General features: G+C 72.0%; 765 protein-coding genes, 16 tRNA genes, 3 rRNA genes, 1 other RNA gene, 18 pseudogenes and 2 riboswitches (2 of these 805 running past the window's edge). Of the genes and pseudogenes, 353 read left to right on the top strand and 450 right to left on the bottom strand.

Annotated elements, in window-relative coordinates; genetic code table 11:
• On the bottom strand, positions 1–244 hold the beginning of the coding sequence (locus C4J65_RS09025; protein ID WP_162833091.1) for an ATP-binding cassette domain-containing protein. It extends 767 nt beyond the left edge of the window; 244 of the gene's 1011 nt are visible here — the first part of the coding sequence; it begins with the start codon at positions 242–244; the stop codon falls past the left edge of the window.
• Between the two features lie 654 nt (positions 245–898).
• Between C4J65_RS09025 and C4J65_RS09030 the strand changes: the two genes are divergently transcribed.
• The 4 genes from C4J65_RS09030 (at position 899) to C4J65_RS09045 (ending at position 5632) form a co-directional block, all read left to right on the top strand.
• Entirely contained in the window at positions 899–1537 is a 639-nt protein-coding gene (locus C4J65_RS09030; RefSeq protein WP_115741940.1) for a hypothetical protein, read from the top strand.
• Positions 1538–1647: 110 nt separating this feature from the next.
• Positions 1648–3240, top strand: coding sequence for a DUF6801 domain-containing protein (locus tag C4J65_RS09035; protein ID WP_115741941.1), 1593 nt, complete (start codon positions 1648–1650; stop codon positions 3238–3240).
• Between the two features lie 40 nt (positions 3241–3280).
• Positions 3281–4222, top strand: a complete 942-nt coding sequence (locus C4J65_RS09040; protein WP_115741942.1) for a hypothetical protein — start codon at positions 3281–3283, stop codon at positions 4220–4222.
• 198 nt (positions 4223–4420) lie between these two features.
• Positions 4421–5632: a helix-turn-helix domain-containing protein gene (locus C4J65_RS09045; protein WP_115741943.1), complete on the top strand. Its 1212-nt coding sequence runs from the start codon at positions 4421–4423 to the stop codon at positions 5630–5632.
• A 39-nt stretch (positions 5633–5671) separates the two neighbouring features.
• Here C4J65_RS09045 and C4J65_RS09050 read toward each other — a convergent pair whose 3' ends face one another.
• Complete coding sequence (locus C4J65_RS09050; protein WP_115741944.1) at positions 5672–6640, bottom strand: arabinan endo-1,5-alpha-L-arabinosidase; 969 nt, start codon at positions 6638–6640, stop codon at positions 5672–5674.
• A 433-nt stretch (positions 6641–7073) separates the two neighbouring features.
• On the opposite strand from C4J65_RS09050, the gene C4J65_RS36535 reads away from it, so the two are divergent.
• Positions 7074–7391 carry a hypothetical protein gene (locus C4J65_RS36535; RefSeq protein ID WP_240330391.1) on the top strand — a complete coding sequence of 106 codons (318 nt, stop codon included), beginning with the start codon at positions 7074–7076 and terminating at the stop codon, positions 7389–7391.
• A gap of 268 nt (positions 7392–7659) precedes the next feature.
• Complete coding sequence (locus C4J65_RS09060) at positions 7660–8874, top strand: RNA-guided endonuclease TnpB family protein (protein ID WP_115741945.1); 1215 nt, start codon at positions 7660–7662, stop codon at positions 8872–8874.
• 112 nt (positions 8875–8986) lie between these two features.
• Here C4J65_RS09060 and C4J65_RS09065 read toward each other — a convergent pair whose 3' ends face one another.
• On the bottom strand, positions 8987–9445 hold the full coding sequence (locus tag C4J65_RS09065; RefSeq protein WP_115746362.1) for an Rrf2 family transcriptional regulator: 459 nt from the start codon (positions 9443–9445) through the stop codon (positions 8987–8989).
• Positions 9446–9542: 97 nt separating this feature from the next.
• On the opposite strand from C4J65_RS09065, the gene C4J65_RS09070 reads away from it, so the two are divergent.
• Positions 9543–12344 (top strand): beta-galactosidase, encoded by a 2802-nt coding sequence (locus C4J65_RS09070; protein ID WP_115741946.1) that lies wholly within the window; start codon positions 9543–9545, stop codon positions 12342–12344.
• A 12-nt stretch (positions 12345–12356) separates the two neighbouring features.
• Here the strand turns inward: C4J65_RS09070 and C4J65_RS09075 are convergent, their stop codons facing one another.
• From C4J65_RS09075 to C4J65_RS09090, 4 genes are read right to left on the bottom strand one after another with little or no spacing between them, the layout of a single operon-like run.
• Positions 12357–13862, bottom strand: coding sequence for an alpha-N-arabinofuranosidase (locus C4J65_RS09075; protein WP_115741947.1), 1506 nt, complete (start codon positions 13860–13862; stop codon positions 12357–12359).
• 27 nt (positions 13863–13889) lie between these two features.
• Positions 13890–14753 carry a carbohydrate ABC transporter permease gene (locus C4J65_RS09080; RefSeq protein WP_115741948.1) on the bottom strand — a complete coding sequence of 288 codons (864 nt, stop codon included), beginning with the start codon at positions 14751–14753 and terminating at the stop codon, positions 13890–13892.
• A complete protein-coding gene (locus C4J65_RS09085) occupies positions 14750–15691 on the bottom strand; it encodes a sugar ABC transporter permease (protein ID WP_115741949.1) in 942 nt (313 codons plus the stop codon). Before C4J65_RS09085 ends, C4J65_RS09080 begins: the two co-directional genes overlap by 4 nt.
• Positions 15688–17046, bottom strand: coding sequence for an extracellular solute-binding protein (locus C4J65_RS09090; RefSeq protein ID WP_115746363.1), 1359 nt, complete (start codon positions 17044–17046; stop codon positions 15688–15690). The genes C4J65_RS09085 and C4J65_RS09090 overlap by 4 nt, the downstream gene beginning before the upstream one ends.
• Before the next feature lie 267 nt (positions 17047–17313).
• Here C4J65_RS09090 and C4J65_RS09095 point away from each other — a divergent pair, with 267 nt between their 5' ends.
• The 4 genes from C4J65_RS09095 (at position 17314) to C4J65_RS09110 (ending at position 21745) form a co-directional block, all read left to right on the top strand.
• Complete coding sequence (locus C4J65_RS09095) at positions 17314–17847, top strand: toxin (protein WP_115741950.1); 534 nt, start codon at positions 17314–17316, stop codon at positions 17845–17847.
• The gene (locus C4J65_RS09100; RefSeq protein WP_115741951.1) at positions 17844–19028 is read left to right on the top strand and encodes an MAB_1171c family putative transporter; all 1185 of its coding nucleotides are present in this window, start codon (positions 17844–17846) and stop codon (positions 19026–19028) included. Before C4J65_RS09095 ends, C4J65_RS09100 begins: the two co-directional genes overlap by 4 nt.
• A 109-nt stretch (positions 19029–19137) precedes the next feature.
• Positions 19138–20349, top strand: a complete 1212-nt coding sequence (locus tag C4J65_RS09105) for an MAB_1171c family putative transporter (RefSeq protein WP_115741952.1) — start codon at positions 19138–19140, stop codon at positions 20347–20349.
• Positions 20339–21745, top strand: a complete 1407-nt coding sequence (locus C4J65_RS09110; RefSeq protein WP_115741953.1) for an NAD(P)-binding protein — start codon at positions 20339–20341, stop codon at positions 21743–21745. Before C4J65_RS09105 ends, C4J65_RS09110 begins: the two co-directional genes overlap by 11 nt.
• 18 nt (positions 21746–21763) lie before the next feature.
• On the opposite strand, the gene C4J65_RS09115 is transcribed toward C4J65_RS09110, so the two are convergent.
• A complete protein-coding gene (locus tag C4J65_RS09115) occupies positions 21764–22624 on the bottom strand; it encodes an SMP-30/gluconolactonase/LRE family protein (protein WP_115741954.1) in 861 nt (286 codons plus the stop codon).
• Positions 22621–23394 carry an IclR family transcriptional regulator gene (locus C4J65_RS09120; RefSeq protein WP_003976366.1) on the bottom strand — a complete coding sequence of 258 codons (774 nt, stop codon included), beginning with the start codon at positions 23392–23394 and terminating at the stop codon, positions 22621–22623. Before C4J65_RS09120 ends, C4J65_RS09115 begins: the two co-directional genes overlap by 4 nt.
• A gap of 99 nt (positions 23395–23493) precedes the next feature.
• Here C4J65_RS09120 and C4J65_RS09125 point away from each other — a divergent pair, with 99 nt between their 5' ends.
• Positions 23494–24096: a hypothetical protein gene (locus C4J65_RS09125; protein ID WP_115741955.1), complete on the top strand. Its 603-nt coding sequence runs from the start codon at positions 23494–23496 to the stop codon at positions 24094–24096.
• Positions 24097–24120: 24 nt separating this feature from the next.
• Here the strand turns inward: C4J65_RS09125 and C4J65_RS09130 are convergent, their stop codons facing one another.
• Positions 24121–24828: a FadR/GntR family transcriptional regulator gene (locus C4J65_RS09130; protein ID WP_115741956.1), complete on the bottom strand. Its 708-nt coding sequence runs from the start codon at positions 24826–24828 to the stop codon at positions 24121–24123.
• A gap of 209 nt (positions 24829–25037) precedes the next feature.
• Here C4J65_RS09130 and C4J65_RS09135 point away from each other — a divergent pair, with 209 nt between their 5' ends.
• From C4J65_RS09135 to C4J65_RS09145, 3 genes are all read left to right on the top strand, one after another.
• Positions 25038–26408: an SLC13 family permease gene (locus C4J65_RS09135; RefSeq protein ID WP_115741957.1), complete on the top strand. Its 1371-nt coding sequence runs from the start codon at positions 25038–25040 to the stop codon at positions 26406–26408.
• An 88-nt stretch (positions 26409–26496) separates the two neighbouring features.
• Positions 26497–27954, top strand: coding sequence for an acyl-CoA synthetase (locus C4J65_RS09140; RefSeq protein ID WP_115741958.1), 1458 nt, complete (start codon positions 26497–26499; stop codon positions 27952–27954).
• Positions 27947–29323: a carboxyl transferase domain-containing protein gene (locus C4J65_RS09145; protein WP_115741959.1), complete on the top strand. Its 1377-nt coding sequence runs from the start codon at positions 27947–27949 to the stop codon at positions 29321–29323. The genes C4J65_RS09140 and C4J65_RS09145 overlap by 8 nt, the downstream gene beginning before the upstream one ends.
• Positions 29324–29598: 275 nt before the next feature.
• Here C4J65_RS09145 and C4J65_RS09150 read toward each other — a convergent pair whose 3' ends face one another.
• Entirely contained in the window at positions 29599–33264 is a 3666-nt protein-coding gene (locus C4J65_RS09150) for a S8 family serine peptidase (protein WP_115741960.1), read from the bottom strand.
• Between the two features lie 178 nt (positions 33265–33442).
• Here C4J65_RS09150 and C4J65_RS09155 point away from each other — a divergent pair, with 178 nt between their 5' ends.
• The 7 genes from C4J65_RS09155 (at position 33443) to C4J65_RS36305 (ending at position 43749) form a co-directional block, all read left to right on the top strand.
• Positions 33443–33904 carry a CU044_2847 family protein gene (locus tag C4J65_RS09155; protein WP_115741961.1) on the top strand — a complete coding sequence of 154 codons (462 nt, stop codon included), beginning with the start codon at positions 33443–33445 and terminating at the stop codon, positions 33902–33904.
• Positions 33901–35565, top strand: a complete 1665-nt coding sequence (locus C4J65_RS09160) for a trypsin-like peptidase domain-containing protein (protein ID WP_115741962.1) — start codon at positions 33901–33903, stop codon at positions 35563–35565. Before C4J65_RS09155 ends, C4J65_RS09160 begins: the two co-directional genes overlap by 4 nt.
• Before the next feature lie 130 nt (positions 35566–35695).
• A complete protein-coding gene (locus tag C4J65_RS09165; RefSeq protein WP_115746364.1) occupies positions 35696–36721 on the top strand; it encodes a MoxR family ATPase in 1026 nt (341 codons plus the stop codon).
• Entirely contained in the window at positions 36721–40794 is a 4074-nt protein-coding gene (locus C4J65_RS09170) for an SAV_2336 N-terminal domain-related protein (protein WP_115741963.1), read from the top strand. Before C4J65_RS09165 ends, C4J65_RS09170 begins: the two co-directional genes overlap by 1 nt.
• 169 nt (positions 40795–40963) lie before the next feature.
• Positions 40964–42046, top strand: a complete 1083-nt coding sequence (locus tag C4J65_RS09175) for a rod shape-determining protein (RefSeq protein ID WP_115741964.1) — start codon at positions 40964–40966, stop codon at positions 42044–42046.
• Between the two features lie 60 nt (positions 42047–42106).
• On the top strand, positions 42107–43531 hold the full coding sequence (locus tag C4J65_RS09180; protein ID WP_115741965.1) for a GAF domain-containing protein: 1425 nt from the start codon (positions 42107–42109) through the stop codon (positions 43529–43531).
• Positions 43532–43602: 71 nt separating this feature from the next.
• Positions 43603–43749, top strand: coding sequence for a hypothetical protein (locus C4J65_RS36305; protein WP_205350977.1), 147 nt, complete (start codon positions 43603–43605; stop codon positions 43747–43749).
• A 47-nt stretch (positions 43750–43796) separates the two neighbouring features.
• Here the strand turns inward: C4J65_RS36305 and C4J65_RS09185 are convergent.
• The 3 genes from C4J65_RS09185 to C4J65_RS09195 form a co-directional block, all read right to left on the bottom strand.
• Positions 43797–43870 (bottom strand) — tRNA-Ile (locus C4J65_RS09185).
• Between the two features lie 198 nt (positions 43871–44068).
• A tRNA-Asn gene (locus tag C4J65_RS09190) sits at positions 44069–44141 on the bottom strand.
• A 5-nt stretch (positions 44142–44146) separates the two neighbouring features.
• Positions 44147–44219, bottom strand: a tRNA-Asn gene (locus C4J65_RS09195).
• A gap of 149 nt (positions 44220–44368) precedes the next feature.
• On the opposite strand from C4J65_RS09195, the gene C4J65_RS09200 reads away from it, so the two are divergent.
• From C4J65_RS09200 to C4J65_RS09215, 4 genes are all read left to right on the top strand, one after another.
• Positions 44369–44674: a YtxH domain-containing protein gene (locus tag C4J65_RS09200; protein WP_162833092.1), complete on the top strand. Its 306-nt coding sequence runs from the start codon at positions 44369–44371 to the stop codon at positions 44672–44674.
• A 43-nt stretch (positions 44675–44717) separates the two neighbouring features.
• Positions 44718–46166 carry an FGGY family carbohydrate kinase gene (locus tag C4J65_RS09205; RefSeq protein WP_115741967.1) on the top strand — a complete coding sequence of 483 codons (1449 nt, stop codon included), beginning with the start codon at positions 44718–44720 and terminating at the stop codon, positions 46164–46166.
• Between the two features lie 139 nt (positions 46167–46305).
• Positions 46306–48039 (top strand): ABC transporter ATP-binding protein, encoded by a 1734-nt coding sequence (locus C4J65_RS09210; protein ID WP_115741968.1) that lies wholly within the window; start codon positions 46306–46308, stop codon positions 48037–48039.
• The gene (locus C4J65_RS09215; RefSeq protein ID WP_115741969.1) at positions 48039–49967 is read left to right on the top strand and encodes an ABC transporter ATP-binding protein; all 1929 of its coding nucleotides are present in this window, start codon (positions 48039–48041) and stop codon (positions 49965–49967) included. Before C4J65_RS09210 ends, C4J65_RS09215 begins: the two co-directional genes overlap by 1 nt.
• 123 nt (positions 49968–50090) lie before the next feature.
• Here C4J65_RS09215 and C4J65_RS09220 read toward each other — a convergent pair.
• The 5 genes and pseudogenes from C4J65_RS09220 to C4J65_RS09245 all read right to left on the bottom strand — a co-directional run bounded on the left by C4J65_RS09220 (position 50091) and on the right by C4J65_RS09245 (position 56915).
• Positions 50091–51280: pseudogene (locus tag C4J65_RS09220) on the bottom strand (RNA polymerase sigma factor).
• Positions 51281–51404: 124 nt separating this feature from the next.
• Positions 51405–53330: a DNA primase gene (gene dnaG, locus C4J65_RS09230; RefSeq protein WP_115741972.1), complete on the bottom strand. Its 1926-nt coding sequence runs from the start codon at positions 53328–53330 to the stop codon at positions 51405–51407.
• 29 nt (positions 53331–53359) lie between these two features.
• On the bottom strand, positions 53360–54625 hold the full coding sequence (locus C4J65_RS09235) for an FAD-dependent oxidoreductase (RefSeq protein ID WP_115741973.1): 1266 nt from the start codon (positions 54623–54625) through the stop codon (positions 53360–53362).
• 140 nt (positions 54626–54765) lie between these two features.
• The gene (locus C4J65_RS09240; RefSeq protein WP_115741974.1) at positions 54766–56040 is read right to left on the bottom strand and encodes a deoxyguanosinetriphosphate triphosphohydrolase; all 1275 of its coding nucleotides are present in this window, start codon (positions 56038–56040) and stop codon (positions 54766–54768) included.
• Between the two features lie 59 nt (positions 56041–56099).
• Positions 56100–56915, bottom strand: a complete 816-nt coding sequence (locus C4J65_RS09245) for a CbiX/SirB N-terminal domain-containing protein (protein WP_205350978.1) — start codon at positions 56913–56915, stop codon at positions 56100–56102.
• 168 nt (positions 56916–57083) lie between these two features.
• Between C4J65_RS09245 and C4J65_RS09250 the strand changes: the two genes are divergently transcribed.
• Both C4J65_RS09250 and C4J65_RS09255 read left to right on the top strand, forming a co-directional pair.
• The gene (locus C4J65_RS09250) at positions 57084–57770 is read left to right on the top strand and encodes an ElyC/SanA/YdcF family protein (protein WP_115741976.1); all 687 of its coding nucleotides are present in this window, start codon (positions 57084–57086) and stop codon (positions 57768–57770) included.
• Positions 57771–57873: 103 nt separating this feature from the next.
• A complete protein-coding gene (locus tag C4J65_RS09255) occupies positions 57874–60123 on the top strand; it encodes a molybdopterin oxidoreductase family protein (protein ID WP_115741977.1) in 2250 nt (749 codons plus the stop codon).
• A gap of 3 nt (positions 60124–60126) precedes the next feature.
• Here the strand turns inward: C4J65_RS09255 and C4J65_RS09260 are convergent, their stop codons facing one another.
• The gene (locus C4J65_RS09260; protein ID WP_115741978.1) at positions 60127–60546 is read right to left on the bottom strand and encodes a gamma-glutamylcyclotransferase family protein; all 420 of its coding nucleotides are present in this window, start codon (positions 60544–60546) and stop codon (positions 60127–60129) included.
• Between the two features lie 166 nt (positions 60547–60712).
• Here C4J65_RS09260 and C4J65_RS09265 point away from each other — a divergent pair, with 166 nt between their 5' ends.
• Complete coding sequence (locus tag C4J65_RS09265) at positions 60713–62356, top strand: M4 family metallopeptidase (protein ID WP_115741979.1); 1644 nt, start codon at positions 60713–60715, stop codon at positions 62354–62356.
• 75 nt (positions 62357–62431) lie between these two features.
• Complete coding sequence (locus tag C4J65_RS09270; RefSeq protein WP_115741980.1) at positions 62432–63361, top strand: LysR family transcriptional regulator; 930 nt, start codon at positions 62432–62434, stop codon at positions 63359–63361.
• Here the strand turns inward: C4J65_RS09270 and C4J65_RS09275 are convergent.
• Together C4J65_RS09275 and C4J65_RS09280 are read right to left on the bottom strand one after the other, a co-directional pair.
• Positions 63310–64053, bottom strand: coding sequence for an SDR family oxidoreductase (locus C4J65_RS09275; protein WP_115741981.1), 744 nt, complete (start codon positions 64051–64053; stop codon positions 63310–63312). The genes C4J65_RS09270 and C4J65_RS09275 overlap by 52 nt on opposite strands.
• A gap of 59 nt (positions 64054–64112) precedes the next feature.
• A complete protein-coding gene (locus C4J65_RS09280; protein WP_115741982.1) occupies positions 64113–64880 on the bottom strand; it encodes an SDR family oxidoreductase in 768 nt (255 codons plus the stop codon).
• Positions 64881–65170: 290 nt separating this feature from the next.
• Here C4J65_RS09280 and C4J65_RS09285 point away from each other — a divergent pair, with 290 nt between their 5' ends.
• Together C4J65_RS09285 and C4J65_RS09290 are read left to right on the top strand one after the other, a co-directional pair.
• A complete protein-coding gene (locus tag C4J65_RS09285) occupies positions 65171–65704 on the top strand; it encodes a hypothetical protein (protein WP_115741983.1) in 534 nt (177 codons plus the stop codon).
• A gap of 118 nt (positions 65705–65822) precedes the next feature.
• Entirely contained in the window at positions 65823–66452 is a 630-nt protein-coding gene (locus tag C4J65_RS09290; protein WP_115741984.1) for a class F sortase, read from the top strand.
• Here the strand turns inward: C4J65_RS09290 and C4J65_RS09295 are convergent.
• Complete coding sequence (locus C4J65_RS09295) at positions 66390–66779, bottom strand: helix-turn-helix domain-containing protein (RefSeq protein WP_115741985.1); 390 nt, start codon at positions 66777–66779, stop codon at positions 66390–66392. The genes C4J65_RS09290 and C4J65_RS09295 overlap by 63 nt on opposite strands.
• A 107-nt stretch (positions 66780–66886) precedes the next feature.
• On the opposite strand from C4J65_RS09295, the gene C4J65_RS09300 reads away from it, so the two are divergent.
• Complete coding sequence (locus tag C4J65_RS09300; RefSeq protein ID WP_115741986.1) at positions 66887–67795, top strand: NAD(P)-binding domain-containing protein; 909 nt, start codon at positions 66887–66889, stop codon at positions 67793–67795.
• Here the strand turns inward: C4J65_RS09300 and C4J65_RS09305 are convergent.
• A complete protein-coding gene (locus C4J65_RS09305; RefSeq protein ID WP_115741987.1) occupies positions 67792–68574 on the bottom strand; it encodes a sulfite exporter TauE/SafE family protein in 783 nt (260 codons plus the stop codon). The two genes, C4J65_RS09300 and C4J65_RS09305, sit on opposite strands and share 4 nt — an antisense overlap.
• A 177-nt stretch (positions 68575–68751) precedes the next feature.
• Between C4J65_RS09305 and C4J65_RS09310 the strand changes: the two genes are divergently transcribed.
• From C4J65_RS09310 to C4J65_RS09330, 5 genes are all read left to right on the top strand, one after another.
• The gene (locus C4J65_RS09310; RefSeq protein WP_115741988.1) at positions 68752–69984 is read left to right on the top strand and encodes an FAD-dependent oxidoreductase; all 1233 of its coding nucleotides are present in this window, start codon (positions 68752–68754) and stop codon (positions 69982–69984) included.
• The gene (gene nirB / locus C4J65_RS09315) at positions 69984–72608 is read left to right on the top strand and encodes a nitrite reductase large subunit NirB (RefSeq protein WP_115741989.1); all 2625 of its coding nucleotides are present in this window, start codon (positions 69984–69986) and stop codon (positions 72606–72608) included. The genes C4J65_RS09310 and nirB overlap by 1 nt, the downstream gene beginning before the upstream one ends.
• Positions 72605–72988, top strand: a complete 384-nt coding sequence (nirD, locus tag C4J65_RS09320) for a nitrite reductase small subunit NirD (RefSeq protein ID WP_162833093.1) — start codon at positions 72605–72607, stop codon at positions 72986–72988. The genes nirB and nirD overlap by 4 nt, the downstream gene beginning before the upstream one ends.
• 48 nt (positions 72989–73036) lie before the next feature.
• Positions 73037–73621 (top strand): TetR/AcrR family transcriptional regulator, encoded by a 585-nt coding sequence (locus tag C4J65_RS09325; RefSeq protein WP_115741990.1) that lies wholly within the window; start codon positions 73037–73039, stop codon positions 73619–73621.
• 80 nt (positions 73622–73701) lie between these two features.
• A complete protein-coding gene (locus tag C4J65_RS09330) occupies positions 73702–74469 on the top strand; it encodes a glucose 1-dehydrogenase (RefSeq protein WP_115741991.1) in 768 nt (255 codons plus the stop codon).
• 40 nt (positions 74470–74509) lie between these two features.
• On the opposite strand, the gene C4J65_RS09335 is transcribed toward C4J65_RS09330, so the two are convergent.
• Positions 74510–75442 carry an oxidoreductase gene (locus tag C4J65_RS09335; protein WP_115741992.1) on the bottom strand — a complete coding sequence of 311 codons (933 nt, stop codon included), beginning with the start codon at positions 75440–75442 and terminating at the stop codon, positions 74510–74512.
• Positions 75443–75620: 178 nt separating this feature from the next.
• On the opposite strand from C4J65_RS09335, the gene C4J65_RS09340 reads away from it, so the two are divergent.
• A complete protein-coding gene (locus C4J65_RS09340; protein WP_115741993.1) occupies positions 75621–76091 on the top strand; it encodes an excalibur calcium-binding domain-containing protein in 471 nt (156 codons plus the stop codon).
• 54 nt (positions 76092–76145) lie between these two features.
• On the opposite strand, the gene C4J65_RS09345 is transcribed toward C4J65_RS09340, so the two are convergent.
• Together C4J65_RS09345 and ppdK are read right to left on the bottom strand one after the other, a co-directional pair.
• On the bottom strand, positions 76146–77354 hold the full coding sequence (locus C4J65_RS09345) for an acyltransferase (protein ID WP_115741994.1): 1209 nt from the start codon (positions 77352–77354) through the stop codon (positions 76146–76148).
• 262 nt (positions 77355–77616) lie between these two features.
• Positions 77617–80346: a pyruvate, phosphate dikinase gene (gene ppdK, locus C4J65_RS09350; RefSeq protein WP_115741995.1), complete on the bottom strand. Its 2730-nt coding sequence runs from the start codon at positions 80344–80346 to the stop codon at positions 77617–77619.
• A gap of 482 nt (positions 80347–80828) precedes the next feature.
• Here ppdK and C4J65_RS09355 point away from each other — a divergent pair, with 482 nt between their 5' ends.
• Positions 80829–82616, top strand: coding sequence for a CDP-alcohol phosphatidyltransferase (locus C4J65_RS09355; RefSeq protein ID WP_115741996.1), 1788 nt, complete (start codon positions 80829–80831; stop codon positions 82614–82616).
• Here the strand turns inward: C4J65_RS09355 and dusB are convergent, their stop codons facing one another.
• On the bottom strand, positions 82617–83810 hold the full coding sequence (dusB, locus tag C4J65_RS09360) for a tRNA dihydrouridine synthase DusB (RefSeq protein ID WP_115741997.1): 1194 nt from the start codon (positions 83808–83810) through the stop codon (positions 82617–82619). It lies immediately after the preceding gene.
• Positions 83811–83918: 108 nt separating this feature from the next.
• Here dusB and C4J65_RS09365 point away from each other — a divergent pair, with 108 nt between their 5' ends.
• The gene (locus C4J65_RS09365; RefSeq protein WP_115741998.1) at positions 83919–85364 is read left to right on the top strand and encodes an MFS transporter; all 1446 of its coding nucleotides are present in this window, start codon (positions 83919–83921) and stop codon (positions 85362–85364) included.
• Positions 85365–85371: 7 nt separating this feature from the next.
• Here the strand turns inward: C4J65_RS09365 and C4J65_RS09370 are convergent, their stop codons facing one another.
• From C4J65_RS09370 to C4J65_RS09390, 4 genes are all read right to left on the bottom strand, one after another.
• Positions 85372–85914: a hypothetical protein gene (locus tag C4J65_RS09370; protein ID WP_162833094.1), complete on the bottom strand. Its 543-nt coding sequence runs from the start codon at positions 85912–85914 to the stop codon at positions 85372–85374.
• A 37-nt stretch (positions 85915–85951) separates the two neighbouring features.
• A complete protein-coding gene (locus C4J65_RS09375) occupies positions 85952–90358 on the bottom strand; it encodes a cation-translocating P-type ATPase (protein WP_115742000.1) in 4407 nt (1468 codons plus the stop codon).
• Between the two features lie 9 nt (positions 90359–90367).
• The gene (locus tag C4J65_RS37175; protein WP_346265870.1) at positions 90368–91195 is read right to left on the bottom strand and encodes a hypothetical protein; all 828 of its coding nucleotides are present in this window, start codon (positions 91193–91195) and stop codon (positions 90368–90370) included.
• 112 nt (positions 91196–91307) lie between these two features.
• Positions 91308–92213 (bottom strand): helix-turn-helix domain-containing protein, encoded by a 906-nt coding sequence (locus tag C4J65_RS09390; protein ID WP_205350979.1) that lies wholly within the window; start codon positions 92211–92213, stop codon positions 91308–91310.
• Between the two features lie 101 nt (positions 92214–92314).
• Here C4J65_RS09390 and C4J65_RS09395 point away from each other — a divergent pair, with 101 nt between their 5' ends.
• Both C4J65_RS09395 and C4J65_RS09400 read left to right on the top strand, forming a co-directional pair.
• The gene (locus C4J65_RS09395) at positions 92315–93748 is read left to right on the top strand and encodes an MFS transporter (RefSeq protein WP_115742001.1); all 1434 of its coding nucleotides are present in this window, start codon (positions 92315–92317) and stop codon (positions 93746–93748) included.
• 122 nt (positions 93749–93870) lie between these two features.
• Positions 93871–95094, top strand: a complete 1224-nt coding sequence (locus C4J65_RS09400) for an RNA-guided endonuclease TnpB family protein (RefSeq protein WP_115742002.1) — start codon at positions 93871–93873, stop codon at positions 95092–95094.
• Positions 95095–95394: 300 nt separating this feature from the next.
• Here the strand turns inward: C4J65_RS09400 and C4J65_RS09405 are convergent, their stop codons facing one another.
• Complete coding sequence (locus C4J65_RS09405; RefSeq protein WP_115742003.1) at positions 95395–96777, bottom strand: glycine--tRNA ligase; 1383 nt, start codon at positions 96775–96777, stop codon at positions 95395–95397.
• A 161-nt stretch (positions 96778–96938) separates the two neighbouring features.
• Between C4J65_RS09405 and C4J65_RS09410 the strand changes: the two genes are divergently transcribed.
• From C4J65_RS09410 to C4J65_RS09425, 4 genes are all read left to right on the top strand, one after another.
• Positions 96939–97931 (top strand): zinc ABC transporter substrate-binding protein, encoded by a 993-nt coding sequence (locus tag C4J65_RS09410; protein WP_115742004.1) that lies wholly within the window; start codon positions 96939–96941, stop codon positions 97929–97931.
• A 61-nt stretch (positions 97932–97992) separates the two neighbouring features.
• On the top strand, positions 97993–98763 hold the full coding sequence (locus tag C4J65_RS09415; protein ID WP_115742005.1) for a metal ABC transporter ATP-binding protein: 771 nt from the start codon (positions 97993–97995) through the stop codon (positions 98761–98763).
• The gene (locus C4J65_RS09420; protein ID WP_115742006.1) at positions 98763–99665 is read left to right on the top strand and encodes a metal ABC transporter permease; all 903 of its coding nucleotides are present in this window, start codon (positions 98763–98765) and stop codon (positions 99663–99665) included. Before C4J65_RS09415 ends, C4J65_RS09420 begins: the two co-directional genes overlap by 1 nt.
• A 62-nt stretch (positions 99666–99727) precedes the next feature.
• On the top strand, positions 99728–100147 hold the full coding sequence (locus C4J65_RS09425) for a transcriptional repressor (RefSeq protein WP_115742007.1): 420 nt from the start codon (positions 99728–99730) through the stop codon (positions 100145–100147).
• Between the two features lie 112 nt (positions 100148–100259).
• Here the strand turns inward: C4J65_RS09425 and C4J65_RS09430 are convergent, their stop codons facing one another.
• From C4J65_RS09430 to C4J65_RS36540, 4 genes are read right to left on the bottom strand one after another with little or no spacing between them, the layout of a single operon-like run.
• Positions 100260–101093 carry an isoprenyl transferase gene (locus tag C4J65_RS09430; protein ID WP_115742008.1) on the bottom strand — a complete coding sequence of 278 codons (834 nt, stop codon included), beginning with the start codon at positions 101091–101093 and terminating at the stop codon, positions 100260–100262.
• A 12-nt stretch (positions 101094–101105) separates the two neighbouring features.
• Positions 101106–101852 (bottom strand): DNA repair protein RecO, encoded by a 747-nt coding sequence (recO, locus tag C4J65_RS09435; protein ID WP_162833095.1) that lies wholly within the window; start codon positions 101850–101852, stop codon positions 101106–101108.
• Positions 101853–101874: 22 nt separating this feature from the next.
• Positions 101875–102096, bottom strand: a complete 222-nt coding sequence (locus tag C4J65_RS09440; RefSeq protein WP_030181043.1) for a hypothetical protein — start codon at positions 102094–102096, stop codon at positions 101875–101877.
• On the bottom strand, positions 102093–102299 hold the full coding sequence (locus C4J65_RS36540; protein WP_115742010.1) for a hypothetical protein: 207 nt from the start codon (positions 102297–102299) through the stop codon (positions 102093–102095). The genes C4J65_RS09440 and C4J65_RS36540 overlap by 4 nt, the downstream gene beginning before the upstream one ends.
• Positions 102300–102413: 114 nt before the next feature.
• Between C4J65_RS36540 and C4J65_RS09450 the strand changes: the two are divergent.
• The 4 genes and pseudogenes from C4J65_RS09450 to C4J65_RS09465 all read left to right on the top strand — a co-directional run.
• Positions 102414–102746, top strand: a pseudogene (locus C4J65_RS09450) (helix-turn-helix transcriptional regulator); the annotation flags it as partial.
• A 118-nt stretch (positions 102747–102864) separates the two neighbouring features.
• The gene (locus C4J65_RS09455) at positions 102865–103350 is read left to right on the top strand and encodes a cupin domain-containing protein (RefSeq protein ID WP_115742011.1); all 486 of its coding nucleotides are present in this window, start codon (positions 102865–102867) and stop codon (positions 103348–103350) included.
• A gap of 102 nt (positions 103351–103452) precedes the next feature.
• Positions 103453–103995, top strand: coding sequence for a hypothetical protein (locus C4J65_RS09460; RefSeq protein ID WP_115742012.1), 543 nt, complete (start codon positions 103453–103455; stop codon positions 103993–103995).
• Positions 103996–104067: 72 nt separating this feature from the next.
• Positions 104068–105566 (top strand): annotated as a pseudogene (locus C4J65_RS09465) (alpha/beta hydrolase).
• Here the strand turns inward: C4J65_RS09465 and C4J65_RS09470 are convergent.
• The 9 genes from C4J65_RS09470 to C4J65_RS09510 form a co-directional block, all read right to left on the bottom strand.
• A complete protein-coding gene (locus tag C4J65_RS09470) occupies positions 105554–106231 on the bottom strand; it encodes a response regulator transcription factor (protein ID WP_115742013.1) in 678 nt (225 codons plus the stop codon). The pseudogene C4J65_RS09465 and the gene C4J65_RS09470 sit on opposite strands and share 13 nt — an antisense overlap.
• Complete coding sequence (locus tag C4J65_RS09475; protein ID WP_162833096.1) at positions 106228–107505, bottom strand: histidine kinase; 1278 nt, start codon at positions 107503–107505, stop codon at positions 106228–106230. The genes C4J65_RS09470 and C4J65_RS09475 overlap by 4 nt, the downstream gene beginning before the upstream one ends.
• A gap of 67 nt (positions 107506–107572) precedes the next feature.
• On the bottom strand, positions 107573–109651 hold the full coding sequence (locus tag C4J65_RS09480; protein ID WP_115742015.1) for an MMPL family transporter: 2079 nt from the start codon (positions 109649–109651) through the stop codon (positions 107573–107575).
• Positions 109652–109798: 147 nt separating this feature from the next.
• Positions 109799–110953 carry a hypothetical protein gene (locus C4J65_RS09485; protein WP_115742016.1) on the bottom strand — a complete coding sequence of 385 codons (1155 nt, stop codon included), beginning with the start codon at positions 110951–110953 and terminating at the stop codon, positions 109799–109801.
• A gap of 98 nt (positions 110954–111051) precedes the next feature.
• Positions 111052–112032 carry an SCO2521 family protein gene (locus C4J65_RS09490; protein WP_115742017.1) on the bottom strand — a complete coding sequence of 327 codons (981 nt, stop codon included), beginning with the start codon at positions 112030–112032 and terminating at the stop codon, positions 111052–111054.
• 1 nt (position 112033) lies between these two features.
• A complete protein-coding gene (locus tag C4J65_RS09495) occupies positions 112034–112999 on the bottom strand; it encodes an SCO2522 family protein (protein WP_162833097.1) in 966 nt (321 codons plus the stop codon).
• Entirely contained in the window at positions 112996–113913 is a 918-nt protein-coding gene (locus C4J65_RS09500) for an SCO2523 family variant P-loop protein (protein ID WP_115742018.1), read from the bottom strand. Before C4J65_RS09500 ends, C4J65_RS09495 begins: the two co-directional genes overlap by 4 nt.
• A gap of 2 nt (positions 113914–113915) precedes the next feature.
• A complete protein-coding gene (locus C4J65_RS09505) occupies positions 113916–115760 on the bottom strand; it encodes an SCO2524 family protein (protein ID WP_115742019.1) in 1845 nt (614 codons plus the stop codon).
• 83 nt (positions 115761–115843) lie between these two features.
• A complete protein-coding gene (locus C4J65_RS09510) occupies positions 115844–116617 on the bottom strand; it encodes an SCO2525 family SAM-dependent methyltransferase (RefSeq protein WP_115742020.1) in 774 nt (257 codons plus the stop codon).
• 248 nt (positions 116618–116865) lie between these two features.
• Here C4J65_RS09510 and C4J65_RS09515 point away from each other — a divergent pair, with 248 nt between their 5' ends.
• Complete coding sequence (locus tag C4J65_RS09515; RefSeq protein ID WP_115742021.1) at positions 116866–117411, top strand: GNAT family N-acetyltransferase; 546 nt, start codon at positions 116866–116868, stop codon at positions 117409–117411.
• Here the strand turns inward: C4J65_RS09515 and C4J65_RS09520 are convergent.
• Positions 117408–118103, bottom strand: coding sequence for a TerB family tellurite resistance protein (locus tag C4J65_RS09520; protein ID WP_115742022.1), 696 nt, complete (start codon positions 118101–118103; stop codon positions 117408–117410). The two genes, C4J65_RS09515 and C4J65_RS09520, sit on opposite strands and share 4 nt — an antisense overlap.
• A gap of 184 nt (positions 118104–118287) precedes the next feature.
• A complete protein-coding gene (gene leuA / locus C4J65_RS09525) occupies positions 118288–120009 on the bottom strand; it encodes a 2-isopropylmalate synthase (protein ID WP_115742023.1) in 1722 nt (573 codons plus the stop codon).
• Positions 120010–120383: 374 nt separating this feature from the next.
• On the opposite strand from leuA, the gene C4J65_RS09530 reads away from it, so the two are divergent.
• The 7 genes from C4J65_RS09530 (at position 120384) to C4J65_RS09560 (ending at position 126507) form a co-directional block, all read left to right on the top strand.
• The gene (locus tag C4J65_RS09530; RefSeq protein WP_115742024.1) at positions 120384–121454 is read left to right on the top strand and encodes a M4 family metallopeptidase; all 1071 of its coding nucleotides are present in this window, start codon (positions 120384–120386) and stop codon (positions 121452–121454) included.
• A 21-nt stretch (positions 121455–121475) separates the two neighbouring features.
• Entirely contained in the window at positions 121476–121742 is a 267-nt protein-coding gene (locus tag C4J65_RS09535) for a protealysin inhibitor emfourin (RefSeq protein ID WP_115742025.1), read from the top strand.
• A 57-nt stretch (positions 121743–121799) separates the two neighbouring features.
• Positions 121800–123143 (top strand): GH1 family beta-glucosidase, encoded by a 1344-nt coding sequence (locus C4J65_RS09540; protein ID WP_115742026.1) that lies wholly within the window; start codon positions 121800–121802, stop codon positions 123141–123143.
• A 105-nt stretch (positions 123144–123248) separates the two neighbouring features.
• Entirely contained in the window at positions 123249–124328 is a 1080-nt protein-coding gene (locus C4J65_RS09545) for a PhoH family protein (protein WP_115742027.1), read from the top strand.
• A 12-nt stretch (positions 124329–124340) separates the two neighbouring features.
• Positions 124341–124838 carry an rRNA maturation RNase YbeY gene (gene ybeY, locus C4J65_RS09550; RefSeq protein WP_115742028.1) on the top strand — a complete coding sequence of 166 codons (498 nt, stop codon included), beginning with the start codon at positions 124341–124343 and terminating at the stop codon, positions 124836–124838.
• Positions 124835–126139 (top strand): hemolysin family protein, encoded by a 1305-nt coding sequence (locus tag C4J65_RS09555; RefSeq protein WP_115742029.1) that lies wholly within the window; start codon positions 124835–124837, stop codon positions 126137–126139. Before ybeY ends, C4J65_RS09555 begins: the two co-directional genes overlap by 4 nt.
• The gene (locus C4J65_RS09560; protein ID WP_115742030.1) at positions 126136–126507 is read left to right on the top strand and encodes an MmcQ/YjbR family DNA-binding protein; all 372 of its coding nucleotides are present in this window, start codon (positions 126136–126138) and stop codon (positions 126505–126507) included. Before C4J65_RS09555 ends, C4J65_RS09560 begins: the two co-directional genes overlap by 4 nt.
• On the opposite strand, the gene C4J65_RS09565 is transcribed toward C4J65_RS09560, so the two are convergent.
• On the bottom strand, positions 126469–127914 hold the full coding sequence (locus tag C4J65_RS09565; RefSeq protein WP_162833098.1) for an MFS transporter: 1446 nt from the start codon (positions 127912–127914) through the stop codon (positions 126469–126471). The genes C4J65_RS09560 and C4J65_RS09565 overlap by 39 nt on opposite strands.
• 103 nt (positions 127915–128017) lie before the next feature.
• Between C4J65_RS09565 and C4J65_RS09570 the strand changes: the two genes are divergently transcribed.
• A complete protein-coding gene (locus C4J65_RS09570) occupies positions 128018–128911 on the top strand; it encodes a helix-turn-helix transcriptional regulator (RefSeq protein ID WP_162833099.1) in 894 nt (297 codons plus the stop codon).
• 82 nt (positions 128912–128993) lie between these two features.
• On the top strand, positions 128994–129350 hold the full coding sequence (locus C4J65_RS09575; protein ID WP_115742032.1) for a cytidine deaminase: 357 nt from the start codon (positions 128994–128996) through the stop codon (positions 129348–129350).
• Positions 129351–129404: 54 nt separating this feature from the next.
• On the opposite strand, the gene C4J65_RS09580 is transcribed toward C4J65_RS09575, so the two are convergent.
• Both C4J65_RS09580 and C4J65_RS09585 read right to left on the bottom strand, forming a co-directional pair.
• A complete protein-coding gene (locus C4J65_RS09580; protein ID WP_115742033.1) occupies positions 129405–129968 on the bottom strand; it encodes a hypothetical protein in 564 nt (187 codons plus the stop codon).
• A gap of 79 nt (positions 129969–130047) precedes the next feature.
• Positions 130048–137847 carry a ricin-type beta-trefoil lectin domain protein gene (locus C4J65_RS09585; protein WP_240330628.1) on the bottom strand — a complete coding sequence of 2600 codons (7800 nt, stop codon included), beginning with the start codon at positions 137845–137847 and terminating at the stop codon, positions 130048–130050.
• Between the two features lie 511 nt (positions 137848–138358).
• Here C4J65_RS09585 and C4J65_RS09590 point away from each other — a divergent pair.
• Entirely contained in the window at positions 138359–141535 is a 3177-nt protein-coding gene (locus C4J65_RS09590; protein WP_205350980.1) for a DNRLRE domain-containing protein, read from the top strand.
• 138 nt (positions 141536–141673) lie between these two features.
• Positions 141674–142627, top strand: coding sequence for a GTPase Era (gene era / locus C4J65_RS09595; protein ID WP_162833100.1), 954 nt, complete (start codon positions 141674–141676; stop codon positions 142625–142627).
• Positions 142628–142811: 184 nt separating this feature from the next.
• Here era and C4J65_RS09600 read toward each other — a convergent pair whose 3' ends face one another.
• Positions 142812–144005: a PfkB family carbohydrate kinase gene (locus C4J65_RS09600; protein WP_115742037.1), complete on the bottom strand. Its 1194-nt coding sequence runs from the start codon at positions 144003–144005 to the stop codon at positions 142812–142814.
• 81 nt (positions 144006–144086) lie between these two features.
• Complete coding sequence (locus C4J65_RS09605; protein ID WP_115742038.1) at positions 144087–145382, bottom strand: glucarate dehydratase family protein; 1296 nt, start codon at positions 145380–145382, stop codon at positions 144087–144089.
• A gap of 462 nt (positions 145383–145844) precedes the next feature.
• Here C4J65_RS09605 and C4J65_RS09610 point away from each other — a divergent pair.
• A pseudogene (locus C4J65_RS09610) lies at positions 145845–147193 on the top strand (MFS transporter).
• Positions 147194–147212: 19 nt separating this feature from the next.
• Here the strand turns inward: C4J65_RS09610 and C4J65_RS09615 are convergent.
• From C4J65_RS09615 to hrcA, 9 genes are all read right to left on the bottom strand, one after another.
• Positions 147213–148211, bottom strand: a complete 999-nt coding sequence (locus C4J65_RS09615; RefSeq protein WP_162833102.1) for an adenosine deaminase — start codon at positions 148209–148211, stop codon at positions 147213–147215.
• A gap of 20 nt (positions 148212–148231) precedes the next feature.
• Positions 148232–149137 (bottom strand): ribonuclease Z, encoded by a 906-nt coding sequence (locus C4J65_RS09620; RefSeq protein ID WP_115742040.1) that lies wholly within the window; start codon positions 149135–149137, stop codon positions 148232–148234.
• 15 nt (positions 149138–149152) lie between these two features.
• The gene (locus C4J65_RS09625) at positions 149153–149506 is read right to left on the bottom strand and encodes a histidine triad nucleotide-binding protein (RefSeq protein WP_115742041.1); all 354 of its coding nucleotides are present in this window, start codon (positions 149504–149506) and stop codon (positions 149153–149155) included.
• A 166-nt stretch (positions 149507–149672) separates the two neighbouring features.
• Positions 149673–152876, bottom strand: coding sequence for a S41 family peptidase (locus C4J65_RS09630; protein WP_115742042.1), 3204 nt, complete (start codon positions 152874–152876; stop codon positions 149673–149675).
• Positions 152877–152947: 71 nt separating this feature from the next.
• Positions 152948–153463 (bottom strand): hypothetical protein, encoded by a 516-nt coding sequence (locus tag C4J65_RS09635; protein WP_115742043.1) that lies wholly within the window; start codon positions 153461–153463, stop codon positions 152948–152950.
• A 484-nt stretch (positions 153464–153947) separates the two neighbouring features.
• Entirely contained in the window at positions 153948–154697 is a 750-nt protein-coding gene (locus C4J65_RS09645; RefSeq protein ID WP_115742044.1) for a 16S rRNA (uracil(1498)-N(3))-methyltransferase, read from the bottom strand.
• Positions 154694–155785, bottom strand: coding sequence for a nitronate monooxygenase (locus tag C4J65_RS09650; RefSeq protein ID WP_115742045.1), 1092 nt, complete (start codon positions 155783–155785; stop codon positions 154694–154696). The genes C4J65_RS09645 and C4J65_RS09650 overlap by 4 nt, the downstream gene beginning before the upstream one ends.
• Before the next feature lie 404 nt (positions 155786–156189).
• A complete protein-coding gene (gene dnaJ, locus C4J65_RS09655; RefSeq protein ID WP_003976250.1) occupies positions 156190–157326 on the bottom strand; it encodes a molecular chaperone DnaJ in 1137 nt (378 codons plus the stop codon).
• Entirely contained in the window at positions 157327–158343 is a 1017-nt protein-coding gene (gene hrcA / locus C4J65_RS09660; protein WP_115742046.1) for a heat-inducible transcriptional repressor HrcA, read from the bottom strand.
• A 165-nt stretch (positions 158344–158508) separates the two neighbouring features.
• On the opposite strand from hrcA, the gene C4J65_RS09665 reads away from it, so the two are divergent.
• Complete coding sequence (locus C4J65_RS09665; RefSeq protein ID WP_115742047.1) at positions 158509–159252, top strand: MBL fold metallo-hydrolase; 744 nt, start codon at positions 158509–158511, stop codon at positions 159250–159252.
• Between the two features lie 34 nt (positions 159253–159286).
• Complete coding sequence (locus C4J65_RS09670) at positions 159287–160108, top strand: DUF3097 domain-containing protein (RefSeq protein WP_115742048.1); 822 nt, start codon at positions 159287–159289, stop codon at positions 160106–160108.
• Here the strand turns inward: C4J65_RS09670 and C4J65_RS09675 are convergent.
• The 5 genes from C4J65_RS09675 to lepA all read right to left on the bottom strand — a co-directional run bounded on the left by C4J65_RS09675 (position 160086) and on the right by lepA (position 168685).
• Complete coding sequence (locus tag C4J65_RS09675) at positions 160086–160664, bottom strand: Uma2 family endonuclease (RefSeq protein ID WP_162833103.1); 579 nt, start codon at positions 160662–160664, stop codon at positions 160086–160088. The genes C4J65_RS09670 and C4J65_RS09675 overlap by 23 nt on opposite strands.
• Positions 160665–160764: 100 nt before the next feature.
• On the bottom strand, positions 160765–161997 hold the full coding sequence (gene hemW, locus C4J65_RS09680; protein ID WP_115746370.1) for a radical SAM family heme chaperone HemW: 1233 nt from the start codon (positions 161995–161997) through the stop codon (positions 160765–160767).
• Between the two features lie 113 nt (positions 161998–162110).
• Positions 162111–164429 carry a SpoIIE family protein phosphatase gene (locus C4J65_RS09685; RefSeq protein WP_115742050.1) on the bottom strand — a complete coding sequence of 773 codons (2319 nt, stop codon included), beginning with the start codon at positions 164427–164429 and terminating at the stop codon, positions 162111–162113.
• Positions 164430–164631: 202 nt separating this feature from the next.
• Entirely contained in the window at positions 164632–166509 is a 1878-nt protein-coding gene (locus tag C4J65_RS09690; protein ID WP_115742051.1) for an AMP-dependent synthetase/ligase, read from the bottom strand.
• A gap of 307 nt (positions 166510–166816) precedes the next feature.
• Entirely contained in the window at positions 166817–168685 is a 1869-nt protein-coding gene (lepA, locus tag C4J65_RS09695) for a translation elongation factor 4 (protein ID WP_115742052.1), read from the bottom strand.
• A gap of 237 nt (positions 168686–168922) precedes the next feature.
• Between lepA and rpsT the strand changes: the two genes are divergently transcribed.
• The gene (rpsT, locus tag C4J65_RS09705; RefSeq protein WP_104632987.1) at positions 168923–169189 is read left to right on the top strand and encodes a 30S ribosomal protein S20; all 267 of its coding nucleotides are present in this window, start codon (positions 168923–168925) and stop codon (positions 169187–169189) included.
• 413 nt (positions 169190–169602) lie between these two features.
• On the opposite strand, the gene holA is transcribed toward rpsT, so the two are convergent.
• The 12 genes from holA to leuS form a co-directional block, all read right to left on the bottom strand.
• Positions 169603–170592 carry a DNA polymerase III subunit delta gene (gene holA, locus C4J65_RS09710; RefSeq protein WP_205350981.1) on the bottom strand — a complete coding sequence of 330 codons (990 nt, stop codon included), beginning with the start codon at positions 170590–170592 and terminating at the stop codon, positions 169603–169605.
• 61 nt (positions 170593–170653) lie between these two features.
• Positions 170654–170899: a hypothetical protein gene (locus C4J65_RS09715; RefSeq protein ID WP_115742054.1), complete on the bottom strand. Its 246-nt coding sequence runs from the start codon at positions 170897–170899 to the stop codon at positions 170654–170656.
• Between the two features lie 34 nt (positions 170900–170933).
• The gene (locus tag C4J65_RS09720; protein WP_115742055.1) at positions 170934–171815 is read right to left on the bottom strand and encodes a YceI family protein; all 882 of its coding nucleotides are present in this window, start codon (positions 171813–171815) and stop codon (positions 170934–170936) included.
• Between the two features lie 170 nt (positions 171816–171985).
• The gene (locus tag C4J65_RS09725; protein ID WP_115742056.1) at positions 171986–172807 is read right to left on the bottom strand and encodes an arylamine N-acetyltransferase; all 822 of its coding nucleotides are present in this window, start codon (positions 172805–172807) and stop codon (positions 171986–171988) included.
• Between the two features lie 64 nt (positions 172808–172871).
• Positions 172872–173174: a DUF397 domain-containing protein gene (locus tag C4J65_RS09730; RefSeq protein WP_205350982.1), complete on the bottom strand. Its 303-nt coding sequence runs from the start codon at positions 173172–173174 to the stop codon at positions 172872–172874.
• Positions 173175–173435: 261 nt separating this feature from the next.
• The gene (locus C4J65_RS09735; RefSeq protein ID WP_115742057.1) at positions 173436–173642 is read right to left on the bottom strand and encodes a hypothetical protein; all 207 of its coding nucleotides are present in this window, start codon (positions 173640–173642) and stop codon (positions 173436–173438) included.
• Positions 173639–173803 (bottom strand): DUF6415 family natural product biosynthesis protein, encoded by a 165-nt coding sequence (locus C4J65_RS36545; RefSeq protein WP_240330392.1) that lies wholly within the window; start codon positions 173801–173803, stop codon positions 173639–173641. The genes C4J65_RS09735 and C4J65_RS36545 overlap by 4 nt, the downstream gene beginning before the upstream one ends.
• Before the next feature lie 49 nt (positions 173804–173852).
• Positions 173853–176477 (bottom strand): ComEC/Rec2 family competence protein, encoded by a 2625-nt coding sequence (locus C4J65_RS09745; protein WP_115742058.1) that lies wholly within the window; start codon positions 176475–176477, stop codon positions 173853–173855.
• The gene (locus C4J65_RS09750; RefSeq protein WP_115742059.1) at positions 176474–177592 is read right to left on the bottom strand and encodes a ComEA family DNA-binding protein; all 1119 of its coding nucleotides are present in this window, start codon (positions 177590–177592) and stop codon (positions 176474–176476) included. The genes C4J65_RS09745 and C4J65_RS09750 overlap by 4 nt, the downstream gene beginning before the upstream one ends.
• A gap of 154 nt (positions 177593–177746) precedes the next feature.
• Positions 177747–178592 (bottom strand): DegV family protein, encoded by an 846-nt coding sequence (locus C4J65_RS09755; protein WP_115742060.1) that lies wholly within the window; start codon positions 178590–178592, stop codon positions 177747–177749.
• Between the two features lie 90 nt (positions 178593–178682).
• The gene (locus C4J65_RS09760; RefSeq protein WP_115742061.1) at positions 178683–179459 is read right to left on the bottom strand and encodes a hypothetical protein; all 777 of its coding nucleotides are present in this window, start codon (positions 179457–179459) and stop codon (positions 178683–178685) included.
• Between the two features lie 168 nt (positions 179460–179627).
• On the bottom strand, positions 179628–182606 hold the full coding sequence (gene leuS / locus C4J65_RS09765) for a leucine--tRNA ligase (protein WP_115742062.1): 2979 nt from the start codon (positions 182604–182606) through the stop codon (positions 179628–179630).
• A 539-nt stretch (positions 182607–183145) separates the two neighbouring features.
• On the opposite strand from leuS, the gene C4J65_RS09770 reads away from it, so the two are divergent.
• Both C4J65_RS09770 and C4J65_RS09775 read left to right on the top strand, forming a co-directional pair.
• Positions 183146–184432, top strand: coding sequence for a ferric reductase-like transmembrane domain-containing protein (locus C4J65_RS09770; RefSeq protein ID WP_115742063.1), 1287 nt, complete (start codon positions 183146–183148; stop codon positions 184430–184432).
• Positions 184429–186039: an NADH-quinone oxidoreductase subunit NuoF family protein gene (locus tag C4J65_RS09775; RefSeq protein WP_162833105.1), complete on the top strand. Its 1611-nt coding sequence runs from the start codon at positions 184429–184431 to the stop codon at positions 186037–186039. The genes C4J65_RS09770 and C4J65_RS09775 overlap by 4 nt, the downstream gene beginning before the upstream one ends.
• Before the next feature lie 50 nt (positions 186040–186089).
• On the opposite strand, the gene C4J65_RS09780 is transcribed toward C4J65_RS09775, so the two are convergent.
• The 10 genes from C4J65_RS09780 to C4J65_RS36320 all read right to left on the bottom strand — a co-directional run bounded on the left by C4J65_RS09780 (position 186090) and on the right by C4J65_RS36320 (position 191213).
• A tRNA-Ala gene (locus C4J65_RS09780) sits at positions 186090–186162 on the bottom strand.
• A 96-nt stretch (positions 186163–186258) separates the two neighbouring features.
• Positions 186259–186492 carry a hypothetical protein gene (locus C4J65_RS09785; protein WP_003976229.1) on the bottom strand — a complete coding sequence of 78 codons (234 nt, stop codon included), beginning with the start codon at positions 186490–186492 and terminating at the stop codon, positions 186259–186261.
• 3 nt (positions 186493–186495) lie between these two features.
• Complete coding sequence (locus C4J65_RS36310; protein ID WP_016326196.1) at positions 186496–186669, bottom strand: hypothetical protein; 174 nt, start codon at positions 186667–186669, stop codon at positions 186496–186498.
• 201 nt (positions 186670–186870) lie between these two features.
• Positions 186871–186943, bottom strand: a tRNA-Ala gene (locus C4J65_RS09795).
• Between the two features lie 108 nt (positions 186944–187051).
• Positions 187052–187723, bottom strand: a complete 672-nt coding sequence (locus tag C4J65_RS09800; protein ID WP_115742064.1) for a histidine phosphatase family protein — start codon at positions 187721–187723, stop codon at positions 187052–187054.
• A complete protein-coding gene (rsfS, locus tag C4J65_RS09805; protein ID WP_030186907.1) occupies positions 187720–188166 on the bottom strand; it encodes a ribosome silencing factor in 447 nt (148 codons plus the stop codon). The genes C4J65_RS09800 and rsfS overlap by 4 nt, the downstream gene beginning before the upstream one ends.
• An 82-nt stretch (positions 188167–188248) precedes the next feature.
• A complete protein-coding gene (pdtA, locus tag C4J65_RS09810; protein ID WP_115742065.1) occupies positions 188249–190006 on the bottom strand; it encodes a polydiglycosylphosphate transferase PdtA in 1758 nt (585 codons plus the stop codon).
• 16 nt (positions 190007–190022) lie between these two features.
• Positions 190023–190727 (bottom strand): nicotinate-nucleotide adenylyltransferase, encoded by a 705-nt coding sequence (gene nadD, locus C4J65_RS09815; protein WP_115742066.1) that lies wholly within the window; start codon positions 190725–190727, stop codon positions 190023–190025.
• A gap of 59 nt (positions 190728–190786) precedes the next feature.
• Positions 190787–190954: a hypothetical protein gene (locus C4J65_RS36315; protein ID WP_003976223.1), complete on the bottom strand. Its 168-nt coding sequence runs from the start codon at positions 190952–190954 to the stop codon at positions 190787–190789.
• Between the two features lie 97 nt (positions 190955–191051).
• A complete protein-coding gene (locus C4J65_RS36320; RefSeq protein ID WP_205350983.1) occupies positions 191052–191213 on the bottom strand; it encodes a hypothetical protein in 162 nt (53 codons plus the stop codon).
• A 141-nt stretch (positions 191214–191354) separates the two neighbouring features.
• Here C4J65_RS36320 and C4J65_RS09830 point away from each other — a divergent pair, with 141 nt between their 5' ends.
• The gene (locus C4J65_RS09830; RefSeq protein WP_115742068.1) at positions 191355–192536 is read left to right on the top strand and encodes a M48 family metallopeptidase; all 1182 of its coding nucleotides are present in this window, start codon (positions 191355–191357) and stop codon (positions 192534–192536) included.
• 13 nt (positions 192537–192549) lie between these two features.
• Here C4J65_RS09830 and C4J65_RS09835 read toward each other — a convergent pair whose 3' ends face one another.
• The 6 genes from C4J65_RS09835 to C4J65_RS09860 all read right to left on the bottom strand — a co-directional run bounded on the left by C4J65_RS09835 (position 192550) and on the right by C4J65_RS09860 (position 197919).
• Positions 192550–193620 carry a hypothetical protein gene (locus tag C4J65_RS09835; RefSeq protein WP_115742069.1) on the bottom strand — a complete coding sequence of 357 codons (1071 nt, stop codon included), beginning with the start codon at positions 193618–193620 and terminating at the stop codon, positions 192550–192552.
• An 86-nt stretch (positions 193621–193706) separates the two neighbouring features.
• A complete protein-coding gene (locus C4J65_RS09840; protein ID WP_162833106.1) occupies positions 193707–194276 on the bottom strand; it encodes a hypothetical protein in 570 nt (189 codons plus the stop codon).
• A gap of 133 nt (positions 194277–194409) precedes the next feature.
• On the bottom strand, positions 194410–195696 hold the full coding sequence (locus C4J65_RS09845) for a glutamate-5-semialdehyde dehydrogenase (protein ID WP_115742071.1): 1287 nt from the start codon (positions 195694–195696) through the stop codon (positions 194410–194412).
• A 96-nt stretch (positions 195697–195792) separates the two neighbouring features.
• Complete coding sequence (locus C4J65_RS09850; RefSeq protein WP_115746372.1) at positions 195793–196323, bottom strand: hypothetical protein; 531 nt, start codon at positions 196321–196323, stop codon at positions 195793–195795.
• A 135-nt stretch (positions 196324–196458) separates the two neighbouring features.
• Positions 196459–197562: a glutamate 5-kinase gene (proB, locus tag C4J65_RS09855; RefSeq protein WP_115742072.1), complete on the bottom strand. Its 1104-nt coding sequence runs from the start codon at positions 197560–197562 to the stop codon at positions 196459–196461.
• 114 nt (positions 197563–197676) lie between these two features.
• Positions 197677–197919: a hypothetical protein gene (locus C4J65_RS09860; protein ID WP_115742073.1), complete on the bottom strand. Its 243-nt coding sequence runs from the start codon at positions 197917–197919 to the stop codon at positions 197677–197679.
• Between the two features lie 407 nt (positions 197920–198326).
• Here C4J65_RS09860 and C4J65_RS09865 point away from each other — a divergent pair, with 407 nt between their 5' ends.
• From C4J65_RS09865 to C4J65_RS09875, 3 genes are all read left to right on the top strand, one after another.
• Positions 198327–200477, top strand: coding sequence for a hypothetical protein (locus tag C4J65_RS09865; RefSeq protein ID WP_115742074.1), 2151 nt, complete (start codon positions 198327–198329; stop codon positions 200475–200477).
• A gap of 230 nt (positions 200478–200707) precedes the next feature.
• Positions 200708–202939: a bifunctional glycosyltransferase family 2 protein/CDP-glycerol:glycerophosphate glycerophosphotransferase gene (locus C4J65_RS09870; protein ID WP_115742075.1), complete on the top strand. Its 2232-nt coding sequence runs from the start codon at positions 200708–200710 to the stop codon at positions 202937–202939.
• A 23-nt stretch (positions 202940–202962) separates the two neighbouring features.
• Positions 202963–206556 (top strand): bifunctional glycosyltransferase/CDP-glycerol:glycerophosphate glycerophosphotransferase, encoded by a 3594-nt coding sequence (locus C4J65_RS09875; RefSeq protein ID WP_115742076.1) that lies wholly within the window; start codon positions 202963–202965, stop codon positions 206554–206556.
• Between the two features lie 233 nt (positions 206557–206789).
• On the opposite strand, the gene galE (C4J65_RS09880) is transcribed toward C4J65_RS09875, so the two are convergent.
• Together galE (C4J65_RS09880) and C4J65_RS09885 are read right to left on the bottom strand one after the other, a co-directional pair.
• Positions 206790–207758 (bottom strand): UDP-glucose 4-epimerase GalE, encoded by a 969-nt coding sequence (gene galE / locus C4J65_RS09880; RefSeq protein ID WP_115742077.1) that lies wholly within the window; start codon positions 207756–207758, stop codon positions 206790–206792.
• Positions 207759–207765: 7 nt separating this feature from the next.
• Entirely contained in the window at positions 207766–212163 is a 4398-nt protein-coding gene (locus C4J65_RS09885) for a glycosyltransferase (protein WP_162833109.1), read from the bottom strand.
• A gap of 413 nt (positions 212164–212576) precedes the next feature.
• Between C4J65_RS09885 and C4J65_RS09890 the strand changes: the two genes are divergently transcribed.
• Positions 212577–213554 (top strand): CDP-alcohol phosphatidyltransferase family protein, encoded by a 978-nt coding sequence (locus C4J65_RS09890; protein ID WP_240330393.1) that lies wholly within the window; start codon positions 212577–212579, stop codon positions 213552–213554.
• Positions 213555–213672: 118 nt separating this feature from the next.
• Positions 213673–215061, top strand: coding sequence for a glycosyltransferase (locus tag C4J65_RS09895; protein WP_162833110.1), 1389 nt, complete (start codon positions 213673–213675; stop codon positions 215059–215061).
• 25 nt (positions 215062–215086) lie between these two features.
• Here the strand turns inward: C4J65_RS09895 and obgE are convergent, their stop codons facing one another.
• From obgE to C4J65_RS09915, 4 genes are all read right to left on the bottom strand, one after another.
• Positions 215087–216529: a GTPase ObgE gene (obgE, locus tag C4J65_RS09900; protein WP_115742081.1), complete on the bottom strand. Its 1443-nt coding sequence runs from the start codon at positions 216527–216529 to the stop codon at positions 215087–215089.
• A 110-nt stretch (positions 216530–216639) separates the two neighbouring features.
• Entirely contained in the window at positions 216640–216894 is a 255-nt protein-coding gene (gene rpmA / locus C4J65_RS09905; protein ID WP_003976205.1) for a 50S ribosomal protein L27, read from the bottom strand.
• A 14-nt stretch (positions 216895–216908) separates the two neighbouring features.
• Positions 216909–217229: a 50S ribosomal protein L21 gene (rplU, locus tag C4J65_RS09910; RefSeq protein ID WP_007449531.1), complete on the bottom strand. Its 321-nt coding sequence runs from the start codon at positions 217227–217229 to the stop codon at positions 216909–216911.
• 190 nt (positions 217230–217419) lie between these two features.
• Positions 217420–217902 carry a hypothetical protein gene (locus C4J65_RS09915; protein ID WP_162833111.1) on the bottom strand — a complete coding sequence of 161 codons (483 nt, stop codon included), beginning with the start codon at positions 217900–217902 and terminating at the stop codon, positions 217420–217422.
• A gap of 171 nt (positions 217903–218073) precedes the next feature.
• Between C4J65_RS09915 and C4J65_RS09920 the strand changes: the two genes are divergently transcribed.
• A complete protein-coding gene (locus C4J65_RS09920; RefSeq protein ID WP_115742083.1) occupies positions 218074–218670 on the top strand; it encodes an acyltransferase in 597 nt (198 codons plus the stop codon).
• A 100-nt stretch (positions 218671–218770) separates the two neighbouring features.
• Here C4J65_RS09920 and C4J65_RS09925 read toward each other — a convergent pair whose 3' ends face one another.
• The 8 genes from C4J65_RS09925 to C4J65_RS09960 form a co-directional block, all read right to left on the bottom strand.
• Entirely contained in the window at positions 218771–220870 is a 2100-nt protein-coding gene (locus tag C4J65_RS09925) for a glycosyltransferase family 1 protein (protein ID WP_240330394.1), read from the bottom strand.
• On the bottom strand, positions 220870–222249 hold the full coding sequence (locus tag C4J65_RS09930) for a glycosyl transferase (RefSeq protein WP_115742085.1): 1380 nt from the start codon (positions 222247–222249) through the stop codon (positions 220870–220872). Before C4J65_RS09930 ends, C4J65_RS09925 begins: the two co-directional genes overlap by 1 nt.
• A gap of 57 nt (positions 222250–222306) precedes the next feature.
• Positions 222307–223590: a nucleotide sugar dehydrogenase gene (locus C4J65_RS09935; protein WP_115742086.1), complete on the bottom strand. Its 1284-nt coding sequence runs from the start codon at positions 223588–223590 to the stop codon at positions 222307–222309.
• A 76-nt stretch (positions 223591–223666) separates the two neighbouring features.
• Positions 223667–224692: a Gfo/Idh/MocA family oxidoreductase gene (locus C4J65_RS09940; RefSeq protein ID WP_115742087.1), complete on the bottom strand. Its 1026-nt coding sequence runs from the start codon at positions 224690–224692 to the stop codon at positions 223667–223669.
• On the bottom strand, positions 224689–225804 hold the full coding sequence (locus C4J65_RS09945; protein WP_115742088.1) for a DegT/DnrJ/EryC1/StrS family aminotransferase: 1116 nt from the start codon (positions 225802–225804) through the stop codon (positions 224689–224691). Before C4J65_RS09945 ends, C4J65_RS09940 begins: the two co-directional genes overlap by 4 nt.
• Positions 225805–226196: 392 nt before the next feature.
• Entirely contained in the window at positions 226197–230213 is a 4017-nt protein-coding gene (locus C4J65_RS09950) for an Rne/Rng family ribonuclease (protein WP_115742089.1), read from the bottom strand.
• Positions 230214–230488: 275 nt separating this feature from the next.
• A complete protein-coding gene (locus C4J65_RS09955) occupies positions 230489–231265 on the bottom strand; it encodes a TIGR03936 family radical SAM-associated protein (protein WP_115742090.1) in 777 nt (258 codons plus the stop codon).
• A 48-nt stretch (positions 231266–231313) separates the two neighbouring features.
• Positions 231314–232531: a hypothetical protein gene (locus tag C4J65_RS09960; RefSeq protein WP_115742091.1), complete on the bottom strand. Its 1218-nt coding sequence runs from the start codon at positions 232529–232531 to the stop codon at positions 231314–231316.
• Between the two features lie 238 nt (positions 232532–232769).
• Here C4J65_RS09960 and C4J65_RS09965 point away from each other — a divergent pair, with 238 nt between their 5' ends.
• Positions 232770–234332: a recombinase family protein gene (locus C4J65_RS09965; RefSeq protein ID WP_115742092.1), complete on the top strand. Its 1563-nt coding sequence runs from the start codon at positions 232770–232772 to the stop codon at positions 234330–234332.
• A gap of 162 nt (positions 234333–234494) precedes the next feature.
• On the opposite strand, the gene C4J65_RS09970 is transcribed toward C4J65_RS09965, so the two are convergent.
• From C4J65_RS09970 to C4J65_RS09985, 4 genes are all read right to left on the bottom strand, one after another.
• A complete protein-coding gene (locus C4J65_RS09970; RefSeq protein ID WP_115742093.1) occupies positions 234495–235865 on the bottom strand; it encodes a replication initiator in 1371 nt (456 codons plus the stop codon).
• Positions 235866–236170: 305 nt separating this feature from the next.
• Positions 236171–236368: a hypothetical protein gene (locus C4J65_RS09975; protein WP_011029322.1), complete on the bottom strand. Its 198-nt coding sequence runs from the start codon at positions 236366–236368 to the stop codon at positions 236171–236173.
• Positions 236365–237666, bottom strand: a complete 1302-nt coding sequence (locus C4J65_RS09980; RefSeq protein WP_115742094.1) for an FtsK/SpoIIIE domain-containing protein — start codon at positions 237664–237666, stop codon at positions 236365–236367. The genes C4J65_RS09975 and C4J65_RS09980 overlap by 4 nt, the downstream gene beginning before the upstream one ends.
• Positions 237666–238016 (bottom strand): hypothetical protein, encoded by a 351-nt coding sequence (locus tag C4J65_RS09985; protein ID WP_115742095.1) that lies wholly within the window; start codon positions 238014–238016, stop codon positions 237666–237668. The genes C4J65_RS09980 and C4J65_RS09985 overlap by 1 nt, the downstream gene beginning before the upstream one ends.
• Positions 238017–238181: 165 nt before the next feature.
• On the opposite strand from C4J65_RS09985, the gene C4J65_RS09990 reads away from it, so the two are divergent.
• Positions 238182–238961: a GntR family transcriptional regulator gene (locus tag C4J65_RS09990; protein WP_115742096.1), complete on the top strand. Its 780-nt coding sequence runs from the start codon at positions 238182–238184 to the stop codon at positions 238959–238961.
• 410 nt (positions 238962–239371) lie between these two features.
• On the opposite strand, the gene C4J65_RS09995 is transcribed toward C4J65_RS09990, so the two are convergent.
• Positions 239372–239671: a hypothetical protein gene (locus C4J65_RS09995; RefSeq protein WP_115742097.1), complete on the bottom strand. Its 300-nt coding sequence runs from the start codon at positions 239669–239671 to the stop codon at positions 239372–239374.
• Between the two features lie 323 nt (positions 239672–239994).
• Complete coding sequence (locus C4J65_RS10000) at positions 239995–240561, bottom strand: ATP-binding protein (protein ID WP_115742098.1); 567 nt, start codon at positions 240559–240561, stop codon at positions 239995–239997.
• Positions 240562–240770: 209 nt separating this feature from the next.
• Here C4J65_RS10000 and C4J65_RS10005 point away from each other — a divergent pair, with 209 nt between their 5' ends.
• Positions 240771–242147: a sporulation protein gene (locus tag C4J65_RS10005; protein ID WP_115742099.1), complete on the top strand. Its 1377-nt coding sequence runs from the start codon at positions 240771–240773 to the stop codon at positions 242145–242147.
• Between the two features lie 4 nt (positions 242148–242151).
• Here the strand turns inward: C4J65_RS10005 and C4J65_RS10010 are convergent, their stop codons facing one another.
• Positions 242152–243066 (bottom strand): aminoglycoside phosphotransferase family protein, encoded by a 915-nt coding sequence (locus C4J65_RS10010; protein WP_115742100.1) that lies wholly within the window; start codon positions 243064–243066, stop codon positions 242152–242154.
• Positions 243067–243532: 466 nt separating this feature from the next.
• Here C4J65_RS10010 and C4J65_RS10015 point away from each other — a divergent pair, with 466 nt between their 5' ends.
• Positions 243533–246163, top strand: coding sequence for an NACHT domain-containing protein (locus C4J65_RS10015; RefSeq protein WP_162833112.1), 2631 nt, complete (start codon positions 243533–243535; stop codon positions 246161–246163).
• A 359-nt stretch (positions 246164–246522) separates the two neighbouring features.
• Here the strand turns inward: C4J65_RS10015 and C4J65_RS10020 are convergent, their stop codons facing one another.
• From C4J65_RS10020 to C4J65_RS10070, 11 genes are all read right to left on the bottom strand, one after another.
• The gene (locus C4J65_RS10020; RefSeq protein WP_115742102.1) at positions 246523–246708 is read right to left on the bottom strand and encodes a hypothetical protein; all 186 of its coding nucleotides are present in this window, start codon (positions 246706–246708) and stop codon (positions 246523–246525) included.
• A gap of 23 nt (positions 246709–246731) precedes the next feature.
• Positions 246732–248681 (bottom strand): TIGR03960 family B12-binding radical SAM protein, encoded by a 1950-nt coding sequence (locus C4J65_RS10025; protein ID WP_162833113.1) that lies wholly within the window; start codon positions 248679–248681, stop codon positions 246732–246734.
• A 91-nt stretch (positions 248682–248772) separates the two neighbouring features.
• Positions 248773–249969, bottom strand: a complete 1197-nt coding sequence (rodA, locus tag C4J65_RS10030) for a rod shape-determining protein RodA (protein ID WP_115742104.1) — start codon at positions 249967–249969, stop codon at positions 248773–248775.
• Positions 249966–252275 (bottom strand): penicillin-binding protein 2, encoded by a 2310-nt coding sequence (gene mrdA / locus C4J65_RS10035; protein WP_115742105.1) that lies wholly within the window; start codon positions 252273–252275, stop codon positions 249966–249968. The genes rodA and mrdA overlap by 4 nt, the downstream gene beginning before the upstream one ends.
• A 104-nt stretch (positions 252276–252379) precedes the next feature.
• Complete coding sequence (gene mreD, locus C4J65_RS10040; protein WP_115742106.1) at positions 252380–253051, bottom strand: rod shape-determining protein MreD; 672 nt, start codon at positions 253049–253051, stop codon at positions 252380–252382.
• Between the two features lie 13 nt (positions 253052–253064).
• Positions 253065–254165, bottom strand: a complete 1101-nt coding sequence (gene mreC / locus C4J65_RS10045) for a rod shape-determining protein MreC (protein ID WP_115742107.1) — start codon at positions 254163–254165, stop codon at positions 253065–253067.
• 182 nt (positions 254166–254347) lie between these two features.
• Positions 254348–255367 (bottom strand): rod shape-determining protein, encoded by a 1020-nt coding sequence (locus C4J65_RS10050; protein ID WP_115742108.1) that lies wholly within the window; start codon positions 255365–255367, stop codon positions 254348–254350.
• 319 nt (positions 255368–255686) lie between these two features.
• Entirely contained in the window at positions 255687–256100 is a 414-nt protein-coding gene (gene ndk, locus C4J65_RS10055; RefSeq protein WP_003976187.1) for a nucleoside-diphosphate kinase, read from the bottom strand.
• Positions 256101–256221: 121 nt separating this feature from the next.
• Entirely contained in the window at positions 256222–256578 is a 357-nt protein-coding gene (locus C4J65_RS10060) for a DUF4233 domain-containing protein (protein ID WP_115742109.1), read from the bottom strand.
• Positions 256579–256584: 6 nt separating this feature from the next.
• Positions 256585–258108, bottom strand: coding sequence for a folylpolyglutamate synthase/dihydrofolate synthase family protein (locus C4J65_RS10065; protein WP_115742110.1), 1524 nt, complete (start codon positions 258106–258108; stop codon positions 256585–256587).
• Positions 258109–258304: 196 nt separating this feature from the next.
• Positions 258305–260929 (bottom strand): valine--tRNA ligase, encoded by a 2625-nt coding sequence (locus tag C4J65_RS10070; RefSeq protein WP_115742111.1) that lies wholly within the window; start codon positions 260927–260929, stop codon positions 258305–258307.
• Positions 260930–261066: 137 nt separating this feature from the next.
• On the opposite strand from C4J65_RS10070, the gene C4J65_RS10075 reads away from it, so the two are divergent.
• The gene (locus tag C4J65_RS10075; protein WP_115742112.1) at positions 261067–262074 is read left to right on the top strand and encodes a hypothetical protein; all 1008 of its coding nucleotides are present in this window, start codon (positions 261067–261069) and stop codon (positions 262072–262074) included.
• 86 nt (positions 262075–262160) lie between these two features.
• On the opposite strand, the gene clpX is transcribed toward C4J65_RS10075, so the two are convergent.
• The 5 genes from clpX to C4J65_RS10100 all read right to left on the bottom strand — a co-directional run bounded on the left by clpX (position 262161) and on the right by C4J65_RS10100 (position 267033).
• Positions 262161–263447 (bottom strand): ATP-dependent Clp protease ATP-binding subunit ClpX, encoded by a 1287-nt coding sequence (clpX, locus tag C4J65_RS10080; RefSeq protein ID WP_003976182.1) that lies wholly within the window; start codon positions 263445–263447, stop codon positions 262161–262163.
• A 191-nt stretch (positions 263448–263638) separates the two neighbouring features.
• Positions 263639–264352, bottom strand: a complete 714-nt coding sequence (locus tag C4J65_RS10085; RefSeq protein ID WP_115742113.1) for an ATP-dependent Clp protease proteolytic subunit — start codon at positions 264350–264352, stop codon at positions 263639–263641.
• Between the two features lie 50 nt (positions 264353–264402).
• Positions 264403–265008 carry an ATP-dependent Clp protease proteolytic subunit gene (locus tag C4J65_RS10090; protein WP_030186848.1) on the bottom strand — a complete coding sequence of 202 codons (606 nt, stop codon included), beginning with the start codon at positions 265006–265008 and terminating at the stop codon, positions 264403–264405.
• 357 nt (positions 265009–265365) lie between these two features.
• Entirely contained in the window at positions 265366–266787 is a 1422-nt protein-coding gene (gene tig, locus C4J65_RS10095) for a trigger factor (RefSeq protein WP_115742114.1), read from the bottom strand.
• A 169-nt stretch (positions 266788–266956) separates the two neighbouring features.
• A tRNA-Pro gene (locus tag C4J65_RS10100) sits at positions 266957–267033 on the bottom strand.
• A gap of 178 nt (positions 267034–267211) precedes the next feature.
• Here C4J65_RS10100 and C4J65_RS10105 point away from each other — a divergent pair.
• A tRNA-Gly gene (locus C4J65_RS10105) sits at positions 267212–267285 on the top strand.
• A 66-nt stretch (positions 267286–267351) separates the two neighbouring features.
• Here C4J65_RS10105 and C4J65_RS36550 read toward each other — a convergent pair.
• Both C4J65_RS36550 and C4J65_RS10120 read right to left on the bottom strand, forming a co-directional pair.
• Positions 267352–267528, bottom strand: a complete 177-nt coding sequence (locus C4J65_RS36550) for a hypothetical protein (protein WP_346265871.1) — start codon at positions 267526–267528, stop codon at positions 267352–267354.
• Positions 267529–268348: 820 nt separating this feature from the next.
• The gene (locus C4J65_RS10120; RefSeq protein ID WP_115742116.1) at positions 268349–268543 is read right to left on the bottom strand and encodes a hypothetical protein; all 195 of its coding nucleotides are present in this window, start codon (positions 268541–268543) and stop codon (positions 268349–268351) included.
• 665 nt (positions 268544–269208) lie between these two features.
• Here C4J65_RS10120 and C4J65_RS10125 point away from each other — a divergent pair.
• Complete coding sequence (locus C4J65_RS10125; RefSeq protein ID WP_115742117.1) at positions 269209–270372, top strand: acyltransferase family protein; 1164 nt, start codon at positions 269209–269211, stop codon at positions 270370–270372.
• Here the strand turns inward: C4J65_RS10125 and C4J65_RS10130 are convergent.
• Both C4J65_RS10130 and C4J65_RS10135 read right to left on the bottom strand, forming a co-directional pair.
• The gene (locus tag C4J65_RS10130) at positions 270369–270953 is read right to left on the bottom strand and encodes an HD domain-containing protein (RefSeq protein WP_346265872.1); all 585 of its coding nucleotides are present in this window, start codon (positions 270951–270953) and stop codon (positions 270369–270371) included. The genes C4J65_RS10125 and C4J65_RS10130 overlap by 4 nt on opposite strands.
• A gap of 35 nt (positions 270954–270988) precedes the next feature.
• On the bottom strand, positions 270989–272176 hold the full coding sequence (locus C4J65_RS10135; protein ID WP_115742118.1) for a PP2C family protein-serine/threonine phosphatase: 1188 nt from the start codon (positions 272174–272176) through the stop codon (positions 270989–270991).
• A 162-nt stretch (positions 272177–272338) separates the two neighbouring features.
• On the opposite strand from C4J65_RS10135, the gene C4J65_RS10140 reads away from it, so the two are divergent.
• Entirely contained in the window at positions 272339–273616 is a 1278-nt protein-coding gene (locus C4J65_RS10140) for a GNAT family N-acetyltransferase (RefSeq protein WP_240330395.1), read from the top strand.
• A 10-nt stretch (positions 273617–273626) separates the two neighbouring features.
• Here C4J65_RS10140 and C4J65_RS10145 read toward each other — a convergent pair whose 3' ends face one another.
• Entirely contained in the window at positions 273627–274469 is an 843-nt protein-coding gene (locus C4J65_RS10145) for a DNA-formamidopyrimidine glycosylase family protein (protein ID WP_115742119.1), read from the bottom strand.
• A 91-nt stretch (positions 274470–274560) separates the two neighbouring features.
• Entirely contained in the window at positions 274561–275046 is a 486-nt protein-coding gene (locus tag C4J65_RS10150) for a ribose-5-phosphate isomerase (RefSeq protein WP_115742120.1), read from the bottom strand.
• A 208-nt stretch (positions 275047–275254) separates the two neighbouring features.
• Here C4J65_RS10150 and C4J65_RS10155 point away from each other — a divergent pair, with 208 nt between their 5' ends.
• Complete coding sequence (locus C4J65_RS10155) at positions 275255–276700, top strand: amino acid permease (RefSeq protein WP_115742121.1); 1446 nt, start codon at positions 275255–275257, stop codon at positions 276698–276700.
• Between the two features lie 80 nt (positions 276701–276780).
• On the opposite strand, the gene C4J65_RS10160 is transcribed toward C4J65_RS10155, so the two are convergent.
• The gene (locus C4J65_RS10160; RefSeq protein WP_115742122.1) at positions 276781–277362 is read right to left on the bottom strand and encodes a biotin transporter BioY; all 582 of its coding nucleotides are present in this window, start codon (positions 277360–277362) and stop codon (positions 276781–276783) included.
• Between the two features lie 379 nt (positions 277363–277741).
• Between C4J65_RS10160 and C4J65_RS10165 the strand changes: the two genes are divergently transcribed.
• The 9 genes from C4J65_RS10165 (at position 277742) to C4J65_RS10205 (ending at position 287016) form a co-directional block, all read left to right on the top strand.
• Entirely contained in the window at positions 277742–279124 is a 1383-nt protein-coding gene (locus C4J65_RS10165) for an amino acid permease (RefSeq protein ID WP_115742123.1), read from the top strand.
• Positions 279125–279278: 154 nt separating this feature from the next.
• Positions 279279–279920, top strand: a complete 642-nt coding sequence (locus C4J65_RS10170; RefSeq protein WP_115742124.1) for a superoxide dismutase — start codon at positions 279279–279281, stop codon at positions 279918–279920.
• 448 nt (positions 279921–280368) lie between these two features.
• Positions 280369–281568 carry an ROK family protein gene (locus C4J65_RS10175; RefSeq protein ID WP_115742125.1) on the top strand — a complete coding sequence of 400 codons (1200 nt, stop codon included), beginning with the start codon at positions 280369–280371 and terminating at the stop codon, positions 281566–281568.
• Positions 281569–281805: 237 nt separating this feature from the next.
• Positions 281806–282870 carry an ABC transporter substrate-binding protein gene (locus C4J65_RS10180; protein ID WP_115742126.1) on the top strand — a complete coding sequence of 355 codons (1065 nt, stop codon included), beginning with the start codon at positions 281806–281808 and terminating at the stop codon, positions 282868–282870.
• A gap of 5 nt (positions 282871–282875) precedes the next feature.
• Positions 282876–283718 carry an ABC transporter permease gene (locus tag C4J65_RS10185; RefSeq protein WP_115746375.1) on the top strand — a complete coding sequence of 281 codons (843 nt, stop codon included), beginning with the start codon at positions 282876–282878 and terminating at the stop codon, positions 283716–283718.
• Entirely contained in the window at positions 283694–284425 is a 732-nt protein-coding gene (locus C4J65_RS10190) for an ABC transporter ATP-binding protein (RefSeq protein WP_115742127.1), read from the top strand. Before C4J65_RS10185 ends, C4J65_RS10190 begins: the two co-directional genes overlap by 25 nt.
• Positions 284425–285798, top strand: coding sequence for an LLM class flavin-dependent oxidoreductase (locus tag C4J65_RS10195; RefSeq protein WP_115742128.1), 1374 nt, complete (start codon positions 284425–284427; stop codon positions 285796–285798). The genes C4J65_RS10190 and C4J65_RS10195 overlap by 1 nt, the downstream gene beginning before the upstream one ends.
• 13 nt (positions 285799–285811) lie before the next feature.
• Positions 285812–286705, top strand: coding sequence for a TauD/TfdA family dioxygenase (locus C4J65_RS10200; RefSeq protein ID WP_115742129.1), 894 nt, complete (start codon positions 285812–285814; stop codon positions 286703–286705).
• Between the two features lie 89 nt (positions 286706–286794).
• Complete coding sequence (locus C4J65_RS10205; RefSeq protein WP_115742130.1) at positions 286795–287016, top strand: hypothetical protein; 222 nt, start codon at positions 286795–286797, stop codon at positions 287014–287016.
• Positions 287017–287073: 57 nt separating this feature from the next.
• On the opposite strand, the gene C4J65_RS10210 is transcribed toward C4J65_RS10205, so the two are convergent.
• Positions 287074–287712, bottom strand: a complete 639-nt coding sequence (locus tag C4J65_RS10210; RefSeq protein WP_162833114.1) for a DsbA family protein — start codon at positions 287710–287712, stop codon at positions 287074–287076.
• Positions 287713–287893: 181 nt separating this feature from the next.
• On the opposite strand from C4J65_RS10210, the gene pepN (C4J65_RS10215) reads away from it, so the two are divergent.
• From pepN (C4J65_RS10215) to C4J65_RS10230, 3 genes are all read left to right on the top strand, one after another.
• A complete protein-coding gene (pepN, locus tag C4J65_RS10215) occupies positions 287894–290476 on the top strand; it encodes an aminopeptidase N (RefSeq protein WP_162833115.1) in 2583 nt (860 codons plus the stop codon).
• Between the two features lie 222 nt (positions 290477–290698).
• On the top strand, positions 290699–291769 hold the full coding sequence (locus tag C4J65_RS10220) for a hypothetical protein (protein WP_162833116.1): 1071 nt from the start codon (positions 290699–290701) through the stop codon (positions 291767–291769).
• 469 nt (positions 291770–292238) lie between these two features.
• Complete coding sequence (locus C4J65_RS10230; protein WP_115742133.1) at positions 292239–295535, top strand: S8 family serine peptidase; 3297 nt, start codon at positions 292239–292241, stop codon at positions 295533–295535.
• Between the two features lie 119 nt (positions 295536–295654).
• Here the strand turns inward: C4J65_RS10230 and C4J65_RS10235 are convergent, their stop codons facing one another.
• Both C4J65_RS10235 and C4J65_RS10240 read right to left on the bottom strand, forming a co-directional pair.
• On the bottom strand, positions 295655–296401 hold the full coding sequence (locus tag C4J65_RS10235) for a hypothetical protein (protein ID WP_115742134.1): 747 nt from the start codon (positions 296399–296401) through the stop codon (positions 295655–295657).
• 1 nt (position 296402) lies between these two features.
• Positions 296403–296939, bottom strand: coding sequence for a sigma-70 family RNA polymerase sigma factor (locus C4J65_RS10240; protein ID WP_162833117.1), 537 nt, complete (start codon positions 296937–296939; stop codon positions 296403–296405).
• A 266-nt stretch (positions 296940–297205) separates the two neighbouring features.
• Here C4J65_RS10240 and C4J65_RS10245 point away from each other — a divergent pair, with 266 nt between their 5' ends.
• Both C4J65_RS10245 and C4J65_RS10250 read left to right on the top strand, forming a co-directional pair.
• Entirely contained in the window at positions 297206–298225 is a 1020-nt protein-coding gene (locus C4J65_RS10245; RefSeq protein ID WP_115742136.1) for an aspartate-semialdehyde dehydrogenase, read from the top strand.
• Positions 298226–298351: 126 nt separating this feature from the next.
• Complete coding sequence (locus C4J65_RS10250; protein ID WP_115742137.1) at positions 298352–299614, top strand: TerD family protein; 1263 nt, start codon at positions 298352–298354, stop codon at positions 299612–299614.
• A 12-nt stretch (positions 299615–299626) separates the two neighbouring features.
• Here C4J65_RS10250 and C4J65_RS10255 read toward each other — a convergent pair whose 3' ends face one another.
• Positions 299627–300103 carry a DUF1203 domain-containing protein gene (locus C4J65_RS10255; RefSeq protein ID WP_115742138.1) on the bottom strand — a complete coding sequence of 159 codons (477 nt, stop codon included), beginning with the start codon at positions 300101–300103 and terminating at the stop codon, positions 299627–299629.
• Positions 300104–300215: 112 nt separating this feature from the next.
• On the opposite strand from C4J65_RS10255, the gene pepN (C4J65_RS10260) reads away from it, so the two are divergent.
• Positions 300216–302852, top strand: a complete 2637-nt coding sequence (gene pepN / locus C4J65_RS10260; RefSeq protein WP_115742139.1) for an aminopeptidase N — start codon at positions 300216–300218, stop codon at positions 302850–302852.
• A 41-nt stretch (positions 302853–302893) separates the two neighbouring features.
• Here pepN (C4J65_RS10260) and C4J65_RS36555 read toward each other — a convergent pair.
• Together C4J65_RS36555 and C4J65_RS10270 are read right to left on the bottom strand one after the other, a co-directional pair.
• Positions 302894–303073: pseudogene (locus C4J65_RS36555) on the bottom strand (EamA family transporter); the annotation flags it as partial.
• Between the two features lie 52 nt (positions 303074–303125).
• Entirely contained in the window at positions 303126–304079 is a 954-nt protein-coding gene (locus tag C4J65_RS10270) for an EamA family transporter (RefSeq protein ID WP_115742140.1), read from the bottom strand.
• A 112-nt stretch (positions 304080–304191) separates the two neighbouring features.
• Between C4J65_RS10270 and C4J65_RS10275 the strand changes: the two genes are divergently transcribed.
• A complete protein-coding gene (locus C4J65_RS10275) occupies positions 304192–304710 on the top strand; it encodes a MarR family transcriptional regulator (RefSeq protein ID WP_115742141.1) in 519 nt (172 codons plus the stop codon).
• Positions 304711–304806: 96 nt separating this feature from the next.
• On the opposite strand, the gene C4J65_RS10280 is transcribed toward C4J65_RS10275, so the two are convergent.
• From C4J65_RS10280 to C4J65_RS10290, 3 genes are all read right to left on the bottom strand, one after another.
• Positions 304807–305094: a hypothetical protein gene (locus C4J65_RS10280; RefSeq protein ID WP_115742142.1), complete on the bottom strand. Its 288-nt coding sequence runs from the start codon at positions 305092–305094 to the stop codon at positions 304807–304809.
• Between the two features lie 85 nt (positions 305095–305179).
• A complete protein-coding gene (gene malQ, locus C4J65_RS10285) occupies positions 305180–307339 on the bottom strand; it encodes a 4-alpha-glucanotransferase (protein ID WP_115742143.1) in 2160 nt (719 codons plus the stop codon).
• A 9-nt stretch (positions 307340–307348) separates the two neighbouring features.
• Positions 307349–307660 carry a hypothetical protein gene (locus C4J65_RS10290; protein WP_061444727.1) on the bottom strand — a complete coding sequence of 104 codons (312 nt, stop codon included), beginning with the start codon at positions 307658–307660 and terminating at the stop codon, positions 307349–307351.
• 312 nt (positions 307661–307972) lie between these two features.
• Here C4J65_RS10290 and C4J65_RS10295 point away from each other — a divergent pair, with 312 nt between their 5' ends.
• The gene (locus C4J65_RS10295) at positions 307973–308629 is read left to right on the top strand and encodes a class I SAM-dependent methyltransferase (RefSeq protein WP_115742144.1); all 657 of its coding nucleotides are present in this window, start codon (positions 307973–307975) and stop codon (positions 308627–308629) included.
• 57 nt (positions 308630–308686) lie between these two features.
• Positions 308687–309271 carry a Uma2 family endonuclease gene (locus tag C4J65_RS10300; protein ID WP_115742145.1) on the top strand — a complete coding sequence of 195 codons (585 nt, stop codon included), beginning with the start codon at positions 308687–308689 and terminating at the stop codon, positions 309269–309271.
• A 25-nt stretch (positions 309272–309296) separates the two neighbouring features.
• Here C4J65_RS10300 and C4J65_RS10305 read toward each other — a convergent pair whose 3' ends face one another.
• Positions 309297–309833, bottom strand: coding sequence for an HNH endonuclease (locus C4J65_RS10305; RefSeq protein WP_011028487.1), 537 nt, complete (start codon positions 309831–309833; stop codon positions 309297–309299).
• A 343-nt stretch (positions 309834–310176) separates the two neighbouring features.
• Here C4J65_RS10305 and C4J65_RS10310 point away from each other — a divergent pair, with 343 nt between their 5' ends.
• The 14 genes from C4J65_RS10310 (at position 310177) to C4J65_RS10380 (ending at position 329646) form a co-directional block, all read left to right on the top strand.
• Entirely contained in the window at positions 310177–311283 is a 1107-nt protein-coding gene (locus C4J65_RS10310) for a mechanosensitive ion channel family protein (RefSeq protein ID WP_162833557.1), read from the top strand.
• Positions 311284–311507: 224 nt separating this feature from the next.
• Entirely contained in the window at positions 311508–312725 is a 1218-nt protein-coding gene (locus C4J65_RS10315; protein ID WP_115742147.1) for an ROK family transcriptional regulator, read from the top strand.
• A 75-nt stretch (positions 312726–312800) separates the two neighbouring features.
• Entirely contained in the window at positions 312801–314138 is a 1338-nt protein-coding gene (locus C4J65_RS10320; protein ID WP_115742148.1) for an ABC transporter substrate-binding protein, read from the top strand.
• Positions 314139–314144: 6 nt separating this feature from the next.
• The gene (locus C4J65_RS10325) at positions 314145–315089 is read left to right on the top strand and encodes a sugar ABC transporter permease (protein WP_115742149.1); all 945 of its coding nucleotides are present in this window, start codon (positions 314145–314147) and stop codon (positions 315087–315089) included.
• Positions 315086–315994, top strand: a complete 909-nt coding sequence (locus C4J65_RS10330) for a carbohydrate ABC transporter permease (protein WP_115742150.1) — start codon at positions 315086–315088, stop codon at positions 315992–315994. The genes C4J65_RS10325 and C4J65_RS10330 overlap by 4 nt, the downstream gene beginning before the upstream one ends.
• Before the next feature lie 7 nt (positions 315995–316001).
• Positions 316002–317267 carry a 6-phospho-beta-glucosidase gene (locus C4J65_RS10335; protein ID WP_115742151.1) on the top strand — a complete coding sequence of 422 codons (1266 nt, stop codon included), beginning with the start codon at positions 316002–316004 and terminating at the stop codon, positions 317265–317267.
• A complete protein-coding gene (locus C4J65_RS10340; RefSeq protein WP_162833118.1) occupies positions 317258–318229 on the top strand; it encodes a BadF/BadG/BcrA/BcrD ATPase family protein in 972 nt (323 codons plus the stop codon). Before C4J65_RS10335 ends, C4J65_RS10340 begins: the two co-directional genes overlap by 10 nt.
• 271 nt (positions 318230–318500) lie before the next feature.
• Complete coding sequence (locus tag C4J65_RS10350; protein ID WP_115742152.1) at positions 318501–319865, top strand: hypothetical protein; 1365 nt, start codon at positions 318501–318503, stop codon at positions 319863–319865.
• 83 nt (positions 319866–319948) lie between these two features.
• Entirely contained in the window at positions 319949–321007 is a 1059-nt protein-coding gene (locus C4J65_RS10355) for a glutamate ABC transporter substrate-binding protein (RefSeq protein WP_115742153.1), read from the top strand.
• 78 nt (positions 321008–321085) lie between these two features.
• On the top strand, positions 321086–322420 hold the full coding sequence (locus C4J65_RS10360) for a hypothetical protein (protein WP_115742154.1): 1335 nt from the start codon (positions 321086–321088) through the stop codon (positions 322418–322420).
• Between the two features lie 58 nt (positions 322421–322478).
• Complete coding sequence (locus C4J65_RS10365) at positions 322479–325217, top strand: serine/threonine-protein kinase (RefSeq protein ID WP_115742155.1); 2739 nt, start codon at positions 322479–322481, stop codon at positions 325215–325217.
• A 3-nt stretch (positions 325218–325220) separates the two neighbouring features.
• Complete coding sequence (locus C4J65_RS10370; protein ID WP_115746378.1) at positions 325221–326609, top strand: PP2C family serine/threonine-protein phosphatase; 1389 nt, start codon at positions 325221–325223, stop codon at positions 326607–326609.
• Between the two features lie 114 nt (positions 326610–326723).
• On the top strand, positions 326724–328070 hold the full coding sequence (locus C4J65_RS10375) for a VWA domain-containing protein (protein WP_115742156.1): 1347 nt from the start codon (positions 326724–326726) through the stop codon (positions 328068–328070).
• Between the two features lie 46 nt (positions 328071–328116).
• Positions 328117–329646, top strand: a complete 1530-nt coding sequence (locus tag C4J65_RS10380) for an FHA domain-containing protein (RefSeq protein ID WP_115742157.1) — start codon at positions 328117–328119, stop codon at positions 329644–329646.
• A gap of 27 nt (positions 329647–329673) precedes the next feature.
• Here C4J65_RS10380 and C4J65_RS10385 read toward each other — a convergent pair whose 3' ends face one another.
• Entirely contained in the window at positions 329674–330648 is a 975-nt protein-coding gene (locus C4J65_RS10385; protein WP_115742158.1) for a methyltransferase domain-containing protein, read from the bottom strand.
• An 87-nt stretch (positions 330649–330735) separates the two neighbouring features.
• Between C4J65_RS10385 and C4J65_RS10390 the strand changes: the two genes are divergently transcribed.
• The 5 genes from C4J65_RS10390 to C4J65_RS10405 all read left to right on the top strand — a co-directional run bounded on the left by C4J65_RS10390 (position 330736) and on the right by C4J65_RS10405 (position 338662).
• Positions 330736–331149 (top strand): globin, encoded by a 414-nt coding sequence (locus C4J65_RS10390; protein WP_011028501.1) that lies wholly within the window; start codon positions 330736–330738, stop codon positions 331147–331149.
• 155 nt (positions 331150–331304) lie between these two features.
• Complete coding sequence (locus tag C4J65_RS10395) at positions 331305–334616, top strand: ABC transporter permease (RefSeq protein ID WP_162833119.1); 3312 nt, start codon at positions 331305–331307, stop codon at positions 334614–334616.
• Between the two features lie 152 nt (positions 334617–334768).
• Positions 334769–334909: a hypothetical protein gene (locus C4J65_RS36000; protein ID WP_162833120.1), complete on the top strand. Its 141-nt coding sequence runs from the start codon at positions 334769–334771 to the stop codon at positions 334907–334909.
• Positions 334906–337638, top strand: coding sequence for an FtsX-like permease family protein (locus tag C4J65_RS10400; RefSeq protein ID WP_162833121.1), 2733 nt, complete (start codon positions 334906–334908; stop codon positions 337636–337638). Before C4J65_RS36000 ends, C4J65_RS10400 begins: the two co-directional genes overlap by 4 nt.
• Positions 337639–337702: 64 nt before the next feature.
• Positions 337703–338662: an ABC transporter ATP-binding protein gene (locus C4J65_RS10405; RefSeq protein ID WP_115742160.1), complete on the top strand. Its 960-nt coding sequence runs from the start codon at positions 337703–337705 to the stop codon at positions 338660–338662.
• Positions 338663–338686: 24 nt separating this feature from the next.
• Here C4J65_RS10405 and C4J65_RS10410 read toward each other — a convergent pair whose 3' ends face one another.
• From C4J65_RS10410 to ettA, 3 genes are read right to left on the bottom strand one after another with little or no spacing between them, the layout of a single operon-like run.
• Positions 338687–339412 carry a hypothetical protein gene (locus C4J65_RS10410; protein WP_162833122.1) on the bottom strand — a complete coding sequence of 242 codons (726 nt, stop codon included), beginning with the start codon at positions 339410–339412 and terminating at the stop codon, positions 338687–338689.
• Positions 339409–339816, bottom strand: a complete 408-nt coding sequence (locus tag C4J65_RS10415) for a thioesterase family protein (protein ID WP_115742161.1) — start codon at positions 339814–339816, stop codon at positions 339409–339411. Before C4J65_RS10415 ends, C4J65_RS10410 begins: the two co-directional genes overlap by 4 nt.
• Before the next feature lie 2 nt (positions 339817–339818).
• Complete coding sequence (gene ettA, locus C4J65_RS10420) at positions 339819–341483, bottom strand: energy-dependent translational throttle protein EttA (RefSeq protein WP_115742162.1); 1665 nt, start codon at positions 341481–341483, stop codon at positions 339819–339821.
• A gap of 215 nt (positions 341484–341698) precedes the next feature.
• Between ettA and C4J65_RS10425 the strand changes: the two genes are divergently transcribed.
• Positions 341699–342214 carry an HAD domain-containing protein gene (locus tag C4J65_RS10425; protein ID WP_115746381.1) on the top strand — a complete coding sequence of 172 codons (516 nt, stop codon included), beginning with the start codon at positions 341699–341701 and terminating at the stop codon, positions 342212–342214.
• Positions 342215–342396: 182 nt separating this feature from the next.
• On the opposite strand, the gene C4J65_RS10430 is transcribed toward C4J65_RS10425, so the two are convergent.
• The 4 genes from C4J65_RS10430 to C4J65_RS10445 form a co-directional block, all read right to left on the bottom strand.
• Positions 342397–343803 carry a Cys-Gln thioester bond-forming surface protein gene (locus tag C4J65_RS10430; protein WP_115742163.1) on the bottom strand — a complete coding sequence of 469 codons (1407 nt, stop codon included), beginning with the start codon at positions 343801–343803 and terminating at the stop codon, positions 342397–342399.
• Positions 343804–344020: 217 nt separating this feature from the next.
• Positions 344021–344491: a single-stranded DNA-binding protein gene (locus C4J65_RS10435; RefSeq protein WP_115746382.1), complete on the bottom strand. Its 471-nt coding sequence runs from the start codon at positions 344489–344491 to the stop codon at positions 344021–344023.
• A gap of 204 nt (positions 344492–344695) precedes the next feature.
• The gene (locus C4J65_RS10440) at positions 344696–346870 is read right to left on the bottom strand and encodes a YfjP family GTPase (RefSeq protein ID WP_115742164.1); all 2175 of its coding nucleotides are present in this window, start codon (positions 346868–346870) and stop codon (positions 344696–344698) included.
• Between the two features lie 3 nt (positions 346871–346873).
• Positions 346874–348481, bottom strand: a complete 1608-nt coding sequence (locus C4J65_RS10445; protein ID WP_115742165.1) for a dynamin family protein — start codon at positions 348479–348481, stop codon at positions 346874–346876.
• A gap of 330 nt (positions 348482–348811) precedes the next feature.
• Between C4J65_RS10445 and C4J65_RS10450 the strand changes: the two genes are divergently transcribed.
• Both C4J65_RS10450 and C4J65_RS10455 read left to right on the top strand, forming a co-directional pair.
• A tRNA-Arg gene (locus C4J65_RS10450) sits at positions 348812–348884 on the top strand.
• A gap of 285 nt (positions 348885–349169) precedes the next feature.
• Complete coding sequence (locus C4J65_RS10455; protein WP_240330396.1) at positions 349170–350144, top strand: site-specific integrase; 975 nt, start codon at positions 349170–349172, stop codon at positions 350142–350144.
• 86 nt (positions 350145–350230) lie between these two features.
• Here C4J65_RS10455 and C4J65_RS10460 read toward each other — a convergent pair whose 3' ends face one another.
• Entirely contained in the window at positions 350231–350464 is a 234-nt protein-coding gene (locus C4J65_RS10460; RefSeq protein WP_115742167.1) for a winged helix-turn-helix domain-containing protein, read from the bottom strand.
• A gap of 192 nt (positions 350465–350656) precedes the next feature.
• Here C4J65_RS10460 and C4J65_RS10465 point away from each other — a divergent pair, with 192 nt between their 5' ends.
• The 3 genes from C4J65_RS10465 to C4J65_RS36005 all read left to right on the top strand — a co-directional run bounded on the left by C4J65_RS10465 (position 350657) and on the right by C4J65_RS36005 (position 351857).
• On the top strand, positions 350657–351007 hold the full coding sequence (locus tag C4J65_RS10465) for a hypothetical protein (protein WP_240330397.1): 351 nt from the start codon (positions 350657–350659) through the stop codon (positions 351005–351007).
• Positions 351004–351384, top strand: a complete 381-nt coding sequence (locus C4J65_RS10470) for a hypothetical protein (RefSeq protein ID WP_205350984.1) — start codon at positions 351004–351006, stop codon at positions 351382–351384. The genes C4J65_RS10465 and C4J65_RS10470 overlap by 4 nt, the downstream gene beginning before the upstream one ends.
• Before the next feature lie 182 nt (positions 351385–351566).
• Complete coding sequence (locus tag C4J65_RS36005) at positions 351567–351857, top strand: hypothetical protein (protein WP_162833123.1); 291 nt, start codon at positions 351567–351569, stop codon at positions 351855–351857.
• 243 nt (positions 351858–352100) lie between these two features.
• Here C4J65_RS36005 and C4J65_RS36010 read toward each other — a convergent pair whose 3' ends face one another.
• The gene (locus tag C4J65_RS36010; protein ID WP_162833124.1) at positions 352101–352472 is read right to left on the bottom strand and encodes a hypothetical protein; all 372 of its coding nucleotides are present in this window, start codon (positions 352470–352472) and stop codon (positions 352101–352103) included.
• A gap of 287 nt (positions 352473–352759) precedes the next feature.
• On the opposite strand from C4J65_RS36010, the gene C4J65_RS10475 reads away from it, so the two are divergent.
• The 5 genes from C4J65_RS10475 to C4J65_RS10495 all read left to right on the top strand — a co-directional run bounded on the left by C4J65_RS10475 (position 352760) and on the right by C4J65_RS10495 (position 356120).
• Positions 352760–353221 (top strand): hypothetical protein, encoded by a 462-nt coding sequence (locus C4J65_RS10475; protein ID WP_115742168.1) that lies wholly within the window; start codon positions 352760–352762, stop codon positions 353219–353221.
• A 431-nt stretch (positions 353222–353652) separates the two neighbouring features.
• Positions 353653–354162 carry a hypothetical protein gene (locus tag C4J65_RS10485; RefSeq protein ID WP_115742170.1) on the top strand — a complete coding sequence of 170 codons (510 nt, stop codon included), beginning with the start codon at positions 353653–353655 and terminating at the stop codon, positions 354160–354162.
• A 509-nt stretch (positions 354163–354671) separates the two neighbouring features.
• Positions 354672–354902, top strand: coding sequence for a hypothetical protein (locus C4J65_RS10490; RefSeq protein WP_115742171.1), 231 nt, complete (start codon positions 354672–354674; stop codon positions 354900–354902).
• Positions 354903–355219: 317 nt separating this feature from the next.
• Positions 355220–355369: a hypothetical protein gene (locus C4J65_RS36015; RefSeq protein WP_162833125.1), complete on the top strand. Its 150-nt coding sequence runs from the start codon at positions 355220–355222 to the stop codon at positions 355367–355369.
• Complete coding sequence (locus C4J65_RS10495; RefSeq protein ID WP_115742172.1) at positions 355356–356120, top strand: hypothetical protein; 765 nt, start codon at positions 355356–355358, stop codon at positions 356118–356120. The genes C4J65_RS36015 and C4J65_RS10495 overlap by 14 nt, the downstream gene beginning before the upstream one ends.
• 276 nt (positions 356121–356396) lie before the next feature.
• On the opposite strand, the gene C4J65_RS10500 is transcribed toward C4J65_RS10495, so the two are convergent.
• The 3 genes from C4J65_RS10500 to C4J65_RS10510 are packed head-to-tail and all read right to left on the bottom strand — an operon-like array spanning position 356397 to position 358107.
• Positions 356397–356975 (bottom strand): hypothetical protein, encoded by a 579-nt coding sequence (locus C4J65_RS10500; protein WP_115742173.1) that lies wholly within the window; start codon positions 356973–356975, stop codon positions 356397–356399.
• Positions 356975–357877: a hypothetical protein gene (locus C4J65_RS10505; RefSeq protein ID WP_115742174.1), complete on the bottom strand. Its 903-nt coding sequence runs from the start codon at positions 357875–357877 to the stop codon at positions 356975–356977. Before C4J65_RS10505 ends, C4J65_RS10500 begins: the two co-directional genes overlap by 1 nt.
• Positions 357874–358107, bottom strand: a complete 234-nt coding sequence (locus C4J65_RS10510; RefSeq protein ID WP_115742175.1) for a hypothetical protein — start codon at positions 358105–358107, stop codon at positions 357874–357876. Before C4J65_RS10510 ends, C4J65_RS10505 begins: the two co-directional genes overlap by 4 nt.
• Before the next feature lie 520 nt (positions 358108–358627).
• On the opposite strand from C4J65_RS10510, the gene C4J65_RS10515 reads away from it, so the two are divergent.
• The 3 genes from C4J65_RS10515 (at position 358628) to C4J65_RS10530 (ending at position 362984) form a co-directional block, all read left to right on the top strand.
• Positions 358628–360118: an AAA family ATPase gene (locus C4J65_RS10515; protein WP_115742176.1), complete on the top strand. Its 1491-nt coding sequence runs from the start codon at positions 358628–358630 to the stop codon at positions 360116–360118.
• Between the two features lie 1111 nt (positions 360119–361229).
• A complete protein-coding gene (locus C4J65_RS10525; protein ID WP_115742177.1) occupies positions 361230–361418 on the top strand; it encodes a hypothetical protein in 189 nt (62 codons plus the stop codon).
• A 573-nt stretch (positions 361419–361991) separates the two neighbouring features.
• Positions 361992–362984 (top strand): D-2-hydroxyacid dehydrogenase family protein, encoded by a 993-nt coding sequence (locus C4J65_RS10530; RefSeq protein WP_115742178.1) that lies wholly within the window; start codon positions 361992–361994, stop codon positions 362982–362984.
• 6 nt (positions 362985–362990) lie between these two features.
• Here the strand turns inward: C4J65_RS10530 and C4J65_RS10535 are convergent, their stop codons facing one another.
• Positions 362991–363683, bottom strand: coding sequence for a DUF2087 domain-containing protein (locus C4J65_RS10535; protein ID WP_240330398.1), 693 nt, complete (start codon positions 363681–363683; stop codon positions 362991–362993).
• Between the two features lie 220 nt (positions 363684–363903).
• On the opposite strand from C4J65_RS10535, the gene chpF reads away from it, so the two are divergent.
• Entirely contained in the window at positions 363904–364176 is a 273-nt protein-coding gene (gene chpF / locus C4J65_RS10540) for a chaplin ChpF (protein ID WP_115742179.1), read from the top strand.
• A gap of 69 nt (positions 364177–364245) precedes the next feature.
• Here chpF and C4J65_RS10545 read toward each other — a convergent pair whose 3' ends face one another.
• The 6 genes from C4J65_RS10545 to chpG all read right to left on the bottom strand — a co-directional run bounded on the left by C4J65_RS10545 (position 364246) and on the right by chpG (position 368146).
• The gene (locus tag C4J65_RS10545; protein WP_115742180.1) at positions 364246–365112 is read right to left on the bottom strand and encodes a tyrosinase family protein; all 867 of its coding nucleotides are present in this window, start codon (positions 365110–365112) and stop codon (positions 364246–364248) included.
• Positions 365096–365626, bottom strand: coding sequence for a tyrosinase family oxidase copper chaperone (locus C4J65_RS10550; RefSeq protein WP_115742181.1), 531 nt, complete (start codon positions 365624–365626; stop codon positions 365096–365098). The genes C4J65_RS10545 and C4J65_RS10550 overlap by 17 nt, the downstream gene beginning before the upstream one ends.
• 120 nt (positions 365627–365746) lie before the next feature.
• Complete coding sequence (locus tag C4J65_RS10555) at positions 365747–366262, bottom strand: hypothetical protein (protein WP_115742182.1); 516 nt, start codon at positions 366260–366262, stop codon at positions 365747–365749.
• A 138-nt stretch (positions 366263–366400) separates the two neighbouring features.
• Positions 366401–366703: a hypothetical protein gene (locus C4J65_RS10560; protein WP_115742183.1), complete on the bottom strand. Its 303-nt coding sequence runs from the start codon at positions 366701–366703 to the stop codon at positions 366401–366403.
• A 178-nt stretch (positions 366704–366881) separates the two neighbouring features.
• Entirely contained in the window at positions 366882–367631 is a 750-nt protein-coding gene (locus C4J65_RS10565; protein WP_115742184.1) for a hypothetical protein, read from the bottom strand.
• 275 nt (positions 367632–367906) lie between these two features.
• A complete protein-coding gene (chpG, locus tag C4J65_RS10570; RefSeq protein WP_030179666.1) occupies positions 367907–368146 on the bottom strand; it encodes a chaplin ChpG in 240 nt (79 codons plus the stop codon).
• 253 nt (positions 368147–368399) lie between these two features.
• Here chpG and C4J65_RS10575 point away from each other — a divergent pair, with 253 nt between their 5' ends.
• Genes C4J65_RS10575 through C4J65_RS10610 form a run of 8 tightly spaced genes read left to right on the top strand, consistent with a single transcriptional unit; the run spans position 368400 to position 378245 of the window.
• Entirely contained in the window at positions 368400–369728 is a 1329-nt protein-coding gene (locus tag C4J65_RS10575) for a glycosyltransferase (protein WP_115742185.1), read from the top strand.
• A complete protein-coding gene (locus tag C4J65_RS10580) occupies positions 369725–371179 on the top strand; it encodes a sugar transferase (RefSeq protein WP_115742186.1) in 1455 nt (484 codons plus the stop codon). Before C4J65_RS10575 ends, C4J65_RS10580 begins: the two co-directional genes overlap by 4 nt.
• A 5-nt stretch (positions 371180–371184) precedes the next feature.
• Positions 371185–372501, top strand: coding sequence for an O-antigen ligase family protein (locus C4J65_RS10585; RefSeq protein WP_115742187.1), 1317 nt, complete (start codon positions 371185–371187; stop codon positions 372499–372501).
• A complete protein-coding gene (locus C4J65_RS10590) occupies positions 372498–374465 on the top strand; it encodes a lipid II flippase MurJ (RefSeq protein WP_240330399.1) in 1968 nt (655 codons plus the stop codon). The genes C4J65_RS10585 and C4J65_RS10590 overlap by 4 nt, the downstream gene beginning before the upstream one ends.
• Before the next feature lie 31 nt (positions 374466–374496).
• Positions 374497–375186, top strand: coding sequence for a polysaccharide deacetylase family protein (locus C4J65_RS10595; protein ID WP_115742189.1), 690 nt, complete (start codon positions 374497–374499; stop codon positions 375184–375186).
• A gap of 10 nt (positions 375187–375196) precedes the next feature.
• Positions 375197–376384 (top strand): glycosyltransferase, encoded by a 1188-nt coding sequence (locus tag C4J65_RS10600; protein WP_115746384.1) that lies wholly within the window; start codon positions 375197–375199, stop codon positions 376382–376384.
• Positions 376381–377100: a lipopolysaccharide biosynthesis protein gene (locus tag C4J65_RS10605; RefSeq protein WP_115742190.1), complete on the top strand. Its 720-nt coding sequence runs from the start codon at positions 376381–376383 to the stop codon at positions 377098–377100. Before C4J65_RS10600 ends, C4J65_RS10605 begins: the two co-directional genes overlap by 4 nt.
• The gene (locus C4J65_RS10610; protein WP_115742191.1) at positions 377097–378245 is read left to right on the top strand and encodes a GNAT family N-acetyltransferase; all 1149 of its coding nucleotides are present in this window, start codon (positions 377097–377099) and stop codon (positions 378243–378245) included. The genes C4J65_RS10605 and C4J65_RS10610 overlap by 4 nt, the downstream gene beginning before the upstream one ends.
• A 37-nt stretch (positions 378246–378282) precedes the next feature.
• On the opposite strand, the gene C4J65_RS10615 is transcribed toward C4J65_RS10610, so the two are convergent.
• Positions 378283–379506, bottom strand: coding sequence for a glycosyl hydrolase (locus C4J65_RS10615; RefSeq protein ID WP_115742192.1), 1224 nt, complete (start codon positions 379504–379506; stop codon positions 378283–378285).
• Positions 379507–379684: 178 nt separating this feature from the next.
• Between C4J65_RS10615 and C4J65_RS10620 the strand changes: the two genes are divergently transcribed.
• A complete protein-coding gene (locus C4J65_RS10620; RefSeq protein ID WP_115742193.1) occupies positions 379685–380983 on the top strand; it encodes an ATP-grasp domain-containing protein in 1299 nt (432 codons plus the stop codon).
• An 85-nt stretch (positions 380984–381068) separates the two neighbouring features.
• On the opposite strand, the gene chpA is transcribed toward C4J65_RS10620, so the two are convergent.
• The 3 genes from chpA to rdlA all read right to left on the bottom strand — a co-directional run bounded on the left by chpA (position 381069) and on the right by rdlA (position 382900).
• Positions 381069–381836 (bottom strand): LAXTG-anchored chaplin ChpA, encoded by a 768-nt coding sequence (chpA, locus tag C4J65_RS10625; protein ID WP_275898150.1) that lies wholly within the window; start codon positions 381834–381836, stop codon positions 381069–381071.
• Positions 381837–381989: 153 nt separating this feature from the next.
• A complete protein-coding gene (gene chpD, locus C4J65_RS10630; RefSeq protein WP_115742195.1) occupies positions 381990–382217 on the bottom strand; it encodes a chaplin ChpD in 228 nt (75 codons plus the stop codon).
• A gap of 287 nt (positions 382218–382504) precedes the next feature.
• Positions 382505–382900 (bottom strand): rodlin RdlA, encoded by a 396-nt coding sequence (gene rdlA, locus C4J65_RS10635; protein WP_115742196.1) that lies wholly within the window; start codon positions 382898–382900, stop codon positions 382505–382507.
• 262 nt (positions 382901–383162) lie between these two features.
• Here rdlA and rdlB point away from each other — a divergent pair, with 262 nt between their 5' ends.
• Positions 383163–383564, top strand: a complete 402-nt coding sequence (rdlB, locus tag C4J65_RS10640) for a rodlin RdlB (protein ID WP_003976081.1) — start codon at positions 383163–383165, stop codon at positions 383562–383564.
• A gap of 70 nt (positions 383565–383634) precedes the next feature.
• Here the strand turns inward: rdlB and C4J65_RS10645 are convergent, their stop codons facing one another.
• The 4 genes from C4J65_RS10645 to C4J65_RS10660 form a co-directional block, all read right to left on the bottom strand.
• Entirely contained in the window at positions 383635–385563 is a 1929-nt protein-coding gene (locus tag C4J65_RS10645) for an AMP-dependent synthetase/ligase (protein ID WP_115742198.1), read from the bottom strand.
• A gap of 131 nt (positions 385564–385694) precedes the next feature.
• Complete coding sequence (locus C4J65_RS10650; protein WP_115742199.1) at positions 385695–387302, bottom strand: VWA domain-containing protein; 1608 nt, start codon at positions 387300–387302, stop codon at positions 385695–385697.
• 148 nt (positions 387303–387450) lie between these two features.
• Positions 387451–388350 (bottom strand): ABC transporter permease, encoded by a 900-nt coding sequence (locus C4J65_RS10655; protein WP_115742200.1) that lies wholly within the window; start codon positions 388348–388350, stop codon positions 387451–387453.
• Positions 388347–390998: a CocE/NonD family hydrolase gene (locus C4J65_RS10660; protein WP_162833126.1), complete on the bottom strand. Its 2652-nt coding sequence runs from the start codon at positions 390996–390998 to the stop codon at positions 388347–388349. The genes C4J65_RS10655 and C4J65_RS10660 overlap by 4 nt, the downstream gene beginning before the upstream one ends.
• 315 nt (positions 390999–391313) lie before the next feature.
• Between C4J65_RS10660 and C4J65_RS10665 the strand changes: the two genes are divergently transcribed.
• Positions 391314–392171 carry a hypothetical protein gene (locus C4J65_RS10665; RefSeq protein ID WP_115742202.1) on the top strand — a complete coding sequence of 286 codons (858 nt, stop codon included), beginning with the start codon at positions 391314–391316 and terminating at the stop codon, positions 392169–392171.
• 77 nt (positions 392172–392248) lie between these two features.
• Here the strand turns inward: C4J65_RS10665 and mmsA are convergent, their stop codons facing one another.
• Together mmsA and C4J65_RS36560 are read right to left on the bottom strand one after the other, a co-directional pair.
• Positions 392249–393751 carry a CoA-acylating methylmalonate-semialdehyde dehydrogenase gene (gene mmsA / locus C4J65_RS10670; RefSeq protein ID WP_115742203.1) on the bottom strand — a complete coding sequence of 501 codons (1503 nt, stop codon included), beginning with the start codon at positions 393749–393751 and terminating at the stop codon, positions 392249–392251.
• A gap of 14 nt (positions 393752–393765) precedes the next feature.
• Positions 393766–393966, bottom strand: a pseudogene (locus tag C4J65_RS36560) (hypothetical protein); the annotation flags it as partial.
• 545 nt (positions 393967–394511) lie between these two features.
• Between C4J65_RS36560 and C4J65_RS10680 the strand changes: the two are divergent.
• From C4J65_RS10680 to C4J65_RS10695, 4 genes are all read left to right on the top strand, one after another.
• Positions 394512–394703: a MerR family transcriptional regulator gene (locus tag C4J65_RS10680; RefSeq protein ID WP_016326277.1), complete on the top strand. Its 192-nt coding sequence runs from the start codon at positions 394512–394514 to the stop codon at positions 394701–394703.
• Positions 394704–394782: 79 nt separating this feature from the next.
• Positions 394783–395355, top strand: a complete 573-nt coding sequence (locus C4J65_RS10685) for a GNAT family protein (RefSeq protein ID WP_162833127.1) — start codon at positions 394783–394785, stop codon at positions 395353–395355.
• Between the two features lie 116 nt (positions 395356–395471).
• Positions 395472–395714 (top strand): heavy-metal-associated domain-containing protein, encoded by a 243-nt coding sequence (locus C4J65_RS10690; RefSeq protein WP_115742205.1) that lies wholly within the window; start codon positions 395472–395474, stop codon positions 395712–395714.
• A 35-nt stretch (positions 395715–395749) separates the two neighbouring features.
• Positions 395750–398044 carry a heavy metal translocating P-type ATPase gene (locus C4J65_RS10695; RefSeq protein ID WP_115742206.1) on the top strand — a complete coding sequence of 765 codons (2295 nt, stop codon included), beginning with the start codon at positions 395750–395752 and terminating at the stop codon, positions 398042–398044.
• 666 nt (positions 398045–398710) lie between these two features.
• On the opposite strand, the gene C4J65_RS10700 is transcribed toward C4J65_RS10695, so the two are convergent.
• Positions 398711–400000 (bottom strand): citrate synthase, encoded by a 1290-nt coding sequence (locus tag C4J65_RS10700; RefSeq protein ID WP_115742207.1) that lies wholly within the window; start codon positions 399998–400000, stop codon positions 398711–398713.
• 238 nt (positions 400001–400238) lie between these two features.
• Entirely contained in the window at positions 400239–402500 is a 2262-nt protein-coding gene (locus tag C4J65_RS10705; protein WP_115742208.1) for an ATP-dependent RecD-like DNA helicase, read from the bottom strand.
• 66 nt (positions 402501–402566) lie between these two features.
• Here C4J65_RS10705 and C4J65_RS10710 point away from each other — a divergent pair, with 66 nt between their 5' ends.
• Together C4J65_RS10710 and C4J65_RS10715 are read left to right on the top strand one after the other, a co-directional pair.
• Complete coding sequence (locus tag C4J65_RS10710; protein ID WP_115742209.1) at positions 402567–403139, top strand: Uma2 family endonuclease; 573 nt, start codon at positions 402567–402569, stop codon at positions 403137–403139.
• A gap of 32 nt (positions 403140–403171) precedes the next feature.
• Positions 403172–403723 (top strand): hypothetical protein, encoded by a 552-nt coding sequence (locus tag C4J65_RS10715; protein WP_115742210.1) that lies wholly within the window; start codon positions 403172–403174, stop codon positions 403721–403723.
• Here C4J65_RS10715 and C4J65_RS10720 read toward each other — a convergent pair.
• The gene (locus tag C4J65_RS10720) at positions 403680–403877 is read right to left on the bottom strand and encodes a DUF397 domain-containing protein (protein WP_205350986.1); all 198 of its coding nucleotides are present in this window, start codon (positions 403875–403877) and stop codon (positions 403680–403682) included. The two genes, C4J65_RS10715 and C4J65_RS10720, sit on opposite strands and share 44 nt — an antisense overlap.
• 5 nt (positions 403878–403882) lie before the next feature.
• Positions 403883–404719, bottom strand: coding sequence for a helix-turn-helix transcriptional regulator (locus tag C4J65_RS10725; protein WP_115742212.1), 837 nt, complete (start codon positions 404717–404719; stop codon positions 403883–403885).
• 224 nt (positions 404720–404943) lie between these two features.
• Between C4J65_RS10725 and C4J65_RS10730 the strand changes: the two genes are divergently transcribed.
• The 3 genes from C4J65_RS10730 to C4J65_RS10740 all read left to right on the top strand — a co-directional run bounded on the left by C4J65_RS10730 (position 404944) and on the right by C4J65_RS10740 (position 407685).
• A complete protein-coding gene (locus C4J65_RS10730) occupies positions 404944–405354 on the top strand; it encodes an ATP-binding protein (RefSeq protein WP_115742213.1) in 411 nt (136 codons plus the stop codon).
• Between the two features lie 63 nt (positions 405355–405417).
• Entirely contained in the window at positions 405418–406788 is a 1371-nt protein-coding gene (locus tag C4J65_RS10735; protein WP_115742214.1) for a hypothetical protein, read from the top strand.
• A 78-nt stretch (positions 406789–406866) separates the two neighbouring features.
• Positions 406867–407685, top strand: a complete 819-nt coding sequence (locus C4J65_RS10740; protein WP_115742215.1) for a metalloregulator ArsR/SmtB family transcription factor — start codon at positions 406867–406869, stop codon at positions 407683–407685.
• A gap of 12 nt (positions 407686–407697) precedes the next feature.
• Here the strand turns inward: C4J65_RS10740 and C4J65_RS10745 are convergent.
• Positions 407698–408045, bottom strand: a pseudogene (locus C4J65_RS10745) (NAD(P)H-dependent oxidoreductase); the annotation flags it as partial.
• Here C4J65_RS10745 and C4J65_RS10750 point away from each other — a divergent pair.
• Positions 408025–408369: pseudogene (locus C4J65_RS10750) on the top strand (XRE family transcriptional regulator); the annotation flags it as partial. The pseudogenes C4J65_RS10745 and C4J65_RS10750 overlap by 21 nt on opposite strands.
• 1 nt (position 408370) lies before the next feature.
• On the opposite strand, the gene C4J65_RS10755 reads toward C4J65_RS10750, so the two are convergent.
• Positions 408371–409348, bottom strand: coding sequence for an RNA polymerase sigma-70 factor (locus C4J65_RS10755; RefSeq protein ID WP_115746385.1), 978 nt, complete (start codon positions 409346–409348; stop codon positions 408371–408373).
• Positions 409349–409478: 130 nt separating this feature from the next.
• Here C4J65_RS10755 and C4J65_RS10760 point away from each other — a divergent pair, with 130 nt between their 5' ends.
• The 6 genes from C4J65_RS10760 to rbsD all read left to right on the top strand — a co-directional run bounded on the left by C4J65_RS10760 (position 409479) and on the right by rbsD (position 416097).
• Positions 409479–409964, top strand: a complete 486-nt coding sequence (locus tag C4J65_RS10760) for a carboxymuconolactone decarboxylase family protein (protein ID WP_115742216.1) — start codon at positions 409479–409481, stop codon at positions 409962–409964.
• A 208-nt stretch (positions 409965–410172) separates the two neighbouring features.
• Positions 410173–411216 carry a LacI family DNA-binding transcriptional regulator gene (locus C4J65_RS10765; protein ID WP_115742217.1) on the top strand — a complete coding sequence of 348 codons (1044 nt, stop codon included), beginning with the start codon at positions 410173–410175 and terminating at the stop codon, positions 411214–411216.
• Positions 411213–412766, top strand: coding sequence for a sugar ABC transporter ATP-binding protein (locus C4J65_RS10770; protein WP_115742218.1), 1554 nt, complete (start codon positions 411213–411215; stop codon positions 412764–412766). The genes C4J65_RS10765 and C4J65_RS10770 overlap by 4 nt, the downstream gene beginning before the upstream one ends.
• The gene (locus tag C4J65_RS10775) at positions 412756–414711 is read left to right on the top strand and encodes a substrate-binding domain-containing protein (protein WP_115742219.1); all 1956 of its coding nucleotides are present in this window, start codon (positions 412756–412758) and stop codon (positions 414709–414711) included. The genes C4J65_RS10770 and C4J65_RS10775 overlap by 11 nt, the downstream gene beginning before the upstream one ends.
• 79 nt (positions 414712–414790) lie before the next feature.
• The gene (locus C4J65_RS10780) at positions 414791–415711 is read left to right on the top strand and encodes a ribokinase (protein ID WP_115742220.1); all 921 of its coding nucleotides are present in this window, start codon (positions 414791–414793) and stop codon (positions 415709–415711) included.
• Positions 415708–416097, top strand: a complete 390-nt coding sequence (gene rbsD / locus C4J65_RS10785) for a D-ribose pyranase (RefSeq protein WP_115742221.1) — start codon at positions 415708–415710, stop codon at positions 416095–416097. Before C4J65_RS10780 ends, rbsD begins: the two co-directional genes overlap by 4 nt.
• 232 nt (positions 416098–416329) lie before the next feature.
• On the opposite strand, the gene C4J65_RS10790 is transcribed toward rbsD, so the two are convergent.
• From C4J65_RS10790 to C4J65_RS10800, 3 genes are read right to left on the bottom strand one after another with little or no spacing between them, the layout of a single operon-like run.
• Positions 416330–417193: a sugar phosphate isomerase/epimerase family protein gene (locus tag C4J65_RS10790; protein WP_115742222.1), complete on the bottom strand. Its 864-nt coding sequence runs from the start codon at positions 417191–417193 to the stop codon at positions 416330–416332.
• On the bottom strand, positions 417190–418359 hold the full coding sequence (locus tag C4J65_RS10795; RefSeq protein ID WP_115742223.1) for a dihydrodipicolinate synthase family protein: 1170 nt from the start codon (positions 418357–418359) through the stop codon (positions 417190–417192). The genes C4J65_RS10790 and C4J65_RS10795 overlap by 4 nt, the downstream gene beginning before the upstream one ends.
• Positions 418356–419507, bottom strand: coding sequence for a Gfo/Idh/MocA family oxidoreductase (locus C4J65_RS10800; RefSeq protein ID WP_162833128.1), 1152 nt, complete (start codon positions 419505–419507; stop codon positions 418356–418358). The genes C4J65_RS10795 and C4J65_RS10800 overlap by 4 nt, the downstream gene beginning before the upstream one ends.
• Before the next feature lie 214 nt (positions 419508–419721).
• Here C4J65_RS10800 and C4J65_RS10805 point away from each other — a divergent pair, with 214 nt between their 5' ends.
• Together C4J65_RS10805 and C4J65_RS10810 are read left to right on the top strand one after the other, a co-directional pair.
• Entirely contained in the window at positions 419722–420768 is a 1047-nt protein-coding gene (locus tag C4J65_RS10805; RefSeq protein WP_115742224.1) for a LacI family DNA-binding transcriptional regulator, read from the top strand.
• A 170-nt stretch (positions 420769–420938) separates the two neighbouring features.
• The gene (locus C4J65_RS10810) at positions 420939–421169 is read left to right on the top strand and encodes a bacteriocin immunity protein (RefSeq protein WP_115742225.1); all 231 of its coding nucleotides are present in this window, start codon (positions 420939–420941) and stop codon (positions 421167–421169) included.
• A gap of 9 nt (positions 421170–421178) precedes the next feature.
• Here the strand turns inward: C4J65_RS10810 and C4J65_RS36565 are convergent.
• The 4 genes and pseudogenes from C4J65_RS36565 to C4J65_RS10825 form a co-directional block, all read right to left on the bottom strand.
• Positions 421179–421292 (bottom strand): annotated as a pseudogene (locus C4J65_RS36565) (IS5/IS1182 family transposase); the annotation flags it as partial.
• 87 nt (positions 421293–421379) lie between these two features.
• Positions 421380–421640: an HNH endonuclease gene (locus C4J65_RS10815; RefSeq protein ID WP_115742226.1), complete on the bottom strand. Its 261-nt coding sequence runs from the start codon at positions 421638–421640 to the stop codon at positions 421380–421382.
• Positions 421641–421936: 296 nt separating this feature from the next.
• The gene (locus C4J65_RS36570; RefSeq protein ID WP_240330401.1) at positions 421937–422197 is read right to left on the bottom strand and encodes a hypothetical protein; all 261 of its coding nucleotides are present in this window, start codon (positions 422195–422197) and stop codon (positions 421937–421939) included.
• A 36-nt stretch (positions 422198–422233) separates the two neighbouring features.
• Positions 422234–423028 (bottom strand): annotated as a pseudogene (locus C4J65_RS10825) (transposase); the annotation flags it as partial.
• A gap of 138 nt (positions 423029–423166) precedes the next feature.
• Between C4J65_RS10825 and C4J65_RS10830 the strand changes: the two are divergent.
• Complete coding sequence (locus C4J65_RS10830; protein WP_115742227.1) at positions 423167–423967, top strand: sugar phosphate isomerase/epimerase family protein; 801 nt, start codon at positions 423167–423169, stop codon at positions 423965–423967.
• Here the strand turns inward: C4J65_RS10830 and C4J65_RS10835 are convergent.
• Positions 423951–424592, bottom strand: a complete 642-nt coding sequence (locus tag C4J65_RS10835) for a GNAT family protein (RefSeq protein WP_115742228.1) — start codon at positions 424590–424592, stop codon at positions 423951–423953. The genes C4J65_RS10830 and C4J65_RS10835 overlap by 17 nt on opposite strands.
• A complete protein-coding gene (locus tag C4J65_RS10840) occupies positions 424589–425527 on the bottom strand; it encodes an EamA family transporter (protein WP_115742229.1) in 939 nt (312 codons plus the stop codon). The genes C4J65_RS10835 and C4J65_RS10840 overlap by 4 nt, the downstream gene beginning before the upstream one ends.
• Before the next feature lie 132 nt (positions 425528–425659).
• Between C4J65_RS10840 and C4J65_RS10845 the strand changes: the two genes are divergently transcribed.
• From C4J65_RS10845 to C4J65_RS10855, 3 genes are all read left to right on the top strand, one after another.
• Positions 425660–426586 (top strand): LysR family transcriptional regulator, encoded by a 927-nt coding sequence (locus C4J65_RS10845; protein ID WP_115742230.1) that lies wholly within the window; start codon positions 425660–425662, stop codon positions 426584–426586.
• Positions 426587–426757: 171 nt separating this feature from the next.
• Positions 426758–428605, top strand: coding sequence for a glycoside hydrolase family 3 protein (locus tag C4J65_RS10850; RefSeq protein WP_115742231.1), 1848 nt, complete (start codon positions 426758–426760; stop codon positions 428603–428605).
• Between the two features lie 140 nt (positions 428606–428745).
• Positions 428746–429369 carry a hypothetical protein gene (locus C4J65_RS10855; protein ID WP_115742232.1) on the top strand — a complete coding sequence of 208 codons (624 nt, stop codon included), beginning with the start codon at positions 428746–428748 and terminating at the stop codon, positions 429367–429369.
• 161 nt (positions 429370–429530) lie between these two features.
• On the opposite strand, the gene C4J65_RS10860 is transcribed toward C4J65_RS10855, so the two are convergent.
• From C4J65_RS10860 to C4J65_RS10875, 4 genes are all read right to left on the bottom strand, one after another.
• The gene (locus C4J65_RS10860) at positions 429531–430955 is read right to left on the bottom strand and encodes a S28 family serine protease (protein ID WP_115742233.1); all 1425 of its coding nucleotides are present in this window, start codon (positions 430953–430955) and stop codon (positions 429531–429533) included.
• A 63-nt stretch (positions 430956–431018) separates the two neighbouring features.
• Positions 431019–431411, bottom strand: a complete 393-nt coding sequence (locus C4J65_RS10865; RefSeq protein WP_115742234.1) for a hypothetical protein — start codon at positions 431409–431411, stop codon at positions 431019–431021.
• A 109-nt stretch (positions 431412–431520) separates the two neighbouring features.
• Positions 431521–435279 (bottom strand): ABC transporter ATP-binding protein, encoded by a 3759-nt coding sequence (locus C4J65_RS10870; RefSeq protein WP_115742235.1) that lies wholly within the window; start codon positions 435277–435279, stop codon positions 431521–431523.
• Positions 435280–435378: 99 nt separating this feature from the next.
• Positions 435379–436380: an esterase-like activity of phytase family protein gene (locus C4J65_RS10875; RefSeq protein ID WP_115746387.1), complete on the bottom strand. Its 1002-nt coding sequence runs from the start codon at positions 436378–436380 to the stop codon at positions 435379–435381.
• A gap of 259 nt (positions 436381–436639) precedes the next feature.
• Here C4J65_RS10875 and C4J65_RS10880 point away from each other — a divergent pair, with 259 nt between their 5' ends.
• Entirely contained in the window at positions 436640–437452 is an 813-nt protein-coding gene (locus C4J65_RS10880) for an endonuclease (RefSeq protein WP_115742236.1), read from the top strand.
• A gap of 4 nt (positions 437453–437456) precedes the next feature.
• Here C4J65_RS10880 and C4J65_RS10885 read toward each other — a convergent pair whose 3' ends face one another.
• Genes C4J65_RS10885 through speB form a run of 4 tightly spaced genes read right to left on the bottom strand, consistent with a single transcriptional unit; the run spans position 437457 to position 442826 of the window.
• Positions 437457–439688, bottom strand: coding sequence for a tetratricopeptide repeat protein (locus C4J65_RS10885; protein WP_115742237.1), 2232 nt, complete (start codon positions 439686–439688; stop codon positions 437457–437459).
• Positions 439685–440104: a hypothetical protein gene (locus C4J65_RS10890; protein WP_115742238.1), complete on the bottom strand. Its 420-nt coding sequence runs from the start codon at positions 440102–440104 to the stop codon at positions 439685–439687. The genes C4J65_RS10885 and C4J65_RS10890 overlap by 4 nt, the downstream gene beginning before the upstream one ends.
• Before the next feature lie 59 nt (positions 440105–440163).
• Positions 440164–441861 (bottom strand): thiamine pyrophosphate-binding protein, encoded by a 1698-nt coding sequence (locus C4J65_RS10895; protein ID WP_115742239.1) that lies wholly within the window; start codon positions 441859–441861, stop codon positions 440164–440166.
• Positions 441858–442826, bottom strand: a complete 969-nt coding sequence (gene speB, locus C4J65_RS10900) for an agmatinase (RefSeq protein ID WP_115742240.1) — start codon at positions 442824–442826, stop codon at positions 441858–441860. The genes C4J65_RS10895 and speB overlap by 4 nt, the downstream gene beginning before the upstream one ends.
• A 209-nt stretch (positions 442827–443035) precedes the next feature.
• Between speB and C4J65_RS10905 the strand changes: the two genes are divergently transcribed.
• Positions 443036–443824 (top strand): phosphatase, encoded by a 789-nt coding sequence (locus C4J65_RS10905; protein ID WP_115742241.1) that lies wholly within the window; start codon positions 443036–443038, stop codon positions 443822–443824.
• A 32-nt stretch (positions 443825–443856) separates the two neighbouring features.
• On the opposite strand, the gene C4J65_RS10910 is transcribed toward C4J65_RS10905, so the two are convergent.
• From C4J65_RS10910 to C4J65_RS10925, 4 genes are all read right to left on the bottom strand, one after another.
• Positions 443857–444837 carry a cation diffusion facilitator family transporter gene (locus C4J65_RS10910; RefSeq protein WP_115742242.1) on the bottom strand — a complete coding sequence of 327 codons (981 nt, stop codon included), beginning with the start codon at positions 444835–444837 and terminating at the stop codon, positions 443857–443859.
• 5 nt (positions 444838–444842) lie between these two features.
• Positions 444843–445715, bottom strand: a complete 873-nt coding sequence (locus C4J65_RS10915; protein ID WP_115742243.1) for an acyl-CoA thioesterase II — start codon at positions 445713–445715, stop codon at positions 444843–444845.
• Between the two features lie 10 nt (positions 445716–445725).
• Entirely contained in the window at positions 445726–446883 is a 1158-nt protein-coding gene (locus tag C4J65_RS10920) for an acyl-CoA dehydrogenase family protein (protein ID WP_115742244.1), read from the bottom strand.
• A 128-nt stretch (positions 446884–447011) separates the two neighbouring features.
• The gene (locus tag C4J65_RS10925; protein WP_115742245.1) at positions 447012–447638 is read right to left on the bottom strand and encodes a TetR/AcrR family transcriptional regulator; all 627 of its coding nucleotides are present in this window, start codon (positions 447636–447638) and stop codon (positions 447012–447014) included.
• Positions 447639–447735: 97 nt separating this feature from the next.
• Between C4J65_RS10925 and C4J65_RS10930 the strand changes: the two genes are divergently transcribed.
• The 10 genes from C4J65_RS10930 to C4J65_RS10975 all read left to right on the top strand — a co-directional run bounded on the left by C4J65_RS10930 (position 447736) and on the right by C4J65_RS10975 (position 460744).
• A complete protein-coding gene (locus C4J65_RS10930; RefSeq protein WP_115742246.1) occupies positions 447736–449352 on the top strand; it encodes a carboxyl transferase domain-containing protein in 1617 nt (538 codons plus the stop codon).
• Positions 449353–449405: 53 nt separating this feature from the next.
• Positions 449406–451358, top strand: a complete 1953-nt coding sequence (locus tag C4J65_RS10935) for an acetyl-CoA carboxylase biotin carboxylase subunit (RefSeq protein WP_115746388.1) — start codon at positions 449406–449408, stop codon at positions 451356–451358.
• A complete protein-coding gene (locus C4J65_RS10940; RefSeq protein ID WP_115742247.1) occupies positions 451355–452308 on the top strand; it encodes a hydroxymethylglutaryl-CoA lyase in 954 nt (317 codons plus the stop codon). Before C4J65_RS10935 ends, C4J65_RS10940 begins: the two co-directional genes overlap by 4 nt.
• 5 nt (positions 452309–452313) lie before the next feature.
• Positions 452314–453474, top strand: coding sequence for an acyl-CoA dehydrogenase family protein (locus tag C4J65_RS10945; RefSeq protein WP_003976021.1), 1161 nt, complete (start codon positions 452314–452316; stop codon positions 453472–453474).
• Between the two features lie 128 nt (positions 453475–453602).
• Positions 453603–454652 carry a siderophore-binding protein DesE gene (gene desE, locus C4J65_RS10950; protein ID WP_115742248.1) on the top strand — a complete coding sequence of 350 codons (1050 nt, stop codon included), beginning with the start codon at positions 453603–453605 and terminating at the stop codon, positions 454650–454652.
• A 29-nt stretch (positions 454653–454681) separates the two neighbouring features.
• Positions 454682–455560 (top strand): siderophore-interacting protein, encoded by an 879-nt coding sequence (locus C4J65_RS10955; RefSeq protein ID WP_115742249.1) that lies wholly within the window; start codon positions 454682–454684, stop codon positions 455558–455560.
• Between the two features lie 151 nt (positions 455561–455711).
• Positions 455712–457154 (top strand): lysine decarboxylase DesA, encoded by a 1443-nt coding sequence (gene desA / locus C4J65_RS10960; protein WP_115742250.1) that lies wholly within the window; start codon positions 455712–455714, stop codon positions 457152–457154.
• On the top strand, positions 457138–458418 hold the full coding sequence (locus C4J65_RS10965; protein ID WP_162833129.1) for a lysine N(6)-hydroxylase/L-ornithine N(5)-oxygenase family protein: 1281 nt from the start codon (positions 457138–457140) through the stop codon (positions 458416–458418). The genes desA and C4J65_RS10965 overlap by 17 nt, the downstream gene beginning before the upstream one ends.
• On the top strand, positions 458415–458969 hold the full coding sequence (locus C4J65_RS10970) for a GNAT family N-acetyltransferase (RefSeq protein WP_115742251.1): 555 nt from the start codon (positions 458415–458417) through the stop codon (positions 458967–458969). The genes C4J65_RS10965 and C4J65_RS10970 overlap by 4 nt, the downstream gene beginning before the upstream one ends.
• Positions 458966–460744 (top strand): IucA/IucC family siderophore biosynthesis protein, encoded by a 1779-nt coding sequence (locus tag C4J65_RS10975; protein WP_115742252.1) that lies wholly within the window; start codon positions 458966–458968, stop codon positions 460742–460744. The genes C4J65_RS10970 and C4J65_RS10975 overlap by 4 nt, the downstream gene beginning before the upstream one ends.
• A gap of 73 nt (positions 460745–460817) precedes the next feature.
• Here C4J65_RS10975 and C4J65_RS10980 read toward each other — a convergent pair whose 3' ends face one another.
• The gene (locus C4J65_RS10980; protein ID WP_115746390.1) at positions 460818–462425 is read right to left on the bottom strand and encodes a beta-N-acetylhexosaminidase; all 1608 of its coding nucleotides are present in this window, start codon (positions 462423–462425) and stop codon (positions 460818–460820) included.
• 76 nt (positions 462426–462501) lie between these two features.
• Between C4J65_RS10980 and C4J65_RS10985 the strand changes: the two genes are divergently transcribed.
• The 3 genes from C4J65_RS10985 to glmS all read left to right on the top strand — a co-directional run bounded on the left by C4J65_RS10985 (position 462502) and on the right by glmS (position 465629).
• The gene (locus tag C4J65_RS10985) at positions 462502–463401 is read left to right on the top strand and encodes a DUF4429 domain-containing protein (protein ID WP_115742253.1); all 900 of its coding nucleotides are present in this window, start codon (positions 462502–462504) and stop codon (positions 463399–463401) included.
• A gap of 87 nt (positions 463402–463488) precedes the next feature.
• On the top strand, positions 463489–463746 hold the full coding sequence (locus C4J65_RS10990) for a hypothetical protein (protein ID WP_003976012.1): 258 nt from the start codon (positions 463489–463491) through the stop codon (positions 463744–463746).
• Between the two features lie 65 nt (positions 463747–463811).
• Complete coding sequence (gene glmS, locus C4J65_RS10995) at positions 463812–465629, top strand: glutamine--fructose-6-phosphate transaminase (isomerizing) (RefSeq protein ID WP_115742254.1); 1818 nt, start codon at positions 463812–463814, stop codon at positions 465627–465629.
• 17 nt (positions 465630–465646) lie between these two features.
• On the opposite strand, the gene C4J65_RS11000 is transcribed toward glmS, so the two are convergent.
• Positions 465647–466174, bottom strand: coding sequence for a universal stress protein (locus C4J65_RS11000; RefSeq protein WP_007449983.1), 528 nt, complete (start codon positions 466172–466174; stop codon positions 465647–465649).
• Between the two features lie 303 nt (positions 466175–466477).
• On the opposite strand from C4J65_RS11000, the gene C4J65_RS36020 reads away from it, so the two are divergent.
• The 4 genes from C4J65_RS36020 to C4J65_RS11020 all read left to right on the top strand — a co-directional run bounded on the left by C4J65_RS36020 (position 466478) and on the right by C4J65_RS11020 (position 469304).
• Complete coding sequence (locus C4J65_RS36020) at positions 466478–466756, top strand: hypothetical protein (protein ID WP_162832941.1); 279 nt, start codon at positions 466478–466480, stop codon at positions 466754–466756.
• A gap of 386 nt (positions 466757–467142) precedes the next feature.
• Complete coding sequence (locus C4J65_RS11010; protein ID WP_115742256.1) at positions 467143–468339, top strand: helix-turn-helix domain-containing protein; 1197 nt, start codon at positions 467143–467145, stop codon at positions 468337–468339.
• A gap of 169 nt (positions 468340–468508) precedes the next feature.
• Positions 468509–469111, top strand: coding sequence for an oligoribonuclease (gene orn / locus C4J65_RS11015; RefSeq protein ID WP_115742257.1), 603 nt, complete (start codon positions 468509–468511; stop codon positions 469109–469111).
• 120 nt (positions 469112–469231) lie between these two features.
• A tRNA-His gene (locus C4J65_RS11020) sits at positions 469232–469304 on the top strand.
• 122 nt (positions 469305–469426) lie between these two features.
• On the opposite strand, the gene C4J65_RS11025 is transcribed toward C4J65_RS11020, so the two are convergent.
• A complete protein-coding gene (locus C4J65_RS11025; RefSeq protein ID WP_115742258.1) occupies positions 469427–470482 on the bottom strand; it encodes a LacI family DNA-binding transcriptional regulator in 1056 nt (351 codons plus the stop codon).
• A gap of 365 nt (positions 470483–470847) precedes the next feature.
• Between C4J65_RS11025 and C4J65_RS11030 the strand changes: the two genes are divergently transcribed.
• The 4 genes from C4J65_RS11030 (at position 470848) to C4J65_RS11045 (ending at position 475702) form a co-directional block, all read left to right on the top strand.
• Positions 470848–472173 (top strand): extracellular solute-binding protein, encoded by a 1326-nt coding sequence (locus C4J65_RS11030; protein ID WP_115742259.1) that lies wholly within the window; start codon positions 470848–470850, stop codon positions 472171–472173.
• Positions 472174–472178: 5 nt separating this feature from the next.
• On the top strand, positions 472179–473192 hold the full coding sequence (locus tag C4J65_RS11035) for a sugar ABC transporter permease (protein ID WP_115742260.1): 1014 nt from the start codon (positions 472179–472181) through the stop codon (positions 473190–473192).
• A 12-nt stretch (positions 473193–473204) separates the two neighbouring features.
• Positions 473205–474116 carry a carbohydrate ABC transporter permease gene (locus C4J65_RS11040; protein ID WP_115742261.1) on the top strand — a complete coding sequence of 304 codons (912 nt, stop codon included), beginning with the start codon at positions 473205–473207 and terminating at the stop codon, positions 474114–474116.
• A gap of 143 nt (positions 474117–474259) precedes the next feature.
• A complete protein-coding gene (locus tag C4J65_RS11045; RefSeq protein ID WP_115742262.1) occupies positions 474260–475702 on the top strand; it encodes a GH1 family beta-glucosidase in 1443 nt (480 codons plus the stop codon).
• A gap of 114 nt (positions 475703–475816) precedes the next feature.
• On the opposite strand, the gene C4J65_RS11050 is transcribed toward C4J65_RS11045, so the two are convergent.
• The 3 genes from C4J65_RS11050 to C4J65_RS11060 form a co-directional block, all read right to left on the bottom strand.
• Positions 475817–477280, bottom strand: coding sequence for a cellulose binding domain-containing protein (locus C4J65_RS11050; RefSeq protein WP_115742263.1), 1464 nt, complete (start codon positions 477278–477280; stop codon positions 475817–475819).
• Positions 477281–477440: 160 nt separating this feature from the next.
• Entirely contained in the window at positions 477441–478865 is a 1425-nt protein-coding gene (locus C4J65_RS11055; protein ID WP_115742264.1) for a HAMP domain-containing sensor histidine kinase, read from the bottom strand.
• Positions 478862–479566 carry a response regulator transcription factor gene (locus C4J65_RS11060; protein ID WP_162833130.1) on the bottom strand — a complete coding sequence of 235 codons (705 nt, stop codon included), beginning with the start codon at positions 479564–479566 and terminating at the stop codon, positions 478862–478864. The genes C4J65_RS11055 and C4J65_RS11060 overlap by 4 nt, the downstream gene beginning before the upstream one ends.
• A gap of 120 nt (positions 479567–479686) precedes the next feature.
• Between C4J65_RS11060 and C4J65_RS11065 the strand changes: the two genes are divergently transcribed.
• A complete protein-coding gene (locus C4J65_RS11065) occupies positions 479687–480262 on the top strand; it encodes a hypothetical protein (protein WP_162833131.1) in 576 nt (191 codons plus the stop codon).
• Positions 480263–480314: 52 nt separating this feature from the next.
• Here the strand turns inward: C4J65_RS11065 and C4J65_RS11070 are convergent, their stop codons facing one another.
• A complete protein-coding gene (locus tag C4J65_RS11070; RefSeq protein WP_115742267.1) occupies positions 480315–481184 on the bottom strand; it encodes a fused MFS/spermidine synthase in 870 nt (289 codons plus the stop codon).
• Between the two features lie 31 nt (positions 481185–481215).
• Positions 481216–481596 (bottom strand): hypothetical protein, encoded by a 381-nt coding sequence (locus tag C4J65_RS11075; RefSeq protein WP_162833132.1) that lies wholly within the window; start codon positions 481594–481596, stop codon positions 481216–481218.
• A 284-nt stretch (positions 481597–481880) separates the two neighbouring features.
• On the opposite strand from C4J65_RS11075, the gene C4J65_RS11080 reads away from it, so the two are divergent.
• Entirely contained in the window at positions 481881–483302 is a 1422-nt protein-coding gene (locus tag C4J65_RS11080; RefSeq protein ID WP_115742269.1) for a hypothetical protein, read from the top strand.
• Positions 483303–483569: 267 nt separating this feature from the next.
• Here C4J65_RS11080 and C4J65_RS11085 read toward each other — a convergent pair whose 3' ends face one another.
• The gene (locus C4J65_RS11085; RefSeq protein WP_115742270.1) at positions 483570–484166 is read right to left on the bottom strand and encodes a histidine phosphatase family protein; all 597 of its coding nucleotides are present in this window, start codon (positions 484164–484166) and stop codon (positions 483570–483572) included.
• A 214-nt stretch (positions 484167–484380) separates the two neighbouring features.
• Between C4J65_RS11085 and C4J65_RS11090 the strand changes: the two genes are divergently transcribed.
• Genes C4J65_RS11090 through C4J65_RS11105 form a run of 4 tightly spaced genes read left to right on the top strand, consistent with a single transcriptional unit; the run spans position 484381 to position 489581 of the window.
• On the top strand, positions 484381–485370 hold the full coding sequence (locus C4J65_RS11090; protein ID WP_115742271.1) for a phosphatase PAP2 family protein: 990 nt from the start codon (positions 484381–484383) through the stop codon (positions 485368–485370).
• Position 485371: 1 nt separating this feature from the next.
• On the top strand, positions 485372–486559 hold the full coding sequence (locus C4J65_RS11095) for a hypothetical protein (RefSeq protein ID WP_240330629.1): 1188 nt from the start codon (positions 485372–485374) through the stop codon (positions 486557–486559).
• Positions 486550–488223, top strand: a complete 1674-nt coding sequence (locus C4J65_RS11100) for a hypothetical protein (RefSeq protein ID WP_162833133.1) — start codon at positions 486550–486552, stop codon at positions 488221–488223. The genes C4J65_RS11095 and C4J65_RS11100 overlap by 10 nt, the downstream gene beginning before the upstream one ends.
• Positions 488220–489581 carry an AAA domain-containing protein gene (locus C4J65_RS11105; protein WP_115742273.1) on the top strand — a complete coding sequence of 454 codons (1362 nt, stop codon included), beginning with the start codon at positions 488220–488222 and terminating at the stop codon, positions 489579–489581. The genes C4J65_RS11100 and C4J65_RS11105 overlap by 4 nt, the downstream gene beginning before the upstream one ends.
• A 100-nt stretch (positions 489582–489681) precedes the next feature.
• Here C4J65_RS11105 and C4J65_RS36025 read toward each other — a convergent pair whose 3' ends face one another.
• The 11 genes from C4J65_RS36025 to C4J65_RS11155 form a co-directional block, all read right to left on the bottom strand.
• Positions 489682–489837: a hypothetical protein gene (locus C4J65_RS36025; protein WP_162833134.1), complete on the bottom strand. Its 156-nt coding sequence runs from the start codon at positions 489835–489837 to the stop codon at positions 489682–489684.
• Positions 489838–490006: 169 nt separating this feature from the next.
• A complete protein-coding gene (locus tag C4J65_RS11110) occupies positions 490007–490825 on the bottom strand; it encodes an alpha/beta fold hydrolase (RefSeq protein ID WP_240330402.1) in 819 nt (272 codons plus the stop codon).
• 113 nt (positions 490826–490938) lie between these two features.
• Positions 490939–491895: an aromatase/cyclase gene (locus C4J65_RS11115; protein ID WP_115742275.1), complete on the bottom strand. Its 957-nt coding sequence runs from the start codon at positions 491893–491895 to the stop codon at positions 490939–490941.
• A gap of 40 nt (positions 491896–491935) precedes the next feature.
• A complete protein-coding gene (gene fabG, locus C4J65_RS11120) occupies positions 491936–492724 on the bottom strand; it encodes a 3-oxoacyl-ACP reductase FabG (RefSeq protein WP_115742276.1) in 789 nt (262 codons plus the stop codon).
• A 33-nt stretch (positions 492725–492757) separates the two neighbouring features.
• Positions 492758–493024 carry an acyl carrier protein gene (locus C4J65_RS11125; protein ID WP_115742277.1) on the bottom strand — a complete coding sequence of 89 codons (267 nt, stop codon included), beginning with the start codon at positions 493022–493024 and terminating at the stop codon, positions 492758–492760.
• Positions 493025–493098: 74 nt separating this feature from the next.
• Positions 493099–494292 (bottom strand): ketosynthase chain-length factor, encoded by a 1194-nt coding sequence (locus C4J65_RS11130; protein ID WP_115742278.1) that lies wholly within the window; start codon positions 494290–494292, stop codon positions 493099–493101.
• On the bottom strand, positions 494289–495545 hold the full coding sequence (locus C4J65_RS11135; protein WP_115742279.1) for a beta-ketoacyl-[acyl-carrier-protein] synthase family protein: 1257 nt from the start codon (positions 495543–495545) through the stop codon (positions 494289–494291). The genes C4J65_RS11130 and C4J65_RS11135 overlap by 4 nt, the downstream gene beginning before the upstream one ends.
• A gap of 421 nt (positions 495546–495966) precedes the next feature.
• Entirely contained in the window at positions 495967–496431 is a 465-nt protein-coding gene (locus C4J65_RS11140) for a hypothetical protein (protein ID WP_115742280.1), read from the bottom strand.
• Positions 496428–497189 (bottom strand): TetR/AcrR family transcriptional regulator, encoded by a 762-nt coding sequence (locus tag C4J65_RS11145; protein WP_240330403.1) that lies wholly within the window; start codon positions 497187–497189, stop codon positions 496428–496430. The genes C4J65_RS11140 and C4J65_RS11145 overlap by 4 nt, the downstream gene beginning before the upstream one ends.
• Positions 497186–498112 (bottom strand): MBL fold metallo-hydrolase, encoded by a 927-nt coding sequence (locus C4J65_RS11150; protein WP_115742282.1) that lies wholly within the window; start codon positions 498110–498112, stop codon positions 497186–497188. Before C4J65_RS11150 ends, C4J65_RS11145 begins: the two co-directional genes overlap by 4 nt.
• A 1-nt stretch (position 498113) precedes the next feature.
• Positions 498114–498437: an antibiotic biosynthesis monooxygenase family protein gene (locus C4J65_RS11155; RefSeq protein ID WP_115742283.1), complete on the bottom strand. Its 324-nt coding sequence runs from the start codon at positions 498435–498437 to the stop codon at positions 498114–498116.
• A 190-nt stretch (positions 498438–498627) separates the two neighbouring features.
• Between C4J65_RS11155 and C4J65_RS11160 the strand changes: the two genes are divergently transcribed.
• Positions 498628–499449, top strand: coding sequence for an AfsR/SARP family transcriptional regulator (locus C4J65_RS11160; RefSeq protein ID WP_115742284.1), 822 nt, complete (start codon positions 498628–498630; stop codon positions 499447–499449).
• A gap of 110 nt (positions 499450–499559) precedes the next feature.
• On the opposite strand, the gene C4J65_RS11165 is transcribed toward C4J65_RS11160, so the two are convergent.
• Positions 499560–501008 carry an MFS transporter gene (locus C4J65_RS11165; protein ID WP_240330404.1) on the bottom strand — a complete coding sequence of 483 codons (1449 nt, stop codon included), beginning with the start codon at positions 501006–501008 and terminating at the stop codon, positions 499560–499562.
• Between the two features lie 184 nt (positions 501009–501192).
• On the opposite strand from C4J65_RS11165, the gene C4J65_RS11170 reads away from it, so the two are divergent.
• Positions 501193–501828 (top strand): MarR family winged helix-turn-helix transcriptional regulator, encoded by a 636-nt coding sequence (locus C4J65_RS11170; protein ID WP_162833136.1) that lies wholly within the window; start codon positions 501193–501195, stop codon positions 501826–501828.
• Here the strand turns inward: C4J65_RS11170 and C4J65_RS11175 are convergent.
• Both C4J65_RS11175 and C4J65_RS11180 read right to left on the bottom strand, forming a co-directional pair.
• Positions 501757–502653, bottom strand: coding sequence for an MBL fold metallo-hydrolase (locus C4J65_RS11175; protein WP_115742287.1), 897 nt, complete (start codon positions 502651–502653; stop codon positions 501757–501759). The two genes, C4J65_RS11170 and C4J65_RS11175, sit on opposite strands and share 72 nt — an antisense overlap.
• A gap of 52 nt (positions 502654–502705) precedes the next feature.
• Positions 502706–504370, bottom strand: a complete 1665-nt coding sequence (locus C4J65_RS11180; protein ID WP_115742288.1) for a class I adenylate-forming enzyme family protein — start codon at positions 504368–504370, stop codon at positions 502706–502708.
• Positions 504371–504601: 231 nt separating this feature from the next.
• Here C4J65_RS11180 and C4J65_RS11185 point away from each other — a divergent pair, with 231 nt between their 5' ends.
• Positions 504602–505099: a nuclear transport factor 2 family protein gene (locus C4J65_RS11185; protein WP_162833137.1), complete on the top strand. Its 498-nt coding sequence runs from the start codon at positions 504602–504604 to the stop codon at positions 505097–505099.
• A gap of 24 nt (positions 505100–505123) precedes the next feature.
• The gene (locus tag C4J65_RS11190; RefSeq protein WP_115742290.1) at positions 505124–505594 is read left to right on the top strand and encodes a nuclear transport factor 2 family protein; all 471 of its coding nucleotides are present in this window, start codon (positions 505124–505126) and stop codon (positions 505592–505594) included.
• A 69-nt stretch (positions 505595–505663) separates the two neighbouring features.
• On the opposite strand, the gene C4J65_RS11195 is transcribed toward C4J65_RS11190, so the two are convergent.
• Complete coding sequence (locus C4J65_RS11195; protein WP_115742291.1) at positions 505664–506251, bottom strand: TetR/AcrR family transcriptional regulator; 588 nt, start codon at positions 506249–506251, stop codon at positions 505664–505666.
• Between the two features lie 122 nt (positions 506252–506373).
• Here C4J65_RS11195 and C4J65_RS11200 point away from each other — a divergent pair, with 122 nt between their 5' ends.
• A complete protein-coding gene (locus C4J65_RS11200) occupies positions 506374–507228 on the top strand; it encodes an NAD(P)H-binding protein (RefSeq protein WP_115746392.1) in 855 nt (284 codons plus the stop codon).
• Positions 507229–507355: 127 nt separating this feature from the next.
• Complete coding sequence (locus C4J65_RS11205) at positions 507356–507922, top strand: dihydrofolate reductase family protein (RefSeq protein WP_115742292.1); 567 nt, start codon at positions 507356–507358, stop codon at positions 507920–507922.
• 9 nt (positions 507923–507931) lie between these two features.
• Here the strand turns inward: C4J65_RS11205 and C4J65_RS11210 are convergent, their stop codons facing one another.
• Complete coding sequence (locus tag C4J65_RS11210) at positions 507932–508342, bottom strand: ATP-binding protein (protein WP_115742293.1); 411 nt, start codon at positions 508340–508342, stop codon at positions 507932–507934.
• 223 nt (positions 508343–508565) lie between these two features.
• On the opposite strand from C4J65_RS11210, the gene C4J65_RS11215 reads away from it, so the two are divergent.
• Together C4J65_RS11215 and C4J65_RS11220 are read left to right on the top strand one after the other, a co-directional pair.
• On the top strand, positions 508566–509417 hold the full coding sequence (locus C4J65_RS11215) for a helix-turn-helix transcriptional regulator (protein WP_115742294.1): 852 nt from the start codon (positions 508566–508568) through the stop codon (positions 509415–509417).
• Positions 509418–509421: 4 nt separating this feature from the next.
• Positions 509422–509622 carry a DUF397 domain-containing protein gene (locus C4J65_RS11220; RefSeq protein WP_115742295.1) on the top strand — a complete coding sequence of 67 codons (201 nt, stop codon included), beginning with the start codon at positions 509422–509424 and terminating at the stop codon, positions 509620–509622.
• A 57-nt stretch (positions 509623–509679) separates the two neighbouring features.
• On the opposite strand, the gene C4J65_RS11225 is transcribed toward C4J65_RS11220, so the two are convergent.
• Positions 509680–510537: a class I SAM-dependent methyltransferase gene (locus C4J65_RS11225; RefSeq protein WP_115742296.1), complete on the bottom strand. Its 858-nt coding sequence runs from the start codon at positions 510535–510537 to the stop codon at positions 509680–509682.
• Positions 510538–510674: 137 nt separating this feature from the next.
• Between C4J65_RS11225 and C4J65_RS11230 the strand changes: the two genes are divergently transcribed.
• Both C4J65_RS11230 and C4J65_RS11235 read left to right on the top strand, forming a co-directional pair.
• Positions 510675–511268: a TetR/AcrR family transcriptional regulator gene (locus C4J65_RS11230; RefSeq protein ID WP_162833138.1), complete on the top strand. Its 594-nt coding sequence runs from the start codon at positions 510675–510677 to the stop codon at positions 511266–511268.
• Between the two features lie 158 nt (positions 511269–511426).
• Positions 511427–512527: an LLM class flavin-dependent oxidoreductase gene (locus C4J65_RS11235; protein WP_115746394.1), complete on the top strand. Its 1101-nt coding sequence runs from the start codon at positions 511427–511429 to the stop codon at positions 512525–512527.
• On the opposite strand, the gene C4J65_RS11240 is transcribed toward C4J65_RS11235, so the two are convergent.
• Positions 512503–514401 (bottom strand): EAL domain-containing protein, encoded by a 1899-nt coding sequence (locus tag C4J65_RS11240; protein WP_115742297.1) that lies wholly within the window; start codon positions 514399–514401, stop codon positions 512503–512505. The genes C4J65_RS11235 and C4J65_RS11240 overlap by 25 nt on opposite strands.
• 284 nt (positions 514402–514685) lie before the next feature.
• Here C4J65_RS11240 and C4J65_RS11245 point away from each other — a divergent pair, with 284 nt between their 5' ends.
• Positions 514686–515996, top strand: a complete 1311-nt coding sequence (locus tag C4J65_RS11245; protein ID WP_115742298.1) for a M6 family metalloprotease domain-containing protein — start codon at positions 514686–514688, stop codon at positions 515994–515996.
• A gap of 167 nt (positions 515997–516163) precedes the next feature.
• On the opposite strand, the gene C4J65_RS11250 is transcribed toward C4J65_RS11245, so the two are convergent.
• The 6 genes from C4J65_RS11250 to C4J65_RS11275 all read right to left on the bottom strand — a co-directional run bounded on the left by C4J65_RS11250 (position 516164) and on the right by C4J65_RS11275 (position 521059).
• A tRNA-Lys gene (locus C4J65_RS11250) sits at positions 516164–516237 on the bottom strand.
• Positions 516228–516842 carry a bifunctional DNA primase/polymerase gene (locus C4J65_RS11255; protein ID WP_115742299.1) on the bottom strand — a complete coding sequence of 205 codons (615 nt, stop codon included), beginning with the start codon at positions 516840–516842 and terminating at the stop codon, positions 516228–516230. Before C4J65_RS11255 ends, C4J65_RS11250 begins: the two co-directional genes overlap by 10 nt.
• 132 nt (positions 516843–516974) lie before the next feature.
• Entirely contained in the window at positions 516975–517322 is a 348-nt protein-coding gene (locus C4J65_RS11260; RefSeq protein ID WP_115742300.1) for a hypothetical protein, read from the bottom strand.
• A 149-nt stretch (positions 517323–517471) separates the two neighbouring features.
• The gene (locus C4J65_RS11265; RefSeq protein ID WP_115742301.1) at positions 517472–519037 is read right to left on the bottom strand and encodes a pectate lyase; all 1566 of its coding nucleotides are present in this window, start codon (positions 519035–519037) and stop codon (positions 517472–517474) included.
• Between the two features lie 391 nt (positions 519038–519428).
• The gene (locus C4J65_RS11270; RefSeq protein WP_115742302.1) at positions 519429–520160 is read right to left on the bottom strand and encodes an aspartate/glutamate racemase family protein; all 732 of its coding nucleotides are present in this window, start codon (positions 520158–520160) and stop codon (positions 519429–519431) included.
• Positions 520157–521059 (bottom strand): decarboxylase, encoded by a 903-nt coding sequence (locus C4J65_RS11275; protein ID WP_115742303.1) that lies wholly within the window; start codon positions 521057–521059, stop codon positions 520157–520159. The genes C4J65_RS11270 and C4J65_RS11275 overlap by 4 nt, the downstream gene beginning before the upstream one ends.
• A 187-nt stretch (positions 521060–521246) precedes the next feature.
• Here C4J65_RS11275 and C4J65_RS11280 point away from each other — a divergent pair, with 187 nt between their 5' ends.
• The 3 genes from C4J65_RS11280 to C4J65_RS11290 all read left to right on the top strand — a co-directional run bounded on the left by C4J65_RS11280 (position 521247) and on the right by C4J65_RS11290 (position 525090).
• Complete coding sequence (locus C4J65_RS11280) at positions 521247–522230, top strand: D-2-hydroxyacid dehydrogenase (RefSeq protein WP_115742304.1); 984 nt, start codon at positions 521247–521249, stop codon at positions 522228–522230.
• 35 nt (positions 522231–522265) lie between these two features.
• Positions 522266–523660: an amidase gene (locus C4J65_RS11285; protein ID WP_115742305.1), complete on the top strand. Its 1395-nt coding sequence runs from the start codon at positions 522266–522268 to the stop codon at positions 523658–523660.
• A gap of 446 nt (positions 523661–524106) precedes the next feature.
• A complete protein-coding gene (locus C4J65_RS11290; RefSeq protein WP_115742306.1) occupies positions 524107–525090 on the top strand; it encodes an IS481 family transposase in 984 nt (327 codons plus the stop codon).
• On the opposite strand, the gene C4J65_RS11295 is transcribed toward C4J65_RS11290, so the two are convergent.
• On the bottom strand, positions 525087–525584 hold the full coding sequence (locus C4J65_RS11295; protein WP_162833139.1) for a DUF3830 family protein: 498 nt from the start codon (positions 525582–525584) through the stop codon (positions 525087–525089). The genes C4J65_RS11290 and C4J65_RS11295 overlap by 4 nt on opposite strands.
• A gap of 107 nt (positions 525585–525691) precedes the next feature.
• Here C4J65_RS11295 and ehuB point away from each other — a divergent pair, with 107 nt between their 5' ends.
• From ehuB to C4J65_RS11325, 6 genes are all read left to right on the top strand, one after another.
• On the top strand, positions 525692–526621 hold the full coding sequence (gene ehuB / locus C4J65_RS11300; RefSeq protein ID WP_115742308.1) for an ectoine/hydroxyectoine ABC transporter substrate-binding protein EhuB: 930 nt from the start codon (positions 525692–525694) through the stop codon (positions 526619–526621).
• Positions 526618–527319 carry an ectoine/hydroxyectoine ABC transporter permease subunit EhuC gene (gene ehuC / locus C4J65_RS11305; RefSeq protein WP_115742309.1) on the top strand — a complete coding sequence of 234 codons (702 nt, stop codon included), beginning with the start codon at positions 526618–526620 and terminating at the stop codon, positions 527317–527319. Before ehuB ends, ehuC begins: the two co-directional genes overlap by 4 nt.
• Positions 527316–527966: an ectoine/hydroxyectoine ABC transporter permease subunit EhuD gene (gene ehuD, locus C4J65_RS11310; protein ID WP_115742310.1), complete on the top strand. Its 651-nt coding sequence runs from the start codon at positions 527316–527318 to the stop codon at positions 527964–527966. Before ehuC ends, ehuD begins: the two co-directional genes overlap by 4 nt.
• The gene (ehuA, locus tag C4J65_RS11315; protein ID WP_059300561.1) at positions 527956–528741 is read left to right on the top strand and encodes an ectoine/hydroxyectoine ABC transporter ATP-binding protein EhuA; all 786 of its coding nucleotides are present in this window, start codon (positions 527956–527958) and stop codon (positions 528739–528741) included. The genes ehuD and ehuA overlap by 11 nt, the downstream gene beginning before the upstream one ends.
• Before the next feature lie 181 nt (positions 528742–528922).
• Positions 528923–529681 carry an IclR family transcriptional regulator C-terminal domain-containing protein gene (locus tag C4J65_RS11320; RefSeq protein WP_162833560.1) on the top strand — a complete coding sequence of 253 codons (759 nt, stop codon included), beginning with the start codon at positions 528923–528925 and terminating at the stop codon, positions 529679–529681.
• 110 nt (positions 529682–529791) lie between these two features.
• Positions 529792–529865: transfer RNA gene (locus C4J65_RS11325), tRNA-Lys, on the top strand.
• Positions 529866–529910: 45 nt separating this feature from the next.
• Here C4J65_RS11325 and C4J65_RS11330 read toward each other — a convergent pair.
• From C4J65_RS11330 to C4J65_RS11340, 3 genes are all read right to left on the bottom strand, one after another.
• Positions 529911–530516 (bottom strand): lytic polysaccharide monooxygenase, encoded by a 606-nt coding sequence (locus C4J65_RS11330; RefSeq protein ID WP_115742311.1) that lies wholly within the window; start codon positions 530514–530516, stop codon positions 529911–529913.
• 133 nt (positions 530517–530649) lie between these two features.
• Positions 530650–531801: an SPFH domain-containing protein gene (locus C4J65_RS11335; RefSeq protein WP_115742312.1), complete on the bottom strand. Its 1152-nt coding sequence runs from the start codon at positions 531799–531801 to the stop codon at positions 530650–530652.
• A gap of 56 nt (positions 531802–531857) precedes the next feature.
• Complete coding sequence (locus C4J65_RS11340) at positions 531858–532919, bottom strand: peptidoglycan-binding protein (protein ID WP_115742313.1); 1062 nt, start codon at positions 532917–532919, stop codon at positions 531858–531860.
• A 198-nt stretch (positions 532920–533117) separates the two neighbouring features.
• Between C4J65_RS11340 and C4J65_RS11345 the strand changes: the two genes are divergently transcribed.
• The 3 genes from C4J65_RS11345 (at position 533118) to C4J65_RS11355 (ending at position 537383) form a co-directional block, all read left to right on the top strand.
• A tRNA-Lys gene (locus C4J65_RS11345) sits at positions 533118–533191 on the top strand.
• Positions 533192–533484: 293 nt separating this feature from the next.
• A complete protein-coding gene (locus tag C4J65_RS11350; protein ID WP_115742314.1) occupies positions 533485–535449 on the top strand; it encodes a cellulose synthase catalytic subunit in 1965 nt (654 codons plus the stop codon).
• Positions 535446–537383, top strand: a complete 1938-nt coding sequence (locus C4J65_RS11355) for a kelch motif-containing protein (protein WP_115742315.1) — start codon at positions 535446–535448, stop codon at positions 537381–537383. Before C4J65_RS11350 ends, C4J65_RS11355 begins: the two co-directional genes overlap by 4 nt.
• Before the next feature lie 88 nt (positions 537384–537471).
• Here the strand turns inward: C4J65_RS11355 and C4J65_RS11360 are convergent, their stop codons facing one another.
• From C4J65_RS11360 to C4J65_RS11385, 7 genes and pseudogenes are all read right to left on the bottom strand, one after another.
• The gene (locus tag C4J65_RS11360) at positions 537472–538503 is read right to left on the bottom strand and encodes a glycoside hydrolase family 6 protein (RefSeq protein WP_162833140.1); all 1032 of its coding nucleotides are present in this window, start codon (positions 538501–538503) and stop codon (positions 537472–537474) included.
• Between the two features lie 92 nt (positions 538504–538595).
• Positions 538596–539342, bottom strand: coding sequence for a class F sortase (locus C4J65_RS11365; protein WP_115742316.1), 747 nt, complete (start codon positions 539340–539342; stop codon positions 538596–538598).
• Positions 539343–539344: 2 nt separating this feature from the next.
• The gene (locus C4J65_RS11370) at positions 539345–539899 is read right to left on the bottom strand and encodes a hypothetical protein (protein WP_115742317.1); all 555 of its coding nucleotides are present in this window, start codon (positions 539897–539899) and stop codon (positions 539345–539347) included.
• Positions 539900–540001: 102 nt separating this feature from the next.
• Positions 540002–540781, bottom strand: a complete 780-nt coding sequence (locus tag C4J65_RS11375; protein WP_115742318.1) for an HAD-IIA family hydrolase — start codon at positions 540779–540781, stop codon at positions 540002–540004.
• Positions 540782–540856: 75 nt separating this feature from the next.
• Positions 540857–541165: a hypothetical protein gene (locus C4J65_RS37180; protein WP_346265875.1), complete on the bottom strand. Its 309-nt coding sequence runs from the start codon at positions 541163–541165 to the stop codon at positions 540857–540859.
• Positions 541119–541238: pseudogene (locus C4J65_RS36575) on the bottom strand (hypothetical protein); the annotation flags it as partial. The gene C4J65_RS37180 and the pseudogene C4J65_RS36575, both read right to left, overlap by 47 nt.
• Positions 541239–541487: 249 nt before the next feature.
• On the bottom strand, positions 541488–542708 hold the full coding sequence (locus C4J65_RS11385) for an ROK family transcriptional regulator (protein WP_115742319.1): 1221 nt from the start codon (positions 542706–542708) through the stop codon (positions 541488–541490).
• Positions 542709–542764: 56 nt separating this feature from the next.
• On the opposite strand from C4J65_RS11385, the gene C4J65_RS11390 reads away from it, so the two are divergent.
• From C4J65_RS11390 to C4J65_RS11400, 3 genes are all read left to right on the top strand, one after another.
• The gene (locus C4J65_RS11390; protein WP_115742320.1) at positions 542765–543847 is read left to right on the top strand and encodes a Gfo/Idh/MocA family oxidoreductase; all 1083 of its coding nucleotides are present in this window, start codon (positions 542765–542767) and stop codon (positions 543845–543847) included.
• A complete protein-coding gene (locus C4J65_RS11395) occupies positions 543844–544320 on the top strand; it encodes a heme-degrading domain-containing protein (RefSeq protein ID WP_115742321.1) in 477 nt (158 codons plus the stop codon). Before C4J65_RS11390 ends, C4J65_RS11395 begins: the two co-directional genes overlap by 4 nt.
• Before the next feature lie 107 nt (positions 544321–544427).
• A complete protein-coding gene (locus C4J65_RS11400; protein WP_115742322.1) occupies positions 544428–545300 on the top strand; it encodes an LLM class F420-dependent oxidoreductase in 873 nt (290 codons plus the stop codon).
• Positions 545301–545380: 80 nt separating this feature from the next.
• Here the strand turns inward: C4J65_RS11400 and C4J65_RS11405 are convergent, their stop codons facing one another.
• The gene (locus C4J65_RS11405) at positions 545381–546238 is read right to left on the bottom strand and encodes a fumarylacetoacetate hydrolase family protein (protein WP_115742323.1); all 858 of its coding nucleotides are present in this window, start codon (positions 546236–546238) and stop codon (positions 545381–545383) included.
• Between the two features lie 488 nt (positions 546239–546726).
• Here C4J65_RS11405 and C4J65_RS11410 point away from each other — a divergent pair, with 488 nt between their 5' ends.
• Entirely contained in the window at positions 546727–547743 is a 1017-nt protein-coding gene (locus tag C4J65_RS11410; protein ID WP_115742324.1) for an SEC-C domain-containing protein, read from the top strand.
• 104 nt (positions 547744–547847) lie between these two features.
• Positions 547848–548306, top strand: coding sequence for an SRPBCC domain-containing protein (locus tag C4J65_RS11415; protein ID WP_115742325.1), 459 nt, complete (start codon positions 547848–547850; stop codon positions 548304–548306).
• Between the two features lie 39 nt (positions 548307–548345).
• Here the strand turns inward: C4J65_RS11415 and C4J65_RS11420 are convergent, their stop codons facing one another.
• A complete protein-coding gene (locus C4J65_RS11420) occupies positions 548346–552614 on the bottom strand; it encodes a trypsin-like peptidase domain-containing protein (protein WP_115742326.1) in 4269 nt (1422 codons plus the stop codon).
• 200 nt (positions 552615–552814) lie between these two features.
• Here C4J65_RS11420 and C4J65_RS36030 point away from each other — a divergent pair, with 200 nt between their 5' ends.
• Entirely contained in the window at positions 552815–553162 is a 348-nt protein-coding gene (locus tag C4J65_RS36030) for a hypothetical protein (RefSeq protein ID WP_162833142.1), read from the top strand.
• Here C4J65_RS36030 and arr read toward each other — a convergent pair.
• Positions 553155–553565: an NAD(+)--rifampin ADP-ribosyltransferase gene (arr, locus tag C4J65_RS11430; RefSeq protein ID WP_115742327.1), complete on the bottom strand. Its 411-nt coding sequence runs from the start codon at positions 553563–553565 to the stop codon at positions 553155–553157. The two genes, C4J65_RS36030 and arr, sit on opposite strands and share 8 nt — an antisense overlap.
• Before the next feature lie 128 nt (positions 553566–553693).
• Between arr and C4J65_RS11435 the strand changes: the two genes are divergently transcribed.
• Both C4J65_RS11435 and C4J65_RS11445 read left to right on the top strand, forming a co-directional pair.
• Positions 553694–554101: a very short patch repair endonuclease gene (locus C4J65_RS11435; RefSeq protein ID WP_115746397.1), complete on the top strand. Its 408-nt coding sequence runs from the start codon at positions 553694–553696 to the stop codon at positions 554099–554101.
• Positions 554102–554172: 71 nt separating this feature from the next.
• The gene (locus C4J65_RS11445; protein WP_162833143.1) at positions 554173–557343 is read left to right on the top strand and encodes a DEAD/DEAH box helicase; all 3171 of its coding nucleotides are present in this window, start codon (positions 554173–554175) and stop codon (positions 557341–557343) included.
• Positions 557344–557373: 30 nt separating this feature from the next.
• Here C4J65_RS11445 and C4J65_RS11450 read toward each other — a convergent pair whose 3' ends face one another.
• Positions 557374–558036 carry an ATP-binding protein gene (locus tag C4J65_RS11450; RefSeq protein ID WP_115742328.1) on the bottom strand — a complete coding sequence of 221 codons (663 nt, stop codon included), beginning with the start codon at positions 558034–558036 and terminating at the stop codon, positions 557374–557376.
• Between the two features lie 198 nt (positions 558037–558234).
• On the opposite strand from C4J65_RS11450, the gene C4J65_RS11455 reads away from it, so the two are divergent.
• From C4J65_RS11455 to C4J65_RS11465, 3 genes are read left to right on the top strand one after another with little or no spacing between them, the layout of a single operon-like run.
• Complete coding sequence (locus tag C4J65_RS11455; protein ID WP_115742329.1) at positions 558235–559077, top strand: helix-turn-helix transcriptional regulator; 843 nt, start codon at positions 558235–558237, stop codon at positions 559075–559077.
• A 3-nt stretch (positions 559078–559080) separates the two neighbouring features.
• Entirely contained in the window at positions 559081–559287 is a 207-nt protein-coding gene (locus C4J65_RS11460; RefSeq protein ID WP_308434154.1) for a DUF397 domain-containing protein, read from the top strand.
• A gap of 48 nt (positions 559288–559335) precedes the next feature.
• A complete protein-coding gene (locus C4J65_RS11465) occupies positions 559336–559680 on the top strand; it encodes a hypothetical protein (protein ID WP_240330405.1) in 345 nt (114 codons plus the stop codon).
• Positions 559681–559740: 60 nt separating this feature from the next.
• Here the strand turns inward: C4J65_RS11465 and C4J65_RS11470 are convergent, their stop codons facing one another.
• Both C4J65_RS11470 and C4J65_RS11475 read right to left on the bottom strand, forming a co-directional pair.
• Complete coding sequence (locus C4J65_RS11470; protein ID WP_115742330.1) at positions 559741–560610, bottom strand: XRE family transcriptional regulator; 870 nt, start codon at positions 560608–560610, stop codon at positions 559741–559743.
• Complete coding sequence (locus C4J65_RS11475; protein ID WP_115742331.1) at positions 560607–561407, bottom strand: peptidoglycan-binding protein; 801 nt, start codon at positions 561405–561407, stop codon at positions 560607–560609. The genes C4J65_RS11470 and C4J65_RS11475 overlap by 4 nt, the downstream gene beginning before the upstream one ends.
• A gap of 312 nt (positions 561408–561719) precedes the next feature.
• Here C4J65_RS11475 and C4J65_RS11480 point away from each other — a divergent pair, with 312 nt between their 5' ends.
• Positions 561720–562172 (top strand): peptidoglycan-binding protein, encoded by a 453-nt coding sequence (locus tag C4J65_RS11480; RefSeq protein WP_115742332.1) that lies wholly within the window; start codon positions 561720–561722, stop codon positions 562170–562172.
• On the opposite strand, the gene C4J65_RS36035 is transcribed toward C4J65_RS11480, so the two are convergent.
• Together C4J65_RS36035 and C4J65_RS11490 are read right to left on the bottom strand one after the other, a co-directional pair.
• Entirely contained in the window at positions 562169–562330 is a 162-nt protein-coding gene (locus tag C4J65_RS36035) for a hypothetical protein (protein ID WP_162833144.1), read from the bottom strand. The two genes, C4J65_RS11480 and C4J65_RS36035, sit on opposite strands and share 4 nt — an antisense overlap.
• 292 nt (positions 562331–562622) lie before the next feature.
• On the bottom strand, positions 562623–563594 hold the full coding sequence (locus C4J65_RS11490) for an SDR family NAD(P)-dependent oxidoreductase (protein WP_115742333.1): 972 nt from the start codon (positions 563592–563594) through the stop codon (positions 562623–562625).
• Between the two features lie 55 nt (positions 563595–563649).
• Here C4J65_RS11490 and C4J65_RS11495 point away from each other — a divergent pair, with 55 nt between their 5' ends.
• From C4J65_RS11495 to C4J65_RS37035, 4 genes are all read left to right on the top strand, one after another.
• The gene (locus tag C4J65_RS11495; RefSeq protein ID WP_205350988.1) at positions 563650–564072 is read left to right on the top strand and encodes a MerR family transcriptional regulator; all 423 of its coding nucleotides are present in this window, start codon (positions 563650–563652) and stop codon (positions 564070–564072) included.
• A 168-nt stretch (positions 564073–564240) separates the two neighbouring features.
• The gene (locus tag C4J65_RS11500; RefSeq protein WP_162833561.1) at positions 564241–564813 is read left to right on the top strand and encodes a GNAT family protein; all 573 of its coding nucleotides are present in this window, start codon (positions 564241–564243) and stop codon (positions 564811–564813) included.
• Positions 564814–564904: 91 nt separating this feature from the next.
• Positions 564905–565291: a DUF3592 domain-containing protein gene (locus C4J65_RS11505; protein ID WP_115742336.1), complete on the top strand. Its 387-nt coding sequence runs from the start codon at positions 564905–564907 to the stop codon at positions 565289–565291.
• Between the two features lie 213 nt (positions 565292–565504).
• Complete coding sequence (locus C4J65_RS37035; RefSeq protein WP_115742337.1) at positions 565505–568231, top strand: hypothetical protein; 2727 nt, start codon at positions 565505–565507, stop codon at positions 568229–568231.
• Between the two features lie 90 nt (positions 568232–568321).
• Here the strand turns inward: C4J65_RS37035 and C4J65_RS11515 are convergent, their stop codons facing one another.
• On the bottom strand, positions 568322–569215 hold the full coding sequence (locus C4J65_RS11515; protein ID WP_115742338.1) for an SDR family oxidoreductase: 894 nt from the start codon (positions 569213–569215) through the stop codon (positions 568322–568324).
• 100 nt (positions 569216–569315) lie between these two features.
• Between C4J65_RS11515 and C4J65_RS11520 the strand changes: the two genes are divergently transcribed.
• From C4J65_RS11520 to C4J65_RS11550, 7 genes are all read left to right on the top strand, one after another.
• Complete coding sequence (locus tag C4J65_RS11520; protein WP_115742339.1) at positions 569316–570008, top strand: TetR/AcrR family transcriptional regulator; 693 nt, start codon at positions 569316–569318, stop codon at positions 570006–570008.
• Positions 570009–570505: 497 nt separating this feature from the next.
• Positions 570506–572212 (top strand): ATP-binding protein, encoded by a 1707-nt coding sequence (locus C4J65_RS37040; protein ID WP_115742340.1) that lies wholly within the window; start codon positions 570506–570508, stop codon positions 572210–572212.
• Between the two features lie 2 nt (positions 572213–572214).
• Positions 572215–572637 carry a roadblock/LC7 domain-containing protein gene (locus tag C4J65_RS11530; protein WP_087809118.1) on the top strand — a complete coding sequence of 141 codons (423 nt, stop codon included), beginning with the start codon at positions 572215–572217 and terminating at the stop codon, positions 572635–572637.
• Positions 572634–572987 carry a DUF742 domain-containing protein gene (locus tag C4J65_RS11535; RefSeq protein ID WP_115742341.1) on the top strand — a complete coding sequence of 118 codons (354 nt, stop codon included), beginning with the start codon at positions 572634–572636 and terminating at the stop codon, positions 572985–572987. Before C4J65_RS11530 ends, C4J65_RS11535 begins: the two co-directional genes overlap by 4 nt.
• Before the next feature lie 145 nt (positions 572988–573132).
• Positions 573133–573702 (top strand): ATP/GTP-binding protein, encoded by a 570-nt coding sequence (locus C4J65_RS11540; protein ID WP_162833562.1) that lies wholly within the window; start codon positions 573133–573135, stop codon positions 573700–573702.
• Positions 573699–574931 carry a cytochrome P450 gene (locus C4J65_RS11545; RefSeq protein WP_115742342.1) on the top strand — a complete coding sequence of 411 codons (1233 nt, stop codon included), beginning with the start codon at positions 573699–573701 and terminating at the stop codon, positions 574929–574931. The genes C4J65_RS11540 and C4J65_RS11545 overlap by 4 nt, the downstream gene beginning before the upstream one ends.
• Positions 574932–574942: 11 nt before the next feature.
• Positions 574943–576166, top strand: coding sequence for a cytochrome P450 (locus C4J65_RS11550; RefSeq protein WP_115742343.1), 1224 nt, complete (start codon positions 574943–574945; stop codon positions 576164–576166).
• Positions 576167–576218: 52 nt separating this feature from the next.
• On the opposite strand, the gene C4J65_RS11555 is transcribed toward C4J65_RS11550, so the two are convergent.
• Positions 576219–576692 (bottom strand): carboxymuconolactone decarboxylase family protein, encoded by a 474-nt coding sequence (locus tag C4J65_RS11555; RefSeq protein WP_115742344.1) that lies wholly within the window; start codon positions 576690–576692, stop codon positions 576219–576221.
• A gap of 103 nt (positions 576693–576795) precedes the next feature.
• Positions 576796–577680 (bottom strand): alpha/beta fold hydrolase, encoded by an 885-nt coding sequence (locus tag C4J65_RS11560; protein ID WP_115742345.1) that lies wholly within the window; start codon positions 577678–577680, stop codon positions 576796–576798.
• 318 nt (positions 577681–577998) lie between these two features.
• Here C4J65_RS11560 and C4J65_RS11565 point away from each other — a divergent pair, with 318 nt between their 5' ends.
• The gene (locus tag C4J65_RS11565; RefSeq protein WP_115742346.1) at positions 577999–578301 is read left to right on the top strand and encodes a hypothetical protein; all 303 of its coding nucleotides are present in this window, start codon (positions 577999–578001) and stop codon (positions 578299–578301) included.
• Positions 578302–578316: 15 nt separating this feature from the next.
• Here the strand turns inward: C4J65_RS11565 and C4J65_RS11570 are convergent, their stop codons facing one another.
• The 3 genes from C4J65_RS11570 to C4J65_RS11580 all read right to left on the bottom strand — a co-directional run bounded on the left by C4J65_RS11570 (position 578317) and on the right by C4J65_RS11580 (position 581722).
• The gene (locus C4J65_RS11570; protein WP_115742347.1) at positions 578317–578676 is read right to left on the bottom strand and encodes a VOC family protein; all 360 of its coding nucleotides are present in this window, start codon (positions 578674–578676) and stop codon (positions 578317–578319) included.
• Positions 578677–578733: 57 nt separating this feature from the next.
• Positions 578734–580248, bottom strand: coding sequence for an MFS transporter (locus C4J65_RS11575; protein ID WP_115742348.1), 1515 nt, complete (start codon positions 580246–580248; stop codon positions 578734–578736).
• A 73-nt stretch (positions 580249–580321) separates the two neighbouring features.
• Entirely contained in the window at positions 580322–581722 is a 1401-nt protein-coding gene (locus C4J65_RS11580) for a DUF445 domain-containing protein (protein WP_115746401.1), read from the bottom strand.
• A gap of 198 nt (positions 581723–581920) precedes the next feature.
• Between C4J65_RS11580 and C4J65_RS11585 the strand changes: the two genes are divergently transcribed.
• Positions 581921–583285 (top strand): SGNH/GDSL hydrolase family protein, encoded by a 1365-nt coding sequence (locus C4J65_RS11585; protein WP_115742349.1) that lies wholly within the window; start codon positions 581921–581923, stop codon positions 583283–583285.
• A 50-nt stretch (positions 583286–583335) separates the two neighbouring features.
• Here C4J65_RS11585 and C4J65_RS11590 read toward each other — a convergent pair whose 3' ends face one another.
• From C4J65_RS11590 to C4J65_RS11605, 4 genes are read right to left on the bottom strand one after another with little or no spacing between them, the layout of a single operon-like run.
• On the bottom strand, positions 583336–584145 hold the full coding sequence (locus C4J65_RS11590) for a DUF1707 domain-containing protein (RefSeq protein WP_115742350.1): 810 nt from the start codon (positions 584143–584145) through the stop codon (positions 583336–583338).
• A 33-nt stretch (positions 584146–584178) separates the two neighbouring features.
• On the bottom strand, positions 584179–585258 hold the full coding sequence (locus C4J65_RS11595; protein WP_240330406.1) for an ATP-binding cassette domain-containing protein: 1080 nt from the start codon (positions 585256–585258) through the stop codon (positions 584179–584181).
• A 5-nt stretch (positions 585259–585263) separates the two neighbouring features.
• The gene (locus tag C4J65_RS11600; protein ID WP_115742351.1) at positions 585264–586115 is read right to left on the bottom strand and encodes an ABC transporter permease; all 852 of its coding nucleotides are present in this window, start codon (positions 586113–586115) and stop codon (positions 585264–585266) included.
• A complete protein-coding gene (locus C4J65_RS11605; RefSeq protein ID WP_115742352.1) occupies positions 586108–586914 on the bottom strand; it encodes an ABC-2 family transporter protein in 807 nt (268 codons plus the stop codon). Before C4J65_RS11605 ends, C4J65_RS11600 begins: the two co-directional genes overlap by 8 nt.
• Positions 586915–587113: 199 nt before the next feature.
• Between C4J65_RS11605 and C4J65_RS11610 the strand changes: the two genes are divergently transcribed.
• On the top strand, positions 587114–589570 hold the full coding sequence (locus C4J65_RS11610; RefSeq protein ID WP_205350989.1) for a transglycosylase domain-containing protein: 2457 nt from the start codon (positions 587114–587116) through the stop codon (positions 589568–589570).
• Here the strand turns inward: C4J65_RS11610 and C4J65_RS11615 are convergent.
• The 3 genes from C4J65_RS11615 to C4J65_RS11625 all read right to left on the bottom strand — a co-directional run bounded on the left by C4J65_RS11615 (position 589564) and on the right by C4J65_RS11625 (position 590757).
• Positions 589564–589884, bottom strand: coding sequence for a multidrug efflux SMR transporter (locus C4J65_RS11615; protein ID WP_003975912.1), 321 nt, complete (start codon positions 589882–589884; stop codon positions 589564–589566). The genes C4J65_RS11610 and C4J65_RS11615 overlap by 7 nt on opposite strands.
• A 31-nt stretch (positions 589885–589915) precedes the next feature.
• Positions 589916–589988: riboswitch (guanidine-III (ykkC-III) riboswitch) on the bottom strand.
• Between the two features lie 56 nt (positions 589989–590044).
• Positions 590045–590401, bottom strand: a complete 357-nt coding sequence (locus C4J65_RS11620) for a co-chaperone GroES (protein WP_003975911.1) — start codon at positions 590399–590401, stop codon at positions 590045–590047.
• Between the two features lie 23 nt (positions 590402–590424).
• A complete protein-coding gene (locus tag C4J65_RS11625; RefSeq protein ID WP_115742353.1) occupies positions 590425–590757 on the bottom strand; it encodes a DUF3618 domain-containing protein in 333 nt (110 codons plus the stop codon).
• Between the two features lie 188 nt (positions 590758–590945).
• Between C4J65_RS11625 and bcp the strand changes: the two genes are divergently transcribed.
• Positions 590946–591413, top strand: coding sequence for a thioredoxin-dependent thiol peroxidase (gene bcp, locus C4J65_RS11630; RefSeq protein ID WP_115742354.1), 468 nt, complete (start codon positions 590946–590948; stop codon positions 591411–591413).
• A 42-nt stretch (positions 591414–591455) separates the two neighbouring features.
• Positions 591456–591542: transfer RNA gene (locus tag C4J65_RS11635), tRNA-Leu, on the top strand.
• Between the two features lie 16 nt (positions 591543–591558).
• Here C4J65_RS11635 and rdgB read toward each other — a convergent pair.
• From rdgB to C4J65_RS11655, 4 genes are all read right to left on the bottom strand, one after another.
• A complete protein-coding gene (rdgB, locus tag C4J65_RS11640; RefSeq protein WP_115742355.1) occupies positions 591559–592161 on the bottom strand; it encodes an RdgB/HAM1 family non-canonical purine NTP pyrophosphatase in 603 nt (200 codons plus the stop codon).
• A 47-nt stretch (positions 592162–592208) separates the two neighbouring features.
• Entirely contained in the window at positions 592209–592613 is a 405-nt protein-coding gene (locus C4J65_RS11645) for a hypothetical protein (RefSeq protein ID WP_115742356.1), read from the bottom strand.
• Positions 592614–592770: 157 nt separating this feature from the next.
• Positions 592771–593508: a ribonuclease PH gene (gene rph, locus C4J65_RS11650; RefSeq protein WP_115742357.1), complete on the bottom strand. Its 738-nt coding sequence runs from the start codon at positions 593506–593508 to the stop codon at positions 592771–592773.
• 76 nt (positions 593509–593584) lie between these two features.
• The gene (locus tag C4J65_RS11655) at positions 593585–593818 is read right to left on the bottom strand and encodes a PTS glucose/sucrose transporter subunit IIB (RefSeq protein WP_114532414.1); all 234 of its coding nucleotides are present in this window, start codon (positions 593816–593818) and stop codon (positions 593585–593587) included.
• Positions 593819–593976: 158 nt separating this feature from the next.
• Here C4J65_RS11655 and C4J65_RS11660 point away from each other — a divergent pair, with 158 nt between their 5' ends.
• Both C4J65_RS11660 and C4J65_RS11665 read left to right on the top strand, forming a co-directional pair.
• Complete coding sequence (locus C4J65_RS11660) at positions 593977–595272, top strand: PTS transporter subunit EIIC (protein WP_115742358.1); 1296 nt, start codon at positions 593977–593979, stop codon at positions 595270–595272.
• 227 nt (positions 595273–595499) lie between these two features.
• Positions 595500–596750, top strand: coding sequence for a PTS transporter subunit EIIC (locus C4J65_RS11665; RefSeq protein WP_115742359.1), 1251 nt, complete (start codon positions 595500–595502; stop codon positions 596748–596750).
• Positions 596751–596834: 84 nt separating this feature from the next.
• Here C4J65_RS11665 and C4J65_RS11670 read toward each other — a convergent pair whose 3' ends face one another.
• The gene (locus tag C4J65_RS11670; protein WP_115742360.1) at positions 596835–597587 is read right to left on the bottom strand and encodes an MBL fold metallo-hydrolase; all 753 of its coding nucleotides are present in this window, start codon (positions 597585–597587) and stop codon (positions 596835–596837) included.
• Positions 597588–597791: 204 nt separating this feature from the next.
• Here C4J65_RS11670 and C4J65_RS36325 point away from each other — a divergent pair, with 204 nt between their 5' ends.
• Complete coding sequence (locus C4J65_RS36325; protein WP_115746404.1) at positions 597792–597950, top strand: hypothetical protein; 159 nt, start codon at positions 597792–597794, stop codon at positions 597948–597950.
• Between the two features lie 89 nt (positions 597951–598039).
• On the opposite strand, the gene C4J65_RS11680 is transcribed toward C4J65_RS36325, so the two are convergent.
• The 7 genes from C4J65_RS11680 to clpS form a co-directional block, all read right to left on the bottom strand.
• Positions 598040–598990: a cysteine synthase gene (locus C4J65_RS11680; protein ID WP_115742361.1), complete on the bottom strand. Its 951-nt coding sequence runs from the start codon at positions 598988–598990 to the stop codon at positions 598040–598042.
• Positions 598991–598996: 6 nt separating this feature from the next.
• Complete coding sequence (locus C4J65_RS11685) at positions 598997–599275, bottom strand: MoaD/ThiS family protein (protein ID WP_115742362.1); 279 nt, start codon at positions 599273–599275, stop codon at positions 598997–598999.
• A gap of 99 nt (positions 599276–599374) precedes the next feature.
• Positions 599375–599470 carry a putative leader peptide gene (locus C4J65_RS37185; protein ID WP_309546867.1) on the bottom strand — a complete coding sequence of 32 codons (96 nt, stop codon included), beginning with the start codon at positions 599468–599470 and terminating at the stop codon, positions 599375–599377.
• A gap of 79 nt (positions 599471–599549) precedes the next feature.
• Complete coding sequence (locus tag C4J65_RS11695) at positions 599550–599972, bottom strand: M67 family metallopeptidase (protein ID WP_109032680.1); 423 nt, start codon at positions 599970–599972, stop codon at positions 599550–599552.
• Between the two features lie 166 nt (positions 599973–600138).
• Entirely contained in the window at positions 600139–601566 is a 1428-nt protein-coding gene (locus C4J65_RS11700) for an amino acid permease (RefSeq protein ID WP_115742364.1), read from the bottom strand.
• Between the two features lie 351 nt (positions 601567–601917).
• On the bottom strand, positions 601918–602526 hold the full coding sequence (locus C4J65_RS11710; protein ID WP_115742365.1) for a DUF2017 domain-containing protein: 609 nt from the start codon (positions 602524–602526) through the stop codon (positions 601918–601920).
• A gap of 53 nt (positions 602527–602579) precedes the next feature.
• Positions 602580–602897, bottom strand: coding sequence for an ATP-dependent Clp protease adapter ClpS (gene clpS, locus C4J65_RS11715; protein ID WP_030180153.1), 318 nt, complete (start codon positions 602895–602897; stop codon positions 602580–602582).
• Positions 602898–603006: 109 nt separating this feature from the next.
• Here clpS and C4J65_RS11720 point away from each other — a divergent pair, with 109 nt between their 5' ends.
• Complete coding sequence (locus C4J65_RS11720) at positions 603007–604353, top strand: nicotinate phosphoribosyltransferase (protein WP_115742366.1); 1347 nt, start codon at positions 603007–603009, stop codon at positions 604351–604353.
• A 79-nt stretch (positions 604354–604432) separates the two neighbouring features.
• Complete coding sequence (locus C4J65_RS11725; protein ID WP_115742367.1) at positions 604433–605020, top strand: nicotinamidase; 588 nt, start codon at positions 604433–604435, stop codon at positions 605018–605020.
• Between the two features lie 4 nt (positions 605021–605024).
• On the opposite strand, the gene C4J65_RS11730 is transcribed toward C4J65_RS11725, so the two are convergent.
• Both C4J65_RS11730 and C4J65_RS11735 read right to left on the bottom strand, forming a co-directional pair.
• On the bottom strand, positions 605025–605369 hold the full coding sequence (locus tag C4J65_RS11730; protein WP_003975892.1) for a hypothetical protein: 345 nt from the start codon (positions 605367–605369) through the stop codon (positions 605025–605027).
• Positions 605370–605515: 146 nt separating this feature from the next.
• Positions 605516–607861 (bottom strand): immune inhibitor A domain-containing protein, encoded by a 2346-nt coding sequence (locus tag C4J65_RS11735; RefSeq protein WP_115742368.1) that lies wholly within the window; start codon positions 607859–607861, stop codon positions 605516–605518.
• Positions 607862–608298: 437 nt separating this feature from the next.
• Between C4J65_RS11735 and C4J65_RS11740 the strand changes: the two genes are divergently transcribed.
• Positions 608299–608598: a hypothetical protein gene (locus C4J65_RS11740; protein WP_205350990.1), complete on the top strand. Its 300-nt coding sequence runs from the start codon at positions 608299–608301 to the stop codon at positions 608596–608598.
• Positions 608599–608610: 12 nt separating this feature from the next.
• On the opposite strand, the gene C4J65_RS11745 is transcribed toward C4J65_RS11740, so the two are convergent.
• Together C4J65_RS11745 and C4J65_RS11750 are read right to left on the bottom strand one after the other, a co-directional pair.
• Positions 608611–609261, bottom strand: coding sequence for an RDD family protein (locus C4J65_RS11745; RefSeq protein WP_162833145.1), 651 nt, complete (start codon positions 609259–609261; stop codon positions 608611–608613).
• A 225-nt stretch (positions 609262–609486) separates the two neighbouring features.
• Positions 609487–610992 (bottom strand): RDD family protein, encoded by a 1506-nt coding sequence (locus C4J65_RS11750; RefSeq protein WP_115742370.1) that lies wholly within the window; start codon positions 610990–610992, stop codon positions 609487–609489.
• Between the two features lie 244 nt (positions 610993–611236).
• Here C4J65_RS11750 and C4J65_RS11755 point away from each other — a divergent pair, with 244 nt between their 5' ends.
• Positions 611237–611665, top strand: coding sequence for an SsgA family sporulation/cell division regulator (locus C4J65_RS11755; RefSeq protein WP_115742371.1), 429 nt, complete (start codon positions 611237–611239; stop codon positions 611663–611665).
• Positions 611666–611690: 25 nt separating this feature from the next.
• On the opposite strand, the gene C4J65_RS11760 is transcribed toward C4J65_RS11755, so the two are convergent.
• Positions 611691–613127, bottom strand: coding sequence for an FAD-linked oxidase C-terminal domain-containing protein (locus C4J65_RS11760; RefSeq protein WP_162833146.1), 1437 nt, complete (start codon positions 613125–613127; stop codon positions 611691–611693).
• Positions 613128–613224: 97 nt separating this feature from the next.
• Here C4J65_RS11760 and C4J65_RS11765 point away from each other — a divergent pair, with 97 nt between their 5' ends.
• Positions 613225–614661 carry a tetratricopeptide repeat protein gene (locus C4J65_RS11765; RefSeq protein ID WP_162833147.1) on the top strand — a complete coding sequence of 479 codons (1437 nt, stop codon included), beginning with the start codon at positions 613225–613227 and terminating at the stop codon, positions 614659–614661.
• A gap of 23 nt (positions 614662–614684) precedes the next feature.
• Here C4J65_RS11765 and hppD read toward each other — a convergent pair whose 3' ends face one another.
• Positions 614685–615830 carry a 4-hydroxyphenylpyruvate dioxygenase gene (gene hppD, locus C4J65_RS11770; RefSeq protein ID WP_115742373.1) on the bottom strand — a complete coding sequence of 382 codons (1146 nt, stop codon included), beginning with the start codon at positions 615828–615830 and terminating at the stop codon, positions 614685–614687.
• A gap of 125 nt (positions 615831–615955) precedes the next feature.
• Here hppD and C4J65_RS11775 point away from each other — a divergent pair, with 125 nt between their 5' ends.
• The 5 genes from C4J65_RS11775 to C4J65_RS11795 are packed head-to-tail and all read left to right on the top strand — an operon-like array spanning position 615956 to position 620238.
• Positions 615956–616447, top strand: a complete 492-nt coding sequence (locus tag C4J65_RS11775; RefSeq protein WP_115746406.1) for an Lrp/AsnC family transcriptional regulator — start codon at positions 615956–615958, stop codon at positions 616445–616447.
• 33 nt (positions 616448–616480) lie between these two features.
• A complete protein-coding gene (locus C4J65_RS11780; protein ID WP_115742374.1) occupies positions 616481–617128 on the top strand; it encodes an ABC transporter permease in 648 nt (215 codons plus the stop codon).
• On the top strand, positions 617121–618392 hold the full coding sequence (locus C4J65_RS11785; protein WP_115742375.1) for a betaine/proline/choline family ABC transporter ATP-binding protein: 1272 nt from the start codon (positions 617121–617123) through the stop codon (positions 618390–618392). Before C4J65_RS11780 ends, C4J65_RS11785 begins: the two co-directional genes overlap by 8 nt.
• Entirely contained in the window at positions 618389–619273 is an 885-nt protein-coding gene (locus C4J65_RS11790) for an ABC transporter permease (protein ID WP_115742376.1), read from the top strand. The genes C4J65_RS11785 and C4J65_RS11790 overlap by 4 nt, the downstream gene beginning before the upstream one ends.
• Positions 619270–620238, top strand: coding sequence for a glycine betaine ABC transporter substrate-binding protein (locus tag C4J65_RS11795; RefSeq protein WP_115742377.1), 969 nt, complete (start codon positions 619270–619272; stop codon positions 620236–620238). Before C4J65_RS11790 ends, C4J65_RS11795 begins: the two co-directional genes overlap by 4 nt.
• 18 nt (positions 620239–620256) lie before the next feature.
• Here the strand turns inward: C4J65_RS11795 and C4J65_RS11800 are convergent, their stop codons facing one another.
• The 4 genes from C4J65_RS11800 to C4J65_RS11815 all read right to left on the bottom strand — a co-directional run bounded on the left by C4J65_RS11800 (position 620257) and on the right by C4J65_RS11815 (position 625488).
• On the bottom strand, positions 620257–621036 hold the full coding sequence (locus C4J65_RS11800; protein WP_115742378.1) for a S16 family serine protease: 780 nt from the start codon (positions 621034–621036) through the stop codon (positions 620257–620259).
• A gap of 57 nt (positions 621037–621093) precedes the next feature.
• Positions 621094–621756 (bottom strand): helix-turn-helix domain-containing protein, encoded by a 663-nt coding sequence (locus tag C4J65_RS11805; protein WP_115746407.1) that lies wholly within the window; start codon positions 621754–621756, stop codon positions 621094–621096.
• A gap of 301 nt (positions 621757–622057) precedes the next feature.
• The gene (locus tag C4J65_RS11810) at positions 622058–623854 is read right to left on the bottom strand and encodes a DEAD/DEAH box helicase (RefSeq protein ID WP_115742379.1); all 1797 of its coding nucleotides are present in this window, start codon (positions 623852–623854) and stop codon (positions 622058–622060) included.
• A 167-nt stretch (positions 623855–624021) separates the two neighbouring features.
• Positions 624022–625488 carry an MFS transporter gene (locus tag C4J65_RS11815; RefSeq protein ID WP_115742380.1) on the bottom strand — a complete coding sequence of 489 codons (1467 nt, stop codon included), beginning with the start codon at positions 625486–625488 and terminating at the stop codon, positions 624022–624024.
• Positions 625489–625683: 195 nt separating this feature from the next.
• On the opposite strand from C4J65_RS11815, the gene C4J65_RS11820 reads away from it, so the two are divergent.
• A tRNA-Cys gene (locus C4J65_RS11820) sits at positions 625684–625758 on the top strand.
• 13 nt (positions 625759–625771) lie between these two features.
• On the opposite strand, the pseudogene C4J65_RS36590 reads toward C4J65_RS11820, so the two are convergent.
• Positions 625772–625902 (bottom strand): annotated as a pseudogene (locus C4J65_RS36590) (site-specific integrase); the annotation flags it as partial.
• A 213-nt stretch (positions 625903–626115) separates the two neighbouring features.
• Here C4J65_RS36590 and C4J65_RS11830 point away from each other — a divergent pair.
• Together C4J65_RS11830 and C4J65_RS11835 are read left to right on the top strand one after the other, a co-directional pair.
• Positions 626116–627066 (top strand): alpha/beta hydrolase, encoded by a 951-nt coding sequence (locus C4J65_RS11830; protein WP_240330407.1) that lies wholly within the window; start codon positions 626116–626118, stop codon positions 627064–627066.
• Between the two features lie 68 nt (positions 627067–627134).
• Positions 627135–627794: a hypothetical protein gene (locus C4J65_RS11835; protein ID WP_115742381.1), complete on the top strand. Its 660-nt coding sequence runs from the start codon at positions 627135–627137 to the stop codon at positions 627792–627794.
• Here C4J65_RS11835 and C4J65_RS11840 read toward each other — a convergent pair.
• From C4J65_RS11840 to C4J65_RS11885, 10 genes are all read right to left on the bottom strand, one after another.
• Positions 627784–628509, bottom strand: coding sequence for an SUKH-4 family immunity protein (locus tag C4J65_RS11840; protein ID WP_240330408.1), 726 nt, complete (start codon positions 628507–628509; stop codon positions 627784–627786). The genes C4J65_RS11835 and C4J65_RS11840 overlap by 11 nt on opposite strands.
• Positions 628510–628681: 172 nt before the next feature.
• Positions 628682–631003: a molybdopterin cofactor-binding domain-containing protein gene (locus tag C4J65_RS11845; protein ID WP_115742382.1), complete on the bottom strand. Its 2322-nt coding sequence runs from the start codon at positions 631001–631003 to the stop codon at positions 628682–628684.
• On the bottom strand, positions 631000–633336 hold the full coding sequence (locus tag C4J65_RS11850) for a 2Fe-2S iron-sulfur cluster-binding protein (RefSeq protein ID WP_115742383.1): 2337 nt from the start codon (positions 633334–633336) through the stop codon (positions 631000–631002). Before C4J65_RS11850 ends, C4J65_RS11845 begins: the two co-directional genes overlap by 4 nt.
• Positions 633333–634226: an FAD binding domain-containing protein gene (locus C4J65_RS11855; protein WP_052841719.1), complete on the bottom strand. Its 894-nt coding sequence runs from the start codon at positions 634224–634226 to the stop codon at positions 633333–633335. Before C4J65_RS11855 ends, C4J65_RS11850 begins: the two co-directional genes overlap by 4 nt.
• A 242-nt stretch (positions 634227–634468) precedes the next feature.
• On the bottom strand, positions 634469–636106 hold the full coding sequence (locus C4J65_RS11860; protein WP_115742384.1) for a beta-N-acetylhexosaminidase: 1638 nt from the start codon (positions 636104–636106) through the stop codon (positions 634469–634471).
• 5 nt (positions 636107–636111) lie between these two features.
• Positions 636112–636957, bottom strand: a complete 846-nt coding sequence (locus tag C4J65_RS11865) for a carbohydrate ABC transporter permease (protein WP_115742385.1) — start codon at positions 636955–636957, stop codon at positions 636112–636114.
• Positions 636954–637919: a sugar ABC transporter permease gene (locus tag C4J65_RS11870; RefSeq protein ID WP_205350991.1), complete on the bottom strand. Its 966-nt coding sequence runs from the start codon at positions 637917–637919 to the stop codon at positions 636954–636956. Before C4J65_RS11870 ends, C4J65_RS11865 begins: the two co-directional genes overlap by 4 nt.
• On the bottom strand, positions 637916–639214 hold the full coding sequence (locus C4J65_RS11875) for an extracellular solute-binding protein (protein WP_115742387.1): 1299 nt from the start codon (positions 639212–639214) through the stop codon (positions 637916–637918). The genes C4J65_RS11870 and C4J65_RS11875 overlap by 4 nt, the downstream gene beginning before the upstream one ends.
• A 250-nt stretch (positions 639215–639464) precedes the next feature.
• A complete protein-coding gene (locus tag C4J65_RS11880) occupies positions 639465–639749 on the bottom strand; it encodes a DUF3039 domain-containing protein (protein ID WP_030402030.1) in 285 nt (94 codons plus the stop codon).
• Positions 639750–639779: 30 nt separating this feature from the next.
• Positions 639780–640352 carry a YqgE/AlgH family protein gene (locus C4J65_RS11885; RefSeq protein WP_042826249.1) on the bottom strand — a complete coding sequence of 191 codons (573 nt, stop codon included), beginning with the start codon at positions 640350–640352 and terminating at the stop codon, positions 639780–639782.
• Positions 640353–640585: 233 nt separating this feature from the next.
• On the opposite strand from C4J65_RS11885, the gene murA reads away from it, so the two are divergent.
• Positions 640586–641932 (top strand): UDP-N-acetylglucosamine 1-carboxyvinyltransferase, encoded by a 1347-nt coding sequence (murA, locus tag C4J65_RS11890; RefSeq protein WP_115742388.1) that lies wholly within the window; start codon positions 640586–640588, stop codon positions 641930–641932.
• A 189-nt stretch (positions 641933–642121) separates the two neighbouring features.
• Here murA and C4J65_RS11895 read toward each other — a convergent pair whose 3' ends face one another.
• The 6 genes from C4J65_RS11895 to C4J65_RS11920 all read right to left on the bottom strand — a co-directional run bounded on the left by C4J65_RS11895 (position 642122) and on the right by C4J65_RS11920 (position 649166).
• The gene (locus C4J65_RS11895) at positions 642122–642403 is read right to left on the bottom strand and encodes an HU family DNA-binding protein (RefSeq protein WP_003950507.1); all 282 of its coding nucleotides are present in this window, start codon (positions 642401–642403) and stop codon (positions 642122–642124) included.
• A 353-nt stretch (positions 642404–642756) separates the two neighbouring features.
• Positions 642757–644172, bottom strand: coding sequence for an NAD-dependent malic enzyme (locus C4J65_RS11900; RefSeq protein WP_115742389.1), 1416 nt, complete (start codon positions 644170–644172; stop codon positions 642757–642759).
• Between the two features lie 430 nt (positions 644173–644602).
• Positions 644603–646939, bottom strand: a complete 2337-nt coding sequence (locus tag C4J65_RS11905) for a UvrD-helicase domain-containing protein (protein WP_162833148.1) — start codon at positions 646937–646939, stop codon at positions 644603–644605.
• Between the two features lie 82 nt (positions 646940–647021).
• Positions 647022–647807, bottom strand: a complete 786-nt coding sequence (gene rsuA, locus C4J65_RS11910) for an anti-sigma U factor RsuA (protein WP_115742391.1) — start codon at positions 647805–647807, stop codon at positions 647022–647024.
• A gap of 59 nt (positions 647808–647866) precedes the next feature.
• Positions 647867–648391, bottom strand: a complete 525-nt coding sequence (locus tag C4J65_RS11915) for a sigma-70 family RNA polymerase sigma factor (protein WP_007450155.1) — start codon at positions 648389–648391, stop codon at positions 647867–647869.
• Between the two features lie 184 nt (positions 648392–648575).
• Positions 648576–649166 (bottom strand): CGNR zinc finger domain-containing protein, encoded by a 591-nt coding sequence (locus C4J65_RS11920; RefSeq protein ID WP_115742392.1) that lies wholly within the window; start codon positions 649164–649166, stop codon positions 648576–648578.
• 215 nt (positions 649167–649381) lie between these two features.
• Between C4J65_RS11920 and C4J65_RS11925 the strand changes: the two genes are divergently transcribed.
• Positions 649382–649945 carry an anthrone oxygenase family protein gene (locus tag C4J65_RS11925; protein WP_115746408.1) on the top strand — a complete coding sequence of 188 codons (564 nt, stop codon included), beginning with the start codon at positions 649382–649384 and terminating at the stop codon, positions 649943–649945.
• A 644-nt stretch (positions 649946–650589) separates the two neighbouring features.
• On the opposite strand, the gene C4J65_RS11930 is transcribed toward C4J65_RS11925, so the two are convergent.
• From C4J65_RS11930 to stgR, 7 genes are all read right to left on the bottom strand, one after another.
• Positions 650590–651786: a uroporphyrinogen-III synthase gene (locus C4J65_RS11930; RefSeq protein ID WP_115742393.1), complete on the bottom strand. Its 1197-nt coding sequence runs from the start codon at positions 651784–651786 to the stop codon at positions 650590–650592.
• Between the two features lie 109 nt (positions 651787–651895).
• Positions 651896–653275 (bottom strand): nitrate/nitrite transporter, encoded by a 1380-nt coding sequence (locus C4J65_RS11935; protein WP_115742394.1) that lies wholly within the window; start codon positions 653273–653275, stop codon positions 651896–651898.
• A 132-nt stretch (positions 653276–653407) separates the two neighbouring features.
• Entirely contained in the window at positions 653408–654355 is a 948-nt protein-coding gene (locus C4J65_RS11940) for a hypothetical protein (protein WP_115742395.1), read from the bottom strand.
• A 113-nt stretch (positions 654356–654468) separates the two neighbouring features.
• Complete coding sequence (locus tag C4J65_RS11945; protein ID WP_240330630.1) at positions 654469–655701, bottom strand: acyltransferase; 1233 nt, start codon at positions 655699–655701, stop codon at positions 654469–654471.
• Positions 655702–655850: 149 nt separating this feature from the next.
• The gene (locus C4J65_RS11950; protein ID WP_115742396.1) at positions 655851–658055 is read right to left on the bottom strand and encodes a glycosyltransferase; all 2205 of its coding nucleotides are present in this window, start codon (positions 658053–658055) and stop codon (positions 655851–655853) included.
• Positions 658055–659338: a hypothetical protein gene (locus C4J65_RS11955; RefSeq protein ID WP_162833149.1), complete on the bottom strand. Its 1284-nt coding sequence runs from the start codon at positions 659336–659338 to the stop codon at positions 658055–658057. The genes C4J65_RS11950 and C4J65_RS11955 overlap by 1 nt, the downstream gene beginning before the upstream one ends.
• Positions 659339–659639: 301 nt before the next feature.
• Entirely contained in the window at positions 659640–660611 is a 972-nt protein-coding gene (stgR, locus tag C4J65_RS11960; protein ID WP_115742398.1) for a LysR family transcriptional regulator StgR, read from the bottom strand.
• An 83-nt stretch (positions 660612–660694) separates the two neighbouring features.
• On the opposite strand from stgR, the gene C4J65_RS11965 reads away from it, so the two are divergent.
• Positions 660695–662011 (top strand): MFS transporter, encoded by a 1317-nt coding sequence (locus tag C4J65_RS11965; RefSeq protein ID WP_115742399.1) that lies wholly within the window; start codon positions 660695–660697, stop codon positions 662009–662011.
• Between the two features lie 58 nt (positions 662012–662069).
• Here the strand turns inward: C4J65_RS11965 and ssrA are convergent.
• From ssrA to ftsE, 5 genes are all read right to left on the bottom strand, one after another.
• Positions 662070–662468: a transfer-messenger RNA gene (gene ssrA / locus C4J65_RS11970) on the bottom strand.
• 125 nt (positions 662469–662593) lie between these two features.
• On the bottom strand, positions 662594–663073 hold the full coding sequence (gene smpB, locus C4J65_RS11975; protein ID WP_007450171.1) for an SsrA-binding protein SmpB: 480 nt from the start codon (positions 663071–663073) through the stop codon (positions 662594–662596).
• A gap of 46 nt (positions 663074–663119) precedes the next feature.
• A complete protein-coding gene (locus C4J65_RS11980) occupies positions 663120–664307 on the bottom strand; it encodes a S41 family peptidase (RefSeq protein ID WP_205350992.1) in 1188 nt (395 codons plus the stop codon).
• 68 nt (positions 664308–664375) lie between these two features.
• Complete coding sequence (gene ftsX / locus C4J65_RS11985) at positions 664376–665293, bottom strand: permease-like cell division protein FtsX (protein WP_115742401.1); 918 nt, start codon at positions 665291–665293, stop codon at positions 664376–664378.
• A 42-nt stretch (positions 665294–665335) separates the two neighbouring features.
• Positions 665336–666025: a cell division ATP-binding protein FtsE gene (gene ftsE, locus C4J65_RS11990; protein ID WP_003975843.1), complete on the bottom strand. Its 690-nt coding sequence runs from the start codon at positions 666023–666025 to the stop codon at positions 665336–665338.
• Positions 666026–666238: 213 nt separating this feature from the next.
• On the opposite strand from ftsE, the gene C4J65_RS11995 reads away from it, so the two are divergent.
• The gene (locus tag C4J65_RS11995) at positions 666239–666433 is read left to right on the top strand and encodes a hypothetical protein (protein WP_115742402.1); all 195 of its coding nucleotides are present in this window, start codon (positions 666239–666241) and stop codon (positions 666431–666433) included.
• A gap of 149 nt (positions 666434–666582) precedes the next feature.
• Here the strand turns inward: C4J65_RS11995 and C4J65_RS12000 are convergent, their stop codons facing one another.
• The 4 genes from C4J65_RS12000 to C4J65_RS12015 all read right to left on the bottom strand — a co-directional run bounded on the left by C4J65_RS12000 (position 666583) and on the right by C4J65_RS12015 (position 671957).
• Entirely contained in the window at positions 666583–667449 is an 867-nt protein-coding gene (locus C4J65_RS12000; protein ID WP_115742403.1) for a hypothetical protein, read from the bottom strand.
• 328 nt (positions 667450–667777) lie between these two features.
• On the bottom strand, positions 667778–668884 hold the full coding sequence (gene prfB / locus C4J65_RS12005; protein ID WP_115742404.1) for a peptide chain release factor 2: 1107 nt from the start codon (positions 668882–668884) through the stop codon (positions 667778–667780).
• A gap of 76 nt (positions 668885–668960) precedes the next feature.
• A complete protein-coding gene (locus tag C4J65_RS12010) occupies positions 668961–670214 on the bottom strand; it encodes a serine/threonine-protein kinase (protein ID WP_115742405.1) in 1254 nt (417 codons plus the stop codon).
• Positions 670215–670319: 105 nt separating this feature from the next.
• On the bottom strand, positions 670320–671957 hold the full coding sequence (locus C4J65_RS12015; RefSeq protein WP_115742406.1) for a serine/threonine-protein kinase: 1638 nt from the start codon (positions 671955–671957) through the stop codon (positions 670320–670322).
• Between the two features lie 397 nt (positions 671958–672354).
• Between C4J65_RS12015 and C4J65_RS12020 the strand changes: the two genes are divergently transcribed.
• The 9 genes from C4J65_RS12020 (at position 672355) to C4J65_RS12060 (ending at position 690246) form a co-directional block, all read left to right on the top strand.
• Entirely contained in the window at positions 672355–676338 is a 3984-nt protein-coding gene (locus tag C4J65_RS12020) for an FHA domain-containing protein (RefSeq protein WP_115742407.1), read from the top strand.
• Positions 676339–676577: 239 nt separating this feature from the next.
• Positions 676578–677975, top strand: coding sequence for an ABC transporter substrate-binding protein (locus C4J65_RS12025; RefSeq protein WP_115742408.1), 1398 nt, complete (start codon positions 676578–676580; stop codon positions 677973–677975).
• Between the two features lie 94 nt (positions 677976–678069).
• Positions 678070–679353 carry a sugar ABC transporter permease gene (locus C4J65_RS12030; RefSeq protein ID WP_115746410.1) on the top strand — a complete coding sequence of 428 codons (1284 nt, stop codon included), beginning with the start codon at positions 678070–678072 and terminating at the stop codon, positions 679351–679353.
• Positions 679350–680267, top strand: coding sequence for a carbohydrate ABC transporter permease (locus C4J65_RS12035; protein WP_115742409.1), 918 nt, complete (start codon positions 679350–679352; stop codon positions 680265–680267). The genes C4J65_RS12030 and C4J65_RS12035 overlap by 4 nt, the downstream gene beginning before the upstream one ends.
• A 164-nt stretch (positions 680268–680431) precedes the next feature.
• Positions 680432–682717: a bifunctional glycosyltransferase family 2 protein/CDP-glycerol:glycerophosphate glycerophosphotransferase gene (locus C4J65_RS12040; protein ID WP_240330409.1), complete on the top strand. Its 2286-nt coding sequence runs from the start codon at positions 680432–680434 to the stop codon at positions 682715–682717.
• Positions 682718–682811: 94 nt separating this feature from the next.
• Positions 682812–685022 (top strand): bifunctional glycosyltransferase family 2 protein/CDP-glycerol:glycerophosphate glycerophosphotransferase, encoded by a 2211-nt coding sequence (locus tag C4J65_RS12045; RefSeq protein WP_115742411.1) that lies wholly within the window; start codon positions 682812–682814, stop codon positions 685020–685022.
• 7 nt (positions 685023–685029) lie between these two features.
• Positions 685030–687267, top strand: a complete 2238-nt coding sequence (locus C4J65_RS12050) for a bifunctional glycosyltransferase/CDP-glycerol:glycerophosphate glycerophosphotransferase (RefSeq protein WP_115742412.1) — start codon at positions 685030–685032, stop codon at positions 687265–687267.
• Entirely contained in the window at positions 687264–688580 is a 1317-nt protein-coding gene (locus C4J65_RS12055; RefSeq protein ID WP_115742413.1) for a hypothetical protein, read from the top strand. The genes C4J65_RS12050 and C4J65_RS12055 overlap by 4 nt, the downstream gene beginning before the upstream one ends.
• Positions 688581–688692: 112 nt before the next feature.
• Complete coding sequence (locus C4J65_RS12060; RefSeq protein ID WP_115742414.1) at positions 688693–690246, top strand: hypothetical protein; 1554 nt, start codon at positions 688693–688695, stop codon at positions 690244–690246.
• Positions 690247–690267: 21 nt separating this feature from the next.
• Here C4J65_RS12060 and C4J65_RS12065 read toward each other — a convergent pair whose 3' ends face one another.
• Positions 690268–690681: an organic hydroperoxide resistance protein gene (locus C4J65_RS12065; protein WP_003975825.1), complete on the bottom strand. Its 414-nt coding sequence runs from the start codon at positions 690679–690681 to the stop codon at positions 690268–690270.
• Between the two features lie 139 nt (positions 690682–690820).
• Between C4J65_RS12065 and C4J65_RS12070 the strand changes: the two genes are divergently transcribed.
• Both C4J65_RS12070 and galE (C4J65_RS12075) read left to right on the top strand, forming a co-directional pair.
• Positions 690821–691315, top strand: coding sequence for a MarR family transcriptional regulator (locus tag C4J65_RS12070; protein ID WP_115742415.1), 495 nt, complete (start codon positions 690821–690823; stop codon positions 691313–691315).
• 77 nt (positions 691316–691392) lie between these two features.
• Positions 691393–692373: a UDP-glucose 4-epimerase GalE gene (galE, locus tag C4J65_RS12075; RefSeq protein WP_115742416.1), complete on the top strand. Its 981-nt coding sequence runs from the start codon at positions 691393–691395 to the stop codon at positions 692371–692373.
• 18 nt (positions 692374–692391) lie between these two features.
• Here galE (C4J65_RS12075) and C4J65_RS12080 read toward each other — a convergent pair whose 3' ends face one another.
• The 3 genes and pseudogenes from C4J65_RS12080 to C4J65_RS12090 all read right to left on the bottom strand — a co-directional run bounded on the left by C4J65_RS12080 (position 692392) and on the right by C4J65_RS12090 (position 693928).
• Positions 692392–692829 carry a glutaredoxin domain-containing protein gene (locus tag C4J65_RS12080; RefSeq protein WP_115742417.1) on the bottom strand — a complete coding sequence of 146 codons (438 nt, stop codon included), beginning with the start codon at positions 692827–692829 and terminating at the stop codon, positions 692392–692394.
• On the bottom strand, positions 692826–693437 hold the full coding sequence (locus C4J65_RS12085; RefSeq protein WP_115742418.1) for a DinB family protein: 612 nt from the start codon (positions 693435–693437) through the stop codon (positions 692826–692828). The genes C4J65_RS12080 and C4J65_RS12085 overlap by 4 nt, the downstream gene beginning before the upstream one ends.
• A 97-nt stretch (positions 693438–693534) precedes the next feature.
• A pseudogene (locus C4J65_RS12090) lies at positions 693535–693928 on the bottom strand (GNAT family N-acetyltransferase).
• Positions 693929–694038: 110 nt separating this feature from the next.
• Between C4J65_RS12090 and C4J65_RS12095 the strand changes: the two are divergent.
• Positions 694039–694575: a hypothetical protein gene (locus C4J65_RS12095; RefSeq protein ID WP_115742419.1), complete on the top strand. Its 537-nt coding sequence runs from the start codon at positions 694039–694041 to the stop codon at positions 694573–694575.
• 12 nt (positions 694576–694587) lie between these two features.
• On the opposite strand, the gene C4J65_RS12100 is transcribed toward C4J65_RS12095, so the two are convergent.
• On the bottom strand, positions 694588–694983 hold the full coding sequence (locus tag C4J65_RS12100) for a nuclear transport factor 2 family protein (RefSeq protein ID WP_115742420.1): 396 nt from the start codon (positions 694981–694983) through the stop codon (positions 694588–694590).
• Positions 694984–695050: 67 nt separating this feature from the next.
• Entirely contained in the window at positions 695051–695683 is a 633-nt protein-coding gene (locus C4J65_RS12105; protein ID WP_115746411.1) for a TetR/AcrR family transcriptional regulator, read from the bottom strand.
• Between the two features lie 172 nt (positions 695684–695855).
• Between C4J65_RS12105 and C4J65_RS12110 the strand changes: the two genes are divergently transcribed.
• From C4J65_RS12110 to C4J65_RS12125, 4 genes are all read left to right on the top strand, one after another.
• Complete coding sequence (locus tag C4J65_RS12110; protein WP_115742421.1) at positions 695856–696812, top strand: ABC transporter permease; 957 nt, start codon at positions 695856–695858, stop codon at positions 696810–696812.
• Positions 696805–697686, top strand: a complete 882-nt coding sequence (locus C4J65_RS12115; RefSeq protein ID WP_115742422.1) for an ABC transporter ATP-binding protein — start codon at positions 696805–696807, stop codon at positions 697684–697686. The genes C4J65_RS12110 and C4J65_RS12115 overlap by 8 nt, the downstream gene beginning before the upstream one ends.
• A 143-nt stretch (positions 697687–697829) precedes the next feature.
• Complete coding sequence (locus tag C4J65_RS12120) at positions 697830–700091, top strand: CDP-glycerol glycerophosphotransferase family protein (protein WP_115742423.1); 2262 nt, start codon at positions 697830–697832, stop codon at positions 700089–700091.
• Positions 700088–701806, top strand: coding sequence for a glycosyltransferase family 2 protein (locus C4J65_RS12125; protein WP_115746412.1), 1719 nt, complete (start codon positions 700088–700090; stop codon positions 701804–701806). The genes C4J65_RS12120 and C4J65_RS12125 overlap by 4 nt, the downstream gene beginning before the upstream one ends.
• Before the next feature lie 173 nt (positions 701807–701979).
• On the opposite strand, the gene C4J65_RS12130 is transcribed toward C4J65_RS12125, so the two are convergent.
• From C4J65_RS12130 to C4J65_RS12140, 3 genes are all read right to left on the bottom strand, one after another.
• Positions 701980–706968 (bottom strand): NAD-glutamate dehydrogenase, encoded by a 4989-nt coding sequence (locus C4J65_RS12130; protein WP_115742424.1) that lies wholly within the window; start codon positions 706966–706968, stop codon positions 701980–701982.
• Between the two features lie 470 nt (positions 706969–707438).
• Positions 707439–708110 (bottom strand): HAD family hydrolase, encoded by a 672-nt coding sequence (locus C4J65_RS12135; protein WP_115742425.1) that lies wholly within the window; start codon positions 708108–708110, stop codon positions 707439–707441.
• Between the two features lie 58 nt (positions 708111–708168).
• Positions 708169–708672 carry a hypothetical protein gene (locus tag C4J65_RS12140; protein WP_115742426.1) on the bottom strand — a complete coding sequence of 168 codons (504 nt, stop codon included), beginning with the start codon at positions 708670–708672 and terminating at the stop codon, positions 708169–708171.
• A gap of 1133 nt (positions 708673–709805) precedes the next feature.
• Between C4J65_RS12140 and C4J65_RS12155 the strand changes: the two genes are divergently transcribed.
• On the top strand, positions 709806–710075 hold the full coding sequence (locus tag C4J65_RS12155) for an Rv3235 family protein (protein WP_003975808.1): 270 nt from the start codon (positions 709806–709808) through the stop codon (positions 710073–710075).
• 140 nt (positions 710076–710215) lie between these two features.
• Here C4J65_RS12155 and secA read toward each other — a convergent pair whose 3' ends face one another.
• The gene (secA, locus tag C4J65_RS12160) at positions 710216–713059 is read right to left on the bottom strand and encodes a preprotein translocase subunit SecA (RefSeq protein ID WP_115742428.1); all 2844 of its coding nucleotides are present in this window, start codon (positions 713057–713059) and stop codon (positions 710216–710218) included.
• A gap of 281 nt (positions 713060–713340) precedes the next feature.
• Here secA and C4J65_RS12165 point away from each other — a divergent pair, with 281 nt between their 5' ends.
• Both C4J65_RS12165 and C4J65_RS12170 read left to right on the top strand, forming a co-directional pair.
• On the top strand, positions 713341–713910 hold the full coding sequence (locus tag C4J65_RS12165) for a GNAT family N-acetyltransferase (RefSeq protein WP_115742429.1): 570 nt from the start codon (positions 713341–713343) through the stop codon (positions 713908–713910).
• Between the two features lie 150 nt (positions 713911–714060).
• Positions 714061–715236, top strand: coding sequence for a crosslink repair DNA glycosylase YcaQ family protein (locus tag C4J65_RS12170; RefSeq protein ID WP_115742430.1), 1176 nt, complete (start codon positions 714061–714063; stop codon positions 715234–715236).
• Positions 715237–715266: 30 nt separating this feature from the next.
• Here the strand turns inward: C4J65_RS12170 and C4J65_RS12175 are convergent, their stop codons facing one another.
• The 7 genes from C4J65_RS12175 to mtnA form a co-directional block, all read right to left on the bottom strand.
• Positions 715267–716025, bottom strand: a complete 759-nt coding sequence (locus C4J65_RS12175; protein WP_115742431.1) for a response regulator transcription factor — start codon at positions 716023–716025, stop codon at positions 715267–715269.
• Between the two features lie 228 nt (positions 716026–716253).
• Positions 716254–716946 carry a ribosome-associated translation inhibitor RaiA gene (raiA, locus tag C4J65_RS12180; RefSeq protein WP_016326377.1) on the bottom strand — a complete coding sequence of 231 codons (693 nt, stop codon included), beginning with the start codon at positions 716944–716946 and terminating at the stop codon, positions 716254–716256.
• Between the two features lie 312 nt (positions 716947–717258).
• A complete protein-coding gene (locus C4J65_RS12190) occupies positions 717259–718206 on the bottom strand; it encodes a ComF family protein (protein ID WP_115742433.1) in 948 nt (315 codons plus the stop codon).
• A 146-nt stretch (positions 718207–718352) separates the two neighbouring features.
• Complete coding sequence (locus C4J65_RS12195) at positions 718353–720200, bottom strand: LpqB family beta-propeller domain-containing protein (RefSeq protein WP_115742434.1); 1848 nt, start codon at positions 720198–720200, stop codon at positions 718353–718355.
• Positions 720190–722268 carry a two-component system sensor histidine kinase MtrB gene (gene mtrB, locus C4J65_RS12200; protein WP_115742435.1) on the bottom strand — a complete coding sequence of 693 codons (2079 nt, stop codon included), beginning with the start codon at positions 722266–722268 and terminating at the stop codon, positions 720190–720192. The genes C4J65_RS12195 and mtrB overlap by 11 nt, the downstream gene beginning before the upstream one ends.
• Position 722269: 1 nt before the next feature.
• Positions 722270–722959 carry a two-component system response regulator MtrA gene (mtrA, locus tag C4J65_RS12205; RefSeq protein WP_003975799.1) on the bottom strand — a complete coding sequence of 230 codons (690 nt, stop codon included), beginning with the start codon at positions 722957–722959 and terminating at the stop codon, positions 722270–722272.
• Between the two features lie 4 nt (positions 722960–722963).
• Positions 722964–724106, bottom strand: coding sequence for an S-methyl-5-thioribose-1-phosphate isomerase (mtnA, locus tag C4J65_RS12210; RefSeq protein ID WP_115742436.1), 1143 nt, complete (start codon positions 724104–724106; stop codon positions 722964–722966).
• A gap of 140 nt (positions 724107–724246) precedes the next feature.
• Here mtnA and C4J65_RS12215 point away from each other — a divergent pair, with 140 nt between their 5' ends.
• Genes C4J65_RS12215 through C4J65_RS12235 form a run of 5 tightly spaced genes read left to right on the top strand, consistent with a single transcriptional unit; the run spans position 724247 to position 729923 of the window.
• Positions 724247–725653: a glycerophosphoryl diester phosphodiesterase membrane domain-containing protein gene (locus C4J65_RS12215; RefSeq protein ID WP_115742437.1), complete on the top strand. Its 1407-nt coding sequence runs from the start codon at positions 724247–724249 to the stop codon at positions 725651–725653.
• 34 nt (positions 725654–725687) lie between these two features.
• Positions 725688–726410 carry a DUF4129 domain-containing protein gene (locus C4J65_RS12220; RefSeq protein ID WP_240330410.1) on the top strand — a complete coding sequence of 241 codons (723 nt, stop codon included), beginning with the start codon at positions 725688–725690 and terminating at the stop codon, positions 726408–726410.
• A complete protein-coding gene (locus C4J65_RS12225; RefSeq protein ID WP_162833152.1) occupies positions 726407–727624 on the top strand; it encodes a DUF4350 domain-containing protein in 1218 nt (405 codons plus the stop codon). Before C4J65_RS12220 ends, C4J65_RS12225 begins: the two co-directional genes overlap by 4 nt.
• On the top strand, positions 727621–728613 hold the full coding sequence (locus C4J65_RS12230; protein ID WP_162833153.1) for a MoxR family ATPase: 993 nt from the start codon (positions 727621–727623) through the stop codon (positions 728611–728613). Before C4J65_RS12225 ends, C4J65_RS12230 begins: the two co-directional genes overlap by 4 nt.
• Entirely contained in the window at positions 728613–729923 is a 1311-nt protein-coding gene (locus C4J65_RS12235) for a DUF58 domain-containing protein (protein WP_115742439.1), read from the top strand. The genes C4J65_RS12230 and C4J65_RS12235 overlap by 1 nt, the downstream gene beginning before the upstream one ends.
• Before the next feature lie 106 nt (positions 729924–730029).
• Here the strand turns inward: C4J65_RS12235 and rrf are convergent.
• The 4 genes from rrf to C4J65_RS12260 all read right to left on the bottom strand — a co-directional run bounded on the left by rrf (position 730030) and on the right by C4J65_RS12260 (position 736727).
• Positions 730030–730146: ribosomal RNA gene (gene rrf, locus C4J65_RS12240) — 5S ribosomal RNA — on the bottom strand.
• A gap of 84 nt (positions 730147–730230) precedes the next feature.
• Positions 730231–733352, bottom strand: a 23S ribosomal RNA gene (locus tag C4J65_RS12245).
• A gap of 281 nt (positions 733353–733633) precedes the next feature.
• Positions 733634–735160 (bottom strand): 16S ribosomal RNA (locus tag C4J65_RS12250).
• Together the 16S, 23S and 5S rRNA genes form the textbook arrangement of a ribosomal RNA operon.
• Before the next feature lie 559 nt (positions 735161–735719).
• The gene (locus tag C4J65_RS12260) at positions 735720–736727 is read right to left on the bottom strand and encodes a stage II sporulation protein M (protein ID WP_115742440.1); all 1008 of its coding nucleotides are present in this window, start codon (positions 736725–736727) and stop codon (positions 735720–735722) included.
• A 126-nt stretch (positions 736728–736853) separates the two neighbouring features.
• Between C4J65_RS12260 and C4J65_RS12265 the strand changes: the two genes are divergently transcribed.
• Positions 736854–737786, top strand: a complete 933-nt coding sequence (locus tag C4J65_RS12265; protein WP_115742441.1) for an RDD family protein — start codon at positions 736854–736856, stop codon at positions 737784–737786.
• A gap of 20 nt (positions 737787–737806) precedes the next feature.
• On the opposite strand, the gene C4J65_RS12270 is transcribed toward C4J65_RS12265, so the two are convergent.
• The 9 genes from C4J65_RS12270 to C4J65_RS12310 form a co-directional block, all read right to left on the bottom strand.
• Complete coding sequence (locus tag C4J65_RS12270; protein WP_115742442.1) at positions 737807–738421, bottom strand: hypothetical protein; 615 nt, start codon at positions 738419–738421, stop codon at positions 737807–737809.
• 110 nt (positions 738422–738531) lie between these two features.
• Positions 738532–739989, bottom strand: a complete 1458-nt coding sequence (gene ahcY, locus C4J65_RS12275; protein ID WP_115742443.1) for an adenosylhomocysteinase — start codon at positions 739987–739989, stop codon at positions 738532–738534.
• A gap of 280 nt (positions 739990–740269) precedes the next feature.
• Positions 740270–741250, bottom strand: a complete 981-nt coding sequence (locus C4J65_RS12280) for a cation diffusion facilitator family transporter (protein ID WP_115742444.1) — start codon at positions 741248–741250, stop codon at positions 740270–740272.
• A gap of 114 nt (positions 741251–741364) precedes the next feature.
• Positions 741365–742516, bottom strand: coding sequence for a mannose-6-phosphate isomerase, class I (manA, locus tag C4J65_RS12285; protein WP_115742445.1), 1152 nt, complete (start codon positions 742514–742516; stop codon positions 741365–741367).
• A 50-nt stretch (positions 742517–742566) separates the two neighbouring features.
• Positions 742567–743694, bottom strand: a complete 1128-nt coding sequence (locus C4J65_RS12290; protein WP_115742446.1) for an SIS domain-containing protein — start codon at positions 743692–743694, stop codon at positions 742567–742569.
• Positions 743695–743781: 87 nt separating this feature from the next.
• Complete coding sequence (locus C4J65_RS12295) at positions 743782–743952, bottom strand: Trm112 family protein (protein ID WP_007450268.1); 171 nt, start codon at positions 743950–743952, stop codon at positions 743782–743784.
• Between the two features lie 296 nt (positions 743953–744248).
• Positions 744249–745613: a phosphomannomutase/phosphoglucomutase gene (locus C4J65_RS12300; protein WP_115742447.1), complete on the bottom strand. Its 1365-nt coding sequence runs from the start codon at positions 745611–745613 to the stop codon at positions 744249–744251.
• An 81-nt stretch (positions 745614–745694) separates the two neighbouring features.
• Complete coding sequence (locus tag C4J65_RS12305) at positions 745695–747311, bottom strand: L-lactate permease (protein WP_115746415.1); 1617 nt, start codon at positions 747309–747311, stop codon at positions 745695–745697.
• 149 nt (positions 747312–747460) lie between these two features.
• On the bottom strand, positions 747461–747883 hold the full coding sequence (locus tag C4J65_RS12310; protein WP_115742448.1) for a DUF3499 domain-containing protein: 423 nt from the start codon (positions 747881–747883) through the stop codon (positions 747461–747463).
• A gap of 293 nt (positions 747884–748176) precedes the next feature.
• Here C4J65_RS12310 and C4J65_RS12315 point away from each other — a divergent pair, with 293 nt between their 5' ends.
• Complete coding sequence (locus C4J65_RS12315; protein WP_162833565.1) at positions 748177–748629, top strand: metallopeptidase family protein; 453 nt, start codon at positions 748177–748179, stop codon at positions 748627–748629.
• A 29-nt stretch (positions 748630–748658) separates the two neighbouring features.
• On the opposite strand, the gene C4J65_RS12320 is transcribed toward C4J65_RS12315, so the two are convergent.
• The 3 genes from C4J65_RS12320 to C4J65_RS12330 form a co-directional block, all read right to left on the bottom strand.
• Positions 748659–750176 carry a DUF5719 family protein gene (locus C4J65_RS12320; protein WP_115742449.1) on the bottom strand — a complete coding sequence of 506 codons (1518 nt, stop codon included), beginning with the start codon at positions 750174–750176 and terminating at the stop codon, positions 748659–748661.
• A complete protein-coding gene (locus C4J65_RS12325; RefSeq protein WP_115742450.1) occupies positions 750173–753994 on the bottom strand; it encodes a glycosyltransferase in 3822 nt (1273 codons plus the stop codon). The genes C4J65_RS12320 and C4J65_RS12325 overlap by 4 nt, the downstream gene beginning before the upstream one ends.
• A 188-nt stretch (positions 753995–754182) precedes the next feature.
• Positions 754183–754446, bottom strand: coding sequence for a WhiB family transcriptional regulator (locus C4J65_RS12330; RefSeq protein ID WP_003975777.1), 264 nt, complete (start codon positions 754444–754446; stop codon positions 754183–754185).
• A gap of 687 nt (positions 754447–755133) precedes the next feature.
• Here C4J65_RS12330 and C4J65_RS12340 point away from each other — a divergent pair.
• From C4J65_RS12340 to C4J65_RS12355, 4 genes and pseudogenes are all read left to right on the top strand, one after another.
• A complete protein-coding gene (locus C4J65_RS12340; protein WP_115742451.1) occupies positions 755134–755628 on the top strand; it encodes a cysteine dioxygenase family protein in 495 nt (164 codons plus the stop codon).
• Between the two features lie 128 nt (positions 755629–755756).
• On the top strand, positions 755757–756716 hold the full coding sequence (gene cofD, locus C4J65_RS12345; RefSeq protein ID WP_115742452.1) for a 2-phospho-L-lactate transferase: 960 nt from the start codon (positions 755757–755759) through the stop codon (positions 756714–756716).
• Positions 756713–758053, top strand: coding sequence for a coenzyme F420-0:L-glutamate ligase (locus C4J65_RS12350; protein WP_115742453.1), 1341 nt, complete (start codon positions 756713–756715; stop codon positions 758051–758053). The genes cofD and C4J65_RS12350 overlap by 4 nt, the downstream gene beginning before the upstream one ends.
• A gap of 95 nt (positions 758054–758148) precedes the next feature.
• A pseudogene (locus tag C4J65_RS12355) lies at positions 758149–759128 on the top strand (DNA-3-methyladenine glycosylase 2 family protein).
• A 197-nt stretch (positions 759129–759325) separates the two neighbouring features.
• Here the strand turns inward: C4J65_RS12355 and C4J65_RS12360 are convergent.
• A complete protein-coding gene (locus C4J65_RS12360; RefSeq protein WP_115742454.1) occupies positions 759326–760408 on the bottom strand; it encodes an NDP-sugar synthase in 1083 nt (360 codons plus the stop codon).
• 75 nt (positions 760409–760483) lie between these two features.
• Entirely contained in the window at positions 760484–761734 is a 1251-nt protein-coding gene (locus C4J65_RS12365; protein WP_115742455.1) for an N-acetylmuramoyl-L-alanine amidase, read from the bottom strand.
• A gap of 139 nt (positions 761735–761873) precedes the next feature.
• Here C4J65_RS12365 and C4J65_RS12370 point away from each other — a divergent pair, with 139 nt between their 5' ends.
• The 7 genes from C4J65_RS12370 (at position 761874) to C4J65_RS12400 (ending at position 773809) form a co-directional block, all read left to right on the top strand.
• On the top strand, positions 761874–762638 hold the full coding sequence (locus C4J65_RS12370; protein WP_115742456.1) for a TIGR03089 family protein: 765 nt from the start codon (positions 761874–761876) through the stop codon (positions 762636–762638).
• Positions 762639–763334: 696 nt separating this feature from the next.
• Positions 763335–764525, top strand: coding sequence for an LCP family protein (locus tag C4J65_RS12375; protein ID WP_115742457.1), 1191 nt, complete (start codon positions 763335–763337; stop codon positions 764523–764525).
• Between the two features lie 266 nt (positions 764526–764791).
• Entirely contained in the window at positions 764792–766525 is a 1734-nt protein-coding gene (locus tag C4J65_RS12380; protein WP_115742458.1) for an LCP family protein, read from the top strand.
• A 167-nt stretch (positions 766526–766692) separates the two neighbouring features.
• On the top strand, positions 766693–768396 hold the full coding sequence (locus C4J65_RS12385; protein WP_205350993.1) for an LCP family protein: 1704 nt from the start codon (positions 766693–766695) through the stop codon (positions 768394–768396).
• Positions 768397–768601: 205 nt separating this feature from the next.
• Positions 768602–770308: an LCP family protein gene (locus tag C4J65_RS12390; protein WP_205350994.1), complete on the top strand. Its 1707-nt coding sequence runs from the start codon at positions 768602–768604 to the stop codon at positions 770306–770308.
• A 77-nt stretch (positions 770309–770385) separates the two neighbouring features.
• Entirely contained in the window at positions 770386–772041 is a 1656-nt protein-coding gene (locus C4J65_RS12395) for an LCP family protein (protein WP_115742460.1), read from the top strand.
• Between the two features lie 391 nt (positions 772042–772432).
• The gene (locus C4J65_RS12400; protein ID WP_115742461.1) at positions 772433–773809 is read left to right on the top strand and encodes an LCP family protein; all 1377 of its coding nucleotides are present in this window, start codon (positions 772433–772435) and stop codon (positions 773807–773809) included.
• Between the two features lie 59 nt (positions 773810–773868).
• On the opposite strand, the gene C4J65_RS12405 is transcribed toward C4J65_RS12400, so the two are convergent.
• Positions 773869–775146, bottom strand: a complete 1278-nt coding sequence (locus tag C4J65_RS12405) for an LCP family protein (RefSeq protein WP_205350995.1) — start codon at positions 775144–775146, stop codon at positions 773869–773871.
• Between the two features lie 120 nt (positions 775147–775266).
• On the opposite strand from C4J65_RS12405, the gene C4J65_RS12410 reads away from it, so the two are divergent.
• Positions 775267–775833 (top strand): acyl-CoA thioesterase, encoded by a 567-nt coding sequence (locus tag C4J65_RS12410; protein WP_115742463.1) that lies wholly within the window; start codon positions 775267–775269, stop codon positions 775831–775833.
• A gap of 41 nt (positions 775834–775874) precedes the next feature.
• Here the strand turns inward: C4J65_RS12410 and C4J65_RS12415 are convergent, their stop codons facing one another.
• Together C4J65_RS12415 and C4J65_RS12420 are read right to left on the bottom strand one after the other, a co-directional pair.
• Complete coding sequence (locus C4J65_RS12415) at positions 775875–776915, bottom strand: vWA domain-containing protein (protein WP_115742464.1); 1041 nt, start codon at positions 776913–776915, stop codon at positions 775875–775877.
• Positions 776916–777055: 140 nt separating this feature from the next.
• On the bottom strand, positions 777056–778213 hold the full coding sequence (locus C4J65_RS12420; RefSeq protein WP_115742465.1) for an acyl-CoA dehydrogenase: 1158 nt from the start codon (positions 778211–778213) through the stop codon (positions 777056–777058).
• 192 nt (positions 778214–778405) lie between these two features.
• Between C4J65_RS12420 and C4J65_RS12425 the strand changes: the two genes are divergently transcribed.
• Positions 778406–779749: a UDP-glucose/GDP-mannose dehydrogenase family protein gene (locus C4J65_RS12425; protein WP_115742466.1), complete on the top strand. Its 1344-nt coding sequence runs from the start codon at positions 778406–778408 to the stop codon at positions 779747–779749.
• A gap of 117 nt (positions 779750–779866) precedes the next feature.
• On the opposite strand, the gene C4J65_RS12430 is transcribed toward C4J65_RS12425, so the two are convergent.
• Complete coding sequence (locus C4J65_RS12430) at positions 779867–780373, bottom strand: CGNR zinc finger domain-containing protein (protein ID WP_115742467.1); 507 nt, start codon at positions 780371–780373, stop codon at positions 779867–779869.
• A gap of 99 nt (positions 780374–780472) precedes the next feature.
• Here C4J65_RS12430 and C4J65_RS12435 point away from each other — a divergent pair, with 99 nt between their 5' ends.
• Positions 780473–780832, top strand: coding sequence for a VOC family protein (locus tag C4J65_RS12435; protein WP_115742468.1), 360 nt, complete (start codon positions 780473–780475; stop codon positions 780830–780832).
• A gap of 66 nt (positions 780833–780898) precedes the next feature.
• Here C4J65_RS12435 and C4J65_RS12440 read toward each other — a convergent pair whose 3' ends face one another.
• From C4J65_RS12440 to C4J65_RS12455, 4 genes are all read right to left on the bottom strand, one after another.
• Positions 780899–782029, bottom strand: coding sequence for a dipeptidase (locus C4J65_RS12440; RefSeq protein ID WP_115746418.1), 1131 nt, complete (start codon positions 782027–782029; stop codon positions 780899–780901).
• 119 nt (positions 782030–782148) lie between these two features.
• A complete protein-coding gene (locus tag C4J65_RS12445; RefSeq protein WP_115742469.1) occupies positions 782149–783351 on the bottom strand; it encodes a dipeptidase in 1203 nt (400 codons plus the stop codon).
• Between the two features lie 14 nt (positions 783352–783365).
• Complete coding sequence (gene purE / locus C4J65_RS12450) at positions 783366–783908, bottom strand: 5-(carboxyamino)imidazole ribonucleotide mutase (protein ID WP_115742470.1); 543 nt, start codon at positions 783906–783908, stop codon at positions 783366–783368.
• On the bottom strand, positions 783905–785068 hold the full coding sequence (locus tag C4J65_RS12455) for a 5-(carboxyamino)imidazole ribonucleotide synthase (protein WP_115742471.1): 1164 nt from the start codon (positions 785066–785068) through the stop codon (positions 783905–783907). The genes purE and C4J65_RS12455 overlap by 4 nt, the downstream gene beginning before the upstream one ends.
• A 164-nt stretch (positions 785069–785232) precedes the next feature.
• Between C4J65_RS12455 and C4J65_RS12460 the strand changes: the two genes are divergently transcribed.
• On the top strand, positions 785233–785805 hold the full coding sequence (locus C4J65_RS12460; RefSeq protein ID WP_115742472.1) for a GtrA family protein: 573 nt from the start codon (positions 785233–785235) through the stop codon (positions 785803–785805).
• A gap of 56 nt (positions 785806–785861) precedes the next feature.
• On the opposite strand, the gene draK is transcribed toward C4J65_RS12460, so the two are convergent.
• On the bottom strand, positions 785862–787136 hold the full coding sequence (gene draK, locus C4J65_RS12465; protein WP_115742473.1) for a two-component system sensor histidine kinase DraK: 1275 nt from the start codon (positions 787134–787136) through the stop codon (positions 785862–785864).
• A gap of 34 nt (positions 787137–787170) precedes the next feature.
• Entirely contained in the window at positions 787171–787848 is a 678-nt protein-coding gene (locus C4J65_RS12470; protein WP_115742474.1) for a response regulator transcription factor, read from the bottom strand.
• 494 nt (positions 787849–788342) lie between these two features.
• On the opposite strand from C4J65_RS12470, the gene C4J65_RS12475 reads away from it, so the two are divergent.
• Positions 788343–789839, top strand: a complete 1497-nt coding sequence (locus C4J65_RS12475; protein ID WP_115742475.1) for an MFS transporter — start codon at positions 788343–788345, stop codon at positions 789837–789839.
• Between the two features lie 69 nt (positions 789840–789908).
• Here C4J65_RS12475 and C4J65_RS12480 read toward each other — a convergent pair whose 3' ends face one another.
• The 5 genes and pseudogenes from C4J65_RS12480 to C4J65_RS12505 all read right to left on the bottom strand — a co-directional run bounded on the left by C4J65_RS12480 (position 789909) and on the right by C4J65_RS12505 (position 792345).
• Positions 789909–790106, bottom strand: coding sequence for a DUF397 domain-containing protein (locus tag C4J65_RS12480; RefSeq protein WP_115742476.1), 198 nt, complete (start codon positions 790104–790106; stop codon positions 789909–789911).
• A 26-nt stretch (positions 790107–790132) separates the two neighbouring features.
• Positions 790133–790324, bottom strand: coding sequence for a DUF397 domain-containing protein (locus C4J65_RS12485; RefSeq protein ID WP_115742477.1), 192 nt, complete (start codon positions 790322–790324; stop codon positions 790133–790135).
• An 11-nt stretch (positions 790325–790335) separates the two neighbouring features.
• A pseudogene (locus C4J65_RS12490) lies at positions 790336–790942 on the bottom strand (DUF5753 domain-containing protein); the annotation flags it as partial.
• A gap of 313 nt (positions 790943–791255) precedes the next feature.
• The gene (locus C4J65_RS12500) at positions 791256–791771 is read right to left on the bottom strand and encodes an ATP-binding protein (protein WP_115742478.1); all 516 of its coding nucleotides are present in this window, start codon (positions 791769–791771) and stop codon (positions 791256–791258) included.
• 196 nt (positions 791772–791967) lie between these two features.
• Positions 791968–792345: an STAS domain-containing protein gene (locus C4J65_RS12505; RefSeq protein WP_115742479.1), complete on the bottom strand. Its 378-nt coding sequence runs from the start codon at positions 792343–792345 to the stop codon at positions 791968–791970.
• A 240-nt stretch (positions 792346–792585) separates the two neighbouring features.
• On the opposite strand from C4J65_RS12505, the gene C4J65_RS12510 reads away from it, so the two are divergent.
• Positions 792586–793512, top strand: coding sequence for an RNA polymerase sigma factor SigF (locus C4J65_RS12510; protein WP_162833154.1), 927 nt, complete (start codon positions 792586–792588; stop codon positions 793510–793512).
• 83 nt (positions 793513–793595) lie between these two features.
• Here the strand turns inward: C4J65_RS12510 and C4J65_RS12515 are convergent, their stop codons facing one another.
• From C4J65_RS12515 to C4J65_RS12545, 7 genes are all read right to left on the bottom strand, one after another.
• A complete protein-coding gene (locus C4J65_RS12515; protein WP_115742480.1) occupies positions 793596–793928 on the bottom strand; it encodes a hypothetical protein in 333 nt (110 codons plus the stop codon).
• A gap of 36 nt (positions 793929–793964) precedes the next feature.
• The gene (hutI, locus tag C4J65_RS12520) at positions 793965–795140 is read right to left on the bottom strand and encodes an imidazolonepropionase (protein WP_115742481.1); all 1176 of its coding nucleotides are present in this window, start codon (positions 795138–795140) and stop codon (positions 793965–793967) included.
• 68 nt (positions 795141–795208) lie between these two features.
• Positions 795209–796558, bottom strand: coding sequence for a formimidoylglutamate deiminase (locus C4J65_RS12525; protein WP_115742482.1), 1350 nt, complete (start codon positions 796556–796558; stop codon positions 795209–795211).
• The gene (locus C4J65_RS12530; RefSeq protein WP_115742483.1) at positions 796555–797772 is read right to left on the bottom strand and encodes an allantoate amidohydrolase; all 1218 of its coding nucleotides are present in this window, start codon (positions 797770–797772) and stop codon (positions 796555–796557) included. Before C4J65_RS12530 ends, C4J65_RS12525 begins: the two co-directional genes overlap by 4 nt.
• Complete coding sequence (gene hutU / locus C4J65_RS12535; RefSeq protein ID WP_115742484.1) at positions 797769–799541, bottom strand: urocanate hydratase; 1773 nt, start codon at positions 799539–799541, stop codon at positions 797769–797771. The genes C4J65_RS12530 and hutU overlap by 4 nt, the downstream gene beginning before the upstream one ends.
• Positions 799542–799700: 159 nt before the next feature.
• Positions 799701–800288: a hypothetical protein gene (locus tag C4J65_RS12540; RefSeq protein WP_115742485.1), complete on the bottom strand. Its 588-nt coding sequence runs from the start codon at positions 800286–800288 to the stop codon at positions 799701–799703.
• Between the two features lie 163 nt (positions 800289–800451).
• A complete protein-coding gene (locus C4J65_RS12545) occupies positions 800452–801321 on the bottom strand; it encodes a MurR/RpiR family transcriptional regulator (RefSeq protein ID WP_115742486.1) in 870 nt (289 codons plus the stop codon).
• A 164-nt stretch (positions 801322–801485) separates the two neighbouring features.
• Here C4J65_RS12545 and C4J65_RS12550 point away from each other — a divergent pair, with 164 nt between their 5' ends.
• Positions 801486–801911 (top strand): hypothetical protein, encoded by a 426-nt coding sequence (locus C4J65_RS12550; RefSeq protein WP_162833567.1) that lies wholly within the window; start codon positions 801486–801488, stop codon positions 801909–801911.
• Between the two features lie 368 nt (positions 801912–802279).
• Here C4J65_RS12550 and C4J65_RS12555 read toward each other — a convergent pair whose 3' ends face one another.
• Entirely contained in the window at positions 802280–803665 is a 1386-nt protein-coding gene (locus C4J65_RS12555) for a cystathionine beta-synthase (protein ID WP_115742488.1), read from the bottom strand.
• Between the two features lie 167 nt (positions 803666–803832).
• On the opposite strand from C4J65_RS12555, the gene C4J65_RS12560 reads away from it, so the two are divergent.
• The 3 genes from C4J65_RS12560 to C4J65_RS12570 all read left to right on the top strand — a co-directional run bounded on the left by C4J65_RS12560 (position 803833) and on the right by C4J65_RS12570 (position 807419).
• On the top strand, positions 803833–804855 hold the full coding sequence (locus C4J65_RS12560; protein ID WP_115742489.1) for an SGNH/GDSL hydrolase family protein: 1023 nt from the start codon (positions 803833–803835) through the stop codon (positions 804853–804855).
• A gap of 227 nt (positions 804856–805082) precedes the next feature.
• Positions 805083–806303 (top strand): acetyl-CoA C-acetyltransferase, encoded by a 1221-nt coding sequence (locus tag C4J65_RS12565; RefSeq protein WP_115742490.1) that lies wholly within the window; start codon positions 805083–805085, stop codon positions 806301–806303.
• A gap of 306 nt (positions 806304–806609) precedes the next feature.
• Positions 806610–807419 (top strand): hypothetical protein, encoded by an 810-nt coding sequence (locus tag C4J65_RS12570; protein ID WP_115742491.1) that lies wholly within the window; start codon positions 806610–806612, stop codon positions 807417–807419.
• A 50-nt stretch (positions 807420–807469) separates the two neighbouring features.
• Here the strand turns inward: C4J65_RS12570 and C4J65_RS12575 are convergent, their stop codons facing one another.
• Positions 807470–807781 (bottom strand): hypothetical protein, encoded by a 312-nt coding sequence (locus C4J65_RS12575; RefSeq protein ID WP_205350996.1) that lies wholly within the window; start codon positions 807779–807781, stop codon positions 807470–807472.
• Positions 807782–807883: 102 nt separating this feature from the next.
• Between C4J65_RS12575 and C4J65_RS12580 the strand changes: the two genes are divergently transcribed.
• On the top strand, positions 807884–808114 hold the full coding sequence (locus tag C4J65_RS12580) for a DUF4287 domain-containing protein (RefSeq protein WP_115742493.1): 231 nt from the start codon (positions 807884–807886) through the stop codon (positions 808112–808114).
• Positions 808115–808198: 84 nt separating this feature from the next.
• On the opposite strand, the gene C4J65_RS12585 is transcribed toward C4J65_RS12580, so the two are convergent.
• The 3 genes and pseudogenes from C4J65_RS12585 to C4J65_RS12595 all read right to left on the bottom strand — a co-directional run.
• Entirely contained in the window at positions 808199–809122 is a 924-nt protein-coding gene (locus C4J65_RS12585; protein ID WP_115742494.1) for a Bax inhibitor-1/YccA family protein, read from the bottom strand.
• A gap of 168 nt (positions 809123–809290) precedes the next feature.
• Positions 809291–810460, bottom strand: coding sequence for a 4-hydroxybenzoate 3-monooxygenase (locus C4J65_RS12590; protein WP_115742495.1), 1170 nt, complete (start codon positions 810458–810460; stop codon positions 809291–809293).
• A 209-nt stretch (positions 810461–810669) separates the two neighbouring features.
• A pseudogene (locus C4J65_RS12595) lies at positions 810670–811479 on the bottom strand (ammonia channel protein); the annotation flags it as partial.
• Positions 811480–812260: 781 nt separating this feature from the next.
• Here C4J65_RS12595 and C4J65_RS12605 point away from each other — a divergent pair.
• Both C4J65_RS12605 and C4J65_RS12610 read left to right on the top strand, forming a co-directional pair.
• Positions 812261–812518: a hypothetical protein gene (locus tag C4J65_RS12605; protein ID WP_115742497.1), complete on the top strand. Its 258-nt coding sequence runs from the start codon at positions 812261–812263 to the stop codon at positions 812516–812518.
• A gap of 168 nt (positions 812519–812686) precedes the next feature.
• Complete coding sequence (locus C4J65_RS12610) at positions 812687–813478, top strand: hypothetical protein (protein ID WP_115742498.1); 792 nt, start codon at positions 812687–812689, stop codon at positions 813476–813478.
• 156 nt (positions 813479–813634) lie between these two features.
• Here C4J65_RS12610 and C4J65_RS12620 read toward each other — a convergent pair.
• Together C4J65_RS12620 and C4J65_RS12625 are read right to left on the bottom strand one after the other, a co-directional pair.
• Positions 813635–813901: pseudogene (locus C4J65_RS12620) on the bottom strand (GNAT family N-acetyltransferase); the annotation flags it as partial.
• 22 nt (positions 813902–813923) lie between these two features.
• Positions 813924–814010: transfer RNA gene (locus tag C4J65_RS12625), tRNA-Leu, on the bottom strand.
• Between the two features lie 444 nt (positions 814011–814454).
• Here C4J65_RS12625 and C4J65_RS12635 point away from each other — a divergent pair.
• Positions 814455–815225: an ABC transporter ATP-binding protein gene (locus C4J65_RS12635; RefSeq protein WP_087790666.1), complete on the top strand. Its 771-nt coding sequence runs from the start codon at positions 814455–814457 to the stop codon at positions 815223–815225.
• Between the two features lie 88 nt (positions 815226–815313).
• The gene (locus tag C4J65_RS12640) at positions 815314–817845 is read left to right on the top strand and encodes an ABC transporter permease (protein ID WP_115742500.1); all 2532 of its coding nucleotides are present in this window, start codon (positions 815314–815316) and stop codon (positions 817843–817845) included.
• Between the two features lie 72 nt (positions 817846–817917).
• Here the strand turns inward: C4J65_RS12640 and C4J65_RS12645 are convergent, their stop codons facing one another.
• The 14 genes from C4J65_RS12645 to C4J65_RS12710 all read right to left on the bottom strand — a co-directional run bounded on the left by C4J65_RS12645 (position 817918) and on the right by C4J65_RS12710 (position 834764).
• Positions 817918–819234, bottom strand: a complete 1317-nt coding sequence (locus C4J65_RS12645) for a cyclopropane-fatty-acyl-phospholipid synthase family protein (RefSeq protein ID WP_115742501.1) — start codon at positions 819232–819234, stop codon at positions 817918–817920.
• Between the two features lie 296 nt (positions 819235–819530).
• A complete protein-coding gene (locus tag C4J65_RS12650; RefSeq protein ID WP_115742502.1) occupies positions 819531–820955 on the bottom strand; it encodes an NAD(P)/FAD-dependent oxidoreductase in 1425 nt (474 codons plus the stop codon).
• A gap of 430 nt (positions 820956–821385) precedes the next feature.
• Positions 821386–822327: a Ppx/GppA phosphatase family protein gene (locus C4J65_RS12655; protein WP_115742503.1), complete on the bottom strand. Its 942-nt coding sequence runs from the start codon at positions 822325–822327 to the stop codon at positions 821386–821388.
• Positions 822324–822863: a DUF501 domain-containing protein gene (locus C4J65_RS12660; RefSeq protein WP_115742504.1), complete on the bottom strand. Its 540-nt coding sequence runs from the start codon at positions 822861–822863 to the stop codon at positions 822324–822326. The genes C4J65_RS12655 and C4J65_RS12660 overlap by 4 nt, the downstream gene beginning before the upstream one ends.
• Positions 822864–822922: 59 nt before the next feature.
• A complete protein-coding gene (divIC, locus tag C4J65_RS12665; protein ID WP_162833155.1) occupies positions 822923–823405 on the bottom strand; it encodes a cell division protein DivIC in 483 nt (160 codons plus the stop codon).
• A 111-nt stretch (positions 823406–823516) separates the two neighbouring features.
• Positions 823517–824806: a phosphopyruvate hydratase gene (eno, locus tag C4J65_RS12670; RefSeq protein ID WP_115746420.1), complete on the bottom strand. Its 1290-nt coding sequence runs from the start codon at positions 824804–824806 to the stop codon at positions 823517–823519.
• A 249-nt stretch (positions 824807–825055) separates the two neighbouring features.
• Positions 825056–825784, bottom strand: coding sequence for a resuscitation-promoting factor protein RpfA (gene rpfA, locus C4J65_RS12675; protein WP_115742506.1), 729 nt, complete (start codon positions 825782–825784; stop codon positions 825056–825058).
• Between the two features lie 3 nt (positions 825785–825787).
• A riboswitch (cyclic di-AMP (ydaO/yuaA leader) is annotated at positions 825788–825954 on the bottom strand.
• A gap of 183 nt (positions 825955–826137) precedes the next feature.
• Entirely contained in the window at positions 826138–827151 is a 1014-nt protein-coding gene (locus tag C4J65_RS12680) for a transglycosylase family protein (RefSeq protein ID WP_115742507.1), read from the bottom strand.
• 143 nt (positions 827152–827294) lie between these two features.
• A complete protein-coding gene (locus C4J65_RS12685) occupies positions 827295–828596 on the bottom strand; it encodes a cytochrome P450 (protein WP_115742508.1) in 1302 nt (433 codons plus the stop codon).
• On the bottom strand, positions 828593–829570 hold the full coding sequence (locus C4J65_RS12690; protein ID WP_115742509.1) for a nucleoside triphosphate pyrophosphohydrolase: 978 nt from the start codon (positions 829568–829570) through the stop codon (positions 828593–828595). Before C4J65_RS12690 ends, C4J65_RS12685 begins: the two co-directional genes overlap by 4 nt.
• Before the next feature lie 76 nt (positions 829571–829646).
• Complete coding sequence (locus C4J65_RS12695; RefSeq protein ID WP_115742510.1) at positions 829647–830300, bottom strand: SurA N-terminal domain-containing protein; 654 nt, start codon at positions 830298–830300, stop codon at positions 829647–829649.
• Between the two features lie 163 nt (positions 830301–830463).
• A complete protein-coding gene (gene pkaE, locus C4J65_RS12700) occupies positions 830464–831954 on the bottom strand; it encodes a serine/threonine protein kinase PkaE (RefSeq protein ID WP_275898182.1) in 1491 nt (496 codons plus the stop codon).
• A gap of 38 nt (positions 831955–831992) precedes the next feature.
• Positions 831993–832586, bottom strand: coding sequence for a hypothetical protein (locus C4J65_RS12705; protein WP_115742512.1), 594 nt, complete (start codon positions 832584–832586; stop codon positions 831993–831995).
• Between the two features lie 138 nt (positions 832587–832724).
• Positions 832725–834764: an N-6 DNA methylase gene (locus C4J65_RS12710; RefSeq protein WP_115742513.1), complete on the bottom strand. Its 2040-nt coding sequence runs from the start codon at positions 834762–834764 to the stop codon at positions 832725–832727.
• A gap of 205 nt (positions 834765–834969) precedes the next feature.
• Here C4J65_RS12710 and C4J65_RS12715 point away from each other — a divergent pair, with 205 nt between their 5' ends.
• Both C4J65_RS12715 and C4J65_RS12720 read left to right on the top strand, forming a co-directional pair.
• Positions 834970–835467 (top strand): hypothetical protein, encoded by a 498-nt coding sequence (locus tag C4J65_RS12715; RefSeq protein WP_115742514.1) that lies wholly within the window; start codon positions 834970–834972, stop codon positions 835465–835467.
• Between the two features lie 49 nt (positions 835468–835516).
• A complete protein-coding gene (locus C4J65_RS12720; protein WP_115742515.1) occupies positions 835517–836410 on the top strand; it encodes a hypothetical protein in 894 nt (297 codons plus the stop codon).
• Between the two features lie 18 nt (positions 836411–836428).
• On the opposite strand, the gene C4J65_RS12725 is transcribed toward C4J65_RS12720, so the two are convergent.
• The gene (locus C4J65_RS12725; RefSeq protein ID WP_115746421.1) at positions 836429–836854 is read right to left on the bottom strand and encodes a nuclear transport factor 2 family protein; all 426 of its coding nucleotides are present in this window, start codon (positions 836852–836854) and stop codon (positions 836429–836431) included.
• A gap of 110 nt (positions 836855–836964) precedes the next feature.
• On the opposite strand from C4J65_RS12725, the gene C4J65_RS12730 reads away from it, so the two are divergent.
• The gene (locus C4J65_RS12730) at positions 836965–837609 is read left to right on the top strand and encodes a TetR/AcrR family transcriptional regulator (RefSeq protein WP_115742516.1); all 645 of its coding nucleotides are present in this window, start codon (positions 836965–836967) and stop codon (positions 837607–837609) included.
• Here the strand turns inward: C4J65_RS12730 and C4J65_RS12735 are convergent.
• Positions 837545–838318 (bottom strand): HNH endonuclease family protein, encoded by a 774-nt coding sequence (locus C4J65_RS12735; protein ID WP_115742517.1) that lies wholly within the window; start codon positions 838316–838318, stop codon positions 837545–837547. The two genes, C4J65_RS12730 and C4J65_RS12735, sit on opposite strands and share 65 nt — an antisense overlap.
• Positions 838319–838464: 146 nt before the next feature.
• Between C4J65_RS12735 and C4J65_RS12740 the strand changes: the two genes are divergently transcribed.
• Positions 838465–838662: an antitoxin gene (locus C4J65_RS12740; protein ID WP_003975703.1), complete on the top strand. Its 198-nt coding sequence runs from the start codon at positions 838465–838467 to the stop codon at positions 838660–838662.
• 90 nt (positions 838663–838752) lie between these two features.
• Here C4J65_RS12740 and mfd read toward each other — a convergent pair whose 3' ends face one another.
• From mfd to C4J65_RS12755, 3 genes are all read right to left on the bottom strand, one after another.
• Positions 838753–842307, bottom strand: a complete 3555-nt coding sequence (gene mfd, locus C4J65_RS12745) for a transcription-repair coupling factor (RefSeq protein ID WP_115742518.1) — start codon at positions 842305–842307, stop codon at positions 838753–838755.
• A 504-nt stretch (positions 842308–842811) separates the two neighbouring features.
• Entirely contained in the window at positions 842812–845376 is a 2565-nt protein-coding gene (locus C4J65_RS12750) for an FtsX-like permease family protein (protein ID WP_115742519.1), read from the bottom strand.
• The gene (locus tag C4J65_RS12755; RefSeq protein ID WP_115742520.1) at positions 845373–846161 is read right to left on the bottom strand and encodes an ABC transporter ATP-binding protein; all 789 of its coding nucleotides are present in this window, start codon (positions 846159–846161) and stop codon (positions 845373–845375) included. Before C4J65_RS12755 ends, C4J65_RS12750 begins: the two co-directional genes overlap by 4 nt.
• 526 nt (positions 846162–846687) lie before the next feature.
• Here C4J65_RS12755 and C4J65_RS12760 point away from each other — a divergent pair.
• Positions 846688–847164: a DUF485 domain-containing protein gene (locus C4J65_RS12760; protein WP_115742521.1), complete on the top strand. Its 477-nt coding sequence runs from the start codon at positions 846688–846690 to the stop codon at positions 847162–847164.
• Between the two features lie 26 nt (positions 847165–847190).
• Positions 847191–848771, top strand: coding sequence for a cation acetate symporter (locus C4J65_RS12765; RefSeq protein ID WP_115746422.1), 1581 nt, complete (start codon positions 847191–847193; stop codon positions 848769–848771).
• Between the two features lie 252 nt (positions 848772–849023).
• Here C4J65_RS12765 and C4J65_RS12770 read toward each other — a convergent pair whose 3' ends face one another.
• From C4J65_RS12770 to C4J65_RS12780, 3 genes are all read right to left on the bottom strand, one after another.
• Positions 849024–849920, bottom strand: a complete 897-nt coding sequence (locus C4J65_RS12770) for a cellulose-binding protein (protein WP_115742522.1) — start codon at positions 849918–849920, stop codon at positions 849024–849026.
• Between the two features lie 190 nt (positions 849921–850110).
• Positions 850111–852816, bottom strand: a complete 2706-nt coding sequence (locus C4J65_RS12775) for an SUKH-4 family immunity protein (RefSeq protein WP_115742523.1) — start codon at positions 852814–852816, stop codon at positions 850111–850113.
• Positions 852817–852823: 7 nt separating this feature from the next.
• Positions 852824–853822 (bottom strand): SMI1/KNR4 family protein, encoded by a 999-nt coding sequence (locus tag C4J65_RS12780; RefSeq protein WP_115742524.1) that lies wholly within the window; start codon positions 853820–853822, stop codon positions 852824–852826.
• Positions 853823–854115: 293 nt separating this feature from the next.
• On the opposite strand from C4J65_RS12780, the gene C4J65_RS12785 reads away from it, so the two are divergent.
• Both C4J65_RS12785 and C4J65_RS12790 read left to right on the top strand, forming a co-directional pair.
• On the top strand, positions 854116–854646 hold the full coding sequence (locus C4J65_RS12785) for a YwqJ-related putative deaminase (protein WP_115742525.1): 531 nt from the start codon (positions 854116–854118) through the stop codon (positions 854644–854646).
• Between the two features lie 47 nt (positions 854647–854693).
• On the top strand, positions 854694–855191 hold the full coding sequence (locus tag C4J65_RS12790) for an SUKH-3 domain-containing protein (protein WP_115742526.1): 498 nt from the start codon (positions 854694–854696) through the stop codon (positions 855189–855191).
• Positions 855192–855212: 21 nt separating this feature from the next.
• Here the strand turns inward: C4J65_RS12790 and C4J65_RS12795 are convergent, their stop codons facing one another.
• The gene (locus tag C4J65_RS12795; protein WP_115742527.1) at positions 855213–856532 is read right to left on the bottom strand and encodes a histidine kinase; all 1320 of its coding nucleotides are present in this window, start codon (positions 856530–856532) and stop codon (positions 855213–855215) included.
• Positions 856533–856933: 401 nt separating this feature from the next.
• Between C4J65_RS12795 and glmU the strand changes: the two genes are divergently transcribed.
• From glmU to C4J65_RS12820, 5 genes and pseudogenes are all read left to right on the top strand, one after another.
• Positions 856934–858382, top strand: coding sequence for a bifunctional UDP-N-acetylglucosamine diphosphorylase/glucosamine-1-phosphate N-acetyltransferase GlmU (glmU, locus tag C4J65_RS12800; RefSeq protein WP_115742528.1), 1449 nt, complete (start codon positions 856934–856936; stop codon positions 858380–858382).
• Between the two features lie 131 nt (positions 858383–858513).
• Entirely contained in the window at positions 858514–859488 is a 975-nt protein-coding gene (locus tag C4J65_RS12805) for a ribose-phosphate diphosphokinase (RefSeq protein ID WP_115742529.1), read from the top strand.
• 212 nt (positions 859489–859700) lie between these two features.
• On the top strand, positions 859701–860297 hold the full coding sequence (locus C4J65_RS12810) for a 50S ribosomal protein L25/general stress protein Ctc (RefSeq protein WP_115742530.1): 597 nt from the start codon (positions 859701–859703) through the stop codon (positions 860295–860297).
• A gap of 106 nt (positions 860298–860403) precedes the next feature.
• Entirely contained in the window at positions 860404–861006 is a 603-nt protein-coding gene (pth, locus tag C4J65_RS12815; RefSeq protein ID WP_115742531.1) for an aminoacyl-tRNA hydrolase, read from the top strand.
• 52 nt (positions 861007–861058) lie between these two features.
• A pseudogene (locus C4J65_RS12820) lies at positions 861059–861567 on the top strand (hypothetical protein).
• A 116-nt stretch (positions 861568–861683) separates the two neighbouring features.
• On the opposite strand, the gene ppc reads toward C4J65_RS12820, so the two are convergent.
• Positions 861684–864431 (bottom strand): phosphoenolpyruvate carboxylase, encoded by a 2748-nt coding sequence (gene ppc / locus C4J65_RS12825; RefSeq protein WP_115742532.1) that lies wholly within the window; start codon positions 864429–864431, stop codon positions 861684–861686.
• A 306-nt stretch (positions 864432–864737) separates the two neighbouring features.
• Between ppc and C4J65_RS12830 the strand changes: the two genes are divergently transcribed.
• The 3 genes from C4J65_RS12830 (at position 864738) to C4J65_RS12840 (ending at position 867663) form a co-directional block, all read left to right on the top strand.
• Complete coding sequence (locus tag C4J65_RS12830; protein ID WP_115742533.1) at positions 864738–865739, top strand: fatty acid desaturase; 1002 nt, start codon at positions 864738–864740, stop codon at positions 865737–865739.
• A complete protein-coding gene (locus C4J65_RS12835; protein WP_115742534.1) occupies positions 865736–866413 on the top strand; it encodes a TetR/AcrR family transcriptional regulator in 678 nt (225 codons plus the stop codon). The genes C4J65_RS12830 and C4J65_RS12835 overlap by 4 nt, the downstream gene beginning before the upstream one ends.
• Before the next feature lie 74 nt (positions 866414–866487).
• Complete coding sequence (locus C4J65_RS12840; RefSeq protein WP_115742535.1) at positions 866488–867663, top strand: CaiB/BaiF CoA-transferase family protein; 1176 nt, start codon at positions 866488–866490, stop codon at positions 867661–867663.
• Between the two features lie 13 nt (positions 867664–867676).
• Here C4J65_RS12840 and C4J65_RS12845 read toward each other — a convergent pair whose 3' ends face one another.
• Positions 867677–868054, bottom strand: a complete 378-nt coding sequence (locus tag C4J65_RS12845; protein ID WP_115742536.1) for a VOC family protein — start codon at positions 868052–868054, stop codon at positions 867677–867679.
• Positions 868051–868890, bottom strand: a complete 840-nt coding sequence (locus tag C4J65_RS12850) for a trans-aconitate 2-methyltransferase (protein ID WP_115742537.1) — start codon at positions 868888–868890, stop codon at positions 868051–868053. Before C4J65_RS12850 ends, C4J65_RS12845 begins: the two co-directional genes overlap by 4 nt.
• A gap of 119 nt (positions 868891–869009) precedes the next feature.
• On the opposite strand from C4J65_RS12850, the gene tamR reads away from it, so the two are divergent.
• Positions 869010–869507 (top strand): MarR family transcriptional regulator TamR, encoded by a 498-nt coding sequence (gene tamR / locus C4J65_RS12855; protein ID WP_115742538.1) that lies wholly within the window; start codon positions 869010–869012, stop codon positions 869505–869507.
• On the opposite strand, the gene C4J65_RS12860 is transcribed toward tamR, so the two are convergent.
• Positions 869466–870245 carry a response regulator transcription factor gene (locus C4J65_RS12860; RefSeq protein WP_115742539.1) on the bottom strand — a complete coding sequence of 260 codons (780 nt, stop codon included), beginning with the start codon at positions 870243–870245 and terminating at the stop codon, positions 869466–869468. The genes tamR and C4J65_RS12860 overlap by 42 nt on opposite strands.
• 10 nt (positions 870246–870255) lie before the next feature.
• Positions 870256–870966 carry an IS200/IS605 family accessory protein TnpB-related protein gene (locus C4J65_RS36330; protein WP_240330411.1) on the bottom strand — a complete coding sequence of 237 codons (711 nt, stop codon included), beginning with the start codon at positions 870964–870966 and terminating at the stop codon, positions 870256–870258.
• Between the two features lie 698 nt (positions 870967–871664).
• Here C4J65_RS36330 and C4J65_RS12875 point away from each other — a divergent pair.
• Positions 871665–872120, top strand: a complete 456-nt coding sequence (locus C4J65_RS12875; RefSeq protein ID WP_115742541.1) for a GNAT family N-acetyltransferase — start codon at positions 871665–871667, stop codon at positions 872118–872120.
• Positions 872121–872125: 5 nt separating this feature from the next.
• On the opposite strand, the gene galK is transcribed toward C4J65_RS12875, so the two are convergent.
• Genes galK through galT form a run of 3 tightly spaced genes read right to left on the bottom strand, consistent with a single transcriptional unit; the run spans position 872126 to position 875348 of the window.
• A complete protein-coding gene (gene galK / locus C4J65_RS12880; RefSeq protein WP_115742542.1) occupies positions 872126–873289 on the bottom strand; it encodes a galactokinase in 1164 nt (387 codons plus the stop codon).
• Between the two features lie 38 nt (positions 873290–873327).
• Complete coding sequence (gene galE / locus C4J65_RS12885) at positions 873328–874290, bottom strand: UDP-glucose 4-epimerase GalE (RefSeq protein WP_115742543.1); 963 nt, start codon at positions 874288–874290, stop codon at positions 873328–873330.
• Positions 874287–875348 (bottom strand): galactose-1-phosphate uridylyltransferase, encoded by a 1062-nt coding sequence (gene galT, locus C4J65_RS12890; protein WP_115742544.1) that lies wholly within the window; start codon positions 875346–875348, stop codon positions 874287–874289. Before galT ends, galE (C4J65_RS12885) begins: the two co-directional genes overlap by 4 nt.
• A 201-nt stretch (positions 875349–875549) precedes the next feature.
• Here galT and C4J65_RS12895 point away from each other — a divergent pair, with 201 nt between their 5' ends.
• Positions 875550–877238, top strand: coding sequence for a sodium:solute symporter family protein (locus tag C4J65_RS12895; RefSeq protein WP_115742545.1), 1689 nt, complete (start codon positions 875550–875552; stop codon positions 877236–877238).
• Positions 877239–877259: 21 nt separating this feature from the next.
• Positions 877260–877568, top strand: coding sequence for a hypothetical protein (locus C4J65_RS12900; RefSeq protein WP_115742546.1), 309 nt, complete (start codon positions 877260–877262; stop codon positions 877566–877568).
• Positions 877569–878032: 464 nt separating this feature from the next.
• Here C4J65_RS12900 and C4J65_RS12910 read toward each other — a convergent pair whose 3' ends face one another.
• From C4J65_RS12910 to rsmI, 10 genes are all read right to left on the bottom strand, one after another.
• Positions 878033–878707 carry a LuxR C-terminal-related transcriptional regulator gene (locus C4J65_RS12910; protein WP_115742547.1) on the bottom strand — a complete coding sequence of 225 codons (675 nt, stop codon included), beginning with the start codon at positions 878705–878707 and terminating at the stop codon, positions 878033–878035.
• A gap of 210 nt (positions 878708–878917) precedes the next feature.
• Complete coding sequence (locus C4J65_RS12915) at positions 878918–880741, bottom strand: PQQ-binding-like beta-propeller repeat protein (RefSeq protein ID WP_205350998.1); 1824 nt, start codon at positions 880739–880741, stop codon at positions 878918–878920.
• Between the two features lie 107 nt (positions 880742–880848).
• Positions 880849–882648 (bottom strand): PQQ-binding-like beta-propeller repeat protein, encoded by a 1800-nt coding sequence (locus tag C4J65_RS12920; protein ID WP_115742549.1) that lies wholly within the window; start codon positions 882646–882648, stop codon positions 880849–880851.
• Between the two features lie 260 nt (positions 882649–882908).
• Positions 882909–884723 carry an ABC-F family ATP-binding cassette domain-containing protein gene (locus tag C4J65_RS12925; RefSeq protein WP_115742550.1) on the bottom strand — a complete coding sequence of 605 codons (1815 nt, stop codon included), beginning with the start codon at positions 884721–884723 and terminating at the stop codon, positions 882909–882911.
• Positions 884724–884780: 57 nt separating this feature from the next.
• Positions 884781–885680, bottom strand: a complete 900-nt coding sequence (locus tag C4J65_RS12930) for a 4-(cytidine 5'-diphospho)-2-C-methyl-D-erythritol kinase (protein ID WP_115742551.1) — start codon at positions 885678–885680, stop codon at positions 884781–884783.
• 7 nt (positions 885681–885687) lie between these two features.
• The gene (rsmA, locus tag C4J65_RS12935) at positions 885688–886566 is read right to left on the bottom strand and encodes a 16S rRNA (adenine(1518)-N(6)/adenine(1519)-N(6))-dimethyltransferase RsmA (protein ID WP_115742552.1); all 879 of its coding nucleotides are present in this window, start codon (positions 886564–886566) and stop codon (positions 885688–885690) included.
• A 364-nt stretch (positions 886567–886930) separates the two neighbouring features.
• Positions 886931–888229, bottom strand: coding sequence for a resuscitation-promoting factor (locus C4J65_RS12940; RefSeq protein ID WP_240330412.1), 1299 nt, complete (start codon positions 888227–888229; stop codon positions 886931–886933).
• Positions 888230–888316: 87 nt separating this feature from the next.
• Positions 888317–889207, bottom strand: coding sequence for a TatD family hydrolase (locus C4J65_RS12945; RefSeq protein ID WP_115742554.1), 891 nt, complete (start codon positions 889205–889207; stop codon positions 888317–888319).
• A 40-nt stretch (positions 889208–889247) separates the two neighbouring features.
• A complete protein-coding gene (locus C4J65_RS12950; RefSeq protein ID WP_115742555.1) occupies positions 889248–889685 on the bottom strand; it encodes a hypothetical protein in 438 nt (145 codons plus the stop codon).
• Between the two features lie 156 nt (positions 889686–889841).
• Positions 889842–890714, bottom strand: a complete 873-nt coding sequence (rsmI, locus tag C4J65_RS12955; RefSeq protein WP_115746423.1) for a 16S rRNA (cytidine(1402)-2'-O)-methyltransferase — start codon at positions 890712–890714, stop codon at positions 889842–889844.
• A 120-nt stretch (positions 890715–890834) separates the two neighbouring features.
• Between rsmI and C4J65_RS12960 the strand changes: the two genes are divergently transcribed.
• Both C4J65_RS12960 and C4J65_RS12965 read left to right on the top strand, forming a co-directional pair.
• Positions 890835–892580, top strand: coding sequence for a phospholipid carrier-dependent glycosyltransferase (locus tag C4J65_RS12960; RefSeq protein WP_162833157.1), 1746 nt, complete (start codon positions 890835–890837; stop codon positions 892578–892580).
• A gap of 364 nt (positions 892581–892944) precedes the next feature.
• Positions 892945–893475, top strand: a complete 531-nt coding sequence (locus C4J65_RS12965; protein ID WP_115742557.1) for an SHOCT domain-containing protein — start codon at positions 892945–892947, stop codon at positions 893473–893475.
• 109 nt (positions 893476–893584) lie between these two features.
• On the opposite strand, the gene C4J65_RS36600 is transcribed toward C4J65_RS12965, so the two are convergent.
• Positions 893585–894031, bottom strand: a complete 447-nt coding sequence (locus tag C4J65_RS36600) for a hypothetical protein (protein WP_240330413.1) — start codon at positions 894029–894031, stop codon at positions 893585–893587.
• 426 nt (positions 894032–894457) lie between these two features.
• On the opposite strand from C4J65_RS36600, the gene C4J65_RS12975 reads away from it, so the two are divergent.
• Both C4J65_RS12975 and C4J65_RS12980 read left to right on the top strand, forming a co-directional pair.
• Positions 894458–896083 (top strand): penicillin-binding transpeptidase domain-containing protein, encoded by a 1626-nt coding sequence (locus tag C4J65_RS12975; protein WP_115742558.1) that lies wholly within the window; start codon positions 894458–894460, stop codon positions 896081–896083.
• 84 nt (positions 896084–896167) lie between these two features.
• The gene (locus tag C4J65_RS12980; RefSeq protein WP_205350999.1) at positions 896168–897868 is read left to right on the top strand and encodes a penicillin-binding transpeptidase domain-containing protein; all 1701 of its coding nucleotides are present in this window, start codon (positions 896168–896170) and stop codon (positions 897866–897868) included.
• 30 nt (positions 897869–897898) lie between these two features.
• On the opposite strand, the gene C4J65_RS12985 is transcribed toward C4J65_RS12980, so the two are convergent.
• Positions 897899–898279, bottom strand: a complete 381-nt coding sequence (locus C4J65_RS12985; RefSeq protein WP_115742560.1) for an SsgA family sporulation/cell division regulator — start codon at positions 898277–898279, stop codon at positions 897899–897901.
• A gap of 183 nt (positions 898280–898462) precedes the next feature.
• On the opposite strand from C4J65_RS12985, the gene C4J65_RS12990 reads away from it, so the two are divergent.
• The 4 genes from C4J65_RS12990 (at position 898463) to C4J65_RS13005 (ending at position 902385) form a co-directional block, all read left to right on the top strand.
• Entirely contained in the window at positions 898463–899533 is a 1071-nt protein-coding gene (locus C4J65_RS12990) for an energy-coupling factor ABC transporter permease (RefSeq protein WP_115742561.1), read from the top strand.
• A gap of 1 nt (position 899534) precedes the next feature.
• Positions 899535–900296 carry a cobalt ECF transporter T component CbiQ gene (cbiQ, locus tag C4J65_RS12995; protein WP_115742562.1) on the top strand — a complete coding sequence of 254 codons (762 nt, stop codon included), beginning with the start codon at positions 899535–899537 and terminating at the stop codon, positions 900294–900296.
• Positions 900284–901087 carry an ABC transporter ATP-binding protein gene (locus C4J65_RS13000; RefSeq protein ID WP_205351000.1) on the top strand — a complete coding sequence of 268 codons (804 nt, stop codon included), beginning with the start codon at positions 900284–900286 and terminating at the stop codon, positions 901085–901087. Before cbiQ ends, C4J65_RS13000 begins: the two co-directional genes overlap by 13 nt.
• Before the next feature lie 89 nt (positions 901088–901176).
• A complete protein-coding gene (locus C4J65_RS13005) occupies positions 901177–902385 on the top strand; it encodes a serine hydrolase domain-containing protein (protein WP_162833570.1) in 1209 nt (402 codons plus the stop codon).
• 32 nt (positions 902386–902417) lie between these two features.
• Here C4J65_RS13005 and C4J65_RS13010 read toward each other — a convergent pair whose 3' ends face one another.
• The 5 genes from C4J65_RS13010 to C4J65_RS13030 form a co-directional block, all read right to left on the bottom strand.
• Complete coding sequence (locus C4J65_RS13010) at positions 902418–902693, bottom strand: DUF1876 domain-containing protein (protein ID WP_115746424.1); 276 nt, start codon at positions 902691–902693, stop codon at positions 902418–902420.
• Between the two features lie 74 nt (positions 902694–902767).
• The gene (locus C4J65_RS13015; protein ID WP_115742565.1) at positions 902768–903613 is read right to left on the bottom strand and encodes a DMT family transporter; all 846 of its coding nucleotides are present in this window, start codon (positions 903611–903613) and stop codon (positions 902768–902770) included.
• Positions 903610–904134 (bottom strand): YbaK/EbsC family protein, encoded by a 525-nt coding sequence (locus C4J65_RS13020; RefSeq protein ID WP_115742566.1) that lies wholly within the window; start codon positions 904132–904134, stop codon positions 903610–903612. Before C4J65_RS13020 ends, C4J65_RS13015 begins: the two co-directional genes overlap by 4 nt.
• A 158-nt stretch (positions 904135–904292) precedes the next feature.
• Complete coding sequence (locus C4J65_RS13025) at positions 904293–906530, bottom strand: MMPL family transporter (RefSeq protein WP_115742567.1); 2238 nt, start codon at positions 906528–906530, stop codon at positions 904293–904295.
• A 111-nt stretch (positions 906531–906641) separates the two neighbouring features.
• Positions 906642–907241: a TetR/AcrR family transcriptional regulator gene (locus C4J65_RS13030; protein ID WP_115746425.1), complete on the bottom strand. Its 600-nt coding sequence runs from the start codon at positions 907239–907241 to the stop codon at positions 906642–906644.
• A 180-nt stretch (positions 907242–907421) separates the two neighbouring features.
• Here C4J65_RS13030 and C4J65_RS13035 point away from each other — a divergent pair, with 180 nt between their 5' ends.
• Positions 907422–911204 carry a S41 family peptidase gene (locus tag C4J65_RS13035; RefSeq protein ID WP_115746426.1) on the top strand — a complete coding sequence of 1261 codons (3783 nt, stop codon included), beginning with the start codon at positions 907422–907424 and terminating at the stop codon, positions 911202–911204.
• An 86-nt stretch (positions 911205–911290) separates the two neighbouring features.
• Here C4J65_RS13035 and C4J65_RS13040 read toward each other — a convergent pair whose 3' ends face one another.
• The 4 genes from C4J65_RS13040 to C4J65_RS13055 form a co-directional block, all read right to left on the bottom strand.
• Positions 911291–911518, bottom strand: coding sequence for a hypothetical protein (locus C4J65_RS13040; protein ID WP_115742568.1), 228 nt, complete (start codon positions 911516–911518; stop codon positions 911291–911293).
• An 88-nt stretch (positions 911519–911606) separates the two neighbouring features.
• Positions 911607–912500 carry an SDR family oxidoreductase gene (locus C4J65_RS13045; RefSeq protein ID WP_115742569.1) on the bottom strand — a complete coding sequence of 298 codons (894 nt, stop codon included), beginning with the start codon at positions 912498–912500 and terminating at the stop codon, positions 911607–911609.
• Positions 912497–913441 carry an alpha/beta hydrolase gene (locus C4J65_RS13050; RefSeq protein ID WP_115742570.1) on the bottom strand — a complete coding sequence of 315 codons (945 nt, stop codon included), beginning with the start codon at positions 913439–913441 and terminating at the stop codon, positions 912497–912499. The genes C4J65_RS13045 and C4J65_RS13050 overlap by 4 nt, the downstream gene beginning before the upstream one ends.
• Entirely contained in the window at positions 913438–914985 is a 1548-nt protein-coding gene (locus tag C4J65_RS13055) for an NAD(P)/FAD-dependent oxidoreductase (RefSeq protein WP_115742571.1), read from the bottom strand. Before C4J65_RS13055 ends, C4J65_RS13050 begins: the two co-directional genes overlap by 4 nt.
• 157 nt (positions 914986–915142) lie before the next feature.
• Here C4J65_RS13055 and C4J65_RS13060 point away from each other — a divergent pair, with 157 nt between their 5' ends.
• Positions 915143–915790, top strand: coding sequence for a MerR family transcriptional regulator (locus C4J65_RS13060; RefSeq protein WP_115746427.1), 648 nt, complete (start codon positions 915143–915145; stop codon positions 915788–915790).
• Positions 915791–915806: 16 nt separating this feature from the next.
• On the opposite strand, the gene C4J65_RS13065 is transcribed toward C4J65_RS13060, so the two are convergent.
• The gene (locus C4J65_RS13065) at positions 915807–916610 is read right to left on the bottom strand and encodes an exodeoxyribonuclease III (protein ID WP_115742572.1); all 804 of its coding nucleotides are present in this window, start codon (positions 916608–916610) and stop codon (positions 915807–915809) included.
• A gap of 68 nt (positions 916611–916678) precedes the next feature.
• On the opposite strand from C4J65_RS13065, the gene C4J65_RS13070 reads away from it, so the two are divergent.
• Positions 916679–917164, top strand: a complete 486-nt coding sequence (locus C4J65_RS13070; RefSeq protein WP_115742573.1) for a GNAT family N-acetyltransferase — start codon at positions 916679–916681, stop codon at positions 917162–917164.
• 34 nt (positions 917165–917198) lie between these two features.
• Here C4J65_RS13070 and C4J65_RS13075 read toward each other — a convergent pair whose 3' ends face one another.
• The 7 genes from C4J65_RS13075 to glp form a co-directional block, all read right to left on the bottom strand.
• Positions 917199–918950: a hypothetical protein gene (locus C4J65_RS13075; protein WP_115742574.1), complete on the bottom strand. Its 1752-nt coding sequence runs from the start codon at positions 918948–918950 to the stop codon at positions 917199–917201.
• A 202-nt stretch (positions 918951–919152) separates the two neighbouring features.
• Positions 919153–919226: transfer RNA gene (locus C4J65_RS13080), tRNA-Ala, on the bottom strand.
• Between the two features lie 55 nt (positions 919227–919281).
• Positions 919282–920562, bottom strand: a complete 1281-nt coding sequence (gene glpR, locus C4J65_RS13085; protein WP_115742575.1) for a gephyrin-like molybdotransferase receptor GlpR — start codon at positions 920560–920562, stop codon at positions 919282–919284.
• Between the two features lie 173 nt (positions 920563–920735).
• Entirely contained in the window at positions 920736–921398 is a 663-nt protein-coding gene (locus C4J65_RS13090; RefSeq protein ID WP_205351134.1) for a GNAT family protein, read from the bottom strand.
• Positions 921395–921934, bottom strand: a complete 540-nt coding sequence (locus C4J65_RS13095) for a MogA/MoaB family molybdenum cofactor biosynthesis protein (RefSeq protein ID WP_115742577.1) — start codon at positions 921932–921934, stop codon at positions 921395–921397. The genes C4J65_RS13090 and C4J65_RS13095 overlap by 4 nt, the downstream gene beginning before the upstream one ends.
• A complete protein-coding gene (gene moaC / locus C4J65_RS13100) occupies positions 921931–922443 on the bottom strand; it encodes a cyclic pyranopterin monophosphate synthase MoaC (RefSeq protein ID WP_108990646.1) in 513 nt (170 codons plus the stop codon). The genes C4J65_RS13095 and moaC overlap by 4 nt, the downstream gene beginning before the upstream one ends.
• A gap of 86 nt (positions 922444–922529) precedes the next feature.
• Positions 922530–922746 carry the end of a gephyrin-like molybdotransferase Glp gene (gene glp / locus C4J65_RS13105; protein WP_162833572.1) on the bottom strand. 1067 nt of this gene lie beyond the right edge of the window, so 217 of the gene's 1284 nt are visible here — the last part of the coding sequence; its start codon lies beyond the right edge, outside the window; it ends in the stop codon at positions 922530–922532.

Below are 922746 nucleotides of genomic sequence, written 5' to 3' on the forward strand. Positions count from 1 at the left end.
GTTTCCGGGTCTCGTAGATGTCTCTTTCCGGACTGTTCACCATGTCCACCCCGTTGATGAGGACACGGCCCTTCTCGGGTTTGAGCAGCCCTATGAGCGACTTGAGGAAAACGGTCTTACCGGTTCCGGACGGGCCCAGCATCACGCTGACCTCTCCGGCCGGAAGAGTGAGTGACACGTCCCGCCAGATGCTCTGCTTACCGAAGGACTTGGTCAGACCCTCGACCACTACTTCGATTCCCATATCACCTCCAGCGGACGCCAATCGGATACGCGCTGCGGGCCCGCACGTTAAGTCGGCCCGAAGCGCACTGACAACGGGTGCGGCACGGATCTCCGGCACCCCCGGGGAACTTGTCACCGCGCTGACAACCTCCCCGCCCCGCACTTGTCTCCGGGGAGACAGGGCAGGGTCTCGCGGTTCCGGGGGGTGTGGATCCCGCGGGACCCCGCCGGCGGACACCCGGGCCCGATGGAGGGTGGGCCAGAACGCGTCCGCCATGGCTCCGGCCGACGGGGGCCACCGACCTGGAACCGAGCACCGCACCGGCACGTTACGGCCGAGTAACCTCGGCGGGCAACACCGGATTCGGAGTTTTCCGGGATACCGACTTCGGCCATCCGGAACCTGTCAGGGAAGACACAAGAACCCATGGGTAACTTGTCATCGGGTGAGTACCGGAACCCCCTTGCGTGCGACGGTTGCGGGGCGGGAGCGCCGCGAGCCGGACCCCGTCGGACTTGGCATCGGATGACTAAGCCGAATCGCGTTCCACTCACCCCGGAAACAGCTTGTTCCACTTTTCAAAGAATCATGGACGGCCGCATTGTTCGCCTATGTTTCCGACGAGTAACGTCACGGCCCAATGCCGGTCAACCCTCAAGGAGAGTCCGAGTCATGAAGAAGAGCATGAGAAGGTCGGCCCTCGTGGTGTGTGCGGCCGCGTCGGCGCTGGGTCTCGCCGCCGTCCCGTCCTCGGCGGTGCCCTCCACCGTCTGGACCGTCACGCCCTCCCCGGCCGACTTCGAGGCCGTGAACGTCGGCAACATCGTGCTGACCGCCACGATCCCGATGACCTGCACGGTCTCGACCGCGGACGGCACCATGAACAGCGCCACCGGCAACCCGGCGGACGTCGCCGACATCGACACCATGCACTTCGGCGCGTCCGGCTCGCCGTGCACCAGCGTCCTGGGCAACGTCACCACCACGTCGGTCACCCCCTGGGACGTCGTCGCGGTGGACTACGACGCGGCCAGCGGTGTCACCACGGGCTACGTCGACAACGTGGTGGCCAACGTGACCGCCGGAGCCTGCAAGTTCACGGTGTCGGGCCAGGCCTCGGGCACCTACACCAACTCCACCGGCGTCCTGGCGATCAACAGCACCGCCGGTGAACTGACGGTCAGCAACCCCGTCAACTGCGGTGCGATCGTCACGCCCACCACCAAGCCCACCTTCAAGGGCAACTACGCCGTCACCGAGAAGGGCACCGGCGCCATCCCGACCATCGTCGGCTCGAACCCGCCCGCCTAGGCGTCCGACGGTCCGCGTCCGCCCGGCCGGCATCCCGGCCGGGCGGACGCGGGCCGTGAGCCGCGCCCGAGAAGACCGGCCTCCCGTCCGAGCCATCCGAGCGGAGTCGCATGAAAGCCACGCCAGCCGCCGCCCCGCGGCCGTCCCGGGCCCGGGCCCGGACCACGTCGATCGCCGCCTTCGTGGTGCTCGCCGCCCTGGTCCCGACCACGGCCTCCGCCTCGGGCACCCAGGAGGTCGAGGCCGAACTCCCCTACGTCTGCGCGCTGCCCTCCGGGCAACTGCCCGCGACGGTGCGGGTCTCGGCGGAGTTCCCGGAACGGGCCGAGGCGGACGAGGCGTTCACGCCCTCCGGCGTCACCACGACCGTGGAGCTCCCGGCGGAGGCGGTCGCGGACCTGACCGCGCGCGACGCGGCCGAGGTGCGGGCGGCCACCCGGCTTGCCGTCGGTGTCGCCCAGAACTCGGCCACGGCCACGGCGACCTGGCGGGGCGGCGCCGAGCCGGTCGCGCTGCCCGGGTCGGGGCCGCTGACCCTGGTGACGCGGGGAGACGTACCCTCGGTGGCCGGCCGGAGCGACGGCGACCTGACGTTCTCCGCGGGCGCCCTCGCCATCGACCTGGCGCTCGGGGCGGCGGACCCGGCCACCGCGGACCCCGGCTCGCTGACCGTCGAGTGCACCCTCGCCGAGGACGCGCCGGGCCAGGGGCTGCTGGCCACCGTTCCGGTCCGCGCGGGCGGCGCCGGGGCGAGCGGCTCGCCCTCCCCGTCCGGATCCGCTTCGGCGTCGGACCCGGCCGGGGACGGGCAGCGGGACACACCGGGGAGCGAGGCGGCGGAACGGCAGTCCGAGCGGTCGCCGGAGGTGCTGGAGAACACACCGGGCACGGCGGACCGGAACGCACCGCCGTGCCAGTACGACGAGCAGCACCCGCCCACGTCGAGATCGCTCAACGCCTACATCACCGGCTACACCAACGTGCGCAAGCAGAAGGCCGCCTCGTACCTGCCGCCGTCCTGCATGCTGATCGAGCAGGGAGACTATCTGCCCGGCCCTCCCGACCCGGAGTACCTGATCTTCGACATGGTGTCGTTCGGCGACTTCCACTATCAGGAGCGCAAGGAGACACCGCCGTTCCAAAGCAGCTTCCTGTCCTTCGACTTCACTCCGGTGAAGGCGACCATGGTGCTGGAGCAGAAGGGCCCCGTCAGGATCGACTCGCGCATGAAGATGCGCCTGTCCGACTTCACCACGATCACGGACACCTACGTCCGGGCCCCGTTGGTCCTGCACGTGCTGGACCTCGAGGTCAACGGGACGCCCCTGGACGTCGGTCCGGGGTGCCGGACCGAGACGTCCCTCACCTCGAAGGACCCGGATCCCGTGAACCATCCCGGTGACCACCTGGTGCTGTACGGACACGGCGAGCTGATCCCCGGCCAGACGGCCACCGGCTACCTGCTCCTCAGCGGCGGCGTGCTGTCCGGCGAGGCCACCATCCCCGCCTTCACCGGCTGCGGCACCGACGGCGAGGACCTCGACCGTCTGCTCACCGCCTCCGTGTCCGGACCCGGCAACCTCATCAAGCAGGTCCAGGGCCAGACGTGCTCGATCGCCAACCCCGTGTACGAGACCCCGAACACCAGCGGCGAGTGCACACAGGACCTCCAGCCCTACGTGATCCCCGTCGCCGAGCGCTGACTCGGCTCCTCCTCTCCCACCTCCACGGAAGGCCACCACCATGCGCCCGATCTCCACCCGCACCCGGCTCGCCACCGTGTCCGCGCTGACCGCGCTCGGCGCCTTCGCCTCGCTGGGCACGGCGACCGCCGCCGACCCCGCGCTGAACGGCGAGTGGGCCCCCTTCACCCGATGCCCCGTGGACGCCCCGGCGATGCTGAACGCCGACGGCTTCGAGAAGACCCCGCAGTGCGTGGTGTCCACCTCGGCGAGCGGGTCCATCAAGCTGGGCGACACCACCGTGACGACCGGCAGGACCAACCTGCAGATGGGCGTCGTCCAGAACGCGGACGGCACCAGCAGTGTGGTCGCCCCCGCCTCCGGCGCGCTGGTCGCCGAGCCCGCCACCGTGCCCGGCGGACTGCTCGGCCTGATGTGCCCGAGCGACATATTCATCATCACGGGCATCTGCGAGTCGCTGGAGAACTCCAGCCTCAACAAGATCACCGCGACCATGGAGTCGGCCGGCGCGCCCTACGCCTTCGACCAGACCGCGGGCGTCCTCACCGACCTGCCCATCGTCGCCCTGCCGGTCCGCATCCACCTGGAGAACCCGCTGCTCGGCGACAACTGCTACATCGGGACGGCCGCCAACCCGATCGTGCTGCGCCCGGAGAACCGCAACTACCCCGAGTTCGGCATGACCTTCTTCCAGGGTGACGGCACCGTGGACGCGGCCGGCGAGATGAGCCGGATCAACCTCACCGGCGCCACCCAGAACGACGGCACCTTCGCGGTGCCCGGCGCCACCGGCTGCGGCCTGAACATCGGCCTGATCAACGCCGCGGTGAACGCGAAGACCGGACTGCCCTCCGCCGCCGGGAACAACAGTGTCACCCTGAACGACACCCGGACCCACCTCACCGGGCTCAACGCACCCGGGACCGTCGTCCCCGACGCCGGCAAGGTCCTCTCCGAGAACTGGCACTCCGCCGCCAAGTAGCCCTCGGGGAACCACGGTTGACGACGTACACAACCGTGACACGATTCCTCCCCAAGAGATGTACAACACAACAAAGTTGATTTACCGTCTGCTTGCCAGACCGGTGAACGCCCAGTGGACCGGTCCAGGCTCCGCCCGCCGAGGGCGGGGCCCGGCCGGCCCACCCCCACCGGACATGTCGACGGCAAGGGATCACTCATGCCCTCAATCGCGCGTCCTTCGGTGCTCGGTGAACCGCTCGACCCCCTCCCCAAGAAGTTCGCGGCCTTCATGCGTCCGCTGCTCCCGGGGCTGCTGAACGAGATACGCACCGAGGTCACCCGCAGCTATCCGGTGTACGGCAGGCTGCTCAACGGCCCGGACGGGGACGCGATCCGCCAGGGCGTCGAACAGGCGCTGACCGCCTTCGTGGACCGGGTGGCCGACCCCTCCAGCAGTTCGGAGCTGCGGGACGAACTGCTGCGCAGATTCGGCCGGGTGGAGGCCTACGAGGGCCGCGACCTGGAGGTCCTGCAGGGGGCCTACCGGCTCGGCGCCCGCATCGCACTGCGCCGGGCCAAGACCCTGGGCCGGCAGTACAGCCTCTCGCCCTCTCTGATCCTCGCCTTCGCCGACGCCCTCTTCGCCTACGTCGAGGAGCTGGAGTCGATCACCCGCGAGGGGTACGCGGAGGTCCGGGAGCGGGCCGCCTCCGAGGAGTCCGCGTTACGAAGACAGTTACTGCACTTCCTGCTGGCCGCCTCCCCACTGCCCCGGACGGCCGTCTCCGAACTGTGCAAGGCCGCCGCCTGGGAGCTGCCCCGGTCCTGCTTCCTGGTCGCCCTGCAGTCTCCGGCGCCGGAGCACATCCAGGCGGGACTCGACCGGGACGTCCTCGCCGATCTGGACATACCGCAGCCGCACCTGCTGGTGCCCGGCGACCTCACGCCGGCCCGCCTCGACATGCTGCGCACCGCACTGGCCGGCACCCGCGCCGCGCTGGGCCTGACCGTACCGATCACCCAGGCCGCCGACTCCGTCCGCTGGGCCCGCCGGGTGCTGCAGCTCGTTGACGACGATGTCATACCCGACGCCCCGCTGATCCGCTGCGAGGATCACCTGACGACCCTGTGGCTGCTGTCCGACTCCGCCCTGGTCGACCGGGTCGCGGCCCGTGAACTGGCCCCGCTCGACGAGCTGCCGGCCAAGCGCCGCGACCGGCTGGTGGAGACCCTGCGCGTGCACGTCTCCACCCGGGCGCCCGCGGAGCAGGTCGGCGAGATGCTGGGCGTGCACGCGCAGACCGTCCGCTACCGCCTGCGGACGCTGGACGCCTACCTGGGCGACCGGCTCGCCGACCCCGACCACCGCTTCGCCATCGAGGTGGCCCTCCGCTCGCTGCACCTGCGGGGCCACGACGACCCGGAGTGACGGCCGGGGCCGGCGCGCGTGTCCGTACCGGCGGGCCGCTCAGTACGCCACGGGCCAGCCGCTGCTCCAGTCCAGGAGGTTGATGCCGAGCTTGGGCGTGCCGTTGTCGTTGCCGTCGTAGTAGTGGTAGACGATCAGGTCGCCGTCCACGTCGTTCATGATCGACTGACCGCCGGGGCCGATGACGCTGCCGTGCGACTCGAGCACCGGCGTCCCGCCGTTGTCCATCATCGAGACGCCGTTGCGGTCGCGGTAGGGCCCGGTGACGCTGGTCGCCCGGCCGACCTTGACCTTGTAGGTGGAGCTGGTGCCGTCGCAGCAGACGTCGTACGAGGCGAAGAGGTAGTAGTACCCGTTCCGCTTGACGACGTACGGGGCCTCGACGGCCTTGGTGCCCGTCGGGCGGGAGGCGAGGGAGCGGCGGGCGGTGTCGGAGGCGAGCTGCCTGCCGGTGGCCGGGTCGATGCGGACCATCTTGATGCCGGTCCACCAACTGCCGAAGGACAGCCACCACGTGCCGTCGTCGTCGACGAAGAGGTTCGGGTCGATGGCGTTGTAGTCGCTGGCGGAGTTCGAGGTGTAGACGACGCCCCGGTCGCTCCAGCTGCCCGGCGCCCCGGTGGTGGAGACCGCGAGCCCGATGGCCGAGGTGTTCACGCCGAAGGACGAGACGGAGTAGTACATCAGGTACCTGCCGCCGTGGTACGAGATGTCGGGCGCCCAGGCCTCGGGGACGTCGGAGTACTGCGACCACCAGCCGGGCCGGGAGCCGAAGGCGTCGGCCCCGGCGGAGAAGGCGGTGCGGTCCGAGGAGGCCTTGCTGCTGATGCCGCCGCCGGTGGCGTAGAGCCGGTACTGCCCGGACGAGGTGCGGATCATCGTCGGGTCGTGCGTGACGACGGAGCCGGTGACCGTGCCGGGACCGGGATAGGCCGACGCCGTGGAGGGGACGAGGGCGAGCAGGGCGGCGGTGGGGAGAGCGAGGAGTGCGGCTCGTCTGCGACGCATGGGGGGCTCCTCTTGCGTTCGGAATCTCGAACAACATTCGTGATGTCGGACGTGGCGCAGTGACGGAACCTAGGGTCGAACCGCTTGCGCGTCAACGTCCCTGGCGAAAGCGGCGGTTGATGTCCGGAAAACACCGGGTGCCGAAAGTGGCCGGCGCGTGAATTCGAACCGTGCAGTCACCCGAGCCGCGCCCCCGCACGCCCCTCCCCCGCCACCATGGCCTCCCATGTCACCGTCCTGAGGGGGAGCCGGACGTGAGTCTGTCCTGGGGGTCCTTGGCCGCCGTCCTGGGTCTGGCCGTGCCCGTCGCGGCCGCGCTGTGGGAGTTCGTGCTGGCGGGTCGCAAACGGCTCGGCTACCGCGTCCAGCTGGACACCACGATCCGGGACTCGGCCGCCTCGGGGCCCGACACCACGGTGCTGCAGCGCATGCAGTGGGACGGTACGAACCTGCGCGACCCTCGGTCGTCCTGCTGCGGATCGAGAACGCCGGCTGGAGCCCCGTCGTCGCCGCCGACTACGTCGCTCCGGCCAGCGACCCCGTGGGCATACGCATCGCCTTCCCCGGCCGCCGCGTCGTCGGCATGACCGTCACCGAGCGCAGCCCCCAGGTGCCGCCCACCTTCTTCGTGCCGGGGGCCGAGGGGTTCGAGACCACGGGCCGGGTCGTCAAGCTGCCGAAGGTGATCCTCAACCGCCGGGCGCACTACAAGGTCCTGGCGGTGCTGGACCGCGAGGAGGGCTTCACCTGATCCTTGCGAGGAGACTCCCGCGTTCACTCCGGGGAGGAATCGCATCCGAGTATGGCGACGCGGAGCGTCGCCGAAGCCCGGATACGGGCGCGGAGCGCCCGTTTTGCTACCAGCATGACCCAAGGCGAAGCGAACACGTGTGCCTGTGATCGCTGGTCGGAGTGGCGGTTGTGGGTTCGTCGGGTGTGTGTGCGGCTGTCGTACGTATGGTCCTTCGCAGGGTTCGGGACGGCACGGTGTCCTGGCCGCGGCCGTGAAGGGGGGCGAGATGGCGCAGGTGGGGGCGGAGGGCGGTCGTGCCCGGTACACGTACCGGTTGCGGGTGTCGTCCACGGCTCGTGCCCGTCTGGCGTCGGAGTGGGGCCGCTGCCGCTGGCTGTGGAACGAGTGCGTCGCCAAGTCCAGGGCCGTGCATCTGCACAACAGGGCGAGTGGCGAGAGGGTCACGTGCGGTCCGGCGCAGCTGGACCGGATGCTGACCGAGGCCCGTTCCCGTACGCCGTGGCTGCGGGAGGGCTCCTGCGTTCCCCAGCAGCAGATCATCCGTGACTTCGGTCGCTCCCGCGCCAAGGCCCAGCAAGACATGACAGCGAGCCTGCCCGCGGCGCGCCGAGCCGGGATGCCGACATGGAAGACCCGGCGTGAGTCACCGGCGACCCTGAACTACACCCGGCGCGGGTTCCGGCTGAAGGACGGCCGACTGCACCTGGCGGGCGGAATCGTCCTGCACGTGGTGTGGTCGCGGGAGCTGCCCGACGAGCCGTCCTCCGTACGCGTCTATCAGGACAGCCTCGGACACTGGTACGCCTCTTTCGTTGTCCCCGCCCAGGTCCAGCCTCTGCCGAAGACCGGCCGTGTCCTGGGTGTCGACTGGGGTGTGAAGGAGACGGCGACCACCACGTCCGACGCGCACGACCTGCCGCACCCCGTACACGGCGGGAAGTCAAAGGAGAAGCTCACCCGGTACGACCGGATGATGGCCCGTCGCAGGCCGAAGAAGGGGACGCCCGGATCGAGGGGCTACCGTGCGGCGAGGAGGCTGCGGGCGAAGGCGTACAAGAAAGTCGCCCGGCAGCGTGCGGACACCGGCCGCAAGTGGGCCAAGAAGGTCGTCCGCGACCACGATGCCGTAGCGGTGGAGGACTTCCGGCCGAAGTTCCTGGCTCGGTCGACGATGGCCCGCAAGGCCGCGGACGCCGCCATCGGCGCCACCAAGGACGCTCTGATCGAGATGGGACGCAAGCACGGGCGGGACATCCGCCTGGTCCACCCCGCGTACACCACGATGGACTGCGCGCAGTGCGGAGCGAGAGCCAAGCACACACTGCCGCTGGGTGAACGCACCCACACCTGCACCGCCTGCGGAACCACAGCCCCACGGGACAAGAACTCCGCACGCGTCATGCTCGTCCGGGCTGGTCTCAACCCGGCTGGCGCCGATGGCGGAGGACCTCCTGGAGCGCCGCTCCAGGAGGCAGCCTGAGCCAGGAATCCCCTCCCCCATCAGGGAGGGGAGGATTCAAACCGGCCGATTCCCACCACCCGGGCCAGCCGGGGCCGAGGTCCGGCGGGCTCTCCGCCGCCCGGGCCACGGCCTACGGGTTCTCCCACGCAGCCGGTTCCGCCGCCAGCTCCCGCACCGGGCCCGGCAGCGCGTCCGCCGCGAGGTCCGCGATCGTCACGCCCTCCAGGATCCTGCGCACGTTGGCGCGCAGCGCCACCCACAGCGGCAGCAGGGGCCCCGCCGTGCCCGTGTACACCAGCTCCGTCGGCCGCTCCCCGCGCACCGAGACGATCGGGCCGTCCACCGCCCGGATCACGTCCGCCACGGTGATCTCCGACGCCCCGCGCGCCAGCCGGTACCCGCCGCCTCCGCCGCGCCGGCTCTCCACGACGCCGCCGCGCCTGAGGTCCCCGAGGATCCCCTCCAGAAACTTGTGCGGAATGTCCTGGACGGCGGCCACGTCCTCCGCCTTGACCGGGCAACCGTCCTGCCGGACGGCCAGTTCCAGTACCGCCCGTACCGCGTAGTCCGCACGCGCCGAGATCCTCATGCCGACCATTGTGGCGTCCGCTGGGACAATGGCCCGGCACAGGCGGTCCCGCGCAGGCGGCGGGACCGGAGACACGCGCGCTACAGGAGAGGCTCCCTTGGAGCTCAGCAGGCCCAGCAGGCTCGGCAGAAGAGCGTTCAGCGCCCTCGCGGGCACCACCGTCCTCGGTCTCGCGCTCGGCGGCAGCACGGCGCTGTCCGCCTCCGGCGCCCCGGGCCCCGCACCCACCGGGCCGCCGCCCGGCCCGCCCGGCGCCGACGGCGCCCGTCACCGGGTCGCGCTGGACCGGCACTCGCTGCTGGTGGACGGCAGGCGGCTGGCCCTGTGGTCCGGCGAACTGCACCCCTTCCGGCTGCCGAGCCCGTCCCTGTGGCGGGACGTGCTCCAGAAGATGCGGGCCTACGGCCACAACGCGGTCGACATCCGCCTCGCCTGGAACCAGCACTCGCCCGCTCCGGGCGCGTACGACTTCACCGGCGTCCGCGACCTCGGGCTGTTCCTGCGCACGGCCGCCGAGTGCGGTCTGTACGTCGTCCTGCACCCCGGCCCGTACATCGGCGCCGGCGTGGACGCCGGAGGCCTGCCCGGCTGGCTGACGACCGTCGGGGGCCGGGCCGGGACCACCGGCCCGGCGTACCTGCGCCACGCCGAGGAGTGGCTGGGCCGGGTCAACGCCGTCGCCGCCCGGCACCTGTTCACCCGGGGCACCGGCACGGTGCTGCTCTACCGGGCCGACGCCCCCGGGCGGGCCGGCCTGGACCGGCTGCGCGCGAGGATGCGCGCCGACGGCATCGACGTGCCCCTGCTGCACGGTGACACGCCGCCCGCCCGGGAGGACCCGGTGCCGGTCCGGGACGTCGCCGAGGCGCGTCGGGTCCACTTCGACCGCCTGGCGCGGGGGAGCACCCCGCACCACGTCCCCATGGCGTTCGGCGGCAGCTCGTGGGGGTGGCTGCCCGCGCCCTCGGCGCCCTCGCCGACGTACGACCCCACCGCGCCCATCGACGAGGCGCGGCGGCCGACGGACAGGCTCGCGCCGCTCCACCAGCTCGGCCACCTGCTGCGCCACGTACCGGACTTCACCCGGATGAACGAGGCGGAGGCGGTCCGGGCCACGGATGCCAGGGTCCGGGTACGGCACCTGGTCAACCCGGACACCGGGGCGCACGCCTACGTCCTGCGCAACGACTCCGCCGCCGACGTCACCTCGACCCTCCCCATGGGCGGGGCCGACGTGGAGGTCACCGTGCCCGCCCGGGACGCCAAGCTCTTCGCCACCGGCCTGCGCCTGGGCTCGGGGCGCAAGCTGGCGTACGCCACCGTGCAGCCCATGCTGGCCATGAGCGTCGGGCGGCTGGACATCGCCGCGTTCGTGGGGCGGGCCGGCGAGACGGCGCACCTGGTCCTGGACTGTCCGGACGAGCCGTGGCCGACCCGGCTGGACGAGGAGGCCGCCTGGGCCTTCGACCGCGGGCAGCTGCACGTGACCGTGCCGCTCCAGGAGGACCGGCTGACCCGGGTGCGGGTGCGCAGCGGCGACACCGACCGCACCCTGCTGCTGATCGTCGCCGACGACGCGGCCTCGCTGCGGCTGTGGCCGTACGAGACGCCGTCGGGCCGGGTCCTGGTGCGCGGCCCGGAGCTGCTGCGCGAGGCCGCCCTGGACGGTGCCACGATCCGGCTGACCGGTGACACGGTCGCCGAGCGCGAGCTGGAGGTGTGGGCGCCGCCCGGCATCACCGACGTCACCTGGAACGGCGAGGCGGTGCAGTCGGGCCTGGGCCGCGCCCTGAGCCTGATGGCCGTGTGGCCGCTGCCGGGCGTGCCCGGCCTGGTGCTGCCCGCGCTGGACGGCTGGCGCCGGCACACGGAGAACTTCGAGTCCCGGCCCGACTACGGCGACGAGGGGTGGACGGTCGCCGACCGGCGCGCGACGCACGGCGCGACCCCGGTCCCCGACGGCCGGCCGGTGCTCTTCGCCGACGACTACGGCTTCCACTACGGGGACGTCTGGTACCGCGCCCGCCTCACCGGCGCCACGGGTCTTGAGCGGGTGTCCCTCTCGTACCGCACGGGCGCGGACGGCCTGCTGATGGCCTGGCTGGACGGGGTGCCGCTGGGCAGCCACCGGCCGGGCGGGGCGGGTGACGGGAAGGGCACGTGGACCGGCACGGCCGCCTTCGGGCTGCCGGAGGACCTGCGCGCCGGGCTGCGGCGGACCGCCGGGAGCGGGGCGGGCGAGGGGAGCAAGGGCGGCGAAGGGGACGACGGCGCCGTCCTGTCGGTCCTGGTCCGGCGCACCCAGCACGGCCAGGACGCGTACCGGGAGGCCCGCGGGCTGACGTCGGCCGCTTTCGAGGGCGCCTCGCCCGGGGTGCGCTGGCGGATCATGGGCGCGGCCGCCCCCGACCCGGTGCGCGGGCCGCTCAACAACGGCGGGCTGTACGGGGAGCGCCACGGCTGGCACCTGCCCGGGTACGACGACGGCGGGTGGGAGCGGGTGTCCCCGGCGGTGCTGCCCGGCGGGGACCGGCGCCAGGGCGTGACCTGGTACCGGACCACGTTCCGCCTGGACGTCCCGCCGGAGATCGACGCCTCGGTGGGGCTGCGCCTCGACGGCCCCCCGGACCGCGGCACCGGTGCCCACCGCGTCCAGGTCTTCCTGAACGGCTGGAACCTGGGCGCGTACGTGGGCGACCGCACGGGCGCGCCGCACACCTTCGTCCTGCCGAACGGCATCCTGCGCACCCGTGCCGCCGCCAACACCCTGGCCCTCGCGGTCCTGTCCGGCGGCGGCGCGCCGTCGGGCCCCGGCTCCGTGCGCCTGGAACTCCTGGGCGGCGCGGCCGGAGGAGTGCCGGTGAAGCCCGTCCCCTCCCCCGGCCGTCCCCGCGGCTGACCCGGGCCCGGGTCAGCGCAGCCGGATCACGTTCCAGGACAGCGGTTCCAGGGCGGCGGTGAGCCGGCCGTCCCGCAGGGAGGTGCCGTCCACCGGGTGCGGGACGACGCGCTCGGGCTCGGCGAGGGTGTTGCGGGCGTCGGGGTCGGCGTCCGCGAGGGCGCTGTGCTCGACGACCTCCGTCAGCTCCAGGCCGCTCAGGGCGACCTCCAGCGGGAGGGCCCCGGTGCGGGAGCGGTTGACGGCGAAGACGGTCACCGAGCCGTCCTCGGCGCGCACGGCGGTGGCGTGCAGCAGGTCGGCCTCGCCGTACTTGCCCGTCTCGTACGTGGGTGAGTCCACCCGCACGTCGAGCACCTCGCCGCGGCCGTGCTTCGAGGCCTGGGAGAAGGGGAAGAACGTCGTCTGGCGCCAGGCCGGGCCGCCCGGCTCGGTCATGATCGGGGCGATGACGTTGACGAGCTGCGCGAGGCAGGCCACGGTGACGCGGTCGGCGTGCCGCAGCAGGGCGATCAGGAGCGAGCCGAAGACGACCGCGTCCATGACGCTGTAGTTGTCCTCGAGCAGGCGGGGCGCCTCGGGCCAGTCCAGGGCGCTCACCTGGGCCTCGGTCCGGCTCATGTACCAGACGTTCCACTCGTCGAAGGAGAGGTCGATCTTCTTCTTCGACTTGAGGCGGGCGCCGACGTGGTCGCAGGTGGCGACGACGTTCTCGATGAACGACTCCATGTCCACGGCGGAGGCGAGGAAGGAGTCGACGTCCCCGTCGTGCGGCTCGTAGTAGGCGTGCAGCGAGATGTGGTCGACCAGGTCGTAGGTCTCCTGCAGGACCGTCGCCTCCCACTCGGCGAAGGTCTCCATGGACTGCCCGGACGACCCGCACGCGACCAGTTCGACGTCCGGGTCGATCTGGCGCATGGCGCGGGCGGTCTCGGCGGCGAGGCGGCCGTACTCCTCGGCGGTCTTGTGGCCGGTCTGCCAGGGGCCGTCCATCTCGTTGCCCAGGCACCAGAGCCGGATGCCGAAGGGGTCCTTGTCGCCGTGCTCGGCGCGCAGGTCGGACAGGGCCGTGCCGGCGGGGTGGTTGGCGTACTCCTGGAGTTCGAGTGCCTCGGCGACGCCGCGGGTGCCGAGGTTGACCGCCATCATGGGCTCGGCCTGCGGGCCGATCTTCTTGAGGAAGGCGATGTACTCGGAGAGGCCGAAGCGGTTGGTCTCGGTGGAGCGCCAGGCGAGGTCGAGGCGGCGCGGGCGGTCCTCCACCGGGCCGACCGAGTCCTCCCACTTGTAGCCGGAGACGAAGTTGCCGCCGGGGTAGCGGACGGCGGTGACGCCGAGTTCGCGGACCAGCTCCAGCACGTCCTGGCGCAGGCCCGCGGCGTCCGCGGTGGGGTGGCCGGGTTCGAAGATGCCGGTGTACACGCAGCGTCCGAGGTGTTCGACGAAGGAGCCGAAGAGACGGGGGTTGACGGCGCCGACGGTGAAGGCGGGGTCGAGGGTGAAGCGGGCGGTGCGCATCGTTTCCTTTCGGGACGGGGTGAGGGGCTACTGGCCGGCCAGGCCCGTGTGGGCGACGCCCGCCACGATCTGGCGCTGGAAGAAGACGAAGACGACGATCAGCGGCAGGCCGGCCATCAGGCCGCCGGCCATGAGCTGGGCCCACTGGATGCCGTAGGAGTTCATGACGGTCGCGATGCCGTTCGGCATGGTCATCAGGTCGGGGTTGTTGGTGACCATGTAGGGCCACAGGAAGTTGTTCCAGGAGCTGATGAAGGTGAAGATGCCGACCGCCGCGAGCGAGGGGCGGGACAGCGGCACGATGATCGTGAAGAAGACGCGCCAGCGGCCCGCGCCGTCGATGAAGGCGGCCTCCTCCAGCTCGCGCGGGATGCCCTGGAAGAACTTGTAGAGGATGTAGACCATCGCGGCGGGCGCGCACTGCGGCAGGATCATGCCCCAGTAGGTGTCGACCATCCCCATCTGCTGGACGGTGGTGAACAGCGGGACGCCGAGCACGGCCGGGGAGACCATGAGGCCCGCCATCACCACGCCCATCAGGAGGCCCTTGCCCCGGAACTCGGTGCGGGCGAAGCCGTATCCGGCGAGCGCGGCGACCAGCAGCACGACCGTCGTCACGCACACCGACACGACCAGCGAGTTGACGAACCAGTCGGTGATGTTGCCGGTCTCGAAGAGGGCCTTCCAGGCCTGCCCGGTCCAGTCGTCGGGCAGCCAGTGCGTGGGCACCTCGACCGCCTCGGTCTCCGACTTGAGCGAGGTGAACAGGGCCCAGGCGAGCGGGGCGAGGAACACCGCGGACACGGCGGTGCCGAGGAGCGTGAGCACGATCTGGCCGGGGGTCCAGCTCCGGCGGGGGCGGGTGCGGACCGGCGGTGCGGCGGTGGTCATCGGCCGCCCTCCTCACGGTTGCGCAGCAGCCACATCCGGGCGAGGGCGACGGCCGCGATGAGCACGAAGAAGATGATGGAGATCGCGGAGGCGTAGCCCACGCGGTAGCTGGTGAAGCCCTGTTCGAGCGTGTACTGCACGAAGGTGCGGGTCGAGTCCTCCGGGCCGGGTCCGAAGTCCTGCATGACGACGGCCTGGTCGAAGACCTGGAGGGAGGCGAGGATCTGCAGGGCGAGCACGAGGCCGGTGATGTTGCGCAGCATCGGCAGCGTGATGTGCAGGATGCGGTGCCAGGCGTTCGCGCCGTCCAGTTTGGCGGCCTCGTAGAGGTGGGCGGGGATGCCCTGGAGCGCGGCGAGGTAGAGCAGGAAGCTGAAGCCGACGGTCCACCACAGGGTGGTGATGACGACCGCGAGCATGGCGTACGACTTGTCGGTCAGCCAGGGCGTCTCGAGGCCGAAGACGTGGTTGACCATGCCGGTGCCGGGGTTGAACAGCCACTGCCACAGGTTCGCGGCGACGGTGGAGGGCAGCAGGAACGGCAGGAAGAAGCAGAGCCGCCACAGCCACTTGCCGCGCTCGATGTGGTGGGCCAGCATCGCGAGGAGGAGGGCGAGGACGGTGATGCAGGGCACGACGAGCAGCGTGAAGTACGCGCTGTGGCCGAGCGCGTCCCACATCAGGGGGTCCTTCAGGGCCTCGCGGTAGTTGTCGAGGCCGATGAAGTTCGCGCTGTCGCCGGAGATGTTGGCGTCGGTGAAGCTGAGGTAGAGGCCGCGCAGCAGCGGCCAGACCACGAAGAGCGCGAAGAGCGCGAGGAACGGGGCGACGAACCAGCCGCCGTGCTGGAAGCCCTGCCTGCGGCGGACGCCGGCGCTGTCGGCGGCGGTCCTCGCCCGCGTCGGGCGGACGATCGTTTCGGCGCTGGTGGCGGTCATGCGGCGCTGCCTCCCTGCGCGGCGGTGCGGCCGTCCATGGGGTTCTTCATGGCGAGCAGTTCGGTGAGCGTGCCCTTCATCCGGCGGGCGGCGGCCTCGGGCTTGGCGGAGCCCGTCGTCGAGGAGACGACGACCGGGCCGACCCGCTGGGCGAGGATGCCGGTGGACCCGGCGAACCACACCTTGGGCTCGGTGGCCTGGTGGTCCATGGCCGAGACGTACTCGTTCTGCGGCTGGAGTTCCCGGTACGCGGCGGTGGACAGGGTCGGCGTGTAGGCGGGGATGTGTCCGCCGGCCGCCCACTGCCGGGCGTGCTTGACGACGTAGGCGGCGAGCCGGTGTGCGCCCTCGTTGGCGGCGCCGCCGCGGTCGGCCTGGTGCGGCAGGACGAAGGAGTGGGACTCGGCGTGGGTGGCGCGCCTGCCGAAGACGGGCGGCAGCGGGGTGGCGCCGTAGTCGAGTTTCGCGGCGTCGAAGACCGGCACGGACCAGTTGCCCTCCCAGGCGAAGGGGGAGCCGTTGACGAACTGTTCGGCGCCGGCGCCGCCGCCGAAGGAGGGGTTGGCGTACCCGTCGGCGACGTGCTTGCGCAGGAACTCCAGGACCTGGACGGCCTTGTCGGTGTCGAAGGTGACCTCGGTCTTGGCGTCGTTGAACCAGGTGCCGCCGAGCTGGGTGTAGAAGGCGACGAAGAACCACCACTGGAAGTTCTGGTCGTTGTGCCACAGGCCGATGGTCTGGAGCCCCTTGGCGGTGGCCTTCCTGGCCTCCTTGAGCACGTCGAACCACTCCTCGGTGGAGGTGACCGGCACGATCCGGCCGTCCTCGCCGAGCAGGCCCGCCTTCTTCAGCACGTCCTTGCGGTAGAAGCAGAGCTGGACGTGGATGTCGAGCGGGAGGGCGTAGAGCTTGCCGCCGATGACGGCGCGCTTCCACAGCTCCGGGTTGAAGTCCCGCTCGCGCACGCCGTACTTGGCGAGCAGCGCGGGGTCCCAGGGGTCGAGGAGGCGGCCGGGCGAGAAGCCGGTGACGCGGCCGAGGTGCATGACGCCGAGGTCGGGCGCGCGGTTGCCGGCGGCGGCCATGGCGAGCTTGGTGTAGAAGGGGCTGCCCCACTGGAGGGTGGAGTCCTTCACGTCGATGCCGGGGTTGTCCTTACGGAAGGAGTCCAGCATCGCGATCATGTTGTATCCGTCGCCGCCGCTGAAGAGGTTCCAGTAGCGCACCCGGGTGTCCGCTCCCGAGGCGAGCGCGTCGGCGCCGGTACCGAGCGCCGCGAAGCCGAAGCTGCCCGCGACCGTCAGTCCGCCGGCCGCGGCCAGAAAGTGCCTGCGATTCAGGCCAGGTCGTCCCATGCCCTGCCCCATCTGTCGTCATTCGAGGAATGTCGTTCGATATACCGGATGCCGCTCGTAACTTCGAACGGGAACGTAGGTGGGAAGCGCTTGCACGTCAATGGTTCGGGCAGGATCGGGCCGGCCTCCACAGCGAGCGGGGGCGCGACGAGGGCACCGTCTCGGCCACCTCGCGACCGACCGGGCCCCGGAACTGGCCCAGAGGCCGCGCGTCTTGGCATATTGCAGGGGTGACCGAAGGACGGCCGGGGGAACGGGGAGACAGCGGTGCGTACCAGGAAGGAGATGCGTCGCCTCGCTGACGCTCTCATCGACCCCATCGAGGTGGCCGTGCCGGCCGACCCCGAGGTGCTGTTCGAGGCACTCGTCGCCTCCGTCAGCGCGTGGCGGGGACGGGAGGTGGTCGTGCACCGGGCGGCGTTCCCGCCGCACACCGCGAGCGGGCTGTGGCTCGAGCGGGAGAGCCACGACGACGTGGTGGTCGACGAACGCGCGGCCGTCTGGCACCAGATCGTGATCCTCTGCCACGAGGTGTGGCACATGAGCCGCCGTCGGGCGGAGGGTGGGGCGGCGGCGGAGGCGGACGACCGGTCCCGGGCGGTGGCCGCGCGCACCGACTTCTCCCTGGCCGAGGAACAGGAGGCGGACCGCTTCGGCATGCTGATGGGCAGCCGGCTGCGCACCTGGCTGGACGCCTCCACCGACTCGGTGTTCGCCGCGGAGGGCGGCGGCCCGGCCAGCCCGGAGAGCCTCGCCGGCCGCATCGGGGCCGCGCTCAACTACCGCGGGACGACCGGATGAACGGCCTGATCAACTATGTCAGTTGCGCGGCGCTCTGGCTCGGCCTCGCGGTGCGGGCCCCCGACCTGCTGCGGCACCGGCACGATCCCTATCTGCGGGCCATCTGCACGGTGCTGGGACTGGCCGGGCTCTGCTTCCTGCTCGGAGCACCGCCGACGGTCGGCGCCGTCAACCGGCTGAGCGGCGTGCCCAACCTCGCGGCGCCGGTCACCTACGCGGCGATCACCGGATACTGCGCCGCCTCCCAGGTCCTCGTCGTGCACTGGCGCGGCGGACCCCGGGTGCGCCAGACCGCCCGCCGGTGGACGCTCGCCTACGCCGTCGTGGTCCTCGGCGTCGCGGTGACCTTCGTGCTCGGCGACGCGCCCGTGGAGCGCCGTACCGATCTGGACACCTACTACGCGACGACCCCGTTCATCGCCCAGATGATCGTGCTGTACCTGGTCGCGCACCTGAGCGCGGCGACCGTCACGACGGTGTCCGCGCTGCGCTGGGCCCGGCAGGTGCGCGGCGGGCTGCGGGTGGGCCTGACGCTGATCGGGGTGGGTTCACTGTGCGGCGCCGGCTACAGCGCCGCCAAGCTCGTCGCGGTGGGCGCCCGCTGGTCCGGGCACGACTGGTCGGCGCTGGGCACCACGGTCTCCCCGGCCGCCGCCGGCCTCGGCGCCCTGCTGGTGGTCGTCGGGGTCCTGGTGCCGCTGGTGACCCCGCGGGCGGCCGAGTGGCGGCGGGCGGGGCGCGCGTACGCCCGCCTCGGGCCGTTGGAGCGGGCGCTGGACGACCTGCTCGTCCGCCGGGCGCTGCGGCTGCCGCGCCCGCGGTTCGCCTCGCCGGCCACCCTCCTGATGTGGCGCCGGACGAGCATCCACAACGCACTCGGTCACCTGGACGCGTACTGCGACCGGGACCTGTACGACCGGACCCGCGCCGGCACGCTGGCCGCGACGGGCGATCCCGAACTGGCCGGGGCGAGCGCCTGGGCCGCGGTGATCGTCGACGCGCTGCGGCACGAGGCCGACGCCGCGAGGGTGCCGCCGCCCTCCGTCGGCACCGGCCGCCCCCTGGCCCCGTCGCCGGACCCGGCGGCCCTCGCGAGGATCTCCGACGTGCTCGCCGGCGCCGTGCGGGTACCGGCGGCGACCGCCGTGCCGGGCGGCAGGACGACGGCGGGCACCGCGTGACGGCCGGCGGCGCCGGCGCCGGTGGCACGGGCGGCGGTGGCACGGGCGGCCGCGCGGGCACCCGGCACGGCCGGAACGCACAGGTCCCGCACGAGAGGAGTGGTCGGACGTGAGTCTCGTCGTCTACCTGGCGGCGGTGGTGTTCGGCATGACCTCGGTGCTGCTGTTCCGCCGCCCCCGGACCGCCGTCCGCAATCCGCTGACCCTGTCCACCTGCGTGGCGATCGTCCTCGGTGCCCTGGTCTTCGTGTGCGCCGCCCCGGCCACCCTCGGCACCGTCAACGACCTCACCGGCGTCGCCAACTTCGGCGCCCCGCTGACCTACGGCATGCTCTCCGCGTACAGCTGCGCGGTGCTGGTGCTGCTGATCAACTGGCGGGGCGGCCCGCGGCCGGTGGTGCGGCGCGCGGTGCTGCGCAGCATGGCGGCCTACGGCCTGCTGGTGGCCGCCATCGTCGTGCTGTTCCTGCTCGCCGACGCGGACACCGAGCGGCTGACCGACCTCGACACGTACTACGCGGGCACCCCGTTCATGCGGGAGATGATCCTGCTGTACCTGCTCGGGCACAGCGCGGCGATGCTGGTGATGTGCGCCGTCTGCGTCAAGTGGAGCCGTGAGGTGGGCGGCCTGCTGCGGATCGGGCTGCGGCTCATCCTGCTGGGCGCGCTGCTGGACCTGGTGGGGTTCCAGCTCGCCAAGTACACGGCCGTGGTGGCGCGGTGGACGGGTCACGACCTCGACTTCCTGTCCACCAACGTGGCCCCGCCGATGGCGTCGCTGGCGGCGCTGGTGTGTTCCGTGGGGTTCGCCCTGCCCAGGCTGCTGCCCTCCGTACTCGCCCACTGGCGGGGGCTGGACGACTACCGGCGCCTGGGGCCGCTGTGGTCGCTGGTGAGGTCGGTGTCCACGGCTCCCCGGCAGCCGTCCGTGTGGTGGCGGCTTCCCCGGGCCCGGCTCCAGTGGCGTGAGGTCTCCATCCACGACGCCCTGCTCACCCTGGCGCCGTACTTCGACCACCGGGTCCGCGAGGGGACGCGGGACGCCGCCCTGCGCGCGGGCCGCTCCGCGCACGAGGCGCGGCTGGCGGCGGAGGCGGCGATGCTCGCCGACGCGGCGCGCCGGGCCACCGCCCACGAGGAACCGCCCGACGCCACCGGTTCCTACCGGCTGCACGCCACCGAGGTACCGGGCGCGAGCGGGCTGGTGGAACTGTCGCAGGCACTGCACCGCCCGCCCGGCCGGGCCGCCGCGTCGGGCGGCACGAGTCCGTCCTCCCTGGCCGGACCCCTGACCGAACCCGAGGAGCCCCATGTCGCGTAGAGCAGTCGTCGTCGGTGCCGGACTGGCCGGGATGCTGGCCGCGGCCGTGCTGGCCGACGCGGGCGTGGCGGAGGTCGTGGTGCTGGACCGCGACGAGCTGCCCGACGGGCCCCGGCAGCGCCGGGGTCTGCCCCAGGGCCGGCACGCCCACCTGCTGATGCCCGGTGGGCTGACCGCGATGGAGGAGATCGTGCCCGGCGTGAGCCTGCGCAAGCGGCTGCTCGCCGCCGGGGCGCACGAGGTGTCCCTCAGCTCGGGCACGCTGGCCCGCAGCCCCGAGGGCTGGCTGCGGCGGTGGCGGCGCGAAGGGCCCGTCATGCTCACCTGCACCCGGGCGCTGGTGGACTGGACGGTACGGGCCGCGGTGCTCGAACACCCGGCGGTCGGGGTGCGCCGGACGGCCGTGGCCGGGCTGACCGGGTCCGCCGGGCGGGTGCGGGGGGTGCGGGTCTCCGGGCCGGGCGGGGAGGAGGACCTGGACGCCGGCCTGGTCGTCGACGCGAGCGGACGCGGTACCCGGATCCTCTCCTGGCTGGACGGGCTGGGGCTGTCCGGCGTCCGGACCCGGACCGTGGACTCGGGGCTGGTCAACGCCTCGCGCGTGTACCGGGTACCGGCCGGGGCGGAGCGGTTCCCGCTGACGGTCGTGCACGCCGATCCGTACGTGTCCCGGCCGGGCCGGAGCGCCATGGTCATGCCGGTCGAGGGGGGCCGCTGGCTGGTCAGCTGCGGCGGCACGCGCGGCGGTGAGCCGCCGGCCGATCCCGAGGGTTTCCTGCGGTACACGCTCGATCTGCCGGACCCGATCGTGGGCCGGCTGATCTCCGGTGCCGAACCGCTCACCGACGTGCACCTGAGCCGGTCCACCAGCAATGTGCGGCACTACCTGGACAAGGTGCCCGACTGGCCGGAGGGCCTGGTGGTCCTCGGCGACGCGCTCGGCACCTTCAACCCGGCCTACGGGCAGGGCATGTCGGTGGCCGCGTTCGGCGCCCGCGTTCTCGGCCGGGAGCTGGACCGGGCCGACGGGCTCGACACGCCCGGCCTGGCCCGGCGGGTGCTGCGGGGTGCGGCGCGCCCGGTGGACGCGGCCTGGGCCATGGCCGTCGGGCAGGACGTCCTCTACCCGCAGACGCGCGGCGGCGGGCGGCCGGGGATCGCCGACCGGGCGGCGACGGCGTACACGCGCCGCATGACGAGGGCGGCCACCGGTTCCTTCGCGGCGGCCTCGGCGCTCTGGGACGTCACCAGCATGCGCACACCGCCGACCCGGATGTTCCGGCCCACCGCGGTGCTGGCCGCCCTCACCGGTCCGCCCCTGCCCGCGCTGACGGGTCCCCCGCTGACCCCCGCCGAGCGCGAGGTGCTCGACGGCCTCGACCGCACGGGGGCGTGAGCGAGCCCGCCGGGCTCCTCACCCCGCGAACGCCGGCTGCGCCACCCCCCGTCCCGCCCCCGGCACCACCAGCAGGGAGCCCGCCAGGGGGTGCGGGTCGGTCAGGCCGACGCGGGCCGTGGTGAGGTACAGGTCGGTGAGGTCCGGGCCGCCGAAGGCGCAGGCGGTGACCCGGGGGACGGGGAGGGTGAGCACGCGGTCCAGGTCGCCGGACGGGGTGTAGCGGCGTACCGCGCCGCCGTCCCACAGGGCGACCCACACGCAGCCGTCGGCGTCGACGCACAGGCCGTCGGGGAAGCCCGCGCCGTCCTCGACCTCGGCCAGGGCGCGGCGGTTCGCGACCCGGCCGTCCGCGGTGACGTCGAAGACGTCGATGCGGCGGGTCGGCGTGTCGACGTAGTACATCAGCCGGCCGTCGGGGCTCCAGCCGGTGCCGTTGCTCACCGTCACGTCGTCGAGGAGGGTCTCGGCCGTGCCGTCGCCGGTGTACCGGGTCAGCGTGCCACCGCCGCGCGCCTCGTCGTAGCGCATGGTGCCCGCCCACAGGCTGCCGTCGGGGGCGACGGCGGCGTCGTTGCCGCGGCGGCCGGGGACGGGCTCGCGGTGCAGCCAGCGGAAGGTGTCGTCCGCATCGAGCAGACCGATCCCGTCCCGCAGGTTGAGGACCAGGCCGCCGCCCGCGCGGGGCTTGACGGCGCCCACGTGCTGGTCGGTGCGGCGCACGGTGCGCCGGCCGGTGGCCGGGTCGTGGGTGTGGACGCGGGAGTTCAGGATGTCGAGCCACAGCAGGCGGCCCGTGGCCGGGTCCCAGGTGGGCCCCTCGCCGAGGGATGCCTCCGTGTGGACGGCCACCTCGAAGGCCGTGCCGGTCGCCGTCATGCCGCGCTCCGGTGGCCGAGCCGCTCGGAGAGGTCGGCGGCGCCCTTGACGGCGAGCTGCTCCAGTTCGGCGCGACGCTCCTCGCTCCAGCGGATCATGGGCACGGAGATCGACAGCGCGGCGACGACCCGGCCGGTGCGGTCGCGGACCGGGGCGGCCACGCAGGACACGTCCGGGTTGGACTCGCGGCTCTCCACCGCCGTACCGCGCTCGCGGATCGCCGCCAGGGCCTCGCGCAGCGCGGCCGGGTCGGTGATGCTGTTCGGGGTCATCGCGGTCAGCTCGGCGCCGTCGGGGAAGCGCGCGGCGACCTCCGGCTCGGGCAGGGAGGCCAGCAGCATCTTGCCGACGGAGGTGCAGTGCGCGGGCAGCCGGCGTCCGGCCGCGGAGACCATGCGCACCGCGTGCGTGGAGTCGACCTTGGCGATGTAGATGACGTCGGTGTCCTCCAGGATCGCCACGTGCACCGTCTCGTCGCAGGTCTCGGCGACGGTCCGGGCAACCTGCTGGCCCTCCGCGGCGAGGTCGAGGTACTCGGCGTAGCGGGCGCCGAGCTGGTACGGACGCACGCCGAGCCGGTAGCGTCCGGACTGCCCGGCGACCGGGACGATGTACTTGCGGGCGGCGAGCGTGGTGACCAGCTCGTGCACGGTGGTGCGCGGCAGCTGGAGCCGGCGCACGATGTCGGGGGCGGAGAGCGTGCCGTCCCCGTCGAGGAAGAGCTCCAGTATGTCGAGAGCCCGGGTCACGGCCGGCACGAGGCGTCCCATGTCCAGCCCCCTCCCTAGGTGTGTTCGAGATTTCAACAGGCGGTCGGAATAACGAACACAGGCTACTCATATCGCGTTTCCCTGGGCAATGGGCGGGTGATGATGGTGGCCATGCCGACCGGAAAGCAGCCCCCAGCTCCCTTCACCCCGCGCGACTTCCAACTGGTCCTGCTGCGCCGCATGGCCGACCACAACCCCGGACCGGTCGAGGACGCCCGCCGCGAGCTGGGCGCCTCGGTCGCGGAGATGCGCGAGGCCAACAGGCGCTGGCAGGCGATGCTCCACTCCCCCCGGTCCCGCTCGGCCGCCTCGCGGTACCGCTCCGTCCTGGGCGAGCCGGAGTCGGTGGCGCCCCGCCGGATCGGCGACCTGGAGTGCGAGGCCCGGCAGTGGGCGCTGCCCCTGTGGCCCGGTCTGCGCTTCGAGGTGCTCGTCGCGGACAGGGGCGTCGTCTGGAACGAGTGGCTGGTGCGCGCCCCCGGCGCACCGAGGCCCGAACTGCGCACCCTGGAGGACCTCACGCCCTGGTCGTGCACGGTGGACGAGGCGGCCCGCGCCTTCGCCCCCGCCCGCCCGCTCCAGGGCTCGGCGCCGACCCGGTGGGGGCTGGCCCTCACCGCCCCGGACCGGGAGGGCGTACGGCACGAGGTGGTCGCGGAGTTCACCTGGGGGCTGTTGCAGCGCACGGCGGTCGACGGCTGACGCGGTCCCCGCAAGGGCGGGCGGTCAGCGCTCGTCCTCCGGGTCCCAGTCCAGCAGGCGGACCTTGGCGACCGTACGGACGTGGCGGCGCATCGCCGCGGCGGCCTGCCGGGGCTGCCGGGCGGCCACGGCGTCCAGGATCGCGCGGTGCTGGGCCAGGGAGCGGCCGGGGCGGCCGGGCTGGCGCAGGGACTCGGTACGGCTCTCCGCGATCTGGTGGGCGATGGAGCGCATGAACTCGGCGAGCAGGCTGCTGTGCGCCGCCGCCGTCACCGCCGCGTGGAACAGCCGGTCGCCCTCGACGCCGTGCCCGTCCCGGCCGATCTCCTCGGCCATCACGGCCAGCGCGGACCGCATGGCGGCGAGGTCGTCCTCCGTTCGGCGCTCGGCGGCCAGTTCGGCGAGCTTCGTCTCCAGCGCCTCCCGGGCCTCCAGGACGTCCGGGAGGCGTCGGCGGCGTTCGACCATCTTCTCGACGGGTTCGACGTCGAGGCTGTCCCGGACCAGATAGGTCCCGCCGCCGTGCCGCGCCTCCACCAGGCCCTGGACCTCCAGGACCACGATCGCCTGCTTCACCGAGGCGCGGCTGACGCCGAGGCGCTGGGCGAGGTCCCGCTCGGGCGGCAGCCGGTCACCCGCCCGCAGGCCGCCGTCGGTGACGTACTGGCGCAGCCGCTGCAGCACCTGTTCGTACAGGCGCTGTTTGGTCATGGGACGCAGGGCGTCGGTCATGAGGTCCCCCCTCTCGACGGGAGCGTAGCACCGGCGCCGACGGTGGCCCGGTGGACGAGTGGCTGAGCCAATTGTTGCGCGACCCCTTGACGTGATCCCGGGCCGGGCCCACGCTGACCAGCCAACCGCACCAAACGAGTGGCTCAGCCACTCAGCCACTCGCTCAGCCCTTCTCATCGGCAGTCAGGTCAGCACTCGGGAGCCCCCGCATGTCCCCCGAACTCATCTCGATCCTCGTCCTCGTCGTGGTGTTCGTCATCGCCACCACCCGCTCCGTCAACATGGGCGCGCTCGCCTTCGCCGCCGCGTTCGGGGTGGGCACGCTCGTCGCCGACCTCGACGCGGACGGCATCTTCGCCGGGTTCCCCGGCGACCTGTTCGTCGTCCTCGTCGGCGTCACCTACCTGTTCGCGATCGCCCGGGCCAACGGCACCACCGACTGGCTGGTGCACGCGGCCGTCCGGCTGGTGAGGGGCCGGGTGGCGCTGATCCCGTGGGTGATGTTCGCGCTGACCGGCGCGCTCACGGCGATCGGCGCGGTCAGTCCGGCCGCGGTCGCGATCGTCGCGCCGATCGCCCTGAGCTTCGCCACCCGGTACTCGATCAGCCCGCTGCTCATGGGCACGATGGTGGTGCACGGCGCGCAGGCCGGCGGGTTCTCGCCGATCAGCATCTACGGCTCGATCGTCAACGGCATCGTGGAGCGGGAGCAGCTCCCCGGCAGCGAGATCGGTCTCTTCCTCGCCTCGCTGGTCGCCAACCTCCTCATCGCCGCCGTGCTGTTCGCGGTGCTCGGCGGGCGGAAGCTGTGGGCGCGCGGGGCGGTGACGCCGGAGGACGGCGGCGCCCCCGGCAAGGGCACGGAGCCGACCGGCACTGGGGCGGGCGGCGGCACCGACGCGGCCCCCGGCGGCGGCGCCCCCGCCGCCGTGGCCGTCCGCCCCGACCAGGAGGCCGGCGGCACCGAGGGCACCGGCATCCGTCTCACCCCCGCCCGCGTCGCGACCCTGGTCGCCCTGGTCGCGCTGGTCGTGGCCGTGCTCGGCTTCGACCTGGACGCCGGTCTGACGGCGGTCACCCTCGCCGTGGTGCTGAGCACCGCCTGGCCGGACGACAGCCGCCGTGCCGTCGGCGAGATCGCCTGGTCCACGGTGCTGCTGATCTGCGGTGTCCTCACCTACGTGGGTGTCCTGGAGGAGATGGGCACCATCACCTGGGCCGGTGAGGGCGTCGGCGGCATCGGCGTCCCGCTGCTGGCCGCGGTGCTGCTCTGCTACATCGGCGCCATCGTGTCGGCCTTCGCCTCCTCCGTGGGCATCATGGGCGCGCTGATCCCGCTGGCGGTGCCGTTCCTCGCGCAGGGCGAGATCGGGGCGGCCGGCATGGTGGCGGCGCTCGCGGTGTCGGCGACGGTGGTGGACGTCAGCCCGTTCTCGACCAACGGTGCCCTGGTGCTGGCCGCCGCCCCGGACGTGGACCGCGACCGCTTCTTCCGGCAGTTGATGGTCTACGGGGGCATCGTGGTGGCGTCCGTACCGGCGCTGGCCTGGCTGGTGCTGGTCGTGCCCGGTTTCGGGTAGGTCCGGCTCGCGTATCCGGTGCGATCCGGCAGCCTTGAACGACAGCTCCGGGCAACAGCTCCCGGGCAACAGCTAAGGAGTACGACGCGTGTCCTCTCTCTTCCCGGCCCTCTCCCCGGCCCCGACCGGCGCTCCGGCCGACCGGCCCGCCCTGCGGTTCGGCGAGCGCTCCCTGACGTACGCGGAACTCGCCGCAGCGGCGGGCGCCACGGCCGGGCGGATCGGCGGCGCCGGACGGGTCGCGGTCTGGGCCACCCCGGCGATGGAGACCGCCGTCGCCGTGGTGGCGGCGCTGCTGGCCGGGATCGCGGCCGTACCGCTCAACCCGAAGTCCGGCGACAAGGAACTCGCGCACATCCTCTCCGACAGCACGCCCTCGCTCGTCCTGGCGCCCCCGGACGCCGAACTCCCGCCCGCCCTCGGCGCCCTGGAGCGCGTCGACGTCGACGTGCGGGCCCGCGGGGCGGTCCCCGAGGACGGCGCCGACGACGGCGACCCCGCGCTCGTCGTCTACACCTCCGGCACCACGGGACCGCCGAAGGGCGCCGTCATCCCCCGGCGGGCGCTCGCCACCACCCTGGACGCGCTCGCCGACGCGTGGCAGTGGACCGGTGAGGACGTGCTGGTGCAGGGGCTGCCGCTGTTCCACGTGCACGGGCTGGTCCTCGGCGTCCTCGGCCCGCTGCGCCGGGGCGGGTCCGTGCGGCACCTGGGCAGGTTCTCCACCGAGGGCGCGGCGCGGGAGCTGAACGACGGCGCGACCATGCTGTTCGGGGTGCCGACCATGTACCACCGGATCGCCGAGACGCTCCCCGCCGACCCGGAGCTGGCGAAGGCGCTCGCCGGGGCCCGGCTGCTGGTGTCGGGTTCGGCCGCGCTGCCGGTGCACGACCACGAGCGGATCGCCGCCGCCACCGGACGCCGGGTGATCGAGCGGTACGGCATGACGGAGACGCTGATGAACACCAGCGTGCGGGCCGACGGCGAGCCGCGCGCCGGGACGGTGGGCGTGCCGCTGCCCGGTGTGGAGCTGCGGCTGGTGGAGGAGGACGGCACGCCCATCGCGGCGCTCGACGGGGAGAGCGTCGGCGAGATCCAGGTGCGCGGCCCGAACCTGTTCACCGAGTACCTGAACCGCGCCGACGCCACCGCCGCCGCCTTCACCGCGGACGGCTTCTTCCGCACCGGCGACATGGCGGTGCGCGACCCCGACGGCTATGTCCGCATCGTCGGCCGCAAGGCCACCGACCTGATCAAGAGCGGCGGGTACAAGATCGGGGCGGGCGAGATCGAGAACGCGCTGCTCGAACACCCGGCGGTGCGGGAGGCGGCCGTCACCGGCGAACCCGACCCGGACCTCGGGGAGCGGATCGTGGCCTGGATCGTCCCGGCCGACCCGGCCGCGCCGCCCGCCCTCGACACGCTGGCCGGCCATGTCGCCGCCCGGCTCGCCCCGCACAAGCGGCCCCGGGTCGTCCGGTACCTCGACGCGCTGCCGCGCAACGACATGGGGAAGATCATGAAGCGGGCGCTGGACCGTGGCTGAGCGCCTGACCGCGCGGGAGTTCCTCGCCCTGGTCGCCGACGACGCCACCTTCACCGAACTCCCGCACACGGACGGCCCGTGGCGGCCCGACGGCCCCCTCGGCTGGCCCGGCTACGACGCCTCGCGGGCCCGCGCCGCCGAGCGCACCGGCGAGGCGGAGTCCGTCGTCTGCGGCACCGGCCTGGTGGAGGGCGCCCGGGCCGTGCTCGTCTCCTTCGAGTTCGGCTTCCTCGGCGGCTCGCTGGGTCACCGCACCGGCGACCGGCTGGCGGCGGCGTACGCGTACGCCCGCGAACACCGGCTGCCGGTGGTGCCGTTGGTGGCGACCGGCGGCAGCCGGATGCAGGAGGGGATGCTCGCGCTGACCCAGCTCCAGCGGGTGGCCCGGCAGTCGGCGCTCACCCGCGCGGCCGGTCTCGCGCAGATCGCGGTGGTGCGGGACCCGGCGACCGGGGGCGGCTGGGCGACGCTGGGCGCGGGCGCCGACGTGGTCCTCGCCCTGCCCGGCGCCCAGGTCGGCTTCGCCGGGTCGCGGGTCCGGCCGCCGGACGCGGACCCGGCGGCGTACACGGCCGAGGCGCAGGTGGCGGCAGGCAGCGCGGACGCGGTCGTGCCGCCCTGGGAACTGCGCGCGACGCTGGGGCGGTGGCTGCGGCTGCTGACGGCGCCGTCCGGCGAACCGGCGCCGGTGCCGGCGCCGCTGGGGGCACGGGACCTGCCGGCCGGCGGCTGGGACGCGGTGCGCCGGGCCCGCGCCGCCGGACGCCCGCGCGCCGGGGCCTACCTGGACGCCTACTTCACCGACCGCGTCGCCCTGTCCGGCGACCGCTGCGGCGGCCGGGACCCGGAGGGCATGCTCTGCGGCTTCGGCACGCACGCGGGGCGGACGGTGGCGTACGCCGCCCAGACGGGCACGGCGACCCGGCCCGCCGGGTACCGCACCGCGACGCGGCTCATCCACCTCGCGGACCGGCTCGGCATCCCGGTGCTGACCCTGGTGGACACACCGGGCGCGGCCAACGACGCGGAGGCGGAGCGGGAGGGGGCGGGTCCGGCGATCGCGGACCTGTTCGGCGCTGTGGCCTCGGTGCGCACGCCGGTCACCACGCTGGTGATCGGTGAGGGCGGCTCGGGCGGGGCGCTGGCCCTGGCCGCGCCGGGCAGCACGTGGGCCACCCCGGACAGCTACTTCTCCGTCATCGCGCCGGAGCACGCGGCGGCGATCCTGAAGCGCCCGCCGGAGGAGGTGCGGGCGACGGCAGATCAACTGCGTCTGCGCCCGCAGGACTTGGCCGACCTTGGCGTGATCCGAACAAGCGAGCAGGTGTTCCCTGGAACAGGTGATCGTCGCTCTGGAGAGCGCATGTGACTGCAGGGACCAACGATACTGACGGTGTGCAAGCAACGGGCTGCAGACCGTAGTCGACGCACATGTCCCGAGTAGTCCCCGTGGGGCCCGGCGGGTCCCGCACCTGAACAGCGCAAGGAGCTGCACGATCATGAACCTTCTCACCGACATCCTCGCCGGCCTCGTCCACTTCGTCGGCTGGCTGGTCTGACGGTCCGAGAAACCGACGGCGCCGCCTCCCCGTCCCAGGGAGGCGGCGCCGTCCGCGTGCCGGCACACGAAAAGCGCTCGTGGACCTACCGCACGGCCACCGCCCGCACGATCTCCTGGGTGACCGAGCCGCCCCGGTCGTCGCGCGCCGAGGCCCGCAGCGAGACGTGCCCGGCGTCGCGCGGCACGCTCAGCGTCCCGTGCCAGGACGCCTCCCCGTCCCCGCCGCGCAGCCGGACCTGGTGCCAGGACTTCCCCGCGTCGTACGACACCTCCAGCTTTCCGCCGCCGATCGTCCCGGTGTCCGGGGCACCCGCCACGTACGCGGCGCCCAGGCCGACCCGCAGCTTCTTCCCGCCGCGCACCTTCCCCGCGAGATCGGTGTCGACGTCGAAGGAGAGGTTGATCAGCGGGAGGAAGGTCCACCGGTCGTCCGGTGTCGCCGCCGAACGGAAGGTCCACTCCGCGTGGCCCTTCGACGCCAGCGGCCAGCGTGCCGCGTCCAGCGCCGTGTCGGTGACGAGCCGGTAGGTGTGCTCGTCGGCCGGCGCGTCCCACACGTACGCGGCGGAACTCGGTCCCTGGTCGGCCAGTTCTCCGTCCAGGTACACCGACGTGGTCTGCGACATGCCGCTGTCCTCGCTCCACACGTCGCCGAAGCCGGTGTGGTCGGGCCCCGAGTCGCCCCAGCCGGGCGCGTTGAACTGGAGCCGGTTCCCGGCGCGCTGCTGTCCCCAGCCGAGTCCGGTGCCGAGGTAGGGGTGCCACACCGGCTTGAACCAGTTCAGCTCCGCACGCGAGCCTCCCTGGTACTCGGACAGTCCGCCGCGCTGCTCCAGCGCCTCACCGGCGCTCGTCACGGTCTCGTGCCACAGCTGGCCGGGCCCGGTGGACACGTACTCGGTGCGTTCGGCGGGGTAGTCGATCCGCTCCCGGAAGCCGAGGCCGATCGGGAAGGTGTCGGTGATCGAGTAACGGAACTCGCCGCCGCTGGACGGTTCGGCGGCGTGGTACCTGGTGTTCAGCACGGCGAGGTCGCGGTGCCCGGGCTCGTAGGTGAGGTCCCGGTCGGGCACGGCGCCCTTGTGTCCCTCGGACAGGTCGTACACGTAGGGAGTGTCGCGGGTGCCGGTCATGTCGACCCGTCCGGCGTCGCGCAGCCGGCGGGCGTCGGCCGTGGAGACCGTGGCGATCTGGAGCGGCCGGTCGGCGTTGTCGTCCGTGCCCCACCACGACATCAGCCGTCCGGGGGCGTCGTCGGTCACGAACAGCGCCTTGACGCCCGCGTCCTGCGCGGCCCGGGCGAGCGCGGTCGGCTCGGTCCCCTCGGTGAGCTCGGCGAGGACCGCCCTGCCGCGCACACCGTCCGGGAAGGGCCCGGCGCCGACGGCCCCGACGTCGACCAGGGGCAGCCGGGTGCGGCCCTCGATCAGGGTGCCGCCGGACTGGACCGTGGCCTCGCCGATCCCCTTGACCTCCAGGAGCGGCTTGCCGAGCCGCCACACGGTGCGGTACTCGAAGTCGCCCTGGGCGACCTTGCCGGTCGGCGCGGCGAAGACGCTGTCGTACGTCAGCGGCACCTGCACGGCGCCGAACAGGTCGGAGCCGTTGGCGCCGCGGTCGTACTCCATGAGGAGCTGCCGGGTCTCGGTGCGCCTGCGGACGTCGGCGCTGATCTCGCGCAGTTCGCGGCCGTCCAGGGTGATCTCGCGGTCCCGGTCGACGACGACCTCCGGTGCGGCGAGGAAGCCGAGGCCGAGGGAGTCGGCGCCGTGGCTGCCACGCACGTCCAGGAAGGACGACAGGCTGTACGTCCCGCGCGGGAGCCGCAGCTCCAGGGTGCCGGAGCCGCCGACGTGCGCGGGGAAGGGGTCGACGCCCTCGGCGAGCTGCTGGACGGTCAGGTCGGCCGGGGTCGCGGCGCCGGAGCGGTCCTTGACGTGCACGGTGAGCGTGTACCGCTCGTCCTCCTTGACCAGCCCGAACGCGGTGTGCGCGAGGGTCTTCCCGCTCGCGTCGGCCGCCACGACCTGCCCGCTCGTGCTGCCGACCGGTGCCTTGGATCCGTCGCCGGTGACCGTGGTCGAGGCGGTGCCGTGCGCGGGCACAGTGAGGGAGGTGTCGGCGAGGGTGGCGACGCCCTCGGGGGCGCCCCGCACGGACAGCTTCAGCTCGATGGCCGCGTCGGAGTCGTTGGTGTAGGTGACCGTCCTGGTGACGGGCTCGTTGGCCTCGTACGGCCAGGAGTAGAAGCCCAGGTCGGCGCTGCCGGTCGCGGTGACGTCGGCGGCGACGGCCTCCGGCACGCCGACCCGGCCCGCGCCCAACTGGTAGGGGGAGGCGTCCAGTTCCTTCGACGTGGACATCAGCGCGTCCTTGAGCCGAGCGCCGCTCCAGTCGGGGTGCTCCTCGGCGAGCAGGGCGGCCACCCCGGCGATGTGCGGCGTCGCCATCGACGTACCGTCCATGGACGTGTAGTCGCCGCTGCCCTCGGCGAGCCGGGAGCGGGCGGCGAGGATGCCGACGCCCGGGGCCGACAGGTCGGGCTTGAGGGCGTTGTCGCCGTAGCGGGGCCCGGCGCTGGTGAACCAGGCGGCCCGGTCGGCGGAGTCGACCGCGCCCACGGTGAGGGCGGCGTCGGCCGCGCCCGGCGATCCTATGGAGGACGGGGCGCCGGTGTTCCCGGCCGCGATCACGAACAGGGCGCCGGTCTCGCGGGACAGGGTGTTGACCGCCTCGGCCATCGGATCGGTGCCGTCGCTGGGTTCGGTGGAGCCGAGGCTCATGGAGACGATGTCGGCGTCCACGTCCCGGGCGGCCCACTCCATGCCGGCGATGATCTCCGACTCGCTGCCGAAGCCCTCGTCGTCGAGGACCTTGCCGACCGCGAGCGTGGCGCCGGGCGCGACGCCCTTCTCCTTGCCGTCGGAGGCCGCGCCGCTGCCGCCCACGGTGGAGGTGACGTGGGTGCCGTGACCGTGCCGGTCGGCGACCTCCTCGCCCGGGATGAAGCTCTTGCTCTGCGCGATCCGCCCCTCGAGGTCGGGGTGTCCGGCGTCCACACCGCTGTCCAGCACGGCCACGGTGACGCCCTTGCCGGTCAGCCCCGCCTCCCATGCCTCGGGCGTGCCGATCTGCGCGTTGGACTCGGCCATGTCCGCGGTGACCCGCCCGTCGAGCCACACGCCGTCGACACCGGCGCCGCCACGGGTGAATTCCCGCCAGAATTCACGCCCCTTGTCGGCCTCGACGGCGGCCCCGCGCACGCTGGGCAGCGACCGCGTCCGCTCGGCGCCCCGCGGGGTGGCGGCCCGCGCGCCCTTGCCGTAGGTCACGATCAGCGGCAGCTCGCCGGTCTCGGTGTCGGCGAGCCCCTGCTTCAGCAACTCACCCACGTCGAAGAGCCGTTGGTCGAGGCTGCCGTCGCGCAGGTACGGCAGGGCCTCGTCCGGTACGACGGTGGTCCGGCCGCCGGAGCTGCTGGTGCGCACGGCCCCGGTGGCGCCCTCGGGACGCTCGACCGCGACGGTCTTCCGGCCGCCGCCGAGGTCGGTGACGGTGACCCGGTCGCCGGTGACGAGGGTGACGGTGCGGGCGGCGTCGGCGGCGGTGGCCGTGCGGGCGGCCGCCGTTCGGGATCGCGCCGGATCGGGGGGTGGATCCTGCGCCGCCGCCGTCCCGGCCGGCAGCAGCGCGATCACGAGCCCCGCCGACAGGAGGGTCGCCCCACGTCTGACTGGTCCTGTGCTCATCCACGTCTCTCTTCGTGTCGTCGTAGAGTGCTGTGACGAATGCTGTGAGCAGTCTCAGGGGGCCACTGGGGCAGGAGAGTTGATCGGGCGCGGCGGTTAGTCGCCCTGGCGGCTTTCCGCCAGCGGCGGGACAAGCCGGCGGCGCGGGGCGGGACACGGCCAAGTACCGTCCGTCACAATGGTGCTGCGCACGGACACGTACGGCACACGGGGAGCGAGCGGCGTCATGGACGGGTTGGTCGAGTTCAAGACCGAGGACGGCGTGCGGGTGGTCGTCGAGGGTGTCGAGGACGAGGACGGGGCGCGGCTGGTCTCGCGCGGCGACGGTCCGGCCCGCGCGGCCCGCACCTTCGAGGACTCCCTGGACGGCGTGCGGGCGGCGGCCGCGTCCGCGCTGCGCGTCTTCCGGGACGGCTCGCTCCGACCCGACGCGGTCGAGCTGGAGTTCGGGGTGAAGCTGAGCGCGGAGGCCGGCGCCGTCATCGCGAAGGGCTCGGCCGAGGGCCACCTGGTGGTGAGACTGAGCTGGTCGCCGGAGGCCGCCCCGGCGGGCCCCGAGCCAGGGCCCGCCGCGGCGCGTCCCGGGTCGCGGCCGTCCCCGGCGGGTCCCGAGACCCCGGACGCCGCCGCGCTGTCATGAGCGGTGCCGCGTGGCACGCCCGCGTCGAATGCGGCAGGGAGGTCGGCGCCGGATTCCTCGTCTCCGCCCGCCGGTTGCTCACCTGCGCCCATGTCGTCCGGTGGGCCGACCGCGCGCCGGTGACGGTGACCTTCCCGGGCCGCCGGGAGCTGGGCGAGCTGTCCGGCACGGTCGCCGTGCACGGCGGCTGGCGGGAGGGCGCCGCCGACCTCGGCGACCTGGCGGTACTGGAGCTGGACCGGGAGGTGCCGCTCGCCCCGGCCGTCTTCGCCCGGCCCGGCACGGAGCGGACCGCCCCCGTCCCCGAGCTGATCGCCTACGGCTTCCCCAAGGGGTACGACGAGGGCATGCTCGCCTCCTACCGCGCCCTGCCCGGGCCCCTCATCTCCGACGAGTGGGTCCAGCTGGAGGCCGTCACGGCGCACGGGCAGCCGCTGGCCGCCGGGTTCAGCGGGGCGGCGCTGACACTGGCCGACGGCACGGTCGTCGGCATGGTCTCCGCGGTGGCCGGGGCCCGGGACGTACGGGTCGGCAGGATGCTGCCCGTCGAGGTCATGGCGCGCTACTGGCCGGAGCTGGGCGAGCTGGTGCCCACCCCGGGCCACCGGGCGGACGCCCGCAGGCGGCTGTACGCGCTGGTGCGCCGGGCCGAGGAGGGCGGCCTGGACTGCGACCCGGACCGGCTGTACGCGTCCGCCATGGACGCGTTCGACCCGCCGCTGCCGGAGGGCGGTTTCGGCTCCCTGCGGGAGGCCGCCGCCTACGTGCAGTGGGAGGTGCCGGACCCGGCGGCCGTGGCCCGGTTCGCCGACCGGCTGACGGAGCGGCTGCACGCCCCGCCCGATCCGGCGCCGCGCCCCGCGACCTGGTCGCCCATCGTCGTGGAGATCGACCGCAGCGGCGCCGGTGCCGACCAGGTCACCGTCGAGGTGTCCGCCTACCGGGACGGCCGGCGCCGCCCGGTGGGTTCGCGCCGGCTGGCCCGCGGCGCGGTGCGGTCCTTCGTCCAGGAACGCATCGACGAGGCGTTCACCCAGCTCGATCCCGGCGCCGACGAGCTGCTCACCTTCGTGCTCCCGCGCGAGTGGCTGAACGAACCGGTGGCGCACTGGGCGTGCGGGGAGGACGACTCCACGCCGCTGGGCTGCGCCTACCCGCTCGTGGTGACCGACCGGTACCGCCACCGCAGCGGACGCCTCCGCCACCAGCTGCGCAAGAAGTGGCACCGGCTCGGGTCCGGCACGGGCGGCACGCTGCACCGCGTGGACTGCGCCACCCGGGAGCGGCCGGCCGGGCTGCGCAAACGGCTGCGGGACGACGCGGAGCTGGCCGGTTTCGCCACCCCGCCCTCGGCGGCGCCGGAGTACTTCGAGGTCGGCCTCAACCTGCCGGTCCCGGTGCTGTTGTGGCCGCTGCGGGAGTGCCCCGGCGAGGAGGGGCCCGACGGCCGCTGCTCCGGCGCGGCCTTCCTCGACGAGCTGGCGGCGTCGGTGGCGGGCGTGCCGCCGGCCGAACTGCCCCGCCTGGTCATGGAGCTGCGCGAGACTGCGGACGCGGCGGAGGTCCCGGAGGAGCACTGGGCGCGGGACGTCCAGCTCCTGTGGGACGACCCCCGCTGTTTCGCCGAGCCGCCCGCCCTGCTCCACTCCCCGGTCGGCTGACCGCCCCGCCGCGCCCATGCACCGACGCACCACGACGCACCACGACCGCGCCGAACCGACCGGCGTACCGACCGCCGTACCCACCACCATCGCACCGACCGCCGCACCGACCGCCCGGAGAGAAGAACCCATGCCCCTGTGGCCCGTCTACACCGGCGCGCCTGCCCCCCACGACGGCATCACCCGGCTGCCCCCGCCCCCGCCCTGGCGGGCCTTCGACGGCGGCCCGGTGCTCGATCCGCCGGACGCGGACGGCGACACCGCGGCCGCCTCGCCCGACCGCGCCCACCGGGCCGCGACCTACCAGGCCACCGAGGACACGGTGCAACTGGTCAACGCGGCCCTGTACCTGCGCCGTCCGCTGCTGGTCACCGGGCCGCCCGGCACCGGGAAGTCGTCCCTCGCCTACGCGGTCGCCCGTGAACTGCGGCTCGGCCCCGTCCTCCGGTGGAACATCACCAGCCGCAGCACCCTGGGCGACGGCCTCTACACCTACGACCCGCTCTCCCGCCTCTACGCGGCGCGCCACACCACGCAGCCGCCCGACGCCCCCGCCGCCGCCACCGGCGTCGAGGACCACCTGCGGCTGGGACCGCTGGGCACCGCCCTGCTGCCGTACGCCCGGCCGCGCGCCCTGCTCATCGACGAGATCGACAAGAGCGACCTCGACCTGCCGAACGACCTGCTGCACGTCCTGGAGGAGGGCCAGTACGAGATCCCCGAACTCGTCCGGGCCGCCCGGGACATCCCCGACGGCCACACCGAGGTCCTGGTCGACGGCGCCGACCAGCGGGTGCCGGTGGAGCGCGGCCGGGTCCGCTGCAACGCCTTCCCCTTCGTCGTCCTCACCAGCAACGGGGAGCGGGAGTTCCCGCCCGCCTTCCTGCGCCGCTGCGTCTCGCTGCGGCTGCGGCAGCCCGACGACGACCACCTCGCCGAGATCGTCCGCGCCCACCTGGGCGAGCCCGACGGGTACGCACGACAGCTGATCCACCGGTTCCTGTCCCGGGTGGGCAGCGGCGAACTTGCCACGGACCAGCTGCTCAACGCCATCTACCTGGCCCGTTCCTCCGGGCTCGGTGCCGACTCCCTGGACGAGCTGGCCGAGCAGCTGATGCCCTACCTCGGCCGGTCCGCGCAGCCCGACGCCTTCTGATGTCCACCGACCGCCCCGGCGCACCCGACCCGCCGCCGCTGCCCCGGCTGGCCGACCTCCTCGGCCGGGCGACGGCAACCGGTGCCCGCCCGACACCGCTGGAGCTGGCCGAACTCCTGTGGCTGGCCGGGCAGATGGAGACCCCGGCGGACCCGCCACCGGCCCCGGAAGGGCGCCGGAGACAGGACCACCAGGGGGACCGGCGCCAGGAACGGGAGCAGGGCCGGAAGCCGGACCGGGACCGGCACGGGGAGCGAGACCGGGGCCGGGAGCGAGACCGGGGCCGGGACCGGGACCGGGGCCGGGAGCCGGGGCAAGGGCCGCGGGGTGACGGGCCGGGGCGGCCCACTCCCCCGTCCGAGGCCCCTCGCACCCCCTTGCGCCTGCCGTCCCCGGCCCCCGCCCCGGGCACCTCGACGGCACAGCCGCACAGCGCCCTGCTCGCGCCCGCGCCGCCGATGCTGCGCCACACGCTGGCGCTGCAGCGTGCCCTGCGTCCGCTGAAGCGCCGTACCGACGCGCCCGTCGGCCACGAGGTGGACGAGGCCGCGACCGCCGACCGCATCGCGCGCCTCGGCGCCGGGCCGGAGTGGTGGCTGCCCGTGCTGCGCCCGGTACGGGAACGGTGGCTGCGCCTGCATCTGGTGCACGACGCGGGTCCCACGATGCCCGTCTGGCAGCCCCTCGTGCGCGAACTGCAGGCCGCGCTGGCCCAGTCGGGCGTCTTCCGCACCGTCACCCTGCACCGCGCGGAGGCCGACGGCACCGTCCGCGGCGACGGTGCCCAGATCCCCGCCGACGGCCGTACGGTGACGCTGCTGATCAGCGACTGCATGGGGCCGCAATGGCGCGAGGGCCCGGCCGGCACCCGGTGGTTCGCCACGCTGCGCCGCTGGGCGCGCCGCACGCCCCTGGCGGTGCTCCAGCCGCTGCCCGAGCAGTTGTGGCGGGACACCGCCCTGCCGCCGGTCCCGGGCCGGCTGTCGGCCCCGCACCGGGCCGCGCCCAGCGCCTCGCTGGCCTTCACGCCGTACGACGCCGCCGCGCCCCGCGCCCCCGAGGCAACCGTGCACGTGCCGGTGCTGGAGCCGGGGCCCGAGTGGCTGGCGAACTGGGCCGCACTGGTCGCGAGCCCGGGCGGCACCGCGTACCCGGGCGCGGCCGCGGCGCTGCACCGCCCGCTGCCGGCCGACGCCGACGACCGCGCCGACGTCGCGCGGCTGTCGCCCGGGGAGCTCGTCCTGCGCTTCCGCGCCAGCGCCTCCCCGCAGGCCTACCGGCTGGCCGGCCACCTCGCGCTGGGGCGCCCCGACCTGCCGGTGATGCGGCTGGTGCAGGCCGCGGTCGAGCCGGACCCGCGGCCCCAGCACCTGGCCGAGGTCATCCTCGGCGGACTGCTCACCACGGTCGCCGGGCCGCCCGGCTCCTACGCCTTCCGCCCCGGCGTGCGCGAGCTGCTCCTGCGCGGGCTGCCCCGCACCGCCCGCAACCGCACCCACGACCTGCTGCTGCGCACCGGCGGCCTGATCGACGACCGGGCCGGGCGTTCGCCGGGCGAGTTCCGCGCGCTGATCCCCTCCCGGGAGGGCACCGAGCGGGCCGACGGGAGCGCGTCGTTCGCGGCGATCACCGAGGAGAGCGCCCGGCAGCTGACCGTGCGGGAGCGGCCCTCCGCCCCGTCGCCCTTCCCGCCCGGCCTGGGCGCCCGCTACCGGCCCACGCGACGGCTCACCCCGTCCGGGAGGATCTGGCTGGCGGAGGACACCGGACCGGACCGGAGCGCACCGGACGGGACGGCGGCCCACCCGGTGCCGACGAACCGGACGGTGGTGATCCGGCTGCACGACCCGGACCCCGACCCGGCCTCGCGCCAGGCGTTCCTGCGCAACGCGCGCCGGCTGACGCGGGTCTCCCACCCGAACCTGGTGACCGTGCTCGACGCGGGCATCGAGGGCGACGTCCCGTACGTCGTCATGGAGCACCTCGACGGCATAGCGCTGGGTGCCCTCACCCGGTCCGGGGACGGACGGCTGCCGGTGCCGCTGACGGTGTCCGTGGGGGCCCAGCTGGCCCGGGCGCTCACCGCGTTGCACCGGGCGGGCCTCGCGCACGGCGGCCTGGAGGCGTCGCGGGTGGTCCTGCTGCCGGACGGCACGGTCCGGCTCAGCCTCTTCGAACCGGGTCTGGCCACGGGCCCGGGGACCCGCTCCGCGGACCTGCGCACCCTGTGCGAGGTCCTGCTGCGGTTGACGTCGGGGACCTCGCGCCCTGCCGTTCCGATCGACTCCCGCCGCCTGGACCGGCTGCCCACCGCCCTCAGGATCCACTACGCGCACGCCTTCGACCAGCTGATGTCTCCCTCGTCGGCGGCCCAGGCCCAGGGCCTCGAACTGCTCGGGGACCCGGGGCTGCTCGTCATGGCGCGCGAGGCCTACGCGCCGCGCCGGTACCGCGCCCTCGGCGCGCTGCGGGTCGGCCTCCCGCACGGCCCGTCCGACCTGCCGCGGGACGTGCGGGCGCTGCTCGCCATGCTGCTCCTCAAGCACGGCCGCACGGTGACCCACGAGGAGCTGCGGTGGGGGTTGTGGGACCCGGGCAACGAGCCGCGCAACCCGAGGGGCGAGGCGGCCCGGCTGGCGAAGCGGCTCGCGGAGCTCCTGGGCCCGGGCGTCCTGGCCACGGCCGCCCACGGCTACGCCCTGCACACCAGCGCCGACGAGCTGGACCTGGTGCGCTGCGACGAGCTGGTACGGCGTGCCGACGCGGCCCGGCTGGAGGGCGCGCTCACCGAGGCGCACTCCCTGGTCACCGGGGCGCTGTCGCTGTGGGGCGACGCCGAGCCCCTCGCGGGCGTGCCCGGCCCCGCCGCCCGCACCGCCCGGACCCGCCTGCTGCGGCTGCGGCTCGCCCTGCACACCAAGCGGGCCGAGCTGGACCTGGTCCTCGGCGAGTACGACCGGGCCGCCACCGAACTGTCCGGCCTGCTGCGTGCCCACCCGCACCGGGAGGACTTCCGCCGCCTCTACCTGATCGCCCTGCGCCGTCAGGGCCGGGGCGAGGAGGCGCTGGAGGTGTACGAGGAGTACGAGCTGTCCGGCGGGCGGAGCCCGGCCCTGACGGCACTGGGCCGGGAACTGCGCGAGGAGTACGCCGAGCCGGTGGACGACACGCCGCCGTGGTCCGAGTACGAGCGGCATCCCGCGGAGCCGGACGCCCCCGGGTCGACGGTGTCCGCGCCGGACGAGTTGCCGGAGGGCCCCTTCCCCACGGAGGACGGCCTCTGGACGCCCCTGCTGGACGACGACGCCGAGCACGACACGGCACAGGCCCCGGCGGACCGGGACGCGAGGGAGGAACGGGCGGAGAGCCGGGCGGCGCTGCGGGAGGCGCTGCGGGCCGAGGGCCTGGAACCGGGACCGGAATCGGAACCGGAACCGGAACCGGAACCGGAACCGTACGAGGGTCCGGGGCCGGACGAACGGGAACCGGAGGAAGGGGAGCCGGCGGAACCGGACTTCGAGGAGCCGGGGACCGACTTCGACACCGGTTTCCGCGCCTGTGCCCGGTACACACTCGCCGACGGCCCGGTGGACCGCGACGCCCGCACGGCACTGCACGGCGTGGTCACGGACCTGCTGGCGGCCAGCGGGACGGACGCCGCCGCCTACGAACTGGTGGACGAACCCGGTGGCCCGCAGGTAAGGCTGGCGCCGCGGGCCGAGGCCGCCCCGCTCCTGAGGGCGACCGTCGAGGGTCTGCCCGGACGGCTGACCCGCCTGGCCGGCCTGCGGGTTCGGATCGAGTTCTGGCAGGTGGAGTTCGGGCTGGGCGGGGGCGGGGAGCAGTCGCTGGGCCGTGCCGACGCCGATGCGGTCCTCGCGGTCCTGGACGCCTCCTCCGCGCAGGCGGTCGTCGCCGTCTCCGACTCCCTGTACTACGACGAGGTGCGCGAGGAGGGGCAGGACGGGCCCGCCTTCCCGCCGGACCTGTTCCGCCCGCTGGCCGACGACACCGGCTGGTACCACCTGGTCGAAGGCGGCGGGCGCCCCGGTCCGGCGGCGGACGTCCACTGACCCGGCCGGGCGCGGTCCACCCGGGTGGCGCCGGGCACGCCCCTCGTTCAGCGGCCCCCCGCCCGGCCCCCTCCAGCGGGCGCCCGCCCGTGCGGCCGCGCACGATCGGTGCCTAAGAGGCCGGCCACCGGGCGGCCCCGCACGGTCCGCGCTCTCGGGAGGATTCGCCATGACCGCCAGTACTGCCAATACCGCCAGTCTGGAGGCGCTGCGCCGCTGCCACTTCGCCGTCGACCTGGGCGCGGCGCGGACCCGCGTGTACGTGAAGGGTGCCGGGATCGTCGTCGACCAGCCGTCCGCCGCGGCGGTCAACACCCGCACGGGCGCGCTCATCGCGGTCGGCGAGTTCGCGGAGAAGATGACCGGCCGCACCCCCGGCTACATCCGCGTCGTGCGACCGGTCTCCGGCGGCACGGTGGTCGACATCGAGATGGCCCAGCGGATGCTGCGCCACCTGCTCGGCGACCGCATCCGCCGCAACCTGCGCCGCAAGCCCCGGCTGCGGGCCGCCGTCTGCACCCCGCACGACGCCGATCCGCTGTCCCAGCGCGCGGCGATCGAGACACTGGTCGGGCTCGGCGCGCGCCGCGTGGAACTCGTCGACACGCTCATCGCGGCGGCGGTCGGCTGCGGACTGCCCGTGGAGCAGCCCGAGGCGACCATGATCATGGTGTGCGGCGCGCACGCCACGCAGGTCGCGGTGCTCTCCCTGGGCTCGATCGTGACCGCGGTGCGCGTTCCGGTGGGCGGCGAGGCCGTGGACCACGCGATCGTGCAGCTGCTGCGCCACCAGCACGAGCTGGTGCTGCCCAGCCAGTCCGTGCGCCCGCTGCAGCTCGCCCTGTCCGGCAACGGGCTGACCCCGCAGGGGCCGGCGTCCACCGAGATCCACGGCCGGGACGTGGCGACGGGGCTGGCCCGCAGTGTGCGGGTCGACACGGCCACGGTGCGCAACGCCATCCAGACGCCGCTGACGGCCGTGCTCGACGGCATCGGCAAGGTGCTGCGGGACTGCCCGCCGGACCTGGTCGCGGATCTCGCCGACCGCGGGATCATGATGGTCGGCGGGAGCGCGCTGCTGCCGGGCTTCGACCAGATGCTGCGTCAGGCCACCGGCATGCCGGTGCACATCGCGGAGCGGCCCGACGTGTGCGCGGTCCAGGGCCTCGGCAGCATGCTGGAGGGCCGGGTGGAGCCGCTGGTCCTGCACCCGACGACCGCCGGCTCCGACTCGCACTCCGACTCCGACTGATCCGCCGCCGGGCGGCGAGCGAGGAAACCGAGGAACCCGGGAACCGAGGAAGCCTGACGCATGACCGCGCAGCCCGCGCCCCGACTGGCCCGTCTCCTCGAGGCGCTGCTGGACGTCGGCACCGCCCTGGACCTGCGCGGCGTCCTGCAGCACATCGTGGACGGTGCCGCCGAACTGACCGGCGCCGACCGCGCCGACCTGGTCGTCGCGGACCCGGACGCGGGCGGCCTCGCCGGGATCCGCACCCCGGGCCCGGACCCCGTACCAAGGACCGCGCCCCTGCTGCGGATGCCGGTCCACGTGCGGGACGAGGAGTTCGGCGAACTGCGGCTGGCCGGGCGGGCCGGGGCCGCCCCGTTCACCGTCGAGGACGAGCAGTTGCTACGGGTCCTGGCCACGCAGGCCGGTGTCTCGATCGGCAACGCCCGGCTGTACGAGACCGCCCGGCAGCGGGAGCGCTGGATCGAGGGCGCGGCCGCCGTCACCACCGCGCTGCTCACCGAGGAGGGCGCTGATGACGCGCTGACCACGGTCGCCGAACGGGCCCGGCTGCTCGCCGACGCCTCCGCCGGTGTCATCCTGCATCCGACCGCCGAGGGCGGCATGGCGATCGTGACCGCCTCCACGCCCGACGACCCGGACGGCATGGTCGGCGCGACCATCACGCCGGGCAGCCCCGTACTGGAACAGCTCCTGGGCGGCGAGCCGGTCTTCATCGAGGACTCGGCGACCGATCCCCGTATGACGACCCACGTACGGCACCGGTTCGGGCCGAGCATGATGCTGCCCCTGCAGGCGGGCGGCCGGCTCATCGGCACCCTCGCCCTGCCCCGCCGCCGCGGCGGGCGCCCGTACACGGACCTGGAGCGGCTGCTCGCGACGCAGTTCGCCTCGCAGGCGGCGCTCGCCCTGGTCCTGGCCGACGCCCGGCGCGGCCGGGAGCGGCTCGCGGTGTACGAGGACCGCGACCGCATCGCCCGCGACCTGCACGACCTGGTGGTGCAGCGGCTGTTCGCCACCGGCATGATGCTGGAGTCCACCCGGCGCCGCCCGGGTGCCGACGACGTCCGCGACCTCCTCGGCCGGGCGGTGGACGAGCTGCGCTCCACGGTCCGTGAGGTCCGCACCGCGATCCTGACCCTCCAGCAGCCCCCGGCAAGCCCCCCGGCGGGCCTGCGCGGCCGGGTCCTGCGCGAGACCGCCTCCGCCGCCGCCCGGCTCGGCACCGCGCCGTCCACGCAGTTCAGGGGCCCGGTCGACGCCCGGGTACCCGACGGGGTCGCCGATCGCCTGCTCACCGCCCTGCGCGACGCCCTGGCCGACGCGTCCGCGCGCCCGGGCGTCTCCCGCGTCGAGGTCACCGTCGAGACGCCCGCCCCCTCGCCGGAGGGCCGGGACGGGGTGCGCCTGCGGGTCGCCGACGACGGCACGGGGGCCGGGGGCGAGGGGCGGGGGACGACGGTCACGTGGTGGGCGCCGCTCTAGCGGGCGGATGGTGCCGGTCTCCCGGACGGGGTACTCGTCCCGTGACCCGCCCGGCAGGAGGAGGTACCACGATGAGCGAGCCGACCCCGTCCCAGGCCGAGGGCGAACGCGACGACGAGCCGGACACCCCCGACGTGCCGCACACCACTCCCTCCCAGGCGGAGGGCGAGCGGGACGACGAGGCCGAGACCGTCACGGAGGAGACACAAGGCCCGTGAGGCGGCGCCGCCACGGGCCAGAAGGTTTCTGCAGAGGTGGCGCGGAGTGGGGCGGGTGGGACTCGAACCCACGGCCGACGGATTATGAGTCCGCTGCTCTAACCGGCTGAGCTACCGCCCCATAGCGGCGTGTCGCGTACACGTGTGCGCGCCGTCTGCCGCAGCATAGCCGCTCATACGATCTCCTGCCTCGGATGGTCGGCTTCCACGGCTGCCTTCATGACCTTGAAGACTCCGCAGCGTGCCGCGTGGTTCCCGGGACTTGAGAACACGTGGGGGGCACATGAAAAAGGACCCCGAAGGGTCCTCGTTCACGGTGCTCCCCCGACTGGACTCGAACCAGTAACCTGCCGGTTAACAGCCGGCTGCTCTGCCAATTGAGCTACGGAGGACCGAGCTCCCCGGACTGGACTCGAACCAGTAACCTGCCGGTTAACAGCCGGCTGCTCTGCCAATTGAGCTACCGAGGAATGTCGGTGTCGCATCGAACGCGTCTGCCTGGGTATTCGCCAGGGGGCGCGCGCTCGCTGCGACACATACATTAGCGCAAGCAGGGGGGTGCTCCGCCAATCGGTACTCGCCAGCACCCCCGGAGCCAGTGAAGGGAAGGGTGGCCGCCATGCGTTACCGGCTCACGTTCGTCGTCGGACTAGCGGTGGGTTACGTGCTCGGCACGAAGGCCGGGCGGGAGCGTTACGAGCAGTTGCGGAAGTCCGCGCAGCAGGTCGCGCAGAACCCGGCCGTGCGCAACACCGCGGAGTCCGCCGCCCAGCAGGGCAGGCACTTCGCCGACAAGGCGTACCACGTGGTGAGCGACAGGGTCGGTGACCGCATGCCCGACTCGGTGGCCCACCGGGTCCGCTCGCTGCGGGACCGCGGCAGCAACGGCAGCGGTCCCGACGACTGGGGCACCAGCAACACCTGAGGCGCGGTGCGGGCACCTCGGCCGGTGCGGCAGAATTTCGGGTATGGGGATAGTCGCCGGGTTGGACAGTTCGCCCGATTTCACTCGTATCGTCGTCTGCGATTCGGACACGGGCGCCGTGCTGCGCCAGGGCTACGCACCGCACCCGCTGGAGAGCCCCGAGGGCGGCGGCCGGCCCGCGGACGTCGATCCGCAGGCCTGGCTGCTGTCCCTCGGGGAGGCGGCCGGCGGCGGGCTCCTCGAGGGCGTGCAGGCCATCGGCGTGTCGGCGCAGGCCAACTCGGTCGTGCCGCTGGACACGCAGGGCAACACCGTGCGCCCGGCCATGGTCGGGGGCGACAAGCGCTCCCAGGTGGCGGCGGCCGACCTGATCGACGCGCTCGGCGGGCGTGAGGCGTGGGCGCAGGCGGTGGGTTCGGTGCCGCAGACCGGGCAGCCGGTGACGAAGCTGCGCTGGCTGGCACGGAGCGAGCCGGAGGCCGCCGCGCGGACCGCCGTACTGCTCCAGGCCCACGACTGGCTGGTGTGGCAGCTGCTCGGGCGGCCCGTCCGGCGGACCACGGACCGGGGCGGGGCGTCGGGCACCGGGTACTGGTCGGCGGCGACCGGCGGTTACCGGCCGGATCTGGTCGAGCTGGCGCTCGGGCACCAGGCGATCCTGCCGGAGGTGATCGGCCCGGCCGACGCGGCCGGTACGACGCCGGAGGGGCTGCTGATCTCCGCGGGGACCGGGGAGACCCAGGCCGCCGCCTTCGGACTCGGGATCGGTCTCGGCGACGCGGTGGTGTCGCTGGGCGCCTCCGGGTCCGTGATGGCCGTGCACACCGAGCCGCTCGTCGACCAGTCCGGGATGATCACCGCCCTGGCGGACGCCACCGGCATGCATCTGCCGGTCGTCACCACCCTGAACGCCGTACGGGCGCTGCGCGGCACCGCCGAACTGCTCGGCGTGCCGGACCTGGAGAGCCTGTCCGAGCTGGCCATGAAGTCGACACCCGGCGCGCACGGGCTGGTGCTGCTCCCCTATCTGGAGGGCGAGCGGACGCCGAACCTGCCGCACACCGCGGGCACGCTGGCCGGGCTCAGGCGCGAGTCGATGCGGCCGGAGCACCTGGCGCGGGCCGCGTTCGAGGGCATGCTGTGCGGTCTCGCCGACGCCCTGGACGTGCTGCGCGGCCGGGGTGTGGACGTACGGCGGGTGTTCCTGCTGGGTGCGGCGGCCGAGCTGCCGGCCGTGCAGGCGGCGGCGCCCGCGCTGTTCGGGACGCAGGTCGTCGTGCCGCAGCCGGCGGACTACGCGGCGATGGGCTCGGCCCGGCAGGCGGCCTGGGCGCTGGGCGTCTCCCAGGGCACCCTCGACCCGCGCACTCCCCCGGTCTGGCAGGGCGCGGTGGCGCAGGTGCTGGAGCCGGGTGCGGAGCTGGCGGTGGGGCAGGCGGTGCGCCAGCAGTACGTGTCGGTGCGCGAGCAGACGCACCCGGGCGCGCTCTGACGCCGGCGCTTACCGCTCGTAGGCCGGAATTTGCCGCGCTCTTGGGTTAATCGGTTGAGGTAACGCGGGTGGAGTGTCCGACGATAGGGGCCAGGGGCAACCAACCGCGGCCCCTGTCGCCGACTCCGAGAGACTCAGTGTGCTCATACGACTACTGCGGACCTATCTCAGGCCCTACAAGAGACCCATCGCCCTGCTGGTGGCGCTGCAGTTCCTGCAGACCTGCGCCTCCCTGTACCTGCCGACCCTGAACGCGGACATCATCGACGAAGGCGTCGTGAAGGGTGACTCGGGCTACATCCTGAGCTACGGCGCCCTGATGATCGGCATCTCGCTGGCCCAGGTGGTCTGCAACATCGGTGCGGTCTTCTACGGGGCGCGCACCGCGGCCGCCCTCGGCCGGGACGTGCGCGGTGCGGTCTTCGACCGGGTGCAGTCCTTCTCGGCGCGCGAGGTCGGCCACTTCGGCGCGCCCTCGCTGATCACCCGGACCACCAACGACGTGCAGCAGGTCCAGATGCTGGCCCTGATGACGTTCACGCTGATGGTGTCGGCGCCGATCATGTGCGTGGGCGGCATCGTGATGGCGCTCGGCCTGGACGTGCCGCTGTCCGGGGTGCTGCTCGGGGTCGTGCCGGTGCTGGCGGTCTGCGTCACGCTGATCGTGCGGAAGCTGCGCCCGCTGTTCCGGAAGATGCAGGTGCGCCTGGACACGGTGAACCGGGTGCTGCGCGAGCAGATCACCGGCAACCGCGTCATCCGCGCCTTCGTGCGCGACGAGTACGAGCAGCAGCGGTTCCGGAAGGCCAACACCGAGCTGACCGACGTGGCCCTCGGCACCGGCAACCTGCTCGCGCTGATGTTCCCGGTGGTCATGACGGTGGTGAACCTCTCGTCGATCGCGGTGGTGTGGTTCGGCGCCCACCGGATCGACAGCGGCGGGATGCAGATCGGCGACCTGACGGCGTTCCTCGCCTACCTGATGCAGATCGTCATGTCCGTGATGATGGCCACCTTCATGTTCATGATGGTGCCGCGCGCGGAGGTGTGCGCCGAGCGCATCCAGGAGGTCCTGGAGACCGAGAGCAGCGTGGTGCCGCCGGTGGCACCGGTCACCGAGCTGCGCAGGCACGGACACCTGGAGATCCGGGAGGCGGGCTTCCGCTACCCCGGTGCCGAGGAGCCGGTGCTCAGGAACATCGCCCTGGTCGCCAAGCCCGGCGAGACGACCGCCGTCATCGGTTCGACCGGCAGCGGCAAGTCGACCCTGCTGGGCCTGGTCCCCCGGCTCTTCGACGCCACCGAGGGCGAGGTCCTGGTCGACGGGGTGGACGTGCGGACCGTCGACCCGAAGACGCTGGCCAAGGTGGTGAGCCTGGTACCGCAGAAGCCGTACCTCTTCGCCGGCACCGTCGCGACCAATCTGCGCTACGGCAATCCGGACGCCACGGACGAGGAGCTGTGGCACGCGCTGAAGGTGGCGCAGGCCAAGGACTTCGTCTCCGAGCTGGAGGGCGGGCTCGACGCGCCGGTCGCGCAGGGCGGCACCAACGTGTCGGGCGGTCAGCGCCAGCGCCTCGCGATCGCGCGGACGCTGGTCCAGCGCCCGGAGATCTACCTCTTCGACGACTCCTTCTCCGCCCTCGACTACGCCACCGACGCGGCGTTGCGGGCGGAGCTGGCGCAGGAGACCGCCGAGGCGACCGTGGTGATCGTGGCGCAGCGGGTGTCGACCATCAGGGACGCGGACCGGATCGTCGTGCTGGACGAGGGGCGGGTGGTCGGCGTGGGCCGGCACCACGAGCTGATGGCGGACAACGAGACCTACCGGGAGATCGTGCTCTCCCAGCTGACGGAAGCGGAGGCTGCCTGATGGCCGGGCCTGCGGGTCGCATGATGGCCGGGGGCGGCCCCGACCAGCGATCGATGGACTTCAAGGGGTCGAGCAAACGGCTCGTCTCCCAGTTCCGGCCGGAGCGGGCGACGCTGTTCACGCTGCTGGCGTGCGTGGTCGTCAGCGTCGGCCTCAACGTGGTCGGGCCGAAGATCCTCGGCCGGGCCACCGACCTGGTCTTCGCGGGCATCGTCGGGCGGGACATGCCGTCCGGGGCCACGAAGGAGCAGGTCCTGGACAACATGCGCGAGCGCGGTGACGGCAACGTCGCCGACATGCTCCGCAGCACGGACTTCACCCCGGGCCAGGGCATCGACTTCGGCGCGGTCGGCGAGGTGCTGCTGCTCGCGCTGGCGACGTTCGCGGTGGCGGGTCTGCTGATGGCGGTGGCCACCCGCCTGGTGAACCGGGCGGTGAACCGGACCATGTTCCGGCTGCGCGAGGACGTCCAGACGAAGCTGTCCCGGCTGCCGCTGTCCTACTTCGACAAGCGCCAGCGCGGCGAGGTGCTCAGCCGCGCCACCAACGACATCGACAACATCGGGCAGACGCTTCAGCAGTCGATGGGCCAGCTGATCAACTCGCTGCTCACCATCATCGGCGTGCTGGCGATGATGTTCTACGTCTCCTGGATCCTGGCGCTGGTCGCGCTGGTGACCGTGCCGCTGTCGTTCGTGGTGGCCACGCGGGTGGGCAAGCGGTCGCAGCCGCAGTTCGTGCAGCAGTGGCGCTCGACGGGGCAGCTGAACGCGCACATCGAGGAGATGTACACCGGGCACGCGCTGGTGAAGGTGTTCGGGCGCCAGGAGGAGTCGGCGAAGCAGTTCGCCGAGCAGAACGACGCGCTGTACGAGGCCGGGTTCAAGGCGCAGTTCAACAGCGGGATCATGCAGCCGCTGATGATGTGCGTGTCCAACCTGAACTACGTGCTGGTCGCGGTGGTCGGCGGGCTGCGGGTGGCCTCGGGCCAGCTGTCCATCGGCGACGTGCAGGCCTTCATCCAGTACTCCCGGCAGTTCTCGATGCCGCTGACGCAGGTCGCGTCGATGGCGAACCTGGTGCAGTCGGGCGTGGCGTCGGCGGAGCGGGTCTTCGAACTCCTGGACGCCGAGGAGCAGTCGGCGGACCCGATCCCGGGCGCCCGGCCCGAGGACCTGCGCGGCCGGGTGGAACTGGAGCACGTGTCCTTCCGCTACGACCCCGAGAAGCCGCTGATCGAGGACCTGTCGCTGAAGGTGGAGCCGGGCCACACGGTCGCCATCGTCGGCCCGACGGGCGCGGGCAAGACCACGCTGGTCAACCTGCTGATGCGGTTCTACGAGGTCTCCGGCGGGCGGATCGCCCTGGACGGCGTCGACATCGCGAAGATGTCCCGGGACGAGCTGCGGGCCGGCATCGGCATGGTGCTCCAGGACACCTGGCTGTTCGGCGGCACCATCGCGGAGAACATCGCGTACGGGGCGTCGCGGGAGGTCGCCCGCGGGGAGATCGAGGAGGCCGCGCGGGCCGCGCACGCCGACCGGTTCGTACGGACGCTGCCCGACGGCTACGACACGGTGATCGACGACGAGGGCACGGGGGTGAGCGCGGGCGAGAAGCAGCTGATCACCATCGCGCGGGCGTTCCTGTCCGACCCGGTGATCCTGGTGCTGGACGAGGCGACGTCGTCCGTGGACACCCGGACGGAGGTGCTGATCCAGAAGGCGATGGCGAAGCTGGCGCACGGGCGGACGTCGTTCGTGATCGCGCACCGGCTGTCGACGATTCGGGACGCGGACACGATTTTGGTGATGGAGGACGGGGCGATCGTGGAGCAGGGGGCGCATGCGGAGCTGCTGGCCGCGGACGGGGCGTACGCGCGGTTGTACAAGGCTCAGTTCGCGGAGGCTGTGGCCGAGGTGGGTTAGGCCGTTGCCCGGCGTCGGGGTGCCGCGCCCACCCGTGCCGCCGTGGGGGTACCTCCCAGGCCGTTCAGGCACTGGGGGAGGCACGATTGCCCGCGGCTGCGGCGCGGCAGCGGCCCCCGCGCCTCAGTCCAGGTAGCCCCTCAGTTGGTCCGCGTAGGCGTGGTCGCGGAGTTTGTTGAGGGTTTTGGACTCGATCTGGCGGATGCGTTCGCGGGTGACGCCGAAGAGGCGGCCTATCTCCTCCAGGGTGCGGGGGCGGCCGTCGACCAGGCCGTAGCGGAGCTGGACGACCTTGCGTTCGCGCTCGCCGAGGGTGGAGAGCACCGCCTCCAGGTGCTGGCGCAGCAGCAGGAACGCGGCCGACTCGACGGGGCTGGCGGCGTCGCCGTCCTCGATGAGGTCACCGAGGGCGACGTCGTCCTCCTCGCCGACCGGGGCGTGCAACGACACCGGCTCCTGTGCCAGGCGCAGCACCTCGCCGACGCGCTCGGGCGCCAGGTCCAGGTGGGCGGCGACCTCCTGCGGGGTGGGCTCGTAGCCGCGTTCCTGGAGCATCCGGCGCTGGACGCGGACGACCCGGTTGATCAGCTCCACGACGTGGACGGGGACGCGGATGGTGCGGGCCTGGTCGGCCAGGGCACGGGACATGGCCTGGCGGATCCACCAGGTGGCGTAGGTGGAGAACTTGTAGCCCCGGGCGTAGTCGAACTTCTCGACCGCCCGGATCAGGCCCAGGTTCCCCTCCTGGACCAGGTCCAGCATGGTCAGCCCGCGGCCGACGTACCGCTTGGCCACCGACACCACGAGCCGCAGGTTGGCCTCGATCAGGCGGCGCTTGGCGAGCCGGCCCATGACGACGAGCCGGTCGAGGTCGAGGGCGAGGCGGCTGTCCAGGTCGGGGGTGCGCCGCAGCTTCTCCTCGGCGAACAGTCCGGCCTCCACCCGCCGGGCGAGGTCGACCTCCTCGGCGGCGGACAGCAGCGGAATCCGGCCGATCTCGCGCAGGTACTGCCGGAACAGGTCGGAGGAGGGGCCGCCGGACTCCGTACGGGTGGGCGGCGGCGGTTCCGGGTGCTCGGGCACGTCCGCGGGGGCGCCGGGGTGGGGCACCGCCGCTCCGGCACCGGGCCGCGCGGGCATCGCGAGGAGCACACCGCGCTCCGCGTCCGGCTCCGCGCCGCCGGCACCGGTGTCGGTCTGGGTGAGGGTCTGGGTCTGCACGGGGGCGACCTCCAGGATGGACGCGGCCGGCGGGGGCCGGCGGCGGTACGTCGGGGGCGGAGCCGGCTCGCTCGCCGCTGTCCGCCTCGCACGCGTGCACTCAGGTACCGCCCCCAGTGTGGGGTACGACACATCGCCGCCACGAGGGGCGTGCGGTGACTTTTTGCGTCCGGGGCGTGACCGCACGGTTACCCGCGGGTGTTCCCCCCGCCGGTCCTAGAGCGCGGCGGCGCCGTGTTCGCGCAGGTTCTGGTCGTACTGCTGGAGGATCCACAGCTCGTTCTGCACGGCGGCCAGTTCGGCGGGGTCGCCGTGGCCGGACAGGCGGGTGAGGCGGCCGGTGATGTCGCGGATGCGGCGCTCGACGGCCCGGCGGCGGACCGTGACGAGCTGGGCACCCGCGTAGACCTCGTCGACGCCCTTCACACCGCGGTGCAGCATGATCGCCTCGACCGCGAGCTCGGTGACCGTGGCGCGGACGGCGTCGTCGGGGGCGGCCTCGCGGACCCGGACCAGGTAGTCCTGCGGGTCCTGGACGCCGAACTCGGCGCCGCCCGCCTCCATGATCGCCTCGCGTACGGCGGCGTAGGGCGGGGCGGTGAACTCGTCGACGCCGTACGCGTCGAAGGCCGGGGAGACCAGCTCGGGGCACTGGAGGGCGAGCTTGAGCAGCTCGCGTTCGGTGGCGAAGACCGGGTTGCGGAGGTTGAGGGCCGGGCCCCGGGGGGTGGCCGTCCCGGGTCCGGCCTGCTGCTGCGGGGCGCCGCCGCGCTGCCGCTGGTCGGGGGCGGGGCCCTTGCCGCCCCGGTCGCGGGCCCAGCGGGCCAGCTGGGCGATCCGCTTGACCACGAACTGGGTGTCGAGGATGCCGAGCATGCCGGCGAGCTGCACGGCGACCTCGTGCTGGGCGCCGCTGTTCTTGATGCGGGCGACGACGGGGGCGGCCTCGTCCAGGGCCGAGGCGCGGCCGGCCGGGGTGTCCAGGTCGTAGCGGGCCACGATCTGGCGCAGCGCGAACTCGAAGAGCGGGGTGCGCGGCTCGACCAGGTCGGCGACGGCGTCGTCGCCCTTGGCCAGGCGCAGGTCGCAGGGGTCCATGCCGTCGGGGGCGATGGCGATGTAGGTCTCGGCGGCGAACTTCTGGTCGTCCTCGAAGGCGCGCAGGGCCGCCTTCTGTCCGGCCGCGTCGCCGTCGAAGGTGAAGATGACGCGGGCCGAGCCGTTGTCCATCAGCAGCCGGCGCAGGATCTTGATGTGGTCGCCGCCGAAAGCGGTGCCGCAGGTGGCGATGGCGGTGGTGACCCCGGCGAGGTGGCAGGCCATGACGTCGGTGTAGCCCTCGACGACGACGGCCCGGGACGCCTTCGCGATGTCCTTCTTGGCGAGGTCGATGCCGTAGAGGACCTGGGACTTCCTGTAGATCGCGGTGTCGGGGGTGTTCAGGTACTTCGGGCCGTTGTCCGACTCGTAGAGCTTGCGGGCGCCGAAGCCGACGACGTCGCCGCCGATGTCGCGGATGGGCCACATCAGCCGGCCGCGGAAGCGGTCGATGGGGCCGCGGCGGCCCTCCTGGGCGAGGCCGGAGAGCAGCAGCTCCTTGTCGCTGAAGCCCTTGCCGCGCAGGAAGCGGGTGAGGTGGTCCCAGCCCTGGGGGCTGTAGCCGACGCCGAAGTGCTCGGCGGCGGCCTGGTCGAAACCGCGGTCGGCGAGGAAGCCGCGGCCGGTGTCCGCCTCGGGGCCGGTCGCCAGCTGCTCCGCGTACCACTGGGCGGCGATCTTGTGGGCCTCGACCAGGCGGATGCGCTCACCGCGCTGGTGGGTCGGGTTGTACCCGCCCTCCTCGTAGCGCAGGGTGATGCCGGCCTGGCCGGCCAGGCGCTCGACCGCCTCCGAGAAGGTGAGGTGGTCGATCTTCATCACGAACGTGATGGTGTCGCCGCCCTCCTGGCAGCCGAAGCAGTGGAAGAACCCCTTGCCCGGACTGACCTGGAAGGACGGCGACTTCTCGTCGTGGAACGGGCACAGCCCCTTCAGGTTGCCGCCGCCCGCGTTGCGCAGCTGGAGGTACTCCGAGACGACGGCGTCGATCGGGACCGCGTCCCGTACCGCCTTCACGTCCTCGTCGTTGATCCGTCCTGCCACGCGTGAAGTCTACGGGGACGGTACGACAACTATGCGACGAGGCTTTCGAGCGATACGTGCGGGTTCGCCAGGGCCTCCGTGTCCACCTGGGACTTCGAGCGGATCAGCTGCTGGATCGGCTCCGTGACGTCCCACACGTTGACGTTCATCCCGGCCAGCACCCGGCCCTCCTTCACCCAGAAGGCGATGAACTCGCGCTTCGCCGCGTCCCCGCGGATCACCACCTGGTCGTACGACCCGGCCGGCGCCCAGCCGGAGTACTCCATGCCCAGGTCGTACTGGTCGGTGAAGAAGTAGGGCACGCGGTCGTGGGCGAGGCCCCTGCCGAGCATCGCGCGGGCGGCGGCCGGCCCGCCGTTCAGGGCGTTGGCCCAGTGCTCCACGCGCAGGCTGGTGTCGAAGAGGGCGTGGTGGAAGGAGGCGACGTCACCGGCGGCGTAGACGTCGGGGTCGGAGGTGCGCAGGTGGTCGTCGACGACGATGCCGCCGCCGTGGGCGCGGTCGGCGATCTCCAGCCCGGCGGCCTGGGCGAGCGCGGTGCGCGGGGCGGCGCCGATGGCGGCGAGCACGTCGTGCGCGGGGTGCTCGTCGCCGTCGTCGGTGCGGGCGGCCAGCACCACACCGTCCTGGCCGACGATCTCGGTCAGCTTCACGCCGAAGCGGAAGCGGACGCCGCGCGACTCGTGCAGCTCGGCGAAGACGGCGCCCAGCTCGGGACCGAGGACACCGTGCAGTGGGGTGGGGGCGGGCTCGATGACGGTGACCTCCGCACCGTACTCGCGGGCCGCGGCCGCGACCTCCAGGCCGATCCAGCCCGCGCCGGCGATCACCAGGTGTCCGTTGTCCCGGCCGAGGGAGGCGAGGACGCCCTTGAGGCGCTCGGCGTGGGCCAGGCGGCGCAGGTGGTGGACGCCCGCGAGGCCGGTGCCGGGGACGTCCAGGCGACGGGGCTCGGCGCCGGTCGCGATGAGCAGCTTGTCGTACCTGACGTGGGTGCCGTCGTCGCCGTAGTGGACGGTCTTGGCGGCGCGGTCGATCGCGACGACGGTCTGGCCGAGGTGCAGCTCGATGTCGTGCCGCGCGTACCAGGCGGGCTCGTGCACGAAGACGCTGTCGCGCTCCTCCTTGCCCAGGAGGTAGCCCTTGGACAGCGGCGGGCGCTCGTAGGGGTGGTCGCGTTCGTCGCAGACGAGGATCACCCGGCCGGTGAAGCCCTCCGTGCGGAGCGTCTCCGCCGCCTTCGCGCCCGCCAGGCCGCCTCCGACGATGACGAATGTCTGATCCGCGTCGACCACTTGTTTGCCTCCTCGTCAGGGTGCCGCCACATGCGAGCGTCCCGCACGCGGCGTGGTGCGGGAAGGGGCAGTGACCCGATCAGGCCACGGAGTGCCGCGATCCGGGCCATGTTCGGGCCATGCCCGTCCCGCCGCCAGTCTCATGGATGCCCCGTCAGGCGGGCGTGAAGCGAGCGGGCCGAGGCGTCCGTGAGGGAGGCGATCTGGTCGACGATCACCCGTTTGCGGGCCCGGTCGTCGGCGGCCCCGTCGAACAGCGCGCGGAACTGGGGGTCGAGCCCGTCCGGCGCGCGGGCGGTGAGCGCCTCGGCCAGCTCGGCGACAACGATCCGCTGGTCGGCGCGGAGCCGCTCCTGCTCGGTGCGCTGCATGACGTAGCGGACGGCGACCGCCTTGAGGACGGCGCACTCCAGGCGGGTCTCGCGGGGCACGACCAGCTCGGCGGTGTACCGGGTGAGCCGGCCGTCCCCGTACGCGGCCCGGGTGGCGGTCTCGGCGGCCAGGCAGAAACGGCCGATGAGCTGGCTGGTGGCGTCCTTCAGCCGGGCCTGGGCGACCGCCGAGCCGTCGTATCCGTGCGGCCACCAGTCCTGGGCGAGGAGGCGGTCGAGGGCGGCGGCGAGTTCGGCGTGGTCGGTGCCGGCGGGGACGTAACGTCCGACGGCGACGTCGAACACGGCCTCGCGCTCGGGGTCGGCGAGCAGGCAGTTCGGGTCGATGTGACCGGCGTGCAGGCCGTCCTCGACGTCGTGCACGGAGTACGCGACGTCGTCGGCCCAGTCCATGACCTGGGCCTCGAAGCAGGTACGGGCGCCGGGGGCGTCCTTGCGGAGCCACTCGAAGACGGGCCGGTCGTCGTCGTACACCCCGAACTTGGGCGAGGCGGGGACGGAGGGGTGGGCACCGCGGGGCCACGGGTACTTGGTGGCGGCGTCGAGCGCGGCGCGGGTGAGGTTGAGCCCGACGGAGCCGTCCTCGGTGAACCGCTTGGGCTCGATGCGGGTGAGGAGCCTGAGCGACTGGGCGTTGCCCTCGAAGCCGCCGCAGTCCTCGGCGAAGGCGTTGAGCGCCTGTTCGCCGTTGTGACCGAAGGGCGGGTGGCCCAGGTCGTGCGCGAGGCAGGCCGCCTCGACGAGGTCCGGGTCGCACCCGAGTGCGGCGCCCAGCTCCCGGCCGACCTGGGCGCACTCCAGGGAGTGCGTGAGGCGGGTGCGGGGGCTGGCGTCCCAGACGGGGCTGCCCTCCCCCGGCGCGACGACCTGCGTCTTCCCGGCGAGGCGGCGCAGCGCGGCGGAGTGCAGGATGCGGGCGCGGTCGCGCTGGAAGGCGGTGCGGCCGGGGCGTTTGTCCGGCTCGGGGGCGTAGCGGGCCACTGACGTGGGGTCGTACGGGTTGGGGGGTGCGGTGCCTTCCATGCCGTGAACAGTATGCGGAAGGTGTGACAGGTGGGGGTCCACTCGTCTGCCTGGTGCGGTTATCCGGCGAGTGCGGGTTCGGTTGTGGCCGGCCGCGCAGTTCCCCGCGCCTCTTTGCCGGCGTTGCCCGTGCCGCCTCTTCCGCGTGCCCGGTCGTAGCGGTGCAGGAGCAGGCGGGCGATCGACGGGTGGGTGCCCAGGGGGGCGGCGGCGATCCAGGGGGCCGCTGCCGCGCACTCGGTCGCGAAGCGGCCCGGGGCGGTGAAGCAGGAGGCGACGGCGACCCTGCAGTAGCCCCGGTCCGTCAGCGCGCGTACGGCCTCCGGGACCGTCGGGGCCGCCGCCGAGGCGTACGCCGGGACGACCGGGACGCCGAGGCGGGCGGCGAGGAGCGCCGCCGTGCGGGCGGTGTCGGCCCGGGACTCCGGGTCCCGGGAGCCCGCCGAGGCGAGGACGACGGCGTGGTCCGTGCCCGCGCGGGTGGGCCAGCCGGCCTCCGTGAGGCGGGCCTGGAGGGCGTCCACCAGGAGGGGGTGCGGGCCGAGCGGGGCGGCCACGCGGGTGCGGGCCGGGGATGCCGCGGCCAGCTCCGGGATGTCCCGCTTGACGTGGTGGCCGCGGCTGAGCAGGAGCGGGACGAGGACCGCCGCCCCGTCGCCGAGGGCGGTGAGCGTGTCCGGCAGCAGGGGCTCGTTCAGCTCGACGTGGCCGAGGTGCACCGGCAGGGCGGGGCGCAGGGCGCGGACCCGGTCGAGGAGGGCCCGTACGGTGCTGAGCGCGCGCGGGTCGCGGCTGCCGTGGGCGACGACGACCAGGGCGGGGATGCCGCCGGTGGCCGGGGTGGTCCTGTTGCTCGTCACTGTCGTCGCCGTCATGCACCGAGGGTGGCCGCCGGACGTTGCCGTCCCGTTGCGCGGGTGTCACGGGAATTTTCCGTCGGTTCACACGGTGCCGCCCCCCTCGTGTGAGCGGTGCCGGGTGAACCGGACGGCCCGCCCGGACGTCCCTGATGGCAGGAACCGACCGGGGAGGGGACCGTCCCGATGCGCCGCCCGAGACTTCGCAGACCGCGCCTGCCGCGCACCAGGAAGGGGCAGCGGCGGCTGGTGCGGGCGGTGATGGCCGGGTGCGTGCTGGCGCTGCTGCCGGGCGCGTGGCTGCACCTGGTCACCGACGACCGGCTGCGCACCGCCGCCGACGTGCCGCGCACCGAGGTCGCGGTCGTGTTCGGGGCCGGGCTGTGGGACGGGGAGCCGTCGCCGTACCTCGCGCACCGGCTGGACGCGGCGGCACGGCTGTACCGGGCGGGGCGGATCGAGGTGGTGCTCGTGACCGGGGACAACAGCCGCGAGGAGTACGACGAGCCGGACGCCATGCGCGCCTACCTGGTCCGGCACGGGGTGCCCGACGGGCGGATCGTCAGCGACTACGCGGGGTTCGACACCTGGGACTCCTGCGTCCGGGCGAAGAAGATCTTCGGAGTCGACCGGGCGGTGCTGATCAGCCAGGGCTTCCACATCCGGCGAGCGGTCGCCCTGTGCCAGGAGGCGGGGGTGGCGTCGTACGGCGTCGGGGTCGACGACGAGCACGACGTGACCTGGTACTACGGAGGCGCCCGGGAGATCCTCGCGGCGGGCAAGGCGGCGCTGGACGCGGTCTTCGAGCCGGACCCGCACTTCCTCGGGCCGAGGGAGCCGGGGGTGGCGCGGGCCCTGGCCGACGCCGGATGACGCGTCCCTCACCGCGGCCCGGCGGGGGCGGGGAGGTCGCCGTCCCCGCCGTGTAACAGGGCGCCGCCCGGTCGCGTAACACGGCAGCCGCAGGCTGGGCGGCATGCAGAACACCGGCACGCGCAACCCCGCCACCACCCCCACGCACTGCCCGTACTGCGCGCTGCAGTGCGGGATGAATCTGACGCCCGTCGAGGGCGGGACCGTCGAGGTGTCCGAGCGGGCGGACTTCCCGGTGAACCGGGGCGCGCTGTGCGGCAAGGGGCGTACGGCGGCGGCGGTGCTGGCGCCGGGGGCGCGGCTGACCTCGCCGTTGGTGCGGTCGGGCGACGGCACGCTGGTGCCGGCCGGCTGGGACGAGGCGCTGGACCGGATCGCCGGGAACCTGGAGCGCACGCGGGCGCGGTACGGGGCGGACGCGCTGGGGGTGTTCGGCGGGGGCGGGCTGACCAACGAGAAGGCGTACGCGCTGGGCAAGTTCGCCCGGGTGGTGCTGGGCACCTCGCAGATCGACTACAACGGGCGGTTCTGCATGTCGTCGGCCGCGGCGGCCGGGACGAGGGCCTTCGGGCTCGACCGGGGGCTGCCGTTCCCGCTGGAGGACATCCCGAGGACCGGGTGCGTGATCCTCGTCGGGTCGAACCCGGCGGAGACGATGCCGCCGGCCCTGCGCTACTTCACCGAGCTGCGGGAGAACGGCGGCACCCTGATCGTCGTCGACCCGCGCCGCACGAAGACCGCCGACCAGGCCGACCTGCACCTCGCGCCCCGGCCCGGGACCGACCTCGCCCTCGCGCTGGGCATGCTGCACCTGGTGGTCGCCGAGGGCCGGGTCGACGAGGCGTACGTCGAGGAGCGCACGTCGGGCTGGGAGGAGACGCGGGCGGCGGCGATGGCGCACTGGCCGGAGTACGTGGAGCGGATCACGGGCGTGTCCGTCCCCGAACTGCGGGAGGCGGTACGGCTGTTCTGCGCGCCCGAGGCGGCGATGGTGCTCACCGCGCGCGGGCCCGAGCAGCAGGCCAAGGGCACGGACACGGTGGGCGCCTGGATCAACCTGTGCCTGGCGACCGGGCGGGCCGGGCGGCCGCTGTCCGGGTACGGCTGTCTGACCGGGCAGGGCAACGGGCAGGGCGGGCGCGAACACGGGCAGAAGGCCGACCAGTTGCCGGGGTACCGCAAGCTGACCGACCCGGCGGCGCGGCGGCACGTGGCCGGGGTGTGGGGCGTGGACCCGGACTCGCTGCCGGGTCCGGGGCGCAGTGCGTACGAGCTGCTGGACGCGCTGGGCACGGACGTCAGGTCGCTGCTGGTGATGGGTTCCAACCCGGTCGTCTCGGCGCCCCGGGCCGCGCACGTCGAGGGGCGGCTGCGGTCGCTGGACTTCCTGGCGGTGTGCGACGTGGTGCTCTCCGAGACCGCGGAACTGGCGGACGTGGTGCTGCCGGTGACGCAGTGGGCGGAGGAGACGGGGACCACGACGAGTCTGGAGGGGCGGGTGCTGCTGCGGCGGCGCGCGATCACGCCGCCGGACGGGGTGCGCGGCGATCTGGAGGTGCTGCACGGGCTGGCCGGGCGGCTCGGCGTGGAGAAGGGGTTCCCGACCGAACCCGAGGAGGTCTTCGAGGAGCTGCGGCGGGCGAGCGCGGGCGGCCCGGCGGACTACTCCGGGATCGGCTACCGGCGGCTGGCGCGGGAGAACGGCGTGTTCTGGCCGTGCCCGGCGCAACCCGCGGCCGACGGCACGGACGCCGCCGACACCGACACCGGCAGCGGCAGCGGCAGCGGCAGGGGCGGCGGAACCGGCTCCGGCTCCGGCAGGGACACCCGCACCGGCACCGGCAGCAGTACCGCCACGGGCAACGGCAGCGGCCCCCGCACCGCGCCCCACCCCGGCACCCCGCGCCTCTTCCTCGACCGCTTCGCCACCGACGACGGCCGGGCCCGCTTCGCGCCCGTGACGCACCGTCCGAGCGCCGAGGAGCCGGACGACGAGTACCCCGTGCTGCTGACCACCGGCCGGGTCGTGTCGCAGTACCAGTCCGGGGCGCAGACCCGGCGGGTGGCCGAGCTGAACGCCGCCGCGCCGGGGCCGTTCGTGGAGCTGCACCCGCGGCTGGCGGCACGGCTGGGGGCGGCCGAGGGCGACCCGCTGGCGGTCGTGTCCCGGCGGGGACGGGCGGTGGCACCGGCCCGCATCACCACCGGCATCCGGCCCGACACGGTGTTCATGCCCTTCCACTGGCCCGGTGAGGGCCGCGCCAACACCCTGACCAACCCGGCCCTGGACCCGACCTCGGGGATGCCGGAGTTCAAGGTGTGCGCGGTGCGGGTGGAGACGGTGGCGCGGTAGCCGTCAGCGCACCGTCCAGTTCCCGCCCTCGACGCGGCGGCCGCGCGCCCCGAGCCGGGCGGCGACGGCCGGTGCGGCGACGTAGACCCAGGCCCGGACGGACGCCCCGTCGGCGTCCCGGACGGCCGTCCTGGCCACCCGGTCGTAGAGGTTGTGCGGGTCGCCCGGCACGTACTCCTCCAGCCGGTCCAGTCCGGCGAGCAGCGCGGCGTACTCGTCGGGCTCGGGGGTGACGATCTCCCCGCTGACGACCCCCTCGGCCGCCTCGACGGCGTACGGGTGGCCGGGGCCCTCGTAGAGCACGGCCCCGTACAGCCGGGCGGGTTCCTCGGCACGGACGCGTCCGCGCAGGAGGGCGTCGTGGTTCGGTCCCCCGGGGCGCAGGGTGCCGTAGACGAAGAACGGAAGTCGCGCGGTGTCCACGGAGGGTCATTCTCTCCACCCATGCCTCCCGCGATCTTCACGGGAGGGCCTATGGACACGACATGTCATGGACCTTTAAATCTGAGTCAACATCAACACCTCCCCCCACACGCACCACTCCCCCACCCCCACGCGCCCTCGAGCGCTCCTCCCCGCAAGGAGTCCGATGAGCCGAATACGGCACGTCAGAGGTTCCCGTCCCGTCCTGGCCGGTACCGCGGCCACCACCGCGACCCTGCTGATCGCCGCCCTCGCGCCCGGCGCCGCGGCCGCCGACCGGCCGACCCCCGCCGCGGCCCCCGACCTCGCCGCGGCGGCCCTGTCGGAGCACGCCGCCGCCCTGGGCCTGACGGGGGACCAGGACACCGAGGTCCGCGACGTCGTCGTCGACGAGGACGGCGCCCGGCACGTCCGCTACGACCGGACCTACCGCGACCTCCCCGTCCTGGGCGGCGACTTCGTCGTCCACCTCGCTCCCGACGGCGGCTTCCGCGGCGCCGACCGCGCGACGGACACCCCGCTCGCCCTGCCCACCGTCGCCCCGAAGCTGTCGGCACCGAAGGCGGCCGACCTGGCCTCGAACGCGCTGCGCGCCGCCAACCCGGGCGAGCTGCTCAAGAAGCTCACCGCCCGGCCCGAGTTGGTCGTGGACGCCCTGCACGGGGCCCCGAAGCTGGCCTGGCGGACCGACGCGGCGGCGCTGGACTCCCTCGGCAACCCGGTCGCGCGCACCGTGCTGACCGACGCGGGCACGGGCGCCCGCATCGACGCCTGGGACACCGTCGAGTCGGCGTCCGGCGACGGGAAGTCGCTGTACGGGGGCACGGTGCCGCTGGAGACGACGCCGTCCGGGTCGTCGTACGCGCTCAAGGATCCGACGCGCGGCGACACGTACACGGGCGACGCGGAGAACCGGACCGACCTGTGCATCCTCACCATCTGCCTGTCGCGGGCGCCCGCGACGCTGTTCACCGACGCCGACAACCACTGGGGCACGGGGGCCGCGGACGACCGCGCCTCGGCCGCGGTGGACGCGCAGTACGGCACGGACGCCACCTGGGACTACTACGAGGACGTCCACGGGCGCAGCGCCATCGCGGGGGACGGCAGGGGCTCGTACAACCGCGTGCACTACGGCACCCGGTACAACAACGCCTTCTGGGACGACGGCTGCTTCTGCATGACGTACGGCGACGGCGACGGGACGACCTTCGGGCCGCTGGTCTCGCTGGACGTCGCCGCCCACGAGATGTCGCACGGGGTGACGTCGAAGACGGCGGCACTGGCGTACTCGGGCGAGTCCGGCGGGCTGAACGAGGCGACCTCGGACATCTTCGGCGCCCTGGTGGAGTGGCACGCGGACAACCCCGCCGACCCCGGGGACTACCTGATCGGCGAGAAGGTCGTCCGGGACGGATTCGGCCGGGACGCCCTGCGCTACCTGGACCGGCCGAGCCGGGACGGCAGCTCGGCCGACTGCTGGAGCACCTCGCTGGGCGACCTGGACGTCCACTACTCCTCCGGCGTCGCCAACCACTTCGCCTACCTGCTGGCCGAGGGCAGCGGTGCGCGGACCGTGGGCGGCGTGGCCTACGACTCCCCGACCTGTGACGGCTCCACGGTCTCGGGGATCGGCAGGGACAGGCTCGGCGACATCTGGTACCGGGCGCTGACGGTCTACATGACGTCGTCCACCGACTACGCGGGCGCCCGCGCCGCCACCCTGAGCGCGGCCGGCGACCTGTACGGCACCGACAGCGCCGAGTACGCCGCGGTCGGCGCGGCGTGGAGCGCGGTGAACGTGGGCTGACCCCGGTCGTCCGGCGCCCGCCTGCCGCGCTCGCTTACGCTTGCCGCGAGAGCACGAACGAGGGGACGGGAGCCGATGAGCCTGAGGCAGTTCGAGTACGCCCTGGCTGTCGCCGAGGAGGGCTCGGTGACGGCCGCGGCCGAGGCGCTGCGCGTCGCCCAGCCCTCGGTGTCCCAGCAGATCCGCGGTCTGGAGCGGGACCTCGGCGTGGAGCTGTTCTCCCGCACCCCGACCGGTCTGGTGCCCACCGTGGCCGGTCGCGCCTTCCTGCGGGACGCGGAGATCGCGGTGAACGCGGCACGCCGGGCGCGGGCGACGGCGCGGGCCGGCTCCGAGGAGCTGGCGGGCGAGCTGGTGGTCGCGGTGCAGATGGGCCTGGGCACGCGGCAGCTGCCGGGCGCCCTGAGCGCGCTGCGCCGCCGCTTCCCGCGCCTGGAGGTCACCGTCTTCGAGGAGCCGAACCCGACGGAGCTGGAGCGGCTGGCCCGCGGCGGCGTGCTGGACCTCGCCCTCATGGCCGGACGGTGCGACGAGGGCCTGTACGACGGCCACCACCTGGGCGACGAGGAGTTCGTCGTCGTGCTGGCGGCCGGGCACCCGCGGCTCGCCGCGGACCGGGTCGCGCTGCGGGACCTGGAGCGGGAGCCGTGGGTGCGTTTCGACCCCGCCAGTGCGCTCGACGGCGTACTGGCGGACGTGCTGCGGGAGAACGGGCTCGCCCCGACCACCGTCGCCCGCCTCTCCCAGACGGCGACGGCCGTGCGCTGGGCCGCCCACGGCCTCGGGGTGACGTTCGTCCCGGCCTCCGCGGTGCCCCCCGGTCACGAGCACCTGGTGCGCCCGGTGTTCCCGGCCGTGTCCCAGCCGGTGGTCGCCGCGGTCCGGCCCGGCGCGGGCCCGGCGGAGACGGCGCTGCTGGAGTTCCTGCGCCAGGAGACGTGGTACCGGCAGGCTCAGAGCTGGGTGGCGCCGCCGTCCACGGCCAGCTCGGCGCCGGTCGTGTAGGTGGCGTCGAAGGCGAGGAAGGCGGCGGCCCGCGCGATCTCCTCGGGGGTGCCGAAGCGCCGCATGGGGTTGTCCGCGACCCGTTCCGCCTTGAACCGCGCGGCCTCCTCGGCGGTCGTCGCCGCGTCCAGGGCTCCCGTGTCGACGGGTCCCGGACTGACCGCGTTGACCCGGATGCCGCGGGGCAGCAGCTCACGGGAGAAGCTGCGGGCCATCGAGCGCAGCGCCGCCTTCCCGGCCGCGTAGACGCTGGCGTCCGCCATGCCGACGGCATTGGCCACCGAGGTGGTGAGGACGACGCCCGCGCCCGTGTTCAGCAGCGGGGCGAGCTTCTGCACGGTGAACCAGGCGCCCTTGACGTTGATCGCGAACAGCTCGTCGTACGCCGCCTCGGTCGTCGATTCGAGAGGTGTGAGGGCCGCGATCCCGGCGTTGACGAACAGGGCGTCGACCGTGCCCAGTTCGGCCTTCACCCGGTCGGTGAGGGCGTCCAGGTCCGGCAGTGAGGCCACGTCGCCCCGGACGGCCACCGCGTTCTCTCCGAGCCGCTCCCGCGCGGCGTCGAGCGTGGTCTGCGAACGGCCGGTGATCACCACCCGGGCTCCGCCGGCCACCAGCAGTTCCGCCATCGCGAAACCCATTCCGCTGCCGCCACCCGTGATCACGGCATTCCTGTCGCTGTACACACCCATTTCCGAATCCCTTTTTCGCAGACGTGCCCATACTTTCCCAGCTTCGCTTTTCTCGGAGGTCAGCCCCTGGGGTATTCCCCGCCGTCCACGACGAGGTTGCTTCCGGTCACCCAGCCCGCCCGGCCGGAGACGAGGAACAGCACCGCCTCGGCGATGTCCTCGGGCCGGCCGTCGCGTCCCAGCGGCGCGGTGCCGGTCGGGCCGGGTCCGGCGTTCAGGCCCGCCCAGTTCTCCCGGGTCTCCTCGCCGCCGGGGGTGGCGGTCCGGCCGGGGCTCACCGTGTTGACCCGGACGCCGGAGGGGGCCAGTGCCGAGGCCAGGCCCCGGCTGTAGGTCTCCAGCGCCGCCTTCGCCGCCTGGTAGTGCAGGAACGGGGGGACCGGCGGGACGACCGCGGCCGTGGAGACGTGCACGATCGCCCCCGAACGCCGCCCCCGCATGCCCGGCACCAGCAGCGAGTCGAGGCGGACCGAGGCGAGGAGGTTCAGGTCCAGGGCGTCCCGCCACTCCTCGTCGGGAATGGCCGGGGCGTCCAGATGGGGCCGCGCCCCACCCACGTTGTGAACCAGGAGGTCCACCCCGCCGAGCAGTTCCTGCGCGGCCGTCGCGAGCGCCTCCGCCCCGGCCGGGGTGCGCACGTCGGCCGGTACGAAGGCGGCCCCCTCGGGTGCGGCGCCCGTCGCGGACCTGGCGGTGGTGAGCACCTCGGCGCCGGCGTCCAGCAGGCGGCGGACGATCGCCGCTCCGATGCCCCGCGTACCGCCGGTGACGAGAGCCCGCTTTCCGGCGAGTTCCCGATTTTCCGACGTGTTCTCGTTCGTGGTCATTCCACTGGCCTTTCCGGAATATCGCATTGAGGCACTCACGGTAGATCCGGGAAATATCCGGAAGCAAAGACGAAATTGCAGCGGGTGCCATAGGAAGTTCCTATGGCTCTCGCCCGGCGTTCCTGCCGCGCTCGTGCGAGAGGTTCCCGCCGAGGTCAAACCGCGCAGCGTGCCACCGGGCCCGTTCGGAGGCACCGGTCACCCGTTCACACCCGCCCGGGGAGCGTGCCGGGGCCGGTGCGCCTTTGCTCGGTAGGGCAGGGGCCACCGAAGAGCTCAAAGGAGCACCGATGCGACGCACCGCCCGCCTGCTGACCGGTACCGCGCTCGCCGCCGCGGCCGCCGGTCTGACCACCGCGGCCCCGGCGTACGCCGGGGAGACCGCCGGCACCGGGGGCCTGACGGTGTATCCGGCCTCGGTCGTGCCGGGCGAGCGGGCGATGGTGACGACCGCGGCGTGCGGGAAGGGCGGCTCGGCGGCGGGTGACGCCGGCGCGGTCGGCGCGGGCTCGTTCCCGCTGGCGCCGGGCACCGGCGAGGGAGAGGCGACCGGCCACTTCCAGGTGCCGCCGAGCGCGCAGCCGGGGACGTACGAGATCGTCGCGACCTGTGGGGACGACGAGCGGCGGGTGACGGGCGACCTGGTGGTCACGCTGGCCTCGGCCGCCGAGCAGGTGTACCCCCGAGGAAGCGTGAAGACGGGGGTCGGCGGCGCTCTTGGCCCCGACCCCGTGCAGACCGCGGCCGGCGTGGCGGCTCTCGCCGTCGCCGCCGCGGGCGGTACCTGGCTCCTGCATCGCCGGGCGAGAGGCGACGGGATCTGACGGGCACCCTCCGCTGCCCGTCCGCCGGTACCGCACTTCCCCACCCCCTCCGGGTCCGACGCCCCTCGCGGCCCGGAGGGGGCCGGGGGTCCCAGGGAGCCGAGGGAGAGGGGACGTCATGCGCAGGGTCAAGGACACCGCGATAGCGGCCGTCACCGCCGTCGCCCTCTGTTCGGGGGCGTGGCTGCTGCTCGGCGGCGCCCGCACCGACGCCCCGCCCCAGCCGTCGGCCGCGCAGGCCCGCACCGACCGGGCCGGGCAGGCCGGCCGGGGCGCCGCCGCACCGGCGCTGCCGCCCTCTCCGCCGGACCGCGTCCGCATCCCGGCGATCGGCGTGGACGCCCCGCTGACCGGCCTGGGCCTGACCGGCACGGGCAGCCTGGACGTGCCGCCCGCCGGGAAGAAGAACCTCGCCGGCTGGTACGAGGCGGGCACCACCCCCGGCGAGAGGGGCACCGCGATCGTCGCCGGGCACGTCGACAACGCCGAGGGGCCCGCCGTCTTCTACCGCCTCGGCGCCCTGGAGAAGGGCTCGGCGATCGAGATCGACCGGCGCGACGGCGGCGTCGCCGTCTTCACCGTGGACGCGGTGGAGGTCTACGCCGCCGACGCCTTCCCCGACGCGAAGGTCTACGGCGCCGCCGACCGCCCCGAACTGCGCGTCATCACCTGCGGCGGCCCCTACTCACGCAGTACCGGATACCAGGGCAACGTGGTCGTCTTCGCCCACCTGACCGGGAGCCGGTGACGCGTTCAGCACGTGCGCCTTCCCCCACGCGCCGAGCGGCACCAGCGCCTCGTTGAGGGCGACGCCCCGGGCGGTCAGCGAGTACTCCACGCGGGGCGGCACCTCGCCGTACTCCTCGCGGTGCACGATGCCGTCGGCCTCCAGCTCCCGCAGCTGCGCGGCGAGCACCTTCTCGGTGACGCCCGGCAGTGCGCGGCGCAGCGCGCCGAAGCGGTGCATCCCCTCGCCGAGGGCCCACAGGATCAGTACCTTCCATTTCCCGCCGATCACGTCGATCGCCGCGTCGACCCCGCAGTGGTACGCCCCCGGCCGCCGTGCCGTCCCCATACCCGTCACCCCGTCCCTGCCCTCCGCCCGCACGCTTCCGCCGGGGTAACCACCCACTCGCAAGTGCGTACTTGAGCGGTGGCCCGTCCCGGCGGAGCCTGATCAACATGACTGACAAGACACCCGCCGCCCGTATTCCGCTCACCGTCCTCGGCACCGGCGCCATGGGTACCGCCCTGGCCCGCGCCTGGCTCGCCGCCGGCCACCCCGTGACCGTCTGGAACCGCACCCCGGCCCGCGCCGGGGCCCTGGCCGCCGAGGGGGCGGCGGTCGCCGCGAGCGCCGCTGCGGCGGTGGCCGCGAGCCGCCTGGTGATCGTCTGCCTGCTCGACGACGCCTCGGTCGGCGAGGCGCTCGACGGCGCCGACCTGACCGGGCGGGACCTGGTGAACCTCACCACCGGGACGCCCGCCGAGGGCCGTGCCCGCGCCGCGTGGGCGACGGCGCGCGGGGCCCGTTTCCTGGACGGCGGGATCATGGCCGTGCCGCCGATGATCGGGGCCGCCGAATCCGGCGGGTACGTCTTCTACAGCGGCTCCCCCGAGCTGTTCGAGGAGCACCGGGACACCCTCGCCGTCCCGGCCGGCACCCGTTACGTCGGCGCGGACGCGGGCTTCGCGGCGTTGCACGACGTGGCGCTGCTGAGCGCGATGAGCGGCATGTTCGCGGGCATCATGCACGCCTTCGCGCTGATCGGCCCGGAGGACATCGCGCCGAAGGACTTCGCGCCGCTGCTGGTGTCGTGGCTCGGCGCGATGTCCGGCTCGGCACACACGGCGGCCGACCAGCTGACGAGCGGCGACTACGGCAAGGGCGTCGTCTCCACCCTCGCGACGCAGGTGGCGGGGAGCGCGACGCTGCTGCGCACGGCCGAGGAGCAGGGGGTGAGCCCGGAGCTGCTGACGCCGTACACGGCGCTGCTGGAGCGGTGGCTCGCCGAGGGGCACGGGGCCGAGGACACGACGGGGGCGGTGGAACTCCTGAACCTGCGCCGGCCTGCGGCGGACCGCACCTAGGCCACCCACTGTTCGTACGCCAGGTTCACCACCAGCGCGAAGACCACCGTCAGCAGGACGACGCGGACGAAGCCGCTGCCCTTCTTGAGGGCCGTGTGGGCGCCGAACATGCCGCCGGCCAGGTTGAAGGCGGCCATCAGGACGGCCAGCTGCCACAGCACCGCGCCCTGCCAGGCGAAGGTGGCGAGGGCGCCCGCGTTGGTGCAGCAGTTGACGATCTTGGCGGTGGCGGAGGCGGTCACCAGGTCCAGGTGGAGCAGGGCGGTGAGGGCGAGGACCAGGAAGGTTCCGGTGCCGGGGCCGATGAGGCCGTCGTAGAAGCCGATGCCGAGGCCCGCGAGACCGATCGCGGCGAGGATCTGGCGGCGGGTGGCCGGGCCGGTGGCGGGCGCGGTGCCGAAGGCGGGGCGGAAGATCACGAAGGCGGCGACCGCGAGCAGCACCACCATGATCACCGGTTTCAGGACCTCGGTGCTCATCCCGGCCGCGAAGAAGGCGCCGCCCGAGGACCCGGCCAGTGCCGCCAGGCCGATGCGTACGGCGGTGCGCACGTCCACCGGCGCCTTGCGGGCGTACGTCACCGCGGCGCCCGTGGTGCCGACGATGGCGACCGCCTTGTTGGTGCCGAGCGCGTGTGCGGCCGGGGTACCGGAGGGCAGGCCGAGCAGCAGGGCGGGCAGCAGCAGGAGGCCGCCGCCGCCGACCACGGCGTCGATCCAGCCGGCCGCGAGTGCGGCGAGGCAGAGCAGGACGACCGTGGTCAGCGATATGTCGGGCATGATCGCGACCTTATGGACGGGATGCATGTGCCGTCCATCGAGATGAGGGACTTCTGAGGTTCCCGCGCACCCGGCCGGAACCCTCACACGCACCGGCCGGGCCCGCTGAGGGCAGCGTTCCCCGTGGGAAACAGAAGGGATGCGGCCGGGTAACACCCGCAGCGCACGCTCGGTGCCATGACCTCGAAAACGCGTGTGGTGGTGATCGGCGCCGGACTCGCGGGCGTGACGCTCGCCCGGCGGCTCGGTGAGCTGGGCACGCCCGCGCTGACGCTCGGCGACGAGGACCACCGCCCGTACAACCGGGTGCTGCTCGCCGAGGTGCTGGCCGGACGGTACGGCCCCGAGGTGATCGCCCTGCCGGCGCCCGCCGGGCTGCTGCGCGGCCGGGTCACCGGCATCGACCGGGCCGGGCGGACCGTGCGCTGCGCCGACGGGTCGGTGATCGCCTACGACACGCTGGTCCTGGCCACCGGCTCCAACGCCGTGCTGCCGCCACTGCGCGGCCTGTTCACCCCGGACCACGAGCTGCCCGAGGGCGTGCACGCGTTCCGCACGATGGACGACTGCCTGGGGTTGTCGAAGGCGGTACGGCCGGGAGTGCGGGCCGTCGTGATCGGCGGCGGGCTGCTCGGGGTGTCCGCCGCCCGCGCGCTGGCCGTGCGCGGCGCCCAGGTCGTCCTCGCCCAGCAGTCCGAGCGGCTGATGGAGCGGCAGCTCGACCCGGCGGCCTCCGCGCTGGTGCGGCGGCACCTGGAGGGGCTCGGGGTGGAGGTGCACACCGAATGCCGGGTACGGGACGTGCGCAGCGTCGGCGGTGCGGTGCGGTCGGTGGAGATGGGCGACGGGTACGCCCTCGGCGCCGACCTGGTGGTGCTCGCCTGCGGGGTCCGGCCGCGGGTCGGACTGGCGCGGGAGGCGGGGCTGGCGGTCGGCAAGGGCGTCCTCGTCGACGACGAGCTGCGCACCTCCGACCCGCACATCCGCGCGATCGGCGACTGCGCCCAGCACGCGGACCGCGTGTACGGGCTGGCCGCGCCCGCCCTCGAACAGGCCGGGGTGCTGGCCGGACTGCTCGCGGACGGCGGGAGCGCCGCCCGGCGCTACACCGGCACCCGCGCGCTGACCCGGCTCACCCTCACCGGGGCGGACGGCCCCTTCGACCCCCTCGACCTCGCCGCGTTCGGCGAGACCGACCCCCGCCCCGGCGACGACGTCGTGCAGCTCGCCGACGCCACCCGGGGCACCTACCGCAAGGTCGTCGTCCGTGACGACCGGCTGGTGGGCGGGGTCCTGGTCGGCGAACTCGGCACCGTCGGCGCGCTGGCGCGCGCCTGGGAGGGAGCAGAGCCGCTCCCCTCCGACGGCGGCCCCCTGCTCCACCTGCTCACCCAAGACGGAGGCTCCTGATGACCGCCACCACCCCGGGGAACCCCCCGACGATCGTGCTGGTCGGCCACGGCATGGTCGGCCAGCGCTTCCTGGAGGCCCTCGCCGAGCGCGGCCTGACCGGTACGCACCGCGTGGTCGTCCTGTGCGAGGAGCCGCGCCCCGCCTACGACCGCGTCCGGCTCACCTCGTACTTCTCGGGGAAGACGCCCGAGGACCTGTCGATGACCGACCTCGCCTTCCTCGACGAGCACGGCATCGAGCTGCGCGTCGGGGACCCGGCGGAGACGATCGACCGGGAGGCGCGCACGGTGACCGCCCGCTCCGGGCTGGTCGTCGAGTACGACGTCCTCGTCCTGGCCACCGGCTCCTACCCGTTCGTCCCGCCGGTGCCCGGCAAGGACGCCGAGGGCTGCTTCGTCTACCGCACGATCGAGGACCTCCTCGCCATCGAGGCGTACGCGAAGAACGCGACGACCGGCGCCGTGGTCGGCGGCGGGCTGCTCGGTCTGGAGGCCGCCGGCGCGCTCAAGGGGCTCGGACTCACCTCGCACATCGTGGAGTTCGCGCCGCGCCTGATGCCGGTGCAGGTCGACGAGGGCGGTGGCGCGGCGCTGCTGCGCACCATCGAGGAGATGGGCCTGGCCGTCCACACGGGCGTCGGCACCCAGGAGATCGTGGTCGACCCATCGGGTGCCGTCTCCGGCATGAAGCTGTCCGACGGGTCCGAACTCGCCACCGATCTGGTGGTGTTCAGTGCCGGTGTCCGCCCCCGCGACCAGCTCGCCCGGGACTGTGGCCTCGCGGTCGGCGAGCGCGGCGGCATCAGCGTCGACGAGCGGTGCCGCACGGTCACCGACGAGCGCGTGTTCGCGATCGGCGAGTGCGCGCTGGCCGCCGACGGGCGGGTGTACGGGCTGGTGGCGCCCGGGTACGAGCAGGCCGAGACGGCCGCGGCCGCCATCGCCGCCGAGGAGAGCGACCAGTTGACGTTCACCGGCGCCGACCTGTCCACCAAGCTGAAGCTGCTCGGCGTGGACGTGGCGTCCTTCGGCGACGCGCACGGTGCCACCGCCGACTGCCTGGACGTCGTCTACTCCGACTCCCGCTCGGGCCTGTACAAGAAGCTGGTCGTCGCCCGCGACGGCACGCTGCTCGGCGGCATCCTGGTCGGCGACGCGGAGGCGTACGGCACCCTGCGCGCCTTCACCGGCTCGGTCCCGCCCGTCTCCCCCGAGTCGCTCGTGCTGCCCGCCGGTGCCGGGGCCCCGGACCGGCTCGGCCCGTCGGCGCTGCCCGACGACGCGGTGATCTGCTCCTGCCACAACGTCACCAAGGGCACGATCCGGGGCGCCGTGACGGAGCACTCCTGCACGACCGTGCCCGAGGTGAAGAAGTGCACCAGGGCCGGTACCGGCTGCGGCTCCTGCGTCAAGGTACTCGGCCAGCTGGTCACCGCCGAGCTGGAGGCGAGCGGCGTCGAGGTCGACAAGGGGCTGTGCGGCTGCTTCGCGCAGACCCGCGAGGAGCTGTACGAGATCGTCGGCGCCCTGCGGATCACCTCCTACCGGGAGCTGCTGGACCGGCACGGCCGGGAGGGCGCGCGGGGCGGTGAGGGCTGCGAGGTGTGCAAGCCGGCGGTCGGCTCGATCATCGCCTCGCTGGCCCCGGCGATCGGCGCGAGCGGCTACGTCCTGGAGGGCGAGCAGGCCGCGCTCCAGGACACCAACGACCACTTCCTGGCGAACCTCCAGCGCAACGGCTCCTACTCCGTCGTCCCGCGCATTCCCGGCGGCGAGATCGCGCCGGAGAAGCTGATCGTCATCGGTGAGATCGCCCGGGACTTCGGGCTCTACACGAAGATCACCGGCGGTCAGCGCATCGACATGTTCGGCGCCCGCGTCGAACAGCTGCCGCTGATCTGGGCCCGCCTGGTGGACGCCGGCTTCGAGTCGGGGCACGCGTACGGCAAGTCGCTGCGCACGGTGAAGTCCTGCGTGGGGCAGACCTGGTGCCGCTACGGCGTCCAGGACTCGGTGCGGATGGCGATCGACCTGGAGCTGCGCTACCGGGGCCTGAGGTCCCCGCACAAGCTGAAGTCGGCGGTCTCCGGATGCGCCCGCGAGTGCGCCGAGGCCCAGTCGAAGGACTTCGGCGTGATCGCCACCTCCAACGGCTGGAACCTGTACGTCGGCGGCAACGGCGGCGCCACCCCGCGCCACGCGGACCTCCTCGCGCAGGACCTCTCGGACGCCGAGCTGGTCCGCCTGATCGACCGGTTCCTGATGTTCTACATCCGCACCGCCGACAAGCTGGAGCGCACCTCCACCTGGCTGGAGCGCATCCCCGGCGGCCTGGACCACGTACGGGACGTCGTCGTGCACGACTCGCTCGGCATCTGCGACGAGCTGGAGTCCCTGATGTCCGCCCACGTCGCGCACTACCGCGACGAGTGGGCCGAGACGATCAACGACCCGGAGAAGCTGGCCCGGTTCGTGTCCTTCGTGAACGCCCCCGACACCCCCGACCCGGTCGTGGGCTTCGTGCCCGAGCGCGACCAGATGAAGCCCGACCTGCCGCTGCTGAACATCGGCCTGCGGCGCCCCTCGGAAGACGACCTCCTGGAAGGAAGCACCCGGCGATGACCCTGGCACCCGAGACGCTCGCTCCCGAGACGACCGGCCTGGAGGTCCGGCTGCGGCTGACGGACGACTGGTTCACGGCCTGCGACCTCCGCGCCCTGCTCCCGGGCCGGGGCGTGGCGGCCCTGCTGCCGGACGGCGGCCAGGCGGCCCTGTTCCGGGACCGGGACGGCGGGCTGTACGCCATCGACAACCGGGACCCGTTCACCGGCGCGGCGGTCCTCTCCCGCGGCCTGACCGGCACCCATCAGGGACGCCCGTTCGTCGCCTCCCCGCTGCTCAAGCAGCGCTTCGACCTCACGACCGGGGAGTGCCTGGACGATGCGGCGATCCGGGTGGAGACATACCGAGTGAAGGCCGTGAAGGCCGTGAAGGCCGCCTGACCCACCCTTTCTTGACTGACCGTTCCAGACAGGTCTAGGCTGCGGACCGTGGCCAGGACCAAGGAGTTCGATCCGGACGCCGCGCTGCGGGCAGCCCTGGAGCTGTTCTGGCGGCGCGGCTACGAGGCGACGTCGATGACCGACCTCGTCGAGCACCTCGGCATCGGGCGCGCCAGCATCTACGCGACCTTCGGCAACAAGCGCGAGCTGTACCTGAAGGCGCTGGCGCACTACGAGCAGGGGCTGCTCCCGGACCTGTTGGCGGACCTTTCCCGGCCGGGCCCGGCGCTGCCGGGCGTACGGGCCCTGGTGCGGCGCTACGCCGCCGAGGCGAGCGCCGACGACTCGCGCCTGCGCGGCTGTTTCGTCACCAACACCGCCGCCGAGCTGGCCCCGCACGACGCGGCCGCCGCGCGTCGGGTCGAGCGGAACTGGGACCAGCTGGAGACCGTGCTGCACACCTCGCTGGCCCGGGCCCGCGCCGAGGGCGAACTGCCCGCCGGACGCGATCCGCTGGCGCTCGCCCGCATGCTGCTGGTCCTGCTCCAGGGCATGCGGGTGGTCGGCAAGGCCTCGCCGGACCCGGCCAGGATGCGGGACGCGGCGGAGGCGGCGCTCGTACTGCTCGACTGAGGACACGGACGGACCCCTCTCCGGAGGGGTGTCTGCACGGCCCCATATTAAACCGATCGGTCAAGAAAAAGGGGAGATTCATGACCACCCAGCGCTTCACCGGCAGGACCGCCCTCGTCACCGGCGCGGGCTCCGGCATCGGACGGGCCGTCGCCGTCGCCCTGGCCGCCGAGGGCGCGCACGTCGTCGTCGCCGGGCGCGCCCGGGGACCGCTCGACGAGACGGCGGCCCTGATCGAGGGGGCGGGCGGCAAGGCGCTGGCGGTCACCGCGGACGTCACCCGGCCCGCCGACGTGGACGCCCTCGTGGCCGCCGCCGCGGACCACTTCGGCTCCCTCGACGTGGCCGTGAACAACGCGGGCGTCTTCCGCGGCGGGGCGCCCGTCGCCGACCTGTCCGAGGAGGACTGGCACACGCAGCTCGACATCAACGTCACCGGCGTGTTCCTCGCCCTGCGCGCCGAGGTCCGGCACATGCGCACCCAGCCGGGCGGCGGCACGATCGTGAACATCGCCTCCACCTTCGGGGCGCACAAGCGCAGTCCGGGCGCCACGGCCTACACGGCGACCAAGGCGGCCGTCTCGGCCCTCACCCGGGGCGCCGCCCTGGACCACGTCGGGGACGGCGTACGCATCAACGCCGTCAGCCCCGGCGCCACGGCGACCTCGATGTCCCTGCGGCCGGGCGAGACGGAGGCGGGGCGGGCCGAGCGGATGCGCGGGGAGACGCCGCTCGGCCGGGTGTCGGCGGTGGCGGAGGTCGCGGCGGCCGTGCTGTACCTGGCGTCCGACGACGCGGCGTCGGTGGTGGGGACCGACCTGGTGGTGGACGGCGGCCAGACGGCCTGAGCGCCGGTCGCGCGCCCCGGCCCCGGGTCTTTGGGGCCGCTCAGGGCAGCAGCGCCTCGTAGATGACGCCCGTCAGCCGCTCGGAGGCCGCCCACAGCCGCTCCCCCATCGCGTCGTCGGTGGTCCAGGACGCCCGCCAGGACGGTGCGGGCGCCCCGCGCCACATCGCGAAGGACGGGCCGGTGAAGGAGTCGGAGGGCACACCGGGCGCGGTCGCCGCGTACAGGACGGGCAGCGCGCCCGTCTCCGGGGACTGGGCGACGACCCGGTTCCCGAGCCGCGCCAGCCGCTCGGCGACCCGGCGCCCCTCGGCCCGGGGCCCGGCGGCCGACAGGCCGGTCTCGGCGTATCCGGGGTGGGCGGCGACCGCGCGGACGTCCGAGGCGCCCTCCCGTGCCGCGAGCCGGCGCGCCAGCTCGTGGGTGAAGAGCAGGTTGGCGGACTTCGAGCGGGCGTACGCGGTCCAGCGCCCGTACCGCCGCACGCTGTTGAGGTCGCGCGGGTCGACCCTGGCCAGCGCGTGCAGGAAGCTGGAGACCGTCACGATCCGGGCGCCGGGCGCGGCCAGCAGGGAGGGCAGCAGCAGCCCGGTGAGCGCGAAGTGCCCCAGGTGGTTGACGCCGAACTGGGTCTCGAAGCCGTCCGCCGTCGTGCCGTGCGGCAGCGCCATCACCCCGGCGTTGTTGACGAGGAGATCGACCCGCTCGTACGGCAGTCCGTAGGCGAACTCCCGGACCGAGGCCAGGTCCCCGAGGTCCAGCCGCGCCGGTTCCACGACGGCGGAGGGCACCTCGCCGAGCAGGCGCTCCACGGCCGCGTTGCCGCGCTCCCCGCTGCGGCAGGCGAGCACGACGGAGGCCCCCTTGCGCGCCAGCTCCCGGGCGATCACGTAGCCGAGGCCGCCGTTGGCCCCGGTGACGACGGCGACGCGCCCGTCCAGGTCGGGGATGTCGCCCGTGCTCCAGCCGGTCATCGGCGGCTCCTTCGCTGGTCCGGACCTCTCTCACCGTACGCGCCCGGCGGTCCTGAGCGGAGAGCTACCGTCCGGTCACGTTCTCATCACGAGTCCTTCATATCCCCACCACATCTCGGTCACCTCAATAGCTTCGTCACCTCATATCCGCTCATCCACACCATTCCCGGGACTCTCGATGAAGCTGCTCCGCAAGCCCGCCGCCGTCACCGTCGCCGCCCTGGCCCTGGCCGCCCTGCCGGCCGCGGCCGCCCAGGCGCACGACGGCACCCACCCGTTCAAGAACTGCTCCGAGGCGTACGAGAACGGCCACTCCAACATCCCGAAGGGCGACGAGCACTACGGCAAGCACCTGGACCGCGACCAGGACGGCGTCGGCTGCGACAAGCCGCCGGCCGGCTTCGTGCCCGCCGACGACAAGGACACCGGCGCCGAGGACACGGACGACGCGGGCGCCGGGAGCGGGACGGACTCCGGGAGCGAGGAGGGCGGCGGCGCCGAGGCCGCCGGGCAGCAGGGCACGGACCTGGCCGAGACCGGCGGCGACGACAGCACCCCGTACCTGGCGGCGGGCGGCGCGGTCGTCGTGCTCGCGGGCGGCGGACTGCTGCTGGCCGCGCGCCGCTGCCGGAGCGACGGCGCGGCCTGAACCGCCCCGTGCCCGACCGGCCCGGCGGCGGGCGCCCCTGGAGCCCCGTCCGTTTCAGCGGCGGGGTTCCGGCGCCCTGAGGCTGAACGCGGCGCTGCTCAGCCAGCGCCGTGCGGCCCGGGCCACCGGGCGCTCGACGAACCGCTGCACGACGTAGGAGAGGGCGACCAGGGCGGCGACGGTGACGCAGACCACGACCCACGGGTGGGCCCGGTCGCCGAAGTGGTGCATGACGTTGACGCCGATGGCGTCGTGCAGCAGGTACAGCGGGAAGGTCAGCGTGCCCGCGACGGTCAGTCCGCGCCAGCGGATGCGGCTGGTCCAGCCGAGTGCCACGGCGGCGACCAGCAGGAAGAACACCGTGATGATCAGGACCAGCCAGCCGCGCCCGGGCTGCCACACGTCCCAGTCCAGACGGCCTCCGCCGGGCGTCAGCAGGTAGTGCAGCGCCAGCAGCCACGACATGGCGACGATGCCCCACAGCAGCGGGGTGGGACGGTAGCGGTACATGAGGTAGAAGGCCATGCCCGCGATGAAGTAGGGCGCGGACGGCGGGTTCACCAGCAGCGTGAGCAGGTGGATGTCGGCGCCGGGGGCCAGCACGGCGGCGACCGTCCACAGCCCGCAGTAGATCACGACCCTCTGGTACGTCAGGCCCTTCCACACCACGACCGCGAAGGTGAGGTAGAAGCACAGCTCGGGCCAGAGCGTCCAGTAGACGGAGTCCAGGTTCTCCACGCCCAGCGGCGTCTGGAGCATCGTCAGGTTGGCGAAGATCACCCGCGGGTGCGGCTGCCCGAACGGGTCACCGGCGAAGTAGATCACGCAGGCCGTGATCGCGACGGCCACCCAGTACATGGGGTACAGCCGGGTGACGCGGGAGATGAAGAAGTCGCGCGGGGTGCGGCCCCACGCGCTCATGCAGATGACGAACCCGCTGATCAGGAAGAAGAGTTCGACGCCGAGCCGGCCGTAGGCGAAGTAGCTCTGGGCCTCGGGGAAGACGCTGTCGACGGGGCGGCCCCACATGGTCCGCATCGTGGAGGGCACCTGACCGACGAAGTGGAAGAAGACCACGGACAGGGCCGCAAGGAACCGCAGTCCGTCCAGGGCGGCGAGCCGGTTCCGGGGCACGGGGGGTCCGGCCTCGGGGACCTTCTCCGCCGCGACGGTCCGGGGGCTGGGCACCTTGCCCCCGGCTCTGTCCCCCGTCCCGTCCCGGTGGGCCGTACCGGCCGGTTCCCTGTGATCCGTCTGGGTCATCCAACCACCGTTCCGGGTGTCGGCCACTGTCCGCTGCCAGGGCCCTCCGAGTCTGCTGACAGCTTGCTGCTGCTCAGCAGACAGGAATTCACACCGTTGCACGTGTCACAAAAGGCGGCGGGACGCGAGCGGGGACTCCCGCGCGAAAGGCGGCACCCCCGCACGGGTGCCGCCTTTTCTCGTGGTCCGGAGCCGCCGCCGATCGGTGAGGGTGGTCGGGTGACAGACGGCGGCTCCGGGGCTCGGTGCCCCGTTCGGGGTTCTAGCGGTGGTCGCTGCCCTTGGACCGGGACGCCGCCCGGCCGGCCTCCAGGCGGGCCACCGGGATCCGGAACGGGGAGCAGGAGACGTAGTCCAGGCCCACCTCGTGGAAGAAGTGGACCGACTCCGGGTCGCCGCCGTGCTCGCCGCAGACGCCGAGCTTCAGGTCGGGACGCGTGGCGCGGCCGGCCTTCGCGGCGGCGGCGACCAGGGAGCCGACGCCGTCCTTGTCGATGGTCTCGAACGGGGAGACGCCGAAGATGCCCTTCTCCAGGTAGGCCGTGAAGAAGCTGGCCTCGACGTCGTCGCGGCTGAAGCCCCACACGGTCTGGGTCAGGTCGTTGGTGCCGAAGGAGAAGAACTCCGCGGCCTCGGCGATCTGCCCGGCGGTCAGCGCGGCGCGCGGCAGCTCGATCATGGTGCCGATCGACAGCTTGAGCTTCGCGCCGGTGGCGGCCTCGACCTCGGCGATGACCTGGTCGGCCTCCTCGCGGACGATCTCCAGCTCCTGGACGGTGCCGACCAGCGGGATCATGATCTCGGCCCGCGGGTCGCCCTTGGCCGCCTTGCGCTCGGCCGCGGCCTCGGCGATGGCGCGGACCTGCATGGTGAACAGGCCGGGGATGACCAGGCCGAGCCGCACCCCGCGCAGGCCCAGCATCGGGTTCTGCTCGTGGAGGCGGTGCACGGCCTGGAGCAGGCGCAGCTCGTTCTCGTGCGGCTCCTGCCGGGACTCGGCGAGCGCGACGCGCACCGACAGTTCGGTGATGTCGGGCAGGAACTCGTGCAGCGGCGGGTCCAGGAGGCGGACGGTGACCGGGAGGCCGTCCATCGACTCGAAGAGCTGGACGAAGTCCTGCTTCTGGAGCGGCAGCAGCTCCTTGAGGGACTCCTCGCGCACCGCCTCGGTGTCGGCGAGGATCAGCCGCTCCACCAGCTCGCGCCGGTCGCCGAGGAACATGTGCTCGGTGCGGCACAGGCCGATGCCCTGGGCGCCGAACCGGCGGGCGCGCAGCGCGTCCTCGGCGTTGTCGGCGTTGGCGCGCACCCGCAGCCGGCGCTTGCGGTCGGCGAAGGCCATGATCCGGTGCACGGCCTCGACCAGTTCGTCGGCGTCCTCGGCGCCCGCGTGCATCCGGCCCTCGAAGTACTCGACGACCGGCGAGGGCACGACCGGCACCTCGCCGAGGTAGACCTTGCCGGAGGAGCCGTCGATGGAGATCACGTCGCCCTCCTCGACGACGTGCCCGCCGGGCACGGTCATCCGGCGGCGCTTGGTGTCGACCTCCAGCTCCTCGGCGCCGCAGACACAGGTCTTGCCCATGCCGCGCGCGACGACGGCCGCGTGGGAGGTCTTGCCGCCGCGCGAGGTCAGGATGCCCTCGGCGGCGATCATGCCGTCCAGGTCGTCGGGGTTGGTCTCGCGGCGGACCAGGATGACCTTCTCGCCGGACCGGGACCACTTGACGGCGGTGTACGAGTCGAAGACGGCCTTGCCGACCGCCGCGCCGGGCGAGGCGGCGATGCCCCGGCCGACCTTCTCGACCTTCGCCTCGTCGTCGAAGCGGGGGAACATCAGCTGGGCGAGCTGGGCTCCGTTGACCCGCTGGAGGGCCTCGGCCTCGTCGATCAGGCCCTGGTCGACGAGCTGGGTGGCGATGCGGAAGGCGGCGCCCGCCGTGCGCTTGCCGACCCGGGTCTGGAGCATCCACAGCTGGCCGCGCTCGATGGTGAACTCGATGTCGCAGAGGTCCAGGTAGTGGTTCTCCAGCGTCTCCATGATCTGCATCAGCTGGTCGTACGACTTCTTGTCGATCTGCTCCAGCTCCGCGAGCGCGACGGTGTTGCGGATGCCCGCGACGACGTCCTCGCCCTGGGCGTTCTGGAGGTAGTCGCCGTAGACGCCCTGGTGGCCGCTCGCGGGGTCCCGCGTGAACGCCACACCCGTGCCGGAGTCGGGGCCGAGGTTGCCGAAGACCATGGAGCAGACGTTGACAGCGGTGCCGAGGTCGTGCGGGATGCGCTCCTGGCGGCGGTAGAGCTTGGCGCGCTCGCCGTTCCAGGACTCGAAGACCGCCTTGATGGCGAGGTCCATCTGCTCGCGCGGGTCCTGCGGGAAGTCCCGGCCGGCCTCGGTCTTGACGATCTTCTTGAACTTGGTGACGAGCTTCTTGAGGTCGGCGGCCTCCAGCTCGGTGTCGACCGCGACCTTCTTGGCCGTCTTCGCCGCCTCCAGCGCCTCCTCGAAGAGGTCGCCGTCGACGCCGAGGACGGTCTTGCCGAACATCTGGATCAGGCGGCGGTAGGAGTCCCACGCGAAGCGGTCGTCGCCGGCCTGCTTGGCCAGGCCCTGCACGGACTTGTCGGACAGGCCGATGTTGAGGACGGTGTCCATCATGCCGGGCATGGAGAACTTGGCCCCGGAGCGGACCGACACGAGGAGGGGGTCGTCGGCCTGGCCGAGCTTCTTGCCCATCTTCGCTTCGAGGGCGTCGAGGTGCGCACTCACCTCGTCACGCAGTGCCGCGGGCTCCTCGCCGCTGTCGAGGTAGGTCTTGCAGGCCTCGGTGGTGATCGTGAAGCCGGGAGGGACCGGGAGACCCAGGTTGGTCATCTCGGCGAGGTTGGCGCCCTTGCCGCCGAGGAGGTCCTTGAGGTCCTTGTTGCCCTCGGTGAAGTCGTAAACGAACTTCGCTGCGTTCGCTACCTGGGGATCTTTGTTTTCCGACACGGGTCTCGACTCCTCGAGGACGCGGTGGCTGCCCTGACGGCGAGGAATGTACCCAGATCAAAGGCCTGTGGGTACGTCCACGTGTGCGTCATGCGCCTGTAACCACCCGTCCGCCAGCGGATCAAAAGTCAAGGCTTGGCAAGCGACCGACCACTTGTGTTTTCACTTCTTGAACACATGAACTCTTGTACGCCGGACCCTCCGCTCACTTGAGCGTCATTAGCTACGTTTGAGTTCGCTCGATGAACGATCAACGCATGGCACTCAGTGCCACACCTTGGAGAAGTGGAGCCGTCCACAATCCGCTCATCTGAGCACCCCCTCTATCAGAGGTGGCGAGAATCACGCTCCCACAGAGCGCCGGATTTCACCATGCGGACCCGTGAACGGACCGCCGGCGCCGGACGTACGAGAGTGCGGCGGGTCCCGGCCCCCTCGCCGGGGCCCGCCGTCCACCGGGTTTCGCACGGAAGGACCTTCGGGTGCCCGTCATCACGCCTTTCCGCCGGCCGCCGCAGACAGCCGACGACGACCCCGACACCCCTGGCACACCCGGACCCGCCCCGCTGAAGGCCCTCGGGGCCCTCGGGGCCCGCCTCACCCACTGGCGCGCATGGCGCACCCGGCATCCGCGCGCCGCCGTCGTCGTCCGCCGGGTCACGACGTCCCTTTCGGCCATTCTGGTGTGCGGGGCGCTGCTGCTGCCGAACACGCCGGTGGCCCTGGAGCCCAACCGCTTCGCACGGATCCCGGTGGAGGCGGTCGTCGCGGCGGTGCTGCTGCTCTGCCTGCCCCGGGTGCCACGGCTGGTGGCGGCCGCGCTGTTCGGGACCGTCCTGGGCGCGCTGACCGTGCTGAACCTGCTCGACATGGGCTTCACCGAGTACCTGGGCCGGAACTTCAACCTCGTCCTGGACTGGGGCCTGCTCGACGACGCCCAGTCGTTCGTGGCGGACTCGATGGGCGGGGCGACGGCGGCCTGGGCCGCGGTGGGCGCCGTCGTGCTGGCCGTCTCGCTGCTGGTGGTGATGGCGCTGGCGGCGGTCCGGCTCGGCGAACTGCTCGCCGCGCACCGGGAGCGGGCGGCCCGGGGCGCGCTGATGACGGCCACCGTGTGGATGACCTGCGCCTCGCTGGGCCTGCAGACCTTCGGCGTGCCGGTGGCCACCACGAGTGCCTCCCGGGCGTTGGAGGCACAGGCGCACCGGGTCGTGGACACGCTGCGGGACGAGGCGGCCTTCGCGAAGGAGGCGAAGGCGGACCGCTTCGGCGCCACCCCCGCCGCCGAGCTGGTGCCGGACCTGCGCGGCAAGGACATGGTCTTCACGTTCATCGAGAGCTACGGCCGCAGCGCGATCGAGGACCCGGTGATGGCACCGGGTGTCGACCGGACCCTGGACACGAGCACCGACGCGCTGGCGAAGGCGGGCTTCCACGCCCGCAGCGGCTGGCTGACCTCGGCGACGTACGGCGGCAGCAGCTGGCTCGGCCACTCCACCTTCCTGTCCGGCCTGTGGGTGGACAACCAGCAGCGCTACCGCACCGTCACCGCCGGCGACCACCTCACCCTCACCAAGGCCTTCCGGAAGACCGGCGACTGGGACACGGTCGGGATCATGCCGGGGGTGCAGAAGGCCTGGCCGGAGGCGGACTGGCACGGGCTCGACAAGGTCTACGACGCGTTCGACATGGGCTACCGGGGGCCGAAGTTCAGCTGGTCGACGATGCCCGACCAGTACGCGCTGGAGGCGTTCCAGCGCCTGGAGCACGGCAGGAAGCGCGACCGGCCGCTGCTGGCGGAGGTCATCCTCACCTCCAGCCACCAGCCCTGGGCGCCGATCCCGAGGATGGTCGGCTGGGACGAGGTCGGTGACGGGTCGATGTACGACGGCATCGAGGCGGCGGGCGTGAAGGCGCCCGACATCATCACCGACTCCGCCCGCTCGAAGGAGGAGTACGGCAAGTCGATCCAGTACTCGGTCACCAGTCTCACCCAGTGGCTGGAGCGCTACGGCACCGACGACACCGTCCTCGTCTTCCTCGGCGACCACCAGCCCCTCGCCCGCGTCAGCGGGAACCACGCGAGCCGGGACGTCCCGGTGTCGATCGTGGCCAGGGACCCGAAGGTGCTCGACGCGCTCGACGGCTGGAACTGGACGGAGGGGCTGAAACCGGCCCACGACGCCCCGGTGTGGAAGATGAGTTCCTTCCGCGACCGCTTCCTGACGGCGTACGGCTCGACCCCGCACCCCACCGGCGCAGGGGGCTGATCAGCCGCCGGAGGTGTCCAGCTCCGCGTCCGCGCCGACGCCCGCGCAGTCGTACGGGTCCTTGAGCCAGCCGTCCGGCAGGACCACCCGGTTGTTGCCGGAGGTGCGGCCGCGGGGGCCGTCGGCGCCGGCGGGCCAGGGCTGGTCGAGGTCGAGTTCGTCGAGCCCGGCGCGCAGCGCCTCCAGGGAGGAGGTGATCGCGAGCCGCTTGCGCATCTCGGAGCCGACGGCGAAGCCCTTGAGGTACCAGGCGACGTGCTTGCGGAAGTCGATGACGCCGCGCGCCTCGTCGCCGATCCACTCCCCGAGCAGGGTGGCGTGCCGGACCATCACGTCGGCGACCTCGCGCAGGGTCGGCCGTACGAACGAGTCGGTGCGGCCCTCGAAGGCGGCGACCAGGTCGGCGAAGAGCCACGGCCGTCCGAGGCAGCCGCGTCCGACGACGACGCCGTCGCAGCCGGTCTCCCGCACCATCCTGAGCGCGTCCTCGGCGGACCAGATGTCGCCGTTGCCGAGGACCGGGATCTCCGGGACGTGCTCCTTGAGGCGGGCGATGGCGTCCCAGTCGGCGGTGCCGCCGTAGTGCTGGGCGGTGGTGCGGCCGTGCAGGGCGATGGCGCTGACGCCCTCCTCGACGGCGATCCGGCCGGCGTCGAGGTAGGTGAGGTGGTCGTCGTCGAGGCCCTTGCGCATCTTCATCGTGACGGGCAGGGCACCGGCGCCGGTGACGGCCTCGCGGACGATGGCCCGCAGCAGGTTCCGCTTGTACGGCAGCGCCGAGCCGCCGCCCTTGCGGGTCACCTTCGGCACCGGGCAGCCGAAGTTCAGGTCGATGTGGTCGGCCAGGTCCTCCTCCGCGATCATGCGGACGGCCTTGCCGACGGTCACCGGGTCGACGCCGTACAGCTGGATCGAGCGCGGGGTCTCGGTCGCGTCGAAGTGGATCAGCTGCATGGTCTTCTCGTTGCGCTCGACCAGCGCCCGGGTGGTGATCATCTCGCTCACGAACAGGCCCTTGCCCCCGCTGGCTCCATCCTTTGATTCGCCTCCGGCGAAGGAACGGCACAGGGTGCGGAACGGCGCGTTGGTGATCCCGGCCATCGGCGCCAGCACCACGGGCGGCTCGACGGTGTGCGGGCCGATGCGCAGGGGTGCGGCGGTGGTGTCGGGGGCGGGCGTGGTGAGCGTGGACATTCCCCCATTGTCACGCACACGGGGCGGTGCCCGTAGCGCCCTGTGGACAAAGACCGTGCATCAGTCATTAGTTAGACGCACTATCGAAGTAGGCGTAGGCTGGAGTTCATGCCCGAGCTCACCCATCGCCGCCGCATGCTCGTGCTCGCCATCTGCTGCATGAGCCTGCTGATCGTGAGTATCGACAACACGATCCTCAACGTCGCCCTCCCCTCCATGCAGCGCGACCTGCACGCGAGCACCTCCGGTCTCCAGTGGGCCATCGACGCGTACACGCTGGTGCTGGCCGCGCTGCTGATGCTGTCCGGCTCCACCGCCGACCGGATCGGCCGCAAGCGGGTCTTCATGACCGGCCTGGTGATCTTCACCCTCGGCTCGCTGCTGTGCTCGCTGGCCCCCGACCTGTCCTCGCTGATCGTCTTCCGGATGATGCAGGCGGTGGGCGGTTCGATGCTCAACCCGGTGGCGATGTCGATCATCACCAACACCTTCACCGACCCCCGCGAGCGCGCCCGCGCGATCGGCGTCTGGGGTGCGGTGGTCGGCATCTCCATGGCCGCCGGTCCCCTGGTGGGCGGGGTGCTGGTGGAGTCGGTCGGCTGGCGTTCGATCTTCTGGGTCAATCTGCCGGTGGGCCTGGCCGCCCTCCTGCTCACCCTCCGCTTCGTCCCCGAGTCCCGCGCGCCCAAGGCCCGGCGCCCCGACCCGCTGGGCCAGCTGATGGTGATCGTGCTGTTCGCCTCCCTGACGTACGCGATCATCGAGGCGCCGAACGCCGGGTTGCGCACCGTGCTGCCCTTCGCGGTGCTGGCGCTCGCCGCGCTGCTCGGCCTGCTCCTGCACGAGCCCCGTCGCGCCGACCCCCTGATCGAGCTGCGCTTCTTCCGGTCGGCGCCGTTCAGCGGGGCCACCGTCATAGCGATCAGCGCGTTCGCCGCGCTGGGCGGCTTCCTGTTCCTGTCCACGCTGTATCTCCAGAACGTGCGCGGACTGAGCGCGCTGGAGGCCGGTCTGTGGATGCTGCCGATGGCCGTCCCGACCTTCCTGTGCGCCCCGCTCTCCGGCCGGCTGGTCGGCAGCCGGGGACCGCGCCTGCCCCTGCTGATCGCGGGCGGCGCGCTGACCGTGAGCGGGACGCTGTTCGCCGCCTTCGAGGCCGAGACCTCCGACGTCACGCTCTTCGCCGGCTACGTCCTGTTCGGCATCGGCTTCGGCTTCGTCAACGCGCCCATCACCAACACCGCGGTCTCCGGCATGCCCCGGGCCCAGGCCGGGGTCGCCGCTGCCGTCGCCTCCACCAGCCGCCAGCTGGGCCAGACCCTCGGCGTGGCGGTGGTCGGCGCGGTGCTGGCGGCGGGCGTGGGCGCGTCCTCGTACCGCGACACCTTCGTCTCCGCCGCCCGCCCCGGCTGGTGGATCCTGGCCGCCTGCGGCCTCGCGGTCCTCGTCCTCGGCGCCGTCACGAGCGGCCGCTGGGCCCGCCGGACGGCGGAGCGGACGGCCGAGCGCCTGGAGTCGCCGGAGGTGCGGGAGGCGGCGCGGGTGGGGGCGTGACGGCGTCTCAGACGTAGTCGAAGTACCGGTCGGCCCACACCGCCTGCATGTCGTCGCCCTCGTCGCCCTCGTCGCCCTCGTCGTCGAGGCCGAGCGCCGGGAGCATCTCCACGAAGTCCCGGTCCTCGTCCACCAGGGTCGGGGTCGGGCCGTCGTACGGCTCCAGCAGCACGTCGAGCGGGACGAAGACGCACCCCGCCGCCGTGCACGTCCCGTCCAGCCACGTCACGAACTCCGCACTCAGGTCCGCCGCGGAGTCGGCGGTCCAGTCGCCGCCCGTCCCCGCGGTGACGAAGGCGCCGAAGTTGCTCAGCTCGACCCACAGTCTCCCGGCGGGCCCGGCGCCGTCCGCGACCGAGAACCTCCCGTACACGCTGGCGTCCTGGTACAGACCGGCGCTGCCGGACGGCCCGAAACGCCGCTCCCGCGCGGCCGTGAGGAGCGCGAAGCGGTGTTCGCAGGCGTCCGCGTCGAAGTCCCGGGGCCGTTCCCGGTGGTCCGGGTCGTCGTGTGCGCTCAGCAGGGTCCGGATCTCGTCCAGAGAGAGCACGGACACGCCTTTCGGCCGGCGACGACGGACCCGCGCATCATGCCCTCGCGTCCTGCGGCACCGCACCCGATTTCTCCACCGGCAGCCGCTCCGCCACCTTCGGCCAGTACTTCATCACCGCGTCCTCCATCCCCGGCAGCGCCCGCTGCCCCGCCAGCGCCAGCACGATGGCCGCGGCCACGCCCGTCCAGGCGACCGGTCCCAGCGGGGTGCAGCCGAAGAGGCGGCTGGCGCCCGGGGTCTGGACGAGGGCGACCAGGGCGGCGGCCGAGCCGAGGGACGTGACCTGGACCAGGCGGCTGCCGCGGCGGTCGGCGAGGGTCTGGGCGAGCTGTGTGCCGACGACCGCGCACAGGGCCATGGTCGTCGAGCGGCGCCGGGTGCCCGGCGTGAAGCGGCCCAGCAGCCAGGCCGCGGTCGCCCCGAGTGCCGTGGTCAGGGCCCGGTGCCGGATCTGCCGCATGAGCGGCTCGCCCAGTACCGCCGTGCCGAGCGGCGCGCCCGCGTCGGCGGCCTCCTGTTCCGGGTCCCCGGTCTTCGTCACCGCGACGGCCATCGCCGGGAACAGGTCGGTGAAGAGGTTGACCAGCAGCATCTGCCGGGTGGACAGCGGGGCGGCGCCGCCCAGCACCGTGCCGAGGATGCCGAAGCCGACCTCGCCCGCGTTGCCGCCGATCAGGATGGCGATGGCGTCGGCGACGCTGTGCCACAGGGCACGCCCCTCCCGCACCGCCTCCACCAGGACCAGCAGGTCGTCGCCCGTGACCACCAGGTCGGCGGCGTTGCGGGCGGCGGCCGAGCCGCGGGCGCTGATGCCGACGCCGATGTCGGCGGCCCGGATCGCGGCGGCGTCGTTGGCGCCGTCGCCGACCATGCCGACGACCCGCCCGGCGTCCCGCAGGGACTCGACGACCTGGAGCTTCTGCTCGGGCGCCACCCGGGCCACGACGTCCGCGTCGCGCAGCATCCGGGAGCGGACGGTGCGGTCGGCGGCGGCGAGTTCGTCGCCGGTGACCACGACCGCGTCCTCGGGCCAGCCCAGGTCGACGGCGATGGCGTGGGCGGTCTGCGGATGGTCGCCGGTCAGCACCACGGGCCGTACGCCCGCCTCGCGCAGCCCGCGCACCAGCGCCGGGGAGGTCTCGCGGGGCACGTCGGCGAGCGCCAGCAGCCCGGTGAACTCCAGCTTCGACGGCGGCTGTTCGAGGACGTCGGCGGCCTTCTCGCCCCTCGCCAGGGGCCGCCGCGCCACCGCGATGATGCGCAGTCCGTCGCGGGCGAGGCGCTGCGCCACCTCGGCGGTGTGCGCGGGCAGGCCGGCGCAGGCGGGCAGCACCGTCTCCGGCGCGCCCTTGACCACCAGCACGGCGGGGCCGGTCCCGTCCTCGCGTCCGACGGCGGCGGCGTAGCCCCGGGAGGTCTCGAAGGGCAGGCCCTCCTCCTGCGTCCAGTCGGGGTCGTCCCCGGCCGCGTCCAGGACGGCCTCGTCGGTGGCGTGGGTGGGCCGGGCGCCGTCGCCGTCCAGCCGGGGGCAGGCGCGCGCGGCGGTCCGTACGGTGTCGGCGGTCTCCGGATCGGCCGCCCGGCGGACCGTGCCGTCGGTGCCCGCGACCCGGGACAGCCGCAGCCTGTTCTCCGTGAGGGTGCCCGTCTTGTCGAAGCAGACGGTGTCCATCCGGCCGAGCGCCTCCAGGGTGCGCGGGGTACGCACCAGGACGCCCCGGCGGCTGAGGCGGCGGGCCGCGGCGAGCTGGGCCACGGTCGCCACCAGCGGCAGTCCCTCGGGCACCGCGGCCACCGCCACCGACACGCCGCCGGCGACGGCCTGCCGGATCGGCGCCCCGCGCAGCAGCGAGAGCCCGGTCACCGCGGCGCCGCCAGCCAGGGTGAGCGGCAGCGCCTTGCGGGTCAGCTCCTGGAGCCTGGCCTGCACTCCGGCCGCGGACGGCGTACGGGCCGCCAGCGCGACCGCGCGCGCCGCCTCGGTGTGGTCGCCGGTGTCGACGACGACGGCGCGGGCCCGCCCGGCCACCACGGTCGTGCCCTCGAAGACCATGCAGTACCGCTCGGCGACGGGGGCGCGGGGCGCCGGGTCCACGCACTTGTCCACCGGGAGCGACTCACCGGTCAGTGCGGACTCGTCCACCTCCAGACCGTCCTCCCACAGCAGCCGTGCGTCGGCGGGCACCACGTCGTCCGCCTTCAGCTCGATCACCTGGCCCGGGTGCAGCTTGGCCGCGTCCACGATCCGCGGCTCGCCCTCCGTCGCGAACTCCGCGGTGTCCGGGTCGAGTTGCTCCTCGGTGACCCGGGCCTTCTGCTTCTGCTCCGCCAGCAGCCCGGACAGCGCACGCTCGGCGCGCAGCCGCTGGAAGCCGCCGACCAGCGCGTTCAGGTCGAGGGCGCCGACCACGAGCAGCGCGTCCACGACCGATCCGAGGATCGCGGAGGCGGCCGAACCGACCGCGAGGACCGGGGTGAGCGGGTCGTCCAGCTCCCCGCGTACGGCCCGGGCCAGCTGCCACGACCAGCGGACCGGGGCCAGCACGGGCACCCGGCCCGCCCGGTCGGCGGCCGTCCGGAGCCGGGCGGTGGCCTGCTCCACGGCGGTCGGCTCGGGTTCGCGCTCCCGCTCCAGCCGGTCCCGTACGTCCTCCGGGTCCAGCGCGTGCCAGGCGACCCGGGCCCGGGGGTGCGGGGCGCGGGCCGTCGCCACGCCGATCGCCGCCCGGGTGCCGGACAGCAGGGCCAGCGCCGCGCTCGCGTCGACCGGCGCGTGCCGCATCCCCAGCAGCGACGACACGCCGCCCCGGCTCCTGCCGCGCGCCTCGCCGACCGCGACCAGCAGTCCGGACAGCGCGGCCCCGGACCGGGCCAGCGTCTGCGACCGGCGCCCGACCGCCCGCGCGGCCGGCACCGCCCGCAGCACCCGCCACACGTCGGCGAGCCCCTGCGGCGCGAGCACGTCCGCGCCCCACGCCACCGGGCAGTCCCCGTCGGCCAGCGCGACGGCCACGTCCCCGGCGAGCAGCCCTGCCGACACGGACCCGTCGTCGCCGGGCAGTGGCCGTACGACGGTGACGACGCCGCCCTCTTCGCGCAGTCCGGCCACGACGTCCGCGAGCGGGCGCCCGGCGCCGACGACCTGGTCGGCGAGGCCGGTGAAATCGGCCAGCGCCGGGTCCTCGACCATGACCACGCGCAGTCCCGCCCGCCGCGCCGCGTCCAGCACGTCCTCGGTCCACGGGTCCGCGCCCGCGTCCGGCACCCGCAGCGCGCTGGGGTGCAGTACGACCGTGCGGGCCATCTCCAGCTGCCGCAGCCGCCCGGGATCGCGCACCAGCACACCTGTGCGGGACAGCGCGGCGCTCAGTACGGCGTGGAAGGCGGCGGGCCCGTAGCGCGCGGCCTTGGGCGAACCGGCGAGCACCGCCTCGGCCGCCTCCGCGACGTCGTGCTTGACGAGCAGGGTCGCGGCGGCGCCCGCCACGCTGCCCGCCGAGGCGTGGGCGGCGTAGTCCTGGGCCGGTGAGGTGCGCGGCGCCGGACGCAGGGCGGGTACGGCGGGCAGGCTGCCCCGGCCGGGGACGCACAGCTGGTCGTGCACGACCTCGAAGGCGGCCCCGCGCGCCACCGCCTCCGTCAACTGGCAGACGCGCAGCGCCCCGTCGAGCACCAGCGAGGTGGGGCTCTGCCCGGCACCGTGGACGGCCGCGTTGGCGGCGGCCAGCGCGACGTCCATGCGGTGCTCGCCGAGCCGCTCGCCCAGCCAGGCGCGGAAGGCCGGGTTCTCGCGCAGCAGCGTCGCGACGGCGGTGACCAGGCGGGGCGAGGGCGGCAGCCGCAGCCGCGCGCCGGTCACGGCGGCGGCGATGCCCAGCACGTCGGCGCCGAGCGCGGTCGCCGCGACCCGCACGGGGGCGGGGTCGCCGGGGTGGTCCGGCTCGTCCACCGGGTCGTCCGAGGCGGCGGGTGCGGCCTGGTCCGCCCGGGTGAGTCCGTGGCGTTCGGCGAGTTCGACGGCGTGGTCCACGACGCGGTCGGTGAGCGTGTCCTCGGTGGCGGTCACCACCAGCCGGGCCAGACCGGTGTCCCAGTAGGCGAGCAGCACGTCCGGGTGCTCGGCCAGTGCCGCCGCCACCCGCCGTCCCACCCGCTGCGTACCGCCCGCCCGGCGCACCTCGTCCCCCGCGACCGGCCGCAGCGCGAGGTGCGCCCGGGGTCCGGCCCGCCAGTCCCGCGACCCCCCGGGCAGCGCCGCGCGGGCCACCCGGGCCGCCCGCGCCGCGAAGTCGGCGCCGCGCACACCGGCCCGCGCGGTGCCCGCCGCCGCTCCGGCCGCCGCGCCCACGGCGGGCGCGGTGCCGCGCGCGAGCAGCCGGGGCCCGGCCAGCACCAGCCCCGTGACCGCGTCCTGGGAACGCGTCAGCAGTCCACCGGCCATGGCGCTCCCTCAGCCGGACGTGCGGGTGCGCGACGCGGCGGCCGTCTTGCGGCTGCGGCTCCCGCTCCGGCCGCCGCCCGAGGAGGAGGGCCGGCTCGAGGATGCCTTGGTCCCCGACTGGCTCTTGGCCCGAGTGGGGGACGCGGTCTTCTTGGCGGATGCCTTCTTCGCGGATGACTTCCTCGCGGCGGCCGACTTCGCCGCCGTGGACCTGGCGGCCGTGGACCGGCCGGCCGTGGACTTGGCGGCGGCCTTCTTGGCGCCGGTGGTCCGCTTCGCCGCGGCCGACTTGGCAGGGGCGGCCGTCCCGGCCGTCCCGCCCGCGGCGGCCTTCGTCCCAGCCCTCTTCGCCGCAGCCGTCTGCGCCGTGGCAGTCTTCGCCGCAGCCGTCTGCGCCGTGGTGGACTTCGCCGCAGCCTTCGCCGCAGCCGTCTGCGCCGTGGTGGACTTCGCCGTGGCCGCCCTGCTGGTGGTCTTCCTGGCCGACGTCCGGGCAGGCTTGGTGCCGACGGCACTCCGGGCCCCGGCCGCTCCCGCGTCCCCGCCCTGCGCCGCACTCCCGTCGCTGCTGCGCCCGTCCTGCCCGCGCTGCTGCGTCACCCAGGCCACCGCCGCCCCGGTGACCGCGACCGGCCACTCCACCAGTCCGGCGACGCCGAGCACCCCGGCGCCCGTGTAGACGAGCACGCGCCGCCCGCGCGGCGACACCGCCCCGATCCTGTCCAGCGCGCCCTCGGCGGCCCTGCCCACCGTCCCGGCACCCGGCACCTTCCGCACCACCGAAGCGGCCGCGTGCAACGGCCGCGGGAGTGTCCGCGCCGACTTCTGCTCAGCCATGACTGTTCTTCCTCGCCCTGTCCGTGCTGTGGGAACCCCGGGCTGTGCGCACCCTGGGAAACCCCGGGAACATCACCTTCCGCATTTCCCCGGGTTCCCGCACTTCGGGCGCTCATCCCGACGCGGCCGGCTCCCGCTCCAGGGCGATCGCGTGCAGCCTCTCCAGCCGCTCCCGGGAGACCTCGTCGGCCGGTGCGTAGGTCACCATCCGGGGCCCCGGCTCCGGTCCGAGCCACAGGTCGGTGTGGTCGACGCGGATCCGGCCGACGTGCCGGTTGACGAACTCCTTGCGCTTGCCGCGGTGCGCGACGACCTCGTGCCGCTCCCAGGCCTCACGGAAGGCGGGCGACTGGGTGCGCAGCCGCTTGAGCAGCATCTTCCAGGCGGGCTCGGCGAGATGACCGGCCATCGTGGCGCGGAACCGGGCCGCCATCAGCCGTTGGGTCTCCTCCAGATGGACGATGGAGGACCCCCAGTCCTCGTGGGTGAAGCAGAGGACCATGCAGTTGCGGTCCTCGGGCGGCACCGCGTCCAGGTCGCACAGCAGCAGCCCGTACGTCCGGTTGTGGGCGAGGATGTCGTACCGGCTGTTCTGCACGCAGGCGGGGTACGGCTCGAACTGCTCCAGCAGGGCGCGCACCCCCGGTGTGATCGCCGGGCACACCCGCGCGGGCGTCGGGTCGACGGCCCCCGCCAGCTGGAAGAGGTGGGCGCGCTCCGAGGGGTCGAGCAGCAGGGCACGGGCGAGGGCGTCGAGGACCTGGACGGAGACCTGGATGTCCCGGGCCTGCTCCAGCCAGGTGTACCAGGTGACGCCGACGGCCGAGAGCTGGGCGACCTCCTCGCGCCGCAGCCCCGGGGTCCGGCGCCGGCGTCCGCGGGGCAGCCCGACCTGCTCGGGCGCGATGCGCTCGCGGCGGCTGCGCAGGAAGGCCGCCAGTTCGTGCCGCCGGATCTCCGAGCCGGTGTCCCGGGGCGGGGACTGGACCGCCGTCTCCCGATCCGTCATCGTCGTCATGCCTCCAGGATGCCGCGCCCGGAAACCTGTTGCCAGGTACTTCTACTACCAGCATAAGGAGACTCTGGTACCACCCTGGAAACGGTCGCAGGCTCGACCATGTGACCGAAACCATCACTTCACCTCCCGTCCGTACGGGCACCCCGGAAGCGCCGCCCGCACTCGGCGGCCTCGGACTCTTCACGGTGCTGCTGGGTGCGGCACTCCCGCTCGTCGACTTCTTCATCGTCAACGTCGCCCTGCCCACCATCGGCGCGGACCTCCACGCGAGTGAGGCGGTCCTGGAACTCGTCGTCGCCGGATACGGGGTGGCGTACGCCGTCCTGCTGGTCCTCGGCGGCCGGCTCGGCGACCTGTTCGGCCGGCGCCGCCTGTTCCTGGGCGGCATGGCGGCCTTCGGGCTGACCTCGCTGGCCTGCGGGCTGGCGCCGGGCGCCTGGTCGCTGGTGGCCGCGCGGGTGGCGCAGGGCGCCTCGGCCGCCGCGATGCTGCCGCAGGTGCTGGCGACCATCCAGGCGACCACGACCGGTCCCCGGCGCGCGAGGGCCATGAGCCTGTACGGCGCTACGGCCGGCCTGTCGATGGTGGCCGGGCAGATCCTGGGCGGCGTCCTGGTGGCCGCCGACATCGCGGGCAGCGGCTGGCGTTCCGTCTTCCTGGTGAACGTCCCGGTCGTCCTCGTGGGCCTGTTCCTCGCGGCCCGCGCGGTCCCGGAGACCCGCTCCGCGCGCCCCGAGCCGGTGGACGTCCCCGGCACCTTCCTGCTGGCCGCCTCGATCCTGACCCTGCTGGTCCCGCTGACCGAGGGCCGGGCGGCGGGCTGGCCGCTGTGGACGTGGCTGTCGCTGGCCGCGTTCCCGTTCGCGGCGGCGGCGTTCTACGCGGTGGAGCGCCGGGCGGACCGCGCGGGCCGCACCCCGCTGGTCCCGCCGAGCCTGTTCGCGATCGTCTCGCTGCGCCGCGGCCTGCTGCTCATCGTGCCGTTCTCGATCGGCTTCAGCGGCTTCATGTTCGTCATCGCGGTGGCGCTGCAGCAGGGCGCAGGCCTGGGCCCGGTGGCCGCGGGCCTGGCGCTGGCGCCGCTCGCGGTGGTGTTCTTCCTCTTCTCCCTCGCCGGCCCCCGGCTGGTCGCCCGCTACGGCACCCGTGTCGTGCCCGTCGGCGCCGCCCTCCAGGGGGTAGGCCTGGCCCTGATGACGCTGGCCGCGTGGCGCTCCTGGCCCGATCTGGGCCTGGTCGAACTCCTGCCGGGCGCGGCGGTCGCGGGGGCGGGCCAGGCGCTCCAGCTCCCGGTCGTCCTGCGGGTGGTCCTGTCGGAGGTGCCCGCCGAACGCGCCGGCGTGGGCGGTGGTGTCATGGTCACCACCCAGCAGTCGTCGCTGGCCCTGGGCGTGGCCACCCTGGGTACCCTGTTCCTGTCGTTGACCCCGGGCATGGGCATGCGGGACGCCCTGGTGACGACGCTGCTGGTGCAGCTGGCGGGGGTGGCCCTGACCGGCCTGCTGAGCCTGCGCCTGCCCCGGACGATCGTCTGACAAGCGACTGAGCCAGCACCCCGTTCGTTCCGGCGGGGTCGGGCAGCGCTGACGCTGACGGGCGAGGTAGGGAACGAATGTTCCCCATTACGACTGGCGCGGCTTGTTCGTACGGTCTTCGCATGCAACTTCGGTACGCGTTTCGGGTGTACCCGGATGCCGGTCAGCGCATCGCGTTGGCGAGGGCGTTCGGGTGTGCCCGGGTCGTGTTCAACGACGCGATCCGTGCCCGTGAGGACGCCCGCAGGGTCGGCCTGCCGTTCCCGACGGTGGCCGTGCTGTCCCGGAGGCTGATCACCGAGGCGAAGCAGACGGCCGAGCGGGCCTGGCTGAGCGAGGTGTCCGCGGTGGTGCTCCAGCAGTCCCTTCGCGACGCCGAGACCGCGTACCGCACCTTCTTCGCCTCCCTCCAGGGCACCCGCAAGGGACCGAAGGTCGGCGCGCCCCGCTTCAAGTCACGCAAGGATGCCCGGCAATCGGTTCGGTTCACCGCCAACGCGCGCTGGAGCGTCACTGGCAGCGGCCGACTGTGCCTGCCGAAGATCGGCGCGGTGAAGGTGAAGTGGTCCCGCACCCTGCCCGCTACCCCAACCTCCGTCACCGTGATCAAGGACGCGGCCGGTCGGTATTTCGCCTCCTTCGTCGTCGACACCGACCCGGCCGCCGACCAGGCTCGGATGCCCGAGACCGACAGCACTGTCGGCATCGATCTCGGCCTCACACACTTCGCGGTCCTTTCCGACGGCGCGAAAATCGACTCTCCGCGTTTCCTGCGACGCGCGGAGAAGAAGCTGAAGAAGGCCCAACGGGAGCTGTCCCGCAAACAGAAGGGATCGAAGAACCGGGCCAAGGCACGCCTGAAGGTTGCCTGCGCCCACGCGAAGATCGCCGACGCGCGCCGCGAGTTCCACCACCAGCTCTCCACGAAGCTGATCTCCGAGAACCAAGGGATCGCTGTGGAGGATCTGTCGGTCAAGGGACTGGCACGCACTCGGCTGGCCAAGTCGGTGCACGACGCGGGGTGGTCCTCGTTCGTCGGCATGCTTGCGTACAAAGCGCAACGATACGGTCGCACCCTGGTCAAGGTCGACCGGTTCGAACCGACCTCCCAGACCTGCTCCACCTGCGGCACCGTGGACGGGCCCAAACCCCTGCACGTGCGGGAATGGACCTGCGCCGCCTGTGGCACGGTCCACGACCGGGACCACAACGCCGCGATCAACGTGAAACAGGCCGCCGGACTGGCGGCATCGGCCTGCGGAGCGCCGGTAAGACCAGGAGCGATCCCGGCACAGCGCGAAGAAACAGGATGCCACGGACTCCCGACGGATGCCCGTGCTGCGTAGCGGCACGGGGATCGGCAGGGAGGGCCAGAATCCTCGGGCTTCAGCCCGAGGAGCAAGTCAAAACGTCCTCAACGCGGCCGGCCAGCCGGCAGGGCAGGGCGGCAGCATCGATGGCTCGATCTGCGACGCGTACCTGCCGATCATCAAGAAGTACGCGGACAAAGGCCGGGGCTGGACCGGAATCCAGGCCCCCGAAACCCGAAACGCCCACCCCCCTCCCGACCGAGTCGGGTGGTGGGTGGGCATGGGCCCGGGGGTCCAGGGGGCGGAGCCCCCTGGCACCTCAACCGGAACGGACGTTCAGCAGCCGACCAGCCGAGACGCGAGGTACCCCTCGATCTGGTCCAGCGACACGCGTTCCTGCTTCATCGTGTCCCGCTCGCGGACGGTCACCGCGTTGTCGTCCAGCGTGTCGAAGTCCACCGTCACACAGAACGGCGTCCCGATCTCGTCCTGACGCCGGTACCGCCGCCCGATCGCCCCGGCGTCGTCGAACTCGATGTTCCAGTTCTGCCGCAGCGCCTGCGCGAGCCCCTTCGCCTTCGGCGACAGCTCCGGGTTGCGGGACAGCGGCAGCACGGCGACCTTCACCGGGGACAGCCGCGGGTCGAGCCGCAGCACGGTGCGCTTCTCCAGCTTGCCCTTGGCGTTCGGCGCCTCGTCCTCGATGTAGGCGTCGAGCAGGAAGGCGAGCATCGCGCGCCCGACACCGGCCGCCGGCTCGATGACGTACGGCGTCCAGCGCTCCTGGGCCTCCTGGTCGTAGTAGGAGAGGTCCTGGCCGGAGGCCTTGGAGTGCGAGGAGAGGTCGTAGTCGGTCCGGTTGGCGACACCCTCCAGCTCGCCCCACTCGCTGCCGCCGAAGGAGAAGCGGTACTCGATGTCGGCGGTGCGCTTGGAGTAGTGGGAGAGCTTCTCGGCCGGGTGCTCGTACCAGCGCATGTTCTCCTCACGGAGACCAAGGCCCGTGTACCAGTTCCAGCGCTGCTCCATCCAGTATTCCTGCCACTTCTCGTCCTCGCCCGGCTTGACGAAGAACTCCATCTCCATCTGCTCGAACTCGCGGGTGCGGAAGATGAAGTTGCCGGGCGTGATCTCGTTGCGGAAGGACTTGCCCATCTGGGCGATTCCGAACGGCGGCTTGCGCCGCGAAGTGGTCTGCACCTGGGCGAAGTTGGTGAAGATGCCCTGGGCGGTCTCGGGCCGCAGGTAGGCGACGGAGCCGCTGTCCTGGGTCGGGCCGAGGTGGGTGGAGAGCAGACCGGAGAACTGCTTGGGCTCGGTGAAGGTGCCCTTGTTCCCGCAGTTGGGGCAGTTGAGGTCGGCGAGGCCGTTCTCCGGGGCGTGCCCCTTCTTCTCCTCGTACGCCTCCTCCAGGTGGTCCGCGCGGAACCGCTTGTGGCAGGAGGTGCACTCGGTCAGCGGGTCCGTGAAGGTGGCGACGTGACCGGAGGCCACCCAGACCTCGGGGGCCAGGATCACGGAGGAGTCGAGACCGACGACGTCCTCGCGCGAGGTGACCATGTAGCGCCACCACTGGCGCTTGAGGTTCTCCTTGAGCTCGACACCCAGCGGACCGTAGTCCCAGGCGGCGCGCTGACCGCCGTAGATCTCACTGCAGGGGAATACGAAGCCACGGCGCTTGCTCAGGCTGACGATGGTGTCGATCTTGTCGGCGGCCACGGTGCTCTCTTCATTACGACGACGGGCGACGAAGCGAGATGCTTCCAGAGGAATGCTTCAGGTTACCGGCGTGGGCCGCCCCTCGGCCAAATCGGGGCCTCCCAGCTGCGGAATCGCCCGCTTGTTGACAACGGTTTCCATATTTGTTGAAAATGAGTGTCATGAACGTACGACGACGCCGCATATCCGGCATAGCAGTCACCGCGGCCACCGCACTCGGCCTCGGGGCCCTCTCCGCCTGCTCCAGCGACAGTTCGGCGGCTGGTACCGCGGGCAATACCGACAAGTTCGACGTCGTCGCGTCGTTCTACCCCATGGAGTATCTCGCCGAGCAGATCGGCGGGGACCACGTAAACGTCACCACGCTCACCGAGCCCGGCCAGGAGCCGCACGACCTGGAGCTGAGCGCCAGGCAGACCGCCCAGATGGGCGAGGCGGACGCGGTGCTCTACCTGAAGTCCCTCCAGCCCGCCGTGGACGAGGCCATCGCCCAGTCCGACGTGAAGACCAAGATCGACACGGCCACGCTGACGAAGCTCGAGGACCACGGGAACGTGGAGCACGACCACGGCGGCGAGGGGCACGCGGAGGACGAGCACGCCGAGGAGGAGCACTCGGAGGGCGGGGAGCACGCCCTCGACCCGCACGTCTGGCTGGACCCGGTGAAGTACGCCGAGATCGCCCAGGGCGTCGCCGAGTCCTTCGAGAAGGCCGACCCGGACCACGCCGACGACTACCGCAAGAACGCCGAGGCGCTGGCGAAGAAGCTGGGCGGCCTGGACACGGCCTTCAAGAACGGCCTGGCGAAGACCGACACCAAGGTCTTCTTCACCAACCACGCCGCCTTCGGCTACCTCGCCGAGCGCTACGGCCTCACCCAGGAGGCCATCAACGGCCTCGACCCGGAGAGCGAGCCCAGCCCCGCCCGGATCAAGGAGCTCCAGCAGGAGGCCAAGGCCGACGGCGTCACCACCGTCTTCTACGAGACACTGGTGTCCGACAAGACCGCGAAGACCCTCGCCAAGGACGCGGGCCTGAAGACGGACGTCCTCGATCCGCTGGAGGGCATCACCGACAAGTCCAAGGGCGAGGACTACGTCGGGGTCATGGAAGCCAACCTCAAGGCGCTCGAAAACGCCCTCGGCGCCAAGTAAGCAGCCCGGCCGGGCAGCCCGACCGGGCGGCCCGGCCCGTTCGATCGTTACGGAGGACATCGTGAGCGACGAGTCCGTCATATCCCTGCGTGGCGTCCGCGCCGAGCTGGGCTCACGCCCCGTCCTGCGCGGCATCGACCTCACCGTGCGGCGCGGCCAGGTGGTCGCGCTGCTCGGCGCCAACGGCTCGGGCAAGTCCACGGCCGTGCGCACGATCATCGGCCAGGTGCCGGTGACGGCCGGCGAGATCGAGCTGTTCGGCACCCCCCGGCGCCGCTTCCGCGACTGGGCGCGGGTGGGCTACGTCCCGCAGCGCACCACGGCCGCGGGCGGCGTCCCCGCCACGGTGACCGAGGTGGTCTCCTCGGGCCGGCTCTCCCGGGCCCGCTTCGGCGTCCTGCGCAAGGCCGACCACGAGGCCGTACGCCGCGCCCTCGACCTGGTCGGCATGGCCGACCGCGCCAAGGACTCGGTGAACGCCCTCTCCGGCGGCCAGCACCAGCGCGTGCTGATCGCCCGCGCGCTCGCCGCCGAACCCGACCTGCTGATCATGGACGAGCCGATGGCGGGCGTCGACCTGGCCAGCCAGGAGGTGCTGGCGAGGACCCTGCGGGAACAGGTCGCGGCCGGCACCACCGTCCTCCTCGTCCTGCACGAGCTGGGCCCCCTGGAGCCGCTGATCGACCGGGCCGTGGTGCTCCGCGACGGCTGCGTCCTGCACGACGGCCCGCCGCCCGAGGCGGTCGGCCAGCACGCGCTGCCCGGCCACGACCACGTCCACCCGCACGCACCCGCGGGCGCCGAACCGATCCGTACGGGACTGCTGAGCTGATGGAAATCCTGAACTACGCCTTCATGCAGCGGGCGCTGCTCGCCGCCGTCCTGGTGGGCATCACCGCCCCGGCCATCGGCATCTACCTGGTCCAGCGCCGCCAGGCCCTCATGGGCGACGGCATCGGCCACGTGGCGATGACCGGCGTCGGTCTCGGCTTCCTGCTGTCCTGGTCCCCGGTGTGGATGGCGACCGTGGTCTCCGTCCTCGGCGCGGTCCTCATGGAGCTGATCCGCTGGTACGGCAAGACCCGCGGCGACATCGCCCTCGCCATGCTCTTCTACGGAGGCATGGCGGGCGGCGTGATGTTCATCAACCTCGCGCCGGGCGGCTCCAACGCCAACCTCACCTCGTACCTCTTCGGCTCCCTCTCGACGGTCTCCGAGTCCGACGTGACCGCGATCTGTCTCCTTGCCGCCTTCGTGGTCCTCGTCACCGTCGGCCTGCGCCGCCAGCTGTTCGCCGTCAGCCAGGACGAGGAGTTCGCCAGGGTCACCGGCCTGCCGGTGCGCGCGCTGAACCTGCTGACGGCCGTCACGGCGGCGGTCACGGTGACGGTCGCGATGCGCGTCGTCGGCCTGCTGCTGGTCTCCGCGCTGATGGTGGTCCCGGTGGCCGCCGCGCAGCAGCTCACCCGCAGCTTCGCCGCCACCTTCGCCATCGCCGTCGCGCTCGGTGTGAGCGTGACGATCGGCGGCACCGTCACGTCGTACTACCAGGACGTGCCGCCCGGCGCGACGATCGTGCTGCTCACCATCGGCGCGTTCATCGTGCTGAGCGTGCTGGCCGCCCCGCTGGCCAGGCGACGCGCGCGGGCACTGGCCGCGGCGCAGCCCGCCGCGGATCCGGCGGAGTGCAAGATTCCGGCCACCAGGGGGGCCGCCGACGAGGTCGGCGTCTGACCGCGCGCGAGCCGGGCTGGCACAATGGCCCGGCAAGCCGCGAAGACGTGAGGAGGAATCCAGTGACCACCGCTGGACCGCCCGTGAAGGGCCGCGCCACCCGGCAGCGGGCTGCCGTGTCGGCCGCCCTTCAGGAGGTCGAGGAGTTCCGCAGCGCGCAGGAGCTCCACGACATGCTCAAGCACAAGGGCGACGCGGTCGGGCTCACCACGGTCTACCGCACCCTGCAGTCCCTCGCCGACGCCGGCGAGGTCGACGTCCTGCGCACCGCCGAGGGCGAGTCCGTCTACCGGCGCTGCTCCACCGGCGACCATCACCACCACCTGGTCTGCCGCGCCTGCGGCAAGGCGGTCGAGGTGGAGGGCCCCGCCGTGGAGAAGTGGGCCGAGGCCATCGCCGCCGAGCACGGCTACGTCAACGTCGCCCACACAGTGGAGATCTTCGGCACCTGCGCCGACTGCGCGGGGGCCTGCGACGATTGAGCGGGTGGGGCCCTCGGGCTGCGCCCTGGGCCCCGTACCGGCCTGAACGGCCTCGTCCTCAAACTCCCCCGGAGGGGGTACCCCCGGACGGGCCGATTTTGCCGCCCTGGGCCTACTCGGTACTGCGGCCCTCCATGGCCAGAAGCTCCTCGTTCGGGATGGCGCCGCCGAAGCGGCGGTCCCGGGAAGCGAACTCCAGGCAGGCCCGCCACAGGTCGCGCCGGTCGAAGTCGGGCCACAGCACGTCCTGGAAGACCATCTCCGCGTACGCGCTCTGCCAGAGCAGGAAGTTGGACGTGCGCTGCTCCCCGCTCGGCCGCAGAAAGACGTCTACATCCGGCATGTCCGGGTAGTACAGGTACTTCGCGAGGGTCTTCTCGTTGACCTTGGCCGGGTCCAGCTTCCCGGCCCGCACGTCCTCGGCGAGGGCCTGCGCCGCGTCGGCGATCTCGGCCCGCCCGCCGTAGTTCATGCAGAAGTACAGCGTGAGCCGGTCGTTCTCCTTGGTCTGCTCCTGCGCGACCTGAAGCTCCCTGGCCACCGACTTCCACAGCCGGGGCATCCGCCCCGCCCAGCGCACCCGCACCCCCAGCCCGTCGAGGGTGTCGCGGGACTTGCGGATGAAGTCGCGGTTGAAGTTCATCAGGAAGCGCACCTCCTCCGGCGAGCGCTTCCAGTTCTCGGTGGAGAAGGCGTACAGGGAGATGTTCCCGACGCCCATCTCGATCGCGCCCTGGAGCACGTCCATGACCTGCTCGGCACCGACCTTGTGACCCTCGGTGCGCGGCAGCCCGCGCTCCTTGGCCCAGCGCCCGTTGCCGTCCATGACGATCGCCACATGCCCCGGAACCAGGTCACCGAGCTTCGGCGGCCGCGCGCCCGAGGGGTGCGGCTCCGGCGTCCTGTACTCCCGGCGATGCCGCCCCAGAATCCCGCGTACGGCCATATCGGTTCTCTCCTACTTCTCGACGTACCGCAGGGAGCGCAGTCCCCGCTCAAGGTGCCAGTGCAGGTAGGCGGAGACCAGTCCGCTCCCCTCCCGCACGTACCGCGGCTCGGCCGCGTCCGCCGTACCCCAGTCTCCCGCAAGCAGCGCCCCGAGCAGTTCCAGGGCCTGCGGCGAGGGTACGACGCTGCCGGGCACCCGGCAGTCGACGCAGACGGAGCCGCCCGAGCCGACCGAGAAGAACCGGTTGGGACCGGGCAGGCCGCACTTCGCGCAGTCCCCGAAGGTCGGGGCGTACCCGTTCACGGCAAGCGAGCGCAGCAGGAACGCGTCCAGCACCAGCGTCGGCGCGTGCTCGCCCCGCGCGAGGGTCCTGAGCGCACCGACGAGCAGCAGGTACTGCTGTACCGCCGGCTCGCCCTCGTGGTCGGTGAACCGCTCGGCCGTCTCCAGCATGGCGGTCCCCGCGGTGTACCGCCCGTAGTCGGTGACGATCCCGCCGCCGTAGGGCGCGATCGTCTCGCTCTGCGTGCACAGCGGCAGCCCGCGCCCGACCAGCTCGCTGTTCTTCGAGAAGAACTGCACGTCCACGTGCGAGAACGGCTCCAGCCGGGCGCCGAACTTCGACTTCGTGCGCCGCACCCCGCGCGCCACGGCGCGTACGCGCCCGTGACCGCGCGTGAGCAGCGTGATGATCCGGTCCGCCTCACCCAGCTTCTGGGTGCGCAGCACGATGCCGTCGTCGCGGAACAGACTCATGCCGACCATTCTCGCGCATCCTTCAAGGCACCTCGCCACGGCTTCGGGCGTTGGTGTACGCCGTCGCCGCGCTGAGCCGCTCGGACGCGGTGGCGTGGCGTACGTCACCCGGCTCGGCGTCCCACTCCCGCCCCCCGCCGTACGGCCGCATCTGCACGTACGGCCCCTCGTGCCCCATGACGATCCCGACCCGGCCACTGCGGGTGTCCACGGCGTAGACCCCCACGGGCGGCGTCGTCGTCATCGCGGCACCGCCGCGAGGCGCCGCGCGGTCTCCACGGAACACCGGCCCAATTCGACGAGCGGGCAGGGTGCCTCCCGCGCAAGACTCACCGGGTCCAGCCCCAGTGAGGGCAGAGTAATTCCTGCCTCCGCGAGCGCCGCGCGCAATTCTTTCACCGTGTCCTCCGCTCCTTCGACGCAGAGCGCCGAGTGTCGTGCTTCCACCGCTTTCCCCTCCCTTTACGGTTTCACTCTTCGTGTCCCCAGAATGACCCGACGTGCCTACACTCAGCAGGAGTACGTGCACTACAAGTGCGGGTCAGCACATGGGGGTTGGTTATGGCCAATGGTTCACGGCAGGCTGCGTGGGAGTTCTTCGGAACGGAACTGAAACGACGGCGAGAGGACGCCGAAATCACCCAAGTAGAGCTGGGAGCAAGGGTTTTCGTCTCCGGTGGCTACATCGGCCAGTTCGAACAGGCAATTCGGAAACCACAGTTGGACGTGGCCCAACGCATCGACGAGGCGCTGCAAACCGACGGTATTTTCGAGCGACTGTGCCGGAAGCTGATTGATGATCCGCGGTATGCGGATTACTTCGCCGGGGTGGTCGAGCCGGAGCGGCTGGCCACGAAGATCAGCGAGTTCGCACCGACGGTCGTGCCGGGCCTGTTCGTACGCTCCGTGGCCTAGGACTCGCGTCCCCTCCCCCATCAGCCCTCCGGACGATGGCCGAGGCGCTTCCGAGCAGCAAGAGTTGCCTCATCAAGACCGACGGAGGAGGCACACCATGTCGTACCCGGAGCCGCGATACCTCGGCGAGAAGGGCGAGATCAACGCCGTGTTCAGGCCGGCCGACACCGCGCCCGACATCGTCTCCCCCGGTGGCACGACCACCCACTACCTCGCGAGCCACGCCTCCACCGGAGGCGAGTTCGGGCTGTACAAGGTGGACATGGGTCCCAAGGCGCCCGGCGCCAGGACGCACTTCCACCGGAGCATCTCCGAGTCCTTCTACGTGCTGTCGGGGGAGGTGGAGCTCTACAACGGCGAACGCTGGGTCACCGGCCGCCAGGGCGACTTCCTGTACGTCCCCGTCGGCGGGCTGCACGCCTTCAAGAACGACCGTGACGACCCCCTGTCCATGCTGATGCTCTTCTCACCGGGCGCACCGCGCGAGGAGTACTTCGAGCGCATCGCCGACTTCGCACAGCGTGGCGGCGAGGAGCTGCGGGAGTTCCAGGTCCGGCACGACAGCTTCTTCGTCGAGGACTGAGGGTCGGCGACCCGGCCAAGTTCGTACGTTCCGTGGAGGCGGCCGTTGTTCAGTCCCGCGGACCGGGTGTCTGAACAACTCGTCCGGCGCTTGAGTGGCCCCATGATCACGCGCCGATTCGCCCTCGCCCTGTCCGCAGCCGTGACGATGACCCTGACGCTGTCCGCCTGCGGCGGCGAGGACGGGAAGGCGGCCGACGACCGGCAATCCCCCCGGGCCGCTTCCTTGGCCCCGTCGGAGTCGAAGCAGCCCTCGGCCGCCGCTTCCTCGGCCAAGCCCGCGACCCCCGCGGAGCTGCTGCCCGTTTACCGCATCGCCTACGGCATGAACACCTCTCCGATGTGCAGCCATGTCGCCTGGGACGACCCCGGGTGCGGGGAGGACCTCACCGCCGCCGGGGAACTCGCCGGCGCGATGGCCAAGAGCATCGAGCGCGACTTCCCCGACGGTGAGTACACCGAGGTCGAGAAGTCCGCGGACCACGTGGTGAAGGCGGTGGGCACCGTCCGCAAGCTCGGGTGCTACGAGATGGGTTCGCCACCGCCCAAGACCGACTCGGCCAAGCTGCGGGAGCTGTGCCCCTCGATGAGCACCATCGCCTCCCTCGCCTGGCTCAACTTCGAGAGCAACGTGACCCTTCCCTAGGGGGCAACCCCCCGTAAATATCGGGTTGTTACCCGGATGTGACGGCCCCCGGGCTTCCGCGAGGCTCCTCGCATGACGCAGCGCAAGCGAAGCAGAAGCATCCGCAACGCCGCCATCGTCGGCGTGTCCACCGCCCTCCTCGGCGTCACCGCACCGGTGACCGCCTCCGCGACCGGCGGGAGTACGCCCGAGTCCCTCACCTGGTCCGCCTGCGAGGGCACGGGGCTCGACCCGCGGCAGGAGTGCGCCACCCTCGACGTGCCGATGGACTACGCCGATCCCGACGGTCCCCGTATCGAGATGGCCGTCTCCCGCATCCCCGCCGAGAAGCCGGACGCCCGGCGCGGGGCCCTGCTGCTCATCGCCGGCGGGCCGGGCGGGTCGAGTCTCAACGACCCGTCGGGGAAGGGGCAGAAGCTGCCCCGGAGCGTGCGCGAGACCCACGACCTCATCGGATTCGCACCGCGCGGCCTGGCGCCGTCCACTCCCGCCGACTGCGGGCTGGAGTACGGCGACCTCGCCACCTCCAGGCTGCGCCCCTGGCCCGCCCCCGACGGCTCGGTGGACGGGAACATGACCACCGCCCGGCGTATGGCCGACGCCTGCGCACGCAACGGCGGCGAGCTGATCAAGCACCTCAGCACCGCCAACGAGGCCCGCGACATCGACCGCCTCCGGGCCGCGCTCGGCGAGCGGCGGATCTCCGCGTGGGGAGTGTCGTACGGGACGTATGTCGGGTCCGTGTACGCCCAGTTGTTCCCGCACCGCACCGACCGGATCGTGCTGGACAGCGTCGACAACCCCGACCCGGCTCTGGTCAACCGCGCCTGGCTCGCGGCGCACGAGCAGGGGGTCGAGGACACCTTCCCGCACTTCGCCGCGTGGGCGTCGAAGCCCGGCAACCCCGACCGCCTGGCGGTCCGGGCCGCCGACGTGCGGCCGCTGTTCCTGCGGCTCGCCGCCCGGCTCGACCGCGAGCCCATCCCGTGGCCCGGGGCCAATCCCGAGGAGCTGAACGGCAACGTGCTGCGCCAGACCATGCTGGACAGCTTCGCCGCCCCCGGCCGCTACCCGACGCTCGCCAAGCTGATGCTGGCCGCCCAGCGGGGCACCGTGCCGCCCGCGCCCCAGGCGCCGCCCGAGGCCGTGCTGCAGAACGTCGCCGCCGTGGGCGCCGGGGTGCTCTGCAACGACGTGGCATGGCCCGCGGACCCGGCCGGGTACGAGAAGGACGTCGCCGAGAGCCGCCCAAGTACCCGCTCACCGCCGGGATGCCCCGCAACGCGATGCTCTGCGCGGCCTGGCCGTACCCGCCGCGCGAGGCACCGGTGCGGATCACCGACCGCGGCCCGTCCAACGTGCTGCTCGTCCAGAACGAACGGGACGTCAACACCCCGCTCGCCGGCGCCCTGCGGATGCGCGAGGCGCTCGGCCGGCGCGCGGTCATGGTGACCGTGGACTCCACCGGGCACGACTCCTACCTGGCCAACGGCAACGCCTGCGGGGACGCCACGGTCTCCCGGTTCCTGGCGACCGGGCAGCGGCCGGGCTCGGACGTCTACTGCGACTGACCCGCGCCCGGCGTCACCAGGCCCGACTCGTAGGCCACGATCACGAGTTGGGCCCGGTCCCGCGCTCCCAGCTTGCCCATGATGCGGCTGACGTGGGTCTTCGCGGTGAGCGGACTCAGGCCCAGGGTGTCCGCGATCTCCGTGTTGTTGAGGCCCCGGGCCACCAGGGCGAGGACCTGGCGTTCCCGGTCCGAGAGGCAGTCGGGGCCCGATCCGGGCGGGTGGAGGGCCGAGGGGCTGCGCAGGAAGCGCTCGATCAGGCGGGCCGTCGGGCCGGGTGAGAGGAGGGCGTCGCCCGCCGTCACCGTGCGGATGGCGTCCAGGAGTTCGGCGGGCCTGGTGTCCTTGACCAGGAATCCGGAGGCGCCCGCGCGGAGCGCCTCCACGATGTTCTCGTCGGTGTCGTAGGTGGTGAGGACCAGCACGCGGACCCCGGCGAGATCCTCGTCGGCGGCGATCAGCCGGGTCGCCTCGATGCCGTCCAGGTCGGGCATCCGTACGTCCATGACGACCAGGTCGGCGCGTTGGGCACGGGCCAGCTCCACGGCCTGGCGGCCGGTGCCGGCCTCGCCGACGACCTCCATGTCGGGGGCCGACGCCACCAGCAGGGCGAACGCCGCACGGACGAGGTTCTGGTCGTCCGCCAGCAGTACGCGTATCGTCATGCGGTTCTCTCCGAGGTCAAGGGGGCGGTGCGGGGCGGGGCGGGGTTCGGCAGTACGGCCGTCACCTCGAAGCCGGCGGCGTCCCGGCGCGGTCCGGCGTCGAGTGTGCCGCCCACGCTGCGGGCCCGCTCGCGCATGCCGACGAGGCCGAAGCCCGGGGTGCCCGCCGGGTCGGGCCCGGTGCCGTCGTCGGTGACGGACAGGCACAGGGCACCCGGCTCGGTGTGCACCGCGACGCGGACGGACGGTGTGGGCCCCGCGTGGCGTACGGCGTTGGTCAGCGCCTCCTGGGTGATGCGGTAGACGGCGGCACCGACCGCGGGCGGGACGTCGTCGGCGCGCACCGACAGGTCGACGTCCGCTCCGGCGAGCCGGGCGCTCTCCGCCAGGTCGGGCAGCCCGCTCAGGCCGGGCAGCGGGCCCCGGGCGTCGGGGACACCGGCGGTGTCCTGCGCCCGGAGCACTTCGAGGGTGGTGCGCAGTTCGCCGCGCGCGGAGCGGCAGGTCTCGGCGATGTCGTCGAGGGCCTTGGCGACGGCCTCCCGGTCCAGGCGTTCGGGGTCGGCGGTCAGGACGTGGGCGGCGACCGAGGTCTGCACGCCGATGAGGGTGATGCTGTGCGCCAGCAGGTCGTGCAGGTCCCGGGCGACGCGCAGGCGTTCCTCGGCGACGCGGCGCCGGGCCTCCTCCTCGCGGGTGCGTTCGGCGCGTTCGGCGCGCTCCACGATGGCGGCGACGTACTGGCGGTAGTAGCGGACGTCGATGCCGCAGAAGAGGATGGCGATGACCCAGCCGGAGATGCGGATCAGTTCGAGCGCCTGGTGGGTGTCGACGGTGAGCATGATGCTCACGGACGCGGTGAGGACGGCGATGCCGGTCAGGATGGTGCGCAGGGGGCGGCCGGTGACCGCCAGCGTGTAGAGCGCCACGTAGGAGGCGGGGCCGACGGCGGTGTGGTTGTTGTCCATCCCGTGGTACGGCCCGACCAGGGCGAACAGGGCGGCGAGCACCAGCAGCGGGTGGCGCCGCCGCCACACGATCGGGACGTGCGCGGCGACCAGCAGCGTCCAGCCGAGGGCGTCCGGGCGGCGGCCGTCGTCGGTGAACAGCGCCAGGCAGACGGCGCCGAGGAGGAGGGCCGCGGCGAGCACGGCGTCGTTGCGGGTGCCGTGCTCGGCCGTGCGGGGATCGCGGTTGATCGCGGCGATGATCCGCTCGGCCCTGCGGGGCCGGGCGGTCCGCCGCCGGTTCGTCGCTGTCGTGGTTGCCTGCACGCGTCCATCCTCCGCGACGGGCGCGCCCCTCCGGGAGGGGAGGGGCGCGCTCCGGTCGCCGGGCACCTCAGACACCGACGGGCTCCCGTAGCTCGTCCGGGGCGGACCGGCCGGGCTCCCGGGACAGCCGCCCCGGCCACCACACCCGGCGTCGCAGGGCGACGCTCGCGCTGGTGACCAGGTAGGTGCGGACGAGGAAGGTGTCGAGCAGGACGCCGACCGCGATGACGAAGCCCAGCTCGACCAGCTGCACCATCGGCATGCTGGTGAGCACGGCGAAGGTGGCGGCGAGGACCAGCCCGGCCGAGGCGATGACGCCGCCGGTGGTGCGCAGCGCGGACAGGGCGGCCTCGGTGGGTTCGGCGCCGTTCAGGGACTCCTCGCGCATGCGGTGCATCAGGAAGATGCCGTAGTCGACGCCGAGGGCGACCAGGAAGACGAAGGAGAGCAGGCCGAGCCCGGGGTCGGTGCCCTCGAAGCCGAAGAGGGGATCGAAGACGAGGCCGCCGATGCCGAGGGCCGCACCCCACACGGCGACGACGGCGGCGACCAGGATCAGCGGCGCGACCAGCGAGCGCAGCAGCACCGTGAGGATCAGCAGGACCGACAGGAGCACGAGCGGTACGACGATGGCGGTGTCCCGGGCGTTGGTGTCCTCCAGGTCGATCTGCTCGGCGCTGGGGCCGCCGACGTAGGAGCCGTCGAGCCTGTCGCGCAGGGTCTCGATGGTGGCGGACTCGGCGGCCGACTGGGGCGGCGCGGAGGCCAGTACGGTCAGTTCCGTCCAGCCGCCGCCGCTGCGCCCGGCCTCGGCGCTCTCGACGCCGCGGGTGTCGCGGATCTCGGCGAGGGCGGCCTCGGCGCGGTCGGTGGGGCTGATGACGCTGATCGGCTGGGTGCCGGACTCCGGGTAGGCGTCGGCGAGGGTCTCCATCGCGGCGATCGCGTCGGGGCGGGTGGTGAAGGAGTCCTCCTGCTTGAGGTTGCCGGGCAGGGCGAAGGCGCCCAGCGCGAGCGCGCCGAGCAGGACGGCGCCGCCCACCAGGACGGTGCGGGGCCGGCGTTCGGCGGAGCTGCCCATCGCGGCGAACAGCGACCGGCGGGCCTTGGGGGTGCTGCCGTAGCGGGGCACCAGCGGCCAGAAGACGCGGCGGCCGAGCAGGACGAGGAGCGCGGGCAGCAGGGTCAGCATGGCGGCCAGCGCGCACAGCACGCCGACGGTGCCCAGGGGGCCCATGCCCCGGCTGGAGTTGAGGTCGGCGGCGAGCAGGCACAGGAGTCCGGCGGCGACGGTGCCGGAGGAGGCCAGGACGGCGGGTCCGCAGCCGCGCAGGGCGGCGAGCATGGCGTCGTACGGCCGCTCGATGCGGCGCAGTTCCTCGCGGTAGCGGGAGACCAGCAGCAGCGCGTAGTCGGTGCCCACGCCGAAGACGAGGATGGTCATGATGCCGCTGCTCTGGCCGGAGACGGAGGTGCCGAAGGTCTGGTTGAGGCCGTAGGCGACGCCCATGGAGAGGTAGTCGGCGAGTCCGGCGACGGCGAGCGGGACGAGCCACAGGAAGGGGCTGCGGTAGATGAGGATCAGGAGGAGGGCGACCACCGCGGCGGTGGTGTAGAGCAGCGGGCCGTCGAGGGAGTTGTAGACCTCGGAGGCGTCGGTGGCGAGCGCGCCGGAGCCGCCTACCTCGACGCCGAGCCCGTCGCCCCCCTGGGCGATGTCCCGTACGTCGTTGACGAGTGCGTCGCGGGCCTTCTCGTCCGTGCCGGGCTCGGTGGAGGCCACCGGATACATGAGGGTGGTGCCGTCCTTGGACGGGATGCCCGCCGGGCGGCCGGTGAGTTCGTGCGCCGCGGCGATCTCGGCGACCTGCCCGGCGGCGGTGGCCCGGTCGGCGGCGGTCAGTCCGCCGTCGCGGTGGTAGACGAGGACCATCTCGGTGGCCTCGCCGCCCGGCAGCCGCTCCTGGATCTTGGCGACCTGCGTCGAGTCGGCGCTCGCCGGCAGGTAGTCGACGGCCCGGTCGCGCTGCACGTCGCCGAGTTTCGCCGCGAACGGCGAGGCGATCGCCAGCACGGCGATCCACAGTCCGAGCACCAGCCAGGGCACGGCCCGTCGCCGCCCCGCGCCTGTCGTTGTGGCCCCCATCTGGCGGGCCTCCCTCCGGTGGATGTCTGGGTGGGTCTCCAGACTTCCGCCGGCGGGGCGGCGACGCGTCGGGCGTGAGGGCGAGCCTCGGGCTACTGCCCGGGGAGACGCGGGGCCGTCGTTACTCCCCGGGGAGTACGGCGGCGGTCAGGCCTGGTCGACCACCCACTTGCCGTCCTCCTCGTCGTCGACGCGCACCTCCAGTTCACGCAGGCCCATGCCCGCGTCCCACAGCTCCCTGAAGCGCTTGAGCCGGTCCCGTACGTAGTCCTGGCGTGCGGTGAGCCGGGTGCGGACGTTGACGTCCCGCAGGTCCTGCTCGATCTCGAACGACACCTCCTCGTCGTAGAGGATGAAGTCGTTGGTGGTGCCGCGCTGGAGGTGCGGGGGCAGTTCCGGCAGGACCGCCACGCGGACGTCGATGCGGCGCAGCTCCTGCTCCTCGCACAGCCGCAGCAGCCGGTCGTCGAGTTCGCGGGCGCTCTCCAGCAGGAACAGGCGGCGCACCGTGACGCCCTGTTCGTCGATGGCCGCCTGCTGGGCGTCGAGGTAGCGCCCGGCGGGCTCGCTGGTCCAGAACTCCCGGTCGACGGAGGTGCTGGTGGCGAGGATGGACTGCTCGGCGGCGCGGGTGAGGGTGAGCATCCAGTCGTGGTTCTCGCCGGGACACTCGGCGCTCAGGTTGGTGAGGTCCGCCATGTGCCCGACCACCCGGGACATCTCCAGGTGGACGAAGGTGTGCAGGATGGAGGGGCTGGGCAGCAGGACGTCGGCGAAGCCCTTGGCCAGGTCGGGCAGCCGGTCGATGCGGACCGGTTCCAGCGTGCGGGCGGCCTCGGAGGACCGGTGGTCGACCTGGGTGACGTGGGTCTCGACCAGCTGCTTGACGTCCTCGGTGTGCCGGGTCAGGCCCGACTTCAGCTCGGTGTCGTACCGGCTGAGACCGTCGCGTACGGCGGTGGTGTTCTCGGCGAGTGCGTCCTCCACCCGCCGGGTGTGCTCCTCCACCCGCCGGGTGTGCTCCTCCAGCCGGGTGTGCTCGTTCAGCCGGTCCGGTCCGGGGCGCGGGGCCAGGCCGAGGACGTACTGGACGGCCAGCGCGGCGGCGGCGCAGAGCACGGCGGCCCCGAACTGCCGCGGGGTGCCGCCGTCCGGGTCCAGGAGGGCCGCGACGCTCCAGAAGAGGCCGCCGACGACCACGGCGACCAGCAGCATGCGGGTCCAGGGGGACTCGCCCCTCGGGTCGATCGGGTTGGTGGTGCGGGGCGTGTCGTCGGGTCGGGGTGACTGTGCCGTGCTCATCTCGCTCTCTCCCCCCGTTGGGATGCGCGTCGGATCGTGCGGGGATGTGTGTGCGGTGACGGGCGTGCGGTGCTGCGCGTGCCGGACGGCGGGTTCGGTCAGGGAGCCGGTTCCACCTCCCGGTGGGCTGCGGGAATGGCGTGCAGGGTGAGCTGGTCGCGGATGCGCTGCACCAGGGCCTGCCACTGCCGGGTGAAGCCGGGACGTTCCTCCAGCGGGTCCCACAGCGCGGCCAGTTCGCGGCCGACCCGGGCGCCCGGCATCCACAGGTGCAGGAGGTGGTCGACGGCCGGGCGCAGGGTCCGTACGACGGCGCCGGCGTCGTGGGCGGCCCCGGCGCCGAGGCGGAGGCCGTCGAGCATGCGGACGACGGTGGTGAGCAGCCAGTCGTGCAGGGCCAGGTCGTCGCAGAGCGCGGCCAGTTCGGCGCCGGTGACGGTCTCGGGCACGCGCAGGCGTACGGTGCGCAGTTCGTCCTCGGCGAGGGTGAACCGTTCCAGCGAGGGACCCTCGCCGGGGGCCGCGGGCAGCGCCGCCCAGCGCAGCCGGGTGGGCCGGGACCGGAAGGGCGGGCGCTGGTCGAGCAGGGGGTGGCGCAGCACCCGGGTGAGCAGGCCGTCGGCGATGAGTCCGACGTCGAGGTCGCCGTGGCGGGGGCCGCCGAGGACTCCCTGCGCGACCGCCTCGTGCGGGAGTTTGCCGAGCGGTTCGACGACGCCGGGCCGCACCAGGTACTCGCCCCAGGGGCGTCGCTGGTCGGGTCCGGTGCCGGGCAGGCGGCAGTGCGCGGAGGTCTGCAGGACGCGGCCCTCGGTGAGCGCGGCGTGCGCGGTGACGGTGCCGACGGCGCGGATGCGGGCGCCGTTGGCGCTGGGCAGCGGGCAGTCGACGCCGGTGAGGGTGTCGGGGGAACGCGCGTAGAGGCCGGGGCGTTCGGAGAGCAGCACGCGTTCGTCGGCGCGCAGGCCGAGGAGCTGGGCGGCGGACCGGATGTCGAGGGCCTGCCGGGCGGGCAGCAGACAGGTGCGGATCTCGCCGCAGGCGAGGACGGCGGGCGGGGTGCTCTGCCGCGGCGCCATGTCAGGGCCCCGAGTAGTACACGTAGGAGATGCGGTCGGCGACCGAGTCGGGGACGGGCATGCGTTCCTTCCCGGAGCGGTCGGCGACCTGCGCCAGTGCTCCCGGGTCGACCTCGATCTGGTCGAGGATCACGCGGACGGCGTGCTCGACGGGGAGGAAGCGGGTGGGCAGGACGGAGCAGGTGCGGTAGGCGGCGAAGGGGTCCGCGCGCTCGTTGAGCTTCAGCAGGGCGGGCAGGTCGTCCCACTTGTCGGGGAAGCCGGTGGTGGTGTGCGGCTGGGGGGCGAGGACGGCCTCGCCCTCGTTGCGCAGGAGTCCGAGGCGGGCGAGCTGCCACACGGCGGCGAGGAAGGGGCAGGACCACAGGCGCTGCCCGTCGGCGTCGTCGCTCCACAGCTCGACGTCGAGGAAGACGGAGTGGCGGCGGGCCGCGGTCTCGTGCGGGGGCTGCCAGACCGCGGCGCGCTTCATGGCCTGCGGGGCACGGGCGACGGGGCTGCGTTCGCCGTTGGCCAGCCAGCCGGTCTGCGCGGCGGGCGGGCGCAGGCCGTAACTGCCGGGCGGCGGGGACTCGACGATGCGGGCGGCGACCGCTTCGGCGACGGGCACCTTGCCGGTGACGGCGCAGCCGGACTCGCGGGCCAGGTAGTCGACGGTCAGCCCGGCCCGCTCGGCCTCCGCGAGGAGCATGGGGACGACCTCGGCGGGGGTGGAGAAGCGGGTGAAGTAGTCGTCGATGAGGAAGCAGGTGCTGATCCGGGCCCGCTTGCCGCCGGCCCGGGCGGTGGCGGCGGTGCGGGCCGCCTCCACCCAGGGCCGTACTTCGGCGAAGTGCGCGCGCAGCCGTTCGGGTCCGGCCTCGAAGTCCTCCATGTAGAGGTGGCCCAGCTCCACGGAGAGATGGGCCAGCGGCACGGACTGGGTGCGCGGCTCGGCGGCGGTCTCGCGGAACACGGGCTCCGTCACAGCCGCCCCCAGTGGGTGTCGTCCGTCAGGCGCCGGGCGATCTCCTCCAGCGCCTCCAGGGTCTCCTTGTTCGCTATCTGGGTGGAGAGGACGTCTTCCTCGGTGATGAGCTGCTCCTGCCACTGGAGGATGGGTTCCAGCGGCACGATGCCGAGGACGACGCTGTCGCCGATGCGCTGTTCGGCGGCGAGCCGGCGCAGTGCCTCGTCGCAGGCCTGCATCCAGGTGGCCTGGGCGGTGGAGCCCTGGGACCACAGGGGTGACTCGGGGTCGGGCACGGCGGCCCGCACGAAGCGGATCGCGGCGCGCAGGGCGTCCTCGTCGTGGCCGCGTTCGACGCCGCCGCCGATGATGCCGTGTTCGGCGTGGACGAGTCCGGAGGCGGCGATCACGTGCTGGCGGGTCCAGCGGTGGAAGACCAGCCAGCGGAAGGGGACGTTGCGCATCCGGGGGTGGGCGGTGGCGTCGAGGACCATGTCGACGGCGTAGCTGCGGCCGGCGCTGAGGTCGACGAAGGTGACGTCGAACTCGTTGTTGAGCTTGAGCAGCAGGTCGACGCAGCGCTCCAGGGCCTCCTCGCCGGTGGCGAACTCGCCGCCGCCCGCGTCGCCGGGGAACAGCACCAGGCGGCCCGACTGGTTGGGGCGGGCGCGCAGCAGGGGGTGCTCGGTCTCCCGCCAGACGTCGATGCGGACCGGTTCCGCGGTGTCGCCCTCCAGGTAGGAGTGCAGGCCGCGCTCCTGGGTGCCGCGCATGGCGCTGGGCACGTCGAAGACGGCGGCGGCGGTGGGCGAGCCGAAGTCGAAGTCGACGTAGGCCACGTGGTCACCGGTGAGGGCGCGCTGGTAGGCCAGGTTGGCGCTGGTCACCGAGCGTCCCGTGCCTCCCTTGTCGGAGGCGGCGAAGACCAGCACGCTCACACCTCCTGGGCGGCGGCGCCCCTGGCCTGGGCCAGGGTGTCGAGTTCCTGGAGCACGGGCAGGGCCAGGGCGAAGGCGGTCGCGGGCCGTTCGTCGACCAGGCTGCGGGCGTGGTCGAGGCGGCTCTCGATGCTCCGCATGGCTCTGGCTCTGGCTCCGTCGGCCGCGGCGGAGGCCTCCAACTGCTCCCTGCCGAACAGGTGGGTGGCCTCGCTGAGCAGTTCCCGTGCGAACTCGGCGAGTTCGGGGCTGCGGATGGGTTCCTGTTCGTACAGGATGCGGGCGGCGACGAGGCATTCGGTGACGCGCTCGGTGATGCTCCAGGACATGCGCAGTCCGGCGTCCTGGGCGTCGGGGTAGACGGCCTGGATGTTGTCCCAGAGGCCGGCGCCCTCCTCCTCGTCGATGCGCCGCTTCCACAGGTGTTCGAAGGACTGCTCGGCGAGGCGGAGCAGGCGGTCCTGGGCGCCGATGTTCCGGGAGAGTTCGGCGAGCTGGATGATCCGCTTGAGGAGCTGGGCGGAGAAGTCGGTCATCCGCCACAGCAGTTGGCCGCCGGCGCGCTCGGACCCGGCGAGCGGCATGGTGACGCCGGGGGTGTGCAGCAGGAGGGTCGGGTCGTTCTTGGTCATGCGGCTGGTGACCCGGCCCCGGTCGGCGAGGCGCTCCATGATGGCGACGGTGCGGGTGAGGTCGTCGTCGGTCGCCTTCCGGCGGACCAGGTCGTGGACGAGGATGGCCGCGACGGTCAGCGAGAAGTACTCGGACTCCAGGCGCAGGCCGGTGGTCTGCCAGGGCAGGTCCTCCAGGGGCCAGCGGTCGGCGCCGAAGCGGGCGATCGCGGACCAGTACTGCTGGCTCAGCTCCCAGCGCAGGCGCAGCATCTCGGCGAGCTTCTGCTGGTCCTCGTCGAGCAGGCCGAGGGTGAGGGTGCGGTCGGAGAAGAGGTCCTGGATGCCGTCGAGGGCGACGACGGTGAAGTACACGTAGGGCAGCCGGTCGGCGATGCCGTCGGGCTGGCCGGGGGCGTCGACGGTCAGGTCGGTGATCCTCGGGGCGTCCTTGACGATGCCCCAGGCCCAGCCGCATTCGAAGAGCTGGCTCTCGTCGCGGATGCCCTCGTCGACCTGGATGCCTCTGGAGAGGCTCTCGATGATGGTGGCGCGCAGCGGGCGTAACCGGCGGGAGAACTGCTGGAGGACGATCCGGTCGGACTGTCCGCCCTGGCCGATGACCTGGATCAGCCGCTTGCCCTGTTCCGACTCGGCGTCGAAGACGTTGACGGTGAAGGAGCGCAGCAGGCTGATCATCGCGGCGGTCAGCCGGGCGTTGGTGGCCTCCCGCAGCTCGCCGACGGCCTTCAGGACCTCGGGCCGGGTGGTGGTGCCCTCGTAGACCTTGAGGAAGCCGAGGGTGGCGAGGCAGAGCGTGACGGACATGGAGTAGGAGTCGACCACGCCCAGCTGGCGCTGCTCGTGGCTGATCGTGCCGCCGGGCTCGGAGGGGCGGAAGTAGTGTCCGCCGGAGAAGGTGGGGCTGTCGTCGGTGCCGGTGTGGGTGCGCATGAACTGGGTCAGCGCGGCGATCAGGTTGGGCGGGATCTCCAGCCGGCTGCCGACCCGGTCGAGGGCGCGCAGGACGTCACGTTCGGTGGTGTCCGGCTGGTCGAGCCGGAAGGCGGGCACCTCGGTGGCCGGATACAGCAGGCACAGCAGGCGTTCGGCGTCCGCGACGCTGCTCAGTCCGTCGGTGTCTCCCCGGACCAGCTTCCCGTCGTCGAACGAATGACGGGCCATGGCCTGCCAGATGTCCAGCAGGTGCTGGCGTGGCTTGATCTGCATCCCCGCACCCCTCGTACAGACCTCGTTGCCCTGTGTTCGGCATGTCCCCGTTGCGATGGTCCCCGTTGAGCATGTCCCCGTTCCTACGGGGCGGCAATCGCCGAATTGCGCCGTCCCAGGGCGAGGAGCATTCCCTCGTGCCCCGGCCGCACCGAGTGGTGCAGATCGTGGATCTCCAGCTCCTCGGTGAACGGCTCCAGGCTCTGGCCGACCGTTTCCTCGTTCACCCGGTAGGCCGGGTAGTCGTGGGCGCCGACGCGGTAGCCGACGGACTCCTTCATGAAGGCGGCGGCGAACGGCGCTCCCTCGCCGAGCGCGTTCATGAAGCAGCGCACGCCCCGGTGGAACTCCTCGGGCGCCTCGGACATGGAGTCGGCGACGAAGAACATGGTCCCCAGCGACCAGCGCCGGTCCCCGCCCTCCAGGTCGAACAGGTTGCCGCGCTCGACCCGGACGATGTCGGCGACCAGCGGTCTCGGTTCGACGGCGGCGTAGGCGGGGGCCTCGCGCAGCACGTCCCAGAAGGGGTCCCAGGCGATGTCGTACCCGGCCGGGGCGACCTGCTTCTCCAGGTATTCGACGTTCGGGTGCGCGTACTCCAGCAGGAGCAGCTTCTCGCACCAGGGCAGCATGGACAGGGCGGGATACAGGTTCGCGCCCGCGCCGACGTCGATGCCGCGCGCGGAACGCGGGGGGACTCCCTCGAAGCAGCGGGTGAAGTAGTCGCGCATCAACCGGACGATCAGCAGGTCGACTTCGAGCGGTGTCCGGTAGTTGTTGTCCACGTACACCTCTGGATCGAACTTCGACCAAGGCGCGTCGGCGTTGCGATCCATAATCACCCTGCCACGTTCCATTCGAATTTGGACAAATCCCCAGTACTGTTCACGGTAAGTGACCCGGCCACTACGGACCAGTACGGGAATACGCCATCCTCATCCGACCGGCGCACGTCGGGCGCATGGTCGCACACCCGAACTCGCCCTTGCATGAGGGAAGTTGGACGCTCACTCTAGCCAGAAGCAGACACTGGCCGCCACATGAGTCCTTCACTCGACCGTGTGGGGCACGGATGCCCAAGAGTTGACGCAGACCAGGGGGTTGCATGACCGCCGAACCGCTGGAACGTTCCCTCGACCACCACGACCCGCTCACCCGGCCCGGACTGCCACCGGACGACCTGCCACTGGACCTGCGCACGGCCCGGGAGTCCGACCTGCCGGAACTGCGGCGGCTGGACGAGGAGGTCTTCCAGGACTTCGCCTATCCCGGGTTCCTGCTGCGCCAGCTCTTCGACATGTACGAGGAGCACTTCCTGGTCCTCGACGACGGGACGGGCCGGCTGCGCGGCTACGTGCTGGCCGCCACCCGGACGCTCGGCAGGGACAGCTGGATCCTCGGGCTGTGCGTGACCCCGGACCGGCGCCGCCACGGGCTGGGCCGGGAGCTGATGCGGGAGGCCCTGAGCCGGTTGCGCCGGGACGGCATACAAGTCGTCCGCCTCACGGTGGAGCCCGCCAACCTCGCCGCCATCTTCCTCTACCGTTCGCTCGGCTTCCGCCCCGAGGAACCCGACGGCGGCCTGCGTCCGGACTACTTCGGCCCGGGCGTGCACCGCCAGATCATGCGGCTGGACCTCGCGCCCGGCTAGGAGGGCGTGCCCGCCGAGTCCAGGAGGCGGGTCACGTCGTCGGAACAGATGGTCAGGGCCGCGCCGACGGTGGCCAGGGCGTCGCGTTCGGCGGGGGTGTAGGGGCCGTCCGCCAGGGCGATGCGGGCACCCTGCAGCAGGATCGACTCGCGGCCGACGGCGGCGAGGTGCGGTGCCAGCGGGTCGAGCGCCTCGTGGAGTTCTATCGCCAGGCCCGGCACGCAGGGTTCGCCCCGGACCCGGCCGGTGTCCGCCTCCAGCGCCTCGACGAGCGCGTTCAGCTGCTCCTCGGTGCAGTCCTCGAAGCCGGCCGCGCGCACCGCGACGGTCGCGGTCTCCAGCGAGGTGCGGGAGCAGGTGCCGCCCGCGGTCAGGACCGCGAGGGCGACGGTGTGGACGGCGTCGCGGAGCATCGCGGAGAAGCGGGTGGTGGTCGGGTGGTCGAGGACGTCGGTGCCGTAGTGGCGGCGGCAGGCCGCGCACTCGACGGTCGGCGCGGACTCGCCGCGGGGCAGCACGGGCACGCCGAGCAGCGTGAAGCGGCGGCGTCCGGTGAGCCGCGCGTAGTTGCGGTCGCCGCCGCAGCCGGGGCAGAAGAACTCGCCGTCGCCGACGGGCGTCCACGCGGTGCGGGTGCCCAGGATGCGTGGCAGCCGGGCAGCTCGGCTGTTTCGTCCCCGTCCAGGCTGCACGTCGCACCTCCATAACGGCGCGACAGCATCGTCGCGCTGGCGTGATGTTAGCCACATCACCGACGTGGAGTCAGTACCCAGGACGAGACCTTTCCGTGACCATCACAGATATATGGCCGGTATATGACGGGGTCCCGCCCGCCGGATTCCGGCGAGCGGGACATCAAACCACTGATTCGGCTGGTCAGCGGGCCGCGCGGTTGACGGCGGAGACGATGGCCTTCAGCGAGGCGCGCGTGGTGTTCGCGTCGATTCCGATGCCCCACAGCACCTTGTCGCCGATCGCGCACTCGATGTAGGAGGCGGCCTGCGCGGAGGCGCCCTCGCTCATCGTGTGCTCCTGGTAGTCCAGCAGCCGTACGTCGATGCCGACGCCCTGCAGCGCGTGGAAGAACGCCGAGATCGGGCCGTTGCCGGTGCCGACCAGGGTGGTCTCCGCGCCGTCGACCGTGGCGTCGACGGTGAGGGTGTCGACGCCGTCGCGGTCGGTCGTGGTCTGCCCGTTGGCCACCTGGATGCGGCCCCAGGGGTTCTCCGGGTTGGGCAGGTACTCGTCCTGGAAGACGTCCCAGATCGCCGTCGGCGTGATCTCGCCGCCCTCGGCGTCGGTCTTGGCCTGGATGAGCTTCGAGAACTCGATCTGCATCCGGCGCGGCAGGTCCAGGCTGTGGTCGTTCTTCAGGACGTAGGCGATGCCGCCCTTGCCGGACTGCGAGTTGACGCGGATGACGGCCTCGTAGGAGCGGCCGACGTCCTTCGGGTCGATCGGCAGGTACGGGACGGCCCACTCGATGTCGTCGACGGTGACCCCGCGAGCCGCCGCGTCGGCCTCCATCGCGTCGAAGCCCTTCTTGATGGCGTCCTGGTGGGAGCCGGAGAAGGACGTGTAGACCAGGTCGCCCACGTACGGGTGGCGCGGGTGGACCTCCATCTGGTTGCAGTACTCCCACGTGCGACGGATCTCGTCGATGTCGGAGAAGTCGATCTGCGGGTCGACGCCCTGGGAGAACAGGTTCATGCCCAGGGTGACCAGGTCGACGTTGCCGGTGCGCTCGCCCTGCCCGAACAGGCAGCCCTCGACGCGGTCGGCGCCGGCCATGACCGCCAGCTCGGCCGCCGCCACCGCCGTACCGCGGTCGTTGTGCGGGTGGACGGACAGGCAGACGTGCTCGCGGCGGGACAGGTTGCGGCCCATCCACTCGAAGCGGTCGGCGTGCGTGGACGGCGTGGAACGCTCCACCGTGGCGGGCAGGTTGAGGATGATCTCGCGGCCGGGACCGGGCTGGTAGGTGTCCATCACCGCCTCGCAGACCTCCAGGGCGAAGTCCAGCTCGGTGTCGGTGAAGATCTCGGGGCTGTACTGGTAGCCGAACTCCGTCTCCGGGCCCAGCAGTTTCTCGGCGTACTCCATGACCAGGCGGGTGCCGTCGACCGCGATCTGCTTGATGTCGTCCCTCGAGCCGCGGAAGACGACCCGGCGGAAGACGGGGGCGGTCGCGTTGTACAGGTGGACGGTGGCCCGCCGGGCGCCCTTCAGGGACTCCACCGTGCGCTCGATCAGGTCCTCGCGGGCCTGGGTCAGTACGGAGATGGTGACGTCGTCCGGGATGGCGTCCGGGTCCTCGATGATGGAGCGTACGAAGTCGAAGTCGGTCTGGCCGGAGGCCGGGAAGCCGACCTCGATCTCCTTGTAGCCCATCTTGACCAGCAGGTCGAACATGGCGCGCTTGCGGACCGGCGACATGGGGTCGATCAGGGCCTGGTTGCCGTCGCGCAGGTCGGTGGAGAGCCAGCGGGGGGCGGTGGTGATCCGCTGGTTCGGCCAGGTGCGGTCGGCGATGTCGACCTGCTCGTAGCCGCGGTACTTGGCGGTCGGCATGGGGCTGGGCTGCTGGCGGTTGGCCATGATGGCGTGGGCTCCTCGTGATGTCCGCGGTGTCAGCGGGTGACGGCGGTGTCACCGACCTCAGCGTGTGACGTCCGCGTGTCCGGAAGGACGGCCGACGGCACCACCAAGCTCCGCGGGGAGGGAGTCGGCCTCTACAGGCCCTCGCCGCGGCAGCTAAGGAGAAGCAGCCCGAATCGCATGGTGCCCAGCACCCTAGCCGAGTCACGCGGGTCACGCGGGTCCGTATCAGTATGCGGGACCGGGGTGAGAAAGGGGACAAAAAGTGCCGTATACCACTCCCGGCCAGGCCACGGGGGCCCCTTCCCGTCACTGTGCACCGATCGTGGTTGCGGGTAGTGACAGTGCGGTCACACAGTGCGAGAGTGCCGGACATGACCACACACGGGGGCTTCCAGCCCGTCTTCTGCACGATCGTCCCGCCCCACGTCCTCGACCGGCTCGCCCGGAACACGGACCCCGTGCTCGCCGGGCCCGCCCGCCGCACCATCCAGCGCGACGCCCTCGAACGCGCCCGCCGCGGACTGACCACGGTCGTCGGCGCCCCCTCCGTGGCCCCGCGCGCGGACGCGGAGCCCGGGAAGCCGCGGCGCACGGTCTACGACGCCGGGCACGGCACCGACCTGCCGGGCAGCGAGGTGCGCGGTGAGGGCGAGGAACCCGGCCAGGACGCCACCGTGAACCGCGCCTACGCGGGCCTGGGCGCCACCTTCGAGCACTACCTCAAGGTCTACCGGCGGGACTCCATCGACGGCGCGGGCCTGCCGCTGGACGCGACCGTGCACTACGACCGCGAGTACAACAACGCGTTCTGGAACGGCGAGCAGATGGTCTTCGGCGACGGGGACGGCGAGATCTTCCTCGACTTCACCATCGCCCTGGACGTGATCGGCCACGAGCTGACCCACGGCGTCACCCAGCACACCGCCAACCTGACCTACTACGGCCAGCCCGGCGCCCTCAACGAGTCGGTCTCCGACGTCTTCGGCTCCCTCATCAAGCAGTACGCGCAGGGCCGGACCGCCGCCGAGGCCGACTGGCTGATCGGCGCCGGGCTGCTCGCCCCGCGGGTCACGGGCGAGGCGCTGCGCTCCATGAAGGCACCCGGTACGGCCTACGACGACGACGTGCTCGGCAAGGACCCGCAGCCCGCGACGATGGACGACTACGTGCGCACCGGCCGCGACAACGGCGGCGTGCACATCAACTCCGGCATCCCCAACCACGCCTTCTACCTCCTCGCCACCGAGCTGGGCGGACACGCCTGGGAGCGGGCCGGACAGATCTGGTACGACGTGCTGACCGGCGGCGAGCTGGCCGAGGACGCCTCGTTCACGGACTTCGCGACGCTGACGGTGAAGGCCGCCCGGGAGCGCTACGGCGACGGGGACGAGCTGGAGGCGGTCGGCAAGGCCTGGGAGCAGGTCGGGGTGCGGACGCTGTAGTTCCGTACTAGACACGGGTCCATGCGGATTCAGGTGAGGCGCACAGGAGGCTTCGCGGGCATCGAACGCCACGCGGAGGTCGAGACCGCGGGACGCCCCGACGCGGACGAGTGGCATGCCCTGGCCGAGCGGGCGGTCGCCGACGGCCGGAGCACCCCGCCGGTCGGGGTGCCGGACGGGTTCAGCTACCAGCTCACCGTGGACGGGAACACGGTGTACGCCGCCGATCCCCGGCTGACGGACGAGCAGCGCGCGCTGATCTCGCGGGTGCTGAAGGAGGGTGCGTAACACCGGTCGGGTGCGCGGGCGTTGACTTCCCTTACCGGGGGTACGGATGATCCGCGCATGGCGACTGACGCGATGCCGGCGAATCCGATGCCGCGGTTCCCGGACGGCTTCCTGTGGGGCGTGTCCACGTCCGCGCACCAGATCGAGGGCGCGGCCGGGCTGCGGGCACCGTCCGTGTGGGACGCCTTCACGGCGGAGCCCGGCCGGGTGAAGGACGGTGCGACGGCGGCGGTGGCCTGCGACCACTACCACCGCTACCGCGAGGACGTGGCGCTCCTGGCGGGCCTCGGCGTGGACGCGTACCGCTTCTCCGTCTCCTGGCCCCGGGTGGACTCCCCCGGCGGCCTGGACTTCTACGACCGCCTGGTGGACGAGCTGTGCACGGCGGGCGTGCGGCCGGTGCCGACGCTGTTCCACTGGGACCTGCCGGCGGACCTGGACTGGCTGGAGCGGGACACGGCCGCCCGGTTCGCCGAGTACGTGTCGGTCGTCGCGGAGCGCCTCGGCGACCGGGTCGGCAAGTGGATCACCCTCAACGAGCCGGCCGAGCACACCCTGCTCGGCCACGCCCTGGGCGTCCACGCCCCCGGCCGGGAGCTGCTGTTCGACGCCCTCCCGGCCGCCCACCACCAGCTCCTCGCGCACGGCCTGGCGGTACGGGCCCTGCGCGCGTCCGGCGCCTCTGACGTCGGCATCGCCAACTCGCACGGCCCGGTCTGGCCCGCCTCCGACGACCCGGCCGACCGGGAGGCGGCGGACTTCTACGACCTCCTGCTGAACCGGATGTTCGCCGACCCGCTCCTGACCGGTCGGTACCCGGAGGGCATCGGCGAGCTCATGCCCGGTTCCGCCGAAAGGGTGGAGGCCGACCTGGAGATCATCGCCGAGCCGCTGGACTGGTACGGGGTGAACTACTACGCGCCGACGCGGGTGGGTGCCCCGCAGGGCGCGGAGATCGAGTTCGGCGGGGTGACGCTCCCGGCCGAACTGCCCTTCTCGGTGCGCCGGATCGAGGGGCGTCCGGTGACGGACTTCGGCTGGCCCGTGGTCCCGGAGGGGCTGACGGAGCTGCTCACCGGCTTCCGGGACCGCTACGGCGACCGGCTCCCGCCGGTCGTGATCACGGAGAACGGCTGCTCCTACGAGGGCCTCGACGACCGGGACCGCATCGCCTACCTGGACGGGCACGTGCGCGCCCTGCACCGGGCGGTCGAGGCGGGCGTGGACGTGCGCGGCTACTTCGTGTGGTCGCTGCTGGACAACTTCGAGTGGGCCGAGGGGTACGCCCGCCGCTTCGGACTGGTCCACGTGGACTTCACGACGCTCGCCCGCACGCCCAAGGCGTCGTACGGCTGGTTCCGGGAGCTGCTCGACGGGCAGCGGCGGGTACCGGTCGGATAAACCCCTCGGTGCTGTCGGCGGGGAGTCGTACGCTGGAGTCAGCAGACACACCCGTCACGCGGCGGACGCCGCAGAGGAGGACGAGCAGGCCTAGAGCGCCGGCCCATGACTCAGACACCCTCAGCCCACACCCCCGCGCAGGGGCAGGCGAGCGCACGGATCAGCGTCCCCGCCCAGCACCCCATGGTGACCGTACTGGGCTCCGGAGACTCCCTCCTGCGCGTGATCGAGAAGGCCTTCCCGGCGGCCGACATCCATGTCCGGGGCAATGAGATCAGCGCCGTCGGCGACACCCATGAGGTCGCCCTCGTACAGCGCGTGTTCGACGAGATGATGCTGGTGCTGCGCACGGGGCAGCCGATGACGGAGGACGCAGTGGAACGCTCGATCGCCATGCTCAAGGCGAGCGAGAACGGGGAGAGCGACGGCCAGGAGACCCCGGCCGAGGTGCTCACGCAGAACATCCTGTCCTCGCGCGGCCGCACGATCCGCCCCAAGACGCTGAACCAGAAGCGGTACGTCGACGCGATCGACAAGCACACCATCGTCTTCGGCATCGGCCCGGCGGGCACCGGCAAGACCTACCTGGCGATGGCCAAGGCGGTGCAGGCCCTGCAGTCCAAGCAGGTCAACCGCATCATCCTGACCCGCCCGGCGGTCGAGGCCGGTGAGCGGCTCGGCTTCCTGCCGGGCACCCTGTACGAGAAGATCGACCCGTATCTGCGCCCGCTGTACGACGCGCTGCACGACATGCTCGACCCGGACTCGATCCCGCGGCTGATGGCGGCGGGCACGATCGAGGTCGCCCCGCTGGCGTACATGCGCGGCCGTACGCTGAACGACGCGTTCATCATCCTGGACGAGGCCCAGAACACCAGCCCCGAGCAGATGAAGATGTTCCTCACCCGGCTCGGCTTCGAGTCGAAGATCGTGATCACGGGTGACGTGACCCAGGTCGACCTGCCCGGCGGCACGAAGTCGGGTCTGCGGCAGGTGCAGGAGATCCTGGAGGGCGTCGAGGACGTCCACTTCTCCCGGCTCACGTCGCAGGACGTCGTCCGGCACAAGCTGGTGGGCCGTATCGTCGACGCCTACGAGCAGTACGACAGCAGGAACGGCACCGAGAACGGCGGCCACAACGGCGGCCGGACACCGAGACACGGTGCCAAGGCCAAGGGGAAGTAGACCAGCACGACCATGTCGATCGACGTCAACAACGAGTCCGGAACCGAGGTCGACGAGCAGGCGATCCTCGACATCGCCCGCTACGCGCTCGCGCGGATGCGCATCCACCCGCTCTCCGAGCTCTCGGTGATCGTCGTGGACGCCGACGCCATGGAGCAGCTGCACATCCAGTGGATGGACCTGCCGGGTCCCACCGACGTGATGTCCTTCCCGATGGACGAGCTGCGTCCGCCGTCCAAGGACGAGGAGGAGGCGCCGCAGGGGCTGCTCGGCGACATCGTGCTCTGCCCGGAGGTCGCCGCCAAGCAGGGCACCGAGGCGCCGACGGAGCACTCCATGGACGAGGAGCTCCAGCTCCTGACCGTCCACGGGGTGCTGCACCTGCTCGGGTACGACCACGAGGAGCCCGACGAGAAGGCCGAGATGTTCGGTCTGCAGGCCGCGATCGTGGACGGCTGGCGTGCGGAGCGGGGCCTGACCGGCCCGTCCCCGGCCCCGACGGTCTCATGAGCCTCCCGCTCGTCGCCGGCGCCGTCGCCCTGGTGGTGGTCGCCTGGCTGGCCGCGTGCGCGGAGGCGGGGCTCGCCAGGGTCTCCAGCTTCCGCGCCGAGGAGGCGGTACGGTCCGGGCGCCGGGGCGGCGAGAAACTCGCCCAGGTCGCCGCCGACCCGACGCGCTACCTCAACGTGGCGCTGCTGGTCCGCGTCGCCTGCGAGATGGCGGCCGCCGCGCTGGTCACGTACGCCTGCCTGAGACAGTTCGACGGCACCGGAGAGGCGCTGATCATCGCCATCGCGGTGATGGTGCTGCTCTCCTACGTCGCCGTCGGGGTCTCGCCGCGCACCATCGGGCGCCAGCACCCGCTGAACACGGCGACCGCGGCGGCCTACGTGCTGCTGCCGCTGGCCCGGATCATGGGCCCGATCCCTTCGCTGCTGATCCTCATCGGCAACGCGCTCACCCCCGGCAAGGGCTTCCGCCGGGGCCCCTTCGCCTCGGAGGCGGAGCTGCGGGCGCTGGTGGACTACGCGGAGGCGGAGTCGCTGATCGAGGCCGAGGAGCGCCGCATGGTGCACTCGGTGTTCGAACTGGGCGACACCCTCGTGCGGGAGGTCATGGTGCCGCGCACCGACCTCGTCGTCATCGAGCGCTACAAGACCATCCGGCAGGCCCTCACCCTCGCCCTGCGCTCCGGTTTCTCCCGGATACCGGTGACCGGCGACAGCGAGGACGACATCGTCGGCATCGTCTACCTGAAGGACCTGGTCCGCAGGACGCACATCAGCCGGGACGCGGAGAGCGACCTCGTCTCCACCGCGATGCGCCCGGCGTCGTTCGTGCCGGACACGAAGAACGCCGGTGACCTGCTGCGCGAGATGCAGAAGGAGCGCAACCACGTCGCCGTCGTCATCGACGAGTACGGCGGCACGGCGGGCATCGTCACCATCGAGGACATCCTGGAGGAGATCGTCGGCGAGATCACCGACGAGTACGACCGGGAGCTGCCGCCGGTGGAGGAGCTGGGCGGGGACCGTTTCCGGGTGACCGCCCGCCTGGACATCGGCGACCTGGGCGAGCTGTACGGCCTGGACGAGTACGACGACGAGGACGTGGAGACGGTCGGCGGCCTGCTCGCGAAGGCGCTGGGCCGGGTCCCGATCGCCGGGGCGTCCTCGATCGTGGAGCTGCCCGACGGCCGGGAACTGCGGCTGACGGCGGAGGCCGCCGCGGGCCGTCGGAACAAGATCGTGACGGTGCTGGTGGAGCCGGTCGCCGCGGCGAAGCCGGCCGAGGAGGCCGTGTCCGAATGACCCCGGCGGAGCTGCGCGACTTCTGTCTCTCCTTCAACGCGGCGCAGGAGGACTTCCCCTTCAACCCGGAGACCTCCGTCTTCAAGGTGCTGGGGAAGATGTTCGCGCTGACCTCGCTGGACGGGCGCCCGCTCACCGTCAACCTCAAGTGCGACCCGGACGACGCGCTCCGGCTGCGGCGCGAGCATCCGGGGCTGATCGTCCCGGGCTGGCACATGAACAAGCGGCACTGGAACACGGTGACGGTGGGCGACGGTCCCGGCGGCGGGCTCCCGGACCGTGTCGTCCGGGAGCTGGTCGAGGACTCGTACGACCTGGTCGTCGCCGGTCTACCGCGCGCGGACCGGCTCCGCCTCGACCGCCCCTGAGGCGGTGCGGGCCGCCCGCAGCCCCACCGCGACCAGTACGGCCGCCGCCAGCACGATCACCGCGTCCAGGACCAGCACGGTGTGGACGCCGGACCCGAGGTCGGTGGCGGTCGTGGCCAGCACGCCGAGGAGCGGGATGCCGACGGTGATGCCGACCTGCTGGGTGGAGGTGACCAGGCCGGTCGCCAGGCCCTGTTCCTCGTCGGGGACGCCGGAGGTGACCGTCAGGCCGTAGGAGATGATCGCGCCCAGGTGGCACATGCTGGCCAGGGACACGGCGGCGGTGGCGAGCACCACCGACCAGCCGCCCTCGCCCAGCGCGAGCAGGGACAGGCCGATCGCACCCTGTCCGGCGAGCGAGCCGACGAGGGTGCGACGGGCGCCGAAGCGGCCGATGACGCGCGGGGCGTACGAACCGGCCACCACCGACAGCACGCCCTGCACCCCGAAGACGAGACCGGTCTCGAAGGCGCTCAGGTGCAGGATCTCCTGGAGGTACAGGGTGAGCACGAAGACGACCGTCGACATCATCGAGAAGGTGACCAGCCCGCCCAGGTTGCCCCAGGCCACCGTGCGGCGGCGCAGCATCGGCAGGGAGACCAGGGGAGCCGCGCTGCGGGACTCCACGGCCACGAAGGCGGCCAGGAGCAGCAGGCCCGCGGCCAGGGTGACGAGGACGTCGGTGCGGCCGAAGCCGTGCTCGGCGGCCGTGGTGAGGGCGTAGATCAGGGAGAGCAGGCCGCCGGTGACGGTGACGGCGCCGGGGACGTCGAGACGGGGCCGCTCCGGGGTCCGCGACTCGGGCAGCAGGCGTGGCGCGAGGGGCAGCACGATCAGGGCGAACAGCGCGAGCAGGCCCATCGTGGAGCGCCAGCTCAGCAGGTCGGTCAGGACGCCGCCGGCCACCATGCCGACGGTGAAGCCGAGCGAGAGCAGGGTGCCGGAGATGCCGAGGGCGCGGTCGCGGGCGGGGCCCTCCGGGAAGGTCGTCGTCAGCAGGGACATGCCGGTCGGGACGATGGCCGCCGCGCCGAGGCCCTGGAGGGCGCGTCCGGCGAGGAAGGAGGCCGGGTCCCAGGCGAGGGTGGCAAGCAGGGAGGCGGCGCCGAAGAGCGCGAGTCCGGCGAGGAAGAGCCGCCGGCGGCCGTAGAGGTCGCCCATGCGCCCGAAGAGCAGCAGGAACCCGCCGGAGGGCAGCGCGAACGCGGTGACCGCCCACTGGAGGGCGGAGGTGCTCATGCCGAGGTCCGCGCCGAGTACGGGCAGGGCGACGTTCAGGACGGAGAAGTCGAGCGCGACCATGAACTGGGCCGCGCAGAGCACGAACAGGACCAGCCGGTCGCGGGGCGAGAGCCGGGGAGCGGCCTGCTGTTCGGCAACGGGGGTCGGGGTGGTGTCGATCGCCATGGACATGAGCCTCGGGCCCCCGGAATAGTTGTGGGGAGACGCCGATTGTTCTGGTGGTGCCACCACCAGGCACCGGCGGGTTGGCTACGGGGGGAGTACGTACGTGCCGGACGTGATCACGAGGACCGGGACCGCGGGCCGGGACCGGCGCCGCAGTGAGCTGCGGGAGTTCCTGATGAGCCGCCGGGCCCGGGTGTCCCCGGCCGAGGTCGGTCTGCCGGACGGCGGGGCCCGGCGCCGCACGCCGGGGCTGCGCCGCGAGGAGGTGGCCGTGCTCGCCGGGGTGGGCGCGTCCTGGTACCAGTGGCTGGAGCAGGGTCGCGACATCTCCGTCTCCCCGCAGGTGCTGGACGCGGTCGGGCGGGTGCTGCGGCTCAGCAACACCGAGCGCCGCCACCTGTACGTGCTGGCGGGGCTGAACCCGCCCGCGGCCGAGGTGGAGCCCTCGAAGCGGGACATGTGCGAGGGGCTGCGGCGGCTGATCGACACGTGGATGCCGTATCCGGCGCACATCATGGACCGGTACTACAACTGCGTGCTGTACAACGACGCGGCGGCGATGGTGCTGGGCATGCGGCCGGAGACGACGTGGAACTGCATCATCGACTACTTCACCGACCCGCTGTACCGCTCCCGGGCCCGCAACTGGGAGCACAACGCGGGCACGGTCGTCGCCCAGTTCCGCGCGACCTGCGCGGCCAACCCGGACGACGAGGGCTTCCAGCAGGTGCTGGCGGACCTGAAGGAGGCCAGTGCCGAGTTCGCCGCGCTGTGGGAGGAGCGGGACATCGAGGACGCGGGGCAGATCCGCAAGGAGCTGGACCACCCGCTGGTCGGCCTGCTCAGCCTGGAGTCGACGGCGTTGCAGGTGCCCGCCCGCCCCGATCTGACCATCGTGCTGCACACGCCGCTGGAGGAGGCGAACACGGCGGCGAAGCTGGAGTGGCTGGCCTCGCCGGAGGGCCGGCGCGGGGCGATGTACCCGGTGGCGGGGTGAGAGCGGGCCACTGCCCGTGCGGGAGCGGACCGGTGCCGGGGTGAGCGGACCGGCGCCCGGCGGGGCTACGTATGCTCACCCCATGACCACCGAGACCCCCGGCCTCGACCCCGAGGACCGCAAGATCGTCACCCTGGCCCGCTCGGCCCGCGCCCGCAACGGCGTGCCCGAGGGTGCCGCCGTACGCGACGAGACCGGCCGCACGTACGTCGCCGGGACCGTCGCCCTGGACTCCCTTCAGCTCAGCGCCCTGCGCACGGCGGTGGCGATGGCGGTGGCGTCCGGCGCGAAGTCGCTGGAGGCGGCAGCCGTGGTGACCGAGTCGGACTCGGCGTCGGACGAGGACCGGGCGGCGGTACGGGACCTGGGCGGGCCGGAGACGCCGGTGCTGGTGGCTTCGCCCGACGGGACGGTGCGGGAGACGGTCAGCGCGGGCTGACCGAGGTCGTACGCTCTGCCGCGGGCCGGCGGACTGCCGGCTGCCCGGAGCGGGTCAGTCCGCGATGTCAGGATTGCCTCTGGGCACCGGGGTGACGAACCGTTGATAGGCCAGAGCCCACACGCCCGTCTCGCGACGCACCTTCCGCATCGTGGACAGTGGATCGTCGGCCCAGCCCTGGAGCAACGACCGGATCGCCACCTGGCACGAGCGCTCGTAATCCACCGCCCCCTGCGCGCTGGCCACTCCGGCTTCCAGGAAGCCGACCGCCTCCACGGCCAGTGCCGACACGTCCTCCTGCGACACCTCCTCCCGCCCCGCGAAGTCGGCGAGCGCCGTGGCGGCGAGGTCGCGGTAACTCCCGAGGAATTCCTCGGGAAGGCCAAGCTCCCGGGACTGCTCCCCCAGTACACGGTTCGCGTCCTCGGCCTCGGCCACGACCCCGGGATGGATGTCGGCGCCTCGCAGGTGGCGCCAGACAGCTCTCATCCCGGCGTCCATTCGGTAGTACAGGGACCGGAGACGTTCATCCGGACAGGCGGCGAAGACCGCGCCGCCTGTCCGCAGGACCGCAGAGGCGTTGAAGGCCAGAGCCACGCCCCGGGCCGCGTCCTGCATGTACTTGCTCCTTCACGGATGGTCACTGCGGCTGTGGGGAAGCGATCCTCTTCGCTCCCCCACAACCCTCATCAGTTGCCTACCACTGTGCTGTGGTGTCTGAGGTGATGCTCGCGCCTCGTCTTGTCAGGAAGTTCTGACACGCGGGGCAGATAGGTCTGCTGACCACGAGCAGACGCGGCTGGATCTGGAGAATACCTGCCGCTTCCGTCCACAGTTTGACCTCGGCGTGCCACAGATCGTCCTTGGCGACAGTCCTCGCCGGCTGCGGCACACGGATGGCAAGGGTGCCGCTGCCGAGCGAAGGGAGAGACGTCCACTGGCGCTGTGTGAGGTCCGCGCGCGCACCCACCGCCACGAGGTCCAGCCCCCCGCTCGGGGTGTCCGCGTGCAGCGCGCCCATGGTGCGCCAGCCCGCGCCTCCCCCGGCCAGGTCGGTCATGTCGTCGACCATGTCCTGGAGGTGGTCGGGATCTGCTCCACCGGTACCGCAGTTGTGGACCAGTACCGGCGCCGCCCCCGCCACCACGAAGTACGTGTGGACGTTGCCGACCGTCAGGTTGTGGACCGTCGATCCGGGGCTCGTCCAGCGCTTTACCGCGGTGATCTGGACGTGGGTGCCCGCGCTGGTCTGGAGCCACTGGCCGGAGCGGAGGTCGGTGGCGTCGATCCACTTGCCCAGTTCGGGGACCCAGAAGGGGTGGCCGTCGGTCGCGGTGACCTGGGCCGTCTTCGTGCCCGCCTTGCCGTCGGTGTCGATCGTGACCTTGACCAGGTGCTTCAGGCCCTCGCCCTTGATCTCGGCGGTGACCGTCTCGACGCGGCGCTCGCCGGTCTTCGGGTCGGTGGCGATCACCTTGTCGCCGGCCTCGACCTGCTCGATCGGCTTCGTGGTGCCGTCGGCCATCAGGACGCGGGTGCCCGGCACGAAGCTGTTGCCGACCGGGCACGAGCCGCCGCCGTCGGCCTTGCCCGAGCCGCCGCTTCCGCTGCTGCCGCCCTTGCTGCGGGAGGAGCCACCGGAGTTGCCGCCGGGTTTCGAGGCCGCCTTCTTGCCGCCCCCGGAGGACTTGCTGACCGACGACACCTTCGGGGCGGCCTTGGCCTGGGCCCGTTTCTGGACGGCGTTGCCGGTCTTCTTGGCCTGGGCGGCGGCCCGGTCGGCGGTTCTCTTCGCCTGTTCCGCCGCCTTCTTCTTGGCGCGTTGCGCGGCTTCCTTCTTCGCCTTCTCGATCGCCGCCTTCTTGGCCTTCAGTGCCGCCGACTCGGCCGCCTTCGCGGCCTTCAGCACGGCCTCGGCCGCCTTCTTCGCCTTGCGGAAGGCCTGGATGGCGTCGATGGTGCGGTCGATGGCCTTGAGGACGCCGGGGATCTTGCCGGCCTTGAACCACGGGATGGCTCCGATGACCATGCCCGCGCAGGACCACATGTCACCGCCGAAGCAGGCCATGGCGTCGTTGATGCCGATGAAGTCCTTCAGCGTGCTCCACGCCGCGCCGAGGATCACCGAGGTCAACGACTTGCCCATGGTGGCCTGCGCCTGGGAGACCTCCGCCGCCGACAGTCCAGCTCCCACGAGGGCCGCGGCCTTCTCGGAGGCGGTCAGTGAGATGGCCAGACCCGTCGGGTCGGACATCGTCACCGGGTTGTTGTGCGCGTAGGAGTACCCGTTGGACTGGAGCAGGTCGTTCAGGTCCAGCACCGGGTCCGCGGACAGGAAGCGTCCGACCACGGGGTCGTAGAGCCGGGCGCCCAGCGGCTGGTACCCGGAGGAGTCGTCGCGGGTGGCGCCCAGGAACCCCGAGTGGGTCTGCAGGTCGTTGCCGACCGTGTCGGCGCCCCGCTGGTTGCCGAACGGGTCCTGCTTGCGGATGCGGACCGCCATGTCGTCGTAGAGGGCGACCTCCGCGTACGTGCTGCCCTGGTGGTCGCCGGCCAGCGCGACCAGGGTCTCGTTGCCGTTGCCGTTGGCGTAGCGCATGACCGCGCCGCCGGGGGCCGAGTAGGTGCGCTGGGTGTTCACCAGGGTGCCGCCCGGGCGGACGGTGACCTCGGCCTCGCCCAGGTACAGGGTCGCCTGCTTGTCCTTGATCCGCAGCAGCTGTGAGCCGTCGGGACCGTAGATGTAGCGGGTGTCGTTCTGCGCGGACCACTGCTGCTCGGCCTTGTCGGCGCCGCAGGTGGCGAGCACGATCGGCGTCGAGTCCGCCGAGTTCGCGTCCTTGACCGCGACGCACAGGCCCGACGCGACGTGGGTCAGCCGGCCGGAGGCGTCGCGCTTCAGTTCCTGGGCGGCCGAGCCGTCGCACTTCTGGAGCTGGACGGCGGCGCCGGCCGTGTTGCCGGCGGGCTGCAGGCACCAGTCGTCGTGGACGACCATGGTGCCCCGGTCGGGGTCGGTCTGCGCCGCTCCCGGGGTCGGGGCGAAACGCCAGTTCTGTGCCGTCGTGGCGTTGCAGGAGTACAGCTGGATGGGCTGTCCGGCCACGGCCGTGCCGCTCTTCAGGTCGAGGCACTTGTCGGCCAGACCCACGTACGGGGTCTCACCGCCGGCACCCTGGCCCTTGATGCGGTCGATCTTGCCGTCGTAGGTCCAGGTCAGTTCCTGCTGGTCACCATTCTCGAGGGAGGTGACGGACTTGGTCTCGCCGGTCAGCTCGTACAGGCGCTCGGCCTCGGCCTTGACCTGCGCGCCCTGCGGCGTGGTGTAGGCCTTGGACACCTTGGTCAGCGTGTGCGGCTGGGTGCCGTCAGCCTTGCCGTAGGAGTACGTGGTCGTGGCGTCCTTGGCGGTGGCGCCGGTGAGGTCCTTCTCGGTCAGCTTGGTGCGGTTGCCGACGAGGTCGTACTCGTACTCCTGCCAGTAGCCCGAGCCGTCCTTGCCGGCGGCCACGTTGAGGGTGCCGTCGCCGTTCTTCGGGCCGGTGCAGGCGGTCTGGTCCTTGGCGGTCCAGGCCGTCTTCAGCTGACCGAGCGGGTCGTAGGCGAAGCACTCGCGCTCGGCGATGCCCTCCGAGTGCTCGCGGATGGAGGTGACGTTGCCCGACTCGTCGTAGGCGTAGGAACGGTTGGAGACGAGGTGGCCTGCGACGATGCTCTGGTCGCCGCGCTGCTCGCGGTAGACCGACTGCTCCTTCAGCTCACCGGTGGACTCGTCGTACGAGCTCTGCGTCCACACCCGGTACGGCTGGGCGCCCAGCGTCGAGCGCAGCACCTGGCCGTAGGAGTCGTAGACCGTCTCGGCGCCGTACCAGTCCTTGCCGGAGACCGACAGGGGCTTGCCGTACTTGTTGTAGCGGACGACGAGCTTCTCGGCGTCGAAGCGGCCGACGGCCGGCAGCGTGGCTTCATCGAGGGCGCCGGTGTCGTTGTAGGTGTAGCCGTAGGTGTAGGAGGTCTTCAGACCCCAGGTGTCGGCCAGCGTCTGCGGCAGGGTCAGCGTGGTCGAGGTCGGGTCGTAGTCCTCGGTGTAGCCGTTGACGCGCTGGGTGTAGGGCTGACCGTCGGTGTAGCGGGTGGCGGTGGCAGGCATGCCCTTGCCGCCGGGGGCGGAGTCGTAGCCCATGTCGGCGAGCAGCTTGCCGGTGGAGTTGTCCAGGCGCTGCTGGGTCGGGCGGGACAGGAGGTCGTAGCCGTTCCAGACGGTGACGCCGCGGGCGTTGGTGGTGGTCACCGTCCGGTCGCGGTGGTCGTAGGTGGTGCGTGTGGTGCCGGTGTCCGGGTCGGTGGCACTGGTCTGCCGGCCGCGGTGGTCGTACGTCCACGCGTACGGGTGGGTGGGGTCGGCCGAGTTGGCCGCCTTCACCAGCTGACCGCGGTTGTCGTACGTGTACCGCATCGACGTGAAGCCGCTGGGCGCCGAGTCGAAGGTGTCGACCCGGGAGGTGCGGCCGAGGGCGTCGGTGTAGACGCGGTAGGAGGAGGTCCCGGCCGGGTTGACGACCTTGGACCAGTCCTGGCCGTACTCGTACCGGGTCGCCTTCGCGGGCACCGGCTGGGAGGTGGCCTCCTTGGTCTCGGGGTCCATGACCTTGAGGACCGGCGTCTCCTCCAGCACGCGGCCGAGGCCGTCGTAGGTGTACTGGGTGATGTTGGGGACGGCCGTGTCGGCGAGCGGGGTGAACAGCTCGCCGGTCTTCGCCTCGTGGGTGAGGTAGGCGTTCCTGGTCTGCCAGATCTCGCCGGAGCTGTTGTAGAGCGTGTCGGTGATCAGGTGACCGCCGCCGTCCGCCTCCTCCTGTGTCTGCCGCTCGCGGCCGAGGCCGTCGTAGAGGGTGACGGAGGCTTCCACGCGGTCGTTGTGGCCGCGGGTGTAGCTGATGACGAACGGGGGTTTGCGGTCGGGGTTCTCCGGGTCGTACTTGGGGACGGTGTAGACGGTCTCGAGGTCCGGCACGGCGGAGCTGGACGGGGTGCGGCCCGGGCCCCAGGCCTTCAGGAGGCGGCCCAGGGGGTCGTACTCGGCCTGGCTGACGTGTCCGTTGGCGTCGGTGGTCTTCAGGGTCGTCGAGCGGCCCGGCTCCAGCACCTGCTTCTGGGTGTGGCCGGCGGCGTTGGTCTCGGTGACCTCGAAGACCTGGCCGGTGGCCGGGGTGTACGCGATCGTGCCGGACTTGCCGTCCGGGTCGGTCTGCCTGACGACGCGGCCCACGGCGTCGAACTGGCTGGTGCCGTTGGTCTGGAAGCCGGTGCCGGCGCCGTTGAGCGACCAGGTCTCGGTGGCCAGGCCCCGGGTGGTGTCGGCGAGCGCGGTCCCGTAGCCCGTGCCGTCGTAGGCGGTGCGGGTGGCGCCGCTGAGCGTGGACAGGTCGGAGAAGTCGGCGTTCGCGCAGGTGGTGGGCGAGACCAGGACCTGCTTGGTCAGGCCGATGAGGTTCTTGCCGGTGTGGTGGAGGTACTCCGTCCGGGTGCAGGACTCGTCGCCCGGCTTGCCGGTGTCCCCGAGCGACTCGACCTGGGTGGGCAGGCCGTGCGTCGACTCGTACTCGGTCTTCGTCTCGACGACCCGCTGCGTTCGGTCGTCGTCACCGGTGCCGGAGGACTTGGTGTACGCGACCTCCCTGGGCTCCGTGACGCGCCAGGCGCGCAGCGGTTCCAGCCCGTCGTCGCGGTCGCGTCTGCCCAGTTCGGTGGCGGCCGGGACGGTGACGCTGCGGGACAGCCAGTCGGTGTCGGCGTCGGAGGCGTCGGTGTAGGTCAGTTCCTCGGCTATACGGCCGGCGAAGGGCTCGCGGTCCTTGGCTATCTCGGCGCCCGTGATGTCCTTCACCGGGACGGTGTCGCCCATGCCGCGGAAGTAGCGGGTGACGGCCTTGGACTTCTTGCTGCCGAAGCTCGGTTCGTCCGTGCCCGTGATGACCGTGGTCTGCTCGAACCCGGCGAAGTGGGAGTAGGTGCGGGTCGACTTCTTCGAGAATTCCGACTGGGAGAGCTTCCAGCCGGGGTTCTTGTACTCGTAGGCCGTGCGGGTGCCGAAGGAGCCGTCGACGTTGGGCAGTTCCTCGATGGAGTCGACGACGTACTTGTGGAACCAGTCGATGTCCTCGGCCTCGGGGTCGGGGCTCCAGAACTGCGGGTAGCACAGGCGGGTGTTGGACTTCAGCGCGGCGGTGTCCGACTTGCCGGGCAGTCCGGTGCCGGTGGCGCAGTCGCCGGTGGCCGGCTTGTAGGTGACGACAGTCTCGCCGCCGTACTCGTTGATGACACGCGCGATGCGCAGGCGGGAGAAGCCGGGGCGCGGGTCGTTCGGCCGCATGACCCGGTTGGGCATGTCGTCCGCGTTGGACTCGAAGCGTACGGCGTTGAGCTCGACGCGGGCGTCGCCCTCACCGTTGCGGGCGAAGCCGGTGCGCTTGATCGACTCAAGCCACAGGGCGGTGTTCGGGCCGGTTTTCAGGACCGGGAAGCTCTGCTCGAGCGCGTACCGGTCGACTAGCTGGAGGGCGTCGGTGTCGGTCCGCCGTTGGGCGGACGTCTTGATCTCCTTCAGGCGCATCCGGCTCCAGAAGGAGGGTCCGGCGTTCCAGCAGGTCTTGCCGGAAGAGCACCGCAGGTCGGCCGGGGTGTCGTACCAGATGCGGTACTTGCCCGGGTCCTTGTCGGTGAAGTTCTCCTCGGAGCAGGTCAGCGAACCCTCGGTGAAGCAGCGGTCGTCGACGACGAAGTCGACGCGGGCCGGGGCGGGCTTCGAGAAGATGCTGTCCTTGCGCTGGCCGTAGTCGATGTGGGTCAGGTAGCCGTCGCGGTCGTAGGGGACGGGGGCCTTGAAGTTGAAGTTGCGCGCGTAGTAGTTCTTGTCGGTCTTCCACCACAGGGACATGGCGTTGCCGTGCACGTCCTCGACGTAGTCGAGGTTCCAGCGCCAGGCCTGCGTGCACCAGGAGCCGGCCCAGTCACCGGCCTTGTAGCAGTCCTCGCCCGGGTGGTTGCCGTACACCGGAACGGTCAGCACCGAGTCGGTGACCGGCTTGCCCTCGGCGTGGCCGGGAAGCCGGTTCAGTCCGAAGTGGTAGCGGATGCCGTCCCGGGTGGTGACGATCCAGTACTCGCCGTTCCTGGCACCGTTCTTCGTTGCGGGGTCCTCGACGCGCTCGATCCTGGCGCCGTCGCCGTTGGCGGTGAACCACTTGCCCCGGTCCTTGTCCCAGACCAGCTCGGTGGTCGTGCCGCCGAGCGACAGGGTGGCGTTCTCCGAGCCCCAGCACAGGTCCGCGGTGCGGTGGGTGGCGTTGTTGGACCCGGCCTTCTTTGAGTCCTGACGGCAGTTGGCGTAGGTGCGGGTGATGGAGCCCGGGTTGTAGTCCCAGCCGTCGCCGATCCAGGAGGCCTGGTTGTTGGTGGCGGAGGTGCGCCCGTCGACGGACTGCGAGGAGTAGCCCAGCGCGATCTTCGGCATCAGGCCGCCCGCGGTCTCGGGGACCTGGACCTGGTAGCCGTAGGTGAAGGCGCCGGAGGAGGCTCCGGCGGACCAGGCGCCCGAGGTGAGCAGCGGTGTCGCGGTGAAGTCGCCCGCGGCCGAGGCGCCGGTGTCCATGGCGCCGACCACCTGGGGGCCGGAGGCGTCGACCGCCTGGAGGGCGCCGGTGCGGGCCGATGCCGTGCGGGCGGAGGCACCCGACGGCTTCGGGGCGGACTCGGCGGTCTGCCCGGTGGTCGCTTCGGCGCCGAGCAGGTCGGCGACCGGCACGGAACCGGTGAGGATCTTGTGGCTGGTGGCCTTCCGGGGGCTCTTCGCTCCGGTGGGGGCGTCGGCCGCCGGCACCACCTCGACCGTGCTGGCCAGCCGCTCCGGCTTGGCGTCGGCCTTGCCCGACATGGTCTGCGCGCCACCCTCGGCGGCGCACTCCCCGCTGTCGGGGGAGGTCAGGACGCATTCGGGCAGCAGGACCAGGCCGAAGCGGTCGGCGGCCTGCGGTCCGTAGAGGTCCGCGAAGGAGGTGGTGTCGACGGCGAGCGCCACCTGCGCGGCCGGGTCGGCGGTGGCCGGCGGGGTGACCTGCATGATCAGGCCGGAGACGCCGGCTTCCTGGGACGCGGAGGGCGCGGCCAGGTCGACCTTCCACTCTCCGGCGACGTCGGCGGCGTCGACACCCTCGGGGACGCCCAGCGCGACGGGCAGACCGCCCGAGACCGGAACCGTGCTGCCGGCGGCGGCGTCCGCCGCCAGGGTGGCGGTGCCGCTGCTCTCCGTCCAGGGGGTGACGGCGGTCGGCGCGTACGGGTCGACGGGAATCACGGGGGCGGTGGTGAGGTTCTTCTCCGCCTCCTCGTCCCCGTCGACGGCGGCGTTCTCCGGCAGGTCGGGGAGGTCGATCGCCTCCTCGCGGCTCATGCCCGGGCCGGGTACCGCCCACGCCTCCGCGCTGAGGGTCGTGACCATCATCGTGGAGCACAGCAGGAGGACGGTCGCCGCGCGGCTGTGCCGGCGACGCCGTCGTTGTGGCTCCGTCAGGGCCGGGCGTCTACGCCCCAGCCAGGACAGCGGACTTTGAGCACGCATGCGCGTCGACTCCCACCCAGGCAAACGAATGTGCCCGCACCCTCTGTCATGAGCGCCGCAGGCATCAAGATCGATAAATCGACCTCGAATCCCATCCGTGTGATCCACACCACGCCCGATGTCACGCCAGAACAGCCCTTCTCATGACTGGCGCGATGTATGGCGGAAATCGGCCTCATCGCCGCACAACAGGTGATCAAAAGCCGCACAAGGAACACGTGAATGCGGCCTTGAACGATCACAAGACGATCATCACAGATTCATAAATTCTTCATACGTGGACGACCTGTGCGGATCATGTGATCGTGTGCGCGCCCACGCCCCACGGTCCGCCGTCCGGGGCCGTCCGTGCTGCCCCCATCCCCTGGTCCACCCGGGAGTGACCACCGTCGTGTCCGCGCCGCCCCGTCTCCTCAGCCCCCTCGTGCGCACGCGCACCAGGCTGGCCCTCACCCTCGGCCTCGTTCTGGCCGCCCTGACCGCCGCCCTGCTGCCGTGGTGGCTGCCCGGCGATTCGCCGGCCCCGCAGGCCGGCCCGCCCGCGGACGCCAGGCCCGCGGCGACCGGTCCCCGCGACGAGGCCGCCGCCGCGGCCGAGGCGGGGCGCACCGGCAAGCAGGTGCTCGTCGACACGGCGACCACGGCGACCTCGCGGACCTGGGCGCTGCCCGACGGCAAGATGCGCACCGAGATGGCCGCGCTGCCCCAGCGGGCGAAGAACGCCGAGGGGAGGTGGGCGCCGATCGACAATCGGCTGCGGCGGACCGGGAAGGCCGGCGACACCCTCGGCGTCCGCCCGGTCAACCCGGCCGTGCCCGTCCGGTTCTCCAGCGGCACCCCTGGGGGCAGGGACCGCGCCGACCGCTCCTACGCACGGCTGCCGCTGGCCGATGGTGCCGCCGAGCGGGACACCGTGCTGGCCGAGATGGACATCGACGGTCACACCGTCGCCTACACGTGGCCGGGCGAGCTGCCCGAGCCGGTGCTGGACGGCCCCCGGGCCCTGTATCCGGAGGTGCTGCCGGGTGTCGACCTGCTGCTGGTGGCGCGTGAGGAGGGCGGATTCGCCCAGCTGCTGATCGTCAAGGACCGCGAGGCCGCGCGCGGCGAGGCGCTGGCCGAGGTCTCCTACGGGCTGCGCTCGCGTACGGCGGTGTTCCGGTACGACGAGGACGGCAGCCGCGTGCGGGTGCTCGACGACGCCGGCAAGGAGATCGGCTCCGTCCCGACGCCGTTCGCCTGGGACTCCAGCGGCCGTGATCCCGAACTGGCCGGGGGCGAACCCCGCACCTCGGTCGCCACGTCGGCCGACGTGCTCAAGCTGTCCGGGCTGAGCGGCATCGAGCCCGGGGCGCGGCAGGCACAGCTGCGGGTGCGCCTGGCGGGCGACCGGACGAAGTCGGCCCGGATGGACCTCGGTCTGGGCCAGTCCAACCTGCTCACCGACGCGAAAACCCGCTTCCCGGTGTTCGTCGACCCGACCCTCAACGCTGCCTGGCAGGCGTGGACGGTGGCGTACAAGCCGTACCCGAACACCAACTTCTGGAACGGCACCAACTTCAGCTCCGGCACCTCGGACGCCCGCGTCGGCCACGAGAACGAGACGAACGGCACCGCCCGCTCCTTCTGGCGCATGAAGTACAGCAGCAGCCTGAAGGGCGCGACGGTCTCCGACGCCAAGTTCAAGGTGCTCAACAACCACTCCTGGTCGTGCACCGAGCGCCAGTTCCAGTTCTACCTGACCGGGGCGATCTCTTCCGGTACGACGTGGAACAAGCAGCCCAGCTGGGCAACGCTGCTCGACAAGCATTCCTTCGCCCACGGCTACTCCAGCGGCTGCAAGGACGAGTACGAGTCCTTCGACGTGGACGCCGCCGCCCAGAAGGGCGCCGACAACGGCTGGTCGAACATCACCTTCGGCATGCGGGCCACCACCGAGTCCGACACCCAGACCTGGCGGAAGTTCCGGGCGACCTCGGCGACGCTGACGGTCGACTACAACCGCAAGCCGAGCGAGCCCACCGGCGGAAAGACGTCGCCCGGCGGCGCCTGCTCGCCGGCCCCGGGCGCGGGCGTCACCGTCGGCAAGACCGACATCACCATCTCGGCGAACGCCAAGGACCCGGACGGCAACCTGAAGGCGCTCCAGTTCCGCTTCTGGAAAACCGGCGGAACCGCGGTCACCTACAGCAAGACACCGGACTCCAGCGGCACCGCCAGGCTGGTCGTCCCCACCTCGTCCCTGACGGACAAGACCACCTACTCGTGGGACGTGCGCGCCGTGGACAGCAACGACGCGGCCTCCACGTACTTCCCGCCGGGCACCGAACCCTGCCGGTTCACGATCGACGGCACGGCGCCGCCGCAACCCGAGATCGAGAGCGCCGACTTCCCGCAGGCCACCCCCGACGGCGAGACGTGGTCGAAGATCAAGTTCGGATCGACCGGCTCGGTGACCTTCACCTCGGCGGGCGCCGCGAAGTTCCAGTACGCGATCGAGGGCCTGGACTGGGTCTACGTGACGGCGGACGCCTCCGGCAAGGCCACCCTCCCCGCTCTGAAGCCGCCGCACGCCGGCCCGAACTGGCTCAACGTGTACGCCTACGACGCGTACGGCAACCGGAGCGTCCGCTCCGACCACGCCTTCTACGTGCCGCCGCGGGACACGGCCGACGCCCCCGGTGACACCGGCGGCGACGGGGTCCCCGACCTGCTGATCGTGGACGCCGGCGGCAACCTGTTCAACTGCGTGGGCAGCGAGGGCGGCGAACTGTACGGCTGCCTGGGCGCCGCCTACACCAAGGACGACAACTCCGCCGAGACGAAGCTGCACCCGCCGAACCACTGGTACGACCCGGCCACGGGCAAGGCCTCGCTGATCACCCACTACGCGGACGCCTACCCCGGCGACGGCGCCACCGACCTGTTCGCCGTCACCCCGGACGGCCGGTTCTGGCTCTACCCCGGTGACGGCTACGGCAGCTTCGACGTGAGCGAGCGAATCAGCATCCGGCTGCCCGCAGGCGTCCCCGCCCCGTCGACCTGGACGCAGATCAAGGCGGTCGGCGACATCACCGGCGACCGGCATCCCGACCTGGTGCTGCGGGCCGGCGCCGAGTTCTGGACGCTGTCCGGGTACACCGGTGCGACCTTCCGGACGGCCACGCTGATGAACGACGACGCCTGGGCGCGCCGGGAGATCGTCAACGTCGCCGACATCAACGGCGACAAGACCCCCGACCTGCTCTGGCGCAACCTGGACAACGGCAACATGTACGTCCGGCACGGCAAACCCGGTCCGGTCAGCGGCAGCGTGGACCTCGTCTCGCTCAAGCTCGCCGACGGTTCCCTCAACGGCGACGTGCCCTACGGCACGGGCTGGTCCGAGTCTTCGATGCCGACCGTCATCGGAATCCCCGACGTCAGCGGCGACGGTGTCCCCGACATCTGGGCCCGTCGGGGCTCCGACGGCCAGACGCGGATCTACCACCCGTCCAGGACCGACACGGGACGAGAGGTGAAGGTAGTCCTCACCGTGGACTGGAACGCGGTCAAGGCCTTCGGCTGACGTCCACCGGCATCGCGCCCGCCGAGCCCCGGCCGCCTCCCCCTTTCGGAGGCGGCCGGGGCTCGGCCGTCACCGCGGTGCGCGAGCCGGGGCGACCGTGGTACGGCGGTGCTCCGGGGATCAGGGACAATGGGCGCCATGAGCGTTCGTACCCAGTCATCCGAAGAACCGGCCGAGACTGTTCACCGGGCCGGCTTCGCCTGCTTCGTGGGCCGCCCCAACGCGGGCAAGTCCACCCTGACGAACGCTCTGGTCGGGCAGAAGGTGGCGATCACCTCCAACCGCCCGCAGACCACCCGGCACACGGTGCGCGGCATCGTGCACCGCGAGGACGCCCAGCTGATCCTGGTGGACACCCCGGGGCTGCACAAGCCGCGCACGCTGCTGGGCGAGCGGCTCAACGACGTGGTGCGCACCACGTGGGCCGAGGTGGACGTCATCGGCTTCTGCCTGCCGGCGAACGAGAAGCTGGGCCCCGGCGACCGCTTCATCGCCAAGGAGCTGGCGGGGATCAGGAAGACCCCGAAGGTCGCGATCGTCACCAAGACCGACCTGGTGGACTCCAAGACGCTGGCCGAGCAGCTGATCGCGGTCGACCAGCTGGGCAAGGAGCTGGGGATCGCCTGGGCGGAGATCGTCCCGGTGTCCGCCACGGCGAACCAGCAGGTCGACCTGCTGGCCGACCTCCTCACCCCGCTGCTGCCCGAGGGCCCGGCGCTCTATCCCGAGGGCGACCTGACGGACGAGCCCGAGCAGGTCATGGTCGCGGAGCTGATCCGCGAGGCCGCGCTGGAGGGCGTACGCGACGAGCTGCCGCACTCCATCGCGGTGGTCGTCGAGGAGATGCTCCCGCGCGAGGACCGCCCGGCCGACAAGCCGCTCCTCGACATCCACGCCAACGTCTACATCGAGCGCCCCAGCCAGAAGGGCATCATCATCGGCCCCAAGGGCAAGCGGCTGAAGGACGTCGGCATCAAGTCCCGCACCCAGATCGAGGCCCTCCTGGGGACCCCGGTCTTCCTGGACCTGCACGTGAAGGTCGCCAAGGACTGGCAGCGGGACCCGAAGCAGCTCCGGCGGCTCGGGTTCTGAGCCGCCACCGGGCACCGCGGGCCCCGGAACCGCCCGACCGGCCCCACAGCCGCACCCCGCCACGCGGCGGTAGCCGCACATCGATACAGCCTGGACCTGCACGTGAAGGTCGCCAAGGACTGGCAGCGGGACCCGAAGCAGCTCCGGCGGCTCGGGTTCTGAAGCCCTCGAAGAGCGGTGGCGGTCAGGGGGTCGGGCGGCGGAAGCCGATGGTCGGGACCGCGCGGCGCAGGGGCCAGGAGCCGGGCAGGGCGTCGGGGACCAGGCCGGCCAGGAAGGCGTAGCGGCGCAGGGCCGTCGGGTCCTGGCTCTCGACCGACTGGACCTTGCGCCACCAGGTGGCGATCTCGCACCAGCCGGGGGCCGACAGCGAGCCGCCGAACTCCTGGACGGAGAGGGCGGCGGTCAGGCCCGCGAAGGCGAGCCGGTCGGCGAGCGGCCAGCCGGCCAGGGTGCCGGTGACGAAGCCGGCCACGAAGACGTCCCCGGCACCGGTCGGGTCCAGGGCCTCCACCTCGATCGCCGGGACCTCGGCGCTCTCCCCCGTGCGCCGGTCGACCGCGTACGCGCCGTCCGCGCCGAGGGTCACCACCGCGAGCGGCACGTGCTCGGTCAGGGCGTGCGCGGCGGCGCGCGGGCAGGTGGCGCCGGTGTAGCGCATGGCCTCCTCCGCGTTCGGCAGGAACGCCTCGCAGTGCGCGAGGTCGGGCAGTCCGGCCAGGTCCCAGGCGCCGGTCTCGTCCCAGCCGACGTCGGCGAAGACGCGGGTGCCGCGCGAGGCGGCCTTGGCGATCCAGGGGGCGCGGACACCGGGCGTGAGGGAGGCGACGGCGGCACGCGCGCGGGGCGGGCAGTCGGGGGACGGCTCCTCCGGCGGAGGCTCGTGGCCGTGGGAGACCATCGTGCGCTCCCCCTCGTACGCCATCGAGACCGTCACCGGCGAGTGCCAGCCGGGCACGGTGCGGGACGGGGACAGGTCGATGCCCTCGCCCCGGGCGAGCGCGTCCCAGCAGTAGTCGCCGTAGTGGTCGTCGCCGAAGGCGGCGGCCAGCGAGGTGCGCAGGCCGAGGCGGGCCAGCGCGGTCGCCATGTTCGCCACGCCGCCGGGGCTCGAGCCCATCCCGCGGGCCCAGGACTCGGTTCCGCGCACCGGGGCGGAGTCGAGTCCGGTGAAGACGACGTCGAGGAAGACGGTGCCCGTCAGGTACACGTCCCAGGGCGGGTCCTGCGGGGTGCGCAGGGCGGCGAGGGGATCGGCCTCGGGCCGGTGGTGCGGTCCCTCGCCCTGGGTGTGGCGGTGTGTTCTCTCCTCGGCCGGCACGACGGGCATGGCGGGCATGTCGGACGCGGCGGCAGTGGACACGGTGGAGGCTGTCACGGTGCGCTCCCTGGCATGGTGCGGGTCAGGCCAGTGTGCACCACGGCGCGGACAACCCGGCGGAGGAACCGGGACCGCCGGTCACCAGCGCGGCACCGCCGGGGTGACCCACGACGGGTCGGCGACCCGCATCGCGGCCGCGTCGTCGCGCTCGCGGAGCGTGCCGTCGTCGTCGAGCCAGCGGCGGTGGAGGAACGCCAGCCGGTCGCGGTCGAGTTCGACGCCGAGGCCGGGGGCGTCGGAGACGGCGACCCTGCCGCCGTCGAAGGTGAGCCGTTCGGTGAGCACGTCCTCGGACTGCCAGGGGTAGTGGGAGTCGCAGGCGTGGTGGAGGCCGGGCACGGTGGCCGCCACGTGGGTCATGGCGGCGAGGCTGATGCCGAGGTGGGTGTTGGAGTGCATGGACACTCCGACGCCGAAGGTGCGGCACACGGCGGCGAGTTGCCGGGTGTTGCGCAGCCCGCCCCAGTAGTGGTGGTCGGAGAGCACGACCTGCACGGCCCCGCTGGTGAACGCCTCCTGGATCTCGGCGAACGTCGTCACGCACATGTTGGTCGCGAGCGGCACCCCGGTACGCGCCGCGACCTCGGCCATCGCGGGCGTGCCGAGGGCCGGGTCCTCCAGGTACTCCAGGACGTCACCGAGTTCCCCGGCGACCCTCAGCGACGTCTGAACGGACCAGGCCCCGTTGGGGTCCAGGCGCAGGGGGTGTCCGGGGAACGCCTCGGCGAGGGCCCGGACGGCGGCGATCTCCTCGTCGGGCGGGAAGACGCCGCCCTTGAGCTTGAAGGAGGTGAAGCCGTACCGCTCGGTGAAGGCGCGGGCCTGGGCGACGATCCCGGCCGGGTCGAGCGCGGCACCCCAGTCGTCCTTCTCGCTCGCCACGCCCTCGGGGTGGTCGGCCCACTTGTAGAAGAGGTACGCGCTGTACTCGACGGTGTCGCGGACCTTGCCGCCGAGCAGCGTGTGCACGGGCAGGCCGAGCGCCTTGCCGAGGGCGTCGAGGCAGGCGACCTCGAAGCCGGAGACGACGGACAGGCGCAGTTTGTCGGCGGTCTGGACGCCGCGCAGCCCGCCGACGTCGACCTGTGCGGAGACCCGGGAGGAGTCGACGGCGACCTCGTCGGCCAGGGTGAACAGGCCGTTGAGGTCGCTCACCCGACGCCCCACCAGTGTGGCCGCGAACGGGCGGGCCAGTTCCAGGTACTTGGTGTCGCCGTAGGTCTCGCCGACGCCCGTGATCCCGTCGGCGGTCTCGACCTCGACGATCAGCCGGGGGGTGTACGGCTGGTGCACGCCCTGCGTGTTGAGCAGCGGCGGGTCCGCGACGAGGATCGGCGTGAGGCGGACGGCGGTGATGGTGAGGTCGCGGGTCACGGGGCGGCTCCTACGAGGTCGAGTCCGGTGGGAGCTCGTCATCTCCACCGTCCCTTGTCTCCGTATGTAGATGTTATCCATGTATGAAGATGGAGATTAGATAGGCGACCCTGGAGCGTCAATGGGTCGGCATCCCGCGGGGCCGCGTCCGCACCGGCCTCGACCCCGACCCGCGGGCGCGGATGGCGCCGGATCACGGGGCGCGGACCGTGGCGGCGGTGCGGGAGACCAGGGCCAGACTGGAGGCGGCGATTCCGGCCGGAAACGGCTCGATCCACCGACATTGGCGCCCGCTGCTACCCGGCCTCGAAACTCCCAAACGGGTATGTGACCTAGATCACATCGACTCGCCTGTTTCGGGGCTCCTTCCGCTTGATACAAATTGCCCGCGCGCCCCTCTCGGTCGACGGGTCGTCGCCCCCTCCCTCCCCACCGTCCCTTTCGCATGCCCCGGGAACGCCCGTGTTCGCCCCCCGCACCACCCCCTGGCCCCTCGTCGCCCTGTTCACGGCCGGGTACCTGCCTCCGTACCTGCTGCCCACCACCGTCGGCAGACTCGACACCAGCCTTCCGCTGTCCACCACGCAGGCGGGCGCCGTCGGCAGCGCGCTGCTGCTGAGTTCGGCGACCGCGGGCTTCCTGCTGGCCTCCCGGGTGCAGCGGTTCGGCGCCCGGACACCGGCCCGCCTCGGCCTCGTACTGGCCGTCCTCGGCTACGGCGCCGCCGCGCTCACCACCGCCGTCCCGGCCGTCGTCCTGGGCGCGGTCGTGGGCGGTTTCGGATCGGGCACGGCCATGACGGTCGCCGCCACCCGGATCGCCGCAGAGAAGGATCCCCACCGCGCCTCCACGGTGGGCCTGCTGAGCGTGTCCGCGCTGGCCGGTGCCGTGTACCTGACGGTGCCGCACCTCGGCCGGGCGCACGGGCTGCCGCTGGCCGCGATCGCCCTGACGGCGCTGGCGGTGTGGCCGCTGACCGGCCGCCTGCCGGGCCCGGCGGCCGCCTCCCCGGCCGCACCCGGCACCGACGCCACCGCCCCGCTCCCCACCGCCGTTCGGGACTCGTCCTCGCCGTCACCGTGCTGTGCTGGTCCCTGGCCCAGAACTCCCTGTGGGGTGTCAGCGGCCGGATCGGGCTGACGCAGGCCGGCCTCGGTGACGCCGCCCTCGGGGTCGTCTTCGCGGTCGCGCTGGGCGCGGGCCTGGTGGGCGTGCTGGTGGCGGGGGCGTTCGGGCCGCGGCTGGGGCGGGCGATGCCCGTCGGCGGCGGCACGGTGCTCATCGCGGGCTGCATCGCGGTGAGCGCGTCGGCGACGACCCCGACGGCCTTCGCCACCGGGGAGATCGCCTGGAACACCGTCTACCCGGTCGTCCTGTCGTACCTGATCGGCCTCGCCGCCTCGCTCGACGCGCGCGGCCGGTGGGCGGTGCTCGTCGGCTCGGCGTCCTCGCTGGGCACGGCGGCCGGGCCGCTGGCCGGCAGTGTCCTGTCGGCGCAGGCCGGTTACGCGGGCATGGGGATGGTCCTGGCCGCCGGGCTGCTGCTGGTCGCCGCGCCGATGACCGCCGTCGCGCTGCACACCGCGGGGCGCCCGCTGCTGCCCGGCGCGATCCGCCGCCGCGGCGGCACCCCGGCCGCGCTGGTCGCCGCCGCCACGGGAACGCCGAGCGGTGCGGTGCCCGAGGTCGGTGCCGTGGAGCAGCCGGTCGTGGAGATCGACGTGGAGGTCCCGGCGGTGGCCGTCCAGGGCGACTACGACACGGCCGGACCCCGGCAGGCGGCGGCCACACCGGGGTCCGGGCCGGGCTGAGGCCCGCGCGCGGGATCCGCTACGCGGCGGGGAACTCGTAGGCGTCGACCTCCGCGAGGTACCGCGCCCGCAGTTCCTCGTCGTCCTCCAGGAAGGAGGCGAGGAACGAGTTGCGGGCCAGCTCCCGCAGCCGCTCGCCGGTCAGGCCGAGGGCCTGGCGCACGGCGTCGAAGTTGTCGCCCGCGTAGCCGCCGAAGTAGGCCGGGTCGTCGGAGTTCACCGTGCACATCAGGCCCGCGTCGAGCATCGCGGGCAGCGGGTGGTCGGCGAGGGTGTCGACCGTGCGCAGCCGCACGTTGGACAGCGGGCACAGGGTGAGCGGGACGCGCTCGCGCACCAGCCGCTCGACCAGCGCCGGGTCCTCCACCGAGCGCAGCCCGTGGTCGATCCGTTCGACGCCGAGGATGTCGAGGGCCTCGACGACGTACTCGGGCGGCCCCTCCTCGCCCGCGTGCGCGACCCGGCGCAGGCCGAGGGCGGCGGCGGCCGCGTACACCTCGCGGAACTTGACCGGCGGGTGGCCGACCTCGGCCGAGTCCAGGCCGACACCGGTGATGCGGTCCAGGTAGGGCTTGGCGGCGTCCAGGGTCCGCATCGCGGACTCGGCGGACTCGTCGCGCAGGAAGCAGAGGATCAGCCGGGTGGAGACCCCGTGGTTCTCCCGGCCGCTCGCCAGCGCCCGCCACAGCCCCTCCACGACCGTGCCCATCTCCACGCCCCGGGCGAGGTGGGCCTGCGGGTCGAAGAAGACCTCGGCGTGCCGGACGCCCTGGGCGGCGGCGCGGGCGAGGTAGGCGTTGGCCAGGTCCTCGAAGTCCCGCTCGGTGCGCAGGACGGCCATCAGTTCGTAGTACAGGTTCAGGAAGGACTGGAGGTCCTCGAAGCGGTACGCCTCGCGCAGCGCGTCCTCGTCCGCGTACGGCAGGGACACGCCGTTGCGGGCGGCCAGCGCGAAGGCCAGCTCGGGTTCCAGGGTGCCTTCGATGTGGAGGTGCAGTTCAGCTTTGGGCAGGGGCATCAGAGCATCGTACGGCGGTTTCACCGACGTTTCGGAACCGGTACGCGGGTGAGGTCCCGGGCCACGGTCAGCTCGCCCTCGTAACCGGCGGCGCGCGCCTGGCGTTCGAACTCCACGGGCTCGGCGTAGCGCTGGCTGAAGTGGGTCAGGACCAGGTGCCGTACGCCGGCGTCCCGGGCGACCCGGGCGGCCTGGCCGGCGGTGAGGTGGCCGTGGTCGGTGGCGAGGGTCTCGTCCTCGTCGAGGAAGGTGGACTCGATCACCAGCAGGTCGCAGCCCTCGGCGAGCGCGTGCACGCCCTCGCACAGCCGGGTGTCCATGACGAACGCGAACCGCTGGCCGCGGCGGACCTCGCTGACCTCGTCGAGCGCGACGCCGCCCAGGGAGCCGTCGCGCTGGATGCGGCCGACGTCGGGGCCCTTGATGCCGTGCGCGGCGAGGCGGTCGGGCAGCATGCGGCGGCCGTCGGGCTCGGTGAGCCGGTAGCCGTACGACTCGACGGGGTGGGAGAGCTTGCGGGCGTCCAGGGTGTAGGCGGGGGTGACCGCGAGGGGGCCGTCGGCGGCGACCGGGGACTCGGTGAGCAAGACGGTCTCGCGGTAGGCGGTGGCGTACCGCAGGCGCTCGAAGAACCGCTGCCCGGAGCGCGGGTAGTGGGCGGTGATCTCGTGCGGGACCCGGTCGAGGTTGATGCGCTGGATGACGCCGGCGAGGCCCAGGCTGTGGTCGCCGTGGAAGTGGGTGACGCAGATCCGGTTCAGGTCGTGGGCGGCGACCCCGGCGCGCAGCATCTGGCGCTGGGTGCCCTCGCCGGGGTCGAACAGGATGCCCTCGCCGTCCCAGCGCAGCAGGTAGCCGTTGTGGTTGCGGTGCCGGGTCGGGACCTGGCTGGCGGTGCCGAGGACGACGAGTTCACGTACGGACACGGTGCCTGTCCGGGCCTATCCGGGGGGCCATTCCAGGCCGCGGCCGCCGAGCACGTGGGCGTGTGCGTGCCACACGGTCTGTCCGGCGCCGCTGCCGGTGTTGAAGACGGTGCGGTAGCTCTCCAGCTTCTCGTCGGCGGCGACGGCCCGGGTCTCGCGCAGGACGTCGGCGGCGAGCTGCGGGGCTTCGGCGGCGAGGGCGGCGGCGTCCTTGTGGTGGGCCTTGGGGATCACCAGGACGTGGGTGGGGGCCTGGGGGTTGATGTCCCGGAACGCGACGGTGGTGTCCGTCTCGCGGACGATCGTCGCGGGGATCTGCCCTGCGACGATCTTGCAGAACAGACAGTCGTCCTGTGGCTCGCCAGTCACTTGGCTCTCCTCACACCGGTGATCTTCTGTGGGCATCGTATCCGCCGCCGTAGCTGCGGGCAGTGGTGCCTCCCCCAGTGCCTGAACGGCCTGGGAGGTACCCCCAGGGCGGCACGGGTGGGCGCAGCGGCACCCGGCCGGCGCCGGACCGCGCCCCCGCCCGCCGTCAGGGCAGCGCCGGCGGTGTCTTCGCCGGGGTCTCCTCCAGCGCCGCCAGCGCCAGCGCGATCGCCTCGTCCAGCTGGGGATCACGGCCCGCCGCGTGATCCTGCGGACGCTGCGGCACCTCCACGTCCGGATCGACGCCGTGGTTCTCCACGCCCCAGCCGTAGCCCTCCAGCCAGAACGCGTACTTCGGCTGTGTGATCAGCGTGCCGTCGACCAGCCGGTAGCGGCTGTCGATGCCGATGACGCCGCCCCAGGTGCGGACCCCGACGACCGGGCCGATGCCCAGCGCTTTGATCGCGGCGTTGACGATGTCGCCGTCGGAACCGGAGAACTCGTTGGCGACCGCGACGACCGGCCCGCGGGGCGCGTCCTGCGGGTAGCTGGTCGGCCGCATGCCGCGCGGCAGGTCCCAGCCGACGATGCGCCGGGCCAGCTTCTCCACCACCAGCTGGGAGGTGTGCCCGCCGCGGTTCTCGCGGACGTCGACGACCAGGCCCTCCCTGGCCACCTCGACGCGCAGGTCACGGTGGATCTGGGCCCACCCGGGCGCCTGCATGTCCGGGACGTGCAGGTAGCCGAGCCGGCCGCCGGACTTCTCGTGGACGTAGGCGCGGCGGTCGGCGACCCAGGCGTGGTAGCGCAGCGGCTCCTCGTCGGCGAGCGGGACGACGACGGCGTGCCGCACCTCTCCGCCGCCCGACGGGGAGACGGTCAGCTCGACCGGCTTGCCCGCCGTGCCGACGAGCAGCGGGCCGGGTCCGGTGACCGGGTCGACGGCCTGCCCGGCGACCGCGACGATCGCGTCCCCGGCGCGCACCGCGACACCGGGTGCGGCGAGCGGGGAGCGGGCGTCCGGGTCGGAGGTCTCGGACGGCAGGACGCGGTCGATGCGCCAGGCGCCGTCCTCGTGGCGGGAGAGGTCGGCGCCGAGCAGGCCCTGCCGGGCGCCGGAGCCGTGGCCGCCGCGCGGGGTGACGTAGGCGTGCGAGGTGCCGAGTTCGCCGTGCACCTCCCACAGGAGGTCGACCAGGTCGTCGTGGGTGGCGACGCGGTCGAGGACGGGCCGGTAGCGGTCCAGGACGCCGTCCCAGTCGACGCCGTTCATGTCGGCCCGCCAGTAGTGGTCCCGCATGATGCGGCCGGTCTCGTCGAACATCTGCCGCCACTCGGCGGCCGGTTCGACGGTCTGCCGGACCCGGCCCAGGTCGACACTGATGTTGGTGTCGCTGTCCTCGTCCCCGGAGGCCCGCCGGTCGCTGGGTACGACCTTGAGCCGTCCGTCGGTCCACAGCAGCACACGCTTGCCGTCGCCGCTGACCTCGAAGTGGTCGGCGTCGCCGCCGAGGTGCTCGACGCGCTGCTGGGCGAGGTCGTAGCGCTCCAGCTCGGTGTTCGGGTCGGGGTCCTCGGGGTTGGCCCGGGAGGCGCCGAGGACGCCGGTGAGCGGGTGGCGCAGCCACAGGACGCCGTCCTTGGCGGCGCGCAGCCGGGAGTAGCGGGCGGCCTCGACCGGGAAGGGCACGATGCGGTCGGCGAGGCCCTCGATGTCGATCCGGGTGGTGGGGGTGCCCTCGCTGTCGGGGGTCTCCTCGCGGTCCGAGGTCTCGAAGGGGCGGCCGTGGCGCTGCGGGCCGAAGGGCGAGGGGGTGGTCGCGGCGAGCGTGATCAGGTACGGCCGGGCGCCCTCGACGAAGGCCAGGTCGAAGACGTGCTCGTCGTAGACCGGGTCGAAGGAGCGGGTGGAGAGGAAGGCGAGGTGCTTGCCGTCCAGGGTGAAGGCCGGCGAGTAGTCCTTGAAGCGCAGCGGCGTCGCCTCGCTCACGGACAGGTCGGTGGTGTTGGCGAGCTTGAGCTGGCGCAGCGGCTCCGGACCGGGGTGGGACCAGGCGAGCCAGGCCGAGTCCGGAGAGAAGACCAGGCCGGAGGCGTCGCCGTCCTCGCTGCGGTCGACCTCGCGGACCTCGCCGCTCTCGCGCTCGACGAGCAGGACCCGCCCGTCGTGCGAGGCGACGGCGACGCGGCTGCCGTCCGGGGCGACGGCGAGGTGCAGCACCCGGCCGAGCTGCCCGGCGGCCAGGCGGCGTGCGGTGGCGCCGGGGGCGAGTCCGGTAGCGGGCGCGAACTCCAGGGCGTCGTCGCCCTCGGCGTCCGTCACCCACACCACCCACTCCTCGCCGTCGGCGCGGAAGGTGCGCGGCAGCCGGGTGCGCACGCCGGGCGTGGCCGCGAGGGCGCGGGCGGGTCCGGAGCGGTGGGTGACCCAGTGCACGCCGCCGCGTACGGCGACGGCACTGCCGCGCGCCGTGTGGTCGGGGGACGCGGAGCCGAACCAGCGGGCGGCGTTGACCGGGTACGACTGGAGGTCGACGCGGGCGCCGCCGAGACGGATGTCCAGGCGGCGCGGTTCGGCGCCGTCGAGGTCGTCCAGGGTCCACAGCTCACCGGCGGAGGAGTAGACGACGCGGGTACCGTCGGTCGCCGCGTGCCGGGCGTAGAAACCGTCGACCGGTGTGTGCCGGCGCAGGTCGGAGCCGTCGGCGAGGGAGGAGTAGAGGGCGCCGGTGCCCTCGTGGTCGGAGAGGAAGGCGATCCGGTCACCGACCCAGAAGGGGTACTCGATGTTGCCGTCGAGGCCGTCGTGCAGGCGGGCGAACTCGCCGTCGTCCTCACGGTCGATCCACAGCTTGCCCGCGGTGCCGCCCCGGTACCGCTTCCACCAGGCGGCCTCGCGGCCCATCGGTGCGGACAGCAGCACGGTGTGCGGGCCCTGAGCGACGTCGCCGACGGGGCCGTAGGGCAGGGTGGTCGCCGGTCCGCCGTCGAGCGGGACCGCGCGGGCCCAGCTGCGGCGCAGGCTGGCCTGGCCGTAGGTGCTCAGGGCGAGGACGCGGCCCTCGGCGGTCCAGCCGCGTACCTGGGTCCTGATGCTGCCCCAGTGGGTGAGGCGCTTGGCGGGGCCGCCGTCGACGGGCGCGACGTGCACCTCGGGGGCGCCGTCACGGGTGGAGGTCCAGGCGACCTTGGTGCCGTCGGGCGAGATGCGCGGGTGGTTCACCGGCACGTTGTCGGCGCTGACCCGCCAGGCCCGGCCGCCGTCGAGCGGGGCGAGCCACACGTCGTCCTCGGCGGTGAAGGCGACCAACTCGCCGTGCGGGTGCGGAAAGCGGAGGTAGGCAGGCGCTGCGGGCTGAGTCACCCCCATACCCTATGCAGGGGCGCGGCCCGCCGACAGAGGTTTGGATCACTTCCCGGCCGAGGACCCGTTCCTTCCGGCTACTTGCCCTCCACCGGCCGGCAGTGCGGGTCGTCCGGGCACCAGATGGTCCGGGTGACGGTCACGGTGGGCCCCGGCCCGTTCTGGGAGGGCCGGTTCGCGGGCGGGGCGCTGGTGGCGTCGCAGTCGCCCAGCCCCTTCACCCGGAACCGCTCCTTGCCGTCCACCTTCGCGGTCAGGCTGCCGCGCACGCAGGCGCCGTTGACGACCCGGGTGACCTTGCCGTCGACGGTGACGTCCTTGCCGTCGTCGGTCCTGCCCTCGCAGTGCACGGAGGCGACCGCGTCCTCGCTCGCCGAGGCCGTGGTGCCCTTGTCGCCGTAGGAGGCGGTGCAGGTGAGCCAGCGCACCTCCGCCTGCTGCCGCTGCAGTTCCCGGGTCACGGTCTGGTCGGTCGTGTGGGCGACCGTCGCGGAGCTGAGTCCGCCCGGCTCGCACGCGACGAGACCACCGACGGCGACGGCCGCGCCGACGGCCACCGGAGCGATGCGCCGAATCCGTCTCATTGCCCACATGAAGGGCAGCGTCCCATCGGTCGGGGACCCGGGGGTAGGGCGCATACGGCCACTCCTCACTACCGTGGGCGCCATGGGCAACGACCGCAGGCAGCGCAGGCTCGTCATGGACGAACGCGCCACCTGGCTGTGGAGTCACCGGCAGAAACGGGGCCGCGACGGCGTCTGGCGGGACGCGCTCACGCTGTACCGGGACGGGGTCCGGGTCCGGTTCGTCTTCCGAGCGGGTGCGCCCGGCTCCGGGCGGTGGACCACGGAGGGCGGCTCCTGGTACGAGGGCTGCGTGGGGGACGGCCGCGGCAACCTGCTCAACCTGCGCGAACCCGGGGTCGTACGGGCGCTGGTCGAGGAGGCCGGGCGGCGTGCGCTGCTGCCCGGGCCCGGGGGCCGGCCGGTGGAGCTGGACGGCTGGGAGCTGTTCCCCGCCGCGGTCGCCGCCACCGACGGCCGGCCGGGGCCGCCGGGACCCGGCGATCCGGCGACGTCAGGACCAGCGGCCGGTGCGGGCCAGGAGTACGGCGGTCGCGGCGGTGCCCGCGGTGGAGGTGCGCAGAACGCTGCGGCCCAGGCGGTAGGGCGCCGCACCGGCCTCGGCGAAGAGGGCCAACTCGTCCGGGGACACCCCGCCTTCGGGACCGACCACCAGCACGATGTCGCCGGAGGCGGGGAGTTCGGCGTCCGACAGGGGGACGTCGCCGCTCTCATGGAGTACGGCGGCGAAGGCGGCGTCGGCCAGAAGTGAGGCAACCTGCTTGCTGCTCGCCGCGTCCGCGACGTCGGGGAAGCGGACCCGGCGGGACTGCTTGCCGGCCTCCCGGGCCGTCGCCCGCCACTTGCCGAGCGCCTTCAGGCCGCGCTCGCCCTTCCACTGCGTGATGCACCGGGACGCCGCCCAGGGCACGATCGCGTCGACCCCGACCTCGGTCATCGTCTCGACGGCCAGCTCACCGCGGTCGCCCTTGGGCAGGGCCTGGACGACGGTGATGCGGGGCTGCTCGGCGGGCTCCTCGCGCACGCCGCCCGGGACGGTGACGACCAGGCGGTCCTTGCCCTCCGCGGCCTTCACCGAGCCCTCGGCCCAGTGGCCGCGCCCGTCGGTGAGGACGACGTCCTCACCGGCCCGCAGCCGCTTCACGGAGACGGCGTGGCGCCCCTCGGGGCCGTCGAGGACGTACTCCCCGTCGGGCAGGTCCTGCGGCCGCAGGGAGTCGACCACGAACACCGGTGCCGTCATCGGGCGCCGCCCCCCGTCGCATAGCCCGACAGTCCCGACAACGCTGTCCCGGCGTCGGCGAGTTCGGCCGTCAGCACCTCCACCAGCTGTCCCGCGGGCAGCTCCCGGGCCATCCGGTGTCCCTGTCCCGCCCACAGCGCCATGCCCTGCGCGTCGCCCGTCTTCGCCGCCGCCTTGCGCACCGGCGAGGTGAGGTGGTGCACCTCGGGGTAGGCGGCGGGGGCGTAGCGGCCGTGCTCGCGCAGGAAGCGGTTGACCAGGGCGCGGGCCGGGCGGCCGGAGAAGGCGCGGGTGAGTTCGGTGCGGACGAAGAGCGGGTTGGTCAGCGCCTGCTTGTGCAGGTCGTGCGCGCCGGACTCGGGGGTGGCGAGGAAGGCGGTGCCCAGCTGGGCCGCGCTCGCTCCGGCCGCGAGGACCGCGGCGATCTGGCCGCCGCGCATGATGCCGCCGGCGGCGACGATCGGCAGGCTCACCGCCTCGCGGACCTGGGCGACCAGCGACAGCAGTCCGGTGCTGCCGCCGGTCTCCGGGTTGTCCCGGTGGGTGCCCTGATGGCCGCCGGCTTCGACGCCCTGGGTGATCACCGCGTCGGCGCCGGACTGCTCGACGGCCCGGGCCTCCTCTGCGGTGGTCGCGGTGACCAGAGCGAAGGTGCCCACGCGGTGCAGGGAGTCGACGACCTCGCGGCTGGGGACGCCGAAGTGGAAGGACACCACCGGCACGGGGTTGTCCAGCAGTACGGCGAGCTTGGTGTCGTAGCCGTCGTCCCGGCCGCAGTCGGGGTCGCCCAGCTCGGTCTCGTACCAGGCGGCCTCGCCGGCCAGCTGGTGGGCGTAGACGTCGACGGCGGCGGGATCGGCCGTCTCCGGCTGCGGGAGGAAGAGGTTGACGCCGAAGGGCCGGCTCGTGAGCCCCCTCAGCTGTTTGATGTCCTGGTACATCCCGTCCGCGGTCTTGTAACCGGCGGCCAGGAAGCCCAGCCCGCCCGCCTCGGACACCGCGGCCGCGAGCCGCGGCACGGAGACGCCGCCCGCCATGGGCGCCTGCACGATCGGGTAGGGGAAGAGATCGGTCAGTGCGGAGGACATGACGGCATGTTGTCACGTCCTCCACACAAGTCCGAATCCGGGCTTCCGTTGGCATACGCCAGGAGCATCCGCATCGGAACGCACGGCGTCAGCGCCCGTTGAAGGCGTCCTTCAACCGGGAAAACAGCCCTTGCCGCCCCGGCTGACTGTGCCTGCCCGGGGGCAACCCCCGGACCCCCGGCAGACCCCGGCCGCCGCCCACACCCGCACAGCAAACCGACGCCCGCCAAGCTCCACGTCAACGCCTCAGCGCCCGTTGAAAGCATCCTTCAGCCGCGAGAACAACCCTTGCCGCCCCGGCTGACTGTGCCTGCCCGGGGGCAACCCCCGGACCCCCGGCAGACCCCGGCCGCCGCCCACACCCGCACAGCAAACCGACGCCCGCCAAGCTCCACGTCCACGCCTCAGCGCCCGTTGAAAGCATCCTTCAGCCGCGAGAACAACCCCTGCTGCCCCGGTTGGAACTGCCCCGTCGGGCGTTCCTCGCCGCGGAGCTTGGCCAGCTCGCGCAGGAGGCGTTCCTGTTCGGGGTCGAGCTTGCCCGGGGTGGTGACCTCGACGTGCACGATGAGGTCGCCGCGGCCGCCGCCGCGCAGGTGGGTGACGCCCCGGCCGTGCTTCGGGATCGACTGGCCGGACTGGGTGCCCGGGCGGATGTCGACCTCCTCCATGCCGTCGAGGGTCTCCAGCGGCACCTTCGTGCCGAGGGCCGCCGCCGTCATGGGGATGGTGACCGTGCAGTGCAGGTCGTCGCCGCGGCGCTGGAAGGTCGAGTGGGGCAGCTCGTGGATCTCGACGTACAGGTCGCCGGCGGGGCCGCCGCCGGGGCCGACCTCGCCCTCGCCCGCGAGCTGGATCCGGGTGCCGTTGTCGACACCGGCCGGGATCTTCACCGTCAGGGTGCGCCGCGAGCGGACCCGGCCGTCGCCCGCGCACTCGGGGCACGGAGTCGGGACCACGGTGCCGAAGCCCTGGCACTGCGGGCAGGGGCGGGAGGTCATGACCTGGCCCAGGAAGGACCGGGTGACCTGCGAGACCTCACCGCGGCCGCGGCACATGTCGCACGTCTGGGCCGACGTGCCGGGCGCGGCGCCCTCGCCGTTGCAGGTGTTGCAGACCACGGCCGTGTCGACCTGGATGTCCTTGGTCGTACCGAACGCGGCCTCGTCCAGCTCGACCTCGATGCGGATCATCGCGTCCTGGCCGCGGCGGGTGCGCGAGCGCGGCCCGCGCTGCGACGCCGTGCCGAAGAACGCGTCCATGATGTCCGAGAAGTTCCCGAAGCCACCCGCGCCGAAGCCGCCCGCGCCGCCGCCGGCGGCCTGCGAGAGGGGGTCGCCGCCGAGGTCGTAGACCTGCTTCTTCTGCGGGTCCGACAACACCTCGTAGGCGGCGTTGATCTCCTTGAACCGCTCCTGGGTCTTCGGATCGGGGTTGACGTCCGGGTGCAGCTCGCGGGCGAGCCTCCGGAACGCCTTCTTGATCTCGTCCTGGGAAGCGTCGCGGCGCACGCCGAGTACGGCGTAGTAGTCCGTGGCCACCTACGACTCCGCCAGGATCTGTCCGACGTACCGTGCCACTGCGCGTACCGCTCCCATCGTTCCCGGGTAGTCCATGCGGGTCGGTCCGACCACGCCGAGCTTGGCAACCGCCTCGCCGCCCGAACCGTAGCCGACCGACACGACGGACGTTGAGTTGAGTCCCTCGTGGGCGTTCTCGTGACCGATCCGTACGGTCACGCCCGGATCCTTCGCCTCGCCGAGCAGCTTGAGGAGCACGACCTGCTCCTCCAGCGCCTCCAGCACCGGCCGGATCACCAAGGGGAAGTCGTGCCCGAAGCGGGTCAGATTGGCGGTGCCGCCGATCATCAGCCGCTCCTCGTTCTCCTCGACCAGCGTCTCCAGGAGAGTGGAGAGCACGGTGGAGACCGTACCGCGATCCTCGGCCTCGAAGGGCTCCGCCAGATCTTCCACCAGAGCCGGCACATCCGTGAAACGGCGCCCCGCGACCCGGCTGTTGAGCCGCGCCCGCAGATCGGCCAGCGACGCCTCGCCGAACGGCGCCGGGCAGTCGACCATCCGCTGCTCGACCCGGCCGGTGTCCGTGATCAGCACGAGCATCAGGCGCGCGGGCGCGAGCGCGAGCAGCTCCACGTGCCGCACGGTCGAGCGCGTCAGCGACGGATACTGCACGACGGCGACCTGCCGGGTGAGCTGCGCCAGCAGCCGCACCGTGCGGGCCACGACGTCGTCGAGGTCGACGGCGCCCTCCAGGAAGTTCTGGATGGCACGCCGCTCGGGCGCGGTCATCGGCTTGACGCCCGCCAGCTTGTCGACGAAGAGCCGGTAGCCCTTGTCGGTCGGGATGCGCCCGGCGCTGGTGTGCGGCTGTGCGATGAACCCCTCGTCCTCCAGGGCCGCCATGTCGTTGCGCACGGTGGCCGGGGAGACACCGAGGTTGTGCCGTTCGGTGAGGGCCTTGGAGCCGACCGGTTCCTCGGTGCCGACGTAGTCCTGGACGATGGCGCGCAGCACCTTCAGCCTGCGTTCACTGAGCATCGGCGCGCACCTCCAGCTGTCGTCCGCCCGTTTCGGCCCGTCTGAGCCGTCTGACCGGTCTGCCCTGGCACTCATGACTCGCGAGTGCCAGACTTCCCCGGCCCAGTGTACGGCCGTGGGGTACGCCCCCGGCAAGGCCGGGACCAAGCCGTTAGCGTCGTCGCCGTGACGGTGACTTGGGAAGAGCTGGGCTGGGAGCGGCTGGCGGACGGGGTGGGGCGGTGCCGGCTGCCGGGGTGGGACTGCACGGCGGGGCTGGTGCTCGGTGCGGACGCGGTCCTGATGGTGGACGCGGGGTCGAGCCTGGCCGAGGGCGCCCGGTTGCGTGAGGGGGCGCGGCGGCTCGCCGGCCGCCGTGTGACACATCTCGCGCTGACCCACCCGCATTTCGACCACGTCTTCGGCGCTGCGGCGTTCGCGGACGCGGAGGTGTACGGCGCGTACGGGGCGGCGGGCACGGGCGCGCTGTTCGCGCCGGGCGGACAGGGGCGGGAGGCGCTGCGCGCGGACGCGGTGGCGGAGGGGCTGGACGCGCGGGCGGCGCGGGCGGCGGCCGAGGCGCTCGGGCCCGTCCGGCACGAGGTGCGGGGTGAGCGCGGGCTGGACCTGGGCGGTGGACGGCAGGTCCTGCTGGCCGACGTGGGCCCGGGGCACACCGGTCACGACCTGGCGGTGCTGGTGCCGGGCTCCCCGGACGTCCTGTTCTGCGGGGACCTGGTGGAGGAGTCCGGCGAGCCGCAGGCGGGGCCCGACGCCGTACCGTCGCGCTGGCCGGCCGCGCTGGACCGGCTGCTGGCGGTGGGCGGAGACGACGCGCTGTACGTCCCCGGTCACGGAGCGGTGGTGGACGCGAGGTTCGTCCGGGCCCAACGGGACGCGCTGGCCGCCCGGTTCGGCGTGTCGCGTTGATCACGGGGCGGGCGTTCCTCGTATCGTCGGCAGAATGCGCCAGTACTCCGCCGACCTGACCCCTCCGTGGAAGAAATCGCAGCCCGTTCCCGAGGTGCCCGCCGATCCCGGCCTGGTGGTCGAGGAGCCCGGCACCGGGTTCTGCGGCGCCGTGATCCGCTGCGAGGCGGGCACGGTGACCCTGGAGGACCGCTTCGGCAAGCACCGCGTCTTCCCGCTGGAACCGCGCGGCTTCCTCCTTGAGGGCCGCGTGGTGACGCTGGTCAGGCCGCCCTCCCCCGGCCCGGCACGGTCCGCTCCCGCCCGTACGGCGTCCGGGTCCGTCGCCGTCCCCGGCGCACGCGCGCGGGTGGCGCGCGCCGGGCGCATCTACGTCGAGGGGCGGCACGACGCCGAGCTGGTCGAGAAGGTCTGGGGCGACGACCTGCGCATCGAGGGCGTCGTCGTGGAGTACCTGGGCGGCGTGGACGACCTTCCGTCGATCGTCGCCGACTTCGCCCCGGGACCGGACGCGCGGCTGGGCGTCCTGGTGGACCACCTGGTGCCGGGTTCGAAGGAGTGGCGCATCGCGGAGGCGGTGACCAGCGAGCACGCGCTGGTCGTGGGCCACCCGTACATCGACATCTGGGAGGCGGTGAAGCCGTCGTCGGTGGGGATCGAGGGCTGGCCACGCGTCCCCCATGGTCAGGACTGGAAGACCGGGGTGTGCCGCGCGCTGGGGTGGCCGTCGGAGAACACGGGGGCGGTGTGGCAGGCGATCCTGGCCGGGGTGGGGTCCTACAAGGACCTGGAGCCGGAGTTGCTGGGGAGGGTGGAGGAGTTGATCGACTTCGTTACGGGCGGTGATGAGGCTTGACGCCTTTGTAAGTGCCGAACTCGGTGGTATCCAGCTCAACGTCCAACAGTTCCAGCGGCAGCGGTGTCCCGAACTGAGTGATCCGCTGCACCTGGTAGTCAGCCCCCTCACCTCGTCCGACCGGCTCCGAGTACAGAACGCACTGGGCCATGACGGGGTCGACGATCAGGTAGGCGGGCACTTCGCCCGCAGCATAGATCAAGCGTTTGACGCCATAGTCCCGGTCGACGCTGGTCTTCGAGACCACTTCCACGACCATCGTGATCATCTGTGACGGCAGAAGACGCCCTGAGTCCGGGCCAACACCGACTTCCATGACCACCAGGTCGGGCACAGGCTCACTGGCCTCGTCGACAACATCGACGTCCTGGGTCTGGAGCCGTTCCCACCGCCGGTGCGGAATCTGATCCATCAGCGAAGTGACGATCCGGTTGTGCACCAGATCAGGGCTGGCCATCATCACGATTTCCCCCCGGAGAAGCTCCACCTTGAGCCCCTCGGGTGGCTCGAACCCCGCGAAGAACTCCGCGACTCCACGTTCGTCCACAGCTGTCATCTCCGTGGCCCTCCACATTCGCCGCGTGCTGTCGGCGGCAGCCTATGGATCAGGTTAGGGGCCGAGCCCGCGTTCCGCGCCGTTTCACTCCCCCGAGTGATCAGTCCACCAGGTCCCGCACCACCGCGTCCGCCAGCAGGCGCCCGCGCAACGTCAGCACCGCGCTCCCGGCCTCGTACGGCTCCTCCTGGAGCAGCCCCTCGGACAGCGCCCGCCGCGACGCCGCGAGCCCCGCCTCCCGCAGCAGTGACAGCGGGACGCCCTCCCGCAGGCGCAGCTCCAGCAGGATGCGCTCCACGCGCCGGTCCTCGTCCGTGAGGATCTCGCGCCCCGCGCCCGGGGACTTCCCCGCCGCCAGCGCCGCCGCGTACGCCCCCGGATGCTTCACGTTCCACCACCGCACGCCCCCCACGTGGGAGTGCGCCCCCGGTCCCGCGCCCCACCAGTCGGCGCCCCGCCAGTACAGCTCGTTGTGCAGGCAGCGCCCCGCGTCGGAGGTGGCCCAGTTGGACACCTCGTACCAGTCGTAGCCGGCCGCGGACAGTGCCTCCTCGGCGATCAGGTACCGGTCGGCGTGCACGTCGTCGTCGGTCATCGGGACCTCGCCGCGCCGGATGCGGCGGGCGAGCTGGGTGCCCTCCTCGACGATCAGGGCGTACGCCGAGACGTGGTCGGGTCCGGCGCCGAGCGCGGCGTCGAGGGAGGCCCGCCAGTCGTCGTCGGACTCGCCGGGGGTGCCGTAGATCAGGTCGAGATTGACGTGGTCGAAGCCGGCCGCGCGGGCCTCGGCGACGCAGGCCTCGGGGCGGCCGGGGGTGTGGGTGCGGTCCAGGATCTTCAGGACGTGCTGCTTCGCGCTCTGCATGCCGAAGGAGATCCGGTTGAAGCCGCCCTCGCGGAGCGCCGCGAGGTAGGCCGGGTCGACGGACTCGGGGTTGGCCTCCGTCGTGATCTCCGCGTCCGGCGCCAGGCCGAACTCGTCGCGGACCGCGCGCAGCATCCGTACCAGGTCACCGGCGGCCAGCAGGGTGGGCGTACCGCCGCCGACGAAGACCGTGCGGACCTCGCGGGGGTCGTCGCCGAGCACCTTGCGGGCCAGACGGACCTCGTCGACGAGCGTGTCGGCGTAGTTGTCGCGGGAGGCGAGGACGCCGCCGGTGCCGCGCAGCTCGGTGGCGGTGTAGGTGTTGAAGTCGCAGTAGCCGCAGCGGGTCGCGCAGTACGGCACGTGCAGGTAGAAGCCGAGGGGGCGGTCGGCGGCCCCGGCGAGCGCGGACGCGGGCAGGGCGCCGTCGGCGGGGACGGGCTCGCCGTCGGGGAGTGCGGAGGGCATGCGTTCCATTGTCCCGCACCCCGGCCGGATCCCCTGCCCGGCCTGATTGCCCGCCCGGCCCGGATCCCCTGCCCGGCCTGATTGCCCGCCCGGCCGGATCCCCGTCCGCCCGTTCACTGCGCCTGGAGTACCAGCAGCGCCAGGTCGTCCTCCGGGGGCCGCGGCCCGAACTCGTGCACCAGACGCCTGATGCGCTCGGCGACCAGCTCGGCGTCCAGGCCCGCGCACCCGGCCAGCGCCGCGGCGAGCCCGTCGCCGTCGTCGAACTGGCGGGAGCCGCTGCGCCGCTCCGTGACCCCGTCGGTGACGCACAGCAGGGTGTCGCCGGACCGCAGCTCGAAGGTCTCGCTGACGTACGTCGCGTCCTCGACGACGCCGAGCAGGGTCTGCGGGCACGCGACGGCGGACACCGTGCCGTCGGGCCCGAGGAGCAGCGGCAGCGGGTGTCCGGCGGACGCGAGGGTGCAGCGGACGCCGCCGTCGAAGGGGACCAGCTCGCCGTAGAGGAGGGAGAGGAAGCGGGTCTGCGGTCCGTCGCCCGGGGCAACCGGTGGGCCTCCGGCGGCGACCAGCGCGCGGGCGGCGGCGTCGGCGGCCTCGGTGGCGTCGTCGAGGAGGAGCTGGTTGAGGCGGTCGAGGACGTCGGGGACGCCGTACTGCTCGCGGGCCAGCAGGCGCAGCCAGGGGCGGGCGAGGCCGATGACGACGGCGGCCTCGGGGCCCTTGCCCTGGACGTCGCCCACGGCGAAGCACCAGCGGCCGTCGCCGGCCGGGAACAGGTCGTAGAAGTCGCCGCTGGGGCCGCCCTTGTCACGCGGTTCGTACACGAGGGCGCTGCGCACACCGGGGATCTCCGCGACGGCGCCGGGCAGCAGGCCGCGCTGGAGTACGGCGCTGATGGTGGCCTGCCGGGCGTACTGGCGGGCGGCACCGATGGCGAGCGCCACCCGGCGGCTGAGGTCCTCGACCAGACCGGTGATCTCGTCGGGGAAACCGGTGGCACCGGGGGCTCCCGGGGTGTCGGCCCGTCCGATGACCAGGGTGCCCAGCGGCCTGCCGCCGGCGACCAGACGGTAGGCGAGCGCCGTGCCGTGCGTGCCGTCCGGGCCGAGCGCGTCGCCGGGCCACGGGTGGCCGACGGGGCCGGAGCGCCACGGGTCGCGCGGGCGGGGCGGGTCCTTCTCGAGGGCGGCGCGCAGCTCGTCCAGGTGCCCCTCGCCCGCGTGCCACACGCGGGCCAGCCGGGCGCCGACGGCCGCCCCGGTGTCGTCCGTCCAGGCGCCGCGGCCCAGGGACTCGTCCTCCAGCCACACCCCGCACCAGTCGGCGAGCCGGGGCACGATCAGCTGACCGGTGAGGGAGGCGACCAGGTCCTCGTCGAGCTGTCCGGCCAGCAGGTCGGAGGCCTCGGCGAGGAAGGACAGGGCGCCGCGGCCCAGCCACTCCCGGTCGCGGATGCCGCGCCGGGCGGTGCCGGTCACGCCGTCCGGCAGGTCCGGCCACCGCGGCGGCTCCGACCGGCGGGCGGGGCGATCCCGTCGGCCGGGGGGCGCGTCCACGTCGGCGTCCGGGTCCACGTCGGCACCCGGGTCCGTTTCGGGGCGAGGCTTCGTTTCGGGGCGTGGCTTCGTTTCGGTGCCGGGGTTCGCCTCGGGGCCGGGGTTCGCTTCGGGGCCGGGGGCCGCTTCGAGAGCGGGGGCCGCCGTCCACAGGTCCGGGCCGGGCGTCGGGGCGTCCAGCGCCCGCGGGCTGCCGCCGCCCCGGGACCGCCGGTCGTCGTGACCGTCCCGACCGCCGTACCGGTCGCCGGGGCCTCCGTCCTGGCCGTCCCGCCCCTCCCCCGGCGGCCACGCACCCGGCAAGTCGGTGCGTCGCGCCCCGTGCCCTCCGGCGTACGCCTCGGTCTGCCCGGCGTCGTCCGTGCCCGCGGCCGACAACCGCGCCCACACCGTCTTGGTGCCCGGGCGGTAGGTGATCCCCCAGGCCTCCGCGAGCGCGGCGACCAGCCGCAGGCCGCGCCCGTACTCGGCGGATTCGTGCGGCGTCTCGGGGTCGGCGCTCCTGGGCGCGCGGGACGGGTGCTGGTCCGTGGCCTCGACGACAAGTGTGCCGGTCTCCTCCACCTGGAGGCCCACCTCCACGTCGGTGCCGGCATGCACCACGGCATTGGTGACCAGCTCGCTGACGACGACCAGGGCGTCGGCGGTGAGGTGCTCGGTCAGCTGCTCCGTGCCGGGCAGAGCGAGCGCGGACCAGTCGGCGAGCGCGGCCCGCACCATCGCGCGGGCGGCGCCCGGCGCGAGGGAGCTGCCGAGCAGGGTCACGCGCGCCCGCGCGCACTCCTCGAAGCCCTCGGCGGCTGCCTCAGCCGTGTGTGCGGGCACCACGCTGGCGCGGGAGGCGGTCTCCCGCTGCGTCGGAATAGCCCCCATGGACGTCTCCCCGGGCAGTTCGTGCGAATTCTTCGCAGTCGATGCCGACAGAGTGACAGACCGGCCCTGCCCATAAGCACGGAGTTACCGAAGTGGGCCGCCACGGGTGAGAACCGTGCTAAGCGAACGTTCGAAGACGGCCGGAAGCCGATCGGAAACCGGACGTCTTCGAACACCCGCGGTTGCTGGGAACGTTCCGGGCCTACGCCTCGCGCGAGCCCTCGTACATCTCCTCGATCAGGTTCTTGTACTCCCGCTCCACCACCGGCCGCTTCAGCTTCAGGCTCGGGGTGATCTCGCCGTGCTCGACGTCGAGGTCGCGGGGCAGCAGGCGGAACTTCTTGATGGTCTGCCAGCGCTGGAGACCCGCGTTGAGCTGCTTGACGTAACCGTCGACCATCTCGACGGTCGCGGGCGCCCCGACGATCTCGGCGTACGGCCTGCCCTCCAGGCCGTTCTCCTTGGCCCACTCCGTGATCGCGAGCTCGTCGAGGGCGATGAGCGCGGTGCAGAAGTTCCGGTCGGCGCCGTGCACCAGGATGTTGGAGACGTAGGGGCAGACCGCCTTGAACTGGCCCTCGACCTCGGCCGGCGCGATGTACTTGCCGCCGGACGTCTTGATGAGGTCCTTCTTGCGGTCGGTGATGCGCAGGTAGCCGTCGGGCGACAGCTCGCCGATGTCGCCGGTGTGGAACCAGCCGTCGGCCTCCAGGACCTCGGCGGTCTTCTCGGGGAGCTTGTGGTAGCCCTCCATGATACCGGGGCCGCGCAGCAGGATCTCGCCGTCGTCCGCGATACGCACCTCGGTGCCGGGCAGCGGCTTGCCGACGGTGCCGGTGCGGTAGGCCTCGCCGGGGTTGACGAAGGAGGCGGCGGAGGACTCGGTGAGGCCGTAGCCCTCCAGGATGTGGATGCCGGCGCCGGCGAAGAAGTAGCCGATCTCGGGCGCGAGGGCGGCCGAGCCCGACACGCAGGCGCGCAGGCGACCGCCGAAGGCCTCACGGATCTTGGCGTAGACGAGCTTGTCGGCCACGGCGTGCCTGGTGCGCAGGCCGGCGGGGGCGCTCGCGGTGCCGGTGCGCTTGAAGTTGTCCTGGGTGACCTTGGCGTACTCGCGGGCGATCCCGGCGGCCCACTGGAAGATCTTGTACTTCGCTCCGCCGCCCGCGCGGGCCTTGGCGGCGACGCCGTTGTAGACCTTCTCGAAGATGCGGGGCACGGCCGCCATGTAGGTCGGCCGGACCACCGGCAGGTTTTCGATGATCTTGTCGACCCGGCCGTCGACGGCCGTGACGTGACCGGCCTCGATCTGGCCGGAGGTCAGCACCTTGCCGAAGACGTGCGCGAGCGGCAGCCACAGGTACTGCACGTCGTCCTTGGTGACCAGGCCGGTCGCGGCGATCGCCTTGGCCATGTACGACCAGCAGTCGTGCGGGAGCCGGACGCCCTTGGGCCGGCCGGTGGTGCCGGAGGTGTAGATGAGGGTGGCGAGCTGGTCCTTGGTGAGCGCGCCGACCCGCTCCTTGATGAGCTGCGGGTCCTTCTCCAGGCGGGCCGCGCCCCGGCGCTCCAGCTCGTCGAGGGTGAGGACCCAGTCCTCGGAGGTGTCCGCGCCGGCCGGATCGACCACGACCACGTGGGTGAGGTCGGGCAGCTCCCCCTTCTTCTCCTTCGCCTTGGCCAGCTGAACGGCGTCCTCCGCGATCAGCACCCGGCTCTCGGAGTCGGAGAGGATGTACGCCGATTCGTCGGCGTTGGTCTGCGGGTAGACGGTGGTCGTCGCCGCGCCCGCGCACATGATGCCGAGGTCGGCGAGGATCCACTCCAGCCGGGTGGCGGAGGCCAGGGCCACCCGCTGCTCGGGCTGCACGCCCAGCTCGATCAGGCCGGCCGCGATCGCGTAGACCCGCTCGGCGGCCTGCGTCCAGGTCAGCGACTTCCAGTCGTCGGGGCCCTCGCCCGCGGCCGGCGGCACCGGGTAGCGGTACGCCTCGGCGTCCGGCGTGGCGGCCACCCGCTCCAGGAAGAGTCCCGCCACGGAGGGCGGACGGTTCTCGATCAGTGTCTGTGTGTCGCTCACGACATCCTCCGGGCCCGCGACGGTGCGGCTGGCTCGTTGCGGCTGGCTCAGGTGTGGCTGGTTCACTCTCGGGCGGTGTTCAAGCGGTCTTGAGGCGGTGACGCGGACGTTGTCCGATCACTTGTTTAACTCACGAGTAACTACGGGGCAGGCATCAGGGTAAAGGGCGACCGGCCCCCGCGTAAGAGCCCGCGCCCTGTCATTTCCTACAGACGCCTGCCCGTGACATGCGAAGAGACCCGCCGCACTTTCGTGCGACGGGCCCCCCAGTGTCCGTTTCGCCCGGACTTGGCACGTGGCGTGGCGGTTACTTCTTGCCCTTGCCCGACCCCGCGCTCTCGTCGCTGGACAGGACCGCGATGAAGGCCTCCTGCGGAACCTCCACCGAACCCACCATCTTCATCCGCTTCTTGCCTTCCTTCTGCTTCTCCAGCAGCTTCCGCTTGCGGGAGATGTCACCGCCGTAGCACTTGGCGAGGACGTCCTTGCGGATGGCGCGAATGGTCTCGCGGGCGATCACCCGGGAGCCGATGGCGGCCTGGATGGGCACCTCGAAGGCCTGGCGCGGGATGAGCTCGCGCAGCTTGGCGACGAGCCGCACGCCGTACGCGTACGCCGCGTCCTTGTGGGTGATCGCCGAGAAGGCGTCCACCTTGTCGCCGTGCAGCAGGATGTCGACCTTGACCAGGCTGGAGGTCTGCTCGCCGGTGGGCTCGTAGTCCAGTGAGGCGTATCCGCGCGTCTTCGACTTCAGCTGGTCGAAGAAGTCGAAGACGATCTCCGCGAGGGGCAGGGTGTATCGGATCTCCACCCGGTCCTCGGAGAGGTAGTCCATGCCGAGCAGGGTGCCGCGCCGGGTCTGGCACAGCTCCATGATCGAGCCGATGAACTCGGTCGGCGCCAGGATCGTGGCACGCACGACCGGCTCGTAGACCTCGTCGATCTTGCCTTCGGGGAACTCGCTCGGGTTCGTGACGGTGTGCTCGGTGCCGTCCTCCATGATCACGCGGTAGACCACGTTGGGCGCGGTGGCGATGAGGTCGAGGCCGAACTCGCGCTCCAGCCGCTCGCGGATCACGTCGAGGTGGAGCAGGCCGAGGAAGCCGACGCGGAAGCCGAAGCCGAGGGCGGCGGAGGTCTCCGGCTCGTAGACCAGGGCGGCGTCGTTGAGCTGGAGCTTGTCCAGCGCCTCGCGCAGCTCGGGGTAGTCGGAGCCGTCCAGCGGATACAGGCCGGAGAAGACCATGGGCCTGGGGTCCTTGTAGCCGCCGAGCGCGTCCTCGGCACCCTTGTGCTGGCTGGTGACGGTGTCGCCGACCTTGGACTGGCGGACGTCCTTCACACCGGTGATCAGGTAGCCCACCTCACCGACGCCGAGGCCGTCGGCGGCGAGCATCTCCGGCGAGTTGGTGCCGATCTCCAGCAGCTCGTGGGTGGCGCCGGTGGACATCATCCGGATCCGCTCGCGCTTGTTGAGCTGGCCGTCGATGACACGGACGTACGTCACCACTCCGCGGTAGGAGTCGTAGACGGAGTCGAAGATCATCGCGCGGGCGGGGGCGTCCTTGACGCCGACCGGGGCCGGGACCTCGGCGACGACCTTGTCGAGCAGCACGTCGACGCCGAGGCCTGTCTTGGCGGAGACCTTGAGCACGTCGTCGGGGTCGCAGCCGACCAGGTTGGCCAGCTCCTCGGCGAACTTCTCGGGCTGCGCGGCCGGCAGGTCGATCTTGTTCAGGACGGGGATGATCGTGAGGTCGTTCTCCATCGCCAGGTACAGGTTGGCGAGGGTCTGGGCCTCGATGCCCTGGGCGGCGTCGACGAGGAGGATGGTGCCCTCGCACGCGGCCAGCGACCGCGACACCTCGTAGGTGAAGTCGACGTGACCCGGGGTGTCGATCATGTTGAGGATGTGCGTGGCGCCCTTGTCGTGGGTCGGGGCCCACGGCAACCGCACCGCCTGGGACTTGATCGTGATGCCGCGCTCGCGCTCGATGTCCATGCGGTCGAGGTACTGGGCGCGCATCTGCCGCTGCTCGACCACACCGGTCAGCTGGAGCATCCGGTCGGCGAGCGTGGACTTGCCGTGGTCGATGTGCGCGATGATGCAGAAGTTGCGGATCAGCGCCGGGTCGGTACGGCTCGGCTCGGGCACATGGCTGGGGATCGCGGGCACGCAGGGTCCTGATTCTTGAGGCGTCCGCAGTGTCTGCGGTCTCGGGTCTCGGGTCGGATCGATACGTAGCCTCCATGGTCCCACGGGTGGGGAGCCGGTACGGGTTTGGGACCCTCCGCGACCCGCTGGTAGTGTGGGTGGCTGTGTCTCTTGCCCTCTCAGCGCGAGGCACTCCTTCAAGAAATCACCGGCACGGGACCCTCGCGGCCTCGTGCCTGAACCTGCAAAGGCTCATTCGTGGCGAACATCAAGTCCCAGATCAAGCGGAACAAGACCAACGAGAAGGCCCGGCTGCGCAACAAGTCGGTCAAGTCCTCTCTGAAGACCGCGATCCGCAAGGCCCGTGAGGCCGCTGCCGCGGGTGACGTCGAGAAGGCCACCGAGTACCAGCGCGTCGCTTCGCGCCAGCTCGACAAGGCCGTCTCCAAGGGCGTCATCCACAAGAACCAGGCCGCCAACAAGAAGTCGGCGCTGGCGCAGAAGGTCGGCGCTCTCAAGGGCTGAACCCCCTGTCTGGATTTATCTGGTGTGACCGCCGGAAGGACCCAGAGCGGGCCCTCTCTCATCCGCTCCCGTCCGGCACCCAGGATCCGTGCGCGGCCTGCGTTCGCCACGCGGGCATGGATCCGCGAGCTTGATCCGAAGGCCCCGGTGGCCGTCCTTCCCCAGGACGGACGCCGGGGCCTTCGGCCCGTCCGGGGGTCGGACACCGCGGCCCTCCATCGGTCCCGGGTGCGAGGCCGGGCGAACGGGGCCGAGCGAGTAGGCCCACGAGAGCGAGGCCGGGCGAACGGGGCCGGGCGAGCGGGCCCACGAAAGCGAGGCCGGGCGAGCGGGGCCGGGCGGGCGGGCCCACGAGAGCGAGGCCGGGCGAACGGAACCGGGCGAGTAGGCCCACGAGTGGCCGGACGGTGGGCCTACGACCGGCCCCGGGAACGCGCCGCCCGGGCGATGATCACCACGGCCTTCTCCAGGGCGTACTCGGGATCGTCCCCGGCGCCCTTCACGCCCGCGTCGGCCTCGGCCACCGCGCGCAGGGCCACGGAGACGCCGTCCGGGGTCCAGCCGCGCATCTGCTGCCGGACGCGGTCGATCTTCCAGGGCGGCATCCCCAGCTCGCGGGCGAGGTCGGCGGGGCGTCCGCCGCGGGCGGAGGACAGCTTGCCGATGGCCCGCACGCCCTGCGCGAGGGCACTGGTGATCAGCACCGGCGCCACTCCCGTCGCCAGCGACCAGCGCAGCGCCTCCAGCGCCTCCACCGTGCGTCCCTCGACGGCGCGGTCGGCGACCGTGAAGCTGGAGGCCTCCGCCCGCCCGGTGTAGTACCGCCCGACGACCGCCTCGTCGATGGTCCCCTCGACGTCGGCGGTCAGCTGGGACACCGCCGAGGCCAGCTCCCTGAGGTCGCTGCCGATCGCGTCGACCAGGGCCTGGCAGGCCTCGGGCGTGGCCGACCGCCCGGCCGTGCGGAACTCCGCGCGCACGAAGGCCAGCCGGTCGGCGGGCTTCGTCATCTTCGGGCAGGCCACCTCGCGCGCCCCCGCCTTGCGGCCGGCGTCGAGCACGCCCTTGCCCTTGGCGCCGCCCGCGTGCAGCAGGACGAGGGTGATCTCCTCGGCGGGGGCGCCGAGGTAGGCCTTGACGTCCTTGACCGTGTCGGCGGACAGGTCCTGCGCATTGCGTACGACCACGACTTTGCGCTCGGCGAAGAGCGAGGGGCTGGTGAGCTCGGCGAGGGTGCCGGGCTGCAGCTGGTCGGGGGTGAGGTCGCGTACGTCCGTGTCGGCGTCGGCGGCCTTCGCGGCGGCCACCACCTCCTGCACGGCACGGTCGAGCAGGAGGTCCTCCTGGCCCACGGCAAGGGTCACCGGGGCGAGAGGGTCGTCGTTCGCAGTCTTCCTGGCCATCGGGACAAGCATCGCACGCACGACTGACAACGCCGGACCTGATGCTGGACGGGTACCTGGCCTACGGCTCCTCGCGCCAGCCCTCCCACTCCCCCGCGAACGCGTCCAGTTCACCGGGGTCCAGCAGCCCGCGTTCGTCCCGCAGGACGAGGAGCCACTGGGCGTCCTCCGCGTCGTCCTCGCCGGCCAGAGCGTCCCTCAGGATCCGCGGTTCCTCGTCGGTCCCGAACCGCTCCCCGAGTTCCTGGGCGGCCTCCTCCGCGGCGTCGCGGTCGGGCAGCACCAGTACATGTCTCACGTCGCTCACGGTGCCATTGTCGGTCAGCTCCGGTCGGCTCCGGTCAGCCCTTGGGCACGGTCTGCACGTCGAGGTCGATGCGGATGCTGGGGCCGACCACGGCGATGCCGCGGGCCAGCATCGTCTGCCAGCTCACCGTGAAGTCGTCGCGGTGCAGTTCGGTGGTGGCGCGGCAGGCGGCCCGCGTCTCGCCCTCCATGCCGTTGCCGAGTCCGAGGTACTCGGTGTCCAGGGTGACCGTGCGCGTCACACCGTGCAGGGACAGCGCCCCGGTGACGGCCCAGCGGTTGCCGCCGCGGTGCGTGAAGCGGTCGCTGTAGAACTCCAGGGTCGGGTAGCGCTGCACGTCCAGGAAGTCGGCCGACCGCAGGTGGTCGTCGCGCATCTTCACGTTGGTGTCGATGGACGCCGCGTCGATCACGACGTGCATCGCCGACTGCTCCATGTCCTCGGCGATCCGCACCGCGCCCGCGAAGGAGTTGAACCGGCCGTGGATCCGGGCCAGCCCGATGTGCCGCGCGGTGAACGCGATCGAGGAGTGCGCCGGCTCGATCTCCCAGTCACCCGGCGCGGGCAGCTCCGGCGGCTGGGCCACTTGCAGCGTCACGTCCCCGAGCGAGGCCAGCGTGTCCTCGACGACCGTCGCGGAGGCCCGGTACGGGGTGTAGCCCTCGGCGGACACGGCGAGCCGGTACTCCCCCGCGGGCACCGTCGCCACGAACGACCCGAAGGGGTCGGTACCGCCGCCGACCACCTTGCGCCCCATGGCGTCGCTGACCGTGAACTCCGCGTTCGGCACCGGATCGCTGACGGGGTCCAAAACGCGGCAGCTCAGCACCCCCGCGTCCGGCGGGGTGTGCACCGCCGCCAGGGGACCCGTCCGTTGCATCCGCTTCGTTCGGCTTCCCAGCAAGCGGCCGATCATTTGCGACACCCTCTGCACGACATCGGAAAACTAGTTGACGGAGAAACATTCGATCACCGATGTGGCTTTCGAGGCAACACGGGACCACATCACGGGAAACCGTCGTATGTGCTGGGAGTGGGCAGGAGTGGACCTGTGTGCTCCGGTTTCGCCGCACCGGGCGGGATTCCTCACAGCCGGGACACAGGCGGCACCGGTGGCACGGGAGGCAGCTCGTCGAGGCGGATGCCGAAGTGGTCACGGTAGGCCGCGAAGACCTCCTCGTCCGTCTTCAGCTCCTGCTCCTCCCGAACACCGTCGGCGGCCGTCGCCGTGAGCCGGCGTCCACTGAGCGTGATCCTGCCTCCGTCCTCCGCGAGCCGTGAGCAGACCGGTGACTGGAGGAAGTGCGACCGGGGTGAGGTGCTGTGCCACCAGGCGCCGGACACGAAGTCGTCGAGCACCCTGGGACGCGTTTCCACCCGGTAGACCAGCTTTCCGTCCCGCAGTACGTCGAGGTCGCCCCGCTCCCCGGCCGGGTCCGGCCCCGCCTCGACCACGCGGAACGTCCCCCCGGGATCCACCTGCCCACCCCGCTCCGCGAACGCCAGCGGACCGTGGCTGTGCGCCCCGAACCCGACGTCCGCCAGCCATTCGCCCCCGTCCGCCGTCCGCACCAGCAGAGCCATGTGGTCGTACGGGATCCCGAGCCGGCCCCCGTCGCCGTACACCCGCGCCGCCAGCAGCGTGACCTCGTACCCGAGGGCGGTGAGCAACGCCCCGAAGAGCCCGTTGAGCTCGTAACAGAACCCGCCCCTTCCCGCACCCACGACCTTGTCCCACAGCCGCCGCTCCTCCAGCACGATCTCCTCGCCCAGATGGACGGAGAGGTTCTCGAAGGGCACCGTTCGAAGGTGCCGCAGGTGCAGCGATCGCAGGGAGTCCGGGGTGGGCACCTCGGGGCGCTCGGCTCCCAGACGGCGGAGGTAGGCGTCGACCTGAACTGAATCCATGACTCAGTCTCTGGTCACTCGGAACTACGATGCGCGGCTGGCCGGGTGGCCGTAGGTGTTGTCCTCACCGCAGCCGATGAGCGTCAGTCGTGGGGGGACGGCCCGTTGGGTGCGCGGGCGGGCGGTCAGCCCAGAGCGCCAGGCTCCGGTTTCGGGCCCACTCGATGGCGAACGCGTCGAGCTCCGCGCCGGTCATGCGCAGCTCGTGGCCGCGGCCCTCGCTCTTGGAGTCACCGACGGCGAACGCGTCCACGGCAGCCACGAGGGGGACGGTGGTCAGGCACGTCTCGTTGTCGCCTCCGAGGTTGCCGCCACACCATTTCTTGGCGGGCGTGTCGGCTGCCGACAACTCGTACAGGTTCTGCATCTCTTGCCTCCAGAGGGTTGGTTCGTCGTACTTCGGAGAGGCGGTCTCCGGCCGTCTTGCCCGACCAGGAGAGCCCTGGTCAGGTCGTGCGGGCCCATCCCGCCGGAAGCTCGCGGTCCTCCGACGGGACGGGCGTTCCGGGGCGCGACCCTGACCCTGCGGTCGCCATGGGGGTGCGTCAGCTCGGTGTTCGCGCCAGCACCAGGGCGAGGACCGGGACCGAGACGGCCGCCACGTACGCAAGCAGTCCGATGAGCGCCTTCACGACCGCATCGCCTGCACCAGCAGGACCCGGGCCAGGATGCGGACGGCGGCCGAGTCCGGCTCCACCAGGTCGGCGTGCGCGCGGTGCGCCCAGATGTTCCAGCCGGGCCCGGAGTTTGCGCCCTCGTGGGCGACCAGGACGGCGTCGTCGGGGTCGGGGATCGGTTCGTCGCAGTACCGGCACACGTGCCATCGGGCGGTCACCGGTGCTCACCGCCCACCGTCTGGTAGTGGTCGCACAGGGCATTCACGGTCCTGGCGAGGCGCTGTGCGTGCCTGATGCCGACAGGCAGAGTGCGGCCGGGCTCGAGACGCAGCCGCATGCGGGCCTCTCCGATACAGGCGAGCGCGCAGACGCGCGGCACGTCGTCCTCGGGCCAGGTGAGGGCCTCGGCAAGCCCGACCAGCCCGCTCTCAGCTACCCGCCACCCGCAACTCCCTCCCCGAACCCGCGACCGCCACCGACCCGTCCCGGTCCGTGCGCAGCACCGTCGCTCCCCGGGCGCGCAGTGCCGCGACGGTGCCGGGTGCCGGGTGGCCGTAGGTGTTGTCCTCGCCGCAGCTGATGAGCGCCAGACGTGGGGCGACCCGGCGCAGGAACGCGAAGTCCTGGTGGGCCGAGCCGTGGTGGGCCACCTTCAGCACGTCGACACCCTTCAGCGCCGCTGCCGCCGGGGAGCGGGCCAGCTCCCGCTGGGCCGGGGGCTCCAGGTCGCCGAGCAGGAGCACGCGCAGGCCCGCCGTCCGGACCAGGAGGGTGACGCTGGCGTCGTTGGGGCCGCCCTCCGTGCCCGGTGCGGTGGTGGTCGGTGGGCTCGGCGGGGGCCAGACCACCTGCCAGGACAGCGGGCCGGAGCGGCGCTGTTCTCCGGCGGTGGCGTGCCGCACGGGGATGCCTCGGGAGGCCGCCTGTCTCCGGACGAACCCGGCTTGGTCCGGGGGCTCTTCCAGGGCGGTCGTCTCAATCGCGCCCACCGAGCGGCCCCGCAGCACCCCGGGGAGCCCGGCCACGTGGTCGGCGTGGAAGTGGGTGAGTAGGACGAGGGGGACGCGGGTGATGCCGAGGGAACGCAGGCAGTGGTCGACCAGGGCGGGGTCGGGGCCCGCGTCCACGACCACGGCCGTCCCCTCTCCCGCGGCGAGGACCAGCGCGTCGCCCTGGCCCACGTCGCACATCACCATCCGCCAGCCGGGCGGGGGCCAGCCCCTGATGACCCGGGCCAGCGGGGGCGGTTGCACCACGACGAGGATCAGGAGCAGCGCGCAAGCGCCGCACCACCAGGGATGCCGCAGCAGGCGTCGGCCTGCCAGCAGCACGCCCACCGTGACGAGGGCGAGCAGCGCCGCCCCGGCCCAGCTGCCCTGCCAGTCCACTCCCGCACCGGGCAGCGCGGCCCCGGTCCGCGCGATCCCCGCGATCCACTCCGCCGGCCAGCCTCCGCACCAGGCCAGGCTCTTGGCCAGCGGCATCGCCACCGGCGCCGTCGCCAACGCCGCGAAGCCCAGGACCGTGGCCGGGGCCACCGCGAACTCCGCCAGCAGGTTGCACGGCACCCCCACCAGGCTCACCCGCGCCGACAGCACCGCGACCACCGGCGCGCACAGGGCCTGCGCGGCACCCGCGGCGGCCAGCGCCTCCGCCAGCCGAGGCGGCACCCCGCGCCTTCTCAACGCCGCGCTCCACCGGGGAGCGATTGTGAGCAGTGCGCCCGTGGCGAGCACGGAGAGCAGGAAGCCGTAACTGCGGGCCAGCCACGGGTCGTAGAGCACCAGGAGCAGTACCGCCGTCGCCAGGGCCGGGAGGAGGGATCTGCGGCGTCCGGTGGCCAGGGCGAGCAGGGCGACGGACCCGCAGGCCGCCGCGCGCAGCACGCTCGGGTCCGGCCGACACACGACGACGAAGGCGAGCGCGAGCAGTCCGCCGAGCAGTGCGGTCGTGCGCAGATGCAGGCCGAGGCGGGGCGCCAGGCCTCGGCGCTCGCTGCGCGGGGCCAGGCCCGGCGGGCCCAGGAGCAGCGCGAGCACGATCGTGAAGTTGGCGCCGGACACGGCCAGCGTGTGCGTCAGGTCGGTTTCCTTGAAAGCCTCCTCCAACTCCGGCGTGATGCGTGAGGTGTCGCCGACGACCAGGCCCGGCAGCAACGCCCTCGCGTCCGTCGACAGGTCCTCGGTCGCCTCGCGCAGGCCGGACCGCAGCCGGCCCGCGAGCCGTTGCGCCGTCGAAGGCTTCGACGCCACCTCCGGTGCCTGTCCTCCGGGCCGTACGCGCAGCACCGCGGCGATCCGGTCGCCGCGCGTCCTCGGGGGTGACAGGCGGGCGGTGACGCGGAGCCGGGTGGTCGGCAGCAGGTTCAGCCAGCGGGAGGGTGCGGCGGGCTGCGTGCGGGACCGCTCGCCTTCCCGGCCTTCCCCCTCGTCCCCGCCTTCCCCCTCGTCCCCGCCTTCCCCGCCTTCCTCACCTACGTCCACCAGGACGAGCACCGGCGTCCGGGTCGTCACCGGCGTACCGCCCCTCGCGCTCACCTGTCGCACGTCTGCCTCGATCAGCACGGTGGGCGGCACCGCGCGGTTGCCCCGGACGCGCGGCCGGGTGAGGCGGGGGTCGGCCGTGACCTCCACCTCCGCGGTGACGGTGGCGTAGCGCCGGGCTGCCTCGGGGACGGGCCCGCGGCGCAGGTCCGCGCCGTGCAGCGCGGCCGAGGTGGCGGACGCGGCGACGCAGAGGAGCAGGGCGGCGACCGGGGCACGGAACCGTCCGCGCCGCGACGCCGACAGCAGTGCCCCGGCCAGGAGCAGAGTGACCGTCACCACGCCCACCGCCCAGCCCGTCGGCACGTCCAGCGTCAGCGCCGCCGTCGCCCAGGCCGCGAGGGCGGGTGGGACCAGGCGCAGGTCGGCGGGGCCCTCCTGCCGGGGGTGGGCCGCACCCAGCCGGTGTCCGGAGGCGGCGTGCACGGCGGCGCGCGAGGGCCTGGCAGGGGACTGGTCCGAACCGGCGAGCCCGTCCGGCCGGTCCGCTCCGGTCATGTGCCTGCTCATGGCCGCACGAGATCCCGCAGGTCGGCGAAGCGGCGCTCGCCGATGCCGTTGACCTCGCGCAGTTCGTCGACCGAGCGGAAACCGCCGTGCCGGGTGCGGTAGTCGATGATGTGCTGGGCGAGGACCGGGCCGACGCCCGGGAGGGTGTCGAGCTGGTCGGTGGTCGCCGTGTTGAGGGAGACCGGTGCCGCGGGGGCCGCCCCCGCGGGCCCGCCCGGGGCGGCCCCCGCTCCGGGCGGGGGTGCGGGCGCCCCGACGATCACCTGCTCGCCGTCCACCAGGAAGCGGGCGCGGTTCAGTCCGTCGGTCTTCGCGCCGGGCCGGACACCCCCGGCGGCCCGCAGGGCGTCCGCGACGCGTGAACCGGCCGGGAGGCTGTGGATTCCGGGTTTGCGGACCTTGCCGCCGACGTCCACCACGATCTCGGGCCCGGTCGTGGCCGCTGCCCCGGGCTCGGGCCCGCCGGTCGGGTCGCGGTCCTCGGTCGTCGGCGCCGGCTTCCCGGCTCCGTAGGCCGCCGCCTCCCGCACCACCTCGGGCGCCGCCACCGGCTGGGTGCGGCCGGTCCAGAAGTGCTGGACCGCGAAGACCGCCGCGACGACGAGCAGCACCGAGAGCGCGGCCACACTGCGCCGCTCCAGCCCGCACCGCGTCTGCAACCACAGAGGCATCCGCTCCCGCAGCACCGCCCCGGCCCGCTCTCGCCAGGTCGTCCCGGCGCCACCGGGGAAAGGGACGGCGGAGTCGGGGAGAGGGACGGCGGGGACGGAGGGGGGTACGGCGATGTCGGAGAGGGGTACGGCGGTGCCGGTGCCGGTGCCGGTGCCCGTAGGAGCGTCGGGACCGGGCAACGGCGGTCCCTTCCCCGTCCCGCCGTGCGCCCCCTCGCGTCCCGCATGGCCGAATCCCTCGGCACGCTCGGCGAACAGCGTCTCCGCCCTCCGCCGCAACTCCTCCGGGTCCGCGTGCCGGCGGCCGTGCCGGGCGTGGGAGCGGTGGCGGGCTCGGGAGCGGGAGCCGGGCGCGTGGTGGTGCGCGAGGCGGCCGTCGGAGGCCGGGGCGCGGCCCGGGCCGCTGGTCGCGGAAGCGGTGCGTGAGCGTGATCGAAGAGCCATGCGAGGAGCATCGGGCACCTCGGCACCACCGCGATGATCATGCTCAATTTCCGGGGACCACCCGCGGGTTGTGGAAAACTCGGGCCCCCTCACGGGTGACGCGGCAGCGCCCGCCGTACCCGCCCACCCCGCCCCAGCGCCGCCCGGCTCACGCTCACCGCGACGAGACCACGACCCCCAACAGCCCCGGCCCCGTGTGCGCGCCGATCACCGCACCGACCTCGCTCACGTGCAGCTCGGCCAGCCCGGGCACCCGCTCCCGCAGGCGGTCCGCCAGGGCCGACGCCCGGTCCGGGGCGGCGAGATGGTGGACGGCGATGTCGACGGGCGCGCCGCCCGCCCGGTCGGCGGCGATCTCCTCCAGCCGGGCGATGGCCTTGGACGCCGTCCGGACCTTCTCCAGGGGTTCGATGCGCCCGCCCTCCAGCCGCAGCAGGGGTTTCACGGCGAGGGCGGAGCCGAACAGCGCCTGGGCCGCCCCGATCCGGCCGCCGCGGCGCAGATAGTCGAGGGTGTCGACGTAGAAGTAGGCGGAGGTGCCCGCGGCGCGCTTCTCCGCGGCCGTGACGGCCTCGTCCACCGTGCCGCCCGCCTCGGCGGTCTCCGCGGCGGCGAGCGCGCAGAACCCGAGGGCCATCGCGATCATCCCGGTGTCCACGACGCGGACCGGGACGGTCGCCTCACGCGCCGCGACGACGGCCGCGTCGTGGGTGCCGGAGAGTTCGGCGGACAGGTGCAGGGAGACGATGCCGTCGGCGCCGGACTCGGCGATCCTGCGGTAGGTCTCGGCGAAGAGCTCGGGGCCGGGCCGGGAGGTGGTGACCGGCCGCCGTTTCTGAAGCGCCTGGGCCAGGGAGCGGGTCGAGATCTCGGTGCCCTCCTCCAGGGCCCGGTCGCCCAGGACGACGGTCAGGGGTACCGCGGTGATGCCGTGCCGCTCCATCGCCCGGGCCGGGAGGTAGGCCGTTGAATCCGTGACGATAGCGACATGGCGGGACATGAGCTGGAGGTTACCTGGCGTAGTGCCCGTGCGGCAGTCCGGCCCCGGCGACCGGTCGTTCACAGGGGCGCGACCGGCCGGCCGGGCCGGTCAGGTCGTGCTCTCCGGGCGGGCCTTCTTCTGCCAGGGGTACACGGGGCTCGCGGCGGGCGGGGTGATGGCGGGGCGGGCGGGGCTTCCCTCCGCGGGCTCCTGTGCCGGGGAGTCCGGCCAGGTCTGCCGGGCGGACGCGGCGTCGGCGGGCGGGGCCTCGGGCCAGGACGGTGGCGCGGCGGGCGCTCCCTCCCCCAGGCCGGTCCCGGCCGCCTCCGCCTGCGTCCTGGTCTCCGTCCAGTGCCGCAGGGCACCCGCCTCCACGTCGATCTGTGCGCTCAGCGAGTCCAGGTCGTCGTCCGAGAAGTGGCGGGCGCGGTCGCGGGCCGCCCAGCGCAGGGCGTCGGCCGACTGCGTGATGCGTTCGGTGCGCTCGCGCAGTCCGGGCAGGCGCGCGGCGAGGGTGGCGCGGTCCGGCTCGGACTCCAGGCGCCGCAGCTCGCCGTCCAGCTCGGAGCCGTGGGCGCTGAGCCGCTCGAAGAGGGCGAGGGACTCCTTGAGGGATTCGTCCTCGGCCACGCGTGCGTGCAGTGCGTCCTGCGTGGCCCGCATGGAGGTGCGCAGCGTCAGCCGCAGCTGTGCCAGCTCGGCCGCCGGGCCCACCTGGACCAGGGATTTGGCCCGCAGGGTGTGGTCCTCGACCGTGCGGCGTGCCTGGGAGATGCCGCGGTCCACGGTGCGCTTGGCGGCGCCGACGGCCTTCACCGTGGCGTAGACGCCCAGCACGACGGCGAGCAGGAAGAGCAGGGCGAAGACGGTGAGCGCTGCTTCCACTGGGCTCCTCCTCCGAGCGTCCGGCCCGCGGGCCGGCCGGCCACGGCGCGACACCCGTCGTGCCGCTCTTCCACGGTAAACGCAACGGGCAGGCCCAGGGTTCCGCAAGAACCCCGAACCTGCCCGTACCCGACCCGTAGGGGACGCCCGAGGCGCCCCGGTCACCGCCTACGCCGGGACGATGTTCACCAGCTTCGGTGCCCGCACGATCACCTTGCGGATCCCGGCCCCGCCCAGCGCGGCCACGACCTTCTCGTCGGCCAGCGCGGCCTTCTCCAGGTCGTCCTCGGAGATGGAGGGGGCGACCTCCAGCCGTGCCTTGACCTTGCCCTTGATCTGGACGACGCAGGTCACGGTCTCGTCGACGACGTAGGCCGGGTCGGCGACCGGGAAGTCCTCGTGGACGACGGAGGACTCGTGCCCCAGCTTGCGCCACAGCTCCTCGGCGACGTGCGGGGCCAGCGGCGCGACCAGCAGCACCAGTCGCTCGGCGACCGACCGCGGGACCGGGCCGCCCGCCCGTCGCCCGCCACCACCCTCGACCGAGGGGCCTGCGGCCCCGCCCCCGAACGCCTTGGTCAGGTGGTTGTTCAGCTCGGTGACCTTGGCGATGGCGGTGTTGAACCGCATGCCTTCCAGGTCCTGCCGTACGCCGTCGACGGCCTTGTGCAGGGCGCGCAGGGTGCCGGCGTCGATGTCGCTCTCCGCGACGTCCGCCACGGACAGCTCCCCGGTGTCCTCGTCGACCACGTTGCGCCACAGCCGCTGCAGCAGCCGGAACTGGCCGACCACCGCGCGGGTGTCCCACGGCCGGGACACGTCCAGCGGGCCCATCGCCATCTCGTACAGGCGCAGCGTGTCGGCGCCGTACTCGGCGCAGATCTCGTCGGGGGTGACCGCGTTCTTCAGGGACTTGCCCATCTTGCCCAGCAGCCGGGAGACCTTCTCGCCCTGGTAGTAGTAGGCGCCGTCGCGCTCCTCCACCTCGGCGGCCGGTACGGCGATGCCGCGGCTGTCCCGGTAGACGTAGGCCTGGATCATGCCCTGGTTGAACAGCTTGTGGAACGGCTCGGCCGAGGAGACGTACCCCAGGTCGAACAGCACCTTGGACCAGAAGCGCGCGTACAGCAGGTGCAGTACGGCGTGCTCGGCGCCGCCGACGTACAGGTCGACGCCGCCGTGCGGCAGGCCCTCGCGCGGGCCCATCCAGTACCGCTCGATCTCGGGGTCGACCAGCTGCTCGCTGTTGTGCGGGTCCAGGTAGCGCAGCTCGTACCAGCAGGAGCCGGCCCAGTTGGGCATCGTGTTGGTCTCGCGGCGGTACTTCTTCGGCCCGTCGCCCAGGTCCAGGGTGACGTTGACCCAGTCCTCGTTGCGCGACAGCGGGGTCTCGGGCTTGGTGTCGGCGTCGTCCGGGTCGAAGGTGCGCGGGGAGTAGTCCTCGACCTCGGGCAGCTCCAGCGGCAGCATCGAGGCGGGCAGGGGGTGGGCGATGCCGTCCTCGTCGTAGACGATCGGGAAGGGCTCGCCCCAGTAGCGCTGGCGGCTGAACAGCCAGTCGCGCAGGCGGAAGTTGACGGTGCCCGCACCGGCGCCGGTGCGCTCCAGCCACTCGGTGATGCGCTCCTTGGCCTCGACGACGGGCAGGCCGTCCAGGGTGACGCCGTCGCCGGAGGAGCCGGTGCCGGACGCGTCGGTGCTGGACGAGTTCATGATCTTCGCGTCGTAGGAGGAGAAGGCGTCCTCCCACGTCGAGGTGTCCGTGCCGCGGTCGTCGGTCGGCTCCACGATGCAGCGGATCGGCAGCTCGAAGGCGCGGGCGAACTCGAAGTCGCGCTGGTCGCCCGCCGGGACGGCCATGATCGCGCCGGTGCCGTAGCCCATCAGCACGTAGTCGGCGATGAAGACCGGGACCTGCTCGCCGTTGACGGGGTTGGTGGCGTACGCGCCGATGAAGACGCCGGTCTTGTCCTTGGCCTCGGCCTGCCGCTCGACGTCGGACTTCGAGGCGGCCTGCGCGCGGTAGGCGGCGACGGCCTCGGTCGGGGTGGCGTGGCCGCCGGTCCACGCGTCGCGGGTGCCCTCGGGCCAGGCGGCCGGGGTGAACTTCTCGACCAGCGGGTGCTCGGGCGCCAGCACCATGTAGGTCGCGCCGAACAGGGTGTCGGGGCGGGTGGTGAAGACGGTGATGCGCTCGCCGTCCACGGGGAAGTCGACGCGGGCGCCCTCGGAGCGGCCGATCCAGTTGCGCTGCTGCAGCTTGATGGCCTCGGGCCAGTCCAGCTGGTCCAGGTCGTCCAGCAGCCGGTCGGCGTAGGCGGTGATGCGCATGTTCCACTGGCGCAGCTTGGACTTGAAGACGGGGAAGTTGCCGCGCTCGGAGCGGCCGTCGGCGGTGACCTCCTCGTTGGCCAGCACGGTGCCCAGCCCGGGGCACCAGTTGACCGGCGCGTCGGAGGCGTAGGCCAGGCGGAAGCCGCCCAGGACGTCGGCGCGCTCGGCCTCGTCCAGGCTGCTCCACGCGCGCCCGGGGTGCCCCGGGACGGCCCGTTCACCGGAGGCGAACTGCGCGACCAGCTCGGCGATGGGGCGGGCCTTCTTCGCCTCGTCGTCGTACCAGGAATTGAAGATCTGCAGGAAGATCCACTGGGTCCACTTGTAGTACTCGGGGTCGATCGTGGCGAACGACCGGCGCCTGTCGTGGCCCAGGCCCAGCCGGCGCAGCTGGGACTTCATGTTCTCCATGTTGGCTTCGGTGGACACGCGCGGGTGCGTGCCGGTCTGCACGGCGTACTGCTCGGCGGGCAGGCCGAAGGCGTCGAAGCCCAGGGTGTGCAGGACGTTGTGACCGGTCATCCGCTGGAAGCGGGCGAAGACGTCGGTCGCGATGTACCCCAGGGGGTGGCCGACGTGCAGGCCCGCACCGGACGGGTACGGGAACATGTCCATGATGAACTTCTTGGGCTTGGCGACCAGCTCCGGGTCGCCCGCCAGGTCACCCTTGGGGTTCGGCGCGGCGTACGTCCCCTCGGCGTCCCAGAAGTCCTGCCAGCGTGCCTCGATCTCGGCGGCCATCGCAGCCGTGTAGCGGTGCGGCGCGGCGTCCGCCGACACAGGGGCACTCGCCGCGGGGTTCGTCTCGCTCATGATCCTCAAAGCTCCATCGATCGTCTCTGCCAGCGGCTGCGACCTTCAAGACCAGCGGCTGCGATTGCCGGGAAATGAAAAATCCCCTCGCACAGGAGGGGACGCCGCGCCGATTCCGGCCACCGGACTACGACCGGGGTCGGGACTGATCAGCGCGGCTCGCTAAGCAGAAGGCGTACGGCACGCATGGCGTCAGGGTACCGCAGTCACCGATCGGGCCGCGACGGGCTTCCGTGCCACGTGCCACCGACCGGAATCCGGGGCCCGGCATCCGGAAACCGGTGGCGAATCTGAACCATGGTCAAAGGTTACTTCGCGTAACGACTGCTAAGGGACACCAGCACGAGCGCGCTGTCATTTGATAACAACGCAATAACTCAAACCTCCTACCCACGGGTATGGCGCCACTTAGAGTGCGGCAGCGGGACCGCTTTCCCGAACCGCTCCGGAGTTGCCCCCATGAACCCTCCCCCGATCCACCCTCGCGACACCAGCTCGCCGCCCTCCCTCACGTCCCTGACGTGGGGAGGTCCGTCGTCATGACGAACGACAGCACGGTGGACGACACCTTCGCCCAGTTCCTGGACTTCGGCGCCGGCGTCCTCTCCCTCGTCTTCCTCAGCTGCTCGGTGATCTGGGGCCTGCTCGCCCAGGACCGGATCGTCCTCGACACCCGGCAGCGGATCCTGGCCCAGGCGGTGCACCGGACCACCGCGGTCGCCTCGGTCGTCTTCCTGCTGGTGCACATCGTGGTCAAGCTGGTCCTGGATCACACCACCTGGGTCGCCGCGGTCCTCCCGTTCGGGCTCCTGGCCACCGAGGACGAGGCGTTCGGCGGCCGGGCCGTCCTCATCGGCTTCGGCACCCTGGCCAGCATGCTCATGATCTTCGTGGGCGTCACCGGAGCCCTGCGCAACCGCTTCGCCTCCCCGGCCCCCGTGGCGGCCCGCTGGCGGGCCATGCACATGCTGGCCTACCCGGCGTGGTGCCTGGCCCTGCTGCACGGGCTCTACGCGGGTCGCTCGGCGAAGCCGGTCTTCGTGGTCCTGTACGCCCTGTCCGTGGTCGGCGTCATGGCGGCCCTGGCGCTGCGCGCGGCGCCCCGCCCGGTCAAGCGCGAGGTCGCCGACCGGATCGCCGGCCTCCTCGGGACCGGGGAGCGGCCCGACCGCGAGGAACGCGGGGAGGAGGCGGAGAGCCGGCCGAGGGACGCCGCCGCGCTGCCGGGCTACGAGCACGCCGGGGCGTCGCCCTCGCGCGGCACGTCCCCGTCCGCCCCGCTGTACGAACCCGCGGAGCGCCTCGCCGCGCCGGAGCCCGCGAGCGGCTTCGCGGCGGCCTACCGTGCCGTGTCCTACCCCTCGGGCGCCGGCCGGCCACCGCTGACGGCCGACCCGGCCGCGTCCGCCCGGCCGCCGGCCGACCCGTGGCCCACCGGGGCGATGCCGGTCGTGGACGGCGGCGGCAGCACCTCGGGCAGCTGGCCCATACCGTCGCCGCCCCCGGTCGGCGAGGCACCCCCGTCGGCCTACGACCCGCTCAACGACACCGGACACACCATCCCCGTCTACGGCGCCACGGACGCGGTGGACCACTCCGCGGCCTACTCCGCGCGGTACTCCGCGCCCCCCGCCTCGGGCTACGGCTCGAGTGACGTGTACGACACCCGTGAGACGAACGCGGTCTACGACACGTACTACCCCAGCGACACGTACAACAGCGGTCCCGCCCCTGAACCAACCCCCGGTGCGCCGTCGCCGTCCCACGACTTCGACGCACCGGGTTCCGGTGAACCTTGGAACACGCCTTCCGGAGGCTTGAATTGAACGAGGCCCTGCCCGACGTCCCGGAGGTCCGCGTCGTCGGGCTTCCCCAGCTCACGTCGGGCTTCGACCTTGTCGAGCGGCTTGATCTGCCGATGCACCTCAAGGTGCACGGCCCGCTCGAACCGATGGGCGGGGAGCAGCTCGCGCAGCTCTCCGAACGCATCGGCCTGAAGGGCCGCGGCGGCGCGGGCTTCCCCTTCCACAAGAAGCTGCGCTCGGTCGCCGAGGCGGCGATCAAGCGCGGCGTGCGGCCGGTCGTGGTCGTCAACGGCAGCGAGGACGAACCGGCCTGCCGCAAGGACACGGTCCTGATCAACCGTGCCCCGCACCTGATCCTGGACGGCGCGCTGCTGTGCGCCGAGGCGATGGGCGCCCGCACGCTCGTCATCGGGGTCACCCGCGAGTCCACGCAGCGCTCCATGGAGGCCGCCCTCGCCGAGCGGGGGCTGAGCAACGGCCGCCGGTCCGCCCTCCGCGCGCGCGTGCAGCGCAATCCGGTGCGCATGGTCACCGGTGCGGCGGCCTCGCTGATCCGCTCCATCGACGGCGGCCCGGCGATCCCGCCCGGCCGCAAGGTGAGCGCGTCCAGGAGCGGCGTGGGCGGCGCGCCGACCCTGCTGTCCAACGCCGAGACCTTCGCCCAGCTGGCGATCGCCGCCCGCATCGGCCCGGAGCGCTACGGCAACACCGGCCTGTACGACGAGCCGGGCACCGTGATGCTCACGGTCTCCGGCGCGGTGGCCCGCCCGATGGTGATCGAGGTGCCGACGGGCGTGCCGCTGCGCTACGTCCTCCAGCTGGCCGGCGCTCCGCCGGTGCCGCAGGGCGTGCTGACCGGCGGCTACCACGGCAAGTGGATCGACGCGGCGACCGTGGACGAGGCGATCGTCTCCCGCAACTCCCTGCAGCAGGTGGGCGGCTCGCTCGGCGCGGGCGCGATCCTGCCGATCGGTCAGGACACCTGCCCGCTCGGCGAGTCGCTGCGGGTGGCGCAGTGGCTGGCCGAGGAGAGCGCCGGCCAGTGCGGCCCCTGCTACCTGGGCCTGCCGGCCGCCGCGCGGGGACTGGAGGACATCCTGAACGGCGGCGGTCCGGCCGCCCTGGAGGCGGTCAAGCAGGTCGCGAGGAACGTGAAGCGGCGCGGTGCCTGCTCGCACCCGGACGGCTCGGCGATGTTCCTGGAGTCGACCGTCAAGGCGTTCACGGACGACCTGGCCGCCCATGTCCTCGGCAACGGCTGCGGTCGGCCCGTGGAGGGTGTCCTGCCGCTCTTCGAGGGGGGCAGGGCCCCGACGGGCGTCCCCGGCGGCGGGGAGGAGAACGGCCCGAGCCGCCAGAAGATCTTCGTGGACTGGACGCTGTGCCGCGGGCACGGGCTGTGCGCGGACATCCTCCCGGAGGTCTTCCAGCTCGGCGCCGACGGCTTCCCTACCGTCGCGCAGGCCGAGGTGCCGCGTTTCGCGGAGGCCAAGGCGGTGCGTGCGGTGCGTCGCTGCCCGGCGCTGGCGCTGCGGATCGAGGAGGACACCCGCGGGCAGGCGCCGTCCTCGCGCACCAACCTGCCGGTACTGTCCCAGGGCCGGGGCCGCCGGGCGCTCGGCCGCTGACACACGATGAAACCCCCCGGATCAGTGATCCGGGGGGTTTCATCGAACTGTGGAGCTAAGGAGAATTGAACTCCTGACCTCCTGCATGCCATGCAGGCGCTCTACCAACTGAGCTATAGCCCCTTGCCTTTCGTCCGCCCGGTCTCCCCGGCGGCGACGCCAACATTACACGGTCCACCGGGGCGAACACCAAATCGTTTCCGTTCCGTCCGGTTCGCCCTATGCCGTCACGAACGAGTAGAACCGCTTGAGGGTGCAGTGCTCCTCCAGCAGCCGGCCGTAGATCGGCTCGCCCTCGAGTTCGCGGTACGTCTCGATGGGGTCGCCTTTTATGATCAGTGCCCGCGCGCATTCCTCGCACCAGTACTGGTAGTCGGGGTTGACCGGCTCCATGTCGCGCACGATGGGCGTGCCGCTGCCACACCAGTCGCACTTCCGCCTGTGTGCACCCATCGATCAGCTCCAGCTGTGGCCGCAGGCCGTGCACACGTAAGAGATTCCGCCGTTGTCGCCGAGGACCTGGGCCACGTGCCCGGAACCGCAGGAGGGGCAGCTGAGGCGGGTGACCGTGTTCCTTGCCATCGCTCCGCCGAGGAGGTGACCGACCTCCTCGAGGATGCTCCCAGGCATCGCCACTCCCTCCCGTCGGGCTGCGGTCCCCTTCCGGCCGTTTGATTCTGCCACGGCCGGGCCGACCCGGTCAGCGACGCCTCAGTACCGGTCCGGACACGGAGTCCCACCGACGTATACGCCTGTGGGACGCGTGTTGCTCAAGCGGGCGGAGACGAAAAAACCCGCCCCCCGAAGGGGACGGGATTCGTCCGTGGGTTGTGGAGCTAAGGAGAATTGAACTCCTGACCTCCTGCATGCCATGCAGGCGCTCTACCAACTGAGCTATAGCCCCTGGTGCCACGCGACCCGAGTCGCATGGTCCTGCTCTTCGTCCGCTCCGCCCGGCGGGGCGAACAAGAAGAACTTTAGCCTGCGACCTGCCGGAAAGTGAAATCGCCGTTCAGACGTCGTCGCCGATCACCGGTTCCGGCAGCGTGCCGGCGTTGTGCTCCAGCAGGCGCCAGCCGCGGGCGCCCTCGCCCAGCACGGACCAGCAGCAGTTGGTCAGGCCGCCGAGGCTCTCCCAGCTGTGCGGTTCCAGGCCGAGCAGGCGCCCGATGGTGGTGCGGATCGTGCCGCCGTGGCTGACCACGACGAGGGTGCCGTCCTCGGGGAGCTTCTCGGCGTGCCGGAGCACCACGGGGGCGGCGCGGTCGGCGACCTCGGTCTCCAGCTCGCCGCCGCCGCGGCGCACGGGCTCGCCGCGCTTCCAGGCCGTGTACTCGTCGCCGTACCTGGCGATGATCTCCTCGTGGGTCAGCCCCTGCCAGACGCCCGCGTAGGTCTCCCGCAGGCCCTCCTCCAGGGTCACCTCCAGGCCGGTGACCACGGACAGCTCGGCGGCCGTGTCCGCGGCGCGCGCGAGGTCGGAGGCGACGATCGCGTCGGGCCTCAGGTGCAGGAGCAGCCCGGCCGCACGGCGGGCCTGGTGCACGCCGGTCTCGGTCAGCTCGACGTCCGTGCTGCCCTGGAAGCGGCGCTCCACGTTCCACGCGGTCTGGCCGTGCCGCCACAGGATCACCCGGCGGCCGCGGCCCGGCCTGCCCGCCGTCACCTCGCCGGTGGCGCTCATCGCCAGTCCTCGTCGGTGCGCGTCGCCTCCTCGGCGGCCTGGAGCTTCGCGTGCTCCTCCGCCTTGCCGCGGGTCTCCTTCGCGTCGGCGGGAAGCTCCAGCTCGGGGCAGTCCTTCCACAGCCGCTCCAGGGCGTAGAAGACGCGCTCCTCGCTGTGCTGGACGTGGACGACGATGTCGACGTAGTCGAGCAGGACCCAGCGGGCCTCGCGGTCGCCCTCGCGGCGCACCGGCTTGGCGCCGAGCTCCTTGCTCAGCCGCTCCTCGATCTCGTCGACGATCGACTTGACCTGGCGGTCGTTGGGCGCGGAGGCCAGCAGGAAGGCGTCCGTGATCGACAGCACGTCGCTGACGTCGTAGGCGATGATGTCGTGCGCGAGCTTGTCGGCCGCCGCCTGGGCGGCGGCGTTGATGAGTTCGATGGAGCGGTCGGTCGCGGTCACTGCCTGGCTTTCGGGTCGGCGGTCGGTTGACCTCAAGGGTCTCACGACCGCCGACACGGGCCCACGTGGAATTCCTCCACCCCTACGACGCCGGTTTGTAGTCCTGGCCGAGCACCACCGATACCCGTGCGTTCGCTGAGACCTGCCCCTGGGAGACGGAGTCGGTGGGCAGGCCCAGGGTCTTGGCGACCTGGACGGCGTTCTCCTTGTCGGCGGCCTCCGCGTAGACGACCTCCGAGGTGGCCTCGGTGCCGGACGCGGTGCCGCCGGACACGAAGGTGAAGCCGCCGTTGAGGAGGACGACGCGGGCCTTTCCGGTGCGGTCCTCCTCGCCGGTGGCGTTGCGGACGGAGACGCTGACGGCCGCGTCCTTGTCGGGGCTCTTGGCGGTGCCGCCGAGGACGTCCTTGACGACGCTGTCACTGGCCTCGGCACTGAGCCCGCCGCCGTCCTGGACGGGCAGCAGCGCGGTTTTGAAGTCGCCACCCTTGGCGCGGTCGGAGAGCCCGGCGAGAAACGTGCCGAGGTCCTTCTCGGTCAGCGGCGGGTCGAGGATCATGCCCAGGGTCTGGACGGTGGTCGTCGCGGCCTGCGGGTCGGAGGACAGCTTGCGCAGCACCCCCTGCATGACCTGCCCGAACCGCTGCAGCTGGGCGTTCGCCTCCTCGCCCTTGGCGCTGTAGGTGGCGTAGGCGACGGCCATCTTGCCGCTGAGGGTCTGGCCCTCGCCCTTGTGCACGAGCGGGGCCGCGCTCTTGTCCTTGGACTCCGGGTCGGGGACGTCGGCGTCGGTGTCGACGTCGATGTTGCCGACCAGGTCGACGAGGATCTGGAGGTAGGGCGTGTCCAGCCGCCAGGTGCCCTCGATGTCGGTGCCGAGGGCGGAGTCGAGGGCGGTGCGGGTGGCGTCGGGGCCCGCGTCGCCGACGGACTTGGCGAGCGTGGTGGTGCTGCCGTCGTCGCCGGTCAGGGCGAGCGCGTTGGGCACCAGTACGGCGGTCCCCTGCTTGGTGGTGGTGTTGTTCACGAGCAGCGCGGTGGAGGTGCCGCCGCCCTTGGTGTCGTGCAGGTGGACGGCGATCACGTCGCGCTTCTGCGCGCCGGCCGTCGTGGTGCCGCCGGTCTTGTCGTCGGAGGAGGACAGGCCGGGCAGCTTCCCGGTGTACCAGAGGTAGCCGACGCCGCCGACCGCGACCAGCGCCAGGACGACGACCAGGGCGACGATGCGCGAGCGGGCGCGCCGACGGGCCTCCTCGCGGCGTTCGGTGCGGTTCTCCGTGAACTTCATCCAGTCGATGACGTCCTCGGAGTCGCCGGCCGGCTCCTCGACGAAGGCGAACTGCTCGGTGCGGTAGTCCCCGCCGGGTCCGGCCGCCTCGGCGGGGTCCGTGCGCTCCCGCTCCCCGGCCGGGCCCGCCTGCTGCGGGATGTGGGCGGTCTGCTCGGCGACCCGGGGCTGCGGGCCGCTGGTCGCGGCCCGGCCGTACGGGTCGTACTGCGGCTGGACCGGCTGCTGACCGGTGTCGTAGCCGCCCTGGGAGCCGTAGGGGTCATAGGGCTGCTGGACGGGCTGCTGGACGGGCTGGCGGCTGCCGGTGGCGTACGGGTCGTAGCCGTAGCCCTGCTGCCCGTACTGCTGGTGCCCGTACTGCTGCCCCTGCTGTCCGTACTGCTGCCCCTGCTGCTGCGCGTACGGGTCGTACTGCTGCTGCTGTTGGCCGGGCTGGGCGTGGCCCTGGGCCTGCCCCTGGGCCTGGCGGTACACGGGGCGGCCGTACTCGTCGTAGCCGACGAGTTCGTACTGGTCGTCGCCGTGTCCCGCGTCGTATCCGTCGTTCACCGGTGCCCCTCTCGGCTCACTCGCCGCGGTACAGGTGGCGTTTGTCGATGTAGCGCACGACTCCGTCGGGCACCAGGTACCAGACGGGATCGCCCTTGGCGACTCTCGCACGGCAGTCCGTGGAGGAGATGGCGAGGGCGGGGACCTCGACGAGCGAGACACCGCCCTTGGGGAGTCCGGCGTCCGTGAGGGTGTGGCCGGGCCGGGTGACGCCGATGAAGTGGGCGAGGGAGAACAGCTCCTCGCTGTCGCGCCAGGTGAGGATCTGGGCGAGGGCGTCGGCCCCGGTGATGAAGAACAGGTCCGCGTCCGGGTTGAGGGCGCGCAGGTCGCGCAGGGTGTCGACGGTGTAGGTGGGGCCACCGCGGTCGATGTCGATGCGGCTGACGGAGAACTGCGGGTTCTCGACGGTCGCGACGACCGTCATCAGGTACCGGTCCTCGGCCGCGGAGACCGCGCGGTGGCTCTTCTGCCACGGCTGCCCGGTCGGCACGAACACCACCTCGTCGAGCTGGAACTGCGCGGCGACCTCGCTGGCGGCCACCAGGTGGCCGTGGTGGATCGGGTCGAAGGTGCCGCCCATGACGCCCAGGCGTCGCTTGCCCGCCGACGGACCGTTGACCGGGCCCTGGACCGGGCCGGTGGCGCGGGCGGGCACCGCGTTCTGCGTGCCGCGCGCCGGCGCGTGCGCCGGGCCGGTAGGCGTGTCGTGCTCTCCCATGCGAGCAGACCCTACCGGCCCGCCCGGAGTGACCCGGTCGCGCCCACGGAGCCGCGGGCTCAGCGGTCGCGGTTGAACCGGGTGGTGATCCACAGCAGGAGCAGCAGGATGACGAACGCGCCGATGCCGGTGACGTAGGGGCTGAGGCTCTCGTGGTTGCCGCCGTGCTCCTCGCCGCCCTCGGCGGCGAGGGTGACGAACTGGGCGGCGCTGAGGGGAAGGCTCATCTTCGGCAGGACCTATCCGGTGTGGGCGGGACAAGACGTCCGCTCATCGTATGCGGGCGCGCGAGGACCGGGGCGACCGGGGAACCTTCGGATCTCCTCAGTCGTCCTTCTGCTTGTACCCCCGCAGCAGGAACCACGCGGTCAGCACACAGCCCACCACCATGACGATCAGGACGATCCGGAGCAGATTCCCCGGCCCCTGCTGCTCGGCGGCGGTCGCGGCCCCGGCGAGCCAGTCGGCGTGGGGGATGTGCTGCATGGCGTGGACTCCTTCGACGTACTGCCCGTCCACGGTATCTCCGCCTAGGCTGGGCCCGGCTCCGGGGGCGCAAAGGGCCGCACAAGGGTTCGCAAAGACCATACGTACGTACAGGTCACACATACGCGCATGGGGGAAGAGATGTCCGACGGCCACGACAACGGGCACGAGCACGTGCCGAGCAGGCAGCGCAGGCGTTTCTCCGGAATCTCCTCGCGTGCGTACGAGCATCCGGCCGACCGCAGTGCCCTGGTGGCGCTGCGCAAGCTGAGCGGCTTCGACACGGTCTTCAAGGCGCTGAGCGGTCTGCTGCCCGAGCGGAGCCTGCGGCTGCTGTTCCTGTCCGACTCGGTGCGCGTCTCGGACCGGCAGTTCGCCCATCTGAACGTCATGCTGCGCGACGCCTGCTACATCCTGGACCTGGAGAAGGTCCCGCCGATGTACGTCAACCAGGATCCGACTCCGAACGCGATGTGCATCGGCCTGGACGAGCCGATCATCGTCGTCACCACGGGGCTGGTCGAGCTGCTCGACGAGGAGGAGATGCGGGCGGTCGTCGGGCACGAGGTGGGGCACGCCCTGTCCGGGCACGCGGTCTACCGGACCATCCTGCTCTTCCTGACCTCGCTGGCCGTCCGGGTCGCCTGGATCCCGCTGGGCAACGTGGCGATCATGGCGATCGTGACGGCGCTGCGCGAGTGGTTCCGCAAGTCGGAGCTGTCCGCCGACCGCGCGGGACTGCTGGTCGGCCAGGACCTCCAGGCCTCCATGCGGGGCCTGATGAAGATCGCGGGCGGCAACCACCTGCACGAGATGAACGTGGACGCGTTCCTGGAGCAGGCCGAGGAGTACGAGGCGGGCGGCGACCTGCGCGACTCGGTGCTGAAGATCCTGAACGTGCTGCCCCGCTCGCACCCGTTCACCACGGTGCGGGCCGCCGAGCTGAAGAAGTGGGCGGCCTCCCGGGACTACCAGCGGATCATGGACGGCCACTACCCGCGCCGCGACGAGGACAAGGACACCTCGGTGCGGGACTCCTTCCGGGAGTCGGCGTCCCACTACGCCACGCATGTGCGCAGCTCGAAGGACCCGCTGATGAAGCTGGTCAACGACATCGCGGGCGGCGCCGGTGACCTCGGTGACCGGATGCGGCGGGGCTTCGGCGGCTTCACGGGCTCCCAGCCGCGGCCGCCCAAGGACGACGGCGGGCCGGCGCAGGGGCCGGGAGGGTCCGAGCGGCCCGAGGGACCCGAGCGGCCCGAGGGGTCCGGCGGCGACGGTCCGGAGTCTCCCCGGGACGGCTCGCCGCGCGACGGCGCCTGACCGCGTCCCGCGTTCACACCTTCGGCCGGGCCTTCTCCGCGAGGCTGCCGCACAGCGCCGTGGCGTTGCCCGAGGTGTACGGGTCGGTGCCGGCGGGGACGCCGGCCCCGGCCTCCTGGCCGGCCAGCAGCGGGCGGAGGTGGTTCGCCGCGTCCTCGGCGCAGGAGAGCGGCCCGGCCTGGACGTAGGAGGCGACGAGCTGGGTCTGGTGCAGCCGCAGGTCGTCGCGGTCGAAGCGGAAATGCAGCTCGCGCCGGAGGGTGAACAGCGACACCTCGCCCCGGGCCTCGTCGGCCGGCCGCAGCGCGTACACCATGGTGTGGTCGGCGGTGACCTCCAGGGTGGACGCGTCGCTCTCCTCGACCCGCAGGCTTCCGTCCACCCGGATCTCGGGGTCGGCCAGCTCGGCCCGGGCCGGGTCGAAGCGGACCAGCCACCCCGTGGGGGCGTGCCGTCCGTCCGAGGCGGGTCTCGCGAAGCTCTCGTCGAACTGGCGTAGCTGGTCCGCGTCCAGCAGCACCCGCACCGAGCGCACCTCCCCGCCACCGAGCACCTCCGGGTCGAGCGCCGAGCGGACGATGTAGTTCTTGGCGGTGGTGAGCGCGTTGAAGACCTGGTCCTCGGAGAAGTGCGCCGTGCGCCGGGCCCCCGGCAGGGGGATGCCCTGGGCCGCGGTCCTGAAGTGCGCGGCGGGGCTGTGCGCGTACAGGGACGCGGCGTCGTCGGCGCCGGGCACCCTGTCCCGCGGGGCGAGCGGGACGACGGTCATCCGCACCGGCTCGGCGGCGCGCTGCCCGGCGGGGCTCTGGTAGGGGTGCCGTACGCCCATGTAGATGGCGGTGCCGAAGGCGACGGCGATGAGCAGGACGAGGATCAGCGCCTGCCGGGACAGTCCGGCCCGGCGCAGGGGCGGGCGGCGGCGTACGGCGGGCGCGTGGTCGGTGATGCGCTCCTGGGCGGAGAACTCCTGGAGCCGGGCAGCGCGCACGAACGATTCGTCGAAGACGACGGATCGGTACTCGTCCTCTCCGCCTCCGGGGGCGCCGTCGGGCGTTCCTCCGGGCGGATCGCCAGGCCCTGCCATACCTTCAGAGTGGGTCTGCGGAAGGTCGCGTAAACGCGCGGCCACAGGTCAAGTTGGGACAGCTTGCCGCCGCGCCCGGGGGCGGTTCAGGGGCTGCGCGGGATCACCGACACGGCCGGCTGGGAGTAGTCGGCGGAGGCCGAGGGGGTCACGGTGCCGCTCTGCTCCGGGCCGGTGGAGGCTGGCGGCGGCACCTGCTGCGGGCCACCGCCCGAGGACGCGCCCCGGTAGACGGCCACGAAGGCCAGTGCGACCATGCCGATGCCCATCGCGAGGGCGAGCAGCCAGGCGACGGGGCGGTGCCAGCGGACCTGCTTGCCGTAGGCAGCGGGGGCGCCGTAGGGGCGGTCGAGGAGGTCGCGGTCGTCGTCCGGGTCGTCGAGGTCGGGATCATGGCCGAAATCGCCGTACCCGTCGTCGTAGCGCTCGGCCCTGCTGCGGCCTCGGCGGGCCGCTTCCGCCTCGGTGGCCTCGGCTCTGGCCTGCGCGGCGGCCAGGAGGCGCTCGACGGCGGTCGGCTCGTGCACCGCGGCCGCCGCCACGAAGGCCTCGTCGAAGACCACGGAGGCGAACTCTTCGTCCGACACCCCGCGGTCGTGGTCGTCGTCGGGCTCCCTGCCGTCCGGGAACGGCGTGCCCCCCACGTCCTCCGGCACGGCTCCAGAGTAGACCTGGGAGGTCGTTTTGGGCAGACGGCGGGGAAATTCATCCGTTGGGTGAGATGCCCCGATCGGTGCTCCCGCGGGCCGCGCGTGGGCCGCGCGTCGGCCGCCCGCAGCGCGCCCGCCGTCAGCGCCGCACGTGCCCGTCGCCGGTGACGATGTACTTCGTGCTGGTCAGCTCCGGCAGCCCCATGGGGCCCCGGGCGTGCAGCTTCTGCGTGGAGATGCCGATCTCGGCGCCGAAGCCGAACTGGCCCCCGTCGGTGAAGCGGGTGGAGGTGTTCACCGCGACGGTGGTGGAGTCGACCAGCTGGGTGAAGCGCCGGGCGGCCTGCTGCGAGGTGGTCACGATGGCCTCGGTGTGGCCGGAGGTCCACAGCCGGATGTGCTCGACGGCCCGGTCCAGGGAGTCGACGACGGCGGCCGCGATGTCGTACGACAGGTATTCGGTCTCCCAGTCCTCGGGGGTGGCCTCGACGACGTTCACGCCGGAGTCCTTGGCGTGGGCCATCACCCGCTCGTCGGCGTGCACGGTGACCCCGGCCTCGGCGAGCGCGGCCAGCGCGCGGGGCAGGAACTCGGCGGCGATGTCCTGGTGGACCAGGAGGGTCTCGGCGGCGTTGCAGACGCTGACCCGCTGGGCCTTGGAGTTGATCAGGATGTCGACGGCCATGTCCAGGTCGGCGTGGGCGTCGACGTAGACGTGGCAGTTGCCGGTGCCGGTCTCGATGACGGGGACGGTGGACTCCTGGACGACCGTGTTGATCAGCGAGGCGCCGCCGCGCGGGATGAGCACGTCGACCAGGCCGCGGGCCCGCATCAGTTCGCGCACGCTCTCGCGGCTCTCGCCGGGCACCAGCTGCACGGCGTCGGCGGGCAGCCCGGCGCCGCCCACGGCGTCGCGGACCACCCTGACCAGGGCGGTGTTCGACTGGTAGGCGGAGGAGGAGCCGCGCAGCAGCACCGCGTTGCCGGACTTCAGGCACAGGGCGGCGGCGTCGACCGTCACGTTCGGCCGGCCCTCGTAGATGATGCCGACCACACCGAGCGGCACCCGGACCTGGCGCAGGTCGATGCCGTTGGGGAGGGTGGAGCCGCGCACCACCTCGCCGACCGGGTCGGGCAGCGCGACCACGTCGCGCACGTCGGAGGCGATGGCGCGGACCCGCTCCGGGGTCAGGGTGAGCCGGTCGACGATGGCCTCGCTGGTCCCGGCGGCGCGGGCCTTGGCCACGTCCTGGGCGTTGGCCTCGACGATCTCGCTCGTACGGACCTCCAGCGCGTCCGCGACGGCGAGCAGCGCGTCGTCCTTGGCGGCCCGCGGCAGCGGCGCGAGGTCGGCCGCGGCGGACTTGGCCCGGTAGGCGGCCCGGGTGACGGGTGACATCGAGTCGTACGGCGAGAGCGTGGTCATGGGGGAAGGGTAGTGCGCGTGCTCCGGGCGGCCACCCGGCGTCCCATCCCGCGAGATGGGTCGGAAGAGGGGTCGGGAGACGGGTCGGGAGAGGGATCAAAACGGGTGAACGCCGACCGGCGTCGCGGGTGCCGGTCCGTACCCCGCGGCGATGCGCTGGTGGTAGGTGGCCCGGTCGATGACCTCCAGGCCGACGATCTCCCAGGGCGGCAGCCCGGCGGTCTGCCGGTGCTCGCCCCACAGGCGCAGGGCGACGGCGGCGGCGTCGTGCAGGTCGCGCGCCTCCTCCCAGTACCGGATCTCCGCGTGGTCGTCGGCGTACCGGCTGGTCAGCAGGAAGGGGTGGTCGTGCGCGAGCTGTTCGAGCGCCCGGCGCACCTCGGTGAGCGGGGCGCGGGCGCCGGAGACGCTGAGGGTGACGTGCCACAGGCGCGGGGTGTGCTCGGGCTCCTCGCCGTGGAAGCGGTCTCCGGCCGCGACGCTGGTCAGGGCGCGCTCCTCGCCGCCCGCCCGGTTCGCGCCCCGGGCGCCGCCGGAGCGCGCGCCGGTGCCGCTGCGGGCGCCCGCACCACCGCGGGAGGCGGTACCACCGCGGGGCGCCGCCGTCCCAGGGCGTACTCCGCTCACGACGGCCTCCTTCACGCACACGGCTCGGCCCGGTGGTCGGCCGGGCTTGTCCCTGAGGAAAGTTGAGCAGGCCGCGCGAGATCGCGGGGCGGTTTTGCGGAACGTCCACCACCGATTCGGGGACGTTTCGACCCATTACGGGTGCAGGATCACCAGATCGTCCCTGTGTACGACCTCACGTTCGTACGCGGGTCCGAGTTCGCGCGCCAGTTCCCGGGTGGAGCGGCCGACCAGCCGGGGCATCTCCTTGGCGTCGAAGTTGACCAGCCCCCGGGCCACCGCCCGCCCCGTGCCGTCCCGCAGCTCCACCGGGTCGCCCGCGGCGAAGTCGCCCTCGACGCCCGCGATCCCGGCCGGCAGCAGCGACTTGCGGCCCTCGACGACCGCGCGCACCGCCCCGTCGTCGAGGACGAGCGCCCCCTGCGGGGCGGAGGCGTGCTGGAGCCACAGCAGCCGGTCGGCGGAGCGCCTGCCGGTGGCGTGGAAGTACGTGCCCGTGTCGCCGCCGGCCAGGGCGTCGGCCGCGTGGACGGCGCTGGTCAGCACCACGGGGATGCCGGCGGCGGCGGCGATGCGGGCCGCCTCGACCTTGGTGACCATGCCGCCGGTGCCGACCCCGGCCTTGCCCGCGCTGCCGATGTCGACGCCCGCGAGGTCGGCCATGTCCCGCACCTCGGCCAGCCGGGAGGTGCCGGGCCTGCTCGGGTCGCCGTCGTAGACGCCGTCCACGTCGGACAGCAGTACCAGGAGGTCGGCGCGGACCAGGTGGGCGACGAGGGCGGCGAGGCGGTCGTTGTCGCCGAAGCGGATCTCGTCGGTGGCGACGGTGTCGTTCTCGTTGACGATCGGGAAGGCGCCCATCGCGAGCAGCTTGTCCAGGGTGCGCGAGGCGTTGCGGTGGTGGGCGCGGCGGCTCATGTCGTCGCTGGTCAGCAGCACCTGGCCGACGCGGACTCCGTAGCGGGCGAAGGAGGCGGTGTAGCGGGCGACCAGCAGCCCCTGGCCGACGCTGGCGGCGGCCTGCTGGCGGGCCAGGTCCCGGGGGCGGCGGCGCAGGCCGAGGGGGGCGAGGCCGGCGGCGATGGCGCCGGAGGAGACGAGGACGACCTCCTTGTCCGCGCCCCGCGCCTTGGCGAGCACGTCGACGAGCGCGTCGACCCGGTCGGCGTCCAGGCCGCCCGCGGCGGTGGTCAGCGAGGAGGAACCGACCTTGACGACGATCCTGCGGGCCTCGCCCACGGCCTGCCTTGTCCCTGGCCCTGCCACGGCCCGTCCGCCTCTCCCGTCGACACGCGCCGATCCCTGCGCCCGCCAGGCAATCTACGCGAAGGGGAACGCACCCCGCACCGGAGTTCACGCTGCGGACAGCAGCCACGGACCCCACCGCATCCACGCCGCGCCGCCGCCGCATCCGCGCCACGGACCCGGCCCAATCCCGGCGACGTCGCGGCGGTGTCCCGCGACGTCCAGGCCGGTCCCCCCGACGTCCAGGCCGGTCCCCGCGACGTCCAGGCCGGTCCCCGCGGCTTCCTGGCCGCGCCCCGCGACGTCCTCGCCCGGTTCGGGACGCGTTTCCGCCGCGGCCTCACCCGCCACGCGCCGTCACCACGGCTTCCGCCGCGGACCCCACCGCGTTCCCGCCGTACCCCGCCGCATCCCCGCGACGTCCTTGCCGCGTCCCGCGACGGCTCGGTACTCGTCTCCGCCGCGGCCTCAACGGGCCCTCACCGCGTCCCCGCCCGGCACCGCCGTCTCCCGCCGCACCCCGCCGCATTCTCGCCACGGACCGCGCCGCAGCCCCGTGGCGTCCCGCTACGTCCCGTGACGCCCCCGCCCGCACCCCGGGCGGGGCTCCGTCGCGTCCTCGGCACGTTGTCGGCGCGTTCTCGGCACGGTCCGCGCCGATCCGGGCCCCGTCACCGCGGGTTTCGCCGCCGGGCCCGGAGGTCGGGGCAACACGCGCGTGTCGTCGGGCGGTCACCCCGCGTTAACCCGGTTGTCCGATGCGCGACGAGCCTGGAGCTACCGCAGTGCCCCTATCCCTGCCCCGCCGCCGTCCTCCCCGCCTGCCCGGGCGGCGGATCGCCGTGAAGCTGCTGGTCCTGGCCGTGCTGGCGGCCGCCTTCGCCGCACAGGCCGTGGGCGCGCTGCTGCCGCACGTGCCGCTGCTGCTCGCGGCGAGCGCCGGTTCGCTGGCCGCCGAGGGGGTGCTGTACCGGTGGCAGCGGGGCATGGTGTCGCTGTTCGCCAGGTCGCACGCCGATGTCACGGTCCGGCACGTGCTGCGCGACCTGCTGCTCGTGGTGGGCCTGCTGCGCCTCGGCGAACAGCACCGGGAGGGCGTCTACGCGCCGCTCGTCGCCGGGCTGCTCGTCCTGTACGGGCTGCACTGGTCGATCCAGGCGGTGTCCGTCCTGGTCCGGCGCACCCGGACGCTGCCCGTGGTGACCCGGAACATCGACGCCTCCGCGCTGCGGCTGACCCCGGCGCCCCCGGCGCTGCTGCGCCGCCCGGGGCCCCGGCTGGCGGTCTTCGGGCTGCCCGCGACGGCCGGGCTGCTGGCGACGGCGGCGACCGACGCGCCGGTGTACGGGGTGGCCGGGCTCGCGCTGTCGCTGGGGGCGGCGCTGACGGGCCTGGGCGCGCTGCTGCTGCGGCTGCTGCCGGGGCGCCGGCCCGCCGGTGAGCAGGAGGTGCTCGACTGGTTCGACGCGTGGCTCGCCCGGTACCGGCCGACGGTCGGCCTGTACTTCTCGGGTGGGGCGTCCTCGGCGTACCAGGCGAACATGTGGCTGGAGCCGCTGGCGCGGCTGGACGGGCGGCCGGTGATCGTGCTGCGGGAGCGGCACATGGTGCAGCGGATCGCGGCGACCGACGTCCCGGTGGTGTGCCTGCCGAAGGTGTCCACGCTGATGCGCCTGGAGCACTCGACGCTCCGCGTCCTCCTCCACCCGTCCAACTCCGGGAAGACCTCTCAGGTCCTGCGCATCCCGACGATCAAGCACGCCTTCGTCAACCACGGCGAGAGCGACAAGCTGTCCTCCTGCAACCCGTACGCGAAGGCGTACGACGAGGTGTGGGTGGCGGGCCCCGCGGCGCGCGAGCGGTACGCGCTGGCGGAGGTCGGCGTCGAGGACAAGGACGTGGTGGAGATCGGCCGCCCGCAGCTGGACGCCGTACGGCCGTACGCGGGCCCGCCCGCGCCGGGGGCGTTCACGACCGTCCTGTACGCGCCGACCTGGGAGGGCTGGGACGGCAATCCCGGCAACACGTCGGTCGTCGAGGCCGGGGAGAACCTGGTGCGGGCGCTGCTCGCGGACCCGGGCGTACGGCTGCTGTACAAGCCGCATCCGCTGACGGGGTCGGTGGACCCGCGGGCCCGGGCCGCCGATCTGCGCATCCGGGAGCTGGTGCGGGCGGCGAACCGGGAGCGCGGCGGCCCGCGTCCCGACGCCTCGGCGGCCACCGGCCTGGCCCGGCGGGCCGCGGAGCTGGACCGGCTCACCGCGGCCGGTTTCCGGTCGGCGGCGGACCAGGCGGAGCGGATGCTGCGGCAGCCGGAGCCGGAGCCCGGGCGGGCGGCGGCGGTGCGTCGGGCGGCGGCCGCGTGGGAGGAGGCGTACTGGGCGTCGCTGCCCGCGTGGGAGCACCAGGTCGTCACGGACGCCCGGCCCCCGCTGTACGCCTGCTTCAACCGGGCCGACCTGCTGATCAGCGACGTGTCGAGCGTGATCAGCGACTTCCTGGCGAGCGGCAAGCCGTACGCGGTGGCCAACACCAGCGCGCTCGCCGAGGACGTGTTCCGCAAGTCCTTCCCCACGGTGGCGGCGGCGACCGTGCTGGCGCCGGACGCGTCCGGGGTGCCCGCGCTGCTGGCGGCGGTGCGCCGTCCGGAGCGGGACGAACTGGCCCAGGAGCGTGCCGCGTTGGCCCTGCGTCTGCTGGGTCCGGCCGAACCGCCGTCCCGGGAGCGCTTCGCCGGTGCGGTGCGGGACCTGTGCGCGGCGGCCGGCGAACACCGCACCCGCAGGGCCGAGCGCCTCGCCTCGGACCTCTCCGCGGATCTCTCCGTTCCCGGCCCCCGACTGGAAACCGGCACATCAACCACACTGGCAACAGGAGGAGTTGACCGGTCGGGCCGTCCCGCCGACTAGTCGGACCGCTCCCCCGCGCGGACATGCGAAGAAGTTGTCACTGCCCTGTGGGCGTTCTGGGCACATGTGTGGATACTCATAAGAGCCCCTGGCGCAGGACCGGACATATCCGGCACGAGATCGGGCATTCGCGACAACGGGACCGTTATCCTTGGCCGCACATCACAGGCTTTCCCACTACCGTACGCGGCAACGCACGGACAGCTCCCCCCTTCGAACAGGTTGCAAGAATGCCCAGGTTCTCCCTCATCGTCCCGGTGCACAAGGTGCAGGGCTACCTGCCCGAATGCCTCGATTCGGTGCTCGGCCAGGACTACGTGGACTTCGAGCTCATCGCAGTGGACGACTGCTCGCCGGACGGTTCGGGGGCCATCCTCGACGAGTACGCGAGGCACGACGCGCGCATCCACGTGATGCACCTCACCGAGAACGTGGGGCTGGGGCGCGCGCGCAACGCCGGGCTGGAAAAGGCGCAGGGCGACTACGTCCTGTTCCTGGACAGTGACGACACCCTGACGGAGGGTGCGCTCACCGCGATAGCGGACCGTCTCGACGCCACCGACGATCCCGAGCTGATCGTCTACGACTACGCCCGTACGTACTGGAACGGCAGGGTCAGCCGCAATCAGCGGGCGGACCTGCTCCGCAACACCGGCCCGGACGTGTTCTCCCTCACCGACCGTCCGCAGCTGCTCGACCTGCTCCAGATCGTCTGGAACAAGGCGTACCGGCGCGACTTCATCGCCCGCACCGGGCTCACCTTCCCGCCCGGCTACTACGAGGACGCGCCCTGGACGTTCGGCTCCCTGGTCACCGCCGAGCGGATCGCCCTGCTGGACCGGGTCTGCGTGTACTACCGGCAGCGGCGTGAGGGCGGCAACATCCTCAAGACCGTCAGCCGCAAGCACTTCGACATCTTCGACCAGTACCAGCGGGTCTTCGACTACATCGACGCGCACGAGGAACTCGCCGAGTGGCGCGGCCCGTTGTTCCGCAAGATGGTCGACCACTACCTGACCGTCCTGGAGAGTCCGGGCCGGCTGCCGCGGGACGCGCGGGCCGAGTTCTTCCACCGCGCCTCCGCCGACTACCGCGCCCGCGTGCCGAAGGGCTTCACCCGGCCGGGCGGCGGTCGCGGCCACAAGTACACGATGCTGGAGCGCGACGCCTACACCACCCTGATGAGCGCACTCGCCGCGGTGAAGGCGCGCCGGCGGGTCAAGAAGGGCATCCGCGCCGCGCTCAACCGGTCCAAGCGCGGCGCGATGGGCGCCTTCTACCAGTCGCAGCTCAGGCTGCCCCTCGACGACAACCTGGCGCTGTTCTCCGCCTATTGGAGCCGCGGCGTCTCCTGCAACCCGGCCGCCATCGACGCCGAACTGGCCCGGCTGGCCCCGGGCGTGCGGCGCGTCTGGGCGGTCCACGCGGACCACGCGCACCGGGTGCCGAAGGGGGTGCGGGTCGTCCGCGTGGGATCACGCGAGTACTGGACGGCCCTGGCCCGCGCCAAGTACCTCGTGAACAACGTGAACTTCGCCGACTCCGTGGTCAAGCGCGAGGGCCAGATCCACGTCCAGACCCACCACGGCACCCCGCTGAAGACCATGGGCCTGGACCAGCAGAAGTACCCGGCCTCCACCGACATGGACTTCGAGAAGCTCCTGGAGCGGTGCGACCGCTGGGACTACAGCATCAGCGCCAACCGGTTCTCGACCGTCGTATGGGAGCGGGTCTACCCCTGCTCGTACGCCACGCTGGAGACCGGCTACCCGCGCAACGACGTCCTCGTCAACGCCACCGCCGAGGACGTGCGCGCGGCCCGCGCCGCGCTCGGGCTGGCCGACGGCACCAAGGCGTTCCTCTACCTGCCGACCCACCGCGAGTACCAGCCGGGCTTCACCCCCGCCCTGGACCCGGCCCGGTTCGCCCGCGAACTCGGTCCGGACGTGACGCTGCTGGTGCGCGGCCACTACTTCTACGGCGACTCCCCGCACACCGAGGCGCCGCACCGAACCGGCCGCATCGTGGACGTGTCCGGGCACTCCCGGGTGGAGGACCTGTACCTCGCGGCCGACGCACTGATCACGGACTACTCCTCGGCGATGTTCGACTACGCGGTACTGGACCGCCCGATCATCAGCTACGTCCCCGACTGGGACGTCTACTCCGTGGTGCGCGGCACCTACTTCGACCTGCTCCAGGAACCGCCCGGCGCGGTGGCCACCACCCAGGCGGAACTGCTGGGGCTGCTCACCTCCGGCACCTACGACACCCCGGAGACGGCCAAGCGCCGGGACGGCTTCCGCAGGCGCTTCTGCGAATTCGACGACGGACACGCGGCCGAACGGGTCGTACGACGTGTCTTCCTGGGCGAGGAGAGCCTGCTGCCCGTCGTCCCGTTCGACGACCGTTCCCACGCCCCGACCCCTGCCCAGGCGCTCGAACCGGTCGAGCGGGCCTGACCACGGAAGGAATCGCACCCAGCATGGCCCCTCGGCTCAGTGTCATCGTCCCGATCTACAACGTGGAGCGCTATCTCCCCGCCTGCCTCGACTCCTTGGCCGCGCAGACCTTCCGCGACCTCGAAGTGCTCATGGTGGACGACGGTTCGCCGGACGACTCGGCCTCGATAGCCGCCGACTACGAGGCCCGCGATCCACGCTTCAAGCTGATCCGCAAGGAGAACGCCGGTCTGGGCGCGGCGCGGAACACGGGGATGACACGGCTGGCACCCGAGTCCGAGTACGTCGCCTTCGTGGACAGCGACGACATGATCCCGCCGAACGCCTACCGGCTGATGGTGGACAGCCTCGACGAGAGCGGCTCGGATTTCGTCACGGGCAACGTCCAGCACATCAACAGCACCAAGATCTGGCAGTCCCCCATGCACCGCATCCTCGCCGGCGGTGCGGTCAGGCGGACGCACATATCGCGGAACAAGAAGCTGCTGACCGACCGAATAGCCTGCAACAAGGTGTTCCGCCGCTCGTTCTGGGAGAAGCACGACCTCTCCTTCCCGGAGGGCGTGCTGTACGAGGACGTCCCGGTGATCCTCCCGGCGCAGTTCCTCGCCGAGGCCGTGGACATCATCAGCGAGCCCACGTACTACTGGCGCCTGCGCGAGGGCGAGGCCGCCCCCTCCATCACCCAGCGCCGGACCGAGCCGAAGGCCGTGCGGGACCGTGCGGCGGCGGTGGAGTCCGTCAGCCGGTTCTTCGCCTCCCGGCCCGGCGAGTCGGGCGCCGAGCTGAAGCACGCGTACGACCACACCGCCCTCACCGGTGACCTGCGGATCTTCCTGAACGTTCTGCCGGACGGTGACGAGGAGTTCCGCGCCGAGTTCCTGCGGGTGATCAACAAGTACCTGGACCAGGTCGACCCGCGGGTGGTCATGGAGCTGCCCGCGACGGCCCGCATCAAGTGGCTGCTGGTGCGCAAGCACGCGCTGGACGACCTCGTGGACCTGATCAAGGCGGAACGGCGCGGTGACGCCGTGGAGATCAGCGGGCTCGTCCGCAAGTACGTCAGTTACCCCACGGTGGGGGCGATCGCCGCCGGCCTGCCGAAGAAGGCGCGCCGGATCGACCCCGACCTGAGGCTCCACGCCCCGCTGCAGGACATCCGCTGGGACGGCGGCAGACTGCGGCTGGCCGGGCACGCGTGGGTCGACCAGATCGACCAGGCGGGCAGGCGCAGCGCCGCCAAGGTCCTGGTGCTGAAGAAGGACGGCTCCCGGCGGGCCACGGTGGTGCCGCTGCGCAACACCCACGTGCCCGAGGCGACGTCGCTGTCCGGCCGCACGCACACCAACTACGACTGGTCGGGCTGGGAGGCGGACCTCGACCCGCTCAAGCTGCGCAGGGGTTCCCAGTGGGAAGAGGGGACCTGGCGGGTGGGCATCGGCATCGCCACCGCCGGTCTGCTGCGCAAGCGCGCGGTCCAGGTCAAGGGCCCGACGCGGGCCAACCACCCGCCCTACCAGTGGCTGGACGATGACTTCCGGCTGCTGCCGACCCCGGTCAACGGGGCGTTGCGGCTCACCGTCGAGCGGGTACGCGCGCTGATCACGGGCCACCGGGCGGCCGGCGCGGACATCGAGATCGACGGTGAGATCCGCGTGCCGCTGGACGCGGGAGAGACTGTCTCGCTGCGCGTCACCAACAAGAAGAGCGGCGAGCGGCTGCACTACCCGGTCACGCTGGACGCGGCCGACGGCGGGCACACCCCGTTCACGGTGCGGGTGCCGATGCGGGACGTCGCCCTGCTGCCGGAGCACCAGGACGTCGTGAAGGAGGAGAACGCCGCCGGTGGCGCGGACCCCGCGGCGGCCTCCCGGCGCAACTGGAGCACCCAGCTGGTGGCGGTGGCTCCCGACGGGGGCGAGCGTCGCTTCTCCACCGTGGTCCGTGAGGGGCTCGCGGACGGCGAGATGCGGCTGCCGGCCTCCCTCGCGGAGAACGCCGACCGCAACGAGATAGCCCTGGTCTCGGGACACAACGGCTATCTGAAATTCTCCGGCCGCCCGCTCCAGGCGAAGATCACGTCGGTGCGCTGGACCGGTGACCGCTATGTCGTCGAGGGCGTGAGTGCCGCCGACATCGACGGGGCGGACTTCGTGGTGAAGGCCCGGGACCGGTTCGACGAGAAGACCGTGGCCCTGCGGACCTCACCGGACGGTTCGTTCGGCGCCGAGTTCACCCCGGCGTCCATGTCCGGTCCGGACGGAACGCTGCCGCTCAAGAGCGGGCGCTGGAACTTCTTCCTGCGCACCCCCGACGGCAGCGACATACCCTTCCTCGTCGACCGGCTCGCCGTGGACGACTTCCCGGTGCTCGGCGCCGCGAAGGACCGGGAGTACGAGTTCGAGTCCCGTTGGTACAACTTCCCGCAGCTGCACTGCCCGTCGGACCTGTCCGTCCTGGAGCGCGGCGCCTACCGTCAGGAGCGGCTGCGCAAGGACGTGTACGAAGCGGGGCGGACCCAGCCGCTGCGGGACGCGGTGCTGTTCATCAGCTACAACGGCAAGCAGTACTCGGACTCCCCGCGCGCGATGCACGAGGAGCTGCTGCGCCGGGGGGCCGACCTGGAGTACCTGTGGCTGGTCCGGGACGGTCAGGTGGACCTGCCCGACACCGCGCGCAAGGTGCGGTTCTGGAGCACCGAGTGGTACGAGGCACTGGCCCGCTGCCGCTACATCGTCACCAACGCGCACCTGCCGCACTGGATGGAGCGCCGTCCGGGGCAGGTGATCGTGCAGACGTGGCACGGCACCATGCTGAAGAAGATCGGCCTGGACATCGAGGCGCCGAAGTTCGACCCCCAGTACCACGAGCGGCTGATCCAGGAGGCCCGCAACTGGACGATGCTGGTCTCCTCCAACCGCTTCAGCACGCCGATCCTCAAGCGTGCCATGGGATTCGACGGAAAGATCATCGAGACCGGGTACCCGCGCAACGACTACCTCTACGCGCCGGACCTCGCCGAGCGGGCCCGGGAGATCAAGGAGCGGCTCGGTGTGCCCTCCGACAAGCGGGTGATCCTCTACGCGCCGACCTGGCGGGACGACCTCTCGCACCGGCGGGGGCAGTTCAAGTTCGATCTGCGCATCGACGTCGAGGACGCCCGCGCGCGGCTGGGTGACGACCACGTGCTGCTGATCCGCCGGCACTCCAACGTCGTGGACAGCATTCCCGGCGCGGGCAACGGCTTCGTGCACGACGTCTCGGAGTATCCCGACATCGCGGACCTGTATCTCGCCGCCGACGTGCTGGTGACGGACTACTCCTCGGTGATGTTCGACTACGCGCACCTGAAGCGGCCCATGCTGTTCTTCACGTACGACCTGGAGCACTACCGGGACAAGCTGCGCGGCTTCTACTTCGACTTCGAGAACGACGCGCCGGGTCCGCTGATCCGCACCTCGGAGGAGCTGGTGAGCGCGCTGGGCGACCTGGACAAGGTGTCGGCCGAGTACGCGGACCGCTACCGGCGCTTCCAGGAGCTGTTCTGCGACCTCGACGACGGCCGGGCCGCGGCGCGCGTCGTCGATCTGATGCTGGAGCAGGCGCGGGAGGTCTGAACCGTCACGACACGGCCGGGTCCGGGACTGCGCCGGGCCCGGCCGTGGCTGTCGCCGGCGCAGGGCCGGCTCAACGCGACGCGGGCCTCACCCTGCCGGAGACCGCCGCGGCACGGGGCCGCGGCGGTCTCCGGAGGCATGAGGCCCGAACACCACAGGTGTGAGACCGAATCCGCACGTCGAACCGGTCACCCGTCGGCCAATAACCCGTCAGCCAGTCACCCGTCGGCCGGTCACGGGTGCCGACGGCACCAGCCCTTCCAGGCCGACTCGATCATCTCGTCCAGGCCGTACCGGGCCGACCAGCCGAGTTCCTCGCGGATGCGGTCGGCCGACGCGACGACCCGGGCGGCGTCGCCGGGCCTGCGGTCGGTCACCTCGGGGGCGACGTCCTGCTTCTCGGCGACCTTGAGGATGCGGTCCACCATCTCGCGTACGGAGCTGCCCTCGCCCCGGCCCACGTTGAGCGTGAGGGCGGTGCCTTCCGCGGCCGCCTCCAGCCGGACTGCGGCCGCCAGGTGGGCGGAGGCGATGTCCTCGACGTGAATGTAGTCGCGCACACACGTGCCGTCGGGGGTGGCGTAGTCGTCCCCGAAGATCCGGGGTGCGTCACCGGCCTCCAGGCGTTCGAAGACCATGGGGATGAGGTTGAACACGCCGGTGTCGGCCAGCTCGGGGGCGGCGGCGCCGGCGACGTTGAAGTACCGCAGGGAGGCGCTGCGAAGCCCGTGGGCCCGGGCGGCGGCGTTGATCAGCCACTCTCCGACGAGTTTGCTCTCGCCGTACGGGCTCAGCGGCCGGCAGTCGGTCTCCTCGGTGACCAGGTCGACGTCCGGCATGCCGTACACGGCCGCCGACGAGGAGAAGACCAACCGGTCGACGCCGTTCGCGGTCATCGCCTCCAGCAGGGTCTGCAGGCCGGTGACGTTCTCCCGGTAGTAGTACAGGGGACGTTCCACGGACTCGCCGACCTGCTTCTTGCCGGCGATGTGCACGACGCCGGTCACGCCGTGCTCACGGATCGCGGCGTCCAGCCCGGACGCGTCGAGCACACTGCCGACCACCAGGGGCACTCCGTCGGGTACCCGGTCCCGGCTGCCCGTCGAGAGGTCGTCGTACACCATGACCTGCCGACCGCCTTCGGTCATCGCGCGCACGACGTGCGCTCCGATGAAGCCGGCACCGCCAGTGATCATCCACATGCCTTCGTCATCCCTTTCCGTGGCGCCGCGTGTCCAGCCCGTCGATGGCCCGGAAGACGCGTGCGCAGTTCTCCGTGTCGCGCTGGCCGAAGAAGTGCTCGACGCGCCGGGCGTACGGCTCACCGACCGTGAACCCGCGGTCGATCGCCGCGACGATCTCGTCGACGGCCCCCTCCACCGACCGGCACACCGGTCCGAACCCGTCACGGGTCAGGTCGTAGTAGCCGCGGCGGTAGTGCCGGCCGTAGAAGTCGTCCTCGTCGAAGGGCACGTAGACGAGGGGCTTGCCCATGTAGGCCACGTCGAAGAAGACGGACGAATAGTCGGTGACGAGGAGCGAGCACTCCCTCATCGCCTCCTGCACACCGCGCTTGGTCTGCTCGGCGACGGTGATGTTGGGGTGGTCCACCTTGAAGTGACGCAGGTGCGGGCGGATCTCGTAGTGCGGGTAGAACTCCAGCTTGACGTCGGCACGCTCCAGCGCGGCCCGCAGCCGCTCGTCCTCCAGCAGCTGCGAGAAGAACCGGAAGTACTCCGAGGCCGCGAACTGGACCCGCGGGCGCAGTCTGCGGTTGTACGACGGCACCACGATGTCGCGGCGCCACGTCGGCATGAGCAGCACGGTGCGCGGTCCCTCGATGGGCTGCAGCTTGTCGAAGCGAGGGAAGCCCAGGGCCTGGACCTCGTCGGGCGCATAGCCCATCTCGTCGCGGATGTAGGCGGCCTCGTCCTCGGACGCGGCCACGAACAGGTCGACGCTCGTGGACTGCCGGTGCGCGGACTGCGACACGTCGTTGTAAGTCACGCCGTGCTGGAGGAACACCCGGCGGTAGTTCAGCAGGTCGCCGTAGATGCGCAGGTAATTGACCTTGCTCATGCTGGGCGGCGCGAGGTACGCCTCCAGGTCGTACGGCGATATCAGGCGGGTGGCGTTGAGGAGGTAGAGCCGGTGCTTGAGCGAACCGAGGGCGAGGACGTTGCCGCAGTCCTGCACCTTCGCACGGTCGGCCGCCTTCGCGTCGATGACGTAGTAGACGTTGCGACGGGGCTGGTTCTGGCGCACCCAGCGGAAGAAGTGGTGGCCGTTGTCCTGTGCGGTGTCATGGCGCTCTCCGACGATCCAGATGTCACGGCGGGCGAGGACGGGCCGGGTGAGCCAGTAGAGCAGCCGCAGCAGCCAGCCGGGCTTCCGCGCGGCGATCCGCCCGGTCTCGCGGCCGAGGCGGCGCAGCTTGTCGACGACGCCCGCGGCCGAGCGCCTCCGGGCCACCCTCACTTGGGCCCGGCCTTCCGGGTCCGCCGACACCTCGTAGCGGAAGGCGCCGATTCGGTCGACGCCCTTGAAGCGGTGGAACGCCGGCCGGCTCGTTACCGGGATGTCGACGAAACCGCCCGGTCCGTGCAGTCGCACCGAGAGGGAGTAGGAGCCACCGTGCAGCGCCGACAGCTCGTCGGGGCCGAGGTCGGCCCGCCAGCCGCTGTAGAGGTCCCGTTGCTTGCGGATGTGCCAGCGGTCGCGCCGGTACACCTGTCGCGCCCGCACGGCGTGTTCCCGGCCTCCGGGAGCGGCGAACACAAGTTCCAGACGGTTGTCGAAGTCCTCGTCGATGTCGACCTGGTCGAGGGCGAAGAAGCCCTCGGCGCGCAGCACGTCGCCGACGGCGCGGACGGACTCCGCCTGTGCCGTCAGGGTGCCGACGCGCAGCAGCGTGGAGTCTTCCACGTCGCCTTCGGTCCGGCGGAAGACCACGGTGCCCGCGACGGCCAGTTCGGGCAGGAAGCGGGGCTCCTCGAACGGCCGGCTGAAGAGCCTGATGTTGCCCGCCTTCACGGCGTGGTGCGGGATCAGGGAGCTGTTCGGACCGGCGTACTCCAGGATCACGTCGTCCGGGATGTCCTGGTAGAGGGCTCGCAGCCGTGGGAAGAGTGCCTCCAGCTCTTCGACGACCCCGGCCTTGGGCAGGTTCGCCAGGTAGGGGTGGAAGCATCCGGCCACGAAGCGCTGGAGGGCCGCCCGCTGTTCCTGTCCCGCGGCCGCGTGGGCGTCCAGCAGCCTCTGGTGCAGGGCCAGCAGGTCCCGGGCGGTCTCGAGGCGGTTCCGGGCGGCGAACCCGGTCCCGGCCTCGCCGGGGACGCCGTACACGAGCGCATCCGTCACCCGGATGCGGCGCGCGGCCAGCAGGAGGGTGACGACGAAGGTGATGTGGTCGAGGTCCTGGCCGTCCCCGACGTGGAAGCCGTGTTCACGCAGCAGGTCGGACCGGAACAGCTTGCCGCCGGGCGAGGCGGCGAAGAGCAGGTCGGGAGCATCGGTGAGGCCGTCGAGGGTCCGGTCGCCGGGTGCGAAGCACGCACGCAGGAGCGTGTCGGTCTCGGCGAGTACCTCCGAGTCATGCCAGGTGTCGGCCACGACGACGTCGGGGCCGTCCGTGGCCGCCTCGGCGAGGAGCCTGGTCAGAGCGCCCTCGGCGAGGGCTCCGGATCCGTCCATGAACGCCGTGTAGGGGCCGGTCAGCCGGTCGAGCACCGGGTGCCGCGCGTGCTGGGCGGCGCCGGCGTCCTCGGCGCGGACGATGCTCGTGTTGGCGTAGCGGTCGGCGAACTCGACGGCGCCCGGCGCGTCGGGGCCGGCCCCGGCCGTGACCAGGAGCACCTGGGTCCGGCCGAACTCCTGCTGGCAGGCGAGGGAGCTCAGGGCGGCCCGCAGCGCATCGTCGTCGTAGCCGGTGCAGAAGACCACGACGCTCGCGTCGGGGCGGGCGGGCTCGGCGGCCGTCGCGGGCAGCTCGCGGGTGCGCCACCACTGCCAGTGCTCGGGGCTCGGCGCCTCGCGTACGGCCGTCTTGGCGACGTTCTGGTCGGCGGGGCGCCAGACGACGTTGCCGCTGCCCGTGACGTCCGCCCACAGGCCGGCCGGTTCCAGCAGACGGTCGAGCGGTGCGAGGTCGACGCCGAGGACGCACAGGGCCGTGGTGTGCTTGCGTCCCTTCCACAGCACCTGCACGTTCAGGTTGACGAGGCTGTGCGCGGCGAGGACCGCCGAGGCCGCCGCGCTGTCGAGGGAGACCCGGTAGGTGAGGTGGGACTCCTCCACCCGCACGTCCGGCACGTCCACGACGACCCGTTCGCCGGTGTCCTTGGCGCGCACGTGCAGCGCAAGTCGCAGGCCGTCGTCGGGCTTGATGCGCTGGAACTGGTTGAGGATCCGGCCCTCGAACGTGAGCGTCCCGTCGTCGACGGTGAGCGAGGTGATCTGGTTGAACAGCTTGGAGTTCTCGAACTTCTCGTCCTGCAAACCGAGTTCGGTCACGTCGAGGTACTCGTCCGCGCCGGGCAGGTCGGCGTACCGGGCCGACCAGTACACGCGGTCGCCGCGGCGCACCAGGTCGGTGGAGACGACGCCGCGGCGCTGCTCGAAGTCACTGACGGTGAGGGCGGCGTCGGCCAGCCGGTGCCTCAGGAAGAAGGCGCGCACCCGGTCCAGCGGCCCGCACAGCGCGTAGGCCCGCTCGTCGATCTCGGTCAGGTACTCCGAGACGATGTCCAGGAAGGCGGTGCGGAACGCCTCGTCGCCGGAGCGCAGCTCCTTGCCGTAGAGCCGCACGTCGTGGCTGATGAAGCGGGCGTCCTTGTAGGTCTTGACCTCCTCGGCGCCGGCGTCGCGCAGGAAGGCGTCCGCCCGCCGGTGCACTTCGACCCGGTCGGAGATGCTGCGGATCTCCGCCCGCCGGTTGGTGATCGAGGCCGAACCGTCCTGCGCGTCCTCCCAGAACCACCGGTAGACCGGTTCGGCGAGGACGGTGATCCCGGAGGCGAGGGTGTAGGTCTTGGCGGAGAAGAAGGTGTCCTCGTAGAAGAGGCCCTCGGGGAAGAGGATCTCGTTGCCGAGCAGGAAGTCCCGTCGGTAGAGCTTCGCCGCGGCGATGGGGTCGTTGATCAGCTCGGGCCAGTCCCGGATGCCGTCGACGCTCCGGTCGGCGCCGTAGAGCAGGGGCTGCCACACGGTGGTGGTGCCGCGCTGCGGGTTGACCCGGTGGGCGCGGCCGGCGGTGATGTCCGCACCGGTGTTCCGGGCCGACTCCAGCAGCAGTTCGCACGCCTTGACGGGCAGTTCGTCGTCGGAGTCGAGGAACATGACGTATTCACCGCGCGCGGCGCGGATCCCGTCGTTGCGCGGGGCACCCACGCCGCCGCTGTTCGTCTGCCTGGATATGACCCTCAGGCCCGGTATCCGGTCCGCGTATCTCTCCGCGACCACCCGGCTGCTGTCCTGGGACGCGTCGTCGACGACCAGGACCTCGAGGTCCTGGCACGTCTGCACGACCAGGGAGTCGAGGGCCCGGCCAAGGGTGACCGCGGCGTTGTACGCGGGGACGATGACGGTGATGCTCGGTGCAGCATCCACGCGCGGGGACATCACGCCTCCATAACAGGGATGAACGTCGGAGATCACGGCTCCCGCGCCATGCAGGGCGCCCGAACCTCGGCTCGTATCACGGGGCAGTGACCGACTATTGAGCAGATTAACTCACCCGGCGTGTCAGGCCCGTTCCCATATGACCCCAAGTCGGGCACAAGTCCGCCAATCATCCAGCCGCGTGTGATTCACAACACAGGACTGTGTGAGCACCACAACCATCCGCGGTAGACCATTGTCTTAAGTCTGAGAGAACGGCGTATCGTTGGCCGCGCCCAACCCGCCTAGCGGTGACGTCTCGCGGCACGACCAACCACCTCCGCGCGCTCCTCGGTGCCTCACCGAGGGCCCCACCTCCGAAGGGCTTCCCCCCAACCATGGACATACCTCCGCTCGCCGAAGTGCGCCGTCGCACTGAGAAGAAGCGGGACGCCTGGTGGACCGTCCTCCTCGTCGATCCGGTGGCCACGCCGCTGGTGCGCTGGACGGCCAAGTGGACCAGGGTCACGCCGAACCAGATCACGTGGGCGGCGCTCGTGCTCGGCATAGGTGCGGCGGCCTGCTTCGCCCAGGGTGAGTGGCTGTGGCTGGCCATCGGCGCGGCCGTGTACCACGTCAGCTTCATCCTGGACTGCATGGACGGGAAGCTGGCCCGTCTCACCGGGAACGGCTCCGAGTTCGGCGCGTGGCTCGACTACGTCTTCGACCGCATCCGGGTCCTCATCTGCGCCATCGCCCTCATGAGCGGCCAGTACGAGCGTACCGGTGAGGTGGCCTACGTCTGGCTGGCGCTGGTCGTCGTGTTCCTGGACGCGCTCCGCTACATCGACGCGCTGCAGATCTTCAAGGTGCGCCAGGGCATGCGGGCCAAGCTCCGGCAGGCCGCCGAAGAGGTCGCCGAGGTGACCCAGGCCCCCGCGCCGCAGCAGGGCCTGGCCGAGCGCATCGCCGCCGAGGCCAGGGACGAGCCCGCCGGCTTCGAGGCCGTCGAGGAGGACAAGGCCGACAGCGGCCCGGCCGACGACAAGTCCGACGTCCCGGCGCTGGGCGTCGTCACGCAGCAGTCGTTCCTCCGCCGCTTCACGCAGTACGCGAGGATCCGCGACTTCCTGATCAACCACCGCATCCGCACCCACCTGGTCAGCGGCATCGAGTTCCAGATGGCGGTGTTCATCATCGGCCCGCTCGTGGGCGCGATCATGGGCGTGACCATCGTGGCCGGTGCGCTGCTGGTGCTGTTCGAGCTGGCCATCATCTACAAGCTGATGCTGTCGACCCGCGACTTCGAGCGCGCGATGGCCTCCTACAACCGCATTCTGGCCGACCACGCGGCCACCGAGCCGGAGCAGGTCGCGGTGAGGGCCCCGGCCGGCGCCTGACGTCCACCTCCCGCACCAGAACGCCGCCGCGCCGGTCTCCCAGCACCCCGGAGACCGGCGCCGGTGTGTTTCCGGGCCCGGCGCCCCACTCCCCCGCACCCCAGTACTGGAGCCCCCGGTGACGGACCAGCGCTCGTACGACGTCGCACTCGTCGTGCCCTGTTTCGACGTGGCGGAGCATCTGCCGTCCTTCCTGGCGTCGGTCGCCGCCCTCGACCGCTTCGACCGCACCCAGGTGATCCTGGTCGACGACGGGTCGACGGACGGCACCCGCGAGCTGCTCGCCTCGTTCGCCGGCCGGCATCCGCACGTGCGGCTGGTCACCCAGCCCAACCGGGGCCCCGGGGCCGCCCGCAACCGCGGTCTGCGCGAGGTCCGCGCCGCTCACGTCGCCTTCGCCGACGCCGACGACATGCTGGTGCCGGACGGGCTCTCGGCCATGCTGGCCTCCGCCCGGCGCAACGACGCCGACCTGGTCGTGGCGGACTTCACCAATGTGCCGCTGCGCCCGTACGGCCGCTGGAAGCGCTGTTTCGGCGCCGGTGACCGGTGTGTCGAGAACATCGCCGACCAGCCGGACCTGGTGTTCTCGGCGAGCGTGTGGAACAAGCTGTTCTCCGTGCCGTTCCTGCGGCGCACCGGGGCCGCCTTCCCGGAGGGCGTCCTCTTCGAGGATGCCTGGTTCAGCATCCCGGCCCTGCTCTCGGCCCGGCGCGTGAACCTGCTCGACCGCTCCGTCTACGTGTACCGGCAGCGCGGCGACGGCTCCTCGATCATGGACTCGCTGCGGCGGAACGCGGACAACTACCGGGACCATCTCGACCTCAACCTGCACCTGCTCGACCTGGGCACGCGGCACGGCCCCGAGGTGCGGCGGCTGATGGAGCGCTACGCGGCCTTCACCTATCTCGGCTTCCTCAGGAGGCTGCCCGAGGCACCGCCCGAACTCGACGTCGCGGCGCTGCTGCCCGACCTGCACCGGCTCTACCGGGGCATCCGCGACGACGTACTGCGGGAGTTCGTCACCAGCCGCCGGGACGCCGCGCTGCAGACGGCGGCGAAGACGGGCGCCCTCGGCGACCGGCTTGCCGCTCCCCGGCCGCCGCTGCCCGAGGGGGACCGCCCGGCCGACGGCGAGTGGCGGGAGCTGCCGCTCAACCCCGCCGTCACCGTCCACGACGACCCGCCCCGCTACCGGGTGGCCGGCGACCGCGTCGAACTCGCCGGTACGGTCGCCACCGCCGACGGCCGCGGGTTCGGGTCGCGCTGGACCTCCAGTACGACGCCCGTCAGCGCCGTACTGGACACGGCGGTCAGCCCGGCGCGCACGCACCGCGGTGTCGCGCTGCTCCAGACGCTGCCGGCGTCCACGCTGAACGTGGCCACGCTGCGGATCTCCGAGGGCGGCGTGCTGACGCTGTCGCTGCCGCGCATGGAGGCGCTGCCGGGCTGGGTCGACCTGTCGGCGATGACGTGGCCGCTGCCGGAGCGGGCGCCGACCGGCTGAGCGGCGGGGGCGGCCGAGCGGTCCGCTACGACGCGAAGGGGTCGAACCCTTCGTACTCGCCGTCCGCCTCGTCACGCTCGACCTGCCGGTCCCGGCGTCGCTGGGCGGCCGGGCGGGGCGCCTCGAAGCGGTGGTCCTCGCCGCGCCGGCCGAGCATCTCGGCGCCCGCCGTGACCGAGGGCTCCCAGTCGAAGACGACCGCGTTGTCCTCGGGGCCGATGGCCACGCCGTCGCCGTTGCGCGCGCCCGCCTTCATCAACTTCTCCTCGACGCCGAGACGGTTGAGCCGGTCGGAGAGGTAGCCGACGGCCTCGTCGTTGTTGAAGTCGGTCTGGCGCACCCAGCGTTCGGGCTTCTCGCCGCGCACCCGGAACAGGCCGTCCTCCTCGCGGACGACGGTGAAGCCCGCGTCGTCCACGGCCTTGGGCCGGATGACGATGCGCGTGGCCTCCTCCTTCGGCCGGGCGGCACGGGCCGTGGCGACCAGTTCGGCCAGCGCGAAGGACAGCTCCCTGAGGCCCATGTGGGCCACGGCCGACACCTCGAAGACCCGGTAGCCGCGCGTCTCCAGGTCCGGCCGGACCATCTCGGCGAGGTCCTTGCCGTCGGGCACGTCGATCTTGTTGAGGACGACGATCCGCGGCCGGTTGTCCAGGCCGCCGTACTCGCGCAGCTCGGCCTCGATGACGTCCAGGTCGGAGAGCGGGTCGCGCTCGGACTCCAGCGTCGCCGTGTCCAGGACGTGCACCAGCACGCTGCACCGCTCCACGTGCCGCAGGAACTCCAGGCCCAGGCCCTTGCCCTGGCTGGCGCCGGGGATGAGACCGGGGACGTCGGCGACGGTGTACACGGTCTCGCCCGCCGTCACCACGCCCAGGTTCGGGACGAGCGTCGTGAAGGGGTAGTCGGCGATCTTCGGCTTGGCCGCGCTCAGCACGGAGATCAGCGAGGACTTGCCGGCGCTCGGGTAGCCGACCAGCGCCACGTCGGCGACGGTCTTCAGCTCCAGGTGGATGTCCTGGAGGTCACCGGGCACACCGAGCAGCGCGAAGCCGGGGGCCTTGCGGCGCGCGGAGGCCAGCGCCGCGTTGCCGAGACCGCCCCGGCCGCCCTGCGCGGCGACGTAGGAGGTGCCGTGGCCGACCAGGTCGGCGAGCACGTTGCCCGCGCCGTCGAGGACCACGGTGCCGTCGGGCACGGGCAGCACCAGGTCCTGGCCGTCCTTGCCGGAGCGGTTGCCGCCCTCGCCGGGCTTGCCGTTGGTGGCCTTGCGGTGCGGGGAGTGGTGGTAGTCGAGGAGCGTGGTCACCGACTGGTCGACGGTGAGAATCACGTCGCCGCCCCGGCCGCCGTTGCCGCCGTCCGGGCCGCCGAGCGGCTTGAACTTCTCACGGTGGACGGAGGCACAGCCGTGGCCTCCGTTACCCGCGGCGACGTGCAGTTCGACGCGGTCCACGAAGGTGGTCATGGGATGTGCCTCCAGTTACTGCCTACTGCGGGAATGTCTCTTGGTCAACACGCGAAAGGCGGACCCGCTTCCCCTCGGGGAAGTGAGGCCCGCCTCGCGAAAGTGTCCGGTCAGGCGACCGGAACGATGTTCACGACCTTGCGGCCACGGTGGGTGCCGAACTGCACCGCACCGGCCTGCAGCGCGAACAGCGTGTCGTCGCCACCACGGCCGACGCCGGCGCCCGGGTGGAAGTGGGTGCCACGCTGACGGACCAGGATCTCACCCGCGTTGACGGCCTGACCGCCGAAGCGCTTCACGCCGAGCCGCTGGGCATTCGAGTCGCGACCGTTCCGGGTGGACGATGCGCCCTTCTTGTGTGCCATGTCTCCTCAGTCCCTTACTTCGCAGCCGCGGGGATCTCAGTGACCTTGATCGCCGTGTACTGCTGGCGGTGGCCCTGACGACGGCGGTAGCCGGTCTTGTTCTTGTAGCGCAGAATGTCGATCTTCTGGCCCTTGTGGTGGTCCACGACCTCGGCCTGGACCTTGATGCCGGCCAGCACCCACGGGTCGCTGGTCACAGCGTCGCCGTCGACGACGAGCAGGGTCGAGAGCTCGACCGTGTCGCCGACCTGGGCGGTGGAAATCTTGTCAACCTCAACGATGTCGCCGACAGCAACCTTGTGCTGGCGACCACCGCTGCGCACGATGGCGTACACGCGGATCTCACTCTCTCGCTCGGAACGGCACCCCCGCAGTCCAGCCACCCGGTGACACACGGACAGCCTCTCCCGGCCGGGGCCCACGAGGGCCCGCATCCGGAAGGAAAGAGGTTTACGGGGATGTGACGTGTCAGTCGACACGCCGACGATCCAGGTTACGGGGCCCGGCCAGAGCGGTCAAACCGGGTCAGCCGCAGGGGACGTACTGGCCATCGGCCGTCGCGGCGGTCACCCTGGTGAGCGTGAGCTCCACCGTGGCGCTGCTGGTGCGCCAACAGTTGCCCACCTGCACCGTGGGCGCGTAGCACCCCGCGGTCCTCCCCTCCGCGAGGTTGGTGGGCGCACACCAGACGTCACCACCGAGCTGGGACTCGAAGATCACTCTTCCCTTGCTGAGGTACTGGTCGGACGTCCCCGCGTTCTGGACGACGAGCACCGCCTGCGCCCCGCCGGAGCTGTTGGTCACGATGCATGCCTTGAGCTTGATGTGTGACCTGTCGTTGTGGCCTATGTACGCTCCGCAGCTCCAGTTCGAGTTCGTGGAGACAGGCTTCCACTTCACGGTGTCGCTGGCCTGGGCCGGTGAGGCGGAGAACAGGACGATCGCCAGTAGGGCGGTCAGCAGAGCGGACAGGTTGCGGCGCGTCAGCGCACCCTTCTCGATGGTCATGATCATGAGGTTTATACGGGGGTACGTCACCCGTCCGCCCTTTGGATTATTTGGCCGCCTGTGGATGGGCTTTGGCCAAAACCGACCTGCTCGACACCGGAGACGGGCGGCCTGCCCACCCCCCGTATGCTCGGCAGCCGTAGCGGGACAGTGGACGGAAGGCGAACAAGAGTGAACTACAGGGTCCAGCCCAGTGCGCAGGTGGACGCGAGTGCCGAGATAGGGACGGGCAGCAGCGTCTGGGACCTCGCGCAGATCCGCGAGCAGGCCCGCCTGGGCGAGGGCTGCGTCGTGGGGCGCGGCGCCTACATCGGCACCGGCGTGCGCATGGGCGACAACGTCAAGGTGCAGAACTACGCCCTGGTGTACGAGCCGGCCGAGCTGGGCGACGGCGTCTTCGTCGGTCCTGCCGCCGTGTTCACCAACGACCACAACCCCCGTTCCGTCGACCCGGAGGGCCGGCAGAAGCGGGGCGGCGACTGGGAGGCCGTCGGCGTCACGGTGGCCGAGGGGGCGTCCGTCGGGGCCCGGTCGGTGTGCGTCGCCCCGGTCCGCGTGGGCCGCTGGGCCATGGTCGCCGCCGGTGCGGTCGTGACCAAGGACGTGCCCGACTTCGCCCTGGTGATGGGCGTGCCGGCGCGGCAGACCGGCTGGGTGGGGCGCGCCGGGCACAAGCTCGTGCAGAAGGAGTCCGGGGTGTGGCAGTGCCCGGAGTCCGGCGCGCTGTACGACGAGACGGACGGCGTCCTCACCGAGCGCGACGCCTGACGCGCGCGGACGTACATGAGCGGCCCGTGGCCCGCGGAGATTCCTCCCGCGGGCCACGGGCCGCTTGGCGTCGCCCCTCGGGGCGCACGATCCGCCGACGTCAGCCGATCCCGAAGACCCGGTCGAACTCTCCCCGGACCACCGGCCAGTCCCACGTGGCCAGGGCGTGCTTCTCACTCGCCCGGCAGTGCTGCGACCACGTCTCCTCGTCGGCGGTGACGGCCAGGATCCGGTCCGCGGCCGCCTCCGGGGTGCTCACCACCCAGTCCGCCGGGTACAGCGTCGAGGCACCGTGCTTCTTCCCGGCGAAGAAGGGCCAGTCGCGGACCACGGGGACCGCCCCGCTGGCGGCTCCCTCCATCACACCGACGTGGCAGCCCTCACGCACCGAGCTGCTGAGGATGACACCGACGTCCCGGAGGTTGCCGGGCACGTCACTGGTGGCACCGCGGCGCTCCACGGCGCCCTGCGCCTCCAGCGGGATCACCTTGCTCCGGAAGTTGCGCTCGTAGGTGCCCGCCGCCTTGCTGGCCTTGCCGTTCATGTCGCCGCCGATCAGCACCAGCCGGTACCGCTCGTCGCGGCGGCGCAGCTCCCTGATGACCCTCAGCGCCCACAGCGGGTCCTTCGCGACCTGCCCGATGCCCACCATGCCCACGGTGAAGCGGGCGTCGGCGCTCTTCGGGAGGGCGAAGCCCGCGAGGTCCATGCCGTTGTCGACGATGTGCGTGCGCGGCGCGTGCGGCCCGGTGAGCGCCGGGACGGAGTCCAGGGCCAGGTCCCGGACGTGGTCCGCGACGAAGATCAGGTCGTCGACGCGGGAGAAGTCCGTCAGCCGGGGCCAGTGGGAGAACGCCTCGTAGCTGTGCAGCCGCACCACGATGCGGGCGGTGCCCGGGTCCACCGAGGTGAACAGGGCCGCCGCCGCGGCACACCAGTCGATGAAGACCGTGTCGGCCCAGTCGAGGTGCGGGCGCAGATGCTGCTCGGTGGTGAAGCCGTACATGGCGTCACCCCCGAGGCGGTACGCCATGAGCCGGCGGCGGTCGCCCGCGAGCCGCTTGATGCCGGGATGGTCGGTGATGTCGAGGAACCGCAGCTCGACGTCCGGGTTGGATGCGTAGTGGTCCCTGATCAGACCGAGGAAGTTGTCGTTGCCGTCCGTCACGACCAGCAGGCGGCGGGGCCTGCCGGGCTCCGGCTCCGCCACCGGCCGCGCCCGGCCTCGATCCCCCGCCACGGCGGACGCGGCCGTCGACGCGGCGGTCAGCCGGGCGAACTCCGCCGCGCGCGTGGTCAGCGGGCTCTTGCGCTGATCGATGTGGGCCACCCGGTGGAAGGCCGTGGCCAGGGCGTGGTTGACGAACTCCGCCGCGCCCTCCGGGTCCTGTGCCTCGTACAGGTGATCGGCGTGGGCCAGGTCCGCCTCCGCCGAGGCCAGCAGGGTGGCCGGCGTGGAGCCGTTCGCCAGCGCGCGCCGCGTCGCCACCCGCAGCACCTCGGCGCGTGCCCGGGTGTCGCGCAGTCTGCTCGCCGTCGCGGACGCGGTCGCCAGCGCCGCCTGGTTGCGCTTCGCGCCGAACAGCCCCAGCACCAGGTTGCGGGTCATGTCGACCCTGGTCTTCTCGCTGAGCGGCAGCAGCGGTACGCGCCGGGCCAGGGCCGAGCCGACCCTGCTGCCCAGCAGCTTCTCGTTGCCCAGGAGCAGAGCGAGGTCCGAGGACCGCTCTTCGTCCTGCCTGCCGTCCGGCTCGCTGCGCTGCTGCTCGGCGACCGGCGGCCGGGCCGTGCCGTCGCGCAGCGCCCGCGCCGTTCGCTGCGCCGCGGCGAAGCCCACGCAGGCGTGCGCCGCCGGGTTGAGCCGGGCCAGTTCCCAGGCGCTGTAGTAGGCCTTGCCGTCGACCGCGACGATCACGTCGGCGGCCTTGGCCAGGCGCAGTACGTCCTGGTCGGCGCCCACGTAGGCCCAGAAGCGTTCGTGCGGGTGGACCTCCAGCGCGTGCGCCCGGGCCCGCCAGTCCAGGTTGGCGCCGTCCGTCGCCACCCGCCGCACGGTGTCCAGTCCCCAGTCGGCGTCGATGGCGCGCTCGGAGAAGGTGCCGACGAGGTGAACGCGCGCATCGCCCTGCTTCAGCTCGGCGACGAACGCGGAGAGGGTCTCGGTGCTGGGCGTGCGCCCCACCACGACGAGCACGTCCATCACGATTCCACCTTCTCCTTGGTCCCGGAAGCGGCTCCCGTGACCAGTTCCGTCAGAGCCCGCACCGCGGGCCGCATGAGGGACCCGCGCTCATAGGCCTTGCCGTGCGCTCGGGCGGCGCTGCGCTGCCGGTCGGTGGCCGAGACGGCGAGGTGGGCGGCACGGCAGAAGGACTCCGTCAGCTTCTCGACGTCGAGCCCGTGGGCACCGGTCCACAGGGGGTGACCGTCCAGGAGGTAGGACGCGTCGTGCTCCCGTTCGTGCATGGACACGATCGGCAGGCCGGTGCTCATGTACTCGTAGACCTTGCCGGAGGTCATGTGCCGGCCGCCGAGAATGACCAGCACCAGGGCGTCCCAGCCGCCGTAGACCTCGGACACCTGCGCCTTGGGTACCGGGCCGTCGACCACGACCCCGTCGTCGGCGGCCTGGCGCAGCAGCTCCATGTGCTTGTTGGCCCCGCGGTTGGCGCCGACCCCGATGTGTCCGCGCACCTCCAGCCGGGCCGAGGCGACCAGCGGGTCACGCAGCCGTGCGGCCTTCCAGGCCTCCAGGACCTTCTCCAGCAGCCGTACCGAGAAGCTGATCGTGCCCAGGTGACCGAAGACGAGGGGTGCGTCGGCCGGCCGCTGCCGGACCGGCAGGTCCACGCTGTCGGCGTCGTAGCCGTTGCGTACGACGTGCACGCGGTCGCGGTGCTCGGGGTAGCGGTTGCGGTAGTGCTCGGCGATGGGGTCGTTGACGCACCAGAAGGACACGGCGTCGGCGATGACCCGCTGTTCCCACTTGCCCGCTTCGGTGTCCCGGGGGAAGGCCTCCACGTCGTCCACGACGTCGACGGACCAGCCGTCCCGGAAGTCCACCGCGTAGGGGACGCCGCACTCCTCGTACAGGCGCCGGATGGCGGCCAGTTGCACGTAGGGGACACAGCTGGCCAGGGAGAGCGTCACCGGGTTCTCGCGGTGGACGCGCAGCGCGGTCTCTTCGAGGTCGTACCGCCAGCCGCCGAAGACGGGGTCGGGGAAGACCGCGGACGCCTGCTCCCGCATGGTGGTGTGCCACAGCTGCGGGTCGACGGCCCGTTCCCGCGAGAACCGGCGCAGGTCGGTCTCCAGGTCGTCGCGGGACAGCGGCAGCTTCAGAATGTCGATCCGGGGATCGACGGACTCCATGAGCGTCTCGTCGATGCCACAGTCGCCCAGCCATCCCTCGTCCTCGATGGTGACGACGGTGACGCGCCATCCCAGCGACACGAACTGGTTGGCCGTCTCCCGCATGCGGAACACACAGCTCTTGGCCGCGGGCGGGAAACCGATGGCGAAATACAGCAGGTGGGGGCGGTCGTCGGCCGCCTCGGGTCTGGGTTCAGCGGTTGACAAGAGAGCTTCCTCGGCTGGAGATGTGACGCGTTGGGCGAGTGACCGTGCCGCTTGGTGTCAGCCCCCGATGACCACCCGCCGCACACCTTCCCAGCGGGCCGGGTCCGTGGTGCGGCGGCCGTCGACGAGGACGCGTACGTCGGGCAGGTCGGTTGCGGACAGCTCGCGGTACTCGGCGTGGTCGGCCTGGAGGATCGCGGCGGTCACGGTCTGGCCCTCGTGCGGGGGCAGGCCGTGCGCCGTCAGCTCCTCGGCGGTGTACATCGGGTCCGAGACGTAGGGCACCGCACCGCGCTCGCGCAGTGCCTCCACCGTCCCGTAGACGCCGGAGAACGCGGTCTCCTTCACACCGCCGCGGTAAGCGGCGCCCAGCACCAGGACGTTGACGCCGGTCAGGTCGTCGTGGGCGGCCGCGAGGAGGTCCACGGCGTACGCCGGCATCGCGGCGTTGGCCTCGCGCGCGGCGCGGACCACGGTGGCCTGCGGGTCGTTCCACAGGTACATCCGCGGGTAGATCGGGATGCAGTGGCCGCCGACGGCGATGCCGGGCTGGTGGATGTGGCTGTACGGCTGGCTGTTGCAGGCCTCGATGACCTTCTTGACGTCGATGCCCGCGGTGTCCGCGAAGCGCGCGAACTGGTTGGCCAGGCCGATGTTGACGTCCCGGTAGGTGGTCTCCGCGAGCTTGGCCATCTCGGACGCCTCCGAAGTGCCGAGGTCCCACACGCCGTTGGGCCGCGGCAGGTCGTCACGCTCGTCGAAGTCCAGGACCTTCTCGTAGAAGTCCACGCCGCGCCGCGTGGACGCCTCGTCGATGCCACCGACCAGCTTCGGGTAGCGCCGCAGGTCGGCGAAGACCCGGCCGGTGAGGACCCGCTCCGGGGAGAACACCAGGTGGAAGTCCTCACCCGCGGTCAGGCCCGAGCCCTCGGCCAGCATCGGTGCCCAGCGGTCCCGGGTCGTGCCGACGGGCAGCGTGGTCTCGTACGACACCAGCGTGCCCGGCTTCAGGCCCTGTGCGATGGCCTTGGTCGCCGCGTCCATCCAGCCGAAGTCGGGGATGCCCTCGGCGTCCACGAACAGCGGCACGACCACGACGACGGCCTCGGACCGGGACACCGCGTCGGCCGTGTCGGTGGTCGCGGAGAGCAGGCCCTGGTCGACGGCGTTCTTGAGCCGGACGTCGAGATCGTGCTCACCGGGGAACGGCTCGGTGCCGGCGTTGACCAGGTCGACGACCTTCTCGTTGACGTCGGCGCCGATCACCCGGTGCCCCTGGGAGGCGAACTGCACGGCGAGCGGCAGGCCGATCTTCCCGAGGGCGACTACGCAGATGTTCATGGACGGGGGTGCCTCTTTCTCGGGGCGGTCTGCGGGACCGGGACGCGGGACCCGGACAGGTAACGATGTCGGCCGGTCAGGCGCCGGACGGCACTGCGTCGGCGGCCGTGTCCAGCCGCACGGTGGCACCGCTCGCCGCGGACTCGAGCACGGCCGCGGCCACCTCGACGGTCCGCAGGCCCTCACGCAGCGTGGAGATCTCGTGCGAGACGCCGAGCACCGCGTCCCGGAAGAACTCGTGCTCGACCAGGAGCGGCTCCCGCTTGGGGATCGCGTAACGGATCATGTCGCCCTCGGCGACGCCGCGAAATGCCTGCAGAGCCTCCCACTCGGTGGCGACGGCCGCGTTGGAGTGGAAGGTCAGGTCCGCAGTGAGCGTGTCGGCGATGAAGCAGCCCCGCTCGCCGGTGACCGAGGTGAACCGCTCCTTGAGCGGGCTCAGCCAGTTGACCAGGTGGTTGACCATGGTGCCGTCGGAGAGCTGCCCGACGGCGGCGACCATGTCCTCGTGCGGACGGCCGCTCTTGGACACGGTGTGCGCGGAGATCGACACGTACGGTGTGCCGGTGACCCACGCGGTCAGGTCGATGTCGTGCGTGGCCAGGTCCTTGACGACACCGACGTCGGCTATGCGGTGCGGGAAGGGGCCCTGACGCCGGGTCACGACCTGGAAGACCTCGCCCAGTTCGCCGGCCTCCAGGCGCGCCCGCAGGTTCTGCAGCGCCGGGTTGTACCGCTCGATGTGCCCGACACCGGCCACCAGACCCCGGCTCTCGAACGCCTCGACCAGGCGCCGCGCGCCGTCGACGGTGTCCGCCACCGGCTTCTCGACCAGCGCGTGCACCCCCGCCTCGGCCAGCCGCAGGCCGACCTCCTCGTGAAGCGCGGTCGGGCAGGCCACCACGGTGTAGTCGACGCCCTGCGCGATGAGCTGCTCGACGGACTCCAGCACCGGTGTGCCGCGCGCGACGCCGAACTTGTCGCCCATCGGGTCGACCACGGCGACCAGTTCCACGCCGTCCAGTTCGGACAGGACTCTGCAGTGGTGACGGCCCATCGACCCGAGGCCGACCAGGCCGGCCCGCAGTTTCGCCTTGCTCACAGCGCTTCTCCCAGGGTGTTCACCGCGTCCACGATGCGGGCCAGGTCCGCGTCGGTCAGCGACGGGTGGACCGGCAGCGAGACCACCTGGGCGGCGGCCCGCTCGGTCTCCGGCAGGTCCCAGGTACGGCCGGCCTTCCGGTCCGGCTCCCAGTACGGCTTGAGTCGGTGGATGGGGGTGGGGTAGTAGACGGCGTTGCCCACGCCGGCGGCCGTGAGCCGCTCCTGCACCGCGTCCCGGTCCATCCCCTCCGGGACGCGCACGGTGTACTGGTGATAGACGTGACGCGCGCCCTCGGCGACCGGGGGGGTGACCAGGGCGGTGAGACGCTCGTCGAAGTGGGCGGCGTTGGCGCGGCGGCGGTCCGTCCACCCCGCCAGCCGGCCGAGCTGGACCCGGCCGATGGCGGCGGCCACGTCCGTCATCCGCATGTTGGCGCCGACGATCTCGTTCGCGTAGCGCTGTTCCATGCCCTGGTTGCGCAGCAGCCGCAGAGTGCGGGCCAGTTGGGCGTCGGCGGTAGTGATCATGCCGCCTTCGAGGGCGTGCATGTTCTTGGTCGGATAGAAACTGAACGTTCCCGCGGTCCCGAACGCGCCGACCGGAGTGCCGTTCAGCTCGGCGGCGTGTGCCTGGCAGGCGTCCTCGACGACGGCGAGGCCGTGCTTCTCGGCGATCGGAGTCAGGCCGTCCATGGCCGCCGGGTGCCCATACAGGTGGACCGGCATGATGGCAGCGGTCCGCGGCGTCACGGCGGCCGCGACGGCCGCCGGGTCCAGGCAGAAGCTGCCCGGTTCTATGTCCGCGAAGACCACGTCCGCTCCGACCAACCGTACGGCGTTGGCGGAGGCGGCGAAGGAGAAGGAGGGCACGATGACCTCGTCCCCCGGGCCGATGCCCAGGGCCATGAGCGTCAGGTGCAGCGCGGACGTGCCGGAGTTGACGGCGACGCTGTGCCGTCCGTCCACCAGTTGGGAGAACTCTTCCTCGAAGGCCGCCACCTCCGGTCCCTGCACGACCCTGCCGCTGCGCAGCACACGCACAGCGGCCTCGATCTCCTCTTCGTCGATCACCGGCCGGGCGGCCGGGATGGACTCAGGGGTGTCGGTCATCGACATCCTCCACTTCAGCGGCCCGTCGGCGCTCGCCCTGTACGGATGGGAGAACGGAAGCCGTCACGGTGTGACGCATCCGTTTTCTTCCCCACGGATCGTCCGAACTTGGTGACGGCGAACAGCTCCCCCAAGAGGTCCCCCGGATGTCCTGCGCGACAGGAGCCGCCACGAGCCCCACATGCCTCGGGGTGCTCATCGGCCACCGTCGTCGACCTACCCGTCATCAGCAGCCGATCCACCGAAGAGATTAGCAGGAGGTGCACGTGTGTTCCCCTCCGTGTCACCTCCGGTCAACTTTCACGGCCGCCGGTCGCACGGCACCGACAAAACGGCGCGGGTTCCGATGGGTACCGGAACCCGCGCCGTGTCTGTGCTTCCGTGTGCCGCCGTCAGCTCTCGGTGGCGGCCGTGACCGACGACGGCGCCTGCTGGGCGGCCGCCGCGGTCTTCTTCGACGCCGTCTTCTTGGCCGTGGCCTTCTTGGCGGTCGTCGTCTTGGCCGCCTTCTTGGCGGTGGCCTTCTTCGCGGTCGTCGTCTTCTTGGCCGCGGTCTTCTTGGTGGCGGCCTTCTTCGCCGTCGCCTTCTTGGCCGTCTTGCGGGCCGCCGCCTTCTTGGCCGGGGCGGCCTCCTCGGCCTCGGGCTGTACGTCCGGTGCCTCCTCCGCCGGGGCGGACGGGACGACCACGACGGCCGCCTCCTCGGACGCGGTGGACGTGGTGGGCTTGCGCACCGCGCGGCGCCGCGGACGGGCCGGGGCGGCGCTCTCGGCCGGCTCGGCGGCGGCCGGGGCCGCCTCCGGCGCCTGCTCGGGCTCCGGCGCGGACCGCTCGGACACCGTGGTGGCCTCCGGGACCGTCAGTACGGCGGCCTCGGCACCCTCGGGCGAACCGGCCGGCGCGGACACCTTCCGGGTGGCCCGACGGCGCGTACGGCCCTTGGGCGCGGCCTCCTCCGGCGCGGGCGCCGCGGTCTCGGCCACAGCGGCCGGGGCGGGGGCGCCGGAGACGGCGTCCTCGACGGCGGCGGGCTCGGCCAGCACCTCGGCGGCGGGCTCGCGCCGCACGGGACGCTCGACCTCCTCCCGCACCGTGACGTCCTGCGCGGTCGGCGCCCCGGCAGGCGCGGCCTCCGCCTGCGCGGACTCGGCCCTCGCCTCGCCCTTCGCCGCCCTGGGCGCACCCGCCGGGGCGGACGCCCTACGGCTCGCGCGACGCCGGCCGCGACCGCGCGTGGCGGCCGCCTCGGCCTCGGCGGCGCTGCTGTACAGCTCCTCGTCCGCGCTGAAGTCGGGCGCCGGGAGGGCGACCGGCTCGGCCACCTCGGCGGCCACCTCGGTCTCGGACTCGGTGTCCGCCTCCTGCTCCGGCGTCGGCCCGGTCTCGACCCCGGCGACGGCCTCGTGCTCGTGCTCGTGCGGCTGGTCGGCCCCGGCCCGCGCCCGCTTGCGGCGCTTGCCACCGCCGCCACCGGCCGACGACGGCTGGTCGAGGTGGACGATGACACCGCGGCCGTTGCAGTGGACGCAGGTCTCCGAGAACGACTCCAGCAGGCCCTGGCCGACCCGCTTGCGGGTCATCTGGACCAGGCCCAGCGAGGTCACCTCGGCGACCTGGTGCTTGGTCCGGTCCCGGCCCAGGCACTCCAGCAGACGCCGCAGCACCAGGTCCCGGTTGGACTCGAGCACCATGTCGATGAAGTCGATGACGATGATGCCGCCGAGGTCGCGCAGCCTGAGCTGGCGCACGATCTCCTCGGCCGCCTCCAGGTTGTTCCTGGTGACCGTCTCCTCGAGGTTGCCGCCCTGACCGGTGAACTTGCCGGTGTTGACGTCGACGACGATCATCGCCTCGGTCCGGTCGATCACCAGCGACCCGCCGCTGGGCAGCCAGACCTTGCGGTCCAGCGCCTTGGCGAGCTGCTCGTCGATCCGGTACGTGGCGAAGACGTCGACCTCGCTGGTCCACCTGGACAGCCGCTCGGCGAGGTCCGGCGCCACGTGGGACACGTAGCCGTGGATGGTCTGCCAGGCCTCGTCACCGCTGACGACGACCTTGGAGAAGTCCTCGTTGAAGATGTCGCGCACGACCCGGACGGTCATGTCCGGCTCGCCGTAGAGCAGCGAGGGCGCGTTCGAGCTGCCGCCGCTCTTCGCCTTCTTCTGGATGTCCTCCCACTGCGCCTGGAGCCGCTCGACGTCGCGGCGCAGTTCGTCCTCGCTGGCACCCTCGGCGGCGGTGCGCACGATGACGCCCGCGTCCTCGGGGACGATCTTCTTCAGGATCGACTTCAGCCGGGACCGCTCGGTGTCGGGCAGCTTGCGGCTGATGCCGGTCATCGAGCCCTCGGGCACGTAGACCAGGTAGCGGCCGGGCAGCGAGACCTGGCTGGTCAGGCGGGCGCCCTTGTGGCCGATCGGGTCCTTGGTGACCTGCACCAGCACCGGCTGGCCGGACTTGAGGGCGGACTCGATGCGCCGCGGGCCGTTCGCCATGCCCAGCGCCTCGAAGTTGACCTCACCGGCGTACAGGACGGCGTTGCGGCCCTTGCCGATGTCGATGAAGGCGGCCTCCATCGACGGCAGCACGTTCTGCACCTTGCCGAGGTAGACGTTGCCGACGTACGAGGTGGCCTGCTCCTTGTTGACGTAGTGCTCGACGAGCACCCCGTCCTCCAGGACGCCGATCTGGGTGCGCTCGCCGTGCTGACGCACGACCATCACGCGCTCGACGGCCTCGCGGCGGGCCAGGAACTCGGCCTCGGTGATGATCGGCACCCGCCGGCGGCCCTGCTCGCGGCCCTCCCGGCGACGCTGCTTCTTGGCCTCCAGACGGGTCGAGCCCTTGATGGACTGCACCTCGTCGGACGGCTCGCTCTTCTCCCGCGCCGGCCGCGGCTCGCGCACCTTGACGACGGTGCGCTCGGGGTCGTCGGTGGCGGAGTCGGCGTCGCCCGAGCCGTCCCCGGCCCGACGGCGACGGCGACGACGGCGCCGGCTGCTGCTGGAACCGCCGCTCTCGCCGGCCGCCTCCTCGCTCTCCTCGGCGTCCTCGTCCGCCTGCTCGGCGGTGTCCGACGCATCCTGATCGGCCTGGTCGGCGCCGATGTCCTCGGCCTCGCCGTCGGTCAGGTCGCCGTCGGCGGAGTCACCCCGGCGACGGCGACGGCCGCCCCGGCGGCGACGACGCCGCGAACCGGACTCCTCGTAGCCGTCGGCGTCGTCGTGCTCGTCGCCCGCCTCGTCGGCCTCGGCCTCGGACTCGCTCCCGGCGTCGGCCTGGGCAGCCTGGTCCTGGTCTTGTCCCCGGGCCTCGCCCGCGGGCTCGTTCTCGGTGACGGCGGCCGTGGCCCGCTCCTCGGCGGCCTCCTCTGCGGCGGCACCCCGGCGCTTGCGGCGTCGGCGGGAGACGGCGGACTGCTCCTCCGGAGCGGCCTCCACGCTCTCCTCGACCGGCTTCACCGGCTCGGCACCGGCCGCCTCGGCGGCGGCCTCGGCCGCGGCCCGCTCGGGCGTCTGGAACTGCGGCTCGGCGAACACCGGCGCCTGGAACACGGCGACCGCGGGACGCGACGGGCGCTTGGGCGCCTCCGCCTCGTCGGACGCCGCGGCGGCGGTCTGCGCCGGGGCGGCGAAACCGGTGGCGGCCTTGCGGGTGGACCGGCGGCGCGCACGACGCGGCGCGGCGTCCTCACCCGACTCGGCGGCCTCCGCGGCCTCCGCAACCTCTGCGGCCTTGGCGGGCGCGGCAGTGTCCGCGGCCTTCGCCGGCTCGGGGGCCGCGGCGGCCTCCGTCTCGCTCGCCTCGGCCGGGACGGACACGCGGCGCGTGGCACGGCGACGGGTCCGGCCCTTGGGCGCGGCGCTCTCGGCCTCGGTCTCCGCGTCTTCCGTCTCGGCCTCGGCCTCGGCGGGCTCAGGGACCACGACGGTGACGGGCTCGGTCACGGTCGGCTCGGCGGCCGTCGGCTCGCTGGCCGAAGTCACGCTGCGCGTGGCACGACGGCGGGTACGCCCCTTGGGCGCGGCACTCTCGGTGGTCTCAACGGGCTCCGTGGTCTCCTCGGCCGGCGCCGGCGACTCGGCGGCGGGGGCCGCGGACACGACGGTCTCGGCCGCCTCCGCCGCCTCGGGGGCCCCGGCGGGCGCGGAGGCACGACGTACCGCACGGCGCCGCGGCCGGGCGGGAGCCGCGGGCTCCGGCGCCGGTTCGGAGGCCTCGGCCACCTCGGCGGGGGCCGGCTCGGCCGGCGCGACGGTCTCCGCCGGCGCCTCGGAACCGCCGGACGGCGGACCCGCCGGGCGGGACGCGGCCCTGCGCCGACGACGCGGCGGCAGGGTGTCGCTGGGGGTGTTCGACTCGGAGTCCGTCGTGGTCGAGGACTCAGTGGATTCGGTCGGTTCGAGCATGCGGGGGTTTCTCCCGTCAGGCTCCCGGGCGCCGCGCCTGGTCCGGCATCGACCAGGTCGACCGCCGGTGACGTCCGCGGCTCGCGCGATGCGCGGTCGCCGCCGTCCGGGGCGCGGGCGCCGCTCGGAAGCTCATCCGTGTCTTGTCTCGCCGGTTCCGTACCCCTTGTCGTGCACGGCCTGGCGAAAGTCTTGTGGTCGGTGCGCTGCCCGACCCAGGTGGCTCCCGAGTTCGAGGGCGGCGCTACGACGTCCGTCCCTACGCGGAACCTTCCTTACGCCGGCGCCTTCGCGGCGGCGGAAGCGGCGGCCGGATGCGGCTCGGGCGCTTCTGCCTCGCGGTCGGGCGCGAGCGGGTCGGTCACCGCACCGGTCTCTTCATCGAACAGCCCCTGCGCCAGCCTGGTCACCGCTGCGGGGACCGGCGGCGCCAGGTCGGCCACGGCGCGAAGACCGGACAGGACGTCGTCGGGTCGTACGGCAGGCGTCACGTGCCGAACAACCAGCCGCAGTATCGCACAGGGCCGGTCGGTCGGCCTATCAGCCGGTGAACCGTGCGTGGTGACGCTCTCCAGGTGCGCGACGGCGGAACGGGTGTCGAAGGTACGGACGCCGTTCTTCGTACGGCGCTGCACCTCCACCGCCGGAGCCGCGTTGAAGGCCGCGACGGCGGCCTCGGCCTCGGCGGACCCCACGCCGTCCAGCCGCAGCTCCCACACGGAGGCCGTCAGCCGGTCGGCGAGCCCGGAAGTCCGGGCCTCGACCGCGTCGACGACGTCGAGCCCGGTGGGCAGCGACTCGTCGAGAAGCAGCCTCAGCCGCTCCGGATCGCGCGCTTCGGTGAGCGCGATCTCCAGGTACTCCGCCTCACTGCCCGTGCCGGTGGGTGCGGCATTGGCATACGACACCTTCGGGTGCGGAGTGAACCCCGCCGAGTACGCCATCGGCACCCCGGCGCGGCGCAGCGCACGCTCGAAGGCGCGCTGGAAGTCACGGTGGCTGGTGAACCGGAGGCGGCCGCGCTTGGTGTAACGCAGTCGAATGCGCTGCACCGCGGGAACGGGCGGCGGGCCTACGGGCTGTCGCTTGCCCAGTGTCGTTCAGTCCTTCGTGAGAGCGGTCGTACTACTACCAAGAGTACGTGCCTCGACGGCGGATGGTTCCCTCCGGTCCACCGGATCCCGCTCGGCGGGCTCCCCGACGAGCATGCGTCGTACGTCGGCGCGAGCCTGCCGGGCGGTGTGCCGGGCCGAGGCCAGCGCCTGCCGGGCCGTCCGCCCCGCGCTGCGCCCCGCCTCGGCCAGCGGCCGCAGGACGGTGTCCCGCACGGCGTGCCCCACCGGGGTCAGCACGCTCCGGTACACCCACCGCGCCGGTTCGGCCACGGTCCACCGCAGGACGGTGCCGAGGAACCGCCCGACGGCACGCGAGAGGTGCCCGGCGATCCGCCAGGCGTGACCGAGGGCGTCCGCCACCTCCCGCCCGACGACGGCGAGGACCCGGCCGACCGGAGCGAGCACCCACCGCCACACGGCGAGCGCCGGCAGCACCAGCAGCCCCCGGACAATCCAGTACAGGACGAAGCCGACCCCGGTGACGACCAGCCCCACACCCCGCACCACCTGCCTGCCGCACCAGGCGAGCACATGCCCCACCGGGGTGAGCACCCACCGCCACACGGCGAGCGCCGGCAGCACCAGCAGCACCCGGACAATCCAGTACAGGACGAAGCCGACCCCGGTGACGACCAGCCCCACACCCCGCGCCACCTGCCTGCCGCGCCAGGCGAGCGCATGCCCCACCGGGGTGAGCACCCACCGGTACAGCCACAGCGCCGGCACCACGGCCAGATACCGCCCGAGCCACGCCAGACCGCCGTACAGCCCGTGTGCGATCGCCGCGAGCACCGCGCCCACCCGCGTGAGGAACCAGGCGAGCGCCTGCCCGACCGGCGTCAGCACCCACCGGTACAGCCACACCGCAGGCACCACGAGGAGCACGTTCGCGAGCCACCCCACGCCCTTGGCGAGCGGCACGAGGACATACCGCCACAGCCCGACCAGCGGCCACACGAACAGGGCCCGCCCGAGCCACGCCAGCGCCCGCCCGACGGGACGCAGCACCGCGTCCCGCAGGAACCGCCCCGCGACGACCAGCGCGTCCCACACCATGCGCACCGGCACGACCAGCACCAGCACGACGATCCGCACCGGAATCCGGATCGCCACCGCAAGGCACCCCTCGGCATCCGACCGCCGCACCGGTTCCCCCTGCGCACGCTGCGGCCCCGCCCCGGATGCCTTCTCCAGATCCACCATGCCCGTGAAGACGCCGCGGAACCCGATTCGGATCCCGCGGCGTCGCGCCCGAAGCCCTGGCCCCTACTTGACCACGGTCAACGGCAGCAACTTCTTGCCGGTCGGACCGACCTGGATCTCGGTGTCCATCGCGGGGCATATGGAAAAACGCTTAAAACTGTTCGCGAACTGCGCCACGCTGTCTGACATGAGGAAACGAGGACAGCGCCGACTCGCGGCAGAACGAGCGGCCTACAGCGTGGAAGCCGAGTGGACGGAAGCCGACCTTGCCCTGCTGGAGGAGCTCAAACGGGCTGAGGCCCTACTCCCCCAGGACGCGCCCCGGGCGCTCTTATCCATCCGCCTGTCCGTACTGACGGACGACACGACGTCGCCGGTACGGCAGGAGCTCGATCTCCGCATCCTGGCCAGGGAGCGCGGGAGCCGAGTCGTCGGCGTCGCTTCCGACCTGAACGTGTCGGCGACGAAGGTCCCGCCGTGGAAGCGGAAGGAGCTCGGGGAGTGGCTGAACAACCGCTCCCCCGAGTTCGACGAGCTCTTGTTCTGGAAGCTCGACCGCTTCGTACGGCGCCTCTCCGATCTCTCGACGATGATCGAGTGGAGCCTGAAGCGCGGCAAGAACCTGGTCTCGAAGAACGACAGCCTCGACCTCACGACGACCGCCGGAAAGATCATGGTCACGATCATCGGGGGTATCGCCGAGATCGAGGCGGCCAACACCTCGACCCGGGTTGCGAGTCTGTGGGACTACGCGAAGTCGCAGGAAGACTGGATCATCGGGAAGCCGGCGTACGGCTACGTCACGGACGAGGACGACACGGGGAAGGTCGTTCTCGTCATCGATCCCGAGGCGGCCAAGGCCCTGCACTGGGCCCGACGCATGGCACTTCGGGGACGCTCCGCCGGGTTCATGGTGCGCTGCTTGAAGCGGTCCGGCCTGATGACCCAAGGGCTCACCGTGGCAACGCTCCACCGACGCCTACGCAACCCGGCGCTCCTCGGCTATCGGGTAGAAGAGGACAAGAACGGCGGGCAGCGACGATCGAAGCCGCTCCTCGGCACGGACGGCAGGCCGATCAAAGTCGCCCCTCCCCTCTTTACCGAGGAGGAGTTCGAGACCCTCGGCGCCGCTCTCGACAAACGCAAGAAGAATCAGCCGCCGCGTCGTGTCGGAGGAGCGACACAGTTCCTCGGCGTCCTGCTGTGCGCCGACTGCAAGACGAACATGACCGTGCAGATCACGAACAACACGCACGGGACGTACCAGTACCTGCGGTGCCGCAACTGCAAGAGCGGCGGGCTGGGAGCGCCCAACCCCGAGCGGGTCTACGAGCGCCTGGTGCAGGACGTGCTCAAGGTCCTCGGAGACTTCCCCGTACAGGTCCGTCAGTACGCCGAGGGCGCCGAGGCCCGCAAGGAGATCAAGCGCCTTCAAGAGACCATCGCGCTGTACATGAAGGATCTCGAACCCGGGGGCCGGTACACGAAGACGCGGTTCACGAAGGAGCAGGCGGAGGCGACGTTGGACAAGCTCATCAGTGAGCTCGAAGCGATCGACCCCGAGACCGCGAAGGATCGGTGGGTCAACGTCCACGGCGGCAAGACATTCCGTGAGCACTGGCAGGAAGGCGGCATGGAGGCCATGTCCGCCGACCTGTACCGGGTAGGGATCCGCTGCGAAGTGACCCGCACGAAGGTGCCGAAGGTCCGAGCCCCGAAGGTGCACCTCCGCCTACTGATCCCGAAGGACGTACGCGAGCGACTCGTGATCCGAGAGGACGACTTCGCGCAAGCCTTCTGATCCAGCCGGCGCACGAACGAAGCCGCCTCCCCGTCATCTGAGGGAGGCGGCTTCGTCGGTTACTCGAACCATGCGGCAGGGTCAAACGGTTCTTCCGCACCGTCCTCACCCACAATCACAATCTCGCTGTCGATCAGAGGCATCGCTTCGTCGTTCGCAGGCTCAGGCTTGGGCAGCGGAGTTACCGACCCCACCCCCCTGCTGGCTGGCTTCTGCACTGAGCCGCCGACACTCCGCGAGGTCTTCAGCGACTCCGACAGCGATGAGGGCGGCGCCCGGTGTGTGTCCGGAGCCGGCATAGCGCCAGTGCGCATCCGTGATCGCGTCGGGGATGTCTGTGTGGCCGAGGTGGTGGGCGCGTTCGGCGCGTAGTGCGGCGTAGGTAGTGGAGTAGGCGCGGGATTTGGTGAGGATGTGGCCGCGGTAGCCGAGGGTATGGGCCCAGGTGCGCAGGCGCAGGGGTGCGTATTCGGGGAGGGCGCCGAGTCGCCAGCAGGTGTGCATGAGGGTGCGGACGTGTCGGTTGACGGGGGCCGTGTCGATGTCGTCCCTGGTGGTGACCTTGTGGTCGGTGCCGGCGCCGGTCTCGTCGGTGCCCTTGGTGACGTACTTCGCGACGTACGCGGCCACGGCGTCGTCGTCGGGGCCGCCGGCGTGCAAGGCGCGGACGTCGGTCTGCACACCCCAGGCCAGATCCAGTTCGCCGACGGCCGGGCTGTAGGGGGTGCGGACGGTGACCCGCTGGGCGGACGCGTGCACGGCGCGGGTGAGCCGGTCCAGGGTGCCCCAGGGCGGTGGTTCGTCGGCGGGGCCGTCCGGGCCGTCGAGGCGGATGACGGCGTGCACATGGACGGCCGCCCGCTTCTGGTACTCGGCGATACGGGCAAAGGACAAGCGGGCGTGCCGGGCTAAGCGGGACTGCACGATACCGGCCGAGGAGGCGAGGCGGCGGCGGACGTCGATGACGAACCGGTCCCACAGCTTGGAGGCGTGGGCGTGCCAGAGGACGTGGCCGGTGTAGTCGTAGCAGTCCGGGCAGACGGGTTGGCCGACGAGCGGGTCAGCCGGGGCGTGGACGGAGTGGCAGCCGAGAGGTCGGCCGTGCTCGCAGGCGCCGCCGTCACGGCGGGGGCGGCACGTTGTGCCCGCGCGGTGGACCGGTCCGAAGGAGGGGGCGGTGAGGGTGACGAAGAGGCGAGGCCGCGTGCGCACCGTGGTCGGGATGTTCTTGCCGCCGGTCAGTCCCGCGCGGACGAGGTGGAAGGTGTCTCCGGCGTGGAGGCGGGAGCAGGCGGGGCAGATGGTGGCGCGGCGGTTGCGGCAGCGGACGAGGAGGCGTTCGCCGGGTTCGTTGCGGGTGTCGTAGTGGTGGAGGATCTCGCCGGTCGCGCCGTCCAGGGTGGTGGTGTGGCCGGAGAGGTGGACGGGGTGGGCGCAGCCGCCGGTGGCGGTGATCTGTTGCAGCCAGCGGGGGAAGTCGGGGTCTTGGGCGATGCGGAGGGCGTCTCGGTCTGCTTCGGGGAGGTGGCGCAGGCGCGCCGCGCGGTCGAGGGCGGCGCGCCGGTCAGCCGGGGTGGTGGGATGCGGGGTGATGGTGGTGACCTTCCGGGGTGGGCCGCAGCAGCGGCCGGGATGGTGGGTGGTGGCGCGTCGTCGTTCATGGGGATCACTCCTGCTCGGGTGGTAAGTCGTGAGGGTTCGTTAGTCAGCGGATGGTTCCGGTGCCCCGGCAGACGCGGCAGCGGCGCAGTCGTCCGGTCCAGGTCTTGCGGGCTCCGTCGCCCTTGCAATGGGGGCACCTCACGCGGCGCATGGTCATGCGATGGGGTCCTTGTCTCTCAGGTGTGGGAGAAGCCGCTGATGACCCAGGTGACGAGGCCATGGATGGTGAACAGGACGGGGGTCTGTCCGAGGTAGAGGCCGAAGAGGCCGACGCAGACCGCTTCCCAGCCCCGTACGTCGCGGGAGCGGACGAGGAGGACGGTGATGATCCCGAAGACCACCGCGAAGCCGAATGCCGTACCTTCGCTGATCACTTGCCGTCTCCTTCCAGCGCCACCAGGGCGCGGTCGATGGCGGGGAGTTCGGGGGTCATGCCGGAGTACTTGCGGGCCGTGGTCACGGCCTCATCGGTGGGGGTGAGGTGGGAGCGGGCACGGGCCCAGCCGCCGTCAGGTCCGGTGCACACGGCCACGCCGCGTTCCTGGGCCGTGATGGCCTGTGCGACGGTTACGGCGTCCTTGTTGAGGTCGCCGAGGGTCATTTCCGCGGTGCCGGGGTCGTTGACGCGGTGGCAGATCCGGCCGCCGAGCTGGGCGCGCAGGGCGGTGACGCCGGGGCCGAGGTCGGAGCCGACGCGTTGGCCGGCAACCACCAGGTGCAGGCCGAGCGCGGCGCCGAGCTGCGCCAGCCGCAGCAGGAGCGTGGAGCACTGCTCTGCTTCCGCCTTGCTCTGGCGGGTGCCGTCGGCCAGGTACAGCTCCGCGATCTCGTCGACCAGGACCACGACCGGCACCGGACGGAGCTTGTCCGGCAACTCCCAGATCGAGCGGACCCCGGCCGTGCGGCAGGCGTTCATGCGGTCCTGCATGTCGACCACGAGGGCCGTGAGCACGGCGACTGCTTCGCGCCTGCATGTAGCGAGGGCGCTGAGCCGTTCGGTGAAGAGGCCGAGTTCCATGCCGCCCTTGCAGTCGATGCCGACCAGGGCGACGGGTTGGGGTGCGAGTTGGGTGATGAGCCGGGCGAGGAGGGTGGACTTGCCGGAGCGGGTGGCCCCGGCGATGAGCCAGTGCGGGACCAGGCGCAGGTTCATCACCCACGCCCCGCCCGTCTCCAGCGCGCCGATGAGGGCGGAGAGCAGTTCGGCCGGTGCGCTGGCTAAGCCGGGCCGCTCCAGCGGGTCGGTGGCGGTGGCGGTCAGCAGCACGAGGCCGCGTTCCGGCGAGGTCACCCGGACCGCGTGTACCTTCCAGGCGTGGACCAGGGCGTCAGCCGCCTGCATGTAGGTGGCCGGGGTCTGGCCCGCGTGCAGCCGCACCACCACGCTCAGACCCATGCGGGTGGCGCGCGGGAAGGAGATCCGCGGAGCCACCGGCCGCACCGGGTCGCCCTTGACCAGCAGATGCCCGACCAGCGTCCGGGCCGGAAGCCGGGATACGGCGAGGTCGTTGAGCAGAGCGACCCGCCGCCAGGTGAACACCACCCGCCAGGCCGCCGCCGGGTATCCGGTGAGGTACCAGTGCCAGGCCGGACGATGCCGGCGCACCAGGTCACCGACGACCAGCAGCCACGCCACCACGGCGAGGGCGAAGGCGAGGAGGAGGGGTCCCATCAGGCGTCACCGCCCTTGCCGTGCGCCGTCGCCGTACCGGAGATGGGGGTGATGGCTTCGGCACGGAAGCTGATGCCGTGCCGGTCTCCCATCGCCCAGGCGAACGCGGTCAGGCCGGTGACCTTGACGATCTGGCCCTCCTGGATGCCCTTCGGTTCGCCGCTCACGGCGATCTCGATGACGGAGATCCGCCGCCGGTCCTGCCGCACGGTCACGGCGACGGTGTAGACCGGGTTGCCGTCCCGGTCCTTCTTCACCTCCTGTGTCTCGGGGTTGCTGAGCTTTGCTTCCGGCGCGATGGCGCAGCGCAGTACGCCGAGCCGCGTCGTGTCCACGGGAATGGACTGCATGTTCTGTGGCCTCCCTGGCCGTCGAGAACGCCCGACCTATACGGACGTCACTTGTCCTTACGAGTTATGACTATGGAGTTCTGTACGGCGAGAGTGCAAGTACTTATGCTGACGACTGATGTCGCGCGTGCGACGTGCCTACGACACCAGACCGGAGATGCCGAGATGACGGAGATCCAGCGCCCCGGAGCCCTCTACCAACAGGTGGCCGCCGCCATCCGGGAAGCGATCCTGTCGGGCGAGTTCGCCCCCGAGTCCCTGCTGCCGTCCGAAGCCCAGCTCATGGCCCGCTACCAGGTCTCCCGCCCCACCGTCCGCAACGCCATCGCAGCACTGCGCGCGGAAGGTCTGGTCGATGTCCGGCACGGCAAGGGCAGCTTCGTACGCTCCGACGGACACCCCACACTCGCCCTTGACTGCCGCATCCAGCACGCCCCCGGCGGAAAGTTCGTCATGCCCGGCGGCGACGTCTGGGACGAGGCCGAGGAACCGAGCGTGCACCGCACCCGCACGACGAAGGCGACCGGGCAGCTCCTCGGTCTGGGCGAGGAAGAGGAGCTGTTCGGCTGTGACCGGCTCCTGTCCGACGCCGCCACGGGCACCCGGGCGATGCACCGGACGCTGATCCCCTTCGAGGTCGCCGAGAACGTGCCGGCACTCGCCGAGGAGCCAGGCCAGCAGCCGACAGCGGCATACGCGGCACTCGCCAAGGCCGGGCACAAGCTGTGGTGGTCGGAGACGGTGCGCGCCCGCATGCCGGTGCCCGACGAGCGCGCCACGCTCCAGCTCCCGGACGCGACCCCAATCCTGCACCTGTCCCGCATCACGCACGGCACCGACGACCGCCCGCTGATCCTCGAAGAACTCCGCATCGGAGCCGACCGCGCCGAAGCCACCTACCGGATCACCGCCGACAAGCAGCCCACCCGACGCCGCCAGACCTGACCGGTAACGATGATCGGTCGAAACCACCTTCACTTCCTCAAGGGCGCGCCTGCGGCGCGCCGGGGCGCCCGGCCGCCCCGGCCGGGCGTGCGGCGTGACCGCCGGTCCCGTCCGGTCGCCCGACGCCCCACACCGCAGCACGGCCGAGGAGTCGAGGCGACGCCCGCCCACCGGAGGCTGGGGCGTGGTCGGCTGGGGGTCGCCGGGCTCCGAGACTTTAGGCAGCCACCATGGGGCGAGCCTCGAAGAACAGGGGGCCCATCGGGCACAAACGCGGGCAGGACCAGTGCCTGCCCGATTCGCCGGGCGAGCGTAAGGCCCCCTGTTCACTCGCCCCATGGCAGCTCCCGCCCAAAGTCTCTCCACCCGACGACGTGCCCACCCGCACCGTTCACCCGCCACGGCGCCCATCACCGCGCACCGCCGTCGCGGTCAGCCAGCGCCTCCAGGAGCACGGCGAGCTGGTCCGCCGTCTCCGGCCAGCCCACCAGGCGCACCACACCGTGCCCCGTCTCGTCCGCCGACGCCACGGCCCGCACCGCGGACAACTCGAAGCCCGCGCCCAAGAGCGCACGATTCAGCCGATCCGCAGACTCACGCGCCGACCGCCAGCCCCCGACGTAATCGACCCCACGCACCCACAGACCCGACTCCGCGTCCGCGATGTCGTCGAGGCCGTCACGAAGCCAATCCTCACCCGCGCCAGTCACTTGGCCACTCCCATCCGCTTAACCGACGGATCGTCAACTCTTCGTGGCCCGGGGCGTGTAGACAGCACAGCGACCCCGGTACCATCGGGCACCGGGGAACGCTGTGTCCCCTCCCGGACCACCCCGGTTGCTGCCAGGCGCGGGGGTGGTCCGGTCTCGGTATGAGGTTGTGAAGCGCGGCCCCTTGGCCGGGTGGGGAACCCGGTAGACAGTTCGCAAGGGACCGCGCCCCGTGGGCCGGAGAGGTCAGACTCCGGCCGGTGTCCGGGCCGTCGCTCCGCTCCTGATCGCGAAGGAGTGTTCGGAAGGCAACGGCCCGGAGATCAACGAGGCGAGCCGGCCTCTGCTCCTGGCGCCACATCCATGCGGCACCACACCGTCTTGCCACCGCCCTCTCCCGGCGTCCACCAGACAGCGGACGCCAGCCGCTGAACGATCAGCAGACCTCGACCGTTGTCGGGCAGCACTGCCTCTGACAGCTCACCCATCAGCCCAGGCGAGAAGACATCTCCCACAGGGAGGAGCGGCGGCGTCGAGTCCTCATCCGTGACCCCGATGAAGAGCCACTTCGGCCACAGCTTGAAGCTCACGTCCATGCGACGGGACCCGCCAGGCTGAGCCAGAGCAGGTTCCGGCACCACGTGATTCACCACGTTGCCGACCAGCTCCGAGACGATCAACCGAGCGTCGTCCACCATGGCATCCGCACCTGCGCCCCGCAGGAACACGGCCGTCATGTCTCGCGCCACGCGAGCCGAGTCGGCTGCCTCCGCAAAGAGGGTCACCGTCAAGAAGTGCCCTGCGGAGAGATCAGGCTTCGCGAACCAATGGGCGAACGCCTCGATCTCCGCACCCACGTGCTCGCGCTGCCGCGTTTTCCTCGCGTCCATGACGTCCCCTTGTCAGCTTCGACGGCCCCTTCCCGGACCACCTGCTACGCGGAAGCCAGTACACGGCGACGGGCGTCTGACCGGGAGTGTCCACCGGGGGGTTCAGATGAACACCGGCAAAGCCTGCGGGGTTCACCAATGAACCCCCCAACCCCTCACGTTGTGACACGATGAACACTCGCCGTCATTTCTCGGGTTGGCAGGGGAGCATGAGCCGAGAGCCGAACGCGCAACTGATCGCCGTCATGAACGAAGCGCAGGTCTCGAACAAAGGGCTTGCGAAACGAATGAAGGACGCCGCAACACAACGCGGCGTGCCCCTGGGAACCACTCACGTCGCCGTCCAGCGTTGGCGCGACGGCGCAGGCATCCAGCCTCAGACGGCAGCGATCATGGCCGATGTCCTCAGTGCCAAGCTGAACCGTCGCGTCACGCCCGGCGATCTCGGATTCTTCGATCACGCGAAGCAACCCACCCCGACCCCTGTCGGTTACCCGAGCACTGTCCCCGACGCGCTATCCATGCTTGACGGACTAGCCCAGGAACGCGCCGAAGACACACCGGACAATGGAGGTCTGATCATCGCCGACACGGACCTGAGTTCCACCGTCCTGTCGTGGATGATCAGCAGGCCCGACGGCATCCAGGCCGACAGGCCGGCACACCAGCGAATCGGCATGCGCGACGTCCGGGCAATCCGAGACGCAGCGGACATGTTCATGCAGCTCGACTTCAAATACGGAGGCGGCCACGGCCACCGCGCCTTACGCCACTACTTCCGGCACGAAGTCCTCCCCCTGCTCAGCGCGAGCTACAGCCAAAAGGTAGGCACCGCGCTCTACGGCGCAGCCGCCGAAGTGTCCCAGCTCCTCGCATGGACCGCCTACGACACCGGCAACCACCGACTCGCCCACCGCTACCTGACCTCCACATTGCGCCTGTCCCAGGTCATCGACGACCGCATGTTCGGCGCCCGCATCCTCGGCAACCTCAGCCACCAGGCCAACTACCTCGGCCACCACACCCAGGCCATCCAACTGGCCCGAGCCGCCGTCGAGGGAGCCAAGGGCAGAGCCACCCCACGTGCCATGGCGAACTACGCCGCCATGGAAGCGCGCGCCCTGTCGAACGCAGGCGACCGAATCGCCGCCGGACGCGCCATGAACGAAGCGGAACGCCACTTCGAGCGCGCAGACACCGGAGAAGACCCGGCTTGGCTGGGCTACTTCGACTCAGCGGAACTCATGGGCGAACTCTGCCACTGCTTCCGCGACCTCAAGATGCGCCGCGAAGCCGTCGCGCAGGCACAACGAGCCGTGGACAGCACCGACCCGAAGTACGCGCGCACACTAGGGTTCTGCCGCATGGTGCTCGCCCAGAGCCAGCTACTCAACGGCGATCTCGAAGCCGCCGTCCAGACAGCCAGCCTGGCCGTGGACGGCGGCGACAGCCTCCAGTCAAACCGCTTCCAGCGCTACGTCACCGACTTCCAGACCGAGGTCAGCGCACACGTGGGCAACCCCGTGGTGGCCGCCTTCAACGACCAGGTACGCGATGCACTGGCTCGCCTGGACGACGACGAGTAGCCCCCTACCAAGGAAGCCAGTCCCGCGGAGCAGCGTCGTCACGAAGCGCCGCAATGCGCCGGCAGTACTCGGCAGCCGCCCTCTCGTTCTCCCGGATGTTCTGCATGAGCCACGTCGTCATGCCGAACTCTTGAAGACCGCGCAGCGTCTCGTAACCGGGCCAGTCGTACAGGTCCCGCCCATACGCACTCACGAAGTCGGCGTACTGCTCGTCGCTCTGCCACCCCAGGCTGTGATGCTCAACGGCCGTGACCATCAGATCCCACTCGGGATGGTCGTAGCAGAACGCCTCGAAGTCGATCAGGATCACCTGCCCACGGTCGTCCACCATGAGGTTCTGCACATGGGCATCTCCGTGCACCGGTCCTCTGGCCGTCTCGAACCGCAGCTCCGCGTAGCGATCTTGAAGCTCACGCCACCGCTTCCGCAGGAACGACCGGTCATCCTCCGGAATCTGCGCGCGGTCGATCCGGAGTTCCTGCTTGTCGAACGGCTGGAACCGAGGCAGCTCAAGACCAGCTGGGATCGTGAGCGTGTGGAGGTCACGCAACACCGCACCCAGTTCCCCGTAGTCAGGCTTGCGACCACCCTCGACGATCTGGTGCCAGAAGGTCACCGGATAGCCATCGATCAACAAGGGTTGTTCAAGATCCTCCACGATGCGCGCCGCGGAGAACCCCTCCCCTACCAGCCACCGGGAAACAGCCACCTCCTTACGCGCGGTGGACAGCCACTCGCGTCCCCTGGCAACACGCACAATCACCGGCACGGAAACCAGCCGGAACAACGCGTTCTCTCCGAGCCGGATCAACTCCGCTCCGTTGCCGTCGAGCCCAGCAGCCCGGCACGCGGCGACCATCACCCGCGTAGCCGTCGCCGAGGTGAACCCCTCATCCGATCGAGCAGCGTCAACCGCCATGCCCGTACCCAGCTCCCCTAGTCGCGCGCGATCAACCAGCGCACGCCCACGGGCGACCAACCCCGGTGTGCACCGGACACGGTAGAGACCGTACCCAACAAGCTCCCGACACAACGAGACTCTGTCGCAGTAGCGGAGAGGCTTGGGAGGCCAGTTCTCAGCAAGACCTGCTACGACTGGAGAGTAACTGGCAAGATGTGAGGTTCCGACCAGGGACGGAGGGCCTGTGGAACCTGCTGTGATTGGCGCATTCGGAAGAGTCGCCGCAGCCGTGATGACGCGAAGCTCAGCACCAGTTACGGGGGCGCCTCCCGAGCGACCTGATTGGGATGAGGAGACTGACGAACGCGGTGGTCTGATCCTAAAGGGCACCGCAGGAGAAGCACTCACAGTACTAACTCAGGACCAGGTCGCCCAAATCAGCGAATTCGTCATGCGACCTGAGTCCGTGACACTCTGCCAATTCATGTTCATCGCCCGAATTGGAATGAAGGATGAAAAGTTCCTATCGGAACTGTCTCATGACTATATGGAGTCCTTCTCCATTCAGGCGGAAGAGTTTTGCGAAGAGCATGGGTACAACTGGGCAAACCTCGCTGATAACATTTGGCAGTTGCTAGTCGCGTACACGGAGGAATTTTTCCCACTGCATGAACTCACCTCGCTGCTCAGCGGAGCAGAGGTGGAGCGGGTTACTGCCTACGTAGGTTCCGCGCCGCAACTTTCCGGAACGCTACGGCCCCCTAATATCGCTTTCCGCGATGTAGTGGATATCCTTGGGAACCCCGACCGGTATCGCAAATCCAGGGAAGCAATTTCCGATATTCGGGCAGCATCAGAACGGCGCTATTCCGAGCTCAACCTTTCACACACTCTTAGCCACGCCGCCGAAGACTTTCGATTTGATCGAGCCGATCTGTATGTAGCAAGGAGCCTGCGCGCTCAAAACGTCGAAGGCTCCCGCAATGATGATTTCCTAGCGTCTCCAGTCACTAGACCTCGATGCGTTGTGATTGGAAATCCCGGCGTAGGCAAGAGCACGATGACTCAACACCTCGTGCATCGACTCTCCGTGGCAGACGATTCTGCGAGCACTTACGCACCTATCGTAATCTCGTGTAAAGACGTTCCCAACACAGAGGGCAACGCTTTCATCCTGGATCACATCGTTCGCTCTTTGCGCGAGAGCCTTCAACTTGATATTCAGTCAGAGGTGATCAACGATCTCGCAACCCTGGGTCGGACCTTTGTCATCTTTGATGGCGTCGATGAGATCATCAACATAGCGCGAAGGCAGAACTTCGTGAGGACTGTGGAGGCGTTCGCTAATCGCTACCCACTAATCCCTGTCCTTGTTACGGCACGGCGGGTGGGGTATAGCAAAGCACGCCTCAGCCCTAAAGAATTCGCGCTGTACGAACTCGATGATTTTTCAGACGCTCAAGTAGTCGAGTACACGCACAAGTGGTTCTCTGTCACAGAACGCAGCGAGCAGGAACGAGAGGCATTCCTCCGGGAGACTGAAAACGTTCCCGACGTAAGAACAAACCCACTCATGCTGTCTCTGCTATGCGTTCTATACCGAGCGCGAGGATACATTCCGCGCAACCGGCGAACCGTCTACGAGTCATGCGCAGACCTACTGTTCCAGCGGTGGGATGCCATGCGTCACATTGAGCAACCGGTTGACCACCGTCAATATGGAACTCGATTGATGCAAGAACTGGCTCTGTTCTTCTACAAGAGTCAGGCTGCACAAGCGGGTGTACAAGAACGACAGCTTCGAAAGCTAATCTCTCAATTCTTTACTGACACGGCCTCCGTAGAGGAAGATGATGCCCGATCTCGGGCTCAAGATTTCCTTGATTTCTGCGCGGACAGGGCATGGCTCCTGTCCTATCAAGGCACCGATAGCTCTGACCAACGACTCTTCGGCTTCACTCATCGAACGTTCATGGAGTATTTCGCCGCAGAAGCTATCGTAAGGCGCTCTCGCTCCATCGAAGAGATCGCGCAAGAGGTGGCCAAAGCCTACGAACTTGATACCAGTTCCGTGCTTGCTGACGTCATCTTCCAATGTGCAGATGACAAGTACGACGGCGGGGCCAAAGAGATCGTGGCTGGTCTGATGGAAAAGTCTCGTAGCCTCGGGCGGCAACATGAGGCAAAGTATCTCGCTCTTTGTCTTAGAATCATGAATTCGGCCCCTCTTCCCCCTCATTCTACCGATGCTATTTTCGATGCGCTGCTCTCGTACTGGGAAAGAGCTCAACCCGAGGATACCTACAGCACCTCCCTAGGGCTATTCGAACTATCAAGAGATCCTCGCAACAGGATGATCAGCAAGGTTCGAACGAATGACGTTGAGGCTGTGCGAGTGCTGCGTCGATGGGCGCGCTTCTATTGGCGCAGTGAAACGACGATGTTTGACCCACAATGGGACGACGAGGCTTATCAGTTGGCTGCCAACTTGCAGGAAGGCGGCAGCTACGACCCCCCACTCATGGCCTATCTCCTTAGGAATAAACTTAGGACTGCTTCATCTCTCGACGGAAGAGAGCGCAGTTGGCTGTTGGGTTTCCAAGCTTTCGGTGAGCTTATGGTGGGTCCCCTCCTTAGGGATCTGGAAGAGCTACTCTGGTATGACGACATCGAGGACGCGGGAGAAATTGTCAAGCGGTTCGCCACTGACGTCATGAGGCCTGTTCAGCGCACTCCTTACACTGACAGGTTCTACAGCGACCTATACGAAGCTGTCACCTCCGGACATTTCGACCTGTCGACCGAGCAAGTGCAAGAAAAGGCCGCCGACCCAATCGTTATGCAGTTCCTGGTCTGGTCCTGCTTGGCTCTCTACGAGATCTATGCGCCCAGCTATCACCCCTTTCATGATCTCGTTGACTTTTCCTATGGAAAGTCCTGGTTCGAGCGCGTTACCGCTACGCGTCTTTACGGTGTCGGACAGAAAAGCCCAGCGGGAGAGCCGACCCCTTTTACGTCTCACGAACTTCGACGCGATTCTCAGCAAAAAGAGCTGCCCGCGTGGTACGCGGAATGGTGCCGGGGTGACACCACCTTCATTCCCGAACCCCATTAAGGCCGCCAATTCCCAACCTTCGGGTAACAGGCGTTGGCAGCCCGTAGCAAATTGAAGATCAGGGACATCGAGGGGCTCGCGTGTGAACCGCTCCATACATCAATGCATCGCCAAACCTCTGGGCCTGCGGCCCATGGGGGCTAGCCTCTGACAGCTTTCCAGGTGATCCACCGACGACGATGAGAGCGCAGCGGGTCCCGCGGCTCTGGGGCGCATCTAGAGCGTTCTCACCACTCACTGGCCTCGTCAGAGAGTGGTGAGGAACGTCATCACCTTCAGCCGGTCAGTCTCCCCGTCCTGCGGACAGCGCCCGGACCAAATGATCTTGCTGTCAGGGCACCGCAGGCCCCTCTCCGGCCTCACACCCACTCCACGTCCAGCGATACGTCCGAAGGCGCACCAAGCGGCGGCAGTGGCGTTCTCAGCGCCTTCTTCGCCGGCTGCCGCCGATCCTTCTGCAAGCCGAGCGCGGTCAGCACCGCCACCGCATCCGACTCTGTGATGTCAGCCACAGTGTCAGCGATGCGGTGAAGCGGCTCGCTCATCCCAGGTCCCGCGTTTTTGCTGGTCAGCCGGACTTCTTGACCGTCAGCGGCAGCAGCTTCTTGCCCGTCGGGCCCGTTTGTGGCCATGTGTCGAACTGGGGGCACACCCCGCAGTCGAAGCACGGGGTCCAGCGGCAGTCGTCGACCTCGGTCTCGTCGAGGGCGTCCTGCCAGTCTTCCCAGAGCCACTCCTTGTCGAGGCCGGAGTCGAGGTGGTCCCAGGGGAGGACCTCCTCGTAGCCGCGCTCGCGGGTGGTGTACCAGTCGACGTCGACGCCGGTCGGCTCCAGGGCCTTGTCGGCGCAGGCCATCCAGCGGTCGTAGGAGAAGTGCTCGCGCCAGCCGTCGAAGCGGCCGCCGTCGTCGTAGACGGCGCGGATGACGGCGCCGAGGCGGCGGTCGCCGCGGGAGAGGAGGCCCTCGACGATGCCGGGCTTGCCGTCGTGGTAGCGGAAGCCGATGGAGCGGCCGTACTTCTTGTCGCCGCGGATCTTGTCGCGGAGCTTCTGGAGGCGGGCGTCGGTCTCCTCGGCGGAGAGCTGCGGGGCCCACTGGAAGGGGGTGTGGGGCTTGGGGACGAAGCCGCCGATGGAGACCGTGCAGCGGATGTCGCCGGAGCCGGAGACCTCGCGGCCCTTGGCGATGACGCGGGTGGCCATGTCGGCGATCTGGAGGACGTCGTCGTCGGTCTCGGTGGGCAGGCCGCACATGAAGTACAGCTTCACCTGGCGCCAGCCGTTGCCGTAGGCCGTCGCGACGGTGCGGATGAGGTCGTCCTCCGAGACCATCTTGTTGATGACCTTGCGGATGCGCTCGGAGCCGCCCTCGGGGGCGAAGGTGAGGCCGGAGCGGCGGCCGTTGCGGGTCAGCTCGTTGGCCAGGTCGATGTTGAAGGCGTCGACGCGGGTGGAGGGGAGGGACAGGCCGATCTTGTCCTCCTCGTACCGGTCGGCGAGGCCCTTGGCGACGTCGGCGATCTCCGTGTGGTCGGCGGAGGAGAGGGAGAGGAGCCCGACCTCTTCGAAGCCGGTGGCCTTCAGGCCCTTGTCGACCATCTCGCCGATGCCGGTGATGGAGCGCTCGCGCACCGGGCGGGTGATCATGCCGGCCTGGCAGAAGCGGCAGCCGCGGGTGCAGCCGCGGAAGATCTCCACGGACATGCGCTCGTGGACGGTCTCGGCGAGCGGGACGAGGGGCTGCTTGGGGTAGGGCCACTCGTCGAGGTCCATGACGGTGTGCTTGCTGACCCGCCACGGGACGCCGGAGCGGTTGGGGACGACGCGGGCGATGCGGCCGTCGGGGAGGTACTCGACGTCGTAGAAGGCGGGGACGTAGACGCCGCCGGTCTTCGACAGGCGGAGGAGGAGTTCCTCGCGGCCGCCGGGGCGGCCCTCGGCCTTCCAGGCGCGGATGATCGCGGTGACTTCCAGGACGGCCTGTTCGCCGTCGCCGATGACCGCGCAGTCGATGAAGTCCGCGATCGGCTCGGGGTTGAAGGCGGCGTGGCCGCCGGCCAGGACGATCGGGTCGTCGATGCCGCGGTCCGCCGCCTCCAGCGGGATGCCCGCCAGGTCGAGGGCGGTGAGCATGTTGGTGTAGCCCAGCTCCGTGGAGAAGGAGAGGCCGAAGACGTCGAAGGCGCCGACCGGGCGGTGGCTGTCGACGGTGAACTGCGGGACGGAGTGCTCCCGCATCAGCTCCTCGAGGTCCGGCCACACGCTGTAGGTGCGCTCGGCGAGGACGCCCTGCTGCTCGTTGAGCACCTCGTAGAGGATCATGACGCCCTGGTTGGGCAGGCCGACCTCGTAGGCGTCGGGGTACATCAGGGCCCAGCGGACGTCGCAGGATTCCCAGTCCTTGACCGTGGAGTTGAGCTCTCCGCCGACGTACTGGATCGGCTTCTGCACATGCGGGAGCAGCGCTTCGAGCTGCGGAAACACGGACTCGGCGGCCGGGGAGGCTTCGGCAGGCATCTCACGGGACCTTCGTGTGCTGACAAGGGGGACCATCCAGCCTAACCCGGCCGGACCGGTCCCCCTTACCGCTCACCCCCCGGGTGCCGGTCTACGCCGACATCGGTCTCTGCACGGTGATCGACTGGAGCAGGCCGACCGCTATCCACACGGCGAACATGGAGGAGCCGCCGTAGGAGACGAAGGGCAGGGGCAGGCCGGTGACCGGCATGATGCCGAGCGTCATGCCGACGTTCTCGAAGGTCTGGAAGGCGAACCACGCGACGATCCCGGCGGCGACCACCGTGCCGTACAGGTCGGGGGTGCCGCGGGCGATGCGGCAGGCGCGCCAGAGGACCACGCCGAGCAGGGCGATGATGAGTCCGGCGCCGAGGAAGCCCAGTTCCTCGCCGGCGACGGTGAAGACGAAGTCGGTCTGCTGCTCGGGGACGAAGCGGCCGGTGGTCTGGGAGCCCTCGAAGAGGCCGGAGCCGGTGAGTCCGCCGGAGCCGATGGCGATGCGGGCCTGGTTGGTGTTGTAGCCGACGCCCGCGGGGTCGAGGGCGGGGTTGGCGAAGGCGGCGAAGCGGGCGATCTGGTAGTCGTCCAGGATGCCGAGCTGCCACACGGCGAGCGCCCCGGCGGTGCCGGCGCCGAGCAGTCCGAAGATCCAGCGGTTGCTGGCGCCGGAGGCGAGCAGGATGCCGAGCACGATGATGACCATGACCATGACCGACCCGAGGTCGGGCATGAGCATCACGATGAGCATCGGCACGGTGGCCAGGCCGAGGGCCTGGAGCACGGTGCGGTGGTCGGGGTGGGGCCGGTCCCCGGCGTCGACGCGGGCGGCCAGCAGCATCGCCATGCCCAGGATGATGGTGATCTTCACGAACTCCGAGGGCTGCAGCGAGAAGCCGCCGGGGAGCTTGATCCAGGAGTGGGCGCCGTTGATGGTCGAGCCGAGCGGGGTGAGCACCAGGAGGATCAGGAACACCGAGAAGCCGTACAGGAGCGGCACGGCGGTGCGCAGGGCGCGGTGGCCGAGCCAGACGGTGGCGACCATCAGGGCGAGGCCGATGCCGGTGTTCAGGAGGTGCCGGGTGAGGAAGTAGTACTGGTCGCCCTGGTTGAGTTCGGTGCGGTTGCGGGTCGCGGAGTAGACGAGCAGCGAGCCCATCAGGGAGAGCCCTACGGCGGCCAGCAGTATCGGCCAGTCGAGCCGCCGGGCCATGGAGTCCCGGGCGAAGAGGCGGGTCCAGCCGCCCTTGTCGGGGCCGTAGCCGGAGACGTGGAAGCTGTTGCCGGTCATCCGCGTGCCCTCCGGCTTCTTCCCCTGCCGCCCGGCCGGGCGCCGCGCCCGGCGCCGCGTGCGCCGCCGCGCCGTCGCTGGCGGCGGGTGTCGCGGTTCTCCCCGTTCTGGTTGGGGGTGGTCGCGGGCTGGTCGCCCTCCTCGACGGGGGCGTACTCCTCGTCCGGGGAGGCCTTCTCGTCGGGCTGGAGCTCCTTGACGACGTCCTTGGGCATCTTCGGGGAGAGGATCGTCCCGTCCGTCTTGATCTTCGGGAGGCTCGCCTGCGGCTTGGGCAGCAGGGCCTTCTTCGGGTCGATGTCGCCGTCGTCGGAGACGCCGTACAGCGCGTCGTAGATGTTGCGGACGGCGGGTCCCGAGGCGCCGGAGCCGGTGCCGCCCTGGGAGATCGTCATGACGATCGAGTAGTCCTTGGTGTACGTCGCGAACCAGGACGTGGTCTGCTTGCCGTAGACCTCGGCGGTACCGGTCTTGGCGTGCATCGGGATCTTGTCCTGCGGCCAGCCGACCTGGGCGAACCGCCAGGCGGCGGTGCCGCGGCTGGCGACGCCGGCGAGGGCCTCGTCCATCTTGGCCAGCGTGGTCTTGCTTATGGGCAGCTTGCCGTGGGCCGTGGGCTCGATCTCGCGGACGGTCTTGCCGTCGGGGCTGACGACGGCCTTGCCGATGCTGGGGTCGTAGAGGGTGCCGCCGTTGGAGATGGCCGCGTAGATGGTGGCCATCTGGATGGGGGTGACGAGGGTGTCGCCCTGGCCGATGGAGTAGTTGATGGAGTCACCGGCGCGCATCTTGTTGCCGCTGTGGCAGTTCTCGTACGCGATCTTCTCGACGTAGGAGCCGTCCTTCTTGCCGGACTTGCACCAGGCGTCCTTGTTGGCCTCCCAGTAGTCCTGCTTCCACTGGCGGTCGGGGACGCGGCCGGTGACCTCGTTGGGGAGGTCGATGCCGGTCTTGGCGCCGAGGCCGAACTGGTGGGCGGCCTTGTAGAAGTAGTCGTTGGGCTTCTTGGGGTTCATCCCGCCGTCCTTCTTCCACTCCTGGTGGGACAGGCGGTAGAAGACGGTGTCGCAGGAGAGTTCCAGGGCGCGGCCGATGGTGATCATGCCCTCGTTGGCCGACTCGAAGTTCTTGAAGACCTGGCCGCCGACGTTGTAGGCGCTGGAGCAGTCGTAGTTGCCGTCGAAGTCGTAGCCGGCCTCCACCGCGCCGGCCGAGGAGACCACCTTGAAGATGGAGCCGGGGGCCGCCTGGCCCTGGGTGGCGCGGTTGAGCAGCGGGTAGTTGGAGTCCTTGCCGGTGAGCTTCTTGTAGTCCTTGGCGGAGATGCCGCCGACCCAGGCGTTGGGGTCGTAGTCGGGGTTGGAGGCCATGGCGACGACACGGCCGGTCTTGGCCTCCATCACCACGACCGCTCCGGCGTCGGCCTCGTAGGTCCGGTTGGTGTTGCGGTCCATCTCCTTGCGGGCGGCCTTCATCGCCTCGTTCAGCTCGTACTCGGCGACCCGCTGGACGCGGGCGTCGATGCTGGTGACGAGGTTGGAGCCGGGGGTGCCCGGGTCGGACTCGGCCTCGCCGATGACGCGGCCGAGGTTGTCTACCTCGTAGCGGGTGACGCCGGCCTTGCCTCGCAGCGCCTTGTCGTACTGCCGCTCGATGCCGGAGCGGCCGACCTGGTCGGAGCGCAGGTAGGGCGAGTCGGTGTCCTGGGCCTTCTGCAGTTCCTCGTCGGTGACCGGCGAGAGGTAGCCGAGGACCTGGGCGGTGTTGGACTTGCCGGGGGCGGCGTAGCGGCGTACGGCCATGGGTTCGGCGGTGATGCCGGGGAAGTCCTCGGCGCGCTCGCGGATCTGCAGGGCCTGCTTGACGGTGGCCTCGTCGGTGACGGGGATCGGCTGGTAGGGCGAGCCGTTCCAGCAGGGCTGGGGGGTTTCGGCGTCGCAGAGCCGGACCTTGTCGATGACGTCCTGGGGCTTCATGCCGAGGACCCCGGCGAGCTTGGTGAGGACGGCCTTGCCGTCGTCCCTCATCTTCAGCAGTTCGGTGCGCGAGGCGGAGACGACGAGGCGGGTCTCGTTGTCGGCGAGGGCGACGCCGCGGGCGTCCAGGATGGAGCCGCGGGTGGCGGGCTGGACGACTTGCTGGACGTGGTTGCCGGAGGCTTCGGCGGCGTACTCGTCGCCCTGGCGGATCTGGAGGTACCAGAGGCGGCCGCCGAGGGTGGCGAGGAGGGAGACGACGAGGATCTGGATGACGACGAGCCGGGTCTGGACGCGGGTGCTGCGGCCGGTCTCCGGGATGTTAGTCATGGGCGCAGCCCATCCGGTTGAGGGTGGTGGTGGGCGACGGGTGGGAGGTGGTCACTGCTGCCGCCTCCCCCTGACGACGTGGGTACTGGTGTGCTGGCGTGCCGTCACAGCCGCTTGACCCCCTTGATGCGTCCGGCGCGGGCCGCGCGGACGCGGGCCGTCTTCACCCGCAGCGCGTTGCGTTGTCTGCCGATGCGCAGGCCGGTGCCTGAGGAGAGCCAGCCGGAGGAGATGTCGGGGCTCTGGGCGGCGGAGTTGGTGTCGGCCAGCGGGTCGTGTTCGGCGCGTCGGGCGAGCGCCATGATGCCGGGGACGACGAAGGGCGCGAGCAGCAGGTCGTACAGGGCGGCCGTGAACAGCAGGCTGGGCAGGCCGACGTGGCGGGCGGCGGTGTCGCCGACGAGGGCGCCGACGCCCGCGTAGAGCAGGGTGGTCCCGATGGCGGCGGCGACCACGACGACCATGGGGCCGGTGGCCGAGCGGAGCCGTCCGTTGTCCGGCCTGGCGAGTCCGGCGAGGTAGCCGATGACGCAGAGCACGAGGGCGTAGCGGCCGGCGGCGTGGTCGGCGGGCGGGGCGAGGTCGGCGAGGAGTCCGGCGCCGAAGCCGACCAGGGCGCCGCCGACGTGGCCGTAGACCAGGGCGAGGCCGAGGACGGTGAGCAGCAGCAGGTCGGGGACGGCGCCGGGCAGGTGGAGGCGGGCGAGGACGCTCACCTGGATCACCAGGGCGACGACGACGAGGGCGACGGACAGCAGGATCCGGTTGACGCGCATGGGGTGATGGCTCCTACGGCTCGGGCTGCTCGTTCTGCTGCTCTGTCTGGTCGTTCTGGCCGGTCGCATCGTTCTGCCCGGTCGCGTCGTTCTGCTGCTCTGTCTGGTCGTTCTGGCCGGTCGCATCGTTCTGCCCGGTCGCGTCGTTCTGCCCGGCCTCGTCGTTCTGCCCGGCCTCGTCGTTCCGGGCCTGGCCCTCGGGGTCGGCCCCGGGGGTGACGGTGACCGTCACGGTCGGCGTGGGCTTCGGCTGCTTCTTCTCCGGGAGCACCGTGTCGCGCGGGTCCTTCGACGGTGCCTGGACGACGACGCCGACGATGTCGAGCTTGGTGAAGCTGACGAACGGCGTGACGTCTAGGATGCGGGTCAGGTCGCCGCCGTTGGGGTCGACGCGGGTGATGGTGCCGACGGGCACGCCCGGCACGAAGGGCTTGTCGGCCTGGGAGCCGAAGGTGACGAGGCGGTCGCCCTTCTTGACGTCGGCCTTGCCGTTGAGGAGTTCGACGCGCAGGGGGCGGCTGCCCTGGCCGGAGGCGAAGCCGAGTTCGTCGCCGGACTCCATCCGGGTGCCGACGGTGAAGTCCGGGTCGTTGGCGAGCAGCACGGTGGCGGTGTTCGGACCGACGGTGGTCACGCGTCCGACGAGGCCGTCTCCGTTGAGGACGGTCATGTCGCGCCGCACGCCGTCGTTGGCGCCCGCGTCGATGGTGATGGTCCAGGAGAAGCCCTGGGCCGCTCCTATGGCGATGACCTGGGCGCCCTTGATGCCGTACTGCCCGGCGCCGGCGAGTCCGAGCATCTTGTCGAACTGCTTCAGCCGGCTGCGGCCGCGCTCGTCGCTGCCGAGCTTCGCCTTGAGGGCGGCGTTCTCCGTCTCCAGCTGGGCGAGCCGGTCGTGCCGGTCGCCGGAGTCGCGGATCGCGGAGACCGCGTTGCCGACGGGGTCGACCGCGGAGGAGACCCCGTTCTCGATCGGGCCGAAGACGTTGGCCGCGGCCTGGCGGGCACCGTCGACCGGTGAGTCCTCCCCGCCGCGGATGTCCACCGTGATCAGTGCGAACGCGATGGCGATCAGCAGCACCAGGAGCAGCCGGCTCTCTTTCGTGTCCCTCACGTGCGGCGGCCGTGCCTTCCTCGTCGAAATTCGGGAATCTCGGAATGTACGTGGCGGTGTTCAGGAATTGAGCTGATTCGGTACGTCGGGCGCTTCGCGCACATCAGGTACCGGAACCCTCTATATCAACGATCCGCCGCACGAGAGGAGATCGTCTCGTACGGCGGAACCGAAGTGTTACGTCATCTGCGGGGCGAGGCGTCCAGCACCTGCTGGAGCGCCTCGAACTCCTCGACGCACTTGCCGCTGCCGAGCGCCACGCTGTCGAGCGGGTCCTCGGCGATGTGGATCGGCATTCCGGTCTCCCGGCGCAGCCGTTCGTCGAGCCCGCGCAGCAGCGCGCCGCCGCCGGTCAGGACGATGCCCCGGTCCATGATGTCGCCGGACAGCTCCGGCGGACACTTGTCGAGGGTCGTCTTGACGGCGTCGACGATGGCGTTGACCGGCTCCTCGATCGCCTTGCGCACTTCGGCGGCGGAGATGACGACGGTCTTGGGCAGCCCGGAGACGAGGTCCCGGCCGCGGATTTCGGTGTGCTCGTCGGAGTCGAGGTCGTACGCCGAACCGACCGTGATCTTGATCTGTTCGGCCGTGCGCTCACCCAGCAGAAGGCTGTACTCCTTCTTCACGTGCTGGATGATCGCGTTGTCCAGCTCGTCACCCGCGACGCGGATGGACTGGGCGGTGACGATGCCGCCGAGCGAGATGACCGCGACCTCCGTGGTGCCGCCGCCGATGTCCACCACCATGTTGCCCGTGGCCTCGTGGACCGGCAGGCCGGAGCCGATGGCCGCGGCCATGGGCTCCTCGATGATGTGCACCTGACGGGCGCCGGCCTGGGACGACGCCTCGATGACGGCGCGGCGCTCGACGCCGGTGATGCCCGAGGGCACACAGACGACGACCCGCGGACGAGCCAGATACCGCCGCTTGTGGATCTTCAGGATGAAGTAGCGGAGCATCCGCTCGGTGATCTCGAAGTCGGCGATGACGCCGTCCTTCAGCGGGCGCACGGCAACGATGTTGCCGGGCGTGCGCCCGATCATCTTCTTCGCTTCGGCGCCGACCGCGAGGATGCCACCGGTGTTGGTGTTGATCGCGACGACGGACGGCTCGTTGAGTACGATCCCGCGACCCCTGACGTACACCAGCGTGTTGGCGGTCCCGAGGTCGACAGCCATGTCACGGCCGATGAACGACATTGAGTTCCCCATCAGGATTCGACTGGCCTTCCCAGGAGCTTTTGAGGGCTTTTCAGGTAGGCGAAGTGGGTGCAGTGACGCGTGGAGGCTTCCATCGTAGACGCGCTTTCGCGAACACTGCGCGAGGGTCTTCGCCATTGTCAGCAGATGGCGCACCGCCTCGCTTGTGGAGACGGGCCAACGGTGGGATCCGTTCCCCCGAACAGGCGCGCATATGCCACAGGGCGGTCGCTTTTGCGCGACCGCCCCGGCGCCGCCCGGTCCATTCGGCTGACATGGCGTCAGAAAAAAGACACTCCCGGCGTGTCCCGAAGAAGGATCAGACCCGGCCCGGGAAGAAGATCTTCAGCTCGCGCTCGGCGGACTCCTCGGAGTCGGAGGCGTGGATCAGGTTCTCGCGGACGATCACACCGTAGTCCCCGCGGATGGAGCCCGGGGCGGCGGCGATCGGGTCGGTCGGACCGGCCAGCGCGCGCACGCCCTCGATGACCCGCTCGCCCTCGACGACCATCGCGACGACCGGCCCGGACGCCATGAACTCGACCAGCGGCTCGTAGAACGGCTTGCCCTTGTGCTCGCCGTAGTGCTGCTCCAGCGTCTCGGTGTCCAGGGTGCGCAGTTCCAGCGCGGTGATCTGCCAGCCGGCCTTGCGCTCGATACGGCTGATGATCTCGCCGGTCAGGCCACGACGGACGGCGTCGGGCTTGAGGAGGACGAGGCTGCGCTGGGTCACGAGGGCTCCCTTGAAGATGTTCGAGATGTGCGGTCGTGCGGGTGAAGACTGAGGTTACCGGGCGTGTCGCGGCGTTCGTCACGCAGCGTCAGGCATACCGGACCCGTCGGCCGCGTCCCGCTCAGGCGGGGTCGGGCGCGGAGGCCTCGGCCTGGGCGGCGAACCTCGCCTTCGCCTCGTCGATCTTCCGCCCGTAGTGCACGGAGGCCCACCAGAGGGCGGCGAAGATCGCGCCGAGGAAGAACATGGTCGGCACCACGAAGCCGGAGGCGATCAGCGCGATCTGCAGCGCCCAGCCGAGGGCGATCCCGCCGGGCCGGGTGATGACCCCGCACAGCAGCACGCTGAGGACCATCGCGATGCCGCTGACCGTCCACACCGTCCCCACGGACAGGTCCGGGTCCTTCATGGCGACCAGTCCGGCGAAGCCGATCACGAAGAACTCGCCGATCAGCGTCGAAGCACAGAGCGTACGCACGGTTTCTCAGCCCCTCCTCAGGAGCAGTCGGGCCTCGCCGACGGTGATGACGGAACCGGTGACGAGCACACCGCCGCCCGCGAACTCGCCCTCCTCCTCGGCCAGCGTGATCGCGGCCTCCAGGGCGTCCGGCAGTCGCGGCTCGACCTGGACGCGGTCGTCGCCGAAGACCTCGACGGCGATCGCGGCCAGCTCGTCGGCGTCCATCGCGCGGTGGCTGGAGTTCTGGGTGACGACGACCTCGGCGAAGACCGGCTCGAAGGCTTCGAGGAGTCCCCGTACGTTCTTGTCGCCGCTGGCACCGACCACCCCGATGAGGCGGCTGAACTGGAAGGCCTCCCCCACCGCCTCGGCGGTGACCCGGGCCCCGGCCGGGTTGTGCGCGGCATCGAGCACCACGGTCGGCGAACGCCGCACCACCTCCATCCGCCCGGGCGAGGCGACGGAGGCGAAGGCCTTGCGCACGGTGTCGACGTCCAGCGGCTCGGGGCGCTGCGCGCCGACGCCGAAGAACGCCTCGACGGCGGACAGCGCGACCGCCGCGTTGTGCGCCTGGTGGGCGCCGTGCAGCGGCAGGTAGACCTCGGTGTACTCGCCGCCGAGCCCGCGCAGGGTGACCAGCTGCCCGCCGACGGCGACCTCGCGGGAGACGACGCCGAACTCCAGCCCCTCCCGGGCCACGGTGGCGTTGACGTCCACGGCCTTCTTCAGCATGACCTGCGCCGCGTCCACCGGCTGCTGGGCCAGGATCACGGTGGCGTCCTGCTTGATGATCCCGGCCTTCTCGGTCGCGATCTCGCCGGGCGTCTCGCCCAGCCGGTCGGTGTGGTCCAGGTCGATGGGGGTGACGACGGCGACGTCCCCGTCGATGACGTTGGTGGCGTCCCAGGAGCCGCCCATCCCGACCTCGACGACGGCGACGTCCACGGGCGCGTCGGCGAAGGCGGCGTACGCCATGCCGGTCAGCACCTCGAAGAAGGACAGCCGGTACTCCTGCCGCGCGTCGACCATCTCGACGTACGGCCTGATGTCGTCGTAGGTCTCGACGAACCGCTCGGCGGAGATCGGCGCCCCGTCCAGGCTGATCCGCTCGGTGATGGACTGCACGTGCGGCGAGGTGTACCGCCCGGTGCGCAGCTCGAAGGCGCCGAGCAGGGCCTCGATCATGCGGGCGGTGGAGGTCTTGCCGTTGGTCCCGGTGATGTGGATGGAGGGGTACGAGCGCTGCGGCTCGCCCAGTACGTCCATCAGCGCGGCGATCCTGGCGACGGACGGCTCCAGCTTGGTCTCGCCCCAGCGGGTGGCCAGCTCCGTCTCGACGGCGCGCAGGGCCGCGTCCACCTCGGGGTCCTCCGGCCGCCCGGGGACGTCGGCCTCCGGGGGGCCGCCCTGGGTGCGCAGGGTGCGGCTGCCGGCCTCGATGACGGCGAGGTCGGGGTCGCGGGTGGTCTCCGCGTCGATGATCTCGTCGAAGGAGTCGAGGGGGTCGGAGGGGTCGGGCTGGTCGTTCTGGCCGGGGATGTCACTCACGGGGACCAGTCTACGTACCCCGTGCCGCCGTAGCTGCGGGCAGTCGTGCCGCTGGGGCGGTGGCGAGTGCGGCGCCGTCGTGGCCGGACGCGCCCACGCGGCGGAGCCGCACATCGATACAGCCCCGCGCCCCTGAGGACGTGCAGGCTCCCGGTGCCCGCAACGGCACCGGGAGCCTTCGTTCACGTCTCGGCGACTACGCCTCCGGCAGCTTCTCCAGCTGGGCGGTGATGCGGGCGATGTCCTCGTCCGCCTTGGTCAGGCGGCCGCGGATCTTGTCCACGACGTGGTCCGGGGCCTTGGCGAGGAACGCCTCGTTGCCGAGCTTGGCGTTCGCCTGGGCCTTCTCCTTCTCCGCCGCGGCGAGGTCCTTCGCCAGCCGCTTGCGCTCGGCGGCGAAGTCGATGACCCCGGAGAGGTCGAGGGCCACCTCGACGCCCGCGACCGGCAGCGTGGCCGTCGCCGTGAAGGCGTCGCCCTCCGGCTGGAGCCGCAGCAGCTGCCGGACGGCCGCCTCGTGGGCCGCGAGCGCGCTGCCCGCGAGGGTCAGCCGGGCCGGCACCCGCTGACCGGGCTGGAGCCCCTGGTCGGCCCGGAAGCGGCGGACCTCGGTGATGACGGACTGGACGGTCTCGATCTCCCGCTCGGCGGCCGCGTCCCGGAAGCCCGAGTCGGACGGCCACTCGGCGATCACGACCGACTCACCACCGGTGAGGGTGGTCCACAGTGTCTCCGTGACGAAGGGGACGACCGGGTGCAGCAGCCGCAGCGTCACGTCCAGGACCTCGCCCAGGACCCGCTTGGAGACCTCGGCGGCCTCGCCGCCCGCCTGGAAGGTGGTCTTGGACAGCTCGACGTACCAGTCGAAGACCTCGTCCCAGGCGAAGTGGAACAGGGCGTCGGAGAGCTTCGCGAACTGGTAGTCCTCGTAGTACGCGTCGACCTCGGCGACGACCGAGTTCAGGCGGGACAGGATCCAGCGGTCGGTCGAGGACATCTTCGACGCGTCCGGCAGCGGGCCCTCGACGGTCGCGCCGTTCATCAGCGCGAAGCGGGTGGCGTTCCAGATCTTGTTGGCGAAGTTGCGGGAGCCCTGGACCCAGTCCTCGCCGATCGGGACGTCGACGCCCGGGTTGGCGCCGCGCGCGAGGGTGAAGCGCAAGGCGTCGGAGCCGTACTTGTCCATCCAGTCCAGCGGGTTCACCACGTTCCCGAAGGACTTGGACATCTTCTTGCCGTTCTGGTCACGGACCATGCCGTGCAGCGCGATGGTGTGGAACGGCGGGGTGCCGTCCATCGCGTAGAGGCCGAACATCATCATCCGGGCGACCCAGAAGAAGAGGATGTCGTAGCCGGTGACCAGGACGGAGTTCGGGTAGAACTTCGCGAGCGACTCGGTCCGCTCGGGCCAGCCGAGGGTGGAGAAGGGCCACAGGCCGGAGGAGAACCAGGTGTCCAGGACGTCGGAGTCCTGGTACCAGCCCTCGCCGCTGGGCGGCTCCTCGCCGGGGCCGACGCAGACGACCTGGCCCTCGGGGCCGTACCAGACGGGGATGCGGTGGCCCCACCACAGCTGGCGCGAGATGCACCAGTCGTGGAGGTTGTCGACCCAGTCGAAGTACCGCTTCTCCATCTCCTGCGGGTGGATCTTGACCTTGCCGTCGCGGACCGCGTCACCGGCGGCCTTCGCCAGCGGGCCGACCTTGACCCACCACTGCATGGACAGGCGCGGCTCGATGGTGGTCTTGCAGCGCGAACAGTGGCCGACGCTGTGGACGTAGGGCCGCTTCTCGGCGACGATCCGGCCCTCGGCGCGGAGCGCGGCGACGATGGCGGAGCGGGCCTCGAGCCGGTCCTGGCCCTGGAAGGGGCCGTGGGCGGTGATGACGGCGTGCTCGTCCATCACGGCGATGGCGGGCAGGCCGTGCCGCTGGCCGATCTCGAAGTCGTTCGGGTCGTGGGCGGGCGTCACCTTGACGGCGCCGGTGCCGAACTCGGGGTCGACGTGCTCGTCGGCGACGACCGGGATGGAGCGGTCGGTCAGCGGCAGCTTGATGAGCTTGCCGACCAGGTGCTTGTAGCGCTCGTCGTCGGGGTGGACGGCGACGGCGGTGTCGCCGAGCATCGTCTCCGCGCGGGTGGTGGCGACGACGATGGTCTCGTCGCCGTCCCCGTACTTCATGGAGACCAGCTCGCCGTCGTCGTCCTGGTACTCGACCTCGATGTCGGAGATCGCGGTCAGGCAGCGCGGGCACCAGTTGATGATGCGCTCGGCGCGGTAGATCAGCTCGTCGTCGTAGAGCCGCTTGAAGATGGTCTGGACGGCCTGGGACAGGCCCTCGTCCATCGTGAAGCGCTCGCGCGACCAGGCGACGGCATCGCCGAGGCGGCGCATCTGGCCGGAAATCTGCCCGCCGGACTCGCTCTTCCACTGCCAGACGCGCTCGACGAAGGCCTCCCGGCCGAGGTCGTGCCGGGACTTGCCCTCCTTGCCCAGCTCGCGCTCGACGACGTTCTGGGTGGCGATGCCGGCGTGGTCCATGCCGGGCTGCCACAGCGTCTCGAAGCCCTGCATGCGCTTGCGGCGGGTCAGGGCGTCGATGAGCGTGTGCTCGAAGGCGTGCCCGAGGTGCAGGCTGCCCGTGACGTTCGGCGGCGGGATGACGACGGTGTACGGCGGCTTGTCGCTCTTCGCGTCGGCCTCGAAGTAACCCCGTTCCACCCAGCGCTCGTACAGCTGCCCCTCTACCTCGGCCGGCGTGTACTGGGTCGGCAGTTCGGTGCTGGGTGCGGGCTGCGGCTGCTGAGAGTTCTCGGTCACGGGGTCAGTTTACGGGCGTCACGAGGCTGTCCCGAAACGCGTTTCTTCTGTAACGGTGCGGGACCCGGTGACCTGCGCACGCCAGGTCTGAGTCAGGATGTCAGAACCACGTAAAGCATCTGAGGGGGAACCCAGGAATGAGTCACAACCAGCCGGGCCCGTACGGCGGGCAGCCCCAGCAGCCCGGACCGTACGGCCAGCCGGGCCCGTACGGTCAGCAGCCGCCGCAGGCTCCCCAGCCCGGCTACGGCTACCCCCAGCAGACGCCTCCCCCGCAGCAGCCGGGCTATGGCTATCCGCAGCAGCCCCAGCAGGGCGGCGTACCGCCGCAGGCTCCGCCGTACGGCCAGCAGCCCGGCTACGGCCAGCAGCCCCCGTACGGTCAGCAGCCGCCCTACGGCCAGCAGCCCTACGGCATGCCCCAGCCCCCGGCGCCGGGCGGCGGCAAGAAGAAGACCGGCCTCATCATCGGCGCGGTCGCCGTCGTGGCGGCGATCGGCGTGGGTGCCTACTTCGTGTTCGGCGGGGGCGGTGGCGCCGGTGGCGGCCTGGAGGACGACGGCGCGCACAAGCTGACCACGCCGGCGAAGGCCCTCGGCGAGTACACGAAGGTCCAGGGCCAGGAGAGCGGTGACTCCGACACCGCGAAGGACATGGAGAAGAGCGGCGTCAAGGAAGGCACCGCCGTGATCGGGCAGTGGTCGACCGCCGACTTCAGCGGCTACGACCCCCAGGACCCGTCCACCATCCCCGACAAGGCGGAGCTGCTGGCCGCCAAGGGCTTCACGATGGTGGGCGGTTACGGCAAGATCGACGACCCCCAGGCGACCCTGGACAAGTTCTTCGCCAACATCCAGAAGGAAGTCAAGGAGAGCTCCACCAGCGACACCGGCGGCATGCAGAACGCCGAGCTGGTCGGCGAGCCCGAGGAGGTCGAGATCGACGGCACGGTCGCCAAGTGCCAGTCGACCAAGGCCACCAACGCGCTCACCAAGAAGGAGTCGACCGACTGGTTCTGCGCCTGGGCCGACTACAGCACCATCGCCATGGTCTCCCCGGGCGACAACGCCGGTACCGGGGTCGGCAAGGAGAAGGCGATCGACATCACGTCGAAGCTGCGGGACGAGGTCCGCGTCAAGTCCTGACGCGCGCGTCCAACGGCAACGCGGGAGGGGCCCGGTCGGAATCGACCGGGCCCCTCCCGCGTGCGTGGTGCGTGGTGCGTGACCGGCTACGCCGTCTTCTGCTCGCCCGGGCCCCGGCCCCGCGAATCCCGGGGGATGAGCGTCGGGTTGACGTTGGAGAGGACCACGTCGGCGGTGATGACGACGCGGGCGACGTCCTTGCGGGAGGGGACCTCGTACATGACGCCCTGGAGGACTTCCTCCATGATGGCGCGCAGCCCGCGGGCGCCGGTCTGGCGGAGGATGGCCTGGTCGGCGATGGCCTCCAGGGCCTCGCGCTCGAAGTCCAGCTCCACGCCGTCGAGTTCGAAGAGGCGCTCGTACTGCTTGACGAGCGCGTTGCGCGGCTCGACCAGGATCTGGAGGAGCGCCTCGCGGTCGAGGTTGTGCACCGAGGTGATGACCGGGAGCCGGCCGATGAACTCGGGGATCATGCCGAACTTGACCAGGTCCTCCGGCATGACCTGCTCGAACTGGTCCTTGGACTCGATCTCCCGCTTGGAGCGGATCTGCGCGCCGAAGCCGATGCCCTTGGCGCCGGCCCGGCCCTCGATGATCTTCTCCAGGCCCGCGAAGGCACCGCCCACGATGAACAGGACGTTCGTCGTGTCGATCTGGATGAACTCCTGGTGCGGGTGCTTGCGGCCGCCCTGCGGCGGGACGGAGGCCGTGGTGCCCTCCAGGATCTTCAGCAGGGCCTGCTGGACGCCCTCGCCCGACACGTCGCGCGTGATGGACGGGTTTTCACTCTTCCGCGCGACCTTGTCGATCTCGTCGATGTAGATGATCCCGGTCTCGGCCTTCTTGACGTCGTAGTCGGCGGCCTGGATCAGCTTCAGCAGGATGTTCTCGACGTCCTCGCCGACGTACCCCGCCTCGGTGAGCGCCGTGGCGTCGGCGATCGCGAACGGGACGTTCAGCATGCGGGCGAGGGTCTGGGCGAGGAGGGTCTTGCCGGAGCCCGTGGGGCCCAGCAGGAGGATGTTGGACTTCGCCAACTCGATGGCGTCCTCGCGGCCTTGGGCGCCGCCGTTCTCGCCGGCCTGGACCCGCTTGTAGTGGTTGTACACCGCGACGGAGAGGGCCTTCTTGGCCGCCTCCTGGCCGACCACGTAGCTCTCGAGGAACTCGTAGATCTCGCGGGGCTTGGGGAGCTCCTCCCAGCGCACCTCGCTGGTCTCGGCCAGCTCTTCCTCGATGATCTCGTTGCAGAGGTCGATGCACTCGTCGCAGATGTACACACCGGGCCCTGCGATGAGCTTCTTGACCTGCTTCTGGCTCTTCCCGCAGAACGAGCACTTGAGCAGATCGCCGCCGTCACCGATGCGTGCCACGGTGTGCTTCCCCTTCGCCTGGGAGACTCCCGGACGTCGACGTCACGTCAACGGCGGGCGGACTCCTGGTGCTGCCTTATGTCCGACGGTACCTTGCCGGGCCCCTCGTCCGGGCCCCCCTTGGCACGGTTCGCTTTGACGTGAATCGCGTCAAACCGTGCCAAGGAGCGGCAGACGATACAGCCTCCCGCCTAGCGGAGAGAGGAGTTGTCCATCTTCCGGGTGGTGATGATCTGGTCGATCAGGCCGTAGCTCAGCGCGTCCTCGGCCGTGAGGATCTTGTCGCGCTCGATGTCCTCGCGGATCTTCTCGACCGGCGTGGTGGAGTGCTTGGCCAGCATGTCCTCCAGCTGCGAGCGCATCCGGAGGATCTCGTTGGCGGCGATCTCCAGGTCGGAGACCTGACCGCGGCCGGTCTCGCTGTACGGCTGGTGGATCAGGACGCGGGCGTTCGGCAGCGCCATGCGCTTGCCCGGGGTGCCGGCGGCCAGCAGGACGGCGGCGGCGGAGGCGGCCTGGCCCATGCAGACCGTCTGGATGTCCGGCTTCACGTACTGCATCGTGTCGTAGATGGCCGTGAGCGCGGTGAAGGAGCCGCCGGGGCTGTTGATGTAGACCGAGATGTCCCGGTCGGGGTCCATCGACTCCAGGCACAGCAGCTGCGCCATGACGTCGTTGGCGGAGGCGTCGTCGATCTGGACCCCGAGGAAGATCACGCGCTCCTCGAAGAGCTTCGCGTACGGGTCGTACTCGCGCACGCCCTGCGAGGTGCGCTCGACGAAGCGCGGGATGACGTAGCGGGACTCGGCCTGCGGGCCGGTGTAGCGGCCCTGGGAGGCGGCGGCGCGCATGTCCTGCGTGGCGTTCGCGCGGTCGTACAGGCCGCTGCCGGGGAAGTCGTTCACAGTGTCTCCTGTAAAGGGGCTGAGGCGGTCGGCTCGGGGCGGAGGATGGCTCAGGCGCCCGTGCCGCCGCCGCCCGGCATGCCGGCGGCCGTGGCGATGACGTCGTCGATGAGGCCGTACTCCTTGGCCTCGAAGGCGTCGAACCAGCGGTCGCGGTCCGAGTCGCGGGTGATCTGCTCGATCGTCTGGCCGGTGTGCTGGGAGGTCAGCTCGGCCATGCGCCGCTTGGTGTGCAGCAGCCGCTCGGCGTGGATCTTGATGTCCGAGGCCGAACCGGCCAGGCCGGCGGAGGGCTGGTGGATCAGGATCTCGGCGTTCGGCAGCGCGAAGCGCTTGCCGGGGGTGCCCGCGCTGAGCAGGAACTGTCCCATGGAGGCCGCGAGACCCATCGCGATCGTCACCACGTCGTTCTTGATGTACTGCATGGTGTCGTAGATCGCCATGCCGGCCGTGATCGAACCGCCCGGGCTGTTGATGTACAGGAAGATGTCCTTGTCCGGGTCGGACGCGAGGAGCAGCAGCTGTGCGGTGATCTTGTTAGCAATGTCGTCGTCGACCGGCTGGCCGAGGAAGATGATCCGCTCGCCGAGCAGTCGGTTGTAGACCTGGTCGCCGAGGCCGCCACCGATGGAGGGCTCGCCGGCGGCTGAGGGCATCAGATTCGTCACGTATCCACCTGCTCGTCTTACGACGGCGCCGGGCCGTCTCACGTTTCCCTGCGGGGCTGGAGCCGCTTTCCGGGACTCCCCTGCCCTCGTATTCATGGACCCTAACGCGGTGACCCTGCGGTGCCATCCCGGTTCTGCGGGTGTTCGCCGGGGGCGTAGCGCCGTGACGGTACCTGTCGTCGCCGGGTGCGGGTCCGTGGGTGGCTGGTCGCGCCCACGCGGCGGAGCCGCATGTCGACACCGCCCCGCGCCCCCGGGTGGGCCGTCCGGCCGTATGGCGAACGGGCCCCGGCGATGGTCGTCCGGGGCCCGTTTGTGCGTCCGTCTGGGGAGACGCGAGAGGTATCAGCCCTCGGTCTTCTCCTCGGCCTTGTCGTCGGCCTTCTCGGCGTCGGCCTTCTCGGCGTCGGCGGACTCGGTGGCGGCGGCCTCGGGGGCCTCCGTCTCCTCGTCCTCCTCGTCGTCCAGGTCGACGATCTCGCCGTTGGTGTCCTTGACCGTGGCCTTCTCGACCACGGAGGCCAGGGCCTTGCCGCGGGCGACCTCGCCGACGAGGAGCGGGACCTGGCCCTGCTCGACGACGGCCTGGGCGAACTGGTCGGGGGACATGCCGGAGGACGCGGCACGGCGCATGAGGTGCTCGGTCAGCTCTTCCTGGCTGACGTTGTGCTTCTCCTGCTTGACCAGCTCGTCGAGGACGAACTGGGTCTTGATGCCCTTGACCGCGGCCTCGCGGGTCTCGGTCTCGAACTCCTCGGCGGTCTTGCCCTGCAGCTCGAGGTACTTCTCGAGGTCGAGGCCCATCTGGCCGAGCTGGTGGTGCTCGAGGTTGTGCTTGCGGGTGTTGATCTCGTCCTCGAGGAGCTTCTCGGGGACCGGGACCTCGACCAGCTCGAGCAGCTTGTCCAGGACGCGCTCCTGGGCCTGCGTGGCCTGGTCGTACTGCTTCATGTTGGCGAGGCGCTTGCGGCTGTCGGCCTGCAGCTCCTCCAGGGTGTCGAACTCCGACGCGAGCTGCGCGAAGTCGTCGTCCAGCTCGGGCAGCTCGCGCGCGGCGACCTGGGTGACCTTGACGGTGACCTCGGCCTCCTTGCCGGCCGCCGAGCCGCCCTTGAGCTCGGAGGTGAAGGTGGCCTCGCCACCGGCCTCCAGGCCCTTCACGGCGTCGTCGATGCCGTCCAGCAGCTCGCCGGAGCCGATGGTGTAGGACACACCGTCGGCGACGCCGTCCTCGAGGACCTCGCCGTCGACCGTGGCCTGCAGGTCGATGGTGAGCACGTCGCCGTCCGCGGCGGCGCGCTCGACCGGGGAGGTCGAGGCGAAGCGCTCGCGCAGCTGCTCCACCGACTTCTCGACGTCCTCGTCGCTGACCTCGACGGCGTCGACCTCGACCTCGATGCCGGAGTAGTCCGGGATCTCGATGGAGGGGCGGATGTCGACCTCGGCGGTGAAGTTCAGCGTCTCGCCGTCCTTCAGCTCCGTGATGTCGACCTCGGGCTGGCCGAGCGGGTTCAGCTCGGCCTCGTTGACCGCGTCGGTGTAGAACTTGGGAAGCGCGTCGTTGACCGCCTCCTCCAGAACCGCACCGCGGCCGAACCGCTGGTCGATGACCCGGGCCGGGATCTTGCCCTTGCGGAAGCCCTTCACCGTGACCTGCTGGTTGATCTTCTTGTACGCCGCGTCGAGGCTGTCCTTGAGCTCCTCGAAGGGCACCTCGACAGTGAGCCGAACCCGGGTCGGGTTCAGGGTCTCCACGGCGCTCTTCACGGTTCGGTCTCCTTGGTGGCTGACTTCTTGGGTTCTGCCGGAACCAGAGAGTGTCCGGCAAATTACGCCGCCCGGAGACTTCAGTCGCTGATGACACACGGGCGTGCAGCTTGCATAGTAACGGCAGCGACTACACGGCCCAAAAGGCGATCACTCGGCGATCACTCGGTGGTCGGGGTGGCGGGATTTGAACCCACGGCCTTCCGCTCCCAAAGCGGACGCGCTACCAAGCTGCGCCACACCCCGTCTGGTGCGACACGTAGGGTACATGCCGCCAGGCACCGGGGACCGCAGAGTTTCCCGAGCGTCCGTGAAGGTCCGGCGCGGACCGGAAGGGGGCGTGCGGTGAGGGGTGTGCGGTGAGGGGGCACGACCCGCTACGATGCGTGCAGTGCCGCGGTCACCGACCTGCGGCGCGTGCTGTGCGGGCGTAGCTCAATGGTAGAGCCCCAGTCTTCCAAACTGGCTACGCGGGTTCGATTCCCGTCGCCCGCTCCAAACGTCTCAGGGCCAGGTCAGAGGATCATTCCTCCGCCTGGCCCTGATCGCTTTCCGGGGCTCCGATCAGTCGGTCGTGTCCCCGGCGTGCCCCTTGGGCTTTCGATCTTTCTTCTTCTTGCCCTTCCCACTCTTCTTCCGGCCCTTGTCGACGAGCCCGGACACGGCGTCGGCGATCAGCCGGTCACGCTCGGCACTGGCGTGCTGGTAGATCAGCGCGGCCCGGGCGGTGCTGTGACCCATGCGCGCCATCAGCTCCCGCGTACTCGCACCGGTCGAGGCGGCGAGGGTGTTCCCGGTGTGCGTGGCGCGGTAAGAGTTTCCCTACGGCGCGCTCGGCGGCTGCGGGCATGCAGTGGGGAGGACACCCTCCGTGGCTGGGGCGGTCGGGTGCCGGAGGTCTGAAGGTCCTGTGACAACGGGGCCGGTCCCGATTAGAGCTGAGTACTCTGGGCCAATGGCCGACGTAGAGGTCGATGTGGATCAGGGTATGACTCGCAGTCAGGTCAAGCGCCTGCTTGGAAAGCCCGATAAGACGACCACCGACAGGGAGTCGCGGGGCTTGTACACGCACGGCGTCGTGAGTCTCGGACGTCCGCGTCTTAGTGAGCTGCGTCTCCTACTCAGGCCACGGCGCCGGGTCCCGGTGTGGACATATGAGGACACTCCGCAGGCGGGGCTAAGAACCTTTGTCCGCTTCAGGCAAGGGCGAGTCACCGAGGTGGACACCATCCGCCTGAGGGACCGCTAGGCAGCGTGACATCCCGCGGGCATCGGCACCGTGCACGAGCGGGAGAAGGGCGTACATGCCCCCCACGTGCCCGATCGAGCAGCGACCGGCGGGGAACAAGGGGGAACTTCGGCAAGCTTCCCGAGAACGAGCAGGTCAGCGTCTCGCCAGCTCAGCCCCGATCCGCATGCGCGATCTTCCGAACCGGCTACGCGGGTTCGATTCCCGTCGCCCGCTCCGAGAGGCCTCCGGCCCGGTCCCCCAGGGACCGGGCCGGAGGCCTTTGTGCGGTCCCGGGGGTGCCCGGACCGCACGGGGCCTGGTGGCGGCGGCCTAGAACTGGATCGAGTTGATCGTGTCCGCTATCGAGTCCAGGAAGCGCTGGATGTCGTCGGCCATGCCGGTCGAGGCGAGGAAGAAGCCGAAGAGGACCGCGACGACCGCCGGCCCCGCCTTGACTGAGCCTCCCCGCAGCAGCACCACCAGGATGATTCCCAAGAGCAGCACCACTGACAGTGAAATGGCCACAACTGATCACACCCTCGGTCGGTCCGCACTACCGCCCGGAGGTGCGGCACCGCACACCCCCGCCAGAACCATCGTGCCACCAACCGGGCCCCGTCATGCGGCAGGTGACAGATCGTCCGGCCGGATCCGTGAGCGGCACGCTCCCCCGCGCACGCGGGCGCGGCCCACCGTCGCCTCCCGTACATGATTTCGACGATCCACTCCTGCGGGGAATTCGGGCCGTTTCGTTTCCATGCCCACACAACGCGTTCGCAGCTATTTCGAATTGTCGCGGCGGACACATCGGCGGGCGCGACGACAGCGTCATCACAGGGAGATCACAGGGAGATCACAGGATCACCCAGGAAGCCCGTAAGCGCATTGAAGCGGACATTCTGGCGGAGTCGTTCGCCGGTCTTATGCCCTGTTCAGTCATGATGTGTCATGACAAGCAGGGCGCTCCGCGTGGGACCCGTCCCGCGTCCGGGGAGGCCGAGTTCCCGGAATACGGGGTACTCGCACGGTACTCACACCACGGCCAAGACCCGAAATGCAGGAATGACGTCGAGCGTTTTACGGAATCCGACGGCGGACGCTAGGGTGCCTCAGATGTTCTACGCTGCCTCGTCCCCCACCAGAGCAGCGAGGTCCTGTGACTACTCGCCGGGTTTTCGGCGGGGGGTTGCATGACTAGCTCGCTGCGATCCGACGGCGACCGGAAGTCGCCGTCCCCACGCACCCGCCCGAGCCGGCAGCGCGACGCGTTCTTCGACAACGCCAAGTACCTGGCGATCGTCCTGGTCGGCGTGGGCCACGCCTGGGGTCAGATCCTGGACGGGAACCGGACCGTGGAGACCCTCTACCGGGTCCTGTACACGTTCCACATGCCGGCGTTCATCGTCGTCTCCGGCTACTTCTCGCGCAGTTTCGACCTGAGCCCCAAGCGCGTCAAACGGCTGATCACCGGTGTCGTCGTCCCCTACGTCGTCTTCGAGGTCGCCTACGCGCTGCACCGCCGCGTCAGCGAGGACCCGGGCAACGACATCAGCCTGCTGGACCCCACCTACCTGCTGTGGTTCCTGTGCGCGCTGTTCGTGTGGCGGCTGACCACTCCCCTCTGGCAGACGCTCCGCTGGCCGCTCCCGATCGCCCTCGGCATCGCCGCGCTGGCCTCCGTGACTCCCACCGTCGGCAACGACCTGAACATGCAGCGGGTGCTGCAGTTCCTGCCGTGCTTCGTGCTGGGTCTGCTGCTGCGCCCCGAGCACTTCCAGCTGGTGCGGCGCCGCTCGGTGCGGATCTGGTCCGTGCCGGTGGTCGCGGCGGCGCTGGTGATCGCCTGGTGGTCGGTGCCGCGCATGGAGACCGGCTGGTTCTACCGCAACGCCTCCGTGCAGGACACCAGCGCCCCCTGGTGGTCCGGGCCCGTCCTGACGCTCGCGCTCTTCGGCTGCTCCGTGGTGCTGAGCGCGTGCTTCTTCGCCTGGGTGCCCGGTCGGCGCATGTGGTTCACCGCGCTCGGCGCCGGCACGATCTACGGCTACCTGCTGCACGGTTTCCTGGTGAAGGAGGGCGACTACACCGGCTGGTTCCAGCAGCCCTTCCTGGACCGGCCGCTCGGCGAGATCGGGCTCACCGTCCTCGGCGCCGCCGTCATCACCCTGCTGTGCACCAAGCCCGTCCAGCGGGTCCTGCGGTACGTGGTCGAACCGAGGATGGACTGGGCCTTCCGACGGGACGCCGGCGACGCCGCCCGGGGCCGCCGCAAGCGGGACGATGCCGCCGAGGGCGGCGAGTCGTCCGCCGCTCCCGCCGCGCCGGACGGCAGCGGCGCGAGGGCCTCCGTCTAGGACCCGGCCGGGCTCGCGTCGCGTCCGTCACCCTGACCGGCACCACCGAGAAGCGCGCGCATCCGCGCGTACTTCTCGGTCAGCCGTGTGCGGGTGGCCTCGTCGAGGACCGCGAGCCGCGCGGGGTCGGCGTTGTGCGCGAGGTCCGCCTCCTTGACCAGCAGCGCGCCCGGCACGGCCAGGATCCGCGCGGCGTACGCCTCGGGCGGCTCTCCCGCCCGCTTGGTGAGGGCCAGGACGATGTCCTTGGTACGGCGGCTGAGCGGCGCCTCGTCCAGCCAACGCCCGCTCAGCGCCTCGTCCTCGACGGCGTCGTGCAGCCAGGCGGCCGCGATCTGCTGCTCGTCGCCACCGCGCCGCCGCACACCCTCGGCGACGGCCCGCAGGTGTTCGGTGTAGGGCCGGCCCGCCTTGTCGGTCTGCCCGGCGTGGGCGGCGCGGGCCGTGGCCTCGACCTGGGCCAGGGAGAGCGACGGGACGGACCGCGGAGTGGCGGACCGCGGAGTGGCGGACCGCGGAGTGGCGGACCGCTGTGCGCGGGACTGCGGGTGCGGGCGGGAGTCACCGGAGTCGTCGGGCATGGGCTCAGTATGCCGGGGCGTGCGGAGGGGGTGTCTCAGTCCGTGCTCGGCACGGACTGGGCCGTCGGGCCCTCCCGGCAGATCAGCAGCAGGGCACGGTCGTCGTTGACGTCCTTGGCCACGGCCTCGATCAGGTGCCAGGCCGCGCCGTGGAAGCCGCCCGCGACATAGCGGTCGGCCTCGCCGGTGAGGCGGTCGATGCCTTCGGCGATGTCCCGGTCGGAGGTCTCCACCAGGCCGTCCGTGAACAGCATCAGCACGTCACCGGGCCGCAGCGTCCCCTTCACCTGGTCGAACTGCGCACCGTCGTACACGCCGAGCAGCGGTCCGTCGGCGGACTTCTCCTCCCAGCGGCCGGTGCCCGCGCTGAGCTGGAGGCCCGGCGGATGCCCGGCCGAGTACAGCTCGTAGTCGCCGGAGTCGAGGTCCAGGACGAGGTGGATGGAGGTGGCGAAACCCTCGTCCCAGTCCTGGCGGAGCAGATAGCCGTTGGCGGCCGGCAGGAAGGCGTGCGGGGGCAGACTGCCCAGCAGTCCGCCGAAGGCCCCCGACAGCAGCAGGGCGCGCGAGGCGGCGTCCATGCCCTTGCCCGAGACGTCGGTGAGGACGACCTCCAGCGTCCGGCCCCCGTTCGTACGGGCCGCGACGACGAAGTCGCCGGAGAAGGACTGGCCGCCGGCCGGGCGCAGCGCCATCTCGCGGTGCCAGCCCTTGGGCAGCTTGGGCAGCTTGCTCTGGACGCGGATGCGTTCGCGCAGGTCGAAGAGCATGGTGCCGCCGCGCCGCCAGGGCACGCCGACCCGGCTGCGGAACTGGGCGACGAGGAGTCCGAAGAAGCCGCAGGCCGCGACGACCAGGACCACACCGGGCGTGACCCGGGAGGGGCCCTCGGTGTACGGGCCGAGCTGCACCGACTCCACGATCAGTGCGGTGGCCGCCGCGGCGTACAGGCCGAGCAGGCTCGCCGGGCGCAGCAGCAGGCCGCCCGCGACGATCGGGATGACCAGCGCGGAGGGTGAGCACCACACCGAGTTGGCCATCGTGGTGGCCGCGATGACGGGGATCGTCAGCAGGAGTCCGGCGAGCGCGATCCAGTCCGAGCCGTCGCCGCGGAAGTAGTCGACGGCGGCTCGGCGCACGCCGACGCGGGCCCGGTGCCACTGCTTCTTCCACCGGGCCGCGAACGTCTCGGCCTCCGCGCGCCGCTGTCGTCCTGCTGCCATTAGTTCGGGACCCTATCCATCGGACCGGCCGCTTGGCACGGGAGGTCCCACTTGTCCCCCGTCCGAGGCCGGACTTCACAGTGAACTTCACGAACGGCTCCCGCGCCGCAAGCCTGCGGAAATTGTCTCGCTCGACTCGTACGGCCCTGGTACGCATGCCGTATGGAACGGTCCACGAGTGATGACGGCGGCGTGACGACGATGACGGAGCCGCGGGTGCTGCGGCGCGAGGAGTGGGACCGCTGGTACGCGACACTGATCCGTGCCTTCGGCGGGGTACCGGAGCCGGCCGAGGAGCTGGAGCTGTTCCGGGAGTTGACGCGGGTGGACCGGTCGATCGGCGTCTGGGAGGGCGACGGGGAGGACGGGGCGTGCGTCGGAACGACGGGGGCGTTCGACTTCCGGATGACCGTGCCGGGCGGCGCGCGGGTGCCCGCGGCGGGCGTGACGATGGTGAGCGTCGCCGCCACGCACCGGCGCCGGGGCGTGCTGACGTCGATGATGCGGCGGCAACTGGACGACGTACGGGCCTGGGGCGAGCCGCTGGCGGTCCTGACGGCCTCCGAGCCGGCGATCTACGGCCGGTTCGGGTACGGCGCCGCGACCTTCTCGCTCAGCGCGGAGATCGACACGAGCCGGATCCGGCTGTCGGTGCCGGCCGGCACGGATGACGTACGGCTGCGGTACGCGGCGCCCGCGGACGTGCTCGACGCGTGCGAGGCGGTGTACGCGCGGCTGGTGCCGGGGCGGCCGGGGATGCTGGCCCGGCGGCCCGGCTGGGAGCGGCTGGCGCTGCTGGATCCGGAGAGCCGGCGGGACGGCGCCTCGCCCCTGCAGTGCGTTCTCGCCCGGCGGGGCGGAGCGGTCACCGGGTTCGCGCGCTTCCGGGTGCGGCCGGCCTGGGGGCCCGAGGGGGCCGGGGGCACGGTGGTCCTCGACGACCTGGCCGGTCTCGACCCGGCGACCGAGGCGGCGTTGTGGCGCTTCCTGTACGACGTCGACCTGACCTCCCGGCTGGAGGTGCGGGGGCGGCCGGTCGACGAGGCGTGGCAGTACCAGGTGACGGACATCCGGCGGTGCCGGCCGGAGCTGCGGGACGCCTTGTACGTACGGCTGGTGGACGTGGGGGCGGCGCTGGCGGCGCGGACCTACCAGGCGCCGGTGGACGTGGTGTTCGAGGTCGAGGACGCCTTCTGCCCCTGGAACGCGGGGCGTTGGCGGCTGAGCGGCGATACGAAGGGGGCGTCCTGCGAGCGTACGGCCGACCCGGCGGATCTCGCCCTGTCCGTGCGGGAGTTGGGCGCGGCGTACCTCGGGGGTGTGCGCCTGGGTGCGCTGGGTGCGGCCGGGCGGGTGCGCGAGGTGCGGGCCGGGGCGCTGGCGGCGGCGTCGGTGGGGTTCGGGTCGGACGTGGCGCCGTGGCTGCCGCACGGGTTCTGAGTCCGGACCCTCACCGTTTCTGACAGGTGGGGCACCAGAAGAGGTTGCGGGCGGCGAGGTCGGCGGTGCGGATCGGGCCGCCGCACAGGTGGCAGGGCTGGTTGGCCCGGCGGTAGACGTAGACCTCGCCGCCGTGGTCGTCGACGCGGGGCGGTCGGCCCATGGCCTCGGGGGTGTGCTCGGGGCGGACGGTGTCGATGCGGTTGTTCCGTACCCCCTCGCGCATGAGGGCGGTGAGGTCCTGCCAGATGGTGTCCCACTCGGCGGGGGTGAGGTCCCTGCCGGGGCGGTACGGGTCGATGCCGTGGCGGAAGAGGACCTCGGCACGGTAGACGTTGCCGACGCCGGCGATGACCTTCTGGTCCATGAGCAGGGCGGCGATGGTGGTGCGGCTGCGGGAGATGCGGCGGTGGGCGGCCGCGGGGTCGGCGTCCGGGCGCAGAGGGTCGGGGCCGAGGCGGTCGTGTATCGCCCGCTTCTCCGGGTCCGTGATCAGGGCGCAGGTGGTGGGACCGCGGAGGTCGACGTGGGTGGTGTCGTTGGCCAGGCGGAGGCGGACGGTGTCCGTGGGCGGGGGCGCGGGGGCCGGGCCGAAGGCGACCTTGCCGAAGAGGCCGAGGTGGATGTGGACCCAGGCGAGGTCCTCGGCCGCGTCCTCGGCCGCGTTCCCGGCTGCGCCGAAGCCGAGGAAGAGGTGTTTGCCGTGGGCGTCGGCGGTGGTCAGGACGGTGCCGTCGAGGAGGGCGGCCGAGTCGGCGAACTTGCCCTGGGGGCTGGTGACGTGGACTGCCGTCCGGGCGAAGGCGGCGGTGCAGTCCTGGGCCAGCCGGTGGATCGTGTGCCCCTCTGGCACGTGAGGTGTCCTTTCGCCCGGCCCGCAGGGCGGTGCCGCCCCCGGTGCTCACGCGGTGGGGGCGGCAGGGCGGGTCGGGGGTTCGGGGGTGCTACTGCTGCGGGTGGTGGGACGGGACCGGGGGAAGGTCGCCCGTCGTCTCGTAGGCCGTCAGCATGTCGATGCGGCGGATGTGGCGTTCGTCGCCGGAGAACGGGGTGCCGAGGAAGGTCTCGACGAACTTCGTCGCCTCCTCCTGCGTGTGCATGCGGGCGCCGACCGCGACGACGTTGGCGTCGTTGTGCTGGCGGCCGAGCGACGCCGTCTCCTCGCTCCAGGCCAGCGCCGCGCGCACGCCCTTCACCTTGTTCGCCGCGATCTGCTCGCCGTTGCCGGAACCGCCGATCACGATGCCGAGGGCGTCGGGGTCGGCGGCCGTGCGCTCGGCGGCGCGCAGGCAGAAGGGCGGGTAGTCGTCCTGGGCGTCGTAGATGTGCGGACCGCAGTCGACGGGCTCGTGACCCGCCGCCGCGAGCCACTCGACGAGGTGGTTCTTGAGTTCGAAGCCCGCATGGTCCGAGCCGAGATACACGCGCATGCGTCGAGTGTGACACGCGCGCCGGGCAGTGGACGCTTCGGGTCGCGACTGGAAAAACGACTTGTGAAACTTTAAAAGCTCAGGAAAAGCTCAAGTAACGATCCGGATTCAAAGGTTCCTGAATTCGTTCGCCTCCGTTTCACTGGTCCGGCTCGTACACCGCTCGTACGGGAAAGTGCTCGACCGGCGCAAAGGAAGACCTCCCCCCATGACTTCGCAGCCGACCTTGACCAAGCCCGAGGAGGAGCCCGCGGGCCCCTCGCCATCCGGGTCCGGGCTTCAGGCCGGGCTCAAGAACCGCCATCTCTCGATGATCGCCATCGGCGGCGTCATCGGGGCCGGACTGTTCGTGGGTTCCAGTTCGGGAATCGCCACCGCGGGACCCGGCATCCTGCTCTCGTACGCTCTCGTCGGCACACTCGTGGTGCTGGTGATGCGGATGCTCGGGGAGATGTCGGCCGCCAACCCGACCTCGGGCTCCTTCTCCGCGCATGCCGACCGCGCGCTCGGCCCCTGGGCCGGCTTCTCCATCGGCTGGCTCTACTGGTTCTTCTGGGTCGTGGTGCTGGCCGTGGAGGCCACCGCCGGCGCCAAGATCCTGGAGGGGTGGATACCGGCCGTGCCCCAGTGGGGCTGGGCACTGCTCGTGATGATCGTGCTCACCGCCACCAACCTCGCCTCGGTCGGCTCCTACGGCGAGTTCGAGTTCTGGTTCGCCGGGATCAAGGTCGTCGCCATCGCCGCGTTCATCGTCGTCGGCGGACTGGCCGTCTTCGGGGTGCTGCCCGGCGTGGACAGCGACCGGGCGGGGCTCGGGAACCTGACCGAGCACGGCGGGTTCCTGCCGCACGGGGCCGGGGCCATTCTCACCGGCGTACTGCTCGTCGTCTTCTCGTTCATGGGCAGCGAGATCCCCACGCTCGCCGCCGGTGAGTCCGAGGATCCGCAGCGGGCCGTCACCAAGGCGACCAACAGCATCATCTGGCGCATCGCCGTCTTCTACCTCGGGTCCATCTTCGTCGTGGTGACGCTGCTGCCCTGGGACTCGCAGTCGATCGTCGACCAGGGCTCCTACGTCGCCGCGCTGGACTCGCTCGGGATTGCGAACGCCGGCGAGATCATGAACTTCATCGTGCTGACGTCCGTGCTGTCCTGCCTGAACTCCGGGCTCTACACCGCTTCCCGCATGGCCTTCTCGCTCGGCCGGCGCGGGGACGCGCCGAAGGCGTTCGCCCGGACCACCCGGCGCGGGGTGCCGCAGACGGCGATCCTGTCGTCCGTCGTCTTCGGCTTCGTCGCGGTCTTCTTCAACTACAAGTTCCCCGACACGGTCTTCCTCTTCCTGCTCAACTCCTCGGGCGCCGTGGCCCTCTTCGTCTGGCTGGCCATCTGCTTCTCGCAGCTGCGCCTGCGGAAGATCATCCAGGCCGAGGCGCCGGAGAAGCTGGTGGTGCGGATGTGGCTGTACCCGTACCTGACCTGGGCGGCCGCGGCGGTCATCGTCTTCGTGCTCGGGTACATGCTGACCGACACCGAGCACGACGGGCGCAGCACCGTGCTGCTGTCGCTGCTCGTCGCCGCGCTCGTCCTCGCCGTCGCCTTGGTGAAGCAGCGGATCACCGCGTCGCGGAAGGCCGCCGCCGCGAAGGGCTGACCCCCCGCGGGGAAACGGAAGAGGCTCGCCGGGGCGCTGTCGCGCTCCGGCGAGCCTCTTCCGCGTGGGTCCGCGGCCGGTTACCGCTTGTCGACCAGCTTCCACGCGGTGGGCAGGACGCCCATCGCCAGCGCGGCCTTCACCGCGTCGCCGATCAGGAACGGGGTGAGACCGGCCGCGATCGCGGCGGTGAGGGACATGTCGGCGGCGAGGGCCAGGTACGGCACACCGACGGCGTAGATGATCGCCTCGCCGATCAGCATCGTGCCCGCGGTGCGCAGCACCGAGCGGTCGGCGCCGCGGCGGGCCAGGGCGCCGACGGCGGTGGCGGCGAGCAGCATGCCGAAGACGTAGCCGAGGGAGGGGGCGCCGGTGCCGGAGCCGCCTTCGGCGAACCACGGGACGCCCGCCATGCCGACCAGGGCGTAGAGCGCGAGGGACAGCAGGCCGCGGCGGGCGCCGAGCGAGGTGCCGACGAGCAGGGCCGCGAAGGTCTGGCCGGTCACCGGCACCGGGGAGCCGGGCACGGGCACCGCGATCTGGGCCGCGACGCCGGTGAGTACGGCACCGCCCGCCACGAGCGCGACGTCCCGGACTCGGGAGGAGGGGATGAGGTCGGCGAGGACCTGCCCGGATCGGGCGGGGACGGCAGCGGTGCTCATGGGGACTCCGCGGTGGGGTGGTGTGGACATGTCGGGACACCGCGACGCTATCCCAGCGGACGGGACCGATCACCAGCAGCGCCCGACAAAGGCCCGCTCATGGACTTGGTGGGCTCCCGACAAAGGGGGCGGGATACACCCGGACTCGGGTGAGACCGGTCACCCAGGGGGTGAGGCGGGTGTCACGCGGGTGCGGGAGTAAGCGGAATGCCGTATTCGGATGATCGCGTTCCGTATCCGGTCCGTCCGCATCGTGGGCCGCCGCTGTCGCCGGACGGCACGAGACCGGAAACTGTGGGCGCTTTTGCCCTGCCCAGCCCCACCACCCCCCACCACCCCCCACCTCCACCCGCCCCCCACGCATTGGACGAGCCGCTCCATGTCCAACAGCACCACCACCAAGGCGCCCCAGCCGGTGGACGCCTCCCTCTCCCACGGCCTCAAGCAGCGCCACCTGTCGATGATCGCCCTCGGCGGGGTGATCGGAGCCGGCCTGTTCGTCGGCTCCGGCGCCGGTATCGCCGCCGCGGGGCCCTCGATCGTCGTCGCCTACACCGTCTCCGGTCTCCTCGTGATGCTGGTGATGCGGATGCTGGGCGAGATGTCCGCCGCGTATCCGTCCTCCGGCTCCTTCTCCGCGCACGCCGAGCGGGCGATCGGCCCCTGGGCCGGTTTCACCGCGGGCTGGGCGTTCTGGGTGCTGCTGTGCACCGCCGTCGGCCTCGAGGGCATCGGCGCGGCGCAGATCGTGCACGGCTGGCTGCCGGGCACGCCCGAATGGGCGTGGGTGGCGCTGTTCATGGTGGTGTTCTGCGGGACGAACCTGGCCGCCGTGAAGAACTTCGGCGAGTTCGAGTTCTGGTTCGCGGCGCTCAAGGTCGGCGCGATCTCGCTGTTCCTGGTGCTCGGCGTGCTGGCGATCTGCGGGATGCTGCCGGGCACCGACTCCCCCGGCACCTCCCACCTGGGCGACTTCCTGCCCCACGGCGGCAACGGCCTGATCATCGGCCTGCTCGCCTCGGTGTTCGCCTACGGCGGCCTGGAGACGGTGACCATCGCGGCGGCCGAGTCGGAGAACCCGGTCAGGGGCGTGGCGAGCGCCGTGCGGACCGCGATGTGGCGCATCGCGCTGTTCTACATCGGCTCGATGGCGGTCATCGTCACCCTGGTCCCGTGGGACTCCCCCGAGGTCGTCGAGAAGGGCCCGTACGTCGCGGCCCTCGACGAGCTGGGCATCCCGGGCGCCGGGCAGCTCATGAACATCGTGGTGCTGGTGGCGCTGCTGAGCGCGATGAACGCCAACATCTACGGGGCCTCACGCATCGGCTACTCGCTGGTCGAGCGGGGGCAGGGACCGAGGGTGCTGGGCCGGGTGTCGGGCGGGGTGCCGCGGGTCGCGGTACTCGTCTCCTCCCTCTTCGGCTTCGGCTGCGTGCTGCTCAGCTACTGGCGGCCGGACGACGTCTTCTCCTGGCTGCTGAACATGATCGGCGCGGTCATCCTGGTCGTCTGGATCTTCATCGCCGCCGCGCAGCTGCGGCTGCGCCGCAGGCTGGAGCAGGAAGCGCCCGAGAAGCTGGTCGTGCGCATGTGGGGCTTCCCGTGGCTGACCTGGGTGGCGCTGGCGGGCATGGCCGCGGTGTTCGTCCTGATGGCCCGCGAGCCGGACACGCGGGTGCAGCTGTACTCGACCGGCGGGATGACGCTGGTCCTGGCGGCCGTCGGCTACGCCCGGCAGCGGCGGGGCGCGGCTCGCGGATAGGGACCCGTCCGGCGCATCTCCCCGGGGCCCCCGCACCAAGACGTGCGGGGGCCCTTTCGTATGCGCCGGCTTCGCCCCTCCACCCCTCCCGGGCCTCTTGCTGCTAGCGTGCACTTGCAAGCCTTTTGCAATAAGAGGTCGGAGGGGATCCGCCATGTCCGTCTACACGCTTCCTGAACTGCCGTACGACTACTCCGCGCTGGCTCCCGTGATCAGTCCCGAGATCATCGAGCTGCACCACGACAAGCACCACGCCGCGTACGTCAAGGGCGCCAACGACACGCTGGAGCAGCTCGCCGAGGCGCGGGACAAGGAGACGTGGGGCTCGATCAACGGCCTGGAGAAGAACCTGGCCTTCCACCTCTCCGGCCACATCCTGCACTCGATCTACTGGCACAACATGACCGGTGACGGCGGCGGCGAGCCGCTGGACCAGGACGGCGTGGGCGAGCTGGCCGACGCGATCGCGGAGTCCTTCGGCTCCTTCGCCGGCTTCCGGGCGCAGCTCACCAAGGCCGCCGCGACCACCCAGGGCTCGGGCTGGGGCGTGCTGGCCCACGAGCCGCTGAGCGGCCGGCTGATCGTCGAGCAGATCTACGACCACCAGGGCAACGTCGGCCAGGGCTCCACCCCGATCCTGGTCTTCGACGCCTGGGAGCACGCCTTCTACCTCCAGTACAAGAACCAGAAGGTCGACTTCATCGACGCCATGTGGGCCGTCGTCAACTGGCAGGACGTGGCCAGGCGCTACGAGGCCGCCAAGTCCCGCACCGACAGGCTGCTGCTGGCTCCCTGAGCCCGCCGAGTCGTCCTGCCTCGTGATCGTCTTCTCAACCTTCACCGGGCAGGCGGAATGAGGAAGGCCCCCGCGAGGACGTGACTCGCGGGGGCCTTCTGTCATGTCCGGCGGTGCTCTCCGTCTCACCCGTCGGTGCCCTCCGTCTCGCCCGTCGGTGTCCTCCGTCTCGCCCGTCGGTCGCCGTCTGGGCAGGGCGGTGGCGTTTTGCTAGCTTCGAACACATGGTTGCCCAGGCCCGGAACTTCACGTCGCGTCGCTATGTCGACCTGCGACGCCAGGGCACCGCCACCTGTCGCCGTCCTCGCGTGAGCTGACGGGGCACCACCACACGGGTGCCCCCGGCGAACGAGTCAACAGATCCGTGAGGCGGGCGGGGTGGACCCGGCGCGCCTCCGTCCGTTCAGACGGCGCAGTGTCGGACCCGTTCCGGAGGAGACCCACCCCCATGCCCCGTACCGCGGCAACCCTGATCGCTTCCCCCGTGCCCCGCGGCGCCGACCGCGACCGGCGGCGGGCCACCGCCGGTGTGGTGCTGCGTTCCGTGCTGGAGCACGGGCCCGTGGCGCGCAGCACCATCGCCCGGCTGACCGGACTGTCCCCGGCGTCCGTGACGGACTACTGCGCCCGCTTCACCCGGCTCGGGCTGGTCCGCGAGGCCGAGCCGCCCCGGCGGTCCAAGGGCGTGGGCCGTCCGCACGTGCCCCTGGACCTCGACGACTCGCGGTTCGTCGTCGGCGGGATGCACGTGGCCGTCCCCCACACCACGGTCACGCTGCTCGATCTGCGCGGCCGGGTGGTGCGGCAGCGGGAGCTGAAGCACGAGCGCACCGATCCGCGGTGGGTGCTGCCCCGCGCGGCGCAGGCGCTGGCGGCGCTGCTGGCCGAGGTCCGCGACGCCCGGCCGCTCGGGGTGGGGCTCGCGGCCGGCGGCTGGGTCGACCGGGACTCCGGCGTGATCGTCGAGCACGGACTGCTGGGCTGGCGGGACGTGCCGGTACGGGAGGTGCTCGGCGCGCACACCGGGCTGCCGGTCCACGTCGACGGACACGCACGGGCGTTGGTCAACGGTGAGCGGCTCTTCGGGCGGGCGCGGGGCAGCGGGAGCGTACTGCACCTGTTCGTCGGCAACGTGGTCGACGCGGCCTTCGCCACCCACGACGAGGTGCACCACGGGCCGCGTTCGCAGGCGGGCGCGATCGCGCATCTGCCGGTGCCGGGCGGCAGCGAGCCGTGCGCGTGCGGGCGTACCGGCTGCCTCCAGGCGGAGTTGGGCGAGCGCACCCTGTGCCGCCGGGCCCGTGCGGCCGGGATCACCGACGGGACCAATCCGCGGCACGTGCTCGCCGCGGCGAACGCCGGTGACCCGGTGGCCGCCGCGCTGCTGCTGGAGCGGTCGCGGGCCACCGGGCGGGCGGTGGGCCTGCTGGCGGACGTCCTCAACCCGGAGACGGTGGTGGTGACCGAGATCGGCGCCATGCATCGCACGGACTGCCTGGCGGCGTTGCGGGAGGCGGCCGGCACGGAACGCGCGGCGGCCGTCTTCCCGACGAGCTTTCCCGAATCCGTGCTGGCCGTCGCGGGCGGCTCGGTCGTCCTGGACGTGCTGTACCGGGATCCGTTGGGCACTTCACCTGAGGCTAATTAATTCAGCGTCTCGGAATGTTGACACGGATCACCGATGACCGGAAGCATTCATCTCATGAGCTGTCGCACCTTCTGTTGCTGACGCCCCGGCGCGCCCGGAGCGCGCATCCCGCTGCGTGAATTCCCTTTTCCGTCACCGGAATTCCGCATGCCTCACTGCCTGGCACCGCCTTGCCGTGCCGTTCTGTTTTCCCCGACGCCGCCGTGCCCCGTCCGTATGAGATCAGGGAGTTCTCCCATGCCCTCTCCGCCTGCCACAGGCATTGACCGACGCCTCTTCCTCACCTCGCTGATCGGCGCTTCGGCGGCCGTCGCCGGGCTCGGCGGCTGCGCCGGCGGCAGTGCCGCCGCCGAGACGAAGGGTGCCTCCACCGCTCCGCTCTCCGACACGGTGCCCGAGGGCACCAGTCTGAAGATCTCCTCTTATCAGAACACTCAGCAAATCCAGTTCGAACTGGCCCGGCTCACGGTTCCGTTCAAGGTGTCGGACTGGCTGAACATCGGTGCGGGACCCGACGTCATCAACGCCTTCCGGGCGGACTCCCTGGACCTGGCCAACAATGCCGGCATTCCGCCGATCCAGGCCTACTACCAGGGTTTCAGGGCGAGGATCGTCGCCGTCAACCTCACCCGTAAACCGAACTACCTGTTCGCGACGAAGCCCGGCAGCGACATTCGCACCCCGGCCGACTTCGAGGGCAGGAAGCTGGCCTTCTCGCAGGGGCAGGCGCAGGGCGTCGTGCTGCTGCGGGCGCTGAAGAAGGCGGGACTCGCCCACGACCAGGTCGAACTGGTGCCGTTGACCAGCAACCAGTTCCTGACCGCGCTCCAGTCCGGGCAGGTGGACGTCGCCCCGCTCGCCAACAGCCAGGCCCCCGCCTATCTGAACCAGTACGGGTCCAAGGGCGCACACACCATCGAGACCGACGTGGTCGACCTGCTCAGCCTGCTGTGGGCGCCGCAGTCCGTACTGAACGATCCCGCCAAGGCCGCCGCCGTCGCCGCCTACATCCCGCAGTGGGTCAAGGGCCTCGTCTGGACGTGGGAGCACCCGGACCGGTGGAACGAGGAGTACTACGTCAAGACCCAGAACCTGACCCTCGCGCAGGCGCGGGCCGTCACCGAGCTGGCCAACAAGCCGCTGTTCCCGCCGAGCTGGGACGAGGCGATCAGGTGGGAGCAGGAGACGGCGGATCTGCTGGCGGAGGGCGGCTTCGTGAAGGAGTTCGACGTGACGCAGCTCTTCGACCGTCGCTTCGAGGCCATCGCGGCACGGGCCGCGACGGCGGAGTACCGGAGGTGAGCGCCGTGACCACCCTCGCGAGTGCCGAGAGCACGGTCACCGTCGCCGAGGACACCCGTCAGGTGCGCAGGCGCCGCCGCCTCTCGCCCGGAAAGCAGTGGCCGGCCGCCCGTCTCGCCGGTCCGCTGCTGGTGGTCGTCCTGTGGACGGCCGCCTCGGCCGCCGGGGCGCTGGATCCCGGCGCGATACCGGCGCCGTGGACGGTGGCGGAGACGGCCGGCCGGCTGTGGTCGGACGGGACGCTCGCCACCGACGTCGTGACCTCGCTGCGCCGGGCGGCGACCGGGTTCTCGATCGGGCTGGGCGCCGGGGTGCTGCTGGCGCTGGCCGCCGGGCTCAGCCGGGTGGGCGACGCCCTGATCGACGGGACGGTGCAGCTCAACCGGGCCGTTCCGACCCTGGGTCTGATCCCGCTGTTCATCCTGTGGCTGGGCATCGGGGAGACCTTCAAGATCGCCATCATCGCGATCGTCGTGTACATCCCGATGTACCTGAACACGCACGCCGCGCTGTCCGGCATCGACAGCCGCTACGTCGAACTGGCCGAGGTGCAGGGACTGTCCCGGCTGCGGTTCATCCGCCAGGTGGTGATCCCCGGCTCGCTGCCCGGCTTCTTCGTGGGACTGCGGCTCGGCGTGACCGGCTCCTGGCTGGGCCTGGTGGTGCTGGAGCAGATCAACGCCACCAGCGGCCTCGGCTACATGATGTTCCAGGCCCAGAACTACGGCCAGACGGACGTGATCCTCGTCGGTCTGCTGATCTACGGCGTCTTCGGCCTGGTCTCCGACAGCGTGGTCCGTCTGATCGAGCGGAGGGTGCTGTCGTGGCGACGCACACTGAGCAGCTGACCCGTCCGGCCGTCCGGCTGCACGGTCTGACCAGGTCGTTCAAGGGCCGTACGGTGCTCGACGGCATCGATCTCGAACTGCCCGCCGGCCAGTTCACGGCGCTGCTGGGGCACAGCGGGTCCGGCAAGAGCACGCTGCTGCGGGCCGTGGCCGGACTGGACCACGGCGTCGAGGGCGAGGGGCGGCTGTCCGCGCCGGAGCGGGTGTCGGTGGTCTTCCAGGACTCCCGGCTGCTGCCCTGGTCCCGGGTGCTGGACAACGTGCTGCTCGGCGCGGAGGGCAAGGAGGCCGCCGAACGCGGCCGGGCCGCCCTGGCCGAGGTGGGTCTCGCGGGGCGCGAACGGGCCTGGCCCGGGGAGCTGTCCGGCGGCGAGGCCCAGCGGGCGGCACTGGCCCGGGCGCTGGTGCGGGAGCCGCAGCTGCTGCTCGCCGACGAGCCGTTCGGCGCCCTGGACGCGCTGACCCGGATCAGGATGCACGGCCTGCTGCGGGAGCTGTGGGAGCGGCACCGGCCCACGGTGCTGCTGGTCACCCACGACGTCGACGAGGCGATCGTGCTCGCCGACCGGGTGCTGGTGCTGGAGAACGGCCGTATCGGCCTCGACCTGACCATCGACCGCCCCCATCCGCGCTCCTACCGGGAGCCGAAGCTGGGCGAGTACCGGGAGCGGCTGCTGGCCGCCCTCGGTGTGACGGAGGACCACTGATGACCCGCCGACTGCATCTGAACGCGTTCCTGATGAACACCGGCCACCACGAGGCGTCGTGGCGGCTGCCGGAGAGCGACCCGTACGCGCACGTGAGTCTCGCGCACTACGTGGGTCTCGCCCGGACCGCGGAACGGGGCACGTTCGACTCGCTGTTCCTCGCCGACGGCCCGCAGCTGTGGAGCAACCTCGCACAGCGGCCGGCCGGCGCGCTGGAACCGCTCACCCTCCTGACGGCGCTGGCCACGGCGACCGAGCACATCGGTCTGATCGCGACCGCGTCCACGTCCTACGACTCGCCCTACAACCTGGCCCGCAGGTTCGCCTCGCTGGACATCGTCAGCGGCGGCCGGGCGGGCTGGAACATCGTCACCACCGCGGGGGCCGAGGCGGCCCGCAACTTCGGCCTGGACGCCGAGCCCGCGCACGCCGAACGCTACGCCCGCGCCGCCGAGTTCCTGGACGTCGCGCTGAAGCTGTGGGACAGCTGGGAGGACGACGCGGTCCTCGCCGACAAGGCGGCCGGTGTGTGGGGCGACGACGCCCGCGTCCATCCGCCGCGCCACAAGGGCACGTACTTCCGTGTGGAGGGCGCGCTCAACGTGCCGCGCACGCCGCAGGGCTACCCGCTGCTGGTGCAGGCCGGCTCCTCCACGGACGGCAAGGTCTTCGCGGCCCGGTACGCGGAGGCGGTGTTCACCGCGCAGCAGACGCTCGGGGACGCGCAGGCCTTCTACGCCGACATCAAGTCCCGCACCCGGCTCGCGGGGCGCGACCCCGGCCACCTCAAGGTGCTGCCGGGCATCGTCCCGGTGCTCGGTTCCACCGAGGCGGAGGCACGCGCCGCGGAGCAGGTCCTGGACGACCACATCGTGCCCGCGCACGGCGTACGGCGCCTGGAGGACCTGCTGCGGCTGGAGCCCGGCACCCTGGACCTGGACGGTCCGCTGCCGGACGACCTGCCGCCGGAGAGCGCCATCGAGGGTGCCAAGAGCCGCTACACGCTGATCGTGGAGCTGGCCCGGCGCGAGCGCCTGACCGTGCGGCGGCTGATCGGGCGGCTCGGCGGCGGGCGCGGCCATCTGACCTTCACCGGGACACCGGAGCAGGTGGCCGACCGGATCGGGTCGTGGTTCACGCAGGGTGCGGCCGACGGCTTCAACATCATGCCGCCGGTACTGCCCTCCGGCCTGGAGACGTTCGTGGACCACGTCGTCCCAATCCTGCGCGAGCGCGGTCTGCTGCGCACCGCGTACGGCCCCCGGCAGACCCTGCGCGAGCGCTACGGGCTGCCCCGGCCCCGCAACCAGTACGTCACCGAGGCCACCGACCCGGCCACCGCCGGGGCACCGGCCGCACTCACCCGTATCTGAGAGAGGAACCGGCATGAGCGATCTGCGGATCACCAGGATCACCTCCCGTATCGGCGCGAAGGTGTCCGGCGTCGACGTCTCCCGGCCGCTGGACGGGGCCACCGTCACCGCGCTGGGGGCCGCCCTCGCCGAGCACAAGGCGCTGGTCTTCGACGACGTGGACCTCGACGACGAGGGCCAGCAGGCGTTCGTGCGCGCCTTCGGGGACCTCACCACCGCCCACCCGACCGTCGGCGCTGTGGACGGCGCCCCGAACGTGCTGCCGGTCGACAGCGAGCGGGGCCGTGCCAACCACTGGCACACCGACGTCACCTTCGTCCTCAACCCGCCGCAGGCCACCTCGCTGCGCAGCCTGACGGTCCCGCCGTACGGCGGCGAGACCCTGATCGCGTCCTCGGCGGGCGCCTACCGGGACCTGCCCGAGCCGCTGCGGCGGCTGGCCGACGGCCTGTGGGCGGAGCACACCAACGACTACGACTACGCGGTGGCCGACGAGGACATCGACGCGGAGAAGGCCGCGCACCGGTCCCGGTTCACCTCGATCAAGTACCGCACGGCCCACCCGGTGGTGCGGGTCCACCCGCTGACCGGCGAGCGGGGACTGTTCATCGGCGGGTTCGCACAGCGGATCGTGGGCCTGTCGGTGGGCGAGTCGCGCAAGCTCCTCGAACTGCTCCAGTCCTACGTCACCCGCCCGGAGAACGTGCTGCGGCACCGCTGGTCGGAGAACCAGCTGGTGCTGTTCGACAACCGCATCACCCAGCACTACGCCGTCGACAACTACGACGGTCTGCCGCGCCGGCTGCACCGGGTGACGCTGGCCGGTCCCGTGCCGGTGGGCATCGAGGACAAGGAGAGCTACTCCATCGAGGGCGACGCCTCGCACTACACGCCGGTCGCCGCATAGCGGGAACCGGAGGACATCGCCCCTTCGAACGCAGGGATAGGGCGCCTTCTCGGGGGGAAATGACTCACCGTTCCCCCGAGGAGGCGCTGATGGCGTACGTACGGTGTCCGAACTGCGGCGACACGATGCACGAGTTCCGGGACCTGGAGGGGGACCAGGAGAAGGCGGCGGCGCGGCTGGCGCTCGGCGATCTGCCGGCCGGGGAGGTCTTCGTCGCCAAGGCCTACCACCGCTGTACGTACAACGGCTGCCGCCGGATCCAGCGCAAGGACAGGTGGTGGGTGGGCGCGACGCTGCCCGAGGAGGACTGACCGCCCGTGCCTCCTCCCCGCGTCCCCGGGCAGGGGCGCGGGGAACGCCCGCCCGGATCAGAGGTTGCTGAAGTCCGGGCCCTTGGTGCGGGTCCGCTTGATTTCGTAGAAGCCCGGCACGGAGGCGACGGCCAGGGTGCCGTCCCAGAGCTTGGCGGCGTCCTCGCCCTTGGGGGCGGGGGTGACGACCGGGCCGAAGAAGGCGAGCTGCCCGCCGTCGGCGCCGGGCACGGCGATGACCGGGGTGCCGACCTCCTGGCCGACCTTGTCGATGCCCTCCTTGTGGGAGACGCGCAGCTGCGGCTCGTAGGGGGTGTCGTCCCAGTGGTCCATGAGGGACTCGGGCAGGCCGACGTCCTTCAGGGCCGCGGCGACCGTCTCCCGGCCGGGGCCCTCGTCCTGGTTGTGGATGCGGGTGCCGAGCGCCGTGTAGAGGTCGCCGAGCACGTCGGCACCGTGCTCCTCCTGGGCGGCGATGACGACGCGGACCGGGCCCCAGGCCTTGACCTCCAGCATCTCGCGGTACTCCGGGGGCAGCTCGTCGAGCTTGTCCTCGTTGAGGACGGCGAGGCTCATCACGTGCCAGTGGACCTCGATGTCCCTGACCTTCTCCACCTCCAGGACCCAGCGGGAGGTCATCCAGGCCCAGGGGCACAGGGGGTCGAACCAGAAGTCGACAGGCGTTTTCTCCGACATGTCTCTCCTCATGAGGTGGCGCGAGTGAGTACTCATCCGGACAACCCGACGAGCGGCCCGCCCATTCCCGGCTGCCGCGCGTCAGGGGCGCATGGCAGGATCGGTGCTGTCCGCATACTGAACATCACGTGACACCACGTGACAGCACGTATACCGAACACCATCCGAGGGAGTGCCGCCCGTGCCCGGTGAGAATCTGTCCCGCGACGAGGCCCGGGAGCGGGCCGCCCTGCTGTCCGTCGACGGGTACGAGGTGTCCCTCGACGTGCGCTCGGCGGTCGGTGACGTGCAGGGCGAGGGGCCGCGCACGTTCCGGTCCGTCACCACGATCCGCTTCCGCTGCAACGAGCCCGGCGCCAGCAGCTTCGCCGACCTGGTCGCACCGGGCGTCACCGCCGTCTCCCTCAACGGCCGCGACCTCGACCCGGGCGAGGTCTTCGACGGCTCCCGGATCGCCCTGGAGGACCTGGCCGCCGACAACGAGCTGGTGGTCGACGCCCAGTGCGCGTACTCCCGCACGGGCGAGGGACTGCACCGCTTCGTCGACCCGGAGGACGGCGAGGTGTACCTGTACACCCAGTACGAGCCGGCCGACTCGCGCCGGGTCTTCGCCAACTTCGAGCAGCCGGACCTCAAGGCGCCCTTCCGCTTCGAGGTGCGCGCGCCCGAGGAGTGGACGGTGTGGTCCAACGGCGCGGGTGAGCGCGCCGACGAGGTGTGGCGGTTCGCGGAGACGAAGCCGATCTCGACGTACATCACGTGTGTCGTGGCCGGTCCGTACCACTACGTGACGGACTCCTACGAGCGGACCCTCGACGACGGCACCCGGCTGGAGATCCCGCTCGGCGCCCTGTGCCGCAAGGGTCTGGCGCCGCACTTCGACGCGGACGACGTCTTCCTGATCACCAAGCAGGGCCTGGACTTCTTCCACGACCACTTCGACTACCCGTACCCGTTCGGGAAGTACGACCAGGCGTTCGTGCCCGAGTACAACCTCGGCGCGATGGAGAACCCGGGGATGGTGACCTTCCGGGAGGAGTACATCTTCCGCGGGAAGGTGACGCGGGCCTCGTACGAGGGCCGCGCCAACACGATCCTGCACGAGATGGCGCACATGTGGTTCGGCGACCTGGTCACCATGGAGTGGTGGGACGACCTGTGGCTGAAGGAGTCCTTCGCGGACTTCATGGGCGCGTTCGCGAACGTCGGCGCGACCCGCTTCAAGGACGCCTGGATCACCTTCGCCAACCGCCGCAAGGCCTGGGCGTACCGCGCCGACCAGCTGCCCTCCACGCACCCGATCACGGCCGACATCCGTGACCTGGAGGACGCCAAGCTCAACTTCGACGGCATCACCTACGCCAAGGGCGCCTCCGCGCTCAAGCAGCTGGTGGCGTACGTCGGGCAGGACGCGTTCCTGGAGGGCGCGCGGCGCTACTTCAAGCGGCACGCGTACGGCAACACGCGCCTGGGCGATCTGCTGTCGGTCCTGGAGGAGACCAGCGGCCGGGACATGGCGGCCTGGTCGCGCTCCTGGCTCCAGACGGCCGGCGTCAACTCGCTGACCCCGCAGGTGCTGCTGGGCGAGGCGGGCACGGTCGACGAGCTGGCGGTCGTGCAGGAGGCCGCCGAATCGCACCCCGAACTGCGCCCGCACCGCGTCGCGGTGGGCCTGTACCGGCGCACGGCCGAGGGCGCGCTGGAGCGGTACGCGCGCGCCGAGGTGGACGTCGAGGGGCCGCGCACGGTGGTGGCGGAGCTGGCCGGTGCCGCGGCTCCCGAGCTGGTCCTGGTCAACGACGACGACCTCACGTACTGCAAGACGCGGTTCGACGCGACCTCGCTGGAGACGCTGCGCGAGCACCTGGGGTCCCTGACCGACCCGCTGGCCCGTGCCCTGTGCTGGTCGGCGCTGTGGAACATGACGCGCGACGCGCTGCTGCCCGCCCGGGACTTCGCGGCGCTGGTGCTGCGGTTCGCCGGACGCGAGTCCGACATCGGCGTCCTGCAGATGCTGCACGCCTGGACGAACTCGGCGCTGGTGCACTACGCGGCCCCCGACTGGCGGGAGACCGGCGGCCGGCTGCTCGGCGAGGGTGCGCTGCGCGAGCTGCGGGACGCGGCGCCGGGCAGTGAGCAGCAGCTCGCGTGGGCGCGGTTCTTCGCGTCGGTGGCGTCCGACGGGGCGGAGCTGGAGCTGCTGCGCGGGCTGCTGGACGGCACCGAGAAGATCGACGGGCTGGACGTGGACCAGGAGCTGCGCTGGGCCTTCCTCGCGCCGCTCGCGGCCCACGGCGCCGCCGACGAGGGCGTCCTGGCCGCCGAGCTGGCCCGCGACGACACGGCCTCCGGCAGGCGCCACCAGGTGCGCTGTCTGGCGGCCCGCCCCTCGGCTGCGGTGAAGGCGCAGGCCTGGGCGCAGGTCGTGGAGTCGGACGCGCTGTCGAACGCGCTGGTGGAGGCGACCATCGCCGGGTTCGCGCAGCCCTCGCAGCGGGACCTGCTCGCGCCGTACCCGGACAAGTACTTCGCGGCGATCGAGCGGGTGTGGGCCGAGCGGTCCATCCAGATCGGGATGGACGTGGTCCGGGGCCTGTTCCCGTCGCTGCGGGACTCCCGGGACACCCTGGACGCGACCGACGCGTGGCTGTCGGCGCACGAGGACGCGGCCCCGGCGCTGCGCCGGCTGGTGCTGGAGGCGCGGGACGACCTGGCGCGGGCGCTGCGCGGGCAGGCCTGCGACGCGGCGGCGGGCGCTCGGTAGCGGCCCCCTCCCCGCCCGGAACGCCTGATCTTTGGCCAATGATCGGGCGTTCCGTCGTCGTTACAAGATGCGTGCCCGGCTGGCCGTAACCCCTGGTCCCACCCGTTCGGACCAGGGGTTTCGGCATCCGAACACTCGTCCTTTAGTCCGGGCTTGTCCCGGTTCGGCGATGGACGTGTAACACCGGTTAGGGGGCCGATCGGGCGCGGGAAGTTGCCGGTCATGACGCACAACATCCCGCTCTCCCCCCGCCCCCGCCCGCTGCACGACCTGGCCGACGGCCGGCGCCGGCCGATGACGGTCGCCCAGCTGCGGGCGCACGGTGTCTCCGCCGCGGAGACCAACGAGCAGTGCCGGCCCGGCGGACCCTGGCAGCAGCTCCTCCCGAACGTCGTCCTGCTGCACCCGGGGCCGCCGACCGGCGACGAGCGCCTGCACGCGGTGCTGCTCTACGCGGCGCGGGACCGCACCTCGGGCACGGCACCCGGCGGGACCGCCTCGGTGCCGGTCCAGCCGGGCGGGGAGCACCCGCCGGTGCCGGCCTACGCGGAGGCGATGATCACGGGCCTGGCGGGGCTGACGCTGCACGGCTTCTCCGCCGCTCCCCCGCTGTCGTCCCTGGAGCTCATCGACGTCCTGGTCCCGCGGCTGCGCCGGCTGCGCACGACGGGGTGCGCACGCATCGTCCGCACCACCGCGCTGCCGACCGCAGTGGAGCTGACGGGGGTTCCGGTGGCGCCGGTGGCGCGGGCCCTGGCGGACGCGGTCGCGGAGCTGACCGACCCGGGCACGGTCCGCCGGCTGCTGACCGAGGCGGTGCGCGGCGGTCACTGCGAGCCCGCCGCGGTGGTACGGGAGCTGAACCGGGCGCGGCTGCTCAGCCGCCCGCACGTGGTGGACGCGGTGGACTCGCTGGTCGCCGAGGGGCGGGCACTGGCCGAGCAGCGGCTGTACCGGATGGTGCGCGAGCACGCCCTGCCCGAGCCGGTCTGGAACGTCGACCTGCGTCTGCCCGGCGGCCCCCACCTGGGCGGCGTGGACGCCTTCTGGCCCGGGCAGGCGGTGGCGCTGGAGCTGGACACCCGGGCGCACCGGCAGCAGGAGGACGACGCCGCCCGGGCGGAGTACGCCCGCAAGCGCGAGCACCTGGAACGGCTGGGGATCACGGTCGTGCACCTCACCCCGCGCAAGCTGCGGGACAGCCCGGAGCACCAGGCGGCCGTCGTACGGACGGCGCTGATGGCGGCCGGGGACCGGGAGCCCGCCGCGTACGTCGTGGTGCTGCCCCGGTAGGGGGCGCCGGGCGCGGGCCACCGGGTGACGGGAGCCGGGAGGCCGGGAGGCCGCGAGGCCGGGAGGCCGGGAGGCCGGGAGGCCGGGAGGCCGGGAGGCCGGGAGGCCGGGAGGCCGGGAGGCCGGGAGGCCGGGAGGCCGGGAGGCCGGGAGGCCGGGAGGCCGGGAGGCCGGGAGGCCGGGAGGCCGGGAGGCCGGGAGGCCGGGAGGCCGGGAGGCCGGGAGGCCGGGAGGCCGGGAGGCCGGGAGGCCGGGGACGGCAAACGGGATTGTCATGACCCGCCCCTTGTGTCCCCGATGGCGCATGGCGGAAGTACGCCATGGCTTCATCCCGTCCCGGACAACTCTCCCCAATCAGTGATCTCTTGAGTAAAGCTGAGCGGTCGTCCGGGATCGGATTCCGGACTGCCTCGGCCAGGGCCGGTCGGCCTTGGTCGTACCGCTCGTTCCTTCACCCCAAGGGATGCCGATGACCAACAGCCCCCAGCGCGAACCGATACCGGGCGCGAGACGCGCGGCCCGCCTGGCCGTCGCCACGGGTCTCGCCGCCGCACTCGCCGCAGTCGGGCCGGTGCCCGCGGCCCTGGCCGCCGACGGGCCCTCCACGACCGCGCCGCCCGTCGACGCGTCCGTCAAGTCCGCCCACGACAAGCTCGGTTCCGACGACGCGGACCTGCTCGCCGAGGCGAAGGCCGCCGGCGAGAAGAACGTCACGATGATGGTCGCCACCGCGCCGGGCCGGACCGAGCAGGTGGCGAAGGAGCTGGACGCGGTCTCCGGCGGCACCGTCGGCCGCACCTACGACGAGCTGGGCTACGTGCGCGCCACCGTGCCCACCGCCAAGGCGGACTCGGCGATCGCCGCCGCCGCGAAGCTCTCCTCCGTGCACGGCATCGACCTGCGGGACGAGATCCCGCTGGACGACCCGACGCCGAGCGCGGACATGGCGAAGGGCGCCTCGCACAAGGGCCGTTCCTACCCGGCGCCGAACCGCTGGACGCCCGCCGAGAACCCGTACAACCCGTCCTTCGAGACGGGTGCCGTCGACTTCGTGAAGAAGTACCCGAAGTCGGACGGCCGCGGCGTCACCATCGGCATCCTCGACTCCGGCGTCGACCTCGGCCACCCGGCGCTGCGGAAGACCACCACGGGCGAGCGCAAGATCGTCGACTGGGTCACCGCCACCGACCCGGTCGTCGACGGCGACCGCACCTGGCGCCCGATGACCACCTCGGTCTCCGGGCCCACCTTCACCTACGGCGGGCAGACCTGGACGGCACCCGCGGGCGCCTACCGGGTCAGCACCTTCCTGGAGTCGTACACCACCGGCGGTGACGCCGCGGGCGACGCCAACCGGGACGGCGACACCACCGACTCCTGGGGCGTCCTGTACGACGCGAAGACCGGCACGGTCCGCGTCGACCTGAACAACAACCACGACTTCTCCGACGACACCCCGATGAAGCCCTACAAGGACGGCTTCCAGGTCGGGTACTTCGGCACCGACGACCCGAAGACGGACGTGGCCGAGCGCCAGCCCTTCGTGGTCGAGATCCGCAAGGACGTCGTCTACAACTCCGCGGGCGCCAAGGCGGACTTCGTCAACATCGGCGTCATCGAGTCCGAGCACGGCACGCACGTGGCCGGACTCGCCGCCGCCAACGGCCTGTTCGGCGGCCGCATGGACGGTGCCGCACCCGGCGCGAAGATCGTCTCCTCGCGCGCGTGCACCTGGAGCGGCGGCTGCACCAACGTCGCGCTGACCGAGGGCATGATCGACCTCGTCGTCAACCGGGGTGTCGACATCGTCAACATGTCGATCGGCGGTCTGCCCGCCCTCAACGACGGCAACAACGCGCGCGCCGAGCTGTACACCCGCCTCATCGACACCTACGGGGTGCAGCTCGTCATCTCCGCGGGCAACTCCGGCCCCGGCGCCAACACCATCGGGGACCCCGGCCTCGCCGACAAGGTGATCTCGGTCGGCGCGTCCATCTCCCGCGAGACCTGGGCCGCCAACTACGGCTCCGCGGTGCGGACCAAGTACCAGATGATGCCGTTCTCCTCGCGCGGACCGCGTGAGGACGGCGGCTTCACACCGACGCTGACCGCGCCCGGCGCCGCGGTCAACTCCATACAGACCTGGATGCCGGGCGCCCCGGTGCCGGAGGCGGGCTACGACCTCCCGGCCGGCTACGGCATGCTCCAGGGCACCTCGATGGCGTCCCCGCAGGCGGCGGGCGCCTCGGCCCTGCTCCTGTCGGCGGCGAAGCAGGCCCGCGTCGACCTCACCCCGGCGAAGCTGCGCACGGCGCTGACCTCCACCGCCGACCACATCAAGGGCGTGCAGGCGTACGAGGAGGGCGCGGGACTGATCAACATCCCCGACGCCTGGAAGTCGATCCGGCGCGGCGCGAGCGCCCACGAGTACACGGTCAAGGCACCGGTCGACACCGCGATCGACCAGTTCCTCGAGACCCCGGGCTACGGCACCGGCCTCTACGACCGCGAGGGCGGCCTGAAGGCCGGGCAGAAGAAGACGTACGAGATCACGCTCACCCGTACCACCGGCCCGGACCGGGCGGTCCGGCACGAGCTGGACTTCGAGAACAACGCGGGCCACACCTTCCGGATCGTCGGCCGCGACGAGGTGAGGCTGCCGCTGAACGAGCCGGTGACCGTCAAGGTCGAGGCGCGCCCCGGCTCCGCCGGGCTCAAGAGCGCGATCCTGGAGGTGGACGACCCGCGCACCGAGGGCGTCGACCAGCAGGTCCTGACCACGGTCGTGGTCTCCGCCCCGCTGAAGTACGACTTCTCGGCGAAGGGCTCGGTGCAGCGCAACGACACCACGTCGTACTTCGTGACCGTCCCCGAGGGCGCGAAGTCGCTGGAGGTGGCGATCGGCGGGCTCAAGGGTGAGAGCCAGACCCGGTTCATCTCCATCCACCCGTACGGCGTCCCGTCCGACAACACCTCGACGCCGTACTGCTACAACAACTACCTCGACGGCAACGGCTGCCGCCCCGACGTGCGTGCGTACGCGGACCCGCAGCCCGGCGTCTGGGAGGTCGAGGTCGAGGCCCGGCGCACCTCGCCGCTGCTCGACAACCCGTACCGGCTGGACGTCACCGTGCTCGGCGCGGCCTTCGACCCGGAGGTCGTGACCGTGCCCGAGGCCAAGGCGGGCACCCCGGCGGACGCCTCGTGGACGGTGACCAACAAGTACGCCGCCCTGGAGGGCAGGCTGGTCGGCGGCCCGCTCGGCTCGTCCGAGACGTCCCGCCCGGCGATCGAGCAGGGTGAGACGGCCACCTCCACGGTCGAGGTGCCCGAGGGCGCCGAGTCGCTGGACGTCGCCATCGGCGGCGTCTCCGACGCGGCCGCCGACCTGGACCTGACGGTCTACGGCGAGGACGGCGCCGTCGTCGCCCAGTCCGCCGACGGCGACTCGGAGGAGTCGGTGTCGATCGCGAAGCCGGCCGCCGGTACGTACACCGTCGAGGTCGCGGGCTACTCGGTGCCGTCGGGCAGCACGGAGTACGACTACCGGGACGTGTACTTCGCCGCCACGCTCGGCTCGGTGACGGTGGACGACTCGGCGACGGTGAAGCTCGGCACGGGCGACTCCGCGACGGTCTCCGGCAGCGTCACGGCCCTGGCCGCCGCCCCCGAGGGCCGCGAGTTCTTCGGCCGGGTCCAGCTGGTCAACGCCCACGGCACCGTCGCGGGCCTGGGCAGCGTGCGGATCGGCAAGGTCGTGCCGTAGTCCGGTGCGGTACGGGGAGGGGCGGGCGCGCCGGCTTGGGGCGCCCGCCCCTTTCGCGTGCTCCTCGGGGTGCTGCTCGGTGTGCGCTCGGTGTGCTGCTGGGTGTGCTCCTCGGTGGCTCAGTCGCAGGTGAGGGTGCGGGACTCGGGGAGGGAGGCGGTGATCCAGGTGCGGGCGGTGGCGATGTTCCGGTCGCCGGTGATCACCGTGTCCGCGGTGGGCCGCTCCCGCAGGACGCCGACCAGTGCCCGGTCGCCGGGGGCGAGGCGGGCGAGGCTGTCGTCCAGGACGAACGTCGTCGTCGGCCCGGCGCTCTCCCCCGGTGCGTAGGCGTGCGTCACGCGGAGCGTGACCCGGTGCCGTGCGGTGCCCGGTACCGGTTCGGCGGCGGTCACCGTGCCCTCGGCGACCAGCCGGGCGCAGACCAGATAGCGGGGGGTGCCGAAGACGAGGGCCGCCTCCTGGCCCGCGGTCGGGCTCCCCGGCCGCACCGCGGAGCTGTCGGCCGCGCTGCCGCTCGCCGCGTCCTCGTCGGCACCGCTGCCGGTCTGCACGGCCAGCCAGCCCAGGCTCGTGACGACCACCCCCGCGCAGGCCGCCGCGAGGACCCCCAGGGCGAGGCGGAAGGGGCGGCGGCGTGGTGCCGGGGCCGGAGCCGGAGCCGGGCGCTCTTCCGGAGCGGCGTCGCCCAGGGCGTCCCCGAGCAGGTTCAGCTGCTCCCGCAGCAGCGCCACGTCGGCCGTCGCCGACCGGTACTCGCCGCGGGCGTCCGGCCCCGCGTCCGGCGGCAGCGGCTCGCCGGTGATCGCGGCCATCAGCGCGTCGTACCCGTCGTCGTACCCACCGGGGTGCTGTTCGGCGGCCATCTCACACCACCTCGTCCTCGTGCAGGCGGGCGCGCAGGGCCCGGACCGCCGTGTGCAGCCTGCTCTTGACCGTGCCCTCGGGGATGCCCAGCTCCTCGGCGATGCCACGCACCGGAAGATCGGCGTAGAAGCGCAGGACGAGGACCTGGCGCTGGGCGTCGGGCAGCTCGTCCAGGCCCTGCGCGACGGCGAGGGACAGGACGCTGGTGTCCTCGTCGCGGGGGTGCTCCGGCTGGCGCAACGCGGCCAGGCGCTCCCCGAGCCGGTCCTGACGGCGTCTGGCCCGGTGCCAGTCCATGGCCAGGTTGGAGGCGACGACCGCCGCCCAGGCGGACACGTCGCGCGGCGCCTCACGGCCACTGGCCGTCCGCTCCAGCAGCCGCAGGCGGACCTGCTGCACCCCGTCCGGCAGGTCCGCCTGCGGCACCCCGCCGAGCGCGAGCACCGCCCGCACCCGGCGTTCCTGTGCCGCGTCCAGGGGGTCGTCGCGTACGTCGTCCCCCTGGCCGCGGCGGGCCCTTCTGCGCAGCAAAGCCATTTCCTCCCCCGGCCACGTTTCCCTTACGACGCGCGAGGAGCCCGAAACGTTCGCCCGGGCGGCCGCCTTTCGGCGCGAGGCGTACGTCACATCGTCGTGTGGGGCGGGAAGGGGTGGGCAGGGGCGGACCGGGCCACCGCGTCCCAAGGTGCGGGAACACCGTGCAAAGGATTGGACAGGCGGGCCGGGCTTCGCCCCATGATGGAAAGGTCTCGGCCGAGCAAAGCGCGCGTGAGGACACGCGTACAAACGGAGAAGGAGTCACCGTGAGGGTCGGAATCGTCGGAGCCACCGGTCAGGTGGGCACGGTCATGCGCAGGATCCTCACGGAGCGCGACTTCCCCGTCACCGAGCTGCGCCTGTTCGCCTCGGCCCGCAGCGCCGGCAAGTACCTGGACGGCGTGACGGTGGAGGACGCGGCCACCGCCGACTACTCCGGGCTGGACATCGTGCTGTTCTCGGCGGGCGGTGCCACCTCCAAGGCGCTGGCCGAAAAGGTCGCCTCGCAGGGCCCGGTCGTGATCGACAACTCCTCCGCCTGGCGCCGCGACCCCGAGGTCCCGCTCGTGGTCTCCGAGGTGAACCCGCACGCGATCGCCGACCGCCCCAAGGGCATCATCGCCAACCCGAACTGCACCACGATGGCCGCGATGCCGGTGCTGCGTCCGCTGCACGCGGAGGCGGGCCTCGAAGCCCTCGTCGTCGCCACCTACCAGGCGGTGTCCGGCTCCGGCCTGGCCGGCGTGGACGAGCTGTTCGAGCAGGTCCAGAAGGTGGGCGCGGACGCCCCCAAGCTGACCCACGACGGTTCGGCCGTCGAGTTCCCGAAGCCGGACAAGTACGTGGCGCCCATCGCGTACAACGTGCTGCCGCTGGCCGGCTCGATCGTCGACGACGGCCTGCACGAGACGGACGAGGAGCAGAAGCTCCGCAACGAGTCCCGCAAGATCCTGGAGATCCCGGAGCTGAAGGTGTCCGGCACCTGCGTGCGCGTGCCCGTCTTCAGCGGCCACTCCCTGCAGATCAACGCCCGTTTCGCCCGGCCGATCAGCGTGGAGCGCGCCAAGGAGCTGCTGGCCGGCGCCCCCGGCGTGGCGCTCACCGAGGTGCCGACGCCGCTTGAGGCGGCCGGTCAGGACCCGGCGTACGTGGGCCGGATCCGCCAGGACGAGACCGTGGACAACGGCCTCGCCCTGTTCGTCTCCAACGACAACCTCCGCAAGGGCGCGGCCCTGAACGCGGTGCAGATCGCGGAGCTGGTGGCGGCGGAGCTGTCCGCCAAGTAGTCCACCGCTTCCCAAGGGGCGGTCACCCGGTACGGGGTGGCCGCCCCCTCCCGTGTGACGCCCCCCCCCGATGCGGAGTATGGCAATCCGCCTCGCCAGTCGTGCCGATCGTGTGAAGATCACGCCATGACGCAGATGACGAAGGGCGGCAACCTGCCCGTTCCCGCAGCCACCCTCCAGGTCGCGGTGACCTGGCGGCAGGGCGCCCACGTACCGGACGTGGACGTTTCGGCCCTGCTGCTCGACGCTGCCGGCCGAGTCCGCTCGGACGCCGACCTCGTCTTCTACAACCAGCCGGCCCACCCGTCGGGCGCCGTGCGCCACCTGGGCAAGGGCCGGGGGGCCGACGGCACGGGCGCCGACTGGCTGTGGCTGGACCTCGCGGCCGTCGAACTCGGAATGGACCGGGTCGTGGTGGCCGCGTCCACCGACGCAGGAACGTTCGGGCAGGTGCCCTTCCTGGATGTCCGGGTCGCTCTGCCGGACGGGCGGCAGGTCGCGTCCTTCACGATCGGGGACGCCTCGACGGAGACCGCCTTCGTCTTCGGCGAGTTCTACCGCAGGAACGGCGGCTGGAAGTTCCGCGCGGTGGGGCAGGGGTACGCCTCGGGCCTCGCCGGGCTCGCCACGGACTTCGGCATCTCGGTCGCCGAGGACCCGCAACCGGTACCCATGGCCCCGGCCCCCGCGCCCCCTCCACCCCTGCCACCCGCCCCTCCGGCCTCTTACGCCCCTCCGGCGGCGCCCTCGCACGCGGCGCCCTCGCACGCGGCGCCGGTCGCCGCGTCCTTCCCGGCGCCGCCCGCCGACCGCCTGGCGTCGGAGCTGGCGCTCTCCTTCCCGCCGTTCACGCACCACGCCTCGGGCAAGGAACGCGTCACCTGCCCGCCGAACCTGCCGCCCGGCGCCCGCGTGGTCGTCGAGATCGCGTGCAGGGACAGCATCTCGGTGAACATCGACTCGTGCGACGCGTACGGACGCGCCGACCAGGATCTGCTGTCGACGTACGAGGACGACGTCCACGCCCGTACGTTCGCCACCGTCCCCAAGGACCGGCCGCTGTCCCTGCTGGTGCGCGCCGACACCCCCTGGACGCTGCGGGTGCTGCCGCTCGCCCACGCCCGGCGCCTGGTGCACAGCCTGGACGGCAGGGGCCCGGACCTGCTGGTGTACGAGGGTCCCGCGGGTGTGCTGTCCTTCGTGCACCAGGGCCGGAGCAACTTCGTCGTCTGGCACTACTTCGCCTCGCACGATCCCGAGTGGGAGGACGACGAGGAGGATCTCCTCGTCAACGAGGTCGGCCTCCTCGACGTACTGGCTCCCGTGCAGGCGCCCGGCATCCTGCGCATCGAGGCCGACGGCCCCTGGCGGATCGGGGTGGGCGGCTGAGGCGGGCGGGTCTCAGCCGCGGCGCACCTCGTACAGGAAGCAGCCGTACTCGACGGCCCGGACGTGGACGAACGCCACGGCCGGGTCGTCGAGCGCTTCCCGGAGGGCGTACTCGAAGGCGCCGGGGTCACCGATCAGCCGCCCGCCCAGGATGTGCCCGTCGGCGGAGTAGCGGCGCAGGGTGCGGTGCGAGTTGGTGAAGGGGAGGCGGTCCGTCTCCGGGCCCGCGCACTCCTCGGCGTGGATGAAGACCGGCCCCTGCTCGTCGTAGGCGCCCGGGTCGGCGCCCGTCTCCGCCGCCCAGCGGCGCAGCGGGGCGTAGGAGACCAGCGCGATCCGATCGCCGGGGCTGCTGCGGCGCAGGCAGCAGCGCAGGGGCGCGCCGCCCTCGTCGTCGGTCGTGGGAGCGGGGACGCGGCCCGCGTCGTCGGTGGCGCGCAGTTCCTCGAGGGCGGCCGGAGGGACGGGGTGTGCGGTGTAACCGTTCATGGGTCCAGGCTCGCGCGCGGGCGCGCCGCGCACCGGCGGGAAATGGACATCGCGTTCCGTCCCGGCCACGTGGAAGGATGGCGCAACCCACACATAACGAGGAGATGACCGCGTGCCTGGCACAAACCTGACTCGCGAAGAGGCGCGGCAGCGGGCGACGCTGCTGACCGTTGACTCGTACGAGATCGATCTCGACCTCACCGGCGCGCAGGGTGGGGGCACCTCCCCCTCGAGCGAAGCCGAGAGCGGGGGAGGCACCTACCGGTCCGTGACCACGGTGCGCTTCGACGTCGCCGAGGGCGGCGGCGAGTCCTTCATCGACCTGGTCGCGCCGACGGTCCACGAGGTGACGCTGAACGGCGACGCCCTCGACCCCGCCGAGGTGTTCCAGGACTCCCGCATCGCCCTGCCGGGCCTGCTGCCGGGACGCAACATCCTGCGCGTGGCCGCGGACTGCGCGTACACCAACACCGGCGAGGGCCTGCACCGGTTCGTCGACCCGGTGGACGACCAGGCGTACCTGTACACGCAGTTCGAGGTGCCGGACGCGCGCCGGGTCTTCGCGAGCTTCGAGCAGCCGGACCTGAAGGCGACGTTCCAGTTCACCGTGAAGGCCCCCGAGGGCTGGACGGTCATCTCCAACTCGCCGACGCCCGAGCCGAAGGACAACGTCTGGGAGTTCGAGCCGACCCCGCGCATCTCGTCGTACATCACGGCGCTGATCGTCGGCCCGTACCACTCGGTGCACAGCGTGTACGAGAAGGACGGGCAGTCCGTGCCGCTCGGCATCTACTGCCGTCCCTCGCTGGCCGAGCACCTCGACGCGGACGCGATCTTCGAGGTCACCCGGCAGGGCTTCGACTGGTTCCAGGAGAAGTTCGACTACCAGTACCCCTTCAAGAAGTACGACCAGCTCTTCGTGCCGGAGTTCAACGCGGGCGCGATGGAGAACGCGGGCGCGGTGACCATCCGCGACCAGTACGTGTTCCGCTCGAAGGTGACGGACGCCGCGTACGAGGTGCGCGCCGCCACGATCCTGCACGAGCTGGCGCACATGTGGTTCGGCGACCTGGTCACCATGGAGTGGTGGAACGACCTGTGGCTGAACGAGTCGTTCGCCACCTACGCCGAGGCCGCCTGCCAGGCCGACGCGCCCGGCTCGAAGTGGCCGCACTCGTGGACGACGTTCGCCAACCAGATGAAGACCTGGGCATACCGGCAGGACCAGTTGCCGTCCACGCACCCGATCATGGCGGACATCAGCGACCTGGACGACGTGCTCGTCAACTTCGACGGCATCACGTACGCCAAGGGCGCCAGCGTGCTCAAGCAGCTCGTGGCGTACGTCGGTGAGGACGCGTTCTTCCGGGGCGTGCAGGCGTACTTCAAGCGGCACGCGTTCGGCAACACCCGCCTGTCCGACCTGCTGGGCGCGCTGGAGGAGACCTCGGGGCGCGACCTGAAGACCTGGTCGAAGGCCTGGCTGGAGACGGCCGGCATCAACGTGCTGCGCCCGGAGATCGAGACCGACGCCGACGGTGTCATCACCTCCTTCGCCGTCCGCCAGGAGGCCCCGGCGCTCCCCGCGGGTGCCAAGGGCGAGCCGACCCTGCGCCCGCACCGCATCGCGATCGGCGCCTACGACCTCGACGGCGACGGCAGGCTGGTGCGCGGCGTGGGGGTCCCCCCGGCCGAAGGCTGGGGGAGGGTCGAGCTGGACGTGGACGGCGAGCTGACGGCCGTACCGCAGCTGGTGGGCAAGCCCCGCCCGGCGGTGCTGCTCCTGAACGACGACGACCTGTCGTACGCGAAGGTGCGCCTGGACGAGCAGTCGCTGGCCGTGGTCACCGAGCACCTCGGCGACTTCACCGAGTCCCTCCCCCGCGCCCTGTGCTGGGCGTCGGCGTGGGACATGACCCGGGACGCGGAGCTGGCGACCCGCGACTACCTGTCGCTGGTGCTGTCGGGCATCGGCAAGGAGTCCGACATCGGTGTCGTGCAGTCGCTGCACCGCCAGGTGAAGCTGGCCATCGACCAGTACGCCGCCCCCACCGCCCGCGAGGCGCTGCTCACCCGCTGGACCGAGGCCACGCTGGCCCACCTGCGCGCCGCCGAGGCGGGCAGCGACCACCAGCTGGCGTGGGCGAGGGCGTTCGCGGCGACGGCGCGGACGCCGGAGCAGCTGGACCTGCTGGACGCGCTGCTGGACGGCACGCAGACGATCGAGGGCCTGGCCGTCGACACCGAGCTGCGCTGGGCGTTCGTGCAGCGGCTCGCGGCCGTGGGCCGGTTCGGCGGGTCGGAGATCCAGAGCGAGTACGAGCGGGACAAGACCGCCGCCGGTGAGCGCCACGCGGCCACCGCGCGGGCGGCCCGCCCGACCGAGGCGGCCAAGGCGGAGGCCTGGGAGTCGGTCGTCGACTCCGACAAGCTGCCGAACGCCGTGCAGGAGGCGGTCATCGCCGGCTTCGTCCAGACCGACCAGCGCGAGCTGCTGGCGGCGTACACGGAGCGGTACTTCGAGGCGCTGAAGGACGTCTGGGCGTCCCGTTCGCACGAGATGGCCCAGCAGATCGCGGTCGGCCTGTACCCGGCGGTGCAGGTGTCCCAGGAGACCCTGGACCGCACGGACGCGTGGCTGGCCTCCGCCGAGCCGAACGCGGCCCTGCGCCGGCTGGTCTCGGAGTCCCGCTCGGGCGTCGAGCGCGCGCTGCGGGCCCAGGCGGCGGACGCGGCGGCGGCCGAGTAGGCGGTCCGTACGTACGAGGGGGCGTCCGGTGTCGCACCGGGCGCCCGCCGCGCTCCGAAGGGGGCGACGACCGCGTGGGCCACCGCCCGGCGCCGGAAGGCGTGCTGGACGGGCGGCACGCTGTCGCCGAGGGCCCGGGAGGTGACGAGGCTGCCGGACCGGGCGAGGGTGGCGAGCACGGCGAGCGCGAGAGGCGAGGGCGGCGGGCGCGTCGGCCGCGCCCCGGGCGGTTGTGGCCACGACGGTCCTTTCCTGGTCCGGGGCCTCGCGGACCTACCGTCCCGGGGCCGTACCCGTCAGGTCCATCGAATCCTTTCGACCGTTCCGTGAAGCAGAACTGAGGGGTTCCGCATCCGCTGCGACCGGCCGCGGGCGCGGCACGGCCTGGCCCGCGAGGGTGGCCCCGAACGCCAGCGCCATCCCCGCCAGTTGCACCGGGCCGAGCGCCTCGCCGAGCGCCGCCCAGCCGATCACGGCGGCGGTCAGCGGCGAGAGCGGTCCGAGGAAGGTGACCTGGGTGGCGGAGAGCCGGCCGATGCCGCGGAACCAGAGCCAGTACGCGAGGGCCGTGTTGGCCAGCGCCAGGTAGAGGTAGCCGCCGATCGCCGGGGCGTCCAGGGCGGGCGGGGCACCCTCGACCAGCAGGGCGAGCGGCGCGAGGAGCAGGCCGCCCGCGGTCAGCTGCCAGCCGGTGAGGGCGAGCGGGCCGACTCCGTCGGGGCGGCCCCAGCGCCCCGCGAGCACGGTGCCGGTGGACATGGACGCGGTGGAGGCGAGGGCCGCGAGCACGCCGAGCGGGTCCAGCCCCCCGGCCGCCTCCAGCACCACCAGGCTGACGCCGGACGCGGCGACGACGCCGGTGAGCACGGACCGGGTGGTGGGCCGCTGCCCGAGCAGGAGGGCCGAGAGGCCGACGACGAGGAGCGGGCCGACCGAGCCGACGACGGCGGCCATTCCGCCGGGCATCCGGTAGGCGGCGAGGAACAGCAGCGGGAAGAAGGCCCCGATGTTCAGCACGCCCAGCACCGCCGCCTTCCCCCACCAGGCGCCGCGCGGCAGCACCCGGGCGAGGGCGAGCAGCAGCAGCCCGGCCGGCAGGGCACGCATCAGCCCGGTGAACAGGGGCCGGTCGGGCGGCAGGAACTCGGTGGTCACGGCGTAGGTGCTGCCCCAGGAGACCGGGGCGAGGGCGGTAAGCGCGATGACGGCGGGGCGGGTCGCGGCCATGAGGGCACCCTTCGGAGACGAATGAAGCTCGATGGAAAGTAGCTTACTTCTAAGCAAGTTTCCGTCAAGCCACTTTCTTGCGGCCGAGCGGAACGGCCCCGATACTCGTCGCATGACTGAACGCCCCCCGCAGCCCGGACCGCGCAAGGACCCCGTCGACGTGATCATCGATCAGTGGGCGGCGGTGCGGCCCGACCTGGACACGGCCGCCATGGAGGTGTTCGGCCGGGTCTTCCGGCTGGCGCGCGCGATGGGCGACCGGATGGAGAAGGCGTACGAGCGCTACGGCATCTCGCGCGGGGAGTTCGACGCCCTGGCCACCCTGCGCCGCTCCGGGGAGCCGTACACGCTCTCGCCGCGGCAGCTGTCGGCCACGCTGATGCTGACCACCGGTGGCATGACCGGCCGGCTGGACAAGCTGGAACGGGCGGGCCTGCTGCGCCGCTCCCCCGACCCGCACGACCGCCGGGGACTCCAGGTCACCCTCACCGAACGGGGCCTCGAGCTGATCGACGAGGCGGTCGGCGCGGGCCTGGACACCCAGACCGAGGCGCTGGCCTCCCTCGGCGCGGAACGGGCCGGTCAGCTGGCCGACCTGCTGCGGGACCTCCTCGCCGGTACGGAGAAGTAGGGGCCGCCCGCGGGAATGCCGAAGGGCGCCGCCCCCTCCGCGTGCGTGCGGCGGGGACGGCGCCCTCGGTGAGACTGGGGGCGGCCGGGCGTCGGGTCAGGCCTTCGCGGCGACCTTGGCCTTGGCCTTGTTCTTGGCACCGGGCGCCGACACCCGGTGGTCCGGGTGGGACCGGTCCAGGACCATGACCAGACCCGCGATGACCGCGAACAGCGCGAGCGGGGCCAGGACGTAGAGGCCCAGCGTCTCGACGACGCTCAGGCCGGTGCCGGGGTCGTCGCCGTCGTCGCGCGTCAGCGCGAGCGCGGGGGACGACATGAGCAGCATCATCAGCGTCGTACCGGCTGCCAGGGCGCCGGCGCGCAGGGCGTTCTTCTTGTCCACGGTGCCAAGTTAGCGAACGGTCCGGGCGGCCGCGCGCCCGGGGTGCCCGTACGGGGTCCGCGGACGCCCGGCGCGGGCGTCCCGCTCAGCCGTCCCGGTCGCCGCCGCGCTCCCGTACGGCGTCCCGTACGGCGTCCCGTACGGGAGCGCGTGCGGCATCGCGCACGACGTCGATCAGCGCGTGCAGCCGGGGCGAGGCGGCCAGCTCCTCCAGGGTCACCGGGCGGCCCTCGGCGTCGGCGACGGGCAGCCGCCAGTTCGGGTACTGGTCCCAGGTGCCGGGGAGGTTCTGCGGGCGGCGGTCGCCGACGGCGTCCGGGAGCCAGATGCCGGCCATGTGGGCGGGGGTGCGCAGCAGGAACCGGTGCACGGCCTGGATCTCCGCCTCCTCGGCGGGCGTTCCGGTGTCGCCGCCGGTGCCGCGCAGCAGTCCGAGCCTGGCCAGGACCTCCAGCCACTCGGCGGTGTCCGCGGCGGCCTCGGCGCGTTCCTCCTCCAGCGGGCGGGTGAGCAGGCCGAGCCGGTCGCGGAGTTCGACGTGTTCGCCGGTGAGGCGGGCGGCGGTGGACGGCAGGTCGTGGGTGGTGGCGGTGGCCAGGCAGTCGGCGCGCCACCGCTCGGGCGGCAGGGGGCGGCCGTCGCCGGTCCAGTCCCGTTCGAACCAGAGCACCGAGGTGCCCAGCACCCCGCGCTCGCGCAGCGCCTCGCGCACCCCGGGCTCCACGGTGCCCAGGTCCTCGCCGATGACGACGGCACCGGCCCGGCGGGCCTCCAGGACGAGGACGGCGAGCATGGCCTCGGCGTCGTAGTGGACGTAGGTGCCCTCGGTGGGCGGCCGGCCCTCGGGCACCCACCAGAGCCGGAACAGGCCCATGACATGGTCGACGCGCAGTGCCCCGGCGTACCGGAACAGGCCGCGCAGCAACTCCCGGAACGGCGCGTACCCGCAGTCCGCGAGGCGGTCCGGGCGCCAGGGCGGCAACCCCCAGTCCTGGCCGCGGGAGTTGAAGGCGTCCGGCGGCGCTCCCACCGACATCCCGGCGGCGAAGTACTCCTGCTGGGCCCAGGAGTCGGCGCCGCGCGGGTGCACGCCGACGGCGAGGTCGTGGACGATCCCGACCGGCATGCCGGCCTCGCGCGCGGTGCGATGGGCGGCGGTGAGCTGGGTGTCGGTGAGCCAGGTGAGGCGGGAATGGAAGTCGACGCGGTCCATCAGCTCGCCGCGGGCGCGGTCGGTGTCGGCCGAGCGGGGGTCGCGCAGGCCCTCGGGCCAGCGGCGCCAGTCGGGGCCGTGGACCTCGGCGAGCGCGCACCAGGTGGCGTGGTCCTCCAGGGCGGTGCCCTGTGCGGCGAGGTAGTCGCAGTAGGCGGCGCGGCGGCCCGGGCCGAGTGGGACCTCGTGGAGCAGTTCGAGCGCGTCGCGCTTCAGCTCCCACACGGCGTCCCGGTCGATCAGGGCGTCCTTCTCCAGCACGCCCTCGCGCAGCCGCCCGGCCCGGTCCCGCAGGGCCCTGGCGCGCTCGTGGTCCGTGACGTACGCGTACTCGGGCACGTCCTCGATCCGCAGGTGCACCGGGTCGGGGAAGCGGCGCGAGGACGGCCGGTACGGCGACGGGTCGGTGGGAGCGCCGGGTACGGCCGCGTGCAACGGGTTGACCTGCACGAATCCGGCGCCGAGGGAGCGACCGGCCCAGGCGGCAAGTTCACCGAGGTCGCCGAGGTCGCCCATGCCCCAGGAGCGGCGGGAGAGGAGGGAGTAGAGCTGGACGAGAAGCCCGTAGGAGCGTCCAGCGGGAGCGGGCAGCCGGGCGGGCGCGACGATCAGGTGGGCCTGGGCGGTACGGCCGTCGGGCGCGGTGGCGGTCAGCCGGTGGACGCCGTGCGCAAGCCCCTCGACCCCGCCGCGGCGCTCGCCCTGCTCGGTCTCGACGCGCAGCCGGGAGCCCGCGGGCAGGGCGGCCAGCGCGGCCGGGGTGCCGCCGCCGTCCCAGCGGACGACGGTGGGCGGCAGCAGCCGTTCGCGCAGCTCGGCGTCCCGGGCGGCGAGCGCGGCCCGTACGGCCCCGGGGGTGGTCGCGTCCACGCCGAGGGCGGCCAGCGCGAGGGTGACGGCGGTGGCCGTGGCCGGGACGGTGCGGTCCGGGGAGGGGCGGTAGGAGGTGGCGACGCCGTGCAGGGCGGCGAGCCTGGTCAGATCCTCGGGAAGGTCCTCGGTGGGCGGCTCGGCCGGCTGGGCTGCGGGCATCTGCTTCCTCTACGACCTCGTGGGTTCCGGAACGGGGACGGCGAAGGAGGGGCCGCCCTGCTCCGGCACGTCGGCCGTGAGTTCGGGCGAGGACTCGCTGGTCAGCGGTACGGCGTCGGCGAACGGCGACTCGCTGGTGAGGGGCTCGGCGTCGGGCAGCGGCGGTTCGCTGGTCAGCGGGGTCTCGGCGCAGCTGCCGGTGGCGCCGAAGACGCAGTAGTGCGGGGTCTCGGAGGCGGCGGAGGGCTCCGCCCAGGGGGTGGACGGCTCCGCCACGGGTTTGGAGGGGGCCGGCAGCAGAAGGGGCGCCAGTGCAGCCACGGGGGTCTCCTTTGGATCAGGCTCTGGGTCGGACGGTGGTTCGGGCTCTTGATCGGGCTCTGGGTGAGGCGTCGTACCGAGCACGCTTGTGGCGAGTTACGGCAGCCCCTACCCAGTCCCCGCGAGGACAGACGCCCCAATACCGCCAACGTGGCCCTGGTCACATCCGCCCTCTCCTGAATACGTACAGACCCAGCCAAAAAAACACGTAACCCGGGCATGGATCACCCAAACCGGTCACCGGGCCCGGCCACGCACGGGCACTCACAGCCCTGGGAACTGTGGCCCGAGGACGAATCGTCGAAGGAACACATGAAGTCACTGCCGCATCGGCTCCACCAGGCGCTCGACCGGTTCAACGCCGCTCACCCCTGGGACCACAACGCCCACTACCACCGCTGGACCTTGCGGCAGCTCCCCCACCGGTTCGGCAGCGCGCTGGACGTCGGTTCCGGCGCTGGTGACCTGGCCCGCCTGCTCGCCACCCGGGCCGACGAGGTCCGCGGCGTCGATTCGGATCCGGCGATCACCGCACGGGCACGCGCCCTGACCGCCACGTCGACGGCGGCCTCCTTCACCGTCGCCGACGCCCTGACGGACCTCCCCGCCGGACCCCACGACGTCATCACCTGCGTCGCCGCCCTCCACCACCTGCCGTTCACCGAGGGCCTCGACACCTTCCGCCGGCACCTGGCCCCCGGCGGCACCCTGGCCGTCGTCGGTCTCTACCGACCGCGGACCGTCACGGACCACCTGCTCGGCGCGGCCGCCGTCCTCCCCAATGCCGCCATCGGGTGGCTCAAGAACAGGGGCTGCGCAAGACCCCGCCCGGCCTCGATGACCGCCCGGACCCGGCCGGCCGACATGACGTTCTCCGACATCACCGAAGCGGCACGGGAAGTTCTGCCCGGCGCCCGACTGCGCCGACGCCTCTTCTGGCGCTACACCCTCACCTGGCGCCACCCCTGACCGGCCGGATCTCCCCTACGCTGACGGGGTGGACCCCCGCAGACCCGGAGGAGCCTTGTGACCGTGACCGCCGACAGGCCGCAGATGCTCGTCACCGAGTTCGAGGAACTCGCCCGCCACGCAGACCGGAGCATAGAAGGCGCGCGGCTCGAGTTCATCAACGGACATCTTGGGGGGAAGGCCGTTCCCGACGGCGACCACGGACGCGTCATCCAATGGCTGACGCGGATCTGCATGCAGCACCGACCCGACCTGTGGCTGGATCCGACACAGGGACTGGTGGTCGAGGCGTACCGGGGCGGCCGTGCCCGGCCGGACGGCTCACTGGCCCCGGCGGAAGCCTTCGTGGGCCAGGGCGAATGGGCCGACCCCGCCCCCGTCCTCATGGTCGTCGAGGTCACCTCGTACGACTCGGACACCGACCGGCGCGACCGGGTCGACAAGCCCCGGGCCTACGCCGGGACGGGGATCCCGGTGTACCTGCTGATCGACCGGGACACCTGCGAGGTCAAGGTGCACAGCCGTCCGGACGGGGGACGGTACGAGACCGTGCAGACGCTGCCCTTCGGCAAGGAGGTCGCGCTGCCCGAGCCGGTCGGGATCGTCCTGGACACCGAGCCGCTGAAGAACTGGGTGCGCTGAGCCGGAGCAGGCGGAGGCCCGGACGTCAGGCGGAGATGCCGTCGATCCGGGCCATGGCGTCCTCCGCGCCGTACGGCTGCAAGTACGGCAACCAGCGCGGGTCCCGGTGGCCGGTGCCGATGATGCGCCAGGCCAGACCGGTGGGCGGGGCCGGTTTGTGGCGCAGGCGCCAGCCCAGCTCGACCAGGTGGCGGTCGGCCTTGACGTGGTTGCAGCGGCGGCAGGACGCCACCACGTTGTCCCACGCGTGCAGGCCCCCGCGGCTGCGCGGGATGACGTGGTCGACGCTGGTGGCGACGGCGCCGCAGTACATGCAGCGGCCCCCGTCGCGGGCGAACAGGGCGCGTCGGGTGAGCGGGACGGGGCCCCGGTAGGGCACCCGCACGAACCGCTTGAGCCGGACCACGCTGGGTGCGGGCACGGTGACGGTCGCGCTGTGCAGGAAGGCGCCGGACTCCTCGAGGCACACGGCCTTGTTCTCCAGGACGAGGACGAGCGCGCGGCGGAGCGGTACGACGCCGAGTGGCTCGTACGACGCGTTGAGGACCAGGACATGCGGCACGGGTGCCTCCTTGGGCGTCGGCGGCGCGTGGCTCGCGCCGGGACGATCTGGTTCAGTCTCCCCTCATGCCTGGTCGTAGCGCCACCATGTCCCGGTAACGGGCTGGGAGTGTTTTCGACCACACGGGGCGCGTGGGCTTGGGCGTGACCGGTTCGGGCGTGGGTGAGCAGTGTCTCCCCCGCCGGTTTCGGGCCGAACCGGGTCCGGTGCCCCGTTAGTGTGGTGCATCTGCCCGTCCGGTGACCTTTCCGTGACCTTGGACCGGACCTCGGACCGGACCGCGCCGGACGGGCCGCCGCACCTGGAGGTTTCCGCCGTGTCCCTGTCCGCCGCCGTCCTGCCCCTGCCGGCCGCCGGTTCGCCGTCTGTGTCCTCTGCGTCCTCTGCGTCGTCACCCTCGCCGTCGCCGTCCCCGACGGCGCCGACCGTGCCCTCGCTGAAGGAGGCCCACGAGAGCGCGACGAACGCCGCGGGCTGGGTCGAGGAGAACTGGTCGACGTGGCTCGCGATCGGGCTGCGGGTGCTGCTGATCGTGGTGATCGCGGTCGTGCTGCGTGCCGTGGTGCGGCGGGCGATCACCAAGCTGATAGACCGGATGAACCGCAGGAGCGGGACGTCCGGGGGCACCGCGCTGAGCGGGCTGCTGGTCAACGCCGAGCGGCGCCGCCAGCGTTCCGAGGCGATCGGGTCCGTGCTCCGCTCGGTGGCCAGTTTCCTCATCCTCGGCACCGCGGCCCTGATGGTGCTCGGCACCTTCCAGATCAACCTGGCCCCGCTACTGGCCTCCGCCGGTGTGGCCGGTGTCGCGATCGGCTTCGGCGCCCGCAACCTGGTCACCGACTTCCTGTCCGGCGTCTTCATGATCCTGGAGGACCAGTACGGCGTCGGCGACAGCATCGACGCGGGTGTGGCCTCCGGCGAGGTGATCGAGGTCGGGCTGCGGGTGACCAAGCTGCGCGGCGTCGACGGCGAGATCTGGTACGTCCGCAACGGCGAGGTCAAGCGCATCGGCAACCTCTCCCAGGGCTGGTCCACGGCCGGCGTCGACGTCACGGTCCGCTCCGACGAGGACCTGGACAAGGTGAAGGAGACCCTCTCCGCGGTCGGCGAGCGGATGAGCAAGGAGGAGCCCTGGAACGAGATGCTCTGGGGGCCGATCGAGACCCTCGGGCTGGACTCCGTACTGCTCGACTCGATGGTGGTGCGGGTCTCCGCGAAGACCATGCCCGGCAAGTCCCTCACCGTCGAGCGTGAACTGCGCTGGCGCATCAAGCGGGCCTTCGACGCGGCCGGCATCGCGATCGTCGGGGGTGCCACGGTTCCGCTGGAGGGCGCCCCGGCCGCCGCCGACCCGACGGCGGGCGTCGCGGCGCCGTCGGCGTACGCGAGCACCGTGTCGCCGCAGTCGGTGGCGGCCTCCCCCATTCCGCCGCCCAGCACCAGCAAGTAGCCCCGCCCGCTGCGCTTCCCGCCCCCGAGGTAACGACTGCGTTGCCTCGGGGGCGGTCTCTTGACGGCTCCTTGCGGCCGGGCCTACGTTCTCCAGCCAACAGGAAACTTTCCTAACAGACGCACGCCGGACGTCCCGCCGGAACGTTTCCCGTGATCCGCGCGGTGGACTTCCCCCACCGCCCCCTGAAAAGCTGAGCGGTCGAGAGGCAGGTGTGGACACGCATGGCAGGAACCGCCGGTACGCCGGGCACCCCGCGCGTCCTGCGCGCCATGAACGACCGGGCCGCGCTCGACCTCCTGCTGGAGCACGGGCCGCTGTCCCGGACCCGGATCGGCAAGCTGACCGGCCTGTCCAAGCCGACCGCCTCGCAGCTGCTGGCCCGGCTGGAGGCTGCGGGGCTGGTCCTGGCCGGGGGGACGACCGAGGGACGCCCCGGGCCCGGCGCCCAGCTCTACGAGGTCAACCCGGCCGCCGCGTACGCCGCCGGGATCGACGTCACCCCGGGCCGCGTCCTCGCCGCGGTCGCCGACGTCACCGGGCGCACCGTCGGCCGGTTCGAGCTGCCCACCCCGGGCCGCCGCACCGTCACCCCCGTCGTCCAGCAGGTCACCGACGCCCTCGACGGCGCGGTGAAGGCCGCCGGGCTCGCCCGCGACGACGTCCACCGCCTCGTCATCGGCACGCCCGGCGCCTTCGACCCGGGCACCGGACGGCTGCGGTACGCCTCCCACCTGCCCGGCTGGCACTCCCCCACCCTGCTCGACGAACTCGCCGCCGCGCTGCCGATGCCGGTGGAGTACGAGAACGACGTGAACCTCGCCGCCGTGGCCGAGCAGCGACTCGGCGCGGCCCGGGGGCACGAGGACTTCGTCCTGCTGTGGAACCAGGAGGGCCTGGGCGCCGCCCTGGTCCTCGGCGGCCGGCTGCACCGCGGCTGGACCGGCGGCGCCGGCGAGGTCGGATTCCTGCCGGTGCCCGGTGCCCCACTGGTCCGCAAGGTCAGCCGCACCGGCAGCGGCGGCTTCCAGGAGCTGGCCGGCTCGCAGGCGCTGCCGGGACTGGCCCGGGAGCTGGGCGTCGCCGACCTGCCCTCGGGGCCGTACACCGAGGTCGCCGCCACCCTGGTGGCCCGCGCCGCACGGGCCGACGCCGACGACGACCCGCACCGCCGGCTGCTCCAGACCTACGCCACCCGCCTGGCCACCGGCCTCGCCTCCCTCGTCTCGGTCCTGGACCCCGAGCTGGTGGTCCTGAGCGGCACCTCACTCACCGCGGGCGGCGAGGCGCTGCGCGACCTGGTCCAGGACGAGCTGGAGGAACTGGCGGCCTCCCGGCCCCGGCTCGCCGTCGGTGACGTGACCGAGCACCCCGTCCTGCGCGGCGCACTGGAGAGCGCGCTCGCGACCACCCGCGACGAGGTCTTCGACACCTCGCGCTGAACCCCGCGCCGCCCCGCCCCGCCCCACCCACTCGCCCCACCCACCTGTCCCCGCCCTGCCCCTGGGAGCTTCGTCATGCCCGGAATATCCAGAAAAGCGGCCCTCGCGGTCGCCGCCTCCGCCTCCCTCGCCCTGCTCGCCACCGCCTGTACCGGCCAGTCCGAAACCGGCGCCTCCGACGACCCGAACGCCGAGACCACCATCACCTTCTGGCACGGCTGGAGCGCGCCCGCCGAGGTGAAGGCCGTCCAGGCGAACGTGGACCGGTTCGAGAAGGCGCACCCGAACATCAAGGTGAAGGTCGTCGGCAACATCAACGACGACAAACTCAACCAGGCCCTGCGCGCGGGCGGTTCGAGCGGCCCCGACGTGGTGTCCTCGTTCACCACCTCCAACATCGGCAAGTTCTGCTCCTCGGGCGCCTTCCTCGACCTGAAGCCGTTCGTCGAGAAGTCGAAGCTCGATCTGGACGCGCTGATCCCGAAGCCGATGCTGGAGTACACCCAGTTCGAGGGGACGCGCTGCGCCCTGCCGCTGCTCGGCGACGCCTACGGCCTCTACTACAACAAGGACGCCTTCGAGGCGGCCGGGATCGAGGCCCCGCCGAAGACCTGGTCCGAGTTCGCCCAGGTGGCGAAGAAGCTGACGAAGACCAAGGGCGACGGGTACCAGCAGCTCGGCTTCATGCCGAACTACCACGGGTACGAGACCGTCGTCGACCACTACATGTCCCAGTGGGACCACGCCTACTTCGACGAGGACGGCAAGTCCGGCGTCGCCAAGGACCCGGCGTTCGCCGAGATGTTCACCTACCAGAAGAAGCTCGTCGACGACCTCGGCGGCTTCGAGAAGCTGGAGAAGTACCGCAACACCTTCGGCGACGAGTGGGGCGCCAAGCACCCCTTCCAGACCGGCCAGGTGGCCATGCAGCTGGACGGCGAGTGGCGGCTCGGCATGGCGAAGGACGCCGGGGTCGACTTCGAGATCGGCACCGCGCCGATGCCCGTCGCCGACGACGAGGTGGCCGAGTACGGCAAGGGATTCCTCTCCGGCACCGTGATGGGCATCGCCCCGCAGAGCAAGAAGCAGAACGCCGCGTGGGAGCTGGTGAAGTACATGACGACCGACACCGGGGCCGTCGTCGCCTTCGCCAACGCCATCCGCAACGTGCCCTCCACCTTCCCGGCCCTCAAGTCGCCCGACCTGAAGACCGACCCGGCGTTCAGGACCTTCCTGGACATCGCCCAGCACCCCGAGTCGAACTCCCCGCCGGCCTCCGTCAACGGCGCTACCTACCAGCTGACCCTCCAGGACTTCGGCTACCAGTACGAGTCGGGCAAGGTGAAGGACCTCAAGGCCGGTCTGGAGAAGACCGCCGCGCAGATCGACCGCGACATCGCGCAGGCGAAGTAGCGGTCCATGGCCACCAACACGCTCCGCGCGAAGCGCCGTTCCTCGGCGCTTCGGACGGCGGCCTTCATGTCGCCCTGCCTCGTCGGGTTCGGCGTCTTCTTCGTCTACCCCCTGGTGTCCACCGTGTACTTCTCGCTGATGAAGTACGACGGCTTCGGCGTCCCGGAGTTCCGGGGCCTGGAGAACTGGGCGTACGTCTTCCAGGACTACCCGCTCTTCTGGCCCGCCCTGCGCAACACCCTCTGGCTGGTGCTGGTGATGGTGACCTGCCGGGTGGTGTTCGGGCTCGGGGTCGGGCTGCTCATCACGAAGATCAGGACGGGAGCGGGGGTCTTCCGGACCCTCTTCTACCTGCCCTACCTCGCCCCGCCCGTCGCCGCGACGCTGGCCTTCGTCTTCCTCCTCAACCCCGGTACGGGGCCGGTCAACTCGGTCCTGGAAGGACTGGGCGTACCGGCGCCCGGCTGGTTCACGGACTCCGCCTGGTCCAAGCCGGCGCTGACCGCGCTCGCCGTGTGGGGCGTGGGCGACCTCATGGTGATCTTCATGGCGGCGCTGCTCGACGTACCGAAGGAGCAGTACGAGGCGGCCGAGCTGGACGGGGCCTCGGCCTGGCAGCGGTTCCGGTTCGTGACGCTGCCGAACATCTCGCCGATCGTGCTGTTCGCCGTGGTCACGGGCGTGATCCAGACCATGCAGTACTACACGCAGCCGCTGGTCGCCGGGAAGGTCGCCTCGGGGATCATCGGCGGCTCCGGCCAGTCCTTCGAACCCGGCTATCCCGACAAGTCGACCCTCACCCTCCCCCAGCTCGTCTACAACCTCGGCTTCCAGCGCTTCGACTACGGCTCCGCCTGTGTGGTCGCCCTCGTGCTGTTCGCGCTGGCCATGGCGTTCACGGCGCTGCTGATGCGCCGCCGGGGCGGACTTCTCCAGGCAGGTGACCGATGACCCAGGTATCGACGGCCGAGGCGCCGGCCCGGCCCGTAGCGGCCGGCAGTCCGCCGCCCACCGAGGAGCGCACCGCCCGCCGACGCGTCCTGCTGCACTGGATCGCCGTCCACTCCCTGGGCGTGGCCGCCGCCCTCTTCTTCACGCTGCCGTTCGTCTTCGTGGTCCTCACCTCGCTGATGAGCGACCAGCAGGCCCTCACCCGGGACCTGTGGCCGCACACCTGGGAGTGGGGCAACTACCGGGCGGTCCTGGACACGCCCGGCTTCCTCACCTGGTGGAAGAACACGCTGCTGTACGCGGGGCTCGGCACCGTGCTGACCGTGGCGTCCTCGATCCCGGTGGCGTACGCGCTGGCCAAGTTCCGCTTCCGGGGCCGGCACCTGTCCCTGATGCTCGTGATCTCGATGATGATGCTGCCCCCGCAGGTGATCATCATCCCGATGTACCTGTTCTGGGCGAAGCAGCTGGACCTGTCCGGCACGCTGTGGCCGCTGATCATCCCGATGGCCTTCGGCGACGCCTTCTCCATCTTCCTGCTGCGCCAGTTCCTGCTGACCATCCCGGACGAGTACCTGGACGCGGCGAAGGTCGACGGCTGCGGGGAGCTGCGGACCCTGCTGAAGGTCGTCCTGCCGATGGCCAGGCCGGGCATCGCGGCCGTCGCCCTCTTCCAGTTCTTCTACGCCTGGAACGACTACTTCGGCCCCCAGATCTACGCCTCCGAGAACCCCGGCGCCTGGACCCTCTCCTACGGCCTGGAGTCCTTCAAGGGCGCCCACCACACCGACTGGAACCTCACCATGGCCGCGACCGTGCTGGTCATGGCCCCCGTGATCCTCGTGTTCTTCTTCGCGCAGAAGGCGTTCGTCGAGGGCGTCACACTGACCGGAGTAAAGGGTTGATGACTTCATGAAACTCACCGTGGTCGGCGGCGGTTCGACCTACACGCCCGAACTGATCGACGGCTTCGCCCGGTTGCGGGACACGCTCCCGGTGGAGGAGCTGGTGCTCGTCGACCCGGCGGCGGACCGGCTGGAGCTGGTGGGCGGTCTCGCCCGCCGCATCTTCGCCAGGCAGGGGCACGGCGGCCGCGTGGTCACCACCTCCGACCTGGACGCCGCCGTAGACGGCGCCGACGCCGTACTGCTCCAGCTGCGGGTCGGCGGCCAGGCGGCCAGGCAGCGGGACGAGACCTGGCCGCTGGAGTGCGGCTGCGTCGGGCAGGAGACGACCGGCGCGGGCGGGCTCGCCAAGGCGCTGCGCACGGTGCCGGTGGTGCTGGACATCGCCGAACGGGTGCGACGGGCCAACCCGGACGCCTGGATCATCGACTTCACCAACCCGGTCGGCATCGTCACCCGCGCCCTGCTCCAGGCCGGACACCGGGCGGTCGGGCTGTGCAACGTGGCCATCGGGCTGCAGCGCAAGTTCGCCGGGCTGCTCGGGGTCGCACCCGCCGACGTCCACCTGGACCACGTCGGCCTCAACCACCTCACCTGGGAGACCGCCGTACGGCTCGGCGGCCCCGAGGGCGAGGACGTGCTGCCGCGCCTGCTGGCCGAGCACGGGGACGCGGTCGCCGCCGACCTGCGTCTGCCCCGGCCGCTGCTGGACCGCCTGGGCGTCGTTCCCTCCTACTACCTGCGCTACTACTACGCCCACGACGAGGTCGTCGACGAGCTGCGCAGCAAGCCGTCGCGCGCCGCCGAGGTCGCGGAGATGGAACGGCAGCTCCTCGAGATGTACGGCGACCCGGCCCTGGACGAGAAGCCCGCGCTGCTCGCCAAGCGCGGCGGCGCCTACTACTCCGAGGCGGCCGTCGACCTCGCCGCCGCCCTGCTCGGCGGCGCCGGCTCCCCGTACCAGGTGGTGAACACCTACAACCGGGGCACGCTGCCCTTCCTGCCCGACGACGCGGTGATCGAGGTCCCGGCGGCGGTCGGCGGCAAGGGCGCCACCCCGCTGCCGGTGGCGGACGTGGACCCGCTGTACGCGGGGCTGATGGCGAACGTGACCGCCTACGAGGACCTGGCCCTGGAGGCGGCCCTGCGCGGCGGCCGGGACCGGGTCTTCCGGGCGCTGCTCGCCCACCCCCTGGTCGGCCAGTACACGTACGCCGAGCAGCTCACCGACCGGCTGATCGCGCACAACCGGGAGCACCTGGCGTGGGCCTGAGCGCAAGCGTCCTCGCCGTCGACGCGGGCAACAGCAAGACCGACGTGGCCGTGGTGGCCGCCGACGGCGAGGTCCTCGGCACGGCGCGCGGCGGGGCCTTCCGACCGCCCGCCGTGGGGGTCGAACGGGCCGTGGACGCCCTGGCGGACGCGGTGACGCGGGCGTTCGCGGCGGCCGGGGTCACCTCCGTCGACCACGTGTCCGCGTGCCTGGCAAACGCCGACCTGCCCGTGGAGGAGGAGCAGCTGGCCGCCGCGCTGCACGCGCGCGCGTGGGGCACGAGCGTCGAGGTCCGCAACGACACGTTCGCGGTCCTGCGGGCGGGCGTCGACGAACCGTTGGGCGTCGCCGTCGTGTGCGGGGCGGGCGTGAACTGCGTCGGCATGCGCCCCGACGGCCGGACCGCCCGCTTCCCGGCCATCGGCCGCATCTCCGGCGACTGGGGCGGCGGCTGGGGGCTGGCCGAGGAGGCGTTGTGGCACGCCGCGCGCGCGGAGGACGGCCGCGGCGGGCCGACGGAACTGGCCCGGACCCTGCCGGCCCACTTCGGCCTCGACTCGATGTACGCGCTCATCGAGGCCCTGCACCTGCGCCGGGTCGAGCCGGTACGGCGGCACGAGCTGACCCCGGTGCTGTTCGCCACGGCCGCGGACGGCGACCCGCTCGCCCGGTCGGTCGTGGACCGGCAGGCCGACGAGGTGGTGGCCATGGCCACGGTCGCGCTGACCCGGCTCGACCTGCTGGCCGAACCCGCGCCGGTGCTGCTGGGCGGCAGCGTGCTGGCGGCCCGGCATCCGCAGCTCGACGGGCGGATACGGGAGCTGCTGGCGGCCCGCGCCCCCAAGGCCGTGCCCAGGGTGGTGACGGCCCCGCCCGTGCTCGGCGCGGTGCTGCTGGGGCTCGACCGCGTGGGCGCGGCCCCCAGGGCCCGGGAGCGGGCCCGGGAGCACTTCACCGCCTGAGCCGCCTGAGCCGTCTGGGCCGTCTGGGCCGTCTGGGCCGTCTGGGCCGTCTGGGCCGTCTGGGCCGTCTGGGCCGTCTGGGCCGTCTGCGTATCGCGCCGTGTCGGCGCACGGGAACCGGTACGGGGAACCGAACCGGTTCCCGTGGCGTATTCATGGGCAGGGGTGGTGCGTTGCACCGGGATCACATCAAGATCGGATGAAGGCCGGTGCGAATGTCGGTGCGGACGGCGATACTTGCGGCGACGGATGACCATGGGGGAGGTCAGCAGTGACTCAACCGCCGAAGAGCGGCGCGGCACCGCCGCCGGACACGGCGCCGCGTCGTACCGCCTTCGCCGAGGGCGTGGACCGGCTGCGCGCGGCGGCGGTCACCGAGCCGGGGCGGCTGCGCATCATCGGCGCGCTGCTCGCCGTGCTCGTCGTCGCCTTCGGCATCGTCACCGCCTGGCAGACCAGCGAGCGGGCCGCGGCGGCCGACGACGTGCTGACCCGCAGCCAGCCGCTCAGCTCCGCGGCGGCCGACATCTACCGCTCCCTCGCCGAGGCCAACACCGCGGCCTCCAGCGGCTTCCTGGCCGGCGGCCAGGAGACGGAGGACTCCCGCACGCGCTACGAGAACGGGATCCGCGCGGCCGCCGAGGGGCTCGTGACGGCCGCCGCCAACTCCGAGCCGAGATCGCCCGCGGCGACGACCATCGCGAAGCTCAACCGCCTGCTGCCCGAGTACAAGGGCCTGGTCGAGCGCGCCCGCACCTACAACCGGCAGGGCTTCCCGGTCGGCGGCGCCTATCTGCGCTACGCCAACGAGAAGATGCAGAAGGAGATGCTCCCGGCGGCGGAGGACCTCTACAAGAAGGAGAACCAGCGGCTGGGCGCCGACTACGGCGACGCCAAGCCCTACCCCTGGGTGGCGATCGCCCTCGGCCTGGTCCTGCTCGGCGCGCTGGCCTGGGCCCAGCACCGCACCTACCGGCGCACCAACCGCGTCCTGAACCACGGGATGGTCGCGGCGAGCGCCGCCTCCGCGGTCGTGCTGCTCTGGCTGGTCGTCGGCCACGGCGTCGCGCGGTCGAACCTGACCGACTCCTACGAGCACGGCGTGCGCTCCCTGAACGCGCTGAACGAGGCCCGCATCGCCTCCCTCAAGGCCCGGGGCAACGAGAACCTGACCCTGGTCTCCCGCGGCGCGGAGACGACCAAGGTGGGCGACAGGACGTACGACTCCTACGACCTGGCCTTCGGCAAGAACATGGACAGCCTCGGCAAGGCGCTGGCCGAGGCGGAACGGCTCGCCGACGACAAGGCGGGCGAACAGCCCGTCGGCACGGCGAACGGCAACATGACGGAGTGGAAGAAGCGCCACACCTCGGCCCGTACGCAGGACGAGAACGGCAACTACCAGCAGGCACTGAACCTGGTGATCGGCGGCGACGGCGCCACGGTGGAGTGCTTCGACGGCGTCGACGCCGCGCTCGCCACCGCCCTGAAGCACGAGAAGGCCGAGTTCGAGCAGGCGGCGGGCGACGGTCTGGACGCGATGGGCTACCTGCCGCAGGGCGCGGGCGTGCTCGCCGCGCTGGGGGCGGCCGGCGCGCTCATAGGCATCGGCCGCAGGCTGTCGGAGTACCGGTGAGGCGGGCGGCGGGCCCGGCGGGCCGGCGGGAAGGGGTGCCCGTGCGGCCCGTGGAGGCAGGACCCGTGACAGGGGGCGTGAGGATGCGTGCCGGACGGTTGCGGACCGGCCTGAGGGGCTGGGGCGGAGTGGGGGCGATGGCCTTCGCGTGCGTCCTCGCGGTGCTGGCGGCCCTGCTCCTGCCGGCGGTCCCCTGGCACGGCGGAGGCGGAGGCGGAGGCGGGGGCGGTGCGGAGGCCGACGGCCTCGGCGCGGCCCGCGGCAGCCAGGCGCGGGCCGCGCAGGAGTGCACCGACCCGGAGAAGCAGACCCTTGTCCCGTCCGGGGCCGACGGACCCACCGTCGACGCGATCCGCGCCCGCGAGGGCGAGAAGCGCAAACTGATCGTCGGCGTCGACCAGAACAGCTTCCGCTGGGGCTACCGCGACCCGAACAGCGGCGGCGACGCCGAGCTGGAGGGCTTCGACATCGACCTGGCGCACCGCATCGCGAAGGACGTCCTCGGCGACGAGGACGCCGTGCAGTTCAAGGCGATACCCACGGACCAGCGCGTCCCCGCGATCCAGGACGGCCGGGTCGACATGGTGGTCCGCACGATGACCATCAACTGCGACCGGCTGGAGGACGTCGCGTTCTCCGCCCCCTACTTCAGGACCGGCCAGCAGGTGCTGGCGCCCAAGTCCTCGAAGATCACGGGGTACAACGGCACGCTGGCCGGCAAGGAGATCTGCACGGCCGCCGGTTCGACGGCGCTGAGCACGCTGGAGCAGGACCAGAAGGACGGCAGGCCGGCCGAGGGCGTCGATCTGCGCACCACGGTGCCCAACCAACTGGACTGCCTGGTACGGCTCCAGCTCGGCGAGGTCGACGCGGTGGTCACCGACGGCGCCCTCGCCGCGAGCCAGGCCGCGCAGGACCCGACGGTCGAGCTGAAGGGCGACGCCTTCACGACCGAGTACTACGGCGTGGCGATGAAGAAGGACGCCGACGATCTGGTACGCCGGGTCAACCGGGTCCTCGAACAGTGGCGCGCGGACCAGGCCGACGGCTGGCAGCACTCGTACGAGCAATGGCTGTCGGAGACCATGGACGACCCGGCGAAGTCGCTGCCGCCGACCCCGCAGTACCTGCGCCGGAGCTGACCGGCGGCCGCAGCGCAGGCGTAGAAAGAACGAGTACACGCGAAGCACGGGCAAGTCCGCGACGGCGAGAGGTGATCGATGGGCGACACGGGACCCACCGGGCCGGTGATGGACCGGGACGAGGTGGACCGTGCGCTGGCGCGGCTCGGCGCGGAGCACGAGGCGATCGAGACCTCGCTCCTCGCCCTCCAGGACCACGCGGGCCGCAGACTCCTCGAGGGCGCCGAGCTGACCGGTGTCACCGCCGAGCGCTGGAGTGCCGCCGAGGCGTCGATCACGCTGCTGTGGACCTACTTCGACGCGTACACGGGCGCGCTGCGCTCCGCCCGGGAGATCCGTTCCCGGCGCCGCTGGTCCAGCCGCGAGGACCTGGCCGAGCTGACGGAGCTGCTGCGCGGCGAGGCCGTGACGGTGGCCGGAGGTGCCGCCGCCACCGCCGGCGCGCCCACCCCGCACGGCGGTCCCGGCCGGCTCAGCGAGCGGTACTCACTGGTCACGCTGGTGGACCGGATGAACCAGCTCTACGCGACCTCCCTGGACATGGTGGTCGCGGCCGACGCGGTGTGGTCGGCGCTGCCCGCCCGGATCGATTTACTCGCCGCCGAACTGCAGCGCACCCGCAAGCTGGCCCACTCCGTGGGCGTGCGCCCCGGCGAGCACCCGGCCGGCGACGACCTGGAGCGGATCACCCGCACCCTGACGCGGCTGCGCGAGCAGGTGATCTCCGACCCGCTGGCCTTCTGGACGCCCGCCCAGGGCAGTTCGGCGCCGGGCGGCGGCCGTCCCGACACCACGGTGTACGACCGGGAGGCGCGCGCCCTGGAGGAGGTGCGCCGCGAGATCGACGCGGTGCTGGCCGTGCGCCAGGACGCCGAGCAGCGGATCGTGCGGCTGCGGGACGTGCTCTCACGCGCGGACCGCACGCTGGCGGAGGCCCGTACCGCGCGGGGCGAGGTGCTGGCGAAGATCGCCGCGACGGAGGTGCCGGTGGTCGGCGGGCCGCCGATCGTGCTCCAGGAGCAGCTGGCGGCGGCCGCCGAGTACCGCAGGCACGCCCAGTGGCACCGGCTGTCGCCGCTCCTGGAGTCCCTGGAGGAGAAGGCCGAGGACGAACTGCTGCGGGCCCGGGAGTCGTTGACGGCGGTCACCGCACCGCTCGCGGTCCGCGCCGAGCTGCGCGGCCGGCTGGACGCGTACAAGGCGAAGATGGCCCGGCTTGGCCACGCCGAGGACCCCGAGCTGGCCGAGAAGTACGAGAAGGCGCGCCGCATGCTGTGGAGCGCGCCCTGCGACCTGCGCGTCGCCGAGCAGGCCGTGCTGCGCTACCAGCACGCGGCGGCCGAACTGCTCGGCACCGCACGGCGCGTGCCCGGCCAGGGCGGACCGGTGGACCGGACGGGGCCCGGCGCATGAGCGGCAACCGGCACCCGGGCGGCGACCGGCGCGGAAGCGAGAAGGGGGAGGCAGCGTCATGAGTGAGGCAGGGCGGACGTGTCAGCGTCCCGGCTGCGGCGGGACCTACGAGGACATGGGCGGCGGCGAGCTGTACTGCGACACGTGCGGTCTGGCGCCGGTCGTGGCGGCGGGCGGCGCGCTCGGCTCCACACCGACCGGCGTCGCCGGAGGCGGAGGCGGAGGCGGCGGGGGCTCGCGCGGGTCACGCGGCTCGTCGGGCAGCGGCGGTTCCCGCTCCAGCGCCCGCAGTTCGCGTACCTCGTCCCAGTCGTCGCGCTCGTCGAAGTCCCGGCGCTCGGTGTCCGGCCGGCTCTCCCGGGCGGTCTCGGGCCGCTCCACGGGGCGTTCGGTGTCGGTGCGCAGCTCCGGTTCGGGCGCGGCTTCCACCGGGCGCGGGCGCCTCGGCGCCGGTCTGGTCGAGGTACCGGCGGTGCCGCGGCCCGACCCGCGCGAGATGGTCATGGACCACCCGGAGGTGCCCGAGCGCAAGCGGTTCTGCTCGCGCTCGGACTGCGGAGCGCCGGTCGGGCGGGCGCGTGGCGAGCGGCCGGGCCGCACGGAGGGCTTCTGCACCAAGTGCGGCCACCCGTACTCGTTCGTGCCCAAGCTGAAGGCCGGGGACGTGGTGCACGGCCAGTACGAGGTGGTGGGCTGCCTCGCACACGGCGGGCTCGGCTGGATCTACCTCGCCGTGGACAAGGCGGTCTCCGACCGCTGGGTGGTCCTCAAGGGCCTGCTGGACACCGGCGACCAGGACGCGATGGCGGCGGCGATCTCCGAGCGGCGCTTCCTCGCCGAGATCGAGCACGCCAACATCGTGCGGATCTACAACTTCGTCGAGCACCTCGACCAGCGCACCGGCTCCCTCGACGGCTACATCGTCATGGAGTACGTCGGCGGCAAGTCGCTCAAGGAGATCGCCAACGCCCGGCGTTCCCCCCAGGGGCGGCGGGATCCGCTGCCGGTCGAGCAGGCCTGCGCGTACGGCATCGAGGCGCTGGAGGCGCTCGGTCACCTGCACAGCCGCAAGCTGCTGTACTGCGACTTCAAGGTCGACAACGCCATCCAGACCGAGGACCAGCTCAAGCTCATAGACATGGGCGCGGTGCGCCGCATGGACGACGACGAGTCGGCGATCTACGGCACGGTGGGCTACCAGGCCCCGGAGGTCGCCGACGTCGGCCCGTCGGTGGCGTCCGACCTGTACACGGTGGGGCGGACCCTGGCCGTGCTGTCGTTCGACTTCCAGGGCTACACCACCGTGTACGCGGACTCGCTGCCGGACCCCGACAGCATCGAGGTCTTCCGGCACTACGAGTCGTTCTACCGGCTGCTGGTGCGGGCCACCGACCCGGATCCGGCCCGCAGGTTCGCCTCCGCGCAGGAGATGGCGGAGCAGTTGACGGGTGTGCTGCGCGAGGTGGTCTCGCTCCAGACGGGCCGCGCGAGGCCCGCCGTTTCCACCCTGTTCGGGCCCGAGGTGCGGGTGACGGACACCGAGCTGTTCCCGCGCATGGACGGCGACGTGTCGCGGCTGGGGGCCAGGGCGCCGCGTACGAGAGGACCGCGGGGCGGCTCCGGTGCGGCCCTGCCGGGCGGGGCGGGCGCGGCGCCCGCGCTGCCGGGCGGGTCCGGTCCGGCCGTGGGTGCGCCGGGCGGGACCGTCGCGCACGCCCCGCCGGTCGGCGCGGGTACGGGGGCGGCAGCGGCGGGTGCGCCGGTGTCCGCGTCGGGGGGCGCGAGCGCCTCGCTGCCGGGTGCGGTCAGCACGGTCGGCGGTCCCGGCGGTCCCGGTACCGGCGGCTTCGGCCTGGTCAAGGGTGCCGACGCGTCCACCGCCTCGCTCGCGCTGCCGGTCCCCCGGGTCGACGCCGGTGACCCCAACGCGGGCTTCCTGGCCGGCCTCATGGCGTCCGCTCCGGCCGAGCTGCTGACCGCGCTGGCCGCCGCTCCGGCGCCGTCGACCGAGACCCGGCTGCGGCAGATCCGGGCCCGGCTGGAGAACGGCGACGCGTCCGGCGCCCTGGAGGCGCTGGGGTCCCTGGAGGGTGAGCGCCCCGACGACTGGCGGGTGGTCTGGTACCGCGGTCTTGCCGCGCTGGTGACCGGCGCCCACGAGGACGCCGCGCTGGCCTTCGACGCGATCTACGACGCCTTCCCCGGCGAGATCGCGCCCAAGCTGGCGCTCGGCCTGTGCGCGGAGGTGCTGGGGCAGCTCGACAACGCCGCCGAGTACTACCGGCTGGTGTGGTCCTCCGACCCGAGCCACGTCAGCGCGGCGTTCGGTCTGGCCCGGGTGCAGCTGGCCGCCGGTGACCGGGCGGCCGCCGTACGGACGTTGGAGTCGGTGCCGGAGTCGTCCGTCCACTGCACCGCGGCGCGGGTGGCGGCCGTACGGGCGCGGCTGCGGCAGCGCACCGCGGCCGCGGGCGACCTGGAGTTCCTGGACGACCTGATCGCCGCGGCGCGGCAGGTCGAGGCGCTGGACGTGTACGGTCTGGATTCGGCGCGGCGCGAGCAGCTGTCGGCCGAGGTCCTCGGCTGCGCGCTGGACTGGGTACTCTCCGGAGGTCGGGGTTCCGTCCCTCCCGCCGCCGGAGGACGGACGCTGCTCGGCAGCGGCCTGGACGAACGTGGCCTGCGTTTCGGCCTGGAGCGTTCGTACCGCACGCTGGCCCGGCTGGCGCGGGGCGGCGAGGAGAGGATCGACCTGGTGGAACGTGCCAATCGTTACCGCCCCCGGACGTGGGTGTAGTTGATGTCGCAGATGCCCCAGCAGGCCGCTGTGCCGAAGTGCCCGAGCTGCGAGGAGCCCCTCGAGTCGGGTGACCGATTCTGCGGTGCGTGCGGATACGACCTGTCCGTCGTGCCCGCGCGGCCCGAGGACAGCCCGACCCTCGCCATCAACGGCGCGGTGCCCCCGCCGGACGGCGTGGACTGGCCGGTGGCCCGGGACTCGGACGGCCACGGCCACCCCGCCCCGGTGCACGCGGCGGCCGAACTGCCGGGCACCGACTCGGGCGGCTCCCCGCTGCCGCCGCCCCCGCCGCCGCCCGCGGTGCCGCCTTCGGCACCGGCGGCTCCCGCGGCACCGGCGGGGTCGCCCGCGCCCGGAGTGCGGCTCGACCGGCCGGGGGAGCCCGACGAGTACCCCTTGCAGGCGCCCGACCCGCGGCTGACCGCCGAACAGGCGGCTCCCGAGCCGGCCCCGGCTCCCGCACCGGCCGCGGCCGAGAAGGTGTGCGTGGCCTGCCGCGCGGGCCGGGTCGACGACGACGGCTACTGCGAGAACTGCGGGCACGCCCAGCCCCGCGAGCGCGACCACATGGAGCAGGAGTCCGGCCCGATCGCCGCCGTCAGCGACCGCGGGCTGCGCCACCACCGCAACGAGGACGCGTTCTCGGTGGGCTGCACCGCCCTGCCCGACGGCGCCCCCGCCTCCGTGGCGATCGTCTGCGACGGCGTGTCCTCGGCGACCCGCCCCGACGACGCCTCCCTCGCCGCGTCCCGGGCGGCCGGCGAGCTGCTGCTCGGCGCCCTGCCGCGCGGCACGCACCCGCAGCAGGCCATGCACGACGCCATCCTCGCCGCCTCGCACGCCGTCAACGCGCTGGCCGACGAGCCCGCCACCGCCCGCGAACAGGCCCCGCACCAGAACGCGCCCGCCTGCACGCTGGTCGGCGCCGTGGTCACCGCCGGGCTGCTGGTCGTCGGCTGGGTCGGCGACAGTCGCGTCTACTGGGTCCCGGCCGACCGCACCACGCCGCCCGCCCGGCTCACCGAGGACGACTCGTGGGCCGCGCAGATGGTCGCCGCCGGCCTGATGAACGAGGCGGAGGCCTACGCCGACGAGCGCGCCCACGCGATCACCGGCTGGCTGGGCGCCGACGCCTACGAACTGGAGCCGCACACCGCGTCCTTCAAGCCGGACCGCGCCGGTGTGGTCGTGGTCTGCACGGACGGCCTGTGGAACTACGCGGAGTCCGCCGAGGAGATGGCCGAGGCCATGCCCCCGGACGCCGCCGACCGCCCGCTGCACGGCGCCCGTGTTCTGGTCGGTCACGCCCTGGACGGCGGGGGCCACGACAACGTAACAGTGGCCCTCCTGCCGTTCCCGGCCCCGCCGCAGGGGGCAGGATCGGCCTGAGGCCCCCGCACGGACACGGGTGGAGGGGCGGCCTCGCGGACCGCAGGGGGCGGCCCGCGCCAGCAAGCCAAGACCCCCACTGCTGTGGGGACGTAGAGGGGGATGCGATCCGGCATGGCCAATTTCTCGAAGTCGAACGTGCCGCAGTTCGCGGTGGACGTCTACCAGAACGAGTACCTGCCCGAGGGCGGGCGTGAGGTCAACGCCATCGTCACGGTCACCGCGACCGGCGGCGGCACGGTCGGGAGCGCGGTCGCCGCGCCCCATCTGTACTCGCCCGGTCAGGGGCCGTCCGCCGCCGTGGCGTTGATGGTCGACTGCTCGGGCTCCATGGACTACCCGCCGACCAAGATGCGCAACGCCCGCGACGCCACGTCCGCCGCGATCGACACCCTGCGCGACGGCGTGCACTTCGCCGTGGTCGGCGGCACCCACGTGGCCAAGGAAATCTACCCGGGCGGCGGCCGGCTCGCGGTCGCGGACGCCACCACCCGCGAACAGGCCAAGCATGCGCTGCGCCGGCTGAGCGCGGGCGGCGGCACCGCCATCGGCACCTGGCTGCGGCTGGCCGACCGGCTGCTGTCCACCGCGGACGTCGCCATCCGGCACGGCATCCTGCTCACCGACGGCCGCAACGAGCACGAGTCACCGGAGGACCTCAAGGCCGCGCTCGACGCCTGCGCCGGGCGTTTCACGTGCGACGCCCGGGGCGTGGGCACCGACTGGGAGGTGAAAGAAGTCACAGGGATCGCCTCCGCGCTGCTCGGCACCGCCGACATCGTCGCCGATCCGGCCGGCCTGGCCGCCGACTTCACGCGGATGATGGAGACGGCCATGGGCAAGGAGGTCGCGGACGTCGCGCTGCGGCTGTGGACCCCGGTCGGCACCACGGTGAAGTTCGTCAAGCAGGTCGCCCCGACCGTCGAGGAGCTGACCGCCCGCCGCGCCGAGGCGGGGCCGCGGGCCGGTGACTACCCCACCGGTTCCTGGGGCGACGAGTCCCGCGACTACCACGTCTGCGTCGAGGTACCGGCCGCCGGCCTCGGCCAGGAGATGCTGGCCGCCCGCGTCTCGCTGGTGATCCCCGAGCCCGACGGGAGTGTCCAGAACCTCGGCGCGCAGGGTCTCGTACGGGCCGTGTGGACCGACGACATGACCGCCTCCACGTCGATCAACCCCCAAGTCGCCCACTACACCGGGCAGGCCGAACTGGCACAAGCCATCCAACAAGGGCTCGATCTCCGCAAAGCGGGAGACATCGACGGAGCAACGGCCAAACTGGGCCGCGCGGTTCAGCTCGCCGGAGTCTCCGGAAACGCGGATACGGCGAAACTGCTTGCGAAGGTGGTGGACGTGGTGGACGCGGCGGCAGGTACTGTGCGACTGAAAGCGAAGGTCGAGGAGGCCGACGAGATGACTCTCGAGACCCGGTCGACCAAGACTGTTCGTGTGAAGAAGTGACGCTCAACAACCGCGCGACACGCCCGCAAGAGAGGGAAGCTCCGACATGCCGACCTGCCCGAACGGACACCAGTCGGGTTCCGACGACTGGTGCGAGGTCTGCGGTCACCGCATGGCCGGTGCCGTGCCGCCCCCTCCGCCGCCACCCCCTCCGGGCGGCGGCTACGGCTTCCCGCCGCCCGCCGGTCCGGGCGGTCCCGGTGGCGGGCCCGGCGGTCCGGGCGGCGAGCCGCAGTTGTGCCCGCAGTGCCGCACGCCGCGTGAGGGCGGTGCGCCGTTCTGCGAGGAGTGCCGGTGGAACTTCCTGACCAACACCGCCACCTCGTACACCCCGGCCGCCCCGCGCCCGCCGGCGTCCGGTGGCCCGGCGCCGCACTTCGGGCAGCCGCCCGCGGGTCCGTCGTACGGCGGCGGTGACGCGTACGACTACCAGGGCTCCCGCCCGTCCCAGATGAACCGCCCCGCAGAACCGATCCCCCCGGGCCCGCCGCCCTTCGGCGCCGACCCGGCGGGTCGCGGAGGTCCCGGCGGTCCCGCAGGCGGCCCCGGCGGCCCCTTCGGCCCTGGCGGGCCCGGGGGTTCCGACAGGCCCGGTGGGCCCGGTGGGCCTGGTGGACCTGGTGGACCTGGTGGTTTCGGCGGCCCCGACGGACCCAACCGTCCCGGCGATTTCGGCGGCCCGGGCGGCCCAGGTGGTTCCGGCGGCCCCAATGGTCCCGGTGGTCCGGGCGGCCCCGGTGGTCCGGGCGGCTTCAACGGCGCAGGAGGCCCCGGCGGTCCGAACGGCCCGTCCGGTTCGCCGGCCCCGCCCGGCTTCGGCAGTGATCCGTCGCGTCCCGTCCCGCCTCCGCCCGGCCCCGTCCCGCCCGGCGGCACCGGCGGCCCTGGTGGGCCCGGCGGTCCAGGTGGCGCTCCGCAGGGGTACCAGGCCGGTCCGTCGGTCCCGCCCGCCTTCCCGCAGGAGGCCAACCGCCCGCAGCAGGGCGGCCCGTCCTTCGGCGGGGACGACTGGGTGCTCCCGCCGCCGACGTCCGGCGCTCCGGGAGGTCCCGGCGGACCGGGCCCGGCCCAGGGCGGCGGGTACGGCTACCCGCAGCCCGGCGCCACCCAGGCGCCGCCGCCTCCGCCCGGCCAGGGCTTCCCGCAGCAGCCGCAGCGGCCTCAGCAGCCGGCCACCTGGTCGGCGACGATCGGCCCGGACCGCGAGTACTTCATGGCGATGATGCAGCGCTCCGGCCCCGAGGCCGCGGGCCTGAACCTGCCCGCGTACTCGCCCGAGCAGCAGCGCACGCTCACCGGCAACCAGATCACCATCGGCCGTCGGCGGCACTCCACGGGCGACGTCCCGGACATCGATCTGGCCGTGCCGCCGGAGGACCCGGGCGTCTCGCACCAGCACGCGGTGCTGGTGCAGCAGCCGGACGGCAGCTGGGCGGTCGTCGACCAGAACTCGACGAACGGCACGACGGTCAACGGCGGCGAGGAGCCGATCCAGCCCTTCGTGCCGGTGCCGCTCCAGGACGGCGACCGGGTGCACGTGGGCGCCTGGACGACGATCACGATCCGCCGCGGATAGGCGGGGCGGCGCGACCGGCCCGCACCGTCAGGGGAACGGCCAGGCGTAGGGGCCCTCGGGGTCGTCCAGCCACGCCCAGACCCGTTCGCCGCTGACGGTGATGCCGTAGCGCTCGCGGCGCGGGGCGTCCTCGCGCTGCCACAGCGCGTACGCCTCCTGCGGATCGAGCCCGCCCCGGCTCAGCGACAGCAGGAAGCGGAACAGGTCGTCCTCCCGGGCCCGGCGCGGTACGCCGCCCAGGCCCGGTGTCTCGGGCGCGGCGCGGTCCGCGCCGCGCAGCGGTACGAAGTACGCGGGCGTGTGCAGGAAGCGCCCCTCGGCGTGCTCGGCGTCGCGGACGGTGAGGACGACGAGACCGGTGGCCAGCGGGGCCAGGATCCGGCCGCCGGGGCGGCACTGGGCCGGCCAGGCGCGCGGCACCGAGGGCAGCGTGCAGGTGGCGAGGATCCGGTCGTAGGGGGCGCGTTCGGGGACGCCGCGGGCGCCGTCGCCGGTGACGACGGCCGGGCGGTACCCGGCGGCGTCCAGGTGCCGGCGGGCCGACTCGGTGATCTCGGGGTCCAGGTCGACGGTGGTGACCAGGTCGTCGTCGCCGAGCCGGTGGGCGAGCAGGGCGGCGTTGTAGCCGGTCCCGGCGCCGATTTCCAGGACCCGGTCGCCGTCCCGCACGCCCAGCTCGACCAGCATCATCGCCATCAGCGAGGGCTGGCTGCTGGAGGAGAGCAGTTCGCCGTCGCGCATCCGCGTCGCCAGCGGGGCGTCGGCGTACGCGCCGCGCACCCAGCGCTCGCGGACGCCCGGGTCGGGGTCCTCGCCCCACCGGCGTTCGTAGCCGCCCCGGACGCCGACGTAGTAGTACGGCACGAAGAGGTGGCGCGGGACCTCCCGGAACGCCTCCCGCCACACCGGGTCGGCCGTCCAGGCACCGCTCAGCTCGATCTCCCGCACCAGCTCCGCCCGCGCGGAAGCGGCGAGGCTGTCCAGGTCCTCGTACCCGCCCATGCTTCAACAGTACGGGCCGGGCGGGCCGTGGGCAGGGTCCCTGAGCGGGTCCTAGGTCTTGAGTCCTATGCCCCCGGGTCTGAGACCATGGACGGCGTGAACGAGATTCGGCGCGGCACGCTTCAGGAGCAGACCTTCTACGAGCAGGTCGGCGGGGAGGAGACCTTCCGCCGACTCGTCCACCGCTTCTACGAGGGAGTCGCCGAGGACCCGATCCTGCGGCCGATGTATCCCGAGGAGGACCTGGGTCCGGCCGAGGACCGCTTCGCGCTGTTCCTCATGCAGTACTGGGGCGGCCCCACGACGTACAGCGACAACCGCGGCCACCCGCGGCTGCGGATGCGGCACGCCCCCTTCGCCGTCGACCGGGCCGCGCACGACGCCTGGCTGAAGCACATGCGGGTCGCGCTCGACGAGCTGGGCCTGTCCGAGGAACACGAGCAGACGCTGTGGAAGTACCTGACGTACGCGGCGGCCTCAATGATCAACACCCCGGGCTGACAGGACGCATTCCGGTCACCCGACGCCGGATTCCGGTCACAATCCGATCAAGTCCAAGCCCCAAACGCTTACTTCCGTACCTCCTCCTCTGACAACATCCCGGAGAGGTCTGGACAACAGCGGCGGGGGGCCGGGTGGCGGGGTACGGGGGGCTCATGGGGTTCGTGCTGCTGCGCGCGCGGGCGCACCGCCTGCTGCTGGCCGCGGCCCTGCTCACCGTGCTGCTCACCACCACGGTGCTGGCCACCCTGACCGCGTACTCGGGCGCCATCGGCGACGCGGCTCTGCGGCACGCCCTCGCGGACTCGCGCACCGGGGCCGACGCCGCGCTGATGGTGAAGGCGGACGTACCGGCCGCACAGCGGGCGGCCGCGGACGCCACCGTGCGCGAGGGCGCCGCGAAGACCTTCGACGGGCTGCCGCGGACGGTACGGACCCTGGTGCGCTCGGGCCCGTACGCGCTGCCCGGCTCCCTGCGGCCCGCGACCGAGCGGTCCGGCGATCCCGATCTGACCTTCTTCGCGGCGCTCGACCCGACGCAGGTCCGCGTCGACGAGGGACGGCTCCCCGAGGACGGGGGCGGGGGCAAGGACGGGGCCGGGGACGGAGGCGCGGACTCCGGCGGCGCGGTCGAGGTGGCGGTGCCGGTCGCCGCCGCCGAACGCATCGGCGTCGGTACCGGCGACCGGCTCACCCTCACCGACCGGCTCGACGGCCCGGCCGTCGACATCGTGGTGAGCGGCCTGTACCGGCCGGTCGACACCGGGTCGCCGTACTGGCGCCTCGACGACCTGGCCGGGCGCGGCCTCCAGCAGGGCGGCTTCACGACGTACGGGCCGCTGCTCGCCGCGCCCGGTGCGCTGAGCGGCGGCCGGGTCAGCGCGGGGTCGTCCGGGTGGCTGGTGACGGCGGACTACTCGTCGCTGACGACCGGGCGGACGCAGGCGCTCGGGGACGCGGCCCGGGGCGGCCTGGCGTGGTTGCGCGAGCAGCAGGTGCTCAGCGGCACCACCGCGGCGACCACCGAACTGCCCGCGATCCTGGAGCGTCTCGACCGTTCGCTGGAGGTGTCCCGCTCCACCCTCCTGGTCATCGCCTCGCAGCTGGTGCTGCTCGCGGGCGGCGCGCTGCTGCTGGTGGCGCGGCTGCTGAGCGTGGAGCGGGCGGGCGAGCTGCGGCTGCTGCGGGCCCGCGGCGCCTCCCGGGCCCGGCTGGCGGCGGGGTCCGCGCTGGAGGCGCTGCTGCTGGCCGTGCCCGCGCTGGTCTGCGCACCGCTGCTGGCCAGGCCGCTGGTCCGGCTGCTGGCCGGACAGGGGGCGCCGGCCCGGATCGGGCTCGGCTGGGAGCCGGCGGCCGGCGGCAGCGGCACCGTGTGGCTGGTGGCGGCGGTCGCGGCGCTCGGGTGCACGCTGGCCGTGACGCTGCCCGCGCTGACCCTCGCGCCGGAGGCCGGTGGCGGACGGCCCCGGGCACTGCCGGGCTGGCTGCGGGCCGGCGCGGACGTGGGTCTGCTGGTGATCGCCGGTATCGCCTACTGGCAGCTGGACCAGCAGACATCCGCCGCGGGGACGGGCGACGCCGATGCCCCGGGCACCCTGGGGGTCGATCCGCTGTTCGTGGCGACGCCCACGCTGGCGCTGCTGGCCGGGACTGTGCTGGCGCTGCGGCTGCTGCCGCTGGTGGCGCGGTTCGCGGAGCGCCGGGCGGCGAGCGGGCGCGGCCTCGCGGCGGCGCTGGCGGGCTGGCAGCTGAGCCGCCGTCCGATGCGCGGGGCGGGTCCGGTGCTGCTGCTGGTGCTCGCCGTGGCGCTGGGCACGATGGCGATCGGGCAGGGCGCCTCGTGGTCCCGTTCGCAGGACGACCAGGCCGACTTCCGCACGGGGGCGCCGATCCGGATGCAGGCCTCGGGCACGCCGGGCCCGGGCCGCACCGACCTGGTCGCGGGCGTCACGGGGGTGGCGGAGGTCGCCCCCGCGGCCCGGTCCGAGGTCTCCCTGTCCGGCGACCGGACGGCGACGGTGCTCGCGCTGGACACCTCGCACGCGGCGGGCCTGATGCTGATGCGCCCCGACCTGGCCGACGAGTCGCCGCGCGGGCTGCTGTCCGGCATGGCGCCGGAACAGCCGTCGAAGGGCGCGACGATCCCGGCGGGCACGGCCCGGCTCACGCTGGCGGCGACCCTGGCCGTCCCGGGCCTCGACCCGGCCTACGTCGGCTCCCGGTCGGCGGACGTGACGGTCACCGTCGAGGACCGCTGGGGCAGCCCGTACCGGCTGGCGGCCGGTTCCCTGACCGCCGACGGCCGGGAGCACACCCTCGACATGGACGTCTCCGCGGGACCGCTCACCCTGACCGGCGTCGAGTTCACGGTGGTCCAGCCCGGCGGCGAGAGCGAGGAACACCGCCTGACGGTACGGCGGGTGACGGCCACGGCCGCCGACGGGACCGCGCGGCCGGTGCCGCTGCCGGACGCCTGGACGGCCGGCTCGGAGCTGGCGCCGCCGTCGGTCACGCCGGACGCGCCGGGCGCTCCGTCCACTCCGCGCCTGCTGAAGCCGGGTCCGCTCGCCGTCGAGTACTCCACGGGCTACTCGGAGGCCGGCGGCTGGAAGATCACCACGCTGACCGTGCGGCTGCGGGTCGCGCAGCCGAAACCGGCCGAGGTGACCGCCGTGGCCACCGACCGCTTCCTCGACTCCTCGGGCGCGAGCACCGGACAGCGGGTCACGGTGCTGATCGGCGGCCACGACGTCCCGGTGCGGATCGTGCGCTCCGTGCGCGCGCTGCCGGGCACCGAGCCCGAGACCCCCTCGGCGCAGTTCGGCGGTGCCCTGCTGGTCGACCTGCCCGCGGTCAACCGGCATCTGCAGAGCAAGTACGGCGCCTCCGTCGCGCCCACCGAGTGGTGGCTGCGGGCCGGGCCGGGCAGGACCGACGAGGCGGCGGCGGGCCTGCGGGCGTTCCCGGACACCGCACCGGCCCAGGTACTGGTGCGCGACGAGGTCGCCGAGCGGCTGCGGGACGACCCGTTCGGCGCCGGTCCCGGGGCCGCGTTCGCCGCGGCGACCCTGGTGGCGGCGGCGCTCGCGGCGGTCGGCTTCGCGGTGAGCGCGGCCGGGTCGCTGCGCGAGCGGGGCACCGAGTTCTCCGTACTGCGTGCCCTGGGCGCCTCGCGCCGCCGGCTGGCCCGCACGGTCGCCGCCGAGCAGGGCGTGCTGACCGGGCTCGCGCTGCTGACCGGCGCCGCCCTGGGCGCGGTCCTGACCCGGGCGGTCATCCCGCTGACCGTACTGACCCCGCAGGCCACCCGCCCGGTGCCGGACGTGCAGGTGGCCCTGCCGGGTGACCGCGTCGCCCTGCTGCTGGCCGGCATGGCCGTCGTCCCGCTCCTGGTCACCGCGGCACTGGCCCTGCGCCGCACCGACACGACGGTGACCCTCAAGGACCACGGAGGTACCGGACGGTGAACCCCGTGCCCCCGCCCCGGACACCCACCCGCCCGCGCAACCGCCCCCTGCCGGGCCACCAAGCCACCCCACCCGGGCCCACACCGTCCCCACGCCCCACCCCCACGACGACACCCCGCACGGAACCACGGAGGCACCGGACGGTGAACCCCGTGACCACCCCGCCACCGGCCGGGAAGGCCACCGCCCTGCCGGTGACCGCCGCCGCCCTGCCGGTGACCGTCGCCGTACGGGCACCGCGCCGCACACACACGGCGTCGGCCCCCGATGGACAGGGAGGTACCGGACGGTGAACCGTGTGACCGCCCCCTGGGTGCGCACCCGGCTGCGGGCCGCCCCCGGCGCCGCCGTCGCACTGGCGGTGCTGGTGGCGCTGACCGCGTGCCTGGCCGCCGCGTTCCCCCGGGCGCTGGACCGGTACACGGACGCCGGTCTGCGCCAGGCCGTGGCGCGCGCCCCGGTCGACGAGAGCAGCATCCTGGTGACCGCGGGTCCCGACCTCGACGGAGGGTTGGCCCACACCGAGGAGAGCGTCCGGCCCGAACGCCTCACCGAGCTGTACAGGTCCACCCTCGACGCCGTCGAACGACCGCTCGTCATCGACGGGAAGCGGTCCTCCTACGGCGTCCGCACCACCGAGACCCTGCCCTCGCCGGACAAGTGGCTGCCCCGGCCCGACGGCCTCCCCGCGGAGATGCTCCTCGCCGCCCCGCACGGTCTCGCCGACCACACCCGGCTGCGCTCCGGCCGGCTGCCCGAGGTCCCCGGCGGGGAGACGAGCATCGAGACCACCGAGGTGCAGGCCGCGGTGACCGAGGAGACGGCCCGCACGCTGCACGTCGAGGTGGGCTCGGTCATCCACGTGTCGGCCCACCAGGACCTCACCGTCCGTGTCACCGGCATCGTCACGCCCGAGGACGCCGACAGCCCCTACTGGTCCGTCGACTCCCTGCTGCGCGCCCCTTCCCTGCGGCGCGTGCCGGGGCCGATGGGCGCCTCCAACCCCTCCTACTGGGTGGGCGGTCTGCTGCTCGCCCCCGAGGCGGCGCCCGCGGTGCTGGGCGCGACCTCCACGGTCCGCTACTGGCACCTGACCCCCTCCCCGGACGCCCTGCACAGCCGCGACCTCGACGGGCTGGCCTCCGCCGTGGCCTCCCTGGAGTCCGGTCCCGGCCTGGAGCGGCTGCACGCGACGATCAACCCGCTCACCGACGTCACCACGGGACTCGACGCCGCCTTCACCACGTACCAGGAACTCCGCGGCGACATCGGCCCGCTGGTCGTCGTCGCCGCGTCGGGCGCGGGCACGGTCGCCGCCGTGGTCCTGCTGATGGCGGGCGGCCTGGCCGGCGAGCGGCGCCGCGCCGAACTGGCCCTGCTGCGGGCCCGCGGCGCCTCCGTACGCGGCATGGCGGGGCGGCTGCTCGCCGAGACGGCCGTCGTGGCCGTGCCCGCGGGCGCCCTCGGGTTCGGCGCGGCACTGCTCGCGCTGCCCGGCGCCCGGCTGCTCCCCGCGCTCTGGGCCGCCGGGGCGGTCACCACCGTGGCCTGTCTCGCCCTGCCGCTGCGGGCCGCCGCCGCCCATCACACCGTCCGGATCCACGACGGCCGGCGCGACGTGGCCTCCGCGCGTGCGTCCCGGCGCCGTACGGTCGCCGAACTCACCGTCGTGGTGCTCGCGCTCGGGGCGGTCGAGATGCTGCGCCGTCGCGGGGCGACGGACGGCGCCGGCGACCTGGTGGCGATGGCCCCGGTCCTGGTCGGGGTGATCGCCGCGCTGGTGCTGGTCCGCCTGTATCCGCTGCCGCTGCGCGGTCTGGCCCGCCCGGCCGGGCGGCTGCGGGGCGCCGTCGGGCCGCTCGCGCTGGCCCGGGCGGGCCGTACCTCCGCCTCCGCCACGCTGCCCCTCCTCGCGCTGCTGACCGCGTTCACCGTGGCGGCGTTCGGCGGCTCGGTCCTCAGCGGCGTGGCCGACGCCCGCGACCGGGCGGCACTGCTCTCGGTCGGCGCCGACGCCCGGGTGGAGGCGGACGAGGCCCTGCCCTCCGGCCTGTCCGGCCGTCTCGGGCGGGCAGCCGGGGTGCGGGAGGTCACCGACGTCGGCGTCGACTACCAGGCCAGGATCCAGGACGGCCGCCAGTCGCTGCCGCTCGCGACGGTGGACCCGGCCGGCTACGCGGCGCTGGCCGGGCGAACGGGCCTCGGCGCGTTCCCCGCGGGCGAGCTGGAGCGGCCCGACGGCGCCGAGGGCGGCTCCGAGGACGCCGTACTGCCGGCGCTGGCCTCCCCCGCGGTCGCCGAACGGCTGGGCGACGGCACCTTCCGGGTCCGCCTGGCCGACGGCACCTTCGCCACGCTGCGGATCGTGCTGGTCCGAGACCGCACCCCGGCCGTGTACGGCGAGGACTTCCTCGTCGTGGACCGGGCCGGACTGCCGGCCGCGGCCACCCGGCCGAACGTACTGCTGCTGACCGGCGACGACCTGGACGCGGGCGCGCTGCACCGGGCGGGAGGCGACGCCGGCACCGTCCACCTGCGGTCCGAGGAGCGCGACAGCTACGTGGACTCCCCGCTGCAGTCCGGTGCGGAGCGCATCTACACGGCCGCCGTGGCCGCCGCCGCCGGATACGCCGCCCTGGCCCTGCTGCTGTCCCTCGCGAGCAGCGCCCCCGAACGCGCCGCGCTCCTGGCCCGGCTGCGCACCATGGGCCTCACCCGCGCCCAGGGCCGCCGTCTGCTCGTCCTGGAGTCCCTCCCGCAGGCGCTGCCCGCGGCTCTGGGCGGCATCCTGACCGGCTGGGCGGCCGTACGGCTCCTGTCCCCCGGCATCGACCTGGCGACCCTCGCGGTGCCCACGGCGACGTCCCCGGCGGGGCGCGCGGAACTGAGCGCCGACCCGTGGTCGCTGGCCGTCCCGGCGGTGGCGGTGCTGGTCCTGGCGGTGGGGGTGGCGGCGGTTCAGGCCTGGTGGTCGGGCCGGCGCGGAGCGGTGGCGGAACTCAGGGCGGGTGACGCGCGGTGAAGGCCCGACCGGAGACCCGGCTGACCGCGGACGCGGACCCGGGCGGAGACACGGAGGAGACCCGATGACGACCGACCCCACCCTCGCGGACCTGGCCGACCGCGCCACGGCGTCCCGGGACCGGCCCGCCTACGGACACGACGCGCTGATCACCTGCGACCGCCTGGTCCGGATCTTCAGCGCGGACGGGGTGGAGGTGCAGGCCCTGCAGGGACTCGACCTCCTGGTCCGGGAGGGCGAGCTGATGGCGCTGGTGGGCGCCTCGGGCAGCGGCAAGTCCACGCTGATGAACATCCTGGCCGGTCTGGACACCCCGACCGCCGGGTCGGCCCGGGTCGCGGGGCGCGACCTGCTCGCGATGACGGCGAAGGACCGCCTCGCCTACCGCCGTACGGTGGTCGGCTTCGTCTGGCAGCAGACGTCCCGGAACCTCATGCCCTATCTGACGGCCGCGCAGAACGTGGCCCTGCCCCTGCAGCTGTCCGGCACCGGCGGGCGCCGGGCGGCGCGCACCGAACGCGCGCTGGAGCTCCTGGACCTGATGGGCATCGCGGACTGCCGCGACCGGCGCCCGCAGCAGATGTCCGGCGGGCAGCAGCAGCGGGTCGCCATCGCCGTGGCCCTCGCGGGCAACCCGTCCGTGCTGCTCGCGGACGAGCCGACGGGCGAGCTGGACTCCCACACCGCGGAACAGATCTTCGCCGCGTTCCGCACGGCCAACGAGCACCTGGGCACCACGGTCGTCATCGTCACCCACGACCAGGCGGTGGCCGGTGAGGTCCGCCGCACCGTCGCCATCCGCGACGGCCGCACCTCCACGGAGGTCCTGCGCCGCAGCGAGGTGGACGCCGAGACCGGCCACGAGACGGTGGTGGCCCGCGAGTACGCCATGCTGGACCGCGCCGGCCGGCTCCAGCTGCCCGCCGACTACACCGCGGCCCTCGGCATGCGCGACCGCGTCGCCCTGGAACTGGAGAGCGACCACATCGCCGTCCGCCCGGACGACAGCGAGCCCCAGCACTGAACGGCCGGGGCGGCCCGGGCGGCCTCAGCGCACGCTGAGGCCCAGGGCACCGGTCCCCGCCCGCCGCAGCGCGACGGACCCGAAGGGCGTACGCAGCCGCAGCCACGCACCGGAGGACAGCAGCTTCGGCGCGCCCTCGTCCGAGCCGGAGCCGGAGCCGGACCCCGAGCCGGGACCGGGGCCGGACGCCCCGCGCGGCCGCAGGAACCCGAGCGACTGGGCCGCGTGCACGGCCCGCACCGGCAGCCCGGTCTCCCCGACGGTCCGGGACCAGATCTCCCGCCCGACCCGGTCCAGCTCGGCCCGCGTACGGGCCTCGGGGGCCAGCTCGTCCGTGCGCGTACGGAACTCCGCCACCGCGGCGGCGACCAGCGCGCGCAGGGCGTCCGGGCCGGGCAGCCCCGCCTCGGTCCGCCAGCCCCCGCGCGGGGGCAGCACCCCGGCCCAGGGCGGCCCGGTCACCGCACCCGGCACACCGGAGGTGGCCGCCGGCTCGTCCACGGACTCGAGCAGTTCACCGGCGGAGACGGTCACGTCGAGCATGGCGTCGAGCCCGTTCTCGTACGGCTTGGCCAGCCGTACCGCACGGACCGCCAGCACCTCGAAGGAGGGCGGCCGGCCGAAGACGGCCAGGGCCGTGCCCGTCGCCTGGAGACGTACCGCGGCCGACCGGTCGTAGTGGAGCAGCCGGGAGAGGAAGGCCGCGAGATCCGCGGCCTCCCCCTCGTCGGCGAGGTGGAGCACCGTCATGCGGCGACGGCCTCCTCGGCGTCCGTGTACTCCTGGAGGAACTCCCGCTCCTCGGCGGTGAGCCGCCGGGGGCGCTGCGCCTCGAAGTCGAACGGCACGATCACCGTGCAGGCCTGGACGTAGACCACGTCCCCGTCCTTGACCTCGTAGGTGAGGGTGAACGAAGCCGCCCTGATCTCCGTGACCCACAGCTCGATGTCGACCGGGTGGTGCCGGTGGACGAGCTGCCGCTTGTAGTCGATCTCATGGCGTGCCACCACGGACCCCTGCTTGAAGTCCTTCTCCGGGCGGAACAGGAAGTCGATACGGGCCTCCTCCAGGTAGCGGAGGAAGACCACGTTGTTGACGTGGCCGTACGCGTCCATGTCCGCCCAGCGCAGTGGGCAGCGGTAGATGTGCCGCAAGATCAGCCCCGGGTCAGCTTCTTGTAGGTGGCGCGGTGCGGACGGGCGGCGTCGGCGCCGAGCCGCTCGACCTTGTTCTTCTCGTACGACTCGAAGTTGCCCTCGAACCAGAACCACTTGGACTCGCCCTCGTAGGCGAGGATGTGCGTCGCCACCCGGTCCAGGAACCACCGGTCGTGGGAGACGACGACGGCACAGCCGGGGAACTCGAGCAGCGCGTTCTCGAGACTGCTCAGGGTCTCGACGTCGAGGTCGTTGGTCGGCTCGTCGAGGAGCAGCAGGTTGCCGCCCTGCTTGAGGGTGAGCGCCAGGTTCAGCCGGTTGCGCTCACCGCCGGAGAGGACCCCGGCCGCCTTCTGCTGGTCCGGGCCCTTGAACCCGAAGGCCGAGACGTACGCGCGCGACGGCATCTCCACCTGCCCGACGTTGATGTAGTCCAGCTCGTCGGAGACGACGGCCCACAGCGTCTTCTTCGGGTCGATGTGCTCGCGGCTCTGGTCGACGTAGGAGATCTTGACGGTGTCGCCGACCTTGATGCTGCCGGAGTCCGGCTCCTCGAAGCCCTGGATCATCTTGAACAGGGTGGTCTTGCCCGCGCCGTTGGGCCCGATGACCCCGACGATCCCGTTGCGCGGCAGCGTGAAGGAGAGGTCGTCGATCAGGACCTTCTCCCCGAAGGCCTTGCTGAGGTTGTTCACCTCGACGACGACGCTGCCGAGCCGCGGGCCCGGCGGGATCTGGATCTCCTCGAAGTCCAGCTTCCGCATCTTGTCGGCCTCGGCGGCCATCTCCTCGTACCGCGCGAGACGGGCCTTGGACTTGGCCTGCCGCCCCTTGGCGTTGGAGCGCACCCACTCCAGCTCGTCCTTGAGGCGCTTCTGCCGCTTGGCGTCCTTCTGGCCCTCGACCTTGAGGCGGGTGGCCTTGGTCTCCAGGTACTTGGAGTAGTTGCCCTCGTAGCCGTGCAGGCGGCCGCGGTCGACCTCGCAGATCCAGCCGGCGACGTTGTCCAGGAAGTACCGGTCGTGGGTGACGGCCACGACGGTGCCCTCGTACTTGGCGAGGTGCTGCTCCAGCCAGTTCACCGACTCGGCGTCGAGGTGGTTGGTGGGCTCGTCGAGCAGCAGCAGGTCGGGGGCCTCCAGCAGCAGCTTGCACAGCGCCACACGCCGCTTCTCACCACCGGAGAGGTTCACGACGGGCCAGTCGCCGGGCGGGCAGCCCAGCGCGTCCATGGCCTGCTCCAGCTGGGCGTCGAGGTCCCAGGCGTTGGCGTGGTCCAGCTCCTCCTGGAGCTTGCCCATCTCCTCGAGGAGCGCGTCCGAGTAGTCGGTCGCCATCTGCTCGGCGATCTCGTTGAACCGGTCGAGCTTGCCCTTGACCTCGGCGACACCCTCCTGGACGTTCTCCAGGACGGTCTTCTCCTCGTTGAGCGGGGGCTCCTGGAGCAGGATGCCGACGGTGTAACCGGGGGACAGGAAGGCGTCCCCGTTCGACGGCTGCTCCAGCCCCGCCATGATCTTCAGAACGGTCGACTTGCCGGCGCCGTTCGGTCCGACCACACCGATCTTCGCGCCGGGCAGGAAGCTCAGGGTGACGTCATCAAGGATCACCTTGTCGCCGTGCGCCTTGCGCGCCTTGCGCATGGTGTAAATGTACTCAGCCAAGAGAAACCGTCCGGCAGCTTGATCAGGCAGTGGGCAGATACACCCCATCTTGCCGCACCGCCACCCCTGCGCGGAAACGCGTTCCGGGCGGGGGCTCTGACCTGGCCTTTCCTGGATGCCGCCGGAGCCTCACCCGTCACTGCCGGTCGGCCCCGCCCGGCCAAGGGACGGCCCGAGGGCGCCGCTCCCCCACCACGCCGGCTTAGCGTGTGGCCGTGACCAGCACAGCGGAGCGCCCTCTCCTCTTCCTCGACGTGGACGGCCCACTGATCCCGTTCGGGTCGCCGGCCGGCCAGGTGGAAGTCGCTCCCGTCTCCTCGACGACCGTCGACCAGGGGAACCCGCTGCTGGCCCGGCTCGACCCCGGGATCGGGGCGCGCCTCATGGCTCTGGGCTGCCGGCTCGTGTGGGCGACGACCTGGATGGAAGAGGCGAACGAAGTCATCGCCCCGCGCATCGGACTGCCGAGGCTGCCGGTGCTGGAGTGGCCGGACGCAGGCGCGGAAGGGTCGCCGCGGGGTCTGCACTGGAAGACGCGCCCCATGGTCGAGTGGGCCGCCGGCCGGCCCTTCGTCTGGGTCGACGACGAGATCAGCGCGATAGACCGCCTCTGGGTCGACGCCAGCCACCCTGGGCCTTCACTGCTGCACCAGGTCGAGCCGGCCCAGGGCCTCACGGACGGCGACTTCTCCACGTTCGCCGGATGGCTCGATGCCGTCGCGCCCGGGTGAGCACCGCCTCAAGAGTGCGATCGGCACCCGCCCCGGGCGCCAGCGCATCCAGATCGCGAACTCGTGTGTCATCCCAACGCGCACGTCACCTTGGAACGGCAGCGCGATGTGGTCGACGCCGCACTGCTCTTGGAGGAATCGGAGCGGGCCGGGTCAACCGCCCGCCGCGGCCCGTGCTCGCGTCACTGCTCGTTCTTCCTGCGGACGAAGAGGAGGACCGCGCCGCCGAGGACCACGAGGCCGATGGCCGCGCCGCCGATCAGGGGGGTCGCGTCGGAGCTGCCGGTTTCGGCGAGGTTGGGGTTGGGGGAGGGCGTGACGACCGTGGCGGGGGCCGGTTCGCTGAGGGTGCGGGTGGTGTCGGACAGGGTGGCGCTCTGGGTACGGCAGTCGAGGACGCCGGTGAAGCGCTGTTCGAAGCCGGCCGGGCCGCGGATCGTGAAGTCGTAGGCGCGGTCCTCGGGCAGCGGTACCGGTACCGTCCGGGTCTCGCCCGGCGCGATGGTGTACTCGGTGTCCAGCAGTTCGAAGGTGAAGGGCTCGTCGCCCTTGTTCAGCGCGGTGACGTCCAGGGTGCCCTCGGCGCAGTTCTTCTCGGCGGACAGGGCGGGTATCGCACCCTCGGCGGCCCAGGTGGCGGTCGCCGCCGCCGCGACCGTCGACTCGCTGGACCCGGCCAGGATCTGCGTCTGGCTGCGGCTTTCGGAGGCGAATGCGCGGCCGACCGGCACCGTCGTCGAGGCCTGGACGGACAGCTGGGCGGTACCGGCCGCCGCGTCCTCGGGCACGTCGAAGAAGATCTGGGCACCGTCGGTGACCTTGGTGACGGGCTCGCCCTTCTTGTCGACGATCCGTACCGCGTCCTTGCTCGCGGCGTCCACCGGCGGGGTCACCGTCGCGCCGCCCGCGTTGGTGTGGACCGTCACCGGGCCGAGCCGCTCCCCGGGGCGGCCCGAGACGGCCGGCGGGTCCAGGGCGAGGGACGCCGTCGGCTCGGCGAGGTCGCGGGCGTTCTCCTCCAGGTAGTCGGCGAGCCGCTCGGCCTGCGGATCGACGGCCTCGACGTCCGTGTCGTCCGAGTAGCGCCAGATGGCTACCTGGGTGCCGGCCGCCGCGTCCTCTTCGGTGAGCCCACCGCGCATGCCCGCCTTCTTCGCGAGCGCGGCGAGGTCGTTGACCTGCGGGTAGCTGTTCTGCAGGATCCAGCGGACGCGGCCGGCGTCCTTGTTGGTCCCCAGCGACGTCCCGCTCCAGGGAGTCTCCTGGTACTTGGCGTCCTTCTGCGTCGGGTTCTGGATGTCGACGCAGTACGTCTGCAGCATGCCGCCGCCCTCGACGGACATCTCGAACAGGCCGGCCGGCACCTGCTGGTCGCCGTCCTCACCGTGGATCACCGCGGTGCCGTGCGTCTTGAGGCCGCCTATGGTGGCCGTCGCCCCGCCCTGGGGCCGCGCCGCCCCGTCCTGGGCGGCGGCGGGAGCCGCACCGGTCACCACACCGGCGACCGCGAGCGCCGACGCCAGCGCCCCGGCGGCGAGACGGGCCGCCCCTCGACCGGGCAGAGACGGCGCAGCGTGCGAAGAAAACACCAAATTCCCCTTCAAGCAGGACCCGTTGGCGTGGGGGGAACGGTCCCACCAGCAGAATCAGCAGCCACACAAGGCTCGTTCGGCATCCTAAGGACGTGAGGGACCGGGCTTGCCGGTGATCGTCGTCCGCGTGGTGATCCGACTCGGAATCGTTATCGCAGAGGGCGTTTTCGAACAGGGATTGTCGACAAATCCATCCCGTCCGGGGTCCTCTGCCTCATCCCACCGGGACGGGGTCCGGCCGCTGTTCGGGGACCGCTTCTCCCTGCGTGCCCGCTGCCGGGACCTCCCAGTTGGGCTCCGGCTGGGGCGGGGAGGTCGACACCTCCGTCCTGCCGGTGCGCCGGAACGCCGCCGTGCCGCGGGCGAGATCGTGTCCGATCGCCACCGCGTCGATGTCCGCCGAGGTCCGGCTCTGCCCCTCGCGCACATCGGTGCGCACCTTCAGCCTGCCCTGCACGACGACGGGGTCGCCCACCGCCAGTGACCCGGAGGCGTTGGTGGCGAGCTGCCGGTTGGCCCACACCGTGAAGAAGTTGGTGTGCCCGTCCGTCCAGGCGCTCTTCTCGCGGTCCCAGTAGCGTGCGGTGACCGCGAGCCGGAAGCGCACCGACGGTCCGTTCGCCAGGTCGCGGAAGACCGGCGTGGTGGCCACGTTCCCCACGGCACAGATCATCGTCTCGTTCATCGCGAGTCCTCCCTCCCGCACGGGCCTGTCCCGTACGGCGGCCGGGGCGACCGCGTCCGTCGCGATCGCCGTGGAGGCCAGATTGCCCGCGTCCGGGCCGGTCCGCCGGGGGCTGTGGACCCGCCCGGTGCCTGTGGAGAACTCCGCCACCCGCACGGGTGGTGGCCGTGAGCGCCCATGGATGGCGGCCGTGGACGCGCGCCGTTACCTCGTCGCCGCGCCCGGCCCCAGGCCCGCCCCCGTGACCCGCGCGTACTGTTCCCGCACTTCGCGGTACCGCAGCAGTTCCGCCGCCAGCGGATCCAGCACCCGGGCCCGGCCGCATCCCGCGGCCGCTTCCCGCAACAGGCGTTCCGCCTCGTGGCCGTAGCGCCGGGCGGGTCCGCGGGCCGCCAGGCGGCAGCTCCACTCGATGAGGGGGCCGCCGACGATGCCGGCCACCATCAGCAGCACGGGCACCCCCAGGTTCGGCGGCACGACGCCGATGATCTGGCCCAGCAGCCACAGACCGCCCACCACCTGGAGCAGCGTCATGGTCGCCTGGGCGAGGACCGCCACCGGCCACCATCCGGGCCGCGGCGGACGACCCGGCGGCAGCCCCGCCCGCACCGCCAGCTCGTCGAGCGCCTCGGGCAGCCCCTGGGCGCCGCGGACGGCCGCCTCGCGCATCGCCAGCGCCCACGGCGCCGGCAGTCCGGCCGACGCCCGGTCCGAGACCGTACGCACCGCCTGCTCGACGCGCTGACGGGCCGTGGCCTCCTCGTCCGCCTGGGCGCGCGGCGACAGCCGTCCCGTCACGGGATCCCGCCGGTCGTGGTACCAGCGCCACAGCCGCAACCAGGGTGTCCCGCACGCGCGGTTGGCGTTGCGCAGCCAGGCACGTTCGGCCGCGTCGCCCGCCGCGGTGGCGCCCACCGCGTCCGCGAGCCGGTCGGCGAACTCCTCCCGAGCCTCCTCGCTGAGCCCGGTGCGCCGCCCCGTGACGTAGACGGGGCGCAGGTGCCGGGCGGCGGCGTCCACGTCGGCCGCGATGCGGCGGGCCGGGGCCTGCCGCTCGGTGACGAACTGGCCGAGTGTCTCGCGCAGTTCGCCGACGCCCTCCCCGGTGAGCGCGGACAGGGCGAGCACGGTCGCGCCGGGTTCGTCGTACTCGCCCAGCGCGATGCCGTCCTCGTCGAGCAGGCGCCGCAGATCGTCGAGGACCTGCTCGGCGGCCTCCCCGGGCAGCCGGTCGACCTGGTTGAGGACGACGAGGGTGACCTCCGCGTGGCCCGCCATCGGCCGCAGGTAGCGCTCGTGGAGTACGGCGTCGGCGTACTTCTCCGGGTCGACGACCCAGATGACGGCGTCGACCAGCGCCAGGATGCGGTCCACCTGTTCGCGGTGCTGCACGGCGGCGGAGTCGTGGTCGGGCAGGTCGATCAGGACCAGTCCGCGCAGCGGTGACTCGGAGTCCGGGTGCAGGAGCGGACGGCGGCGCAGCCGGCCGGGAATGCCGAGCCGGTCGAGGAGGCTGGCGGCGCCGTCGCTCCAACTGCACGCGATGGGCGTTGCGGTGGTCGGCCGGCGGACGCCGGTCTCGGAGATCGTCACCCCGGCGAGGGTGTTGAACAACTGCGACTTGCCGCTGCCGGTCGCGCCGGCGATGGCGACGACGGTGTGCTGTCCGGAGAGCCTGCGCCGCGCGGCGGCCTCGTCCAGGACCCGGCCCGCCTCGGCCAGGGTCCCGCTGTCGAGCCGGGTCCGGGAGAGGCCCACCAGTTCGCGCAGCGCGTCCAGGCGTGACCTGAGGTTCCCGTCGTAGGCGAGCGGCATCAGGGCGGCCGAGGAGGCGGCGGGCCTGCTTGGCAGGACGGCGTACTGTTCGGCGCCGGCGTTCTCGTCCACCCGCCGTGCGATCAGCCCGTCGCCCCAGGCTTCCTCCCCGTCGCCGTCCCCGGCATCCTCGGTGCCGCGCCCACGGTCGGCGCGCTCCCGCTCGGCGCGTTCACGGGAGATCGCCTTCTCGGCGAGGCCCTCCTGGCTCCGACCTCCCCGGCTGTCACGGTTGTCTCGGCTGTCACGGCTGCCCCGGCCGTCCTGACCATCCCTGCTGTCCGGGTCATCCCGCCCCTCCCGGCAGCCCCGGTCATCTCGATGGTCGCGCTGGTCGCGCTGGTCGCGACTGCCCTGCGAGCCCCGTTCCTCCCGGTCGCCCTGCGCCTTCCGGTCGTCCCGGCGGCCCCGGTCACCCCCGCGGTCCCGGCCGTGGTCGCTCGGGTCGCCCCGGCGGTCCCGCTCGCCCCGGTCGTCCGGGGTGTCCGAATCGCCGGTACGGTCCGCCCGCGCCGCCTCCTTCGTCGTGTGCTCGGTGGGGTCCTGGTCAGTGACGGCGGTCACCGGTCACCTCTCCTTCTGCAGTACGGACAGCGCGGCGATGAGCTCTGCCTGCGGCTCGGGGTGCACGTCGAGACCGTCGAGCGGCGCCAGCCTGCGCTCGCGTTCGGCCTGCATGACCCGGTCGACGTGTTCCTCGAGCAGCCGCCCGCCCCGGTCGCGCAGCCGCAACGCGCCGTGGGCGCCGATCCGCTCGGCGAGCCGTTCCCCGGCGACGCGTGCGCGCCGCCCGCCCAGCAGCACGGTGGCGACCAGGCCGGCCACCACCCCGGGGTCCGGGGCCAGGTTCCGGTCCAGCTCGCGCACCTCGTCCTCGGCATACTCCTCCAGTTCGCGCCGCCAGCGCCGTACGGCCACCCCGATGCGCTGCTCGGCGCTCTCCGGCGCGGGGACGTGGTCCGCGAGTGCCGGGGCGCCCGCTGCCGGTTCATGCCGCCAGGCCTCGTCGACGCTTTCGTCGGCGGCCGTCACGGCGCACAGCAGCAGCGCGCTCAGGCTCTCCACCAGCGAGTCGAGGAGCTCTTCCGGGGAGCAGTCGAGGGGGAAGGCACGCCAGCGCTTCAGCGCGTCCCCGGCGAGCACGGCGCCCGCCTGCAAACGGCCCCGCACGCGCGCGTGCTCACCGTCGTAGGCGCCGTCGACGGCGGCGGTGAGCCGCAGCGCGGCGGCGTACTGCGCGGCGGTGGCACCGGCCAGCTCGGGCATCCGGGACTTGAGCGAGTCCAGGATGCCGTGCGCCGTGCGGGCCATGGCGTGGTGCCGGGCCTCGAGTTCCTGCGCCCGGTGGACGAGCCAGGAGCGCAGCGGTGCCACGGCGCTGGCCGGCAGCAGTCCGCCGCCCCAGGCCGACTCGGGCAGTTCGGGGACCGTGAAACGGGGGACGTCGCCGAGCCCGGCCTTGGTGAGCAGGGCTCCGTACTGCCGCGACACCTCGGACACCACCTGGTGGGGCACCCGGTCGAGCACGGTGACCAGGGTGGCGTCGTACTCCTTGGCGGTACGCAGCAGGTGCCAGGGCACCGCGTCGGCGTACCGCGCGGCCGTGGTGACCATCACCCAGATGTCGGCGGCGCAGATCAGTTCGGCGGCCAGGACGCGGTTGTCGGCGACGAGGGAGTCGACGTCGGGCGCGTCCAGGAGGGCGATGCCGGGCGGCAGGGTGTCGGCGGTCTCGACCCGCAGCACGCGCGCGGGGTTCTCGCCGGGCAGCAGCAGGTCGTCGTCGGGGTCCCGGTGGGGCACCCACACGCGCGTGAGGTCGGGCAGCACCCGCATGCCGCTGAACCAGTGGTGGTCCTCCGGGTGGCAGACCAGGACCGGCGTGCGGGTCGTGGGCCGCAGCACACCCGCCTCGCTGACCCGGCGTCCCACCAGGGAGTTCACCAAAGTCGACTTCCCGGCACCGGTGGATCCGCCCACCACGGCCAGCAACGGCGCTTCGGGCTCCTTCAGGCGGGGCACCAAGTAGTCGTCGAGCTGTGCGAGCAGTTCGTCGCGGTTGGCACGCGCGCGTGGGGCCCCCGCGAGGGGCAGCGGGAAGCGTGCGGCCGCGACACGGTCGCGCAGGGCGGAGAGTGCGTCGAGCAGCTGAGGCCGTACGTCCAAGGTCACCACATGTGAAGAATGCCCAATTTTGAGGGAATTCTGAAGCATATGAGCATGATGAGCATGTCCGCGCGCCGACCGGACACTCCGGACGGAAGGGACTACTGGGACGCCAGGACAGTCCAGGCATAACGAGTGGACAACACCCGATGCGCGAGACGCCAAAAGCGATGCAGGATTCGTAACTGCCTGCGATTATCGGGATCGCTTCACCGAACCTCCACATCGAGCCACGGAGGGGAAGCGTCCGGGACATGGAGCCGGGAGCCCTATCCTTGTCCCCGGCGAGGTCACGGACCGGCCCACCCCGGGCACGCACGACCGAGGCCACCACACCAGGCCCCCGTAGCTCAGTGGATAGAGCAGGCGCCTTCTAAGCGCTTGGCCGCAGGTTCGAGTCCTGCCGGGGGCGCCCAGTATGTCTGAGCTGCACAAACGCTGATCCATACCGCTGTGACACTCATGTCCAGCGGAGCTAGGCAAGAAGACTCAGGAGATTGATCTTGCTTAGCTCCCTCCCGCAGGAGGGTCACACAGCGTGCCAGCACAACCACGCAAGGCAGCACAGAGCACGTCGGGCAAAGCGACTCGGCGCAGTCCGCTGCGCAGCGCTCGGCGCACGTCTACGCCGACAGAGCACGAGAGCACAGGGGCACACTCCGGCTCGTCCGTACGTGTCATCAGGGACGCTCAGGACGTGCGCGCTGCGATGCTCGATGAACTAGAGCTGCACCTCAGCACGACCACCAACCGACTCGGTCGCCCGTACCAGCAGGGCACCATCCGGGCGTACATGACCGGGGCGCGCACGCTGCACCGATGGATGATCCAGGCTGGTGTGGAAGAAGACTTCACCGCCTGTGACACCTCGCTCCTCAACCGGTTCTTCCGCCATCACTACGACACCCACGACGTCCCTAAGTCGCAAGACGGCAAGGGCGGCTATACGGGCGGCACGTCTACGCTGCAACGAAACGTCCGCGTCCTGTTCGCGTGGCTGGAGGAGGAGTACGAACACCCGAACCCGTGGCGTGACAAGAAGCTCCACCGCTACTCAGCGCCGCCGCAGGGAAAGCCCAAGACCCTCTCCTCTGAGTTCGTGACGGACTGTCTGAAAGTCACGGGTAACGGCAACCCTCGCGTCCGAGACTTCGAGACGACCCGAGACCACGCCATCATCAGGGTTCTGACGGAGGGTCTGAGGGCGGAGGAACTTCTGAATCTCCGCGTCCAAGACCTGGATCTCCACGGTCACACCCTGGTCGTCGTCCCTCTCAAGGGCGACAGGAACAGCCAGGATGGACGAACCATCCCGCTCCAGCCCAAGACCGTGCGCGCACTCCAGCGGTATCTACGGGCGAGGGAAGAGCACAGCCTCTCTCAGGGCCCGTGGCTCTGGCTCGGCACGAGGAACAGGAACCGTCTCCGTTACTCGGGCCTGTACCGCATGGTGAAGCGACGGGCCGAGGAAGCCGGGTACGACTCCGCCGAGGTGTCTCCGCACTCGTACTGCCATACATGGACTGACGACCTTCTCTCGTCGGGCGTCTCAGGCGAGAACGTCATGGCCGTGCGTGGGTGGAAGAGCCCGGCCATGCTCCGACGCTACGCCCACGACCAAGCAAGCCAGCGGGCCGTCACCGCCGTGCACCAGCTCGGCGACCGCTACTGACGCGGCACCCCTGACACACACGGCACTCACGGAGTGCACGAGTAGGCGGGGTGGTGTGGGACGTCCTCTGTTCCACACCAGCCCCGCTACTTGTCGCCCTTCGAGACGAACGAACCCTGCCCGAGGATCGTGTACAGCCGCCCTTCCGCACGGAGAGCGGCCACTGCCTTCTGAGCCGTGGACTGGCTCACGTCGAACTCAGCGGCGATGTCCACGGTGCCAGGGAATCGCTCGCCAGCCGGGTACTGCCCAGCGTCAAGTCTCTTCCTCAGTTCGGCCGCTACCTGGGGCCAGACGGGAACGGAGCGATCAAGGTCCATAACCTCAGCTTCCGCGCTTACGCGGGAATGGGCTATCGCGGTAGTGCGGTAGTGCGCTTACGCGATAGCGCGTAAGCTCGCCGCGTACGACCGAGCACAACCAGCCACAACGACCACGCACACAACGGAAAGACCCCGGCGACCGATGCAAGCGGTCCCGGGGCATGGCCGATCACCCAAGGAGTGACCGACGTGCGAACTGTACTGGCCCTCATCCTCTCGTGGCTCATGCCCGCCCAGGGCAAGCGCCGCGCACAGGCTGTGCCGACACAGCCCCCCCTCACCGACGAGCCGACCACAACTCTCCGCGTGGCAGCCTCGCCTACGGCGCTGCTGGGTGTGGAACTTCCCTCGCACCGCTCCCCTCGTCCGCCCGCGTATCTGCGAGGCGAGGACACCCCGCTCATCCGGCCGTATCTCGTCGCCCACGAGCGAGAGCAGGAGCGGCGACGGCAGCGGGACAGGCGAACCGCTGCCGCTCTCGCAACCCTCGGCATCGACTTCCCGACCCTCAGCCTCGACATCCACGGAGTGACGGCATGAGCGCCCAGCCCGAGACCAACCCGGTCCCTTCGCATCTCCGTCTCCTGCCGTGGACCGAGGAGGGTAAGCCCGCGTACCTCTCGACCCGCAACACGGAGACGTTCATGTCCCGTCTCGCCGACCGGGTCGAGGAGCAGCAGATGGAGACGGCCGCCGTGGTCCTGGGCCTGGCCAAGCCGATGGTCGAGGACAGCGCGAACCTCGCGGCCAGTGAGCTCCGCTGGGTCGCTCGGCGGTTGATCGAGAGCCTGACCGAGCTCCTGACCGTCGCGGAGTCACGCGGCCAGCGCATCCCGCCGTACGAGAGCACGACCACCAACGACGCATCCGTGCCGGGCGATACCCACGAGACGGGAGCCGAGCCGGGAACCAAGTAGCCCACCCCTAGACGAGAGCCCCGAGACTCACCCGCGCCGATGGTCTCGGGGCTCTCTGCTGGCTTAGGCCATCGCTTCCTAACGATCGTCCACGGAGTCCAGCCGTAGCCCTTCGGACTACGCGACCCAGTCCGAGAGTGTCGTCCTGCCAGCACGACAACGACCCACCAGAGGAGCACGACATGACCCGCTCGCACTTCGACCACAGCCAGTGCGCCCACCCCAAGACCAAGGCCGGGCGCGCTGCCTGCCGTAAGGCGCTCCGCGCCGCTGCTGAGCCTGTCGCCGCTGCCTCGACGGCGAGCACGCCGAAGGCAGGTACCGCCACCGCGAAGAAGACCACGCCCGCCGCTGCCGCTCCGGCTGCGAAGAAGAGCCCGACCCGTGCGACGACGACCGCAGCCAAGAAGGCTGCGCCTGCCGCTCCGCGCAAGTCGCCCACCGCCAAGCCGACGGGTGACGCGGCGAAGTAACGCACCACACCCAGCAGAGAGCCCCGACACTCCCCGCGAGTGATCGGGGCTTTCGCATGGCTGACCTGGTACGACGTGCTCGCCGGCGCTCTGTGATCGGGGAAGTCTCTGAGCGCGCATCTGAGCGCCCAGCAGACGCGCGACGCACACAGAGACTCACTCGCACTGTCGGGAGCCGAGAGGAGCGATTCTGTCGTCCGTAGCGCTATGCGCGCTCTCTCGCGTCGCTCGCACGTGACGAACTCACGTGCTGGCAGCCTGAGTTACTGCGCCGCTGGCTGGTGTGGTACGTGCCGTGTGCTGGTTCCGCCCGCGCCGCTTGGCGGCCATGTCGGCCATGTTCTCGGCGTGCGTGCCGACTCTCAGGTGCCGCCGATTGACGCACGGTGGGTTGTCACAGATCACGTGCAAGACGACTTCATCCGGGCCCAACTCCTTTCCGCGCAGGTGGCCCATGAGCCATCGGGTGGCTTTGAACTTCCGCTGCCGCCCGTTCTCGGTTACGTCGAACTCGCCACGGTCGGTCTGGGGTTCGAGATACCGCGTCCATAGATGGCACGCATCGGGTCCACCCGAGTCGTCTACGTAGGACATGAAACGCTCATAGTCGCTCACGCCACAGATATAGGACTGTCTCCTACCGCTGACCTCGCGGCACTTCTTCCGCGCGGCTTTTGTCTTCTCGTGGTCACAGTTGGAATGGGAACCACGCCGGGCTTCCCACCTCTTGGATATGGGCTTATCGCTCGTTTCCATAAAGCCCACACTATCCGCGATATTGCGGTTTCCCCACGTCGCGCGCCATATACAACACCTTGCCGTTTTGTCAAGCGTCTGTCATTCTGATATTGCCAGTCGATGGAATTGGTACGGAATTGCCTTGGTTGAAGGGAGGGAATGGCGTGGCTGACGGAAAGCCGAGCAGGCCAAAGCCACGGAAGCCGGATGCCCCGCTGGGCGCTGGCACTCTGAATGCGGCCGAGCTGGACGCGCAGGCGGAAGAGGTCTACGCCCTCCACAAGAAGGGCAATTCCGCTATCGCCATTGGTCGTGCAATGGGACTGACCAAGGATGTGGTGGAACGCCGCATCGCTCGGGCTCGGAAGAACTTGAGTTCAGACTCTGCGGATGACCTGCGCACCGACCGTGAGTCCTCGCTTATCGACATGGTCCGCGAGGCTCACGAGAACCTGGAAGCTGCCGAGACGGTTGCCGAGCGGAATGCATGTGTCCGCACCATCGCGGACCTGAACATGAAGCTGGCAAAGCTCCTGGGCCTGGAAGTCCCCGCCAAGATCACACTTGAGATGGAGGAAGCGGTAACGCTCTTCCACACCAAGCCCGATCCGGTATGGGGGGACTGAGCAATGCCTCTCCGTTCGATGCAGGAACTCAGGCGACGCTCACAGGCTGGCGTCCAGGTGTGCACTGCCCACGGCGCCGCCTGCAAGAAGCACCCGGACCGAGGTAATCCCGATTCCATCGTGACTCGGGCGGACTTGGAACTAGCCGAGATGGCCCGGAGGGGTCGTGAGCGGCTGGGCATTCCTGCCCCAGAATCCGAGTCCTGTAAGACGCGGAAGCTGTCGGATGACGAACTCCGCAAGCGCACGAGATACGCGGACGCGGTTCGTGACGCGCAGAAAAGGAAGCAACTCCCGCCCTCGTGGTTCAAGTTCGACCCTGAGCTAGCGGAGCAGATCCGTTGGGGTCGAGCCGAGCAGGCACGGGAGCTCCACACCCAAGACGTACGCGAGGGCTACGGCGACGCCGTCCCGGAGTTCGAGGAGATGGAATGACCGACGACAGGGCGGCACAGATCCTGGCCCAGATGCGCGGCAACGGGGCGCAGTACGAGACGCGGAACCTGGACGAGATGCCGGACTCCACGTCCGTTCGGCTCATGCGCGGCCTGCGCGGCAGGACGGACTACAGCAGCGTCCACGAGGCCAACGCCAAGGGCCAGCAGCAGCACGAGCGGGACGTCCGTACCCGTGCCCGTGCGCTCGCCAACCAGGGCATCCCGCACCCGGAGGCGACGGCCCGTGAGCAGATCCGGCGGGAGGCTCAGCAGAGCGCGGAGACCGAGCGTCGGCACCAGGTCTTCGAGGCCATGAGCCAGTCGGACGAGCAGGACCGCGAGCGGGCGAAGTGGGAGCAGCGAGCCAACCGGCCGCTCCGTGCCGACGGGCTCCGCGAGCCGGGTGAGCCGTACGTCATGCCGGGCCGCTCCGGGAGCGCCCGCCGCGACCGCACGGCCGAGCGTCTGATGGCGCAATACTGGGGAGGAGCTCAGGCGGAGTAATTCAAAGCCGCAAATGTGGTACTAGCGTCTAAGCACATGAGACGCGCCAGACAAACGCCCTACGAGAAGTTCATAGCCAATGTGGACTTCGGGGAAAGCGACACCGACTGTTGGGTGTGGACCCGAGCAACTTCCTCCGGCGGCTATGGCTACTTCAGCGCCGACGGGAAGATGCAACACGTCCACCGTTGGCTCCTCGGTTACCTCCGAGGAAAGCCACTTACCTCGGACGAGGTAGCGGCTCATCACTGCGATAACCGCCCGTGCTGCAACCCGGCCCATATCTACGTTGCCACCCAGGCTCAGAACGTGCGGGACATGGTGGAGCGGGGCCGGGGCAACAACCAGAAGAAGACCCACTGCAAGCGGGGACACGAGTTCAACGAGGCGAACACCTACTTTTCCGCCAGTAAGGGAAAGCGCCTCTGTCGCCCCTGCCGGCAGGAGAAGGCTCGTGCTAAGCGAGCCGCCAGTAAGAATCCAACCGCGTAACGAAAGGCAGGCCCAGAATGGCCACCATCTCGATGGACCTCCAGGACTTCAACTCCCTGATGGCGCTGGGCACTGCCCGCCGCCGCGCGGTGTTCCTGGACCTCTACAACAGCGGCCGTACCAAGGCGGGAGTGTCCACCGCGTCCGGGCCGGACAGCGTCGTCGTGGCCCCGACCAACGTCGGCACTGGCGACCCCGCGAACACCGTCGTCACCCGCGTGAAGGCTGCGATCACGGCAGCCGCCTGAGACCGGCTGGGTGTGGGGCGTCGGCCATCAGGCCAGGGTTGTTATGGGTCCCCGCAGTGGCGTTCCACACCCAGCCTCCAATCCGGTTGGTGCGGGGCCTCAGTTCCTACTAGGTGGGTGACTGTCCGCAAAGCTCCGCACCAGCCTTCAACTCCCGACTCCTCTCCTTGGCCGGTCGGGACTCCCGGTTCCTGGGTGTAGCCGGGAACACGAGCGGGGGGTGTGGTACGTAGGTCTGCCCTCGACCTGTGCCACACCCCCCGTTCCATCCACGCTTCCGGCGTGTCTGCATATCCGAATTCCGCGGGAGGTGAGCCGTGCCCAGGAAGAAGAACAAGGCCCATAAGCGGCTCAAGGCCACGAGGAAGCCGACCGAGAAGTGGACTGGGGAACAGCAGCCGTACGCCGCCGCTGACGCGATGTGGCACGCCCTGATGAAAGCGGTGGTGGCGGATGAGCGCCGTTGAGCTTGACTTGGAACTTCTGGGCTGGGTCCGTGACTTCATCCACGAGAAGCGGCGCGTCACTGTCGATGAGGTCCGGCGGGAATTCTTCCCCGATGAGGCTGGACACCCCTACCTTTACCTTGATTGGATCACCGCCGAGGGTGCCATCGAGTGGGACCACCAAACAGGGGTGTACGAGTGGGCCCACCATCCCGAGTTCCCCAGTGGAGTTGAATCAGCCCAGAAGCCAAGGAGGAAGCGGTTCTCTCATCGGGATTGCCTCCACCCGAATAGTCCGTGGGCGAAGGAACAGTGCCGACGCACCCAGGATGCGAGCCGGAACCCCGCCGACTTCCGAGAGAAGAAACTCCGCTCCCGCTGGGCTCAGTTCATGGATGACAAGGTTCACGAACTGACCGCCGAGGAGATCCAGGAACTCACCGGCGAGAACACCACACCCCACCAGTTCGAGCGCCGCCTACGCGCCCATGCCAGTAACTACGGCCTCAAGTGCTCTGCCAAGTCCACTGAGAACGGCATCCGGTTCGTCATCGGGGACAGCGCCGACATGGACTCTGGGGTATTGGACTACCTGCCTCGGGAGGTAGCCGCACTGGACGGCTGGGGCAGTCAGAGAGCCGCTGTCCTCTCGTCGGCCGATAAGCGGCGCTCCCTGGGCGTCCAGACTTCCCACGCGACGTGCACCCACCCCATGACCAAGCACGAGCGGCAGAAGTGCCGGAAGGCCCGCGCCGCTAAGACCGCTCCCTGATTCCTTTGGAGCGTGGCTCTGCCGTCTGAGATAATTCACCAGAGCCCCTTCCTTGCGCTGGGTGTTCGGGGTCAGAAGCCCTGAGACCATGACGACCACTGGTCTCAGGGTTTTCTGGTGGCTCGGCTACGCCTGTTCCACGAATCGCTCTGCGCGCCTCTAGGGCGCTCTCTCGTCTCGACTGTGAGTGTGTGTCAGCGAGACGTGAGAGACGCCGAGACGCGCGCTCAGCGCCGTTTGGGGCACACAGAGCGCGCGTCACTCAGCGCGTGAGAGTCAGACGATCCGGAACGTGTGATCGGCTGGGGAGTTGCGGCCGGGGCTGAACATCTCGTCCAGGCTCAGGCGGACCATCTCGCCGCCGTCGTCCTCGCCCCCGGTGTCCGTGCCGTCGTTCAGGTGGTAGAGCAGGGGCACCCTTTGGGTGAGGGGATGAGGGGGCTTCCGGCTCTCGTCGGCCTCGGTGATGATCACCGTTGCCGTCGGCACGCTGGTGTGGAACGGCTGGATGTACGCCTCGTGGTCGTGCTCCTCCCTCATGCCGTCGAACACGACCAGGCCCGTGGGGCTGACCAGGTACCGGTTGGACTTCCGCCAATCGGCCGGCGGGGTCGGGTAGTGGTGGAAGCGGTTGATCCGATCCCCCACACCAAACAGGCCGAGCCGTTCGTAAAGCTGGGCCAGACAGCGAGCGGCGGAGTCGTTGCCTGGAGGACAGTCGAAACAGAACCAGGCGATCTCCTCGCCCTCGCGGAGGAACTGAGCCACCGCGCCAGTGGCCACCCAGGTCTTCCCGACACCGCGCGCACCGAACACGGCATTGATCTTGCCGCGCCGGAAGATGTACTCAGCCATCAGTTCTCCTCGTCGGGCAGTTCGATACCCAGGCTCTCGGCGAGTTCTTCCGGCTGGTGGGTGTGAGACGCCTGCCGTTCGATGCGAATGCGACGGGCCCATTCCTGGGCGGCGCCGGTCGGCTTGGTCACTTTGACCGCACACGGCTTGCAGGTCGGCTTGTTGGGGCGGTAGCCGATCTCGTCGACCTGGACGAGGTCGGCCGGGATGAACCACTCATAACAGTCGGTGCACCTGACGGCTCCACGGATTGCCTGGGCGATGCTGTCGAGGCCGCCCCGGATCTTGTCGCCCGCCTCGTAGACAGATGACGCCAGGTTGTTGATGGCGGGGCCCACCGCGTTGTCGGGGTCCAAGCCGTGCCTGCTCAGGGCCATGGTGAGGGCTTCTATCCCCTCGGGGCCGTGAGGTCCCTGGCCGACGAGACGCCGGAACAGTTCCAGGAACACCGCCTGGAAGTCGGAGTCGGGGGGTGTGGTGCACACCTTGTCGGCGTCCCGGGGGGAACCCTCGTATTCCGAGGCGGGGAAGACGGAGCCGATGACGGACTTCTCTCCGTCCTCGTATTCATCGTCTTCCAGGCAGACGGCGATGTCCTTGCCGATCAACTTGTTCCCGTCCACGGTGATCCGCTTCTTCGGGACCGTGAATCCGACGGCCATGAGGAGCCGACGGAGCTTCCAAACGCTCTCCGTGTTGAGGATGCAGTACACCGGGTAGATCGCGCTGGAGTCCTGGCGCAGAGTCACGCCGAATACCCACATGGCTGTGCCGGAACGCGTCTTGGTCTCCTCGAAGGAGGTGACCACGCCCAGGTATTCGCCCTCGGGCTTGTGGATGGGGTTGAACCTACCGCCCCGGATCTTCGAGAAATCCAGGGTCATCTTCGGCTGGGTGCTCACTTCTTCTCCTTGAACTGGAAGCGCATACGCGTTCCGAGCGTGCGTGTGGTGACCGTTAGGGAGTTCCGGCGTGCGTAACTGTAGAGAGTGCTGCGGAAGCCGGTCAGGCTGCCTGAGTAGCCCTCGGCTTCGCTCGCGGCGATCTCCCACCAAAAGCCGTCGGTGAACTCGTCCCAGGGGATTCGCGGCGGGTCCTTTTCGAGCCTTGACGGGTCAACTCGCGTTGCCATCACTACCTCCTCTCGAATGACTGCGACAACACGAAGAACGCTATTAATGCGGGTGACTGTGCACAAACGGTCAAGACTTGGGGCTTATGCGAGACCGCGCGGAATGCGAGAAGGGGCACAGTTTCAAGATCGGCAAAGATGTGACGAACAACACATCTGGCATAAGACCATGCTCGCTTGGAGCGTGGCTCGCCAGATTCGTACATTGATCTGGCGAACCCAATTCAGCGAAAAGAGGCCGTCATGGTTAAGCGCATTTTCAGTCACGCGGACTGCAATCACGAGGCGGGAAAGATCCCCCGCGAGGTGTGCCGGTACGTCCGCGCTCACGCGGAATGCAAGCACCCCAAGACCGTATACTGGGGCCGCGTCTGTGAGCAGACGCCGGATCACGAGGGGTGCGACCACCCGATGAACCTGCGGGCGTTCCAGAAGTGCCGTCGTGCGCAGAAAGAGGAATAGGGCGGAGCCGGGAATACTCCGCCCTATTCACCACACCCAACACAGGAAAGGAACTGCAATGCACGACTCTACTGCACGCGATGACGGCACGGGAAACGACGACCAGCTTGGAGACGGGTACGACCGGAATGGTCAGTTGCACGTCCTCCCCATTGTCGGCAGGGACGGCGAGCCGTCATTCACCCTGGTCTCTCGTGAAGAGATCGAGGCCGCGCACGAAGAGGCGCTGGAAGAGGAAGCGGAGCGGGAGGAAGACAGGGCCAATGACGAGTGGTACCACGGGGCTGTGAAGGACTTCGAGGCCAAGCGTGCTTACTGGCGAGAGCAGTACGAGGCCGATCCCCCGTCGGCGGTGGAGAAGGCTCTTGCTCAGAACTTGCTCACAGCGGGCTACCTGGAGGAGACCCAGTTGGGGCGGCCCATCTCTCCCAGGGATACGGGTGCACGGGAATACGAGCCCTTCCAGGCGTTGCCCCCCGGCTGGCTGATCCGGGAAGCCAACGCCCGCTATAACGAGGACCGTCAAAAGGAACTCCAGGAGACCACGGCGGATATCCGTGTCGATGTCGGCCGGTTCGAGGACAGCGCCCGCGCTCTGTTCTACCGGGCCAAGTTGAACTACCTGTTCGGCAAGGGCGGCTCGGGTAAGACGACCCTTCTCCTGCACGTGGTGGCCGAGTACGTCATGAACTCGCAACCGGTGGTGTGGCTCACCTTCGAGGACATGACGGGGGATGAACTCCGGGACATGCTGGTCCGGCAGGGTGTCCACCAGATCCTGGCTGACTACTACTTCCACCCCGTCAAGGTCACCAAGGGATGGGTGCCGTTCGACAATGAGGAGGAGCCGCCTTCCCTTGTCATCCTCGACTCGGTCAACCCGTGCATGAAACTCCTGGGCCTCAATCCCAATGACGCGGACGCCATGAGCGACGTGGTTACCACTTACTTCGACCCTTACCGCGATGCGGACCCGGAGATGACCGGCATCGCCATTGACCACGTTGGTCTCAGTGAGAAGGCGCAGGATCGCCCGAGCGGCCATCACAGCAAGCTGGACAAGTTCCAGGGCGCGGCCTACCGGCTCGCACCGATCCGGGATGGCGTGGACGGCGACTGGGGTTACTCGGCGCTATACCTGGCCAAGGACAACAAGGGCAAGACCGGATTCAGGAAGGGTAAGCCGGTCGGCTACCTGGTCATGGACAGCTCGGCGGGCGACGACACGCTAGACGTCCGCATCACTGCCGAGGAGCCGACGGGAACGTCCCACACCCCTCCGAGTGAGCGAGCGGCAGCGATCGAGGGCAACTCCACCCGCGCTATCGCGGAACGCCTTATCGCTGCGGCCGGAGCCGACGGTCTCTCGCGGAAGGAGTGGGGCGCTGCCATCCTTGCCGAGTTGAAGACGGCGAAGCCGGACGTGGACGACGCCCGCCACAACGCCGACATCCGAGACAACATCTCCAAGTTGCGCCGGGCGGAAGTCGTGGGCCAGAACTCGGACGGCAATCTTATCCACCTGCCGACCGTGAAGCCTCTGGATTAGCCACGCGGTGCGCAGCCGCAGAATGGCGCTTACTGTGCTGCGCACAGTCGTAAAGGCTAGTGAGGGAGCAAGGAGCGGCAAGTGTCTACAGAGGAAGCCTTGACTATGGTCCTGCGTGACAAGGTCCGTCGGGGAATGCGCAAGCTGGACCCGACCGCGCCGGACTACATCGAGAAGTGCGCGCGGCTGTGGCAGTCCACCCGTCGGGAGTTGGGTCTCCCGCCGTGCCCTGAGTACATCAAGTTCCCGCCCGCTTCGAGCCGTCGCATAGCGGCAGCCTGACGCACACACCGAACCAACTGGTCCTCGGCTCTCTCCCCTCCGTGAGTGGGAACTCTGAGTTCGAGGGCCGTTTGGCGGCTGGAGCTCTGTGCGCGTCTCTCGGACGGCGAGAGAGTGTGAGCGAGCGTGTCTGTCGGCGAGATGTGTGAGAGCTCCTGAGGCGTTGTCAGGGCTCTTACGGGAGCAAGTGAGAGCGAGAGTCTGTGTCTCGTGTGCACGTCGTGCGATCGATGCTCGCCGGCATAGTCGTGATCTTGGGGAGTAGGGCTTGGTGCTCCGTCTCGCGCGACAGGGAATGGATGTCCTACTCGTGCGCGTGCGCGCGCATTCCGCACGCGCGCTAGCTCTGCTCTTACCGATCTTCTTTGCGTCTGCGTGTGTGCTCTTAAAGAGCACACGCACGCAGAGACGTAGAAAGAGAGCTTCTACGCCTCTGACGTGCAGGAATGACCGTAGAAAGAGAGCGTAGAACCGATCTTTCTACGCGTAGATCTACGGTTGGTGGGCGTAGAATTCTACGGTTTTTCTACGCTCCAGCGCGGGGACGTTTCTACGCTCGCTTTCTACGCTGCGCGGACGAGTGGTGATCGTCCGTCTCTCGTGCGCGACAGGGCATCGAGCCTGAGTGAGCACGGCTGGTGTGGTGCAGTTCACTCCGCGAGGGAAAGCGCAGGTCCGGGGGTTGCGTGCATGTGCCACCTATCAGGCGTGACACATGGGTGATTGCGCAGCGTGACGATGGTGACTTGCCGTGGTCGATGGTCGGGAGGGATGGTTCCGGTGTCGCCGACAGAGGCAGTTCGGTGACCGAACGAAAGGGGCGAGAGCCGTGGAGAAGCTGGAACTGTTGGACGTCGTGGGTTCCGAGATCGTGGGGTTTGACGATGAGGGGCGGCTGATACTGGACGACGGGAGGCGGCTCGAAGTATCTCGGGTGGTGCCGAAGGGGTCCGTGGTCATCGACTTCTCCAAGCCGCTGCCTGTGTCTGTGCCTGACGACGAGGTCGATGCAGCCTGACGCGCGCTCGGTTGGGTGTGGTGCATGGGTCAGGCAGAGGTCAGGTATAGACCCGGAAGCCCTGGTTGGGTGCGTACGCGAGTGGGTGAGGGAACATCCCCCCGAGAGGGTGTGATGAGTGCCCACGACGCCAGGAGTGAGCGGCATGAGGCGACTGATTGACCGGCCAGTTCAGAGCACCCGTGCCGTCCGGTGGGCAAGACGATACGCAGGGTGGGCAGCGTTTGACCCTGCGTATCTCCACTGCTTAACGTGGTGATGTCACAGTGAATATGGGCACGTTGGGCAATAAGGCTTCTAAGCGCTTGGCCGCAGGTTCGAGTCCTGCCGGGGGCGCCGGACACCCCTCCTTCCTGGAGGGCACCCTCTCCGGTGCCGGTGGCTCGGCGTGCGGGCCGGCGACCCGGCCGCGCGCTCCCACCCGTCCTCCTCCGCCCGAGGCCACCGCTCCGACCACGCCGACCGCCCGCCCGCCCGCGGGACCGCGGGACCGTACTCCCCGCGTCGGCGCGTGACCGGCCTCGGTAGACTCGGCGGCCGCCACTGCCCCTTCGGCGAGAGGGACCACCCACCGTGCGACTGCGCTGCGCCGTACTCGACGACTACCAGGGGGTGGCGACCGAGGTGGCCGACTGGTCGCCGGTCGCCGACCGGGTGGAGGTCGTGTCCCACGACACCCACTTCCCGGACGAGGACACCCTCGCCGCGGCGCTCGCGGACGCCGACATCGTGGTCACACTGCGCGAACGCGTGCCGTTCCCCCGCTCGTTGATCGCCCGGCTGCCGCGGCTGAAGCTGCTCGTCGCCTCCGGCATGCGCAACAGCGTGATCGACTACGCCGCCGCCGAAGCGCACGGCGTCACCGTCTGCGGTACGGCCTCCTCCTCGACCCCGCCCGTCGAGCTGACCTGGGCGCTGCTGCTGGGCCTCGCCCGCGGCATCGTCCGCGAGGGCAACGGACTGCGCGAGGGCGGCCCCTGGCAGCAGACGGTCGGCGCCGACCTGCACGGCCGCCGGCTCGGGCTGCTCGGCCTGGGCAGGATCGGCGGACGGGTGGCCCAGGTCGGCCTGGCCTTCGGCATGCGGGTGAGCGCCTGGAGCCGGAACCTGACCCGGGAGCGCACCGACGAGGTCGGCGTCGAACTGGCCTCCTCCAAGGAAGAGCTCCTGAGGACCGCCGACTTCGTCTCCGTCCACCTGGCGCTGGGCGAGCGCACCCGGGGCCTGCTCGGCCCCGCCGAACTGGCCCTGCTCAAGCCGACCGCCTACCTGGTCAACACCTCGCGCGCGGCGATCGTCGACCAGGAGGCGCTGCTCGCCGCGCTGCACGAGGGCCGCATCGCGGGTGCCGGCGTGGACGTCTTCGACACCGAGCCGCTGCCCGCCGGCCACCCGATGCGCACGGCCCCGCGCCTGCTCGCGACACCCCACCTGGGCTACGTCTCGCGCGCCAACTACGCCACGTACTACGGCCAGGCCGTCGAGGCGATCGGGGCCTACCTCGCGGGCTCCCCCGTACGGCGGCTGCCCGCCGTGTCCCCGCCGCCGGCCCCGAACCGGGCGTAGGCGCGCTCAGGCGGTGCCCGTCCGGGCGGAGTCCGCCGGGCGCACGTAGATGCCGTCGCTCCGACGCAGGTGACCAAAGTCCACCAGGTGGCGCCGGAGCGTCACATGGTCGACCTCGCCGTCCTCGCACCACGCGCGCAGCTTCTCGTCGACCGTTCGCTCCGGGTACTCCACGCCGGGTGCGAAGGTCTGCTCGGCGATGTGCCGCAGCACCACCTTCTTGCGCGTCCAGCGTGCGGGGAGACGCACCAGCCGGCCGTTCCTGACGAAGGTCCGCACGATCATGTCGCCCGGTCCTTGGTCGCCCACCGCGGCGGCGTCCCGGGGCGCCTCCGACGCCGTACGGCCGACGCGGGCCAGCTCCCTGAATCGGTCATGGGCGACGACGAGTCCGCCGTCGTCCCCGGACGTCACCACGCCCTGCTCCCGCAGTCGGCGCAGGGCGCCGGCCGTCTCCTTCGCGGAGAGGCCGGCCGCCCGGGCCACCTCCGCGGCGTCGCCCGCGCCCAGCGCCACGGCAGCGAAGGCCCGCACCCGGCTCTCCTCGGCGAACAGAGCGGGCAGTGCCGCCGACGCGGACGGCGGGGACGACGGGGACGACGAGGACGAAGACGGGGAGGAATCGGAAGCCCCGGAAGCCTCGGAAGCCTCAGGGTTCTGGGAGGCGTAGCTGGACGAGTCGGCTCGGTCGTTCGGCATGCCGGGAGGCTAGTGGACACACCGGTGCGCACGGGAACGGTTTTCCGCCCGGCGTCGCCGCCCCGACCCTGCCCCGACCACGCGTCGACCAGCCCCGACCACGCGTTCAAAAAGGGTGATCCGCACATTCCCCCCGTGACCCGCTGCGACCGGGTGCGTTGAACCGGCAGTGCGGCGGCGCGTCCTGCCGCCGCGCTCCCCGAGTCAGAAGGAGAACGTGATGTCTCGCATCGCGAAGGCCGCCGGTGTCGCCCTCGGCGCCGGTGCCGTGGTGCTCAGCGGCACCGGCATGGCCATGGCGGACGCGGGCGCGGCGGGCGCGGCCGTCGGCTCGCCCGGTGTCCTGTCCGGCAACGTCGTCCAGGTCCCGGTGCACGTGCCGGTCAACGTCTGCGGCAACACCATCGACGTGATCGGCCTGCTGAACCCGGCCTTCGGCAACGCCTGCGAAAACGGCGACGACGACGACAAGAGTGGCGGCTACGGCGGCTGAGTCCGCAGCGCACCCGAGGAGCCCCGGCCGTCCCGGCCGGGGCTCCTCCCGTTCCCGGGGCGGATGTGTTCAGGCGTACCGGTAGATCCTGCCGACGTCCTCCAGCTCGTCCGGTGTCACGTCCCACGGCGGCAGCTTCTCGTGCCGTGCGACGATCCGCCCGCGCTGTGCGCTGCCCCGGCCGGGCGGCTCGGCGGGCAGGTAGCGGGCGCCGCGGTGGCGGGCCTGCCAGCGGGACCACTGGAGGTCGACGAAGGCGTGGTGCAGCCAGAACACCGGGTCGTTGACGGAGGCACCGCCGACCATGGCCCCGCCGACCCAGCGGTGGACCCGGTTGTGGTTGCGCCAGGAGACGCTGCCGCGGCCCGCGCCCCACCCCTCCAGCTTGTTGCGGAACCCCTTGCGGACCGTGGAGTCGTAGGGCGAGGTGTCGTACTTCGGGTCGTCCAGCGCCCACTCCAGGTCGCTCTTCGAGGGCAGTTCGAGGGGGTCGGCGGCGCGTCCGAGGTCCCGGGTGAGGTACTCGGTGTCGGTGACGTTCACCCTGAGGGTCCAGTTGCCCTCGGCGTGGGCGAAGGGGCCGGTGGTCACCCGGTGGTCGGACCGCCGCCCGGTGCCGCCCAGAAGATCGGCGGTCCACGGTGCGGAGGTGGTCCCGCGGTCCTTGGTCCAGTCCCAGTACGGCACCGTGACCGACGAGTCGACCCGGCGCAGCGCCTCCTCCAGGTCCAGCAGGAACCGGCGGTGCCAGGGCAGGAAGGACGGCGCCATGTGCGCCGTACGCAGTCCGTTCTCGCCGTCGGAGACGTAGTACTCGATGTGGGTGCGCACGAACTCGTCGTACTCCCCGCGTCGTTTGATCTCCAGCAGCGCGTTGACGAACCGCCGCTTCTCGGTGCGGGTCAGCGTGCCGACGTCCTTACGCGTGTACGCCATGCCGCCCCCCGGAGTGCCGGCCGTGGTCCGTGGACGGGGTGTCGCGCAGGTGCTCGCCGGGGCCGAGTTCGTCGACGGCGCCGCGGGCCGCGTCGAGCGGGGTCGGGTACGACCGGTAGTGGTCGACCATGCTCAGCCAGCTGCCGTCCGCCCGGCGCATCAGGTGCAGCGGCCGGCCGTCCACGGTGACCTGCCAGGTACCGGCGCCCACGGCCCGGCCCGCGGCCGAGCGGATGCCCCGGATGCGCCGGCCGCGGTAGGTCTCGTCGAAGGCGGCGGACTCGGCGGCGTGCGGCCCGGGGTGGGCGGGTCGCGGTCCGGTGGCGGCGGCCTCCGCGGCCCGGGAGGGTCGCGAGGCGGCGATCAGGGGCGCCAGGCCGACGGCGAGGGCCGGGGCGAGCAGCCCCCGCATCACCTGCCGTCGGGTGCCGGACGCCGGCCCGCCTCTCGCCGCGTCCTCCGCCGCGTACTCCCGCTCTGCGCCGTTCGCCGTCGCGCCCGCGTTGCCGACCATGGCTCACTCCTCGTCCGTTTCGGTTGGTCCGCACCGCTAACCGAACGGCGGGCCCCGCGGTCACCGCTCGCAGGGCCAGTCGGAGCACGGCCGCTCCGGGGAGCGAGCCCGCCCGGACGGCTACAGGCCCGGTCCGACGCCCAGGTCTGCCACCGGAACCGTCTGGACCACCGGAGCGAGCACGCCGACCTCGGGAAGCTTGGGCGCCGGCAGGCCGAGGGCCTCCGGGTTCGGCGCGGTGAGCGGGGCGTCCAGGGACAGTCCCGGCGCCAGGGTGCGCACCTCGGCGGCGGGGGCGTCGAGACCGGCGTGGTCGAAGTCGTCGCCGAGGATGTGCGGCAGCGGCTGGCGCACGTCGACGCCGGGCAGCCCGCCGCGCACCGGCAGTTGCGGCAGCGTCCGCTCCGGCAGCAGCCGGCCCTCGACGTACTGCGGGCCCTCCGGTGCGCCCGCCGTGGGCACCGGCAGCTCGCCCGCCACCTCGGGCAGCTCCATGCCGAGGGCCGTCTCCGCGCCGCCCAGCGGCACCGGCACGGGAACCGCCCGGGCCGCGGCGGCGGGGGTCGCGGCTACGCCGACGGCGGCGGCCACTCCGGTGACCACGGCGGCCAGGGTTCGTCTGGTGGTCGGCTTCATGACAGGAGCGGTCCCTTTCGAGAAGGCGGGGTTCGGCTTCGGGAAGGCGGCAGGTACGGCTTCGGAGCGCGGCGGGGTACGGCTGCGGGAAGCGGAAGACGGGGAGCGGAAGACGGGGAGCGGGGGGAGCGGGGTGCTTCAGCCGCCCAGCGGGAGGCCGCCCAGCAGGCCGTTCGCGGAGTTCAGCTTCGTGGTGGCGCCCTTGACGGTGTGCAGCACGGAGTCCTTGTTCTCCGTGTCCAGCGCGTCGGACCGCGCTTCCGACTGGTGTTTGATCGGCATGACGTCGATGGGCTCCGCGGTCAGCGCGTTCACGGCGCCGTTGAGGCTGGTGGGCGTGAGTGCGGCGGCGTCGGCGGCGTCGTAGGCGAACGCGGGCGCGGCGGAGCCGGCGGCGACCAGGGAACCGGCGACGACGGCGGCGGCCTTGAGGGACTTCATCGTGTTCCTTTCTTCGGCGACCCGTGTCACCGGAGGGTTTGCTGACGCCCTCCCTAACGATCTGCGACGGGCCCGGAAACTCCGCCGTCCGGAAGACATATGAGATCTCCGGGCACGGAAAGGGCCGTCGCACCTCCGAGAGAGGGAGGCGCGACGGCCCGGGTCGCCGGGGGCGGCGTCAGGAGGGGTTCGCCGGTGCGGCGGCCTCCGGAGTGGTCGCCTCCGGCGTCGTGGCCTCCGGCGCGGTCGCCACGCCGGGCAGGCCGGCCAGGTCCGCGGCGGGCAGCCCGTTGCCGACCAGCGTGGCGGCGACGACGTTGACGATGCCGGTCATCACGTCCTTGACGGCGGGGGTCACCTGCTCGGCGGTACCGGAGGTGGTGGCCTTGACCAGGGCGTCGACCTGCTTCTGCAGCTCGGCGGTCGCGGTCGCGGTCAGGTCGGAGGCCGCCGCCGTCCCGTCGTCGCCCGGTGCCGCGACGGGCGCCGGCAGCGTGACCGGGGTGTCGGTCCCGGCCTCCGGCGCGGTCACGGCCGGCGGCTGGGCCGGGGTGGTCGTGCCGGGGGTGGTCGTGCCCGGGGTGGTCGCCGCGTCGTCGGCGTCCGTGTCCGCCGCCTCCGCCTTGGCGAGGGCGTCCTTGACGGCGGCGGAGAGCTTGTCGGCGTCCGTGGCGGAGAGCTGGCCGTTGTCGGCCTTGAGGATGGCGCCGAGCATGTCGGTGACGGGCGTGAGCACGCCGCCCAGACCGGCCAGGCTGCCGACCTGGCTCTGCAGTTCCTCGGCGTCGGGGAGGGGTGCGCGGGACGCCGCGTGGGTGCGTTCCCGGACCGAGTCGCCGTCGGCCGCCATCACCGCCGGACCGGAGATACCGATCAGCAGGCCGGCGCAGAGAGCGGAGGTGGCGATTCGCCGTGCGGGCAGACGCATGGGGGGTCCTTTCGGTGGTGCGTCGGATGTTGTGCCCACCGTGGAAGCGCCCTCGGCGCTCTGCAACGCAGGCGGCGCCCCGGCGCGCCCGCCCGCCCTTCTCGCGGGCCGCGTCCTACCTGGTGAGACGCCCTGTCAAGGTCCGTGCGCCGTGTCGCCGCCCGGTCCCCCCATTCGGGGCAGCACACCGCCGTCCGCGCGGCAACGCGAACCGGCCGCCCGCTCGCGGAGGAACCGCGGTACGGACGGCCGGTACGGCAAGTGGTGAGCCGACGTCAGTCGTTCTCGCACTCGTTGCCGAACGCCGGGTTCAGCAGGCCGATGATGTCGATGGTGTTGCCACAGACGTTGACCGGGATGTGGACCGGGACCTGCACCACGTTGCCGGACAGGACGCCCGGGGAGTGGGCGGCGGCGGCCTGCGCGCCGCTGTCGGCGGCGGCGACACCGGCGGTGCCCGCCACCGCGGCGGCGGCGACGGAGGTCAGGGCCAGGCCCTTCGCGATACGCGACATGGAGAAGTGCTCCTTGGGGTTGTACACACATCCGGGCGGCTGCCCGGCGCAGTGTCAACGCGTGGCACGGGCGCGAGTTGTGCCGCCAAAGGGGTGATCTCGCGAAATACCGGCGTTCACAAATCCAACACACTTACCCGATTTCGCCGTATTAGTACGGATAGCGGCTAGAGTCCCACACCATTCGACGCACCCATTCGACGCATCCACTCGACGCACCCGTTCGACGCACCCGTATGGCGAGGAAACGCGCATGCACCTGCCACCGACCGGCTTACGGCCACGGGTTCTGCACCTCACTCAGCCGGTGGGCGGCGGGGTCGCCCGGGTGGTGACGGACCTGACGCGGGCTCAGCTCGCCGCCGGACTGCGCGTCGCGGTCGCCTGCCCCGCCGGGGGCCTCGCCGACCGGCTGCGTGCGCTGGGCGCCGATGTGCGGCACTGGCCGTCGACCCGCTCACCCGGCCCGGCGCTGGTGCCGGAGGTACGGCGGCTCGTGCGCGTGGTCGAGGAGGTACGGCCCGACCTGGTGCACGCGCACAGTGCCAAGGCCGGTCTGGCCGGGCGGCTCGCCGTGCGGGGCCGGATTCCGACCGTGTTCCAGCCGCACGCCTGGTCGTTCGAGGCGGTCGGCGGCGCCGCCGCGCTCCTCGCGCTCGGCTGGGAGCGGTGGGCGGCGCGCTGGACGGCGCGGACGGTGTGCGTGAGCGAGGCGGAACGGCTGCGGGGGACACAGGCCGGGCTGCGCGGACCCTGGACGGTGATCCCGAACGGCGTCGACCTCGCCCGCCCCCTCGCCGAAGCCCCCGACGAGGCTCCCGCCGGCACCCCCGGCGGCGCGGCCGGTGTGCGGCGGCTCCACGGGGTCGGCCCCCACGCGCCGTTGGTGGTGTGCGTGGGCCGGCTGTGCCGGCAGAAGGGGCAGGACGTCCTGCTGAGCGCCTGGGAGTCGGTCCTAGCGCGGGTGCCCGGCGCCCGGCTGGTCCTCGTAGGGGACGGCCCGGACCGTGCCCGGCTGACCGCGCGGGCCCCGGCGTCCGTGCTGTTCGCGGGGGCCGTCGCCGATGCCGCCGTCTGGTACCGGGCCGCCGACCTGGTCGTCCTGCCGTCGCGCTGGGAGGGCATGGCACTGGCCCCGCTGGAGGCGATGGCGTGGGGGCGGCCCGTGGTGGTGACCGACGTGGACGGTGCCCGTGAGGGCCTGCCGCCCGCCCTCGTACCGCACTGTGTGGTGCCGCCCGAGGATCCCGCGGCGCTGGCCGACGCCGCCGCCGCGCTGCTGCTCGACGCGCCGCTGCGGGCGTCGCTCGGCCGCCGGGGGCGGGCGCACGTGCGGTCCGCGCACGACGTACGGCACACGGCCGCGGCGGTCGCGGCCCTGTACGGCGACCTCCTGTACGGCGGCCTGCCGGACGGCGGCCTGCCGGACGGCGGCCTGCCGGACGGCGTACGGCCGCCCACGCCCGCGGCGCACACCGGCGACGGCGCCGGCGACCGCGCCGGCGACATCGGCGACAGGCCCGCGGCCGTGCGGCGGTCGGCCGTCGCGCCCATCGAGTGCAGGGAGTCCACCTACCCGTGACCGCGGAAAGCACCGTTCCCTCCCCCGCCGGCCAGTCGCGCGACCTCGGCTCCTCCCCCGTCTCGGTGCTGCCGCCGCGCGACGGCACCGCGGGCCCGCGGCTGCCCGACCGGCGTCCCGCACCACGGCCGGACTTCCCGCTGCCGCTGCTCGTCGCGGACGGCACGGCGGCCCTGCCGGGCTCGCTGGTCCTCACCGGCACCCCGCACCAACCCCTGCTCACGGCCCTGCTGGTGGCCGCCTCGCTCCTGCTGCGCAGGCGCCCGGCCCGGCGGACGTCCGGCGCGCTGGACGACCTGCCCGCCCTGTGCGGCCGGATTGCGGTGGTGTGGCTGGCGCTCGCGGCGCTCGTCGCGGCGTACGCCCCGTCTGACGCTCTGTCCGCGCGCACCCTGTGCGCCGGTTTCCTGCTGCACGCGGTGACGGGCTGCGCCGGCCGGGGCGCGCTGCACCGCAGGCACCGTACGGCGCTGCTGAACCGCCCCCGCGCCGCTCTGGTCGTCGGTCCCGGCGCGACCGCGCAGCGCGTGGCCTCGGCGCTGCTGCGCCACCCCCGCTGCGGGATGCGCCCGGTCGGGATCGTCACCGGCGGCCCGGACGGCACCGCGGGCCTGCCCGTGCTGTCCACGGGCGAGGAGGTGCGGCGGGCGGTCGTACAGAACGGCGTGCGGGACGTCCTGGTCGTCGGCTCCCCGGTGAACCCCTCCGCCCGGCCCCGGCAGGCGGCCCTGCTGCGGACGCTGGCCGGGTCGGGCTGCACGGTGTGGGAGCTGGACGCCGAGGCGCCCGAGCACGCCGACGCCCCCGCCCGCCCGGCCGGGGACCGGATCGCCGGGTTCCCCTGCCGCCGTCTGGAACCCGCGGTCCGGCGACCGGGCGGCGCGGGCAAGCGGATCCTCGACGTGACGGTGTCCGGGGCGCTGTTGCTGCTGCTTGGCCCCCTGCTGCTGGCCTGCGCGACGGCGCTGCGGGTGGTGGGCGGTCCCGGCGTGCTGTTCCGGCAGGAGCGGGTCGGGGAGGGCGGCAGGCCGTTCACGCTGCTGAAGTTCCGCACCCACCGCCCGGCCGACGAGCACGAGTCGGCGACCCGGTGGAGCGTGGCGGACGAACGCCGGATGCCGTGGTTCTGCCGCTTCCTGCGGCGCACCTCGCTGGACGAGCTGCTCCAGCTGTGGAACGTCTTCCGGGGCGACATGAGCCTGGTCGGCCCGCGTCCCGAACGCCCGTACTTCGTGGCCCGGTTCAGCCAGACCCACCCCGGCTACGCGGCCCGCCACCGGGTGCCGGCCGGGATCACGGGCCTGGCCCAGATCAACGGGCTGCGCGGCGACACCTCCATCGAGGACCGGGCCCGCTTCGACAACGCCTACATCGACGACTGGTCGCTGTGGCGGGACGTCTGCATCCTGCTGCGCACGGCCGCCGCGCTCGTGCGCCCCACGGGGAGCTGACCCAGGTGGCCCACGCCCTGCCCCTCCCGCCGACGGCGCGCGTACGGCGGCTGCCGCCCGTACTGGCCGTGGTCGCGGTCGTCGCACTGCTCGCGCTGCCGCTCGCCCCGGACGACGGGGGCGGCGCGCACCCGGCCGACGCGGTCTCCGCGCTGGCGGTGCTGTACTGCGCGCTGCGGCTGGTGCGGGACCGGCGGCGCCCCCTGTCCCGTACGGCGGCCGTGGTGCTCGGGCTGCCCGTGCTCGGCCTCGCGGTCGCCGCGGCGGGCGCCGTGTCGCCGGGGGCCGGACTGGCGGGCCTCGGCCGCTACCTCCAGGTCTTCGTCCTGGTCCCGGCCGCCGTCCTGCTGCTCGTCCGCGACCGGGCCGACGTACGGCTGCTCACCTGGTCGATGGTGGGGCTGGCCCTGTGGCAGGGGGCGGTCGGGGCGCACCAGTACCTGACCGGGACCGGCGCGTCCTACCAGGGCGAGCGGATCCGGGCGGTGGGCACCTTCGGGCCGCAGGACGTGATGGGCATGGCGACCGTGGTCTCCCTGGGGCTGGTCTGCGCGGTGGGGCTGGCGCTGGGCCGGACGCCGGTGCGGCAGCGGCTGCTCGCCGCCGGGTGCGCGCTCGTCCTGCTGCTGCCGCTCGCCCTGTCGTTCAGCCGCGGGGCGTGGATCGCGACGGCGCTGACGTGCGGGGTGCAGCTGCTCCTCGCGGGGGTGCGCCGGGCGCTGGCGGTGGGGGCGGCCGCGGTCGCGGCGGCGGTGGTGCTGGTGGGCGGCTTCGGGGTCGGTACGGCGATGCTCCAGGAACGGGTCGGCAGCATCACTCAGGTCACGGACGCTCCCGACCAGTCGGTGACCGACCGGTACACGATGTGGGCGGCGGCGGCCGGGATGTGGCGGGAGCGGCCGCTGACCGGCGTGGGACTGAAGGGTTTTCCCGAGCACCGTGACGCACACGCCTCGTTGGCGCTGTCCTCGGGCAGCGAGACGGACGGCGCGGGTGCCGGCTACCGCAGGCAGCCGCTGCTGTCCCCGCACAACATGTATCTGCTGGTGCTGGCCGAACAGGGGCTGATCGGGCTGGCGGCACTCGCCGGGAGCTGGCTGGCGCTGCTCGTGCTGGGCCTGCGCCGGCTGCGCGCCGCACGCCGGGAACATGGGGCGGTGCCGGACTGCGCGTTCGTCGCCTGCGGGCTCCTGGTGTGGCAGCTGACCGACTTCGGGTACGCCGACATCGGCGGGCCGTCGACCGTCCTGACGGCGGTGTGCTTCGGGCTGGCGGCCTGGTGGGCGCTCGGCTCCCCGGCCCAGGAGGTGGCGGGGCGATGACCGCGCGCGGGGCGAGAGGGACAGACGGCGACGGTGCGGACGGCACGGTCGGGGACGCCGTCCCACCGGCCCGCTCCTCCGCGCCGGAAGCGGGCACAGCGGGCACAGCGGGCTCAGGGGGCACAGCCTGCACCACGGGCACCACGGGCACCACGGGCCCGACAGGCCCCACGGGCACAGCCGCCGCAGCGGGCACCGCGGACCACGCACCGCACGCCGGCGCCCGGGAGGGTACGCCGCGGGCGGTCACCCTGACCGCCGCCCCCTCCACCGGCACCCGCGGCACCTCACCCCGCCCGGACGCCGCCGCCGAGGAGAAGCGGTCCTCCCGGGGATTCCTCGCCCGCGCCGCCCTCGTGACGGCCGTGCTCTCAGTGGCCGGGTCGGTGCTCGGGCTGGTCCGGGACCAGGCGCTGGCCCGGTTGTTCGGGGCCGGCAGCGAGACGGACGCCTTCCTGGTGGCGTGGACGGTGCCGGAGTTCGCGGCGACGCTGCTGATCGAGGACGGGCTGGCCTTCGCCCTGGTCCCGATGTTCAGCCTGGCGCTGGCCCGCCGCGCCCAGGGCGCCCCCGGCGACCAGGTCCGCACGCTGGTCGCCTCGACGCTGCCCCGGCTGGCCCTGGCCTTCGCCGCGGCCGGTGGGCTGGTCGCCGCCGCCGCGCCGGTGCTGGTGCGGGCCCTGGCACCGGGACTGGCCGACCACGCCCTCGCCGTGGACTGCACCCGGCTCACCGCCACCTGCGTCGTCAGCTTCGGGCTGGCCGGGTACTGCAGCGCGGCGCTGCGGGCGCACCGCCGTTTCCTGGCACCGGCGGCGATCTACGTCGCCTACAACACCGGCATCATCACGGCGATGTTCGTGCTCGGCGGGCGCTGGGGGGTGCGCTCGGCGGCGGTCGGGGTCGCGGTGGGCGGTGTCCTGATGGTGGTGGCGCAACTGCCCTCGCTGCTCGGGCAACTGCGCCGCCGGGGCGGCGGCGGGCGCCCGCCGGGCACCGGGGACGAGGCGCGTCCCCTCGCCCTCGCCCTGTTCACCACCGTCCTGCTGTTCGCCCTGTGCCGCCAGTCCCAGGTACTCATCGAGCGCTTCCTCGCCTCCGGGCTCCCCTCCGGGGCCATCTCGCACCTGAACTACGCGCAGAAGGTCGCCCAGATCCCCATGACGCTGTCGCTGATGCTGTGCACGGTCACCTTCCCGGTGGTCGCCCGCGCGCTGGCCGACGGCGACACGGAACGGGCCCGCGACCGGGTCGAGCGGGACGTGGCGCTGGCGGCCCGCCTGGTGCTCCTCGGCGCGGCCACCGTCGTCGCCTGCGCACCGCAGATCATCGAACTGCTCTTCCAGCGCGGCGCGTTCACGGCGGCGGACACGGCGGCGACCGCGGGCGTCATGCGCGTGTACGCCCTCGGGCTGCTCGGCCAGACCGTGGTGGGCGCGCTGGCCCGGTCCTACTTCTGCGCGGGCCGTGCCTCCTGGTACCCGTTCGGCGCGATGGGTGTCGGCGTCACCGCCACCGCCGTCGCCGGTGCCGCCGCGGTCGGCCCGTGGGGCGTGACCGGCATCGCCGCCGCCAACGCCGCCGGCATCACCGTCACCGCCGCGCTGCTGCTCGCCGGGACGGGCCCGCGCAGCGTGCCGGTGCGGGTCCGGCGGGTCCTGGGCGACCTGGGCCGGCCCTTGCTGGCGGCGGCGGTGGCGACCGGCGCGGGCGCGCTGGCCGCGGACCGGGCCGCCGACGCCGGTGCGGCCGTTTCGCGCACCGCCCTCCCGCCGGCCGTCGGCGCCGCCACCGTCGGCGGTGTCTTCGTCGTCCTCTGCCTGGCCCTGGGCGTCCGGGGCGTGGGCCCCGTCCGTTTCCTCCACCCCGTCACCCGAAGGTTCTCTACCCGAAGGCTCCCTACCCGAAGGCTCCCTCATGGCCGTTTCCGCTTCCGGTTCCCCTTCCGCGACACCGACCGTTGACGCCCGTCCCGGCTCCGTCCCCTGGGTGGCGATGTACCACTCCGTCGGCGACCGCTCGGACGACCCGTACCGCATCACGGTCACGCCCGACCGGCTGGACGCGCAGCTGGGCTGGCTGCGGCGGCGCGGGCTGCGCGGCGTGGCGGTCGGCGAGCTGCTGGCCGCCCGCGCCCGCGGCGGTGGCCGGGACCTGGTGGGGCTGACCTTCGACGACGGGTACGCCGACTTCGTCGAGCACGCGCTGCCGTGCCTGCGGCGCCACGGCTGCGGGGCGACCCTGTTCGTGCTGCCGGGGCGGCTCGGCGGCGTCAACTCCTGGGACCCGCTGGGCCCGCGCAAGCCGCTGCTGACCGCCGACGGCATCCGGCGGGCCGCCGCCGAGGGCGTCGAGATCGGCTCGCACGGCCTCACCCACGTCGACCTCACCACGGCGGACGACACCGTGCTGAGCGCCGAGACCGCCGGGAGCAGAGCACTGCTCACGGAGTTGACCGGCGCGCCGGTCGCCGGCTTCTGCTATCCGTACGGCACGGTCGACGCCCGCGCCGCCGGCGCCGTGCGCGCCGCCGGTTACAGCTACGCCTGCGCCATCGACCCCGGCCCGCTGACCGGCCCGTACGCCCTGCCGCGCGTGCACGTGGGCCAGAACGACACACCCGTGCGGCTGTTGCTGAAGACCCGGCTGCACCGCCTGCGCCGCCGGGCCGCGGCGGGAGTGTGAGGTGACGGACGTGAAGGCCCTGCACATCATCACGGGTCTCGGCGTCGGCGGTGCCGAGCAGCAGCTGCGGCTGCTCCTGCGTCACCTGCCCGTCGACTGCGACGTCGTGACGCTCACCAACCCCGGCCCGGTCGCCGACGGGCTGCTGGCCGACGGCGTGCGCGTCGTCCACCTCGGCATGACCGGCAACCGCGACCTGGCCGCGCTGCCCCGCCTGGCCCGCCTGATCCGCGGCGGCGGCTACGACCTGGTGCACACCCACCTCTACCGCGCCTGCCTCTACGGCCGTGTCGCCGCCCGCCTGGCCGGGGTGCGCGCGGTCGTCGCCACCGAACACTCCCTGGGCGACTCCCAGATGGAGGGCCGCCCGCTCACCCCGGGCGTCCGCGCCCTGTACCTGGCCGGGGAGCGCCTCGGCAGCGCCACGGTCGCCGTCTCCCCCACCGTCGCCGACCGGCTGCGCCGCTGGGGCGTGCCCGCGCCCCGCATCGAGGTCGTCCCGAACGGCATCGACCTGGCCCGCTTCCGCTTCGACCCGGTCCGGCGGCTGCGCACCCGGCGCCGCCTCGGCCTGCCCGAGGGCGCGTACGTCGTCGGCGGCGTCGGCCGGCTGGCGGCGGGCAAACGCTTCGACGTCCTGGTCCGCGCCCTGGCCCTGCTCCCGCCCGACTGCTGGCTGCTGCTGGTCGGCGGCGGCCCCCAGGAGCATCTGCTGCGCCGCACCGCCCGCGAGGCGGGGGTCGCCGACCGGGTCCTGCTCACCGGCGAACGCCCCTGCCTGGCCGACGGCTCCCCCGGCCCCGACCTGCCCGCCCTCGCCGCCGCGATGGACGTCCTCGCGTCGCCGTCGCCGGAGGAGGCCTTCGGCCTGGCCGCCGTGGAGGGGCTCGCGTCGGGGCTGCCGGTGCTGTACGCCTCCTGCCCGGCGATCGAGGACCTGCCCCCCGCGGCGGCGCCCGGCGCGCGGCGCGTCCACGGCGGCGCCGCGGAGTTCGCGCGCGCCCTCGCCGAGACCCGCGCGGCCCACGGCCCGGTCCCCGGCGTGCGCTCCGCGCCCGAGGCGGCCCGCCACTACTGCGTCACCCGCAGCGCCGCCCGGCTGATGGACGTCTACGCGACGGCCCTCACCCGACCGCTGCCCCCGCCTCCGCCCTCGTCGTCCCCTTTCCCGGCATCCCAGGGAGTCACCTCCGCATGACCGAACCCCTCACTCAGACCCCGCCCGCGCCCGCGGCGGAGCCCGAGCCCGCACCCCCCGCCCGGCCGCGCCGCGCCCCGGCCGCCCTGCGCCGTGCCGTGCTCCGCCTGCGCTCCCTGCCGCCGTGGTCCCCGCTCGCGGCCGGTGTCCTCGCCGGCGGGCTGCTCGGCGCCGGGTACGGCCTGTTCACCACCCCGCAGTACACGGCGACCGGTTACGTCGTCGCCGTCCCCGCCGACGAGTCCGACCCGGCGTCCGCGCTGGGCTTCGCGCAGGCCTACGGCCGGGTCGCCACGCAGCTCGCGGTGCTCGGGGACGCGCAGATGTGGGCCCACGTGCCGGTGGCGACCCTGGAGCGGAGCGTGCGCACCGCGACCTCGCCGGACGCGCCGATGGTCTCGGTGACGGCCACCTCCGCCGATCCGGAGCAGGCCGCCGACATGGCCAACGCCGTAGCCCGCGCCCTGACCCGGCACGCGGCGGACTCCGCCGCCGACACCCACGTGGAGCTGCGGCAGTTCGCCCGGGCCACCGAGCCCGCCGAGCCGTCCTCGGCGTCCACCGCCGTGACCGGCCTGGTGGGCGCGAGCGCGGGCGGACTCCTCGGCGGGCTGGCCCTGCTGGTCCGGCCGCGCCGCACCGCACGGGAGCCCGGCCGCGCGGCGGCGCCCGTACCCGGTCCGGCGTCGGCGGCCGACGTCCGCGGACAGCTGTGACGCACCGCAGGCCGCCGCACCCGGGCACGCTCCCGTCCGGCCACACGATCGAACTGGTCACCGACGAGGACGCGTTCGCCGAGCTGGCCCCGCAGTGGCGGCGGCTGTACGGCAGGTGCGCCACCGCGACCCCGTTCCAGAGCCACGCCTGGCTGCTCTCCTGGTGGCGTTCGTACGGTTCGGCCGGGCGGCTGCGGCTGGTGCTGGCCCGCGAGGGCGGCGAACTGGTCGCCGCGGCGCCGCTGACGCTCGTACGGCGCCCGGTTCCGGCGCTGGTGCCGCTGGGCGGGGCGATCTCGGACTACGGGGACGTCCTGCTGGACGACGAGCGCGGCCCGGACGCGGTGGCCGCGCTCGCGGTGGGCGTCGCGGCGGTGGCCCGCACCGCGCTGGTCGACCTGCGCGAGGTACGGCCGGGTGCCGCCGCCGAACGGCTCTACGCGCACTGGCACGGGCCCCGGCACCGGCTCGCGGACTCGCTCTGCCTGGAGCTGCCCGCCCTCCCCATGGACGAGCTGGTCGCCCGGCTGCCCTCGGGCAAGGCCAGGCAGCGGGTCCGCGCCCAGCTGCGCCGCCTGGACACGCTCGGTGTCAAGGGCCGTCCCGTGCTGCCCGACGAGACGGAGGCGGCGCTGCGCCGGCTCCTCGACCTGCACCGGTTGCAGTGGCGGGGGCGGAAGGTGACCGGCGAGCACCTGCGGACCCGCTTCCGCGAGCACCTGGTGCGGGCGGTGGAGCCGATGGTGCGGACCGGGGACGCGGTGGTCACCGAGTTCCGGATGGGCGACGAGGTGGTGGCCGTGGACGTGACGCTGCTGTCCCGTGGGCTGGCCGGGGGCTACCTGTACGGCGCGCACCCCCGGCTGCGGGAGCGGAAGGCGGACGTGGCGGTGATGCTGCTGGACGCGTGCGCCGAGTACGCCCGTGCCCCGGGGCGCGGCACGCTCAGCCTGCTGCGCGGCAACGAGCCGTACAAGCACCACTGGCGCCCGGAGCCGGTGCCGAACCAGCGGCTGCTGCTGGCCCGCCGCCGCACGGCACCGCTGCTGGCGGCGGCGCTGGCCGACGCCGCCGCCCGACGACGGGGCAAGGAGCTGCTGCGGCAGCGGGCGGAGCGGAGGGAGCGCGACGGTGGCGGCACCTGACCGGGCCGGCCGCCACCACGGCACCCTCCGCACGCCGCTACTTGTCCCGCGCGTACCAGTCCAGGCGCATGCACAGCTTTCCGCCGAGCCAGTACTCGACCCAGTCGCCGAGGTCCAGCGGCGAGCAGCCGGCCGGGGGCTCCGGCACGGTGGAGGGGACCGGTGGCACGGGCGGCGCGGTGGGAGTCGTGGGCGGGGTGGGTGCGGTGGGCTCCGGGGGTGTCGGGGCCGTCGGTTCGGGCTCGTCGGTGCGGCCGAAGAGCACGGACCGGTAGACGGCCGTGGAGCGGGGATTGTCGTCGCACTGCCACACACCGTGCGGGCAGTAGTCGGTGACCGTGTTGTACACGGGCTTGTGCTCGTCCATCCAGGCGAGCATGCGCCGCACGTAGGCGGCGTTGTCGCCGTTGCGGAACAGTCCCCATTCCGGGTAGGAGACGGGCTTGCCGTGCGCCTTCGCGAAGTCCACGTGGCGCTGCAGCCCGTACGGCTCCTTCACCTGTTCGTCGAACGACATCCCGCGCGGCTGGTCGTAGGAGTCCATGCCGATGATGTCGACGGTGGCGTCGCCGGGATAGCACCGCGTCCAGGGCACGGCGTCCCGGCCGCGGCTCGGCGCGAAGTCGAACCGGAACTTCTGGCCGGGCACCGCGCGCATGGTGGTGACGATCCGGTTCCAGTACGTCTTCCACGCCTCGGGGTCCGGCCCGCAGCGGTGGGTGTAGGTGGTGCCGTTCATCTCCCAGCCGAGCACCAGGACCGTGTCCGGGACCTTGAGGGCGACCAGGCGTTCGGCGAGGGCGCGGAAGTGGTGGTCGAAGCGTCCGGCGGCGCCCTGGCGCAGCAGCTCGCGCACCTCGTCGTCGTCGACGTGCTCCTCGTTGCGCTCCATCATGGGCACGTTGAGGACGAGCATCCGGTCGGCCTTGCGGGTGCGCCAGTCGGCCCACACGTCGAGGAAGCCGGGGGCGCCCTCGATGTTGCTCCAGCGGTCGCCGGGCAGGTAGGTGTGGCCGACGCGCAGTTCGGCGCCGCCCAGCCAGTGGCTCAGCGCGGCCATCCGGGCCACGCCGCGCGGGCCGTAGTCCAGGTACGCGCCGAAGGCGGGGGCGGGCTTGGGACCGGGTCCGGGTTCGGGCGCGGCCGGTTCGCCGGCGGCGGCACCGGGGCCCGCGGCCAGGAACGCCGCCGCCGCGATCGCCGCCGCCGCGGCGCGCGCGGGACGCCGCCCGGACCGGGCCCGTGACTGCCGTGCGGCCATACCGGCCTCCTTTTTTCTTTCCGGTCCTTCGCCGTGCATTGCTCCCCGTTATTGACACCCAGTCATATGAAATGCCGTCACGCCACCGCTGTTACGGCTTTCGAGTGCGCCGATCGCCCGCATTGGTGAACCGAATCGGCAGCCGCTCGAACGAGCCCGAATCCGAAGGAAGTCTCCCGTGTCGCTGTTCGACACCCGTGTCCCCGCCGTTCTGCTGCGGATCGACCGGAATCCCTTTCACCACGGAACGCTGGGTGCCGTGCGTTCGCTCGGCCGGGCGGGGGTGGACGTGCACGTGGTCGCCGACTGTGCGCACAGCCCGGTCCGCGCCTCCCGTTACCTGAGCGGGCTGCACACCGCGCCGCCGCCCGGCGCGCCGCCCGCCGAGATCGTGGCGGCCCTGCGCCGCGTCGCCGCTCGGATCGCACGGCCCGCCGTGCTGATTCCGATGGACGACGCGTGTGCCGTGGCGGTGGGCCGGGCGCGGGCGGAGCTGGCTCACCTGTATCTGCTGCCCGACCAGCCGGGCGAGCTGCCCGCACGCGTGGCCGACAAGGCCGAACTGGCCAGTGTGTGCGCGTCGCTGGACGTCCCGCACCCCGAGACGCTGGTCCCGGACGGCGCGGCGGAGGCGGCACGTGCGGCGTGGCGGCTGGGCCTGCCGGTGGTGGCGAAGTGGAGCCGCCCCTGGCTGGTGCCCCCGGGCGGCGGGCTGCGCAGCACGGTGCTGGTGCGCTCGGCGCGGGAGGCCGGGGAGCTGTATCTGCGGGCCGAGGAGGCGGGCAGCCGGCTGCTGCTCCAGGCGTTCCTGCCACCGGGCCCCGACCGGGACTGGTTCTTCCACGGGTACGCCGACCGCTTCGGCGCGGTCCGGGCGGGCGGCCCGGGCCGCAAGACGCGGGCCAGGCCGCGCGGCGCCGGTCTGACGGCGGTGGGCCGCTGGACGCCGAATCCGCAGGTGCGGGCGCTCGCCGAGCGGGTCACCGCGGAGCTGGGCTACCGGGGCGTCTTCGACCTCGACTTCCGTCGCTGCGGCACGACGGGCCGCTATCACCTGCTCGACTTCAATCCGCGCCCCGGCGCCCAGTTCCGGCTCTTCGCCGACACCGCCGGACTGGACGTCGTACGGGCCCTGCACCTGGATCTGACCCACCGCCCGCTGCCGGAGGGTGTGCCGCGGCCGGGGCGGGCGTTCGTGGTGGAGAACTACGCGCCGCTGACCGCGCTGCGTCCGGCCCGCGAGGGACACGGGGGGCGCGAGCTGGCCTGGCACGCCCGGGACGACCGGGCGCCGGGCCGGGCGCTGTGGGCCCTGTGGGGCCGCCATGTGGGCGGCAGGCTGCGGGACCGCGTGCACCGGGGCGGCACCCGGCCGGGCACCCCGGCCCCGTCCGGCGCCCGCGTCGTACGCCAGGCCTCCGCCCCGCCGGCGGACCACGCCGGCCGCCCCGACGAGGACCGGGCGCGCAGCCGCTGAGCCGCGCGCACCCGGGGCGGTGGCGACGACGACGCCCCCGGTGGCCCGTGTGGGCCGGCCGGGGGCGTCGGGGTGGCGGGTGAGGTCAGCGGCCGGTGAGGGCGCGGCCCCGGCGGTACAGGATCGCTCCGCCCGCGATCAGTACGGCACCGGCGGCCGCGGCGCCCAGCGTTCCCTCGCTGCCGGTCTCGGCCAGCGCGGGCGGCTGCTCCTTCGGGGGAGCCGGCGGGGTGTGCTCCTCCTCGGACGGCGGCGGGGGCTCCTCCTCGCCGTAGGGCGGCGGCGGCTCCTCGTGGGTGGGCGGCGGGGGCTCCTCCTCGCCGTAGCCGGGCGGCGTGGTCGGGGGCGGCGGCTCCTCCTCGCCGTAGCCGGGGGGCTCCTCGGCCTCGTTCTCGCACTTGTTGCCGAAGACCGGGTTCAGCGCGGCGATCACGTCGACGGTGTTGCCGCAGAGGTTGACCGGCACGTCGACCGGGACCTGCGCGTTGTTGCCGGAACCGACGCCGGGCGAGCCCACGGTCGCGCCGTCCGCGTGGGAACCGGACGACGAGGACGAGGCGTCCGACGCGTCCTCGCCGTACCCGCCGCCGTTGCCGTCGGTCTGCTCGTCCGAGGTGTTCTCGCACTCGTTGCCGAAGGCCGGGTTCAGGGCGGCGATCACGTCGACGGTGTTGCCGCAGGCGTTCACGGGCACGTCGACGGGGACCTGGAGGGCGTTGCCGGACACGGCGCCCGGCGAGTTCGTGGCGGCCCCGTCCGCATGCGAGTCGGCAAGGGCGGGGCTGCCGCACAGGGAAAGGATGCCCGTCGCGGCGGCAGCCGCGACCATCCCCCTGCTCAGGGTCTGTCGCACTCTGGTTGTCTTCCTGCTTGGAGAGATGAGAGATGAGAGATGGCCGGAGAACGCTCTCCGGGGGGACGGGCTGCAGAAAGGGGAAAAGCCGGCCCCGAACCAAACGAGTTGGCCAAGGCCGGCCGTGACGCAGCCGGTCGGTGCGGAACGACGTCAGTCGTTCTCGCACTTGTTGCCGAACGCCGGGTTCAGCAGACCAACGACGTTGATGCTGTTGCCGCACACGTTGACGGGAACGTGCACGGGAACCTGGATGACGTTGCCGGACAGGACGCCCGGGGAGCCTACGGCGGCAGCCCCGGCGCCGGCGTCGGCGAAGGCCGGGGCGGCCATGCCGAGGGCCATGATCGCGCCCGCGACGACAGCAGCGCTCTTCTTCATGAACTTTCCCTTCTCTGCGGTCATGCCTGAATGACGGCCGAAACCGCGCGAGCACAGCATTGACGGCTCGCACCATGACCTGCAGCCTGCAAACGAGGAATTGACGGCCGGAGAAACTACCGAACGTGGGACACCCCGGAATTCACTCGGATGCCTCACGAACCGGTCCGGCCGTTCCCCCAGGAGAGCGACGACGTCGTTCCGCTCCCCGGCGAAATCCCGTCCCGTTCACGGCCGGGCGGCCCGCGCGGAAGTCAGCGGGCCGCCCGCACCGGGCGGGGCTGGGCTCAGCGGCCCTCGCCGTTCGCCGACAGCACCGACAGGTCCTCGAGGACGTGCGACAGGGCGCCGTCACGCTTGGCCTGCGTGGAGTTGTCCGCGCACTGCTGGTTCAGGTCGTCCGCCAGGACGTTGACGTCCTGGATCGGCACGAGGTTGATGACGGCGACGTTGACGTCCTCGACACCGAGGCACGGCTTGTTCAGCGTGCCCTCGACCAGCGACAGCTGGGGGCTCATGTCGCCCTTGGTTGCCGAGTTGCCGAACGCCGAGGAGGCGCCGTTGCCGTTGGCCACGGCCGGCCCGTTGTCGTCCCCGATGGCCAGGGCCTGGGGAGCGGCGGCAGCCGACATGCCGATCACAGAAGCGGCAGCCGCCGCGGCGACCATTGCCTTCTTGAGCACTTCGCGTTCCTTTCGTCGTAGCGACGCACTGTCCTACGGCCTCATCAACCCGGTGCGCGATGATTGGTTGCGGGCGTTCACCCGGTTGGCCCGCACGGGATCTCAAAAACGCCGCAAAAATCCCCGGAACCCGGGGAGGAAACACGGACCCGTACACATTTCCCGTTGTCCGCCGACGGAGTGAACGGGAGAAACCCGACCGGACCCACGGAGTTGACCAGTGGGCTCCGGTGGACGGGGTTTCCTCAGAAAGGACTGGCCAGTGATCAAGAAGGTAGTTGCCTACGCGGCGATCGCCGCCTCCGTCATGGGTGCCTCCGCTGCCGCGGCCCCGCAGGCGATGGCGATCGGCGACGACAGCGGGCCCGTCTCGGCCAACGGGAACGGCGCCTCGCAGTACTTCGGCAACTCGATGACCACGGGCAACATGAGCCCGCAGATGGCGCTCATCCAGGGCTCGTTCAACAAGCCGTGCATCGCGGTCAGCGACATCCCGGTCAGCGTCATCGGTCTCGTGCCGATCCAGGACCTCAACGTCCTGGGCGACGACATGAACCAGCAGTGCGCCGAGAACTCGACGCAGGCCAAGCGCGACGGTGCGCTGGCCCACCTGCTGGAGGACGTCTCGATCCTGTCCTCCAACGGTGAGGGCGGCAAGGGCTGACATCGCCCCGGGCGGGCCGCCGAGCACTTCGGCGGCCCGCCCTTTCGCATGCCCCGGGGCCGGGCGACGCTCAGCGGCCCGGCGTCGCGTACAGCGCCTCGATCTCGTCCGCGTACGCCGCGACGGCCGCGTGCCGCTTCACCTTCAGGGACGGGGTCAGCAGGCCGTTCTCCTCGGTGAACTCGCCCTCGACCAGCCGGAAGGCGCGGATCGACTCGGCCTGGGAGACGGCCGCGTTGGCGTGGTCCACGGCCTTCTGGACGTCCGCGCGCATCCTGTCGTCCCGTACGACCTCGGACATCGGCGTGCCGGCGGGCAGCCCGCGCACCGCCAGCCAGTGGGCCACGGCGTCCGGGTCGAGGGTGATCAGCGCGGCGACGAAGGGCCGGTTGTCGCCGACGACCAGGCACTGGGCGACGGGCGGGCGGCTGCGCAGGCGGTCCTCCAGGACGGCCGGGGAGACGTTCTTGCCGCCGGAGGTGACCAGGAGGTCCTTCTTGCGGCCGGTGATGGTGAGGTAGCCGTCGGCGTCGAGGGAGCCGAGGTCACCGGTGGCGAACCAGCCGTCGGTGAGGGCCGCCTCGGTGGCCTCGGGGTTGCCCCGGTAGGCGCCGAAGACGATGCCGCCCTTGACCAGCACCTCGCCGTCGTCCGCGATGCGCACGGCGGTGCCGGGGACCGGCGGGCCGACGGTGCCGGGGCGGGGGCCGAGCGGCGGGACGATGGTGGCGGCGGCGGTGGTCTCGGTCAGGCCGTAGCCCTCGTAGACCATGATTCCGGCGGCGTAGAAGAACAGGTTGAGTTCGCTCTCCAGCGGGGAGCCGCCGCTGATGGCGTAGCGCATCCGGCCGCCCAGTTCCCCCCGGACCCGGCGGTAGACCAGCAGGTCGTACAGGGCCCAGCCGGCCCACAGGCCCAGGGTGGGGCCCTTGCCGCGGCCGAGGAAGCGTTCCAGGTGGGCGGCGCCGAAGCGGACGGCGAGGCGGTGGGCGCGTTCGAAGGACGCGCCGCGGCCGATCTTCTCGGCGGTGGCCCGGCCGGTGTCGTGGATCTTCTCGAACAGGTACGGGACGCCGACCAGGAAGGTCGGCCGGAAGGACTTGAGGGCGGGGCGCAGCTCGTCGGGCCTGATGCTCGGGAAGTGGCCGATCTCGATGCGGGCCAGCAGGCAGGAGATCTGGATGGTGCGGCCCAGGATGTGGGCCAGCGGCAGGAAGAGGAGGGTGGCGGCGGTCTGGCCGGTGACCTCCTTGAAGATCGGGTGCAGCAGCTCGACCGTGTTGGCGGCCTCCGCGTGGAGGTTGGCGTGGGTGAGGACGCAGCCCTTGGGGCGGCCGGTGGTGCCGGAGGTGTAGCAGACGGTGGCGACCGTGTCCGGGGTGAGGGCGGTGCGGCGCTTGGTGACCTCTTCGTCGCTCACGCCCCGGCCGAGGGCGGTGAGGTCGGTGAGCGCGCCGGCGTCGAGTTCCCAGACGCGCGGGTGTTCGGGGTGGCCGGCGGTGCCGGCCCGGACGGTGGCGGTGTTGGCGGCGGTCTCGGTGACGGCGTACCGGGCGCCGGAGTCGCGGACGATCCACTCGACCTGGTCGGCCGAGGAGGTGGCGTACACCGGGACGCTCTGGCCGCCGGCCGCCCAGATCGCGAAGTCCAGGACCGTCCACTCGTAGCGGGTGCGGGACATGACGGCGACCCGGCCGCCGGGTTCCAGGCCGGCCGCGATCAGGCCCTTGGCCACTTCGGTGACCTCGCGGGCGAACTCGGCGGCGGTGACGGGCCGCCAGACGCCGTCCACCTCGCGGCGCAGGACGACGGCGCCGGGGGCCTCGGCGGCGTTGGTGTACGGGATGTCGGCGGTGCTGCCCGTGGCGGGGCGGGACGCGAGGGCGGCGGTGCGGGCCTCACGGACAGTGCCGTCCGCGTCCCGGACGGTCTCGGTCCTGGCGCGGGATGCCAGGTCACCGCGCCCCTTCGCCCGTTTCAGGTCCCTGCGTACGCCCATGACGGCTCCCGGTCGCGGTCGGACTGCTGCGCTGTCGCATGTACTCGGCTGCGAGCTCACCTACGAACTTACTTCGGAGTAAACTTACTCACGCGTAAGGAAACGTCAATGGGCGCACCCGCCCCGTCGGGTCAGGCCAGCCGGTTCGCCTCCTCGATCGCCTCGGCCAGTTCGCGCAGGTCCTCGTCCTCCGTGCGGTCCGCCAGGCCGTCGGCCCGCTCGGAGAGTTCGGACAGGTCCGGCGCGCCCGGCAGGGAGCCGCCGTCGCCGCCCGAGGACCGGAGCGCGTCGGCGAAGTAGGCGGCGGTCGCCGTGACCCGCAGTCCGCGGCCCGACTCCCAGACGGAGCCGTCGAGGGCGTCGCTCTCCACGGCGCCGGACTCCTCGTGCGGGGTGCGGCTGTCGGGGTCGAGCCAGCGGACGGTGGCCGTGGCGAGGTGGCCGTCGGCGCCCGGCCTGGTGCGGACGGCGTAGAGGGCGGTGACGGTGTGGCCGGGGCCGACCTCGCCGCCGTCGACGCGGTCGTCGCGGAAGTCCTCGTCGGCGACCTGGCGGTTGTCGTAGCCGACGAGGCGGAACTCGGCGACGGTCTCCGGGTCGAAGGCCACCTGGGCCTTGGCGTCGCGCGCGGTCAGCTCGATGTTGCGCGGGAGCTGCTCGGAGAAGACCTCGCGGGCGTCCTCTCTGGTGGAGACGTAGGTGGTGTGGCCGTCGCCCTGGTCGGCGAGGCGTTCCATCAGGGCGTCGCCGTAGTCGCTGCCGACGCCGACGCCGAAGAGGGTGATGCCGTGCTCGCGGCGCTCGGTGGCGATGCGTTCGAGGATGGTGTCCGCGTCGGTGTCGCCGGTGTTGGCGAGGGCGTCGGAGACGAGGACGACGCGGTTGGTGACGCCCTCGCGGCGGCCTTCGACGGCGGTCTCGTAGCCGGTCTCCATGCCCGCGCCGAGATTGGTGGAGTCGGTCGGCTCCAGGCCGTCGATCGCGTCGTGGACGCGGCCGCGACGGTCGCCGAGCCGGGTCATGGGCAGGACGGTCTCGGCCTCGTCGCTGAAGGTGACGATCGCGACGGAGTCGTCGTCGCGGAGCCGGTCGGTCATGGTGCCGAGGGCCTCCTGGGCGAGGTCGAGACGGCCGGGTTCGCCCATGGAGCCGGAGATGTCGATGACGAAGGTCAGGGCGGCCGGCGGGCGTTCGCTCTGCCGCTCCGCGGGGCGGGTGGCGAGGCCGACGCGGACCAGCGACCAGTCCTCGTCGTCGGTGCGGGCGCCGTCCACGGTCACCGAGAAGCCGTCGCCGTCGGGGCGGTCGTAGTCCTGGCGGAAGCTGTTGACGAACTCCTCGGGGCGGACCGTGGCCGGGTCGGGCAGCCGGCCCTCGGACAGGGTGCGGCGGGCGTAGCCGTAGGAGGCGGTGTCGACGTCGAGGGCGAAGGTGGACAGGTAGTCGGGGTCGGGCGCGATCTGGCGGGAGTCGCCGTTCTTCCCGCCCTCGCCGCCTTCGCCCGCCCCGCCGCTGCTCGTGCCGCCGTCGTAGCGCTGCTCGCCCTCGCCGCGCGGGCGGTCGGGTGCGGGCATCGGGGCCGAGCCGCCCCGCGAGTCGGCCGCGGTGTCCTTCGCCCCGTCCGACGCGTCGTCCGTCCCCCCGCAGCCGGTGAGCAGCAGCCCGCCCGCCAGGGTGAGCGTGAGCAGTGCGGTCGTGCCGCGCCGCCCCCGCCTCCCGTGAGTCCCGTACCGGTTCATCGTCAAGTCCCCCTGTGCTTGTTCGGCGCCGGTGTACGTGACTGTGACGGGGCGGCGGCGCGAAACGTGCGGCACGGGGTGTTACGGCTGTGTCTCGAAGCGGGCACGAGGAGGGGCTCCCGAGACCGGTGGGTGATCCTCCGGTGACCTAGGACACGATGTCCTTGCGGGCGAAACCCCGGAAGGCCAGGGCGAACAGCACCAGCGCGTACGTGACCGAGACCGCGGTGCCCTGGATCATGCCCGACCACTCCGGGTTCGGCTGGACGGCGTCCGCCCAGGCGAACTGCCAGTGCGCGGGCAGGAAGTCGCGCCAGTGGCCGAGCGCGGTCACGGCGTCCAGGACGTTGCCGACGATGGTGAGGCCGACGGCGCCGCCGACCGCGCCCAGCGGTGCGTCGGTACGGGTGGACAGCCAGAACGCGAGCCCCGCGGTGACGAGTTGGGACACGAAGATGTACGCGACGACCACCACCAGGCGCTGGGCGGCCGTGCCCGGGTCGAGCGAACCGCCGGTGGGGATGGCCAGCGGCCCCCAGCCGTAGGCGACCGTGCCCACGGCCAGCGCCACCAGGGGCAGCAGCACCATCGCGGCCAGGCTCAGCCCCAGCCCGACGGCCAGCTTGGAGGCGAGCAGCCGGGCGCGCGGCACCGGCGCGGCGAGCAGGTAGCGCAGGGAGGACCAGCTCGCCTCGGAGGCCACGGTGTCCCCGCAGAACAGGGCGACCGGGACGACCAGCAGGAAGCCCGCCGAGACGAAGAGGTTGACGGCGGCGAAGTTGGCGCCGGAGGCGGTGGCGGTGTCCATCAGGGTGATGCGGTCGCCGGGGCCCTCCGGCTCGCCGCCGATCGCGAAGGCGACGACGAGCACGAGCGGCAGCACGGCGAGGATCGCGCCCATGACCAGGGTGCGGCGCCGTTTGAGCTGGCGCACCAGCTCCACCCGCAGGGGCAGGGTGCGGCCCGCCCGGTAGCCGTACGCGGACTCGGACACCGACGCCGGTTCGGGCGCGGGCCCGGTCGTGGCCGGCTTGGTGGGCGTGCTCATGCGGAACCTCCGATCAGGGTGAGGAAGGCGTCCTCCAGGCGGCGGTGCGGGCCGACCGACGCCACGGGGATCTCCAGCCGGACCAGTTCGGCGACCAGGCCGGGCGCCGTGCCACCGGGGTCGAGGCGGACCAGGAGCCCGTCGTCGGTGTGCACGACCGAGGCGACGCCGGGCAGGGCGGCGACCTTGTCCACGAGCGGTTCGTCCACGGGCAGGCCGGTGCCGACCAGGAGGGTGTCGCCGGAGCCGATGATCTCGGCGACCGGGCCCGCCTGGACCAGTCGGCCCCGGTCCATGACCACGAGGTGGGTGCAGGACTGCTCGACCTCGGCCAGCAGGTGGCTGGAGACGATCACGGTGCGGCCGGCCGCCGCGTAGCGGATCATCACCTCGCGCATCTCGCGGATCTGCGGCGGGTCCAGGCCGTTGGTCGGCTCGTCGAGGATGAGCAGGTCGGGCAGGCCGAGCATGGCCTGGGCGATGGCGAGGCGCTGGCGCATGCCCTGGGAGTAGGTGCGCACCGCGCGGGCGAGCGCGTCGCCGAGACCGGCGATCTCCAGGGCCTCGTCGAGGTGGGCGTCCTCGGGCGGACGGCCGGTCGCCCGCCAGTACAGCTCCAGGTTCTCCCGGCCGGACAGGTGCGGCAGGAAGCCCGCGCCCTCGACGAAGGCGCCGACCCGGGACAGCACCGGGGCGCCGGGCCGGATGGCGTGGCCGAAGACCCTGATCTCGCCGTCGTCCGGCTTGATCAGGCCCATCAGCATCCGCAGGGTGGTCGTCTTGCCCGCGCCGTTGGGCCCGAGCAGCCCGAGCACCTGCCCCTTCTCCACGCGGAAGGACAGCTCCCGCACCGCGTACCGCTCGGCGGACCCGGCGTAGCGCTTGCTCAGGCCGGTGATCTGCAGGGGTACCTCGGCCAGCGCGGGGTCGGGCGCCGGTGCGGCGGTGCGGCGGCGGCCCGTCCACAGCAGGGCCAGGGCGACGGCGGCACCGGCCAGGGGCAGCCACCACACCCAGGCCGGGAGGGGTGCGGCGGCGGTCGTGACGCCGGGGGCGGTGGGCACCTTCAGGTCGCCCTCGAGGGAGACGGTGTACGTCGCCGGGGCGGCCGGGGAGGCGTAGCCGAGGTCCGTGGAGGCGAGGACCAGGCGCAGCCGGTGGCCCTTCTGCACCTCGTGGTCGATCGCCGGGAGGGCGACCGTGACGTCCTTGCCCGCCTTCGCGTCCTCGACGCGCACGGGGGTCACCAGCTGCGACGGGAGCACGGGCGAGGTGCCGCCGGGGCCGACGTCGTACACCTTGGCGAAGAGGACGGCGTCCTCGGTGGTGGAGCGGACGTGGACGGTGGCCGTCGGCGAGCCGGTGATCCGCAGGTCGTCGCCGACCGGGGCGGACTCGAACGCGGCGTACTGGCCGGGGAAGTCCAGGGAGATCCCGACGCCGAGCGAGGAGAGCTGGGAGAGTCCGCCGGCGCCGCCGATGCCGGGGAGGGCGGAGACGGCGGGCGGGTTGGCCCCGGCGGGGTTGTCGACGCGCTGCTCGCGACCGCGCAGGGGCACGGAGCGCTGTCCGTTCGTCAGCCCCGGGTAGTGGTCGGCGCTCGCGCCGCGCAACTGGGCCTGTCCGTCGGTGGAGTCGACGCCGCCGGTGCGGGTGACGCGGAAGGCCGGGCCGGTGCCGGCGCCCTCGTCGTCCTTGAGGTAGCGGTCGAACCAGGCGTCGATGCGGGCCTGGACGCGGTCGTTCTCCAGGTCGCCGCCGTCGTGCCCGCCCGCGATCCAGTCGACGTCCACCGCGGCGCCGTTCGCCCGGATCGCCTTCGCCGCGGCGTCGGCCTGGCCGAGCGGGAAGAGGGAGTCGGTCTGGCCCTGCGTCAGCAGTGTGGGCACCTTGATGCGCTCGCCCACGGCCTGCGGGCTGCGCTCCTCCAGGAGCTTCACGGCCTCGGCGTCGGGCGTGCCGGACTCGGCGACCCGCTGGTACATGCGGCACAGGTCCGCCTCGAACCGGTCGCAGCCGCCGCCGGAGTTGACGAAGATGCCGGCCCACAGCTTCTTGAAGACGCCGTTCGGGAACAGCGCGTCCGCCAGGTTCCAGTACGTGATGGCGGGGGCGACGGCGTCCACCCGGGTGTCGTGCCCGGCGGCGAGCAGCGCGACCGCGCCGCCGTAGGAGCCGCCCGCGACGCCCACGCGGGGGTCGCCGTCCTTGTCCAGCTCGACCTGGGGCTGCTCGGCGAGCCAGTCGATCAGCCGGGACACGTCGGCGACCTCGCCGTCCGGCGCGTTCAGCCCGATCTTCCCGGTGGACTTCCCGAAGCCGCGCGCCGACCAGGTGAGGACCGCGTACCCGTCCCTCGCCAGGTCCTCGGCCTGCTCCCGTACGTCGTCCTTGCTGCCGCCGAATCCGTGCGCGAGCAGGACGGCCGGGCGGTGGCCGCCGGAGCCCGCCGTGAAGTACGAGGTGTCCAGGCGCACGCCGTCGCCCACCGCCATGACCCGGTCGGCACGGCGCACCGGGGCCGGGTCGTCACCGGCGACGGCCGTCCACGTCCCGGCGCCGGCGAGCACGACGACGGCGGCCGCGGCGGAGAGCATCCGCCGCGGCCCCCGTAGCAGCCCTCGCACGCGGGGCAGTCGAAGATCCATGTGTCAACGGTACGGGCCGCCGCCGGCAACGGGGGCCGCCCCGGGGCTGAACCGGCGGCCCTCCCACGGAAGTACGGGGCCGCTCCCGCGTACCACGGGCGCGGTAGGCCGGTCGGGGTCCGGCGGGCCCACCGCGCGCCGGGTTCCGGCGGGCCGTCACGTCCCACGGCCGCGATGGAGCCGGTCAGCAACAGGTGGCTCGCCTCCTGCTGGGGCAGGAGCGTGCCGTCGTCCGGTACCCGGACGCTGTCGGTGGGGCCCGGTAGAGTCCTTCGCACAGTTGAATCACAGGGACACAGCAACGGGTGGGGACTCATGAAGCTGATGTACGGCGCGGCCTGGGTGGGGCTCACGGCGGCCGCGATGGTGGCGGCGACCGCGTGCGGCTCGGACGGCGCGAAGACGGCGGCGGAGTCGGTCGACAGGGCCGCGGACAAGGGGACCGCGGTCATGGCGGCCCTCACCCGGGCCACCGACCGGACCGAGGAGCTGGGCTCCGCCAAGGTCAGGACGACGACCGAGCTGGTCGCGACCGGCGGCGAGCCGATCTCCATGGACGGCACGTACTCCTGGGGGGACGGCGCGGCCATGGACGTCGAGATGGACACGGCCGCCGCGCAGATGAGCGCCCTCCAGGACGACCCGACGACGCGGGTCGTCATGGTCGACGGGGCCTACTACTACGACGTGGATCCCCAGCCGAGCGGCCCGATCGCGGGCAAGGAGTGGATGCGCGTCGACGTCGCCGCGGTGGCGGGCGAGGCGGGCGCCGACAACATGGCGGCCACCGCCGACCCGACGGCGGCGCTGCGCTACATGACGGCCTCCACGGAGGTGGAGGACCTCGGCGAGGAGACCGTCCTCGGCAAGAAGACCACCCACTACCGGGGCAGCGTCGGCGCGGAGCACGTCGAGAAGTCCAAGCTCACCGAGGCCGAGAAGAAGGCGGCCATCGCCGCCCTGGAGGCGAGCGGCGGCAAGCTGACCTGCGACATCTGGGTCGACGGCAAGGACCTGCCGGTGCGGATCTCGCAGGCCGGCGCCGGGATGACCGTGAGCATGGACTTCGTGAAGTTCGGCGCCACCGAGAAGATCACGGCTCCGCCCGCCGCGCAGACGGGCGACCTCACCGAGCAGGTCATGAAGCAGCGGGACGCGGCCATCGGCCAGTGACCCGCGACGCCCCCCGGTCCGCCGCGACGCCCCCGGTCCGCCGTGCCGCCCGGCGGGCCGGGGGCGTCCGCGCCGCCTCAGTGGTTGCGCGGGAAGCCCAGGTCCACGCCCGCCGGGGCGTCGGCCGGGTCGGGCCAGCGGGTGGTGACGACCTTGCCGCGGGTGTAGAAGTGCGTGCCGTCGTTGCCGTAGATGTGGTGGTCGCCGAAGAGCGAGTCCTTCCAGCCACCGAAGGAGTGGTAGCCCACCGGGACCGGGATCGGCACGTTCACGCCGACCATGCCGGCCTCGATCTCCAGCTGGAAGCGGCGGGCCGCGCCGCCGTCCCGGGTGAAGATCGCGGTGCCGTTGCCGAACGGCGAGGCGTTGATGAGGGCCACGCCCTCCTCGTACGTCTCGGCGCGCAGCACGCACAGCACCGGGCCGAAGATCTCGTCCTGGTACGCCTTCGCAGTGGTCGGCACCCGGTCGAGCAGGGAGATGCCGATCCAGTGCCCGTCCTCGTGGCCGTCCACCGTGTACCCGGTGCCGTCCAGGACGACCTCGCAGCCCTCGGCCGCCGCGCCCTCGACGTAGGAGGCGACCTTGTCCCGGTGCGCCTTGGTGATCAGCGGGCCCATCTCGGAGGACGGGTCGGTGCCGGGGCCGATCTTGATCTTCTCGGCGCGCTCGCGGATCCTCTCCACCAGTTCGTCGCCGACGGCGCCGACCGCTACGACCGCGGAGATCGCCATGCAGCGCTCGCCGGCCGAGCCGTAGGCCGCGCTGACCGCCGCGTCGGCCGCCGCGTCGAGGTCGGCGTCGGGCAGCACCAGCATGTGGTTCTTGGCGCCGCCGAGCGCCTGCACGCGCTTGCCGTTGGCGGAGGCGGTGGTGTGGATGTAGCGGGCGATCGGGGTCGAGCCCACGAAGGAGACGGCCTTGACGTCCGGGTGCTCCAGGAGGCGGTCCACGGCCACCTTGTCGCCGTGCACGACGTTGAAGACTCCGTCCGGCAGACCGGCCTCGGAGAGCAGCTCGGCGACCTTCACGGCGGCCGACGGGTCCTTCTCGCTCGGCTTGAGCACGAAGGTGTTGCCGCAGGCGATGGCGATCGGGAACATCCACAGCGGCACCATCGCCGGGAAGTTGAACGGCGTGATGCCCGCGACCACACCGAGCGGCTGCCGGATGGAGGACACGTCGACGCGGGTGGCGACCTGCGTCGACAGCTCGCCCTTGAGCTGGACGTTGATGCCGCAGGCCAGGTCGACGATCTCCAGGCCGCGCGCGACCTCGCCGAGCGCGTCGGAGTGCACCTTGCCGTGCTCGGCGGTGATCAGCTCGGCGATCTCGTCGCGGTGCGCGTCCAGCAGCGCCCGGAAGCGGAAGAGGATCGAGGTCCGCTGGGCCAGCGAGGACTGACCCCAGGTCAGGTACGCCTCCTTGGCGGCGGCGACCGCGGCGTCCACCTCGTCGACGGAGGCGAAGGCGACCTTGGTGGTGACCTCGCCGGTCGCCGGGTTCGTCACCGGCCCGTACGTGCCCGAGGCGCCTTCGGCGGTCTTGCCGCCGATCCAGTGGTTGACGATGTTCGTCATGACCGAGAACTCCTTCACAGATGGCGGCGACGGGTCGAGACGTGCCGTTGGTGCAGCTCACGCTGTTCGTGCTGCTCACGGGCCGGGACCGGGGACGGTCGGGTCGCGGTCTCGGCCATGACTCCATCCCAGCAGCCGGGCGCCGCGGGCGCGCCCGACACTGTGTCTGCGGTTTGGGTGTCCGCGTAGACACGTGGGGCAGTGTGGGCGGCCCGCGTCGGGGCGCGACGTGGGAACCTCCGGCGCGGAGCCGGTGCGAGCGGGGAGTTGGCGCTCGTGCCTCGCTCCTGCCAGGGCGAGGCCGCCTTCCCGCGCCGGAGGCGTTCGGTGGGGGAACCGGCGCCCCGGCCGTGTGCCGTCGGGTCGTGCGCCATCGCGTTCCCTCCTTGCCCGCGCCCTTGCGTCACCCCGGTTTCTAGCCCCGTGCGTGCGGCCTGTCAATGTTTTGTCCGGACATTCGGACGACGTAGTCCGAGTGGCGGCCGAGGAGCGTCCGGCGGAACACCTCCGTCCGCCGCAGTCAACGCGCCGCGCCTGAACGACGGCGTACGCCTGTGTGGCACTCGTGTCACAAAAGCACCCTCCGGGTCACACATGTCACGCGCCCGCGGGTCTTCCGTCACACCCGGGAACGGGCCCTGACCGCCCGTCACCCCGCGTCGTTCACCCGGAACAGGCTGGTGATCGCCAGCGCAGCGCCCGGCTCCCCCCGGCGGCCGTCCCCGGTCGCCGCCGCGGCGCGCGCGGGGAGGTGCGACTAGTGACCGACCGAAGGCTCTGGTCCTACAAGGACATCGCGGCCCACATCAAGGTCCAGCCGGACACCGTGCGGTCGTACCGCAAGCACGGGCTGCTGCCCCCGCCCGACCACGTGGAGGGCGGAAAGCCGTACTGGTACGCGGAGACGGTCCGGGCCTGGGTGGCGTCCCGCCCCCGCAACCGCAACCGGTAGCGAAGGGAACGACACTGGCGGCGGGAGCGACGGAAAAACCGTTCTGTGCCCCACGACCCCGTGGGGCACAGTGCCGCGCATGGACTTCTCCGTGAAACCCGTCCTCACCGGCGACAGGACCGTCCTGCGGCCGTTCACCGCCGAGGACGCCGACGTGATGTGGGAGATCGTCAACGACCCCGAGGTGGTCCGCTTCACCTTCGAGCCCACCACCGAACTCACCCTCGACGGACTGCGCTCCTGGTACGGCGTGCGCACCGCCGATCCCGACCGGCTCGACCTCGCCGTCACCGACCGCGCCACCGGCGAACTCGTCGGCGAGGTCGTCCTGTACGAGTGGGACCCGGCGGCCCGCGGCTGCACCTTCCGTACCCTCATGGGCCCCCGGGGACGCGGCCGCGGGCTGGGCAGCGAGGCGACGCGGCTCATCGTCCGGCACGCCTTCGAACAGGTCGGCCTGCACCGCGTCCAGCTGGAGGTCTACGCCGACAACCCGCGGGCCCGGCGGGTGTACGAGAAGGCCGGTTTCGTGGTGGAGGGGGTGCGGCGGGAGGCCGCCCTGCGGGACGGCGTGTGGGTGGACGACGTGCTGATGGCGGTCCTCGACCACGAGTGGGAGGCGCACGGACGCGACGCAGGTGGACGAAGGTGACGGGTGGGCGTCGCCTTTATACCCCCTAGGGGTAAGGTGGAGGGTGAGTGGTCCGGGCCGGACCACGGGTACCCGCCGGTACCCGCCCACGCGCACCCCGACGAGGAGTAAACGACATGACCGCCCAGACCGACACCACCCAGGACTCCGTCACCACCGTCTACAAGGTGAGCGGAATGAGCTGCGGCCACTGCGAGGGCGCCGTCTCCGGCGAGATCTCCGAGATCGCCGGCGTCACCTCCGTACAGGCCGTCGCCTCCACCGGCGAGGTCACCGTGGTCTCCGGGGCTCCCCTGGACGACGCGGCCGTACGCGCCGCCGTGGACGAGGCGGGCTTCGAGCTCGTCGGCCGGGTCTGAGCCCGGCGCATCCACCCCGTTCTGGAGTCCGGACCATGACCAGCACCACCGCGGACACCCGCACCTCCACGACGGCCGGCGATCGAGGCCCCGGCCGCGATCCCGGCCCCGCCGAGGTCGAGCTGCTCATCGGCGGGATGACCTGCGCCTCCTGCGCGGCCCGTGTCGAGAAGAAGCTCAACCGCATGGACGGTGTCACCGCCACGGTGAACTACGCGACGGAGAAGGCCCGGGTCAGCTACCCGGCGACCACCGGGGTCGCCGACCTGATCGCCACCGTCGTGAAGACCGGGTACACCGCCGAGGAGCCCGCGCCGCCACCGGAGCCCGCCGACGAGGCCGGCGCCGGGGAGCGCGGCACCGGGGACGGCGAGAGCGACCCGGAACTGTCGGCACTGCGTCAGCGCCTGCTGGTCTCCGTCCTCCTCGCCGCCCCCGTCGTGCTGCTCGCGATGGTCCCGGCGCTCCAGTTCGACAACTGGCAGTGGCTCTCCCTCACCCTGGCCGCGCCCGTCGTGGTCTGGGGCGGGCTGCCCTTCCACCGCGCCGCCTGGACGGGCGTGCGGCACGGCGCGGCCACCATGGACACACTGGTCTCGCTCGGCACGCTGGCGGCGTTCGGCTGGTCCCTGTGGGCGCTGTTCTTCGGGGACGCGGGCATGCCGGGCATGCGGCACGGCTTCGACCTCACCGTCTCCCGCGCCGACGGCGCCTCCGCGATCTACCTGGAGGCCGCCGCCGGAGTCACCGCCTTCCTGCTCCTCGGCCGCTGGCTGGAGGCCCGCTCCAAGCGCCGCGCCGGTGCCGCACTGCGGGCGCTGATGGAGCTGGGGGCGAAGGACGTCGCCGTACTGAGGGACGGGCGCGAGGTGCGGATACCGGTGGCCCGGCTGGCCGTGGGCGACCGGTTCGTCGTACGCCCCGGCGAGAAGATCGCCACCGACGGCACGGTGGCCGAGGGCGCCTCGGCCGTGGACGCCTCACTGCTGACCGGCGAGTCCGTGCCGGTGGACGTCACCGTGGGCGACGCGGTCACCGGCGCCACGGTGAACGCCGGGGGCCGGCTGGTGGTCGAGGCGACCCGGGTGGGCGCGGACACGCAGCTGGCGCGGATGGCGAAGCTGGTGGAGGACGCGCAGAGCGGCAAGGCGCAGGTGCAGCGGCTCGCCGACCGGATCTCGGGGATCTTCGTCCCCGTCGTGCTGCTGATCGCGTTCGCCACCTTCGGCGGCTGGCTCGGTGCCACCGGTGACACGGTCGCCGCGTTCACCGCGGCCGTCGCCGTCCTGATCATCGCCTGCCCCTGCGCACTGGGCCTCGCCACCCCCACCGCGCTGCTGGTCGGCACCGGTCGCGGTGCCCAGCTCGGCATCCTCATCAAGGGCCCGGAGGTGCTGGAGTCCACGCGGCGCGTCGACACGGTCGTCCTGGACAAGACCGGCACCGTCACCACCGGCCGCATGACCCTGCACGAGGTGTACGCCGCCGAGGGCACCGACGAGGAGGAGCTGCTGCGGCTCGCGGGCGCCGTCGAGCACGCCTCCGAGCACCCGGTGGCCCGCGCGATCGCCGCCGGCGCCGAGGAACGGCTCGGCACGCTGCCGGGCGTCGAGGACTTCGAGAACGTTCCCGGGCGCGGCGCACGCGCCCGCGTGGCGGGCCGTGAGGTGGCCGTGGGGCGCCTCCACGACACCCTGCCGCCCGAGGTGTCCCGGGCCAGGGACGAGGCCGAGCAGCGGGGCCGTACGGCCGTCGTCGTCGGCTGGGACGGCGAGGCGCGCGGGGTCCTCGCCGTGGCGGACGCGGTCAAGGAGACCAGCGCCGAGGCGGTGGCCGGCCTGCGCCGGCTGGGCCTGACCCCCGTCCTGCTGACCGGCGACAACCGCCGGGTGGCCGAGTCGGTCGCGGCGGCCGTCGGCATCGACGAGGTGATCGCCGAGGTGCTCCCCGAGGACAAGGTCGCGGTGGTGGAGCGGCTGCGGGCCGAGGGCCGTACGGTCGCCATGGTCGGCGACGGCGTCAACGACGCGGCCGCCCTCGCCACCGCCGATCTGGGCCTGGCGATGGGCACGGGGACGGACGCAGCGATCGAGGCGGGCGACCTGACACTGGTGCGCGGGGACCTGCGGGTGGCGGCGGACGCGATCCGGCTCTCCCGGCGCACCCTGGCCACGATCAAGGGCAATCTCGTGTGGGCCTTCGGCTACAACGTGGCCGCGCTGCCGCTGGCCGCCGCCGGGCTGCTGAACCCGATGATCGCGGGGGCGGCGATGGCCTTCTCCTCGGTCTTCGTGGTCACCAACAGCCTCCGGCTGCGCGCCTTTCGCTAGCTTCGGACCGGTCCGCATTTTATGCAGGTAGAAGGGCTGCGCCTCTGGAGTCCGGCACTCACCTCACATAAGCTCTTCACAAGGCTCGCGCATCTTCCTTACGCTGAAGCGCCGTGCGACGTACGGGGCTCTTGCGTACCTAACGGACATATGCAAGAGACGCAGATCACAGTGATGCGAACGTAACCATCGAAGGGGTTCGAAGGTCTAAGTTGGCGATGTCAGGCAGCGTCTTGGGGGGCGCCACCTGGCATCTGGGGATGTCTTGGGGGACTTTCCCAGAGCTGCGTTGCCGGGACACGTACACCGGGAAGCTTTGAGCGGCCCTCCCGGGCGTGCGCTGTCCCGGCAGACCGCGCGGCAGGCACCACCAGCACGACGAGCTCCACCAGCATCACCAGCACGACACAGCGAATTCAGGCGCTGTCCTCACAGACGCCCGGCCGGATCCCGTGGGGGGAATCCGCACCGGGACATGGGAAGGCGCCCTGGATCGTCGGCCCGTGGGGGGACCGGCGCCAGGGCGCCTTCTGCTGTCCGTCCGTCTCCTCCTGGGCCTTCCCGGGTCCTCACGGGACCTCCAGGACCACCCTGGGCACGGAAAAGTCCCGTACCACTCGGGGCGGTACGGGACTCACCAGGTGCGCTGCGGGGGTGCCGTGCGGCTCAGCGCGCCTCGACGGGGACGAAGTCGCGCTCGACGACGCCCGTGTAGATCTGGCGCGGGCGGCCGATGCGGGAACCCGGCTCCTTGATCATCTCGTGCCACTGGGCGATCCAGCCCGGCAGCCGGCCGAGGGCGAACAGGACCGTGAACATCTCGGTCGGGAAGCCCATGGCCCGGTAGATCAGACCGGTGTAGAAGTCCACGTTCGGGTAGAGGCTGCGCGAGACGAAGTAGTCGTCGGAGAGCGCGTGCTCCTCCAGCTTCAGGGCGATGTCCAGCAGCTCGTCGGACTTGCCGAGCGCGGAGAGCACGTCGTGCGCGGCGGCCTTGATGATCTTGGCGCGCGGGTCGAAGTTCTTGTAGACCCGGTGGCCGAAGCCCATCAGGCGGACGCCGTCCTCCTTGTTCTTCACCTTGCGGATGAAGGAGTCGACGTCGCCGCCCGCGTCGCGGATGCCTTCCAGCATCTCCAGCACCGACTGGTTGGCGCCACCGTGCAGCGGGCCCCACAGGGCGTTGATGCCGGCGGAGATCGAGGCGAACATGTTCGCCTGCGAGGAGCCGACCAGGCGGACCGTGGAGGTCGAGCAGTTCTGCTCGTGGTCCGCGTGCAGGATCAGCAGCTTGTCGAGGGCCGCGACGACCGTCGGGTCCAGCTCGTACTCCTGCGCCGGGACCGAGAAGGTCATGCGCAGGAAGTTCTCGACGTAGCCGAGGTTGTTGGCCGGGTAGACGAACGGGTGACCGATCGACTTCTTGTACGCGTACGCCGCGATCGTCGGAAGCTTCGCGAGCAGCCGGATCGTGGAGAGGTTGCGCTGACGCTCGTCGAACGGGTTGTGGCTGTCCTGGTAGAAGGTGGACAGCGCCGAGACCACCGACGACAGCATGGCCATCGGGTGGGCGTCGCGCGGGAAGCCCTTGTAGAAGTTCTTGACGTCCTCGTGCAGCAGGGTGTGCTGCGTGATCTCGCCCTTGAACGCGGACAGCTCGTCGACCGTCGGCAGCTCGCCGTTGATCAGCAGGTAGGCCACCTCCACGAAGGACGAGCGCTCGGCCAGCTGCTCGATCGGGTAGCCGCGGTACCGGAGGATGCCGGCTTCGCCGTCCAGATAGGTAATGGCGGATTTGTAGGCGGCGGTGTTGCCGTAACCGCTGTCCAGCGTCACCAGACCGGTCTGGGCGCGGAGCTTCCCGATGTCGAAGCCCTTGTCACCGACGGTGCTGTCGATCACCGGGTAGGTGTACTCGCCATCGCCGTACCGCAGTACTACAGAGTTGTCGCTCACGTCTTTCCCTCACCGACGTAGTGCCTCATCTTCGAGGTGCCCTGACTGTCTCTACCATCCCCCACTTGGCTCAGGAGAGTGCACTCGGGGTCGACCATCGGGCCTATTGGCGGCACTCAGTGCCGCCAACTTGCTCATCCTGCCCCCTCCGGAGCCCATCCGGAAGTGCTGTGTGACCTTTCCGACTCGTTTGATCGATCATTTTTTTCACACGGTCCGGGAGGTTTACCGGAAGGTTTCAGGTCCGGGGCCCCGCCAGCCGGAAGTCGAGCGCCGTGCACCGTCTCCCGGCCGACACCGTGCGTACCGCCTGCCCGATCGCCTTGCGCGACCCGACGAGGACGACCAGCCGCTTCGCCCGGGTGACCGCCGTGTACAGCAGGTTCCGCTGGAGCATCATCCAGGCCCCGGTCGTCACGGGGATCACGACGGCCGGATACTCGCTCCCCTGGGAGCGGTGGATGGTCACCGCGTACGCGTGGGCCAGTTCGTCGAGCTCGTCGAAGTCGTACGGCACCTCCTCGTCCTCGTCCGTCAGCACGGTGAGGCGCTGGTCGACCGGGTCGAGCGAGGTGACGACGCCCACGGTGCCGTTGAAGACGCCGTTCTCGCCCTTCTCGTAATTGTTGCGGATCTGGGTGACCTTGTCGCCGACCCGGAAGACGCGTCCGCCGAACCGCTTCTCGGGCACGTCCGGGCGCCCCGGGGTGACGGCCTGCTGGAGCAGCCCGTTCAGCGTCCCGGCACCGGCGGGTCCGCGGTGCATGGGCGCCAGCACCTGCACGTCCCGGCGCGGATCGAGCCCGAACTTCGCGGGGATGCGCCGCGCGGCGACGTCGACGGTGAGCCTCCCGGCCTCCTCCGTGTCGTCCTCGACGAAGAGGAAGAAGTCCTTCATCCCGTCGGTGAGCGGATGCTGCCCGCCGTTGATCCGGTGCGCGTTGGTGACGACGCCGGACTGCTGGGCCTGCCGGAAGACCCGGGTGAGCCGCACGGCGGGCACCGGGCTGCCGGGTGCCAGCAAGTCCCTCAGCACCTCCCCCGCCCCCACGCTGGGCAACTGGTCGACATCGCCGACGAGCAGCAGGTGGGCGCCGGGCGGGACGGCTTTCGCGAGCTTGTTGGCGAGGAGCAGATCGAGCATCGACGCCTCGTCCACCACCACCAGGTCCGCGTCGAGCGGCCGCTCCCGGTCGTAGGCGGCGTCGCCGCCGGGCTTCAGCTCCAGCAGCCGGTGCACGGTGGACGCCTCGGCGCCGGTCAGCTCGGCGAGCCGCTTGGCGGCCCGGCCGGTGGGCGCGGCGAGTACGACCTTCGCCTTCCTGGCCCGCGCCAGCTCCACGATCGACCGCACGGTGAAGGACTTGCCGCAGCCGGGCCCGCCGGTGAGCACGGCGACCTTCTCGCTGAGCGCGAGCTTGACGGCCTCCTCCTGCTCGGGCGCGAGATCGGCACCCGTGCGCCGCTTCAGCCACCCGAGCGCCTTGTCCCAGGCCACGTCCTGGAAGGCGGGCATCCGGTCGTCGTCGGTGCGGAGGAGGCGCCGCAACTGCCCCGCCAGGGCCAGCTCGGCGCGGTGGAAGGGGACGAGGTAGACGGCGGTGATCGGCTCACCCCCCTCCGGGTGCGGCACCTTCTCCCGCACGACCCCTGGGTCCTCGTCCGGCCCCTCCGGCTCGGCGGCCAGCTCCCCCAGGCACTCGATGACGAGCCCGGTGTCCACCTGGAGCAGCTTCACCGCGTCGGCGATCAGCTTCTCCTCGGGGAGGTAGCAGTGCCCCTGGTCGGTGGCCTGCGACAGCGCGTACTGCAGCCCGGCCTTCACCCGCTCCGGGCTGTCGTGCGGGATCCCGACGGACTGGGCGATCCTGTCGGCGGTGAGGAAGCCGATGCCCCACACGTCGGCGGCGAGCCGGTAGGGCTGGTTCTTCACGACGGAGATCGACGCGTCCCCGTACTTCTTGTAGATCCGCACCGCGATGGAGGTGGACACCTCGACCGTCTGGAGGAAGAGCATGACCTCCTTGATCGCCTTCTGCTCCTCCCAGGCGTCGGCGATCTTCTTGGTCCGCTTGGGCCCGAGACCGGGCACCTCGATGAGCCGCTTGGGCTCCTCCTCGATGATGGTGAGCGTGTCCAGCCCGAAGTGCTGGGTGATCCGGTCGGCGAAGACCGGCCCGATCCCCTTGACCAGCCCGGACCCCAGATAACGCCGGATGCCCTGCACGGTGGCGGGCAGCAGCGTCGTGTAGTTCTCCACGTGGAACTGCTTGCCGTACTGGGGGTGCGACCCCCAGCGCCCCTCCATCCGCAGCGACTCCCCCACCTGCGCGCCGAGCAGCGCGCCGACGACGGTCAGCAGATCGCCGGCGCCTCTGCCGGTGTCGACGCGGGCGACGGTGTAGCCGTTCTCCTCGTTGGCGTACGTGACACGCTCCAGGACGCCTTCGAGGGTGGCGAGCCGCCTCTCACCGGGGGCCGCGGGGGGCTGGTTGGGCATGATCCGACGGTACCGGTGGGGACTGACAGGGCGGCCGGAGAGTCTCCATCTCAGTACTCTGGGCTCATGGACTACGCCAAGATGCGCGCCATCGCCGCAGAGCTCGGGGCCTACTCGGAGCAGCTCGAGGGGTCGTGGAGCGTCGAGATCGGGCCCTCCGGTCCGATACTGGCGATGATGTGCCCGTCGAAACGACACGAGGGCACGGTCCGCCGCATCTGCAAGCAGTTGGACGCGCAACTGCCCGGCACCCACCCCGGCTACATCTGCGCGAACGGCCCCGAGATCGAGCACCCCGCCATCGGCCGCATGCGCCGCCCGGACGCCGTCGTGATCCCCGAAGCCACCCTCGACGAAGAGGGCCTGGCCGTCGACGCGACGCAGGTGCTGGCTGCCGTCGAGATCGTCTCGCCGTCCAACCCGAGTAACGACTACGACGAGAAGTTGGCCGACTATCCGGCCATGGGCATCCCGCACTACATGATCGTCGACCCGCGCACCGGCACGATCGAGGTGCACTCCGAGCCGTGCAAGGGCCGCTACAGCAGCAAGGAGCCGTACATCTTCGGCGACGCGGTGCCGTTCGGTCCGTGGACGGTGGAGACGTCGGCGTTCCGCCGGTACGGCAGGGACGGCTAGCGCCAGTCTCCCATCGTCCGACGGAGGGAACATTGGGGCTGACTTACGGCTACGACGTCTATCTGCGCCCGCGGAACGTCGCCGGAGCGCTGGCCGCCGTGGCCGGGCTGGCACCCCCGTCCCGGGACGTGCCCCCGCTCGACGTCACGCTCCCCGGGGGCGAGCAGATCGTCCTGCCGTTCACGTCCGGCTTCGGCAGCGAGCCGGTCGACTGCTCCGCACGCGACACGCTGGACCTGGACACGTCCCTCATGTTCCCGGTCGACGACGCGGTGCGGGCGTACGGGGAGTCGTACGGTCTGCCGCCGGAGGAGAACGGACGGGTCCGGATCGGGTACGTCTACCTGACGGTCCGGTTCCGGTCGTTCCTGGATCCCGGGTACGCGGCCCTGGAGTTCTGGGCGCCGACCTCCGGCATCAGCCGCCTGTTCGAGCGGTCGGCGAGCATCAGGAAGACGTTCACCGACCTCGCCGCCGCCGTCGGTGGCGTGTGCTGCCAGTTCGACCGGGGCGACGGCGGCCCCGGGGAGGTGTGCTGGGTCAGCGGGGAGGCGGGTTTCCCTCCGGCTCCGTCATCGCTGTGAGGAAGTGGGTGAAGGCGGCGCGGGGGAAGGTGAGGGTGGCTCGGGCGGGGGCCTTGGTGTCGCGGACGGCGACGCGGGTGGTCGAGGTGGCTATCTCCACGCATTCGTTGCCGTCGTCGGGACCCGAGTACGACGACTTCCGCCAGTTGTCCATGCGCCTCACAGCTCCTTCGACAGCCGGTTGATGAGGTCACGCGAGCGTTCGGGGTCGAGCGATACTGCTTCCACTTTACGGAAGCGCGTTCGAAAGGCTCCGAGCTGGGCTTCAGAGTCGATGAAGGCCGAGCCATGCGGTACGTCACGCACCACGGTGTCCAACTTGGGTACCGTGCCGCCCACATACGTCATGGTGCTGGCAGCTCTGGCAAAGCCGTCCAGGTCGAAGGGGATGACACGCACCGTGACCTTGTCGGCTTCCGAGCACTCCAGGAGCTTGGCCAGTTGGGCCCGGGAGGCGTCACGGTCGCCGACCCTGATACGGAGAGCAGCCTCGTGAATCACCAACTCGTACGGAACGGTGATCTGCTGAGACGCCATGCGATGCCGGACTCGCAAGTCGAGTTCGTCGCGGGTGAGTTCGGGAACCCGTCCGGAGAAGACCGCTCGGGCGTACTCCTCCGTCTGCAACAACCCTGGCACGTACAGAACCGCCACGTCACGCCGGAACAAGGCGTGATGGTTGAGTTCGGACAGGTCCAGGAACGACGTGGGGAGCAGGCCTCGGTACTCCTCCCACCAGCCGCGCGTCCGGTCGGTTGCCATCTCCACGAGGGCGTTGACGAACTCTTCGTCTGCACAGACGTAATGAGACGCCAGGCGCCGGAGCCGCTGCTCACTCACCCCTGACAACCCGGACTCGATCTGGCTGATCTGCACGTTACTCACACCGAGCATGGCCGCAGCCTGCCGAGCGGTGAGACCGGCCGCCTCACGCAGTCTGCGCAGTTCCACCGCGAGGCGCAGTTGCCGCGCCGTTGGTTCACGCCTCGTGGGCAATGGCCGCTCCTCACCTCAACGCGTCTGCCGACACGACTCGTTCGGGGTGAAGATTACGCGACCGGCTTGCTCCGCCGAAACTTTCAGGTCTACCGTCAGTGACGCGACGCACACCGTGCGACACCGGGTCACCGGAAGCGCACCGCCCCGTCCTGCCATGACGGCTGGGGCATAGACACCGGACCCGCCTCTCACCCCACCGCCCTCAAAGCGAGGAGTCCCGCATGCCGGAAAACGAAACCTGGGAGTACTCCCTCTACATCCCCAACGACCTGCGCGCCGTCACCATCAGCCGCCGCACCCTCCGTCTGGTCCTCACCATGCACGGCCTGATCCGCCTCGTCGACGTCGCCGAACTGCTGGCAACGGAGCTGGTCTCCAACGCCGTACGGCACACCAAGGGCCCCGCCGCCCTCCGCATCCGCTGGTCGCCGCCGGGCACCCTGCGGATCGGGGCGTGGGACGCGGACCCCGAACCGCCGGAACCACCGCACGCGTTCGGGAGGACGGAGGAGCTGGAGGAAGGGCGCGGGCTGGCGCTCGTGCGGGCCTGTGCCGACGTGTGGGGGTGGCATCCGCTGGCCAGGCACGGCAACCGGGGGAAGTACGTGTGGTGCGAGCTGGCGGCGGCCTGAAAGCCCCGGCCCGGACGGGATATTCAGTTGCCCGGGCCGAGGATTCTTCCGGACGCTCGGCACATGACGGGAAGCGAACTCGATCGCCGGCTGGTCTCGGCGGTCCTGTCGGGTGACGCCGACGCGGTGCGGGACGTGCTGTACGAGGGCGCGGACCCGAACACTCCGGAGCCCGAAGGGGGACTGCCGGTCCTGTGCGCGGCCGTCGCGGCCTACGACGCCCCCGTCGCCGAAGCGCTGGTGGACGGCGAGGCCGATCCGGACCGGGAACTCCCGGACGGGAGTACGCCCTTGTGGCGGGCCCTGGACGGCGGATCCCCGGCCGTCTTCGAGTCGGTGCTCGGCACGGAGCCCCGGCTGCGGCTGCCGGAGCAGGAGCGTGCACGGCTCCTCGCCGGCGCCCGGAGCTGGTACGAGACGGGCCCGGTCGAAGGGCTGCGGCGCAGGACGGGGGAACGGGGACCCGCGGTGTCGGTGCGGGTCACGGACGGCGACTTCGACTGGGTCGATCAGTACACCCTCGGCGCTCTCGTCGTGCGGGCCGGGTACGGTGCCATCCTGACCGTGCTGGAGTGGTCGTTCCGCATCCCGACTCCGGTCGACGAGCTGATCGACCGTGCCGTCCGCATACCGGACGAAGAGCATGTGGACTGGTCGGCGGTGTGGCTCACGCTCGTGCGGCGCCACTGCGAGGAAGTCCTGTCGGCCACGCTGGCCCACCGCGACCATCCCGATCCGGCGCACCGCCGCTTCGTCGCGGACTACCTGCGTGCGCGCGGCGTCATCGCCTGCGACTCGCCGTCCGCGGAGCGGGAGAGCGGGATCCTCGCCGCATGGGCGACGCGGGAGACGGACGGTGCGGTGCTCGCGAAGGTGCTGGAGGCCTTCGCGGAGTACGAGCATCCCGGCATGGAGTCGACCGGGCTGCGCCACGCCGCGCATCCGGATCCCCGCGTGCGGCTTCGCGCGACCACCGTCCTCGACGCGTCGGAGGCCCGCTCGCCCGAGGCCCGCACGGCCCTCCTCACCCTCCTCGGCGACCCTGACGCCCGCGTACGGCTGGAGGCGTGCGGGGCGGGCCTGCGGGACGACGCGCTCCTCGCCCCCGCCGCCGAGGAGCTGGTCCGCCTGGCCGAGGGTCCGCACGAGGAGCTGCGGGGCGGGGTGGCGGAGGCGCTGGCCTCCTCCCGGGACCGTACGCCCGCCGTCGCCGACGCCCTGGCCGCGCTGCTGGCCGACGGCAACCAGCTCGTACGCCTGGAAGCCGCCTACGGCCTCGCCCTGCGCGACGATCCGCGCACCGGCGAGGCGATCGAGCGGGTCGGACCGCTCGGCGTCGGGTTCGAGCACGACCACCGGGTCAGCGCACTGTGGGACTGGGCCTGGGAGGGCGACCGGCCGTGGCGCCTGTCGACGAGTGCGGGGGACTCGTAGGCGGTGGACTTTGACATGCAGCCACCCAGCTGCCTAACATAATAGGCAGCTAATGGGCTGCATGTCAGAGGGGCGGAGATGGACGAGGTCTTCAAGGCGCTGGCCGACGGCAGCCGGCGACGGCTGCTGGACAGCCTGAACGCGCGCAACGGGCAGAGCCTGCGCGAGCTGTGCGCCGGGCTCGACATGGCGCGGCAGTCGGTCAGCAAGCACCTGGCGGTGCTGGAGGCGGCCCGCCTGGTCACCACCGTGCGGCGGGGCCGGGAGAAGCTGCACTACCTCAACGCCGAACCGATCAACGCCATCGCCGAACGCTGGATCAGCCGCTACGACCGCGAGCGGGTGCACGCACTCGCCGACCTCAAGCACGCGCTGGAGGACACCGCCATGGACAGCAACGCGTTCGTCTACACGACCTACATCAAGGCCACGCCGGAGAAGGTGTGGCAGGGGCTCACCGACCCGGCCTTCACGCGCCGCTACTGGGGGCTGGAGTTCGGTACCGACTGGGCGACCGGGTCGCCCGTGGTGTGGCGGGAGCGGGGGGCCGAGACCGCCCACCCCGAGCAGGTCGTCCTGGAGTCCGACCCGCCCCGTCGGCTGTCGTACACCTGGCACACCTTCACGCCGGAGTGGGCCGCGGCCAACGGGATCGACGACGAGACCCTCGCCGGGCTCTCCGCCGAGCGGCGCTCGAAGGTCGCCTTCGACATCGAGGACCTCGGCGGGGGCTCGGTGAAGCTGACCGTCGTCCACGACGGGTTCGAGCCCGGCAGCACCGTCCGCGAGATGATCCAGCACGGCTGGCCGGCCCTGCTGTCCAGCCTCAAGACGCTGCTGGAGACCGGAGAGACGCTCCCGGAACCCGCCCAGGACGCCGAACTGCCCGGGGGATGAGGAAGGTTCCGGTCAGCCGCGCACATGCAGCCCGAAACCGGTGCGGCCCGCAGGTTCCAGCCCCTCCTTCAGCTGCAGCGACGGGATCTCGTAGTCGCCGAAGTTCTGCGGGCGGAACGCGATCGGCCCGGTCGACTCCAGAGTGAGCAGGCGCTGTTCCCATGCCTTGGCGGCGTCGGCGTACTCCTCGTCCGTCATCCGGTCGGTGCCGTGCAGCACGAACGGCGGCAGTGGCTCGATGCCCGGGTAGTAGAGGATGCCGTGGTGGATCGGGAACAGCAGGTCGTCGATGGGTCCGTTGATCCCGCGTGCGGCGTAGTGCGACTCCGGGCCGCCGACGGTCACCGACAGCAGGGCCTGGCCGCGGGCAAGTATCCCGAGGATCGCCGGCTGGCCTCGCTCGTCGGCGAGCTGGCGATGGGCAGCGAGCGCTTCCGCCGCCTCTGGGCCCGCGCGGACGTGCGCGCCCGCACCCACGGGCGCAAGGCGTACCGGCACCCGCTGGTCGGACTGCTGGAGCTGCACCAGGAGAACTTCGCCCTGCCCGACGCTTCGGGCATGGAGCTGCTGGTGCTGTCGGCCGCTCCCGGCAGTCCCACCGAGGACGGGCTGCGCCTGCTGGCGGGTCTGGGCACGGACAGCGCCGCGGCGCATCCCCCGGCGGACGTCCGGGTTCGCGGCTGACTCAGCGGCGCAGCGTGGTCTCACCGCGCATACGGGACAGCTTCTCGGGGTTGCGCACCGCGTACAGCCCGCTGATGCGGCCGTCGTCGAAGCGCACCGCCACCACGGTGTCGAGTTCGCCGTCGAGCCGGACGACCAGGGCGGGATGCCCGTTGACCTGGGCCGGGTCCATCGTCATCACGACGGGCAGCCTGCTCAGGCCGCCGAGCATGAGGCGGGCCACCTTGCCGGCGCCGACGACGGGCCGCAGGACCGCCTGTTTGATGCCGCCGCCGTCGCCGAGCAGGACGACGTCCGGGGAGAGGACGTCGAGCAGGCCCTGGAGGTCGCCCGTCTCGACCGCCCGCCGGAAGGCCGAGAGCGCTTCCTGGGATTCGGTCGCCGACACCGCGCCGCGCGGGCGGCGGGCCGCGACGTGCGCGCGGGCCCGGTGCGCGATCTGGCGCACGGCGGCCGGGCTCTTCTCCACCGCCTCGGCGATCTCGTCGTAGCCGAGGTCGAACACCTCGCGCAGCACGAACACCGCCCGCTCGGTCGGCGTCAGCGTCTCCATGACCAGCATCATCGCCATCGAGACACTGTCGGCCAGTTCGACGTCCTCGGCCACGTCGGGCGTGGTGAGCAGCGGCTCGGGCAGCCAGGAACCGACGTAGGACTCCTTGCGGCGGCCGAGCGTACGCAGCCGGTTCAGGGCCTGACGGGTGGTGATGCGGACCAGGTACGCGCGGCGGTCGCGCACCGTGTCCAGGTCCACTCCCGCCCACTTCAGCCAGGTCTCCTGGAGGACGTCCTCGGCGTCGGCTGCCGAGCCGAGCATCTCGTACGCGACGGTGAAGAGCAGGTTGCGGTGGGCGACGAAGGCCTCGGTGGCCGCGTCCGCGGCTGCGCCCTCGCCGGTCGCGCCATCCTGTTCGCGGCCGCTGTTCTCGCTGGTCACCAGCTTCTCCCGTTCGTTCGGTTCCGGCGGCGTCTCGTGCACGGGACACCGGCCGCCGGGGATCCGTGACATCCGTCGGTGGTGTCCTGGGTCACGTCCGCGCCCTGTCACAGGGTGCGGGGCGGCGGCGTCTTGTGTTCGTCACCGAGACACCGAGAGCTAGGACGAGATCATGGACACCCGATTCAACCTGTTCGAGAACGAGCTCGGCGGTCGGTTCGCGAAGCGGTTCGCGGGCATCGGCGTGCTGATGCACGAGTCGCCGCTGCCGAAGGCCACGCAGGAACTGGTGTCCCTGCGGGCCAGCCAGATCAACGGCTGCGGCCACTGCATCGACATGCACGTCAAGGAGGCCGCGGCCGCCGGCGAAAGCGCGGTCCGGCTGCACCTGGTCGCCGCCTGGCGCGAATCCACCGTGTTCACCGAGGCCGAGCAGGCGGCGCTGGCCCTGGCCGAGGAGGGCACCCGGCTCGCCGACGCGCACGAGGGCGTGTCCGACGAGACGTGGGCGCTGGTGCGCAAGCACTACGACGACGACCAGGTCGCCGCGCTGATCTGCCTGGTCGCCATGATCAACGCGGCCAACCGGCTCGCCGTGATCACGCACCAGAAGGGCGGCTCGTACGAGGCGGGGATGTTCGCGGCGGCCGTGAGCTGAGCGCCACGGCCCGGGGCCTCGCCCAGGACCTCGCGAGGGCGCCGACGACGAACCGGCCGTCGGCGCCCTCCCGCACGTCCGGGTCCCGGACGGATCCGCCGGGGCGGCGGTCACGATTCGGCATCGGCGCCACCTCACCCCTTGAATTCGGCCATGTAATCGTTTCCAATCCTCCGTGTAATCGATTCCACGAGGAGGTGGAACGACGATGGCGAGTATCAAGGACGTCGCCGCCGAGGCAGGCGTGTCCGTCGCGACGGTCTCGCGGGCGCTCAACGGCCACCCGTCGGTCAGCCCCGCCGCACGCGCCCGCGTGCTGGCCGCCGTCGAGACGCTGAGCTACCGTCCGAACGCCCTCGCCCGGTCGCTGCGCACCGACCAGACCCGCACCCTCGGCCTGGTCATCAGCGACGTCATGAACCCGTACTTCACCGAGCTGGCCCGTTCCGTCGAGGAGGAGGCCCGCGCGCTCGGCTACAGCGTCATCATCGGCAACGCGGACGAGCGGCCCGACCTCCAGGACCACCACGTCACCACGCTCCTGGACCGGCGGATCGACGGGCTCCTCGTCTCCCCCACCGACGGCGGCTCCCCGCGCATGCTGGACGCCGCGCGGGCCGGGACGCCGATGGTCTTCGTCGACCGGTGGATCCCCGGCGTGGACGTGCCCGTCGTCAGGTCGGACGGGCGGGCGGCCGTACGGGATCTCGTCGCGCATCTGCACGGGCTCGGGCACCGGCGGCTCGCGATCATCGCCGGGCCGGCCGCCACGACCACCGGACGCGAGCGCGTCGACGCCTTCCGCGAGGCGCTCGGCGCGTACGGGCTTCCCCTGCCCGAGGCCTACATCGGCCAGGGCGACTTCCGGGCCGGCAGCGGGCGCCGGGTCACCGAGGGCTTCCTCGAACTGCCCGAGCCGCCCGAGGTCGTCTTCGCCGCCGACAACCTGATGGCGCTCGGCGCGCTGGACGCCGTACGCGCCCGCGGGCTGCGCGTCCCCGAGGACATCGGGCTCGCCGCGTTCGACGACATCCCCTGGTTCGTGCACACCGATCCGCCGGTCACCGCGATCGCCCAGCCCACCCGGGAGCTCGGGCGGGCCGCCGTACGCGCGCTCGTCGAGCGGATCGCGGGGCGGGCCGGTGAGTCCGTCGCCCTGCCGGCCCGGCTCGTCGTACGCCGCTCGTGCGGCGAGCCGCCCTCCGAACAACACCCCCCGTCCCCGTCCCCCGTACGAAGGAGTACGCCGTGAGCAGCCGCAGTCCGGACGAGTTGCTGCGCATCGAGGGCATCCGCAAGACCTTCCCCGGCGTGGTCGCGCTCGACAGCGTCGACTTCGACCTGCGCCGGGGCGAGGTGCACGTGCTCCTCGGTGAGAACGGCGCGGGCAAGAGCACGCTCATCAAGATGCTCTCCGGCGCCTACACGCCCGACGCCGGGCGGATCCTGGCCGGGGGTGAGGAGGTGCGCATCCACGGTGCGCAGGACTCCGAGCGCCTCGGGATCGCCACCATCTACCAGGAGTTCAACCTCGTCCCCGACCTGACGGTCGCCGAGAACATCTTCCTGGGACGCCAGCCCCGCCGGCTCGGCATGATCGACCGGAAGCGGATGGACGCCGACGCCGAGGTGCTGCTGAAGCGGGTGGGGGTCAACGTGTCTCCCCGTACGCGGGTGCGTGAACTCGGCATCGCCCGGCTCCAGATGGTCGAGATCGCCAAGGCGCTCAGCCTCGACGCGCGCGTGCTCATCATGGACGAGCCGACCGCCGTGCTGACCTCCGAGGAGGTCGAGAAGCTGTTCGCGATCGTGCGGCGGCTGCGCGAGGACGGTGTCGGCATCGTCTTCATCACCCATCACCTGGAGGAGATCGCCGCGCTCGGCGACCGGGTCACCGTCATCCGGGACGGCCGGAGCGTCGGGCAGGTGCCCGCCTCCACGCCCGAGGACGAGCTGGTCCGGCTCATGGTGGGGCGGTCGATCGAGCAGCAGTACCCGCGTGAGCGCACCGACGCCGGTGAGGCCCTGCTCAAGGTGGAGGGGCTGACGCGGGACGGGGTCTTCCACGACATCGGCTTCGAGGTGCGGGCCGGTGAGGTCGTCGGCATCGCGGGGCTGGTCGGGGCCGGGCGTACGGAGGTGGTCCGGGCGGTGTTCGGCGCCGATCCGTACGACGCCGGGGCCGTGCACGTCGCGGGTGCGCCGCTGCGGCGGCACGACGTGAACGCCGCCATGGCCGCCGGGATCGGGCTCGTGCCCGAGGACCGCAAGGGACAGGGGCTCGTGCTCGACGCCTCCGTGGCGGAGAACCTCGGACTCGTCACGCTCCGGTCCACCGCCCGCGCCGGGCTCGTCGACCTCAAGGGGCAGCACGCGGCGGCCGAGCGGATCGCCGGGCAGCTCGGCGTGCGGATGGCCGGGCTCGGGCAGCACGTGCGCACGCTGTCCGGCGGCAACCAGCAGAAGGTCGTCATCGGCAAGTGGCTGCTGGCGAACACCAAGGTGCTGATCCTCGACGAGCCGACGCGCGGCATCGACGTCGGCGCCAAGGTCGAGATCTACCAGCTCATCAACGAACTGACGGCCGCCGGTGCCGCCGTGCTCATGATCTCCAGCGACCTGCCGGAGGTGCTCGGCATGAGCGACCGCGTGGTCGTCATGGCGCAGGGGCGGGTCGCGGGTGAACTCAGCGCCGAACAGGCCACCCAGGACGCCGTGATGGCGCTCGCCGTCAGTACGCACACCAGCAACTCCCCGCACAGCGACGGAACGGATGGAACGGAGGCCTCCCGTGGCCACTGACACGCTCAAGAGCAAGCCGGGCGCGCAGGGCGCCACGAGCGGGCTGCGCCGCCTGCTGCTCGACAACGGCGCGCTGACCGCGCTGATCGTCCTCGTCATCGTCATGTCGGCGCTGTCCGGGGACTTCCTGACCGCCGACAACCTCCTCAACGTAGGCGTCCAGGCCGCCGTCACCGCGATCCTCGCCTTCGGCGTCACCTTCGTCATCGTCTCGGCGGGCATCGACCTGTCGGTCGGTTCGGTCGCCGCGCTGTCGGCCACCGTGCTGGCCTGGAGCGCCACCGAGGCCGGGATTCCGGTCGCCCTCGCGGTGCTGCTGTCCGTCCTGACGGGCATCGCCTGCGGTCTGGTGAACGGTTTCCTCATCTCGTACGGGAAGCTGCCGCCGTTCATCGCGACGCTCGCCATGCTGTCGGTGGGGCGCGGTCTGTCGCTGGTCATCTCGCAGGGTTCGCCGATCGCCTTCCCGGACTCGGTCTCGCACCTCGGTGACACGCTCGGCGGGTGGCTGCCGGTGCCGGTGCTCGTGATGATCGTGATGGGGCTGATCACGGCGTTCGTCCTCGGCCGGACCTACATCGGCCGGTCCATGTACGCCATCGGCGGCAACGAGGAGGCCGCGCGGCTGTCCGGGCTGCGGGTGAAGCGGCAGAAGCTCGCCATCTACGCCTTCTCCGGTCTGTTCGCCGCCGCCGCGGGCATCGTGCTCGCCTCCCGGCTCTCCTCCGCGCAGCCGCAGGCCGCACAGGGCTACGAGCTGGACGCGATCGCCGCCGTCGTCATCGGCGGTGCCTCGCTGGCGGGCGGCACCGGCAAGGCGTCCGGCACGCTGATCGGCGCGCTGATCCTCGCGGTGCTGCGCAACGGCCTCAACCTGCTGTCCGTCTCCGCGTTCTGGCAGCAGGTCGTCATCGGTGTCGTCATCGCGCTCGCGGTGCTCTTCGACACGCTGCGGCGCAAGGCGGGCGCGGTCACTCCGGCGGCCGGGGCGTCGGGCGGCGGCAACCGGGGCAAGCAGGCACTCACGTACGTGATCGCGGCCGTCGTCGCGGTGGCCGTGGTGGGCGCGACCTCGCTGCTGCACAACGGCTCCTCCGGCGGCAAGGACCAGAAGATAGGGCTGTCGCTGTCCACGCTGAACAACCCGTTCTTCGTGCAGATCAGGAACGGGGCGGAGGAGGAGGCGAAGAAGCTGGGCGTGGACCTGACCGTCACGGACGCCCAGAACGACGCCTCCCAGCAGGCCAACCAGCTGCAGAACTTCGTCAGCGGCAGCCTGTCCGCGGTCATCGTCAACCCGGTGGACTCCGACGCCGCCGGTCCCTCGGTGCGCTCCGCGAACAAGGACGACATCCCGGTCATCGCCGTGGACCGCGGCGTCAACAAGGCGGACACGTCCGCGCTGGTCGCCTCCGACAACGTCGAGGGCGGTGAGCTGGGCGCCAAGGCGCTCGCCGAGAAGCTCGGCGGCAAGGGCACGATCGTCATCCTCCAGGGCCAGGCCGGCACCTCCGCCAGCCGGGAGCGCGGGGCCGGCTTCGCGGCCGGGCTCAAGGCGTACCCGGGCATCAAGGTCGTCGCCAAGCAGCCCGCGGACTTCGACCGCACCAAGGGCCTGGACGTGATGACGAACCTGCTCCAGGCGCACCCGGACGTCGACGGCGTCTTCGCGGAGAACGACGAGATGGCGCTGGGCGCGATCAAGGCGCTGGGTTCGAAGGCCGGCAAGTCGGTCCAGGTCGTCGGCTTCGACGGCACCCCGGACGGGCTGAAGGCGGTCCAGGACGGCACGTTGTACGCGTCCGTGGCGCAGCAGCCGAAGGAACTGGGCAGGATCGCCGTACAGAACGCGGTGCGGGCTGCCGAGGACAAGAAGGTGGAGCAGACGGTGAAGGTGCCCGTGAAGGTCGTCACCAAGGAGAACGTGGCCGGTTTCGGCGGCTGAGACCGGCCCTCGGGACCCGGCGGAAACCAGCGGGAATCAGCGGGAATCAGCGGGAATCACTCGAATCGGAGAACGACTGATGTACGACTACGACCTGCTGGTCGTCGGGTCGGCCAACGCCGACCTGGTGATCGGTGTCGAGCGGCGGCCGGCGGCGGGCGAGACGGTGCTCGGCTCCGACCTGGCCGTCCACCCGGGCGGCAAGGGCGGCAACCAGGCCGTCGCCGCCGCCCGGCTCGGTGCCCGCACGGCGCTGCTGGCCCGGGTGGGCGACGACGACTACGGCCGGCTGCTGCTGGACTCGCAGCGGGCGGCCGGCGTCGACACGGTCGGTGTGCTGGTGGGCGGCGCCCCGACCGGCGTGGCGCTGATCACCGTCGACCCGTCCGGGGACAACAGCATCGTGGTCTCGCCGGGCGCCAACGGCCGGCTGGCGCCGGGCGACGTCCGGGCCGCGGCCAGCCTCTTCCACGCCTCCCGGGTGGTCTCCACGCAGTTGGAGATCCCGCTGGAGACGGTCGTGGAGGTGGTGCGCTCGCTCGCGCCGGACAGCCGTTTCGTGCTGAACCCGTCGCCGCCGCGTCCCCTCCCTCAAGAGGTGCTGGCCGCCTGCGACCCGCTGATCGTCAACGAGCACGAGGCGAAGGTGATCCTCGGCGACTCCCTGGTCGGCGACCGCCCCGAGGACTGGGCCCGCGTCCTGCTGGCCAAGGGTCCGCGCTCGGTGGTCGTGACGCTGGGCGCCGAGGGCGCGCTGGTCGCGTCGGCGGCCCAGGGCGTGGTCCGGGTGCCGTCGGTGAAGGTGGACGCCGTGGACACGACGGGCGCGGGCGACGCGTTCACCGCGGCGCTGGCCTGGCGGCTCGGCACCGGCGAGTCGCTGGCCGAGGCGGCGGCGTACGCGGCCCGGGTGGGCGCGGCGGCGGTCACGAAGGCGGGGGCGCAGGAGTCGTACCCGACGGCGGCGGAGGCCGAGGCGCTGGGGGCCGGGGCGCTGTGAAGAAGGCAGGCATACTCAACCGCCACCTCGCGGGTGCCCTCGCCGGGCTGGGGCACGGGGACGGCGTCCTGGTGTGCGACGCGGGGATGCCCGTTCCGGACGGGCCGCGCGTCGTCGACCTGGCCTTCCGGGCCGGGGTGCCGTCCTTCGCGGAGGTGGTGGACGGCCTGCTCGCCGAGCTGGTCGTCGAGGGCGCGACGGCGGCGACGGAGGTCCGGGAGGCGAACGCCGAGTGCGCCGCACTGCTCGACGGGCTCTTCCCCGCGCTGGAACTCGTCCCGCACGAGCGGCTCAAGGAGTTGTCGGCGGGCGCGCGGCTGATCGTGCGCACCGGGGAGGCGCGGCCGTACGCCAATGTGCTGCTGCGGTGCGGGGTCTTCTTCTGAGGGCCCGGTTCTGAGGGTCCGGTTCTGAGGTCCGGGTTCTGAGGTCCGGTTCTTAGGGTCCGAGGACCGGTGTGGAGAAGTTTGAGAGGGCCCGGTCGTCGACGACCGGGCCCTCTCGGGTTTCCCCTCCCCTTCAGAACTCCGTGGATTTTCCCCCCCGGGTACCCCCACGGGAGTTCCGATGCCAGGTACGACCCGCCGGAGGGCGGGAGGGTTGCACGGGGCGCCGGACTTATTTTCCGGGCGGCGTGTCCGCGGCGTCTCCCGCGTGCGCGGCGAACCGGGCCGCCGTCTCGGCGAGCACCTCCCGTCCGTCCCGCGCCCACAGCCCCTCGTTGAACAGCTCGACCTCGATGGCACCCGTGTATCCGGCCGCCTCGACGTACCCCTTCCACTCCCGCATGTCGATGGCGCCGTCCCCGATCTGACCGCGGCCGTTGAGGACGCCCTCGGGCAGCGGGGTCGTCCAGTCGGCGAGCTGGAAGGTGTGGATGCGGCCGCCCGCGCCGGCCCGGGCGATCTGCTCGGGCGCCCGGTCGTCCCACCAGATGTGGTACGTGTCGACGGTGACGCCGACCTGGTGGGCCGGGAAGCGTTCGGCGAGGTCCAGCGCCTGGGTGAGGGTGGAGACCACGCAGCGGTCGGCGGCGTACATGGGGTGGAGCGGCTCGATGGCGAGGCGCACGCCGTGCCGTTCGGCGTACGGGCCCAGCTCCGCCAGCGCGTCCGCGATGCGCTCGCGGGCGGCCCGCAGGTCCTTGTCGCCGGCGGGGAGACCGCCCGAGACCAGGACGAGGGTGTCGGTGCCGAGGGCGGCGGCCTCGTCGACGGCGCGGCGGTTGTCGGCCAGGGCCCTGGCGCGTTCGCCGGGGTCGACGGCCGTGAGGAAGCCGCCGCGGCACAGGGTGGTGACGGCCAGGCCCGCGTCGCGGACCAGCTTGGCGGCCGCCTCGACGCCGTAGGCCTGCACGGGTTCGCGCCACAGGCCGACGTTGCCGATGCCCAGTTCGCGGCAGGCCGCGGTCAGTTCGGGCAGGGAGAGCTGCTTGACCGTCATCTGGTTGATGCTGAAGCGCGTCAGGTCGGTGTCGCTCATGCGTTCACCCCATACAGCGCGAGCAGGTTCCGCATGCGCTCCTCGGCCAGCTTCGGGTCGGGGAACAGGCCGAGTCCGTCGGCGAGTTCGTAGGCGCGGGCGAGGTGTGGCAGGGAGCGGGCCGACTGGAGGCCGCCGACCATCGTGAAGTGGCTCTGGTGGCCGGCCAGCCAGGCCAGCAGGACCACGCCCGTCTTGTAGTAGCGGGTGGGGGCCTGGAAGAGGTGGCGGGAGAGTTCGACGGTGGGGTCGAGGAGGGCGCGGAAGCCGTCCGTGTCCCCGGTGTCGAGCACCCGGACCGCCTCGGCGGCCAGCGGGCCCAGCGGGTCGAAGATGCCGAGCAGGGCGTGGCTGAAGCCCTGGTCGTCGCCCGCGATCAGCTCCGGGTAGTTGAAGTCGTCGCCGGTGTAGCAGCGCACGCCCCGCGGCAGGCGGCGGCGCAGGTCGACCTCGCGCCGGGCGTCCAGCAGGGAGACCTTGATGCCGTCGACCTTGTCGGGGTGGGCGGCGATGACCTCCAGGAAGGTGTCGGTCGCCGTGTCCAGGTCGGACGAGCCCCAGTAGCCCTCCAGGGCCGGGTCGAACATCGGACCCAGCCAGTGCAGGATCACCGGTTCGGCGGCCTGGCGGAGGAGGTGGCCGTAGACCTCCAGGTAGTCGTCCGGGCCCTTGGCCGTCGCGGCGAGGGCGCGGGAGGCCATCAGGATGGCCTGGGCGCCCGACTCCTCCACGACGGCGAGCTGTTCCTCGTAGGCCGACCGAACGTCCGCGAGGGTGGCCGTGGCGGTCGCGGTCAGCTGGTCCGTGCCCACACCGCAGGCGATGCGGCCGCCGGCCGCCTTCGCCTCGGCGGCGGAGCGGCGGATCAGTTCCGCCGCCGTGGGCCAGTCCAGGCCCATGCCGCGCTGGGCGGTGTCCATCGCCTCGGCTACGCCGAGTCCGTGGGACCACAGGTGGCGGCGGAAGGCGAGGGTGGCGTCCCAGTCGACGGCGACGGGCCCGTCGGGACTGGTGTCCGCGTACGGGTCGGCGACGACGTGCGCGGCCGAGAAGACCGTACGGGAGGTGAAAGCGCTTCCGGCTCCGTTTCCCGAGACGGGCGGGGGTGCGGTGCGGGGCTCGTAGGCGCGCAGGGTGCCGTCGGCGCTCGGCAGGTGGAGGGTCACAGCGCGATCTCCGGTACGTCGAGGCGGCGGCCCTCCGCGGAGGACCTGAGACCCAGCTCGGCGAGCTGCACGCCGCGGGCGCCGGCCAGCAGGTCCCACTGGTAGGGGGCGTCGGCGTAGACGTGCTTGAGGAACAGCTCCCACTGGGCCTTGAAGCCGTTGTCGAACTCGCCGTTGTCCGGGACCTCCTGCCACTGGTCGCGGAAGACCTCGGTGGCGGGGATGTCCGGGTTCCACACCGGCTTGGGGGTGGCGGAGCGGTGCTGGACGCGGCAGCCCCGCAGGCCCGCGACGGCGGAGCCCTCGGTGCCGTCGACCTGGAACTCGACCAGTTCGTCGCGGTTGACGCGGACCGCCCAGGAGGAGTTGATCTGCGCGATCGCGCCGCCGTCCAGCTCGAAGACGCCGTAGGCGGCGTCGTCGGCGGTGGCGTCGTAGGGCTTGCCCTTCTCGTCCCAGCGCTCGGGGATGTGGGTGGCGGTGAGGGCCTGGACGGACTTCACCCGGCCGAACAGCTCGTGCAGGACGTACTCCCAGTGCGGGAACATGTCGACGACGATGCCGCCGCCGTCCTCGCTGCGGTAGTTCCAGGACGGGCGCTGCGCCTCCTGCCAGTCGCCCTCGAAGACCCAGTAGCCGAACTCGCCGCGCACGGACAGGATCCGCCCGAAGAAGCCGCCGTCGACGAGGCGCTTCAGCTTGAGCAGGCCGGGCAGGAAGAGCTTGTCCTGGACGACGCCGTGCTTGATGCCGGCCGCGTTCGCCAGCCGGGCCAGTTCCAGGGCGCCGTCGAGGCCGGTGGCCGTCGGCTTCTCGGTGTAGATGTGCTTGCCCGCGGCGATCGCCTTCCTGATCGCCTCCTCGCGGGCCGAGGTCACCTGGGCGTCGAAGTAGATGTCGATGCCGTCGTCGGCCAGGACCGCGTCGAGGTCCGTGGAGACGTGGTCGAGTCCGTGGCGTTCGGCCAGCGCCCGCAGCGCGTGCTCGCGGCGGCCGACCAGGACCGGCTCCGGCCACAGCACGGTGCCGTCGCCGAGGTCGAGGCCGCCCTGTTCGCGCAGGGCCAGGATGGAGCGGACGAGGTGCTGGCGGTAGCCCATGCGTCCGGTCACACCGTTCATGGCGATACGCACCGTCTTGCGTGTCACGTCATTCCCTTCGTACGAGCATGCCGCAAGCCGCGGATCGAGCTCGAGCCGTACAGCAAGCGCTTTCTATGTAGAACGAAGCTAGCCTGTGACCGGTGGTCTGGACAAGACCGCAGCCGGGGCGAGTTGTTCGAGGGGACGAACACCGGCGGGCGGTGGCCGTAAGGTCACCCGGGACGGCGTTCGGCACACGCGCGATGCGGAGGACGAGGACATGACGGTGACACTGGCGGACGTGGCGGCCCGCGCCCAGGTCTCCCCCGCGACGGTGTCGCGCGTGCTGAACGGCAACTATCCGGTGGCCGCCTCCACCCGGGAACGGGTGCTCAAGGCCGTCGACGAGCTGGACTACGTGCTCAACGGCCCCGCGAGCGCGCTGGCGGCGGCCACGTCCGACCTGGTCGGCATCCTCGTCAACGACATCGCCGACCCGTTCTTCGGCATCATGGCCGGCGCCGTCCAGTCCGAGATCGGCGGTCCCGGCGGCAGAGCGGGCGGCGAGAGACTCGCCGTGGTCTGCAACACCGGCGGCACCCCGGAGCGCGAGCTGACCTACCTCACGCTGCTGCAGCGCCAGCGGGCGGCGGCGGTCGTGCTGACCGGCGGCGCGATGGAGGACGAGGCCCACCAGACGGCCGTGGCGGCGAAGCTGCGCAGGCTCGTCGAGGCCGGGACGCGGGTGGTGCTGTGCGGACGGCCGCCGGCGCCGGACACCGGGGCGATCGCGCTCACCTTCGACAACCGCGGGGGCGGCCGTGAGCTGACCGAGCACCTGATCGGGCTCGGGCACCGGCGGCTCGGCTACATCGCCGGTCCGGAGGAACGGACCACGACGCGGCACCGGCTGGAGGGCCACCGCACCGCGCTCGCCGCGCACGGCATCGAGGAGGACCCCCGCTGGACGGTCCACGGCCGCTACGACCGGCAGGCCGGGTACGAGGCCACGCTGGAGCTGCTGCGCAGGGACCCGACGCTGACCGCGGTCGTCGCCGCGAACGACACCGTCGCGCTGGGCGCGTGCGCGGCGCTGCGCGACTCGGGGCTGCGGATCCCGGACGACGTGTCCGTGGCCGGCTTCGACGACCTGCCGTTCAGCATCGACGCGGTGCCCGCGCTGACCACGGTCCGGCTGCCGCTGGCGGAGGCGGGGGCGCGGGCGGGGCGGGTCGCGACGGGGCGGGAGGAGGCGCCGGCGGGCGGGATCGCGACGGTGCGGGGGGAGTTGATGGTGCGGGGGTCCTCCGGAGGGCCGCGGTCTTGAACGGACCGTTGGTGTCGCGGTGGGCCCGCGTCGGTGTGGGCCGCCCTGGGGGCTGCGCCCCCAGACCCCCCTTGCGGCCCTGAACGGGCCTCGTCCTCAATCGCCGGACGGCTCTAGGAGCTGTCCGGGCGATCACGCGTCTCGTTAGGGTGAGTCGGCGGAGGGACGTGATGGGTGCTGTGGAGATGACTCGCGCGGAGGCGGTCGCGCTCGTGCAGCGGATCATGGAAGCGGACTACGCCTCTGACGACGAGGTGGACGGCTGGTTGGACAGGCTCGACAGAGCCCTGGCATGTCCGTCCGGTTATGTCAGCGACTTGATCTTCTGGCCGCCGGAGCGGGAGCTTTCGGCTGATGAGGTAGTCGGTCAGGCCCTGACGTACCGGCCGATCGCCTTGTGAGGTCGGGACTCAGCCCCGAAGCCAGATGAGTAGAGCCGCGGTGGTTGCGGTGCCGAGGAAGACGTAGCCGCGCTTGTCATAGCGGGTGGCCACGGCCCGGGACTGGTCGGGTAGCCGGGTCATGTTGCCACGACCCGGCCCCCTCAGAACCGGGCATGCCTGTTTCCAGGCACCACGGCTCAAGCAAGCCCAAACACTTCACAGAATCTGCTATTTGTTGCTGCCATCTCGTGCATGAAGCTGCTGATGGCATTCGGAGTGAACGAGTCGAAGATTCTTTACTTCATCAGATCCGCCGTCTCTTCGGTAGGTGAAGTGGTGTTTGTGTAACCGCTTCTTCATCGCGTCGAACCAGTCGATCCACTCGTGTGGACTTTCCGGCTCATATTCAGCACCAACGATGAGCGCCTGACCGCAGAGCGGACAAAGTCCCTTCTGACGGGCTGCCAGAGTAAGGCTGATCTTGTCCATTGGCGGAGGTGTACGCGTCCTGCGACGCTGACTCAACCGGCGGTGTCCTCCTCCCGACCTAAAGTCCTCGGGAGTCGCCTGGCATCTTCCAACGCCGGGTTCTATAGCCACTGTTTGCAAACCATCGGGCGGCTTCAACCTTACGAGACATCAACGGGGGTTCACGCGGTTCACCCGTCCAGCCTTTCCCTCACCTGTTGTTCCCCGATGGCCAGGGAATCCTTGGGCTTGAACGCTCAGCTTCACACACCGCCGTTACCAGCGGCGCATGTGAGCGCGGGAACGGATTGCGGACACTAATCCGGGGTCAGCACATGTCTCCTTCCTTCGCGGCTTTCCCACTTAACGTGTGCGACTTCGTGTCGCACCTTCAGACGGTTGATTCCGCATCCGACCGCGTGACGCTCGCGGTAGTCATCAGGGTCGAAGTGCGGGGGCCGACCGCCGCGGTAGCCGAGCTTTCGGCGGTTGCGGACCTGGTCAGCCTTGTCCGGGATGGTGCGGCGGATTCCTAGAAGGAACCACCGGGCGGTGTCTGCATCGAGCCTGGCGATCATGGCCTAGGACGCTCACGCGGTGGGTTCACCACCAAGCTGCACGAGCCGAGTGGTGAGCTGATGCAGGTGATCACGCCTGCGGTCGGCGATCCGGGCGTAGACCTTGGCCGCCTTACGGCGGGCCTTGGCCTGGTTGTTCGATCCCTTGGCCTTCTTCGCCATGCGGCGCTGAGCCAGGGCGAGCCGGGCACGGTCCTTGCGTTCGTGCCTCGGGTTGGCGATCTTCTCCCCGGTGGAGAGAGTCAACAGGTGATCCAGGCCGACATCGATACCGACAGCCTTGTCCGTGGCGGGAAGCGGCTCCACGCTCGGGTCGTCACACAGCAGGGAGACGAACCAGCGCCCGGCCGCGTCCTGCGACACGGTCACCGTCGAAGGGCTCGCGCCCTTGGGGAGGGTTCGGGACCACCGGATGTCCAGCGGTTCCCTCATCTTGGCGAGCGTGAGCCGACCGTCGAGGAAGCGGAAGCCGCTGGTGGTGTACTCGGCGGACTTCCGCGACTTCTTCCGGGACTTGAAGCGGGGGTACTTGGCCCGCTTGCCGAAGAAGTGAGTGAACGCCGTCTGCAAGTGCCGAAGGCACTGCTGGATCGGCACGGAAGAGACCTCGTTGAGGAACGCCAGCTCCTCGGTCTTCTTCCACGCCGTCAGCATCGCGGAGGTGGCGTTGTAGTTCACACGCTCCTGCCGCGTCCATGCCTCGGTGCGGGCGGCGAGCGCCATGTTGTAGACCTTCCTCACGCATCCGAATGTGCGCGACAGCTCAGCCGCCTGCGCATCGCTCGGGTAGAAGCGGTACTTGAACGCCCGCTTCACGTGGGAATGTGCCATTCCTCAGAATCTAGTGGGGCATCATGTGAAGCTGCAAACTGCGGGTCAGGTCACGGCCTTTCGCCCTGGCGGCGAAACCCCGCAGGAGCTGAGTTCCCTCCCCCACGTAAACGTGGGGGTATCCACGCAGGAGGCAGGATGAAGCTGGCGTTCTCCACTCTCGGTGTTCCCGGACTGCCCCTGGCCGACGTGCTGGGGCTCGCGACCGCGCACGGCTACCACGGTGTCGAGCTGCGCGCCCACCCCGAGGAACCGGTCCATCCGGGCCTGGGCCCGGACGAACGGGCCGCGGTGGCGGCGGAGTTCGGGGCGGCCGGTGTCGAGCCGCTGGGGCTCGCGGGGTACGCGCGGGTCGCCGCGCCCGGCGACGACGAGGCGGTGATCGCCGAGATCCGCGACCTGCTCGACCTGGCCCGCGACCTGGGCGCACCGTACGTCCGGGTCTTCCCCGGCGGCGGCACCGAGCAGAGTGCCGAGGAGGCTGACGCGGTGGCGGCGCGGCGGCTGGGGACGGCCGCCGAGTACGCCGCCGAGCTGGGCGTGCGCATCCTGCTGGAGACCCACGACTCGCACCGCACCGGCGCCGACGCGATGCGCGTCCTCGGGCTGGTCGGACACCGGCAGGTCGGTGCCCTGTGGGACGTGATGCACACCTGGCTGGGCGGCGAGCAGCCCTCCGAGACCTACGCGGCGCTCTCCCCGCACCTCGGCTACGTCCAGGTCAAGGACATCGCCTCCGCCGAGGACACCACGCCGCTGGCGCTGGGCGCGGGGGTGCTGCCGCTCACCGAGGTGGTGGACGTGCTGTCCCGGCACGGCTGGGACGGCTGGCTGTGCTGGGAGTACGAGAAGCGGTGGTACGAGTCGGCCGCCCCCTTGCCCGAACTGCTGGGCCCGGGCCGCGAGCACCTCGCCCGGCTGCTCACGGACGCGGCGTGAGGGCCGGCGCCGCCGACCGGACCCGGTGCTCCAGCCGCTCCCGGCACTCCGGCCACTCCGCCGCCGTGATCGAGTAGATCGCGGAGTCGCGCAGCCGGCCCTCCTCGCCCGGCACCGAGGAGCGGGACCAGTTGCGCAGGACGCCCTCGAAGCGGGCGCCGGCCCTCTCGATCGCGGCGCGGGAGCGACGGTTGCGGGCGTCGGTCTTGAGGTCGACGCGGGACACGGCCCAGATTTCGAAGGCGTGGCGGAACAGCAGCAGCTTGGCCTCGGCGTTGACGCCCGTGCCCTGGGCGGAACGGGCCAGCCAGGTGAAGCCGACCTCGACGGCGTCTAGCACGTCGTCGGTGAGCCAGGAACGCGGTTCCCAGTATGCGGTGGTGCCGACCGCGCGGCCGGTGGCACGGGAGACCTGCGCATAGGGCGCCAGCCGTCCGGTGGCCGCCCTGGCCAGCTGGAAGTCGATGTAGGCGCCGACCTCGTCGGGCCCGGGGACCCACGTGAACGCGTAGGTGGCCCGGTCCTCCTCCGCCGCCCTCGCCAGGTCGGCCGCGTGCCGGTGGCTCAGCGGCTCCAGTCGTACCAGCGTGCCTTCGAGGACCGGGGCCTTCAGAGTGAATGTCACCGGCCGGATTCTTCAGCCGGAACGGGGAGCCGTCCAGCGAATTCCGGGGACGTGCGCACGGTGATCCCCGGCACGCGCCTGCGGGCGGGAGTCAGCGTCGTCAGCGCCACCCCGCCCACCAGCAGGGCCGCCGCGCACCAGCGCAGGGGGGTCACCGACTCGCCGAGGAAGAGGGCCGCAGAGGACATGCCGAAGACCGGCACCAGGAGGGAGAACGGCGCGACCGTCGAGGCGGGGTGACGGCGCAGCAGCCAGCCCCAGGCGCCGAAGCCGAAGACGGTCGAGACCCAGGCGACGAAGAGGATCGTGCCCGTCCCCTGCCAGTCCAGGGCGCGCAGGGCCGCGAGGTCCTCGGCGGGGCCCTCGGTGAGCAGGGAGAGGGCCAGCAGGGGCAGCACGGGGACGGTGGAGACCCACACCATGAAGTTCAGCGCGTCGGGCGGGGACGCCTTGCGGGTCAGGACGTTGGACACGCCCCACGCCGCCGCGGCGCCGATCACCATCAGGAACGCGCCCAGCGGGCCCGAGGTGCCTTCGTCGACCGCGGCCACGCCGATGCCGCCCAGGGCGACCAGCATGCCCAGGGCCTGGACGCGGGAGGGGCGTTCGCCGAGGACCGCCGCGGCGATCACCGCGGTGAACACCGCCTGGATCTGAAGGACGAGGGACGACAGTCCGGCGGGCATGCCCGCGTCCATGCCCACGAAGACCAGGCCGAACTTGGCCACGCCGAGCACCAGTCCCACCGCCACGATCCACTTCCAGGCGACCTTGGGGCGGCCCACCAGGAAGACCGCGGGCAGCGCCGCCGCCAGGAAGCGCAGGGCGGAGAAGAAGAGCGGCGGGAAGTGGTCGAGGCCGATCTCGACGACCGTGAAGTTCACGCCCCAGACGGCGGCGACGAGCACGGCGAGGAGGAGGTGGGAAGGTCGCATGCGTCGAGGATCGGGTGAGATGACCGTGCAGCACCAGCGATGATTGATGCATGGTTGGATGAAGCACTGCTAATGCTTTCTGGATGTGCCGCCCCTGTGTCACCCCCCGCCCGTCTCGATCCGGGAGCCGTCATGCTCGACCTCCAGCGCCTGCGCGCCCTGCACGCCGTGTCCGTGCACGGGACGGTCGGCGCGGCCGCCGCCGCGCTCGGGTTCACGCCGTCCGCCGTGTCGCAGCAGATCGCCAAGCTGGAGCGCGAGACCAGGACGGTGCTCCTCGAACGGGAGGGCCGCGGGGTCCGGCTCACCGACGAGGCCTGGCAACTGGTGGAGGCGGCGGCGCAGTTGCTGGCCATCGTGGAGCGGGCCGAGACCCGGCTGGAGGAGCGGCGCGGGGTGCCCTCGGGGCGGCTGACCATCGCCGCGTTCGCGTCGGCGGCGCGCGGGCTGCTGCCGTCCGTGCTCGCCGACCTGGCGGTACGGCATCCCGGGCTGGACGCGCGGCTCACCGAGGTCGACCCGCACCTGTCCGTGGACCTGGTGGCCAAGGGCGCCGTGGACCTGGTGGTGGCCCACGACTGGGACATCGCCCCGCTGCCGGCCCCGGCCGGGGTGGAGCAGGCGCCGGTCGGCGAGGACCTGTGCGACCTGCTGGTGCCCGAGGGGCACCCGTTCGCGGGCCGGACCGCCGTGCGGCGGGACGAGCTGGGCGGGGAGCGGTGGATCTGCCAGCCGCCCGGGCGGGTCTGCCACGACTGGCTGATGCGCACGCTGCGGGGCGCCGGGCACGAGCCGGACATCGTCCATCAGGCGGACGAGAACCCGACGCTGGTCGCGCTGGTCGCGGCCGGTCTCGGCGTCGCCCTCATCCCCCGGCTGGGGCGCGGCCCGCTCCCGGCGGGAGTGGTGGAGGTGCCGCTCGACCCGATGCCGGTGCGGCGGCTGTACGCCCTGTGGCGCACGGGCGCGGCCCGCCGCCCGGCCATCGCGGAAACGGTCCGCACACTCCGGGCCCACTGGCCGGACGCCGCGGCCCACACCACCCGGCCAAGCGCTTAGAAGGGACTTGCCTTCCGCGGCTCCGTGCGGTTCACGGCGCCGGCGGCGGCCCCGCCGGGCGTCCCGCGCCGCTTCCGGCGACTCCTGTGCGGCCCCTTGACTGGCAGAAACTTCCCGGATATTGGTGACTCCTTGGCAGTTTCCTTCACCAGCTCTCCGGAAGGAGCGCACGTGCACCACAGCAGCACGGCCGGCACGGGAAGCACCGCACAGCCCTCCAGACGTACGGTCCTCACCGCCACCGCGGTCGTCACCGCGGCCCTCGCGGCCGGCGGCGGCACGGCGTACGCCGACGCCCGCGGGCCCGACGACGACAAGCTCCGCGGCCTGATCTCCCGCATGACGCTGGAGGAGAAGGTCGGGCAGCTCTTCGTCATGCGGGTCTACGGCCACTCCGCCACCGACCCCGACCAGGCCGACATCGACGCCAACCTCGAGGAGATCGGCGTCCGCACCGCGGCCGAGCTGGTCGCCAGGTACCGGGTCGGCGGCATCATCTACTTCGCCTGGGCGCACAACACCCGCGACCCGCACCAGATCGCCGACCTGTCCAACGGCATCCAGAAGGCCTCCCTGGAGCAGCCGCGCGGTCTGCCCGTGCTCATCTCCACCGACCAGGAGCACGGCATAGTGGCCCGCGTGGGCGAGCCCGCCACCCTCTTCCCGGGCGCGATGGCCGTCGGCGCGGGCGGTTCGCGGTCCGACGCCCGTACGCTCGGCCGGATCGCGGGCGCCGAGCTGCACGCCCTGGGCATCCGCCAGGACTACTCCCCCGTCGCCGACGTGAACGTCAACCCGGCCAACCCGGTGATCGGCGTCCGGTCCTTCGGCGCCGACCCGGACGCCGTGGCCGGGCTGGTGGCGGCCGAGGTGACGGGGTATCAGCGGTCCGGGGTGGCCGCGTGCGCCAAGCACTTCCCCGGGCACGGCGACACCGCCACCGACAGCCACACCGGCTTCCCGGTCATCACGCACAGCCGCGAGCAGTGGGAGGAGCTGGACGCGCCGCCCTTCCGCGCGGCGGTCGAGGCCGGCATCGACGCCATCATGACCGCCCACCTGATGGTCCCGGCGCTCGACGACTCCGGCGACCCGGCCACCCTCTCCCGTCCCATCCTCACCGGCATCCTGCGCGAGGAGCTGGGCTACGACGGGGTCGTGGTCACCGACTCCCTCGGTATGGAGGGCGTTCGGACGAAGTACGGCGACGCGCGGGTGCCGGTGCTGGCGCTGAAGGCCGGTGTCGACCAGCTGCTCAACCCGCCGGACCTGCCGCTCGCCTGGAACGCCGTCCTGACGGCCGTGAAGGACGGCGAACTGACCGAGGCGCGGCTCGACGAATCGATCCTGCGCGTGCTGCGGCTGAAGGCCAAGCTGGGGCTGTTCCGGGACGTGTACACCAGTCGCCGGGACGTCGACCGGACCGTCGGCACCCGGGCGCACCTGGCCGCGGCCGACCGGATCGCCGAGCGGAGCACCACGCTGCTGGTCAACGAGGGGCGGCTGCTGCCGCTTTCGCGGCGCGAACACCGCAGGCTGCTGGTGGTGGGCGCCGATCCGGCCTCGCCGTCGGGCACGACCGGGCCGCCCACCGGTGTGCTCGCGGGCGCGCTGACGGAGCTGGGGTTCACGGCCACCGCCCTGTCCACCGGAACCGCGCCCTCCGCCGCCGTGACCGACCGCGCCGTCGCGGCGGCCGGGGACGCCGACGCCGTGGTGGTCGCCACGTACAACGTGACCGCGGGCAGCAGCCAGCGCACCCTGGTCACGCGGCTGTTGGAGACCGGGAAGCCGGTCGTCGCGGTCGCCGTCCGCAACCCGTACGACGTCGCCCAGCTCCCCGGCGTCCCCGCCTTCCTCGCCGCCTACTCCTGGACCGACGTGGAGGTACGGGCGGCGGCCCGGGTGATCGCCGGGCGGGTGCGGCCGCGCGGGAAGCTGCCGGTGCCGGTGGTGCGCGCGGACGACCCGGACACGGTGCTCCTTCCGCTCGGACACGGGCTGACCTACCGGTCGTAGCCCGGTCGTAGCCGCGTCGTAGCGCGCGCTGCGGCACGCGCCGGGGGCGCCCCCGTCGTCCGTGCCCAAAGCCTCCCGCGCGTCTGGCGTGCGCCCGCTCCGGCGGGCCACGCTGGACCGGGGAATCCGGGGGGACGGCGATGCGTGAGCGATGGGCCGCAGGGGGGCACGCCTTGCTGTGTGCCGTGGTGGGCGCCGTGCTGCTGACGGGCTGCCGGAGCCCGGGAGACCGAGGCCCGGCGGCGGACTCCGCGGCGGCCGGGGGGCGGCCGTCCGGGTACGGGGCGGTGTTCCTGGCGGTGGGCGAGTGCAGTTCGTTCGGCACGGCCGACCCCACCGAGGTGCCCTGCGACAGCGCGCGGGCGGCGGCCCGGGTGGTGGCCCGGGAGGACGGCCGCGCGAGCAACGGCCCGCCCTGTCCCGCCACCACCGACTTCGTCCTGCACATCACTGAGCGGCGGCCGTCCGCCGACGAGGACGGTGACGGGGCCGTACCCCGGGGGTACGCCTGCATGCGCGGGCTCGGGCCGCCGCATCCCGGCGATCCGGGCGGCGGGGGCGGCCCGCGCACGATCGTCGGCGACTGCGTCCGCGACATCGGCGGCGGCAGGGTCCGCGAGGCCGCCTGCGACGGCGGGGGTGGACGCGCACCGCAGTTCAAGGTGGTCGAGGCGGTCGCCAGCCGGGCGGACTGCCCGGCCTCGACCGGTCTGTACGTCCGGCTCGGCGGGGAGCGCCCCGTGGGCTGTGCCCGGCCGCTGTGAGCGCCGGTGGACTGTGCCCGGCCGCTGTGAGCGCCGGTGGACTGTGCCCGGCCGCTGTGAGCGCCGGCGGACTGTGCCCGGCCGCAGTAAGCACCGGGCGGACTGTGCCCGGCCGCAGTAAGCGCCGGCCGGGCACAGTCACCGTGCCGGAGGGGGAGCCCCTACGGGCGCAGCGCCGGCTCGCGCTCGACGTCCCGCTTGTCCAGCCTGGCGTCGAACGTCGCCAGCGGCCTGGCCGCCGACGGGTTCTCCTGGACCTTGGCCGGGGCGACGCCCGCCCAGTCCAGGATGCGGGCCGTGGCCCGCGCCTTCTGGTCGGGCACCAGACCGGCCACGTTCGCACCGTGGTTCATGCCGGGCGCGGTGACGACGTAGGAGTCACGCGCGCCGTGGCCGAGGCGGAAGCGCTCGGCGCCCCACGGGTCGTTCTCGCCGTACACGAACAGCATGTTCCGGGCGTTGTGCCGCACCCAGGTGTCGACGTCCCGCATGGCCCACGGCTCGAACTTCATCGGGATCGAGCGGGGCACGAAGTTGCGCGGCGGCTGGTAGCCGTAGCGGATGTACTTCTTCTCGATGTGCGGGAAGTGGATCGTCGGCGCGCCCAGCTGGGTGCCCGCCTGGTGGTAGTACGGCGTGTACGTCTCCAGGCCCTGGTCCGTGTAGGCGGAGAAGCCGGAGATCGTGTCGACGGAGTTCCAGATCGCGTCGTCGGTGGCGTTCTTCGCGTCGGCCGGGATGTCGGCGCAGTCGGCGAGGGTGCTGTACTGCCAGAAGCCCCACACGTAGTCGAGGACGACGGCCTCGTAGGCGCGGTCGAGGCTGCCGATGGTGTCGAAGGTGTAGCCGTTCTCGGCCGCGTAGGCCGCGTACTTCGCCTCCAGCGGCGCCCGGCGCACCAGTGCTTCGCGCTGCACGCCGTTCAGCTTGTCGCGGCACTCCTCGGTGCCGACGCGGGCGAAGAAGCGGTCGTAGGCCGAGTCCTCCTTGTTCACCACGTCGTTGGGGGCGACGTAGGCGACGACGCCGTCCATGTCGCGTGGGTAGAAGCGCTCGTAGTAGGTGGCGGTCATGCCGCCCTTGGAGCCGCCGGTGGAGATCCAGTTCTCCGAGTAGACCGGCTTCAGCGCCTTGAAGATGCGGTGCTGGTCGCTGGCGGCCTGCCAGATGTCCAGCTTGGACCAGTCGGCCGGGGCGGGCCGGGACGGCGTGAAGTAGCGGTACTCCATGGAGACCTGGTTGCCGTCCACGATCTGGGTCGGCTCGCGCCGGCTGGGGTTCGTGGAGACGTTGTAGCCGCCGGTGTAGAAGACCGTCGGGCGGTTCACGTCCTTGTGCAGCACGGTGATCCGCTGCTGGAACGTGCCCTTGGACGGGTGCCGGTGGTCCACCGGCTGGGTGTAGTTGAGGACGAAGAAGCGGTAGCCGGTGTACGGCTTCTCCTCGATCAGGCTCATGCCCGGTATGGACAGCAGCCGGTCCTTGATGTCGACGGCCTTCGGCTCGGCGGCGGTGGCCGCGCCCGCCGTGCTGACGGTGCCTATGAGCACCACGAGCGCCAGCAGCCATCTGAGCGCCTTGCGCATGCACCCTCCCTGTGAAACTGATGTCCGCCGGAAGCTATCGGAGCAACTCCCGCGACACCAGGGTCAGCAGAGGATCCACCCGGAGCCGACCGAGGACCTGGCCACCTTGCCGGTCACCCGCACGCAGCGGTTTCCGGCGTGCACGGTCACCGGTCCGGCGCGGTGGGCGAACCGGCCCGAGTCCACCACCGCCCGGCCGCCCCGGGCCTGCACGCCGACGGACATCTGCCGCTTCGTGCCCGGCTTCCTGGGGACGGTGACGGCACAGACGTAGCCGCCGCGTTTGTACACGAGGACGGACCCGGTGGAGAAGGACAGGGTGCGCACCTTGCGGCCGGGGCACCCCGTGGCGGCCTGTGCCTCCTGCGGCAGCGCCACGGCGAGCAGCGCGGCGGCGCTCAGCACGGCCGTGCCGAGCGCCAGCCGACGGCGAGTTGCGGCACCGGCCCGGCCCACTGCGGTCCCCCTCCGTAGGGCGGTCACTGAAGACGTACGGATGTACGGACGCAGGACACCTGTCGCACGGTTGCGCGCGCCCGCCAGACGCGCCCGCCAGACGCGCCCGTCAGTGCAGCGCGCCGACCGGCTCCTCCGGTTCGGCCGCGCCGACGAAGGTCCGCCACAGCCGCGCGTACCGTCCGTCGAGGGCCAGCAGTTCGTCGTGCGTGCCGTCCTCGGCGACCCGGCCGCCGTCCATGACGACGACCCGGTCCGCGCGGGCGGCCGTGGTCAGCCGGTGCGCGACGACGAGCGTCGTACGGCGTCCCGCGATGCGGTCGGTGGCCTGGTTGACCTGGGCCTCGGTGGCCAGGTCCAGGGCCGCCGTCGCCTCGTCGAGGAGCAGTACGTCCGGGTCGACCAGCTCGGCGCGGGCCAGCGCGATCAGCTGCCGCTGTCCGGCGGAGAGGTTGCGGCCCCGCTCGGCGACCTCGTGGAGGTAGCCGCCGGTGAGCGTGGCGATCATCTCGTGCGCGCCGACCGCCCGCGCCGCCGCCTCCACCTGGGCGTCGGTGGCGTCCGGACGGCCGTAGGCGATGGCGTCCCGGACGGTGCCGGGGAAGAGGTACGCCTCCTGCGGGACGACGCCCAGCCGGTGCCGGTAGGAGGTGAGGTCGAGGGCGCGCAGGTCCCGCCCGTCGACGGTGACCCGGCCGCCGGTCGGGTCGTAGAACCGGGCCACCAGCTTCACCAGGGTCGACTTGCCCGCGCCGGTCTCGCCGACGAAGGCGACGGTCTGCCCGGCCGGGATGCGGAGGTCGATGCCGGTGAGGGCCGCCTCGGCCGCCTCGGCCGCGTCGTCGCCGCCGTAGGTGAAGTGCACGTCCTCGAAGGCGATCTCGCCGCGCAGCGCGGTGACCTCGGAGGGCTTGTCGGCGGCCCGGGTGGAGGTCGGCTCGCGCAGCAGTTCCTGGATGCGGCCCAGCGAGACGGACGCCTGCTGGTAGCCGTCGAAGACCTGGGAGAGCTGCTGGACCGGTGCGAAGAACAGGTCGATGTAGAGCAGGTACGCCACCAGCGCACCGGTCGTCAGCGTCGCGTCGTCGATCCGCGCCCCGCCCACGACCAGCACCGCCACGGCGGCGGCCGACGACAGCAGCTGCACGAACGGGAAGTAGACCGAGATCAGCCACTGTCCGCGGATGCGGGCCTGCCGGTAGCTGTCGCTGCGCTCGGCGAACCGCCGGCCGCCGTCCCGCTCGCGCCGGAAGGCCTGCACGATCCTGAGGCCCGCCACCGACTCCTGGAGGTCGGCGTTGACCGTGGAGACGCGCTCGCGGGCCAGTTCGTAGGCCTTCACGCTGGCCCTGCGGAAGAAGTACGTGGCGATGATCAGCGGCGGCAGGGTCGCGAAGACGATCAGGGCGAGCTGCACGTCGATCACCAGCAGGGCGACCATGATGCCGAAGAAGGTGACCACCGAGACGAAGGCGGTGACGAGTCCGGTCTGGAGGAACGTCGACAGCGCGTCCACGTCGGTCGTCATCCGGGTCATGATCCGGCCGGTCAGCTCGCGCTCGTAGTAGTCGAGGCCGAGCCGCTGGAGCTGGGCGAAGATCTTCAGGCGGAGCGAGTACAGGATCCGCTCGCCGGTCCGGCCGGTCATGCGGATCTCGCCGGTCTGCGCGCCCCACTGGGCGAGTACGGCGACCAGGCCGAGCAGCGAGGACGCCCACACCGCGCCGAGGGCGACCTGGGTGACGCCGTCGTCGATGCCGTTGCGGATCAGCACCGGCAGCAGCAGGCCCATGCCCGCGTCCACGGCCACCAGGGCGAGGCTGATCAGCAGCGGCGTGCGGAAGCCGCGCAGCAGGCGTCGCAGGCCGTAGGAGGACTCGGGGCGCACCGCCTGTGCCTCGTCGATGTCCGGGGTGCCGTTCGCCGGGGGCAGCGCGTCGACCTGGGCGAGCAGCTCCGGGGTGGCCGGGGTGCCGGCGAGCGCGGTGTCCTTGGGTGCGCGGTCGCCGGTCCACAGCCTGGGGGTGACCCCGCGCTCGGCGTCGAACTCGGCGTCCAGCTCGTCGCGTACGGAGGTGTCGGAGGTGTCCTCCGGCTTCTCGGCGGGGCGGGTGTGGCCGGGCGAGACGCCGCCCAGCTCGTCGGGGTCGGTGAGCAGGCGCCGGTAGAGGGCGGAGCGCTCCTGGAGCTCCTCGTGGGTGCCGAGGTCGGCGAGGCGGCCGCGGTCGAGGACGGCGATGCGGTCGGCGAGGCCGAGGGTGGAGCGGCGGTGGGCGATGAGCAGCGTGGTGCGGCCCCGCATGACCTGCTTCAGCGCCTCGTGGATCTCGTGCTCCACCCGGGCGTCCACGGCGGACGTGGCGTCGTCCAGGACCAGCAGCCGGGGGTCGGTGAGGATCGCCCGGGCGAGCGCGACGCGCTGGCGCTGGCCGCCGGAGAGGGTCAGCCCGTGCTCGCCGACGGTCGTGTCGTAGCCGTCGGGCAACTCCGTGATGAACCGGTGCGCCTGGGCGGCCCGGGCGGCGTCCTCGATCTCCTCGTCGGTGGCGTCCGGGCGGCCGTAGGCGATGTTGGCGCGGACGGTGTCGGAGAAGAGGAAGGAGTCCTCGGGCACCAGGCCGACGGCAGCCCGCAGCGAGTCCAGGGTCAGCTCGCGCACGTCGTGACCGCCGACCAGGACGGCGCCGCGGGTCACGTCGTAGAAGCGCGGCAGGAGCAGCGAGACGGTGGACTTGCCGGAACCGGAGGAGCCGACGACGGCGAGGGTCTCACCGGCCCGGATCTCGAAGGAGAGCCCGTCGAGGACGGGCCGCGGCTCCCCGTCGCCCGTGTCGTAGCCGAAGGCGACGTCGTCGAACTCGACGGTCGCGGGCGCGTCGGCCGGCAGGGTCTTCGTGCCGTCCTCGATGACCGGCTCGGTGTCGATCAGCTCCAGGACGCGCTCGGTGCCGGCCCGGGCCTGCTGGCCGACGGTGAGCACCATGGCGAGCATCCGGACCGGGCCGACCAGCTGGGCGAGGTAGGTGGAGAAGGCGACGAAGGTGCCGAGGGTGATGTGCCCCCGGACGGCCAGCCAGCCGCCGAGGGCGAGCATGGCGACCTGGCCGAGGGCGGGGACGGCCTGGAGGGCCGGGGTGTAGGTGGCGTTCAGCCTGATCGTCCGCAGCCGCCCGGCGAAGAGCCTGCGCCCGACCTCCCGGAGCTTCCCGGTCTCCTGCTCCTCCTGCCCGAAGCCCTTCACCACGCGTACGCCGCTCACCGAGCCGTCGACCACCCCGGCGACGGCGGCGGCCTGCGCCTGCGCGTACCAGGTGGCGGGGTGCAGCCGGGTGCGGCTGCGGCGGGCGATGAACCACAGGGCCGGCGCGACGGCGAGCGCGACCAGGGTCAGCGGCAGGGACAGCCACGCCATGATCACCAGGGAGATCAGGAAGAGCAGGACGTTCCCGATGGTCATCGGGAGCATGAAGAGCAGGCCCTGGATCAGCTGGAGGTCGCTGGTCGCCCGCCCGACGACCTGCCCCGTGGACAGCTCGTCCTGGCGTCTGCCGTCGAGCCGGGTGATCGTCCCGTACATGTCGGTCCGCAGGTCGTGCTGGACGTCGAGGGCGAGCCGGCCGCCGTAGTACCGGCGGATGTAGGTGAGGACGTAGACGACGGCCGCGGCGCCGATCAGGAGACCGGCCCAGAGGGCCATGTCCCTGGTCCTGTCGCCGATCACGTCGTCGATGATCACCTTGGTGATCAGGGGCACGAAGGCCATGACGGCCATGCCGCCCAGCGAGGCCCCGAGGGCGAGTACGACGTCCTTGGGGTTGCGCCAGGCGTACCCCGCCAGTCGTCGTACCCAGCCCCGTTGCGCGTCCACGCCGTGCCCTCCGGTCGTCGTCCTGCTCACCTGATCTACCGGAAGGCACCAACGCCTGCGAGCGGGGATTTCATCCCGCCGCAACAATCGGCCGGGTGATCAGACGCGGACGCGGAGCCCGAGGAGGCGGGTGGTCTGTACGGCGTTCTGGTTGTCGTCGCTGACGACCAGGGCCTCCAGGCGGCCCGCGGAGCGGCCCGTCACGGCCATCCCCTCGAAGTTGTCGAGGAGGGGGTTGGGCTGGGGCTGCTCGGCCGTGGCGCCGAGCGTGGGGCAGTCGGCGAGGTCGGCGAGGAGCCGCTTGTCCAGTGCGCTGCCGCCGCGGCCGGGCCGGTCGGCCAGCTGGAGGCGGACGGTGTTGCCGACACCGGCCGTGAAGCCGCGCTCCAGGACGAGGAGGCGCCCGTCGGGAGTCGCGGTGACCTCGGAGACGCCGAGACCGGGGTCGGTCCGGTAGGTGTACTGGGCACCGAGCCGGAAGTCGCCGTGCCGCGTCCGCTGCCAGGTCTGGAAGCGGACCAGGTCGGCGGGGTCGCCGTCGAGCGGGTACTCCATGGAGGCGAGCAGGGTCCGGCCGCCGGGCAGGAGCGTGAGCCCCTCGAAGCTGCCGTTCGCCCGGGCGCGGCCCTCGGGAGCGGTGCGGAGGTCGTCCGGCACGGGCAGGCGGCCGAGCAGCTCGCCGGTGCGGGCGTAGCGGCGGACGGACGGCTCGGTCTCGGAGGAGACGAGGAACGTGCCGTCCCGGTCGGCGACCAGTCCTTCGGAGTCGAGCGCGGCGCCGTTCTCGTCGGCGAGCGTGATCACGCCGCGCGGCTTCAGGGTGCGCGCGTCCAGCCGGAAGAGGGACGAGCGGTCGGAGAGGGCGGCCAGGGAGCCGCGCCGGCCGGGCGCGAGGGCGGAGAGGTTGCCGACGTAGGCGCCGTCGTACGCCGTCTTGTCGAGGGCGTCGGTGAAGCCGGTGAGGGAGACGGCGGGCGAGCAGGCGTTCGCCGGGGGCCGCTCCTGTGCGGCGGCGGCCGGTCCCGCGGCGGTCAGGCAGCCCGCCGTGGCGAGGCTCGCGGTGAGGGTGGCGAGGGCGGTACGGAGGGTTCTCGGGCGCATGCCGGTCACCCTAGGGCGGGGAAATGGACGGAAGTTGACCGTCTTCCGAAAGCTGGGACGCGGGAGCGCCGACCTGGCCGTGTGGATTGCTCGGAGCACCGCCCGGCTCGTCCTCGGCAGCGGCGAACCGGTGACCTCCATGTGGGGCCGGTCCGGCCACCGTCACGCAATCGCCACCCTCCGTACACCCCGCCTCCCACATGTCCATGTCACGCTCGTCGTACCACACAACTCCACACGCGTAGATCGGACACCCCACATGCTCGCGATACGCACCCGGCGCCGCAAGGCGGTCGTCCTCGCCACGGCCGCCGTGCTCGCCGGACTCTCCGCACCCTCCCTGACGGCGAGTCCGGCCACGGCGACCACGACGACGACCACGGACTACGACTCGACGTACTACAAGGACGCGATCGGCAAGACGGGCGCGAGCCTCAAGTCGTCCCTCCACACGATCATCAGCGACCAGACGAAGCTCTCGTACTCGGCGGTCTGGGACGCGCTCAAGGCCACCGACGAGGACCCGGACAACAGCGGCAACGTGATCCTGCTCTACTCGGGCGTCTCCCGCAGCAAGTCGCTCAACGGCGGCGACACCGGCGACTGGAACCGCGAGCACGTGTGGGCCAAGTCCCACGGCGACTTCGGCACCTCGACCGGACCCGGCACGGACATCCACCACCTGCGTCCCTCGGACGTCCGGGTCAACAGCGTCCGGGGCAACAAGGACTTCGACAACGGCGGCAGCGCCGTCAGCGAGGGCGGCGGCAGCCTCACCGACTCCGACTCCTTCGAGCCCCGCGACGCGGTCAAGGGCGACGTGGCCCGCATGATCTTCTACATGGCGGTCCGCTACGAGGGCGGCGACGGCTTCGCCGACCTGGAGGTCAACGGCCAGGTCGACAACGGCAGCAACCCGTACATCGGCAAGCTCTCCGTACTGAAGGCATGGAACGACGAGGACCCGCCGGACGCCTTCGAGGAGCACCGCAACCAGGTGATCTACGACGACTACCAGCACAACCGCAACCCGTTCGTCGACCACCCGGAGTGGGTGGAGTCGATCTGGTAGGCGGTCAGCCCACGAGACCGTCCGGCGCGGGCGGCGTCGCCAGGACCTCGGTGTACCAGGCGCGGGCCGCGACGGTCTCGGGGTGGTCCTCGCCCAGGCTCACGGCCCGCCCCTCGGCCACCTCGCGCGCGCTCTCGGCGGCCTGTTCCCGCTTGCCCTGCGCGTACTGGGCGCGGCTGAGCTGGATGAGCACCCCGTAGACCAGGGGGTGGTCCTCCCCGTACCCCGCCCGCTGCCCGGCCAGCACCCGGCGGAAGAGCTGTTCGGCCTCGGCGCCCCGGCCGGAGCGCAGGAGCCCTCGTGCCAGCGCGTCGCGCGCCCACACGGTCACCAGGTGCTCGGGACCGAGACGGCGTTCGCACTCCCCCGCCAGTTCCCCGGCCGCCGTCGTGTAGCCGTCGAACTCGTCCTGTGCGAGACGGAGTTCCAGCAGCTCGCAGCGGGTCTTGAGGGTGGCGACATGGTCCTCGCCGAGCGCCTGGCTGCGGCCGTCCAGGACGGTGTCCAGCAGCGTCCGCGCGTGCGCCAGGTCGCCCAGGCGGTGCAGCACCCGCTGCAGTTCGTAGGCCGCGTCCAGGGTGCGCTCGTCGTACGGGCCGAGCGTGCGCAGCGCCTCCTGGTGGACCGGCCGCAGGAGGTCGGCGGCTTCGGCGTACCGGCCGAGTCGGAACAGGACGGTGCCCTGGCCCGACCGGGCTTCGATGGTCACCGGATGTTCGGCGCCCAGATGCTCCGCGGCCGTCTTCGCGGCGGTGGAGGCCAGGGCGAGCGCGGCGGTCCAGTCCCCCGCCTCGTACACCAGCCGCGCGAGACGGACCGCCAGCCGCACGGATTCCGCCGTCACCAGGTCGTGGCGGTGGCAGCGGTGCAGCAGACCGGTCGCGTGCGGCGCCAGGAGCCGCACCTGGGAGCGGGCCCGTGGCGACGCGGCGCCCTCCGGCGGCAGCGCGGCCCGCAGCAACACGCCCGCGGCAGCCGCCAGGAGTTCGCGCTCCGCGTCGGGCACGCTCCCGGCGACACTGTCCAGCAGGACCCCGTGGGCCTTCACGCAGCGGTGCCCGTCCGTCTCCACCATCTCGATCAGCGAGTGGTCGAGGAGTGCGCGCAGGGCCGGTTCGACCCGGGACGCGGCCAGCGGCGGATCGAGGTGTTCGAGGCCGACGCCGCCCTGTGCCGCCGGCATGAGCAGGGACAGCGGCACGGGGTCCGCCGCCCAGCAGGACAGCAGCCGCAGCAGGGCCGTGGCCTCCGGCAGGCCGCCCTCCGCCAGGCCGTCCAGCGACAGCTGCCACGTGCGGCCCACGAGGTGGCGGGACTGTCCGCCACCGGTCGCCGACGCCCCCCGGTCGACCAGGGCCGTGGACTCCTCGGTCAGTTTCCGGTCGTACTCGTCCATGGACCACGACTCCAGCAGCTGGTGGGCCAGATGGGACCCGGCCAGGGTCAGCGCCAGCGGCAGACAGCCCAGGCGCCGGGCGACCTTCCGCGCGGACTCGCGCGTGCCCGCGTCCGGAGCCAGATCGCGCAGGACCAGAGTCGCGTCCTCCAGGGGCAGCACCCCGAGCCGGTGACTGCTCGTCGCCGGGGCGCGCCACAGCGACGAGGTCGCGTGCCGGGTGGTCACCAGCACCGTCCCCGAGGGACTCGGACGCAGCCAGGAGCCCTCCTCCAGGACGGCGGGGTCGTCGGCGTTGTCGAGAACCAGCAGCCAGGGTTGTGCCGAGTGGTCCAAGTAGTGCCAGACCAGGTCGGCCGCGGCGCGCCGGCCGCCGGCCGCGGCGGCCAGTTCGCCGGCGGTGGCACCGCGGTCACCGGCGACGGCGAGCATGCCCGCGCGCAGGGACACGCGTTCGGAGGCGTTGACCCACAGGCCGACGCGACCGTGGTCCCGTACGGCCTCGGTGAACAGGGCCTGGGCGACGGCCGTCTTGCCGCAGCCGCCCATGCCGTGCAGGACCTGGATGTCGCCGCCGGGTCCGGCCACGGCGGCCCGCAGACGGTCCATGAGGTCGGTGCGGTCCCGCAGGACACAGGGTGCGCGACCGACCAGGGGCATGCGGACGGAGTCGGGAGCGGCCTGACGGGGTTCGGCCGGGCCCGTCCACGGGTGTCCGAACAGCGGGGCCGACCCCGGGGCGTAGTGATGGACGTGTTCCTCGATGTACTGGTCGCCACCGGTCTGGTAGATCCGGGCGCTGCCCGACGCGCGGCCCTCCATCGGCCTCGGGACGCTCATCGTTCGGTGATGTGCTGGTCGCGCCCGGCCTGGTAGATCCGGGCGCTGCCCGACGCGCGGGCCCGCAGGTGGACGTGCCGGGCATTCGGTTCCTCCGGCATCGACGACGCCAACTCGTCGAGGAGGCCGCGCAGTTCGTCCGCGACGTCCGGCCGGGCGAGCAGCAGGCGCCGTACGCGTCCCTGCCATTCGGCGGTCAGCCCGGCCTCGGCTTCGTCGTCACCGGCCGCACGGGCGAGGAGCAGCTCCTCGCGGCCCGCTTCCAGCTCCTCACCGACGCTCTCGGCTCTGGCGGGCTGGAAACGGCGCCACAGGGCGACCATGCCGTCCCGCGCCGATTCCCAGGCGTTCGTGACCATCAGCGTGACGACGGTCGTGCCCGCCGTCCCCGCCAGTGCAGCGATCTCCGGATCCACGGTCCCCCCTAAGGCCGGCTCCCGATCCTAGGGCCCCGGGCCGCCGGCGGCACGAGTTTTCACGCCGCGTGCGTCGGCGCGAACATCCGCAGGACAGCGGGGAGTACGACGACCGACGGGCCCGGAGTCGCCAGTGCCTTCGCGAGGTCCGTCTCCAGGGTCTCCGGTGACGTGCGCACGCCCGGCACCCCGAACGACTCGGCCAGGGCGACGAAGTCGGGGCCGGGCAGGTCCGTCGCCGTGGGCTGTCCGAAGGCGTCGGTCATGTACTGGCGCAGGATGCCGTAGCCGCCGTCGTCGACGATCAGCCAGGTGACGTTCAGGCCGTACTGGCGGGCGGTGGCCAGTTCGGCGACGGAGTACAGCGCGCCGCCGTCGCCGGAGACGGCCAGCACCGGGTGGGTGGGGTCGGCGACCGCTGCGCCCAGGGCCGCCGGGAAGGCATAGCCGAGGCCTCCGGCGCCCTGGGCGGAGTGCATGGTGCCCGGGGCCTTCGCGTCGAAGGCGGACCAGGCCCAGTAGGCCAGGACGGTCATGTCCCAGAAGGAGGGGGCGCGGGGTGGGAGGGCCTTGCGGACCGCGGCCAGGACGTCCTGCTCCAGGGTGAGGTCCTGGGCGGCGATGCGTGCGCGGACCTTGGTCAGCAGCTCCCGTACCCGGTCCGGGGCGGCCGGGTCGGTGCGCTCCCCCGCGCGCTCCCCCACCGTCTCCAGCAGGGCCTGGAGGGCGAGGCGGGCGTCGGCGTGGATGCCGAGGGCCGGGTGGTTGGATTCCAGTTTGCCGAGGTCGGCCTCGACCTGGATCACCCGGCCGCGGGGCGCGAACGTGTGGTAGTTGGAGGAGAGTTCGCCGAGGCCCGAGCCGACCACGAGGAGGACGTCGGCGTCCTCCAGGAAGTCCGTCGTGTGGCGGTCCTCCAGCCAGGACTGGAGGGAGAGGGGGTGCGTCCAGGGGAAGGCGCCCTTGCCGCCGAAGGTGGTGACGACGGGGGCCTGGAGGCGTTCCGCCAGCTGCCGGAGCTTCTTGGCGGCGTCCGCCCGGACCACTCCCCCGCCCGCGACGATCACCGGGCGCTCGGCGCGGGTGAGCAGGTCGGCCGCCACCGCCGTCAGTTCGGGGCGCGGGGGCAGTTCCTCGGGGAAGGTGTCGCCGCCGGAGACGACCGGGATCGAGGTCTCGGCGAGGAGGACGTCCTGCGGGATCTCCACCCACACCGGGCCGTGCGGGACGGTCAGCGCCGACGTCCAGGCCTCCGCGATCGCGGACGGGATCTGGGACTGGGTGCGGACGGTGTGCACCGACTTGACCACGCCCCGGAAGGAGGCGGCCTGGTCGGGGAGTTCGTGCAGGTAGCCGTGGCGCCCGCCGCCGAGGCCCGCCGTGGGGACCTGGCTGCCGATCGCCAGGACGGGGGCGGAGGCGGCCCGCGCCTCCTGGAGCGCGGCGAGGGAGGTGAGGGCTCCCGGGCCGGTGGACAGGAGGAGCGGGGCGGCCTCGCCGGTGACGCGGCCGTACGCGTCCGCGGCGAACCCGGCGTTGTTCTCCACCCGCAGGCCGATGTAGCGCAGGCCGGAGCGGCGCAGGGCGTCGAACACGCCGAGGGCGTGCTGGCCGGGCAGGCCGAAGACGGTGGTCGCGCCGAGTGCCGCCAGGGACTCCACGACCAGGTCCCCGCCGGTGCGGCAGGGGGGAGGATTCAGCGCGGCCTGGGTCTGGGCGGCGGTCGGGCGGAGCACCAGGTCGTGGTCGTGGGTCACTTCGAACGGGCCTCGGCGATCTGGCGGGACATGATGGTGGTCAGTTCGTAGGCGGTGTGGGACGCGGCCACCGACGTGATCTCCGCGTGGTCGTAGGCGGGGGCGACCTCGACGACGTCGGCGGAGACCAGGTTGCAGGAGGCCAGGCCGCGCAGGATCTCCAGCAGTTCGCGGGAGGTCATGCCGCCGGCCTCGGGGGTGCCGGTGCCGGGGGCGTGCGCGGGGTCGAGGCAGTCGATGTCGATGGAGATGTACAGGGGGCGGTCCCCGATGCGCTGCCTGAGCTGGTCGGCGACCTCGTCGGCGCCGCGGCGGTAGACGTCGGCGGAGGTGACGATGCCGAAGCCCATCTTCTCGTCGTCGGTGAGGTCCTTCTTGCCGTACAGGGGGCCGCGGGTGCCGACGTGGGAGAGCGCGGAGGTGTCGAGGACGCCTTCCTCGACCGCGCGCCGGAAGGGGGTGCCGTGCGTGTACTCGGCGCCGAAGTAGGTGTCCCAGGTGTCCAGGTGGGCGTCGAAGTGCAGCAGGGCGACGGGGCCGTGCTTCTTGGCGACCGAGCGCAGCAGCGGCAGGGCGATGGTGTGGTCGCCGCCCAGGGTCATCAGCCGGGCGCCGGTGCCCAGGAGGTCGTCGGCGGCGGCCTCGACCGTCTCGACGGCCTCGTGGATGTTGAACGGGTTCACGGCGATGTCGCCGCCGTCCGCGACCTGGGCGAGGGCGAAGGGGGAGGCGTCCTGCGCCGGGTTGTAGGGGCGCAGCAGGCGGGAGGCCTCGCGGATGGCGTTGCCGCCGAAGCGGGCGCCGGGCCGGTAGGAGACGCCCGAGTCGAACGGCACACCCACGACGGCGACGTCGGCGGCGCCGACCTCGTCCAGGCGCGGGAGCCGGGCGAAGGTCGCGGGCCCGGCGTAGCGCGGGATCCGGGAGGAGTCGACGGGACCGCGGGGCGTCTCGTTGCTGCTCATGCACTGCCTTCCTTCTTACGCTTCGTCGCGTATGTACTGCTGCCGTCCGACTGTACTGGTGAGCGGGGCAGCCGGTCGTCGCAGACTAGATGGCCGAATTGCGGCTGCGACATGTACATTCCGTCCATACGCGCCCCGGTGACTGGAGGAATCGGCTATCCCGCCGGGACCGGCTGCTGCCCGGAGCCGGGCTGCCTCACAATGGAGCCATGCCGATACCCGGGACACCCAGCCGCGCCGAACTCGCCGAGCACCTCGTCAGAACGCGTATCGCGGGTGAGGTCGCCACGCCCCGCGAGAACAACCTCTCCCACTACCGGAAGCTGGCCAACGGCGACCGGGGGTTCTGGCTCGGTCTGGAGCTGGGCGACCGCTGGAGCGACGAGCAGGACGTGCTCGCGGTGATGGCGGAGCGGGTCGGTGTCAACGACGACCCCGAGCACCGGTACGGCCAGGACACCATCGATCCCGAGCTGACCATTTCGGCGCTGGAGCGGATGGCGGGGCGGCTGCGCAAGGCGGCCGACGGCGGGCAGCGGGTGCTGTTCGCCACCGGTCACCCCGGCGGGCTGCTCGACGTGCACCGCGCCACGGCCGCCGCGCTGCGGACCGCGGGCTGCGAGATCGTGGTGATCCCGGAGGGGCTGACCACGGAGGAGGGGTACGTCCAGCAGTTCGCGGACGTCTCGGTGCTGGAGCACGGGGCCTCGCTGTGGCACACCCACTCGGGCGAGCCGATGAAGGCGATCCTGACCGGTCTGGAGCGCGAGGGCCGCCCGCTGCCCGACCTGGTGGTCGCCGACCACGGCTGGGCCGGTTACGCCGCCCAGCACGGCGTGGACTCCGTCGGCTACGCGGACTGCAACGACCCGGCCCTCTTCCTCGCCGAGTCCGAGGGCACCTTGCAGGTGGCGGTGCCGCTGGACGACCACGTGGTCAGCCCGCGCTACTACGACCCGATGACGGCGTACCTGCTGACGGAGGCGGGGCTGAAGTAGCCCGCGCTCCTGCGGCCCGGCTGTCACGGCTCCTACGGCCAGGGGTTGAGCCCCTCCGAGCGGCGCTGCGCGAAACCCGGTGTCGGGTCCAGGTAGACCCGGCGCACGATCGGGAACTCCTCGCGCAGCCGCTGCTCGGCCCGCTCGCACGCCCACTCGATCTGCGCCGCCGTCGACACGTCCCGGAAGTCGACCTTGGCGGCGACCAGGGCCTCGCTCGGCCCCTGCACGAGGGTGGTCAGCTCCAGTACGGCCTCGATGTGCTCGACGGCCACCAGCTCCGCCCGGATCCGGTCCCGGACCGAACGCGACAGGGGGCGGCCGACGAGGAACTCGACGTTGGAGCGGCCCAGCACCCAGGCGACGTACAGCAGCAGGGCGCCGATGCACAGCGAGGCGACGGCGTCCCAGACGCCGGAGCCGGTGAGCTGACCGCCGAGCAGTCCGCCCGCGGCCAGCAGCAGGCCGGCCAGCGCGGCGGAGTCCTCCATGACGACGGCCTTCACGGCGGTGTCGGGGGTGCGGCGCAGGTAGCGGCCGAAGGAGAGCCGGTGGTGGGCGGCCTCGCCGCGGACCTGTCTGAGCCCGGTGCGCAGCGAGTAGCCCTCCAGGACGAAGGCCACGGCCAGGACGAGGTACGACACCAGCGGGTCGCCGAGGTCCTCGCCGTGGGTGAGGGTGTGGATGCCGTCGTAGAGGGAGAAGACGGCGCCGCCGACGAAGGTGGCGACGGCGGCGAGCAGTGCCCAGACGTAGCGTTCGGGGCCGTGTCCGAGGGGGTGGTCCTCGTCGGCGGGGCGGACGCTGCGCTTGAGCGAGGTCAGCAGCAGTACTTCGGTGACGGTGTCGGCGACCGAGTGCGCGGCCTCGGACAGCATGGCGCTGGAGCCGCTGATCACGCCGGCCACCGCCTTGGCGACGGCGATGCCCAGATTGGCGAAGGCGGCGACGAGCACCGTGAAGGTGCTGTCGCCGCCGTTCTTCGCGCTCGCTCCCGCTGCTGTGTCCGCCATGCCCCTCAGTGTTCCCGAGGGACGCGGACCACGCCTTCCTGGACGACCGAGACGGCGAGCCGTCCGTCCTGGGTGTGGATGCGGGCCTGGCCGAGGCCCCGGCCGCCGGACGCGGACGGCGACTGCTGGTCGTACAGCAGCCATTCGTCGGCGCGGAAGGGCCGGTGGAACCACATGGCGTGGTCCAGGGAGGCCCCGACGACGTCGCCGACGGCCCAGCCGCCGCGGCCGTGCGCGAGCAGGACCGAGTCGAGCAGGGTCATGTCGGAGACGTAGGTGGCGAGGACGACGTGCAGCAACGGGTCGTCCGCGAGCTTGCCGTTGGTGCGGAACCACACCTGGGAGTGCGGTTCGCGCGGGGTGCCGAAGGCGCCGAAGGGCGGGTCGTCGACGTAGCGCAGGTCGACGGCGGCGCGGGCTTCCAGGAAGCGCTCCACGGTGTCGGCGGGCAGGTGGGGGTAGCCGCGCAGCCGTTCCTCGCCGGTGGGGAGGGTCGCCGGGTCCGGTGCGGGCGGCATCGGGGCCTGGTGGTCGAGGCCCTCCTCGTACGTCTGGAAGGACGCCGACAGGGTGAAGATCGGCTTGCCGTGCTGGACGGCGACGACGCGGCGGGTGGTGAAGGAGCGGCCGTCGCGCAGCCGGTCGACGTTGTAGACGATGGGGGCGTCCGGGTCGCCGGGGCGCAGGAAGTACGCGTGCAGGGAGTGCGCGTGCCGGTCCGCCGGGACCGTGCGGCCCGCGGCGACCATGGCCTGGGCCGCCACCTGACCGCCGAAGACCCGGGGGACGACGGCGGACCGGGAGCGGCCGCGGTAGATGTCCTCCTCGATCCGCTCGAGGTCGAGCAGGTCGAGGAGGGACTGGAGTGCTTCGCTCATGACCTGTGGTCTACAGGCCCATGTTCTTCGCGATGATCGACTTCATGATCTCGCTGGTGCCGCCGTAGATGCGGTTGACGCGGTTGTCCGCGTACAGGCGGGCGATCGGGTACTCGTTCATGTAGCCGTAGCCGCCGTGCAGCTGGAGGCAGCGGTCGATGACGCGGTGGGCGACCTCGGTGCAGAACAGCTTGGCGCTGGCGGCCTCGGCGGGGGTCAGCTCGCCGGCGTCCAGGGCCTCGGTGGCGCGGTCGGCGACGGCCTCGGCGGCGTCCACCTCGGCCTGGCAGGCGGCCAGCTCGAACTTGGTGTTCTGGAAGTGGGCGACCGGCTTGCCGAAGACGGTGCGGTCCCGCACGTACTGGGTGGCGAAGCGGACGGCGGCCTTGGCCTGCGCGTAGGCGCCGTAGGCGATGCCCCAGCGCTCGGAGGCCAGGTTGTGGCCGAGGTAGGAGAAGCCCTTGTTCTCCTCGCCGAGCAGGTCCTCGACGGGGACCTTGACGTCGACGAAGGCCAGCTCGGCGGTGTCGGAGGTGCGCAGGCCCAGCTTGTCGAGCTTGCGGCCGACCGAGTAGCCCTCGGACTTGGTGTCCACGGCGAACAGGGAGATGCCGTGGCGGCGGTCCTCGGCGGTGGGCGCGGCGGTGCGGGCGCAGACGATCACCTTGTCGGCGTGCACGCCGCCGGTGATGAAGGTCTTGGCGCCGTTGAGGACGTAGTGGGTGCCGTCCTCGGAGAGCTTGGCGGTGGACTTCATGCCCGCGAGGTCGGAACCGGTGCCCGGCTCCGTCATCGCGATGGCCCACATCTCCTCGCCGGTGACGAACTTCGGCAGGTAGCGCTTCTTCTGCTCGTCGGTGGCCAGCATGTTGATGTAGGGCAGGGCGAGCAGCACATGCACGCCGGAGCCGCCGAACTGGACGCCCGCGCGGGCGGTCTCCTCGTAGAGGACGGCCTCGAACTTGTGGCTGTCCATGCCGGCGCCGCCGAACTCCTCGGGCACGTTGATGCCGAAGATGCCCAGCTCGCCGAGCTTGTAGTAGAACTCGCGCGGCGCCTGGCCGGCGGCGAACCAGTCGTCGTAGACGGGGACGACCTCGGCCTCGATGAAGGCGCGGAGGGTCTCCCGGAACGCCTCGTGGTCCTCGTTGAACACCGTACGGCGCACCGCGCCACCTCCAGGGTACGAATATCTAAGCGCTTGCTCAGATATCACCGTACCGGCGGGTAGCCGAAGGCGTCCAGACCGGGACCCGGGTAACCCTCGTCACTCCCGCGCCCCCGGGGAGGGGCCCGCTACGCCTCCCCCACCGCCGCGAACGCCCCCCGCGCCATCCGGTGCAGCAGCGACGCCGTGACCGCGCGGCCGGGCAGGGCGCCGGGGCGGCCCAGGTGGGGGGTGGAGTTCAGCAGGCCGAAGACGGAGTGGACCGCGGAGCGGGCGGCGGGTTCGGCGACCGCCGGGTAGACCTCCCGGAGCACCCCGACCCACAGCTCCACGTACTGCCGCTGCAACTGCCGCACCATCTTGCGGTCGGCGTCCCGCAGGCGGTCCAGCTCGCGGTCGTGCAGGGTGATGAGCGGGCGGTCGTCGAGCGCGAAGTCGATGTGCCCCTCGATGAGCGAGTCGAGGACCGCCTCGGGTCCCGTCGCGCCGGAGCCCGCCCGGGAGCGGCCCGCCCCGTCCGCCTCCGCCAGCCGCCGCTTGGCCCCGGTCAGCAGCGAGTCGCTGATCCCGACCAGCAGCTCGGCGAGCATCGCGTCCTTGCCGGGGAAGTGCCGGTAGAGGCCGGGGCCGCTGATGCCGACCGCGGCGCCTATCTCGTCGACGCCCACCCCGTGGAAGCCGCGCTCGGCGAAGAGCCGGGCGGCCTCCTTGAGGATCTGCTCGCGGCGGGTGGGGGCGTCGGTTCTGGTGGCCATGAAGTCGATTCTAGACAGGCGGGTTAGCGGTCGTTAACCTGAAGGAAATGCGTTAACGCTCATTAACTGGTCGACCACTGGGTGAGGGGACCGCAGGATGCACGAGGCACCGGAGCTGACGACGGCGGCGGATCCCGCGTCGGAGGCCTTTCGGGCCAACGAGGAGGCGCACGCCGTCCTCGTTCAGGAACTGCGCGCCAAGCTCGCGGCGGCCCGGCTGGGCGGCGGCGAGCGGGCGCGGGCCCGGCACACCGCGCGCGGCAAGCTGCTGCCGCGCGACCGCGTGGACACACTGCTCGATCCCGGCTCGCCGTTCCTGGAGCTGGCGCCGCTCGCCGCCGACGGGCTCTACGACGGGGCGGCCCCGGCCGCCGGCGTCATCGCCGGCATCGGCCGGGTCAGCGGCCGGGAGTGCGTGATCGTCGCCAACGACGCCACCGTCAAGGGCGGCACGTACTACCCGATGACCGTGAAGAAGCACCTCAGGGCGCAGGAGGTGGCGCTGGAGAACCGGCTGCCGTGTCTGTACCTCGTCGACTCGGGAGGCGCCTTCCTGCCCATGCAGGACGAGGTCTTCCCGGACCGCGAGCACTTCGGCCGGATCTTCTACAACCAGGCCCGGATGTCCGGCGCGGGCATCCCGCAGATCGCCGCCGTCCTCGGCTCCTGCACGGCGGGCGGCGCGTACGTCCCGGCGATGAGCGACGAGGCGGTGATCGTCCGCAATCAGGGCACGATCTTCCTGGGCGGCCCGCCGCTGGTGAAGGCGGCCACCGGCGAGGTGGTCACGGCGGAGGAGCTGGGCGGCGGCGAGGTCCACTCGCGGGTGTCCGGCGTGACCGACCACCTCGCCGAGGACGACCCGCACGCCCTGCGCATCGTGCGGCAGATCGTCTCCACCCTGCCGGAGCGCGGCACCCTCCCCTGGGGCGTGGAGGCGGCCGCCGAGCCGAAGGCGGACCCGCAGCAGCTGTACGGCGTGGTGCCGGTCGACTCCCGCACCCCCTACGACGTCCGCGAGGTCATCGCGCGCGTGGTGGACGGCTCCCGCTTCGCCGAGTTCAAGTCCGAGTACGGGCAGACCCTGGTCACCGGCTTCGCCCGGATCCACGGCCACCCGGTGGGCATCGTCGCCAACAACGGCATCCTGTTCTCCGAGTCCGCCCAGAAGGGCGCCCACTTCGTCGAGCTGTGCGACCAGCGCGGCATCCCGCTGGTGTTCCTGCAGAACATCTCCGGGTTCATGGTGGGCCGGGACTACGAGGCCGGTGGCATCGCCAAGCACGGCGCCAAGATGGTGACGGCGGTGGCGTGCACGCGCGTGCCGAAGCTGACGGTCGTCGTCGGCGGGTCGTACGGCGCGGGCAACTACTCCATGTGCGGGCGGGCGTATTCGCCGCGCTTCCTGTGGATGTGGCCCAACGCCAAGATCTCCGTGATGGGCGGCGAGCAGGCCGCGTCCGTGCTGGCCACGGTCAAGCGGGACCAGCTGGAGGCGCGCGGCGAGGAGTGGCCGGCCGAGGAGGAGGAGTCCTTCAAGGCACCGGTCCGCGCCCAGTACGAGCGCCAGGGCAACGCCTACTACGCGACCGCCCGCCTGTGGGACGACGGCGTCATCGAGCCCGCCGACACCCGGCAGGTGCTGGGCCTGGCCCTGACCGCCTGTGCCAACGCGCCGCTGGGCGAGCCCCAGTTCGGCGTCTTCCGGATGTGAGGAGGGGACCCATGCAGAACACGAACGACACGCCGCACGACGAGACGCCGCGCATGTTCGACACCGTGCTCGTCGCCAACCGGGGCGAGATCGCCGTCCGCGTCATCCGGACGCTGCGCTCGATGGGCGTGCGCTCGGTGGCGGTCTTCTCCGACGCCGACGCGGACGCGCGGCACGTGCGGGAGGCCGACGAGGCGGTACGGATCGGCCCGGCACCGGCGACGGAGAGCTATCTGTCCGTCGAGCGGCTGCTGGAGGCGGCGGCGCGGACGGGCGCGCAGGCCGTCCACCCGGGGTACGGCTTCCTCGCCGAGAACGCGGGTTTCGCGCGGGCCTGCGAGGAGGCGGGGCTGGTCTTCGTCGGGCCGTCGGCCGACGCGATCGCCCTGATGGGCGACAAGATCCGCGCCAAGGAGACGGTGCGGGCGGCCGGGGTACCGGTCGTCCCCGGCTCCAGTGGCAGCGGGCTCACGGACGAGCAGCTCGCCGACGCCGCCCGGGAGATCGGCACCCCGGTGCTGCTCAAGCCGTCGGCCGGCGGGGGCGGCAAGGGCATGCGGCTGGTGCGGGACGAGGCGGTGCTGGCCGACGAGATCGCCGCCGCGCGTCGCGAGGCCCGTGCCTCCTTCGGCGACGACACGCTGCTGGTGGAGCGGTGGATCGACCGGCCCCGGCACATCGAGATCCAGGTCCTGGCCGACGGCCACGGGAACGTGGTGCACCTGGGCGAGCGGGAGTGCTCGCTCCAGCGCCGCCACCAGAAGGTGATCGAGGAGGCGCCCAGCGTCCTGCTGGACGAGGCCACCCGGGCCGCGATGGGCGAGGCGGCCGTGCAGGCGGCCCGCTCCTGCGGCTACCGGGGCGCGGGCACCGTGGAGTTCATCGTGCCCGGGAGCGACCCCTCCCAGTACTACTTCATGGAGATGAACACCCGTCTCCAGGTCGAGCACCCGGTGACCGAGCTGGTGACCGGCCTGGACCTGGTGGAGGGGCAGCTGCGGGTGGCGGCCGGTGAGCGGCTCGGGTTCGGGCAGGAGGACGTTCGGCTGACCGGGCACGCGATCGAGGCCCGGCTGTGCGCGGAAGACCCCGCGCGCGGCTTCCTGCCCTCCGGCGGCACGGTGCTGCGGCTGCGCGAGCCCGAGGGCGACGGCGTGCGCACCGACTCGGGGCTCAGCGAGGGCACCGAGGTCGGCAGCCTGTACGACCCGATGCTGTCCAAGGTGATCGCGTACGGCCCCGACCGGGAGACCGCGCTGCGCAGGCTCCGGGCGGCGCTGGCCGGGACGGTCACGCTGGGCGTGCAGACCAACGCCGGGTTCCTGCGGCGGCTGCTGGCGCACCCGGCGGTGGTGGCGGGCGAGCTGGACACGGGGCTGGTGGAGCGCGAGGTCGACGGCCTGGTCGCCACCGGCGTGCCGGAGGCGGTCTACGAGGCGGCGGCGGCCGTACGGCTGGAGGCGCTCCGCCCGCGCGGTGCGGGCTGGACGGACCCGTTCTCGGTGCCGAACGGCTGGCGCACCGGCGGCGAGCCCAAGCCGGTCTCCTTCCCGCTGCGTGCGCCGGGACTCGAACCCGTCACGCACACCCCGCGCGGCTCCCACGCCGTCACCGACGACGAGGTCGCCGTCACTCTGGACGGCGTCCGGCACACCTTCCACCGCGCCGCCGACTGGCTGGGCCGCGACGGCGACGCCTGGCAGGTGCGCGACCACGACCCGGTCGCCGCCTCCCTCGACCGGGCCGCCCACGCGGGCGCCGACTCGCTGACCGCGCCGATGCCGGGCACGGTGACGGTGGTGAAGGTCGCCGTCGGCGACGAGGTGAGTGCCGGGCAGAGCCTGCTGGTGGTGGAGGCGATGAAGATGGAGCACGTCATCTCCGCCCCGCACGCCGGCACCGTCGCCGAGCTGGACGTGGCGCCGGGCACGACCGTCGCCATGGACCAGGTGCTCGCGGTCATCACGCCCGCCGAGGAGTCGGCGGAGGAGAAGGAGACGGCATGAACGCCCCGGAACCGGGCCTCCCGATGGCCGTACCGGCCGAGGGCCTGCCCGCCCGCGTCCGCATCCACGAGGTCGGCGCGCGCGACGGGCTGCAGAACGAGAAGGCGACCGTGCCGACGGCCGTCAAGGCGGAGTTCATCCGCCGGCTGGCCGGCACGGGCCTGACCACGATCGAGGCGACGAGCTTCGTCCACCCCAAGTGGGTGCCCCAGCTGGCGGACGCCGAGGACCTGTACCCGCAGGTCTCCGACCTCCCGGTGTCGCTGCCGGTGCTGGTGCCGAACGAACGCGGCCTGGACCGGGCCCTGGCGCTCGGCGCGCGCCGGGTCGCGGTGTTCGCCAGCGCCACGGAGTCCTTCGCCAGGGCCAACCTCAACCGCACCGTGGACGAGGCGCTGGCCATGTTCGAGCCGGTGGTGTCCCGGGCGAAGGCGCAGGGCGACGACGTCCGCGTACGGGGCTACCTCTCGATGTGCTTCGGCGACCCGTGGGAGGGCCCGGTCCCCGTGCCCCAGGTGGTGCGGGTCTGCCGGGCGCTGCTGGACATGGGCTGCGACGAGCTGAGCCTCGGCGACACCATCGGGGTGGCGACCCCGGGCCATGTGACGGCCCTCCTCACCGCGCTGACCGGGGCGGGCGTGCCGGTGTCCGCCCTGGGCGTGCACTTCCACGACACCTACGGCCAGGCCCTGGCCAACACGCTGGCCGCGCTCCAGCGGGGCGTCACCACGGTCGACTCCTCCGCCGGCGGGCTCGGCGGCTGCCCCTTCGCGAAGTCCGCCACCGGCAACCTCGCCACCGAAGACCTCGTGTGGATGCTGCGGGGCCTCGGCATCGACACCGGGGTCGACCTCGGCCGTCTGGTCGCCACAAGCGTCTGGATGGCAGCACACCTGGGCCGGCCGAGCCCGTCCCGCACCGTTCGAGCCCTCTCCCACCAGGAGTCGTGAACACCATGGACCACAAGCTCTCCCCCGAACTGGAAGAACTGCGCCGTACGGTCGAACAGTTCGCGCACGACGTGGTGGCGCCGAAGATCGGCGACTTCTACGAGCGGCACGAGTTCCCGTACGAGATCGTCCGCGAGATGGGCCGCATGGGCCTGTTCGGGCTGCCGTTCCCGGAGGAGTACGGCGGCATGGGCGGTGACTACTTCGCCCTCGGCGTGGCCCTGGAGGAGCTGGCCCGGGTCGACTCGTCGGTGGCGATCACGCTGGAGGCGGGGGTCTCGCTGGGCGCGATGCCGCTGCACCTGTTCGGCACCGAGGAGCAGAAGCGCGAGTGGCTGCCCCGGCTCTGCTCGGGCGAGATCCTGGGCGCCTTCGGTCTCACCGAGCCGGACGGCGGCAGCGACGCGGGCGCGACCCGGACCACGGCCCGCCTGGACGAGGCCACGAACGAGTGGGTGATCAACGGCACCAAGTGCTTCATCACCAACTCCGGCACGGACATCACGGGCCTGGTGACGGTCACGGCGGTGACCGGCCGCAAGCCGGACGGCCGCCCGCTGATCTCGTCGATCATCGTCCCGTCGGGCACCCCGGGCTTCACGGTGGCCGCCCCGTACTCGAAGGTCGGCTGGAACGCCTCGGACACCCGTGAGCTGTCCTTCGCCGACGTCCGGGTCCCGGCGGCGAACCTGCTGGGCGAGCTGGGGCGCGGCTACGCGCAGTTCCTGCGCATCCTGGACGAGGGCCGGGTCGCCATCGCCGCGCTGGGCACGGGGCTCGCGCAGGGCTGTGTGGACGAGTCGGTCGCCTACGCGAAGGAACGTCACGCCTTCGGCCGGCCCATCGGCGCCAACCAGGCCATCCAGTTCAAGATCGCCGACATGGAGATGAAGGCCCACACGGCCCGTCTCGCCTGGCGGGACGCGGCCTCGCGGCTGGTGGCGGGCGAGCCGTTCAAGAAGGAGGCGGCGCTGGCGAAGCTGTACTCGTCGACGGTCGCGGTGGACAACGCCCGGGACGCCACCCAGGTCCACGGCGGCTACGGTTTCATGAACGAGTACCCGGTGGCCCGCATGTGGCGGGACGCGAAGATCCTGGAGATCGGCGAGGGCACCAGCGAGGTCCAGCGGATGCTGATCGCACGGGAGTTGGGGCTGGTGGGCTGAGCCCCCGGCGCGGTGGGGGCGGGTGCCGCCCGGCCCCACCCCTGGACAAGATCTGAGGTTAGGCTAACCTACCTTCGAATTGTCCCGCGGAGCGCGACGCTCCGCACCGTTCGAAGGCAGCCACCACCATGTCCAACGCCAGCGCCACCCACCCGACCCGCCGCGGAATCCTCGCCGCCGGCGGCGCCCTCGGCCTCGGCGCCGTGCTCGCGGCCTGCGGCGACGACGACGGCAAGAGCGGTGGGGCGGGCGACGGGTCGGGCGGCGCCGCCAAGTCCGGCCCCTGGTCCTTCAAGGACGACCGCGGCACGACCGTGAAGCTGGACGCGGTGCCGACGAACATCGTGGCCTTCACCGGCGTCGCCGCCGCCCTCTTCGACTACGGCGTCGAGGTCAAGGGCGTCTTCGGCCCGACCACCACCAAGGACGGCAAGCCCGACGTGCAGGCCGGCGACCTCGACGTCGACAAGGTCACCGTCCTCGGCAACGAGTGGGGCAAGCTCAACGTCGAGAAGTACGCCTCCCTCGCCCCCCAGGTGCTCATCACCACGACCTTCGACACCGCGGGCACCCTCTGGTCCGTCCCGGAGGAGTCGAAGGACAAGATCGCCAAGCTCGCCCCGAGCGTCGCGATCTCGGTCTTCGACCGCCAGCTCACCCAGCCGCTCCAGCGCATGTGGGAGCTGGCCGAGTCGCTCGGCGCGGACATGAAGGCCAAGAAGGCCACCGACGCCAAGGCCGCCTTCGACAAGGCCGCCGCCCGGCTGCGCGCCGCCGCCAGGGCCAGGCCCGAGATCCGGGTGCTGGCCGGTTCCGCGAGCCCCGACCTGTTCTACGTCTCCGGCACCAACCTCTCGGTGGACCTGGAGTACTTCAAGGCCCTCGGCGTGAACTTCGTCGAGCCCTCCGAGGCGGCCAAGAAGGCGACCGGCGGCTGGTTCGAGTCCCTGAGCTGGGAGAACGTCGACAAGTACCCGGCCGACGTGATCATCATGGACGACCGGGCCTCGACCATCCAGCCCGCGGACATCACCGAGGGCACCTGGAAGAAGCTCCCCGCGGTCAAGGCCGGCCAGGTCATCGCCCGCTCCCCCGAGCCGATCCTGTCCTACGACAAGTGCACGCCGCTCCTCGACAACCTGGCCGAGGCGATCGAGAACGCCAAGAAGGTCGGCTGACCCGCCCCCTTTCTCCCCCGGAGCCCTCCATGACGACGGCCGTGGCCGCCCCGTTCCGTTTCTTCTCCCTCCGGGTCGTAGGGACGCGGCGGCTCGGACCGTCCCTGGCCCGGGTCTCCTTCGCGGGGCCAGACCTGCGCGACTTCCGCTCCGACGGCCTCGACCAGTCCCTGTCGCTGTTCCTGCCGCACCCGGGGCAGGCGGAGCCCCCGGTCCCCGTCGAGCTGGGCGAGGGCTGGTGGCAGGGCTGGCGGGAACTGCCGGAGGACGTACGGGCGGTGATGCGCTCGTACACGCTGCGGTCGCTGCGCCGGGACGCCGACGGGCACACCGTCGAGATCGACGTCGACTTCGTCCTGCACGGCGTCGAACCTGCGGGGTCCGGCCGGGACCGCGCGGCGCCGGAGGCAGGTCCGGCCGCCCGCTGGGCCGCGGACGCCGCCCCCGGCGACCGCGTACTGCTGCTCGGTCCGGCGGTCGCCGACAACCGGGCGATCCGCTTCCGGCCGCCCGAGGACACCGACCTGGTGGTGATCTGGGGCGACGAGACCGCCGTGCCGGCCGCCTGCGCCATCGTGGAGTCGCTGCCGGCCGGCACCCGTGCCCGGGTGTGGCTCCAGGTGCCGCACACCGAGGACGTGCAGGACCTCCGGACGGCCGCGGACGCCGAGATCACCTGGCTGGCCGGGGACGCCGACGGCGGCCCGGAGACGACCCTCGCCACCCTCCGGGAAGCTCAACTTCCGCCCGCCGAAAGCCCCTACGTCTGGATCGCGGGCGAGTCCGGCTGCGTCAAGCAGCTGCGGCGGCACTTCGTGGGCGAGCGCGGCGTCGACCGCCGGCGCGTCACCTTCGTCGGCTACTGGCGCCGGGGCCTGACGGAGGAACAACTCCGCGAGCAGGGCTGACGACCGCACGCATGGGGCCTCAGTGACGGCAGTCACGCACAGGCATGCGCGCGAGTGGAGCGACTTAGGTTAGGCTCACCTAAGTTGATCGCGAGCTCCGGCCCGCCTCAGCCCGCCTCTCTCGGCCCGTCCCCAACCGGAGGACCCCCGCATGCGTTCGCACCTGCTCAACGACACCACCGCGGAGCAGTACCGCCGCTCCGTGACCGAAGGAGTCGAGCGGGTGGCCGCCAGAATCGCCACCACCGACCGACCGTTCACCGGTGTCACGGCCGACGCCCTCTCCCCCCGCATCGACGAGATCGACCTCGACCGGCCCCTGCACGACACGGCCGCGGTCCTCGACGAGCTGGAGGACGTCTACCTCCGCGACGCCGTCTACTTCCACCACCCCCGCTACCTCGCCCACCTCAACTGCCCGGTCGTCATACCGGCGCTGCTCGGCGAGGCGGTCCTGTCCGCCGTCAACTCCTCCCTGGACACCTGGGACCAGTCGGCCGGCGGCACCCTCATCGAGCGGAAACTGATCGACTGGACCTGCGCCCGGATCGGCCTCGGCCCGGCGGCCGACGGCGTGTTCACCTCCGGCGGCACCCAGTCCAACCTCCAGGCACTGCTGCTTGCCCGCGAGGAGGCGAAGGCCGAGACCTTCGCCGACCTGCGGATCTTCGCCTCCGAGGTCAGCCACTTCAGCGTGAGGAAGTCCGCGAAGCTGCTCGGCCTCGGCCCCGACGCCGTCGTGTCGATCCCGGTCGACCGCGACAAGCGGATGCAGACCGTCGCCCTCGCCCGCGAGCTGGAGCGCTGCAAGGAGAGCGGCCTGGTCCCCATGGCCGTCGTCGCCACCGCCGGAACCACCGACTTCGGCTCCATCGACCCGCTGCCCGGGATAGCCGGGCTGTGCGAGCAGCACGCCGTGTGGATGCACGTCGACGCGGCCTACGGCTGCGGACTGCTCGCCTCCCTGAAGCACCGGGACCGCATCACCGGCATCGAGCGGGCCGACTCGGTCACCGTGGACTACCACAAGTCCTTCTTCCAGCCGGTGAGTTCGTCGGCCGTGCTGGTCCGGGACGCGGCCACGCTGCGCCACGCCACCTACCACGCGGAGTACCTCAACCCGCGCCGCATGGTGCAGGAACGTATCCCCAACCAGGTGGACAAGTCGCTCCAGACAACCCGCCGCTTCGACGCGCTCAAGCTGTGGACGACGCTGCGCGTGATGGGCGCCGACGGCATCGGGCAGCTCTTCGACGAGGTGTGCGACCTGGCGGTGGAGGGCTGGAAACTGCTCGCCGCCGACCCCCGCTTCGACGTGGTCGTCGAGCCCAGCCTCTCCACCCTGGTCTTCCGCTGCGTCCCGGCGGCCGTCACCGACCCCGCCGAGATCGACCGCGCCAACCTCTACGCCCGCAAGGCCCTGTTCGCGTCCGGCGACGCCGTGGTCGCGGGCACCAAGGTGGCCGGGCGCCACTACCTGAAGTTCACCCTGCTCAACCCCGAGACGACCGCGGCCGACATCGCCGCCGTCCTGGACCTGATCGCCGGCCACGCCGAGCAGTACCTGGGAGACTCCCTTGACCGCGCTTCCTGAAGCCAGCGCCCCGTACGACTTCGTGGGCATCGGCCTCGGCCCCTTCAACCTCGGCCTCGCCTGCCTCACCGAGCCCGTCGCCGAGCTGAACGGCGTCTTCCTGGAGTCCAAGCCGGACTTCGAGTGGCACGCCGGCATGTTCCTGGACGGCGCCCACCTCCAGACCCCGTTCCTGTCGGACCTGGTCACCCTCGCCGACCCGACCTCCCCGTACTCCTTCCTCAACTACCTGAAGGAGCAGGGCCGGCTCTACTCCTTCTACATCCGGGAGAACTTCTACCCGCTGCGCGTCGAGTACGACGACTACTGCCGCTGGGCCGCGCACAAGCTGAGCAGCGTCCGCTTCTCCACCACGGTCACCGAGGTGACGTACGACGAGCGCGAGGAGCTGTACGCCGTCGCCACCACCTGCGGCGACACCTACCGCGCCCGCCGCCTCGTCCTCGGCACCGGCACCCCGCCGCACATCCCGGACGCCTGCCGGGGCCTGGCCGGGGACTTCCTGCACAACTCCCGCTACGTCCAGCAGCGGGCCGAGCTGGTGAAGAAGAAGTCGATCACGCTGGTCGGCAGCGGCCAGTCCGCCGCCGAGATCTACCAGGACCTGCTGGGCGAGATCGACGTCCACGGCTACCGGCTGAACTGGGTGACCCGCTCCCCGCGCTTCTTCCCCCTCGAATACACCAAGCTCACCCTGGAGATGACCTCCCCGGAGTACGTGGACTACTACCACGCGCTGCCCGAGGACACCCGCTATCGCCTCACGGCCGAGCAGAAGGGCCTCTTCAAGGGCATCGACGGCGACCTCATCAACGAGATCTTCGACCTGCTCTACCAGAAACGGCTCGGCGGTCCGGTCCCCACCCGCCTGCTCACCAACTCGGCGCTGACCAGCGCCCGGTACACGGACGGCACGTACACGCTCGGCTTCCGCCAGGAGGAGCAGGGCACGGACTTCGAGATCGAGACCGAGGGCCTGGTGCTGGCCACCGGGTACCGGTACGCCGAGCCGGAGTTCCTCAAGCCCGTCCGGGACCGGCTGCGTTACGACTCCCGCGGCAACTTCGACATCGGCCGCAACTACGCCGTCGACGTCACGGGAGACGGCGTGTTCCTGCAGAACGCGGGGGTCCACGCGCACAGCGTCACCAGCCCCGACCTGGGCATGGGCGCCTACCGCAACAGCTGCATCGTCCGGGCGCTGCTCGGCCGCGAGTACTACCCGGTCGAGAAGACCATCGCGTTCCAGGAGTTCGCCGTATGAGCCGTACGAGCACCGCCACCGCCGTCGGGGCACTGACCCTGCGCCCCGTCGACCCGCTGACCGACGCCGTACTGCTGCACGGCTGGCTCACCCACCCCAAGTCCGCGTTCTGGATGATGCAGGACGCCCGGCTGGTGGACGTCGAGCGGGCCTACATGGAGCTGGCCGCCGACGAGCACCAGCAGGCCCACCTCGGCCTGTACGACGGCGTCCCGGCCTTCCTGATGGAACGCTACGACCCCGCCCGCCGCGAACTGGTCGGGCTGTACGAGCCCGAGCCGGGCGACGTCGGCATGCACTTCCTGGTCGCGCCGACCGACCGGCCCGTGCACGGCTTCACCCGGGCCGTGATCACCACCGTCATGGCCGAGCTGTTCGCCGACCCGGCGACCCGGCGGGTGGTCGTCGAACCGGACGTCACCAACACCGCCGTCCACGCCCTGAACGCAGCCGTCGGATTCGTGCCCGAGAGCGAGATCCAGAAGCCGGAGAAGAAGGCCTTGCTGAGCTTCTGCACCCGCGAGCAGTTCGAGAAGGCGGTGTCCGCATGACCCTCGCCGACGCCGTCGCCCACCTGTCCCCCGACCGCTGGGAGCGGGCCAACCGCCTCCTGCTGCGCAAGGCACTGGCCGAGTTCTCGCACGAGCGGCTGCTGACCCCCGAGCGGGACCCGGACGGGGCGGCGTACACGGTCCGCAGCGACGACGGCCTGACCGTCTACCGCTTCACCGCCACCGTCCGCGCCCTGGACCACTGGCAGGTGGACGCCGCCTCGATCACCCGCCACCGCGACGGCGCCGAACTCCCGCTCGCGGCCCTGGACTTCTTCATCGAGCTGAAGCAGACCCTGGGCCTGAGCGACGAGATCCTGCCCGTCTACCTGGAGGAGATCTCCTCCACCCTCTCCGGCACCTGCTACAAGCTGGCCAAGCCGCAGGTCACCTCCGCCGAGCTGGCCCGGAGCGCAGACTTCCAGGCCGTCGAGACCGGCATGACCGAGGGCCACCCCTGCTTCGTCGCGAACAACGGCCGGCTGGGCTTCGGCGTCCACGAGTACCTGTCGTACGCCCCCGAGACCGCGAGCCCGGTGCGCCTGGTGTGGCTGGCGGCGCACCGCTCGCGGGCGGCGTTCACGGCGGGCGTGGGCATCGAGTACGAGTCCTTCGTCCGGGACGAACTGGGCGCGGCCACCGTCGACCGCTTCCACGGCGTGCTGCGCAAGCGCGGCCTGGACCCGGCCGACCACCTCCTCATCCCGGTCCACCCCTGGCAGTGGTGGAACAAGCTCACCGTCACCTTCGCCGCCGAGGTGGCCCGCGGACACCTGGTCTGCCTCGGCGAGGGCGACGACGAGTACCTGGCCCAGCAGTCCATCCGCACCTTCTTCAACGCCTCGCACCCCGAGAAGCACTACGTGAAGACGGCCCTGTCCGTCCTCAACATGGGCTTCATGCGCGGTCTGTCGGCGGCGTACATGGAGGCCACCCCGGCCATCAACGACTGGCTCGCCCGGCTGATCGAGGGCGACCCGGTGCTGCAGGCGACGGGGCTGAGTATCATCCGGGAGCGGGCGGCCGTCGGCTACCGGCACCTGGAGTACGAGCGGGCCACCGACCGCTACTCGCCGTACCGCAAGATGCTGGCGGCGCTGTGGCGGGAGAGCCCCGTGCCGACCCTCGGGGACGGCGAGTCCCTCGCGACCATGGCCTCCCTGGTCCACGTGGACCACGCGGGCGCCTCCTTCGCGGGCGCGCTGATCGAGCGGTCCGGGCTCACGCCCACCGAGTGGCTGCGGCACTACCTGCGGGCCTACTACGTCCCGCTGCTGCACAGCTTCTACGCCTACGACCTGGTGTACATGCCGCACGGCGAGAACGTGATCCTCGTGCTGGCGGACGGGGTGGTGCGGCGGGCGATCTACAAGGACATCGCCGAGGAGATCGCGGTGCTGGACCCGGACGCGGTGCTGCCGCCGGAGGTCTCCCGCATCGCGGTCGACGTGCCGGACGACAAGAAGCTCCTGTCGATCTTCACGGACGTCTTCGACTGCTTCTTCCGCTTCCTCGCCGCGAACCTGGCGGACGAGGGGATCATGGAGGAGGACGCCTTCTGGCGCACCGTCGCCGAGGTCACCCGGGAGTACCAGGACTCGGTGCCGGAGCTGGCCGACAAGTTCGAGCGGTACGACATGTTCGCACCCGACTTCGCGCTGTCCTGCCTCAACCGGCTCCAGCTGCGCGACAACCGGCAGATGGTGGACCTGTCCGACCCGTCCGGCGCGCTCCAGCTGATCGGGACCCTGAGGAATCCGATAGCGGGCCGGTAGGCGGTCCGCGCCCCTCACGGACGGGCGGGCACCCCGGAGACGGTCCTCCGGGGTGCCCGTCGTACCGTCCGGGTCAGGTCCAGGGCACCTGCGGTGAGCGGTAGTAGTCGATCCCCATCGCCTCCCAGCGCGCTGCCTGCGCGGCGAGCCGCACCTTGTAGGTGTCCCAGTCGTGTGTCTCGGCCGGGGACCAGCCCAGTTCGGCGACGCCCGGCAGCCTCGGGAAGGCCATGAAGTCCAGCTGGTCCGGATCGGAGAGGGTCTCCGTCCACAGCGGGGCCTCGACGCCGCGGACCGCGTCGGCCGGGGCGCCCGGCAGGTAGGTGGCCGGGTCCCAGTCGTAGGACCGCTGCACCTCGACGTAGCCGGCCCAGGACAGGCCCAACGGCGTGTCCTCGGTGTACTTCATGTCCAGGTACGTCCGGTCGGCCGGGGAGAGGATCAGCCCGGTGCCGTTCCTCGCCGCCTCGGCGACCTCGGCCTTCTCCGCGTCGCCGGTGCGGTCCAGGCCCCAGTACTGGACGAGCGCGCCCTCGACCGGTTCGGCGCCGGCCAGTTGGTGCCAGCCGACGACCGTCTTGCCGTACTTGGCGACGACCGGCTGGACGCGCTTCATGAACGTGACGAAGTCGGCGTGCGGGGTGGAGTGTGCCTCGTCGCCGCCGATGTGGAGGTAGCGGCCCGGCGTGAGCGCGGCGAGTTCGCCGAGGACGTCGTCGACGAAGTCGTAGGTGACGTCCTTGCCCACGCACAGCGAGCTGAAGCCGACCTTGGTGCCGGTGTACAGCGGGGGCGCCACGCCGTCGCAGTTCAGCTCGGCGTAGGAGGCGAGGGCGGCGTTGGTGTGGCCCGGCATGTCGATCTCGGGCACGACCTCCAGGTGCCGGGAGGCCGCGTAGCGGACGATCTCCCGGTAGTCCGCCTTGGTGTAGTACCCGCCGGGGCCGCCGCCGACCTCGGTGGAGCCGCCGTAGGTCGCCAGGCGCGGCCAGGAGTCGACGGCGAGGCGCCAGCCCTGGTCGTCGCTGAGGTGCAGGTGGAGCTTGTTGTACTTGTAGAGGGCGACGCGGTCGATGTAGCGCTTGACCTCGTCGACGGCGAAGAAGTGCCGGGAGACGTCGAGCATGGCGCCGCGCCAGGCGTAGCGCGGGGTGTCCTCGATGGTGCCGCCCGCGACCGGCCAGGGGCCGCTCTGCACGGTGTCCTTCTCCACGGCGGCGGGCAGCAGCTGACGGAGGGTCTGGACGCCGTGGAAGAGCCCGGCGGCCTTGCGCGCGGTGATGGTGATGCCGGAGGGGCCGCTGTCGAGGCGGTAGCCCTCGTCGCCGTACGGGCCGCCCGCCAGGCGCAGCCGTATGCCGCCGTGGCCGTGGGAGGTGACGGGGAGTCGGTATCCGGTGGCGGGTCGCAGGAGGCCGGCCAGGTAGTCGCCGACCCGGCGGGCCTCGCGCGAGTCGTCGACGCGGATGTGGGTGCCGCTGGTGATGCGGTACGGCGCCCCGCCGGGTTCCACCGAGGCGGGGGCGGGGATCACCTGGTCCAGGGGGGTCGGCCGGTCGGCGGTCTTCAGGTTCGGGGCGGCGCCGGTGGTCATGGCGCCGACCGCCGCCACCAGCAGCAGCGCTCCCAGCAGCCGGGGGATGCGGGGAGTCGTTCTGTGGTGCCGTCGATGAGGTCTCACGTGCGCTCCCTTCGCGATGAGTTGGACCACTCTCCCGCACCATGACCGCCCGCGGCGGCGATGAAACAATCCCCGCATGGCGGAAATCATCCAGAAGGACGGAACGTGGGTCTTCGACGGCGACGCCCTCAGGCTGACACCCGGGCGGGACAAGAACGTCAGTCTGCTCCGCAGGGAGCTGGGTGAACTGCTCGTGCCGCTCGCGGCGTTGGCGGGCATATCGTTCGAACAGGGCAAGAAGTCGGGACGGCTCAGGCTGCGGCTGCGCGACGGCGCCGACCCGCTGCTGCACGCGACGGGCGGCCGGCTGACCGAGCCGCACGACCCGTACCAGCTCCTGGTCGAGTCCGACCGGTACGGCGTGGCCGAGTACTTCGTGGACGAGGTGCGCAACGCGCTGCTCCTCGACCAGGTTCCGTCCGGCCCGGTGGACGCCTACCTGCTGGCGGGGCCGTCGGTGCCGCTGTCGGTGTCGGCCGGGGACGGCGTCGCGAGCTTCGACGGGGAGCGGGTGCGGCTGGAGTGGAAGTGGCAGGCGGAGGACTCCAAGTCGGCCGCCGGGCCGCGCACCCTCCCCCTCGCCGACATCGTCGCCGTGGAGTGGCAGCCGACGGTGGGCCTGGAGAACGGCCACCTCCGCTTCACCGTGCGGGCGGCGCCGAGCAAGGTGCCGCCGAAGTACGACCCCAACGCGGTGGAGCTGTGGGGCTTCAAGAAGGACCCGCTGATGGCCCTGGTGGCGGCGGCCGTGCAGGCCCGTCTGCCGCACCCGGCCGCCCGCACGGCGCGCGCGGCCCTGGAGGAGGACCACCCGGCCGAGCAGGCACTCCCGGCCCCCGTACCCGCACCGGCCGCCGAGGACGACCACGACGCGCTGCTGCGCCGGCTGCGGGAGCTGGGCGAGCTGCACCGCTCCGGGGTGCTGACGGACGAGGAGTTCACCCTGGCGAAGCAGGCGGTACTGAAGCGGATGTAGTCACAACGGCACTCAGCTACCCCGACACCTGCCCGATATCGGGCAGGATTCTTGCGCAAGCGTCTCCCGTACCCCAGGATCTACCGGGTGCACGACGAACTCGTTGATCATCTGACGCGGTCCACCCCGCTGAGCCGGGGCGAGGCGCTGCGCGTGGTCCAGGACGTGCTCGCCTACTTCGACGAGACGACCGAGGAATACGTCCGTCGCCGCCACCGCGAGCTGCAGGCCCAGGGCCTGGTGAACGCGACGATCTTCGAGCGGATCGAGGCGGAACTGAAATACCGGGCGGTCGCGCCGCCGGAGCTGTCGCTCCGTCAGCTGCGCCGCATCGTCTACGGCTGAGGCCGCCCCGGCCGAAGGCCGACTGCGGCCGAGAGGCCGAAGAGAGACAAGAGGTTTACGTATACATGTGCGGAATCGTCGGATACATCGGCAAGCGTGACGTCGCGCCCCTGCTCCTCGAAGGCCTTCAGCGCCTGGAGTACCGCGGGTACGACTCGGCGGGCGTGGTCATCACCTCCCCGAAGGCAACCGGCCTCAGGATGGTCAAGGCCAAGGGCCGGGTGCGCGACCTGGAGGCCAAGGTCCCGGCGCGTTTCAAGGGCACCACCGGCATCGCCCACACCCGCTGGGCCACCCATGGCGCCCCCTCCGACGTGAACGCCCACCCGCACATGTCGGCCGACAACAAGGTCGCCGTCGTCCACAACGGCATCATCGACAACGCCGCCGACCTGCGCCGCAAACTGGAGGCGGACGGCGTCGAGTTCCTCTCCGAGACCGACACCGAGGTCCTCGTCCACCTCATCGCCCGCTCCGAGGCCGAGAAGCTGGAGGACAAGGTCCGCGAGACCCTGCGGGTGATCGAGGGCACGTACGGCATCGCCGTGATGCACGCCGACTTCCCCGAACGCATCGTCGTCGCCCGCAACGGCTCGCCGGTCGTCCTCGGCATCGGCGAGAAGGAGATGTTCGTCGCCTCGGACATCGCCGCGCTGGTCACCCACACCCGGCAGATAGTCACGCTCGACGACGGCGAGATGGCCACCCTCAAGGCCGACGACTTCCGCACCTACACCACCGAGGGCACCCGCACCACGTCCGAGCCCACCACCGTGGAGTGGGAGGCCGCCTCCTACGACATGGGCGGCCACGACACCTACATGCACAAGGAGATCCACGAGCAGGCCGAGGCCGTGGACCGGGTGCTGCGCGGCCGGATCGACGACCGCTTCTCCACCGTGCACCTCGGCGGCCTCAACCTGGACGCCCGCGACGCGCGCGCCGTGCGCCGCGTGAAGATCCTCGGCTGCGGCACCTCGTACCACGCGGGCCAGATCGGCGCCCAGATGATCGAGGAGCTGGCCCGCATCCCCGCGGACGCCGAGCCGGCCTCCGAGTTCCGCTACCGCAACGCGGTCGTCGACCCCGACACCCTGTACATCGCCGTCTCCCAGTCCGGCGAGACCTACGACGTGCTGGCCGCCGTGCAGGAGCTGAAGCGCAAGGGCGCCCGCGTCCTCGGCATCGTCAACGTGGTCGGTTCGGCGATCGCCCGCGAGGCCGACGGCGGCATGTACGTGCACGCCGGGCCCGAGGTCTGCGTCGTGTCCACCAAGTGCTTCACCAACACCTGCGTCGCCTTCGCGCTGCTCGCCCTGCACCTGGGCCGTACCCGCGACCTGTCGGTGCGCGACGGCAAGCGGATCATCGAGGGCCTGCGCAAGCTGCCCGCGCAGATCTCCGAGATGCTGCAGCAGGAGGAGGACGTCAAGAAGCTGGCCGCGCAGTACGCCGAGGCCCGCTCGATGCTCTTCATCGGCCGCGTGCGGGGCTACCCGGTCGCCCGCGAGGCCTCCCTGAAGCTCAAGGAGGTCTCCTACATCCACGCCGAGGCCTACCCGGCCTCCGAGCTGAAGCACGGCCCGCTCGCCCTGATCGAGCCGGCCCTGCCGACGGTCGCGATCGTGCCGGACGACGACCTGCTGGAGAAGAACCGCGCGGCCATGGAGGAGATCAAGGCCCGCAGCGGTCAGATCCTCGCCGTCGCCCACCGGGAGCAGGAGAAGGCCGACCACACCATCGTCGTCCCGAAGAACGAGGACGAGCTGGACCCGATCCTCATGGGCATCCCGCTCCAGCTCCTCGCCTACCACACGGCGCTGGCGCTCGGCCGGGACATCGACAAGCCCCGCAACCTCGCCAAGTCGGTGACGGTGGAGTAGTCCCGTCCAACCGGGTGTCAGGGGATGACGACCACGGGCCGCTTCGCCCGCTTGGCGAGGCGGCCCGCGACGGAGCCGAAGAGGCGGCCGACCAGTCCGTGACTGGAGCCGACGACGATGGCGTCCGCCTCGTACTCCCGCCCCACCTCTTCGAGTTCGTGGCAGATGTCGCCGCCGCGCTCGACCAGGATCCAGGGCACCTCGGCGAGGTAGTCCGCGCACGCCAGCTCCAGACCGAGCACCTCGGTGCGGTGGTCGGGCACGTCGACGAAGACCGGAGGTTCGCAGCCGGCCCACACGGTGGTGGGCAGCCGGTTGGCGACATGCACGATGACCAGGCCGGAGCCCAGCCGGGAGGCCATGCCGATGGCGTAGGCGAGCGCGCGCTCGCTGGACGTGGAGCCGTCGAAGCCGACGACGACACCGTGCTTGAAGGCTGGGTCGCACGACTGGCGTGGCTCTTCGGCCGCCAGGGGCTCGGCCGCCGTAGGTTCGGCGACGGGCCGCTTGCGGTCCGCGGGTTCGAAGAATTCGTGACCGGCCATGGCTGTCTCGGCGTTTTTATCCTCTATGGGGGACAACAGTGTGCGGCGGAGCTGTGTCCGGGAATGGTCTTCCCAACCCCATACCCCCAAGGGTACGGCGGCACGCCTCCTTCGCCCAGATCTCGCAGGGGGTCCCCCGCGGGATTCACCGGAGCATGCCCGAGAGGGCGCCCGTAACGCAATGGTTGCTGCTCTGTACAGGCGGTTTGCACAGGATTCAACTGTCCGTGACCGGCCGTGTCCCGTCGTGACCGACGCGCCGCGCGGACGTTGATCTCCATGCCGCCACCCCAGGGAGCACCCGTGTCAGGACCGCACCGTCCCGCCGAACCGACGTCCGGCCCACCCGACCGGGACGGCGTCACCGATCTCGTCCGCTGGGCGGCGTTCAGCTGCTTCCTCGTCCCGGTGGCGCTCCTCTGGTACGGCGCCTCGTTCGCGGGCGCCGCCGGCACGGCCCTCGGCCTGGCCGCCGTCACCGGCGTCTGCCGTCTGTTGCTGCGGCGTTCCGAGCGGGTCCCGGCCCGGCGGCGGGCTCGCGGGGGCGGGCGGCACACTGGGGAAAAAGCACCGGTCGACTGACCGGTTTCCGCGCACAGTTCCGCTTCTTTTCAGCCAACTTCCGCAGGTGGCGCATCAACACCCCTCACCACCCCCAAACCCCCGTTCCACCTGCACGGAAAGGGTCTCGGGCCCCCCTCGCACCGTACGGGGATTGGCCACTGACACAAGGCGCACTTCCCAGGGGCGCCCTGGAGTGCAACGCTTCGTGATCGACTGCTTCACGCCAAGTTGCCATGTCGACAATGTCCCAAGTGCCGAACCGGCCACCTCGGCGCGGCGGGACACAGTAGATTCGATCTTGACCGTCTACGGCGGGGGACTCGTGCAGGACCGAGGGGAAACGTGTTGGAGCGACAGACCCGAAGGGTGAAGGGCGCCGCGACCACCGAGGGGGGCTTAGCAGTATGAGCCACGACTCCGCCGCCGCGCCGGAAGCCGCGGCCCGGAAGCTGTCCGGGCGCCGCCGCAAGGAGATCGTCGCGGTGCTGCTGTTCAGCGGCGGCCCCATCTTCGAGAGTTCCATACCGCTGTCGGTGTTCGGGATCGACCGCCAGGACGCCGGCGTGCCGCGCTACCGGCTGCTGGTGTGCGCCGGCGAGGAGGGCCCGCTGCGGACCACGGGGGGCCTGGAACTCACCGCGCCGCAGGGACTGGAGGCGATCTCGCGGGCGGGCACGGTCGTCGTGCCGGCCTGGCGGTCGATCACCTCGCCGCCGCCGGAGGAGGCGCTCGACGCACTGCGCCGGGCGCACGAGGAGGGGGCGCGCATAGTCGGACTGTGCACGGGTGCCTTCGTCCTCGCCGCGGCGGGCCTGCTGGACGGCCGCCCCGCCACCACGCACTGGATGTACGCGCCGACGCTGGCCAAGCGCTATCCGTCGGTGCACGTCGATCCGCGCGAGCTGTTCGTGGACGACGGCGACGTGCTGACCTCCGCGGGCACCGCGGCCGGGATCGACCTCTGCCTGCACATCGTGCGCACGGACCACGGCAACGAGGCGGCCGGCGCGCTGGCCCGCCGCCTGGTGGTCCCCCCGCGCCGCAGCGGCGGCCAGGAGCGCTACCTCGACAGGTCTTTACCGGAGGAGATCGGCGCCGACCCGCTCGCCGAGGTCGTCGCCTGGGCGCTGGAGCACCTCCACGAGCAGTTCGACGTGGAGACGCTGGCCGCGCGCGCCTACATGAGCCGCCGCACCTTCGACCGCCGGTTCCGCTCGCTGACGGGCAGCGCCCCGCTGCAGTGGCTGATCACGCAGCGGGTGCTCCAGGCGCAGCGCCTGCTGGAGACCTCGGACTACTCGGTGGACGAGGTCGCCGGCCGCTGCGGCTTCCGTTCCCCGGTGGCCCTGCGCGGCCACTTCCGCCGCCAGCTGGGCTCGTCCCCGGCCGCCTACCGGGCGGCCTACCGGGCGCGCCGCCCCCAGGGCGACCGCCAGCCGGACCCGGACACCGCGGCCGCGGGCGCCTCCCGTCCGCTGCCCCCGTCCGACCCACCGGCTGCCCTCCCCCCGGAGAACGCGGTCCCGTTCCAGACCCGCCGCACCGCCACCCCCATGCCGGCGGGCGCGGCCGGAGTCCCAGGCCAGCGCAGCGCGCCGTGAGGTGAGAGTCAGTCTCCTTGAACGCCGGACGGGCGCACTCAGCCCGTCCGGCGTTTGAGGACGAGGCCCGTTCAGGGCCGAAGCGGGGGCCAGGGGGCGGCAGCCCCCAGCGAGGCCCGCACCGACGCCGGGGCCCCGATGAACAGGCGCCCACCGTACAGTGGCCCGCATGAACGATCGCATGGTGTGGATCGACTGCGAGATGACCGGCCTCTCGCTGTCCGACGACGCGCTCATCGAGGTTGCCGCCCTCGTCACCGACTCCGAGCTGAACATCCTCGGCGAAGGCGTCGACATCGTCATCCGTCCGCCGGACCGGGCCCTGGAGACCATGCCGGAGGTGGTGCGCGAGATGCACACCGCGTCGGGACTGCTCGCGGAGCTGGACGGCGGCACGACCCTGGCGGACGCCGAGGCCCAGGTCCTGGCCTACGTACGGGAGCACGTGAAGGAGCCGGGCAAGGCCCCCCTGTGCGGCAACTCCGTCGGCACCGACCGCGGCTTCCTGCTGCGGGACATGGCGACGCTGGAGGGCTACCTCCACTACCGGATCGTCGATGTCTCCTCGGTCAAGGAGCTGGCCCGCCGCTGGTACCCGCGGGCGTACTTCAACAGCCCCGAGAAGAACGGCAACCACCGCGCGCTCGCCGACATCCGCGAGTCCATCGCCGAGCTGCGCTACTACCGGGAGGCGGTCTTCGTCCCGCAGCCCGGCCCCGACTCCGACACGGCCAAGGCGATCGCCGCGAAGCATGTGGTAGCCGCCGGATAGGGCGGCCGGCCCGCGGACGGCGGCGTCCGGAAAGCCGGGCGCGAGCACCCCTTCGGACCCTGTACACTTTTTCTCAGCCGGTCGGGAAACCCGCCAAGCGGGATTCGAGCACCGGCCTTGGTGGGTGTAGCTCAGCTGGTAGAGCACCTGGTTGTGGTCCAGGATGCCGCGGGTTCAAGTCCCGTCACTCACCCTGAGCAATCAGCCGGTGACTCTCGCGAGAGAGTCACCGGCTGATTGCGTTGGGGCACACGCCGCGCCGAGGACACCGCCGGGGCCGCGCCCTCCGGTGCGCGGCCCCGCGTACGGTCCGTCTCAGGACGACCTGCGCTCCACCAGCTCCGTCGCCAGCACCACCTGGTGCCGTTCCAGGCCCCGTGAGGCGGCCGGGCGGCGGTCGGCGATCTCGGTCAGCAGCAGGTCTATCATCGCGCGCCCCATCTCCTCGATGGGCTGGCGCACGCTGGTGAGCGGCGGCTCCATGTGGCGGGCGATGGCCGAGTCGTCGTAGCCGACCAGTGCGACGTCGTCCGGGATGCGCCGGCCCGCCTCGCGCAGGACCTGGCCGGCGCCCGCCGCGGTGACGTCCGAGGCGGCGAAGACCGCGTCCACGTCGGGGTGGCGGCGCAGCAGCTCCGTCATCGCGCGGCGCCCGCCCTCCTCGGTGAAGTCGCCCGGCTCGATCATCCCCTCGTCCACCTCGTGGCCCGCGTCGCGCAGGGCGTCGCGGTAGCCGTCGACGCGTCGCTGGGCGCCGTAGACGGCGAGGTGACCGGTGATGTGGGCGACGCGGCCGCGCCCCCGGGACAGCAGGTGCTCGACGGCCGAGCGGGCGCCGCCGTAGTTGTCCGAGTCCACCGACGCCAGCGGCTCCGCGGCCGAGCGGGGGCCGCTGATCACCGCGGGGATCTCCAGCTGGGTCAGCAGGTCGGGCAGCGGGTCGTCGGCGTGCACCGAGACCAGCAGGACGCCGTCCACCCGGTGCGCCGCCAGGTACTGGGCGAGCCGCTCGCGCTCCCGGTCGCTGCCCGCGAATATCAGCAGCAGTTGCATCTCGGTGTCGGACAGCTCGGAGCCGACGCCCTTCAGCATGTCCGAGAAGTACGGCTCCGCGAAGAACCGGGTCTCCGGCTCCGGCACCACCAGGGCGATCGCGTCCGTGCGGTTGGCCGCCAGCGCGCGGGCCGCCGTGTTCGGGACGTAGCCGAGTTCCGCGACCGCCGCCTCGACGGCCGCCCGGGTCGCGTCGCTGACCCGCGGCGAGCCGTTGATCACCCGGGAGACCGTGCCGCGGCCGACGCCCGCGCGGGCCGCCACTTCTTCGAGGGTGGGCCGGCCACCGCTCCGACCACGCACTCCGTGGCTTGCCATCGGCTCCGCCTCCCGTCGTCACCCCCGCACTCTGCGGCTGGCCTGGAATTTAACAGGCCGGTCGGGTGTAATGACCGACTCCGGCCCCTCACCCGCCGTACGGGGGTGTCTCCGTGCCGTTCGCAACGTCCAGTTAACAGGCCGATAACTGAACGCAATTCGTCGCGTCCGTTCCCTTGACACCCCCGCCCGGACCGACGACTCTTCAACACATCACTTGTGGGAGCGCTCCCACACTACCTGGCACATACACATCCCGCACGTTCCCAGCCCGAGCCGCAGCGACGAACGAAACACATGAAGCAGCGGGTCCAACCATGTAGTTGGCCGGGGGGTCGGCACGTCAGGGCAACAGGAGGACGCACATGCGAGCAGCACGCAGAGGATCGGCCCGCAGGGTGGTGGTCATGGCGGCCATCGCGTCGCTGGGCGCCGGGCTGCTGGCCGGCTGTGCCGACGACGGGAACGACGAGGACAGCTCGTCGTCCGGCGACAGCAGCGGCAAGACCACGATCACCCTCGGTCTGTTCGGGACGATGGGCTTCAAGGAAGCCGGTCTCTACGACGAGTACGAGAAGCTCAACCCGGACATCAACATCGAGGAGAACGTCACCGAGCGGAACGAGAACTACTACCCCGCCCTGGTGAACCACCTCACCACCAACAGCGGCCTCCAGGACGTGCAGGCGATCGAGGTCGGCAACATCGCCGAGGTCGTCGCCACCCAGGCGGACAAGTTCGAGGACATGTCCAAGGCCGCGGGCGTCCAGAAGACCAACTGGCTCGACTGGAAGTGGCAGCAGGCCACCACCAAGGACGGCGCCACGATCGGCCTCGGCACCGACATCGGCCCGATGGCCATCTGCTACCGCACGGACCTGTTCAAGAAGGCCGGCCTGCCGACCGACCGCGACGAGGTCTCCAAGCTGTGGGCCGGTGACTGGAACAAGTTCATCGAGACCGGCGAGAAGTACAAGGACGGTGCCGGCAAGGACACCTACTTCATGGACTCTCCCGGCGGTCTGATCAACGCCATCCTCAGCAGTGAGGACGAGAAGTTCTACAACGCCGCCGGCGAGGTCATCTACAAGACCAACCCGGCCGTCAAGGACGCCTTCGACCTGACCGCCGAGGCGGCCGAGAAGGGGCTGGTCCAGTCGCAGACCCAGTTCCAGCCGGCCTGGGACCAGACCATCTCCAACAGTCTGTTCGCCACCGTCGCCTGCCCGCCGTGGATGCTCGGCACCATCAAGGCCAAGTCCCAGCCGGACTCCGCCGGCAAGTGGGACGTCGCCCAGGCCCCGAAGGCCGGCAACTGGGGCGGCACCTTCCTGGGCGTGCCCAAGAGCGGCAAGCACGTGAAGGAGGCGCAGAAGCTGGTCACCTGGCTGACCGCGCCCGAGCAGCAGGCGAAGCTCTTCTCGAAGATGGGCAGCTTCCCGAGCGCGCCCGCCGCGTACAAGCTCCCCCAGGTGACCGGCGGCAAGAACGACATGACCGGTGACGCGCCGATCGGCGAGCTGTTCGCCAAGGCCGCGGAGCAGATCCCGACCCAGGTGATCGGCCCGAAGGACCAGATCGTCCAGCAGGGTCTGACCGACAACGGCGTCATCCTCGTCACCCAGGGCAAGTCGGCCAAGGACGCGTGGGACAACGCTGTGAAGACCATCGACAACAACCTGGAGAAGTGACCGGAATGACCACCCGGCACGACACCGCCGCGTCCCCCGTCAAGGGGGGCGCGGCCCCGGGCCGCCCGCCCGGCGGCAGGGCGTCCGCGGAGGCGGACCGCAGGAAGCGGGCCAAGCTCTCCCGCCGCTGGCAGCGGGACATGCGCTGGAGCCCGTACGCGTTCGTCTCGCCGTTCTTCCTGCTCTTCCTCGCTTTCGGCCTGTTCCCGCTGATCTACACCGGCTGGGCCTCGCTGCACACGGTGGAGCTGACCGCGCCCACCGACATGCAGTGGACGGGTCTGGACAACTACACCCGGATCTTCGACGACGAGTTCTTCTGGAACGCCGCGAAGAACACGCTGTGGATCGGCGTCATCTCCACGGTGCCGCAGCTGCTGATGGCGATGGGCCTCGCGCACATCCTCAACTACAAGCTGCGTGCCTCGACCTTCTACCGGGTCGTGATGCTGGCGCCGTACGCGACGTCGATCGCCGCGGCCTCGCTGGTCTTCGTGCTGCTCTTCGGCCGTGACTACGGCATGATCAACTGGGTCCTCGACATGGTGGGCCTGGACAAGATCGACTGGCAGAACGGCTCGTGGTCGTCCAAGTTCGCCGTGTCCACGATCGTCATCTGGCGCTGGACCGGCTACAACGCGCTGATCTACCTGGCCGCGATGCAGGCGATCCCGCAGGACCTGTACGAGTCGGCGGCGCTGGACGGCGCCAGCCGCTGGCGGCAGTTCATCCACGTCACGCTGCCCTCGCTGCGTCCCACGATCCTGTTCACCGTCGTGGTGTCGACCATCGGCGCCTCGCAGGTCTTCGGCGAGCCGCTGCTCTTCGACGCCAACAAGGGCGCCTCGGGCGGCTCCCAGCACCAGTTCCAGACGCTCGGCCTGTACCTGTACGAGCAGGGCTGGGTCAACCAGCACCTGGGCCGCGCCTCCGCGATCGCCTGGGCGATGTTCCTGATCCTGATCGTGATCGGGATCCTCAACGCCGTCATCTCGCGCCGGCTGCGCGCCAGTAGTTAAGGAGAACCGGCCGTGACGACGACCATGACGAAACCCCCGGCCGACGCGGCACCCGAGCCGCCCCGGCGGGGCCGACGACGTTCCAAGGCGGCCCGGGCCGGCGGCACGCTGCACGCCGGGCCGATCGCCTACATCATCCTCGCCCTGTTCACCATCGGCTCGCTGTTCCCGCTGGTGTGGACGGCGATCGCCGCCTCGCGCGACAACCAGCGGCTCGCCCAGACGCCACCGCCGTTCTGGTTCGGCGGGAACCTGTTCGACAAGCTGGAGATCGCCTGGAACGACGCCAACCTCGGCGAGGCGTTCCTCAACACCACCATCGTGGCCGGGATCTCGGCGTGCACGATCGTCTTCCTGTCGACGGTCGCCGGGTTCGCCTTCGCCAAGCTGCGCTTCCGCGGGCGGGGCGCGCTGATGCTGATCGTCATCGGCACGATGATGGTGCCGCCGCAGCTCAGCATCATTCCGCTGTACATGATGGTCGCGAAGCTGGACTGGTCCGACCAGTTGCAGGCGGTGATCCTGCCGTCCCTGGTGAACGCGTTCGGCGTGTTCTTCATGCGGCAGTACCTGCTCCAGGCGTTGCCGGACGAGATCATCGAGGCCGCGCGCGTGGACGGCGCCAGCAGCTGGCGCGTGATGTGGCACGTGGTGTTCCCGGCGGCCCGGCCCGCGATGGCCGTGCTCGGCATGCTGATGTTCGTGCAGTCCTGGAACGACTTCCTGTGGCCCTTCCTGGTGCTGACGCAGAACGGCAGTCCGACCGTGCAGGTCGCGCTCGCCGGACTGGGCCGCGGCTACACCCCGGACCAGTCCCTGATCATGGCCGGCGCGCTGCTCGGCACGCTGCCACTGCTCCTGGTGTTCGCGATCTTCGGCAAGCAGATCGTGGGCGGCATCATGCAGGGCGCCGTCAAGGGCTGACCCCTCACCCCCGGGGCCGGGCCACCGCCCCCGGCCCCCTTCCCCCCTCGTCCTTCTTACTCGTCGGTCCAGCGCGTCGGTCCTCGGGCCGGTCCCCCCGGGACCCGCCCGGACCCGCCACGACCTGCTATGGGAGCGCTTCCATGCTTGAGTCCGCAACGCCGGTGACCCCGGTGACCTTCCCCCCCGCCTTCCTGTGGGGCGCCGCCACCTCGGCGTACCAGATCGAGGGCGCGGTACGGGAGGACGGCCGCACCCCGTCGATCTGGGACACCTTCAGCCACACCCCCGGAAAGACGGCCGGCGGGGACACCGGTGACGTCGCCGTCGACCACTACCACCGCTACCGCGACGACGTGGCGCTGATGAAGGACCTGGGCCTCGGTGCCTACCGCTTCTCCATCTCCTGGCCCCGGGTGCAGCCGACCGGCCGCGGCCCCGCCGTCCAGCGCGGCCTGGACTTCTACCGCCGCCTGGTGGACGAGCTGCTGGCCGCCGGGATCAAGCCGGCCGTCACCCTCTACCACTGGGACCTGCCGCAGGAGCTGGAGGACGCGGGCGGCTGGCCCGAGCGGGACACGGCGTACCGGTTCGCCGAGTACGCGCAGATCGTCGGCGAGGCGCTCGGCGACCGGGTGGAGCAGTGGATCACCCTGAACGAGCCGTGGTGCGCCGCCTTCCTGGGCTACGCCTCCGGTGTGCACGCCCCCGGCCGCACCGACCCGGCGGCCGCGCTGCGCGCCGCGCACCACCTGAACCTGGCGCACGGCCTGGGCACGGTCGCGCTGCGTTCGGTGATGCCGGCCCGCAACTCGGTGGCGATCAGCCTCAACACGTCCGTCGTGCGGCCGCTGTCGCAGACCCCGGCGGACCTGGCGGCGGCGCAGCGGATCGACGACCTGTCCGGCGGGATCTTCCACGGTCCGATCCTGCACGGCGCCTACCCGCAGACCCTGCTGGAGGCGACGGCGCCGGTCACCGACTGGTCGTTCGTCCAGGAGGGCGACCTGGGGCAGATCCGCCAGCCGATCGACGCGATCTGCCTGAACTACTACACGCCGACGGTGGTGTCGGCGGCCGACGCCGACTCGCGTGCCCCGCGCGCCGACGGCCACGGCTCGAGCGACCACTCGCCCTGGCCCGCCGCGGACGACGTGGCGTTCCACCAGCCTCCGGGCGAGCGCACCGAGATGGGCTGGAGCGTCGACCCGACCGGCCTGCACGAGCTGATCATGCGGTACAACCGCGAGGCTCCCGGCATGCCGCTGTACCTCAGCGAGAACGGTGCCGCCTACGACGACAAGCCCGGCGCGGACGGCACGGTGCACGACCCCGAGCGGGTCGCCTACCTGAACGGTCACCTCACCGCGGTCCGGCAGGCCATCGCCGACGGCGCGGACGTCCGCGGCTACTACCTGTGGTCCCTGCTGGACAACTTCGAGTGGGCCTACGGCTACGAGAAGCGCTTCGGCGCGGTGTACGTCGACTACGTCTCCCAGCAGCGCACCCCGAAGTCGAGCGCCCTGTGGTACGGGCGGGCGGCCCGCACGGGGACGCTGCCGCCGGTGGACGCCGCCGCCGAGTAGCCCCCACGGGGAGTCGGCACACGGTCGGTGGCGGGGCGCGGCATTCCACGGGGGGATGCCGCGCCCCGCGCGTAGGGCCGGTGTGGGGCCCGGCCCTACGGGAGGAGCCCGGCCCTACTTGTAGGCGGCGAGGGCCTTGGCGAAGGCGTTCGGCTCCTGGTCGACGGAGCTGCAGGTGGCGTCGGCGGAGGGCTTCGGGCCGCCGGGGCAGGCCTTGTCGCGGGTCGCGGACCACATGGACAGCGCACCCAGGCCCTTGGACTTCGCGAACTCCACGAGCTGGGTGGCGTCCTCCACCTCGAAGACCTCGGAGGCGACGTCGTTGACGCCGATCATCGGCGTGACGGCGACCGTCTTCCAGGCGTCCGCGTCGGACCGGCCGAGGACGCCCTTGATCTGGGCCTGGGTGGCGGTGGCGGCCTGCTCGGCGTAGGTGCCCATGTCGCCGCTGTACGCGGGGCCGTAGTCCATCGCCATGATGTTGACGGCGTCGATGTCCACGCCGTTCTTCTTCGCGTCGGCGAGGAGGTCGACGCCCGCCTGGGTGAGGCCCTCGGGCATCACCGGGAGGGTGAAGGAGACGTCCAGGCCGGGGTGCTGCTTCTGGAGCGCGGCGATGGCCTGGGCGCGGCGGGTGTTGGCGGCCGTGTCGGGCAGCGCCCCGCCCTCGACGTCGAAGTCGACCTTGGTGAGCTGGTATGCGTCGACGACCTTGCCGTACGCCGCCGCCAGCGCGTCGGCCGACGTGCAGGTGGTGCCCAGTTCGGAGCCGGAGGCGCCGCCGAAGGAGACGCGGACGTCGCCGCCCTTCGCGCGCAGGGCGCCTATCTGGTTGGCGACCGCGTCCCTGCCGAGGTCGGTGACGCCGCCCCACTTGGGGGTGCAGCCGCCGCCGTCGGTGACGAAGGCGAGGTTGTACTCCTTGACGCCGGTCGCCGCGGAGTGCGCGAGCAGGTCGAAGGCCGGGTAGAGGGAGGTGTCGACGTACGGCGCGAAGCCGGCGCCCGCTTCGGTGCCGTTGCCGGGGGTGCCGGTGGGTGCCGGGGTGGTGGGGGCGCCGGTCGGGGTCGGCTCGGCGGTGTCCGTCGCCGTGGGGGTCGGCGTCGGGGCCGGGGGCTGGGTGGGGCGGCCGCTGGGCTCGGGGGTGGCACCGTCGTCCGCCGAGCACGCGGCGTCGTCGACGAGGCAACCCGTCGGGTCGGCGGTGCCGTTGACGACGAAGCCGACCGTGACGGACTCGCCGGCCTTCAGCCCGTCCGTGTCCCACTTGGGCGGGGTCACGGTGACGTGCTGCCCGTCGGCCTTCGACTCGGCGTTCCACAGCGAGCCGAGGTTCGCACCGGAGGGCAGGTCGAACTCCAGGGTCCAGTCGGCCTTCGCCTGCCCGCTGGTGTTGGTGACGACGTACTGGGCGGTGTAGCCCGTGGACCACTGGCTGGTCTTCGTGTACGCGGCGCCGACCGCCGCCGCCTGCGCGGTGCTGGTGAACAGCAGCGCCCCGCCACCGGCCACGGCCGCCGCGACGAGGGCGCCGATCGCCTTGTTCCTGCCACTGACCTTGCGTCGGTGCGTGCGCATCACGTGCCTGCCTTCGCTGTTCACGGTGCCCCCGGCGGCGGGCCGACGGGGGCGGGGTGGGGGTGCGGCAGCACGCTAGCGACCCCGAATCGGGCAAAGAGCCTGATCCGGACGGGGGTTGGCGATCTTAGGGTGGGCTTAAGGAAGAGATCGGGGCCGATTAATGGTCGCGGCCGGCCGGGGCCGCCGGAGCCGGTGCCGGTGCACGGCTCTGCCTGCGTCGGCGTACGGCCCCCCGGTGCCCGCGCCGGGCCGGGGCCGTCCGCCCGTCCAGCTGGATCCAGATCCGCACCTCGGTACCGCCCAGCACGGAGGCGCCGATGCGGACGTCGCCGCCGGTCGACTCCGCCATCCGGCGCACGATGTCCAGGCCGAGCCCGGTCGACCCGTCGGTGCCCGAACCCCGGCCGCGGGCCATCGCCGCCTCGGGGTCGGGGATGCCGGTGCCGGCGTCGGAGACGAGCACGATCACCGCGTCCTCGCCGTTGTGCAGGTCGACGGCGAAGGCGGTGCCCTCGGCGGTGTGCCGGAAGACGTTGCCGAGCAGCGCGTCGAGGGAAGCGGCCAGGTCGGTGCGGGCCACGGGTATCCGCACCGGCCGGTCGGCGCCGGCCACCCGCCACTTGCGGCCCTCGTCCTCGGCCAGTGCCGACCAGAACCCCATCCGCTCCCGGACCACCTCGGCCGCGTCGCATCCGGCGCCGGGTCCGGCGACGGCCGTCTGCGGCTTGGCGTCCCGGGCGGTGCGGATGATCGTGTCGACCTCGCGCTCCAACTGCTCGACGGCGGCCCGGGTCTGCTCGGCTGCGGGGCCGTCGCCGAGCGAGGCCGCGTTGAGGCGCAGCACGGTCAGCGGGGTGCGCAGGCGGTGGGACAGGTCGGCGGCCAGCTCCCGTTCGTTGGCGAGGAGTTGCACGACCTGGTCGGCCATGGAGTTGAACGCCACCGCGGCGCGCCGCAGTTCGTCCGGCCCCTCCACGGGCACCCGCGCGCCGAGCCTCCCCTCCCCCAGTTCGTGCGCGCCCTCGACCAGGCGCCGGGCGGGCTGCACCATCCGGACGCCCAGCCGGTCGGCGACCGCGACCGAGCCGACGATCAGGGCGGCGCCGACCGCGGCGAGCACCGCCCAGGCCGTGCCGACGCCGTTGGTCACCTCGGACTCGGGCACGTACACCTCGACGACGGCGATCTCGCCGGAGCTGAGGGCGACCGGCTGGAGCAGGGTGGAACCGCCGCCCACCTCGGTGGTGGAGGCCCGCCCCATCCGCCGGACGGCGGCGATGTCCTCGTCGGTGGCCCGCTGCCGCCCGATGTCGGCGGCGCCGCCGCCGTCCGCACCGGCACCGGACGCGGGTATGTGCACGGCCATCCCGGCGTCCGAACCGGCGGAGGCGACGACCCGCTCCAGTTGCTCGCGGTCGGTGGTGATGGACAGCGCCGGGGCGACGGCGGCGGCCTCCCGTTCGGCGTTGGAGAAGGCGCGGTCGCGGGCCATCTCCCGGATGACGAGTCCGAGGGGCACGGCGAAGGCGACCACGACCATCGCGGTGACCGCCAGCGAGACCTTGACCAGGGCCCATCTCATCGCGGTGGCTCCAGTCGTGGTGGCTCCAGCTTCACCCCGACGCCGCGCAGGGTGTGCAGATAGCGCGGCCGGGCCGCGGTCTCGCCCAGTTTGCGCCGCAGCCAGGACAGGTGGACGTCGATGGTCTGGTCGTCGCCGTAGGACTGCTGCCAGACCTCGGCGAGCAGTTCCTTGCGGGGCACCACGACCCCGGGGCGGCCGGCCAGGAAGGCGAGCAGGTCGAACTCGCGGCGGGTCAGGTCGAGGGCGGTGCCGTCCAGTTCGGCCTGGCGGCGCAGTGGGTCGACGGTGAGGCCGCCGACCCTGAGGACGGTCGGCGGCGCCGCCTCCGCGGAGCCGCCGCGCGCGCGGCGCAGTACGGCCGCCATCCGGGCCGACAGGTGCTCGACGGAGAAGGGCTTGGTGAGGTAGTCGTCCGCGCCCGCGTTCAACAGTCGTACGACCTCCGCCTCGTCGTCCCGGGCGGTGGCGACGATCACCGGTACGTCGGTGATGCCGCGCAGCATCTTCAGCGCCTCGGAGCCGTCCAGGTCGGGCAGTCCGAGGTCCAGGATCACCACGTCGAACCGGAAATGGGCGACCTCGCGCAGCGCCTCCAGTGCCGTGCCCACGCTGCGCACGGTGTGCGAGGCGTCGGTCAGCTGCCGGATGAGCGCCGACCGTACGAACTGGTCGTCCTCGACCACGAGCACACTTGCCATGGGCGGCACCGTACGCCATGCGGACCAACCCGGTCCGGGCCTGTGGACAACTCCGTCCGGGCCCGCTTCACACCCCTGTTCGCGCGACACGCGTGGGGCGGGTGAGGCAGTATGGCCGCGATGCGCAGAGGACTCGTCCACGTGATCGCCTGGCTGCTCGCCACCGGCGCCGCGGTCACCCTGTCGTGGTGGGGCGTCCACACGGTGATGGCGGGCACGGCCTACGACGCCCCCCGCGCGCTGCCCATCACGGCGGCCGACGCGGGCGTACGGGACGGGCAGGACGACGACGGGGAGTCCCTGGCGTCGTCCACCAGCCAGCCCTCTTCCACGCCGTCGACGTCGCCGTCGCCGTCGGGCAGCGCGTCGCCGACGCCGAGCGGGACGTCGCGCGAACCCGGCCCCGCCCCGGCGCGCACCACGCCGTCCGGCGCGCCGCCCGAGGACCCGGCGAGCCCCGCGCCCGACACGTCCGGCGAGGTCAAGAGCTACGACACCGACGGGGGCCGCGCGGTGTTCGACCTCGGTACGTCGTCCGCGTCGCTGGTGTCCGCCACACCGGGGACGGGCTGGTCGATGCAGGTGTGGAAGACGGAGTCGTGGATCCGGGTCGAGTTCACCTCGGGCGCGGACCGGGTGTCGGTGTTCTGCACCTGGCACGACGGACCGCCGCGAGTGGAGATCGGCAGCTACTGAGGGCGGAGATCGCCGGCCGGTGAACCGACGCGACCGGTGGCCGGCAGGGGGCTCACCTGAAGACGGACTCCGGCGGCGCGGGCGAGTCCACCGCCGCCGCGTCCGTCACGGGGTGGGCGCCGCCGGTGAGGTCGGTGAGCGCACGGCCGTGTTCCACGCGCGCGGGGTGCGGGTCGGAGGCGGCCCGGCGGGTGAGTTCGGCGACCGGCAGCGGGCCGTCGGCGGCGACCAGGATCGCGTTGCCGAAGCGTTTTCCGCGCAGTACGGCCGGGTCGGCGACGAGGGCGAGCTCGGCGAACCGGGCGGCGGCGGTGGCGATCTGGCCGCGCAGGTGGGCGAGCGGCGGGCCGTCGGCCAGGTTGGCGGCGTAGACCCCGCCGGGTCCGAGCGCGCGCCGCACCTCGTCGAGGAACTCGGTGGAGGTCAGGTGCGCCGGGGTGCGCGCCCCGCCGAAGACGTCCGCGACGACGAGGTCCGCCCAGCCGTCGGGCACCTTGGCCAGCCCGGCGCGGGCGTCGGTGGAGCGCACCCGGATCCGCGCCCCGGGGTCCAGGGGCAGCTCCCGGCGGACCAGTTGGACGAGGGCGGCGTCCCGCTCGACGACCTGCTGGGTGGAGCGGGGGCGGGTGGCGGCGACGTAGCGGGCGAGGGTGAGGGCACCGCCGCCGAGGTGGACGGCCCGCAGGGGTCGGCCGGGCGGTGCGGCCAGGTCGATGACGTGGCCGATGCGGCGCTGGTACTCGAAGGAGAGGTACGCCGGGTCGTCGAGGTCGACGTGCGACTGCGGGGCACCGTCGATCAGCAGCGTCCAGGCCCGGGGCCGGTCGCGGTCGGGCACCAGCTCGGCGCGTCCCCCGTCGACGTCCTCGACGACGGCTTCGGCGGCAGCGCGCCCGCGGCGGGCGTTCCTGGACTTTCCCATCCGCCCATTATCGGGCCGGGCGCGAAGGCGCTCAGCGGCAGCTGTCCGCGGCCCTGATCAGCCGGGCCGCCTCGCCCAGCGCGGCCCGCAGCACCGCGGGGTCGGTCGCCAGGTCCGCCTCGCCGGGCGGCAGCAGCCAGTCGGAGCCCTCCACGGGCGGCTCGGGCGCCGGGACGATGCTCAGTCCGCGGCCGTCCGTCTCGGTGCAGGTGCTGCCCGGCACGTCCCAGGCAGCGGCGGTGCCCGGCGGCACCAGGAATCCCAGGGTGTCGCAGCCGTCGTCGTGGAGCACCGGGCCCACCCCCTCACCGGCTCCCCGCCTGAGGATGTCGACCGCCTCCAGACCCTGCCGGGTCGGCACGGTGACGACGTCACAGGCGTCGCAGGGGGGAACGCTGACGCTGGTGTCCATCCCGGCCTCCACCACGGAACTCCTCCTCGGACGAGCGGTTCGGGAGTCGGGGGCCTCCCGGTCCACCCGGTTCAACGCGGCGGGCCGTCAACGGCTACGGCCGGGAGCCGCCGCAAAGGATGGCACTTCATGGCAGATCGTGGATGAGATATCCGGTTTGTAGCCAAACAGCGCGTGGCCGCTCCGTCACAGCCGGTACGTTCTTGCTCGCCGGAAACAGGGCAGCCAGCCTTGCTCGCCCTCTTCCCGGCATGGTTCGACGGTTCGCACGAGAGGACCCGGCCATGGCGTCGTCAACGGTGACCTCCGCCCAGCCCGAACGGCCCCCGCGGCCGAACCTCGCCTTCAGGCGGTTGCGCGGCAAGCGCTCCCCGGCGGAGTTCGCGGCGGCGGTCCGCCGGGCCGCGCGCGAGATCGGCGAGCGGGTCAGCTGTGACGCGCGCTACGTCGGCCGGGTCGAGGCGGGCGAGATCCGCTGCCCCAACTACGCGTACGAGCGGGTGTTCCTGCACATGTTCCCCGGCCGCACGCTCACCGACCTGGGGTTCGCGCCCCGCTCGTCGGTACGCGGCCGGCAGGGGCGCACCCCGGGTGAGTCGCGAGGGGCGGGTGAGCCGTATGAGACGCATGACACGCAAGAAGTCCGAGACACGCAAGACCTGTACGAAACGCACGACAACAACGAGGAGAGCGACGTGCTGCGTCGCGCATTCATGACGAGCGGTGCCACGGTGGCCGCCGCCTCGCTCGGCCCCCTGGGGCTCGCCCTCGACGCCGCGGCGGCCGGGCGCCCCGCGCGCCGGGCCGGGACGGGCGAGGCCGGCGCCCTCGAAGAAGCCGTACGCCGGATCCGGCTGCTCGACGACCGGCACGGCGCGGACGGTCTCTACCGGCGCGCGGCGGCCCCGCTGCGCACCGCGTACGCGCTCCTGGACGCCGGCGCGTCCCGGCAGGCGACCGCGGACCGGCTCTACACGGGCGCCGGTGAACTGGCGATCTCCGTGGGCTGGCTGGCGCACGACTCGGGGCGCTTCGACGACGCGCGCTCCCACTACGCCGAGGCCCTCGCCACCGCCCGGATGAACGGCGACGCGGGCCTGGAGGCGCACGCCTTCTGCAACATGGCGTTCCTGGCCCGTGACGCGGGCCGCCCGCGCGAGGCGGTACGGGCGGCCCAGGCCGCGCAGCGCGCCGCCCGCCCGCTGGGCTCGGCCCGGCTGATGTCCCTGCTGGCGCTGCGCGAGGCGGGCGGCTGGGCGGGGCTCGCGGACCGCGTCGGCTGCGAGCAGGCGCTGGTCCGCGCGCAGACCTTCTTCGAACGGGGCCCCTCGGACACCGACCCCGAGTGGATGAGCTTCTACGGCGAGGCCGAGCTTGAGGGGCTCGAGGCGCAGTGCTGGTCCACCCTGGGCGACTGGCCGCGGGCGGCCCGGCACGCGCGGCGGGCGGCGGATCTCCAGGACCCGCACTTCACCCGGAACCTCGCGCTGTACTCGGCGGAGCTGGCGGACGACCTGGCCCGCGGCGGCCGCCCCGACGAGGCGGCGGGGGCGGGCTCGCGGGTCCTCGACCTGCTGGGCGAGGTCCAGTCCTCCCGCATCCACACGATGCTGGCGGGCACGGCCCGGGTCCTCCTCCCCCACCGCCGCGCCTCGGGAGTCTCCACCTTCCTGGACCGCCACGCAGCCCTGCCAAGACCGGCATAACGCCAACCCCAACCACAGCAGCCGCGCCGTCACCCTCGCCGCCGCTGCGGGCAGCCTGCCGCCGCCGCGGGCAATCGTGCCTCCCCCAGTGCCTGAACGGCCCGGGAGGCATCCCCGGGCCGTTCAGGCACGGGTGGGCGGTGGGGCCCCGCTCGAGCGAAGCCGAGAGTGGGGAAGGCACCCCGCAACGCCGGGTCGCGCCCCCTCCCCTCCCCCAGCCCCGACGCCGGGCGCCGCGAAACCGGCACGGGGACCGGCACCGGCCCGTCAGCCGACCAGGTGCCCCGAGTCGTTCCAGCTCTCCACCGCCGGCTCCCCGTACGCCCAGCCCAGCACCGACAGCGACGTCGGGTTCAGCCGTATCCGCGCGCCGAAGGACACCGGCAGCCCCAGCCACCGCGCCCCGATCGCCCGCAGGATGTGCCCGTGGGCGAAGACGAGCACGTCCCGCTCCGCCTCCCGCGCCCACGCCACCACCTCGTCCGCGCGCGTGGTGACGTCCGTGGCGCTCTCCCCCTCCGGGACCCCGTCCCGCCAGATCAGCCAGCCGGGCCGCACGGCCTGGATCTGCTCCGGCGTCATGCCCTCGTACGCCCCGTAGTCCCACTCCATCAGCGTGTCCCACGCGCGTGCGCGCTCCCCGAAACCGGCCAGCTCGCAGGTCTCGCTCGCGCGCACCAGCGGACTGGTCCGCACCTGCACGCCGTCCAGTCCGTCCCACGGCGCCCGGTGCAGCCGCTCGCCGAGCAGCTTCGCGCCGCGCCGGCCCTCCTCCAGGAGCGGCACGTCGGTCCTGCCGGTGTGTCTGCCGGACAGCGACCACTCCGTCTGTCCGTGCCGGGCCAGCAGAATGCGCGGTGCCATGGAGAGGCCTTTCCGGGAGAAATGTCTGAGGGGACCCCTCCATCATCCCGTACCGTCCGTGCGGGCAACCCGAGGGGCGATGCTCGCGTCTATCCGGTCCGAGGGCGCTTGGCGGAGCGGTCGCGGTGAGGCCGTAGAGTGGCTCGCCCGTGTCCGTCCAGGCGCACGAGTGAGCGAGAAGCAGGAAGAGACGAGAAGGGGGAGGGCGATCGGATTGCCGCACACCGAGACACCGGGCACCGAGGCGGCCCCGCACCCTCGGCTGCGCTGGTGGACCGAGCTGCCGCTCATCGTCCTCGTGTACGCCTGCTACAGCGCGGGACGCCTGCTGGTACGGGGTGACGTCTCCGACGCCGTCGACCACGGCCTGGCCCTCCTGGACATCGAGAAGGCGCTCCACCTCAACGCGGAGCACCCCCTCAACCGCCTCTTCACGCGCGAGCCCTGGATCGGCGTACCGGCGGACTTCTGGTACGCCTCGCTGCACTACGTGGTCACCCCGGCGGTCCTGGTCTGGCTCTTCCGCTCCCGCGCGGTGCGCTACCGGGCCGCCCGTACCTGGCTGATGACGTCGACGTTCATCGGCCTCATCGGCTTCACGCTGCTGCCGACCTGCCCGCCCCGGCTGCTGGACGCCGGTCACGGATTCGTCGACACGATGGCCCAGTACAGCTCGTACGGCTGGTGGGGCGGGGCGGCGAGCGCGCCGCGCGGCATGGGCGGGATGACCAACCAGTACGCGGCGATGCCGAGCCTGCACGTGGGCTGGGCGCTGTGGTGCGGCGTGATGCTGTGGCGCCACGGCGGCACGCGCACGGCGAAGGTGGCCGCCGTCGTGTACCCCGTGGGCACCACGATCGTGGTGATGGGCACCGCGAACCACTACTTCCTCGACGCGGTCGCCGGTGCGGCCGTGATGGGCGCGGGACTGCTGCTGACGCCGTTCGTGCAGCGCGCCGCGGCACGGATGCGGACCCGTCTCCCGGCCCGCTTCGCCCCGGCCGCGGCCGGCTCCGCGAGCGCCGCCGGGCCCGCCTCCGCCGCCGCCCGGGACGACGCGGGTTCCGTGATTGTCAGTGGCGGATGCCAGACTTCCGCGGGTGAGCGATTTCCACGGCAGCGCGAGCAGCGGTTCGAAGCCGGAGCCGAGCCGGACCCCGCCCCCTCGGACGCGGGGGACGAGACTCCGGCACCGGCTCGCTGAGCTGCGCGGTCCCGACGTACCCGCCAAGGCGCTGGACGCCCGGGCCCTGGCCGCCCTCGCCGCCAACCCGGGGTGCCGTCGGCGCGCGATCCTCGACGGCGCGGGCGTGGACAAGGCGTCCCTGGCGAGTGCGCTGGGTTCGCCGTCGGTCTTCGGGCAGTCCCAGTTCGCCTTCACGCGGGGCAACGCCTTCGAGGCGAGGGTGAAGGCGGACGGCGGCGCCGAGTTGCTGCGGCTCGTGCACGAGAGGCTGGACCGGGGTGCCGAGCCCCCCGCCGAGGCTCCGGTGCGGGTGCCCGACCTGTCCGCGACCGGCCCGGAGGGGCGTGCGGCGCGGACGTCGCTGGCGCTGCGCGAGGCCACCGGCGCGCCCGGCGCGTGGACTCTGCTCGACCATCCGATGCTCGCCCTGGAGGTCGCCGGTTCACCGGCCTTCCTGGAGCCGGACGCCGTGGTGGTGCATCCGGACGGCAGTTGGACGGTCGTCGAGATCAAGTCCTTCCCCATGCTGGACGGCTCCGCCGACCCGGCGAAGGTCGGCGCCGCCGCACGGCAGGCCGCGGTGTACGTGCTGGCCCTGGAGCGGGTCGCCGCCCGCCTCGACCCGGCCCCGCGCGTGCGCCACCGCGTCCTGCTCGTCTGCCCCAGGGACTTCTCCAACCTGCCCACCGCGTCCGCCGTCGACGTGCGCAAGCAGCGTGCCGTCACCGACCGCCAGCTGGCCCGGCTGACCCGCATCGAGGAGATCGCCGACGCGCTCCCGGAGGGCGTCTGCTTCTCCCCCGAGCTGCCGGCCGAGGAGCTGACGGCCGCGGTCGAGGCGGTCCCGGCGGCGTACGCGCCCGAGTGCCTGTCCGCGTGCGAGCTGGCCTTCCACTGTCGCGCCCGGTCCCGCGAGGCCGGTGCGGTCACCTGCCTCGGCCGGCCGGTGCGGGCCGAGCTGGGCGGTCTTTCCACGGTCGAGGACGTGCTGGCCGCGGCCCGCGGGGAGGCCGGCGACCCGGACGACCCGGCGGTTGCCGCGCTGCGCAGGGCGGCCCGCCTCCGCGCGGAGGCGCTCGCGACGGCCGGCGCGGGGACGGGTGTGGGGACGGGTGGGGCAACGGCTGACGGCAGCGGCAGCGGCAGCGGCAGCGGCATGGGCCTCGGCATGGGCCTCGGCATCGGCGAGGTGTCCGCGTGTCGCTGATCACCACCCTCGCCCGGCTGGAGGCCGTGCGCACCGGCCGGGCCCAGCCCGCCGCCACCGTCCGGCACCGGCACCTGTCCGACCGTCCGCTCGTGTTCATCCCACTGATCACCGCCGGTGAGGCCGGGGCCCCGCTCGGCGCGCTGGTCGGCACCGACCGGGACGCGCCGCACCTGCTGGTCGTGCCGCAGCCCCGCGACCGCGACCTGCGCTTCGCGTTCCTGGCCGAGCTGGCCGGCATCGTGCTGCCCCACGTCGAGGCGTACGCGGAGAGCGTCGAGGCCGCCGAGCGCACCGAGACCGACCCGGAGACGGGCAAGCGGGTCAAGGTCGAGGTCGACCTGTGCGCGGACGCCGCCCAGCTGGTCGTGCCGAGCCGCGCGGGCGTCGACTTCGTACGGCTGCTCGGCCGGTCCATGCGCTTTCGGCGTACGGCGGAACAGGACCCGGAGACCCCGCACCCCGCGCCGCCGCGGGTGCCGCTGCTGGGCCGGTGGCTGACCCACTACGGCGAGCGGGCCCGCGTGCCCGGCTCCTCCCTCCTCCTCGCGATGACCGACCTGCTGGGCCGGCACTGGGCGACCGGGCAGTCCACGCTGGAGGACCAGCATCTGGGGGCCCTGCTCGCGTGGATCGCGCCGGACGGTGCGGAGGGCGCGGAGGGCGCGACCGGTGCGGAGGCCGCCCGCCGCGCCGAGCTGGCCCGCGACGCCGACGGCCAGCTGCGGTGCCCGCCCGCGGGCCCGGCGACCGACCCGGCCTTCGACAACAAGCTCCTCGCCCCCGCCATCGAGCGCTACGACCGCGCCCGCACGGCGCTGGCCGCCGCCGAGGACGGCCTGGAGGCCGACGACCGGCTCGGTGCCCTCACCGCCGCCGAGCGGGAGATCCGCACCCTGGTCGAGAGCCGTACCCGGCCCACCTGGGACGCGGTGTGGCGGGGCCTGGACCTGCTGCGGGAGCTGCCCGAGGGGGCGCACGCCGAGGAGCGCTGGACCCGCGACCGCTGGTCGTTCACCTCCCACCGCGACCGGATCCTGGCCGGCGAGCCCCCGCAGCCGCGCCGCGACGACGCCGTGACGGCGGCGAACAAGCTGGCCACGCGCGAGCGCGAGCAGGCCCGTCTGGAGGCGCAGGAGGCGCTGGACGATCCGCTGGTGATGGCGGGGCGGCGGCTGTCCGGGGAGGCGTTCGCGGGCGAGGTCGTGGACGTGGTGATGGCGTACAGCGAGAGCAAGCGGCCCAGTCCGCGCCCGCTGGTCACGGTCCGCACGGACGACCGCCCGTACCTGGGCGAGCGGGTGAAGGTCTACCGCTCGCTGGGCGGCAAGCCCCAGACGGCCGAGTACGTCGGACCGGCGGCCCCGGCCGAAGGCCCCGCCGCCCCCGAAGGCCCCGGCGACCCCGCCGACGGGACCGGTACCGACGACGGCACGGTGGTCCTGCGGATCATGGACAAGATGGGCCGCGGCAAGGAGCCCGAGGCCGGGTCGGTGCCGGAGAAGGGCGACCTGGTCTGCTTCACGCTCTTCGAGCACGAGCAGCGGGGCGGCGCGAAGCTCCCCGACCCGGAGCAGACCCCGTGGACGCACGGCGGCCCGCCCGGTGAGACGGCCGCGGTGCCGGAGGCCGCCGACGCCCAGACCGAGGAGGACGTGCTGTGACCGCCGAGGCCCTCTCCACGTCTGCCCCCGCGTCCTTCGACCCGGGCGCGGAGGCCGCCCGCGCCACCGCGGCGATCCTCCACGACACCCTGCACGGCACCGAGCGCGGCGTCGTCGTCGACTCCCCGCCCGGCGCCGGGAAGTCCACGCTGGTGGTGCGGGCGGCGCTGGAGCTGGCCGAGGCGGGCCGCTCCCTGATGGTGGTGGCGCAGACCAACGCCCAGGTGGACGACCTGGTGCTGCGCCTGGCCGAGAAGAACCCGGACCTTCCGGTGGGCCGTCTGCACAGCAGCGACGCCGACCCGTACGACAAGGCGCTCGACGCACTGGGGAACGTACGCAAGTCGGCGAAGGCCGCCGATCTCGCCGGGCAGTCCGTCGTCCTGTCCACGGCGGCGAAGTGGGCGCACGTGAAGGTGGACGAGCCGTGGCGGCACGCGATCGTCGACGAGGCGTACCAGATGCGCTCGGACTCCCTGCTCGCGGTCGCCGGACTCTTCGAGCGGGCGCTGTTCGTGGGCGACCCCGGTCAGCTGGACCCGTTCGCGACGGTGGGCAGCGAGCAGTGGGCGGGCCTGGCCTACGACCCGTCGTCCTCGGCCGTGACGACCCTCCTCGCCCACAACCCGGGTCTGCCGCAGCACCGCCTGCCGGTCTCCTGGCGGCTCCCGGCGTCGGCGGCCCGCCTGGTCTCCGACGCGTTCTACCCGTACACGCCGTTCCGCAGCGGCACGGGCCACGGCGACCGGAGCCTGGCCTTCGCGGTGCCGTCGGACGGCTCGGGTCCCGACCGGGTGATCGACGAGGCGGCCGCCTCGGGCTGGGGCCTGCTGGAGCTTCCGGCCCGGCACACCCCGCGCACCGACCCGGAGGCGGTGCGTGCGGTGGCGGCGGTGGTCCGGCGCCTCCTCGACCGCGAGGGCCGGGCGACCTCCGAGCGCTCACCCGATCCCGCTCCCCTCACCGCCGCCCGCATCGCCGTCGGCACCGCGCACCGGGACCAGGCGGCGGCGGTCCGCGCGGCGCTGGCCGACCTGGGCGTGCACGACGTGACCGTGGACACGGCCAACCGCCTCCAGGGCCGCGAGTACGACGTCACGGTCGTACTGCACCCGCTCTCCGGCCGCCCCGACGCCACCGCCTTCCACCTGGAGACCGGCCGCCTGTGCGTCCTGGCCTCCCGGCACCGGCACGCGTGCATCGTGGTCTGCCGCGAGGGCGTGGGCGACCTGCTGGACGACTACCCGTCCACGGAACCGGTCCAGCTGGGAACGCTGGTGAAGTTCCCCGACGGCTGGGAGGCCAACCACGCGGTGCTGGCCCACCTCGCCGAACACCGGGCCGCCTGGCGGCCCTGAAGGAGGGGTACCGGCAGACCGGCGAACGCCCAGCACGACGCCCCGACCGCCGGGCGGCCCGGCGGGCCTGTGGGCGGCGCCGTCCACCGGCCGTGGCCGCTCAGTTGACGCTGCGCCAGATGTGGGGCTCCGGCTCTTCCTCGTGCTCCTGCGTGTGCGGGCCGTCGAGGTCGTGTCCCTCGCCGGACTGCCGCGGATGCTCTTCCATGGGCACGCTGCTCCCCTCCGCCCCGTGCCGCGCGGCTGAATTGGTCATGTTCCTTCCAAGCCCAGCCGCCACCGGTGAGCGCCGGGAGCGAAGATGCTCAATGCCACCAGCAGGGGGTGCTCGTCGCACTCGGTGGCCCGGGGCGGCGCGCACTGTGCTTTCGGCGGCCGCGCAGGGGCGACGCCTGCGATCTCCGTGATGTCCGTGATGTCCTGTGTCATGTCCGGGATTCCCTCCCTACGCCGTGGTGTCGCATGGACTCCTCCAGAAAGCCGAGGGCCTTCAGGTGGTAGGCGCGGGCCGCCCAGCCGAGGCTGATGTTGTGGCCCGCGTCGGGCTGGTGCTCGATCACGACACGCGGGGCCGCGCTCAACCGGGACCGCAAGCGGTCCAGGGCCGGCGGGTCGTGCCGCCACCACGTCTCGTACTCGGCGAAGGTGAACCGCACCGGCACCCTGATCCGCCCCGCGAGCCGGCCGAACTCCGCGGGCCACCGCGCGGCGTCCGCGAGTTCCCCCGGTGGCACGCGGGCCACGACGGCGGCCCCCGACCGGAAGGTGCCCGGCGGATACAGCCGCAGCGGCCCCCAGCTGCGCCGCCATCCGCCGTCCCGTGTGCCGGGCTCGGTGGGCGGTGCCGTGTAGGCGTCGCCGCAGCCCGAGACGTCCACCCCGAGCAGTGCGGGCAGCGTTCCCTCCGCCGCCATCCGCAGCGCCGGCTTCCCGCCGAAGGAGTGGGCCAGGAGGAAGAGTCCGGCGCCGGTGTCGTACCGGTCCGCGAGATCGCCCAGCGCGGCCGTCAGCGTGGCCGCCTGCTCCGCCGCCGTCTGCCCACGCGGCAGTTCGGCCGAGGACAGCCCGTAGCCGGGGCGGTCGACTGCCACCGCCGCGAAGCCCAGATCCGCGGCGAGCGTCAGCAGCGAGGTCTCCGGCCGGGTCTGCCCGTGAAAGTACGCGGCGCTCATACCGGCGCCGTGCAGGGCGACGACGGTCGCCCGCGGCGGCGCGTACAGGGGGCGGGCCAGCAGTGCGGACACGGTAATGCCGCCCGCTTGCAACGTGATCCGCCCTACCTTCGCGGACACCGCCGCCGGCGCCGTCGGCGGGGCTGTCGGCGGGGCCGTCGGCGGGGCTTTCGGCGGGGCTTTCGTCATGAACGGCTGTCCACGGCCAGGCCCTCCGCGTGCGCCTTGGCGAGGGCGAGCGTCGCCAGACTGTTGGTGCTGAGCGCCGTACGGACGTGGTCGACGGCGTCCTGGACGGTCGCGTCGGAACCCAGCACCTTCTCGATGGCGTCGGTCCGGACCGTGAAGGTGTGCTGCGAGGACGCCGTGACATCGCCTCGCTCGTCGGCAGGGCCGAAGGTCCAGTGGCCGGTGTGCAGGGAGATCAGGGCGGGGAGGGTGATCTGCTTGTACGCGATCCGGTGCGGGGCGAGCCCCACCCGGTGTGACTTCGTGGTGTGCGAGGTGCCGTCCTTGGCCATGGTGTCCATCTCCAGGGTCTGCACCCCCGGCTCCGGCTCCTCCAGGCGCACCCTGAGTACGTGCGGCAGCCGTTCGGTCCACAGGTCGGCCCGGTTGACGAAGTCGTACACGACACCGACGTCGCCCCGGATCCGGACCGAGTCCTCGAAGGAGCAGGTCAGTTCGGCGACCGCGGTGCCGGACTCGGCGACCGCCTTCAGGGACGCCAGCTCGGAGCGGGAATTTCGGTCCACTACGTCGTCGAGCCACGGCAGGCTCTCCGCGTCGACGGCCCGGTAGTCGTGCAGGAGGCGCACCAGCGACCGGCCGGCGGGCAGGGCGTCGATCTGCCAGGTGCCGCCCATCTGCGCCACGGGCGGGGTGCTGACCTCTTGCCGGAACCGGATCCGCAGACGTTCCGGGTCCAGGCTCCGGTGGGACGTCCAGTTCTTGACGGTGTCGCCGGCCGTCGCCCAGATGCGGATGCGCTCTTCGCGCTCACCGCGTTCGACATGGTCGGCGTGGATGGTCGGGGGAAACAGCTGCGGCCACTTCTCCGCGTGGGCCAGCATGCGGTACACGGCCTCGGCCTCGGCCTCGATCTCGATCTCGTGGGCGGACTCGTGCGGTTCGGACGGCATGGAGCTCTCCTCGTGGGTCGGTCGGGTGCGGGCGGCGGGGTCAGAAGTTGCCGAGGCCGCCGCAGACGTTCAGCGCCTGGGAGGTGATGGACGCCGCCGTGTCGGAGACCAGGTAGCCGACCAGGCCGGCGACTTCCTCGGGAGTCGAGTACCGGCCCAGGGGGATCTTGGCCTGGAACTTCTCCAGGATCGCCGCCTCGGAGGCACCGGAGAGGCGGGAGTAGTTGTGCCGGACGCGTTCGGCCATCGGCGTCTCTACGTAGCCGGGGCAGACGGCGTTGACCGTGATTCCGGTCGGCGCCAGTTCGTTGCCGAGTGCCTTGGTGAAGCCGACGACGCCGTGCTTGGACGCGGAGTAGGGGGCGCCGAGCACGACGCCCTGCTTGCCGGCGGTGGAGGCGATGTTGACGATGCGGCCCCAGTCCTTGTGCCGCAGTCCGCCCGCGGTGAGGACCTCCCTGGTCAGGCGGAACACACTGTTGAGGTTGGTGTCGACGACGTCGTCCCACACCTCGTCGGGGACGTCGGCGGTGACCCCGCCTCCGCTGATCCCGGCGTTGTTGACGAGCACGTCGACCGTGCCGAACTGGTCGACGGCTGCCCGGACGTAGCCGTGTACGGAGTCGGCGGACCGTACGTCGAGAACCACACCGTCGACGTCGAACTGCTCCTCCTGGAGCTGCTTGACCGTCGCGAGGACCTTGTCCTCGGTGCGCGAGCCGATGAACACCCGATGCCCCCGGCCGGCCAGCAGCCGGGCGACCGCGAGACCGATGCCGCTGGTCGCTCCGGTCACCAGGACGACCCGCTGCTGCTCGTGCTGTGTCATGTCCTGAAGTCCCTTCGTGTCGTCGTTCGTGGGTCAGGCGGCGGGCGCGACCAGATGTGCGGTGACGGCGTCGAGAAGGGCGGCGGGGGTGGTGGCGTCGCCCACCACGGACTCGTCCAGCTCGATGCCGTACTCGCGTTCGATCCGGCTGGCCGTCTCCAGCAGCGCGAGCGAGTCGTAGCCGAGGTCGCTGAACTCGGTGTCCAGGATGCTCCCGTCCAGGTCGATGCCCTCGGGGGCGCCGGACCCCTCCAGGAGAATCCGCTTGAGGTCGTCGATGGTGAAAACTCCGTGCGACATGAACTGCCTTTCTTCTGGGGTGAATCGGTGTGCGGGTCGGTGCGCGTCGATGGGGTGCGGGGGCCGCCCGGCGGTCAGGAGCGCACGACCATGGCCGAGTTGAAGCCCTCGTGACCGCGTGCGACGACCAGCGCCGTACGCAGTTCGGCGGCGCGTGGCTGGGAGGTGACCAGGTCGAGGCCGTATCGGCTCGCGGGCTCGATGTGGGCGGTCGGCGGGATCACCCCGTCCGCCAGCGCGAGGAACGCCGCGGCGAGGTCCAGGGAGGCGGCACCGGCGTACAGGCGGCCGGTCATCGTCTTGGGCGCGGTCACCGGGACCCCGTTCGGACCGAAGACCTCGACGAGGGCCTCGGCCTCGACGCGGTCCAGCTCGGGATCAGCGGCGGCGTCCGCGAAGACCACGTCCACGTCCGACGGGTGCACCCGTGCGTCGTCGAGGGCGAGTTCCAGGGCCTTGCGCAGGCCGGACTCCCGCCCGTCGAAGGTGGCCGCGTATCCGGCGATCTCTCCGTACACCCGGGCGCCGCGGGCGCGCGCGGACTCGGCGGACTCCATGACGAGCAGCGCACCGCCCTCGCCCGCCACATGACCGGCGGCCCGGTCGTCGAAGGGCAGATAGGCGTGGGTGGGCTCCTCCTCGGTGCTGAGTCGACCGCTGGTGTGCAGCCCGACCCACCCCCAGGAGCACAGCAGCGCGTCCACCGCGCCGGCCACGACGAGCGAGGTGCCCTTGCGGATGTGCCGCCGGGCCTGGGCCACCGCGTCCAGACCGCCTGCCTGGTCGGTCACCACGACGCCGCTGGGGCCCTTCATCCCGTTGCGGATGGAGATCTGTCCGGTGTTGACCGCGTAGAACCAGGCGAACGACTGATATGCGCTGACGTACTGGCCGCCCCTGCTCCACAGGTTCTTCAGCTCGTTCTGGCTGAACTCGAATCCGCCCGCCGAACTCGCGGTGATCACACCCATGTCGAACTCCGCGAGTTCGGCGGGGTTCACCCCGGCGTCCCCGAGGGCCCAGTCGGCGGCGACCAGCGAGAGCCGGGTGCCCCGGTCGGTCTGCGGCAGCAGCCGGCTCGGCAGGTGCTCCGCCGCCTCGAATCCGGCGATCTCCCCGGCGAGCTTGGCCGGATAGCCGGATACGTCGAAGTGGGTGAGCCGGCCGATGCCGCTCTTGCCGGCCAGTGTCGCCGCCCAGAAGTCGCGGGCTCCGAGCCCGTTGGGGGCGGTCACGCCCAGCCCCGTCACCACTGCCGAGACCGTCATGCCGCGTTCCTCTCCGGTTGGGCCAGCACCATCGCGCTCTGGAAGCCGCCGAAGCCGCTGCCGACCGTGAGGACGGCGTCGACCAGCTGGTCGCGCGCGGTCAAGGGCACGTAGTCCAGGTCGCATTCGGGGTCGGGGGTGTGCAGGTTCGCCGTCGGCGGCACGACGTTGTGCTGGACCGCGAGTACCGACGCCGCGATCTCGATGGAGCCGATCGCCCCGAGCGAGTGCCCGACCATCGACTTGATGGAGCTCACCGGGGTGCGGTAGGCGTGGTCGCCCAGGCTCCGCTTGAACGCGGCCGTCTCGTGCCGGTCGTTCTGCTTCGTTCCCGAGCCGTGCGCGTTGATGTAGTCGATCTCGGTGGGATTCATCCGGGCCTCGTCGAGAGCCACGGTGATCGCTTCCGCCATCTCCGCTCCGTCGGGGCGCAGCCCCGTCATGTGGTAGGCGTTGCTGCGCGTGGCGTACCCCGCGATCTCCGCGTAGACGCGGGCGCCGCGGCTCAGGGCGCTCTCCCGCTCCTCTAGGACGAACACCGCCGCGCCCTCGCCGAGCACGAACCCGTTGCGGGTGCCGTCGAACGGGCGGGAGGCGTGCTCGGGCTCGTCGCAGCGCGGTGTGGTCGCCTTGATCGCGTCGAAGCACGCCATCGTGATCGGCGAGATCGGCGCGTCGGTGGCGCCGGCCACCATGACGTCCGCCGACCCCTCCCGGATCAGCTCGACGGCGCTGCCGACCGAGTCGAGCCCCGACGTGCATCCCGCCGACACGACGCTGCTCGGGCCCTGGGCGCCCACGGTCCGGGCCACCTCGGCCGCGAAGGAGCTCGGTACGAAGCAGCCGTAGAAGAACGGATCCGCGTACCGGTGGTCGACCAGGTCGAGCCGGCCGCCGTCGCTGACCGCGCGGTAGTCCTGGTCCAGGCTCATGGTGGCACCCACCGCGCTGCCGATGGTCACGCCGATCCGGTAGGGGTCGAGCGTCTCCACCTCGAGGCCGCTGTCGGCGACCGCACCACGCGCGGCGACCACGGCGAACTGCGCCGCCCGGTCCATCCGCCGCACCTCGTGCGGGGTCAGACCGTGCTCGTACGGATCGAAGTCGATCTCGGCGGCCACCCGCGACCGGAACTGCCCGGGGTCGAAGAAGGTGATCCTCCTGGTCGCCGTACGGCCCTCGCTCAGCAGGGACCAGAAGTTCTTGACGCCGACGCCGCCGGGCGCCAGCACGTCCAGGCCGGTGATGACCACCCGGCGGGGTACGTGGGCGCCTCGTCCCGGCTGTGTTGCGCGGCGGGCGTCCCGTGCCGGGTCCGTCGCAGACATATCAGCTGCCTTTCGTGGAGGGGTTCCCCGGCATGACACGGCACGGCATTCGGCTGCCGGATACGAGCGGGGAACGTCGTGGAGGGGCCGTCCGCAGTGACATCGGATCGGCTGCAACGAACCTCCGGTCGGCCCCTCAAGGGCCGATCAAGGACGGGCCAAGGAGGTCCCCGTGGCTGTCGGAGTGCCCCTGTGATCTGGTCCGATCCGCGCTTGAACGGTTCTGTTGCCGTTCTTGAGCGGTATGCGTCCGCCCCGTTCCCCGTCCGGACGGCACGAAGAGGCGGCGCGGACCGTGAGGTCCGCGCCGCCCGGGTGCGGCGGGGCTTGCGCCCGTGGTTCGGGTTCAGCGCATGAGCCGCCAGATCAGCCACGCGTCCAGTCCGCTCCAGACGGTGAACAGGGTGGTGCGCACCCAGCTCACGCGCAGGAGGTGGGCGTGTACGGGTGTGGAGAAGTGCGCCGCGAGGGAGTCGCGGTCGGGGGTGGCCACGGCGCCGGAGAGCACCATGATCGTGATCAGCAGGCCGATCATGACGAGAGCCGCCCACAGGGGGACGGTGGGTGGCCCGACCAGCGCGAGCAGCACCGAGGTCACCCCGGCCACCAGCAGTCCGGGAGCGAGCACCTTCCAGAACATGTTGTTGTGAGCGGCCATGTACGACTCGGACGCGCCGTCCCGCATCCGGGCCACCATCGGGTAGTCCATCAGCTGCAGCGTCCAGACGAATCCGGTGGTGTAGAGGACCGCCAGGGTCTGCAGGAGCACAAGGCCCGCGCCCGGTCCGCGTGTTGCGGCGAGCTGGGTCATGGTCGTCCTCCGGGCTCGGTGGGGCGGCACGGCTCCGGCAACGCGTGCCACAGGGCTCGCAGTTCCCTCCAGTCCGGGGCGGGGAAGACGGGCCCCGCCGGTTCCGGGTCCGGTCCGGACCGCATTCCGTGGAGAGCCATCTGGAGGTAGCGGAACCTGAGTTGCCGGGCCCGGTCGGGCGGGGCGGGCAGTTTCGCCTTCAGGTGGACCAGGAGCAGCACCAGGTCGGCCGAGCCGATGTCGGCTCTGAGGGACCCCTCGTCCCTGGCCCGTGCCACGATCGGCTCCACGGCGTCGTGCAGCCGGGTGGTGGCCGCTTCGACCCCGTGGGTGGCCGGCAGCACGCCGCCGATGAGCGGGAGCAGCGTACCGGCGCTGGACGAGACGGCGTCGTTCATGAAGCGGACCAGGGCGCTCCAGCCGTTCGGCTGCTCCAGCGCGGCGGCCTGCGCGACCTTCGTGAGGTGCTCCATTCCCACGATGCGCAGATGCTGGGCCAGCTCCTCCTTTCCCCGGTATCTGCGGTAGAGACTCCCCATCCCCAACCCCGCCCGCCGGGCGATCTCGGTCACCGAGGCGTTCCAGCCGAGCTCCGCGAACGCCTGGTGGGCCGCCATGAGCACGCGTTCGTCGTTGCGGTCGGCCTCGCGCCGGCGGCCGCGCGGGCGGCGCGCGCCGGCCGGGGGCGAGGACGGCGTCATGGCCTCGTTCCTCCTCTCCTCGTCCGGGCGCGTCGCGTCGCTCGGTGCGGCGCTCATGCGGAGCAGGTCGGACGGGAGCCGTGGAATTCGATCATCTCGCCGAAGGCGGCCGTCACGTCGAGCGGAGCAGCGGGCGGTGTTCCCCGTTCCTCGGCGTAGGCGCGGGTCAGGTTGCCCACGATCCGTTCGCCGTCGAGCAGGTGACCGTACGGTCCGAGGCCCACCGACCTCGCGACCGCCAACGGCTCGGCCCCGTCCGCCAGGCCCTGCCGGGCGAGGTCCCGCACCCAGCGGACGTAGCCGGCGTTCAGGTCCAGCAGTTCCGGCCCGCCGACCGGCCCGTGTCCCGGCACGACGTGCAGCGGTTCCAGGGCCCGCAGCTGGTCGAGCACCCGCAGGCTGCCCTCGATCGATCCCATCAGGACGAAGGGAGTGGCGCCGGAGAAGACGAGGTCCCCTGCGAACAGCACCCGCTGGTCGGGCAGCCATACGACCGCGTCCCCCGCCGTGTGGCCGGGCCCCAGGTGCAGCAGTTCGACGCGGCGGCCGGTACCGGGGACGACCAGGTGGTCCTTGAAGACGACATCGGGCACACCGGCTTCGACGTGTCCCCACGTGACCTCGGGCCACAGCCCTCGCAGCGCCGTTCCGTACTCGGCCATCTCCGCCGCCGCCTTTTCCTGGGCCACCACCGTCGCGTCCGGGAAGAGGTGGTTGCCGAAGGTGTGGTCGCCGTGGGAGTGCGTGTTGACGAGGATGTCGACGGGCCGGGAATCGAGAGCGCGGACGGTGTCCCGCAGCAGCGCGGCCCGCTTCTCGGTGGCGGCGGTGTCGATGAGCAGGGGCCCGGAACTCCCCAGGACCAGTCCGGCGTTGTTCAGGCACCAGCCGCCGTCCGGCTGCAGATAGGCGTAGACGGATTCCTCGATCTCCCGTAACGCGTACACGGGTGTGGCGGGGGCGTCTCGAACGTCGGGCATGTCAGGCCTCCTGTCGTGAAGCGTCGAGGACGGGGCGGCAGATCTGCGGTACGGCCGTCGCCGACCGCATCAGGGTGCGAACGCGCCGCGAGACCTCCGGGTGGGCGAGCGCGGCCCGCAGGGACCGCTCGTCGGTCCACTCGGCGACGTTGATGTAGGTCGTCGGCGTGCTCTCGGACCGGACCAGCCTGTGGCGGCCGAACCCGCCCTGCCGTCTCATGACCTCGGAGACCGCGCAAAAGGCGCGTTCAAAATTCTCCTCCGAGTCGTTAATTTCGAACACATTCACAAGAACGATCATTACAATCCTCCACTCCTCGGGCATGAAATGACCCCGTGAGCTAGGTCACTGCGGACCAAAACCCTCCGATAAAGATTGACGGTTGACGCGTTAACTGTAGACTCGACCCATGATCTGATCACGAGTGACCACTTCGGCGATTCACATCATCTCCGCACCCTTCACAACAACAAGGGAGCGGTGCGTTCTGACTACTCATCTCTGGGGGGAGAGTATGGAAATCGGTATTCTGGGACCGCTCACCGTTCACTCGGGGGACCGGGAAGCGGCGCCCAGCGCACCGAAGCCGAGGCAGCTGCTGGCGATGCTCGCGGTCCGTGCGGGCCAGGCGATTGCCATGGATCTGCTCGTGGACGAGCTGTGGGAGAGCAGCCCGCCCCGTTCGGCGGTGACCGCCGTGCAGACCTACATCGTGACCCTGCGGCGGTCCATCGCCGAGAGCTTACGGATCACCACGGACGAAGCGGCCGACAAGGTCCTGCAGTACACGGGGTGGGGCTATCGGCTGCAGCCGGGCCAGGGCGCCCATGACGCCCTCGTCTTCACCCGGTACGCCGCACAGGGGCAGCAGGCGCTCGTCGAGGGCGACTACGGCAGGGCGTCGCTGCTCCTGCGCCGGGGCCTGAGCATGTGGCGGGGTCCCGCCCTGGCCGACGTGCCGGTCGGCACCCAGCTGCTCGCCCACCGCACCTCCCTGGACGAGCGCCGCATGTCCGCCGTCGAACAGCGGATAGAGGCCGATCTCCAGATGGGCCTGCACCAGGAACTGGTCGGTGAGCTTTCCGGGCTCTGTATTCAGCACCCACTCCATGAAAACATGCACTCCCTGCTCATGGTTTCCCTGTATCGCGCGGGCCGGCCCAGAAAATCTCTGGAAACTTTTCAAAAGCTTCGACAAAATCTCAGGGCCGAACTCGGAATGGATCCGTCCGGCAGAACGAAGGCCATTCATCACGCGATCCTCTCCGGAGACGCCGACGGTGACTCGAACCTGTTTCGCCGCGGGGCGGCACCTCTGAAGCTGGCCGCCGACTGAAGCCTGCCGTCGGATCCGCCACTCCGTTTCCCCGCCGCACGCCGGACAGGCTGGCCGCCTGTCCGGCGTGCGGCGTGTTCCGGGCGGCACGCCGCACCGGCCGGCGGGGGTCAGACCGCGGCGTGTTCGGGAACCGGAACGGTTTCGTCGCCGGACCCGGCCGCCGCCCGCCGGCCCGGCAGGAACGCCGCGGTGACCGCTCCGAGGGCGACCAGGGGGAAGCCCAGCCAGAGTGCGTAGTGCAGTCCGTCCGCGAAGTGCTCCGGGGTGTCGTACCCGCCGTGTGCCGTGAAGACGGACGCCAGAACCGCGACGCCGAGCACACCGCCCAGCTCGCGGATGGCGTTGTTGGTGCCGGAGGCGATGCCCTCCTCCGAGCGGGCGACGGACCCCATCACGATGTTTCCGGTCGGGCCGAAGTACAGCCCCATGCCGATGCCGTTGCAGACGAACGCGGGCACCAGGGCGCCGTAGGACGTGGTGGAGTCGGCCACCACCGCCAGCCACAGCAGGCCGACGGCCTGGAGGCCGAGTCCGGCCACCAGAATCGGCCGGCCGCCGATGCGGTCCGAGAGTCCGCCACCCAGTGGTGCGGCGAAGAGCACCATGCCGGTCCAGGTCAGCATCTTGAGCCCGGCGCCCAGGGGGGAACTGCCCTGGACCGTCTGCAGGTACTGCGTGACCAGGAAGATCGAGCCGAACATCCCGAAGAACATGAACAGCGAGAGGCCGTTGACTACGGAGAAGGTCCGGCTGCGGAACAGCCGCATGGGCAGCATGGGAGCGGGCGCGCGCCGTTCCCAGGCGAGGAAGCCGGCCAGCAGCACCAGCCCGCCCAGGCCGCTGGCCCAGGTCTGCGCGGAGGACCAGCCGGCGCTCTGACCGCGCTCGATGGCGAAGACCACGCCCAGCAGCCCCAGGCTGCCCAGAGCCGTTCCCGGCAGGTCCAGACGGGAGTTGGGACCCCGGCTCTCGGCGAGTCCCCTGCCCACGAAGGCCAGCATGGCCACACCGATCGGCACGTTGATCCAGAAGATCCACTGCCAGGACGCGGACTCGGTGATGAATCCACCGACGACGGGCCCGCAGGCGACGGCGAGGCCCGCCACGGCGCCCCACACGCCCAGAGCGGCGCCACGCTTCTCCGGCGGGTGTGCCGCGGACAGTAACGTCAAGGTCAGCGGGAGCACGATGGCCGCCCCCAGCCCCTGGATGGCACGGGCCGCCACCAGGACCCCGATCCCCGACGACATGGCGGCCACCGCCGACGCCGCGGTGAACAGCGCGAGGCCGATACCGAACAGCCGGCGTCGTCCGAAGCGGTCCGCCACCGCGGCGGCCGTGAGCAGCAGTACGGCGAAGGTCAGCGTGTAGGCGTTCACCACCCACTCGAGACCCTGGACGTCCGTGTGCAGGTCCTCCCGGATCTTGGGCAGGGCGGTGGTGACCACCAGTTGGTCCAAGGAGACCATGAACGCGGCGATCGACGTGATGGCCATGGTGGGGCCCGCGCGTCCAATGGTGTCCGGATGTGCTGCTGTGGCCGTTGATTTGGCCATGACTGTCCGACTCCTTAAAGAGGGGCGGCTGAGAACGGGCGGCGGCCGGCTTCCGGCTCCGGGGAGCGGCAGCTCTGTTCACCGATGTACGAATCTTGCGAGCGCCCGTGACACGGAAGGCTCCCGCGTGAAACAGTTAGCTAGGAAACCTTCCGGGGGCGACACTAGATGGAGGATGGTTAGCATGTCAACCGTAGAAGGCTCCCCCTCGGGAGCGGTCCCGCCGGAGGTGCTGCGCCCCGGTTTCCAGGCCTGGCTCTCGCTGGTCCACACCTACGGCTCCGTCGCCAAGGTCCTCGACCGTCGCCTCACGCGCGACCTGGAGATGTCCCTGGCCTGGTTCGAAGTGCTGACGCTGCTCCTCACCGCGGCCGACGGCCGACGCCGCATGCTGGAGCTGTCCCAGTTGCTGGTGGTCTCCAAGGCGAGCGTGAGCAAGCTCGTCGACCGCATGGAGCGAGCGGGACTGGTACGCAGGGAGACGACGGAGCAGGACCGCAGAGCGGTCTACGCCGTGATCACGCCGAGCGGTGAGGAAGCGATCAGGAAGGCCCTTCCGCTGCAGATCGCCAACGTGGACGAGTGCTTCTCCGGCCTCCTCGACGAACAGGACATGGACGATCTGGTCCGGATCCTCGGCAAAGTGATCTCTCACTACGAGGGCGTGGGACCGTCCACCCCCAGCACCCCGAGTTCGGCGCTGCTCAACGCCGAGGCTCCGGCCGCGGACCGGCCGGTGCCGGCCGGATCACCAGCGGACGGCGCCGATGTCGAGAGGAAGGGCAGGCCGGCCCCGCATCCGCTGCGCAAGCGCCAGTAGCCGCGTCGTCATCTCGTCGGCGGGCAGCCGCCGCCGATCGCCGTGGCCGGGCAGCACCCACTCGAAGCGGGCCTGCGCGGCCATGCGGCGGACCGACTCCAGCAGCTCCTGCCTGGAGTGCCACACCACCGTCTCGAACACCTCCAGGTCCTCCTGGTCGCGGGACCAGTAGAGGGTGTCGCCGGTGAAGCAGAACCGGTCGTCCACGAGATAGACCGTGCTGCCCGGGGTGTGGCCGGTCACCGGCAGTGCCACCACACCGCGCTGAACCGTCTCGGGCGCGCTGCCGCGAAGGATCTCCGTGGCGAAGGGCGCCGAGGCCGAGTCGCCTTCGTGGATCCACACCGGCGCCCCGAAGTGCTGTGCGTAGCGGGCGACATGAGGGACGTGGTCGCGGTGCGTCACCAGGATCCGGGAGACGCCTCCCAGCTCCTCGTACCGCGCGGCGACCGCTCGGCTGAAGCGGGGCGCGTCGATCAGCAGGTTCCCCTCCGGCCGGCGGACGAAGTACGCGTTGGCGCCGAACGTCTCCTTCGAGTTGTATCCGCACAGGTACACCTCGTCCTCGATCCGCGAGGGGAGCAGCCCCGTCGGCGCCGTCGCCTCCCGCGGTGGACGCACGGCCGCGACCGGACAGGCCAGGGCCGCCCGCCAGAGGCCGGCCTCCTCGTCGGCGGTCCGGGGCTGGCGGGTGACGACGGTCGTGCCGTCGCGCTGCGCGGTGTTCCCGGGAGCCAGCTGGCGGGCGACGTCGCAGTCGATGCAGCGGCCGTCGACTCGCCAGAGCCCGGCGTCCGCCGGCCCGGTGGTGGCGGAATCCGTCATCGGTCAGTACTCCTTGTCACAGACGTCCGGCGCGCACGTGCGGTTCGAGCGGTCACCCCTCATCGAGAACTTCCGGTGCCGGCCGTCGCGCCAACTCCTCGCGCAGGGCCTTGCGGTCCACTTTGCCGTTGGTCGCGGACCGTCGCACGGCATCCGTCACCACGGCGTGCCGGATCCGCTCGTGCGCTTCCAGCGAGGAGTTGACGGCGGCCAGCAGCGCACCGCACTGCATCGGACCGGAGTCGGACCGCGCGTCCTTGGGGACGACGAAGGCGACCGGCGTCCGCCCGCGGCTTCCGTCCGGCTGGTCCGCCACCCCCGCCTCGACCACGTCGGGATGCGCCTCCAGGGCCCGCTCCAGACGCGACGGCGACACCAGGAGGCCGTCGTGCCGGAACACGTCGGCCAGCCGGTCCAGGACGTAGAGGTAGCCGTCCTCGTCCAGCCGGGCGACGTCACCGGTGGCGAACCACCCCTCGTCGTCGAACGGGCTCAGCTCGGGCCGGTTGACGTAGCCCGTCATCAACTGAGGCCCGTTGATCTGGAGTTCGCCGACCTCTCCGGGCCCGCGGACCCGTCCGGTCACCGTGTCGACGATGCGGGACCGGCTGCCCGCCACCGGCGGCCCCGCGGATCCGGGACGGGGCTCCACCGGGCCGTCGGTGTGGGCGAGATGGGTGGACTCCGTGAGGCCGTACCCCTGGAAGACCGGTACCCCGAACCGCTCCGACAGGCCCTTGATGATGTGCGCCGCGATCGTCTGATTGCCCGCGGCGATCATCCGTACCGTGTCGAAGGCCAGACCGCCTAGCTCCGGCGCGCTCGCCAGCCGCGCCAGGCGGACCGGGAGGCTGTAGTAGTGGGTGGCACGATGTGCGTTGGCCATGCGCACCGACGACCGGATGTCCGGGTCCGGGCACAGCAACTGGCAGGCGCCCGCCCGCACGGCGGCGTTCATGTGCATGGGCGACACGATCGGCAGGTGACACATCACGACCGACCGGTCGTCGATCCCGTGCGCGTCCCCGAACTGGGCGGCGTTGGTGCGGACGGCATGGTGGGAGACCGCCACTCCCTTGGACGGTCCGGTCGTACCGCTGGTGAACATCACGACGGCCGGGTCCGACCCGTCCGCCACGGGGGTGACGGACGCGGGGCCGCCGGCCCGTGCGGTGCTCGTGGGCCCCGGTCCGGCGGCCACCAGTACTCCTCCCTCCCCGGCGTCGTCCCACAGCCGAAGGACATGGGCCAGCCGCGGCAGCCGGGGCCGCGACGCCTCGACCCGGGTGAAGACCTGCGGGGCGAGGAGGGCGACGACCGCGCCGGACTGCTCGATGACACGCTCGACGGCGGGATCCGGCAGCAGCGGGTTCATCGGAACCGCGACGGCACCCGCCCTGATCGCCCCGTAGTAGGCGGCCATGAACTCCGGGTGCGGCGCCGAGGACACCACCACGGGGGCGCCCCGGCCGGCGATCAACGGGCGCAGCGCCTCCGCGTACCGGGACGCCCTCGCGTCGAGGTCGGCGAACGTCAGCCGGGTCTCCCCGATCACCGCCGGCCGGTCCGGGTGTGCCGCCGCCGCTGCCGCGAGCAGTCCGTCGACCCGGCCCGCGCTTCCGGGTCCGAGCCCGGGTCCGGGTGCGGGTCCGGCTGTTCGCCCCTCCGGCTGGGCGTCGGTGACGACGGCTCCCTCGGCGGATGTCCGATCCAGCATCTGTCTTCCTCCTGGCCTTCCGAACGATGCTGCCGCGTCCGCGTGCCCGACAGGGCAGGCGGCAGCACCCCGGACGCTGCTGCCACCGGCTCAAGCCGGGGCCAAGGCCGGGTCAACGCAGGTTCCACGAGGCCAGGTCCACCGCCCCGGCCCACCTTGACCGAGGGTTGAGCGGACCTTGAGAGACGTCACCGGAGCATGGCGCCACCGAACGCACCGAGAGGACACCCAGTGACCAGCGACTCCATCGCCCCCGTCGCCACCCCCTTCGAAACCCCTTTCGACACCCCCGACACCGCCGTCGACATCGCGCTCTACCACGACATCCAGCAGTTCTACGTCCGTCAGATGCATGCCGGGGACGGCGGTGACTTCACCGCGTGGGCGGCCAGTTTCACCGAGGACGCCGTCTTCGTCTCCAACGGGCTCCCCGCTCCGGTGGCCGGGCGCGCCGCCATCGACGCCGCGACCCGCGCCGGTGCGGCCGCCCGCGCCGAACGCGGCGCCACCCATCGGCACGTGGTGACCATGCTCGACGTCCGGCCGAAGGGCGAACACCGTGCCGAGGCCCGCTCGTACGTCCTGGTCGTGGAAGCGATCCGGGGCGGCGCCACGACAGTGCACGTCAGCACCGTCTGCGAGGACCGGCTCGTGCTGCGGGAAGGCCGGTGGCTCGTCGAGGAACGCCGGGTCACCCGGGACGACCGCCCGAAGCGGACTTCCGCCTGAACCGTCGCCCTGGAGGCCCATCCCATGCCCCGCGACACCGCCACCGATACCCACACCGATACCCACACCGACGTCGGCACCCAGGCCGTCGTACTCATCCGTCTGCAGCAGTTCTACGCGGCCCAGGTACACGCCCTCAACGACGGCGACCACGTCACCTACCGCGGCACCTTCACCACGGACGCCGAATTCGTCCTCGGCGGCGCCCCGGCTCCGCTGCACGGAGCCGAAGCGATCACCGAGCACAGCCGGTCACTGGCATCCCGGCGATCGGAATCGGGAGACGTCCAGCGGCACCATGTCACCATGACCGGCCTGGTGAACCGGCCCGGCACCGCCATCGCCGCCGGGTCCCGCACTCTCATCACCACGACAACACCGCACGGCGCAACCGTTGTCACCGCGAGCACCACGTGCCTGGACGAGTTCGCCGTGGAGGGCGGCGTCCTGCGTATCCGACGCAGAGTCGTCGTCCGTGACGGAGCCCGTGGGTAGGCGACGACGGTCACCGCCGCCGGGCCGCGTGTCACGGCCGCCTGACCCACACGTCGACGCGGAGCGAACTCACCCAGACGCTGGCCTGATGCCGTCCAGGAGGTACCTGGTGCGGCGGTCGTAGTCCTCCCGGGCGGGCCGCTCGCCGTGCTTGAGGGCGAGGGCGTTGTCGAGGACGAGTGCGTGGAGGTCGCCCGCCGTGAACTCCGGCCGCAGCGCGCCCCGGGCCCGCGCCGCTGCGACGATCTCCTCGTTGGCCCCGCTTCCGACCCGGCAGATCTCCATGAGCTGCTCCGAGTGCGGATACGTCTGCAACAGGACGTCGTTGAAGGCGGGCTGGCGGTACTGGAGGTCGCGGATCGCGGTGAGGTAGTACGCGATCCGCTCGCCGCCGTCGTCGATGGTCCGCGTGCGGTCGACGACGGCGAACAGCTCACTCGCGACGACCTCCTCGATGACGGCCTCGATGAGCCCGACCCGCCCGCCGAACCGGTTGAAGATCGTGGCCTTGCTCACCCCTGCCGCCTTGGCGACCTCCTCCAGCGGCACGGTCAGGCCCTGCCCCTGGAAGGCGCCGATCGCGGCGGAGCGGATCTGCTCGGAATTGCGCCGCGCGTCGGCCCGCAGCCGGGGTTCCGAAGGCACCGCACCGGCCATGGCCCTCACCGTCCCTTCCTGTCCTCACCATCACAACTTGACTCGTCGAGTCAGCTTACCTACGGTCGTCGGCAGAAGAGAAGGTGACCCCTGTGGTCAACTTACGCGGGAAGGCCAAGACCATGATCGTTGTGACCGGCGCCACCGGTGGGCTGGGCGGCGCCACCGTCGAGCACCTCCTCAGGCGCGTACCCGCCGACCGGATCGGCGTCAGCGTTCGCGACACCGCCAAGGCGCGGCACCTCGCCGACCGCGGCGTGCGCGTGCGGCAGGGCTCCTACGAGGACCCGGCCGCGCTGCGCGACTCGTTCGCCGGTGCCGAGCAGGTCCTTCTGGTCTCCGGCAACGACCCGGCCGCCGACATCGTCGGCCTGCACCGCAATGCCGTCGAAGCCGCGGTCGCGGCCGGCGTCCGGCGGATCGTCTACACGAGCCAGCAGGGCGCCGTCCCCGGCAACCCGTACCCGCCGTCGGACCTCCACATCGCCACGGAGGCGATCCTCGGCGACTCCGGAGTCGCCTGGACCGCACTGCGCAACGGCGCCTACGGCCCGCTCGACCAGGTCCTCGGCCCGTGGCAGCGGACCGGCGTGATCGCCAAGCCGGAGGACGGCCCCGTCCCGTACACCGACCGTGACGACATCGCCGAGGCCACCGCGGTCGTCCTCGCCGGTGACCGTCCCCTCGACGGCCCGGTGAACCTCACCGCGCCGACCGCCGTCACCTTCGACGACCTCGCCAGGACCGCCTCCGGCCTCACCGGTCGCAGCGTCGAGCGCGTAGTCCTGGACGACGACCAATGGATCGCCGACCACATCGCGACCGGCGTACCGGAGCAGATGGCCCGGCTGATGCTCACCTACTACCAGGCAGCCCGCGCGGGCTACTTCGCCGAGGCCGACCCCCTGCTGGCCGAACTCCTCGGCCGCGAGCCCCGCACCGTCGCGGACCGGCTCGCGGCCGACATGGCCGCCTGATCGCCGATCCGGCCAGGTCTACCTGCCCCTGGCGGCTGTGCGGTGCGCGCCGCACTTCCGACACCCGCTGCGGCGCCCGCCCGGCGGCCGTACCGTCGAACCCAACGGCCACCGAGGAGGGCTTCCGATGCGCAGAGTGACCTATTCGATGAACGTGTCCCTCGACGGCTACATCGTCGACGCGAGCGGCGACATCGACTGGAGCGACCCGGACGAGGCGGTCTTCCGGTACTGGACGGACGAGCTCCGCGAGACCGGCGCCCACCTGCTGGGGCGGCGGCTGTACGAGACGATGCTGTACTGGGAGACCGCCGAGCAGGACGAGTCGCTCGGCGCCGCGGAGCTGGAGTGGGCCGCGCTGTGGAAGGCGCTGCCGAAGGTGGTGTTCTCCAGGACGCTGACGACGGTGCGGGGCACCAACACCCGCCTGGCCTCCGGCACCCTGGCGGAGGAGATCGAGCGCTGGCGGGCGGAACCCGGCGAGGGCGACATCTCCATCGGCGGCGCGACCCTCGCCGCCGAGGCCTCCGACGCCGGCCTGATCGACGAGTACCGGGCCGTGGTCCACCCGGTGCTGGTCGGCGGCGGCACCCCGTTCTTCCCGCACCACGGACGCAGGGTGAACCTCGAACTCGTCGAGTCCCGCACCTTCGGCCGGAACGTCATCCTCCTCCGCCACCACGTGGCCCGCTGACCCACCCCGTCAAGCCACACCCAGCTCGCACCACACATATTTGCCCCTGTTCCCCTCGCGGGCCAGCGGCTGCCACCCCCACACGTCCGCACACGCCCGGACCAACGCCAGCCCCCGCCCGTCCTCCCGGTCGGCTGCCCGGTCGAACGGCTGCGGGGGCTGGGGCGGCGAGGGATCCGCGTCCCAGGCGCCCAGCCGAAGCACTCCGCCCCCGGACCAGCGGACCCGTAGTGCGGCCGGCCCCTTGGTGTGCCGCACGGCGTTGGACACCAGCTCCGTCGCGAGCAGTTCGGCGAGATCGACCATCCGGATCAGCCCGTGCACCGTCAGGATCAGTCGCAGGGTCCGACGGCAGACGGTCACGGCTCTGGGGTCGTTCGGGATGTAGAGGGAGTACTCCCACGCATCATTTTCAGGCATGCCGGTTCCCTTCGGGGACGGGGCGGATGGACGCGGTGCCGGTGTCTATGCCGCACTGCCATGACAGGGCAAAGCGGTGCACTTCCGGCGCCCCTCAGTTGCACTGAGTGCGTCTGACGTCACCGACAGTAGGGCATATATTTATGACGCAGCAAGGAGGTCACGTAACATTGCCTCGAACGGGCTGCTTGCGAGCGGCCGTTGAACACGGAGGAGACGAGACGTGCCGCCCAGACGCACTCCCACGGCACGCCAGGAGCGCCTAGGGATCGAACTGCGCAAGATGCGGGAAGCCGCAGGCCTCAAGGCGACCGAGGCAGCGAGCCTCCTCGGCGTGAACTCCGTTCAGATCAGTCAGATCGAATCCGGCATCGCAGGTGTGAGCGAGGAGCGCCTGCGGCGCCTTGCCGCGCACTACGCCTGTGCGGACGAGGACCTGATCGCAGCACTGGTGACGATGGCCACCGGTCGCGCCAACGGATGGTGGGAGGAGTACCGGGGAACACTGCCCCACCCCTTCCTGGACCTCTCGGAGTTGGAGCATCACGCGTCTCTTCGATGGGACGTGGACTTTCTGCACGTGCCGGGGCTTTTGCAGACGGCGGAGTACGCTCGCGCCCTCTTCTCCTACGTCAACCCGCAGTTCTCAGGCGAAGAGATCCAGCGCTGGGTGGATCACCGCATGAAGCGCAGGGTCATTGTCGAGCACCCGCAGCCGATCCCGTACGAAGCCGTCATCCATGAAGCGGCCTTGCGCATCAAGGTGGTCGACGAGGCTGGAATGAGGACTCAGCTCGCCCACATCCTGAGCCTCTCCGAATCCGACCACGTGACCGTACGCGTCATCCCCTTCGCCGTGAACGGCTTCGCAGGCGCGGGTAGCGCGATGGTGTACGCGGGCGGACCCGTCCCCCAACTGGACACAGTCGTCCGCGACACACCACATGGCACCGTCTTTGTTGACGCAGCAGCTCAACTGAGCCACCTTCGCACGTTGTTCCGCAGGGTGGAAGAAGTAGCCTTCGAGCCAGAGCGTTCCCGTGAGTTCATTCACCGGCTGGCGAAGGAGCTGTGACCCGATGACGCGCGGCGCATGGAAGAAGTCGTCCTACTCCGGCGGCGGTGAAGGCAACGCCTGCGTGGAGGTCGCCCTCGACCACCCCCACATAGCCGTCCGCGACTCGAAGGCCCCCACCCGGGCCGTGCTCACCTTTCCCGCCCCCGCCTTCGCCGCTTTCCTCACCGGAGTAGTCAGTCCGGGGATGCCAACGCATCCGTGATGAGCGGGCGCCGGACTGCGCTGCCCGACCGTACGCGTGTCCGGCGCGGTCACCCGGTCATGCGGTGGCGGTCGGGCGGGTCGCCGTGGCCAGCCAGGACGTGCTGAGGAGCCGGACCGTGCCGTCGGTCGCCTCGTGCGTGCGCAGATGGTCCGTCAGGATGCCGCGGGCGCGGGCCCGCGCGGTCGGGGCGGCCCGGTCCATGAGGTGGCGGCCGGGGCCCGTGCCCAGGAGGAAGTCCGCCGCGTCCTCGGCGTCCCGCCCCCACGTCCCGTAGGCCTGGACCTGGTTGACGTCGATGGAGACGAAGCCCGCCGCGGTGAGGACGTCGCCGATGCGGTCCGGGGCGGCCAGGGAGAACATGCCGGGCAGGCCGGGCTGTCCGAAGTCGCCGACCGGCAGGACGTCACGCAGTGACGCCATCGCCGTGACCCAGTCGTTGAGCGTCGCGTCGGCCGGGCAGACGAAGGCCAGGCGCCCGCCGGGGCGCAGTGCCCGGCCGATGTTGCCGAAGGCGGCCACGGGGTCGGCGAAGAACATCACCCCGTAGCGGCTGACCGCCGCGTCGAAGGCACCCGCGTCGAAGGGGTGCACCTGTGCGTCGCCCTGCGCGAAGGAGACGTTCGCGACGCCTTCCCGCTCGGCGCGGCTCCTGGCCTCGGCCAGCATCGGGCCGGACAGGTCGAGGCCCAGCGCGTGTCCCCGGGAGGCCCGCAGCGCGGCGAGCCGGGTGGTCTGGCCCGAGCCGCAACCGAGGTCGAGGACCCGGGCCTCTGCCGTGATACCGGCGGCGTCGAGGAGGGGCTCGTTGAAGCCCTCGTTGACGGCGTTCCAGCGGTCCTGGTTGCGGGCCCAGTGGGCTCCTTCCGGACCGTTCCACGCTTGAGCCTGCTCGGTGTTGACGGTGTCCGGCACAGGTGCCTCCTGGGTGGACGACGGATAATGGGCGTGCGCCCAAACAGTATGGGCAAGCGCCCAAACCCCGCAATCCCGTTACCATCCACGGGGTCGAGCCCAGCCGGGGCGACCGATCCGGGACGAATGAGGGACCCATGGCACCGCGCGGAGTGGCGACACCGGACGTACGCGAGCGGCTCTTCGCGGCGGCCGAGCGCATCGTGGAGCGGGACGGCCCCGGCGCGCTCACCAGCCGGGCGGTCACCACCGAAGCGGGCTGCGCCAAGGGACTGCTGCACGCGCACTTCGCCGGGTTCGACGGATTCGTGGCCGAGCTGTGCCTGGACCGGTTCGCGAAGACGGCGACGAAGGCGCGGGCCCTGTCCGGGATAGCCGGGCACGGCACGGTGGAGCGGAACCTGAACACCGTCGCTCTCGCCCTGTTCGACTCCGGCGGCCTCGCCCTGTCCGGCCTCGCCATGACCCGCCCGGCCGCCACGCTGGGCATCCGCGAGGCGCTGGAGAGGGGCGCGCCGGGCTTCACCGCGATCGAGGAGGCCATTGCCGACTACCTGGAGGCCGAGCGGGAGCTCGGCCGCGTGGCGCGGACCGTCGACCCGCCCTCGGTGGCCCTCGCCGTCGTCGGCACCGCCCACCATCTCCTGATGACCGGCCGGCCGGGCGCGGCCGATCCGCGCCCGCTGGTGACCCGCCTGATCACCACGCTGGTGAACGTCCCTACCTCGTGAGCGGCTCGCGCGGAGCGCGAGGTGTGGGCGCCCGCCGCTCAACCGCGATCCGCCGGGAATAACCGGAGACCCCCTCCTGTTACGTCGCGAAGCGACCCACGTAAGACCGCGTGTACGACGACGTGTACGACCACGCCAAGCACAGGAGGCACCCCACCATGCCCGCAGACGCCGCAGAGGAGATCCGGGGCACCGCCCACGGCACCGCTCCCGTCCCCCTCTCCGTACTGGACCTGGTGACCGTCGGGGCCGGCCGGACCGCCACCGACGCGCTGCGGACCAGTGTGGACATCGTGCGGCTCGCCGAGGCCCGCGGCTTTGAGCGCTACTGGGTCGCCGAGCACCACTCCATGCCCGGCGTCGCCTCCTCCTCCCCCGCGGTGATCCTCGCCCACCTGGCGGCCCACACCGACCGCATCCGGCTCGGGTCGGGCGGCGTCATGCTGCCCAACCACGCGCCGCTCGTCATCGCGGAGCAGTTCGGGACGCTGGAGGCGATGGCGCCGGGGCGCGTCGACCTGGGGCTCGGCCGCGCCCCCGGCACCGACGGGGCCACCGCCGCCGCGCTGCGCCGCACCGACCGGCTGAACGAGGGCGCCGACGACTTCCCGCAGCAGCTCGCGGAACTGATCCGGTTCCTGGACGACGACTTCCCGGACGGGCACCCGTACGGGCGTATCCACGCCGTGCCGGGGCCCGTGCAGGCCACCTCGCCCGGGGGCGTGCAGTCGGCGCACCGGCCGCCGGTGTGGCTGCTCGGGTCCTCGGGGTTCAGCGCGCGGCTGGCCGGCACCCTCGGGCTGCCGTTCGCCTTCGCGCACCACTTCTCGGCGCAGAACACGGTCCCGGCGCTCGACCTGTACCGGGAGTCCTTCCGGCCGTCGGCCGTCCTGGACGCGCCGTACGCGCTCATCGGCGTCTCCGCGCTCGCGACCGACGAGGAGAAGGAGGCGCGCCGGCAGGTGCTGGCGGCCGCGCTGAACATGGTCCGGCTGCGCACCGGGCGCCCGGGCCTGGTGCCGGCGCCGGAGGAGGCCGAGGCATACGACTTCAGCCCGATGGAGGAGGAGTTCGTGCGGTCCTGGAACGCCAACGTCATCCACGGCACCGCCGACGAGGTGCGGGCCGGGCTCGACGACCTGCAGAAGCGCACCGGCGCCGACGAGCTGATGCTCACCGCCAACGCCCACGGCGGCGACGTACGCCTGCGCTCCTACGAGCTGATCGCCGACGCCTACGGGTTGCCGACGCCGGCCTGAACCCCGGCGGGGCCGCCGGGTTCCGCGTGGCCGAGCAGCGCGGAGATGCGGTCCGGTGCCACCGGCCGGGAGTACAGCCAGCCCTGGCCGGTGTCGCAGCCGATGCGGCGCAGGCGGCTCGCCTGGTCCGAGGTCTCCACGCACTCGGCGGTGACGGTCAGGCCGAGGCGGTGGGCGAGCTGGACCATCGCCTCGACGATGACCTCGTCGGCCGGATTGGCGACCCCGGCCGTGCCGGAGGCCGCGGCGTCGGGCACGGCCTCGTACTGGAAGCCCCGGACGAACGCGCCGTCCAGCTTCAGCACCGAGACCGGCAGCCGGCTGAGGTAGGCCAGGTTCGAGTAGCCGGTGCCGAAGTCGTCGATGGCGATGTGGACGCCCATATCGCTGAGCGCCTTGAGGACCTGGAGCGGGCGCCCCGCCGAGCCCATCACCGCCGACTCCGTCAGCTCCAGCTGGAGCAGCTGCGGCGCCAGGCCCGTCTCCTCCAGGGTGCGGGCCACGTCCGCCACCAGGTCGGAGTCCCAGACCTGGCGGACCGCCACGTTGACGCTGACGAAGATCGGCGGCTCGTCCGGGTGGGCCAGCTGCCAGCGGCGGGCCTGGTGGCAGGCGGTGCGCAGGATCCAACGGCCGAGGGGAACGATCGAGCCATCCTCCTCCGCCAGTGCGATGAACCGATTCGGCGCAAGTACGCCGAACTGAGGATGATTCCAGCGGATGAGCGCCTCGACGCCCCGCACCCGGCCGTCCTCCATGCCGACCAGCGGCTGGTACTCCAACGCGAACTCGCCGCGCTCGATGGCGGGGCGGAGCGTGGCGGCCAGCGCCTGGCGGGTCATGCGGTTGGCGTTGCGCTCGGGGTCGAACAGGGTCCAGCGGGCCCGGCCGTCCGCCTTGGCCCAGTACAGGGTGGTGTCGGCGGCCTGCATCAGGGCGGTGGGGGTGGTGCCGGCGGTGTGGCGTTCGACGACGCCGACCGAGGCGGTGACCGACAGGCGCCGGTCGGAGAGTTCGAAGGGCGGCTGGAGGGCCGTGAGGACCGCCCCGGCCAGGTCTGCGAGCTGGTCGGTGCCGGTGGAGTCCTCCACCAGGAGGGCGAACTCGTCGCCGCCGAGCCGGGCCACCAGCGGGACGCCGGACCGGGCCTGGGCCGCCTCCTCCGCGCACCTGGTCAGCCGTTCGGCCACGGCGGCCAGGAGCCGGTCGCCGACGCGGTGGCCGTGGGTGTCGTTGACGGCCTTGAAGCCGTCCAGGTCCAGGTAGCACACGCCGATCCGGCCGGTGCCGCCGTGCTCGTACGACTCCGCCTCCAGCGCGGCGGTCAGGCGTTCGAAGAACAGGGCGCGGTTGGGCAGCCTGGTCACCGGGTCGTGCATCTGGAGGTGACGCAGCCGGGCCTGGAGTTCGCGCCGGGCACTCACGTCGGCGACGGAGAGCAGCAGGCCCGTGGCGTCCCCGTCACCGGAACCCCCGGAACCGGCCAGCGGCTCGACCGTCACCTGCGCCCACAAGGAGTGCCCGTCGGCCCGCTTCAGCCGTCTGGTGCAGCGCAGCCGGGCCCGGTGGCCGCGCAGCACCTCGCGGTACGCGTGCCAAGTGCCGGCGTCGGAGGCGAGGTCGACGAGGTCGGCCGCCACGGACCCGGCCAGTGCGTCCGGGTCGGTGCCGAGCAGGGCGCCCAGGGTGTCGTTGGCGCTGACGACCAGACCCTCGGCGTCGACGACGGCCATGGCGAGCGGGGCCGTGGTGAACACCGACCGGTAGGCCGGGGGCTCCGTACGCACGGCACGAGGAGCCAGACTTTCATCACTCTCTGTAACGGCCGGGCCGAGATCCGCTGCGGGCGCCGGCCCTTCGGAGGTTCCGTTCACCGCTCGCTCCCGCAGTGCCTCGATCTCTGTTCGTGCTCTGTTCGTGCAGGAAAGTGTGCCGATCATAGAGGCTGACACCGGGCCCTTCCAGCCGCCGTTCCGCGTTCCGGACCGAGCAACCCGTCCGGCAGATCGTTTCTGCTCACTCCTGGACGGGTCCGTCACCCCTCCGACCAGTTGTGACGTTCCGTGAGTGCCTTCGAGGTGTCGGCCGGGAGAACTCCTGCGAAATCCCGGACGACTCACCCATCCGGTGCATGCGAACAGGGCGTAATACGACAATCATGCACAAGCTGGGTGCGGTGTCCCGTCAACCGCGTCCGGAGGTCCATGTGCCGCGCCCGCTCCCCCGGACCAGGCTGCGCAGCACCGCCGCGGTGTGCACCACGATGTCGGCGCTCGCCGCGACCTCCCTGATCACCGCGCCCTCGGTCGCCGAGCCCTTCTCCCCGGAGCCCTGCGCGCTCCAGCGCACCGACGTGCACCACTCCGAGGGCCTGGACACCTGGAACGCGACCTATCCGCGGCCCGCCCGCGCCCTGGACGCGGTGATGGTGTTCCTGTCCTTCCCCGACTCCCAGCCGCTGACGGCACCGGCCGAACTCGCCGCCGACCACTTCCCCGCCACCGCCGACTTCTTCCGGCGCGCCTCCTACGGCGCCTTCACGCTCCGCCCGCACCCGCTGCGGGACTGGATCCGGATGCCGGGCCCGTCCACGTCGTACGCCATACGGCGGGACTGGAGCCCGGAGCACCGGGCCGCCTACCTGCGCGACGCGCTGACCGCGGCCGACCGGTACGTGGACTTCTCCCGGTACGACGTCGTCTACTTCGTCGCGGACCCGGACGCGCCCGGGGTGGACTCCGACGCCACGAAGGTCGTCAACCTGGACACCCCGCTGCGGGCGGACGGCACGGACATCCGGCGGGTGGTCACGGTCTTCGAGAACCATCCGCCGGACCGGCTGGTCCTGGCCCACGAGACGGGGCACGTCTTCGACCTGCCGGACCTGTACCACCGGCCGGCGGACGGCAAGGGCGACTGGGACACGCACGTCGGCGACTGGGACCTGATGGGCAGCCAGTTCGGACTCTCCCCGGACCTCTTCGGCTGGCACAAGTGGAAGCTGGGCTGGCTGGACCCCCGGCAGGTGGCCTGCGTGCGGGGCGGCGAACCGACCCGGCTGACGCTGGAGCCGCTGGGCGCGGGCCCCGGCGTGGTGGTGGCCGGCGCCGCGGGCGCGCCGGCCTTCGGCCTCGGGCGGGGCACGAAGCTGGCGGTGGTGCGCACGGGGGCGGGCAGCGCGCTCGCCTTCGAGGTGCGCACACCGGTCGGCAACGACGCCGCCTCCTGCCGCTCGGGGGTGCTGGTGTACCGGGTGCACAGCGGGGCGGAGTCGGGCGGCGGGCCCATCGAGGTGGTCGACGCCCACCCGGGCACCGAGGCCTGCTGGGCCGACTCGGTCTACCCCCCGCTCGCCGACGCCCCGGTGGCCCTCGGCGAGAGCTTCACGGTGCCGGGCGACGGCGTACGGGTGGAGGTCGAGGACCGCACGGAATCGGGCACCTGGACCGTACGGATCACCCCCGGGTGACCCGCCCCCCGGCCCACACGAACTCTCGGCCAAGCCCCCACCCCCCGGCCCACCTAGCGGGGGGGGTGTGGGTGGCGAAGCCCCCACACCGCGCGGCGAAGCCGCGCAAAAACAACGATGGCGAGGAGGTTCACGCTTTCCGCGAACACGCCTCGCCATCGCCATCGTGCGCCGCCAGGGACTCGAACCCCGGACCCGCTGATTAAGAGTCAGCTGCTCTAACCAACTGAGCTAGCGGCGCCTGCTGACGTCGTAGACCTTAGCATCCTGGTCGGCGGGAGGAAAAATCGAAATCCGCACCGCCGCGCGGGCCGCCCGCACGGCCGCCCAGAGCATGATCTCCGGGCCGGGCAGCCACGGCTGGCGGGTGTCCGGGGCCACGAGCCAGCGGGATCCGGAGCGCGGCGGCGCACCCGCGGGGGACACGGAGCCCGCGGGGGCCGGTACGGTCACCGCGTCCCCGGCGCCGTGGCACAGCAGCGGCGGCACCTCTCCCGTACGGCCGCCCTCCCGGCCGCGGGCGCTCCACTCCTCCCAGTCGAGCAGCGACGGCAGCCGCTGGGCGGTGCCCGGAGCGGCGAACAGCAGCATCCGGCCGCGGAACTCCGCCACCGGGCCCGAGCCGGGGCCGTCGCCCCACAGCCGGTCCAGCATCCGGCGGCCGAAGATGGCTGGAGCGCTCACCACGTCGAAGGCGGAACCGCACGGCAGGACGACCGGGGCCTCGGGCCGCTCCTCCCAGAGCGCGAGCGTGCTGCGCGGGTACGCGCCCGCCGAGGCCAGCCAGGCGGCGCCGTCCGAGGTGACGTCCGAGGCATGGGGCGTGGCGTTGCGTGTGCTGCTCATACCGCAAATATCTACCGGGCGTGAGGACTCCGCTCCGCTGGGTTGCGGGAAACCGGGACACAGCGGCCGGGAGGGGAGTATCTTGCCCAGCCTTCTGGCATATGCGCTCCGGTCATCCGCCCGCCCCCGGGCTCACTCGGCCGACTCGCCGCGCATCAGGTCCCGGCCGAACTCCACCATCTTCTTGGCGTAGTCCTCGGTCCACTCCGCGCGTTCGGCGATGTCCGCGGGCGTCAGCCGGTCGAACCGCCTCGGATCGGCCAGCTGCGCCGCCGCGAGCGCCTGGAACTCCATCGCCCGGTCCGCCGCCGCGCGGAACGCGTGGGTCAGCTCGGTGGCGCGTTCGAGCAGGGCCCGGGGGTCGTCGATCGACTCGAGGTCGAAGAAGTGCTCGGGATCGGCGGCCGCCTCCGCCGGCTCGAAGAGCAGGGGCGCGGGGCGTAGCCGCGGTTCGTGCCGACGCGGCGTGGGCTCCGCCATGTCTTCTCCTCCTCGTGCGGGACGACGGCCCGTCCCCGGGTGCGGGGACCCTCCGGTGGAGTGGGCCACCGTCCATTGTCCCGCGCCGCGCAAGAGGGCGGGGTGGGTCCGGAACCGCGATCCGGACCCACCCCGCCCGCCCGGCCGGGTCAGCCCGCGTACGTCTCGAACTCGGCGATCCTCGGAGTGCCGGAGGCGCCGGTGATCTCGAAGGTGATCTTCTCCAGCGAGACCGGGGAGAAGCCGATCACGCCCGCTCCGCTGCCGGAGGCCAGGACGGCGCCGGTGTCGTGGTCGACCACGCGGTAGGAGCCGACGGTACCCTCGGAGCCCGCCGCCTCACGGATGTTGATCTTGCCGACGGTGGTCGCGGAGGACCACTTCACGGAGATGGAACCGGTCGTGCCGGCCGGGGACCAGTACGTGCCGAGGTCACCGTCGCGCACGTTGCCGTAGCTGGTGCCGCTCGCCTTGGACGAGCCGTCGGAGCCCGCCCCGACGCTCAGGTTGGTCCCGGTCGGCGGATCGGTCGGGTCCGGGTCGGTCGGGTCCGTCGGGTCGGGATCGGTCGGGTCCGGGTCGGTGGGGTCGGTCGGGTCCGGGCTCTGCGGGGTGCAGCTGCCGTCCGAGACCTTCAGGCCCTTGTTCGCGCCCGCCGTGCCGCTCACGACGGACGGCACGCAGGAGGCGTCGTCGAGGCTGTAGGAGTACGGGATGGACACCGTGGTGTTGGACTGCGGGTCGGGGCCGGCCGGGTTGTTGTCCCCGCCGGGCTCGGACCAGGTCACGTTGTCGAAGATGTTGCCGCTGACCTGCCAGGACCCGGCCGCGTCGGTGTAGAAGGTGCCGAGGACGTCCTTGGAGTCCTCGAAGTAGTTGTTGTCGACCTTGGCCTTGGCGCCGGCCCGGGAGTTGATCCCCGACTTGTTCAGGCTCACGTAGTGGTTGTTGTACATGTGGGCCGTGCCGCCGCGCAGCAGGGGTGCGCGGGAGTCGATGTTCTCGTACAGGTTGTGGTGGAAGGTGACGTACCCGTTCGAGGTGTCGCTCTCGCTGGAGCCGATCAGCCCGCCCCGGCCGGAGTTGCGCAGGACGCTGTAGGACAGGGTGACGTACTGGGTGTTGTCCTTCATGTCGAAGAGGCCGTCGTAGCCCTCCGACTCCCCGCCGGAGGCCTCCAGGGTGGAGTGGTCGACCCAGACGTTGCGGACGTCGCTCTCCATGCCGATGGCGTCGCCGCCGTTGGAGGTGGGCGAGCCGGACTTCTTGACGTTCCGGACGGTCACGTTCTGGATGACGATGTTGCTGGACTCGCGGATGTGGATGCCCAGCTGGTCGAAGACGGCGCCGTTTCCGACCCCGACGATCGTGATGTTGCTGACCTGCTTCAGCTCGATCTTGTCGGCCGCGGTGTTGCAGCTGTCGCCCGACACCTTGCTGGTGTTGCCGTGGTTGACGGTGCCCTCGACCTCGATGGTGATCGGGGTGCTGCTGCTGGCCCGGCCGCACAGGGCCTGGTGGATCGCGGTGCCGGTGGTGGCCCGGACGGTCTGTCCGCCCGCGCCGCCGGTCGTGCCGCCGTTCTGGGTCGCGTAGCCGGTGGCGCCGCCGGCCGCTGCCGCCGCCTCGGGCATCGTCAGCACCACACCGGCCGCGGCCGCGAGGGCCAGCGTGCCCAGCGCCGCTTGGAGTCGCAGCGCGACTGGTCGTCTCATCCTCGGTCTCCCCATTCGCCTTCACATGCCGGAACGAAAGCCATGGCGTGATCATGTCAATCACACGATGGCGGAAAGCGCTTTCTCGGCGTGAGAATAGGGGGAGCTTCGAGTGCTGACAAGGGTTCAGGCGAGTTACTGAGGGTTCAGATTTACGATCAGCGTCCATCTACTTGAACGGAGGACGCTCGATGTGCACCCCGGCCGGAGCTGCGGTACGATCATCTTGCCTGATCACGGGGGCCAACTCCCCGCAACGGGCACTGCGTTGGTGGTCCAAGGAAAGACGCCCCACTTCCCGTGGGGAAATGCAGGTGCAAGGCCTGCCCAGCGCTCGACGAGAACCCCGGTCCGCACTCGCGGACCGGGGTTCTCCCGTGTCGGGCCCTGCTCAGACCTGCACCACCGGCTCCCGGGTGAACAGCGCGCCCAGTTCCGGTGCGTTGACCCGGCGGTCGGCCAGGCGCAGGCACTCCCAGATCGTGACCTGGTTCGCGGTGAGGACCGGTTTGCCCAGCTCCTTCTCCAGGGCCGGGATGTACGCCGCCGTGTGCAGGGCCGTGTCCGGCAGGAGCACCGCCTGGACGTCCGGGCGGTCGGCGGCGCGGGCCAGCGCCAGCACCTCCGCCTCGGTCCAGGTGCCGACCTCCGCCGCCGTGACGATGCCCGAGCTGACGACGTCGGCCACCTCGATGCCGGCGGTGCCCAGGAAGTCCGCGAAGAGCCGCGCCACGTCCTGCGGATAGGTCGCGCCGATCGAGACCCGCCGCACCCCGAGCTCCTTCGCCGCGTGCACGAAGGCGAAGGAGGTGGACGAGGCAGGCATGCCCGCCGCCTGGGCCAGGGCGCGCACCTGCTCGTGGGCGCCGTCCCAGCCGTGCACGAAGCTGCCGCTGGTGCAGGCCCACACCACGGCGTCGGCGCCGGCCAGCCGCAGCTCGGCCACGCCCGCCTCGAGCCGCGCGGGCGAGCCCATCTCGAGGAGCGCGTCCACCCGGTGGGCGTCCTCGCCGATGTCCGTGTGCACCAGGTCCACCCGGATGCCGCTGCTCAGGAGCTGCTCGATGCGTGGGTAGTCGTCCTCGCCGGAGTGGCCCGGGTACAGGATTCCCAGTGCTGTCATGTCCACCCTTCCTGCTGCTGTTCCGTGTCCGGGACGTCACCGACGCCCGGCAAGTCCACCGCGGCGGGTCCGACCGGGCCCGCCACCGCGGGGTCGACGGGGACCACGGGCCCCACCACCGCGGGACCCGCCGCACCCGTCGCCGCGGGGCCGAGGCGCGCGGCCGGATCGGTCAGCGCCTGGTACGGCCCCACCGCAGGGGTACCCAGTCGGCGCAGTGCCGCCCACATCGTCACTTGGTTGGCCGAGATCACCGGGATCCGCAGCTCGGCCTCCAGCTGGGGGATCACGTCGTAGGTGGGGAGGTTGGTGCAGGAGATGAACAGGGCGTCCGCCGCTCCCGGCGCGGGCACGGCCTGGCGGGCCATGTCGGCCACGTCCCGGTACGGCACCCTCCAGATGTGCCGGGTCAGCCCCATGAAGGCGCAGCCCGTGATGGTGACGCCCGCCTCGGCGACGTACGCCTCCAGCGCCCGGGTCACGGACACGGTGTACGGCGTCACCAGCGCGACCCGGCGCACGCCCAGCTCGGCCAGCGCGTCGAGCAGGGCGCCGGAGGTCGTGACGGACGGGACCGCGCCCGCCCAGGTCATCGCCTCGCACATGGCGCGTTCCCCGGCGATGCCGCCGACGAAGCTGCCCGAGGTGCAGGCGTAGGCGACGACCTCGGGGGCGATGGCGTTGAGGGTGCGCACCGCCTCGCCGAGGGTCTCGTGCTCGCTGACCATCCGGGCGAGGTCCAGACTGACCTCGACGGGCACGAAGGGGGTCCGTGTCATGTGCAGTGACACGTCGTCGGGCACCCATCGCCACAGCTCGCGATCGAGTGCGAAGTCGAACGGGGCGACCACGCCGACCCCGCGTTGCGGAGCTGGTCCGCCGAGAAAGGAGATGTCCATGGCACGCACCGGCCTCACACTGAGAAAGGGGAGGGCAACGCACCGTTACGCACGGCCGTGTTGACGAAGGTAGGTTCCGGTGCGAGCGTGGTCAATCCGCCCGCATCACTCCCAGGTCAACAGCCGGTTAACTTCCGCGTCAACACCTGAACCGCCCCCGCTTCCACCGACCGGAGACAGGCCGCCGATGACCACGTCCCCGCCCACACCCGCGCCCGCGTCGGCTCCGCTGCCGACCCTCCTCGTCCTGGACGCCGAGCCGCTGCCCCGGCTGGGCCGGCTGACCGGCCGGGTCCGGGTCGAGCACACCGACGCGGCGACGCTGGCGGAGCGGCTGCCGCACGCCGACGTCCTGCTGGTGTGGGACTTCACCTCGCACGCGGTGCGCGAGGCGTGGCCGGGCGAGGGTCCGCGTCCGCGCTGGGTGCACACGGCCAGCGCCGGCGTAGACCATCTGATGTGCCCGGAGCTGGCCGAGTCGGACACGGTGGTGACCAACGCGCGCGGGGTCTTCGACCGGCCGATCGCCGAGTACGTCGCCGCGCTCGTCCTGGCGATGGCCAAGGACCTGCCCGCCACGCTGCGTCTTCAGGGCGAGCGGACCTGGCGGCACCGCGAGTCGATGCGGGTGGCCGGAACGCGTGCCTGCGTGGTGGGCTCCGGCCCGATCGGCCGGGCGATCGGGAGCACGCTGGGGGCGCTCGGCATCACCACCGCGCTGGTGGGCCGCACCGCACGCCCGGGCGTGCACGGACCGGAAGACCTGGACCGGCTGCTGGCCGGGGCCGACTGGGTGGTGGCGGCGGCCCCGCTCACCGACGACACGCGCGGCATGTTCGACGCACGGAGGTTCGGGCTGATGCGGCCCTCCGCGCGGTTCGTGAACATCGGGCGGGGCCCGCTGGTCGTCGAGGACGACCTGGTCGAGGCGCTGACCGCGCGCCGGATCACGGGCGCCGCCCTGGACGTGCTGAGCCACGAGCCCCTGGCTCCGGACAGCGCCCTGTGGGAGGTGCCGGAGCTGATCGTCTCGCCGCACATGAGCGGGGACACGATCGGCTGGCGGGACGAACTGGGCGCGCAGTTCGTGGAGTTGTTCGAGAGCTGGGCGGCGGGCGGACCGCTGGCCAACGTGGTCGACAAGAAGCGTGGATACGTGCCCGGACACTGACGTCGCCGACGTCACCGACCCGCGGAGGATGCCGCATGACCGACCTCACCGAGCTGACCGCGGTACAGCTCGTCGACGGCTACCGCAAGGGCGCGTTCAGCCCCGTGGAAGCGACCCGGGCGGTCCTGGAGCGGGCCGAGCGGATCCAGCCGGAGGTGAACGCGTTCGTCCGGCTGACCGGTGCGGAGGCGCTGGACCAGGCCAGGCACGCGGAGGAGCGGTGGCGCCGCGGGGAGCCGTGCGGGCGTCTGGACGGGGTGCCGGTCACGGTGAAGGACATCCTGCTGACGCGCGGTCAGCCCACCTTGCGCGGCTCCCGGGCCGTGTCGCCGGACGGGCCCTGGGAGGAGGACGCCCCGTCCGTCGCCCGGCTGCGTGAGCACGGCGCGGTGTTCGTCGGCAAGACCACGACGCCCGAGTTCGGCTGGAAGGGCGTGACGGACTCGCCCCTGTCCGGCGTGACGCGGAATCCGCACGATCCCTCCCGTACGGCGGGCGGTTCCAGCGGGGGCGCGGCGGCGGCCGTGGCGCTCGGGGCGGGGCCGCTGGCGCTGGGCACCGACGGCGGCGGCAGCGTGCGCATCCCGGCGTCCTTCTGCGGCGTCTTCGGCCTGAAACCGACGTACGGCCGGGTGCCGCTGTACCCGGCGAGCGCGTTCGGCACCCTCGCGCACGTCGGGCCGATGACCCGGGACGCGGCGGACGCGGCGCTGATGCTGGACGTCGTCGGCACCCCGGACGCCCGGGACTGGTCGGCGCTGGGCCCGGCGCCCGGCTCGTACACCGAGGCCCTGTCCGGCGGGGTGCGGGGGCTGCGGGTGGCGTACTCGCCCTCGCTCGGCGGGCAGGTGGCGGTGCGTCCGGCGGTGGCCGGGGCGGTGCGGCGGGCGGTGGAGCGGCTGGCGGAGCTGGGCGCGTACGTGACGGAGGCCGACCCCGACTTCACGGACCCGGTGGACGCCTTCCACACCCTGTGGTTCAGCGGGGCGGCACGGGTGGTTCAGCATCTGCGGGCGGGGCAGCGGGAGCTGCTGGACCCGGGGCTGCGGGAGATCGTGGGGGCGGGGGCGCGGTTCTCGGCGCTGGACTATCTGGCGGCGGTGGACGTCCGGATGGAGCTGGGGCGGCGGATGGGCGCGTTCCACCAGGACTACGACCTGCTGGTGACGCCGACGTTGCCGATCACGGCGTTCGAGGCGGGGGCGGAGGTGCCGAAGGGCGCGGGGCACCGGCGGTGGACGGGGTGGACGCCGTTCACCTATCCGTTCAATCTGACGCAGCAGCCGGCCTGCACCGTGCCGGTGGGGGTGGACCGGGACGGGTTGCCTGTCGGGGTGCAGATCGTCGCGGCTCGGCATCGGGATGATCTGGTGCTGCGGGCTGCGCATGCGCTGTACGAGGCGGGGGCGGCGGGTACGTCGGCCCGGTAGTGACCGGCGTGCGGGCGGGCACGGGGTGGGGGCGGACCGGCGCCGGCCGGGCGCCTCCCCCACTCTCGGCTTCGCTCGAGCGGGAGGTACCCCCACCGCCCACTCGTGCCCGCCCTGGGGGTACCTCCCAGGCCGATCAGGCACCGAGGGAGGCACGACTGCCCACAGCCGGGGCGGCGTGGCGGCTGCCCGCAGCCGGGGGTGTCGTCCGGATCTTGCCGGGGTCGCGGGGTCCGGCACGCACTCCCCCACCGCCTGAAGGGCGTGGAAGGTGCCCCCAGCGGCGTTGTCGTCGGTCGCCAGGGCTCCGCCCCGGAGCCGGCCCGACCCGAACGACGCCCCCTAGGTGTATTGATCACGAGCGTTGTTGACGCTCGCGGGGCTTGATCATGGCGAAGACCTCCGGTGTGGTGGAGGTGTCGAGTCTTCACCGCACGGAGGTCTTCGTGTCCCACCGTAATGCCCGGCTGACCGTTCACGGCAGACGGATCCTGGTCGAACGTGTCCTCGCGGGCCGACCGGTCGCGCACGTGGCCGCGGAGATGGGCATATCCCGTCCCACCGCCCACAAATGGGTCCGCCGCTGGCGGGCCGAGGGCGACGCGGGCCTGCACGACCGTTCCAGCCGGCCCCACACGCTCCCGCACCGGACTCCCGCCGCCCTCGAGGCTCGGGTCTGCCGCCTGCGGACCGGCCGCAAACTCGGCCCGGCCAGGATCGGCCCGATCCTGGGCCTGCCCGCCTCGACCGTGCACCGGATCCTGGTCCGGCACGGCCTGAACCGGCTGGCCTGGCTGGACCGGCCCACCGGCGAGCCGATCCGCCGCTACGAACGCGCCAGGCCCGGCGAACTGATCCACGTCGACATCAAGAAACTCGGCAACATCCCCGACGGCGGCGGCTGGCGAACCGTCGGCAGGACCGCAGGCGACCGCAACCGCCAGGCCACCACCAACGAGCGCAAGAGCTGCACGCCGGTGATCGGCTACAGCTACATCCACTCGGCCGTCGACGACCACTCCCGCCTGGCCTACAGCGAGGTCCTGCCCGACGAACGCCAACACACCGCCATCGCCTTCTGGCAACGAGCCAACGCGTTCTTCGCCGGCCACGGCATCACCGTTGAACGCGTGCTGACCGACAACGGATCCTGCTACAAGTCCAAGCTCTTCACCCAGAACCTGACCGCGGCGGGCATCGCCCACAAGAAGATCCGGCCCTACCGGCCGCAGACCAACGGCAAGGTGGAACGCTTCAACCGCACCCTCCTGGACGAGTGGGCCTACCTGCGGCCCTACACCTCGAACACCGAGCGGACAGCGGCCCTGGCAGACTTCCTCCACACTTACAACCACCACCGCTGCCACACCGCACTCCACGGACACCCGCCCATCACCCGCGTCAACAACGCTGCGGGTCAATACACCTAGGCCGCTCTGCGGAAGCTGAGCGTCTCGCCCGCCGCCCCCGTGCGCCACAGGTCGTTGCAGGCCTCGGCCATCTCGTCCAGGCCCTCGGTGATGCGGCCCCAGACGGTGCCCGGGACCCAGCCGACGTCGCCGTTGAGGAGCAGGTTGTTGCGCTCGTAGAAGAGGGCGAGGTCGACAAGGGTGGTGCCGGGGCGGACCTCGCGGTCGTAGCCGTACGCCTTCGTGCCCAGCTCGGCACCGGCGAAGGCGAAATAGCACAGGTCGCCCGGAATGGGCGTTACCGTCGGGTTCTCCAACGGCGGTTCGGTTGTCGCGAAGGGCGGGAAAAGGGCGTAGATCTCGTTGCGGGCGTATTTGGCGTGGTACACGTCGCCGCCGAGGGGGAGCGCGTCCCAGACGGCCGCGCAGGTGATCGGGGCCCGGTCGTCGAGCAGTTGGGCCGTGCAGGTGATTCCGCGCTTGACCAGCGAGACTTCGATGTAGCGATCAGCCATGCCCTCCATGGCAGTGCCCCGCGGCCCCGCGGTCAAGGGCGCCGGGCCGATGTATCGGACTGAAAAAGATCGGCATAACCTGCCCACCTTCGGGTAGCTGCGCGCCCATGGCTCCACCACACAGAACCCCACCAAGGGGTATATCCGACCAAAGGTCCAGGACAGCCGGGCCCACCCGCCGGTCGCTGCTCGCGGGGGTCGCGGCGCTCGGTGCGCTGGGGGCGGCCGGCTGCTCGCGGGTGGCCAGCGCATCCGACGTGGAAGGCGGTGACCTTCTCGGCAGGCTCAGGGCACAGGGAGTGGCCCGGCTCGGCATCGCGGGCGAGGTTCCCTTCGGGTACATCGACAAGAACGGCGAGCTGACCGGTGAGGCGCCGGAGCTGGCGAAGGTCATCTTCAAGCGGCTCGGAGTGGACCGGGTGCAGCCGGTACCGACGGAGTTCGGCTCCCTCATCCCGGGCCTGGCGTCGCAGCAGTTCGACGTCGTGGCGGCCGGGATGTACATCAACGCCGACCGCTGCGAGCAGGTCATCTTCTCCGACCCCGACTACCAGATGCTCGACGCGTACATCGTGCGCAAGGGCAATCCGCTCGGGCTGCACAACTACAAGGACGTCGTCAAGAAGAAGGCGAAGTTCGCGACCGGCACCGGCTACGCCGAGATCGCCTACGCGGTGGAGCACGGGTACAAGGAGGACGACATCCTGATCGTCCCCGACCAGGTGGCCGGACTCAACGCCGTCGAGTCCGGGCGCGTGGACGTCTTCGCGGGGACCGCGCTGACCGTCCGCGAGGTGGTGAAGAAGTCCAGCAAGGCGGAGGCGACCGAGCCCTTCTCGCCCATCGTCGGCGGCAAGCCGCACATCGACGGCGGCGGTTTCGCCTTCCGTCCGGACGAGACCAACCTGCGGGACGCCTTCAACGTCGAGCTCCAGAAGCTCAAGAAGAGCGGCGAACTGCTGCGGATCCTCAAGCCCTTCGGTTTCACCGAGAACGAGATGACCGATCTGACCGCGAAGGAGCTCTGCGGCGGATGACCTCGGGACTGTGGGAACTCGTACTCCAGGGCGTCTGGGTCACCATCCAGCTGCTCTTCTTCAGCGCCCTGCTGGCGACGGCCGTCTCCTTCGTGGCCGGCATCGCGCGCACCCACCGGCTGTGGATCGTCCGCTTCCTCGCGGGCCTCTACACCGAGGTGTTCCGGGGGACCTCCGCGCTGGTGATGATCTTCTGGGTCTTCTTCGTGCTGCCCCCCGCCTTCGGCTGGCAGCTGGTGCCGATGTGGGCGGGCACGCTGGCGCTCGGGCTGACCTACGGGGCGTACGGCTCCGAGATCGTGCGCGGCGCGCTCGCCGCGGTCGACCCGGCGCAGAAGGAGGGCGGCATCGCGCTCAGCTTCACGCCCTGGCAGCGGATGAAGCTGATCCTGCTGCCGCAGGCGGTGCCGGAGATGATCCCGCCCTTCTCCAACCTGCTGATCGAACTGCTCAAGGGCACCGCCCTGGTGTCCATCATGGGCATGGGCGACCTGGCCTTCAGCGCCAACCTGGTGCGCCTGGCGCTGCAGGAGAGCGCGGAGATCTACACGTACGTCCTGCTGATCTACTTCGTGATCGCGTTCCTGCTCACGCGGGTGATGCGCGGCCTGGAGAAGAAGCTGAAGGCGGGCGTCGGAAAGGCGCCGGCGAAGAAGACGGCGGCCGTGCGCGTGCCTGAGGGAAGTGGTGTGTCGTGAAATGGGACTGGAGCGCGGTCTCCGACTTCATGCCGCACTTCTGGGACGGGCTGCTGGTCACCCTGCAGATCCTGGTCCTCGGCTCGCTGGTCTCGTTCGGCCTCGGCCTGGTGTGGGCGCTGCTGATGCGGGTGCCGAGCCGCTGGGTGACCTGGCCGGTCGGCGTGGTCACCGAGTTCGTCCGCAACACGCCGCTGCTGGTGCAGCTGTTCTTCCTGTTCTACGTGCTGCCCGAGTGGAACATCACCTTCTCGGCGCTCACCACCGGTGTGGTCGCCATCGGCCTGCACTACTCGACGTACACGATGCAGGTCTACCGGGCCGGCATCGAGGGGGTGCCGGTCGGCCAGTGGGAGGCCGCGACGGCGCTGAACCTGCCGATGCGCCGGACCTGGACCGCCGTGATCCTGCCGCAGGCGATCCGGCGTGTGACCCCGGCCCTCGGCAACTACGTGATCTCCATGCTGAAGGACACGCCGCTGCTGATGGCGATCACGGTGCTGGAGATGCTCGGCGAGGCGCGGCTGTTCTCGCAGCAGAACTTCCAGTTCACCGAGCCCCTGACGGTGATCGGTGTGGCCTTCATCATCATCTCCTACCTGGCCTCCCTTGCCCTGCGAGCCCTGGAGCGACGCCTTGCCCACTGACACTCTCCCCAATCCCGAGAAAAGCCCCGAGCGCAGCTCCGGCGAGCTGATCCGCCTGGAGCAGGTCACCAAGCGGTTCGGGGACAACACCGTCCTCGACCACCTGGACTTCTCCGTCGACGCAGGCAAGCACGTCACCCTGATCGGCCCGTCCGGTTCGGGCAAGACGACGATCCTGCGGCTGCTGATGACGCTCCTCAAGCCCGACGAGGGCACGATCACCGTGGACGGGCAGAAGCTCTTCCCGGCGACCGAGAAGGAGCGGCGCGAGGTCCGCAAGCAGATCGGGATGGTGTTCCAGCAGTTCAACCTGTTCCCGAACATGAGCGTCCTGCGCAACATCACCGAGGCGCCGGTCACGGTCCTCGGGATGTCCAAGGACGAGGCCGTGGAGCGGGCCAAGGGCCTGCTCGACATGGTGGGCCTGGCGGACAAGTGCGACGCCCGGCCGGCCCAGCTCTCCGGCGGCCAGCAGCAGCGGGTGGCGATAGCCCGGGCGCTGGCGATGCGCCCGAAGGTGCTGCTGCTCGACGAGGTGACCTCGGCGCTCGACCCGGAGCTGGTCGCGGGCGTCCTGGACCTGCTGCGGGACATCGCCCGCAGCACGGACATCACCATGCTCTGCGTGACCCACGAGATGAACTTCGCCCGGGACATCTCGGACCAGGTCCTGATGTTCGACTCGGGCCGGGTCATCGAGGCCGGCGCACCGGAGAAGATCTTCAGCGAGCCGGAGCACGACCGGACGCGCGAGTTTCTCAGCGCCGTCCTGTAATTGCGCGGCGCAGCCGCCCCAACGTCCGAGGTCGGGACGTTGGGGCAGGCCAATGGCATATGCCACGGGGTCTGCGTCGCAGATCAGGGCCCCGAAATCCGGTCAACACCCCCTCACGAGAGGCCTCTTGGCGGCTATCGTGAACGCAGGGATGCACCAGCGAGCGCAGGGGGAGACCACCGTGGCGCTGCAGCACAGGCCGACCGCGCCGCACCACTCGACCGAGGACGCCCTGCGCGTCCTGGAGACGGTGGCGCGGCACACCTCCGGTGTCACCGACACCGAGATCGCCCGCGAGAGCGGCATCGCCCCGGAGCGCCTGACCACGCTCCTGCGGATGCTGCGCCGCGAGGCATACGTCGAGCAGACCGCCGACGGCGCGTACGTCACCGGGGAGGCGCTGGCCCGCCTCGGCTCGGCCCAGGGCCGCGAGCAGGCGCTGCGCGAGAAGCTCCAGCGCACCCTGGAGGGGCTGCGCGACTCGGTGGGCGCGGCCGTCTACATCAGCCGGTACGTCGACGGCGAGGTCAGCGTCACCCAGTACGCCGACAGCCCGGCCGCGCCCAGGGTGAACGAGTGGGTGGACTTCCGCGTCTCGGCGCACGCCACCGCGGTGGGCAAGTCGCTGCTGACCCAGCTGGACCACGCGGGCCGCCGCGACCATCTGGCCCGGCACCGGATGGCCCGCCTGACCTCGCGCACCATCACCAGCGACAAGCTGCTGCTGTCCCGGCTGGAGTCCCAGCCGGCCACCGTGCCCGTCCTCGACCTCCAGGAGTACGCGGTGGGCACGGTCTGCGCGGCCGTCCCGATCACCGCCGGTTCCGCCGTGGGCTGCCTGGCCCTGTCGCTCCCGGTCGAGCACGCGCACCGGCTGCGCCGCGCCGCGGACGAGCTGAACCGGAGCGCGGCACCGGTGCTGCTGTCGCTGGCGATCTAGGGCCCGTCCGGTCGCCGGGACCCCCGCCCCGGCGCTGGTCACGAGCACTGCCCGGGACCGGGTAGTATTTTCGTCGTCGCTGGCCGCGCGAAGCGGACGGCGGGAGTCATGCGCCGCTAGCTCAGTTGGTTAGAGCAGCTGACTCTTAATCAGCGGGTCCGGGGTTCGAGTCCCTGGCGGCGCACAGAAGGAAGGGCCCCCTCGCTCGGCGAGGGGGCCCTTCCGCTGTTCAGAAGGTGACGTCCGAGCAGGCGTAGAACGCGTTGCCCGTGTCGTGGACCGTCCACACCGCGAGGATCACGTGGTGTCCGCTCAGCCCGGTCGGCAGGGTGCCGCTGTGGGAGAGCGTGGCCGGGGGCTGCTTGCCGCCGTAGGGCACCGTGAAGAACGGGGTGAGGTTGAGGTCGGACCGGGTCAGGTTGTGGTTCTGGTTCCAGCCCGGCCTGGTGACGTAGTACTTGAAGTCGGTCGTGGCGTGCCGGGCGGTGAACTGCCAGCGGAAGGTGTAGCTCTGCCCGCCGTTCACCCTGGTGGTCGGCCACGCCTGGCCGTTCGGCTGCTTGGGGCTGTCGAGCGCGGCGAACGACCCGTGCCCGGCGGAACAGATCTTGCCGTCGGCCGGCCCGGAGGCCGGGAAGCCCTTGGGCCCCTCCACGCTCTGCGGCTCCCACTGGATGGCGCCGCATCCGCCGACCGTGCCGTTCTGGCACACCTTCTGCCGGCTGACGGGCAGGTCGGTGTAGCCGTGACCGCTGGCGCCGCCGGACGAGAGCACGAGGGCTCCGGTGGTCGCCATGCCCAGCGCGGCCGCGTACAACTTGGTCCTTGTGCGCATACTGCTGCTCCCTGTGACGTGTGGGGAAGTTCAGGGGAAGTTCAGTGAGCCGTGCAGATGAACCGTGCAGGTCTAGACCAAGTCTCAGATTATTGCCGACAATTGAACATGTCCATACCAAACGCGGAACGGGTCAGTGCCCCGTGTCCCCCCGTCCCGCGCAGAACGCCACCGTCAGGTCCTTCACGAGCACCTTGCGCTCGTAGTCGTCCAGCTCCACCAGCCCGCGCACGGTCAGCCGGGTCACCGTGTCCTCCACCGAGTCCACGACCGAGGTGAGCACGCTCGCCCGCTGCGCGGCGTCCAGCGCGGCGATCCGGCGCCGGTGCATCGCGGCGGCGACCTCGGGGGCGTACTCCACCCGGACCGGCCGCACCGAGAACACCTCCAGGCCGACCGGCGCCGCGTCCGCCGCCACCAGCCGGGTCAGCGTGTCCCCGGCCACGTCCGCCGAGCTGCGCACCGTGCCGAGCGGCTCCACCGGGACCCGGGCCAGCGCCGCCTCGACGCACTCGCGCAGATACGTCTCGTGGTCCTCGACGCCCAGCGTGGCCTTCGCGGTGTCCCGCACCCGCCACACCACCAGCGTCACCGCCCGCAGCGCCACCCCGTTGCCGTCCGCCGCGGGCATCGGCTCGCTGCGCCAGTGCCGCAGCCGCACGTCCACCCGGCGGCGCAGCAGCAGCGGGTTCACCCACATCAGGCCGGTGCGCCGCACCGTCCCCCGGTAGCGGCCGAACAGGCCGAGCACCCAGGCCCGTCCGGTCCGGCCCCGGGCCAGCCCCCCGAACCCGAACATGCCCAGCGCCCCCGCGGCCGCGTACGCCGCCCACTGCGCGGGCCCGAGCCCGGCGCCCGCGTACGCCGGCAGCCCCAGCGCCTGCGCCGCGAGCGGCGGTACGAGACCCGCCCACCAGGTGGTGCCTGCGCACCCGGCCGCCCCGCACAGACCGGCGGCCACGCCCGCGGCGCCGGGCAGCACCCGGGCCGGACGCTCCGTCAGCTCCGGGTCGATGCGCGGTGCCGGGCGCGGGCGCGCCGCGACGGGCCGCCGCGCGCCCGGCCGTACCCCGGTGCGCTCCCCCGGCCCGGGCCGGCGCGCGACGACCGCGGGCCGCAGCGGTACCGGCACCGGATCGGGGTCGTCGCGGAACAGCAGATGGACGGGGATCTCGGTGGTGGCCTCGTTGTGGATGAGCCGGGCGGGCCGCTGACCGGCCGCCGCCGCGGACTCCTCCGGTGCCGCCGCCGCGGACTCCGGGTTCGTTGACGATGTCGTACTCATGCGTGCTCCAGCCTCCGCGCCAGACGCGTCATGAACGGATGATCACCCCGGTGCGCTCAGGAGAAGAGCCGCCGCCAGGTCTCCGGGCCCGGGTAGCCGTCCGCCGCTCCGCCGCGCCAGCCCTGGGCGCGCTGGAAGGCCTCGACGCCCCGTCGGTCCGCCTCGCTCCAGCGCGGCCCCGGCCCTCTCTTGTAGTGCGTGCCGAATCCCTTCCTCACCAGCTGCCTGCCGAGCCGGGTGACGTACGGGTTGTCCGCGCCCGGCCGGAACATCGCCCGGCCGGGGTATCCGGCCACCCCGTGCGAGGCGGGGCCCGCGGCCCCGGGCGGCGCCTCCTCGGTGCCCGCCGCGCCCGCCTTGCCCGCGCCGCTCGCCGCCACCCCCTTGTAGCGGTACGGCAGGTACTGGGCGGAGTTGCTCCAGTAGGCGTAGGGCGTGTCGAGCTTCCGGGTGCGCGGCGGGGTCTGTTCGTACGCCGTGTAGGCGGTGCGGGTGCCGTCCGTCCAGCCGCCGAAGATCACCACGTGGGAGCCCTTCTGGGGGTCGGACGCGTTGTGGAAGAGCAGGATGTCGCCGGGCTGCAACTCCTCCTTGGTGATGCGGTCGGCGACAGTGCCGAGGCTCCCCGTCCACTCGTTGGCCGGCAGTTTCCAGGCCATCGACACGAAGCCCGAGCAGTCCTGCCGGTAGCCGTCGGACCAGTAGGCGGTCATGCTGTACGGCACCTTCGCGGCCACCCAGCTCCTGGCCCGGTCGATGATCTCCGTACGGGTGATGCCGGCCAGTTCCGCACCGGCCGGGGGCGCCGCGGGCCGGCCGACGGGGCCGTGCAGCGGGGCTCGCGGTCCCTGGGGGGTGCCGGGCTCGTCGGCTGCGGGAACGGCCGGCCGATGGGGGGCGTGCGCGGCCGCCGGGAGCGCCGCCGCGCCGCCCGCACCGAGGGCGGACACGGCGGTGACGGAAGCAGCGGCGGTGGCCACGACCAGCGTGCGGTACGCCGCCGGATGGGCGAGCGCGCGGCCCGCCGGGGCGTGCGGCAGAACGCGCCGCCAGTGGCGGCAGCCGGCGCAGTCGCAGTCTCTCGCGGGCTCGATCTCCTCGAATACGGGAGTCTCCATGCGATTCCCCTCACACTCCCGGTGGACAGGTCCGCGGCGGTGCACATCGGTACATGTCGGCCAGTTTCGCAACTGTCTTCATCACTCGCATGTTGACGGTCCGAATGATGTACCCGGCCGACGGGACGGCCCCGCGGGTGAGCCCGGCGGTGGTCCGGAGCACCGGTCGGCATCGGGTAGAGTTGCGCAGGTCAGCAGGCGCCGCTAGCTCAGTTGGTTAGAGCAGCTGACTCTTAATCAGCGGGTCCGGGGTTCGAGTCCCTGGCGGCGCACCGACGGTCGAAGGCCCTCCGTATCACACGGGGGGCCTTCGGCGTATCCGGGACCGGGGCATCTTGCGATCATGACGAACGCCGTAGAACCCTGGTCCGGTTGGGGGGCGGGTGCCGAGGGGGTGCCGAGGGGGGCATCATGCAACCGGGGGTCGCCATTCCATGTCTATATAAGGTGTGGATGCCGTGGTGACAGTGACCCACCACTGTGACGTCCGTGACGGTCGAGGGGGACCGGTACAGGCGAAGGAAGCGACGAAACACGCATGACCCGCGTGTGGGGGGAATGACTCATGACGTCGACGCCGACGGGCGCCGGGCCGGACCACGACCCGTCCCAGACCACCCAGCTCCGGGTGCCCGGGCACCGGAACTGGAACACCGGTTCGTTCCGCCGGATAAAGAAGACGCTGCCGAAGTACGACTACGAGCACTACAGCCGCCTCGCGGGCCCCCTCACCCAGCCCGACCCGAACAAGCCGTACCGGGTGCAGTACCGCTCGCTGATCTCGCAGGAGCCGCATCGCATCAGGGTCGCCCTGATGCTGGCCGCCGCCCCGCTGCTGTCGGTGGTGCTGCTGGTCTGGCTGCTCCAGCCGGAGCACTGGACCGAGCGCGACTACGTGGCCTTCTCCTGGCTGCCCGCGCTCGACATCGTGATGCTCGTCGCGATCGGCCTGATCGAGCTGTTCCGCTGTCTGAACGTGCTGTCGAACGCGCACGCCACCCTGGTCGCCCGCGACCCGGTCCCGGTGGTGCCCGAGACCGGCACCAAGGTCGCCTTCCTCACCTCCTTCGTGCCCGGCAAGGAGCCGCTGGAGATGGTGACGAAGACCCTGGAGGCGGCCGTGAAGATCCGCCACCGCGGTCTGCTGCACGTCTGGCTCCTCGACGAGGGCGACGACCCGGAGGTGAAGGAGGTGTGCGCGCGCCTGGGCGTGCACCACTTCTCCCGCAAGGGCGTCGCCAAGTGGAACCGGAAGAAGGGCCCGCACCGCGCCAAGACCAAGCACGGCAACTACAACGCCTGGCTGGACGCGCACGGCGACGACTACGACTTCTTCGCCTCCGTCGACACCGACCACGTGCCGCTGCCGAACTACCTGGAGCGGATGCTCGGCTTCTTCCGCGACCCGGACGTCGGCTTCGTCATCGGCCCGCAGGTCTACGGCAACTACGACAACCCGATCACCAAGGCCGCCGAGTCGCAGCAGTTCCTCTTCCACGCGCTGATCCAGCGCGCCGGCAACCGCTACGGCGGGCCGATGTTCGTGGGCACCTCCAACGCGGTGCGCATCAGGGCGCTCAAGCAGATCGGCGGCCTGTACGACTCGATCACCGAGGATATGGCGACCGGGTTCGAGATGCACCGCCACAAGAACCCGGCCACCGGCCGCAAGTGGCGCTCGGTCTACACCCCGGACGTGCTCGCGGTCGGCGAGGGCCCGAACGCCTGGACGGACTTCTTCACCCAGCAGATGCGCTGGTCGCGGGGGACGTACGAGACGATCCTCAAGCAGTACTGGAAGGGCTGGTACTCGCTGCCGCCGAGCAAGCTCTTCAACTACACGATGATGATCATCTTCTATCCGATGTCGGCCCTGAACTGGATCCTGGCGGCGCTGAGCTGCTGCCTGTTCCTGGGCCTGGGCGCGTCCGGCGTCAACATCGACCCGGCGGTCTGGCTGATGCTCTACGGCAACGCCTCCGCGCTCCAGATCGGCCTGTACGTCTGGAACCGCCGCCACAACGTCTCCCCGCACGAGCCGGAGGGCTCCGGCGGCGTGGCCGGCATGATCATGTCCGCGCTGTCGGCGCCGCTGTACGCGAAGGCGCTCGTCGACTCCGTGCTGCGCCGCAAGAGCAAGTTCGTGGTGACCCCGAAGGGCGACTCGGCCAGCCCGGACACGCTGTTCGGCACCTTCCGCTACCACTGGTACTTCATCGTGATCTTCGGTGGCTCGATCGCCGCCGGCTTCGTCTACGGCCACTCGCACCCCGCGATGATCATCTGGGCGACGTTCGCGCTGCTGATCACCGCGTCGCCGATGTTCGCCTGGCGCCACGAGCTGAGGAAGGCGAAGAAGCAACCGCCGGTCGCGGCGGCGGAGCCCGCACCGCGGGTCCCGTCGCAGCAGCAGGCGCCGTACGGACAGCACGCGCCGCAGCAGAGGCCCAACTGGGCCGCCCCCGGCGACGGGGGAGACGACCAGACCATGCAGATCGCCCTTGGTGGACTTGGGGGACGTAAGGAATGAAAGACCGTGCCGGCCGCCGCCGCGCCCGTCGCTTCGCGATAGGTACGGCGGTGGTAGTCGCGCTGGCCGGGATGAACGGGCCGTGGCTCTACCGCTTCAGCACCGAGAAATACCACCAGTACAAGATCAATCAGCCGGAGTACAAGGCCGCCAACGGCAAGTGGGAGATCGTCGAATTTCCCGAGAAGTACCGGCAGAACACCATCCACGCGGCACTGCTGCGCACCGGCAAGGTGCTGATGGTCGCCGGGTCCGGCAACAACCAGGACAACTCCGACGACAAGCAGTACGACACCCGGATCTGGGACCCCGTCAAGGGCACCATCAAGAAGGTGCCGACGCCGTCCGACCTGTTCTGCACCGGACACACGCAGCTCGCCAACGGCAATCTGCTGATCGCGGGCGGCACCAAGCGGTACGAGAAGCTCAAGGGCGACGTCACCAAGGCCGGCGGCCTGATGGTCGTCCACAACGAGAACCCGGACAAGCCGATCACCCTCCCGGCGGGCACCAAGTTCACCGGCAAGGAGAACGGCAAGACCTTCGTCTCCAAGGACCCGGTCCTGGTGCCCCGCGCCAAGAAGGTCTTCGACCCGGCGACCGGCGAGTTCCTGCGCAACGACCCGGGCCTCGGCCGGATCTACGTCGAGGCGCAGAAGAGCGGCAGCGAGTACGAGACGGGAACGGAGGACAACTACCGCATCCAGGGCCTGTCGGGTGCCGACGCCCGCAACACGTACGGCATCGCGCAGAAGCTCGCCCTCGACAAGAAGGACTTCCAGGGCATCCGGGACGCCTTCGAGTTCGACCCGGTCGCCGAGAAGTACATCAAGGTCGACCCGATGCACGAGGCCCGCTGGTACCCGACGCTCACCACCCTGGGCGACGGCAAGATCCTCAGCGTCTCCGGCCTCGACGACATCGGCCAGCTGGTCCCCGGCAAGAACGAGGTCTACGACCCGAAGACCAAGGAGTGGACCTACACCGACAAGGTCCGCCAGTTCCCGACGTACCCGGCGCTGTTCCTGATGCAGAACGGCAAGGTCTTCTACTCGGGTGCCAACGCGGGGTACGGGCCCGACGACGTCGGCCGTACCCCGGGCATCTGGGACGTGGACACCAACAAGTTCACCAAGGTCCCCGGCATGAGCGACGCGAAGATGCTGGAGACGGCGAACACCGTGCTGCTGCCGCCCGCGCAGGACGAGAAGTACATGGTGATCGGCGGCGGCGGGGTCGGCGAGTCCGAGCTGTCCAGCGAGAAGACCCGGATCGCCGACCTCAAGGCGGACGACCCGAAGTTCGTGGACGGGCCGTCACTGGAGAAGGGCACGCGCTATCCACAGGCCTCGATCCTGCCCGACGACAGTGTGCTGGTCTCCGGCGGCTCGGAGGACTACCGGGGCCGCGGCGACTCCAACATCCTTCAGGCGCGGCTCTATCACCCGGACACGAACTCGTTCGAACGGGTCGCCGATCCGCTGGTGGGGCGCAACTACCACTCCGGTTCGATCCTGCTGCCCGACGGGCGCCTGATGTTCTTCGGCTCGGACTCGCTCTACGCCGACAAGGCCAACACCAAGCCGGGCAAGTTCGAGCAGCGGATCGAGATCTACACGCCGCCGTACCTGTACCGCGACTCGCGGCCCGACCTGTCGGGCGGCCCGCAGACCATCGCGCGCGGTGAGTCGGGGACGTTCACGTCACGGGCGGCGTCGACGGTCAAGAAGGTGCGGCTGATCCGGCCGAGCGCGTCGACCCACGTCACGGACGTGGATCAGCGGTCGATCGCGCTGGACTTCAAGGCGGACGGGGACAAGCTGACGGTGACGGTGCCGGAGGGGAAGAACCTGGTGCAGTCGGGGTGGTACATGATGTTCGTGACGGACGGTGAGGGGACGCCGAGTAAGGCGGAGTGGGTGCGGGTGCCGTAGCGCCGCGCTGCTCGGCCGTTGTTCACCTGCGGGTTCGTCGTGGCTGGTCGCGCGGGTCCCGCGCCCCGTTGGGGCGCGGGACCCGGCGTCACCCAGTGCCCTCGGCCAGACTCAAGGCGTACTCCGGATACCACTCGCCCGCCTTCGGGCCGCCCTTGCACTCGCCGTCCGACTCTCCGGGGCGCTTGACCCACAGGTAGGCGTCGACCAGTGGGTCGGCGGTCTTCGTCGTCGGGGTTTCGCCCAGGGCCCGGCCGGGAGGGTTGCACCAGCGTTCGTCCGGGGCGCCCTCGGTGTAGGGGCCGTTGCCGTTGCGGCTGGTGTCGATGACGAAGGGCTTGCCGCCCACCTTGGCGGAGAGCTGCTTGCCGTAGGCGATGGAGTCCTCGGTGGTGTAGAAGTTCGACACGTTGACCGCGAAGCCGTCGGCCTGGTCGATCCCGGCCCGTGTCAGGGGGTCGAAGATCTGGTCGGGGTGGCCCCAGCCGGCGTTGCCCGCGTCCAGGTACACCTTGGTGTTCTTCAGGGCGCCGAGCTTGGCGATCGCGCCCTTGAGGAGGTCGTAGCGCTCCTCGTGGAACTCCTGCGGGGTGCAGCCGTCGACGAGGTGGAGCACCGCGTCCGGTTCCAGGACGACGGTGGCGGCACGGTCGCCGATGCCCTTGGCGACGCCGTCGACGAAGGACCGGTAGGCGTCGCCGTCGGCGGCGCCGCCCTCGGAGTACTGTCCGCAGTCGCGGTGCGGGATGTTGTAGAGGACGAGCAGCGCGGTGCGGTCGGCCTCGTCGGCGGCCTCGGTGAAGCCGCGGGCCTGCTCCTCGGGGTTCTCCGGGCTGATCCATTCACCGGTCGGCTGCTGGGCGATCTTGCGGATCTCCTCGGCCTGGTCCTTCTTGCCCGCGTCGGCCATGGACGCGACCTGGTGGGCCGCGTTGCCGTCGGGGTTGACCCAGAACGGGTCGGCCTCCTTGGGCTGCTGGGTGATCCCGGCGCCCGCACCCTTGTCGTCCCCGTCGCCGGACGAGGAGCAGGCCGCGAGCAGCAGGGCCGCCGCTCCGAGTGCCGCCGCCGACGCAGCCCGCCTCCTGGACATGTTTCCGGCCGGCTTGCTGCCGTACATCCAACCCCCCTGGGTGCACTGTTCCGAGGCTCAATCCTGACATACACCTCCTGCGCCCACGGCGGTTCCCGACCCCGGGGCCGGGCTCCGTTCTAGGAGCCGGTTCCGGTCAGGTAGGCGGAGACGACGACGTTGGCCGTGTAGCTGTCGGTGGTGTGGTCGAAGGTGCCGCCGCAGGTGATGAGGCGGAGTTCGGAGCGGCCGGTGTCGCGGGGGCCGTAGGCCTGCTGGGCGTCGAAGCCGTCGCGGGTGAGGACCTGGACGTCGTCGACGGTGAACTCGGCGACCTCCGCGTCGTCGCGGGCCACCCGGATCGTCTCGCCGGGTTCGAGGGTGCTGAGCTCGTAGAACACGGCGGGCCTGGTCTCGGTGTCGACGTGGCCGACCATCAGGGCGGTGCCTGCCGCTCCGGGCGTGACGCCTGCCGCGTACCAGCCGACGGAGCCGGGCCGGTCGAAGGGGGGTGGTTCGATCGCGCCCTTGTCGTCGAGGCCGCGGGCCACGACGGGGGCGTCGATGCCGAGTTCGGGGACGTCGAGGCGCTGCGGCCGGGCGTCGTCGAGGGGTGCGTGGGCCGGGGGCAGCGGGACGTCGGGGGGCCGCCCGGCGGCCGCCATGTCGCCGGTGGCCGGCCGGGATATGCCCTCGCGCACGTCGGTGGCCTCGCGGCCCCAGAGCCACAGCCCGAGGAGCAGCACCGTCCAGGCGATGCCGGTGACCAGGCGCCCGCCGGGGGCGGCGGTCGTCGGCGCGGTCTCCGGCGCGGTCTTCCGTGCGGTGTCCTGCTCGTCCCGTTCGTTCTGCTCATCCTGTTCGTTCTGCTCGTCCTGTTCGGACATGGTCAGTCCGTCCTGCGGCTCCGGCTGCGGACGCTGCGCAGTGCCACGGCGACGGCGGCGATGCCCGCGAGCACCAGGCCGGTCACGGTGTGCGCCGTGCCGGGGGGATCGACGCGCGCCCCGTCCCCGCTCTCCGACGCGGCCAGCTCGGCGGTGCCGCCGCCGCCCGCGTCGACGGGGGCGACGGGCGAGGCCGGTGCGGACGGGCGGCCCGCGTCGTGGACGGTGATGGTGCCCCTGCGCGCCTGCTCGCCGCACTTGACCTGCACCGCGTACACACCGGCCCGCACGCTGGTGCGGACCCGGCTGGAGCCGACGAGGACGCCGTCCCCCGCGGCCACGCCGAGCCGTACGTCCGACTCGAAGGCCGCGGACACGGCGACGGCCGTCTTCTCGGTGCAGTCGGGCACGCGGAGCGTGACGTCGGTGCCGGGGGCGGGCGAGGACGGTGTCACGGAGACGCCGCCGCCGTCCGCCGCGTAGGTATAGGCCGCCGGTGCGCACAGCGCGGTGGCCAGCGCGGCACCCGCACAGAGTGTGACTTTCAGTGAGCCCATCGTGTACCTCCAGTTACCTGGAGGTTGCCCCGCGAGTCCCGGCACCGCATCCCGCGCGGGCCGGGGCTACTCCGATCGGGTCATGCGGAGGAGATGCGCGTTTCAGACCCGTTCCACGAGGTCCGCGATGGAGTCGACCACCTGGGACGGGCGGTACGGGAAGTTCTCGACCTGCTCGGGCCGGGTCAGGCCGGTCAGGACGAGGAAGGTCTGCATCCCGGCCTCCATGCCGGCCAGCACGTCGGTGTCCATGCGGTCGCCGATCATCGCGCTGGTCTCGGAGTGGGCGCCGATCGCGTTGAGCCCGGTGCGCATCATCAGCGGGTTGGGCTTGCCCGCGAAGTACGGCTGCTTGCCGGTCGCCTTGGTGATCAGGGCGGCCACCGCGCCGGTCGCCGGCAGCGGCCCCTCGGCGGAGGGACCGGTCTCGTCGGGGTTGGTGCAGATGAAGCGGGCGCCGGCGTTGATCAGCCGTACCGCCTTCGTCATGGCCTCGAAGGAGTAGGTGCGGGTCTCGCCGAGGACCACGTAGTCGGGGTCGTGGTCGGTGAGGATGTAGCCGATGTCGTGCAGGGCCGTGGTCAGGCCCGCCTCGCCGATGACGTACGCCGAGCCGCCGGGCCGCTGGTCCTCCAGGAACTGGGCGGTGGCCAGCGCCGAGGTCCAGATGGAGTCGATCGGCACTTCCAGCCCCATGCGGCGCAGCCGGGCGTGCAGGTCGCGCGGGGTGTAGATCGAGTTGTTGGTCAGGACCAGGAAGGGCTTGCCGGATTCGCGGAGCCTCTTGATGAAGGCGTCGGCGCCGGGGATCGGCACGCCTTCGTGGATGAGGACCCCGTCCATGTCGGTGAGCCACGACTCGATGGGCTTGCGGTCTGCCATGTGCGGGTCTCCTGCCTGCGCGGTCCTGCGTGCGTCCCAGCCTAGACAGTGCGGGATCTTGGGGGAACGGCCGTCTCAGCTTCCGGCGGCTTCCTTCCGGGCGTCGACGGGTGCGAGGAGTTTGAGGCGGTCCTCCGCGGGGGTGCCCGGCTCGGCGGTGTGGATGATCAGGTCGTGGACGGCCCGTCGGGGCAAGGGGCGGGTTCGGGGCGGGTTCAGCCGGCGGAAGGTCGTCTCCGGACGGCCGGCTTCGGGATGGTCGAGCCGCTTGACGTCTTCGGGACGGATGCGGACGTCGTGACTGGGCCCACCCGGTGCGGAGGCCGGGGCTGAGCCTGGCCGGTTCGCCGACGAGCTCGCGCAGGGCCCGGTCGTGGGGTTCACGTCCGGCTTCGGCGCGGAGCACCGCGCCCGTGGCCCTCGCGCCTTCCGCCCGGTCGGCGAGGACGGCAGCCATGTCGACAGCAACCGTGTCGGCGGCGGCGCGGCACCAGGGGCCGGCTGGCGGTGGGGCTCCGTGCGGCCGGGCCGGTCAGCCGCCGTTGCCGCGGCCGAAGAGCGGGGCGAGCAGCAGCTGGGCCGCGCCCTCCGCGACGCCGCGCGGCCCACCCGGCGCGAGCCGCACCGGTACGGCGCCGCGACCGCGTCGGCGGCGGCGCGGCACCAGGGGCCGGCTTGGCGGTGGGGCTCCGTGCGGCGGGGCCGGTCAGCCGCCGTTGCCGCGGCCGAAGAGCGGGGCGAGCAGCAGCTGGGCCGCGCCCTCCGCGACGCCGCGCGGCCCACCCGACGCGAGCCGCACCGGTACGGCGCCGTCGTGACCGCCCTCGCGCCGGGCGCGGGCGTCCAGGACCGCGCCGACGCCGTGGACGAAGGCCTCGGGCGCGGCGGCGACGGTACGGCCGCCGAGCAGCACCTCGTCGATGTCCAGCAGCCCGGCGAGGTTGGCGGCGCCCGCGCCCAGCACCCTGGCCGCCTCCGCGAGGTCCCCGCGGGCGACGGCGGCGAGGCACAGGGCCTCTACGCAGCCCCGGTCGCCGCAGGTGCAGGGCGGTCCGTCGAGCTGGACGACCTGGTGCCCGAACTCGCCGGCGCCGGTCCGGGCGCCCCGGTGCACGCCCCCGCCGAAGACGAGACCGGCGCCGAGTCCCGTACCGAGGTGCAGGTACGCGAAGGAGCCGGCCCCGGCGCCGCCGCCACGCTCCCCGTTTCCCGTGCCGGCGACCGCGAGGCCGAGCGCCGCCGCGTTGGTGTCCTTGTCGACGACGACCGGCACGTCCAGCCGCCGCTCCAGCGCGTCCCGCAGCGGGTAGCCGTCCCACTCCGGGAAGCCGGTGACCCGGTGCAGCACACCGCGGACGTGGTCGAGGGGCCCCGGAAGGGCGACCCCGAGCCCGAGGAGGGTGGGAGCGGCGGCGAGGGCACCGCCCCGCGGACGAGCGTCCGCGCCCTGCGGGACGGGAGGCCCCAGCCCCTCCGCCGCGAGTTCCTCCGCCGCCCGCGCCACCCCCTCCAGCACGGTCTCCGCCCCCGCGCCCAGGTCCAGCGGGGCGCGCCGCTCCGCCACCACGGTGCCGTCGAGGTCGACCAGCACGGCCCGCAGCTCGTCGCGGTCCAGGTGGACGCCGAGGGCGTGACCCGCCCCGGGGACCAGGCGCAGGACCGTGCGCGGCTTGCCGCCGGTGGACGCGCGGCGTCCGGCCTCGGCGGCCAGGCCCTCGCCGCGGAGCCGCGCCGTGATCTTGCTGACCGCCTGCGGGGTGAGCCCGGTGCGCTCGGCGAGTTCCAGCCGGCTGATGCCCTCGCCGCCGGCGGTGCGCAGCAGGTCGAGCACCAGGGCGGTGTTGTGGCTGCGCAGGGCGAGCAGGTTGGCGCCGCCCGCGCCCGTACCTCCGCCGATCCCCGTGCCCCCGCCGTTGCTCCTGTTCACTCCCCCATTGTCCCCGGCGCTTGCACTTTGGCAACACCGTTGCGAAAGTAGGGCGCATGACTGCTACCCCTCCCGGCACTCCCCCTCTGCGTGTCGGCCTCGTCGGCTACGGCCTCGCGGGCTCCGTCTTCCACGCCCCGCTGATCGCCGCCACCGAGGACCTGGCCCTGGACACGGTCGTCACCTCGAATCCGGAGCGGCAGCGGCAGGCCCGCGCCGAGTTCCCGGACGTGCGTACCGTCGCCACGCCCGACGAGCTGTTCGACCGGGCCGCCGAGCTGGACCTGGTCGTCGTCGCGTCCCCGAACAAGACGCACGTACCGCTCGCGACCCGTGCCCTGGAGGCCGGGCTGCCGGTCGTGGTGGACAAGCCGGTGGCGGGCACGGCGGCCGAGGCGCGTGCGCTGGCGACGCTGGCCGAGGAGCGCGGCCTGCTGCTCTCCGTCTTCCAGAACCGGCGCTGGGACAACGACTTCCTGACCCTGCGGAAGCTGCTCGCCGAGGACGCGCTGGGCGAGGTGTGGCGCTTCGAGTCCCGCTTCGAGCGCTGGCGGCCGAAGCCGAAGGGCGGCTGGCGCGAGTCCGGCGACCCGGCGGAGATCGGCGGTCTCCTGTACGACCTGGGCAGCCACGTCGTCGACCAGGCCCTCGTCCTCTTCGGCCCGGTCACGCAGGTGTACGCCGAGTCCGTGGTCCGGCGGGCGGGCGCGGCGGCGGACGACGACACGTTCCTCGCGCTCACCCACGCGAACGGCGTCCGCTCCCACCTCTACGTCTCCTCCACCGCCGCCCGGCTCGGCCCCCGCTTCCGGGTGCTCGGCTCGAAGGCGGGCTATGTCAAGCACGGCCTCGACCCGCAGGAGGCGGCGCTGCGCGAGGGCAAGCGGCCTGGTCCCGGCTGGGGCGAGGAGGACGAGTCGCTGTGGGGCCGCGTCGGCGCCGGTGACTCCCCGCCGACCGGCGGCGGGCAGGTGGCGGCGACCGTCCCGGGCGACTACCCCGCGTACTACGCGGCGGTGGCGAGGGCCCTGCGCGAGGACGGCCCGAACCCGGTGGACGCGCTGGCGGCGGCCGCCGCCCTGGACGTACTGGAGGCGGCCCGCCGGTCCGCCCGCGACTCAGTGGTGGTGGCCCTGTGAGCACCGCACCGACGACCCCCACCGTCGCGGAGCTGGAGGAGCAGGAACGCCGCCTGGTCTTCCGCCGGTTCACCCACGACGACGCGTGGGCGCTGGGCTCGCTGCTCGTCGAGCTGGCCCGGGAGCGCGAGGCCCCGGTGGCCATCGACATCCACCGCGCCGGACAGCAGCTCTTCCACGCCGCGCTGCCCGGCTCGACCCCCGACAACGACGCCTGGATCGCCCGCAAGCGCCGTGTCGTGGAGCGGTACGGCTCGGCCTCGTACCTGGTCGGCTCGCGCTTCCGGGCCAAGGGCACGACCTTCGAGGAGTCCTCGCGGCTCGACCCCGACACGTACGCGGCGCACGGCGGCTCCTTCCCGATCGCCGTCGCCGAGGTCGGCGTCGTGGGCGCGGTGACGGTCTCCGGGCTGCCGCAGGTGGAGGACCACCGGCTGGTCGTCGAGGCGCTGGAGCGGTTCCTGGGCGAGTAGCCCGACCGGCCCCGGGCGGGGTGGTCGGGGAATCAGCGGTGGGTTACCCGTGGTTTTCAGGCAGACGCACGGGACGATCACGGCACCCACCGGAGGGATCACAACCGATGAACGAGGCGACGGCTTCCCTGAAGGAATCGGTCGGACGGTACGGCGTCTGGAGCGGCCAGCTGCGCTCGGAGGACCCGGAGGGCGCGGCGGAACGCGCCGAGGCCGCCGCCGAGCTGGAGCGGCTCGGCTACGGCGCCCTGTGGCTCGGCGGCAACAGCGCCGCCCGGAACGCCGCCCCGCTGATCGCGGCGACCGGGCGGATCGTGGTCGGCACCAGCATCCAGAGCATCTGGGAGCACAAGGCGTCCGAGGCGGCGGCGGGCTTCGCCGAGCTGGAGGTGTCCCATCCGGGCCGCTTCGTGCTCGGCCTCGGGGTGAGTCACGCCCCGATCGCGGAGGGGTACCGCCGCCCGTACTCGACGATGGTCGGGTACCTGGACGAGCTGGACCAAGCCGGGATGCGCTCCGGCCACCGGGTGCTGGCGGCGCTCGGCCCGAAGATGCTGGACCTGTCCCGGGACCGGGCGGCGGGCGCGATCCCGTACCTGGTCACGCCCGAGCACACCGCGCAGGCCCGCGAGCGGCTCGGCGAGGGGCAGCTGCTGGCCCCGGAGTTCAAGGTCGTCCTCGACTCCGACCCGTCCCGCGCCCGTGCGACGGCCCGCGCCTATCTCGCCATGTACCTGAAGCTGCCGAACTACACCAGGAACTTCCTGAACCTCGGCTTCACGGACGACGACGTCACGGCCGGCGGCAGTGACCGCCTCATCGACGCCGTGTTCGCCTGGGGCGACGAGGCCGCGATCCGCGCCCGCATCGACGCCTTCCACGCCGCGGGCGCCGACCACGTGGCCCTCCAGCTGGTGGAGGACGACATGGCCCGCCTCCCGAGGGAGGGCTGGCGCCGGCTCGCCGCGCTCCTGGACTGAGGGCAGGGCACGTGGGGCGCGGGGCGGTGACGCGTGCGGCTCCGCCACCCGTGGTTCCGCCCGGCGCCCCGGCGGAGCGCCTACGCCCCCTTGAGTTCCTGCCGCTGCCGCCCCAGTCCCTCGACCTCCAGCTCGACCACGTCCCCGGCCCGCAGGTACGGCTTCGGCTCGGGCCGGCCCATCGCCACCCCCGCCGGCGTCCCGGTGTTGATGACGTCTCCGGGACGCAGCACCATGAACCGGCTGACGTACCGCACGACCTCCCCCACGGGGAAGATCTGCTCCGCGGTCGTCCCGTCCTGCTTCAGCTCGCCGTTCACCCACAGCCGCAGCGACAGCCGCTGCGGGTCGGGCACCTCGTCGGCGGTCACCAGCCACGGGCCCAGCGGGTTGAACGTCTCGCAGTTCTTGCCCTTGTCCCAAGTCCCGCCGCGCTCGATCTGGAACTCCCGCTCGGACACGTCGTGCGCGACCGCGTACCCGGCGACACAGGCGAGTCCCTCCTCGGCCGACTCCAGGTAGCGGGCGGTGCGCCCGATGACGACCGCCAGCTCCACCTCCCAGTCGGTCTTGGTGGAGCCGCGCGGCACGAGCACCGTGTCGTGCGGTCCGACCACCGTGTCCGGCGCCTTGAAGAAGACGACCGGCTCGGCGGGCGGCTCGGCCCCGGTCTCGCGGGCGTGGTCGTGGTAGTTCAGCCCGATGCACACGATCTTGCCGATGCGTCCCACCGGCGGGCCGACGCGCAGCCCGGTGCCGTCCAGGGCGGGCAGTTCACCGGCCTCGGCGGCGGACCGTATCCGGCCGAGCGCGCCCTCGTCGGCGAGCAGCTCGCCGTCGATGTCCGTCACGACGCCCGACAGGTCTCGCAGGGTCCCGTCGGCGTCGAGCAGCGCGGGCCGCTCCGACCCCGCCGTACCGACTCGCAACAGCTTCATGATCCCCAACTCCTCGATCGCGGGCAGCCCGCCCGACGTTGTGCGACCTGGGTGCGGCAGCGACGCGACGGCCGTCGGAGGACTGGTCGATCCTCCAAGGCCGGAGTCCACTCCGCAATACCCCGTTCACGTACTGGACCGTAGCCACCCGGGCCGTGGCCACGCACCGGACCGGCCCGCGTTCAGCGGTAGAGCACGGCCCGCTCGACGGCGCTCCACGTCGTGCTGGTGACGACGTAGAGCGCGGCGGCCAGCGGCACCACGGCCACGGTGACCAGCGTGAAGCGGGCCTGTCGGTGATCGGCCTGTTCAGCTTCCTGCCGACGGTGCTCCAGCGCCCGCCCGGACTCGCGCCCCGGACTCGCGCCCCGGCCCGCGTCACCGGCGTTGCCCGGCGGGCCCGGCAGGCCTCGGCGGGGCCGTTGCCCCGGTCCGCCGGCCCCCCGCGTGGCTGACCCTTGTCACCTCACGGCAGTACGGTGTCCCCCATGCGCCCCGACACGCCCGCCGAAAACGTCGACCACGCCGCCGAGGCGGCCCGCCTGGAACGCACCGCCGGCCTCTACCCCGAGGACGCCGAGGCCCTGCTCCTGCGCGCCGCCGCCCACCTGGAACTGTCCGGCGACCGCCCCGCCGCGACGAAGCTCTACGACCGCCTGCTGTCCTCCGCGGCTTCCGCCCCTCTGGACAACCCGTCCCTGGTCCGGGCCCTGAAGGCGTCCAACCTCTGGGAGTACGACCACGAGGCGGAGGCCAGGGCGATCATCGACGGGGTGCGGGCGGCGTCGCCGCGCGACCCGGCCCCCTGGGTGATCGTGGCCGAGGCCCTGGAGTCCCACGACGAGCTGGAGGCGGCGCAGGAGACGTTCACGGAGGGCGCGCGCCTGCTCCTGACGGACGTGCCGGAACCCCCGTACTCCACCCACCCCCTCCTCTACGGCCGCCACCGCGTCCGCCGCATGCTGGGCCTGGCCCACGACGACTGGGACACCCTGGCCGACACCCTGCACTCGATGCCGGTCTCCCTGGACGAGCTGCACGACCCGAAGCGCGTCTGGTCCCTGGGCTCGGACAATCCCGCGGACCTGGAGGCGGAGATCCTTCGCCTGCGCGCCGAGCTGGGCGCCTACCGCGAGGCCCTGTCCCGCCCCTTCCCGGTGGCCATGCTCCACTGGCCGGCCGCCGAACTGACGGAACTGACCGAGGCGTACCCGTCCCTCGCCTCCGAGTACCCCTCCTACGACGCCCACCTGGCGTCGATAGAGGCGGCCCTGCGCGAACTGGCCTCCTCGGGCACCCCGAACCTGGGCGTGGTCCCGGGCACGGTCCCCTCCTACGAGGCCTTCGCGGCGTCGGAGGGCGCGTCCCCGGCCGACCCGGTCCTGCTCCCGCAGTACGCGACGACACTGGCGGCCCGGGGCCTCGCGGTGGCGTGGCCGCCGCAGCGCGGGGCGGATTGCTGGTGCGGGTCGGGGCGGGCGTACGGGGAGTGCCACGGTCGGTAGAAACCGGCGCGGGGGCCGATGAGTTCCGGCGCCGCCGGTCGTCTACAGGTGCGAGAGCCTCGCCGACAGCGGGCGGGGCGCCACCACCGAGGAGACACGACGACATGAGCACCGACCAGACGCCCACCGCGGCGGGCAACGGCTTCTCCTACACCCTCACCCGCGCCCTGGACGCCCCCGCGGCCCAGGTCTGGCAGGCCTGGACCACCCCCGACCAGTACGCCCAGTGGGCCTACGCCGTCCCCGGCTCCGTGGAGATGGACGTCCGCCCCGGCGGCACCTGGAAGGCCACGATGCGCACGCCCGACGGCACGGAGTTCCCCCTGACCGGCTCGTACATCGAGGTCGCCGAGCACTCGGCCCTGACCATCGGCATGGACATCCCCGGCCGCCCGGACCCCGCGACGATGACCGTGGAACTCGCGGAGGAGGGCCCCCGCAACACCGTGATCACCCTCCGTCAGACCTGCGACACGGCGGAGGAACGGGACGGCGCGGAGCAGGGCAGCGGGATGCTGCTGGACGGTTTGACGGGGTTCCTGGCGCAGGCGCCGAGGGCCTGACTCCCCCTACAGCGTCCCGCACACGATGCCGCGGCCCCGTCAGGAGCACGGCGGCCGCGCCGGGGTCCCCTCCGGCAGGAGCTCGCGTTCCGCGCGGGTGTAGTCCCGCCCGGCGGCGGCGCACAGGGTTCGGAACTGGCCGTCGGGGCGCAGGTCGAAGGTCTGGCGTACGGCGCCGGTGTCGACGGTCAGGCGGTGGCCGTGCACGGAGCCCGTCGACCACCCGCTGGTGGCGGGCCCGACCGCCACCACGAGCGTGCTGGACGCGCCGTCCCCCGCCAGGTCGTGGATCCGGACCTGCTCCTTCGCCGTGTCGTACGTGAGGACACTGTCGTCGGGCCCGAACCCGATCAGGGCGTCTCCGGTCGAGACGGGCGCGCTACGGGGCAGTTGCTTCCCGCGGTCGACGTCCCACACCCGTACCCGCCCGTCGGAATTCCGCACCGCGAGGTGCGAGCCGTCTGCGTCGAACGCGATCGCGCCGAGGCCGGCATCCATGTCGAGAGGCAGGCTGACGGCCTGGCCCGACAGTGCCGCGATGCGGCGGGCGGCGCGGACGTCCCACAGCAGGATCTCGCCTCGTCCGGATCCGCCTTTGGTGACTACGGCAACCTGCCCGGGGTGCGCCGGACGGGGGACGAGCTGACTCTTCACCAGGAAATCGGCGTTGCCGGTGGCACGCGGCCCGGAGTCGGCGGGGAAGGGGCCGGTGCGCACGGCCGCGTCGGCGGCGTCGACACGTGCGATCTCGCCCTCCTCGGTCAGCAGCACGATCTCGCTGCCCTGCGTCCCGGCGACGCTGTCCACCTCCTTCGCCGTCGGCACGGCGTCACCCAGCGGCACACTCTCCCCGAGATCGCGTACGGAGTACGCCCGGTAGAGGCCGCCGTTCTCGTGCCAGACCACGATGCGCCTCGAGTCGGCCGTCCAAGTGAGCTTCCAGTGCCCGAAGTCCTCGGGTGCCGGTAGCGATACGGCCCTGCGGTGGGTGCGGGAGGCGTCGAGGACTTCGAGACGTCGCTGCGTGACCTGTGCGACGGAACGCCCGTCCGGCGACATGGCGTACACGGCCGTCCCGCTGTTGTCCTGGAAGGCTTCGCTGCCGACCCGTTCCCCGCGCACGACCATCAGCGCGGTGCCGACGGGTACGAGAACGGTGAGCCCGCCGTCCGCACGCGGTACCGCTGCGACCCCCGCGTACGACGCGGACGTGCTGCCCGAGGTGGGGATGCGGGTGCGGTAGGTGTCCCCGGTACGCAGATCGGTCAGAGTCGGCTCGGCGTAACCTCCCTTCTCCGACAGTTCAGAGGTGTACATGTCCGCCGCGCCTGCCACGCCGTACCTCGACGTGGCGTCTTCGGCGCTTCCGGCAGTGGGCAGTCCGGTCTTGCGGCCGGGACTGCGGCCGAGTTCCTGTACATACGGCCTGGTGACGTCGGTCCTGGCCAGGACCTCACCGCCCGCTCGCAACTCCGCGGTGACGCCGCCGTCCTGGGTGGTGAAGGTGGACCGAAGCCGACCTGTGGTGAAGTCCCTGACGTCGACGCGTTGGACGTCGTCCTTCCTGCCGATGGTCACCACGGTGTTCGCATCGGAGGTGAACGCCGCTTCCCGCAGGCCCGTCTCGGGAACGAGCCCGGCCGGTACGTCGAGACGCTCACCGGAAGGCAACCGCCAGGCCTCGGCGAAGGCCGGGGTGCACCGCCGGTCGTCGCGATAGCACTCGTCGGACCTGTCGCTCACCGCCAGCAGCAGCCTCGTCCCGTCACTGCTGAAGTCCAGAGCCACGGCGGGCTTCTCCGGAGCCTCGTGGTCACCGAGGGTCAGAACCGCGGGGGGCTCCGTGCCGCCCAGCCGCCACAGCCGCACCCCGTTGCCGGCGCTCGCGGCGAAGAAGTGACCGTTCGGGCTGAGTCCGGTCACCAGATCGCCTTCCGGTACGCCGCTCAGCTCCCTTGTCGCGGGTCGTCCGTCGAGCGCTCCGGTGACCACGGTGATGGTCGACCGGTCTCCACTGGGCGGTTCCGACCGGACGACGAGCGTGCGGCCGTCGACGGTGGCGTCCATCCCGGTGACCCGGCCCTTCCACACCGACGGGTACCCGGCGAGCAGGTACTGGTCTCGCACGTACTGGTCGAGCAGCGCCTGGCGGGTCGTCGCGGTCCGGCGGGCGTTCCATGCGGCCAGCGCGAGTTGCAACGCGGTGGTGGGGTCGCTGTCGGGGCGGCCCTCGGCGGCCTGGGCGAGCAGGCCCGACGCCTGAGTCCGCAACTGCCGTTCCGATCGCTTCAGGCTCTGCCAGTTGGTGAACGCCAGGGCCACCGCGAGGACGGTGAGCACGGCGAGCGACGCGACGGCGGCCCGTCTGAGCCGGGTACCGCGCCTTGAGTGACGGCGGCTGAGGAGGACGTAGTCGTGCTCGTCGGCGGAGATGTCCTCGGGGTGCTCGATCGTTCTGCGTTCCGCCTCGACCAGGTCGGTGCCGCTCAGCAGATGCGTAGGCTGTCGGGACTGGTCCTGCCAGCGCTGCAGGTCGGTCCGGAGCTGTTCCTGCCAGGCGCGGAAATCCCGGGAGTCGACAAGCCAGTCCTTCAGGAGGGGCCAGTGCTCGGTCAGGGCCTCATGTGCCAGGTCGACGATCTCTTCGCCTTCGGTACCCGGGGTGCGGGAGAGGACGATGAGCTTGCTGGGGGCAAGTAGGCGCGCCATGCCGAGGAGTTCGGACGGCAGGTCCGCCGTGCGGGCCGGGCGGCGGGAGAAGGCGACACCGTCACCGGGACGGGCGAGCTGTACGAACAGCCTTCGGGCACGCCTGCGCTGGGCCGGTGTCAATCGGTCCAGCTTGCCGTCCGCGTAGCCGACCAGTGCGCCGGCCACGCCGCCGAGCTCGTCGTAGGCCTCATGGGTGAGGGTGAGCATCGAGCGGTCGCGGTGCTTCCACAACTCGGTGAGAGCGAACTGGACCAGCGGCATCCGCCCGGGCTCGTCACCCGCGTCCTCGACGATCCGCTTCGGCAGCCCCGGCTCGAACCGGAACCCCCGTACGGCGTCGACGGGTGCGGTGATCGCCCGCTCCAGGTCGGCGGCGGCCAGTGGTGCCACGAACTGCACGGCGTCGCTCACGAGGTCGGACGTGTCGGCCGTCACCAGTACGTCGAGGGAGTCGGGCCGCGCGGTGGCGACGACCTTCAGCACTGCCGCACCGTCCTCGCCCGCCAGGGAGACGAGCAAGGTGAACAGATCGCGGGCTTCCTCGGACATGGCGCCCGCGTACTCCTCCAGCTGGTCGACGAAGAGGACGTGACCGGCGCCTTCCGCGCGGGCGAGGATCCTGCTGCGCAACTCCGCGAGCACGTCGTGACGGGCGTCCAGGAGGTCGGCCAGCTGCTCGGCCCTGACGAGCCGCTCCACTTCGTCCAGCTCCGGTTCCACAAGCCCCGTCACCGTGCGGGCGAGCACAGCCGAGGCGCGTGTCCCGGGCAGGGCACGCAGCCTGGTCACGCTCATGCCGTCGGCCCGCAGCCGAGGCAGCACCCCTGCCCGTACGAGGGAGGACTTCCCGCATCCAGAGGGCCCGGCCACCAAGGTCACCGGACGCCTGTGCACGGCATCGTGTACGCGGGAGGTCTCACTGTCACGGCCGTGGAAGAACTCCGCGTCGTTCTCCGTGAACGCCTTGAGCCCCTGGAACGGGCAGCGCGGCTCGTCGAGCGCAGGTTCGTCGATCAGTTCAGCCGATGGCAGCAGGTACGCGGTGCTCGCTCTCCGGTACGCCGCGACCGTCATGCCGACGACACCCTGCTCCGCGTCGTCCCAGACCGGCGACCCGCTGAAGCCTTGCACGATGCGCGGCCCGGGCTCCGGCACCTCCATCTGCAACCAGCCCGAGCCCTCCTTCGCGCGCAGCAGACCCCAGGCCCACATCCCGAGGTCGGCCCCGGCGGGGTAGCCGAACGCCCGAAACGTGTGGCCCCACAAGTCGGTCCCGTCGACGAGCGGCACCGGGCGTGCGCCTTCGACTGCCGCCTCGAGCCGTAGCAGTGCGACGTCCGCCCCGCCGCGCCGCCAGGACACCACGCTCGCCCGTGTCCCGGGACGGCCGGGCAACAGAGGGAAGTCGAGGCTCACGGGCGTGCCGGGCGCCCGCTCCACGGCATGCGATTCCCCGACGGCCCTGGCCACGACATGGGCACAGGTGCACACCACATCGACAGCGACGAGAAACCCGGCTCCGACCACCTCACCGGCAGGCGTGCAGATCCGCACCTGTGCCGCCTCAAGGGCATCGCTCCCCCGGGCACCTGCCATGAACTGCCCCCGTCTTCCGACTCGTCGCAGTGCACGCCAGCATCCCCCGGCGGAACGAAATCACACAACACGGCGCGCTCACGCTCCAGTTGACCCGTGAGCAACGCGCCGCACGCATCCCTGAACCATCCGCTCCCCTGCGGCGGACGACTTCCGGCGGTCGCGTCCACCCGCGGCGGCTGCGCCGGAGCCACGCCGACATGCCGGCCACGACGGCGAGCACCACCAGGTTGGCCACGAGGGCCGGGGTGTCGCCCGCCGGGGCGACGGTGGTCTCCCGCCAGACGATCCCGGCGACGGTCGGCGCGACGACGCTCAGCACCACGCCGACGAACTTCCGGACCGGCGTCCACTGCACCGAGGCGCACAGCGGCACCCCACCGGCGACGCGGATCGGGCCGCCGCACGGCGCCGGACCGGGAACGTCGGTCCCGTACGCCCGCAGTCCCCGCGTCCACGGAGAAGAGGGTGCCAGCAACGCCTGTGCGGCGCAGCGCGTTCCGACCGAGCAGCCGACGGACGCCACCGCCGGAGGCCGAGTCAGTTGATGATCTCGGCCCGCCCCTCCCGACTCATCGCGGCCAGCCGGTCCCGCCACATCCGGAGGGCCTCGGGCGTCTGCCGCGTCCAGTCGGTGACTTCACCGAGGACGCGGAGCGGCTCCGTGCTGCGGTAGGAACGGGTGGGGTTGCCGGGGAACTTCTTGTCGGTCACGTTCGGGTCGTTCTCGAACTCCCCGGTCGGCTCGACGGCATACACCCGCGGTTCCCCGTCACCGGCGGCAAGCTCGGCGGCGAGCCCCGCGCCATCACGCAACGCGGTGAAGTAGACGTGGTTCATCACGATCTCGGGCCGGTAGTTCGAAGGGAAGCCGGCGGTGAGGTGCTCCCCGACCCGCAAGTCGGCCTTCGTACCGTGAAAGAACGGCCCTTCGTCCAACACCTGGTCCATCGCGGCAGGTTATCAACGCGAGCCGTGGCCGACGGTCGAAACAGCTCCCGCGGAAAGCCGTGCCTGTTCTCCGGCACAATGACAACGTGCCCGAGCCCGTTCCGCCCTCCGCCTCCGTGTCCGCCCGCATGAGTCGGCAGGGCTCCCGCGACACCGCGCCGGAGATCGCGGTGCGGCGGCTGCTCCACGCGTCGGGCCTGCGCTACCGCGTGAACGTGCCGGTGCCGGGCATGCCCCGCCGCACGATCGACATCGTCTTCCCCAGAGCCAAGGTCGCGATCTTCCTCGACGGCTGCTTCTGGCACGGCTGCCCGCAGCACGCCACGCAGCCGAAGTCGAACGCGGAGTGGTGGCGCAACAAGCTGGACAAGAACATGGCCCGCGACGTGGAGACGACCAGGCACTTGCAGGACCAGGGGTGGACGGTACTTCGATTTTGGGAGCACGAGGCGCCGGAGGACGTGGCGAACCGGGTCAGCAGATCCCTGATTGGGGCCATCGTTCCCGCCGCAGGATTCACACCGGGCGGGCTTTGAAAGGCCCCCTTCTGATCAGTCGGCCCACCCCTCGTGTCAGTGGCTCCTGCTAGAACTGCATCCACAACAACATGGTGGGGAAAGGGGTCGGGGTGGAGCAGCCGCGGAGTGGGGAGCAGCCGGTCGCGGGAGTCTACGAGCAACTGGTCACGGATCGCCTACGCGGTGAACTGGAGCGCCTTGAGGCCGCGGGCTGGAAGGCCATCGACACCGAGGTCGGCGCAGAATCGTCACCTCATGTGCTGGCCCGCCACGTCGGTGACATAGTGGCTCGCCACCTCAACCAGCTCCGGCCCGAACACCGAGTTCCCTTCGCCAACCGCGTCCTCGAGTCCCTGGCGGCAGAGGGCGGTGGGCAGGGCGGCGCCGAGCCCGTCAGCGCCATCGCCGAGGGCCCCAGGCAGTTGCTGGCTCTGGCGGAACAGGAGGCACCGGGTGCCTATGCGATCCGTCCGCTCACGCCCCTCTCCGAGACCTCGCTTCTCACCAACTCCCCCGAGGACCTGAACCTGGGCTCGGAGTTGCGGGCCGAGTTGGCCACTGCGGATCGGATCGACCTGCTCTGTGCCTTCGTGAAGTGGTACGGCATCCGCGTGCTGGAGGATTCACTCCTGGCGGCCAAGGAGCGGGACGTCCCGATCCGGATCATCACCACGACCTACATGGGCGCCACGGACCGACGCGCGCTCGACCGGCTCGTGCGCGAATTCGGCGCCACCGTGAAGGTGAACTACGAGACCCGCTCGACCCGGCTGCACGCCAAAGCGTGGCTGTTCCGGCGCAGGACCGGATTCGACACGGCGTACGTCGGCAGCTCGAACCTCTCCCGTGCGGCGCTGCTCGACGGCCTGGAGTGGAACGTACGGCTGTCGTCGGTGGCCACACCGGCGGTGATGGAGAAGTTCGAGGCCACCTTCGAGGCGTACTGGAACGACGCGGCGTTCGAGACGTACGACCCGGATGAAGACGGCAAACGCCTCGACGCGGCGCTCGCCCAGGCGGGTGGGACGGTGTCGACCACAGACTTGAAGATCAACCTTTCCGGTCTTCAGGTGCATCCCTTCCCGCACCAGCGGGACATGCTGGAGCGCCTCAGCGCAGAGCGCGAGATCCGCGGACGGCACCGCAACCTGCTGGTCGCGGCGACCGGCACGGGGAAGACCGTGATGGCCGCCCTCGACTACCGCGACCTGAGTCATCAGGCGACCTCCGGTCGACCGAGGCTGCTGTTCGTGGCGCATCGCAAGGAGATCCTCAAGCAGTCCTTGCGTACGTATCGCGAAGTGCTGGACGACGCCTCGTTCGGCGAGTTGCTGTACGGCGGGGCCGATCCGCAGGAGTGGACCCACGTCTTCGCCAGCGTCCAGTCACTCAACGTCCAGAGGCTGGAGCAGCTCGCGCCAGACCACTTCGACGTCATCGTCATCGACGAGTTCCACCACGCCACGGCCGGTACGTACCGCCGGGTGATCGAACACTTCACACCGAAGGAGCTGCTGGGACTCACCGCCACCCCTGAGCGGATGGACGGGCTCAACGTCCAGGACGAATTCTTCGATGGACGCATCGCCGCCGAGATGAGGCTTTGGGAGGCCCTGGAGAACGACCTGCTGTCTCCCTTCCACTACTTCGGCATCCCTGACGGGACCGAACTCACGAATCTCGGCTGGCAAAAGGGCTCGTACGCCGATCAAGAGCTTGGCAACCTGCTGACCGGCAACGACGCGCGAGCGCGCATCATCGTCAAGCAGGTCCGGGACAAGATCTCCGACCCCGGTGCCATGCGTGCGCTCGGCTTCTGCGTCACCAAGGCGCACGCCCATTTCATGGCCGACTACTTCCGCAAGGCCGGTTTCCAGGCTGCGGCCCTCGACAGCGACTCGTCGTCCGAGGTGCGCGCTCAAGCGCTGCGTGACCTCCAGGACGGCAAGCTCCAGGTCATCTTCTCGGTGGACCTGTTCAACGAGGGTCTCGACATCCCGCACGTGGACACCCTCCTCCTGCTGCGGCCCACCAACAGCGCCACCGTCTTCCTCCAGCAGCTGGGCCGGGGGCTACGGCGTACCGACACGAAGCCGGTCCTCACGGTCCTGGACTTCATCGGGCAGCACCGAGCGGAGTTCCGCTTCGAGGAGCAGTTCCGGGCCATGACCAATCTGTCGCGCAATCGGCTGGTCGAGCACATCGAGCGCGGCTTTCCGCAGTTGCCGTCGGGCTGCCAGATCATCCTGGAGGGCAAGGCCAAGAATCTGGTCCTCGAGAACATCAGGACGCAATTGGCCGCCACGGTGAAGACGCTGGTGAAGGAGGTCAAGGAGTACAGCACCCCTCTGCTCGCCGACTATCTCCGGGAGAGCCGCAGAGAGATCAAGGAGCTGTACAAGAACGGCAACTCCTGGACCCTCGTGCTGCGTCGTGCCGGCCTGGTCACCGAACCGGCTACGCCGGGTGAGGAAGCCCTGCTCAAGCGAGTCCACGCGTTCCTGCACGTGGACGATCCCGAGCGTGCGCAGGCGTATCTGAGCCTTCTGGCGGACGACGCCCCTCCGTACGGGGAACTCGACCAGACCGGCCAGGCCTACGCCCGCATGCTGTTCTTCAACCTGTGGGACAACGCGGGCGGGTTCACCAGCTACCCGGAGGGGCTTGCGACGCTGCGTCCGCAGCGAGCCCTGAGGGATGAACTCCGGCAGGTGCTGTCGTACGTCATCGACCGAGCCGACCATGTCCCGATCCCGCTGTCCGATGGCCTCGGCTCTGTACCGCTGAAGGTCCACAGCTCGTACAACCGGTCGGAGATACTGGCCGCGCTCGGCGTCGCCCGGTTCGGTGGGCAGATGCCGAGATCCTTCGCCCAGGGCGTGCAGTGGGCGGAAGAGTTCCGGACGGACGCGCTGCTGATCACGCTTGAGAAGGACGAGAAGGACTTCTCGCCCACCGTCCGGTACAAGGACTACGCGATCAGCCCGACTCTCTTCCACTGGGAGTCCCAGAACGCGATTTCCCCCGATTCCGCCACGGGCAAGCGCTACCAGCAGCATGCCGGTCGCGGCTCCCACGTCCTGCTGTTCATGCGCCGGTACTCGACCACGGACACTGGCAAGTCCCAGCCGTGGATGCTTCTGGGCCCGGCAACGTACGTGGAACACACCGGCAGCAAGCCGATGGCGATCACCTGGCACCTCGATCACCCGCTCCCGGCCGATGTGTGGTCCTACTCGGCGGCAATTCAGGCGAGTTGATCCAGGTACATCGACCGTGGCCAGAACGGCTCAGGGCAGTCGCACTTCGCATTCCGCCTCGAAGTGCGACTGGGCCCGGTCGAGCGCGTCGTCCACGTCCCATCCTTGCGTGCGGAACCAGTGCAGCAGGTCGGCAATGGCGTTGATCGCGGCATCTTCCGCCGTAGCCGTCGCCAACCGGCCGGGAACGATCGGCTCCCGGGTCGCCCTCGAATCGCCGTAAAGGCTCAGCACGTCCGCGACTCGCGCCAGCCGCGGCACGGGCATGTACTGCCGTTCGACCCGGGTCGCGTCCATGCGGAACTCGCACCAGGTGATTTTGCGATCACCGGAGAGCTCCACGCCCCAGCGCTCACTCATGGCGTCGACCAGCGTCATCCCCCGGCCCGCCTCCGCATCGAGAGTCGCGCAGGCGAGCGTCGGGAGGGCACGCGCATCGGGATCGTGAACCTCGATGCGCAGGTGGGAACCCCCGAGTGAAGCGACCAGTGTGGTCGGCGTCCCCGGCCCGACGTGCTTGATCACATTGGCGACGAGTTCACTTACGCAGAGCTCGGCGGCATCCGTCAGCTCACGCAGCCCCCAATGCTCCAGGTGGATCCGCAGAGCGCGTCGAAGAGCCCGCACCTGATCGGCCTCCGCCAGAAACGACAGCCTCCACGGCTGCGTCGGGCTCCAAAAGGCGTCATCCATGTCCTGTCCACTCCCCGGCGTCGATGCCTCACTGTGATGTGGTCGCGACTCAGAGTTGCATTGAAACTCTCGAAATGGAACTCTCACTAGACGCTGGCAGGGGCACGCAACGTAGTCACGCGCCCCCGGCGCACACCGTCTTGCCGCCGCCACCAGCGGAGCAGCACGATCTACTGGACCAACGCGAAGGACTGAGACATGGCAGTGGGACCCACCACTCGTAGGCGCCAACTCGGCGCCGATCTACGACGGCTCCGGGAACGCAAGGGACTGACGCTCGAAGAGGCGGGCTCCCGCGTCGGCATCTCGAAGGCGACGTTGAGCCGCTACGAGACGAAAGAGGGCACGGTCAAGTGGCCGGCCGTGGACGCCCTGTGCCGTGAGTACTCCGCATCGGACGAAGAGCGGCTCGCCCTCGTCGAGTTGGCGAAGGGCGCCAAGATCCAAGGATGGTGGCGATCACTCGCCGACCCCATCCCCGACTCCATGAACCTGATGCTGACCTTGGAAGACGAGGTCGTACGCGAGGATCACTACGCGTGCATGTACATTCCGGGACTCCTCCAGACGCGCACCTACGCGGAAGCGGTCCATCGCGCTTCAGAGGTGCAGTGCGACGAACGCGAAGTCCAGCACATGGTCGACATCCGCATGAAGCGCCAGGAGTTGCTGGAGCGCGAAGAGCCTCCGCGCATCTGGTGCGTGATCGACGAAGCCGCTGTCCGACGCCGGGTCGGAGGCCCTGACGTCATGCGCGAGCAACTCACCCACCTGTTGGCCTGTGCGGAGCGACCGCATATCACCATTCAAGTCCTACCGTTCTCCTTGGGAGCACATGCCGCCGCAGTCGGTAGCTTCGTCACCCTTCGCGGCCAAGCCCGTGAGCTGGACGTCGTCTATGTAGACCTCCTCGGTGGCGGAGTGTTCATGGAGAAGCCGGAGGAACTGGAGCGATATAGGTTGGCCTTCGACTACCTCAGCGCCCAGGCGCTCGACCTCGAGTCCTCGGTCGAACTCATCGACCGGGTCAGCAAGGAGTGAGTCTTGATAGCTGCCAGCCCTGAGCCCCGCTGGTTCAAGTCCTCGTACAGCGGGGGCAGCGGCACTGAATGCGTTGAGTGCGCGTACGGCCCATATGGCGCGTTGATACGCGACTCCAAGTGCGCCGATGGCCCCACACTGGACGTGCGGCTGAGCAGCTGGCGCCTGTTCATCGACTCAGTACGCCACGGCTCGCAGCCGTCCTCCTGACCGACCGAGGCGGGTTCGGCCTGTTCATCTCACTCGAAGGGCAAGGTCGTGGAGACCGACGCGTACTCACTGTTGCCCTTGCGGGCCGTCGCGGACGTAAGGGCGGCTCTGACGGCAGACCTCGGGTTCCCAGGTGACAAGGAGAGCTTCGAGAGTGATGTGCAGCGCGCTCTGGAAGGTTCATCGGAGGCCGATCTCGCGGCCGTGGCCACAGTCGTCGTCGACTACCGAGGACGGATCCGGCTGCGCCAGGACCCCGACTTCGAGACCTCCGTCCAGGAGGGCATCGACCTCACGATGCGACTGAAGCGGGAGGCCCGGGGTGGATCGGCGATCACCTCGGAGGTTCTCCGACAGCCGACCGAGCGCGGCGGGAGCGCGGGCGGAACGTAGTCTGCGGGGGACCGCGCTGAGACACATCGCGGCGTCCAGAGGCGTACGTGGGGGCTGGCGCTACCGGGGTGAGGACGGGCCGGTCGTGGCGGTGGTCTCGCCCACGCGGGCCTCGAAGCACTCCCGTTCGCCGTCGGCCGACGCGGGACGGAAGCAGGCCCGTACGGTGGTGCCGGGGCGGGCCTCGGTCATCTCGGTGTAGACGAAGGTGGCCGCGTCGTCCTTGTTCGCGATGCGCACGTCGTGGGTCGGGCCGCCCGCCGTGACGTCCACCCGGTCGCCGATCTCGGTGGCCCAGGTCCGGGCCCAGCTCGCACCGCACTTCTCGCTGTGGCGCAGTTCGACGTGGGCGCCGGTGGCCGTGCGGTACGAGGCGAGGGTGTCGGGGCCGACGCCGCAGATCAGGCGCATCGGGTCCTGGCCCTCGCAGGCGGCTCCGTGGCACAGGGGAGCGAAGGAGAACGGCACGGAGTCCGGCAGCGCCTCGGCCTCCCCCGCCTCCGAGTCCGGCAACAGGAGGAACAGCAGGGCCGCGACACCGCCGACGACCACGGTGTACGCCGCCGCCAGCACCACCAGGAGCCTGCTTCGGCCAAGTCGCCGTCGCCGGGTCCCGTCCGGCGGTGGCGGCTCCTGGGCGAGGTCCCGCGGCGACTCGTCCGTAGGAGGGGCGGATGCGGGGGCCAGCGCGCGTCCGCTCCAGTGCGCCTCGGCGATCTCCCACAGCGCGAGCAGTCGCCCGTCCGGTTCGTTCGCGAGGCCGCACAGCTCCCGTACGGCCTGGCGGGGAGGCAGGCTCTTGCCGTTGAGGTAGCGCTCCCAGGAGGACTTGCTGTACGGCGTGCGCTCCGCCAGCGCCGCCAGGCTCAGACCCGCGCGGGCCCGCAGTTCCCGCAGCGCCGCTGCCAGCCGTGTGTGTTCCGTGGTCACTTGGGCGCCACCTCCCGCAGGGCCTGCCAGGTGGGCGGGTCGATGACGCCGTTCACGATCAGGCCGTTCTGCTTCTGCATACGTTCGACCGCTCGCCGCGTCTTCGGGCCGAAGACGCCGTCGATGTCTCCCGGCGCGGTGCCCGCCCGGCGCAGCAGGCACTGGGCCTCGGCCACTTCGAGCCCCACCTGGGTGTTGGACAGGAGGATGTCCCTGGTGCGGCTCAAACCCGCGTACCAGCGGCCGTCACGCTGCTCCAGCCGGCAGCTGTAGATGACCGGCACCAGGGACGCCGACACGGTGGCCGGAGTCGTCACGTCGGCGTCGGCGCGGTCGTGCGCGAGCTGGGCGCGGGCATCGGTGAGCCGGACGGCCAGCAGGAGGGCCACGGAGACGGACAGCACCGTGACCACGGCACCCGCCGCGACCGCGGCGCGCAGGAGACGCCCGTACGGCTGCCGCTCGGTGGGGGTGTGTTCCGGCGGTGTCGCGGAGGAGTCCTCGGGCGTGCCCGTGGCGGCCGTCCGCCCCTCCGCCCAGCGTTGGGCGGCGATCTCGTGCATCACCAGCAGCCGGGCCGGATCGTCCCCGCCGATGCGGGCCATGGCCTCGACGGCTTCCAGGGGCGGCAGGGACCTGCCGTTCAGATAACGCTGCCACGACTTCGCGCTGTATCCGGTCTTCACCGCCAGTCGCCGCGTGCTCAGTTCGCTGTGGTCCTTCAGCCTGCGCAGACGCACGATCAGCTGGTGGACCTGCGGATGCAGTTCCGCGGGCAGTTCCTTCCAGCGCGACACGCTTCCCCCACTCGCGTCCCCGACCTCGGGCCCGGCCCCCGTCTCCCGGTCTCATTCTGCACCAGTCGTCAGGGGCTCCGCCCAGCCGCCGACCGTGCGCCGGGCGCGAGGCCCGCCCTGCCCGCTGTCGTCGAAGTCCCGCCACATGGACACGGAGTTGGGCGTCTGCGCAGGTCATCGCGTGGGACGTCTCGGGACGGGGTCACTTCCGCGTCACCTGTGGCCGGGCATCCCGCCGAACCCGCAGTCTCGTCGTGGAGCCGGCCACCACGGTCGGCTTCCTCAAGCGCACGTCACATCGAGGAGTACAGCATGCGAGCTCTCACCAAGACACTGGTCGGCGTCACCGCCGCCGTCGGTATCGCCGCCGGCGGCCTCGCCACCGCGGGCACGGCCGTGGCGGACACCTCGCCCGCCCCGGGGCCGGCGGTCGCGGCGGCGGCCGCGTACAACAACCTCGGCCTCACCAAGTACCAGGCCACCGGCGTCCAGTGCTTCCTGAACACCTCGCCCACCGTCAGCCTCACCGAGGACGGGTACCTGGGCCCGAAGAGCTGGGAGGCGATGCAGGAGTTCCTCAACAGGAGCTGGGACCGGAACCTCGTCACGGACGGCATCGTCGGCCCGGCCACGATCAAGGGGCTCCAGTACTTCCTCAAGCACGGCAACTGGGGGTACACCGGCAAGATCGACGGCATCGCCGGCTCGGGAACGCGTGCGGCGTTCGCCAGGTTCGGTCAGGCGACCGCGAAGCAGTTCTGCTAGCAGGCACGCGCCGCCTCCCGTACGACAGGGCGCTCGGAAGTCCGCTGCTTCGAGCCGGTCACCGAGCAGGTGAGGACCTCGTCGACCCGCTGGTCGACGTCACGCCGAACCATCTCGACCGGCAGTTTCCGGTCGCCGGCGCGGGGTTGGCCGAGCATACGGAGAACGTCACCGCGGTCGACTGGACGGGCGCGTCGTTCCGCGGCGAGGGTCTGGCACGGTTTCGTCGTACGACGCCGCGACCTTCGCCCCCGCCCGCGGTGCGGGGGCGATACGGGCGGGGACGGCGGCGGTGCTGTCGGGACTGACGGGGATCGTGGTGTGGCTGGACGACTTCCAGCCCGGGCGGCCGTCGGGTCAACCTCCAGGAAGTACAGGGGTCTTCCTCAGGGTGACCGCGCGCTCGGCGCGGGCAGGAACGGCGGCGGGTCCGCGTCGAAGCCCGCGAGGTCACCGGGCCGTCGGCGTCGCGCCCGTCGCGGTGAGGGACAGGTCCCAGAGGCGGGCCGCGTTGTCGGGGTCGACGGCGTACGCGCGTACGCCGTTGTCGTCCATGGGGAGGTCCGGGGCGAAGACGCGGGCGACGTCGCAGTCCGCCAGGTAGAGGCCGCCCCGGCCGTCGAGGAGTGGGGAGGTGGCGGCCCACAGGCCGGTGGCGGCACCCTGGGAGGCGGTCTTGAAGTCGGTGGCGACGACGTTGCGGTGCTCGTCCACCCAGCCGGCGTCGATCTGTTCCTGGAGCGGCATCTCCCGCTGGAGGCCGGTGATGATCTTGCCGGGGTGGAGGGCGAAGGCCCGGATGCCGTCGCCCTTGCCGAGGGCGTCGAGGTGCACGGCGAACAGGGCGTTGGCGGTCTTGGCCTGGCCGTAGGCCAGCCACCTGTCGTAGCCGGTGCGGAAGTGCGGGTCGTGCCGGCGGATGTCGGTCATGGCGTGCCCGGCGGAGCTGTACGCCACGACACGCGCACCGTCGGCGGCGGCCAGGAGCGGGTAGAGCTCGCAGGCGAGCGTGAAGTGCCCGAAGTGGTTGGCGGTGAGCTGGAACTCCCATCCGGGACCGACGCGCCGCTCCGGGGTGGCCATGACCCCGGCGACGGCCATCAGGAAGTCGATCCGGTCGATGCGGTCGCCGAGGTGCGCGGCGGTCGAACGGACGCTGTCGAGGTCGGTCAGATCCATGGGGACGACCTCGCTGCCCTTCACGTCCCGCAGGGCGGCTCGGGCGACTTCGGGGCGGCGGGCGGGAACGACGACCCGGGCCCCGGCGGCCGTCAGGGCCCGGGTGGTCTCGAGGCCGAGCCCGGAGTAGCCCCCGGTCACCACGGCGGTCAGGCCGGAGAGGTCGTGGCCGCCCATGACGTCCTCGGCGGTGCTGGCGGCGGAGAAGGGCGAGTTGAGCGGCTGCTGTTCGGTGGTGGTCATGCCGCCGACGCTACGATCTAGAGCGAGGTCTAGATCAAGTCCAGGGGTGAGCGGCGTGACCAGCACCGAAGCGGCCGGGCAGTCTCTGAGCATCGGCGAGGTCGCCGACCGGACCGGACTGAGCGTGCACGCCCTGCGCTTCTACGAGCGCGAGAGTCTGCTCGTCGGGCCGGTCCGGCGCACGTCGGGCGGCAGGCGGCGGTACAGCTCCTTCGACGTCGACTGGCTGCTGATCTGCGTCAAGCTCCGCGAATCCGGCATGCCGCTGGCCGACCTCAAGCAGTTCGCCGAACTGGTGCGCCAGGGGCCGGGAAACGAGGCGGAACGGCTTCGGCTGCTCGACACCCATCAGCGGCGCGTCGACGCACAGATCAGGGCGCTGGAGGAGTGCCGGTCCGTCATCGCCTGGAAGGTCGGCGTCTACGCCGAGCATCTCGCGCGCGGCGAGGCCGGTGGGCTCTGGGACCCGACGGCCTGATGCCGTGACGCCCCGCCGGGCGTTTCAACGACGCCGTCGTCGGACCATCGACGCCGTCGTGGGGCCATCGCTGCCGTCGTCGGACCATCGACGCCGTCGTGGGGCCATCGCTGCCGTCGTCGGATATTCGCTGTCCCGCGCGCCCCACGAGGACGCAGGATGGCGACCATGACTCTGGCCACCCCCACCCTGGACACCGGTCGCCTGCGGCTGCGGCCCGTCGCCGAGGCCGACGCGGACTTCCTCTACGCCATGCACAGCAGCACCCACGTGATGCGCTACTGGGACTCCCCGCCGTGGACCGAGCGGTCCCGCGCCGGGCGCTTCGTCGAGATGTGCCGCACGATGGCGGAGGAGGGCACCGGTGTGCGGGTGGCCGTCGACCGGGCCTCCGACGGCGCCTTCGTCGGCTGGTGCTGCCTGGTCGAGTGGAACCCGGTCTGCCGCAGCGCGTCGCTTGGTTACTGCCTCGACGAGGCGATGTGGGGCCGCGGCTACGCGACGGAGGCCGCGCACGCCCTGCTGCGGTGGGGCTTCGACACGCTGGACCTGAACCGGGTGCAGGCCGAGGCGGACACGCGCAACGCGGCGTCCGCCCGGGTGCTGGAGAAGGTCGGGTTCGTGCGCGAGGGGACGTTGCGGGAGGACTGCGTCGTCGACAGCGAGGTCTCCGACTCCTGGGTGTACGGGCTGATCCGGCGGGAGTGGCAGCCGTCGGCCGCGCCGGTGCCGGTCCGCTGAGGGGGTCTCAAGTCCGTTCCCGGCAGCGGTCTTGCGCCCGCACCGCCTCCCGGTATCTTTCGGATCCGCGCTGACCTCCAGAAGGGCCGAAGTGAACTCCGATCGCCTGCTCCTCATACCCGCCTTGCTCGGTGTCGTCGCGTTCGTCTGGATATTTCGCAAGCGCCTGCTGGTGCGGATCCGTGGCGTGGAGGTGGACGCGCACTGCTACGACCGCGAGTGGCGGGTGCAGGGCGGCGGGCCCACGTTCCTCCTCGGCTTCCGGACGGAGGACGGGCGCAAGATGACCTGCTCCGCCAACGAGGGCGAAGTCCCCGCGGGGACGCGGACCGGTGACACGGTCAGGGTTCGCTACGACCCGGCGGCGCCCGGCCGGGTGGAGACCGTCATCGCTTCCCGCAAGCCGCTGTGGAAGCGAGGCGATCTGATCGGGCTGGTGGTGTTCGAGGCCGCTCTCCTGGCTTACGCCCTCGGCTGACGGCGTGAGGCGCGGGCGCGAGGGGACCGCCCGCCCGTCCCTCGGGTCCGGGTGCCGCTGAGCACGGTGCCCGGGTGGGCCGACGGGACGGACGCTGCGCGATCCTGGCGGGTTCCGCACGCGTCCGTACGGTGTTCGCCTGCCGCACCCCTGTTGTTCGCCGTACCTGGCTACCTTCGCGTGGCCCGGTCCGGCAGCAGGAGAGGTACGTCCATGAGCACCCCTGTCCACCGCACCTCCGAACGGCCCTCCGCAGCCGCCCTGGCAGCGGCCCGGCAGCGTCGGGAGGAAGGACGGACCGGGAGTTCGTCCGGGTCGGGGACCTCGGCGGAGCAGGCCTTCCTCGGGCTCCAGTCCAGTGCCGGCAACCAGGCGGCGGCCGCCACGGTGCAACGCGCCAGGGGCAGGACCCTGGAGCGGCCCCCGGGAACCGACACCACCCGGCCCGGCTCGGAGCCCGGCGCCCGACGCGCCCCGGCCGGTCGCGCCCGGGGCGGCTCGGCCCCCGGCGACCTGGCCGACCGCGCCCCGCTCGACACGGGATCCGGCACCCGGCAGCCCGCCTCCGTCCCCGAAGTCCGGGGCACCACCAGCACTCCGGAACGCGTCGCGCCGCCCGAGGGCACCACGGCGGCCGGCTTCACCCCGTCGGGCCGCACCCGGCGGGGCTCCGAATCCGACACCCGGCCCGGCCCGGCCGCCGCCACCCGGCGCGGCTCGGTGTCCGGCACCCAGGGCATGGCAGTCGACAGCCGCTTCCAGGAAGAACTCGACACGGCCCGGGAAGAGGCACGCACCGCCGCCGAGGAAGCACGCGCCGCCGCCGAACGCGCCGCCGCGGAGGAGGCGCGCCTCGCCGCGATCGCGGCCCGCTTCACCCCGTCGGGCCGCACCCGGCGCGGCTCCGACCTCGGCACCCGGCCCGAACCGGCCGCCCCCACCCGGCGCGGTTCGATGTCCGGCACCCAGGGCATGGCAGTCGACACCCGCTTCCAGGAAGAACTCGACACGGCCCGGGAAGAGGCACGCGCCGCCGCCGAGCGTGTCGCGGAGGAGGCGCGCCGCGCCGCGATCGCGGCCCGCTTCACCCCGTCGGGCCGCACCCGCCGCGGCTCCGACCTCGGCACCCGGCCCGACCCCGCCGCCCTCACCCGGCGCGGTTCCGACTCCGGCACGCAGGGCATGGAGGTCGACCCGCGCTTCCGGGAACACGTCGACACGGCCAGGGACGAGGCACGCCGCGCCGCCGAAGAGGAAGCACGCCTCGCCGAAGCACGTGCCGCGGCGGAGGAGGCACGCCGCGCCGCCGAACGCGCCGCCGCGGAGGAGGCACGCCTCGCCGCGATCGCGGCCCGCTTCACCCCGTCGGCGCGCACCCGGCGCGGCTCCGAGTCCGACACCCGGCCCGACCCCGCCGCCCTCACCCGGCGCGGCTCGGTGTCCGGCACCCAGGACATGGGAGTCGACCCCGACTTCCAGACGCACCTCGACACGGCCAGGGACGAAGCACGCACGGCCGCCGCCGAACGGGCCGCCGCCGAAACCAAGGCGGAGGTCAGGACTGATCGCCTGAAGGCGGTCGCCGAGAACGCGGATCAAGGGAAGAGGATCCTCGATCCCGCGGACGCCCTGGGCAAGGGCGTCCAGGCACCCACCGCCGCGGGCCTCGGCCAGGAGGCCATCGAGACGGCCGCCAACGCCCCGAAGACGGACACCGGCGGCGGGTCGGGCGCCGACGTCCTGAAGCACGACGCCGCCGCCGCGGGGGTCGCCGGCGCGTCGCTGAGCACCGGCGCGGAGCTCCTCGCTCTGGGGGCAAGCGTCGCGGACTCGTTCCGGAACCTGAAGACGGCCCTGAGCAAGAGGACGGGAGCCGGGTTCCACAACGCGCGGAGGAAGGCCAAGGTCAAGGCGGGCGACGCGGGCGTGAGCGTCCTCAGTACGGGCGCCAACGTGGGCACCATGGCCAAGGAGACGCTCAAGGTCCAGGGGGTGGCGAGCACCGTGGCCGCGACCGAGGCGAGCGGTGTCCTCGGCGCCGTCGCCGGTGTGGCGAAGAGCGTGCGTGCCGTCTTCAAGACCAGTGGAGCGATCCGCAAGTACCGTGACCTGGGGAAGCTCCCGAACGCCGAAGCCGCCCACGCCGGAACGATCAACAGTCTGAAGACCGCGTGGGAGGCCGAGGAGCCGCGCGCCGTAGAGGCGCACAACGCGGTCCTGGCGCTGCAGGCGGAGAGGGACGAGGGCCACCCGCGGGAGGGGTGGGACGAGGCGCTCGACGCCGCCGCGACCGCCTACGAGGCGGCGGCGCTTCGCGAGGCCCAGGCCAAGCTCGCCTACCTCGCCGCCAAGGACGACGCGAAGACCGTGAACGAGACCAAGAAGTTCGCGAGGCGGAAGCAGGTCTCCAAGGGCATCAAGGAGTCGGTGGGCGGCGGCGTGGGCGAGGGCCTGAAGGGCGCGGGCGGCATAGCGACCGTGGCCATCGTCGCCACCGTGGGCCTGGCGTCCAACCCGGCGGGTTGGATCACCGCCGCGGTGGGGGCGGGCCTCGTCGTCAGCGTCGCCGCCTACAAGGGAGCCCGATCGGGCTACGGGCGTTTCCAGGAGGTGCACCACCCCGAGCGCTACACGCCGCACGGCGAGGACGTACCGGAGGCCCTGCCCACCTGGGAATCGCTGAAGCATGCCATGAAGGTGTGGACGAAGATCTCGGCGTACAAGCGCCAGCTGGCGGCGAAGAAGCTCTACGGCATGCTCTCGCGTCCCGACACCCAGCCGGAACTGCGCCGCTCCGCCATGGACCTGCTGGTAGTGATCAATGCCGGTCCCGAGAAGCACGGGATGGATCAGGCGACGTGGGAGGCGAGCCTGATGGACCCGGCGAAGAAGGCCGACTGGATCAAGGAGATCACGGACCAGCTGAGCTCCGGATCCTGACGGAACGGAACGGAATTGAGCGGAGGGGCGAGGGGGGCGAAGGGGGGGCGGGAACGGCGATGACAGCCCCGCTCCCGCCCCCTGAACGAATCAGCCCGCGGACGACGGCCCGCCCGGCACCTCCCGCAGCGCCTCGCCCAGGACCTCCCGCATTCCGACGGGCTCCCGGTCCAGCAGCGCGGCCAGCGTCGGGTCGGTCGTGGCGAACTCGCCGGCGCGGGCGGCGGCGAAGATGCCGAGGAGCTGGTCGGCGTACTGCTCGGGGACGCCCTGGGCCAGCAGCTGGTCGCGGAAGCCGGCCTCGGGCGCGGTGCTCCGCGTGAACTCCCGGCCCGTCACCTCGGACGCCAGGGCCGCGATGTCGTCGAAAGTCAGCGCTCGCGAGGCGGTGAGGGGCGGGGTCGGGCCCTCGAAGCGGCCCTCGTCGGCCAGTACGGCGGCGGTGGCCTCCGCGAGGTCGCCGTGCGTGGTCCAGGCGACCGGGCCGTCCGCGGGGAGCCGTATCGCACCGGTCTCCAGGGCGTGGTCCAGGAAGCGCGTCGCGCTGGCGGCGTAGAAGCCGTTGCGCAGTGAGGTGAAGGGGACTCCGCAGCCGCGCAGGATCTCCTCGGTGGCGGCGTGGTCGCGGCAGGCCTGGAAGTGGGAGGCCGCGCCGGCGCCCATCTGGCTGGTGTAGAGGATGCGGCGGGCGCCCGCCGTGACGGCCGCCTCGATCGCGGTGCGGTGCTGCTTGACGCACTCCTCGCCCAGTTTGTCCACGGAGACGAGGAGGACCTGGGAGGCGCCCTCGAAGGCGTGGGCGAGGCTCTCGGCGTCCGCGAAGTCGCCCCTGCGCACCCGCACCCCCTGGTCGGCGAAGGTCCGCGCCTGCGGATGGCCCGGGTCGCGGACGCTGACGCCGACCTGTTCCGTCGGCACGCGGGCGAGCAGGTGCTCGACGATCCGACGGCCCAGCTGTCCGGTGGCTCCGGTAACGATGATCATGACGCACTCCAGTGTTCAGGCTCCGCTGGTTCCAGCGGAATCATTTCCACAGTAACAGCGATAATCACGGTGGCAACACCAAGGCGGTATCGTTGGCCCCATGTCCTCTCGTTCCGACCAGACCCGGCAGCGGGTCATCGAGGCCGCCATCGGCCTGCTGACGCGCGGCGGCCGCGACGCCGTCACCACCCGGGCGGTCGCCGAGGCGGCGGGGCTGCAACCACCTGCCATCTACCGGCTGTTCGGCGACAAGGACGGGCTGCTCGACGCGGTCGCCGAGCACGGCTTCGCGAGCTTCCTCGCCGCCAAGCACATCGACCCCGACCCGCCGGACCCCATCGAGGACCTGCGGGACGGCTGGGACCTGGCGGTGGAGTTCGGTCTGGCCAATCCCGCGCTGTACACGCTGATGTACACCGAACCGGCGCGGACGGGTTCGGCCGCCTTCAAGGCCGGCATGCAGATCCTGATGGCCCGTATGCATCGGCTCGCCGCCGGCGGATGGCTCCGCGTGGACCAGGAGCTGGCGGCCCAGATCATCCACGCCACGGCGCGCGGCGCGGTGCTCACCTGGCTGTCCCTGCCCGAGGACCGGCGCGACCCGGCCCTGTTCGCCACCCTGCGCGAGTCCATGGTCGCCGCGGTCACCCACGAGCGCCCGGCCGTGCGGGACACCGGCCCGCAGGGCGCCGCCCGCGCGCTGCGCGCCACCCTCCCCGAGCAGACGGTGCTCAGCGAGGCGGAGCAGCGGCTGCTGGGCGAGTGGCTGAAGCGCCTCTCCGACACCGGCTGAGCCGTTACCAGGACTCCGTCTGACGGGCCAACTCCCTTTTCAGCCATAGGGGTTCGGCCGTCATGGGTGCATTTTTCGCGCCAAAGCCCCGACGCTTCCAGGCCGTGATCACGAGTCCGGCACCGTGCATCAGCACAACGTGAGCACAAGCGGTATGGTCCCCTTCCGTATGCCGAACGCCGGTCGCGGATACGGGAGTTCGAGGCGCCTCGGGACGCGCGGTCCCGCTCCGTCTCGAGTCCGCGTCATCGGCACCCCCTGCTCGTACCGGCCCTCGTACCGGCCCTCGCGTGTTCCCGGGAGATCCATGTCGTGCGCCTTCGCCGTCGTCCGCGTCGCTGCCGACTCCGCGGCACGGGGTGACCGTGGGAGACACGGGTCCGCTCCGGCCTGCTGAGAGCCCGGTCGTCATCGGGCCGGCCGACGCCCCGCCCCTGCGCGCCGGCCCGCCTCGGCCACCTCGCCCACACCGACGGCTTCCGATCCGTGAGGACCTGATGACTGAACTGATAGTGACCGCCACCGCCGTGCTGGCGGTGGCCGGAGTCGGGGCCGCGTGGTACTTCCGGCGCAAGGCCGACCAGGCCCGGCGCCGGGGTGAGCAGCTGCGCGAGCACGCCGACCGGCTGACCCTGCAACTCGTCGCGGCGGAGCAGTGCGTGGGACACCTCGCGGCCACCGTGATCCCGGCGGCGGCGAAGGGCGGTCCCGGCGGCGCGGGCCCCCAGGGAGGTCTGCTCGTGCCGGCGCAGCTCGACGGGACACCGCTCGCCGAGCGGCTGCGTGCCGTGCCCGGCGCGGTGGCCTCGGCGGTGGGCGACGTACGTGCCGAGGAGCGGGCGGCCGCCGAACGCGCCGCGGCCCACGCCGCCGAGCAGGTACGGCAGGACACCGAACGGCAGATCGCCCAGGCCCGCCGCGAGTCCGTCGGCGTGGCCCGGGCCGCCGTACGCGGCTTCGCCAACAACGTCGTGGCCCGGTCGGCGCGGCTGGGCCGTGCCGTCAGCCAGGGCGTACGGCGGCACATCTCGGACGAGGCGTACGCGACGCTCGTCGAGATCGACCATCTCACGCAGCAGATGCTGCTCACCGCGTCGGGGTACTCCGTGCTCGCCGGGGACAAGCTGTCCCGGCGCTGGCCCGCCACCACGTTGACCGACATCGTGCGCGCGGCCATGGGCCGGATCGAGGGGTACGAGCGGATCAAGCACCCCGAGATGGGGTCCGTGGTGGTCGAGGGCCGCGCCGTGGAGGCGGTGGTGCACGCGCTCGCCGTACTGCTGGACAACGCGCTGCGCTACTCGCCGCCCGCCGCCAGTGTCCACGTCTCGCTGGAGCAGGGGCACCACGCGTGCTTCCTGATCGTGGACGACGCCGGACTGCGCATGGACGACGAGCGGCTGCTGTGGGCCAGCGACGTGATGTCCGGCGAACAGCGCGACGACATCACGCGCCTGGGCGCCCACCCCCAGACCGGGCTGCGCGTCGCCTCCCTGCTGGCGGAGAACTACGGCTTCCGCGTCGAGCTGACCGCGCCCAACATCTACCAGGGGACCCGGGCCATGGTCGTCCTGCCGAAGAACCTGATCGTCGACCCCGCGGCGGCCCAGCCGGTACCGCGGACTGCCGCCCAGACGGCACCGGCCGTCCCGGTGGCCGCTGCGGTCCCTGCGGCCGCTGCGGTCCCTGCGGCCCAGCCGACCCAGGCGGCTCCGGTGGGCCCGGCGGCCCCGGCCGTGGCCGGGTCTCCCGTCGCGCCCGATGCCACCGTGGCCGCGTCTGCGACGGCCGCCGCGCCCGCCGCAAGCCCCACGCCCGGCGGGCAGCCCGGTGCCGAGCCCGTCCCCGAGCCCGCCGCTCCGCGTGCGGCGGCATCCCCCGCCGGAGCCCCCACCGCAGCGGCCGTAACCGACCCTGCCACCACCCCTGCCGCCGTGGGCACCGCCACCCCCTCGACCACCACCGCCAGCGGCCTGACCGTCCGCCGGCGCTCCACCGCGCCCACCCCCGCGCGGCGCCCGGCCGCCCCCGACGACACCGAGCCCGGCCGTCCCGCCGTCGCCGCCGCCTGGGCGGCGGGGACCCGCCGCGGCCGGGACGGGGAGCAGCCCTCGCCGGCCTCCGCCGGCACCGCGCCCCACAACGCCACCCACACCGCCGCCCGCACCACCCCCCACGACGCCGCTGACGACGAAGGACACTGATCGTGCAAGACACACACACCAACAGCCTGGGCTGGCTGCTGGACCAGGAACTCGGCAGCGTCGAAGGCGTCCGGTACGCCGTGCTGATGAGCAGCGACGGACTGCTGAAGGCGCGCACGCAGACGATCGGCCAGGACGACGGGGAGAAGTTCGCCGCGCTGACGGCGGCGCTGCGCGCGGCAGGCAAGGCCTGGGACGAGTTCACCGGCGGCGCGGGGATGCGGCAGCTGCTGATCGAGTCGGTCGGCTGCATCGGCCTGACCACGACCGCCGCCAAGAACACCATGCTGTCGGTGTGCACGACCGGCCCCGACGCCGACGTCGGGCTGATCTCCCACCACATGGTGCGGCTCGCCACCCGGGTGGGACACGAGCTGGCCACGGAGGAGCGGGTGCCGGTCGCGGACGGCGGCTCACCGGTATGAGCGGGCCGCGGCGCGATCCCGACATGGTCCGGCCCTACGTCCGCACCGGGGGCCGGATCCGCGCGCGCGAGGACGTGCGCCTGGAGAGCGTGGTCATCGCCGCGACCGGCCCCACGGACACCCTCGGCCCGGACGCCCGCCGGGTGATGCGGCTGTTCGCCGGCGCGGACGGCGGCCTGGCCGTCGCCGACATCGCCGCCGCGCTGGAGCTGCCGCCCTCCACGGTGCGCATCCTCGTCTCCTCGCTGATGGACTCCGGCCACCTCTCCAGCCCGGTCGCCGCGATCGACGACCAGCCCGACTTCGACCTGCTGCAGGAGGTACTCCGTGGACTTCGCTCCATGGTCTGACCGGACCGACCGGTCCGACGGAGCCCACCGGCCCGACCGGGCCGACCGGTCCGACGGAGCCCACCGGCCCGACGGAGCCCACCGGCCCGACCGGGCCGACGGGGCCGACCGGGCCGACGGGGCCGTCACCTACGTCCCCGCCACGGTGACCCGGTCCGCCAAGATCGTGGTCGCGGGCGGCTTCGGCGTCGGCAAGACGACGCTGATCGGCAGCGTCTCCGAGGTACGGCCGCTGCGCATGGAGGAGCCGATCACGCAGGCCAGCGCCGGTGTGGACGATCTGCGCGGCACCCCGCACAAGACGACGACCACCGTGGCGATGGACTTCGGCCGCATCCACATGGCCGGCGGACGGCTCGCGCTGTACCTGTTCGGGCTGCCGGGGCAGTCCCGTTTCCAGCCGCTGTGGGAGGACCTGGCCGAGGGCGCCCTCGGCTGCCTCGTCCTGGCCGACACCCGCGACCTCGACGCCTCCCACGACGCCCTCGGTCTGCTGGACGGCGCGGGCATTCCGTACGCCGTCGCCATCAACACCTTTCCCGGGTCCCCGGGTTACCCCGAGGCCGAGCTGCGCGAGGCGCTGGCCCTGGAACCGGCCACGCCGCTGACGTACTGCGACGCCCGCGACCGCACCTCCTCCCTGCACGCCCTGATCACGCTCACCGAGTACCTCTCCGAGCACCGTTCAGCCGCCCTCCTGGAGTCCCGCCGATGACGTTGCCCTCCACCGAGACCGCGCCGCCGAGCGGTCCGGCCCGGATCGCCCTGTACGCGCCGGAGTTCGCCGCCGACCCGCACGCCGCCTACCGGAGCATGCGCCGCACCCACGGTCCGCTCGTCCCCGTCGACCTGGCGCCCGGCGTCCCCGCGACCCTGGTGATCGGCTACTACCAGGCCCGCCGCATCCTGAACGACCCGCTGCACTTCCCGGCCGACCCCCGCGCGTGGGAGAAGCTGATCCCGGCAACCTGCCCGGTGCGGCCGATGATGGAGTGGCGGCCCAACGCGCTGCGCTCGGGCGGCGCCGAGCACGCCCGCTACCGGTCCGCGAACACCCACGCCATCGACCATGTGGACCAGCACGGGCTGCGCGCCCTCGTCGAACAGGTCGCCTCCGACGCCATCGACGGATTCCGCGGCGTCGGCTCGGCCGACCTGCTCACCCAGTACTCCTTCCCCATCGCCTTCCGCGTGCTGAGCGCGCTGCTCGGCTGCCCGGACGAGATCGGGCAGCGCATCGCCGACGGCATGGCGAAGATCTTCGACACCACCAACGCCGACCAGGGCAACCTGATCCTCGCGCAGGCCGTGTCCGACCTCGTGACCCTGCGCCGGACCCACCCCGGTGACGACATCACCTCCCGGCTGACCCTCCACCCCGTCGGGCTGACCGACGAGGAGATGAGCCATCAGCTCGTCACGCTCTACGGCGCCGGGATCGAACCCATGACCAACCTGATCAGCAACACGATCCTGAAGATCCTCACCGACGAGGCGTTCTCCGCGGACCTGCACGCCGGGCTCTCCACGGTGCGCGACGCGCTCGACGCCGTCCTCTACACCGACCCGCCGATGGCGAACTACTGCATCTCCTATCCGCCGTACCCCGTCGACGTGGAGGGCGTGCTGCTGCCGGCCGACCAGCCGGTCGTGATCTCGATGGCGGCCGCGAACAACGACCCCGCCCTCACGGAGGGCGTGCCCCAGGGACAGCACGGCGGCAACCGCGCCCACCTGGCCTGGAGCACCGGCCCGCACACCTGCCCGGCCCGCTCGCACGCCTACCTCATCGCCGAGACCGCGGTCACCCACCTCCTGGACGCGCTGCCCGAGACGGACCTCGCCCGTCCCGCCGCCGAACTGGCGTGGCGCCCCGGCCCGTTCCACCGCGCCCTCGAATCCCTGCCCGTCACCTTCCCCGCCGCACAGCCCGCCGCACACTAAGGAGCCAGGTCATGGCGACCCAGCAGCCCGCCCTCGTCCTCGACCCCACCGGCGCCGACCACCACGCCGAGCACCGCACCCTGCGGGAGGGCGGCCCGGCCACCTGGGTGGACGTCCTCGGGGTCCAGGCCTGGTCGGTCAGCGACCCCGTCCTCCTCAAGCAGCTGCTCACCAGCCCCGACGTCTCCAAGGACGCCCGGGCGCACTGGCCCGCCTTCGGAGAGGTCGTCGGCACCTGGCCGCTGGCCCTGTGGGTGGCGGTGGAGAACATGTTCACCGCGTACGGGCCCAATCACCGCAAGCTGCGCCGGCTGGTGGCGCCCGCCTTCAGCGCCCGTCGCGTCGACGCGATGCGGCCGGCCGTCGAGGCGATGGTGACCGGTCTCGTCGACGGGCTCGCGGAGCTGCCCGCAGGTCAGCCGGCCGACCTGCGCCAGGAGCTGGCCTACCCGCTGCCCATAGCGGTGATCGGTCACCTCATGGGCGTGCCCGAGGAGCAGCGGCCGGACTTCCGGGCCGTCGTGGACGGCGTCTTCGACACCACCCTGGACCAGGCCGAGGCGCAGGCCAACACCGCGCGCCTGTACGAGGTCCTGGACCAGCTCATCGCGACCAAGTCCGCCGCCCCGGGCGACGACACGACGTCCCTGCTCATCGCCGCGCGCGACGACGAGGACGGCGCCCGTCTCTCCCCCGACGAGCTGCGCGACACCCTGCTGCTGATGATCAGCGCCGGCTACGAGACCACCGTCAACGTCATCGACCAGGCGGTGCACACCCTGCTGACCCGGCCCGACCAGCTCGCGCTGGTCCGCAAGGGCGAGGTCACCTGGGCGGACGTGGTGGAGGAGACGCTGCGCCACGAACCGGCGGTCAAGCATCTGCCGCTGCGGTACGCGGTCACGGACATCGCCCTGCCGGACGGGCGGACCATCGCCCGCGGGGAGCCGATCCTCGCCTCGTACGCCGCCGCCAACCGCCATCCGGACTGGCACGAGGACGCCGACACCTTCGACGCGACCCGCACGGTCAAGGAGCACCTGGCCTTCGGCCACGGCGTCCACTTCTGTCTGGGCGCGCCGCTGGCCCGCATGGAGGTGACCCTCGCGCTGGAGACTCTCTTCGGCCGCTTCCCGGACATCCGCCTCGCCGATCCGGCCGAGGAGCTGCCGCCCGTGCCCTCCCTGATCAGCAACGGCCACCAGCGGCTCCCGGTCCTGCTGCACGCCGGCTGAGCGGCGGGCGACGGGACCGGGCGGCCGGGACTGCGGCTGAGGGGTGCCGGCTTCAGCCGAACATCCCCGGCTCGTAGTCGCCGGCCGGCTGCTGGGTGATGACGTTCAGGCGGTTGTAGGTGTTGATGACGGCGATCAGCCCGACCAGGGCGGTGAGCTGCTCCTCGTCGTAGTGCTTCGCCGCGTTGGCCCAGGCCTCGTCGGTGACGCCGCCGGAGGCGTCGGCGAGGCGGGTGCCCTGCTCGGTCAGTTCGAGGGCGGCGCGCTCCGCGTCGGTGAACACCTTGGCCTCCCGCCAGGCGGCGATCAGGTTGAGGCGCAGCGAGGTCTCCCCCGCCTTCGCGGCGTCCTTGGTGTGCATGTCGAGGCAGGCGCCGCAGCCGTTGATCTGGCTGGCGCGGATCTTGACCAGTTCCTGGGTCGCGGCCGGCAGCGCCGAGTCGGTCACGGCCTTGCCCGCGGAGTTGATGTGCCGCAGCAGCTTGCCGGCGAGCGGGTTGGTGAACAGGTTGAGACGCGCTTCCATGGTGGACTCCTCCGTCGTTGCCTTGGTTGGTCGTACACAGCTACGACGGACGCCGGCCGCGCGGTGTGACAGGCCGCACCAGGACCCACTTGTGACCTGCGTCTCACCCGTTCGGAGTAGTGCGTTCCAGGAGTCGGCCCAGCGCCCGCGTCACGGCCGCCGGGCGTTCGTCCATCACCCAGTGGCCCGCGTCGTCCAGCATCGTCAGCTCGGCGCGGGGCACGGACCCGGCCAGCTCGGTCGCGATCGCCTGGCTCAGGTACGGGTCCGCGCGGCCCCAGACGACCGCCGTCGGGCAGGTGATGCCGGGCAGAGCCCGGCGCAGCTCGGCGCGGGCCGGGGTGCGGTACTCGCCGAAGTAGTGGAGCAGCCAGCGGCGGCCCTCGGGCTCGGCCATCCAGTCGACGTAGCCGTCCAGGACGTGGGCGTCGAGGTGGCCGGCGCGCACGAGCGGCGCGAAGGAACGGCGGTGGAGGGCGGCGTACGGCAGGTGCCGCGCCGGGCGGCGGAGCAGGGGGCTGCGTCCGGCGAGGCCGAGCAGGCTGAACACGGCGTACCAGCGGCGGGTGAAGGTGTCGTGCGCACGGGTGTTGAGGAGCGCCAGCCTGCGCACCCGGCCCGGGTGGTTCCGGGTGAAGCCGAGCGAGAGGAAGCCGCCGTAGTCGTGGCCGACCAGGTTCACCGAGTCCAGGTCGAGTGCGTCGAGGAGCCGGCCGACCCGGGCGACCTCCGTGTCGTAGTCGAAGGACAGGTGGCGGGGGCGGTCGGACGCGCCCCAGCCGAGCAGGTCCGGCGTGATGACCCGGTGCCGGACCGACAGGGCCGGGACCTGGTGGCGCCAGCAGTGGTGGTCGGCGGGGTAGCCGTGCAGGAGGACCACGGGTTCGGCGTCGGGTGGACCCGATTCCCAGCAGGCGACGCGGGCGCCGTCCACCGTGACCGTCCGGGGGCGGGGCGGGCCGTAGGTGCGGGGGCGCTGCGTGGTCATCGGTCTCCTCCGGGTGCTCGTCTCCCCCAACGCGGCGGATACCCGCAAGTGTCGCGATCAGGGCACGGTGTTCGGCCGAAAGGGGCGCGGATCAGGACCTGTCCGGCGGATCGGGTCGCCGGAAAGACGCGGCGACCCGTCGACGCGGAGCGTCGGCAGCCGACGACAACGCCGCTGGGGGCACCTCCCACGCCCTTCGGGCAGTGGGGGCGTGCGTGCCGGATCCCGCGTCTGCGACGTGATCCGCCGGGCAGGCCCTAGCCTCGGTCCCTGACAAGTCGGTACGCCGGAACCGGTCCGGCGGGGCAGGAGGCAGACATGGCGAGGGTTCCCAGCGCGGTGGTCGCCGCGGGCGGCCTGGTGGGCGGGTACGGCGTGGCCCGCTGGACGAAGAAGCGGCAGCTCGGCGGGGCCGTGCTCGCCGTCGCCGGGGCCGCCGCCGCGCGGCAGTGGCGGGCCCGGGCCGGCGGGAGGGCCGCGGGTGCGCTGACGGCGGCGTACGTCGCCGGTTTCGCCGGGTCGCACCCGCTGGCCAAGAAGGTGGGCGCCTGGCCCGCCGTGCTCGGTGTCGCCGGAGCCGTGGCCCTGGCCTCGTGGGCGGTCGCCGACCGGCGCTCCTGAGCGCGGTGGTGCCGGTCAGGCGTGGTGGGTGAGTACGTTGATCACCCGCCCGTTGGGGTCCCGTACGAAGAAGCGCCGTACGCCCCACTCCTCGTCCTTCGGCTCCCGGACGATCTCGGCGCCCGACGCGACCACCTGGGCGTAGACCGCGTCGACGTCCTCGACCTCCACGCTCAGGTCGGGGACGACGGGCGCCGTGCGCTCCTCGGTGAAGAGGCTGATCTGGGCGGTGGGGTTGGACGGGGAGGCCAGGGTCGTCACCCAGCCCATGTCCATGACCTCCTCGAAGCCGAGGAGGCCGTAGAACTCACGGCTCGTGTTCCACTGGCCCTCGGCCTCGACATGGATGTTGGGGACGATCCTGCGGATGCTCATCGTGGCTCCTCGACGTCTGGCGTCCGTGCCGGTCGGGTCGGTTCGGCGTGTGCGACGCTACGCGGTCTTCGCGCCGGAGCCCGCCGTTCCCGGCGACTCCGGCGCGGCCGTCGACAGCGGCTCCGCGATGTCCTCCAGCGAGCGGCGTTCCGCCTTCACCGCGAGGAACGCAGCGACCAGGCCGGCCGCGCACATCAGGCCGGCGCCGATCTGGAAGGCCAGGACCGTGTCGCCGACCACGCCGGACTCGGTCAGGTCGGCGAAGAGCAGCGGGCCGCTGATGCCGCCGGCGGCGGTGCCGAGGGCGTAGAAGAAGGCGATGGCCATGGCGCGGGTCTCCATCGGGAAGATCTCGGAGACCGTCAGGTACGCGCTGGAGGCGCCCGCCGAGGCGAAGAACAGCACCACGCACCAGCAGGCCGTCATGGTCGTCGCCGTGAGCGAGCCCCGGTCGAAGAGCCAGGCCGTGCCGAAGAGCAGGATGCCGGAGAGCAGATAGGTGCTGGAGATCATGATCCGGCGGCCGACGGTGTCGAAGAGGTGGCCGAGGAGCAGCGGGCCGCAGAAGTTGCCCGCGGCGATGACGGCGAAGTAGTAACCGGTGCTGCCGGTCGGCACGTCGAAGAAGGTGATGAGGATGGCGCCGAAGCCGAAGGTGATCGCGTTGTAGAGGAAGGCCTGGCCGATGAAGAGGGACAGACCGAGGACCGCGCGGCGCGGGTAGCGGCGGAAGACGGTCCTGGCGATCAGGCCGAAGCCGATGGACTTGCGCTGGTGGATGGTGATCTCGCCGGCCGGCGGCGGCAGCTTCTCACCCTTCTCCCGCTCGATCCCCCGTTCGACGGAGGAGACGAGTGCGTCCGCCTTCTCGCCCTGGCCGTGGATGAACTGCCAGCGTGGGCTCTCCGGGACGTGCCGACGCACCAGCAGCACCACCAGGCCCAGGACGACACCGAGGGCGAAGCTGAGCCGCCAGCCGACGTCCTTGGCGAAGATGTCGGTGTCCAGCATGACGATGGACAGCAGGGCGCCGCCGATCGCCCCGAGCCAGTAGCTGCCGTTGATGATGAGGTCGACCCGGCCCCGGTAGTGGGACGGGATCAGCTCGTCGATCGCGGAGTTGATCGCCGCGTACTCGCCGCCGATGCCGAAGCCGGTGAGGAAGCGGAAGAGGAAGAACCACCAGGACTCGAAGGAGACCGCGGTCAGCGCGGTGGCCGCCAGATAGACCACCAGGGTGATCATGAACAGCTTCTTGCGGCCGTGCCGGTCGGTCAGCCAGCCGAAGAACAGGGCGCCGGAGCAGGCTCCCGCCACGTAGAGGGCGGCGGCCAGGCCGGTGATCTGCGCGGAGCTGATGTCCAGGCCGCTGCCGTCCTCGGCGATGCGTCCGGCGACGTTGCCGACGATCGTGACTTCCAGGCCGTCGAGGATCCAGACGGTGCCCAGGCCGATCACGATCATCCAGTGCCAGCGCGACCACGGCAGCTGGTCCAGGCGGGCCGGGACGGCCGTGGTGACGGTCCCGGTGGAGGCGGGCACCGAGCCCGACGACGACGCTTGTGCTGTCATGGCTCCCTCTCCGTCGAGCGAACGCCTCACGTGTGCCCGACGCCGGAGAGAACACGCCCGCCGCGCCGGGAGGCTACGCCCCCAGGATGCGGGAGACCGTGTAGATCAGCAGCCCGGCCAGCGAGCCGACCACCGTGCCGTTGATGCGGATGAACTGGAGGTCGCGGCCGATGTTCGCCTCGATCTTCTTCGTGGTGTGCTCGGCGTCCCAGCCCGCCACCGTGTCGGTGATCAGCGAGGTGATCTCCCTGCGGTAGGTGGTCACCACGTACACCGCGGCGCCCTCCACCCAGCCGTCGACCTTGGCCTGCACCTTGGCGTCGGAGGCCATCCGGGCGCCCAGGGACAGCAGCGAGGCACGCACCCTGAGCCGCAGTTCGCTGCGCTCGTCCTCGGCCGCCGAGACGATCATGGACCGTACGGCCGTCCAGGCGGACGCGATCAGGTCCTGGACCTCCCCGCGGCCCAGCACCTCGGTCTTCAGCCGCTCCACCCGCGCGCGGGTCTCCGTGTCGGACTGGAGGTCGGCGGCGAAGTCGGTGAGGAAGCGGTCGAGGGCGCCGCGCGCGGGGTGGGCGGGCATGTCGCGCATCTCGGTGACGAAGCGCAGCAGCTCCTTGTAGACCCGGTCGCCGATCCTGCGGTCGACGAACCGGGGGGTCCATCCCGGTGCCCCGCCCTGTACGGCGTCCATCACCGAGTCGCCGTGCAGGATCAGCCAGTCGTGGGCGCGGGAGACGATCAGGTCGACGGCGCGCTTGTGGCCGCCGTCGGAGACGACCCGGTCCAGCATCTTGCCGATGCCGGGGGCGATCTCCTGGGCGTCGGCACGGCGCGTGATCGCCTCGCCGACCACGGCCTGGACGTCGGAGTCGCGCAGCACGGTCAGGGCGCCGCGCAGGGCGGCGGACAGCTCGGCCGTCACCCGGTCGGCGTGTTCGGGCACGGCGAGCCAGGCGCCGAGGCGGCTGCCGATGCCGACGGCGCGCAGCCGCTGGCGCACGACGGCCTCGGAGAGGAAGTTCTCCCCGACGAACTCGCCCAGCGAGACGCCCAGCTGGTCCTTCTTCTTCGGGATGATCGCGGTGTGCGGGATGGGGATGCCGAGCGGGTGGCGGAAGAGGGCGGTGACCGCGAACCAGTCGGCGAGCGCGCCGACCATGCCGGCCTCGGCGGCGGCCGACACATAGCCCGCCCAGGCGCCCGCGCCGCGGTGGGAGGCCCACTCGGCCAGGACGTAGACCAGGGCGACGAAGAGCAGCAGGCCGGTGGCGGTGAGCTTCATCCGGCGCACGCCGCGGCGCTTCTCCTCGTCGGCGGGGCTGAACGACGTCATCGCGCGGTCGCGGACCGCACCCGCACCCGCACCCGCACCTCCGGTGTGCGTCCCCGCGGCCTCCCCGACCTCCCCGGCACCCCCGGAACCACCCGTACCCCCCGCGCCTTCAGGAAGTTCCGCTTTCGTGCGTTCCATCCGCTCCACCGTTCGCTGATACGTCCCTCACACATTGTCCCTTCCTGACCGACTCCCGGAACGGAACACAAGTTCCCGGCGTCTGTCCGGGAGGGGGAACGCCCGCGGCTTCTGCGGCCTTTCCTCCGCCCATGACGCATCATGGGGTCATCGGACCGGAGCCTCGGGGCTCCCCTCGCCCGAGGAGAACAGCACAGCATGACCCGGGGTCGTGACGGGGGTGCGGGGGCGCCCCCCACCAAGCACCGTGCCCTGCTCGCGGCGATCGTCACCCTGATAGTGGCGATCTCCGCGGCCATATACGCCGGAGCGTCCGCGGACGACGGCACCAGGGACCACGCGCTGCAGGCCGGAGGCCGTCTCCCGCGAGGGGACGCCGCCCCCGCGTCCACGGGTGCCTGGGTGGGTGCCTGGGCCACCGCACCGGCCGCGGCCGAGCCGGGCACCGAGACGACCGGCATGGCGGGCCGCTCCGTGCGCAACGTCGTGCACACCTCGGTCGGCGGCACCAGCGCGCGGATCACCCTGTCCAACCTGTACGGGCAGGCACCGCTGACCGTCACCCACGCCTCGATCGCCGTGGCGGCGGGGCCCGACACGGCGGCCGCGATCGCCGACACCATGCGCCGGCTCACCTTCGGCGGCAGCGCCCGGGTGATCATCCCGGCGGGCGGCCAGGTGATGAGCGACGTCGCCCGCATCGCCATCCCCTACGGGGCGAACGTCCTGGTCACCACGTACTCCCCCATTCCGTCCGGGCCGGTGACCTACCACCCGATGGCCCGGCAGACCAGCTACCTCGCCGACGGCGACCGCACGGCGGACGTCGCCGCCGTCGCCTACACCACGCCCACGCCGTACTGGCGCTACCTGACCGCTCTCGACGTGCTGAGCCACGAGGCCGACGGCACGGTCGTGGCGTTCGGCGACTCGATCACCGACGGCGCCCGCTCCGAGTCCGACGCCAACCACCGCTGGACCGACGTCCTCGCCGCCCGGCTGCACGAGGCGGCGGGCGCCGGCCGGGACACGCCCCGCTACAGCGTCGTCAACGAGGGCATCAGCGGCAACCGGCTCCTGACCAGCAGGCCGGGGCGGCCGGCCGACAACCCGAGCGGGCTGACCCGGTTCGAACGGGACGTGCTGCAACGCACCAACGTCAAGGCCGTCGTCATCGTCCTCGGCGTCAACGACATCCTGAACAGCCCGGAACTCGCCGACCGCGACGGCGTCCTCACCGGCCTGCGCACCCTCGTCGACCGCGCGCACGCCCGGGGCCTGCGGGTCGTCGGCGCCACGATCACGCCGTTCGGCGGCTACGGCGGCTACACCAAGGCCCGCGAGGCGATGCGGCAGGAGGTCAACGAGGAGATCCGCTCCGGCCGGGTCTTCGACACGGTTGTCGACTTCGACAAGGCCCTGCGCGACCCCTACGACCCGCGCCGGATGCGCTCCGACTACGACAGCGGCGACCACCTGCACCCCGGCGACAAGGGCTACGCGCGCATGGGCCGGCTCCTCGACCTGCACGCCCTCAAGGGCGCGGCACCGGTCGAGGCGTAGCGAACGACCCGCCCGCCGCTCGGGAGTCCCGGCCCCCCGGGGGGCGGCGCTCAGGAGTCCCGGCGCCGCTCCCGCTCCCGTTCCAGCTCCCGCTCGCGGCTGCCGCCGTGCAGGTCGTGCAGGTCGTGGCGGGAGGCGTCCAGCTCCGCCCGGTCCGAGCCGCGCTCCAGACGCTCCCGCTCCCGTTCCTGGCGGCGCTCCAGCTTCTCCTGGCGGCGCTCCTCCTTCAGCCGCTGCCGCTCGGCCCGCGTCACCTTGCGCTCGACGCCGACGCCGCCCCAGAAGGCGAAGCCCGTCACGATCACGCGCGGGGCGCCCGGGTCCCCGAGCACGCCCTCCTCGCTGTGGTCGAAGCCGCCCATGAAGCCGATGCCGCGCACGACCACCTCGACGCCCGGCGGCACCACCACGTTCATCCCGCCCATGATCGCGACGCAGTTGATCACGACCTCGCCCGCCGCGAAGTCCGCGTCGCGCAGGTCGATCTCCCCGCCGCCCCAGAACGCGAAGCAGTTGAACCGCCTCGGCACCGTCCAGCGCCCCTTGCGCTGGAAGCCGGACATCACGGCGACGGCCCAGGTCGACGAGCCCTCGCCGCCGGTGATCCGCCCCGCCCAGCCCTCGTCCCGCTCGGGCTCCTTGGTCATCGACACCCGCGGCGCCGCGCCCGCCCCGCCGACCGGCAGGTCCCGGGTGATCGGCGCCAGGTCCCCGTACGTCCGCGCGCTGTAGGTGGCGTCCAGCCGCTCCTCGAACTCGGCCATGTCCAAACGTCCCTCGGCAAGGGCGTCGCGCAGGACCTCGGCGACTCGTTCACGGTCGGCGTCGGATGCGCGGAGTTCCGGGGCGTCGTCGGTCATGTACAGCAGCCTACGAGGTCACCGCGCCGGACACTACGCGCCCGCGCGTTCCGCGTACATCTTCGCGATCACCGACTCGATGTCCGGCTCCCGCACCGACAGGTCCACCAGCGGATACCGGGCCGCGATCCCCGCCACCAGCCCGGCCGCCGACGCCGACGCCGGGAACGCCAGCCACTGCCGCGGCCCCTCCACCCGCACCACCCGGGCCGGCTCCGGCGCCTCGATCGGCGGCAACTCCCGCTCCAGGTCCACCACCAGGGTGCGTTCGCTCTCCCCCGCCTCGTGCAGACCGTCCAGGGGACCGTCGTACATCAGCCGCCCGTGGTCGATGACCATGACGCGGGAGCAGAGCTGCTCGATGTCCTGGAGGTCGTGGGTCGTCAGCAGCACGGTCGTGCCGCGCTCCGCGTTCAAGTCGCGCAGGAACCCCCGCACCTTGGCCTTCGACACCACGTCCAGACCGATCGTCGGCTCGTCCAGGTACAGCACCTCCGGGTCGTGCAGCAGCGCCGCCGCGATGTCGCCGCGCATCCGCTGGCCCAGGGAGAGCTGCCGCACCGGGACGTCCAGCAGCTCCTGGAGCTGGAGGAGTTCGACACAGCGGTCCAGGTTCTCTCGGTAACGGGCGTCCGGGATCCGGTACATGCGGTGCATCAGCCGGTAGGAGTCGATCAGCGGCAGGTCCCACCACAGCGTCGTGCGCTGCCCGAAGACCACCCCCATGCGGTGCGCCAGCCGGGTCCGCTCCCGGGACGGATCGATGCCGGCCACCCGCAGCCGGCCGCCGCTCGGCGTCAGGATGCCGGTGAGCATCTTGATCGTCGTCGACTTCCCGGCGCCGTTCGGGCCGATGTAGCCGACCATCTCGCCGCGCGACACCGTGAACGACAGCCCGTCCACCGCCCGCACCTGCCGTCGCTCCCGCTTCAGGAAGCCCGTCTTCTTCCGCACGTCGAAGACCTTCTCGACGCCCTCCAGCTCGATGAAGGCAGCCGCGGCGTCCCCCTCCACCCGCGTCACCGTCTCCGCGTCCGTCACCGCCGCCACCTCCGCCACCGTCTCCGGTTCCGTCTCCGTCTCCGTCTCCGCCACCGGTTCCGTCTCCGCCATCTCCGTCAGCTCCCCGTACTCCGGTACGAACGCAGGCCCGCCCGCCAGGCCAGCCCCGCCAGCGCACAGCAGGCCACGGCCACGAGCGGCGGCGTGAACGCCACCCACCCGGGAAGGTCCAGCGGATACGGCCGCCCCAGCACATAGCTCGCCGGCAGCCAGTTCACGAACGCCAACGGCACCACGAACGTCGCCCCCCGCACCAGGTCGAGCGCGAACACCGCCGGCGGGTACTGCAACATCGTCGTACCGCCGTACGTGAAGGCGTTGGCCACCTCGGAGGCGTCCTGCGCCACGAACTGGAACGCCGCCGCCGCGACGAACACCGCGCAGAAGATCCCGGCCCCGCTCAGCAGCATCACCGGCATCAGCAACAGCTTCCCCGCCGTCCAGTCGACGTCGACGACCACCAGCGCGTACCCGAGCACCAGCAGCCCCTGCGTCACCCGGCCCAGCCGGCGCAACGCGAACCGGTCCGCCGCCACCTGCGCCAGCACCGGCACCGGACGCACCAGCAGCGTGTCCAGCGTGCCGTCCCGCACCCGGCGTCCCAGCCGCTCCATCGAACCCACCGACAGGTCGGCAAGACCGAAGGCCACCCCGGACAGCCCGTAGAGGAACGCCACCTCGGGCAGCGACCAGCCGCCCAGCGCGTCGACCCGGGAGAACATCAGCAGGATCGCCACGAAGTCCAGCGCGGTCATCGCGAAGTTCCCGAACGTCGTCAGCGCGAAGGACGTCCGGTACGCCATCGTCGACCTGATCCACATCCCGGCGATCAGCCCGTACGCGCGCACCCCCTCGACGGCCCGGCCGCGCCGTAGGTCCCGCACGGCCGGCTGGGACGACTCAGCCACCCTGCACCACCACCCGACGCGTCGCCGCCGACTGCACCAGCCGGCCCAGCGCCAGCAGCGCCACCGCCCACGACGCCTGGAACAGATACGTCCCCAGCGGATCCGCCTCCCCAAGGAGCACATCCGCCGGCGCCTGGAGCAGCGACGACCACGGCAGCGCCCGCACCACCTCGCCGAGCACCCCCGGGAACACGTTCAGCGGCAGCAGCATCCCGGAACAGAACAGCCCCGCCAGCCACGCCATCTGCGTCACCCCGGTCCCGTCGAGCAGCCAGAACGCCGAGAGCGCCACCAGATAGCGCAACGCGAAGCCCACCAGCATCGCCAGCATCAGCGTCACCAGGAACGCGGCCCACACGGACACCTCCCGCGGCAGCGCCACCGGGAAGAACAGCGACCCGAACACGAACGGCACCGCCCCGCGGCCCAGCAGCTGGAACAGCGCCCGGCCCACGTCCGCCGCCAGCCACCACAGCTGGAGATCCGCCGGCCGGTAGAGGTCGACGGCGACATCACCCGTACGGATGCGCTCCATCAACTCGTCCTCGAACCCGCCGCCCCCGATCGCCAACGCGGCCAGCAGCGCCTGCCCCAGCCACACGAACGTCACGGCCTGCGCCTGGTCGTACCCGCCGAGCTGCGGCTTCTCGTCCCACAGGGCCAGATAGGTATAAACCAGGATCAATCCGAAGACGGTGTTGGTGAACACCCCGGCGGCGGTGGCCGCCCGATACGTCGCGTACCGTCGGAATCCACCCGCCGCGACGGCCACGTACAACCGCCCCGAACCCGCACCCACGAACCTCCCCCTCCAAAAGACACCGAAGCGCAGGAGCCTAGTGCGACCCCGGGGGCCCCTGCCACGCAATTTCACGGGTGTGCCGTCGAGCGGGAACGGAACACCCGGTGCGAGAGTCTTCTTCAGAGGGCGTCAAAAACGTGGGAACGCGCCAGAGAGCGCGAAACCGTACGAAGCGAAACAGGAGTCCGTGCACGAGATGAGCGACGAGCCGCAGCCGCAGCCGCCGAACCAGGGCTGGGCCCCCAGAGAGCCCCAGGCGGCCGGCGAGGGGCAGACGGAGGGACCGGAAGCGCCGGAAACTTCCGGGAAGGCGAAGAAGCCCAAGCGGCCCAAGCGCACCGGATGGCGCCGGCTGATCCCGACCTGGCGCATCGTGCTGAGCACCGTCGTCGTCGGCCTCCTGCTGATCGTCGGCGGCTTCTTCCTCGGCTACCACCTCGTCCAGATCCCCGCCGCCAACGCGCTCGCCACCAAGCAGTCCAACGTCTACCTGTACGCCGACGGCAGCGTCCTCGCCCGCGACGGCGAGGTCAACCGCGAGAGCGTCGGCCTCGCCCGCATCTCCAAGGACGCCCAGCACGCCGTCCTCGCCGCCGAGGACCGCGACTTCTACACCGAGTCCGCCATCGACCCCATGGCGATGGTCCGGGCCGGCTGGAACACCGCCACCGGCAAGGGCAAGCAGTCCGGCTCCACGATCACCCAGCAGTACGTCAAGAACTACTACCTGGCCCAGGACCAGACCGTCACCCGCAAGGTGAAGGAGTTCTTCATCTCGATCAAGCTCGACCGCGAGAAGAGCAAGGCCGAGATCCTCGAGGGCTACCTCAACACCAGCTTCTTCGGCCGCGGCGCCTACGGCATCCAGTCCGCCGCCCAGGCCTACTTCGGCGTCGACGCCAAGGACCTCACCGCCGCCCAGGGCGCCTACCTCGCCTCCCTGCTCAACGCCCCCAGCCAGTACGACGTCGTCGCCCACCCCGAGAACAGGCCCGCCGCCGAGGCCCGCTGGAACTACGTCATGAACGGCATGGCCGACAAGGGCTGGATCAGCCCCTCCGACCGCGCCGCCGCGAAGTTCCCCAAGCCCAAGCAGTCCACCGTCTCCACCAACATGTCCGGACAGCGCGGCTACGTCGTCAACATCGTCAAGAAGTACCTGACCGAGAACGACATCGTCGACGAGGAGGAACTCGGCCGCGGCGGCTACCGGATCACCACCACCCTCCAGAAGGACAAGCAGGACGCCTTCGTCAAGGCCGTCGACGACAAGCTGATGTCCCAGCTCGACAAGAAGGAACGCAAGGTCGACGGCTACGTCCGCGCCGGCGGCGCCTCCGTCGACCCGAAGACCGGCAAGGTCGTCGCGATGTACAACGGCATCGACTACGTCAAGCAGTACACACCCAACGCCGTCCGCCGCGACTTCCAGGTCGGCTCCACCTTCAAGCCCTTCGTGTTCACGTCCGCCGTGGAGAACCACTCCGAGACGCAGAGCGGGCAGACGATCAACCCCAACACCCGCTACGACGGCACCAGCGAACGCCCCGTCCAAGGCTGGAGCGGCGGCCGCTACGCCCCGGAGAACGAGGACCACCGCGACTACGGCCACGTCACCGTCCGCGAGGCCACCGACAAGTCCATCAACGCCGTGTACGCCCAGATGGCCGTCGACGTCGGCTCCGACAAGGTCAAACAGACCGCGATCGACCTCGGGCTCTCCCCCGACACCCCCGAGCTGACCCCCTCCCCCTCCATCGCCCTCGGCGTCGCCACCGCCAGCCCCCTCGACATGGCCGAGGCCTACGCGACCCTCGCCAACCACGGCAGGCACAGCACCTACACGCTGGTCGAGAAGGTCATGAAGGACGGCAAGCAGGAGGTCGAGCTGCCCGAGCGGCGCGAGCACCAGGCCGTCAGCCGCCAGTCCGCCGACACCACCACGTCCGTCCTGCGCAGCGTCGTCCAGAACGGCACCGCCACCGCCGCCCAGGCCGCAGGGCGCCCCGCCGCCGCCAAGACCGGCACCGCCGAGGAGGACACGGCCGCCTGGTTCGCCGGCTACACCCCCGACCTCGCCACCGTCGTCGCCGTCATGGGCCAGGACCCGAAGACCGCCGCCCACAAGCCCCTGTACGGCGCCATGGGCCTCGCCCGCATCAACGGCGGCGGCGCCCCCGCCGAGATCTGGAGCCAGTACACCCGCAACGCCCTCAAGGGCGAACCGGTCACCGACTTCGACCTCCAGCTTCAGGAGGGCGCCGACGTCACCGCACCCCCGAGCGGCGACGCCTCGGACGAACCGGGCGACGGCGACGAGAGCGGCAGCAGCGACCCGGACGAGGAGTCCACCGGCGACGAGGACGGCTCCGGCTCGGAAACCCCCGGCGACTCCGGCGGCAGCAGCACCCCGCCCGGCGACAACGGCGGCACCGAGTCCGACCCCCCGTCGACAGGCGGCGGCACCCCCACCACGGGCGGCGCCAGCACCGAACCCGGCCCCACCGGCGGCGGCGACGGAGGAGGCGACGACTCCTCGAACGGCGGCACGGGACCGGGCGGCGGCGGGGACACCGACGGCGCGGGCGGCGGCGATTCGGACACCACCGCCGGCACGGTCGCCGGCATCCCCGTCACACCCCGGCGTCAGTGACCGGAGGTCGCCTTCAGCCCCACCACGGCGACCAGCAGCAGACAGATGAAGAAGATCCGGGCGGCGGTCGCCGGCTCCCCCAGCACCACCATGCCGAGCACCGCCGCACCGGCCGCACCGATGCCCACCCACACGCCGTAGGCGGTACCGATGGGCAGCGTCCGCGCCGCGTACGACAGCAGCATCATGCTCGCGACGATCCCGGCACCCGTGAACACACTCGGCCACAGCCGGGTGAAACCGTCGGTGTACTTCATCCCGATCGACCAGCCGACCTCGAGCAGACCGGCGACGAACAACAGAACCCACGCCACGACAGACACCTCCGTGAACGAACTGAACGGTGGTGCGTCGTCTTTGCCTTCAGCCCGGTACGGCGCGTCTCGTCGGGGTCCTTCCCAAGGTAGCAAAGGCAGAGGAAAGGGGCTGGTGACCTTGATCACCAGCCCCTGAAGTCCGACCTGGACCCGTGATTCAGAGGTACAGCCCGGTGGAGTCCTCCGACCCCTCGAACCGGTCCGCCGCCACGGCGTGCAGATCACGCTCGCGCATGAGCACGTAGCCCACACCCCGCACCTCGACCTCGGCACGGTCCTCCGGGTCGTACAGCACCCGGTCGCCCGGCTCCACGGTCCGTACGTTCTGACCGACCGCGACCACCTCGGCCCAGGCCAGCCGCTTGCCGACGGCCGCCGTCGCGGGGATCAGGATGCCGCCCCCGGAACGCCGCTCGCCCTCACCGGTGTCCTGCCGCACGAGCACGCGGTCGTGCAGCATCCGGATGGGCAGCTTGTCGTCCTGGGGACCGTGCTCGTTTCTCTTGGCGCTCACGCCCTGAACCTACCTGCCCCCGCTCAGCGCCTGCGCCGCCGGGTGCCGCCGAGAGCGAGCAGCCCCACGACCCCGACCGCCACCAGCGCGACGGGCACGACCCGCTCCATCCGCGGGGCGCCCGTCTCGTCCACGAACTGCGCCTTCACATCGCTGACCACCCGATTGACCTGGACGTACGCCCGGCCGAGGGTGTGATCGACGCTGGAGGCGACCTTGGCCTTCGCATCGTCGACGATCGTCTTCGGGTGCACCCGCATCCCGAGCTCGTCGAGCGTCTCGGCCAGCACCTCGCGGCGGCGCTTGATGTCCGCCTCGATCTGCGCCGGGGTCCTGATGTCCGACGTGTCCGCCACCGTACGCCTCCGAAGTCTGCTCTGACGCTGTCCCGGACAGTCTGTCAGCTCCGGGCCCCGCCGCACTGTCAGGACCCCCCGGTTCGGGCCTGTCCGGCGGATCATGCCGCGGACGCGGGGGCTGGCACGCACAAGGCACCGCTCACATCCCGCGACCTGATCCGCCGGACAGGCCCTACGCTGGATCGATGAGCGAGCGACTCCAGCCCGGGGACACGGCCCCCGCCTTCACCCTCCCGGACGCCGACGGCAACGAGGTGTCCCTGTCCGACCACAAGGGCCGCAAGGTCATCGTCTACTTCTACCCCGCCGCGCTTACCCCCGGCTGCACGAAGCAGGCCTGCGACTTCACGGACAACCTGGAGCTGCTGACCGGCGCCGGGTACGACGTGATCGGCATCTCCCCCGACAAGCCGGAGAAGCTGGCCAAGTTCCGCGAGGCCGAGTCCCTGAAGGTCACCCTCCTCGCCGACCCGGACAAGAAGGTCCTCGACGCGTACGGCGCCTTCGGCGAGAAGAAGAACTACGGCCGCACCTACATGGGCGTCATCCGCTCCACGATCGTCGTGGACGAGGACGGCAAGGTCGAACGCGCCCTGTACAACGTCCGCGCGACGGGCCACGTAGCCAAGATCATCAAGGACCTGGGGATCTGACGGCGCTGCCCGACCAGTAGCATGGCCGGGCAGCAGCGCCGGGCGGCCGTGGTGGAATTGGCAGTCACGCTGGGTTTAGGTCCCAGTGGGGTAACTCCCGTGAGGGTTCGAGTCCCTCCGGCCGCACCAGTAGGTTTTCCGCTGCTCAGCCGAGCAGTTCCCGTACCGCCGGTACCAGTGCCCGGAACGCCTTGCCGCGGTGGCTGATCGCGTTTTTTTCCGCCGCCGTCAGTTCCGCGCAGGTGCGGGTCTCGCCGTCCGGCTGGAGGATCGGGTCGTAGCCGAAGCCGCCCGTGCCGGCGGGCTCGTGGCGGAGGGTGCCCCGCAACTGCCCCTCGACCACCCTCTCCGTACCGTCGGGCAGGGCCAGGGCCGCCGCGCAGGCGAAGTGGGCGCCCCGGTGTTCGTCGGCGATGTCGGCGATCTGGGCCAGGAGCAGGTCGAGGTTGGCCTTGTCGTCGCCGTGGCGGCCGGCCCAGCGGGCGGAGAAGATGCCGGGGGCGCCGTTCAGGACGTCGACGCAGAGGCCGGAGTCGTCGGCGACGGCGGGCAGGCCGGTGGCCCGGGCGAGGGCGTGGGCCTTGAGGAGGGCGTTCTCGGCGAAGGTGACGCCGGTTTCCTTGACGTCGGGGACGTGCGGGTAGGCGTCCGCGCCGACGAGGTCGTGGGGCAGGCCCGCGTCGGCGAGGATGGCCCTCAGTTCGGTGATCTTGCCGGGGTTGCGGGTGGCGAGGATGAGGCGGGTCATGGGGGTCAGTATTCCGGACCCCCCGCCCGGGCGGACCGAGCCCTCCCCTACGGCGTGCAGACCTTCGTCAGTTCGCCCGCCGCGTCGGTGACGGGGCTGAGGTCGGGGGTCTCGTCGCCGTTCTCGACCGAGGTGCGGACGTTGTCGACGGCCTTGCCGAGGTCGTCGACGGCCTTGTTGACGTCCGTGTTGTCGGTCTGGTCGCCGATCTTGTCGAGGTTCTTGTCGATGGCGTTGAGGGATTCTTCCCACTGGGTGGGGTCGTCCGCGTTCTCCACGGCCTGCTGGAGTTCGGTGACGCTGTCGGCTATCGCGTCGGCCGTGCGTACGCAGTCGAGCGCCTTGTCGACGGCGTCGCAGCCGGTGGTGAGGCCGGCCGTCAGGGCGATGGTCGCCACGGTGGCGACGGCGGTGGCGGTGCGGCGAAGGCGGCGGTGGCGGCTCGCGGCCATGGGTCTCGGTCCTCCCCTTGGGACAGGGCCGGGCGGCCCGTGTGCGGTGCGGCGCCGGGCGTACGGCAAGGTCTGCCGTACGCCCGTGGTGCTGTACTGCTAGGGACGCGTGTTCGGGCGGCCCAGTTGCCTGCCGTTGGCGTTCCCTTTACTCGCTTTACCTTTCGAGGGCCGCGTCGAGTGCCTTGCGCTGGAGTTCGGCGAGTTCGGTGCAGCCGGCGGTGGCGAGGTCCAGGAGGGTGTTGAGCTCGTCGCGGGCGAAGGGTTCGGCCTCGGCGGTGCCCTGGACCTCGACGAAGCGGCCGTCGCCGGTGCAGACGACGTTCATGTCGGTGTCGGCGCGGACGTCTTCCTCGTAGCGCAGGTCGAGGAGCGGGGTGCCGTCGACGATGCCGACGGAGACGGCGGAGACGGTGCCGGTGAGTGGCTTGCGGTTGGCCCTGATCAGTTTCCTGCCCTGGGCCCAGGCGACGGCGTCGGCGAGGGCGACGTAGGCGCCGGTGATGGCGGCGGTGCGGGTGCCGCCGTCGGCCTGGAGGACGTCGCAGTCCAGGACGACGGTGTTCTCGCCGAGTGCCTTGTAGTCGATGACGGCGCGCAGGGACCGGCCGATGAGGCGGCTGATCTCGTGGGTGCGGCCGCCGATGCGGCCCTTGACGGACTCGCGGTCGCCGCGGGTGTTGGTGGCGCGGGGGAGCATGGCGTACTCGGCGGTGACCCAGCCTTCGCCGCTGCCTTTGCGCCAGCGCGGGACGCCTTCGGTGACGGAGGCGTTGCAGAGGACCTTGGTGTCGCCGAAGGAGACGAGGACGGAGCCTTCGGCGTGCTTGCTCCAGCCGCGTTCGATGGTGACGGGGCGGAGCTGCTGGGGGGTGCGGCCGTCGATGCGTGACATGCGGGTGAGCCTAGCGGCCCATGGGGAAGGGGCCTGTCCCGGAGTGGGAAAGGCCCCTTGCCGGTGAGCCGGTGGCTCACATCATGTCTTCGATTTCCGCCGCGATCGGGTCGGCGTCGGTGCCGATGACGACCTGGATGGCGGTGCCCATCTTGACGACGCCGTGGGCGCCGGCGGCCTTGAGGGCGGCGTCGTTGACCAGCGCGGGGTCGTTGACCTCGGTGCGGAGTCGGGTGATGCAGCCTTCGATCTCGTCGATGTTGTCGATGCCGCCGAGGCCGGCGACGATCTTTTCAGCCTTGCTGGCCATGTTCGTTCTCCCTGATCCGGACCGCTTTGTCGCAGTAACCCACAGTTGGCCCAACTTCGCGAGCGGTCATGCGGTGTGTACCGAATGATGGCGTCACGGCGGCTGAGCCGTCTGTCAACTGGTCTACACCAGTGTACCGGCGACCGGATGGAGACCGGATGAGTGCCGACAGTGCGGTCGGTCCCGCGCGCGCCCGCTGGAACAAGGCGTTCCAAGGGTTGCAGAAGATGGGTCGTTCCCTTCAGTTGCCCATCGCGGTCCTGCCCGCCGCCGGCATTCTCAACCGGCTGGGGCAGCCGGACGTGTTCGGGGACGACGGTCTGGGCTGGACGAACGTCTCGAAGGTGATGACGGGCGCGGGCGGTGCGCTGCTCGACGGGTCGCTGGGGCTGCCGCTGCTGTTCTGTGTGGGCGTGGCCATCGGGATGGCGAAGAAGGCGGACGGTTCGACGGCGCTCGCGGCGGTGGCGGGGTTCCTCGTCTACTACAACGTGCTGCGGCAGTTTCCGGAGGACTGTCCGGAGGGGTCGAAGGTGGTCCCGCAGGTCGGTTGCCAGGTGACCGACGGTTCGGGGGAGGTGACGGCGTTCGTCTTCCAGAATCCGGGGGTGTTCGGCGGCATCGTGATGGGGTTGCTGACGGCGTACTTCTGGCAGCGTTTCCACCGGACGAGGCTGGTGGACTGGCTGGGCTTCTTCAACGGCCGCCGGCTGGTGCCGATCATCATGGCGTTCGTGGCGATCGTGTTCGCGGCGCTGTGCCTGTGGGTGTGGCCGCCGATCGGTGACGCGCTGGAGAGTTTCAGCGACTGGATGACCGGGATCGGCGCGTGGGGCGCGGGTGTGTTCGGTCTGGCGAACCGGGCGTTGCTGGTGATCGGTCTGCATCAGTTCCTGAACGTGCCGATGTGGTTCCAGTTCGGTTCGTACACGAAGCCGGACGGCACGGTGGTGCACGGTGACATCAACATGTTCCTGGCGGGCGATCCGGACGCGGGACAGTTCACGACGGGCTTCTTCCCGATCATGATGTTCGCGCTGCCGGCGGCGGCGTTGGCGATCACGCACTGCGCGAAGCCGAACCGGCGCAAGGAGGTCGGCGGTCTGATGCTGTCGGTGGGGCTGACGTCGTTCGTGACGGGGATCACGGAGCCGCTGGAGTACTCGTTCCTGTTCATCGCGCCGTTGCTGTACGCGGCGCACGCGGTGCTGACGGGTGTGTCGATGGCGGTGACGTGGGCGCTGGGGGTGAAGGACGGGTTCAGCTTCTCGGCGGGGCTGATCGACTACGTCATCAACTGGAACCTGGCGACCAAGCCGTGGCTGATCATTCCGATCGGGCTGTGTTTCGCGGTGGTGTACTACGTGGTCTTCCGGTTCGCGATCACGAAGTTCGATCTGAAGACTCCGGGGCGGGAGGCTGACGAAGAGGTGGAGGACGTCACCAAGGTGTAGACCGGTTTCCTTCCTCACGTACCCTTTGAGGGTGGTCTCGCGAAGGCCCCCGGACCGTCGGTCCGGGGGCCTTCGCCGCGCCCTCGCACGTGCGTGAGCAGGGGACTTGGCCGGGTACTGCGCGTAGCGGTCCGGTCGCGGAATCACGGGTTCCTTACGCCGCCTTCATCGTGCTACAACAGGTCTACACCACTGAGTGGTGTAGACCACCACCCGATGGAGGAAGCATGAGCACCGCCACCGACACGGCGGCCCCCGCAAAGAAGCGGGGATCCGGTCTTTTCCAGGGGCTGCAGAAGGTAGGACGCAGCCTCCAGCTCCCGATCGCCGTTCTCCCGGCGGCGGGCATCATGGTCCGCCTCGGTCAGCCGGACATCTTCGGCGCGGACGGCCTCGGCTGGGACAAGGTCGCCGCCGTCTTCAACAACGCGGGCGGTGCTCTCACCGGCTCGCTGCCGATCCTGTTCTGCATAGGCGTGGCCATCGGCTTCGCCAAGAAGGCCGACGGCTCGACCGCGCTGGCCGCGGTGGTCGGCTTCCTCGTCTACAGCAAGGTGCTCGAGGCCTTCCCGGTCACCGAGGCGGTGGTCCAGGACGGTGCGGACGTCGCCGCGACGTACAACGACCCCGGTGTGCTCGGCGGCATCATCATGGGGCTTCTCGCCGCCGTGCTGTGGCAGCGGTACCACCGCAAGAAGCTGGTGGACTGGCTCGGCTTCTTCAACGGCCGGCGTCTGGTGCCGATCATCATGGCCTTCGTCGGCATCGTCGTGGGTGTCTTCTTCGGTCTGGTCTGGGAGCCCATCGGCGACGGCATCTCGAACTTCGGTGAGTGGATGACCGGCCTCGGCTCCGGCGGCGCGGCCCTCTTCGGTGGCGTGAACCGCGCGCTGATCCCGGTCGGCATGCACCAGTTCGTGAACACGGTGGCCTGGTTCCAGCTCGGCGACTTCACCAACTCCGCCGGTGACGTGGTGCACGGTGACATCACCCGCTTCCTGGCCGGTGACCCCTCCGCCGGCATCTTCCAGTCGGGCTTCTTCCCGATCATGATGTTCGGTCTGCCGGCCGCCGCGCTGGCCATGGCGCACACCGCCCGCCCGGAGCGCCGCAAGGCCGTCCTCGGCATGATGCTGTCGCTGGCCGCGACCTCGTTCGTCACGGGTGTGACCGAGCCGATCGAGTTCTCGTTCATGTTCATCGCGCCGGTCCTGTACGTGCTGCACGCGGTGCTGACCGCCGTGTCGATGGCCGTGACGTGGGGCCTGGGTGTGCACGCCGGGTTCAACTTCTCGGCCGGTGCCATCGACTACGCGCTGAACTGGCACCTCGCCACCAAGCCATGGCTGATCATCCCGATCGGTCTGGTGTTCGCGGCGATCTACTACGTGACGTTCCGCTTCGCGATCGTCAAGTTCAACCTCAAGACCCCGGGCCGCGAGCCCGAGGAGGAGATCGAGGACCTCACCAAGGCGTGAGCCCCGGCCGTACGGCGTGACGAAGGCCCCGGAACCGCGAAGGTTCCGGGGCCTTTGCGCTGCTGTGCGGTGGGTGTCGCCGGCTCAGATCTCGTACACCGCGCCCGCGGTGGCGACCTCCACCGCCCCGTCGTACACCTCGCGCGCGTCGGCCAGGTTGACCGCGGGATCGGTCCACGGGGGGATGTGGGTGAGCACCAGGCGCCGGGCGCCGGCCCGGTCCGCGCTCTCGCCCGCCTCGCGTCCGTTGAGGTGCAGGTCGGGGATGTTCTCCTTGCCGTGCGTGAAGGCGGCCTCGCACAGGAACAGGTCGGTGTCGCGGGCGAGTTCGTCCAGCACGGGGGTGACGCCCGTGTCGCCGGAGTACGTCAGGGACCGGCCGCCGTGCTCGACGCGGACGGCGTAGGCCTCCACGGGGTGGGCGACGCGCTCGGTGTGCACGGTGAACGGGCCGACCTCGAAGGTGGACGGCTTGACCGTGTGGAAGTCGAACACCTCGCTCATGGAGGAGGCGGACGGGGTGTCGGCGTAGGCGGTGGTCAGCCGGTGCTCGGTGCCCTCGGGTCCGTAGACCGGGAGCGGGGCGCAGCGGCCGCCGTCGTGCCGGTAGTAGCGCGCCACGAAGTAGGCGCACATGTCGATGCAGTGGTCGGCGTGCAGATGGCTGAGGAAGATCGCGTCGAGGTCGTAGAGACCGCAGTGGCGCTGCAGCTCGCCGAGGGCGCCGTTGCCCATGTCGAGGAGCAGCCGGAAGCCGTCGGCCTCGACGAGGTAGCTCGAGCAGGCCGATTCCGCGGACGGGAACGACCCCGAGCAGCCGACGACGGTGAGCTTCATGAAGCAGAAACCTCCGCTGGCGCGTGTGGAGAGACGGGGGTCGTGCGGTCCGTCGAGCGTAAGGCGCAAAACCTGCGGTCGCTCCTCCGCCAGGGGCCGTTGTGGGCGAACTCACCTGCGGGATCACCGGTTCGGCTGGACGCGGGGCGCGCGGGGTACTCGAAGGGGCGCGCGGCCGGGGCGCGCGCCGGTACCGTCGTCGGTATGGACACGTCCTGGTGGCTCGTCTTCGCGGCGGTGGTGCTGCTCGCGCTCGTAGCGACGGTCGTCGACGGCTGGGGCCGGGGCCGGCGGCCCCGTGGCCGCGGGCGGCGTCCCCGGGGGTGGCGGGACGAAGACGGCGGGCGGGGGCCCGGGGACTGACGCACCCCCGCGGCGCGTACGCCGCGGGGGTGCCTCGGTGTGGTCCGCGGGGTTCCCCGCGCCACCGAACGGGGGCGCGGGAGGAACCGTCAGGCCCAGAGCTGGCCCTGGAGGGTTTCGATGGCCTCTTCGGTGGTGGCCGCGGTGTAGACGCCGGTGGAGAGGTACTTCCAGCCGCCGTCGGCGACGACGAACACGATGTCCGCGCTCTCCCCGGCCTTGACCGCCTTCTTCCCGACGCCGATCGCGGCGTGCAGCGCGGCGCCGGTGGAGACGCCCGCGAAGATGCCCTCCTGCTGGAGCAGCTCACGGGTGCGGGTGACGGCGTCGGCGGAGCCCACCGAGAAGCGGGTGGTGAGGACGGAGGCGTCGTACAGCTCGGGGACGAAGCCCTCGTCGAGGTTGCGCAGGCCGTAGACCAGGTCGTCGTAGCGCGGTTCGGCGGCGACGATCCTGACGTCCGGCTTGTGCTCGCGCAGGTAGCGGCCGACGCCCATCAACGTCCCCGTCGTCCCGAGGCCCGCGACGAAGTGCGTGACCGAGGGCAGGTCGGCGAGGATCTCCGGGCCGGTGCCGGCGTAGTGGGCTCCGGCGTTGTCCGGGTTGCCGTACTGGTAGAGCATCACCCAGTCGGGGTGCTCGGCGGAGAGTTCCTTGGCGACGCGTACGGCGGTGTTGGAGCCGCCCGCGGCCGGGGAGGAGATGATCTCCGCGCCCCACATGGTGAGCAGGTCCCGGCGTTCCTGGGAGGTGTTCTCGGGCATCACGCAGACGATGCGGTAGCCCTTGAGCCTGGCGGCCATGGCCAGCGAGATGCCGGTGTTGCCGCTGGTCGGCTCCAGGATCGTGCAGCCCTTGGTGAGGCGGCCGTCCTTCTCGGCCTGCTCGATCATGTGGAGCGCGGGGCGGTCCTTGATCGAGCCGGTCGGGTTGCGGTCCTCGAGCTTGGCCCAGATGCGGACGTCGTCGGACGGCGACAGCCGCGGCAGGCACACCAGGGGGGTGTTGCCCACCGCGGCCAGCGGGGAGTCGTAACGCATCGGCGATCAGGCCGTGCCACCGGCGACCGCCGGCAGGATCGTGATGCTGTCGCCGTCGGACAGCTTGGTGTCGATGCCGTCGAGGAAGCGGACGTCCTCGTCGTTCAGGTAGACGTTGACGAAGCGGCGGAGCTGCTCGCCGTCGACGATGCGGGCCTGGATGCCCGTGTGCCGGCTCTCGAGGTCGGCGAAGAGCTTGGCGAGGGTGTCCCCGGTGCCCTGCACCGCCTTCTGGCCGTCGGTGTACTGGCGGAGGATGGTCGGGATGCGGACCTCGATGGCCATGGCTGAGGGCTCCTGTCGGAAGTTTGTCGTGGGTTCTGAGGGCGCGCGGCGGCACACGTCAGCACGCCGCGGCACACGGCCGTACGGCGGCGACGAAGATCAACAGATGGCGCTTTTCAGCCTGCACAGGTCGACGTGCAGCCGCGCCACGAGCAGCGTGCCCGGCGCCTTTTCGCTCACGTCGAGAAGAACCATGGGCTCATCGTATCGATTCCCGACCCGACTTCCCGAGTGTGATCTCACCTGGTGGACCAATTCCGTCCGAAGTTCGAGATCAGTACGCCTCGACGACCTTGACCTCCTCCTCCGTGACCTCGCCCTCCACGATGCGGAACGAGCGGAACTGGAACTCGCCGGCACCGTCGGTGTCCGCGGTGGAGACGAGGACGTAGTGGGCGCCGGGCTCGTTGGCGTAGGTGATGTCGGTGCGGGAGGGGTGGGCCTCGGTGGCCGTGTGGGAGTGGTAGATGACCACCGGTTCCTCGTCGCGGTCGTCCATCTCGCGGTAGAGCTTGAGAAGGTCCTGCGAGTCGAACTCGTAGAACGTGGGCGAGCGGGCGGCGTTGAGCATCGGGATGAACCGCTCGGGGCGGCCCTCGCCGACGGGGCCGGCCACCACGCCGCACGCCTCGTCGGGGTGGTCCTCGCGCGCGTGGGCGACGATCTGGTCGTACAGGGCCTGTGTGATGGTCAGCATGCGGCCAGGATAGACAGACGGGCCCGCCCGTACCGATGGGCGGTACGGGCGGGCCCACATGCCGGACATCCTGAGCGGTGGCCGTGCCGGGTGCCACGAGCACCCCGTGCGGCCGGACGTCCGCGGTGCGCGCGAAGGCGCTGGTCGGCGGTGGCCGGCGGGTCCGTCAGCCGATCTTCTCGAACTCCGGCTCGCCGGGCCGTTCGGTGATCCGCGGGTTGCGGCTCTTGAGGACCGCCCAGCCGATACCGAGGGCGGCGGCCCAGCCGGCCATCACGTACAGGCAGACGCGGGCGTCGGCGTCGTAGGCGATCAGGCAGGTGACGAAGAGCAGGAAGGCGATGGCGACGTAGGAGCAGACCGAGCCGCCCGGCGCCGGGAAGGAGGACGCGGGCAGGCGGCCCGCGACGACCTTGCGGCGGTACAGCACGTGACTGATCAGGATCATCAGCCAGGTCCAGATGCCGGCGGCGGTGGCGACGGAGGTGACGTAGCCGAAGGCCTTCTCCGGGACGAGGTAGTTCAGGACCACGCCGATGGCCATGAAGACGACCGAGACGGCGATGCCGATGGCCGGGGTCTTCGTCGAGGACAGCCTGTTGAAGACCCTGGGCGCCTCGCCGTTGTCCGCGAGGGTGCGCAGCATGCGGCCCGTGGAGTACATGCCGGAGTTGCAGGAGGACAGGGCGGCGGTGAGCACGACGAAGTTGACGATGCCGGCGCCGGCCGGGATGCCGATGACGGTGAAGGCCTCCACGAACGGGCTGACGCCCTCGGCGAACTCGGTCCACTTGACCACCGCCAGGATGACGGTGAGGGCGCCGACGTAGAAGAGGGCGATGCGCCAGGGCAGGGTGTTGATCGCCTTGGGGAGGGTCTTCTCCGGGTTCTCGGACTCGCCGGCGGTCACGCCGACCAGCTCGACGGCGAGGTAGGCGAACATGACGCCCTGGAGGGTCATCAGGGAGGAGCCGATGCCCTTGGGGAAGAAGCCGTCGAACTCCCACAGGTTGGAGACCGCGGCGGTGTCGCCGGCCTGGCTGAAGCCGAGGGTGAGCACGCCGACGCCGATCACGATCATGCCGATGATGGCGGTGACCTTGACCATCGAGAACCAGAACTCGATCTCGCCGAACAGCTTCACCGAGATCAGGTTGGCCACGAACAGCAGGACCAGGAAGACCAGGGCCGAGACCCATTGTGGGATGTCCGGGAACCAGTAGTGGATGTAGATGGCGGCGGCGGTGAGTTCCGCCATGCCGGTGACCACCCACATCAGCCAGTACGTCCAGCCGGTGAAGTAACCGAAGAAGGGGCCGAGGAACTCGCGCGAGTACTCGGCGAAGGAGCCGGAGACGGGCCGGTAGAGGAGCAGCTCGCCGAGCGCCCGCATGATGAAGAAGATGATCACGCCCGCGAGGGCGTACATGAGGATGATGCTGGGGCCGGCCTTGGCGATGTTGGCCCCGGCGCCCAGGAAGAGACCGACGCCGATGGCGCCGCCGATCGCGATCATCTGGACCTGGCGGCTGTTGAGACCGCGCTCGTAGCCCTCCTCGGGGGCCTTGTCCGTGTCGACCTGCGCAGAGGTCATGTGTGGTGCGCCTTTCTCCATGCCGACCCGGGCCTTCAGTCGGCCGCGGATCGGGTCTCGATCCCCCCGGATGATGGAGCTGAGCGGGCCTCACATCCCGCTCGGTGCCTGGCCGGCGGTCTGCCGGCTCGGTGGCGCACCCGGCCGAACATTCGGGTGGTGTTCGCCGGGCGGTCGTGAAGATTTACCACGACGGCGGCGCTGATCACAGGGGCGGACTGTGACGTGTCACACAGGGAGAAGCGGACGAAAGCCGTACCTCCGGGACAAAGAAGGCGCGGCTTTGACGGGATCGTTATCCGGATTTGAGGCCCCGCTGAGCGGACACGGAGAGTGACGAAACGGTCTCGTTCAGGGCATAAGGGTCGCGACGAGCGACTCCTGGAGCCCGCCGAGCCACAGGTACGCCATCACCATCGGCTTGCGCGGGTCCTCGTCGGGGAGCCGGTAGAGCAGGTCGGTGTCGTCCTCGTCGGCGATGTCCAGGCGGGAGCCGATCGCCAGGCGCAGGTCGTTCAGGGCGCGCAGCCACTGCTGGGACTCCTGGGGCGACAGCTTCAGCACCGCGCCCTCCTCGCCCGCCGACGCCGAGGAGAGGGCGTCCAGGGTGCGGACCACCGCCAGCGCGTTGTCCCGCTTGCCGGCCCGCAGGTCGTTCTCGGTGTAGCGGCGGAACTCCGCGGAGTGCGCCCGCTGCTCCTCGGCCTCCTGGGCCTGCGGGGTGCCCTCGGGGTCGCCGTAGGCGTCCGGGAACAGGCGGCGCAGCACAGGGTCGGAGGGCGGCTCGCTCGGGCCGTCGGCGAACAGCTCGGCGAGCGGGTCGTCGGAGGCGTCCTCGGCGGGCCCGGGGCCGATCAGCTCCAGGAGCTGCACGGCCAGGGAGCGGATGATGGAGATCTCGACGTCGTCGAGCGCGACGGCCGCGCCGCCGCCGGGGAGCGGTTCGAATTGTCCGGGCATGAAGGCGATTCAGCTGCTTCCGTCCTGCGGGCGGGCGTGGGTCGTTTCCGGGCTCATTTCCGGTCCTGCTGGAGGGTGGCCCACAGGCCGTAGCCGTGCATGGCCTGTACGTCCCGTTCCATCTCCTCCCGGCTGCCGCTGGAGACGACCGCCCGGCCCTTGTGATGGACGTCCATCATGAGCTTGGTGGCCTTGTCCTTGGAGTAGCCGAAGTAGGACTGGAAGACGTACGTCACGTAGCTCATGAGGTTGACGGGATCGTTGTGGACGATCGTCACCCAGGGCACGTCGGGCTCGGGTACGGCGAAGACCTCCTCCGCCGACTCGGTCTTCTCGATCTCCATGGGTGCGGCTGCCGTCACAAGGCCCATGCTGCCACCACAGGGGGGCACCCGCACAAACGGGCCTGTGGCGGGCGCCACGCGAACCGGGCGGGCCTGGAAATCGTCAGTCTGACGAAATGGGGGTACGATCCGTCGTATGAACACAGCGGACCTTGGGCTGCCGGTGGACGTCCCCTCGACGGCGCTCTTCACGGACCAGTACGAGCTGACCATGCTCCGAGCCGCGCTGAAGGCCGGTACGGCCGGGCGGCGGAGCGTGTTCGAGGTCTTCACCCGGCGGCTGCCGGACGGCCGCCGCTACGGCGTCGTGGCGGGCACCGGGCGGGTGCTCGACGCGGTGGAGAACTTCCGCTTCGACGCGGGCGTGCTGCGCTTCCTGCGCGAGAAGGACATCGTCGACGAGGAGACCCTGGACTGGCTCGCCCAGTACCGGTTCGGCGGCGACATCTGGGGCTACCCCGAGGGCGAGGTGTACTTCCCGGGCTCGCCGATCATGCGGGTCGAGGGCACCTTCGGCGAGTGCGTGCTGCTGGAGACGGTGATCCTCTCCATCCTCAACCACGATTCCGCGATCGCGGCGGCCGCCTCCCGCATGTCCTCCGCGGCCGGGCAGCGCCCGCTGATCGAGATGGGCGCCCGGCGCACCCACGAGCTGGCCGCCGTCGCCGCCGCCCGCTCGGCCTACGTCGGCGGTTTCGCGACCACCTCCGACCTGGCCGCCGGCTTCCGCTACAACATCCCCACCGTCGGCACCTCCGCGCACGCCTTCACGCTGCTGCACGACAACGAGCGGGACGCCTTCCGCGCCCAGGTGGACTCGCTGGGCCGGGACACCACGCTCCTGGTGGACACCTACGACGTCGCCGAGGCGGTCCGTACCGCTGTGGAGGTGGCCGGGCCCGAGCTGGGCGCGGTGCGCATCGACTCCGGCGACCTGCTGCTGGTCGCGCACCGGGTGCGCCAGCAGCTGGACGAGCTGGGCGCCACCGAGACGAAGATCGTCGTGACCTCGGACCTGGACGAGTACGCCATCGCCTCGCTGGCGGCGGCGCCCGTGGACGCCTACGGCGTCGGCACCCAGCTGGTGACCGGCTCCGGGCACCCGACGGCCTCGATGGTCTACAAGCTGGTCGCCCGCGCCGAGTCCGGCGAGGAAGGGGCGCCGCTGGTGCCGGTGGCCAAGAAGTCCACCGGCGGCAAGACCTCCGTCGGCGGCCGCAAGTGGGCCGCGCGGCGCCTGGACGCGGACGGGCACGCGGAGGCCGAGGTGGTCGGCACCGGGCCGGTGCCCGACGCCCTCGCCGACCGGCAGCTCCTGGTCGAGCTGGTCAAGGGCGGCGAGGTCGTCGCCCGCGAGCCGCTGGACGCCGCCCGGGACCGGCACGCGGCCGCCCGCGCCAACCTCCCGCTGTCCGCCACCCAGCTCTCCCGAGGGGAACCCGTCATTCCGACGGAGTACGCGCACGGGGCCTCGGGTAGCTAGAACGGGTGCGGCCCCACAAGGCCCGAATCAGCCCCAGATCTCCTGCATCCACAGTCGACCCAGTCGAAGGACACCGACCATGCGCCGCGCCTTGATCGTCGTAGACGTGCAGAACGACTTCTGCGAGGGAGGCAGCCTCGCGGTGTCCGGCGGTGCCGACGTGGCAGCCGCCATCACCGAGCTGATCGGGCAGGCGCCCGCCGGCTACCGCCACGTCGTGGCCACCCGCGACCACCACGTGGCACCGGGCGGCCACTTCGCCGACAACCCGGACTACGTCCACTCCTGGCCGGCGCACTGCGTCGCCGGCACCGAGGGGGTCGGCTTCCACCCGAACTTCGCCCCCGCCGTCGCCTCCGGCGCGATAGACGCCGTCTTCGACAAGGGCGCGTACGCGGCCGCCTACAGCGGCTTCGAGGGCGCCGACGAGAACGGCACGGGCCTCGCCGAGTGGCTGCGCTCCCGCGGGATCGACGAGGTCGACGTCGTGGGCATCGCCACCGACCACTGCGTGCGGGCCACCGCCCTGGACGCCGCCCGCGAGGGCTTCCGCACCCAGGTGCTGCTCGACCTGACCGCCGGGGTGGCCGCCGAGACCACCGATCGGGCGCTGGAGGAGCTGCGGGAGGCGGGCGTGGAGCTGTCCGGCAAGCCGGTCGTGCAGTAGCTCCCTAGGTCTGCGCGGTCGGGCGTCTGAGCAGGGCGCGGATCGGGTGCCACAGTTCCTGGACCAGGTCCGGGCCGCCCACGGCGCCTGCCACCGGTGCCGTGCGCCATATCAGGCCGTCCGGATGGTGCAGGACCGCGGTGATCTCGTCCGGCGTCGGCGGGGCCGCGTTGCCCCGCAGGTAGACGCTGCGCAGCCCCAGGTTGCGCAGCCTGGTCAGGGCGCGCGCCCGGTTCTGGGCGTGGACGAGAAAACGCACGCTGCCGGCGCTCGCCGGGGCGGGGCTGGGCAGGTTCAGTGCCACCACCACCGTGCCGTTCGGCAGCTTGCAGAAGCCTCCTGCGGCCATGCGGTCATACCCCCGAGTCAGCCTGTGCCGGTCCGGTTGCCGGACCCGGTGTCAATAAGAGAACCACAGGACGCACCTAAACACGGATCGGCGGCGACCCGCCAGGGGGTCACCGCCGATCATGCTCTGACCTGGGCAGATGCTATTTACCTGCCCGCGGGGCCAACCTCGAGCTCGATCGTCGAGCCGTTCTTGGCCTCCTTCAGGATCTTGATCTTCGTGTTGGTGTCAGTGATCTTGACACCGCCGGTCGGGTTCGCCGGGTCGTAGTAGTCGTTCTTGCGGTCGTTGAAGACCGAGACGCCCTTCGAGCCCGGGACGTACTTCGCGACGTCCGCCTTGTGCAGCGTCATGCCGTCCGTGCGGTAGAGGCTGAACGGCGAGTCGTACGCCTGGAAGCGGTTGCGCATCAGCGTCCCGTCCTTCCACTTCAGCGCGGTCGGGTGCGAGTCGATCGGCAGGACCAGGCCCTTGCCCGGGTGCTGGCTGGTGTTGTTGTCCGCCTGGGAGGTGTCCCACTTCCAGATCAGCAGGCCGTTCTGGTACGCGTAGTGCTCGACCCAGTTCGGGCGCTCCGAGAAGCCGAAGTTGTACGGGCCGGTCTTCAGCGTCTTGTCGTACGACACGTACTGCCGGTTCTCGGCAATGTAGTACTGCGCGTACTCCTTGGTGAAGGACGCGCCCTTGCGGGTGAAGCCGACCGCCTTCCAGGCGTCGTCCGCGGTCTCCGCGTTGTCGGAGAAGAGCGTCTCGCCGTCGGCCGTCACCGCGATCTCGTCGGCGGTGAAGCCCTTCATGGCCAGGCCGCCGTCGGTCTGGTAGCGGAAGCGCAGGTCGATCTTCTTGCCGGCGTAGGCGTCCAGCGGGTAGACCAGCTTGCCGTAGGCGTCCACGGTGGCGCTCAGGGCGGGCTTGTCACTGCCGTCGCGCTGGATGGGCTGCCCGTCGAAGGTGCCGTCGATCGCGGTCCAGTTGGCGCCGCCGTCGGTGGACACCTCGGTGTAGAGGAAGTCGTAGTCGGCCTCGATGTCGTACCAGCCGTCCAGGGTGAGGGAGGCGGCCGACTTGCCGGTGAGGTCGACGCTGCGGCTCAGGGTGTTCTTGAGGTCGTTGCCGCTGCCGCTCCACCACTGGGTCTCGCCCTCGGCGGGGGTCACGATCTCGGTGGTGACCTCCTCCTTCGGCAGCTCGACGACCAGGCCCTGCTTGTGCTTGGTGTTGTACTCGGCCAGGCCCAGCTTGTGCCAGGAGTTGACGCCCGCCTTGGCGGTGTCGTAGTTCAGCCAGCCCAGCTGGAGCTTGTCCCAGGCGTTCATGTCGCCGGGCAGGTCGCCGATCTCGTTGCGGCCGGTGCCCAGCCACGAGCCGGACGACATCAGCGTCCAGAAGCCGGTGGAGTTGTCGCCGCCGGCGGTGTCGTAGTGGTCCGGCAGGCCGAGGTCGTGGCCGTACTCGTGCGCGTAGACGCCGAGTCCGCCGTTCTCCGGCTGGATGGTGTAGTCGCCGACCCAGATGCCGGTGTCGCCGATCTGGGTGCCGCCGAGCTTGTTGTCACCGGGGCCGGTGGCGCCGGCGTCGGTGCCGAAGGCGTACCAGCGGTGGGCCCAGATGGCGTCCTCGCCCTGCGCGCCGCCGCCCGCGGACTCGTCCTCGCCGGCGTGCACGATCTGGAAGTGGTCGATGTAGCCGTCGGGCTCGTTGAAGTCGCCGTCGCCGTCGAAGTCGTAGCGGTCCCACTGGTCGTACTGGGTCAGCTGGGACTTGATCTGGGCGTCGGTGCGGCCGGCCGCCTTCTGGTCCGCGACCCAGGCGGTGACGCCGTCCTGCACCGCGAACCAGGCGCAGTTGTCGGGGTCGCACTTGTTGGAGCCGTAGCGGGCCTCGTTGTAGGGGACCTTGACCCAGTCGGAGACCTCGCCGTCGACCGAGTAGCGGCCGGAGGACTGCTTCTCGTAGTAGGTCTTGACCGAGTTGACTCCCTTGCCGGAACCGAAGTACAGGTCCTGGAAGTGCTCCTGGTCGTAGTCCTCCTGCCAGGCCGTGGAGTTGTCCGTCTTGCGGTTCGGCTTGGCTATCTCGTTGTGCAGCGGGCCGGCGTCGCCGCCGTAGCGGCTGTCGACCTTGTCGCCGAACTCGACCAGGATGGTGAAGATCTTGTCGGTCTTCTCCCGGCCCAGCTCGACGTACTTGGCGTCGCCCTTCTTGCTCTTCAGCTGGACGACGTTGGAGCCGTCCTTCTTCTTCACCGACGCGTTGCCGGATATGACCTGCTTCAGGGCCTCCTCACGCTGGGCGGCCTGAGTGTCGCTCAGCGGGCCCTTCAGGTCGTGGGAGCGAGTGGTCTTGTCCGGGCTGGGGTCGTGGCGGTCCACGGCCTCCGGCCGGGACGGCGAGTCCGCCTGCGCCACGCCGGCCGCCGAGAGCGTGGCGGTCGCGGCGGCGAGTGCGACGGTGGTCGCCGCCGTTCTGAACGTCCAGGATCTTCTGGTCACTTGAGTTCCTCCCCCGCGTCCACGCGCGCGGATGGGGGACCAAGGACAGTGCATAGTCCGCGCACACGTGCTCAACGCGTGTATTCAAGTGACGACATTTGACTAGAGGTTCACCGGAAAAGACAGACCTTGACTTGAGCAGAACAAGTGCACTATGCGGAGTCGCCGTTCGCTTTGCGGACACCGGATCGTGACCTGAGCGCGGTACGTCGGGGCCCGGCCGGCGTCCGACGGGCGCGCGGGACCGTCCACTTCCCGGACGTCATGAATCCGTGCGCCCCCCGTGCATCGGCCATGTCGGTTAGGTCGTGCTTACTGCTGGTTCCACTCGGGCACACAGCGGGTTAGAGTCGCTTGGCGGAACGCCCGGAAGCCGGCGGAATGCCAGGCCGACAGCCCGTCTCACCCCATGATTGTCTTCCGAGGACACGATGGCCATGCCCCGTCCGACTGCCGCCCAGTTCGCCTACGGTTCGTGCACCGTGATCTTCTCGACACTCGCCATGCTGCTGCTGTCGCAGACGAGTTCGGGTCCCGGAGTCGCCCTCATCGCCGTCGCGGCCCTCGCCCTCGGCCTGCTGGTCGCCATGACGGTCCCCCTGTCCAGGACACGCGCGATGACCGCCGTCCCGTCCCCTCGCCTCGGCGCGGACCGGGAGCCGGTGCAGATGCCCACGGCGGCCCGGGTCTCCGCGGGCGCGGGCGCGGGTGAGGCGTCGCGCGGGCGGGCCGCCTGAGCGTCCGGCCCGTCAGCGGGTGCTGACCACGACCGTTTTGGCCGCCTTGTCGTGCAGGCCCTGTTTGTAGGGCTTGTCGAAGAAGCTCCAGCCACCCGCGATGATCGTCCACACGCAGGCGCAGCAGAACGCGAACGGGATCCACAGCACCAGGGCGCGGATCAGCGACGTCTGCACCGAGGGCGTCGCCCCGTTGTCCAGGTTGGCCACCCGCATCCCGAGCCACTTCTTGCCGAGGGTCTGGCCCGTCCTCGTGGTCATGTAGGTGTCGTACGCGATGTAGAGCACGGCGGCGATCACGGACTGCCCGAAGGACTTGCCGACGGAGACGTCGTCGCCGTCCACCGTGTACTCCTGGACGTTGAAGGCCCAGCTGAGCAACCAGACCACGATGCCCACGAGGATCATGTCGATGATCCGCGCGAGTGTGCGCCGCCCGCTGTCGGCGAGCGGGGGCATCCCGGCCAGCGGATCGGCGGGGTGGCCGCCACCGCCGTACGGGTCACCGCCGTAGGGGCCGCCGCCGGGAGGAGGCCCACCGTAGGGGCCTCCGCCGCCGGGGGGCGGGGGGCCGCCGTAAGGACCGCCTCCGCCGGGGGGCGGGGGCGGGTTGTCGTAGGGGTTCTTCCTCAGCGGGTCGTCGTCCGGCGGTTCGCTGCTCATGTCCCGAGTGGACCTCGGGGTCTGTTACGGCGCATCCGGCGGGGGGCCGTCCAGGGGACGAGGTCGGGTCCGGCGCCATCGGGGGGAACTGATGGGTCGTCGGCGGCCGCGGGTGCGGGTGCGTGGAGGCTGATCGCGCCCGCGCGGCGGAGCCGCATGTTCGGTACAGCCCCGCGCCCCCCGACCCCACCCGCCCGGCGTTGACAACGCTCGTGATCAATACACCTAGCCCGCGACGAACGTGCCGGCGGCCTTGTCGTGCCAGCACTGGTGCCACGGGCGGTCGAACAGGCACCACACGACGCCGACCACGCCGACGGCCAGGAGGCCGGGGACGCTGTAGACCAGCCAGCGGCGCAGGGCCGCGCCGAACGTCGGCGGCTCGTGGGCCTCGATGTCCCGGACCTCGAGCCCGAGCAGCTTCTTGCCCAGGGTGCGGCCCCACTTGGCGGTGGGCAGCGCCTCGTAGACGACGCCGAAGAGCAGCAGGACCGCGAGCACGATGCCCAGGTACGTGGACGTCGTGCCGTCCAGCAGCCAGACCGTGACGGTCTCGCCGGAGAGCTTGGCTTCGTCGATCTTGTCGTTGACGTGGTCGACCGCCTTGACGCCGAGAGGTACGGCGGCGACGGCGGCGACGCCCCCGAGGACCACCGTGTCGATCAGCCGGGCGGCCAGCCGCCTGCCGAGCCCGGCGGGCCGGGCCGAGGCCTGACGGCGGGCGGCGGCCTGGAACACGTCCTCGACCGGCGGCTTCCACGGTGCGACGGGCTGCTCCTCCGCGCCCGCCCCGGCCAGCCGGTGCACCTGCTGCGCCCAGGAGGTCTGACCGCCGCCCGGCCCGCCCGCCGCGACCGGTGCGGGGGCGGCGGGCTGCTGCTGCGGGGGCGCCTGGCGGGGCACCGCGGGGGCGGCGGGCGCCGCGGGCGCCTGCGCGGCGGCGGCCCGGGCGGCTGCCGCCTTGCCGGCGCCGAAGCCGGGTCCGGTGCCGGGTCCGGTGCCAGTGCCCGGTCCGGTGCCGGTGCCTCCTGGCTGCGGGCCCGTGCGCGGGGTGACCGCGCGGAAGGTCATGGTGCCCTCGTCCTCCGCGGCGGCGGGGGGCTCCTGCCGTCCCGCCGTGGGCCGGCGGAAAACAAAGGTGTTGCCGGACTGAGCCTCCGGCCCGCCGGGTGCGGCGCCCTCCGAGGCGCCCGGACGCGCCGTGCCGGAGGCGGCCGCGGCGTCCTGCGCGGGTCCGTCGCCGGCCGCCGAGCCCCCTGAGCCCGCTGCCGTGCCCGCCGCGCCGGAGCCCGCGGCACCCGCGCGGGGGTCGCCCGCGCCGCCGTCGGCGGGCGGTGCCGACTGCCGGGCGTGCGGAACCCGCGGGTCCGCGCCCCGTGCGGTGCCCGGCCAGGCGCCGCGCCGCTCCGGGGCGTCGGCGGGACCGGACGGGGCGGAGCGGTCGTCGGCCCAGGCCGTGGCGGACTCCGGACGGCTGCCGTGCTGGGACGCGGCGGCGGGCGGCGGGTCCTCGGCCGGGTCCTCGTCGAAGAAGTGCGGGCCGGTCTCCTCGACGGAGAGCCGCGCGCCGGGCGGGGGCGCGAGCGGCTCGCCGTCCTTGGGGGCGGGGCGGCTCGTGCCCGCCACCCAGGAGGCGCCGTTCCAGTACCGGACGTATCCGGGAATGGACGGGTCCGGGTAATACCCCTCGCGGGGCCTGTCGTCGCCGGGGGCCGGGGTTGGGGCGCTCATGTCCGTCGTCCCGTATCTGCTCGGGGGTTGATAGGGGGCCTCAACATCTATCAGACGGGCGCAATCCGCACCGCCGGTCCCGCCGTACCCGCCCCTTTCCGGGCAACCTCGTGCCGGGACCTTCACATCCGGTCCGAGCCCGGGTCCGGGGTGCGGAAAAAAGTTCCCCGAACCCGCGTAATGCTCCGGCCCCCGGCCGCTCTCTCCGGGCAAGGACGTACGAGACTCGGGAGAGGAACCCGCCATGCACACCAACCCCACCGGCCCCGTCGTCGTGGAACGCGAGCTGGAGCTGAGGCTCATCCTGTCGCCCGAGAGCGGCATCCCGGTACCGGCCAGGCTCGGCTACCACACGGACGATCCCTACGCCGTGCACATCACCTTCCACATCGACTCCGGCCACCCGGTGCACTGGACGTTCGCCCGCGACCTCCTGGTGGAGGGCGTCTTCCGGCCGTCCGGGCACGGGGACGTGCGGGTGTGGCCGTCGAAGACGGAGGGCCGCAGCGTCGTACTCGTCGCGCTGAGCAGCCCGGACGGCGACGCCCTCCTGGAGGCGCCCACGCCCCAGGTGTCGGCCTGGCTGGAGCGGACCCTGCGGGCGGTGCCGCCGGGGACCGAGGGCGCGCGGCTCGGGATCGACGACGGGCTGGCCGAGCTGCTCGCCCGGTGAGGGCCGGGCAGCCCGGCCCACCGGCTCAGAAGAGCTTGCCCGGGTTGAGGAGGCCCAGCGGGTCGAAGACCTGTTTCACGGCCCGCTGCATCTCCAGCCCCACCGGGCCGATCTCCCGCGCCAGCCACTCCTTCTTCAGGACGCCCACGCCGTGCTCGCCGGTGATGGTGCCGCCGAGTTCCAGACCGAGCGCCATGATCTCGTCGAAGGACTCGCGCGCCCGCCGGGACTCGTCGGGGTCCTGGGCGTCGAAGCACACGGTGGGGTGGGTGTTGCCGTCGCCCGCGTGGGCGCAGACCCCGATGGTGAGGCCGTACTTCGCGGCGACGCGATCGATGCCCGCCAGCATGTCGCCGAGCCGGGAGCGGGGCACGCACACGTCGTCGATCATCGTGGTGCCCTTGACGGCTTCGAGGGCGGTGAGGGCCAGGCGCCTGGCCTGGAGGAGGAGTTCGGACTCGGCGGCGTCCTCGGCCGGGACCACCTGCGTGGCGCCCGCGGCCTCGCACAGGGCGCCGACGGCGGCCAGGTCGGCGGCCGGGTCGGCGGTGTCGAAGGCGGCGAGCAGGAGCGCCTCGGTGGTCTCCGGCAGGCCCATGTGGGCGAGGTCGTTGACCGCCTTGACGGTCGTACGGTCCATCAGTTCGAGGAGGGACGGGACGTGGCCCCCCTCCATGATCCGGCAGATCGCGTCGCAGGCGGCGGACGCGGAGGCGAACTCGGCGGCCAGCACCAGCTGCTCGGGCGGCTTCGGGCGCAGCCCCAGGACCGCCTTCACGACGATGCCGAGCGAGCCCTCGGAGCCCACGAAGAGCCGGGTGAGGTCGTACCCGGCGACGCCCTTGGCGGTGCGGCGCCCGGTGGACATCAGGCGGCCGTCGGCGAGGACGACGTCGAGGCCGAGGACGTACTCGGCGGTCACCCCGTACTTGACGCAGCACAGGCCGCCGGAGGCGGTGCCGATGTTGCCGCCGATGGTGCACATCTCCCAGCTGGAGGGGTCCGGCGGGTAGTAGAGGCCGTGCTCGTTCACCGCGCGGGAGAGCGTGGCGTTGACGACGCCCGGTTCGACGACGGCGACGCGGTCGACCGGGTTGATCTCCAGGATGCGGTCCATCTTGGTCAGGGAGAGGACCACGCAGCCGTCGGTGGCGTTGGCCGCGCCGGACAGCCCGGTGCGGGCGCCCTGCGGGACCACCGGGACGCGCAGCTCGGTGGCGGTGCGCATGACGTGCTGGACGTCCTCCACGGTGCGCGGCAGGACGACCGCGGCGGGGGCGCCGGCCGGGCAGAAGCTCGCCATGTCGTTGGCGTAGGAGGCCGTGACGTCGGGATCGGTGAGGACGGACCCGGCGGGCAGACCGGCCAGCAGCCGGTCGACGAGGGTGCTCCGGTCGCCGGGGGCGCGGTTGACCGTCGCGGCTGCGTCGTCTTCGTCGCGAGGCGCTTCGATACGGCTCATGATCACAGCGTGGCACCCGGGGCCATCGGTGTGAACCCCGTCGACGGCAGCCGTCGCCTGCCCGGTGTGATCGTCGTATGGGCGCACAGTGAGCGCCATGGAGGTCATGGAGAGGCTCACCCGGCGGGAACAGGGCGAGGCACCGGCTCCCGGGCGGCGGTCGCGCCGTGGGCGCCGGGTGCTGATCGCCTCGGTCGCCGGTGCCGCCGTACTCGGCGGGGTCCTGGTGCTGCTCCCCTGGGAGGCCGGTGACGCTCCCCCGCCCGCGCCGGGGCCCGCGGCGCTGGCGCGCGGGGCGGTCACCACGGGTGTGCCCGCCGCGCTGCCGGACCTGGCCGCGCTGATCGGCGACCGGGAGACCCGTCTGCGGGCGCATCCGCTGGACGGGGCGTCGTGGGCGGTGCTCGGCGCCGCGTACGTGGAGCAGGGCCGCCGCACGGCCGACGGGGCGAACTGGCCGAAGGCCGAGAAGGCGCTGCGCACCTCCCTGAAGACGGGGCCGGAGCGCAACCCGCAGGCCCTGGAGGGGCTCGCGGCGCTGGCGGTGGCCCGCCGGGACTTCCCGGCGGCGAAGAAGTGGGGCGAGAGCGCGGTGAAGGCGGCGCCCAAACGGTGGACGGCGCACGCGGTGCTGATCGGCGCGTACACCGGGCTCGGCGACGACAAGGGCGTGGGCCGGGCCCTGGACAAGGTGATGGAGCTGCGCCCGGACGCTCCGGCGGCGGCGGCACTGGCGGCGGGCGTCTACCGGGACCGGGGCTGGCGGGAGGACGCGGCGGCCCGGATCTCGGACGCCGCGGCCGCCGCCGAGGCACCGGCCGAGCGTGCGGCGTACCTGGAGCAGGCCGGGCGGCTGGCGTTCGAGCGCGGGGAGCGGGAGGAGGCGCTGCGGTTCTTCCAGGAGGCGCTGCGCACCGACCCGGACCAGCGGGCCGCGCAGGCGGGGCAGGGCCGGGCGCTGGCGGCGCTGGGCCGGACGACGGAGGCGCTGTCGGCGTACCAGGCGGCGCTGGCCAAGCGGCCGAGCCCCGAGTACGCGCTGGAGCTGGGCGAGCTGTACGAGTCGCTGGGCCTCGGGCAGGCGGCGCGGGTGGAGTACGACCTGCTGCGGGAGCGGGCGCGGGGCGCGGAGGCGGCCGGGGCCGACGAGCAGCTGGTGCTGGGGCGGCTCGACGCGGACCACGGCGACCCGGCGGCGGCGGTGGAGCGGCTGCGGGCGGAGTGGGGGCGGCAGCCGGGGACGGCGGTGGCCGACGCGCTGGGCTGGGCGCTGCACCGCGCCGGTGCGGACCAGGAGGCGCTGGAGTTCGCGACGATCGCGACCGACGGCGACAAGGGCGGCGGGGTGCGCAGCGCGCTGTACGTGTTCCACCGGGGGGTGATCGAGAAGGAGCTGGGGCGGTACGGGCCCGCGCGGCGGCACCTCGGGGAGGCGCTGACGATCAACCCGTATTTCTCGCCGCTGCGGGCGCCGGAGGCGAGGCGGGCGCTGGCGGAGCTGGGCGAGCCCTCGGTGGAGGGCCCGCCCGCCTGAGATCTGCCTCTGCGGAGCTGGTCTCAGAGGTTGCCGCGCTTCTCCTGCTCGCGCTCGATCGCCTCGAACAGGGCCTTGAAGTTGCCCTTGCCGAAGCCCATGGAGCCGTGGCGCTCGATCATCTCGAAGAAGACGGTCGGACGGTCCTGGACCGGCTTGGTGAAGATCTGCAGCAGGTAGCCGTCCTCGTCCCGGTCGACGAGGATCTTCAGCTCGCGCAGGATGTCGACGGGCACCCGGGTCTCGCCGGCCCACTCGCCGAGCGTGTCGTAGTACGAGTCGGGGGTGTCGAGGAACTCGACCCCGGCCGCCTTCATCGCGCGGACGGTGGACACGATGTCGTTGGTGTTCAGGGCGATGTGCTGGACGCCGGCGCCGCCGTAGAACTCCAGGTACTCGTCGATCTGGGACTTCTTCTTGGCGACGGCGGGCTCGTTGATCGGGAACTTGACCTTGAGGGTGCCGTCCGCGACCACCTTCGACATCAGCGCGCTGTACTCGGTGGCGATGTCGTCGCCCACGAACTCCTTCATGTTCGTGAAGCCCATGACCTTGTTGTAGAAGCCGACCCATTCGTTCATGCGGCCGAGTTCGACGTTGCCGACGCAGTGGTCCACGGCCTGGAAGACGCGCTGCTCGGGCGGGGCGACCATCGGCTTGGCGGCGACGTATCCGGGCAGGTACGGGCCGTCGTAGCCGGTGCGCTCCACGAGGGTGTGCCGGGTCTCGCCGTAGGTGGCGATGGCGGCGAGGACGACGGTGCCGTGCTCGTCCTTGACCTCGTGCGGCTCGGCGAGCGAGCGGGCGCCGTGCTCGACGGCGTAGGCGTGGGCGGCGCGCGCGTCCGGGACCTCGATGGCGAGGTCGACGACGCCGTCGCCGTGCTCGGCCACGTGCTGGGCCAGGAAGGTGCCCCAGTCGGTCGAGGGCTTGATCACCGAGGTGAACACGAAGCGGGCGGAGCCGCTCTCCAGGACGTAGCTCGCGGTCTCCCGGCTGCCGTTCTCCGGTCCGGAGTAGGCGACCAGCTTCATGCCGAAGGCGGTGGAGTAGTAGTGCGCGGCCTGCTTGGCGTTGCCCACGGCGAAGACGACCGCGTCCATTCCCTTGACCGGGAAGGGATCGGCCTGCCGGGCGGTGTCGGGAGTGTGGTGTGTGGTCTGCGTCATAGCCGCAGGTTCCCCCGCGTCCGCAAGGTGCGCAATAGTTTGCGTTTTCAGTGGGCAACATGACCAGTGATATGGCGGTCGGGGCAGGCGTTCTGTACAGGATGACCAGCAGGGAGGGTGTGGTTATGGCGGGTGCGGGGATCGACCGGCTGGACGGGCGGATCATCGGTCTGCTGGCGCGGGAGCCACGGATCGGGGTGCTGGAGATGTCCCGGCGGCTCGGGGTGGCGCGCGGCACCGCGCAGGCGCGGCTCGACCGGCTTCAGTCGAACGGAGTCATACGCGGCTTTGGTCCCGAGGTGGACCCGGCGGCCCTCGGCTACCCGGTCACCGCGTTCGCCACGCTGGAGATCCGGCAGGGCCAAGGGGCCGACGTGCGGGCGCACTTGGCGACGGTGCCGGAGGTGCTGGAGCTGCACACCACGACCGGCACCGGGGACATGCTGTGCCGCCTCGTGGCCCGCTCGAACGCCGATCTCCAGCGGGTGATCGACCGGGTTGTCGGTTTTGATGGCATCGTCCGGGCCGCCACGGCGATCGTCATGGAGAACCCCGTTCCGCTGCGGATCATCCCGCTGGTGGAGCAGGCGGCCCGGGACAGCGGCGGACACGACTGAGGCCGGCCGGCCCCGACCCGGAGGTGAGCGGACGTGAACTTCTGGGACTTCCTGGGCAGCCGCCACCAGCAGTTGCTCGCCGACGCCTACCAGCACGCCAGCGCGGTCTTCCAGTGCATGGTCGTGGCGACCCTGATCGGGGTGCTGATCGGTGTCCTCACCTACCGCAGCGACTGGGCGGGGAACCTGGCGACCCTGTCCACGTCGACGATCCTCACCATCCCGTCGCTGGCCATGATCGGTCTGCTCATCCCGATCGTGGGCCTGGGCGTGCCGCCGACGGTGACGGCGCTGACCCTGTACGGGCTGCTGCCGATCGTGCGGAACTCGATCGTGGGCCTGCGCGGGGTCGACCCGGCGCTGGTGGACGCGGCCAAGGGCATCGGGATGTCGCGTCCCGCGCGGCTGCTGCGGGTGGAGCTGCCGCTGGCGTGGCCGCCGATCCTGACCGGCATCCGGGTCTCCACGCAGATGCTGATGGGCATCGCGGCGATCGCCGCCTACGCCTCCGGGCCGGGCCTCGGCAACGAGATCTTCCGCGGGATCGCCTCGCTGGGCAGCAAGAACGCGCTCAACCAGGTCCTCGCGGGCACGCTCGGGATCATCGTCCTGGCCCTGCTGTTCGACGCGGCGTACGTGCTGCTGGGACGGCTGACCATTCCGAGGGGGATCCGTGTCTGAGACAGCGGAGTCCGTGGCCGGGAACGGCCACGCCGGCACCACCGGGGCGACCATCGAGCTGGAGTCCCTCACCAAGCTCTATCCGGGCAACCCGCAGCCCGCCGTCGAGAACGTGTCGATGGAGATCAAGGCCGGGGAGACGGTCGTCTTCGTGGGCCCCTCGGGCTGCGGGAAGTCCACCACCCTGAAGATGATCAACCGGCTGATCGAGCCCAGCGGCGGCCGCATCCGCATCAACGGCGAGGACGTCACCGACATCGACCCGGTGAAGCTGCGCCGCAAGGTCGGCTACGCGATCCAGTCCTCCGGTCTCTTCCCGCACATGACCGTCGCCCAGAACATCGCGCTGGTGCCGAGGATGATCGGCTGGTCGAAGGCGCGGATCAGGTCGCGGGTGGAGGAGATGCTGGACCTGGTCGGTCTGGACGCCGGCGAGTTCCACGGCCGCTATCCGCGCCAGCTGTCCGGCGGCCAGCAGCAGCGGGTTGGCGTGGCGCGGGCGCTGGCGGCCGATCCTCCCGTGCTGCTGATGGACGAGCCGTTCGGCGCGGTCGACCCGATCACCCGGGACCACCTCCAGGACGAGCTGATCCGGCTGCAGCGGGAGCTGCACAAGACGATCGTCTTCGTCACCCACGACTTCGACGAGGCGATCAAGATCGGCGACCGGATCGCCGTGCTGCGCGAACGGTCCCACATCGCGCAGTTCGACACCCCGGAGGCGATCCTCACCAACCCGGCGGACGACTTCGTCTCGGGCTTCGTCGGCGCGGGCGCGGCCCTCAAGCGCCTGAACCTGACCCGGGTGCGGGACGTGGGCATCACGGACTACCCGACGGTGACCGTGGAGGACCCGCTCCAGCACATCTTCGACCGGCTGCGGGAGTCGGGCACCAACGAGATCCTGCTCCTGGACCGGCGCGGGCGCCCCTACAAGTGGCTGCGGCGCGGCGACCTGATGCGGGCCAGGGGCTCGCTGGCGCGGGCCGGGACGCTGGTCCACGACACGGTGACCCGGGACGCGACGCTGCGGGACGCGCTGGAGGCGGTGCTCACCGACAACGCGGGGCGGGTCGCGGTCACCGGGCGGCGCGGCGCGTACGAGGGCGTCGTCGACATGGAGACGCTGATGAACTCCGTGCACGAACTGCTGGAGGCCGACCGGCTGGACGCGCTGGAGCACCAGCACGACCTGGAGGAGACCCGGGCCACGCAGACGCACACCGAGCAGGAGGGCTTCGGCGAGGTCGGGGGCCGCGCGTGAGCAGCTCCGCCCACCCCTCCCCCGGCCGCCGCCCCGCGGGCGAGCACGAGGTCAAGGGGCTCGCCTTCCGGGACGAGGGCGGGGGCGAGAACGGGGACGAGGCGGAGGGCGGGGCTCCCCCACCGCCCCCGGCGACGGCGGGCTCCCGCGTCGGCTGGCGCAAGCTGACCTTCCTGCCCGTCGTCCTGATCGCCGTACTGCTGGCGACCTGGCTGTGGTTCCGGCAGGCGGACCTGGACGCGCTCAGCCGGAACGCCCTGGGCAACGGCCAGGTCACCAAGGCACTCTGGCAGCACGTCCAGCTGACGGTGATCTCCACCTTCTTCGTGCTGATCATCGCGATCCCGCTGGGCATCCTGCTCACCCGCGGGGCGTTCCGGAAGGCCACCCCGTTCGCGATGGCGTTCGCCAACATGGGCCAGGCGACCCCGGCGATCGGTCTGCTGGCGCTGCTGGTGATCTGGCTGGGCATCGGCCGCCGGGCCGCCCTGATCGGCATCATCGTCTACGCCGTCCTGCCCGTCCTCTCCAACACCATCGCCGGCCTGAAGGCGAACGACCCGACGCTCCTGGAGGCGGCCCGCGGCATCGGGATGTCCCCGCTGGGCGTGCTCACCCGGGTCGAACTCCCGCTGGCCGTCCCGCTGATCCTGGCCGGCGTGCGCACGGCCCTCGTCCTGAACGTCGGTACGGCGACGCTGGCGACCTTCGGCGGCGGCGGTGGCCTGGGCGTGCTGATCACCACCGGTATCACCAGCCAGCGGATGCCGGTGCTGGTCCTCGGCTCGATCCTCACCGTCGCCCTGGCGCTGCTGGTGGACTGGCTGGCCTCGCTCGCCGAACTGCTGCTGCGGCCGCGGGGGCTGGAGGTGGGCACATGAGGCGACGCATCTGCTGGACCCTGGCCGCGGTACTCCTTGCGGCTCCCGCCGGCTGCGGGCTGACCAGCGGCTCCCCGATGGTCGACGACGTGGAGCCGGGCTCGATCGGGAAGGGACGCCCCCTGGAGGGTGCCGATCTGACGGTCACCTCGAAGGAGTTCACCGAGCAACTGGTCCTCGGCGCGATCATGGGCATCGCCTTCGAGGCGGCCGGGGCGGAGGTGCTCGACCGCACCGGCATCCAGGGCTCGGTCGGCACCCGCGCGGCGGTCGAGAACGGCGACGCCGACGCCACGTACGAGTACACGGGCACCGCGTGGATCACCTACCTGGGCAACAGCAAGCCGATCCCCGACCCGGAGCAGCAGTGGAAGGCGGTGAAGGAGGCCGACGCGAAGAAGGGGCTGACGTGGCTGGAGCCGGCCCGGCTGAACAACACGTACGCGCTGGCGATGAACCAGGCCAACTTCAAGAAGTACCGGACGAAGACCCTCTCGGAGGTCACCGCCCTGTCCAAGTCGGACCCGGGTGCGGTGACGCTGTGCGTGGAGGGCGAGTTCGCCAACCGCGCGGACGGCCTGCCGGGCCTGGAGAGGGCGTACGGCATGTCGCTGCCCGCCGGGAACATCACGCAGATGGACACCGGCATCATCTACACCCAGACCGCGAAGGGCGCCTGCACCTACGGCGAGGTGTACACCACCGACGGGCGGATCAAGTCCATGAACCTGGTGGTGATGGAGGACGACAAGAAGTTCTTCCCGAACTACAACGCGGCGCCCATGGTCCGCACGGCCACCCTGAAGAAGTGGCCGGCGATCGCGTCCGTCCTGGACCCGGTCACCGAGGCGCTGACCAACGACGTGGCGCAGACCCTGAACGCGAAGGTCGACGTGGACGGCGAGGACCCGCACCAGGTGGCGCTGGACTGGATGAAGGAGAAGGGCTTCGTGAAGGAAGGGTAGGGCTGCCGCTTCTGCCGCTCAGCAGGCGGGGACGTCGCCCTTGCCGCTCGCCAGCGCCTTCAGCGAGTCGACCGCGCCCTCGAGGGTGGTCACCGGGATCAGCCGGAGCCCCTTCGGCAGCTCGGCCCGCGCGTCCGAGCACTCGGCCTTCGGCACCAGGAAGACGGTGGCCCCGTCCCGCCGGGCGGCCTGTGTCTTGAGCGGAACCCCGCCGACGGCACCGACCTTGCCGCCGTCGGTGATGGTCCCGGTCCCGGCGACGACCTTGCCCCCGGTCAGGTCCCCGGCACCGAGCTTGTCGACGATGCCGAGCGAGAACAGCAGGCCTGCGCTGGGCCCGCCGACGTCCTCCAGCCGGAGCTCGACGTCGACGCCGTCCTTGTCCATCCGGAGGTACCGGAGCGCGGCCGTGGTGGCCGAGTCCTGGGACTCCTTCATCTGCTCCTGGTTGTACTGCTCGATCTCGCTCACGTCGTCGCCGCTCGGGTAGACGGCGTCGCGCGGCATCACGGCCCGGTCGGTGTCGAACCAGCTGCTCAGCACGTCCCCGAGACGGATGCTCGCGTCCGGCCCGGTCGCCTCGATCGTCGTCATCCGCAGCTGGCCGCCGGTGTCGTGCGTCGGCGCGCCGCTGATCGTGATCACCTCGGCGCCCTGGTTCTTCCCCAGCACGTCGGCCGTCAGCCCCGGCTGCGCCACGGAGAACGGCAGGGGCGCGAACACGGCGGTCGCGAGCAGCGCCACGACGGGCAGACCGCAGAGGGCGAGGAACTGGGGACGTGTGAGACGAGAGAGCACGGAGTCAATCTAACGTGGCGCGATCCCCTCGGCTCCGACGCCCGGCACGACCCCGTCTCACCGCAGCGCCTCCGCCACCTCCCGGGCGGCGTGCTTCACGCGTTCGCCGACTCGTTCGGGGACGACGTCTGCCAGCATGACGACGCCGACGCTGCCCTCCACTCCCGTGACGCCGAGCAGGGGCGCCGCCGCTCCGCAGGCGCCGGCTTCCAGTTCGCCGTGGGTGAGGGTGTAGCCGGGGTCGTCCACGGCCTCACCGCCGGTGGGCCGGGGCGGCTGGCGGGCGGCCAGGATCGCCTTGCCCGCGGCGCCCCGTTCCAGGGGGTGGCGGAAGCCCGCGCGGTAGGCGACGTGGTAGTCGGTCCAGGTCGGCTCCACGACCGCGACGGCCAGCGCCTCCGCGCCGTCCACCAGGGTCAGGTGGGCCGTCGCCCCGATGTCCTCGGCCAGTGCGCGCAGGGCCGGCATGGCGGCCTCGCGGACGAGGGGGTGCACCTGGCGGCCCAGGCCCAGTACGCCGAGGCCGACGCGGGCACGGCCGCCCAGGTCGCGGCGTACGAGTGCGTGCTGCTCCAGCGTGGCGAGCAACCGGTACACGACGGTCCGGTTGACGCCCAGTTTGTGGGACAGCTCGGTGACGGTCAGCCCGTGGTCCGTATCGGCCAGCAGTTTGAGGACCCGCAGTCCCCGGTCGAGCGTCTGAGAGGTCTCCGCGGTCACGACGCCCACTCCTTAGTGGTGAGGTCGGCGGCCCTCCTCGCGGGGTATGCGTCACCGAGTCCCGTCAGTGACGCGCTTCAGAGGCCGCCGATCGGCTGACGGCCCGGCCTTGTCCCGGGCCCAGTCGCTTCACGGCTGCGCTCCGCGGCGGCGCTGCCACGGGGCGTGCGTAGCGGGACAGTAAAGGACCCGGTTCGCTCAGCGGAAGGCTCCGTCCAGAATCCGGGCGCCAACCGTTATCAACCGCCTGTGTTTGTCCCGGTACGTACCGCGCACGCCCTCGGCACCGGCGTCCCGCGCGTCACTTCATCCGCGTGGCCCACTCCTGGACCTTGGCGATGCGCTGGCGCAGCTGGCCGCCGGTCGCCTCGGCGCTGGGCGGGCCGCCGCACACGCGGCGCAGTTCGGTGTGGATCACGCCGTGCGGTTTGCCGCTCTGGTGGACGTAGGCGCCGACCATCGTGTTGAGCTGCTTGCGCAGCTCCATCAGCTCCTTGTGGGAGACCACCGGGCGGCGGTCGGCGGGCAGTTCGAGCAGGTCGGCCTCTTCGTCGGGCTTCTTGCGGCTGTGCGCGATCTGCCGGGCCTGCCGCTTCTGGAGCAGCATCTGGACCTGGTCGGGCTCCAGCAGTCCCGGGATGCCGAGGTAGTCCTGCTCCTCCTCGCTGCCCGGGTGGGCCTGCATGCCGAACTCGGCGCCGTTGTACATGACCCGGTCGAAGGTGGCCTCGGACTCCAGCGCCTCGAAGGAGAACTGCTCCTGCTCGCCGGTGTCCTCGTCCTGTTCCCGGTTCGCCTCGTCCATCTCCTTCTCGGACTCGGCGTAGGGGTCCTCCTCGCCCTCCTTCTTGGGCTTGTCCAGGACGTGGTCCCGCTCGCGCTCCATCTCGTTCGCGAACGTGAGCAGGTCGGGCACGGTGGGGAGGAAGACGGAGGCGGTCTCGCCGCGGCGCCGGGAACGGACGAAACGGCCGACCGCCTGGGCGAAGAAGAGGGGGGTGGAGATGGTGGTGGCGTAGACGCCCACCGCGAGGCGCGGGACGTCGACACCTTCGGACACCATGCGGACGGCGACCATCCAGCGGTCGGTGCTGCCGCTGAACGCGTCGATGTTCTTGGACGCGCCGGTGTCGTCGGACAGCACGACGGTGGCCTTGTCGCCGGTGATCTCGCGGATCAGCTTGGCGTAGGCGCGGGCGGAGTCCTGGTCGGCGGCGATGACGAGCGCGCCAGCGTCCGGGATGGCCTTCCTGACCTCGGTGAGCCGCTGGTCGGCGGCGCGCAGCACGGCCGGCATCCACTCGCCGCGCGGGTCGAGCGCGGTGCGCCAGGCCTGGCTGACGGCGTCCTTGGTCATCGGCTCGCCGAGCCGCGCGGCGATCTCGTCGCCGGCCTTGGTGCGCCAGCGCATGTTGCCGCTGTAGCTCATGAAGATGACGGGGCGCACGACGCCGTCGGCGAGCGCGGAGCCGTACCCGTAGGTGTAGTCGGCGGCGGAGCGGCGGATGCCGTCGTTGCCCTCCTCGTACGCCACGAAGGGGATGGGGTTGGTGTCCGAACGGAACGGCGTGCCGGTGAGCGCGAGGCGCCGGGTGGCGGGCTCGAAGGCCTCCAGGCACGCCTCGCCCCAGGACTTGGAGTCACCGGCGTGGTGGATCTCGTCGAGGATGACCAGGGTCTTGCGCTGCTCGACGCGGTTGCGGTGCAGCATGGGGCGCACGCCGACGCCCGCGTAGGTGATGGCGATGCCCTGGTACTCGCGGCTGAGCGGGCCCGCGCTGTACTCGGGGTCCAGCTTGATCCCTATCCGCGCCGCGGCCTCGGCCCACTGCTTCTTCAGGTGCTCGGTCGGCGCGACGACGGTCACCTGCTGCACGACGTGGTGGTGCAGCAGCCAGGACGCCAGCGTCAGCGCGAAGGTCGTCTTTCCGGCGCCGGGGGTGGCGACGGCCAGGAAGTCCCGGGGCTGGTCCTGGAGGTACTTCTCCATCGCCCCCTCCTGCCAGGCCCGCAGCTTGCCGGCGGTGCCCCAGGGGGCACGGCCGGGGAAGGCCGGGGACAGGTGGTGCGAGGTGCTGGAGCTGGCGGTGGTAGTCACGGTCTCCGAAGGGGGTAGAGCGGCTCGGCCACGTATGACAACCGGGCCACCCTACCGGCGGGCGGACGCGATCACCGCGCCCACGGGGGCGGGTCACCCCCGGGTGGGACGGACGTCACAACCCGGGGTGACCCGCCCCCCGGCGGCGGTACGAGGGTCCGGGCGGCTCACCGCTCCCGCACCCGTGTCGCCACCCACGCCCCGGCCAGCGCCACCGCCGCCATCGGCAGGAACACCGCCGCGAAGGCCGCCGGGTGGGAGCCGGATGCCTCGGTGGCCGCGTGGCTGACCGTGCCGCCGCCGAGGGCCGCGAAGGCCGCGCCCCCGGCCGACAGCAGGACGACGTTGGACAGGCCGTCGGAGATCTGGAGCGCGGCGGAGTTGGTGCCGGCCTCCTCCGGGGCGGAGAGCTTGAGCAGGAGCACGCTGGTGGAGGAGATCACCAGGCCCATGCCGAAGCAGCCGAAGGCCCAGGCGACGGCCACCGTCCAGGCGGGCACGGCGTCGATCAGCACGCTCGGCGCCGTCGCGACGGCCGCCGCGACCAGGAGCATGCCGACGGCCATCAGACGCTCCCGGTACGGCTCCAGGCGCGGCCGGGACTGGAGCCAGGAGCCCCCGGCCCAGGTCGCGCCGCCGGCCGCCAGGGAGAGACCGGCCAGCGTCGGGCTCAGTCCGCGCTGCGTGACCAGCATCAGCGGGACGAAGGACTCGGCGGCGATGAACGACCCCGCGGCCACCCCGCGCAGCAGGACCACGGAGGGCAGGCCGCGCACCGCCCGGTAGGTGCCGCGCGGCAGCAGTCCGAGGACGGCGGGGACGAGCAGCGCCACGCCCGCCGCGCCGGGCAGCAGGGAGACCGGGCGCAGGTCCTGGGCGGCGTACTGGAGCAGGCCCGCGCCCAGCGAGATGGCGAGGGCCAGGCGGATCCGGCGGCCGTCGAAGGAGGCCGGGGTGTCCCCTCCCTCCGCGGCTCCCCGCACGGCGCCGGACGCGCGGCTGCGTATCTGCGGCAGCGCGAGGGCCAGCGGAACCACGACCAGCACCGGGATGCCGACGAACACCCAACGCCAGCCGAGGTGCTCGGTCACGGCGCCGGAGGCCAGCGGTCCGACGACGGACGGGACCACCCAGCCCGCCGCGAACGCCGCCATGATCGCGGGCCGCAGCCGCTCCGGGTAGGCCCGCCCGACGACGACGTACAACGCGACGATCACCAGCCCGCCGCCGAACCCCTGCACGGCCCGCCCGAGGATGAACAGCCACATCGCGCCCGCCGTCCCGGACAGCACGAGCCCGGCCGCGAAGGCGGCGATGCCGGTCGTCAGCGGGGCCAGTGGCCCGCGCCGGTCCGACCACTGCCCGGAGAGCACCATCCCGAACAGGCTGGTCGTGAAGTACCCCGAGAACGCGAACGCGTACAGCGACACCCCGTCCAGCTCCCGCGCCGCCACCGGCATCGCCGTGCCGACCGCCGTCGCCTCGAAGGCGATCAGCACGATGACGGAGACGATGCCGATGCTCAGCGCCCGGTAGGCGCTGCTCAGCACGGTCTCGGCGGGGGCGCCGGCAGTCGTGACGGAGGGCTCGGCGGGGGCCGCGACATCGGTGTCGCGGGGCTCAGGGACGGTCATGGTCGCCAGAGTAAGGGCCACGGCCCGCTTTTACCCCTGTCGAGAGGCGGTACGGGACCGGGACCTTGGTCGTACGACCCGGCGGCCCGGGCGGGCGTTCATGAACGGCGTATGGCAGTCGTGTTGCGGGCCGCCCGGATCCCTTGAGCGCCTCCCCCGCCCCGTCATACCGTCGAGGCACCGAGTCACAGACCCGGCCGTGTGCCCGAGTGGCCCAGGGGCTCGCCTGCAAAGCGAGTTACGCGGGTTCGAATCCCGCCACGGCCTCCAGAGCCTGACCAGGTAACCGCTGCACCTCTTGCGCGCTGTAGGGCTCCACCTCGTAGTCCCCCGCCTTCGGCGCTTTGGCCAATTGAACGGGTTCTTGCCGAGGTGGCCGCGCCGGACAACCTCATTGAGGGCGGTGCGGAAAGTGACGGACTTCAAGTCAGCTTTTGATGCCGCGACGGCCGAACTCAACAGCCACAAACGGACTGCGGCCGATGGCCGGCCGCAGCTGGTTGACCTTGGCATGCCGGTCTTCGCCGACCCCGTACCACCGCTTCAGCCAGGATCGGGAGAGCCCGGATACCGGCCCTGATCCTGGCCACGCAGCACTGGAGCCTGGCCACAGGCAGTCGGGTAGCGGTGTACCACTACCCGGCCGCGAACCCCAGCACCCGGCACCCCATCCCGTTCGTGTACCTCAACAGCGGACCGGTCCGTGGCATCTCGGTGCTGGACCACCGGTTGCTGCAACTCCCGGCACGCCAGGGCTACGACGTCCACGCCTACGAACAGGCCGGTGGCGGGCGAAGCGACCTGCTCCCCATGGGCAAGTACACGATCTCCAGGTCGGTCCGCGACCTCGCCGCCTTCGTCGACCGCCTGGACAGGGGCAAGGTCGACATCCTGGCATTCTCCTCAGGCGGGGCCGTGCTCACCCGAGCCCTGGCTTCCCCGAGCGTCGCCGCACGCTTGCACCAGGCGATCATCGCCGAGCCCGGCCCCATGGACGGCTCTACCGCACACATCGCCGGGCACAAGGGCCGAAAATCCGCGCGCGGCCTCGCGCCGGACCTGACCGGGCCGCGGTCGACGCGCGTTCCCCGGTACGCCGTGGCCTTCGGCCTCATGCGGCTCGGACTCCTCAGCTCCGACACCGGACTGATCGGGCAGGCCGAAGGCGTCAACGCCTTCACCGCCGCAGATCTCGGCAGCGACACCGCGTCCGCCTACTGCGCGCGCGACGCGCACCGCATCCCCGCCGAAGACACCGCACAGAACTTCTCCTTCAGTCCCGCCGCCGGCCTCCGCATCCAGCAGACGGTCAAGGACTCACCCTCCATCGCCCCGCAGCTGAGGCGCTCCCGGACCCCCGCGATGCTGATGATCGCCGAGTGCTCCTCCCAGGTCCGTCAATGGGAGACCACCGTCCTTGCCCATGACCCCGCCATCCAGCGAACGCAGTACATGCCTGGAGTCGGACACCACATGTGGAACGGTCTCGACGACAACAACGACCGGGCCGTCGCCGTCATCACCGCGTTCCTTCAGGGAAAGCGAGCACCCCTGCCGATGAATGCGGCTCAGCCGTAACCGGCAACGGCGGGCAAAACCCGCGCGGGGCGGTCCACGTACGATGAGCAATTCGGGGGGGTGGTCACATGGCCGGAAGAATGTGCAGGTGGTACGCGGCGACCGCGGTGGCTCTGCTGCTGACCGGTTGCGGAGAGTCACCGAAGAGCGAGAGCACAACCGGCAAGGCGGCGCTCACGAAGGACCAGGTCGGCCTGACGCTGCCGGACGGCGAGGTCATGACGGGATGGAAGCAGTCCTTCCAGCCCACAGCCGTCGAGATGGACAAGCTCTACCGCTCGCAGGCCTGCCCCATCAATGGCAACGCCGGCTGCGAGAACTCTCGTTTCTTCGGCGCAGCTACCTTCCAGCGCGAGAGCCCCACCGCTTCCGTCACCTTCCAGATCGTCGCCTACGACAGCGAAAAGGCCGCCCAGGACGCGTACGACGTGCTCTGGGACGGCTACTACGGCAACCAGGCCAGCGTGACGGGCCAAAAGGCCAGGACCCTGAAGCTCGGCCCGATCGGTGACGAGCACGACGCCCGGCTCGGCACCTCCGGCTTCCATGGCGAGCCCGGCGCCGTGACCCAGACCCGGGTCGGCACCACTCTGCTGTGGACCATGGAGAAGGCCGCACACAAGGGTGACATCGACGAGGACGGCATTCGAGACCTGGCCTCGATGCTCGCCAAGCGGTCGCAGCAGGCTCAGAACGGTGACGAGCCCTCCGCCGGGCTCAACGGCTGACCGCGCGGCACCTCGGGCCCCGGGCCGACCACCTGTCGGCGCCCGCTTCGTCGGTCCCCGCCACGGCCTCCAACCGGCCCGCCCGGCGCAGTGCCCAGAGGGTGAGGGCGAGGGCGGAGACGTCCGACATCAGGGGGTGGAGGGTGCCGTCGGGTGTCCGCCAGGTCAGGACGGTGCCTGTCGTGCCGTCGACGACCACGTGGGCGCCGTCCGCCAGCCGCCCCAGGCGGACCAGGTGCTCCGCGCCCGCCGGGACCGGGTGTTCGGGGTGGTCCTCGCAGTACTCCGCCAGCGTCGGCAGCGGCAGGTCGTCCGCGTCGAGGCGGAAGGGGCGGGCGTCCTCGGGCAGGCCCGTCTCGCGCAGGAAGCGGCGGGTGGGCTCGTGGGTGAGGGTCCTCGGGAAGTCGATGTCCTCGAAGCGCGTCACCCGGTGACGGCCGAACTCGCGGTCCAGGAAGCGGGGCGGCAGGTCGCGGGAGGTGCCCGGCTCCGCGCGGTGGGTCACCGTCAGGAGCAGGCAGCTCATCAGGGTGGACGTGTTCCACAGCGACGGCCACTCGGCGGTCCCCCGGCTCCGCCGGGTGGCGCCGCGGGTCCAGGACGGGTCCTCCACCGTCGTGGCGAGGCGGACGCGGGTCACCAGCGAGGGAACCGCCGTCCGGGCGTCCGCCGCCGCGCCCCGCGTGATCGTCGTACCGCCGGTGACCGCGTGCATCGTCTCCCCCGAGAAAGTATGGCCGTCCGCGTGCCGGCGGCTGCCGTTCGCGCTCCTTCGGAGACTACGCGCCACCACTGACAACGCGCCTGCGCACGGACCCCGTTCACCTCGTAGGACGCGCCGGGGCGCGCACTCGTTGCCTCACGCGCGCGGGCCGCTCGGCCACCGCTCAGTGACCGGTGGCCACCGCGGCCTGCGGGCGGATCGGGAGCCGGTTCACCGGGCGTCCCGTGGCCGCGCGTACCGCGGAGGCGACGGCCGCCGGGGAGGCCACCACCGGGGCCGCGCTGACGGCCTTGGCGCCGAACGGCGCGACCACGTCGCGTTCCTCGACGAGCTTCACGATCCGGATGTCCGGGGCGTCCAGCGCGGTCGGCAGGGCGTAGCCGGTCAGGTCGGGGTGGCGGATCAGGCCGCGCGGGGTGCGGAGGTTCTCCGTGAGCGCGATGCCGACGCCCTGGGTGACGCCCGCCTCGATGCGGGCGGTCAGCTGGGCCGGGTTCAGGACGCGGCCGACGTCCTGGGCGACGGCCAGCTCCACCACGCGTACCGAGCCGATCTCGATGTCGACGTCGACCACCGCGCGGATCGCGCAGAAGGCCATGCCGACGAACGCGTCGCCCTGCCCCGCCTCGTCGAGCGGCTCGGTCGGGTGCGGGCGGCACTGGGCGGTGGCCCACAGCTCCTTGCCGTCCAGCGCCTCGGTGACCGTCGTCGACAGCACGCCGTCGTAGGACGTGATCTTGCCGTCGGCGATCTGGAGCAGCTCCGTGGACATCCCGAACTGGTGGGCCAGCGGCTGGAGGAGCTGGGTGCGGACCATCTTGGCCGCCCGTTCCACCGCGCCGCCCGACACCCAGGTGTGCCGGCCCCGGCAGCCGGGGCCCGCCGGGGGCTGGTCGGTGTCGACCGGCGCCACCTGCACCTCGTCGACGCCGAGGGTGTCCTGCACGATCTGCCGGGCCAGCGTGGTGAAGCCCTGGCCGGTCTCGACCGCCGCGCACAGCACCGTCGCCACGCCGTCCTGGACCTTCACGGTGGCCGTGGAGACCTCGTCGGCGCCCTCGGCGCCGAGCATGTGCACCATGCCGATGCCGTAGCCCACGCCCCGGCGCACCGCGCCCGGTTCGCCCGCGCCCTCGGGGCCGCCGGGCAGCAGCCACTCGTCCTCGGGCGTGTCCTTGGGCAGCGCGGGCAGCGGGAAGTCGCGGACCGCCTGGAGGAGTTCCGCGACCGGCGCCGGGCAGGTGACCGTCTGGCCGGTGGGGAGGACGTCGCCGGTGGCCAGGACGTTGCGCAGCCGCACCTCGGCCGGGTCCAGGCCGAGCTTCTTGGCGACCTTGTCCATCTGCGCCTCGTACGCGGCGCACACCTGCATCGCGCCCTCGCCGCGCACATGGCCGGAGGGCGGGTTGTTGGTGCGCACCGCCCAGCCCTCGATGAAGGCGTTCGGCACGACGTACGGGCCGCAGGCGAAGGCCACCGCGGCGGCCAGGGCGTCGGAGGAGGTGTCGGCGTAGGCGCCCGCGTCGAGCAGGATCTGCGCCTCGACCTTCACGATCCGGCCCTCGGCGTCCGCGTGGTGGCGGTAGCGCAGGAGGGTGGGGTGGCGGTGGGTGTGCCCGAGGAAGGACTCCTCGCGCGTGGCGGTCAGTTTCACCGGGCAGCCGGTCTTCAGCGCCAGCAGTCCGAGCGGCAGCTGGAAGCCCTGGTCCTCGCGGTCGGCGGTGGCACCCGGCACCCCGGTGACGACGATCTTCACCTGTTCGGGCGAAAGCCCGTAGCAGGCGGCGGCGATGTCGCGGTCGCCGTGCGGGTCGGTGGAGGCCAGGTACAGCTCCACGCCGCCGTCGGGGCGCGGTACGGCCAGGCCCGCCTCGGCTCCTATGGGGGCCGGGTCCTGGCGGCCGATGCGGTACAGGCCCTCGACGACGATCTCGCCGGCCGCGTCCGGGTCGCCGTGGCGCAGCGGGATGTGCCGGATCAGGTTCCCGTCGGGGTGCAGCGGCTCGGCCTCGAAGGCCTGCTCCGGGTCGGTGACCGGGTCGAGCAGCTCGTACTCGACGATGACGGCTGCGGCGGCCATCCGCGCGGTGTCCGGGTGGTCGGCGGCGACGGCGGCGAGCGGCTCGCCGTGGTGGCGTACGGCCTCGGAGGCGAACACCGGACGGTCGGCCTGGCCACCGCGGCCGTGCAGCGGGGTGCCGGGCACGTCCTCGTGCGTGACGACCGCCCGTACGCCGGGCATCTCGCGCGCGTGGGTGGTGTCGATGGAGACGATGCGGGCGCGCGGGTGCGGTGAGCGCAGCACGGCCGCCCACAGCAGGCCCTCGGCCCACAGGTCGGCGGCGTACGGGAAGGTGCCCTCGGTCTTGGCACGGGCGTCGGCGGGCGGCAGGGACGCGCCGAGGCCGTGCGGGATCGGGTCGGGGACGGGGGTCGCCGCCTCGGCGGTCCCCTCGGCCTCCGCAGTCGCGGCGTCGTTGCTCACGCGTGGCCTCCGTCCCGGCCGTGGGTGCCGTGGTCTCCGTGGTCGCCGTAGGGCGGCCGGTCGTGCGCTCCGGTCGGGTCCTGCGCCCCCGGCTGTGGCTGTGCCTCGAACGCCGCCGGGTTGACGCCGCCCGCGCCGGGACCGGCCTGGTGCGGGATGCGGGGCTCCTCGGGGTCCGGTCCGGCCTGCGCGTCGGCGTCGGCGTGCGCCTCGCGTTCGGCGACGACCTCCTGGACCGCCTCCAGGACGCCCCGGTAGCCGGAGCAGCGGCACAGGTTGCCGCACAGCGCCTGGCGGGCCTCCAGCTCGGTCGGGGCGGGGTTGCCCTCCAGGAGGTTGTGCACGGTCATCGCCATGCCGGGCACGCAGAAGCCGCACTGCACCGCGCCGCGCCGGGCGAGCGCCCGCTGCACGTCCGACGGCCGTCCGTCGGTGGCCAGGCCCTCGACGGTACGCACCTCGCTGCCGGCCGCGGTCACGGACGGGACCAGGCAGGAGGCGACGAGCCGCCCGTCGACCTGCACGTTGCAGGCGCCGCACTCGCCCTGCGAGCAGCCGTCCTTGGCGCCCGCGAGGCCGAGCCGCTCGCGCAGCACGTACAGCAGCGACTCGCCGATCCAGGCGTCGGTGACGGGGCGGTCGGCGCCGTTGACGCGCAGCACGTAGGAGGCGAGGGGGTGCTCGTCCTGCGGCCCGGCGGGCGCCGACGGCTCCTGGGCAGCTACGGGGGCGCCGTCGGAGGCGTCCTCGGGGCCGTCCGCGTCGGTACGGGCGTCGCCCGGGTCCGCCGTGTCGGTCCCACGACCGGTCTGGCCGGTCGGGTCCGACGCGTCGGCGAGGACGCCCTGGGGACCGGCCGAGGGCTCGGGCACGCGCTCCCGGCCGGCGGTCGGCGCCCGGCCCGTCACGGGGCCTTCAGCGGCCTCCGGACGGGATCCGGCCCGCATCTCCTCACGGGGGCCCGCGGAACGCCCTGCCAGGCCCTCAGGGGCCTCCTCGGCCCCACGGGGCCCGCCGGTGACCGTCCCGCTCCCCGCGGCGGCCCCGTCGGGCGCCCGTACGCCGGGACCGGCCCCGGCGGCGGCTTCGGTCACGGGTTCGGCGTCGTCACCGGGCTCGTGGGCGTACGAACCGTCGGCGGCGCGGGGACCGTCCGGGCTCACGGCGGGGCCGCGCCCTTGCACGGAGGCGGCCGAGTCGGGCCCACGCCCCTCCCTGTGCCCGGCCGCGGTGGAGCCGTATCCGGGCGCGTTCGCGACGGGGCCGGCCCCGGGCGCGGGCGAGCCCGGCCCGTCGGCGGCGCGGGGACCGTCCGGGCTCACGGCGGCGCCGCGCCCGTGCACGGAGGCGGCCGAGCCGGGCCCGCGCCCCTCCCTGTGCCCGGCCGCGGTGGAACCGTATGCGGGCGCGTTCGCGACGGGGCCGGCCCCGGGCGCGGGCGAGCCCGGCCCGTGCGGGCCGATGCCGGCGTCGGGGCCGTGGCCCGCGTCGGGGCCGTGCCCTTGGCCGGGTCCGTCCGTGGTGGATCCGTACCCGTGCCCGCTCGGCGCGGGGCGCTCCTCGTCGGCCGGTCCGGCCGGTCCGGTCCGCGGTGCGTCCTCGCCCCACGGCTGTCCGGCCGGCTGCGTCGCCCAGGGCGCGGGAGCGCCGCCCGGGAGGGTGGCCGGGGCGCCGGTGCCCCACTGCTCGGCCAGGGACGACGTGGTGAACTCGCCCGACTCGTCCGGCAGGTCGCCGTCGGCGACGGGGATGGACCACTGCCCGGTCACGTCCTGGCCGGACGCCTGCCGGGCCGCCGCGGCGTCCGCCTCGGCCTGGGACGCCTGGGCGGCCTGCGCTGCCTGGGAGAAGTCCCACTGCCCGGTGGGACCCGGCTGGTAGGCGAACCGGTCGTCGTGCCCGGGGACGCCCTGCCCGGCGTTCACGTCGTAGGGCGCCGCCCCGCCGTACGGGTCCTGCTGGGCCGGGTACCCGCCGTAGCCCTGGTGGGCGGCGGGGTCCTGACCGGCGTCCGGAACCTGCCACTGGGTGCCGTCCACGGGCGCGGACGGTGCCGACGGCGCCGCCCAGGAGCCGGTGGCGGAGGGGTCGGTACCGGCGGTGGTGGCGGGCGCGACCGTGATCTGGGGCGGCACGTAGCCGTGTCCGGGCGCGGCGAGCGGGCTGTCGGAGGAGGCGAGGAGCGCGTCCACGCCGCCCTCGGGGAGTTTCACGAAGGCGGTGGCGCCGTCGTCGTAGTCGCCCTGGGGCAGCGGGTCCCAGCGGCTGCCGCCCGGCGGGGAGCCCTCGCCGTGCTGATCGCCGTGCGGGTCGCCGTGCTGGTCGTCGGTCACGACAGGGCCCTCCCCAGTGCTCGTCGGGCCAGCGCGGCGACGGTGCGCCGCAGGTGCAGTACGGCGGGCGGCAGTTGCGGCACGGAGCCGTCCTCGTCCGGGGCCGCGTCGGGGATGCAGGCCGCGGCGACGTACTCGCCGAAGCCGTGCAGCGCCTCGGGGACGACGGCCCGGCCGTTGTCCCAGTCGATGAGCGAGGCCACCCACTGCTCGGCCTCCAGGGGCCGCAGCGGCATCGGCGCGATGGCGCCCACCGCGCACCGCACACCGCGCCTGGCCGGGTCGAGGACCAGCGCCACGGAGGCCGTCGCGCGGCCGGGTCCGGTGCGGCCGGTCGCCTTCAGGAAGACCTGCGGCGCGTGCAGCAGCGGCACGCGCACGTAGCCGATGAGTTCTCCCGCGCGGAGCATCTCCATGCCCGCCAGCAGGTGCGAGACCGGCATCTCCCGGCGGGCCCCGTCCGGGCCCGCGATGATCAGCGTCGCCTCCAGGGCGGCCAGCACCGGCAGCGCGTCCCCGGTGGGGGCGGCCGAGGCGATGTTGCCGCCGAGGGTGCCGGCGTTGCGGATCTGCGGCGGTCCGGCGGCGCGCGCGGCGGCGGCGAGCGCCGGGATGAGCGCGGCGAAGTCGGGCCGGCCCATGCGCGCATGGGTGAGGCCCGCGCCGAGCAGCGCGTGCCCGTCCTGGTACTGCCAGCCGCGGATCTCGCTGATCCGGCCGAGACCCACCAGCGCGGCGGGCCTGAGCTGCCCGGAGTTGACGGCCGCCATCAGGTCGGTGCCGCCCGCGACCGGAACGGCCGCGGGCATCGCGGTGAGCGCCGCCACGGCCTCGTCCAGTGTCGTGGGCAGCGTGACGGCCTGCGCCGCCTGCGGTGCGTGCGTGGTCAAACCGACTGCCCCTTCCCGCTGTCCCACCTGGTCCCGCCCATGTGGCCGTACGGTACGACCTGACAGGGTGGACGTGGCAACTCTGGCACATCTTCGCAGGGCCCGGACGCAGGGGTCCGCTAGGAGGCATTCGCCCGCCTCGTCGGCGAGATGGTCCGTTTTCGTACGGGATCTCCGACGATCGGAGTTACGCACTATGTGCGCGAGTTGCCACTCCCCAGTGACGTTTAGGGGCGTTTCTCTTACTTGTTCGGCGGCGGCCCGTCCATCGGGCGGCCGAGTACACCGGGGCGCCGCTGCCAGGGCCGCGGGCCGGCCGGCGGGCGGTAGCCGACGCCCAGGGCGTCGAGCCGCCGGTAGTGGGCGGCCATCCGCCGCTCGAAGGCGGCGTAGTCCCGGTCGGCCGGGGCGGGCAGAGCGCTCCAGGCGACCTCGGCGAAGGCGGCGAGCCGCGGGAAGAGCTGGTAGTCCACCCGCTCCTGGTTCTCCGTCACCTCGGTCCACAGGTTCGCCTGGGTGCCGATCACGTGTCCGGACTCCTCCGGGGTCAGTTCCGCCGGAACCGGCTCGAACCGGTAGACGTCCTCCAGGGTGCGTACGAAGGCGATCGGCACGGGTTCGTCCTCGCCGCCGTCCTCCCGGAAGTTCAGGTACACCTGCTGCTCGGGGCACATCACGACGTCGTGCCCCGCGCGCGCGGCGGCGATCCCGCCCGCGTAACCGCGCCAGGAGGACACGGCCGCGCCCTTGGCGAGTCCGCCCTCCAGGATCTCGTCCCAGCCGATGAGCCGGCGACCGCGTTCGGCGAGCCAGGTGTCGAAGTGCTGGATGAACCAGGACTGGAGTTCGTCCTCGTCGGCGAGTCCGAGTTCCGCCATCCGCGTCTGTGCGGTGGCCGAGGCCCGCCACTGGTCCTTGGGGCATTCGTCGCCGCCGACGTGGACGAACTCGGAGGGGAAAAGCTCCAGGAGTTCCTCGAACACGCCCTCGTAGAAGCGCAGCGTGTTCTCGGTGGGGGCGAGGACGTTCGGGGATACGCCCCAGGTGTCCCAGACGGAGAGCGCGGTGGTGTCGATCACATCGGTGTTGCCGAGTTCCGGATACGCCGCGATGGCGGCCTGCGAGTGTCCGGGCACGTCGATTTCGGGGACGACGGTGATGTGCCGTGCGGCCGCGTAGGCGACGATCTCCCGGATGTCCTCCTGCGTGTAGTAGCCGCCGTGGGGTTTGTCCTCCCACAGCGGCGAGGCCCGGTGACCGAATTTCGTGCGGGAGCGCCAGGAGCCGGTCTCGGTGAGCTTCGGGTGGCGTTTGATCTCGATGCGCCAGCCCTGGTCGTCCGTCAGGTGGAAGTGCAGGACGTTGAGTTTGTGGGCGGCCATCAGGTCCAGCTGGCGCAGGACGCCGTCCTTCGGCATGAAGTGCCGGGAGACGTCCAGCATCAGTCCGCGCCAGCCGAAGCGGGGCGCGTCCTCGATGCGGCCCAGCGGCAGCCGCCACCGGCGGCCGGGCAGCGGGGCGCGCCGGAAGGCGTCCGGGCCGAGCAGCTGGCGCAGCGTCTGGGCGCCCCAGAAGAGCCCGGCCGGACCGCCGCCGGTGAGGTGCACGCCCTCCGGCGCGACGTCGAGGTGGTAGCCCTCGTCGGCCAGTTCCCCGTCGAGGGACAGCCGGACGGCGCCGCCGCCATCCCCGCCGGGCGCCAGCGGCAGGCCGGTGGCCGCGCCCAGGGTGGCGCGCAGCCAGCGCTCGGTGTGCTCGGCGCCTGCGCCGGCCACCAGCCGGGTGTCGGGGCCCAGGTCGAAGTAGGCGTCCTGGGCCACCGCGTGCCGCGGCCGGGGAATCACGTCGGTCGCGTCCGTCACGTCCGTAGGGTCCGTCACGTTGTTCAGTCCTTTACCGCTCCGCCGAGGCCGGAGACGAGTCGTCGTTGTACGAGTACGAAGAAGACCAGCACCGGAATCGTCATCACCGTGGACGCGGCCATGACGCCGCCCCAGTCGGGATCGTCCGGCTTGTAGAAGACCAGCAGCGCCATCGGCAGCGTCGACTGGGAGGTGTCACTGATGATGAACGACTTGGCGAACAGGAAGTCGTTCCAGGTCGAGATGAAGGAGAAGACGCTGGTGGCCACAAGACCCGGGAAGACCAGCGGGAAAAGGATCTGCCAGAGAAAGCGGCTCCGGCTCGCCCCGTCGATGTGGGCGGCCTCTTCCAGGGCCTCCGGCACCGCTTTCACGAAGCCCCGCAGCATCCAGATCGCGAAGGGCAGCGAGAAGGCGATGTGGGGCAGGATCAGCGAGCCCAGCGTGTTCAGCTGGCCGAAGTCCCGCATGAGGAAGAACAGCGGGATCGTGAGCGCCTCCACGGGCACCATCTGGGCCACCAGGAACATGATCAGCAGGGTGGTCCGGAAACGGAACCGGAAACGCGTCACCGCGGTCGCCGCGAGGAACGCGATCAACGCCGAGGCGATCACCACGGAGCCTGCCACGATCAGGCTGTTGAGAAAGTAGCGGCCGAATTCCTGCTGCTCGAACACCCGCCGGAAGGAGTCCAGCGAGGGGGTCAGCGTCCAGGGCCGGGGCTCGCTCGACTCGATCTCCCCGGCCGGTTTGAAGGCGCTCAGCACCATCCAGTACAGCGGGAAGGCGACGACCACCGCGATCAGCAGTGCCGAGGTCTCGGCGGCCAGCCGCCACGGACGGCGCACTCGCGCGCGCGGAAGATTCACAGCTCCTCCCCCTGGCGGCGCAGCAGCCGCAGGTAGACCAGCGTCACGGCGAGCAGGATCAGCAGCATGACCACGCCGATCGCGGAGCCCAGGCTGTACTGCGAGGACGCGAAGGCCTTCTGGTAGGCGTAGACGTTGAGGACGAGGTTCTGGCCGGCGATGCCGCCGCCGTTGGTCATGACGTAGATCTGGGTGAAGACCTTGAAGTCCCAGATGACCGACTGGATGGTGACGACCACCAGGATCGGCCGGAGCATCGGCGCGAGCACCGAGCGCCAGATCCGCCACTGCGAGGCCCCGTCCAGCGCGGCGGCCTCAAGGACCTCGGACGGTACGGCCCGGATCCCGGCGTAGACGGTCACCATGACGAACGGGAAGGAGCACCAGACCACTTCGAGCAGCACGAGCAGGAAGGCGCTGTAGCGCCCGTACGTCCAGGAGTGGTCGCCGAGGCCCAGCATCCGGTTGACGGGCCCGAAGTCCGGGTCGAACAGCAGCAGCCACACCGTCGACCCGGTGACCGCCGGGGTGGCCCACGCGCCCAGCCCCGCCAGCATCAACGCCAGCCGAGGCAGGGCCCGCACCCGCGTCAGCAGCACGGCGAGCGCACACCCGACGGCCAGCGTGGACACCACACAGGCGGCCGCGAACACGACGGTGGCGAGCAGCACCCGCCAGAACTCCCCGTCCCCGAAGAGCTCGGCGTAGTTCCCGAACCCCTGGAACGTCGCCGGCTCCCCACCACTGACCTGAGCCTGCGTGTACTCCAGGAACGAGATCAGCCCAAGCTGGTACACGGGGTAGACGAGCAGCCCACCCAGAACGACAAGAGCAGGCGCGAGATATATCCAGGGGGTACTGGAGGAGCCCCGATAGGGGCGCGAGGAACTGCGCGAGGAACCACGACGAACCCGCACCCGCCCACGGACAACGCCCCCCGAGCTCATAGGCGAACCCGTCATCCGGCGGAGCCGAACGCGTCGTCCATCTTCCGAGCCGCGTCCCCGGCGGCAGCGCCCACGTCCTTCTTGCCGCTGACCACCTCCTGGAACATCGTCGGCAGCACCAGCGAGGAGTCGATCGTCGCCCACGCGGGAGAGGCCGGGACGAACTTCGTGCCCGCGGCGAGCGTGTCGACGAACGGCTTCACGAAGGGCTCCTTGGCCGCCACCTGCTGCCGTACGTCCGTGAAGGTCGGCAGGAAGCCCATCGCGTCGAACAGTTCGCCCTGCGCCTGCTTGGACGCGAGCCGCTTCATCAGGTCGACGGCGAGGGTGCGGTGCGAGGTGCTCTTCAGGACGCCGATGTTGTTGCCGCCCGCGAAGGCGGGGGCGATGGAGCCGGGCTCGACGCCGGGCAGCGGCACCACCGCGTACTTGCCCTTCGCCGCGCCGGCCTCCACGGCCTGGTGGCTGAAGTCGCCGCCGATGGCCATGGCCGCCTTGCCCGAGGCGAAGGCGGTGACGGTGTCGTTGCCGCCCATGCCGGCGCACTTGGCGGCGGGGCAGTTGGCGTCCCCGAACAGGGACGTGTACGCCTTGATGCCCTTCTGGGCGGCGGCGCTGTCGATCGCGGAGGCGTACGAGCCGCCCTTGCCGCTGGCGAGTTCGCCGCCGTTGGCCCAGATGAACGGCATCGCGCCGTAGGTGTAGGCGCCGCCGACCGCGATGCCGTAGAGGTCGGGCTTCGCGGCCCGGACCTGCTTCGCGGTGGACGCCAGTTCGGCCAGCGACTTGGGGGGTTCGAGTCCGAGTTCGTCGAAGACGTCGGTGCGGTAGTAGAGGGCGCGGACGCCGACGAAGTAGGGGGCGCCGTAGACCTTTCCGTCCACGGTGACCGACTGACGGGCGGTGGGGTCGGCGTCCTTGGCCTCGTCCCAGGCCGCGAACTCCTCGGATACGTCGGCGAGTCCGCCGTCCTCCACGTAACCGGCGGTGTCGGTGTTGCCGAACTCGATGACGTCGGGGGCGCTCTTCGGGTCGTTGAAGGCGGCCTTGATGCGCTGGGCGCGGGTCTCGACCGGGATGTACTCCACGGTGACCTTCGTGTCCGCGTGCGCCTTCTCGAAGTCGGCGAGGGCCGCGTCGACGACCTTTTCCTTCGGCTTGTTGTTGACCTCCTGGAACAGCCAGACGCGCAGGGTGCCGCTCTTCTCGTCCTTGCCGGAGGAGGAGTTGTCGGACGCCTGGGGTGCGCAGGCCGTCGCGGCGACGACGGCCGCGGCCAGCAGTACGGCAAGGCGGGGGGCGAGCTTCATGGAGTCTTTCCTCCGGGCGTGCGTTGCAACATATGCAATGACGGTTTCGCTCTGCACAACACCCAGGAGCGTAGGGAGACATGAACCTGTCCACAAGAGGTCTGAACCAATTCGTAAACCTCTTTGTTAATCAGCCCGACGCACGAAGGCCCCCGGAGTGCGCGCGGGCACACTCCGGGGGCCTTCGGGAAGATCTGAGGGGTCTGTACGGGCAGCGGCGCCGCTCTCGGCACCTACTGCGTCTCGGCGCCTACTTCTTGTCGCCGCCCTTGCCCTCGTCCCCGCCGCCGCTCATGGACTCGTAGATCTCCTTGCACATGGGGCAGACCGGGTACTTCTTCGGGTCGCGGCCCGGTACCCAGACCTTGCCGCACAGCGCCACGACGGGGGTGCCGTCGAGGGCGCTCGCCATGATCTTGTCCTTCTGGACGTAATGCGCGAAGCGCTCGTGATCGCCGTCGCCGTGGGACGTCTGCGGCGTCGGCTCGACGAGGGTTCCCGTACCTGTCCCGCGCTCGGGCTCGAGAGTGCTCATAACGGCCAAGGGTACTGAAGCTCACACGCTTCAGTTGAGCGACGGGTCGTCCGGATACGTCGCCACCATCGCCAGGTCGCCCCGCTGGCGGCGCAGCACCTCGCGCCAGAGTCTCTCCGGGAACGGCGAGGAGACGTCACCGGGCTCGGACTCGACCACGTACCAGGCGCCCTCGGTCAGCTCGTCCTCCAGCTGGCCGGGCCCCCAGCCCGCGTATCCGGCGAAGATCCGCAGGGCGCCCACGGCGGACGCCAGCAGCTCCGGCGGCGCCTCCAGGTCGACCAGGCCGATGGCGCCGTGCACCCGGCGCCAGCCCAGCGGCGCCCGCTCGCCGGACGCCCCGCCGGGGACGACCGCGACGCCGAGGGCCGAGTCCAGGGACACCGGGCCGCCCTGGAAGACGACGCCCGGCTCACCGGCCAGGTCCGCCCAGTCCTCCAGGATGTCGCCCACGTCGACCGGCGTGGGACGGTTGAGGACGACACCGAGGGAGCCCTCCTCGTCGTGGTCGAGGAGGAGCACCACCGCACGCTCGAAGTTCGGGTCCGCCAGGGCGGGCGTTGCCACGAGCAGCCGCCCCGTGAGCGAGGACACCTCGGTCATGCCAGACATGATCCCGCATGTTCCCCTCCCGTGGGGAGGCAATCGGGGGCACGGGAGTGAACACGCACCCGCGCACGTCCCTCGGTCGTGACCCCCCGTACGCGCCGGTGAACACCGCGTGTTGTGACAAATCCATGACGTTGCCGGACCGTGCGCAGGCGCATGGATGGGGGGTACAAGACGATTACCCTTTCCCTTCTGGCCCCTGCCCAACCCCACGGAACGCGAGATTCATGACCGTCAACGGCGCTGATGACGTACTGCTTGTCCACGGCGGAACCCCGCTGGAGGGCGAGATCCGGGTCCGCGGTGCGAAGAACCTCGTGCCGAAGGCCATGGTGGCGGCCCTGCTGGGCAGTGCGCCGAGCCGGCTGCGCAACGTGCCGGACATCCGCGACGTGCGGGTCGTACGCGGACTGCTGCAACTGCACGGGGTGACCGTCCGTCCGGGCGAGGAGCCCGGCGAGCTGGTGCTCGACCCGACCCACGTGGAGAGCGCGAACGTCGCCGACATCGATGCCCACGCGGGCTCGTCGCGCATCCCGATCCTGTTCTGCGGCCCGCTGCTGCACCGCCTCGGGCACGCCTTCATCCCGGGCCTGGGCGGCTGCGACATCGGCGGCCGGCCCATCGACTTCCACTTCGACGTGCTGCGGCAGTTCGGCGCGAAGATCGAGAAGCGGGCGGACGGCCAGTACCTGGAGGCTCCGCAGCGGCTGCGCGGTACGAAGATCAACCTGCCGTACCCGTCCGTCGGCGCGACCGAGCAGGTGCTGCTGACCGCCGTGCTCGCCGAGGGCGTCACGGAGCTGTCCAACGCGGCCGTGGAGCCGGAGATCGAGGACCTGATCTGCGTCCTGCAGAAAATGGGCGCGATCATCGCCATGGACACCGACCGCACCATCCGCGTCACCGGTGTGGACGAGCTGGGCGGCTACACCCACCGTGCCCTCTCGGACCGCCTGGAGGCCGCCTCCTGGGCCTCCGCGGCACTGGCCACCGAGGGCAACGTCTACGTCCGCGGGGCCCAGCAGCGCTCGATGATGACGTTCCTCAACACCTTCCGGAAGGTGGGCGGCGCCTTCGAGATCGACGACGAGGGCATACGCTTCTGGCACCCGGGCGGCCGGCTGAAGTCCATCGCCCTGGAGACGGACGTGCACCCGGGCTTCCAGACCGACTGGCAGCAGCCCCTGGTGGTGGCGCTGACGCAGGCCACGGGGCTGTCCATCGTCCACGAGACGGTCTACGAGTCCCGGCTGGGCTTCACCTCGGCGCTCAACCAGATGGGCGCTCACATCCAGCTCTACCGCGAGTGCCTGGGCGGTTCCCACTGCCGTTTCGGCCAGCGCAACTTCCTGCACTCGGCCGTCGTCTCCGGGCCGACCAAGCTGGAGGGCGCCGACCTGGTCATCCCCGACCTGCGCGGCGGCTTCTCGTACCTGATCGCCGCCCTCGCGGCCCAGGGCACGTCCCGGGTCCACGGCATCGACCTGATCAACCGCGGCTACGAGAACTTCATGGACAAGCTCGTCGAGCTGGGCGCGAAGGTGGAACTTCCGGGCAAGGCCCTGGGCTGAGGCCCCGTACGCCGGTGGGGCGGTCACCCGGACTCGGGTGACCGCCCCACCGGCGTTGAGTGGAGCGCCCCGCAAGGGGCGCGGGGAACTGCGCGACCAGCCACGAACGACCCGCAGCCGCGAAACGGCCGCATCCCGAACGAACGATCCGCGCAGTCCCCTTCGCTCAAAAGCGGAGCGCCTACGCGCTTACTTGCCCTTGGCGGCTTCCTTGAGCTTGGAGCCCGCCGAGACCTTGACGCTGTAGCCGGCCGGAATCTGGATCGGCTCGCCGGTCTGCGGGTTGCGGGCGGTGCGAGCGGCACGGTGGGTGCGCTCGAAGGTCAGGAAGCCGGGGATGGTGACCTTCTCGTCGCCCTTGGAGACGATGTCGCCGACAACCTCGGCGAAGGCGGCCAGCACGGCGTCGGCGTCCTTGCGGGTCACCTCGGCGCGGTCGGCCAGCGCGGCCACCAGCTCACTGCGGTTCATGTTGTTACTCCCGTGTTCTTCTTGCCGTTGAGGCGTGCCACGCGGCGGAGCCGCATGTTGGGCACAGCGATGCCGATGCTGCCAGGGCCCTCTGACATTCCCCGGACCCGGGTCGGTCGTCAGACCCTCGCGCCCAGGGAGGCATCCTGCCTCCACCTGCGGCGGTAAAGCCAATCCGGCACCCCCAGGAGGTCGTGAGAACACCCTTGGGAGTCACACGCCGAGAGGGCCTGAGCCTTGCGCAACCCTAGAGGGCGATCCGAGGCCCGACATCCCGCGACGCGCCGGAGGGGCGGCCCGCCGTGGTGATCCTCACCACCACGCCACAGGCCGCCTTCCCCCGCCGGGGGAAACTACGCCACCACTCCGGCGGCCTTCGCCGCATCGCGTACGGCGCCCGCGACGGCACCGGCGACCTTGTCGTTGAAGACGCTGGGGATGATGTAGTTCGGGTTGATCTCGTCCTCGGTCACCACGTCCGCGAGGGCGTGTGCGGCCGCAAGCATCATCTCGGTGTTGACGGTGCGGGACTGCGCGTCCAGCAGGCCGCGGAACACGCCCGGGAAGACCAGCACGTTGTTGATCTGGTTCGGGAAGTCCGAGCGGCCGGTGGCGACGACCGCGGCCGTCTCCCGGGCGATCGCCGGGTCCACCTCGGGGTCGGGGTTCGCGAGCGCGAACACGATCGCGCCGTCGGCCATGGCGGCCACGTCCTCGCCGTCCAGGACGTTGGGGGCGGAGACGCCGATGAAGACGTCCGCGCCGTGCACGGCCTCCTTGAGGGTGCCGGTGAGACCCTCGGGGTTGGTGTTGTCGGCGATCCAGCGCAGGGCGGACTCGGGCGCGGCGTCCACCAGGTCGGCGCGGCCCGTGTGCACGACGCCGTGGATGTCGGCGACGACGGCGTTCTTCACCCCGGCGGCGAGCAGCAGCTTGAGGATGGCCGTACCGGCCGCGCCGGCGCCGGACATGACGACCCGTACGTTCTCGATGGGCTTGCCCACCACGCGCAGGGCGTTGGTCAGCGCGGCGAGGACGACGATGGCGGTGCCGTGCTGGTCGTCGTGGAAGACGGGGATGTCCAGGGCCTCGCGCAGCCGGGCCTCGATCTCGAAGCAGCGGGGCGCGGAGATGTCCTCCAGGTTGATGCCGGCGAAGCCCGGGGCGATGGCCTTGACGATCTCGACGATCGCGTCGGTGTCCTGGGTGTCCAGGCAGAGCGGCCAGGCGTCGATGCCGGCGAACCGCTTGAACAGGGCCGCCTTGCCCTCCATCACCGGCAGCGCGGCCTTCGGGCCGATGTTGCCCAGGCCCAGCACGGCGGAGCCGTCCGTCACGACCGCAACGGAATTGCGCTTGATGGTGAGGCGGCGGGCGTCCTCGGGGTTCTCGGCGATCGCCATGCAGACCCGGGCCACACCGGGCGTGTAGACCATGGACAGGTCGTCGCGGTTGCGGATGGGGTGCTTGGACTGCATCTCGATCTTGCCACCGAGGTGCATGAGGAAGGTACGGTCGGAGACCTTGCCCAGGCTGACGCCCTCGATGCCCCGCAGCTGCTCCACGATCTCGTCGGCGTGGGCGGTCGAGCCGGCCGCGATGGTGACGTCGATACGCAGCTTGTCGTGGCCGGAGGCCGTGACGTCGAGGCCGGTGACCGAGCCGCCCGCGGACTCCACCGCCGTGGTGAGCTGCGAGACGGCGGTTCCGCCGGCGGGCACCTCCAGTCGGACCGTCATCGAGTAGGAGACGCTGGGCGCCGTTGCCATGGCCGACTTCCTCTGCTTTCACCGTGTAACTGGGTTGTGCCGTCCGATCGTCGCACCTACCACTGGGTACGCGGTAGCCGCCCCGGATTGCGAACTTTTTGTTCGCTCCGATTTCGGAAAACGACTTCCACCATACGAGAAGTGGCCCGTCGGGGGAAGGGGTCACCGGAAGCGACGGGCGGGACGCGCCCGGGTCGCGCAAGGAACCCGCGGGACGGGAATTGTCTTGCGGGGATCGTTTGTTACCTTGGACGTGGCACCGGCTCGATCCAAGCCCCCGGGCCCAACCTTCGTCGCTACGAGCGACCACTTGCCGCGAGGCGAGCATGGCGGGTCGGTGCCACTTGAACGAGAGCGGAAGGCCCGCGCCGTCGGACGGCGCGGGCCTTTTGCACGTCTGCGGCCGGTCCCCCGGCCCGGCGCCCGGCGCTCAGTCGCGCAGCAGGTCCGGCACCCCCGAGGCGTCCGGCTCGTCCCGTTCGCCCGAGACGACCGTCAGCTGCTGGGTGGCCCGGGTCAGGGCGACGTACAGCACGCGCAGCCCGGCGGGCGACTCGTCGGCGATCTCGGCCGGGGAGACGACCACCGTGGCGTCGTACTCCAGGCCCTTGGCCTCCAGGCTGCCCAGCGCCACCACCCGGTCGCCGAGCCCGTCCAGCCAGCGCCGGGCCTCCTCGCGCCGGTTCATGGCGACGACGACGCCGACGGTGCCGTCGACGAGGTCGAGCAGCCGGGCCGCCTCCGCGCGGACCGTCCGGGCGTGGGAGTCCCGCACCACGGCGAAGCGCGGCTGGACTCCGGTCGAGCGTACGGCCGACGGGGACGGCGAGCCGGGCATGGCCAGCGCCAGGACCTTCGCCGCCAGCTCGGCGATCTCGGCCGGGTTGCGGTAGTTCACGGTCAGCTCGAAGCGGCGGCGCGGGCGGCTGCCGAGGGCCTCGTCACGGGCGGCGGCCGCCTCGTCCGGGTCGGACCAGGAGGACTGGGCCGGGTCGCCGACGACCGTCCAGGTGGCGTGCCGGCCGCGGCGGCCGACCATCCGCCACTGCATGGGGGTGAGGTCCTGCGCCTCGTCGACGATGACGTGCGCGTACTCGGTGCGCTCCTGCGCGAGGCGCTCGGCGCGCTCCCACTGGGTCTCCTCGCGCTGCGGCATCAGCTCCTCCAGGCCGGTGAGCTGGTCCAGCGGGTCCTGCTCGCGCCGCTTGCGGGGGCGGGCCGGGGTGCCGACGATCGCCTGGAGTTCGTCGAGCAGGGCGATGTCGTGCACGGAGTGGCCCTCGCGCCGCAGCGAGCGGGCGACCTTGCGGACCTCGCCCGGATTCAGCACGCGCCGGGCCCAGCGGCCCAGGCGGCGCTCGTCCGCCATGGCGGCCAGCACGGCGCCCGGGGTCAGCTCCGGCCACCAGGCGTCGAGGAAGGCGGTGAAGGAGTCCTCGGAGCTGACGTCCTCGTCGAAGGAGGAGCGCAGTTCGGCGGCCAGCTCGGGGTCGGTGTGCCGGGCCCCGGCGCCCGACCTGTCCCACAGGGCGTCGAGCAGCAGCCGGCGGGCGCGCGGGCGCAGCAGGTTGACGGGCGCGGTGCCGCCGAGGACGGTGCGGCGGATGCCGGCCAGCTCCTCGGCCTCCAGTTCGAGGCGGCGGCCGAAGGCGACGACCCTGAGCAGGGTCGGCGAGTCGGCCGGCTCCAGCGCTCCGCGCGCGGCCCTGCGCAGCACCCGGAGCATGCGGGCGGAGCCCTTGGCGCGGGCGGTGGCCGGGGAGTCGTACAGCGTGGCCTCCGCGCCGGCCGCGTCGTCGGCCAGGGCGCCGATCGCCCGGATGGCGACCTGCCCCTCCTCGCCCAGGGAGGGCAGCACGCCCTCGGTGTACGCCACGAGCAGCGGCGTCGGCGAGACGATCAGGATGCCGCCCGCGTACCGGCGCCGGTCCTGGTAGAGCAGGTAGGCGGCGCGGTGCAGGGCGACGGCGGTCTTGCCGGTGCCGGGGCCGCCCTCGACGTAGGTCACGGAGGCGGCGGGGGCGCGGATCACCTGGTCCTGCTCGGCCTGGATGGAGGCCACGATGTCCCGCATGGAGTGGGTACGGGCCTGGCCGAGGGCGGCCATCAGGGCGCCGTCGCCGACCACGGCCAGCTCCTCGCCGTCCAGCCGGGCGGTGATCTCGGGCCGCATCAGGTCGTCCTCGACGCCGAGGACGCGCCGCCCCTTGGAGCGGATCACCCGGCGGCGCACCACCCGGCCCGGGTCGACCGGCGTGGACCGGTAGAAGGGGGCGGCGGCGGGCGCCCGCCAGTCGATGACGAGCGGCGCGTAGTCCTCGTCCAGGACGCCGATGCGGCCGATGTGCAGGGTCTCGGCGATGTCGGCGGTGCCGTCGGGCCCGAGGGCGCCCTCGGCGGGCTCGACGGCCGTGTACGCGCCGTCCGGGCCCTTCTTGCCGTCCTTGCCGAGGAGCAGGTCGATGCGGCCGAACAGGAAGTCCTCGAACTCGTTGTTCAGGCGGTTGAGGTGGATGCCGGCCCGGAAGACCTGCGCGTCGCGCTCGGCGAGGGCGCCGGGCGTGCCGACGTGGCCGCGCTGGGCGGCGTCGTGCATGAGGAACTCCGCCTCGTGGATCTTCTCCTCGAGGCGCCGGTACACCCGGTCGAGGTGCGCCTGTTCCACGTCGATCTCTCGGTCCCGTACCGAGTCCTCCCGTGCGGAGTCCTTTCGTACGGGCTCGTGCTCCGAGTCGACCGCTGAATCCTGTTGAGCCTGTGCGGCCACCGGGCCCCCTTCTGACGTGCTGGGCAGCCGTCAAAAATACGCGAAGGGGGCCCGGGAAGCTACGGCGCGCCTGCGGCCCGCGCTACGCGTCGACCTCGACGAGCCGCTTCCCGTCGAAGGTCATGACCTCGAAGTGGGAGATCTGGTTGGGTTCGAAGGCGGCGCCGCCGTGCACGTAGAGCGGCTTCTTGGCCTTCTCGGTGGTGGCGCCCGGAATGCCGTACCCCCAGTCGGGGACCGACCAGGAGGTGAGCGTCTCCCGCTCGCCGTTCTTGCCGACGGCGATCAGGGAGCACCTCTGGGGGCCCTTGAGGTTCTTCAGCTCCAGGACCGTTTCGGTGCCCCAGGCCTTCTTCTCCAGGGCCACGGTCGCGCTGACCTGCGTGCCCGGGTCGGTGGCGGTGACCCGGTCCGGCATGGCGGCGAAGGCGGACTCGGCGGGGCTCGCGGCCTGCTGCGTCGCCTCGGCCCTGCGGCCGCCGCCGTCGTCACCGCCGCCCCCGCCGCCCGTGGTCGCCACGGCGGCGAACGGGCCGCCGATGATCAGCGCGGCCGCGGTGCCCACCAGGTAGAAGTTGCGGCGGCGTTTGCTCGCGCGGCGTTCGGCGACCTCGTCGACGAGCTTCTCCGAGAGCCGCGCGCTGGGCTTCACGGCGAGGGACTCGGCGATCACGGGCGTGCCCGTGCCGGGCAGGTCGGCGAGCGCGGCCATCATCGGCTCCATGCCGGCCAGCTCGTCGAGCTGCTGGGCGCACCACTCACAGGTGGCGAGGTGGGCCTCGAAGGCCGTCGCCTCGGCGTCGTCGAGGATCCCGAGGGCATAGGCGCCGACGGTCTCGTGCTCGTTCGGCGCCGGTGATCCCTGCATGGGGACAGAGTTACCCGTGTCCCCCGGGCCGAATCCCTGGACGCCCCCGTACCCGCTCATCACGCCGTCACCCCCCGCTCCTCCAGAGCCAGCTTCATCGAACGCAGGGCGTAGAACACCCGGGAGCGAACGGTGCCGCTGGGTATGCCCAGTGTCTGCGCCGCCTCATTGACGGTACGCCCCTTGAAGTACGTCTCGACGAGGACCTCCCGGTGGGCCGGGGTCAGGTCGTCGAGCGCGTCCGACAGCGTCATCAGCCACAGCGCCTTGTCGATCTCGTCCTCCGCGGGGATGACCTCCAGCGGCGACGGATCGACCTCCTGCGGCCGGGCCTGCCGGCTGCGGTGGCCGTCGATGACGATGCGCCGTGCGACCGTCACCAGCCAGGGGCGTACCGATCCGGTCGCACGGTTGAGCTGACCGGCGTTCTTCCAGGCACGGATGAGCGTCTCCTGGACGACGTCCTCGGCGCGCTGGCGGTCCCCCGCGACCAGCCGCAGCACGTAGGCCAGCAAGGGGCCGGCGTGCTCGCGGTACAGCGCGCGCATCAGCTCCTCGTCGGGTTCCGAGGACGACTGCGACATGCGATGTCGGGCCCTCGCACCACGTTCATTGGCCACGACGGAATCCTTGCGCACGCCCACCTCCGATGTCCGGGGGTTCCCCCAGTCGGTCGCTCGCCCATTCGGTACGGACGCGAAGTGCGGCGTGTTCAAAACGAGATGAGAGATTTCTCGGAGGCGGCGTACGAACGGGGCGCGGGCGGACTTACCGGGACAGCGCGACGCGGCGGCGGTGCCGGGCGACGCGCTCGCGGTTGCCGCAGATCTCGCTGGAGCACCAGCGCCGGCGGCGGCCGCGGGAGGTGTCCACGTACACGATGGGGCAGTTGTCGCCGGCGCACTGCCTGAGGCTCGCCCGCGCGACGGGGTCGGTGAGCAGTTCCACCGCGTCCCGGGCCAGGGCCCCGAGCAGCGCGGCGCACCGCGGCGGCCCGGTCAGCTCCCGCACCAGGGTGCCGTCCTCGCCGGGCACCGCGCGGGGTGCGGGGGGTGCGGCGAGGGCGAGTTCGTTGACGCGGGCGAGGGCGAGTTCGTAGGGGCGGTTGCCGGGTACCGGGCGGCCGCGCACCAAGCGGGAGGTCTCGCCGCGCAGTTCGCGGAAACCGGTCAGCCAGGAGGGGTCGGCGTGGGCCAGCGGGGTGCCGGGCGGGACGAGTCCGGAGCCGGTGATCCAGGCACGCAGGGCGTCGACGGAGTCGAGGCGTTCCGCGGGGTGGGTGGTGACGATGAGGTCCAGACAGATCCGCCCGGTGTCGAACCGCAGCTCGTACGGGTCGGGGGCCGTACCCAGTGCCATGTTCCTGTCACCGCCTAGGGCTTGCCCGCGGAGGCACGGGCCCGGAAAGGGGAGCAGGGAGACCGCGCGCGGACCGTTTGCGGAGCGCTCCCCTCTACAGTGCCTGCCCGCAACCGCGCCCGGAACCCCTCGTACCGCCTCCTCGTGGACGCTCGCGTATGCGCCCGCGCGCCCGGGCCATGTCCGGCGCGGCGCGGCACCCGTTCACTGGACGCATGACAGACAGCAACGGGGAACGGCGGGCCTCCGCCGCCGACGGAGTACTGGTCGCGGCCACGGTCGCCGCGGGACTGATGGCCGGGGCCTTCTACGTCTTCGCCTGCGCCGTGATGCCGGCGCTGGCGCGCAGCGAGGACCAGGTGTACGTCGACGTGATGCGCGACATCAACGACGTGATCCAGAACCCGGTGTTCCTGCTGGTCTTCATGGGCGCACTCGCCCTCGCGGGCCTCGCGGGGTGGCAGTCGCGCGGGCTGCCGGGCCGCTGGTGGATCTGGGCGGGCGCGACGGCGTACGCGCTCGCGTTCCTGGTCACCGTGGCCGGCAACGTCCCCCTCAACGACGCCCTGGCCCGCCCCGGCGACCCGGCGGCGCTGCGCGAGCGGTTCGAGGACCCGTGGGTGGCCTGGAACGTCGTACGCGCCGTGCTCTCGACGCTGGCGACGGCCTGCCTCGCCGCCGGGCTGACGACACGGGGACGACGACCGGCGCAGTCCGCGCCCCGGATGCCCCAGCGGCCCACGGCGCCCCACGGGGCACCCCACCCGACCGGCCACTGAGCACCGAGCCCCCACCAACACCTCACGGGCGCGCCGCCGCGGCCTCCCCGACCGCGGGCCCCGACGGCACCCGACCACCGACGCGGCCCGGCACCCCGGACACCACAACACCCCACGGAACAGCCCACCCGGTCGGCAGCAACGTCCGGGACCCGACCGACACCTCACGGGCGCGCCTCCACAGCCTCCCCGACCGCGGGCCCCGACGGCACCCGACCACCGACGCGGCCCAGCACCCCGGACACCACGACACCCCACGGAACAGCCCACCCGGTCGGCAGCAACGTCCGGGACCCGACCGACACCTCACGGGCGCGCCGCCACGGCCTCCCCGACCGCGGGCCCCGACGGCACCCGACCACCGACGCGGCCCAGCACCCCGGACACCACGACACCCCACGGGACAGCCCACCCGGTCGGCCGCAACGTCCGGGACCCGACCGACACCTCACGGGCTCGCCGCCACGGCCTCCCCGCCGCAGGCCCGACGGCACCCGACCACCGACGCGGCCCGGCACCCCGGACACCACAACACCCCACGGGACAGCCCACCCGGTCGGCCGCGTCGTCCGGGACCCGGCACCGCGCATCACCGCCCACGTTCAGTCCACGCCACCGGGACCGGCGCGCGTGCCGCGCGGGGCTCAGTCGGTGGTGTACTTGGCGTCCGTGGCCGGGTCCAGGGCGAGGCGGTAGCCGCGTTTGACCACCGTCTGGATCAGCTTCGGGGTGCCGAGGGACGTGCGCAGGCGGGCCATGGCCGTCTCGACGGCGTGTTCGTCGCGGCCGGTGCCCGGCAGGGCGCGCAGCAGCTCGGCGCGGGGCACGACCCAGCCGGGCCGCCGGGCGAGGGCACGCAGCAGGGACATGCCGGCGGGCGGCACGGTCCGCAGCTCCCCGTCGACGAGCACCGCGTGGCCGCGGATCTCCAGCCGGTGCCCGGCGACGGGCAGGGCACGGGCGCGGGCCGGCAGTTCCTGGCACAGCAACTGGACGAGGGGCCCGAGCCGGAAGCGCTCGGGCTGGACCGTGTCGACGCCGTGCGCCTGGAGCGGCACCGCGGTGACCGGCCCGACGCAGGCGGGCAGCACGTCGTGGCCGAACGCGGCGAGCAGCTCCGGCAGCAGCCCCCGCTCTTCGGCCCGGCCGAGCAGGGACACCGCGGCGGGCGCGCTGGTGAAGGTCACGGCGTCCACGCCCCGCGACACCGCGGCGTCCAGCAGCCGGTCCACCGGACCGAGGTCCTCCGGCGGCAGCCACCGGTACACGGGCACGCCCACCACCTCGGCCCCGGCCTCCCGCAGCGCCTCCACGAACCCCGGCAGCGGCTCGCCGTGCAGTTGTACGGCGATCCGGCGGCCCGCCACGCCCTGTTCCAGGAGCCGGTCCAGGACCTCGGCCATGGACTCCGAGGCGGGTGACCACCGTTCGGTCAGTCCGGCGGCCCGTACCGCGCCCTTGACCTTGGGTCCGCGCGCCAGCAGTTCCACCGTGCGCAGCCGCTCCAGCAGGACGTCGCCGAGCCCCCAGCCGTCGGCGGCCTCGACCCAGCCCCGGAACCCGATGGCGGTGGTGGCGACGACGACGTCGGGCGCCCGGTCGACGATCCGCTTGGTCGCGGCCATCAGCTCGCCGTCGTCGGCCAGCGGCACGATCCGCAGCGCCGGTGCGTGCAGCACGGTGGCCCCGCGCCGCCCGAGCAGCGCGCCCAGTTCGTCGGCCCGGCGGGCGGCGGTCACGCCCACGGTGAACCCGGCCAGGGGCCGGTGGCCGGGCCGCCGCACCTCGTCGCCCGCGCCGTCGCTGTCGCCCACGTCGCTCACGTCGCTCACGTCGTCCATCGCTCGCCGCGCTCCGATCCGTTCACACCCACGTGCACAGTCACGTGGCGACCGAGCCTGTCAACCGTGCGTGACGGGCTCGGTTCCGCCTCATGTCACCAGTGTTACGTCACACCTCGGCACGGCTGAGCTCGGCCTGCGCCCTCTCCGGGCCCGCCGTGTCGTCCGGGCCGGCCGTGTCGTCCGGTGCCCGTACGGCCGGTCGGCGAAGGTATACCGCCCAGGTGACGGCGAGACACATGGCGTAGAAGGCGAGGAAGGCGACGAAGGCGCCGGTGCCCGAGCCGAAGGACAGGAAGGACTGCCGGAAGGCGAGGTTGATGGCGACGCCGCCGAGCGCGCCCACCGCGCCGATCAGCCCCATGGAGGCCCCGGAGAGCCGCCGCCCGTACGCCACCGCGGCCTCCCCCCGCAGCCCCTTGGCCAGCGCCTTGTTCTGGAAGATCCCGGGGATCATCTTGAACGTCGACCCGTTCCCGAGCCCGCTGAGCGCGAACAGCACCACGAACACGGCCACGAACAGCACCAGCGACTTCGCCATGCCGGCTGCGACCAGGACGGCCGTGGCGGCGGCCATGGCGACGAAGTTCCACAGGGTGATCCGCGCGCCGCCGTACCGGTCGGCGAGCCTGCCGCCCACCGGACGGATCAGGGAGCCGAGCAGCGGACCGATGAAGGTCAGGTACGCCGCCTGGAGCGGGGTCCGCCCGAACTGGCTCTGGAGCACCTGCCCGAAGGCGAAGCTGTAGCCGATGAACGAACCGAACGTGCCGACGTACAGCACGGACATGATCCAGGTGTGGGCGTCCCGCGCGGCGTCCTTGGCGGCCCCGGTGTCGTTGCGCACGGAGGCGAGGTTGTCCATGAAGCACGCGGCGAGCACCGCGGCCACCAGGATCAGCGGCAGGTAGATGCCGAGCAGCACCCGCGGCCCGCCGCTCGCGCCGATGATCGCGAGCGCGGCCAGCTGGATGACGGGCACGCCGATGTTGCCGCCCCCGGCGTTGAGACCGAGCGCCCAGCCCTTCTTCCTGAGCGGGAAGAAGGCGTTGATGTTGGTCATGGAGGAGGCGAAGTTGCCGCCGCCGATCCCGGCCAGCATCCCGACCAGCAGGAAGGTCGAGAAGGACGTCCCCGGCTCCATGACGGCGAAGGCCGCGGCGGTCGGCACGAGCAGCAGACCGGCGGAGACGATCGTCCAGTTCCGTCCGCCGAAGACCGCGACGGCGAAGGTGTACGGCACCCGCACCACGGCCCCGACGAGCGTCACCACGGACGTCAGCAGGAACTTGTCGGCCGGTGTCAGCCCGTACTCCGGGCCCATGAAGAGCACCAGCACGGACCACATCGTCCAGACGGAGAACCCGATGTGCTCGGAGAGGACGGAGAAGAACAGGTTCCGCCGGGCGGTCCGTTCCCCCGTCCGTTTCCAGAAGGTCTCGTCCTCGGGATCCCAGTGCGCGATCCAGCGGCCGCCAGGGACTGTCATGACGCCTCCACGGTGCTCCACAGCTCGGTGGCACCGACGCTAGGCAGGACGCGTTTCGGGCCGGTGGGGCTGTGGATGACCGGGAGGGAACGTCGCTCTCACCCGGCACGGGCGCGGGGTGAGAGATCGCGGTCAGCCCTGCGGAGGCCGGGGGTGCCAGTGCGGGTTCTGCTGCGGGTGGCCCTGCGGCGGGTACGGCTGCTGCGGTTGCGGCGGTGCGTACGGCTGCTGCTGGGGCTGGGCGTACGGCTGCGGGGGCTGCTGCGGCGGGTACGGCTGCTGGGTCTGCGGGGGCGCGTAGGGCTGCTGGGCCTGCGGAGCCGTGTAGGGCTGGGCCTGCGGAGCCGGCTGCGGGGCGTACGGCTGCTGGACCTGCTGCGGCCCGCCGTACGGCTGCTGCTGCGGCGGCTGGGCGGCGTACTGGCCGGGGGCCTGCTGTCCGTAGCCGCCGGGCACGGCACCGAACGGGTTCCCGTGCCCCGGCAGCTGCCCGCCGGGCGGCAGGTACCGCACCCGTCCCGCCTCGTCCGCCATCGGCACGAACCCGGCGGCCTGCAGCCGGGCCGCGAACTTGGCGTTGCGCTTGCGGGTGACGAGGAAGCCGATGCCCAGGGCCGCCATGAGGACCAGCCAGATGATCCCGGAGAGGACGAAGTCGTCGGACGAACCGCCCTCGCGGTAGGCGATGGCCACACAGGCGGCGGTGCCGCCGAGCGCGCCGTAGCCCATGTTCTTCTGGGCGTTCTTGCCGGTGAGGTCGAAGTTGATGCGCGCCTTGAGGAGTTCGAAGGCGTCCGGCACGAGCGGTGGCAGCGACACGCCGTCGCCGGCGTTCGGGTACTGCGCCCAGTTCTGCGCGGCCCGGGTGCGGGCCTGCGGGCTCGGGTCGGGGACGAGCAGCATGGTGAGCGCGGCGTTGTTCCCCCCGCTCTGGCGCACGTCGGCGTATTCGTACCCGAACTGCTGGGCGACGAAGGCGAGCTTGGCGAGCTTCTTCACCGAGGACATCCGGCTGGTGAGCTGGACCGGCTCCCCGCTCGCCATCAACTCCAGCATCTTCTGCGTCTGTCGCTTGCTCATCCCGCTGCTCCCCCTGACCGGCTCACGCCACCCTCTTCACTCGCGCAACCGGGGCAGTCTCGCACGGGGGGCCGACACACGTCAGCCCCGGTGCACGTCAGCCCCGGTGCGCGTCAGCCCCGGTGCGCGGCGCGGGCCCTGGGCTGCTTCGGTGCCGTGCGCTGCCCGCCGTCCGGCCACAGCTGGGGACTGCGCTTGGCCGCCACGTCCTCCATCCAGCCGAACCAGACGATGCAGCTCCCGATGAGCAGCCAGGCGATGGCCAGGACCGGCCAGGGGCTCTCCAGCAGCCACGGGACGTTCTCGTACATGACCTCGAAGCCCCACAGCTGGTCCCAGAGCGTGGCCGCGATCAGGATGCAGACGTTGTGCCACAGGTAGATCGTCACCGCGCGCGAGTTGAGCAGGGTGATCAGCCGGTCCCAGCGGCGCAGCCGGCGCGGCCACTCGGTCCACGACGGGCTGACGTGCAGGAGCAGCAGCACCGTGGCGAAGGACCAGACGGCCTGCGCGAAGGGGATGGAGTCCAGGTCGTACCCGGTCTTGAAGCCCTCCCGGAAGGCGTACCACAGGCCCAGCGCGGCGATCACCGGGGCCACCGAGGGCACGACGTAGCGCGGCAGCCGTTTCAGGACGCCTTCCTGGTGGGCCATGCCGAGGATCCAGCAGGCCCCGAAGGTGCTGAAGTCGGTGAGCGCGGACGGGAAGCGCTCGCCCGGCAGGTTCAGGTAGCCGAACTGGAAGGCGGCCGACAGGGCGAGGGGCGCGAGGATCGTCAGCCACGGCAGGGCACGCAGCGCGCGCAGCAGGACCGGGGAGAGCAGCACGTACCAGAGGTAGGCGCGGATGTACCACAGCGGCCCGCCGAGTTCCGCGGCCCAGTCCTCGCCCAGGATGCCGTGGATGCCCGGCACGCTCTCGGCGAACGGCGGGTCGCTCAGCGGCAGGACCCAGTAGAGGAGGTGGAACCACCACCAGCCCGGGTGTCCGTCCTCGTTCGGCCCCCAGCCCTGCAGCAGCATGCCGGTCACGCCCACGGCGCCCAGCAGCCACAGCGGCGGCAGCAGACGGCGCATGCGGCTGCGGACCACCTGGACGGCCGGCCGCTTGAGACTGCGGGCCATCAGGTTTCCCGCGAGGGCGAACATGACGCCCATGGACGGGAACACCACCGGCAGCCAGGCCCAGCCCATCAGGTGGTAGAGGACCACCCGGAAGAGGGCGACCGCCCGCAGCAGGTCGAAGTACCGGTCGCGCACGGGGCCGCGCCGGGCCTGCTTCTGCTGGGGCACCACCGGTACGGCGGCGTCCGTGCCCACGGGCGGGTGGAGGGGTGGTGCGGTCATGTGCGGGGCGCTCCGGGTGGGGGCGGGCGTGGCCGGGAAGGGCGTGGCCGGGCCGGGTGCGGGTGTCGGACCGGACACCGGGATCGGACCGGGTACGGGGATCGGACCGGGTACGGGGGTCGGTCGCGTCGGGTCGTACGGCGGGGTGGTCATCCGACCGGCCTCCCGTCCATGGCGCCGGACCGCCGCTGGGGCGGCACGCCGTCGCCGCCGGGCGGCGGTGCGGACACGCCGCCGCTGCGCCGCAGCTTCTGCCAGCGCAGCCGGCCGCCGGTGAGCGCGGTGATCCAGGACTGGAGCAGCACCACGTACATGATCTGGCGGTACAGGATCTGCTGGAGGGGCAGGGAGATGAGCGGGGTCAGCTTCTCCCGGTCGAGCCGGAAGGCGTACGCCGCGCACACCGCCTGGATGGCCAGGACGCCCAGCCACGCCACGATCGTCTTCTCGGTCGGGCCGAAGACGAGGCCGTAGAGCAGGAAGACGTCGATCAGCGGGGCGAGCAGCGGGGCCAGGACCATGAACAGCGAGACGAAGGGCAGGCCCACCCGGCCGAAGCGGCCCGAGGGACCCTTCTCGATCACCGCGCGGCGGTGCTTCCAGATGGCCTGCATGGTGCCGTACGACCAGCGGTAGCGCTGGGACCACAGCTGGCTGACGGACTCCGGGGCCTCGGTCCAGGCGCGGGCGTTCTCGGCGTAGACCACCCGCCAGCCGGCGCGGTGCAGCGCCATGGTGACGTCGGTGTCCTCGGCGAGCGTGTCGTCGCTCATGCCGCCGATGGGCTCCAGGGCGGAACGGCGGAAGGCGCCGACCGCTCCGGGGATGGTCGGCATGCAGCCGAGGACGTCGTACATCCGGCGGTCCAGGTTGAAGCCCATCACGTACTCGATGTGCTGCCAGGCGCCGATGAGGCTGTCCTTGTTGCCGACCTTCGCGTTGCCCGCCACGGCGCCCACCTTCGGGTCGCCGAAGGGCTGGACGAGTTCGCGGACGGTGGAGGGCTCGAAGACGGTGTCGCCGTCCATCATCACGACGATGTCGTAACGGGCGTTGGTCAGGCCCCGGTTGAGCGCGGCGGGCTTGCCCGCGTTGAGCTGCCGGATCACCCGGACATTGGGCAGGCCGAGCCCCTCCACGATCCGGGCGGTGCCGTCGCTGGAGCCGTCGTCGATGACGACGACCTCGATCGGGTGATCGCTCGCCATGAGGGAACGCACCGTGTTCTCGATGCACTTGGCCTCGTTGTACGCCGGGACCAGCACCGTGACGGGTTCGGTGACCGCCGGTCCCCAGCGGAAGCGCCGGCGGCGGACCCGGCGGGCGTGGACGCCGGACAGGAGGAGCATCAGCACGAAGCGTGCGATGACCAGCGTGCCGATGACCGCCAGGCCCACCACCAGGACGTCGGTGAGCTTCTCCGAGGCCTGGACCAGGAAGACCCACGCCCTGCCCTTCCAGAGTTCGGCGCCGGTCACCGGGCTCATGGCACTGGGCACGTCCAGGGCCTCGGTGAGGTTGTCGAACTCGTAGCCCTTCTTCTTCAGGTCGGGCAGGAACCTGTCCAGGGCCTGCACGGTCTGGTGGCGGTCGCCGCCGGAGTCGTGCATCAGGACGATGGCGCCCTTGCCGCCGTGCGGGGTGGCGCGGCGGATGATCTCGTCGACGCCGGGCTTCTTCCAGTCCTCGCTGTCGGTGTTGTTGACGACGGTGATGTAGCCGCGGCTGCCGATGTACTCGGTGACCGGCCAGGACTTGTTGTCCATGGCGTCGGCGAAGGAGGAGTACGGGGGCCGGAACAGCGAGGTCCGCACCCCGGCCGCGCCGGTGATCGCCAGCTGGTTCTGCGACAGCTCCCAGTCGATGCGTTTCTTGGACTGGAAGGAGAGGTCGGGGTGGTTGAAGGTGTGCAGGCCCACCTCGTGGCCCTCGTCGACCATGCGCTGGACGAGGTCCGGGTAGCGGGAGGCCATGGTGCCGGTGACGAAGAAGACCGCGTGCGCGTCGTGCTTCTTCAGCACGTCCAGCACGCGCGGCGTCCAGGTCGGGTCCGGGCCGTCGTCGAAGGTGAGGACCAGCCGGTGGTCGGGCACGCTCAGGCTCTCGGTGCGGCCGCCGCGCACGTCGATGACCGGGCCGCCCTCGATGATCTTCTCGGGCACGTCGGTGGTCGCGGCGGGCGGCTGGACACGGTGGTCGGCGAGGATCTCGCTGTGCACGTATCCGCGCAGCATGAGCATCGCCACCAGGGCGACCAGAACGAGCAGGGGAAGCAGCAGGCGCAAGGGCAGGCGACGGCGGGAGCCCTCACGGGCGCTGCGCGCGGCCCCGTGACGGCGGGTGCGGGTTGCCATCAGAGGGTGTTCTCCGGGGACAGGGAAAGGGAGCGGGACGTGGAGGTGTCGGCGGCCGGCTCGGCGACCACGACGGGCGCGCCGGCCGGACCCGCGACGGGGTCCGGACCGCCCGCGCCGTTGGCGTTGGTGCCACCCGCACCCGGGTCGGTGTCCGTGGTGGAGCCGCCGGTGGGCTGGGTCGGGCCGACGGAGGGGTCGCCGTCGCCGGTGGGGGCCGACGGATCGGTGCCGGTGGACGGCGACACCTCGGTGGACTGGGTCGGGCCGGGGCCGGTCGCGCCGGAGCCGCCCGGGTTCTGGCCGCTGCCGGTCGCGGAGGACTCGGGGTCGGCGCTCGTTCCGGGCTGCCCCGTGCTGCCGCCCGCCACGCCGGACGTACCGGACGCGGGTGCCTCGACGCCCGGTTCGGTCGTCACGCCGGCGTCGGCCGAGGGAGTGGCCTGCGGGGTGGTGGCGTTGCCGGTGCCGGAGGGCTGCACCGACTCCGAGGGCGGCGGGGTGGTGTCGACCTGGCCGGCCGGTGCGCCCTCCTCCTGGCCGGGTACGGGCATCCAGGGCGCGTCGGAGTTGCCGGAGAGCAGCGTGGAGACGATGACGACGGCGTAGACCGCGCAGGCGACGGCGACCAGGATGCCCAGGCGGCGGTAAAGGCGGTTGCGGCGGCCGGACGCGTCCACGAAGACGGGCCCGTCGGAGGCCTCCGGGCCGCGCTTGCGGTGCCCGGAGTCGGCCCGCAGGAGCACGCCGTCGCCCAGGTGGACGGCGTCGAGCTGGACGGTGACCTCGTGCGGGTCGTGGGTGTGCCCGGCGGCGGCGGTGCCCGCGTCGCCGTCCGTGTCCGGCGTCTCCTGCCAGGGGTCGCGGAGTGCGGCGGTGGCGGGGCCGGGGGGTGGAGGCACGGGAAGCGGGGCGGGTGCGGGTGCCTGTGCGGGTGCCTGTGCGGGGAAGGCGCGGGTCGGCGCGACCGGGGTGGCGGGACCGGCCGCCGGGAGGACGTCCGTCCGGTCGGGGTCCGGGCCGGTGCCGGTGCCGGTGCCGGTGCCGGTGCCGCGAGGGTGGCCGGTTCCGGGCGCCGGGGCGGCGTTGTCGCGGTTCGCCCCGGCCGGGTCGGTTCTGCCCCAGGTTATCCGCCCCTGGCCCAGCGGGTCCGGGCCCTGCGCGCGCGGAGTACGGCCGCCTATTCGGGAACCGAGGATCTGCGTCCGGTCGGCGTCGGAACTCCCGCGGTCACGCGGGCTCTCACCGGACTCGCCGAACCACCCCGGACCCGACGCGGTCATCGGGGGTCCCCCGGCCGGCGGGACGGCCCGGGTTGGAGGCAGCACCTCGGTGGCGTCAGCATCTCGTTCAGCCTCCGAGAGATCACGAGCCCCGGACTCGACCTCGGGCCACTCCGGTTGGGCGTCTTTTTGCCAATTCTTCACGCGTGCGCACTTCCCCCCACGGAACACTTCCGGGTGCGCACACGACTCCGAGCACTCGTCGGCCGAACCGGCCCCCACCAGGTTCGAGCGCCCCTTGTATCACACCGTGCTCAGGCAAAGAATGTAGCGCACGCGGAGGATGTGTGGTTGCCGCGTGTCACTTGTGGACGGACATCACAGCGGCGTCGGCGGCCGGAATCCATCCCCCATCGGGGACCCCGAGCCAACCCTTTTCGGTCGCGACCTGGGACGCCGCCCGGCGCAGCGCGTCGAGCGCGGGATGCACCAGTCCCTTTCGCCAGACGAGGGAGACCGGTGACAGCGGCACGGGGTCGACCAGCGGGCGCACCACCGTCGAGGGCATGGCCGGAAAGCTCTCCACCGCGAGTATCGGATTGCGCGTCTTGTCCATGATGCGCTGGAACTCCTCCTCTCCGACCGCCAGCGGCACGGGGGGCGCCACATGGATGCCGCGTCCCGCGAACAGGCGGTGCGCGAGGTCGGTCCACTCCGGCGTGCGCGGGTTGCCGGCCCCGGCGTACACGGTCTCTCCGGCGAGAGCGGCCAGCGGCACCCGCTCCAGCCGGGCCAGCGGGTGCCCCTCGGGCAGGACCACCGCCATGGGCTCGCAGCGCACCGGCTGGTGGCCGAGCCCCGCCCGCAACGCCGCGGGCAGCCCCGCGAACCGGCCGAAGGAGGCGTCGAGGCGGCCCGCGACCAGTTCACCGGCGGCGTGGGTCAGTCCGCTCTCGTAACGCGCCATCAGCTCCTGCTCGGGCGCGAGCGCCCGGGCCCGCTCCAGGACCAGGCGGCCGGTGGCCAGACCCGGGGAGTTGAGGTCTACCAGCAGCGGGCGGGCCTGCCCGAAGGCGGCCAACAGGTCGTCCTGCGCCTGGAGGACCCGGCGGGCGTACGGCAGCAGCCGCTCGCCGTCGGCCGTCGGCGTCACCTGCCGGGTGGTCCGGACGAACAGCTCGGCGCCCAACTCCCGCTCCAGTCGCCGCACGTCCCTGCTGAGCGCCTGCTGGGCGACGTAGAGACGGGCGGCGGCGCGGGTGAAGTGCAGTTCCTCGGCGACCGCGACGAAGGCGCGCAGGAGTCGCGGGTCGAGATGGGCGGATGCGGGCATCCGGCGAATTTACAACGCCGGTGCGTGAATGGCCACGGAGAAGGTGTTGGACCCGCTGATCGTCGCCGGGCGACGGTGGACCCATGCCGCAGCCGACCCCAGCGCACCCCTCCCGTCCCACACCGGCCTCCCCCTTCCTGGCCGTCACCGCCGACACCCTGGTCGCGGCCGACTTCCGCCCCCGCACCCGCCCCCGCACCCGGCGCCGGCCACCCGGCCCGTACCGGCGGCTCCTGTCCACTCCCGGCGCCCGAGCGTTCACGCTCGGGAATCTCATCGCCCGGCTGCCCATGGGCATGTTCAGCGTCAGCGCCGTCGTGATGATCGCCGGCACCCGCGGTTCGTACGCGCTCGCCGGCGCGGTCACCGCGACCGGGCTGGCGGCGACGGCGCTGGTCGCCCCGTGGACCGCGCGGCTCGTGGACCGGTACGGCCAGGCCCGGGTGGCCGTACCCGCCACCCTGTTCGCCGCGCTGGGCTCGGTCGCCCTGCTGCTGTGCGTGCGCCACGGGGCACCCGCCTGGACCCTGTTCGCCGCGTACGCCGCCACCGCGACGACGCCCAACACCGGCGGCATGGCCCGCGCCCGCTGGGCCCACCTGCTGAAAGGCGACGCCGACGCGCTGCACACCGCGAACTCCTTCGAGCAGGCCACGGACGAACTGTGCTACATGTTCGGGCCGGTCCTCGCGGCGTTCCTGTGCACCGCGCTCTTCCCGGAGGCGGGCACGCTGGTGGCCGTGGCGCTGCTGGTGACCGGCATGCTGCTGTTCACCGCCCAGCGCTCGACCGAGCCGCCGGCCCGCCCGCGCCCGACGGCGAAGGCGCCCTTCCGGGCCCCGGGCATCCCGTCGCTGCTGGTGGTGTGCCTGGCGATGGGCGGGGTGTTCGGCGCCATGGAGGTCGTCACCATCGCGTTCGCGGACGCACAGGGTCATCGAGCGGCGGCCGGTCTGGTCCTCGCGTTGCAGGCGGCCGGTTCGTGCGCGGCGGGTCTGCTCTACGGCGCGGTCAAGCCCGCCGGGCCGCCCGAGCACCGGCTGCCGTGGTGCGTGGCCGCGATGACGGCCCTGCTCACCCTGCCGCTGCTCGCGGCCTCCCTCAGCGGCTCCCTGCCCCTGCTGGCGCTCACCCTGCTGATCGGCGGGATGGCGACGGCCCCGACGATGGTCACCACCATGACGCTGGTCCAGCACCGCACCCCGGAGGGCCGCCTGAACGAGGGCATGACCCTGGCGGTGACCGGCCTCCTCGGCGGCATCGCCTGCGGCAGCGCGGCGGGCGGCTGGACGGTGGAACACGTCTCCCCCACCGCCGCCTACGGCATCCCGGTCACGGCGGCCGCGACGGCCCTGCTCCTGACCCTGCTGCCGGCCAAGCCGGCCAAACGGTCACTGTGAACGCAGGAACCCCCTGGGTCGCCGGCACGTGGCCGGTGACCCAGGGGGTTCCCTGGGAATGTGGAGATGGCGGGAATCGAACCCGCGTCCAACGGTGCGGAATCAGGGCTTCTCCGTGTGCAGTCCGCTTCGATTTTCTCAGCCCCGGAGATCACGCGGACAAGTCTCCGACGGGCTCAGTCACTGTTTGGTTTCCCTCTTCACCCCGTGACCGGGATCAAGGTTTAGTCCCCTAGCTGATGCCAGGATCCGGGTCGGGAACAGCCCCGGGCTGACACTCCCTTAGTAGGAGGCTCGCTTCGCTACCTGAGATCAGGCAGCGAGGGCGAAGGCCTGCTGGGAGGAATCGCGCTTGGTGTTGGCGATTATTTTTTCGGCCTGTGGTTTACGAGATCATGGCCGCTTCCTCGACACGCTTCCCCTGCTTCGACAGCCGCTGTCGAAACCGATCATCCCCATGTTGATTTTTCAAGTCCTCCGAAGAGGTCCCTCCGAGGAGGGTGCGCATCCTCTGTGGGGTGCAGTGCCATCGTACGTGACCAACGCGTACGGGTGCCAGCCTATTCCCGGCGGCGGGCGGCGTCAGGCCCGCTGCTTGCGCCGGATCGCGGAGATCGTCCGCTCCGCCTCACGCCGGTCCTGCTTCTCCCGGAGGGTCTGGCGCTTGTCGTACTCCTTCTTGCCGCGCGCCAGCGCGATCTCGACCTTGGCCCGACCGTCCTTGAAGTAGAGCGCCAGGGGCACGATCGTGTGACCGGTCTCCTGGGACTTCGACTCCAGCTTGTCGATCTCCACCCGGTGCAGCAGCAGCTTCCGCTTGCGCCGCGCGCTGTGGTTGGTCCAGGTGCCCTGGCTGTACTCCGGCACGTGCACGTTGTGCAGCCACGCCTCGTGACCGTCCAGCTGCACGAAGCCGTCGACCAGCGAGGCCCGCCCCTGACGCAGCGACTTCACCTCGGTACCGGACAGCACGAGGCCGGCCTCGTAGGTGTCGAGGATCTGGTAGTCGTGCCGCGCCTTCTTGTTCTGCGCGATCAGCTTGCGCCCTTTTTCCTTAGCCATAGTGCGGTCCATTTTGGCACTACGGAGGGGCCTGGCGGAAAGCCGATTACGCGGTCGGCCCGAGCCCGCTCAGCACCGTCCGGGCCCGCGTGAGGGCGGCCGGGTCCGTCGGGTCGACCTCCAGGTCGGGCGTGATGCCCACGCCGTCGACGCCGCGGCCGGAGGGGGTGCGGTAGTGGCCGACGGTCAGCTCGGCCACCGAGCCGCCGGGCAGCCGGCTCGGCATCTGCACCGAGCCCTTGCCGAAGGTGCGGGAGCCCAGCACGACCGCCCGGCCGCGGTCCTGGAGGGCCCCGGTGAGCAGCTCGGCCGCGCTCATCGTGCCGCCGTCGACGAGCGCGACCAGGGGTCTGGTCGTGTCGCCGCCGGGCTCGGCGTGCAGGGCCCGCTGGTCCCCGTCGACGTCGTACGTGGCGACCAGGCCGCCGTCGAGGAAGGCGGAGGCGGCGGTGACGGCCTCGGTGACCAGGCCGCCGGAGTTGCCGCGCAGGTCGAGGACGACCCCGGCGCCGGACGGCACCCGGGCCACGGACTCGCGCACCTGCTCGCCGACGCCCTTGGTGAAGGAGGTGACCTTGACGACGGTGAGGCCGTCGGCGAGCGTGCGGACCGTCACGGAGTCCGTGGACAGCCGGGCGCGGCGTACGGTCTCGGTCCACGCGCGCGTGCCGCGCTCCAGGCCCAGCCGGACGGCGGTGCCGGCGGGCTCCTGCTCGCCGTCGCCGCGCAGTATGGAGACGACCTCGGTGACGGGCCGTCCGTCGACCCGCTCGCCGTCCACGCTGCGCAGCCGGTCACCCTCGCGGATCCCGGCGTCGGCGGCCGGCGAGCCGGAGCGCACCCGGGTCACCTCGATGCGGCCGTCGCGTTCGCGGCGCGCGGAGAGCCCGACGCCGGTGTAGCGGCCGTCGAGGGCGTCCTCCAACTCCTCGTACTCACCCTGGGAGTAGACGGCCCCCCAGCGGTCCCCGCTGCGGCTGACCGCGCGTTCGGCTGCCTCCACGGGGGACTTGCCGTCGGCCATGGCCTCGGCCGCCGCGCGGGCTACGTCGTCGTGGCGGGCCTGCTGACCGGCCGGGGCGGCCGAACGGGCCGTGCCGGGCTCGGACCTCCGGTCCGTCCCGGGCAGCGAGCCGGTGGCCGCGCCCGCGACGAGCACACTCGCGAACACCAAGGTCAGGGCAGCCCCGTGGCGTACGCGGCGGGGCCGGCAGAGCAGGTCACGACCTGACATGCCGGTGAGTCTAGGACAACGGGCAAGGGCCGCACGGTCCCTTGACCGCGCGGCCCTCTTGGCATGTGTCACACCTTCAGGTACTTGCGCAACGCGAAGAACGCGGCCAACGCGGGCATCAGCAGGCTCGTGGCCAGGATGAGCGGCAGCTTCGTCAGGACGGCGTCCCAGCCGATGAAGTTGATCAGGTTCAGCTTCTCGGACAGGGCGAGTCCGTGATCGATGATGAAGTACCTGGCGATCACCAGGAATCCGCAGGCCACACCACCGCCGATGAGACCGGCGACCGCCGCCTCCATGATGAACGGCGCCTGGATGTAGAACCCCGACGCGCCCACGAGGCGCATGATGCCGGTCTCACGGCGCCGGCTGAACGCCGAGACGCGCACGGTGTTGACGATCAGCATCAGGGCGACCACGAGCATGAGCGCCATCACCGCGCGGGCGGCCCAGTTCATGCCGTTGAGCAGACCGAAGAGGTTGTCCAGGATGCCCTTCTGGTCCTGCACGGACTGCACGCCCTCACGACCGTCGAACGCGGTCGCGATGACCTGGTACTTCTCCGGGTCCTTCAGCTTGATCCGGTACGACTCCTGCATCTGGTCCGGCGTGAGGGAGCTGGCCAGCGGCGAGTCGCCGAACTGCTCCTTGTAGTGCTTGTACGCCTCGTCCTGCGACTCGTACGTCACCTTCTCGACGACGGCCATCTCGTCGAGGTCGGACATGATCTGCTTCTTCTGGTCCTCGGTCACCGCGCCCTTGGCGCAGTTGGGGTCGGACTCGGCGTCGCTCTTGTTGCAGAGGAAGACCGAGACGTTGACCTTGTCGTACCAGTAGCCCTTCATGGTGGTGACCTGGTCGCTCATCAGCAGCGAACCGCCGAACAGGGCCAGGGACAGGGCGACCGAGACGATGACCGCGAAGGTCATCGTCAGATTGCGGCGAAGACCGACTCCGATCTCCGAGACTACGAACTGGGCGCGCATGGCGTCTCGTTAAGCCTTTCGTTCCTCGTCGTCAGTGGCTCGTCAGTGCTGGTAGCCGTAGACACCGCGTGCCTGGTCCCGGACGAGGCGGCCCTTCTCCAGCTCGATGACGCGCTTGCGCATCTGGTCCACGATGTTCTGGTCGTGCGTGGCCATCACCACGGTGGTGCCCGTCCGGTTGATCCGGTCGAGCAGCTTCATGATGCCGACCGAGGTCTGCGGGTCGAGGTTGCCCGTGGGCTCGTCGGCGATCAGCAGCTTGGGCCGGTTGACGAAGGCGCGCGCGATGGCGACGCGCTGCTGTTCACCACCGGACAGCTCGCCGGGCCTGCGGTCCTCCTTGCCGCCGAGTCCGACGAGGTCGAGGACCTGCGGCACGGACTTGCGGATCTCACCGCGGGACTTGCCGATGACCTCCTGGGCGAAGGCGACGTTCTCGCCGACCGTCTTGTTCGGCAGCAGGCGGAAGTCCTGGAACACCGTCCCCAGCTGGCGCCGCATCTGCGGCACCTTCCAGTTGGACAGGCGGGCGAGGTCCTTCCCCAGTACGTGCACCTGTCCGTGGCTGCACCGCTCCTCGCGGAGGATCAGTCGCAGGAAGGTGGACTTTCCGGAGCCTGAGGACCCCACGAGGAAGACGAACTCGCCCTTCTCGACCTCCAGGGAAACGTCCCTGAGGGCTGGGTGGCTCTGTTTGGGGTAGACCTTGGAGACGTTGTCGAATCGGATCACGGATGCACCACGGGTCGCCGGGGGTAGATGTGCGTGACCATACGCGAACCGGGGAGCGGACCGCAGTCACCGGTCGGGGTTGCGTATCAGTTGCGCGTTTTGTCCCCACGGGAGGGCGCGCGGGGCCCTTCGGAACCTGGCACAGTGGAAGGGGAACGTTCGTGTCGCTGCGGGCGTTGTCCAGACGGAGCCGGCGGCAAGGAGGGTGAGCGCATGACGTACGACCGGTTGGTGTGCGCGAACTGCGCGGCGCCCGTGAATGAGGGCAGGTGCCCGGTCTGCCGGGCCAACCGCGAGCGGCTGCAGCAGGAGAGCAACTTCTTCGCGGGGCTGAATCCCACGACGCTGATCGCGCTGCTGGCGGTGCTGATCGCGGCGGTGGCCCTGCTGGCCCACCAGACCGTCTGACGGCCCTGGAGCGGCCCCTGGGGGCCGTCAGGACACGGACGGGCCCGGACGGCGGGCACAAAGAGTGGCGGAAGACACAGGAGGGGCCCGGAGCGAAGTGCTCCGGGCCCCTCCTTCCGCGTGCGCGGTGGGTACGTGGACGGCTACCGTCAGGCAGCTGCTCCGCGACCGTTCATCAGGCGCGGCAGGAAGCGGAAGCCGATGCCGCCGGCGATCATCGTCGCGGCGCCGACCAGCAGGAACGTGGTCTCCGCGGCGCCGGTCTCGGCGAGCTCCTCACCGTTGCCCTGGGCGGCGGTGTCGGAGGAGGCCGGGGCCTCCTCGCCGGTGTCGGTCAGCGCGGAGGAACCCTCCTCCTGAGCGACGTTGTCGTTGCCGCCGCCGTCGGGGGTGGTGTTGTCGCCGCCACCGGCACCGCCGGCGTTGCCGCCGTTGCCGTTGCCGCCGTTGTCGCCGTTTCCGCCGTTGTCACCGGCACCACCGTCGTCGCCGTTACCGCCGACGTCACCGGCACCACCGTCGTCACCGTTACCGCCGACGTCACCGGCACCACCGTCGTCACCGTTACCGCCGACGTCACCGGCACCACCGTCGTCGCCGTTACCGCCGACGTCACCGGCACCACCGTCGTCACCATTGCCGCCGACGTCACCAGCGCCACCGTCGTCACCATTGCCGCCGACGTCACCAGCGCCACCGTCGTCACCGTTACCGCCGACGTCACCGGCACCACCGTCGTCACCGGCACCACCGTCGTCACCGTTACCGCCGACGTCACCGGCACCACCGTTGTCGCCGCCCTCGGTCACGCCGACGATGGCGTTGCCCTCGGTCGTACCGCCGTCCTGCTGGCCGCCCTGGGCGCTGACGCCGAGGCCGATACCGTCGCCGTCGGCGCTGGCGCTGACGCCGATCTCGAGCGCCGAGGCGGCACCCGCGGCGGTCAGGGAGGCGCCGGCCGCGATCACGGCGCCGGCCGCTATGCGCGCGACACGGATGCGCGTCTTCTTCGTCATGTAGTTGCTACCCCCAGTAGCCGATTTGGTCGTCGAGGCCGCACTCGGGGGCCGTGATCGACGGGGGGTGGCTGCATGTGTGCTCAAGCCCCCCGGTTCACATGCGCCCCAGAAATACGCATGCCGCGCCTCACCATTCCGAATGTTCAAAGCAACGTCAAGGCCATTGCGTACGCGATGTCCGGGTACGGAACGTATGCCGGACACAATGGGTGTGAGTGTGATGCAAAACCCAGACATCACCGGCGAACGGGGGGCCAGAGAAAAGGCAACCACCGCCCGAGGGGCGGCAGTTGCCTTGTCGACAAAGCGGCGGTTGCGCCTCGCGTTACTTCTCCCGCTGCTTGCGCCAGCGAATGCCGGCCTCCAGGAAGCCGTCGATCTCGCCGTTGAACACGGCCTCCGGGTTGCCCACTTCGTGCTCCGTGCGCAGGTCCTTGACCATCTGGTACGGGTGCAGCACGTACGAACGCATCTGGTTGCCCCAGGAGTTGCCCCCGTCGCCCTTGAGGGCGTCCATCTTGGCCTGCTCCTCCTGGCGGCGCCGCTCCAGGAGCTTGGCCTGGAGGACGTTCATGGCGGTCGCCTTGTTCTGGATCTGGGAGCGCTCGTTCTGACAGGAGACGACGATGCCGGTGGGGATGTGGGTGAGGCGCACCGCCGAGTCGGTGGTGTTCACACCCTGGCCGCCGGGGCCGGAGGACCGGTACACGTCCACCCGCAGCTCGGTCTCGTCGATCTCGATGTGGTCGGTCTGCTCGACCACGGGGAGGATCTCGACGCCCGCGAAGGAGGTCTGGCGGCGCCCCTGGTTGTCGAAGGGCGAGATGCGCACCAGCCGGTGCGTGCCCTGCTCGACGGAGAGGGTGCCGTAGGCGTACGGCGACTGCACGGCGAAGGTGGTCGACTTGATGCCGGCCTCCTCCGCGTACGACGTCTCGTACACCTCGGTCTTGTAGCCGTGCTGCTCTGCCCAGCGCAGGTACATGCGCTGGAGCTTCTCGGCGAAGTCGGCGGCGTCCACGCCACCCGCCTCGGCCCGGATGTTGACGAGCGCCTCGCGCGCGTCGTACTCGCCGGAGAGCAGGGTGCGGACCTCCATCTCGTCCAGCGCCTTGCGGACGGCCGTGAGCTCGGACTCGGCCTCGGCGCGGGTGTCCGGGTCGTCCTCCTCCTCGGCCATCTCGAAGAGCACGCCGAGATCGTCGATCCGGCCGCGCAGGGCCTCGGCCTTCCGCACCTCGGCCTGGAGGTGCGAGAGCTTGCTGGTGATCTTCTGCGCCGCCTCCGGGTCGTCCCACAGGGAGGGCGCGGCCGCCTGCTCCTCGAGCACGGCGATGTCTGCCCTCAGCCTGTCGAGGTCCAGGACGGCCTCGATCGACTCCATGGTCGAGGAGAGGGACTTCAGCTCTTCGGATACATCGACGACTGCCACGCATCCAGCGTAACGGCTCCGTCCACCGGTCCACGCCGGGCGGGTGCGGGCGCGGACGCCGGCGGGTGGCCGCGCCTCAGGGAGCGGCCGGTGCCGAGTTCCGCGTGTCCTGGGGTCCGCCGCCGTCCTCGTCACCGCCCGTGGCCAGCCACGTACCGACGCCGATCGCCGCCACCAGGGCGACCGCGCCGGTCCCCACCGCGATCCGGCGCCGCCGCGCGGTGGCGCGGTTGCGGGCCGAGCCGGGGCGCGGGGCGCCCGAGGCGCGCGGGGCGCGGGCGGTGCCGCGGGCACCGCCGGCCAGCTCGTCCGGGGCGGGTACGCGCATCGACGTGTGGGTGTCGCGGTTGGAGTCGGCCGGCTTGGCCCCCGGCACCAGGGGCACCGCTCCCCGGCGCGGAACGGGTTCCGCGGCCGACACGGGGGCGGCCGGGGACGCCGCGGACGCGTCGGGGTCGTCCTCCGGCTGCTCGGCGTCGGGCTCGTCCACGTCCAGCGGGGCCATTCCGGCGAGCATCGGCAGCAGCTCGCGCAGCCGGGCGCTCAGCTCGGAGGCGCGCAGCCGGGAGGCCGGGGCCTTGGCGAGGCACTGGACGAGGAGCTGCCACAGCTCGTCCGGGATGCCGGGGAGCGGGACGACGGTCTCGGTCACGTGGCGGCGCAGCACCGCGCCGGGGTGGCCGCCGCCGAACGGCGTGAAGCCGGCCAGGAGCTCGTACAGGACCGTGGCGAGCGCGTAGATGTCGACGGCCGCGCGCGGGGGCAGGCCCTCGACGATCTCGGGGGCCAGGTAGTCGGGCGTACCGATGATCTTCGTGGCGCGGGTGCGGCGCGGGGTGTCGATGAGCTTGGCCACCCCGAAGTCCGTGAGCAGTGCCGGGTGGGAGCCGCCGGGGCCGAGCGGGCCCTGCATGTCGAGCAGCACGTTCTCCGGCTTGACGTCGCGGTGCACGACCCCGGCGGCGTGCGCGGCGGCCAGCCCGTCGGCGACGTCGGCGACGACGGCCACCGCGGCCTCGGGCGCCATGCGCCGTTCCCGGTCGAGGCGGGTGCGCAGGTCCGTGCCCCGGACCAGGTCCATCACCAGCGCCAGGTCGTTGCCGTCGACCACCAGGTCGCGCACCGAGACGACGTGCTGGTGGTCCAGGCCGAGCAGGGCGGTGCGCTCCTGCACGAAGCGGGAGACCAGTTCCTGGTCGGACGCCAGGTCCTCGCGCAGCAGCTTGATCGCGACGGGTCCGTCGGGACCCTCGCCCAGCCACACCGTGCCGGCGCTGCCCCGCCCGAGGATCTGGTGGGCGGTGTACCGGCTGCCGATCTTCCGTGCCAAGACTGCTCCTACCGACGCGTGTTGCGCCTAAAAGTACGCGCCCGAGGAGCCAACCTTCACGGCGGAGGCGGAAATCACCCTCCGGATGTCGACAAGTCTCCAGACTCAGCCTCCGCCGGAGCCGCCCAGGTCCCCGATCCAGTCGGTCACGGTGGTGAACCAGTCGGTGAGCTGGTCCCAGTAGCCCTTGCCGGTGCCGATCCAGTCCTGCAGCGGACTCAGCTCCCAGACCAGCCAGCCGGCCACGAACAGGATGACGACGGTGACCAGGCACCCCTTGAGGCAGCCCAGGCCCGGGATGCGCATGGGGTTGGCGCCGCGCTGCCGCGGCGGCCTGGGCTCGCGCCGCGGCTGCTGCGGCTCGGGCGTGGGCGGCGGAGCGTACCGCTGCGGCTGCTGGGGCTGAGGGGTGGCATACCGCTGGGGCTGCGGCTGGGGCTGCTGCGGGTAGCCGTAGCCGGGCTGCTGGGGCGGCGGGCCCTGCGGGGCCTGACGCGGCTGCTGCGGCGGACGGGAGACCTGCCGCTGGGGGCGGCGGCGCAGCGGGTCCTGGTTCGGGTCCAGGTACTGGACCTGAGTCTGCTCGTTGCGGTCGCGGGCGGCGCGCAGCTGGTTCTGCCAGGGGTGCGGGTCCTCGGGTCCGCCCTGTCCCGGGGCGCCGGGCTGCCCCGGCGGCACCGGCGGCATGACGGCGGTCGGGTCGGGGGCCCCGGTGCTCGGGAGTACGGCGGTGGGGTCGGCGGCGCCCGCCGGGCCCGAGGTGTGCGGCAGGACGCTGGTCGCGCCGTTCGGGTCGTAGGCGGCGTCGGGGGCGCCCGGAACCTGCGCGGGCGCCGGGTCGGGGGCGAGGAGCGCCCCCACGTTCTCGGCGGCGCCGATCTGCGCGCTGTTCGCGTGCACGCCGATGCCCTCGGCGACGACGCGCAGACCGCGGGCCAGGTTCTCGGCGCTGGGGCGGTCGTCGGGGTTCTTGCGCAGGCAGCGCTCGATGACCGTCCACAGCGGGTCGGGGACGGTGGAGGGGCGGCGCGGTTCGGCGCTCAGGTGCTGGTGCAGCACCTCGAGGGCGGAGCCCCCGCCGAACGGGGGGCGGCCGGTGACCAGCTCGTACAGCAGGATGCCGGCGCCGTAGACGTCGACGGCGGAGGTCTGCGGGCGGCCCTCGGCGGACTCCGGCGCGACGTACGCGGGCGTGCCCACGAACTCGTGGGTGCGGGTGAGGCCGGGCGAGTCGGCGAGGCGGGCGATGCCGAAGTCGGTGAGCATCGGGTGCATCTCGCCGCCGGTCTGCTTGAGCAGGACGTTGGCCGGCTTCAGGTCGCGGTGGACGACGCCGTCGGCGTGGCTGGCCGCGAGGGCGTCGGCGATCTGCGCGGTGAGCAGGGCCGCGGCAACCGGGGTGAGCGGCCCGTTTTCGCGCAGGTACCGGTGCAGGTCCGGTCCGTCGACGAGGTCCATGACCAGGGCCAGCAGCTCGCCCTCGACGACCAGGTCGCGGACCCGGACGATGTTGGGGTGGGTGAGCCGGAGCAGCACGGAGCGCTCACGCAGGAAGCGCATCACGATGTCGGCGTCGCTCGCGAGCTCTTCCTTGAGGACCTTGATCGCGACGGTCTCGCCGGGCTGTCCGGCCACGGCCGCCTCGGCGCCCGCGGTCTCCCGCTGGCGGGCACGCCAGACGGTGCCCGTGGCACCGCGGCCGAGGGGCTCCTCGAGGAGGTACTTGCTGCCTACCGGCCGCACGTCATGCGCTCCTAGTTGCTTGCTGGCTGTTCGGACCCACTGTCCCAGATCCGGTCGGTCCCAGTCCGACCCAACTGTAGTGGCGCCCTCCGGACCACGTTCGAAGGAAAGACGCTCGACCCGGTCCCGTGGTTGCCGCTGCCCGCACGTGACCGATCTCAAGCGGACGCCATTCGATCATCCGCAGGACACCTGTCAGGCATTTTTGGGGGCAGAGCCGACCAATCAAGATCATTTGACGGCGGGCGACGGGCGCGTTGTCAGTGGCAGGTGCGAGGATGCGTGCAGTACTGGCCGACGTGCTCGTGTGACGGTGGGGGAAGTCCGCGGTGGGGGACCGTGGTGGCGGCTTCCGTCCCGGCGTGCGTGCGCCCGCGCGAAGGGACCGCTTACGGCGATGCAGATCCGGCTGACCGTCGTAGACCCGCTGGGCACGCATGCTTCGGCTGCTTCGGCTGTCCCGGCGGGGGACCGCACCGCGCGGTGTGACGTACTCGTCACCGCCCCGGCCGGCACGGCCCTGGCCGCGGTCGCCTCCGCGCTGGCCGCGGCGCTCCCCGGCGAGGGACCGGGCTCCAACCAGGTGGTGCTCTACGCCGGTGCGCAGCGGCTCGACGCCCAGCGCAGCACCCTGGGCGAGCCGCCGCTGATCGACGGCGCCGTGCTCTGCCTGGGCGCCCCGGGCGAGCCCGACCCGCACACCGAGCCGGCGGACGTCCCCGCCCAGCTCCACGTGGTCGCGGGCCCCGACGCGGGCGGCGTCCACCTTCTGCACGGCGGCCAGATCCGGCTCGGCCGCTCCGCCGACGCCGACGTCGCGCTCGACGACCCGGACGTCTCCCGCATGCACTGCGCCGTGACCGTCGGTCCCGGCGCCCGCGTCTCCGTGGCCGACCTCGGCTCCACCAACGGCACCACCCTGGACGGCACCCGCGTGGGTGACCGCCCGGTCCGCTTCGCGCCGGGCGCGCTGCTGCGGATCGGCGAGTCCGCCCTGCGGCTCGTGCCGGTCCCGCCCGCGGCGGAGGTGCGGGTGGCGACGACGCCGGACGGGGAGGGGCACGTACGGCTGTCCCTGCCGGGGACTGCCTCGTCGGCCGCCGGGGACGGCGACGCGGTGGTCCACGCGCGCGTGGCCGACGGGGCGGAGGGACAGGTGCGCGACGCGGAGGGCCGCTCCCGCGCGTCGGGCCCGGCCCGAGACCGCACGAATGGACAGGCCGGACAGGCCGGACAGGCCGGACAGGCCGGACAGGCCGGACCTCACGGATCCGGCCGGGTGGCGGACCCGGGCGGTGCGGCCGGTCGCGGGTCCGGTGCGGCGGGCGGAGTCGCACCCGACCCCGCACCGGGCGGCACCGGTCCGGAGGGGGCGGTCCGGCCCCGCGGGCGCACCCACCACGCGCACGGCACGTCGGGGTACGACAGGGGCGGGGCGTCCGTCGAGCCGCCGCAGGTCCCCGGCCAGGGCGGCGCACCCCGCATCGAGAGCCACGGCACCGGCCCATCGGCGGGCCTGCCCCGGCAGTTCCCCACCGGGGGTGAGACACACGGCGGCGCGCGGGGCGCGGGGGCGTACGCGACCGGCGGCTCCGGCGCGGGCGGACACGGCACTCCGGCCCCGCGGACACCCGGCCGGGACCCGTACGCCGAAGGCCCTCCGGCGCCGGGCGCGGCCCGTACCGGCGCGGGCGCTCCCCACGCCGACACGCCCGGCCCGGGCGCATACGGCACTCCGGACCCGGGCGCGCCCGACCGGGACCCGTACGACAGGGACCCGTACGACAGGGACGCTTACGACGGGGACACGTACGGCCGGGGCCCCTCCGGGCCGGACTGGACCACTGGGCCGGACCCGGCCGACGCGGGCGGTCCCCGCGCGGAGACGGCCGGCTCGGGGGCTTCCCGCACGAGCGCGACCGGTGCGGCGGCTCACCGTCCCGGTGGTGCGGACGGCGCCGGCCCGGACACCCGGGCCGGTCGTGACGGCGCTCCGGGCGCCCGCACCGGGCGCAAGGGGACTCCCCTGCGCGGTACCGACGTGCCGCACGAGGTGCGCAGGCGCGGGGGGATAGGCGCGTGGGCACGGCGGCTGACCGGCGGACGCGGAGGTGCTCCGGAGGGCCCCGTGCCCGGCGCGTACGCGTCCGACGAGGGGGCGACCGGGCCGGCCCCGGTGTCCCCGTCGGGCACCTCGGGTGCCCCGGAGACCTGGCCGGACCCCGCGTCACTGCTGCTGACCGCGCTGGGACCGGGGCCGCGGCTGTGGGAGCGCGGCCCGGGCCACCCGGAGGCGCTCACCGTGCGGCTCGGTACGGCCGACCGGGTGGCGCCGGGCGGTGACGCCCCGCTGCCCGCGGTGCCGGTGACCGCCGGCCTGCGCGAGGTCGGCGCGCTCGGCCTCGCGGGTCCGCGCGAGCGGCTCACCGGGCTGGCCCGCTCGGTGCTGGCCCAGCTCGCCGCGCTGCACTCCGCCGACACCCTGGAGATCGTCCTGATCAGCGCGGACCGTTCCCGTCCGCTCGCCGAGCGGACGGCCGAGTGGTCCTGGCTGGGCTGGCTGCCCCAGGTGCGCCCGGGACACAGCCAGGACTGCCGCCTGCTGCTGGCCCACGACCGCGAACAGGCCACGGCCCGCGCCGCCGAGCTGCTCCGCCGCCTGGACGACCACCTCGGGGACGAGGCCAAGGACACCACCGCGGCCACGGGGGCCGTCCGGCCGCAGCCCTCCTGGGCGCACCCCGGCGACGGCACCGACCCGGCAGGCGGCTTCACCGGGCCGTACACCGTGGTCGTCGTGGACGGGGATCCCGGCGGCGCGGACGTGCGCGACGCGGTGGCGCGGCTTGCCCTGGAGGGACCGCGGGCCGGTGTCCACGTCGTGTGCCTCGCCGAGACCGCCGCCGCCTCCCCCACCTCCCCGGTGACCCGGACGTACGAGGCGGCCTGCGCGGTGTCGCCGGTGTTCCGCGAGTGCGGCGCCGTGGCGCTGCTCAGCGGCGACGTGGCGACGACCCTGCGCCTGCTGCGCGTCGCCCGCACGGGCCCGAACCCGGGCACGGGCACGGGCACCCCGGCCGCTCCCGCCGGTCCGGTAGGGCACGGCACCCTCGGCACGGTGGACGCCGTGTCCCTGCCCTGGGCCGAGCGGTTCGCGCGCGCCCTGGCCCCGCTGCGCACGGACAGCGCCGCGGGCGACGGCGGGCACCACGCGCGCGTGTCCGCACCACTGCCCCAGACGGCCCGGCTCCTCGACGAACTGGGCCTCGCCCGCGCCACCCCGGCCTCCCTGATGGCCCGCTGGGCCGCAGCGGCCGACGACACGGAGTCCCTCGGAGGACGCGCGCAGGCCGTGCTGGGCGCCGGTCCGCGCGGCCCCGTCCTGGCCGACCTGGCCGCCGAGGGCCCGCACCTGCTGATCGAGGGGCCCTCCGGGAGCGGCCGCACCGAGCTGCTGCGGGCGTTCGTCGCCTCGCTCGCCTCGGCCGAACGCCCCGACCGGCTCGGCGTCGTCCTCATGGACGGCCGCGACAGCGTGAGTTCGGGCGGCGCCCGCGGCGAGGGCCTGCACGTGTGCACGGACGTACCGCACGTCACCACGCACCTCACCGCCAACGACCCCGTACGGATGCGGGAGTTCGCCCAGTCCCTGAGCGCCGAGCTGAAGCGGCGCGCCGAGCTGCTCGGGCGGTCGGACTTCGCCGAGTGGCACACCGGGCGCGAGGTGTCGGGCCGGATAGTCGCCCAGCGCGGCCCGGCGGCCGCGGGGCCCGCGCCGGTCTCCGACTCCGGGGACGTCGAGTCCCCGCCCAGCTCCACCCTGCGGCTGCGCCCGGCCGCCGCCAGGCGCCGCACCGGCCCCGTGCCGCCCCTGCCCCGCCTGGTCGTGGTCGTCGACGACCTCGACGCCCTCGTCACTCCCCCGCTCGGTTCCCCCGGGCGGCCCGCGGCGGGGTCGGTGATGCGGGCGCTGGAGGCCGTCGCGCGGGAGGGCGAGCGGCTCGGCGTGCACCTGGTGGCCGCCACCGCGCCCGACGACCGTACGGACCGGACGGAGCCCGCCCTGCGCGCGACCCTGCGCGTCACTCTGGACACACCGGTGCCGGGCCCGGACGAACCGGCGCCCGGACGCGGACGGTTGACCCGCCCCGACGGACGCACCACCGCCTTCCAGGGCGGCCGGGTCACGGGCCGCATCCCGCGCACGGCGACGCTGCGCCCCACGGTGGTCCCCCTGGAGTGGCACCGCATGGGCGACCCGCCCACCCGCCGCCCCGTTCGCGAACTGGGCAACGGCCCCACCGACTTGGCCCTGCTGGCCAGCGCACTGGAGCGGGCGGCCCGGGAGGTCTCGGCGGCGGAGGTCCCGTCACTCCTGTGAACGCCGGCTCCCTCGGCCCCGGCGATTGAGGACGAGGCCGTCCGGGCCGGAGCGGGGCCCGGGTGCGGCTGCTCCCGAGAGGCCCCGCACCGGCGCCGGATGCCTGATCATGGTCACGACGCGGTCACGATCCCCCCGTTGACGGCGGACGCGCCCTTGCCGCCCTCACCCCCCTGGCGTACACCAGAGCGCACGGGACAGCGCCGAGCGTTCGACGAGGAACGAAGAACGGGGCAGTGATGCGCACGAGCAGCACCATCCGGACACGCGGAACCGTCAAGAGGACCACCCGGGCCGCAGCCGCCCTGGCCGCGGGAGCGCTCGCGCTCTCGCTCAGCGCGTGCGGCGGTGACGACGACAACGGCGGCGGTGACGACGGCGACAAGGGCGGCGGCAGCAAGCAGCCGGGCGCCTCGGTCACCCTTCCGAAGCTGGACGGCGAGAGCCTGGAGGTCGCCGCCGTCTGGACCGGCACCGAGCAGGAGAACTTCAAGAAGGTCCTCGCCGAGTTCGAGAAGCGCACGGGCGCCAAGGTGACCTTCGTGCCCGCCCAGGACCCGATCATCAACTTCCTCGGCTCGAAGATCGCGGGCGGCGCCCCGCCGGACGTGGCGATGCTCCCGCAGCCCGGCGCCATCAAACAGGCCGTGGACAAGGGCTGGGCCAAGCCGCTGGGCGCCGAGGCGACCAAGGAGCTGGGCGAGAACTACTCGCAGGGCTGGCAGGACATCGGCAAGGTCGGCGGTAAGCAGTACGGCGTGTACTACAAGGCCGCCAACAAGTCGCTGATCTGGTACAACGCCCAGGTCTTCGAGAACGCGGGCGCCGCCGAGCCCAAGACCTGGGACGAGCTGCTCAACACGGCCCAGATGGTCTACGACTCGGGCGTCACCCCGTTCTCGGTGGGCGGCGCGGATGGCTGGACGCTCACCGACTGGTTCGAGAACGTCTACCTCTCGCAGGCGGGTCCGGAGAAGTACGACCAGCTCGCCAAGCACGAGATCAAGTGGACGGACCCGTCCGTGAAGGAGGCCCTCACCACGCTCGCGGAGATCTGGGGCAAGAAGGACTTCGTCGCGGGCGGTGCGTCCGGTGCGCTCCAGACGGAGTTCCCGGCCTCGGTGACGCAGACCTTCACCGGCGGCGACCAGCCCAAGGCGGGCATGGTCTACGAGGGCGACTTCGTCCAGGTCAACATCGGTGAGACGAAGGCGAAGGTCGGCACGGACGCGAAGGTGTTCCCGTTCCCGGCCGTCGGCGACACCGCGCCGGTGGTGTCCGGCGGCGACGCGGCCGTGGTCTTCAAGGACTCGAAGGCGGCGCAGGCGCTGGCCACCTGGCTGGCCTCGCCGGACGCGGCGGGGATCCAGGCGAAGCTCGGCGGGTTCCTCTCGCCCAACAAGAGCATCGACTCCTCGGTGTACCCGAACGAGGTGCAGAAGAAGATCGCCGAGGCGCTGGTCGCGGCCGGTGACGACTTCCGCTTCGACATGTCGGACCAGGCCCCGCAGGCCTTCGGCGGCACCCCGGGCAAGGGCGAGTGGAAGACCCTGCAGGACTTCCTGAAGAACCCGAAGGACGTCGCGGGTGCCCAGGCGAAGCTGGAGGCCGACGCGGCCGCCGCCTACGGAGGCTGACGCGATGACGTCGGCCACGGCGGCGGGGACCGGCCAGGCCCCCGAGGGCCCACCGGTCCCCGCCGCCCCCAAGTCACCCAAGTCGCGCAAGAGCGTGACCGGCACCCGGAAGTCCGTGGTGGCGCTGTTCCTGCTGCCCGCCCTGGTGCTGCTCGGCGCGCTCGTGGTCTACCCGATCGGGTACTCGCTGGTCCGCAGCTTCTACGACCAGTCCGGCGACTCCTTCGCCGGGTTCGACAACTACGAGACGCTCTTCTCCGACGACGGCATCCGCACCGCCCTGAAGAACAACGTCATCTGGGTGGTGTTCGCGCCGACGGTCGCCACCGCGCTGGGCCTGATCTTCGCGGTGCTGACCGAACGCATCCGCTGGGGCACGGCGTTCAAGCTGGTCGTCTTCATGCCGATGGCGATCTCGATGCTGGCGGCCGGCATCATCTTCCGCCTGGTGTACGACCAGGACCCGGACAAGGGCGTCGCCAACGCGGTGTGGGTCGGGGTGCACGACACGTTCGCCGAGTCGTCCGCGTTCCCGAAGGCGCACCCGGGCCGCGACTCGCCGCTGAAGCCCGCCGGCGGGGGCGCGTTCATCACCAAGCAGCCGGTCGGCCTGGGCACCCCGGTCGTCCTGCCCCTGGTGGGCGTCGCCCCCGACCTGATGCCCGACGGCGCGACGAAGGCCGCGGCCGCCGAGCCCGAGGAGGGGAAGGTCACCGGCACCACCTGGCAGGACTTCACCCGCGGCAAGGGCGTCGGCAAGCTGGGCGGGGTCGACGCGGCCGAGCTGGGCTACGCCGGGATGAAGATCGAGGCGGTCAAGGACGGCGAGGTCGTGGCGTCGACCACGGCGGCCGGGGACGGCACCTTCACGCTGCCCGCGGCGGCCGACGGGGCGCTGCTCAGGCTGCCCGCCGACAACTTCAAGGAGCCGTACAACGGCCTGAACTGGCTCGGCCCCTCCCTCGTCACCCCGGCGATCATCGGATCGTACGTGTGGATGTGGGCGGGCTTCGCGATGGTGCTGATAGCGGCAGGGCTGGCCGGGATGCCCCGGGAGCTGCTGGAGGCCGCCCGGGTGGACGGCGCCAACGAGTGGCAGGTCTTCAGACGGGTCACGGTGCCGCTGCTCGCGCCGGTCCTCGCGGTCGTCGTCGTCACCCTGATGATCAACGTGCTGAAGGTCTTCGACCTGGTCTTCATCATCGCCCCGGGCTCCTCCCAGGACGACGCGAACGTGCTCGCCCTGGAGCTGTACCGCAAGGGCTTCGCCTCGGACCAGCCGGGCGTCGCCAGCGCCATCGCGGTGTTCCTTCTGCTCCTGGTCATCCCGGTGATGTGGTTCAACGTACGGCGACTTCGGCGGGAGGTGCGGCGATGACCGCGGACACGGGTGCCCTCACCCCGGCGGCCACCCGGCCGCCCGAGACGGTCGTCAAGGCCAGGCAGCCGCTCGCGTCCCGGCTCGCCGAGGCCGTCAGCGGGGGCCTGCTCCGGGTGTTCCTGATCGTGGTGGGCCTGTTCTGGCTGGTCCCGACGATCGGGCTGCTGCTGTCCTCGCTGCGCACGCCCGAGGACATGGCGGCGAGCGGCTGGTGGAAGGTCTTCACCGAGCCGTCCCAGCTGACCTTCCAGAGCTACGAGGAGCTGCTGAAGAACGGCGACATCACCTCCTCGCTCCTCAACACCGCGCTGATCACCGTTCCCGCGACCGTCCTGGTCGTGGTCATCGGGGCGCTGGCCGGATACGCCTTCGCGTGGATGGACTTCCCGGGCCGCGACTGGTGGTTCCTGGCGGTGGTCGGGCTGCTCGTCGTGCCCGTGCAGGTGGCTCTGATCCCGATCGCCGAACTCTTCGGGAAGATCGGCCTGTTCGGGTCGATGCTCGGCGTGATCCTCTTCCACGTCGGCTTCGGCCTGCCCTTCGCGGTGTTCCTGCTGCGGAACTTCTTCGCGGAGATCCCGCGGGAGCTGCTGGAGGCGGCCCGCCTGGACGGCGCGGGTGAACTGCGGCTGTTCGTGCGGGTGGTGATGCCGCTCGGCGGTCCCGCGATCGCGAGTCTCGGCATCTTCCAGTTCCTGTGGGTGTGGAACGACATGCTGGTCGCCCTGATCTTCTCGGACTCCGGGAGCCAGCCGATCACGGTCGCCCTGCAGACCCAGGTACGTCAGTTCGGCAACAACATCGACGTGCTCGCGCCGGGCGCGTTCATCTCCATGGTGATCCCGCTGGCCGTGTTCTTCGCGTTCCAGCGGCAGTTCGTCTCCGGCGTCATGGCGGGCGCCGTCAAGTAGCCGCCGCGACAACACCCTTGAGGGGGCGGGCCGGTCACCGGCCCGCCCTCTCATCCGTACGGGCACAACGTCCCCCGAATGCCCCGGGGACCGTAACCAAGGGGCTCCACCGGCCGTTGCCGGGCAGAACGCCCGCACGACCCCGCCGACCGATGGATGTCCCCGTGCCCAGGTTCAGTGTCATCGTTCCCGCGTACCAGGTGCAGGCCTATCTGCACGCGTGCCTGGAGTCGGTGCTGGCCCAGTCGTACCCGGACTTCGAGGTGATCGTGGTCGACGACTGCTCGCCGGACGCCTGCGGCGCGATCGCCGACGAGTTCGCGGCCCTCGACCCGCGCGTCCGCGTCATCCGCCTGCCGCGCAACGAGGGGCTGGGCCCCGCACGCAACGCCGGCATGGAACGGGCGGGCGGCGACTACCTGGTCTTCCTCGACGGCGACGACACCCTCACCCCGCACGCGCTGCGGGGCATCGCCGACCGGATCAAGGAGACCGGCGAGCCGGACGTCCTGGTCTACGACTACGCGCGCACGTACTGGACCGGCGAGACGGTCCGCAACCAGGCCGCGGCGCACCTCACCGAGCGGGGCCCGGCGCCGTTCCGGCTCGCCGACCGGCCGGGGCTGCTGAAGCTGCTGATGGTGGCCTGGAACAAGGCGGTACGGCGGGAGTTCGCCGTGCGCGAGGGCTTCGTCTTCCCGCCGGGCTACTACGAGGACACGCCGTGGACGTACCCGGTCCTGATGACAGCGGGGTCCGTCGCCACCCTGGACCGGGTCTGCGTCCACTACCGGCAGCGGCGGCGGGGCAGCATCCTGGGCACGCCGGGCGAGCGCCACCTGGACGTCTTCACCCAGTACGACCGCGTCTTCGCGTTCCTCGAGGCGCGCATGGGGACGCACCCCCAGTCGCGCCGGGAGCTGGCCCGCTGGCGGCCGCTCCTGTACCGCCGCATGGCCGACCACCTCACGACGGTGTACACCCGCCCCGGCCGTCTCCCGCGCTCCCTGCGCGCCGAGTTCCTGCGCCGGGCCCGGGTCCACTGCCGCCGCTACCGGGTCCCCGGCGCCCCCGCCCCGCTGCCCGTCCGGCTGCGCCACGCCCTGCTCCGCCTGGGCCTGCGCCGCACCTACGGCGTCCTGCGGCTGGCGTCGGCCCTGCGCCGCCGTACGGCGAGGGTCGCCGCGGGGCTGCTGCGCGCGGCCCGGACCGGCGCACTGCGCCTGCACTACCGCGTCCAGCGCTGTCTCCCGCTCCGCGCCGACCGGGCCGTCTTCTCCGTCGAGGGCGACCGGGGGTACGGCCGCGACCCGGGCGCCCTGGAGGAGGCGTTCCGCCGTCTCGCGCCGCACGTGCGCACGGCGTGGGCCGCCGACCGGGTGCACCACCACACCGTGCCGCCCGGCACCCGCCGCCTGGCCCCGGGCACGGCCGCCCACTGGACGGCACTGGCCCGTTCCCGCTACCTGGTGCGCGAGGGCGCCTTCGGCCCGGGCCTGGTCAGGCGGCGGGGCCAGGTCCTGGTCCAGACGCAGGCCGGGACGCCCCTCAAGCACATGGGCCTGGACCTCCAGGAGCGCCCGGCGGCCGCCCAGGGCACCGACTTCGCCCGGCTGCTGCGCGAGGTCGACTCCTGGGACTTCGTGGTCTCCGCCAACCGCCACTCCACCCTGACCTGGGAACGCGTCCACCCGGGCGACTGGACCGCCCTGGAGTACGGCCAGCCGCGCACCGACGTCCTCCAGCGGGCGACGGCCGAGGACGTGGCCCGGCTGCGCGAGACCCTCGGCGTCCCCGAGGGCACGGTCGCGATCCTGTACGCGCCCACCCACCGCGACTACCGGCGCACCCAGCGCTCCGCCCTGGACCTGGAGCGCGTCGTGCGCCGCCTCGGCCCGCGCTTCGTGGTGCTGGCCCGCGCCCACCCCCGGCACGGCGGACCGCTCGCCGCGTCCGGTGGCCGGGTGCTTGACGTCAGCGACCACCCGCACGTGGAGTCGCTCTGCCTGGCCTCGGACGCCCTGGTCACCGACTACTCGTCCCTGATGTTCGACTACGCGGGCCTCGACCGGCCGATCGTGATCCACGCCGCCGAGCCGGAGGCGTTCGAAGCGGCCCGCGGCACCTATGTCGACCTGCGCTCCTTCCCGCCGGGCGCGATCGCGTGGGACGAGGACGAGCTGATCGGCGTGTTCGCGAGCGGTGACTGGCACGGCACCCGGTCGGCGCGGCTCAGGTCCGCCTTCCGCGAGCGGTTCTGCCCCTACGACGACGGACGCGCCGCCGAGCGCGTCGTACGCCGGGTGGTCCTGGGCGAGACGGACCTGCCGCCGGTCGTCCCGCCGGCCGGGCGCGGCCCCGCGCCCTCGGCCGCCGCGGCTCTCGCGCGGGCCCCGCTGACCACGGTGCCGCAACCCGCGGGGCCGCGCACCGTCACCGACAGCTTCTGACCGCCGTTCGTCCACGCGGAGTCCCCCCGGTTGCTCCTCCGGTACCAGGGCGAGCCGGACCAGGAACACGAGAGAACACGAGAGAAAGAGCAGTATGCCCCGCTTCAGCATCATCGTCCCGTCCCATGGGGTCGCGGGGCGGCTCTCCCAGGCACTGGACTCGGTCCTCGGCCAGTCCTTCGGCGACTTCGAGCTGATCCCGGTCTGCGACGGCCCGGACTGCGCCGCGGCGGACGTCGCCGGGGAGCACGCCGAGCGGGACTCCCGGGTGACGCCCGTGCACTCGCCGCCGTCGGCCGGCCTGGCGGGGGCGCGCAACGCCGGGACGCGGGCCGCGACCGGCGCGTACCTGCTGTTCCTCGACGGCGACGACGCCCTCGTGCCGGGTGCGCTGGCAGCTCTGGACGCGCGGCTGGCGGACGCCGGCGGCGTCGACGTCCTGTACTTCGAGCACGAACGGGTGCCCTGGTGGGAGGGCGAGGTCACCAACCCGGCCGCCCCGCTGCTGGCGAGGACCCCGGACGGCGCGTTCGCCCCCGACCGCGCCCCGCACCTGACCGGCGTGCACCTGCCCGCCTGGAGCGCGGTCCACCGCCGCACCTTCCTCACCGAGCGTCGGCTGGACTTCCCCGACGGGCACTTCACCGACGTCGGCTTCGGCGCCCGGGTCGCGGCGCGCGCCGAGCGCGTGGCCGTGCTGCGCGAGGTGGTCGTACGGCACCGGGTGCGGCGCCAGGGCAACCGGCTGAACCTGCCCGGCGAGCACCACGCGGACCTGCTCGACCAGGCCGAACTCGCCCTCACGCACGCCGCCGAGCGGGGCCTGCCGCCCGAGCGGCGCGGCCCGCTGTTCGAGCAGCTCTTCGCGGCGGTCCTGAAGACGGCCACCCACCCCCGGCGCCTGCCCCGGCGGGGACGGCGCGCCTTCTACCGCCGGGCGAGCCGCCTCTACCGGCGCCACCGCCCCGCGGGCTTCCGGCCGCCGGGCGGACGGCTGGGCGTGCAGCACCGGCTGCTGGCGTCGGGGTCGTACGCCGCCTTCCGCGCGCTGCGTGCCGCCAACCGGACGGCGGCCGGCGTCCTGCGCCGCCTGCCGTGGCCGCACGGGCTGCGCACCCGCCTGCGCTACCGCCGCCACCTGCGCCGCCCGCTGGACCCGAACCTCGTCGTGTACTGCGCCTACTGGGGCCGCGGTTACGCCTGCAACCCGGCCGCGATCCACGCCAAGGCCCGAGAACTCGCCCCGCACCTCCGGTCGGTGTTCCTGGTCGAGCCGGACCAGGCGCACACCCTGCCGGAGGGCGTCGACCACGCCGTCATCGGCAGCCACCGGTACTGGGAGGTGCTGGCCCGCGCCACGTACCTGGTGAACAACGCCAACTTCGCCGAGGGCGTGGTCAAGCGCCCCGGCAGCGTGCATGTGCAGACCCAGCACGGCACGCCGCTGAAGACGATGGGCGTGGACCAGTCGACGTACCCGGTGGTGGCGGCGGCCACCGGCAGCTTCACCAGGCTGCTCGGCCGCGTCGACCGCTGGGACTACAACCTCTCCGCCAACCGGCACTCCACCCAGATGTGGGAGCGCGCCTTCCCCGGCTCGTACGAACACCTGGAGTACGGCTACCCGCGCAACGACGTCTACTGCACGGCGACCGCCGAGGACGTGGCCCGGGTGCGGCGCGAACTGGGCGTCCCGGAGGGGAAGACGGCGGTCCTGTACGCGCCCACGCACCGGGACTGGGAGACCGGGTTCGGCGCGGGCGGCCTGGACCTGGAGGCGTTCTGCGAGGCGGCCGGCGAGGACGTCGTGGTGCTGCTGCGGGCCCACTACTTCTACGACCGGGGCGGGAGCCGGGAACGCACCGGCCGGGTCGTCGACGTGACCGGGCACCGCTCTTCGGAGGACGTGTGCCTGGCCGCGGACGCGCTGGTCACCGACTACTCCTCGATCATGTTCGACTACGCCAACCTGGACCGCCCGATCGTCGTGTACGCCGACGACTGGGACGTGTACCGGGAGACCCGCGGCGTCTACTTCGACCTGATGGCGGCGCCCCCGGGCCCGGTGGCGCGCACGCCGGAGGAGCTGGCCCGCGTCTTCGCCGACGGCAGCTACGCGGGCCCGGAGTCGACGGCGCTGCGGGCGGTCTTCCGGGAGCGGTTCTGCGAGTTCGACGACGGCCGGGCCGCCGAGCGCGTCGTGCGCCGGGTGCTGCTCGGCGAGCCGCCCGAGGCGCTGCCGCCGGTGATCCCGCTCGCGGAGCGCGTCCCGGCCCCCGCCGCCGCCACCCTCGTGAGGAGCTGACCCCGCCGTGCCCCGCTTCAGCGTCATCGTCCCCTGCTTCAAGGTGCAGGGCTTCCTGCGCGAGTGCCTCGACTCGGTGCTGGACCAGTCCTTCCGGGACATCGAGGTGATCGCCGTCGACGACTGCTCCCCGGACGGTTCGGGGGCGATCCTGGACGAGTACGCCGGCCGCGACGACCGGGTGCGGGTGCTGCACCTGGAGGAGAACGCCGGACTCGGCCGGGCCCGCAACGCCGGAATGCCGCACGCCACCGGCGACTACCTGTTCTTCCTCGACAGCGACGACACCCTCACCCCGGGCGCCCTGCGCGCGATGGCCGACCGGCTCACGGAGACGGACGATCCGGACGTCCTGGTGTTCGACTACGCACGCACCTACTGGTGGGGCGGCACCCGGCGCAACGTCCTGGCCCGGGTGCTCGCGGAGGCGGGCGACGGCACCTTCACGGCGGCCGGGCACCCCGAGATCCTCGACCTGCTGATGGTGGTGTGGAACAAGGTCTACCGGCGCGACTTCGTCGAACGGGAGGGCTTCACCTTCCCGGCGGGCTACTACGAGGACACGCCCTGGACCTTCCCGGTCATGTTCAGCGCGGAGCGGATCGCGGCGCTGGACCGGATCTGCCTGAACTACCGCCAGCGCCGCCAGGGCAACATCCTGTCCACGACCAGCCGCAAGCACTTCGACGTCCACGCGCAGTACGAGCGGGTCTTCGCCTTCCTGGACGCCCGTCCGGGACTGGCGGCCAGGTGGCGGCCGTTCCTGCACGCCAAGATGGGCGAGCACTGCCTGGACATCCTGTCCAAGCCGGACCGCCTGCCCCCCTCCGACCGGGCCGAGTTCTTCCACCGCACCGCCGAGATGTTCCGCGCGCACCGGCCCGAGGGCGCGGCGGTCCCGGCCGAACTCCGGGTGCTGGAGGGGTCGTACGCCGCCTACCGGGTGCGCCGGCAGTCCGGGCGGGCGGCGCGGGAGCTGGAGCGCCGGGTGCGGCAGGCGCGCGGCCCGGCCGCCGGGCGGCTGCGCCGGGCGGCGGGCGCCGTGCACGTGCGCCGCCCTCTCGACCCGGACCTCGTCGTCTACTCGGCGTTCTCCCACCGGGGCGTGCTCGGCGACCCCGCCGCCGTCCACCGCGCGGCCCGTGAACTCGCCCCGCACCTGCGCGGAGTGTGGGTGGTGCGGGACGAGGAGTGCGCGGCGGACCCCGCGCTGCTGCCGCCGGGCACCGAGCACGTGGTCCTGGGCAGTGCCGCCTACCGCCGGGTGACCGAGCGGGCGGCGTTCTTCGTCAACAACGTCAACTGGCCCGGCACGGTGGCCAAGCGGCACGGCGCCGTCCATCTCCACACCCACCAGGGAACGCCGCTCAAGCACATGGGCGTCGATCTGCTGGACCGGCCCGGCGCCCGGCACGGTCTGGACGTGCCGCAGATGCTGCGCCGGGCCGACCGCTGGGACCACAGCCTGGTCGCGAGCCGGTACGCGGAGCGGGTCTGGGAGCGGGCCTACCCCTGCCACTTCACCTCCGCGCGCACCGGCAGTCCGCGCAACGACGCGCTGGTCAACGCCGGTCCCGAGGACGGGCGGCGGGTCCGCGAGCGGCTCGGTGTCCCCGACGGCCACACCGTCGTGCTGTACGCGCCGACCCGCCGCGAGTACCGGCGCGGCGGGCTCGTCGAGCGGCTCGACGTGGCCCGGCTCGCCGCCGACCTGGGCGAGGGCCACACCCTCCTCGTCCGCCTGCACCCGTCGCTCGCCACCGGTCCGGCGCGCGGACTGGGTCTCGCGGAGCTGCACCGGCGGGGCGTGGTGGTCGACGCGACGGACGAACCGCACGTGGAGGACCTGATGCTCGCCTCCGACCTGCTGATCACCGACTACTCGGCTCTGATGTTCGACTACGCCCTCCTGGACCGCCCGATCCTGGTCCACGCCGAGGACTGGGGCCCGTACACGGCGACCCGCGGCACGTACTTCGACATCACCGAGGAGGCACCGGGGCACGTCTCGCGCTCCTACCGGGAGCTGGCGTGGCTGCTGGCGTCCGGGGCGTGGCGGGACGAGGAGGCGGCGCGGCTGCGGGCGTCCTTCCGCGCCCGGTACTGCGAGTACGAGGACGGGAGGGCGGCCGAACGGGTGGTGCGGACGCTGCTCCTCGGCGAGCCGATGCCCGCGCCGGAGCCGTCCGGCGTCCCCGGCGCCCGTGCCGTCCCCTCCGGACGCGACCTGCTGCCCTCCACATGAGACCCCGCAGCCGGGCGGGCCGCCCGGGCGCCGTCGTGGGGGTGCTGCTCCTGGCCGCCGTGTTCGCCGCGCTCCAGCTGGCGAACGTCACCGGCCGGGCCACCCCCGACACCAGGAACTACCTGTCGTATGCCCTGAGTCTGACCGGTCGGAGCGAGCAGGCCGCGGCGACGGCCACCATCGACTACGTGTGCGCGGGCCGGGCGGAGCGGGCCCGCCGGGACCAGAGCGTGCACGTGGTGCGCTTCCACCGCCCCGACCCCACCGCCGAGGTGCTGGCCGAGTGCCGCGAGCGGGAGTGGGCGGCGGTTCGGCCGCGGCTGGCGGCCGGACAGACCGGCGGGCACACCGTGCCGTACATGCCGGAGCGCTTCATGGCGATCTTCGAGGCGCGGCCGGGCTATCCGGTGTTCCTGGTGCCGTTCGTCCTGGCCTTCGGGGTGACGTGGGGGCTGTGGGCGGCGGGCGTCGTCGTCGCGTGCGCGGGCGGGTTCCTGGTCTTCCTGATCCTGCGGACCCTGTCGGTGCCGGTGCCGCTCGCACTGGCCGGGCAGGCGCTGTACTACGTGCTGCCGTGCGGGACGACCGCGATGCGCCCGATGACCGAGGGCCTGCTGATGGCGCTGACCCTGGCGGCGGTGTGGGGCTGCGCGCTGGCGCTGCGGGCGGGCCGTACCCGCGCCGGGCTGCTGCTGGTGGCCGGGGCGCTGCTCGCCCTGTTCACGGTCAAGCACTCCCAGGCGCTGTTCCTGGGCGGGTGCCTGGCGGCGGCGGGCACGGTGATCGCCCTGCGCCGGCGACGTGGGCGGCGGGAAGACGGCCCGGCGCCCCGGGAGGTGCTGGCGCTCGCGGCCGTCGGCCTGGCCGGTGCGGCCGCGACCCTGCTGCTGGCGCGGCTGCTGCACTACCCGTCCGAGACGGACAGCCTCCAGGACCTGCTCACCGACCACTTCGCCCGCCCCGACCGCGCGCGTCCGTGGCCGGAGTTCTGGCAGCTGCAGGGCAACTTCTGGGTGGAGTGGCTGCGCCGGCAGGCGTGGCAGCCGCTGTTCGTGGCGGCGCTGGCCGCCGGGGCGTGGGGCGCGCTGCGGCGCGGGGGCGCGGTCGGCGGCTTCCTGGTGGCGGCGGCGTGCACCGGGCTCCTCACCCAGGCGGGGCACCCGGACATCAACATCTGGGGCGAGCGGCTGATCGTGCTGGCCTGGCTGCTGCCGGTGGTGGGGGTGCCGCTGCTGCTGGAGCCGGTGGTGCTGGGCGGCCGGGTGCCGCTGCCGGCGCAGGAGCAGCGGGACCGGGCGGGCGCGGTCGGCTGAGCGTCCCGGGCTTCCGCCGCCCGGGTGACTTGGCCCGGTGAGCGATTGGCGGGGGTGACCCCACCGGGAACATACGCCAAATGTTCCGAATGCCCCACATCCCCCCTGCTTCGTGAGCGCCGACGTCCTCGTCCGGCGACCGGTGCGCGGTGCGACGGCACTGCGCGGCGGACGTGCCTGGCGTCCCACCCCCTACCAGGTCGCCGGCTTCCTCTTCTTCCTCGTGGTGACGCTTGCGTACTGGGCGGTGCCGCTGTGCTGCGACGCCGGACAGCACGCGGCCGTCGTCGAGCGCCTGAAGGCGGACCTGCTCCACCCCCGCCACCCGATGGCCGACCTGCCGGGCGCGGGCAGCGCGTACTACTCGCCGTACGCGGTGGCGCAGGGCGCGTTCGCGCGGCTGACGGGGCTGGGCGGCTGGGAGGTGGTGCGGCTCGCCGGGCCGCTGAACCTGCTGGTGCTGCTGACCGGCCTGAACCGCTTCGTCCGGGTGCTGACCCCGCGTCCGTGGGCGCCGGTGCTGGCGCTGGGCGCGATGACCCTGCTGTGGGGCACCGAGCGGGCCTGGTGGAGCGGCTACCTCGGGCTGATGTCGATGACGGGCAACCTCGGCTACCCGTCGGCCTTCGCGATCGGGCTGACCTTCTGGGCCTGGGCCCTGACCGGGGCGCGGGCGCGGGACGGGCGCCGGGTGCGGTACGTGGGGCCGAGCGGACTGCGCGGCCTGCCCGGATACGCGGCGCTGGGCGTCCTGTACGGCCTGATCCTCCTCGTCCACCCGATCACCTCGGTGGCGGCGGTGCTCGGCGCGGTGGCGCTGGTGGCCGGATGGCAGCGCGGGTGGCGCGGGCCGGTCGTGGGGCGCTGGGCGCTGACGGGTGCCGTGGCGGTGGGGGCGGCGGCGGCCTGGCCGTACTTCGACGTGTTCGCGCTGGCCGGCGACGACAGCGTGGACGCCATGCACCGGGTCCTGTACCTCGACCTGCCCGGGGAGTTCTGGCTGGCCCTGCTCGGCCTGCCCGCCCTGTGGGCGCGCGGACGCCGCTCGCGCCGGGACCCGCTGGTCCTGATGTTCGCGCTGGACTGCGCGGTGGTGGCGTACGGCTGGTTCAGCGGGCACTACACCTACGGCCGGATCCTCGGGCTCACGCTGGTGCCGCCGCAGTTCGCCCTGGCGGTGGAGCTGGCGGCGCCCCGGCCGTGGGGGCGGTGGCGGGCGGCGCTGGGCCGGACCGCGACGGCCGGTGCACTGCTCGGGTTCCTGACCGTCCACGCGGGGGCGGTGGTGCCGCGGGCGCTGGACCCGGTCGGCTTCGAGCAGCCGCCCCAGTGGCCGACGTACACGTGGGCGGCCCGGCACATGGCCCCCGGCGAGGTCGTGATCACCGACGGCTACTACGCCGGGCACGCCATCGCCGGGTACGGACCGAACCTCGCGGCGCCCGCGTGGCCGGACCCGGCGCTGGACGAGCGGGAGCGCGGGCGGCGGGTGGCCGACGTCGAGGCGTACCTCGCGAAGGACTCGACCCGCGCCGAGCGTGCCGCGGTCGTCCGCCGCTACCACGTCCGCTGGCTGCTGCTGACGCGTTGGCACCCGGTGCCCGAGGAGGCGGTGGTGGTGGCGTGGAGCGAGCGGACGGGAGAGGTGCTGGCGCGGGTCGGGTGACTGCTTCCGGTCCGGGCGTGACTACTCGATGACGAGGTCGACCGGGATGTTGCCGCGGGTGGCGTTGGAGTAGGGGCAGACCTGATGGGCCTGCTCGACCAGCTTGCGGCCGGTCTCCTCGTCGAGGCCCTCGGGCAGCTCGACCCGGAGGGTGACGGCGAGCGCGAAGCCCTCGCCCTGCTTGCCGATGCCGACCTCGGCGGTCACCGCGGCGTCGCTGACGTCCACCTTCGCCGCCCGGCCGACCACGCCGAGGGCGCTGCCGAAACAGGCCGCGTACCCGGCGGCGAAGAGCTGCTCGGGGTTGGTGCCCTGCCCGTTGCCGCCCATCTCGACGGGGATGCCGAGGGCGAGGTCGAGCGTGCCGTCGGAGCTGACGGCACGGCCGTCGCGGCCGTGGGTGGCGGTGGCGGCGGCGGTGTAGAGCGCGTCCATGGGAGAACCGTCCCTTTCAGGAGTTCGGGAGGGGGCCTGCGTGCTTGACAGCCATAAGTAGAGCACGCCATTCGGTTGTGTGCAACTAGATTGCCAGCAACTGAATAGCGGACAAGTCCGGTCGGTTACCCTGGAGTGCATGACCACGCCCGCGACCGAGCCCGCAGCCGAGCCCGCGACCGACTGGCTCCGCCTGGACCAGCAGATCTGCTTCTCCCTGAGCGCCGCGTCGCGCGCCTTCGGCAGCGTCTACCGCGTGGTCCTCAAGGATCTGGGGCTCACCTACTCCCAGTACCTGGTGCTGCTGGTGCTGTGGGAGCACGGCGAGCTGCCCGTGAAGAGGCTCGGCGAGCACCTCCGTCTCGACTCCGGGACGCTGTCGCCCCTGCTCAAGCGACTGGAGTCGGCCGGCCTGGTCCGGCGCGAGCGCAGCGCGCGCGACGAGCGGTCGGTGGAGGTACGGCTGACCGGGGAGGGCGCGGCGCTGCGCGAGCGGGCCGTCGAGGTGCCGCGCCAGGTCTCCGCGGCGACCGGCCTGGACCTCGCCGAGGTCCAGGACCTGCGCGCCCGCCTCGACCGGCTCACGGCGGCGCTGGACGCGTACGGCACCGGTCCGGCACCCGACCCGTCCTGACGGGTGCGGGCGCCCGGCGGGCGTCGCGATGACGGATCATGGCTACCAAGGACCACCGAACGAAGGGGACGGCCGCAATGACCTGGCTGATCACCGGCGGCGCCGGATACATCGGGGCGCACGTCGTACGGGCGATGACCGAAGCGGGCGAGAAGGCCGTGGTCTACGACGACCTGTCCACGGGGATCGCCGAGCGCGTGCCCGACGGTGTCCCCCTGGTCGTGGGCTCGGTCCTGGACGGCGAGCGGGTCGCCCGCGCCCTGGCCGACCACTCCGTCACCGGCGTGGTGCACCTGGCCGCCAAGAAGCAGGTCGGCGAGTCGGTGGACCTGCCGCTGCACTACTACCGGCAGAACGTGGAGGGCCTGCGGGTCCTGCTGGACGCGGTCACCGCGGCCGGGGTCCCGTCCTTCGTGTTCTCCTCCTCCGCCGCGGTGTACGGCATGCCCGACGTCGACCTCGTGACCGAGGAGACGCCCTGCGTGCCGATGTCGCCGTACGGCGAGACCAAGCTGGTCGGCGAGTGGCTGGTCCGGGCCACCGGCAGGGCGACGGGCCTCGCCACGGCCTCCCTCCGCTACTTCAACGTGGCGGGCGCGGCGAGCCCGGAACTGGCCGACACCGGCGTCTACAACCTCGTCCCGATGGTCTTCGAGAAGCTCACGGAGTCCGCGGCCCCCCGGATCTTCGGCGACGACTACGCGACGCCGGACGGCACCTGCGTGCGCGACTACATCCACGTCGTCGACCTGGCCGAGGCCCACGTGGCCGCGGCCCGCGCCCTCCAGTCCTCCCCCGGCACCTCCCTCACGCTGAACATCGGCCGGGGCGAGGGCGTCTCCGTCCGCGAGATGATCGACCGCATCAACGCCCTCACCGGTTACGACCAGCCGCCGACGGTCACCCCCCGCCGCCCCGGCGACCCTGCGCGCGTCGTCGCCTCGGCCGACCGCGCCGCCGTCGAACTGGACTGGAAGGCCAAGTACGACGTCGAGGACATGATCACGTCGGCGTGGGCGGGCTGGGTACGGCTCCACCCGGAGGCGGCGCGGGACTGACGCCCCGGGGAGCGCGGGTCATCGGGGCGACGAGACCTGCTCGCGCACCCACGCCGGGTCGGGGTTGGTGTAGGCGCGGCCCGCCACGAGCAGCGTGGGCACGGTCTCGTTGCCGTCGTTGACCTCGCGCACCGCCTGGGCCCCGGCCTCGTCCCGCCAGATGTCGACCCAGTGCAACCGCCGGGCCCTGCGCCCCAACCGGAGGCGCAGCCGCAGGCAGTAGGTGCAGCCCGGCCGCCAGAAGACCACCGGCCGCCCGTCCGCGGCACTGCGCCGCCGCGCCTCCCGCGCACCGACCGGCCTCGGGAACACCAGGGGCGAGGTGACGCCCGCGAGCAGCACGAACGCCAGCAGGAACACGACGGCCGCAACCGGGCGGCCCTGCGCGACCTGCCCGGCCGCGACGCCCGTTCCGACGACCAGGAGCAGCGCGGGCCCCCTCCACACCCGCTTCATCGGACCTGGTCCGAGGTCACACGCCCGTCGGCTTCCCGAGCCGCCCGCTCCAACCGGCCGCGGTACGTCTCCCACCACGCCGAGTTCCCCGGCGCGACCCCCGCGTTGCCCTCGCTCATCCCCACGGCACCGTCCATGAGCTCCCGGACGATGTCGGCATGGCCGGCGTGCCGGTGGGTGTCGGCGATCACGCGGGTCACGGCATGATGCAGGGTCACCTCGTCCTTCCCCTCGTCCCACCACGGCACCCTGCCGACCGTGTCCAGCGCCAGCGCGTCGATCGTCGCGTCCGCGTGGGCCCACGCCCGCCGGTACAGCCCCACGACGTACGCGCGCGACTCGTCGGCGGTGACCCACATGTCCGCGTTCTGCTCGGCACCGTCCGCGAGCCAGGGCAACGGCTCACCGGACGGCCGCCCGAAGACGTCACCGAGATAGCCCAGTTCCACGGTGGCGGCATGTTTCACCAGCCCGAGGAGGTTGGTACCGGTCGGCGTCGCCGGGCGCCGTACGTCGTACTCCGAGAGCCCTTCGAGCTTCCAGAGCAGGGCGTCGCGGGCGGACTGGAGGTAGAAGCGAAGGTCGGCCTTGGGATCTGTCGGGGTCATGGGCCCAGTCTCCCTCTCCTGCCCGGGGGACCCCCGGCCTCATCAGAGCTGGTCCGCGAGCGGCCGTGCGTCAGGAGCGCGGTCAAGGGCCTTCGCGTCACAGGGCGATGAGCCCGGCCGCCGTTTCCCTGAAACCGCAGGCGTCGACGTAGAACGGGCGCAGGCCGTCCTCGAAGTCGACGTGCAGCCATTCGCAGGCCGCCGCCCGGGCCTCCGGCGGCGACCGCGACCAGTTGGGCGCCGACTCCGCGCGACCGGCAGTGCCGGGCGACCACCGTGTCCAGGAGGAAGGCGTGTGCTCCGCCGTCCCAGGCGACGTTGACGAAGCCGACCAGCGAGCCGTCCTCCCAGGCGCAGACCCAGCCGAGGCTGTGCCGCTCCAGCCGTGTCCGCCAGTCGGTCCCGTCGGCCGGGTGGCCGAAGCCGTCGGCGTGCAGCGCGCCGAGGAGCACGTTGTCGACGTCTCCCCGCCACCGGTAGGTGATCGTCACGGTGCGATCGTATGCCGGCCGGGGCACCGACCGGTCCGGGGACGACTGAACGCTCGGGGAGAAATCGCGTTCGCCCGCACCCGGCCCCGGCCACGACGCACACTGCCGGCATGGACCAAGAAGCCAGCACCTACGACCTGTTACTCGTCGGCGGCGGCTCCGGCGTCGGCAAGAGCACCGTCGGCCGGGAGGTGTCCGCGCTGCTGCGGGCGGCCGGAACCGCGCACTGCCTGATCGAGGGGGACGGCATGGACCAGATCCATCCGGCACCCGACGGCGACCCGCACCGCACGGCGATCACCGAGCGGAACATCGCCGCGGTGTGGGCGAACTACGCGGCGCTCGGTCAGCGCCGGCTGCTCTACACCAACACCGTGAGCATCCTCGAGGCCCCGATGATCGGGCGGGCCATGGGCGGGGACGAGGTCAGGGTCACCTGCGTCCTGCTGACCGCCGACGAGGCCACCGTGCGGCAACGGCTCGCCGTGCGCGAGACCGGATCGCAGCTCGGCGTCCACATCGAGCGGAGTCTGCGCATGGCCCGGCGGCTGGCCGAGGAGGCTCCCGTGGGCACGGTGCGGGTGCCGACGGACGGCCGGGCGGTGCCGGACATCGCGGCGCAGGTCGTCCGGCTCGCCGGCTGGTGAGGGGCGCGCCGGCTACAGCGGCCGCACGAAGGGCTCCCGCCACTGCGGCGACGGGTCCGAGCCCAGCTCCGTCCAGTACTCACGGCCCCCGGTGATGCGCCCGTCCCGTACCGTCCACAGCGACAGGGCCCGGTGGACGCCCATCGTCTCGTGCGGGACCTCCACCTCGGAGACCACGGTCGCGCCGTCGGCCACGATGCGTATCACCTCGATCGACCAGCCCTCCGGATACTCGGCGTTGACGCCCACGAAGTCCGCGCGGCCCTCGATCCGCTCGGCGCTGACCGGCCACTCCACCACCAGGTCGTCGGCGAGCAGCGCGCCGAGGCCCGCCCAGTCCCGGGCCTGCATGCGGGTCCAGAACTCCCGCACGACCGCCGCGGGTTCCGTCACGTCCGCCACGTCCATGGGCTCCGTCGGTTCCACTCGTTCCATGGGGGCATCGTGACAGGACCCACTGACAATCGCCCCGGGCTCAGAGCGCCTTGAGCCCCTCCGCCGTGGCCCGTGCCAGCGATCCCAGGTAGCCCTTCGGCGGCTTCGGCCCGCGGACGACCACCGAGCGCCAGTACAGCGGGCCCGAGATCAGGTCGAGGGCCAGGTCGGTGTCGAGGCCGGGGCCCAGCTCGCCGCGTTCGGCCGCCGCGGCGAGGATCCTGCTGGCGACGCCGTCCTGGCCCTCCCGCAGGGTCTTCTGCAGCGCCTGGGCGATGTCGGCGTTGCGGGCCGCCTCCGCCTGGAGGTCGGGGATGATCTGCGAGGCCACCGGGTGGCGCAGGGCACGGGACGTCACCTCGTACAGCAGCCGCAGGTCCCCCTCCAGGGAGCCGGTGTCCGGCGCGGGCAGGCCCTGCACGGCGAGCGCGGAGACGATGTCGAGCACCAGGTGCAGCTTGGAGCGCCAGCGCCGGTAGACGGCCGTCTTGCCGACCCCCGCGCGGCGCGCGATGCCCTCGATGGACATGCGGGCGTAGCCCACCGCCGCCAGCTCCTCGAAGACCGCCGCGCGAATGGCCTCGGTCACGTCCTCGCGGAGCACCGCCGCCCCGGCGGGGGCCCGGCGGCGCGGGCGCGGCGTCGGCTCGTCGGCGGCGGCGTTGGGGGTCATGCGCATCAAGCATAGGGCGTAACGACGAAACGGTTGCGTTCCGGCGTCGCCACGGCCTACGCTCACGTCTCGACGATACGGTGCCGTCCCGACGTAGATGAACACACACGATCACCCAGGTGAACGACGGGCGTCGCCCTCTCGCCCCCTCCCCCGAGCGAAAGCACCGGATGTGAGCCAGGTCCTCGACCCCCCTCCCCCGACCCGGGCATCGACCCAGGCCGCCCCCCGCACCACCGAATCCGGCCCCGCCGCCGGGACCGACCTCGCGGCGCTCGCCGCCCGGCACGGACTGACGGTCAGCGGTGCCCGCCCCTCCCTGCCCCAGTACGTCCGTGAGCTGTGGGCGCGCCGGCACTTCATCGGCGCCTTCTCCACCGCCAAGCTCACCGCCCAGTACAGCCAGGCCAAGCTGGGCCAGGTCTGGCAGGTGATGACGCCCCTGCTCAACGCGGCGGTGTACTACTTCATCTTCGGCATGCTGATGAACACGAGCCGGGGCGTGGAGGATTTCGTCCCGTTCCTGGTCACCGGCGTGTTCGTGTGGACGTTCACGCAGAGCTCGATCATGGCGGGCACCCGCGCCATCTCCGGCAACCTCGGCCTCGTACGCGCCCTGCACTTTCCTCGCGCCGCGCTGCCGGTGTCGTTCTGCCTCCAGCAGCTCCAGCAGCTGCTGTTCTCGATGGCCGCCCTCGTCCTGATCCTGCTGGCGTTCGGCGTGCCGCCGGGCCCGTCCTGGCTGCTCGCCGTCCCGGCGCTGGTGCTGCAGTTCCTGTTCAACGCGGGCGTCGCGATGGTCATGGCCCGGGTCGGCTCGAAGATCCCCGACATGGCCCAGCTGATGCCGTTCCTGCTGCGCACCTGGATGTACGCCTCGGGCGTCATGTTCAGCATCCACCACATGACCGGCCCGGACAGCGGCCTGCCGTCCTGGGTCGGCACCGCCCTCCAGCTCAACCCCGCCACCGTCTACATCGACCTGATGCGCTTCGCCCTGATCGACACCTTCGACGGAAGCCAGCTGCCGCCCCACGTGTGGGCGCTGGCGGTGGGCTGGGCCGTGGTCGCCGGGATCGGCGGCTTCATCTACTTCTGGAAGGCCGAGGAGACCTACGGTCGTGGCTGACAACAACAGCACTGCCGCCGAGCAGGCGGACGAGCGCGTACCCACCGTCGTCGTCGACGGCGTCGACATCGTCTACCGCGTCAACGGCACCGGCGCCGGCCGCGGCACCGCGACCGCCGCCCTCAACCGCATCCTGCGCGGCAAGAAGACCGAGAAGGCCGCGGGCGTGCGCCGGGTGCACGCGGTGAAGAACGTGTCCTTCGTGGCGTACCGGGGCGAGGCCATCGGCCTGATCGGCACCAACGGTTCCGGCAAGTCGACGCTGCTCAAGGCGGTCGCGGGCCTGCTCCCCGTGGAGAACGGCCGCATCTACACCGACGGGCAGCCCTCCCTGCTCGGCGTCAACGCCGCCCTGATGAACGACCTCACCGGCGAGCGAAACGTGTACCTGGGCGGCCTGGCGATGGGGATGTCCCGCACCCAGGTCAAGGAGCGGTACCAGGAGATCGTCGACTTCTCCGGGATCAACGACAAGGGCGACTTCATCACCCTGCCGATGCGCACGTACTCCTCCGGCATGGCGGCCCGCCTGCGGTTCTCCATCGCCGCCGCCAAGGACCACGACGTCCTCCTCGTCGACGAGGCCCTGGCCACCGGCGACCGCTCCTTCCAGAAGCGGTCCGAGGAACGCATCCGGGAGCTGCGCAAGCACGCCGGCACGGTGTTCCTGGTCAGCCACAGCAACAAGTCCATCCGCGACACCTGCGACCGGGTGCTGTGGCTGGAGCGGGGCGAGCTGCGGATGGACGGGCCGACGGAGGAGGTCCTCAAGGAGTACGAGAAGTTCACCGCCGGCCCGGGCCCGGCGGCGAAACCCAAGGCCGCGCCCAAGCCCGCGCCCAAGCCGGCCGCCGGGGCCAAGGCAGTCGCCTGAGCACCCTGTCCCCCGGTAGGCGTACTCACGGCGACCACGATTAATCCTTTTGCCTGATTGATGTCACTATGTCCGAATAGAAGCCGACCCAGAGGAGTGCTCCGGGAGCGACGCGGCGAAGGCCAGGGCGAAGGAGTCCCGCGATGTCCGAGACGGTCCCCGATCCGGTCCCCAAGACGGCCCCCGAGACGGCCCCCGACCTCAGCGTCATCGTCCACGGCCGCAACGTCCAGGACCACCTGCCCGCACTCCTCGACTCCCTGGACGCCCATCCCCTCACCGGCGTCGAGGTGATCGTCGCCGCCGTCGGGGACTGGGCGCGGGAGGTCGCCGAACGGCACGCCCCCGCCTTCACCGTGCTGCCCCTGCCGGACGGGGCCGGCGATGCCGCGGCCCGCTCGGCGGGGGCGGCCCGGGCGCGGGGCCGGTGGCTGCACTTCGTGCACGCCAAGGACGGGCTGCCCGTCGGCGCCCCGCCCGCCGTCGCCGAGCGCGTCGGTGCTCTCCCCGACGCCGCGGAGGTCCTGCTCCTCGACCACGTCCGCAGCTCCTGGCGAGCCTCGGGTCTCCCCTCGCCCGACGGCCCCCGCCTCGCCCGCGCGGGCCGCACCGGGGAGGGCCTCGCCCTCGACGACCGCGCGGGGCTGCTCCGCCTCACCCCGCTGCTCGGCAACCGCGCCGTGCGCGCCGGCTTCTGGCGGGCCCACGAACGGCTCCTGACCACCGAGGACGAGCCGTTCGCCGCGTACGCCGCGCTGCTGCTCGCCGACCGCGTCGCCTGCCTGCCCCACCCGGCGTACGAGGACCGCCGACTGCGCCCCGAGAGCCTGCCGCCGCCCACGCCGGCGCAGCGCTACGCGCTGGTCGACCGCTACGAGGCACTCCTGGGCCTCACCGCCGGCCGGCCCGCCGTGCACGGCGTCCTGTACGACCTGATGATCCGCGACTGCCTGCGCACCTTCGCCCGCGCCGGGATGCCGGACGACGTGGCGCGGGAGTTCTTCCACCGGGCGTCGGTGACCGCCCGGCGCCACCGCCCCGACGGACTGAGGCGCCCGGCCGGACTGGAGGGCGTACGCCGCTCACTCCTGGAGGAGGGCGCCTACGGCAGGTACCGCGCCCTCCAGACCGCCAGCCACGCCCGCCGCGGGGTGCGCTCCGCCGCGCGCACCGGCAGACGCCGGGCCGGCACCCGGCTGCGCACCCTCCAGTACCGCGCCGCTCTGGCCCGGCCCCTCGACCCGCACCTCGCGGTCTTCTCGGCGTACTGGAACCGCGGGGTGGCCTGCAACCCGGCCGCGATCGCCGCCAAGCTCGCCGAACTCGCCCCGGGCGTCCACCCGGTGTGGGTGGTCACGGCGCAGGGCGCGGCCCTGCTGCCGCCCGGCACCGACCACGTCGTGCCCGGCACCCGCCGCTACTGGGAGGTGCTGGCCCGCGCCAAGTACCTGGTCAACAACGTCAACTTCCCGGACGCGGTGGTCAAACGCCCCGGCACCGTCCACCTCCAGACCCACCACGGGACCCCGCTCAAGCGCATGGGCGTGGACCAGTTGCCGTACCCTGCCGCCGCCCACGGCCTGGACTTCCAGGCACTGCTCGAGCGCGTCGACAAGTGGGACTTCAGCATCTCCGCCAACAGCCACTCCACCCGCATGTGGCAGCGGGCCTACCCGTCCCGCCACGTCTCCCTCGACCACGGCTATCCGCGCAACGACGTGTACTACACCGCCGGTCCCGCCGAGGTCCGCGCCGCCCGCGAGCGCCTCGGCATCGCGCCCGGCCGCAGGGCGGTCCTCTACGCGCCCACCCACCGCGACTACGAGGCCGGCTGGACCCCGCGCCTCGACCTCGCGGGTCTCGCCGACCGACTCGGTGAGGAAACGGTTCTGCTGGTGCGTGCCCACTACTTCTACGACAGCGCCGCCGCCCCCTCGGCCCCGCTGGCGGGTCTGCGCCGCACCGGCCGCCTCGTCGACGTCTCCTCCTACGAACCCGTCGAGGAGCTGTGCCTGGCCGCCGACGCCCTGGTCACCGACTACTCGTCGATCATGTTCGACTACGCCAACCTCGACCGCCCGATCGTCATCCACGCCGACGACTGGGAGACCTACCGCACCACCCGCGGCGTCTACTTCGACCTGATGGCAGAGGCCCCCGGACCGGTCGCCCGCACCCAGGCCGGGCTGACGGAGATCCTCACCTCCGACGCCTGGCACGACGAGCGCGCGACGAAGGCCCGGACCGCCTTCCGCCGCCGGTTCTGCGAGTACGACGACGGCCGCGCCGCCGAACGCGTCGTGCGCCGGGTCTTCCTCGGCGAGGACGAGCGGACACTGCCCCCGGTCCTGCCGGTCGAGGACCGCACCCCGGCCCCGAGCCCCGAGGAGGCATGCGCGTCATGAGGACAGCCACCACGAGCCCGGCCACCGGCACGCTCCCACCCCTTTCGTCGAGTACTCCGGACGTCACCGTCACGGTCATCGTGTACAACGACGCCGAACGCCTCCCCCGCGCCGTCGCGTCCGTACTCCGCCAGACCCACGCGAACATCGAGGTCGTCATCAGCGACGACCACTCGACCGACGCGACCGAGGAGGTCGCCCGCGAACTGGCCGCCCAGGACCCGCGGATCGTGTATCTGCGGCTGCCGGAGAACAGCGGCGGGTGCAGCGCCCCGCGCAACCGCGCCCTGGAGATCGCCCGGGCGCCCTACCTGATGTTCCTGGACAGCGACGACGAACTCCCCGAACGCGCCGTCGAGGTCCTGCTCGCCGCCCACCGCGAACGCGACCTGGACTTCGCCATGGGCGCCGTGCACCGCATCCGCGTGGACGGCGGACGCCGCACGACCTGGATGCCGCACCTGGTCGCCGAACGCCGCACCCTCGACGGCATCGAGGCCGACCCGCGCCTGTTCTTCGAGCACCTCTCCACCAGCAAGATGTACGCCCGTGCCTTCCTCGACCGGCACGGTCTGCGCTTCCCCGAGGGCATCCACTACGAGGACCAGCTCTTCTCGGCGCAGGCGTACTGCCTGGCCAAGAGGTTCACCGTCGTCCCCGAGCCGGTCTACCGCTGGTACATCGCCCCGTACGCGGCCTCCGACTCCGCCTCCATCTCCAACCAGCGGCACAAGCTCAGCAACGTCCGCGACCGCGTCCACGTGCAGCGCCTCATCGACGCGTTCCTGGCCGAGAGCGGACACGAGGCGCTGCGCGAGGACAAGGACTTCAAGTTCCTCAAGCACGACTTCCGGATGTACGCCGGTGACCTCCCCTACCGGGACGACACCTGGCTGACCTCCTTCGCGGACCTGGTGAACCCCTACCTCGACACGCTCGCCGAGGGCGCCTACGCCCGGCTGCCCCGCGCCGAACGGGTCCTCCTGCGGCTGCTGCGCGACCGGCGCCTGGCCGACGTACGCACGGCGGCCCGGGGCCTCGGCCACGACGTGGCACCGCGCCGGGTGACGCCGGACGAGCAGAGCGGCCGCGTGTACTGGGGGGAGGCGGTCCCGGCTTCCCCCGAGGCCCGGCGGGAGCTGGACCTGACCGACCTCGAACTGGACACCCGGCCGTTCTTCACCGCCCTGCTCCGGCACGAGATCACGGAGATCGCGCGCGGCCCCGGTGCGTCGGTCGACCTCACCGTCCGCACCTACGACCCGGCGCTGCGCCTCCCCGTCGGCCCCCAGCGCGCGGTGCTCCACCTCTCCCCCGGCGGCAGGCGCCTCACGGTGCCCTTCCGCCTCTCGCCCGTCCGCCCCGGTCTCTTCGAGGGCCGCGTCCGCCTGGACCTGGCGGCGGCCCGCCTCCCCCTGCACGGCTTCGCGGGTACCCGCCATCCCGTGCTCCGCCTCCGCCATCGCGGCCGCACCCACACGGGCATCCTGCTGGCGCCGCTGGCCTTCCCGCCCCTCACGGCCCGCGTCCCCTACCGCACCGGCCTCACCCCCCACCGGATCACCCTCCGCCCGGAGGGCCACAACCCGGGCCGCCTCCAGATCACCTGGCAGCCGGCTGGGGCAACCGCCGCGGTACTCCGCCCGGCAGCCCGCCGCCTGTCCACCCCGAAAACCCGACGAGCAGCCCGCTTGGTGGCCAACATCCTCCGTTGACGTAACTGCGGGCAGTCGTGCCGCTGGGGCGGCACGGGTGGGCGCAGCGGCACCCCGTAAGCGCCGGGCTGCGCACCCACCCCCACCCCGGGCGCGACGCAAAGGCGCCCCGGACCGAACCGGCCCGGGGCGCCTCACACGGCAACAGCGTCAACGCCGTAACACCGCACCGCCTACGAATGCGTGCGCAGCAACGTCCGCATCGTCCGCATGGCCACCGAAAGGTTGGACAGATCAAACGCGTCCGACCCCCGGATCTCCTCCAGCGTGGTCCGCGCCCGCCCGAGAATCGCGGCGTTCTTCTCCTCCCACGCCTTGAACCGCTGCTCCGGCGTCGACGACCCGTTGCCCACCGCCAGGACGTCCGCGGTCAGCGCCGCGTGCGCCGCGTACAGGTCCTCGCGGATCGCCGCACGGGCCATGGACTGCCAGCGGTCGTCCCGCGGCAGATCGCTGATCCGGTCCATCAGCTGGGTGACCCCCAGCCGGTCGGCGAGGTCGTAGTACACCTCCGCGACATCCAGCGGCTCCTTGCCCATGCGGTCGGCCACCGACACGATGTCCAGCGCCGCGAAGACCGAGGAGAACCCGGCCACCCGCGTCGCCGGCTCGTCCGGGACACCGGCACCGGTCAGCTCGTCGTAGATGTGCTGGTACCACTCCGCGTCCGCGCCGCGCAGCAGCTTCGGCAGCTGCGACCACACCTGCTCGACCCGCTCGGCGAAGAAGTCCACCGTCTCGGCCAGCTCCAGCGGCTGCGGCCGGTTGTTGAGCAGCCAGCGCGTGCCGCGCTCGACCAGGCGGCGCGAGTGCAGCCGGATCCGGGTCTGGACGGCGGCGTCGACCTTGGTGTCCAGCGCCTCCACCGCGTCCCACACCGGGGAGGAGCGGAAGATCGCCCGCGCCACGGTCTGCGCCCGCACGATCTCCTCGAGCGACGCGCCGGTCTCCTCGCGCATCCGGTGCAGATACGTCGTACCGCCCGTGTTGACCGTGTCGTTGACCAGGACGGTCGTCGTGATCTCGCGGCGCAGCGGGTGGCCGTCGACCTGCTCGGCGAACTGCTCGCGCAGCGCCGTCGGGAAGTAGGCGTGCAGCAGACCCTTGAGGTACGGGTCGTCCGGCAGCGAGGTGTGCAGCAGCTCCTCGGCGACCGTGATCTTCGTGTACGCCAGCAGCACGGCCGTCTCCGGGCCGGTCAGGCCGTGCCCGCCGCTCAGCCGCTCGCGGATCTGGCGGTCGGTGGGCAGGAACTCCAGGGCCCGGTTGAGGTGGCCCTCCCTGACCAGGTGCCGCATGAAGCGCTGCTGGGCGTGGAGCATGTCCTTGGACTGCGCGAGCGCGTTGGCGATCGCCGTGTTCTGGGCGTAGTTGTTGCGCAGGACCAGCGCGCCGACCTCGTCGGTCATCCCGGCGAGCAGCTTGTTGCGCTGCTTGACGGTCATGTCGCCGTCCTTGACGAGACCGTTGAGCAGGATCTTGATGTTCACCTCGTGGTCGGAGGTGTCCACGCCCGCGCTGTTGTCGATGGCGTCGGTGTTGATCCGGCCGCCGTGCAGCGCGATCTCGATCCGGCCCAGCTGGGTCAGGCCCAGGTTGCCGCCCTCGCCGACGACCTGGACCCGCAGGTCCTTGCCGTCGACGCGGATGGCGTCGTTGCCCTTGTCGCCGACGTCCGCGTTGGACTCCGTGGACGCCTTGACGTAGGTGCCGATGCCGCCGTTCCACAGCAGGTCCACCGGAGAGCTGAGGATCGCCTTCATGAGCTCGGCCGGGGTCATCTTGGTGATGCCCGACTCGATGCCGAGGGCCTCGCGGACGTGCGCGTTGACCGGGATCGACTTGGCCGTGCGCGGGAAGATGCCGCCGCCCGCCGAGAGCAGCCCGGTGTCGTAGTCCTCCCAGGACGAGCGGGGCAGCTCGAACAGCCGGCGGCGCTCGGCGTAGGAGGTGGCCGCGTCCGGCGTCGGGTCGATGAAGATGTGCCGGTGGTCGAAGGCGGCGACCAGGCGGATGTGCTCGCTGAGCAGCATGCCGTTGCCGAAGACGTCGCCGGACATGTCGCCGATGCCGACGACCGTGAAGTCCTCGGTCTGGGTGTCCACGCCCAGCTCCCGGAAGTGCCGCTTGACGGACTCCCAGGCGCCGCGGGCGGTGATGCCCATGCCCTTGTGGTCGTAACCCGCGCTGCCGCCGGAGGCGAAGGCGTCACCGAGCCAGAAGTTGTAGGACTCGGCGACCTCGTTGGCGATGTCGGAGAACTTCGCGGTGCCCTTGTCGGCGGCAACGACGAGGTAGGTGTCGTCCTCGTCGTGCCGTACGACGTCGGCGGGGTGCACGACCTCGCCGGCCACCATGTTGTCGGTGATGTCGAGCAGCGCCGAGATGAACGTCCTGTAGCTGGCGATGCCCTCCGCCAGCCACGCGTCGCGGTCGACGCCCGGGTCGGGCAGCTGCTTGGCGACGAAGCCGCCCTTGGCGCCGACCGGCACGATGACGGTGTTCTTCACCATCTGCGCCTTGACCAGGCCGAGGATCTCGGTGCGGAAGTCCTCCCGACGGTCCGACCAGCGCAGACCACCGCGCGCGACCTTGCCGAAGCGCAGGTGCACGCCCTCGACGCGCGGCGAGTACACCCAGATCTCGAACGCCGGGCGCGGCGCGGGCAGGTCGGGGATGGCCTGCGGGTCGAACTTCATGGAGACGTAGTCGTGCGGCACGCCGCCGCTCGCCTCCTGGAAGAAGTTGGTGCGCAGCGTCGCCTTGATGACGGTGAGGAAGGACCGCAGGATCCGGTCCTCGTCGAGGCTCGCCACCTGGTCGAGGGCCGCGTCGACCTCTTCGAGCAGGGCGTCGACGAGCTCCCGCCCGGCCCGCTGCCGCTCCGGCGCCATCCGCGCCTCGAACAGGTTGATGAGCAGGCGCGTGGTGTGGACGTTGTTGCGGAGGGTGTCCTCCATGTAGTCCTGGCTGAAGGTCGAACCGGCCTGCCGCAGGTACTTGGCGTACGCGCGCAGCACCATCGCCTCGCGCCAGGTCAGTCCGGCGCTGAGCACGAGGGCGTTGAAGCCGTCGTTCTCCGCCTTGCCGGTCCAGGTGGCGGCGAAGGCGTCCTGGACGCGCTCGCGGGCGTCGTCGCCGAGGTAGTCGGCGCCGCCGGACGGGGCCTTGGGCATCCGCAGGCCGAAGTCGTAGATCCAGGCCGTGGTGCGGTCGGCGCAGCGCAGCTCGTAGGGCCGCTCGTCGGTGACCTCGACGCCGAGCCGGCTGAGCACCGGCAGCACGGCGGACAGGGAGACCGTGCCACCCTTCTGGTAGATCTTGAAGCGCCGCTCCTCGGGCGCGGCGCCGACCGGCTCGTACAGGCTCAGCGCGAAGGTCTTCTCGTCGTCGAGCTGTTCCAGGTGGCCGAGGTCGGCGACCGCGGAGCGCGGGCCGTGGTCGGCCTTGTAGCCCTCGGGGAAGGCGGACCCGTAGTGGCGCAGCAGCTCCGCGGCGCGTTCCTCGCCGACCTCGGCGGTCAGCGCCTCGCCGAAGCCGTCGGCCCAGGAGCGGGCGGCCTCGACCAGACGGGCCTCGACGCGCTCCTTGTCGGCGTCGGACAGGTGCGGCAGCTCGGTGCCCTGCGGGACCCGGACCACGAAGTGCAGCCGGGACAGGATCGACTCGGTGTTCCAGGCCGTGAAGTCGACGTTGGTGCCGCCGAGCTCCTCCTTGAGGATGTCGATGATCCTCAGCCGGACACCGGTGGTGTAGCGGTCGCGGGGGAGGTAGACGAGGGCCGAGTAGTAGCGGCCGTACTCGTCCTGACGCAGGTAGAGCCGCAGGCGGCGCCGCTCCTGGAGGTAGAGCACGGAGGTGACGATGGGCTCCAGCTCCTCGACGGAGGTCTGGAACATCTCGTCGCGCGGGTACGTCTCCAGGATCTGCAGCAGGTCCCGCCCGTCGTGGCTGTTGGGCGAGAAGCCGGCCCGCGCCAGCACCTCCTCCACCTTGCGCCGCACCACCGGCACCCGGCGGACGGACTCGGTGTAGGCGGCGGAGGAGAACAGGCCGAGGAAGCGCCGCTCGCCGACGACGTTGCCGTTCTCGTCGAACTTCTTGACGCCGACGTAGTCGAGGTACGACGGCCGGTGCACGGTGGCCCGGCTGTTCGCCTTGGTCAGCACCAGCAGCCGGTGCTCGCGGGCCTTGGCCCGGGCATCGGCGGGCAGCCGCTCGAAGGACGGGCTGACGGGGTGGCTCTCGTCGGCCGCGTGGTGCGGGTCGGAGCGCAGGATGCCGAGGCCGGTACCGGCGACGGCGGCGAGCGAGTCGTCCTCGCGCAGCTCGTACTCGCGGTAGCCGAGGAAGGTGAAGTGGTCGTCGGCCAGCCAGCGCAGCAGCTCGCCGGCTTCCTCCAGCTCACGCGTGGGGAGGTCCTCCGGGGTGGCCTCGGTCGCCAGCTGGTCCGCGATGCGGACCGCCGCGTCCCGCATCTTGCCCCAGTCCTCGACGGTCTCGCGGACGTCGTTCAGGACGCGCAGCAGGTCGGCGGTGATCTGCTTCAGGTCGCCGCGGTCGGTCTCGCGGTCGATCTCGACGTGGATCCAGGACTCGACGTGCGCGTCGTGCGGGAGGTCGGCGGTGGGGCCGCCGGCGAGCACCTCGACGAGCTTGCCGGTGAGGTCGCGCCGCACCACGATCTGCGGGTGGACGACGACGTGGATGCCGCGGCCCTGGCGGGTCAGCTCGTTGGTCACGGAGTCGACGAGGAAGGGCATGTCGTCGGTGACCACCTCGACGACGGAGTGGCTGCACGTCCAGCCGTTCTCCTCGACCGTCGGGGTGTGCACCCGGACGTTCGCCGTGCCCTGCGGGCGGTTCTCGGCCAGCCGGTAGTGCGAGACGGCGGCTCCGAAGACGTCGACCGGGTCGCGGTCGGCGAGGTCCTCCGGGGCGGTGTGCCGGTAGTAGCGCTGGAGGAACGCGAACACGGACGCGTAGTCCGGGGCGTCCGGCGTGCCCGGGGCGCCGTCCGGGGCGTCCGGCGTGCCCGGGGCACCCGCCGTGCCCTCGCCCGTCGTCCCGGTCGGTAGGTGCCCCCCGACCGGGCTGTTCTCAGCTACCCGCGCAGCCCTTTCGAGCAGCTCGGCCTTGGCTTCGTCCAGCTTGGTCTGCATTGTCCTCTGACTCCTGTCGCGCGCCGTTGCGTGACGTAGAAGGAAGTACGGTCTCCTGCCTTCCGGCATGACGTCGGGACACGGGGTGTCCGGTCTGCTCCGACGCTATGCCGCAAGACGAGAGGAGCGGGGGCATATCAGCCAATGTCGCCGCTCCCACCGGGTGTGACTTCGCTCTCGCCGTCACCGTCCGGGGAGTGCGCGGCGCCGTACCGGGGGTCTTCGATGCCCCGGCCCGCCCGCGAGGATCAGCGACCGCCGCCCGGCCACGGATGTCGTCCGCGGGTGCCGGGCGCAGGGCAGGGGCACCAGTGCCCCCGCGAGCTATCGCGCTGATCACGCCACAAGGCTATCGCCCCGCACGGGCTCCCCGTCATGAGCCGCATGTGTACAAAACCGGGCCCCCGACTTGGACGTTCCGCACAGCTACGACGCGGCGCCGGGTACGCCCCCGGTGCCGCCCGGCACCGTCATCCCGCCAGCCGCTCCGCCACCGCCACGGCCTCTCCCAGCGTGTCCACCACCGGCACCCCGACCCCCTCGAGGCTGGCCCGGCTGTGCGACCCCCCGGTGTAGAGCACCGCGCCGGCGCCCACGTGGCTCGCCGCCACCGCGTCGTCGGCGGCGTCCCCGATCACCACCGTGCGAGCGGGCTCCACCCCGGACAGCGCCAGCTGGGCGAGGTGGCGCACCATGTGCTCGGCCTTGCTGCCCCCGGACGGCCCGGTCCGTCCGTCGACGCGTATGAAGTGCGTCTCGATCCCGAAACCCTTGACCAGCGGCACCAGCTCGTCGTGGCCGTACATGCTGAGGATCGACTGGCTGCGTCCCGCCGACCGCCACCGGGCGAGCAGCTCCGTGACACCGTCCGCGAGCGCGCACCGGCTCCGGTGCACGCTGTAGTGGCGCTGGAAGGCCGCGTCCATGACCTCCCACTCGGCGTCGGTGGGCAGCCGCCCCATCAGCCGCTCGTAGAACTTCGGCACCGGCACGCAGTACAGCGCCCGGTACCGCTCCAGTGTGATCGGCGCCAGCCCGAGCTCGGCGAACGCCGCGTTCGTCGCTCCGATGATCGCGTCGTTGTCGTGGAACAGCGTGCCGTTCCAGTCCCACACGATGTGTGCGCCCGTCTGCATCCCCATGCCCGAAAACGTACCCGGCGCCACTGACAATCGGGACACCGCGATGCGACGTGCCTGGTCACACCAGGTTCGGGATCTCCTGCGTCGCGTACCAGAGCAGCTCGTGGTCCTCCGCGCCGTCCACGACGAACTGGGCGTCGTCGTCCCCGCCGTCCGCCGCGGCGAGGGCCTCCGCCGCGGCGCGTACGTCCGCCTCCGCTTCGGCGGAGTCGACGTGCACCGCGGCCGCCTTGGCCAGCGGCAGCGGCCCGGCGACCCGGACCTCGCCCAGCGCCGCCGGATCGGGGACGCGGTCCGGGTCGGCCACGGCGGCGCCGTCGGAGACGTCGGCGGCGACCACGACCCGGCGCCGCGCCTCGGCCGGGTCGGCCGCCAGCGCGCGCAGCGAGGCCAGGGCGGCCCGGTTGAGGGCGGCGTACTCCAGCTCCTCGATGTCGTCCGACAGGTACCACTCGCGCAGCGCCGGTGTGACGGCGTAGGCGACGAGCGGCCCGGTCCCCAGCTCTCCCGCCCGGTGCGCCTCGGCGAGGCCGGACAGGGTCAGGGGGACGTAGACGCGCATGAGTCTGCCGCTTTCGTGGTCGGGGACGCCGGGGACGCCGCCGGATCGCTCGGCGACCCGGCCGGAGAGCCCTCAGGATACGTGCGGGTGTCCCCTTTCGAGTCCCCACCCGTGACCTCCGACACGTCCACCCCGGTCCCGGAATTCACCCGCCCCACCCGCCCCGCTACGGCCCTTCCGACCCCTTCATCACTCTGATAGGTGAACTTCCCGACCCCCTCGACCCGACCGCCCGCGTCCTTGCCGTGCCGCCCCTCCACCCCGTACAAGATCCCCGACCGCGAAGTTACCGCCCGGTATCACCCGGGCCGCCGAACGGGGACCCCCATGCGCAAGGTCATGACCCGAACCCAGCCCCGCCCCACCGCCCCCACGTCCCTTCCCCCGTCCCATCCCACGTCCCATCCCGCCTCACCGCCGCCGCCCCACGGCCCGGGTGCCACACCGCCCTTCGGCGGCACGGGTGCCACGTCCTCCTACGCCCGAGGGGCCTCGCCGTCGTACGGCCCGGGGGCCCTGCCGTCGTACGGCCCGGGGACCTCGCCGTCGTACGGCCCGGGAGGCATGCCGACCCACGGCCCGGGAGGCGCGCTGACCCACGGCCAGGAGGTCACGCCGACCGGCGAGCCCGGTGGTGCCCCGCCTCGTACACCCGGAGGTGTGCCGCCCCGGAGGCCGGGGGAGCGCGGGGTGCGGGCCACGGCGTCCGGTGGGCGGCCGCCAGGGGCTCCTGGCCGTTCCCAGCGGTCGCGTACGCGGCCGGCGGACACCCGCCCGCCCACGGCCGGACCGGGCCGGGGCGCGAGGCCCGCTCCGGTCGCAGGGCCCCGGGCGCCCCCGTCGCGGGCTCGGCGCCGGCCTCGTCCACCGCCTCCGCCCCTGGCCGCCCGACCGCGGCTCCCGTCGACGGTCGCCCGGGCACGGCCTCCGCCACCGCCCGCACCGCGAACGCCGCCCCGGCCCCTGTCCCGGCCCCGTCCCGGGGGCGGAGCCAACGACGGGTCGCCCGGCCCTCCGCGGCGCCCGTCGTCCCCGCTCAGACGCCTCGCCGGCCCGTCCCGCAGCTGCGCCCCACCGACCACTTCGCCGAGCTCCTGCTCGGCGTCCTCAGCGGTCGGCGTCCCGTCCACTCGATGCTCCGCCACACCGTCGGCCGCGCCTACGACGACCTGGCCCACCTCGCCGAACGCGGCCCGCTGCGCACCCGCGGCACCTCGCCCGTCGTCCGCGACATCGGCTACTTCGAGCCCCGGCCGGGCGCCCTGGAGGTCTTCGCGCGCATCGGCGCGGGCGACCGGCTGCGTGCCATGGCGTTCCGCCTGGAGCGGGGCCGGGACCTGCGCTGGCGCTGCACGGCGGTGGAAGTGGGCGGCCCCAGAAGGACCCGCGCGGACGACGACTGACCGTCCCGGCCGGCCCGCCGGAACGGGGCCGCCACCAGGGCAGGGCCGCCAGGGACACGACGGCCAGGACAGGCCGAAGGGCCGGTCACCCCGGGTGACCGGCCCTTCCCGTCGCCGTGGTGCCCGCGGGCACCGCGGCGTCACTTCTTGCGGCGCCGCCCGCCCTTGGCCTGCTTGCGGCGCTCCGCGCGCGTGAGCCCGTCGGACTGGGCCTGGGCAGGCTCGCCGTCGGTGAACTCGCCCTCGACGACACCGCCCTCGCCGTCCACGGTCGGCGCGGAGAAGTGCAGGTCACGGCGCTGCGGCGCGTCGAGACCCTTGGCACGGATCTCCGGACGGGCGCCCGCCTGGGCCGGAACCGCGTCCTGCGCGCCCTTGTCGAGCGACGGCGCCGCGTCCTCGACCGGGACCTCCTCGACCTGCTGCTCGACCTGGACCTCCAGGTTGAACAGGTAGCCGACGGACTCCTCCTTGATGCCCTCCATCATGGCCTGGAACATGTCGAAGCCCTCGCGCTGGTACTCGACCAGGGGGTCCTTCTGCGCCATCGCGCGCAGGCCGATGCCCTCCTGGAGGTAGTCCATCTCGTAGAGGTGCTCGCGCCACTTGCGGTCCAGGACCGACAGGACGACCCGGCGCTCCAGCTCGCGCATGATCTCGGAGCCGAGCTGCTTCTCGCGCGCCTCGTACTGCTCCTGGACGTCGTCCTTGATGGACTCCGCGATGTAGTCGGCGGTCAGTCCGGCCCGGTCGCCGGCCGCCTCCTCCAGCTCCTCGACGGTGACCTTCACCGGGTAGAGCTGCTTGAAGGCGCCCCACAGCCGGTCGAGGTCCCAGTCCTCGGGGAAGCCCTCGGCGGTCTCGGCCTGCACGTAGGCGTCGATCGTGTCGTTCGTGAAGTGCTGGATCTGCTCCTGCAGGTCCTCGCCCTCCAGAACGCGGCGACGCTCGCCGTAGATGACCTCGCGCTGGCGGTTGAGGACCTCGTCGTACTTCAGGACGTTCTTACGGGTCTCGAAGTTCTGCGTCTCGACCTGCGACTGGGCGGACGCGATCGCGCGCGTGACCATCTTGTTCTCGATCGGCACGTCGTCCGGCACGTTCGCCATGGACATCACGCGCTCGACCATCTGGGCCTTGAACAGCCGCATCAGGTCGTCGCCCAGGGAGAGGTAGAAGCGGGACTCGCCGGGGTCGCCCTGACGGCCGGAACGACCGCGCAGCTGGTTGTCGATGCGCCGCGACTCGTGCCGCTCGGTGCCCAGGACGTACAGGCCGCCCAGGTCCTTGACCTCTTCGAACTCGGCCTTGACCGCCTGCTCGGCCCGCTCCAGCGCGGCGGGCAGGGCCGCGGCCCACTCCTCGATGTGCTCCTCGGGGTCGAGGCCGCGCTGACGCAGCTCCGCCTCGGCGAGGTCCTCCGGGTTGCCGCCCAGCTTGATGTCCGTGCCACGGCCGGCCATGTTCGTGGCCACCGTCACGGAGCCCTTGCGGCCCGCCTGGGCGACGATCGTCGCCTCCCGGTCGTGCTGCTTGGCGTTGAGCACCTCGTGCTGGACGCCGCGCTTGCTGAGCTGCTGCGAGAGGTACTCGGACTTCTCGACCGAGGTGGTGCCGACGAGGATCGGCTGGCCCTTGCGGTGCTTCTCCTCGATGTCGTCGACGACGGCCTCGAACTTGGCGACCTCGGTGCGGTAGATGAGGTCCGACTGGTCCTTGCGCACCATGGGCCGGTTGGTCGGGATCGGCACCACGCCGAGCTTGTAGATCTGGTGGAACTCGGCGGCCTCGGTCATCGCCGTACCGGTCATGCCGGACAGGCCGGGCTGTTCCTTGTCGTTGTGGTCGTGGCGCTTGTAGAGGCGGAAGAAGTTCTGGAGGGTGATCGTGGCGAGCGTCTGGTTCTCGTCCTTGATGTCCACCCCTTCCTTCGCCTCGATCGCCTGGTGCATGCCCTCGTTGTAGCGGCGGCCGGCGAGGATACGGCCGGTGTGCTCGTCGACGATCATGACTTCGCCGTCGAGGACGACGTAGTCCTTGTCCTTCTTGAACAGTTCCTTGGCCTTGATGGCGTTGTTCAGGTAGCCGACCAGCGGGGTGTTCACCGACTCGTAGAGGTTGTCGATGCCCAGCCAGTCCTCGACCTTGGACACGCCCGACTCGTGGATGGCGACGGTGCGCTTCTTCTCGTCGACCTCGTAGTCACCGGTCTCCTCGATGCCCTTGAGGGTGTTGCCGGCCTCGCCCTTCTTCAGGCGGGTGACCAGCTTGGCGAAGTCGCCGTACCACTTGGTGGCCTGGTCGGCCGGGCCGGAGATGATCAGCGGCGTACGGGCCTCGTCGACGAGGATGGAGTCGACCTCGTCGACGATGGCGAAGTTGTGGCCGCGCTGGACGAGCTCGTCCTTGGACCACGCCATGTTGTCGCGCAGGTAGTCGAAGCCGAACTCGTTGTTCGTGCCGTAGGTGATGTCGCAGGCGTACATCTCACGGCGCTGGGCCGGCGTCTGGTTGGCGAGGATGCAGCCGACGTTCAGACCGAGGAACTTGTGGACGCGGCCCATCATCTCGGAGTCGCGCTCGGCCAGGTAGTCGTTGACCGTGACGATGTGCACGCCCTCGCCGGACAGGGCGTTGAGATAGGCGGGCAGCGTGCCGACGAGGGTCTTGCCCTCACCGGTCTTCATCTCGGCCACGTAGCCCATGTGCAGGGCCGCGCCGCCCATGATCTGCACGTCGTAGTGCCGCTGGCCCAGGACGCGCTTGGCGGCCTCGCGGACGGTGGCGAAGGCTTCGGGCAGCAGGTCGTCAAGGCTCTCACCGTCGGCGTAGCGCTGCTTGTACTCGTCGGTGAGGGCCCGCAGCTCGGCGTCGGAGAGGTCAGCGAAGTCCTCTTCGATGGAGTTGACCTGGTCCGCGATGCGGTGCAGCTTGCGCAGGATCTTGCCTTCGCCTGCACGCATGAGCTTCGAGAGGACGGACACGGGGGTTGGTCTCCTTGCCGGTCGGGCCTGGGACGGTCGGTTTCCTGTGACGGATCGGGCAACGGCCATCGTATGCGAGGACCCCGCTGCCCCGGGAGGCCTGCTGCGACGGGGACCTGCCCGCTCCTCGCATCCAGCATCCCTGTCTGCTGCCACCCCTTTCAACGTCCGGGCCCCGCGGATGGTGCCGCGCCTTCCGGCGAATCGCACGAGAGGTGACCGGATGTTCACGCACGGCAAAAATATTGGCGCCGCCACGGGACGCCGCGCAGAATCGGCCGATGGAACCCGTCACGCTCACCACCGACCGCCTCGTCCTGCGCACGGTCGGCCCCCGGGACGCCGAGGCCGTGTACGCCGCCGCGCAGGATCCCGACATCCAGCGCTGGACGACGATCCCCTCGCCCTACCTCCCGGAGCACGCGCGCGGCTTCACGGAGCAGATGGTCCCCGACGGCTGGGCGAACGACTCGATGTTCACCTTCGGCCTCTTCCTCCCGGCCGGGGACCTGGTGGGCATGCTCGCCGTCACGATGATCTCGCTGGGCACCGGTGAGATCGGGTTCTGGGGCACCAAGGAGCACCGCGGCCGGGGCTACACCACCGAGGCCGCCGTCGCCGCCGCCCGCTGGGCCTTCACCGAGCGGGCCGTGGACCGCCTGGAGTGGCGTGCCGAGGTCGGCAACACGGCCTCCCGCGCGGTGGCCCAACGCGCGGGCTTCGCCATGGAGGGCACGTTGCGCTCCGCGATCAACAACAAGGGCGTCCGCCGCGACAGCTGGATCGGCTCCCTCCTCCCCTCGGACCTCGCCCTCCCGTCCACGTCCCCGTACCTCCCGACACCGGCGTAGCCGCGGGCAGGCCCGGCTCCCCGGTGCCCGAACGGCCTGGGCGGTCGCCCCAGGCGGCACGGGTGGGCGCAGCGGCACCCGGCAAGCGCGGGCCCGCGCCCACCCCGCACCCGCCCCCGCTGTCAGACCCACCCCCTATCGTGCGGACGTATGACGACCCTCCCGCCCCCCGCCACGGAACTGTCCGCAGACGAGGCCCGCCGCCTCGCCCTCCGCGCGCAGGGCTTCCTCGGCGCCCCCGACCGCCGCGCGGGCGTCCGCGGCGTCCTCCGTCACCTGGGCGCGGTGCAGCTCGACACGATCTCGGTCCTGGCCCGCTCCCACGAGCTGATCCCCTACGCCCGGCTCGGCGCGGTCGGCCGCCGGACCGTCGACGACGCCTACTGGACGGACACCCACGCCTTCGAGTACTGGTCCCACGCCGCCTGCATCCTCCCCATCGAGGAGTGGCCCCACTTCGCCTTCCGCCGCCGCGCGTACCGCAACCGCCCGCACTGGAACCACCACCTCCCCGACGGCGACTACGACCGCGTCGTCAAGCAGCTGCGCGAGGAGGGCCCCCTCACCGCGACGGACCTGGGCGGCGCGAAGAGGACCAGCGAGTGGTGGGACTGGTCGGGCACGAAGGTCGCCGTCGAGCGCGCGCTCATGTACGGCGAGGTGGTGTGCGTGGAGCGGCGCGGCTGGAAGCGGGTGTACGACCTGGCCGAGCGTGCCGTCCCGGCCGCGCTGCTGCACGACGACCTGGACGACACGGAGTGCCTGCGCCGCCTGGTCCGCCTGGCCGGCCGGTCCCTGGGCGTCGGCACGCGCGCGGACATCGCGGACTACCACCGTCTCAAGGCCGAGCAGGTGGACGCGGTGATCGCCGACTCGGGCCTGGTGCCGGTCACGGTGGCGGGCTGGGGCCGTCCTGCCTGGGCGGACCCCGCGGCCCTGGAGACGACCCCGCGCGGCCGTCACCGCACGACGCTGCTCTCGCCCTTCGACTCGCTGATCTGGGAGCGGGCGCGCACGGAGCGGATCTTCGGCTTCACCCACCGGCTGGAGGCCTACGTACCCAGGCAGAAGCGGGTGCACGGCTACTTCGCGATGCCGGTCCTGGCCGGCGGCCGGCTCGTCGGCCGCGTGGACCCGGCCCGCGAGGGGCGCACCCTGGTCGCCAAGCAGGTCACGCTGGACGGCCCGAAGGCGGTCCCGGCCGTGGCAGAGGCGCTGGCCGAGGCGGCGAGCTGGGTGGACTGCACGAACGTGCGCGTGGAGCGGGTCGAGGCACCGGGTCTGCGGGAGCCCCTCACCCGGGAGCTGGCCCGGCTGCTCGACTGACCGGGAACGGGCTCAGCGGGTCACCGGCTCTCACCGGATCTCGAGAATCTTCTCCCGCATCGCGTACACCACGGCCTCCATCCTGGAGTGCAGCTGGAGTTTCTCCAGGATGTTGCGCACGTGGTTCTTCACGGTGTTCTCGGAAATGAACAGTTCCTTGGCGATGTCCCGGTTGTTCATTCCCGTGGCGACGAGCTTGAGGACCTCCAGCTCGCGATCCGTGAGCCGCGGCGCGGGCACCAGTCGGCGTTCGTCGGTGCGCTGGATCATCGACTTGAACTCGGTGAGCAGTTTCGAGGCCATGGACGGGCTGATCTGGGACTGTCCGTCGGCCACCGCGCGAATGGCGGTGGCCACCTCGTCCGTCGAGATCTCCTTGAGGAGATAACCGGTCGCGCCCGCCTTGATCGCGTCGTAGAGGTCGGCCTCCTCGTCGCTGATCGTCAGCATGATGATCTTGGCACTGGGGGCCACCTCCTTGATGGAGGTGCAGGCCTCGATGCCGCCCCGCTTGGGCATCCGCACATCCATCAGGACGATGTCCGGCAGCAGGTCGGCCGCCTTCTCCACGGCCTCGGCGCCGTCACCGGCCTCTCCGACGACCTGGATGTCCTCCTCGGCCGCGAGCACGATCTCCAGGCCGCGGCGGAAGAGGGCGTGGTCGTCCACGACCAGCACCCTGATCGGCTCCTCGCGTGCGGAGCCCGCGTCCGGGCCCATGCCGGCGACCCCGTCGACGATCCCGTGGTCGACGCCCGCGCCCCGCATCGGTCCGAAACTGTCCGCCATCGTTCCTCCCCCTGAAGGCTGTGGCACGTGGTCCTGAGCCATCGCCAACCCAGAGCAACGACCCACCGGTTGGGCCGTTGCCGCCATGATTCCATGCCCGGCGGACAGCGGAGTGACCGAACGGGCAGCTCTGGGGTCGCACACCCTCGCGCACCGTCGCACACCGGTGCCCCTGGGGGCGCACACGCGCTCCAGGGGCACCGAACCGCTGTCACCCGGCGGCGGGTGTCAGCCGCCGAGCGCGTCGCCCGCGTCGGGGGCGTGGGCCTGAGTGACCATCGTGTCCGTGGTCAGGTGGATCACGCCGTAGTCGTAGGCGTGCCGCCGGTAGACGACGCTGGGCTCCTTCGTCTCGGAGTCGACGAACAGGTAGAAGTCGTGCCCGACCAGCTCCATCTCGTAGAGCGCCTGGTCGAGGGACATGGGTGCGGCCACGTGGGTCTTCTCCCGGACGACGAGCGGACCGTCGCCCTGGACCTCCAGCGAGCCGATCTTCTTGGTGGGTACGCCGTCCTGCTTCTCCGTCGGGACGACGTCGCCGTTCCCGTTGAGCGTCGCCGCGCCTGGTACGTGGTCGGCGACCTCGGCCGCCGAGATCCGGCGGGCGCCACGGCGCGAGAAGCGCTTGTCGTGCTGCTTGCGCAGCCGTGCGCCGAGCTTCTCCGCCGCCAGGTCGAGCGCCGCGTAGGGGTCGCTCGCCGCCGCCTCCGCCCGGATCACCGGACCGCGGGAGCGGAGCGTGATCTCCACCCGGTCACAGCGGTCGGCCTGCCGGGGGTTCGGCTCCTTGGACACCTCGACGTCGAGGCTGATCACCTTGCCATCGAGCTTCTGGATCTTCTCCAGCTTCAGCTTCTCGGCCACGTGCTTCCGGAACCGCTCGGGCACCTCGGTCTTGCGGCCCTTGACGACGATGTCCACGCAGAACTCCGTTCCCGGATCGCTCCGCTTCGACGGCGGAGCATCTCCCTTTTGCACCAGGTTCCGGTCGATCCCGAAACCTCGGACTCGGTGACGTCCACCTCCTCCCCCGCGGGCGGGATCTCCACTCCACCGGTGCGGGTGATGACGGTAAACCCGCAGCACGGCATTCGGATTTGAGAGGTGTGGCCTGCGGCTTTGCCTCACAACCGAACATATCTCGCCCGGACGGATGTCGTCACCCTCTACCGCGGCGTACCTCCGTTCCGGTGAATTGACTCCCTCATTACCTGCAACGACGTAAGTTCTCAGTCAGTTCCGGTTTATTTCGAAAGAATCTGGTGAAGCCGCGACCACTGCCGCGCAGATCGCTTCACGGATCACGCCACCGCCTCCGTACGGACCCGCCATTCGGGGTCCGGTCTTCCGTTCCTCTCTGCCTTCCCCTGCCGCGGCCGGATACACAGCCGATCTCGCCGTCCCGTACGCAGCCGGCCCCGCCCGCGACCCAACGGCGGCGGCCGTCGCCGCGCGCACCGCACGGGCCGCCTCGGCCAGCGACGCCCCCGTCGTCATCAGGTCGTCGACCAGGACGACCGGCCCACCGCCGCGCAGCAGCCCGCCACCGCCGGGCGCCACCGCCAGCGCGCCGGCGAGGTTGTCCAGCCGCCGCCGGGCGTCGAGCCCCGACTGGTCGGCCACGGCGTAGCGCTGCCGCAGCACGGCGAGCACCCGGGCGGACGTCCCGGTGCGCCGCAGCTCCCCCGCCGCCGCGAGGGCGATCCGCCGCGCCGGATCGTGCCCCCGCGTCCGCACCGCTCTGCGCGCCGACGGCACCGGCACGAGCAGCACCGGTCCCCGCACTTCCACGGGACGCGCCACTCCGCCCCTCACCGCACCGGCCCCCACGTCACCGGCGTCCGTCCACGCCGCCCGGAGACCCGCCCGCACCGCTTGCGCCAACGCCACGCCGAGCGGCCTGGTGAGGGCGAGCACCCCCCGCTCCTTGTGGGCCAGCAACGCCGCCCGCACCTCGTCCGCGTACGGCGCCGCCGCGTGCACCGCGGGCAGCCCCGGCGGCTCCGGCTCCGGACGCACGCGGCACGGCGGGGCCCCGCCCAGCGCCCTACGGCACCGGGGGCACAGCACCTCACGAGCCGTGCCGCAGCCCCCGCACTCGGCGGGCAGCACCAGGTCCGTGAGGTCGGCCCACCCGCTCCGCCATGTCCGCCGTGTCAGGCATGTCCGCAATCCGCGCATGGCCACCACTGTGCCCGTGCCCGCGAAGCCCCGCCAGGCCTGTGGAAAACGGCGACCGGACCCCTGTGGAAAACCCGTCGGGCACGAAACGGCGGACGTCTCACCCGGCCCGGACGGGACGCCTCACCCGGCCCGGACGGGACGCCTCACCCCGGATAGACCGGCGCGGTCCCCTCCGTCACCTTCTGCCACTGCAGCCCGGACGGCAGCCGCACGATGAGGTCCTCCGAATACGCCACCAGCGGCAGCCGCTCGTCCTCGGTCGCGGCGATCTCCTTGACGCCGGTCAGCGCCGCGGGCACCGATGCCTCCGGCGTCGAGCCGTCGACCTGGACGTATCCGATCTGCTGGACGCCCCCGCGTTCACGCCCCACCACGACGAGCCGGGCGTCACCGGCCCAGGACATGGCCGTGACCTCCTCCAGCTCGGGGGTCGCGGAGCGCAGTTCGAGCACGGTGACCGCGGGCGGGTCGCCCGCCTTCCCGTCCCGTTCGATCCGCCCGATGAGCAGCGACCGCTTGCCGTCCTTCTCGACCACGAGCGCGATCCGCACCCCGTCGGCGGCCACCCGTACGGCCTGGACGCGCCCGTCGAGGCCCGGGGTCCGCACCTCCACCGGATCGCCCGCGCCCTCCTTCAGCAGCAGCAACCGCGGGTCGGCCGGGTTGCGGTCGGCGATCCACAGGTCGCCCTGCGCATCCCAGCTGGGCGGTGTCAGCCGGTCCGACTCCTTCTTGCCCCGACTGGTCAGCACGGGGTCGCCGAGGGAACCTCCCGACACCAGCGAACCGACGTACAGCAACTTGTTGTCGAGACCGATCCCGGCCGCGCTGTGCTCGTCGCGCGACACCGCCACCGACCGCAGGGCCTGCCCGCCCTCGCCCAGCGGGCCGGGCACGGGTTCGGCCCGGGTCCCGTTGCTGCCGGCCGCGATCCGTACCAGGCGGTCCTGGTCGTCGACGAAGTACAGGTAGTCGGGCCGCTGTGCCGAGCCGCGCGTCGCCACCGTCTCGGCGCGGTCCTCGGAGAGCGAACACAACTGCTCGCCGCCCGAGCGCAGCTCGACCTCCTGCACCGCCGGGGTGAGGTTCTGCAGCGTGAACAGGAGTTGCGCGGCCATCTCGTCGCACTTGTCCGCGCCGGCCCGCGCCGCCTTGTCGTTCAGCGGAACGGTCAGCTTGCTGCGGTCGTCGGGCGTCAGCGCGCCGGCGTTCTTCGCCAGTGCCGTCCCGGTCGGGAAGCTGGACCTGACCACGGGCCCCAGCAGGCTCGTCGGCCCGCTCAGCAGGGAACGCACCACCTGGGTCATCGGATCCACGCGCCGGCGCACGTAGACGGGATCGGCGACGGCCGCCGGCTCCCGCACCGGTCCCGTCTCGGCGGCCGCCCGCGCCGGGGTGTTCGAGGCGAAGTAGTACCGGTTGACCGACATGTAGTTGCGCTGGAAGTCCGACTTGCCCATGACGACGCCCGGCGGCAGCGAATCGATGCGCCACTGCTTGGACTTGCCGTCCCGTGTGAGGTGCACCGACTCGCGGTACGCGCCGTCGGCCGGCGCGTACGACTGCTGCGCGTCGACCGTGGCGACCCTGGTGCCGCTCAGGGTGACCGAGTAGTCGTTGGCGTCCTCGCGGTTGCCCGAGTGGTCGGACTCCGTTCCCGGCCCGCCCGCGAGCACCGTCGCCGACTCGTCCGGCCGCCAGTTCTTCGCGGCGTCGCCGGTCAGGTATTTGCGTGCCGTCTCGTAGTGCGGATCGTCGCTGGTCAGCGCCTCCAGGAAGCCCTGCACGATGTCGGCGGGCGGGGCGTCCTCCTGCGGCGGCATCGCGAACACCCGCACCTGCGGGTCCTGGCGGGGCGTGGACTCCACGCCCCTGAGGTCCCCGCTGTCGGGCATGGCCGCGCATCCGGCCAGCAGTACGACACCGCCGACGGCGTACGCCACCACGCGTGCCGGCCCCCGCCGACCGCCCCTCCCGCGGTCAGCGCCCACGAGATGCCTCCCCTTGCCTGCTCGAGTCCTCTGGGCCGGCGTCCTGGCGGCCCGCCGCCTCCGGTGCCGGCCCGCCGTCCTGTCTCCGCGCACCCGACACCGGCCTCGGCACCACGCGCGCGCCGTTGCCCGGCAGTGCCGTCGGATCCGCCGTGGGTGCCACCGTGGCCTGCCGCGGCGTTATCGGCCCCCGCGCGGGCACCGCGGAGACCTGCCCGGCCGGCACCTGCGCGGGGACCCCGACCGACTTGTCCGCGCCGCGCGCCACCGCCGGGTCGGCGAGGCCCGCGTCGTTGAGCCCGCGGTTGCGGCGCGAGTCCGTCGGCTCCAGCGGTATCGGCGACCCCCTGAGCGGCTCGTCCGCGGTCCTGGGCAGGGTCAGCCGGAACTGCGAACCGCCGCCGGGCTCGCCCCAGGCCTGCAGCCAGCCGCCGTGCAGTCGCGCGTCCTCCAGGGCGATCGAGAGCCCCAGCCCCGTACCGCCGGTGGTACGCGCGCGTGCCGGGTCGGCCCGCCAGAAGCGGCTGAAGACCCGGGTGGCCTCGCCCGGCTTGAGTCCGACGCCGTAGTCGCGCACCGCGACGGCGACGGCACCCCCGGCCGCGGCGAGCTTGACGACGACGTCCCGGCCCTCGCCGTGCTCGACGGCGTTGACGACGAGGTTGCGCAGCACGCGCTCGACCCGTCGGGCATCCGCCTCGGCGACGACGGGCTGCTGGTCGCCGACGACGCGTATCCCCGTGCCCTTGCGCTCGGCGAGCGGCTCCGCACCGCTGACGACCCGCCGTACGACCTCCCTGAGGTCTATCGGCTCCGCCTCCAGCGCGGCGGCGCCCGCGTCGAAGCGGCTGATCTCCAGCAGGTCCGCGAGCAGCGTCTCGAACCGGTCCAGCTGGTCGGCGAGCAGTTCGGCCGACCGCGCGGTCACCGGATCGAAGTCCACGCGCGCGTCGTGGATGACGTCGGCCGCCATCCGTACGGTCGTCAGCGGCGTGCGCAGCTCGTGCGACACGTCGGAGACGAACCGCCGCTGCATCCGCGACAGGTCCTCCAGCTGGCTGATCTTGAGCTGGAGGTTCTGTGCCATCTTGTTGAAGGCCTCGCCGAGCCGGGCGATGTCGTCCTCGCCGGTGACCTTCATCCGTTCCTGCAGCCGCCCCGCGGACAGCCGCTCGGCGATGCTGGCCGCCATCCGGACCGGCGTGACGACCTGGCGCACCACGAGCCAGGCGATGGCCCCGAGCAGCACGACGACGAACAGCCCGGCCGTCGCCAGAGTGCCCCTGACCAGGCTGAGCGACTTCTCCTCCTGGGTGAGCGGGAAGAGGTAGTACAGCTGGTACGGCTCGCCGTTCGGGTCGTTGACCTGCTTGCCGATGACCAGTCCGGGCTGGGACGCCTGGTCGGAGTTGTAGACGATCCGGGTGTAGCTCTGGGCGGCCGCGGTGTCGCCGTCGATCCGCTCCCGCAGGGCCTCGGGGACGCTCACCGCCCAGTCGACCGATCCGGAGGCGCGCGGCCCGCGGCCGCTGCCGCTCTCCCCGCCCATGGGGAGGGTGACCACGTCGAAGGCGCTCTGGCCGCCGCTGGAGAGCGACTTCACCAGCTCGCTCATCCACTGGATGACGTTCTGCGAGGGACGCCCGTCCGCGGGGGTGCCGTCGTCGCCGTTGGTGCTCGCCGCCGCCTCCTCGGCCTTCTGCTTGGCCGCGGTGAAGCCACCGGTGGCCTGGCTCTGGGAGGCCTTCACCTTGGCGTCCAGCAGTCCGTTGCGGACCTGCCCGATCACCACGAAGCCGAGCAGCAGCACCACGCCCAGCGACATCAGCAGGGTGGTGGCGACGACCTTGAGCTGGATGTTGCGCCGCCACAGCCGCATGACCGGCAGCAGGGGACGGCGCACCCAGCGCATGAACAGACGGAGCACCGGGCTGCCCTGCACCCCGCCGTGCAGCAGCCCGCCCTCCAGCACCCTGCCGAAGAGGCGGGAGCCGGCGCTCCGGTGGCCGACAGGCCGTCCGGCGCGGGCCTCGGACCCGGGCGCCGAAGCGGCACTGTCCCTGGCCATGTCAGCTCGGTCCGGCCTTGTAGCCGACGCCGCGGACGGTCACCACGATCTCCGGCTTCTCCGGGTCCTTCTCGACCTTGGAGCGCAGCCGCTGGACGTGCACGTTGACCAGGCGGGTGTCGGCGGCGTGCCGGTAGCCCCAGACCTGCTCGAGGAGCACCTCACGCGTGAACACCTGCCACGGCTTGCGGGCCAGCGCCACCAGCAGGTCGAACTCCAGCGGCGTCAGCGCGATCGACTGCCCGTCCCGCTTCACGGAGTGACCGGCCACGTCGATGACCAGGTCGCCTATGGCGAGCTGCTCCGGCGCCGGTTCCTCGGACCTCCGCAGCCGCGCCCGGATCCGGGCCACCAGCTCCTTCGGCTTGAACGGCTTCACGATGTAGTCGTCGGCACCCGACTCCAGACCCACCACGACGTCGACGGTGTCACTCTTCGCCGTCAGCATCACGATCGGCACCCCCGACTCCGCCCTGATCAGGCGGCACACCTCGATGCCGTCCCGTCCGGGCAGCATCAGGTCGAGCAGCACCAGGTCCGGCTTGGTCTCCCGGAAGGCGGCCAGCGCCTTGTCGCCGTCGGCTACGAAAGATGGCTCAAAACCCTCACCACGCAGCACAATGCCGAGCATCTCGGCCAGTGCGGTGTCGTCGTCGACGACAAGGACTCGTCCCTTCATAAACGACATCATCCCATTAGCTAATCGTTACCTGGCGTGACCTGGCACACAGCGAGGCCAGGGCCTCGGCCGTCACGGGCGAAACCACGCCCTCCTCGGTGACGATCGCCGTCACCAGTTCGGGCGGAGTCACATCGAACGCCGGGTTGTACGCCTGGGTCCCCAGGGGTGCCACCGGAATCCCGCCTCCCGCTCCCGCCACCGGCACCTGAGGTGCTGTGACCTCGGTCACTTCATATCCGGGGCGCTGTTCCACATCGATGGACGCCCCGTCCGGCGTGTCCGGATCCACCGTCGTGACCGGAGCCACCACGACGAACGGCACATGGTGGTACCGCGCGAGCACCGCGAGCGGATAGCTCCCCACCTTGTTCGCCACCGAACCGTCGGCCGCGATGCGGTCCGCGCCGATCAGGACCGCGTCCACCTCACCCGCCGCGAACAGCGAACCCGCCGCGTTGTCGGTGAGCAAGGTGTACGCCATGTCGTTGCGGGCCGCCTCGTATGCCGTCAGGCGAGCACCTTGCAGCAAGGGACGCGTTTCGTCCACCCACAGGCGTCGCAGCCGCCCCGACCGGTGCGCCGCGAGCGCCACCGCGAAAGCGGTCCCCTCACCGCCCGACACCAGCGAACCGGTGTTGCAGTGCGTGAGGACGCGGTGCCCTCCGGCTGGCAGCAGCTCGTCGAGCAGCGCGAGTCCGTGCGCGGCCATCCGGGCGCTGGCCTCGGTGTCCTCCCGGTGCAGCGCCCTCGCCGCGGACAGCGCCGCCCGGGCCGCCTGCCGGGTGTCACCGGTCCTGGCGAGCGCCTCCCGGTGCGCGGCCTGCGCCCGGCGCACCCCGACGGCGAGGTTCACCGCAGTCGGGCGCGCCCCCGCCAGCGCCGCCGCGGCCTCCTCGACCTCGAAGCCCCGTACGGCGGCGAGCGCGACCCCGTAGCCGCCCGCGATGCCCAGCAGCGGTGCCCCGCGCACGGCGAGCGAGCGGATCGCCTCCACCAGCGCGGCCGGGTCCGTGCAGACCAGCTCGACCTCCTCGGCGGGCAACCTGGTCTGGTCCAGCAGCACCACCACCGGTCCCTCGGGGGGTTCCTCCCAGCGAAGGGCCGGTATCCCGGTCGGCCGCTTGTCCTCGCCGTTTCGCGCGTCCTGATCAGCCATGCGGTCAGTCTGCCCTCTGTACGACGGACAATTGAAGGTGCGCAGCCCCTACCGCGGCCGGTCCGCACCCGACGCCCCCATGGCACGATGGCTGCCAACCCGCCGCCGCGACCGCGGACGCGCACCGTGAAGGAGCGACGATGAACGACACTCCGGGCTGGGCATCGCCCGGATCCGCCCCCTCCGACGGGCACGAGCCCGGCGCGTCCGGCCCCGCCGAGCCCGCCGACCGCCCCGCCGGCCCCGATCAGCCCGCGCCGCCCGCGGACCGACCGGGTGCGGACCCGACGAGCCCCGGCACGAAGTGGTCCAAGGAACAGCCGCCTCCCGGCCAGTGGTCCGCCCCCACCGGCCCCGCGGACCGGGGCCAGGCCGCGCCTCCCCCACCGCCCGGCCCCGGCTGGGGCACCCCGCCGCCCGGACCCCCCGGAGGCGGCTACGGAGGCTACGGCGGCCCCGGGCGCCCCGGCGGATACGGCGGCCAGGGAGGGGGCTACGGCGCCCCCGGTGGACACGGCGGCTGGGGAGGCGGCTGGGGCGGTCCCCCGCCCGCGGCCAAGCCCGGCGTGATCCCGCTCCGCCCGCTCGGTGTCGGCGAGATCCTCGACGGCGCCGTCTCCACCATGCGCACCTACTGGCGCACCGTCCTCGGCATCTCCCTGACCGTCGCCATCTTCACCGAGGTCATCGTCGTGCTGCTCCAGGGCCTCGTCCTGGACGACACCGGCAGCGAGGCCCTCAACGACCCCGACGCCACCCTGAGCGAACTCGGCGACGCGCTGGCCGAGACCACGATCAACTCGGGGGTCATCTTCCTGATCTCCCTGATCGGCACCGTCCTGGCCACGGCCCTGCTCACCACCGTCACCAGCCGCGCCGTACTCGGCAGGCCGGTGACCACCGGCGAGGCCTGGCGCGACGCCCGCCCGCAGGTGCTGAAGCTGTTCGGCCTGATCCTCCTGCTGCTCCTCATCGTCGCCGGACTCGTCACGGCCGGTATGACACCCGGTCTCCTCGTCACCGCCACCGCGGGCGGCGATGCCGGAGTGGCCCTGACCGCCCTGGGCTTCCTGGCGGGCGGCGTCGTCGCGGTCTGGCTCATGGTCCGCTTCTCGCTGGCGTCCCCCGCGCTGATGCTGGAGAAGCAGGGCATCAAGAAGGCGATGGGCCGCTCGGTGAAGCTGGTGCGCGGCTCCTGGTGGCGCGTCTTCGGCATCCAGCTGCTCGCCACGGTCATCGCCAACGTCGTCGCGTCGATCATCGTCATCCCCTTCGCCTTCCTCGCCGCGACCCTCGGCGGCGACGGCGTCGGCGGCTTCCTGGACGGCACCGGCGACCTCGGCTGGACGTTCCTCGTCGTCAGCGGCATCGGCTCGGTGATCGGCTCCATGATCACCTTCCCGATCACGGCGGGCGTGACCGTGCTGCTCTACATCGATCAGCGCATCCGCCGCGAGGCCCTCGACCTCGAACTGGCCCGCGCCGCCGGGGCCCAGGGCTCCGGCCCGCAGGGCTCCGGTGCCTCCGGCGCCGTCCCGGGGAGCTGACGGGGTGGGTCCGGCGGGGGGAGTTCTCACGGAGGTGCTGGCACGCACGGCCGCACGAACGGTGTCGCGCTCCGGCGACGAACCACCGGTGACGATCCCGCGCGACCCCGCGCGGGAGGCCGCGCGGCGCGAGCTGTCCAAGCGGATGTACCACGAGAACGACCCCAGCTGGTTCCAGCGGGCCCTGAACGCCTTCTGGGACTGGGTCGAGGAGCTGTTCGGCAAGGCGTCCACCGCGACACCCGGGGGAACGCTCGGCCTGGTGGTCGTCGTCGTAGCCGTCCTGGCGGCGCTGGGCGCCCTCTGGTGGCGCCTGGGCACCCCACGCCGCGGACCCGTCTCCGCCCCCGCCCTCTTCGACGACCGTCCCCGCAGCGCCGCCGACCACCGCGCCGCCGCCCAGGCACACGCCGCCCAAGGACACTGGAACCAGGCGGTCCAGGAACGCATGCGGGCCGTCGTCCGCGCCCTCGAGGAACGCGCCCTGCTCGACATCCGCCCCGGCCGCACCGCCGACGAGGCGGCCACCGAGGCTGGCCACGCCCTGCCGGCCCACAAGGACCGGCTGCGCGCCGCCGCACGGGACTTCGACGACGTCGCATACGGCGGCCGGCCCGGCAGCGAAGAGTCGTACCGGCGCCTCACCGAACTCGACCACGACCTGGACCGCAGCAAGCCGGACCTGGCGAGCAGCACGGCAGGCGGCCGCACGGGCGATGCCACGGACCGGGACACCCGCCGGGGAGCCGCCGAATGACCACCGAGGCCACGCTTCCCACCACCGCGGCCTCGCCCACCGCCCGCCAGGTGTGGACCCGCGCGCGGGGCATCGCACTCGCCCTGGTCCTGCTGCTCGTCGGGGCCGTCGCCATCGCGGTCGTCCGCTCGGACGCCCGGCACGGGGAACTCGACCCGCGCTCCGCCGACCCCTACGGCAGCCGCGCCGTCGCCGAACTCCTCGCCGACCGGGGGGTCTCCACGCGCGTGGTCACCACCCTGGACGAAGCACGGGCCGCGGCCGGACCCGACACCACCCTGCTGGTCGCCGTGCCCGACCTCCTGACGGAACGCCAGCAGACGCGGCTGCACTCGGCGACGACCGGCTCCGGCGGCCGCACCGTCCTGGTCGCCCCCGGCGGCGGTGCCGTCGAACGCCTCGCCCCCGGCGTCACCGCCGACCCCGCGCTCAGCGTCGACTCGACGCTGGCCCCCGCCTGCGACCTGCCCGCCGCACGGCGCGCGGGCAGCGCCGACACCGGCGGCATCCGCTACAGCACCCACCTCGAAGCCGACGCCTGCTACCCCAGCCGGCGCCTGGCCACCCTCCTGCGCATCCCCGCCCCGTCCACGAAGGCGTCCGCGGAGGGCACCCCGGGCGACACCGTCGTCCTCGGCGCCCGCGACATCCTCTTCAACAACCACCTCGACGAGCACGGCAACGCCTCGCTCGCTCTCCAACTCCTCGGCTCCCGCGACCACCTGGTCTGGTACCTCCCCTCCCTCTCCGACCTCCCGGACCCGGACGACGAACGCGGCTTCTTCGACCTGCTCCCGTCCGGCTGGCTCTGGGGCACCCTGCAGCTCTTCATCGCCGCCGCCCTCGCCGCCCTGTGGCGGGCACGCCGACTCGGCCCCCTGGTGCCCGAAAAACTTCCCGTCGCGATCCGCGCCTCCGAAACCGTCGAAGGCCGCGCCCGCCTCTACCGCAAGGCCAACGCCCGCGACCGCGCCGCCACCGCTCTTCGCTCCGCCACCCGCACCCGCCTCGCCCCCCTCGTAGGCGTCCCCGTCACCCAGGCGCACACGCCCGAGTCCCTGCTCCCCGCCCTGTCCGCCCACCTCCACGGTGCACACGGCGACGGACAGGCCCTGCACACCCTCCTCTTCGGCCCGCCGCCCGGCGACGACGCGGCCCTCATCGCACTCGCCGACCAACTCGACGCCCTCGAAAGAGAGGTACGCCGTCCATGATGGACCCGAGCACTGACAACGCCGGGCAGTCCGCGGCCCCGGGCAACGCCCGCGCCGCCCTCGAAGCCCTGCGCGCCGAGATCGCCAAGGCCGTGGTCGGCCAGGACGCCGCCGTGACCGGCCTCGTCGTAGCCCTGCTCTGCCGCGGTCACGTCCTGCTCGAAGGCGTCCCCGGGGTCGCCAAGACGCTGCTCGTCCGCACCCTCGCCGCGGCCACCGAACTCGACACCAAACGCGTCCAGTTCACCCCCGACCTGATGCCGAGCGACGTCACCGGATCCCTGGTCTACGACGCCCGCACCACCGAGTTCTCCTTCCAGCCGGGCCCGGTCTTCACCAACCTCCTGCTCGCCGACGAGATCAACCGCACTCCCCCGAAGACCCAGTCGTCCCTCCTCGAAGCCATGGAGGAACGCCAGGTCACGGTGGACGGCACGCCCCGCCCGCTCCCCGAGCCCTTCCTCGTCGCGGCCACCCAGAACCCGGTCGAGTACGAGGGCACCTACCCCCTCCCGGAAGCTCAGCTGGACCGCTTCCTCCTCAAACTCACCGTCCCCCTCCCCACCCGCCAGGACGAGATCGACGTCCTCACCCGCCACGCGGCCGGCTTCAACCCGCGCGACCTGCACGCCGCCGGCGTACGCCCCGTCGCCGGCGCCGCCGACCTGGAGGCCGCCCGCTCGGAGGCCGCCAAGACGACGGTCTCCCCGGAGATCACCGCCTACGTCGTCGACATCTGCCGCGCCACCCGTGACTCGCCGTCCCTCACCCTCGGCGTCTCCCCGCGCGGCGCCACGGCCCTGCTGTCGACCGCCCGCGCCTGGGCCTGGCTCACCGGCCGCGACTACGTCACCCCCGACGACGTCAAGGCCCTGGCCCTCCCCACCCTCCGGCACCGCGTACAACTCCGCCCGGAGGCCGAGATGGAGGGCGTGACCGCCGACTCGGTCATCAACGCGATCCTCGCCCACGTCCCCGTTCCCCGCTGATGGCACTCACCGGACGCGCCGCGCTCATCGCGGCCCTGGCCTCCGTCCCCGTCGGCATCTGGGATCCCAGCTGGACGGGCATTCTCGCGGTCAACGCCCCGCTGGCCGCGGCCTGCGCCTGCGACTTCGCCCTGGCCGCCCCCGTACGCCGCCTCGGCCTCACCCGCTCCGGCGACACGTCCGCCCGCCTGGGTGACACCGCCGATGTGACCCTGACGGTCACCAACCCGTCGGGCCGCCCGCTCCGGGCCCGCCTGCGCGACGCGTGGCCGCCCAGCAGCTGGCAGCCCGGCACCGAGACGGTGGCCTCCCGCCACAGCCTGACCGTGCCCGCCGGCGAACGCCGCCGCGTCACCACCCGCCTGCGCCCCACCCGCCGCGGCGACCGCCACGCCGACCGCGTCACGATCCGCTCGTACGGCCCCCTGGGCCTCCTCACCCGCCAAGGCACCCACCGGGTCCCCTGGACGGTACGCGTCCTCCCCCCGTTCACCAGCCGCAAGCACCTCCCCTCCAAGCTGTCCCGGCTCCGCGAACTCGACGGCCGCACCAGCGTCCTCACCCGCGGTGAGGGCACCGAGTTCGACAGCCTGCGCGAGTACGTCCCCGGCGACGACACCCGTTCCATCGACTGGCGCGCGACGGCCCGCCACTCCACCGTCGCCGTACGCACCTGGCGCCCCGAACGCGACCGGCACATCCTGCTCGTCCTCGACACCGGCCGTACCTCGGCCGGTCGCGTGGGAGACGCCCCTCGCCTCGACGCCGCCATGGACGCCGCCCTGCTCCTGGCCGCCCTGGCCTCCCGCGCCGGTGACCGGGTCGACCTCCTCGCCTACGACCGCCGGGTACGCGCCCTGCTCCAGGGCCGCACCGCCGGCGATCTTCTTCCCTCCCTGGTCAACGCCCTGGCGGCCGTGGAACCCGAGCTGGTGGAGACCGACGCGCGTGGCCTCACCGCCACCGCTCTCCGGTCGGCCCCTCGCCGGTCCCTGATCGTCCTGTTCACGACTCTCGACTCGGCCCCGATCGAGGAAGGGCTGCTCCCCGTCCTGCCACAGCTGACCCAGCGCCACACGGTCCTCGTGGCCTCGGTGGCCGACCCGCACGTCTCCGCCATGGCCGCGGCCCGCGGCCACACAGATGCCGTGTACGAGGCCGCGGCGGCCGCACAGGCCCAGTCCGAGCGCCGCCACATCGCCGACCAGCTCCGCCGGCACGGCGTCACGGTCGTCGACGCGACCCCGGACGAGCTTCCTCCGGCACTCGCGGACGCCTACCTGGAACTCAAAGCCGCAGGCCGCCTATAAAAAACGGCGGGGCCTTGTGGCCCCGCCCAGTTCAGTCCCACTTCAACGACCCCTGAACGCAGAAAACCCCGCACCGTTCCCGGTGCGGGGTCTCCTCGCAATGATTGTTCGGCGGCGTCCTACTCTCCCACAGGGTCCCCCCTGCAGTACCATCGGCGCTGTAAGGCTTAGCTTCCGGGTTCGAAATGTAACCGGGCGTTTCCCCTACGCTATGACCACCGAAACACTATGAAACACTCAACCGCACCACGCTGTGGACGTGGGGTTGTTCGTGGTTTCAGAACCAACACAGTGGACGCGAGCAACTGAGGACAAGCCCTCGGCCTATTAGTACCGGTCACCTCCACACCTCACGGTGCTTCCAGATCCGGCCTATCAACCCAGTCGTCTACTGGGAGCCTTAACCCCTCAAGGGGGTGGGAGTCCTCATCTCGAAGCAGGCTTCCCGCTTAGATGCTTTCAGCGGTTATCCCTCCCGAACGTAGCCAACCAGCCATGCCCTTGGCAGGACAACTGGCACACCAGAGGTTCGTCCGTCCCGGTCCTCTCGTACTAGGGACAGCCCTTCTCAAGACTCCTACGCGCACAGCGGATAGGGACCGAACTGTCTCACGACGTTCTAAACCCAGCTCGCGTACCGCTTTAATGGGCGAACAGCCCAACCCTTGGGACCGACTCCAGCCCCAGGATGCGACGAGCCGACATCGAGGTGCCAAACCATCCCGTCGATATGGACTCTTGGGGAAGATCAGCCTGTTATCCCCGGGGTACCTTTTATCCGTTGAGCGACGGCGCTTCCACAAGCCACCGCCGGATCACTAGTCCCGACTTTCGTCCCTGCTCGACCCGTCGGTCTCACAGTCAAGCTCCCTTGTGCACTTACACTCAACACCTGATTGCCAACCAGGCTGAGGGAACCTTTGGGCGCCTCCGTTACTCTTTAGGAGGCAACCGCCCCAGTTAAACTACCCATCAGACACTGTCCCTGATCCGGATCACGGACCCAGGTTAGACATCCAGCACGACCAGACTGGTATTTCAACGACGACTCCACCCACACTGGCGTGCGAGTTTCAAAGTCTCCCAGCTATCCTACACAAGCCGAACCGAACACCAATATCAAACTGTAGTAAAGGTCCCGGGGTCTTTCCGTCCTGCTGCGCGAAACGAGCATCTTTACTCGTAGTGCAATTTCACCGGGCCTATGGTTGAGACAGTCGAGAAGTCGTTACGCCATTCGTGCAGGTCGGAACTTACCCGACAAGGAATTTCGCTACCTTAGGATGGTTATAGTTACCACCGCCGTTTACTGGCGCTTAAGTTCTCAGCTTCGCCCCACCGAAATGGAGCTAACCGGTCCCCTTAACGTTCCAGCACCGGGCAGGCGTCAGTCCGTATACATCGCCTTACGGCTTCGCACGGACCTGTGTTTTTAGTAAACAGTCGCTTCTCGCTGGTCTCTGCGGCCACCCCCAGCTCACGGAGTAAATCCGGTCACCGAGTGTGGCCCCCCTTCTCCCGAAGTTACGGGGGCATTTTGCCGAGTTCCTTAACCATAGTTCACCCGAACGCCTCGGTATTCTCTACCTGACCACCTGAGTCGGTTTAGGGTACGGGCCGCCATGAAACTCGCTAGAGGCTTTTCTCGACAGCATAGGATCATCCACTTCACCACAATCGGCTCGGCATCAGGTCTCAGCCATGTGTGCGACGGATTTACCTACCGCACGGCCTACACCCTTACCCCGGGACAACCACCGCCCGGGATGGACTACCTTCCTGCGTCACCCCATCACTCACCTACTAACCGCTTGGTTCGGCGGCTCCACCACTCCCCTCAACTCCGAAGAGATCAGGGCGGCTTCACGGCCTTAGCATCACGATGCTCGATGTTTGACGCTTCACAGCGGGTACCGGAATATCAACCGGTTATCCATCGACTACGCCTGTCGGCCTCGCCTTAGGTCCCGACTTACCCTGGGCAGATCAGCTTGACCCAGGAACCCTTAGTCAATCGGCGCAAACGTTTCTCACGTTTGTATCGCTACTCATGCCTGCATTCTCACTCGTGAACCGTCCACAACTCGCTTCCACGGCTGCTTCACCCGGCACACGACGCTCCCCTACCCATCACAGCCGGCGTTGGCCGTATTGCTGCAATGACACGACTTCGGCGGTACGCTTGAGCCCCGCTACATTGTCGGCGCGGAATCACTAGACCAGTGAGCTATTACGCACTCTTTCAAGGGTGGCTGCTTCTAAGCCAACCTCCTGGTTGTCTGTGCGACTCCACATCCTTTCCCACTTAGCGTACGCTTAGGGGCCTTAGTCGATGCTCTGGGCTGTTTCCCTCTCGACCATGGAGCTTATCCCCCACAGTCTCACTGCCGCGCTCTCACTTACCGGCATTCGGAGTTTGGCTAAGGTCAGTAACCCGGTAGGGCCCATCGCCTATCCAGTGCTCTACCTCCGGCAAGAAACACACGACGCTGCACCTAAATGCATTTCGGGGAGAACCAGCTATCACGGAGTTTGATTGGCCTTTCACCCCTAACCACAGGTCATCCCCCAGGTTTTCAACCCTGGTGGGTTCGGTCCTCCACGACCTCTTACAGCCGCTTCAACCTGCCCATGGCTAGATCACTCCGCTTCGGGTCTTGAGCGTGCTACTAAAATCGCCCTGTTCGGACTCGCTTTCGCTACGGCTTCCCCACCCGGGTTAACCTCGCAACACACCGCAAACTCGCAGGCTCATTCTTCAAAAGGCACGCAGTCACGAGGATGGAGCAAGCTCCACCCCGACGCTCCCACGGCTTGTAGGCACACGGTTTCAGGTACTATTTCACTCCGCTCCCGCGGTACTTTTCACCATTCCCTCACGGTACTATCCGCTATCGGTCACCAGGGAATATTTAGGCTTAACGGGTGGTCCCGCCAGATTCACACGGGATTTCTCGGGCCCCGTGCTACTTGGGTGTCTCTCAAACGAGCCGCTAATGTTTCGACTACGGGGGTCTTACCCTCTACGCCGGACCTTTCGCATGTCCTTCGCCTACATCAACGGTTTCTGACTCGTCTCACGGCCGGCAGACCGTAAAAGAGAGATCCCACAACCCCGCACACGCAACCCCTGCCGGGTCTCACACGTATACGGTTTGGCCTCATCCGGTTTCGCTCGCCACTACTCCCGGAATCACGGTTGTTTTCTCTTCCTGCGGGTACTGAGATGTTTCACTTCCCCGCGTTCCCTCCACACTGCCTATGTGTTCAGCAGCGGGTGACAGCCCATGACGACTGCCGGGTTTCCCCATTCGGACACCCCCGGATCAAAGCCTGGTTGACGACTCCCCGGGGCCTATCGTGGCCTCCCACGTCCTTCATCGGTTCCTGGTGCCAAGGCATCCACCGTGCGCCCTTAAAAACTTGGCCACAGATGCTCGCGTCCACTGTGCAGTTCTCAAACAACGACCAACCACCCATCACCCCGAAACCTACATCCCGAGTGCACTGGGGCCGGCAACTGAAAGCAGGCCAACGGCCGTACCCTCAGATACCCAACAGCGTGCCCGACACGAACCCCTCTCCGAGACCACGTTCCACGCCGAAGCAGTACTAGTGATCCATCAAGAAGACCCGTGCCGAGTAGTCAACGTTCCACCCATGAGCAACCGTGCAGAACATTTGCCTGCAGTCGGCCATGTGCTCCTTAGAAAGGAGGTGATCCAGCCGCACCTTCCGGTACGGCTACCTTGTTACGACTTCGTCCCAATCGCCAGTCCCACCTTCGACAGCTCCCTCCCACAAGGGGTTGGGCCACCGGCTTCGGGTGTTACCGACTTTCGTGACGTGACGGGCGGTGTGTACAAGGCCCGGGAACGTATTCACCGCAGCAATGCTGATCTGCGATTACTAGCGACTCCGACTTCATGGGGTCGAGTTGCAGACCCCAATCCGAACTGAGACCGGCTTTTTGAGATTCGCTCCACCTTGCGGTATCGCAGCTCATTGTACCGGCCATTGTAGCACGTGTGCAGCCCAAGACATAAGGGGCATGATGACTTGACGTCGTCCCCACCTTCCTCCGAGTTGACCCCGGCGGTCTCCCGTGAGTCCCCAACACCCCGAAGGGCTTGCTGGCAACACGGGACAAGGGTTGCGCTCGTTGCGGGACTTAACCCAACATCTCACGACACGAGCTGACGACAGCCATGCACCACCTGTACACCGACCACAAGGGGGGCACCATCTCTGATGCTTTCCGGTGTATGTCAAGCCTTGGTAAGGTTCTTCGCGTTGCGTCGAATTAAGCCACATGCTCCGCCGCTTGTGCGGGCCCCCGTCAATTCCTTTGAGTTTTAGCCTTGCGGCCGTACTCCCCAGGCGGGGCACTTAATGCGTTAGCTGCGGCACGGACAACGTGGAATGTTGCCCACACCTAGTGCCCACCGTTTACGGCGTGGACTACCAGGGTATCTAATCCTGTTCGCTCCCCACGCTTTCGCTCCTCAGCGTCAGTATCGGCCCAGAGATCCGCCTTCGCCACCGGTGTTCCTCCTGATATCTGCGCATTTCACCGCTACACCAGGAATTCCGATCTCCCCTACCGAACTCTAGCCTGCCCGTATCGACTGCAGACCCGGGGTTAAGCCCCGGGCTTTCACAACCGACGTGACAAGCCGCCTACGAGCTCTTTACGCCCAATAATTCCGGACAACGCTTGCGCCCTACGTATTACCGCGGCTGCTGGCACGTAGTTAGCCGGCGCTTCTTCTGCAGGTACCGTCACTTTCGCTTCTTCCCTGCTGAAAGAGGTTTACAACCCGAAGGCCGTCATCCCTCACGCGGCGTCGCTGCATCAGGCTTTCGCCCATTGTGCAATATTCCCCACTGCTGCCTCCCGTAGGAGTCTGGGCCGTGTCTCAGTCCCAGTGTGGCCGGTCGCCCTCTCAGGCCGGCTACCCGTCGTCGCCTTGGTGAGCCATTACCTCACCAACAAGCTGATAGGCCGCGGGCTCATCCTGCACCGCCGGAGCTTTCGAACCTCGCAGATGCCCGCGAGGGTCAGTATCCGGTATTAGACCCCGTTTCCAGGGCTTGTCCCAGAGTGCAGGGCAGATTGCCCACGTGTTACTCACCCGTTCGCCACTAATCCCCACCGAAGTGGTTCATCGTTCGACTTGCATGTGTTAAGCACGCCGCCAGCGTTCGTCCTGAGCCAGGATCAAACTCTCCGTGAATGTTTACCCGTAATCGGGTGACACCACGAGAGCGGAACAGTCGGAGGAATAATCCGACCGTTCACAGCGTCCTCGCTGTTGTGTTACTTCAAAGGAACCTCAACCCGAACGGAAATCCGATCAGGTCGGGGTATCAACATATCTGGCGTTGACTTTTGGCACGCTGTTGAGTTCTCAAGGAACGGACGCTTCCTTTGTACTCACCCTCTCGGGCTTTCCTCCGGGCGCTTCCCTTCGGTCTTGCGTTTCCGACTCTATCAGATCTTTCCGACCCGATTTCCTCGGTGCTTTCCAGGTTCCCGCTTTCGCGTTTCCCTTTCCGGCGGTTCCGACTTTATCAGAACTTCCGGGCCGTTCTTACCGGCCTTCGTTTCCGATTCATCGGGAGAGTGCTTCGTCGAATTCGTTGATTCGGAGAAGCTGATAGATGTTCGCTGCTGCCCTCTGGGATGAACCCGTCTCCAGGCAACTGTTCGAATCTACCTCCCCGCTTGCTCCGTGTCAACGGTTCATGCGGGAACGAAGAGGACAGTAGCAGCTCGCCAGGGGTGGATGCACATCAGGCGGCCGTTGGCACCGTGGCGCTGCGTTCAGCGGGCTCGACGTCGCCCGTGTCGCCGGCGCGCGCGGCACGGCCGCCCAGAACGTAGACGTAGGCCAGGAAGGCCAGCTCGGCGACGACGCCAATGGTGATGCGGGCCCAGGTGGGCAGACCGGACGGGGTGACGAAGCCTTCGATGGCGCCGGACACGAAGAGGACGAGGGCGAGGCCGACCGCCATGCCGATGGCTGCCCGGCCCTCCTCTGCGAGGGCGATGCGCCGGGTACGGGGACCCGGGTCGATCAGGGTCCAGCCCAGGCGCAGGCCGGTGCCCGCGGCGACGAACACCGCCGTCAGTTCGAGCAGGCCGTGTGGGAGGACCAGGCCGAGGAAGGTGTCGAGGCGGCCGGCCGACGACATCAGACCGAAGCCGACACCGAGGTTGAGCATGTTCTGGAAGAGGATCCAGATGACGGGCAGCCCCAGGAAGACGCCCAGGATGAGGCAGAGCGCGGCGGCCCAGGCGTTGTTCGTCCACACCTGGGCAGCGAACGAGGCGGCCGGATTGCTCGAGTAGTACGTCTCGTACTGGCCACCGGGGCGGGTCAGCTCGCGCAGTTCGCTCGGGGCGGCGATGGTGGACTGCACCTCCGGATGGGTGCCGATCCACCACCCCAGCAGGGCCGCGACGGCGGTCGACAGGAGGGCGGTGGGGACCCACCAGTGGCGGGCACGGTAGACGGCCGCCGGGAACTGCTGGGTCAGGAAGCGCGTGACGTCGCGCCAGGAGGCGCGTCGGGTGCCTGTCACGACACTGCGCGCGCGTGCCACCAGTTGGCTCAGACGTCCGGTCAGCTGGGGATCGGGCGCGCTGGACTGGATCAGGGAGAGATGGGTGGCCGTGCGCTGGTAGAGGGCGACGAGTTCGTCGGTCTCCGGACCGGTCAGCCGGCGCCGGCGCCGGAGGAGGGCGTCGAGGCGGTCCCACTCCGCGCGGTGGGCGGAGACGAAGACGTCGAGGTCCATCGGTGTGCCTGCTCCTCGGCTATCGTCGGCGGCTCGTCGTGGATCAGCTTGTCGTACTGCGGCGCGGTGCGTCCTCAGCTTGGCAGACTGGCGGGGACGGGGGCAGTCAGGGGAAGGACGGCGGGCGTGAGCGAGCTGGTGACGGGCGAGGCCGTGGCGCTGGAGCTGCGCCCCGCGAGGCTGCCCAGCAGGGCGCTGGCCGTCCTGCTCGACCTGGCGGTGGCCGTGGCCGTCTACGTGGCGGTGACGGTCGCCCTGATGGCGGCCACCTCGTCCCTGGACGTGGCGGCGCAGACCGCGCTGTCGATCGCGGCCTTCGTCCTCGTACTGGTGGGCGGGCCGATCGCCGTCGAGACGCTGAGCCATGGGCGGTCGCTCGGGAAGATGGCGTGCGGGCTGCGGGTGGTGCGGGACGACGGCGGGCCGATCCGGTTCCGGCACTCGTTGGTGCGGGGCTTGATCGGAGTGATCGAGATCCTCATGACGCTCGGCGTCATCGCTTGTGTCGCCTCACTGGTGTCGGCGCGGGGACGGCGGCTCGGCGACGTGTTCGCGGGCACCCTCGTCGTGCGGGAGAGGGTGCCGTTCTCGTCGGCGGGCTTCATGCCGCCGCCTCCGCCCTGGCTGGCGGGGCGGTTCTCGGGGCTCGACCTGTCCGCGGTGCCCGACGATCTGTGGCTTGCCGTCCGTCAGTACCTGGCGCGGATGGGGCAGCTGGACCCGCGCGTCGGCTGGGCCATGGCCGAGCGGCTCGCCGCGGACGTGGCGGCGCGTACGGGGGCTCCGGTGCCGCGGGAGGTGCCGCCGCCCGCGTATCTGGCGGCGGTGCTGCAGGAACGGCAGGCCCGGGAGGCCTGGCGGGCGTTCGGCGGCGCTTCGGCGGCCGAGAGGGCTGCCGGGTCGGTGCCGGTGGCTCCCGCGCCGCCCGCCCCGCCGGCTGTGCCGTCGTCTCCGCCGACTGCCCCGCCGCCCGCGCCGTCACCGGGTGGCGGCCCCGCGGTGCCACGGGACGTGCCGTCGGACCGCCGCTCCGGAACCGGGTTCGTGCCGCCGGCGTAGGCCGGGCCGCCCGACGCCGCTCACGGGAACACGGACGGTGGTGTCTCCAGGTCCTCCAGCTCGATCCCGGGGGCCGCGAGCACGACGTCGCCGGCGATGTGCACGGTGTGCTGTTCGCCCGTGTCCAGGACTGTGACCTGGTATTCGTCCACGGTGAGGGGGCCGTTGTCAGTGCCGTGTGCTTCTCTGTTCAGCAAGGCCCAGGACTGGTCCACGGTGCGGGGGGCGAGGACCGGGTCGGTGAGGGCGACGAGGCGTACGCGGGTGGCTGATTCGGAGGGGGTGAGGCGCAGGAGGCGGGTCACGGCGACGAGGAAGGCCGGGGACGTGCCGGTGAAGGCGTGGGCGCGCGCATTGCCTTCGGTGGCGTGGATTCCGGTGGGGTCGGTCCGGACCCAGGTGACGCCGTCGATGGCGGCGCCGCGGACCTGCCAGTCGGCGGCGTGGAGTTCCAGGCGGATCGGGCGGCCGAGCTCGTCGAGGGCGAGGTCGACGGAGCCGTGGTGGTCCCCGGTGGGCGTGGTCAGCCGGGAGACGTAGCGCCAGCCGGAGGGGCCGGGGGCGCACTGGAAGTGTTCTTCCGCGAGGGGGGTGTGGTCGTGCGGATCGTGGAGCGAATAACGGCCGCGGGGCATGGGTGTCCTGGGTGGTGACGGGCTGGCCCGGCCGCTGATGCGGACGCGGCGCCAATGGGGCAGGCCCCCGGCACGGGGGTGCGGGGGCCTGCCTCGGAGGAACCGGTGACTCAGTAGCGGTAGTGGTCCGCCTTGTAGGGGCCCTCGACCTTGACGCCGATGTAGTCGGCCTGCTCCGGGCGGAGCGTGGTCAGCTTGACGCCGAGGGAGTCGAGGTGGAGCCGGGCGACCTTCTCGTCCAGGTGCTTCGGCAGCACGTAGACGTCGGTCGGGTACTCGTCGGGCTTGGTGAACAGCTCGATCTGGGCCAGGGTCTGGTCCGCGAAGGAGTTGGACATCACGAACGACGGGTGGCCGGTGGCGTTGCCCAGGTTCAGCAGGCGGCCCTCGGAGAGGACGATGAGCACCTTGCCGTCGGGGTAGGTCCAGGTGTGGACCTGCGGCTTGACCTCGTCCTTGACGATGCCGGGGGTCTTGGCGAGGCCGGCCATGTCGATCTCGTTGTCGAAGTGGCCGATGTTGCCGACGATGGCCTGGTGCTTCATCTTGGCCATGTCCGAGGCCATGATGATGTCCTTGTTGCCGGTCGTGGTGACGAAGATGTCGGCCTTGTCGACGACCTCGTCGAGCGTCGTGACCTGGAAGCCGTCCATCGCCGCCTGCAGGGCGCAGATCGGGTCGATCTCGGTGATGATCACGCGGGCGCCCTGGCCGCGCAGGGACTCCGCGCAGCCCTTGCCGACGTCGCCGTAGCCGCAGATGACGGCGGTCTTGCCGCCGATCAGGACGTCGGTGGCGCGGTTGATGCCGTCGACCAGGGAGTGGCGGCAGCCGTACTTGTTGTCGAACTTCGACTTGGTGACCGCGTCGTTGACGTTGATCGCCGGGAACAGCAGGGTGCCGTCGCGGTGCATCCCGTACAGGCGGTGGACGCCGGTCGTGGTCTCCTCGGTCACGCCGCGGATCTCGGACGCCAGCTGGGTCCACTTCTGCGGGCTCTCGCCGACCGTGCGGGTGAGGAGCTCGAGGATGACGCGGTGCTCGTCGGACTCGGCGGTGTCGACCGAGGGGACCTTGCCGTCCTTCTCGTACTCGACGCCCTTGTGGACGAGGAGAGTGGCGTCACCGCCGTCGTCCAGGATCATGTTCGGGCCGCCGGTGGGGGTGTTCGGCCAGGTCAGTGCCTGCTCCGTGCACCACCAGTACTCCTGAAGGGTCTCGCCCTTCCAGGCGAAGACCGGGACGCCCTGCGGGTCGTCGGGCGTGCCGTTCGGGCCGACGGCGATGGCGGCGGCCGCGTGGTCCTGGGTGGAGAAGATGTTGCAGGAGGCCCAGCGGACCTCGGCGCCGAGGGCGACGAGGGTCTCGATGAGCACGGCGGTCTGCACGGTCATGTGCAGGGAGCCGGTGACGCGGGCGCCGGCGAGCGGCTGGGCCTCGGCGTACTCCTTGCGGATCGCCATGAGTCCCGGCATCTCGTGCTCGGCGAGGGTGATCTCCTTGCGGCCGAACGCGGCCAGGGAGAGGTCGGCGACCTTGAAGTCCTGTCGGTTGTCGACAGTCGTCATTACGGGCTGCTCCTCGGGTTGGGTCGAGGTGGGTACGGCTGACCTGCGCGGCGGCGGACACAGGAGTGCCCAGAAGAGGACACAGGCATGCCCGCGTACGCGCAGCGCAGTCCGTCGGAGGCCCTCTCTCCCTCGGCCGGTCCGTCCTGGACCGCCCGACCGCCATCAGCAGCGACGTCTGGCTCCGTCCCAAGCTACACCGCGGGCGCCCGCCGTCCCCAGTCCGCCTCCGAACACTTCCGGACGTTCACGCAGGGTGATGACGGTCGCGGGCGGTCGGTCAGTGGGCGGCGGGCGGGGTGGTCGGGCCGCCCGGGGTCGCCTCGGGGTCGGGGCCCTTGGCGGCCTCGGACTCGCTGTAGATGTCCGGTTCCAGGTAGATGACGCGGGCGATCGGGACCGCCTCGCGGATGCGGGACTCGGCGGCGTCGATCGCGGAGGCGATCTCCGTGGCCGTGCCGTCGTGCCGGACGGCGATCTTGGCGGCGACGAGCAGTTCCTCGGGGCCGAGGTGGAGGGTGCGCATGTGGATGATGCCGGTGACGGTGTCCCCGGCGACGGCCGCGGCCTCGATCTGCCGGACCGCGTCGGCGCCCGCGGCCTCACCGAGCAGCAGGGACTTGGTCTCGACGGCGAGGACCAGCGCGATCAGGATGAGCAGGATGCCGATGCACAGGGTGCCGACGCCGTCCCAGACGCCGTCGCCGGTGAGCAGGGCGAGGCCGACGCCGCCGAGGGCGAGGATCAGGCCGACGAGGGCGCCGAGGTCCTCCAGGAGGACGACGGGCAGCTCCGGGGCCTTGGCGTGGCGGATGAACTCCTTCCAGGACTTCTTGCCGCGCAGGGGGTTGGACTCCTTGATGGCGGTCCGGAAGGAGAAGCCCTCGGCGATGATCGCGAAGACCAGGACGCCCACCGGCCAGTACCAGTGCTCCAGTTCGTGCGGGTGCTTGATCTTCTCGTAGCCCTCGTAGAGGGCGAACATGCCGCCGACCGAGAAGAGCACGATGGAGACGAGGAAGGCGTAGATGTAGCGCTCGCGGCCGAAGCCGAAGGGGTGTTGCGGGGTGGCCACGCGCTGGGCCCGCTTGCCGCCCAGGAGCAGCAGGCCCTGGTTGCCGGAGTCGGCGAGGGAGTGCACGGACTCGGCGAGCATCGACGACGATCCGCTGAAGAGGAACGCCACGAATTTCGCTACCGCGATCGAGAGGTTGGCGAGCAGTGCCGCCACGATCGCCCTGGTTCCGCCTGACGCGCTCATGGGTCGCGTTGTCCCTTCGACTTCAACTGTGGCCGGCTTTGCCCCGCCTTTGCGGTCCGCCATTGTTGCAGCCCGCGCGGGCCCCGACGTGCCGGATGCCCCCTCGGGCACGGGTCAGACGCGCACGGTGGCCCGGAAGAGCGTGCCGGTTCCGGACACTTCGGCCTTTTCGTGCGCCGGGACGAAGACGGAGCGGCCGGGGGCCAGTTCGTGTTCGCCCGCCCGTACGGTGCCCGCCGTGCAGAGCAGGATCTGCGGGGTGGGCAGGGTGAGGTCGTGGGCGCCGGAGCCCTCGGGCAGGACGTAGCGGGACAGGCGGAACTCGTCGATCGGGGTGTCGTAGACCTCTTCGCCGTCGGGGGACGCCTCGGGGCGCAGGATGCCGGGGTCGCCGGACTCGAAGCGGACGATGCGCAGGAGTTCGGGGACGTCGACGTGCTTGGGCGTGAGGCCGCAGCGCAGGACGTTGTCGGAGTTGGCCATGATCTCGACGCCGAGGCCGTTCAGGTAGGCGTGCGGGATGCCGGCGCCGAGGTAGAGGGCCTCGCCGGGCTGGAGCCGGACGTGGTTGAGGAGCATCGCGGCGAGGACGCCGGGGTCGCCCGGGTAGTGGTGGGCGATGTCGGCGTACGGCCGGTAGGCGCCGCCGAGGCGGTCACAGGCGGCCGCGACCTCGGTGACCGTGCGGGACATGTCCTCGGGGTCGGCGGTGAGGACCGCGGTGAGGACCTCGCGCAGGGCCGCGTCCTCGGGCTGGGCGCGCAGCAGGTCGACGTACGGCTTGAGGGAGGCGACGCCGAGGCCGTCCAGCAGGTCGGCCGTCTCGGCCGGGGCGCGGAAGCCGCACAGGCCGTCGAAGTCGGTGAGGGCGCAGACCAGTTCGGGCTTGTGGTTGGCGTCCTTGTAGTTGCGGTGCGGGGCGTCCAGCGGGACGCCGCGGCGCTCCTCGTCCTCGTAACCGGCCCTGGCCTGGGCCAGGTCGGGGTGGACCTGGAGGGAGAGCGGGGCGCCGGCCGCGAGGAGCTTGAGGAGGAAGGGCAGCCGGGGGCCGAACCTGGCCACGGAGGCGGAGCCCAGTTCCTTCTCGGGGTCGGCGTCGACGACCTCGGCGAGGGTGCCCCGGCCGGTGCGGGAGGGGGCGCCGGGGTGGGCGCCCATCCACATCTCCGCCTGCGGTTCGCCGGTCGGCTCGGTCCCGAGCAGGGTCGGGATCGCGGTGGTGGAACCCCAGGCGTAGGGGCGGACGGTGTTGTCGAGGCGGTCCATGGGCTCTCTCTGCCGGTGCGTGCTGGTGCGTGGGCGATGCTGCGCCTGGGTCAGGCTCCCGAGGCGAGCGCCAGGTAAACGGCGGCGAAATCCGTGATGGCGATCAGTTCGGCGAGGGTCTCCAGTTCGCCGCCCTCTTCCGGTTCCAGTTCGCTGATCGGCGTGTCGTGGCCGAGGGCCAGGTCACGGGCGTTGGGAGCGGCGGTGAGGCCGCCGCTGGGGCGGTCGCGCAGGAGGACCACGCGTGCGTGCAGGGCGGGCGGCTCCTCGACGCGGTCGCGGAAGAAGTCGTCGGGGTCGGCGCCGGCGGCGAGCCGGCCGGAGAGCAGTGCGTTGTGCGCGGCGAGCGCCTCGGGCAGGTCGGCGACGACGGCGGGGGTGCCGGACAGCTCGGCGAGGGCGGCCGCGAAGCGGCGGCCGGCGGGTCCGGCGGAGGTGCCCTCGGTCCAGACGACGGGGAGGGACTCGGCCAGCTCGGACGCCAGGGTCTTGGCGGGGTTGCTGTAGGTCACGATGGCGGGCCCGCAGCGTTCGGCGATCCGGTCGAGGCGGTCGGCGACCTTGTCGATGGCCTCGGGCGGCGCGTCGAGCAGGCCGGTGCGGTCCAGCAGGGCGAGGAGCGGGGTGAGCAGCGCCCACAGGACGCCCGGGGCGGCGCCGGCGAGGGGCTCGTCGTGGTCGTAGGGGGCGGTCGCCATCGGGATGAACAGGCCGCGGGAGGCACTCACCGCATCGTTGAGCGGGGAGCGGGCGGGGGCGACGGCGACGACCGTGCAGCCCCTGCGGTAGGCCTGTTCGGCGAGGAGGGACAGGCCCGGCTCGGCGCCGTCGGGGGTGGCGATCAGCAGGAGGTCCACGGATCCGGCCCAGCCGGGCAGTTCCCAGCGCAGGGCGCCCGCGGCGGGGGCGACGCCGGTGGGGGCGAGGCGGGTGACGGGGCTGCCCGCCCCGGCGAGGGTGCCGAGGAGGTCGGCGGCGTGGGTGGCGGCGGCGCCGGGTCCCGCGATCAGTACGGCGCGGGGGCGGCCGTCCGGCTTGAGGTTGCCGACGCCGGCCTCGGCGGCCTGCCGGGCGGCGGTGCGGACGCGGGCACCGGCCTCGGCGGCGCCGCGGAGCAGGCCGCGGCGGTCGGCCTCGGTGAGGCGCTCCGGGGCGTCGAGGAGCGATTCGTCGAGCATGGCGGCAGGTCTCCGATCGCCGGGGCGTTCGTTCGAATGCGCGGGTGCGCGGGGTCGTCGCCGGGTGGCCGGTCGCCTGGCCGGCGGCTACTCGGGGCGGCGGGCCTCGTCGACGAGGAGGACGGGGATGCCGTCGCGCACCGGGTAGGCCAGGCCGCAGTCCTGGCCGGTGCAGATCAGCTCCGCGTCCTGCTCCTTGAGGGGGGCGTGGCAGGCGGGGCAGGCGAGGATCTCCAGGAGGCCGGCTTCGAGCGGCATGGGGGTTCCCTTCGGGGGCGGTGGGGCTTGTGTGGATGTGCTGGTCAGGGTACCGCCGGGGCGGGGCCCGTGCGGGTGGCCCACGGTGAACCCGGTGTTGGGGCGGGGGCGGTCGCGCGCCGGGCGCCGGCCGGGTGCCGCTGCGCCCACCCGTGCCGCCTGGGGGCACCTCCCAGGCCGTTCAGGCACTGGGGGAGGTACGACTGCCCGCAGCGGCGGGGGCGAGTGCCTGCGGCCGCCGGGGGCACGAGGTCCGCGGCTGGGGAGCGGCACGAGGTCCGCGGCCGCGGCCGCGGCTAGGCGCGGATGATCGCCAGCGCTTCGTCGCGCACCTTCGTCATCGTCGCCTCGTCGCGCGCCTCCGCGTTCAGGCGGAGCAGGGGCTCGGTGTTGGACGGGCGGACGTTGAACCACCAGTCGGCCGCCTGGACGGTGAGGCCGTCCAGGTCGTCCACGGTGACGTCGTCGCGGCCCTCGTAGGCGGCCCGGATCGCGGCGAGGCGGGCCTGCTGGTCGGCGACGGTGGAGTTGATCTCGCCGGAGCCGGTGTAGCGGTCGTAGGCGGCGACCAGGGCGGACAGCGGGCCGTCCTGCTCGCCGAGGGCGGCGAGGACGTGGAGGGCGGCCAGCATGCCGGTGTCGGCGTTCCAGAAGTCGCGGAAGTAGTAGTGCGCGGAGTGCTCGCCGCCGAAGATGGCGCCGGTCCTGGCCATCTCGGCCTTGATGAAGGAGTGGCCCACACGCGTGCGTTCCGGTGTGCCGCCGTTCTCGCGGACGACCTCCGGGACGGTCCACGAGGTGATCAGGTTGTGGATGACCGTGCCCTTGCCGCCGTTGCGGGCCAGTTCGCGGGCGGCCACCAGGGCGGTGACGGCGGACGGGGAGACCGGCTCGCCGTCCTGGTCGACGACGAAGCACCGGTCGGCGTCGCCGTCGAAGGCGAGGCCGAGGTCGGCGCCCTCCTCGCGGACGCGCCGCTGGAGATCCACGAGGTTGGCCGGGTCGAGCGGGTTGGCCTCGTGGTTGGGGAAGGTGCCGTCCAGTTCGAAGTACATCGGCACCAGGTCGAGGGGCAGGCCGGCGAAGACCGTGGGGACGGTGTGGCCGCCCATGCCGTTGCCCGCGTCGACGACGACCTTGAGGGGGCGGCTGCCGGTGAGGTCGACGAGGGAACGCAGGTGGGCGGCGTAGTCGGCGAGGACGTCGCGCCGGGTGACGGTGCCGGGACGGGCGGTCGGCTCCGGGGCGCCCACCTCGCTCCAGCGCTCCACCAGGGCGCGGATCTCGGCGAGGCCGGTGTCCTGGCCGACCGGGGCGGCACCCGCGCGGCACAGCTTGATGCCGTTGTACCGCGCGGGGTTGTGCGAGGCCGTGAACATGGCGCCCGGCAGGCCGAGCGCGCCGGAGGCGTAGTACAGCTGGTCGGTGGAGCACAGGCCGATCCCGGTCACGTCGGCGCCGCGGGCCGCCGCGCCGCGCGCGAAGGCGTCGGACAGGCCCGGGGACGAGGGCCGCATGTCGTGGCCGACCACGATGGCGCCCGCGCCGGTCAGTTCGACGAAGGCCGCGCCGAACAGCTCGGCCAGCGACTCGTCCCACTGGTCCGGGACGACACCGCGCACGTCGTACGCCTTCACGATCTGCGACAGATCAGCAGCCACGGCCAACCTTCCTGAAAGTCCTGTCGGAGCCCACAAACTACCCCGTAGGGACCGACGGGCCGCCCGGGCGGTTCCCTGAGGTCAGGGCAGCATCCAGCCCAGGACCGCCGTGGACTGCCCGACCACGATCAGGCACATGACCAGCAGCAGGCCGAGACTCCAGGGGAGCACCTTGCGCAGCAGGTCGCCCTCGCGGCCGGCGAGACCCACGGCGGCGCAGGCGATGGTGAGGTTCTGCGGGGAGATCATCTTGCCGAGGACGCCGCCGGAGCTGTTGGCGGCGGCCAGCAGTTCGGGCGAGAGGCCGGACTCGCGCGCGGCGGTCACCTGGAGGGCGCCGAAGAGCGCGTTGGCGGAGGTGTCGGAGCCGGAGACGGCGACGCCGAACCAGCCGAGCACCGGGGAGAGGAACGCGAGTCCGGCACCGGCCGCGGCGACGAAGTGGCCGATGGTGGCCGCCTGCCCGGAGAGGTTCATGACGTAGGCGAGGGCGAGGACCGAGGTGACGGTGAGGATCGCGAACCGCAGTTCGTGCACGGTCGCGAGCCACTCCTTGACCGCCACACGCGCGTGCACGCCGAGGACGACGGCAGTGGCCAGCCCGGCGAAGAGCACGAGCGTGCCGCCGGTGGAGACGATCGGCCAGGAGAAGACGTTGCCGCCGACCGGCTTGCCCTCGGGGCCGGCCACGTCCAGGAACGGCCAGTCGTAGGACTGGGTGGCCTTGGCAAGCCAGTCCTTGACCGCCGGGATCTGCGCCACGGAGAAGACGGCGACGATCAGCGCGTACGGCGCGTACGCCCGCACGACCTCACGGGCGGGGTCCCGCTCGTCCAGTTCCTCGCTGCGCGCGCCGGTCAGTACGGACGCCCGTACGGGCTCGGCGGCGGGCCGGCGGGAGTGCGGTACGGCGACCAGGGCGCCGGCGCCGATCAGGGCGGCGGCGATGTCGGCGAGCTGGGCGGAGACGTAGTTGGAGGCGACGAACTGGGCGACGGCGAAGGCGACTCCGCAGGCCAGTGCGGGGATCCAGGTCTCGCGCAGTCCGCGCCGCCCGTCCACCAGGGCGACCAGGAGCAGCGGTACGACGAGGGCCAGCAGGGGCGTCTGCCGGCCCACCACGGAGGCGACGTCGTCCAGGGGCAGCCCGGTGACCTGGGCCAGCGTCACCACCGGCGTGCCCATCGCGCCGAAGGCGACCGGTGCGGTGTTGGCGACCAGCGAGACCACGGCGGCGCGTACGGGGTCGAAGCCGAGGGCGACGAGCATGACCGAGCAGATCGCGACGGGCGCCCCGAACCCGGCGAGGGCCTCCAGGAGGGCGCCGAAGCAGAAGGCGACGACGAGGGCCTGGATGCGGGGGTCGTCGGACAGCCGGCCGAAGGAGCGGCGCAGGATGTCGAAGTGCCGGGTGCGGACGGTCATCCGGTAGACCCACAGGGCGTTCACGACGATCCACAGGATGGGGAAGAGGCCGAAAACCGCCCCCTGGACGGCGCTGGAGGCCGTCTGGCCGAGCGGCATGCCGTAGGCGAGCCAGGCGACCAGTACGGCGGCCAGGAGGCCGATGAGGCCCGCCAGGTGCGCCTTCATGCGGACGCCGCCCAGCAGGACGAGGACGATCACCAGTGGCAGGGCCGCCACCAGGGCGGACAGGCCGAGCGAACCGGCGACGGGTTCCAGTTCCTGCACGTACACGGACGCCTCCCCGGATTCCGCCATGCGAAAGCGATTTCTCGCGACTTCCGGAATGGTCGTGTCCGCGACAACGAGGCGTCAATGGGTGTGCAGCAACGGATGTGACCGGGGCCACTACGAGTGAGGGGTGCGGGTCCCTCGAACAGGGATCAGTTGTCCGGCGAGCGCAGCACGCGCAGGTGGCCGCGGCGCGCGACCTCCATCGGGTCGGCCCTGCGTGCGCCGCCACCGGCCTCGGCCGCCCGCTCCTGGGGACGGGCCGCCTCGCGCACCGCGTTGGCGAGCGCCTCCAGGTCGTCGCCGCTGGGGCGGGCCGGGGCGGATCCGTCGAGCAGGCGGACGACCTCCCAGCCGCGCGGGGCGGTGAGGCGCTCGGAGTGCTCGGCGCACAGGTCGTAGCAGTGGGGTTCGGCGTAGGTGGCGAGCGGGCCGAGGACCGCGGTCGAGTCGGCGTAGACGTACGTCAGCGTCGCGACGGCGGGACGGCCGCAGGCGGTGCGCGAACAGCGACGTACAGGGCTCACGATGTTGGACGGTACCGCACTCTTGAGCGGGCCGCGACGACTCTCCACCGGGTCACACCCCCGTGTCGTGGCGTGAAACGTCCTACGGCCCTTCCGAACAGGCCCCTTTGACCTGCGCGGACCCCGGCCCCGACGATCCCGCGCGGTTCGGAGAACGGTCACGACCCGATACAAACAACGACATTTGCCTTGAGTTCCACGGTCGCGGAGAGATACGGAATTGAGCCCAACCTTGGCTGGAATGGTCATTCGACGACAAGGGGAGCGGGCCGCCGCCACGCCGCCCGCGGTGCGCGTGCGGTCGGGCACGTGACCTCGGCGGGGACTACCCTTCGACGGTGATGGACAACCCCGTGACGCCCCGTGACACCGGCCGCCCAGGACCCCGCCGTCGTGATCGGCACGGCCGGGGCATGCGCGGCCCGGTCGCACCCCCGCAGGTGCCGCTCGCGGCGAGCCGTGGCGAGGTGTTCGCGGACCTGGTGCAGGACTCCGTGGAGCGCCTGGAGCGGCGCTGGCCGCAGCTCGCCGACATCGACTTCCTCGTCCTCGACGTGCCGCGACCGGCCGAGGCCGGGGACGCCTGGAACGACGAGGCGGTCCCGCTCGGGGCCATGGTGCCCTCGCGCGACGGGCGGCGGGGGCGGGTGGTCGTCTACCGGCGACCGGTGGAGATCCGGACCAAGGGGCGGGACGAGCGGGCGCTGCTGGTGCACGAGGTCGTCGTCGAGCAGGTCGCGGAGCTGCTCGGGCTGACCCCGGAGACGGTGGATCCGCGGTACGGGGAGGACTGAGCGGCGGAGGTCCCAGCCCCCCGCGGCCGCTACTTCTGCAGCACCGACAGGTCCTCGTCCGCGTTCGGCACCGAGACCGTGCCCCGGTCGTCGGGGAGGGTCTGGACGGTGAAGGCCGCCACGTCGTCGTCCGAACCCGTCAGGGTGCGGGACGCGTGGACCGGGCCGCCCGAGACGGTCTCGACGGTCAGCGCGTAGGAGCCCTTGAGTCCGGCGGGAACCGGTGCGTCGACGTTCTGGGTCGTGCCCGCCCCGACCGTGTACGTCTTGGTCGCCGTCGTGCCGCCCTCGGTGCCCGCCGACGCCGTGACCTTGACCTTCGCCGCCTTCCCGGGCGCGGAGAGGGCCAGGGTGGTGCTCTTGGCGCGGTTGTCCGCGACGGTCGCGCGCGCACCGACCGGGTCGGCGGCCGGGATGAACGCGGACTCCTGCTCGTCGCCCTTGCCCCGCACGACCCGGACCGCGGCCACGACCGGAACGGACCGGTCCGTCGGGGTCAGCACCAGCGAACCCGCCTCGCCGCGGGTGACCTCGCCGAGGTCGACGCCGGTCGTCATACCGGCCTTGACGTGCACCGTCTCATGGCCGGCCGGTGTGATCAGACCGGACGGCGAGGCGAGCCGCACCTTCAGGTCGGCGTCGGTGCCGCCGGGTGTGAACAGCACCAGGCGGACGGCGGTGGCGTCCTTCGGGATGCCCGGCAGCACGAGGTCGCCGGCCGGGTCCGCGGCCGCGGTCAGCCAGTCGCCGCCGGTCTTGTCGTCCAGGGCCTGCACCGCGGCGCCGAGCCGTCCGCTGCGCACGCCGACGTGCACGGTCAGGTCGGTCTGCTTCACGTCGCTGAGCGTGGCCAGCAGGAGGGACTCACTGCCGTGCGGTGGCACCGTGACGCCCTCCCCCACCGTGGACTTCAGGGCTCCGTCCTTGCCGTACAGCTCGATGTCGACGACGGCCGCCGAGTCGTCGGGGTTCGTCAGGTGCACGTAGTCGGTGCGGCCGGTCGCCGTGCTGGCGCCCGGGAACCAGAACTCCGTGTCCGGAGCGGTGCAGTTGACGCCCTGCAGGCCCCGGCCGGTCCCGGCGGCGACCTCCGTCGTCTGCTGGACCGTCCAGCCGGGCGCGCTGCCTCCCTCGGCGGTGCCGATGAGCGCGGGGGTGTCGGCGCCGGTGGCCTCCCCCGCGACGGGGGTGCCGGGCGCCTTGGGCTGGACTACCGGCTTCTCGTCCTTCTGGTCCTTCTGGTCCTTCTGGTCCTTCTGGTCCTTCTGGTCCTTCCCGGCGTCCTCGGCCGACTCCGCCGTCGCGAGTTCCGCGCCGCCCTTCTCGTCCGCGCCCTTCGTGACGGGGGTGAAGGACGTGTACGCGGTCTCGGCGAGGTCGGAGGTGCTGGGCGCCGGGCACAGCAGGCTGGTGCGCTCCACGGGCAGCCGGGCGGCCGGTGCCGCCGTGTCCGTGCCGGAGCCGTCCGGGGCGGACACCGCCGCGAAACCGGTGACCGCGGCGAGCGCCGTCGCACAGGCGATCAGGGACAGGGTCGTGCGCTTCACTGCTGGCTCCCGTCGGGACGCTCACTGCCCGTGCCGTGGGGCTGCTGGGGCTGCTGGGGCTGCTGGGGCTGCTGGGAAGGGTCGTACGTCGTGTCGTATCCGCCCTGTCCGTACGTCTGGTCGTAGGCGGGGTCGTAGCCGCCCTCCTGAGCCTGCGTCGGGTCGCCGTAGGCGTAGGGGTCGTACTGCCCCGACCCGTACTGCGCGCCCTGGTCGCCCTGGCTGCCGTGACCGCCCTGGTAGGCGTCCGCCTGGTACGGGTCCGCCGCCTGGTACGGCTGCTGTCCGTACGCGCCCGGGTCGTACTGCTGGGCGCCCTGGTACTGCTCACCGCCGTAGCCACCGTCGTAGGAGCCGTACCCGGCGCCGGTGTACCCCGTCGCGTCCCATTCGCCGTACGCCTGCTGTTGCGGGACCGGCACGGGGGCCTGGAGCGGTGGCTCGGGCACCTCGGCGGCGTCACCCGCCGCTCCGTGGCCCGGCTCCGCCTCCGAGCCTGCCCCGGCCTCCGCTTCGGCCTCGGCCTGGGCGCGCAGTCGCCGGGCCCGGCGCCCTTCGCCGTCGACGGGCTGGGCGGGGACGAGCGGCTCGTCGGGCAGGTCGTCGTCGACGTCGCGGCGCCTGCCGGGCAGGGCGAGGACGACCAGGACGACGGCGAGGAGTCCCTGGGCCCACAGCCAGGCCGTGTGCGTGAACGGGTCGTCGTAGGTGACGTCCAGCCGGCCGCCGGAGGCGGGGAGTTCGAAGCCCTGGGCCCAGCCGTCGACCGTGGTGCGGGCCAGCGGCTTGCCGTCCAGGGTGGCCGTCCAGCCCTCGGCGGCGGTGTCGGCGAGGCGCAGTACCCGGCCCTCGGTGCCCGCCTCGATGTCGGTGTGGATCTCCACAGGTCCGGCCGCCACGGGCTCGGGCTCGCCGCCACCGGACTTCCCGGCGCCGGCCTTGTCGCCGGTCACGATGGTCGCGCGCGCGACCTCCTGGTCCACCCGCCACAGTCCGCTGCCGTCCTGCTGGCTGAGCCTGCTCAGTCCGGGCGTGGCGTCCAGGACGCGGGTGACCTCGCGGGGGGCGCCCTTGTGCACGAGCACGTAGCGCACCGCGAACCCGCCGAGTTGGTCGGCCTGGTCGGCGCCGGAGCCGGCCACCAGGTTGGCGACGACCTTGTCCAGCGTGCTGTTGCCACCGTCGCCGGAGGCCAGTTCGCCGTCGCCGAGGCGGGCGCCGGAGCCGCGGACCAGCATGTAGCCCACGTGCGCGGCGGAGTCGCTGTCGAGGACGAGGGTGCGGGCCTGGTCGCGGGTGTGGCTCTCCTCGGCGACGAACGCGGGCACCTGCACGGGATCGCGGCGCTCCACGGGGCCGTCGGCGCCGCCGAACATCCAGCCGGCGGCGGCGATCAGCGGGCCGAGGGCCGAAGCGAGGGCGATCAGGGCGGCGACCGGCTGGCGCCAGCCGAAGCTCTGCTCGGCCACGCGGAAGCGGGCCCCGTCGGCGCCGAGTGTCGCGGCGGACAGCAGGGCGATGCCGTAGACGAGGGTGGCGGGGCCGGCCCAGCCGGAGCGGTTGGAGAGCACCGAGAAGACCAGGGCGACCAGGGCAACGGCCCAGGCGGTACGGACGCCCAACTGCCGCTCGGAGCGCAGCAGGGCGGCCAGCGCGGCCAGCACGATGCCGAGGAGGAGCAGCCCGCCCACCGTGCCGGGACCGCCGGGGCTGGCGCCGAGCAGGTCGAGGGCGGAGGCGGCCGAGGAGCCGTACTCGAGCCCGGCCTCGTCGAAGAAGCCGAACGGCAGCAGCGACAGCGACCAGGGGGCGAGCAGCAGCAGCGGGGTGCCGAGCTGGGCGAGGAAGCGCGGCCCGTACGCCGTGATCTCGCCGCGCCGCAGGGCGAGCACCCCGATGCCGAGGACCAGCGCGACGGGCCACACGACGGGCGTGAAGGCGGTGGTGACGGTGAGGAGCAGGGCGTACGCCCAGGTGGCACGCCAGCTGCCGCGGGCGCCGGAGGAGCCCGACAGGCCGGCCGCCGCGACGCCCGCGCGCGCGATGAGCGGCAGCAGTACGGCGAGGACGGCGGTGCCGATGCGGCCGCCGGCGAGCGCGCCGGTGGCGGCGGGCAGGAAGGCGTAGGCGACCGCGGCCCAGGCGCGCAGCAGCCGGGACGGGACCAGCGGGCGGGAGGCGAAGTACGCGGTGGCACCGGCCAGGGGCACCGAGCAGACCATCAGCAGGGTGACGGCGAGTCCGGTGGAGCCGAGCAGCAGCGACGCGACGGTGGCGACGATCGCCAGGTAGGGCGGTGCGGAGGCGGTGCCGCCGGTGCCGACCGTGTGCCAGGCGTCCGCGTACCGCGACCACAGCTCACCGGCGCCGGCCGGTGCGGGCAGCAGCGCGCCGCCCGCCAGGGCGCCGCCGCCGAGGAGCGCCCGGCAGGCGGCCAGCGAGACGAGCAGCAGCACCAGGAAGAGCACCGGCCCCGGCTTGCGGGCGATGCGCTTGAGGCGGGCGAACTGCTCGATCTCCAGGAAGTCGGCGTCGTCGCCGCCCGGTCCGGACTCGATGCCGCCGCCGTGCCGTCCGGCGCCCGCGGCGGCCTCGGCGTCGGAGCTGCCGAAGAGGTCGCCCGCGACCTGCTCGACGGTGGCCCGGACGGTCGCGCCCGGGGGCGGGAACAGGGGCCGCAGTTCGTCCTTCTCGACCTGCGGGCGGCCGCGTTCGCGCCGGCCCGCGATGATCCGCTCGGGCCGCAGCAGGACGCCGAGCAGGCCCCGGATCTCGTCGAGGGCCTGACCGGGGACCTTGCCGACGAGGTAGGCGACGGTGCGCAGCAGCGTGCCGAGGACGACGCGCAGCAGCACCCACGGCAGGACGGCGGTGCGGACGTTGACCAGGAGGGTGTGGACGGCGCCGGCCTTGTCCACCTTGTGCGGTGAGGCGGTGGTGCGGCCGGCGCAGTCGACGGCGCGGCGTTCGCGTGAGGCCGCCTCGGCGTGACGGACGACCGCCTCGGGAGCGACGAGGACGCGCAGTCCGGCGGCGTGCGCGCGCCAGCACAGGTCGACGTCGTCGCGCATCAGGGGCAGCCGGCGGTCGAATCCGCCGAGCCGCTCGAAGACGTCGCGCCGGATCAGCATGCCGGCGGTGGACACCGACAGCACGGTTTTGACGTGGTCGTGCTGCCCCTGGTCCTGTTCGCGACGGTCCAGGCCGGTCCAGCGGCGGCCGGAGTTGGCGATGGAGACGCCGACCTCCAGCAACTGCCTGCGGTCGTACCAGCCGCGCAGTTTGGGGCCGACGACGGCGACGTCGTCGCGGCCGAGTTCGTACTCGGTGTCCACGACGCGCAGCAGCTGGGCGAGGGCCTCGGGTTCGGGGGCGCAGTCGTCGTGCAGCAGCCACAGCCACTGGACGGGCTCTCCGTGGGGAAGCTCCGGCATGTCGTAGGCGTCGTCGCGCCAGGAACGGGTGACGGGGTCCCAGCCGCTGGGCCGCCTCAGGTACGGCAGGTCCTCGGGGGTGAGGACGGGGGCGATGCGGGCGGCCTCCTCGACGGCCTGGCCGAAGCCGGTGCGCCGGGCGAGGTGGAGCACGCGGTCGTCGCCGAGCGCTTCGGCGACCAGCCGGGAGGAGTCGTCGGCGCTGCCGGTGTCGGCGGCCACGGCGTACTGGACGGGGCGCTCCTGGCCCAGCAGCCCGGCGAGCGCGTCGGGCAGCCAGCGGGCTCCGTCGTGGGCGACGAGGACCGCGGTCACCACGTGACGCGGGAACTCAGGTGTGGCAGCCAGGTCTTGCTGGGCTGCCGTGTGACTCTGCACGGACATCGAGGTACGGGCCCCGGTTCAGTGGACTGCGGTGGACGCCCGTGCCCGTTGAGGGTGGCGGGGCGTCTCGGACGAGCGCCCACACTATCGGCTGGGCAGCAAGAGGGCCCGCCGCCTGTGGACAACCCACCTGCGACGGGCCGTTCTCGCTGATCGGGCCGTTTCCGCCGCTGCGTCGGGCGGTGCTTTCAGACCGCGGCCTTCTTGAGCCGGCGGCGTTCCCTCTCGGACAGGCCGCCCCAGATGCCGAAGCGCTCGTCGTTGGCAAGGGCGTACTCGAGGCATTCGGAGCGGACCTCACAGGCGAGGCAGACCTTCTTGGCCTCGCGGGTGGAGCCGCCCTTCTCGGGGAAGAAGGACTCGGGGTCGGTCTGGGCGCACAGTGCGCGCTCCTGCCAGCCGAGTTCCTCGTCCGCGTCGTCGACCAGCAGTTGCTGCACCAGCTCGGTCATGTGCGCCCCTCGTCTGTCTTTCGCGTCCCCGTGATCTAGCCGTTACCGATTCCGGCTGAACGACACGAGTGAAATTACAAGTGTGCTGCTCCGGGCGAGTCAAGCCGGGATCTGCTATTGGGCCCCTTATTCACTCTGCGGAACCAAGCCCATGCAGTAAGTGTTCAAATCGCCATAAACCTTGACATACCCATGAGGCCCACCGGGACACCCGCCCCGATTCACGCCCGCACCAGGAAGGACGCCCCGGCGTTCGATCCCGTTCCGATACACGCGCCGAAGCGAACCTGATCACATTCGGATCACGGGATCGCAACGGGGGTTGTGCGCCCGGCTTGTGCGCCATGTGTCCCGGAAGCCGTCTGAGCAAACCTTTCGGCAGGACGATCAACCGGATGAGGTGAAACATGTCCCACATAACGGGCATCGAGTTGACAGTGCTGGTGTGAACCGCTGTCCTTGAGGGCATGCTCGCGAACTTGGCGCTCGCCTCGACCCGCACCGCCGGGTCCCACGGTGCTGCCCGCGCTCGCTGTAGCTGTCGCCGCTGTTCCAGCTGTTGAGCCAACCGCGCTCCGGCTGTCCCCGAGTCCCACGTGACTCGACTGCTCCGTTCCCGCCCCACCAGGGCGTGCTTCGTCCTTCGCTCCGCTCCGCCGCTCTCTTCCGCCGAGGAACCACGCACCCATGAACAGCGACAGCGACCTCCAGATCGCCGGCGACATCCTCGAAGTCCCCCACCTGCTGCAGGCTCCGCGCGAGCACCCGGCCACCGTCGCCGAGTTCGCCGGTCTGCTCCGCTCCGTCGCCGCCGACCGGTCCGAGTGGGGGCACCTCGTCCGGTACGACGCGACGACCCGCTGGTACCACCGGCTGCGCACCGGCCCCGGGTACGAGGTCTGGTTGCTGTCCTGGGTGCCGGGACAGGGCAGCGGACGCCACGACCACGGCCCCTCCTCCGGCGTGTGGACGGTCCTGGAGGGCACCCTCACCGAACACACGGAGCGCGGCACACACGCGTTGGGCGCCGGCACGCAGCGCGTGTTCGCACCGGGGTACGCGCACGAGGTGGTCAACGACGCGCTGGAGCCGGCGGTCAGCCTGCACGTCTACTACCCGGGCCTGACCGAGATGCCCATGCACTCCCCGCAGTGCTCGGCCGCCGCGGCGACGACCGGCTGACGCGATGACGACCGGCTGACGCGATGACGACCGGCTGACGCGATGACGACCGGCTGACGCGGTGACGACCGGCTGACGCGGTGACGACTGGCTGACGCGCTGTCGTACCCGCCTGCAAGACTGGGGCCATGCGCATTGTGGTTCTGGCAGGCGGCATCGGTGGTGCCCGGTTCCTGCGTGGTCTCAGGCAGGCCGCGCCGGACGCGGACATCACGGTCATCGGCAACACCGGGGACGATATCCACCTCTTCGGGCTGAAGGTCTGCCCGGACCTCGACACGGTGATGTACACGCTCGGCGGCGGCATCAACGAGGAGCAGGGCTGGGGTCGGGCCGACGAGACCTTCCACCTCAAGGAGGAACTGGCGGCGTACGGCGTCGGCCCCGAGTGGTTCGGCCTCGGCGACCGCGACTTCGCCACGCACATCGTGCGGACGCAGATGATCACCGCGGGCTTTCCGCTGAGCGCGGTGACCGAGGCGCTGTGCGATCGCTGGAAGCCCGGTGTGCGCCTGATCCCGATGACCGACGACCGCGTGGAGACGCATGTCGCGGTCGAGCTGGACGGGGAGCGCAAGGCGATCCACTTCCAGGAGTACTGGGTGCGCCTGCGCGCCTCCGTCCCCGCCGAGGCCGTCGTCCCGGTCGGCGCCGAGCAGGCCAAGCCGGCCCCCGGCGTCCTGGAGGCCATCGGGGAGGCGGACGTGATCCTCTTCCCGCCCTCCAACCCGGTCGTCTCCATCGGCACGATCCTCGCCGTGCCCGGCATCCGCGAGGCGATCGCCGACGCCGGGGTGCCGGTGGTGGGCCTCTCCCCCATCGTCGGCGACGCGCCCGTGCGCGGGATGGCCGACAAGGTGCTCGCCGCGGTCGGCGTGGAGTCCACGGCCGCCGCGGTCGCCGAGCACTACGGCTCGGGCCTCCTCGACGGCTGGCTGGTCGACACGGTCGACGCGGACGCCGTCACCCGGGTCAGGGCGGCCGGCGTCCTCTGCCGCGCCGTACCGCTGATGATGACCGACCTCGACGCGACGGCGCGGATGGCCCGGGAGGCGCTGACGCTGGCGGAGGAGGTGCGGGAGGCATGAGCGACGAGGCGCACGACGACGCTCCCGGCCGGGACGGCTGCCTGGCCGGCTACCGGGTGTGGGCCCTGCCCGGACTGCCCGAGGTGCGGCCGGGCGACGACCTGGCCAAGCTGATCGCGGCCGCCGAGCCCGCGCTGGCCGACGGGGACGTGCTGCTCGTCACGTCCAAGATCGTGTCCAAGGCCGAGGGCCGGGTCGTCGAGGCCGCCGACCGGGAGGCCGCGATCGACGCGGAGACCGTACGGGTGGTGGCCCGGCGCGGCCCGCTGCGCATCGTCGAGAACCGCCAGGGCCTGGTCATGGCGGCGGCCGGCGTCGACGCCTCCAACACCCCGGCCGGGACGGTACTGCTGCTCCCCGAGGACCCCGACGCCTCCGCGCGCAGCATCCGCGAGGGACTCCGCGACACGCTCGGCGTGGACGTCGGCGTCATCGTCACCGACACCTTCGGGCGCCCCTGGCGGGCCGGGCTCACGGACGTGGCGATCGGTGCCGCGGGCGTCCGCGTCCTGGACGACCTGCGCGGCGGCACGGACGCGCACGGCAATCCGCTCGGCGCCACCGTCGTCGCCACCGCGGACGAGCTGGCCGCCGCGGGCGACCTGGTCAAGGGCAAGGCCGCGGGCCTGCCCGTGGCCGTCGTGCGCGGGCTGCCGCAGGTGGTCGCCGAGGACGACGGCGAGGGCGCGCGGGCGATGGTGCGCGGCGCGCGCGACGACATGTTCCGCCTCGGCACCTCGGAGGCGGTACGGCAGGCGGTCGTCCAGCGCCGTACGGTGCGGGCCTTCACGGACGAGCCGGTCGATCCCGGTGCCGTACGGCGGGCGGTGGCCGCGGCCGTGACCGCGCCGGCACCGCACCACACGACGCCGTGGCGGTTCGTGCTCCTGGAGTCCGGGGAGTCCCGCACCCGGCTCCTCGACGCGATGCGCGACGCCTGGATCGCCGACCTGCGGCGCGACGGAAAGAGCGAGGAGTCCGTCGCCAAGCGCGTGCGACGCGGCGACGTCCTGCGCAACGCGCCCTACCTCGTCGTCCCCTGCCTGGTCATGGACGGCTCGCACACCTACGGGGACGTGCGCCGCGACGGGGCCGAGCGGGAGATGTTCGTGGTCGCCACCGGCGCGGGCGTACAGAACCTGCTCGTCGCGCTCGCCGGGGAGCGGCTGGGCTCGGCGTGGGTGTCCTCGACGATGTTCTGCCGGGACGTCGTGCGGGAGGTGCTGGGGCTGCCGGGCGGCTGGGATCCGATGGGGGCGGTGGCGGTCGGGCATCCCGCCGAGGAGCCGAAGGCCCGGCCGGAGCGGGACGCGGAGGCGTTCATCGAGGTGCGGTGAGCCCTCTACTCTCGTAGGGGCCCTCTCCTTACTTTCTCGTCAGGGCTCTCGCCCGCTCCCCCGCTTCTCCCCCACTTCGCCCAAGGACCTCACTCGTGGCAGGACGCTTCGCCCCCCGGCCCCCGCGCGCCGCTGTGCGCGACGGGATCCCCCGGCAGGCGCTCGCGCCGGGCCGGGTACGGGTGTGGGTGCCGGACGGGCCGCTGGACCTGGGGCTGGTGCTCGGGCCGCTGCGGCGCGGGCCGGGCGATCCGACGTTCCGGACGATGCCGGACGGCTCGGTGTGGCGGGCCGGCCGGACGCCCGCCGGGCCGGGCACGCTGCGGGTCACCGCGCGCGGCGGCGAGGTACGGGGCCAGGCCTGGGGCCGGGGGCCGAGTGGCTGCTGGAGCAGCTGCCGCGGATGCTGGGCGCCGAGGACGACCCGTCCGCGTTCGTGCCGCGACACCGGCTGCTGGCGGTCACGGCCCATCGGCGGCCGGGGCTGCGGCTGACGCGGACCGGGCTGGTGCTGGAGTCGTTGATCCCGTCGATCCTGGAGCAGAAGGTCACGACGCTGGAGGCGTACCAGGCGTGGCGGCTGCTCGTACGGAAGTTCGGGGAGCCGGCGCCGGGGCCCGCGCCCGGGCGGATGTGTGTGATGCCGGCGGCGCGGACGTGGGCGCTGATCCCGTCCTGGGAGTGGCATCTGGCCGGGGTGGACGACAAGCGGGCGTCGACGATCCTGCGGGCCGTGCGGGTCGCCGCGCGGCTGGAGGAGGCGGCTGCGATGGAGCCGGCGGCGGCGCGGGAGCGGCTGGAGGTGCTGCCGGGGGTGGGGCCGTGGACGTCGGCGGAGACGGTGCAGCGCAGTCATGGGGCGGCGGACGCGGTGACGGTGGGGGATCTGCATCTGCCGGGGATCGTGGGGTTCGCGCTGGGTGGGGACCGGTACGCGGACGACGCGGAGATGCTGCGCTTGCTCGAGCCGTATGCGGGTCAGCGGCATCGGGCGGCTCGGCTGGTGTTGCTGAGCGGGCGGGTGCCGGGGAGGCGGGCGCCGCGGATGGCTCCGCGGGGGATCGAGCGGTTGTAGGTGGTCCGGCGTTCCCTTGGCGCCCGGGGTGGGTGTGGGCGGCGGGTGGGTGCGCGGCCCGGCGTGGCGGGGTGCCGCTGCGCCCACCCGTGCCGCCCCAGCGGCACGACTGCCCGTAGCTACGGCGGCACGCGACGGTCCGTAGCTATGGCGGCACGCGACTGCTCGGAAGCGGGAGGGGGCACGGCTATCTGTTACTACGCGTCCGGGGAGAAGCGTAGGGCTCCCGGGGGGATGTGGGCGTTGCACCAGATTCGGGCGCCGGAGCGGAGTTCGTTGTCGGCGCCGACGACCGCGCCGTCGCCGATGACCGTGTCGGCGAGGACCGAGCGGGTGCCGACGCGGGCGCGGGCGCCGATGAGGGAGTCGGTGATGACGGCCCCCGGCTCGATGACGGCGCCCGGCAGGATCGTGCTGCCGAAGACGCGGGCCCCCTCCGCCACGAAGGCGCCCTCGCCGACCACCGTGCCGCCGGCCAGCTTGGCGTCGCGCGCGACCCGTGCCGTGGGCAGGACGAGGCGGTCGCCGCAGCGGCCCGGTACGGCCGGAGACGGGGCGCGGCCCAGGACCAGGTCGGCCGAGCCGCGGACGAAGGCCGCCGGGGTGCCCAGGTCCAGCCAGTACGTGGAGTCGACCATGCCCTGGAGGTGCGCGCCGGTGGCGAGGAGCTCCGGGAAGGTCTCGCGTTCGACCGAGACCGGGCGCCCCGCCGGGATGGTGTCGATGACGGAGCGGCGGAAGACGTACGCCCCCGCGTTGATCTGGTCGGTGACGATCTCCTCGGGGGTCTGGGGCTTCTCCAGGAAGGCGAGCACCCTGCCCGTGCCGTCCGTGGGGACCAGCCCGTACGCCCTCGGGTCGGTCACCTGCGTCAGGTGCAGGGAGACGTCCGCGCCCGTCGTCCCGTGGGTGCGGACCAGCGCGCCGATGTCCAGGCCCGTCAGGATGTCGCCGTTGAAGATCAGCACCGGTTCGTCGGGGCCCGAGTGCAGCCGGGACGCCACGTTGCGGATCGCGCCGCCGGTGCCGAGCGGCTCCTCCTCCGTGACGTACTCGAGGTGCAGGCCGAGGGCCGAGCCGTCGCCGAAGTACGGCTCGAAGACCTCGGCCAGGTAGCTCGTCGCGAGCACGATGTGCTCGACGCCGGCCGCCTTGGCCCGCGCCAGCTGGTGTGTGAGGAACGGCACCCCGGCGGCCCGGACCATGGGCTTGGGCGTGTTCACCGTGAGCGGGCGCAGCCGCGTGCCCTTGCCGCCGACCAGGAGGATCGCTTCTGTCACCTGTCGTCTCTGCTTCCTGCCGGGACCGGCCGAACTGTCTTTCGGCGGGCCAGTGTATGCAGACCGTTCACACGCTCAGCGGCCCTGGTACTGCGCCGCCTTCGCACGGGCCGTGCCGAGCCTGGCGTAGAGCTTCGTGCCGGGGCAGTTCGTGGCGAAGCCGTCGCGATGACCGGAGATGACGTTCAGTCGTACCTTCCTGCCCTTTCGGTAGAGGTTGCCACCCCCGGACTTCAGGTATGTCTTCCCGCGCGGATTCATGCCGTAGAGCCCGACCTTCCACGCGGTGAGCCGGGCGATCGCCTTCAGCGCGGCCGACGACGGCTTCTTCGAGCTGTACGTGCCGAGCACGGCGATTCCCATGCTGTTGGAGTTGAACCCCAGGGTGTGGGCGCCGAGCACCGGCTTGGACACGCCTCCGGCCCGGCCCTCGTAGATGTGTCCGCACTTGTCGACGAGGAAGTTGTAGCCGAGGTCGCGCCAGCCCGTGCTGTGGACGTGGTAGCGGTAGATACCGCGGATGACCGACGGCGCCTGCGCGCAGCGGTAGTTGTTGCCGGTGGCCGAGTGGTGCACGAAGGCCGTCTTGACCTTCTTCGTGTACACGAACCCCTTCTCGCGCAGCTTCTCGTCGGCGCCCCAGCCGCGGCGCGTGGTGATGCCCGGGCGGGGGCCGACATGCGGCCCGGCCTTCCGTCGCGCGGGAAGCGCGGGGAGTACGGAGGGTTCCGTCCGGGTCCGCGCGCGGTTCGTCGGCGGCGGGGCGCCCTCGCCGGGGTCGACGAGTTCGAGGCGCAGGCCGGCGGGGAGCGGCGAGGCGGAGCGGGCGGTACCGGGCGTGTTCCCGGCCCGCACCCGGACCTCGACGCCGTCGGACTCGCCCACCCACAGCGGTGCGGTGGCCCCGCGAACCCGGCCCGAGGCGCTCTCCGGGGTACCCGGGTCGGCGGCGTGGTCGGCGTTGTGGGTCTCCAGTTCCTGCCAGCCGGACCAGGTGCCGGTGGCGGTGGCACGAGTACGGACCTCGACGCGGCCGTGGAGTTCGGTGGCGGGGCTGTCCCAGACGACGCCGACGAGCGAGAAGTGCCGTACGTCCGAGCGTCGCAGGCTCTGTTCGGCCGCACCGGCCGCACCGGGCGCACGGTCGCGGGCGAGGGGGGCGAGGGGCAGCGACTGGGTGCCGCCGGGGGCGTATGCCCCGGGCCGTGCGGTCGAACTCGTCGGGGGTGGGGCCGGGGAGGTGGCGGCTGCCGCGGGCGGGGCGAGCGGGAGGGCCAGGGCCGCCGCGCACGTGACGCCGGTCGAGGAAGCTAGGAATCCACGCATGCCCCTGATATTGGACATGATCCTACAAATATGTCCATTGGGGATCTGACGGGTCGTAGGGTGCCTTGGACCGATCCGGTGGTGGCGCGGTCCGCCGTGCGCTCGTTGCGCGTTACCCGTCCCGCGTACGCTTGCGCGGGTGAACGCGACCGATCGCACCCCTGCCGACCTGCTGAGTTCCGCGCTCGCCGCGGACCCGGGACGCCCCCTGGTGACCTTCTACGACGACGCCACGGGCGAACGCGTCGAACTGTCCGTGGCCACTTTCGCCAATTGGGTGGCCAAGACCGCGAACCTGCTCCAGGACGAACTCTCCGTCGAACCCGGCGACCGGGTGGCGCTGCTGCTGCCGGCGCACTGGCAGACGGCCGTGTGGCTGCTGGCGTGCGCGTCGGTGGGTGTCGTCGCCGACGTGGCGGGTGATCCGGGGGCGGCGGACGCGGTCGTGAGCGGGCCGGAGCCGGAGTCGCTGGAGGCGGCGCGGGCGTGCTCGGGTCCGCGGATCGCGCTGGCGTTGCGGCCGCTGGGGGGACGGTTCGCGCCGGCGCCGCCGGAGGGCTTCGCCGACTACGCGGTGGAGGTGCCGGGGCAGGGGGACCGGTTCGTGCCGTACGCGCCGGTGGAGCCGGAGGCGCCCGCACTGATCGTGGCGGGGCGGGAGTTCAGTGGGGCCGAGGTCGTGGAGCGGGCTCGGGCGGAGGCGTCGGGGCTGGGGCTCACGGGGCCGGGGGCACGGATTCTGTCGGGGTTGCCGTACGACACGTGGGAGGGGTTGAGCGCGGGGTTGTACGGGCCGCTCGCGAGTGGGGGGTCGGTGGTGCTGTGCCGGCATCTGGAGCTGGCGGCGGCGGGTGTGGTGGACCAGCGGATCGAGACGGAGCGGGTTTCGGCGACGGCGCGGTGAGGTTTCGCGGGGTGGGTGTTGGCGGACCGGCGTCGAGGTGGACGCCGGTGAGTCGATGAACCGGAGCTGACCGGCGCCCGGGGTGGGTGTGGGCGCGGGGTGGGGTGGGGTGGACCCGGCGTCGGGGTGGGCGCGGGGTGAGATGCGCCGCCCGGCGCTCACGGGGCGCCGCCAACAAGGCGATGAACCAGAGCCGACCCGGACCCGGCCTCGGAGTGAGCGCCAGGTGAGATGCGCCGCCCAGCGCTCACCGGGCGCCGCCAACAAGGCGATGAACCGAGCCAACCCGGACCCGGCCTCGGCGTGAGCGCCAGGTGAGGTGCGCGGCCCGACGCTGACGGGGTGCCGTGCCGCCTGCGCCCACCCGTGCCGCCCCGGGCGGCACGAATGCCCGCAGGTTGCGCGGGGGGTGCCTCACGTGCTCGCAAGTTGCCCGGCGGGAGACGCCTCGCCTGCTCGCAAGTTACCCGGCGAGGGACGCCTCACGTGCTCGCAAGTTACCCGGCGAGGGACGCCTCACGTGCTCGCAAGTTACCCGGCGAGGGACGCCTCACGTGCTCGCAAGTTGCCCGGCGAGGGACGCCTCGCCTGCTCGCAGGTTGCGGGGGTGACGCTCGTTCGGGCTAGCTGCGTGCTGTCTTCCGGGGCTGCTCGGGGCATGGTCGTAGCAGCGTGCGGGTGTGGACGGAGGCAGGTGTGGGCGATGACGCGGGCACGGCGGACTCCGGCGGGGGCCCGGGGCACGGGGCGTCCGCGAGCGGGGTCGGGCTGAAGCGGCGGCGACGCAGGCGGCGGCTGGGGATCGCCGGGATCGTGGTCGTCGCGCTGGCAGGGGGCGCGGTGGGCGTCGGGTGGGCCGTGTACGCGAAGCTGAGCGGCAACATCACCGCGGACGAGGCGGCCGCGGCCGAACTCGCCCGGTACGAGAAGGAGCGGCCCACCTCGCTGGTGCGCGGCGCGCAGAACGTCCTGCTGATCGGGTCGGACTCCCGGTCCGGGGACGGCAACGCGCGCTACGGGCGGGACTCCGGGACCGAGCGGTCGGACACCACGATCCTGCTGCACCTGGCCGCGGGCCGGGACAGCGTCACCGCCGTCTCCCTCCCCCGCGACCTGATGGTGGACGTCCCCGGCTGCCACCGGCCGGACGGGTCACTCACCGAGCCGGCGCTCCAGCAGTTCAACTACGCCTTCGCCGTGGGCGGTTCGGCGTGCTCCATCCGTACGGTGGAGAAGCTGACCGGCATCCGGATCGACCACCACGTGGTCGTCGACTTCGAGGGCTTCAAGGAGATGGTCGACGCGCTCGACGGCGTCGAGGTGTGCCTGCGAAAGCCGGTCGACGACAAGGACGCCAAGCTGAAACTGCCCGCGGGCCGGGTGACGCTCGACGGGGAGCAGGCGCTCGGGTACGTCCGGGCGCGGAAGTCGCTCGGCGACGGCAGCGACACCGACCGGATGGACCGGCAGCAGCGCTTCCTGGGAGCGCTCGTGAGCAAGGTGCAGAGCAATGACGTGCTGCTGAATCCGGTGAAGCTGTACCCCGTTCTGGACGCCGCCACGTCGTCGCTCACCACGGACCCGGGCCTGGCGAGTCTGCGCGATTTGTACGACCTTGTGCGTGGGCTGCGCGGGATTCCCACCGAGCGCGTGCAATTCCTGACCGTCCCCCGGGAGTCCTACTCGGGCGACGCCAATCGGGACCAGCTCGTGCAGCCCGCCGCGGAGAAGCTGTTCACCCGCCTGCGCACGGACGAACCCGTGACGATCACGGCTGCCCGACGGGACTCGACGGGCGGTACGGCGAATTCCGGCGAACCCGGTGACCCCGATTCCCCGGCGCCCACGTTCAGCGGGAACACCGCCGACGAGGACGTCTGCGAGTAAAGCGCATTCCAAAAAGAAGCCACCCGCATGCAGGGCGGGCACGAACGCGCGGGCAATTGTCCAAGAAATGGCCCGGATTGCCCAGTTGTAAGGTTCGTGGAATGCGTCACTGCCGTCGCCCTACGCCGAAGGGGGCGGTTAGTGTGAGCGATCCGGTGTGCCCGGCCGCGGACTTCAGCCCTGGCCACGCACTGAACTGACGTGAGCGAGACCGTGCGCCCGGAGGGGAGGGCGCCGCGTGGCCCCGACGGAGGATTCGGACAACCGTGGACGCGCAAGGCCGTGGGCGGGCGGAGGACATCGACCCCGCAGACCAGTGGGTACTCAATCCGGACACCGGTGACTACGAACTGCGACTGTCCCCTTCCGCACCGCAGTCACCCGTTCCGAGGCCCCGCCGGGCCACCCCCGCACCGGATCCCGAGATTCCGGTGCCCCGCAGACGCCGCGCGACGCCCGAGGAGCCGCCACCGCCCGGCCGGCGTGAGCGCGAGGAGCCGCCACCCGGCCGGCGCGGTCGCCGGCGGCCGGCGAAGAAGAAGTCGCGGGGCAAGAAGATCCTGCTGTGGACCGGCGGCACGATGGCGTTCGTCGTCCTCGCCGTCGGCGCCGCCGGATACCTCTACCTGCAGCACCTCAACGACAACATCGAGTCCCTCCCCGACGACGGCGCGAGCACCGGCGGGTTCCAGAAGGACCAGGCGATCAACATCCTGCTGATCGGCACGGACAAGCGCACCGGTTCCGGCAACGACGGCTACGGCGACAAGGGCAGCGCGGGCCACGCCGACACCACGCTCCTGCTGCACGTCTCCAAGGACCGCTCCAACGCGACCGCACTCAGCATCCCGCGCGACCTGATCGTCGACGTCCCCGACTGCCCGACCACGCAGGAGGACGGGAGCACGAAGGTCATCCCGGGTTCCTCCGGTGTCCGCTTCAACACCAGCCTCGGCCAGAGCGGCCGCACGCCCAGCTGCACCATGCGGACCGTCACCGAGTTGACCGGCGTCACGCCCGACAACTTCATGGTGGCCGACTTCAACGCGGTCAAGACCCTCTCCTCGGCGGTCGGCGGGGTCGAGGTCTGTCTGGCCAAGGACATCGACGACCCCGACTCGCACCTGAACCTGTCGGCGGGCAAGCACACCGTCGAGGGCGAGGAGGCACTCGCCTTCGTCCGCACCCGGCACTCGGTCGGATTCGGCGGCGACCTGAGCCGTATCGAGCTCCAGCAGCAGTTCCTCAGCTCGCTGATGCGCAAGCTGAAGTCCAACGACACGCTCACCAGCCCGACCAAGATGGTGAAGCTGGCCGAGGCGGGCACCGATGCGCTGACCGTCGACGCCAAGCTGAAGAGCATCGGCAAGCTGAAGGACCTCGGTCTGGAGCTGGGCAAGCTCGACACCAAGAACCTCACCTTCGCCACGGTCCCGGTGAAGGACAACCCGGCCGAGGAGACGCCGGTGACCGTCGTCCTCAAGGACGGCCCCGCCCAGCAGGTCTTCGACATGGTCAAGAACGACATCTCCTTCACCGAGGTCAAGAAGCAGGAGAAGGAGAAGAAGAACAAGGAGGACGCCGCGGTCGCCGCCCGCCTTGAGGGCGAGAAGTCCGAGCCCTCCGAGGTCCGCGTCCGCGTCCTCAACGGCGGCGCCTCGTCCGGCAGCGCGGGGCGGGAGCTGACCTACCTCCAGAACGAGGCGGGCGTCACCAAGTCGGAGAACGCGGGCAACGCCCCCGCCGACATCGCGAAGACCACCCTGGAGTACGCCCCCGACCAGGCCGACCAGGCCCGCGCCCTCGCCGAGATCCTCGGCCTGTCCGGCGCCGCCATGAAGCCCGGGGAGAGCGTCACCAACTCCCAGGGCCTGCCCGCCATGACCCTCACCCTCGGCAAGGACTTCAAGGGCGCGGGCGTCAAGCTCGACGCCACCTCCGCCAAGGCACCGGAGGACCTCCAGAAGTCCACGGCGGACAAGGTCGAGTGCGCGAAGTGACCTGAGGGCCTCCACGCACGTCTGACAGTACGACAGTCCATCGGTCGACCGGTCCAACCGCGAACAAACCACCGGGCGTCGTACAGCCAACGCGAGGCTTCGTACGTCCAACTGTGCGAACAGGTCGCGTGCGGGAGCACGTTCGCGGGTCCGAGGGTGGGAGAGGCATGACGCAGAGCAGTGTGCGCGGGGAGGGAACGCGACCCGACACGGTCCGGCACGCCCGCGGCAGGCGAGCCGGACGCAGCGGCCGTGACGAGGGCGGGGCGGGAACGGGCGGGCGGGGCGGCCCGGGTGGCAACGGCGGCCACGGCGGGCGCCCCGGGCGGCGGCGCGCGGGAGGGCGTCGGCACCGGGCACTGAGGTGGTCCGCGACAACCCTCGCGGTACTGATACTCGGCACGGCCGGCGCCGGATACCTCTACTACCAGCACCTGAACGGCAACATCGACAAGGGCGAGCGCAGCAGCGGCGACTCCAAGGCGCACAAGGCCGAGCCGAACGCGGCCGGACAGACGCCGCTGAACATCCTGCTGCTCGGCTCCGACAGCCGCGCCTCCGACGCCAACGTGGCGCTGGGCGGCGGCAAGAACCACCGCGACAACCCGCCGCTGGCCGACGTGCAGATGCTGATCCACCTGTCCGCCGACCGCAAGAGCGCCTCGGTGGTGAGCATCCCCCGGGACACCCGGGTCGACATCCCGGCCTGCGAGAACCCCGACAGCGGCGAGAAGTTCCCGGCGACCAACGCCATCATCAACACCTCGCTGGCCCGCGGCGGCGCCGGCTGCACGCTGGCCACCTGGGAGAACCTCACCGGGGTCTACATCGACCACTGGATGACGATCGACTTCGCGGGCGTCGTCTCGATGGCGGACGCCATCGGCGGGGTCGAGGTGTGCGTGAACCAGAACGTGTGGGACCGCCCGCTGCCGGGCGTGCCCGGCGGCTCCGGCCTGAAGATGACCGCCGGCCGGAAGAAGGTCGAGGGCGAGCAGGCGCTGCAGTGGCTGCGCACCCGGCACGCCTGGGGCAGCGACCCGCTGCGGGCCCGGGCCCAGCACATGTACATGAACTCGATGATCCGCACGCTGAAGAGCCAGAACGTCTTCACGGACGCCGGCCGGCTGATGGACCTGGCCGAGGCCGCCACGAAGTCGCTGACGGTGTCCGAGGAGATCGGCACCGTGAAGAAGCTGTACGACCTGGGCATGCAGCTCAAGACGGTGCCCACGGACCGCCTCACCATGACCACGATCCCCACCGTCGAGGACCCCGAGGACAAGAACCACCTGCTTCCGGCCCCCGACGCCGACAGGATGTGGGCGATGCTCCGCGACGACGTGTCCTTCGACGACAAGGGCACGAAGGAGAAGAAGGACACGGGCACGGGAGACGGCAAGGCCGACGCCGGCGCGCAGGGCGACACCGGGCAGCCCTCCGACGAGCCCGCCGCCGACTCCGAGATCGGCGTCCTCGTCCAGAACGCCACCCGCTCGGCCACCCTGGGCCCGGTCACCGGCCGGGCCGGTGACATCGCCGGGAGGCTGGTGGACAAGGGCTTCGCCAAGGCGGCCAAGGACACCTCGGCGGCGCTCTCCGAGGAGCGGACCGTAGTGCGTTACCCGAGCGACGAGTTGGCGGGGGACGCGCGGCGTGTCGCCGAGGCGCTGGGGATCCCCGCGAACGCGGTGCGCAAGTCCACGGACGTGTCCGGGATCACTCTCGTCGTGGGAGCTGACTGGCGCGAGGGGACGTCCTATCCGAAGCAGAAGACGCCCGAGGCCGGAGACCTGCCGGAGACCAGCGACGCCATCAACGGCTCGGACACCAGCAAGTGCATGGACGTCTACAAGCCCTACCGATGGTAGGAGTTCACGAAAATAGGAGGGAATGCCCTGTTGTAGGGGTGACGATCGTGACACCAGGGTCGTTCGACGCCGAACCAGGCGGATAGTGTGAGCGCTCCGGTGCCCCCTGCCGCGAGGTCCGCCCTGGCGTCGTGCACTTGTTGACTTTTACCGGGCACCTTCAGAGGAAGGTGCCGCGTGGCCCCCGACGGAGGATTGGGAGACCGTGGACGCGCAAGGACGTGGGCGGGCAGACGACGTCGATCCCGCAGACCAGTGGGTGCTGAATCCGCGGACCGGTGAGTACGAACTGCGACTGTCCCCCTCCGCACCGGAGTCGTCCGTGCCGGGGCCCCGCGCGGAAGGCCCCCGTACGGCGGGGCGCCGTACGACCGCTCCGGGCCGTGAGGTGCCGCCCCAGCGGCGGCGGCGTCCGGAGCCCGAGGCGCCGGTGCCCGGGCGGCGCGGACGTCGGCCGGAGAAGAAGAAGTCCAGGGGCAAGCGGGTCCTGCTGTGGACCGGCGGCAGCATGGCCTTCGTCGTCCTGGTGGCCGGTGTGGGCGGCTACGTCTACCTCAAGCACCTTGAAGGCAACGTCTCGACGACGGACGTCGGCACCGCCGGAAGCAGCAGCTTCAAGAAGGACGAGGCCTTCAACATCCTCATCATCGGCACCGACAAGCGCACCGGTGAGGGCAACGAGGGCTACGGCGACAAGGGCAGCGCCGGGCACGCGGACACCAACATCCTGCTGCACGTCGCCAAGGACCGCTCCAACGCCACCGCGCTCAGCATCCCCCGCGACCTGATCGTCGACATCCCCGACTGCGAGACGACGCAGGAGGACGGGACGAAGAAGGTCGTCCCCGGTACCTCCGACGTCCGCTTCAACCAGAGCCTCGGCGACTTCGGCCGGGACGCGGGCTGCACGATGCGCACGGTGGCGGAGACGACCGGCATCAAGCCGGACCACTTCATGATGGCCGACTTCAACGCGGTCAAGACGCTCACCACGGCGGTCGACGGGGTCGACGTGTGCGTGGAGCACGCCGTGGACGACCCGAAGTCCCATCTCGAGCTGCCCGCGGGCGAGTCCAAGGTCGAGGGCGAGCAGGCACTGGCCTTCGTCCGCACCCGGCACGCCTTCGGCAACGAGGGCGACCTGGACCGCATCAAGGTGCAGCAGCAGTTCCTGGGCTCGCTGATGCGCAAGATGGCCTCCGGCGACACCCTCACCAGCCCCACCAAGCTGGTGAAACTCGCCGAGGCCGCGACCAAGGCCCTCACCGTGGACAGCGCCATCGGCAAGGTGGGCACGCTCAAGGACATCGCCCTGGAGCTGAAGAAGGTGCCGACGAAGAACATCACGTTCACCACGGTGCCGGTGATCGACAACCCGGCCGAGAAGGTCAAGGCGACGGTGGTCGTGAACGAGGCCAAGGGCCCCCAGGTCTTCGACATGATCAAGAACGACATCTCCTTCACCGAGGTCGAGCAGAAGAAAAAGAAGGAGAAGGCCGAGGTCGCCGCCCGGCTCAAGGGCGAGAAGTCCGAGCCCGGCGAGGTCCGCGTCCGCGTCATGAACGGCGGCGCCCCCACCGGCAGCGCCCAGCAGGAACTGGCCTACCTGCAGACCCAGGCCGGGGTCTCCAAGTCGGAGAACGCGGGCAACGCCCCCGCCGACATCGCGAAGACCACCCTGGAGTACGCCCCCGACCAGGCCGACCAGGCCCGCGCCCTCGCCGAGATCCTCGGCCTGTCCGGCGCCGCCATGAAGCCCGGCGAGAGCGTCACCAACTCCCAGGGCCTGCCCACCATGACCCTCACCCTCGGCAAGGACTTCAAGGGCGCGGGCGTCAAGCTCGACGGCTCCGTCAAGAAGCCGGACCTGGACACCGAGTCCACGGCCGACCAGAAGCTGTGCGCCAGTTGACCTGAGGGGCCTGTCGTACGTCTCACAGGGCGGCGACGGGCCCACGCGGTGGCCCGGGGGTGGGGAGGGACGCGGACGTGACGCGGAGCAGTGTGCAGGGGGAGGACACGGACGAGGGCGCGGCAGACGCCCCCGAGCGTGAGGAGACCGTCCGGGGGGACGGCGACAACGGTGTCGCCGACACCAAGGGCGAACCCACGGACGACACCGAGGACGAAACCGAGCGCGGCACCGAAGGCCCCCGTCCGCGCAAACGCCGGGGGGTCCTGCGCTGGACCGCGGTGGTGCTCGCCGTGGTGCTGGCCGGCACGGCCGGAGCGGGTTACCTCTACTACGAGCACCTCAACGACAACATCAAGCAGGACGCCCTGAACCTGGGCGACGGCAAGGTCGCCGCGCCGACGCCGAACGCGGCCGGGCAGACCCCGCTGAACATCCTCGTCATCGGCTCGGACGCGCGGGACAGCGAGGAGAACCAGCAACTCGGCGGCGCCCGCGAGACGTTCGGCTCCACGCCGCTGGCGGACGTGCAGATGCTGGTGCACCTGTCCGCCGACCGCAGCAACATGTCGGTGGTCAGCATGCCGCGCGACACCCTGCTCGAGATACCGAAGTGCACCGACCCGGACGACGGCGAGGTCCACCCGGCGAGCGAGGGCCGGGTGATGACCAACCAGAGCCTCGGCCACGGCGGACCCGGCTGCACGGTGGCCACCTGGCAGGAGCTGACCGGCATCCACATCGACCACTTCGTGATGGTCGACTTCGCGGGCGTGGTCTCGATGGCCGACGCCGTCGGCGGCGTCCCGGTCTGCGTGGACGCCAACATCCACTCGCGCGACGCCGGGGGCCACGGCTCCGGTCTGAAGCTGGAGAAGGGCACGCACCCGGTCAAGGGCGAGCAGGCCCTGCAGTGGCTGCGCACCCGGTACGGCTTCGAGGACGGCAGCGACCTGGCGCGGGCCAAGGCCCAGCACATGTACCTGAACTCGATGGTCCGGGTGCTGCGCGAGAACGCGACCCTCAGCAGCCCGAACAAGCTGCGCAGGCTCGCCGAGGAGGCCACCGCAGCGCTCACCGTCGACCCCGGCCTGGACTCGGTCAAGAAGCTGTACGACCTCAGCAACGAGCTGCGCACGGTGAAGCCCGAGCGCATCACCATGACCACGATGCCCAACCGGTACGTGGGCGCCCGCGTCGAGCCGACCGAGGACGCGGAGCAGTTGTTCCGGCTGGTGCGCGAGGACATCGCGCTGGACGGCAAGGACGCGAAGAAGAAGCCCGACGCGGAGCCGGAGCTCCCGGCCGACCCGGCCGCACCCGACGGCGACATCGCGGTACAGGTCCGCAACGGCACTCACAGCGACGAACTGGGCACCGCCCCCGGACGCGCGAACACGGTCACCGGGCTGCTGGTGGAGCGGGGCTTCACGAAGGCGGTCGCGGACCCGTCGGTGCTGCCGAGCGAGGACCGTACGGTGATCCGCTACCCGAGCGCCGACCTGGAGGGCGACGCCCGCCGCGTCGCCAAGTCCCTCGGGATCCCGGCGAGTTCGGTGCAGCGGTCGACGGACGTCTCCGGCGTCACGCTCGTCGTGGGCGCCGACTGGCGCGAGGACACGGCCTACCGGGCGCCCGAGAGCGACGACCGCACCCCCGAGTCGGCCGAGGCCCTCAACGGCGCGGACGACAGCGCCTGCATGCACGTGAACCCGGCGTTCACCTGGTCCTGACGCCCGTCATCGGACAGGCGGCGAGGCCGGCGTCCGGCCGGTCGGGCATGATCACGGAAACGGCGGGCAGCCGCACGTCGGACCTGGCCCTCACCGACGCTCACGTTACCGCGAACGGGGGACACGGGTGCGCGCCGCGGGGGTCACAGCCCGGGCAGCAGATCGTATGGGCCTACGGTGCTCACGAATCCCGCGTCACTGCCATGTCCGGCCGCACGGTCCACGTCCAGGGCCCCGTCCCCGCGGAGGTGTCCCCTTGCCCACGCCGCCCCGCTCGTCCCGGGTCCCGGCCTCGACCAACCGGGGCGGGCCACCGCCGCAGCGCGGCGGCCCCCGGCCGTCCGGGCGCCCGCCGAGGCCCCCCGTGCGGCGGAGGAAGCCGCGCTGGGCCATGCGGACGGTGACCGCGCTGTCGGTGGTGGTGCTCGCCTCCGCCGGGATCGGGCACGCGGTGCTCTCGAGTCTGGACTCGGACATCTCGCGGTTCGACGCGTTCAAGGACATGAAGAACCGGCCGCGGGCGGGCGACGGCATGAACGTGCTGATGGTCGGCACCGACGGCCGGGACGAGATCACCGAGGAGGAGCGGCGCAAGTACCGGCTGGGCGGCGCCCCCTGCCACTGCACCGACACGATCATGATCGTGCACATCTCGGAGGACCGGGAGCGCGCGAGCGTGGTCAGCCTGCCGCGCGACTCGTACGCCGAGACGCCCGGCCACACCGACCGCACCACCGGCGAGCACCACAAGGGGCATCCGCTCAAGCTGAACGCGGCCTATGCCGAGGGCGGCCCGCAGCTGACCATCCGCACCGTGGAGAACATGACCCGGGTGAAGATCGACCACTATCTGGAGGTCGACTTCACCAGCTTCATGAAGACCGTGGACGTCCTCGGCGGGGTCAAGATCTGCACGGTCCAGCCGCTCAAGGACAGCTACACGGGGCTCGATCTGCCGGCCGGCTCGCACACCCTGATGGGCGGGCAGGCGCTGCAGTACGTGCGAGCCCGCCACCTCGACGGCGCCTCGGACCTGAGCCGGATGAAGCGTCAGCAGCGCTTCCTGGCCGCCCTGATCGACCGGGCGACCTCCTCGGGGATCCTGCTGAACCCGCTGAAGTTCCGCGACGTCACCCGGGCCGTCCTCGGCTCGGTCCGGGCCGACCAGGGCTTCGGCACCGACGAGCTGCTGACGCTCGGGCGGGCGATGCGGAACTTCTCGCCGTCGTCCTCCGAGTTCACCACCGTGCCGATCGGGCAGATGGGCTACGCCGTCAAGGGCGTCGGTTCGACGCTGAAGTGGGACCCGGCCAAGTCGGAACGGCTCTTCGACGCCCTGCGCGAGGACAAGCCGCTGGCCGCGCCGAAACCGCAGCCGAAGGGACCGGCGCCGGTGCGGGTCCCGGTGGACCCGAAGCAGATCCGCGTCCAGGTGGAGAACGGCACCCGCACCTCCGGGCTGGGCAAGCGGGTGGACGACGCGCTGGCGGCGACCGGGTTCCGCACCACCAAGGCACCGCGGAACGCCGGGGACCGGACGGTCGAGCGGACCGTCGTCGCCTACGACCCGCGCTGGGACCAGTCGGCGAAGTCACTGGCCGCCGCGCTGCCGGGCAGCGAGCTGAAGCCGGTCAAGGGGCAGGGCGCCACGCTGAAGGTGATCGCGGGCGCCGACTTCGGGAAGGTGGCGAAGGTGCGGCCGGCCGACCCGCCGCAGGAGTCCGGCACGGTGGTGCGGGGCGACGAGGTGGTCTGCGGCAAGGAGTGAGGCGCGCCGGGGCTCACCGGCGCGCGCCGGCTCAGTTGCCGGAGACGGTGACCTCCGGCTCAGTTGCCGGAGACGGTGACCTTCTCGTCGTTCTTCAGCTCCTCGACGAGCTTCTTCACCTTCGCGTCGTCCCACTTGAGGTTGCCGCCGACGCTGCCCGAGATCGGCATGTTCATCGAGATGCCCTCGCCGCCGCTGACGCTCTTCATCGCCCAGAACATGCTCGCCAGGTCGAACAGGCCCATGTCCTTGTCGACGATCAGGGAGTCCAGGCCGGCGCCCATCGTGGGGTAGAGCTTGAACGGGTTGAGGACCGTCGACGGGGTGGCCACCTGGCTCGCCAGCGCCGACAGGAACTTCTGCTGGTTCTTGGTGCGGTCCAGGTCGGAGCCGGCCAGCGCGTACCGGGTGCGGACGAAGGCGAGGGCCTCCTGGCCGTCCAGGGTCTGCTTGCCCTTCTTGAGGTCGGCGCCGGACTTCTTGTCCTTGATGTCCTGCGGGATGTCGATCTCGACACCGCCGACCGCGTCCACGATGTTCGCGAAGCCGCCGAAGCCGATCTCCACGTAGTGGTCCAGGCGCAGCCCGGTGTTGTGCTCGACGGTGCGCACCAGCAGCTCGGGGCCGTCCTCGGCGTAGGCGGCGTTCAGCTTGGTGTGCCGGCCCGTGCCCGGGTACTTCTTGCCGGACTCGGAGCCGACGAAGCTCGGGATCTCCACGTCCGAGTCGCGGGGCAGGGAGATCAGCGTCGACCCGTTGTCCCCGGTGTGCAGGATCATCATCGAGTCGGTGCGCTTGCCCTCGGCGTAGCCGGTGTGCAGGTCCTTCATCTCGTCCTTGGACATGCCCTCGCGGCTGTCGGACCCGACGATGAGGTAGTTCGTGCCCTCGCCGGCCCCGGGCCGCTCGATGACCTTGGACAGGTCGACGTCGCGGTTGAGCTTGGAGTCGGCCCAGAAGTAGGTGCCGACGGTGGTGACGACCAGCACGGTCACCACCGTGATGGCGGTCCACTTGATCCGGCGGCGCCAGTTCGGCGCGGGCCGGCCCTGTGCCTGGCGGCCGGGCCCCTGGCCACCGCCGCCGCCGTAGACCTGGCCGGTGTTGTAGCCGCTGTCGTAGCCGTCGCCGCCGTGTCCCTGACCGTCGGTGTACGACGGCTGCTGGGGCACCCCGGCGCCGTACGGCGGGGCCGCCGGGCCCGGGCCGGGCGGCGGCGTCGCGCCGCGGCGGACCTGACGCATCACGCGTGCGCTCTCCGGCCGTGCGCTCGCGCTGCCGCGCCCGTAGCCGCTGCCGCGGTTGTCACCGGACCATCCCTCGGGCCAATCATTCATGCGCACCAGTGTGCAGGGCCGCCCCGTGGGCGTTACAAGGTATGTCGGAAAATCAGGGCAGTGCTGTTGCGAACCCGACACAAAATCACGCCGGTGTAGCCCCGGCATAAGGTGGAGGCCATGACAGACCAGGCAGAACAGGCCTCGGCCGCGCAGTCGACGGCCCCGGAGATCCCGGGCAAGCCGACCTCGGCGTCCCGCACCACCCTCAGTCACATCATGACGCACAGCGACACCAACCTTCTGGGCACGGTGCACGGCGGTGTGATCATGAAGCTCGTCGACGACGCGGCGGGCGCCGTGGCCGGACGGCACTCCGGCGGGCCCGCCGTCACCGCGTCCATGGACGAGATGGCCTTCCTCGAACCGGTCCGCGTCGGCGACCTCGTCCATGTGAAGGCCCAGGTCAACTGGACCGGCCGCAGTTCCATGGAGGTGGGCGTCCGGGTCCTGGCCGAGCGCTGGAACGAGTCGACCCCGGCCACCCAGGTCGGCTCGGCCTACCTGGTCTTCGCGGCCGTGGACGCCGACGGCAAGCCGCGCACGGTGCCGCCGGTGCTGCCCGAGACCGAGAAGGACAAGCGGCGCTACCAGGAGGCCCAGATCCGCCGCACCCACCGCCTGGCCCGCCGCCGCGCGATCATGGAACTTCGGGAGCGGCGGGTGGCGCAGGGGTACGAGGACTGACCCCTGCCCGGGGCGCCACCCCACCCCGGGCGTCGGCGGCGTCAGAGCATGAGCAGGAGCCGTGTGTTCGGTACGAGCTTCCGGTTCACGCTCGTGCTCTGCACGAAGATCGTGAACTCGTCGTTGTGGTCGGGCTTGATGCGGACCTCCACGTCCGGCAGGCCGAGCAGGGCGCGGGCCTCGGGCCCCGTGTACACCCGGTCCGTCTTCTTCTCCAGCACCGATATCTGCTTCTTCGGCTGGACCTTCTCCGACTTGCTCAGCTGGTAGAACGCACCACCGGTGCGGTAGGTGTGCCCGCGCTCGACGACCCAGTCCCGGATCGCCACGTCGCGGGTGACGTCGATCAACTGGTACTTCGACGACTCCACCGGCGTGAGGCCGGCCGCCTTGATGGTGTCCTTGTTGACCGCGTCGCCGCCCGTGGAGAACACGGCCCGCGAGCCCCGGATGCCCTTGGTGCGCCCCACCATGAACTTCTCGGTGGCCTCCTGGATGACCTGTCCGGCCTCCTCGAGGCCCTGGGTGCTCGTGGCGTCCCAGATGGCGATGTTGTCCTTGGGGAACCCGTACTGCATGGCCTCGCGCTTGCCCATCTGGTCCGGCACGAGGACGGCCAGCGTCCAGTTGTCCGCCTGCGTCTCGATCATCCGGGACACGGCCTCGACCAGGGCGCGCGGGTCCCTGACGGGGGCGTCCGGGCAGCGGTGGCTCACGTTCTCCTGCCCGTCGGTGAGGACGAAGGTCAGGAAGCTGTGGTCGCCGTACAGCTGGGCCGTCTGCGCCAGCTCCCGCTGCGACTTGAGCGTGGCCGCCAGCAGTGCCGTCATGCCGCCGACCCGGTACATCTGCTTCAGCGACGGCATCCGCAGCACGTCCTTGTCGTAGATGACGCACTCCACCTGGTCGGCGAAGACGTACACCGTGACGCGGGTCTCCTGGTCCAGCTCCTGCGACCGGCGGGCCAGGTAGGCGATCTGCTGGTCGGCGACCTCGACCACCTTGTGGCTCAGCCGCCGCATGGACGAACTGGCGTCCAGCACGAGAGCGACGTGGTTGATGTAGTTCTGGCTCTTGGGCATGGCGGCTCCCCCTCTTACCGATTGCCGCTCGGCGGCTTCCCGACTCGATGGATCCACCGTCTCATCCACCACTGACAATCGGTCACGACGAGCGAGGGGCGCCCGCCGGCGGACGCCCCTCGCTGACAAGACCCCGGCCGCTACGGCAGGTTGCGCGCCATGACGATGCGCTGGACCTGGTTGGTGCCCTCGTAGATCTGCGTGATCTTGGCGTCGCGCATCATGCGCTCCACCGGGTAGTCCCGGGTGTAGCCGTAGCCGCCGAGCAGCTGGACGGCGTCCGTGGTGACCTCCATGGCCACGTCCGAGGCGAAGCACTTGGCGGCGGCACCCTGGAAGGTGAGGTCGCTGTCACCGCGCTGGGACTTGGCGGCGGCCGCGTACGTGAGCTGGCGGGCGGCCTCGATCTTCATGGCCATGTCGGCGAGCATGAACTGGATGCCCTGGAAGTCGGCGATCGGCTTGCCGAACTGCTTGCGCTCCTTGACGTAGCCCTTGGCGTAGTCGAGGGCGCCCTGGGCGATGCCGAGGGCCTGGGCGGCGATGGTGACGCGGGTGTGGTCCAGCGTCTGCATCGCGGTGGCGAAGCCGGTGCCCTCCGCGCCGATCATGCGGTCGGCGGGGATGCGGACGTTGTCGAGGTAGACCTCGCGGGTCGGGGAGCCCTTGATGCCGAGCTTCTTCTCCGGGGCGCCGAAGGAGACGCCCTCGTCGGACTTCTCGACCACGAAGGCGGAGATGCCCTTGGAGCGCTTGCTCGGGTCGGTGACCGCCATGACGGTGTAGTACTCGCTGACGCCGGCGTTGGTGATCCAGCGCTTGACGCCGTTGAGCACCCAGAAGTCGCCGTCGCGGACGGCCTTGGTCTTCATGCCGGCCGCGTCGGAGCCCGCGTCGGGCTCGGAGAGGCAGTAGGAGAACATGCCGTCGCCCTTGGCGAGCGGGGTCATGTACTTCTTCTTCAGCTCCTCGGAGCCGGAGAGGATCACCGGGAGCGAGCCGAGCTTGTTCACGGCCGGGATGAGGGAGGAGGAGGCGCAGGCGCGGGCCACCTCCTCGATCACGATGACCGTGGCGAGCGCGTCGGCCCCCGCGCCGCCGTACTCCTCCGGCACGTGCACCGCGTGCAGGTCGTTCGCGGTGAGCGCGTCCAGGGCCTCCTGCGGGAAGCGGGCCTCCTCGTCCACCGCGGCGGCGTACGGCGCGATCTTCGCCTCGGCCAGCGAGCGGACGGCGTCCCGGAGCATGTCGTGCTCCTCGGACGGGCGGTACAGGTCGAAGTCAGCCGATCCGGCCAAGGTGTCTCACGCTCCAAAACGCTGTGATGCTGGGCACGCTAACTACCGTTAAGTAACCCAAATTTTAGAGCCCCTGCCGGTCCGTGGATAGGTGAGCTTGACGACAGCCGGCCCAAAGGCCTCGAAAGGCTCTTCCCGCGTCCCCGATATGCTCGGGCGCGCAACCGTGCCGTACACCTCTGGAGCGCATCCATGGCCCTGAAGATCACCGTGATCGGTACCGGCTATCTCGGCGCCACCCACGCGGCGGCCATGGCCGAGCTCGGTTTCGAGGTGCTGGGCCTCGACGTGGTGCCCGAGAAGATCGAGATGCTCCAGCGGGGCCAGGTCCCGATGTACGAGCCGGGCCTGGAGGAGCTGCTCGCCAAGCACGTCGCCGGGATCGAGGGCTCCAGCGGGCGGCTGCGCTTCACCACCGACTTCGCCGAGGTCGCGGCCTTCGGCGACGTGCACTTCCTGTGCGTGAACACCCCGCAGAAGCACGGCGAGTACGCCTGCGACATGTCGTACGTCGACTCGGCGCTGGCCTCGCTGGCGCCGCACCTGACCGGCCCCGCGCTGGTCGTCGGCAAGTCGACCGTGCCGGTGGGCTCCGCCGACCGGCTGGCCGCCTACCTGGCCGAGCACGCGCCGGCCGGCGACGGGGCCGAGCTGGCCTGGAACCCGGAGTTCCTGCGCGAGGGCTTCGCCGTCGAGGACACCCTGCACCCCGACCGGCTGGTGGTCGGCGTACGCAGCGAGCGGGCCGAGAAGCTGCTGCGCGAGGTGTACGCGACGCCGATCGCGGAGGGCTCGCCGTTCGTCGTCACGGACTTCCCCACGGCCGAGCTGGTGAAGACCGCCGCGAACTCCTTCCTCGCCACCAAGATCTCCTTCATCAACGCGATGGCGGAGGTCTGCGAGGCGGCCGGCGGCGACGTCGCCAAGCTGGCGGAGGCGATCGGGTACGACGACCGGATCGGCAAGAAGTTCCTGCGGGCCGGGATCGGCTTCGGCGGCGGCTGTCTGCCGAAGGACATCCGCGCCTTCATGGCCCGCGCCGGTGAGCTGGGCGCCGACCAGGCGCTGACCTTCCTGCGCGAGATCGACTCGATCAACATGCGCCAGCGCGGCCAGATGGTGGAGCTGACCCGGCAGGCGCTGGGCGGCGGTCCCTTCCTGGGCAAGCGGGTCGCGGTGCTGGGCGCCACCTTCAAGCCCGACTCGGACGACGTACGGGACTCCCCCGCGCTGAACGTCGCCGGGCAGGTGCACCTCCAGGGCGCCCAGGTGACGGTGTACGACCCCAAGGGCATGGAGAACGCCCGGCGGCTCTTCCCGACCCTCGGCTACGCCGACTCGGCGCTGGAGGCGGTGCGGGGCGCGGACGTCGTCCTGCACCTCACCGAGTGGCGGGAGTTCCGCGAGCTGGACCCGGAGACGCTCGGCGAGGCGGCGGCGGCCCGGGTGATCCTGGACGGGCGCAACGCCCTGGACCCGGCGCGGTGGCGGAAGGCCGGCTGGACGTACCGGGCGATGGGCCGTCCGACCGCCTGAGGGCTGCCTGAGGGCGGCGGAGGCGACGCCGGTTCGGCCGAGGCTCAGTCGGCCGAACCGGCGTCGATCGCATTGTGCCGCAGTGCGCGGCCGGCCGGCCGGTGAAGCGGGCGGTGTTTACGACTCCTTGGCCCGGTACCGGCGCATCTTGGCGCGGGCCCCGCACACCTGCATGGAACACCAGCGGCCGCGTCCCGCGGGGCTGCGGTCGTAGTAGGCCCAGTGGCAGTCGGCGGCCTCGCACGCCTTGAAGCGGCTCCAGGTGCCTGCCACCAGTGCCTGGGCGACGGCGGCGGCGACGCGGGCGGTCAGGGAGCCCTCCCCGGCCGGGGTGAGGGCTGCGGAGCCGTCGGCCGGGTCGACGGCGACCACCAGCGGGGCGGCCGCCAGCAGCTCCCCCAGCGGGGTCACCGCGCGGTGCGGCGGGTGGCCGGCGTGGGCGAGCAGGGTCGCGCGCAGGGACTCTCGCAGCTCACGGGCCGCGGGCACGTCGTCCTGCGTCAGGCCGAGCCGCGCCCGGCCCTCCTCCGTGTCCAGCGAGTCGGCGCCCGTTTCGAGGTCCAGTGTGTTCACCAGGGCCTCGACCAGTTCCAGGCCGCCCGGTGCGGGCGATCTCTCACTCATGCTTGCGACGTTACCGCCAATGCGGCAGCATGCAGTAACCGTTACCGGTTACCCGCACTATGCAGGTAACCGAACACCGCGTGCCTCAAGGAGGAAGTCATGGCTGTCGCCGAACTGGGCCCCGTCGTCCTGGACTGTCCCGACCCCCGTGCACTGGCCCGCTTCTACGCCGGCGTGCTCGGCGGCACCGTCGAGGGCGAGGACGACTGGATCGACCTGAAGCTGCCGGACGGACGGGTGCTGGCGTTCCAGGCCGCCCCCGGGTTCGTACCGCCGAAGTGGCCCGCGCCCGACGACTCGCAGCAGTTCCACCTCGACCTCACCGTCACGGACCTGGACGCGGCCGAGAAGGCGGTGCTGGAGCTGGGCGCGCGTGCGCTGGACACGGAGGACCGCACGCGTACCTTCCGGGTCTACGCCGACCCGGCCGGGCACCCGTTCTGCCTCTGCGCCTGCTGAGCGGCGATCCGGCGGGGCCATCCGTTCTGCCGCTGCCGGACCGGGCCCGCGTGACGCCTGCGCGGACTATCCGTCCAGGTCGGCGATGGTCGCCGTGGACGGGTCGCGGCGCAGCTGGGCCGCCTTCGCGGTGAAGGCGGCGGCACGCAGGACCCGCTGGACGTTGCCCCAGGTCAGCAGGGCCACGTCCGCCTCGTCCCAGCCGCGCCTGAGCAGTTCGGCGATGAGCCGGGGGTAGCAGGAGGGGTCGCCCAGCTCCAGCGGGTGCGCGGCGCCGCTGTCGTAGGTGCCGGACAGGCCGACGCTCTCCGGGCCGGCCACCGTGCGGACGTGGTCGAGGTGGTCGGCGACGTCCCGGACGGTCGGCCCGGTCTGCTCGGCGGTCAGCGGCACCATGCACAGGCCGCCGGCCGCGCCGAGCTCCACCAGCAGGTCGTCGGGGAGGTTGGCGGGGTGCGGGCGCAGGGCGCGGGCGGCGGAGCGGGTGCACAGCGCCGGCGCCTTGGACACCGCGAAGGTACGGCGGACGGTCTCGGCACCGGCGCCGGAGAGGTCGGCGACGACACCGAGCCGGTTCATCTCCCGGACGACCTCCTCGCCGAACCGGGTCAGCCCCGCCTCGCTCGCCCAGCTCACCCCGGACAGCGTCAGGACGCGCAGGCCGAGGGCGTGCAGGGAGCGCAGGATGCCGATGCGGTCACCGAGGGCGGCGGCGCCCGCGGGGCCGGGCAGCACGGCGACCCGGCCGCAGTTGCGGGCGTCGATGGTCTGCCCCGCGTCGTACGCCAGGCGCAGCCCCTCCGGGTGGGCCCGCACGACCGTCTTGACCAGGTCGAGCTGCTCCAGCGTGGCACCGACCGCACCCTCCCCGTCGAGGGACTCGGGCAGGTGCAGCGACCACAGCAGCGCTCCCACGTGTCCCTCGCGCAGCCGCGGCACGTCGGTGTCGACGGCGCTCTCGCCCAGCTCCAGGTCGTACCAGGGCAGGTGTCTCAGCGCCCAGGGCAGGCCGTTGCAGCCGTCGGCGACCGGATGGGCGGCCAGCACGGCGTGCGCCCGGGTCAGCGGCTCGTCGTCGGGGTCGGACACGGGAGCGTAGGGCTCCGGCGGAAAGGCCTCCGCGGCGAGCGGCACGGGCAGGTCGTCGAGCCCACCGGCCTCGGTACCGGTGTGCAGGTCGTCCTGGAGGTCTGCCATGACGGGCTCCGTACGGTCGTCGTGAGGTACGGCCACCGTCGCACGGAGCGGAAAGGGCTTCCTGGTGGGTGGGGCGTTCGGGGGTACCGACGCCCCACCCGGCCGGGAGCGGGGCGGCCTCAGCCGTTCGGCTGCCCGGCGGCCGGCCCGTCCAGCTGCTCGATGGTGGCGTTGGACGGCCCCCGCGTCGCCCGGAGCCCCCGGGCCACGTCCTCCGCGGCGTCGAGTACCCGGACCGCGTTCTTCCAGGTCAGCTTGGCCAGGTCGGCCTGCGACCAGCCGCGGTCGAGCAGCTCGGCGATCAGGTTCGGGTAGCCGGAGACGTCGCCGAGGCCGTCCGGGGTGAAGGGCGTGCCGTCGTAGTCGCCACCGAGGCCGAGGTGGTCGACGCCGGCGACCTCGCGCATGTGGTCGAGGTGGTCGGCGACCGTGGAGACGGTGGCGACGGGGCGCGGGACGCGCTCCTCGAAGGCGGCGTGGACCTTCATCGCCTCGGGGCCGGAGTCGAGGTGGTGGAAGCCGTGCGCGCGCATGTTCTCGTCGGCCTCGGTGGTCCAGTCCACGGCGGCCTGGAGCACGAACTTCGGCACGAACGTCACCATCGCCATGCCGCCGTTGGCCGGCAGCCGCTCCAGGACGTCGTCCGGGATGTTGCGCGGGTGGTCGCACACCGCGCGGGAGGACGAGTGCGAGAAGATCACCGGTGCGGTGGAGGTGTCCAGCGCGTCGCGCATCGTCGTCGCCGCGACGTGCGAGAGGTCGACCAGCATGCCCTCGCGGTTCATCTCCCGCACGACCTCGCGGCCGAAGGCCGACAGGCCGCCGACGCCGGGCTCGTCGGTCGCCGAGTCCGCCCACGCGTTGTTGTCGTTGTGGGTGAGCGTCATGTAGCGCACGCCGAGCGCGTACAGCCCGCGGAGGGTGGCCAGCGAGTTGTCGATGGAGTGGCCGCCCTCGGCACCCATCAGGGACGCGATCCGGCCCTCGGCGCGCGCGGCCTCCAGGTCGGCGGCGGTCAGCGCGGCCCGCAGCTCGCCGGGGTGGCGGTCGATCAGCCGCCGTACGCAGTCGATCTGCTCCAGCGTCGCCGTCACCGCGCCGGGCAGGTCGGAGCGGACGTACACCGACCAGTACTGCGCGCCGACGCCGCCGGAGCGCAGCCGGGCCAGGTCGGTGTGCAGGTGGGCGGACTGGTCGGTGGCGATGTCACGGGCGTCGAGGTCGTAGCGCACCTGCTCGCGCAGCGCCCAGGGCAGGTCGTTGTGCCCGTCGACGACGGGGAACTCGCGCAGCAGTTCCCGGGCCTTGTCCAGCGATGTCATCCGCGTCCCTTCCGTCACTTTCCGAATCCGAAGCCGGCCGCGGAGCCCTCGACCTTGGTGCGCAGCCGCTTGCCCTTCTCGGTGGCCTGGTCGTTCAGCTCCTGCTGGAACTCGCGCATCCGGCCGAGCAGTTCCTCGTCGTGGGCGGCGAGGATGCGGGCGGCCAGCAGACCGGCGTTGCGGGCGCCGCCGACGGAGACGGTGGCGACGGGGACGCCGGCCGGCATCTGCACGATGGACAGCAGGCTGTCCATGCCGTCCAGGTACTTCAGCGGCACCGGCACGCCGATGACCGGCAGCGGCGTCACGGAGGCGAGCATGCCGGGCAGGTGGGCGGCGCCCCCGGCCCCGGCGACGATCGCCTTGAGGCCGCGTCCGGCGGCCTGCTCGCCGTACGCGATCATCTCGTGCGGCATGCGGTGCGCGGAGACGACGTCGACCTCGTAGGGGACCTCGAACTCGTCGAGGGCCTTGGCGGCGGCCTCCATGACGGGCCAGTCGGAGTCCGACCCCATGACGATGCCGACGACCGGGCTCACCGGGCTGGGCTGGCTCATTCGGTGATCGTGCCTCTCAGGTAGCCGGCAGCGTGACGGGCGCGCTCCAGCACGTCGTCCAGGTCGTCGCCGTAGGTGTTGACGTGGCCGACCTTGCGGCCGGGCTTCACGTCCTTGCCGTACATGTGGATCTTCAGCTGCGGGTCGCGGGCCATGCAGTGCAGGTACGCGGAGTACATGTCCGGGTAGTCGCCGCCCAGGACGTTGACCATCACCGTCCACTTGGCGCGCGGGCGCGGGTCGCCGAGGGGGAGGTCGAGGACCGCGCGGACGTGGTTGGCGAACTGCGAGGTGATCGCGCCGTCCATCGTCCAGTGGCCGGAGTTGTGCGGGCGCATCGCCAGTTCGTTGACCAGGACGCGGCCGTCGCGGGTCTGGAACAGCTCGACGGCGAGGTGGCCGACGACGCCCAGTTCCTTGGCGATGCCGAGCGCCATCTCCTCGGCGCGCAGGGCCAGCGCCTCGTCCAGGCCGGGCGCCGGGGCGATCACCGTGTCGCAGACGCCGTTGACCTGCCGGGACTCGACGACGGGGTAGGCCACCGCCTGGCCGTGCGGGGAGCGGACCACGTTGGCGGCCAGCTCGCGGACGAAGTCGACCTTCTCCTCCGCCAGCACGGGCACACCCGCGCGGAAGGGCTCGGCCGCCTCCTCGACGGAGTCCACGACCCACACGCCCTTGCCGTCGTACCCGCCGCGGACCGTCTTGAGGACGACGGGGAAGCCGTCGCCCCCGGCGGCGCCTTCCGCGACGCCTTCCGCCGCGAAGGCGGCCACGTCGGCCGGATCGCGCACGATCCGGTGCCGCGGGCAGGGCACGCCGATCGCGTCGAGTTTCGCGCGCATCACGCCCTTGTCCTGGGCGTGCACGAGCGCCTCGGGGCCGGGGCGGACGGGGATGCCGTCCGCCTCCAGGGCCTTGAGGTGCTCGGTCGGCACGTGTTCGTGATCGAAGGTGATCACGTCACAGCCGCGCGCGAACTCGCGCAACGTGTCCAGATCGCGATAGTCGCCGACGACGACTTCGTTCACGACCTGCGCCGCAGAGTCCTGGGGAGTGTCACTGAGAAGCTTGAACCTGATGCCGAGCGGGATGCCCGCCTCGTGTGTCATACGAGCGAGCTGGCCACCGCCGACCATGCCGACTACCGGGAACGTCACACCCCTAGCGTATCGGCCGCGCGGAGCCCACCTGTTTACCGGCCGTTTCCCGCCGTTCCCCGTGCCCGTTCCGCCCCCCGTGCGCCCGTCCGCAGGAAGATCGCGTGTCCGGGTGGTTAGCATGAACGGATTGACGCCAACCCTGGACGGGGGCCTGCACGACCATGGGACATGGTTCCTCGGGTGCTCACACGGCTCCCTCCGCGCCCGATGCGCCCCGCGCCGGGATGCGGGAGCGGATCGAGCGGCTCGTGCGCGAGGTCGTGAAGTTCGGCGCCGTGGGCGGCGCGGGGGTGCTGGTCAACCTCCTCGTCTTCAACCTCGTACGGCACACGACCGACCTCCAGGTGGTGCGGGCCAGCATCATCGCCACGATCGTCGCGATCGTCTTCAACTACGTGGGCTTCCGCTACTTCACGTACCGCGACCGCGACAAGAGCGGCCAGACCCGCGAGATGTCGCTGTTCCTGCTGTTCAGCGCGGTCGGCCTGGTCATCGAGAACGGCGTGCTCTACACGGCGACGTACGGGTTCGGCTGGGACAGCCCGCTGCAGAGCAACATCTTCAAGTTCCTCGGCATCGGGATCGGCACACTGTTCCGCTTCTGGTCGTACCGCAGCTGGGTCTTCCGCTCGCTGCCCGCCGGTGAGCCGGTGACGCGGGCGGAGACCTTCCTGGAGCACGAGCACCCGACCGTGGTCCCCCGCCCGGACGGCGCCCCCGCCGGCCATCGCTGACGCGCTCCCTCGCCGCCCCGCTCCCTCGCCCCTCAGGCCCTCAGGCCCTCAGGCCCTCAGCGCACCGTCCCCCCGCCGTCCCCCGAGGGCTTCTTCGAGGGCGGCGTGCGGGACAGGAACAGCCCGAAGACCGGCGGACGCCCCTGGAGCAGCTCCAGTCGGCCGCCGTCCGCCTCCGCCAGGTCGCGGGCGACGGCGAGGCCGATGCCGGTGGAGTTGCGCCCGCTGATCGCGCGCTCGAAGATCCGCGCCCCCAGGTCGCCCGGAACGCCGGGGCCCTCGTCGGTGACCTCGACCACGGCCTGGTTGCCGGTCACCCGGGTCCGCAGGGCGACCGTGCCGCCGCCGTGCATCAGGGAGTTCTCGATCAGCGCGGCCAGCACCTGCGCCACGGCGCCCGGGGTGCCCACGGCCGTCAGATGGCGCTTGCCGGAGCTGACGATGGCCCGTCCCTCACCGCGGTAGGCCGGGCGCCACTCGGCGATCTGCTGCTGGATGACGTCGTCCAGCTCGAAGGTGACGGCGGAGCCGCTGCGCGGGTCGCGGGAGTTGGTGAGCAGCCGGTCCACGACGTCCGTCAGCCGCTCCACCTGCGACAGCGCGATCGTCGCCTCCTCCTTCACCGTCTCCGGCTCGTCGGTCAGGGTGATCTCCTCCAGCCGCATCGACAGCGCGGTCAGCGGCGTGCGCAGCTGGTGCGAGGCGTCGGCGGCCAGGCGGCGCTCGGCGGTGAGCATCCGGGCGATGCGCTCGGCGGAGGAGTCCAGGACGTCCGCGACCCGGTCCAGCTCGGGAACGCCGTACCGCTTGTGCCGCGGGCGCGGGTCGCCGGAGCCGAGGCGTTCCGCGGTTTCGGCGAGGTCGGTGAGCGGGGAGGAGAGGCGGTTGGCCTGCCGGATCGCCAGCAGTACGGCGGCGATCACCGCGAGCAGCGCCACCAGGCCGATGATCAGCAGGGTCCGCCCGACCTCCCGGGTCACCGAGGAGCTGGGTTCCTCGACGAGGACCGTCTCGCCCTCCTCGCCGGTGGCCCTGCCCTGGAGGACGTCGCCGGTCGGCTTGCTGCCGACCTCGACGACCGGCTCGCCGGGGATGCGGATCATGGCGTACCGGGCGTCGCGGATCTGCTCCCGCAGGAAGTCCTCGTCGACGGAACCGGTGCCGATGAGCCGGCTGTCGACGATGCTGGCCAGCCGCACCGCTTCCAGGTCCACCCGTTCCTGGGCCGTGCTGCTGATGGTGCGGGTCTCGACGATGACGAGGGAGACGCCGAAGACGGCGATCACCACGAGCACCACGGCGAGCGTGGACTGGATCAGTCGACGGCGCATGTCCTCTTACCCGAAAGCTCCCCCGGGGGCTCGCTCAGTTCTTCTCGAAACGGAAGCCCACGCCGCGCACGGTGGCGATGTAGCGGGGGTTGGCCGCGTCGTCGCCCAGCTTCTTGCGCAGCCAGGAGATGTGCATGTCGAGGGTCTTGGTCGACGACCACCAGGTGGTGTCCCAGACCTCGCGCATCAGCTGGTCGCGGGTGACGACCCGGCCGGCGTCGCGCACCAGGACCCGCAGCAGGTCGAACTCCTTCGCGGTGAGCTGGAGCTCCTCCTCGCCCATCCAGGCCCGGTGCGACTCGACGTCGATGCGCACGCCGTGGGTGGCGGGCGGCTGCGGCGGCTCGGCGGCACCGCGGCGCAGCAGGGCCCGGACCCGGGCGAGCAGCTCGGCGAGGCGGAAGGGCTTGGTGACGTAGTCGTCGGCGCCCGCGTCCAGGCCGACGACGGTGTCCACCTCGTCGGCACGCGCGGTCAGGATCAGGATCGGCACGGCGTGCCCCTCGGACCGCAGCCGGCGGGCGACCTCGAGACCGTCCATGCCCGGCAGGCCCAGGTCCAGCACGACCAGGTCGATGCCACCCTGCAGTCCCGCGTCGAGTGCGGTGGGTCCGTCCTCACGCACCTCGACCTCGTACCCTTCCCTGCGCAGTGCGCGGGCCAGCGGCTCCGAGATGGACGCGTCGTCCTCGGCGAGCAGTACACGGGTCATGGGCTGATGGTAGACCGCTCGGAGCAACGCCCGGGGCAAGATCGACCCGAGGGCCGCCCCACCCCGCCACCCCCGCGTCCGGACCTGCGGCTGTGGGGTGCCATCCTGGGGGAAACCTTCGAAAGATCGTTCACGGTTCCACTATTACCTGTGATCCGCGTCTCAAGTCCTTCCATACCGGGCGGTGTCCTGCCGTATGGTGAATCAGCGCCTGTAGCACCCAGTGGACCTTTGGCGACAGTTCGACGCTGAAGGTCTCTTTTGTGTGCGGGCCGACCCCCACGGTCGGCCTTGAAAGGAATGACCTGTGGCCGGGCCTCACCGCGTGCAGTGACGCGCGCAGAGGCGTGGATCCCGGTGGCCGCCGCCCGCCGCTTCGCAATCCGGAGCGGATCCCTCAGGCGTGGGAGGGGCGGGACGGGCCGCCGGTGCCGGCCGCCCCCCACCGGGCGCGCATCGCCTCATGAGCGCGTCCCGACCAGCAAGGATCGACCATGGCGTCCAGCCTGACGAAGGACTCGGTCACCCCGGGCACCCCCGGCACCGAGAAGACCTTCTTCGGCCACCCCCGCGGACTGGCCACACTCTTCATGACCGAGATGTGGGAGAGGTTCTCCTACTACGGCATGAGGGCTCTGCTCCCGCTGTACCTCGTCGCCCCGGGTGGTCTCGGCCTCGGCGCCGGCACCGCGACCGCGATCTACTCGGTGTACCTCTCGCTGGTGTACCTGCTCACGATGCCGGGCGGCTGGTTCGGCGACCGCGTCTGGGGTCCCCGCAAGACCGTCGCCATCGCCGGCGGCGTGATCATGCTCGGCCACCTCACGCTGGCGCTGCCGTCCTCCGGCACGTTCTACGCGGGCCTCGGCCTGGTCGCCATCGGCTCGGGTCTGCTGAAGGCCAACATCTCCACGATGGTCGGCCAGCTCTACGACGGCCCCGACGACCCGCGCCGCGACGGTGGCTTCACCGTCTTCTACATGGGCATCAACCTCGGTGCCTTCGCCGCCCCGCTGACCATCGGCACCATCGGTGAGAACGTCAACTGGCACCTGGGCTTCGCGCTCGCGGCGGTCGGCATGGGCCTGGGCGTGCTCCAGTTCCTGATCGGCAGCCGCCACCTGGCCGCGCACTCCAGCGTGGTCCCCAAGCCGCTGTCCGTCGAGGAGAAGACCTCGACGCTGCGCAAGGCCGCCTTCTGGGCCGCGCTGGCCGTCGTCTTCTACGCGATCGTCGGCTTCTCCGGCCACTACACCCTGAACTGGATCCTGGTCCCGCTGACCCTGCTCGGCGTGATCATCCCGATCCTGGTGCTGACCAACATCAAGCGCGACAAGTCCCTGGACCGCGCCGAGCAGTCCAAGATGTCGGCGTACATCTGGTTCTTCGTCGCCGCCGCCGTGTTCTGGATGATCTACGACCAGGGCGGCTCGACCCTGTCGCTCTTCGCCGACTCCTCGGCGAACAACAGCGTCTTCGGCTGGGACTTCCCGGTCTCCTGGTACCAGTCGGTCAACCCGGTCATCATCATGGCCCTGGCCCCGGTCTTCGCCACGGTGTGGCTGGCGCTCAACCGCCGGGGCAAGGAGCCCAGCACGGTCGTCAAGTTCTGCGGCGGTCTGGTCCTGGTCGGTGCGTCCTTCTTCCTCTTCCTGGCCCCGCTGGGCATCGCGGAGGGCGGCCACAAGGCGGCGGCCCTCTGGCTGGTGGCGATCTACTTCGTCCAGACCTGCGGTGAGCTGATGCTCTCCCCGGTCGGCCTGTCGGTCACGACGAAGATGGCGCCGGTGAAGTACGCCTCGCAGATGATGGGCGTCTGGTTCCTGGCCGTCACCGCCGGTGACGCCACGACCGGCCTGCTCTCCATCGCCGGCGTCGACCTCAACAGGACGGGCATCGTCGCCGCGGAGGCCACCCTCGCGGTGGTCGCGGGCGTCGCGATCTGGATGTACCGCAAGCGCGTCAAGGAACTCATGGGCGACGTGCGCTGAGCCCCGCGAACGGCTGTCTTTGAACGGAGGGTCACCTCATCCGGCGGATGGGGTGACCCTCCGGGCGCTCTACCCCGCCCGCAGAGCCACGTACGAGGCGAAGTCGGCCCACGTGGCGGGGAGCAGGGCGAGGGGCAACTCAGTCGGGTTCTTCGAGTCCCGGACCAGGATCGTCGTCGGGGTGGCGGCCATCTCGACACAATTCGACCCGTCGGGGCTGTAACTGGACTTGCACCACTGACGGATGTCCGTATCGGCCTCTTTCACGACTGGACCTCCGCGTCGAGAAACCCTCAGTCAGAGGCTACGCGCGACTTCGCCGTGTGGTGAACGAAATCCGCCCAGACGGTGCGTGGGAAGGCGAGGCGTGATCCGGTGGGGGCCTTGGAGTCGCGGACCAGGATCTTCGCCGGGGCGGTGGCTATCTCGACGCAGTTCGAACTGTCGCCGCTGTACGTGGACTTCCGCCACTGGTGGATGTTCATGCCGACCTCTCTCACAAGTCCCGCCCGAGCTTCTGAATGAAGTCGCGCGATGCGGTGGTGTCGAGCGCGCAGGACTCCATGTGGTCCAGCACGGCACGGTACTTGGCCAACTGAGCCTCCGCGTCGAGAAATCCGCAGCCGCCGTGGTGGGTGTCCAACTGCACGGTGTCGAGTTGGGGCACGGCTCCCTCGACGTAGTCGAAGGACTGTCCAGTGCTGGGGTGGTACTCCGCCCCGAAGGGGATGACGCGAACCGTGACGTTCGGCAACTCGCCCATGGCCAAGAGGTGCTTGAGCTGACCGCGCGCGACCTCGGGGCCACCGAAGCCCATCCGGAGAGCCGACTCGTGGATGATCGCCGAGTACGGCGGCGGACTCTCCTTGTGAAGGATGCCCTGTCGCTTGATGCGGTGGGTGAGGCGGTGCTCGATCTCGTACTGCCGCATCGACGGGACCACGGCTCGAAAGAGCGCTCGTGCGTGGTCCGTTGTCTGCAGGAGCGCAGGGATGTGCATGGTGAGCCACGCGCAGGCCTGTGGCGTGGTGCTCCAGTTCGGCCAGGTCGATCAGGGCCGCATGCGGGTGCTCGCGGTACTCCTCCCACCAGCCACGGGTCCGGCACCTACCGGCACACCCGCGGCCCCTGCTCGCTGCGGCTCACCGCGCTGAGCGACGGGCGGCTGCGGGTCGGGGTGTGGGACAGCAGCCCGCATGTCCCTTCCCCCTTCGCGGAACCGCCGGGAGGCCACCGCACGGCTCCCCGCCCGCCGGGGGACGCGGAGGGCGGGCGCGGGCTGCACCTCGTACAGGCGTGTGCCGACTCGTGGGGCGGGTGGTCGCTGGGCGACGACGTGCTCCCGCGGGGCGCCGGGAAGCTGCTCCGGTTCGAGGTGCGGGGGTAGCGCGGGGCGCGCAGCCCCCGGGGACGGCCTTACGCCGGAGCGCCCAGCTCCGCCCAGACCCGCTTCCCCGCGACCCCCGGGGTGCGTACGACGCCCCAGTCCAGGCACAGGCGCTGCACGATGAACATGCCGTGGCCGCCGGGGCGACCGGCGCGGTGCGGGGTGCGGGGCGCGGGCTGTCCCGTGCCCCGGTCGGAGACCTCCAGCCGGATCACCTTCTTCTCGCAGGTGATCCGCAGCTCGTCCGGCCCCTCGGCGTGCAGGCACGCGTTGGTGACCAGCTCGGAGACCACGAGCAGGACGTCCTCGGCGGCGGCACGCTGGTCCGCGGTGGCGGAGGGCAGCCAGCCCCAGGCGTACAGCGCCTCGCGGGTGAAGTCGCGGGCCAGCGGGACGACCCCGCTCGCGTCCTCGAAGCTCAGCCTGCGGGACTGCCGCCCGCCGCCCTCCCCGGACGCCGAGGCGGGCGCGGACGCGGACGCTCCGGAAGCGCCGCCGGGCTCCGGACCGCGGTCGCCCGGCGAGTAGGGCCGGGTGGTGCTCATCAGCGCTTCACCTCACCGATTCACCAGTTCACGTTTCAAATTCGTAGACAGCAATGTCGTACACAGCCGGTTCAGGGTCTCTCCTGCCCGACCGGACCGTACGAACACCCCTGTATTGCGCACGAAACCCGGCGCGGGGTGAGAACACCCGCTCCGGGAAGCACACGCGCCCCTCCGCCGGCCGGACAAGGACGGCTCAGTCGGACGCGTCGGCCAGGGCGGCCGCAAGCGTGTCATGAAGGGTGAAGACAGCTTCCGCCCCCGTGATCTCGAACACGCGCGCCACCACCGGCTGCATGGCCACCAAATGCACTCCGCCCCCCGCGGCCTCCGCTTTCAACCGGGCGCCGAGCAGGACGTTGAGCCCCGTGGAGTCGCAGAACTCCAGCCGTGAGCAGTCCACGACGAGCCGGTTGAATCCCTTGTCGAGACAGCCCTCCAGCGGCTCGCGCAACAGATCGGCGGTGTGGTGATCCAGCTCACCCGCCGGGGTCACGACGGCGCTGGGGCCCTCTTCCCGCACCTCCACCAGAAGCCGGCCCGACTGGGCACTGCCGACCGTCCCGCGGTCCATGCCGTTTCTCTCTCCCGAGGTCGTGACTGCTTGCTGACGCACTCGAACACTACGCCTTCCCACCGCACTCCGACACCCGAACAACCGCACACAAACGGACATACCCGCACAGAACACACTTGCGGTCGGCTCGGTAAACCCGGTAGGGCTAGTAGGACACGTAAACCGACACGGCCGGCTTTGGAGGCGCCGCACACCGCAGTGCACGAATTTGGCTTCGGCAGCCGTATGCCGAGAACGATGGAGGACATCATGTCACCCCGGCTCGACGGATCGCGTACCCACGAAGCGACGTCGACACTCCCTCCGGAACATCTGGATCCCATCGCGCGCCCTGACGCCGTCGTCGACCACGACGACGCGCTCGCCGGGCTTCCGGACATCCCCGCGTACGACGAGGTCGCTCCGGCGGACGCCAGGGCCCTGTCCAAGACCCTCTTCGAGCGGCTGGAGTCGCTGGAGGAAGGCACCCACGAGTACGCGTACGTACGCAACACGCTCGTCGAGCTGAACCTCGCGCTGGTCAAGTTCGCCGCCTCCCGCTTCCGCTCGCGCAGCGAGCCGATGGAGGACATCATCCAGGTCGGCACGATCGGCCTGATCAAGGCGATCGACCGCTTCGAGATGTCGCGTGGTGTGGAGTTCCCCACGTTCGCGATGCCGACCATCATCGGCGAGATCAAGCGCTTCTTCCGCGACACCTCGTGGTCCGTGCGCGTTCCGCGCCGCCTCCAGGAGCTGCGGCTCGACCTGGCGAAGGCCGGTGACGAGCTGGCCCAGCGCCTCGACCGCGCCCCCACGGTGACCGAGCTGGCCGAGCACCTCGGCCTGTCCAAGGACGAGGTCGTCGAGGGCATGGCGGCGTCCAACGCCTACACCGCCTCCTCGCTGGACGCCCAGCCGGAGGAGGACGACGCGGAGGGCGCGCTCGCCGACCGCATCGGCTACGAGGACCACGGGCTCGAAGGCATCGAGTACGTCGAGTCGCTGAAGCCGCTGATCGCCGAGCTGCCTTCCCGGGACCGGAAGATCCTCTCCCTCCGTTTCGTCGCCGGCATGACCCAGTCGGAGATCGGCGAGGAGCTGGGCATCTCCCAGATGCATGTCTCACGTCTGCTGTCGCGGACCCTCGTACGGCTGCGCAAGGGGCTCACGGTCGAGGAGTAGTCCTCAGACCCTGCCGGGTGTCGCTTGCCCTCCAGGGGGGCGGTCCGAAATCGGGCCGCCCCCCTTCGGGTTGCCGCCGCACCTCACGGGGAGTTGGCGATCAGCGCCGCCGTCGGCAGGAGCGGCACCAGGACGCACAGCAGCCAGAACGAGCGCGGGGCGAGGGCGGTCCTGCGCCGCAGGGGCTGGTTGGCCAGCCACCAGACGAGCCCGAACAGCGCGACCACCGGGACGACGATCACCAGCCAGAGGGCCATGCCGTCGTTCTCCGTCGGCTCGCGCACGGTCCAGCCGAGCTCGGCCAGCGGCCAGTTCACCAGCAGGTACCGGACGAGCCAGATCGGCACCACGGCCGGAACGCCGAGCAGCAGGTTCACCAGGAACGGCGCCCACCAGGCCCGCAGGTGTCGCGCCATCCGCCCCGTCCCCCGCTCCCACCGACGCTCGTACGCTCACACCTTACGTACGCCCCGGCGCCACACCCCCGCGACCAGCGGCACCCCCGGCCGGTAGGCCAGGTGGACGTGGCTCGGGGCGTCGAGCAGCGTCAGGTCGGCGTACGCGCCCGGGACGAGGTGGCCGACGTCCTCACGGCGCAGGGCCGCGGCGCCGCCCGCGGTGGCCGACCAGACCGCCTCGTCCGGCGTCATCCCCATGTCCCGTACCGCGAGCGCGATGCAGAAGGGGACGGAGGACGTGAAGGAGGAGCCGGGGTTGCAGTCGGTGGAGAGGGCCACCGTGGCACCCGCGTCGATGAGACGCCGGGCGTCCGGCCACTCGGCGCGGGTGGAGAACTCGGCGCCGGGCAGCAGGGTCGCGACCGTGCGGCTGCTCGCGAGGGCGTCCACGTCTGCGTCGGTGAGATGGGTGCAGTGGTCGGCGCTGGCGGCGTCGAGTTCGACGGCGAGCCGGACGCCGGGGCCGTAGGAGAGCTGGTTGGCGTGGATGCGGGGGTGCAGGCCCCTGGCCCTGCCCGCGGTGAGGATCGCGCGGGCCTGGTCGCCGTCGAAGGCGCCCTCCTCGCAGAACACGTCGATCCAGCGGGCGTGCGGGGCGCAGGCGTCGAGCATCTCGCCGGTGACGAGGTCGACGTAGGCGGCGGGGTCGTCGGCGAGTTCGGGGGCGACGATGTGGGCGCCGAGGAAGGTGACCTCGTCGGTGTGGCGGGCGGCGACGCGCAGGGCGCGGGACTCGTCGGCGGTGGTCAGGCCGTAGCCGGACTTGGTCTCGAAGGTGGTGGTGCCCTGGCGCAGGGCCTCGGCGAGGTAACGGGTGAGCCCGGCCTCCAGTTCGTCGTCGCTCGCGGCGCGGGTGGCGGCGACGGTGGTGCGGATGCCGCCCGCGCCGTAGGGGCGGCCGGACATGCGGGCGTTGAACTCCTCGGTGCGGTCGCCCGCGAAGAGGAGGTGGGAGTGGGAGTCCACGAAGCCGGGGAGGACCGCCCGGCCGCCCGCGTCGACCCGATTGTCAGTGGCGGGTGCTTTGCTTGATTCACCGGTCCACACGACGCGGTCGCCCTCGATGACGACGGCCGCGTCCCGGACCAGGCCGAGCGGGGAGTGGTCGCCGAGGGAGGGGTCGTTGGTGACGAGTGCGGCGATGTTGGCGATGACGGTGCTGCTGCTCATGGGGTCCCTGGTGTCCTCGTGGGGGCGGGGGCTGGGCCGTGTGACGGGCCGCGGGCGGGGGCCGGTGGTCAGGCGCGCAGGGCTGCGACGGCCCGCGCGAGGGCCTGCGGCACGTCCGGTACGAGGGCGTGCGCCCCGTCGCGTACGACGTGCCGCCCGCCCACGACCGTGTGCCGTACGTCCGCTGCCGTCGCGGCGAATACGGCCGTCTCGGCGCCGAGCCTGGGCAGCGGCCCCGCTGTCCTGACCGAGTCCAGCGCGACGGTCGCGAGGTCGGCGCGGGCCCCGGCCTCGATGCGGCCGGTGTCGTCCCAGCCGAGGGCCGCGTGACCGTCGGCGGTGGCGGCCCGCAGCAGGGCGGCGGCGGTCCAGTGGCCGCGGGCGCGGGTGCGCAGGCGCTCGTTCAGCTCCATGGCGCGCGCTTCTTCCAGCAGATCGATGACGGCGTGGCTGTCCGAGCCGAGGGAGAGCGGCGAACCGGCCCGCTGGAGCTCGGCCGCGGGGCCGATGCCGTCGGCCAGGTCCCGTTCCGTGGTGGGGCACATGCAGGTGCCGGTGCGGCTGCCGCCGAGCAGGGCGACGTCCTCGTCGGTGAGGTGGGTGCTGTGGACGCCGGTGGTGCGGGGTCCGAGCACGCCGTGGTCGGCGAGGAGGCGGGTCGGGGTGCATCCGTGGGCCTGGCGGCAGGCGTCGTTCTCGGCGGTCTGCTCGGACAGGTGCACATGCAGCGGGGCCCGCCGCGCCTCGGCCCACTGCGCCACGGTCGCCAACTGGTCCGCGGGCACGGCCCGTACGGAGTGGATCGCGGCCCCGATCCGTGCGTGATCCCGTTCCTTGAGAACTGAACAGCGTTCGGCCCAGGCCTGAGCAGTGCCGTCGGAGAAGCGGCGCTGGTGGGTGTTCGGGGGCTCGCCGAAGCCGGAGGACAGGTAGCAGGTGTCGAGGAGGGTGATGCGGACACCGGCTTCGGCGGCGGCCTCGATCAGGGCCTCGCCCATCGCGTTGGGGTCGGCGTAGGGGGTGCCCCCGGGCGCGTGGTGCACATAGTGGAACTCGCCGACGGTCGTGATGCCGGCCAGCGCCATCTCGGCGTACACGGCGCGGGCGAGGGCGTGGTAGGTGTCAGGGGTCAGCCGGTCGGCGACGGAGTACATGACCTCGCGCCAGGTCCAGAAGGTTCCGGAGCCGACCTGGACGGTGCCGCGCAGGGCGCGGTGGAAGGCGTGCGAGTGGGCGTTCGCCAGCCCGGGCAGGGTCAGTCCGCGCAGGATCTCGGCGCCGGGCGGCGGGGTGTTGACGCCCTGGTGGACGGCGGTGATGCGGCCGTCACTCACGTCCACGGCGACACTCGGCTCGACGTGGGTGCCGAGCCACGCGTGCTCCAGCCAGTACGTCCGGGTCCGCTCGGAGGAGGTCACGTGCAGGCCAGCCCTTCCAGTACGTCGGCGAGTGCGTGCACCCCGGCCACGCAGTCGTCCTCGGCGGCGTACTCGGCCGGGGAGTGCGAGACGCCGGTGGGGTTGCGTACGAACAGCATGGCGGTCGGGATGCGGTCGGCGAGGATTCCGGCGTCGTGTCCGGCGCCGGTGCCGAGGACGGGGACCTTCAGCTCCGTCTCCGTGCCCAGGATGCGCGCGAGTTCGTCGCGCAGGGCGTGGTCGAACTCGACGACGGGTGTGAAGGACTCGCGGACCACGTCGAGGTCCACGCCGTGGGCCGCGGCGTACTCGCGGGCGGCCTTCTCGATGCCGGTGAGCACGGTGTCCAGGCTCGCCTGGTCGGCGGCGCGGGAGTCGAGCCAGCCGCGTACCAGGGAGGGGACGGCGTTGACGCCGTTGGGCTCGACGCCGATCTTGCCGAAGGTGGCCACGGCACCGGCGAGTTCGGCCTCGCGGCGGGCGGCGAGGACGGTCTCGGCGTACGACAGCATCGGGTCGTGCCGGTCGGCGAGGCGGGTGGTGCCGGCGTGGTTGGCCTCGCCCCGGAAGTCGAACCGCCAGCGTCCGTGCGGCCAGATGGCGGACGCGATGCCGATGCGGTCGCCGGACCGGTCGAGGGCGCGGCCCTGCTCGACGTGGAGTTCGACGAAGGCGCCGATGCGGGCCAGCCGTTCGGGGTCGGGGCCCAGGGTGTCCGGGTCGTACCCGGCGGACTCCATGGCCTGCGGGAGGGTGATGCCGTCACCGTCGGTGAGGCGGTGCGCCTGCTCGACGGTGAGCGCGCCCGCGGTGAGCCGGGAGCCGACGCAGGCGAGGCCGAAGCGGGCGCCCTCCTCGTCGCCGAAGTTGACGACGCCCAGCGGCCTGGTGGGCCGCGCTCCCCGCCCGCGCAGTTCGTCGAGGGCGGCGAAGGCGGAGACCACGCCGAGGGGGCCGTCGAAGGCGCCGCCGTCGGGCACGGAGTCCAGGTGGGATCCGGTGACGACGGCGTTCCCGGCCGCCGGGTCGCCGAGCCAGGCCCACTGGTTGCCGTTGCGGTCGGTCTCGTGGGTCAGCCCGCGTGCCTCGGCCTGTTCCTGGAACCAGGTCCGGCAGTCGGCGTCGGCGCCGGTCCAGGCGGCGCGGCGGTAGCCGCCGGAGGCGGAGCTGCGGCCGACCGGCAGCAGCTCCGCCCACATGCTGTGGAAACTCACGCGCCGTCACCCTCGCGCGCCGTGTCGCTCTCGCGCGCCTCGTCGCCCTCGTACGCCTCGTCACCCTCGCGCATCGGCACCCGCACGTCGCGCTCGGCCGCCACCGACTCGGCGATGTCGTACCCGGCGTCGACGTGCCGGATGACGCCCATGCCGGGGTCGTTGGTGAGCACCCGGCGGATCTTCTCCCCGGCGAGCGGGGTGCCGTCGGCGACGGTGACCTGCCCGGCGTGGATGGAGCGGCCCATGCCGACGCCGCCGCCGTGGTGGAGGGAGACCCAGGAGGCGCCGGAGGCCACGTTGACCATGGCGTTGAGCAGCGGCCAGTCGGCGATGGCGTCGGAGCCGTCGAGCATCGCCTCGGTCTCGCGGTACGGGGAGGCGACGGAGCCGCAGTCGAGGTGGTCGCGGCCGATGACGATCGGCGCGGCCAGCTCGCCGCTCGCGACCATGTCGTTGAACCGCTCACCGGCCTTGTCGCGCTCGCCGTAGCCGAGCCAGCAGATGCGGGCGGGCAGGCCCTGGAAGTGGACCCGCTCCCCCGCCATCTTGATCCAGCGGGCCAGGGACTCGTTCTCGGGGAAGAGGTCGAGGATCGCCTTGTCGGTCTTGGCGATGTCGGCGGGGTCGCCGGACAGGGCGGCCCACCGGAAGGGTCCCTTGCCCTCGCAGAACAGGGGGCGGATGTAGGCGGGGACGAAGCCGGGGAAGGCGAAGGCCCGGTCGTACCCGGCGAGCTGGGCCTCGCCGCGGATGGAGTTGCCGTAGTCGAAGACCTCGGCACCGGCGTCCTGGAAGCCGACCATGGCCTCGACGTGCCGGGCCATGGACTCGCGGGCCCGCGTGGTGAAGCCGGCCGGGTCCTTGGCGGCGGCGTCGGCCATGTCCTCGAAGGCGATCCCGGTGGGCAGGTAGGCCAGCGGGTCGTGGGCCGAGGTCTGGTCGGTGACGATGTCGATCGGTGCGCCCATGGCGAGCAGCTGCGGGACCAGCTCGGCGGCGTTGCCGAGGACACCGATGGACAGCGGCTTGCGCCGGTCCCGTGCCTCGGTGGCCAGCTGGAGGGCGTGGTCGAGGGAGTCGGCCCTGACGTCGAGGAAGCGGTGCTCGATGCGGCGGTCGATGGCGCGCGGGTCGCAGTCGACGCAGATGACGACGCCGTCGTTCATGGTGACCGCGAGGGGCTGGGCGCCGCCCATGCCGCCGAGGCCTGCGGTGAGGGTGATGGTCCCGGCCAGGGTGCCGCCGAACTTCTTGGCGGCGACGGCGGCGAAGGTCTCGTAGGTGCCCTGGAGGATGCCCTGGGTGCCGATGTAGATCCAGGAGCCGGCCGTCATCTGCCCGTACATGGTCAGGCCGAGGGCCTCCAGGCGCCGGAACTCCTCCCAGTTGGCCCAGTCGCCGACGAGGTTGGAGTTGGCGATGAGGACGCGCGGGGCCCACTCGTGGGTCTGCATGACGCCGACCGGGCGGCCGGACTGGACGAGCATCGTCTCGTCCTGCTTGAGGGTGCGCAGGGTCCGCACCATCGCGTCGAAGGAGCGCCAGTCGCGGGCCGCCTTGCCCGTGCCGCCGTAGACGACGAGCTTGTCGGGGTGCTCGGCGACCTCCGGGTCGAGGTTGTTCTGCAGCATCCGCAGGGCGGCCTCCTGCTGCCAGCCCAGGGCGCTCGGCTCGGTACCGCGTGGCGCTCGGACGGGACGAGGGGGCGGCTCGGAGGGCCTCGGTTGAGGGTGGTGGCGGGAGACGGGTGGGCGAGGTCCGGACATGGTCTGCCTCCTGGTGGCTTGCTCCCGGCGGATTGTTGCTACGGATATTCACATCCTCGCCGCTTGAATAGAGCTAGTCAACAGGGTCGTGTCCGTGCCGCCCACATGCGCGTGCGGGGCCCCCGGTCGGGGCCCCGCACGCGGACTGCCGGACGTCGCTCAGACCGCCGCCGGCGCCTTCCGCCTCGCTCCGCCCGGAGCCGCGTCGCCCGCCGCGATGCCTGTGCTGCGGTAGGCCTTGACCGCCTTGCCCGCGGGGCGGCCCGCGTTGTCGGCCAGCCAGTCCACACGGACCCACAGCAGAGCGTCCCCAGCCTGCTCGCGGCGGCCGATCCAGGCGGACTTGAGCCACAGCCCGGCGCCGCAGCCGGCCAGCAGCAGTCCGCCCGCGGCGGGCAGGGCGAAGGCGCCGCCGAGGGCGGCGAGGAAGGCGAGGAGCAGCCACCAGCGGTGGCCCCGGCGCCAGTTGCGTACGGTCACCCCGCGGTCCTGGAGCACGTCGTGCTTGCCCGCGCGGACCGCCGAACCGGCCAGGGCGGTGTAGCGCCGCCGGCGCACCCACGCCACGGCGGCCGTGGCGACGATGAAGAGTGCGGCGCCCGCCAGCACGCCGATCCGGCGTCCGGTGAGTCCTGGCACCAGCACGCCGATGCCCGCCGCGAAAACGCCCAGCCACCACAGTGGTGCGGCGCCCGCCCGTACCACGACGGCGACCCGAGCCAGCCCCACCTGTCCTCCGCGCGCCACGTCCTGCCTCCTGTCCCGTTCCTGCCTGTGCGATGCGTCTGAAGGGTGTGTCAGGCGCCGCACTGTAACGGGGCAAGCTGAGACGAATCTGAGAACCCGTCCGCCGACCGGGCCACCTCCGGGGTGATCCGGGTGATCCGGGTGATCCGGGGTGATCCGGGGGTCAGTCCACGAAGAGCCCCCGTGCCGCGGCCTTGGCGTCGAACTCCTCCAACCGGGCCTGCGCGTCCGGCAGGTCGTCGCACATCGCCTCCAGCAGCACCCGGCCGAGCAGCATCGGCGCGCAGGCGGTGTCGAAGGCGAGGCCGGTGCCGACGGCGGCGGGCAGCAGCAGGTCGGACACCTTGGCGACCGGCGCGAAGGCGGAGTCGGCGACGGTCACCACCGTGAGCCCGGCCTCCTTGGCGTGGGCGAGCGCCTCGACGACCTCGCGCGGGTGCCGGGGCAGGGCGAAGCAGAGCAGCGTGCCCGCCCCGGCCCGGACGGCGGCGTCGATGCGGTCGTGGAGCATCGTGCCGCCCTCGCCGAGGAGCCGGACGTCCGGGTGGACCTTGGCGGCGAAGTAGGCGAAGCCGTACGCCTGGGCGGCGGCGGCCCGCAGCCCGAGCACCGGCAGCGGCCGGCTCCCGGCGAGCAGGCGGCCCGCCTCCCGCACGGGCTCCGGGTCGGCCAGCACCTCCGCGAGGTGCCGCAGGTTCTCGATCTCGGCCGCCACGGCCTGCTGGTACTCGTTGACGGCGCCGGTGTCCGCGACCGGCTCCGCGGGCGCGACCTCGCGCAGATGGCGGCGGAGCGCCGGGTAGCCGTCGAAGCCGAGGGCGACGGCGAAGCGGGTCACGGACGGCTGGCTGACCCCCGCCAGCTCGGCCAGCTCCACGCTCGACAGAAAGGGCACGTCGGAGGCGCGGCGCACCATGCTGTGCGCGATGCGCCGCTGGGTCGGCGTCAGCCGGTGCCCCTCGAAGAGCGTCTGCAGCCGCGCGGCCGGACTGTCGGTCCCGCTCGCCCCGCTGGTGCCGCCAGTCCCGTCCATGACGTGGCCCCCTCGACCTATTCACGCTCCCCGGCTTCTGCATACCGTTATACAGCGAGGCGGCGGCGCAGGCCGACCCGTACCGGACCGCCCCCCGCCGGAAACGGGGGTTGTCCCCAGTGCCGGCGGCGCCCCGGCTGCCTACGGTGGGGTTCATGACGGGAATGGACGCACGCGACGCCGACCTGAAGAAGGAACTCGACGCCACCCTGCGGACCCGCAGGGAGCTCGGCGAGGAATACGAGTCCGCTCTGGTCGACTCGTTCCTGGAGAAGGTCGACCAGCGCATCGACGGAGCGGTGGAGCGCCGGGTGCGCCGGCAGCTCGCCGAGCAGCAGATGACGGCGGCCCGGGACAGCCGGTCGCCGCGGCCCACGGACTCCTTCGGCGAACGCTTCGGCTTCGGCATCGTCTCGCTGGTGCTCGCGATCCCGCTGTCCGCGATCGGGGGCGGTGTCGCGAACCTGCCCGGGATGCTGGTCGCCTGGGCGGGCATCGTCGGGGTCAACGTGGTCCAGGTCGCCCGCACCAACCCGGACCTGTTCGGGTACCGCCGCCGCGGCGGGCGCGGCGACGCCTGGGAGGACTGAGGAGAGGCGCCTCGAAGGGCTGCGAAGAGCGGGGGAAGACTGCGCGGGGACCGCCGCACCCCCATCGCTGGGGGGCGGGACGACGGCGGTCCCCGCGGGGGACGCGCGTGCCGGGCCTCACGGCCGGGGCGGCGCGTCCGTGGCGTCCTTGGAGGTCCGGGAGCCGCTCCGGAAGGTCCGTGACGCCGTTCGGCGTCGGCGGGACCGGGGAGCCGCTCCCAACCCTGCCGACACCCCGTACTCTGCCGGTCCCGTGTTAAGCGACTGCTGCGGGCACATGACGTGCGCGTACCACTTCCGCGAAGTCCACGAAGATCACCGACCGGGCCGCGGGTCCCGCCCGCCCCGCTGCGCGTTCCCGGCGACCTCTACTTGCCCTTGGCGAGGAAGGACAGCAGGTCCTGCCGGCTCACCACGCCGGTCGGCTTGCCCTCGACGAGGACGATCGCCGCGTCGGCGCCGCCGAGCACCGACATCAGGTCCGCGACCGGCTCGCCGGAGCCGACCTGGGGCAGCGGGGCGGACATGTGCTTCTCCAGCGGGTCCTCCAGCGAGGCACGCTTGGCGAACAGCGCGTCCAGCAGCTCGCGCTCCACGACGGAGCCGACGACCTCGGCGGCCATCACGTCCGGGTGGCCGGCGCCGGGCTTGACGATCGGCATCTGCGAGACGCCGTACTCGCGCAGCACCTCGATGGCCTGGCCGACGGTCTCGTCCGGGTGCATGTGGACGAGGGAGGGGATGTGGCCGCGCTCCTTGTGGTTCAGGACCTCCGCGACGCGGGCGCTGGGCCCGGCGTCCTCCAGGAAGCCGTAGTCGGCCATCCACTCGTCGTTGAAGATCTTGCTGAGGTAGCCGCGCCCGCTGTCCGGCAGCAGGACGACCACCACGTCGTCCTCGCCGAGCCGCGCCGCCACCTCCAGCGCCGCGACGACCGCCATGCCGCAGGAGCCGCCCACCAGCAGGCCCTCCTCCTTGGCGAGGCGGCGGGTCATCTGGAAGGAGTCCTTGTCGGAGACGGCGACGATCTCGTCGGCGACCTCGCGGTCGTACGCCGTCGGCCAGAAGTCCTCGCCGACGCCCTCGACCAGGTACGGACGCCCGGAGCCGCCGGAGTAGACGGACCCCTCGGGGTCGGCGCCGATCACCTTGACCGCGCCGTCGCTGGCGTCCTTCAGGTACCGGCCGGTGCCGGAGATGGTGCCGCCGGTGCCGACGCCGGCCACGAAGTGGGTGATCTTCCCCGCGGTCTGCTCCCACAGCTCGGGGCCCGTGGAGTGGTAGTGGGAGAGCGGGTTGTTCGGGTTGGAGTACTGGTCCGGCTTCCAGGCGCCCGGCGTCTCGCGGACCAGCCGGTCGGAGACGTTGTAGTAGGAGTCGGGGTGCTCGGGGTCGACCGCGGTCGGGCAGACCACGACCTCGGCGCCGTACGCGCGCAGCACGTTGATCTTGTCGGTGGACACCTTGTCAGGGCAGACGAAGATGCACTTGTAGCCCTTCTGCTGGGCCACGATGGCGAGGCCGACGCCGGTGTTGCCGCTGGTCGGCTCGACGATCGTGCCGCCGGGCTGCAGTTCACCGCTCTTCTCCGCGGCCTCGATCATGCGCAGGGCGATGCGGTCCTTCACCGAGCCGCCCGGGTTGAAGTACTCCACCTTGGCCAGGACGGTGGCCCTGATCCCCTTGGTCACGTTGTTGAGCCGCACCAGCGGGGTGTTGCCGACGAGGCTGATCATCGAGTCGTGGAATTGCACCGTGGTCTCCGGATGCCGCAAATGAAGGGTCGATATCGGTCCGGCCAGCCTATGGCCTGCGGACCCGCGGATGCCCCGTGACGGTCGTTCACCCTGCGTTGAGATTGGGCGACCGTCCGTACGGGGCAAGGAGTGGGTGTACGGGTTGGAGGAGGTGGCGGCGACGCATGACGAGCATGTCGAGGGCGCGGGTGGCCCGGCGGATCGCGGCCGGCGCGGCGTACGGCGGCGGCGGCATCGGGCTGGCGGGAGCGGCGGCGGTCGGCCTGGTGGTGGCCGAGGTGCAGCTGGCCAGACGCCGGGTGGGGGTGGGCACGCCGGCCCGGGTGCCGAACGCGCAGGGACTGTACGGCGGCACCCTGCCCACGGCCGGTGACCCGCCGCTGCGGCTGATGATGCTGGGCGACTCCACGGCCGCCGGGCAGGGCGTGCACCGGGCCGGGCAGACGCCGGGCGCGCTGCTGGCGTCGGGGCTCGCGGCGGTGGCGGAGCGGCCGGTGCGGCTGGGGTCGGTCGCGCAGCCGGGGGCGTGCTCGGACGACCTGGACCGGCAGGTGGCGCTGGTGCTCGCGGAGCCGGACCGGGTGCCCGACATCTGCGTGATCATGGTCGGCGCCAACGACGTCACCCACCGGATGCCGGCGACCCGCTCGGTACGGCACCTGTCCACGGCGGTACGGCGGCTGCGTACGGCCGGTGCGGAGGTGGTGGTCGGCACCTGTCCGGACCTGGGCACGATCGAGCGGGTGCGGCAGCCGCTGCGCTGGCTGGCCCGGCGGGCCTCGCGGCAGCTCGCGGCGGCGCAGACGATCGGCGCCGTCGAGCAGGGCGGGCGCACGGTGTCGCTGGGCGATCTGCTGGGTCCGGAGTTCGCGCAGAACCCACGGGAGCTGTTCGGCCCCGACAACTACCACCCGTCCGCCGAGGGGTATGCCACGGCCGCGATGGCCGTACTGCCGTCGGTGTGCGCCGCGCTCGGCCTGTGGCCGGCCGAGGAGGAGCACCCGGACACGCTGCGGCGCGAGGGTTTCCTGCCGGTGGCGCGTGCGGCGGCGGAGGCGGCGTCGGAGGCGGGTACGGAGGTCGCTGCCGCTGTGCCTACGGGGTCTCGGGGGCCCTGGGCGCTGCTGAAGCGCCGGAGGCGGCGGCGGGTGTCGGAGGCGGAGCCGTCCAGCCCGTCCGGCGTTTGAGGACGAGGCCGTCCAGGCCGAAGGGGGGTCTGGGGGCACAGCCCCCAGGTACGCCCGCCACCCACAGCACCCGGCGCGGGTGCACCGCCCGACCGCCGGAGGCAAAAGCAAGCGCTTAGACAGTTGCGGTCCATGTCACACAGCCGTACACGTGACCCGGGCCATACGGCCGGGTAACTTCCCAACCAGCCCTGCCCGCCCCGTACCGCCTCGCCACTGGAGCCGTGATGCCCGAAGCCGTGATCGTCTCTGCCGCCCGTTCCCCCATCGGCCGCGCCTTCAAGGGCTCCCTGAAGGACCTGCGCCCCGACGACCTGGCCGCCACGATCATCCAGGCGGCCCTCGCCAAGGTCCCCGAGCTGGACCCGAGGGACATCGACGACCTGATGCTCGGCTGCGGCCTGCCCGGCGGCGAGCAGGGCAACAACCTCGGCCGGATCGTCGCCGTGGAGATGGGCATGGACCACCTGCCCGGCTGCACCGTCACCCGGTACTGCTCCTCCTCCCTGCAGACCTCCCGCATGGCCCTGCACGCCATCAAGGCCGGTGAGGGCGACGTCTTCATCTCGGCCGGTGTCGAGATGGTCTCCCGGTTCGCCAAGGGCAACTCCGACAGCCTGCCGGACACGCACAACCCGCTGTTCGCCGAGGCCGAGGCCCGCACCGCGGAGGTCGCCCAGCGCGAGGGCACCACCTGGCACGACCCGCGCGAGGACGGCCTCGTCCCCGACCCGTACATCGCGATGGGCCAGACCGCGGAGAACCTCGCCCGCGCCAAGGGCATCACCCGGCAGGACATGGACGAGTTCGGCGTCCGGTCCCAGAACCTCGCCGAGGAAGCCATCAAGAACGGCTTCTGGGAGCGCGAGATCACCCCGGTGACGCTGCCCGACGGCACGGTCGTCGGCAAGGACGACGGCCCCCGCGCCGGCGTCACCCTGGAGGGCGTCCAGGGCCTCAAGCCGGTCTTCCGCCCCGACGGCCTGGTCACCGCCGGCAACTGCTGCCCGCTCAACGACGGTGCCGCCGCCCTCGTGATCATGAGTGACACCAAGGCCCGCGAGCTGGGCCTGACCCCGCTGGCCCGCATCGTCTCCACCGGCGTCTCCGGCCTGTCCCCCGAGATCATGGGCCTCGGCCCGGTCGAGGCCAGCAAGCAGGCGCTCTCCCGCGCGGGGCTGACCATCGGCGACATCGACCTGGTCGAGATCAACGAGGCGTTCGCCGCGCAGGTCATCCCCTCCTACCGCGACCTCGGCATCCCGCTGGAGAAGCTGAACGTCAACGGCGGTGCCATCGCCGTCGGCCACCCCTTCGGCATGACCGGCGCCCGCATCACCGGCACGCTGATCAACTCCCTCCAGACGCACGACAAGAAGTTCGGCCTGGAGACCATGTGCGTCGGCGGCGGCCAGGGCATGGCGATGGTGATCGAGCGCCTGAGCTGACCCTCACCGAGGGCCGCCACCGAGGGCACTGAGGGACCGTCAGTAGTACCCCGCGGACCCAGCGTGACGACACGGCCCGGAACCCCGCTCGCCCCAGGGTTCTGGGCCGTTTTGTGACCCAAACTCCCCCAGGATGTGACCTACCTCTCTCGCACCCTTGATTTACGCAGGTCAGACCAGCACCACCCGCACCGTCCGGGCCCAAAGTCCTGTCCGTTTCGTGACGTTACGCACTGACAGACGGTTAGTCCTCCCTTCAAGCTGATGTAGGAAGTCGGGGGTCGACTTTGAACCGGGAGTACGTCAGTGAGCGCCATGCCGATCGCCCTGCTGCTCACCACGGCCGCCACCGGCGCCGTGGGCGTCGCCGTCCTGCGCAGCATCCTGGTGCTGCGCCGGCAGGTGACCGCCTTGCGCGCCGAGCTGGCCGAGAGCCGGGCCACCGCCACGCGGGGCCGGGTGCCCGCCGCCCGCACCACCGCCGACGCCGAGGAGATACGCGCCGCCGTCGCGGAGGCGCTCGCCGAGGAGCGCGAGCGGGAGCTGGCCGAGGCGCGGGCCTTCTGGGCCGCCCAGGAGACCCGGGACGCGTCCGACGCGCCCCTGCTGCTCGGTCTGTCCGACAGTGAGCTGTTCCTGCCCCGCCAGGCGGACCTCGTGGGTCTGGAGCCGGTGACCGAGCCGGCCGCGGACACCGACGAGCCGTCCGCGCAGGACGCGGGCCACGCGGGTCCCAGGGAGTCCGCCGAGCTGGCCGCCGCCCGCCGCCGGCACCCCTCGCACCCGGACTTCGTGCCGAACCCTTCCCCGGCCGTGAACGATCACGACCGCACCGTGGCGACCCTGGAGGGGCTGGCCGAGTCGAGCGTGGCGCTGGCCGACGTCCGTCCGGGTCCGCTGGGCACCCTCGACGTGTACGTCTTCGCCGACGGCACCACCCTGTGCATGACCCCGGGCCACCGCGAGACCGCGGAGCGCCTGGCCGCCGCCCTGGGCGCGGGCCAGACGCCGTACCTCCTCGGCGGCTCCGGCATCTCCGGTGCCTACACGCTGACCTTCGCCTGCGGCGAGGAGAACGTGTACATCCTGGCGGACCGCGTCATCGCGTCCCTGTAGTCACGTCAGTCACGTCAGTCGCGGTAGTAGCGCCAGTCACGCCGGTCGCGTCAGACCCCGGCCCGTTTGCGGGCCTCCTCCACCAGTGCCGCCGCCTCTTCCACCTGGCCCTCGTCCGCCAGGACGAGGGCCAGGTCGTGCGCGGCGACGGCGATCTGGTCGGCGGCGGCGAACATGCCCGCGTCCGGCATCTCGCGGGGCTCGGCCCCGGGTTCCTCCACGAGTTGGGCGCGCCGGGCCAGCTCCCTGGCCAGCTCCAGCGCCTCGGCGGCGGCACCGCGCTGCAGCCTGCTCTGCGGGGCGGCCCGCAGCCGGTCGGCGAAGTCGTCCACGGCACGGGTCAAAGGCGTCGTATCAACCACGGCGCGAGCGTACGCGGCCGTCCGGGACTGTTGCCAACGGGCGAACGCTCAGGCACGGTGACCTGAAGGACCGGCCACATCCCCTTTCGCCCGGAGGCGCCGATGTCCCAAGTCTTCTCCGAGGAGACCCATCGCAATCTGCTCGCCCGTATCCCCCAGTGCACCGGCCGTGAGATCTCCGACTGGCTGCGCGCCGTCGAGGACGGCCCCGCCCTCTTCCGCTTCGAGGAGAAGGTCAGCTGGCTCCGCCACGAACACAACCTCGCGTACGGCCACGCGAAGGCGATCGTCCACGAGTACGACCTGAGAAGGGCCGCGCGCCGACTGCTGTGAGCGGGCGCGCCGGCCCCACGACGACGAAGGGCCCCGGGCGCGAAGCCCGGGGCCCTTCATGTGCGCGGTCCTGTGCGCGTCCTACTAGTCGTTGCTGTTCAGGATCGCGATGAGGCGCAGGAACTCCAGGTAGATCCAGACCAGCGTCAGTGTGAGGCCGAAGGCGGCGAACCAGGCCTCCTCGCGCGGGGCGCCGTAGGCGAGGCCGTCCTCGACCTGCTTGAAGTCGAGGGCCAGGAAGCACGCGCCGAGGATGATGCCGACGATGCCGAAGACGACACCGAGCGCGCCGCTGCGGAAGCCGAGGCCGTCACCGCCGCCGAAGACGGCGAACAGCAGGTTCACCATCATCAGGAAGACGAAGCCGAGCGCGGCCGCCATCACGAAGCCGTAGAAGCGACGGTTGACCCGGATCCAGCCCGCCTTGTAGGCGATCAGCACACCGGCGAAGACCGCCATCGTGCCGATCACGGCCTGCATGGCCGCGCCGTCCGCGATGCGGTTGTCGACGACGCTGGAGACGACGCCGAGGAAGACACCCTCGAACGCCGCGTAGGACAGGATCAGCGCCGGCGTGGGCTTGCGCTTGAAGGACTGGACGAGCGCCAGGACCATGCCGATCAGTGCGGCGCCGATGCCGATGCCGTACGAGCGGTTGATGTTGGCGTCGTCCACGGGCAGCAGCGCCCACGCGAGCGCGGCCGTCACCACGAGCACGCCGAGCGTGCTCGCCGTACGGATGACGACGTCGTCCATCGTCATCCGGCCGGTGGTGGCGGGCGCCTGCGGCGGCGCGCCGAACTGCTGGTCCGGCTGGGCGTACGGGTTCTGCGCGTACGGGTTGCCGGCGGGCTGCTGGGCGTACGGGTTGCCCTGGGTGCCCTGCGCGTACGGGTTGGCCTGCGTGGCGACGGCGGGTCCCCCGGCCTGCGGCGCGGCGTTGAAGCCCGCGTAGCCGTTGTCGCGGCTGAACCCCCGTCGCGAGAAGACCGGGTTTCTGCTCCTCATTTCACTCCTCCATGGCCACACGGCGCAGCCTTGGCTCAAGAGTAATAGAACGGCAAAGGAATGACCCTACTGCTTGGGGAGGATCTTTCCCTTGCCTTGCGACTCAACACGCTACGCCGATCAGTGATTCCCCTCACGGCCGGGGTCGCGCGGGCCGCCGGGCGCGGTTCAGCCGATCGGGAACCCGGTGTAGGCCTCGGCGAGGTCGGTCTCGGCGGCGCGGGAGGAGGTGATCCGGTCGAGGCGGGCCAGCTGGAGCCGGTCCTCGAAGGGCGTGGCGTCCGGGGCGGTGTGCAGCAGCGTCGTCATGTCGTACGAGAACCGCTCGGCCTGCCAGACGCGGCGCAGACAGGTCGCGGAGTAGGCGTCGAGCAGTTCGTCGGAGCCGGTCGCGGTGCGGTGGGCCAGTGCCCGCGCGAGGGTGACGACGTCACCGACGGCGAGGTTGAGGCCCTTGGCGCCGGTGGGCGGCACGATGTGCGCGGCGTCGCCGGCCAGGAAGAGGCGGCCGTGCCGCATGGGCTCGTGGACGTAGGAGCGCATCGGCGTGACCGACTTCTGGGTGATGGGGCCCCGTCGCAGGCTCCAGTCGTCGTCGGTCTCGAAGCGGCGCTCCAGCTCGTCCCAGATCTCCTCGTCGCTCCAGCTGTCGGCGTCCGTGTCCGCGGGGACCTGGAGGTAGAGGCGGGAGACGGACGGGGAGCGCATGGACAGCAGGGCGAAGCCGCGGTCGTGGCGGGCGTAGACCAGCTCGTCGTGCGAGGGGGCGACGTCGGCGAGGATGCCGAGCCAGCCGAAGGGGTACGTCCGCTCGAAGGTGCGCCCGTCCGGGACCGCGCTCCGGGCCACGCCCCAGAAGCCGTCGCAGCCGACGACGTAGTCGCACTCCAGGACGTCCTCGGCGCCCTCGCGGCGGAAGCGGACGCGCGGCCGGTCCGTGTCGGCGCCCTCCACGGCGAGTGCCTCGGTCTCGAACAGCAGCGGGCCGCCCTCCTTGAGCTGAAGGGCGATGAGGTCCTTGCAGACCTCGGTCTGGGCGTAGACCATGACGGACCTGCCACCGGTGAGCGCGGGGAAGTCGACGCGGTGGCGGCGCCTGGCGAACCGCAGCTCGATGCCGTCGTGGCGCAGCCCCTCCCGGTCCATCCGCTCCCCGGCCCCGGCCTCGCGCAGCACGTCCACCGTGCCCTGCTCCAGGATCCCGGCGCGCTGCCTGCGCTCGACGTAGGCGCGGTCGCGGCTCTCCAGGACGACCGAGTCGATCCCGGCGTTGTGCAGCAGCCGGGCCAGCAGGAGCCCCGCGGGGCCTGCCCCGATGATGCCGACGGTGGTGCGCATCGGTCGTTCCCTTCGATCGGCGTCGTTGCCCTGCTCGAATCAGCAGTTGTTCGCGGCGGTTGTTCGCAGCAGGTGTCTGTTCGCATGGTGAAATTTCCTTCACCATTACCTGACGCCGAGTCTCGGCCTCCCGCGCACCACTGTCAACGGGCGAACCGGACATCTCCCGGAGAGCCCCTCCGGGAGATGTCCGGTCCGTCCCGGGCGCCTCAGCCCTCCCGGTGTTCCCGCAGCAGTCGCCGGATCTCGTCCAGCGTCTCCCGGTCGGTGCCCCGGCCGGCGCCCGCGAGGGCGTCCAGGCGCTCGACGGTGCGGAAGCCGTAGGCCCGCTCCTCCTCCTGTCCCGGTACGGCGGCGTACGTCTCCTTCTCCGCGAAGCCGACGACGACGTCCACGGCCTTGGCGAGGATCCAGGTCAGGACGAAGGAGAAGGCGGCCACGGCGAGGATGGCGACGATCTGCTTCCAGAGCAGGGAGCCGCCGCCCCCGTAGAAGACGCCCTCCTTGCCGCTGACCGTGGAGGTGGCGAAGAAGCCGACCATGAGCAGTCCGACCAGGCCGCCCGCGCCGTGCACGCCGACCACGTCCAGGGTGTCGTCCACGTTCAGCCGGTACTTGAGGGTGACGGCGAAGGCGCAGACGAAGCCCGCGACGAGTCCGGTCACCAGTGCCCCGCCGGGGTCGATCTCGCCGCAGGCGGGGGTGATGGCCACCATGCCGGCCACGGCCGCCGAGCCCACGCCCATCATGGTGACCCGCCGGGTGCGCCAGTACTCGACCAGCGGCCAGGTGACCATGGCACCGGCCGCGCCGAGCTGGGTGTTGATGAAGGCCGTGGCGGCGGTGCCGGTGTCGCGGACGGCCGACCCCGCGTTGAAGGCCAGCCAGCCGAACCAGAGCAGCGCGACGCCGATCATGACCAGGGGGATGTTGTTGGGCGTCGGCTCCTTGCGCCGGAAGTCCGCCGGACCTCTGATGACCAGCGCGGCGGCCAGCCCCGCGATGCCGGAGTTCAGCTCCGCCGAGCGCGGTCCCCTTCCAGGTGTGCGCGGCCGTCCGCGGCGGCGACCCGGGGCCGTGTTCGGACGACTGCGAGGCCACGCCGGCTCCTTCGGGCAGGACTTGAGGCCCCTGACGGGCCGTCCAGAGGCGGGAAGCCGTCGTCCGTGCACGCGGGGGACGCATGATCGATCGCCAGCTAGCGTGACGATATGCACCTTATTGGCGGTACGCACCGTCATCCGCCCCGGACTCCACGGCCGGCTCACGGCTGCCCGTGGTCGCGGCGGTGGCGGCCGGCGGTGCGGCCGGCGCCCTCCCGCGCTACGGAGCCTCCCGCCTGTGGCGCAACGGCAGCGACGCCGCGCTCGGAAACCGCCGTCCGGACCGGCTGCCTGGCCCTCGGGGCGGCCGTGTCCTGGCTGGCAGGCATGTCGGGCCGACTGTCCCGCCCGTACGGACCCGAGGAGCGGGAGGTGTCGGCCGCCTTCCGGTCGGTGGCGGCCTTCGCGGAGGCACGGACGGCGCCCGAGGAGGCTCCGGGACCGAGTCCGAGGCCGAGGCCGGAGCCAGAGCCGGAGCCAGGACCGGAACCGCGGCCAGAACCGCGGCCAGGACCGAGACCGGGGCCGGGACCGGGACCGGGACCGGGACCGGGGCCGGGGCCGGGACCGGGACCGGGGCCGGGACCGGGGCCAGAGCCGGGGCCGGGACCGGGGCCGGGACCGGAGCCCGCGCCCCGGCGGATGACGCTGTACGCCCTGATGACCGGGCTCGACGCGGTGCAGAACGCGGCGCCCCGTGTCCCCCGCTCCCGACGACGCCGTCCGCGTCGGGCGTCACACGGACGCCCTGGCCCGGGCGGCGGCCGCGGGACTGCCCGGCTCACCCGACCTCCGTGAGGCCCTGCCCACGCCGTCACCGTCGGCCCCGGCTCCGGCACACGCTCCGGAGCTGGGCCGCAGGCTGGTCGCGCTCGGGGACGCACTGGTGCGCCCCGCCCCCCACGGCGGGCGGCCGCGGCGGGGCAAGCACACCGCTCGTAACTGCGCGTCGTAACAACTGCTCGTAACTGCTCGTCTCGTGGTCACGACGGGAGTGTCATGACACGGTAACCACGCTTCCCGCAGGTCACCGCGTCGTTCAGGATGATGATCGGTAAGGCAGAGAGGCGGGCCGGAACGACCACTCCGGCGGCCATCACCATCACATCAGGGGGAGCCCACCATGCTTCACGCACGCCGACGCAAGACCGTCCTCGCCGCCGCGGCCCTGGTGGCCACGACGATGCTGCTGACCGCCTGTCAGGGAGAGGACGCGGACGGCGGTGACAAGTCGGCCGGGACCACGGCTTCGGACCCGGCCGCCAAGGGGAAGTCCGACGGTGGCGGGAACGGCACCGGCACCGGCACCGGGTCCCAGCCGGGCGCGAAGGGCTCGAAGAGCGGCATGGTGTCGGGCAAGTGGGTCGGCACGGTCTCCTACCTCGCGCCCGGCAAGTACACGGTCACGGACGCCGGCGACGTGCAGCAGGCGTTCTTCACCTCCGAGGACACCGACATCGAGGGCGCCGGCAAGATCTGCGGTGACGCGGACGGCCAGGCCGCCACGCCCTGCACCGAGGAAGAGCTCGAGGCCGCGGCCAAGAAGGGGTTCGGGGCGACGGTCGACGTCAAGGACGGAGTGGCTGTCAGCATCATCGAGGACCACACCGACAGCGGCAACGGCGGCGGCAACGGTATGGGAGAGGGCGAGAGGTCGGGGCTCTTCTCGGGCACGCTCGGGTACATGGCCCCGGGCAAGTACTCCCTCAGCCGCGACGGCAGCGAGCGCGCGTTCTTCACCGCCACCGACACCGAGATCAACGGCGCCGGCTGGATCTGCGGTGACGCGGACGGCCAGGCCACCACCCCGTGCACCGAGGAGGACCTCGAAGCCGCGGCCAAGAAGGGCGGCATCGCCGTCGCCGTCCAGGTCGAGGACGGCATCGCCGTCACCATCGACGAAGAGCACAACTGATCGCGGAACGCTGCTCGCCCCCGCCGTTCACGGATCCGCCGCCCACCGCACCCCACCCCGGACCCTCGGGCCTTCTGCTCGAACGCTCCGGTCCGACACTCCTGGCCGAGGCGGTGCGGGCGGCCAGGTCCGCAGAGGCGCTCACAAGCCCGCGGATCACGCGAGTGACGGTGCTGACCGGGACGGCGCCGCGTAACAGCGGATGGCCACCGTCCGGTGCGGACCCCGGTACCGCTCGACCGTGGCCGTCAGCTCCCGGTCCAGCCGCTCGTACAGGGCTGCCGCCGCGGTATCGGATGCGACGACGTCGAGCACCGGACGCAGGCCACGACGCCGCGCTTCCTCCGCTGCTCGACCGATCAGCGGTGCACCGATCCGACGCCCACTCGCCCGCGGGGCAACGAAAAGCCTGCTGACCACCGCCGGTCACGCAGGGTGACAGTGGTGGTGCCCGGAGCCGGACTTGAACCGGCACGCCCTCGAAGGGGCAGCGAGGTTTAAGCTCGCCGTGTCTGCATTCCACCATCCGGGCAGGCCATGGGCTCCGCTACGCGTGCCTTGAGCCTATCGGGACGCTCCTCCCGGCCTCGGGCGGGACGGCCGATGTTGTCTTATTTTATTGGCGCCTGAGGGAGCATCAGTTACCAGGGCAGGCCAACAGCACATGCCAACAGCCTTGCGTGCGACTGTCCGCGCCGTATGCGGAATGACGGGATTTCACCGTCTCGACGAGGGCGCCCGCCCCGTTCTCGCGCGCCCCGCCGTCGGGGTCGCCGTCATCCGCAGGTATGACACCGGCCCGGCCCGTCCGACCGAAGTCGCCCCCCTGAACCGGAACAGCGGCTGACTACAGGGCGGCGTACGGCCGGGACGATGGATGACATCCCCGAGCACACGCCGTGCCGACCGCACACGCCGTGCCGGCCGCACACGCGGTGCCCACCGCACACGCCGTACCGACAGGAGCGCCCTTCCCGTGACCACCGCACCCATCGCCGACCGGTCCACCCTCGTGGCCGCGCGCGCCACGGAGCTTTCCAAGATCTACGGCCAGGGCGAGACCCAGGTGGTCGCCCTGGACCGGGTCTCCATCGACTTCCGGCAGGCCGAGCTCACCGCGATCATGGGGCCCTCCGGCTCCGGCAAGTCCACGCTGATGCACTGTGTCGCGGGCCTGGACACCTTCTCGTCCGGCTCGGTGCGCATCGGCGAGACCGAGCTGGGCTCGCTCAAGGACAAGCAGCTCACCAAGCTGCGCCGGGACAAGATCGGCTTCATCTTCCAGGCGTTCAACCTGCTGCCGACGCTGACCGCGCTGGAGAACATCACCCTTCCGATGGACATCGCGGGCCGCAAGCCCGACAAGCAGTGGGTGGACTCCGTGATCCAGATGGTCGGGCTGTCCGGACGTCTCGGGCACCGGCCCGCCCAGCTCTCCGGCGGACAGCAGCAGCGGGTCGCCGTGGCCCGGGCGCTGGCCTCCCGGCCGGAGATCATCTTCGGTGACGAGCCGACCGGAAACCTCGACTCCCGTTCCGGCGCCGAGGTCCTCGGCTTCCTGCGCAACTCGGTGCGGGAACTGGGCCAGACCGTGGTGATGGTGACCCACGACCCGGTGGCCGCCGCCTACGCGGACCGGGTGGTCTTCCTCGCCGACGGACGCATCGTCGACGAGCTGTACGGGCCGACGGCCGACTCGGTGCTCGACCGCATGAAGCGGTTCGACGCCAAGGGCCGCACCAGCTGACGCTCCCCGTCCGCTCCCCACCCCGTACCCGTACCTCGTACCCGTACGCCGCACCCGTACCCCGTACGTCTGGACAGAGAAGACCCCCATGTTCCGTACCGCCTTGCGCAACGTCTTCGCGCACAAGGCCAGGCTGTTGATGACCGTGCTCGCCGTGATGCTCGGCGTGGCGTTCGTGTCGGGCACCCTGGTCTTCGCCGACACCCTCTCCAACGCCTTCCGCAACCAGTCGGCGAAGAGCTACCAGGACGTCGCCGTCGCCGTCACCTCGTACGCCGACTCGGACAACCCCAAGGAGGAGTACGGCCTGTCCGGCGAGGTCCTCGACCGGATCTCCGCCGTGGACGGCGTCGCCGGGGTGTACGGCCGCGTCGAGGGTTTCGCCGGCGTCGCCGACCCGGACGGCAGGCTCATCGGCGTCGGCTGGTCCAACAAGGGCTCGAACTTCGCCCCCGGCAAGGACGGCAAGGACGCCGCCTACACCTTCACCGACGGCTCGGGCCCGGTGAAGGACGACCAGATCGCGCTGGACGAGGAGTCCGCCGCCAAGGGCGAGTACGAGGTCGGCGACCGGGTGCGCGTCGCGACCAACGGCCCGGTGAAGGAGTACACCCTCAGCGGTGTGTTCACCACCGAGGACGGCGCCGTCAACGCGGGCGGCAGCCTCGTCCTCTTCGACACGGCCATCGCCCAGAAGCAGTATCTCCGGCCCGGCCACTTCGAGAGCGCCACCGTCTCCGCCGCCCCCGGCGCCGACGACGCGCGGATCCTGAAGGCGGTCGAGCCGCTGCTGCCGGAGACCGCCGAGGCCCAGACCGGCCGGGCGCTCGCCGACGAGCAGGCCGACCAGATCGAACAGAGCATGGGCAACCTCAAGCAGGTCCTGCTCGGCTTCGCGGGCATCGCGCTCTTCGTCGGCATCTTCCTGATCTCCAACACCTTCACGATGCTGGTCGCCCAGCGCACCAAGGAGATCGCCCTGATGCGCGCCGTCGGCGCGTCCCGCAGGCAGATCACCCGCTCGGTGCTCGCCGAGGCCGCGCTGGTCGGTCTGGTGGCCTCGGCCGTCGGCTTCGCGCTCGGCGTCGGGCTGGCCGTCGGGCTGCGCTCCGGCATGGCCGCGTTCGACATGAAGATGCCGGCCGGTCCGCTGGTCCTGTCCGCCACGCCGGTGGTCGCGGCGTTCGCGGTGGGCGTGCTGATCACGGTGTTCGCCGCCTGGCTGCCCGGCCGCAGGGCCGCGAAGATCCCGCCGGTGGCGGCCATGAACAGCGTCCACGCGGTGGCCACCACCAAGTCGCTGGTGGTACGCAACTCCATCGGCGCGGCCATCACCGCCCTCGGTGCGGCAGGGATCGTCGCGGGCGCCTCGACCGGCGGCGACGACGGCCGGATGTACATCGGCGCGGGCGCGTTCTTCGCGCTGATCGGCGTGATCGTCCTCATCCCGCTGCTGTCCCGGCCGGTGATCGCGCTCGTCCGGCCGCTGCTCGTCGGGCCCTTCGGGGTGGCGGGCAAGCTGGCCGGCCAGAACGCGGTCCGCAACCCGCGCCGCACCGGCGCCACCGCCTCGGCGCTGGCGATCGGACTGACGCTGGTGACCGCCCTGTCGGTGCTCGGCGTCACGGTCGGCGCGGCCATCGACAAGATGACCACGGACAACATCAGGGCCGACTACATGGTCTCGATGGCCAACGGAGGCGACCTCGACCGGTCCGCGCTGACGGCCCTGGAGAAGGCCGGCGTCGTGTCCGCGGTGTCGCCGCAGCAGGACGCCTACTTCCAGGTCGACGGCGACTACGTGTCCGCCTCGGCGGTCACCCCGGGCGACATCGAGAAGGTCCTGACCGTCGACGTCGTCAGCGGCGACGCGGGCTCACTGGCCCAGGGCCGGATCGCGGTCGCCGAGAAGACGGCCGAGAACAGGGGCTGGAAGCCCGGCGACACCGTCCCCGTCACCTTCGACGACGACGAGCGGGCCACGCTGACGGTCGGCGCCGTCTACAAGGACAGCGAGTTCCTCTCCCCCGTCCTCGTCGACCGGAAGGTCGTGGCCCCGCACGAGGCGAAGCCGTCCATCCGGCAGATCTTCGTGAAGGTCGACGGCGGCCAGTCCGCGGCGAACGAGAAGGTCCTCGTCGACGCGCTCGGCGACAACCCCGCGATCACCGTGATGGACCGGCAGGACATCCGCGACGAGTTCGGCGGCGCCATCAACACCCTGCTGAACGTCATGTACGGCCTGCTGGCGATGGCCCTGATCATCGCGGTCCTCGGCGTCGTCAACACCCTCGCGATGTCCGTCTTCGAACGGCAGCAGGAGATCGGCATGCTGCGCGCGATCGGTCTGGACCGGCGCCGGGTGAAGCGGATGGTGCGGCTGGAGGCCGTCGTCATCTCGGTGTTCGGCGCGGTGGTCGGCATCGGTCTCGGCACGTTCCTCGGCTGGGCGATCGGCGAGACCGTCGCCGAGGAGATCCCGGGGTACGCGCTGGTCCTGCCCTGGGACCGGATCGGGATCTTCGTGGTGCTGGCCGGTCTGGTGGGCGTCCTGGCCGCCCTGTGGCCGGCCCGCAACGCCGCCCGGCTGAACATGCTGAACGCGATCAAGGCCGAGTGACCTCGCCGCGACGCGGAACACCGAGGGCCGGGCTCACCGCGCGGGGAGCCCGGCCCTCGGCTCGTGTGCGGGTCAGGCCCGGCCGGGCGCGCCCCACACACGGGCCCGCAGCGGCAGGCCGGAGGTGCCCGAGTCGGGCGTCTTCACCGCGAGGACCTGGTTGACGCCGATGCGGTTGCGTTCGAAGGCGAGCGCGGAGGCGGCCATGTACAGCTGCCAGACCCGGGCGCGGCCGGGGCTGACGAGCCGGACGGCGGTCGCCCAGTCGGACTCCAGGTTGGCGACCCAGCGGCGCAGCGTGAGCGCGTAGTGCTCGCGGATCGACTCCACGTCGCGTACCTCGAACCCGGCCCGCTCCAGCTGGGTGACGGTGGTGCCGACGGGGGCCAGTTCGCCGTCGGGGAAGACGTAGGCGTCGATGAACTCGTCGACGTTGTAGGTGGACTCGTCCCGCTGCGGCCGGCGGGCGATCTGGTGGTTCAGCAGCCGTCCGCCGGGCTTGAGCAGCTTGTGCAGGTCGATGGCGTACTCCAGGTAGCGCTCGGCGCCGACGTGCTCGGCCATGCCGATGGAGGAGATGGCGTCGTACGGCCCGTCCGCGACGTCCCGGTAGTCCTGGACGCGGATCTCCACCCGGTCGGTCAGCCCCTCGTCGGCGACGCGCTTGCGGGCGTAGGCGGCCTGCTCCTGGGACAGGGTCACGCCGACGACGCTCACGCCGTGCTCGCGGGCCGCGTGGATCGCCATGGAGCCCCAGCCGCAGCCGACGTCGAGGAGACGCTGACCGGGGCTCAGGTCCAGCTTGCGGCTGACCAGTTCGAGCTTGTCGCGCTGGGCGTCCTCCAGAGTGCCGCCCTCGGCCGGCGGGGCGGGCCAGTAGGCGCAGGAGTACACCATCGAGGGGCCGAGGACGAGTTCGTAGAAGTCGTTGCCGACGTCGTAGTGGTGGCTGATGGCCCGCTTGTCGCTGCGCCTGGTGTGCAGGTGGCCGCGGGCCCGGCGGACCTCCTCCGGCGGCGGGGCGGGCGGCAGCGGCGGCCCGGCGAGCTTCACCAGGCCGCGTACGGCGGCCCGGACCTCGGGGTCGCGCAGCGCCTCGACCAGGCCGCGGGCGTCCTCGCCTCGCTCCCAGATCAGGCCGGACATCAGGCCGAGGACGGTGTAGAGGTCTCCGTCGACGTCGATGTCCCCGGCCACCCAGGCGCGGGCCAGGCCCAGTTCACCCGGTTTGAACAGCAGGCGGCGCAGTGCCCTGCGGTTGCGGACGACGAGGGTCGGCGCGCCCGGCGGACCCGCCTGCGAACCGTCCCAGGCGCGGATACGCACCGGGAGTGGTGCTCCCAGCAACTGTTCGAAGAGGTTCTGCAGCCGCAGCGCGGCGTCAGCCATGGCGTGCCTCCGTGATGAGCGATCCCGGAATGTCCAACACCACGTAAACACCTGGGAGCCCGCGGTACAGTCCCCGGCGCGCGTTACGACTCGGCAAAATAGCTGTACACACCAACGGACTTGTCGCCCGCACGGCGCGGCACGCGCGCAGCGCGAAGGGGCCGCCCGCACCACGGATGGCGGACGACCCCTTCGGGAACTGCTGAGTACTGCTCAGCACACTGCTCGGTACTGCCCGGTACTGCTCAGCGCTGCTCGGTGCCGCTGAGACTGCCACGGCTGTGAGCAGGCGGGAGTCAGGAGGCCTTGGCCTCGGTCTTCTCCTGCTTCGCGGCCTTCTCGCCCTGGTCGCCCTTGTCGGCGGCCTTCGCCGCGGCGGGCTTCGGGGCCGGCTTGGCGGCCTCGTAGAACTCCTCGCGCGGGGTCTCCATCGCGCCGAGGGAGACGACCTCGCGCTTGAGGAACATGCCGAGCGTCCAGTCCGCGAAGACGCGGATCTTCCGGTTCCAGGTGGGCATGGCCATGCCGTGGTAGCCGCGGTGCATGTACCAGGCGAGACGGCCCTTGACCTTGATCTTCATCTTGCCCATGACGATCATGGCGACGCCCTTGTGCAGGCCGAGGCCCGCCACCGCGCCCTTGTTGGCGTGGCTGTACGGCTTCTGCGGGAAGCCCCGCATACCGGAGATCACGTTGTCGCCGAGGACCTTGGCCTGGCGCAGCGCGTGCTGGGCGTTCGGCGGGCACCAGGCGTTCTCGTTGCCCGCCTTGCGGCCGACCAGGTCCGGGACCTGGGCGTTGTCGCCCGCGGCCCAGATGTAGTCAGTGCCCTGGACCTGGAGGGTGGCCTGGGTGTCGACGTGACCGCGCGGGCCCAGCGGCAGGCCGAAGCGGGCCAGCGCCGGGTTGGGCTTGACGCCCGCCGTCCACACGATCGTGTTGGAGTCGACCTCGAGCCCGTTCTTCAGCACCACGTGGCCGTCGACGCAGGAGTCCATGGAGGTGGACAGGTAGACCTCGACGCCGCGGCCCTCGAGGTGCTCCTTGCCGTACTGGCCGAGCTTCGGGCCGACCTCGGGGAGGATCTTGTCGGCGGCGTCCACGAGGACGAAGCGCATGTCCTCGCGGGAGACGTTGTTGTAGTACTTGGCCGCGTCCCGGGCCATGTCCTCGACCTCACCGATGGTCTCCGCGCCGGCGAAGCCGCCGCCGACGAAGACGAAGGTGAGCGCCTTGCGGCGGATCTCCTCGTCGGTGGTGGAGTCGGCCTTGTCGAGCTGCTCCAGGACGTGGTTGCGCAGGCCGATGGACTCCTCGATGCCCTTCATGCCGATGCCCTGCTCGGCGAGGCCGGGGATCGGGAAGGTGCGGGAGACCGCGCCCATCGCGATGACCAGGTAGTCGAAGGGCAGCTCGTACGCCTCGCCGACCAGCGGCGCGACGGTGGCGACCTTGCGGTCCTGGTCGATGGTGGTGACCCGGCCGGTGAGGACCTCCGCCTTGGGAAGCACGCGCCGCAGGGGGACGACGACGTGCCGCGGGGAGATGCTGCCGGCGGCGGCTTCGGGGAGGAAGGGCTGGTAGGTCATGTACGACCGCGGGTCGACGACGGTGACGGTCGCCTCGCCGTAACGCATCTTCTTCTGGATGCGTCGAGCTGCGTACAGGCCTACGTACCCACCGCCTACTACGAGGATCCTGGGACGCTCCGTGGTGCTCATGCCATCGAGTATCCACCCGGTTGAGGGGGGTCGATCGTGCGCCCCTTCACAAGCTTCGGTGGGTACTGTGCTACCATCCGCCACCCACGTGACGGAGATCATGACGGGCGAAGGAACCAGCGTGCGGGGGACCCCGTTGTCAACGCCGCGTGAGCTGCACCTCCGCGCTTCGGGAGCGGTGGACCACCCCTCCGCGAGGGCTCCTCGGGACCCCTCCGCGACACCGACCTGAACACGTTCAAAGGGCAGTTGAAACCCCAAAAGGGTCAACGCGCGCGCTTTCGTCGTCCGACGGGGCCCAATTCCTTGTGAAGAACTTCACGAACTTTCCCGACGGGACGTCACCGAGGGACCCGAAAGGCCCCCCGGCACCCGCTCAATCGTTGTCCGTCCTGCTCAGACCGCTGGCGCGCCCACCACCGCGAGCGCCCTACGCGATCGACCACGCGATGCCGTCGAGGATGTCGTGCTCGCTCACGACGACCTCCTCCGCACCCGTCCGCTCCATGATCGCCAGCAGCACCAGGGACCCGGCCGCGATCACGTCGACCCGGCCCGGATGCATGGCGGGAACCGCCGCCCGCTCGGCGTGGGTGGAGGCCAGCAGCCAGTCGGTGATCTCCCGGACCCGGTCGCGCGAGACGCGGGAGTGGTGGATGGCCGCCGAGTCGTACTCCGGGAGCTCCTGCGCGATCGCGGACACCGTCGTCACCGATCCGGCGAGCCCCACCAGCGTGCGTGCCTCGCGCAGCGGCACGGACTGCTCGGCGAGGTCCAGGGCCGCCTCGATGTCGGCCCGTATGGCCGCGACCTGGCCCTCCGACGGCGGGTCGGTCACCGCGCCGTCGCGCACCAGGTGCCGCTCGGTCATCCGGACGCAGCCGACGTCCACGGAGCGGGCGGCGCGCACGTGGTCGTCGCCGACGACGAACTCGGTGGAGCCGCCGCCGATGTCCACGACCAGGTAGGGCCTGTCGAGGTCCGCGCGGCCGGTCAGCTCCTTCGTCGCCCCGGTGAAGGAGAACTCGGCCTCCTGGTCGCCCGAGATGACCTCCGGCTCCACACCCAGGATGTCCAGCACCCCGCGCACGAAGTCGTCCCGGTTCTCCGCGTCGCGGGAGGCGGAGGTCGCGACGAAACGCAGCCGCTCGGCGCCGTGCGCCTTGACGGCCTCGGCGTACTCCCGGCAGGCGGCGAAGGTCCGCTCCAGCGCCTCGGGCGCGAGCCGCCCGGTGCGGTCGACGCCCTGGCCGAGCCGCACGATGGTCATGCGGCGGTCCAGGTCGGTCAGCTCGCCGGTGGCCGGGTCGGCGTCGGCCACCAGCAGCCGGATGGAGTTCGTACCGCAGTCGACGGCGGCGACTCGGGTCACTTGGCGTCCTCCCCGCAGGTCTCGGAGACCGTCACGCACGGCCCCTTGCGCCACCACTCGGGCAGCATCGCGATCGCCTCGTCGCCCAGCGGGTTGACGCCCGGACCGGCGGCCAGCGAGTGGGCGACCAGCACGTGCAGGCACTTCACGCGGTCCGGCATGCCGCCCGCGCTCGGGAATCCGGTCAGCTCCTCGATCTCGTCGCGGCGCCGGACGTAGTCCTCGTGCGCGGCCCGGTAGGCGGCGGCCAGCTCCGGGTCGGTGGCCAGGCGCTCGGTCATCTCCTTCATCACGCCGTTAGCCTCCAGCGTGCCGATGGCGGAGGCCGCCTTCGGGCACGTCAGGTAGTACAGCGTGGGGAAGGGCGTGCCGTCGGGCAGCCGCGGCGCCGTCTCCACGACGTCCGGCTGTCCGCAGGGGCAGCGGTGCGCGATGGCGCGCAGGCCGCGCGGGGGCCGTCCGAGCTGCTGCTTGAAGGCCGCCACGTCCGCGTCGGTCGGCTCGGTGCGCGGGGTGGTCGGCGGGGGAGTCTGCATGACTGTCTTCTGCTGGTCTTCCTGTTGAGTCACCGGCGGAGCGGGTCGGCGCGGTCGGTTCACTGCCGGCGGGCGACGGCGTCGGCCTTGTCGACCCCGTCCCACACGTTCCGGTACCAGGGGCGGTCGGCGGCGGCGGCCCCGGCGCGGGTCTGCTCGGCCGCCTCCGGGTCGACGACAACGAACCCCGTCTCCCCCGGCATCACGTAGTGCAGCCGCAGCCGGACCTGCTGCTCGGCGTAGGCGTCGTCCTGCCAGCGTGCCTTGAGGTCGCGCAGGTCCTCGACCCGCTGCCGGGTCTCCCGCTGCTCCCGCTGGAGATCGGCGATCTCGGCACGCTGGGCGACGTACTGCCGTATCGGGTAGGCGAGCGCCACGACGAGCGAGCAGAGCACCATCGCGAGCAGCGCGGCCCGGCCGGTCAGCCGGGAGCGCCGGGCCTGGCGCCTGGTCTGCGAACGGTAGACCCGGGCCGCGGTCTGTTCCCCGATGATCCGGATCCTGGTCGCGGTGGAGAAACGGTCCCGGTCCTTCACGGCCATCTGGTCTCCGCCTCCCGTGCACGCGCGTACGTCCCCGCACACGGTACGGGACCGGATACGGGGACGTACGTACGACGCTGCCTTCTACCGGGCGGTCAGCCCTTACTGGGCCTACTGGTTCGCAGAGCGGAACCGGGGGAACGCGCTGCGGCCGGCGTACACCGCGGCGTCGTCGAGGATCTCCTCGATGCGCAGCAGCTGGTTGTACTTGGCGACGCGCTCGGAGCGGGCCGGGGCGCCGGTCTTGATCTGGCCGCAGTTGGTGGCGACGGCCAGGTCGGCGATGGTGACGTCCTCGGTCTCGCCGGAGCGGTGGGACATCATGCACTTGAAGCCGTTGCGCTGGGCCAGCTCGACGGCGTCCAGGGTCTCGGTCAGCGAACCGATCTGGTTGACCTTGACCAGCAGGGCGTTGGCCGAGTTCTCCTCGATGCCGCGGGCCAGGCGCTCCGGGTTGGTGACGAACAGGTCGTCACCGACCAGCTGGACCTTGTCGCCGAGCTTGGCGGTGATGGTGTTCCAGCCGTCCCAGTCGTCCTCGAACAGCGGGTCCTCGATGGAGACCAGCGGGTACGCCTCGACCAGCTCGGCGTAGTACTCGGTCATCTCGGCGGCGGTGCGCTCCTTGCCCTCGAAGGAGTAGGAGCCGTCCTTGTAGAACTCGGACGCGGCGACGTCGAGCGCGAGGGCGATCTGCTCGCCGGGGGTGTAGCCGGCCTCCTTGATCGCCTCGAGGATGAGGTCGAGGGCCTCGCGGTTGGAGCCGAGGTTCGGGGCGAAGCCGCCCTCGTCGCCGAGGCCGGTGGCCAGGCCCTTGTTCTTCAGGACCTTCTTGAGGGTGTGGTAGACCTCGGCGCCCCAGCGCAGGGCCTCGGAGAAGGACTCCGCGCCGATCGGGGCGATCATGAACTCCTGGATGTCCACGTTGGAGTCGGCGTGCGAGCCGCCGTTCAGGATGTTCATCATCGGCACCGGCAGCAGGTGCGCGTTGGGGCCGCCCAGGTAGCGGAAGAGCGGCAGGTCGCTGGCCTCGGAGGCGGCGTGGGCGACGGCGAGGGAGACGCCGAGGATGGCGTTGGCGCCGAGCGAGCCCTTGTTGTCGGTGGCGTCCAGGTCGAACATGGCCTGGTCGATCAGGCGCTGCTCGGTGGCGTCGTAGCCGACCAGCTCCGGGCCGATCTGCTCGATGACGGCCAGCACGGCCTTCTCGACGCCCTTGCCGAGGTAACGGCTCGGGTCGCCGTCACGCAGTTCGATGGCCTCGAAGGCACCGGTGGAGGCGCCGGACGGAACGGCGGCACGACCCGTGCTGCCGTCGTCGAGGCCGACCTCGACCTCGACCGTGGGGTTGCCTCGGGAGTCCAGGATTTCCCGGGCTACGACGACGTCGATGGACGGCACGAGCATCTCCTTCTTCAATGTGACGCTTCACTGTGACGCTTCGGTGTGCCGCGGTCCCGCGGGACCGCGACGGCTCTGCGGGACCGAGCCTAACCGGCTCCGGGCGATCGGCCAGCCGATCGCCCACCCGCTGGACAGAACCGAGAGTAAATTGTTTCCGAACGGAACAAAGGCGGAACATGAAAAGTCCCGCCCCGGTGCGTACGGGGGAACACGCACCGGGGCGGGAGTCGCGGAGGCCGCCGCCGCTTACTTCAGGTGCAGCTGCTGGCCCGGGTAGATCAGGTCGGCGTCGTCGACGATGTCGTCGTTCAGCTTGAAGAGCTTCGCCCAGCCGCCCTTGACGTCGTGCTCCTCGGCGATCGAGCTGAGGGTGTCGCCCTTGACGACCTTGTACTCGCCGTCGCCCTTCTCGACCTTCTTGCCGGTCGGGGTGGTGACGGTCTTCTTGGCGGGCTTCTCGGCCTTCGGCTCGGCGGCCGGGCGCTCGGAGGAGCGGGAGGCCTTCTGCTCGGTGGAGCGCTCGGTGGTGGAGCCGCTGCTCTGGCTCTGCGAGCCCTCGGAGCTGCCGGAGCCGCTGTCCTGGGAGCCGCCACCGGTGTAGGCGGCGCCCGACAGGCCGGTGCCGCAGACCGGCCAGGCACCCTTGCCCTGGCCCGCGAGCACCTTCTCGGCGATCTCGATCTGCTGGGACTTGCTCGCCTGGTCGGCGGAGGAGGCGTACTGCGTACCACCGTAGGCGGCCCAGGTGGAGGCGGAGAACTGCAGACCGCCGTAGTAACCGTTGCCGGTGTTGATGGACCAGTTGCCGCCGGACTCGCACTGGGCGACGGCGTCCCACTCGGACGCGGTGGCGGCGGAGGCGTTGCCGGCCGCCATCAGCGGGGCGGCGACGGCGGCACCGGTGACGCCGGCGACGGCGATGACACGGGTGGCCTTGGACGGGCGACGGTGCTTGCCCTTGCCGGAAAACAGCATGGTTGATCCCCTCACCGACGCCTGCGAGGTGAGCTGTCGGGTTCGGGCCGGTTGAGTTGCCCGGCCGGGTTCCTCCCGGAACTCGGCTTCACCCCTAGCCGCTCCGGCTCAACTGCCCGGTGCGGCACTTACCTTGGGTCCCCCGCTCCTGCCTGCGGCGCTTGACGCGACGACTGTTCCCGTACGGCCGCTGGCAGGATTCGGCGTTGCGGCTGTCGGGGCCCGCGGTGGCGAGCGGTCATGACCGTAGACACGCGCTCCGCGGATTTTCAAAGACGATCACGGCTTCTGAGACCTATCTCTCACGAGATCCAAAAGGGACATACGGTCTCTAACCGTGACGTGAACTCCCCCTACTTTTCGCCCGATTCGCCCGTGACCGTGAGCGTCTGACCGGGCAGGATGTGGTCCGGGTCGGCACCGACGACGGTCGCGTTGTCGGCGTAGAGCGTGCGCCACCCGCCGTCGACCTCAAGGGAGTCGGCGATGGCCCAGAGACTGTCGCCGGTGCGGACGACGTAACGGCCGTCCCCGGCCTCCCGCTCGCCACCGTCGCGCGAGGCGTGCCGGCCCGTCGTCGGGTCCGTACGCCCCTCCCCCGCCGCACCCTCGTCCGCGGTGCCGCCCCGGTGCTTGCCGGAGCCGGACGAGCCCTCGGTGCCCTGCGATTCGGCACTGACGGAGGGGTCGGATTCGGACGAAGTGTCCGGCTTGGCGGATTGGTCCGCCTCATCGGACGGAGCGTCAGACGACGGCGAAGAAGAGGGCGAAGGGGACGAAGAGGATGCTCCGGACGTCGACTCCGGCGTCTCGGCCGTGCCGGACGAACCGCTCGAGCCGGACGACTCGGATGACTGGGGCGACTCGGGTGTTTCGGTGGTCGCGGGTGTTTCGGACGACTTGGTGGTGTCCTGCTCCCCCGAGGTGTCCGAACCCTCCGACGCCCCGTCACCGGCCGTGCCGGAGCCGGAGCCGCCGCCCGTGACCCCGGAGTCGCTGCCCAGTCCGGCCAGCAGACCGCAGGTCGGCCAGGCGGCGATGCCCTGGTCCGCGTGTATCTTCTCGGCGATTCGTATCTGCTGGGAGCGACTGGCCTGGTCGGCGCTGGGGGCGTAGTCCAGCCCGCCGTACCGCTCCCAGGCGTCCTGGGACAGCTGCAGGCCGCCGTAGTACCCGTTGCCGCTGTTCTGGCTCCAGGCACCACCGGTCTCGCACTCGGCGACCTGGTCCCAGTTCGCGGAGTCGGCCGCGTGGGCGCCGGTGGCACCGAGCAGCGGGATCGCGATGGCGGAGCCGGTCACTCCGGCGGCGACGACCAGTGCGGGTGCCTGGCGGGGGCGGCGGTGACGACCGTTCCCGGAGAGCATGCGACGACCTTTCACGAGACGACGGGGACCGCGCGGCGGATGACGCTCGACACCACGCTGATCCGTGAACGTATAGGGAGATCATCACTTGTCACAAGTTCATGCCGCGCAGATCACGTGAAGATCACAGAGTTGAGCGCGTGTCACTTTTGCGTCGGCGACGGACCGTTGCCCGCCGATGACGCGAGCGGTGTGAACGAGACCGGCAAAGTGCGCAGACCTCGCATGATGAGGCCGCCGCGCCACCGGAGTTCGGCCGGGTCCGCGGCGAGGCGGAGGTCCGGCAGCCGGGTGAGCAGGGTGGCCAGCGCCGTCTGCCCCTCCAGCCGGGCGAGCGGGGCGCCGAGGCAGTAGTGGATGCCGTGGCCGTACCCGAGGTGCTGGCTGTCGCGGCGGGCCAGGTCCAGGGTGTCCGGGTCGGTGAACCGCTCCGGGTCCCGGTCGGCGGCGGCGAGGACGACGAGGACGGGGTCGCCGGCCGCGACGTCCTGTCCGCCGATGGTCAGCGGCCGGGTGGCGAAGCGCCAGGTGGCCAGCTCCACCGGGCCGTCGTAGCGCAGGAGTTCCTCGACGCCGGTCTCCAGCAGGCCGCGCTCCCCGGCGGCCAGGGACGCCTGCAGCCGCTCCCGCTGCCCGGGGTGGGTGAGCAGGGCGTACGCGCCGTTGCCCACGAGGTTGACCGTGGTCTCGAAACCTGCGAAGAGCAGGATGAAGGCCATGGCCGCGGCCTCGTTCTCGGTGAGGTGCTCGCCGTGGTCGGAGGCGCGGATCAGGCCGGAGATGAGGTCCTCGCCGGGCGCGGGCTCGGGCGGCAGTGCGGCGCGCTTGCGGTGGATGAGATCGGCGAGGTAGCCGCGCATCTTCTTCACCGACCGGGCGACGCCGCCCCGCGGGCCTCCTTGGTGACGGATCATCATGCCCGCCCAGTCCCGGAACTCGTCCTGGTCCTCGCGGGGGACGCCGAGCAGGTCGCAGATGGCGTAGATGGGCAGCGGGAAGGCGAACTCGTGGATCAGGTCGGCGGAGCCGGTGGCGGCGAAGCGGTCGATGAGGAGGTCGGCCAGCTCCTGCACCCGGGGCGCGAACTCGGCCACGCGGCGGGGCGTGAACGCCTTGCTGACCAGCCGTCGCAGCCTGGTGTGGTCGGGCGGGTCGATGTTGAGCAGATGGGTCATCAGCTCGGCCTTCCGCTCCCCCGGAATGCCGGTCTTGCCCTTGGCGTGCGCGGGCTCGGCGTGGTGCGCCGGGTTCTTGGACAGCCGCGGGTCGGCGAGGGCCTGTTTCGCGTCGGCGTACCGGGTGACCAGCCATGCCTCCACTCCGCTGGGCAGCCGGGTGCGGTGCACGGGGGCGTGCTCGCGCAGCCAGGCGTAGGCAGGATAGGGGTCGCTCGCGAACTCCCAGGTGAACAGCTCGGGGACGGGGGCGGAAGAGCTGCCGGTCATCCCTCGACCGCCCGGATCGCGTCCCGGTAGGCGCGGGCCGCCGCTCTCAGGGCCGCCTCGGGGTCGGTGCCCGCGGACTCGGCGCGGGCGGCGAGGGCGAGCAGTTCGTAGCCGATGCCCTCGCCGGTGGGCAGCGGGACGTCGAGGCCCGCGGTGCGGACGCGGGAGGCGAGCTTGGCGGCGAGGGCGAGGCCGGGCTGGCCCAGGGGGACGCCCTCGGTGACCGAGGTGCGCCGCTTCTCCGCGGCCTTGGTGCGCAGCCAGTGCTCCCGGACCTCCTCGGGGGTCTCGGCCGTCTCCTCGCCGAAGACGTGCGGGTGGCGGTGGATGAGCTTGGCGACGATGGTGCCGGCCACGTCGTCCACGGAGAACGGGGCGTCGGGGTCCTCCTCGGCGATGCGGGCGTGGAAGACGACCTGGAGGAGCACGTCGCCCAGCTCCTCCCGCAGCTCGTCGCGGTCGCCGTCCTCGATGGCCTCGACGAGTTCGTACGCCTCCTCGATGGCGTACTTGGCCAGGCCCTTGTGGGTGCGCTGCGAGGACCAGGGGCATTCGAGGCGGATGCGGTCCATGACCTGGACGAGGTCGAGGAGGCGGGCGCCCGGGAGGTCGTAGGAGGCGGGGAGCAGCTCGAGGTCGGGCATCCGGACACGGCCGGAGCCGGCGAGGCGGGCCAGGCCGTCGGTGAGCGCGGGGTCGCCCTCGCCGGTCGCGACGACCACCGCGGTGCGGCCGCCGGCGCAGGCGTCCACCAGTTCCTCGGCGGTCGGGGCCGCCTCCTCCACCCGGATCCCCGCCTCGCGCAGATAGGGCACCTGCGGGTGGGCGCCGTCGGCGCACAGGACGCGGTCGGCGGTGCGCAGGGCCTGCCAGGCGGGCCAGGACAGCAGGCCGGGGGCGACGCGGTGGCTGGTGGTGAGCAGGACGATGCGGCCCTGGTCGGGGGCGGTCGCGTCGGCGGTGGTTGCGTTCACTCCTCGAACCTAACGCACCCGGTCGACGGCCCCCCGAGTTGTCCACAGGGGACCGTATCGCCGCTGCTCAGGGGTGCTACGCCGGCTGCTGGGGCCCCGCCGCCGTGATCTCGCGCACCCACGGTGTCCGCGTGTCGACACGGCTGCTCTTCTGGACGTCCCAGGCGCCGTAGCGCGGGTTGAGGTCGACGTCGAGCTTCTTGGATGCCTCGGACAGGGCCTGCCAGAACTCGGGCCGGCTGGTGTCGGTGCCGAGGCTCTGGGCGAGCTTCTGGGCCTCGATCTGGACGAGGAGGTTGTCGTCGAGGCGGTCGGGGGCGACGCCGTACTGCTGGAGCCAGACCGTCTCCAGCTGCTCGGGGCCGCCGGCCTGCTTCTCCAGCTCGCCGCGCATGTCCTGCACTTCCTTGCGGCTGACGCCCACCCCGGCGTCCTGGGCGGCGCGGTGCAGGACCCGGTCGAGGACCATGCCGTGCAGGGTGTCGCGGGTGAGGGTGCCGGTCCGGGCGACGACCTGCTGGTACTGGGTGTCGTCCGGCACGGCGGCGCGCTGTGCCTCGCGCACCTCGTCCACGCGGTTCTCCAGCTGGGCGACGGTGATGCGCTGGTCGCCGACGACGGCCGCCGCGCCCGGATGCGCGTCGTTGCCGCAAGCGGTGAGCAGGGGGGCCGCTGCGGCGATCGCGGCGGTGAGGAGAAGCGCGGAGCGACGGCGGCTGCGGCGGTGCAAGGGAACCTCCCGTTTGGAGATTGTGCGACGGTGCACAAAGTCTTGCGATGATCGATGTTAGGCAGTGGCCCGGCTCTGGCCAACCCATTGGACCAACGATTCATCGGGACTTCGGGCACCGCCTCGTGCCCGGCCCGCCACCGGGCCCTCGTGGCGGCGGTGGTCAGCCGCGCATCCGGCCCAGCCACTGGAGCGTGCGCCGGATGTCGTCCGCGAGCGGATGGCCGGGTCCGTGGACGTGCTCCACGTCGTGCAGCAGCCGGACCAGCGTGTCGTGGGCGGCGGCGCGGTCGCCGAGGGCGAGGAGGAGATGGCCGATGCGGCGGCGGACGTCGTGGGCGAGGTCGGGGTCGCCGGCCACGTACTGGTTCTCGTAGTACGGCAGCAGCGCGCGGTACTCGGCGAGGGCGGCGGCCGGTTCGCCAAGCTGTTCCAGGCACTGGGCGGCGTCGTAGCGGTGGCGCAGGGACTGCGGGTCGGCCTGGCCGGCCTCGGCGGCGCGTTCGTCGGCGAGGCGGCGCAGTTCGGGCAGGGCACGCCGGTACTGGCCGTCGTCCATGAGGGTCGCCGCGTACTGCCTGCGCAGGGTGCGCACGACCGGGGAGCGTTCGCCGTGCTGTTCGGCTGCGGCGGGCAGGATCGCGCCGAGGACGTCGACGGCCTGGGTGATGCGGCCCTCGCCGAGGAGGCGTTTGACGTCGTCGACGGCGCGGGCGACGTCCGGTTTCTCCGCCTCGGCGGCGGGCGGTACGGGCGCCGGTTGCGGCGCGGGGGTGCGGGCGCGGTCGGGCCAGGGGGCGTGCGGGCGCACGAAGGGGCGGGTGGGGTCAAGGGGGCCGCCGGTGGGCACGCCGAGCGTGGGCAGCAGCGGCGCGAGGTGCTCGTAGACCTCCTGCGCGGAGTCGGGGCGGTGCTGCGGGTCCTTGGCGAGCAGGCGCAGCACCAGGGCTTCGAGCGCCTCCGGGACCTCGGGGCGGGTACGGCGCACGGGCAGCGGGGGCTCGTACAGGTGCCGGTGCAGCACACCGAGTGCCGTGGAACCCGCGAACGGGACGTCGCCGCTGAGCAGTTCGTGCAGCAGCACGCCGAGTGCGTACAGGTCGGTGTACGGGCCGACGGCGCCGCCCATGGCCTGCTCGGGGGCCATGTAGGCGGGCGAGCCGATGGGGGTGCCGGTGTGGGTGAGGCGGGTGGTGTCGGCGTCCATGACGGAGGCGACGCCGAGGTCGAGGACGGTGACGGTGCCGTCCTGCTTGACCATCACGTTGCGCGGCTTGAGGTCGCGGTGGACGATCGGCACGGCGTGCACGGCGCTGAGGACGGCGCACAGTTGGGCGGCGACCGCGACGGCCCACTGCCACGGGTAGGGATCGTGCTCGGCGAGGTGGTCGGAGAGGTCGGCGCCGTCGACGTACTGCATGACGAGGAACAGCTCCTCGCCCTCGCTGCCCGCGTCGTGCACCGTGACCAGGCCGGGGTGGTCGACCTGTGCGGTGACGCGGCACTCGCGCACGAACCGGCGGCGCAGTTCGTCGGCCTCCGCTCCGGCGACCTTGTCGGGGCGCAGCAGCTTCACCGCCACGCGCCGGTCCAGGCGCCGGTCGTAGGCCGTCCAGACCTGTCCCATGCCGCCCTGGCCGATGAGCGTGGACAGCTCGTACCGGCCGGCGACGACGCGTCCGGTCGCCGCGGTCACCGTCCGCCCCGGTGGCCGTCGTCACGGCCGTCGTGGTTGCGCAGGTAGTCGCTGAGCTCGTCGAGTTCGGCGCGGACCTGGTCGATGCGGGCGGGGGCCGGGGGGTGCTGCGGCGTCGGGGCCTGGTACGGCGGCACCGGCGCCTGCGCCGGGGCGGGGGCCGGGGCGTAGGGGTACGCGGGCTGCGGGTGTCCGTACCCGGGTGCCGGGGGCGGCGGCATCGGGACGGGGTGGCCGGGGTGGGGCGGCCGCCGGTGGTGGCGGATGTCGGCGTAGAGGAAGTACCCGGCGCAGGCGCAGGCGTTGAGCAGCAGGATGATCATCCCGGTGGTGCCGGCCGGGGTGCTGAAGTCGTCGGTGTCGTCGGTGGCCAGGAAGCAGAAGCTGACCACCAGGGCGACGGCCGTCGCGGCGAAGACCCACCAGTCGCGTGGCCGGCGGCTCACGACGGCGGCGTACAGCGTCGATATCCAGGCGAGGAAGCCGATGCTCAGCAGGGCCAGGGCCACGAAGAAGACGCGCAACAGGACCAGCACCGCGGTCCTGGGGCGGCGCGGCGGCGGTGGCGGCGCATAGCCGTGGCCGTGCATGACTTCTCCTGGGGACCCGATGGGACGGACGTGCGCCGGGCGACCGGTGCGGAGTCGAGCGTATAGGCCGACACGGACCGGCGGCCCCGGGTTGTACCGAACCGTTGTCGTCCTGGTCACTCGGGCCGCGCGGGCGGCTCAGCCGGGGTCGACCGTGCCGTCCGTGAGCCCGTCGTACATGCCCCGCACCAGTTGCTCCCCCAGGCGGCCCGCGAGGCGCAGCGCGCGCTCGAACTCGTCGAGGGCGCGGAAGCGGTCGCCGTAGCCGCGCTGGGCGTCGAGGGGCAGCCGGGGCAGTTGGAGGCGCCGTACGTCGAGGCGGGTGGCGGTGGAGGCGTAGCTGCTGGCCTGCCGGTGGTTGGCGGTGCCGCGCAGGAACCCGGCGAGGAACCAGGGGTCGAGGGCGGCGGGGTCGGGGCGCAGCAGCACGAGGTTGCGTCCGAGGGCGGCGCCCGCGGTGTCCGCGTCGATCACGCGCGCGACGGAGCCGCCGCCGAGGACGGGCACGACGACGTCACCGGATTCGGTCAGGACGGGTTCCTCGTCGCCCTCCGGGAGGGTGCCCGAGGGGCCGGTGCCGGTGAGGACGTCGTGGTCGGTGAGCAGGGGCACGCGCGCGTGACCGCCGTTCGTGCCGGTGCGCAGCACGAGGGCGCCGCCGCGGGCGAGTTCGCCGACGGTGGTGAGCGGCCTGCGGGGTGCGGCGCGTCCGGTGCCGGGGGCCGCGGGGGCCAGCTCGGCGGTCAGGCGCAGGGTCTCGTCCAGGCGCTCGCGTACGTCCGTGAGCCGCTCGGTGCCGCCGGTGGCGGTGGGGGGCGGCAGGTGGCGGGCGGGCGCCAGGTCGACGTCGTCGTCGAGGAGTTCGACGACGGGCAGACAGCGGGCGAGGCCGGGCCGGTCGTCGAGCCGGCCGGTGCGGTCGAACGCGGTCCAGGCGTCGAGTACGGCGTCCCGCACGGACCGCCAGTCCGGACCGCCGCGCCCCTCTCCGGCGAACTGCCCCGTGTCGGCGAGCAGCACCCCGGGCTGCGCGGGCGCCCGCTCGGGCCGGCGCAGCACCCACAGGTGCAGGGGGATGTTGTACGGGGGTGCCGCACCGACCGGCAGGGCGATCACGGCGTGCAGCGCGCCCCGGCGCAGCAGGTCGGCGCGGACCCGGCGGCCGGAGCGGCGGGAGGCGGCGGCGGGCGGCATCAGGACGACGACGGTGCCGCCGTCCCTGACCCGGGCCAGGGCGTGCTGCACCCAGGCCAGTTCGGATTCGGTGCGGGCCGGGAAGCCGTACTCCCAGCGGGGGTCGTAGGCGAGTTCGTCGTGGCCCCAGTTGCGTTCGTTGAACGGCGGGTGGCACAGCGCGGCGTCGGCGCGCAGCCCGGTGCGGGCGTCCGCGCGCAGGCTGTCGCCGGCGGTGATGCGCACGGTGGCGTCCGTGCTCAGGGCGAGCCGCAGCGCGGTGAGCGCGGCCAGTGCGGGGTCGCTGTCCTGGCCGTACAGCTCCTGTCCGGGCCGGGCGACGGCGGCAGCGGCGCGGAGCAGGGATCCGGTGCCGCAGGCGGGGTCGAGCACCGTGCGGGCGGGACCGGCGAGTTCGGCCATCAGGTCGGCGAGCGGGTCCGGGGTGAGCGTGTACTGCCGCGGGTTGGCGTCGAGGTGCCGGCCGAGCAGGAACTCGTACGCCTTGCGGGCGCCCGGCCCGGCGGCGAGTTCGGCGGCGCCGCGCAGGAGGGGGGCGGAGGGGAGCAGCCGGGGGCCGGCCGGGGTGGTGACGGCACGCTCGGGGCCGGTGCCGAAGCGGGCGTCGAGTACCTGGTCGAGGGCGGCGGGCAGCAGGTCGGCGAGGCGTTCGTCGGAGCCGGCGCTCGCGTCCAGCCAGCGGGTGGGGCGGTCGTGGATCAGCAGCAGGACGCAGCCGGCCTGCACCAGGGCGGCGACCGGGCCCTCCGGGTGGCCGGCCAGTTGCTGCCAGACGCGTTCGCGCGGGGGGACCTCGGCGAGTTTGCCCTGGGCGCGCAGCCATGCCTCGACGTCGGCGAGGGCGAAGGACGGGCTGGTCTCGGTACCGCCGACCGGTCTGGGGAAGTCCGCGTGCCGACGGCGCCAGTTGCTGACGGCGGCGCGGCCGACGCCGGCGAGCCGCGCGATACCGGCGGCGGTCACCTCTGTCCCGTGGTCCTGCACGCTCGGGCCCCCTCGTCCTGGTGTGTGGGGGTGATCCTACCGATGAACATGATCCGACCTCGATTCACATCGTGTACTTGCGCCCCTCCGTGAACCGTGTTGACTCGGTTCACAAGCTCTGGTCTCATTGACGCATCGGACCGGCCGAGGCGACGGGCTTCGGTTCACGGTCGACTGATCCGTCTCTGGGGAGAGGACTGACGTCATGGGCATGAAGACCAAGATCGTGCTGGGCACCGTCGTGGGGATCGCCGTCATCGGCGCGCTGTCGGCGAACGCGGGCGACGGGGACGGCGGCGCCAAGAGCGACGACCGGACCTCGGCGAGCGCGGGCGAGAAGCCGGGTGGCGCGGGCACGGACAGCGCGAAGACGGACGGGGCGTCCGACGCGAAGCCCGCCGAGGACAAGGCCGTGGAGAAGGCGTCCCAGGCCGAGCGGTTCAAGGCGTTCGTGCGGAAGAACGGGACGCCCGGGGAGAAGGACGCCGTCTCCCATGTCACCAAGGTGCAGGGCGCCGACGAGCAGAACGACATCCTCGACGCCGCCGACGTCTACACCGACTTCACCGGCGGCATCATGGGCGAGGGCACGGGTCCGGCCAAGCTCATCGCCTCCGCGTTCGCCGACTGGAAGGACAGCGAGAACGGCCTCGTCACGATCTACGACGCCGACGGCGAACTGCTCGGCAACGGCCAGTTCTGAGCGCCGGACCGCGCTCACCGTTCACCGAGAATCCCTGGGGGGATCCACCATGCGCCGTCGCGCGCACCGCACCGCACTCACCGCTCTCCTCCTCGCCGCGGGCGCCACCGCCTGCCTGACCGGCTGCCAGTCCGGCCAGGACGGCGACAGCGCGTCCGACGGGCCCGCCCGCTCCACCGTGTCCGGCGGATCGGCGACCGCGTCACCGTCCAGCACCGCACCGGGCTCTGCCGCGACTCCGGCCGGGGCGTCCGCGTCGGCATCGGCGCCGGACGAGCCGTTCGCCGGGCTGACCGGCGCGGAGATATCCGAGCGGGCGCTGAAGGCCACCACCGGGGCGCGCTCGCTGCGCATGACCGGCAGCGTCCCCGACGACGAGAGCGGCGGCACCATCGAGATCGACCTCGCCCTGGACCGGCGCGGCGACTGCGCCGGGACGATGGGCCTGAACGGCCAGGGCGAGGCCGAGTTGATCAAGACCGGCGACACGGTCTACCTGAAGTACGACGAACGGTTCCTGCGGGCCCAGAGCAAGGGTGAGCCGCAGGCCGACACCGAGGCCCTCGTGTCACTGCTGGCCGGACGGTGGACCAGCATGTCCGCCGACGGCGCGGACGCGAAGGAGATGGCCGGGTTCTGCGACCTGGACAAGCTGCTGGAGGACGCCGGGGGCAGCGGTGACGACACCCCGACGAAGGTGACACGCGGCAAGGCCACCACCGTCGACGGCAAGCCCGCGTTCACCCTGTACGAGACGGACGGCTCCGAGCGCAACACCGTGTACGTCGCCACCGAGGGCGAGCCGTACCTGCTGCGCTTCGAGAGCGGGTCGAAGCGGGAGCCCGGCGCCCTGTCCTTCACCGGGTACGACGAGCCGGTGCCCGCCGCGTCCCCCTCCGGAGAGGTCCTCGACCTGGACGGCCTGACCGGGACGAGCGCCTGACCCGCGAGGGCCCGCCCCTCACTCCCGGGCCGCGGCGACCCCGAAGCCGTCCATGTAGTCGCGGGCCCGGGCGATCAGCCCGTCGCGTACATGGAGCACCAGGAGGCCGGGGACGGTGAACCCGGTGCGCGCGGGAGGCACCGCCCCCACGACCACGTGCTCGGCGACGATCACTCCGGGACGTGCGGTCTCGTGGACCGCGACCTCCCTGACCTCCTCCACCCGGGCGGGGCTGGCGCCCCAGGCGGCGCGATACCCGGACCGGACGGCCTCGCGCCCCTCGAAGTACGCGGGGAAGCCGGGCGCGGTGAACGGAAACTCGTGCACCGCGTCCACGGCGTACAGATCGGCGAGGTCGTCCGCGGACTTGTCGAGCATGGCCCGGTAGTAGCGGGCCAGCACCTCGCGCGGGGTGCGGACGGCGGGCGCGTCCGAAGGCGGCATGACGACCACTCCACTCGTTCGACTCGCTCAACAACTGTTGACCCAACCACCGTAGAACCGTGCACCGGATCGGTCAACAACTGTTGAGCGAACGGCGCTAGAGTGGACCGGTGTCCACGCCCCACCAGTCCCGCGCAGACCGCCGCCGAGCGACCGAGGCCCGCATCCTGGACGGCGCACGGGTGCTGTTCGCCGAGCGGGGCTTCGACCGCACCACGATCCGCGCCGTGGCGACCTCGGCGGGCGTCGACCCCGCCCTGGTCATGCAGTACTTCGGCTCGAAGCGGGAGCTGTTCACCGCGGCCGTGCAGGCGGTGCCCGCACCGCCGCCCACCGCGGGCCCGGACGCGCTCGTCGATCAGCTGCTGGCCACGCTCGGTCTCAAGCTCGGCGGCCTGCCCGAGGGGACGCTGGCGATGATGCGCTCCATGCTCACCGACCCGGCGGCGGCCGACCACGCCCGGGCGGCACTCGGCCGGCAGATCGACGGCATCGGCGCCGCCCTGCCCACGGACGCGGACCCCGAGCTGCGCGCCGCACTGGTCGTCAGCACCCTGCTGGGCGTCTCCGTCGGCCACCAGCTGCTCGGCCTGTCACCCCTGCGGGACGCCTCGGCCGACCGGATCGCGGCCCTGCTCCGCCCCGCCCTCGCGGCGCTGACGACACCGACGCCGGAGAGGCGTCAGCCCGTCAGCCCTGGCACTGCTTCGACATCATCGCCCGGTCCGCCGCCGTCACCGCCAGCTCGTACTTGACGGCGACCTGGGCGAAGCGGACCGCGTACGCGCACCGGATCGCCTTGTCCGGCGGCAGCCAGGAGGCCGGGCCGGAGTCGCGCTTGGCGGAGTTGGCACGGCCCTCGACCGGAAGCAGGTTGAGCGGGTCGTTGGCCAGCTGCTCGCGCTTGTTCTCCGGCCACCGCGAGGAGCCCATCTGCCAGCTGTAGGACAGCGGCACGACGTGGTCGATCTGGACCTCGCTCGCGTCCTGCTTGCGCCAGTCGATACGCGTCCCGGTGTACGGGTCGTCGAGGGTCATCGCGATGACCACACAGTCCGAGCCGGACTTGAAGCGCACCTTCTGACCGTCACGTTTCAGCAGGTCGTTCCGGGTGTCACAGCCGTTTCTGGCGAGTGGGACGCCGTCGGCGGTGTCCATCCACGCGTAGCCGAACTCGTCCCGGTCGTACCCCGTCTTCGGGCCGCGCCCCTTGGTCGGCAGACCGTCGATCAGCTTGCGGGCCTTCGCCTGCGGACTGTCGCCCGCGACCGGGGCGAGGCCCGGTTCGGTGCCGTCGGGGTTGTCCAGCGGGCTGACGGCGTGGCCCGCGGCGGGGGCCTCGGCACCACTGCCCGACGTGGGGGCGTCGTCGTCGGCCTCCAGGCCTTCACAGCCGGTCACCAGGGCCAGGGCGAGGACCGCCCCCGCGGCCCAACCGGTACGGATCCTGCTGTGCCGCGTCATGCGCGCCCCTCCCCTTGCCGTTCGCAGCCACCACCGTAGCGAGGGAGGGGTCCGGGCCATAGGTGGCCTTAAGTGGGCGTCAGTGGGCACACGGGACATATCTGTCGTACCTTCGACAGTGAGTCACGCCTCGGAAGGAGCTCTGCATGGGCATCCTCGACAAGATGAAGAGCATGGCCGGCAAGGACAAGGACAAATCAAGGAAGATGTCCGACGCCGCCGAACGCCAGGTCAACCAGCGGACCGGCGGCAAGTACGAGAAGCAGGTCGACGCCGCGCAGCAGCAGGCCGAGGGCAAGCTCGGCTTCGGACGCGAGCAGGGCGGCGGCCGGGAGCAGCAGTAGCAGCCGTTCCCCGTACCCGGACACGTCGAAGCCGTCCACGGAACTGTCCCCGTGGGCGGCTTCGCCGTGGGCGGGCCCGGGCCCCGAGCGCTACGACCCCAGGATCGAGGTCAGGAACTCGCCGACCCAGCCGAGCAGTTCCCGCCCGACCAGAGGCTTGCCGCCCACCTTCGCGGTCTTCGGGCGCGGCACCAGCACCTGGTGGGTGCCCGACTTGATGACGCTGCCGGGGTAGAGCCGCTTGAGCCTCAGCTCCTGGGACTCGCGCAACTCCACCGGTGCGAAGCGGATGTTGTTGCCCTGGAGCACGATCTCGCCGACGGCGCACGCCCGCGCGAGCATGCGCAGACCGGCGACCAGCAGCAGGTTCTCCACCGGCTCCGGCAGCTTGCCGTAGCGATCGACGAGCTCCTCGCGTACGGCCTTGACGTCCTCCTCGCTGTTGGCGGAGGCGATGGACCGGTACGCCTGGAGACGCAGCCGCTCGCCGGGCGCGTAGTCGTGCGGGACGTGCGCGTCGACGGGCAGCTCGATCTTGACCTCGAGCGGCGGCTCCTCCTCCACACCACCCTCCAGGGAGGCCCGGTAGTCGGCGACGGCCTCGCCGACCATCCGCACGTACAGGTCGAAGCCGACGCCGGCGATGTGGCCGGACTGCTCGCCGCCGAGCAGGTTGCCCGCGCCGCGGATCTCCAGGTCCTTCATCGCCACGTACATGCCCGCACCCATCTCGGTGTGCTGGGCGATGGTGGCGAGCCGCTCGTGCGCGGTCTCCGTCAGCGGCTTCTCCGGCGGGTACAGGAAGTAGGCGTACCCGCGCTCGCGGCCACGCCCGACCCGGCCGCGCAGCTGGTGGAGCTGGCTGAGGCCGAAGTTGTCGCCGCGTTCGACGATGAGGGTGTTGGCGTTGGAGATGTCGATGCCGGACTCGACGATGGTCGTGGAGACCAGCACGTCGAACTTCTTCTCCCAGAAGTCCACGACGACCTGCTCCAGCGCCTGCTCCGACATCTGGCCGTGGGCGGTGGCGATGCGCGCCTCGGGGACGATCTCGCGGAGCTTGGCCGCCGCGCGGTCGATGGACTCGACCCGGTTGTGGATGTAGAAGACCTGGCCCTCGCGGAGCAGCTCACGGCGGATCGCGGCGCCGATCTGCTTGTGCTCGTAGGGACCGACGAAGGTCAGCACCGGGTGGCGCTCCTCCGGCGGGGTGGTGATCGTGGACATCTCGCGGATGCCGGTGACCGCCATCTCCAGGGTGCGCGGGATGGGCGTCGCGGACATGGTGAGCACGTCGACGTTGGCCCGCAGCTTCTTCAGCTGCTCCTTGTGCTCGACGCCGAAGCGCTGCTCCTCGTCGACGATGACCAGGCCCAGGTCCTTGAACTTCGTCTCGGAGGAGAACAGGCGGTGGGTGCCGATGACGATGTCCACCGAGCCCTCGCGCAGGCCCTCCAGGGTCGCCTTCGACTCGGTGTCGCTCTGGAAGCGGGACAGCGCCTTCACGTTCACCGGGAACTGGGCGTAGCGCTCGCCGAACGTCCCGAAGTGCTGCTGCACCAGCAGGGTGGTGGGGACCAGCACGGCGACCTGCTTGCCGTCCTGGACGGCCTTGAAGGCGGCACGGACCGCGATCTCCGTCTTGCCGTAGCCGACGTCGCCGCAGATCAGGCGGTCCATCGGGACCGTCTTCTCCATGTCGTCCTTGACCTCGGCGATGGTGGTGAGCTGGTCCGGCGTCTCCGCGTAGGGGAAGGCGTCCTCCAGCTCGCGCTGCCAGGGGGTGTCCGCGCCGAAGGCGTGTCCCGGCGCCGCCATTCGCGCGCTGTACAGCTTGATCAGGTCGGCGGCGATCTCCTTGACCGCCTTCTTCGCGCGGGCCTTGGTCTTGGTCCAGTCGGCGCCACCGAGGCGGTGCAGGGTGGGGGCCTCGCCGCCGACGTACTTGGTGATCTGCTCCAGCTGGTCGGTGGGGATGTAGAGCCGGTCGCCGGGCTGGCCGCGCTTGGCGGGGGCGTACTCCACGACCAGGTACTCGCGGGTGGCGCCCTGGACGGTGCGCTGCACCATCTCGATGTAGCGGCCGACGCCGTGCTGCTCGTGGACGATGTAGTCGCCGGCCTCCAGGGTGAGCGGGTCGATCGTCTTGCGGCGCCGGGCCGGCATCCGGGCGCCGTCGCGTCCGGCCGCCTTCTGGCCGGTCAGGTCGGTCTCGGTGAGCACGGCGAGCTTGCGGACCGGGTCGACGAAGCCGTGGTCGATCGACCCGCAGGACACGTGCACGACGGACGGGCTGAGGGCGGCGAGGTCGTGGTCGAGGCGGGCGGCGATGCCCTCACCGCCGAGGACCTCGACGGTGCGGGAGGCGGGGCCGTGGCCCTCGGTGACGTAGACCGCGCGCCAGCCGTCGGCGAGCCAGCCCTTGGTGTCGGCCAGCGCCTTGGCGGTGTCGCCGCGGTAGGTCTCGGGGGCGTGCATGCCGAGCTTGAGCGTGTCCGAGTCGCCCTCCCCGTCGGCGTCGGACGTCAGCGTCTCGTCGGCGGCGAAGGGGGAGACCGACCACCACATCATGTCCAGCTCGCGGGCCCGCTCCCGGACGTCCGCGATGGACCACAGGGACGCCGCGTCGACGTCGATCGGCGCCTCGCCGCCGCCCGCGGTGGCCGCCCAGGACGCCTGGAGGAACTCCTGGGACGTCGCCACCAGGTCGGCGGCCCGGGTGCGCACCCGCTCCGGGTCGCAGACCAGGGACATCGACCCCTTGGGCAGCACGTCCAGGAGCAGCTCCATGTCGTCCACGAGGACCGGGGCCAGGGACTCCATGCCCTCCACCGCGATGCCCTCGGCGATCTTCCCGAGCAGTTCGCCCAGCTCGGGGTGGTCCTCGGCGAGGACGCGGGCGCGCTCGCGCACGTCGTCGGTGAGCAGCAGCTCGCGGCAGGGCGGGGCCCACAGTCCGTGTTCGGCGACCTCCAGGGAGCGCTGGTCGGCGACCTTGAAGTAGCGGATCTCCTCGACGTCGTCGCCCCAGAACTCGACCCGGAGCGGGTGCTCCTCGGTCGGCGGGAAGACGTCCAGGATGCCGCCGCGCACGGCGAACTCGCCGCGCTTCTCCACCAGCTCGACCCGCGCGTACGCCGCTGCCGCCAGGGCCTGGACGATCTCCTCCAGGTCGGCGCTCCGCCCGGTGCGCAGGGCCACCGGCTCCAGGTCGCCCAGGCCCTTGACCTGCGGCTGGAGCACGGAGCGCACGGGGGCGACGACGACAGAGACCGGGCCGGTCTCGGGGTCGTCGGGGCGGGGGTGGGCCAGGCGCCGCAGGACGGCGAGCCGGCGGCCGACGGTGTCGCTGCGGGGGCTGAGCCGCTCGTGCGGGAGGGTCTCCCACGACGGGTACTCCACGATGCCCTCGGGGGGCAGCAGGGAGCGCAGCGCCGCCGCCAGGTCCTCCGCCTCGCGTCCCGTCGCCGTCACCGCCAGCACCGGGCGGCCCGTCTCGCGGGCCAGGGCGGCGATCGCGAAGGGGCGGGCCGCGGGCGGGCCGACCAGGTCGACGTGCATGCGGTTGCCGTCTGCGGCCGCCGAGATCGCTTCCGCGAGGGCGGTGTCCTTGACTACGGCATCGAGCAGACCGTGCAGGCTCATTCGGGGCACTTTCCGTGCGGGGGTGTACAACACGACGGGCCCGACGCGCGCTGCGGGCCGGGGTGTCTCCAGCGTACGTCGCTGCGCTTGGGTGCGTCGGGGGCTGTGGACGACGCCGGGTGCGTCGGGGGCTGTGGACGACGCCGGGTGCGTGGTGGGCGGCGCCGCGGTGGCCGTACCAGGGGGCTCCGCCCCCTGGAACCCCCGGGCCTGTGCCCACCCACCACCCGACTCGGTGGGCTGAAAGGCGAACGCCCGGGTGACGGACGACTCGGGGGGCGAAGGCTCGGGGGGCGAAGGCTCTCGGGGGGATGGGGAGGCTCGCGCGGGCGGGGCTCACGGCGGGACTCGCCGGGGGGAGGACTCTCGCGGGGGGACTCGCGGGACAGGCGGAGGCGGCTGTCCGGTTCCGCGCCGCAAAAGGCCCGGCGCCTCCGCCCCCTGGGACGTCGGCGCCGGGCCCTCCCCCGCAACCCCCGTGTGCGGTGGCTGTCGGGTCGGGTGCTACTCCGTCGCGATGGCGTTCAGGACGTTCATCCGGCCCGCCCGGAAGGCCGGGACCAGCGCGGCGAACAGGCCCACGAAGGCCGAGCCGATGAAGACCCCGATGATCGTCGGCCAGGGGATGTCCAGGACGTTCAGGCCCTCCAGGGCGAGCAGCTTCTGGGCGGTGGCGCCCCAGCCCATGCCCAGGCCGAGGCCGAGCAGGGCACCGAAGAGGGCGATGACCACGGACTCCATGCGGATCATGCGACGCAGCTGGCGGCGGGAGAGGCCGATGGCCCGCATCAGGCCGATCTCCCGGGTCCGCTCGACCACCGACAGCGCCAGGGTGTTCACCACACCGAGGACGGCGACGATGATCGCCAGGGCGAGCAGGCCGTAGACCATGTTCAGCAGCTGGCCGATCTGGTCCTTCAGCTCCTGCTTGTAGTCGGTCTGGTCGGCCACCTGGTACTGCGGGTAGGCGTCCAGCGACTTCTTCAGCGCGGCGTACGCCTGGTCGGCCTGGCCGTCCTTCGCCTTGGCGAACATGATCATGTTCGGCGGGACGTTCTCGGCCGGCAGGTACTTCTCCATCGTCTCGATGCTGATGTACCGGGCGCCCTGGTCGATGGCCACGTCGTCGCTGGTGATCGCGGCGACCTTGAGCTTCGCGGTCTCGCCGCCCTCGAAGGCGACGGAGACGGTGTCGCCGACGTGCACGCCGTGCTTCTCGGCGTAGTCCGAGCCGACCGACATGGCGTCCGTGCCGTAGGCGGCGGAGAGCTTGCCCTCGGTCGTCGCGCGGCGCACGTCCTCGGCGTAGGTGGGGTCGGCGGCCGTGACGCCGTCGTCGTCCGTCCTGCCGTCGGGGGAGGTCAGCGTGGCGTCGAGCACCTTGTAGCGGGTGACGTGTTCCAGGCCGGGGGTGTCGGTCATGGCCTTCTCGGCCTGCGGCACGATCCGCTGGTTGCCCTGGACGATGAAGTCCGCGCCGACCGTCTTGTCCAGCTCGCTGGTGGCCGAGGCGACCATGGAGGAACCGACGACGGAGAGGCAGGCGACCAGGGCGAGGCCGATCATCAGGGCGGCGGCGGTGGCACCGGTTCGGCGCGGGTTGCGCAGGGCGTTGCGCTCGGCCAGGCGGCCCACGGGACCGAAGGCGCGCAGCAGCACCGCGCTGATCACCCGCACCACGAACCCGGCCAGCAGCGGGCCGATGACGACGAAGCCGATGAGGGAGAGCACGATGCCCGCGCCGAGCATCATCGAGCCGTCGCTCGCCTTGTCGGCGGAGGCGGCCGTGAGCAGGGCGGCGACGCCGGAGCCGGTGAGCACCAGGCCGATCAGGCCGCGTATCCAGCCCGCCTTGGCGTCGGCCGGGGTACCGGCGTCGCGCAGGGCGGCCATCGGGGAGATCTTCCCGGCCCGGCGGGCCGGCAGGTAGGCGGCCAGGACGGTGACGACGACGCCGAGGATCAGGCCGGTCACCGGGGTCGCCGTCTTGATGGTGAGGTCGTCGGTGGACAGGTTCATGCCCGCCGCCGACATCAGCTTCATCAGGCCGATGGCGATGCCGACACCGGCCGCGACACCGAGGACCGAGCCGACGACGCCGAGGAGGAGCGCCTCGACCAGCACCGAGCGGTTGACCTGCCGGCGGGAGGAACCGATGGCCCGCATCAGGCCGATCTCGCGGGTGCGCTGGGCGACCAGCATGGAGAAGGTGTTGATGATCAGGAAGATGCCGACCAGGAACGCGATCCCGGCGAAGCCGAGCATGGCGTACTTGATGACGTCCATGAACTCGCCGACGTCCGCGCGTCCTTCGTCGGACGCCTCCTTGGCCGTCTGGACCTTGAACGTGTCCCCCAGGGCGCCGGACACGTTCTGCTTGAGCTGCGCGTCGGTGACACCGGCGGCGGCGGTGACGTTGAACTGGCTGAACCGGTCCGCGCCGCCGAGCAGTTCACGCTGCGCGGTGGCGGTGTCGAAGTAGAGGACCGCGGCACCGGGGTTGGTCACGGTGAAGGAGGCGATGCCGACGATCTTCGCCTTGAAGTCGCCGGTCTGCGCGATGGTGCGCAGCTCGTCGCCCATCTTCAGGTCGTGCTTGTCGGCGGTGTCGGAGTCGACCATCGTCTCGGTCGGGCCGCGCGGGGCGTGGCCCGAGGTGATCTCCATGGACCGCAGGTCGTTCTTGGTCCAGTTCCCGGCGATGGTGGGGGCGCCGCTGGTGGCCCCCACGTTGTCGTTGTCGGAGTTGACGACCGTCACGTTCATCGAGGAGACCGCGCCCTCGACGGACTCCACGCCGTCGACCGAACGGATCTTCTCCAGCGTCGACGCCGGCAGCGACTCGGGCACCCCGTTCTGCGGGGTGTCCTCGGCCTCGACGTCCTTCGGGGCCACCGACACGTCCGAGGAGGTGACCGCGAAGAGCTTGTCGAAGGTGGTGTTCATCGTGTCGGTGAACACCAGGGTGCCGCACACGAACGCCACCGACAGCAGCACCGCCACCGCCGAGAGCGCCATGCGGCCCTTGTGCGCGAAGAAGTTGCGCATCGAGGTCTTCACGACGGTCATGACGTGCGCCCCCGGGCGTCGAAGTCCTTCATGCGGTCCAGCACGGCCTCCGCGGTGGGCTTGTACATCTCGTCCACGATCCGGCCGTCGGCGAGGTACAGCACCCGGTCCGCGTAGCTGGCGGCCACCGGGTCGTGGGTGACCATCACGATGGTCTGGCCCAGCTCGGTGACCGACCGGCGCAGGAAGCCGAGTACTTCGGCGCCCGCGCGCGAGTCCAGGTTTCCGGTCGGCTCGTCACCGAAGATGATCTCGGGCTGGGCGGCCAGGGCCCGGGCCACGGCGACCCGCTGCTGCTGGCCGCCGGAGAGCTGGGTGGGCCGGTGCTTGAGCCGCCCGGCGAGCCCCACGGTCTCCACGACGCGGTCCAGCCACGCGCGGTCGTACTTCCGGCCGGCGATGTCCATGGGCAGCGTGATGTTCTCGATCGCGTTGAGCGTCGGGAGCAGGTTGAACGCCTGGAAGATGAAGCCGATCCGGTCCCGGCGCAGCTGCGTGAGCTTCTTGTCCTTCAGGCCGGTGATCTCGGTCTCGTCGAGGTAGATCCGCCCGCCGGTGACGGTGTCCAGGCCGGCCAGGCAGTGCATCAGCGTGGACTTGCCGGACCCCGAGGGGCCCATGATCGCGGTGAACTGGCCGCGCGCGATGTCCACGTCCACGTGGTCGAGGGCGACCACCCGGGTCTCGCCCGATCCATAGGCCTTCACGACCTGCCGCGCTCGCGCGGCAACGGCCGTACGCCCTCCAGTGCTCCCGTGCGTGGGAATACTTACGGCCGATGTCATGTCAAATCTCCTATGTCGGTCATCGAGTGAGCCACCGGTGCCGGGCGCGACGTCCGTGCCGCCGCGCATGCGCCTCGCTGCTGTCTCGAAGAGTCTGTCCGGAACCGGGGGCCGGCCGCGCTGGTGTTCAGCGCAGTCTTTTACTGAGGAAAACCCCACCCCCGTGGGTCCGGTTCACCGCCCCCCAGCGGCGTAAAGCCAGATTAAGGACGACACCGGGCCCGTCTCGTCCTCCGTCGGTACGAACCCGCCCCGACCCGTAGTACGGAGGTACCCCTAGGGGCAGTCCACCCTTCGGTGGAGCGGGTCTCGGGGTCGCTCTCCACCCTGAGACGCATCGAGTGTCCACCCTCACGCGGCGTCAGGAGCAAGCGAGCGCCGCGTGAACAGGGCCGCGGTCACATACCGACCGACCAGTTCGCCCAAAAGGCAGCGTGCTGCCCAACTCGCGAGTAACGTGCCTGGCTCCCGCCCCCCACCTCCTGCGGTCCACCGCTCGGACCCTAGCCGCGCAAGGAGAACCGGGATGTCCTACGACCCGTCCCCGTCGTACCCGCACCGCCCGCCACCACCCTCGCCCCCGTACACCCCGTACACCCCGTACCCGTCGTACACCCCGTACCCGTCGTACACCCCGCCCCCCTCGTACCCCCCGCACCTCGACCCCGCGGCCCAGCGCGCTCCCCGCCGCGATCCGCTGGGACACCACAGCGATCTGCGGATCCTGCGCAGCGCCTACCGCCGGCAGCGGCGCACCGCCACCTTCGCCGCGCTCGGCTACTTCACCCTCTTCCTGCTCCTGTCCGCGTACGCGCCCGGCCTGATGACCGGCACCGCCGTCGGCGGGCTGCCCACCGGACTGCTGCTCGCGCTGGCCCAGCTCCCCGTCACCTGGCTGGCGATCGCGCTGTACGAGTACACCGCCCGACGCCGCGTCGACCCGCTCGCGGACCGCATCCGCAAGGAGTCCGAGCTGGACGCGCGACGGGAGGCGGGACGGTGACGGAGTTCAGCGGCAACGCCCAGACGATGTCCCTGGTCGGCTTCACCGCCGTCGCCACCGTCACGCTGCTGCTGTGCGTGATGACCGGCCCCGACCGGGACGACCTCGACGAGTTCTACACCGGGTACGGCTCCCTGTCCCCCATGCGCAACGGCCTCGCGATCGCCGGCGACTACATCTCGGCGGCGTCCGTGCTCGGCACCGGCGGCGTCGTCGCCCTCTTCGGCCACGACGGCGTCGTACTGGCGCTCAGCACCGCGCTGTCCCTGATGCTGCTGATGTTCTTGCTGGCCGAACCTCTGCGCAACGCGGGCCGGTTCACGATGGGCGACGCGCTCGCCCGCCGGATGCCGGGGCGCGCCGTCCGCATGACGGCCTGCGCCGTGACTCTCGCGGCGCTGCTGCCGCTGATGCTGGTGCAGCTCGCGGGCACCGGCCAACTGCTCGCCTTCGTCCTCGGCTTCTCCGGCGCTTCCCTGCAGACCGGCTGCATCGTCGGCCTGGGCGCCCTGATGATCAGTTACGCGGCGATCGGCGGGATGAAGGGCACCGCCCTCATCCAGATCCTCAAGATCGTGATGCTGCTCGGCTCGGGCCTCGTCGTCGCCGCGCTGATCCTGCACCGCTTCGACTGGGACCCGGCCGCGCTGTTCGACGCGGCGGCGGACAACAGCGGCGTGGGGTCGGCGTTCCTGAACTCCGGCCTCCAGTTCGCGGGCGGCCCCCACCCGGACGCGGACATGATCTCCGCGCAGCTCACCGTCGTCCTCGGCGGCGCCTGCCTCCCGCACGTCACCATGCGCATGTACACCGCCTCCTCGGCCCGCCAGGTGCGCCGTTCGATGTCCTGGGCGGTGTCCGGCGTGGCGTTGTTCGTGCTGGTCGTCACGGTGATCGGCTTCGGCGCGACGGCGCTGGTGGGGCGCGCGGCCGTCGCCGGGATCGACCCGCAGGGCAACACCGCCTACCTGCTGGGTTCGCAGGCGGCCTTCGGCGCGGAGGTGTCCACCGCGGAAACGTTCCTGTTCACGACCGTCACCACCGCCGTCTTCCTCACCCTGCTCGCCTCCGTCGGCGGCATGATCCTCGCCTGCGCCAACTCCCTGGCCCACGACGTCTTCGCCGCCCGTGTGCGGGAGATGTCACCGCGCCGCGAGATGACCCTCGCCCGCGTCTCCGCCCTTGCCGTCGGCATCCCGGCGATCGTCCTGGCCACCCTCGTCCAGCACCGCAGTCTCCAGCCGCTGGTGACCCTGTCCTTCTGCCTGGGCGCCTCGGCCATCGCGCCCGCCCTGGTCTACGGCCTCTTCTGGCGCCGCTACACGCGCGCCGGGCTGCTCAGCACCCTGATCGGGGGCTCGCTGGCCGTGCTGCTGCTGATGCCGGGCACCAACCTGGTCTCCGGCTCACCGGTGTCCGCCTTCCCCGAGGCCGACTTCAACTGGTTCCCGTTCACCACGACGGGCGTGGTCTCCATCCCGCTGGGCTTCGCCTGCGGCTGGCTCGGCACGATGCTCTCCGGCCGGCGCAGGGCGCAGGAACAGCGCCGGCAGTACGAGGCGGTGGAGGGCTGGATCCTGGCCGGCGCGGTACGCAGGGGGGAATGACGGCGCGGCAGACAGCGGGACTCGGCGCGCAGCACCCGGAGGGCTCACGGCGCGCGTCACGTGGAAGGCTCACGGCGCGCCGCACCCGGAAAACTCACGGCGCGCGTCACGTGGAAAGCTCACAGCGCGGCACGTGGAAGGCTCCCGGCGCGCCGCACCCGGAAGGCTCACGGCGCGGCACGTGGAAGACTCACGGCGCGCCGCACCCGGAAAGCTCACAGCGCCGCACCCGGAAGGCTCACGGCGCGGGCGTCAGTCCACCTCCACCGCGCGCCCCGTCAGCGCGTGGAGGCTGCTGCGGACTGAGGCCATGTGGGCCTGCAACTCGTCCCACCGCTCCCCGTGCTCGCGCAGCACCCGTTCCGTGTCGCGGGCGATGCGCTCGCGACGCGCCCGGGCCTCGGCGACCACCTCGGCCGCCCGGTCCCGGGCCTCCTCCTGCCGCCGCCCGGCCGCCTCCCCGGCGCCGGCCAGCTCCTGCTCCGCCTCGCGCACTCCCTGCTCCGCGCGTGCCACCAGCTCCGCGTGGTGGGCGTCCAGGGCTCGCACGCGCTCCTCCTCGGCACGCTCGGCGGCGGCCCACCGCTCGGCCAGTTCCCCACGCTGCCCCTCGGCCGTGTCGGCGGTGCGCCTGCGCATCTCGCGCAGCGCGGACAGTGCCTGCGCGCGCGCCTCCTTCACCTCGCGCCGCGCGCCGATCCGCGCCTCGTCCGCCTCCGCGCGCGCCGCGAGCAGCAGGTGCCGGGCCCGTTCGTCGGCCTCGGCCCGTACGGCGTCGGCGTGGGCCCGGGCCGCCTCCCGCACGCCGTCCGCGTATGCCCGCGCGTCCTCCATCAGCCGCTGCGCGGCACCGCGCGCCCGCTCGCGCACCGCCGCCGCCTCCTCCTCGCCGAGCCGGAAGAGATCTCGCGCGCGCTCCCCCAGCACCTCGTAGTCCTGCGAAGTGAGCTGCGCGACCACTTCCTCCAGGTCTCCCAGGTCCTCTTCCATCTCCCTGGCCAGCACGGTGAGCCGGGCGGCCCGCTCCCAGGCCGCGTCACGCTCCTTCGAGAGGGCCGCGACACCCGCCTCCACCTGCTCGGGACGGTAACCGCGCTCACGTCCGCGCACGGTCGCGAAACCGTGGGGAGAGGCCGACGCACCGCTCATGCTCATCACCCCTGAATCACCCTTTGCGTTCCGCTTGTGGTGAATCTGCCGCATCATATGGACCTGACCGACTTTATGGACCAGACGTAACCCCACATAATCCGACACACCGCGCACAAACGGGCGGGGCCCGGTCGACTCACAGGTCGACCGGGCCCCGCCCGTCGGGTACGTCAGCGGCGCGGACGCCTCACAGCAGCCCGTCCCACATCTGCTCCAGCAGCACGGACCACCAGCTCTCCGGCGAACCCAGCGCCGCCGGGTCCAGCGCGGCCAACTGCGCCTGGAAGTCCACCGTCCAGCGGCCCGCCTGCTCCTGGTTCAGACCGAACCTGAGCCGCCACATCCGGCCCAGCAGCGCCAGGCAGCGCGCGAACTCGGGCAGCCCCGTGTTCACGAACTGCGGCGGCACGGGCGCCCCGCCCGGACCGGCCTCCACCGGGACCGCGACGATGGCCGCCGTGCCGTACTGCACACAGATCGCCCGGCCGAAGTCGCTGCCCACGACGAGGTACGACCCCGCGTCCGAGGCCGGCTGCACACCGCGCTCCGCGGCCAGCTCCGCCAGCGTCGGCACCGGTCGCCCCGGCTGGGCCTGGGCCCAGAAGAACGGCCCCATGTCCATCGGCAGCCCCGCGGCCACCAGCGTGTGTGCCACGACCGGCGGCACACCCTGCCGGGACACGGCGGCCTGCTCGAACCGGAAGACAGCCGGACCGAACGCGCCGGCCAGCTCCTGCCCGACCGCCTCCGGCGGAACCGGCGGCGCGGGCTGCACCTGCGGCAGCGGAGCGCGCACCGGCGCCGGACGCGCCGGGCCGTCGGCCACCTGGTGCAGCTCGCCCTGGTGCGCCAGCAGTTGCTGCATGCCCTGCTGCCGGCTCGCGTGGTCCAGGCCGTACGGCGCGATCGAGGTGATCCGCGCCTGCGGCCACTGCTCCCGGATCATCCGCGCGCAGTACGCGCCCGGCAGTTCGCACGACTCCAGCTCGGTGTGCAGCTCCAGCACCTGGTCCGGCGGCACGTTCATGGAGCGCAGCTCGTGGAACATCTGCCACTCCGGGTGCGGCGTACCCGGCGCGGAACGCCGGATCAGCTGCTGCTCGGAGCCGTCCTGGGCGCGGTAGCGCAGCACGGCCTGGTAGCCGGGCCCGACGATCGGCTGACCGGTGGGCTGCGGCGGATAGCCGTACGCCGGCGGCTGCCCCGGCACGGGCTGCCCGGGCGGCGGTACGGCACCGGGCGGGGGCGGTACGGCACCGGGCGGGGGCGGTACGGCACCGGGCGGGGGCGGCGGCGCGCCGATGCCGCCGGGACCGCCCAGGGAGGGCCCGGCCAGCACGGTCTGCGCGTGGTGCACGGCACCGCCCGCGCCTCCCGCGGAACCGGGCGCACCGGGCGCGGCCGGGGGAGGCGGCGGCGTACCGGGCCCGGAAGGCACACCCGGCGCACCCGGAGCACCGGGCGCCCCTGGAGCGGCCGGAGGCCCGGGCGGGCCCGGGGGGTTGGGCGGGCCAGGAGGCTGAGGGGCACCGCCGCCCGTCCGGCCCGGGTCGGCCAGCATCGTGGCGGCGTGGTGCATCCCGCCCGGCGGCGTCCCACCCGGCGTGTTGGGCGCGCTCGGCGCAGGCGGGGCCCCCGGAGCGCTCGGCGCAGGCGTCGCACCCGGTGCGGGCGGGGCGCCGGGAGCGCCGGGCGGAGGCGTCGCACCCGGGCCGCCCGGGCCCTCGGGACCGAGCGACGACACCAGCTGCGTCGGCACATAGCCGCCCGCCGGGCTGCCCGGCGCGGGCGTCCCCGACGGCGCCGCCGGCGTGCTCCCCGGTCGCGTGCCCGGCACCCCCGGGGCGCTCGGCGGAGGCGGCGTGGACGAGCCGGTGCCACGGCGCGGCGGAGGCGTCGCCTTGCTGGTCGCGGCATCGGCGATGTCACCGGTGCCCGGCGCGGGCGGCCGGGGCGGCGCGGCGGGCGTCCCGGGACCGGCGGGCGGCTGAACCGGGGGCGGGGTCGGGGCCGCGGGCGGCGGTGTGCCCGCACCGCCGGGCGCGCCCGGCGCGTTCGGGTCGCCGATCGCCGGCGAGAGCGCCGTCGGGGGAAGCCGGCTGCCGCCCGACATCAGCGCCGTCTTGGCGTCCGACGTCGTCGAGGGCGGCGGTGTGTCGTCGTCGACGCCGCTCAACGGCGGCGCGAACACGGTCTGGGGCAGCGGTACGGAACGGTCCTCACCGGCGTCCGCGTTGGTGTCCGTCCCGGCCCAGGGCGTCGCCCCGGCGGGCGCACCCGGCGTACCCGGGGCATGCGGCGCACCCGGGACACCAAACGCGCCGGAGCCACCGGCGGACGACCCGGAGCCCGCGGCCGGCCACCCCGCGCCGCTCCCCGACGCCCCCTCCGCGGGGGCCGACGCCGCGGGAGCCGACGGCACGCCGGCCTGCGTCTGCGGAAGCGCGCCACCGGTGCCACCCGCGCTGCCCGCGCCCCCGGTGTCACCGCCCTCGCCGTCGCCCCGCCGGCGATCCGGAATGCCGATCCGGTCCGCCGCCTCCTGCAACCACTCCGGCGGACTCAGCAGGAAGGACGTCTGGTTCAGGTCCACCCGTGCCGCGGGCGCCGCGGCCGGTGCCTGCGCCTCCTCCGGACGGCCGTACTCCTCCTCGTACCGGCGGATCACCTCGCCCACCGGAAGCGAGGGCCACAGCGTCGCCTCGCCGCTGTCCCGGGCGATCACCAACCGCTGCGCACCCCCGTCCGAACGGGGGCCGTCCGCACGGTCCTCGGCCCACACCACGAACCCGAGGTCGAACTCACGCACCCGTACCTCGCGGTGCTGGTACGCCGGCAGTTCGCCGTTGACCCACTCCTCCGCGCGCTCCTGCGCCTGCGCGAACGTCACCATCGTCAGCTCACTCCCCCACCGAAGACGCCGCCGTCACGGGCACCGCACGCGCGAAACCGCCGTCCACCATCAGGTTCGCCACCGTCTCCAGTTCCGGCGGGGAGCCCGCCAGGCGTGACAGGAACGCGTCGAAGTCCGCACCGCAGGGCAGCAGCAGCCGCTCCACGCGATCCGCCGGCGGCCACGACGGGTCCACGTCCCGCACGTCGTCGTAGGCGCAGAACCAGACCGAACCGATCCGCTCGCCCTTCACCTTCACGGCGAGCAGACCGCCCTGGACGAACGCGACGCCCAGGTAGTCCTTCGTCAGATGGTCCCGCAGACACTTGTTGACGTAGACCAGGTCGTTGACCGCCGCCTCCTCACGCACGGTGAAGAACGGCTGGTCCACCAGCAGCCCCAGCTCCGCGTCGAGCGCCGTACCCGCCGGCGCACAACCGCCGGCCGCCTTGAGGAACGACCGGTAGGCGCCCGGCAGCCGGTACCCGAGGTCCTCCTCGACGCCCTGCACCTGCTGCTCCGTTACGGCCACGCCCGACTTCGGCAGACCGAAGTGCACGGGACGCGTCTCCTGCAGCGGCCGGGTGCCGCGCTTGCCCTGGTCCACCACCGCCGTCGAGATCCCGCCGTGGTGGCGCAGCAGCGCCTTCACCTCGACCGGGACCAGCTCCATGCGCCGCGAACCGGCCACGTGGTGCCACGTCCAGCCGTGCGGCGTCGCCACCGCGGGCACCGTGTCCCACAGCTCGTGCCCCGAGGCCGACAGGGCCGCGTTCGCCGACACGTAGTCCGTGAGCCGCAACTCGTCGACCCCGAACCCCTCCGGCGGGTCCGCGATCTCCGCGACCGCACGGGCGTACGGCGAGAAGACGGGGTAACCACCCGCGTCCACCCGTACCCCTCTCGGGTGACGGGCCGCCCGCACCGGATCCGGGAAATGCACGACCTGCCCGGCATAGGCCGCGTTCGGCGGCGCGGCTGCTTGCCCGAGCCGACCTGTCGTCATGGCGGTTGCCCCCTGCGGCGTCTGTCTGCTGCCAGATCTGTCTGATCTGCCTGCACTGTCTGGATGCACCGCGTGCGAGCGCGGTGCCGACAGCCTATGCGGTACGGCGAGAGGGGTCACCGGCGCCGGACCCCGCACCCGGCACGCGGGACCTCCACTTCCGTGACCAGCCGTCACCCTCCCGTGACACACCGCCCATACCCGGGCGTGTCACCCCGCCCCAGCTTCCGCAGCAGCCCCGGGATTTGGCACTCTGTGACCTTCGGGGGGATGCTCAGGAGGGGAAGACGATCATGAGTGCGACACAAGCGGGACCCGACACCGGGCGGTCCGACGACCCCCGTGGCGGCGACCCGCGCATCGGCTGGAGCAGCACCGACGCCCTCCAGACCCCCGCTCTCCGGCACCGTCGCGACGGCATACTCCCGACCGTCGCCGCCGCCCTCTCCGTACGCGGCACCACCCTCACCGGCACCGCGACGCGCGCCGACACGCCGCCGGCCCTGCACCACCTCGTGCAGGACTTCCTCGACACCCTCACCAGCGGCCAACGAGACCGTTACACCGGCCGCTGCGCCGAGACCATCCTCATCTCACGGCACCTGGCCACCGCCGACGCCGCCCGCAGCAAGCGCGCCGCACGAAAACCCATGACCAACGGCGAAGCCCGCAAGGCACTCAAACACGCCAAGCTCACCACCCGCCGCATCCGCGAGGACGGCGACCCCCTCCACGGCGCCTTCGCCGCACCGTGCCGCGCCTGCACCGCCCTCAGCGCACACTTCGGCGTCCGCGTCGTCGACCCCGCGACGGAGAAGGACTGACAGAGCAGACCGAGCCGAACCAGCCGACCGAGACGAACCAAGGGCCGATGCAAGCCGACCGCACCTCCACCACCCGCTTCCCCGTCCCCGTGGACGCCGCACTGCGCGACGCCGGCTGGCAGCCGGGACGCTGGGACATCAAGCAGGCCGAGATCTGGGCCGACACCCTGCGCGAACACACCTCGCCCGCGGGACACCGCCACACCGTCTTCCCCGCCGCCGTGGAGGCCTGGGCCGAATTCGGCGGCCTGCACCTCACGCCCACCGGACCCGGCCGCCAGATCGCCCCCGCCACCCTGCACCTGGACCCCCTGCACGGGCTCCACATGGCCCGCACCCTCGGCGACCTCGGCCGCGCCCTCGACACCCAGACCTGCCCGCTCGGCACCGAGACCGACAGCCAGGCCCTCGTCGCCATCGACGCCGAAGGCCGCGTCTACGCCCTGGACCACACCGGCGACTGGTACCTCGGCCCCGACATCGACTCCGCCCTCGCCACCCTTGTCGCCGGGACCCAGCCGGCCCGCCTCACCACGACCGGCTGACCCGGGGCGCGACCAGGGCGGCTACGACGCCGGAATCACCGCCGACACCCGGAAACCCCCGGCGTCGGTCGGCCCGGACACGAACACGCCCCCCAGCGCGGCCACCCGCTCCTTCATACCCACCAGCCCGTTGCCCCCCGACGGCAACCGCGCCGACGACGCCGCCGAGGCCTCCGGCGGCGGCTCGTTCTCCACCTGCATCGCGATCTCCGACACCCGATGCGCCAGCCGCACATGGGTCTTCGCACCCGCCGCGTGCTTGTGCACGTTCGTCAGGGCCTCCTGCACCACCCGGAACGCCGTCGACTCCACCTCCGCGGCATACGGACGCTCGGCCCCCTCCACGGACAGGTTCACGACCATCCCGGCCGCCTCCGACTGCCCGATCAACTCGTCCAGCTCCGACAGGCACGGCCCGTCCGAGGACGACTCCCCGTCCTCCGCCGCCCGCGACGCCGCCGCCGCCGCGGCCACCCCCACCGCGGCCAGCGGCACCGACGCCCGCTCGGCCCGCGCACCGTCCCCGCCGCTGCGCAGCACGCCGAGCATCTCCCGCAGCTCCGTCAGCGCCTGCCGCCCCATGTCCCCCACCAGGGCCGCGTTCTTCACCGCCTTCTCCGGATCCTTGCGGGCGACCGCCTGGAGCGCGGCGGCATGCACCACCATCAGACTCACCCGGTGCGCGACCACGTCGTGCATCTCCCGCGCGATCCGCGTCCGCTCCTCGCCCCGCGCCCACTCCGCGCGCTCCTCGGCCCGCTCGGCGAGCAACTGCAGCTCGCGCTCCAGACTGTCCGCCCGCTCCCGCAGGCTCTCCATCAGCCGGCGCCGCTGCCCGACGTACAGGCCGAGCAGCAACGGCGGAGCGGTCATCCCCAGCGACGTCGCGATCGACGCGAACGGAAGGAACCAGTCCCCCAGCTCCAGTCCGTCCCGCGCCATGTCCTGCCCCAGCCGCACGAACGTGACGACCAGCGTCCCCAGGAACGTCATCCCGGCCAGGGCCCCGATGATCCGCCGCGGCAACTCCGACGCCGCCAGCGTGTACAGGCCGACGACGCCCATCAGGAAGCCCATCTGGGCCGGCGTGATGGCGAGCGCCACCAGCACCACCGCGATCGGCCACTTCCGCCGCACCACCAGCACCGAACCGGCCAGCAGCCCGAAAACGACCCCCATCGCCAACGGGATCCCGGCGTCCCGCGCGAACGGAACCCCCTCCGCCGCACACTCCAGCGCGGACACGGCACCGAGGCTCACATCGAGCACCGCACCGCGCCGCCTGTCCCACCACCAAGGCCCACCCCGGGCCGGTACGTGGTCTTCCCCCGTCGTGGTCATGCCTCCAGCCTACGGGCGCGGGGCGCCCCTTTTCCGGTGACTTTCGACAAACGATACGACGCGATATCCCGCGAGGCCCCGAGCGTCGCCGCCGACCGGTGGACGAGGGGATTCGGGCGGCGAGTTGTACCGTCGCACGGAAGGCAGTCGGTACGGCATAGTGTGGGGTGCCGCCTCGGCGAGCTGACGGAATGTCCGGTTCGGTCGAGTTCCATCCCCCATGGTGTAATCAGGCAGCACTGAGGGTTTTGGTCCCTTAAGTTCAGGTTCAAATCCTGATGGGGGAGCTGTTGCCTCCGGGCCCTGACATCACTGTCGGGGCCCGCACTCATGTCCCCCACGAACCACCCCGGTATCCTGCGGATGTCCACCCCCACCCCCTCAAAGCCGAAGGGCATTCCGTGAGCGCCATTCGCCCGGCAGCCGTCGTCGTTCTCGCAGCGGGTGAGGGCACCCGTATGAAGTCGGCCACACCCAAGGTCCTGCACGAGCTGTGCGGCCGGTCCCTCGTGGGGCACGTGCTCGCCGCCGCCGGTGAGCTGGACCCCGAGAACCTGGTCGCCGTCGTCGGGCACGCCCGCGAGAAGGTCACCGCGCACCTCGCCGAGGTCGCCCCCGACGTACGCACCGCCGTCCAGGAGCAGCAGAACGGCACCGGGCACGCCGTGCGGATGGGTCTGGAGGCGCTGGGCGGTGCCGTGGACGGGGTCGTCGTGGTGGTCTGCGGCGACACTCCGCTGCTGACCGGCGAGACGCTCAGGTCGCTCGCCGCCACGCACACCTCCGACGGGAACGCCGTCACCGTGCTGACGGCCGAGGTGCCGGACGCGACGGGGTACGGGCGGATCGTGCGGGACGGGGCCTCGGGTGCCGTCACGGCGATCGTCGAGCACAAGGACGCCTCGGAGTCGCAGCGGGCGATCCGTGAGATCAACTCGGGCGTCTTCGCCTTCGACGGGCAGCTGCTCGCGGACGCCCTGGGCAAGGTGCGGACGGACAACAGCCAGGGCGAGGAGTACCTGACGGACGTGCTCGGGATCCTGCGCGAGGCGGGCCACCGGGTCGGCGCGTCGGTCGCCGGGGACCACCGGGAGATCGCGGGGATCAACAACCGCGTGCAGCTCGCCGAGGCGCGTCGGATCCTCAACGACCGGTTGCTGACCGGGGCGATGCTGGCCGGCGTGACGGTGGTGGACCCGGCGACGACGTGGGTCGACGTGACGGTGACGTTCGAGCAGGACGCGATCGTGCACCCGGGTACGCAGCTGCACGGCGCCACGCATCTCGCCGAGGGCTGCGAGGTCGGGCCGAACACGCGGCTCACCGACACGCGGGTGGAGGCCGGGGCGCGGGTGGACAACACGGTCGCCTACAGCGCGCACGTGGGTCCGCAGGCCTCGGTCGGTCCGTACGCGTATCTGCGGCCCGGCACCCGGCTCGGCCTGAAGTCGAAGATCGGTACGTTCGTCGAGGCGAAGAACGCGTCGATCGGTGAGGGGACCAAGGTCCCGCACCTCTCGTACATGGGTGACGCGACGGTCGGCGACTTCACGAACATCGGTGCCGCGAGTGTGTTCGTGAACTACGACGGGCAGGACAAGCACCACACGACGATCGGCTCGCACTGTCGTACGGGTTCGGACAACATGTTTGTGGCTCCCGTCACGGTCGGGGACGGTGCCTACACCGCCGCCGGCTCGGTGATCACGAAGGATGTGCCCCCCGGTTCACTGGCCGTGGCCCGTGGCCAGCAGCGGAATATCGAGGGTTGGGTGGCCCGGAAGCGTCCGGGGAGCGCGGCGGCGAAGGCGGCCGAGGCGGTGTCCCGCGAAGCGGTCGGCGAAGACTGACCGGAAACCGGCGCGTCGAACACGGCGTACCGTGATAAGTGCACATCCGCACCCCACCAGCTGAGACGCCCCCGCGGCCAGTCGGGAGAGCGCCCATGAGCTCAGCTGCGAACCTCTGAGGAGAAAGTGCTGTGACCGGGATCAAGACGACCGGCGAGAAGAAGATGATGCTCTTCTCCGGCCGCGCACACCCCGAGCTTGCCGAGGAGGTCGCCCAGCAGCTGGGGGTCGGGGTCGTCCCGACGAAGGCCTTCGACTTCGCGAACGGTGAGATCTATGTGCGCTATCAGGAGTCGGCGCGCGGTGCGGACTGCTTCCTGATCCAGAGCCACACGGCTCCGATCAACAAGTGGATCATGGAGCAGCTGATCATGATCGACGCGCTGAAGCGTGCGTCGGCCCGCTCCATCACGGTCATCGTGCCGTTCTACGGTTACGCCCGGCAGGACAAGAAGCACCGTGGACGTGAACCGATCTCGGCGCGTCTGATCGCGGACCTGATGAAGACCGCGGGTGCGGACCGGATTCTGACGGTGGACCTGCACACGGACCAGATCCAGGGCTTCTTCGACGGCCCGGTGGACCACCTGTTCGCGCTGCCGCTGCTCGCCGACTACGTGGGCGCGAAGGTGGACCGTTCGAAGCTGACGGTGGTCTCGCCGGACGCAGGCCGGGTACGGGTCGCGGACCGCTGGTGCGACCGTCTGGGCGCGCCGCTGGCGATCGTGCACAAGCGGCGCGACAAGGACGTGGCGAACCAGGTCACGGTGCACGAGGTCGTGGGTGACGTGAAGGGGCGCATCTGCGTCCTGGTCGACGACATGATCGACACGGGCGGCACCATCTGTGCCGCGGCGGACGCGCTGTTCGCGCACGGTGCGGAGGACGTCATCGTGACGGCGACCCACGGTGTGCTGTCGGGTCCGGCGGCGGACCGGCTGAAGAACTCGAAGGTGAGCGAGTTCGTGTTCACGGACACGCTGCCGTCGGCGAGCGAGCTGGAACTGGACAAGATCACGGTGCTGTCGATCGCGCCGACGATCGCGCGCGCGGTGCGCGAGGTGTTCGAGGACGGTTCGGTGACGAGCCTGTTCGACGAGCAGTGAGCGTTCTGCAGTAACCGTTCTGCAGGCGCCGCCCTCGTCTGTTGATCGTTTTGGGTACGGCCTCCCTCTCCGAGTAGACTGCTGAAGTTGCTCGGCGAGGGAGGCCGTACCCGTGTTCGCGGGTGTGGCGCTCCGTTATCGACGCGCTCTTCGTAGCAGGCCGTTCGTGGCCGGGTGACCACGTCCGTTTCTGATTTCCACGAGGAGTGATCATGGCCGAGGTGAAGCTCACCGTCGAGTCCCGTACCGAGTTCGGTAAGGGTGCCGCGCGTCGTATCCGTCGGGACAACAAGGTCCCCGGCGTTCTGTACGGCCACGGTTCGGACCCGCTGCACCTGACCCTGCCGGGTCACGAGCTGCTGATGGCGCTGCGTACGTCGAACGTGCTGATCGCGCTGGACATCGACGGCAAGACCAACGAGCTGGCGATCCCGAAGTCGGTCCAGCGTGACCCGATCAAGGGCTTCCTGGAGCACGTCGACCTGCAGCTGGTGAAGCGCGGCGAGACCGTGTCGGTCGAGATCCCGGTGCAGGCCGAGGGCGAGCTGGCCCCGGGCGGGTTCCTGCTGGAGTACGTCCTGGACGCGCTGCCGGTCGAGGCCGAGGCCACGCACATCCCGCAGCAGGTCACCGTGTCGGTGGCGGGCCTGGAGGCCGGTGCCTCGATCCACGCCAAGGACATCGCGCTGCCGTCCGGCGTGAAGCTGGACGTGGACGGCGACACCGTGGTGCTGCAGGTCCTGTCCGCGCAGGCGGAGGAGGCCCCGGCCGAGGGTGAGGGCGAGGGCGAGGCGGCCGCGGAGGCCTGATCCTCCCCGACGGTCATCGTGTGGTCGGCCGCTGTTCCCGTGCGGGGCAGCGGCCGACGCGTATGTGTGGACGGGTACGGACGGGTACGAGGGACACGAAGGAGACATGGACGTGACGACGGACGCGGGCGCTCCGTGGCTGGTGGCCGGCCTCGGCAATCCCGGCCCCGAGTACGCCTCGAACCGGCACAACGTCGGCTTCATGGTGGCGGACCTGCTGGCGGAGCGGATCGGGGCGCGCTTCAAGCGGCACGGCAAGGCGCAGGCGCAGGTGGTCGAGGGGCGGATCGGTCCGCCGGGGCCGGCAGGCCGGCGGGTGATCCTGGCGAAGCCGATGTCGTTCATGAACGTGTCGGGCGGCCCGGTGACGGCGCTGCGGGACTTCTACAAGGTCCCGGTCGGCAACATCGTGGCGGTGCACGACGAGTTGGACATCGACTACGGCGTCCTGCGGCTGAAGCTGGGCGGCGGGGACAACGGGCACAACGGGCTGAAGTCGATCACGAAGTCGCTGGGCCCGGACTACCACCGGGCGCGGTTCGGGATCGGGCGGCCGCCGGGTCGGATGCCGGTGGCCGATTTCGTGCTGCGGGACTTCTCCTCGACGGAGCGCAAGGAGCTGGACTACTTCGTCGACCGGGCGGCGGACGCGGTGGAGGCCCTGGTGATCGAAGGGCTCGAGCGGGCGCAGAGCGCGTACAACTCCTGACTTGTCGACCGATGGTGCGCAGGCGAGTTGACCGAGCGCACGGACATGGCCAATGATCCCGGCCATGCCTGCCTCTGCCGCCGCCGCCCGTCCCCGTCAGGCCTCGTCCGCAGTGCTGCGGTTCGGCCGGGTCGCGTCGATGGGTGCGGTCGCGGCGCTGATCCTGATCGCGGGTGTGTGGGCGTCCTGGGGCACGGCGCAGCACGTGCTGCTGACCAAGGGGCGGGAGCGGGGCACGGTCGAGGTGACGCGGTGCGCCGACGGTACGTGCAGCGGTCCGTACTCGCCGGTGTCGGCGGGGTCGCAGGCGCGGGAGCGGGTCGTCATCGAGGACTCGGTCGCGGTGGCGAAGGGCCGGACGTACTCGGTGGTGGTGAAGCCCGCCGGCGACGAGGTGGTGCGGTCGGGGCCGGCGGGGGTGCTGTACGCGTGGGTGCCGTTGGGTGGGGCGTTGTTGCTTGCGTCGGTGGTCGTGGCCGGGGGGCTGCGGCGGACTCGGGTGGCGTGGGGATGGCGGGGGCGGGGGTTGTGCTGCTGACGGCGGCGTTCTTCGCGGTGTGAGGTTTTCGGGTACGACGTGAGGTGCCCCCGGGCTCTTGTACGAGCTCGGGGGCACCGGCGTTTTCCCGTGCGGGGCGTCGGGGCGGCACGGCTGCCCGCAGCTACGGAGCGGCCTGTCAGCCCGTGTTGCGGAGGCCCGCTGCCACGCCGTTGACGGTGAGGAGGAGGGCTCGGGCGAGGAGGGGGTCCGGGTCCTCGTTGGCGGCGGCGGCCTCGCGCTGGCGGCCGAGGAGGGCGACCTGGAGGTAGGAGATGGGGTCGAGGTAGGCGTCGCGGATGGTGAAGGTCTGCTTGAGGACCGGGTCGGCGTCCAGCAGCTCGCTCTCGCCGGTGACGCGCAGGACCTCGGCGACGGTGAGCTCGTGCTCGGCCTTGATGGTGTCGAAGACGTGCTTGAGCTCGTCCGGCACCAGGGTGTCGACGTAGTGCTGGGCGATGCGCAGGTCGGTCTTGGCGAGGGTCATCTCGACGTTGGAGATGAAGTTGCGGAAGAAGTGCCACTGCTGGTGCATCTCGTCGAGCACGGTGTCCCCTTCTTGCCGCAGGCCTGCCTCGCGCAGCGCCTTGAGGCCGGAGCCGACGCCGTACCAGCCGGGGACGATCTGCCGGGACTGGGTCCAGCCGAACACCCACGGGATGGCGCGCAGTCCGTCGAGCGAGACGCCCGAGCCGGGGCGGCGGGAGGGCCGCGAGCCCAGGTGCAGGTCGGCGAGCTGGTCCACCGGCGTGGAGGCCAGGAAGTAGGTCGGCAGGTCGGGGTCCTCGACCAGGTGCCGGTAGGCGGTGTGGGCGGCGTCGGAGACGACGTCCATCGCTGCGTCCCAGCGGGCGAGGGCCTCGTCGGACTGGCGGGGCGCGGTGTGCAGGGCGGAGGCCTGGAGGGTGGCCGCGACGGTCAGCTCCAGGTTCTCCCGGGCGAGGGCCGGGATGAGGTACTTGTCGGAGATGACCTCGCCCTGCTCGGTGACCTTGATCTCGCCCTCCAGGGTGCCCCAGGGCTGGGCGAGGATCGCGTCGTGGGTGGGGCCGCCGCCGCGGCCGACGGTGCCGCCGCGGCCGTGGAAGAGGCGCAGGCGTACGCCGTAGCGGTGGGCGACGTCGCGCAGCCGGCGCTGGGCGCGGTGGATCTCCCACTGGCTGGTGGTGATGCCGCCGAACTTGGAGGAGTCGGAGTAGCCGAGCATGACCTCCTGGACGTCGCCGCGCAGGGCGACCAGGCGCCGGTAGGAGGGGTCGGCGAGGAGGTCCTCCAGGATGGTGTCGGCGGCCTTCAGCTCGTCGGTGGTCTCCAGGAGCGGCACGATGCCGATCTTGGCCCAGCCCGCGTGCAGGTCGATCAGTCCGGCCTCGCGGGCCAGCACCGCCGCGGCGAAGACGTCGTCGGCGCCCTGGCACATGGAGATGATGTAGGACTCGATGACCTCGGGGCCGAAGACCTCCAGGGCGCGGCGGACGGTCTGGAAGACGCCGAGGGTCTTCTCGCCGGGCGCGTCGACGGGGGCCGGGCTGGGGGCCAGCGGCCTGCGGGAGCGCAGCTCCTTGGCGAGGAGCTTGGTGCGGTACTCGCGGGGCATGTCGGCGTAGCGCCAGGACTCCTCGCCGAGCCGGTCGAAGAGCTGGCCGAGGGCGTGGTGGTGGGCGTCGGCGTGCTCGCGGACGTCCATGGTGGCGAGCTGGAGGCCGAAGGCGGCCAGGGTGCGGATGGTGCGGGCGAGGCGCCCGTCGGCGAAGAGGCTGCCGCGGTGCTCGCGCAGGGAGGTCTGGACGATGCGCAGGTCGTCGATGAGCTGGGCGGTGCCGAGGTAGTCGCGGCCGTCCTCGTGGGGGGTGCCCTTGGCGAGGCGCTGCTTGGTGTTCTCCAGCTTCTGGCGGATGCAGGTGGCCTTGAGCCGGTAGGGCTCCTCGGCGTTCAGCCGCTTGTAGCGGGGGCTGATCTCGGGGAGCCGCTCCAGGTCTGCCCGGAGCGAGGCCAGCAGTTCCTCCGTCGCACCGGCGTACCGGATGGAGTTGGACAGGAAGCCGCGCAGCTCGTCGATCATCTCCAGCGCGTCGTTGATGCCGTGCTCGTGCTGGAGGATGAGGACGTCCCAGGTCACCTGGGGGGTGACGTTGGGGTTGCCGTCGCGGTCGCCGCCGATCCAGGTGCCGAAGGTGAGCGGGCGGGTGTCGTCCGGGAGCTGGACGCCGGCCCGCTCCAGCTCCGCCGTCAGGTCCTCCAGGACGTCGCCGACGGCGCCCGCGTGCAGCTCGTCGAGGTAGTAGATGGCGTTGCGGGCCTCGTCGGCGGGCTCGGGGCGGACGACGCGCAGCTCGTCGGTCTGCCAGACGAGGTCGATGTTCTCGGCGAGGCGGGTGTCCAGCCGGCGCCGGTCCGACTCGTTGACCGGGGTGTCCAGGAGGGCCGCGATACGGCGCAGCTTGTTCAGGACGGAGCGGCGGGCGGCCTCGGTGGGGTGCGCGGTGAAGACGGGGCGCACGTTGAGGTTGCGGACCGTCTCGCGCAGGTGCTCGGGGTCGGCGTCCTTCAGCCGGTCGGCGGTACGGGCGAGCAGTCCGCCCTCGGCGGCGCGCTTGGCGCCCAGCTCGCGGCCGCGGTGGACCTGCTCGGTGACGTTGGCGAGGTGGAAGTAGGTGGAGAAGGCGCGGACGAGCTTGGCGGCGGTCTCCAGTTCGGTGCCGCGCAGCAGTTCGGCGGCGGCCTCGCCGTCCTCTCGGGTGAGTCGGCGTACCTTCTCGACGAGTTCCAGCAGTTCGGGGCCCTCCTGCCGGACCAGGGTCTCCCCGAGGAGATCACCCAGCCGGCGGATGTCGGCGCGCAGCTCGCTGCTGGTCGTAGTGGTGGTCTGGTCGTCGGCACTGCTCACAGGTGCGGCTCCTTGCAGTGTTGAAGCTCGTCTGGGAGGGAACCCGGACGGCCGTCTCGCGCGGCGGGCGCCGCTTACCGGGCCGGACGTCCGGGAAGTAATCAGAGCGGACCGCGCTGTCCGACCGACTCCCAGGATAGGTGTCGGCCAGGACGCGCAGGCTCTGGGGCTCTTGCCGCGCGGCCACGCACTGCCATACTTACGTCGCCGTAGGTTACGGAACCGTAGGAAAACCGTGCGTGGTTCCCGCAGCCCGGCAACGGCCACACCACACGACCCCCACCCTCGACCCCACAGGGGACGCGCATGACCACGAGTTCCGATGTGATCCCAGACGCTCCGCAGCCCGCCGCGGCGCCCTCCGCCACGCTGGGCGGTGAGCAGAAGCGGTCGATCGAGCAGATCACGCTGCTGCTGTTCATCACCCTTCCGTTCCTCGCGCTGGTGGCGGCGGTGCCACTGGCGTGGGGCTGGGGCGTGAGCTGGCTGGACCTGGGACTGCTGGTCTTCTTCTACTTCCTGGGCTGCCACGGCATCACCATCGGCTTCCACCGCCACTTCACCCACGGTTCCTTCAAGGCGAAACGGCCGTTGAAGATCGCGTTGGCGATCGCCGGCTCGATGGCCGTCGAGGGGCCGCTGGTCCGCTGGGTGGCCGACCACCGCAAGCACCACAAGTTCTCCGACGACGAGGGCGACCCGCATTCGCCGTGGCGGTACGGCGAGACGGTGCCCGCCCTGATCAAGGGCTTGTGGTGGGCCCACATCGCCTGGATGTTCGACGAGGAGCAGACGCCGCAGGAGAAGTACGCGCCGGACCTGATCAAGGACCCCGCGCTGCGGGCGGTCTCCCGCCAGTTCATCCTGTGGACCGTGGTGTCCCTGGCGCTGCCGGCGCTGATCGGCGGGCTGGTCACGATGTCCTGGTGGGGCGCGTTCACCGGGTTCTTCTGGGGTTCACTCGTGCGGGTGGCCCTGCTGCACCACGTGACCTGGTCGATCAACTCGATCTGCCACGCCGTGGGCAAGCGCCCGTTCAAGTCCCGGGACCGCTCGGGCAACGTCTGGTGGCTGGCGATCCTGTCCTGCGGCGAGTCCTGGCACAACCTGCACCACGCGGACCCGACCTCGGCGCGGCACGGGGTGATGCGCGGCCAGCTCGATTCGAGTGCCCGGCTGATCCGGTGGTTCGAGCAGCTCGGGTGGGCGTACGACGTGCGCTGGCCGTCACGCTCGCGTATCGATTCGCGCCGCAACGCGGATCAGGACGGCGCCCGCCGCCGGAAGGAGACGGCGAAGGCGGCATGATTGAGGCCGTGGCGACCGACTCCAGCAGCACCCCAAGCAACGAGAAGCCGCGGCGCGCACGTCGCACCCGGATGACCGGTGCCGAGCGCCGCCAGCAGTTGCTGGAGATCGGCCGCACCCTCTTCGCGGCGAAGGGTTTCGAGGGCACGTCGGTGGAGGAGATCGCGGCGAAGGCCGGGGTCTCCAAGCCGGTGGTCTACGAGCACTTCGGCGGCAAGGAGGGCCTGTACGCGGTGGTCGTGGACCGCGAGATGCGGCGGCTGCTCGACATGGTGACCGGCTCGCTGACCGCCGGCCACCCGCGCGAGCTGTGCGAGCAGGCCGCCTTCGCGCTCCTGGACTACATCGAGGAGTACACGGACGGCTTCCGCATCCTGGTCCGCGACTCCCCCATCCCGCAGTCGACGGGTACCTTCGCCTCCCTCATCTCGGACATCGCCACCCAGGTGGAGGACATCCTGGGCCGCGAGTTCAAGAGCCGCGGCTTCGACGCCAAGCTGGCCCCGCTGTACGCGCAGGCGCTGGTCGGCATGGTGGCGCTGACCGGCCAGTGGTGGCTGGACGTGCGCCGCCCGAAGAAGGCGGAGGTGGCGGCGCACCTGGTGAACCTGGCCTGGCACGGCCTGGACGGACTGGAGCCGAAGCCGCGGCTGATAGGGCACCGCAAGAGCTGAGAGCTGAGAGCTGGGGGCGGAGAGCTGAGGACTAAGGGCTGAGAGCTGAGGACTGAGGGCTGAGAGCTGAGGGCATGCAACCGCTGCGCGGAGTCACCGTCGTCGCGCTGGAGCAGGCGATCGCCGCGCCCTACGCCAGCCGTCAGCTCGCCGACCTCGGCGCGCGGGTGATCAAGGTGGAGCGCCCGGGGACGGGGGACTTCGCGCGGGCGTACGACACCCGGGTGCGGGGGCTGAGTTCGCACTTCGTGTGGGTCAACCGGAACAAGGAGTCCCTCACCCTGGACTTCAAGGATCCGCGCGGCCTGGAGCTGCTGCGCAGGCTGATCGCGGACGCGGACGTCTTCCTGCAGAACCTGGCGCCGGGGGCGGCCGCGCGGGCCGGACTGGGCGCGCGGGAGCTGCGGGCCGCGCATCCGGAGCTGATCGTGTGCGACATCTCCGGCTACGGCGCGCCGGGCCCCTACGCGGACCGCAAGGCGTACGACCTGCTGGTGCAGTCCGAGGCGGGGCTGCTGTCGGTCACGGGCACGCCGGACGAGATGGCCAAGGCGGGCATTCCGGTGTCGGACATCGCCGCCGGGATGTACGCGTACAGCTCGGTCCTGGGCGCACTCCTCGAACGCGGCCGGACGGGACGGGGCACGCACCTGGACGTGTCGATGCTGGAGGCCACCGTGGAGTGGCTGGGTTTCCCGCTGTACTACTCCTTCGAGGGCGGCGGTCCGCCGCCCCGGGCGGGCGCCTCGCACGCGACGATCTACCCGTACGGCCCGTTCACGGCGGGCGACGGGAAGGTCGTGATGCTGGCGGTGCAGAACGAGCGCGAGTGGCACGGCTTCTGCACGGGCTTCCTGGACCGTCCGGAGCTGGCCGGGCACCCGCACTACGCCACCAACGCGGACCGCGACGCGCACCGGGAGGAGCTGGGCGGGCTGATCGCGGCGCGGTTCGCGGAGCTGACCGCCGCCGAGGCGGTCGAGCTGCTCGACGCGGTGCCTGTGGCCAACGCGCGGGTGAACACGCTCGCCGAGGTGTGGGACCACCCGCAGCTGGCCGCGCGCGGACGGCTGCACGAGGTGTCCACGCCGGCCGGTCCGGTCCCGGCACTGGCACCGCCGGGACCGGCCGGCAACGCGCCCCGTATGGAGGCGGTCCCGGCGCTGGGCGAGCACACCCGCGCCGTACTCGGCGGCCTCGGGCTGTCGGAGGAGGACATCGACGCGCTCGCCGCGGACGGCGTGGTGTGAACCCGGCCGGGGGTCAGGGGCGGGCGGGTCCGTCCGGTTCCAGGAACTCCAGGCGGTTGCCGACCGGATCGGCGCAGTAGAAGCGCCGGTGGCCGGGGAGGTCGTCGTCCCAGGTGACGGGCGCGCCGTGGGCCTCCAGACGGGCGGCGTACGCGTCGATCCCGGTGACCCGCAGCCCGGGGTGGGCCTTGCGGGCGGGCCGGAAGCCGGCCGTCTCGACGCCCAGGTGGAGGTGGACGGTGCCGGCCCGGAACCAGCAGCCGCCGTGTGCGGCGAGCGCGGGCGGCTTGGGGACCTCGGTCATGCCGAGGACTCCGGTGTAGAAGGCGCGCAGGGGCTCCTCGGCGCCGGGCGGCACGGCGAGCTGCACGTGGTCGAGACCGGTGATCATCGGCCCGCCTCCCCCGTGGCCCCCGCGGGCTTGCGTGCGACGGCGAAGACGCGGCGGAAGGGGAACGGGGTGCCGTGCGCCTGGGCGGGGTAGGCGGCGCGCAGGACGGCCCGGTACTCGTGGACGAACGCGTCGCGGGCCGCCGGGTCGCCGTCGAGGGCGTCCAGCACGGGCCGCAGCCCCGTCCCCCTGACCCAGTCGAGGACGGCGTCGTCGCCGGTCAGCAGGTGGACGTACGTCGTCTCCCACACGTCGGCGGTGCAGCCGGCGGCGGTCAGGCGGGCGAGGTAGCCCTCGGGGGTGAGGACGGCGTCGTCGTGGCGCAGGACGCCGTCGAGGCGGTCCCGCCAGCGCCGGGAGCCGGCGAGTTCGCGCATCAGGCGGTGGCTGGGGGCGTCGAAGTTGCCGGGCACCTGGAGGGCGAGGGTGCCGCCGGGGGCGAGGCGGTCGATCCAGCCGGGGAAGAGGTCGGCGTGGCCGGGGACCCACTGGAGGGTGGCGTTGCTGACGAGGAGGTCGCAGGGCTCGTCGGGGGTCCAGGTGCGGGCGTCGGCATGGGCGAAGTCGAGGTGCCCGCCGCCGGGGGTGGGGCCGGCGTACTGCCGGGCGCGTTCGAGCATCCGGGGCGAGTTGTCGTAACCGGTGATGCGGGCGGCGGGCCAGCGGTCGGCGAGCAGCACGGTGACGTTGCCGGGTCCGCAGCCGAGGTCGGCGATGCGGGGCGAGTCCGCGGGCAGGTCCGGTATCCGGGCGAGAAGGTCGGTGAAGGGGCGGGCGCGGTGGCCGGCGTGACGCAGGTACTGGGCGGGGTCCCAGGTGGGGGCGGTGGCGGGCATGGAGCCTCCAGAGGGTGTCCGTGCGGGACGGGTACCCAGCGTCACCCGCAATGTATCTCGACGTCAAGACAGTTGACTTCAAGAGACTTCACGTCGACACAACCACTACACTGATCGTCATGGAGGACGAGGTCGATCGGCTGGTCGCAGCGTGGCGCCGGGAGCGCCCGGACCTCGACGTGGAACCGCTCGAGGTGCTGAGCCGTGTCAGCAGGCTGGCCCGGCACCTGGACCGCGCACGCCGGCTGGCCTTCTCCGAACACCAGCTGGAGCCGTGGGAGTTCGACGTGCTGACGGCGCTGCGCCGCGCGGGCGCCCCGTACCAGCTCTCACCGGGGCAGCTCCTCACCCAGACCCTGGTCACGTCGGGCACGATGACCAACCGGATCGACCGGCTGACCAAGAAGGGCCTGGTGGAGCGCCTGCCCGATCCCAGCGACCGACGCGGCGTCCTGGTCCGGCTCACGGACGAGGGCCGGGACCGTGCCGACCAGTCCCTGGCGGGCCTGCTGGCCCAGGAGCGCGCGATCCTGGGCGAACTCTCCCGCGCCCAGCGCACCGAGCTGGCGGCCCTGCTACGCCAGCTGACCGCCCCGTTCGACAACATCCCCGGCTGAGGGCCCGTCCAGATCCGCCGGCCCCACCCCCGCCCTGCGGGCCAGCGCCACGGCGGCCAGGGTGGAGTGGACGCCCAGCTTGCCCAGGACGTTCTGCATGTGGGTGCGGACCGTGTGCGGGGACAGGTACAGCCGCTCCGCGACCGCCTTGCGGCCCAGCCCGGCGACCATGCAGCGCAGCACCTCGCGCTCGCGCGGGGTCAGCGACTCCACCAGCAGCTCGCTCTCGGTGCGGTGCTTGCGGGCGGCGGTCAGCTCGCGCAGGACGCCGGTGAGCAGGGCCGGCGGCAGGTGCGTCTCGTCGCGCAGGACACCCCGGATGACGCTGAGCAGCCGCGACAGGGAGCAGTCCTTGGCCACCCACCCCGAGGCCCCGGCGCCCAGGGCGAGGGCCGCCCGCCGCGGGTCGTCCTTCTCGGCGAGGACGACGGTCCGTACGCCCGGCTGGCCCGAACGCACCCCGGCGACCAGCGAGATCCCGTCCACCAGCCCGTCCTCGTTGCCGTCCCGCACCGGCACGGCGGGCCGGACGCCGGGCACGTGGCCGCCCAGGTCGGCGTCGACGAGCAGCACGTCGAACCGCCGCCCCTCGGACGTCGCCCGCTCCAGGCAGCGCAGTGCGGCCGGACCGCTGCCGGCCGCGGAGACGTCGACGTCGGGCTCGGCGGCCAGGGCGGCCGCGAGCGACTCGGCGAAGATGCGATGGTCGTCGACGACCAGGACTCGGATGCGAACCACGAAACCGTTCCTATTCAGTCGGCAGGAGTGAGTTTTGGACCCGTTCCTGCCCGCTGCGGGCACCCCGAACGGTGTTGGGTGTCCTGGTCGCCCGCGTTCGCGCCGTGTCCGGTGGCACGGATCGTGTCCGTGATCCGGGGATACGGGGGCAGGGTCCCTCACGCCCAGGAGGTTCCGGTCCGGCCTGGACGGTCCGATGCCCGCATCCATCGCTCCGGTGGGTGCGGGGCGGTGCCGTCCGACGCCGGACGGGAAAGCCCTGGGCGCGTCGCCCGATCGCGATGCTCGCCGCATCGTGCCGGGTCGTCCTACGGGTGGAGGTGGTGAGGGGCTTCTGCCAGTGCTGGGCGCCCCATTTGCTGGTGTAGGCGGGGTCGACGGCGATGATGGTGATGCCGGTTGCGTCGGCCATGGAGGTCAGGCGGGCGCGGAGCCGTGCGGTGGGCATGCCGGAGATCAGCTGCCGGAATCGCCTCCTCGCACCATGCTTCTCCCTGGTCTTCTCAGCGGTGAAGTCGAGGTCCTCGACGGCGATCGCCTTCACACCGCGGGCGGTGGCCCAGTGCAGGAGCCGGGTCAGGGCGTGGCGGACCCGAGCGTCGCGATGCTCGGCCGGGCCGGCGAGGTCGTAGGAGAAGCAGCGGGAGTCTCCGCCCGGATTGCCGTGAGTGTTCAGGTGCCAGGCGGCGAGGTGGTCGGCGTTCATATCGACCCCGATCACCCCCTCCACCGATGCGGCGTCATGATCCAGCCCGTCACGACAACGCGTCTTCAGGTCCCGGGACGCCAGTGCGCCCGGATGCGCACCCACCTGCCGTAGTACCTCCGCGTGCATGGCAGTGAGCTGCCCCAGCCGGGTACGCACAGCCACCCCCGACGGACCCGGCACGACCAACGGCGCCCCGATCTTCCGTAGACCACCCATCCCCGCACCCCCGATCAGTCACGATGACCCTGCACACCGCCCTCAACGAACACCCACGCCCAACGTCACGCATTCGACAGGCGAACTCTCGTTCGCTTTCGGAAGCAGACCCTTCTCAACCCACCATCACGCTCACCGATTCACCCCGGAGCACACTCGTACGCAGTCAACGGCCAGCGGTTCCCAACCCCCTCCCCCGAGCTCCGCCAGGAGCAGGGGATACCCATCGTCTGTCCGTCCTCGGATGACGGCACCGGCACGGGTACGACGCCCAGGGCCCTGCATCCAGCTGTGCTGTTGTGCTCGGTACTCCGGGACGGATCGCCGCAGCCGCACGGCCGCCGCCGTGCAGTAACCGCTACCCCCACCCCGGGAGTCGTACCCGGCTGTCTCGCCCCCTGAACGGCACCGGCCCCCACCGGTGCTGCTCATCAGAGTACGGACGGGCGCCGGGAGCGGAAGGCTATTTGCAGAACTGACTCGGCGGCACGTTTATGGTGAGCCGCATGTTTCGTCTTGTGACAGAAGTCGACAAGGAACGGCGCGATCTGCTGCGCACCCGCCTGCGGGAGACGAACACAGCGGCCTCCTCCGTCCTGCGTTCCCTGCGCGGAACCCCTCACGAACGCGAATTCCCGCTGCACGTGTGGGTGCTGGACGCCACCGGTGGCCTGGCGGGCGGCCTGGTCGGGCACACCTGGGCGACCTGGCTCCACGTGACCTACCTGTGGGTGGACGGCGGCCACCGCGGTGCGGGCCTCGGCTCCGCCCTCCTCGACGAGGCGGAACGCACCGCCCGCACCGAACGCCGCTGTGCCGCCGCCCGGGTGGAGACCTGGGACTTCCAGGCCCCGGGCTTCTACACGAAGCGCGGCTACGACGTCATGTGCGTGATCCCCGACTACCCGCCGGGGATCACGGAGTACACGCTGGTGAAGCGGCTCGGCTGACCGGCTCAGACCAGCCGCCGCGCCCCCGCCGAGGGCACCGCCCCGAACACCCGCGGGGCTTTGAAGCCCGACGCGGCGAACGCGTCCTCCACCGCCTTGGTGACGGCGTCCACGTCGGCGGCCTCCACCAGGACGATCGCCGAGCCGCCGAAGCCGCCGCCGGTCATCCGGGCGCCGAGGGCGCCGGAGGCCAGGGCCGTGTCGACGACCAGGTCAAGCTCGGGGCAGGAGATGCGGAAGTCGTCGCGCAGTGAGGCGTGGCCCTCGACGAGGACGGGGCCGATGGCCCGGGTGTCGCCGGACTCCAGCAGCGACACCACCCGCTCGACGCGCTCGTCCTCGGTCACCACGTGCCGGACCAGACGGCGCACCTCCTCCTCGTCGCCCAGCCGCTCCAGCGCCGCGTCCAGCCCGGCGTAGGGCACGTCGCGCAGCGCGTCGACGCCCAGCAGCGCGGCGCCCTTCTCGCAGCCCGCGCGGCGCTTGCCGTACTCGCCCTCGCTGTGGGAGTGCTTGACCCGGGTGTCGACGACCAGCAGGCGCATCCCCTCGGCGGCGAGGTCGAAGGGGATCTGCCGCTGGGAGAGGTCGCGGGTGTCGAGGAACAGGGCGTGGCCCGTCTCGCAGCAGGCGGACGCCGTCTGGTCCATGATGCCGACGGGGGCGCCGACGTAGACGTTCTCCGCGCGCTGGCACAGCCGGGCCAGCTGCCAGCCGCGCAGGCCGAGGGAGTAGAGGTCGTTCAACGCCAGTGCCACCACGACCTCCAGGGCCGCCGAGGACGAGAGCCCCGCGCCCGACGGGACGGTCGAGGCCAGGTGGACGTCGGCGCCGGTCAGCTCGTGGCCCGCCTCGCGCAGCGCCCAGACGACGCCCGAGGGGTACGCGGTCCAGGACTTGTCCGAGCCGGGGGTCAGGTCGGCGACGCGCAGCTCGACCGGTCCGGCGTCGATGTCCGCCGAGTGCAGGCGCAGGACGCCGTCGTCGCGCCGGGAGACGGCCGCGACGGCCTGGTGCGGCAGGGCGAACGGCATGACGAAGCCGTCGTTGTAGTCGGTGTGCTCCCCGATGAGGTTCACCCGGCCCGGCGCCGCCCACACCCCCTCCGGCTCCGCCCCGTACAGCTCCCGGAACCGCTCGCCTACGATTCCCGCGACAGCCTCGCCCATGCCCTGACCCCTCGCCCTTCCGGTGACTGCGGTACGTACTAGCCCGCGCGCCGCTGCGTGAACTCCCACGCGTCCGACACGATGCCCGCGAGGTCCGCGCGGGACGGGTTCCAGCCCAGTTTCTCGCGGGCGGTGTCGGCCGACGCCACGAGGACCGCCGGGTCGCCGCCCCGGCGCGGGGCCACCACCTCGGGAATCGGATGGCCCGTCACCCGCCGCACGGTCTCGACGACCTCGCGGACGGAGAAGCCGTTGCCGTTGCCCAGGTTGCAGACGAGGTGCTCGCCCGGGGTGGCGGCCTCGACGGCCAGCAGGTGGGCCTCGGCCAGGTCGGCGACGTGGATGTAGTCGCGCACACAGGTGCCGTCCGGCGTCGGGTAGTCGTCGCCGTAGACGGAGATGGCCTCACGGCGGCCCTGCGCCACCTGGAGGACCAGCGGAATGAGATGCGACTCGGGGTCGTGGCGCTCGCCGTACTCCCCGTACGCGCCCGCGACGTTGAAGTACCGCAGCGAGACCGCGCCCAGGCCGTGGGCCGCCGCCTCCCCGGTGATCATGTGGTCGACGGCCAGCTTGGAGGCGCCGTACGGGTTCGTGGGCCTGGTCGGCGCGGACTCGGTGATCGGCACCTGCTCGGGCTCGCCGTACGTGGCGGCGGTGGAGGAGAAGACGAGCCGCCGCACGCCCGCGCCCCGCATCGCCTCCAGCAGCGCCATGCTGCCACCGACGTTGTTGTCCCAGTACTTCTCGGGCTTCACGACCGACTCGCCGACCTGGGAGAAGGCGGCGAAGTGCAGCACGCCGTCGAACGAGGCGTCCAGCCACTTGGCCGCGTCCCGGATGTCGCCCTCGACGAACGAGGCCCCCGCCGGAACACCCTCGCGGAAACCGGTCGACAGATTGTCGAGCACGACGACCTCGTGCCCCGCCTCCACCAAGTGCTGGGCGACGACGCTGCCGACGTATCCCGCACCACCTGTCACCAGGTACTTCCCGCTCATGAACTCGCTACCTCTCGCAGTCGCTCGGCCGCGCGCTCCGGGGGTACGTCGTTGATGAACACGTTCATTCCGGATTCGGAGCCCGCGAGGAACTTCAGCTTGCCGGACGTACGGCGGATAGTGAAAAGTTCCAGGTGGAGCGCGAAGTCGTCGCGCGTCACACCCTCGAACTCCTCCAGCTGCCCGAACGGCGCCTGGTGCCAGGCCGCGATGTAGGGGGTCGGGGGCTCGCCCTCGCCGAAGATCCGGTCGAAGCGCCTCAGCAGCTCCAGGTAGACCTTGGGGAATTCTGTGCGAGCCGCCTCGTCGAGCCCGAGCAGATCGGGCACCCGCCGCTTCGGGTAGAGGTGCACCTCGTACGGCCAGTGCGCCGCGTACGGCACGAAGGCGGCCCAGTGCTCACCCTCCAGGACAACCCGCTCACCGGCCAGCTCCTCCTCCAGCACGGCGTCGAACAGGTTGTCCCCGCCCGTCGCGTCCTTGTGGGCGGCGAGTGAACGGAGCATCAGGGCGGTGCGGGGGGTGGTGAACGGGTAGGCGTAGATCTGCCCGTGCGGGTGACCCAGCGTCACCCCGATCTCGGCGCCCCGGTTCTCGAAGCAGAACACCTGTTCAACGCAGGGCAGATGGGACAGCTCGGAGGTGCGGTCCGTCCAGGCGTCGAGCACCAGCCGGGCCTGCTCCTCGCTCAGGTCGGCGAAGGAGGCGTCGTGGTCGGAGGTGAAGCAGACGACCTCGCAGCGGCCGGAGTCGCCGGCCAGCGACGGGAAGCGGTTCTCGAAGACCACCACGTCGTAGGCGGAGTCCGGAATCTCGCTCAGCCGCTCCCCGGCCGACGGGCACAGCGGGCACTGGTCGGCCGGCGGATGGTAGGTGCGCCCCTGCCGGTGCGAGGCGACGGCGACCGAGTCGCCGAGCAGCGGGTCGCGACGCACCTCGGACGTGGTGACGGTCCGTTCCAGCGGACGGCGGTCCACGGCGTCGCGCACGGTGTCGTCACGCAGGTCGTAGTAGACCAGCTCACGGCCGTCCGCCAGCCGGGTCGAGGTCTTCTTCACTGCCGCACTCCTCTGCACCCACCCATGACAGTCACCAGGACACCCGTCAATCATCCAACACAATCAAACATAACACATCACAACCCACCACCCCCACACCACATCACAATCAAACAAAGTTCATCACCAAAAGTGTTCAATTACTGAACGCGGAGGCGTAGGTTCCGCTCCGGATCAGTTCGCGAACGAAGCGAGTGCTTAATGCAAACCCCCACAAGCTCCACATACCTAGCCGCAGAGCTTCGACTCCCCACCAACTGGCTCGACTACACGATCCTCGGGATCTACTTCGTGGTCGTCCTGGGCATCGGCTTCGCCGCCCGCCGCTCGGTCAAGACCAGCCTGGACTTCTTCCTGTCCGGCCGTTCCCTGCCCGCCTGGGTCACCGGACTCGCCTTCGTCGCCGCCAACCTGGGTGCCACCGAGATCCTCGGCATGGCCGCCAACAGCGCCCAGTACGGCGTCTACACGACCCACTGGTACTGGATCGGCGCCATCCCGGCGATGGTCTTCCTCGGCCTGGTGATGATGCCGTTCTACTACGGCTCGAAGGTCCGGTCGGTCCCGGAGTTCCTCCTCCTGCGCTTCGACAAGGCCTCCCACCTCCTCAGTTCGGCCCTGTTCGCCGTCGCCGCCATCCTGATCGCCGGCGTGAACCTCTACGCCCTGGCGATCGTCGTCGAGGCACTGCTCGGCTGGCCGGAGTGGGTGGCCATCGTCGTGGCCGGTTTCTTCGTCCTGGCGTACATCACCCTGGGCGGCCTGTCCTCGGCGATCTACAACGAGGTCCTCCAGTTCTTCGTGATCCTGGCGGGCCTCATCCCGATCACCATCCTGGGCCTGAAGAAGGTCGGCGGCTGGGACGGCCTGTCCGACTCCCTCTCCAAGTCCCACGGCTCCGACTTCATGACGGCATGGGGCGGCACGGGCATCGGCAGCGAGAACCCGCTGGGCGCCAACTGGCTGACCATCGTCCTGGGCCTCGGCTTCGTCCTGTCCTTCGGCTACTGGACGACGAACTTCGCCGAGGTCCAGCGCGCCCTGTCCGCGAAGAACCTCTCAGCGGCCCAGCGCACTCCCCTGATCGCGGCCTTCCCGAAGATCTTCATCGTCTTCGTCGTCATGATCCCGGGCCTGGTCGCCGCGGTCCTCGTCCCGAAGATCGGCACCCCCGGCTCGGACCTCCAGTACAACGACGCGATCCCGTACCTGATGCAGCAACTGCTGCCCAACGGCGTCCTCGGCATCGCGGTGACGGGCCTGCTGGCCGCGTTCATGGCCGGCATGGCGGCCAACATCTCCTCCTTCAACACCGTCTTCACCACCGACATCTGGCAGAAGTACGTGGTGAAGGACCGCGAGGACGGCTACTACGTCCGCTTCGGCCGCCTGATCACGGTGATCGGCGTCCTGGCCTCCATCGGCACGGCGTTCCTGGCCTCGTCCTTCTCCAACATCATGAGCTACCTCCAGACGCTCTTCTCCTTCTTCAACGTGCCGATGTTCGTGGTCTTCATCATCGGCATGTTCTGGAAGCGGGCGTCGATGAAGTCCGGCTTCTGGGGCCTGATCGCGGGCACGACGGCCGCGATGGTGAACTACTTCGTCATCTACAAGCAGGGCATCATCGACATCCCGTCCGACCAGGGCGCCAACTTCGTCTCCGCGATCGCGGGCTTCGTCGCCGGTGCGGTGGTCATGGTCGCGGTGTCCCTGTTCACCGCGCCGAAGCCCAGCGCCGACCTGCAGGGCCTGGTGTACGGCACCACCTCCCCCGGCATGACGGAGCCGCCCGCCAAGGGCGACGACGCGTGGTACCGCAAGCCGGCGCTGCTCGGCTGGGGGGCGGTCGTCCTGGCCGCCGCCTGCTACATCCCGTTCTCGTTCTGATCGCGGGAGGATTGAGAGAGCATGTCTGATTCCTACTCCGACAAGAACCTGCAGGACGAGGTCTCCGAGCTGGAGACCAAGTCCGTCACCGCCGCGCGGCTGTTCGACATCCGGCGGATCATCGGCGGGCTGTTCGTGATCTACGGCGTCATCGTGACGATCGCGGGCTTCGTGGCGTCCGACGAGGACATCGACAAGGCGCAGGGGGTGAACATCAACCTCTGGACCGGGGTCGGGATGCTGGTCCTGGGCGTGTTCTTCCTGGCGTGGCTGAAGCTGCGGCCCACGGCGCCGCCGACGCCGCCGCTGGAGGAGGCCGACAAGGAGTGACGGTGTCTTCGTGACACCGCCCAGTGCACCGGCGCGTGACCGGCACCCGCGGAGGGTGTGGGCGCGGTGGTGGGGAGCGCAGCCCGGCGCTTACGGGGTGCCTCCCCCAGTGCCTGAACGGCCTGGGAGGTACCCCCACCGCCCACCCGTGCCGCCCCAGCGGCACGACTGCCCGCAGCGACGGCGGCGTGGCGACTGCCCGCAGCGACGGCGGGGGAGCCGCGTACGGCGACGAGCGGGACGCTGAGCGTCGGCGGGGAAAGCCGCGTACGGCGGCAAGGGGTCGTGTCGGGGGGTGTCCGCCCGCAGCGGTTGGCGCGTCAACGGAGTTCGCTTCTGTGGCCGACCGATTCCGCGCCGTTCCGAGGACGGACACCCCCCGGCGCGGCCCCGACCCACCCACCGCACGCACCGCGCCACGCGCACCCTCACCGAAGCCGCACAGGCCGCCGCAGGCACCCCGCTCAACCGCCGGAGGCACCCGCCCGGTCCAGCAACCCCGTCCGCGCCGCCAGCGCGGCGGCCTCGAGTCGGGAGCCCACGCCCAGTTTCATCAGGACGCGCTGGACGTGCGTACGGGCCGTGGAGGGAGCGATGCCCATGCCGGCCGCGATCAGCCGCGTGTCCTCCCCGTCCGCGACCCGCACCAGCACCTCCACTTCCCGCGGCGTGAGCATCTGCAACAGCCGCTGCCCCTCGTCGTCGGGCTGCGCGGCCGGGTTCAGCAGCTCACCGAACGCCCCCTGCAACAAGGCCGGCGCCACCGCGGCCTCCCCGGCCCGCGCCTTCATGATCGCCCGCTCGACGCCCTCTATGCGCTCGTCGTGCCGGACGTACCCCGCCGCCCCCGCCGCGAACGCCGCCGCGATGCCGCGAGGGCTCGGCACCGGGCCCAGCACCAGCACCGCCACCTGCGGACGCTCCCGCTTGATCCGTACCACCGGGTCGAAGTTCCCCGGCTCCGCCGGTGTCGCCGTCCCCAGCAGGCACACCTCCGGCGCCCGGCTGATCACCAGCTCCGCCGCCCCCGCGGCCGGCGCCGCCGCGGCCAGCACCCGGTGCCCCCGCAGCTTCAGCGCCGAGGCCAGCGCCTCGGCGAGCAATCGGTGATCGTCGACCACCATCAGCCGTACTCCCATGGAGCAACCCCCCAGTCACCCATTCGCCCATTCACCGGTCCCCGGCACGCCCCCCGGCATGTCCCCCGGAAGCTACACGCTAGCCAGCCCGCGCGCTGCCCCTACCGGTGAGAACCGCCCTGGAGTACCGAAATCCCCGGCAACGCGGCCGGCCCCGCCCCTGCGGACAGGGACGGGGCCGGAACGGCCACCCGAGCGACGCCTACGGGCTCACCCGCTGGTGCCGAACCCGATCGCCAGGTACTCCTTCTCGTCCGCGCTCGTCGGCTCACTGGCGAACACCTGCGACATGTACAGACGCCCCTGCGAGTAGAGCAGCTCGGAGTAGTCCGGCGACATGCTGGACTCCACGTCCCGCACCGCTTCCGTCGCCGGGTTCTCCAGCAGCGTGGTCTGCTTGAACGTCGTCCCGTCGATGCTCACGACCTGGCCGCCCTTGTCGTACGGCGGGCGCTTGTAGGCGATCACGTTGCCGCCGTCCATGCGCAGCGGGGTGATCGTGTAGTCCTCGCCCGAGTCCGCGCGCTGGCCGGTCTGCTTCCCGGTGGTCAGGTCGAAGGCGACGACCTCGTTGGCCCGGCTGTACGACTCGCCGCCGCCCTCGTGCTCCTCGGTCGCGATGTACAGCTTGCCGTTGCCGGCCGCGAGCCCGTTGCAGCTCTCGGTCTTGGTGATGCTGTCGCAGCGGGCCGCGAACTGGTCGCCGGGCGCCGAGATGCGGGTGAGCAGCTTGCCGGTCTTGTTGTCGATGGAGAAGAAGTCCGAGATGCCGCTGCCGTCCCCGGCGGAGTCACCGACGTCGGCGGCCACGACCAGCGGGTTGGTCGACACGACGCCCGCGTACTCGATGCCCTTGGCCATCTTGTACTCGGTGATCACCTTCCCGCTCTTCGGGTCGATGGTCTGGATGTTCAGCTGGCGGGCGTCGTACGAGCCGCACTTGCGCACCGCGACCAGCTTCTCGCCGCCGCCGTAGCCCGCGTCGTAGCAGGTGTCGGTCGTCTTCGGGGACCAGAGGATGTCGCCCTTGGCGATGCCGAAGGCCACGCCGCCGTCGCTGCTGCCCGCGGCGACGGTGTCACCGCTGATCGTGACGTTGTCGAAGGAGATCGGCCCCTCGCCGGCGGACTTCGTCCACACCTTCGTCCCGGCGTCCAGGTCGAGGACCGCGACCTGGGTGCAGCCGTGCGAGGGTTCGGCCTTGGTCGGCATGGCGGGCTGGTGGACGATCACCGTCTTGTTGTCGTCGGTGACGTGCCGCGTGACGGCGCACACGGGGCCGTCCAGCTTGATCGTCCACTTCTTGCTGCCCTTGTCGGGGTCGTACCCGTTGACCTCGGCGATGCCGCTCTTGGCGTACACCTTGTCGGTGAGCCAGGAGCCGGAGACGACGACGCTGTCGTCCTCCTTGCTCACCGCGGGCATCGGGACCTGGAAGAGCACCTTGGCGGCCGGGTCGGAGGGCGCCTTCTCCTTGGCGCCGGAGGCCTTGCCGCCGTCGCCGCCCTTCTGGTCCGTACCGCCGTCGCCGCCCGTGCCGCCGCTGGAGCCCGCGGTGTCGTCCTTGCCCCCGTCGTCGGAGGAACCGGCGTACCAGATCCCGCCGCCGATGATCAGGGCGATCGCGACGACGGCGGACACGATGATCGCGACCTGCGCGTTGACCTTCCGCCCACCGCCCGGCCCCGCGGCCTGCGGCTGCATGGGCATGGTGGCCGGCTGCGGATAGCCGTAACCGGCCTGATTGGGCTGGCCGGGCTGCCCGTAGGCCGGCGTCGGCTGCCCGTACGCCCCGGGCTGACCGGGCTGACCCGGCTGACCCGGGTACCCGTACCCGGGCTGGGGCTGCGGCGGCGTCTGCGGATACCCGTACCCCGGCTGCTGCGGCGGCGGCCCCGCCGGCGGGGTGGCCGGAGCCGCGGGCGCCTGCGGTGGGGTCTGCGGCGCAGGCGGCTGCGGCGGCTGGTTCTGCGGCGGGCCGAACCCGCCCCCCTGCGGGGGCTGGTTGGGCGGCGGGGGAGGCGGCTGGGTCATGACGTGAGTACCTCGGAGAGCGGAGACGACGGAGACGGAACGAGCCGCGGAACGGCGAAGTCAGACGAGAAGAAGGAGAAAGCGAAGAAAGAAGAGGTCACTTGCCGTCACTTGCCGTAAGCGAGCATCAACTTCTCCTTCGACTCGTCGTTCCCGGTCAGGCGGGTGCTGGAGATGAAGAACCGCCCGTCGACCCAGTCGATGTCCTTGGAGTAGAAGCTGTTCTCGATGTCCGCGACGCCCTGCGGGTTCTGCAGCAGCTTGGTGGGCTGGTGGCTGCTTCCGCCGGTCGGGATGGACACGACCTGACCGCCCGCGTCGTAGGACGGCTGGACGTACGCGACGAGCTGGTCGCCCTCGACCTTCAGCGGCATCATCGACTCGTCCGCGGGGGACTTGGTCCGCCACTTCTCCTTGCCGGTGGTGAGGTTGATCGCGACGATCTCGTTGGCGCCGCTGGTCGCCTCGGTCGGCAGGTAGAGCGTGCCCGCGGCGACGGCCACGCCCGTGCAGCCCTGGAGGTCGCGTTCCAGGATGGCCCAGCCGCACTCGGGCGCGAAGTCCTCGTCGACGCCGACCTGTTCCTGGACCTTGCCGCCGGCGGTGAAGCTGGAGATGTTCCAGACCTTCTTGTCCTCGTTGGTGGCGTAGACGACCAGCGGGTCGACGGAGTAGGCGCGGGCGATCCGCCAGCCCTTCTCGTACTTGTAGGTCCACAGGACCTTGCCGGTCTTCGGGTCGAGGCCCTGGAGTTCGTCGTGCGCGTTGTTGCCGCCGGCGCCGCAGGAGGCGACCTGGACGAGCTTGTTCGCGCTGCCCGCGAAGCCGGCGGGGAAGCAGGCGTCGCCGTACTTCTTCTTCTCGTACAGCTTCTTGCCGCTCTTGACGTCGTAGGCGGTGCCGGACTGGGAGCGGCCGACCATCATGGTGTTGCCGCTGAGCGAGAGTTCGAGGGAGAGCGTGGAGTCGAACAGGTCGCCGTCGGCGACCTCCTCGGACCAGCCCTTCTGGCCGGTGGCGAGGTCGATCTCCTGGAGCTTGTTGCACTTGGCGCGGTCGCTGGAGCCGCTCATGTAGGCGACGACGATCTTGTCGTCGCCCGTCTTCTCCGGGGTGACCGCGCAGATCTTCTCCGGGAAGGCGATCGGCTCCCAGGCGGGCTTGCCGTCGCCGACGTTGTAGGCGAAGACCTGCTTGTACGCCGCCTTCACCGCCGCCTTGCCGGTGATCCACATGCCGTTGGCGTCGGCACCGGAACCCGGGGCGTCGGGCGCCTCCTTGTACCAGAGCACCTTGGACTCGCCGGCCTGGCGGCCCTCGTTGAGGTCCTCGGGGTCCTCGCCGCCGTCGCCGCTGCCGTCACCGGGGTCGACCGGAGCGCCGCCCTTGGAGCCGGAGGGCTTGGGGTCGTCGGTCTTGGCGACGACGGGCTTCTTGTCCTTCTCGTCGTCACCGCCGCTCGCGGTGACCGCCCACACGCCGCCGCCGATGACGAGCAGGGCCGCGACGGCCGCGCCGATGGCGAGGGCGGGCTTGCCCTTGAAGGGGTTGCGGGACCCGGGGCCGCCGGGCGGCGGCGTACCGGGAACGCCGGGAGCGCCGGGGTACTGCTGCTGCGGATAGCCGTAGCCGGGCTGCTGGCCGTACGGCCCCGGCTGCTGCGGCTGGGCGGCGTACGGCCCGGAGTTGTACGGTCCGGGCTGCTGACCGTACGGCCCGGGCTGGGCGGGCTGACCGGGCTGGCCCGGCTGCTGCTGCGGATACCCGTACCCCGGCTGCTGCGGCGGCGGACCGGACGGCGGGCCCTGCGGGGGCGGCGGGGTCGGTGCCCCGAAACCTCCCGGCGGTGGGTCCTGCGGTGCTCCGAAGCCACCCGGCTGCGGCGGCTGATTCGGCGGCTGGCTCATCAGCGCGTTCCCCCTTATTACTCACTGATTTTTAGCCACGCCCCGGGTCACGCGCTGGCCCCGGAGTCGTCTACGGCGATCGTTCCACAAGCCTCGGACCGCCCTGGGACAGTCCTCGGACGGCCTTTCTATCACCCGCGCCCAACCGCCCACCGGGCCGCGTCCACCGCTGTTCCCAAGGGAGGACCGGCCCGTGATGCCACTGTTACGAGCCTTCACGCGCCCTTTACATCACCCGCGCGCCCGGCGCACGCGGTCGCTCAGGCGTCCTCGGCCAGTTCCAGCCAGCGCAGCTCCAGCTCGTCGCGCTGCCCCGTCAGCTCGCGCAGCTCGGCGTCCAGTTCCGCCACCTTCGCGAAGTCCGTCGCGTTCTCGGCGATCTGCGCGTGCAGCTTGGTCTCCTTCTCGGAGACCTTGTCCAGCTGCCGCTCGATCTTCTGCAGCTCCTTCTTGGCGGCGCGCACGTCGGCGGCGCTCTTCTCGGGTACGGCGGCGGCGGGCTTGGCCGCCACGGCCGGGGCGCTGGACGCGGCGGCCTCCTCCATGCGCCGGCGCCGCTCCAGGTACTCGTCGATGCCGCGCGGCAGCATGCGCAGCGCACCGTCGCCGAGCAGGGCGAAGACCCGGTCGGTGGTGCGCTCGACGAAGAACCGGTCGTGGGAGATGACGATCATCGAACCGGGCCAGCCGTCGAGGACGTCCTCCAGCTGCGTCAGCGTCTCGATGTCGAGGTCGTTGGTCGGCTCGTCGAGGAAGAGGACGTTGGGCTCGTCCATGAGGAGCCGCAGCAGCTGCAGCCGCCGCCGCTCACCGCCGGACAGGTCCCCGACCGGCGTCCACTGCTTCTCCTTCCCGAACCCGAAGGTCTCGCACAGCTGTCCCGCGGTCATCTCGCGGCCCTTGCCGAGGTCGACGCGCTCGCGGACGCGCTGCACGGCCTCCAGCACCCGCCAGTCCGGGTCCAGCTCGGCGACCTCCTGCGACAGGTACGCCAGCTTGACGGTCCTGCCGACCCGCACCTGCCCGCCCACCGGCTGCCGCTCGCCCTCGCTGCGGGCGGCCTCGGCCATGGCCCGGAGCAGGGAGGTCTTGCCCGCGCCGTTGACACCGACCAGGCCGATGCGGTCGCCGGGGCCGAGCTGCCAGGTGACGTGCTTGAGCAGCACCTTGGGACCGGCCTGGACGGTGACGTCCTCCAGGTCGAACACGGTCTTGCCGAGCCGGGAGGAGGCGAACTTCATCAGCTCGCTGCTGTCCCGGGGCGGCGGCACGTCGGCGATCAGCTCGTTGGCGGCCTCGACGCGGAAGCGGGGCTTGGATGTCCGCGCGGGCGCCCCGCGCCGCAGCCAGGCCAGCTCCTTGCGGACCAGGTTCTGCCGCTTGGTCTCCTCGGTCGCGGCGATGCGCTCGCGCTCGGCGCGGGCGAAGACGTAGTCGGAGTAGCCGCCCTCGTACTCGTAGACGTCGCCCTTCTGCACGTCCCACATGCGGGTGCAGACCTGGTCGAGGAACCACCGGTCGTGGGTGACGCACACGAGGGCGGACCGCCGCTCGCGCAGGTGCTGGGCGAGCCAGGCGATGCCCTCGACGTCGAGGTGGTTGGTGGGCTCGTCGAGGACGACCAGGTCCTGTTCCTCGATGAGCAGCTTGGCCAGCGCGATCCGGCGCCGCTCACCACCGGAGAGCGGGCCGATGACGGTGTCGAGGCCCTGTGGGAACCCCGGCATGTCGAGCCCGCCGAACAGCCCGGTCAGCACGTCCCGGACCTTGGCGTTGCCCGCCCACTCGTGGTCGGCCATGTCGCCGATGACCTCGTGGCGGACGGTGGCGGCGGGGTCGAGGGAGTCGTGCTGGGTGAGCACGCCGAGCCGCAGCCCGCCGGAGTGGGTGACCCGGCCGGTGTCGGGCTCCTCCAGCCTGGCCAGCATCCGGATCATGGTCGTCTTGCCGTCGCCGTTGCGCCCGACGACACCGATGCGGTCCCCCTCGGAGACGCCGAGGGACACGCCGTCGAGGAGTGCACGGGTGCCGTACACCTTGCTGACGTTCTCGACATTGACCAGATTGACGGCCATTTCTCTCCTGACTGGGGGATCACTCGACCCTCCAGGGTAGTCCGGCCGCCGTGGGCCTCAGTCCAGGACCGTGGCTCCCGCCGCCGCCCCCACCGCCGTACGCACGTCCCGGCAGGTCCCCGAGGCCCGCAGCACCCCGGCGATGTCGGAGGCGGACCTGGCGTCGGTCGCGAGGAAGGCCGTCGTCGGTCCCGAGCCCGAGACCAGGGCGGCCAGGGCTCCGGCCGCCCGGCCCGCCGCGAGGGTGTCGGACAGCTCGGGGAAGAGGGAGAGCGCGGCGGGCTGGAGGTCGTTGGTGACGGCGACGGCGAGCGCGGTGGCGTCGCCCTTCGCGAGGGCGTCGAGGACCGCCTGGTCGGCGGCCGGCTCGGGGATGTCCTGGCCGTCCGCCAGCCGGTCGAACTCGCGGAAGACGGCCGGCGTCGACAGACCCCGCGCGGCCAGCGCGAACACCCAGTGGAAGTCGCCCCCCACCTCCAGCTCCGCCAGCCGTTCCCCCCGCCCGGTGCCCAGCGCCGCCCCGCCGACCAGGCTGAAGGGCACGTCGCTGCCCAGCCCGGCGCAGATCTCGAGCAGCTCCTCGCGACCGGCGCCGGTTCCCCACAGGGCGTCGCAGGCGAGCAGCGCGCCCGCGCCGTCGGCGCTGCCGCCCGCCATGCCGCCGGCGACGGGGATGTCCTTGGCGATGTGGAGGTGGACGTCGGGAGCGCGGCCGTACCTCGCCGCCAGCACCTCCGCCGCGCGGGCCGCGAGGTTGGTGCGGTCCAGGGGGACCTGGTCGGCGTCGGGCCCCTCGCAGGTGACGCGGAGTCCGTCGGCGGCCGGGGTCGCGGTGATCTCGTCGTACAGGGAGACCGCGAGGAAGACGTTGGCCAGGTCGTGGAAGCCGTCGGGGCGGGCGGCGCCGACCGCGAGCTGCACGTTGACCTTGGCGGGGACGCGGACCGTCACGCTCACTTGCTCGTCACTCCCTGACTTCCTGCTGCTGCTTGTGCTCGGCGATACGCGCGAACTCTTCCACGGTCAGGGCCTCTCCGCGCGCCTGCGGGGACACGCCCGCGCCGACGAGGGCGGCCTCGGCGGCGGCGGCGGATCCCGCCCACCCGGCGAGCGCGGCCCGCAGGGTCTTGCGGCGCTGGGCGAACGCGGCGTCGACGACGGCGAAGACCTCGGCCTTGGACGCGGTCGTCTTGAGCGGCTCCGTCCGCCGGACGAGTGACACGAGCCCGCTGTCGACGTTCGGCGCGGGCCAGAAGACGTTGCGGCCGATGGACCCGGCCCGCTTGACCTCCGCGTACCAGTTCGCCTTCACGGACGGCACGCCGTACACCTTCGAGCCGGGTCCGGCGGCCAGCCGGTCGGCGACCTCCTTCTGCACCATGACGAGGGTCCGCTCGATGCCCGGGAAGGTGTCGAGCATGTGGAGGAGGACGGGGACGGCGACGTTGTAGGGGAGGTTCGCGACCAGGGCGGTCGGCGCGGGGCCGGGCAGCTCTCGCACGTGCATCGCGTCGGAGTGCACGAGCGCGAACCGGTCGGCGCGCTCCGGCATGCGGGCGGCGACGGTGGCGGGCAGGGCACCGGCGAGTACGTCGTCGATCTCGACGGCGGTGACCCGGTCGGCGGCCTCCAGCAGGGCCAGGGTGAGCGAGCCGAGACCCGGTCCCACCTCGACCACCACGTCGTCGGGGCGTACCTCGGCGGTGCGGACGATACGGCGGACCGTGTTGGCGTCGATGACGAAGTTCTGGCCGCGCTGCTTGGTGGGGCGTACGCCGAGGGCCGCCGCGAGTTCGCGGACGTCGGCGGGACCCAGGAGGGCGTCGGGGGTGGGGCTGCTCACCCCGCAAGGGTAGCCGGGGGCGCGTGGGCCTCACGCCCGCAGCGGAGCGCCGCGGACGGGCCGGCGCCCTCGGCCGGACGCCACGGGCGGCCCCGCGCCCGCACCCGGGACGGGCACCCTCACCCGCGCACCCGGCGCCACGGAAAGCCCCAGCCCCACACCAGCGCCACAGACGGGCCCGCGCCCTCGGCCGGACGCCACGGGCGGCCCCGCGCCCGCACCCGGGACGGGCACCCTCACCCGCGCACCCGGCGCCACGGAAAGCCCCAGCCCCACACCAGCGCCGCACGCAGCGGCCTCAGTCCGTAGCCGGGCGCCGCAGGCGGCGGCCTCAGTCCCGCAGCCGACGCCACGCGCAGCGGTCTCAGTCCCGCAGCCGGGCGCCGCAGTGCGGCCAGGCGTCGGCGCCGCTGCGTACGTACAGCTTCTGCGCCCGGTAGGTCTGCTCCGCGGCCGACGCGTCCTCGGGGCGGCCCGTGCCGCCCAGGTCGTGCCAGGTGGCGGTGTCGAACTGGTACAGCCCGCCGTAGGTCCCGGACGGGTCGACGGCGTCCGGGCGGCCGCCGGACTCGCAGGCGGCCAGGCCCTGCCAGTTCAGGTGGTCGGCGCCGTGGACGGAGGTCGGCCGGGGCCGGGTGCCGACCCGCACGACGCGCGGGCTGGGCTCGCGGACCACCTCGGTGCGCAGGCGGCGCGGCTTCTGCCGGACGCCGTTGACGGTGCGCAGGGCGTACGTGGTGCGGCGCAGCCCGGGCCGGCCCGCCTCCTGGACGACCTCGGTGCCCCGGAAGAGGGAGGCGTCCTCGGCCCGTCGCTCGTCGAAGGGGATCGGGTCCTCGCGGACCTCCTGGGACCCGGTGATCCGCAGCACCGTGACGGTCTGCCCGTCGCGCGGGAAGCCGGTCGCGGGGACGGACGTGGTGTCCTCGCCGCGCAGGGTGATGCCGGCCTCCTCGACGACCTCCCCCACGGTCGCGGCGTTGGTGCGGACGGTGCGGGTCCGGCCGTCCGCCATGACGGTCACCACCCGCTCGGTGCGCACCACCAGGGCGAGGCCCTCACGGCCGATGCGCCGGGAGGGCCCGGTGGACAGGTACGCGCCCTGCGTGCGCACCCCGAGCTGCCGCAGCGCGCCCGCCACCGTCCCCGCGGTCGTCCACACCTGGCGACGGTGGCCGTCGAGGGTGAGCAGCACGGGCCGTCCGTGGCGGACGGTGACGTCCTCGCCGCTGGTCAGCGGGGTGCCGGGGGCGGGTGCGAGCACGTCGTGGGCGCCCACCTGGACACCTTCCTCGGCGAGCAGTTCGCTCACGTCGTCGGCGAAGGTGTGCAGCGTGCGCGGGCTGCCGTCGACGGTCAGCTCGACCGCCTTGTCCTTGGCGACGAACGCGGTGGTGCCGCCCGCGAGGAAGGCCACCACCAGCGCCCGCGGCAGCAGCCGGCGCAGGGAGGCGTCCACGCGCCCCGCGCACCGCGCCCGGCGCCGGCGCTCGGCCCGCCCGCCGCCCTGCCGGGGCAGCGCGGGCACGGTCGGCTCGTGAACGGGCGGCGCGGGCCGGTACGTGTCGCCTCCGTACCCGTACGGCAGGGTCGGCGCGCTGTGCACGTCGTACGGTGCGAGGTACTCGTAAGCCTCTGCTGGCTCGAACTGCGTTGTGCTCACACCGACACGCTCCAGGGGTCCGGATCGGGCCCCCAGAACCTAGCGGAGGGCCGGTCACTCTCCCAAGCGACGCGACTACTCAGCGTGTCAGTATCCGAAGGCGCGGGCCGTGTTCGCGGCGAGGGCGGTCGCCAGGGTGTCCTCGCCGACGCCCCGCACGTCCGCCATGGCACGCACCGTGACCGGCACCAGGTAGGGCGCGTTCGGCCGCCCGCGGTAGGGCGCCGGCGTCAGGAACGGCGCGTCGGTCTCCACCAGGACCAGCTCGGGCGGGGCCACGGCGAGGGCGTCGCGCAGGTTCTGGGCGTTCTTGAAGGTGACGTTGCCGGCGAAGGACATGTAGTACCCGGCGCGGGCGCAGATCCCGGCCATGTCGGCGTCGCCGGAGTAGCAGTGGAAGACGGTGCGCTCGGGGGCGCCCTCCTCCTTCAGGACGCGCAGGACGTCGGTGTGGGCGTCGCGGTCGTGGATGACGAGGGTCTTGCCGTGCCGCTTGGCGATCTCGATGTGGGCGCGGAAGGAGCGCTCCTGGGCTTCCTTGCCCTCGGGGCCGGTGCGGAAGTAGTCAAGTCCGGTCTCGCCGACGCCCTTGACCTGCGGGAGTGCCGCGAGCCGGTCGATCTCCGCGAGGGCGTCGTCGAGGGCCGCGTCCCCGCCGGGCCGCCGTGCCTCCTGCCGGGACCAGCCGTCCGGGTCCCCGTGCACGATGCGCGGCGCCTCGTTGGGGTGCAGGGCGACGGTGGCGTGGACGGCGTCGTGCGCCGCCGCGGTCTCGGCGGCCCAGCGGGACCCCGCGAGGTCGCAGCCGACCTGGACGACGGTCGTGACGCCGACCGACGCGGCCTTGGCGAGTGCCTCCTCGACCGTGCCGGACTGCATGTCGAGGTGGGTGTGCGAGTCGGCGACCGGGATCCGGAGGGGCTCGGGGAGCGGGGGCGCGCCGTTCTTGTCGGACCGGCCGGAGGCGTTCGAAGGCATGCCTCGATCCTACGGAAGCTCCCGTGCGCCCCCGGTGGGGTCAGCTCGCCCTGCGGTGGAGGTGGAGGGAGTGCAGGAGGTCGGCCAGGTGCCAGTGCCGACGGGCACCGGACAGCCCCGGCGCCCCCGGTCCCGGCGCCTCGGGCACCAGCGGCACCTCGAGGGGGCCGGCCGGCGGCACCCGGTGGACGGTGTGGGTGGCGCCGCGCACGGAGGCCACCCGGCCCGGCCGCAGGATCCGTACGACGTGGCTGTCGCAGGTGGCGCAGCTCGGCCGGGTCAGCGGGGAGGGCACGATCCGGCCGTCCGCGACGTAGAGCACGAACTCGCGGCCGTCGGTGTCCGTGTGGTGCTCGATCTCGAACGACTGCTCCCAGCCGTGCCCGCAGCGCATGCAGGCGAAGGAGTACGACTCGTGGACGACGGCGGTGGCACCGGCACGCAATCCGGTCCGCACGGCGCTCTCACTCATGCTCATCCCGGCTCCTTGGTTCGTTCTGCTCCTTCCTCCAGTGGACTCCTCCACCAGCGGGAAAGCACCAGGCGCTGCCGAGTGTTTTAGCCGATTTGAGCTGTCCTTGGCAGGAGCGCCCGCAAGGTCAGGGACGGGTCAAGGGCGGCCCTACGGATCCCCTCAGATTCCCGCGTTCTTCGCCTCGTCCTTGGCCGCGTTCTTGGCCGCCACCACCGCGTCGAACACCTCCCGCTTGGGCACGCCCACCTGGGCGGCGACCGCGGCGATCGCCTCCTTGCGCCGCTCCCCCGCCTCCTCGCGCACCCGCACCCGGCGCACCAGCTCCTCGGCGCCGACCTCCTCGGGCCCCTTGTCCGGCGCCCCCTCCACGACGACGGTGATCTCGCCCCGCACCCCTTCACCGGCCCACTCGGCCAGCTCGCCCAGCCCTCCGCGCCTGACCTCCTCGTACGTCTTGGTCAGCTCCCGGCAGACGGCGGCCCGCCGGTCGGTGCCGAAGACCTCGGCCATGGCGGCGAGGGTGTCGTCGAGGCGGTGCGGGGCCTCGAAGTAGACGAGGGTCCGGCGCTCCTCGGCGACCTCGCGCAGCCGGGTCAGCCGCTCGCCGGCCTTGCGGGGCAGGAAGCCCTCGAAGCAGAACCGGTCGACCGGCAGCCCGGACAGGGCGAGCGCGGTCAGCACGGCGGACGGTCCGGGGACGGCGGTGACGCGCACGCCGCGCTCGACGGCGGCGGCGACCAGCCGGTACCCGGGGTCGGACACCGACGGCATCCCCGCGTCGGTGACCAGCAGCACCCGCGCCCCGCCGGCCAGCTCCTCCACCAGCTCGGGCGTACGGGCGGACTCGTTGCCCTCGAAGTACGACACGACACGCCCGGCGGGGGCGACGCCCAGCGCCTGGGTGAGCCGGCGCAGCCGCCGGGTGTCCTCGGCGGCGACGACGTCCGCGCCGGCCAGTTCCGCGGCGAGCCGGGGCGGGGCGTCCTGGACGTCGCCGATGGGAGTGCCCGCGAGTACAAGGGTTCCAGTCACGCCCCCATCCTCCCAGCCCTCCCGCAGTCCTCCCGGCCGGTCGTCCCGGAAGGGGAACGTATCCGCACCCGGGAGGGCCATGCACGGGACGTGCACAGCGCGGTTCCCTACGATGGCGCGGTGACCAGTACCGCGTCCTCCACGGACACCCTGCACGACCAGGCCCCGCACGACGAGCGGCCCACCTGGCAGCAGCGGCTGCGCCGCTTCGGCTATACGGCGGGGCCCGCGGCCGGCGACGTCCGCGACCGGCTGGTGCCGCCGTACACGAGCCCGAGCCCGCGCCTGTGGGCGTTCCTGGGCCTGTCGAAGCAGCTCGCCGACCGGATGATCCGCTGGTCGGCGTGGGGCGGGCCGCTGCTGGTGGCGCTGCTCGCGGGGGTGCTGCGGTTCTGGAACCTGGGCAGCCCGAAGGCGGTGATATTCGACGAGACGTACTACGCCAAGGACGCGTGGGCGCTGATCCACCGCGGCTTCGAGGTCAACTGGGACAAGAACGCCAACGACCTCATCCTGAACTCGGGCGGCGACGTCCCGATCCCGACCGACGCGGCGTACGTCGTCCACCCGCCGGTCGGCAAGTACGTCATCGGCCTCGGGGAACTGCTGTTCGGCTTCGACCCGTTCGGCTGGCGCTTCATGACGGCGCTGCTCGGCACGCTGTCGGTGCTGCTGCTGTGCCGGATCGGCCGCCGCCTGTTCCGCTCGACGTTCCTGGGGTGCCTGGCGGGTGCCCTGATGGCGCTGGACGGCCTGCACTTCGTGATGAGCCGCACCGCGCTGCTGGACAGCGTGCTGATGTTCTTCGTGCTGGCCGCCTTCGGCTGCCTGGTCGTGGACCGCGACAGAGCCCGCGCCCGGCTCGCCGCCGCGCTCCCGGTGGACGACGACGGCCGCGTCCGCCCCGACGCGCACGTCGCGGAGACCCTTCGCCTCGGGTGGCGCCCCTGGCGTCTGGCGGCGGGCCTGATGCTGGGCCTGGCGGCGGCCACCAAGTGGAACGGCCTGTACATCATGGCGGCCTTCTGCGTGATGGCCGTGCTGTGGGACGTCGGCTCCCGCCGCGTAGCGGGCGCCCACCGCCCCTACCGCGCCGTACTCCGCCACGACCTGGGCTGGGCCTTCCTCTCCACCGTCCCGGTCGCCCTGGCCACGTACCTCCTGTCCTGGCTCGGCTGGATCCTCTCCCCCTCCGACGGCACCGGCGGCTACTACCGCGACTGGGCGACGAAGGACGGCGCGAACAGCTCCTGGTCGTGGCTCTTCCCCGACTGGTGGCGCAGCCTGTGGCACTACGAGACCCAGGTGCTGGAGTTCCACACCCACCTGACCTCGCCGCACACCTACCAGTCGAACCCCTGGAGCTGGCTCGTCCTGGGCCGTCCGGTCTCCTACTTCTACGAGTCCCCGTCGGCGGGCTCGGACGGCTGCCCGGTGGACGCGGGCGAGAAGTGCGCCCGCGAGGTCCTGGCCCTGGGCACCCCCCTCCTGTGGTGGGTGGGCTGCTTCGCCCTGCTGTACGTCCTGTGGCGCTGGCTCTTCCGCCGCGACTGGCGCGCGGGCGCCATCGCCTGCGGCGTCGCCGCCGGCTACCTCCCCTGGTTCATGTACCAGGAGCGCACGATCTTCCTCTTCTACGCCGTGGTCTTCCTCCCCTTCCTCTGCCTGGCGGTGGCGATGCTCCTGGGGGCGATCATCGGCCGCCCGGGCTGCAGCGACACCCGCAGAGTGGCGGGCGCGACGGGAGCGGGCGTCCTGGTGCTCCTCATCGCGTGGAACTTCATCTACTTCTGGCCCCTGTACACGGGCACGGCGATCCCGATGGAGGAGTGGCGGGCCCGGATGTGGCTCGATACGTGGGTCTAGCTGGGCAGGATCCGCGCTTGGCACTTGTGATAGCGCCGCTCGGCGAACATGAAGCGCAGCAGCATCACCACTGCTTCCCCGGCGTAACCCTGCCCCGGTGATCGGTTCCCACCGTGACGCCGTACTCGAACCAGCCCGCACGCGGATCAGCGTGGTACGAGCCGACGCCGCCGGCTGTTTCCCCCGTGGCGACCGCTTCGACGGCCAGCACGAGGCAGCCGTCTTCCGGACTTGGCAACGGCCTGTTCCTTCGCCCGGCCGACCGGGGGGGTATCGCCGCCGGTTTCGTACAACCTTCACCTACAGATGCGTGTCTGGTTGTACGCGGCATGTACCACGCCGTACTGACCCCAGGAGCACCTGCATGTCCAGCGACGCACTGATGACCTTCAAGAGCCACATCGAAGGCAAGAACGCCGATGTGACCATCTATCACGACCGGGTCGAGTGGGCCCGGAGCGGCATGAGCGCCAAGAAGCTCACGGCGGGCTTCCTGACCGGTGGCGCATCGCTCCTCGCCACGGGGGTCCGTAGCTCCAAAGCAGGCACCGAGATGATTCCGGTCAAGAGCATCTCCAGCGTGGTGACGAAGCGGGACGGCCTGCTCTACACCAAGGTGGTCGTGGTGGCTTCGGGCAACACGATCGACTTCCGAGTCCCGCACGACTCGGCTCCCGCCGTCAAGGCGCTCCTCACCGACTTGGTACTCGGGAAGGTTCCTGCACCTGGCCAGGCCCCTTCGGTCGCAACTCGCCCGGTTCAGGAGGCGGCCCCCTCGCCGCAGACGAGTACGCCTGTCGAGCAGCTGCGGCAACTGGCGGAGTTGCGAGACGCGGGGATCCTGTCGGAGGAAGAGTTCCTGACCAAGAAGACAGAGATCCTCGCCCGCATGTGATGCACGAGGGGACGGCTCCCGGCCCGGATTTCCGGTCGGGGGCCCATCGCCTGACGCCGACGGTCGGCAACGACTCACCGCCAAGTTCGCGACGCCCCGCGGCCAGAGACTACCGACGGACAGCGCGCCGCTTTGCACACAACCAGGTCACCGCGGTCGTCAGCGCAGGAATGGCGAACAGCCGGGCGACGGTGAAGGCCCGGACGATCTCTGCCGTACCGCTCGACAGGTACGTCTGGCTCTCGGCGGTGCGAGTGACCACGAGTTGCCACAGTGCCACCAGGACCAGGACGCCCGAGGCGGTCCAGGCCAACGGGGCGGGGACCCCGGGGCGCAACGGCCGCCACCGGTCGCTGACGAGCAGCAGCGGAGACAGCGCGGCCAGCTCGGCAAGAACCTGCCGTGTGCGTTCAGCCCCCTCGCCGCGCTTGGCCGGGGCGCTGACCGTCTCCGCCAGCCGGTCGAGCCAGGCCCGCAAGCTCATCCCTTCGGCTTCGGCAACGGAGGCAAGCCGGTCGCGCGTCTCGGACCGGGCTCGGATGGTGGCGTCTGACACGAGCGGCCGCTTCCTGCGCGTAGCGCTGTCCTCCGGGTTCAGCAGGTCAGCGCCGAGTTGGAGAAGAACCCGACGCTGGGACGACGGGCACGCAGCGCCGTCGGGAGTATGTAGCTCTACACCAACCGCGTCGTAGGCACCGCCACGCGTCCGGCCCTCACCGTGACCTACGTCTATGACGCGCCTCCTCCCGAACCCGGCCTGGTCCGCGTCGCTCTCGTCTCCCCCGCCCATTTCTCGGGTGGCGAGACCGGGGTCTGACCGCCGCGCCCTCTTGTCCAGAACGCACCGCCCTCGATCTCCTTTAGGCCACCAAACGGAAACACCCGTACCGCTCGTCACCCCCTGCGCATAGGGTGCAACCACAACTGCTTCTGAACGCGTTCAAGAAGGCGGGCGGAAGGTCTGACGGGGAGGGGACTGCCGATGGGCAGGGGGGTCAAGGTTGCCGTCATAGGCGGGGTGTTCGCCGTGATGGTGGGCGGTGCCGGGTACGGCGCCTACAACGTGGTGTCGGCGCTGGACGGGGGCGGCGGGTCGTCCGGGTCGGAGACCAAGAGCGGGCCGCCGGACAAGGACGAGGTCGCGGAGACCAGCGAGAAGTTCTTCACGGCCTGGGAGAAGGGCGACGCGACGACCGCCGCGTCGTACACCGACAACGCCTCGATCGCCGGGACGCTGCTGACCGCCTACGGCGAGGACGCGCACATCAGCGGCGTCGAGATCACGCCGGGCACGGCGGCCGGTACCGCCGTGCCGTTCACGGTGAAGGCGAAGGTGTCCTACGAGGGCACCACCAAGCCGCTCAGTTACAAGAGCACGCTGACCGTGGTGCGCGGGGAGACCAGTGGGCGGGCGCTGGTGGACTGGCAGCCGTCCGTCGTCCACCCGGACCTGAAGGACGGGGACACCCTGGTCACCGCGGAGTCGGCGACGCCGCAGATCCAGGCCGTCGGGCGGGACGGTGCCGTGCTGACGAAGGAGAAGTACCCCTCGCTCGGGCCGGTCCTCGCCACGCTGCGGGAGCGGTACGGCTCGAAGGCCGGTGGCACTCCCGGTGTCGAGCTGGCGGTGCGGCACGCGGCCGCGGACGCGCCGGACACCCCGCTGCTGACGCTGACCGAGGGGGAGCCCGGGAAGCTCGAGACGACGCTCAGCGCGAGCATGCAGGCCGCCGCCGAGAAGGCGGTGAAGCGGTACGGCGAGTCCTCCGTGGTCGCCGTGAAGCCCAGCACCGGAGAGGTGCTGGCCGTGGCGAACAACCGTCAGGACGGGTTCAACGCCGCGTTCCAGGGCAAGGTCGCCCCGGGCTCCACCATGAAGATCATCACCGCCGCCATGCTCATCGACAACGGCGTGACCTCGATGAACGGCCCCGCGCCCTGCACGGACACCGCGGTCTGGAAGAGTCAGACCTTCCACAACATCACCAGCATGAAGCCCAACGAGAGCGCCACGCTCGCCAACACCTTCATGCGCTCCTGCAACACCGGCTTCATCAAGCTCGTCGACGAGGAGCCGCTCACCGACTCCTCGCTGACCCAGGAGGCCCAGGAGCGCTTCGGGCTCGGGCAGGACAACTGGCAGACCGGCATCGTCTCCTTCGACGGGAGCGTCCCCGCCTCCGGCGGCCCGGACCGCGCGGCCAACGCCATCGGGCAGGGCCAGGTGCAGATGAACCCGCTGAACATGGCCTCGGTCACCGCGACCGCCATCACCGGTGAGTTCCGCCAGCCGTACCTGGTGCCGTTCGACCTGGACGACCGGGACCCGGCCACCGCCAAGGGGCTGCCGCAGGGCACCGCCTCGCAGCTCAAGCAGATGATGAGGCTCACCGCCACCCAGGGCACCGCCGTCAACGCCATGTCCGGGCTCGGCGGCGACATCGGCGCCAAGACCGGGTCGGCCGAGGTCGACGGGCAGGCGGTCTCGAACGCCTGGTTCACCGGTTTCCGCGACGACGTCGCGGCGGCGGCCATGACCGAGGAGGGCGGCCACGGCGGCGACGCGGCCGGACCGATCGTCGCAGATGTGCTACGAGTCGGCGGCTGACACCGGACGGCGGCCACGATGCCCCTACTGTGGTCGCCGTCGTAAGCAGCAACCGGCACCGAACGCACCGAGGAACGGGACGCAGTGGGCAGCAGAAGGGGCGCCGCCGAGCGGCGCAGGACGAAACCCGCCGTGATCGGCAGTGTGGCCGCCGTGGTCGTGGCCGGTGCCGGGTTCGGTGCCTACGCGATGTACGGCGGCGGGGCCGACGGCGAGGACAGTGCGCGCACGAAGTCCGCGGCGGCCCCGGAGAACGTGAAGTCGGGCCCGCTGACGGCGGCCGAGGTCACCTCGACCGCCCAGCGGTTCCTGACCGCCTGGCAGCAGGGCGACGTGGCCGGCGCCGCCGCCGCGACCGACGACGCCGAGGCCGCGAAGGCGCTGCTGGCCGGCTACACCAAGGACGCCCGCATCAAGGACGCCACCTTCACCGCGGGCACCCCCGCCGGGGAGAAGGTCCCCTTCTCCGTCAAGGCCACGGTCGCCTACGAGAAGGCGGTCGAGCCGCTGGCGTACGACAGCGCGCTGACCGTCGTCCGCCGGGACGGGGACGGCGAGCCCCGGGTCGACTGGCACGCGGCCGTCGTGCACCCGGAGTTGAGGGACGGCGACAAGCTGGTGACCGGGAAGGCCGGTGATCCGCCGGTCAAGGCGCTGGACCGGAACGGCGCGGAGATCACCGCCGCCAAGTACCCGTCCCTCGGCACCGTCCTGGACGGCCTGCGCGACAAGTACGGCAAGAAGGCCGGCGGCACCCCCGGCGTCGAGCTGCGTGCGGTACGCGGGAAGAGCACCGAGGACGGCAAGGGTGCGAAGGAGTCCGGGGCCGGTGAAGCCGCCGACAAGACGCTGCTGGAGCTGAGCAAGGGCACTCCCGGCACCCTCAAGACGACGCTCGACCCCGCCCTCCAGGCCGCCGCCGAGAAGCAGGTGGACGGCAAGAAGGGGGCGTCGGTGGTGCTGCTGCGCGCCTCCACCGGCGAGGTCCTCGCGGTCGCCAACGGCGGACACGGCTTCAACACCGCTTTCCTGGGCTCGCTCGCGCCCGGCTCCACGATGAAGGTCATCACCGCCTCGATGCTGCTCGAGAAGGACCTGGCGTCGGTGAACGAGAAGCACCCGTGCCCGAAGTACTTCGAATACGGCGGGTGGAAGTTCCAGAACGACGACAAGTTCGAGATCAAGGACGGCACCTTCAAGGCGAGCTTCGCCCGCTCCTGCAACACCGCCTTCATCAGCCAGGCCCCCGAGCTGAAGGACGACGACCTGACCAGGCAGGCGAAGGAGGTCTTCGGCCTGTCCATGAACAACTGGTCGGTCGGCGTGTCCACCTTCGACGGCAGGGTGCCGGTGCAGAGCAAGGCCCAGATGGCCGCGTCCCTCATCGGCCAGGGCGGGGTGCGGATGAACCCGCTGAACATGGCGTCGGTCTCGGCGACCGTGAAGTCGGGCAGTTTCCACCAGCCGTACCTGGTCGCCCCGTCGGTCGACGGGCGGGCGCTCGCCACGGCCTCCCGCACGATGTCGGGCGAGACGCTCGGCGCGCTGCGCGAGCTGATGTCCTACACGGCGGCGTACGGCACCGCGGCGGAAGCCATGGCCGGGGTCGGCGGTGACGTGGGTGCCAAGACCGGCTCGGCGGAGGTCGACGGGCAGGAGAAGCCCAACGGCTGGTTCACGGCGTACCGGGGAGACCTGGCGGCGGCGGGCGTGGTCCAGCAGGGCGGGCACGGCGGCGACACCGCGGGCCCGATCGTCGCGGCGCTCCTCAAGGCGGGTGGCTGAAGGCTCCGCGTGCGTGGCCGGTGGCCCGGCTCAGTGGGCCACCGGCTGCGCGGTCGCCGCGTAGGTGCGGCGCAGGAAGCGGATGAGGGCCTTGTTCTCGAACTGGACCACCGAACAGCCCTGCGGGGAGTGGAACTCGACCACGGCCTGCACCCGGCCGCACGGCCACACCCGCACCTCGCCGCTCCCGGCGGGCGCGCGCAGGCCCTGTTCCAGCAGTTCGCGGGGGAAGGTCCACTCGCGGGCGCGGGACGCGCGGCCGCCCGGCCCGGGCAGGGCGACGCACACCAGCGAGGGGCCGAGTCCGGGGTCGTAGCGCAGGACGACGGGTATCGCTCCGCCGTCGTCCTGGTCGGGGAGATCCCCGTCCGTGAGGATGTGGGCTCGCGCGTACTGTTCGACTACGGACATGGGGTCGCCCCTTACGCTCTGCCACCTGTGTTGAAGCTGTGGGTCCACCCCCACTCCAATGTCCCATATTTCCCGGCTCACGCCCTGCGAGCCGGATACCACATGTGATATCGACCCCATCGGGACTGGCGGCCTTTACCTCGCTCTTGCGAATGAGTTGCAACTGGTCTCTATCATCGAACCGTGCATGTACCTGACGGATTCATCAACGCCCCTACCTCCGCCGTGACCGGAGTCGTCGCCGCGGGCGCCATCGCGGTCAGCCTGCGCGGCGCGCGCCGTGAACTGGACGAGCGGACGGCGCCGCTGGCGGGGCTGGTGGCGGCGTTCATCTTCGCGGTGCAGATGCTGAACTTCCCGGTCGCGGCCGGGACCAGCGGGCATCTGCTCGGCGGCGCGCTGGCCGCCATCCTCGTCGGGCCCTACACCGGCGTGCTGTGTGTCTCCGTCGTCCTGCTGATGCAGGGCATCCTCTTCGCCGACGGCGGTCTGACCGCGCTCGGCGTGAACATCACCGACATGGCGATCGTCACCACGGTCGTCGCCTACGCCCTCTTCCGGGGCCTGGTGAAGGTGCTGCCGCGCACCCGCCGCTCGGTCACCGTCGCCTCCTTTGTCGCCGCGCTCGTCTCCGTCCCGGCCGCCGCCCTCGCCTTCACGTTCCTGTACTGGATCGGCGGCACCACCGACGTCTCCATGGGCAAGGTCGCCACCGCGATGATCGGCGTGCACGTGCTGATCGGCATCGGCGAGGCCGCGATCACCGCGCTGACCGTCGGCGCCGTCATCGCCGTACGCCCGGACCTGGTGTACGGGGCGCGCGGGCTGCAGCAGCGGCTCAAGCTGCGGGTCAACGGCGAGCTGGTCGACGCCCCCTCCGACGTCCCGTCCGGCGCCGCACCGGCCCCCGCGCCCGTCGCCGCCCGTTCGCATCGCACGGTGTGGATCACCGGCCTAGTCGCCTCCCTGGTCCTGGCCGGCTTCGTGAGCTTCTACGCCTCCGCCGACCCCGACGGCCTGGAGAAGGTCGCCTCCGACAAGGGCATCGACGAGAAGGCCGAGGAGCACGCCGCCGCCGACTCGCCGCTCGCCGACTACGGCGTCAAGGACATCACCGACGCCCGGGTCTCCGGCGGCCTCGCGGGCGTGATCGGCGTCGGCGTCACCGTCGTCGCGGGCAGCGCCGTGTTCTGGGCGGTGCGCAGGCGCCGCAGCGACGACGCGTCGCCGGCCAGCACGGAAACGACCCTCTGACGTGGGCGCGGGTCACGCTCATCGGCTCTACCGGCACGGCCACTCCCCCGTGCACGGCCTGCCGCCGCACACCAAGCTCGCCGCGACCTTCGCGTTCGTGGTCGTCGTGGTGTCGACGCCGCGCGAGGCGATGTGGGCCTTCGGCCTGTACGCGCTGCTGCTCGTCGCCGTGGCGTACGCGGCCCGGGTCCCGGCGGGCTTCCTGCTCAAGCGGCTGCTGATCGAGGTGCCGTTCGTCGCGTTCGCGGTGCTCATGCCGTTCGTGGCCGAGGGCGAGCGGGTCGAGGTGCTCGGCCTGTCCCTGAGCGTCAACGGCCTGTGGGGTGCCTGGAACGTCCTGGCCAAGGGCACCCTGGGCGTCGCCGCATCCGTACTCCTCGCCTCCACGACCGAGCTGCGGGAACTCCTCCTCGGTCTCCAGCGGCTGAGGCTGCCGCCGTTGCTGGTGCAGATCGCGTCGTTCATGATCCGGTACGGCGACGTGATCGCGGACGAGATGCGGCGGATGCGGATCGCCCGGGAGTCGCGCGGGTTCGAGGCGAAGGGCGTACGGCACTGGGGCGTGCTCGCGAAATCGGCGGGGGCGCTGTTCATCCGTTCCTACGAACGCGGCGAACGCGTCCATCTGGCCATGGTCAGCCGCGGGTACGCCGGCTCGATGCCGGTGATCGACGAGGTGACCGCGTCCCGGGCGCAGTGGTCGTACGCGCTGGCCCTCCCGTGTGCGGCGCTCGTCGTGTGTCTGCTGGGATGGACCCTGTGACCGACCCAGTGACAGACCCCGCGTCCGACCCCGTGACCGACGCGCCCGCCTCCGTCGACGTCTCCGGCCTCGCCTTCGCCTACCCCGACGGGCACCAGGCGCTGTTCGGCGTGGACTTCTCCGTCGCGCGCGGCGAGCGGGTCGCGCTGCTCGGCCCGAACGGAGCGGGCAAGACGACGCTCGTGCTCCACCTCAACGGCATCCTGACCGGCGGCACCGGCACGGTCACGGTCGCCGGGCTGCCGGTGGACAAGCGGAACATGGCGGAGATCAGGCGCCGGGTCGGCATCGTCTTCCAGGACCCCGACGACCAGTTGTTCATGCCGACCGTGCGCGAGGACGTGGCGTTCGGACCGGCGGCGGCCGGGATGAAGGGGGCGGAGCTGGAGGCCTGTGTGGACCGGGCGCTCACGCTGGTCGGCATGGCGGAGTTCAGGGACCGGCCGCCGCACCACCTCTCCTTCGGCCAGCGGCGCCGGGTGGCGGTGGCGACCGTGCTCGCCATGGAGCCGGAGATCCTGGTCCTGGACGAGCCCTCCTCCAACCTCGACCCGGCCTCCCGCCGCGAACTCGCCGACATCCTGCGCTCCCTGGACGTCACGGTCCTGATGGTCACCCACGACCTGCCCTACGCCCTGGAGCTGTGCCCCCGCGCCCTGATCCTCAGCGACGGCGTGATCGCGGCGGACGGACCGACCGCGGAGCTGCTGTCCGACGACGCCCTGATGCGCGCCCACCGCCTGGAGCTGCCCTTCGGCTTCGACCCGCGGTCGGTGTCGGCGAGCGGGTGAGGAATCGCGGACGGCCGGTGGCGGTTGCACCCACTGTCGCGGGCGATCGGAAAGGGCGCGGGAAAATGAACGGGGACGCGGACGTGAGTGTGAGCGTGCACGGCTCGGTGGCCGAGGGCTTCGAGCCGGTGAGGGACGCGTTCGCACGGAACTTCACCGCGCTCGGCGAGCGGGGCGCGGCCGTCGCCGTCTACCGGGACGGGCGCAAGGTCGTCGACCTGTGGGGCGGTACCAGGGACGTCGACGGCACCGCCGGCAGCGAGCCGTGGCGTCGCGGCACCGCCCAGGTGGTCCGCTCGGCGACCAAGGGCGTCGCCGCCGCCGTACCGCTGCTGCTGCACCGGCGCGGGGAGCTGGACCTGGACGCGCCGGTGGGCGAGTACTGGCCGGAGTTCAAGGCGCACGGCAAGGAGCGGGTGCTGGTCCGGCACGTGCTGAACCATCGGGCCGGGCTGCCGGTCCTGGACCGTCCGCTCACCCCCGAGGACGCCCTGGACCCGCTGCGGGGCCCCGCGGCCGTCGCCGCGCAGGCGCCCGTCTGGGAGCCTGGCACCGACCACGGCTACCACGCGCTGACCTACGGCTGGCTGCTCGACGAACTGGTCCGCCGGGTGACGGGCGGGCGCGGCGCCGGACGGTGGATCGCGGACGAGATCGCCCGCCCGCTCGGCCTGGACCTGTGGGTGGGGCTGCCCGCGGCGGAGGAGGCCGCGGGAAGGGCCGGTCGTGTCGGGCGCCTCGACGATCCCGAGCCGTCGGGGCCCGGGAACGGCCCGCGGCTGCGCCCCAAGCGCTCGGTCACCGAGGCGTACGACAACCCGGAGTCCCTCACCCGCCGCGCGTTCGCCGCGATCACCCCGTTCCCCGACCAGAACGACCCGGTGTACCGCGCGGCCGCGCTGCCGGCCGCCAACGGCATCGCGACGGCCGACGGCCTGGCCCGCTTCTACGCGGCGCTGATCGGCGAGGTCGACGGCGTGACGCGCGGCGTACGGCTGTTCGACCCGGAGACCATGGAGCTGGCCCGCGCCGAGGAGTCCGCCGGTCCCGACCGGATCCTGGTCGTGGGCACCCGGTTCGGCCTCGGCTACATGCTGCACGGCAGCGCGTCCCCGTTCCTGGCCCCCGGTTCCTTCGGCCACCCGGGCCGCGGCGGCTCCCTGGGCTTCGCCGACCCGGAGACCGGCATCGCCCTGGGCTACGTCACCAACGGCTTCCGCAAGACCGTGACGGCGGACCCGCGGGCGCAGGCGCTGGTCCGGGCGGTACGCGCCTCGCTCGCCCGGGGCCCGTCCTGAGGGCGGACCCCGGACCTGGTGCGGACCTGGATTCAGACGTGGATGGGGTGTGAGGTCCGCCCGGACGCCGCGTCGATCTCGTCGTGGGCCTTGGTGAGCAGCTGCATCGCCAGCTCGTTCAACGCCCGTGCGCCCGCGACCTCCTCACCGACCCGTGGCTGCCGGGAGTCGATCCGGTGACGGCTGGCGTGGCCGTGCGCGCGGACCTCGGTGCCGTCGGGGAGCCGCACCATCGCGACCGCCCGCGTGTGCTGGTCGTCCTCCGTGAACTCCAGCTCGACATGCCATCCCACTGTGGTGTGCATCATGACGATCACCTCCGGAACACCTTCTTCCAGGGTGCGCCTCGCGACGGCCGTACGCACCATCCCGGCCCTCGCGGCTACCCGGTGCGCAGCATCAGCCCGATCCCGACGACCAGGAGGTCGGCCGCCGCGATCCGGGGCGCGCCGAACCGCTCCTTGAAGAACAGGGCCCCTATCGCGGCGCCGACCAGGATGGACGACTCGCGCAGGGCGGCGATGGGCGCGAGTTCGGCGCGGGTCTGCGCCCACAGGACCAGGGCGTAGGCGGTGACGGACAGTACCGCGCCGACCAGTCCGAGGCCGGCCCGCGGGCGCAGCAGGGCCCAGGCCCCGGCACGGTGCCGGTACAGGAAGTACGCGGGCAGGACCGTGCCCTGCACCGCCATCAGCCAGGCGATGTAGCCGAGGGAGGACCCGGAGGCGCGTACGCCGAGGCCGTCGACGACCGTGTACGCCGCGATGGTCACGCCGGTCGCCAGGGCGGCGCCGATGGCCGCCCAGTCGGGCCGGCGTCCGCGCAGCCCCCACAGGGCGACGCCGGTCAGCCCCGCGCAGGAGACCAGGATGCCCCCGGTGGCCCAGCCGTCCGGCACCTCGTGGGCGAAGACGGCGGCGAGGACGGTGACCAGCAGCGGCGCACTGCCGCGGGCGATCGGGTAGGCCTGGCCGAAGTCGCCCAGCCGGAAGGACCGCATGAGCAGGGCGTAGTACGCGATGTGGATGGCGGCGGAGACCAGGAGGTACGGCCAGGCACCGGCCGCCGGGAACGCCGTGAACGGCAGCAGCGCGAGCCCGATGAGCATCCCGCCGCCGGAGATCAGCGCGAACCCGGTCAGCTTGTCGGTGATCCGGTGGGCGATGGCGTTCCAGCTGGCGTGGGTGACCGCCGCGAGCAGGACGGCGGCGGTGACCAGCGGCGTCACTCGGAGCGCTCGCGCACGTCCGCGAGGGTGGCGCCGGCGGTGGCGACGAGGTCCTTGGGCTCCATCGGGAAGACGGCGTACGGGGTGCCGGCGGCGGCCCAGACGACGTCGTGGGCGAGCAGGGACCGGTCGGCGAGCACCCGGGTCCTGGTCCGGTGCCCGAAGGGCGGCACCCCGCCGATCGCGTATCCGGTCGTCTCCCGTACGACGTCGGCCTTGGCCCGGGTGACCTTCTCGGCACCGAGTTCCTCGCGGACCCGGTCCAGGTCGACACGGGAGGCGCCGTCCATGAGGACCAGTACGGGCACGCCGTCGGCGGCGAAGATGAGCGACTTGCAGATCTGGCTCAGTTCGCAGCCGATGGCGGCGGCGGCCTCGGCGGCGGTGCGCGTGGCCTCCGGGAAGCGCCGGGCCCGTCCGGCCAGGTCGGCGAGGCCCAGTTCACCGAGGGCGGCGGCGAAGCGCGGGTGGGCGGCGGAGGCGTCGGGGGCGGAGTCGGAGGCGTCGTCGGTCGTCGTCATGGACCGCACCGTAGCGGTACGTGTAGCTGACAGGCGACCGGGTTGCGGGGCCGTCGGGTGCCCCGGAACGGAGGAAGCCGGTGAGGGCAGCCCCGTCCCCACGGAGCCCTCACCGGCTGGTCTGTCGCCGTCCTCCGGTCAGAGGCGGGGGTGGCGGGTCAGGTGCGCACCAGCTCCCGGTCCTCGCCGGGGCCGGTGCCGCGCTCGGCGGCCGTGCGCAGGCCCTCGCCCTCGACGTCCACGTTGGGCAGCGCGCGGTCCAGCCACTTCGGCAGCCACCAGGCCCTCTTGCCGAGCAGGGCGAGGACCGCCGGGACGATGGCCATGCGGACGACGAACGCGTCGAAGAAGACGGCGATCGCGAGGCCGAAGCCGATCATCTTGACCATGGACTCGCTGGAGCCGATGAAGCCCGCGAAGACCGCCATCATGATCACCGCGGCGGCGGTGACGACCCGGGCGCCGTGCTTGAAGCCGGTGACGATCGCCTGGTGAGGCTTCTCGCCGTGGACGTAGGCCTCCCGCATGCGGGTGACCAGGAAGACCTCGTAGTCCATCGCCAGGCCGAAGACCACGCCGACCATGAAGATCGGCATCATCGACATGACCGGGCCGGTCTCCTCGACGCCCATCAGGCCGGACAGCCAGCCCCACTGGAAGACCGCGACGACCGCGCCGAGGGCCGCCATGACGGAGAGCAGGAAGCCGAGGGCCGCCTTCAGCGGGACCAGGATCGAGCGGAAGACCACGATCAGCAGGAGGAAGGCCAGGCCGACGACCAGGACCAGGTACGGCACCAGCGCGTCGTTGAGCTTCTGACTGACGTCGATGTTCATCGCCGTCGAACCGGTGACCAGGGTCTCGGCGCCGGTCTCGGCCTCGATGTCGCCGCCCGCGTCGCGGATGGCGTGCACCAGGTCCTCGGTCTGCACGGAGGACGGCTTGGAGTCCGGGACCACGGTGATCGTCGCGGTGTCGCCGCCCTTGTTGGGCGCGGGCGGGGCCACCGCCACGACGCCGTCGAGGCCCTTGATCTGCTTCTCGACGTCGGTGAAGGCGTCCTTGGGTGCGTCGCTGCCCTTCGCGTCCACGACGACCATCAGGGGGCCGTTGAAGCCGGGGCCGAAGCCCTCGGAGAGCAGGTCGTAGGCGCGGCGCTGGGTCGTGGACGTCGGCTGGGAGCCGTCGTCGGGCAGGCCCAGCTCCAGGGAGGTCGCGGGGACCGCGGCGGCGCCGAGGCCGATGACGCCCAGCAGGAGGACGGCGAGGGGACGGCGGACGACGAAGCTGGCCCAGCGGGTGCCCAGGTTGGCCTTCGGCCGGCCGGCCGGCTGGTCCGGCTTCGGCTCGGCCTTGCGGGAGCGGCCGGGCAGCCTGCCCTTCGCTCCGGCGGGCCTGACCCTGCGACCGGCGTAGCCGAGCATGGCGGGGATCATCGTGAGGGCGATCAGGACCGCGATGGCGACGGTTCCGGCCGCCGCGATGCCCATCTTGGTGAGCATCGGGATGTTGACGACCGCGAGACCCACCAGGGCGATGACGACGGTGAGGCCGGCGAAGACGACCGCGGAGCCCGCGGTGCCGACCGCCCGCCCGGCGGCCTCCTCGCGTTCGCGCCCCTCGGCGAGTTCGGCGCGGTAGCGGGAGACGATGAACAGGGCGTAGTCGATGCCGACCGCGAGGCCGATCATCATCGCCAGGATCGAGGTGGTCGAGCCCAGTTCGAGCACGCTCGCGAGCGCGGTGATCGAGGAGACGCCGATGCCGACGCCGATCAGGGCGGTGAGCAGGGGCAGCCCGGCCGCGACCAGGGAGCCGAAGGTGATGACCAGGACGACGGCGGCGACCGCGATGCCGATGACCTCGGTGGCGCCGGTCTCCGGGACGGCCTGGAGCGCGTCACCGCCGATCTCGACGCTCAGCCCGGCGTCACGCGCCTGCTGGGCGGCGTCCTCCAGGGCGTCCTTGGTGGACTCCTCCAGCTCCATGCCGGAGACGTCGTACTTCACCGAGGCGTAGGCGATGGTGCCGTCCTTGCTGACGGCGTCGCCGGTGTAGGGGTCGGCGACCGAGGCGACCTCGGAGCCGTCCGCCAGTTCGTCGACGGTCTTCTCGACGGTCGCCTTGTTGCCGGCGTCCGTCATCTTCTCGCCGGAGGGCGCCTTGAAGACGACCCGTGCGGTCGCTCCGTCGGCGCTCGCCCCGGGGAAGCGCTGTTCCAGCAGGTCGAAGGCCTTCTGGGCCTCCGTTCCGGGGATGGAGAAGGAGGAGTTGCCGGCGGGCGGGGCGCTGGCGGCGCCGACGCCGGCGAGCGTCAGCAGGGCCACCCAGATCAGGGCGACGAAGTGCCGTCGGCGAAAGGCGAGCCGGCCGAGTTTGTAGAGGAACGTGGCCACGGGGGCGTACTCCCGGTCAGGTCGTGGGTCTTCAGGGCAGGGGGGATCGGCCCGACGACGTGAGCGGTTACGTCAGGTGGGGCTCAGGTGTCCCTGGGGTGCAGGGACGTGTCAGTGGGTGGAGACGCCGAGTGCGGGGAGGATCACGGCGTCGATGTAGGAGGTGAGGAACTCCCGGGTCGGCGGCTGGTCGTCCAGCAGCGTGCGGGTGGCGAATCCGCCGACCATCATGTGCACGAGGAAGTCCAGCGCCGGACAGTCCGCTCTGATCTCACCGCGGTCGACGGCGCGTTGCAGCACGCGCTGGAACTCCGCCATCTCCGGTTCGATGAGCTGGTCCCGGAACGCCTGGCGCAGGTCCGGGTTCTGGTGCAGCGCCATGGCGACGCCCCGCATCAGCGCGGAGTTCTGTTCCATGGTGCAGTCGTCCTCACGCGCCATCAGGGCGTGCAGGTCGCCGCGGAGCGACCCGGTGTCGACGTCGCCGATCTCGCCGGGCTTGTTGTGCCGGATGGCCTTGACGACCAGCTCCGGCTTGCCGCCCCACTGGCGGTAGAGCGTCGCCTTGCTGGACCGGGTGCGGGCGGCCACGGCGTCCATGGTGAGGGCGTCGTACCCGACTTCGCGGAGCAGGTCGAGCACGGCCTCGTACAGCTCGGCCTCGCGCTCGGGAGTGATCCGGCTGCGGCGCGCGGTGGCGGTCTCCGTCATCTCGCTCACTCCCCTCTCCGTCCGGTCGGCCGGTCCACTCGACCGGAACGACACCGTTTCGTACATGACGAATGTACCCCACCGTCTAGCGAAACGAAACGGTTTCGTTCGTGGTCTGGGTCACGGTTGTCGGCACCGCATAAGTTGCCGGTGCCCGGCCCCCGGAAAAGCATGGGGCGGGTGAGTTATCTGCGCCTTCCGCACCTCAGTGGCGACCAGCTGTGCTTCGTGGCCGAGGACGACCTCTGGCTCGCGTCCCTCGACGGTCCGGGCCGGGCCTGGCGGCTCACCGTCGACCGCACCAAGGCCGGTCCCCCGCGCTTCTCCCCCGACGGCCGGCACATCGCGTACACCAGCTGGCGCAGCCTCGTGCCGGAGGTCCACCTCGTGCCGGTGGACGGCGGCCCCGGGCGGCAGCTCACCCACTGGGGCGGCTTCGACACCCGGGTCTGCGGCTGGTCGCCGCCCGATCCCGACGGCACCACCGCCGTCCTCGCCGTCGCCTCGCACGGGGAGCCCTTCTCGCACCTGACCTGGGCCTACAAGGTCACCCCCGACGGCGATCCCGGCCGCAAGCTGCCCTGGGGGCCGGTCACCGACATCCAGGCCGCCGACCTCGACGGCGAGCGCAGGACCCTGCTCCTGACCGGCACCCCGCCGCACGAACCGGCCGCCTGGAAGCGCTACCGGGGCGGCGCCACGGGCCGGCTCTGGCTGCACGGGGAGCGGATCCTGCCCGACCTCGGCGGGCACCTGGCCGCCCCCATGTTCGTCGGCGGCCGGATCGCCTTCCTCTCCGACCACGAGGGCGTCGGCAACCTCTACTCCTGCGCGCCGGACGGTTCCGGCCTGCGCCGCCACACCGACCACGACGCGTTCTACGCCCGCAACGCCGCGAGCGACGGCACCCGGGTGGTGTACCAGTGCGCGGGCGACCTGTGGATCGTGGACGACCTCGCACCCGGTTCGGCGCCGCGCCGGCTCGACGTGCGGCTGAGCGGTCCGCGCGCGGGACGGCGTCCCTACCAGGTGCCCGCTGCCCAGCACGTGGGCGGCATCTCCGTGGACGAGACCGGCCGCGCGAGCGCCGTCGTGGTGCGCGGCAGCCTGTACTGGCTCACCCACCGCGACGGCCCGGCCCGCACCATCGCGGACACCCCGGGGGTACGGGTGCGGCTGCCGGAGATGCTCGGGGAGAGCGGGCGGATCGCGTACGTGACGGACGCGGAGGGTGAGGACGCCGTCGAGATCTCCTACCTGCCCCGGGCGACCGGCGGCCGCGCGGCCCGGCGGCTCGCCTCCGGCCGCCTCGGCCGGGTCCTGGAGCTGGTGTCGGACCCGGCGGGCGACCGGCTCGCCGTCGCCTCGCACGACGGACGGCTGCTGATCCTCGACGTCGCGGAGCCCGACACGGAGGTGGCACTGGCGCTGGACGCGGTGGACGCCGGGTACCCGGTGGACGCGCGGGACACGGCGGAAGAGGACGCGGCGGGGACGACCGCCCGGGCGGACACGACCCCGGACACCACCCCGGACGCCCCCACCGAGGACACCGACGCCGGGGACACCGGCACGCCGCTGACCGACGCGGGAGACGGTACGCCGGGAGGTGACTCCGCGACCGGTGGCGCCGCGGGAGGCGGAACGGCCACCAGTGGCACGGCGGGCAGCGTCCCCGCGGGAGGAGGCGGCCGGGCGGGAAGCGCCCCTGCGGGAGGCGACACGGCGGGAGGCGACACGGCGGCCGACGCTCCAGGGGCAGGTGCGCCGCGCGAGGAGCCCGGCCCCGGCCCCGGACCGGACGCCGGGAGCACCGGCACCCCGGGCGACCCGGGCGTCCCCCCGCCCGCCGGAAGCCTCGGCACGGACGTCCCCGGCGTCGCCGCCGACGCCGGGGGCACCGTGACGCCGGGCGCCCCCGGCACCCCCGCAACCGCCTCAGGGCAGGTCACCGAGCTGATCCGCTCCGTCAACGGCCCCGTGCGCGACCTCGCCTTCTCCCCCGACGGGACCTGGCTCACCTGGTCGCACCCGGGCATCGGGCGCACCCTGCGGCAGATCAAGATGGCCCGGATCGACGGACCGGAGGGCACCCTGGTCGTCGACGTCACCAACGGCCGCTTCGAGGACGAGAACCCGGTGTTCACCCGGGACGGCCGCTACCTCGCCTTCCTGTCCTGGCGCGGCTTCGACCCGGTGTACGACGTGCACACCGGCGACCTGTCCTTCCCGCTGGGCTGCCGCCCCTACCTGGTGCCGCTGTCCTCGGCGACCCCCTCCCCCTTCGCCCTCAACCCCGAGGGCCGTCCCGCGGCCGGCGGCCTGGACCCGCTGGAGGAGGAGCCCGGCGAGGGCGGCGCGGTGACCGTCGAGGTCGAGGGTCTGGAGAGCCGGGTCACGCCGTTCCCGGTCACCGCTTCCAAGTACTCGGCGCTGGAGCCGGTCGCGGGCGGCGGCCTGGTCTGGCTGCGCTGGCCGATCTCGGGTGCGCTCGGCGAGACCTTCGCCAACCCGGCGGACCCGAGCGAGCGACCCACGCTGGAACACTTCAACCTGGCCAAGGCGAAGAAGTCGGAGCTGGTCGACCACCTGGACTGGTTCCGGGTCAGCGGCGACGGCAGCCGCCTGGTCGTGCTCGACGAGGGCGACCTGCGCGCCGTACCGGCGGCCGAGGTGGGCGACGGCGACTCGACCACCTGGATCGACCTGCGCCGCGTCCTGCACGAGGTCGACCCGGCCGCCGAGTGGCGCCAGGCGTACGACGAGGCGGGCCGGCTGATCCGCGCCTACTTCTGGGACCCCGGCATGTGCGGCATCGACTGGGACGCGGTCCTGGACCAGTACCGTCCGCTGCTCGAACGGGTCGCCTCCCCCGACGAGTTCGCCGACCTGCTGCGCGAGGTGCTCGGCGAACTGGGCACCTCGCACGCCTACGTGGTCGCCGCCCGGCGCAACGAGGGCCCGGCGCACTACCAGCGCTGGCAGGGCCTGCTGGGCGCCAACTTCGCCTGCCGGGACGGACGGTGGCTGGTCCGGCGGATCCTGCCGGGCGACTCCTCCGATTCCAAGGCCCGCTCCCCGCTGGCCGGCACGGGCATCCGCGACGGGGCCGTGCTGACCCACGTCGACGGCCGCCCGGTCGACCCGGTCCTCGGCCCGTCCCCGCTGCTGGCGGGCGCGGGCGGTACGACGGTGGAGCTGACCTTCGCGCCCGGCGAGGGGTGCCGGGGGCCCGCCCGCCGGGTGGCCGTCGTACCGCTCGTCGACGAACGCCCCTTGCGCTACCAGGACTGGGTGGCCAAGCGCCGCGAGGTGGTGCGGGAGTTGAGCGGCGGACGGTGCGGCTACCTGCACATCCCCGACATGGGCGGCTCCGGCTGGGCGCAGTTCAACCGCGACCTGCGCATGGAGGTGTCCCGGCCCGCGCTCATCGTGGACGTGCGCGGCAACGCGGGCGGGCACATCAGCGAGCTGGTCATCGAGAAGCTGACCCGGACCATCCTGGGCTGGGACCTGACCCGGGACGCCCAGCCGGTGTCGTACACCTCCAACGCGCCGCGCGGTCCGGTCGTCGCGCTCGCCGACGAGGCGACGTCCTCCGACGGCGACATGATCACGGCGGCGTTCAAGCTGCTGCGCCTCGGCCCGGTGGTCGGGCAGCGCACCTGGGGCGGGGTGGTCGGCATGACCGGCCGGCACCGGCTCGGCGACGGCTCGGTGATCACGGTGCCGATGAACGCGGCCTGGTTCGACGCCTACGGCTGGACCGTGGAGAACTACGGCGTCGCCCCGGACGTCGAGGCGCTGCGCACCCCGCTGGACTGGGCCGAGGGCCGCTACCCGGTCCTCGACGAGGCGGTACGGCTGGCGTTGGAGCTGCTGAAGACCAACCCGCCCGCCACGCCGCCCGGTTATGACGCCGTGCCGGACCGGTCGCGCCCGCCACTGCCGCCGCGGGAGTAGGAACCTCCACCAGGCCTCTGGTCGCACGGGAAAGGGCGCCCACCCGGTCAACCCGGTGGGCGCCCTCTCACCTCAGCGGCGGCGCGTCAGGCGTCGAAGCTGTCCTGGAGCCGGTCGTCCTCGTCGCGACGGCGCGAGGCCGGGTCCTGGTGCTCCGACTCGCGGCGACGCGAGGCCGGGGAGGACGGGTCGTTCTCGTCCTCGTCGCGACGGCGGTCGCGGTTCTGGAACTGGTCCCGCGCCTGCTCGGCACGCTGCTTGCCCTGCTGCTGCATGCGCTCGGCCTTGTCCTGGAACTGGTCCTTCATACCCATGTGGGTTCACTCCTGTGGTGATCGGGCCCGACCGGATCGGCCGGGCGCTCGATCAGATTCACACGAGCGGTGACCGTGCGCATGTCGATCACTTACGGACCGTAGTCGTGCTGGTCGGGCGGTGTTCGTCGGCCGCTCCACCGGCCCCGACGAGGCCCGTCCGCAGACCGATGAGCCGGTCCCCGAAGCGCCGCATCTCGCGCTGTCCGACCGTGCCGATGACGGCCGGCAGGTAGCCGCGCACGCCCTGCATGCCGCGCAGCCACCACTGCCCGTAGACGTGCGCGGAGCGGCGCTCGACGCCCTCCACGAGCCGGTCGACCGCCGGGCCCAGCGGGTAGGTCTTGTTGGTCGGCCAGGGCAGCCGCTGCCGCAACTCCCGCATGACGTCGTCCTGGTCGGCGCCGCGCACCATGTCGGTGTCGGTCCAGGACAGGTAGCCGACGCCGACCTTCACGCCCCGGTGCCCGACCTCGCCGCGCAGACTGTGCGCGTACGCCTCGACGCCGGACTTGGAGGCGCAGTAGGCGCTCATCATGGGGGCCGGGGTGAGGGCGGCCAGCGAGGCGATCTGGAGCAGGTAGCCGCGACTCTCCAGCAGCGATGGCAGGAAGGCGCGGGCGGTGACGGCCGAGCCGATCAGGTTGACCTCGATGACCCGCCGCCAGGACTCCGGGTCGGAGTCGACGAAGGGGCCGCCGGTGGCGACGCCCGCGTTGGCGACGACGATGTCGACCTTCCCGAAGCGCTCCTTCACCTCCGCCGCCACCCGGGCCATCGCCTCGTGGTCGGTGACGTCGGCGTGCCAGTGGTCGCTGTCGCTGTGCAACCGGGCGGAGACCTGCTTGAGTTCGTCCGGTTCCAGGCCGACCAGCGCCACCTTGACCCCGCGCGCGGACAGTTTGCGGGCCATCAGCTCCCCGACGCCCCGCGCGGCTCCGGTGACGACGGCGACCCGTCCTTCCAGGCTCACCCTGCTCATGCGCTCTCCTCGGCGTGTACGGCACGTTCACTGTGCGGGCTCGGTATGTAGGTGGCGGCGAGGGTGCGTATCTTCCCGGTGACCAGGTCCGGCGCCTCCACCGGCGTCATGTGGCCGAGGCCCGGGAGTTCGGTGAGGCCCACGCAGTCGGGCAGCGCGGCGGCCAGCACGCGGGCGTGCACGGGCGGCGTCAGCCGGTCCGCCGTACCGACCACGATCTCCACCGGCATGCGCAACTCCCGTACGCCGTGGTCGAGGTCGAGCAGGTCCAGCACCTGGGACCAGCCGTGGCGCACCCGGCTCGGGCAGGCGTGCACGATCCGGGCGCAGGCCTCGACCATGTGCGGGGCCGAACCGGGACCCATCGTCCCGTACTTGAGGATGCGGCGGGCGAGCGGCGTGACCGGTCCGAGCGGCGCCCGGGAGCCGAGGATGCGCCGGGTCAGCCAGGTGCGCGCCCGGCCCGCCCGCATCGGCACCACGGTGGCGGACGCCACCAGCCGCGCGCTGCCCGTACTGCACAGCAGGACGGCCGCCGCGTGCTCGCGCACCGCGGGCCGCGTCGCCGCCGCCATCAGCGTCATCCCGCCCATGGAGTGCCCGGCGATCACGGCCCGCTCGCCCGGCGCCAGGGTGGCCTCCAGGACGGCTTCGAGGTCGTCGGCGAGCGGCTCGGTGCCGTAGGCCGGGTTGGCCGGACTGCGGCCGTGGCCGCGCTGGTCGTAGGCGATGACCCGGTGGTCGACGCCCAGCTCGCGGATCTGCGCCGCCCAGAAAGCGGTGGAGCAGCACCAGCCGTGCGCGAGGACGACCGCGGGCGCGTTCTGGGGGCCGTGCACCTCGACGTGTATCCGGGCGCCGTCAGCGGCGGTGACGGTCAGCTCGTGGGCGGGGACGGGCGGCGCGTACGGCCCGTCGGCGACGTGCAGCAGGCGGCTCACGCGCTCACCTCGGCGTCCGCGCCGGTGTCCGCGTCGGCGGCCTTCGCCGTGGTCACCGCGGGGGCCGGGCGCAGCACCTGGTACTCCGCGAGGTCCACGCGCCGCGTCTCCCGCCGGAACTCGGCGGTGGTGCCGGGCCAGACGGTGGTGTTGCGGCCGCTCGCGTCCAGGTACCAGCTGGTGCAGCCGCCGGTGTTCCACACCGTGCGCTTCATGCGCTCCTGCACGCGGTGGTTCCAGTTGCGCACGGCGGCGGGGCGGGGGTCGAGGGCGGTGCGGCCGCCGAGGACGTTCAGCTGGCGCAGGTAGTCGGCCAGGTAGTTCAGCTGGGACTCGATCATCAGGATCATGGACGAGTTGCCGAGGCCGGTGTTGGGCCCGATGACCGTCATGAAGTTGGGGAAGCCGGCCGCCGTGCCGCCGCGCAGCGCCTCCATCCCGCCCTTCCAGGTCTCGGCCAGCGTCCGCCCGTCCGCGCCCACGACCCGCTCGGCGATGGGCATGTCGGTGACGTGGAAGCCGGTGCCGAAGATGATCGCGTCCGCCTCGGCCTCGGTGCCGTCGGCGGCGACGAGCGTGGACCCGCGCACCTCGCTGAGACCGCTCGCGACCACGTCCACGTTGGGCCGGGCGAGCGCCGGGTAGTAGGTGCTCGACAGCAGGATCCGCTTGCAGCCGATGCGGTAGTCGGGGGTGAGCTTGGCGCGCAGGGCCGGGTCCTTGATGGCGGCGCCCATGTTGCGTTTGGCGATCTGCTCGACGAAGCCCAGCTCGTCGGGGTGCTTGGTGAACGCCTGCACCTGGAGTTCGCGGATGCCCCACAGCAGCCCGCGGCGCAGCTTGGTGGTGACGGGCAGCGCCCGGTGCAGGGCCCGCTCGGCGCCGCTGATGGCCCGGTCCACGCGGGGCATCACCCAGGCCGGCGTGCGCTGGAAGAGGGTGAGCCGGTCCACCTTCGGCTGGATGGAGGGCACGATCTGGATGGCGGAGGCGCCGGTGCCGATCATGGCGACCCGCTTGCCGGTGAGGTCGTAGTCGTGGTCCCAGCGGGCGGAGTGGAAGACCTTGCCCGGGAAGGTGTCGAGCCCCGGGACGTCCGGCGTCTTCGGGTCGGACAGCGGCCCCGTCGCGGACACGACGACGTCGGCGGTGAGGGTGCCGCGCACGGTCTCGATCTCCCACCGCAGCCGCTCGGTGTCCCACGCCATCCGCGTCACCTCCGAGTCGAAGCGGAGGTGGGGGCGCAGCCCGAAGGTGTCCGCGACGTGCTCCAGGTAGGCGCGGATGTGCTCCTGCCCGGAGAAGGTGCGCGGCCACTCGGGGTTGGGCGCGAAGGAGAAGGAGTACAGGTGGGACGGCACGTCGCAGGCGCAGCCGGGGTAGCTGTTGTCCCGCCAGGTGCCGCCGACACTGCCGGACCGCTCCAGTACGACGAAGTCGGTGATCCCTTCGCGCCGCAGCCGCACGGCGGCCCCCAGCCCGCCGAAGCCGGACCCGATCACCGCCACCCGTACGTGTTCGTCAACCTGCTCGTGCTCGGCCATCCCGGAGCCTCCACGCTTGCCTGGACCGTCTGGAACCTGGAACGTCTGGAACCTTGCCAGTGAACACTGGCGCAATGGGAGCGTAGAGCAGCCCCGTACTCATGGGTAGGGGTTGGACGGAGGAAAGTTACCGCCGGTACGCCATAGGGTCGTGGACGTGACCGAGAAGCGCGAATACCGCATGGAGGAACTGGCCCGGCTGGCCGGCATCACGGTGCGCACCCTGCGCTTCTACCGCGAACGCAAACTGATCCCGCCGCCCCGCCGTGAGGGCCGCATCGCCTGGTACGACGACCACCACCTGGCCCGCCTGCGCACCATCGCCGCGCTGCTGGAACGCGGCCACACCCTGAACGGCATCGCGGAGCTGGCCGACGCCTTCGACCACGGCCGCGACGTCGGCGACCTGCTCGGCCTCGGCGAGCCCACCGAGGAGACCCCGGTCCGCCTCACCCCCGAGGAACTCGCCGCCCGCTTCGAGGGCGAGGTCACCCCGGAGAACCTGGCGGCCGCGATGGAGCTGGGCTACCTCGGCACCGACGGCGACGAACTGGTCCACATCAGCCACCGCCTCCTCGAGGTCTCCTCCGCCCTGGTCCGCGAGGGCATCCCGCTCGGCGAGGTCCTCCAGGCCGGCGCCCGCGTCCGCGAGCACGCCGACGCCCTCGCGGAACTCTTCGCCGACCTGATACTGCGCCACGCCTCCGAACCGGAGCTGCACCGCCTGCGCCCGCTGGCCCGCAGCGTGGTGGAGGCGGAACTGTCCCTGGCCCTGGACCGGCGGATGCGCAAGGGGTCGGAGTAGGGCTCCGCCCGGTTCGTCAGGGGCCGTAGACCACCGTGACCGGCGCGTGGTCGGACCAGCGTTCGGCGTGGGTGGCGGCCCGCTCGACACGGCCCTTGAGCGCCTTGGCGGCCAGGCCCGGGGTGGCGGCGTGCAGGTCGATCCGCCATCCGCTGTCGTTGTCGAAGGCCCGCCCCCGGTAGGACCACCACGAGTACGGCCCCTCGACGTCCGGGTGCAGCGCGCGCACCACGTCCACGTACCCGCCCTCCGCCGGGTCGAGGACGCGGCCGAGCCACTCCCGCTCCTCCGGCAGGAACCCGGAGTTCTTCTTGTTGGCGCGCCAGTTCTTCAGGTCGGCCTCGCGGTGGGCGATGTTCCAGTCGCCGCAGACGACGACCTCGCGCCCCTCGGCGGCGGCGCGCTCGCGCAGTCCCTTCAGGTACGCGAGGAACTCGCCCATGAAGCGGACCTTCTCGTCCTGGCGCTCGGTGCCGACCTCGCCGGAGGGGAGGTAGAGGGAGGCGACCGTCACACCGGGCAGGTCGGCCTCGACGTAGCGGCCACCGGTGTCGAACTCCGTCGAGCCGAAACCGACGCGGACGGCGTCGGGCTCACGGCGCGTGTAGAGGGAGACGCCGGCGCGGCCCTTGGCGGCGGCGGGGGCGTGCGTCACGTGCCAGCCCTCGGGCGCGCCGACGTGTCCGGGCAGTTGGTGGGGTTCGGCCCGCACCTCCTGGAGGCACAGCACGTCGGCGGAGGTGCCGGCGAGCCACTCCACGAAGCCCTTCTTCGCGGCGGCGCGCAGGCCATTGACGTTGACGGAGGTCACGGTGAGCATCCCGGCACGATACCGGCACACTGGACCGTGTCCCGCTCCGGACACCGCATCGATATACGGTAGGAAGAATGAACATACGCCGGGTCCCCTTCGACCACCCCGACGCCGTGAAGCTCAACGACGAGGTCCAGGCCGAGTACGACGTCCGCTACGGCGACGGCGGCGACGCCACGCACCTGGACCCGTCGGACTTCGCGCCGCCGAACGGCCAGTACCTGATCGCGTACGACGAGAACGACGTCCCGGTCGCCTCCGGCGGCTGGCGCAGCCAGGACGCCAACGACGAGGGCAATCTCGACGGGGACGCCGAACTGAAGCGGATGTTCGTGACCGAGCAGGTGCGCGGGCGCGGGCTGGCCCGCCGCATCCTGGCCGCCCTGGAGGACGACGCCCGTGCGGCGGGCCGGACCCGGATGGTGCTGGAGACCGGCACCAAGCAGCCGGAGGCCGTGGCCCTGTACTCCTCCAGCGGCTACGAGCCGTGCGGGAAGTTCGGCTACTACCGCTTCCACGAGGACAGCCTCTGCTATGCGAAGGCCCTCCGGACCCCGTAGGGCCCTCCGGGTAAGGCCTTGCGGCTGCCTGCCGTCAGGCCGTGCCGCCCGCCCTGCGACGGCGTGAGACGACGATCAGGGCGCCGCCCGCCGCGAGTGCCAGCGCCGCTCCGGCGGAGGCGAGCAGCGCGGTGGAGCCGGTGGAGGCCAGCAGTCCGTCCTCGCCGCCCTGGGGCGACTGTCCGCCGGTCGTGCCTCCGCTGCTCCCGGTGGTCCCGGTCCCGGCGGTGGTGGTGCCGCCGGTGGTCCCCCCGGCCGTGTCCGAGCCACCGGCCGTCCCGGTGCCGCCCGTCGACTGCGAGCCGCCGGTGGTGTCCGTACCGCCCGTGGAGTCCGGGCCGCCGGTGCTGCCGCCGGTGTCGCCCGGAGTCTCCTCGTCACCCGTGCCGTTGAGCACGATCCACCCGGTGTCGTTGGACGGGTCGCCCTCCCACGGGTTGTCGTAGTCCGGCAGGGCGATCTTGCCCTTGGCGCCCGCGACGACCTTGTCGATGCGCAGCTTGAAGGGGAAGCTCCGCTCGTCGTCCTCCAGGAAGGGCGTGTCGGCGGAGCAGCGGTAGACGGCCGGGTTCTGGTCGTCCAGGGGCTCGCACGGGCTCTCGACGACGGTGGCGCCCTCGGGGATCTGCACCGTGAAGTCGAGCGGCTCGCCGCCCGCGCGCAACGACCCGATCCAGGCGGGCCCGTGGTTGCTCATGCGGACGTCGACGGTGACCGTCTCGCCCTGCTCACCCGCGACCCGCGCGCCGGTGAGGTCGAGGTCGTAGGTGTTCTGCGTGGGCAGATCGATCTCGGCGTACTTGGAGTAGTCGCCGACGTGGCCGCTCTCGACCGGTTCGAGCGTGAGCGTCCTGCCGGTTCCCCGCCGGTGCCCGGCGCCCGCCCGCAGCGCGTCGGCGGTCTCGACGCCGGCGGCTTCGAAGCCGTAGGTGAAGATGTCACCGAGCGCGAAGTCCGCGGTCTTCACCTCTACCGGCTCGCTCAGTTCGTAGGCCATGCCGTGCAGGAACTCGCCCTCGAAGGTGCACAGGGCGACCTGGCGGTAGCGGATCAGGTTGTCCTTGTTCTCCTCCGCGTACGAGCAGTTGTCGTACGACTCGGGGAAGGAGAGGCCGCGGGTGCCGACGAAGCGGAGCACGACGCCTTGGGCGGGCATGCTGCCGACGTTGCGGAAGCCGAGCGGGGCGTCGTAGGTGTCGCCGGGGCGGAAGCCCTCGGGTTCCGCGGGGAGCTTCCTCTTCAGCAGTTCCGGGCCGCCGACCAGCACGTCGACGGTGTGCTCGTTGAACTCCAGGCCCTCGCCCTCGCCGGTGACCTTGACCTTGCCGTGGTCGCCGGCCTCGGCGGTGTCCAGCAGGTCGAGCCGGACGTCCCAGGACGGGTTGTAGATGTCGCCGGGGTAGAGGCTGCTCTCTTCGCAGACCGCGACCAGGCCGTCGACGTCGCAGGACTCCGGCAGGCCGACCTTGGCGAAGCCCTTGAGCGCGGTGGCGTCGATGGTGACCCGGTAGCCGCTGTTGGGAATCGGCTGCGGGTCCGTGTCGCTGTCCGGGTCGTACTCCCCCGGGCCGGTGAGCCCGAGTTCGATCTGCGGCTGCCCGGGTTCGCCCTCGGCTCCGTCGAGCGCCAGGTCCACCTTGTCCGGACCGGTGATCGTGACGGGCAGCGATGCCTGGTCGTCCGCCGCGTGCGCGACGCCGGCCAGTCCGGCCGCGACGAGCCCGGCGGCCGCTGCCCCGGCCACTGCCGCACGCGCCCACGGCGCGTGCAGGGAGCTAGGTCTCATATGTGCTTCTTCCGTTCCCCAGACGACAAGAAGGTGCCGTTGCGTGACACCGCGCACAGGTGACCCGTGGGAGACACCGATGGTTGCGCCGTACATGATCACGGATGCGTCTCGGCGCGGCGCGGGCGGGGAGGCGGGAACCGGGAAACGACGAAGGTCCCGTCCGATCGTGATGATCGGACGGGACCTTCGTCAATGTGCGTGGACCTGAGGGGATTTGAACCCCTGGCCCCCTCGATGCGAACGAGGTGCGCTACCGGACTGCGCCACAGGCCCTTGCAACGAGTGAAACTCTAGCACCCTGCCCGGCCTGCTCAAAAATCCCTTCCGGCTACTCGTTGGCGGCGCGGGGGCGGTCGCCGTCGTCGTACTGGTCGAACAGCGGCGTGCGGCCCCGCTCCCGGGCCCGGCGGGCCGACGCGGCACGGCGGGCACCGCTGCGGGCCGGGGTCTCCGGACGCTCATCGGCCGGTGCGTGGGCCGGTGCGTCCGCCGGGCGGCCCTGGTCCGCGCCGGAGGCCCGGGCGGCGTCCTGCTGGTCGGGCGCGACGGCCGAGGAGCGTGCCGAGCTCCACGCGTCCGGCGCCGCGAGGTCCACGTCGGGCGTGGCGCGGGGGGCGACCGGGGCGGTCACGTAGGTGGGCAGGGGCACCGGCACCGGGTCCCAGCTGTCGCCCTGCGGGCGCCCTCGGCGTTCCCGCTGCTGGTCGACCCATTCGGCGTGGTCGGTCTGCTCGACCAGCGCCCGCCGGTCCGCGGCGAGCGCGGACATTCCGGCGCCGGACTCCGTCTCGGGTCCGTCGTCCGGCTCCTCGGCGTCGAGGTCGCCGACGGGGCCGCCGGGACCACCGGGGGTGGACGCGGCGGGTCCGCGCCGACGCGGGCGGGGGTCGCGGTCACGCAGTCGCTGCGCGGCGGCCTCGGCCTGGCGGCGGTCCATCTGGAAGGCGAAGCGTCGGCGCTCCTGCGCCCGCAGATGGGCGATGTACGCGCTGAGCAGCACCGCGGGCACCCCTGGCGCCCACAGGAACGCGAGCCCGCCGACCGCCGCGACGACCGAGCCGAGCGTGAAGGCCAGGAACAGCATCACGGTGGTACGCCGACGGCGGGCGAGTGCCTTGCTGCGCCGGGCCCGTGCCGCGGCCCCCGGTGAGACGGGAGCGCGACGGGCCTGCGGCACCCGCCCCCGCGCCGGTGCCGCGCCGGATCCGCCCTGGCGGCCGGGTTCCGGGGACTGGCCGGGTCTCGGACCGTCCGCGAGTCCACCCGCCCGCGGGCGCGCCGTTTCGGGCCGCTCCGCCGCCTGCCGGGGCGGGGTCGGCCGGGTGTGCCGTCGGGTCCTGGACATGGCGAAGGCCCGGACGTCCACCGAATCGGTGACGCCGTCCGGGGCGTCGGCGTCGGGCTCCGCCTCGTCGGCGGAGCGCGACCGCAGGTCCTTGACGTACCGGCGCTCCATGCCCGCCCGTCCGGACAGGAGCCGGATGGCGGTGCTGAAGCGTTCGGTCGGACGGGCCTCGTTCAGCTCGTCCTGCCTACGGAGCCACATCGGCACCAAGTAGGCGGCCCAGGCCCCGACGATGACTGCGTAGATGAGGCCGCTGCTGCTCACGCCTCACACGGTAGAGGGGTTTGCGTGAGGCCATCCGCCAATTGAGCCGGTGTGTCGCACGATCTGGCTGATATTTCGAACTTTTCTTGTGACCGATCCGATCAACCGACTGCCAGGACCGCGAAATTATCCGCTTCCGGATGGTCGCGGCCCGATCAATTTCGAACGTTTATTCAATTCCCGGCGTTGCCGGTGTTGCCGCTGTTCCCCGCGTTGGGGGTGCTGCGGTGCCGTGACCGGTGCCATCGCCGCAGCAGGCCTTCGGGAACCTCTTCCGCGGTGACCGCGAAGACGAGATGGTCCCGCCAGGCTCCGTCGATGTGCAGATAACGCGGCCTGAGACCCTCCTCACGGAATCCGAGTTTCTCCACGACCCGGCGGCTGGGCGCGTTCTCGGGACGAATGCAGACCTCGACGCGGTGCAGTCCGACGGTGCGGAAACAGTGGTCCACGGCCATCGCCACGGCCGTCGGCATCACCCCGCGGCCGGCCACCGCCTCGTCCACCCAGTAGCCGACGTGTCCGGAACACATCGAGCCCCAGGTGATGCCGGCCACCGTCAACTGGCCGACCAGCCGCCCCTGGTACTCGATGACGAACGGCAGCATCCGGCCCGCGTGGGCCTCGGACCTCAGGTGCCGCACCATCTGCCGGTAGGTCGGCCGGTGCGCGATCGGGCCGCCGGGCCCGGGCGGCGGGATGGTGGCCTCCCACGGGCGCAGCCAGTCCCGGTTGCGCCGGTTGACCTCGCGCCAGGTCCGCTGGTCGCGCAGCCTTATCGGCCTCAGGACGATGTCGCCGTCCGTCAGCTCGGCGGGCCAGGACGGGCCGTTCAGCTCGCACCCCCACCGCTGGCGGGTCTCGGGTGGTCGCCGCCGCGGATCTGGTCCACGGCGTGCTTCAGCAGCGGCTCCAGCACCGCGAGACCGTCCTTCACCCCGCCGGAGGAGCCCGGCAGGTTGACGATCAGCGTGCCGTTCGCCACCCCGGCCAGTCCCCTGGACAGCGCCGCGGTGGGCACCTTGTCCCGGCCGTACGCCCGGATCGCCTCCGCGATGCCCGGGACCTCCCGGTCGATCACGGCCCGGGTGGCCTCCGGGGTGCGGTCGGTCGGCGAGATGCCGGTACCGCCGGTGGTGACGATCACGGCGTAGCCCGCTTCGACGCCCGCGCGCAGGGCGGCCTCCACGGGGTCGCCGTCGGGGACGACCCGGGGGCCGTCGACGTCGAAACCGAAGCGGCGCAGGCCGTCGGCGATCAGCGGGCCGCCCTTGTCCTCGTAGACACCGGCGGCGGCCCGGTTGGACGCCGTGACCACCAGGGCGGCGTACGGCCCGGGGAGGGCGCCTCCCACGCCGGCGTCCGGCATCATGACCGGTTCCAGTCGCCGGACTTGCCGCCCGTCTTCTGCTCCACCCGCACGTCCGTGATGACCGCTCCCTTGTCGACCGCCTTGACCATGTCGACCACGGTGAGCGCGGCGACGGAGACCGCGGTGAGCGCCTCCATCTCGACGCCCGTGCGATCCGTCGTCCGCACCGTGGCGGTGATCTCCACGGCGTCGTCCGCGACCGACAGGTCCAGTTTCACACCGGAGACCGACAACGGGTGGCACAAGGGGATCAGGTCGGGGGTCCGCTTGGCGCCCATGATGCCCGCGATCCGGGCGGTGGCCAGGGCGTCGCCCTTCGGCACGCCCTCGCCGCGCAGCAGCTCGACCACGCGGGGCGCGACGAGGACGCGTCCACTGGCGCGGGCGGTGCGGGCGGTCACGTCCTTGCCGGACACGTCGACCATCCGGGCGGCGCCCGCTTCGTCGATGTGCGTCAGCCGGCCCTGCGGGTCCTGTCCGCTGCTCGGCGGTCGGTCCTGCGTACTCATGCTCGTGTGGCGCTCCCGGTCCTGGCCCGGCGCGGTGCGGCGCGTGGGCCTGCTGTGCGCGACACGCTACCGCCATCGGGCCCCGCTCAGCCGAGCAGGACCACCTCGACCTCGGTGCCGGGCTCGACGGACTCGGTGTCCTCGGGGACGACGATCAGCGCGTTCGCCTGCGCGAGGGCGGCCACGAGATGCGAGCCGGAGCCGCCGACCGGGGTGACCGAACCGTCGGCGTGGCTGCCCCGCAGGAACTGCCTGCGGCCCTTCGGCGAGGTCAGCGCCTTGTCCGCGGCCAGGGACGCGGTG

The organism is Streptomyces sp. CB09001, from assembly GCF_003369795.1.
Taxonomy (GTDB): Bacteria; Actinomycetota; Actinomycetes; order Streptomycetales; family Streptomycetaceae; genus Streptomyces.

What these genes read in the sequence shown, in the direction of transcription:
- C4J65_RS11875 (WP_115742387.1), bottom strand. Translation starts at nt 639,214, where the DNA reads ATGAAGCTCGCCCCCCGCCTTGCCGTACTGCTGGCCGCGGCCGTCGTC.
- C4J65_RS09295 (WP_115741985.1), bottom strand. Translation starts at nt 66,779, where the DNA reads ATGGGGACGGCACGGCGGCCGGGGGCGTACCACTGCGGGGTCGACGCG.
- C4J65_RS12425 (WP_115742466.1), top strand. Translation starts at nt 778,406, where the DNA reads ATGGCCCTGAAGATCACCGTGATCGGTACCGGCTATCTCGGCGCCACC.
- C4J65_RS09985 (WP_115742095.1), bottom strand. Translation starts at nt 238,016, where the DNA reads ATGCAGTCCATTCCCGTGGACACGACGCGGCTCGGCGTACTGCGCTGC.
- C4J65_RS09115 (WP_115741954.1), bottom strand. Translation starts at nt 22,624, where the DNA reads ATGACGGCGACCGGCACGGCCTTCGAGGTGGCCGTCCACACGGAGGCA.
- C4J65_RS09515 (WP_115742021.1), top strand. Translation starts at nt 116,866, where the DNA reads ATGACCGCCGAACCGCTGGAACGTTCCCTCGACCACCACGACCCGCTC.
- C4J65_RS11560 (WP_115742345.1), bottom strand. Translation starts at nt 577,680, where the DNA reads ATGACCACGCAGCGCCCCCGCACCTACGGCCCGCCCCGCCCCCGGACG.
- C4J65_RS09035 (WP_115741941.1), top strand. Translation starts at nt 1,648, where the DNA reads ATGAAAGCCACGCCAGCCGCCGCCCCGCGGCCGTCCCGGGCCCGGGCC.
- C4J65_RS11375 (WP_115742318.1), bottom strand. Translation starts at nt 540,781, where the DNA reads ATGGCAGACCGCAAGCCCATCGAGTCGTGGCTCACCGACATGGACGGG.
- C4J65_RS11180 (WP_115742288.1), bottom strand. Translation starts at nt 504,370, where the DNA reads ATGCTGGATCGGACATCCGCCGAGGGAGCCGTCGTCACCGACGCCCAG.
- C4J65_RS10315 (WP_115742147.1), top strand. Translation starts at nt 311,508, where the DNA reads ATGGCAGGAACCGCCGGTACGCCGGGCACCCCGCGCGTCCTGCGCGCC.
- C4J65_RS10200 (WP_115742129.1), top strand. Translation starts at nt 285,812, where the DNA reads ATGAGCGATCTGCGGATCACCAGGATCACCTCCCGTATCGGCGCGAAG.
- smpB (WP_007450171.1), bottom strand. Translation starts at nt 663,073, where the DNA reads ATGGCTAAGGAAAAAGGGCGCAAGCTGATCGCGCAGAACAAGAAGGCG.
- C4J65_RS13000 (WP_205351000.1), top strand. Translation starts at nt 900,284, where the DNA reads ATGGACCCTGTGACCGACCCAGTGACAGACCCCGCGTCCGACCCCGTG.
- C4J65_RS11285 (WP_115742305.1), top strand. Translation starts at nt 522,266, where the DNA reads ATGACCGACCTCACCGAGCTGACCGCGGTACAGCTCGTCGACGGCTAC.
- C4J65_RS09645 (WP_115742044.1), bottom strand. Translation starts at nt 154,697, where the DNA reads ATGACGGCACCGGTGTTCGTGGTCGACTCCCTGCGGCCGCAGGACCTG.
- C4J65_RS09245 (WP_205350978.1), bottom strand. Translation starts at nt 56,915, where the DNA reads ATGACGGCGACGACAGTGACGAGCAACAGGACCACCCCGGCCACCGGC.
- C4J65_RS09340 (WP_115741993.1), top strand. Translation starts at nt 75,621, where the DNA reads ATGAAGCTGCTCCGCAAGCCCGCCGCCGTCACCGTCGCCGCCCTGGCC.
- C4J65_RS10910 (WP_115742242.1), bottom strand. Translation starts at nt 444,837, where the DNA reads ATGGCGGACACAGCAGCGGGAGCGAGCGCGAAGAACGGCGGCGACAGC.
- C4J65_RS09845 (WP_115742071.1), bottom strand. Translation starts at nt 195,696, where the DNA reads ATGACCACGCTCTCGCCGTACGACTCGATGTCACCCGTCACCCGGGCC.
- C4J65_RS12270 (WP_115742442.1), bottom strand. Translation starts at nt 738,421, where the DNA reads ATGCCCCGCGGCCGTTATTCGCTCCACGATCCGCACGACCACACCCCC.
- C4J65_RS09200 (WP_162833092.1), top strand. Translation starts at nt 44,369, where the DNA reads ATGCGTTACCGGCTCACGTTCGTCGTCGGACTAGCGGTGGGTTACGTG.
- clpS (WP_030180153.1), bottom strand. Translation starts at nt 602,897, where the DNA reads ATGGGCCTTGTGACGGCAGCCGCACCCATGGAGATCGAGAAGACCGAG.
- ftsX (WP_115742401.1), bottom strand. Translation starts at nt 665,293, where the DNA reads ATGCGCGCCCAGTTCGTAGTCTCGGAGATCGGAGTCGGTCTTCGCCGC.
- C4J65_RS10830 (WP_115742227.1), top strand. Translation starts at nt 423,167, where the DNA reads ATGAAGCTGGCGTTCTCCACTCTCGGTGTTCCCGGACTGCCCCTGGCC.
- C4J65_RS09980 (WP_115742094.1), bottom strand. Translation starts at nt 237,666, where the DNA reads ATGGGACCCCTCCTCCTCGCCTTCGCCCTCGCCGTGGTGGCGTGGCTG.
- C4J65_RS09800 (WP_115742064.1), bottom strand. Translation starts at nt 187,723, where the DNA reads ATGAGCGCCACCGGCGAGGTGACGGCGGGCAGGCCGGGCCGCGGCCGC.
- C4J65_RS12155 (WP_003975808.1), top strand. Translation starts at nt 709,806, where the DNA reads ATGCTCCGCCACACCGTCGGCCGCGCCTACGACGACCTGGCCCACCTC.
- C4J65_RS11450 (WP_115742328.1), bottom strand. Translation starts at nt 558,036, where the DNA reads ATGGATGACGCCTTTTGGAGCCCGACGCAGCCGTGGAGGCTGTCGTTT.
- C4J65_RS11360 (WP_162833140.1), bottom strand. Translation starts at nt 538,503, where the DNA reads ATGTACGGCAGCAAGCCGGCCGGAAACATGTCCAGGAGGCGGGCTGCG.
- glmS (WP_115742254.1), top strand. Translation starts at nt 463,812, where the DNA reads ATGTGCGGAATCGTCGGATACATCGGCAAGCGTGACGTCGCGCCCCTG.
- C4J65_RS10395 (WP_162833119.1), top strand. Translation starts at nt 331,305, where the DNA reads ATGGGGTTCGTGCTGCTGCGCGCGCGGGCGCACCGCCTGCTGCTGGCC.
- C4J65_RS12440 (WP_115746418.1), bottom strand. Translation starts at nt 782,029, where the DNA reads ATGGCAGACCTCCAGGACGACCTGCACACCGGTACCGAGGCCGGTGGG.
- C4J65_RS10855 (WP_115742232.1), top strand. Translation starts at nt 428,746, where the DNA reads ATGCGTGAGCGATGGGCCGCAGGGGGGCACGCCTTGCTGTGTGCCGTG.
- C4J65_RS12055 (WP_115742413.1), top strand. Translation starts at nt 687,264, where the DNA reads ATGAGACCCCGCAGCCGGGCGGGCCGCCCGGGCGCCGTCGTGGGGGTG.
- C4J65_RS10970 (WP_115742251.1), top strand. Translation starts at nt 458,415, where the DNA reads ATGAGCCGTACGAGCACCGCCACCGCCGTCGGGGCACTGACCCTGCGC.
- C4J65_RS09060 (WP_115741945.1), top strand. Translation starts at nt 7,660, where the DNA reads ATGGCGCAGGTGGGGGCGGAGGGCGGTCGTGCCCGGTACACGTACCGG.
- C4J65_RS09205 (WP_115741967.1), top strand. Translation starts at nt 44,718, where the DNA reads ATGGGGATAGTCGCCGGGTTGGACAGTTCGCCCGATTTCACTCGTATC.
- C4J65_RS11340 (WP_115742313.1), bottom strand. Translation starts at nt 532,919, where the DNA reads ATGGAGACTCCCGTATTCGAGGAGATCGAGCCCGCGAGAGACTGCGAC.
- C4J65_RS11870 (WP_205350991.1), bottom strand. Translation starts at nt 637,919, where the DNA reads ATGACGGGTTCGCCTATGAGCTCGGGGGGCGTTGTCCGTGGGCGGGTG.
- C4J65_RS12190 (WP_115742433.1), bottom strand. Translation starts at nt 718,206, where the DNA reads ATGCGCGGATTGCGGACATGCCTGACACGGCGGACATGGCGGAGCGGG.
- C4J65_RS37035 (WP_115742337.1), top strand. Translation starts at nt 565,505, where the DNA reads ATGAGCACCCCTGTCCACCGCACCTCCGAACGGCCCTCCGCAGCCGCC.
- C4J65_RS10915 (WP_115742243.1), bottom strand. Translation starts at nt 445,715, where the DNA reads ATGAGCGAAGCACTCCAGTCCCTCCTCGACCTGCTCGACCTCGAGCGG.
- C4J65_RS12385 (WP_205350993.1), top strand. Translation starts at nt 766,693, where the DNA reads ATGACGCAGAGCAGTGTGCGCGGGGAGGGAACGCGACCCGACACGGTC.
- C4J65_RS36005 (WP_162833123.1), top strand. Translation starts at nt 351,567, where the DNA reads ATGACCCGCTCGCACTTCGACCACAGCCAGTGCGCCCACCCCAAGACC.
- C4J65_RS12330 (WP_003975777.1), bottom strand. Translation starts at nt 754,446, where the DNA reads ATGACCGAGCTGGTGCAGCAACTGCTGGTCGACGACGCGGACGAGGAA.
- C4J65_RS12415 (WP_115742464.1), bottom strand. Translation starts at nt 776,915, where the DNA reads ATGCCCAAGAGCCAGAACTACATCAACCACGTCGCTCTCGTGCTGGAC.
- C4J65_RS12550 (WP_162833567.1), top strand. Translation starts at nt 801,486, where the DNA reads ATGGACGCACGCGACGCCGACCTGAAGAAGGAACTCGACGCCACCCTG.
- hutU (WP_115742484.1), bottom strand. Translation starts at nt 799,541, where the DNA reads ATGTCCGGACCTCGCCCACCCGTCTCCCGCCACCACCCTCAACCGAGG.
- C4J65_RS11920 (WP_115742392.1), bottom strand. Translation starts at nt 649,166, where the DNA reads ATGGCACTGGGTACGGCCCCCGACCCGTACGAGCTGCGGTTCGACACC.
- ahcY (WP_115742443.1), bottom strand. Translation starts at nt 739,989, where the DNA reads ATGACGACTGTCGACAACCGACAGGACTTCAAGGTCGCCGACCTCTCC.
- C4J65_RS09835 (WP_115742069.1), bottom strand. Translation starts at nt 193,620, where the DNA reads ATGGCAGGGCCTGGCGATCCGCCCGGAGGAACGCCCGACGGCGCCCCC.
- C4J65_RS11575 (WP_115742348.1), bottom strand. Translation starts at nt 580,248, where the DNA reads ATGACAGCACAAGCGTCGTCGTCGGGCTCGGTGCCCGCCTCCACCGGG.
- nirB (WP_115741989.1), top strand. Translation starts at nt 69,984, where the DNA reads ATGACCGCCACCACCCCGGGGAACCCCCCGACGATCGTGCTGGTCGGC.
- C4J65_RS12680 (WP_115742507.1), bottom strand. Translation starts at nt 827,151, where the DNA reads ATGCTCTCCGGGAACGGTCGTCACCGCCGCCCCCGCCAGGCACCCGCA.
- C4J65_RS12735 (WP_115742517.1), bottom strand. Translation starts at nt 838,318, where the DNA reads ATGACGCGGCACAGCAGGATCCGTACCGGTTGGGCCGCGGGGGCGGTC.
- C4J65_RS10025 (WP_162833113.1), bottom strand. Translation starts at nt 248,681, where the DNA reads ATGCCTGCCGAAGCCTCCCCGGCCGCCGAGTCCGTGTTTCCGCAGCTC.
- C4J65_RS11940 (WP_115742395.1), bottom strand. Translation starts at nt 654,355, where the DNA reads ATGAGCAAGCGACAGACGCAGAAGATGCTGGAGTTGATGGCGAGCGGG.
- C4J65_RS10710 (WP_115742209.1), top strand. Translation starts at nt 402,567, where the DNA reads ATGGACTACGCCAAGATGCGCGCCATCGCCGCAGAGCTCGGGGCCTAC.
- C4J65_RS09255 (WP_115741977.1), top strand. Translation starts at nt 57,874, where the DNA reads ATGCAGAACACCGGCACGCGCAACCCCGCCACCACCCCCACGCACTGC.
- C4J65_RS09180 (WP_115741965.1), top strand. Translation starts at nt 42,107, where the DNA reads ATGACCGCGCAGCCCGCGCCCCGACTGGCCCGTCTCCTCGAGGCGCTG.
- C4J65_RS10385 (WP_115742158.1), bottom strand. Translation starts at nt 330,648, where the DNA reads ATGGGCGGGTACGAGGACCTGGACAGCCTCGCCGCTTCCGCGCGGGCG.
- C4J65_RS12965 (WP_115742557.1), top strand. Translation starts at nt 892,945, where the DNA reads ATGTCCAGCGACGCACTGATGACCTTCAAGAGCCACATCGAAGGCAAG.
- C4J65_RS12445 (WP_115742469.1), bottom strand. Translation starts at nt 783,351, where the DNA reads ATGACATCGCTGGACAAGGCCCGGGAACTGCTGCGCGAGTTCCCCGTC.
- C4J65_RS12105 (WP_115746411.1), bottom strand. Translation starts at nt 695,683, where the DNA reads ATGACCCCCAACGCCGCCGCCGACGAGCCGACGCCGCGCCCGCGCCGC.
- C4J65_RS09505 (WP_115742019.1), bottom strand. Translation starts at nt 115,760, where the DNA reads ATGCAGATCAAGCCACGCCAGCACCTGCTGGACATCTGGCAGGCCATG.
- C4J65_RS11645 (WP_115742356.1), bottom strand. Translation starts at nt 592,613, where the DNA reads ATGGCCGCGAGCCGCCACCGCCGCCTTCGCCGCACCGCCACCGCCGTC.
- C4J65_RS09945 (WP_115742088.1), bottom strand. Translation starts at nt 225,804, where the DNA reads ATGACCGACACCCCTGAGTCCATCCCGGCCGCCCGGCCGGTGATCGAC.
- C4J65_RS11415 (WP_115742325.1), top strand. Translation starts at nt 547,848, where the DNA reads ATGAGCACCGACCAGACGCCCACCGCGGCGGGCAACGGCTTCTCCTAC.
- C4J65_RS12400 (WP_115742461.1), top strand. Translation starts at nt 772,433, where the DNA reads ATGCGGACGGTGACCGCGCTGTCGGTGGTGGTGCTCGCCTCCGCCGGG.
- C4J65_RS11140 (WP_115742280.1), bottom strand. Translation starts at nt 496,431, where the DNA reads ATGACCCAGCTCGCCGCAACACGCGGACCGGGCGCGGGCCTTGTGCTC.
- mtnA (WP_115742436.1), bottom strand. Translation starts at nt 724,106, where the DNA reads ATGGCTGATCAGGACGCGCGAAACGGCGAGGACAAGCGGCCGACCGGG.
- leuS (WP_115742062.1), bottom strand. Translation starts at nt 182,606, where the DNA reads ATGAGCGAGACGAACCCCGCGGCGAGTGCCCCTGTGTCGGCGGACGCC.
- C4J65_RS09080 (WP_115741948.1), bottom strand. Translation starts at nt 14,753, where the DNA reads ATGACCACCGCCGCACCGCCGGTCCGCACCCGCCCCCGCCGGAGCTGG.
- C4J65_RS12515 (WP_115742480.1), bottom strand. Translation starts at nt 793,928, where the DNA reads ATGGCGCGACACCTGCGGGCCTGGTGGGCGCCGTTCCTGGTGAACCTG.
- C4J65_RS12785 (WP_115742525.1), top strand. Translation starts at nt 854,116, where the DNA reads ATGAGTGCGACACAAGCGGGACCCGACACCGGGCGGTCCGACGACCCC.
- C4J65_RS12505 (WP_115742479.1), bottom strand. Translation starts at nt 792,345, where the DNA reads ATGGACCGCGGGACGGTCGGCAGTGCCCAGTCGGGCCGGCTTCTGGTG.
- C4J65_RS13045 (WP_115742569.1), bottom strand. Translation starts at nt 912,500, where the DNA reads ATGAGCAGGGTGAGCCTGGAAGGACGGGTCGCCGTCGTCACCGGAGCC.
- C4J65_RS09175 (WP_115741964.1), top strand. Translation starts at nt 40,964, where the DNA reads ATGACCGCCAGTACTGCCAATACCGCCAGTCTGGAGGCGCTGCGCCGC.
- C4J65_RS09335 (WP_115741992.1), bottom strand. Translation starts at nt 75,442, where the DNA reads ATGACCGGCTGGAGCACGGGCGACATCCCCGACCTGGACGGGCGCGTC.
- C4J65_RS12475 (WP_115742475.1), top strand. Translation starts at nt 788,343, where the DNA reads ATGGCGTCCAGCCTGACGAAGGACTCGGTCACCCCGGGCACCCCCGGC.
- C4J65_RS12725 (WP_115746421.1), bottom strand. Translation starts at nt 836,854, where the DNA reads ATGCCGCCTTCGGACGCGCCCGCCGTCCGCACCCCGCGCGAGGTGCTG.
- C4J65_RS12560 (WP_115742489.1), top strand. Translation starts at nt 803,833, where the DNA reads ATGACGAGCATGTCGAGGGCGCGGGTGGCCCGGCGGATCGCGGCCGGC.
- C4J65_RS13030 (WP_115746425.1), bottom strand. Translation starts at nt 907,241, where the DNA reads ATGACGGAGACCGCCACCGCGCGCCGCAGCCGGATCACTCCCGAGCGC.
- C4J65_RS11235 (WP_115746394.1), top strand. Translation starts at nt 511,427, where the DNA reads ATGCCCGCAGACGCCGCAGAGGAGATCCGGGGCACCGCCCACGGCACC.
- C4J65_RS11580 (WP_115746401.1), bottom strand. Translation starts at nt 581,722, where the DNA reads ATGGAACGCACGAAAGCGGAACTTCCTGAAGGCGCGGGGGGTACGGGT.
- C4J65_RS12650 (WP_115742502.1), bottom strand. Translation starts at nt 820,955, where the DNA reads ATGAGCACCACGGAGCGTCCCAGGATCCTCGTAGTAGGCGGTGGGTAC.
- C4J65_RS12225 (WP_162833152.1), top strand. Translation starts at nt 726,407, where the DNA reads ATGACCACCGAGGCCACGCTTCCCACCACCGCGGCCTCGCCCACCGCC.
- C4J65_RS12430 (WP_115742467.1), bottom strand. Translation starts at nt 780,373, where the DNA reads ATGAGTGAGAGATCGCCCGCACCGGGCGGCCTGGAACTGGTCGAGGCC.
- C4J65_RS11335 (WP_115742312.1), bottom strand. Translation starts at nt 531,801, where the DNA reads ATGAGTACGACATCGTCAACGAACCCGGAGTCCGCGGCGGCGGCACCG.
- C4J65_RS12830 (WP_115742533.1), top strand. Translation starts at nt 864,738, where the DNA reads ATGACCACGAGTTCCGATGTGATCCCAGACGCTCCGCAGCCCGCCGCG.
- C4J65_RS10655 (WP_115742200.1), bottom strand. Translation starts at nt 388,350, where the DNA reads ATGAGCACGCCCACCAAGCCGGCCACGACCGGGCCCGCGCCCGAACCG.
- C4J65_RS12770 (WP_115742522.1), bottom strand. Translation starts at nt 849,920, where the DNA reads ATGAGCGGTGCGTCGGCCTCTCCCCACGGTTTCGCGACCGTGCGCGGA.
- C4J65_RS12035 (WP_115742409.1), top strand. Translation starts at nt 679,350, where the DNA reads ATGACCGCGGACACGGGTGCCCTCACCCCGGCGGCCACCCGGCCGCCC.
- C4J65_RS12510 (WP_162833154.1), top strand. Translation starts at nt 792,586, where the DNA reads ATGGAGGACATCATGTCACCCCGGCTCGACGGATCGCGTACCCACGAA.
- C4J65_RS10545 (WP_115742180.1), bottom strand. Translation starts at nt 365,112, where the DNA reads ATGGCGTACACGCGTAAGGACGTCGGCACGCTGACCCGCACCGAGAAG.
- C4J65_RS10735 (WP_115742214.1), top strand. Translation starts at nt 405,418, where the DNA reads ATGACGGGAAGCGAACTCGATCGCCGGCTGGTCTCGGCGGTCCTGTCG.
- C4J65_RS10760 (WP_115742216.1), top strand. Translation starts at nt 409,479, where the DNA reads ATGGACACCCGATTCAACCTGTTCGAGAACGAGCTCGGCGGTCGGTTC.
- C4J65_RS10705 (WP_115742208.1), bottom strand. Translation starts at nt 402,500, where the DNA reads ATGCCCAACCAGCCCCCCGCGGCCCCCGGTGAGAGGCGGCTCGCCACC.
- C4J65_RS12580 (WP_115742493.1), top strand. Translation starts at nt 807,884, where the DNA reads ATGTCCCAAGTCTTCTCCGAGGAGACCCATCGCAATCTGCTCGCCCGT.
- C4J65_RS12925 (WP_115742550.1), bottom strand. Translation starts at nt 884,723, where the DNA reads ATGGCCGTCAATCTGGTCAATGTCGAGAACGTCAGCAAGGTGTACGGC.
- C4J65_RS11230 (WP_162833138.1), top strand. Translation starts at nt 510,675, where the DNA reads ATGGCACCGCGCGGAGTGGCGACACCGGACGTACGCGAGCGGCTCTTC.
- C4J65_RS10330 (WP_115742150.1), top strand. Translation starts at nt 315,086, where the DNA reads ATGACCCAGGTATCGACGGCCGAGGCGCCGGCCCGGCCCGTAGCGGCC.
- C4J65_RS12235 (WP_115742439.1), top strand. Translation starts at nt 728,613, where the DNA reads ATGGCACTCACCGGACGCGCCGCGCTCATCGCGGCCCTGGCCTCCGTC.
- C4J65_RS12985 (WP_115742560.1), bottom strand. Translation starts at nt 898,279, where the DNA reads ATGTCCGTAGTCGAACAGTACGCGCGAGCCCACATCCTCACGGACGGG.
- C4J65_RS09155 (WP_115741961.1), top strand. Translation starts at nt 33,443, where the DNA reads ATGGTGCTGCGCACGGACACGTACGGCACACGGGGAGCGAGCGGCGTC.
- C4J65_RS11190 (WP_115742290.1), top strand. Translation starts at nt 505,124, where the DNA reads ATGCCCCGCGACACCGCCACCGATACCCACACCGATACCCACACCGAC.
- C4J65_RS36035 (WP_162833144.1), bottom strand. Translation starts at nt 562,330, where the DNA reads ATGCTCGGCCAACCCCGCGCCGGCGACCGGAAACTGCCGGTCGAGATG.
- C4J65_RS09925 (WP_240330394.1), bottom strand. Translation starts at nt 220,870, where the DNA reads ATGGACGTGCTCGTCGTGGTGGGGCGCACGCCCAGCACCGAGACCCTC.
- C4J65_RS09040 (WP_115741942.1), top strand. Translation starts at nt 3,281, where the DNA reads ATGCGCCCGATCTCCACCCGCACCCGGCTCGCCACCGTGTCCGCGCTG.
- C4J65_RS11075 (WP_162833132.1), bottom strand. Translation starts at nt 481,596, where the DNA reads ATGGACACCAGCGTCAGCGTTCCCCCCTGCGACGCCTGTGACGTCGTC.
- C4J65_RS11765 (WP_162833147.1), top strand. Translation starts at nt 613,225, where the DNA reads ATGGAGGTCATGGAGAGGCTCACCCGGCGGGAACAGGGCGAGGCACCG.
- C4J65_RS09310 (WP_115741988.1), top strand. Translation starts at nt 68,752, where the DNA reads ATGACCTCGAAAACGCGTGTGGTGGTGATCGGCGCCGGACTCGCGGGC.
- C4J65_RS10390 (WP_011028501.1), top strand. Translation starts at nt 330,736, where the DNA reads ATGGACGGCGTGAACGAGATTCGGCGCGGCACGCTTCAGGAGCAGACC.
- C4J65_RS12945 (WP_115742554.1), bottom strand. Translation starts at nt 889,207, where the DNA reads ATGCCTTCGAACGCCTCCGGCCGGTCCGACAAGAACGGCGCGCCCCCG.
- C4J65_RS11370 (WP_115742317.1), bottom strand. Translation starts at nt 539,899, where the DNA reads ATGGGCTCACTGAAAGTCACACTCTGTGCGGGTGCCGCGCTGGCCACC.
- C4J65_RS11980 (WP_205350992.1), bottom strand. Translation starts at nt 664,307, where the DNA reads ATGTCAGGTCGTGACCTGCTCTGCCGGCCCCGCCGCGTACGCCACGGG.
- C4J65_RS12585 (WP_115742494.1), bottom strand. Translation starts at nt 809,122, where the DNA reads ATGAGGAGCAGAAACCCGGTCTTCTCGCGACGGGGGTTCAGCCGCGAC.
- C4J65_RS11295 (WP_162833139.1), bottom strand. Translation starts at nt 525,584, where the DNA reads ATGGCTGATCGCTACATCGAAGTCTCGCTGGTCAAGCGCGGAATCACC.
- C4J65_RS10685 (WP_162833127.1), top strand. Translation starts at nt 394,783, where the DNA reads ATGGACTTCTCCGTGAAACCCGTCCTCACCGGCGACAGGACCGTCCTG.
- C4J65_RS10005 (WP_115742099.1), top strand. Translation starts at nt 240,771, where the DNA reads ATGAGCCGAGAGCCGAACGCGCAACTGATCGCCGTCATGAACGAAGCG.
- C4J65_RS12755 (WP_115742520.1), bottom strand. Translation starts at nt 846,161, where the DNA reads ATGACATCGGCCGTAAGTATTCCCACGCACGGGAGCACTGGAGGGCGT.
- C4J65_RS12775 (WP_115742523.1), bottom strand. Translation starts at nt 852,816, where the DNA reads ATGGTGACGTTCGCGCAGGCGCAGGAGCGCGCGGAGGAGTGGGTCAAC.
- C4J65_RS09250 (WP_115741976.1), top strand. Translation starts at nt 57,084, where the DNA reads ATGCGCCGCCCGAGACTTCGCAGACCGCGCCTGCCGCGCACCAGGAAG.
- C4J65_RS09085 (WP_115741949.1), bottom strand. Translation starts at nt 15,691, where the DNA reads ATGACCGCCACCAGCGCCGAAACGATCGTCCGCCCGACGCGGGCGAGG.
- C4J65_RS36320 (WP_205350983.1), bottom strand. Translation starts at nt 191,213, where the DNA reads ATGCAGCACATCCCCCACGCCGACTGGCTCGCCGGGGCCGCGACCGCC.
- C4J65_RS11170 (WP_162833136.1), top strand. Translation starts at nt 501,193, where the DNA reads ATGTCAACCGTAGAAGGCTCCCCCTCGGGAGCGGTCCCGCCGGAGGTG.
- C4J65_RS10195 (WP_115742128.1), top strand. Translation starts at nt 284,425, where the DNA reads ATGACCCGCCGACTGCATCTGAACGCGTTCCTGATGAACACCGGCCAC.
- C4J65_RS10650 (WP_115742199.1), bottom strand. Translation starts at nt 387,302, where the DNA reads ATGAACCGGTACGGGACTCACGGGAGGCGGGGGCGGCGCGGCACGACC.
- C4J65_RS12365 (WP_115742455.1), bottom strand. Translation starts at nt 761,734, where the DNA reads ATGCGTGGATTCCTAGCTTCCTCGACCGGCGTCACGTGCGCGGCGGCC.
- C4J65_RS13065 (WP_115742572.1), bottom strand. Translation starts at nt 916,610, where the DNA reads ATGCTCACCGTGACCTCCGTCAACGTCAATGGCCTGCGCGCCGCCGCG.
- C4J65_RS09755 (WP_115742060.1), bottom strand. Translation starts at nt 178,592, where the DNA reads ATGTCCCGCCATGTCGCTATCGTCACGGATTCAACGGCCTACCTCCCG.
- C4J65_RS09745 (WP_115742058.1), bottom strand. Translation starts at nt 176,477, where the DNA reads ATGAGCAGGCACATGACCGGAGCGGACCGGCCGGACGGGCTCGCCGGT.
- C4J65_RS10490 (WP_115742171.1), top strand. Translation starts at nt 354,672, where the DNA reads ATGGCCACCATCTCGATGGACCTCCAGGACTTCAACTCCCTGATGGCG.
- hutI (WP_115742481.1), bottom strand. Translation starts at nt 795,140, where the DNA reads ATGAGCAGCAGCACCGTCATCGCCAACATCGCCGCACTCGTCACCAAC.
- C4J65_RS10815 (WP_115742226.1), bottom strand. Translation starts at nt 421,640, where the DNA reads ATGGACAAGATCAGCCTTACTCTGGCAGCCCGTCAGAAGGGACTTTGT.
- C4J65_RS10335 (WP_115742151.1), top strand. Translation starts at nt 316,002, where the DNA reads ATGAAACTCACCGTGGTCGGCGGCGGTTCGACCTACACGCCCGAACTG.
- C4J65_RS11400 (WP_115742322.1), top strand. Translation starts at nt 544,428, where the DNA reads ATGAACGAGGCGACGGCTTCCCTGAAGGAATCGGTCGGACGGTACGGC.
- C4J65_RS12590 (WP_115742495.1), bottom strand. Translation starts at nt 810,460, where the DNA reads ATGCGCACCACCGTCGGCATCATCGGGGCAGGCCCCGCGGGGCTCCTG.
- C4J65_RS09670 (WP_115742048.1), top strand. Translation starts at nt 159,287, where the DNA reads ATGCGCCAGTACTCCGCCGACCTGACCCCTCCGTGGAAGAAATCGCAG.
- C4J65_RS11515 (WP_115742338.1), bottom strand. Translation starts at nt 569,215, where the DNA reads ATGATCATCGTTACCGGAGCCACCGGACAGCTGGGCCGTCGGATCGTC.
- C4J65_RS10510 (WP_115742175.1), bottom strand. Translation starts at nt 358,107, where the DNA reads ATGGCAACGCGAGTTGACCCGTCAAGGCTCGAAAAGGACCCGCCGCGA.
- malQ (WP_115742143.1), bottom strand. Translation starts at nt 307,339, where the DNA reads ATGCCCGCAGCCCAGCCGGCCGAGCCGCCCACCGAGGACCTTCCCGAG.
- C4J65_RS11145 (WP_240330403.1), bottom strand. Translation starts at nt 497,189, where the DNA reads ATGAGCGCCGCACCGAGCGACGCGACGCGCCCGGACGAGGAGAGGAGG.
- C4J65_RS10360 (WP_115742154.1), top strand. Translation starts at nt 321,086, where the DNA reads ATGGGCGACACGGGACCCACCGGGCCGGTGATGGACCGGGACGAGGTG.
- C4J65_RS10140 (WP_240330395.1), top strand. Translation starts at nt 272,339, where the DNA reads ATGGAACGGTCCACGAGTGATGACGGCGGCGTGACGACGATGACGGAG.
- C4J65_RS10935 (WP_115746388.1), top strand. Translation starts at nt 449,406, where the DNA reads ATGTTCGACACCGTGCTCGTCGCCAACCGGGGCGAGATCGCCGTCCGC.
- C4J65_RS11930 (WP_115742393.1), bottom strand. Translation starts at nt 651,786, where the DNA reads ATGGACGACGTGAGCGACGTGAGCGACGTGGGCGACAGCGACGGCGCG.
- C4J65_RS12000 (WP_115742403.1), bottom strand. Translation starts at nt 667,449, where the DNA reads ATGACGAAGAAGACGCGCATCCGTGTCGCGCGCATAGCGGCCGGCGCC.
- C4J65_RS09420 (WP_115742006.1), top strand. Translation starts at nt 98,763, where the DNA reads ATGGAAATCCTGAACTACGCCTTCATGCAGCGGGCGCTGCTCGCCGCC.
- C4J65_RS11585 (WP_115742349.1), top strand. Translation starts at nt 581,921, where the DNA reads ATGACCCGGGGTCGTGACGGGGGTGCGGGGGCGCCCCCCACCAAGCAC.
- C4J65_RS09030 (WP_115741940.1), top strand. Translation starts at nt 899, where the DNA reads ATGAAGAAGAGCATGAGAAGGTCGGCCCTCGTGGTGTGTGCGGCCGCG.
- C4J65_RS37040 (WP_115742340.1), top strand. Translation starts at nt 570,506, where the DNA reads ATGACTGAACTGATAGTGACCGCCACCGCCGTGCTGGCGGTGGCCGGA.
- C4J65_RS12790 (WP_115742526.1), top strand. Translation starts at nt 854,694, where the DNA reads ATGCAAGCCGACCGCACCTCCACCACCCGCTTCCCCGTCCCCGTGGAC.
- C4J65_RS11210 (WP_115742293.1), bottom strand. Translation starts at nt 508,342, where the DNA reads ATGCCTGAAAATGATGCGTGGGAGTACTCCCTCTACATCCCGAACGAC.
- C4J65_RS12460 (WP_115742472.1), top strand. Translation starts at nt 785,233, where the DNA reads ATGGGACATGGTTCCTCGGGTGCTCACACGGCTCCCTCCGCGCCCGAT.
- C4J65_RS10235 (WP_115742134.1), bottom strand. Translation starts at nt 296,401, where the DNA reads ATGGCCGCCGAACAGCACCCCGGTGGGTACGACGACGGGTACGACGCG.
- C4J65_RS10050 (WP_115742108.1), bottom strand. Translation starts at nt 255,367, where the DNA reads ATGTCGTTCATCGGCCGTGACATGGCTGTCGACCTCGGGACCGCCAAC.
- C4J65_RS10495 (WP_115742172.1), top strand. Translation starts at nt 355,356, where the DNA reads ATGAGCGCCGTTGAGCTTGACTTGGAACTTCTGGGCTGGGTCCGTGAC.
- C4J65_RS10690 (WP_115742205.1), top strand. Translation starts at nt 395,472, where the DNA reads ATGACCGCCCAGACCGACACCACCCAGGACTCCGTCACCACCGTCTAC.
- C4J65_RS11275 (WP_115742303.1), bottom strand. Translation starts at nt 521,059, where the DNA reads ATGGACATCTCCTTTCTCGGCGGACCAGCTCCGCAACGCGGGGTCGGC.
- C4J65_RS10595 (WP_115742189.1), top strand. Translation starts at nt 374,497, where the DNA reads ATGTACCACTCCGTCGGCGACCGCTCGGACGACCCGTACCGCATCACG.
- C4J65_RS09630 (WP_115742042.1), bottom strand. Translation starts at nt 152,876, where the DNA reads ATGGGGGTGACTCAGCCCGCAGCGCCTGCCTACCTCCGCTTTCCGCAC.
- desE (WP_115742248.1), top strand. Translation starts at nt 453,603, where the DNA reads ATGTCCAACGCCAGCGCCACCCACCCGACCCGCCGCGGAATCCTCGCC.
- C4J65_RS12290 (WP_115742446.1), bottom strand. Translation starts at nt 743,694, where the DNA reads ATGCTCGACGAATCGCTCCTCGACGCCCCGGAGCGCCTCACCGAGGCC.
- C4J65_RS12485 (WP_115742477.1), bottom strand. Translation starts at nt 790,324, where the DNA reads ATGAACATCCACCAGTGGCGGAAGTCCACGTACAGCGGCGACAGTTCG.
- C4J65_RS10270 (WP_115742140.1), bottom strand. Translation starts at nt 304,079, where the DNA reads ATGGCCGCGACCCGCCCCGCCGTCATCGCGCTTACCGCCCTCGCCCCG.
- C4J65_RS10230 (WP_115742133.1), top strand. Translation starts at nt 292,239, where the DNA reads ATGACCAACAGCCCCCAGCGCGAACCGATACCGGGCGCGAGACGCGCG.
- C4J65_RS10380 (WP_115742157.1), top strand. Translation starts at nt 328,117, where the DNA reads ATGCCGACCTGCCCGAACGGACACCAGTCGGGTTCCGACGACTGGTGC.
- draK (WP_115742473.1), bottom strand. Translation starts at nt 787,136, where the DNA reads ATGCGCCGTCGACTGATCCAGTCCACGCTCGCCGTGGTGCTCGTGGTG.
- C4J65_RS10485 (WP_115742170.1), top strand. Translation starts at nt 353,653, where the DNA reads ATGACCGACGACAGGGCGGCACAGATCCTGGCCCAGATGCGCGGCAAC.
- C4J65_RS36570 (WP_240330401.1), bottom strand. Translation starts at nt 422,197, where the DNA reads ATGATCGCCAGGCTCGATGCAGACACCGCCCGGTGGTTCCTTCTAGGA.
- C4J65_RS10405 (WP_115742160.1), top strand. Translation starts at nt 337,703, where the DNA reads ATGACGACCGACCCCACCCTCGCGGACCTGGCCGACCGCGCCACGGCG.
- C4J65_RS10125 (WP_115742117.1), top strand. Translation starts at nt 269,209, where the DNA reads ATGACTAGCTCGCTGCGATCCGACGGCGACCGGAAGTCGCCGTCCCCA.
- galE (WP_115742416.1), top strand. Translation starts at nt 691,393, where the DNA reads ATGACCTGGCTGATCACCGGCGGCGCCGGATACATCGGGGCGCACGTC.
- mtrA (WP_003975799.1), bottom strand. Translation starts at nt 722,959, where the DNA reads ATGATGTCGTTTATGAAGGGACGAGTCCTTGTCGTCGACGACGACACC.
- C4J65_RS12795 (WP_115742527.1), bottom strand. Translation starts at nt 856,532, where the DNA reads ATGACCACGACGGGGGAAGACCACGTACCGGCCCGGGGTGGGCCTTGG.
- C4J65_RS13010 (WP_115746424.1), bottom strand. Translation starts at nt 902,693, where the DNA reads ATGATGCACACCACAGTGGGATGGCATGTCGAGCTGGAGTTCACGGAG.
- C4J65_RS11265 (WP_115742301.1), bottom strand. Translation starts at nt 519,037, where the DNA reads ATGAGACGACCAGTCGCGCTGCGACTCCAAGCGGCGCTGGGCACGCTG.
- C4J65_RS11775 (WP_115746406.1), top strand. Translation starts at nt 615,956, where the DNA reads ATGGCGGGTGCGGGGATCGACCGGCTGGACGGGCGGATCATCGGTCTG.
- C4J65_RS12845 (WP_115742536.1), bottom strand. Translation starts at nt 868,054, where the DNA reads ATGATCACCGGTCTCGACCACGTGCAGCTCGCCGTGCCGCCCGGCGCC.
- C4J65_RS13055 (WP_115742571.1), bottom strand. Translation starts at nt 914,985, where the DNA reads ATGGCCGAGCACGAGCAGGTTGACGAACACGTACGGGTGGCGGTGATC.
- C4J65_RS11280 (WP_115742304.1), top strand. Translation starts at nt 521,247, where the DNA reads ATGACCACGTCCCCGCCCACACCCGCGCCCGCGTCGGCTCCGCTGCCG.
- C4J65_RS11795 (WP_115742377.1), top strand. Translation starts at nt 619,270, where the DNA reads ATGAGGCGACGCATCTGCTGGACCCTGGCCGCGGTACTCCTTGCGGCT.
- C4J65_RS09750 (WP_115742059.1), bottom strand. Translation starts at nt 177,592, where the DNA reads ATGGCTCTTCGATCACGCTCACGCACCGCTTCCGCGACCAGCGGCCCG.
- C4J65_RS12280 (WP_115742444.1), bottom strand. Translation starts at nt 741,250, where the DNA reads ATGAGCGCGTCAGGCGGAACCAGGGCGATCGTGGCGGCACTGCTCGCC.
- C4J65_RS11880 (WP_030402030.1), bottom strand. Translation starts at nt 639,749, where the DNA reads ATGAGCACTCTCGAGCCCGAGCGCGGGACAGGTACGGGAACCCTCGTC.
- C4J65_RS09565 (WP_162833098.1), bottom strand. Translation starts at nt 127,914, where the DNA reads ATGGCGATCGACACCACCCCGACCCCCGTTGCCGAACAGCAGGCCGCT.
- C4J65_RS09485 (WP_115742016.1), bottom strand. Translation starts at nt 110,953, where the DNA reads ATGAGCACGGCACAGTCACCCCGACCCGACGACACGCCCCGCACCACC.
- C4J65_RS09575 (WP_115742032.1), top strand. Translation starts at nt 128,994, where the DNA reads ATGACCACCGAGACCCCCGGCCTCGACCCCGAGGACCGCAAGATCGTC.
- C4J65_RS11070 (WP_115742267.1), bottom strand. Translation starts at nt 481,184, where the DNA reads ATGGGAAAGTCCAGGAACGCCCGCCGCGGGCGCGCTGCCGCCGAAGCC.
- C4J65_RS09280 (WP_115741982.1), bottom strand. Translation starts at nt 64,880, where the DNA reads ATGACCACGAACGAGAACACGTCGGAAAATCGGGAACTCGCCGGAAAG.
- C4J65_RS09730 (WP_205350982.1), bottom strand. Translation starts at nt 173,174, where the DNA reads ATGCAGAACCTGTACGAGTTGTCGGCAGCCGACACGCCCGCCAAGAAA.
- C4J65_RS11695 (WP_109032680.1), bottom strand. Translation starts at nt 599,972, where the DNA reads ATGCTGACCATCACACAGGCCCTGTACGACCAGATCGTCGCCCACGCG.
- C4J65_RS11330 (WP_115742311.1), bottom strand. Translation starts at nt 530,516, where the DNA reads ATGCGCACAAGGACCAAGTTGTACGCGGCCGCGCTGGGCATGGCGACC.
- nadD (WP_115742066.1), bottom strand. Translation starts at nt 190,727, where the DNA reads ATGGGAGAGCACGACACGCCTACCGGCCCGGCGCACGCGCCGGCGCGC.
- C4J65_RS11840 (WP_240330408.1), bottom strand. Translation starts at nt 628,509, where the DNA reads ATGCACGCGGTCACCGGCGGTACGACGATCACGCGGGGCGCGGCGGCG.
- C4J65_RS12230 (WP_162833153.1), top strand. Translation starts at nt 727,621, where the DNA reads ATGATGGACCCGAGCACTGACAACGCCGGGCAGTCCGCGGCCCCGGGC.
- C4J65_RS11245 (WP_115742298.1), top strand. Translation starts at nt 514,686, where the DNA reads ATGCACAAGCTGGGTGCGGTGTCCCGTCAACCGCGTCCGGAGGTCCAT.
- mmsA (WP_115742203.1), bottom strand. Translation starts at nt 393,751, where the DNA reads ATGACGAACATCGTCAACCACTGGATCGGCGGCAAGACCGCCGAAGGC.
- C4J65_RS09375 (WP_115742000.1), bottom strand. Translation starts at nt 90,358, where the DNA reads ATGGCCGGTGGACTGCTGACGCGTTCCCAGGACGCGGTCACGGGGCTG.
- C4J65_RS12915 (WP_205350998.1), bottom strand. Translation starts at nt 880,741, where the DNA reads ATGACCCAGCCGCCTCCCCCGCCGCCCAACCAGCCCCCGCAGGGGGGC.
- C4J65_RS09915 (WP_162833111.1), bottom strand. Translation starts at nt 217,902, where the DNA reads ATGACCATCGAGAAGGGTGCGCTGACGCGCCGCAACCTGTCCGCTCTG.
- C4J65_RS12840 (WP_115742535.1), top strand. Translation starts at nt 866,488, where the DNA reads ATGCAACCGCTGCGCGGAGTCACCGTCGTCGCGCTGGAGCAGGCGATC.
- C4J65_RS09430 (WP_115742008.1), bottom strand. Translation starts at nt 101,093, where the DNA reads ATGGCCGTACGCGGGATTCTGGGGCGGCATCGCCGGGAGTACAGGACG.
- C4J65_RS10250 (WP_115742137.1), top strand. Translation starts at nt 298,352, where the DNA reads ATGACGCAGATGACGAAGGGCGGCAACCTGCCCGTTCCCGCAGCCACC.
- manA (WP_115742445.1), bottom strand. Translation starts at nt 742,516, where the DNA reads ATGGACCGCCTCGACAACACCGTCCGCCCCTACGCCTGGGGTTCCACC.
- C4J65_RS11390 (WP_115742320.1), top strand. Translation starts at nt 542,765, where the DNA reads ATGACTGCTACCCCTCCCGGCACTCCCCCTCTGCGTGTCGGCCTCGTC.
- C4J65_RS09125 (WP_115741955.1), top strand. Translation starts at nt 23,494, where the DNA reads ATGATGGTGGCCATGCCGACCGGAAAGCAGCCCCCAGCTCCCTTCACC.
- C4J65_RS09305 (WP_115741987.1), bottom strand. Translation starts at nt 68,574, where the DNA reads ATGCCCGACATATCGCTGACCACGGTCGTCCTGCTCTGCCTCGCCGCA.
- C4J65_RS09285 (WP_115741983.1), top strand. Translation starts at nt 65,171, where the DNA reads ATGCGACGCACCGCCCGCCTGCTGACCGGTACCGCGCTCGCCGCCGCG.
- chpF (WP_115742179.1), top strand. Translation starts at nt 363,904, where the DNA reads ATGTCTCGCATCGCGAAGGCCGCCGGTGTCGCCCTCGGCGCCGGTGCC.
- chpG (WP_030179666.1), bottom strand. Translation starts at nt 368,146, where the DNA reads ATGTCGCGTATCGCGAAGGGCCTGGCCCTGACCTCCGTCGCCGCCGCC.
- C4J65_RS09440 (WP_030181043.1), bottom strand. Translation starts at nt 102,096, where the DNA reads ATGACGACGACGCCGCCCGTGGGGGTCTACGCCGTGGACACCCGCAGT.
- murA (WP_115742388.1), top strand. Translation starts at nt 640,586, where the DNA reads ATGACCGTCAACGGCGCTGATGACGTACTGCTTGTCCACGGCGGAACC.
- C4J65_RS11200 (WP_115746392.1), top strand. Translation starts at nt 506,374, where the DNA reads ATGATCGTTGTGACCGGCGCCACCGGTGGGCTGGGCGGCGCCACCGTC.
- C4J65_RS11080 (WP_115742269.1), top strand. Translation starts at nt 481,881, where the DNA reads ATGGCGTCGTCAACGGTGACCTCCGCCCAGCCCGAACGGCCCCCGCGG.
- C4J65_RS36305 (WP_205350977.1), top strand. Translation starts at nt 43,603, where the DNA reads ATGAGCGAGCCGACCCCGTCCCAGGCCGAGGGCGAACGCGACGACGAG.
- C4J65_RS10730 (WP_115742213.1), top strand. Translation starts at nt 404,944, where the DNA reads ATGCCGGAAAACGAAACCTGGGAGTACTCCCTCTACATCCCCAACGAC.
- C4J65_RS36025 (WP_162833134.1), bottom strand. Translation starts at nt 489,837, where the DNA reads ATGACCAATTCAGCCGCGCGGCACGGGGCGGAGGGGAGCAGCGTGCCC.
- C4J65_RS10170 (WP_115742124.1), top strand. Translation starts at nt 279,279, where the DNA reads ATGTCCGTCTACACGCTTCCTGAACTGCCGTACGACTACTCCGCGCTG.
- C4J65_RS10180 (WP_115742126.1), top strand. Translation starts at nt 281,806, where the DNA reads ATGCCCTCTCCGCCTGCCACAGGCATTGACCGACGCCTCTTCCTCACC.
- C4J65_RS11445 (WP_162833143.1), top strand. Translation starts at nt 554,173, where the DNA reads ATGGTGGGGAAAGGGGTCGGGGTGGAGCAGCCGCGGAGTGGGGAGCAG.
- C4J65_RS11010 (WP_115742256.1), top strand. Translation starts at nt 467,143, where the DNA reads ATGAGCCACGACTCCGCCGCCGCGCCGGAAGCCGCGGCCCGGAAGCTG.
- C4J65_RS10175 (WP_115742125.1), top strand. Translation starts at nt 280,369, where the DNA reads ATGCCCCGTACCGCGGCAACCCTGATCGCTTCCCCCGTGCCCCGCGGC.
- C4J65_RS12100 (WP_115742420.1), bottom strand. Translation starts at nt 694,983, where the DNA reads ATGGACGTGGCGGACGTGACGGAACCCGCGGCGGTCGTGCGGGAGTTC.
- C4J65_RS11745 (WP_162833145.1), bottom strand. Translation starts at nt 609,261, where the DNA reads ATGAGCAGCGAACCGCCGGACGACGACCCGCTGAGGAAGAACCCCTAC.
- C4J65_RS11545 (WP_115742342.1), top strand. Translation starts at nt 573,699, where the DNA reads ATGACGTTGCCCTCCACCGAGACCGCGCCGCCGAGCGGTCCGGCCCGG.
- C4J65_RS11260 (WP_115742300.1), bottom strand. Translation starts at nt 517,322, where the DNA reads ATGGCGGAGCCCACGCCGCGTCGGCACGAACCGCGGCTACGCCCCGCG.
- C4J65_RS11195 (WP_115742291.1), bottom strand. Translation starts at nt 506,251, where the DNA reads ATGGCCGGTGCGGTGCCTTCGGAACCCCGGCTGCGGGCCGACGCGCGG.
- C4J65_RS10945 (WP_003976021.1), top strand. Translation starts at nt 452,314, where the DNA reads ATGGACCACAAGCTCTCCCCCGAACTGGAAGAACTGCGCCGTACGGTC.
- C4J65_RS09470 (WP_115742013.1), bottom strand. Translation starts at nt 106,231, where the DNA reads ATGACGATACGCGTACTGCTGGCGGACGACCAGAACCTCGTCCGTGCG.
- C4J65_RS09720 (WP_115742055.1), bottom strand. Translation starts at nt 171,815, where the DNA reads ATGATCGGCCGCTTGCTGGGAAGCCGAACGAAGCGGATGCAACGGACG.
- recO (WP_162833095.1), bottom strand. Translation starts at nt 101,852, where the DNA reads ATGAGTCTGTTCCGCGACGACGGCATCGTGCTGCGCACCCAGAAGCTG.
- tamR (WP_115742538.1), top strand. Translation starts at nt 869,010, where the DNA reads ATGGAGGACGAGGTCGATCGGCTGGTCGCAGCGTGGCGCCGGGAGCGC.
- C4J65_RS10720 (WP_205350986.1), bottom strand. Translation starts at nt 403,877, where the DNA reads ATGGACAACTGGCGGAAGTCGTCGTACTCGGGTCCCGACGACGGCAAC.
- C4J65_RS11900 (WP_115742389.1), bottom strand. Translation starts at nt 644,172, where the DNA reads ATGGCAACGGCGCCCAGCGTCTCCTACTCGATGACGGTCCGACTGGAG.
- C4J65_RS12045 (WP_115742411.1), top strand. Translation starts at nt 682,812, where the DNA reads ATGCCCCGCTTCAGCATCATCGTCCCGTCCCATGGGGTCGCGGGGCGG.
- C4J65_RS11730 (WP_003975892.1), bottom strand. Translation starts at nt 605,369, where the DNA reads ATGGCCGCAGGAGGCTTCTGCAAGCTGCCGAACGGCACGGTGGTGGTG.
- C4J65_RS11085 (WP_115742270.1), bottom strand. Translation starts at nt 484,166, where the DNA reads ATGGCACCGCGCATTCTGCTGGCCCGGCACGGACAGACGGAGTGGTCG.
- C4J65_RS12165 (WP_115742429.1), top strand. Translation starts at nt 713,341, where the DNA reads ATGGAACCCGTCACGCTCACCACCGACCGCCTCGTCCTGCGCACGGTC.
- C4J65_RS11035 (WP_115742260.1), top strand. Translation starts at nt 472,179, where the DNA reads ATGACCACCCGGCACGACACCGCCGCGTCCCCCGTCAAGGGGGGCGCG.
- C4J65_RS12470 (WP_115742474.1), bottom strand. Translation starts at nt 787,848, where the DNA reads ATGACCCGTGTACTGCTCGCCGAGGACGACGCGTCCATCTCGGAGCCG.
- C4J65_RS11570 (WP_115742347.1), bottom strand. Translation starts at nt 578,676, where the DNA reads ATGAGCATCCGCAGGATCGTCCCCAACATCCATGTCGAGGCCGAGGGC.
- C4J65_RS11480 (WP_115742332.1), top strand. Translation starts at nt 561,720, where the DNA reads ATGCGAGCTCTCACCAAGACACTGGTCGGCGTCACCGCCGCCGTCGGT.
- C4J65_RS10665 (WP_115742202.1), top strand. Translation starts at nt 391,314, where the DNA reads ATGAAGCTGATGTACGGCGCGGCCTGGGTGGGGCTCACGGCGGCCGCG.
- rdgB (WP_115742355.1), bottom strand. Translation starts at nt 592,161, where the DNA reads ATGACCCGCCTCATCCTCGCCACCCGCAACCCCGGCAAGATCACCGAA.
- C4J65_RS10365 (WP_115742155.1), top strand. Translation starts at nt 322,479, where the DNA reads ATGAGTGAGGCAGGGCGGACGTGTCAGCGTCCCGGCTGCGGCGGGACC.
- C4J65_RS10135 (WP_115742118.1), bottom strand. Translation starts at nt 272,176, where the DNA reads ATGGCAGCAGGACGACAGCGGCGCGCGGAGGCCGAGACGTTCGCGGCC.
- stgR (WP_115742398.1), bottom strand. Translation starts at nt 660,611, where the DNA reads ATGCCCGCATCCGCCCATCTCGACCCGCGACTCCTGCGCGCCTTCGTC.
- C4J65_RS09455 (WP_115742011.1), top strand. Translation starts at nt 102,865, where the DNA reads ATGTCGTACCCGGAGCCGCGATACCTCGGCGAGAAGGGCGAGATCAAC.
- C4J65_RS10165 (WP_115742123.1), top strand. Translation starts at nt 277,742, where the DNA reads ATGTCCAACAGCACCACCACCAAGGCGCCCCAGCCGGTGGACGCCTCC.
- C4J65_RS10940 (WP_115742247.1), top strand. Translation starts at nt 451,355, where the DNA reads ATGAACGCCCCGGAACCGGGCCTCCCGATGGCCGTACCGGCCGAGGGC.
- C4J65_RS09270 (WP_115741980.1), top strand. Translation starts at nt 62,432, where the DNA reads ATGAGCCTGAGGCAGTTCGAGTACGCCCTGGCTGTCGCCGAGGAGGGC.
- C4J65_RS11130 (WP_115742278.1), bottom strand. Translation starts at nt 494,292, where the DNA reads ATGACGGTCTCGGCAGTGGTGACGGGGCTGGGCGTGACCGCCCCCAAC.
- C4J65_RS36310 (WP_016326196.1), bottom strand. Translation starts at nt 186,669, where the DNA reads ATGCCTGGGAGCATCCTCGAGGAGGTCGGTCACCTCCTCGGCGGAGCG.
- C4J65_RS09615 (WP_162833102.1), bottom strand. Translation starts at nt 148,211, where the DNA reads ATGCCCCTGCCCAAAGCTGAACTGCACCTCCACATCGAAGGCACCCTG.
- ehuB (WP_115742308.1), top strand. Translation starts at nt 525,692, where the DNA reads ATGGCTCCACCACACAGAACCCCACCAAGGGGTATATCCGACCAAAGG.
- C4J65_RS10375 (WP_115742156.1), top strand. Translation starts at nt 326,724, where the DNA reads ATGGCCAATTTCTCGAAGTCGAACGTGCCGCAGTTCGCGGTGGACGTC.
- C4J65_RS09875 (WP_115742076.1), top strand. Translation starts at nt 202,963, where the DNA reads ATGGCCCCTCGGCTCAGTGTCATCGTCCCGATCTACAACGTGGAGCGC.
- C4J65_RS12565 (WP_115742490.1), top strand. Translation starts at nt 805,083, where the DNA reads ATGCCCGAAGCCGTGATCGTCTCTGCCGCCCGTTCCCCCATCGGCCGC.
- C4J65_RS11025 (WP_115742258.1), bottom strand. Translation starts at nt 470,482, where the DNA reads ATGGCAAGCCACGGAGTGCGTGGTCGGAGCGGTGGCCGGCCCACCCTC.
- C4J65_RS10325 (WP_115742149.1), top strand. Translation starts at nt 314,145, where the DNA reads ATGGCCACCAACACGCTCCGCGCGAAGCGCCGTTCCTCGGCGCTTCGG.
- C4J65_RS12025 (WP_115742408.1), top strand. Translation starts at nt 676,578, where the DNA reads ATGCGCACGAGCAGCACCATCCGGACACGCGGAACCGTCAAGAGGACC.
- C4J65_RS12125 (WP_115746412.1), top strand. Translation starts at nt 700,088, where the DNA reads ATGAGGACAGCCACCACGAGCCCGGCCACCGGCACGCTCCCACCCCTT.
- C4J65_RS10295 (WP_115742144.1), top strand. Translation starts at nt 307,973, where the DNA reads ATGAAGTCACTGCCGCATCGGCTCCACCAGGCGCTCGACCGGTTCAAC.
- C4J65_RS09345 (WP_115741994.1), bottom strand. Translation starts at nt 77,354, where the DNA reads ATGACCCAGACGGATCACAGGGAACCGGCCGGTACGGCCCACCGGGAC.
- C4J65_RS11065 (WP_162833131.1), top strand. Translation starts at nt 479,687, where the DNA reads ATGCGCAGAGGACTCGTCCACGTGATCGCCTGGCTGCTCGCCACCGGC.
- C4J65_RS11150 (WP_115742282.1), bottom strand. Translation starts at nt 498,112, where the DNA reads ATGCCCGACGTTCGAGACGCCCCCGCCACACCCGTGTACGCGTTACGG.
- C4J65_RS10090 (WP_030186848.1), bottom strand. Translation starts at nt 265,008, where the DNA reads ATGCCCTCAGCCGCCGGCGAGCCCTCCATCGGTGGCGGCCTCGGCGAC.
- C4J65_RS09215 (WP_115741969.1), top strand. Translation starts at nt 48,039, where the DNA reads ATGGCCGGGCCTGCGGGTCGCATGATGGCCGGGGGCGGCCCCGACCAG.
- era (WP_162833100.1), top strand. Translation starts at nt 141,674, where the DNA reads ATGAGCGTTCGTACCCAGTCATCCGAAGAACCGGCCGAGACTGTTCAC.
- C4J65_RS10205 (WP_115742130.1), top strand. Translation starts at nt 286,795, where the DNA reads ATGGCGTACGTACGGTGTCCGAACTGCGGCGACACGATGCACGAGTTC.
- C4J65_RS10740 (WP_115742215.1), top strand. Translation starts at nt 406,867, where the DNA reads ATGGACGAGGTCTTCAAGGCGCTGGCCGACGGCAGCCGGCGACGGCTG.
- C4J65_RS11655 (WP_114532414.1), bottom strand. Translation starts at nt 593,818, where the DNA reads ATGGCCAGCAAGGCTGAAAAGATCGTCGCCGGCCTCGGCGGCATCGAC.
- C4J65_RS10605 (WP_115742190.1), top strand. Translation starts at nt 376,381, where the DNA reads ATGACCGAACCCCTCACTCAGACCCCGCCCGCGCCCGCGGCGGAGCCC.
- C4J65_RS11660 (WP_115742358.1), top strand. Translation starts at nt 593,977, where the DNA reads ATGAGTGCCGACAGTGCGGTCGGTCCCGCGCGCGCCCGCTGGAACAAG.
- cofD (WP_115742452.1), top strand. Translation starts at nt 755,757, where the DNA reads ATGCGCATTGTGGTTCTGGCAGGCGGCATCGGTGGTGCCCGGTTCCTG.
- C4J65_RS09110 (WP_115741953.1), top strand. Translation starts at nt 20,339, where the DNA reads ATGTCGCGTAGAGCAGTCGTCGTCGGTGCCGGACTGGCCGGGATGCTG.
- C4J65_RS11365 (WP_115742316.1), bottom strand. Translation starts at nt 539,342, where the DNA reads ATGTCCGAACAGGACGAGCAGAACGAACAGGATGAGCAGAACGAACGG.
- C4J65_RS11665 (WP_115742359.1), top strand. Translation starts at nt 595,500, where the DNA reads ATGAGCACCGCCACCGACACGGCGGCCCCCGCAAAGAAGCGGGGATCC.
- C4J65_RS10075 (WP_115742112.1), top strand. Translation starts at nt 261,067, where the DNA reads ATGAGTCACAACCAGCCGGGCCCGTACGGCGGGCAGCCCCAGCAGCCC.
- C4J65_RS10500 (WP_115742173.1), bottom strand. Translation starts at nt 356,975, where the DNA reads ATGGCTGAGTACATCTTCCGGCGCGGCAAGATCAATGCCGTGTTCGGT.
- C4J65_RS09330 (WP_115741991.1), top strand. Translation starts at nt 73,702, where the DNA reads ATGACCACCCAGCGCTTCACCGGCAGGACCGCCCTCGTCACCGGCGCG.
- C4J65_RS10590 (WP_240330399.1), top strand. Translation starts at nt 372,498, where the DNA reads ATGACCGCGCGCGGGGCGAGAGGGACAGACGGCGACGGTGCGGACGGC.
- speB (WP_115742240.1), bottom strand. Translation starts at nt 442,826, where the DNA reads ATGAGCAGCAACGAGACGCCCCGCGGTCCCGTCGACTCCTCCCGGATC.
- C4J65_RS09410 (WP_115742004.1), top strand. Translation starts at nt 96,939, where the DNA reads ATGAACGTACGACGACGCCGCATATCCGGCATAGCAGTCACCGCGGCC.
- C4J65_RS09165 (WP_115746364.1), top strand. Translation starts at nt 35,696, where the DNA reads ATGCCCCTGTGGCCCGTCTACACCGGCGCGCCTGCCCCCCACGACGGC.
- C4J65_RS11935 (WP_115742394.1), bottom strand. Translation starts at nt 653,275, where the DNA reads ATGACAGTCCCTGGCGGCCGCTGGATCGCGCACTGGGATCCCGAGGAC.
- C4J65_RS10925 (WP_115742245.1), bottom strand. Translation starts at nt 447,638, where the DNA reads ATGGCCACCAGAACCGACGCCCCCACCCGCCGCGAGCAGATCCTCAAG.
- C4J65_RS11740 (WP_205350990.1), top strand. Translation starts at nt 608,299, where the DNA reads ATGCCCCGTCCGACTGCCGCCCAGTTCGCCTACGGTTCGTGCACCGTG.
- C4J65_RS12660 (WP_115742504.1), bottom strand. Translation starts at nt 822,863, where the DNA reads ATGCAGACTCCCCCGCCGACCACCCCGCGCACCGAGCCGACCGACGCG.
- C4J65_RS10840 (WP_115742229.1), bottom strand. Translation starts at nt 425,527, where the DNA reads ATGCGACCTTCCCACCTCCTCCTCGCCGTGCTCGTCGCCGCCGTCTGG.
- C4J65_RS12765 (WP_115746422.1), top strand. Translation starts at nt 847,191, where the DNA reads ATGTCCCTGGTCGGCTTCACCGCCGTCGCCACCGTCACGCTGCTGCTG.
- C4J65_RS09675 (WP_162833103.1), bottom strand. Translation starts at nt 160,664, where the DNA reads ATGACAGCTGTGGACGAACGTGGAGTCGCGGAGTTCTTCGCGGGGTTC.
- C4J65_RS09050 (WP_115741944.1), bottom strand. Translation starts at nt 6,640, where the DNA reads ATGCGTCGCAGACGAGCCGCACTCCTCGCTCTCCCCACCGCCGCCCTG.
- bcp (WP_115742354.1), top strand. Translation starts at nt 590,946, where the DNA reads ATGAGCGAGCGACTCCAGCCCGGGGACACGGCCCCCGCCTTCACCCTC.
- C4J65_RS11700 (WP_115742364.1), bottom strand. Translation starts at nt 601,566, where the DNA reads ATGACCTCTGCGCAGGTCGACACGGACAAGGCCCCCGAGGAGGGCTAC.
- C4J65_RS10130 (WP_346265872.1), bottom strand. Translation starts at nt 270,953, where the DNA reads ATGCCCGACGACTCCGGTGACTCCCGCCCGCACCCGCAGTCCCGCGCA.
- C4J65_RS11520 (WP_115742339.1), top strand. Translation starts at nt 569,316, where the DNA reads ATGTCCTCTCGTTCCGACCAGACCCGGCAGCGGGTCATCGAGGCCGCC.
- C4J65_RS10805 (WP_115742224.1), top strand. Translation starts at nt 419,722, where the DNA reads ATGACGGTGACACTGGCGGACGTGGCGGCCCGCGCCCAGGTCTCCCCC.
- C4J65_RS11270 (WP_115742302.1), bottom strand. Translation starts at nt 520,160, where the DNA reads ATGACAGCACTGGGAATCCTGTACCCGGGCCACTCCGGCGAGGACGAC.
- C4J65_RS09650 (WP_115742045.1), bottom strand. Translation starts at nt 155,785, where the DNA reads ATGTCCTCCGCACTGACCGATCTCTTCCCCTACCCGATCGTGCAGGCG.
- C4J65_RS10810 (WP_115742225.1), top strand. Translation starts at nt 420,939, where the DNA reads ATGGGTGCTGTGGAGATGACTCGCGCGGAGGCGGTCGCGCTCGTGCAG.
- C4J65_RS09290 (WP_115741984.1), top strand. Translation starts at nt 65,823, where the DNA reads ATGCGCAGGGTCAAGGACACCGCGATAGCGGCCGTCACCGCCGTCGCC.
- C4J65_RS12130 (WP_115742424.1), bottom strand. Translation starts at nt 706,968, where the DNA reads ATGCAGACCAAGCTGGACGAAGCCAAGGCCGAGCTGCTCGAAAGGGCT.
- C4J65_RS11030 (WP_115742259.1), top strand. Translation starts at nt 470,848, where the DNA reads ATGCGAGCAGCACGCAGAGGATCGGCCCGCAGGGTGGTGGTCATGGCG.
- C4J65_RS10435 (WP_115746382.1), bottom strand. Translation starts at nt 344,491, where the DNA reads ATGAACGAGACGATGATCTGTGCCGTGGGGAACGTGGCCACCACGCCG.
- C4J65_RS13075 (WP_115742574.1), bottom strand. Translation starts at nt 918,950, where the DNA reads ATGAGACCTAGCTCCCTGCACGCGCCGTGGGCGCGTGCGGCAGTGGCC.
- C4J65_RS12080 (WP_115742417.1), bottom strand. Translation starts at nt 692,829, where the DNA reads ATGAAGCGGGTGTGGAGGGGGCCCGCGCTGCTCCTGGTCGTCGGAACG.
- C4J65_RS12120 (WP_115742423.1), top strand. Translation starts at nt 697,830, where the DNA reads ATGTCCGAGACGGTCCCCGATCCGGTCCCCAAGACGGCCCCCGAGACG.
- C4J65_RS11500 (WP_162833561.1), top strand. Translation starts at nt 564,241, where the DNA reads ATGACTCTGGCCACCCCCACCCTGGACACCGGTCGCCTGCGGCTGCGG.
- C4J65_RS11420 (WP_115742326.1), bottom strand. Translation starts at nt 552,614, where the DNA reads ATGGCAGGTGCCCGGGGGAGCGATGCCCTTGAGGCGGCACAGGTGCGG.
- C4J65_RS13095 (WP_115742577.1), bottom strand. Translation starts at nt 921,934, where the DNA reads ATGATGCCGGACGCCGGCGTGGGAGGCGCCCTCCCCGGGCCGTACGCC.
- C4J65_RS09510 (WP_115742020.1), bottom strand. Translation starts at nt 116,617, where the DNA reads ATGGAACGTGGCAGGGTGATTATGGATCGCAACGCCGACGCGCCTTGG.
- C4J65_RS10765 (WP_115742217.1), top strand. Translation starts at nt 410,173, where the DNA reads ATGGCGAGTATCAAGGACGTCGCCGCCGAGGCAGGCGTGTCCGTCGCG.
- C4J65_RS11155 (WP_115742283.1), bottom strand. Translation starts at nt 498,437, where the DNA reads ATGCCCGAGGAGTGGAGGATTGTAATGATCGTTCTTGTGAATGTGTTC.
- C4J65_RS11590 (WP_115742350.1), bottom strand. Translation starts at nt 584,145, where the DNA reads ATGACCGACGACGCCCCGGAACTCCGCGCATCCGACGCCGACCGTGAA.
- divIC (WP_162833155.1), bottom strand. Translation starts at nt 823,405, where the DNA reads ATGGCCGTGAAGGACCGGGACCGTTTCTCCACCGCGACCAGGATCCGG.
- C4J65_RS09545 (WP_115742027.1), top strand. Translation starts at nt 123,249, where the DNA reads ATGACTCAGACACCCTCAGCCCACACCCCCGCGCAGGGGCAGGCGAGC.
- C4J65_RS11885 (WP_042826249.1), bottom strand. Translation starts at nt 640,352, where the DNA reads ATGACCGAGGTGTCCTCGCTCACGGGGCGGCTGCTCGTGGCAACGCCC.
- C4J65_RS12685 (WP_115742508.1), bottom strand. Translation starts at nt 828,596, where the DNA reads ATGACCGGCAGCTCTTCCGCCCCCGTCCCCGAGCTGTTCACCTGGGAG.
- C4J65_RS13070 (WP_115742573.1), top strand. Translation starts at nt 916,679, where the DNA reads ATGAACATACGCCGGGTCCCCTTCGACCACCCCGACGCCGTGAAGCTC.
- arr (WP_115742327.1), bottom strand. Translation starts at nt 553,565, where the DNA reads ATGGACCAGGTGTTGGACGAAGGGCCGTTCTTTCACGGTACGAAGGCC.
- C4J65_RS11925 (WP_115746408.1), top strand. Translation starts at nt 649,382, where the DNA reads ATGACAGACAGCAACGGGGAACGGCGGGCCTCCGCCGCCGACGGAGTA.
- C4J65_RS12705 (WP_115742512.1), bottom strand. Translation starts at nt 832,586, where the DNA reads ATGCACGGCCACGGCTATGCGCCGCCACCGCCGCCGCGCCGCCCCAGG.
- C4J65_RS10150 (WP_115742120.1), bottom strand. Translation starts at nt 275,046, where the DNA reads ATGCGCGTGTATCTCGGCTCGGACCATGCGGGCTTCGAACTCAAGAAC.
- holA (WP_205350981.1), bottom strand. Translation starts at nt 170,592, where the DNA reads ATGGCCAGGAAGACTGCGAACGACGACCCTCTCGCCCCGGTGACCCTT.
- C4J65_RS09135 (WP_115741957.1), top strand. Translation starts at nt 25,038, where the DNA reads ATGTCCCCCGAACTCATCTCGATCCTCGTCCTCGTCGTGGTGTTCGTC.
- C4J65_RS10975 (WP_115742252.1), top strand. Translation starts at nt 458,966, where the DNA reads ATGACCCTCGCCGACGCCGTCGCCCACCTGTCCCCCGACCGCTGGGAG.
- C4J65_RS11055 (WP_115742264.1), bottom strand. Translation starts at nt 478,865, where the DNA reads ATGAGATGGGCCCTGGTCAAGGTCTCGCTGGCGGTCACCGCGATGGTC.
- C4J65_RS13020 (WP_115742566.1), bottom strand. Translation starts at nt 904,134, where the DNA reads ATGACGACGACCGACGACGCCTCCGACTCCGCCCCCGACGCCTCCGCC.
- C4J65_RS11610 (WP_205350989.1), top strand. Translation starts at nt 587,114, where the DNA reads ATGAGCGACGAGCCGCAGCCGCAGCCGCCGAACCAGGGCTGGGCCCCC.
- hrcA (WP_115742046.1), bottom strand. Translation starts at nt 158,343, where the DNA reads ATGCTCAGTGAACGCAGGCTGAAGGTGCTGCGCGCCATCGTCCAGGAC.
- galE (WP_115742543.1), bottom strand. Translation starts at nt 874,290, where the DNA reads ATGAGCGGGAAGTACCTGGTGACAGGTGGTGCGGGATACGTCGGCAGC.
- C4J65_RS09535 (WP_115742025.1), top strand. Translation starts at nt 121,476, where the DNA reads ATGCGGATTCAGGTGAGGCGCACAGGAGGCTTCGCGGGCATCGAACGC.
- C4J65_RS12410 (WP_115742463.1), top strand. Translation starts at nt 775,267, where the DNA reads ATGACAGACCAGGCAGAACAGGCCTCGGCCGCGCAGTCGACGGCCCCG.
- C4J65_RS10370 (WP_115746378.1), top strand. Translation starts at nt 325,221, where the DNA reads ATGTCGCAGATGCCCCAGCAGGCCGCTGTGCCGAAGTGCCCGAGCTGC.
- mtrB (WP_115742435.1), bottom strand. Translation starts at nt 722,268, where the DNA reads ATGGCCAGGGACAGTGCCGCTTCGGCGCCCGGGTCCGAGGCCCGCGCC.
- C4J65_RS09785 (WP_003976229.1), bottom strand. Translation starts at nt 186,492, where the DNA reads ATGGGTGCACACAGGCGGAAGTGCGACTGGTGTGGCAGCGGCACGCCC.
- C4J65_RS09265 (WP_115741979.1), top strand. Translation starts at nt 60,713, where the DNA reads ATGAGCCGAATACGGCACGTCAGAGGTTCCCGTCCCGTCCTGGCCGGT.
- C4J65_RS10535 (WP_240330398.1), bottom strand. Translation starts at nt 363,683, where the DNA reads ATGCCGAACGACCGAGCCGACTCGTCCAGCTACGCCTCCCAGAACCCT.
- C4J65_RS11045 (WP_115742262.1), top strand. Translation starts at nt 474,260, where the DNA reads ATGCTTGAGTCCGCAACGCCGGTGACCCCGGTGACCTTCCCCCCCGCC.
- C4J65_RS10780 (WP_115742220.1), top strand. Translation starts at nt 414,791, where the DNA reads ATGTACGACTACGACCTGCTGGTCGTCGGGTCGGCCAACGCCGACCTG.
- C4J65_RS12900 (WP_115742546.1), top strand. Translation starts at nt 877,260, where the DNA reads ATGTCTGATTCCTACTCCGACAAGAACCTGCAGGACGAGGTCTCCGAG.
- C4J65_RS12760 (WP_115742521.1), top strand. Translation starts at nt 846,688, where the DNA reads ATGTCCTACGACCCGTCCCCGTCGTACCCGCACCGCCCGCCACCACCC.
- C4J65_RS36030 (WP_162833142.1), top strand. Translation starts at nt 552,815, where the DNA reads ATGCCGGCCACGACGGCGAGCACCACCAGGTTGGCCACGAGGGCCGGG.
- C4J65_RS09480 (WP_115742015.1), bottom strand. Translation starts at nt 109,651, where the DNA reads ATGGGGGCCACAACGACAGGCGCGGGGCGGCGACGGGCCGTGCCCTGG.
- C4J65_RS12315 (WP_162833565.1), top strand. Translation starts at nt 748,177, where the DNA reads ATGGACAACCCCGTGACGCCCCGTGACACCGGCCGCCCAGGACCCCGC.
- C4J65_RS09870 (WP_115742075.1), top strand. Translation starts at nt 200,708, where the DNA reads ATGCCCAGGTTCTCCCTCATCGTCCCGGTGCACAAGGTGCAGGGCTAC.
- C4J65_RS12950 (WP_115742555.1), bottom strand. Translation starts at nt 889,685, where the DNA reads ATGAGCATGAGTGAGAGCGCCGTGCGGACCGGATTGCGTGCCGGTGCC.
- C4J65_RS12780 (WP_115742524.1), bottom strand. Translation starts at nt 853,822, where the DNA reads ATGACGACAGGTCGGCTCGGGCAAGCAGCCGCGCCGCCGAACGCGGCC.
- C4J65_RS12140 (WP_115742426.1), bottom strand. Translation starts at nt 708,672, where the DNA reads ATGCGCGTCTACGTCCCCCTGACCCTGTCCGGCCTCGCCGAGGCGCAC.
- C4J65_RS10515 (WP_115742176.1), top strand. Translation starts at nt 358,628, where the DNA reads ATGCACGACTCTACTGCACGCGATGACGGCACGGGAAACGACGACCAG.
- C4J65_RS12740 (WP_003975703.1), top strand. Translation starts at nt 838,465, where the DNA reads ATGGGCATCCTCGACAAGATGAAGAGCATGGCCGGCAAGGACAAGGAC.
- C4J65_RS10410 (WP_162833122.1), bottom strand. Translation starts at nt 339,412, where the DNA reads ATGACGGTGCTCCACCTCGCCGACGAGGGGGAGGCCGCGGATCTCGCG.
- C4J65_RS11535 (WP_115742341.1), top strand. Translation starts at nt 572,634, where the DNA reads ATGAGCGGGCCGCGGCGCGATCCCGACATGGTCCGGCCCTACGTCCGC.
- C4J65_RS11595 (WP_240330406.1), bottom strand. Translation starts at nt 585,258, where the DNA reads ATGGCGGAGACGGAACCGGTGGCGGAGACGGAGACGGAGACGGAACCG.
- C4J65_RS11965 (WP_115742399.1), top strand. Translation starts at nt 660,695, where the DNA reads ATGCCGCAGCCGACCCCAGCGCACCCCTCCCGTCCCACACCGGCCTCC.
- rph (WP_115742357.1), bottom strand. Translation starts at nt 593,508, where the DNA reads ATGTCACGCATCGACGGCCGCACCCCCCAGCAGCTCCGCCCCGTCACC.
- C4J65_RS11125 (WP_115742277.1), bottom strand. Translation starts at nt 493,024, where the DNA reads ATGTCGCACGGAGTTTTCACCATCGACGACCTCAAGCGGATTCTCCTG.
- C4J65_RS11895 (WP_003950507.1), bottom strand. Translation starts at nt 642,403, where the DNA reads ATGAACCGCAGTGAGCTGGTGGCCGCGCTGGCCGACCGCGCCGAGGTG.
- C4J65_RS10565 (WP_115742184.1), bottom strand. Translation starts at nt 367,631, where the DNA reads ATGCGTCTGCCCGCACGGCGAATCGCCACCTCCGCTCTCTGCGCCGGC.
- mfd (WP_115742518.1), bottom strand. Translation starts at nt 842,307, where the DNA reads ATGAGCCTGCACGGTCTGCTCGATGCCGTAGTCAAGGACACCGCCCTC.
- C4J65_RS12020 (WP_115742407.1), top strand. Translation starts at nt 672,355, where the DNA reads ATGCAGATCCGGCTGACCGTCGTAGACCCGCTGGGCACGCATGCTTCG.
- C4J65_RS12070 (WP_115742415.1), top strand. Translation starts at nt 690,821, where the DNA reads ATGACCACGCCCGCGACCGAGCCCGCAGCCGAGCCCGCGACCGACTGG.
- C4J65_RS09540 (WP_115742026.1), top strand. Translation starts at nt 121,800, where the DNA reads ATGGCGACTGACGCGATGCCGGCGAATCCGATGCCGCGGTTCCCGGAC.
- C4J65_RS10985 (WP_115742253.1), top strand. Translation starts at nt 462,502, where the DNA reads ATGGCGGAAATCATCCAGAAGGACGGAACGTGGGTCTTCGACGGCGAC.
- C4J65_RS10460 (WP_115742167.1), bottom strand. Translation starts at nt 350,464, where the DNA reads ATGGACCTTGATCGCTCCGTTCCCGTCTGGCCCCAGGTAGCGGCCGAA.
- C4J65_RS09300 (WP_115741986.1), top strand. Translation starts at nt 66,887, where the DNA reads ATGACTGACAAGACACCCGCCGCCCGTATTCCGCTCACCGTCCTCGGC.
- C4J65_RS09075 (WP_115741947.1), bottom strand. Translation starts at nt 13,862, where the DNA reads ATGCGCACCGCCCGCTTCACCCTCGACCCCGCCTTCACCGTCGGCGCC.
- C4J65_RS09960 (WP_115742091.1), bottom strand. Translation starts at nt 232,531, where the DNA reads ATGGTGGATCTGGAGAAGGCATCCGGGGCGGGGCCGCAGCGTGCGCAG.
- C4J65_RS09935 (WP_115742086.1), bottom strand. Translation starts at nt 223,590, where the DNA reads ATGAACATCTGCGTAGTCGCCCTCGGGAAGATCGGCCTGCCGCTCGCC.
- C4J65_RS11670 (WP_115742360.1), bottom strand. Translation starts at nt 597,587, where the DNA reads ATGAAGCTCACCGTCGTCGGCTGCTCGGGGTCGTTCCCGTCCGCGGAA.
- purE (WP_115742470.1), bottom strand. Translation starts at nt 783,908, where the DNA reads ATGAGCCAGCCCAGCCCGGTGAGCCCGGTCGTCGGCATCGTCATGGGG.
- C4J65_RS12135 (WP_115742425.1), bottom strand. Translation starts at nt 708,110, where the DNA reads ATGGGGATGCAGACGGGCGCACACATCGTGTGGGACTGGAACGGCACG.
- C4J65_RS10275 (WP_115742141.1), top strand. Translation starts at nt 304,192, where the DNA reads ATGACTGAACGCCCCCCGCAGCCCGGACCGCGCAAGGACCCCGTCGAC.
- C4J65_RS09560 (WP_115742030.1), top strand. Translation starts at nt 126,136, where the DNA reads ATGACCCCGGCGGAGCTGCGCGACTTCTGTCTCTCCTTCAACGCGGCG.
- C4J65_RS11760 (WP_162833146.1), bottom strand. Translation starts at nt 613,127, where the DNA reads ATGAGCCGTATCGAAGCGCCTCGCGACGAAGACGACGCAGCCGCGACG.
- C4J65_RS12835 (WP_115742534.1), top strand. Translation starts at nt 865,736, where the DNA reads ATGATTGAGGCCGTGGCGACCGACTCCAGCAGCACCCCAAGCAACGAG.
- C4J65_RS09130 (WP_115741956.1), bottom strand. Translation starts at nt 24,828, where the DNA reads ATGACCGACGCCCTGCGTCCCATGACCAAACAGCGCCTGTACGAACAG.
- C4J65_RS10860 (WP_115742233.1), bottom strand. Translation starts at nt 430,955, where the DNA reads ATGCGCAAGGCGCTCAGATGGCTGCTGGCGCTCGTGGTGCTCATAGGC.
- C4J65_RS11350 (WP_115742314.1), top strand. Translation starts at nt 533,485, where the DNA reads ATGACGTCGACGCCGACGGGCGCCGGGCCGGACCACGACCCGTCCCAG.
- C4J65_RS10355 (WP_115742153.1), top strand. Translation starts at nt 319,949, where the DNA reads ATGCGTGCCGGACGGTTGCGGACCGGCCTGAGGGGCTGGGGCGGAGTG.
- C4J65_RS12720 (WP_115742515.1), top strand. Translation starts at nt 835,517, where the DNA reads ATGCGCCGTCGCGCGCACCGCACCGCACTCACCGCTCTCCTCCTCGCC.
- C4J65_RS10155 (WP_115742121.1), top strand. Translation starts at nt 275,255, where the DNA reads ATGACTTCGCAGCCGACCTTGACCAAGCCCGAGGAGGAGCCCGCGGGC.
- C4J65_RS11000 (WP_007449983.1), bottom strand. Translation starts at nt 466,174, where the DNA reads ATGGCCGGTCACGAATTCTTCGAACCCGCGGACCGCAAGCGGCCCGTC.
- C4J65_RS12645 (WP_115742501.1), bottom strand. Translation starts at nt 819,234, where the DNA reads ATGGCTGACGCCGCGCTGCGGCTGCAGAACCTCTTCGAACAGTTGCTG.
- rpmA (WP_003976205.1), bottom strand. Translation starts at nt 216,894, where the DNA reads ATGGCACACAAGAAGGGCGCATCGTCCACCCGGAACGGTCGCGACTCG.
- C4J65_RS10695 (WP_115742206.1), top strand. Translation starts at nt 395,750, where the DNA reads ATGACCAGCACCACCGCGGACACCCGCACCTCCACGACGGCCGGCGAT.
- leuA (WP_115742023.1), bottom strand. Translation starts at nt 120,009, where the DNA reads ATGGCCAACCGCCAGCAGCCCAGCCCCATGCCGACCGCCAAGTACCGC.
- C4J65_RS10255 (WP_115742138.1), bottom strand. Translation starts at nt 300,103, where the DNA reads ATGAACGGTTACACCGCACACCCCGTCCCTCCGGCCGCCCTCGAGGAA.
- C4J65_RS36550 (WP_346265871.1), bottom strand. Translation starts at nt 267,528, where the DNA reads ATGGGTCACAGCACCGCCCGGGCCGCGCTGATCTACCAGCACGCCAGT.
- C4J65_RS10875 (WP_115746387.1), bottom strand. Translation starts at nt 436,380, where the DNA reads ATGCGCCCGAGAACCCTCCGTACCGCCCTCGCCACCCTCACCGCGAGC.
- C4J65_RS11175 (WP_115742287.1), bottom strand. Translation starts at nt 502,653, where the DNA reads ATGACGGATTCCGCCACCACCGGGCCGGCGGACGCCGGGCTCTGGCGA.
- C4J65_RS11205 (WP_115742292.1), top strand. Translation starts at nt 507,356, where the DNA reads ATGCGCAGAGTGACCTATTCGATGAACGTGTCCCTCGACGGCTACATC.
- rpfA (WP_115742506.1), bottom strand. Translation starts at nt 825,784, where the DNA reads ATGCTGTTTTCCGGCAAGGGCAAGCACCGTCGCCCGTCCAAGGCCACC.
- C4J65_RS11955 (WP_162833149.1), bottom strand. Translation starts at nt 659,338, where the DNA reads ATGACCGCGTCGGGTCCGGGGTGGTTCGGCGAGTCCGGTGAGAGCCCG.
- C4J65_RS09990 (WP_115742096.1), top strand. Translation starts at nt 238,182, where the DNA reads ATGACGGAGATCCAGCGCCCCGGAGCCCTCTACCAACAGGTGGCCGCC.
- C4J65_RS09400 (WP_115742002.1), top strand. Translation starts at nt 93,871, where the DNA reads ATGCAACTTCGGTACGCGTTTCGGGTGTACCCGGATGCCGGTCAGCGC.
- C4J65_RS09150 (WP_115741960.1), bottom strand. Translation starts at nt 33,264, where the DNA reads ATGAGCACAGGACCAGTCAGACGTGGGGCGACCCTCCTGTCGGCGGGG.
- C4J65_RS09170 (WP_115741963.1), top strand. Translation starts at nt 36,721, where the DNA reads ATGTCCACCGACCGCCCCGGCGCACCCGACCCGCCGCCGCTGCCCCGG.
- C4J65_RS11680 (WP_115742361.1), bottom strand. Translation starts at nt 598,990, where the DNA reads ATGCGTTACGACTCCCCGCTGGCCGCGGTGGGCAACACCCCCCTGGTG.
- C4J65_RS37185 (WP_309546867.1), bottom strand. Translation starts at nt 599,470, where the DNA reads ATGGTTCTTCTCGACGTGAGCGAAAAGGCGCCGGGCACGCTGCTCGTG.
- C4J65_RS11725 (WP_115742367.1), top strand. Translation starts at nt 604,433, where the DNA reads ATGCGCCGCGCCTTGATCGTCGTAGACGTGCAGAACGACTTCTGCGAG.
- C4J65_RS10930 (WP_115742246.1), top strand. Translation starts at nt 447,736, where the DNA reads ATGCACGAGGCACCGGAGCTGACGACGGCGGCGGATCCCGCGTCGGAG.
- C4J65_RS09090 (WP_115746363.1), bottom strand. Translation starts at nt 17,046, where the DNA reads ATGGGACGACCTGGCCTGAATCGCAGGCACTTTCTGGCCGCGGCCGGC.
- C4J65_RS10210 (WP_162833114.1), bottom strand. Translation starts at nt 287,712, where the DNA reads ATGTCGGAGAAAACGCCTGTCGACTTCTGGTTCGACCCCCTGTGCCCC.
- C4J65_RS11750 (WP_115742370.1), bottom strand. Translation starts at nt 610,992, where the DNA reads ATGAGCGCCCCAACCCCGGCCCCCGGCGACGACAGGCCCCGCGAGGGG.
- C4J65_RS10845 (WP_115742230.1), top strand. Translation starts at nt 425,660, where the DNA reads ATGCTCGACCTCCAGCGCCTGCGCGCCCTGCACGCCGTGTCCGTGCAC.
- C4J65_RS09460 (WP_115742012.1), top strand. Translation starts at nt 103,453, where the DNA reads ATGATCACGCGCCGATTCGCCCTCGCCCTGTCCGCAGCCGTGACGATG.
- C4J65_RS12875 (WP_115742541.1), top strand. Translation starts at nt 871,665, where the DNA reads ATGGTGAGCCGCATGTTTCGTCTTGTGACAGAAGTCGACAAGGAACGG.
- galE (WP_115742077.1), bottom strand. Translation starts at nt 207,758, where the DNA reads ATGTGGATGATCACTGGCGGTGCCGGCTTCATCGGAGCGCACGTCGTG.
- C4J65_RS11405 (WP_115742323.1), bottom strand. Translation starts at nt 546,238, where the DNA reads ATGAAGCTGTTGCGAGTCGGTACGGCGGGGTCGGAGCGGCCCGCGCTG.
- C4J65_RS12405 (WP_205350995.1), bottom strand. Translation starts at nt 775,146, where the DNA reads ATGAATGATTGGCCCGAGGGATGGTCCGGTGACAACCGCGGCAGCGGC.
- C4J65_RS37175 (WP_346265870.1), bottom strand. Translation starts at nt 91,195, where the DNA reads ATGGCTGAGCAGAAGTCGGCGCGGACACTCCCGCGGCCGTTGCACGCG.
- C4J65_RS11755 (WP_115742371.1), top strand. Translation starts at nt 611,237, where the DNA reads ATGCACACCAACCCCACCGGCCCCGTCGTCGTGGAACGCGAGCTGGAG.
- C4J65_RS12895 (WP_115742545.1), top strand. Translation starts at nt 875,550, where the DNA reads ATGCAAACCCCCACAAGCTCCACATACCTAGCCGCAGAGCTTCGACTC.
- C4J65_RS10020 (WP_115742102.1), bottom strand. Translation starts at nt 246,708, where the DNA reads ATGAGCGAGCCGCTTCACCGCATCGCTGACACTGTGGCTGACATCACA.
- C4J65_RS12610 (WP_115742498.1), top strand. Translation starts at nt 812,687, where the DNA reads ATGCTTCACGCACGCCGACGCAAGACCGTCCTCGCCGCCGCGGCCCTG.
- C4J65_RS12170 (WP_115742430.1), top strand. Translation starts at nt 714,061, where the DNA reads ATGACGACCCTCCCGCCCCCCGCCACGGAACTGTCCGCAGACGAGGCC.
- C4J65_RS11355 (WP_115742315.1), top strand. Translation starts at nt 535,446, where the DNA reads ATGAAAGACCGTGCCGGCCGCCGCCGCGCCCGTCGCTTCGCGATAGGT.
- ybeY (WP_115742028.1), top strand. Translation starts at nt 124,341, where the DNA reads ATGTCGATCGACGTCAACAACGAGTCCGGAACCGAGGTCGACGAGCAG.
- hemW (WP_115746370.1), bottom strand. Translation starts at nt 161,997, where the DNA reads ATGCCCTCCGCACTCCCCGACGGCGAGCCCGTCCCCGCCGACGGCGCC.
- C4J65_RS11565 (WP_115742346.1), top strand. Translation starts at nt 577,999, where the DNA reads ATGGCGAGGGTTCCCAGCGCGGTGGTCGCCGCGGGCGGCCTGGTGGGC.
- C4J65_RS10220 (WP_162833116.1), top strand. Translation starts at nt 290,699, where the DNA reads ATGACGCACAACATCCCGCTCTCCCCCCGCCCCCGCCCGCTGCACGAC.
- C4J65_RS12325 (WP_115742450.1), bottom strand. Translation starts at nt 753,994, where the DNA reads ATGTCCGTGCAGAGTCACACGGCAGCCCAGCAAGACCTGGCTGCCACA.
- C4J65_RS10560 (WP_115742183.1), bottom strand. Translation starts at nt 366,703, where the DNA reads ATGAAGTCCCTCAAGGCCGCCGCCGTCGTCGCCGGTTCCCTGGTCGCC.
- C4J65_RS11950 (WP_115742396.1), bottom strand. Translation starts at nt 658,055, where the DNA reads ATGGCAACCCGCACCCGCCGTCACGGGGCCGCGCGCAGCGCCCGTGAG.
- C4J65_RS11455 (WP_115742329.1), top strand. Translation starts at nt 558,235, where the DNA reads ATGGCAGTGGGACCCACCACTCGTAGGCGCCAACTCGGCGCCGATCTA.
- C4J65_RS11435 (WP_115746397.1), top strand. Translation starts at nt 553,694, where the DNA reads ATGAGTCGGCAGGGCTCCCGCGACACCGCGCCGGAGATCGCGGTGCGG.
- C4J65_RS11160 (WP_115742284.1), top strand. Translation starts at nt 498,628, where the DNA reads ATGGAAATCGGTATTCTGGGACCGCTCACCGTTCACTCGGGGGACCGG.
- C4J65_RS09830 (WP_115742068.1), top strand. Translation starts at nt 191,355, where the DNA reads ATGTCCGACGGCCACGACAACGGGCACGAGCACGTGCCGAGCAGGCAG.
- fabG (WP_115742276.1), bottom strand. Translation starts at nt 492,724, where the DNA reads ATGACACAGCACGAGCAGCAGCGGGTCGTCCTGGTGACCGGAGCGACC.
- C4J65_RS11915 (WP_007450155.1), bottom strand. Translation starts at nt 648,391, where the DNA reads ATGTCGCAGTCGTCCTCGGAACCCGACGAGGAGCTGATGCGCGCGCTG.
- C4J65_RS10160 (WP_115742122.1), bottom strand. Translation starts at nt 277,362, where the DNA reads ATGAGCACCGCTGCCGTCCCCGCCCGATCCGGGCAGGTCCTCGCCGAC.
- hppD (WP_115742373.1), bottom strand. Translation starts at nt 615,830, where the DNA reads ATGACGCAGACCACACACCACACTCCCGACACCGCCCGGCAGGCCGAT.
- C4J65_RS11720 (WP_115742366.1), top strand. Translation starts at nt 603,007, where the DNA reads ATGAACACAGCGGACCTTGGGCTGCCGGTGGACGTCCCCTCGACGGCG.
- pth (WP_115742531.1), top strand. Translation starts at nt 860,404, where the DNA reads ATGGACGTGACGACGGACGCGGGCGCTCCGTGGCTGGTGGCCGGCCTC.
- C4J65_RS09365 (WP_115741998.1), top strand. Translation starts at nt 83,919, where the DNA reads ATGCCCGAGCTCACCCATCGCCGCCGCATGCTCGTGCTCGCCATCTGC.
- C4J65_RS10885 (WP_115742237.1), bottom strand. Translation starts at nt 439,688, where the DNA reads ATGAGCGTCCCGAGGCCGATGGAGGGCCGCGCGTCGGGCAGCGCCCGG.
- C4J65_RS10015 (WP_162833112.1), top strand. Translation starts at nt 243,533, where the DNA reads ATGTTCATCGCCCGAATTGGAATGAAGGATGAAAAGTTCCTATCGGAA.
- C4J65_RS09725 (WP_115742056.1), bottom strand. Translation starts at nt 172,807, where the DNA reads ATGGATTCAGTTCAGGTCGACGCCTACCTCCGCCGTCTGGGAGCCGAG.
- C4J65_RS12085 (WP_115742418.1), bottom strand. Translation starts at nt 693,437, where the DNA reads ATGACCCCGACAGATCCCAAGGCCGACCTTCGCTTCTACCTCCAGTCC.
- C4J65_RS11685 (WP_115742362.1), bottom strand. Translation starts at nt 599,275, where the DNA reads ATGGCCATCGAGGTCCGCATCCCGACCATCCTCCGCCAGTACACCGAC.
- C4J65_RS11710 (WP_115742365.1), bottom strand. Translation starts at nt 602,526, where the DNA reads ATGCCCGGACAATTCGAACCGCTCCCCGGCGGCGGCGCGGCCGTCGCG.
- C4J65_RS11550 (WP_115742343.1), top strand. Translation starts at nt 574,943, where the DNA reads ATGGCGACCCAGCAGCCCGCCCTCGTCCTCGACCCCACCGGCGCCGAC.
- moaC (WP_108990646.1), bottom strand. Translation starts at nt 922,443, where the DNA reads ATGAGTACGCAGGACCGACCGCCGAGCAGCGGACAGGACCCGCAGGGC.
- ehuC (WP_115742309.1), top strand. Translation starts at nt 526,618, where the DNA reads ATGACCTCGGGACTGTGGGAACTCGTACTCCAGGGCGTCTGGGTCACC.
- C4J65_RS10555 (WP_115742182.1), bottom strand. Translation starts at nt 366,262, where the DNA reads ATGAAGCCGACCACCAGACGAACCCTGGCCGCCGTGGTCACCGGAGTG.
- C4J65_RS09240 (WP_115741974.1), bottom strand. Translation starts at nt 56,040, where the DNA reads ATGGAAGGCACCGCACCCCCCAACCCGTACGACCCCACGTCAGTGGCC.
- C4J65_RS36325 (WP_115746404.1), top strand. Translation starts at nt 597,792, where the DNA reads ATGGACACGTCCTGGTGGCTCGTCTTCGCGGCGGTGGTGCTGCTCGCG.
- orn (WP_115742257.1), top strand. Translation starts at nt 468,509, where the DNA reads ATGAACGATCGCATGGTGTGGATCGACTGCGAGATGACCGGCCTCTCG.
- C4J65_RS11835 (WP_115742381.1), top strand. Translation starts at nt 627,135, where the DNA reads ATGGCCGGAAGAATGTGCAGGTGGTACGCGGCGACCGCGGTGGCTCTG.
- C4J65_RS09100 (WP_115741951.1), top strand. Translation starts at nt 17,844, where the DNA reads ATGAACGGCCTGATCAACTATGTCAGTTGCGCGGCGCTCTGGCTCGGC.
- C4J65_RS12350 (WP_115742453.1), top strand. Translation starts at nt 756,713, where the DNA reads ATGAGCGACGAGGCGCACGACGACGCTCCCGGCCGGGACGGCTGCCTG.
- rsuA (WP_115742391.1), bottom strand. Translation starts at nt 647,807, where the DNA reads ATGCAGGGATCACCGGCGCCGAACGAGCACGAGACCGTCGGCGCCTAT.
- obgE (WP_115742081.1), bottom strand. Translation starts at nt 216,529, where the DNA reads ATGACCACCTTCGTGGACCGCGTCGAACTGCACGTCGCCGCGGGTAAC.
- C4J65_RS10575 (WP_115742185.1), top strand. Translation starts at nt 368,400, where the DNA reads ATGCACCTGCCACCGACCGGCTTACGGCCACGGGTTCTGCACCTCACT.
- C4J65_RS12500 (WP_115742478.1), bottom strand. Translation starts at nt 791,771, where the DNA reads ATGAGCACCACCCGGCCCTACTCGCCGGGCGACCGCGGTCCGGAGCCC.
- C4J65_RS09635 (WP_115742043.1), bottom strand. Translation starts at nt 153,463, where the DNA reads ATGTGGGCAATGAGACGGATTCGGCGCATCGCTCCGGTGGCCGTCGGC.
- C4J65_RS11060 (WP_162833130.1), bottom strand. Translation starts at nt 479,566, where the DNA reads ATGGCAAGTGTGCTCGTGGTCGAGGACGACCAGTTCGTACGGTCGGCG.
- C4J65_RS12910 (WP_115742547.1), bottom strand. Translation starts at nt 878,707, where the DNA reads ATGGGAGTACGGCTGATGGTGGTCGACGATCACCGATTGCTCGCCGAG.
- C4J65_RS09770 (WP_115742063.1), top strand. Translation starts at nt 183,146, where the DNA reads ATGACGAACGACAGCACGGTGGACGACACCTTCGCCCAGTTCCTGGAC.
- C4J65_RS10010 (WP_115742100.1), bottom strand. Translation starts at nt 243,066, where the DNA reads ATGGCGGTTGACGCTGCTCGATCGGATGAGGGGTTCACCTCGGCGACG.
- C4J65_RS09685 (WP_115742050.1), bottom strand. Translation starts at nt 164,429, where the DNA reads ATGGGGGCTATTCCGACGCAGCGGGAGACCGCCTCCCGCGCCAGCGTG.
- C4J65_RS12260 (WP_115742440.1), bottom strand. Translation starts at nt 736,727, where the DNA reads ATGGACCTCGACGTCTTCGTCTCCGCCCACCGCGCGGAGTGGGACCGC.
- C4J65_RS09160 (WP_115741962.1), top strand. Translation starts at nt 33,901, where the DNA reads ATGAGCGGTGCCGCGTGGCACGCCCGCGTCGAATGCGGCAGGGAGGTC.
- C4J65_RS11945 (WP_240330630.1), bottom strand. Translation starts at nt 655,701, where the DNA reads ATGACCGCACCACCCCTCCACCCGCCCGTGGGCACGGACGCCGCCGTA.
- C4J65_RS10550 (WP_115742181.1), bottom strand. Translation starts at nt 365,626, where the DNA reads ATGGTCGGCAACGCGGGCGCGACGGCGAACGGCGCAGAGCGGGAGTAC.
- C4J65_RS11115 (WP_115742275.1), bottom strand. Translation starts at nt 491,895, where the DNA reads ATGCCGTCCGAACCGCACGAGTCCGCCCACGAGATCGAGATCGAGGCC.
- C4J65_RS11815 (WP_115742380.1), bottom strand. Translation starts at nt 625,488, where the DNA reads ATGACCGTCCCTGAGCCCCGCGACACCGATGTCGCGGCCCCCGCCGAG.
- C4J65_RS13040 (WP_115742568.1), bottom strand. Translation starts at nt 911,518, where the DNA reads ATGGGTATGAAGGACCAGTTCCAGGACAAGGCCGAGCGCATGCAGCAG.
- C4J65_RS11995 (WP_115742402.1), top strand. Translation starts at nt 666,239, where the DNA reads ATGACGTACGACCGGTTGGTGTGCGCGAACTGCGCGGCGCCCGTGAAT.
- C4J65_RS11410 (WP_115742324.1), top strand. Translation starts at nt 546,727, where the DNA reads ATGCGCCCCGACACGCCCGCCGAAAACGTCGACCACGCCGCCGAGGCG.
- desA (WP_115742250.1), top strand. Translation starts at nt 455,712, where the DNA reads ATGCGTTCGCACCTGCTCAACGACACCACCGCGGAGCAGTACCGCCGC.
- C4J65_RS10880 (WP_115742236.1), top strand. Translation starts at nt 436,640, where the DNA reads ATGCTCGCGATACGCACCCGGCGCCGCAAGGCGGTCGTCCTCGCCACG.
- C4J65_RS12920 (WP_115742549.1), bottom strand. Translation starts at nt 882,648, where the DNA reads ATGAGCCAGCCGCCGAATCAGCCGCCGCAGCCGGGTGGCTTCGGAGCA.
- C4J65_RS09120 (WP_003976366.1), bottom strand. Translation starts at nt 23,394, where the DNA reads ATGGGACGCCTCGTGCCGGCCGTGACCCGGGCTCTCGACATACTGGAG.
- C4J65_RS09585 (WP_240330628.1), bottom strand. Translation starts at nt 137,847, where the DNA reads ATGGTCACGACCCTCAGCGCGGAGGCGTGGGCGGTACCCGGCCCGGGC.
- C4J65_RS10320 (WP_115742148.1), top strand. Translation starts at nt 312,801, where the DNA reads ATGCCCGGAATATCCAGAAAAGCGGCCCTCGCGGTCGCCGCCTCCGCC.
- C4J65_RS11050 (WP_115742263.1), bottom strand. Translation starts at nt 477,280, where the DNA reads ATGCGCACGCACCGACGCAAGGTCAGTGGCAGGAACAAGGCGATCGGC.
- C4J65_RS12640 (WP_115742500.1), top strand. Translation starts at nt 815,314, where the DNA reads ATGTTCCGTACCGCCTTGCGCAACGTCTTCGCGCACAAGGCCAGGCTG.
- C4J65_RS10660 (WP_162833126.1), bottom strand. Translation starts at nt 390,998, where the DNA reads ATGGATCTTCGACTGCCCCGCGTGCGAGGGCTGCTACGGGGGCCGCGG.
- C4J65_RS10470 (WP_205350984.1), top strand. Translation starts at nt 351,004, where the DNA reads ATGAGCGCCCAGCCCGAGACCAACCCGGTCCCTTCGCATCTCCGTCTC.
- C4J65_RS12975 (WP_115742558.1), top strand. Translation starts at nt 894,458, where the DNA reads ATGGGCAGGGGGGTCAAGGTTGCCGTCATAGGCGGGGTGTTCGCCGTG.
- C4J65_RS10955 (WP_115742249.1), top strand. Translation starts at nt 454,682, where the DNA reads ATGACGACGGCCGTGGCCGCCCCGTTCCGTTTCTTCTCCCTCCGGGTC.
- C4J65_RS09045 (WP_115741943.1), top strand. Translation starts at nt 4,421, where the DNA reads ATGCCCTCAATCGCGCGTCCTTCGGTGCTCGGTGAACCGCTCGACCCC.
- C4J65_RS12750 (WP_115742519.1), bottom strand. Translation starts at nt 845,376, where the DNA reads ATGACCGTCGTGAAGACCTCGATGCGCAACTTCTTCGCGCACAAGGGC.
- C4J65_RS10790 (WP_115742222.1), bottom strand. Translation starts at nt 417,193, where the DNA reads ATGAGCGACACCGACCTGACGCGCTTCAGCATCAACCAGATGACGGTC.
- C4J65_RS12545 (WP_115742486.1), bottom strand. Translation starts at nt 801,321, where the DNA reads ATGGACGGGACTGGCGGCACCAGCGGGGCGAGCGGGACCGACAGTCCG.
- dusB (WP_115741997.1), bottom strand. Translation starts at nt 83,810, where the DNA reads ATGTCCACGCTCACCACGCCCGCCCCCGACACCACCGCCGCACCCCTG.
- C4J65_RS09865 (WP_115742074.1), top strand. Translation starts at nt 198,327, where the DNA reads ATGCGCGACGAGCCTGGAGCTACCGCAGTGCCCCTATCCCTGCCCCGC.
- C4J65_RS10645 (WP_115742198.1), bottom strand. Translation starts at nt 385,563, where the DNA reads ATGGGCGTACGCAGGGACCTGAAACGGGCGAAGGGGCGCGGTGACCTG.
- C4J65_RS12065 (WP_003975825.1), bottom strand. Translation starts at nt 690,681, where the DNA reads ATGGACGCGCTCTACACCGCCGCCGCCACCGCCACCCACGGCCGCGAC.
- C4J65_RS12295 (WP_007450268.1), bottom strand. Translation starts at nt 743,952, where the DNA reads ATGCCGCTCGAAGCCGGCCTCCTGGAGATCCTCGCCTGCCCCGCCTGC.
- C4J65_RS11220 (WP_115742295.1), top strand. Translation starts at nt 509,422, where the DNA reads ATGACGCGCGGCGCATGGAAGAAGTCGTCCTACTCCGGCGGCGGTGAA.
- C4J65_RS12095 (WP_115742419.1), top strand. Translation starts at nt 694,039, where the DNA reads ATGGACCAAGAAGCCAGCACCTACGACCTGTTACTCGTCGGCGGCGGC.
- C4J65_RS11165 (WP_240330404.1), bottom strand. Translation starts at nt 501,008, where the DNA reads ATGGCCAAATCAACGGCCACAGCAGCACATCCGGACACCATTGGACGC.
- C4J65_RS09275 (WP_115741981.1), bottom strand. Translation starts at nt 64,053, where the DNA reads ATGGGTGTGTACAGCGACAGGAATGCCGTGATCACGGGTGGCGGCAGC.
- mrdA (WP_115742105.1), bottom strand. Translation starts at nt 252,275, where the DNA reads ATGACTAACATCCCGGAGACCGGCCGCAGCACCCGCGTCCAGACCCGG.
- mreD (WP_115742106.1), bottom strand. Translation starts at nt 253,051, where the DNA reads ATGCGCGTCAACCGGATCCTGCTGTCCGTCGCCCTCGTCGTCGTCGCC.
- C4J65_RS11255 (WP_115742299.1), bottom strand. Translation starts at nt 516,842, where the DNA reads ATGAGCAGCACACGCAACGCCACGCCCCATGCCTCGGACGTCACCTCG.
- C4J65_RS09555 (WP_115742029.1), top strand. Translation starts at nt 124,835, where the DNA reads ATGAGCCTCCCGCTCGTCGCCGGCGCCGTCGCCCTGGTGGTGGTCGCC.
- C4J65_RS10000 (WP_115742098.1), bottom strand. Translation starts at nt 240,561, where the DNA reads ATGGACGCGAGGAAAACGCGGCAGCGCGAGCACGTGGGTGCGGAGATC.
- C4J65_RS12215 (WP_115742437.1), top strand. Translation starts at nt 724,247, where the DNA reads ATGAACGACACTCCGGGCTGGGCATCGCCCGGATCCGCCCCCTCCGAC.
- C4J65_RS12810 (WP_115742530.1), top strand. Translation starts at nt 859,701, where the DNA reads ATGGCCGAGGTGAAGCTCACCGTCGAGTCCCGTACCGAGTTCGGTAAG.
- C4J65_RS11490 (WP_115742333.1), bottom strand. Translation starts at nt 563,594, where the DNA reads ATGACCACCACCGAACAGCAGCCGCTCAACTCGCCCTTCTCCGCCGCC.
- C4J65_RS10615 (WP_115742192.1), bottom strand. Translation starts at nt 379,506, where the DNA reads ATGGCCGCACGGCAGTCACGGGCCCGGTCCGGGCGGCGTCCCGCGCGC.
- C4J65_RS10240 (WP_162833117.1), bottom strand. Translation starts at nt 296,939, where the DNA reads ATGGCTTTGCTGCGCAGAAGGGCCCGCCGCGGCCAGGGGGACGACGTA.
- C4J65_RS12175 (WP_115742431.1), bottom strand. Translation starts at nt 716,025, where the DNA reads ATGGCGGACAGTTTCGGACCGATGCGGGGCGCGGGCGTCGACCACGGG.
- C4J65_RS09065 (WP_115746362.1), bottom strand. Translation starts at nt 9,445, where the DNA reads ATGAGGATCTCGGCGCGTGCGGACTACGCGGTACGGGCGGTACTGGAA.
- C4J65_RS09950 (WP_115742089.1), bottom strand. Translation starts at nt 230,213, where the DNA reads ATGCTCGAACCGACCGAATCCACTGAGTCCTCGACCACGACGGACTCC.
- C4J65_RS09580 (WP_115742033.1), bottom strand. Translation starts at nt 129,968, where the DNA reads ATGCAGGACGCGGCCCGGGGCGTGGCTCTGGCCTTCAACGCCTCTGCG.
- chpD (WP_115742195.1), bottom strand. Translation starts at nt 382,217, where the DNA reads ATGAAGAAGAGCGCTGCTGTCGTCGCGGGCGCGATCATGGCCCTCGGC.
- C4J65_RS09530 (WP_115742024.1), top strand. Translation starts at nt 120,384, where the DNA reads ATGACCACACACGGGGGCTTCCAGCCCGTCTTCTGCACGATCGTCCCG.
- C4J65_RS09490 (WP_115742017.1), bottom strand. Translation starts at nt 112,032, where the DNA reads ATGGCGCCGCGGCAGAGCACCCCGCCCGCCGTCCTCGCCTGCGGCGAG.
- rodA (WP_115742104.1), bottom strand. Translation starts at nt 249,969, where the DNA reads ATGACCGGCAACAGCTTCCACGTCTCCGGCTACGGCCCCGACAAGGGC.
- C4J65_RS12850 (WP_115742537.1), bottom strand. Translation starts at nt 868,890, where the DNA reads ATGCCCGCCACCGCCCCCACCTGGGACCCCGCCCAGTACCTGCGTCAC.
- C4J65_RS12340 (WP_115742451.1), top strand. Translation starts at nt 755,134, where the DNA reads ATGAACAGCGACAGCGACCTCCAGATCGCCGGCGACATCCTCGAAGTC.
- nirD (WP_162833093.1), top strand. Translation starts at nt 72,605, where the DNA reads ATGACCCTGGCACCCGAGACGCTCGCTCCCGAGACGACCGGCCTGGAG.
- galK (WP_115742542.1), bottom strand. Translation starts at nt 873,289, where the DNA reads ATGGGCGAGGCTGTCGCGGGAATCGTAGGCGAGCGGTTCCGGGAGCTG.
- C4J65_RS11555 (WP_115742344.1), bottom strand. Translation starts at nt 576,692, where the DNA reads ATGGAAGCGCGTCTCAACCTGTTCACCAACCCGCTCGCCGGCAAGCTG.
- C4J65_RS36315 (WP_003976223.1), bottom strand. Translation starts at nt 190,954, where the DNA reads ATGAGCCTTCCCCTCAGCGCCGCCCAGTTCGTCACCCTCGCCGCCGAG.
- C4J65_RS12435 (WP_115742468.1), top strand. Translation starts at nt 780,473, where the DNA reads ATGGCTGTCGCCGAACTGGGCCCCGTCGTCCTGGACTGTCCCGACCCC.
- C4J65_RS09390 (WP_205350979.1), bottom strand. Translation starts at nt 92,213, where the DNA reads ATGACGACGATGACGGATCGGGAGACGGCGGTCCAGTCCCCGCCCCGG.
- C4J65_RS12715 (WP_115742514.1), top strand. Translation starts at nt 834,970, where the DNA reads ATGGGCATGAAGACCAAGATCGTGCTGGGCACCGTCGTGGGGATCGCC.
- C4J65_RS10905 (WP_115742241.1), top strand. Translation starts at nt 443,036, where the DNA reads ATGCCGATACCCGGGACACCCAGCCGCGCCGAACTCGCCGAGCACCTC.